The 910,405-nt window shown below is 69.4% G+C and carries 909 protein-coding genes, 7 tRNA genes, 6 pseudogenes and 4 riboswitches (1 of these 926 cut by a window edge); of the genes and pseudogenes, 441 read left to right on the top strand and 481 right to left on the bottom strand.

Translation table 11 applies throughout. The features are described 5' to 3' along the window. From orn to NLX83_RS16160, 4 genes are all read left to right on the top strand, one after another. On the top strand, positions 1–12 hold the end of the coding sequence (orn, locus tag NLX83_RS16175; protein WP_254235664.1) for an oligoribonuclease. The gene continues 600 nt to the left of window position 1, outside the view; only the last 12 of its 612 coding nucleotides appear in the window; the start codon falls outside the window, past its left edge; its stop codon occupies positions 10–12. A gap of 65 nt (positions 13–77) precedes the next feature. Continuing rightward, positions 78–150, top strand: a tRNA-His gene (locus NLX83_RS16170). A gap of 296 nt (positions 151–446) precedes the next feature. Further along, positions 447–519 (top strand) — tRNA-Lys (locus NLX83_RS16165). Between the two features lie 227 nt (positions 520–746). After that, positions 747–1,979 (top strand): L,D-transpeptidase, encoded by a 1,233-nt coding sequence (locus NLX83_RS16160; RefSeq protein ID WP_254235663.1) that lies wholly within the window; start codon positions 747–749, stop codon positions 1,977–1,979. Position 1,980: 1 nt separating this feature from the next. Here NLX83_RS16160 and NLX83_RS16155 read toward each other — a convergent pair whose 3' ends face one another. Genes NLX83_RS16155 through NLX83_RS16145 form a run of 3 tightly spaced genes read right to left on the bottom strand, consistent with a single transcriptional unit; the run spans position 1,981 to position 4,802 of the window. Continuing rightward, complete coding sequence (locus NLX83_RS16155; RefSeq protein WP_254235662.1) at positions 1,981–2,529, bottom strand: SEC-C domain-containing protein; 549 nt, start codon at positions 2,527–2,529, stop codon at positions 1,981–1,983. Positions 2,530–2,580: 51 nt separating this feature from the next. Next, the gene (locus NLX83_RS16150; RefSeq protein ID WP_254235661.1) at positions 2,581–4,317 is read right to left on the bottom strand and encodes a poly(ethylene terephthalate) hydrolase family protein; all 1,737 of its coding nucleotides are present in this window, start codon (positions 4,315–4,317) and stop codon (positions 2,581–2,583) included. Then, positions 4,314–4,802, bottom strand: a complete 489-nt coding sequence (locus NLX83_RS16145; protein ID WP_254235660.1) for a hypothetical protein — start codon at positions 4,800–4,802, stop codon at positions 4,314–4,316. The genes NLX83_RS16150 and NLX83_RS16145 overlap by 4 nt, the downstream gene beginning before the upstream one ends. 459 nt (positions 4,803–5,261) lie before the next feature. On the opposite strand from NLX83_RS16145, the gene NLX83_RS16140 reads away from it, so the two are divergent. After that, the gene (locus tag NLX83_RS16140) at positions 5,262–6,479 is read left to right on the top strand and encodes a class I SAM-dependent methyltransferase (protein ID WP_254235659.1); all 1,218 of its coding nucleotides are present in this window, start codon (positions 5,262–5,264) and stop codon (positions 6,477–6,479) included. 196 nt (positions 6,480–6,675) lie between these two features. Here the strand turns inward: NLX83_RS16140 and NLX83_RS16135 are convergent, their stop codons facing one another. Both NLX83_RS16135 and NLX83_RS16130 read right to left on the bottom strand, forming a co-directional pair. Next, positions 6,676–7,563, bottom strand: coding sequence for a TIGR03621 family F420-dependent LLM class oxidoreductase (locus NLX83_RS16135; protein ID WP_254235658.1), 888 nt, complete (start codon positions 7,561–7,563; stop codon positions 6,676–6,678). Positions 7,564–7,653: 90 nt separating this feature from the next. Further along, positions 7,654–8,799: a serine hydrolase domain-containing protein gene (locus NLX83_RS16130; protein WP_254235657.1), complete on the bottom strand. Its 1,146-nt coding sequence runs from the start codon at positions 8,797–8,799 to the stop codon at positions 7,654–7,656. 99 nt (positions 8,800–8,898) lie between these two features. Between NLX83_RS16130 and NLX83_RS16125 the strand changes: the two genes are divergently transcribed. From NLX83_RS16125 to NLX83_RS16115, 3 genes are read left to right on the top strand one after another with little or no spacing between them, the layout of a single operon-like run. Further along, positions 8,899–10,017, top strand: coding sequence for a sensor histidine kinase (locus NLX83_RS16125; RefSeq protein WP_254235656.1), 1,119 nt, complete (start codon positions 8,899–8,901; stop codon positions 10,015–10,017). Continuing rightward, the gene (locus NLX83_RS16120) at positions 10,014–10,673 is read left to right on the top strand and encodes a response regulator (protein ID WP_254235655.1); all 660 of its coding nucleotides are present in this window, start codon (positions 10,014–10,016) and stop codon (positions 10,671–10,673) included. Before NLX83_RS16125 ends, NLX83_RS16120 begins: the two co-directional genes overlap by 4 nt. A gap of 7 nt (positions 10,674–10,680) precedes the next feature. After that, entirely contained in the window at positions 10,681–11,010 is a 330-nt protein-coding gene (locus tag NLX83_RS16115) for a hypothetical protein (protein WP_254235654.1), read from the top strand. Positions 11,011–11,328: 318 nt separating this feature from the next. Here the strand turns inward: NLX83_RS16115 and NLX83_RS16110 are convergent, their stop codons facing one another. Then, positions 11,329–12,228 (bottom strand): LysR family transcriptional regulator, encoded by a 900-nt coding sequence (locus NLX83_RS16110; protein ID WP_254235653.1) that lies wholly within the window; start codon positions 12,226–12,228, stop codon positions 11,329–11,331. Between the two features lie 123 nt (positions 12,229–12,351). On the opposite strand from NLX83_RS16110, the gene NLX83_RS16105 reads away from it, so the two are divergent. Both NLX83_RS16105 and NLX83_RS16100 read left to right on the top strand, forming a co-directional pair. Then, entirely contained in the window at positions 12,352–12,927 is a 576-nt protein-coding gene (locus tag NLX83_RS16105) for a hypothetical protein (protein WP_254235652.1), read from the top strand. Positions 12,928–12,994: 67 nt separating this feature from the next. Then, positions 12,995–13,330, top strand: a complete 336-nt coding sequence (locus NLX83_RS16100; RefSeq protein ID WP_254235651.1) for a hypothetical protein — start codon at positions 12,995–12,997, stop codon at positions 13,328–13,330. Position 13,331: 1 nt separating this feature from the next. Here NLX83_RS16100 and NLX83_RS16095 read toward each other — a convergent pair whose 3' ends face one another. From NLX83_RS16095 to NLX83_RS16075, 5 genes are read right to left on the bottom strand one after another with little or no spacing between them, the layout of a single operon-like run. Beyond that, positions 13,332–13,952, bottom strand: coding sequence for a hypothetical protein (locus NLX83_RS16095; protein WP_254235650.1), 621 nt, complete (start codon positions 13,950–13,952; stop codon positions 13,332–13,334). Positions 13,953–13,985: 33 nt separating this feature from the next. Further along, positions 13,986–14,429 carry an SRPBCC family protein gene (locus NLX83_RS16090; protein ID WP_254235649.1) on the bottom strand — a complete coding sequence of 148 codons (444 nt, stop codon included), beginning with the start codon at positions 14,427–14,429 and terminating at the stop codon, positions 13,986–13,988. Positions 14,430–14,444: 15 nt separating this feature from the next. Beyond that, a complete protein-coding gene (locus NLX83_RS16085; protein WP_254235648.1) occupies positions 14,445–14,888 on the bottom strand; it encodes a response regulator in 444 nt (147 codons plus the stop codon). Beyond that, a complete protein-coding gene (locus NLX83_RS16080; RefSeq protein ID WP_254235647.1) occupies positions 14,881–16,413 on the bottom strand; it encodes a sensor histidine kinase in 1,533 nt (510 codons plus the stop codon). The genes NLX83_RS16085 and NLX83_RS16080 overlap by 8 nt, the downstream gene beginning before the upstream one ends. Then, positions 16,410–17,618: a PP2C family protein-serine/threonine phosphatase gene (locus NLX83_RS16075; protein ID WP_254235646.1), complete on the bottom strand. Its 1,209-nt coding sequence runs from the start codon at positions 17,616–17,618 to the stop codon at positions 16,410–16,412. Before NLX83_RS16075 ends, NLX83_RS16080 begins: the two co-directional genes overlap by 4 nt. A 117-nt stretch (positions 17,619–17,735) precedes the next feature. On the opposite strand from NLX83_RS16075, the gene NLX83_RS16070 reads away from it, so the two are divergent. From NLX83_RS16070 to NLX83_RS16050, 5 genes are all read left to right on the top strand, one after another. Further along, a complete protein-coding gene (locus NLX83_RS16070; RefSeq protein ID WP_254235645.1) occupies positions 17,736–18,101 on the top strand; it encodes an S-adenosylmethionine decarboxylase family protein in 366 nt (121 codons plus the stop codon). Between the two features lie 91 nt (positions 18,102–18,192). Continuing rightward, entirely contained in the window at positions 18,193–19,371 is a 1,179-nt protein-coding gene (locus NLX83_RS16065) for a bis-aminopropyl spermidine synthase family protein (protein WP_254235644.1), read from the top strand. Next, complete coding sequence (locus NLX83_RS16060; protein ID WP_254235643.1) at positions 19,368–19,835, top strand: GNAT family N-acetyltransferase; 468 nt, start codon at positions 19,368–19,370, stop codon at positions 19,833–19,835. Before NLX83_RS16065 ends, NLX83_RS16060 begins: the two co-directional genes overlap by 4 nt. After that, positions 19,832–20,878 (top strand): hypothetical protein, encoded by a 1,047-nt coding sequence (locus tag NLX83_RS16055; RefSeq protein ID WP_254235642.1) that lies wholly within the window; start codon positions 19,832–19,834, stop codon positions 20,876–20,878. The genes NLX83_RS16060 and NLX83_RS16055 overlap by 4 nt, the downstream gene beginning before the upstream one ends. A gap of 34 nt (positions 20,879–20,912) precedes the next feature. Further along, positions 20,913–21,161 (top strand): acyl carrier protein, encoded by a 249-nt coding sequence (locus tag NLX83_RS16050; RefSeq protein ID WP_254235641.1) that lies wholly within the window; start codon positions 20,913–20,915, stop codon positions 21,159–21,161. 52 nt (positions 21,162–21,213) lie between these two features. Here the strand turns inward: NLX83_RS16050 and NLX83_RS16045 are convergent, their stop codons facing one another. Continuing rightward, positions 21,214–21,393 (bottom strand): DUF3073 domain-containing protein, encoded by a 180-nt coding sequence (locus NLX83_RS16045; protein ID WP_254235640.1) that lies wholly within the window; start codon positions 21,391–21,393, stop codon positions 21,214–21,216. 128 nt (positions 21,394–21,521) lie between these two features. Then, positions 21,522–22,472 (bottom strand): nucleoside hydrolase, encoded by a 951-nt coding sequence (locus NLX83_RS16040; RefSeq protein WP_254235639.1) that lies wholly within the window; start codon positions 22,470–22,472, stop codon positions 21,522–21,524. A 93-nt stretch (positions 22,473–22,565) separates the two neighbouring features. Between NLX83_RS16040 and NLX83_RS41870 the strand changes: the two genes are divergently transcribed. Both NLX83_RS41870 and NLX83_RS16030 read left to right on the top strand, forming a co-directional pair. After that, positions 22,566–23,489 (top strand): HNH endonuclease, encoded by a 924-nt coding sequence (locus NLX83_RS41870; RefSeq protein ID WP_254235638.1) that lies wholly within the window; start codon positions 22,566–22,568, stop codon positions 23,487–23,489. 45 nt (positions 23,490–23,534) lie between these two features. Further along, positions 23,535–23,906, top strand: coding sequence for a hypothetical protein (locus NLX83_RS16030; protein WP_254235637.1), 372 nt, complete (start codon positions 23,535–23,537; stop codon positions 23,904–23,906). A gap of 57 nt (positions 23,907–23,963) precedes the next feature. Here NLX83_RS16030 and metG read toward each other — a convergent pair whose 3' ends face one another. Continuing rightward, positions 23,964–25,523: a methionine--tRNA ligase gene (gene metG, locus NLX83_RS16025; protein WP_254235636.1), complete on the bottom strand. Its 1,560-nt coding sequence runs from the start codon at positions 25,521–25,523 to the stop codon at positions 23,964–23,966. A gap of 77 nt (positions 25,524–25,600) precedes the next feature. Beyond that, positions 25,601–26,173: a hypothetical protein gene (locus NLX83_RS16020; protein WP_254235635.1), complete on the bottom strand. Its 573-nt coding sequence runs from the start codon at positions 26,171–26,173 to the stop codon at positions 25,601–25,603. A gap of 56 nt (positions 26,174–26,229) precedes the next feature. Here NLX83_RS16020 and NLX83_RS16015 point away from each other — a divergent pair, with 56 nt between their 5' ends. Further along, positions 26,230–27,258: a WD40/YVTN/BNR-like repeat-containing protein gene (locus tag NLX83_RS16015; RefSeq protein WP_254235634.1), complete on the top strand. Its 1,029-nt coding sequence runs from the start codon at positions 26,230–26,232 to the stop codon at positions 27,256–27,258. On the opposite strand, the gene NLX83_RS16010 is transcribed toward NLX83_RS16015, so the two are convergent. Further along, positions 27,243–28,283: an ArsR/SmtB family transcription factor gene (locus NLX83_RS16010; RefSeq protein WP_254235633.1), complete on the bottom strand. Its 1,041-nt coding sequence runs from the start codon at positions 28,281–28,283 to the stop codon at positions 27,243–27,245. The genes NLX83_RS16015 and NLX83_RS16010 overlap by 16 nt on opposite strands. A 260-nt stretch (positions 28,284–28,543) precedes the next feature. Here NLX83_RS16010 and NLX83_RS16005 point away from each other — a divergent pair, with 260 nt between their 5' ends. Then, a complete protein-coding gene (locus NLX83_RS16005) occupies positions 28,544–29,203 on the top strand; it encodes a C39 family peptidase (RefSeq protein ID WP_254235632.1) in 660 nt (219 codons plus the stop codon). 83 nt (positions 29,204–29,286) lie between these two features. Further along, positions 29,287–29,928 (top strand): C39 family peptidase, encoded by a 642-nt coding sequence (locus NLX83_RS16000; RefSeq protein ID WP_254235631.1) that lies wholly within the window; start codon positions 29,287–29,289, stop codon positions 29,926–29,928. A gap of 54 nt (positions 29,929–29,982) precedes the next feature. Here the strand turns inward: NLX83_RS16000 and NLX83_RS15995 are convergent, their stop codons facing one another. Genes NLX83_RS15995 through NLX83_RS15980 form a run of 4 tightly spaced genes read right to left on the bottom strand, consistent with a single transcriptional unit; the run spans position 29,983 to position 33,531 of the window. Next, entirely contained in the window at positions 29,983–31,221 is a 1,239-nt protein-coding gene (locus tag NLX83_RS15995; protein ID WP_254235630.1) for an ABC transporter permease, read from the bottom strand. Beyond that, on the bottom strand, positions 31,218–31,919 hold the full coding sequence (locus NLX83_RS15990; protein WP_254235629.1) for an ABC transporter ATP-binding protein: 702 nt from the start codon (positions 31,917–31,919) through the stop codon (positions 31,218–31,220). Before NLX83_RS15990 ends, NLX83_RS15995 begins: the two co-directional genes overlap by 4 nt. After that, a complete protein-coding gene (locus tag NLX83_RS15985; protein WP_254235628.1) occupies positions 31,916–32,995 on the bottom strand; it encodes a peptidoglycan-binding protein in 1,080 nt (359 codons plus the stop codon). The genes NLX83_RS15990 and NLX83_RS15985 overlap by 4 nt, the downstream gene beginning before the upstream one ends. Further along, positions 32,992–33,531 (bottom strand): hypothetical protein, encoded by a 540-nt coding sequence (locus tag NLX83_RS15980; protein WP_254235627.1) that lies wholly within the window; start codon positions 33,529–33,531, stop codon positions 32,992–32,994. The genes NLX83_RS15985 and NLX83_RS15980 overlap by 4 nt, the downstream gene beginning before the upstream one ends. Positions 33,532–33,691: 160 nt before the next feature. Between NLX83_RS15980 and NLX83_RS15975 the strand changes: the two genes are divergently transcribed. Both NLX83_RS15975 and NLX83_RS15970 read left to right on the top strand, forming a co-directional pair. Next, positions 33,692–34,345 (top strand): response regulator transcription factor, encoded by a 654-nt coding sequence (locus NLX83_RS15975; protein ID WP_254235626.1) that lies wholly within the window; start codon positions 33,692–33,694, stop codon positions 34,343–34,345. Positions 34,346–34,353: 8 nt separating this feature from the next. Further along, the gene (locus NLX83_RS15970) at positions 34,354–35,544 is read left to right on the top strand and encodes a sensor histidine kinase (RefSeq protein ID WP_254235625.1); all 1,191 of its coding nucleotides are present in this window, start codon (positions 34,354–34,356) and stop codon (positions 35,542–35,544) included. Here the strand turns inward: NLX83_RS15970 and NLX83_RS15965 are convergent. The 3 genes from NLX83_RS15965 to ggt form a co-directional block, all read right to left on the bottom strand. Next, positions 35,519–36,241 carry an SDR family NAD(P)-dependent oxidoreductase gene (locus NLX83_RS15965; protein ID WP_254235624.1) on the bottom strand — a complete coding sequence of 241 codons (723 nt, stop codon included), beginning with the start codon at positions 36,239–36,241 and terminating at the stop codon, positions 35,519–35,521. The genes NLX83_RS15970 and NLX83_RS15965 overlap by 26 nt on opposite strands. Positions 36,242–36,536: 295 nt before the next feature. After that, positions 36,537–37,106 carry a hypothetical protein gene (locus NLX83_RS15960; RefSeq protein WP_254235623.1) on the bottom strand — a complete coding sequence of 190 codons (570 nt, stop codon included), beginning with the start codon at positions 37,104–37,106 and terminating at the stop codon, positions 36,537–36,539. A gap of 131 nt (positions 37,107–37,237) precedes the next feature. After that, positions 37,238–39,112 carry a gamma-glutamyltransferase gene (gene ggt / locus NLX83_RS15955; RefSeq protein ID WP_254235622.1) on the bottom strand — a complete coding sequence of 625 codons (1,875 nt, stop codon included), beginning with the start codon at positions 39,110–39,112 and terminating at the stop codon, positions 37,238–37,240. A 70-nt stretch (positions 39,113–39,182) separates the two neighbouring features. On the opposite strand from ggt, the gene NLX83_RS15950 reads away from it, so the two are divergent. The 3 genes from NLX83_RS15950 to NLX83_RS15940 all read left to right on the top strand — a co-directional run bounded on the left by NLX83_RS15950 (position 39,183) and on the right by NLX83_RS15940 (position 41,953). Then, positions 39,183–39,566, top strand: coding sequence for a hypothetical protein (locus NLX83_RS15950; RefSeq protein WP_254235621.1), 384 nt, complete (start codon positions 39,183–39,185; stop codon positions 39,564–39,566). Positions 39,567–39,671: 105 nt separating this feature from the next. Beyond that, positions 39,672–40,724, top strand: coding sequence for a PLP-dependent cysteine synthase family protein (locus NLX83_RS15945; RefSeq protein WP_254235620.1), 1,053 nt, complete (start codon positions 39,672–39,674; stop codon positions 40,722–40,724). Continuing rightward, complete coding sequence (locus tag NLX83_RS15940; protein WP_254235619.1) at positions 40,724–41,953, top strand: MDR family MFS transporter; 1,230 nt, start codon at positions 40,724–40,726, stop codon at positions 41,951–41,953. The genes NLX83_RS15945 and NLX83_RS15940 overlap by 1 nt, the downstream gene beginning before the upstream one ends. Positions 41,954–41,955: 2 nt before the next feature. Here the strand turns inward: NLX83_RS15940 and NLX83_RS15935 are convergent, their stop codons facing one another. Beyond that, positions 41,956–42,312 carry a hypothetical protein gene (locus tag NLX83_RS15935; protein WP_254235618.1) on the bottom strand — a complete coding sequence of 119 codons (357 nt, stop codon included), beginning with the start codon at positions 42,310–42,312 and terminating at the stop codon, positions 41,956–41,958. Positions 42,313–42,457: 145 nt separating this feature from the next. On the opposite strand from NLX83_RS15935, the gene NLX83_RS15930 reads away from it, so the two are divergent. Beyond that, entirely contained in the window at positions 42,458–42,775 is a 318-nt protein-coding gene (locus NLX83_RS15930; RefSeq protein WP_254235617.1) for a hypothetical protein, read from the top strand. A 61-nt stretch (positions 42,776–42,836) separates the two neighbouring features. Then, positions 42,837–43,442, top strand: a complete 606-nt coding sequence (locus NLX83_RS15925) for a TetR/AcrR family transcriptional regulator (RefSeq protein WP_254235616.1) — start codon at positions 42,837–42,839, stop codon at positions 43,440–43,442. Between the two features lie 5 nt (positions 43,443–43,447). Here NLX83_RS15925 and NLX83_RS15920 read toward each other — a convergent pair whose 3' ends face one another. Next, on the bottom strand, positions 43,448–43,669 hold the full coding sequence (locus NLX83_RS15920; protein WP_254235615.1) for a DUF3618 domain-containing protein: 222 nt from the start codon (positions 43,667–43,669) through the stop codon (positions 43,448–43,450). Positions 43,670–43,816: 147 nt separating this feature from the next. Here NLX83_RS15920 and NLX83_RS15915 point away from each other — a divergent pair. Continuing rightward, positions 43,817–43,890: transfer RNA gene (locus tag NLX83_RS15915), tRNA-Leu, on the top strand. 214 nt (positions 43,891–44,104) lie between these two features. On the opposite strand, the gene NLX83_RS15910 is transcribed toward NLX83_RS15915, so the two are convergent. Next, positions 44,105–45,427 carry a DUF2786 domain-containing protein gene (locus tag NLX83_RS15910; RefSeq protein ID WP_254235614.1) on the bottom strand — a complete coding sequence of 441 codons (1,323 nt, stop codon included), beginning with the start codon at positions 45,425–45,427 and terminating at the stop codon, positions 44,105–44,107. 247 nt (positions 45,428–45,674) lie between these two features. Between NLX83_RS15910 and NLX83_RS15905 the strand changes: the two genes are divergently transcribed. After that, the gene (locus tag NLX83_RS15905) at positions 45,675–46,319 is read left to right on the top strand and encodes a DedA family protein (protein ID WP_254236238.1); all 645 of its coding nucleotides are present in this window, start codon (positions 45,675–45,677) and stop codon (positions 46,317–46,319) included. On the opposite strand, the gene NLX83_RS15900 is transcribed toward NLX83_RS15905, so the two are convergent. The 5 genes from NLX83_RS15900 to NLX83_RS15880 all read right to left on the bottom strand — a co-directional run bounded on the left by NLX83_RS15900 (position 46,304) and on the right by NLX83_RS15880 (position 51,730). Next, the gene (locus NLX83_RS15900) at positions 46,304–46,948 is read right to left on the bottom strand and encodes a response regulator (protein ID WP_254235613.1); all 645 of its coding nucleotides are present in this window, start codon (positions 46,946–46,948) and stop codon (positions 46,304–46,306) included. The genes NLX83_RS15905 and NLX83_RS15900 overlap by 16 nt on opposite strands. Beyond that, entirely contained in the window at positions 46,939–48,096 is a 1,158-nt protein-coding gene (locus NLX83_RS15895; protein ID WP_254235612.1) for a sensor histidine kinase, read from the bottom strand. Before NLX83_RS15895 ends, NLX83_RS15900 begins: the two co-directional genes overlap by 10 nt. Before the next feature lie 240 nt (positions 48,097–48,336). Continuing rightward, positions 48,337–49,104, bottom strand: a complete 768-nt coding sequence (locus tag NLX83_RS15890) for an SDR family oxidoreductase (protein WP_254235611.1) — start codon at positions 49,102–49,104, stop codon at positions 48,337–48,339. After that, positions 49,101–49,775: a response regulator transcription factor gene (locus tag NLX83_RS15885; protein WP_254235610.1), complete on the bottom strand. Its 675-nt coding sequence runs from the start codon at positions 49,773–49,775 to the stop codon at positions 49,101–49,103. The genes NLX83_RS15890 and NLX83_RS15885 overlap by 4 nt, the downstream gene beginning before the upstream one ends. Then, complete coding sequence (locus tag NLX83_RS15880) at positions 49,727–51,730, bottom strand: sensor histidine kinase (RefSeq protein WP_254235609.1); 2,004 nt, start codon at positions 51,728–51,730, stop codon at positions 49,727–49,729. Before NLX83_RS15880 ends, NLX83_RS15885 begins: the two co-directional genes overlap by 49 nt. Positions 51,731–51,927: 197 nt before the next feature. Here NLX83_RS15880 and NLX83_RS15875 point away from each other — a divergent pair, with 197 nt between their 5' ends. The 3 genes from NLX83_RS15875 to NLX83_RS15865 are packed head-to-tail and all read left to right on the top strand — an operon-like array spanning position 51,928 to position 53,956. Continuing rightward, positions 51,928–52,836, top strand: a complete 909-nt coding sequence (locus NLX83_RS15875; RefSeq protein ID WP_254235608.1) for an ABC transporter ATP-binding protein — start codon at positions 51,928–51,930, stop codon at positions 52,834–52,836. Between the two features lie 12 nt (positions 52,837–52,848). Then, entirely contained in the window at positions 52,849–53,595 is a 747-nt protein-coding gene (locus NLX83_RS15870; RefSeq protein ID WP_254235607.1) for an ABC transporter permease, read from the top strand. 46 nt (positions 53,596–53,641) lie between these two features. Beyond that, the gene (locus NLX83_RS15865; RefSeq protein WP_254235606.1) at positions 53,642–53,956 is read left to right on the top strand and encodes a nucleotide pyrophosphohydrolase; all 315 of its coding nucleotides are present in this window, start codon (positions 53,642–53,644) and stop codon (positions 53,954–53,956) included. Here the strand turns inward: NLX83_RS15865 and NLX83_RS15860 are convergent, their stop codons facing one another. Further along, the gene (locus tag NLX83_RS15860) at positions 53,957–55,123 is read right to left on the bottom strand and encodes an ROK family transcriptional regulator (RefSeq protein ID WP_254236237.1); all 1,167 of its coding nucleotides are present in this window, start codon (positions 55,121–55,123) and stop codon (positions 53,957–53,959) included. A gap of 148 nt (positions 55,124–55,271) precedes the next feature. Between NLX83_RS15860 and NLX83_RS15855 the strand changes: the two genes are divergently transcribed. The 5 genes from NLX83_RS15855 to NLX83_RS15835 all read left to right on the top strand — a co-directional run bounded on the left by NLX83_RS15855 (position 55,272) and on the right by NLX83_RS15835 (position 60,843). Next, positions 55,272–56,714 (top strand): APC family permease, encoded by a 1,443-nt coding sequence (locus tag NLX83_RS15855; RefSeq protein ID WP_308209313.1) that lies wholly within the window; start codon positions 55,272–55,274, stop codon positions 56,712–56,714. Between the two features lie 68 nt (positions 56,715–56,782). Beyond that, positions 56,783–59,071 (top strand): sensor histidine kinase, encoded by a 2,289-nt coding sequence (locus NLX83_RS41865; RefSeq protein ID WP_254235605.1) that lies wholly within the window; start codon positions 56,783–56,785, stop codon positions 59,069–59,071. Between the two features lie 2 nt (positions 59,072–59,073). After that, a complete protein-coding gene (locus NLX83_RS15845) occupies positions 59,074–59,712 on the top strand; it encodes a response regulator (RefSeq protein WP_254235604.1) in 639 nt (212 codons plus the stop codon). 113 nt (positions 59,713–59,825) lie between these two features. Further along, positions 59,826–60,455, top strand: a complete 630-nt coding sequence (locus NLX83_RS15840; RefSeq protein WP_374118764.1) for a response regulator transcription factor — start codon at positions 59,826–59,828, stop codon at positions 60,453–60,455. 31 nt (positions 60,456–60,486) lie between these two features. Then, positions 60,487–60,843, top strand: a complete 357-nt coding sequence (locus NLX83_RS15835) for a Pvc16 family protein (RefSeq protein ID WP_254235603.1) — start codon at positions 60,487–60,489, stop codon at positions 60,841–60,843. Here the strand turns inward: NLX83_RS15835 and NLX83_RS15830 are convergent. After that, positions 60,832–61,755 (bottom strand): cation diffusion facilitator family transporter, encoded by a 924-nt coding sequence (locus tag NLX83_RS15830; protein ID WP_254235602.1) that lies wholly within the window; start codon positions 61,753–61,755, stop codon positions 60,832–60,834. The two genes, NLX83_RS15835 and NLX83_RS15830, sit on opposite strands and share 12 nt — an antisense overlap. A 130-nt stretch (positions 61,756–61,885) precedes the next feature. Here NLX83_RS15830 and NLX83_RS15825 point away from each other — a divergent pair. The 3 genes from NLX83_RS15825 to NLX83_RS15815 all read left to right on the top strand — a co-directional run bounded on the left by NLX83_RS15825 (position 61,886) and on the right by NLX83_RS15815 (position 62,775). Further along, positions 61,886–61,960: transfer RNA gene (locus NLX83_RS15825), tRNA-Arg, on the top strand. 182 nt (positions 61,961–62,142) lie between these two features. After that, a complete protein-coding gene (locus NLX83_RS15820; RefSeq protein WP_254235601.1) occupies positions 62,143–62,295 on the top strand; it encodes a hypothetical protein in 153 nt (50 codons plus the stop codon). Between the two features lie 57 nt (positions 62,296–62,352). Continuing rightward, positions 62,353–62,775, top strand: coding sequence for a hypothetical protein (locus tag NLX83_RS15815; protein WP_254235600.1), 423 nt, complete (start codon positions 62,353–62,355; stop codon positions 62,773–62,775). Between the two features lie 51 nt (positions 62,776–62,826). Here the strand turns inward: NLX83_RS15815 and NLX83_RS42260 are convergent. From NLX83_RS42260 to NLX83_RS15775, 8 genes and pseudogenes are all read right to left on the bottom strand, one after another. Then, positions 62,827–63,837, bottom strand: a pseudogene (locus NLX83_RS42260) (recombinase family protein); the annotation flags it as partial. 268 nt (positions 63,838–64,105) lie between these two features. Then, positions 64,106–64,924, bottom strand: a complete 819-nt coding sequence (locus NLX83_RS15805; RefSeq protein WP_254235598.1) for a deazapurine DNA modification protein DpdA family protein — start codon at positions 64,922–64,924, stop codon at positions 64,106–64,108. Further along, the gene (locus NLX83_RS15800) at positions 64,921–65,820 is read right to left on the bottom strand and encodes a hypothetical protein (RefSeq protein ID WP_254235597.1); all 900 of its coding nucleotides are present in this window, start codon (positions 65,818–65,820) and stop codon (positions 64,921–64,923) included. The genes NLX83_RS15805 and NLX83_RS15800 overlap by 4 nt, the downstream gene beginning before the upstream one ends. Continuing rightward, complete coding sequence (locus NLX83_RS15795) at positions 65,817–65,999, bottom strand: hypothetical protein (RefSeq protein ID WP_254236260.1); 183 nt, start codon at positions 65,997–65,999, stop codon at positions 65,817–65,819. Before NLX83_RS15795 ends, NLX83_RS15800 begins: the two co-directional genes overlap by 4 nt. Before the next feature lie 23 nt (positions 66,000–66,022). Next, positions 66,023–66,832, bottom strand: a complete 810-nt coding sequence (locus tag NLX83_RS15790) for a hypothetical protein (protein WP_254236259.1) — start codon at positions 66,830–66,832, stop codon at positions 66,023–66,025. Beyond that, positions 66,828–67,292, bottom strand: a pseudogene (locus NLX83_RS15785) (DNA cytosine methyltransferase); the annotation flags it as partial. The gene NLX83_RS15790 and the pseudogene NLX83_RS15785, both read right to left, overlap by 5 nt. After that, positions 67,289–68,128, bottom strand: a complete 840-nt coding sequence (locus tag NLX83_RS15780) for a DNA methyltransferase (RefSeq protein WP_254235596.1) — start codon at positions 68,126–68,128, stop codon at positions 67,289–67,291. The pseudogene NLX83_RS15785 and the gene NLX83_RS15780, both read right to left, overlap by 4 nt. Then, positions 68,121–68,828 (bottom strand): hypothetical protein, encoded by a 708-nt coding sequence (locus NLX83_RS15775; RefSeq protein WP_254235595.1) that lies wholly within the window; start codon positions 68,826–68,828, stop codon positions 68,121–68,123. The genes NLX83_RS15780 and NLX83_RS15775 overlap by 8 nt, the downstream gene beginning before the upstream one ends. 712 nt (positions 68,829–69,540) lie before the next feature. Here NLX83_RS15775 and NLX83_RS15770 point away from each other — a divergent pair. The 11 genes from NLX83_RS15770 to NLX83_RS15720 all read left to right on the top strand — a co-directional run bounded on the left by NLX83_RS15770 (position 69,541) and on the right by NLX83_RS15720 (position 83,278). Further along, positions 69,541–70,377, top strand: coding sequence for a hypothetical protein (locus NLX83_RS15770; RefSeq protein ID WP_254235594.1), 837 nt, complete (start codon positions 69,541–69,543; stop codon positions 70,375–70,377). Further along, on the top strand, positions 70,368–70,805 hold the full coding sequence (locus tag NLX83_RS15765) for a pilin (protein WP_254235593.1): 438 nt from the start codon (positions 70,368–70,370) through the stop codon (positions 70,803–70,805). Before NLX83_RS15770 ends, NLX83_RS15765 begins: the two co-directional genes overlap by 10 nt. A gap of 1 nt (position 70,806) precedes the next feature. Further along, positions 70,807–72,669 carry a hypothetical protein gene (locus NLX83_RS15760; protein ID WP_254235592.1) on the top strand — a complete coding sequence of 621 codons (1,863 nt, stop codon included), beginning with the start codon at positions 70,807–70,809 and terminating at the stop codon, positions 72,667–72,669. Beyond that, on the top strand, positions 72,666–73,676 hold the full coding sequence (locus NLX83_RS15755) for a PrgI family protein (RefSeq protein WP_254235591.1): 1,011 nt from the start codon (positions 72,666–72,668) through the stop codon (positions 73,674–73,676). Before NLX83_RS15760 ends, NLX83_RS15755 begins: the two co-directional genes overlap by 4 nt. After that, the gene (locus NLX83_RS15750) at positions 73,673–75,550 is read left to right on the top strand and encodes a VirB4 family type IV secretion system protein (RefSeq protein WP_254235590.1); all 1,878 of its coding nucleotides are present in this window, start codon (positions 73,673–73,675) and stop codon (positions 75,548–75,550) included. Before NLX83_RS15755 ends, NLX83_RS15750 begins: the two co-directional genes overlap by 4 nt. Positions 75,551–75,578: 28 nt before the next feature. Beyond that, complete coding sequence (locus tag NLX83_RS15745; RefSeq protein ID WP_254235589.1) at positions 75,579–76,325, top strand: GP88 family protein; 747 nt, start codon at positions 75,579–75,581, stop codon at positions 76,323–76,325. Next, a complete protein-coding gene (locus NLX83_RS15740) occupies positions 76,322–78,715 on the top strand; it encodes a type IV secretory system conjugative DNA transfer family protein (protein ID WP_254235588.1) in 2,394 nt (797 codons plus the stop codon). The genes NLX83_RS15745 and NLX83_RS15740 overlap by 4 nt, the downstream gene beginning before the upstream one ends. A 25-nt stretch (positions 78,716–78,740) precedes the next feature. Next, a complete protein-coding gene (locus tag NLX83_RS15735; RefSeq protein WP_254235587.1) occupies positions 78,741–79,766 on the top strand; it encodes a replication-relaxation family protein in 1,026 nt (341 codons plus the stop codon). Next, positions 79,763–80,686 carry a C40 family peptidase gene (locus NLX83_RS15730; RefSeq protein ID WP_254235586.1) on the top strand — a complete coding sequence of 308 codons (924 nt, stop codon included), beginning with the start codon at positions 79,763–79,765 and terminating at the stop codon, positions 80,684–80,686. Before NLX83_RS15735 ends, NLX83_RS15730 begins: the two co-directional genes overlap by 4 nt. Before the next feature lie 284 nt (positions 80,687–80,970). Further along, a complete protein-coding gene (locus NLX83_RS15725; protein ID WP_254235585.1) occupies positions 80,971–81,774 on the top strand; it encodes a hypothetical protein in 804 nt (267 codons plus the stop codon). A 169-nt stretch (positions 81,775–81,943) separates the two neighbouring features. Then, entirely contained in the window at positions 81,944–83,278 is a 1,335-nt protein-coding gene (locus NLX83_RS15720) for a hypothetical protein (RefSeq protein ID WP_254235584.1), read from the top strand. Between the two features lie 105 nt (positions 83,279–83,383). Here NLX83_RS15720 and NLX83_RS15715 read toward each other — a convergent pair whose 3' ends face one another. The 23 genes from NLX83_RS15715 to NLX83_RS15605 form a co-directional block, all read right to left on the bottom strand. After that, positions 83,384–85,147, bottom strand: a complete 1,764-nt coding sequence (locus NLX83_RS15715; RefSeq protein ID WP_308209312.1) for an ATP-dependent helicase — start codon at positions 85,145–85,147, stop codon at positions 83,384–83,386. Then, positions 85,144–86,871, bottom strand: a complete 1,728-nt coding sequence (locus NLX83_RS15710) for an ATP-dependent nuclease (RefSeq protein ID WP_254235582.1) — start codon at positions 86,869–86,871, stop codon at positions 85,144–85,146. The genes NLX83_RS15715 and NLX83_RS15710 overlap by 4 nt, the downstream gene beginning before the upstream one ends. A 202-nt stretch (positions 86,872–87,073) precedes the next feature. Next, positions 87,074–87,934, bottom strand: a complete 861-nt coding sequence (locus tag NLX83_RS15705; protein WP_254235581.1) for an N-6 DNA methylase — start codon at positions 87,932–87,934, stop codon at positions 87,074–87,076. 327 nt (positions 87,935–88,261) lie between these two features. Then, positions 88,262–89,053, bottom strand: coding sequence for a hypothetical protein (locus NLX83_RS15700; RefSeq protein WP_254235580.1), 792 nt, complete (start codon positions 89,051–89,053; stop codon positions 88,262–88,264). Next, positions 89,046–90,068: a DUF4192 domain-containing protein gene (locus NLX83_RS15695; RefSeq protein WP_254235579.1), complete on the bottom strand. Its 1,023-nt coding sequence runs from the start codon at positions 90,066–90,068 to the stop codon at positions 89,046–89,048. The genes NLX83_RS15700 and NLX83_RS15695 overlap by 8 nt, the downstream gene beginning before the upstream one ends. Positions 90,069–90,411: 343 nt before the next feature. Further along, the gene (locus tag NLX83_RS15690) at positions 90,412–91,191 is read right to left on the bottom strand and encodes a hypothetical protein (RefSeq protein ID WP_254235578.1); all 780 of its coding nucleotides are present in this window, start codon (positions 91,189–91,191) and stop codon (positions 90,412–90,414) included. Between the two features lie 156 nt (positions 91,192–91,347). Then, a complete protein-coding gene (locus NLX83_RS15685) occupies positions 91,348–92,178 on the bottom strand; it encodes a hypothetical protein (RefSeq protein WP_254235577.1) in 831 nt (276 codons plus the stop codon). A 57-nt stretch (positions 92,179–92,235) separates the two neighbouring features. Then, positions 92,236–92,700 (bottom strand): hypothetical protein, encoded by a 465-nt coding sequence (locus tag NLX83_RS15680; protein ID WP_254235576.1) that lies wholly within the window; start codon positions 92,698–92,700, stop codon positions 92,236–92,238. Beyond that, positions 92,697–93,392, bottom strand: coding sequence for a hypothetical protein (locus NLX83_RS15675; RefSeq protein ID WP_254235575.1), 696 nt, complete (start codon positions 93,390–93,392; stop codon positions 92,697–92,699). Before NLX83_RS15675 ends, NLX83_RS15680 begins: the two co-directional genes overlap by 4 nt. Positions 93,393–93,473: 81 nt before the next feature. Then, a complete protein-coding gene (locus NLX83_RS15670; protein ID WP_254235574.1) occupies positions 93,474–94,085 on the bottom strand; it encodes a hypothetical protein in 612 nt (203 codons plus the stop codon). 692 nt (positions 94,086–94,777) lie between these two features. Beyond that, complete coding sequence (locus tag NLX83_RS15665) at positions 94,778–97,477, bottom strand: BTAD domain-containing putative transcriptional regulator (RefSeq protein WP_254235573.1); 2,700 nt, start codon at positions 97,475–97,477, stop codon at positions 94,778–94,780. A 30-nt stretch (positions 97,478–97,507) separates the two neighbouring features. After that, a complete protein-coding gene (locus tag NLX83_RS15660; protein WP_254235572.1) occupies positions 97,508–97,909 on the bottom strand; it encodes a hypothetical protein in 402 nt (133 codons plus the stop codon). Positions 97,910–97,953: 44 nt separating this feature from the next. After that, a complete protein-coding gene (locus NLX83_RS15655; RefSeq protein WP_254235571.1) occupies positions 97,954–98,340 on the bottom strand; it encodes a pilus assembly protein TadG-related protein in 387 nt (128 codons plus the stop codon). Positions 98,341–98,432: 92 nt separating this feature from the next. Next, positions 98,433–98,933 (bottom strand): TadE/TadG family type IV pilus assembly protein, encoded by a 501-nt coding sequence (locus NLX83_RS15650; protein WP_254235570.1) that lies wholly within the window; start codon positions 98,931–98,933, stop codon positions 98,433–98,435. A gap of 11 nt (positions 98,934–98,944) precedes the next feature. Further along, positions 98,945–99,394: a TadE family protein gene (locus NLX83_RS15645; protein WP_254235569.1), complete on the bottom strand. Its 450-nt coding sequence runs from the start codon at positions 99,392–99,394 to the stop codon at positions 98,945–98,947. Between the two features lie 2 nt (positions 99,395–99,396). Further along, a complete protein-coding gene (locus NLX83_RS15640) occupies positions 99,397–99,612 on the bottom strand; it encodes a hypothetical protein (RefSeq protein ID WP_254235568.1) in 216 nt (71 codons plus the stop codon). Between the two features lie 34 nt (positions 99,613–99,646). Further along, positions 99,647–100,525 carry a type II secretion system F family protein gene (locus NLX83_RS15635; protein WP_254235567.1) on the bottom strand — a complete coding sequence of 293 codons (879 nt, stop codon included), beginning with the start codon at positions 100,523–100,525 and terminating at the stop codon, positions 99,647–99,649. Between the two features lie 5 nt (positions 100,526–100,530). Continuing rightward, a complete protein-coding gene (locus NLX83_RS15630) occupies positions 100,531–101,412 on the bottom strand; it encodes a type II secretion system F family protein (RefSeq protein WP_254235566.1) in 882 nt (293 codons plus the stop codon). Beyond that, positions 101,400–102,839 (bottom strand): CpaF family protein, encoded by a 1,440-nt coding sequence (locus tag NLX83_RS15625; RefSeq protein ID WP_254235565.1) that lies wholly within the window; start codon positions 102,837–102,839, stop codon positions 101,400–101,402. Before NLX83_RS15625 ends, NLX83_RS15630 begins: the two co-directional genes overlap by 13 nt. Beyond that, positions 102,836–103,714 (bottom strand): chromosome partitioning protein, encoded by an 879-nt coding sequence (locus NLX83_RS15620; protein WP_254235564.1) that lies wholly within the window; start codon positions 103,712–103,714, stop codon positions 102,836–102,838. Before NLX83_RS15620 ends, NLX83_RS15625 begins: the two co-directional genes overlap by 4 nt. Then, positions 103,714–104,388, bottom strand: coding sequence for an SAF domain-containing protein (locus NLX83_RS15615; RefSeq protein WP_254235563.1), 675 nt, complete (start codon positions 104,386–104,388; stop codon positions 103,714–103,716). Before NLX83_RS15615 ends, NLX83_RS15620 begins: the two co-directional genes overlap by 1 nt. A 103-nt stretch (positions 104,389–104,491) precedes the next feature. Further along, on the bottom strand, positions 104,492–105,505 hold the full coding sequence (locus NLX83_RS15610; protein WP_254235562.1) for a hypothetical protein: 1,014 nt from the start codon (positions 105,503–105,505) through the stop codon (positions 104,492–104,494). Beyond that, positions 105,499–106,092 (bottom strand): hypothetical protein, encoded by a 594-nt coding sequence (locus tag NLX83_RS15605; RefSeq protein ID WP_254235561.1) that lies wholly within the window; start codon positions 106,090–106,092, stop codon positions 105,499–105,501. The genes NLX83_RS15610 and NLX83_RS15605 overlap by 7 nt, the downstream gene beginning before the upstream one ends. A 239-nt stretch (positions 106,093–106,331) precedes the next feature. Here NLX83_RS15605 and NLX83_RS15600 point away from each other — a divergent pair, with 239 nt between their 5' ends. From NLX83_RS15600 to NLX83_RS15590, 3 genes are all read left to right on the top strand, one after another. Next, complete coding sequence (locus NLX83_RS15600) at positions 106,332–106,973, top strand: prepilin peptidase (protein WP_254235560.1); 642 nt, start codon at positions 106,332–106,334, stop codon at positions 106,971–106,973. 528 nt (positions 106,974–107,501) lie between these two features. Further along, complete coding sequence (locus NLX83_RS15595; RefSeq protein ID WP_254235559.1) at positions 107,502–107,807, top strand: hypothetical protein; 306 nt, start codon at positions 107,502–107,504, stop codon at positions 107,805–107,807. A 606-nt stretch (positions 107,808–108,413) separates the two neighbouring features. Beyond that, a complete protein-coding gene (locus NLX83_RS15590) occupies positions 108,414–109,007 on the top strand; it encodes a hypothetical protein (protein WP_254235558.1) in 594 nt (197 codons plus the stop codon). Here NLX83_RS15590 and NLX83_RS42255 read toward each other — a convergent pair. Next, entirely contained in the window at positions 109,004–109,288 is a 285-nt protein-coding gene (locus tag NLX83_RS42255; RefSeq protein WP_374118741.1) for a winged helix-turn-helix transcriptional regulator, read from the bottom strand. The genes NLX83_RS15590 and NLX83_RS42255 overlap by 4 nt on opposite strands. 398 nt (positions 109,289–109,686) lie before the next feature. On the opposite strand from NLX83_RS42255, the gene NLX83_RS15585 reads away from it, so the two are divergent. The 5 genes from NLX83_RS15585 (at position 109,687) to NLX83_RS15565 (ending at position 115,105) form a co-directional block, all read left to right on the top strand. Continuing rightward, on the top strand, positions 109,687–110,430 hold the full coding sequence (locus NLX83_RS15585) for a helix-turn-helix domain-containing protein (protein ID WP_254235557.1): 744 nt from the start codon (positions 109,687–109,689) through the stop codon (positions 110,428–110,430). A gap of 18 nt (positions 110,431–110,448) precedes the next feature. After that, the gene (locus tag NLX83_RS15580) at positions 110,449–110,994 is read left to right on the top strand and encodes a hypothetical protein (RefSeq protein ID WP_254235556.1); all 546 of its coding nucleotides are present in this window, start codon (positions 110,449–110,451) and stop codon (positions 110,992–110,994) included. Between the two features lie 3 nt (positions 110,995–110,997). Then, the gene (locus NLX83_RS15575) at positions 110,998–112,248 is read left to right on the top strand and encodes an MAB_1171c family putative transporter (protein ID WP_254235555.1); all 1,251 of its coding nucleotides are present in this window, start codon (positions 110,998–111,000) and stop codon (positions 112,246–112,248) included. 20 nt (positions 112,249–112,268) lie between these two features. Beyond that, complete coding sequence (locus tag NLX83_RS15570) at positions 112,269–113,645, top strand: FAD-dependent oxidoreductase (protein ID WP_254235554.1); 1,377 nt, start codon at positions 112,269–112,271, stop codon at positions 113,643–113,645. 209 nt (positions 113,646–113,854) lie between these two features. After that, positions 113,855–115,105, top strand: a complete 1,251-nt coding sequence (locus NLX83_RS15565) for a pentapeptide repeat-containing protein (protein WP_254235553.1) — start codon at positions 113,855–113,857, stop codon at positions 115,103–115,105. 116 nt (positions 115,106–115,221) lie between these two features. Here NLX83_RS15565 and NLX83_RS15560 read toward each other — a convergent pair whose 3' ends face one another. Continuing rightward, complete coding sequence (locus NLX83_RS15560) at positions 115,222–115,953, bottom strand: hypothetical protein (protein ID WP_254235552.1); 732 nt, start codon at positions 115,951–115,953, stop codon at positions 115,222–115,224. A 368-nt stretch (positions 115,954–116,321) separates the two neighbouring features. Between NLX83_RS15560 and NLX83_RS15555 the strand changes: the two genes are divergently transcribed. Next, entirely contained in the window at positions 116,322–116,657 is a 336-nt protein-coding gene (locus NLX83_RS15555; RefSeq protein ID WP_254235551.1) for a hypothetical protein, read from the top strand. A gap of 445 nt (positions 116,658–117,102) precedes the next feature. Here the strand turns inward: NLX83_RS15555 and NLX83_RS15550 are convergent, their stop codons facing one another. From NLX83_RS15550 to NLX83_RS15540, 3 genes are all read right to left on the bottom strand, one after another. Beyond that, positions 117,103–119,406 carry a CHAT domain-containing protein gene (locus NLX83_RS15550; RefSeq protein WP_254235550.1) on the bottom strand — a complete coding sequence of 768 codons (2,304 nt, stop codon included), beginning with the start codon at positions 119,404–119,406 and terminating at the stop codon, positions 117,103–117,105. A 13-nt stretch (positions 119,407–119,419) separates the two neighbouring features. After that, positions 119,420–120,079: a DUF6338 family protein gene (locus NLX83_RS15545; RefSeq protein WP_254235549.1), complete on the bottom strand. Its 660-nt coding sequence runs from the start codon at positions 120,077–120,079 to the stop codon at positions 119,420–119,422. Between the two features lie 751 nt (positions 120,080–120,830). Further along, entirely contained in the window at positions 120,831–121,589 is a 759-nt protein-coding gene (locus NLX83_RS15540) for a hypothetical protein (RefSeq protein ID WP_254235548.1), read from the bottom strand. A 257-nt stretch (positions 121,590–121,846) separates the two neighbouring features. Between NLX83_RS15540 and NLX83_RS41860 the strand changes: the two genes are divergently transcribed. After that, the gene (locus NLX83_RS41860; RefSeq protein ID WP_254235547.1) at positions 121,847–123,367 is read left to right on the top strand and encodes a pentapeptide repeat-containing protein; all 1,521 of its coding nucleotides are present in this window, start codon (positions 121,847–121,849) and stop codon (positions 123,365–123,367) included. A 269-nt stretch (positions 123,368–123,636) separates the two neighbouring features. Here the strand turns inward: NLX83_RS41860 and NLX83_RS15530 are convergent, their stop codons facing one another. Together NLX83_RS15530 and NLX83_RS15525 are read right to left on the bottom strand one after the other, a co-directional pair. Continuing rightward, a complete protein-coding gene (locus NLX83_RS15530; RefSeq protein WP_254235546.1) occupies positions 123,637–124,923 on the bottom strand; it encodes a glycosyltransferase in 1,287 nt (428 codons plus the stop codon). Next, complete coding sequence (locus NLX83_RS15525) at positions 124,920–125,543, bottom strand: TetR/AcrR family transcriptional regulator (protein ID WP_254235545.1); 624 nt, start codon at positions 125,541–125,543, stop codon at positions 124,920–124,922. Before NLX83_RS15525 ends, NLX83_RS15530 begins: the two co-directional genes overlap by 4 nt. Positions 125,544–125,737: 194 nt before the next feature. Here NLX83_RS15525 and NLX83_RS15520 point away from each other — a divergent pair, with 194 nt between their 5' ends. The 7 genes from NLX83_RS15520 (at position 125,738) to NLX83_RS15490 (ending at position 130,549) form a co-directional block, all read left to right on the top strand. After that, positions 125,738–126,658 (top strand): ABC transporter ATP-binding protein, encoded by a 921-nt coding sequence (locus NLX83_RS15520; RefSeq protein ID WP_254235544.1) that lies wholly within the window; start codon positions 125,738–125,740, stop codon positions 126,656–126,658. After that, positions 126,655–127,446: a hypothetical protein gene (locus tag NLX83_RS15515; protein ID WP_254235543.1), complete on the top strand. Its 792-nt coding sequence runs from the start codon at positions 126,655–126,657 to the stop codon at positions 127,444–127,446. The genes NLX83_RS15520 and NLX83_RS15515 overlap by 4 nt, the downstream gene beginning before the upstream one ends. 18 nt (positions 127,447–127,464) lie before the next feature. Then, the gene (locus NLX83_RS15510; protein WP_254235542.1) at positions 127,465–127,896 is read left to right on the top strand and encodes a hypothetical protein; all 432 of its coding nucleotides are present in this window, start codon (positions 127,465–127,467) and stop codon (positions 127,894–127,896) included. Positions 127,897–128,470: 574 nt separating this feature from the next. After that, positions 128,471–129,298 (top strand): serine protease, encoded by an 828-nt coding sequence (locus NLX83_RS15505; protein WP_254235541.1) that lies wholly within the window; start codon positions 128,471–128,473, stop codon positions 129,296–129,298. A gap of 208 nt (positions 129,299–129,506) precedes the next feature. Next, a complete protein-coding gene (locus NLX83_RS15500; protein ID WP_254235540.1) occupies positions 129,507–129,704 on the top strand; it encodes a hypothetical protein in 198 nt (65 codons plus the stop codon). 67 nt (positions 129,705–129,771) lie between these two features. After that, positions 129,772–130,251 carry an ATP-binding protein gene (locus NLX83_RS15495; RefSeq protein ID WP_254235539.1) on the top strand — a complete coding sequence of 160 codons (480 nt, stop codon included), beginning with the start codon at positions 129,772–129,774 and terminating at the stop codon, positions 130,249–130,251. Positions 130,252–130,429: 178 nt separating this feature from the next. Then, positions 130,430–130,549 (top strand): SOS response-associated peptidase family protein, encoded by a 120-nt coding sequence (locus NLX83_RS15490; RefSeq protein WP_254235538.1) that lies wholly within the window; start codon positions 130,430–130,432, stop codon positions 130,547–130,549. Between the two features lie 65 nt (positions 130,550–130,614). Here NLX83_RS15490 and NLX83_RS15485 read toward each other — a convergent pair whose 3' ends face one another. The 5 genes from NLX83_RS15485 to NLX83_RS42250 all read right to left on the bottom strand — a co-directional run bounded on the left by NLX83_RS15485 (position 130,615) and on the right by NLX83_RS42250 (position 133,405). Beyond that, positions 130,615–131,043 (bottom strand): Imm1 family immunity protein, encoded by a 429-nt coding sequence (locus NLX83_RS15485; RefSeq protein WP_254235537.1) that lies wholly within the window; start codon positions 131,041–131,043, stop codon positions 130,615–130,617. After that, a complete protein-coding gene (locus tag NLX83_RS41855; RefSeq protein WP_254235536.1) occupies positions 131,040–131,882 on the bottom strand; it encodes a DddA-like double-stranded DNA deaminase toxin in 843 nt (280 codons plus the stop codon). Before NLX83_RS41855 ends, NLX83_RS15485 begins: the two co-directional genes overlap by 4 nt. A gap of 4 nt (positions 131,883–131,886) precedes the next feature. Further along, on the bottom strand, positions 131,887–132,150 hold the full coding sequence (locus NLX83_RS15475; protein ID WP_254235535.1) for a hypothetical protein: 264 nt from the start codon (positions 132,148–132,150) through the stop codon (positions 131,887–131,889). 159 nt (positions 132,151–132,309) lie between these two features. Next, positions 132,310–132,798 (bottom strand): hypothetical protein, encoded by a 489-nt coding sequence (locus tag NLX83_RS15470; protein WP_254235534.1) that lies wholly within the window; start codon positions 132,796–132,798, stop codon positions 132,310–132,312. 475 nt (positions 132,799–133,273) lie between these two features. Then, positions 133,274–133,405 carry a hypothetical protein gene (locus NLX83_RS42250; protein ID WP_374118763.1) on the bottom strand — a complete coding sequence of 44 codons (132 nt, stop codon included), beginning with the start codon at positions 133,403–133,405 and terminating at the stop codon, positions 133,274–133,276. Here NLX83_RS42250 and NLX83_RS15465 point away from each other — a divergent pair. Further along, the gene (locus NLX83_RS15465) at positions 133,349–133,660 is read left to right on the top strand and encodes a hypothetical protein (protein WP_254235533.1); all 312 of its coding nucleotides are present in this window, start codon (positions 133,349–133,351) and stop codon (positions 133,658–133,660) included. The genes NLX83_RS42250 and NLX83_RS15465 overlap by 57 nt on opposite strands. Positions 133,661–133,686: 26 nt before the next feature. Here NLX83_RS15465 and NLX83_RS15460 read toward each other — a convergent pair whose 3' ends face one another. The 10 genes from NLX83_RS15460 to NLX83_RS15415 all read right to left on the bottom strand — a co-directional run bounded on the left by NLX83_RS15460 (position 133,687) and on the right by NLX83_RS15415 (position 141,476). Then, complete coding sequence (locus NLX83_RS15460) at positions 133,687–134,037, bottom strand: RNA polymerase-binding protein RbpA (RefSeq protein WP_308209311.1); 351 nt, start codon at positions 134,035–134,037, stop codon at positions 133,687–133,689. Next, on the bottom strand, positions 134,034–134,942 hold the full coding sequence (locus tag NLX83_RS15455) for a hypothetical protein (RefSeq protein ID WP_254235531.1): 909 nt from the start codon (positions 134,940–134,942) through the stop codon (positions 134,034–134,036). Before NLX83_RS15455 ends, NLX83_RS15460 begins: the two co-directional genes overlap by 4 nt. A 60-nt stretch (positions 134,943–135,002) precedes the next feature. After that, on the bottom strand, positions 135,003–135,410 hold the full coding sequence (locus NLX83_RS15450; protein WP_254235530.1) for a hypothetical protein: 408 nt from the start codon (positions 135,408–135,410) through the stop codon (positions 135,003–135,005). A 1,249-nt stretch (positions 135,411–136,659) separates the two neighbouring features. Beyond that, positions 136,660–137,850 carry a helix-turn-helix domain-containing protein gene (locus NLX83_RS15445; RefSeq protein WP_254235529.1) on the bottom strand — a complete coding sequence of 397 codons (1,191 nt, stop codon included), beginning with the start codon at positions 137,848–137,850 and terminating at the stop codon, positions 136,660–136,662. A 299-nt stretch (positions 137,851–138,149) separates the two neighbouring features. Then, positions 138,150–138,854: a hypothetical protein gene (locus tag NLX83_RS15440; RefSeq protein WP_254235528.1), complete on the bottom strand. Its 705-nt coding sequence runs from the start codon at positions 138,852–138,854 to the stop codon at positions 138,150–138,152. A 250-nt stretch (positions 138,855–139,104) separates the two neighbouring features. Further along, positions 139,105–139,293: a hypothetical protein gene (locus NLX83_RS15435; RefSeq protein WP_254235527.1), complete on the bottom strand. Its 189-nt coding sequence runs from the start codon at positions 139,291–139,293 to the stop codon at positions 139,105–139,107. Between the two features lie 93 nt (positions 139,294–139,386). Beyond that, the gene (locus NLX83_RS15430; protein ID WP_254235526.1) at positions 139,387–139,542 is read right to left on the bottom strand and encodes a hypothetical protein; all 156 of its coding nucleotides are present in this window, start codon (positions 139,540–139,542) and stop codon (positions 139,387–139,389) included. Next, complete coding sequence (locus NLX83_RS15425) at positions 139,532–140,347, bottom strand: dTDP-glucose 4,6-dehydratase (protein ID WP_254235525.1); 816 nt, start codon at positions 140,345–140,347, stop codon at positions 139,532–139,534. Before NLX83_RS15425 ends, NLX83_RS15430 begins: the two co-directional genes overlap by 11 nt. Position 140,348: 1 nt before the next feature. Then, positions 140,349–141,086 (bottom strand): GntR family transcriptional regulator, encoded by a 738-nt coding sequence (locus NLX83_RS15420; protein WP_256563893.1) that lies wholly within the window; start codon positions 141,084–141,086, stop codon positions 140,349–140,351. Positions 141,087–141,131: 45 nt separating this feature from the next. Next, the gene (locus NLX83_RS15415; RefSeq protein WP_254235523.1) at positions 141,132–141,476 is read right to left on the bottom strand and encodes a hypothetical protein; all 345 of its coding nucleotides are present in this window, start codon (positions 141,474–141,476) and stop codon (positions 141,132–141,134) included. Between the two features lie 177 nt (positions 141,477–141,653). Here NLX83_RS15415 and vanY-N point away from each other — a divergent pair, with 177 nt between their 5' ends. The 5 genes from vanY-N to NLX83_RS15390 all read left to right on the top strand — a co-directional run bounded on the left by vanY-N (position 141,654) and on the right by NLX83_RS15390 (position 148,707). Continuing rightward, on the top strand, positions 141,654–142,223 hold the full coding sequence (gene vanY-N, locus NLX83_RS15410) for a D,D-peptidase/D,D-carboxypeptidase VanY-N (RefSeq protein WP_256563090.1): 570 nt from the start codon (positions 141,654–141,656) through the stop codon (positions 142,221–142,223). A 19-nt stretch (positions 142,224–142,242) separates the two neighbouring features. Then, positions 142,243–142,932 (top strand): response regulator transcription factor, encoded by a 690-nt coding sequence (locus tag NLX83_RS15405; protein WP_254235521.1) that lies wholly within the window; start codon positions 142,243–142,245, stop codon positions 142,930–142,932. Next, positions 142,929–144,362, top strand: a complete 1,434-nt coding sequence (locus NLX83_RS15400) for a sensor histidine kinase (RefSeq protein WP_254235520.1) — start codon at positions 142,929–142,931, stop codon at positions 144,360–144,362. The genes NLX83_RS15405 and NLX83_RS15400 overlap by 4 nt, the downstream gene beginning before the upstream one ends. A 99-nt stretch (positions 144,363–144,461) precedes the next feature. After that, positions 144,462–145,241, top strand: coding sequence for a PE-PPE domain-containing protein (locus tag NLX83_RS15395; RefSeq protein ID WP_254235519.1), 780 nt, complete (start codon positions 144,462–144,464; stop codon positions 145,239–145,241). A 136-nt stretch (positions 145,242–145,377) separates the two neighbouring features. Continuing rightward, a complete protein-coding gene (locus NLX83_RS15390; protein ID WP_254235518.1) occupies positions 145,378–148,707 on the top strand; it encodes an AfsR/SARP family transcriptional regulator in 3,330 nt (1,109 codons plus the stop codon). On the opposite strand, the gene NLX83_RS15385 is transcribed toward NLX83_RS15390, so the two are convergent. The 4 genes from NLX83_RS15385 to NLX83_RS15370 are packed head-to-tail and all read right to left on the bottom strand — an operon-like array spanning position 148,661 to position 153,922. Next, positions 148,661–149,824, bottom strand: a complete 1,164-nt coding sequence (locus NLX83_RS15385; protein ID WP_254235517.1) for an aminotransferase class I/II-fold pyridoxal phosphate-dependent enzyme — start codon at positions 149,822–149,824, stop codon at positions 148,661–148,663. The genes NLX83_RS15390 and NLX83_RS15385 overlap by 47 nt on opposite strands. A gap of 9 nt (positions 149,825–149,833) precedes the next feature. Beyond that, a complete protein-coding gene (gene iaaH, locus NLX83_RS15380) occupies positions 149,834–151,195 on the bottom strand; it encodes an indoleacetamide hydrolase (protein ID WP_254235516.1) in 1,362 nt (453 codons plus the stop codon). A gap of 1 nt (position 151,196) precedes the next feature. Continuing rightward, a complete protein-coding gene (locus NLX83_RS15375) occupies positions 151,197–152,588 on the bottom strand; it encodes an aspartate aminotransferase family protein (RefSeq protein ID WP_254235515.1) in 1,392 nt (463 codons plus the stop codon). Positions 152,589–152,599: 11 nt separating this feature from the next. After that, on the bottom strand, positions 152,600–153,922 hold the full coding sequence (locus NLX83_RS15370) for a GNAT family N-acetyltransferase (protein ID WP_254235514.1): 1,323 nt from the start codon (positions 153,920–153,922) through the stop codon (positions 152,600–152,602). Positions 153,923–154,087: 165 nt separating this feature from the next. Here NLX83_RS15370 and NLX83_RS15365 point away from each other — a divergent pair, with 165 nt between their 5' ends. Beyond that, the gene (locus NLX83_RS15365) at positions 154,088–155,230 is read left to right on the top strand and encodes an FAD-dependent monooxygenase (RefSeq protein WP_254235513.1); all 1,143 of its coding nucleotides are present in this window, start codon (positions 154,088–154,090) and stop codon (positions 155,228–155,230) included. Here the strand turns inward: NLX83_RS15365 and NLX83_RS15360 are convergent. From NLX83_RS15360 to NLX83_RS15350, 3 genes are all read right to left on the bottom strand, one after another. Continuing rightward, on the bottom strand, positions 155,227–156,636 hold the full coding sequence (locus NLX83_RS15360) for an alpha/beta fold hydrolase (RefSeq protein WP_254235512.1): 1,410 nt from the start codon (positions 156,634–156,636) through the stop codon (positions 155,227–155,229). The genes NLX83_RS15365 and NLX83_RS15360 overlap by 4 nt on opposite strands. Positions 156,637–156,693: 57 nt before the next feature. Beyond that, positions 156,694–157,854 carry a lipase family protein gene (locus NLX83_RS15355; RefSeq protein ID WP_254235511.1) on the bottom strand — a complete coding sequence of 387 codons (1,161 nt, stop codon included), beginning with the start codon at positions 157,852–157,854 and terminating at the stop codon, positions 156,694–156,696. Positions 157,855–157,924: 70 nt separating this feature from the next. Next, positions 157,925–158,809: a nitroreductase/quinone reductase family protein gene (locus NLX83_RS15350; RefSeq protein WP_254235510.1), complete on the bottom strand. Its 885-nt coding sequence runs from the start codon at positions 158,807–158,809 to the stop codon at positions 157,925–157,927. 545 nt (positions 158,810–159,354) lie between these two features. On the opposite strand from NLX83_RS15350, the gene NLX83_RS15345 reads away from it, so the two are divergent. Next, positions 159,355–160,422, top strand: a complete 1,068-nt coding sequence (locus tag NLX83_RS15345) for a polyprenyl synthetase family protein (RefSeq protein WP_254235509.1) — start codon at positions 159,355–159,357, stop codon at positions 160,420–160,422. A 94-nt stretch (positions 160,423–160,516) separates the two neighbouring features. Here NLX83_RS15345 and NLX83_RS15340 read toward each other — a convergent pair whose 3' ends face one another. The 3 genes from NLX83_RS15340 to NLX83_RS15330 all read right to left on the bottom strand — a co-directional run bounded on the left by NLX83_RS15340 (position 160,517) and on the right by NLX83_RS15330 (position 163,471). Continuing rightward, positions 160,517–161,314 carry a discoidin domain-containing protein gene (locus NLX83_RS15340; protein ID WP_254235508.1) on the bottom strand — a complete coding sequence of 266 codons (798 nt, stop codon included), beginning with the start codon at positions 161,312–161,314 and terminating at the stop codon, positions 160,517–160,519. Positions 161,315–161,320: 6 nt separating this feature from the next. Then, positions 161,321–162,901, bottom strand: coding sequence for an alkaline phosphatase D family protein (locus NLX83_RS15335; protein WP_254235507.1), 1,581 nt, complete (start codon positions 162,899–162,901; stop codon positions 161,321–161,323). An 81-nt stretch (positions 162,902–162,982) separates the two neighbouring features. After that, a complete protein-coding gene (locus NLX83_RS15330; protein WP_254235506.1) occupies positions 162,983–163,471 on the bottom strand; it encodes a MarR family winged helix-turn-helix transcriptional regulator in 489 nt (162 codons plus the stop codon). Positions 163,472–163,525: 54 nt separating this feature from the next. On the opposite strand from NLX83_RS15330, the gene NLX83_RS15325 reads away from it, so the two are divergent. Beyond that, positions 163,526–164,482 carry an EamA family transporter gene (locus NLX83_RS15325; protein ID WP_254235505.1) on the top strand — a complete coding sequence of 319 codons (957 nt, stop codon included), beginning with the start codon at positions 163,526–163,528 and terminating at the stop codon, positions 164,480–164,482. Continuing rightward, positions 164,385–165,002 (top strand): NAD(P)-dependent oxidoreductase, encoded by a 618-nt coding sequence (locus NLX83_RS15320; RefSeq protein WP_254235504.1) that lies wholly within the window; start codon positions 164,385–164,387, stop codon positions 165,000–165,002. Before NLX83_RS15325 ends, NLX83_RS15320 begins: the two co-directional genes overlap by 98 nt. Positions 165,003–165,239: 237 nt before the next feature. Here the strand turns inward: NLX83_RS15320 and NLX83_RS15315 are convergent, their stop codons facing one another. Both NLX83_RS15315 and NLX83_RS15310 read right to left on the bottom strand, forming a co-directional pair. Next, on the bottom strand, positions 165,240–165,608 hold the full coding sequence (locus NLX83_RS15315; protein WP_254235503.1) for a hypothetical protein: 369 nt from the start codon (positions 165,606–165,608) through the stop codon (positions 165,240–165,242). Positions 165,609–165,682: 74 nt separating this feature from the next. Continuing rightward, positions 165,683–166,120, bottom strand: a complete 438-nt coding sequence (locus NLX83_RS15310) for a GNAT family N-acetyltransferase (RefSeq protein WP_254235502.1) — start codon at positions 166,118–166,120, stop codon at positions 165,683–165,685. A gap of 45 nt (positions 166,121–166,165) precedes the next feature. Here NLX83_RS15310 and NLX83_RS15305 point away from each other — a divergent pair, with 45 nt between their 5' ends. Together NLX83_RS15305 and NLX83_RS15300 are read left to right on the top strand one after the other, a co-directional pair. Next, positions 166,166–166,855: a TetR/AcrR family transcriptional regulator gene (locus tag NLX83_RS15305; RefSeq protein WP_254235501.1), complete on the top strand. Its 690-nt coding sequence runs from the start codon at positions 166,166–166,168 to the stop codon at positions 166,853–166,855. Further along, positions 166,852–167,583 (top strand): SDR family oxidoreductase, encoded by a 732-nt coding sequence (locus NLX83_RS15300; protein WP_254235500.1) that lies wholly within the window; start codon positions 166,852–166,854, stop codon positions 167,581–167,583. Before NLX83_RS15305 ends, NLX83_RS15300 begins: the two co-directional genes overlap by 4 nt. On the opposite strand, the gene NLX83_RS15295 is transcribed toward NLX83_RS15300, so the two are convergent. The 4 genes from NLX83_RS15295 to NLX83_RS15280 form a co-directional block, all read right to left on the bottom strand. Then, positions 167,567–167,935 carry a PPOX class F420-dependent oxidoreductase gene (locus tag NLX83_RS15295; RefSeq protein ID WP_254235499.1) on the bottom strand — a complete coding sequence of 123 codons (369 nt, stop codon included), beginning with the start codon at positions 167,933–167,935 and terminating at the stop codon, positions 167,567–167,569. The genes NLX83_RS15300 and NLX83_RS15295 overlap by 17 nt on opposite strands. 163 nt (positions 167,936–168,098) lie before the next feature. After that, the gene (locus NLX83_RS15290; protein ID WP_254235498.1) at positions 168,099–168,356 is read right to left on the bottom strand and encodes a hypothetical protein; all 258 of its coding nucleotides are present in this window, start codon (positions 168,354–168,356) and stop codon (positions 168,099–168,101) included. Between the two features lie 42 nt (positions 168,357–168,398). Beyond that, positions 168,399–168,977, bottom strand: coding sequence for a hypothetical protein (locus tag NLX83_RS15285; protein ID WP_254235497.1), 579 nt, complete (start codon positions 168,975–168,977; stop codon positions 168,399–168,401). Next, entirely contained in the window at positions 168,974–169,525 is a 552-nt protein-coding gene (locus NLX83_RS15280; RefSeq protein WP_254235496.1) for an RNA polymerase sigma factor, read from the bottom strand. The genes NLX83_RS15285 and NLX83_RS15280 overlap by 4 nt, the downstream gene beginning before the upstream one ends. Before the next feature lie 114 nt (positions 169,526–169,639). On the opposite strand from NLX83_RS15280, the gene NLX83_RS15275 reads away from it, so the two are divergent. The 4 genes from NLX83_RS15275 to NLX83_RS15260 are packed head-to-tail and all read left to right on the top strand — an operon-like array spanning position 169,640 to position 172,666. After that, a complete protein-coding gene (locus tag NLX83_RS15275) occupies positions 169,640–170,512 on the top strand; it encodes an ABC transporter substrate-binding protein (protein WP_254235495.1) in 873 nt (290 codons plus the stop codon). Continuing rightward, positions 170,425–170,652: a hypothetical protein gene (locus NLX83_RS15270; RefSeq protein ID WP_254235494.1), complete on the top strand. Its 228-nt coding sequence runs from the start codon at positions 170,425–170,427 to the stop codon at positions 170,650–170,652. The genes NLX83_RS15275 and NLX83_RS15270 overlap by 88 nt, the downstream gene beginning before the upstream one ends. After that, positions 170,649–171,647 (top strand): FecCD family ABC transporter permease, encoded by a 999-nt coding sequence (locus NLX83_RS15265; RefSeq protein ID WP_254235493.1) that lies wholly within the window; start codon positions 170,649–170,651, stop codon positions 171,645–171,647. Before NLX83_RS15270 ends, NLX83_RS15265 begins: the two co-directional genes overlap by 4 nt. Then, positions 171,647–172,666, top strand: coding sequence for a FecCD family ABC transporter permease (locus NLX83_RS15260; RefSeq protein WP_254235492.1), 1,020 nt, complete (start codon positions 171,647–171,649; stop codon positions 172,664–172,666). Before NLX83_RS15265 ends, NLX83_RS15260 begins: the two co-directional genes overlap by 1 nt. A 262-nt stretch (positions 172,667–172,928) precedes the next feature. On the opposite strand, the gene NLX83_RS15255 is transcribed toward NLX83_RS15260, so the two are convergent. Continuing rightward, a complete protein-coding gene (locus NLX83_RS15255) occupies positions 172,929–173,597 on the bottom strand; it encodes a GTP pyrophosphokinase (RefSeq protein WP_254235491.1) in 669 nt (222 codons plus the stop codon). 90 nt (positions 173,598–173,687) lie between these two features. Further along, positions 173,688–175,796 (bottom strand): putative bifunctional diguanylate cyclase/phosphodiesterase, encoded by a 2,109-nt coding sequence (locus tag NLX83_RS15250; protein ID WP_254235490.1) that lies wholly within the window; start codon positions 175,794–175,796, stop codon positions 173,688–173,690. Positions 175,797–176,199: 403 nt separating this feature from the next. Between NLX83_RS15250 and NLX83_RS15245 the strand changes: the two genes are divergently transcribed. The 3 genes from NLX83_RS15245 (at position 176,200) to NLX83_RS15235 (ending at position 182,466) form a co-directional block, all read left to right on the top strand. Continuing rightward, the gene (locus NLX83_RS15245) at positions 176,200–177,297 is read left to right on the top strand and encodes a helix-turn-helix domain-containing protein (protein WP_254235489.1); all 1,098 of its coding nucleotides are present in this window, start codon (positions 176,200–176,202) and stop codon (positions 177,295–177,297) included. 115 nt (positions 177,298–177,412) lie between these two features. Further along, positions 177,413–181,198: a Pls/PosA family non-ribosomal peptide synthetase gene (locus NLX83_RS15240; RefSeq protein WP_254235488.1), complete on the top strand. Its 3,786-nt coding sequence runs from the start codon at positions 177,413–177,415 to the stop codon at positions 181,196–181,198. Next, complete coding sequence (locus NLX83_RS15235; protein ID WP_254235487.1) at positions 181,195–182,466, top strand: M1 family metallopeptidase; 1,272 nt, start codon at positions 181,195–181,197, stop codon at positions 182,464–182,466. The genes NLX83_RS15240 and NLX83_RS15235 overlap by 4 nt, the downstream gene beginning before the upstream one ends. A gap of 130 nt (positions 182,467–182,596) precedes the next feature. Here NLX83_RS15235 and NLX83_RS15230 read toward each other — a convergent pair whose 3' ends face one another. Beyond that, positions 182,597–183,421, bottom strand: coding sequence for an NmrA family NAD(P)-binding protein (locus tag NLX83_RS15230; RefSeq protein ID WP_254235486.1), 825 nt, complete (start codon positions 183,419–183,421; stop codon positions 182,597–182,599). A 76-nt stretch (positions 183,422–183,497) separates the two neighbouring features. Here NLX83_RS15230 and NLX83_RS15225 point away from each other — a divergent pair, with 76 nt between their 5' ends. The 3 genes from NLX83_RS15225 (at position 183,498) to NLX83_RS15215 (ending at position 186,855) form a co-directional block, all read left to right on the top strand. Continuing rightward, positions 183,498–184,244, top strand: a complete 747-nt coding sequence (locus tag NLX83_RS15225; RefSeq protein ID WP_254235485.1) for a TetR/AcrR family transcriptional regulator — start codon at positions 183,498–183,500, stop codon at positions 184,242–184,244. A gap of 72 nt (positions 184,245–184,316) precedes the next feature. Next, the gene (locus NLX83_RS15220) at positions 184,317–185,801 is read left to right on the top strand and encodes an alpha/beta hydrolase (protein WP_254235484.1); all 1,485 of its coding nucleotides are present in this window, start codon (positions 184,317–184,319) and stop codon (positions 185,799–185,801) included. Positions 185,802–185,871: 70 nt separating this feature from the next. After that, positions 185,872–186,855, top strand: a complete 984-nt coding sequence (locus tag NLX83_RS15215; RefSeq protein ID WP_254235483.1) for a zinc-binding dehydrogenase — start codon at positions 185,872–185,874, stop codon at positions 186,853–186,855. Between the two features lie 362 nt (positions 186,856–187,217). Here the strand turns inward: NLX83_RS15215 and NLX83_RS15210 are convergent, their stop codons facing one another. Continuing rightward, the gene (locus NLX83_RS15210; RefSeq protein ID WP_254235482.1) at positions 187,218–187,811 is read right to left on the bottom strand and encodes a TetR/AcrR family transcriptional regulator; all 594 of its coding nucleotides are present in this window, start codon (positions 187,809–187,811) and stop codon (positions 187,218–187,220) included. 94 nt (positions 187,812–187,905) lie between these two features. On the opposite strand from NLX83_RS15210, the gene NLX83_RS15205 reads away from it, so the two are divergent. From NLX83_RS15205 to NLX83_RS15160, 10 genes are all read left to right on the top strand, one after another. Beyond that, positions 187,906–189,432, top strand: coding sequence for a DUF3239 domain-containing protein (locus NLX83_RS15205; RefSeq protein WP_254235481.1), 1,527 nt, complete (start codon positions 187,906–187,908; stop codon positions 189,430–189,432). A 70-nt stretch (positions 189,433–189,502) separates the two neighbouring features. Next, complete coding sequence (locus NLX83_RS15200; protein ID WP_254235480.1) at positions 189,503–190,783, top strand: sensor histidine kinase; 1,281 nt, start codon at positions 189,503–189,505, stop codon at positions 190,781–190,783. Positions 190,784–190,832: 49 nt separating this feature from the next. After that, positions 190,833–191,489 carry a response regulator transcription factor gene (locus NLX83_RS15195; protein WP_254235479.1) on the top strand — a complete coding sequence of 219 codons (657 nt, stop codon included), beginning with the start codon at positions 190,833–190,835 and terminating at the stop codon, positions 191,487–191,489. 222 nt (positions 191,490–191,711) lie between these two features. Further along, complete coding sequence (gene icmF / locus NLX83_RS15190; RefSeq protein WP_308209310.1) at positions 191,712–194,933, top strand: fused isobutyryl-CoA mutase/GTPase IcmF; 3,222 nt, start codon at positions 191,712–191,714, stop codon at positions 194,931–194,933. A gap of 22 nt (positions 194,934–194,955) precedes the next feature. Continuing rightward, the gene (locus NLX83_RS15185) at positions 194,956–195,816 is read left to right on the top strand and encodes a 3-hydroxybutyryl-CoA dehydrogenase (protein ID WP_308209309.1); all 861 of its coding nucleotides are present in this window, start codon (positions 194,956–194,958) and stop codon (positions 195,814–195,816) included. Then, a complete protein-coding gene (locus NLX83_RS15180) occupies positions 195,816–196,418 on the top strand; it encodes a (2Fe-2S)-binding protein (protein ID WP_254235478.1) in 603 nt (200 codons plus the stop codon). Before NLX83_RS15185 ends, NLX83_RS15180 begins: the two co-directional genes overlap by 1 nt. Positions 196,419–196,524: 106 nt before the next feature. Then, positions 196,525–197,151: a hypothetical protein gene (locus tag NLX83_RS15175; protein ID WP_254235477.1), complete on the top strand. Its 627-nt coding sequence runs from the start codon at positions 196,525–196,527 to the stop codon at positions 197,149–197,151. Continuing rightward, on the top strand, positions 197,148–197,447 hold the full coding sequence (locus NLX83_RS15170; RefSeq protein ID WP_254235476.1) for a transcriptional regulator: 300 nt from the start codon (positions 197,148–197,150) through the stop codon (positions 197,445–197,447). The genes NLX83_RS15175 and NLX83_RS15170 overlap by 4 nt, the downstream gene beginning before the upstream one ends. Continuing rightward, the gene (locus tag NLX83_RS15165; protein WP_254235475.1) at positions 197,444–198,331 is read left to right on the top strand and encodes an ABC transporter ATP-binding protein; all 888 of its coding nucleotides are present in this window, start codon (positions 197,444–197,446) and stop codon (positions 198,329–198,331) included. Before NLX83_RS15170 ends, NLX83_RS15165 begins: the two co-directional genes overlap by 4 nt. Then, the gene (locus NLX83_RS15160; protein ID WP_254235474.1) at positions 198,328–199,170 is read left to right on the top strand and encodes an ABC transporter permease; all 843 of its coding nucleotides are present in this window, start codon (positions 198,328–198,330) and stop codon (positions 199,168–199,170) included. Before NLX83_RS15165 ends, NLX83_RS15160 begins: the two co-directional genes overlap by 4 nt. Before the next feature lie 147 nt (positions 199,171–199,317). Here the strand turns inward: NLX83_RS15160 and NLX83_RS15155 are convergent, their stop codons facing one another. Genes NLX83_RS15155 through sigK form a run of 4 tightly spaced genes read right to left on the bottom strand, consistent with a single transcriptional unit; the run spans position 199,318 to position 201,277 of the window. Continuing rightward, entirely contained in the window at positions 199,318–199,734 is a 417-nt protein-coding gene (locus NLX83_RS15155) for a hypothetical protein (RefSeq protein ID WP_254235473.1), read from the bottom strand. Positions 199,735–199,744: 10 nt separating this feature from the next. Next, the gene (locus NLX83_RS15150; RefSeq protein ID WP_254235472.1) at positions 199,745–199,939 is read right to left on the bottom strand and encodes a DUF6191 domain-containing protein; all 195 of its coding nucleotides are present in this window, start codon (positions 199,937–199,939) and stop codon (positions 199,745–199,747) included. A 37-nt stretch (positions 199,940–199,976) separates the two neighbouring features. After that, the gene (locus tag NLX83_RS15145; protein ID WP_254235471.1) at positions 199,977–200,681 is read right to left on the bottom strand and encodes an anti-sigma factor; all 705 of its coding nucleotides are present in this window, start codon (positions 200,679–200,681) and stop codon (positions 199,977–199,979) included. Further along, the gene (gene sigK, locus NLX83_RS15140) at positions 200,681–201,277 is read right to left on the bottom strand and encodes an ECF RNA polymerase sigma factor SigK (protein WP_374118739.1); all 597 of its coding nucleotides are present in this window, start codon (positions 201,275–201,277) and stop codon (positions 200,681–200,683) included. Before sigK ends, NLX83_RS15145 begins: the two co-directional genes overlap by 1 nt. 304 nt (positions 201,278–201,581) lie before the next feature. On the opposite strand from sigK, the gene NLX83_RS15135 reads away from it, so the two are divergent. After that, positions 201,582–203,003 carry a molybdopterin-dependent oxidoreductase gene (locus NLX83_RS15135; RefSeq protein ID WP_308209308.1) on the top strand — a complete coding sequence of 474 codons (1,422 nt, stop codon included), beginning with the start codon at positions 201,582–201,584 and terminating at the stop codon, positions 203,001–203,003. A gap of 18 nt (positions 203,004–203,021) precedes the next feature. Beyond that, on the top strand, positions 203,022–203,630 hold the full coding sequence (locus NLX83_RS15130; RefSeq protein ID WP_254235468.1) for a fasciclin domain-containing protein: 609 nt from the start codon (positions 203,022–203,024) through the stop codon (positions 203,628–203,630). Here NLX83_RS15130 and NLX83_RS15125 read toward each other — a convergent pair. Beyond that, positions 203,627–203,842, bottom strand: a complete 216-nt coding sequence (locus NLX83_RS15125; RefSeq protein ID WP_254235467.1) for a hypothetical protein — start codon at positions 203,840–203,842, stop codon at positions 203,627–203,629. The two genes, NLX83_RS15130 and NLX83_RS15125, sit on opposite strands and share 4 nt — an antisense overlap. Positions 203,843–203,980: 138 nt before the next feature. Then, entirely contained in the window at positions 203,981–205,252 is a 1,272-nt protein-coding gene (locus tag NLX83_RS15120) for a hydroxyacid-oxoacid transhydrogenase (protein ID WP_254235466.1), read from the bottom strand. Positions 205,253–205,289: 37 nt separating this feature from the next. On the opposite strand from NLX83_RS15120, the pseudogene NLX83_RS42245 reads away from it, so the two are divergent. From NLX83_RS42245 to NLX83_RS15105, 4 genes and pseudogenes are all read left to right on the top strand, one after another. Next, positions 205,290–205,589: pseudogene (locus tag NLX83_RS42245) on the top strand (penicillin acylase family protein); the annotation flags it as partial. Between the two features lie 49 nt (positions 205,590–205,638). Next, a complete protein-coding gene (locus tag NLX83_RS15115; RefSeq protein ID WP_254235465.1) occupies positions 205,639–206,349 on the top strand; it encodes a penicillin acylase family protein in 711 nt (236 codons plus the stop codon). A gap of 84 nt (positions 206,350–206,433) precedes the next feature. Beyond that, a complete protein-coding gene (locus tag NLX83_RS15110; RefSeq protein ID WP_254235464.1) occupies positions 206,434–207,321 on the top strand; it encodes an SGNH/GDSL hydrolase family protein in 888 nt (295 codons plus the stop codon). 133 nt (positions 207,322–207,454) lie between these two features. Then, positions 207,455–207,871, top strand: a complete 417-nt coding sequence (locus tag NLX83_RS15105; protein ID WP_254235463.1) for an SSI family serine proteinase inhibitor — start codon at positions 207,455–207,457, stop codon at positions 207,869–207,871. A gap of 238 nt (positions 207,872–208,109) precedes the next feature. Here the strand turns inward: NLX83_RS15105 and NLX83_RS15100 are convergent, their stop codons facing one another. Next, a complete protein-coding gene (locus NLX83_RS15100; RefSeq protein ID WP_254235462.1) occupies positions 208,110–209,225 on the bottom strand; it encodes a hypothetical protein in 1,116 nt (371 codons plus the stop codon). A 334-nt stretch (positions 209,226–209,559) separates the two neighbouring features. Between NLX83_RS15100 and NLX83_RS15095 the strand changes: the two genes are divergently transcribed. Continuing rightward, on the top strand, positions 209,560–210,441 hold the full coding sequence (locus NLX83_RS15095) for a hypothetical protein (RefSeq protein WP_254235461.1): 882 nt from the start codon (positions 209,560–209,562) through the stop codon (positions 210,439–210,441). Between the two features lie 192 nt (positions 210,442–210,633). Here NLX83_RS15095 and NLX83_RS15090 read toward each other — a convergent pair whose 3' ends face one another. Then, positions 210,634–211,077, bottom strand: coding sequence for a hypothetical protein (locus tag NLX83_RS15090; protein WP_254235460.1), 444 nt, complete (start codon positions 211,075–211,077; stop codon positions 210,634–210,636). A gap of 285 nt (positions 211,078–211,362) precedes the next feature. Here NLX83_RS15090 and NLX83_RS15085 point away from each other — a divergent pair, with 285 nt between their 5' ends. The 3 genes from NLX83_RS15085 to NLX83_RS15075 are packed head-to-tail and all read left to right on the top strand — an operon-like array spanning position 211,363 to position 214,429. Further along, positions 211,363–212,358: an efflux RND transporter periplasmic adaptor subunit gene (locus NLX83_RS15085; protein ID WP_254235459.1), complete on the top strand. Its 996-nt coding sequence runs from the start codon at positions 211,363–211,365 to the stop codon at positions 212,356–212,358. After that, complete coding sequence (locus tag NLX83_RS15080; protein WP_254235458.1) at positions 212,355–213,053, top strand: ABC transporter ATP-binding protein; 699 nt, start codon at positions 212,355–212,357, stop codon at positions 213,051–213,053. Before NLX83_RS15085 ends, NLX83_RS15080 begins: the two co-directional genes overlap by 4 nt. Positions 213,054–213,058: 5 nt before the next feature. Further along, the gene (locus NLX83_RS15075) at positions 213,059–214,429 is read left to right on the top strand and encodes an ABC transporter permease (RefSeq protein WP_254236232.1); all 1,371 of its coding nucleotides are present in this window, start codon (positions 213,059–213,061) and stop codon (positions 214,427–214,429) included. Positions 214,430–214,506: 77 nt separating this feature from the next. Here the strand turns inward: NLX83_RS15075 and NLX83_RS15070 are convergent, their stop codons facing one another. After that, entirely contained in the window at positions 214,507–215,646 is a 1,140-nt protein-coding gene (locus NLX83_RS15070; RefSeq protein WP_254235457.1) for a nucleotide disphospho-sugar-binding domain-containing protein, read from the bottom strand. Positions 215,647–216,123: 477 nt separating this feature from the next. Between NLX83_RS15070 and NLX83_RS15065 the strand changes: the two genes are divergently transcribed. The 7 genes from NLX83_RS15065 to NLX83_RS15035 all read left to right on the top strand — a co-directional run bounded on the left by NLX83_RS15065 (position 216,124) and on the right by NLX83_RS15035 (position 226,846). Then, positions 216,124–216,330: a hypothetical protein gene (locus NLX83_RS15065; protein ID WP_254235456.1), complete on the top strand. Its 207-nt coding sequence runs from the start codon at positions 216,124–216,126 to the stop codon at positions 216,328–216,330. A gap of 5 nt (positions 216,331–216,335) precedes the next feature. Beyond that, positions 216,336–217,040, top strand: coding sequence for a hypothetical protein (locus tag NLX83_RS15060; protein WP_254235455.1), 705 nt, complete (start codon positions 216,336–216,338; stop codon positions 217,038–217,040). 170 nt (positions 217,041–217,210) lie between these two features. Then, positions 217,211–218,149 carry an ABC transporter ATP-binding protein gene (locus NLX83_RS15055; RefSeq protein ID WP_254235454.1) on the top strand — a complete coding sequence of 313 codons (939 nt, stop codon included), beginning with the start codon at positions 217,211–217,213 and terminating at the stop codon, positions 218,147–218,149. Continuing rightward, positions 218,146–218,982, top strand: a complete 837-nt coding sequence (locus tag NLX83_RS15050) for an ABC transporter permease subunit (protein WP_254235453.1) — start codon at positions 218,146–218,148, stop codon at positions 218,980–218,982. The genes NLX83_RS15055 and NLX83_RS15050 overlap by 4 nt, the downstream gene beginning before the upstream one ends. A gap of 21 nt (positions 218,983–219,003) precedes the next feature. Beyond that, positions 219,004–222,735, top strand: coding sequence for an ABC transporter ATP-binding protein (locus tag NLX83_RS15045; protein WP_254236231.1), 3,732 nt, complete (start codon positions 219,004–219,006; stop codon positions 222,733–222,735). A gap of 166 nt (positions 222,736–222,901) precedes the next feature. Then, positions 222,902–226,573, top strand: a complete 3,672-nt coding sequence (locus NLX83_RS15040) for a multifunctional oxoglutarate decarboxylase/oxoglutarate dehydrogenase thiamine pyrophosphate-binding subunit/dihydrolipoyllysine-residue succinyltransferase subunit (RefSeq protein ID WP_254235452.1) — start codon at positions 222,902–222,904, stop codon at positions 226,571–226,573. A 90-nt stretch (positions 226,574–226,663) separates the two neighbouring features. Next, on the top strand, positions 226,664–226,846 hold the full coding sequence (locus tag NLX83_RS15035) for a DUF6104 family protein (RefSeq protein WP_030426748.1): 183 nt from the start codon (positions 226,664–226,666) through the stop codon (positions 226,844–226,846). A 273-nt stretch (positions 226,847–227,119) separates the two neighbouring features. Here NLX83_RS15035 and hutI read toward each other — a convergent pair whose 3' ends face one another. Genes hutI through hutH form a run of 5 tightly spaced genes read right to left on the bottom strand, consistent with a single transcriptional unit; the run spans position 227,120 to position 233,983 of the window. After that, positions 227,120–228,274, bottom strand: a complete 1,155-nt coding sequence (gene hutI / locus NLX83_RS15030; RefSeq protein WP_254235451.1) for an imidazolonepropionase — start codon at positions 228,272–228,274, stop codon at positions 227,120–227,122. Then, positions 228,271–229,578 (bottom strand): formimidoylglutamate deiminase, encoded by a 1,308-nt coding sequence (locus NLX83_RS15025; RefSeq protein WP_254235450.1) that lies wholly within the window; start codon positions 229,576–229,578, stop codon positions 228,271–228,273. The genes hutI and NLX83_RS15025 overlap by 4 nt, the downstream gene beginning before the upstream one ends. Before the next feature lie 9 nt (positions 229,579–229,587). Then, positions 229,588–230,790, bottom strand: a complete 1,203-nt coding sequence (locus NLX83_RS15020; RefSeq protein ID WP_254235449.1) for an allantoate amidohydrolase — start codon at positions 230,788–230,790, stop codon at positions 229,588–229,590. Further along, positions 230,787–232,445, bottom strand: coding sequence for a urocanate hydratase (hutU, locus tag NLX83_RS15015; protein ID WP_254235448.1), 1,659 nt, complete (start codon positions 232,443–232,445; stop codon positions 230,787–230,789). Before hutU ends, NLX83_RS15020 begins: the two co-directional genes overlap by 4 nt. Next, positions 232,442–233,983, bottom strand: a complete 1,542-nt coding sequence (hutH, locus tag NLX83_RS15010; protein WP_254235447.1) for a histidine ammonia-lyase — start codon at positions 233,981–233,983, stop codon at positions 232,442–232,444. The genes hutU and hutH overlap by 4 nt, the downstream gene beginning before the upstream one ends. A gap of 197 nt (positions 233,984–234,180) precedes the next feature. Between hutH and NLX83_RS15005 the strand changes: the two genes are divergently transcribed. After that, a complete protein-coding gene (locus tag NLX83_RS15005; protein ID WP_254235446.1) occupies positions 234,181–234,963 on the top strand; it encodes an IclR family transcriptional regulator in 783 nt (260 codons plus the stop codon). 24 nt (positions 234,964–234,987) lie between these two features. Here NLX83_RS15005 and NLX83_RS15000 read toward each other — a convergent pair whose 3' ends face one another. Genes NLX83_RS15000 through NLX83_RS14985 form a run of 4 tightly spaced genes read right to left on the bottom strand, consistent with a single transcriptional unit; the run spans position 234,988 to position 238,353 of the window. Further along, positions 234,988–235,869 carry an ABC transporter substrate-binding protein gene (locus NLX83_RS15000; protein WP_254235445.1) on the bottom strand — a complete coding sequence of 294 codons (882 nt, stop codon included), beginning with the start codon at positions 235,867–235,869 and terminating at the stop codon, positions 234,988–234,990. After that, a complete protein-coding gene (locus NLX83_RS14995) occupies positions 235,866–236,582 on the bottom strand; it encodes an ABC transporter permease (RefSeq protein WP_256563087.1) in 717 nt (238 codons plus the stop codon). Before NLX83_RS14995 ends, NLX83_RS15000 begins: the two co-directional genes overlap by 4 nt. Next, positions 236,579–237,244, bottom strand: a complete 666-nt coding sequence (locus NLX83_RS14990; RefSeq protein WP_254235444.1) for an ABC transporter permease — start codon at positions 237,242–237,244, stop codon at positions 236,579–236,581. The genes NLX83_RS14995 and NLX83_RS14990 overlap by 4 nt, the downstream gene beginning before the upstream one ends. Beyond that, positions 237,244–238,353 (bottom strand): ABC transporter ATP-binding protein, encoded by a 1,110-nt coding sequence (locus NLX83_RS14985; RefSeq protein WP_254235443.1) that lies wholly within the window; start codon positions 238,351–238,353, stop codon positions 237,244–237,246. Before NLX83_RS14985 ends, NLX83_RS14990 begins: the two co-directional genes overlap by 1 nt. Positions 238,354–238,517: 164 nt before the next feature. Here NLX83_RS14985 and NLX83_RS14980 point away from each other — a divergent pair, with 164 nt between their 5' ends. Next, the gene (locus NLX83_RS14980; protein WP_254235442.1) at positions 238,518–240,140 is read left to right on the top strand and encodes a bis-aminopropyl spermidine synthase family protein; all 1,623 of its coding nucleotides are present in this window, start codon (positions 238,518–238,520) and stop codon (positions 240,138–240,140) included. Positions 240,141–240,255: 115 nt separating this feature from the next. On the opposite strand, the gene NLX83_RS14975 is transcribed toward NLX83_RS14980, so the two are convergent. Together NLX83_RS14975 and NLX83_RS14970 are read right to left on the bottom strand one after the other, a co-directional pair. Beyond that, positions 240,256–243,444: a bifunctional diguanylate cyclase/phosphodiesterase gene (locus NLX83_RS14975; protein ID WP_254235441.1), complete on the bottom strand. Its 3,189-nt coding sequence runs from the start codon at positions 243,442–243,444 to the stop codon at positions 240,256–240,258. Positions 243,445–243,726: 282 nt separating this feature from the next. Beyond that, complete coding sequence (locus tag NLX83_RS14970) at positions 243,727–244,920, bottom strand: NAD(P)-dependent malic enzyme (protein ID WP_254236229.1); 1,194 nt, start codon at positions 244,918–244,920, stop codon at positions 243,727–243,729. Between the two features lie 335 nt (positions 244,921–245,255). On the opposite strand from NLX83_RS14970, the gene NLX83_RS14965 reads away from it, so the two are divergent. Then, complete coding sequence (locus tag NLX83_RS14965; RefSeq protein ID WP_254235440.1) at positions 245,256–245,873, top strand: dTDP-4-dehydrorhamnose 3,5-epimerase family protein; 618 nt, start codon at positions 245,256–245,258, stop codon at positions 245,871–245,873. Here NLX83_RS14965 and NLX83_RS14960 read toward each other — a convergent pair. Further along, positions 245,870–246,169 carry a S24 family peptidase gene (locus NLX83_RS14960; RefSeq protein ID WP_374118737.1) on the bottom strand — a complete coding sequence of 100 codons (300 nt, stop codon included), beginning with the start codon at positions 246,167–246,169 and terminating at the stop codon, positions 245,870–245,872. The genes NLX83_RS14965 and NLX83_RS14960 overlap by 4 nt on opposite strands. Positions 246,170–246,242: 73 nt before the next feature. On the opposite strand from NLX83_RS14960, the gene sodN reads away from it, so the two are divergent. The 3 genes from sodN to NLX83_RS14945 all read left to right on the top strand — a co-directional run bounded on the left by sodN (position 246,243) and on the right by NLX83_RS14945 (position 247,963). Then, on the top strand, positions 246,243–246,653 hold the full coding sequence (sodN, locus tag NLX83_RS14955; RefSeq protein WP_254235439.1) for a superoxide dismutase, Ni: 411 nt from the start codon (positions 246,243–246,245) through the stop codon (positions 246,651–246,653). 276 nt (positions 246,654–246,929) lie between these two features. Beyond that, positions 246,930–247,343, top strand: coding sequence for a PadR family transcriptional regulator (locus tag NLX83_RS14950; RefSeq protein ID WP_254235438.1), 414 nt, complete (start codon positions 246,930–246,932; stop codon positions 247,341–247,343). Then, the gene (locus NLX83_RS14945; protein ID WP_254235437.1) at positions 247,340–247,963 is read left to right on the top strand and encodes a hypothetical protein; all 624 of its coding nucleotides are present in this window, start codon (positions 247,340–247,342) and stop codon (positions 247,961–247,963) included. The genes NLX83_RS14950 and NLX83_RS14945 overlap by 4 nt, the downstream gene beginning before the upstream one ends. A gap of 382 nt (positions 247,964–248,345) precedes the next feature. Here the strand turns inward: NLX83_RS14945 and NLX83_RS14940 are convergent, their stop codons facing one another. Next, positions 248,346–249,647: a pentapeptide repeat-containing protein gene (locus NLX83_RS14940; RefSeq protein ID WP_254235436.1), complete on the bottom strand. Its 1,302-nt coding sequence runs from the start codon at positions 249,645–249,647 to the stop codon at positions 248,346–248,348. A gap of 70 nt (positions 249,648–249,717) precedes the next feature. On the opposite strand from NLX83_RS14940, the gene NLX83_RS14935 reads away from it, so the two are divergent. From NLX83_RS14935 to NLX83_RS14910, 6 genes are read left to right on the top strand one after another with little or no spacing between them, the layout of a single operon-like run. After that, a complete protein-coding gene (locus NLX83_RS14935) occupies positions 249,718–250,167 on the top strand; it encodes a GNAT family N-acetyltransferase (RefSeq protein WP_254235435.1) in 450 nt (149 codons plus the stop codon). Positions 250,168–250,219: 52 nt separating this feature from the next. Continuing rightward, positions 250,220–250,975 carry a hypothetical protein gene (locus NLX83_RS14930; protein ID WP_254235434.1) on the top strand — a complete coding sequence of 252 codons (756 nt, stop codon included), beginning with the start codon at positions 250,220–250,222 and terminating at the stop codon, positions 250,973–250,975. A gap of 16 nt (positions 250,976–250,991) precedes the next feature. Further along, complete coding sequence (locus NLX83_RS14925) at positions 250,992–251,990, top strand: iron-siderophore ABC transporter substrate-binding protein (RefSeq protein ID WP_254235433.1); 999 nt, start codon at positions 250,992–250,994, stop codon at positions 251,988–251,990. A 12-nt stretch (positions 251,991–252,002) separates the two neighbouring features. Then, a complete protein-coding gene (locus NLX83_RS14920; protein WP_254235432.1) occupies positions 252,003–252,596 on the top strand; it encodes an acid phosphatase in 594 nt (197 codons plus the stop codon). 12 nt (positions 252,597–252,608) lie between these two features. Next, positions 252,609–253,085: a GNAT family N-acetyltransferase gene (locus NLX83_RS14915; RefSeq protein WP_254235431.1), complete on the top strand. Its 477-nt coding sequence runs from the start codon at positions 252,609–252,611 to the stop codon at positions 253,083–253,085. A 3-nt stretch (positions 253,086–253,088) separates the two neighbouring features. Further along, positions 253,089–254,039 carry a nucleoside hydrolase gene (locus NLX83_RS14910; RefSeq protein WP_254235430.1) on the top strand — a complete coding sequence of 317 codons (951 nt, stop codon included), beginning with the start codon at positions 253,089–253,091 and terminating at the stop codon, positions 254,037–254,039. 42 nt (positions 254,040–254,081) lie between these two features. On the opposite strand, the gene NLX83_RS14905 is transcribed toward NLX83_RS14910, so the two are convergent. The 3 genes from NLX83_RS14905 to NLX83_RS14895 all read right to left on the bottom strand — a co-directional run bounded on the left by NLX83_RS14905 (position 254,082) and on the right by NLX83_RS14895 (position 255,550). Then, a complete protein-coding gene (locus NLX83_RS14905) occupies positions 254,082–254,816 on the bottom strand; it encodes a DUF2382 domain-containing protein (RefSeq protein ID WP_254236227.1) in 735 nt (244 codons plus the stop codon). Positions 254,817–254,957: 141 nt separating this feature from the next. After that, positions 254,958–255,329: a LysR substrate-binding domain-containing protein gene (locus NLX83_RS40975; protein ID WP_305884174.1), complete on the bottom strand. Its 372-nt coding sequence runs from the start codon at positions 255,327–255,329 to the stop codon at positions 254,958–254,960. Continuing rightward, positions 255,326–255,550 (bottom strand): helix-turn-helix domain-containing protein, encoded by a 225-nt coding sequence (locus tag NLX83_RS14895; protein WP_254235429.1) that lies wholly within the window; start codon positions 255,548–255,550, stop codon positions 255,326–255,328. The genes NLX83_RS40975 and NLX83_RS14895 overlap by 4 nt, the downstream gene beginning before the upstream one ends. Positions 255,551–255,567: 17 nt before the next feature. Here NLX83_RS14895 and NLX83_RS14890 point away from each other — a divergent pair, with 17 nt between their 5' ends. Then, a complete protein-coding gene (locus NLX83_RS14890) occupies positions 255,568–256,032 on the top strand; it encodes an EamA family transporter (protein WP_254235428.1) in 465 nt (154 codons plus the stop codon). Between the two features lie 89 nt (positions 256,033–256,121). On the opposite strand, the gene NLX83_RS14885 is transcribed toward NLX83_RS14890, so the two are convergent. Continuing rightward, positions 256,122–256,535 carry a hypothetical protein gene (locus NLX83_RS14885; protein ID WP_254235427.1) on the bottom strand — a complete coding sequence of 138 codons (414 nt, stop codon included), beginning with the start codon at positions 256,533–256,535 and terminating at the stop codon, positions 256,122–256,124. 329 nt (positions 256,536–256,864) lie between these two features. On the opposite strand from NLX83_RS14885, the gene NLX83_RS14880 reads away from it, so the two are divergent. Next, positions 256,865–257,785, top strand: a complete 921-nt coding sequence (locus NLX83_RS14880; RefSeq protein WP_254235426.1) for a diacylglycerol/lipid kinase family protein — start codon at positions 256,865–256,867, stop codon at positions 257,783–257,785. 236 nt (positions 257,786–258,021) lie between these two features. Continuing rightward, the gene (locus NLX83_RS14875) at positions 258,022–258,276 is read left to right on the top strand and encodes a WhiB family transcriptional regulator (RefSeq protein ID WP_030426778.1); all 255 of its coding nucleotides are present in this window, start codon (positions 258,022–258,024) and stop codon (positions 258,274–258,276) included. Between the two features lie 126 nt (positions 258,277–258,402). Here the strand turns inward: NLX83_RS14875 and NLX83_RS14870 are convergent, their stop codons facing one another. Next, entirely contained in the window at positions 258,403–259,902 is a 1,500-nt protein-coding gene (locus NLX83_RS14870; RefSeq protein ID WP_254235425.1) for a sensor histidine kinase, read from the bottom strand. 231 nt (positions 259,903–260,133) lie between these two features. Then, positions 260,134–260,346, bottom strand: coding sequence for a biotin/lipoyl-binding carrier protein (locus tag NLX83_RS14865; protein WP_254235424.1), 213 nt, complete (start codon positions 260,344–260,346; stop codon positions 260,134–260,136). 145 nt (positions 260,347–260,491) lie between these two features. Here NLX83_RS14865 and NLX83_RS42240 point away from each other — a divergent pair, with 145 nt between their 5' ends. Then, complete coding sequence (locus NLX83_RS42240; protein WP_143261917.1) at positions 260,492–260,566, top strand: 50S ribosomal protein bL37; 75 nt, start codon at positions 260,492–260,494, stop codon at positions 260,564–260,566. A 56-nt stretch (positions 260,567–260,622) separates the two neighbouring features. Here the strand turns inward: NLX83_RS42240 and rsrA are convergent, their stop codons facing one another. Continuing rightward, positions 260,623–260,979, bottom strand: coding sequence for a mycothiol system anti-sigma-R factor (gene rsrA, locus NLX83_RS14860; RefSeq protein WP_254235423.1), 357 nt, complete (start codon positions 260,977–260,979; stop codon positions 260,623–260,625). Continuing rightward, positions 260,976–261,644, bottom strand: coding sequence for a sigma-70 family RNA polymerase sigma factor (locus NLX83_RS14855; RefSeq protein ID WP_254235422.1), 669 nt, complete (start codon positions 261,642–261,644; stop codon positions 260,976–260,978). Before NLX83_RS14855 ends, rsrA begins: the two co-directional genes overlap by 4 nt. A gap of 170 nt (positions 261,645–261,814) precedes the next feature. On the opposite strand from NLX83_RS14855, the gene ybaK reads away from it, so the two are divergent. Beyond that, complete coding sequence (ybaK, locus tag NLX83_RS14850; RefSeq protein WP_254235421.1) at positions 261,815–262,297, top strand: Cys-tRNA(Pro) deacylase; 483 nt, start codon at positions 261,815–261,817, stop codon at positions 262,295–262,297. Between the two features lie 128 nt (positions 262,298–262,425). Here ybaK and NLX83_RS14845 read toward each other — a convergent pair whose 3' ends face one another. Together NLX83_RS14845 and NLX83_RS14840 are read right to left on the bottom strand one after the other, a co-directional pair. Continuing rightward, on the bottom strand, positions 262,426–263,037 hold the full coding sequence (locus NLX83_RS14845; RefSeq protein WP_254235420.1) for an alpha/beta hydrolase family protein: 612 nt from the start codon (positions 263,035–263,037) through the stop codon (positions 262,426–262,428). Beyond that, entirely contained in the window at positions 263,034–263,795 is a 762-nt protein-coding gene (locus tag NLX83_RS14840; protein ID WP_254235419.1) for an SOS response-associated peptidase, read from the bottom strand. Before NLX83_RS14840 ends, NLX83_RS14845 begins: the two co-directional genes overlap by 4 nt. Before the next feature lie 69 nt (positions 263,796–263,864). Here NLX83_RS14840 and aroA point away from each other — a divergent pair, with 69 nt between their 5' ends. The 3 genes from aroA to NLX83_RS14825 are packed head-to-tail and all read left to right on the top strand — an operon-like array spanning position 263,865 to position 267,111. Continuing rightward, the gene (gene aroA / locus NLX83_RS14835) at positions 263,865–265,145 is read left to right on the top strand and encodes a 3-phosphoshikimate 1-carboxyvinyltransferase (protein WP_254235418.1); all 1,281 of its coding nucleotides are present in this window, start codon (positions 263,865–263,867) and stop codon (positions 265,143–265,145) included. Further along, positions 265,142–266,194, top strand: coding sequence for a ribosome small subunit-dependent GTPase A (gene rsgA / locus NLX83_RS14830; protein ID WP_254235417.1), 1,053 nt, complete (start codon positions 265,142–265,144; stop codon positions 266,192–266,194). Before aroA ends, rsgA begins: the two co-directional genes overlap by 4 nt. Before the next feature lie 35 nt (positions 266,195–266,229). Next, complete coding sequence (locus NLX83_RS14825) at positions 266,230–267,111, top strand: hypothetical protein (protein WP_254235416.1); 882 nt, start codon at positions 266,230–266,232, stop codon at positions 267,109–267,111. 171 nt (positions 267,112–267,282) lie between these two features. Here NLX83_RS14825 and pruA read toward each other — a convergent pair whose 3' ends face one another. The 3 genes from pruA to NLX83_RS14810 all read right to left on the bottom strand — a co-directional run bounded on the left by pruA (position 267,283) and on the right by NLX83_RS14810 (position 270,873). Then, a complete protein-coding gene (gene pruA / locus NLX83_RS14820; protein ID WP_254235415.1) occupies positions 267,283–268,911 on the bottom strand; it encodes an L-glutamate gamma-semialdehyde dehydrogenase in 1,629 nt (542 codons plus the stop codon). A 61-nt stretch (positions 268,912–268,972) separates the two neighbouring features. Continuing rightward, positions 268,973–269,476, bottom strand: coding sequence for a DUF6912 family protein (locus NLX83_RS14815; RefSeq protein ID WP_254235414.1), 504 nt, complete (start codon positions 269,474–269,476; stop codon positions 268,973–268,975). After that, positions 269,473–270,873 (bottom strand): WS/DGAT/MGAT family O-acyltransferase, encoded by a 1,401-nt coding sequence (locus NLX83_RS14810; protein WP_254235413.1) that lies wholly within the window; start codon positions 270,871–270,873, stop codon positions 269,473–269,475. Before NLX83_RS14810 ends, NLX83_RS14815 begins: the two co-directional genes overlap by 4 nt. Positions 270,874–270,955: 82 nt before the next feature. Between NLX83_RS14810 and NLX83_RS14805 the strand changes: the two genes are divergently transcribed. Further along, the gene (locus tag NLX83_RS14805) at positions 270,956–271,708 is read left to right on the top strand and encodes a TrmH family RNA methyltransferase (RefSeq protein WP_254235412.1); all 753 of its coding nucleotides are present in this window, start codon (positions 270,956–270,958) and stop codon (positions 271,706–271,708) included. A 26-nt stretch (positions 271,709–271,734) separates the two neighbouring features. Further along, a complete protein-coding gene (locus NLX83_RS14800; protein ID WP_254235411.1) occupies positions 271,735–272,358 on the top strand; it encodes a hypothetical protein in 624 nt (207 codons plus the stop codon). Here the strand turns inward: NLX83_RS14800 and NLX83_RS14795 are convergent. Further along, positions 272,355–272,768 (bottom strand): HAD-IA family hydrolase, encoded by a 414-nt coding sequence (locus NLX83_RS14795; RefSeq protein ID WP_254235410.1) that lies wholly within the window; start codon positions 272,766–272,768, stop codon positions 272,355–272,357. The two genes, NLX83_RS14800 and NLX83_RS14795, sit on opposite strands and share 4 nt — an antisense overlap. A 101-nt stretch (positions 272,769–272,869) precedes the next feature. Here NLX83_RS14795 and NLX83_RS14790 point away from each other — a divergent pair, with 101 nt between their 5' ends. Next, positions 272,870–273,331 (top strand): Rv3235 family protein, encoded by a 462-nt coding sequence (locus tag NLX83_RS14790; RefSeq protein WP_254235409.1) that lies wholly within the window; start codon positions 272,870–272,872, stop codon positions 273,329–273,331. Between the two features lie 436 nt (positions 273,332–273,767). On the opposite strand, the pseudogene secA reads toward NLX83_RS14790, so the two are convergent. The 7 genes and pseudogenes from secA to NLX83_RS14755 form a co-directional block, all read right to left on the bottom strand. Then, positions 273,768–276,335: pseudogene (gene secA / locus NLX83_RS14785) on the bottom strand (preprotein translocase subunit SecA); the annotation flags it as partial. 186 nt (positions 276,336–276,521) lie between these two features. Beyond that, positions 276,522–277,202 carry a ribosome hibernation-promoting factor, HPF/YfiA family gene (hpf, locus tag NLX83_RS14780; protein ID WP_254235407.1) on the bottom strand — a complete coding sequence of 227 codons (681 nt, stop codon included), beginning with the start codon at positions 277,200–277,202 and terminating at the stop codon, positions 276,522–276,524. Between the two features lie 436 nt (positions 277,203–277,638). Continuing rightward, complete coding sequence (locus tag NLX83_RS14775) at positions 277,639–278,328, bottom strand: ComF family protein (protein ID WP_254235406.1); 690 nt, start codon at positions 278,326–278,328, stop codon at positions 277,639–277,641. A gap of 190 nt (positions 278,329–278,518) precedes the next feature. Beyond that, positions 278,519–280,258, bottom strand: coding sequence for an LpqB family beta-propeller domain-containing protein (locus tag NLX83_RS14770; RefSeq protein ID WP_254235405.1), 1,740 nt, complete (start codon positions 280,256–280,258; stop codon positions 278,519–278,521). Next, complete coding sequence (gene mtrB, locus NLX83_RS14765) at positions 280,255–281,988, bottom strand: MtrAB system histidine kinase MtrB (protein WP_254235404.1); 1,734 nt, start codon at positions 281,986–281,988, stop codon at positions 280,255–280,257. The genes NLX83_RS14770 and mtrB overlap by 4 nt, the downstream gene beginning before the upstream one ends. A 37-nt stretch (positions 281,989–282,025) precedes the next feature. Next, complete coding sequence (gene mtrA / locus NLX83_RS14760) at positions 282,026–282,703, bottom strand: MtrAB system response regulator MtrA (RefSeq protein WP_030426801.1); 678 nt, start codon at positions 282,701–282,703, stop codon at positions 282,026–282,028. Positions 282,704–283,171: 468 nt separating this feature from the next. Further along, a complete protein-coding gene (locus NLX83_RS14755) occupies positions 283,172–283,813 on the bottom strand; it encodes a dTMP kinase (protein ID WP_254235403.1) in 642 nt (213 codons plus the stop codon). Between the two features lie 222 nt (positions 283,814–284,035). On the opposite strand from NLX83_RS14755, the gene NLX83_RS14750 reads away from it, so the two are divergent. Continuing rightward, entirely contained in the window at positions 284,036–284,851 is an 816-nt protein-coding gene (locus NLX83_RS14750) for a hypothetical protein (protein ID WP_254235402.1), read from the top strand. Between the two features lie 202 nt (positions 284,852–285,053). Here the strand turns inward: NLX83_RS14750 and ahcY are convergent, their stop codons facing one another. Then, positions 285,054–286,517 carry an adenosylhomocysteinase gene (gene ahcY, locus NLX83_RS14745; RefSeq protein ID WP_254235401.1) on the bottom strand — a complete coding sequence of 488 codons (1,464 nt, stop codon included), beginning with the start codon at positions 286,515–286,517 and terminating at the stop codon, positions 285,054–285,056. Positions 286,518–286,700: 183 nt separating this feature from the next. Between ahcY and NLX83_RS14740 the strand changes: the two genes are divergently transcribed. Continuing rightward, on the top strand, positions 286,701–289,013 hold the full coding sequence (locus NLX83_RS14740; protein WP_254235400.1) for a lipase family protein: 2,313 nt from the start codon (positions 286,701–286,703) through the stop codon (positions 289,011–289,013). A gap of 159 nt (positions 289,014–289,172) precedes the next feature. Here NLX83_RS14740 and NLX83_RS14735 read toward each other — a convergent pair whose 3' ends face one another. After that, positions 289,173–290,489, bottom strand: a complete 1,317-nt coding sequence (locus NLX83_RS14735; RefSeq protein ID WP_254235399.1) for a glutamate mutase L — start codon at positions 290,487–290,489, stop codon at positions 289,173–289,175. Positions 290,490–290,544: 55 nt separating this feature from the next. Between NLX83_RS14735 and NLX83_RS14730 the strand changes: the two genes are divergently transcribed. Both NLX83_RS14730 and NLX83_RS14725 read left to right on the top strand, forming a co-directional pair. Next, complete coding sequence (locus NLX83_RS14730; RefSeq protein WP_254235398.1) at positions 290,545–291,378, top strand: aldo/keto reductase; 834 nt, start codon at positions 290,545–290,547, stop codon at positions 291,376–291,378. Between the two features lie 2 nt (positions 291,379–291,380). Beyond that, the gene (locus tag NLX83_RS14725; protein ID WP_254235397.1) at positions 291,381–292,238 is read left to right on the top strand and encodes an aldo/keto reductase; all 858 of its coding nucleotides are present in this window, start codon (positions 291,381–291,383) and stop codon (positions 292,236–292,238) included. Positions 292,239–292,379: 141 nt separating this feature from the next. On the opposite strand, the gene NLX83_RS14720 is transcribed toward NLX83_RS14725, so the two are convergent. The 8 genes from NLX83_RS14720 to NLX83_RS14685 form a co-directional block, all read right to left on the bottom strand. Further along, positions 292,380–293,732, bottom strand: coding sequence for an acetyl-CoA carboxylase biotin carboxylase subunit (locus NLX83_RS14720; protein WP_254235396.1), 1,353 nt, complete (start codon positions 293,730–293,732; stop codon positions 292,380–292,382). Between the two features lie 84 nt (positions 293,733–293,816). Further along, positions 293,817–295,361, bottom strand: a complete 1,545-nt coding sequence (locus tag NLX83_RS14715; RefSeq protein ID WP_254235395.1) for an amino acid permease — start codon at positions 295,359–295,361, stop codon at positions 293,817–293,819. A 133-nt stretch (positions 295,362–295,494) separates the two neighbouring features. Beyond that, a complete protein-coding gene (locus NLX83_RS14710) occupies positions 295,495–296,424 on the bottom strand; it encodes a cation diffusion facilitator family transporter (RefSeq protein ID WP_254235394.1) in 930 nt (309 codons plus the stop codon). Between the two features lie 63 nt (positions 296,425–296,487). Continuing rightward, complete coding sequence (gene manA, locus NLX83_RS14705) at positions 296,488–297,717, bottom strand: mannose-6-phosphate isomerase, class I (RefSeq protein WP_254235393.1); 1,230 nt, start codon at positions 297,715–297,717, stop codon at positions 296,488–296,490. Positions 297,718–297,732: 15 nt separating this feature from the next. Then, positions 297,733–298,815 (bottom strand): SIS domain-containing protein, encoded by a 1,083-nt coding sequence (locus tag NLX83_RS14700; RefSeq protein WP_254236226.1) that lies wholly within the window; start codon positions 298,813–298,815, stop codon positions 297,733–297,735. 5 nt (positions 298,816–298,820) lie between these two features. After that, positions 298,821–299,030 carry a Trm112 family protein gene (locus NLX83_RS14695; protein WP_254235392.1) on the bottom strand — a complete coding sequence of 70 codons (210 nt, stop codon included), beginning with the start codon at positions 299,028–299,030 and terminating at the stop codon, positions 298,821–298,823. A 22-nt stretch (positions 299,031–299,052) separates the two neighbouring features. Then, entirely contained in the window at positions 299,053–300,399 is a 1,347-nt protein-coding gene (locus tag NLX83_RS14690; protein ID WP_254235391.1) for a phosphomannomutase/phosphoglucomutase, read from the bottom strand. Positions 300,400–300,510: 111 nt separating this feature from the next. Further along, positions 300,511–300,864, bottom strand: a complete 354-nt coding sequence (locus NLX83_RS14685; protein WP_254236225.1) for a DUF3499 domain-containing protein — start codon at positions 300,862–300,864, stop codon at positions 300,511–300,513. Between the two features lie 99 nt (positions 300,865–300,963). Here NLX83_RS14685 and NLX83_RS14680 point away from each other — a divergent pair, with 99 nt between their 5' ends. Beyond that, positions 300,964–301,437, top strand: a complete 474-nt coding sequence (locus tag NLX83_RS14680; protein ID WP_030426817.1) for a metallopeptidase family protein — start codon at positions 300,964–300,966, stop codon at positions 301,435–301,437. Positions 301,438–301,513: 76 nt separating this feature from the next. On the opposite strand, the gene NLX83_RS14675 is transcribed toward NLX83_RS14680, so the two are convergent. Further along, the gene (locus tag NLX83_RS14675; protein WP_254235390.1) at positions 301,514–304,735 is read right to left on the bottom strand and encodes a glycosyltransferase family 2 protein; all 3,222 of its coding nucleotides are present in this window, start codon (positions 304,733–304,735) and stop codon (positions 301,514–301,516) included. 119 nt (positions 304,736–304,854) lie between these two features. Then, positions 304,855–305,169 (bottom strand): WhiB family transcriptional regulator, encoded by a 315-nt coding sequence (locus NLX83_RS14670; protein WP_374118762.1) that lies wholly within the window; start codon positions 305,167–305,169, stop codon positions 304,855–304,857. A gap of 231 nt (positions 305,170–305,400) precedes the next feature. On the opposite strand from NLX83_RS14670, the gene NLX83_RS14665 reads away from it, so the two are divergent. Genes NLX83_RS14665 through NLX83_RS14650 form a run of 4 tightly spaced genes read left to right on the top strand, consistent with a single transcriptional unit; the run spans position 305,401 to position 309,081 of the window. Then, positions 305,401–306,150: a site-2 protease family protein gene (locus NLX83_RS14665; RefSeq protein ID WP_254235388.1), complete on the top strand. Its 750-nt coding sequence runs from the start codon at positions 305,401–305,403 to the stop codon at positions 306,148–306,150. A 38-nt stretch (positions 306,151–306,188) separates the two neighbouring features. Next, positions 306,189–307,178: a 2-phospho-L-lactate transferase gene (gene cofD / locus NLX83_RS14660; protein WP_254235387.1), complete on the top strand. Its 990-nt coding sequence runs from the start codon at positions 306,189–306,191 to the stop codon at positions 307,176–307,178. Then, the gene (locus tag NLX83_RS14655; protein WP_254235386.1) at positions 307,175–308,536 is read left to right on the top strand and encodes a coenzyme F420-0:L-glutamate ligase; all 1,362 of its coding nucleotides are present in this window, start codon (positions 307,175–307,177) and stop codon (positions 308,534–308,536) included. Before cofD ends, NLX83_RS14655 begins: the two co-directional genes overlap by 4 nt. Then, on the top strand, positions 308,533–309,081 hold the full coding sequence (locus NLX83_RS14650) for an NUDIX hydrolase (RefSeq protein ID WP_254235385.1): 549 nt from the start codon (positions 308,533–308,535) through the stop codon (positions 309,079–309,081). Before NLX83_RS14655 ends, NLX83_RS14650 begins: the two co-directional genes overlap by 4 nt. Here the strand turns inward: NLX83_RS14650 and NLX83_RS14645 are convergent. Next, entirely contained in the window at positions 309,066–309,983 is a 918-nt protein-coding gene (locus tag NLX83_RS14645) for a DNA-3-methyladenine glycosylase family protein (protein ID WP_254235384.1), read from the bottom strand. The two genes, NLX83_RS14650 and NLX83_RS14645, sit on opposite strands and share 16 nt — an antisense overlap. 70 nt (positions 309,984–310,053) lie before the next feature. On the opposite strand from NLX83_RS14645, the gene NLX83_RS14640 reads away from it, so the two are divergent. Further along, a complete protein-coding gene (locus NLX83_RS14640; protein WP_254235383.1) occupies positions 310,054–311,133 on the top strand; it encodes a phospholipase D-like domain-containing protein in 1,080 nt (359 codons plus the stop codon). 104 nt (positions 311,134–311,237) lie between these two features. On the opposite strand, the gene NLX83_RS14635 is transcribed toward NLX83_RS14640, so the two are convergent. Further along, on the bottom strand, positions 311,238–312,305 hold the full coding sequence (locus tag NLX83_RS14635) for a sugar phosphate nucleotidyltransferase (protein ID WP_254235382.1): 1,068 nt from the start codon (positions 312,303–312,305) through the stop codon (positions 311,238–311,240). Between the two features lie 112 nt (positions 312,306–312,417). Here NLX83_RS14635 and NLX83_RS14630 point away from each other — a divergent pair, with 112 nt between their 5' ends. Next, a complete protein-coding gene (locus NLX83_RS14630) occupies positions 312,418–312,837 on the top strand; it encodes a hypothetical protein (RefSeq protein WP_254235381.1) in 420 nt (139 codons plus the stop codon). On the opposite strand, the gene NLX83_RS14625 is transcribed toward NLX83_RS14630, so the two are convergent. The 3 genes from NLX83_RS14625 to NLX83_RS14615 form a co-directional block, all read right to left on the bottom strand. Then, a complete protein-coding gene (locus tag NLX83_RS14625; protein WP_254235380.1) occupies positions 312,834–313,706 on the bottom strand; it encodes a glycosyltransferase family 2 protein in 873 nt (290 codons plus the stop codon). The two genes, NLX83_RS14630 and NLX83_RS14625, sit on opposite strands and share 4 nt — an antisense overlap. A gap of 360 nt (positions 313,707–314,066) precedes the next feature. Beyond that, the gene (locus NLX83_RS14620) at positions 314,067–315,197 is read right to left on the bottom strand and encodes a glycosyltransferase family 4 protein (RefSeq protein ID WP_254236224.1); all 1,131 of its coding nucleotides are present in this window, start codon (positions 315,195–315,197) and stop codon (positions 314,067–314,069) included. Positions 315,198–315,309: 112 nt separating this feature from the next. After that, positions 315,310–316,437 (bottom strand): glycosyltransferase family 4 protein, encoded by a 1,128-nt coding sequence (locus NLX83_RS14615; RefSeq protein ID WP_254235379.1) that lies wholly within the window; start codon positions 316,435–316,437, stop codon positions 315,310–315,312. Between the two features lie 17 nt (positions 316,438–316,454). Here NLX83_RS14615 and NLX83_RS14610 point away from each other — a divergent pair, with 17 nt between their 5' ends. Next, on the top strand, positions 316,455–317,354 hold the full coding sequence (locus NLX83_RS14610) for a glycosyltransferase family 2 protein (protein ID WP_254235378.1): 900 nt from the start codon (positions 316,455–316,457) through the stop codon (positions 317,352–317,354). On the opposite strand, the gene NLX83_RS14605 is transcribed toward NLX83_RS14610, so the two are convergent. After that, positions 317,342–317,932 (bottom strand): GNAT family N-acetyltransferase, encoded by a 591-nt coding sequence (locus tag NLX83_RS14605; RefSeq protein WP_254235377.1) that lies wholly within the window; start codon positions 317,930–317,932, stop codon positions 317,342–317,344. The two genes, NLX83_RS14610 and NLX83_RS14605, sit on opposite strands and share 13 nt — an antisense overlap. 143 nt (positions 317,933–318,075) lie before the next feature. Between NLX83_RS14605 and NLX83_RS14600 the strand changes: the two genes are divergently transcribed. After that, on the top strand, positions 318,076–320,559 hold the full coding sequence (locus NLX83_RS14600; RefSeq protein ID WP_254235376.1) for a glycosyltransferase: 2,484 nt from the start codon (positions 318,076–318,078) through the stop codon (positions 320,557–320,559). Beyond that, a complete protein-coding gene (locus NLX83_RS14595; protein ID WP_254235375.1) occupies positions 320,559–321,647 on the top strand; it encodes a glycosyltransferase family 4 protein in 1,089 nt (362 codons plus the stop codon). The genes NLX83_RS14600 and NLX83_RS14595 overlap by 1 nt, the downstream gene beginning before the upstream one ends. Before the next feature lie 401 nt (positions 321,648–322,048). Here the strand turns inward: NLX83_RS14595 and NLX83_RS14590 are convergent, their stop codons facing one another. Continuing rightward, on the bottom strand, positions 322,049–324,067 hold the full coding sequence (locus tag NLX83_RS14590; protein WP_254235374.1) for a hydantoinase/oxoprolinase family protein: 2,019 nt from the start codon (positions 324,065–324,067) through the stop codon (positions 322,049–322,051). Between the two features lie 7 nt (positions 324,068–324,074). Then, positions 324,075–324,725 (bottom strand): GntR family transcriptional regulator, encoded by a 651-nt coding sequence (locus NLX83_RS14585; protein WP_254235373.1) that lies wholly within the window; start codon positions 324,723–324,725, stop codon positions 324,075–324,077. A gap of 131 nt (positions 324,726–324,856) precedes the next feature. On the opposite strand from NLX83_RS14585, the gene NLX83_RS14580 reads away from it, so the two are divergent. Beyond that, positions 324,857–325,756 carry a hydroxymethylglutaryl-CoA lyase gene (locus NLX83_RS14580; protein WP_254235372.1) on the top strand — a complete coding sequence of 300 codons (900 nt, stop codon included), beginning with the start codon at positions 324,857–324,859 and terminating at the stop codon, positions 325,754–325,756. A 98-nt stretch (positions 325,757–325,854) separates the two neighbouring features. On the opposite strand, the gene NLX83_RS14575 is transcribed toward NLX83_RS14580, so the two are convergent. Genes NLX83_RS14575 through rfbB form a run of 3 tightly spaced genes read right to left on the bottom strand, consistent with a single transcriptional unit; the run spans position 325,855 to position 328,339 of the window. Beyond that, complete coding sequence (locus tag NLX83_RS14575) at positions 325,855–326,406, bottom strand: DUF6346 domain-containing protein (protein WP_254235371.1); 552 nt, start codon at positions 326,404–326,406, stop codon at positions 325,855–325,857. 34 nt (positions 326,407–326,440) lie between these two features. Then, complete coding sequence (gene rfbD, locus NLX83_RS14570) at positions 326,441–327,346, bottom strand: dTDP-4-dehydrorhamnose reductase (RefSeq protein ID WP_254235370.1); 906 nt, start codon at positions 327,344–327,346, stop codon at positions 326,441–326,443. A 9-nt stretch (positions 327,347–327,355) separates the two neighbouring features. Next, positions 327,356–328,339: a dTDP-glucose 4,6-dehydratase gene (gene rfbB / locus NLX83_RS14565; RefSeq protein WP_254235369.1), complete on the bottom strand. Its 984-nt coding sequence runs from the start codon at positions 328,337–328,339 to the stop codon at positions 327,356–327,358. A 340-nt stretch (positions 328,340–328,679) separates the two neighbouring features. Between rfbB and NLX83_RS14560 the strand changes: the two genes are divergently transcribed. The 3 genes from NLX83_RS14560 to NLX83_RS14550 all read left to right on the top strand — a co-directional run bounded on the left by NLX83_RS14560 (position 328,680) and on the right by NLX83_RS14550 (position 332,456). Next, positions 328,680–330,296 carry an LCP family protein gene (locus tag NLX83_RS14560; protein ID WP_254235368.1) on the top strand — a complete coding sequence of 539 codons (1,617 nt, stop codon included), beginning with the start codon at positions 328,680–328,682 and terminating at the stop codon, positions 330,294–330,296. A 136-nt stretch (positions 330,297–330,432) separates the two neighbouring features. Then, on the top strand, positions 330,433–331,707 hold the full coding sequence (locus NLX83_RS14555) for an LCP family protein (protein WP_254235367.1): 1,275 nt from the start codon (positions 330,433–330,435) through the stop codon (positions 331,705–331,707). A gap of 38 nt (positions 331,708–331,745) precedes the next feature. Beyond that, on the top strand, positions 331,746–332,456 hold the full coding sequence (locus NLX83_RS14550; protein ID WP_254235366.1) for a TIGR03089 family protein: 711 nt from the start codon (positions 331,746–331,748) through the stop codon (positions 332,454–332,456). A 69-nt stretch (positions 332,457–332,525) separates the two neighbouring features. Here the strand turns inward: NLX83_RS14550 and NLX83_RS14545 are convergent, their stop codons facing one another. From NLX83_RS14545 to NLX83_RS14535, 3 genes are all read right to left on the bottom strand, one after another. Further along, positions 332,526–332,954 carry a DoxX family protein gene (locus tag NLX83_RS14545; RefSeq protein WP_254235365.1) on the bottom strand — a complete coding sequence of 143 codons (429 nt, stop codon included), beginning with the start codon at positions 332,952–332,954 and terminating at the stop codon, positions 332,526–332,528. A gap of 278 nt (positions 332,955–333,232) precedes the next feature. Then, the gene (locus NLX83_RS14540; protein ID WP_254236223.1) at positions 333,233–333,823 is read right to left on the bottom strand and encodes a YdcF family protein; all 591 of its coding nucleotides are present in this window, start codon (positions 333,821–333,823) and stop codon (positions 333,233–333,235) included. Positions 333,824–333,914: 91 nt separating this feature from the next. Then, complete coding sequence (locus NLX83_RS14535; protein ID WP_254235364.1) at positions 333,915–334,682, bottom strand: GntR family transcriptional regulator; 768 nt, start codon at positions 334,680–334,682, stop codon at positions 333,915–333,917. Between the two features lie 173 nt (positions 334,683–334,855). Between NLX83_RS14535 and NLX83_RS14530 the strand changes: the two genes are divergently transcribed. From NLX83_RS14530 to NLX83_RS14520, 3 genes are read left to right on the top strand one after another with little or no spacing between them, the layout of a single operon-like run. Then, complete coding sequence (locus tag NLX83_RS14530) at positions 334,856–335,281, top strand: hypothetical protein (RefSeq protein ID WP_254235363.1); 426 nt, start codon at positions 334,856–334,858, stop codon at positions 335,279–335,281. 38 nt (positions 335,282–335,319) lie between these two features. Beyond that, entirely contained in the window at positions 335,320–335,505 is a 186-nt protein-coding gene (locus NLX83_RS14525) for a hypothetical protein (RefSeq protein ID WP_254235362.1), read from the top strand. After that, positions 335,505–335,795, top strand: coding sequence for a hypothetical protein (locus NLX83_RS14520; protein WP_254235361.1), 291 nt, complete (start codon positions 335,505–335,507; stop codon positions 335,793–335,795). The genes NLX83_RS14525 and NLX83_RS14520 overlap by 1 nt, the downstream gene beginning before the upstream one ends. A 252-nt stretch (positions 335,796–336,047) precedes the next feature. On the opposite strand, the gene NLX83_RS14515 is transcribed toward NLX83_RS14520, so the two are convergent. Then, positions 336,048–337,211 carry an acyl-CoA dehydrogenase gene (locus NLX83_RS14515; protein WP_254235360.1) on the bottom strand — a complete coding sequence of 388 codons (1,164 nt, stop codon included), beginning with the start codon at positions 337,209–337,211 and terminating at the stop codon, positions 336,048–336,050. A gap of 144 nt (positions 337,212–337,355) precedes the next feature. Between NLX83_RS14515 and NLX83_RS14510 the strand changes: the two genes are divergently transcribed. Genes NLX83_RS14510 through vapC form a run of 4 tightly spaced genes read left to right on the top strand, consistent with a single transcriptional unit; the run spans position 337,356 to position 340,158 of the window. Next, on the top strand, positions 337,356–338,639 hold the full coding sequence (locus NLX83_RS14510; protein ID WP_254235359.1) for a pyridoxal phosphate-dependent aminotransferase: 1,284 nt from the start codon (positions 337,356–337,358) through the stop codon (positions 338,637–338,639). A 25-nt stretch (positions 338,640–338,664) separates the two neighbouring features. Then, entirely contained in the window at positions 338,665–339,528 is an 864-nt protein-coding gene (locus NLX83_RS14505) for a MurR/RpiR family transcriptional regulator (RefSeq protein WP_254235358.1), read from the top strand. 16 nt (positions 339,529–339,544) lie between these two features. Then, on the top strand, positions 339,545–339,766 hold the full coding sequence (locus NLX83_RS14500; RefSeq protein ID WP_254235357.1) for a type II toxin-antitoxin system VapB family antitoxin: 222 nt from the start codon (positions 339,545–339,547) through the stop codon (positions 339,764–339,766). Then, entirely contained in the window at positions 339,751–340,158 is a 408-nt protein-coding gene (gene vapC / locus NLX83_RS14495; protein WP_254235356.1) for a type II toxin-antitoxin system VapC family toxin, read from the top strand. The genes NLX83_RS14500 and vapC overlap by 16 nt, the downstream gene beginning before the upstream one ends. A gap of 222 nt (positions 340,159–340,380) precedes the next feature. Here the strand turns inward: vapC and NLX83_RS14490 are convergent, their stop codons facing one another. Next, a complete protein-coding gene (locus NLX83_RS14490; protein ID WP_254235355.1) occupies positions 340,381–341,319 on the bottom strand; it encodes a helix-turn-helix transcriptional regulator in 939 nt (312 codons plus the stop codon). 181 nt (positions 341,320–341,500) lie between these two features. Here NLX83_RS14490 and NLX83_RS14485 point away from each other — a divergent pair, with 181 nt between their 5' ends. Next, positions 341,501–342,712 (top strand): cytochrome P450 family protein, encoded by a 1,212-nt coding sequence (locus tag NLX83_RS14485; RefSeq protein ID WP_254235354.1) that lies wholly within the window; start codon positions 341,501–341,503, stop codon positions 342,710–342,712. On the opposite strand, the gene NLX83_RS14480 is transcribed toward NLX83_RS14485, so the two are convergent. From NLX83_RS14480 to NLX83_RS14465, 4 genes are all read right to left on the bottom strand, one after another. Continuing rightward, positions 342,709–343,881 carry a phospholipase D-like domain-containing protein gene (locus NLX83_RS14480; RefSeq protein ID WP_254235353.1) on the bottom strand — a complete coding sequence of 391 codons (1,173 nt, stop codon included), beginning with the start codon at positions 343,879–343,881 and terminating at the stop codon, positions 342,709–342,711. The two genes, NLX83_RS14485 and NLX83_RS14480, sit on opposite strands and share 4 nt — an antisense overlap. Positions 343,882–343,948: 67 nt before the next feature. Next, on the bottom strand, positions 343,949–344,464 hold the full coding sequence (gene purE / locus NLX83_RS14475) for a 5-(carboxyamino)imidazole ribonucleotide mutase (protein ID WP_254235352.1): 516 nt from the start codon (positions 344,462–344,464) through the stop codon (positions 343,949–343,951). Next, positions 344,465–345,673 carry a 5-(carboxyamino)imidazole ribonucleotide synthase gene (locus NLX83_RS14470; RefSeq protein WP_254235351.1) on the bottom strand — a complete coding sequence of 403 codons (1,209 nt, stop codon included), beginning with the start codon at positions 345,671–345,673 and terminating at the stop codon, positions 344,465–344,467. 206 nt (positions 345,674–345,879) lie between these two features. Beyond that, the gene (locus NLX83_RS14465) at positions 345,880–346,710 is read right to left on the bottom strand and encodes a GGDEF domain-containing protein (RefSeq protein ID WP_254235350.1); all 831 of its coding nucleotides are present in this window, start codon (positions 346,708–346,710) and stop codon (positions 345,880–345,882) included. Between the two features lie 165 nt (positions 346,711–346,875). Here NLX83_RS14465 and NLX83_RS14460 point away from each other — a divergent pair, with 165 nt between their 5' ends. Beyond that, on the top strand, positions 346,876–348,939 hold the full coding sequence (locus NLX83_RS14460) for a sigma-70 family RNA polymerase sigma factor (protein WP_254235349.1): 2,064 nt from the start codon (positions 346,876–346,878) through the stop codon (positions 348,937–348,939). Positions 348,940–349,146: 207 nt separating this feature from the next. Here NLX83_RS14460 and NLX83_RS14455 read toward each other — a convergent pair whose 3' ends face one another. Then, positions 349,147–350,286 (bottom strand): acyl-CoA dehydrogenase family protein, encoded by a 1,140-nt coding sequence (locus NLX83_RS14455; protein WP_254235348.1) that lies wholly within the window; start codon positions 350,284–350,286, stop codon positions 349,147–349,149. 118 nt (positions 350,287–350,404) lie between these two features. On the opposite strand from NLX83_RS14455, the gene NLX83_RS14450 reads away from it, so the two are divergent. Together NLX83_RS14450 and NLX83_RS14445 are read left to right on the top strand one after the other, a co-directional pair. Continuing rightward, positions 350,405–350,956: a GtrA family protein gene (locus NLX83_RS14450; protein ID WP_254235347.1), complete on the top strand. Its 552-nt coding sequence runs from the start codon at positions 350,405–350,407 to the stop codon at positions 350,954–350,956. 25 nt (positions 350,957–350,981) lie between these two features. After that, on the top strand, positions 350,982–351,539 hold the full coding sequence (locus tag NLX83_RS14445; protein WP_254235346.1) for a GtrA family protein: 558 nt from the start codon (positions 350,982–350,984) through the stop codon (positions 351,537–351,539). 42 nt (positions 351,540–351,581) lie between these two features. Here the strand turns inward: NLX83_RS14445 and NLX83_RS14440 are convergent, their stop codons facing one another. From NLX83_RS14440 to NLX83_RS14430, 3 genes are read right to left on the bottom strand one after another with little or no spacing between them, the layout of a single operon-like run. Further along, positions 351,582–352,856 (bottom strand): ATP-binding protein, encoded by a 1,275-nt coding sequence (locus NLX83_RS14440; protein WP_254235345.1) that lies wholly within the window; start codon positions 352,854–352,856, stop codon positions 351,582–351,584. A gap of 8 nt (positions 352,857–352,864) precedes the next feature. Continuing rightward, positions 352,865–353,251: a nuclear transport factor 2 family protein gene (locus NLX83_RS14435; RefSeq protein WP_254235344.1), complete on the bottom strand. Its 387-nt coding sequence runs from the start codon at positions 353,249–353,251 to the stop codon at positions 352,865–352,867. Positions 353,252–353,308: 57 nt separating this feature from the next. Beyond that, positions 353,309–353,983 carry a response regulator transcription factor gene (locus tag NLX83_RS14430; protein ID WP_254235343.1) on the bottom strand — a complete coding sequence of 225 codons (675 nt, stop codon included), beginning with the start codon at positions 353,981–353,983 and terminating at the stop codon, positions 353,309–353,311. A gap of 23 nt (positions 353,984–354,006) precedes the next feature. Between NLX83_RS14430 and hisN the strand changes: the two genes are divergently transcribed. Further along, positions 354,007–354,789 (top strand): histidinol-phosphatase, encoded by a 783-nt coding sequence (gene hisN / locus NLX83_RS14425; RefSeq protein WP_254235342.1) that lies wholly within the window; start codon positions 354,007–354,009, stop codon positions 354,787–354,789. Here hisN and NLX83_RS14420 read toward each other — a convergent pair. Further along, positions 354,776–356,332 carry an acyl-CoA carboxylase subunit beta gene (locus tag NLX83_RS14420; protein WP_254235341.1) on the bottom strand — a complete coding sequence of 519 codons (1,557 nt, stop codon included), beginning with the start codon at positions 356,330–356,332 and terminating at the stop codon, positions 354,776–354,778. The genes hisN and NLX83_RS14420 overlap by 14 nt on opposite strands. 81 nt (positions 356,333–356,413) lie before the next feature. On the opposite strand from NLX83_RS14420, the gene NLX83_RS14415 reads away from it, so the two are divergent. Both NLX83_RS14415 and NLX83_RS14410 read left to right on the top strand, forming a co-directional pair. Beyond that, the gene (locus NLX83_RS14415; RefSeq protein WP_254235340.1) at positions 356,414–356,857 is read left to right on the top strand and encodes a MaoC family dehydratase; all 444 of its coding nucleotides are present in this window, start codon (positions 356,414–356,416) and stop codon (positions 356,855–356,857) included. Between the two features lie 74 nt (positions 356,858–356,931). Next, complete coding sequence (locus tag NLX83_RS14410; RefSeq protein WP_254235339.1) at positions 356,932–357,342, top strand: hypothetical protein; 411 nt, start codon at positions 356,932–356,934, stop codon at positions 357,340–357,342. 164 nt (positions 357,343–357,506) lie between these two features. Here the strand turns inward: NLX83_RS14410 and NLX83_RS14405 are convergent, their stop codons facing one another. The 5 genes from NLX83_RS14405 to NLX83_RS14385 are packed head-to-tail and all read right to left on the bottom strand — an operon-like array spanning position 357,507 to position 361,123. Continuing rightward, complete coding sequence (locus tag NLX83_RS14405) at positions 357,507–358,202, bottom strand: adenosylcobinamide amidohydrolase (RefSeq protein WP_254235338.1); 696 nt, start codon at positions 358,200–358,202, stop codon at positions 357,507–357,509. Next, entirely contained in the window at positions 358,202–358,768 is a 567-nt protein-coding gene (locus tag NLX83_RS14400) for a GNAT family N-acetyltransferase (protein WP_254235337.1), read from the bottom strand. The genes NLX83_RS14405 and NLX83_RS14400 overlap by 1 nt, the downstream gene beginning before the upstream one ends. Further along, on the bottom strand, positions 358,765–359,700 hold the full coding sequence (locus NLX83_RS14395) for a hydroxymethylglutaryl-CoA lyase (RefSeq protein ID WP_254235336.1): 936 nt from the start codon (positions 359,698–359,700) through the stop codon (positions 358,765–358,767). Before NLX83_RS14395 ends, NLX83_RS14400 begins: the two co-directional genes overlap by 4 nt. After that, a complete protein-coding gene (locus NLX83_RS14390; RefSeq protein ID WP_254235335.1) occupies positions 359,700–360,215 on the bottom strand; it encodes a PH domain-containing protein in 516 nt (171 codons plus the stop codon). The genes NLX83_RS14395 and NLX83_RS14390 overlap by 1 nt, the downstream gene beginning before the upstream one ends. A gap of 50 nt (positions 360,216–360,265) precedes the next feature. After that, positions 360,266–361,123 (bottom strand): biotin--[acetyl-CoA-carboxylase] ligase, encoded by an 858-nt coding sequence (locus NLX83_RS14385; RefSeq protein WP_308209307.1) that lies wholly within the window; start codon positions 361,121–361,123, stop codon positions 360,266–360,268. A 148-nt stretch (positions 361,124–361,271) separates the two neighbouring features. Here NLX83_RS14385 and NLX83_RS14380 point away from each other — a divergent pair, with 148 nt between their 5' ends. The 9 genes from NLX83_RS14380 (at position 361,272) to NLX83_RS14345 (ending at position 369,051) form a co-directional block, all read left to right on the top strand. Further along, positions 361,272–362,318 (top strand): methyltransferase, encoded by a 1,047-nt coding sequence (locus NLX83_RS14380; RefSeq protein ID WP_254235334.1) that lies wholly within the window; start codon positions 361,272–361,274, stop codon positions 362,316–362,318. 45 nt (positions 362,319–362,363) lie between these two features. Beyond that, positions 362,364–362,687 (top strand): nucleotidyltransferase family protein, encoded by a 324-nt coding sequence (locus NLX83_RS14375; RefSeq protein ID WP_254235333.1) that lies wholly within the window; start codon positions 362,364–362,366, stop codon positions 362,685–362,687. 256 nt (positions 362,688–362,943) lie between these two features. Further along, entirely contained in the window at positions 362,944–364,584 is a 1,641-nt protein-coding gene (locus NLX83_RS14370) for an acyl-CoA carboxylase subunit beta (RefSeq protein ID WP_254235332.1), read from the top strand. Continuing rightward, the gene (locus NLX83_RS14365; protein WP_254235331.1) at positions 364,581–364,829 is read left to right on the top strand and encodes an acyl-CoA carboxylase subunit epsilon; all 249 of its coding nucleotides are present in this window, start codon (positions 364,581–364,583) and stop codon (positions 364,827–364,829) included. Before NLX83_RS14370 ends, NLX83_RS14365 begins: the two co-directional genes overlap by 4 nt. A 421-nt stretch (positions 364,830–365,250) precedes the next feature. Beyond that, positions 365,251–366,321: a CocE/NonD family hydrolase gene (locus NLX83_RS14360; RefSeq protein WP_254235330.1), complete on the top strand. Its 1,071-nt coding sequence runs from the start codon at positions 365,251–365,253 to the stop codon at positions 366,319–366,321. Further along, positions 366,318–366,818, top strand: a complete 501-nt coding sequence (locus tag NLX83_RS14355; protein WP_254236221.1) for a CocE/NonD family hydrolase C-terminal non-catalytic domain-containing protein — start codon at positions 366,318–366,320, stop codon at positions 366,816–366,818. Before NLX83_RS14360 ends, NLX83_RS14355 begins: the two co-directional genes overlap by 4 nt. Before the next feature lie 141 nt (positions 366,819–366,959). Then, a complete protein-coding gene (locus NLX83_RS14350) occupies positions 366,960–367,619 on the top strand; it encodes a Maf family protein (protein ID WP_254235329.1) in 660 nt (219 codons plus the stop codon). Between the two features lie 11 nt (positions 367,620–367,630). After that, a complete protein-coding gene (locus NLX83_RS42235) occupies positions 367,631–367,711 on the top strand; it encodes a putative leader peptide (RefSeq protein WP_371504170.1) in 81 nt (26 codons plus the stop codon). 47 nt (positions 367,712–367,758) lie between these two features. Next, positions 367,759–369,051: a dicarboxylate/amino acid:cation symporter gene (locus tag NLX83_RS14345; protein ID WP_254235328.1), complete on the top strand. Its 1,293-nt coding sequence runs from the start codon at positions 367,759–367,761 to the stop codon at positions 369,049–369,051. Between the two features lie 10 nt (positions 369,052–369,061). Here NLX83_RS14345 and NLX83_RS14340 read toward each other — a convergent pair whose 3' ends face one another. Beyond that, positions 369,062–369,757 (bottom strand): hypothetical protein, encoded by a 696-nt coding sequence (locus NLX83_RS14340; protein WP_254235327.1) that lies wholly within the window; start codon positions 369,755–369,757, stop codon positions 369,062–369,064. 161 nt (positions 369,758–369,918) lie between these two features. Between NLX83_RS14340 and NLX83_RS14335 the strand changes: the two genes are divergently transcribed. The 10 genes from NLX83_RS14335 (at position 369,919) to NLX83_RS14290 (ending at position 377,157) form a co-directional block, all read left to right on the top strand. Then, positions 369,919–371,742 carry an ATP-binding protein gene (locus NLX83_RS14335; RefSeq protein ID WP_254235326.1) on the top strand — a complete coding sequence of 608 codons (1,824 nt, stop codon included), beginning with the start codon at positions 369,919–369,921 and terminating at the stop codon, positions 371,740–371,742. Positions 371,743–371,753: 11 nt separating this feature from the next. Beyond that, entirely contained in the window at positions 371,754–372,011 is a 258-nt protein-coding gene (locus NLX83_RS14330; protein WP_254235325.1) for a hypothetical protein, read from the top strand. A 70-nt stretch (positions 372,012–372,081) separates the two neighbouring features. Further along, positions 372,082–372,558 (top strand): DUF1707 SHOCT-like domain-containing protein, encoded by a 477-nt coding sequence (locus NLX83_RS14325; protein ID WP_254235324.1) that lies wholly within the window; start codon positions 372,082–372,084, stop codon positions 372,556–372,558. Then, complete coding sequence (locus NLX83_RS14320; protein WP_254235323.1) at positions 372,551–372,991, top strand: DUF1707 SHOCT-like domain-containing protein; 441 nt, start codon at positions 372,551–372,553, stop codon at positions 372,989–372,991. Before NLX83_RS14325 ends, NLX83_RS14320 begins: the two co-directional genes overlap by 8 nt. Positions 372,992–373,027: 36 nt before the next feature. Further along, on the top strand, positions 373,028–373,597 hold the full coding sequence (locus NLX83_RS14315; protein ID WP_254235322.1) for a DUF1707 SHOCT-like domain-containing protein: 570 nt from the start codon (positions 373,028–373,030) through the stop codon (positions 373,595–373,597). Between the two features lie 4 nt (positions 373,598–373,601). After that, entirely contained in the window at positions 373,602–374,141 is a 540-nt protein-coding gene (locus NLX83_RS14310; protein ID WP_254235321.1) for a GNAT family N-acetyltransferase, read from the top strand. Positions 374,142–374,163: 22 nt separating this feature from the next. Further along, positions 374,164–374,745: a DUF3558 domain-containing protein gene (locus NLX83_RS14305; RefSeq protein ID WP_254235320.1), complete on the top strand. Its 582-nt coding sequence runs from the start codon at positions 374,164–374,166 to the stop codon at positions 374,743–374,745. A gap of 59 nt (positions 374,746–374,804) precedes the next feature. Beyond that, a complete protein-coding gene (locus tag NLX83_RS14300; RefSeq protein WP_254235319.1) occupies positions 374,805–375,275 on the top strand; it encodes a transcriptional regulator in 471 nt (156 codons plus the stop codon). 32 nt (positions 375,276–375,307) lie between these two features. Next, complete coding sequence (locus NLX83_RS14295; protein ID WP_254235318.1) at positions 375,308–376,360, top strand: PPE domain-containing protein; 1,053 nt, start codon at positions 375,308–375,310, stop codon at positions 376,358–376,360. Beyond that, a complete protein-coding gene (locus tag NLX83_RS14290) occupies positions 376,357–377,157 on the top strand; it encodes an ESX secretion-associated protein EspG (RefSeq protein WP_254235317.1) in 801 nt (266 codons plus the stop codon). The genes NLX83_RS14295 and NLX83_RS14290 overlap by 4 nt, the downstream gene beginning before the upstream one ends. 27 nt (positions 377,158–377,184) lie before the next feature. Here NLX83_RS14290 and glpD read toward each other — a convergent pair whose 3' ends face one another. Beyond that, the gene (glpD, locus tag NLX83_RS14285; protein WP_254235316.1) at positions 377,185–378,948 is read right to left on the bottom strand and encodes a glycerol-3-phosphate dehydrogenase; all 1,764 of its coding nucleotides are present in this window, start codon (positions 378,946–378,948) and stop codon (positions 377,185–377,187) included. Positions 378,949–379,185: 237 nt separating this feature from the next. On the opposite strand from glpD, the gene NLX83_RS14280 reads away from it, so the two are divergent. After that, complete coding sequence (locus NLX83_RS14280) at positions 379,186–379,920, top strand: MIP/aquaporin family protein (RefSeq protein WP_254235315.1); 735 nt, start codon at positions 379,186–379,188, stop codon at positions 379,918–379,920. Positions 379,921–379,961: 41 nt separating this feature from the next. Next, the gene (gene glpK, locus NLX83_RS14275) at positions 379,962–381,476 is read left to right on the top strand and encodes a glycerol kinase GlpK (RefSeq protein ID WP_254235314.1); all 1,515 of its coding nucleotides are present in this window, start codon (positions 379,962–379,964) and stop codon (positions 381,474–381,476) included. Positions 381,477–381,554: 78 nt separating this feature from the next. On the opposite strand, the gene NLX83_RS14270 is transcribed toward glpK, so the two are convergent. Both NLX83_RS14270 and NLX83_RS14265 read right to left on the bottom strand, forming a co-directional pair. Next, positions 381,555–381,737, bottom strand: a complete 183-nt coding sequence (locus tag NLX83_RS14270) for a hypothetical protein (protein ID WP_254235313.1) — start codon at positions 381,735–381,737, stop codon at positions 381,555–381,557. A gap of 268 nt (positions 381,738–382,005) precedes the next feature. After that, complete coding sequence (locus tag NLX83_RS14265; protein ID WP_254235312.1) at positions 382,006–383,409, bottom strand: NAD(P)H-quinone dehydrogenase; 1,404 nt, start codon at positions 383,407–383,409, stop codon at positions 382,006–382,008. Between the two features lie 132 nt (positions 383,410–383,541). Here NLX83_RS14265 and NLX83_RS14260 point away from each other — a divergent pair, with 132 nt between their 5' ends. Further along, the gene (locus tag NLX83_RS14260; protein ID WP_254235311.1) at positions 383,542–383,997 is read left to right on the top strand and encodes a gamma-glutamylcyclotransferase family protein; all 456 of its coding nucleotides are present in this window, start codon (positions 383,542–383,544) and stop codon (positions 383,995–383,997) included. On the opposite strand, the gene NLX83_RS14255 is transcribed toward NLX83_RS14260, so the two are convergent. The 7 genes from NLX83_RS14255 to xylB form a co-directional block, all read right to left on the bottom strand. Further along, complete coding sequence (locus NLX83_RS14255) at positions 383,946–384,866, bottom strand: hypothetical protein (RefSeq protein ID WP_254235310.1); 921 nt, start codon at positions 384,864–384,866, stop codon at positions 383,946–383,948. The two genes, NLX83_RS14260 and NLX83_RS14255, sit on opposite strands and share 52 nt — an antisense overlap. A gap of 145 nt (positions 384,867–385,011) precedes the next feature. Continuing rightward, entirely contained in the window at positions 385,012–386,274 is a 1,263-nt protein-coding gene (locus NLX83_RS14250) for a M20 family metallopeptidase (protein ID WP_254235309.1), read from the bottom strand. After that, the gene (locus tag NLX83_RS14245; protein ID WP_254235308.1) at positions 386,271–387,491 is read right to left on the bottom strand and encodes a M20 family metallopeptidase; all 1,221 of its coding nucleotides are present in this window, start codon (positions 387,489–387,491) and stop codon (positions 386,271–386,273) included. The genes NLX83_RS14250 and NLX83_RS14245 overlap by 4 nt, the downstream gene beginning before the upstream one ends. A 332-nt stretch (positions 387,492–387,823) precedes the next feature. After that, entirely contained in the window at positions 387,824–388,075 is a 252-nt protein-coding gene (locus NLX83_RS14240) for a hypothetical protein (RefSeq protein WP_254235307.1), read from the bottom strand. Between the two features lie 108 nt (positions 388,076–388,183). After that, on the bottom strand, positions 388,184–389,341 hold the full coding sequence (xylA, locus tag NLX83_RS14235; protein WP_254235306.1) for a xylose isomerase: 1,158 nt from the start codon (positions 389,339–389,341) through the stop codon (positions 388,184–388,186). Then, positions 389,338–390,582: an ROK family transcriptional regulator gene (locus NLX83_RS14230; protein ID WP_254235305.1), complete on the bottom strand. Its 1,245-nt coding sequence runs from the start codon at positions 390,580–390,582 to the stop codon at positions 389,338–389,340. Before NLX83_RS14230 ends, xylA begins: the two co-directional genes overlap by 4 nt. Before the next feature lie 141 nt (positions 390,583–390,723). Next, positions 390,724–392,127: a xylulokinase gene (xylB, locus tag NLX83_RS14225; protein ID WP_254235304.1), complete on the bottom strand. Its 1,404-nt coding sequence runs from the start codon at positions 392,125–392,127 to the stop codon at positions 390,724–390,726. Positions 392,128–392,510: 383 nt separating this feature from the next. On the opposite strand from xylB, the gene NLX83_RS14220 reads away from it, so the two are divergent. From NLX83_RS14220 to NLX83_RS14210, 3 genes are all read left to right on the top strand, one after another. Further along, a complete protein-coding gene (locus NLX83_RS14220) occupies positions 392,511–394,259 on the top strand; it encodes a serine/threonine-protein kinase (protein WP_308209306.1) in 1,749 nt (582 codons plus the stop codon). 133 nt (positions 394,260–394,392) lie between these two features. Then, positions 394,393–395,145: a purine-nucleoside phosphorylase gene (locus NLX83_RS14215; protein ID WP_254236219.1), complete on the top strand. Its 753-nt coding sequence runs from the start codon at positions 394,393–394,395 to the stop codon at positions 395,143–395,145. Then, a complete protein-coding gene (locus NLX83_RS14210; protein ID WP_254235303.1) occupies positions 395,142–396,800 on the top strand; it encodes a phospho-sugar mutase in 1,659 nt (552 codons plus the stop codon). The genes NLX83_RS14215 and NLX83_RS14210 overlap by 4 nt, the downstream gene beginning before the upstream one ends. Positions 396,801–396,845: 45 nt before the next feature. On the opposite strand, the gene NLX83_RS14205 is transcribed toward NLX83_RS14210, so the two are convergent. The 4 genes from NLX83_RS14205 to NLX83_RS14190 all read right to left on the bottom strand — a co-directional run bounded on the left by NLX83_RS14205 (position 396,846) and on the right by NLX83_RS14190 (position 399,112). Next, on the bottom strand, positions 396,846–397,838 hold the full coding sequence (locus tag NLX83_RS14205; RefSeq protein ID WP_254235302.1) for an aldo/keto reductase: 993 nt from the start codon (positions 397,836–397,838) through the stop codon (positions 396,846–396,848). Then, positions 397,835–398,236: a MerR family transcriptional regulator gene (locus NLX83_RS14200; protein ID WP_254235301.1), complete on the bottom strand. Its 402-nt coding sequence runs from the start codon at positions 398,234–398,236 to the stop codon at positions 397,835–397,837. The genes NLX83_RS14205 and NLX83_RS14200 overlap by 4 nt, the downstream gene beginning before the upstream one ends. 54 nt (positions 398,237–398,290) lie before the next feature. Further along, positions 398,291–398,680, bottom strand: a complete 390-nt coding sequence (locus NLX83_RS14195) for a type II toxin-antitoxin system death-on-curing family toxin (RefSeq protein ID WP_254235300.1) — start codon at positions 398,678–398,680, stop codon at positions 398,291–398,293. A gap of 225 nt (positions 398,681–398,905) precedes the next feature. Beyond that, on the bottom strand, positions 398,906–399,112 hold the full coding sequence (locus NLX83_RS14190) for a ribbon-helix-helix protein, CopG family (protein ID WP_254235299.1): 207 nt from the start codon (positions 399,110–399,112) through the stop codon (positions 398,906–398,908). Between the two features lie 89 nt (positions 399,113–399,201). On the opposite strand from NLX83_RS14190, the gene NLX83_RS14185 reads away from it, so the two are divergent. Continuing rightward, positions 399,202–399,801 (top strand): TetR/AcrR family transcriptional regulator, encoded by a 600-nt coding sequence (locus NLX83_RS14185; protein ID WP_254235298.1) that lies wholly within the window; start codon positions 399,202–399,204, stop codon positions 399,799–399,801. A gap of 86 nt (positions 399,802–399,887) precedes the next feature. On the opposite strand, the gene NLX83_RS14180 is transcribed toward NLX83_RS14185, so the two are convergent. Together NLX83_RS14180 and upp are read right to left on the bottom strand one after the other, a co-directional pair. Then, on the bottom strand, positions 399,888–401,858 hold the full coding sequence (locus NLX83_RS14180) for a glycosyl hydrolase family 18 protein (protein ID WP_254235297.1): 1,971 nt from the start codon (positions 401,856–401,858) through the stop codon (positions 399,888–399,890). Between the two features lie 209 nt (positions 401,859–402,067). Beyond that, positions 402,068–402,691, bottom strand: a complete 624-nt coding sequence (upp, locus tag NLX83_RS14175) for a uracil phosphoribosyltransferase (RefSeq protein ID WP_254235296.1) — start codon at positions 402,689–402,691, stop codon at positions 402,068–402,070. A 32-nt stretch (positions 402,692–402,723) separates the two neighbouring features. Here upp and NLX83_RS14170 point away from each other — a divergent pair, with 32 nt between their 5' ends. The 5 genes from NLX83_RS14170 (at position 402,724) to NLX83_RS14150 (ending at position 407,986) form a co-directional block, all read left to right on the top strand. After that, positions 402,724–403,386: a maleylpyruvate isomerase family mycothiol-dependent enzyme gene (locus NLX83_RS14170; RefSeq protein WP_254235295.1), complete on the top strand. Its 663-nt coding sequence runs from the start codon at positions 402,724–402,726 to the stop codon at positions 403,384–403,386. Positions 403,387–403,899: 513 nt separating this feature from the next. After that, the gene (deoC, locus tag NLX83_RS14165; RefSeq protein WP_254235294.1) at positions 403,900–404,916 is read left to right on the top strand and encodes a deoxyribose-phosphate aldolase; all 1,017 of its coding nucleotides are present in this window, start codon (positions 403,900–403,902) and stop codon (positions 404,914–404,916) included. A 1-nt stretch (position 404,917) separates the two neighbouring features. After that, positions 404,918–406,354: an aldehyde dehydrogenase family protein gene (locus NLX83_RS14160; protein ID WP_254235293.1), complete on the top strand. Its 1,437-nt coding sequence runs from the start codon at positions 404,918–404,920 to the stop codon at positions 406,352–406,354. Further along, entirely contained in the window at positions 406,347–407,216 is an 870-nt protein-coding gene (locus NLX83_RS14155; protein ID WP_254235292.1) for an aldehyde dehydrogenase family protein, read from the top strand. The genes NLX83_RS14160 and NLX83_RS14155 overlap by 8 nt, the downstream gene beginning before the upstream one ends. Positions 407,217–407,290: 74 nt before the next feature. Further along, a complete protein-coding gene (locus tag NLX83_RS14150; RefSeq protein WP_254235291.1) occupies positions 407,291–407,986 on the top strand; it encodes a hypothetical protein in 696 nt (231 codons plus the stop codon). Between the two features lie 61 nt (positions 407,987–408,047). Here the strand turns inward: NLX83_RS14150 and NLX83_RS14145 are convergent, their stop codons facing one another. Together NLX83_RS14145 and NLX83_RS14140 are read right to left on the bottom strand one after the other, a co-directional pair. Beyond that, positions 408,048–408,539, bottom strand: a complete 492-nt coding sequence (locus NLX83_RS14145) for a Panacea domain-containing protein (RefSeq protein ID WP_254235290.1) — start codon at positions 408,537–408,539, stop codon at positions 408,048–408,050. A 12-nt stretch (positions 408,540–408,551) separates the two neighbouring features. Next, entirely contained in the window at positions 408,552–409,064 is a 513-nt protein-coding gene (locus NLX83_RS14140) for an SMI1/KNR4 family protein (protein WP_254235289.1), read from the bottom strand. A 186-nt stretch (positions 409,065–409,250) separates the two neighbouring features. Between NLX83_RS14140 and NLX83_RS14135 the strand changes: the two genes are divergently transcribed. The 5 genes from NLX83_RS14135 (at position 409,251) to NLX83_RS14115 (ending at position 412,919) form a co-directional block, all read left to right on the top strand. Beyond that, positions 409,251–409,580 carry a type VII secretion target gene (locus NLX83_RS14135; RefSeq protein ID WP_254235288.1) on the top strand — a complete coding sequence of 110 codons (330 nt, stop codon included), beginning with the start codon at positions 409,251–409,253 and terminating at the stop codon, positions 409,578–409,580. Positions 409,581–409,584: 4 nt separating this feature from the next. After that, a complete protein-coding gene (locus NLX83_RS14130; protein ID WP_254235287.1) occupies positions 409,585–410,751 on the top strand; it encodes a bifunctional WXG100 family type VII secretion target/C40 family peptidase in 1,167 nt (388 codons plus the stop codon). 13 nt (positions 410,752–410,764) lie between these two features. Then, positions 410,765–411,142 carry a YbaB/EbfC family DNA-binding protein gene (locus tag NLX83_RS14125; RefSeq protein WP_254235286.1) on the top strand — a complete coding sequence of 126 codons (378 nt, stop codon included), beginning with the start codon at positions 410,765–410,767 and terminating at the stop codon, positions 411,140–411,142. Continuing rightward, positions 411,139–411,591 (top strand): YbaB/EbfC family nucleoid-associated protein, encoded by a 453-nt coding sequence (locus NLX83_RS14120; RefSeq protein WP_254235285.1) that lies wholly within the window; start codon positions 411,139–411,141, stop codon positions 411,589–411,591. Before NLX83_RS14125 ends, NLX83_RS14120 begins: the two co-directional genes overlap by 4 nt. 65 nt (positions 411,592–411,656) lie before the next feature. Then, positions 411,657–412,919: a primosomal protein gene (locus NLX83_RS14115; protein WP_254235284.1), complete on the top strand. Its 1,263-nt coding sequence runs from the start codon at positions 411,657–411,659 to the stop codon at positions 412,917–412,919. A gap of 55 nt (positions 412,920–412,974) precedes the next feature. Here NLX83_RS14115 and NLX83_RS14110 read toward each other — a convergent pair whose 3' ends face one another. Continuing rightward, on the bottom strand, positions 412,975–414,063 hold the full coding sequence (locus NLX83_RS14110; protein WP_254235283.1) for an adenosine deaminase: 1,089 nt from the start codon (positions 414,061–414,063) through the stop codon (positions 412,975–412,977). A gap of 416 nt (positions 414,064–414,479) precedes the next feature. Here NLX83_RS14110 and NLX83_RS14105 point away from each other — a divergent pair, with 416 nt between their 5' ends. Continuing rightward, entirely contained in the window at positions 414,480–415,661 is a 1,182-nt protein-coding gene (locus tag NLX83_RS14105) for a hypothetical protein (protein ID WP_374118761.1), read from the top strand. 76 nt (positions 415,662–415,737) lie between these two features. Here NLX83_RS14105 and NLX83_RS14100 read toward each other — a convergent pair whose 3' ends face one another. The 6 genes from NLX83_RS14100 to NLX83_RS14075 all read right to left on the bottom strand — a co-directional run bounded on the left by NLX83_RS14100 (position 415,738) and on the right by NLX83_RS14075 (position 422,851). After that, a complete protein-coding gene (locus tag NLX83_RS14100) occupies positions 415,738–417,018 on the bottom strand; it encodes a thymidine phosphorylase (RefSeq protein WP_254235281.1) in 1,281 nt (426 codons plus the stop codon). After that, entirely contained in the window at positions 417,011–417,415 is a 405-nt protein-coding gene (locus tag NLX83_RS14095) for a cytidine deaminase (protein ID WP_254235280.1), read from the bottom strand. The genes NLX83_RS14100 and NLX83_RS14095 overlap by 8 nt, the downstream gene beginning before the upstream one ends. Before the next feature lie 211 nt (positions 417,416–417,626). Then, positions 417,627–418,898, bottom strand: a complete 1,272-nt coding sequence (locus NLX83_RS14090; protein WP_254235279.1) for an ABC transporter permease — start codon at positions 418,896–418,898, stop codon at positions 417,627–417,629. Next, positions 418,895–420,016, bottom strand: a complete 1,122-nt coding sequence (locus NLX83_RS14085) for an ABC transporter permease (RefSeq protein WP_254235278.1) — start codon at positions 420,014–420,016, stop codon at positions 418,895–418,897. Before NLX83_RS14085 ends, NLX83_RS14090 begins: the two co-directional genes overlap by 4 nt. After that, positions 420,013–421,581, bottom strand: a complete 1,569-nt coding sequence (locus NLX83_RS14080; RefSeq protein ID WP_254235277.1) for an ABC transporter ATP-binding protein — start codon at positions 421,579–421,581, stop codon at positions 420,013–420,015. Before NLX83_RS14080 ends, NLX83_RS14085 begins: the two co-directional genes overlap by 4 nt. A 133-nt stretch (positions 421,582–421,714) precedes the next feature. Continuing rightward, complete coding sequence (locus NLX83_RS14075; RefSeq protein ID WP_254235276.1) at positions 421,715–422,851, bottom strand: BMP family lipoprotein; 1,137 nt, start codon at positions 422,849–422,851, stop codon at positions 421,715–421,717. 515 nt (positions 422,852–423,366) lie between these two features. On the opposite strand from NLX83_RS14075, the gene sdhC reads away from it, so the two are divergent. The 5 genes from sdhC to NLX83_RS14050 all read left to right on the top strand — a co-directional run bounded on the left by sdhC (position 423,367) and on the right by NLX83_RS14050 (position 427,549). Next, positions 423,367–423,801 (top strand): succinate dehydrogenase, cytochrome b556 subunit, encoded by a 435-nt coding sequence (gene sdhC / locus NLX83_RS14070; RefSeq protein WP_254235275.1) that lies wholly within the window; start codon positions 423,367–423,369, stop codon positions 423,799–423,801. Further along, positions 423,801–424,220, top strand: a complete 420-nt coding sequence (gene sdhD, locus NLX83_RS14065; RefSeq protein ID WP_254235274.1) for a succinate dehydrogenase, hydrophobic membrane anchor protein — start codon at positions 423,801–423,803, stop codon at positions 424,218–424,220. The genes sdhC and sdhD overlap by 1 nt, the downstream gene beginning before the upstream one ends. A gap of 22 nt (positions 424,221–424,242) precedes the next feature. Next, on the top strand, positions 424,243–425,994 hold the full coding sequence (gene sdhA / locus NLX83_RS14060; RefSeq protein WP_254235273.1) for a succinate dehydrogenase flavoprotein subunit: 1,752 nt from the start codon (positions 424,243–424,245) through the stop codon (positions 425,992–425,994). Then, positions 425,994–426,809 carry a succinate dehydrogenase iron-sulfur subunit gene (locus tag NLX83_RS14055; protein WP_254235272.1) on the top strand — a complete coding sequence of 272 codons (816 nt, stop codon included), beginning with the start codon at positions 425,994–425,996 and terminating at the stop codon, positions 426,807–426,809. Before sdhA ends, NLX83_RS14055 begins: the two co-directional genes overlap by 1 nt. 122 nt (positions 426,810–426,931) lie before the next feature. Then, a complete protein-coding gene (locus NLX83_RS14050) occupies positions 426,932–427,549 on the top strand; it encodes a GNAT family N-acetyltransferase (RefSeq protein WP_254235271.1) in 618 nt (205 codons plus the stop codon). Between the two features lie 2 nt (positions 427,550–427,551). Here NLX83_RS14050 and NLX83_RS14045 read toward each other — a convergent pair whose 3' ends face one another. Together NLX83_RS14045 and NLX83_RS14040 are read right to left on the bottom strand one after the other, a co-directional pair. Beyond that, entirely contained in the window at positions 427,552–427,899 is a 348-nt protein-coding gene (locus tag NLX83_RS14045; protein ID WP_254235270.1) for a hypothetical protein, read from the bottom strand. A 26-nt stretch (positions 427,900–427,925) separates the two neighbouring features. Next, complete coding sequence (locus tag NLX83_RS14040; protein WP_254235269.1) at positions 427,926–428,171, bottom strand: SCO4848 family membrane protein; 246 nt, start codon at positions 428,169–428,171, stop codon at positions 427,926–427,928. Positions 428,172–428,231: 60 nt separating this feature from the next. Between NLX83_RS14040 and NLX83_RS14035 the strand changes: the two genes are divergently transcribed. The 6 genes from NLX83_RS14035 (at position 428,232) to NLX83_RS14010 (ending at position 433,778) form a co-directional block, all read left to right on the top strand. Next, entirely contained in the window at positions 428,232–429,491 is a 1,260-nt protein-coding gene (locus tag NLX83_RS14035) for a D-alanyl-D-alanine carboxypeptidase family protein (RefSeq protein ID WP_254235268.1), read from the top strand. Between the two features lie 75 nt (positions 429,492–429,566). Continuing rightward, positions 429,567–430,817, top strand: coding sequence for a D-alanyl-D-alanine carboxypeptidase family protein (locus tag NLX83_RS14030; protein WP_254235267.1), 1,251 nt, complete (start codon positions 429,567–429,569; stop codon positions 430,815–430,817). Positions 430,818–430,965: 148 nt separating this feature from the next. Further along, the gene (locus NLX83_RS14025; protein WP_254235266.1) at positions 430,966–431,352 is read left to right on the top strand and encodes a hypothetical protein; all 387 of its coding nucleotides are present in this window, start codon (positions 430,966–430,968) and stop codon (positions 431,350–431,352) included. Positions 431,353–431,372: 20 nt separating this feature from the next. Further along, a complete protein-coding gene (locus NLX83_RS14020; protein ID WP_254235265.1) occupies positions 431,373–431,951 on the top strand; it encodes a DUF3558 domain-containing protein in 579 nt (192 codons plus the stop codon). Positions 431,952–431,967: 16 nt separating this feature from the next. After that, complete coding sequence (locus tag NLX83_RS14015; RefSeq protein WP_254235264.1) at positions 431,968–433,053, top strand: hypothetical protein; 1,086 nt, start codon at positions 431,968–431,970, stop codon at positions 433,051–433,053. 2 nt (positions 433,054–433,055) lie between these two features. Continuing rightward, the gene (locus NLX83_RS14010; RefSeq protein WP_254235263.1) at positions 433,056–433,778 is read left to right on the top strand and encodes an ESX secretion-associated protein EspG; all 723 of its coding nucleotides are present in this window, start codon (positions 433,056–433,058) and stop codon (positions 433,776–433,778) included. On the opposite strand, the gene NLX83_RS14005 is transcribed toward NLX83_RS14010, so the two are convergent. The 4 genes from NLX83_RS14005 to NLX83_RS13990 form a co-directional block, all read right to left on the bottom strand. Then, a complete protein-coding gene (locus NLX83_RS14005; protein WP_254235262.1) occupies positions 433,753–434,775 on the bottom strand; it encodes a YhjD/YihY/BrkB family envelope integrity protein in 1,023 nt (340 codons plus the stop codon). The genes NLX83_RS14010 and NLX83_RS14005 overlap by 26 nt on opposite strands. Positions 434,776–434,811: 36 nt before the next feature. Next, a complete protein-coding gene (trpS, locus tag NLX83_RS14000) occupies positions 434,812–435,846 on the bottom strand; it encodes a tryptophan--tRNA ligase (protein ID WP_254235261.1) in 1,035 nt (344 codons plus the stop codon). 22 nt (positions 435,847–435,868) lie between these two features. After that, entirely contained in the window at positions 435,869–436,147 is a 279-nt protein-coding gene (locus NLX83_RS13995) for a hypothetical protein (protein WP_254235260.1), read from the bottom strand. 168 nt (positions 436,148–436,315) lie between these two features. Then, positions 436,316–438,817, bottom strand: coding sequence for a bifunctional FO biosynthesis protein CofGH (locus tag NLX83_RS13990; RefSeq protein ID WP_254235259.1), 2,502 nt, complete (start codon positions 438,815–438,817; stop codon positions 436,316–436,318). Between the two features lie 113 nt (positions 438,818–438,930). On the opposite strand from NLX83_RS13990, the gene NLX83_RS13985 reads away from it, so the two are divergent. Then, a complete protein-coding gene (locus NLX83_RS13985) occupies positions 438,931–439,527 on the top strand; it encodes a hypothetical protein (protein WP_254235258.1) in 597 nt (198 codons plus the stop codon). Between the two features lie 154 nt (positions 439,528–439,681). Here the strand turns inward: NLX83_RS13985 and NLX83_RS13980 are convergent, their stop codons facing one another. The 7 genes from NLX83_RS13980 to NLX83_RS13950 form a co-directional block, all read right to left on the bottom strand. Beyond that, positions 439,682–440,485: an exodeoxyribonuclease III gene (locus NLX83_RS13980; RefSeq protein WP_254235257.1), complete on the bottom strand. Its 804-nt coding sequence runs from the start codon at positions 440,483–440,485 to the stop codon at positions 439,682–439,684. 34 nt (positions 440,486–440,519) lie between these two features. Beyond that, positions 440,520–441,047, bottom strand: a complete 528-nt coding sequence (locus tag NLX83_RS13975; RefSeq protein WP_254235256.1) for a hypothetical protein — start codon at positions 441,045–441,047, stop codon at positions 440,520–440,522. After that, positions 441,044–442,132, bottom strand: coding sequence for a helix-turn-helix domain-containing protein (locus NLX83_RS13970; protein WP_254235255.1), 1,089 nt, complete (start codon positions 442,130–442,132; stop codon positions 441,044–441,046). The genes NLX83_RS13975 and NLX83_RS13970 overlap by 4 nt, the downstream gene beginning before the upstream one ends. Before the next feature lie 61 nt (positions 442,133–442,193). Then, positions 442,194–442,826, bottom strand: coding sequence for a LysE family translocator (locus tag NLX83_RS13965; protein WP_254235254.1), 633 nt, complete (start codon positions 442,824–442,826; stop codon positions 442,194–442,196). Between the two features lie 27 nt (positions 442,827–442,853). Further along, on the bottom strand, positions 442,854–443,168 hold the full coding sequence (locus NLX83_RS13960) for an SH3 domain-containing protein (RefSeq protein WP_254235253.1): 315 nt from the start codon (positions 443,166–443,168) through the stop codon (positions 442,854–442,856). A gap of 174 nt (positions 443,169–443,342) precedes the next feature. Beyond that, positions 443,343–444,560 (bottom strand): NADP-dependent isocitrate dehydrogenase, encoded by a 1,218-nt coding sequence (locus NLX83_RS13955; protein ID WP_254235252.1) that lies wholly within the window; start codon positions 444,558–444,560, stop codon positions 443,343–443,345. A gap of 113 nt (positions 444,561–444,673) precedes the next feature. Continuing rightward, positions 444,674–445,153 (bottom strand): MarR family winged helix-turn-helix transcriptional regulator, encoded by a 480-nt coding sequence (locus tag NLX83_RS13950; protein ID WP_254235251.1) that lies wholly within the window; start codon positions 445,151–445,153, stop codon positions 444,674–444,676. A 111-nt stretch (positions 445,154–445,264) separates the two neighbouring features. Between NLX83_RS13950 and NLX83_RS13945 the strand changes: the two genes are divergently transcribed. The 5 genes from NLX83_RS13945 (at position 445,265) to NLX83_RS13925 (ending at position 450,413) form a co-directional block, all read left to right on the top strand. Continuing rightward, entirely contained in the window at positions 445,265–446,764 is a 1,500-nt protein-coding gene (locus NLX83_RS13945) for an FAD-dependent monooxygenase (RefSeq protein ID WP_254235250.1), read from the top strand. A 98-nt stretch (positions 446,765–446,862) separates the two neighbouring features. Then, the gene (locus NLX83_RS13940) at positions 446,863–447,765 is read left to right on the top strand and encodes an ABC transporter ATP-binding protein (protein ID WP_254235249.1); all 903 of its coding nucleotides are present in this window, start codon (positions 446,863–446,865) and stop codon (positions 447,763–447,765) included. Then, a complete protein-coding gene (locus NLX83_RS13935) occupies positions 447,762–448,502 on the top strand; it encodes an ABC transporter permease (RefSeq protein ID WP_254235248.1) in 741 nt (246 codons plus the stop codon). Before NLX83_RS13940 ends, NLX83_RS13935 begins: the two co-directional genes overlap by 4 nt. A 25-nt stretch (positions 448,503–448,527) precedes the next feature. Continuing rightward, the gene (locus NLX83_RS13930; RefSeq protein WP_254235247.1) at positions 448,528–449,784 is read left to right on the top strand and encodes a sensor histidine kinase; all 1,257 of its coding nucleotides are present in this window, start codon (positions 448,528–448,530) and stop codon (positions 449,782–449,784) included. Then, positions 449,781–450,413, top strand: coding sequence for a response regulator (locus NLX83_RS13925; RefSeq protein ID WP_254235246.1), 633 nt, complete (start codon positions 449,781–449,783; stop codon positions 450,411–450,413). Before NLX83_RS13930 ends, NLX83_RS13925 begins: the two co-directional genes overlap by 4 nt. 105 nt (positions 450,414–450,518) lie before the next feature. On the opposite strand, the gene NLX83_RS13920 is transcribed toward NLX83_RS13925, so the two are convergent. The 7 genes from NLX83_RS13920 to NLX83_RS40970 all read right to left on the bottom strand — a co-directional run bounded on the left by NLX83_RS13920 (position 450,519) and on the right by NLX83_RS40970 (position 455,203). Next, on the bottom strand, positions 450,519–451,394 hold the full coding sequence (locus tag NLX83_RS13920) for a phosphotransferase (RefSeq protein WP_254235245.1): 876 nt from the start codon (positions 451,392–451,394) through the stop codon (positions 450,519–450,521). Beyond that, positions 451,391–452,134, bottom strand: coding sequence for an ATP-binding cassette domain-containing protein (locus NLX83_RS13915; RefSeq protein ID WP_254235244.1), 744 nt, complete (start codon positions 452,132–452,134; stop codon positions 451,391–451,393). The genes NLX83_RS13920 and NLX83_RS13915 overlap by 4 nt, the downstream gene beginning before the upstream one ends. A 7-nt stretch (positions 452,135–452,141) precedes the next feature. Continuing rightward, positions 452,142–453,032, bottom strand: a complete 891-nt coding sequence (locus NLX83_RS13910) for a radical SAM protein (RefSeq protein ID WP_254235243.1) — start codon at positions 453,030–453,032, stop codon at positions 452,142–452,144. A 248-nt stretch (positions 453,033–453,280) separates the two neighbouring features. Then, positions 453,281–453,523 carry a hypothetical protein gene (locus NLX83_RS13905; protein ID WP_254235242.1) on the bottom strand — a complete coding sequence of 81 codons (243 nt, stop codon included), beginning with the start codon at positions 453,521–453,523 and terminating at the stop codon, positions 453,281–453,283. 81 nt (positions 453,524–453,604) lie between these two features. Continuing rightward, entirely contained in the window at positions 453,605–454,471 is an 867-nt protein-coding gene (locus NLX83_RS13900) for a S1 family peptidase (RefSeq protein WP_254235241.1), read from the bottom strand. A gap of 88 nt (positions 454,472–454,559) precedes the next feature. Beyond that, positions 454,560–454,913: an RNA polymerase-binding protein RbpA gene (locus tag NLX83_RS13895; RefSeq protein ID WP_254235240.1), complete on the bottom strand. Its 354-nt coding sequence runs from the start codon at positions 454,911–454,913 to the stop codon at positions 454,560–454,562. Between the two features lie 155 nt (positions 454,914–455,068). Further along, a complete protein-coding gene (locus tag NLX83_RS40970; RefSeq protein ID WP_256563080.1) occupies positions 455,069–455,203 on the bottom strand; it encodes a hypothetical protein in 135 nt (44 codons plus the stop codon). Positions 455,204–455,544: 341 nt separating this feature from the next. Between NLX83_RS40970 and NLX83_RS13890 the strand changes: the two genes are divergently transcribed. Continuing rightward, the gene (locus NLX83_RS13890) at positions 455,545–455,769 is read left to right on the top strand and encodes a hypothetical protein (protein WP_254235239.1); all 225 of its coding nucleotides are present in this window, start codon (positions 455,545–455,547) and stop codon (positions 455,767–455,769) included. A gap of 388 nt (positions 455,770–456,157) precedes the next feature. Further along, complete coding sequence (locus NLX83_RS13885) at positions 456,158–457,363, top strand: helix-turn-helix domain-containing protein (RefSeq protein ID WP_254235238.1); 1,206 nt, start codon at positions 456,158–456,160, stop codon at positions 457,361–457,363. Positions 457,364–457,421: 58 nt separating this feature from the next. Here the strand turns inward: NLX83_RS13885 and NLX83_RS13880 are convergent, their stop codons facing one another. The 5 genes from NLX83_RS13880 to NLX83_RS13860 all read right to left on the bottom strand — a co-directional run bounded on the left by NLX83_RS13880 (position 457,422) and on the right by NLX83_RS13860 (position 460,767). Then, the gene (locus NLX83_RS13880) at positions 457,422–457,739 is read right to left on the bottom strand and encodes a hypothetical protein (protein WP_254235237.1); all 318 of its coding nucleotides are present in this window, start codon (positions 457,737–457,739) and stop codon (positions 457,422–457,424) included. A gap of 183 nt (positions 457,740–457,922) precedes the next feature. Then, on the bottom strand, positions 457,923–458,570 hold the full coding sequence (locus NLX83_RS13875) for a hypothetical protein (protein ID WP_254235236.1): 648 nt from the start codon (positions 458,568–458,570) through the stop codon (positions 457,923–457,925). Next, positions 458,548–459,699, bottom strand: a complete 1,152-nt coding sequence (locus NLX83_RS13870) for an MAB_1171c family putative transporter (RefSeq protein WP_254235235.1) — start codon at positions 459,697–459,699, stop codon at positions 458,548–458,550. The genes NLX83_RS13875 and NLX83_RS13870 overlap by 23 nt, the downstream gene beginning before the upstream one ends. Before the next feature lie 20 nt (positions 459,700–459,719). After that, the gene (locus NLX83_RS13865) at positions 459,720–460,295 is read right to left on the bottom strand and encodes an ImmA/IrrE family metallo-endopeptidase (RefSeq protein ID WP_254235234.1); all 576 of its coding nucleotides are present in this window, start codon (positions 460,293–460,295) and stop codon (positions 459,720–459,722) included. Beyond that, positions 460,279–460,767, bottom strand: coding sequence for a hypothetical protein (locus tag NLX83_RS13860; RefSeq protein ID WP_254235233.1), 489 nt, complete (start codon positions 460,765–460,767; stop codon positions 460,279–460,281). Before NLX83_RS13860 ends, NLX83_RS13865 begins: the two co-directional genes overlap by 17 nt. A gap of 153 nt (positions 460,768–460,920) precedes the next feature. Here NLX83_RS13860 and NLX83_RS13855 point away from each other — a divergent pair, with 153 nt between their 5' ends. From NLX83_RS13855 to NLX83_RS13820, 8 genes are all read left to right on the top strand, one after another. Further along, positions 460,921–461,211 carry a helix-turn-helix domain-containing protein gene (locus NLX83_RS13855; RefSeq protein WP_254235232.1) on the top strand — a complete coding sequence of 97 codons (291 nt, stop codon included), beginning with the start codon at positions 460,921–460,923 and terminating at the stop codon, positions 461,209–461,211. Positions 461,212–461,371: 160 nt separating this feature from the next. Next, complete coding sequence (locus NLX83_RS13850; RefSeq protein ID WP_254235231.1) at positions 461,372–461,767, top strand: hypothetical protein; 396 nt, start codon at positions 461,372–461,374, stop codon at positions 461,765–461,767. Between the two features lie 130 nt (positions 461,768–461,897). Next, a complete protein-coding gene (locus NLX83_RS13845) occupies positions 461,898–462,725 on the top strand; it encodes a hypothetical protein (protein ID WP_254235230.1) in 828 nt (275 codons plus the stop codon). After that, a complete protein-coding gene (locus tag NLX83_RS13840; RefSeq protein WP_254235229.1) occupies positions 462,722–463,210 on the top strand; it encodes a RusA family crossover junction endodeoxyribonuclease in 489 nt (162 codons plus the stop codon). The genes NLX83_RS13845 and NLX83_RS13840 overlap by 4 nt, the downstream gene beginning before the upstream one ends. Further along, positions 463,207–463,914 carry a DUF7341 domain-containing protein gene (locus NLX83_RS13835; RefSeq protein WP_254235228.1) on the top strand — a complete coding sequence of 236 codons (708 nt, stop codon included), beginning with the start codon at positions 463,207–463,209 and terminating at the stop codon, positions 463,912–463,914. The genes NLX83_RS13840 and NLX83_RS13835 overlap by 4 nt, the downstream gene beginning before the upstream one ends. Positions 463,915–464,356: 442 nt before the next feature. Next, on the top strand, positions 464,357–464,701 hold the full coding sequence (locus tag NLX83_RS13830; protein ID WP_254235227.1) for a hypothetical protein: 345 nt from the start codon (positions 464,357–464,359) through the stop codon (positions 464,699–464,701). 101 nt (positions 464,702–464,802) lie between these two features. Further along, positions 464,803–465,153, top strand: coding sequence for a hypothetical protein (locus NLX83_RS13825; protein WP_254235226.1), 351 nt, complete (start codon positions 464,803–464,805; stop codon positions 465,151–465,153). A 389-nt stretch (positions 465,154–465,542) separates the two neighbouring features. Next, entirely contained in the window at positions 465,543–466,727 is a 1,185-nt protein-coding gene (locus NLX83_RS13820) for a DUF932 domain-containing protein (RefSeq protein WP_254235225.1), read from the top strand. 638 nt (positions 466,728–467,365) lie between these two features. Here NLX83_RS13820 and NLX83_RS13815 read toward each other — a convergent pair. Then, complete coding sequence (locus tag NLX83_RS13815) at positions 467,366–467,596, bottom strand: hypothetical protein (RefSeq protein WP_254235224.1); 231 nt, start codon at positions 467,594–467,596, stop codon at positions 467,366–467,368. A gap of 67 nt (positions 467,597–467,663) precedes the next feature. Here NLX83_RS13815 and NLX83_RS13810 point away from each other — a divergent pair, with 67 nt between their 5' ends. The 4 genes from NLX83_RS13810 (at position 467,664) to NLX83_RS13795 (ending at position 471,383) form a co-directional block, all read left to right on the top strand. After that, positions 467,664–468,386: a hypothetical protein gene (locus NLX83_RS13810; protein WP_254235223.1), complete on the top strand. Its 723-nt coding sequence runs from the start codon at positions 467,664–467,666 to the stop codon at positions 468,384–468,386. Beyond that, positions 468,364–469,152: a hypothetical protein gene (locus tag NLX83_RS13805; RefSeq protein WP_254235222.1), complete on the top strand. Its 789-nt coding sequence runs from the start codon at positions 468,364–468,366 to the stop codon at positions 469,150–469,152. Before NLX83_RS13810 ends, NLX83_RS13805 begins: the two co-directional genes overlap by 23 nt. A 124-nt stretch (positions 469,153–469,276) precedes the next feature. Continuing rightward, positions 469,277–469,732, top strand: a complete 456-nt coding sequence (locus NLX83_RS13800; RefSeq protein WP_254235221.1) for a phage terminase small subunit P27 family — start codon at positions 469,277–469,279, stop codon at positions 469,730–469,732. A 37-nt stretch (positions 469,733–469,769) separates the two neighbouring features. Continuing rightward, positions 469,770–471,383: a terminase large subunit gene (locus NLX83_RS13795; protein WP_254235220.1), complete on the top strand. Its 1,614-nt coding sequence runs from the start codon at positions 469,770–469,772 to the stop codon at positions 471,381–471,383. On the opposite strand, the gene NLX83_RS13790 is transcribed toward NLX83_RS13795, so the two are convergent. Next, positions 471,373–471,999: a hypothetical protein gene (locus NLX83_RS13790; protein WP_254235219.1), complete on the bottom strand. Its 627-nt coding sequence runs from the start codon at positions 471,997–471,999 to the stop codon at positions 471,373–471,375. The genes NLX83_RS13795 and NLX83_RS13790 overlap by 11 nt on opposite strands. A 53-nt stretch (positions 472,000–472,052) precedes the next feature. Between NLX83_RS13790 and NLX83_RS13785 the strand changes: the two genes are divergently transcribed. The 7 genes from NLX83_RS13785 to NLX83_RS13755 all read left to right on the top strand — a co-directional run bounded on the left by NLX83_RS13785 (position 472,053) and on the right by NLX83_RS13755 (position 477,528). Beyond that, positions 472,053–473,477, top strand: a complete 1,425-nt coding sequence (locus NLX83_RS13785) for a phage portal protein (protein ID WP_308209326.1) — start codon at positions 472,053–472,055, stop codon at positions 473,475–473,477. Positions 473,478–473,479: 2 nt separating this feature from the next. Beyond that, on the top strand, positions 473,480–474,451 hold the full coding sequence (locus NLX83_RS13780; RefSeq protein WP_254235218.1) for a VG15 protein: 972 nt from the start codon (positions 473,480–473,482) through the stop codon (positions 474,449–474,451). A gap of 95 nt (positions 474,452–474,546) precedes the next feature. After that, the gene (locus NLX83_RS41850) at positions 474,547–475,245 is read left to right on the top strand and encodes a PP2C family protein-serine/threonine phosphatase (protein WP_254235217.1); all 699 of its coding nucleotides are present in this window, start codon (positions 474,547–474,549) and stop codon (positions 475,243–475,245) included. 27 nt (positions 475,246–475,272) lie between these two features. Then, positions 475,273–475,917 carry a hypothetical protein gene (locus NLX83_RS13770; RefSeq protein ID WP_254235216.1) on the top strand — a complete coding sequence of 215 codons (645 nt, stop codon included), beginning with the start codon at positions 475,273–475,275 and terminating at the stop codon, positions 475,915–475,917. A gap of 30 nt (positions 475,918–475,947) precedes the next feature. Then, the gene (locus tag NLX83_RS13765) at positions 475,948–476,943 is read left to right on the top strand and encodes an SU10 major capsid protein (RefSeq protein WP_254235215.1); all 996 of its coding nucleotides are present in this window, start codon (positions 475,948–475,950) and stop codon (positions 476,941–476,943) included. Between the two features lie 14 nt (positions 476,944–476,957). Then, positions 476,958–477,140, top strand: a complete 183-nt coding sequence (locus NLX83_RS13760) for a hypothetical protein (protein WP_254235214.1) — start codon at positions 476,958–476,960, stop codon at positions 477,138–477,140. Between the two features lie 22 nt (positions 477,141–477,162). Further along, on the top strand, positions 477,163–477,528 hold the full coding sequence (locus NLX83_RS13755; RefSeq protein ID WP_254235213.1) for a hypothetical protein: 366 nt from the start codon (positions 477,163–477,165) through the stop codon (positions 477,526–477,528). Positions 477,529–477,584: 56 nt separating this feature from the next. Here the strand turns inward: NLX83_RS13755 and NLX83_RS13750 are convergent, their stop codons facing one another. Further along, positions 477,585–478,559 (bottom strand): hypothetical protein, encoded by a 975-nt coding sequence (locus NLX83_RS13750; RefSeq protein WP_254235212.1) that lies wholly within the window; start codon positions 478,557–478,559, stop codon positions 477,585–477,587. Positions 478,560–478,658: 99 nt separating this feature from the next. Between NLX83_RS13750 and NLX83_RS13745 the strand changes: the two genes are divergently transcribed. The 16 genes from NLX83_RS13745 to NLX83_RS13670 all read left to right on the top strand — a co-directional run bounded on the left by NLX83_RS13745 (position 478,659) and on the right by NLX83_RS13670 (position 489,605). After that, the gene (locus NLX83_RS13745; RefSeq protein ID WP_254235211.1) at positions 478,659–478,985 is read left to right on the top strand and encodes a phage head completion protein; all 327 of its coding nucleotides are present in this window, start codon (positions 478,659–478,661) and stop codon (positions 478,983–478,985) included. Further along, positions 478,985–479,281, top strand: coding sequence for a hypothetical protein (locus tag NLX83_RS13740; RefSeq protein ID WP_254235210.1), 297 nt, complete (start codon positions 478,985–478,987; stop codon positions 479,279–479,281). Before NLX83_RS13745 ends, NLX83_RS13740 begins: the two co-directional genes overlap by 1 nt. Next, positions 479,278–479,709: a hypothetical protein gene (locus NLX83_RS13735; protein WP_254235209.1), complete on the top strand. Its 432-nt coding sequence runs from the start codon at positions 479,278–479,280 to the stop codon at positions 479,707–479,709. Before NLX83_RS13740 ends, NLX83_RS13735 begins: the two co-directional genes overlap by 4 nt. A 48-nt stretch (positions 479,710–479,757) precedes the next feature. After that, complete coding sequence (locus NLX83_RS13730) at positions 479,758–480,357, top strand: phage tail tube protein (RefSeq protein ID WP_254235208.1); 600 nt, start codon at positions 479,758–479,760, stop codon at positions 480,355–480,357. A gap of 28 nt (positions 480,358–480,385) precedes the next feature. Continuing rightward, the gene (locus tag NLX83_RS13725; RefSeq protein WP_254235207.1) at positions 480,386–480,658 is read left to right on the top strand and encodes a hypothetical protein; all 273 of its coding nucleotides are present in this window, start codon (positions 480,386–480,388) and stop codon (positions 480,656–480,658) included. Beyond that, positions 480,574–481,050 carry a hypothetical protein gene (locus tag NLX83_RS13720; protein ID WP_254235206.1) on the top strand — a complete coding sequence of 159 codons (477 nt, stop codon included), beginning with the start codon at positions 480,574–480,576 and terminating at the stop codon, positions 481,048–481,050. The genes NLX83_RS13725 and NLX83_RS13720 overlap by 85 nt, the downstream gene beginning before the upstream one ends. A 27-nt stretch (positions 481,051–481,077) precedes the next feature. Then, positions 481,078–483,216: a phage tail protein gene (locus NLX83_RS13715; RefSeq protein WP_254235205.1), complete on the top strand. Its 2,139-nt coding sequence runs from the start codon at positions 481,078–481,080 to the stop codon at positions 483,214–483,216. Continuing rightward, entirely contained in the window at positions 483,216–484,055 is an 840-nt protein-coding gene (locus tag NLX83_RS13710; protein WP_254235204.1) for a phage tail domain-containing protein, read from the top strand. The genes NLX83_RS13715 and NLX83_RS13710 overlap by 1 nt, the downstream gene beginning before the upstream one ends. Positions 484,056–484,070: 15 nt before the next feature. Further along, the gene (locus tag NLX83_RS13705) at positions 484,071–485,114 is read left to right on the top strand and encodes a hypothetical protein (protein WP_254235203.1); all 1,044 of its coding nucleotides are present in this window, start codon (positions 484,071–484,073) and stop codon (positions 485,112–485,114) included. A 14-nt stretch (positions 485,115–485,128) separates the two neighbouring features. Next, entirely contained in the window at positions 485,129–486,244 is a 1,116-nt protein-coding gene (locus NLX83_RS13700; RefSeq protein ID WP_254235202.1) for a hypothetical protein, read from the top strand. 22 nt (positions 486,245–486,266) lie between these two features. Continuing rightward, the gene (locus NLX83_RS13695) at positions 486,267–487,013 is read left to right on the top strand and encodes a hypothetical protein (RefSeq protein ID WP_254235201.1); all 747 of its coding nucleotides are present in this window, start codon (positions 486,267–486,269) and stop codon (positions 487,011–487,013) included. Positions 487,014–487,118: 105 nt separating this feature from the next. Next, positions 487,119–487,430 carry a hypothetical protein gene (locus tag NLX83_RS13690; RefSeq protein ID WP_254235200.1) on the top strand — a complete coding sequence of 104 codons (312 nt, stop codon included), beginning with the start codon at positions 487,119–487,121 and terminating at the stop codon, positions 487,428–487,430. Next, positions 487,427–488,332 (top strand): N-acetylmuramoyl-L-alanine amidase, encoded by a 906-nt coding sequence (locus NLX83_RS13685; RefSeq protein ID WP_254235199.1) that lies wholly within the window; start codon positions 487,427–487,429, stop codon positions 488,330–488,332. Before NLX83_RS13690 ends, NLX83_RS13685 begins: the two co-directional genes overlap by 4 nt. Positions 488,333–488,344: 12 nt before the next feature. Further along, positions 488,345–488,614 (top strand): hypothetical protein, encoded by a 270-nt coding sequence (locus tag NLX83_RS13680; RefSeq protein WP_254235198.1) that lies wholly within the window; start codon positions 488,345–488,347, stop codon positions 488,612–488,614. 60 nt (positions 488,615–488,674) lie between these two features. Next, complete coding sequence (locus NLX83_RS13675) at positions 488,675–489,418, top strand: GP88 family protein (RefSeq protein ID WP_254235197.1); 744 nt, start codon at positions 488,675–488,677, stop codon at positions 489,416–489,418. A gap of 4 nt (positions 489,419–489,422) precedes the next feature. Continuing rightward, positions 489,423–489,605: a hypothetical protein gene (locus NLX83_RS13670; RefSeq protein ID WP_254235196.1), complete on the top strand. Its 183-nt coding sequence runs from the start codon at positions 489,423–489,425 to the stop codon at positions 489,603–489,605. Positions 489,606–489,663: 58 nt separating this feature from the next. Here NLX83_RS13670 and NLX83_RS13665 read toward each other — a convergent pair whose 3' ends face one another. Further along, positions 489,664–491,352: a recombinase family protein gene (locus NLX83_RS13665; protein ID WP_254235195.1), complete on the bottom strand. Its 1,689-nt coding sequence runs from the start codon at positions 491,350–491,352 to the stop codon at positions 489,664–489,666. A 223-nt stretch (positions 491,353–491,575) separates the two neighbouring features. Here NLX83_RS13665 and NLX83_RS13660 point away from each other — a divergent pair, with 223 nt between their 5' ends. Beyond that, positions 491,576–492,412, top strand: coding sequence for a metal-dependent hydrolase (locus tag NLX83_RS13660; protein WP_254235194.1), 837 nt, complete (start codon positions 491,576–491,578; stop codon positions 492,410–492,412). On the opposite strand, the gene NLX83_RS13655 is transcribed toward NLX83_RS13660, so the two are convergent. Further along, a complete protein-coding gene (locus NLX83_RS13655) occupies positions 492,413–492,763 on the bottom strand; it encodes a YybH family protein (protein WP_254235193.1) in 351 nt (116 codons plus the stop codon). Between NLX83_RS13655 and NLX83_RS41845 the strand changes: the two genes are divergently transcribed. Continuing rightward, on the top strand, positions 492,749–493,171 hold the full coding sequence (locus tag NLX83_RS41845; protein WP_254235192.1) for a winged helix-turn-helix transcriptional regulator: 423 nt from the start codon (positions 492,749–492,751) through the stop codon (positions 493,169–493,171). The two genes, NLX83_RS13655 and NLX83_RS41845, sit on opposite strands and share 15 nt — an antisense overlap. Here the strand turns inward: NLX83_RS41845 and NLX83_RS13645 are convergent. After that, a complete protein-coding gene (locus NLX83_RS13645; protein ID WP_254235191.1) occupies positions 493,145–493,801 on the bottom strand; it encodes a TetR/AcrR family transcriptional regulator in 657 nt (218 codons plus the stop codon). The two genes, NLX83_RS41845 and NLX83_RS13645, sit on opposite strands and share 27 nt — an antisense overlap. 93 nt (positions 493,802–493,894) lie before the next feature. On the opposite strand from NLX83_RS13645, the gene NLX83_RS13640 reads away from it, so the two are divergent. The 5 genes from NLX83_RS13640 (at position 493,895) to NLX83_RS13620 (ending at position 498,030) form a co-directional block, all read left to right on the top strand. Continuing rightward, positions 493,895–494,869 (top strand): medium chain dehydrogenase/reductase family protein, encoded by a 975-nt coding sequence (locus NLX83_RS13640; RefSeq protein ID WP_254235190.1) that lies wholly within the window; start codon positions 493,895–493,897, stop codon positions 494,867–494,869. Between the two features lie 186 nt (positions 494,870–495,055). Next, on the top strand, positions 495,056–495,850 hold the full coding sequence (locus NLX83_RS13635; protein ID WP_254235189.1) for an ABC transporter permease: 795 nt from the start codon (positions 495,056–495,058) through the stop codon (positions 495,848–495,850). After that, positions 495,843–496,640, top strand: a complete 798-nt coding sequence (locus tag NLX83_RS13630; protein ID WP_254235188.1) for an ABC transporter permease — start codon at positions 495,843–495,845, stop codon at positions 496,638–496,640. The genes NLX83_RS13635 and NLX83_RS13630 overlap by 8 nt, the downstream gene beginning before the upstream one ends. Then, the gene (locus NLX83_RS13625; RefSeq protein ID WP_254235187.1) at positions 496,637–497,626 is read left to right on the top strand and encodes an ABC transporter ATP-binding protein; all 990 of its coding nucleotides are present in this window, start codon (positions 496,637–496,639) and stop codon (positions 497,624–497,626) included. Before NLX83_RS13630 ends, NLX83_RS13625 begins: the two co-directional genes overlap by 4 nt. A 41-nt stretch (positions 497,627–497,667) precedes the next feature. Next, a complete protein-coding gene (locus NLX83_RS13620; RefSeq protein WP_254235186.1) occupies positions 497,668–498,030 on the top strand; it encodes a hypothetical protein in 363 nt (120 codons plus the stop codon). Here the strand turns inward: NLX83_RS13620 and rsmI are convergent. Continuing rightward, a complete protein-coding gene (gene rsmI, locus NLX83_RS13615; protein WP_254235185.1) occupies positions 498,015–498,872 on the bottom strand; it encodes a 16S rRNA (cytidine(1402)-2'-O)-methyltransferase in 858 nt (285 codons plus the stop codon). The two genes, NLX83_RS13620 and rsmI, sit on opposite strands and share 16 nt — an antisense overlap. Before the next feature lie 91 nt (positions 498,873–498,963). On the opposite strand from rsmI, the gene NLX83_RS13610 reads away from it, so the two are divergent. Next, positions 498,964–500,514 carry a dolichyl-phosphate-mannose--protein mannosyltransferase gene (locus NLX83_RS13610; RefSeq protein ID WP_254235184.1) on the top strand — a complete coding sequence of 517 codons (1,551 nt, stop codon included), beginning with the start codon at positions 498,964–498,966 and terminating at the stop codon, positions 500,512–500,514. Positions 500,515–500,533: 19 nt separating this feature from the next. Here NLX83_RS13610 and NLX83_RS13605 read toward each other — a convergent pair whose 3' ends face one another. After that, the gene (locus tag NLX83_RS13605) at positions 500,534–501,535 is read right to left on the bottom strand and encodes a hypothetical protein (protein ID WP_254235183.1); all 1,002 of its coding nucleotides are present in this window, start codon (positions 501,533–501,535) and stop codon (positions 500,534–500,536) included. Positions 501,536–501,648: 113 nt separating this feature from the next. Continuing rightward, positions 501,649–502,485, bottom strand: a complete 837-nt coding sequence (locus NLX83_RS13600; protein ID WP_254235182.1) for an NAD(P)H-binding protein — start codon at positions 502,483–502,485, stop codon at positions 501,649–501,651. A gap of 84 nt (positions 502,486–502,569) precedes the next feature. Here NLX83_RS13600 and NLX83_RS13595 point away from each other — a divergent pair, with 84 nt between their 5' ends. After that, a complete protein-coding gene (locus NLX83_RS13595) occupies positions 502,570–503,169 on the top strand; it encodes a TetR/AcrR family transcriptional regulator (RefSeq protein ID WP_254235181.1) in 600 nt (199 codons plus the stop codon). Here NLX83_RS13595 and NLX83_RS13590 read toward each other — a convergent pair. Beyond that, a complete protein-coding gene (locus NLX83_RS13590) occupies positions 503,144–503,401 on the bottom strand; it encodes a TetR/AcrR family transcriptional regulator C-terminal domain-containing protein (protein ID WP_254236217.1) in 258 nt (85 codons plus the stop codon). The two genes, NLX83_RS13595 and NLX83_RS13590, sit on opposite strands and share 26 nt — an antisense overlap. After that, positions 503,376–503,783 (bottom strand): TetR family transcriptional regulator, encoded by a 408-nt coding sequence (locus NLX83_RS13585; protein WP_254235180.1) that lies wholly within the window; start codon positions 503,781–503,783, stop codon positions 503,376–503,378. Before NLX83_RS13585 ends, NLX83_RS13590 begins: the two co-directional genes overlap by 26 nt. Between NLX83_RS13585 and NLX83_RS13580 the strand changes: the two genes are divergently transcribed. Next, the gene (locus tag NLX83_RS13580) at positions 503,776–504,186 is read left to right on the top strand and encodes a hypothetical protein (RefSeq protein WP_254235179.1); all 411 of its coding nucleotides are present in this window, start codon (positions 503,776–503,778) and stop codon (positions 504,184–504,186) included. The genes NLX83_RS13585 and NLX83_RS13580 overlap by 8 nt on opposite strands. On the opposite strand, the gene NLX83_RS13575 is transcribed toward NLX83_RS13580, so the two are convergent. Together NLX83_RS13575 and NLX83_RS13570 are read right to left on the bottom strand one after the other, a co-directional pair. Beyond that, on the bottom strand, positions 504,179–504,757 hold the full coding sequence (locus NLX83_RS13575) for a hypothetical protein (RefSeq protein ID WP_254235178.1): 579 nt from the start codon (positions 504,755–504,757) through the stop codon (positions 504,179–504,181). The two genes, NLX83_RS13580 and NLX83_RS13575, sit on opposite strands and share 8 nt — an antisense overlap. A 171-nt stretch (positions 504,758–504,928) precedes the next feature. Further along, positions 504,929–505,552, bottom strand: coding sequence for a TetR/AcrR family transcriptional regulator (locus NLX83_RS13570; protein WP_254235177.1), 624 nt, complete (start codon positions 505,550–505,552; stop codon positions 504,929–504,931). Positions 505,553–505,662: 110 nt separating this feature from the next. Here NLX83_RS13570 and NLX83_RS13565 point away from each other — a divergent pair, with 110 nt between their 5' ends. After that, on the top strand, positions 505,663–512,556 hold the full coding sequence (locus tag NLX83_RS13565; protein WP_254235176.1) for a type I polyketide synthase: 6,894 nt from the start codon (positions 505,663–505,665) through the stop codon (positions 512,554–512,556). A gap of 52 nt (positions 512,557–512,608) precedes the next feature. On the opposite strand, the gene NLX83_RS13560 is transcribed toward NLX83_RS13565, so the two are convergent. Then, positions 512,609–512,977 carry a hypothetical protein gene (locus NLX83_RS13560; protein WP_254235175.1) on the bottom strand — a complete coding sequence of 123 codons (369 nt, stop codon included), beginning with the start codon at positions 512,975–512,977 and terminating at the stop codon, positions 512,609–512,611. A gap of 245 nt (positions 512,978–513,222) precedes the next feature. On the opposite strand from NLX83_RS13560, the gene NLX83_RS13555 reads away from it, so the two are divergent. Beyond that, a complete protein-coding gene (locus tag NLX83_RS13555; protein WP_254235174.1) occupies positions 513,223–513,447 on the top strand; it encodes a hypothetical protein in 225 nt (74 codons plus the stop codon). A gap of 13 nt (positions 513,448–513,460) precedes the next feature. Here the strand turns inward: NLX83_RS13555 and NLX83_RS13550 are convergent, their stop codons facing one another. The 6 genes from NLX83_RS13550 to NLX83_RS13525 form a co-directional block, all read right to left on the bottom strand. Beyond that, complete coding sequence (locus NLX83_RS13550) at positions 513,461–514,084, bottom strand: hypothetical protein (protein WP_254235173.1); 624 nt, start codon at positions 514,082–514,084, stop codon at positions 513,461–513,463. 245 nt (positions 514,085–514,329) lie between these two features. Then, positions 514,330–514,402, bottom strand: a tRNA-Ala gene (locus NLX83_RS13545). Between the two features lie 60 nt (positions 514,403–514,462). Then, positions 514,463–515,260 carry a divisome protein SepX/GlpR gene (sepX, locus tag NLX83_RS13540; RefSeq protein WP_254235172.1) on the bottom strand — a complete coding sequence of 266 codons (798 nt, stop codon included), beginning with the start codon at positions 515,258–515,260 and terminating at the stop codon, positions 514,463–514,465. A gap of 150 nt (positions 515,261–515,410) precedes the next feature. After that, positions 515,411–516,070: a GNAT family N-acetyltransferase gene (locus NLX83_RS13535; RefSeq protein WP_254235171.1), complete on the bottom strand. Its 660-nt coding sequence runs from the start codon at positions 516,068–516,070 to the stop codon at positions 515,411–515,413. Next, positions 516,063–517,286, bottom strand: coding sequence for a molybdotransferase-like divisome protein Glp (glp, locus tag NLX83_RS13530; RefSeq protein WP_254235170.1), 1,224 nt, complete (start codon positions 517,284–517,286; stop codon positions 516,063–516,065). The genes NLX83_RS13535 and glp overlap by 8 nt, the downstream gene beginning before the upstream one ends. 6 nt (positions 517,287–517,292) lie before the next feature. Next, positions 517,293–518,183 (bottom strand): UTP--glucose-1-phosphate uridylyltransferase, encoded by an 891-nt coding sequence (locus NLX83_RS13525; RefSeq protein ID WP_254235169.1) that lies wholly within the window; start codon positions 518,181–518,183, stop codon positions 517,293–517,295. A 37-nt stretch (positions 518,184–518,220) separates the two neighbouring features. Here NLX83_RS13525 and NLX83_RS13520 point away from each other — a divergent pair, with 37 nt between their 5' ends. The 5 genes from NLX83_RS13520 to NLX83_RS13500 all read left to right on the top strand — a co-directional run bounded on the left by NLX83_RS13520 (position 518,221) and on the right by NLX83_RS13500 (position 520,770). Further along, the gene (locus NLX83_RS13520) at positions 518,221–518,805 is read left to right on the top strand and encodes a 5-formyltetrahydrofolate cyclo-ligase (protein ID WP_254235168.1); all 585 of its coding nucleotides are present in this window, start codon (positions 518,221–518,223) and stop codon (positions 518,803–518,805) included. Positions 518,806–518,902: 97 nt separating this feature from the next. Continuing rightward, the gene (locus tag NLX83_RS13515; protein ID WP_254235167.1) at positions 518,903–519,232 is read left to right on the top strand and encodes an FmdB family zinc ribbon protein; all 330 of its coding nucleotides are present in this window, start codon (positions 518,903–518,905) and stop codon (positions 519,230–519,232) included. A gap of 128 nt (positions 519,233–519,360) precedes the next feature. After that, a complete protein-coding gene (locus NLX83_RS13510) occupies positions 519,361–519,990 on the top strand; it encodes an SAF domain-containing protein (RefSeq protein ID WP_254235166.1) in 630 nt (209 codons plus the stop codon). A 52-nt stretch (positions 519,991–520,042) separates the two neighbouring features. Beyond that, entirely contained in the window at positions 520,043–520,444 is a 402-nt protein-coding gene (gene mscL, locus NLX83_RS13505; protein ID WP_254235165.1) for a large-conductance mechanosensitive channel protein MscL, read from the top strand. An 80-nt stretch (positions 520,445–520,524) separates the two neighbouring features. Beyond that, positions 520,525–520,770: an Rv0909 family putative TA system antitoxin gene (locus NLX83_RS13500; RefSeq protein WP_254235164.1), complete on the top strand. Its 246-nt coding sequence runs from the start codon at positions 520,525–520,527 to the stop codon at positions 520,768–520,770. Positions 520,771–520,834: 64 nt separating this feature from the next. Here NLX83_RS13500 and NLX83_RS13495 read toward each other — a convergent pair whose 3' ends face one another. The 5 genes from NLX83_RS13495 to NLX83_RS13475 all read right to left on the bottom strand — a co-directional run bounded on the left by NLX83_RS13495 (position 520,835) and on the right by NLX83_RS13475 (position 524,948). Then, a complete protein-coding gene (locus NLX83_RS13495; protein WP_254235163.1) occupies positions 520,835–521,011 on the bottom strand; it encodes a hypothetical protein in 177 nt (58 codons plus the stop codon). Position 521,012: 1 nt separating this feature from the next. Next, a complete protein-coding gene (locus NLX83_RS13490; protein ID WP_254236216.1) occupies positions 521,013–521,510 on the bottom strand; it encodes a MogA/MoaB family molybdenum cofactor biosynthesis protein in 498 nt (165 codons plus the stop codon). Positions 521,511–521,661: 151 nt separating this feature from the next. Further along, positions 521,662–522,987 (bottom strand): S1C family serine protease, encoded by a 1,326-nt coding sequence (locus NLX83_RS13485; RefSeq protein ID WP_254235162.1) that lies wholly within the window; start codon positions 522,985–522,987, stop codon positions 521,662–521,664. Between the two features lie 75 nt (positions 522,988–523,062). Then, complete coding sequence (galT, locus tag NLX83_RS13480; RefSeq protein WP_254235161.1) at positions 523,063–524,145, bottom strand: galactose-1-phosphate uridylyltransferase; 1,083 nt, start codon at positions 524,143–524,145, stop codon at positions 523,063–523,065. Next, a complete protein-coding gene (locus NLX83_RS13475; protein ID WP_254235160.1) occupies positions 524,142–524,948 on the bottom strand; it encodes a DeoR/GlpR family DNA-binding transcription regulator in 807 nt (268 codons plus the stop codon). The genes galT and NLX83_RS13475 overlap by 4 nt, the downstream gene beginning before the upstream one ends. Positions 524,949–525,195: 247 nt before the next feature. Here NLX83_RS13475 and NLX83_RS13470 point away from each other — a divergent pair, with 247 nt between their 5' ends. Next, the gene (locus NLX83_RS13470) at positions 525,196–526,509 is read left to right on the top strand and encodes a glycoside hydrolase family 36 protein (RefSeq protein WP_254235159.1); all 1,314 of its coding nucleotides are present in this window, start codon (positions 525,196–525,198) and stop codon (positions 526,507–526,509) included. Positions 526,510–526,660: 151 nt separating this feature from the next. Here the strand turns inward: NLX83_RS13470 and NLX83_RS13465 are convergent, their stop codons facing one another. The 3 genes from NLX83_RS13465 to NLX83_RS13455 form a co-directional block, all read right to left on the bottom strand. Further along, a complete protein-coding gene (locus NLX83_RS13465; protein WP_254236215.1) occupies positions 526,661–528,037 on the bottom strand; it encodes a sensor histidine kinase in 1,377 nt (458 codons plus the stop codon). A 14-nt stretch (positions 528,038–528,051) separates the two neighbouring features. Then, a complete protein-coding gene (locus NLX83_RS13460) occupies positions 528,052–528,747 on the bottom strand; it encodes a response regulator transcription factor (RefSeq protein WP_254235158.1) in 696 nt (231 codons plus the stop codon). A 64-nt stretch (positions 528,748–528,811) separates the two neighbouring features. After that, on the bottom strand, positions 528,812–529,414 hold the full coding sequence (locus NLX83_RS13455) for a trimeric intracellular cation channel family protein (RefSeq protein ID WP_254235157.1): 603 nt from the start codon (positions 529,412–529,414) through the stop codon (positions 528,812–528,814). Positions 529,415–529,476: 62 nt separating this feature from the next. Here NLX83_RS13455 and NLX83_RS13450 point away from each other — a divergent pair, with 62 nt between their 5' ends. Continuing rightward, entirely contained in the window at positions 529,477–529,935 is a 459-nt protein-coding gene (locus NLX83_RS13450; protein ID WP_254235156.1) for a GNAT family N-acetyltransferase, read from the top strand. Between the two features lie 23 nt (positions 529,936–529,958). Next, positions 529,959–530,621, top strand: a complete 663-nt coding sequence (locus NLX83_RS13445) for a histidine phosphatase family protein (protein ID WP_254235155.1) — start codon at positions 529,959–529,961, stop codon at positions 530,619–530,621. 86 nt (positions 530,622–530,707) lie between these two features. Here the strand turns inward: NLX83_RS13445 and rpmF are convergent, their stop codons facing one another. Genes rpmF through mrf form a run of 3 tightly spaced genes read right to left on the bottom strand, consistent with a single transcriptional unit; the run spans position 530,708 to position 532,340 of the window. After that, the gene (rpmF, locus tag NLX83_RS13440; RefSeq protein WP_254235154.1) at positions 530,708–530,869 is read right to left on the bottom strand and encodes a 50S ribosomal protein L32; all 162 of its coding nucleotides are present in this window, start codon (positions 530,867–530,869) and stop codon (positions 530,708–530,710) included. Further along, a complete protein-coding gene (locus tag NLX83_RS13435) occupies positions 530,869–531,117 on the bottom strand; it encodes a type B 50S ribosomal protein L31 (protein WP_254235153.1) in 249 nt (82 codons plus the stop codon). The genes rpmF and NLX83_RS13435 overlap by 1 nt, the downstream gene beginning before the upstream one ends. Further along, positions 531,114–532,340 carry a ribosome hibernation factor-recruiting GTPase MRF gene (gene mrf / locus NLX83_RS13430; RefSeq protein ID WP_254235152.1) on the bottom strand — a complete coding sequence of 409 codons (1,227 nt, stop codon included), beginning with the start codon at positions 532,338–532,340 and terminating at the stop codon, positions 531,114–531,116. Before mrf ends, NLX83_RS13435 begins: the two co-directional genes overlap by 4 nt. A 105-nt stretch (positions 532,341–532,445) precedes the next feature. On the opposite strand from mrf, the gene rpmB reads away from it, so the two are divergent. The 6 genes from rpmB to NLX83_RS13400 all read left to right on the top strand — a co-directional run bounded on the left by rpmB (position 532,446) and on the right by NLX83_RS13400 (position 535,637). Beyond that, entirely contained in the window at positions 532,446–532,682 is a 237-nt protein-coding gene (gene rpmB, locus NLX83_RS13425) for a 50S ribosomal protein L28 (RefSeq protein WP_030427000.1), read from the top strand. Then, complete coding sequence (gene rpmG, locus NLX83_RS13420; protein WP_254235151.1) at positions 532,682–532,846, top strand: 50S ribosomal protein L33; 165 nt, start codon at positions 532,682–532,684, stop codon at positions 532,844–532,846. The genes rpmB and rpmG overlap by 1 nt, the downstream gene beginning before the upstream one ends. A gap of 1 nt (position 532,847) precedes the next feature. Beyond that, positions 532,848–533,153 carry a 30S ribosomal protein S14 gene (gene rpsN, locus NLX83_RS13415; protein WP_254235150.1) on the top strand — a complete coding sequence of 102 codons (306 nt, stop codon included), beginning with the start codon at positions 532,848–532,850 and terminating at the stop codon, positions 533,151–533,153. Between the two features lie 4 nt (positions 533,154–533,157). Next, on the top strand, positions 533,158–533,379 hold the full coding sequence (gene rpsR / locus NLX83_RS13410; RefSeq protein WP_254235149.1) for a 30S ribosomal protein S18: 222 nt from the start codon (positions 533,158–533,160) through the stop codon (positions 533,377–533,379). 13 nt (positions 533,380–533,392) lie between these two features. Continuing rightward, on the top strand, positions 533,393–534,046 hold the full coding sequence (gene bluB / locus NLX83_RS13405; RefSeq protein WP_254235148.1) for a 5,6-dimethylbenzimidazole synthase: 654 nt from the start codon (positions 533,393–533,395) through the stop codon (positions 534,044–534,046). A gap of 73 nt (positions 534,047–534,119) precedes the next feature. After that, a complete protein-coding gene (locus NLX83_RS13400) occupies positions 534,120–535,637 on the top strand; it encodes a GGDEF domain-containing protein (RefSeq protein ID WP_254235147.1) in 1,518 nt (505 codons plus the stop codon). A 21-nt stretch (positions 535,638–535,658) separates the two neighbouring features. Here the strand turns inward: NLX83_RS13400 and NLX83_RS13395 are convergent, their stop codons facing one another. Both NLX83_RS13395 and NLX83_RS13390 read right to left on the bottom strand, forming a co-directional pair. Continuing rightward, positions 535,659–536,306, bottom strand: a complete 648-nt coding sequence (locus NLX83_RS13395) for a response regulator (protein WP_030427006.1) — start codon at positions 536,304–536,306, stop codon at positions 535,659–535,661. 166 nt (positions 536,307–536,472) lie between these two features. Further along, complete coding sequence (locus NLX83_RS13390) at positions 536,473–537,123, bottom strand: peptidoglycan recognition protein family protein (RefSeq protein ID WP_254235146.1); 651 nt, start codon at positions 537,121–537,123, stop codon at positions 536,473–536,475. A 143-nt stretch (positions 537,124–537,266) separates the two neighbouring features. Between NLX83_RS13390 and NLX83_RS13385 the strand changes: the two genes are divergently transcribed. Next, a tRNA-Arg gene (locus tag NLX83_RS13385) sits at positions 537,267–537,339 on the top strand. A gap of 279 nt (positions 537,340–537,618) precedes the next feature. On the opposite strand, the gene NLX83_RS13380 is transcribed toward NLX83_RS13385, so the two are convergent. Then, positions 537,619–537,852, bottom strand: coding sequence for a hypothetical protein (locus NLX83_RS13380; RefSeq protein WP_254235145.1), 234 nt, complete (start codon positions 537,850–537,852; stop codon positions 537,619–537,621). Positions 537,853–537,970: 118 nt separating this feature from the next. Here NLX83_RS13380 and NLX83_RS13375 point away from each other — a divergent pair, with 118 nt between their 5' ends. Both NLX83_RS13375 and NLX83_RS13370 read left to right on the top strand, forming a co-directional pair. Further along, on the top strand, positions 537,971–538,411 hold the full coding sequence (locus NLX83_RS13375; protein WP_254235144.1) for a DUF5919 domain-containing protein: 441 nt from the start codon (positions 537,971–537,973) through the stop codon (positions 538,409–538,411). Positions 538,412–538,420: 9 nt separating this feature from the next. Continuing rightward, on the top strand, positions 538,421–538,894 hold the full coding sequence (locus NLX83_RS13370; protein ID WP_254235143.1) for an NUDIX hydrolase: 474 nt from the start codon (positions 538,421–538,423) through the stop codon (positions 538,892–538,894). A 42-nt stretch (positions 538,895–538,936) separates the two neighbouring features. On the opposite strand, the gene NLX83_RS13365 is transcribed toward NLX83_RS13370, so the two are convergent. The 3 genes from NLX83_RS13365 to NLX83_RS13355 are packed head-to-tail and all read right to left on the bottom strand — an operon-like array spanning position 538,937 to position 539,944. Beyond that, a complete protein-coding gene (locus NLX83_RS13365; RefSeq protein ID WP_254235142.1) occupies positions 538,937–539,263 on the bottom strand; it encodes a DUF1048 domain-containing protein in 327 nt (108 codons plus the stop codon). Between the two features lies 1 nt (position 539,264). After that, on the bottom strand, positions 539,265–539,621 hold the full coding sequence (locus tag NLX83_RS13360) for a DUF1048 domain-containing protein (RefSeq protein WP_254235141.1): 357 nt from the start codon (positions 539,619–539,621) through the stop codon (positions 539,265–539,267). Continuing rightward, positions 539,618–539,944 carry a PadR family transcriptional regulator gene (locus NLX83_RS13355; RefSeq protein ID WP_254235140.1) on the bottom strand — a complete coding sequence of 109 codons (327 nt, stop codon included), beginning with the start codon at positions 539,942–539,944 and terminating at the stop codon, positions 539,618–539,620. The genes NLX83_RS13360 and NLX83_RS13355 overlap by 4 nt, the downstream gene beginning before the upstream one ends. A 253-nt stretch (positions 539,945–540,197) precedes the next feature. On the opposite strand from NLX83_RS13355, the gene NLX83_RS13350 reads away from it, so the two are divergent. From NLX83_RS13350 to NLX83_RS13325, 6 genes are all read left to right on the top strand, one after another. Further along, positions 540,198–540,527, top strand: coding sequence for a hypothetical protein (locus tag NLX83_RS13350; protein ID WP_254235139.1), 330 nt, complete (start codon positions 540,198–540,200; stop codon positions 540,525–540,527). Positions 540,528–540,747: 220 nt separating this feature from the next. Then, positions 540,748–542,574: a Xaa-Pro dipeptidyl-peptidase gene (locus tag NLX83_RS13345; RefSeq protein ID WP_254235138.1), complete on the top strand. Its 1,827-nt coding sequence runs from the start codon at positions 540,748–540,750 to the stop codon at positions 542,572–542,574. A gap of 30 nt (positions 542,575–542,604) precedes the next feature. After that, positions 542,605–543,048, top strand: coding sequence for a helix-turn-helix transcriptional regulator (locus tag NLX83_RS13340; RefSeq protein WP_254235137.1), 444 nt, complete (start codon positions 542,605–542,607; stop codon positions 543,046–543,048). A gap of 10 nt (positions 543,049–543,058) precedes the next feature. Beyond that, positions 543,059–543,469, top strand: coding sequence for a VOC family protein (locus NLX83_RS13335; protein ID WP_254235136.1), 411 nt, complete (start codon positions 543,059–543,061; stop codon positions 543,467–543,469). Between the two features lie 62 nt (positions 543,470–543,531). Further along, entirely contained in the window at positions 543,532–545,916 is a 2,385-nt protein-coding gene (locus NLX83_RS13330; RefSeq protein WP_254235135.1) for an ATP-binding cassette domain-containing protein, read from the top strand. A 151-nt stretch (positions 545,917–546,067) separates the two neighbouring features. Beyond that, complete coding sequence (locus NLX83_RS13325; protein WP_254235134.1) at positions 546,068–546,361, top strand: DUF6355 family natural product biosynthesis protein; 294 nt, start codon at positions 546,068–546,070, stop codon at positions 546,359–546,361. A gap of 58 nt (positions 546,362–546,419) precedes the next feature. Here the strand turns inward: NLX83_RS13325 and NLX83_RS13320 are convergent, their stop codons facing one another. The 3 genes from NLX83_RS13320 to NLX83_RS13310 all read right to left on the bottom strand — a co-directional run bounded on the left by NLX83_RS13320 (position 546,420) and on the right by NLX83_RS13310 (position 550,206). Next, complete coding sequence (locus NLX83_RS13320; protein WP_254236214.1) at positions 546,420–548,372, bottom strand: ABC transporter ATP-binding protein; 1,953 nt, start codon at positions 548,370–548,372, stop codon at positions 546,420–546,422. After that, positions 548,372–548,926, bottom strand: coding sequence for a TetR/AcrR family transcriptional regulator (locus NLX83_RS13315; protein ID WP_254236213.1), 555 nt, complete (start codon positions 548,924–548,926; stop codon positions 548,372–548,374). Before NLX83_RS13315 ends, NLX83_RS13320 begins: the two co-directional genes overlap by 1 nt. A gap of 71 nt (positions 548,927–548,997) precedes the next feature. Continuing rightward, positions 548,998–550,206, bottom strand: coding sequence for an alcohol dehydrogenase catalytic domain-containing protein (locus tag NLX83_RS13310; RefSeq protein ID WP_254235133.1), 1,209 nt, complete (start codon positions 550,204–550,206; stop codon positions 548,998–549,000). 169 nt (positions 550,207–550,375) lie between these two features. Here NLX83_RS13310 and NLX83_RS13305 point away from each other — a divergent pair, with 169 nt between their 5' ends. Next, positions 550,376–551,203, top strand: a complete 828-nt coding sequence (locus tag NLX83_RS13305; protein ID WP_254235132.1) for an erythromycin esterase family protein — start codon at positions 550,376–550,378, stop codon at positions 551,201–551,203. A 144-nt stretch (positions 551,204–551,347) separates the two neighbouring features. Here the strand turns inward: NLX83_RS13305 and NLX83_RS13300 are convergent, their stop codons facing one another. Then, complete coding sequence (locus NLX83_RS13300; RefSeq protein WP_254235131.1) at positions 551,348–552,673, bottom strand: aminotransferase-like domain-containing protein; 1,326 nt, start codon at positions 552,671–552,673, stop codon at positions 551,348–551,350. A 62-nt stretch (positions 552,674–552,735) separates the two neighbouring features. Here NLX83_RS13300 and NLX83_RS13295 point away from each other — a divergent pair, with 62 nt between their 5' ends. Both NLX83_RS13295 and NLX83_RS13290 read left to right on the top strand, forming a co-directional pair. Continuing rightward, positions 552,736–553,536, top strand: coding sequence for an alpha/beta fold hydrolase (locus NLX83_RS13295; protein WP_254235130.1), 801 nt, complete (start codon positions 552,736–552,738; stop codon positions 553,534–553,536). Next, positions 553,536–554,303, top strand: coding sequence for an SDR family oxidoreductase (locus NLX83_RS13290; RefSeq protein ID WP_254236212.1), 768 nt, complete (start codon positions 553,536–553,538; stop codon positions 554,301–554,303). Before NLX83_RS13295 ends, NLX83_RS13290 begins: the two co-directional genes overlap by 1 nt. Here NLX83_RS13290 and NLX83_RS13285 read toward each other — a convergent pair. Then, entirely contained in the window at positions 554,251–554,985 is a 735-nt protein-coding gene (locus NLX83_RS13285; RefSeq protein WP_254235129.1) for a class I SAM-dependent methyltransferase, read from the bottom strand. The genes NLX83_RS13290 and NLX83_RS13285 overlap by 53 nt on opposite strands. 92 nt (positions 554,986–555,077) lie before the next feature. Between NLX83_RS13285 and NLX83_RS13280 the strand changes: the two genes are divergently transcribed. The 7 genes and pseudogenes from NLX83_RS13280 to NLX83_RS13250 all read left to right on the top strand — a co-directional run bounded on the left by NLX83_RS13280 (position 555,078) and on the right by NLX83_RS13250 (position 560,087). Continuing rightward, positions 555,078–556,478 carry an alpha/beta hydrolase gene (locus tag NLX83_RS13280; protein ID WP_254235128.1) on the top strand — a complete coding sequence of 467 codons (1,401 nt, stop codon included), beginning with the start codon at positions 555,078–555,080 and terminating at the stop codon, positions 556,476–556,478. Positions 556,479–556,496: 18 nt separating this feature from the next. Next, positions 556,497–557,570, top strand: a complete 1,074-nt coding sequence (locus NLX83_RS13275; RefSeq protein WP_254235127.1) for a sensor histidine kinase — start codon at positions 556,497–556,499, stop codon at positions 557,568–557,570. Next, the gene (locus tag NLX83_RS13270) at positions 557,567–558,217 is read left to right on the top strand and encodes a response regulator (RefSeq protein ID WP_254235126.1); all 651 of its coding nucleotides are present in this window, start codon (positions 557,567–557,569) and stop codon (positions 558,215–558,217) included. The genes NLX83_RS13275 and NLX83_RS13270 overlap by 4 nt, the downstream gene beginning before the upstream one ends. A 158-nt stretch (positions 558,218–558,375) precedes the next feature. After that, positions 558,376–559,044 (top strand): TetR/AcrR family transcriptional regulator, encoded by a 669-nt coding sequence (locus tag NLX83_RS13265; protein WP_254235125.1) that lies wholly within the window; start codon positions 558,376–558,378, stop codon positions 559,042–559,044. A 48-nt stretch (positions 559,045–559,092) separates the two neighbouring features. Continuing rightward, positions 559,093–559,332, top strand: a complete 240-nt coding sequence (locus NLX83_RS13260; RefSeq protein WP_254235124.1) for a hypothetical protein — start codon at positions 559,093–559,095, stop codon at positions 559,330–559,332. A gap of 11 nt (positions 559,333–559,343) precedes the next feature. Then, positions 559,344–559,547 (top strand): annotated as a pseudogene (locus NLX83_RS13255) (flavodoxin family protein); the annotation flags it as partial. Between the two features lie 87 nt (positions 559,548–559,634). After that, positions 559,635–560,087 (top strand): flavodoxin family protein, encoded by a 453-nt coding sequence (locus NLX83_RS13250; RefSeq protein ID WP_254235123.1) that lies wholly within the window; start codon positions 559,635–559,637, stop codon positions 560,085–560,087. A gap of 82 nt (positions 560,088–560,169) precedes the next feature. Here NLX83_RS13250 and NLX83_RS13245 read toward each other — a convergent pair whose 3' ends face one another. Together NLX83_RS13245 and NLX83_RS13240 are read right to left on the bottom strand one after the other, a co-directional pair. Further along, a complete protein-coding gene (locus tag NLX83_RS13245) occupies positions 560,170–560,379 on the bottom strand; it encodes a DUF397 domain-containing protein (RefSeq protein WP_254235122.1) in 210 nt (69 codons plus the stop codon). Between the two features lie 20 nt (positions 560,380–560,399). Further along, on the bottom strand, positions 560,400–561,242 hold the full coding sequence (locus NLX83_RS13240; RefSeq protein WP_254235121.1) for a helix-turn-helix domain-containing protein: 843 nt from the start codon (positions 561,240–561,242) through the stop codon (positions 560,400–560,402). Between the two features lie 261 nt (positions 561,243–561,503). Between NLX83_RS13240 and NLX83_RS13235 the strand changes: the two genes are divergently transcribed. The 4 genes from NLX83_RS13235 (at position 561,504) to NLX83_RS13220 (ending at position 563,857) form a co-directional block, all read left to right on the top strand. Continuing rightward, positions 561,504–561,935, top strand: a complete 432-nt coding sequence (locus tag NLX83_RS13235) for a hypothetical protein (RefSeq protein ID WP_254235120.1) — start codon at positions 561,504–561,506, stop codon at positions 561,933–561,935. A gap of 692 nt (positions 561,936–562,627) precedes the next feature. Next, entirely contained in the window at positions 562,628–562,963 is a 336-nt protein-coding gene (locus NLX83_RS13230) for a hypothetical protein (protein WP_254235119.1), read from the top strand. 76 nt (positions 562,964–563,039) lie between these two features. Beyond that, a complete protein-coding gene (locus NLX83_RS13225) occupies positions 563,040–563,267 on the top strand; it encodes a hypothetical protein (protein ID WP_254235118.1) in 228 nt (75 codons plus the stop codon). After that, positions 563,264–563,857, top strand: coding sequence for a helix-turn-helix domain-containing protein (locus NLX83_RS13220; protein WP_254235117.1), 594 nt, complete (start codon positions 563,264–563,266; stop codon positions 563,855–563,857). The genes NLX83_RS13225 and NLX83_RS13220 overlap by 4 nt, the downstream gene beginning before the upstream one ends. Positions 563,858–563,934: 77 nt before the next feature. Here NLX83_RS13220 and NLX83_RS13215 read toward each other — a convergent pair whose 3' ends face one another. The 31 genes from NLX83_RS13215 to NLX83_RS13065 form a co-directional block, all read right to left on the bottom strand. Continuing rightward, complete coding sequence (locus NLX83_RS13215; protein WP_254235116.1) at positions 563,935–564,270, bottom strand: hypothetical protein; 336 nt, start codon at positions 564,268–564,270, stop codon at positions 563,935–563,937. Further along, a complete protein-coding gene (locus tag NLX83_RS13210; protein ID WP_254235115.1) occupies positions 564,267–564,950 on the bottom strand; it encodes a hypothetical protein in 684 nt (227 codons plus the stop codon). Before NLX83_RS13210 ends, NLX83_RS13215 begins: the two co-directional genes overlap by 4 nt. Before the next feature lie 8 nt (positions 564,951–564,958). After that, positions 564,959–565,252: a hypothetical protein gene (locus NLX83_RS13205; protein WP_254235114.1), complete on the bottom strand. Its 294-nt coding sequence runs from the start codon at positions 565,250–565,252 to the stop codon at positions 564,959–564,961. A gap of 387 nt (positions 565,253–565,639) precedes the next feature. After that, positions 565,640–566,164 (bottom strand): hypothetical protein, encoded by a 525-nt coding sequence (locus NLX83_RS13200; RefSeq protein ID WP_254235113.1) that lies wholly within the window; start codon positions 566,162–566,164, stop codon positions 565,640–565,642. 13 nt (positions 566,165–566,177) lie between these two features. Continuing rightward, positions 566,178–567,071, bottom strand: a complete 894-nt coding sequence (locus NLX83_RS13195; RefSeq protein WP_254235112.1) for an RNA polymerase sigma factor — start codon at positions 567,069–567,071, stop codon at positions 566,178–566,180. Between the two features lie 647 nt (positions 567,072–567,718). Then, positions 567,719–568,219 carry an endonuclease domain-containing protein gene (locus NLX83_RS13190; protein WP_254235111.1) on the bottom strand — a complete coding sequence of 167 codons (501 nt, stop codon included), beginning with the start codon at positions 568,217–568,219 and terminating at the stop codon, positions 567,719–567,721. Further along, entirely contained in the window at positions 568,198–568,818 is a 621-nt protein-coding gene (locus NLX83_RS13185) for an HNH endonuclease (RefSeq protein WP_254235110.1), read from the bottom strand. The genes NLX83_RS13190 and NLX83_RS13185 overlap by 22 nt, the downstream gene beginning before the upstream one ends. A gap of 58 nt (positions 568,819–568,876) precedes the next feature. Further along, positions 568,877–570,724, bottom strand: coding sequence for a DNA polymerase (locus NLX83_RS13180; RefSeq protein WP_254235109.1), 1,848 nt, complete (start codon positions 570,722–570,724; stop codon positions 568,877–568,879). A 107-nt stretch (positions 570,725–570,831) separates the two neighbouring features. Then, positions 570,832–573,231 carry a phage/plasmid primase, P4 family gene (locus NLX83_RS13175; protein ID WP_254235108.1) on the bottom strand — a complete coding sequence of 800 codons (2,400 nt, stop codon included), beginning with the start codon at positions 573,229–573,231 and terminating at the stop codon, positions 570,832–570,834. Between the two features lie 72 nt (positions 573,232–573,303). Further along, positions 573,304–573,975 carry a recombination directionality factor gene (locus NLX83_RS13170; RefSeq protein WP_254235107.1) on the bottom strand — a complete coding sequence of 224 codons (672 nt, stop codon included), beginning with the start codon at positions 573,973–573,975 and terminating at the stop codon, positions 573,304–573,306. 37 nt (positions 573,976–574,012) lie between these two features. Further along, entirely contained in the window at positions 574,013–574,801 is a 789-nt protein-coding gene (locus NLX83_RS13165; protein WP_254235106.1) for a hypothetical protein, read from the bottom strand. A 181-nt stretch (positions 574,802–574,982) separates the two neighbouring features. Then, positions 574,983–575,723 carry a hypothetical protein gene (locus tag NLX83_RS13160; RefSeq protein WP_254235105.1) on the bottom strand — a complete coding sequence of 247 codons (741 nt, stop codon included), beginning with the start codon at positions 575,721–575,723 and terminating at the stop codon, positions 574,983–574,985. Between the two features lie 68 nt (positions 575,724–575,791). Then, entirely contained in the window at positions 575,792–576,511 is a 720-nt protein-coding gene (locus NLX83_RS13155) for a hypothetical protein (protein ID WP_254235104.1), read from the bottom strand. A gap of 105 nt (positions 576,512–576,616) precedes the next feature. Then, on the bottom strand, positions 576,617–576,853 hold the full coding sequence (locus NLX83_RS13150; RefSeq protein WP_254235103.1) for a holin: 237 nt from the start codon (positions 576,851–576,853) through the stop codon (positions 576,617–576,619). A gap of 80 nt (positions 576,854–576,933) precedes the next feature. Continuing rightward, positions 576,934–577,827, bottom strand: coding sequence for a peptidoglycan recognition protein family protein (locus tag NLX83_RS13145; RefSeq protein ID WP_254235102.1), 894 nt, complete (start codon positions 577,825–577,827; stop codon positions 576,934–576,936). A gap of 49 nt (positions 577,828–577,876) precedes the next feature. Then, positions 577,877–578,155 (bottom strand): hypothetical protein, encoded by a 279-nt coding sequence (locus tag NLX83_RS13140; protein WP_254235101.1) that lies wholly within the window; start codon positions 578,153–578,155, stop codon positions 577,877–577,879. 36 nt (positions 578,156–578,191) lie between these two features. Next, positions 578,192–579,001 (bottom strand): hypothetical protein, encoded by an 810-nt coding sequence (locus NLX83_RS13135; RefSeq protein ID WP_254235100.1) that lies wholly within the window; start codon positions 578,999–579,001, stop codon positions 578,192–578,194. Further along, complete coding sequence (locus tag NLX83_RS13130) at positions 578,994–580,055, bottom strand: hypothetical protein (protein ID WP_254235099.1); 1,062 nt, start codon at positions 580,053–580,055, stop codon at positions 578,994–578,996. The genes NLX83_RS13135 and NLX83_RS13130 overlap by 8 nt, the downstream gene beginning before the upstream one ends. Before the next feature lie 25 nt (positions 580,056–580,080). Further along, positions 580,081–581,142, bottom strand: coding sequence for a hypothetical protein (locus tag NLX83_RS13125; protein ID WP_254235098.1), 1,062 nt, complete (start codon positions 581,140–581,142; stop codon positions 580,081–580,083). Between the two features lie 34 nt (positions 581,143–581,176). After that, on the bottom strand, positions 581,177–581,968 hold the full coding sequence (locus NLX83_RS13120) for a phage distal tail protein (RefSeq protein WP_254235097.1): 792 nt from the start codon (positions 581,966–581,968) through the stop codon (positions 581,177–581,179). Between the two features lie 115 nt (positions 581,969–582,083). Further along, positions 582,084–584,318: a phage tail tape measure protein gene (locus NLX83_RS13115; protein WP_254235096.1), complete on the bottom strand. Its 2,235-nt coding sequence runs from the start codon at positions 584,316–584,318 to the stop codon at positions 582,084–582,086. A gap of 288 nt (positions 584,319–584,606) precedes the next feature. After that, positions 584,607–584,903 carry a hypothetical protein gene (locus tag NLX83_RS13110; RefSeq protein ID WP_254235095.1) on the bottom strand — a complete coding sequence of 99 codons (297 nt, stop codon included), beginning with the start codon at positions 584,901–584,903 and terminating at the stop codon, positions 584,607–584,609. A gap of 7 nt (positions 584,904–584,910) precedes the next feature. After that, positions 584,911–585,303 (bottom strand): hypothetical protein, encoded by a 393-nt coding sequence (locus NLX83_RS13105; RefSeq protein WP_254235094.1) that lies wholly within the window; start codon positions 585,301–585,303, stop codon positions 584,911–584,913. A gap of 46 nt (positions 585,304–585,349) precedes the next feature. Further along, a complete protein-coding gene (locus NLX83_RS13100) occupies positions 585,350–586,390 on the bottom strand; it encodes a phage tail tube protein (RefSeq protein ID WP_254235093.1) in 1,041 nt (346 codons plus the stop codon). A gap of 18 nt (positions 586,391–586,408) precedes the next feature. Continuing rightward, positions 586,409–586,849 carry a hypothetical protein gene (locus NLX83_RS13095; RefSeq protein ID WP_254235092.1) on the bottom strand — a complete coding sequence of 147 codons (441 nt, stop codon included), beginning with the start codon at positions 586,847–586,849 and terminating at the stop codon, positions 586,409–586,411. Positions 586,850–586,860: 11 nt separating this feature from the next. Continuing rightward, positions 586,861–587,229 (bottom strand): hypothetical protein, encoded by a 369-nt coding sequence (locus tag NLX83_RS13090; protein ID WP_254235091.1) that lies wholly within the window; start codon positions 587,227–587,229, stop codon positions 586,861–586,863. Between the two features lie 60 nt (positions 587,230–587,289). Beyond that, the gene (locus NLX83_RS13085; protein ID WP_254235090.1) at positions 587,290–589,017 is read right to left on the bottom strand and encodes a phage major capsid protein; all 1,728 of its coding nucleotides are present in this window, start codon (positions 589,015–589,017) and stop codon (positions 587,290–587,292) included. After that, on the bottom strand, positions 589,014–590,366 hold the full coding sequence (locus NLX83_RS13080; RefSeq protein ID WP_254235089.1) for a phage portal protein: 1,353 nt from the start codon (positions 590,364–590,366) through the stop codon (positions 589,014–589,016). The genes NLX83_RS13085 and NLX83_RS13080 overlap by 4 nt, the downstream gene beginning before the upstream one ends. Beyond that, entirely contained in the window at positions 590,336–590,581 is a 246-nt protein-coding gene (locus tag NLX83_RS13075; protein WP_254235088.1) for a hypothetical protein, read from the bottom strand. The genes NLX83_RS13080 and NLX83_RS13075 overlap by 31 nt, the downstream gene beginning before the upstream one ends. Before the next feature lie 13 nt (positions 590,582–590,594). Next, a complete protein-coding gene (locus NLX83_RS13070; protein WP_254235087.1) occupies positions 590,595–591,977 on the bottom strand; it encodes a terminase large subunit domain-containing protein in 1,383 nt (460 codons plus the stop codon). A gap of 102 nt (positions 591,978–592,079) precedes the next feature. Further along, positions 592,080–592,526 carry a phage terminase small subunit P27 family gene (locus tag NLX83_RS13065; protein ID WP_256563072.1) on the bottom strand — a complete coding sequence of 149 codons (447 nt, stop codon included), beginning with the start codon at positions 592,524–592,526 and terminating at the stop codon, positions 592,080–592,082. Between the two features lie 290 nt (positions 592,527–592,816). On the opposite strand from NLX83_RS13065, the gene NLX83_RS13060 reads away from it, so the two are divergent. The 3 genes from NLX83_RS13060 to NLX83_RS13050 all read left to right on the top strand — a co-directional run bounded on the left by NLX83_RS13060 (position 592,817) and on the right by NLX83_RS13050 (position 594,154). Then, positions 592,817–593,080: a hypothetical protein gene (locus NLX83_RS13060; protein WP_254235085.1), complete on the top strand. Its 264-nt coding sequence runs from the start codon at positions 592,817–592,819 to the stop codon at positions 593,078–593,080. 9 nt (positions 593,081–593,089) lie between these two features. Further along, positions 593,090–593,278, top strand: coding sequence for a hypothetical protein (locus NLX83_RS13055; RefSeq protein ID WP_254235084.1), 189 nt, complete (start codon positions 593,090–593,092; stop codon positions 593,276–593,278). A gap of 486 nt (positions 593,279–593,764) precedes the next feature. Then, entirely contained in the window at positions 593,765–594,154 is a 390-nt protein-coding gene (locus tag NLX83_RS13050; RefSeq protein ID WP_254235083.1) for a hypothetical protein, read from the top strand. A gap of 516 nt (positions 594,155–594,670) precedes the next feature. Here NLX83_RS13050 and NLX83_RS40955 read toward each other — a convergent pair. Next, entirely contained in the window at positions 594,671–594,997 is a 327-nt protein-coding gene (locus tag NLX83_RS40955) for an HNH endonuclease (protein ID WP_256563786.1), read from the bottom strand. Between the two features lie 271 nt (positions 594,998–595,268). Continuing rightward, positions 595,269–596,861: a recombinase family protein gene (locus NLX83_RS13040; protein ID WP_254235081.1), complete on the bottom strand. Its 1,593-nt coding sequence runs from the start codon at positions 596,859–596,861 to the stop codon at positions 595,269–595,271. 22 nt (positions 596,862–596,883) lie between these two features. Between NLX83_RS13040 and NLX83_RS13035 the strand changes: the two are divergent. From NLX83_RS13035 to NLX83_RS13015, 5 genes and pseudogenes are all read left to right on the top strand, one after another. Then, positions 596,884–597,141, top strand: a pseudogene (locus NLX83_RS13035) (flavodoxin family protein); the annotation flags it as partial. 548 nt (positions 597,142–597,689) lie between these two features. After that, positions 597,690–598,295, top strand: a complete 606-nt coding sequence (locus NLX83_RS13030; RefSeq protein ID WP_254235080.1) for a hypothetical protein — start codon at positions 597,690–597,692, stop codon at positions 598,293–598,295. After that, positions 598,295–598,834 carry a PEP/pyruvate-binding domain-containing protein gene (locus NLX83_RS13025; RefSeq protein WP_254235079.1) on the top strand — a complete coding sequence of 180 codons (540 nt, stop codon included), beginning with the start codon at positions 598,295–598,297 and terminating at the stop codon, positions 598,832–598,834. The genes NLX83_RS13030 and NLX83_RS13025 overlap by 1 nt, the downstream gene beginning before the upstream one ends. 16 nt (positions 598,835–598,850) lie before the next feature. Then, positions 598,851–599,507, top strand: coding sequence for a ceramidase domain-containing protein (locus NLX83_RS13020; RefSeq protein WP_254235078.1), 657 nt, complete (start codon positions 598,851–598,853; stop codon positions 599,505–599,507). Positions 599,508–599,861: 354 nt separating this feature from the next. Continuing rightward, complete coding sequence (locus NLX83_RS13015; protein ID WP_254235077.1) at positions 599,862–600,983, top strand: LacI family DNA-binding transcriptional regulator; 1,122 nt, start codon at positions 599,862–599,864, stop codon at positions 600,981–600,983. 118 nt (positions 600,984–601,101) lie between these two features. Here the strand turns inward: NLX83_RS13015 and NLX83_RS13010 are convergent, their stop codons facing one another. After that, positions 601,102–602,280 (bottom strand): cytochrome P450, encoded by a 1,179-nt coding sequence (locus NLX83_RS13010; RefSeq protein ID WP_254235076.1) that lies wholly within the window; start codon positions 602,278–602,280, stop codon positions 601,102–601,104. Between the two features lie 72 nt (positions 602,281–602,352). On the opposite strand from NLX83_RS13010, the gene NLX83_RS13005 reads away from it, so the two are divergent. Beyond that, the gene (locus NLX83_RS13005) at positions 602,353–603,558 is read left to right on the top strand and encodes a cytochrome P450 (protein WP_254235075.1); all 1,206 of its coding nucleotides are present in this window, start codon (positions 602,353–602,355) and stop codon (positions 603,556–603,558) included. 132 nt (positions 603,559–603,690) lie between these two features. Here NLX83_RS13005 and mtnA read toward each other — a convergent pair whose 3' ends face one another. After that, the gene (gene mtnA / locus NLX83_RS13000; RefSeq protein WP_254235074.1) at positions 603,691–604,698 is read right to left on the bottom strand and encodes an S-methyl-5-thioribose-1-phosphate isomerase; all 1,008 of its coding nucleotides are present in this window, start codon (positions 604,696–604,698) and stop codon (positions 603,691–603,693) included. A gap of 22 nt (positions 604,699–604,720) precedes the next feature. On the opposite strand from mtnA, the gene NLX83_RS12995 reads away from it, so the two are divergent. The 3 genes from NLX83_RS12995 to NLX83_RS12985 all read left to right on the top strand — a co-directional run bounded on the left by NLX83_RS12995 (position 604,721) and on the right by NLX83_RS12985 (position 607,238). Then, positions 604,721–605,764 (top strand): gamma-glutamylcyclotransferase family protein, encoded by a 1,044-nt coding sequence (locus NLX83_RS12995; RefSeq protein ID WP_254235073.1) that lies wholly within the window; start codon positions 604,721–604,723, stop codon positions 605,762–605,764. Positions 605,765–605,833: 69 nt separating this feature from the next. Beyond that, positions 605,834–606,439: a DUF4232 domain-containing protein gene (locus tag NLX83_RS12990; protein ID WP_254235072.1), complete on the top strand. Its 606-nt coding sequence runs from the start codon at positions 605,834–605,836 to the stop codon at positions 606,437–606,439. A gap of 7 nt (positions 606,440–606,446) precedes the next feature. Then, a complete protein-coding gene (locus NLX83_RS12985) occupies positions 606,447–607,238 on the top strand; it encodes a transporter substrate-binding domain-containing protein (RefSeq protein ID WP_254235071.1) in 792 nt (263 codons plus the stop codon). 54 nt (positions 607,239–607,292) lie between these two features. Here NLX83_RS12985 and NLX83_RS12980 read toward each other — a convergent pair whose 3' ends face one another. Then, complete coding sequence (locus tag NLX83_RS12980) at positions 607,293–608,375, bottom strand: CU044_5270 family protein (RefSeq protein WP_254235070.1); 1,083 nt, start codon at positions 608,373–608,375, stop codon at positions 607,293–607,295. Further along, on the bottom strand, positions 608,368–608,952 hold the full coding sequence (locus NLX83_RS12975) for an RNA polymerase sigma factor (protein WP_254235069.1): 585 nt from the start codon (positions 608,950–608,952) through the stop codon (positions 608,368–608,370). Before NLX83_RS12975 ends, NLX83_RS12980 begins: the two co-directional genes overlap by 8 nt. Before the next feature lie 179 nt (positions 608,953–609,131). On the opposite strand from NLX83_RS12975, the gene NLX83_RS12970 reads away from it, so the two are divergent. From NLX83_RS12970 to NLX83_RS12955, 4 genes are read left to right on the top strand one after another with little or no spacing between them, the layout of a single operon-like run. Next, entirely contained in the window at positions 609,132–609,599 is a 468-nt protein-coding gene (locus NLX83_RS12970; protein WP_254235068.1) for a hypothetical protein, read from the top strand. Next, positions 609,596–610,048, top strand: coding sequence for a hypothetical protein (locus NLX83_RS12965; protein ID WP_254235067.1), 453 nt, complete (start codon positions 609,596–609,598; stop codon positions 610,046–610,048). Before NLX83_RS12970 ends, NLX83_RS12965 begins: the two co-directional genes overlap by 4 nt. Then, positions 610,048–610,548 carry a carboxymuconolactone decarboxylase family protein gene (locus NLX83_RS12960; RefSeq protein WP_254235066.1) on the top strand — a complete coding sequence of 167 codons (501 nt, stop codon included), beginning with the start codon at positions 610,048–610,050 and terminating at the stop codon, positions 610,546–610,548. The genes NLX83_RS12965 and NLX83_RS12960 overlap by 1 nt, the downstream gene beginning before the upstream one ends. Before the next feature lie 45 nt (positions 610,549–610,593). Further along, positions 610,594–611,433 (top strand): hypothetical protein, encoded by an 840-nt coding sequence (locus NLX83_RS12955; RefSeq protein WP_254235065.1) that lies wholly within the window; start codon positions 610,594–610,596, stop codon positions 611,431–611,433. A gap of 86 nt (positions 611,434–611,519) precedes the next feature. Here NLX83_RS12955 and NLX83_RS12950 read toward each other — a convergent pair whose 3' ends face one another. Then, on the bottom strand, positions 611,520–613,253 hold the full coding sequence (locus NLX83_RS12950; protein ID WP_254235064.1) for a M14 family zinc carboxypeptidase: 1,734 nt from the start codon (positions 613,251–613,253) through the stop codon (positions 611,520–611,522). 371 nt (positions 613,254–613,624) lie between these two features. Between NLX83_RS12950 and NLX83_RS12945 the strand changes: the two genes are divergently transcribed. The 4 genes from NLX83_RS12945 to NLX83_RS12930 all read left to right on the top strand — a co-directional run bounded on the left by NLX83_RS12945 (position 613,625) and on the right by NLX83_RS12930 (position 617,350). Further along, positions 613,625–613,885: a hypothetical protein gene (locus tag NLX83_RS12945; protein WP_254235063.1), complete on the top strand. Its 261-nt coding sequence runs from the start codon at positions 613,625–613,627 to the stop codon at positions 613,883–613,885. Positions 613,886–613,888: 3 nt separating this feature from the next. Next, positions 613,889–614,137, top strand: coding sequence for a hypothetical protein (locus NLX83_RS12940; RefSeq protein WP_254235062.1), 249 nt, complete (start codon positions 613,889–613,891; stop codon positions 614,135–614,137). Between the two features lie 64 nt (positions 614,138–614,201). Then, positions 614,202–616,976, top strand: a complete 2,775-nt coding sequence (locus NLX83_RS12935) for an FtsK/SpoIIIE domain-containing protein (protein ID WP_254235061.1) — start codon at positions 614,202–614,204, stop codon at positions 616,974–616,976. Then, complete coding sequence (locus tag NLX83_RS12930; RefSeq protein WP_254235060.1) at positions 616,973–617,350, top strand: hypothetical protein; 378 nt, start codon at positions 616,973–616,975, stop codon at positions 617,348–617,350. The genes NLX83_RS12935 and NLX83_RS12930 overlap by 4 nt, the downstream gene beginning before the upstream one ends. Before the next feature lie 140 nt (positions 617,351–617,490). On the opposite strand, the gene NLX83_RS12925 is transcribed toward NLX83_RS12930, so the two are convergent. The 3 genes from NLX83_RS12925 to NLX83_RS12915 form a co-directional block, all read right to left on the bottom strand. Further along, a complete protein-coding gene (locus tag NLX83_RS12925; RefSeq protein ID WP_254235059.1) occupies positions 617,491–618,387 on the bottom strand; it encodes a GNAT family N-acetyltransferase in 897 nt (298 codons plus the stop codon). Between the two features lie 41 nt (positions 618,388–618,428). Continuing rightward, a complete protein-coding gene (locus NLX83_RS12920; protein WP_254235058.1) occupies positions 618,429–619,631 on the bottom strand; it encodes an amidohydrolase in 1,203 nt (400 codons plus the stop codon). A gap of 173 nt (positions 619,632–619,804) precedes the next feature. Further along, positions 619,805–621,460, bottom strand: coding sequence for an FAD-binding oxidoreductase (locus NLX83_RS12915; protein ID WP_254235057.1), 1,656 nt, complete (start codon positions 621,458–621,460; stop codon positions 619,805–619,807). 16 nt (positions 621,461–621,476) lie between these two features. Here NLX83_RS12915 and NLX83_RS12910 point away from each other — a divergent pair, with 16 nt between their 5' ends. Together NLX83_RS12910 and NLX83_RS12905 are read left to right on the top strand one after the other, a co-directional pair. Further along, positions 621,477–622,133, top strand: coding sequence for a TetR/AcrR family transcriptional regulator (locus NLX83_RS12910; RefSeq protein WP_254235056.1), 657 nt, complete (start codon positions 621,477–621,479; stop codon positions 622,131–622,133). A gap of 26 nt (positions 622,134–622,159) precedes the next feature. Then, positions 622,160–623,710: a glycerol-3-phosphate dehydrogenase/oxidase gene (locus NLX83_RS12905; protein WP_254236211.1), complete on the top strand. Its 1,551-nt coding sequence runs from the start codon at positions 622,160–622,162 to the stop codon at positions 623,708–623,710. Here NLX83_RS12905 and NLX83_RS12900 read toward each other — a convergent pair. Continuing rightward, positions 623,707–624,027 (bottom strand): YciI family protein, encoded by a 321-nt coding sequence (locus NLX83_RS12900; RefSeq protein ID WP_254235055.1) that lies wholly within the window; start codon positions 624,025–624,027, stop codon positions 623,707–623,709. The two genes, NLX83_RS12905 and NLX83_RS12900, sit on opposite strands and share 4 nt — an antisense overlap. 290 nt (positions 624,028–624,317) lie before the next feature. On the opposite strand from NLX83_RS12900, the gene NLX83_RS12895 reads away from it, so the two are divergent. Continuing rightward, positions 624,318–625,250 (top strand): phosphotransferase family protein, encoded by a 933-nt coding sequence (locus NLX83_RS12895; RefSeq protein ID WP_254235054.1) that lies wholly within the window; start codon positions 624,318–624,320, stop codon positions 625,248–625,250. Here NLX83_RS12895 and NLX83_RS12890 read toward each other — a convergent pair. After that, positions 625,247–625,744 carry an FBP domain-containing protein gene (locus tag NLX83_RS12890; RefSeq protein WP_254235053.1) on the bottom strand — a complete coding sequence of 166 codons (498 nt, stop codon included), beginning with the start codon at positions 625,742–625,744 and terminating at the stop codon, positions 625,247–625,249. The two genes, NLX83_RS12895 and NLX83_RS12890, sit on opposite strands and share 4 nt — an antisense overlap. 133 nt (positions 625,745–625,877) lie before the next feature. On the opposite strand from NLX83_RS12890, the gene NLX83_RS12885 reads away from it, so the two are divergent. Together NLX83_RS12885 and NLX83_RS12880 are read left to right on the top strand one after the other, a co-directional pair. Beyond that, positions 625,878–626,789 (top strand): ABC transporter ATP-binding protein, encoded by a 912-nt coding sequence (locus NLX83_RS12885; RefSeq protein ID WP_254235052.1) that lies wholly within the window; start codon positions 625,878–625,880, stop codon positions 626,787–626,789. After that, a complete protein-coding gene (locus NLX83_RS12880) occupies positions 626,786–627,988 on the top strand; it encodes an ABC transporter permease (RefSeq protein ID WP_254235051.1) in 1,203 nt (400 codons plus the stop codon). Before NLX83_RS12885 ends, NLX83_RS12880 begins: the two co-directional genes overlap by 4 nt. A 158-nt stretch (positions 627,989–628,146) precedes the next feature. Here NLX83_RS12880 and NLX83_RS12875 read toward each other — a convergent pair whose 3' ends face one another. From NLX83_RS12875 to NLX83_RS12840, 8 genes are all read right to left on the bottom strand, one after another. Beyond that, on the bottom strand, positions 628,147–629,472 hold the full coding sequence (locus tag NLX83_RS12875; RefSeq protein ID WP_254235050.1) for a cryptochrome/photolyase family protein: 1,326 nt from the start codon (positions 629,470–629,472) through the stop codon (positions 628,147–628,149). Between the two features lie 219 nt (positions 629,473–629,691). After that, positions 629,692–631,023: a citrate synthase gene (locus tag NLX83_RS12870; protein ID WP_254235049.1), complete on the bottom strand. Its 1,332-nt coding sequence runs from the start codon at positions 631,021–631,023 to the stop codon at positions 629,692–629,694. A gap of 459 nt (positions 631,024–631,482) precedes the next feature. After that, complete coding sequence (locus tag NLX83_RS12865; RefSeq protein ID WP_254235048.1) at positions 631,483–632,421, bottom strand: carbohydrate kinase family protein; 939 nt, start codon at positions 632,419–632,421, stop codon at positions 631,483–631,485. Then, complete coding sequence (locus NLX83_RS12860; RefSeq protein ID WP_254235047.1) at positions 632,418–633,635, bottom strand: amidohydrolase; 1,218 nt, start codon at positions 633,633–633,635, stop codon at positions 632,418–632,420. Before NLX83_RS12860 ends, NLX83_RS12865 begins: the two co-directional genes overlap by 4 nt. Positions 633,636–633,707: 72 nt before the next feature. Then, entirely contained in the window at positions 633,708–634,625 is a 918-nt protein-coding gene (locus NLX83_RS12855) for an aldose 1-epimerase family protein (RefSeq protein WP_254235046.1), read from the bottom strand. A gap of 31 nt (positions 634,626–634,656) precedes the next feature. Further along, positions 634,657–636,048 carry an APC family permease gene (locus NLX83_RS12850; protein ID WP_254235045.1) on the bottom strand — a complete coding sequence of 464 codons (1,392 nt, stop codon included), beginning with the start codon at positions 636,046–636,048 and terminating at the stop codon, positions 634,657–634,659. Between the two features lie 63 nt (positions 636,049–636,111). Then, on the bottom strand, positions 636,112–636,369 hold the full coding sequence (locus NLX83_RS12845; protein WP_256563774.1) for a helix-turn-helix domain-containing protein: 258 nt from the start codon (positions 636,367–636,369) through the stop codon (positions 636,112–636,114). Between the two features lie 3 nt (positions 636,370–636,372). Beyond that, positions 636,373–636,999 carry a DUF2975 domain-containing protein gene (locus NLX83_RS12840; protein ID WP_254235044.1) on the bottom strand — a complete coding sequence of 209 codons (627 nt, stop codon included), beginning with the start codon at positions 636,997–636,999 and terminating at the stop codon, positions 636,373–636,375. An 88-nt stretch (positions 637,000–637,087) separates the two neighbouring features. Between NLX83_RS12840 and NLX83_RS12835 the strand changes: the two genes are divergently transcribed. After that, entirely contained in the window at positions 637,088–637,984 is an 897-nt protein-coding gene (locus tag NLX83_RS12835; RefSeq protein ID WP_254235043.1) for an arginase family protein, read from the top strand. Here the strand turns inward: NLX83_RS12835 and NLX83_RS12830 are convergent. Both NLX83_RS12830 and pdxH read right to left on the bottom strand, forming a co-directional pair. Further along, on the bottom strand, positions 637,956–639,215 hold the full coding sequence (locus NLX83_RS12830; RefSeq protein ID WP_254236209.1) for an MFS transporter: 1,260 nt from the start codon (positions 639,213–639,215) through the stop codon (positions 637,956–637,958). The two genes, NLX83_RS12835 and NLX83_RS12830, sit on opposite strands and share 29 nt — an antisense overlap. 175 nt (positions 639,216–639,390) lie before the next feature. Continuing rightward, entirely contained in the window at positions 639,391–640,050 is a 660-nt protein-coding gene (gene pdxH / locus NLX83_RS12825) for a pyridoxamine 5'-phosphate oxidase (RefSeq protein ID WP_254235042.1), read from the bottom strand. Positions 640,051–640,291: 241 nt separating this feature from the next. Here pdxH and NLX83_RS12820 point away from each other — a divergent pair, with 241 nt between their 5' ends. The 6 genes from NLX83_RS12820 (at position 640,292) to sepH (ending at position 647,470) form a co-directional block, all read left to right on the top strand. Continuing rightward, positions 640,292–641,425: a citrate synthase 2 gene (locus NLX83_RS12820; protein ID WP_254235041.1), complete on the top strand. Its 1,134-nt coding sequence runs from the start codon at positions 640,292–640,294 to the stop codon at positions 641,423–641,425. 925 nt (positions 641,426–642,350) lie between these two features. Then, positions 642,351–643,598 carry a sensor histidine kinase gene (locus tag NLX83_RS41840; RefSeq protein WP_254235040.1) on the top strand — a complete coding sequence of 416 codons (1,248 nt, stop codon included), beginning with the start codon at positions 642,351–642,353 and terminating at the stop codon, positions 643,596–643,598. An 8-nt stretch (positions 643,599–643,606) separates the two neighbouring features. Beyond that, positions 643,607–644,227, top strand: coding sequence for a response regulator (locus NLX83_RS12810; protein WP_254236208.1), 621 nt, complete (start codon positions 643,607–643,609; stop codon positions 644,225–644,227). Positions 644,228–644,272: 45 nt separating this feature from the next. Next, positions 644,273–645,052 carry an alpha/beta fold hydrolase gene (locus tag NLX83_RS12805; RefSeq protein ID WP_254235039.1) on the top strand — a complete coding sequence of 260 codons (780 nt, stop codon included), beginning with the start codon at positions 644,273–644,275 and terminating at the stop codon, positions 645,050–645,052. Positions 645,053–645,166: 114 nt separating this feature from the next. After that, positions 645,167–646,303 (top strand): phosphoserine transaminase, encoded by a 1,137-nt coding sequence (gene serC / locus NLX83_RS12800; RefSeq protein WP_254235038.1) that lies wholly within the window; start codon positions 645,167–645,169, stop codon positions 646,301–646,303. 219 nt (positions 646,304–646,522) lie between these two features. After that, positions 646,523–647,470, top strand: a complete 948-nt coding sequence (sepH, locus tag NLX83_RS12795) for a septation protein SepH (RefSeq protein ID WP_254235037.1) — start codon at positions 646,523–646,525, stop codon at positions 647,468–647,470. Positions 647,471–647,553: 83 nt separating this feature from the next. On the opposite strand, the gene NLX83_RS12790 is transcribed toward sepH, so the two are convergent. Then, entirely contained in the window at positions 647,554–648,006 is a 453-nt protein-coding gene (locus NLX83_RS12790; protein ID WP_231950492.1) for a MarR family winged helix-turn-helix transcriptional regulator, read from the bottom strand. A 590-nt stretch (positions 648,007–648,596) separates the two neighbouring features. Between NLX83_RS12790 and NLX83_RS12785 the strand changes: the two genes are divergently transcribed. Then, on the top strand, positions 648,597–650,312 hold the full coding sequence (locus NLX83_RS12785; protein ID WP_254235036.1) for an ABC transporter ATP-binding protein: 1,716 nt from the start codon (positions 648,597–648,599) through the stop codon (positions 650,310–650,312). Next, positions 650,309–652,081 carry an ABC transporter ATP-binding protein gene (locus tag NLX83_RS12780; protein WP_254235035.1) on the top strand — a complete coding sequence of 591 codons (1,773 nt, stop codon included), beginning with the start codon at positions 650,309–650,311 and terminating at the stop codon, positions 652,079–652,081. The genes NLX83_RS12785 and NLX83_RS12780 overlap by 4 nt, the downstream gene beginning before the upstream one ends. A gap of 298 nt (positions 652,082–652,379) precedes the next feature. On the opposite strand, the gene NLX83_RS12775 is transcribed toward NLX83_RS12780, so the two are convergent. Together NLX83_RS12775 and NLX83_RS12770 are read right to left on the bottom strand one after the other, a co-directional pair. Then, positions 652,380–652,973 (bottom strand): DUF2537 domain-containing protein, encoded by a 594-nt coding sequence (locus NLX83_RS12775; protein WP_254235034.1) that lies wholly within the window; start codon positions 652,971–652,973, stop codon positions 652,380–652,382. A 58-nt stretch (positions 652,974–653,031) separates the two neighbouring features. Next, positions 653,032–653,874, bottom strand: a complete 843-nt coding sequence (locus NLX83_RS12770) for a TrmH family RNA methyltransferase (protein ID WP_256563070.1) — start codon at positions 653,872–653,874, stop codon at positions 653,032–653,034. 210 nt (positions 653,875–654,084) lie between these two features. Here NLX83_RS12770 and NLX83_RS12765 point away from each other — a divergent pair, with 210 nt between their 5' ends. Beyond that, positions 654,085–655,584 carry a glutamate-cysteine ligase family protein gene (locus tag NLX83_RS12765; RefSeq protein WP_254235032.1) on the top strand — a complete coding sequence of 500 codons (1,500 nt, stop codon included), beginning with the start codon at positions 654,085–654,087 and terminating at the stop codon, positions 655,582–655,584. On the opposite strand, the gene NLX83_RS12760 is transcribed toward NLX83_RS12765, so the two are convergent. The 7 genes from NLX83_RS12760 to NLX83_RS12730 form a co-directional block, all read right to left on the bottom strand. Continuing rightward, positions 655,581–657,215, bottom strand: a complete 1,635-nt coding sequence (locus tag NLX83_RS12760) for an ABC-F family ATP-binding cassette domain-containing protein (RefSeq protein ID WP_254235031.1) — start codon at positions 657,213–657,215, stop codon at positions 655,581–655,583. The genes NLX83_RS12765 and NLX83_RS12760 overlap by 4 nt on opposite strands. 41 nt (positions 657,216–657,256) lie before the next feature. Then, on the bottom strand, positions 657,257–657,529 hold the full coding sequence (locus tag NLX83_RS12755) for a hypothetical protein (protein WP_254235030.1): 273 nt from the start codon (positions 657,527–657,529) through the stop codon (positions 657,257–657,259). A 44-nt stretch (positions 657,530–657,573) separates the two neighbouring features. Further along, complete coding sequence (locus tag NLX83_RS12750) at positions 657,574–658,059, bottom strand: hypothetical protein (RefSeq protein WP_254235029.1); 486 nt, start codon at positions 658,057–658,059, stop codon at positions 657,574–657,576. 50 nt (positions 658,060–658,109) lie between these two features. Continuing rightward, complete coding sequence (locus NLX83_RS12745; protein ID WP_254235028.1) at positions 658,110–658,799, bottom strand: hypothetical protein; 690 nt, start codon at positions 658,797–658,799, stop codon at positions 658,110–658,112. Further along, positions 658,796–659,554: an ABC transporter ATP-binding protein gene (locus tag NLX83_RS12740; protein WP_254235027.1), complete on the bottom strand. Its 759-nt coding sequence runs from the start codon at positions 659,552–659,554 to the stop codon at positions 658,796–658,798. Before NLX83_RS12740 ends, NLX83_RS12745 begins: the two co-directional genes overlap by 4 nt. Next, entirely contained in the window at positions 659,551–660,513 is a 963-nt protein-coding gene (locus NLX83_RS12735) for a FecCD family ABC transporter permease (protein WP_254236207.1), read from the bottom strand. The genes NLX83_RS12740 and NLX83_RS12735 overlap by 4 nt, the downstream gene beginning before the upstream one ends. 83 nt (positions 660,514–660,596) lie before the next feature. Further along, on the bottom strand, positions 660,597–661,559 hold the full coding sequence (locus NLX83_RS12730) for an ABC transporter substrate-binding protein (RefSeq protein ID WP_254235026.1): 963 nt from the start codon (positions 661,557–661,559) through the stop codon (positions 660,597–660,599). A gap of 29 nt (positions 661,560–661,588) precedes the next feature. Next, a riboswitch (cobalamin riboswitch) is annotated at positions 661,589–661,705 on the bottom strand. 167 nt (positions 661,706–661,872) lie between these two features. Here NLX83_RS12730 and NLX83_RS12725 point away from each other — a divergent pair. Continuing rightward, entirely contained in the window at positions 661,873–662,499 is a 627-nt protein-coding gene (locus NLX83_RS12725; protein ID WP_254235025.1) for a superoxide dismutase, read from the top strand. A gap of 296 nt (positions 662,500–662,795) precedes the next feature. On the opposite strand, the gene NLX83_RS12720 is transcribed toward NLX83_RS12725, so the two are convergent. From NLX83_RS12720 to NLX83_RS12705, 4 genes are all read right to left on the bottom strand, one after another. Further along, on the bottom strand, positions 662,796–664,076 hold the full coding sequence (locus NLX83_RS12720; protein ID WP_374118734.1) for an MFS transporter: 1,281 nt from the start codon (positions 664,074–664,076) through the stop codon (positions 662,796–662,798). A 101-nt stretch (positions 664,077–664,177) separates the two neighbouring features. Beyond that, positions 664,178–664,612 (bottom strand): MarR family winged helix-turn-helix transcriptional regulator, encoded by a 435-nt coding sequence (locus NLX83_RS12715; protein WP_254235024.1) that lies wholly within the window; start codon positions 664,610–664,612, stop codon positions 664,178–664,180. A gap of 17 nt (positions 664,613–664,629) precedes the next feature. Further along, positions 664,630–665,625, bottom strand: a complete 996-nt coding sequence (locus NLX83_RS12710) for an esterase/lipase family protein (protein ID WP_254235023.1) — start codon at positions 665,623–665,625, stop codon at positions 664,630–664,632. A 133-nt stretch (positions 665,626–665,758) separates the two neighbouring features. Beyond that, positions 665,759–667,207 (bottom strand): NCS2 family permease, encoded by a 1,449-nt coding sequence (locus NLX83_RS12705; RefSeq protein ID WP_254235022.1) that lies wholly within the window; start codon positions 667,205–667,207, stop codon positions 665,759–665,761. Positions 667,208–667,250: 43 nt separating this feature from the next. On the opposite strand from NLX83_RS12705, the gene NLX83_RS12700 reads away from it, so the two are divergent. Continuing rightward, positions 667,251–667,547, top strand: coding sequence for a DUF2530 domain-containing protein (locus NLX83_RS12700; protein ID WP_254235021.1), 297 nt, complete (start codon positions 667,251–667,253; stop codon positions 667,545–667,547). A gap of 41 nt (positions 667,548–667,588) precedes the next feature. Here the strand turns inward: NLX83_RS12700 and NLX83_RS12695 are convergent, their stop codons facing one another. Both NLX83_RS12695 and NLX83_RS12690 read right to left on the bottom strand, forming a co-directional pair. Beyond that, positions 667,589–670,516, bottom strand: a complete 2,928-nt coding sequence (locus NLX83_RS12695; protein WP_254235020.1) for a sacsin N-terminal ATP-binding-like domain-containing protein — start codon at positions 670,514–670,516, stop codon at positions 667,589–667,591. Continuing rightward, the gene (locus NLX83_RS12690) at positions 670,513–671,442 is read right to left on the bottom strand and encodes a DUF3027 domain-containing protein (protein ID WP_308209303.1); all 930 of its coding nucleotides are present in this window, start codon (positions 671,440–671,442) and stop codon (positions 670,513–670,515) included. Before NLX83_RS12690 ends, NLX83_RS12695 begins: the two co-directional genes overlap by 4 nt. A gap of 58 nt (positions 671,443–671,500) precedes the next feature. Between NLX83_RS12690 and NLX83_RS12685 the strand changes: the two genes are divergently transcribed. The 3 genes from NLX83_RS12685 (at position 671,501) to NLX83_RS12675 (ending at position 674,676) form a co-directional block, all read left to right on the top strand. Then, positions 671,501–672,295: a glutaminyl-peptide cyclotransferase gene (locus NLX83_RS12685; RefSeq protein WP_254235019.1), complete on the top strand. Its 795-nt coding sequence runs from the start codon at positions 671,501–671,503 to the stop codon at positions 672,293–672,295. A 68-nt stretch (positions 672,296–672,363) separates the two neighbouring features. Next, a complete protein-coding gene (locus NLX83_RS12680; RefSeq protein ID WP_254235018.1) occupies positions 672,364–674,190 on the top strand; it encodes an MFS transporter in 1,827 nt (608 codons plus the stop codon). Positions 674,191–674,199: 9 nt separating this feature from the next. After that, positions 674,200–674,676 carry a DUF2771 family protein gene (locus NLX83_RS12675; protein WP_254235017.1) on the top strand — a complete coding sequence of 159 codons (477 nt, stop codon included), beginning with the start codon at positions 674,200–674,202 and terminating at the stop codon, positions 674,674–674,676. A gap of 78 nt (positions 674,677–674,754) precedes the next feature. On the opposite strand, the gene NLX83_RS41635 is transcribed toward NLX83_RS12675, so the two are convergent. Next, a complete protein-coding gene (locus NLX83_RS41635; RefSeq protein WP_254236204.1) occupies positions 674,755–675,144 on the bottom strand; it encodes a cold-shock protein in 390 nt (129 codons plus the stop codon). A 149-nt stretch (positions 675,145–675,293) separates the two neighbouring features. Continuing rightward, the gene (locus NLX83_RS12665; RefSeq protein WP_308209302.1) at positions 675,294–675,965 is read right to left on the bottom strand and encodes an HAD family hydrolase; all 672 of its coding nucleotides are present in this window, start codon (positions 675,963–675,965) and stop codon (positions 675,294–675,296) included. Between the two features lie 81 nt (positions 675,966–676,046). Here NLX83_RS12665 and NLX83_RS12660 point away from each other — a divergent pair, with 81 nt between their 5' ends. Next, positions 676,047–676,658 carry a TetR/AcrR family transcriptional regulator gene (locus NLX83_RS12660; RefSeq protein WP_308209301.1) on the top strand — a complete coding sequence of 204 codons (612 nt, stop codon included), beginning with the start codon at positions 676,047–676,049 and terminating at the stop codon, positions 676,656–676,658. After that, positions 676,655–677,593, top strand: a complete 939-nt coding sequence (locus tag NLX83_RS12655) for a R2-like ligand-binding oxidase (RefSeq protein ID WP_254235016.1) — start codon at positions 676,655–676,657, stop codon at positions 677,591–677,593. Before NLX83_RS12660 ends, NLX83_RS12655 begins: the two co-directional genes overlap by 4 nt. A 136-nt stretch (positions 677,594–677,729) precedes the next feature. Here the strand turns inward: NLX83_RS12655 and NLX83_RS12650 are convergent, their stop codons facing one another. Continuing rightward, a complete protein-coding gene (locus NLX83_RS12650) occupies positions 677,730–679,370 on the bottom strand; it encodes an AMP-binding protein (protein WP_254235015.1) in 1,641 nt (546 codons plus the stop codon). Positions 679,371–679,464: 94 nt separating this feature from the next. Here NLX83_RS12650 and NLX83_RS12645 point away from each other — a divergent pair, with 94 nt between their 5' ends. After that, a complete protein-coding gene (locus NLX83_RS12645) occupies positions 679,465–679,860 on the top strand; it encodes a YccF domain-containing protein (RefSeq protein ID WP_254236201.1) in 396 nt (131 codons plus the stop codon). A gap of 120 nt (positions 679,861–679,980) precedes the next feature. After that, complete coding sequence (locus tag NLX83_RS12640; RefSeq protein WP_254235014.1) at positions 679,981–680,295, top strand: hypothetical protein; 315 nt, start codon at positions 679,981–679,983, stop codon at positions 680,293–680,295. Here the strand turns inward: NLX83_RS12640 and NLX83_RS12635 are convergent, their stop codons facing one another. The 7 genes from NLX83_RS12635 to NLX83_RS12600 are packed head-to-tail and all read right to left on the bottom strand — an operon-like array spanning position 680,296 to position 685,246. After that, a complete protein-coding gene (locus NLX83_RS12635) occupies positions 680,296–681,033 on the bottom strand; it encodes a maleylpyruvate isomerase family mycothiol-dependent enzyme (protein ID WP_254235013.1) in 738 nt (245 codons plus the stop codon). 31 nt (positions 681,034–681,064) lie between these two features. Then, a complete protein-coding gene (locus NLX83_RS12630) occupies positions 681,065–681,823 on the bottom strand; it encodes an HAD-IIA family hydrolase (protein WP_254236200.1) in 759 nt (252 codons plus the stop codon). 22 nt (positions 681,824–681,845) lie between these two features. Then, on the bottom strand, positions 681,846–682,892 hold the full coding sequence (locus NLX83_RS42230) for a sulfate/molybdate ABC transporter ATP-binding protein (RefSeq protein WP_374118733.1): 1,047 nt from the start codon (positions 682,890–682,892) through the stop codon (positions 681,846–681,848). Further along, the gene (locus NLX83_RS12615) at positions 682,889–683,650 is read right to left on the bottom strand and encodes an ABC transporter permease (RefSeq protein WP_254236198.1); all 762 of its coding nucleotides are present in this window, start codon (positions 683,648–683,650) and stop codon (positions 682,889–682,891) included. The genes NLX83_RS42230 and NLX83_RS12615 overlap by 4 nt, the downstream gene beginning before the upstream one ends. A gap of 2 nt (positions 683,651–683,652) precedes the next feature. Continuing rightward, positions 683,653–684,390 (bottom strand): molybdate ABC transporter substrate-binding protein, encoded by a 738-nt coding sequence (gene modA, locus NLX83_RS12610; RefSeq protein ID WP_254235012.1) that lies wholly within the window; start codon positions 684,388–684,390, stop codon positions 683,653–683,655. Next, positions 684,387–684,779 carry a TOBE domain-containing protein gene (locus NLX83_RS12605; protein WP_254235011.1) on the bottom strand — a complete coding sequence of 131 codons (393 nt, stop codon included), beginning with the start codon at positions 684,777–684,779 and terminating at the stop codon, positions 684,387–684,389. Before NLX83_RS12605 ends, modA begins: the two co-directional genes overlap by 4 nt. A gap of 32 nt (positions 684,780–684,811) precedes the next feature. Continuing rightward, on the bottom strand, positions 684,812–685,246 hold the full coding sequence (locus tag NLX83_RS12600) for a MarR family winged helix-turn-helix transcriptional regulator (protein ID WP_254236197.1): 435 nt from the start codon (positions 685,244–685,246) through the stop codon (positions 684,812–684,814). A 241-nt stretch (positions 685,247–685,487) separates the two neighbouring features. On the opposite strand from NLX83_RS12600, the gene moaA reads away from it, so the two are divergent. Next, entirely contained in the window at positions 685,488–686,525 is a 1,038-nt protein-coding gene (gene moaA, locus NLX83_RS12595) for a GTP 3',8-cyclase MoaA (RefSeq protein ID WP_254236196.1), read from the top strand. Then, on the top strand, positions 686,522–686,782 hold the full coding sequence (locus NLX83_RS12590) for a MoaD/ThiS family protein (RefSeq protein WP_254235010.1): 261 nt from the start codon (positions 686,522–686,524) through the stop codon (positions 686,780–686,782). The genes moaA and NLX83_RS12590 overlap by 4 nt, the downstream gene beginning before the upstream one ends. Here NLX83_RS12590 and NLX83_RS12585 read toward each other — a convergent pair whose 3' ends face one another. The 4 genes from NLX83_RS12585 to NLX83_RS12570 are packed head-to-tail and all read right to left on the bottom strand — an operon-like array spanning position 686,783 to position 699,502. After that, on the bottom strand, positions 686,783–689,959 hold the full coding sequence (locus NLX83_RS12585; protein ID WP_254235009.1) for an AfsR/SARP family transcriptional regulator: 3,177 nt from the start codon (positions 689,957–689,959) through the stop codon (positions 686,783–686,785). Positions 689,960–690,006: 47 nt separating this feature from the next. Then, on the bottom strand, positions 690,007–693,213 hold the full coding sequence (locus NLX83_RS12580) for an AfsR/SARP family transcriptional regulator (RefSeq protein ID WP_254235008.1): 3,207 nt from the start codon (positions 693,211–693,213) through the stop codon (positions 690,007–690,009). Then, positions 693,210–696,281 (bottom strand): AfsR/SARP family transcriptional regulator, encoded by a 3,072-nt coding sequence (locus NLX83_RS12575; RefSeq protein ID WP_254235007.1) that lies wholly within the window; start codon positions 696,279–696,281, stop codon positions 693,210–693,212. Before NLX83_RS12575 ends, NLX83_RS12580 begins: the two co-directional genes overlap by 4 nt. Then, entirely contained in the window at positions 696,278–699,502 is a 3,225-nt protein-coding gene (locus NLX83_RS12570) for an AfsR/SARP family transcriptional regulator (RefSeq protein ID WP_254235006.1), read from the bottom strand. The genes NLX83_RS12575 and NLX83_RS12570 overlap by 4 nt, the downstream gene beginning before the upstream one ends. A gap of 389 nt (positions 699,503–699,891) precedes the next feature. On the opposite strand from NLX83_RS12570, the gene NLX83_RS12565 reads away from it, so the two are divergent. Together NLX83_RS12565 and NLX83_RS12560 are read left to right on the top strand one after the other, a co-directional pair. After that, positions 699,892–700,740: a phosphatidylinositol-specific phospholipase C/glycerophosphodiester phosphodiesterase family protein gene (locus NLX83_RS12565; protein WP_254235005.1), complete on the top strand. Its 849-nt coding sequence runs from the start codon at positions 699,892–699,894 to the stop codon at positions 700,738–700,740. Positions 700,741–700,984: 244 nt separating this feature from the next. After that, positions 700,985–701,178, top strand: a riboswitch (cyclic di-AMP (ydaO/yuaA leader). 2 nt (positions 701,179–701,180) lie between these two features. Next, positions 701,181–701,825 carry a transglycosylase family protein gene (locus tag NLX83_RS12560; RefSeq protein WP_254235004.1) on the top strand — a complete coding sequence of 215 codons (645 nt, stop codon included), beginning with the start codon at positions 701,181–701,183 and terminating at the stop codon, positions 701,823–701,825. A 213-nt stretch (positions 701,826–702,038) separates the two neighbouring features. Here the strand turns inward: NLX83_RS12560 and NLX83_RS12555 are convergent, their stop codons facing one another. The 4 genes from NLX83_RS12555 to NLX83_RS12540 all read right to left on the bottom strand — a co-directional run bounded on the left by NLX83_RS12555 (position 702,039) and on the right by NLX83_RS12540 (position 705,100). Further along, positions 702,039–702,956 (bottom strand): molybdenum cofactor biosynthesis protein MoaE, encoded by a 918-nt coding sequence (locus NLX83_RS12555; protein ID WP_254235003.1) that lies wholly within the window; start codon positions 702,954–702,956, stop codon positions 702,039–702,041. Beyond that, positions 702,953–703,435: a cyclic pyranopterin monophosphate synthase MoaC gene (gene moaC / locus NLX83_RS12550; RefSeq protein WP_308209300.1), complete on the bottom strand. Its 483-nt coding sequence runs from the start codon at positions 703,433–703,435 to the stop codon at positions 702,953–702,955. The genes NLX83_RS12555 and moaC overlap by 4 nt, the downstream gene beginning before the upstream one ends. A 6-nt stretch (positions 703,436–703,441) precedes the next feature. Continuing rightward, positions 703,442–704,836: an NAD-dependent malic enzyme gene (locus NLX83_RS12545; protein WP_254235002.1), complete on the bottom strand. Its 1,395-nt coding sequence runs from the start codon at positions 704,834–704,836 to the stop codon at positions 703,442–703,444. A 78-nt stretch (positions 704,837–704,914) separates the two neighbouring features. Next, positions 704,915–705,100, bottom strand: a complete 186-nt coding sequence (locus tag NLX83_RS12540) for a hypothetical protein (RefSeq protein ID WP_030433349.1) — start codon at positions 705,098–705,100, stop codon at positions 704,915–704,917. A 104-nt stretch (positions 705,101–705,204) separates the two neighbouring features. Between NLX83_RS12540 and NLX83_RS12535 the strand changes: the two genes are divergently transcribed. Beyond that, positions 705,205–707,463, top strand: coding sequence for a helicase-associated domain-containing protein (locus NLX83_RS12535; protein WP_254235001.1), 2,259 nt, complete (start codon positions 705,205–705,207; stop codon positions 707,461–707,463). A gap of 368 nt (positions 707,464–707,831) precedes the next feature. After that, on the top strand, positions 707,832–708,533 hold the full coding sequence (locus NLX83_RS12530) for a hypothetical protein (protein ID WP_254235000.1): 702 nt from the start codon (positions 707,832–707,834) through the stop codon (positions 708,531–708,533). Between the two features lie 70 nt (positions 708,534–708,603). On the opposite strand, the gene NLX83_RS12525 is transcribed toward NLX83_RS12530, so the two are convergent. The 4 genes from NLX83_RS12525 to NLX83_RS12510 are packed head-to-tail and all read right to left on the bottom strand — an operon-like array spanning position 708,604 to position 713,362. Beyond that, entirely contained in the window at positions 708,604–709,203 is a 600-nt protein-coding gene (locus NLX83_RS12525; RefSeq protein ID WP_254234999.1) for a GTP-binding protein, read from the bottom strand. Then, the gene (locus NLX83_RS12520; RefSeq protein WP_254234998.1) at positions 709,184–709,795 is read right to left on the bottom strand and encodes a DUF742 domain-containing protein; all 612 of its coding nucleotides are present in this window, start codon (positions 709,793–709,795) and stop codon (positions 709,184–709,186) included. Before NLX83_RS12520 ends, NLX83_RS12525 begins: the two co-directional genes overlap by 20 nt. Before the next feature lie 28 nt (positions 709,796–709,823). Then, positions 709,824–710,246, bottom strand: a complete 423-nt coding sequence (locus tag NLX83_RS12515; RefSeq protein ID WP_254234997.1) for a roadblock/LC7 domain-containing protein — start codon at positions 710,244–710,246, stop codon at positions 709,824–709,826. Next, on the bottom strand, positions 710,246–713,362 hold the full coding sequence (locus tag NLX83_RS12510) for a sensor histidine kinase (protein ID WP_254234996.1): 3,117 nt from the start codon (positions 713,360–713,362) through the stop codon (positions 710,246–710,248). Before NLX83_RS12510 ends, NLX83_RS12515 begins: the two co-directional genes overlap by 1 nt. 455 nt (positions 713,363–713,817) lie before the next feature. Here NLX83_RS12510 and NLX83_RS12505 point away from each other — a divergent pair, with 455 nt between their 5' ends. Further along, entirely contained in the window at positions 713,818–714,801 is a 984-nt protein-coding gene (locus NLX83_RS12505; RefSeq protein ID WP_254234995.1) for an ABC transporter substrate-binding protein, read from the top strand. A gap of 86 nt (positions 714,802–714,887) precedes the next feature. On the opposite strand, the gene NLX83_RS12500 is transcribed toward NLX83_RS12505, so the two are convergent. The 7 genes from NLX83_RS12500 to NLX83_RS12470 all read right to left on the bottom strand — a co-directional run bounded on the left by NLX83_RS12500 (position 714,888) and on the right by NLX83_RS12470 (position 721,711). Continuing rightward, positions 714,888–716,399: a tripartite tricarboxylate transporter permease gene (locus NLX83_RS12500; protein WP_374118732.1), complete on the bottom strand. Its 1,512-nt coding sequence runs from the start codon at positions 716,397–716,399 to the stop codon at positions 714,888–714,890. Positions 716,400–716,402: 3 nt separating this feature from the next. Next, positions 716,403–716,888, bottom strand: coding sequence for a tripartite tricarboxylate transporter TctB family protein (locus NLX83_RS12495; protein ID WP_254234994.1), 486 nt, complete (start codon positions 716,886–716,888; stop codon positions 716,403–716,405). A gap of 4 nt (positions 716,889–716,892) precedes the next feature. After that, positions 716,893–717,873: a Bug family tripartite tricarboxylate transporter substrate binding protein gene (locus NLX83_RS12490; RefSeq protein WP_254234993.1), complete on the bottom strand. Its 981-nt coding sequence runs from the start codon at positions 717,871–717,873 to the stop codon at positions 716,893–716,895. Between the two features lie 157 nt (positions 717,874–718,030). Further along, a complete protein-coding gene (locus NLX83_RS12485) occupies positions 718,031–719,521 on the bottom strand; it encodes a tripartite tricarboxylate transporter permease (RefSeq protein ID WP_254234992.1) in 1,491 nt (496 codons plus the stop codon). Next, positions 719,508–720,011: a tripartite tricarboxylate transporter TctB family protein gene (locus NLX83_RS12480; RefSeq protein WP_254234991.1), complete on the bottom strand. Its 504-nt coding sequence runs from the start codon at positions 720,009–720,011 to the stop codon at positions 719,508–719,510. Before NLX83_RS12480 ends, NLX83_RS12485 begins: the two co-directional genes overlap by 14 nt. Next, entirely contained in the window at positions 720,008–720,877 is an 870-nt protein-coding gene (locus NLX83_RS12475) for a Bug family tripartite tricarboxylate transporter substrate binding protein (protein WP_254234990.1), read from the bottom strand. The genes NLX83_RS12480 and NLX83_RS12475 overlap by 4 nt, the downstream gene beginning before the upstream one ends. Before the next feature lie 198 nt (positions 720,878–721,075). Next, complete coding sequence (locus NLX83_RS12470; RefSeq protein ID WP_254234989.1) at positions 721,076–721,711, bottom strand: LppU/SCO3897 family protein; 636 nt, start codon at positions 721,709–721,711, stop codon at positions 721,076–721,078. A gap of 161 nt (positions 721,712–721,872) precedes the next feature. Here NLX83_RS12470 and NLX83_RS12465 point away from each other — a divergent pair, with 161 nt between their 5' ends. Both NLX83_RS12465 and NLX83_RS12460 read left to right on the top strand, forming a co-directional pair. After that, entirely contained in the window at positions 721,873–723,534 is a 1,662-nt protein-coding gene (locus NLX83_RS12465) for a DNA repair helicase XPB (RefSeq protein WP_254234988.1), read from the top strand. A 3-nt stretch (positions 723,535–723,537) separates the two neighbouring features. Next, positions 723,538–724,491, top strand: a complete 954-nt coding sequence (locus NLX83_RS12460; RefSeq protein WP_254234987.1) for an o-succinylbenzoate synthase — start codon at positions 723,538–723,540, stop codon at positions 724,489–724,491. Between the two features lie 321 nt (positions 724,492–724,812). Here the strand turns inward: NLX83_RS12460 and NLX83_RS12455 are convergent, their stop codons facing one another. Continuing rightward, positions 724,813–725,961 (bottom strand): CapA family protein, encoded by a 1,149-nt coding sequence (locus tag NLX83_RS12455; protein WP_254234986.1) that lies wholly within the window; start codon positions 725,959–725,961, stop codon positions 724,813–724,815. A gap of 93 nt (positions 725,962–726,054) precedes the next feature. On the opposite strand from NLX83_RS12455, the gene NLX83_RS12450 reads away from it, so the two are divergent. Next, on the top strand, positions 726,055–726,279 hold the full coding sequence (locus NLX83_RS12450) for a PspC domain-containing protein (protein ID WP_254234985.1): 225 nt from the start codon (positions 726,055–726,057) through the stop codon (positions 726,277–726,279). A gap of 115 nt (positions 726,280–726,394) precedes the next feature. Here the strand turns inward: NLX83_RS12450 and NLX83_RS12445 are convergent, their stop codons facing one another. The 9 genes from NLX83_RS12445 to NLX83_RS12405 form a co-directional block, all read right to left on the bottom strand. Next, a complete protein-coding gene (locus NLX83_RS12445; protein ID WP_256563751.1) occupies positions 726,395–727,960 on the bottom strand; it encodes a beta-N-acetylhexosaminidase in 1,566 nt (521 codons plus the stop codon). 5 nt (positions 727,961–727,965) lie between these two features. Then, positions 727,966–728,808, bottom strand: a complete 843-nt coding sequence (locus NLX83_RS12440) for a carbohydrate ABC transporter permease (RefSeq protein ID WP_254234983.1) — start codon at positions 728,806–728,808, stop codon at positions 727,966–727,968. After that, a complete protein-coding gene (locus tag NLX83_RS12435) occupies positions 728,805–729,746 on the bottom strand; it encodes a carbohydrate ABC transporter permease (RefSeq protein ID WP_254236193.1) in 942 nt (313 codons plus the stop codon). The genes NLX83_RS12440 and NLX83_RS12435 overlap by 4 nt, the downstream gene beginning before the upstream one ends. Before the next feature lie 24 nt (positions 729,747–729,770). Beyond that, positions 729,771–731,060 (bottom strand): extracellular solute-binding protein, encoded by a 1,290-nt coding sequence (locus tag NLX83_RS12430; RefSeq protein WP_254234982.1) that lies wholly within the window; start codon positions 731,058–731,060, stop codon positions 729,771–729,773. A 145-nt stretch (positions 731,061–731,205) separates the two neighbouring features. Then, a complete protein-coding gene (locus NLX83_RS12425; RefSeq protein WP_254234981.1) occupies positions 731,206–731,883 on the bottom strand; it encodes a copper homeostasis protein CutC in 678 nt (225 codons plus the stop codon). Between the two features lie 589 nt (positions 731,884–732,472). After that, complete coding sequence (groL, locus tag NLX83_RS12420; protein ID WP_254234980.1) at positions 732,473–734,095, bottom strand: chaperonin GroEL; 1,623 nt, start codon at positions 734,093–734,095, stop codon at positions 732,473–732,475. 160 nt (positions 734,096–734,255) lie between these two features. Next, positions 734,256–735,539: a serine/threonine-protein kinase gene (locus NLX83_RS12415; protein ID WP_254234979.1), complete on the bottom strand. Its 1,284-nt coding sequence runs from the start codon at positions 735,537–735,539 to the stop codon at positions 734,256–734,258. Between the two features lie 57 nt (positions 735,540–735,596). Next, positions 735,597–735,800, bottom strand: coding sequence for a cold-shock protein (locus NLX83_RS12410; RefSeq protein WP_254234978.1), 204 nt, complete (start codon positions 735,798–735,800; stop codon positions 735,597–735,599). Positions 735,801–735,901: 101 nt separating this feature from the next. After that, on the bottom strand, positions 735,902–736,588 hold the full coding sequence (locus NLX83_RS12405) for a TIGR00266 family protein (RefSeq protein ID WP_254234977.1): 687 nt from the start codon (positions 736,586–736,588) through the stop codon (positions 735,902–735,904). Between the two features lie 74 nt (positions 736,589–736,662). Here NLX83_RS12405 and moeA point away from each other — a divergent pair, with 74 nt between their 5' ends. From moeA to NLX83_RS12370, 7 genes are all read left to right on the top strand, one after another. After that, positions 736,663–737,868 carry a molybdopterin molybdotransferase MoeA gene (gene moeA / locus NLX83_RS12400; RefSeq protein WP_254234976.1) on the top strand — a complete coding sequence of 402 codons (1,206 nt, stop codon included), beginning with the start codon at positions 736,663–736,665 and terminating at the stop codon, positions 737,866–737,868. Between the two features lie 129 nt (positions 737,869–737,997). Further along, a complete protein-coding gene (locus NLX83_RS12395; RefSeq protein WP_254234975.1) occupies positions 737,998–739,944 on the top strand; it encodes a M48 family metallopeptidase in 1,947 nt (648 codons plus the stop codon). A gap of 4 nt (positions 739,945–739,948) precedes the next feature. Continuing rightward, entirely contained in the window at positions 739,949–740,212 is a 264-nt protein-coding gene (locus tag NLX83_RS12390) for a GlsB/YeaQ/YmgE family stress response membrane protein (protein ID WP_254234974.1), read from the top strand. A gap of 75 nt (positions 740,213–740,287) precedes the next feature. Next, on the top strand, positions 740,288–740,998 hold the full coding sequence (locus tag NLX83_RS12385) for a phosphatidylserine decarboxylase (protein WP_254234973.1): 711 nt from the start codon (positions 740,288–740,290) through the stop codon (positions 740,996–740,998). After that, positions 740,999–741,937, top strand: coding sequence for a CDP-diacylglycerol--serine O-phosphatidyltransferase (pssA, locus tag NLX83_RS12380; protein WP_254234972.1), 939 nt, complete (start codon positions 740,999–741,001; stop codon positions 741,935–741,937). A gap of 238 nt (positions 741,938–742,175) precedes the next feature. Beyond that, positions 742,176–742,466 (top strand): DUF6355 family natural product biosynthesis protein, encoded by a 291-nt coding sequence (locus NLX83_RS12375; RefSeq protein ID WP_254234971.1) that lies wholly within the window; start codon positions 742,176–742,178, stop codon positions 742,464–742,466. Between the two features lie 117 nt (positions 742,467–742,583). Continuing rightward, positions 742,584–744,776: an AAA family ATPase gene (locus NLX83_RS12370; protein WP_254234970.1), complete on the top strand. Its 2,193-nt coding sequence runs from the start codon at positions 742,584–742,586 to the stop codon at positions 744,774–744,776. Between the two features lie 134 nt (positions 744,777–744,910). Here NLX83_RS12370 and NLX83_RS12365 read toward each other — a convergent pair whose 3' ends face one another. After that, on the bottom strand, positions 744,911–745,516 hold the full coding sequence (locus NLX83_RS12365) for a LytR C-terminal domain-containing protein (RefSeq protein WP_254234969.1): 606 nt from the start codon (positions 745,514–745,516) through the stop codon (positions 744,911–744,913). 37 nt (positions 745,517–745,553) lie between these two features. Then, positions 745,554–745,868, bottom strand: a complete 315-nt coding sequence (locus tag NLX83_RS12360) for a DUF3263 domain-containing protein (RefSeq protein WP_254234968.1) — start codon at positions 745,866–745,868, stop codon at positions 745,554–745,556. Between the two features lie 121 nt (positions 745,869–745,989). Here NLX83_RS12360 and NLX83_RS12355 point away from each other — a divergent pair, with 121 nt between their 5' ends. The 6 genes from NLX83_RS12355 (at position 745,990) to NLX83_RS12330 (ending at position 753,991) form a co-directional block, all read left to right on the top strand. Then, entirely contained in the window at positions 745,990–746,562 is a 573-nt protein-coding gene (locus NLX83_RS12355) for a peptide deformylase (protein WP_254234967.1), read from the top strand. A 67-nt stretch (positions 746,563–746,629) separates the two neighbouring features. Further along, positions 746,630–746,756, top strand: a riboswitch (TPP riboswitch). Further along, on the top strand, positions 746,747–748,387 hold the full coding sequence (gene thiC, locus NLX83_RS12350) for a phosphomethylpyrimidine synthase ThiC (RefSeq protein ID WP_254234966.1): 1,641 nt from the start codon (positions 746,747–746,749) through the stop codon (positions 748,385–748,387). It overlaps the preceding riboswitch by 10 nt. Beyond that, entirely contained in the window at positions 748,384–749,250 is an 867-nt protein-coding gene (gene thiD, locus NLX83_RS12345) for a bifunctional hydroxymethylpyrimidine kinase/phosphomethylpyrimidine kinase (RefSeq protein ID WP_254234965.1), read from the top strand. The genes thiC and thiD overlap by 4 nt, the downstream gene beginning before the upstream one ends. An 85-nt stretch (positions 749,251–749,335) precedes the next feature. After that, positions 749,336–752,083: a transcriptional regulator gene (locus NLX83_RS12340; RefSeq protein ID WP_254234964.1), complete on the top strand. Its 2,748-nt coding sequence runs from the start codon at positions 749,336–749,338 to the stop codon at positions 752,081–752,083. Next, a complete protein-coding gene (locus NLX83_RS12335) occupies positions 752,080–753,054 on the top strand; it encodes a GNAT family N-acetyltransferase (protein ID WP_254234963.1) in 975 nt (324 codons plus the stop codon). Before NLX83_RS12340 ends, NLX83_RS12335 begins: the two co-directional genes overlap by 4 nt. A 73-nt stretch (positions 753,055–753,127) precedes the next feature. Continuing rightward, complete coding sequence (locus NLX83_RS12330; protein ID WP_254234962.1) at positions 753,128–753,991, top strand: ion transporter; 864 nt, start codon at positions 753,128–753,130, stop codon at positions 753,989–753,991. A 92-nt stretch (positions 753,992–754,083) separates the two neighbouring features. Here NLX83_RS12330 and NLX83_RS12325 read toward each other — a convergent pair whose 3' ends face one another. The 3 genes from NLX83_RS12325 to thiO form a co-directional block, all read right to left on the bottom strand. Then, the gene (locus NLX83_RS12325; RefSeq protein ID WP_254234961.1) at positions 754,084–754,848 is read right to left on the bottom strand and encodes a thiazole synthase; all 765 of its coding nucleotides are present in this window, start codon (positions 754,846–754,848) and stop codon (positions 754,084–754,086) included. A 5-nt stretch (positions 754,849–754,853) separates the two neighbouring features. Next, positions 754,854–755,051, bottom strand: a complete 198-nt coding sequence (gene thiS / locus NLX83_RS12320; RefSeq protein ID WP_254234960.1) for a sulfur carrier protein ThiS — start codon at positions 755,049–755,051, stop codon at positions 754,854–754,856. After that, on the bottom strand, positions 755,048–756,103 hold the full coding sequence (thiO, locus tag NLX83_RS12315; RefSeq protein WP_254234959.1) for a glycine oxidase ThiO: 1,056 nt from the start codon (positions 756,101–756,103) through the stop codon (positions 755,048–755,050). Before thiO ends, thiS begins: the two co-directional genes overlap by 4 nt. After that, positions 756,097–756,206, bottom strand: a riboswitch (TPP riboswitch). (Overlaps the previous gene by 7 nt.) Before the next feature lie 98 nt (positions 756,207–756,304). On the opposite strand from thiO, the gene thiE reads away from it, so the two are divergent. Further along, complete coding sequence (thiE, locus tag NLX83_RS12310) at positions 756,305–756,961, top strand: thiamine phosphate synthase (RefSeq protein WP_254234958.1); 657 nt, start codon at positions 756,305–756,307, stop codon at positions 756,959–756,961. Between the two features lie 54 nt (positions 756,962–757,015). Here thiE and NLX83_RS12305 read toward each other — a convergent pair whose 3' ends face one another. From NLX83_RS12305 to NLX83_RS12290, 4 genes are all read right to left on the bottom strand, one after another. After that, a complete protein-coding gene (locus tag NLX83_RS12305) occupies positions 757,016–758,221 on the bottom strand; it encodes a S1 family peptidase (RefSeq protein WP_254234957.1) in 1,206 nt (401 codons plus the stop codon). Positions 758,222–758,453: 232 nt separating this feature from the next. Continuing rightward, entirely contained in the window at positions 758,454–759,578 is a 1,125-nt protein-coding gene (locus NLX83_RS12300; RefSeq protein ID WP_254234956.1) for a S1 family peptidase, read from the bottom strand. Between the two features lie 326 nt (positions 759,579–759,904). Beyond that, entirely contained in the window at positions 759,905–761,014 is a 1,110-nt protein-coding gene (locus NLX83_RS12295; RefSeq protein ID WP_254234955.1) for a S1 family peptidase, read from the bottom strand. Between the two features lie 173 nt (positions 761,015–761,187). Then, a complete protein-coding gene (locus tag NLX83_RS12290) occupies positions 761,188–761,823 on the bottom strand; it encodes a hypothetical protein (RefSeq protein ID WP_254234954.1) in 636 nt (211 codons plus the stop codon). Between the two features lie 97 nt (positions 761,824–761,920). Between NLX83_RS12290 and NLX83_RS12285 the strand changes: the two genes are divergently transcribed. Further along, positions 761,921–762,871, top strand: a complete 951-nt coding sequence (locus NLX83_RS12285; RefSeq protein ID WP_254234953.1) for a threonine ammonia-lyase — start codon at positions 761,921–761,923, stop codon at positions 762,869–762,871. A gap of 15 nt (positions 762,872–762,886) precedes the next feature. Here NLX83_RS12285 and NLX83_RS12280 read toward each other — a convergent pair whose 3' ends face one another. Next, a complete protein-coding gene (locus tag NLX83_RS12280; protein ID WP_254234952.1) occupies positions 762,887–764,377 on the bottom strand; it encodes an MFS transporter in 1,491 nt (496 codons plus the stop codon). Continuing rightward, positions 764,374–765,129, bottom strand: coding sequence for a GntR family transcriptional regulator (locus NLX83_RS12275; protein ID WP_254234951.1), 756 nt, complete (start codon positions 765,127–765,129; stop codon positions 764,374–764,376). The genes NLX83_RS12280 and NLX83_RS12275 overlap by 4 nt, the downstream gene beginning before the upstream one ends. Positions 765,130–765,426: 297 nt before the next feature. Here NLX83_RS12275 and NLX83_RS12270 point away from each other — a divergent pair, with 297 nt between their 5' ends. From NLX83_RS12270 to NLX83_RS12250, 5 genes are read left to right on the top strand one after another with little or no spacing between them, the layout of a single operon-like run. After that, positions 765,427–766,686 carry an extracellular solute-binding protein gene (locus NLX83_RS12270; RefSeq protein ID WP_254234950.1) on the top strand — a complete coding sequence of 420 codons (1,260 nt, stop codon included), beginning with the start codon at positions 765,427–765,429 and terminating at the stop codon, positions 766,684–766,686. Between the two features lie 7 nt (positions 766,687–766,693). Next, complete coding sequence (locus tag NLX83_RS12265) at positions 766,694–767,659, top strand: carbohydrate ABC transporter permease (RefSeq protein WP_374118731.1); 966 nt, start codon at positions 766,694–766,696, stop codon at positions 767,657–767,659. Continuing rightward, on the top strand, positions 767,656–768,471 hold the full coding sequence (locus NLX83_RS12260) for a carbohydrate ABC transporter permease (RefSeq protein ID WP_254234949.1): 816 nt from the start codon (positions 767,656–767,658) through the stop codon (positions 768,469–768,471). Before NLX83_RS12265 ends, NLX83_RS12260 begins: the two co-directional genes overlap by 4 nt. A 6-nt stretch (positions 768,472–768,477) precedes the next feature. Then, positions 768,478–769,905 (top strand): glycoside hydrolase family 3 protein, encoded by a 1,428-nt coding sequence (locus NLX83_RS12255; RefSeq protein ID WP_254234948.1) that lies wholly within the window; start codon positions 768,478–768,480, stop codon positions 769,903–769,905. Continuing rightward, a complete protein-coding gene (locus NLX83_RS12250) occupies positions 769,902–770,942 on the top strand; it encodes an SIS domain-containing protein (RefSeq protein ID WP_254234947.1) in 1,041 nt (346 codons plus the stop codon). Before NLX83_RS12255 ends, NLX83_RS12250 begins: the two co-directional genes overlap by 4 nt. A gap of 293 nt (positions 770,943–771,235) precedes the next feature. Here the strand turns inward: NLX83_RS12250 and nagA are convergent, their stop codons facing one another. Beyond that, on the bottom strand, positions 771,236–772,462 hold the full coding sequence (gene nagA / locus NLX83_RS12245) for an N-acetylglucosamine-6-phosphate deacetylase (protein ID WP_254234946.1): 1,227 nt from the start codon (positions 772,460–772,462) through the stop codon (positions 771,236–771,238). A gap of 254 nt (positions 772,463–772,716) precedes the next feature. Here nagA and NLX83_RS12240 point away from each other — a divergent pair, with 254 nt between their 5' ends. Further along, positions 772,717–773,394, top strand: a complete 678-nt coding sequence (locus NLX83_RS12240; RefSeq protein ID WP_254234945.1) for a FadR/GntR family transcriptional regulator — start codon at positions 772,717–772,719, stop codon at positions 773,392–773,394. A 224-nt stretch (positions 773,395–773,618) separates the two neighbouring features. Continuing rightward, positions 773,619–776,468: a BREX system ATP-binding domain-containing protein gene (locus tag NLX83_RS12235; protein ID WP_254234944.1), complete on the top strand. Its 2,850-nt coding sequence runs from the start codon at positions 773,619–773,621 to the stop codon at positions 776,466–776,468. A 58-nt stretch (positions 776,469–776,526) separates the two neighbouring features. Here the strand turns inward: NLX83_RS12235 and NLX83_RS12230 are convergent, their stop codons facing one another. The 10 genes from NLX83_RS12230 to NLX83_RS12185 form a co-directional block, all read right to left on the bottom strand. Then, positions 776,527–776,835 (bottom strand): hypothetical protein, encoded by a 309-nt coding sequence (locus NLX83_RS12230; RefSeq protein ID WP_254234943.1) that lies wholly within the window; start codon positions 776,833–776,835, stop codon positions 776,527–776,529. A 339-nt stretch (positions 776,836–777,174) separates the two neighbouring features. Continuing rightward, the gene (locus NLX83_RS12225) at positions 777,175–777,711 is read right to left on the bottom strand and encodes a M23 family metallopeptidase (RefSeq protein ID WP_254234942.1); all 537 of its coding nucleotides are present in this window, start codon (positions 777,709–777,711) and stop codon (positions 777,175–777,177) included. A 113-nt stretch (positions 777,712–777,824) separates the two neighbouring features. Then, positions 777,825–778,655: an amidohydrolase family protein gene (locus NLX83_RS12220; RefSeq protein ID WP_254234941.1), complete on the bottom strand. Its 831-nt coding sequence runs from the start codon at positions 778,653–778,655 to the stop codon at positions 777,825–777,827. Beyond that, positions 778,652–779,638 carry an aldo/keto reductase gene (locus NLX83_RS12215; protein WP_308209299.1) on the bottom strand — a complete coding sequence of 329 codons (987 nt, stop codon included), beginning with the start codon at positions 779,636–779,638 and terminating at the stop codon, positions 778,652–778,654. The genes NLX83_RS12220 and NLX83_RS12215 overlap by 4 nt, the downstream gene beginning before the upstream one ends. Before the next feature lie 142 nt (positions 779,639–779,780). Then, positions 779,781–780,752, bottom strand: coding sequence for an ABC transporter permease (locus tag NLX83_RS12210; RefSeq protein ID WP_254234940.1), 972 nt, complete (start codon positions 780,750–780,752; stop codon positions 779,781–779,783). Beyond that, on the bottom strand, positions 780,749–782,254 hold the full coding sequence (locus tag NLX83_RS12205) for a sugar ABC transporter ATP-binding protein (protein ID WP_254234939.1): 1,506 nt from the start codon (positions 782,252–782,254) through the stop codon (positions 780,749–780,751). The genes NLX83_RS12210 and NLX83_RS12205 overlap by 4 nt, the downstream gene beginning before the upstream one ends. Beyond that, positions 782,255–783,277 (bottom strand): sugar ABC transporter substrate-binding protein, encoded by a 1,023-nt coding sequence (locus tag NLX83_RS12200; RefSeq protein ID WP_254234938.1) that lies wholly within the window; start codon positions 783,275–783,277, stop codon positions 782,255–782,257. Positions 783,278–783,309: 32 nt separating this feature from the next. After that, the gene (locus tag NLX83_RS12195; RefSeq protein ID WP_254234937.1) at positions 783,310–784,047 is read right to left on the bottom strand and encodes an SDR family NAD(P)-dependent oxidoreductase; all 738 of its coding nucleotides are present in this window, start codon (positions 784,045–784,047) and stop codon (positions 783,310–783,312) included. After that, positions 784,044–785,339, bottom strand: coding sequence for an enolase C-terminal domain-like protein (locus NLX83_RS12190; RefSeq protein WP_254234936.1), 1,296 nt, complete (start codon positions 785,337–785,339; stop codon positions 784,044–784,046). The genes NLX83_RS12195 and NLX83_RS12190 overlap by 4 nt, the downstream gene beginning before the upstream one ends. Continuing rightward, positions 785,339–786,193 carry a fumarylacetoacetate hydrolase family protein gene (locus NLX83_RS12185; RefSeq protein ID WP_254234935.1) on the bottom strand — a complete coding sequence of 285 codons (855 nt, stop codon included), beginning with the start codon at positions 786,191–786,193 and terminating at the stop codon, positions 785,339–785,341. Before NLX83_RS12185 ends, NLX83_RS12190 begins: the two co-directional genes overlap by 1 nt. 258 nt (positions 786,194–786,451) lie before the next feature. On the opposite strand from NLX83_RS12185, the gene NLX83_RS12180 reads away from it, so the two are divergent. Together NLX83_RS12180 and NLX83_RS12175 are read left to right on the top strand one after the other, a co-directional pair. Further along, on the top strand, positions 786,452–789,724 hold the full coding sequence (locus NLX83_RS12180; RefSeq protein ID WP_254234934.1) for a S8 family serine peptidase: 3,273 nt from the start codon (positions 786,452–786,454) through the stop codon (positions 789,722–789,724). A gap of 75 nt (positions 789,725–789,799) precedes the next feature. Further along, complete coding sequence (locus NLX83_RS12175; protein ID WP_254234933.1) at positions 789,800–790,750, top strand: N-acetylglucosamine kinase; 951 nt, start codon at positions 789,800–789,802, stop codon at positions 790,748–790,750. 154 nt (positions 790,751–790,904) lie between these two features. Here NLX83_RS12175 and NLX83_RS12170 read toward each other — a convergent pair whose 3' ends face one another. Continuing rightward, a complete protein-coding gene (locus tag NLX83_RS12170; RefSeq protein WP_254234932.1) occupies positions 790,905–791,759 on the bottom strand; it encodes a helix-turn-helix domain-containing protein in 855 nt (284 codons plus the stop codon). Positions 791,760–791,768: 9 nt separating this feature from the next. Continuing rightward, entirely contained in the window at positions 791,769–792,431 is a 663-nt protein-coding gene (locus NLX83_RS12165) for a DUF3159 domain-containing protein (RefSeq protein ID WP_254234931.1), read from the bottom strand. A gap of 160 nt (positions 792,432–792,591) precedes the next feature. Here NLX83_RS12165 and NLX83_RS12160 point away from each other — a divergent pair, with 160 nt between their 5' ends. The 8 genes from NLX83_RS12160 to NLX83_RS12125 all read left to right on the top strand — a co-directional run bounded on the left by NLX83_RS12160 (position 792,592) and on the right by NLX83_RS12125 (position 801,526). Next, positions 792,592–793,797 carry an ROK family transcriptional regulator gene (locus NLX83_RS12160; protein WP_254234930.1) on the top strand — a complete coding sequence of 402 codons (1,206 nt, stop codon included), beginning with the start codon at positions 792,592–792,594 and terminating at the stop codon, positions 793,795–793,797. 18 nt (positions 793,798–793,815) lie between these two features. Then, complete coding sequence (locus NLX83_RS12155) at positions 793,816–795,138, top strand: extracellular solute-binding protein (protein WP_254234929.1); 1,323 nt, start codon at positions 793,816–793,818, stop codon at positions 795,136–795,138. Beyond that, on the top strand, positions 795,135–796,115 hold the full coding sequence (locus NLX83_RS12150) for a carbohydrate ABC transporter permease (protein ID WP_254234928.1): 981 nt from the start codon (positions 795,135–795,137) through the stop codon (positions 796,113–796,115). Before NLX83_RS12155 ends, NLX83_RS12150 begins: the two co-directional genes overlap by 4 nt. Next, the gene (locus NLX83_RS12145; RefSeq protein WP_254234927.1) at positions 796,112–796,972 is read left to right on the top strand and encodes a carbohydrate ABC transporter permease; all 861 of its coding nucleotides are present in this window, start codon (positions 796,112–796,114) and stop codon (positions 796,970–796,972) included. The genes NLX83_RS12150 and NLX83_RS12145 overlap by 4 nt, the downstream gene beginning before the upstream one ends. Continuing rightward, the gene (locus NLX83_RS12140) at positions 796,969–798,234 is read left to right on the top strand and encodes a 6-phospho-beta-glucosidase (RefSeq protein ID WP_254234926.1); all 1,266 of its coding nucleotides are present in this window, start codon (positions 796,969–796,971) and stop codon (positions 798,232–798,234) included. Before NLX83_RS12145 ends, NLX83_RS12140 begins: the two co-directional genes overlap by 4 nt. A 169-nt stretch (positions 798,235–798,403) precedes the next feature. Then, positions 798,404–799,408, top strand: coding sequence for an N-acetylglucosamine kinase (locus NLX83_RS12135; protein ID WP_308209298.1), 1,005 nt, complete (start codon positions 798,404–798,406; stop codon positions 799,406–799,408). Positions 799,409–799,510: 102 nt separating this feature from the next. Beyond that, positions 799,511–800,281, top strand: a complete 771-nt coding sequence (locus NLX83_RS12130) for an SGNH/GDSL hydrolase family protein (protein ID WP_254234925.1) — start codon at positions 799,511–799,513, stop codon at positions 800,279–800,281. 156 nt (positions 800,282–800,437) lie between these two features. Further along, entirely contained in the window at positions 800,438–801,526 is a 1,089-nt protein-coding gene (locus NLX83_RS12125) for a VanZ family protein (protein WP_254234924.1), read from the top strand. Here NLX83_RS12125 and NLX83_RS12120 read toward each other — a convergent pair. The 6 genes from NLX83_RS12120 to NLX83_RS12095 all read right to left on the bottom strand — a co-directional run bounded on the left by NLX83_RS12120 (position 801,499) and on the right by NLX83_RS12095 (position 810,567). Beyond that, positions 801,499–802,419: a hypothetical protein gene (locus NLX83_RS12120; RefSeq protein ID WP_254234923.1), complete on the bottom strand. Its 921-nt coding sequence runs from the start codon at positions 802,417–802,419 to the stop codon at positions 801,499–801,501. The genes NLX83_RS12125 and NLX83_RS12120 overlap by 28 nt on opposite strands. An 18-nt stretch (positions 802,420–802,437) precedes the next feature. Further along, positions 802,438–803,142, bottom strand: a complete 705-nt coding sequence (locus NLX83_RS12115) for a hypothetical protein (protein WP_254234922.1) — start codon at positions 803,140–803,142, stop codon at positions 802,438–802,440. Beyond that, on the bottom strand, positions 803,139–804,005 hold the full coding sequence (locus NLX83_RS12110) for an ABC transporter ATP-binding protein (RefSeq protein WP_254234921.1): 867 nt from the start codon (positions 804,003–804,005) through the stop codon (positions 803,139–803,141). Before NLX83_RS12110 ends, NLX83_RS12115 begins: the two co-directional genes overlap by 4 nt. 220 nt (positions 804,006–804,225) lie before the next feature. After that, entirely contained in the window at positions 804,226–804,780 is a 555-nt protein-coding gene (locus tag NLX83_RS12105) for a hemerythrin domain-containing protein (RefSeq protein WP_308209297.1), read from the bottom strand. A gap of 151 nt (positions 804,781–804,931) precedes the next feature. After that, positions 804,932–807,745: an AfsR/SARP family transcriptional regulator gene (locus NLX83_RS12100; protein WP_254234920.1), complete on the bottom strand. Its 2,814-nt coding sequence runs from the start codon at positions 807,743–807,745 to the stop codon at positions 804,932–804,934. Next, positions 807,742–810,567, bottom strand: a complete 2,826-nt coding sequence (locus NLX83_RS12095; RefSeq protein WP_254234919.1) for an AfsR/SARP family transcriptional regulator — start codon at positions 810,565–810,567, stop codon at positions 807,742–807,744. Before NLX83_RS12095 ends, NLX83_RS12100 begins: the two co-directional genes overlap by 4 nt. A gap of 344 nt (positions 810,568–810,911) precedes the next feature. On the opposite strand from NLX83_RS12095, the gene NLX83_RS12090 reads away from it, so the two are divergent. Together NLX83_RS12090 and NLX83_RS12085 are read left to right on the top strand one after the other, a co-directional pair. Then, positions 810,912–812,018 (top strand): ADP-ribosylglycohydrolase family protein, encoded by a 1,107-nt coding sequence (locus NLX83_RS12090; RefSeq protein WP_254234918.1) that lies wholly within the window; start codon positions 810,912–810,914, stop codon positions 812,016–812,018. 62 nt (positions 812,019–812,080) lie between these two features. Beyond that, on the top strand, positions 812,081–812,512 hold the full coding sequence (locus NLX83_RS12085; protein WP_254234917.1) for a hypothetical protein: 432 nt from the start codon (positions 812,081–812,083) through the stop codon (positions 812,510–812,512). Between the two features lie 124 nt (positions 812,513–812,636). Here NLX83_RS12085 and thpD read toward each other — a convergent pair whose 3' ends face one another. The 6 genes from thpD to NLX83_RS12055 all read right to left on the bottom strand — a co-directional run bounded on the left by thpD (position 812,637) and on the right by NLX83_RS12055 (position 817,480). Continuing rightward, positions 812,637–813,566, bottom strand: a complete 930-nt coding sequence (gene thpD, locus NLX83_RS12080) for an ectoine hydroxylase (RefSeq protein WP_374118730.1) — start codon at positions 813,564–813,566, stop codon at positions 812,637–812,639. Between the two features lie 20 nt (positions 813,567–813,586). After that, positions 813,587–813,979, bottom strand: coding sequence for an ectoine synthase (locus NLX83_RS12075; RefSeq protein WP_254234916.1), 393 nt, complete (start codon positions 813,977–813,979; stop codon positions 813,587–813,589). Next, positions 813,976–815,217, bottom strand: a complete 1,242-nt coding sequence (gene ectB / locus NLX83_RS12070; protein ID WP_254234915.1) for a diaminobutyrate--2-oxoglutarate transaminase — start codon at positions 815,215–815,217, stop codon at positions 813,976–813,978. Before ectB ends, NLX83_RS12075 begins: the two co-directional genes overlap by 4 nt. A 55-nt stretch (positions 815,218–815,272) precedes the next feature. Next, entirely contained in the window at positions 815,273–815,770 is a 498-nt protein-coding gene (gene ectA / locus NLX83_RS12065; RefSeq protein WP_254236187.1) for a diaminobutyrate acetyltransferase, read from the bottom strand. Positions 815,771–815,910: 140 nt separating this feature from the next. Then, positions 815,911–816,939 (bottom strand): L-glyceraldehyde 3-phosphate reductase, encoded by a 1,029-nt coding sequence (gene mgrA, locus NLX83_RS12060; protein ID WP_254234914.1) that lies wholly within the window; start codon positions 816,937–816,939, stop codon positions 815,911–815,913. A 468-nt stretch (positions 816,940–817,407) separates the two neighbouring features. Next, positions 817,408–817,480, bottom strand: a tRNA-Thr gene (locus NLX83_RS12055). Positions 817,481–817,766: 286 nt separating this feature from the next. Between NLX83_RS12055 and NLX83_RS12050 the strand changes: the two genes are divergently transcribed. The 5 genes from NLX83_RS12050 (at position 817,767) to NLX83_RS12030 (ending at position 827,319) form a co-directional block, all read left to right on the top strand. Continuing rightward, entirely contained in the window at positions 817,767–819,209 is a 1,443-nt protein-coding gene (locus tag NLX83_RS12050; RefSeq protein WP_254234913.1) for an alpha,alpha-trehalose-phosphate synthase (UDP-forming), read from the top strand. A gap of 85 nt (positions 819,210–819,294) precedes the next feature. Beyond that, positions 819,295–821,829 carry a trehalose-phosphatase gene (otsB, locus tag NLX83_RS12045; protein ID WP_254234912.1) on the top strand — a complete coding sequence of 845 codons (2,535 nt, stop codon included), beginning with the start codon at positions 819,295–819,297 and terminating at the stop codon, positions 821,827–821,829. A 215-nt stretch (positions 821,830–822,044) separates the two neighbouring features. Next, on the top strand, positions 822,045–824,021 hold the full coding sequence (locus tag NLX83_RS12040; RefSeq protein WP_254234911.1) for a tachylectin-related carbohydrate-binding protein: 1,977 nt from the start codon (positions 822,045–822,047) through the stop codon (positions 824,019–824,021). Beyond that, complete coding sequence (locus NLX83_RS12035; protein ID WP_254234910.1) at positions 824,018–825,979, top strand: tachylectin-related carbohydrate-binding protein; 1,962 nt, start codon at positions 824,018–824,020, stop codon at positions 825,977–825,979. The genes NLX83_RS12040 and NLX83_RS12035 overlap by 4 nt, the downstream gene beginning before the upstream one ends. Positions 825,980–826,086: 107 nt before the next feature. Beyond that, positions 826,087–827,319 (top strand): hypothetical protein, encoded by a 1,233-nt coding sequence (locus NLX83_RS12030; protein WP_374118729.1) that lies wholly within the window; start codon positions 826,087–826,089, stop codon positions 827,317–827,319. Positions 827,320–827,557: 238 nt separating this feature from the next. Here NLX83_RS12030 and NLX83_RS12025 read toward each other — a convergent pair whose 3' ends face one another. Continuing rightward, positions 827,558–828,655, bottom strand: a complete 1,098-nt coding sequence (locus NLX83_RS12025) for a LacI family DNA-binding transcriptional regulator (RefSeq protein WP_254234909.1) — start codon at positions 828,653–828,655, stop codon at positions 827,558–827,560. Between the two features lie 191 nt (positions 828,656–828,846). Further along, complete coding sequence (locus tag NLX83_RS12020; RefSeq protein WP_254234908.1) at positions 828,847–829,533, bottom strand: UDP-N-acetylglucosamine acyltransferase; 687 nt, start codon at positions 829,531–829,533, stop codon at positions 828,847–828,849. Between the two features lie 132 nt (positions 829,534–829,665). Here NLX83_RS12020 and NLX83_RS41835 point away from each other — a divergent pair, with 132 nt between their 5' ends. Genes NLX83_RS41835 through NLX83_RS12005 form a run of 3 tightly spaced genes read left to right on the top strand, consistent with a single transcriptional unit; the run spans position 829,666 to position 832,200 of the window. After that, positions 829,666–831,519, top strand: a complete 1,854-nt coding sequence (locus NLX83_RS41835; protein ID WP_254234907.1) for an HAD-IIIC family phosphatase — start codon at positions 829,666–829,668, stop codon at positions 831,517–831,519. A 7-nt stretch (positions 831,520–831,526) separates the two neighbouring features. Further along, positions 831,527–831,772, top strand: coding sequence for an acyl carrier protein (locus tag NLX83_RS12010; RefSeq protein WP_254234906.1), 246 nt, complete (start codon positions 831,527–831,529; stop codon positions 831,770–831,772). Further along, positions 831,772–832,200, top strand: a complete 429-nt coding sequence (locus NLX83_RS12005; RefSeq protein WP_254234905.1) for a VOC family protein — start codon at positions 831,772–831,774, stop codon at positions 832,198–832,200. The genes NLX83_RS12010 and NLX83_RS12005 overlap by 1 nt, the downstream gene beginning before the upstream one ends. A 150-nt stretch (positions 832,201–832,350) precedes the next feature. Here NLX83_RS12005 and NLX83_RS12000 read toward each other — a convergent pair whose 3' ends face one another. After that, positions 832,351–833,376 carry a LacI family DNA-binding transcriptional regulator gene (locus NLX83_RS12000; protein ID WP_254234904.1) on the bottom strand — a complete coding sequence of 342 codons (1,026 nt, stop codon included), beginning with the start codon at positions 833,374–833,376 and terminating at the stop codon, positions 832,351–832,353. Between the two features lie 251 nt (positions 833,377–833,627). On the opposite strand from NLX83_RS12000, the gene NLX83_RS11995 reads away from it, so the two are divergent. The 7 genes from NLX83_RS11995 (at position 833,628) to NLX83_RS11965 (ending at position 840,731) form a co-directional block, all read left to right on the top strand. Then, positions 833,628–834,890, top strand: a complete 1,263-nt coding sequence (locus tag NLX83_RS11995; RefSeq protein WP_254234903.1) for an extracellular solute-binding protein — start codon at positions 833,628–833,630, stop codon at positions 834,888–834,890. A 64-nt stretch (positions 834,891–834,954) separates the two neighbouring features. Next, positions 834,955–835,872 (top strand): carbohydrate ABC transporter permease, encoded by a 918-nt coding sequence (locus NLX83_RS11990; protein WP_254234902.1) that lies wholly within the window; start codon positions 834,955–834,957, stop codon positions 835,870–835,872. Next, positions 835,873–836,775 carry a sugar ABC transporter permease gene (locus tag NLX83_RS11985; RefSeq protein ID WP_254234901.1) on the top strand — a complete coding sequence of 301 codons (903 nt, stop codon included), beginning with the start codon at positions 835,873–835,875 and terminating at the stop codon, positions 836,773–836,775. Positions 836,776–836,892: 117 nt separating this feature from the next. Next, on the top strand, positions 836,893–837,993 hold the full coding sequence (locus tag NLX83_RS11980) for an ABC transporter ATP-binding protein (protein ID WP_254234900.1): 1,101 nt from the start codon (positions 836,893–836,895) through the stop codon (positions 837,991–837,993). Between the two features lie 132 nt (positions 837,994–838,125). Next, the gene (locus tag NLX83_RS11975) at positions 838,126–839,058 is read left to right on the top strand and encodes a metal ABC transporter solute-binding protein, Zn/Mn family (protein WP_254234899.1); all 933 of its coding nucleotides are present in this window, start codon (positions 838,126–838,128) and stop codon (positions 839,056–839,058) included. A 9-nt stretch (positions 839,059–839,067) separates the two neighbouring features. Continuing rightward, positions 839,068–839,865, top strand: a complete 798-nt coding sequence (locus NLX83_RS11970; protein ID WP_254234898.1) for a metal ABC transporter ATP-binding protein — start codon at positions 839,068–839,070, stop codon at positions 839,863–839,865. Between the two features lie 5 nt (positions 839,866–839,870). Beyond that, positions 839,871–840,731 (top strand): metal ABC transporter permease, encoded by an 861-nt coding sequence (locus tag NLX83_RS11965; protein WP_254234897.1) that lies wholly within the window; start codon positions 839,871–839,873, stop codon positions 840,729–840,731. 79 nt (positions 840,732–840,810) lie between these two features. Here the strand turns inward: NLX83_RS11965 and NLX83_RS11960 are convergent, their stop codons facing one another. The 9 genes from NLX83_RS11960 to NLX83_RS11920 all read right to left on the bottom strand — a co-directional run bounded on the left by NLX83_RS11960 (position 840,811) and on the right by NLX83_RS11920 (position 849,223). Continuing rightward, a complete protein-coding gene (locus NLX83_RS11960) occupies positions 840,811–842,142 on the bottom strand; it encodes an alginate O-acetyltransferase AlgX-related protein (RefSeq protein WP_254234896.1) in 1,332 nt (443 codons plus the stop codon). A gap of 29 nt (positions 842,143–842,171) precedes the next feature. Continuing rightward, on the bottom strand, positions 842,172–842,603 hold the full coding sequence (locus tag NLX83_RS11955; protein WP_254234895.1) for a GNAT family N-acetyltransferase: 432 nt from the start codon (positions 842,601–842,603) through the stop codon (positions 842,172–842,174). Further along, complete coding sequence (locus tag NLX83_RS11950; RefSeq protein WP_254234894.1) at positions 842,603–843,025, bottom strand: BrnA antitoxin family protein; 423 nt, start codon at positions 843,023–843,025, stop codon at positions 842,603–842,605. The genes NLX83_RS11955 and NLX83_RS11950 overlap by 1 nt, the downstream gene beginning before the upstream one ends. Positions 843,026–843,030: 5 nt before the next feature. Continuing rightward, complete coding sequence (locus NLX83_RS11945; protein WP_254234893.1) at positions 843,031–843,297, bottom strand: hypothetical protein; 267 nt, start codon at positions 843,295–843,297, stop codon at positions 843,031–843,033. A gap of 32 nt (positions 843,298–843,329) precedes the next feature. Then, positions 843,330–844,763 (bottom strand): MBOAT family O-acyltransferase, encoded by a 1,434-nt coding sequence (locus NLX83_RS11940; RefSeq protein WP_254234892.1) that lies wholly within the window; start codon positions 844,761–844,763, stop codon positions 843,330–843,332. Positions 844,764–844,853: 90 nt separating this feature from the next. Further along, positions 844,854–845,810, bottom strand: a complete 957-nt coding sequence (gene rlmB, locus NLX83_RS11935; RefSeq protein WP_254234891.1) for a 23S rRNA (guanosine(2251)-2'-O)-methyltransferase RlmB — start codon at positions 845,808–845,810, stop codon at positions 844,854–844,856. Beyond that, on the bottom strand, positions 845,810–847,201 hold the full coding sequence (gene cysS / locus NLX83_RS11930) for a cysteine--tRNA ligase (RefSeq protein WP_254234890.1): 1,392 nt from the start codon (positions 847,199–847,201) through the stop codon (positions 845,810–845,812). The genes rlmB and cysS overlap by 1 nt, the downstream gene beginning before the upstream one ends. A gap of 33 nt (positions 847,202–847,234) precedes the next feature. Beyond that, complete coding sequence (locus NLX83_RS11925; RefSeq protein ID WP_254234889.1) at positions 847,235–847,891, bottom strand: HAD family hydrolase; 657 nt, start codon at positions 847,889–847,891, stop codon at positions 847,235–847,237. 9 nt (positions 847,892–847,900) lie between these two features. After that, positions 847,901–849,223, bottom strand: a complete 1,323-nt coding sequence (locus tag NLX83_RS11920) for an MFS transporter (RefSeq protein ID WP_254234888.1) — start codon at positions 849,221–849,223, stop codon at positions 847,901–847,903. Positions 849,224–849,438: 215 nt separating this feature from the next. Between NLX83_RS11920 and NLX83_RS11915 the strand changes: the two genes are divergently transcribed. Continuing rightward, positions 849,439–849,690: a hypothetical protein gene (locus NLX83_RS11915; RefSeq protein ID WP_254234887.1), complete on the top strand. Its 252-nt coding sequence runs from the start codon at positions 849,439–849,441 to the stop codon at positions 849,688–849,690. Between the two features lie 211 nt (positions 849,691–849,901). On the opposite strand, the gene ispF is transcribed toward NLX83_RS11915, so the two are convergent. Genes ispF through NLX83_RS11900 form a run of 3 tightly spaced genes read right to left on the bottom strand, consistent with a single transcriptional unit; the run spans position 849,902 to position 851,595 of the window. Then, entirely contained in the window at positions 849,902–850,387 is a 486-nt protein-coding gene (gene ispF / locus NLX83_RS11910) for a 2-C-methyl-D-erythritol 2,4-cyclodiphosphate synthase (protein ID WP_256563061.1), read from the bottom strand. Then, entirely contained in the window at positions 850,384–851,082 is a 699-nt protein-coding gene (gene ispD, locus NLX83_RS11905) for a 2-C-methyl-D-erythritol 4-phosphate cytidylyltransferase (protein ID WP_254234886.1), read from the bottom strand. Before ispD ends, ispF begins: the two co-directional genes overlap by 4 nt. Positions 851,083–851,106: 24 nt before the next feature. Continuing rightward, the gene (locus NLX83_RS11900) at positions 851,107–851,595 is read right to left on the bottom strand and encodes a CarD family transcriptional regulator (protein WP_030428277.1); all 489 of its coding nucleotides are present in this window, start codon (positions 851,593–851,595) and stop codon (positions 851,107–851,109) included. A gap of 309 nt (positions 851,596–851,904) precedes the next feature. On the opposite strand from NLX83_RS11900, the gene NLX83_RS11895 reads away from it, so the two are divergent. Both NLX83_RS11895 and radA read left to right on the top strand, forming a co-directional pair. Then, positions 851,905–852,702 (top strand): hypothetical protein, encoded by a 798-nt coding sequence (locus tag NLX83_RS11895; protein ID WP_254234885.1) that lies wholly within the window; start codon positions 851,905–851,907, stop codon positions 852,700–852,702. 110 nt (positions 852,703–852,812) lie between these two features. Beyond that, entirely contained in the window at positions 852,813–854,201 is a 1,389-nt protein-coding gene (radA, locus tag NLX83_RS11890) for a DNA repair protein RadA (RefSeq protein WP_254234884.1), read from the top strand. Between the two features lie 212 nt (positions 854,202–854,413). On the opposite strand, the gene NLX83_RS11885 is transcribed toward radA, so the two are convergent. From NLX83_RS11885 to NLX83_RS11875, 3 genes are read right to left on the bottom strand one after another with little or no spacing between them, the layout of a single operon-like run. Beyond that, positions 854,414–855,439 carry a S1 family peptidase gene (locus NLX83_RS11885; protein ID WP_254234883.1) on the bottom strand — a complete coding sequence of 342 codons (1,026 nt, stop codon included), beginning with the start codon at positions 855,437–855,439 and terminating at the stop codon, positions 854,414–854,416. Between the two features lie 52 nt (positions 855,440–855,491). Further along, positions 855,492–856,535, bottom strand: coding sequence for a hypothetical protein (locus NLX83_RS11880; protein WP_254234882.1), 1,044 nt, complete (start codon positions 856,533–856,535; stop codon positions 855,492–855,494). Beyond that, positions 856,532–857,098: an RNA polymerase sigma factor gene (locus NLX83_RS11875; protein ID WP_254234881.1), complete on the bottom strand. Its 567-nt coding sequence runs from the start codon at positions 857,096–857,098 to the stop codon at positions 856,532–856,534. Before NLX83_RS11875 ends, NLX83_RS11880 begins: the two co-directional genes overlap by 4 nt. 89 nt (positions 857,099–857,187) lie before the next feature. Here NLX83_RS11875 and NLX83_RS11870 point away from each other — a divergent pair, with 89 nt between their 5' ends. Further along, the gene (locus NLX83_RS11870) at positions 857,188–857,610 is read left to right on the top strand and encodes a diadenylate cyclase (protein WP_308209296.1); all 423 of its coding nucleotides are present in this window, start codon (positions 857,188–857,190) and stop codon (positions 857,608–857,610) included. A gap of 32 nt (positions 857,611–857,642) precedes the next feature. Here the strand turns inward: NLX83_RS11870 and NLX83_RS11865 are convergent, their stop codons facing one another. After that, a complete protein-coding gene (locus NLX83_RS11865; protein ID WP_254234880.1) occupies positions 857,643–858,359 on the bottom strand; it encodes a hypothetical protein in 717 nt (238 codons plus the stop codon). Positions 858,360–858,527: 168 nt separating this feature from the next. Here NLX83_RS11865 and NLX83_RS11860 point away from each other — a divergent pair, with 168 nt between their 5' ends. Next, entirely contained in the window at positions 858,528–859,019 is a 492-nt protein-coding gene (locus NLX83_RS11860) for a beta-class carbonic anhydrase (protein WP_254234879.1), read from the top strand. Here the strand turns inward: NLX83_RS11860 and NLX83_RS11855 are convergent. Then, positions 859,016–860,413, bottom strand: coding sequence for a short-chain fatty acid transporter (locus tag NLX83_RS11855; protein WP_254234878.1), 1,398 nt, complete (start codon positions 860,411–860,413; stop codon positions 859,016–859,018). The genes NLX83_RS11860 and NLX83_RS11855 overlap by 4 nt on opposite strands. 53 nt (positions 860,414–860,466) lie before the next feature. Here NLX83_RS11855 and NLX83_RS11850 point away from each other — a divergent pair, with 53 nt between their 5' ends. Both NLX83_RS11850 and NLX83_RS11845 read left to right on the top strand, forming a co-directional pair. Next, positions 860,467–861,360 (top strand): A/G-specific adenine glycosylase, encoded by an 894-nt coding sequence (locus NLX83_RS11850; RefSeq protein WP_254234877.1) that lies wholly within the window; start codon positions 860,467–860,469, stop codon positions 861,358–861,360. After that, positions 861,353–861,859: a 2'-5' RNA ligase family protein gene (locus NLX83_RS11845; RefSeq protein WP_254234876.1), complete on the top strand. Its 507-nt coding sequence runs from the start codon at positions 861,353–861,355 to the stop codon at positions 861,857–861,859. Before NLX83_RS11850 ends, NLX83_RS11845 begins: the two co-directional genes overlap by 8 nt. Here the strand turns inward: NLX83_RS11845 and NLX83_RS11840 are convergent. Next, the gene (locus NLX83_RS11840) at positions 861,856–862,551 is read right to left on the bottom strand and encodes an alpha/beta fold hydrolase (protein ID WP_254236183.1); all 696 of its coding nucleotides are present in this window, start codon (positions 862,549–862,551) and stop codon (positions 861,856–861,858) included. The two genes, NLX83_RS11845 and NLX83_RS11840, sit on opposite strands and share 4 nt — an antisense overlap. A gap of 105 nt (positions 862,552–862,656) precedes the next feature. On the opposite strand from NLX83_RS11840, the gene NLX83_RS11835 reads away from it, so the two are divergent. The 4 genes from NLX83_RS11835 (at position 862,657) to NLX83_RS11820 (ending at position 865,334) form a co-directional block, all read left to right on the top strand. Further along, positions 862,657–862,968: an antibiotic biosynthesis monooxygenase family protein gene (locus NLX83_RS11835; RefSeq protein WP_254234875.1), complete on the top strand. Its 312-nt coding sequence runs from the start codon at positions 862,657–862,659 to the stop codon at positions 862,966–862,968. Next, on the top strand, positions 862,961–863,785 hold the full coding sequence (locus NLX83_RS11830) for an SIR2 family NAD-dependent protein deacylase (protein ID WP_254234874.1): 825 nt from the start codon (positions 862,961–862,963) through the stop codon (positions 863,783–863,785). The genes NLX83_RS11835 and NLX83_RS11830 overlap by 8 nt, the downstream gene beginning before the upstream one ends. Positions 863,786–864,021: 236 nt before the next feature. Continuing rightward, the gene (locus NLX83_RS11825; protein WP_254234873.1) at positions 864,022–864,549 is read left to right on the top strand and encodes a hypothetical protein; all 528 of its coding nucleotides are present in this window, start codon (positions 864,022–864,024) and stop codon (positions 864,547–864,549) included. 416 nt (positions 864,550–864,965) lie between these two features. After that, entirely contained in the window at positions 864,966–865,334 is a 369-nt protein-coding gene (locus NLX83_RS11820) for a hypothetical protein (protein WP_254234872.1), read from the top strand. Position 865,335: 1 nt separating this feature from the next. On the opposite strand, the gene NLX83_RS11815 is transcribed toward NLX83_RS11820, so the two are convergent. Together NLX83_RS11815 and NLX83_RS11810 are read right to left on the bottom strand one after the other, a co-directional pair. Continuing rightward, the gene (locus NLX83_RS11815) at positions 865,336–866,361 is read right to left on the bottom strand and encodes an endonuclease/exonuclease/phosphatase family protein (RefSeq protein ID WP_254234871.1); all 1,026 of its coding nucleotides are present in this window, start codon (positions 866,359–866,361) and stop codon (positions 865,336–865,338) included. 86 nt (positions 866,362–866,447) lie between these two features. Beyond that, the gene (locus NLX83_RS11810; RefSeq protein WP_254234870.1) at positions 866,448–868,988 is read right to left on the bottom strand and encodes an ATP-dependent Clp protease ATP-binding subunit; all 2,541 of its coding nucleotides are present in this window, start codon (positions 868,986–868,988) and stop codon (positions 866,448–866,450) included. Positions 868,989–869,332: 344 nt separating this feature from the next. On the opposite strand from NLX83_RS11810, the gene NLX83_RS11805 reads away from it, so the two are divergent. After that, on the top strand, positions 869,333–870,199 hold the full coding sequence (locus NLX83_RS11805) for a (2Fe-2S)-binding protein (RefSeq protein ID WP_254234869.1): 867 nt from the start codon (positions 869,333–869,335) through the stop codon (positions 870,197–870,199). 106 nt (positions 870,200–870,305) lie between these two features. Here the strand turns inward: NLX83_RS11805 and NLX83_RS11800 are convergent, their stop codons facing one another. From NLX83_RS11800 to NLX83_RS11790, 3 genes are read right to left on the bottom strand one after another with little or no spacing between them, the layout of a single operon-like run. Further along, complete coding sequence (locus NLX83_RS11800; protein ID WP_254234868.1) at positions 870,306–871,148, bottom strand: ABC transporter ATP-binding protein; 843 nt, start codon at positions 871,146–871,148, stop codon at positions 870,306–870,308. Next, positions 871,145–872,233 (bottom strand): FecCD family ABC transporter permease, encoded by a 1,089-nt coding sequence (locus NLX83_RS11795; protein WP_308209295.1) that lies wholly within the window; start codon positions 872,231–872,233, stop codon positions 871,145–871,147. The genes NLX83_RS11800 and NLX83_RS11795 overlap by 4 nt, the downstream gene beginning before the upstream one ends. Next, a complete protein-coding gene (locus NLX83_RS11790; protein WP_374118728.1) occupies positions 872,230–873,318 on the bottom strand; it encodes a FecCD family ABC transporter permease in 1,089 nt (362 codons plus the stop codon). The genes NLX83_RS11795 and NLX83_RS11790 overlap by 4 nt, the downstream gene beginning before the upstream one ends. A gap of 92 nt (positions 873,319–873,410) precedes the next feature. On the opposite strand from NLX83_RS11790, the gene NLX83_RS11785 reads away from it, so the two are divergent. Next, positions 873,411–874,394 (top strand): ABC transporter substrate-binding protein, encoded by a 984-nt coding sequence (locus NLX83_RS11785; RefSeq protein ID WP_254234867.1) that lies wholly within the window; start codon positions 873,411–873,413, stop codon positions 874,392–874,394. A gap of 190 nt (positions 874,395–874,584) precedes the next feature. Further along, positions 874,585–875,592: an ABC transporter substrate-binding protein gene (locus tag NLX83_RS11780; protein WP_254234866.1), complete on the top strand. Its 1,008-nt coding sequence runs from the start codon at positions 874,585–874,587 to the stop codon at positions 875,590–875,592. A 98-nt stretch (positions 875,593–875,690) separates the two neighbouring features. Here the strand turns inward: NLX83_RS11780 and NLX83_RS11775 are convergent, their stop codons facing one another. Beyond that, positions 875,691–876,038, bottom strand: a complete 348-nt coding sequence (locus NLX83_RS11775) for a histone-like nucleoid-structuring protein Lsr2 (RefSeq protein ID WP_254234865.1) — start codon at positions 876,036–876,038, stop codon at positions 875,691–875,693. A 141-nt stretch (positions 876,039–876,179) separates the two neighbouring features. Then, complete coding sequence (gene lysS, locus NLX83_RS11770) at positions 876,180–877,634, bottom strand: lysine--tRNA ligase (RefSeq protein ID WP_254236180.1); 1,455 nt, start codon at positions 877,632–877,634, stop codon at positions 876,180–876,182. A gap of 113 nt (positions 877,635–877,747) precedes the next feature. Here lysS and NLX83_RS11765 point away from each other — a divergent pair, with 113 nt between their 5' ends. Beyond that, the gene (locus NLX83_RS11765) at positions 877,748–878,512 is read left to right on the top strand and encodes a class I SAM-dependent methyltransferase (protein ID WP_254234864.1); all 765 of its coding nucleotides are present in this window, start codon (positions 877,748–877,750) and stop codon (positions 878,510–878,512) included. Between the two features lie 3 nt (positions 878,513–878,515). Here NLX83_RS11765 and NLX83_RS11760 read toward each other — a convergent pair whose 3' ends face one another. The 5 genes from NLX83_RS11760 to NLX83_RS11740 form a co-directional block, all read right to left on the bottom strand. Then, entirely contained in the window at positions 878,516–879,301 is a 786-nt protein-coding gene (locus NLX83_RS11760; RefSeq protein WP_254234863.1) for a type III pantothenate kinase, read from the bottom strand. A 13-nt stretch (positions 879,302–879,314) separates the two neighbouring features. After that, positions 879,315–879,788, bottom strand: coding sequence for an aspartate 1-decarboxylase (panD, locus tag NLX83_RS11755; RefSeq protein WP_254234862.1), 474 nt, complete (start codon positions 879,786–879,788; stop codon positions 879,315–879,317). A 15-nt stretch (positions 879,789–879,803) separates the two neighbouring features. Beyond that, the gene (panC, locus tag NLX83_RS11750) at positions 879,804–880,697 is read right to left on the bottom strand and encodes a pantoate--beta-alanine ligase (protein WP_254234861.1); all 894 of its coding nucleotides are present in this window, start codon (positions 880,695–880,697) and stop codon (positions 879,804–879,806) included. Next, the gene (locus tag NLX83_RS11745) at positions 880,694–881,599 is read right to left on the bottom strand and encodes a Rossmann-like and DUF2520 domain-containing protein (RefSeq protein WP_254234860.1); all 906 of its coding nucleotides are present in this window, start codon (positions 881,597–881,599) and stop codon (positions 880,694–880,696) included. Before NLX83_RS11745 ends, panC begins: the two co-directional genes overlap by 4 nt. 106 nt (positions 881,600–881,705) lie before the next feature. Next, positions 881,706–882,914 carry a PrsW family intramembrane metalloprotease gene (locus tag NLX83_RS11740; RefSeq protein ID WP_254234859.1) on the bottom strand — a complete coding sequence of 403 codons (1,209 nt, stop codon included), beginning with the start codon at positions 882,912–882,914 and terminating at the stop codon, positions 881,706–881,708. 85 nt (positions 882,915–882,999) lie between these two features. On the opposite strand from NLX83_RS11740, the gene NLX83_RS11735 reads away from it, so the two are divergent. Then, positions 883,000–883,938 (top strand): SAM-dependent methyltransferase, encoded by a 939-nt coding sequence (locus tag NLX83_RS11735; protein WP_254234858.1) that lies wholly within the window; start codon positions 883,000–883,002, stop codon positions 883,936–883,938. Continuing rightward, positions 883,935–885,071 (top strand): NADH-quinone oxidoreductase subunit D, encoded by a 1,137-nt coding sequence (locus tag NLX83_RS41830; RefSeq protein WP_254234857.1) that lies wholly within the window; start codon positions 883,935–883,937, stop codon positions 885,069–885,071. Before NLX83_RS11735 ends, NLX83_RS41830 begins: the two co-directional genes overlap by 4 nt. Positions 885,072–885,077: 6 nt before the next feature. Here the strand turns inward: NLX83_RS41830 and NLX83_RS11725 are convergent, their stop codons facing one another. After that, positions 885,078–886,730: a DUF6779 domain-containing protein gene (locus NLX83_RS11725; RefSeq protein ID WP_254234856.1), complete on the bottom strand. Its 1,653-nt coding sequence runs from the start codon at positions 886,728–886,730 to the stop codon at positions 885,078–885,080. A gap of 99 nt (positions 886,731–886,829) precedes the next feature. Beyond that, on the bottom strand, positions 886,830–887,303 hold the full coding sequence (locus tag NLX83_RS11720) for a DUF3180 domain-containing protein (protein ID WP_254234855.1): 474 nt from the start codon (positions 887,301–887,303) through the stop codon (positions 886,830–886,832). Positions 887,304–887,363: 60 nt separating this feature from the next. Here NLX83_RS11720 and NLX83_RS11715 point away from each other — a divergent pair, with 60 nt between their 5' ends. From NLX83_RS11715 to NLX83_RS11705, 3 genes are read left to right on the top strand one after another with little or no spacing between them, the layout of a single operon-like run. Next, on the top strand, positions 887,364–887,663 hold the full coding sequence (locus NLX83_RS11715; RefSeq protein ID WP_254234854.1) for an ArsR/SmtB family transcription factor: 300 nt from the start codon (positions 887,364–887,366) through the stop codon (positions 887,661–887,663). Continuing rightward, the gene (locus tag NLX83_RS11710) at positions 887,663–888,148 is read left to right on the top strand and encodes a YbaK/EbsC family protein (protein WP_254234853.1); all 486 of its coding nucleotides are present in this window, start codon (positions 887,663–887,665) and stop codon (positions 888,146–888,148) included. Before NLX83_RS11715 ends, NLX83_RS11710 begins: the two co-directional genes overlap by 1 nt. After that, positions 888,145–888,510, top strand: a complete 366-nt coding sequence (locus tag NLX83_RS11705; RefSeq protein WP_254234852.1) for a cupin domain-containing protein — start codon at positions 888,145–888,147, stop codon at positions 888,508–888,510. Before NLX83_RS11710 ends, NLX83_RS11705 begins: the two co-directional genes overlap by 4 nt. Before the next feature lie 241 nt (positions 888,511–888,751). Here the strand turns inward: NLX83_RS11705 and folK are convergent, their stop codons facing one another. Genes folK through ftsH form a run of 5 tightly spaced genes read right to left on the bottom strand, consistent with a single transcriptional unit; the run spans position 888,752 to position 893,376 of the window. Continuing rightward, the gene (gene folK / locus NLX83_RS11700) at positions 888,752–889,240 is read right to left on the bottom strand and encodes a 2-amino-4-hydroxy-6-hydroxymethyldihydropteridine diphosphokinase (RefSeq protein ID WP_254234851.1); all 489 of its coding nucleotides are present in this window, start codon (positions 889,238–889,240) and stop codon (positions 888,752–888,754) included. Next, a complete protein-coding gene (folB, locus tag NLX83_RS11695) occupies positions 889,237–889,617 on the bottom strand; it encodes a dihydroneopterin aldolase (RefSeq protein ID WP_254234850.1) in 381 nt (126 codons plus the stop codon). The genes folK and folB overlap by 4 nt, the downstream gene beginning before the upstream one ends. Beyond that, on the bottom strand, positions 889,614–890,453 hold the full coding sequence (folP, locus tag NLX83_RS11690) for a dihydropteroate synthase (RefSeq protein WP_254234849.1): 840 nt from the start codon (positions 890,451–890,453) through the stop codon (positions 889,614–889,616). Before folP ends, folB begins: the two co-directional genes overlap by 4 nt. Next, entirely contained in the window at positions 890,453–891,067 is a 615-nt protein-coding gene (folE, locus tag NLX83_RS11685) for a GTP cyclohydrolase I FolE (RefSeq protein WP_254236179.1), read from the bottom strand. Before folE ends, folP begins: the two co-directional genes overlap by 1 nt. Further along, positions 891,064–893,376, bottom strand: coding sequence for an ATP-dependent zinc metalloprotease FtsH (ftsH, locus tag NLX83_RS11680; RefSeq protein WP_254234848.1), 2,313 nt, complete (start codon positions 893,374–893,376; stop codon positions 891,064–891,066). The genes folE and ftsH overlap by 4 nt, the downstream gene beginning before the upstream one ends. 461 nt (positions 893,377–893,837) lie before the next feature. On the opposite strand from ftsH, the gene NLX83_RS11675 reads away from it, so the two are divergent. Beyond that, complete coding sequence (locus NLX83_RS11675; protein WP_254234847.1) at positions 893,838–895,496, top strand: substrate-binding domain-containing protein; 1,659 nt, start codon at positions 893,838–893,840, stop codon at positions 895,494–895,496. A 159-nt stretch (positions 895,497–895,655) separates the two neighbouring features. Here NLX83_RS11675 and hpt read toward each other — a convergent pair whose 3' ends face one another. The 4 genes from hpt to dacB all read right to left on the bottom strand — a co-directional run bounded on the left by hpt (position 895,656) and on the right by dacB (position 900,190). Then, on the bottom strand, positions 895,656–896,207 hold the full coding sequence (gene hpt / locus NLX83_RS11670; RefSeq protein WP_254234846.1) for a hypoxanthine phosphoribosyltransferase: 552 nt from the start codon (positions 896,205–896,207) through the stop codon (positions 895,656–895,658). Positions 896,208–896,226: 19 nt separating this feature from the next. Next, the gene (gene tilS / locus NLX83_RS11665) at positions 896,227–897,213 is read right to left on the bottom strand and encodes a tRNA lysidine(34) synthetase TilS (protein WP_254234845.1); all 987 of its coding nucleotides are present in this window, start codon (positions 897,211–897,213) and stop codon (positions 896,227–896,229) included. 3 nt (positions 897,214–897,216) lie between these two features. Continuing rightward, positions 897,217–898,251, bottom strand: coding sequence for a zinc-dependent metalloprotease (locus tag NLX83_RS11660; RefSeq protein WP_254236178.1), 1,035 nt, complete (start codon positions 898,249–898,251; stop codon positions 897,217–897,219). Between the two features lie 256 nt (positions 898,252–898,507). Next, positions 898,508–900,190, bottom strand: coding sequence for a D-alanyl-D-alanine carboxypeptidase/D-alanyl-D-alanine endopeptidase (dacB, locus tag NLX83_RS11655; protein ID WP_254234844.1), 1,683 nt, complete (start codon positions 900,188–900,190; stop codon positions 898,508–898,510). A gap of 183 nt (positions 900,191–900,373) precedes the next feature. Here dacB and NLX83_RS11650 point away from each other — a divergent pair, with 183 nt between their 5' ends. Next, complete coding sequence (locus tag NLX83_RS11650; protein ID WP_254234843.1) at positions 900,374–900,880, top strand: inorganic diphosphatase; 507 nt, start codon at positions 900,374–900,376, stop codon at positions 900,878–900,880. A 67-nt stretch (positions 900,881–900,947) separates the two neighbouring features. Here the strand turns inward: NLX83_RS11650 and NLX83_RS11645 are convergent, their stop codons facing one another. The 3 genes from NLX83_RS11645 to NLX83_RS11635 all read right to left on the bottom strand — a co-directional run bounded on the left by NLX83_RS11645 (position 900,948) and on the right by NLX83_RS11635 (position 903,652). Next, positions 900,948–902,636, bottom strand: a complete 1,689-nt coding sequence (locus NLX83_RS11645) for an MDR family MFS transporter (RefSeq protein WP_254234842.1) — start codon at positions 902,634–902,636, stop codon at positions 900,948–900,950. After that, a complete protein-coding gene (locus NLX83_RS11640) occupies positions 902,636–903,163 on the bottom strand; it encodes a MarR family winged helix-turn-helix transcriptional regulator (protein ID WP_254234841.1) in 528 nt (175 codons plus the stop codon). Before NLX83_RS11640 ends, NLX83_RS11645 begins: the two co-directional genes overlap by 1 nt. A 99-nt stretch (positions 903,164–903,262) precedes the next feature. After that, positions 903,263–903,652, bottom strand: coding sequence for a MerR family transcriptional regulator (locus tag NLX83_RS11635; protein ID WP_308209294.1), 390 nt, complete (start codon positions 903,650–903,652; stop codon positions 903,263–903,265). A gap of 69 nt (positions 903,653–903,721) precedes the next feature. On the opposite strand from NLX83_RS11635, the gene NLX83_RS11630 reads away from it, so the two are divergent. Together NLX83_RS11630 and NLX83_RS11625 are read left to right on the top strand one after the other, a co-directional pair. Next, complete coding sequence (locus tag NLX83_RS11630) at positions 903,722–904,180, top strand: DUF4442 domain-containing protein (RefSeq protein WP_254234840.1); 459 nt, start codon at positions 903,722–903,724, stop codon at positions 904,178–904,180. Between the two features lie 121 nt (positions 904,181–904,301). After that, positions 904,302–905,270 (top strand): peptidoglycan recognition protein family protein, encoded by a 969-nt coding sequence (locus NLX83_RS11625; RefSeq protein ID WP_254234839.1) that lies wholly within the window; start codon positions 904,302–904,304, stop codon positions 905,268–905,270. On the opposite strand, the gene NLX83_RS11620 is transcribed toward NLX83_RS11625, so the two are convergent. Continuing rightward, positions 905,247–905,549, bottom strand: coding sequence for a hypothetical protein (locus NLX83_RS11620; protein WP_254234838.1), 303 nt, complete (start codon positions 905,547–905,549; stop codon positions 905,247–905,249). The two genes, NLX83_RS11625 and NLX83_RS11620, sit on opposite strands and share 24 nt — an antisense overlap. A gap of 147 nt (positions 905,550–905,696) precedes the next feature. Then, complete coding sequence (locus tag NLX83_RS11615; protein ID WP_254234837.1) at positions 905,697–906,830, bottom strand: winged helix DNA-binding domain-containing protein; 1,134 nt, start codon at positions 906,828–906,830, stop codon at positions 905,697–905,699. A 46-nt stretch (positions 906,831–906,876) separates the two neighbouring features. Here NLX83_RS11615 and NLX83_RS11610 point away from each other — a divergent pair, with 46 nt between their 5' ends. Both NLX83_RS11610 and NLX83_RS11605 read left to right on the top strand, forming a co-directional pair. Then, positions 906,877–907,413, top strand: a complete 537-nt coding sequence (locus tag NLX83_RS11610) for an MOSC domain-containing protein (RefSeq protein WP_254234836.1) — start codon at positions 906,877–906,879, stop codon at positions 907,411–907,413. Then, the gene (locus NLX83_RS11605) at positions 907,413–908,420 is read left to right on the top strand and encodes a serine hydrolase domain-containing protein (RefSeq protein ID WP_254234835.1); all 1,008 of its coding nucleotides are present in this window, start codon (positions 907,413–907,415) and stop codon (positions 908,418–908,420) included. Before NLX83_RS11610 ends, NLX83_RS11605 begins: the two co-directional genes overlap by 1 nt. On the opposite strand, the gene NLX83_RS11600 is transcribed toward NLX83_RS11605, so the two are convergent. Together NLX83_RS11600 and NLX83_RS11595 are read right to left on the bottom strand one after the other, a co-directional pair. After that, positions 908,371–908,667 carry a chorismate mutase gene (locus tag NLX83_RS11600; protein WP_254234834.1) on the bottom strand — a complete coding sequence of 99 codons (297 nt, stop codon included), beginning with the start codon at positions 908,665–908,667 and terminating at the stop codon, positions 908,371–908,373. The genes NLX83_RS11605 and NLX83_RS11600 overlap by 50 nt on opposite strands. Before the next feature lie 37 nt (positions 908,668–908,704). Further along, positions 908,705–910,300 carry an eCIS core domain-containing protein gene (locus NLX83_RS11595; protein WP_254234833.1) on the bottom strand — a complete coding sequence of 532 codons (1,596 nt, stop codon included), beginning with the start codon at positions 910,298–910,300 and terminating at the stop codon, positions 908,705–908,707. Positions 910,301–910,405: the final 105 nt, after the last annotated feature.

The following is a 910,405-nucleotide window of genomic DNA, read 5'->3' as shown; positions in this document are numbered from 1 at the left end:
GCCAAGGGATAACCCGATTTCGCTCCCGGCACGCGGCACGCTACGCTGATGCGGCTGCCTCGGCGGCGCGAAATATGGTGGGTGTAGCTCAGCTGGTAGAGCACCTGGTTGTGGTCCAGGAAGTCGCGGGTTCAAGTCCCGTCACTCACCCTCGATGGTGTTCAGGGACCCGACGCGTTGCGTCGGGTCCCTTTCCCGTTGTCCTTCATCATGTTGGGGGAGCGACTCCCCCAAACCCCCTGCGGTGCGGTTGGTTCCGAATCTGCGTGGTTGCGTTGTGTGTGCGTGGGTGGGAGTTACCTTGATCACTTGTGTGGGTTGCGTGGGGGGGGGGGGGTCGTGGGGTGGGAGATCAACTGGGAAACCGGGGCTGACCAGGCGATTGGGAAGCGTGGAGGGGGCTGTGCTAAGTTTTCTCCCGTCCGAAACGGACAACAACTGAACAGGCGCCGCTAGCTCAAGTGGTAGAGCAGCTGACTCTTAATCAGCGGGTTCGGGGTTCGAGTCCCTGGCGGCGCACAGTGAAAGCCCCCTTCTTGTGGAAGGGGGCTTTTTTGTTGTGCGGCAACCAGATCACGGCGTGACGGGACTGGGAAGCAACCTGCGGACTGATTTTTGCGTCTCACCAAAGTGGGGTGACGCGGACTACGTCCGGTTGTCCCCACCGGGGCGTTCGCCTCGACCGGGTGGTGTAGCACACTGGATCGTGCACAGCCGGTGGTAACTAGCGAAACGGACGGTCGCCGATGTTGGTGCCAGGAAGCCCGAAGAACCGAGTCGTACTGGGGCGGCGCCGCGCGCTCGCGGTCGGGACTCTTGGGCTGGTCGCCGCATTCGTCTCCGGCTGCACCGGAAGCGGCGGCGGCCAAGGAGCTCCTGGGGGCGCACAGCCCGGTGGAGGCGGGTCGGCGCCGACCACCCCCACCGGACCCGCGACGCTCGCACTGGTGCCCGCCGAGGGCTCGCAGGGGGTGGCACCGGGCGAGCCGGTGACCGTCACCGCGACCGGCGGCAAACTCGGCCAGGTGAGCCTGCTCAACGCCGAAGGCAAGCCGGTCGCCGGACAGGTCTCGCCGGACGGTCTCAAGTGGACCTCGACGGAATCGTTGGGCTACAACAAGTCCTACACCCTCAACGCCACCGCGACCGGTACCGACGGCAAGCCCGTCACCGCGAAGTCGGCGTTCAGCACGGTGAAGCCGCGCAGGCAGGCGTTCGTGTCCATGATCCCGCTCGACGGCGACACCGTCGGCGTCGGCCAGCCGCTGGCGTTCATCTTCGACGTGGCGCCACCGAACAAGGAGGCCGCGCAGAAGGCCATCCAGGTCACCGCGGAGCCCAAGGTCGAAGGCGCCTTCCACTGGGTCTCCGACAAGGAGGTGCGCTGGCGTCCGCGCGAGTACTGGAAGCCGGGGACCAAGGTCAGCATCGACGTCAAGGTCTACGGCAAGGACCTCGGCGGCGGGATCTACGGCGAGAAGGACCGCAAGTCCACCATCACGATCGGCGACGCGGTCATCGCCGAGGCCGACGGCGGCTCGCACCAGATGGTGGTCAAGATCAACGGCCAGGTGGTCAAGGAGATGCCGATCTCCCTCGGCAGCGCGAAGTTCCCGTCGAACAACGGCATCCACGTGGTGACCGAGAAGCACCCCACCAAGATCATGGACTCCACGACCTACGGCCTGCCGCTGGACCGGGGCGGCTACCGCACCAAGGTCAACTGGGCGGTCCGGATCTCCGGGGGCGGCGAGTTCACCCACGCCGCCCCGTGGTCCGTGCGCGACCAGGGCCGCCGCAACGTCAGCCATGGCTGCGTCAACATGTCGACCGAGAACGCCAAGTGGTACTTCGACACGGTGAAGAAGGGCGACATCGTGGTGATCACCAACTCCGGCGGCCCGAACCTGCCGTCCTGGGACGGCTTCGGGGACTGGCAGATCCCGTGGGAGGAATGGCTCAAGGGCGGCAAGAAGTAGCTCAGGAACGGCCTCTGGGCAGGCAGCACTTCTTGTCCTTGAGGCCGGAACCGCACCAGCACGGCTGGTTGCGCGGGGGCGGCCACGGCACGTCCGAGGCCCGCTCCTGCTCCGCCAGGCTCCGCGTGTAGTCGTCGAAGGCGTCGGTCCGACCGCCGATGTCGCCGAACTCCGGCCAGAACGACAGAAGACCGTCGAACTCCGCCCGCGGCCAGAGCAGCAGCGCCAGGCCGTCCAGCTCGTCGGCGATGCGGTCGCGCTCGTCGTACGGGAGATCGAGGACGCGACGGAGCCGGTATCGCTGTTGCAGCAGGACGAGCGGCACGTCGCCGTCCGGAATCCGCGCCGCTGACGACGATGACGGCTTCAGCAGGGGACGCAGCGCGGTCATCACGGCCGCCGCCTCGTCCTGGCGACCGAGCTTGGCCAGCAGTTGGGCGCGCAGCGCTCTCGGATAGGCGCCGTCGGGATCTCCGTGCTCGCGGTTCGCCTCGACCGCCCGCTCTGCCAGCGCCTCCGCCCCGGCGGTGAGCAGACCCCCTGACGGCATGGGGAACCTAGCGCCGGCGGTGCGTCGAGGCACACCGCCGACGCCGGGGATTCAGTCCGTGAACACCAGGTCGGAGACGGCGAGCGCCCCGGTCGGGTTCACGTCGAGGGCGAACGTCACCGACGTGATCTTCGTGAGGTCGACCCCCGCGAACGCATTCAGCGGAACGCGCACCTGGTTGAGGTGCAGCTTCGGCAGCACGTCGTTCTTACCGCCCTGGAGCGGGTAGTCCAGCGCCTTGCCGTGCTCCGACGCCTTCACCGACGCGGTCTTGCCCGCGGTGTCGGTGAGCACGATCCGCAGGTCCTGCGGCTTGCCCGCGGTGTTGGCCGGATCGTTGAAGTCGACGCCCGCGCGGAACTGGAGAGCGGCGTACTTGCGCACGTCGCCGTGCTGGGCGGGCACCTCGTTGGTGATCGAGCCGCCCGTCTCCGCCCACGTGGTCCGGCCCGCGAACACCCCGGCGACGCCCCACCCGCGATGCGGCTCGGTCAGCCGTGAGCCCGGCTTGCTCAGGCACGATCCGTAGAGCGGGTCCGGGTTCGCGCCGCCGCACCTTGCCTGTTTGGCGCCGGTGACGGTGACCTTGCCGCCGAGGGTGTTGGTCGCGCCGTGACCGTCCTGCCGATTGACGTCCAAGCGCTGCCCGGAGGCCGCGGGCGGGTGGTAGGAGACGTTGACCGTGGCCGGGGCGATCGACGGCGGGGTTCCGGTCGAGCCGCGCCACAGCGGCGCCAGGGCCTTCTCCCCGCCCAGGTAGTGCCGGAAGAAGCCGCCGATGTAACCGATCCCCACGTTGCGCTGCTGCTGCTCGGTGAGCCGCGTCGGCTTGGCGGGGTGGCAGGCCGACTCCGGGTCACCCTGTCCGCCGCGCCAGTCGTCGCCCGAACCGGGCAGGCCACTGCTCGGCGACCAGTTGGTGTTGAAGAAGTTGTGGTTCGCCCCGAGGACGGTGATGTTGTTGCGCGTCGCGCGATCGGTGCTCACGTAGTAGCGGCCGTCGTCGTAGTAGTGCACGCCCTGGAGGTCGGAGACGTCGCCGTCGCAGTCCGGCTGGAGCGTGGCCATCGTGATGCCGACCGGGATGCGGCGCTCGAAGTCCGTCGCGGCGAGCGGGAGCAGGGCGCGCAGGCGATAAGGCTTCTCCCGCAACGCGTTCTGCTCGACGGCGTTGACGACGCCCTCACCGCCGCGGGAGTGGCCCATCAGCCCGATGCGGTCGAAGTCGAAGGACCGGGTCACCGCCACCGAGACCGGGCCGCCGGGCTTGGTGCGCCACTCGTTCCACAGGTCGAGGTGCTTGAGCACCAGCTCGCCCCGCGCGCGTTGACCCCACTGGGGGTCGAGCGAGTCGTTGCCGTTGATCCCGTTGGCACTGATGGAGATCACCGCGTACCCGTGGCTGGCGAGCTGCCTGCCGAGGTAGTCGTAGCCGCGGTGGCTCGGGATCGGCTGGTAGCCGCTGGGGCACGGCCAGGCCAGCTTCGGCCGGGGCTCCGTGGTGGACATGCACGTGACGTGCCTGCCGTGCAGGAACATCACGACCGGGTAAGCGGAACCGGACGGCTTCTCCGGGTGGTACACGTGACCGGTCAGCTCCACCGGCCACGGGAAGCCGTTCGCGCGGAACGCGTCGTCGCCCAGGTGGTAGGAGGCTTCCGCGACCTTGTGCGGTCCGGGGGTGAGCGGGTCCACCTCCGGCGCCGCGGTGGCGGCACCGGCCGTGGTCAGCGAGGCCGCGATGACGGCGGTCGCGACCGCCGCGGCAAAGATTCCGATGCGCTTCACTTGCCCTCCACCTTCAGCGGTCCGACGGTGGTCGCCTGGCCGTCGCCGTAGCGGTAGGACACGACGGCCCCGGTGCGCGGCTGCGGAAGCGCGACGCGGATCGCGTTCAGGTCCTCGGTGGGGATGCCCCGGCCGACCGCCTGCCCGTCGACGAGGACGGTGTAGTCCAGCGAGCGCACCGGGAAGTCACCGGAGATGGTCAGCCGGATGAGCGGGGCCCGGTCGGTGTGCGAGGCGATCTCGTCGGCGACCATCGCCGGGCCGCGCGCGATGACGCGGCCCTGCGGGGCGCTGCGGACCTGTTCGGCCGCACCGGCGTCGGGAACGGGCACGGCCTGGCGCGCGGCGGGCTGCTGGGCGACGGGCGCGCGCGGGACCTCGAAGCCCGGCTCGGCGTCGGCCTGGCCGCGGGCGCCGACCCAGGACACGCTGACGATCGCGGCCACCAGGAGCGCGGCGGCCACCACCACTCTCACATTCCACACACGTGAACCCCGTAATGTGCGCACAGTTCTCCTTTGAAGAAGCGAGACATCCACTTCGCTTGACGCCACACCCCGCAGCCAGGTTCTCCGGGTCGGCAACGGAGTCCCTTATGCGCCAACAGAAAGTCTCGTGGCCGTCGCGCCGGCCTTGCCGTACCCTGTCGACCTCCCGACCAGCCACGACAGTCTCGGCAGCGCCCTCCGGCACTCAAGAAATGCACCGCGTCCCGATACGTCGACCCCGCCGGAATTCCCTGCCGAAAAAGGAATTCGCGGCAGCGATTAAACAATGGTCCGGCACCTGCCGGAGACCGACGTCCCGACCTCGCCGACAATGATCGTTTTCAGTGGATCACCGCAGCTCAGCGGGCAGGTCGCCGCGATAGGGGTGCGAGCGGCTAGGGGTGCGGCCTAGGTTAGGGGTTGGCCTGTCCCTTGCCCCCACTTAGGTTGTGCGATATGGCTGATTGTCGTATCTGCGGCGGCGTTCTCACCGAATTCTACGATTTCGGACGCCAGCCCCTCTCCGATGCTTTCCTGGAGCCGGACAAGCTCGAAGGCGAGTTCTTCTTCCGTCTCGCCGTGGGCCTGTGCTCGGACTGCACCATGGTGCAGCTCATGGAGGAGGTCCCCAGGGACAAGATGTTCCACGAGGACTACCCGTACTTCTCCTCGGGTTCCTCGGTGATGCGCAAGCACTTCGAGCTGACCGCGCGGAAGTTCCTGGAGACCGAGCTCACCGGCCCGGACCCGTTCATCGTCGAGATCGGCTGCAACGACGGCATCATGCTGAAGACCGCGGCCGAGGCGGGCGTGAAGCACCTGGGCGTCGACCCCTCCGGTGGTGTCGGGGAAGTGGCGCGCGGCAAGGGAATCCGGGTGCGCACCGCCTTCTTCGAGGAGTCCACCGCGGTCGAGGTGGCCAAGGAGGAGGGGCACGCGGACGTCATCTTCGCCGCGAACACCATCTGCCACATCCCGTACATGGACTCGATCTTCCGCGGCGTCGACGCGCTGCTGAAGCCGAACGGCGTGTTCGTCTTCGAGGACCCGTACCTGGGCGACATCAACCAGCGGACCTCCTTCGACCAGATCTACGACGAGCACTACTACCTGTTCACCGCGCGCTCGGTGCAGGCGATGGCGCGGCAGTTCGGTTTCGACCTCGTCGACGTGGAGCGCTACCCGGTGCACGGCGGCGAGGTGCGCTACACCATCGCGCGCGCCGGTGCCCGTGAGCCCAGCCCCGCCGTGGCCGAGCTGATCGCCGAGGAGAACGCGGCCGGCCTGGCCACGCTGCCCACGCTGGAGGCGTTCGGCGCCAAGGTCACCAAGATCAAGGAGGACCTTGTCGCGCTGCTCACCAAGCTGCGTGAGGAGGGCAAGACCGTCGTCGCCTACGGCGCCACCGCCAAGAGCGCGACCGTGGCGAACCTGTGCGGGCTGAGTTCCGAGCTGGTGTCCTTCGTCTGCGACACCACGCCGCAGAAGCAGAACCGCCTCACCCCGGGCACGCACATCCCGGTGCGCAGCCCCGAGGCGTTCAGCAACCCCTACCCGGCCTACGCGCTGCTGTTCGCCTGGAACCACGCCGAGGAGATCATGGCGAAGGAGAAGGCGTTCCGCGAGGCCGGCGGCAAGTGGATCCTGTACGTCCCCGAGGTGCACGTCCTGTAGACCCCACCTCCCTGAGAACACCGCTCGCACGACGATCAGCGAAGCTGGGGCCGGCCGTCCGAACCGGATGGCCGGTCCCGGCCGGAAAGGCGAGCGAACGCCACCGGCGCCGCGTCCTCGACGTGGCGCTTGTTTCTTTTCTCGGACCGAACGAAAACGGCCCGACCATTTTCGGCCGGGCCACTCGCACGACCGCCTAGCGCATGACTTCGATCACCCTGCCGAATGCTTCCATGGCGGGTTCCATCACCGTGACGTAGTTGATCCCGTACACCTCGCGGTTCTCCCGGAGCTGTTCCGCGATCTGTTCGGGGGTGCCGATCGACAATGTCGGAGCTGCGAGGATCTGTTCGTCGTCCAGGTGCGGGGCGAAACGACGGACCTGATCGAGCGCCGCCCTCCGATCCTTGGTGATCACGGTCGCCTTGGAAAGGATGTTGTATTCGATCTCATCGGCCCGAGCCCCGGCTGCGGCACGAGCGAACTCGGACCGCTCCACCATTTCCTGAGCCGTCGCGATGACCATCCGCCCGTACTCGGCGCGGTACTGCGCACCGACGAAGCTGACGATCTCCGCGTTCCGCGCCGCCAGCCGCAGTACGCGGTTCCCATGCCCTCCGACCAGCATCGGAGGGTACGGGCGCTGCACCGTCTTCGGGTGCTCCGGGTCGGCGAGGAGGCGTTGCAGCTCGCCGATCGTCGTCTCTAGCCGGTCCACCCGGCTGCCCGGGGTGCCGAAGGGAATGCCCGCCTTCTGGAATTCCCATTCGACGTACCCGGTTCCCAGCCCGAGTTCGAGGCGGCCTTCCACGAACTGGTCCACCGTGACCACGTCCCGGGCGAGCAGGGTGGGATTGTGGAAACTGGTGTTCAGCACATAGATACCGATCCTCGGCCGCTCCGTCGCTTCCGCCGCGAGGATCACCGACGGAAACGGTGATGGAAGGTTCACGTGCTCACAGGCGGAGACGACGTCGTAACCGAGTTCTTCCGCGCGGCGGCACTTGGCCATCCACTCCGCCCGCGAACACGCCTCGGACACCAGAACAACGCCGAACCGAAACGGCGCACGCGGCGCACCCATGTCGCTCTCCTGCCTGCCGGTCACGACTATCGCCGGAAAAGCTCATCGTAACCGCCGGGAGCAGATCATCCGAAGCGCAGGCAAGAATTTTCAGTTGTTTTTTCGCAATCCGCACATGACGCGGTCCAGATGGGCTCGCACCGCGGGTCCGTGCGCCATCATCTCCTCCATCGTTCGGCCCGTGGCTCCGCTGAAGCCCATCGCCACACCGTGCGAGCCGTCCGGAGCGAACGCCTCACGGCTGATGTAGCCCGCGCCGTTCCCTCCGTGGGACCAGTACTCCCCACCGCACGACAGCGCCACCCGCGCGATGCCGAGGCCGTAGTCCCCGAACTCCGCGGCCCCGGAAGGCACGGTCCGCTTCATCTCCGCGAGCAGATCGGGCCGGAGCACGTCGCCCCGCAGCAACGCCCGGACGAACGTGCTCAGGTCCTTGCTGGTGCTGATGATCTCCCCCGCCGAGTTGCTCGTGCTCGGGCTGTGGTCGGTCGCGTCGGTCAGCGGGCCGCCGGGCACCCACTGCACGTACCCCTTGGCGTGCGGCCTCGGCAGTCGCGGGTAGCGGTCGGGAATGCTGGTTTCCTTGAGCCGCAAGGGGTTGATGATGCGCTCACGGACGTGGTCACGCCATGATCGGCCGGTCACCTTGTCGATGACCATCCCGATGAGGGTGTACCCGGTGTTGGAGTAGGACCACCTCGTTCCTGGTGGGAAGTTCGGACCGAGACCGACCGCGAGCCGCACCAGTTCCTCAGGCGGGTAATGGCGGTACCGGTCGCGCTCGAAGACATCCGGCCCCGAGGGCAGACCGCGGTGGTAGTTGGCGATGCCGCTGGTGTGCTGGAGCAGCTGGCGCAGCGTGATCGCCGACGCACCTGGCACCACTCCGGGCAGGTGCCGTTCCAGGCTGTCGTCGAGGCCGAGCCACCCGTCACCGACGAGCTGGAGGACGGCCGCGGCCACGAATGTCTTGGTGTTGCTGGCAATTCGGTAATGGCCGCGCGGGTCCACCGGGCGCCGCGTGCTCAGGTCGGCGAACCCGCTCGACGCCAGGATGTCGGGCCCCGATCCGGTGATGATGCGCCCGTGCACGCCGATGACGCCCGCGCGGTGGCGGATGTCCAGGTCGCGTTGGAACTGTTCACGGTCATATCCCTTGTCCGGCAAGGCGTTCGCCTGGCTGGGCAGGACGACGGCGATCGCCAGGGCGATCACCAGCAGGAGTGCTCTTCTCATGGCTCCACCTTGGCGAGCGGGGCGCGGCGGCGGATCGGACCCGGGTAGGTCATACCGTGGCATGACCTCAGCCCGGCCGGTCCGGGTTAGCTTCGCCTGGTGCGCATCCCGTTGAGCAGACGCCTCGGCCCCTGCCAGCTGCTGGCCCTGGACGTGGTCGCGGCGGTGGCGATCGGAGCGGGCGCCCTCGCCAACCTGCTCGCCGGGGTGTGGGGGGCGGGGATCACGCCGTGGCTGACGGTTCCGGTCGCCGTCCTCTCCGGACTCCCGCTCGCCCTCCGGCGGCCGGTCCCGGCGGCCGCGGTGGCCACCGGACTGATCTTGTCGGTGCCCGCGGCTAGCCTCGGTGTCGGTTGGCTCCCCGCCCTGGTTCTCGGTCCCGTGCTGTACACGGTCGCGAACACGGTGACTCGGCGGAAGTCCTTGGCCGCCTTGGGTTTGGTGCTCGCCGTCCCGCTCGTGTGCAACCTCGTGCTCCTCGGCGCGAGGGCACACGAACCGGTGACCGTCGCGTGGGCGGTGGCCGGAGCGGGCTGGGCACTCGGCCGGATCGCCAGGGAACGGCGGGAGCACGACGCGCGCTCGGCGGAGCAGTCGGTGGTGCAGGCGATCACGGAGGAGCGCCTGCGCATCGCCCGCGAGCTGCACGACGTGGTCGCGCACAGCATGAGCCTGATCGCGATCAAGGCGGGAGTGGCCAACCACGTCACCGACACGAGACCGGAGGAGGCACGGAAGGCCATGCGGGTGATCGAGGAGACGAGCAGGGACGCGCTGGCGGAGATGCGCAGGGTGCTGGGGGTGCTGCGCGAGGGCGGCGCGGCGGACCTCGCCCCGGCGCCAGGCATCTCGGGCCTTCCCGGGCTGGTCGGCCGGTCCGGGACGCGGGCCGTACTCGACGTCCGCGGGCCGGGCGGCCCACCGGCCGGGGTGGGCCTGGCGGTGTACCGGATCGTGCAGGAGGCGCTGACCAACGTGGCCAAGCACGCCGGGGACCGGGCGTGCCGGGTGGTGGTGGAACTGTGCGACGACCACGCGCGGGTGGAGGTGGTGAACGAGGGTGACCGGGTGGCGGGCGACCCACCACCGGGCAACGGGCTGACCGGCATGCGCGAGCGGGTGGCGGCCCACGGCGGGACGTTCGCTGCCGGGCCCCGTCCGGAAGGCGGCTTCGCGGTGCGCGCGCTGCTGCCCTACCGACGCGGGGAGACGACGTGAGCGAACCGACCCGGGTGCTGATCGCCGACGACCAGGCGTTGGTGCGCGGCAGTTTCCGGGTGCTGGTGGAGAGCGATCCCGGGCTGGTCGTGGTCGGCGAGGCGGCCACCGGGGCCGAGGCGGTGGAACTCGTCGGGCGGGAGCGGCCCGACGTGGTGCTGATGGACGTGCGGATGCCGGAACTGGACGGCATCGAGGCCACCAGGCGCGTGTCCGGCAGCACGAGGGTCCTCATCCTCACCACGTTCGACCTGGACGAGTACGTCTACGCGGCGCTGCGGGCGGGAGCGAGCGGGTTCCTGCTCAAGGACACCCCACCGGCCGACCTGCTCGCCGCGGTCAAGGTGGTCGCCGCGGGCGACGCGCTGATCACGCCGAGCGTGATGCGCAGGCTGGTCGCGGAGTTCGCCGGGCGCCCGGACCAGCCGCCGACGCACTCGCTCTCCGGGGTGACCGACCGCGAACTGGACGTGCTGACCCTGATCGCGCGGGGACTGTCCAACGCCGAGATCACCCAGCGGCTGTACCTGAGCATGGCCACCGTGAAGACGCACATCGGCCGACTGCTGGCCAAGCTGCACGCGCGCGACCGGGCGCAACTGGTGATCATTGCCTATGAGTCCGGCCTGGTGCGGGCCGCCCAGCGCGAAGGATGATGCCGCTATGTCGACGCGTCTACTGTGGATGATCAATATCGGATTGGTGGCGGTGGTCCTGGCACTGCTCGTGCTGGACTACCCGCTGGCCGCGACGTTCGCCGCGCTCGCCTCGGTGGTCTTCTCCGCTTATGTGTCCACTGTGGACAGAAAGCGGCGGCGGGCCGAGTTCGTCGCGGAGCACACGTCGGTCGACCACATCCTGGAGACTTCAGACCTGTCCCGCTTCCGCGAGATCCGCGACGGAGCGGGGCAGATTCGCGCCGTTCGCGAGGTACGACGCGCCTACCCCGGCATGGACCTGGCGGAGGCGGTGAAACTGGTCGAAAACCTCTGACGCCCCATCCCATCCCAACCTGAGACCGAGTTGGCCGGTCTTCAAGTACCACCAACCCACCCCGCAGAGGTCTCAAACCGCCCCCAACCCCGGCGGGCGCACGAGGTTGGGGGCGGTTGAAGACGGTGGGAGGTGGGGTTGGTGGTACTTGAAGACACCCCGACCTCGGCACGGTTGATCGGTGCCGACACGTTGTGCGCAACGGTTGAGAAGTGTTGCGGCGCAAGGGGGCGTTGCGACGTCAGGGGACGTTGCGGTGCAAGGGGTGTTGCGATGTCAGGGGCGTTGCAGTGTCAGGGACGTTGCGGCGTAGGGATGTCAGCGGGCGCCTACGGTGCGGGCTACGCGGCGGAGGGCGGCCACGGTGGTCCGCACGGTCGGCACGCGCATCAGGTCCGGCCAGGTGTACAGGAACACCTCGCGGCACATCGCGGGGTGCACCGGGCGCGCGACGATGTCCGGGCGCCACGCGGCGGTCAACATCAGCTCCGGGACGACGGCGACGCCGAGATCGGCGGCCACCAACGCCTGCACCGCGAGGTTGTCGTCGGTGGCGAAGGTGATCTCCGGCTCGAAGCCCGCCGCCTGGCAGATGCGCACCAGGTGACCGCGGCAGACGGCGCACCCGGCGATCCACTGCTCCTCGGCGAGGTCGGTCAGCGACACCGACTCGGCCTCGGCGAGGCGGTGCCCGGAGGGCAGCAGCGCCACCAGCGGATCGGTGAACAGCCGGACGCGCAGCAGGCCCGCGGCGTCGGGCTCGTCGAGGAAGGCGAAGGTCAGCGCGAGATCGCATTCGCCGGAACGGACGAGCTCGATCGACTCGGGCGGCTCCGCCTCGGCCAGGGACATCCGGATGCCCGGGTGGTCCCGGCGGACCTGGGCGGCGGCGGGCGGCACCAGGGTCGCGCTGCCGCTGGGGAACACCACCAGGCGCACCCGGCCCGAGCGGCGCCCGGCGATGGCGTCGACCCGCTGCTCGGCCGCGGCGACCCCGGCGAGGATGACCTGGGCGGAGCGCACCAGCTCCGCGCCCGCCTCGGTGAAGCGCATCCGTCTGCCCAGCCGGACCAGCAGCGGGGTGCCGTAGACCCGTTCCAGGGCCTTGACCTGCTGGCTGATCGCGGGCTGCGTGTAGCCGAGGTTCACCGCGGCGGCCGAGTACGAACCGGTGCGTGCGATCTCCCGCAGCATCCGGAGGTGGCGTAGCTCGAGCATTTCCCAGCAGTACCACGCCTGACGCGGTCGTGGCGGGCTCGCATAAGCGGAGCTTGGGCAAGCCCTGCGCAACGGTGATTGGACCACCCGTCCGGACGCCAGCACGATCGGACGCGGAGGGTGATGACGATGCTGACCGAGCGCATGCGCGAGTTCGTCCTTGACCTGGAACTGTTGGTAGCGGCCGAATCCCGCCCAGGAGCACGGGCGGCGGAGGTCGCCGACGCACTGCGGGACCTGCTCGGATCTGGAGGCGTGCTCGGGCCGGAGCACATGGAGCCCGCCCCGGACGGCTACCGCCAGCACGTCGTGCACGTCGACCCGCTGTCCCGGTTCTCCGTCGTGTCGCTGGTGTGGCTGCCGGGCCAGCAGACGCCCGTGCACGACCACGTGTGCTGGTGCGTGGTCGGCGTCCTGCGCGGCAGGGAAGAGGAGATCTGCTACGAGCTGGACGAGGCCGGGGTACCGCACCAGCGCTCGACGAGCCACAACGCGCCTGGCGAGGTGTGCTGGCTGGTACCGCCCGACCGCGACGTGCACCGGGTGCGCAACGACGGCGACAGCCTCGCGGTGTCGATCCACGTGTACGGGGCCGACATCGGCAAGCTCGGCACGAGCATCAACCGGGTCTACGCCGAACCCGCTGCCGAACCCGCTGGTGAACGCGCCCACAGCGGTTTTCCACTCGCGGGCGATTAATCGTCACCCGACTGGGTAGGTACCGGAGGGCTTCGCTGTGTCGAGGAAGCCGGAACCGGAGGCCCAGATGATCACCACTGACGCCGAGACTGCGCGGTTGCACCGCAAGACCGAGACCCATTGGGTGATGCGGGTGGGCGAGCAGCTGGAGTTCCGGATCGAGCACGACCCCGACGTCGCGCCGCCGATGTGGGCGCTCCGCGACACGTTGCTGTGCCACGGTTTCCACCCGTATCCGAGCGATCTCCGCGCCTGGGAACTGGCGCCGGAGACCACCCGGATCCGCGTGGTGCGGGACCTCGACTCGCTGCCCCGAAGTGAACGACCGGTCGCGCACCGGTCCGGACAGCCGTCGCTGTCGCGGAACAGGTCGACGCGGACGGCGCGGTCCCGCCGCTGGTGACCTAGCGGGTCGTGGTCACGAAGGGCCACCTGCTCGTCGTGGTGACGGGCGGCCTGGAGGTGGTGGTCGGCCGGGACGTGGTGGTCGTCGGCCGGGGCCGCGTCGTCGGCAGGGCGCGGGTGATGCCGGGCTCCGGCGGGCACGCGGAGCGCGGGTTGTCGGTGGCCGCGACCAGCCAGAACCGGCTCACCTGGGTCAGCAGCACCAGGGTGATGGTGTTCCCGGAGACGCCGAGGTGGAACCGCCCGGTCAGGCAGGCGGCGAGGTTGCCCTCGACGCGCAGCGTGTAGAGGTCGCGGACGTCCCGGTTAGCCACCCGTTGCTGGATCACCAGCAGATGCCCCTCGGCCTCGTCCACCACGGGCAGGTCCGCGCCGAAGGTGAGCCGACCGAGCGGTGTCACGAAGGACTTGTCGTAGGAGACGGTCACATCGCCCTTGCTGTTGATGCCGAAGGCGATCGGCAGGAACGGCGGTGCCAGCTTCACCGTTCCGTCCGCACCGCACGCGGTCGTCATCAAGAGCACGAGCAGGGCGACGACGCCCCGTATTCGCCAGTTCATGGCCACCCCTGTCAACGCGGAGTGACCCATGATCCGCGCGGCCGGGATCATGGAGAGCACGGCGGCATCACAGAACAGATCAGCCGGAACCGATCAGCCCGCGCGCTGCTCGATGAGCGTCTTCAGCCGCGCCAGGGTCTGCTCGATCGACTTCGCGTTGCGCTTGGGGTACCCCAGCAGCTCCAGCGCTTTCGGTGAGCGCGCGGTGCCCCAGTCGAAGCTCTCGGTGACCAGCGTGCCGCCCTCGGCGGGCTCCAGCCGGTAGCGCCAGCGGTGGCGCCCGGTGTGCTGCCAGGCGATCAGCCGGTCCGGCTCGAACTCCACGACCTCGTTCTCGATCCGGTAGGGCAGCAGGACGCGCATCCGCATGCCGAACTTCGTGCCAAGCGCAAGCCGTCCTGGTCCGTGCACCTGCCCGCGCACGCTGCCGGACCCGTCGAAGTTGGCGTGCTCGTACGGGTTGGCCAGCACCTCGAAGACGCGCTCCGGCGGGGCGTTGATGACGACGCTTCGGGAGACGACCTGGTCCGCTGCCATGGCGCCAATCTAGGTTCAGCGCGGGAGCTTGACCACGGTGACGAAGAAGTCGTCGATGCGCTGGACGATCTCCACGAACCGGTGGAAGTCGACCGGTTTGGTGACGTAGGCGTTGGCGTGCAGGTCGTAGCTGCGCAGGATGTCCTCCTCCGCCTCGGACGTGGTCAGCACCACCACCGGGATCGTGCGCAGCGACTCGTCGGCCTTGATCTCGGCGAGGACCTCGCGGCCGTCCTTCTTCGGCAGGTTCAGGTCGAGCAGGACCAGCCCGGGGCGCGGGGCGTTCGCGTAGGCGCCCTCCCGGCGCAGGAAGGCCAGTGCCTGGACGCCGTCGGAGACCACGTGCAGGTTGTTGCGGATCTTGTGCAGCTCGAAGGCTTCCTGGGTCATCAGCACGTCGCCCGGATCGTCCTCGACCAGCAGCACGTCAAACGGGGGGAGCGAGGTCTGGTCAGTCATGGCCACCTTCGGTTGTCGCGTCGGGGGCGGCGGGCAGGGTGAAGACGAAGCGCGACCCGCCCTGGTGCTCGGTGTCCAGCCGGATGGTGCCACCGTGGTGCTCGATGATCTTGCGGCACAGGGCGAGGCCGATGCCAGTACCCGCGTACGCCTCCTTCGGGTGCAACCGCTGGAAGATCACGAAGATCCGCTCGGCGTACTGCGGCTCGATGCCGATCCCGTTGTCGGAGCAGGAGAACTCCCACATCCCGTCGACCGGCCGCACGTCGATGCGCAGCCGCGGCGGCTGCTCGCCGCGGAACTTGATCGCGTTGCTGATCAGGTTCTGGAACACCGTGGTCAGCAGCGACGCCTCGCCGCACACCGTCGGCAGGTCCTCGGCGACGACCTCCGCGCCGCTGTCCTCGATGGCGGCGGCCAGGTTCCGCTGGGCCTGCGCGACCAGCTCCGCGCTGTCCACCGCGCGCGCCTCGCCACTGGTCCGGCCGACCCGGGAGAACGCCAGCAGGTCGTTGATCAGCACCTGCATCCGCTTGGCGCCGTCCACCGCGAAGTCGACGTACTGGTCCGCCCGCTCGTCGAGCTGACCGCGGTACCTGGTCGACAGCAGCTGGCAGAACCCGGCGACCTTGCGCAGCGGCTCCTGGAGGTCGTGCGAGGCGACGTAGGCGAACTGCTCCAGTTCCGCGTTGGAGCGCTGGAGCTCGCGGGCCTGCGCGTCGAGCGCGCGGTGGGCGCTCTGCAGCGCGTCCAGCTCGCGGAGGATGTGGCCGCGCATCTCGTCGACGTCGTGCCCGAGGTCGAGGATCTCGCGGGGGCCGTGCACGGCGAGCTGGTGGTCGAAGTCGCCACCGGCCACCCGCCGGGCCTCGGCGCGCAGGTCGGCCAGCGGCTTCAGCACCACCCGCCGGGTGCCGAGGAACAACGCGATGATCGCCAGCACCAGCAGCACGGCGACCGTCACGCAAAGCGTGATCAGCGTCGCCCCCGCGTTGTCGACCCGCCGCTGCGAGTCCCCGCGCAGGATGTCGTAGTGCTCGGTCTGCCGGTCGAGCGCGGCCCGGACCGCGTCGAACAGGATCTTGCCGCGGGCGGAGTTGCCGGTGTTCCCGGAGGCTCCGCGGGTGCGGACGATCTCCAGGGTCGGCTCGATGTAGCCGCTCACCCACGCCTGGTTCGCCACATCGATCGCGTCGAGGTTGGACCGTTCGAGCTGGCCGCCGTTCTTGGTCAGCTCGGTGAGCCGCGCGCGCACCTCGGTGGCGTCGCGCACGCCGGTCCGGTAGGGCTCCAGGAAGTCCGCGCGGCCGGTCAGCACGTAACCCCGCACGCCCGTTTCCTGGTCGAGGAACGCGGTGGTCATCCTCTGCGCCAGCCGGGCCGCGGGGTCGACGTAGGTGGTGCCCGTGCGCCGGGCATCGGTCAGCTCGGTGATCGCGTAGGCGCCCAGCAGGATCGCGGTCACCGCGAACGCCAACAGGAACGCTCCTGCGGCCAGCAGCCAGCGGCCGAGGGAGCGGGTCACCGCGGCCGCCGGTAGTTCGAGGTCAGCAGCAGCACGGCCACGTCGTCGGTGAGCCGCTGGCCGTGCATGGCCTCGGTCCGCTCGATGAGGTGGTCGAGCAGCGTGTGCGGGGACGAGCGCCAGCGCGCGTCCTGCCCGATCCGCGACTCGATCAGCTCGTGCAGTCCTTCCACGCCAAGGCGTTCGGGCCCGTCGCCGACGCGGCCCTCGATCAGCCCGTCGGTGTAGAGCACCAGCGCCCAGTCCGGCGGCAGGTCGAGGGTCATCGGCAGCCAGCTCGCCTGCGGGTCGATGCCCAGCGGCATCCCCGCCTCGTCCCTCGGCACCGCGACGGCCCGGCCCTCGCTGATCAGCAGCGGTTCCGGGTGCCCGGCCAGGTGCATCGTCGCGGTCTGCTGGTCGGGGCTGACCGAGATCGTCGCGATGGTCGCGAAGACCCCGCGCCGCAACCGCTCGGCGAGCAGAACCTGTTGCAGCGTACGGAGAATCACCTCGGTCGGCTGACCCGAGAGCACCAGAGCGCGCCAGGCGATCCGCAGGCACACGCCGACCGCGGCCTCGTCCGGACCGTGCCCGCAGACGTCGCCGATGACGACGTGCACCGTGCCGTCCTCGGTCTGCACCGCGTCGTAGAAGTCACCGCCGACGAGCATCGTGGCCCCGCCCGCGCGGTACCGGGCGACGAAGGTCGTGTGCGGGTCGCGCAGCAGCGGCGACGGCAGCAGACCGCGCTCCAGCCGCGCGTTCTCCTCACCGCGCAACCGTTCCTCGTCGAGCTGGCGCTGCGTCTCCTCCGCGCGCAACCGCTCGATGGCGTAGCGGATGGCCCTGGCGAGCAGCCTGCCGTCCACATCGCCCTTGATCAGGTAGTCCTGCGCTCCCGTCGCGACGGCGGCCACGCCCTGCTGCTGGTCGTCGTGCCCGGTCAGCACGATGAACGCGACGCCGCCCGCGTTCCTGACCGACCGCAGCCTGCGCAGGCCGTCGAGCCCGGTGGCGTCCGGCAGTTGCAGGTCGAGCAGCACGCAGTCGACCCGTCTGCCGACGATCTTGGCCTCGGCCTCGGCGAGGGTGCGCACCCTGGTGAGGCGGATGTGGCTGCCGTGCAATGACAGGTGCTCTTCGACCAGGAAGGCGTCGCCGTCATCGTCCTCGACCAGCAGGACCCGGATGTCCCGCTCGCCCAGCCGAACTGGTTTCGACACCCGGCCTCCCTCGGACTCGTCGCCCGCCCGAGGACGAGCGACAGATCGCGTCGATCGTACGGGGGTGCCCGACGGCTCCGGGAAGTCCTCCGGTCGGTTACCAACTACTCTCGCGCCATGGCAGGTGACGGCGAGGTCGAGGTGGACGAGCTGTGTTCCTACGCGGTGGACGCGTGGGTCGCGGACCCGGCGATCCTGACGGACGAACCCGCGCTGCTGCGGCTGCTCACCGACGCGGCGCTGGCGGGCAACGCGAAGGTCCTCGGTGAGTCCCGGCACGTGTTCCCCAACGGCGCGGTGACCGCGGTGCTGGTGCTCTCGCAGTCGCACCTGAGCATCCACACCTGGCCGGAGTTCAACCTGGCCAACATCGATCTGCTCGCCTACGGCCGGATCAACGCCGAGCGCATGATCGCCACCATCGAGGACGGGCTGTCCCCGGTGCGCACCAACGTCTCCCGCCTGCTCCGGGCCACCAAGTGAGGACGGGCATACCCGCTGGTGAGCTACCCGGTTGCTAAGCTCGCCGGACCATGCTGAACACCATCGTGCCGATCTGCCCGCGGTTCGCCTCATGAGCGCCGAGTCCCCGAACCCCGACCTCGCCCTGCTCGCCGAGGTCGCCGACGCCGTGCGGCTCCAGGAAGGCGAGATGGGCGTCCGCGCCATCCTGCAGGCCTTCCGCCAGCTCGCGCCCGCACCGACCAGGGCCATCAGCCGCCGCACCGGCCTGCCGCTGCCGATCGTCGCCGCCGTCGGCAACGAGCTGCGCAGCCGCGGCCTGCTCGGCGAGGAGCGGCCGTCCCGGCTCACCCCGCGCGGGCACGCGCTGACCACCGAGCTGGGCGTCGAGCTCAACCTCAACCCGGACTGCTACCGCTGCGGCGGCCTGGAGATCGCCATCCCGGCGGTGCTCAACGAGGCCGTCGAGCGGATGAAGCGGATCATGGCGGCCGCGCCCGGCGTGAACGTCGCGCTGGACCAGTCGCTGTGCACCGCCGAGACCAAGATCCGCCGGGTGCTCGCGCTGATCAGGGCGGGGGTGCTGCCGGGCGGCTCGGTGCTGCTCGTCGGCGACGACGACCTGGTCTCGATCGCCATCGGCGTGGTCAGCGACGTCCTGGACGTGCCGCTGGCCAGCAACGTCACCGTGGTCGACCTGTCAGCGGACATCCTGGAGTACATCGCCGACACCGCCGACACCCTCGGCATCGACGTCGACCTGGTCCAGCACGACCTGCGCGACCCGCTGCCGGAGGACCTGCGCGGCCGGTTCGACGCGGGCATGACCGACCCGCCCTACACCGCCGAGGGCGCGAAGCTGTTCCTCTCCCGCGTCGTCGAGGGCCTCAAGCCCGGAGCCGCGCGCAACGTGCTGTTCTCCTTCGGCGCCAAGGGAACCGAGGAGATGCTGGACGTCCAGCGCGAGGTGCTCGACCTCGGTCTGGTCACCCACGGCATGATCCGCAACTTCAACGAGTACGAGGGTTCCGGCATCCTCGGCGGGACCGGCTTCCTCCAGCACCTGCTGACCACGGCGACGACCGCGTCGCTGGTCGAGGGCAGTTACGAGGGCCCGCTCTACACCAGGGAGAAGCGTTCCCGGCAGCGCGAGTACGAGTGCGTCTCCTGCTCCGAGCGGTTCCCCGTCGGCGTCGGCGCGCAGTGGAACTCCGTCGCCGACCTTCGCGCGGCTGGCTGTCCCAAGTGCGGTGGTGGTCCGTTCCGCCCGCTCCAGCTGGTCGCGGAATGAGTGCCTCCGGCTACACCGTGCGCCGGGCCGAGGAGCGGGACCTGGACGCGATCGCGGACTTCGAGGTGGAGATCGCGAAGATCTCCTTCGGCGCCGACGCGGTGGACGATCCGGCGACGCACCGCAAGAAGCTGGCCAACGCGCTGAAGAAGCAGCCGGAGGGCATGTTCGTCGCCGCCCGCGGGGACGAGGCGCCGGTCGGCTGGCTGTGGATGGCGCTGAACACCAACTTCCTCACCGGTGACCGCTACGCCAACTTCCGCTCGCTCGCGGTCGCGGAGCTGCCGGAGCGGACCGAGGTCGCTGAGCTGCTGCTGGACGAGGGGCTGGCCTTCGCCAGGCGCAACGACCTGACCGAGGTCACGGGCAAGGTGCACGTCGGCAACACCGGTATGCGCACGCTGTACCGGAAGTTCGGCTTCGAGTCGACGCACCTGTCGATGCGCCTGGACATGAGGAAATGACTTCAGGGGACCGGACGGTCAAGTGCGTCGTCTGGGACCTCGACGGCACGGTGTGGGACGAGGTCGCGATCGAGGGCGCCGAACGGAGCCTGCCGAGGCCGCGGCCGGAGGTGCTGCGGGCGATCGACGTGCTTGCTGGGCGGGGCATCCTGAGCAGCGTCGCCAGTCGAACGGACCCGTCGCTGCTGCCGCTGCTCACGTCCTCGCCCGAGCTGGCGGAGCGGTTCGTCGCGCCGCAGCTGGGCTGGGGTGACAAGAGCGAGGCGCTGCGCCGGATCGCCGACGAACTGGGCATCGGCCTGAACACCCTCGCGTTCGTGGACGACACCGCCTTCGAACGCGCGGAGGTGGCGGCGCGCGCTCCCGAAGTGCTGGTCCTGTCCCCCGAGGACCTGGCAGCGCGGCTGAACGAGCCGCCGCTGCTGCCCGCGGTGCTGACCGCCGACAGCAAAGCGCGAGTCCGGCGCTACCGCGAGGACGAAGATCGCAAGGCCGCGGCGGCGACGTTCACCGGCTCCCGCGAGGACTTCCTGCGCGACTGCGACATGCGGCTGGCGGTGCGCGAGGCCCGCGCCGAGGACCTGGACCGCTTGCTGGAGCTGGCCGCGCGGACCCATCGGCTCAACTCGACCGGCGAAGTTCCGTCCGCGGAGGAACTGCGGTCGATGCTGGCTTCGCCGCGGTGGTTCGTGCCGATCGCGCGGTTAACCGACCGGTTCGGCGACTACGGCATGATCGGCGCCGCGTTGGTGGAACGGCGGGACACGATGTGGCGCGTGCGGCTCCTGGCGCTGTCGTGCCGGGTGGCCGGGCGCGGTGTGGCGCTGGCTTTCCTGCGCTGGCTGATGGCGCGCTCCGGCACGGGCGTCGAGGTGCTCATGCGGCCGACCAGCGCGAACCTCGAACTCCGGGTGCTGTTCCGCCAGTGCGGGATGCGCGTGGTGGAGCAGCCCGAGCCCGACCTTGCCGTGCTCGGTGCCCCGGCGGGCGCACCGCTCCCGGACGCGCCGACCTGGTTGACGATCATTGAAGGGGATTCATGAGCACCGCCGACGTACTTTTCTCCGCGGAGGCGGCATGAGCACCGACGCTGTCGTCCGGCGGCTCATCGCCGATGCGGTCGGCCAGGACGAGTCGGTGGTCGCCGCGCTGCCCGGGGACACGCGGCTGTTCGGTCCGGAGGTCGGGCTCAGCTCGCTCGCGGGCGCACGACTGCTCGACTCCGTGCGTGAGCGGTTCGGCGTCGACGTCGCCGCCGAGGACCTGAACCTGGATGCGCTGGAATCCATCGCGAGCCTGTCCGGCTTCGTCGAGCGCCGGGCGTGACTGAGCCGCCCAGGTCACGGGTGCACGTGGCCGGGCGGCTCAGTTCAGCTGTTCACCCGCGGTAGTTGTCGTACCGGTCGTCGAGTTCAAGTCGGTCGTCCGGCCTGCGATCGGCCACTGACCCCCCACTCGACAACTCGTTCTGCAGCGCTTGCAGGTCAGTTGGGTGAGAGCTGTACTTGAGCTCCCGTGCCACCTTCGCCTGCTTTGCCTTGGCCCGGCCGCGCCCCATAGCTCGACCTCCCTATACAAGGACAAGCGGGCCTCACCCGTGGGCGGCTCCGCTTGTCTGGGCAGCTGTTCCTGCAATTATCGTAGCGTGCCCGGCCGACAGTGGAAGCAGACAGCCGCCGTTGCCGATCAAGGTGCGCCGGCGGTCTCCGCTCGCAGGGCTCGCAGCATCCGATCGAGGAACTCGGCCTCGTCCAGCTCCGCCGCGATCTTCACCGCGGGCCGCTCGGCCACCGTGTCCTGGTAACCGCGCAGGTCGGCGATGGTGGTTCCCCTGGTGTGGGTGCCCCGCAGCTCCACGTGCACCGGCAGCTCGCGGTAGCCGGCCAGCTCCGGATCGAGCAGGATCGCCGCGGCCAGCGGGTCGTAGAGCGTGCACTGCCGGACCCCGACGAGCGGCTGGTAGAAGCCCACGTAGTGGCCGAGAACACCGCTGGCGAACCGGGCGCGCGGGCTGTCGTGCCCGGCCAGTTCATCCAACCAGGTGGCGTTGGCGATGGCGTGCGCCGTCGCTTCCAGGCCCACCAGCGTGAGGTCGAACCCCGCCCCCAGAACAAGATCAGCGGCTTCCGGGTCGTTGTAGATGTTGGCCTCGGCGTGCGCCGTCGCGTTGCCCGGCGCCCACACCGCGCCGCCCATCACGACCACCTTGCGCAGCAGCTTCGGCAGCTCCGGCTCGACGAGCAGCGCGACCGCGACGTTGGTCAGCGGCCCCAGCGCGAGCAGGACCAGCTCCCCCGGGTACTGCCGCGCGAGCCGGACGAGCTGTTCGACCGCCGACTCCGCGGTCGGTTTTCCCTGCGGCTTCGGCCCCGCGACGTTGCCCAGGCCGTCGTCGCCGTGCACGTACTCGTAGGTCCGCAGCGGCTGCGCCATCGGCATCCTTGCGCCGATGGCAACCGGGACGTCGCCCCAACCCACGAGTTCGAGCACGCGCAGGGCGTTCTCCGCAGCCGTGTCGGCCGGGACGTTGCCGTGCACCGTGCCCACGCCGACGAGTTCCACATCCGGCTGTGCGGCCAGGTAGAGGATCGCGAGCGCGTCGTCGATCCCGGGGTCGGTGTCCAAGACGATCCGCATGGGTGGGAGTCAACCAAGCCCACCCACGTGAGCGCTCGTCTCTGCTAGATGTCTCTCGATCCGTTTGCGGGACTGGCAAACCGAGGGGGACGCGTGGCACGCACGGTGCTGATCGATCCAGACGAAGACCGCAAGATGCGTGATGTCGCGATGGCCTGGCTGACTGACCTTCCCAAGACCGAAGACGGATGGGTCAAGCAAAGGCAACTAGAAGACTTCGAGTTCAATGGCGAACGGCTACCGCTGATGGATCGCCAGGCTGGCATCCGCAAGCCAGCGGGTTATGACACTGCTCTTTCTATGCGCACCGTCTACACCCCAGCCGGGAAGAAGCCGCCATACGAAGATTCCCTGGGCGATGATGGGCTCCAACGATACAATTACCGCGGCGAGGACCCCACTCACCCAGATAACGTTGGCCTTCGCAACGCCTATGCACGCGATCTTCCGCTCATCTGGTTCCTAGGCGCCGCCGACGCGTTCTACCTGCCGAAGTACCCTATCTGGATCATTGGCGACGAGCCCGAAAAACTTCAATTCGTGATCGCCGTAAGCGAAGAGCAGAAACCGGAGAACACAGGACCGATCACCACCACGACTCAGAAGAGAATACAGAAGCGACTCACCAATCTTCGCCTTCACCAACCTCTGTTCAGTACACGAGTTCGCCACGCCTACAAGCACCGCTGCGCGATGTGCGGACTGGGATACAAGGGGCTCATCGAGGCAGCCCACATCATCCCGGACAGCGAGCCGGACGGGCATCCAGAAGTGTGGAACGGCCTGGCACTCTGCAAACTCCACCACGGCGCGTATGACAGTGGAATCATTCGAATTCACCCAGACAACTTCGTGATGGAGGTCAGGGAAGATGTCCTAGCCGACCGGTCCACGGAACCGATGCTTGTGCACGGCCTGCAAGGACTCCACGGCAAGCGGCTCCGTCTCCCCCACCCGTCCCACCATCCGAGCAAGAACGCCTTGCTCTGGCGGTACAACAAGGTTCGGGGCATCTGAGCACGGCGCTGCTACGGTGAGTCAGCGACTGCCCACGATCTGCGCATGGGGGACGACGTGCCGGAACCGATGATCATGACGATGGCGGCTGTGCTGGCGACGCGGGCCACGACGGCCGCGTTCGGCGGGCTCTGCCGGTGGGTGAAGGAGCAGTTCAGCCCCGAAGCCCAGGCGGTGTTGGAGGCCGCGATCGAAGCGCCGGAGGACGGGGCGCGCGTCGAGGAGCTGGGCCGGGAGCTGGAGCGGGCCGAGCAGGCGGACCCGGAGTTCGGCCAGAAGCTGCGGGAGCGGTACGAGCGGGCCAACGTGGAGATCCACGCGGACAACGGGAGCGTGGCCAACAGCGTCAGCGGGAACGTCGGCGGCAGCGGCAAGGTGGTCCAGATCGGCACCGTCGGCGGCAACGTCAGCCTCTGACCACAACCGCCCCTGTGAACGTTCGACCGGAACGTTCGCAGGGGCGGTTTTCGCTGGTCACTCCGCTTCGGGCAGCTCCAGGCGGGGGAACAGCGCCGGGGGCTTGCTGATCGCGCGGCCCGCCAGGTCGGACAGCCACGCGTCGGCGGCGGGGACGCTCTCCGCCTTCTCGCCGAGGGCCTCCAGGATCGCCGCGCTGGGCACCGGGAGGTACGGCTGGATCAAGCCGCCGAGCTGCCGGACCGCGCCGACCAGGTGGTGCAGCGTGGTGTTCAGCAGGGCCTCCGACTCCGGGGTGCCCTCCTTCGCCAGGTGCCACGGGGCGCGCTCGTCCACGTAGGCGTTGGTGCGCCGGACGAGGTCCCACACCTTGGTCAGGGCCTCGCGGTGGTCGTAGCGGACCATCGCCTCCAGCGACTCCCGCGCACTCACCTCGACCTGGGCGGCCAGGGACTCCTCGGGAGCGGACACAGGGCCGGACGCGGGGACGATGCCCTCGCGGTAGCGCTGGGTCATGCTGGTCACGCGGCTGACGAGGTTGCCGAGGCCGTTGGCCAAGTCGTTGTTGTACCGCGCGATCAGCGGCTTCACGCTGAAGTCGCCATCGCCGAAGGGCGAGAAGTCGGCCAACAGGTAGTAGCGGATCGCACTGACACCGAAGCGCTCGATCAGGGCCACCGGGTCGACGGCGTTGCCGAGGGACTTGCCGATCTTCTCGCCGTCCACGGTGATGTAGCCGTGAACCACGATCTCGGTGGGCAGCGGCAGCCCCGCGGACATCAGCATCGCGGGCCAGTACACCGCGTGGAACCGGGAGACGCCCTTGCCGAGCACGTGCACGCGGTCATCGGCCTCGACCCAGTACTTGCGGTAGTTCTCGTCGTCGCGGAACCAGCCCAGAGCGTTGGTGTAGTTGGTCAGCGCGTCGATCCAGACGTACATGACCTGGCTGTCGTCGCCGGGCACCGGGATGCCCCAGCCGCGCGCGCGGGCCATCGAGCGGGAGATGCTGATGTCTTCGAGGCCGGCGCGGACGAAGCTGGTCACCTCGTTGCGGCGGGTCTCCGGGACGACCTTGATCTCGCCGGACTCCAGGGCTTGGAGCAGCCGGTCGCCATAGCGGGAGAGCTTGAAGAAGTAGTTGGTCTCGCTGACCAGCTCGGGCACCGTGCGGTGCTCCGGGCACTTGCCGTCGACCAGTTCGCCCTCACCGTAGAACTGCTCGCAGCCCACGCAGTACAGGCCCGAGTAGTCCTTGGTGTAGATGTCGCCGCTGGCGGCCATCCGGCGCCAGATCTCCACGGCGCCGTCGATGTGGTCCTGGTCGACGCTGGTCCGGATGAACCGGGTGAGGCCGACCTCCAGACGCCTCATCAGCTCCTCGAAGAAGACCACGTTGCTCGCGACCAGGTCCTTGGTCGAGACACCGGCCTTCTCCGCGGCGAGCACGTTCTTCAGCGCGTTCTCGTCGGAGCCGCTGAGCACGTAGACGTCCTGGCCGCGCATGGCCATGTGCCGGGCGAACGCGTCCGTCTGGACCCACTCCAGCGCGTGGCCGAGGTGCGGGCTCGCGTTGACGTAGGGAATCGTCGTGGAGATGAAGGACGCGCCGGACATGGTCTCCCCAGCATTTGGTTGAGCAAGAGCGGGTCGTCACCCAGTTTAGTGGCAGGCGGTACCGCGTTTTCCGCAGGTCAGCCCAGAGCTGCCAGCACGGCCTCACCCCGGGGCGACAACCGGTAACCCACGGCGAGGCTTTCGGTCAGCCCCAGCTCTTTCAGCTTGCGAACGTCCACTTTGAACAGTCGGGTCTCCCGCCCACGCCGTTCGGCGAGGCGGGCGGCGGGTTCCCCCGGGCACTCCGCGATCAGTCGCAGCACGGCGAGCGCCCACGCGCCGTGCGTGCTCGCCGAGTCGAAACGGGCGAGGCGGTCACGGATGTCGCCCAGTTCCGCCGGAGTCGGTTTCTGGTCGCGCAACGCCAAACGCGGGTCGGCGCCCACGAGCCGGACCTGGATCCGGTACACCTCGCCGGAGCGCCGCTCCAGCTCGGCGAGCAGGGCCGCGCGCGAGGCGTACCCGGCTCGACGCGCGGCCTCGAAGTCGATCGAGGAAGGCGCGATGACCTCGACCGAGACGAACTCGACGACGCCAACAGCTGTGCGCTGACGACCTCCGGCCCGCGCCGACGGCTTGGTCCACCTGCGGAAGGCGAGGTCTGCTCGCCCATCGGCGAGCGCGTCGAGGAACCGTTGGGGGAACAACACGCGCTGCTCCTTCCAGCTCTATGAACCACGGCTGACGGCCACTACCTTGCGACCGCATGAGGTGGTTGCCCCTGAGTGTCGCCCTGCTCGTGCTGGCCCCGCTCCCCGCGGTCGCGGCGGAATCACCGTGGCAGCTGACGCCGACGAACACCGAAGCGCGTTTCCGCGGCCTGTCCGCGGTGAGCGACCAGGTCGCGTGGGCGGGCGGCAGTGGTGGCGTCGTGCTGCGCACCGTCGACGGAGGACGAGCGTGGCAGCGGGTCGACCCGCCCGGCGCCACGACGCTCCAGTTCCGCGACATCCACGCGTTCGACGACCAGCGCGCGGTGGTGCTCTCGATCGGCGAGGGCGCGGACTCGCGGGTGTACCGGACCTCGGACGGCGGGCGGAGCTGGCAGCTGGCCTTCCAGAACGCCGAACCCAAGGCGTTCTACGACTGCCTCACGTTCTTCGACTCGCGCAACGGCATCGCGCTGAGCGACCCGGTGGGCGGGAAGTTCCGAATTCTGTCCACTTCGGACAGTGGCAGGAGCTGGACGGTGTTGCCGGACAAGGGGATGCCGCCCGCGCTCGCCAAGGAAGCCGCGTTCGCGGCGAGCGGTCAGTGCCTGGTCTCCTCCGGCCGCCGGGACGCGTGGTTCGCCACCGGCGGCGGGGAGAGGTCGCGGGTCTTCCACACCGCCGACCGCGGACGCACCTGGCAGGTCAGCGAATCCCCCGTCGCGGCGAGCGAGAGCGCGGGGATCTTCGGGATGGCCTTCACCGGGAAGCGGCACGGCATCGCGGTCGGCGGCGACTTCGCCAACGCCACCGGAGCGAGCACCGTCGCGCTGACCTCCGACGGCGGCCGGACCTGGCAGACCGGCCCGAACCAGCTCGGCGGGTACCGGTCCGGGATCGCCGTCCGGACGTCGTCGGTGCTCGCGGTCGGGCCGACCGGCAGCGACGTCAGCCGGGACGGCGGGCGGACCTGGACCCGGCTCGACGAGGGCAGCTTCGACACCGTCGACTGCACGCCGGACGGCGCGTGCTGGGCTTCCGGTGAACGCGGGCGGATCGCGAAGCTGCGCTACCGGGTGCCGTAAGCGCGCGCGGGCTCCGAAGCCGTTGTGCGCTCAGGAGGATTGCGCAGCAGCGAAGCACCGAGCGGCGTGAGCGTGTGCAACACCGCGCTGCCGTAGCGGCGGCTCGTCACCAGACCGGCGTTGCGCAGCACGGTCGCGTGTTGGCTGGCCGAAGCGGGCGAGATGTTCATCCGCCGCGCGAGCTCGCTCGTGGTGTGCCCGGCGGCGACCGCGTCGAGCACCCCGGCGCGCGTGCTGCCGAGCAGGGCCGCCAGTGCGCGTTCGGTGTCGCTGCGCGCCTTCCGGGATGTGTCGCCGATCCACTTGACATCGCGCTCCACCGGGTAGACCAGCACCGGCGTCAGCGTCGGGTCCATCAGCGAAACCGGGTACTGGTAGCAGAAGAACGACGGCAGCAGGAGGAGTCCCCGGCCGTCCAGGTGCAGCTCCTGGTCCACCGGGTACTCGACTTCGAGCACGGGGTACGACCAGCGCATCAACGGCCTCAGCCCGGACAGCAGCCCCTCGGCGCCCGCGTCCAGCACGGTGCGGGCGCGCACCGCGCGGTCGGAGTCGACGCACGCCTGCAACCTCGACTGGTACGGCGCGAGCGCGACCTCGTGGTAGGTGACGATCGCCGAGGTGAGCCTGCGCAGCACCTCCCGGTCACCCTCCGCGAGCGCCCCGACCCAGGACGGCAGCTGATAACGGTTGTCCAGCAGGTCGAGCTCGGCGCGCAGGCGCTGCTTGGGCGTGCTGAGGATCGCCTCGATGCCCGCGCGCAGCCCCTGCGCGCCGTTGGTGGGCGTGAGGAAGTCCGGGAAGTAGCCGCGCGGCGGCAGCAGTGGGAGCAACAACCGCAGCTGGTCGAGCAGGCTCGGCTGGGTGAAGGCGGAGCGGACCTGGTGCCGCCAGCCGTCGAACACCACGTCGCCGTCCCGTGCGAGCAGGCGCTGCACGCTGAGCACCGTCTCCCACAGCGGGTCCGGCGCGGCGGCGACGCGCGTCCGGCCCAAGTCCTCCGCGGTGAAGTAGATGCGCAGCATGGTGACTCCCGTTCTCCCCGGCGAACTGGAATCTGAAGAGAGTCACACGCCGTTCGACTGAGTCAACAGAAGCGAACAAGACCTCGATGCGCGACCGGGCGCTTGCGCCGAACGGAGCAAATCAGACCTGAATTACCCGCGCGTACTTCGATCAGCCTTGAAGGGGGGCGCGGGACCGGGCGGCAGGGGCGAACCTGATTCACGTGTGAGGCCACTCACACTCCGTGTTCGGATCACCCAACTGCCCCACGGAGAGCAACATGATCACACGATTGGCCACCCTGTTGGTCGTCGCATCGGCGACCATGGCCCTCGTCTCCGGCGGCACCGTTTCCGCCGCCCCCGCGATCCCCGCCAGCAAGGCCGAGGCCTCCATCGGCTCGGTCAACGCCCTGTCCAGCAAGGTCCTGAACTTCAGCTGGTACGGCCAGCAGACCGGCTACTGGTGCGGCCCCGGCTCCGCCCAGATCGCCATCAGCTCCCGGCGCACACCGCCGACCCAGGGGCAGCTGGCGAGCTTCATGGGCACCCACACCGGCGGCACCGACCACGTCGGACTGGTGCGCAACGCGCTGAACTACTACATCGGGACCAGCTGGTTCGAGGTCAAGAACATGTACGACCCGCCGACGCAGGCCCAGCGCAACCTGCTCTCGCGCGACCTCGTTCTCAACATCAACAACAACTTCCCGATCGTCGCGAACGTGATCAGCGGCTGGCGCCCGCCCGGCTACCCCGGCGGCACCATCTACCACTACGTCGCGGTCATGGGCTACCGCGGCGGCGGGGCCGAGGCCCTGATCGCCGACCCCGCTGCGGCGGGCCACGGTGGCGGCGGCTGGGGCAACGTGCCGCGCACCTACTGGATCAGCACGCACAACCTGGGCACCTGGATCGGCGGTAAGGGCTACACCGCCTAGGTTCCCGTCCCTCCACAGTGGTTTGTCCACTGTGGAGGGATTTGTGCGTCCCCTCGTTCTCCTAACCCTGCATTGGAGAAACCATGATCAAGAGACTGGCCACCCTGCTGCTCGTCGGCGCGTCGACCATGACCCTCGTCACGGGCGGCTCCGCCTCCGCCGCCCCGGACGCCGCATCCGTCGGCGTCGTCGCCAAGGCCGACAACAAGGTCCTCAACTACACCTGGGAGCGCCAGCAGACCGGGTACTGGTGCGGCCCCGGCGCCGCCCGGATCGCGTTGAGCACCCGGATCTCCCCGCCCAGCCAGCAAACGTTGGCGAACTTCATGGGCACGCACACCGGCGGCACCGACCACATCGGACTGGTGCGCAACGCGCTCAACCACTTCCTCGGCACCACCTGGTTCGAGGCGAAGAACATGGCCGACCCGCCGTCGCAGGCGCAGCGGGACCTGCTCCGCCGGGACCTGGTCCTCAACATCGACAACAACTACCCGATGGTCGCCAACGTGGTCAGCGGCTGGCGCCCGCCGGGCTACCCGGGCGGCACCATCTACCACTACGTCGCCGTGGTCGGCTACCGCGCGGGCGGGGCCGAGGCGCTGATCGCCGACCCGGCCGGTGAGGGTGCCGGTGGCGGCGGCTGGGCGAACGTGCCGAGGGCGTACTGGATCAGCACGCACAACCTGGGCACCTGGATCGGCGGAAAGGGTTACGCGGCATAGGAAAGCGGAGGCCGGGGAGCCCTGATCCCCCCGGCCTCCGCCCGCGCCCGTGCCTCAGGCGGTCGCCAACGCCTCGGTCGGCGAGAGCTTCGCCGCCTTGCCCGCCGGGAACCAGCCCGCCAGCGAACCGATCAGCACCGAGGCCCCCACCCCGGCCCCGATCGCCATGACGGGCACCGTGATCGGCCAACCGCTGTTGACCGACCACGCGATGCTGATGCCCAGCCCGAGCAGGACCCCGAAGAGCCCGCCCAGCCCGGACAGCAGCACCGCCTCGGTGAGGAACTGCGCCCTGATCTGGCGGCGGCCGGCCCCGAGCGCGCGCCGCAACCCGATCTCCGAACGCCGTTCCAGCACCGAGACGACCATGGTGTTCGCCACCCCGACCCCGCCGACCAGCAGCGCGACCGCGCCCAGGCCGAGGAACATCGTGGCGAAGGTGTTCTGCGCGGTGATCTGCGCCTGCAACGCGTCCGAGGGCCTGCTGACGCTGACCTCGTTGGGGCTCTTGGGGTTCACCGTCCCTGGCAGCACCTCGCGGACCTGCTCGACGCTGTCGTCGTCAGAGCGCTCGTAGACGGTGCTGGGGTGCCCGTCGAAGCGCAGCTTCCGCTCCGCGACCTCCCAGCCGACCAGCGCGGCGCGGTCCAGCTCCGGGGCCAGCTGCACCGGGTCGAGGATGCCGACGACGGTGAACCACTGCGCGCCCAGCCACACCTGCGCGCCCGGCTTGTCGATGCCCAGGTGCTCGGCCGCCTTGTGCCCCAACACAACCCCGGGGTACTTGGCGATGGCTTCGTTGAGCCACGTTCCACTTCGGACAGACGCGCCGACGGTCTCCGGCAGGTTCAGCTTCGCCGCGAGGACGGAGATGCCGCCGGTCTCCCGCGCGTCGCTGAGGTCGGTGCGGAAGACGTTGACGTTGGGCACCGTTCCGGTTCCGCTCGCCAGGCGCACGCTGCCGATCCGGGCCACCATCTCCACCACCTCCCTGGGCAGCCGGGTGTCCTCGCCGAAGAACGTCTTGCCCGCCGTCACCTGGAGCAGGTTCGTGCCGAGCTTGTCCAGCTGCGCCTTCAGCTCCGCCTGGCTGGCCGCGCTGATCCCGAGCACCGCCACCATCGCGGCAACGCCGATCGCGATGCCCAGCGCGGAGAGCACGGCCCGCGTCGGCCTGCCCACCACGCCCGCGAGCCCCGCGCGGACCAGGTCCGCCAGGCCCACCCGCGCGGACTTCGGCAGCGGTCGGGGTTCGGGAGCGGCGCTCGCGGGCCGGTCGATGAGCGTGGTCATGCCGCCTCCCGTCGAGCGGTGTCGTGCTTGATCATCCCGTCGAGCAGTTCCACCCTGCGCGGCAACGAGCGGGCGATCTCGTGGTCGTGGGTGATCACCGCGATCGTCGTGCCGTCCGCGTTGAGCTCGTGCAACAGGGCCAGCACCCCCGCGCCGGAGCGCGAGTCCAGCGCGCCGGTCGGCTCATCGGCGAGCAGGATGACCGGCCGCGCCACGAGCGCCCTGGCGACGGCCACCCGCTGCTTCTCGCCACCGGAGAGCTCGGCGGGCCGGTGCCCGACGCGGTGCCCGAGCCCGACGCGCTCCAGCGCCTCCAGCGACCTGCGCCGCCGCTCCGCCCGGCCGATCCCGTGGTAGAGCAGGCCGGTCTCCACGTTCTGCGCGGCGGTCAGGTGCGGGGTGAGGAAGAACTGCTGGAACACGAAGCCGATCCAGTTCGCCCGCACCGCGGAGAGCTGCCGGTCCGACAGGCTCGCGACGTCGTGGCCGAGCAGCCGCACCACGCCCTCGGACGGCCGGTCCAGCGTGCCCATCAGCTGCAGCATCGTGGACTTGCCGGAGCCGGACGGGCCGACCACCGCGAGCAGTTCGCCCTCCACGATCCGCAGCGACGCCTCGCGCAGCGCGCGCACGTCCCCGGCGTAGTTCCGCGAGACCCGCTCCATCTCGATCACGGTGGCGAGGGTGGGGTTGGTCATGCCGCGACCTTCACCTTGGCGCCCTCGCGGATCTCCGCGCCGGTCACCTCGACCTTGCCGTTGCCGAACAGGCCCAGCTCCACGCCGACCAGCTTCGTGCTGCCGTCCGGCTGCACCAGCTCGACGCCGTACCCGCCCTCGGACAGCCGCAGCAGCGCGTTCAACGGCACCGCGAGCACGTTCTCCTTGCTCTCGCTGGTGAAGTAGACCGAGACCGGCGCGCCGTCGAGGGTGCCGACCGACGACGGGTCGTCGAGCACGACCTCGACCTTGACCGTGGGCGGCGAACCGCCGAAACCCTTGTCGTCCTCGGCCTTGGTGGCCACCGTGCCGACCGAGGTGATCCGGCCGGGGGCGCGCTTGCCGCCCGGCAGGGCGACCTCGACCTTGGCGCCGGTCTTCGCCACCGACTGCTTGGTCACCGGCATGTCCACCGTGACGACGCGGTCGGTGCTGCTGGCCGTGCCGAGCTTGCCCTGCGCGGGACCGCCGAGCGCGCCGTCCACCTTGGTCACCCGGATATCGCTCGGCATGATCACCACGTCGCCGACCTCGATCGCGCCGGTCTGCTCGGCGCCGAGCGCCTTCTGCCACTTCTTGATCGCGGCGGCGGTGGCGTCGTTGAACTTCTCGTCGGGGGTCTGCTTGAAGAACCCGAGATCGCGCAGGTTCTGCTCGACGAGCTTGATGTCGGAGCCCTTGTCCATCCCGGAAGCGATCTTGCGCCACAACGGGACGTCGCCCCGCCACAGCGGCACCGTGCGGTCGTTGACCGAGTAGAGCTGCTGACCCTGCTTGACGACCTGTCCCTCCTTGGGCAGCGACGTGTAGATGCCGCCGCCGGAGCCACCCGCCGACACGTCGTAGGTGCCGCCGAAGCCGAGCTTGCCGTCTACCTTCTCCTGCTGCACCAAGGTGGTCTTCTCGATCTCCGAGGTGGCACCGGGCTTGTTCTTGTTGTCGTTGGCCGCCGCCGGGCCCCCGCCGCTGAACAGGGCCGCCGCGGTGATCCCGCCCGCGGCGAGAACCGCCGCCGCGCCGACTACGACCGCGGCCCGCATGCTCTTCCCGGTCACTTGTCACCACCGGGGCGAAGCGAGACGACGCCGCCCTTGCCGTCGGGGCTGCACTTCTTGAACGCCTCGTCCATCTTCTTCGGGTCCTTGTCCATGGGGATCGCCCTGGTCGAGCCGTCAGCCCCGGGGTCGGGCATGTCGATCCCCTGCTCCCGCATGCACTTCGCCCACTTCAGCTGCTCTTCCTTGACCTTCGGGTCGTTGGGGTTGAAGTCCTTGGCGCCCGAGTACTTCTCGCACGCCTTGTTGGCCTTCTTGAACTTCTCCATGTCCGCGTCGCCGCCGAGGGTGATCGCGGCCCCTCCCCCTTCGAAGGTCGGATCCGGCATGTCGATCCCGTTGTCCCGCATGCACTTCGCGAACTTCAGCGCCAGTTCCTTCGGGTCCTTGGGCACGTCGGCGTCGTTCTGCGCCGCGGCCTTGTCCTTGTCCCCGCCGAGGGAGGCGACCTTGTTGTCGGGCTGACCGGAGCAGCCGGCCAGCAGCAGTGCCGACATCAGGACCGCGCTGACACCCGCGAGTCGAAGCGTTCTCATCGTGTTCCGCTCCTCGATTAGCTGACTTCGCCGAATTCGGCGGTATGGGGAGCAGGTCTACGTGGTGGGGTGTTTCGGAAGGTTTTCGTCGGCCGGAAATGTTCCGGAAACACCGGTACCGGCAGGGTGGGCGGGTATAACCGAGCTGGTGGAGGGCCGGATGAGGGTGTTGGTGGCCGAGGACGAGAAGGTCCTCGCCGACCTGGTCGCGGCCGGACTGCGGTCCGAGGCGATGGCCGTGGACGTCGCCTACGACGGGCTCACCGCGCACGAACGGCTCGCCGTGCACGACTACGACGTCGTGGTGCTCGACCGCGATCTGCCCGGGATGCACGGAGACGACATCTGCAGCGACCTCGCGCGCTCGGCGAGCCGGACCAAGGTGCTGATGCTGACCGCGGCGGGCTCGCTGGACGACCGCGTCGACGGACTGGAACTGGGCGCCGACGACTACCTCACCAAGCCGTTCGAGTACCCGGAGCTGGTCGCGCGGGTGCGCGCGCTGGCCCGCCGCGCGGCGCCCGCGTTGCCGCCGGTGCTCAGCGCGAAGGGCGTCGAGCTGGACGCCGCGCGGCGCCGCGTCACCAGGGATGGCAGGCGGATCGACCTGACGCCGAAGGAGTTCGCCGTGCTGGAGGTCCTGTTGCGCGCGCAGGGCACGGTGGTCAGCTCGGAGCAGCTGCTCAGGCAGGCGTGGGACGAGCACGCCGACCCCTTCACCAACGCGGTCCGGGTGGCGATGTCGAAGCTGCGCGCCAAACTGGGCGAGCCGCCGGTGATCGAGACCGTTCCCGGCGCCGGCTACCGGATCTGAGGCACCTCGTGGACTTCCTGCGGCCGACCGTGCGCACCAAGCTCACCGCGCTCTACAGCGGGCTGTTCCTCGCCTCCGGCACGGTCCTGGTCACCGTCGTCTACCTGCTGATGTCGCAGACGATCTCGGGCCGGGTGTCGCTCGCGATCTCGAAGTCCGACGTGCCCGAGCTGCTGTCGTCGGGCGCGATACCGGCCACTCCCCTGCCGACGAGTCCGGGAATCGCCGTCGCGCAGCGGATGGACGCGCTGACCAGGGACTTCACCGCAGTCACCGTCGACACCACCCTGTCGTCGCTGCTGATCTACTCCGCGCTGGCGTTGATCCTCATCGCGGCGCTGTCCGTCGTGGCGGGCTGGTGGATCTCCGGGCGGGTGCTGCGGCCACTGCACCAGATCACCGCGACCGCGCAGCGGCTGTCCTCGGCGAACCTGCACGAGCGGATCGCGCTGGCCGGGCCGCGCGACGAGCTGACCGAGCTGGCAGGCACCTTCGACACCATGCTCGACCGGTTGCAGCACGCCTTCGACAGCCAGCGGCGGTTCATCGCCAACGCCTCGCACGAGCTGCGCACGCCGCTGGCCATCCAGCGCGCGGCGATCCAGATCGGGCTCAAGAACCCCAGCGAAGCGCAGCTCGCCGAGGTGAGCGAACAGATGCTGGAGGCCAACCGCCGCAGTGAACGGCTCATCGACGGGCTGCTGCTGCTCGCGCGCAGCGACCGCGGCATCGAGAACCGCGTTCCGGTGGAGCTGCACCGCGTCGTCGCCGACGTCGTCGAACAGCACTCCGCCGCCGCGGCCGCCCGCTCCATCGAGGTCGAGGTGAACGCGGAACCCTTGCTGGTACTGGGAGATCTCGTCCTGCTGACGCAACTGGTGACCAACCTCGTCGGCAACGCGGTGCGGCACAACGTCGACGGCGGCCAGATCTGGGTGCGCACCAACTCCCGCAGCGGACTCCAAGTGGTCAACACCGGCCAGGTGATCGCCCCCGGCACCGTCCCGCTGCTGTTCGAACCGTTCCGCCGCGGCACCGAACGCACCGGCTCCGCGGACGGCGGCGCGGGCCTCGGCCTGTCGATCGTCTCCTCGATCGCGCAGGCGCACGGCGGGACGGTGCTGGCCGAGGCCAGGGCGAAGGGCGGCTTGCACGTGCGGGTGACGCTGCCGCTCAGGTCATCACCCAGCCACCGTTGACCTCGATCGTCTGCCCGGTCACGAACGACGCGTCCGGCCCGACGAGGAAGGACACCACCGCGGCCAGCTCCTCGGGTGTGCCGCGCCGCTGAAGTGCTTGGTGCTGAAGGACGAAGTCGTTGTACTCGGCGGGATTCGGGTGGATCGCCTCCGCGTCGGTCGGGAAAGCGCCCGGGGACACGCAGTTGACGCGGATCTCGCGCGGCCCGAGTTCTCTGGCGAGCGCCTTGGTGAGCGCGGCGGCGGCTCCCTTGGTGGCGACGTAGGCGGTCAGCTCGGCCCAGCCGCCGTGCATCGTCATGGAAGCGATGTTGACGATGCTGCCGCCTCGTGCGGGCATCCTTTGGACGGCGAGTTGCGCGGCGAGCCAGTAAGAACGCTGGTTGATCGCGTGGACCTCGTCGTACTCCGCGAGCGGGACCTCGACGAACGGGCGCGTTGGGTAGACGGCGGCGTTGTTCACCAGCACATCGAGTTCGCCGACCGCGTCGAAGGCGTCCTCGACGGCCGTGGCGTCCCGCAGGTCCACCGGGTACGGCGTCGCGGTGCCACCGGCTCGCTCGATCAGTTCGACGGTGTCCTCGGCGTGCGCGATGTCCAGGACCGCGATCGCGAACCCGTCTTCGGCCAGCCGCAACGCGATCGCGCGGCCCAGCCCTCCGCCTGCCCCGGTGACCAATGCGACGCGTGCGCTCATGCCTTTCACGTTCTCACGCCTCGGCCCGCCACGTTCGCCGGTCTTCAAGTACCCCCAACCCCCGCCCCACCAACCACTAACCGCCCCCACCCCCCCCCCGCCCTCCCCACCCCCCTTACGTGCTGAATGAGTCATTGAGGGCGCTCAAGTACCTCAATGACTCATTCAGTGCGCCCAACGCACCAATCGCGACATTCACGTTCGATGCCCTGGGGGTTTGCTGTGGTTAGAGACGTCTGGCGCGGGGGTTCGTAGGACTTGAAGACGCCCCGACCACCGTGCGGCGGAGGTTGAGCTAGTCAATGCGCAGAGCGGCGGCGATCTCGGCACCGTCGAGGGTGATCCCCGTGGGTTCGACCCCGGCGGAGAACCACTCGACCAGGAACTCGAAGGGCTGCTCCGGCGGCAACGGCCACAACCACAGCATCGCGTACGCGCGGACCGAATCGTCGCTGGCTGTCGCATCGGCCCAGGTGACGCTGAACGACGGCTCCAACCGCCACGCGCCGTCGCTGTGCCGGTAGGTGGGCCAACCGCCACCGTGCTCGACGGCGAGCGTGTCGTCGGCGAACCGGACGGCGAAGCGCGGAGGCTTGGCCGAGCCGGTGAGGCCCGCTCGGATCCGGTCCCACTCCGCGCCCGCGAGGCCGTCAGCCCTGGCGGTGACGCTCACCTCCAGGTGGCAGCCCTGCGGGGAGGCCCACACCGCGGTGACACCGACCGCGACGTTGCCGGTGCTGGCCACGGTCCGGCAGACCGGCAGCACGGTGCCACCCGAACCCCCGCCCGCCCACGGCTGGGCTCCCGGCGCGAGCGCGAACCGCGGCCTGCGGTGCACCTCGTCGAAGGAGCAGAACGATTCCATGCTCCGAAGGTAACCCCGGAAAACCCCGCGTGGACCAGCGGGAAAGCGATCTGGGGGTGTTTTCAGGGTTCCCCCTTGCGGAGCACGACGGCCCCCCGGAATCGGTCGTCCGGGGGGCCGTCGGGGTCGTACTAGCGAACGGGGATCAACGCGAGCGCGCTTCCCCCGCCGCGGCGGTTCGGCTCGGCGGCGAACTGGATGCGGCCGTTGCCGAGGAACTCCAGCGCGGCGACGGTGCCGATCTCCGGGTTCGGCGCGAACGTGCTGGGTGCCAAGGTGAACTCGTGCCCCTTGCGTTCCAGGACCGAGCGCAGCGGGCCGTCCATGAAGCCGCGCTCAGCCTCGGTCTTGGCCGCGTTGCGCTGCGAGATCCGCGGCGCGAGAACGGCCTCCGGCAACGACTTCCCGAGATCGAGCCGGTTCACCAGCGTCTGCAGCACCGTGGTGATGATCGTGGACCCGCCGGGCGAGCCGACCGCGAGCAGCGGCTTGCCGTTGGAGAGCACGATCGTCGGCGACATGCTGCTGCGCGGCCGCTTGCCCGCGGCGGGCGCGTTCGCCGGGAGCGGTGCGCCCGCGGCGGGCGGGGCGATGTCGAAGTCGGTCAGCTCGTTGTTGAGCAGGAAACCGCGCTTCGGCACGGTGATCCCGCTACCGCCGGTCTGCTCGATGGTCAGCGTGTACGACACGACGTTGCCCCACCGGTCGGCGGTCACCAGGTGCGTCGTCGACGGCCCCTCGTAGGTCATCGGGGCCGCGGGCATCGGCGTGGCGCACGGCTGACCCGGGACGATCTTGGTCGGGTCACCGGCGATCGCGGGGTGGCCCATCGTCCTGTCCGGCTTGATGGTGCACGCCCGCTGCTTGGCGAACTCGTCGGAGAGCAGCCCGGCCACCGGAACGTCCACAAAGGACGGATCGCCGACCCACTTGTTGCGGTCGGCGTAGGCCAGCCGCGAGGCTTCGAGGTAGAGGTGCAGCGCCTCGGTCTCGTCCTTGGGCGTCTTGCCGGAGAGCCGGTAGTTCTCCAGGATGTTCAGCGCCTCGCCCATGGTGGTGCCACCGGAGGACGGCGGGGCCATGCCGTAGACGTCCAGCCCGCGGTAGCCGATCTTGGTCGGCTTGCGCTCGGCCACCCGGTAGGCGGCGAGGTCTGCGGGCTTCATCAGCCCGGCGGGCACGGTCCGCCCGGCGGCCGGGTCCACCGGCGGCTTCTCCGCGGTCCGGGCCACGTCGCGCCCGAGCTCGCCCTTGTAGAGCCAGTCGACGCCCTTGCGTCCCAGCTGCTCGTAGGTGTCGGCCAGGTCCGGGTTGCGCAGCACCGCGCCGACCTCGGGCAGCTTCCCGCCCGGCAGGTACAGCTCGGCGGTGGCGGGGAAGTCCCGGAAGCGCTTCTCGTTCAGCGCGGTCTGGCCGCGGAACTCCTCGTCGACGACGAAGCCCTTGCGAGCGATCTCGACGGCGGGGCGCAGGTTCCGCCGGAGGTCGAACCGCCCCCACTTGCGCAGCGCGCTCTCCCAGGTCGCCGGGGTACCCGGCACGCCGACGGACAGGCCGGAGGTGACGGCCTGGTCGAAGGGCAGCACCTTGCCGGTCTTGGGGTCGACGAAGGAGTCCGGGCGCATCGCGGCGGGCGCGGTCTCGCGACCGTCGATCGTGTGCACCTGCTTGGACTTCGCGTCGTAGTAGACGAAGAAACCTCCGCCGCCGATGCCCGCCGAGTACGCCTCGGTGACACCGAGGGCGGCTGCCGCGGCGACGGCGGCGTCCACCGCCGTGCCGCCCCGGGCGAGGACCTCGATCCCCGCCTTGGTCGCATCGTGGTCGACGGTGGCGACGCCACCGCCGTAGCCGGTCGAGGTGGCGCGTTTGGCGGCGCCCGGCCATCCCACTCGCTCGTCCGGCGCCGCGATCGCGGACACCGGCGAGACCACGCCTGCCAGCACCGGGACCAGGGCGAGGACAGCCAGGCCGCGCCGGCTCCGCGCAGTTCTCGGAGTTGTCATCGCACCTTCCTACACGCAGGTCCCGGCAGATGGCATCCCCACGAGATCACGAAGTGGGTACCCTGATCCCGTGCGAGACGAGACGGCCACACTGCGTGACCGAAGCCGCGTCGTGGCCTTCGTGCTCCTCGCCGTCTACGTGACCCTGCACCTGTCCGTCTGCTGCTCCGGTCAATCGGACGCCTCGGTGGCGGTCACGCACGTCTCGCACGGGCACTCGCACAACCTGCCGCCGTGCGAGCCGCACGCCCACTCCGCGGACGACGTGCTGTGCACCGCCGTGCCGCGCACGAAGGGTGAACCCGCGCCACTGGCGGACGTCGCCGTGATCCTGCCCACGCTCGGGCTCGTGCTGCCGCCGTTGCCGCTGCGGAGAAGGCGAAGCAGCGCCTCCGGCTGGAGTGTCCACAGTGGACGCTCATTGCTGCTGACCATCTGCGTGGCGCGGAACTGACAGTGCCACCGCCCCGCCTCGCGCGGGGACGGCCCACTGCCACGTTCGCACTCAGCCGTGCCGAGCGGTTCTCGCGCGGCCGAAATCCCTTGAGGGACAACGCACATGGACACCGTCACGCAATCCCGCCCCGACCTGACCACCGTCGTGGGCAACACCCCCGTGCTGTGGATCGACGAACCGTCCACCGGCCGCGGTTTCTGGGCGAAGCTGGAGGGCAGCAACCCCGGCGGCATGAAGGACCGCCCAGCGCTGCACATGATCACCAAAGCCAGGGAGCGCGGCGACCTCGCGCCCGGCTGCATGATCGTCGAGTCCACCAGCGGCACCCTCGGCCTCGGTCTCGCGCTGGCCGGGATCGCCTTCGACCACCCGGTCACCCTGGTCACCGACCCCGGGCTGGAGCCGATCATGCACCGCCTGCTCGCCGCCTACGGCGCACGGGTGGAACTGGTCCGGCAGCCGCACCCCACCGGCGGCTGGCAGGAGGCGCGCAGGCAGCGCGTAGGCGAACTGCTCGCCCGATACCCCGGTTCGTACTGCCCCGACCAGTACAACAACCCCGACAACGTCGACGCCTACGCATCGCTGGCGCACGAGCTGATCGCGCAACTCGGCCGGGTGGACGCACTGGTGTGCTCGGTCGGCACCGGCGGTCACTCCGCGGGCGTGTCCCGCGAACTGCGCAAGCACTTCCCGCGCCTGCGCCTCGTCGGCGTGGACACGATCGGCTCGACGATCTTCGGCCAGCCCGCGCGGCCGCGGCTGATGCGCGGGCTCGGCTCCAGCATCTACCCGCGCAACGTGGCCTACGAGCACTTCGACGAGGTGCACTGGGTCGCGCCCGCCGAGGCCGTCGGGAAGTGCCGCGAACTCGCCGCCACCAGCTTCGCCAGCGGCGGGTGGAGCGTCGGCGCGGTGGCCCTGGTCGCAGGCTGGCTCGCTCACACCTCCGGACCCGACACCCGCATCGCCGCAGTGTTTCCCGATGGGCCGCAACGGTATTACGACACCGTGTTCAACGACGAGTACTGCGCGAAGCACGACCTGCTCGGCGCATCCGTGGCAGCGAATCCCGACGAGGTCGCCAGCCCCACCGAGCGCGAGATCCACCGTTGGACCCGCTGCGCCGACGTGACCGCCCCGGCGGGTGCGTGATGCGGGAAACCCTTGCGCAGTACCGATCCTTCAACCGCCCGGCACGGATGCTGGTGGTCAACCAGTTCACCATCAACGTCGCGTTCTACATGCTGATGCCGTACCTGGCCGCGCACCTGTCCGGCACGCTCGGGCTCGCGGGCTGGCTGGTCGGGCTCGTCCTCGGCGTCCGCAACCTCTCGCAGCAGGGCATGTTCCTGCTCGGCGGGGCGCTGGCCGACCGGTTCGGCTACAAGCCGCTGATCGTCGCCGGGTGCACGCTGCGGACCGGGGGCTTCGCGCTGCTCGGGCTGGTGGACTCGCTCCCCGCGCTGATCATCGCCTCGTTCGCGACCGGTTTCGCCGGGGCGCTGTTCAACCCGGCGGTCCGCGCCTACCTCGCCGCCGACGCGGGTGAACGCCGGATCGAGGCGTTCGCGCTGTTCAACGTCTTCTACCAGGCGGGCATCCTGGTCGGGCCGCTGGTCGGACTGGCGCTGACCGGCCTCGACTTCCGGCTCACCTGCCTGGTCGCGGCCGCGGTGTTCCTGGGACTGACGATCGCGCAGGTCCGGGCGCTGCCCACGCACGAGGCGGCGAGCGCGGACCGCGTCTCGTCCTGGCGGACGGTGCTCAAGAACCGGCCGTTCCTGGTGTTCTCGGCGGCGATGATCGGCTCGTACGTGCTGTCGTTCCAGGTGTACCTGCTGCTGCCGCTGCACGTGCGGAAGGTGACCGGGACCGAGCTCGGCGGCACCGTCGGCGTTGGCGCGCTCTTCGCGATCTCCGCGGTCGTGGCGATCGTCGGGCAGGTCCGGATCACCGCGTGGTGCAAGCGAAACCTGCCGCCCGGCCGGTGCCTCGTGCTCGGCATCGGGCTGATGACCTCGGCCTTCGCCGTCCTGCTCGGCGCGTCACTGCTCGGCCTCGACGGCTCCCCCGTCGCGCTCGTTCCCGCACTGCTGGCCGCGGCGGTCCTGACGGCGGGCACGATGGTCGGCTACCCGTTCGAGATGGACACCATCGTCTCGCTGGCGGACAACCGGCAGGTCGCGACGCACTACGGCCTGTACAACACGATCTCCGGCATCGGCATCACCGTGGGCAACCTGCTCACCGGTGCGGCGCTGGACATCGCCGAGCAGGTCGGAGCGCCCTACCTGCCCTGGCTGGCGCTGGTGCTGGCCGGGGCGGCGTGCACGCTCGCGGTCCACCTGCTCGACCGGTCACACCGGCTGCAACCCGCCTGACCTCAGTCCCGGACGATCCGCACCGCCACCGCGCCGACCCCGGCGAGAGCCAGCAGGGCGAGGCCGATGGCGAGTGCGGGCGCCGGCTCACCACGGGTGGAACTCACCGGCGGCGCGGCCAGCGAGGCGCCGCCGGACACCTCGTCCTCACCCGCGAGGTAGGGCTCCAGGGCCGCGGACGTGGGCTCCGCCGTCTTCGCCGTGGGGATCGAGGGCGACGCGGCCTGGCAGTCGGCCGGGCTCAGGCCGAGCACGACCACAAGACCGCAGTCCGGGCCGGGCTCGGCCGCTGCCACGGCGCTGCCCGGAACCGCCAGGACAAGCGCGCACGCGACCAGCACACCGCCGAGAAATCGCACGCTGCCCCTCCTCATCAGCCCTCAGTCATCTGGAATGTCCCTTTACCAACCGAATTCGTTACCTGCGGCCATCCGAGTGACCCTTCGTCATGCGGACCGGCCGACCGTCTCTCACCATGGGAGCGAGCCCATGGGGAGGCGTCACATGGACAGCACACCGATCACGATCAACTACGTTCCCGATGGTGACGACTGGACCATCACGGTCGACGCGGGCGAAGAGAGCACGACCGCGCACGCCCCCGGCCTGATCGCGGCGCGGGACAGCGCGGACCAGATCGTCGAGAAAATCGTCACCGGCAAGAAGCAGCGCACGGTCGTGCACCTGCTCGACGGCGACGCCTTCGCCTTCACCACCGCGTACCTGCACGCGCGCCACGGGATGACCACCAGCTACGCCGTCCCCGAGCAGGACGAGGCACCGGAGACCGAACCGGAGGAGTCCACGAGCGCCGCGGGCTGACACCGGCGACTTAGGATTGGCGAGCGGGCACACGGGCCGCACCGGTCGCAGGGGAGGCATGGTGGCCACAGCGCCCCAGGCGGAACAGCCCAGAACGGTCCAGCGGGGCAGGCCCCGTGACGCCAGCCGGGACAACGCGCTGCGCAAGGCGACGCTCGAGGTCATGGCCGAGGTCGGCTACCGGGCGCTCACCATGGACGCCGTCGCCGCACGGGCCCGGGCGGGCAAGGCCACCATCTACCGCCGCTGGGAGTCCAAACTCGAACTGGTCATCGACACCTGCCATGAGCTGGTCAGCCGCAGCATTCCCCAGCCGGACACCGGAACGGTCGCCGACGACCTCCGCGAGTTCCTGTCCACCTACGCGACCCTGCTGACCGGACCGATCGGCAAGGCGGCCCAGGCCCTGGTCGGCGAGCTGCCGCACGAGCCCGAGCTGGCCGAGGCGTTCCGCGCGGGTTTCCTCAGCTCACAGCGGAGAATCCTGCGCAGGATCCTGGAGGCGGGCACCGCGCGCGGTGAGATCCGCGCCGACGCCCCGCACGGCATCGTCGTCGAACTGGCCGGTGCGGCGCTCACCCACCGGCTGATGCTGATCGGTGAGCCCGCTGATCCGACCTACATCGACCGGCTCGTCGACGAGGCCCTGATGCCCCTGCTGCGCTGAACCGCCTAGCGGAACAGCTTGCGCACGAGGGTCAGCACCACAAGCACACCCAGCCCGATCAGCGGAAGCTTGATCTTGGGGTTGTCCAGCTTGTGACGCACGGCGTCCGAACCGCTCTCCACGAAACGCTTCGGGTGCGCACGCACACTCAGCTGGTCCAACGTGGTGGCGAGCGCGTCTCGCGCCTGCTCGATCTCGCGCTCAATGGTGTCCGGGTCGCGGGCCACGGCTCCTCCTCGCTCACGACACACTCCGGCCCAACACGGTAGTCAGCGCCGCGCCAGGCCCGGACACCGGCACGCCGAAAGTGGGGAAACGACGTTCCGACGCTGCCCGAGAGCGCCCGCGGCAGGGCCGATACGCTGTGTCCCGCAGGGGCCGTAGCCCAATTGGCAGAGGCACACGGTTTAGGTCCGTGCCAGTGTGGGTTCGAGTCCCACCGGCCCCACGGCCTCTGGCCGACCCTGCTCGGTGCTCCGCACCTCGCCGGGTCGGCCGTCGCCATGTTGGGGGACCGAGTCCCCCACACCCCCTGCGGTGCGAGCTCCTACCGACCCGGCGTGGCTCGGTGGGTTGTTGACCAGCACACGTTCGTGTCGCCAGCCCGGCAGGCCGCGTGCTGGGAACTATCTGTGTCAGCCGAGCGGCTGGGGTTCCTGTGTTCAACGGAGTAGTGCCTCGCGTTCCAGGGTAAGGCGGGCACGGTCTGCGGCGGCGTGTCCGGCTACCCAGCCGGACTGGTCGCGCGCGGTGAAGGAACGCGCTCGCATCTGCGGGAACAGGGCGTCCATCGTGTCGGCGACGGCCCGCTCGCGGTCGGCGAACACGGGGACGAGTGCTTGGGAAACCGACTCGTCCAGGTCGGTGACCGCGTGCAGTCGTTCGCCGATGCGCACCGCGTAGGAGATCAGGAAGGACTGCCGGAACGCGCGAGTATTGGCCTGTCCCGTCCCCTTTCGCTCGGCCAGCATCGCCCTGCTGGCCTGCACCAACAGCGAGGTCGCCAACAGTTCGGCCGAGTCCAGGTCCAGCTCGTCGCCGACCAGCGTGAGGAATCCCGGCTTCTCGGCGAGCACCGACCGGCACCGGTTGGCGCCGGCCACCGCCGAGACCAGGTGCGCCTTCTCCGCCAGGTACGGACTCTCCAACCAGATCCGCCGTGCGTTCACCACAGGAGACGCGCGTTCCGTGGCCTCAGCCGAAGCCCGGTCCAACGCGTGCCGGTTCATCAACTCCTGTGCCTTGGCGGACAGTGCCTCGGCCTCATCGGGATAGTCGGTGGACTCGGCCTTGGCGAGCAGCCCACGCACCCGCGCGAGCACCTTCTCGTCGACGCCCGCGCGCCTGTCGGGGCTGTCCTGCGCGTTGCCCGGCGACGGCAGGATCGGCGTGGTCGTCCCGGCGAAGGCGAGGTCGCCGATGACGGCGACGACAGCCACGAGCGTTGCCGTCTGTTCGTGGCCGTGTCGCCGTGCCCACTGGCTCAGCAGCGGTTCCGCCCGGTCCCACCACACCGTGGCGCCGATCTCCGTCAGCTGATCCCGCCACCGCGGATGCACGGTGGCGGGGGCGTAGCACGCGCATTCCGCGGCGATGACGTCCACCGCCAGCGAAGCGGCTTCCCGACCCACCCGTCGCCGGACGAGCTGGAACACGTCGACCGGCAGCCAACCTCGTTTCCACATCTCGCGAACTTCGGTCAGCAACATCTGATCCAGGTGGAGAAACGCCTTGCGGACACCCATTTCCTGAACCGCGGCGCTCAGCGTCTCCATCCGGTCCGCCGTCACATCCGGCCCCATCTGAACGTGTGCGTGGGCCGCAGCACGCACAGCCGCGAGCAACGAGTGCCGTTGCGCCTCCGCGTACAACTCCTCGTCGAACACATCGCCGCGCACGTCGTGCCGCGACCGGGTCGGGCCGCCGTGCGCCTGCGCCCGCTGCTTTGCCTTGGCGGCCCGTTTTTCCCGGTTCCGCTTGCCCATTGATCAACCCCCTCCCAGCTTCGGCCGACATCAGTGTCCTGGTTTCTCGCCCGGTACCCAGAACCGGCTGTGTGATCCGTGCACAGCTCGTCTGTCGTGGCCTCGCCAGTCTGGGGCGGGGCGCGGACTGGGCGCACTGAGGTTTTCTTCAATGTTCTGCTGTGGTTTTCAGCCCAGGTTTGGCTGGTCTTCCTCAGCGACTTGCCGACGCCGGATTCCTAGCGTCGTGGACGTGATCGACGAAGTCATGAATCTGGCAACCGGCACCGAACCCGGCGGCATCACCGGCTGGGCCATCGGGCTCATGGAGGCGTTGGGAGGGCCCGGCGCGGGGCTCGCCATCGCCCTGGAGAACCTGTTCCCGCCCCTGCCCAGCGAGGTGATCCTCCCGCTCGCGGGCTTCACGGCGAGCAAGGGAAGCCTCAGCCTGGTGGGCGCGATCCTGTGGACCACGCTCGGATCGGTGGTCGGCGCGATGATCCTCTACGCGGTCGGGGCCCTGCTCGGCCGGGAGCGCACCCGGGCGATCGCCGCGAAGCTACCGCTCGTGAAGGTCGCGGACATCGACCGGACCGAGGCGTGGTTCGCCCGGCACGGGGTGAAGGCGGTGTTCTTCGGCCGGATGATCCCGATCTTCCGCAGCTTCATCTCGGTACCCGCGGGTGTCGAACGGATGCGGATCCCGACGTTCCTGTTCTTCACCACCCTCGGCAGCCTGGTGTGGAACACCGCGTTCGTGCTGGCCGGGTACACCCTCGGCGAGAACTGGGGGTTGGTCGAGCAGTACGCGGGTGTGCTGTCGAAGGGGGTGGCCGCGGCCGTCGTCCTGGCGGTGATCTGGTTCGTGGTGACCAGGGTGGCGAAACGCCGACGGGTTCAGGAGCCGAGGTAGCGCAGGACAGCGAGCACTCGGCGGCTGTAGCCGGTCGTGTGCGACAGGTCGAGCTTCTCGAAGATCGCGTTGACGTGCTTCTCCACGGCACTCCGGGACACGTGCAGTTGTTCGGCGATGGTGCTGTTGGTGTGTCCCTGGGCCATCCTGCCGAGCACATCGCGTTCCCGACTCGTCAACCGCGCCAACGGATCGACGTGGGTGGTCCGGGACAGCAACTGCCGGACCACCTCCGGATCGAAGGCGGCCCCGCCTTCCGCGACCCGCTGCAGTGCGTCGAGGAACTCGCCCACCTGGACCACCCGGTCCTTGAGCAGGTACCCGACCCCCTCGGAGTCGGTGCTGAGCAGCTCGGTGGCGTACCGCTTCTCCACGTACTGCGACAACACCAGAACACCCACTTCGGGCCAGGTGCGCCGGATCTCCAGTGCGGCGCGCAGTCCCTCGTCCGTGTGCGTCGGTGGCATCCGGACGTCCACCACGACGACATCCGGCTGTTGCCGCCGCACGTAGGCCAGAAGCTCGGCAGCGTCACCGACCGCGGCCAGCACCTCGTGGCCCTCCTCGGCCAGCAGCCGGACCAGTCCTTCCCGCAACAACGCCGAGTCCTCGGCGAGGATCACCCGCACGGCAGCATCACCCGGATCTCCGTCGGTCCCCCGGCGGGACTGCTCAGCACGAACTCTCCGTCCAGCGCGGCGACCCGGCCGGCGAGGCCGCTCAGCCCGTGCCCGGCCGGATCGGCACCACCCCGTCCGTCGTCGCCGACGATGACCACGATCTCGTCCCCGATCCGTCCAATGTGGACCTCAACGCAGGAGGCACCCGAATGCTTCACCGCATTGGTCACCGCCTCGAACACGACGAAGTACACGACCGCCTCGACCGGCGAAGCGAGGCGTTCCTCCAACCGGTAGTGCAACCGCACGGGGACCTCGGAGCGTTCGACCAGTGCCGCGAGCACCTCGGCGAGTCCCAGATCGTCGAGGGCGCTCGGGTACACCCGCCACGCCACCTCGCGCAGGTCGGTCAACGCCTGCTGCGACTCCTCGTGCGCCTGGCGGAGCAACTCCTGCGCCATGTCCGGGTCCGTCCCCCTGCGGGCCCTGCCCAGCAGCATGCCCAGCGCGACGAGTCGCTGCTGGATGCCGTCGTGCAGGTCCCGCTCGATCCGGCGGCGCTCGTCGTTGATCGCTGTCACCATCTCGGCCCGGCTCACCGAGAGCTGGGTGACCCTGCGCTCCAGCACCTCGACCGCGCTCGGACCGAGCAGGCTGCGCAGCAACCAGCGTTCGACGGCGGCCTGAGCGAAGGTGAACAGCGCCGTGACGTACAGGCCGATCAGGCCCAGCACCGTCAACGCGACCATGTAGAACTCATTGTGGGAATCGGTCGGGTCGGCCTGGATGGCCCACCCCCGTGTGCCTTCCAGCAGGGACCCCGGCGGAACGTAGAGGTACACGGCAAGAAAACTGACGCCGTACCAGAATCCGACAAAGACGACGAGGCCTCCGAGCAGGCCGATCGGGGCACGCGCGGCGAGGTACCGCAGGGCGCGACGCCCATCGTTGTCCCTGCCGGGTTCGGCGCCGCACCACCGCACGAGGCGTCGGCGTTCCATCCGCACCAGCGCACATGCCTGGACAAGAACCATCGGGCGGGACGAGCGTCGAAGGACCGGCCACACGAGTCCCGGCGAGGACACGAGGCCGGCCCACAGCAGGAATCCGAGGTCTACCAAGGCCATCGGCAGTCCGAACAGGACACCGAGGGTCACTGCTCCCCAGGCGCGAACCCCCTCGGGCTTCGCCCTCCGCCACGCCGAATCAGCCCCCACAGGGCGAGGCTAACCGAGCCCGGGTTCCACTGCTTCCCCAACAGTGAGGCCATGTTCGGCACCACCGTGCCCGGCACCTCGACCGCGAGCCTTCGAGGCGGTCGAGCACCACCTACGCCACCGCGACGATGATCCCCGCTCGCAGCAGGGAGAACTCCATGGTCCGTGGAGGTTCGAACGCTAGACCGCTGAGGGCGCGAGCACTTCGAACCCGGCGTCCACGCGGATGATCTGGCCGGTCACCGCGGCGAAGCCGTCATCGAGGACGAGCCCGACGACGCGGGCGATGTCGTCCGGCTCCATCACGCGACCGAGCACCGACCTGCTCGCGAGGTGTTCGCGGTAGGCCGGGGACAGCACGGCGGTGGTGGCCTCGGTGTCGACGGCCGCGGGCGCGACCGCGTTCACCGTGATGCCCGCTCGTCCCGCGTCTGCAGCGACGTTACGCATCAACGCCTCCAGCGCGGTCTTGGCGGTTCCGTGCGCGAGTAGGGCGGGCGCGGCTTTTCCGGTGACACTGCTGGAGATGTACACGATCCGACCGCGTCCGCGGTCTCGCATGGCGGGGAGCACCTGCTGGGTGATGTGGAAGGCACAGGCCAGTTCGCCGCCCACCTTGTCCAGGAACACCTGCCACGGCAACGATTGGAGGTCTGCGAATGGCGGTTGGACATTGGCGTTGCACACCAGCGCGTCGATCCGGCCGGTGGCGCTGAGCACGGTCTCCACCAGCACCTTGACCTGATCGGCGTCCCGGACGTCGGCCGCGATCGCCTGGGCGGTGCCACCGGCGTCGACGATGGCGCGCACGGTGGCTTCGGCCGCCTCCGCGTTGCTCCGGTAGTTGACCACCACGTGGTGCCCGCGGGAGCCGAGGTCGCGGGCGATGGCCGCGCCGATGCCCCGGCTCGCTCCGGTGACCAGGGCGACCGGTCGCGGGTTGATCATGCGTCTCCTCCGGTGCGGTGCGCCGCGGTGCCGTTCAGGTAGGCGAGGACCGCCAGGACGCGTCGGTTGTCGTCATCGGACGGTGCCAGGCCGAGCTTGGTGAAGATGCTCGCGGTGTGCTTGCCGATGGCGCCCTCACTGATGAACAACCGCTGCGCGATGGCGGCGTTGGACCGGCCCTCGGCCATCAGCTCCAGCACCTCCCGCTCGCGCTCGGTCAGCTTGCCGAGAGGTTCGTCGCGGGCGTTGCTGGCCAGCAACTTCGAGATGACCTCGGGGTCCATCACCGTGCCACCACCGGCGACGCGGCGGACGGCGTCGACGAACTGCTCGGCGTTGAAAACCCTGTCCTTCAACAGGTATCCGATGGCGCCCGTGCCGTCGGCGAGCAACTCCCTGGCGTAGAGCTGCTCCACGTGCTGGGACAACACGAGCACCGGCAGGCCGGGCACCGCGCGGCGGGCGGACAGCGCCGCCTGGAGGCCCTCGTCGGTGAACGTCGGTGGCAGCCGGACGTCGACGACGGCCACGTCCGGCCGGTGTTCGGTGAGCGCGTGCTGGAGCTCCGGGCCGCTCTCCACCGCCGCCACGATCTCGAAACCGTGCGCCTGCAACAGGTGCGTCAGGCCGTCTCGAAGGAGGTAGAGGTCTTCGGCGAGGACAACACGCACGGCAACTCCATGATCACCTTGGTCGGCCCGCCCACCGGGCTGTCGACGGTGAACGTACCGTCGAAGGTCGCGAACCGGCGCTCGATGCCGCGCAGGCCGCTGCCCTGGCCCGGGTCCGCGCCGCCGCGCCCGTCGTCGGTGGCGACGATTCGCAGCCGTTCGCCGTCGTGGTCCAGCTCGATCGACACGCGGGCGGCTTCGGCGTGCTTGGCGGCGTTGGCCAGCACCTCGGACACGCCGAAGTACGCGGCGGACTCCACCGGTGCCTCGGGTCGCCCGCGCAGGACACCCGCGACCTCCACGTCGAGCGCGCTGTCCAGCGCCAGGGCACGGACCGCGTCGACGAGGCCGCGTTCGGCCAGCACCGGTGGGTGAATGCCGCGCACGAGGTCGCGGAGTTCGCGCAGGGCCACCGAGGACGCCTCGCGGACCTGGGCGACCAAAGCCTTGGCCGCGGCGGGGTCTCGTTCGATCAACGCCTCGGCCGCACCGAGCTTCAGGCCCATCGCGACCAGGCGGGCCTGGGCTCCGTCGTGCAGGTCGCGCTCAATGCGGCGCAGCTCGGCGGCCTGGGCGTCGGAGGCTTCGGCCCGGGACTCGGTCAGTGCCTCGACCCGCTTGGCGAGCAGGGCCGCCTGGGTGGGCGCGAGCAGTAGCCGGTTCCACTTCGCGTAGGCCTGGAGCAGCCGCGGGGTGACGACGAACGCGAGCACGGTCAGCAGCACGCCGAACACCGGCTCGAAGACGCCGGGCAGCGGGCCGAGCACGGTGGCCTTCGGCAGCAGCAGATCGGCGAGGGCGTAGCCGGACTTCACCGGCTCGCCGAGGAAGGAGGCGATCAGCGGCTCCCAGAACCACGGGAACACCCAGCCGAACGTGCCGATGCACGCCAGCACCGCGGGGAGGAACGGCAGCAGACTCACCACCGTGTTCAGCGCCATCCAGGCGAGGTCCCGCCAGGTGGCCCGGTCGGACATCACCCATTTCCACCGCTCGTACCGGATCACCGGGCCCGCGGTGCGGTACAGGGAGCGCCCGGCCTGGTACTTGCCGTCCGGGCGGGGGCGAGGCAGGACGGGCTCGGGCAGATAGGGGTCCGGGATCTCCTCGCCGAGCAGGTCCTTCACCCGGGCGCGGGCGAGGTTGGGCAGCGAGCGGCCCGCCTCGACCAGGGGTGGCCACACCAGAGTCTGCAGCCCGGTGAACAGAGAGACGACGAAGACGAGGAGGTGAGCGAGGAACAGCACCAGCCCCAGCGCACCGAACGCCGCGACGGCTGCCCCGTAGCCGATGGTGCGCAGCCGGTTCCCCAGCCAGACACGCGGCCTGGACTTCGGGCCGCGCGGACGGCGCTGCGCGAGCAGCAGGCGGTTCCACCGGCCCTGTGCGACCAGCAGGTGCGGCGCGGAGAGCACTCCGAACGTCATGACCAGTAGGCCGATCACGGGCGCCAAGCTCAGGGAAACGCCTGCGTACCAAGTGATTCCGATCGGCTGCCAGGGCGCGAGGAACCCGAGCAGGCCGTAGCCGAACGCCGCAGCGGGCAGCAGGCCGAGCACGGTGCCGACGATCCCGTTGACCAGCATCCACAGGTGGTCCCGCCAGGTCGCGGGGTCATCGGAGATCCAGGTGAACCGGCGCTGGTAGTTCAGCCACCAACCGCGCTTGTACAACATGTCGCCGTCGCGGTACCACCCGTCCTCCTCGGGTTGCACCGGTTCCGGTGCCGGGCGGTACGGATCTGGTATGTCCACTGTGGACCATCGTCCGCAGAGGCGGCGCACGAGCCTCGGCAGGGGCCTCGTCCACTCGACGACGTGCATGTGCGTGAAGACCAGGCCGACGAAGACCGGAACGAGGGCGAGCAGCACCAGCGCCCACGTGAGCAGCCCCACCACCGCGAGCCCCGCGAAGACGACGCCCCGCGCCATCGCGAGGGTGTACCTGCGCACCATGCCCTGCTCCTGACGACCGAGGTGAACGACAACGCGGACAGTCTGCGGCCCCGGCCCGCGCGAACGCATTCCGCCGAGCTCCCCGATGGCGGTGGTGCTAGGCCCACCCCCGTTCGGGAGCCAGACGGATTCTGGCCGGAGCCCGCCGTCCATAGCGTTTTCCCCGTCACCGCACCACAGTCGGAAAGGCGGGCGAGATGCCGGTCATCGAGGTCACCAACCTGCACAAGCGCTATCCCGGCAAGGTCGCCGTCCACGACGTGTCGTTCAGCGTCGAGCGAGGCGAGATCTTCGGCATCCTCGGCCCGAACGGGGCGGGCAAGACCACCACGGTGGAGTCCGTGATCGGGCTGCGCAAGCCCGACGGCGGCACGATCTCCGTGCTGGGCCTGGACCCGATCCGGGACCGCGACCGCCTCCGCACCAGGGTCGGTGTGCAGCTGCAGCAGAGCGAACTGCCGGAACGGATGCGGGTGCGCGAGGCCCTGGAGCTCTACAGCTCCTTCTACCCCGATCCCGTCGACTGGCGGGAGCTGGTGGACCAGCTCGGCATCGCGGACAAGGTCGGCACCGCGTTCCGCAAGCTCTCCGGCGGGCAGAAGCAGCGGTTGTCCATCGCGCTCGCGCTGATCGGCAACCCGGAGGTCGCCGTGCTCGACGAGCTGACCACCGGGCTCGACCCGCAGGCCCGCCGGGACACCTGGGAGGTGATCCAGCGGATTCGGGACCGTGGCGTCACCGTCCTGCTGGTCACGCACTTCATGGAAGAGGCCGAGTACCTCTGCGACCGGCTCTCGCTGATCGACGCCGGACGCGTGGTCGCCACCGACAGCCCGACCGGGCTGATCGCGCGAGTGGACAGCGGGGCTCGGCTGCGCTTCCGGGTCGCCGGACCGTTCGACCCCGCGGTGCTGACCGCGCTCCCCTGCGTGACCGGCGTGCGCAGGACCGGACCTCAGGTGCAGGTCACCGGAACGGGGGACCTGCTCGCCCAGGTCTCCGCGGCGCTCGGGGCGGCCGGGATCACCGCGGCCGACCTGCGCACCGAGCACACCACCCTCGACGACGCCTTCCTGGCGCTGACCGGCCACCAGCTGGCCGGCTGAGAAACGGGAGAGATGACGATGAACCGCCTGGCCCGCATCACCTCGGTCGAGCTCCGCCTCTTCCTGCGGGAGCCGATGACGATCTTCTTCGGCATCGCGTTGCCGCCACTGCTGCTGGTGATCTTCGGATCGATCCCGTCCTTCGCAGCGCCCAGCCCGGATTTCGGCGGGGAGCGCTTCATCGACGTGTACGCGCCCGCGCTGATCGCGACGTCACTGGCGATGCTGGCGCTGAGCTCGCTGCCGACGATCCTCGCCTCCTACCGGGAGAAGGGGGTGCTGCGTCGGCTGGCCACCACGCCGGTCCGGCCGGGGTTCCTGCTGACCGCGCAGGTGGTGTCGCACCTGCTGATGGCGCTGGTCTCGGTCGCCCTGCTGCTGGTGGTCGGCGCGACCGCGTTCGACCTGCCGTTGCCCGCGAACGCGCTCGGTTTCGCGATCGCCGTGGTGCTGGCGACGACCTCGGTGTTCGCGATCGGCCTGCTGATCGCCGCGCTGGCCAGGACCGGACGCCTCGCCTCCGGGATCGGTTCGCTGCTGTTCTTCCCGGTGGCCTTCCTCGCCGGACTGTGGACGCCGGGCCCGGTGATGCCGGAGTTCCTGCGCGGGATCGCCTCGTTCAGTCCGCTCGGTGCGGGCAGCCAGGCGATCAAGGACGCCTGGTCGGGCGCGTGGCCGCAGCCGCTGCACCTGCTGGTGATGCTCGGTTTCACCGCGCTGGCCGGGCTGGCGGCGGCCCGCTGGTTCCGCTGGGAGTAGGAACCGGGCGGGGCGGCGGGTTCGGCGGCTGTCTACCGTGACTGCCATGTCCGAGCTCGCCGCCCTTTCCGCGCGCCTGCGCGCCTTCGCCGCCGCCAGGAAGTGGGAGCCGTTCCACACGCCGAAGAACCTCGCGATGGCGCTGGCCGGTGAGGCGGGCGAGGTCCTCGCCGAACTCCAGTGGCTCAGCGACGCCGAGATCAGCGAAGGTCTCGCGGACGGCGAGCTGAAGCGGCGGCTGGCCGACGAGGCCGCCGACGTCTTCCTCTACCTGATGCAACTGGCGGACGCGAGCGGGATCGACCTGCTCGCCGCGGCGCACGCCAAGATGGACCGCAACGAGCTGCGCTTCCCCGCCTGATCAGCTCCCGCCGAGGTGGCGGTCGAACACCAACCGCTGCGCTTCCGCCAGCCCGACCGCGATGGCCCCGGAGAGCACCGCGTCCTCGCCCAGCTCCCCCTCGACGATGCGCGGCGCGAGCGGGGTGAACCCGCGCAGCGCGCGGTTGAGCGGTTCGAGCAGCAGATCGCCGTTGCGGCCAATCCCGCCGCCGAGCACCACCAGCTCCGGGTCGATCACCGCGGCCACCGACGCAACGCCGTAGGCCAGCCGCACGGCGATCAGTTCCACCGCGCGCAGGGCCTGACCATCGCCAGCGCGGGCCGCGTCGAAGACCTCGCGGGCGCTGTCGGGTTCCTCGACGCCGAAGGCCGCGGCGAGTTCGACGACCGAGCGCGCGGCGGAGACGCGTTCGAGCATTCCGCCCGGCGGTGGGGAAAGCTCGCCGGAGAGCAGCATCGCCTCGTCGAAGCGCCCGTACGGGAGGTAGCCGATCTCCCCGGCCGCACCGTGCGCGCCGCGGAAGAGCTTGCCGTCCACCACGATGCCCATGCCGAGACCGGTGCCGACGGTGATCAGCACGAAGGAGTTCGCGCCGCGCGCCGCGCCCTGTTCCCGTTCGCCCAGCGCCGCGAGGTTGGCGTCGTTCTCCACCATCAGGCCCGCGCCGAGCTCCGCCTCCAGCTCGTCGAGCAGTCCCCTGCGGCCCCAGCCCGGCAGGTTCGGCGCGTGCTGGAGGGCCCGGTTGCCGCGGTCGGCCACCCCCGGGCTGCCGACGACCTTGGCGACCACGTCGTCCAGCGTGCGACCCGCGCTCTCCAGCAGCTCTTCCGCGAGCTTGCGCACGGTGCGCACCAGGGAACTGGCGGAGCGGCAGCGGTTGCGTTCGTCCCGGTGGGCGATCAGCGCCCCGCTGAGGTCCACCACGCTCAACCGGATCCGTTCCCGGCCGATGTCGACCGCGAGCACGTGACCGGCGGTGGGATCGGCTTCGTAGACCACGGCGGAGCGGCCAGGTCCCGCCGAGGTCCGCCCGGCGGCGCGGACCAGTCCCGCCTCTTCGAGCCCGAGCAGGGCCTGGCCGACGGTGGGCTTGGACAGCCCGGTGTCCTTAGCGATCCGGGGCCGGGTTGCCGGTCCGGTGTGCCGCAGCCGCTCCAGCACGGCGCGCTGGTTGAGCGTGCGCATGCTCGACGGGGTGCCGAGGGGTGGGGTCAAGGCGACCTGCCTTCGTCCGAGAACCACAAAGTCTATTCAGCGCGCTGCACGAGCGGAGGATTCCCTTCCCTCCCAGCATATGTTAAGAAGTCTTCCAAATCGGCCCAGGAGGTTCGTCGTGGCAGGTGTCTCCCCACCGTCGTCCGGATCTCCGGAAGCCGGGTTCGAGCGCAGGATCGGCCTCCTCCAGGCCACCGGGATCAACATGACCCAGATGTGCGGGATCGGCCCGTTCATCACGATCCCCGGCATGATCGCGGCGATGCACGGGCCGCAGGCCATGTTCGGCTGGCTGATCGGCGCGATCATCGTGCTGGCCGACGGCCTGGTCTGGGCGGAGCTCGGCGCGGCCATGCCCGGCGCCGGGGGCACCTACCTCTACCTGCGCGAGGCGTTCCAGTACCGGACCGGGCGGCTGATGCCGTTCCTGTTCACCTGGACCGCGATGCTGTTCATCCCGTTGATCATGTCCACCGGCGTGATCGGCCTCGTCACGTATTTGGGCTACCTGGTCCCGGGCCTGGTGGACGCCGACGGGGTGACCACGTTCGCCGGGCACGCGGTCGGCATCGGGGTGGTGGCCCTGGTCGTGCTGCTGCTCTACCGCAGGATCGGCGAGATCACCCGGCTGACCACGGTGCTGTTCGGCGTGATGCTGGTGTCGGTGGTCGCGGTGATCGTCTCGGCCTACTCGAACTGGCACCCGGAGCTGGCCTTCGCCTTCACCCCGGGCGCGTTCTCCCTGGACGGCGGGCCGTTCTGGCTCGGCCTGGGAGCGGGCCTGATGATCGCCATCTACGACTACCTCGGCTACAACACCAGTGCCTACCTCGGCGCGGAGATCCGCGATCCGGGCCGGACGATCCCGCGCTCCATCGTGCTGTCGATCGTCGGGATGATGTCGCTGTACTTCGTGCTCCAGGTCGGCATCCTCGGCGTGCTGCCGTGGGAGGAGGCCGCCAAGCCCGGCCCGATCGCCTCCACCATCGTCGAGCACAACTGGGGTGTGACGGCCGCGCAGATCCTCACCGCGCTCGTGGTGGTCACCGCGTTCGCGTCGGTCTTCGCCGGTCTGCTCGGCGGTTCCCGGGTGCCGTACAACGCGGCCAAGGACGGGGTCTTCCTGCCGTGGTTCGGCAAGCTGCACCCGCGCCTGCACTTCCCGCACGTCGGCCTGCTGGCGATGGGCGTGGTGACCGCGGTCGGCTCGCTGCTGGACCTGGCCACCGTGATCGCCATGCTGACCGCGGTGTTCGTGCTCGTGCAGTCCATCGCCCAGATCGCCGCGCTGATCGTGCTCCGCAGGCGGCAGCCGGACCTGGCGCGGCCGTACCGCCAGTGGCTCTACCCGGTCCCGTGCGTCGTCGCGCTGCTCGGCTGGGGCTTCGTCTACTTCCACTCCGGGCAGCAGGAGATCCCCGGCACCGGGATCAACCAGTTCATGTTGTCCCTCGGTTGGGTGGGTCTCGGCGTGCTCGCGTTCCTGGTCTGGGCCCGGCGCGAGGGCTCGTGGCCGTTCGGCCCCAAGGAGATCCGCGAGGAGTTCCTGGGCAGGCCGTGACTTTGTCCCGCCCCGATCGGGACACCTGCTCCCGTGACCGGGCGGGGCATCACCGGCACACTGAGCGGGTGGTCGACCAAGACGCTCGGGTGGACCAGGAGAAACCCCAGCACAGCACGTTCTGGTCGAAATTCCCGCACAGGACCGTGCCGCTCGTTGCGGCTTCCCTGGTCCTGCTCGTGCTCAGCGTGCTCTGCTTCTCCTCCCGTGCCGTCGCGCCGTCGGACGGCACCGTCATCAACGTCGGCGACCTGGCCTTCGCTGACGGCAAGGTCGTGGTCCAGCAGACCCGCCCCGGCGCGCGGCTGCACCAGGGCGACGAGATCCTCAGGATCGGCGGGCGGGTGCTCGCCGATCAGGTCCGGCCCGGCGCGCTCGACGCCGAGGTGGGTGAGCAGCTGACCTACGTCGTGCTGCGCGGCGGCGTGGAGACAGAGGTCCTGGTCACGCTGGAGCCTTACCCGGTGGTGTCCGCGCTCGCCGGCCAGTGGCCGATGGTGCTGCTCATCTCGATCATCGTCAGCGTCGCGCTGTTCATCTACGCCAACCGGCCGAGGGACCCGGCGGCCCGCGCGTCGCTGATGATCGCGATGACCTCCCTGTTCTGCACCTCGGGCAGCGGCTACTTCAAGCTGGAGGCGCTGGACCTGGTCTCCGGCGTGCAGTTCTGGCGCTGGTATCTCGCGCAGATCGGGTTCGCGCTGCTCTGGAGCTCGATCCTGTACTTCGCGCTGTCCTTCCCGACCGCGCTGGCTTCGCGGCGGCGCAAGCTCTGGGTGGCGCTGGCCTACCTCGGCCCGCTGCTGCTCTACCTGGGCGATGTCGCGCTACGGCTGCCGTGGGCCACGTCCGCGCTCGCGCGCTGGGGGCTTGTCGGTGCACCGGTGCGCCTGATGGTCTTCGTCTACCCGGCGCTGGTTTTCGTGATGCTGGTCTACCGGTACCAGACCTGCGAGGACTCGCTCGCGAAGCAACGGTTGCGCTGGCTCGCGGCGACGCTGGGCGGAGCTTCGCTGCTCTACGTGCTGTTCTGGATAGCGCCGGAAATGGTGTGGGGCACGCTGCCGCTGCCGCGCGAGCTGTATCCCGTCGTCTTCATGCCCGCTCCGTTGGCGCTCGCCGCGGCGGTGCTGCGCTACCACGCGTTGAACATCGAGGTCGTCGTCAGCCGCTCGCTGGCCTATGCCTTCTTGTCCGCGTGCGTAGCCGTCGGTTACGCGGCAATCGTCAGCATGCTGTCCACGACGCTGCCGAGGCTGAACGGCTTGTGGAATCAGGCAATCGCCGCAGGTGTGGCAGCCGCGCTAACTCTGCCCCTGCGCGACCGCGTGCACGCCATGATCAACCAGCGGCTTTTCGGAGCGCGACAGGACCCGTACCGCGTCGTCTCCGTGCTCTCTGACCGTCTTCAAAGCACCAAGACGCCACAAGAGACCGTACAAGCCGTAGTGGAAACCGTTGGGCAAGCGCTGCGTCTTCCATACGCAGCAATCGAACTACGACGCGGAGAAGGTTCTGAGCAAGTCGCGGTCTTTGGTACACCGGCGGGCCTGTTGACCCGTCTTCCCTTGAGCTACCAAGGAGAAGTGCTCGGTGACCTGGTGGTGGCGCGAGGCCCGCGCGAGCGGTTCAACCGCAAGGACCGGGCTGTGCTGACCGACATCGCGCGACATGCCGGAGCGATCGTGCACACCGCGCGGCTGACCACCGACCTCGCGCGCAGCCGTGCGGAGATCGTGCAGGCGCGCGAGGAGGAACGACGACGGTTGCTGCACGACCTGCACGACGGCGTCGGCCCCACGCTCGCCGCGGCGACGCTGGGGCTCCAGGCGTCGCGGCGCCTGCTGACGACGAACCCGCCCGCAGCCAAGGACATGCTGCACCGGCTCGAAGACGACCTGCAGAACGCCATCGGCGAGATCCGCCGCGTCGCCAACGAGCTGCGCCCGCCGGTGCTCGACCAGTTGGGCCTGGTGACCGCAGTGCGGGAGCACGCGAACACCCTGGCCGGGCGGCTCGGGCCGTTGAGCGTGGAGATGGACCTGCCCGACGAGCTGCCCGCGCTGCCCGCCGCCGTGGAGGTCGCGGCCTACCGCATCGTGTGCGAGGCGCTGACCAACGTCGCGCGGCACTCGAAGGCGCAGCGCTGCGCGGTCCGGCTCGGGCTGGACGACGGGCTCAGCCTGGAGATCTCCGACGACGGGGTGGGGCTGCCCGCCCGGTACCGCGACGGCGTGGGACTGCACTCGATGCGGGAGCGCGCCGTGGAGCTCGGGGGAAGTTGCACCGTGGAGTCCGAGGCCGGCCGTGGCACCCGCGTGCTGGCCCGCCTGCCGTTGCCAGAAGGGGGAGCCTGAGGATGGAGCAGATGCGCGTCCTGGTTGTCGATGACCATCCACTGTTCCGGTACGGGTTGTGCGCGATGCTGTCGACCGTTCCGGAGATCGAGGTGGTCGGCGAGGCCGCGACGGGCACGGCCGCGGTGTCGCTGGCCGCGTCGCTGCAACCGGACGTGGTGGTGATGGACCTGAACATGCCCGACTTCAACGGGGTCGAGGCGACCAGGCGGATCACCCACACCAGCCCGCACATCGGCGTGCTGGTGCTGACCATGTTCGACGACGACCAGTCGGTGTTCGCGGCGATGCGCTCCGGCGCCCGCGGCTACCTGCTCAAAGGCGCGGGCGAGGACGAGATCGTCCGGGCGATCCGCGCGGTCGGCCAGGGCGAGGCGATCTTCGGCCCGGTGGTGGCCGCTCGGCTGCTCGGGTTCTTCGGCAGCACACCGGCCCAGCCGGTCGAGGCGTTCCCGGAGCTGACCTCGCGGGAGCGGGAGGTGCTGTCGCTGATCGCGCAGGGCGAGAGCAACCCGGCGATCGCCCGGCAGCTGGTGCTCAGCCCGAAGACGGTCCGCAACCACGTCTCCAACATCTTCAGCAAGCTGCACGTGGCCGACCGGGCCCAGGCGATCATGCGCGCTCGGGAAGCCGGGTTGTAGCCCGTTCAGGCAAAAACGGGACTCCCGGTCCCATGCGCCCGGGACATCCCCCCGGCCAATGTAGGCGCTGCGAACCAAGGCAGGGTCGATCTAGGGGGATCGAAGTGAGCACCTTGATGATGACCGAACGGCTCTCGCTGCTGCTGCACGCGACGGACGGCATCTCCCGCGCGGGTGTGGCCGCCGCGCTGGGTCCACGACAGGAAGTCCGGTTCGTCAGCGTCGACGAGGCGCGACCGGACGCGGTGGCCATGGTCGTCACCGACCGCACTGACGCCCGCAGCTCGCAGGTGCTGCGGGAACTGAGGTACCGGGGGTTCACCAAGCTGGTGCTGGTGGCCTCGGAGTTCGACGACGCCGAGTTGCTGACCGCCATCGAGATCGGGGTTTGCGGGGTACTCCGACGGGCGGAGGCGACACCGGAGGCGCTGCTGCGCCTGGTGACGGCGGCGGCGAGCGGGGAGAGCAACCTCCCGCCGGAGCTGCTCGGCAGGCTGATCCAACGCGTGTCCCGGCTGCACCGGCCGGGGTCCCGGCGGGGCGGGGCGATCACGGGGATGACGCCGAGGGAGACCGAGGTCCTTCGGATGGTGGCCGACGGGCTGGACACCCGGGAGATCTCCGAGCGGCTGAACTACTCGCAGCGGACGGTGAAGAGCATCCTGCACGACATCATCAGCCGTTTTCAGTTGCGCAACCGCCCGCACGCGGTGGCGTTCGCCTTGCGGGAGGGACTGATTTGATCACCGGCCGGCCCGGGGTCGGAGTCCCCGGGTGATCGTGGAAGTGGACGAGGCGCTCCGCGCGGCACTGCGGGAAAAGCTGCCGCGCGGGACTCTCGTGCGTTTCGACCCGCCGACCCCGAGCTGGCTGGCCGAACCCCGCCCGAGACCGACCGTGCACCTGTTCCTGTTCGAGATCCGCGCCGACGCCGAGCTCAGGTACCTGGTGACCGCGCGGTCTGAGGACATCGAGCGGGAGCACGAGTTGCTCGACCGGTCGCTGCACGTGCTGAAATCGCTGAAGGAACCGCTTGTGCGCCTTGCAGATCCGGGAGGCGGTCAGCTGTGGAGCGCGCTCGGCATGCCCGCGCGGGCCGCCTTCGTGATCGCGGTCAGCTCACCAGGCTAGTTCGCGGCACGGGGTGGCGCAGTCGACCGGCTCGACCTGCAACGTGGCGTGCTCGATGTGGTAGTTCTCGGTCAGCAACCGTTGTGCGGCAAGGAGAACCTCGGTGTGCTCCCGTCCGGGCTCGGTGATCAGGTGTGCCGACGCGACCTCCATCCCGGAGGTCAGCGTCCACACGTGCAGGTCGTGCACCTCGACCACACCGGTGAGGGTGAGCAGGTCCGCCTGCACCGAGGCCACGTCCACCCGCTCCGGCGCGTGCTGGAACAGGATGCGCAACGCGTTGCGGCCGAGCACGTACGCCCTCGGCAGGACGAACAGGCCGATCGCGACACCGATCAGCGGGTCCGCGTAGCGCCAGCCGAAGAACATCGTGACCAGGCCGCTGATCAGCACCCCGACCGAGCCGATCATGTCGGCCAGCACTTCGAGGTAGGCGCCGCGGACGTTGATGCTCTCCTTCGCCCCGGACCGGAGCAGGAAGAACGCGATCACGTTCGCGGCCAGGCCGATCAGCGCGACGATCGTGACCGGCAGCCCCGGCACCTCCGGCGGCGCGCCCAGGCGGTCGACCGCTTCGACCAGCACCCCGATCGCCACGCCGAAGAGCAGCAGGGTGTTCGCCAGCGCGGCCAGGACCTCCGCGCGGTACATGCCGAACGTCCGCCCTTTGTTGCTGCGCGCCTTGCGGGCCACCAGGATCGCGACCACGGCGAGGCTGATCCCCAGGACGTCGGTGAACACGTGCGCGGAGTCCGACAACAGGGCGAGCGATGACGTGCTCAGCCCCACCACAACCTGCATGACCAGCGTGAACGCTCCAAGAGCCACCGCCGCGTAGAGCCGGTTGAGGTGTTTGGCCGACGCGCTCTCAGGGTTGTTCGCCGCGATGCCGTGCCCATGTCCGTGTCCCATGGGACCTCCTCTCACCTCGAACATATAGCGAGATGCGCATATGAGCAATCGTGCCCTGGGCCACACCGAGGGTGCCCGCGCGAACCCGGTCGACGCATGCGCTAAGCTTCAGCAGTCGCTAACGCGATGGGCCCCCGTAGCTCAGGGGATAGAGCACCGCCCTCCGGAGGCGGGAGCGCAGGTTCGAATCCTGCCGGGGGCACCACACAGACCATCCCTTACCCGGGGATGGTTTTTTGTGTTCATGGCGCCTTCTTCCTTGTCGTTGCTGCTGACGGTGTCGGGGAGTGGGATCACGACTGCTTCGGCAGCAGTGCGGGCGACTGTTTCGATGGTCGTGCCTGTGAGGGTGACGCGGCATACCGCTGTGCGCGTCGTGTGGTCGTAGTGGATCTCCAGGCGCAGTGCCTCGAAGAGACGGCGGGACAGCTCGTCGGGGAGGTTCGCGAGGTCAACGGCGCTGACCGGCAGGTGGTCGAGCAAGGCTGGGTTGGGCGCGTGGTGGATCTGGTCTTCGAGTTGGTCAAGCTGACGTTGTAGGTCGTCGCGCTGGCTGCCGAGTTCGATTCGGCGTTCGTTGATGTCGCGGATCAGGGTTTGGTCGACGTCCTCGCTCTGTTCGAGCGCCTGGATCAGGCGCTTGCGTTTGGTCTCGATGTCGGTGATCGCTCGGCGGAGCGCTGCGGCCCGCTGAGCGCGCTCGTGGTGTGCGTGGTCGTTGAGGGTTCGGAGGTTGGCGGCGAGGAGGCTGCGGCGGTAGGGACCGAAGACGTGGTCGGCGAGGAATCCTGTGAGGTTGTCGAGGATGTGGTCCTCGCGGACGCGCAGGATCGTGGGGTGGCCTTGCGGCAGCCAGGATTTCTTCGGAGCGCACGCGTAGTAGCAGTGGCGTTTGGTGTTGCCGAACATGCGGCGTCCACACGAGGTGCAGAAGATGAAGCTGCGCAATCTGTAGACGTGTTTTGTGGCGGGCGCCTGGTTCTTGCCTGCTGCGGCGCGGGAGCGCTCGCGTCGGTCTGAAACCTGTTGAGCCAGAACGAATGTTTCCAGGTCGATCAAGGGCTCGTGGACGGGTTCGACGGACCACACCCACTCGCTGACCGGGTTGGCCCGGTTCTTGCCCTTTCCCTTGCGGGCCTTGCGGTTCCAGACCATGTGGCCGGTGTGTTTGGGGTTGGTCAGCATGTCCCGGACGCTGGAGGCGGTCCAGAATCCCACGGCCCGTTCAGGATCTACGGGGACGGGCGGCGGGTTGGTCACCAAGTCTTGGTTGAGGCGGTCGGCGATGGGCTGGTACCCGAGTCTTTCGACGACGCGCCAGCCGAACGCTTTCGTCACGACCGGACCCTCGATCGGATGGGCTTTGAGGCGGGTCTTCTTGAGCCCCTTGGCCCGTTTGGCGGGGACTGGGTGCGGGATCTGGAGGGCTACGTGCCCGTATGGGGGCTTACCGATGTTGTAGCCCTGCTCGGCGTGGACCTCGAAGCCGTCCCAGCTCTTTTCGAGCATTTCGATGACGTACCACTCGGCCACGCCCTGTTTGAGCCTTCTGGTCAAGACCTGGGTGGAGGTCTTAACTCGCCGTCCAGTCTCGGCAAGCTGAAACGGCTCGTCTGAAGCGATCAGCCGAACGCCGAGTTGATCGAGGCGATGTTCGATCTCGGAGGAGATGTAGCTGCGTCGTCCGATGCGCGAGATGTCCTCGCAGATCACGACGTCGAAGCGACGGTTGGGCGAGGCGGCTTCCTCCAGCAGTTCTTGGATGCCACCGTCACGCGGAACTGGGATTTGGAGCATCTCATGGGCGTTGCCGTCACCGCGGTCGAGCAAGTCCTTACGTCCGGACTCGATGTCGTAGAAGTGCGCGGTGATCACAGCGTTCTCCGGCAACACCGCAGAGCAGACCCGCACCTGTCTCGGAATTGAAAGCGTGGGGTCTTGCTGATCATGGGTCGACGTCCGTCCGGCGAAGGCGACCCGGATCACCGAGGACTCCGTAACGACGGTGGGACCGGCGAGCGGGTGCCCGCGGTCTACTCGACGAGGTCCTGCCCAGTCCTGGATTGCTTGCGGGCTACCCATTCTGCTACCTCCAGCAGCACCCGCAGCTGCTCCAGCTGTAGCTGCTCGGCTTCTGCGCTTGGCGCCGTTGTGATGTCGATACGTACTTCGATGTCGTCCTCGTCGCAGGAGCTACGTCCCGTCAATGGCGCCGGATGACGCTGCCAGGCTCCGCTGACCGTCGCTTCTGTGCGTGCACCTGAAGCGGGGTCTGATCGACTGCTTCCGGAACGTAGCGTCGATCGCCGCTCACTGGAGCTCCCCAACTTGGGGACGTCGACGCACTCGCTCATGCGGCACTTCGAATCTCGTTGGGCACCGATTGGGCGGGGCCGAGCTGCTGGAGAACGCGGGAACGCCAGCGCAGCGCATAGGTGAGGCAGTTCGCGCAGCTGCTGTGCCGGGTGGAACCGCATGTGGTGCGGCCCTCGCGGCGTGCGCTGTAGGACCAGGCCATCGAGTCAGCGGAGTGGAGAAGGTGGCCGTAGCGGCGCAGGCCGTTCGTCTTGACGCCGTAGCCATGTAGACGGGTGAGGCCCTTCTGGTGGAGTGCTTCGATGATGGTGTGCACGTCGGTGGTTGCTTGGCGGCGGCACACGCTGCCGACGCCGACGAGCCGTTCGGTGGCCAGGTCGATCCCAGCGCGCTCGTACATCTCGACGCACGCCAGGTAGTCGCGTTTGGTGTGGCCCTGGATCACGGGAATGAACGGCAGATCCGGCGCGCGGTCGCGGAGTTCGACGAAGTTGCGCACGGTGCGTCGTTGGTGCTCGGCGACGGTGAGGCCGGTCCCGGCGAACCGTTGGGTGCCAAGGCGTCCGCCGGTTCGGATGATCGGTTCGGCCATCCAGTCTTGCGGGGCTGCCCAGTCCAGCTGGCCGATCTCGTCGCGGTACCGGCGTACGCGGGCGATGTAGTCGCCCGCGGGGATGGTCCATCGGCCGTGTTGCTGGAGTTGGGTGAACCCGCCGCTGTCGAGTGCCCAGGGGGCGATCGCGCGGGGCAGGTTGCGGTAGTCGCGGAGGCGGGTGTCGGAGATGAACAGCGGTACTCCGGCGGTGCGCAGCCAGCCGGGTTGGTGGCAGCCCAGCAGGAATCGCGTTCTCATGCTGCCTCCGGCTGGGCGACGGGGCCGGAACGACAGGACCACGGTGAGCAGCCGTCTGGGTCCGCGTCCTCGGCGAGCGTGCTCGCCGAGGAGGGGGGCGCGGTCGGCGGATCGAGGTCGACCGCGTCGAGTGGTCGGCAGGAGCGGTGTAGGAAGTACTGCCCGCGCAAGGGTTGTCCGTGTTGGGTGGCGTGCGGGTAGCCGTGGCGGATGGCCTTGTCGAAGTCGACGGCCTCGGCCCAGCCGTCAGGGTCGTGGTCGCGTATCCAGCGCCATCCGGCGTTGCCGTGGAAGGGGCAGCCGACGCACGCGCTTTTCACGGTGTCGGCGAAGCCGTGCTCGGCCAGGTAGTCCTGGCAGCGGGCGCGGTCGAAGCCGAGGTCGAGCAACGGGAAGACGTTGCGGAGGTAGCGGACGTCGGCGTCTTTGGCGCGGCCGATCTCGTCGGTGCTGATCCCGATGGCCTGCTCGGCGAAAACCCCGGCCGGAACCCGGCGTGGGTGTGGATAGCCGAGCAGAAGCCGAGCCGCTTTCTTCAGTGGCGCGATCTTGTACTCGTTGGTGCACTGGCGTCGGGCCAGGCCGCGAGTGCCGTCGGGGTTGAGCACGTGCAGCGGCATGGAGACGAAGCGGTGCGCGGGGTCGAGGGCGTCGGTGCGGATGTTGCCGGAGCGCACGACGCGGATGGGGATCCCGGCGTCCTGCGCGTATGTGGCCAGCCGGGTGAGGTGGGTGTAGACGGCGCGAGGCTCCCAGCCGGTGTCGGCGAACAGCGCGTAGTCGAAGAGCGCGATCTCGCGGTGGCACGCGAGCAGCAGCACGGTGGTGCTCTGCACCCCGGCGCCCAGTGACAGCAGCCGCAGCGCCGGTTGCGACCGAGGCGGTGGGACGGTCATGCCGCCCTCCGCTCGTCGGCGCACTGGCTGGAGGCGCTGAGGCGGGCGAGGTCGGCGAGCATCGCTTGGATGGCGGCGGTCGCCTGCTGCGGGACGACTCCGTTGCCGAGCGCGCGCAACTGCGCCGCGCGGGACAGCGCGAGCGCGGGGTCGGTGACCCATCCCGCTGGGAGGCCCATGAGCCATTCGACGAAGGCGGGGTTCAGGCGTTGTCGGCCGCGGGTGTTCGGCGCGAGCGGGTACGGCGCGGGGCGGTCGAGTCGCGTTTCCCATCGTCGGATGGCGGGGGTGTAGGCGCCCCAGTCCGTGCCGCTGTCCATGTCCGGGGCGCGGTCGCCCAGTTCTCCACTTCCTGTGGCGTGGTCCCGAGGACGATCTCCACCGCTTGTTCCAGTCCCGGGCCGGAGCGTTGGGTGAGGATCGCGGTGCGGCTGTTGCGGTTCGGGCCCGCGCACGGGGTGGGCAGGAGCCGGATCACCGCCGAGGACAGCATGAGGTCGCCGGAGCTGCCGTGCTGACGCGGCGAGCCCTTCGTGCCCTCGGTCGCCCGTGGCGTCGGAAACAGCGGCGGCGTCGAACCCGAAGGCTCCGTGGTCGGGATGGCGGGCAGCAGCCGGACCGCGATCCCCAGGGGCACGCCCGCCCCGTTGCCGTTGATTCCGCGCTGCTTGTGGTGAGCCTGGCGCCGCAGCCAGTGGGCCACGTCCTCGCCGTCGTTGGGGTTGCTGGAGGTCGGAGTCGGCAGCAGCACGTCCGGCAGGTTCAGCTGATGTCCTCCAGCGCGGAGCTTCGACGGGTCGGTCGGCGAGCGGTAGTCCCGTGCCTGGGGTGTCGGCAGCAATCGGATCACCGCGTCGGGTAGCCGCCCGACGATCCAGCGCGTCGCGGGCCAATCGAGGGAGCTCGGGTTGGACCAGTCCCGTGCCCTCGGTGTCGGCGACAGGCCGCAGGGTGGTTCCGGCGGGGTAGGCGAGAAGGAAGACGCGTTCGCGGCGGTGTGGTGCGCCGACATCGGACGCTCGAAGGCTGTGCCAGTGCGTGTCATACCCGATGGCGGCCAGGTCCGCGAGTACGACGTCCAGACCACCTGACCGCCAGCGCAGCGCCGCGACGTTCTCCACAACGACGAGCGCGGGTCGAAGGACGCGAACGCCGTCGACGACGTTTCTCCAGATGCCACTGCGCTGTCCTTTCCGGATGCCCGCGCCACGGCCGGCGGAGCTGATGTCCTGACAGGGGAAACCGGCGGTGAGCACCGTGACCGGCTCGACCGTGCTCCAGTCGATCGCGGTGATGTCGCCGTGGTTCGGGACACCGGGCAGGCGGGCGTTGAGAACACGGCGCACATGCGGGTCGTTCTCCGCACACCAGGCGATGCGTCCGCCGCCGAGCGCGGCGAGCACTCCGAGGTCGAGTCCGCCGTAGCCCGTGCACAGCGATCCGACCACCACCTCCCGGGCGCGGGCGTTCATGCCGCCCTCCCCGTGCGCGGACCGGTCAGCGGTGCTCGCGCGCCGAGGAAGGACGGCGGCGGCGCGGCGAGGACGTGGGCGAGGTCCTCGGGGGCACGGAAGACGAGCAGTTCCCAGTGCTGGGCGGCACGGTCGGCGAGGGTGCCCACGGTGGGGCTGGGGTGGTCGAGCAGTCGGGCGCCGCGGGTGCGTCCGGTGAGGGCGATGTAGTGGCGCACCAGCGCGAGTCCGGCGCGCGTCGCCGTGCCCAGGACGCGGGCGCGTACTTCTCGCGGACCGTTGTCGGCGTGGCGTCGCGGGCGCAGCGCGACCGCGACGTGAGCGCCGGCTCCAAGCAGCGGCCGGCTCGCGTGGATCGCGTCGCCGAGGTCGGCGATGGCCTGTTTCGTGTCGGCGGGCTCGGTGTGGCGCAGGGCGGTGAGGACGAGGTCGACGCGGCCGAGCAGACCGGCCGCGTGCGGTGTGGCCAGCAAGCTGGGGTGACCGTCGAGTACGCAGGCGTCGGGCCACGCGCCGCCGCGCCGTGCGGCGGTGACGTTGGCGCGCGCCAACGTCCACCACCGAGGGTTCGGGGTGAGGCCGACGGTGTGCCGTCCGGCGCGCACGGCTTCCACGAGCACGGTGCCCGCGCCGCAGGCCGGATCGAGCACGAGGTCCCCGGTCGCGGTCAGCGTGGTGATGGCGCGCGCGGCCAGCGCGGGCGGAACGCGGTCGAGGTCGGCGGCGGTGCCGGGGTGGTAGCCGCGGCGGCGGAGCTGGGTCAGGGGCGCGTACTCGCCGGTGGCCCAGACGCTGCGGCTGTACCAGGACGCGACGGTGCGACGGGCCTCAGGCATCGGAGGTCTCCCGCCGCGACCGCGCCGAGCCTCCGGCGGGCAGACGGAAGGTGAGCAGGTCGGAGAAACCCGCCGTTGTGCCGTCCGGAGCAGGCGGGAGCGGCTGGTGTGGCAGGACGATGTGGTCCAGCCACACCAACCCGCAGTGGCGCGCGGCACGCACCACCGGGCCGGTCGCGTCCCGCAGCACACCATCGCGGTGGTCACCGTGGGTGATGACGGCGAGCGTGCTGTGTGGGGAGAGCAGCGCCCGCCAACCACCGATGTCCAGTCGTGGCAGAACCGTGGGGTCGACGACAGCGATGATCAGCTCGGCGCGGTCGCGACCCGGCCGTCGCGGTGACCGCGAACTGACGCGGTCATTGGAGACCTGGTCCGGCTCGGACTCGTCGCGACCGGGGGCCTGGACCGACCGCAGACCCGGACCACGCAGGTCCAGGACGAACTCGGCGAACGGCGCGGCGTCCGATCTGGCGAAGTCGGACTCGGTCGCGTCCGGACTCGTCGTGAGGACTCGGACTCGGCGGCCGAGCCGCAGGACGGTCCAGGCGTGGTCGAGCAGTCCGAGTCCGTCCACCCGGTCGCCTCGGTTCGCGCGCGGCGCGGGTCCGGACTGTTCGCGGGACGCAAGCTGGAGGAGACGGACGTGGTCGCCGGGGCGGGTGTAGGTAGTGACGGTGCGGGCGATCGCGGTCGCCATCCACACCTCGTCCGTTCCGGTCGATGCGGTGGTCAGCCACACGGTCTCGACGGGTCGCGGTGTGTTCGCGGGGCGGCGGGGACGGAGTCGGCGGCGGCCGTGGGGCCGACCGGGAACGCGGAGTGCGCGGCGGTCATACGGCTCGGAACGGCCAGGGGCGGCGGGAGGCGGTGCGTTCATCTCGAATCGCTCCTGCGGCAACGGGGGACGAACGGTCACCCCTGAACTCCGCGCCAACGCCGCTTATTGGACATCGCGGCCCCAGTAACATCTCGCTCAGCCTCATCAAGAACTGGAAGCCCGAGTTCCGGGAGCGCGTGCAACGACGGAAGCCGTGGGCTCGGGCCATGCCTCGCGCCGAGTGCGCTGAACTTCGGCAAGATTTTTTCTGCGATCTCGGCAAAAGACGCTCGCCCGACTGCGGAGCTACTAGAGACCTACAGTTTCAGCACGTCGATCGGGCTTTGTCAGAGTTCGAGCGCCGGGGTCTCCGCCGCTACTAAGACGCGCCGTCGGGTGCCTCGTAGTCGATCCCTAGTACGTTTCTAGATGGCGCGTGTGTGTTTCGTAGTAGCGAGTTCTGCTCACTGGTGTCACTGGTTTTCGCGACTCCTGTGAGGAGCTTTCGGTGTCTACTCGTTTTTTGTCTCGGTCCCGGTCGTCGGGCTCGGGTAATGCGCTGGATATCGCGCGGTCGGCATTCGCAGTGCTGGTGTCGGGGCCGGAGCCGTTGTCGTTGTTCGGCGGTGATGTGCCGGGGTTGCCGGTGCGGGAGCTGCCGCTGGATGAGGTCCGCGACTTGCTGTTGGCGCGGCGCTGTCCGCAGGCGGTGCGAGACGCGGTGTGGGCCGAGCTGGTTCACCGGTCGCGTTCGCGGGGTGCGGCGTGGACGGTCGGAGCGGTCGGTGTCGCGTTGCCCGCGTTGCTGGCGGTCGCCGCTCGTCTGACGGTCCGCTTCGCCGGTGACCCGAGCGATATCTACGCCGAAGTCCTGGGCGGTTTCCTGGCCGCGCTCGGCGCGGTGGACGTGACCGTGCCGCGGATCATGACCCGGTTGCGGTGGGCGGCGTTCCGGGCCGGGCATGACGCGCTCACCGACGCCCTGTCCGGTCCGACTCCGATCGCCCCACTCGGCTTCGGATCCGTGGCCCCGCGGACTCCGTGGGGGCATCCGGACGTCGTGCTCGCCCGCGCGGTCCGGGACGGGGTCGTGACCGAGGACGAGGCGGCGTTGATCGGCGCGACCCGATTGGAGGCGGTCTCAGTCGCCGACTGGGCGCGCGCCCACGAGGTCGGCGAGTGGTCGGTCTACAAGGCGCGACGGCGCGCCGAGCACCGCCTGGTCACCTACCTGCGCGAGCAGACCGCCAGCGCCGAGACCGATGACCCGGTCGCCGCCGAAGCCGTCCGCAACCTCCCCGGACCATCACGTGCGGTAACCGACGCGCGATCACGGAGGCGGGTGTCCAAAACCGGGGCCGCAGAGGGAGTTCAGAAGCGCGGGAGCACCCCGCCCACCGCGTCCTCGGAGGTACCGCGATGTGCCTGAACACCCACCCCACCCCGATGCCCACCGCGTCGTCGAGCGCCTGCTCGTCGACGCCCGCTGCCCCACGGCGCGCGGTGATTGCTCGGAGGTCTCGACTGCTCGGCCGAGTGTGCTGGATCGGCTCGTTCACGGTGCTGGCCACTGTGGTTGGCGGGGCGGTCGCCAGCGCGGAGGCGGTCGCGGTGCTGGCGCAGCCGGGCTCGCTGGACCAGGTGCTGACCAACATCCGCAACTATCTGATGGGCATCCTCACCGTGCTGGCGACGCTGTGTGTCACGATCGCCGCGATCCGCTACGGCACCGCCAACGGCAACGTCGCCGAGATCGACAAGGCCAAGCTCGCGCTGAGGTCCGCAGGCTTCGGCTACGGGCTGGCGGTGCTGGCGCCGTTGCTGGTGTCGATCCTCAAGCAGATTTTCGGAGCCTGAGGTGGACACCGACACCACCACGACTCCGGCCGCCGCGTCCGGGGCGGGGCGGTGGTGGCGGGTGGTGCCGGTGCTGGTGCTGTCCGGGCTGCTGGTGTGCCTGGCGGTCGTCGCGCTCGCCCAACCCCGTCCGCCGGCGGGTGACTGCTCCGGACCGGGTCCGCACCCGGTTCCGTGCGCGCCGACCCCGCCGCCGGGGCCGCAGGTCATCTGCCCGACCGGACCGGTCTCCGGTGGTCGGCTGGTGTGCCGCACGGTGCCGAACTCGACGGGCACGCCCGCCACGCCACCCGCATCAACCCCGTCCTCCGCTCCGTCTCCTTCGGCTGCGCCGTCGGTGAGTTCTTCGCCGAGACCGTCCTCGCCGCCGCCGGTCATGCCGACCACCACGACACCGTCCACGGGCGGCGGCCTCGGCTGGTTGGCCAGCGCGGTCACCGACGCCATCACGGGAGCGATCAGCGGACTGCTCAGCGGGATCATCACCGCCACGCTCGCCCCGCTGCTGAAGCTGCTCGCCGCCACGTTGCTGACGACGCCGCCGTTGGCCGACCTACCCCGGATGGTCGAGCTGTGGCTGGGCAGCCGCGCCATCGCCGTCGGCGTTTACGCGCTGCTGGTGCTCGCGGGCGGGCTGATCGTGCTGTCCCGAGAGAGCTTGCACACCCGTTACGGCTTCGCTGACATCGCGCCGCGCCTGGTGTGGGGCTTCGCCGCGGCGATGCTGTCGCGGCTGGTGATCGGCAAGGTCATCGAGCTGGCCAACGCCTTGAGCTGGGCCGCGCTCGGCGTGTCCTCGGTGGATGCGTCCACGGCGTTGTCCCAGTTGGTCACCGGGGCGTTGAGCAACCCCGGGAGCTTGTTGTTCCTGCCGGTGATCGCGGTGGTCATCGTCGTGATGCTCGTGATCGTCCTGCTCACCTTCATCGTCCGCGTCGCGCTCACCGTGATCCTGGTGGCCGCCGCGCCGGTGATGCTGGCCTGCCACGCCCTGCCGCAGAGCGAGGGCATCGCCAAGTGGTGGTGGAGGGCGTTCACTGGGCTGCTCGCCGTGCAGGTCGCCCAGTCGCTGGCGCTGGCGTGCACGATGCGGATCTTCATCACCCCCGGCGGGCTGTCGCTGTTCGGGGTCGTCGACGGCCTGGTGAACCTGCTCGTCGTCGTCGCGCTGCTCTACATCTTGATCAAGATCCCGTTCTGGGTGCTCGCGTCGCTGCGCGGACAGCAGCGTTCGTTTGTCGGCGGGCTGGCGCGCGCCTACGTCGCCGGGCGCGCCTTCGGCGTGCTCGGCGGGCGCACCCGACCACGCCGGGCTCGCCCGCCGAAGCCGCCCGGCGGCGGAGGCGTAGGCGTGCCGTGGCCCGCGCCGTTGTCGCAGTGGGGCGGGCTCGGCGGCATCTACTCCCCGCAGGCCACCGCGCACCGCCTGCGCAACCAAGTACCCCACGTTTCCGGAGCGGCGCACGGGTTGAACGCGGCGCTGTTCCAGCAGCCCGGGAAGCCAACCCACTTCCGCCCCACTGGCCCGTTCGGGAGTACCGCGATGCCCCCCTTCAGCTCGACCCGCGCCCCAGGCGCGTGGACACCGCAGCTTCGTGCCTGGGCCTCCCCGCCGCGCTTCCAGGAAGCGCAAGCCGCTTCCTCTGGTCCGACGATGCGGACCGCCACGGTGCCGCCGCATCTGCGATTCCAAGCCGCCACCCCCGAACACGAGACCCCGCCGCCGACACGCGCGACCGGTAGCGCCGCGCCACCGGTATTCGACACCGGTACCCCGGTGCGGCCGACCACGCGCGCCCGGGTGGAGCGACCGTCGCCACCGGCGTTTCACACCGGTCGCCCGGAAGGGGGAGGTGGACGGTGACTGGGCCGGTGCGAATTCCCTCCGATATCGACCGCGAGGACCAGCTGCTCGGGCCGCTGACCGCACGCCAGCTGACGATCCTCGGCGTCACCGCCCTGCTGCTCTACGGCGTGTGGACGTTCGTCGAGCACGTCGTGCCGGTGTGGGTGTTCCTGGCGGTGGCCGCGCCGATCGTCGTCGCGGTCGCGACGCTGGTGTTGGTGCGCCGCGACGGCGTCCCACTGGAGCGGCTGGCGCTGGCCGCGCTCACCCACGCCCGGCAGCCCCGGGAGCAGGTCGCCGCCGACCAGGTCCTGGCCCCACCGGAGTGGGCCACGCGCGCCGCGACCGACACGCACGGGCGTCCGTGGTCGCACAGCGCGGTGCCCGCGCCGCTCGGCCTGCCCGCCACCGGCGTCGGTGAGACCGGGCTCATCGACCTCGGAGCCGATGGGGTCGCGGTGGTCGCGGTCTGCTCGACGGTGAACTTCGCGCTGCGCACACCGGGCGAGCAGGCCGCTCTGGTCGGGGTGTTCGCCCGACTGCTTCACTCGCTGACCGCACCGGTGCAGCTGCTGATCCGCGCCGCCCGGATCGAACTCGGCGGACAGATCGCCGAACTCCGCGCCGCCGCACCCGGCCTGCCGCCCGCCCTGGAGGCGGCGTGCGTCGAGCACGCGGACTACCTCGACCAGCTCTCCCGCTCGACCGTGCTGCTGCGCCGCCAGGTGCTGCTCGTCCTGCGCGAACCCCTGCACCCGCACGGCATCAGTCCGCGCTCGGCACCGCAGGGCGACGGGGACGCCGTGGTGCGGGCGGCGGAAACGCGGGTCGCGCGGCGACTGGCCGAGGCCGCCGACGTCCTCGCCCCCGCCGGAATCACCGTCACACCCTTGGCCAGCGGGCAGGCGCGCGCGGTGCTGACCGCAGCGTGCAACCCGGAATCCGCCCTCCCCACCGACACCGCCGCCCTGCTGGCGCGGCCGGAGGAGGTCATCACCACCACCGACCCCGAGGACACAGCATGACTCCGCGCGCCCTCGCTCGTCTCCTCCGCCGACACCACGCCACCGAGCACACCGGGCAGCCGGGCGGGTTCGTCCCCGACTCGATCCGCATCGGCTCCCGGCACCTGGAGGTCGGCGGCGACCACAGCGCCTCCTTCGCGGTCATCGGCTACCCGCGCGAGGTCACCGCGGGCTGGCTGCAACCGCTGCTCGCCCACCCCGGGCGGGTGGACGTCTCGCTGCACATCAGCCCGGTCGATCCGTCCATCGCCGCCGGACGATTGCGCAAACAGCTGGCGCGCCTGGAGTCCGGGCGCCGCTCCACCTACGAGTCCGGCAAGCTCGCCGACCCTCAGGCCGAAGCCGCCGCCGAGGACGCGGCCGATCTCGCGCACCGGCTCGCCCGCTGCACCGACAAGCTGTTCACCGTCGGCCTCTACATCACCGTGCACGCCACCAGCGAGACCGCGCTCGCCGACGAAGTCAGCGCGCTGCGCTCCCTCGCCGCGAGCGTGCTGCTGGACGCCCGCCCGTGCAGTTTCCGGGCGTTGCAGGGCTGGATCACCACCCTGCCGCTCGGCCTGGACCAGATCGCGATGACGCGGACCTTCGACACCAGCGCGCTCGCCGCGGCGTTCCCGTTCACCTCACCCGATCTGCCCGCACCCGACCCCGCCTCCGCCGGAGTCCCGAACGGGTCGCTGGTCGGGTTCAACCTCGGCTCCCAGGGCCTGGTCCACCACGACGTATTCGCCTGCGACAACTACAACACCGTCATCCTCGGCCGCTCCGGCGCGGGTAAGTCCTACTGGGTCAAGACCGCGGTGCTGCGGGCCCAGTACCGAGGCATCCACGCGGTCATCGTCGACCCCGAGGACGAGTACGGGCGCATGGCGCGCGCGGTCGGCGGCACCGTCCTGGACATCGGCGCACCCGGCATCCGGTTCAACCCCTTCGACCTCCCGGTGCACGTCGGACTCGACGGACGCCGCAGCGCCCCGCGCGACGCCCTCACCCGTCAAACCCTGTTCCTCCAGACCGCGATCGCGGTCATGTGCGACGGCACGTTGACCGCGCACGAGAACGCCGTTCTCGACACCGCGATCACCACCACCTACGCCCACGCCGGGATCACCAGCGACCCGCGCACCTGGACCCGGCCCGCACCGCTGCTGCGCGACCTCGCCGAGGTACTCCGCACCGACGGCGGCGCGGTCGCCGCCGATCTCGTCGCGCGGCTGCATCCCTACACCCATGGCTCGGCCAGCGAACTGTTCGCCGGGCCCACCACCGCCCGCACGGACGGGCACCTCGTGGTGTTCTCACTCCGACAGCTCCCGGATGAGTTGAAGAGCGTCGGCACGTTGTTGGTGCTCAACGACATCTGGCGCACCATCGCCAACCCGGCGCTGCGGCGCCGCCGTCTGGTCGTGGTCGACGAGGCGTGGTTGCTCATGCGCCTGCCGGAGGGCGCGCGGTTCCTGTTCCGCATGGCCAAGACGTTTCGCAAGTACTGGGCGGGCCTGACGTTGGCCAGTCAGGACACCGCCGACGTCCTCGGCTCCGAACTCGGCCGCGCGGTCATCGCCAACTCCGCCACCCAGATCCTGCTCCGCCAAGCAACCCAAGCCATCGCCGAGGTCACCGACACCTTCTCCCTATCGGAAGGGGAGAAGCAGTTCCTGCTCACCGCCGACCGCGGCCAAGGGTTGATGTCGGTGGGCGCGCACCGGGTCGCCGTGCAGGTCATCGCCTCGCCCACCGAGCACGAGCTGATCACCACCGACCCCGCCGAACTCGCCCACCTCACCACCGGCGCGCCCGGACAGCTCGACCTCGACGACGAGCCCGCGCCGCAGGACGAGGACGCCGTGGTCGACCTCGACCCCGCCTGACACCCCGCATTCGCGTGAAGGGACTGCCATGTCCGCGATCGAACCCGTTATCCCACGGCCGAAGCGGTTGTTGACGCAGAACGCGCGGCTGCGCCGGATCGGCGTGTGGAACTGGACCTTGCCCGCCCTGGCCCTGCGCCTGCCGGACGGGCGCACGGTGCGCACGTGTCCGTCGGCGGGAGTGTGCGCGCAGGCGTGCTACGCCCGCGCGGGCACCTACACCTGGCCCGTCGTCGCGGCCAAGCACGCCGCGAACCTCGCCTTCGTGCTCGACGACCCGCACGGGTGGGAGAAGGCGATGCTCGCCGAGCTCGCCGCGCCCCGCTTCACCGGCGCGTGGGTGCGCATCCACGACTCCGGTGACTTCTTCTCCGACACATACCTCACGGCGTGGCTGCGGATCATCCGCGCCCGCCCCGCAACCTACTTCTACTGCTACACCAAGGAAGTCGACCGCGTGCGGCGTCTGGTCGTTCCTGATCCGCCGGGCAACTTCCGGTGGGTGTTCAGCTTCGGTGGCACGCAGGACGCCGAACTCCGCGAGGATGACCGGGTCGCGGATGTGTTCCCCGACAGTGACGCGATCACCGAGGCGGGCTGGGCCTCGCAGGAAGCCTCCGACCTGCTGGCCGTGCTCGGCCCGCGCCGGGTCGGCATCCCGGCGAACCGGCTGCCCAGCGCGCGGAAGCGGTTGCGGGGCAGGACCTTCCGTACCTGGCAAGCCGAAACCACCCGAAACCGTGCACGCGAGTCCGGGGAACGGGACGCGGCATGAGACACCAGTTGTGGCCGCCGGTCGTGGAGTTCCTGCACGACCCCTCCGGCACGCTCACCCAGCTCCTGGACGCCCTCACCGGGATCGCCACGCGGTGGTGGCCGATCGTCCTGCCCACGACGGGGATCGTCGGCGCTGTGGTGCTCGCTGTGTCGCTGTGGTGGCGCCAGGAGTGGAGACGGCGGCTGGGCGCGCGGGCGCGCGTCATCTCGATCCTGCCGCCCCCGACCGCGACCGTGGAGGGGGCGATCACGTTGTGGTCCAACATGCTCGGGCTGCTGCGGCCCAAGCGGCTGCGGTGGTTCCAACCGCATGTCGCCTTCGAGTACGTGTTCACCCACTCCGGGATCGACATCCAACTGTGGGTGCCCGGAGTGATCCCGGCAGGGATGGTCGAGCGCGCGATCGAAGCCGCCTGGCCCGGCGCCCACACCCGCACCCGCCCCGCCACCACGCTCCTGCCGAACGGGGAGAACGTGGTCGCGGCGGGCGGACGTCTTCGGCTCGCGATGGCCGAGGCGCTGCCGCTGCGCACCGACCACCCGGCCGATCCGCTGCGCGCGCTGCTCGCCGCTCCCGGCGTGCTCGGCGACCACGAGGCCGTGTGCGTGCAGATCCTCGCCCGCCCCGCCGCAGCGTTGCGCGTCGCCGCCGCCCGGCGCGCGGCCCGCCGCCTGCGTGCCACCGCGACACCCGGCCGGGTGCTGGACGCGGTCACGCCGGGCCGCCACCCGGCACGGCTCGTGGATCGGCAGACGACGATGGCAGCCACTGTGCAGGACCGGGCGGTGGTGACGAAGCTGCGCGGGACCGCGTTCACCGCGCACCTGCGCTACGCGCTCACCACCGTGCCCGATCCCGCGGAGACCTCGGTCGCCCGCAGCGCGGTGCGCGGACGAGCGCACGCGGTCGCCGCGGCCTTCGCGGCGTTCTCCGACCACAACCACCTCCGCCGCGCCCGACTCCCCCAGCCCCAGCCGTGGGTGAACACGCGACGGTGGGCACGCGGGAACCTGTACTCGGTGCCGGAACTGGCCGCAGTCGCGCACCTGCCTACCGATGACACGGTGCTCGGGCTGCGGCGGGCCGGAGCCCGCCCGATCCCACCGCCGCCCGGCATCGCCACCACCGGGCCCGGGATCAAACCGCTCGGGATCAGCGACGCCGGAGCGGCCCGCCCGATCGGCCTGCGCCTGGCCGACGCACGCCACCACGTGCACATCCTCGGCCCGACCGGCTCCGGCAAGAGCGAACTCCTCGCCCGCCTCGCCCTCGACGACGCCACCCACGGGCGCGGCGCGGTGGTGATCGACCCCAAGGGCGATCTCGTCACCGACATCCTCGCCCGCCTACCCGAACACCTCGGCCCACGCGTCGTGCTCTTCGACGCCCGCTCCACCACCCGGCCACCGGTCCTCAACCCCCTCGACGCACCCGATCGCCTGCGGGCGGCCGACAACCTCGTCTCGATCATCTCCCGCATCTACGCCTCCAGCTGGGGACCCCGCACCGAGGACGTCCTGCGCTGCGGTCTGCTCACCCTCGCCGCCGCCCCCGGCACCCCGAAACTCAGCGACCTCCCGACCCTGCTGACCAACCAGGCGTTCCGGCACCGCGCGCTCGCCCACGTCGGCGACCCGATGCTGCGCACCTTCTGGGCCGACTACAACGACCTCTCCGACGCCGCCCGCCTGCACATCACCGGACCGCTGATGAACAAACTCCGCGGACTCCTGCTCCGACCGTTCGTCCGCAACGCCATCACCGCCGGACCCTCCACAGTGGACATGAACCGGGTGCTCGACGACGGCGGCCTCTGCCTCGTACGCCTGGCCAAAGACCACCTCGGCGCCGACACCGCCCGTCTGGTCGGCTCGATCATCGTCGCCGCGACCTGGCACGCCACCACCGCCCGCGCCGCAATACCCCGACACCAACGGCGCGACGCCGGGCTCTACGTGGATGAGGCGCACAACTTCCTGAACCTGCCCATCCCTCTGGACGACATGCTCGCCGAAGCCCGCGCCTACGCCCTGTCTGTGCTCCTGGCACACCAGAACCTCGACCAGCTCTCCCGCGAACTCGCCGAAAGCATCTCCGCCAACGCCCGAACCAAGATCATCCTCTCCGCCAGCCCCGAGGACGCCCGCCGCCTCGCCCGCCACACCCACCCCCAGCTCACCGAGCACGACCTCGCTCACCTCGACGCCTTCCAAGCCGCCGTCCGCCTCGTCTCCCACGGCGCCACCACCCCGGCGTTCACCCTGCGCACCGAGAAACTCCCGCCCGCCATCCCCGGGCGCATCAAAGCCATTCGCCGCGCCGCCGCCGTCAACACCGGTCCACACGGTGCGTTCGCGCCCGCGCCGAACGCCCGCGGCGCCGCCTAAACCGGACCGGCTCAGGAGGTTCACCGTGATCACCAACACCACGCGGCAACGACAACTGCGCGGGCACATGCCTCGTCGCGTCCCCATCCGCCACGCAGGAAGCGCCCAACACCAGGCTCACCTGGCCGCTCGGCTCACCGCCCGCGATCGGTGGCTGGCCCGGATGCTGTTGGAACACAAGGTGTTGACCACCCACCAGATCACCGCGCTCGCGTGGCCCAGCCGCCGCGCAGCGAACCTCCGCCTCCGCGCCCTCTACGAGGCGCGGGTCGTGGATCGGTTCCAGCCCTTCGTCACCATCGGCACCGCCCCGGCGCACTACGTCCTCGACACCGCCGGGGCCGTGCTGCTCGCTCACGAAGCCGGCCTCCCGCTCAAGGCACTCGGCTACGAGCACCGAGCGGCGATCGGAATCGCCCACTCCCTGCGCCTGGCCCACACTGTCGGCACCAACGACTTCTTCGCCGCACTCGTCCACCGCGGTCGACTGCGTTCCGACCACGGGCGGCTCAGCGTGTGGTGGTCGGAGAAGCGCTGCCGCCTCCATATCGGCGACCTCGCGCGTCCCGACGGTTACGGCCGCTGGCACCACGGTGATCGCGAAGTCGACTTCTTCCTGGAGTACGACACCGGTACCGAAACCCTCGCCGTGCTCGCGGCGAAGTTGCGCGACTACGCCGACCTCGCCGCTGCCACCGGCATCACCATTCCCGTGCTGTTCTGGCTGCACAGCACCGCCCGCGAAGCCACCGCTCGACGCGTCCTCCTCACCGCGCACGCGGCGCTCGATGACCCGGCGCTCGTCCCAGTCGCCACCACCGCGACCGACCTGTTCGGCGCCCAACAGGACCCCGCGGCAGCCCGCTGGCTTCCCCTCCACGCCGCAGGCGCAACCAGTTCGGCGTCGAGACGATGCCGCCTCGACGAACTCCCCGCACGGCCCGCCAGCTCGCACGCGGAGAACGCCGCGACGCTCAGCGGGACCGGCGTGGCGGTGCCCGATCCGATGCCGCCGGAGGAGCCGCTCGCCTGGCACGGACGACCGTCGTGAAGATCGTCCTCGCCGTCGCCGCCGTCCTGCTCGCCCTGGCCACCACCGTGCTCGCCACCGCCCACGCCGCCGTTTCCCTGCTGCTCGGCGGAGGCAGCACGCCGAGCACGAGCGCGCTCGACGACATCCCCGGCGACTACCTCGCCCTCTACCGCACCGCCGCCGGACGCTGCCCCGGACTCGACTGGGCCGTGCTCGCCGCCATCGGCAAAGTCGAAACCAATCACGGCCGCAGCACCCTGCCCGGCGTCCACTCCGGCGCGAACTCGGCCAAGGCCAAGGGACCGATGCAGTTCCTACAACCCACCTTCGACGCCGTCGTGCGCCGCCACCCACTCCCCGCGGGCGGAACGAACCCGCCCTCCCCGTACAACCCGCACGACGCCATCCACGCCGCCGCCCACTACCTCTGCGACAACGGTGCAGGCAGCGGCGACCTCCGGCGCGCGATCTTCGCCTACAACCACGCCGACTGGCACGTCACCAAAGTCCTCACCCAGGCCAACGCCTACCGCGCCCCCGCGCCCGGAAGCTCCCCGAATCCCGCTGCGGCACAGGCGATCGCCTACGCGCACGGCCAACTCGGCCAGCCCTACGTCTGGGGCGGCGACGGACCCGACGCCGGAGAGCACGGCTTCGACTGCTCCGGGCTCACCAAAGCCGCCTACCACTCCGCAGGAGTCTTTCTCCCCCGCACCGCCGACGCCCAATACCGCGCCCTCCATCGCGTTCCGCACGACCAGCTCCAACCAGGAGACCTCGTCTTCTACGACAATCCCCGCGTCAGAATCACGCATGTCGGCATCTTCATTGGCCAAGAGAAAATGATCCACGCTCCAACCTTCAATAAGCCCGTACAGATCAGCGACTATCGCTGGAACGGTGATCAGTTCGTCACCGGCGCCAGACCTGCGCACTGAGGATTACCCAAGCGACGACTGCCTTCCCATAGATGTCGCCCGATGTCGACAAGTCTTAGCATGGCACAACGTCCATCCCGATTGACTTGGACGAGAGTCCCCAGAAAACTAATTTCTCCCCGCCGCTATATTGTTCAACCAGCAGATCACGTCACATACAGGAAGGATCCGGGCCCGGGATGGGGAACAGCGTTCGCAACAGGGACATGGTTCGACTCTACGTCGAGTCCCAGACGCGGGAGAAGGTCGTCCATGTCGAGTTCGCCACCGAGGAGCGAGTCGGCATGACTCTCTACGACATCTGGGATGTGCACTGCACGGACAGCCGGTGGTGGGTGATCAATCATCCAATGAATCTCTACACCCAGAACGACTTCAAGAGCCGCGACGTAGCGCTGACATTTCATATCGGCCTGACTACCCGAGTGAGGTCTCAACACGACCAGGCCATATATAGGGAAGATGAGATGGCGCCCGGCACGTGGGGACGTTGGGCTCAAGCCGTGGAAGCAATGCTGCACGGAAGTGAAGCCGAAGATTTTCAGGCAGTCGGTGTCCGACTTCGTGAATGCCTTGTGACCTTTGCGATGGAAGTAGCGGATGATCGCTTGATACCGGAGGGAGAACAGGCTCCTCGCGCAGCTGACGTCAAAGCATGGGCAGCCCTACTCGCGAACTATCTTGCCCCAGGAAGTAGCGCCAAGGAGCTTCGAGCGTACCTGAAAAGGGTATCGGAGCAAACGTGGACATACGTCAACTGGCTTACGCATTCAAAGAATGCACGGTATATCGATGCTGACATCGGATCAGAAATGGTGCGCCACATCATTGGAATGTACGCCGGAGCACACATTCGCATGAACGAAATTCTGAACCCCAACTTTCACCCCTGCGACGACTGCGGGTCGTACGAGATCTCAGAAGGAATCTGTCAATCTTGCGACTGGGTGGACCCCAACTATCAACCCATGCTCCCCCTGTCAGAGTGGCCGGAAGCCAAGAAGACACATTCCGGTGATTGCGTACCCAGCTCGGACATCTCGACCTTTATCAGCCCAAAGAATCCCCCTCTAGGGAATACGCGGTAGTCACACGAAGATGGGAGCCATAAAGAATTGGCTACGGAGTGCAGGCGGGATCCAACGACACGCGACAGCTCCAGCGCCAGCGCCACTTGGTACGACATGGACTCGACTGTCGGTGGGAGGAGGTAGATTGCTCTCGCCACGTTCTACCGCATCGGACTGGACGGTCACCATGGACTTCTCGACGCTGCCCCGTGGGCAGATCGCATGGTCTTCGCTGATCAACGAAATCAGCAAGACTGACGACCGGGTCGAGCGACACTACCTCGAACTGAAGTCCGATATCGATCTTGACGAAGCCGCCGGGCGAGCTAAGGTAGTGAAGTTCATCCTCGGCGCGGCCAACCGAGATCCTGACATCGCGGCGCGATACCTTGAAGGGCACGCGTTGATGATCCTAGGAGTCGCACCCGGTGCGATCCACGGTATCCGCGCTTTCGAGGCCAAGGATCTCCAGCGCTTCGTCGACCGCTGCACCGGAACTCCAGGGCCAGGCTGGGATTTTGAGCGCATACCCGCAGCCAACGGAAGAGACGTCATCATCATTGTCGTCATGCCGCCCACAGGTGAGGTCTGGACATGCAGGAACGACGGTGCGGACAAACTGACGGACGGCGCCATCTTTCTCCGCGCTGACGGTGAGACCAGGCTGGCTAAGGGCGCAGAGGTTCGAGCAATGATCGACCGAGTCCAACGGAAGCCCGTCGCGGTCGAACTCGACGTCAAGTTTCTCGGTAGTGCCGTGCGACACCCACACGAGTCCGAGGAAGCACTTAACGAGTACCTAGAACACGTTGCCGGAAACCTCAGGCGTCTACCAAAACGTTCCGAGCTTTCCTTGAGTCCTGAGGTTATTACAGCCTTCAGCGTCATTTCATCAATGCCGCCAGTCGATCGTCGCAGCCGGGCAGCGTTCTTGGATGAAGTCGAGCGCTGGAAGGAGAAGGTGCGTGAAGCTTGGCCGGAGCTGCTTGACCACTTGGCTGGCGCCGCCGGCCACGGATCTCATTTGAGCGTTCACAACAATAGCGACGCCTTCCTGGAGAACGCGCAGCTTCAGGTCAATATTGGACCCGCTCGGACTATTGACCCAGTGGAGCGTGACGATTTCAGCCTGACATCAACACTGCCAAATCCCCCCACCCCCTGGGGGACCGATACTCTCCTACAGGGCGCGATTCTGGACCCGTTGCTTTTCGCAGATATAAGTTCTCGAACTCCTGCCAATGTTCGTGGTGTTTCTTACCGGAACTATGGCAGCTTCACGACTCTGACCGTGGACTTGGGTGCGCTGCGCCCGCGTAGCGTCCATGTGACCGATATAGATGAGTTCGTTCTGACCACAAGAGCATCCGACACTACCGAGCTGCATGGCACCTGGAGCATCACCGCCCGCGGACATCATCGCGTATTCGAAGGCGAACTGATCATTCCTGTCAGAACGCTTCAAGACACCAACAAAGTTATCAGCTCCATACTCATCCCCAATAGTGGGGGCCACGATTAAGCAAACGAGATTCGACCCGGCCAATGGAAATGCACATAAGCAGGTTGAACATTTTTAACAATTACCCCACAGAAGATGGATTCCTGCCCCTCAGCCCCGAAGGACCTACGGATACAGGCCGATTTCTGCCAAAAATCGACTGGGGCCATCGCATGATCGATTTCCGTTCGACCATTGAACGTAGCCCGAGCAGAAGATCTGCACCTCGTCGCGAGCCCGGGTGACCGAAACATAGAATTTCCTGCGATCTTCGGCCATTTTTGTGGGACTGTCGAACGAATTGAAGTGCGGCATTTGCCTTTCGTCCATTCCGAGGATTAGAACGAGGTCGAATTCGAGCCCTTTGCTCAACGTCATGGTCGTCACTTCAACTCTATCGAGTTTACGCGCTCGTTGCGAGAGATCGTGGACGGTCAGTCCGGCAATCGGTCCACTTGTGAGCGCGGCCGACATGTCGGCGATGGCTGCGGCGTCCTCGGAGCGGGTGACGGATTCGAATCCTTCCCGTAGGCCGAGGTCGAGGAGTTCATTGAGGAAGTCCTGGGCGAGCCGGGTCGCGTTGCGTCGAGAGTTCATGAGCAGCGTGGTGAGGCGTACGTCGTCCTCGCGTTGCCAACGCGATCCCAGGAGTTGGCGCCAGCGCTTGAGCAGGGTTCCGAGGGAGTGGCTGCTGTTCTCTCGGCCCAGGACTGACCACGCTGCACACGCTTCAACGAAGGTGGTGGCGAGAGTCTGCCCGTATTCGGTGCTGCGGACGGTGGCGGGGATGCCCCGATCACGGAGTGCTTGGGCGACCTGGCGGCATTGGGCGTTGGTGGCGCAGAGGGCGACAATGTCGTGTAGGAGGACTCCGCGCTTGTGTGCGTCCTGCGCTGCTTGGGCGGCTGCGTCGCACTGGGCGCGGAAGCCAGCGATGTACCGGGTCGCGATTACCGCGCCTCCGGCTCGGTCACCGACCATGTGGTGCGCGCCTTGGCGGAGCAGGTTCGCGACGCGGATGATCTCGTTCCTGGACCGGTAGTTGTGGTCCAGCCGGACCGTCATCACGCCTGGGGTGGCGGCGAGCTCGTCGAGCAGTTCGGGGCGGGTTCCAGTCCAGCCGTACACCGCTTGGTCGGGGTCGCCGACGGCGAAGAGCTCCGCGTGGATCGAGTAGTCGAAGCACAAGGCGCGCACGAGGCGGTGGAGTCCTGGTGCGAGGTCCTGGTACTCGTCGACGTAGAGGCGGGGATGCCGGGCGGCGAGGACTGTGCGGACCAGTTCGTGTTGCTCGACGAGGTCCACCGCAGTGGCGATTGCCCTGGAGAAGTCGATCAGCCCTTGGTCGAGAAGGTGCTGCTCGTAGAGCACCGCAGCATCTCGGATGCCGACGCCGCTGGCCGCCCATTCGGCGTCGTCGGACAGCTTCGTGCGATGGTAGTCGATGGCCACTCGTCTTGCGCGCGTGTCACCGTCCGGGCCGAAGACGATCGTGTTGGCACGCTTGAAGGCGTCGTTGACCTGCTGCGTGGTCGCGATCGAGGCCGTAGCGAACTCAGGCCGGCCGACGAGGCCGGCGAAAGGCGCGATGATCCGACGCAGCGCGAAGCTGTGCACGGTCCCGACAAAGAGGGTCGAGCGCTCAGGGGTTCCGAGAAGGTGCAGGCGGTGCCGGAGTTCGTCGGCAGCTGGTCTGGTGAGGGTGATGCAGGCGGCGCCGTGCGGTGGCGGAATCGTGTTGAACAGATCGTAGGCGAGGCGCGTGGTCAGGAGTTTCGTTTTCCCACTGCCGGGCGGGGCGAGCACGACGCAGTGTCCTTGGCTACAGAAGGCGTCCCACTGCCGTGAGTTGGTTTGCAGTGCGCCAATGGACGCCGACAGCGAGTTCACTGGCGTCCCAGGTAGTCCAGGGCACGTGCGATATAGCCCGGGGCGCGCAGGTCTCGAAGGGCGAGCCGTTGCGCGAAACGTCCTTTGCCGCCCACGGCGTCGATCCTGTCCATGAACGCCGTGAGATCGGGGGCCGTCGATCCCCACGCCTGCACGAGGTCGTGGTGGTGCATTGTCTGCTTCAGCTCGGTCAAGGTGGCGAAGCAGTGGTTGACGTTGTCACCGCCCGCGGTCAGCAGGTCGTACTCGAATGTGGTGGTCCCTACGAAGATCCCGTGCTGCTCGCGGGGGCCGGTCTTGCGGATGACGGCGAGCAGCTTCTCCGCACGCCGGACGCCTTCGCTGACGCCGTGGTCGGTGAGGTCAGCGTCGGTCACCACCGCCCACGGGATCTTGAGCGCTTCGCAGAAGCGAGCGTAGGTCGTGAAGTGGGTTCCGTGGATGGCGCAGACGGTGACCCCGGCCTTGTCGAGATCCAGGCCGCGGGTGCGGGCGAGGGCGGGGAGAAGAACCTGCTCGGCATATCCCTCGACCAGCAGGACACGGCGGGCGAAGACGAGTTCAGCGCGGGTGGCGTCAAGGTAGCGGGCGATGTCGTCCCACTCGGCGTCAGTCAGCTCGGCTTCGTGGGCGGAGGCCGCCGTGGTCTGGCCGTCGACCTCGCGCAGGACGACGAGACTGCGCGGCGCGGCGACACTGGCGATGTGCGGGGATTGTGTCGTCACCAGCGTGGTGCGGTCGGTGTCGTCGGGGTTGAGCAGGCGCCGGAACACCGAGCGCTGCATGTGCGGGTGCAGGTGAGCTTCGGGTTCTTCGATCGCCATGACGACGTGGGCGATGTCGGCGGTACGGAGCTTGTGCTCGAGGCCGAGTTCCAGCAGCGCCAGGTAGAGCACGTTGAGCGTTCCGAGGCTGGTGGTGCCGAGTCGACGGTGGGCTGGGCCGTCGACGAACAGCTTCATGTTACGGATCAGACGCAGTGGATCGTCGGCGGCGACGGCGAGTTCAGTCTCCAGCGCTTGGTTGGCGCCCACGATGTCGGCGATGCGCTTGCTGATGTTGACCGCGACCTGCTTGATCTCGCCGAGGTCGTTGACCTTCTCGTTGGCGTCCTTCATCGCTTGCCGAACGGCGTCGAGCTCGCTCGTCGGCACGGCGCTGGCTGCGGCCTCCAGCAACGTGCGCAGCGGCGAACGGCGGTAGTTGTTCAGGTCGGTCTCCACGTCGCGCAGCGCTGGCAGGAAGACCAGGCACAGGTAACCGCGCAGATCCGGGTGGAGCGGCTTGTCCGCGTTCTCGCCGCCGAAGAGCTGCGCCTGGTAGGACACCGTGGCGCCGGGGTCCAACGATCCCGTGTCACGTGGGGCGAACAAGTAGGTCAGGCGAGCGCGCATCGGATCGCCTGGCACGAGCGCGTCCCCCAGCACGGCGACAAGGGCATGCTGGTCCTCGAACTCCACCAACTCGACCGAGATCATGATGACCTCTTCGGCGGCCATCGGGTCCCAGTTGACGGTGCTGTCGCTCAAGCCGTCCCAGAAGTCATCGCGGCTGAGGTTCCGCTCCTGGGATGACAGCGACGGATCGAGCACGAGCCGGATCGCATGCAACAGGTTGCTCTTGCCCACACCATTCTCGCCGACCACAACAGAGCCCGGTTCAAGGCGAAGGTCAACATCCGCCAGGTTGCGGAAGTTCTTCACGACGAGTCGGTCGATACGCACTACGCTCTCCACGCTCCGGGACCAGATCCGGGTGGCCGTAACGTCGTGCAGTGGACCCGGTCCAGGCTCGTGCAATGCGCGAGCCGTAGCCTCGCAGCCTAGACAGAGACGTGCTCCACCCTCCTCTCCAGACAGGATCGACGGGCACCGCTAGGGCTGCGGTCGCGGCATCGGGTTCCGTTGAGCAACAGCACTTTCGCGTTCAAGGGTAAGTGAGTGCTGCCAAGGCTATCTGTGCTTGGATGATGTCCTGGGCGATCGTGGTGCACTCGTTGCGTTGTCGAACGGCGCGGGTGACCCAGTCCTCGGTGAGGGTGTTGCCGACGCCGAAGATCGTGTTGGGACCGAGGTTCCAGAGCAAGCTGTTGACGGCGAGGCAGGCGACGGCGAGTTCGTCGATGTCGCCCGCCACCCAGGTGACGGTTCGAGGGTCTTTTCCGTTGTGACGCATGGCTTCGGCGGCAGCGCGGAGCATCTCTCCGGTGCCTGCGGCAGGCTCGCAGAAGGAGCTGTTCTCCTCAGGCGTGACCAGAGCGGCCATGAACTCGGCGACGCAGGCCGGCGTGTAGATCTGGCCACGTCCGGTCCGGGCGGAGTCGCTGCGGAGCAGCGCGAGCAGCGGCCCGAGGAGGTCGACCTGGTGGTTTCGGTCGCCGTGGCTGAGGGTGAGCAGTCCGGTGTTCACCGCGGTGTCGGCAACGGCTTTGACGGCGTCGACCACGGTGTTTTCTGGGTTGTTCCAGAGCCATGCGAGCATGGGATACAGGTTGGGGATGAGGTCGGGTTGTGCGGTGATCACCGCGCGCCACGTGGCGCGGCAAGTGTGCGCGAACTCGGCGCTGCTGACGCTGTTGAACAGCTCGCGGGTGCTCAGGCTGTCAGGTTCGGGTGGTTGGAGCAGGCAGAGAACGGCGACCGTGGACACCGGAATGTGGGCGTGATCGCTGGCGTAGGCGTGGCTCCACGTTCGTTCGACGGCTTCGGCGATGCGAAGTGCGTGTTGGCGCGCGTCACGTGGCCACGCCGCGTGGTGCTTGGCACTGGGGATGTCTTCGTTCTTCATGGTCGTCTCCATGGGGTTGCGCTTCAGGGTGTTGTGGAGAGCTGGGCTCTGAATCGAGCGTTCGCTTCGTTGCGGAGCGAGCGCGACGACAAGCCCGTTCGGCCCCGCGGCTTCAGGTCGCACTGCCCGTGCGGAGCACGGTCATGAAGATCAGGCGGCGCGCCGTTGTGACGCTCGGGCCGTGAAGGCATCCGCGCTTGCGAAGGCGACGGCCAGGCGAGGAGCGGCTGCTGTATCGCGATAGCAAGCTCGGCTCAACGTATTGTCCATTGTGGACCATAGGGCGCTAGACTTGTTACTGTCGAACGGTTTCAAGCGTTGGCGTTGTCATACTGGCCCCGTGTCGAACGGTTCGAATTCGATCCTGAGAAAGATCCGACGTTCGTAGGTGTCGATGTCGTTGTGCCAGTTGTGGGCGTGCACCATGTCCGAGATCACCTCTCGGGCGAGGTCGGCACGCAGGCCCACGGGGTCGAGTCCGCGCACGGTGACGTAGAGCCACGCGATGCCCGGTGTCGTTTCGACGGTGATGTTGCAGCGTGCCAAGGGGGAGCTGGGGATTCTTGTCTGGACGGCGAGGTTGTCGGCTAGCAGTCGCGCGAGGTCGCTGAGGGCGAGGTGCGCGGTGGTGTGTGCAAGCGGGCCGTAGTGGCGTGCTTCGGGGATCAGCCACACGGTCCCGGTCTGGTGCGTCTCGGTGGTGTCGAGGGTGTGCCATTGCCCCGCGCGGTGCTGCGGATCGGTGTCGATGAGCCACAGGTGCACTTCGCCGTGGTCGAAGGCGTAGACGTGCGTAATGCCGGACGGTGGAAGCTGTTCGGTCCAGACTCGCGCGGCTGACCCGCGCGGCGGACACACCAGCTTCGGGGGCGCGGTGCCGGGGTCGCTCCAGCAGCAGCAGGCCGATACGGTGGCCCGGAAGACGTGCGCGCTGGTGGCGGTGATCAGCGCACGGCCGTGCGGGTCGGAGTCGTGGAACAGGCCCGTGGGTGTGGCATCCGTCTTGCGGTAGCCGAGCAGGCGTGCTCCGGGGCCTGTCCCGAGGTATGCGGCGGCGGCTTCGCCGTAGTCGGTGTTTCCGGGTGTGGATCGGTAGCGGTCCCATTCGTAGTTACGCATGGCTGGGCTCCGTGGTCGCGGCGAGGGCTTTGGCAATGGTGGTGGGGTGGATGCCGTTGTCGAGGGCGTGGCGGAGCAGGACGGCGAGTGTGGTGTTCGGGTTGGTGTTCAGCGCGATGTCCAGTGCAACGCGTGCGAGCGGGCCGTCGCCTTTGAGGTAGGCCGACAAGGCGAGCAGGGCAGCCGGATGGGCGCGCAGTGGTCCGGGGATCGTGCGGGTGAGGTGTTCCCACAGCACGCGTGCACCGTGCGCGGTGTCACCGAGGGCGAGCTGAGCCGCTGTGTCGCGCACGATGCCGATGTCGAGTGCCGCCACGATGGTGATCAGCGAGTCTGCTTCGGGAGGATTCCCGTTCTCGGCGGCGGTGATCGCCTCGGTCAAGGTGCTGTTGATCTCGCGCACGAGCGTGGATGAGCTGAGGTGTTGGCGCAGCTCGTCGGTCGCGGCACTGAGACGTTTCTCCCTCTCTGCCAACACTTCCGGCGGCTCGACGGGGTTCAGGCTGCGGGCGGCGGCTTTGGCGCTGGCGTGAACCACTCTGCCCCGCAGCGTGCTCTCGGCGGCGAGAACGCTGGAGTCGGAGTCGGCGACGGCGAAGCACTCGGCGGGATTGCCGTAGCGGCGGCAGGGCGCGCGGTGGAGCGTGCTGCGGGCCCAGAGGCTGGCGATGATAAGGATTCCCGCCGTGGTGAACACCTCGGACAGCACGTCCATTTCGGATTCGCGTGGCAACGAGGTGTCCGTGGCGGTGCCGTCGCAGATCATGATCACCAGCGCGCGATCGGTGGGGCCGATCGTCTCGGTGAGCCGTTCGGCGAGCGGGCGCATGTCGTCGACGAGTTCCGGGAGATCAGCGCGGAGCGCCCGGGTAAGGCGGTCGCTGTCGGCGTCAACGACGAGGATGACGACGGAGTCGGTGGGGTGGAACCCGAGCAGCGGCGGGATGCTGGCGACGAGGTCCCCGACGGCCGACAACCGGACGGGGGCGTCACCGGTAGAAGTGTTGGTGGACATGGCTCTTCCTCATTCCTGATTCCTGCTGGCATGGCGTTCACGAACTGAGGGGTGAACGGCGTTGGCGCGCTGCCCGAGCGGTGCACGCTGCCGCGGAGAAAGGTGAGGGTGCTTCGGTGCTGGGTGTGGGTCGGCGGAGCCCCGGACCGCGGGGACGAGCCCGCGCGGCGCGGGTTCGTGCGCTCCGCCGACCACCACACATCCCACCCCGACATGCGGGGTGGGCCCGCTCCCGCGAACGGGAGGAGCTTCCTACCTTACCCGCAACCTCAGTGCGCCGAAGCACGATGAACCCGTCGTGTGCTGGCGAACTCGGGTAGGCGCGCGTGGTGGACGTGCTCGTTCACGCGTGCTGCGGTCGCGTGCTGGTGAAGGTGAGTGAGACGTCGAAGCGTCGATCGTCCGGCGCGGACAGGCTGGAGTAGTTGTAGCAGTCGGTAATCCGGTGGATGGCGGTCGCCAGCTCTCCGTACTCCTCCTCGTCCACGGCGTACAGCGTGGCGTCCCGGAGCGTGATACCGAGGTGCCGCCGCTCGTCGTCGCCGTCGACCTCGAAGCGCATCTTCCATATCGCTGACGGCTGGAAGTCGGTGTGGCTAAGGGTGATCAGGTCGGTCAACACCGCCGACGCGGTCTGCCGCAGTGTCCAGCGGCACGTCCGCGCGAACTCCGGGCCGTACTCGCGGTCCACGGGGATGGGCCCGTTCGTGTCGTTGTCGAGCATGCGCGGCAGGGACGTGAACGGTTCGGCGTGGCACGTCGGGTCGTAGACGGCGCACAGGTAGTCCGAAGGTATTCGCCGCCATGCGTCGCTGGTGTGCGCCAGCACCCAGACCGCGCCGTGGTCGAACGCGTAGGTCCACTGTGTGGGGCGGCTGGACGAATACGGCCATGGCCAACCCCGGTTCGGGCGCTGGTCGCTCGGGGTGGACGGGCAGCCCGAGTCATCCATGACCTGTCGAGCCCAGGCGTCGAAGTCGCTCGCGGTCTGGCACCCGAGTACGTCGGAGCCGTATTCGGTCTCGGCGAGAGCGCGGGGACTGGCGACCCCTTCCAGGGAGCCAATCCACCGTGCGTCGTGGCCACGTCCGATGTAGAAATCGGCGAACTCGTAGTCATTCATTGATTCTGCTCCTTGGTCTGGGGTGCTACGACTGGCCATGTTCCTTGCTGTGAAAGAACATCCTCACGAGGCGGCAAGGGCGTGGGCAGTGCACGCTTCCGAAATGCTTGGCAGTAAAGGGCTTTCGCGGTACGTGGTCGGTGTTCCAGCCTCCTGTCAGGACGCTGAGAGCACGTGGACGGTCGGCGAATGTGTCGGGCTAGCTTGGGTGATCGAGATCGTGGCGAGGAAGCGCCGATCGTTGGTGACGCTTTCGCTGCTGTAGTTGTAGTTCGCGACGATCTTCGACAGTTCCAGGCGAAGGGCGTCCTGCTCGTCGTCCGTCGCCGAGTCGGGCAGCCCCGAGGCTGTGATATCCAGGGTGCGCGCCGCTGTGTCCGTGGCGACGTCGTAGCGCAGCTGCGCGGCGAACGGTGGCGTCTCCGGTGAGTCGCTGGCAGCGATCAGGTCCGTGAACACGGCTGAGGCGGTCTGTGTGAGCCCCCATCGGGATGTGCGGGCGAACTCGGTCCCGTACTCGCGATCGGGTGGTATCGGGCCGTCCGCGTTCTCGGTGAGCATGATCGGAAACGGAAAATCCCCGTACCAGTGGGTCGTTGGGATCTCTCCCAACCCGTCGTGCCCGTAGGCGGCGAGCGGGTTGCCCGGAGGGACGAGATTCCAGGCGTTGTCCTTGTGCGACAAGGCGAAGATGTGGCCGCCGTCGAACGCGTAGGTCCAGTGGCTGGGTCGGCTGGTGTGGTAGACCCACGGCCACCCCTGATACTGGAAGTGGGCTGCCCCAGGAACCCAACGGTCGGCGTCCTCCAATACCTCAACGACGGCGAAATGAAAGTCTTCCGCGCTGTCCTGCTGGGTGAACATCCACGGGCCGGAGTCCGTGCCCAGGCCCAGGTTTTCGGGGCTGCCCAGTCCTTCCAGAGATCCAATCCACTGCGCGTCCTTGCCTCTGCCAGGGTAGAAGTCAGTGAAATCGTGGGGAAACATGGCGTTCGTTCCTCTCGGCTGATGGCGCTCGTTTCCTTGCTAGCTAGGGCTTGTGGCTCAGGAGATCAGGTAGGTACCGGGATGAAGCTCGCTCAATGGGCGATGCGGCAAGCTCTCCCCGGGATAGGGGGTGTGCAGGATCAGCGCGCCACCGTGCGAGGGGGCGTCATCAGGGACACGGCGGACGGTGAACGCGAACGCGCCGCGCGGATCGCCCACGCTGATCAGCACCGTGATCGAGTCCTCCGCCTCGTTGGTCACGATCGTGGCGGAATTGGCCCACGCCAACGCGATGGCTTGTGGTTCGTGGGGCCCGTCGTCCGGGTCGCCGTCCTCGTTCTCGTAGTCCGGACATAGGGTGTCGCCGTCGGCTCCGCTGAACCCGTCTCCGGTGTCGTCGAGGTCGGCGCCGCATCGCGCGCACCGGTACCCGGGAAGGTCGCCGCCGAACTCCAGTGCGACACGGGATTCGTCTTCTGTGGTCGCGACATAGTCGGAGTCGAGGTAGAGCGAGGCGGTCATGACGCGTTCCCCTCGAACAGGGTGCGCGCGAGGTGCGCGACCGCTTCGGCGTGCCGCAGGTTGACGACGGTGGTCGCCGTATCGCACACCCACTCGTTGGCCTCGAACCCGTAGTAGGTCGTCCGGATCAGCCCGTCATCAACCGGACACCCATCGCACCCGTTGGGACACAACGCTTCCAAGCCGCTGATCACGTCGTGACGCAACCACTCGTCCCATGCGTCCTCGGCAAGCCCGTCGACGTAGGTCGACCACGCTTGCTCATCGATCACGGGGTGGTCGCGCAAGCGCTCGATCACGTCAACGAGAACGGGGAGGATGTCGCAGTCGTCGTCATCGGGAAGCGCACGCCCGTAGGGCAAAGCAAGCCCCGTCGAGCCGTGGCCGCCGGAGAGGTGCACGAACGTGTCGTCGCCGTAGCCCGCAAGCAAGGCACGCACATTGGCGGCGTCGATGTCACTGCCGCCGTAGTCGGAGTACGACACGGGCAGCTCGATCAACTCCGCGTCCTCGGCACGCTCGGCGTGGTGCACGTGGGAGTAGGCAAGGTGTTCGCCGTGGTCGACTGGCTCGTGATGCAGGTAGCCGTTGACCGTCAACAGCTGGCAGCCAGCCGCGCGCAGTCGCTCGAACAGGTCGTTAATTCGGTTGATGTCTGTCGCTGTCGTGGGTGTGTCCGTGGTGGTGCGCATGGGATTCCCCTTGGCGTAGAACGGGTGTGTGTGGTTGTGCACGGAGTTCGCGGGGCACGACTCCCACTCCGTGGCTCGGTTCTACTGCTCGCCCTTCTCCATTCGCTCCAAGTCGCGACGCAGTTCCTCGGCCTCGCTGCGCAAGATCTCGGCCTCGTACGGGGTGTCGGTCAGGAAGTGCTGACCGCCCATCTCGACCAGGCGATCAGGCAGACGGCGAAGGCATTTGGGGCACACGGCCACATCCCTGTGCGGGCAGATCACGTTGCCCTGTCTCGGATCGACGTCGAATCCCAGCACTGCTTGGGGCGACCACTGATCGACAACACGGGCGGAGTCAGGCTCCGACGACGAGGTGCCGTCGTCGTCGCCGTCGCTGGCCTCGGTCCATTCCCACCAGCACCAGCCGTCGGCAATCGCGTACCAGCCGTTGCTGTCGGGGCGGATGATCTCGATTCCCTTGTCCGGGTCGTCGTAGACGAGGGCAACGAGGGCATCGACCCAGAACGCGCGCAGCCCGTCCCCTGGCTCGTAGGTGTCGTTCACGTCGTTGACGACCAGCTCCGCCTGCGCGCGTTCGAAGCGCGGGCAGAGCGCCCCGTTCCACCGTTCGCGTCGGTCGACGTATGCCGGGATGGGGGTCTTCATGTGGTCCAGCGCGACGTTGACGATCTCGAACCTGCTGCGATCCATAGCGATCACTCCCGTTCTTCAAGAGCGGTGTAGGTGTGGGCGCGCGGAATACACGGGCACGACTCCCATTCCGCGACGATCTACGAGTTCAGCCCCTCGCTGACGTTCGCTTCCGAGGAGGCTTTCTTCGCTGTACCACCATGCTACGTCGTCGCGGAGATCGACGGCGGGAAATTCAAAGGGAATTTCCAAGATTTTTTGCCCAATGCACATGAAAGTCGACACCGAAAGGGATCGAAAGATCGGAGGCGTGCATGTGGAAATACAAAGCCGGCGCGCACGATAGAAGTAAATGAAATAATCTGTCAGAATTGCGGAGATCTCGCGTGGCAACCTAAGGGGCATGCGCTGGCTGCCCGACCACCAGCCTCCTGGTCCAGGTGACCCGCCGCTCACGACTGTTCACCTCATCGGTGACCACCGAGTCTGCCCAGCCTCGGGATGCCCCTCTCGCGCCCCTGAAGTGCGATGACCGGGCAGTTCTCCCCTTCTCGTCTAGAGGGAAGCCCTGTGGGTAGGCCAGTGGGTAGTGCTGTGGGAAAGCCAGCGGGCGCCGACTACGCCACTGCGGGCGGCTCGCGAAGCATCTCCTCTGCGAGCCAGAGGGATCAACGGCGCGAGAATGCTCACCCAGTGCGAACGACCTGGTGCACGGTATATCCAGCCCCGCTGCCCAGTATCTCACTTCTCTGTCATCGGCTCCACTCCTTCACCGGCGTTCGCGTAATTGATCTGGCGTACTCCAGGAATCCGGCGCTGAGTTCGAGGTCGATCTCACGGAACGTGCGTGCGGCGAGGGCGAGTGTTCGTCCGATAGCGTCGACGCGGCCGAGCTGCACTTGAATTGTCATGATGTCGCGGTAGACGCTCTCGTTGTAGCGGTCGAGTGACCGGGCATGTTCCAGCAGTTGGAGCATGGTTTCCGGGTTGTTCTCCTGGGCTCGGATCAGGACACCGAGTGCGTCGAGGGCGTCTCGGCGAAGGGCTTCACGGAAGGGCTCTATCCACAGCGCGTCAACGTCCTCGGCGAGATCACCGCGGTAGAGCTGGAGGGCGTGCCCCAGCTGGGCGAAGGTGGCGGCTTCGGCCGCGCGCGTTGTTCGCAGAGCATGCTGGAGATGCCAGAGATCGACCGTGACGAGCTTGTCGTTGAGCCGGTACCGCCCGTCGTAGTTGACGATGACGTCGTTGACCGCGCCGTTGGCGGCATCGTTGAGCGCGCGGCGAAGCGTGGACATGGTGGTGTGCAACGAGTTGTAGGGGCGCGGCGGACGGCTGTCGGGCCACACCGCGTCGTTGAGGACGTCGCGGCGGACGCCTTGCGGATGCAGTGCGAGGTGAACGAGTACTTCGCGCTGCCGCGGCGTCAGGATGCCGACGAGCTCACGTTCGTCCGCGCCCTCACGAACGGCCAGCTGCACGTGGCCGAGGACCCGGACGGCGAGTGGGCAGGCCTCGGACGGGTCTCCAGCGCGTGGTTCCAGCAGGGGCGGGGCCGCTTCGATCCGCGTCGTCTCGACGTGCGGACACCGCCCAGGGACCGGCGGGATGTCAGCGGCGCCCTCGTCGGCGGGGTTCTCCGCGGTGTCGGCTGGCTGCGTTCGAGCAGCGACAGGTGTCGGTTCGGATGCGGAATCGTCGGCGTCGCGGAGTACGGCGAGCAGCGCGGAGGTGTCCTCGGCGGGGAGCGCGAACAACCGTGCACCGTCAAGTGTCACGCCTGCGGACCGCGCGGTGTTGACCGTTCCGTCGGGCAGCACGTGCAGAGTGACGCCGGTGCGCCATCGGCTCAGGAAGATCCCGGTGAGCCCGCACACCGTTCCGTGGTCGAGGATCTGTTGGAGACGAGGTTCGAGGTCGGGGGTTGGACGGGCGAGCAGCACGAGCGACGGCGAGCGGGAGCTGCTGGGCTCGCCAGCGGTGCGTGCGCGCACGGTCGTGTCCATCGCGGCGAGTGCGTCGTTGAGCGAGCCGACGACATGGACGGTGTACGGCAGATCCGGCAACGACACGGGGCCGACGAGGTGCTCCAGGTCGTTCGCGGGGATGAGGATGCGCGCGGGGCTTGTCCGCTGCTCGGTCAGCAGGTGCAGCAGCAGTGCGCGCGCGGCGTCGGGGGCGCCGGGCCCGGTGAGGCCGAGCCCGCGGCAGGCGGCGAGGTCCAGCGCGATCTCGCGGCCCCCGCGCACGCCGAGCTTTGTCACGAGCCGCGCTGTTCCGTGACGGCCCGGCGAGCTGTCAGCGGCGTCGTCGGAGGGCGCCGAGCCCGGCGTCGCGCCGATGACCGTCGTGTCGACAGGGAACTGGTGATCGGCATAGTTGGCGTGGTGGGCGCGCAAGGAGCGGATGACGGGCGCGCTCTGACGTTGGAGGTCGGCGCGTTCCCCGCTGCCGATGCGGTAGCGTCGTCGTCGCCACATCGCCGTTGAGGCCACCGCCGTTGCGATGACTCCGGCGAGGCCGAGGCTGACGAAGGCACCCGTTGCCACGTTCAGCCCCGGCGAGCTCGGACCGTCGCCGTGGTCGTCGACAGCGCTCGCAGTCGGTGGTGCCGCGCCGGAAAGCGTCGTGGAGGGGATCGACGGTGGGTGGGGTGGCGCGGTGCTCGCTGGTGGAGCGTGAGGCGAGGGCTCATCGCGTGGCTGCGGGGGTGGCGGAACCGGGACGTGCGCGGTGATCATCCATCCTGGGCGGACCAAGTGGGGATTGGTCAACGCGCGCCCGTCTGCCTGCTCGACGTCGCGGTTGAGCCGATACAGCTCAGGCCAGCGACTACCGGAGCCTGGGCCGTAAACGCGCTCGGCGATGCGCCACAGGCTGTCATGGATCTCGCCCTGAGGCGGGCGGACGTCCTCGGTCACACGGACCATGCCAGGCGGGGCCGCTTGCCGCTCGGGTGAGCCGGGCGTCAACGGTGCGGTAACGACGGTCGTGGCGGGCGCGGTCGACAGGGTTTTCATGCTGGGAGCCGCGTCCACGGCACGGTTGCCGACCAAGGCCAACACGATGGTGCCGATCAGGGCGGCGGCGAGCCTGCGCAGAGGCTCCCGGGAGCAGACACGTGCTTGGGTGATCCCGCGCGCCGCCTCGACGCTGCACCGCAGGACATCGAGGGTGAAGACGGACCAGACGATCCAGCACAGCAGGGCCAGGACGTCGAGCAGGAACCGCGGGCTCATCGGGCTGAGCAGAACCGTCTCGATCTCCAACCACGTCGGAAGGCGATCCGGAAGCGGAGAGCCAACGAACCGTACGAGGGCGTACGGGATGCCCACGACGAGTGCGAGCAGCACCGCGATCGCCAACAGCCCACGCGCCAGCCGGAACAGCACGGCGAACACCGCCCGCGCGGTGTGCTCGGGATGCGGCCGGTTCGGAGGCTGACGTGTCATGGAGGGCTCGATCCTTTGCAATACAAGGATTTACGGTGTCGATCGTGCTGGTGCCCGGGGACCGCTTGGGCGTGGATCGACGACATCGGTTGGGGCGTCTACCGATGCCTGGGGCTGTTCGCCACCGCTGGTGGTGGAGGAACCCGCGCCACGCCGCTTTCGCTTGGCACGGGAGGATTTCTGCGATTCCAGCCAGCGCGTCAGGTCGGCTGCGGGGATGTCGGTGAACGTCGCCAGTTCGGTGACGTCGATGACATCGAGCGCGGCGACCAGGGTCTCGCCGAGCTGCCGTTCGAGGACCTCAACCTGGTTCGTGGCGTTGGCATGGCGATGAGCGAGTTCGGAAATCTGCTTCGCGGCTGCCGCTCGGCGCACGCTCCGCGACGCGTCGCTTTCGGCTACGCGTCGCTCGATCTCATCCGGTGTTGCCATGGGGAGGTCCTTCCGTTGGTGACGCCCACGAGGGGCGGGTTCGGTCATGGAGTGCCAGTCACGTCGTCGTGGGGTTGAGCGCGTCCTATTCCGTGGACGGTGAGCCGGGTGATGCCGACCAGGCCGAGTACGAGCGTGGTGTGCGTGGCGGTGACGATCACGGTGACCGTGTTGTCGGTGACGGTGACTGAGCCGGTGGCGCTGACGGTCGCGAGGTAGCGATGCGCGTCGGCGACGACTTGGGCAGGGGCGAGATGCCGTCTGCCGTGAGCGCGGAAGGCGTTGAGGTCGATCGCTTGTGCTCCGGCGCGCGCGGCCGATTCGGCGTGGGCGACGGCTCTGACTTTGGCGGCCAGGGCAAGGCCGCCGTCGAGGGCGAGTCCGGCGAGGGCGAGCAGTCCGCTGGTGAGCACTAGGACGAACGCGGTCACGCGGCCGTCGTCGGCCCGCCACCAGAGGCGTCGCCATCCTCGTCCACCGTGGACGAGATGCGAGGGAGAAGTAGGCGGCCTTGCGCGGTCGGTCATGGCCGGCCCCCGGCGGCGATAGGAGTGGAGCGCCAGGTGTCGATGGGCTCCGATGCGGTGGCGGACAGGCGTTTCGTGCCAGGGACGCCGAGAAGGAGCGCGTCACCGAGATCGACGGTGCACGTGATCGTCACGGTCACCGTGCCGCCCGGCCGCATCCCGCCGGTGGCGATGTCCACGGTCAGCGACGTGCACGCCAGTCCGGCCGAGGACAGCGCGTTCGCGGAGGTGGACCGCGCGGCGGTAGTCGCTGCGGCGGTGTGGCGCTCGATGCTGGCGGCGCGCGCGGCTTGGTGCGCGGCGCCCTCCAGTCGCACGCGGGCCGCGACGCCGCGGTGGATGAGGACGCTGACGAACACGAGCAGGGTGATCAGCAGCGGCGTGATCACGGTGATCTCCGCCGCCGCGGAACCGGAGTCCGCGCGCCACCATGCCGCCCATCGGTTCCTGCCGCGCCCGCGGCAGCGTGGCGCGGTGACGCTGGTCGGTGCCGGCATGCTGGTCTCCTTCACCCTCGGCCGGCCAGCGGGGCGAGGCGTTCGACAGGGCCTGCGGCTTCGGCGTGGACCGGCAGCGTCAGGAACGGCACCGCCGAGGTCGCGGTCCCGGTGATCCGGACCGTCGCGGTCGTGGCGGTGCGCTCGACGGCGACCCGGGCAGCGATCAGCGGTCCGTGGGCGAGCTGGTCGAGCAGGTGCCGCGCGCGGGCGGCGCCAGCGGCGCTGCTGCCGTGGTGTGCTCGCGCGGCGGCGAGCCCCTGGGAGGCCGCGGCTTGGGCGATGTGCGTGGCGTGGGACCACAGCGCGAACTGCACGATCACCAGCAGCATCACCAGGATCAGCGGGGTGATGATCACCAGCTCGGCGCTGACCGCGCCCCGTTCGCCGCGCAGCACGGTGCGGGCGCGCTCGCGCCAGCCCGATGCTGCCGACTGGTGTCGTTCTCGACGCCGGTCCATGGCTAGAGGGTGATGCCGCGGGCCTTGGCGATGACTTTGGCAGTGATGATGGCGATGACCGCGATCGCGGCCACGACCAGCAGCGCGGTCACCAGGACGGTCTCGGTGGAGTACCCGGCGTCGGGTTCGCGGCGCAGCACCTCCCACCGAGCGGTCACCGCCGCCCAGAGGGTTGTCCACTGTGTTCGCATCACGGCCATCACACGGTTGCGGTTCATGGGTTTCTCCTTCGCTTATGCTCCAAGGGTTTTCTCAGAGTCCGTTGAGGACGTGCGTGAGTGCGGGGTAGGCGATGAAGCCGAGGTAGCCCAGAAACAGCGCGACCACGGGCAGGGACATGCGTTCGGTGGCGCTCTGGGCGTCGGCTTCGGCATCGGTGATCTGGTGGGCGCGAAGCGCTGCGGCTTTGGTGGCCAAGGAGGCGCGGACTTTCGCGCCCTCGCTTCCGGCGAGGCTGACCGAAGCGGCGAGCTCGACCAGTTCGGTGACGGCGAGGTCCCCGCCGAGCTGGCGCAGCGCCGTCCACGGCGGGATGCGGGTCAACCGCGCGGTCTCCAGCGCGTGACGGATCTGTTCGAAGGCCCACCCACGGCCGATGGTGGCGGCGTCGGTGAGCGCGGAGTCGACTCCGGCGCCTCCGGCGAGGGTGATCCACACCAGATCCAGGTAGGCCGACAACGCGTGCCGGAACGCGGCGCGTGCTCGTCTCGCCGCCGAGCGCACCTGGAGGTCCGGGAGCAGAAACCCCGCGACCGCCAACGCCAAAGCGGTCAAGGCCGAGAGCTCGATGGTCACCGGAAGCTCGGTCACGACGAGGACGACGTGCAGCGCGAGCGGGGCGAGCAGCCCGGCGACGGCGTAGGCGACCTTCGTCGCCAGGTGCGCGGCGACCGGTCGCTGGAGGACGGTCAGGTCGCGGGTCAGGCGCTCACCGGGCAGCCCGGCGGCGTGCAGCGCGACGACCACCGGGCGGGCAAAGGCGTGCGCGTCGACGGCCGGGCTCGGTGGCGGTTGCGGTGCGCTCGCGCGGGCCAGCAGAGCGCCGAGCGTGGGACGCGGCGGAACCAGCCAGACGGCCAGAGTCCACAGGCCGAGCCCCAGCCCTGCGCCCAACGCGAGTGCGGTCAACATGGCCATCACCCCTGCCCACTGGCGGCCGGATCGGAGGCGAGGAACCGGGTGGGTTCGCCAGGGTGAGCGATGCGCGCCAGCCAGGTGAATCCGGCGGCGAACAGGGCGCCGATGCTGAGCAGGACGAGCTGCCCGGTCGCGGTGTCGTAGGCGGTCAGGTAGTCGCGGTTGAGCAGCACGACGGTGACCGCGAAGCCCAGGGTGGTGCCGACGATCACCCGGACCGAGGTGCGGGTGCGGGCTCGTCCTGCGCCCACGCGCATTCGCATCGCGGCGTGCTCGCGGGCGGCGTGTGCGAGCGAGCCGAGGACGTCGCTGAGCTGGCGGGCCGGCCTGTCTGCGGCCAGGACGAGCGCGGCGATGACGAGGTCCCCGGTCGGGTCGGCCAGCTCGTCGGCGAGCTGGCGCAGCGCGGCGGCCAGGCGTGCTCCGGCGGCGATCCGCGCGGACAGGGCGGCGAGTTCGCCGCGGATGACCGAGGGTGCCAGGTGCGTGGTGGCGAGGACGGCCTGCTCTAGTCCGGCGGCGGCCGAGAGGGTGTCGCGCAGCATCTCCGTCCAGGTCGCGATGGCCTCCACCCGGGAGATCCGCCGGGCATGCTGCCGGTCGGGGCCGAGCACGCCCGGCAGCGACCAGCACGCCAGCCCAGCCAGGACCGCGCCGACAACCCAGCCGGTGATCGCGCCGGTCACCACACTGACCGCGACCGCGATAACGACGCGTCGTGCTCGGTGTGGCGGTGTCGTTGTGGAGCGGCGAGATCGTGGTCGCGGTGTCGAGCCGCGTCTGCCGTGCCAGCCGACGCAGACCAGCAGCAGCCCGACGCCGACTCCCGCCCCGAGCAGCGCGGCGATGGTGCTGCTGATCGGGGCGATCATCGCGGCCACCACCCCTCGGGGCGCTCCAGCACCGCAGGATCGAACCCGGCGTCGATGAGGTCGGCGAGCGTGTCGGCGCGCAGCGCCCCGGCGACGGGACGAGCTCGGTGGTCCGTGCCTGGCCGGTAGATCTCGTTGGAGATCACCTGTGGTCCGTCCGCGCCGACGACCTCGCGGATCGAGGACACCACGCGGCCCGCCTCCCGGGTGCGGGCGAGGTGCACGACGAAGTGCACCGCGCTGGCCACGAGCAGGTTGGTCGCCTCCAGTGGCAGCCGTTCGACGCTTTGGGCGGCGTAGGCGGCCAGCCGCGTGAACGCGATCGCGGAGGAGCTGGCGTGGAGGGTGGCCATCGAGCCGTCGTTGCCCTGCGACATCGCGTTGCACATCGGAATGACTTCCGGGCCGCGGATCTCGCCGACGATCACCCGGTCCGGGCTCAACCGCAGCCCCAGGCGGACCAACTCGGCCGAGGAGATCTCGCCCGCGCCCTCGATGTTGGGATCGCGGGACTGCAGGGCGGTGACGTCGGCGTGGATGTCGGGATCGCGTTCCAGCCCGAGCTCAAAGGCGTCCTCGATCGTCACCAAGCGCTCGAACGGGTCCATCTCCGCGGCCAGCGCCCGCAGCAGGGTGGTCTTGCCCGCGCCGGTGCCGCCGGTGATCAACAGGTTCTTCCGCGCGTGCACGAGCGCGCGCAGGAACTCCGCCAGACCCGCGTCGACGGTGCCGCGCTCGCGCAGCTGCGGCAGGGTGGCGGTGAGGTAGCCGTGACGGCGGATCGACAGCGCGGTCACCCCGCCCGCGGTCACCCCCATCACCGCGCACAGCCGCTCCCCACCGGGCAACTGCACGTGCACGATGGGCGAGCCGTAGTCGAAACGCCGCTCCTGCGACGAGGCGCGCGCGGCGAGCATCCGCACCAGCTCGGTCAACTCGTCATTGGACGCCGCGATCGGCGCGACCTGAGCGCGACGACCGTCGCGATACTGAACGAACACCTCATCGAAGCGGTTGGCGTTGACCGTTTCGACCGCCGGGTCATCCAGCAGCGGCTGCAATCCGGCCAGACCGAGAAGTTCGTCGATGACCTCGCCAATCACCCGTTGCTCGTCGCCGCGATCCGCCAAGGGGTGGTTGGCCATCAGCTCGGCCTCGCTGTGCGCAGTGAGCGCCTCCGCGAGGATCTTCCGCGCGATCTCCCGCCGCGCTGTCGCGGTGACGGGGATGCCCGTGCGGCGTTGGTGTTCCTCCACGCACGCGGGCAACGCCGACCGCAGGCTCTCGCGCAGACGGCCACGCAGCCGCGTCACGGTCTCGCTGCCCGCTGAGGTACCGGAATGGCCTTCCCTCGCAACCGATTCGTTGGTTGTCGGGAGGAACCGGTGGATGTTCGTGATGTCGTGCGAAGGGTCGCCGTCCTGCGGTCCGGTCATGACGCTCGCCCTCCCCGGGACGGGATCTCCTCGTGAAACGGCTGGGGCGCGGGCTTCAGCCCGTTCGCCGAGATCGCGGCGGTCGGCACGCCCGGAACGACATGCAGACCCGGAGCCAACCGCTGCTCGACCACCCGCGGGATCGGGATCGCCCGCCGGGCAAGCAGCGTCGTCGCGACCTTGCGCGCCACGCCGCCCACCGCCGAGCGCTCCAGTACCCGCGAACCCGGGCGCACGATGGTGCGTCCGCACAGCAGTGCCGCGCCCCGCGGATCATCTGGAATGCGCCCTAGCGGGGCGACGCGAAGTTCGCGGGCGACCTCGGCGGGCGAATACCCGTTTCCAACCAGCAGGAGAACCGGCTGCGGCGTCCAGCCGCCGATGGCCGGGAGGCGGTGAGCGAGGTGCGCGAGATCGGCAGCGTGCGCGCGGGAGAGCAGGATCAGCGCGTCCGCGCATCGCGCGAGCGGCAACCCTGGAGAGCCCGCCTCGATCCGACCGCAATCGACGATCACCACCGCCTCCGAGGCGATCGCGCGCACGAGCCGGGTTCCGGTGCCGGGTTCAGACGTCAGGGCAGACAGCGCGGTCCGGGCACGGTCACCGTCGGCCGGTGCGGCCACCACCGGGAGTCCGAGCGGCAGAACCTGGGCATGCTGCCACACCACCAACAGGTCCTCGGCGTGCCGCGCTGCGGCGGCCAGGCTCACCAGGCCCGGCGTCGTCGCCATCCCCATCCGGACACCGACGTCCCCGCCGGACGGGTCGGCCTCGATCAGCAGCGTCCGGGCGGGCGCTGGCCAGCACGCGGCCAAGGCGAGCGAGAACACGCTCACGCCGGGCGAGCCCTTCACCGACGCCACCGCGACCAGCATCACCGCTCACCTCCCGCGAGCAGCACGATCGCCACCTGCCCGGCGGGCACCGCGGCGACCTGCCGAGCGGCGGCCTTGCTCAGCTGCACCGAGACCACCGTGTCCTGCTCCTGCGGCGAGGAGGTCACGCTGACCACGACCGCCGGCCACACCGCGCTGACCTCCGTTGCTGGGCCGCTCTCCGCGGTGTCGGCCCGGCCGGGCACGCGGACAACCGAGACCTGCGCGCCCGCGGCCACTTCCACTGGTACCTGGCCCGCCTTCACCGCCACCGCCACGATCGCCTGCCCAGCCGGGACAACAGCGGGTCGCACCGCCTCGGCGGTGAGCAGCGCACCGGCGGGCAGGTTCACCGACATCCTCTTGCCCACCACGGAGGCGGCGTCCCGAACGTCCACAAAGGACACGCCGGTGTCGACGGCGAGGGAGACCTCGCGCAGATCCTGCGCGGTCACCACCTGCCCGACCGCGACCGGCCGAGCCAACGCCAGCACGAGCTGACGGGCATCGGCGGTCAGCGACACCACGAGGAATCCCGTGGCGCAGCCCAGGACGAGCAGCACCCCGACCACCAAGTGCGGGACACTGCGCCGCCGCGACCTCGCGGCGGGCTTGGCTCCTCCCGAAACCCACGTGCTCTCGCCATTGGCGTGGGTCGTGATGTTCGTGCTCACGCTGCCTCCAGGCATGGGGGTACTACGCCGCGTCGCCACGGTCCTTTGGCGAGCGGACGAGAAAAGTGCGGATTGTCATGTGCCAGAACGGAAAAGGAGGCGGCTAGCCGCTGTCGGTGTTCAGGGCCTGAGACTCCGCGACACGGAAGCTCGTGCTCGCCGTGGTCGTCAAATCAGGGAAGGTCCCGGCCTGCCCGGCACCGGACCAGGTGACCGTCCACCGCACCGTCGCCGACACCGTGAACACCTTGTTCGGCTGGGCCGCAGAGGAGGTGCGGTAGGTGTGGCCGCAGTCCGGCGAGGCCGACCTCGGATCGCTCCCCGGCCGGAACGGGGTGCCGCCGCCGGTGCAGGTAATCGTGGTGCCGTCGCCCATCGACCACGACACCGACCTCGGCCTGGCCACCGCAGTCACCGATACCCCGGGCACCTCCGCAGTCGCCGACACCGACGCCCATCCACTCGACAGCCACAGCCAGCTCGGCAAATGCACCAGGTGCTCCCCGGCCGGGCTCGCTCCGAGCGTCGGCGTCGGCAACCGCAACTGCTCCCGGGCCTGGGCCGCGACCTCCGCAGGCGACGGACGACGCACCGCATCCGGCTGCGCGCCTTCAGGAATCCAGACCGGTGGCCGGTAGAACGCATCAGCGAACCCGTCACCGGAGCAGCGCCACACGTACCACGCACCGCGCGGCCCTGACCCGAACTGCGGTACCGCCACATCGTGCCGCGTCAGCACGGCCCGGCGTACCACGGCGACGGAGTCCTGAGCCGCCGAAGAGGTGAAGCTGATCGTCGTCGCACCGCCGCCGCTCGGCGGCTGGTAGGAGCTTCTCACGTACGAGCACCGTGACAGAGCCAGGTTCCCGCTGACCGAGTCGCCCTTTCCGCTCGCCTCGCGGCGCGGCTGGACGGGCTTCGGCTGCTGCGGCCCGCCTCGGCGCGGACCGGTTCCACCGCCGCGTCCCGTTGTGCCCGCGCCCAGCTGGCAGTCCGGCGTCGGACTTTGGGTGCACTCCACGCTGCCGTAGATGTCGGCGAACGCCGGAAGGAGGCCCGCGACCATCGCCGCGACGGTGACACCGCCGACGATGCTTACGCGCGCGGCGGTCAGCATGTTCCCACCGCCTGGACGCCGAAATCGGTGACCCGCCACGTCCCGTCGGTCTGCCGCTGCACCGTGGCGTTGATCCGCCGACGCCCACCCGGCCCGTCATTGGCGGGCTGACCGGTGTCGGCGCGGTACTTCAGCGCTGCGGTCGAGTCGCTGCAATCACCGACGATCACCTTGCTCGGAGCCGACTCCGAGTCCACAGAGGACACCTCGGTGTTGTGCGTCGGCGAGCCCTTGCTGACGAGCCCGTTGTAGTGATCCGCGTAGAGCCCGCGGGACAACGTGGACAACGCCGTCCCCGTCGCGTGACGGCCGAGCGTGGGCGATTGCCAGTCCGAGGTCGTCGCAGCGTGCACGAAGTCGTTCCACATCCCCAGATACGCCGCGATGGCCTCCCGCTTCGCGGTCTCCACCGGCGTGGCGGCCGAGGTGGACGCAGCAGTCGAACCAGGTGTACCGGGCGTCGTCGTGGATACAGGGCGGCTCGCCGACCCGGAGTCGCACGCGGCGACGGTCAGCAGAAGGCCGATCGCTGCAGCGGTGGCTGCGGCTCGTCCGCGCGCGGGAACCGTGAGCGTTCTGGCGTTCACGCGCCACCTCCGGCGATGTTCGAGAAGCGCACTCCGATAAAGGACAGGAACCACGTCTACACCACGGTCCCGTACTGACTGCAAAGTCTGTATGCACTAACTCTGTGGTCAGAATGGGTTCATTCGTCGAATGTTCGCTCTTTTGGCTTATTGGCATCTGCATGTCCAGGCGGCGTCCGGCAATACTCGACATCCTGCTGACGAGCCCGCCGAATTCATCGAGAGCGAGGTGGTGCCCGATGTCGGCCGTGTTCATCGCTGCCTGGGCGAGCACCGGAGCCGCCGTGGGCGCGGCGTTGTCACCGCTCTACCTCCGACTGCTGCCCAGCCTCCCCAGCGACACGGGAACTCCGCGGCTGGCGACGCTGGGCACCGGCATCACCTTCGCGGCCGTGGCCTGGCGCTTCGAGGACCAGTTCGAGCTGCTGCCGTACAGTGCCCTGGCCGCGCTGGGTGTCGTCCTCGCCGTCATCGACCTCATCGAGCAGCGACTGCCCACTCCACTCACCTACGTCTGCGGCGTCCTCGTCGGGGCCCTGCTCGCGTCCTCGGCGGCGCTGCACTCCCGCGTGCCAGACCTCCTTCGCGCTGTGACGGGGATGGCCCTGCTCACGGTGTTCTACGTCGTTCTCGCGCTCGCCTCAGCAGGCAATCTCGGGGCAGGCGATGTGAAGTTCGGCGCCGTGATCGGACTCGCCACGGCCTGGCACGGCTGGACCGCTCTGCTCGTCAGCACGTGGCTCGGCCTGGCCTTGGCCGCCCTCACGCTGCTCGTTCCTCCGCTACGCCGCCGGTGGCGGCGACAGGACACCGTGGCCGTTCCCTTCGGCCCTTTTCAACTCGCCGGAGCGCTCGTAGCTGTTCTTGCGCCCAGCAGTTGATCAGTTCTCGGCGGGCTCCCACGCTTGCGCTCACTGGATCACGCACTTGTCCTGGAATGGTGGACGGCCCCGGCCTTCCCAGGGGGAGAGGTAAGGCTGGGGCCGTCCCGCGCGTGCCAGGGGGGAGAGCACGCGATGCAACGAACGTACACATCGCGCCACAGAAACATCCATCGAACCTCCCCAAAGCCATCCATTCGGGGAAACGTTTCCTTTCTGACTCATTGGTCAGTACTTCCTGACGTTGACGTCAGCTGGGTGACGCAGGATAGAAAGTAGTGGCGTCGACAACGAAGCCGCCGCTCTTTCTTTTGCGGCACATCGCGAGATGTTCTGCAACGTTGTCGGCGGACTTCATCCCATTTATTCGATCGCGCCACGGAGGATACTGTGAAACCGCATGCCAGGGCACGTCGCACCACGGCCCCTCAGTCCGACTCGCAACAGGAAAAGGGCTCCCCACGCCGGACCGCGGCGCGGCGAGCAGCGGCTTTCCTCGTTGTCGCGACCGGTGCGCTCTGTGTGCCCGTGACGACGACGGCCACCGCCGCGCCCGTTCCCGGATACCGACTCGTGCATGAACACCGCCAAGGTGGCGCGCTGCTCAAGGTGTGGCGCGGCGACTCAGGAACTACCCATGCCGACCTCGTCGCCGCCAAAGACAACACCGGGATCTACTTGCACGACTGCAACACCGGGCGCGAACTCGCCCGCGAGGTCCAGTGGTACGGCATCGGCCGCAAAGACATTCGCGTCGGGCCGGTACACCAAGCCGCGAAGGTACGCATTTCCGGACCGGAGGGCAACTACGAGCCGCGAATTTGCTTCCTGTAGCCACGTCCTTCGCTTGTTCACCGCTTAACAGTCTCGGCGACCTCGAATGGGCCTTCGACGACCAAGTGACCCCAAGGGAAGAATCAAGGAATTCTGACATGATCGGATTGACGACTAGGCGACCGAGAGCACGGAGAGGGCTACTTAGCGGTGCCACAGCTGCCATCATCGTCGCCACATTGCTTACCAGTTCTGGTGTCGCGGCGTCTTCGCCCGGCGAGGCAAGGGCGGGTCGACCATGTGGATACTCGGAAGACAATTATATGGGCTACTACCGGAACTGCTCGGATCATCCGGTGAGACTCAAGCTGGAATATTACGGGCAGGAGTACACCTATAAGTGCGTCGACGGCTGGCACACACGCAAACTTGGCTATGTCGGCCCGGACTGGGGCCTGCTCTGTGGGCTGTGGGTTCTCGGCCGATGCTGGGGTTGAAAGCCGCATCTGCGATGCGTCGATCACATCCGGGGGTGGTCTTCCCACGAGGTAGACCACCCCGCCCGGAAATCGCCTGTGCGGCGGACGGGGGAGTCGACGCCAGTTCACTTCGCGGAGCGGGGATGTCGGATCGAATCTTCGCCCGAGGTCTACTAAAGGAACGTCCGTGAATACTCAACGACATCGAACTTCGCTGGCGATCGCCACGCTCCTCCTGGCGCTCGCCGCGTGCACATCCACGAGCCAGGAGACGGCTCCCTCGCCGGCCAGCACTCCGGAGTCGACGATCGCGCGGGAGCCGTCGCCCCCACGTCCGGCTCCGGCACTGCCGACATCGCTGTCGGCGTCCACCGAAGACGCCGTGCACCACGCGATCACGAGCTACACGTTGCTCTGGCAGGACTACGCGATGGCCGCGGCCACTTCCGACTACAGCACCTCGACCCTGTCCCGTCACGCCAGCGACCAGGCCCTCCGTGAACTCCAGGGCTGGCTCTACCGGGACCGGATCGCCGGACTGATCACCCTCGGCCGCCCCGCGCCCACCCCGCGCGTCCTCGCGGTCCGCGTACCCGAGATGCCGATCGAGGTGCTGGTCGCCGACTGCCTCGACGCCGCCCTGTGGCCGAAGTACCTGGCGGCGGGTGGACGCTCCGACAAGCCCCCGGCAGGCCGCCAGCACATCGACGCGACGGTCAGGCTCGACCGCGGCCGATGGACCGTGATCGGCCTGACCCTCGCATCCCCGGGCACGTGTTAGGACGCCCAGTTCCCCAGCGGCCCCAACGCCTTGATGAGATCCTTCGCCTTCTCCGTGAGCCGGTAGGTCACCACCCGCGGAAAGCAGCCTGGACGCTCCGTTCTCACGACCAGTCCATCGCCTTCCATACGCTCCAACGTCTGTGCCAGCACTCGGTCCTGCACAGGCGTCGAGGTCTGCGCCTGATTCGCACGTATGGCCTTGGCGAGCTCGCCGAAGCGTCGCGGCCGACCGTCCGACAGGCCAGCCAGGACTGCTGGAACCCATTTCCCTGTCAGCATGCTCGCTGCCTTGCTTACTCCAGGCCAAATACTCTCCGCTGCCATGGCTCGTCCTCCCCGTTGAGCTCGCAGTCCCGCCCAGATCCCGCATCCGGGCCGCGAACTTGGCACGCATCGCCAGCCACAGACGTAACGCGCACGCTCTGCGCCAGCGCTCGATCCCCCGATGCCAGCTGCCCCCATGCGGGCAGCTACCGCCGCGGTCGGCGTCCCGACCAGTGGCATCCCATGTTCACTCAGTTGATGAGTGAGGAGCTATGGCATCAGCTCAGTTGACAGATCGAGCGTAAGCCCAGGTAGTCGACTTGGTTCGCCTGTTCACTGGCTTCAACCCGATCAGGGCATGGCGGTCAGCTGAGTGAACACCGACGATCGGGTACCAGGGTGTACAGGGGGTGGTGGCAATTTCTGACCTGCAGTTGTTCAGCAGGCGCCTTGACGCTCTCTGCGAGGAGCGCCGCTCCTCCGACGAGGCTTACTCGAACCTGGCCTTGGCGAAGGCGATCGGGTGCACACGGAGCTATATCACCGAGCTACGCAACGGGAACAGGCTGCCCACCTACAAGACGGTGCTCGCGCTCGGGGAGCAACTGAATGCCCACCCTGCCTACTTCGTGGGTGGGCGCCGGGACAGGGAGCCGGGGAGCCTGCCGACGAGGACGGTGGCGGACAAGGTCGACACCTTGTTCAGGCTCGTGCACCCTGCGCACAAGCCCGAGATGCCAACCGAAACCATCGTTGCCCGGGTGCGCGACCACGGGCGGGAACTCGCCGATCCACTGTGGACGATCTCGACGAACACCGTGAACGACATACGCAGCGGCCGAAGCGCCAACCCGACGCTGCGGCACCTGATCGCGCTGGGCGTGGCGTTCGGTTCTCAGCCGATCTACTTCTTCGACGACGAGTTCGCCCGGCGTTTGGAGGCCCAGCTCGGACGGCACCACGCGTTGGCCTTGCTGAACGTCGACGGGTTCCGGTTCCGCGCGGCCGATCTACCAAGCTCGGTGCACGACGAGATTCTGCTGTCCCTGGCGAGCGCCTTGAACCCTAGCGCCGAGGTCGAAGCAGCCATCCGAGCGGCCTTAAGGGATGGGAGGGACCTTAGCGAACTCGACCACGGCGACAGCAGCCGGACATAGGCCAGACCAGGGAACGAGATGAAGAGCAAGAAGTTGCGCGAGCTGCGCACGAACCTGGTGGCGGAGTTGGCCCTCGATCGGTCGGCGTCCATCCAGACCGTGTGCCAGCGCCTGTGCGAAGTGCTCGCTCACCGGCTACGGCGCGAGATCCGTTTGCGGTTCCACGACCTCGGTCCGTACGGCCTGAGCGGGGCGTGGGCTGTGACCGAGCACGGCGTCTACGAGATCATCGTGACGACAACGGCAAGCTGGCTCCAACGCCTGCACATCCTGCTGCACGAGGTGGCTCACGTCCTGTGCGGTCACCCGCCGATCGAACCCGATTCGGAAGAGGCCCGGCAGCTGTTCTTCCCCGACATCTCGCCCACCATGTTGACCCTGCTCCGGGGCAGATCTGCTTACACAGACGAGGAAGAACGCGAAGCGGAGCACGTGGCTGGCGTGCTGCTGAAGACACTGCTCGCCTGGTCCCGACCAGAGTTTGAGGAACAGAAACCGCCCTCGGACGCCGCCGCGCGGGTCTGGCTCTCGATGGGCGGCATTCCCTCCCGGCGAACGGAATAGACCGTGCCGATCTGGATGCTCTTTGCGGGCGCGACTCTGGCACTGGTCATCTACAAGTTTCGGGTGTGGCGTCACGCACCGGCCGACGTCCGCTCGTCGATCGTTCCAGTCTGCACTGGAGGGCTGGCGGTCGCCGCTGGTGCAGTCCTCGTCCCACCCTCGGTCGGCACTGCGCTCAACAACTTCGTCGGGATCCCGAGCCTGTCGGTGCTGCTGCTGAACAGCTTCACCTTGATGTGGGCGTGCTCAGCGCACGCGATGCTGTTGTACTGGCGCCATCAGCCGCAACAGGCGTGGCGCACGACTCGCTGGATCATGGTGGCCTACGGGGCTGTGATCGCCACGGAAACCATGCTGTTCTTCCTGGGAGCCCCCGAGGAGCACCACAAGGACTTCACCCTCGTCTACGCCGACGCCCCGTGGCTGGGCGCGATGCTCGCCGTCCACTACAGCGCGTACTCCGTTGCCATGGGCGGCGTGGTGTACATGTGCTGGCGTTGGTCCCTGAACGAGGGAACCGCCAATCGCGCTTGGCTCCGCCGAGGGCTACGCATCACCGCGGTTGGCCTCTTCCTCTCCTGCGCGGGCACCACGCTCATCCTCATCGCTGTTCTCGGCCGCTGGCATGACGCCGCGTGGAGCGACGCGAGCATCACCTCCGGGCAGCAGTTCTCCGTCGCAGCCCTGCCACTCGTCATCGTCGGCATGACGATCTCCGCCTGGGGACCACACGTCGAGGATCTGCGCGACTACCAACGCCTACGGCCGTTGTGGCGCACCCTGCGAAGAGCGGCCCTGCCCCGAATCCGTCGGCACCGCGGCCTCGCTGACTGGACTCCTGAGTCTCTTCTGATGTGGCGGATGCTGGAGATCAATGACTGGCTCCACCGGCTCCATCACTACTGCGGCCCGCTGGCTTCCGCGCCGACGATCGCCGACCGCACCACCACCTCCTCGGCCAGCGACCGTGACCGCGCAATGAGCGAAGCAGCGCGAATCCGTCTCGCGCTCGACGCACGACGGCGCGGTGCAACGACGTCGGCACGTGATGTCGCGGAACCGAGTAGCAGCAACGAGCAGACCGCAAACGTCGTTGCCGCCGCTGAGCGCTCCTGGTTGGTGGGCGTCTCGCAAGCGCTGCACAGCCGACGCGTCGACGCCCTCGTGCGACGACACCGAGACCAGTTGTCTCCCAAAACGAATCCGTACGCCGAAGCCACAACCACCGAAGTTCATGGAGGACCTGCCTCATGAGGATGCCCCGTCACGCCCTGGTGCTCGGTGGCGGCTTCGCCGGAACGCTCGCGGCGATCGTGCTCGCTCAACGCTCCCATTCCGTGACGATTGTTGACCGAGACCGCCTCAGCGACAACGACGCTCCGCGCAAGGGAATCCCGCACGGGCGGCATACACACGTCCTCGTCTCGGGTGGCGCACGCGCACTCGAAGAACTCCTCCCTGGCATCACGGACAGGCTCTACTCCCTTGGTGCGCAACGAATCGGGATACCCGGCCGCTACATGGCCACCGCCGCGGGCGGAGGGTGGTTTCCACGCCAAGACGGCAAGCAGTTCATCATCGGCTGCAGTCGATCACTGCTGGAGGCCACGATCCGCGAGCGACTGCTCGCGTGCCAGAACATCACGTACGTGAACTCTGCTGATGTTGTTGGCCTGACAGGTGATTCCGTACGGATCACCGGAGCACGCATTCGCGAGCGAGCAACACGAGAAGAACGGATCATCGAGGCGGACTTCGTTGTCGACAGCACCGGACGAAGCTCCAGCGCCTCGCAGTGGCTTGTCGACCTCGGACTGCCTGCGCCCCAACAGGAAGTGGTCGATCCCCAGATCTTCTACGTCACGCGGCGCTACCGAGCTCCCGACGGCGCGCACAGCATGCCCGCGATCAACATCATGGCCGATCCCGCCCGCACAGACCGCGTACGCGGGTCCGGTCTCCTGCTCCCCATCGAAGACGGCATCTGGACCGTCACCCTCTCCGGCACCGTCGGCGGGCACCCGCCGGCCGACGACGCCGGCTTTCTCGACTTCGCTGCCGAGCTTCCCTATCCCACGATCGCCGAACTCCTCAAGCTCGCGGAGCCCCTTGGTTCCCCGTTCGGCTTCAAAGCTGACGCCAACCGACGCCTCCACTTCGACAAGCTCCCCCTCCCACCGGGCTTCGTCGTCATGGGAGATGCGGCGTGCACGTTCAACCCCGTCTACGGGCACGGCCTCGCGGTAGCAGCTCGCAGCGCGGTCGCGTTGCGCGCGGGGCTCGCCCGCGGTGGAGTGGACGCTTCGCAGGACATCCAGCGCGCGATCGCGCAGGCATCCCAAGACGCGTGGATGATGGCCACGAGCCAGGACCTCCGGTTCCCGCAGACGCTCGGACCGAGACCTGAGCAACGCGACGGGCTCCGGTTCCGGCAGAGGTTCCAGGAGCGGCTCGCACGAGCCGCGATGAGCCGTCACCCCATCGCCGAAGCGCAGATGGCGGTGTTCACGCTGTCCGCGTCCCCAGTGACAGCATTCCTACGCCCGAGCGTCCTCATCAGCGCCCTTCGAGGCCCAGATCCCAACGTCCAGCCGCTGCCTGACCCACCGTTCACCCAACAAGAACGAGAAGTCCTCACGCGCCGTAGTTGAGTTTCATCCTCGGCAGTCGCAGGTCGACCACCCAACTTTTCAGGCAACGCTGGGCGCTGTCGCACGATGTGGCGGGGACTACGACTGGTTCGACGGCAATCATGATGTTCATGAGCGATCCCAGGGGGCCTTTGCCCTTCGCCGCCACCGACTCGTCGACGCCTTCGCCTGGGCGAGCAGCGACTCGCACACCGTTGCCACGGTGGACGGTGCCCCTGGTCGCCGTTCTGGTGCTTGCGGCCACGGCGCTGGTGTTGATGTTGCTGTGGCGGTGGATTGACGGCCTGGCCATGGCAGATGAGGCAAAGAAGGCAACCGCGCAACTGGATGCCATCAAGGTGGCCGCCTCGACCGCAGTCGGTGGTGGCGGATTGTTCGCCCTGTACCTGGCGGCCCGCCGCCAGCGCACCCAGGAACTGGAACTGGATGCCCGGCACGCCGAGCTTCGCCACCGTGAAGCCGAGTTGGCCCAACGCGACCGAGTGCAGTCGCACGCTGAGCAGGTCGCCGAGATCAACCGAGTTCATGCCGAACGGGTCGCTCTGGCCACTGAGCGCGACTCCGCCGATCGGCGCGTCACCGATCTCTACGCCAAATCAGTCGAGCAACTCGGATCAGAGAAAGCCCCAGTGCGCCTGGGCGGTCTCTACGCCTTGGAACGCCTTGCCCAAGACAACCCGCACCAGCGGCCCACTGTGGTTGCCGTCCTATGCGCCTACCTACGCATGCCTTACACCCCACCCGCAGAGCCGCCGAGCGACAACGCCGACGAATCGATGCGTACCCAACACTCAGACCGTGTGCAGGAACGCCAGGTCCGACTCGCCGCCCAACGTATCCTCGCCACCCATCTGCGCCCTATCAATGATCTGGCTCAGCTGATCGACACCTTTTGGCCCAACACCGACCTCGATCTCGCCGGCGCCGTACTCCTCGGCTTCGACTTTACCGGTTGCCTAGTCCGCACCGCAGATTTCCAAGGAGCGACGTTCATCGAGGACGCGCGGTTCCGAATGACCAAGTTCACCGGGGCCGCCAGATTTGATAACGCGAAATTCACTGCGGACTCCTTCTTCAACCAAGCAAATTTCAACGAGGATGCCCGGTTCCAGGAAGCGACCTTCACAGGAAGCGCTTGGTTCGAGCGCGCAACGTTCACCACGGCGGCAGTTTTCAGGGGCGCAACGTTCCTTGATGACGCCTTGTTCGACAGCGCAACCTTTCTGGCCTCCGCTCGATTTTTCGCAGTGACGTTCGCTTCGGTGACCTCATTTGACAGCGCCACATTCAAATTGCCGTTGAATTTCCACGATACGATCGTCCGCCACGAGTTCGTCGAACCTTCTGCCTGGCCGACCGGATGGCTGCCATCCGAAAAAGGCTTCGCCGTTGCAGGCCGGAAAGGGACCTGGCATTTCCTCGCGCGGGCGCGAGAAGCCGAGAGGGAGTCGCCGAGCTAACACCGAAGGCCCATTCACCGTGGACGCCGTCACGAGGTGACCGATCGGTTACCGCTGGTCAAAACAGTCCACTTCGGCCTGCTCCGACTTGACTTGCCACCCCGGCAAGGGTTGACTCACGACACAAGTCGAACACATGTTCGAGCGTCCGCCGACCTTCCCCGTGGCGGGTGTGCTCGTGAACCCCACGCGCCCACGCACACGGTGAGGAGGTCGACGTCGGTGTCCCTGGCCAGGGTCAGCACCGCGTCCGGCGAGGAGTTCGTCGGACGCACGCTCCCGGTACGGCCCGAGCTGCGGGAAGTCCTGCCGTGGCCGGGACTGCGACGCGGGGCGACCATCGCGCTGCGCGGGTCGACCTCGTTGCTGTTCGCGATACTGGCCTCCGCCACCGCCGAAGGCTCCTGGGCCGCCGTCGTCGGACTCCCGGGGTTGAGCGTGCTCGCCGCCGCCGAAGCCGGAGTCGCGGTCGAGCGCATGGCGTTGGTGCCGCGCCCGGGAACCAGCTCGGCGAGGTCGTCGCCGAGCTCACCGACGGCCTGGACCTGGTCGCCTTCGCGGGCACCACCATGATCAACGCCGCCCAGACCCGCAAGCTCGCCGCGCGGGTGCGCCAACGCGGGACAGTGCTGCTTCCCTTGGGCCCCTGGCCTTCCGCGGATGTCGAGCTGCGCTGCGCCAACGGCCGCTGGTACGGCGTCGGCGCCGGAGACGGCTATCTGCGCTACCGCGAGGTCGAAGTCCACGCCACCGGCCGGGGCGCCGCCGCCCGCCCCCGCTCGATCCGCATCCTCATGCCCGGACCCGGCCGCCCCACAGCACCCGCAGCCAACCTTGATCGTGCTCACCGTTCCACAGCTGCCACGTCGACTATCCACTCTGCAGGATGAAGGTGTTCTCTCCCAATGGCTTTCCGCGACACAGGGCGCTCCTCGACCACATGTCCGGCCCAGTACCGGATCGACGGATTCGGTGCTCGGGTCGTGCTTCTGCCCGCGCGCTGCGTTCTCGGGAAGCACGTTCTTGCGGCGACGGGCTACACCGCGACCCTTACCGCCGACCAGGTCCTTCAGATCACGTGTTCGGCGTGCACAGGGTCCGGTGTGGACAGTCGATGGCTCCTGGCCGCTTCGGACGAAGCCGCACGTGCGGAGTTCAGCGCCACCGCCTACCCAAGCCCCGCCGCGGCTTCACCGCAGTAAAGGTGTTGGCGTACATGGACAAGCTCATCACGCCGTACACGCGGATGACCGGTAACCACAACCACGGCTGGCGTCCCGAGTTGACGCCGGTCTGGGTGCAACTGGACGCACTCGTACGGCTTCCCCCAAGATTTCGGCGGCGCACGGTCGGTCACGGCCTGAACATGGCCGGCCGGGTCGAAGGCACGCTGACCGGGTGGTTCCAGACAGTGGACGGTCTCTGGCTCGGCGTGTGTCACTTTCGCATCCCCTACGCGGACGGCCGCGCCGACACGGTCGCGGTTCGGAAACAGCTCGTCCCCGAATACGCCCTGAATCCGCGTGCCAACAACGCCTCCGCAGCCCCGTGACGGTCGGGGGGGGCGCGGCCCTGTTGATCGACGACCGCGCCACCGGCCTGCCCACCAATCCCGCTACTGGCCGGGCGAACACCGCCTTGTCCTCACCGGCGCCACCGTGATCGATTCGACATGATTGGCTGCCATGTCGGCACCACCTCGTTCAATGGAGCGATCTTCACCGGGTGATGCTGGATTCGCCGGTGCTCGCTTCACCGACGCCGCATACTTCATCGACGCTGTCGTCGGTCGAGATGTGGTGTTTCTCGAGTGACGTTCACCGGCGACGTGGTGTTCAGCGGGGCAGCGTTCACCCTCAAAGGCGTGCTTCAACCACGTCGGACTCGGCTCTGGCGTCACCTTCGCTCGCGCTGCGTACGACAGGGCAGTGCGCGTGGGCGGCGGGGAGATGGGACCTCTTCGAATGGCGGAGGACTCCTCCAGCCAGCGCGAGGGTTCAGAAGTTTCCGCTGGAGATAGCGATGAGCCCGGCCCAGGTCGCGGGGCGCTTGTCGTGTTCGGCACGCCAGCGTAGTTGGGCGCGGCGCAGGGCCCAGGGAGCGCCCGTTCCCGTTGCAAGACCTGCATAGAGGTAGCCGAGAATGGTCGCGGTGGAGTGATCGTTTGCGGGACCGTCAGGCAATGGGAACGCTCCGCCGATCACTGTCGTCGCGCCCCGGCACAGCATCACGGCGGGAATCCCCGTCGGATCGGTTCCCACCCGCTTGTCCAGATTGCCGGAGAAGCACGCTCCCACGACGACGGTACGTGCGAAGTGGAGGCGCATCATGCGCCCGGCGGAGAGCCGGGTTCCGCGCGCCGGATCCAGCAATAGCGAATGGGCCAAGCCGGTCCGGTTGTCCCCGTGTACCGACATCGCCAGCACTGAGTAGTCCGCAGCGCCAGCCAGGGTGCGCACCAGGTCGTCAGCGTCGGAGGCTTCGTGGACCTGGCCGGGCCAGGCCGAGTACAAGGCGTCGCGCTCGATGCTCAAGCCAGTCCGGTCTACGCCGTGAAGGTAGCTCAGCACGCCGGTCGTCGCGGGCAGGCCGGCTCGCTCGTGTGCGAGCAGCGAGCACGAGGGCACTAGGGCGAATGCGGCGCGGTCGCCCAGCAGCGCGCCGGAGTCGTCAAGTACGAGCGCGGACCACGGCACTGTCCACAAGAGACTGTCCGCCGAGATGAGCACCAACGGCACATCCTCATCCGCAGCGTCCGGCGAGACCTCGTTGAGGAGGGAAATCAGTCCAGGTGGCAGGAGCCGAAACGTTAAGGAACGCCATTCTCCCCCGCCCGAGAGAGCACAAAGCTGCGAACTCTTTGACCAGTCCGTGGTCGAGGAACGCAGGTCGGTCAGCCCGGTTACCTCCCGGAGTGCGCGTGCCTCGTCGGCCGGAAGCTCGAAGCGGTAAGGCACTGGGTCCTTCCCTGGCGCTTCCCAGCTGCCGTAGAGCGTGGTGGTGTCGTCTTGCTCGATCATCCGCACCTGTATTAGGTGGTGTGTAGTGGTGAAAGCGAAGTCGGTCGTGGCAGGTGGCTGCACCAGTTGTCGGAATCGCGCTGAGGCCGCGACCTCCAATTTCTCGTACAGGGCGGCGGCAGCGGCAGGGGAGGCTGGTCTCGGTGAATCCGGATCTTCCAGCTCGGAAATCCGCGCGAGCAGATCTGCGATGACGGCTGGCAGGCCGATGTCCCCGTTTGCATCGGCCTCAAGAGTGCCTGAGCGCAGAAGGTGCGCGATGTAGCTCTCGCGCAGGAGTCGCAGGGCGGCGACGTAGACCGCAGTTGCCTGGCGGTCACCCGCCAACGCCAGGGTGGCTCCCAGTTCTAGAGCCCGATGCTCGACCGCTGCCAGCTGGCCCATGATTGTTGCCTGGTCCTGCCGCCACCCGCGGCCGACCTTCACGTCACAGATCGCTCGCATGAGCTTGAAGACTGCGGCCAGTTCGTCACGAGGGCGTTCCTGTACCTGTTCGAGCGCCCACCTGGTTTCGAGGAGGAGAAGGCGCTGACCGGCAGTGGCGTCCGCGGGCATCCTCAACTCGGCGGCTTCGAGCAGACGGCGACACTCGTCAAGTTCACCCGCGCTCCCGACCGCCCGGGCTTCGCACACGAGCGCCTCAACCGCTAGGAGCGTCAGCTTCCACTTCTCTGCCAGCTTTCGGGCTTCCCGAGCGTGCTCCGCACCCCGGGTGCACTCGTCGGCGGTGGTGCAGAGCTTCGCGAGTTCGAGTTCGGTACGAATGGCCGTCTGCCGGTAGGCGCCTTTCTTGTTGATCTTCCGCACCTCTTCGAACGTCTCGATCGCAGCGGCGAAATCTTCCCGGCTGAGGTGGATCTGCGCGAGCTGATGCAATGCCTCGCCCAGCGAGGCCGCGTTGGCGACGGTGCGCTGCTGGGCGTAGACCTCGCGCAAGAACCCGACGCACGTCCGCGCACTCGGCAGCCCGTCATCGTGCCGGTTGAGCATCTGCAGCAAGCGGGCCCGGTGGAAGTGGACTTGGGCACCCATTGCGGGCACCTTGGCGGTCTCCGGGCGTTGGATGAGTTCGTCGAGTACGAGCATCGCCTGACCGATCTCCCCCTTCTGGACAAGCTGATCGGCGTACACCACCACCTTCATGAACTCCTCGAGCTGGGTCAGCATCGCCAGATTCGGTCGTACGCCGAGCCGCACCCCCACCCAGCGAACAAAGATCTTCTCGCCCCAATAGACAAACAGAAGTAACAGGAGCCCCCACTGCCACAAGGAATCGAACATCGACGTCCCGCTCTCAACTATCCTGATTGGCCCGCTTCGGTGGTACGTGCTTGCCGTGAACTAGCTTCACAATGGACCGTGGGATCAGCACGAAGTCCTCGTCAAATTCCTTGCGCGGCACCTCGCCGGGGCCCGACACTAGAATCGGCCGACGCAGCGCCAGCACGTCCCGAGCAGGATCTTCGGCGACTGAGACGGTCCGGAAGTACCCCTCGACCAACCGGCCATCATCGAGTTCGACCGCGAGAAACGCGGGCCTACCCTCGTGGCGCGCCGCGAGCACCCCGGCCCAGGCCGACCCTTCCCTGATCCTGCCCGGACCGGTGTCAGCACGACGGATCCACAGCCACCCGCCCAGTGCCGCCAGCGCCAGACTCAGCACCAATGCGAGAGCCGCAGAGATCAGCACACTCCATGGATGGGCGCGAAGGATAACCGGGTCGCCGACCAGCTCCGCCAGCGAAACCAGCCCCGGCACTACCTGGCCAGCGCCTATGACCATGACAGTGGCGACCGCCGACGCCACAGCACCAGCAGTCGCCATCTCGACGAGCTCGACGATCGTGCTTCTGGAGTCTCGCTGCGAGAATCGCGCGAGCATCCGATGGTAAACGAGTCCGGGTGACAGCGCGGCGATTAGGAAGACAAGCCCAGCAACCGTGCTCGGGGGCATCGCAGCGCTCCGCCGGCGCTACTTGTCCGCACGGGGATCCGGCGGTGTGACCGCAAACGGATCAGGAATTCCGAGCTCCTCTACGTCCTCGTCAGCAACATAGGATCTCCACTCCGGTTCCCCGTCATTCTGCTCATGCGAAGAAGTCATGCCGCACACGTTCCGGTATCAGGATTCCGAGAAAGCAGCGGCACCATAACGATCAGGAGCGCGTGATCAGACTGAGCTTTCACCTAGTCGGGAAGGTTATAATCAAGCCATATCTAGGTAAATGTGGCAGTCAACCGCGCGGGCTTCGTCGGATTCCGTTACTCTTCCTCCATAAATCACACCTTCGCAGGGCCTCTGAATCGCTCTCTCGAGCACGACGACGAACACCGCAGACATCACGTGGGCGCACCGTGAGCGCGCTTTGCATGGCTACTCTGGGGGACCACCTGGGAGCTGCGCGCGGTCGTCCCCGCTTTACCAGCCAACAGATACAGACGCGCCCACCACTTCCCCGCCTTCCGCGAGAAAGTGAAGGCAGCCACTCTAGAATTTCGCGCCTCTGTGCATACTTCCACCTGTCGCTAGTCGCAGACGGGCAGAGATCGCGAGAGCGCCCCAGTTCGAGTTATGGCGCTAATGCTGCTTACCTCTCGGCGAGAATCGAAGTCATCGGGCAGAAGCCAGCCAACGCCGAGCCAAGCAGTCCAGCCCCTCAAATCAATGAAGCCGATCACTCTGTCCAGGGGGCTGATCTCGACGGCTAGGCGGGGGCAGTCCACAGGCGGCGCACGAGGGCTGCACCGCCGATCGCGGCAAGCGCGCCACCGCAGTAGATGACCGAGACCAGATCCACGGTTAGCGATGGCGCAGACAGCACGTAGTCACGCAGGAACGGCCAGGCGTATTTGCCGTCCGTCAGTAAGTGCAGCGCGAAGAAGAGGAGGTCGAAGCCGAGGGACAACACCGTCATCACGACGCTGCCCCACAACAAGAACCAGAACGGTGTGGCGGTGACGAACCACAAGAGTCGTGTGGGTGCCTTCTCGCGATACGCGAGCACCATCAGGACGATCGTCACCAACACGTAGGAGACGGAGAACAGGTCCACGGCAAGGAACCGCTCCAGGAACACCGGGTCAATGAACAGCAGAGGCGAGGAACCGAACGCAGCGTCCAGTGCCTTCCACCGCACTGGGTCGAACAGGCTCGCCACGATGCTCCCACCGACGTAGCTGAGGCGGAGCATGATCATCTGCGCGATCAGCACAGTGATCGTCGTAGCGACCGTGACGACGATCCGCACGGGCCGTTGCCTGACGAGCCAGGCAGTGCCGCGCGCGGTGGCGCCGCCCACCACAACCGCAGCACGCGCCATGCGCTTTCCATTGGAAAGCCACGACTCCAGGGCGAACGCCAGCAGGACCGCAGCGATCAGGAACGGACTCACGCCGATGAACCGCAGGACCCCCGCCACCGCTGCGTCGAAGTCGGGGACAGGCGAACTCGGATCGGCGTCCATGCCCCGTCGATCGCCGGGAACCTCAGCGGCGTTTCACGACGTTGGCGTTTGCCTATCCTGTTCTGTGCTCAGCAGCAGATATCAGGCGGCACTCCGACCTCGAGGGTAAAGCGGCGCCGCAGTTGCCTGGTGGTTCCACGTCGGTGATGTGGCCCGAGCGCGCGCCGCTGAAATTGCCTGGCGACGATTAAGTAACTCGCCGGGCACAGCCGGGACTCGGGCGTGACGTCGATGTCGCAATCCGCGACAGTTCCAGTGTGAGTGATCAAGGTGCTAGCCGGCGGCCGGTAGCCGCGATAGTGGCCATGCTGGCGGGGCTACTGCTGGGCGGGGTAGTCCTGCCCTCAGTGGCCGGGTGGTTCGACTGGCCCGCAGTCGGGCGCTGGATGCACTCGCATGCACTGCTGCTGACGTTAGCGGGTGCGAGCGTTGTGCTGCTGGCGGTTGGCGCGTGGTCGTGGTGGGGACAAGACCGCGGAAACCCCCCTCGTCGGACACAGACGGCGCCATTGTCGTGGAAGGTAGTCGCCGGTGCCGCAATTGTGATCGCAGTCGCAACTTGGGGCGCGACCGTCTGGCTTTTGGCTGAGGCCAATACCGCAACCGATCGCGCTTCGGCCCGAGTGCAAGCCATCAAAACAGGGCTAGGAACCGGCGCTGGCACCGTCGGAATATTCGCGTTGCTGCTTGCGGTTCGCCGGCAGCAGCACCAGGAAATCACAGCAAACGATACGACCCATGACGCTACTCAACGACGGGTAACCGAACTTTACACCAAGGCGATCGAACAACTCGGCAACTCCCAGGCACCCGTGCGACTAGGTGGACTGTACGCATTGGAGCGTCTCGCACAGCACAACAGTGACCAACGTCAGACAATCGTCAACGTGCTGTGCGCCTACTTGCGCATGCCCTACCAGCCACCCGCAACTCTGACGGAACTACCCAAGGACGCCGACCAAGCCAGCGTCGAGAAGCACGACAAGCAGACGACCGAGAATCTCGAGCGCACCCAAGAACGCGAAGTCCGCCTAGCCGCCCAGCGTATTCTCCATAGCCATCTCCAACCAGGCCCGGAAGGAATAGGCGCGCCCGACGAAGCCTACTGGCAAGACATCGACCTCGACCTCAGCGGCGCACACCTAATCAACTTTGCCCTCACTCGCAGTCACGTCCGTTCAGCAAATTTCCGATCAACTACCTTTGCCGAAAGCACCAGTTTCCGACTTGCCACGTTTGCGGGAAACCTTACCTTTCATTCAGCCAGATTCATGAACACCGCTACCTTCAACCAGGCAACTTTCAACATGGGGGCCAGCTTCGAAGCGGCCACATTCGATAGCGGCGCAAACTTTCGCTCAAGCACATTCAACAGCCATGTCAACTTCAAGCGCCTAGAAGCCAGGGGAAGAGTTGGTTTCATACTTACCCGCTTTGTCGGCAGTGTGCAATTCACATACTCCGAGTTTCTCGGAGTTGTCGACTTTGAGCAAGCCAACTTCGCCGTGGCTAGCATCTTTCAAGCGGTCACATTCAAGAAGGACGCAAACTTCTCAATGGTCGAGTTTGCCGACGATGCAAACTTCGATCGATCAACGTTCGATGATACCGCAACGTTCCACGCGGCCAGATTCGACGACGACGCCAGTTTCGCCTCAACTACGTTCACTGGGAAGAAGTTCAACCCGCTGGAGCAAGATCTCCCACATACCGATTTCCGTAAAGCGGTCTTCAAGCAGGGCATCCCAGAGGAGATCAAACCATTCCTGTCTCCTTGAATGATGAACAGCCGTCGCCATCCGATCGATTCGCGACGCTCGAGGACTGGTGCGTTGAGAGCTGCACTTCTGCGTCTGTTCGGGACCGTCTGGGGACCATTCGCAATCCCTCGTACGGATCATGGTCAGCGTGTTCTGCAACGAAGCGTTGTCTCAAGGGTGCGAGGTTCAGGCAGTCCCTGCTCCAGGGGTTGACGCCGTTCCGGGGGTCGTCGCTCGTCCGGAAGAGTCCGGCGATGGTGTCGGTGATGCCCAGGGCGGGTCTGCTGTCAGCTCTGTGCGTGGTCGAGGTGTTCTTCCAGCGCCCGCACGGCGGTGTGGGCGCCGTTCTGGGCGCGGATCACCTTGGCGAGGCGGGTGGCGTTGTCGGCCGTCTCTTTGGTGGACAACGCTTTGGTGATCGCGGCGGCCAGCCGTTCGTTGGTGAGTTGTTGCTGGCGCACCGGTTCCGGGGCGACTCCGACGGCGTGCATGCGCTGTGCCCAGTGCGGCTGGTCGGCGACGAATGGGCACACCACCTGCGGGCGTCCTGAGGCCAGCGCGGCGGCGGTGGTGCCTGCGCCGCCGTGGTGCACGATCGCGGACGTGCGTGGGAACAACCAGTCGTGGGGTGCTTGGTCGATCACCAAGATCTCGTCGGAGGATTCGGTCTCGCCGAGCCCGCCCCATCCGGTCGCCAGTACGGCACGCACCCCGGCGCGGCGCACGGCGTCGGCGACGATCGTCCCGGTGCGGCTCGCCTGTGGTCCGGCCATGCTGCCGAAGCCGATGTAGACCGGCGGCGGCCCGGCGTCGAGGAACCGGCGCAGCTGTTCCGAGGGTGACCACGAGTCGGCTGCGGGCAGGAACCAGAATCCGGTGGTGCGCACGTTCTGCGGCCAGGCCGGGTCGACCTGCGCCACGTGCGGGCTGAATGCCTGCAGCACCAGGCGATGCGCGCCGTCGGCGTCGTGCAGGAGGTCGTGCCCGCGGCGCCGGGCGGGCAGACCGAGTTCGGTGGTGCGCCAGGTGTTCGCCACTCCGGCTTGGGAGCGCAGCGTCGCTGAGACCGCGAGGTAGGTTGCGCGGTTGAAGGCTTTGGGCACTCGTGGCAGCGGCAGCATCGGGCACGGGAACTGCGAGCTGGGCACCCACCCGGGTTGCAGGGTCGCGAGGACCGCAGGCACGCCGAGCATCTCCGCGATGTGCTGGGCGGGCAGTGTCGGCGAGTGCACCACCATGTCCACCGTCCCACCTTCGCGGGCCCGCTCGCTCAGGTCGCGCAGCACGTCGGCTATGAGCGGTGTGATCCGCTTGGCCGTGCGCACAGCGCTGATCTTGCCGCGTACACCTCGGTACCCGTTACCGATGGCCTCGCGAACCACGGGGTCGGCCATCAACCGATTCGGGCCCTCGTCCAGCGCCGCGAACTCCACGCCGTGCTCGTGTGCTTGCGCGGCAAAGGATTCCGGCGCCGCCAGGCGCGCGTCATGCCCTGCGGCGCGCAGGGCGAGGGCGAGCGCGAGGAACGGCTGCACATCGCCTCGGGTCCCGTGGGTGACCAGAAGCGCCTTCATCGGGTTTGCCCTTCCTTGGCGATGGTGGTGAACGCCGATAGCCAGCGGTCGTCGGTGAACAGGCCGCCGGTCAGCATCTCCAGCCCGGCCCGGGCTGCCCGCAGCGAGGTCTCGGTCTCGACGACATCGCCGCCGAGCAACCGGCTGACCTGGTCGCTGAGCACCAGCGGGGCCAGCAGCCAGGACACGTAGGTCACCGCGCGCGCCCGCGCGTCGGCGGTGGAGGTGACCCATCCCTGCTCCTCGCCATCGGCGAGCCACCGCTGGGTGGAGTCGACGATCTCGGTGAACAGCGCGCTTGCCGCCTCGGAACCGTCCAGCAGCGCCCGGCCGAGGTAGCGCCGCGCGGGGGTCGCCGCGCGCAGCATCTCCGCGAGCGCGCCCTGCTCGATCACTCCGTCCCCGCCGGAGCCGGAACGGATCGCGGCCAGCACGTGCTCGTCGCACGCCTGCCGCAGGCCCGCCTTGGAGCCGAAGTGGTGCAGCACCAACGCGGGCGAGACACCCGCGGCGGCCGCGATCGCGCGCACGCTGGTCCCGGCCACCCCGTCCGCGCCGAAGCGCTCCAACGCCGCGTCCCGGATGCGTGCCCGGGCGGTAAGGTCCTCGACTGAACGCATGAACAGAATGCTAAACGATCGTTCAGCCGCGTTGGTGATCGCCGTTACCGATTCGCAAGACAGCGAACGGGTGATCACCGATTGCCCCGCGGGTCCGCGTGCTGCATCGTTGGCCGTGGTGTGCCGGGAAGCCTGGTCGGCACGGTCGGCTCCTGCCGGAGCGGGCCGTAGGTTCGGATGAAGGCGGGCATGCCATGACCACCCTCTTGGTGCACACGCACGCGCTGACCAAGCGCTTCGGCACGCTGACCGCCGTTGACGAGCTCGACCTCGGTGTCGGGCCGGGCGAGGTGCTGGGGTTCCTCGGCCCCAACGGCGCGGGCAAGACCACGACCATCCGCATGCTGCTCGGCCTCGCCCGCCCCACCTCGGGCGCGGCGACCGTGCTCGGATGCGATGCGTGGTCGCAGGCACCGCAGGCCCACCGCGACGTGGGTTTCCTCCCAGCCGAGTTCGCCCTGCACCCCAAGCTCACCGGCTGGGCCAACCTGGAGCACCTGTGGCGACTGCGGGAGACCGCGCCCTATCGTGCGCGGGCGCGCGAGCTGGCACAGCGGCTGGAGGCCGACCTGAACCGTCCACTGCGGACACTGTCCTCGGGCAACAAGCGCAAGATCGGCATCATCGCCGCGCTGGCCCATTCCCCGCGCCTGGCGGTGTTGGACGAGCCGATCAGCGGACTGGACCCCTTGGTGCAGAAAGAGTTCCACGGCATCGTCGACGAGCTGCGCGCTTCCGGCTCCGGAGTCCTGCTGTCCTCCCACACCCTGCCGGAGGTCGAGCGGATCGCTGACCGCGTCGCGATCATGCGCGCCGGACGGCTGGTCGCGTGCGAGCGCACCGATGTGCTGCTGGGCAAGGCGGTGCACCGCTTCGAGGTCACCTTCGCCGACGACGTCGAGGCTGCCTCCTTCACCGAGAGGTGCCGCGGGCTCACCACCGTCTCGCTCGTGGAGCAGGACGGCGCCCTCGTCCGCTTGGCCGTCGAAGGCGCGGTCACCGACGTGGTCGCAATCCTTGGTACACATCGGGTTCTGGCACTGCGAACACCGGAGACAGAACTGGAAGAGGTGTTCCTGCGCTACTACGGCAGCGTGACGGAGGTGGCCCGATGAGCACCACCGCGGAACTCCTCCGGCGTGCCATCGGTGAACGGCGCCATTCGCTGACCGGCCTCACCGTGGGAGCAATCGGGATGTGCGCGCTGGTGATGGCCATGTACCCGTCACTGCGCGACCAACTCGGCGCGCTCACCGCCGTACTCCCACCGGAGATCACCGCGTTCTTCGGCGCCGACATGGTCACTCCGGCCGGCTACGTCTCCTCCCAGGTCTTCACCAAGATCGCACCGCTGCTCGTCATGATCACCGCCATCGGCGCCGGAGCCCTCTCGTGCTCCTTCGAACGATCTGGCGTGCTCGCGGTGACCCTGGCCACCCCGGTCCGGCGCGTTCACGTCGTCACCGCCCACGCGCTCGCCGTCACTGCGGAGGTCGTCATGCTCGCCGCAGCGGTCGGTGTCGTCTTGGTGGTGTTGCGCGGGCCGACGGACCTGGACATCCCCGTCACGCGGTTGCTCGCGGGCACCGCGGCACTGGCACTGCTCGGTGTGTTCCACGGACTGGTGACCCTCGCGGTCGGCGCGGCAAGCGGCTCCCGCGGTCTGGCCGTCGGGGTCGGCACCGGTCTCGCCCTGGGCGGGTTTCTGCTCAGCGGCCTCGCCCCCTTGGTCGACTCCGATGTGCTCGGCCTCTTCAGCCCGTTCCACTGGGCCTTCGGGGCGCAGCCGCTGGAGGTCGGCTGGAACGCGGCGGTGCTGCTCGGCCTGCTCGCGCTGGCCACCGGATGCGCCCTGCTGCTCGCGGCGGCCACGGTGCTGTTCCGCCGTCGCGACATCGGCTGATCGGAGCCCGCGCTGACGGTGATCCTGACCGTGTTGCTGATCCTGTTGTGCGTGCAGGGCTTGGTGAAGTTCACCGTCGGTTTTCTCGTCCTGTACTCGACGCGAATCCGTCAGGTCGCCTCCTACTACGAGCGAGGCGGACGGGTCATCACCTTGTACGACAACATCATCCTGGCCGTGATGGTGGTGCTAGTCGGGCTGCTGCTGGTCACCGGCGTCCACCCGCACAGCTTCGTCACCGGCCTGGTCGTCGGCATGCTCGTGATCCAGGTGTTCTTTCACCGCTTCAGCCAGCCACTGCCAGAGGACCGAGCACCCGAGGCCCCGGTGCAGCCGAGAAAGTTGATGTCCTACGCCATCCAGGCCGATCCGGGTTTGGCATGGCGGGAGATCGCGTTCATGGCGCTGTTGTTCATCGGCTCTCTCCTCGCGCTGGTGTCCACCTGGTGACGGTGCCTCGCGCCATCAGCGGCCCAGCAGGTCCTGGATCGCTTGGAGGACGGCGTCCGGGCCGGTGTCGCTGCACGTTGGTGCGTAAGCGGTGTAGCCCGGTGGCGCGCAGCTGAACAGTCACTTCGCAGCAAACCGCGACGGTGCCCGGAGAAGGTTTGTCATTGCACGCCCACCGTCGCAGTTGCGTGAGAGGTCGTCAGCGCGCAAACGCGCGGGATGTCTGCACTGACGGGACCACCAGGAGACGAATGGCGCTCAGCAAGCGGGGCTCCGTGCGACGGATCGGATGCTCTGGCGCGTAAGGGTTTCCTTCCTGCGTCCCTACGCCGGCGTGGTGTGGATCAAGGTGACCGGGTGCGGTTCGGGTGAAGCCCGAGTTGTGATAGCCAGCCCGGTTCCCGCGGTGGTTCGCCGGTCCATCTCGGGGCGGGCCGAGGGCGACCACTTCCCGTGGAGACACGCTCGGGTGATCTTGATATGCCTGCCCTCCTGTCGTGCGGTCTCATGGCTGGGTGGCGCTGACGGGGCGGATGGCCTCGCGGCGTTGGTCGGCGAGAAGGAGGCAGTGACAGTGAGTTGGATCAAGCCCGGGCTTCGTACGGTCGCCCTGGCGCTAGCGGCAGTTCTGGCGTGGGGGATGTCTCCAGCGGCCACCCCGCGAGCGGAGGCGATCGTGGGTGGCCGCGACGCGGAGGTCGGGCAGTTTCCCTCCTTCGCCTCGTTGCTCAGAATCACTGACGACGGGTTGAGTGACCCATTCTGCGGGGGCACGCTGATCTCACCCACATACATCCTGACCGCCGCGCACTGCGTGTACAACAAGACACCGAAGACCATGACCGTCGCGCTGGACTTCTACGCGATCGACGATTTCAAGGATGAACTCCTTCACGACGTGGCCAGCATCCGTGTCCACCCGGAGTACGACAACCACCCCAAGTCACCCAAGCGGGATATCGCCCTGGTCAAGCTCAAGGCTCCGGTACAGCCATCAGCACGCGTGCGTCCAGCACCCCTGCCCACCCAGGAACCAGCCGCGCAGGAACCGCTGACCGTGGTCGGCTGGGGCCGCCTCTCCCGCTTCGGCGACCACCCAGAGCAGTTGCAGACCGTGGAGATCCCCCATAACACCGACAACTGCGCCCTGATCTACGGTGCGGAGTTCCTCAAGGATCACATCTGCGTCCGTGACACCGCAGGCGACAACCGGAACTGGACGGACATCTGCAACGGTGATGACGGTGGCCCGCTGTTCCATCGCGTGAATGGGCGCTCTGAAGTCGTCGGTATCGCCAGCTTCAGTAACTGCCTAGGTGCGCCCGCGGCGGTGTTCGCCAGGACCAGCTACTACCGGCAGTGGATCATGGACAACACCACCGACAGCCCACCGGCGAGCTGACCCGCACAGGACGCGCGTCGCCGAGTTCGAGCACGACCGGACACACACGCTCGTGCTCGAACTCAGCATCGCTCCCACCTGGCCTCCACGCGGTGTACTCGTCCCACGCGCCGCTCCTTGGTGAGGCGTTCGAGCTCGGCAACGACCTCAATCACCTGCATGATCATCGATTTCGACCCGCTTCCTTGAGCGTCTGCTTCGGAACGCCGTGCTCACCGGCAACGACACCGCGCCAACCACCACGGTGGGGCTCGGCCTGACCGGCTTGGACTACCAGCAGTTCCGGAGCTGCCTGGTGCTCGGCTGGACGAAGCCCCGGCCTGACCACAACCGCGCGCACTCACCGGGGGGTTGGCCCTTGGCGCCGTGGTACCCGTTCGGGCCGAGGTGGGTGGGCGCAGCGTGAATGCGGATCACCCGGGTACCCCGGGCGAGCGAGAAATGAGTCGGCAGGGATGAACTCGGGAGGCGCTGTGGATGAGGTCACCGAGGGGAAGTTCGTCTTCGATGTCGACCTCGACGCGCTCGCCCAACCTCCGCTGCACCGCCTTCGGCAGCAGATCGCCCAGGCGCCGCGGGGAGTGTCCGAGGAGTGCGTGCACGGCGCGCAGCTGCTGGCCACCGAACTCGCGACCAACGCCTTCGAACACGGACGACCGCCGCGGCGCCTGTCCTTCCGGCGTGACGACCGCGCGCGGCTGGTGCACCTGGAAGTCCGCGACAGCGACCCGGTCGGCACACCGACACCCGGGCGCTCCCGGCTAGGCGCGCACCGCGGGCGCGGGCTGACCCTCATCGCCGAGTTCGCGCGAGACTGGGGAATCCGCCGCCAGCCCAACGGCAAGGCCGTGTGGGCCTGCCTGGATTGCCCCGAGCCCTCCCCGCCGCAGTGGCACGAGCAGAACGACACTCCCCACGCTCCGGTGCCTCGGTGTCCTCACCACCACTCCTGACCGGCAGCTGTCCGCGCACCGGCCGACAAGGCGGCGATCCCCAGGTGGGGATGGAGCTTGGGGGTAACCGAGGTGTCCAAACCACGTCCATGTTGGTAGCCCTGGGCGCACACGGCTCGGGCAGCAGGACCGGTGTCTGCACAGTGTGCGCGAGTATTGACCGGCTCTTGGGTGGTGGTTGTGCACGTGCACGATCCTGACCACCACGGCCACTGACGCGCTCGGGCACATCCACGACCGCAGCCCCGTCGTGCTGCCGTCCAGCGAGATGCGCAAGGCGTTGCTGGACCCGGAGTGATGCTCGTCAGCACGGCACCCCGCAGCAGATGCCGACAATTGGCAGCGCGCACGCTGGTGTGCCTTTCAGCTCCAATAGGACGGTTGCCAGGACAGTGCCGAGGGAAGTTCGCTGGTTCGGCAGTACTCCAGCGCTGCTGTCTTGGCGGCTGCTCGGGGAATGATCGCGTTGGGAGGGAAGAAGATCCCACCCTCGGAGTCAAAGATGATCTCCGGTGCGTCGGCGAGCGGCGTCGGGTTCAGGGACTGCAACAGCAGGCCGTTCTTGTCGGTGGTGACGAAGTGGACGGCGGCGTGCGCTCCGGTCTTCTCGGTCCCCAGACCGAGTTGGTGACCGGGATAGGTTCCGTCCGAGCAGGGGCGGTCCGAGGCGTAGAGCTTGGTCAGGGAGTTCCAGAACCGTCCGCTGAGGGCGTCATCGATGAGGACTTCGGCTTCGTCGAGGGATTCGGCGAAGTAGAACTTGTTCTGGATGATGGCGGTGACGACGATCAAGGCCGTGCCTTTCCTTGGATGACAACGGGCTCGTCGGCGCCGCGTTCCCAGATCACGAGCGTATACCCGATGGGCAGGATCGCGGCGACGGCTACGCGGCAACTGCGTTCGCCTTCGCAGACGGAGCGGTTGTTGATGACGGCCGCGGCGTAGGTGAGGCCTCGTTGTCGCATGAGCGTTGCTGTCTTGGTTTCGACGTGGGTTTGGACGGCGAAGCTCCCGGAGGTGGATGTCTCAGGGAAGTGCTCGGAGTTGGTGAGGATCAGTCCGGCCGCGTTGATGAGTTCGCGATCGGCGCGGTCGGCGTCGGGCTCGTCCTCTCCAGGGCGAGGCATCGGGGGCGCTCCGCTGGTGATCACGCCCTCGGAGAGGTCGGTGAAGAACACCAGGCCGGTCGTCGGCCCGGAGTCGTCGGGCCGGTCGAGCAGCTTCGCCTGTTGAGCGCGAGCCCACTCCGGATCGAGGGAGTCGGCCATCAAGGTGGGAGGCAACGTAGACGGGTGGGGAATCGAGCCGCCCCTCCGTGCCGGCCCCCGGTTCTCTGGTTCGCTGACGCGCTCTGACGTTCCCGCCACGGTGTAGGTGTCGGCGAGGTAGGAGTGGACGCGTTCGGCGGCGCAGTCGAGGTTGTCTGCGGCCTGCTCGAACCCGTCTGCCGCCTTGCCGAAAATGCCCAGGGCATCGTCGAGTTCGAAGTTCTGGCTGCCCTGGACGACCTGTGCCAGGGCTGGGCGTAGCTCGTCGCGGATTCTGCGGGCAAGCTCCCGAAGCTGCGCTGGCGAGAGACTGTTCCGGGCCGCGATCAGGCGCGAGGCGACCTCGGAGAAGTAGGAGGGCACGCGGTCACATCCGGTGCGCGGCGGAAGTCACGATCTCGGCGGCACGGTGCAGACAGGCGAGGCCGTCCTGGATCTCGGAGAGGGCTGTCGCGGCGTACGCCTTCCCGGTGTAGGCGTCGTCGTGCCGGGAGCCTTCCCAGGCCGCGTGCAGTTCGTTCAACGCCTCCTGCGTCCGCGCTCTCAGGTCCTCCGCCTCGCCTGCCTTCTCCCGTGCGCTCGCGGCGAGGAAGAGGAGAACATCGCGGACCTCACCTGCTGAGAACTCCATCCCTTACCCCCATCAGTCGCCGCCCTGGACAAGACAGTGCGACCCTGCAATGGGAGCAATAAGGCCGCACCGTTCGTCTCCGTGATCAGACATAGCCGGTGCAACTTCCTGAACCCGATCTGCGGTCCTCTCGGAAGCACCTTCTTCTTGTTGGGGGCGTTACTCCGGTCCCTCGCTCACCCCGGTGGCCGTGGTCTCCGCGTCGGCTTCTGCGCACCGAACAAGCGAGCGCGCCAAGTCCGCCGCGTCCAGAAACACGCCGTGCCCGTCCTGGGCGCTTGCTAGCTCGGAGAGCAGGCGACGGACAGACGGCCCCAACTTGCGCAGCCCGACCACACCCGCGAGTTCATCATGCACCGATTCATACGGCTGCAAGCCCCACTGCGCCGCAGCTTCCTCCGGTGACCCGTGCAGCTCGCACCACGCCTTCCCCGCCGCCTGCATCGCTTCCAGTGCTGCGAAGAACGCAAATGGCTGGTACGTAAGGGAAAACTCGTCACGCGTCTCGCCAGGCGGGTAGTAGTCGACGCTGATCGTCTCGGCGCAGTCCACGTCCCGGATGCGAGGCTCCATGCCGTTCTGCACCCAGATGCGGCGGCCGATGAACTCCCCCGGGTCCACCAACGCCGCGTACCTCGTAACGGCCACCAGGTCCTCCAATGCTCTCTGTCGTCAAGCTGCCTGTCACAGCAGAAGTACATGTGCTTCCTGTTGCCCTGTAACGGGATCACGGACGAGGAATCGGCTCGGCTCGGCCGGCTCAGCCGTGCTGTCATCCACGCTCTCGCCCTTGGTCGGGTACATCGATCTCAGGCTCTTCCATCTTCGACTTGGAAGGTTCGCTTACTTCATTCTGAAATTCGGGATCGACATACGTCGCATGGTCGTCAGCAGCACGCTGATACTTCTTAAAGTCTGGTTTCTCGCCTCTGGTCATCGACTCAGGAGAACTCTTTGCCAGCCGGTCGCCTCGGTGGTGCGACCCCCGGCGGGGTAGACGGTCGTGCCGATGTCTCCGGGGAACGGCGCGATCCATGTAGACCGAGCCCGGAGACGCCCGTCGAGCGTGAGGACCGCGAGGTCATTGACACCAGGTGGCCTCTGACTGAAGTTCGCAGTGCGGCTAGCGACGACCTTGGCGTACACACCCTTGTGCTTGTTCGGATGCCCAGCTCGAACGTGCACCTGCGGGGCGTGGGTGGCCGGGCAGCAGGAAGCAGTGCGCCGCGGTGAGAACGTGCTGACCGCCGGACAGCAGCGCTCCGCCGCAAAGTCGAAGTTCGGATTTCCCTTGTGCGACATCTGCAACGACATCGCGATCGGGGACTCGGCGGGAGAGCCGCCGATGATCCTGCTCTCCTCAGACGTGCTGTCTGTGAGTGTTGGCGTCACTGGTTGTGCGGCGGCAGCGGTCGCTACGGCGAGCAGCGCGGCCGACAGCGCAACGAGCCGTCCTGATGTTGTTCTCAACGTGTCCTTCTTCTGTCGCAACATGTTCCGGTCGGCCTGACCGGAATTCGGTGCAGAGCAAGCAAGTCACGCGACGCGACCATGGCGCAGCATCTCCAGGCGCTCGTTGAGCAACACCTCCAACTCAGCAATCGTGCGCCTTTCGAGGAGCATGTCCCAGTGGGTCCGCGCCCGGGCTCGGGGCTGCGGAGCGTCCGGCGCGGACGTGATCACGGCGGTGGTCCCGTGCTGAGGGCAGTCCCACTCGTCGGGCAGTTTGGTGGCGTTGGCGGCGAACAGGATCACGACCTCGTGCTTGTGCGGGCAGCGAAATCGCCTGGGCTGTTTCGCCACAGGCGAGTCGATGGGCCTCTCGTGAGAGGCGTGGTACCCCCGGGCGCCGCGGACGTTGCGGTTGCCGTTGCGTATTCGGGTCACCGGACCTGCTCCAAGGTGGTCAACACATCGGTGGAAGCGCCGCAGAGCCGCGTGATCATGTCGAAGGCGTTCATCTCGTAGCGCTCGCACAGCACGCTGACCGACAACCCCTCGCAGAGGTGCGCACGGGTGACGCGCTCCGTCAGCATCAAGTCGGCCAGGTGCAGCACACCCGGGAGCGGTCGGCGCTCCCATGGCGGGGGAATTCCGGCCTCACGCAAGAAGTCCTCGATGACGTCCCGGGAAACCCGGGTGCGTACCGAGATCGACTGCGCGGGCTCACCAGCGGTGAAGGCGGCTACGACCGCGTCCGCGAACGCCATCGCCTCGGCATCACTGGTCGAGCGCCACGAGGAGCCCACATCCGGCATGGCGAAGGGATCACGCGACGGGATATCCAGCGTGGCGGTTGAAATATCGGTGTGGTCCGGCCACCACAGGAGCGGAAGGCCGAGGCACGCCTTGCTCTCTACGCGGCGGTGGCCGTGATGCCGCTGCGCATTCGTGTAGTGCAAGCCCATCTGCAAGGGCGTCAGGCCCATGTCCTCGCACACCTCGTGCACGGGTCTCGCACGAGTCTCGACGTTGAGCCACACCAAATCGGCCAAGTGCGCTGAGACGAGCGCGACCAGGTCCCGCCGTAGCGCCGGGTCGGCCGGATCGATGCCCGCCCGGGCCAACGCGGTGGTCACCGCGTTCTCCGGCCACTTGGTCATCACCACCAACTCCTCGACCGGTACACCGGCTCGCACCGCGTCGGCGAGCTGCAGATCCAAGTGACGCTGCTGCTGCGGTGAGACGAGCCGAAGCGGCGGAAACGACAACACCCTGAACGGATCACGCTCCGGGATCACGACGCCCTTGAGGTTGCTGTGGAACTCCGGCACAGGCGGGTAGGTAGGCATAACCAATCCTGAAATGCTGTGATGAAACGGAAACTGGTGAATCGATGTCGCTGCGTTGGCCTACCACGGTGAAGCGCGCTTTCCGTGCTCGACGAAGCGGGGGCGCCGCACGAGCTTCGCGAATCGCAGGAACTGTGTTGCGGTCTCCGAGGTCATCTCCATATCATCAGCGATTTGCTCCAGCGACCTGCCTTCGCAGAACCGCAGCCAAACCAGATCGGAGATGTGCACGGCAACCAGCGACATCAAGCCACGTCGACGGTCCAACTCGGTGAGGGCCGCATCCGCCAAGATTGTCTTTACAACCCACGTGCTCCACCCAGTGCGGACAGAAATCTGGTTGCGGCTCAAGCCAGCCCGATACGCCGTGACGATCCGACGCTCGCACCGGAGACGCTCCAGCCCGGTCGTCGCCTTGTACTTCGGGAACGTCTCCAACGCGAACGGGTCGCTGTCGGGGATGGACACGGCGCGGTTGACTGCGTCGAGTTCCGGGATACTCGGCTGAGTCCTTCGACGGATAGTCATGGTCTACCTGTTTCGTTGCTGTGCGAGGAAGATGGGAGGGCTGCGGGCGAGGTGGGCCGCTCGGCGGGACTCGCCCACAGCCCCCATGTCCGGTCACGGGGAGGTACGCCGTTGAGCGCCGTGACCGGTGGCCTAATCTTGCGCTGGGAAGATGGGTTCGGTGACTTCTCCGTCACGCTCGTCACCGAACTCCCTTACTTCACGGGGAATCGTGGGCCAAAGACCAAAGATGGCGCCCGCACTGATTCCCAAGGCGACCGCGAGCGTGACGAGGTCCCAGCCGCAAATGCACATTGACGATCACTCCGGGAGCCCGAAACAGGACGGTCAGTGCGGAAGTGGGCGGGTGGCGGGGAACGCGGGGCCTGCGTTCTCCCGCCATCCGCACGGCTGACATCGCCGCGTCAACGCAGGGCACGACGCCAACCGAGTTTGCGCGTCAGCTCACACGCAGTAGATGACGCGGCGCGCGGTCGCCGGGTCTGAGTAAGGGCACGGGAGCGGGTTCACGCGGCTCGATCAGAGCAGCGATTGGGGCGATTGCCTCCTCCTCGATGCGCTGAGCCTTTCGCTCCAGGGCTGTGAACGTCTCCGTATGAGCATCAATCGCCTCGATGCTGGGACACGGCCATGCCACAGGGCGTTGAAGGAATCGCGTCGCGCAAGACGAGCACACGCGCTGCGCGTGCCGCCCCCGACGTCTCCAACGCGGCGTAAGTGGAACCGGCCAGTGTTCGTCACGCATCGCCAGGAACCAACGCGTCGCAGACCGTAGATGAGAAGACCGGAGACCTCGGCCCCGCGGCGTCGACCCCGCCGCTTCCACCTCGCCGAGCACCTCCAAGGCGTACTCCACCAACGCATCGAGGTAAGGCACGCGGATCTGGCGGATCATGACGCCCTCGCCTGTCGGATGCGCCAGACCCCCGTGGCCGTCGCCATGGCCGACAAGATCCTCAGCTGCGTGTCGTACGGAAATTGCCGCAGCAGGGCACAGAAGACCGTTTCGGGGTGCCGGGCCTCCATGACACTGCGCTGGTCCGGAGCGGAGCCAGGCGTGTCGTCTTCAGGTCGGCTCGTGGCTTGTGAGTCGATCACGGTGCATCACCTCCGGTAGTGGAAGTGACGCTAGAAGTGATTTACGACACCGAGGTAGGCAGCTTTGGCCTACAGCCGGACGGGTGACGTGCTAGTCGACTACGCCTTGGCGGACAGCGAGCTCACGTAGCCGCCCCTGCTCACGAAGATCTAGAAGCTCACGCAGGATCAGGTTCGGCAAGCGTTGGGCGCGCATGAGGTTCGGCGCCGCACTCTCCATGGTCAGCAACGTGTCAGTAGCACGCTCGACTTGACCTTCGCGCGTCTGTGCCAGAGATACGTCAGAAAGGTGCCGAAACCTGCCAAGGAGATTAAGGGAACTGTTCCGAGGCATCCTCCGGGCAGCTCGAAGCGCGCCGCTGTAATTCTCGGAAATGACGCACGTATCGGTCTGCTGCACGGTCACCTGCGAAGGGCCAAAGCTGAGCATGTAGTCCGTAGAATCACTTCCGACGCGGGCGGCGGCATCTCGACTCTCTGCAATCAGCGATTCCGCGCCCGAAATATCGTTCGCGCGCCCAGCCGCCCCTGCTGCCCGCAATAGGAGGCCACCATATACGACAAGATGCTGCCGCGAAGTACCCAAGCCCTGGATGCTCTCGGCGGTCTTTTGCGCTAGAGTGCTTGCCTTTGGGAAAAGGCCCTGCCTGATGAGCACATGTGCCATTGTTTGCTTAATGGCAGCAACCCGAAGTGGATCGTTACTCTTCTTGGCATCCTTAACTGCGTCACGAGCTGCGCCGAGCGCCAGGTCTGCAGCATCCAATCTCAAAAGGACGGCCGCAGCAATCTGCCTGACTTGAGCTGATAGATCAGCGTAGGGAGCAACCGAATCAACAGGCGCACTGTGTACTGCCGTGTGAGTATCCACAAGTAACCGCGGAAGAATTTCCCCCAGTAGGGCATACTGCCCTGCCCAATAGGTGCCAGTAGCATAAATCGTTGCACGCTCAAGCTCCCTCAGATTGGGAACTTCTTCATCGCAATAGTCGTCAGCGAGGTCTGCGACATTAATGAGGGCGTCACGAAGCGATGCAACAATAGGGGGCTGTGATAGCTCTTCTCTTACCGGGCGGACCGCGCCGAAGAGATCGGCTATACCGACGTCAAGCGCTCTGGCGATCCGGTAGAGGTTTTCGAGCTTAGGAGTTCTCCGCCCTTGCTCCAGTCGTTGAACTACGTCAACGGACACGTCCGCTGCCACCGCTAGGTCGTTCTGCGACATCCCCTGGCGTGTCCGGAGACGGCGAACGCTAGAGCTGAGCTGGGTCGAGTCTTCCACGCTGCACTCCCTGTTCTCGCAGGCTCGTCAGCCGGGACGGGTGTTCGACGACATCGCTAACGGTACGCGCGTCCTCACCTTCACGACACAGCCCGAGCAACCGGCCCAGTCTGTGGACGCCCGCACCGGCGAGGCCGACCGCGGGACAGCCTGTCCGCACTGTGCGGCCGGGCAGAACTGGCTCCAGCGCAACCTCTCCACAGCCGAGGTCGTGGAGCCGTTCCACCTCGGCGCCCGCCGCGATCCCCGACAGTGCGCTGCCTGCCGGAAGGCTGCCTGCACGAGAGACTCGATGCTCTTCAGTCCGTTGCCAGTGGCTGGCGCAGCAGGTGGACAAGTCGTCGTGCGCGCTCGGCCCCGATCTCCAACCGCTTTCGTAGCGTGTCGGCTGCGATGGGCCGGCCGTGCAGTTCGCGATGACGCGCATCCTCTTGGCGTGCCAGCTCAAGAAGCTCGGCCCCTGTCCACTTCGACCTGCGAACCGCTCGCGCAGCCGTCGGCACAGAACCTCGCCTCGGTGGGCGTTCAGCTTCCTCGGTCGGGCTGGCTTGCTCCTGCCGTTCGAGGGAGTCCAAAGCCTCCAGCAGGTCCGGCCCGACCTCCGCCCACCCGATCAACAACAACGGACCTACCGCGTCGAACGCCGCCTTCGCGTACTGCCCCAAGATCAACGGCTCCGCGATGTTGAGCAGCAGCGTCGCCATACTGGCCAGCACGAGTAGCCGACGAGCCGCCCGGATTCGCTCCGGCGCAACACCGGCAACAGCTAGTCGACGGATCGCCACCAGCAGGCCGACCACCGTCAGATCAACTGCGGGCGCGACCAGCGGCGCCACCCACACGGTCACCCCGAGGCGCAACGCCAGCGCCAGCACGTTGCCGAACCCGAACACGAAGCTCAGCCCAACGACAACGGCCATGACTCCCGTGACCAGCTCCGAAGTCGACCTCGCCCGCCACCTGGACAGCTCCGACCCGCCCACGGCCAACCCGGTGATCGTCATCGCGAACCACCGAAAACATCCAGCTCAAACCGTCCTTCAATGACGAGCATGCCTTCGAGCAGACGACGTGCAGGCGGAGATGGTCTGCGTGTAGCCCTGCCGGGGGCACCAGCCCAAGAACGCACGAAACCGGCCCCTGGCCAGCAGAGATGCTGTCAGGGGCCGGTTTTGTTGTGTCCGGTCGTATCCGGCTGAATCCGGCCGTTTACGGGTGTCTGTGCCGAATGTGTGCCGACGCTTCTTCTGCGGCTCAGTGGCCGAGAGCCGCCTGGATTCGTTGCTGCGCCGCGGCTTGACCGCCGTCGAGGCACTTGGCGTAGATCTTGAGCAGCACCTCGACCGAGTGCCCCGCCCACGCGGCGACCTGTGTCGGCGGGACACCTCCGTTGAGCCACGTCGACACCACCGCGTGCCGAAGGTCGTACGGGACCTTGGCCAACGGTCCAGCATGGACCGTTGGCACGAACACGTGCTGCCGCGCTCGTTGCCAGCACCGCACCACAGTCAGCTTGGGCAGCGCGTCCGGTTGCGATCACCGACGAGCACCTTGCCACCGGGCCGCGACGAAGGGCATGACGCCAGGGTCGTGGATGCCGTCGGAGGCCAGGTCTTCGGGAGAAGGCAGCCGCAGTTCGAGCCTTGGCGTGGTCAGCCGGAGCCCGACCAGCGGGAAGTGATCAACCAGCATGCCATGCGCCTTCGGTGACTGGTGAGCGGTCGCGCAGCGGCTCCCACCAGGTGCGGTTGTTGGCGTACCAGCGGACGGTCTCGCGCACTCCGGCGTCGAACTCCACGAGAGGTTCCCAGCCGAGCTCGCGGCGGATCTTGGTGGAGTCCAGCAGGTAGCGGCGGTCATGACCGGGACGGTCGGGCACTTCCTGCTTCAGCGATGCGGGCAGGCCCAGTTCGTCGAGCGCGTTGGTGGTGAACAGCGGCAGCACCTTCTCGGGGAACTGGTGAGAGCCGTAGTTGTTGGCGCAGTTGGTGATTGTGATCGGCAGACCGAAAGTCTCGTAGTAGGCGCGCACCGCGTGGTCGCTGCCCGCCTTGCTGGCGTTGTACGGCGTGCGTGGCCGGTACGGCGAGTCCTCGGTGAAGGCTTGTTCAGCGTCCAGCGCGAGGTCGCCGTAGACCTCGCACCTGGAGATGTGGTGGAAGCGTTCGACTCCGACCTGGCGAGCGGCTTCCAGGAGTGCTTGTGTGCCAAGGACATTGGTGCGGAAGAAGCGTCCGGGATCGAGGATCGCGAGGCTGTTGTGCGACTCGGCGGCGAAGTTGACGATCACGTCGACTCGGTGGTCGCGCAGCACCTGCTCGGCGTCGGCGATGTCGGCGTGCACGAAGGTGATCCGGTCGCGCACGTCGGCGAGGTTGGTCTCGGTGCCCGCGTAGGTCAGCGCGTCGAGCGCGATGACGTTGTCGCCTGCGCGCACCCGATGACGGACGAAGTGGGAACCGATGAACCCGGCCGCGCCGGTGACGAGGAGACGCATGTCAGCCTTCCTGTTCGGCGCTGGTGATCGGTGCGACTCCGGGTGGCTCGGCGGCGGGCCAGCCGCGGAATTCCACCTCCAGCCGGAATCGGTGCCCGAGATAGCGATGTTCGGACAGGGCAATGGGTTTGTCGTCCGGCCCCACGGCGAGGCGGCGGACGAGCAGCACGGGGGTGGCCACGGGTACCTCAAGCAGGTCCGCAACGCGTTGGGAGGCGGCCGTGGCGGCGATGCTCTGGCGCACCACGGCAATCTGATGTCCTTGGCGGCGCAGGGTCTCCCACGTTCCCGGATCTTCGGCGTCCACGCGGCTGACGGGGGCCGCCTGTGCCAACGGAACCCACTCGGTCACCACGTCCAGTGGCGTGGAACCGGTGCGCCGCAACGCTTGGACGCGGAGCGTCTCGGTGCCGCCGGGAATCGCCAGCAGATGGGCCACGCTGTCGGGCGCGGCGCCGTAGCCGTATTCGACCACCGTGCGCGCGAGTGGGACACCGGCCTCGGCGACCGCCGAGCCCGCGTGCTGGAAACTGCCCAGCGCCAGGGACTGCCCGAACGAAGCGCCGGAAACGACGTACCAGCCCGCTCCCTTGCGGGAAACCAGAAGCCCTTCCGCGCAGAGTTGTTCCAGGGCCCGCCGCACGGTCACCCGGCTCACCTCGTACCGGCGCCCGAGTTCGGCCTCGCTGTCCAACGCCCCGGACGGTCCGTAGTCGCCGAGCGCGACCCGTTCTCGCAGCTCACCGGCCGGGTGATCCGAGGATCACCCGGCCCGCGCGAAGCCTTACCTGGGCTCGACGACGAAGCGCTGCGTGACGGTGTCCTGCTCGCCGTCGCAGCCCATGACGGCGATGTACGTACCGGGCTTCACGTTGGTGAAGTGGGTCGTCCACGAGCCGTTGGCGTAGGTCATCTCCTTGATTTCCTCGGGCTCGACGCCGTCGACGAAGCCGTACCAACCGTGCGCCTTGGGAGCTTCGTTGGGGCACGCGCCGACGAGGTCGACGAGGCCTTCGGTCACCGAGACGCTGAGCTTGGGAGGAATGGCGTTGCCGGTGCCCACCGTCACGACGGCGAGCGAAGTCGCAGCCAGAACGGCCAGGCCGAGCGTGCGCCGGATCTTCCTCATGTGAAGCAACTCCCTCAATGGTCTTTCGCGCTGACATGAGGTGTGATGCCGCCACCGGCACGAGAGTTGGAGTGACCTGGATCACGCCGGGGTGATCGTGCGGAACTGTGACAATCGGTCGAGATTTCGTGACAGAACAGGGAACAGGCCGGAAAGGTTCGCGCGGACCTTGGCGTTATGACCGAATCGCGTGCCATTCCTGATCGTCCCCGTGACCGTCTGATGAGGGTGAGCACGCGGGTGCTCGCCGTGCTGTTGCTGCCCGTGGCGTTCCTCCGCGCGCCGGGGCGAGCGCGCCACCTGGCCTGCCAATGGGCGCTCGGGCTGAGGTATCCCGCGGAGAACCTGGACGGGCTGGACCCGCGCGCCCGAAGGGCGTTCGAAGAAGCGCGCACCGACGCGTTCTGGCAGGACGGCCAGCTCATCGGGTTGACCTCGGGTCATCGCGACGCGGCGGAGCAGCACCGCATGTTCGCCGAACAGGTGCGCAGAACCGGCTCCTGGGCGGCGGCGCGGCGATGGGTTCTGCCACCGGAGGAGTCGAGCCACGTGCGCGGGATCGCGATGGACGTGCGGCCGACGCAGGGCGCATATTGGCTGGAGCTACATGGCGGTCGCTACGACCTGTACCGGACCTACGACAACGAATGGTGGCATTTCGAGTATCGCCCGGAAACGGACGGAAGACCGCCGTTGCGGATGCCGCATCCGGGTGCCGAGCCCTACCATTCGGCCAGCAGGTGGTGATCGTCGGCGAGGAGTCTCGGTGGCCCGGTTGTTGCTCGTCGAAGACGACGCCGTACTCGCCGAAGCGCTGTCCCGGGCCCTGCGCGGACTCGGCCACGAAGTCGAGGTCTCCCCCACCGGCGAAGACGCACTCGGCATGCTGTTCGAGCAGCACGTGCCCATGGATGCGGTGCTGCTGGACGTCATGCTGCCGGGGATGGACGGTTTCGAGGTGTGCAGGCGCATCCGCGCGCGGGACACGATTCCGGTGCTGCTGCTGACCGCCCGCAGCGATCCGGTGGACATGGTGGTCGGCCTTGAAGGCGGTGCCGACGACTACGTGGTCAAGCCGGTCGAGCCGCGAGTGCTGGACGCTCGGGTGAAGACGATCCTGCGCCGTGTCGCGCCCGCGCAGCCGCAGCGCGAGAGCGTGCACGCGCTGGGCGGACTGGAGATCGACCGCGACGCGATGACCGTCACGAAGGACGGGACGGAAGTGCGGCTCACCGCGACCGAGATGCGGCTGCTGATGGAGTTCGCCGACCACCCCGGCCAGGTGCTGAGCAGGCAGGTGCTCCTCCGCCGGGTGTGGGACTACGGCTACGCCGGGGACGCGCGCCTGGTCGACGCGGCGGTGGCCCGGCTGCGCGGGAAGATCGAGCCGGACCCGGGCAAGCCGACGCTGCTGCGCACGGTGCGCGGGTTCGGCTACCGCCTGGACCCGCCGTGAGGTGGCAGCCCGGCCTGCGCGCCAGCATCGCGCTCACCGTCGTCCTGGTCACGTTCGTCGCGACCGGCATGGTGGCCCTGGTGACCTATCGGCTCCAGGTGGGCGCGACGCTGGACAGGTTCAGCGCGTCCGCCCGCGCGAGTTTCGAGTCCGATGCCCAGCAGGCGCACCAGTTCATCGTCAAGACGACGCCCGCGGGGTCCAAAGTGGACCAGATCGCGGAGTACATGGAGGGCAGGCTCGGACTGTCGGGCTGGGCCGTGGTCAACCTGAAGGCGACCTCGGGCCCGGTCTCCCCGGTGGTGGCCGGCGAGTACGCCTCGGTCGCCGGGTCGTCCGGTCTTGAAGAGCACAGGTGGCCCGCGGAGCAGGTCGAAGGGGCTCGGCGGCAGCTGAAGCCCGCCACCGCGTGGGCGGAGATCCACGGTGACACGCGGCTCGTGCTCGTCGGGCAGGTCAACCCGGACCTGCTGCTGGTGGAGACCTACACGACCAAGAAGCTGGACAACGAACTCGCCCAGCTCGCCCGCCAGCTCCTGCTGGTCACGCTGGTCGTGGGACTGCTCGGGGCGGCGACGGGCGTCTTCGCGGCACGGCGGATCCAGAGCCGGGTCCGGGTGGCGGCCGCCGCGGCGCGGCAGCTCGGCGCGGGAGCGCTGGGCACGCGGCTGCCGGTGCGCGGCCGCGATGAGCTGGCCGACCTGGCCACCTCCTTCAACACGATGGCGCACCGGCTGAGCGAGTCCATCGACCAGCTCCGCCGCAAAGACCAGCAGCAGCGCCGGTTCGTGGCCGATGTGGCGCACGACCTGCGCACTCCGCTGGCGTCGATGCTCGCCGCGACCGAGAGCCTGCGCAGCGGTGGTCCGCACGATCGCGAGCGCTCCGCCGAACTGCTCGGCACGCAGGTGCGGCGGCTGAGCACCCTCGTCGAGGACCTGCTGGAGATGTCGCGCTTCGACGCCGGAGCCGCGGACTTCCGGCCTGAGCGGGTTGATCTCCCCGCGCTCGTGGCGGACGTGATCGCCATGACGGAGGCGGAAATCAGCGTCCAGACGATCGGCGACACGGCGGTGGCGGGCGATCCCCGGCGCCTGCACACGATCGTCCGCAACCTGGTGACCAACGCGCTGCGCCACGGCGGGCAGCCGATCACCGTGACGATCGACGGAAGCGGGACCGGCTGGGTCCGGGTCGTCGTCGCCGATTCCGGCCCCGGACTGCCCGACGACCTCGCGCCGTACGTCTTCGATCGCTTCGTTCGCGGTGACCGGGCCCGTCAGCACACCGAAGGCAGCGGGCTGGGATTGGCGATCGCCTACGAGAACGCGGTGCTGCACGGCGGCCGGATCGACGTGTCCAATGTGGACGGCGCAGTGTTCACCCTGGTCGTTCCCCGTGGCCGGTCCGGCGGCGAACCGGCCGAGTAGGCGCGCCACAAGATCGTCCTGTGGTTTCACCCGGATTTCAGGGCCCGCCGCTAGCGTCTCGCCGCGCATTCCCATTCATGGGAAAAGAAAGGGAACAACGTGAAGAAAACCAGACGCGCCGCTTTTGTCGGCGCGGCTGTAGCGGCCCTCGTCGCCGGTTTGTTCGGGGCGACCACGTCGACTGCACAGGCCCGAGGGGCCAACTACTACATTCTCATCGGCGGCACCTGCGACGGTGCCGGGAACGTGTACGACAACGCGTGGCTGCGCGGCGGCATCCGCAAGGTCGTGCACTACCCGGCGGGCGCCGCCGGGCTGCCGGGCTGTGACCAGACGCCGATGGACCGCAGCGTCGCGGTCGGCCACGACGTGGCGAAGCGCGTGGTCACGGACTCCTTCCGGGAGAATCCGCGCGCCACGTTCACCATCGTCGGGTACTCCCAGGGCGCCCTGGTGGCGAACAAGGTGCTCGACGACATCGCCGACGGCCGCCTCGGCGTCGACCGGTCGCGGTTCCGGGCGAAGATCTTCGCCGACCCGATGCAGCCGGTCGGTCCGCCCGGAAGGGGGATCAGCGCCATCATTCCCGCCGGAATGGGTGTTCCATCGCCATTCGGTGGATACATTTCCTTCGGCCCCGGCCGAACCGATTTCGGCGGAATTCCCTACATCCGGTACTGCATCGAGAGCGATGGCGTCTGCCATTTCGACACCCTGGAGGCGCCGGGCGGGTACTTCGCCCAGCACCAGTGCTACCAGTGGGTCCGGCCCGCCGACCACCGCTCGATCATGGGCGACACCATCGCCGACGGCGTGTTCACCAACGGCACGGTGCGCCTGCCCCGGCAGAACTGCCGCCCGCCGTGGCCGACCGGCTGACGCACGTGGCTGGGGCGCGCGGCGGAAAAACCCTGAAAAGACCTGCTCGGTCTGGCTGAAACCCCTGGGCTGGACAACCGGTCGGCGGCACACTTGTCGTCGACCGGTTGAGCCATGGTGAGGGGGCCGAGTAGCGGTGCAGTTTCGCCTGTTCGGTGGTGTCGCGGCCTGGGTGGACGACCAGCTCGTCGACGTCGGCCACGCGCGGCGGCAGTGCGTGCTGGTCGCGCTGCTGGTCGAGGCGAACCGGCCGGTGTCCGCCGAGCAGCTGATCGAGCGCGTCTGGGGCGACTGCCCGCCGAACAGCGCGCGCAACGCGCTGCACGGGTACCTCGCCCGCCTGCGCACGGCCGGGCTGGAGATCAACCGGAACCCGGGCGGCTACGTGCTGGTGGCCGACGAGCGGTCGGTGGACCTGCACCGGTTCCGGCAGCTGCTCGCCCAGGCCCGATCCGCCGACGACGAGCGCGCGCTGGTCCTCTACGGCCAGGCCCTGGAGCTGTGGTGCGGCGAGCCGTTCGCCGGGCTGGACACCGCGTGGCTCACCACGGTCCGCACGGCGCTGGACGCGGAGCGGGCCGAGGCCGAACTGGACTACACCGATGTCCGCCTGCGCTGCGGCCAGCACGCCGACCTGGTGCTTCCCCTGGCCGCGCGGGCAGATCAGCGACCGCTGGACGAGCGGCTGGCCGGGCAGCTGATGCTCGCGCTGTACCGCAGCGGTCGCCAGGCCGAGGCGCTGACGCGCTACGAGCTCACCCGAGGCTGCCTCGCCGAGGAACTGGGCACCGACCCCGGTCCCGCGCTGCGCAAGCTGCACCAGCAGATCCTCCGCGAGGACCCGGCGCTGGCGCTCTCCGCACCGCGCAGCGACCTCCCCGGCGACGTCGCCGACTTCACCGGCCGTGCCGACGAGATCCGGCAGCTGCTCGACGTCAGCTCCGGCACGACGGTGGTGATCTCCGCGATCGACGGGATGGCGGGCATCGGCAAGACCACCTTGGCGCTGCGCGCCGCGCACCAGCTGGCCGACCGCTACCCCGACGGGCAGCTCTTCCTGGACCTGCACGGCTACACCGAGGGACGGCAGCCGGTGGCGCCCGCGGCGGCGCTGAGCAGCCTGCTGTGCGCGGTCGGAGTGCCGGTCGAGCAGATCCCCGACTCCGTCGAGGAACGCGCGTCGCGCTGGCGGGCCGAACTGGCCCAGCGCCAGGTGCTCGTGGTGCTCGACAACGCGGCGACCGCGGCGCAGGTGCGACCGCTGCTGCCCGGCACGGCGGGCTCGCTGACGCTCGTCACCAGCCGGCGCCGCCTCTCCGATCTCGACACCGCCCGCTCCATCTCCCTGGAGTTGCTGCCGCGGGCCGATGCGATCGCGCTGTTCACCAGGATCATCGGGTGGCAACGAGCCGATGCCGAACCGGACGCGATCGACGAAGTGGCTCAGCTGTGCGGATATCTGCCGTTGGCGCTGCGCATCGCGGCCGCCAGGCTCCGCTCCCGCACCGCGTGGTCGGTCGCCCACCTCGCCGAGCGGTTGCGGGACGAGCGGCGCAGGCTGACCGAGCTCGCGGTCGGCGATCGCAGCGTCGCGGCCGCGTTCTCCTTGTCCTACCACGATCTCCCGCCGGAGCGGCAGCGCCTGCTCGGCCTGGTCCCCGGCCCGCACTGGGACGCCTACCTCGCGGGCGCGCTCACCGGCACGCACTTCACCGAGGCCGAGGAGGGCCTTGAGCAGCTGCTGGACGTCCACCTGCTCACCCAGCCCGCGCCGGGCCGCTACCAGCTGCACGACCTGCTCCGCGAGCACGCGCGCACGGTCGCCCTCGCGGAGGAGCCGGAAACCGAGCGCGATGCCGCCGTCGACCGGGTGCTCGGCTACTACTGCACGGCCGGTACCAGCGCGGCGCAGATGGGTGTCCCCATCGAAGGCGTGACCGACCGTCCCTTTAGGACAGACGAGATCACGACCGGTCTGCCGGAGTTCACCTCCTACGAACGCGGGACCAGCTGGCTCAAGACCGAGCGCCCCAACCTCTACGCCGCGCAGAAGCTGGTTCCGGACGGTCCGGGCGCGGAGCCCGTGCGGTTGCAGATGCTGATGCTGCTGGCGTTCGCGCAGTGCCTCGACGGCCAGGGCGCGGAAGGCGTCGAGTCCAGCAGGCGGCTGCTGGCGCTGATCCCCGGCGAGGACGGTGTGCGCCGGATGATCGCGGCGATGCTGTGCGCGACCGTGGAACGCATGTTCGGCTCGCCGGGCCGAGCCAAGTCCCTGTTGCTCGGAGAGCTGAACAGGTTGCCGGACAACGGTTCCGCCGAGTCCGCGGCATTGCACCTGCGGCTGGCGGTCGAGCACCTGACCACCGGGGACGCCGCGGGTTCCGGGCTGCTGCTGGACCAGCTGGAAGCGATGGAGCTGGACCCGGCGATGCGGTTCGCGCTCGCCGTCCTGCGGGCGATGTCGGCCTACCTCTGCGGCGACATCCCCGCGGCGCGGGAATGGCTGGACATCGCGGACGCGCGGTTGCCGGAGCTGGCCCCGCACGAGCACGCGCTGTGGATCGAGGCCCTGTCGTGGCTGTGCTGGACCGAGGTCCTGGCGGGTCGCGTCGAACGCGGGCTGGCGCGGTTGGACTACACCGCCGAGCTGGCCAGGACCAACATGCAGAACTACGTGATAGAGCACCACGTGATCGCCACCGTCTACTCGGAGAAGGCGTTCACGTTGGGGCGGCTGGGACGCCTGGCCGAGGCGGCGGCGCTGGCGGCGGAGGCCGTCGACCGCGCGCGGTTGGTCGGCCTGCCGGAGACGATGTCGATGGCGCTGTCCGCTCACTCGCTGGTGCTGAGCTGGCTCGGTGACCACGACAGCGCACTGCGCCTGGGCGCCGAGGCGGCCCGTTGCTCCGAGGGCAGACGCGACTGGCGGGCGATCATGGCGCGCTGCGGTCCCGGCCTGGTGCTCGTCTACTCCGGCGATGTCGACGCCGGCCGGGAGAGCGTCCGGAACGCTTGTGACGACTACGAGTCCTTCGCCAGGGACGAAACGGAGATGCTCGTTCTGCTGGAGGCGCTCGCCTACGCCGAGGCCGCCCGTGGACGCCCCGAGGACGCGACCGAGTGGGTTGAGCGCGCTGAGCGCGTCCGGCACCCCGCACACGAGACCAACGTCGCGGTGGCGGAGCTCATCCGCGCCCACGCGCTGACCGCGAGCGAGCCGGACCGCTCGGCCGAACTCGCGCTGAAGGCGGCGGAAACCTTCCGCACCAACGGTTTCCGGCTGGAGGAAGGCCGGGCACGGCTCCGGGCCGGAGTGAGCCTGAGCAACGCCGGGCACCACGACCGAGCGCTCACCGAGCTGACCGCGAGCGCCAAGCTGTTCACCGCGTGCGGCGCTCGGGCCTTGCGCGACCACGCCATCACTGCGCGCGGAGAACTCCCGCAACGCGTTCGAAGGCTTCGGTGAGCACGGGCAGCGGTGGCCCCAGGTAGAGCCTCAGCCACGAGGACGGCGTGCTGTCGCTGAACAAGACTCCGGTCTCGCGGAAGCACCTGAGCCGGAAGTCGGCGTCCGGGGCTTTGAAGCGCATGAACGCCGTGCACTCACCGAGGTGGTGGTCCTCATCCTTGAGGGTCGTCTTGAGCGCAGCCCGTTTCGCCGCGTACTCCTCGTTCATGTGCCCGAGGAACGTCGCCGATTCGGGGTTCTCCAGCCACTCCGCCATGGCGTACTGGAGTGGGATCGCGGCGGCGAAGCCGTGGTGGAACAGCTCCTCGTTCAGCAATATGTCCAAAGTGGAGGGTGTTGAGGTGACCGCGCCGATTCCCCAACCACTGCAGTGGAACTGCTTGCCAAGCGAACGGACCGCGAGCCAGTGCTGTCGGGGTTGCTCCTCCAGGAGAATGCGCAGCGCCGACGTCGGAGTGATCCCGGGATCGTGCACGCCGTAGTAGGCGTCGTCCAGCAGCAGGGCGGCATCGGTGCGGCGGATCAGTTCGCGTACGGCGGTGGCGTCCCAATTGACCCCGGTCGGATTGTGCTGAGCATTGATCACCACCAGGTCCGCACCGTCGACCACGCCGAAGTCCTCTGTGGACAGTTGATAGCCGGTTTCCGCGCGCAGCGGGAGGTAGCGCGTTTCGTAGCCGAGCGCGGAGAACACGCCCTCGTAGTCCCACCCCGGCATGGGCACGACCGCGACCGGGGTTCGGTCTCTTACGGACTGGCGCACCAGCCGTGCGAAGTCGAACATCGCATTCCGCGTGCCGCCCGCCGTCGCCGCGACCTCGAAGTCGGCTCCAGCGGGCAGACCGTGCGTTTCGGCGATGTAGCCCCGCAGCACCTTTTGCAGGCGTGGCAGGCCGAACTGGGAGATCACGTAGCCGTGGCTGTGCGGGGGCATCGGCGTCGCCAGGATCTTCGCGAGCCCCGGAGCGATCTCCGTCCAGGTCTCGCCGAACCCGAGGTAGATCGGTTCTCCCGCAGGGCTTCCGGCGTCGAGGTAGCGCGTCACCAGCTCCGCGTCGGTGAACCTGGTCGGGAGTTCGGGGCCGGTCATGACCTCCCGGAAGGGGATCGACATGGCGCCGCCTCAGCCGAATGCGCGTTCGAGGGCCTGCCCTATCCGCAGGAGCACCCGATCGCTTCCGGGCGGCCCGTCAAGGGCGACACCGACCGGCAGGCCGGATTCATCGAGTCCGCCGGGCACCGTGAGGCCCGGCCAGCCGATCGCGCTGCCCGGCCCCGTCGTGCGTGTGTAGGCCGCGAAGGCGGAGACGGTTTCCCCGCCAAGTTCTACTTCCTCCGCGCCCAGCGGTGCCGCGGTCACGGGCGTGGTCGGGGCGATGAACGCGGTCAGGCGATGTGTTCGCACCCGCTCCCGGAACACCGACTCCAGCGCCGGCCGGTGCACAGTCATCGCCGCCTCGTAGTCGCTGAGCGGAATTCGTCCCTCGCCGAGGATCATCTGCAGGATCTGTTTGACATCCGGACTGGCGCACTGTTCGACCACATCGGCCAGTTCTTGTTCTGCCCCAAGGTAGTTCTGCAACGTGAGCGGGGTTTCGTGGAAGGCGATCGGGAAGCCCGCGCCGACCATCAGCTCGGCGAAGCCGTCCGGCAGCTGCACCTCGACCAGTTCCACACCAAGCGATTCCAGTTGCGCCAGGTGGTTTTCCATGACCGCGGCGACACCCGGTGCAGCGTCGACGTAGAACGGATCGCGCACGACACCCATGCGGAGGCCACGGAGGTCCATCTCGCTCAGCGGCTCCGCGCCGGTGATAGCGGCATCGAGGACCGCGACATCCGCAACCGTTCGCGCTAACGGTCCTGCGGTGTCACGGGTCGTGGACACCAGCATGATCCCGTCCTGCGGATATCTGCCAGATGTCGGCCGTAGTCCGACGATTCCGCACAGCGCGGCGGGAATTCGGACTGATCCTCCTGTGTCGGTCCCCAGCGCTCCTGGTGCGAGCCCCGCGTAGACGGCCGCTGCCGAGCCCGAGCTGCTGCCGCCCGCGATGCGGCTCGGGTCGTGAGGATTGCGCGCCGCACCGAACGCGCCGTTCGCTCCGGTCACGCCATAAGCCAGCTCGTGCAGGTTGGTCTTGCCGAGGACCAGTGCTCCCGCGCTGCGAAGAGCTTCGACGACTGCGGCGTCCTTTCGTGGCCGATGGTGGCGAAGTGCTGGTGTACCACCGGTTGTCGGCAGGTCGGCGGTGTCGATGTTGTCCTTGATGGCAATGGGAACGCCGTGCAACGGACCGACCGGCGACGTCTCGTCGGCCTGCTTCGCCGCGGCGAGAACCGCTTCCGGCGACACGGTGATGAACGCGCGGAGCTGATCGTTCTCGATGTGCTCCAGCAGATGGGTGGCGTAGACGAACGCGGAGAGCTCGCGGCGGCGGATGTGCCCGGCGACCTCGGCCAGGCTGAGCGATAAGAGATCCATCTCAGCCCTCACTCCGGATCAGGTGGGGCAGCTCGCGGGCGATGTAGGGCTTGAGCGTCTCCAGCGTCCCGTGCACTGCCGCGACGAAGGAGTCCAGATCGTCCTGAGCCATCGGCAACGAAAGGCAGTACAGGCCGCGCCGCGAGATGAACATGCCGCGGTTGGTGAGCTCGAGGTGGAACAGCTCGGGCAGGGTTCCGAGCCCGGTCCTGCGATCCAGCGCGTCCTGCGCGTCGGAGATTTCACCTTCCCCCCAATGCATGTGGCACAGCGAGCCGATACCGGTCACTTCGAGCTTCACCCCGACATCCTTGGCAGCAGCGGAAATGTCGAGTTTGAGTCGCTCGCCGGTGGCGTTGAGCCGCTCGATCTCCGCCGGGCCGAAGGTGCGGAGCGCCGCGAGGCCGACCGCCAGGCTGAGGTTGTTCCCGCCGAACGCGCCCGCGTGGTAGAGCGGATCAGGCCGCGTCGGATCGTACTGGGCCATGACGTCGTTCCTGCCGCCGAACGCGCCCATCGGCAGGCCACCGCCGATGATCTTGCTGAGGGTCATCAGGTCCGGGGTGATCCCGTAGCGGCCCTGCAACGGACCCAGCCGGAACGTGGCGCACTCGTCCAGGACGAGCAACGCGCCGTGCTCCTCGGTGATCCGGCGCAGGCCGTGGAGGTAGTCCGCGGTGGCCGGGATTCCGCCCGCGGCACTCAACATCGGCTCCACGATGATGCACGCGATCCGACTCCCGTGCCGGGAGAACAGCTCCTCCGCGGCTTCGATGTTGTTGAAAGGCAAGAGGAATACGTTGTCCACGGTGTTGAACGGGACACCGCGCGGGATCTGCGCCGCGGGGAACCAGTCGGGCAGGTCGTCCTGCTCCTTGGTCGGCTCGCTCATCCCGGTGAACATGTTGATCTGAACGTCGTTGTGCAGGCCGTGGTAGCCCCCGGCGATCTTGACGATCAGCTCCCGCCCGGTGAACGCGCGCGCGGTGCGGATGGCGAGCATCGTCGCCTCGGTGCCGGAGTTGCAGTAGCGGATCTTCTCCAGCGCGGGGATCGCCGAGCACAGCACCTCCGCGTGCTCCGCCTGGAGTTTGGTCGGCGCACCAAGGGCCGTGCCGAGGGCGATCTGCTCCGTGGCCGCCGCGACGAGGGCGGGATGCGCGTGGCCGTGCACGATCGCGCTCATGTTGTTGTTCAGGTCGAGGTAGTCGTTGCCGTCGACGTCGGTCACCGTGCAGCCGCGGCCGTGCGCCATGAACACCGGGTACGGCGTGTAGTGGTTGATCGTGCGGGTGTCGCCACCGGGGAGCCAGTTCTTCGCCGCCTCGTGGATTTTCAGCGATCCGGGAGTGCGGTCGCGGAAGCGTTCGACGATCACGGTTGCCTCGGACATGGGGTTCCTCACTAGATGAGCGGCCACACGGCGGACGGTTTCCTGGGGAACAGCACGGGGATCAGCAACCCGGCGGTGCGGTTCTGCAACCGGCAGTCGGGGAAGGCGGGTGCGATTTCCGGCCAGCTCGCATGACCGAGCAGCAGTTGCAGGAACATCTGTTCGGGCAAGGAGGCGTCCGATCCCCGGCGGCTGTGCTCTGCCCAGGAGGAGACGTCGACGAGCTTCCCCCGCTCGAACACCAAGCGGGTGCCGTAGGTGTAGAAGTGCAGCAGCAGTTCTCCGGTGTACGCCTCGGCGGCGGTGCCGACGAGCCGGTTCTCCAGAACGGGCGCGATGTGCCGGAGGAACGCGTCCACATCGGGCATGCGCAGGAACCAACCGATGTTCTGCGGTTTGCGCGTCAACGATTCGCCCAGCACTTCGTAGGCCGGGTGCTCCGTGCCGAGCCAGAGCACGTATCCGTCCACATCGGACGGACAGAGGCGTTGGAGGACTCCGGGAACGACGTCGTGCCACGGCATCCCGGCAGCCAGCTCGAACGCGCTGACCGAGATCACCGGCTCCGGAACGGGAATGCCCGGCCACCACGGCGGAATCGGATAGCTGGGGATGCCGCCGTAACCGAGGACGACGTAGCCGGCCGGAATCCCGTGGTACTCGACGAGGAAGATCTCGTCGTGCACCATGCTCCCGGGTGTGCGGCCGGTCAGCTCATGCCGCCACTGGGCCTTGTTCCGCACACAGGACAACAGCATCCGCCCGCGCGCGTGCCGATCGACCTCCAGCAGGAACGGGATGTCGTCCCCGGTGGCCGGTCGCAGCGATGCCGTGCCGGACGGAAGATCGCGGGCGAGCCCACCGCGACCGGCTCGTTGGGTCAGCGCCGTCCAGTACCGCGCCTTCCCCGGGGAGAACATCAGGTCGGTCAGCGCCTGGAGCACGTCGCCGCGGTGCGCACTGCGCTCGTGCAGCACTTCGAGTTGCCGGGCCAGCAACCCACGGCCCCGGTAGGCCGGGTGGCTGGCGACCAGTTCGACGCGGCCGACCCCGAACGGAATCCCGTCGTAGGACCAGGTTTGCGGCACCATCATCAGGCTGGAGGCGAGCACACCGGTGCCGATGTCCTCGACGACGACCATCTCGTCGAGGCTCGCGGTCGGGTGCCCTCGGTCGAACAGGTCCCGTATCCATTGCCCGACCGCGGTGTTCGGCGCCCCGTCCGGCCCCGCGTGCACCGAGGAGTGCAGTTCGACCAGCGCGTCTCGATCCCCGGGGGCCGCTCCCCGGAGCAGGAGACCGCCGGGCAGTGGTGTCGGGACGATCGGGCCCATGTGCCTAGGTATAACCGTCACCACCTTCGGGACCAGCGGTTTTTCACCCGCCCGGCAGCAAGGTTTCGCTCCTCGGCGAAATCGCGCAACCAATGGCCGAACACCCGGCCTTGCGACGGCGGCCCGAGCCGATCAAGGTAGGGGTTTGTCACGACGGGGGGAACCATGAAGGCCGTGATCATCGGCGGTGGCATCGCGGGCACGGTCGCCGCGATCGCCCTGCACAAGGCGGGGATCGACGCGGTGGTCCACGAGGCGTACCCCACCGGGGCCGACGACGCCGGGGCTTTCTTCACGATCATGCACAACGGGATGAACGCGCTCGCCGCGGTCGGTCTCGACCAGGTCGTGGCCGAGCACTCCTATCCCGCGCGAGGTGTTCGACTGCTCACCGGAGCCGGGCGCGAGGTCAGCGCCCAGACCTACAGCCAGGGGCCGAGAACGCTGCGCCGGGCCGCGCTCTACCAGGTACTGCACGCCGAGGCTGCCAAGCGCGGGATTCGCGTCGAGCACAACAAGCGCCTGGTCGCCGCCACCGAGCAGGACGGCGTGGTCGCGACGTTCGCGGACGGCAGCACGGCAGAAGGCGATGTGCTCATCGCGGCCGACGGCACGCACTCCACGGCTCGCGCGATCATCAACCCCGGCGCCCCGCGCGCGAGGTACACCGGGCTGAACGTCGTCTACGGCTACGCCCCGGCGCGTGAAGGCGAGGAGCCCAACACCTACACCTTCGTCCACGGCGCTCGCGCCGCGTTCGGCTACATCGGGGTCCCGCACGGGCAGACGTGGTGGTTCAGCCGCCTTCCCGGCCCGGAGCTGGACCTCACCGGAATGACGCCCCAGCAATGGAAAGACCACGCCAGCGCGTACTTCGCCGATGACGACTTCCCCGCCGTGGAGATCATCCAGTCCACGGACGGCGAGGTCATCGGCAGCAACGTCTACGACATCCCGACCACGCCGAACTGGCACACCGAGCGCATGGTGCTGGCCGGGGACGCCGCGCACGCCGCGTCACCGGCGGCGGGCCAGGGCGCTTCGATGGCGCTCGAAGACGCGGTGACCCTGGCGAAGTGCCTCCGGGATCTCCCACCGGACAAGGGTTTCCCCGTCTACGAACGCCTCCGCCGGGATCGCGTCGAACGCCTCGTAGCCAACAGCGCGGCACGGGACGCCACCAGAACGGGTGGCGCCCCGCAGCCGCCGATGAGCGAAGCGGAACTGGCCGAGGTGACGCGGCGGCGGCAGGCTTACCAAGCCTGGTTGTACGAGCACCACATCGACTGGGCCGAGACCGTCTCCTAGGGGATGCTCGGCGTGCAGACGGTTCCCTTGGGCGGCAGCACCTTCTCCGCGAAGTAGCGGTCCGCATGCCCGATCACGCACCTGTTGTTGTAGTTGAGGTAGTGACCGTGCGCGGCCTTCCCCGATACTTCGAACGCCAGCGAACCCGGAATCGTGTCGGTCACACTGCGCACGTGCGACACCTCGCGCCAGTCCCCAGCACCGAGGAGCGGCGGGAGCCCCTTGGGATTGATCGGCCCGTTCGGGTTGCTGGCCTCATTGGGGAATCCCACGCAGAACATACGGCGACCGGTGCGGTTGCCCGGGAAATGTGGCGACAGCTTGCGCTCCTGCTCCAGTAGCGCCTGGAATTCCTCATACGTCCTAAGCCCCGGGAAGTCCGCGCACTCCACCGCCAGGGCCGCGGCGGCGCCGAACAGCCTGGCGCCACCGAACAACGCCGGAGTGAAGCCGATCGCGTCGCCGTTGCGGGCCTTGTCCAGCGCATCGGAGAAGTCCTGCCACATCTCCGTGTTGGTCAGGAACATCGGCCCGACCAGGATGAGATCGCGGCCGGTGAAGCTGACCGATGGGTTGCTGCCCTTCGCCGGGATCGGCTCCTTCTCAGCCCTGGCAAGCAGGTCGAGCCAGATCCTGGACACGTCCTGACCGTTTTGCTTGCAACTGTTCTCCTTCGCGCACCACTCGATGAAGTGCTTGAAGGTGCTCTCATTGCCCTTGATCAGTTCCGTCTCCTCGACCTCCTGGTCATCGACGTGGCCGACGATGCTGTCCAGAAAGATCGTTCGCACCCGTTGCGGGAACAACCGCGCGTAGGAAGCCGCGATGACTCCGCCGTAGGAGTTGGCCAGGAAGTTCAGCTGCCGGTCCCCCACCGCCGCACGGATCGCGTCCACATCACGCGCCACGTTCGCCGAGCTCATATTGTCGAACAACGCGGGGTTCGTTTCCCGGCACTGGGCGAACTTCTCCCTGTTCTCCGCAGCGGCCGCGTCGAACTCCGCCTGCGTCCGCGGGATCGAGATGAACGGTCCGACCTTCAGGCAGTGTTCTTCGGGCAGGTGGTCGCTCCCGGGGAAGCCGCGCGGGTCGAAGGTCACGATGTCGAAGCGCCGCCTCAACTCGACGAAGTTCGGCAACGTCCGCTTCAGGGTGCCGATCCCGCTCACGCTCGGCCCACCGGGGTTCATGATCACGGAGCCGATCCGCTTGTCCGGCCCGGTCGCGCGGGCACGGGCCAGCTTCAGCGTGATCGTCTTGCCCCGCGGCTTCGCGTAGTCCACCGGCACGGTGATCGTTGCGCATTCCATGCCGTCGCACGGTTTCCAGTCAAGGCCGGGGGCTGCCATCGCCGGGGCAGCGGTCGTGCAGGCCAGCACCGCGGCGAGGATCAATGCTCTCTTCACACCGCGAACCTAGGACCGGGTTTTCGCCGTGGCATCTGCTGAAAGGCATACGTCGCCTCAGGGGAAGTCCCGGAGGACCAGCGGCAGTGCCCTGCGCACGCTGCCATTGTGATCCGCGTCGCCGACATCGGTTAATGTGCCGTTGGTCTTCAGCTGGCTCTGGCAGTGCTCGGCGTGGTGGAACGCCACATCGCGATCACCCTTGGCGTGGTATACGCGCACCGGAACCTTCGGGCTCCAGTCACATGAAGTGTCGTTGGGGCGCAACAGATCGCGCAGCTTCCCCGTGGGGTTCTGCATCTCACGGAGAAATTCGGCGGTGAACAGGTCCTGCGAGCGCGGCGGCAGAGCCTTCGCGATCTCGTGGGTCTTGTGGTTGCCGTCGAAGAGAACTTCCACCTGCGCTGCGTATGGCTCGCGGAAGACCTGTTGCGGCGAATCGTAGATGTCGTACACGCGGTCCCACGCGGTGGCGAAATAGGCCAGGTAGAGCGACGCCATCGTGACCTTGTCGGCCGCTGCGTCGGCTTCGAAGCGGCTCACGTTGAAGGGCCCGCCGATCGGTGCGAGCCCGGCCGGGGTGAAGTACGGGTCAGCGCCCTCCTGGAGAGCCCTGCCCAGCATCATCGTCGCCGGGCCGCCCTGGGAGAAGCCACTGATCAACACGCGCTCGTCCAGCGTCTTTCCCTGCTGCCGAGCCAGTTCACGGGTCGCCCGCAATGCGTCCAATGTGGATGAAACCGTAGCTTCGGGGTGCCCGTAGGGATGGTGCCCCGGACCTTCACCCAGGCCGAGGTAGTCCGGCGCGGACACCGCTCGTCCCGTCGACGCGATCAGGAAGGCGGCAGCGCGGTCGCTGGACTCCGCCTTCACGGAGGCCACGTCCCCTCGGTACACAGTGGTGCCGTGCAGCCAGGACACCGGACGCAGGTCGCTGTCGTCGTTCTTCGGGAACACCACGAGCTGGGTGGCCGTGGTGGGCTCGCCCTTCGTGCCGATCGTGCGGTAGAGCACCCGGTACGCCTTCACTCCATATTGGACAGTCGCCGGGTCGAACTTGGCCGCTTGCAACGCCGTCGTGACCTCAGCGGCTTGCAGGTCGGCCACCGGTGTCGTGGAGACGATCGATCCGCGCACTTCCGGGACCGGCCGCGGGGCCGGGGCGCAGGCGGCGACCGCCACGATCAGGGTCGCGGCCGTGACATGCTTGATGGACATGGGAACCAGCCTGTCCGACCGGGGGCGGCACCGACATGATGTCCGCCCCCGGCCTCCCCTGGGGCCAGCCCTACCCTTGCGGCGCCGGGCTCAGCGCGTTCAGCGCTGTGACAACGGTCTTCTCCTCGTAGGCGAAGTGGGCTTCGAGTTCAGCCGTGAGGCGGACCAGCTCCTCGCGCAGCCGCACGGGATCGCTCTCGCCCGGCGCGTAGCCGTCGACCAGCGCGCTGATCTCCTCCTGGAGCCGCGCGACGACCTTGTGGTCGTCGCCGAGCTTCTCCAGTGCGGGCGCGAGTGCCGGAAACCGTTGTGCCAGCATCGGAAACGCGCCGTAGTCCTCGCCGGTGTGGTGCTTCGACAGCGCCCCGCAGAACTCCAGGCAGTGCGCGCGCAGCTGCACCACGAGGTCCCCCGACGCGCGTCCGGCCACGATCTCGTCGACCTCGTCGAGGAGCTTGGCCAGCTCGGCGCGCAGCCAGTCGTGCACCTCGACCAGGAAGTCGCCCAGCCCACCGGCCTGGGGATCGACCCGGTGCAGCGTCACCACGGGGATCACCCGCGTGGTCTTCTCCTGGTAGTCGCCGTAGCCCGGCGCCTGCTCGACGGCCTTGGTGAAGAGCTGGTCGCGCTCGGCGCCGACCGGGATGCCCGCGACCGCCTCATAGGTCTCGGTGCCGATCTCCACGGTCACGGCGGGGTTCTCGCGGATGTTGTGGTACCAGGCGGGGTGGCTCGGCGCGCCCATCGCGGAGGCGATCACCACCGGCTGCCCGTCGATCTCCAGGTAGCCCAGGGGGCTCGTCCGAGGCAGTCCGCTGCGCGCTCCGGTCGTGGTGAGCAGCGCGAGCGTGGCGCCTTCGAACATCCCGCCGACCCGGCCGCCGTTGGCGCGGAATTCCTCGATGATCTTCCGTTGGAAGTCGGCGAAGTCGAACTCGTCGTAGCTGTCAGTCATGTGGTCCTTTCCCAGTTGATCACATGGATCGACCGGCCCGGAACCACGACGGAACGCATGAGAAAACCCCGCGGGCGGACTACGCATTCGGACAAGGCGCGAGCGCCCCGAAAGGTTCGGGGATGCCAAGTGCGAGGGAACGGGCTCATGCCGTCCTGAAGTGGCTCAGAAAGCCGCTACCTCCATGCGTAGGCCCATACGGGGCACGGCACGACAGTAACACGATGGGATGTGCGGAGCGCAAGGTTCAGTTCGACCGCAGTGCACGGACAAACGATCAAGATCACCCGCTCGGCGGTTGAGCGAATATGCGCCCGGGGGCGGCACGATCAGTAGCCGGAGCGGATTCACATTCTCTTCGGAATGCCAACCAGGATCTGCGGATTTTGCCCAGATCGATGCCGAGTCGCCGATCGACGCACCCCCGCGCGCGTGGTAGACACAGCAGCAGGAAGAGATTCCCCGGAATGATCCGACCAGCCCTGGAATGACTCGATTTGGCAACGGGAGCGGAACCCGTCGCACATCGGCCGGAAGGAATCACGATGACCACTGAAAGCATTCCGACGCTGCCGCTCGTCACCCGCATAGACGCCGCGCTCGCCCGTTCGATGGAACGTTTCTGCCGTGTCGGCGGGCACAGCGCGGCCGAGATGCTTGACCTGGTCAGCGCCCTCACCAGGGTGACAGCGGCCGGTGGCAAGCGCATCCGGCCGCAGCTGTTCTACTGGGGCTACCGCGCGGGCGGTGAACCCGACCGGCCTGAGGTAATCGAGCTGGCCACGGCCATCGAACTCTTCCACGTCTTCGCCCTCGTGCACGACGACCTGATGGATCGCGCGGACACCCGGCGGGGCGTTCCGACCGCGCACAAACAACTCGCCGCCCTGCACCGGGAACGGGGCTGGAATGGCGACGCGGAGCATTTCGGTTTCTCCGCCGGAATCCTCGCTGGTGATGCGCTCTGCATCTGGGCCGATATGACGATATCGAGCATTCCACTTCCTGGAGGACGGACCGAACCGTTTCGCAGAGCCTATGACGAAATGCGCCTGGAACTGATTTCCGGCCAGTACCTGGACATCGCGTCCGGCAGCTCCGGTGACACCTCCATGGCCGCCGCGCTGCGCTTGGCGAGACTGAAGTCGGGCAACTACTCGGTCAGCATGCCGCTGCGTCTCGGCGCGCTCGCGGGTGGCGCGGACGAGGACACCATTCGCGGGTTCGGCTCGTTCGGCACCACCCTCGGCGAGGCGTTCCAGATCCACGACGACGTCCTCGGCGTCTTCGGCAGTCCGGCCGCGGTCGGCAAGCCGGTCGGCGAGGACATCCGGCAGGGCAAGCGGACGACCTTGATCGCGGCGGCACTGGCGGGCGCCCACCCCGTCGTGGCCGACCGGCTGCTGGAGCTGCTCGCCGACCCGGGCCTGAGCCAGGCCGGGGTGGACGAGGCGAAGGAGATCATCCGCTCGACCGGCGCGCTCGACGAGGTGCGCGGGATGCTGCGCGAACGCGTCCACTCCGCCGAGCGCACCCTCGCGGGCCTGCGCCTCGACGACGAGGTGCGCCAGGCGCTGCACGACCTCATCAAGATCGTCGCCCACACCGACTGACCCCAGACCCAGCGCGGCGTTTTTCCGTTCTCTAGACCGCCTCAGGCCACGGGGAGTGCGCCGGGCGGTTGGGCGTCATGGGGTGGAGTCTAGGTCAGCGGGCGTAAGCCTCCAACTCCACGATGCGCGAGTACGCGTGATCGTTGGAGTCCAGCGCCACGATCCGCACCGCGTCCGCCTGCACAGCGGGGAAAACGGACTTCACGCGGCCGACCGCGTTGCCTCGCACCTGGTCCACCGTGACCCACGAACCCGCAACGCGCACCTGCACGTCCCAGTCGCGCAAGCCGTTCTGCGCGGCGGGATAGCGCGCCGAGTCAAGCGTTTGCAGCTCCACGCGACCGATGGCGGAAGGCGCGATCAACGACACCGAGTACTCGTCCGGGAAAACCGCGCGCGTGGCGTCGTTCCACCCGGTTCTCGTCGACCAGTTCGCCGAGTCCGCATCTCCGTCGACCGCACCGCACGTCCGGAAGCTACCGTGCGTCGAAGACGCCGAAGCCTGCTCGCCGAGCACGAGATTGTCCTTGGGCGGCAAGGGAAGCACCTCGACGGGGACGGTGCGGCGCGTCCGGTCGACGCTGAGGGTCAGCGAGTAGGTGCCTGGCTTCGCGGTGCGCGGAACCGTCACCCCGACCGGAGTGGTCACTGTGTGGTCCGGGTCCCACGCGGGCAACCATGTTGAGATGATCTTCCGATCCGCAACCACCGGTGACGGCGCGGACAGCTCCAGATCGGCGTAGCGGTCGGTGGTCCCGGTGTTGGTCATGCCGACCTTCAATGAGCCCGGCATGCACGGAAGTCCAACCACCTGAACCTTCTCGGGGTTCACCGAGATCGTGACGGGCGCGGTCGCGGCCAGCATCGTCGCCGTCAATGCGAGAACCCACATGACTGATCACCTCACCTGGATCGCGGGGACGCCGTCCTCGACGATGAGCTTGGACCGCGAACTCACCGTTCCGTCGGCCACCGTCACACGGTCCGCGACGCGGTAGTCAGCCACCCACTGCGCCGCGTTCACCTCGCACCGGACGTAGCCGCGCTGGAAGTTGTGGAACTTCACGTGCGGGTTCTCCGCCAGGATGGTGCGGCCGATCTGGTCGTGGTCCATGCCGTCGCGGCCGGACGTGACCGACGTGCCGACGAACTCCGTTCCCACGACGGGAGTGGAAGCGGCGTAGTCCTCGCGCAGCTCGGAAGCGACGCTGCGGTGCAGGTCGCCCGCGATGCTGACGAGGTTCCGAACGCCTCTTTCCCTTGCGCCACCGAGGATTCGCTTCCGAGAGGCCACGTAGCCGTCCCAGGTGTCCATCGGCACCACCATGTCCGGACCGGCCTTGACGTCGAGCTGCGCGATGGCGGTCTGGTGCGCGAGCACCTCCCACCGCGCGGACCTCTCCGCCATGCCGTCCAGCAGCCACTTCTCTTGCGCCGCACCGGTGATCGACCGCTTCGGGTCGAGCGAGCCGGGGTTCGGCGGCTTCTCGCCGTCGCCGCCCGCCTGGTCATCGCGGTACTGGCGGGTGTCCAGCAGGTTGAAGCGCACCAGGTCGCCGTACTGGAAACGGCGGTACAGCTGGATTCCCGGCCCGTTGGGCGCCTGCGCGAGCCGGACCGGGGTGTGCTCGTACCAGGCGCGGAACGCGTTCGCCATGCGGACGAGGAACTCCTCGCGCGGCGCGTTGTTCTCCGAAATCGGGCCTGCCCAGTTGTTCTCCACCTCGTGGTCGTCGACGGTGACGACCCACGGCGCGGCGGCGTGCGCCGCTTGGAGGTCCGGATCGGTTTTGTAGAGCGCATATCGCCCGCGGTACTCGTCGAGCGTCATGGTCTCGCGGGTGAGCTCCACGGGCACGGGTTGCCGACGAACACCGGAGTCCGCGCCCACGCCGTACTCGTAGATGTAGTCGCCGAGGTGGAGGACGACGTCGTGGTCCTTCGCCGCCATGTCGCGGTAGGCGGTGTAGAAGCCCTCCCACCACGCCTGGCACGACGCGAAGGCGAAAGTCATGCCGGACAACGCTTGTCGCGGTGCGGGAGCGGTCCGGGTGCGGCCGACCGGGCTGATGTGCCCGCCGACGATGAAGCGGTAGTAGTAGTGCCGCCACGGCCGCAGGCCCCGCACGTCCACGTGGACGCTGTGCGAGGACTCCCGCCTGGCGATCTCGACACCGGTGCGGACGACGCGGCGGAACCGCTCGTCCTCGGCGACCTGCCAGACCACGGCGACCGGGCGGTCGTTCACGCCGCCGAACGGGTCGAGCGGGTGCGGCGCGAGCCTGGTCCAGAGCACCACCGAGTCGGGCAACGGGTCACCGGAGGCGATGCCGAGCCGGAAGGGGTAGTCGCGGAGCCGGTCCACCTCGACGGTGGAGGCGTTGGAGGTTCCGATGCCCGGGAGCGCACCGGAGATCGCGAGTCCCGCAGCCACACCGCTGGCCGTCAGGAACTTCCGCCGGGTCTGGTTGCGGGTCACCTCGCGGACGTTAAGAGGCGCGCACCCCGTCAACAACAAAGATGTCCTGATGCGGCCGGGGTTTCGCCTGGCCCGGAACCGTCACATCTCGAAGGTCTCCAGCAGCTTGCGGAGGAGCTCGGCCAGCTGGTCCTGCTCGGCACCGGTCAGCCCGCTGAGGATTCGCCGCTCGTTCTCCACGTGGTCGGGCAGGACGCGGTCGATCAGGTCGCGGCCCTCGTCGGTGAGCCGGACCAGCACCACGCGCCCGTCGGTGTCGCTCGGCGTGCGGCTGACCAGGCCGCGCGCCTGGAGGCGGTCCAGGCGCTGGGTGATCGCGCCCGAGGTGACCATCGCCGACCGGGTCAGCTCGGCCGGGGTCATGCAGCGCTCCGGGCCGTTGCGGCGCAGCGTGGCGAGCACGTCGAAGGACGCCCGGTCGAGGTCGTGCTCGGCGAACACGCGCTTGAGCTCGGCGCCGACGCCGAGGGCCGCGCGGCTCAGCCTGCCGATCACCGCCATCGGGGATACATCCAGGTCAGGGCGCTGTTCAGCCCACTGCGCCAGCACGTGGTCGACGTGGTCCGCCATGGCATGAGCGTAGCGCCCTTGCCAGATCTCTTAGCGCTAAGCTACTTTATCTTAGTGCTAAACAATCGGGTCGGCCTGATCGCGGTGACCGCCCTGGCCCCGGCCATCTGGGGTACGACGTACCTGGTCACCACGGAGTTCTTACCGCCGGACCGGCCGCTGCTGGCGGCGACGCTGCGCGCCCTGCCCGCCGGGCTGCTGCTCCTGGCGATCACCCGGCGGCTGCCGTCCGGCTCCTGGTGGTGGCGCGCGGCGGTGCTCGGCACGCTCAACATCGGGGCGTTCCTCGCGCTGCTGTTCATCGCCGCGTACCGGCTGCCCGGCGGCATCGCGGCCACCGTCGGCGCGCTGCAACCGTTGCTGGTGGCCGGTTTCTCCGCAGCTCTGCTCGGCCAGCGCATGTCGGCGCGGACCGTCGTGGCGGCGGTCGCCGCGATCGTCGGGGTCGGCCTGCTCGTGCTGCGGGCCGAGGCGCGGCTGGACGGGATCGGGATCGCGGCGGCGGTGGCCAGCGCGGTCGTCATGGCCGCCGGGGTCGTGCTCAGCAAGCGCTGGACCTCGCCCGCCCCGGTACTGGCGACCACGGGCTGGCAGCTCATCGCGGGCGGGATCGTGCTGATCCCCGTCACACTGCTGGTCGAGGGACCGCCGCCCGCGGAGCTGAGCGCGACGAACCTGCTCGGCTACGGCTACCTCTCCATCATCGGCGCGGCGTTCGCGTACGCCTTGTGGTTCCGGGGAATTCGCGAGCTCGCCCCCACCCAGGTCACCTTCCTCGGCCAGCTCAGCCCAGTGGTCGCGACCGCACTCGGCTGGCTCGCGCTCGGCCAGGAACTCACCGTCCTCCAAGCGATCGGCGCGCTCATCGTGCTCGGCGCGCTCGTCTTCGCCCAGACCAGAAAGGCATCACCTGATGAAGATCACCGTGTTCGGAGCGGCGGGCGGCGTGGGCAGCCGGGTGCTGACCGAGGCGCTCTCGCGCGGCCACGCCGTCACCGGAGTCACGCGTGAGAACTCTCGTTTTCCCGAGCTCCGCCAAGGCGATGCGGCGAACATCGACGACGTGGTCCGGCTGAGCGCGGGACAGGACGTCGTGATCAGCGCGACCCGCCCGGCGCCCGGACGCGAGGCCGACCTCGTCGTCACGGCGAAGGCGGTGCTGGCCGGGCTCGCCGAGACGGGCGTGCGCCTGCTGGTAGTCGGCGGCGCGTCGAGCCTCACCGTGCCGGGCACCGGCGGGACCGTGCTCGACGATCCGAACTTACCCCCGGAGATCCGCGCGATCGCCGAGGCGTGCACCGCGCAGCTGGCGGTCTGCCAGGCGGAAACCGTTGTGGATTGGGCATATCTGAGCCCGCCCGCGCTCTTGGAGCCCGGTGTGCGGACCGGGAGCTACCGGTTGGGCCGGGACGAGCTGATCGTGGACGCCGACGGGAACTCGGCGATCTCCATGGAGGACCTGGCGGTGGCGCTGCTCGACGAGGCCGAGCGCCCGCGCCACCACCGCGCCAGGTTCACCGTCGGCTACTAGCCCCTGTCCTGCAAGTCCCCCAGCACTCCGCACACCAAGTAAACTCTGTCCCATGCCCCACACCCGCCCGCTCACCCCATCCACGGCGGGCGCCGTCTAGAGAACCCCGTTTCGTACTCATAACGGGAAAAAGAGCGCTCCAAAAACCCGTTTAGAGTACGAAACGGGATTTTGGGCTGCGCTGGGGATGGTTCGGGGGGCGTCACGATCGTTGGGGGACCGCTTGCAGGGCGGGGTCTAGCAACGCTTGGTCGAGCCGCCGTCGTCCAGTTGGCTTGAAAGCACCCAGCCCTGTTTGTCCGTGCTGTTCGGCACGTCGGGGCGGACGTGCGTCCACTTCTGGCCAGCGCTGTTGACCGTGTAGCAGTGGTAGAAGAGCTTGTCGTCGATCATCGGCCAGAACCGCGTGGCGCATCCGGTGCTCGCGCCGACCCGGATCGGGCCGCCGGTGCTGTCCTTCGTGGTGCCCCAGCCGGAGTCCTTGTCCGACGCGGCGGGATTGGGACAGGCGGCGGGCGCGGCGGCGGCGGACGGGGCCACCAGCACCACCGCGGCGGTGACGACGACCGGAAGCACCGCTGTGAGCCGCATGCGCTTGATCTTCATGTTTTCCTTTCGCAGCAACGGGAATCGCTGCGAAGTATGCGGGATCACGCGGACGTTGATCTCACATTTCGGCCTCACCCCAAGCGTCGTACGTAAACGATCATCCCACCGAAGGTGGCGACCTTGTCGTAGAGCGCGCGGGCCGTGGCGTTGTCCTGATGCGTCTGCCAGTACAGGCGAGGACATTCGCGGTCCCGCGCCGCCTCCTCCACCCGCTCGATGAGTGCACGCGCCACACCGTGACCGCGCGCCGCCTCATCGACGAAAAGGTCCTGGAGGTAACAGGAATCGTCCATCCACACCGTCGAGTGGAAGAGGAAGTGCGCGATCCCGACCAGCCGACCGTCGACGTGCGCGGCGATCCCGTGCACGTCCCGGCCGTCCAGCAGGCGCTGCCAGGTCCGGTCGTAGCCCTCGTCGGATTCGACCGTCTTGTAGAAGTCCTTGTAGCGGCGGGCCAGGACTTCCCATCTCTCGCGGTCGGCAGGGACCAACGGGGCGATCTCCATCATGAACGCAGCTTGACACTGTCAACTTAACGACGTCAACATAGGGGCGTGGAAGCCAGGAGGGCCCGGGCCAGGCCGGGCGACGGCGCACGGCTGCGCGAGGAGATCCTGCGCAACGCCGAGCAACTGCTCGTGGAGACCGGCGACGAGGGCGCGATCACGCTGCGCTCGGTGGCCCAGCGGACCAGGGTCACGACGCCCTCGGTGTACCTGCACTTCAGCGGCAAGGAAGCGCTGATCGAGGCGGTCTGCCTGCGGGTGTGGGACGAGCTGGGCAACCGCATCCGCGAGGCGGTCGGCCGCGTCACCGACCCGCTCATCGCGCTCGGCGAGTGCGGGCGGGCGTACGTGCACTTCGCGCTCGATCATCCGGTGCAGTACCGCTTGCTGATGATGCGGCCCTCCGCGTCCACCGAGGCGTCCAAAGCGTGCTTCGGGCACATGGTGAACGCGGTCACCGCATGCGTGGAAAGCGGTGTACTGCAAGGGAATCCGGACACCCTGGCGCTGACGATGTGGACGGCCGTGCACGGCTGCGCCGCGCTGTTGATCACTCAGCCCGCCCTGCCGTGGCCGGACGACGTGAACGAGATCATCGACGCGACCGTGCGCATGGTGGGCTTCGGGGCCGCGCTCAACACCCACCTCCCCCGTCGTCGCGTGCCGCGCAGCGCGGAGCTGCTGGACGGGGTCACTGCGGCGGCGGAGCGCCTGAAGGCCTTGGGGAGAAAGAAATGATGACGGGCCGAGTGGTGCTCGTGACGGGTGCGTCGCGCGGCGTCGGCGCCGAGACCGCGCGCCTGCTCGCCGCTTCCGGAGCGCACGTCTTCGTGAACTACCGGGACAAGGCGAAGCGCGCCGACCGCGTGGTGGCCGACATCGTAGAAGCACGTGGCAGCGCCGAGGCAGTCAAGGCCGACCTCACCGATCCTGACGCGGTCGCCGCGATGTTCGAACGTTGTGGACGGCTGGATGCATTGGTGCTCAACGCTTCCGGAGGCATGGAACGCAATAGGGACCCGGACTACGCGATGCGCCTCAACCGGGACGCACAGGTGCGCGCGGTGGAGATGGCGCTGCCGTTGATGCCCGCGCTCTCCCGCGTGGTGTTCGTGACGAGCCACCAGGCGCACTTCCACGGTCAGCGCCCGAGCTACGCGTCCTACGAAGCCGTCGCCGCGAGCAAGCGGTCCGGCGAGGACGAACTCCGCGCGCGCATCCCGCTGCTGAGCGAACGCGGTGTCGGGCTCGTCGTCGTGTCGGGCGACATGATCGAGGGGACGATCACAGTCACGCTGCTCGACCGCGCGGAGCCGGGCATCGTCGACGCGCGCCGCGCCGAGGTGCGGAGCCTGCCCACCGTGGCCGAGTTCGCCGAGGCGGTGGCCAGGGCGGCGGTGGAGCCTGTGGCGACCGGGCACACCGTCTACGTCGGCGGGGCGGACTACCTCACTCCGGCAGGCTGATCTCGATCCCCACGGCCGCGCCGCCGTTGCGCCGCCCCCTGCCGAGCATCAGCACGATGGTGAACCACCGGAACTTGTTGCCGTACTTGGCGGTCATCGCGCGCTTGGCGGTGCGCAGCTCGCCCGGCGGCAACACCCGCGCCCGCCCGCTCCGCCATTCGCCGTGCGGGTTCCCGTGGAAGTCCGACGGCGCGATCTCGACCCGCGGATCGCGTCGCAACCGCTTGACCTTCCACGACTGCCCAGGCGTGTAGCCGTACATCCGATCCCCCGCTGGCGCGAGCCAGATCGGCCCCACCACCGCGGTCCCGTCCTTCTTGTACGTCCGCAGCGCGAAGTACTCCTCGTCCATCGGCCTCAACCTCCCCCACGCCGAAGTACCCCCGTCTTCAAGTACAACGCACCCCGCCCCACAACGTCTCTAACCGCCACCAACCCCACCGCACCGCCGAGGTGGGTAGCGGTTAGCGACCGCTGGAGCGGGGGTTCGGGGTACTTGAAGACCGACGAACCAGCTATGGGTGCAGCGACGTGGCGAACACCAGCAGCGCGAGCACCGCCTGACCGAGCGCGAGGGTGATGCCCGCGACGGCGGTCCAGTCGATGCTGTGCCACTTCCTGGTGACGATCGAAACGGTGCCGCACACGCACGCGGCGGCGACGAGCGCCAGGTTCACATAGGGGAACACCCAGCTGGCGACCGCCAGCCCCAGGGAGATGGGCCCTAGCCAAGCCTGGCTGCCGGAGCGCTCCTTCATGGGCAACTGCTTCATCGCTCCGTCCGCTCAGGGCTCGGGGCTGGGACCCCGCCGAGCCTACCGCGACCCGCCGCTGCCAGTGCCGTTCCCGTTCTGGCCGGGCGGGCTCGGAACCGGCACGCACACCCCGACCGGGCCTTCGGCGAAGCTGACCTGGAGCGCGGAGACGTCCCCGCCTCCGGACGTTTCGATCACCACCGAGCGGTCGCCGGTGAACTCCGCCGGGTTGAAGGTGAACACCGCCGCCGTCCCCGCCGCCTCGGAGCTGCTGAGCCCGCTGGACAGCATTCCGGCCGACGTGCCCCGCGTCGGGGTGAACCGCGGCGCCCGGCAGGTCTTGCCCGCGGGCAGGTAGTCGACCTTCGCCTTGATGCCCAGCTCCCCGAGCCTGCGCTCCAGCCCCGCCGCGTCGCTGAGTTCCTTGATCTCCACGCGCACGGTGCCGTCCTGCTGCTTCTCCAGCGCGTACGCCGCCCCGCCACCCGTGAGCAGCGTCGGCACGGCGACTCCTGCGGCGACCACGAGCCCGGCCGCGACGACGACGGGTCGCCACCTGGTTGCCGGGCGAACGGGTTCCCGCTCCGCGACGACCTGCTTCAGCTCGGTCAGCAACCTGTCTTCGAAACGCTCGTTCATGGCAGGACCTCCGCGGTGGAAGGGGCGAGGTGATCACGCATCAGCCGCCGCGCGCGGTGCAGCCGCACCCTCGCGGTCCCGGCCCGGATGCCCAGCGCCTTCGCGGCGTCCTGGACGGTCAGCCCGTCGAGCGCGACCAGTTCGAGCACAGCCCGCTCCCCATCGGAGAGCCGGTCCATCGCCAGGTACAGCGTCCGCGCCTGGCTCGCCGCGTCGATCCGCGCCTCAAGCACGGCGATGTCGTCCTCGTCGAGCAGGGCCCGCCCGGCGATCCGGCTCGTCGCCCGCAGTCCCCGCGCCCGCCGCCGCAGTTCGCCCGCCACCACGTTGCGCGCGACCCCGTAGAGCCAGCGCGCGGGCTCGCCCCGATCGGCGCGGAAGGTGTGCGCCGTGTCGATCACCGCGAGGAACACGTCCGCGGTGAGGTCGGCGGCGAGGTGCGGATCGTCGACGCGGCGCGCGACGAACCGCTGCACCGCCTGGACGTGCTCGCGGTAGAACTCCTCGAACGCGGCGGGATCTCGGCCTATTCGCGCGAAGTCGGTCATCTCTCACCCGTCTCGAGATGTACGTGACGACCGTTCTTGGACGCCGCCCGCCTCCGCGTTACGCAGCTTAGGTTAGCCTTCCCTCAAACGGGTTACACGCCGAAGGGAAGCCCCATGCCCAGAGTGCCCTTACGCCTGATCAGCGCGCTAGCGTTGACCGCAGTCCTGACCGCGTGCAGTGGCGCGGCAACCCCTCAGGCGGGTGACACCGGAGGCACGGCGCCCGCGGTCGACGGCGTGTTCCCGGTGCGCGTGGAGCACAAGTACGGCGTCACCGAGGTGAAGGCCCCGCCGCAGCGCGTGGTGACCCTCGGCCTGTCCGACCAGGACGTGGCGCTCGCCGTCGGCGTCAAGCCGGTCGGCGTCGTCGACTGGTTCAAGGAGCGCCCGTTCGGCAAGTGGCCGTGGACCCAGCCGCTGTGGGGCGGCACCGCGCCGGAGATCGTCGGCGAGCGCGACGAGTACAACCTGGAGAAGATCGCCCGGCTGCGCCCCGACCTGATCATCGCCCAGTACTCGGGGATGAAGAGGGAGCAGTACGACACGCTCAGCCAGCTCGGCGTCCCGGTGGTCGCGCAGTCCGCGAAGTTCGCCGACTACGCCGCGCCCTGGCAGGAGATGACCCGCAACCTCACCAGGGCGCTCGGCAAGGGCGCGACCGGGGAGAAGCTGATCACCGACATCAGCGACCGCTTTGCCAAGGTGCGCAAGGAGAATCCCGCGTTCGCGGGCAGGACCGCGATCGTCTCCGACACCTTCGAGCCCGGTAACTACGCCGCCTTCGCCGCGCACGACCCGAAGGCCGCGTTCCTGGTCGAGTCGGGCTTCAAGATGCCGCAGAAGCTGCTGGACGTGCCGAAGAGCGAGAACATCATCAGTCTCGGTTCCGAGGCCTGGACATGCTCGACGTGGACCTGCTCGTCTGGCTGTCCGAGGACGAGGTCGCCTCGCAGCGGGTCCGCGACGAACCGCTGTACCGCAAGCTGAAGGTGGCCCAGGACAAGCGCGACCTGTTCGTGCCGTACAACGAGCCGCCGATCGGTGCGGCCATCTCGTTCAACACCGTGCTGTCGATCCCCTACGCCATCGACAAGCTCGTCCCGCTGCTCGCGAGCAAGGTGAAGTGAGGCCCGCTCTCCGGGGTCTCGGCCTCGTCGTCGCGGTGGTCGCGCTCGGCGTGGTCATCGTGCTCAGCGTCTGGCTGGGGTTGCGGAACATCCCGCTTTCCCAGCTGTGGCGGGTGTTGTGGCACCACGACGGCTCCGTCGAAGCCGTCACCGTGCACGACGTGCGGCTGCCCAGGACGCTGCTCGGCGTCCTGGTCGGCGCGGCGCTCGGGTTGTCGGGCGCGCTGATGCAGGCGCTCACCCGCAACCCGCTCGCCGACCCCGGCCTGCTCGGCGTGACCTTGGGCGCGTCGACCGCCGTGGTCGCGGGCATCGCCTTCCTCGGCGTGAGCACCGTGTCGGGGCACGTCTGGATCGCGTTCGTGGGCGCGGCGGCGGCCTCCGTGGTGGTCTACCTGCTCGGCGCGAGCGGGCGCGGTCGGGCCACCCCGGAACGCCTCGTGCTGGCCGGGGCGGCGATCACCGCGACCCTGTACGCGTTCAACTCCGCGATGCTGCTGCTCAGCCCGCAGTCCTTCGGGCAGTTCCGGTTCTGGGAGGTCGGCGCGCTCGCCGGGCGCGGCTCCGACGTGCTCGCCCAGGTCGCGCCGTTCCTGTTGGCGGGCATCCCGATCGCGTTGCTGCTGGCTCGCCCGCTCAACGCGCTCGCGCTCGGCGACCAGGTCGGCAAGGCGCTCGGCGCGCACGTCGGCCGAACCCGCGTGCTCGGCGTTGTCGCCGTGACCGTCCTTTGTGGAGCGGCCACCGCCGCGGCGGGCCCGATCGGCTTCGTCGGCCTCGCCGTGCCGCACGCCGCGCGCCTCATCGTCGGCTCCGACCAGCGATGGGTACTCCCCTATTCGGCAGTGCTGGCGCCGATCCTGCTGGTGGGCGCGGACATCATCGGCCGTCTGGTCATCGCGCCCGCCGAGCTCCAGGTCGGCATCGTCACCGCGTTCATCGGGGCCCCGGTGTTCATCGCACTGTGCCGCCGCAGTTCCCCTGGCAGGTTCTGATGATCATTCGTTTCCGCGCCGTTTCCCTGCGCGTGCACCCGCGCTCGGTGACCGTCGTGATCACGTTGCTGCTGCTGACCTTCGTGCTCGCGGCGATCAGCATGACCACCGGTGACTTCCCGCTGTCGGTGTCGGAGGTCGTGCGCACCGTCCTCGGTTTCGGCGATCCGGCGACCGAGTTCATCGTCAACCGCCTGCGGCTGCCCCGTGTGCTGATCGCGATCCTGGTCGGCGCCGCGCTCGCGCTGAGCGGGGCCGTGTTGCAGAGCTTGACCCGCAATCCCTTGGGCAGCCCCGACTTCATCGGCTTCGCCCACGGTTCGGCGACCGGGGCGCTCATCGTCATCCTGCTGTTCCAGGGCAGCATGGCGGAGATCTCGCTCGGCGCGCTGGCAGGCGGCATGCTGACCGCTGCCCTCGCCTACCTGCTGGCGTTCCGGCGCGGCGTGCAGGGCTTCCGGCTCGTGCTCATCGGCATCGGCCTGAGCGCGATGCTGTTGGCCGCCAACAACTACCTCGTCACCCGCGCGTCACTGACCGGCGCCATCGCCGCGCAGACGTGGATCACCGGCACCCTCAACGGCCGCACCTGGAACCAGGTCGTCCCGCTGCTGATCGCCCTCGCCCTGCTCCTGCCGCCGACCGTCTACTTCGGACAGAAGCTGGCGCTCTTGGAGCTTGGCGACGACAAGGCTCGCGCGCTCGGCGTCCCCGTGGAGATCACCCGGCTCGCCCTCCTCGCCATCAGCGTCACCCTCGCCGCCGTCGCCACCGCCGCCGCGGGCCCGATCGCCTTCGTCGCGCTGACCGCCCCGCAACTGGCCCGCAAGCTCACCGCCGCCCCCGGCTCCGGCCTGACCGCCGCCGCGGCCACCGGCGCGCTGCTGTTGGTGGCTGGCGATCTGGCCGTACAGCGCCTCTTCGCGAGTCCCCTGCCCGTCGGCATCCTCACCAGCGCCATCGGCGGCACCTACCTCGCGTGGCTCCTCGTCCGCGAATGGCGCCGCGGCCGCCTCTGACCGCCTCAGCCAACGGCCACGTCCCACAAGCCGTCACCAACGATCTTCACGCCCGCCCGCCAGAACATCCGCGCAGCCCAAAATCCCGTTTCGTACTCAAAACGGGGAGTTGGAGCGCTCTCTTTCCCGTAATGAGTACGAAACGGAAGTTCTCCAGACGACGCCCGCCCTGGCTGGGGTGGAGGGGCGCGTGGAGTGCATGGGCAGAGTTTACTCACGCACCCGCGGATCGCCGCGCCGATCACTGAGCACAGCGATCGTCTCAGCGGTGCAGGCGGCGGTGCAGTGACTCCATCCGGGCGTCGAGCTGCGCGGCGACGGCGGCTGTGCTGGCCAACTCGTCGGCGAAGTCGGCGGGCACCTGGTCGTCGTACTTGTAGAACAGCTTGTGCTCCAGGGTCGCCCAGAAGTCCATCGCGATGGTGCGCATCTGCACCTCGACCTTGACGTGCTCGACGCGGTCGGACAGGAACACCGGGATCTGCACGATCAGGTGCAGGCTGCGGTAGCCGTTGGGCTTGGGCGAGGCAATGTAGTCCTTGGTGCGCAGGATCTTCACGTCGTGCTGGCGGCCGAGCATCTCCTGGACGCCGTAGACGTCGGAGACGAACGGGCACACCACGCGCACCCCGGCGACGTCGTCGAGGTGCTCGGCGATGGTGTCGAGGTCCGGGCGCAGTCCCTTGCGGCGCAGCTTCTCCACGATCGCCTCGGGGCGCTTGACGCGGTGGGTGATGTGCTCGATCGGGTCGTGCCGGTGGACGAAGTCGAACTCCTCGCTGAGGATGCGCAGCTTCGTCATCAGCTCCTCGACGGCGAACTTGTACACCAGCAGGAACTGGGACAGTCTGCGGTAGTCCTCGAACACCGGCGGCCCGACCAGCTCCGAGCGCGAACGGCGCACCAGTGGGTTCTCCCCGGTCGTCTCCATCACAACTGTCTTTCCGTCCCCCACCGGCGGCACTGCCACCACTCCCAACGAACGTGGCGGCCGCCGAGTTCCCGAGTCCGAAGAGGACGGTCAGGCCAGCGCGGGGAACATCCGGCCGAGGCCGAAGTCGGCACCGGCGCAGCGCCACCAGTCCAGCTGCGCGGCGGTGTCGATGCCGTCGACCACGACGGCGACGCCGGCCGCGTGGGCGTGGGCGACCAGCTCGGTCAGCGCCTGGTCGAGCGCGGAGCGGCCCGCGCGCTCGGCCTGGAGCCGGACGAGGGACGCGGCGAGGCGGACACCGCGGATCGGCAGGTCCTCCATGAAGGCGAGGTCGGTCGCGGAGGTGCCGAACCCGTCCAGCACGATGCCGATCCCGGCGTCGGCGAGCACCGCGAGGTTGTCCGCGGCCTCCCCGCAGTCGGAGAGCAGCGCCCGCACGGGAACACCGAGCTGCAACCGGGTCGGGTCGAGGCCGGTGTCCTCCAGCACCTGGAGGACCTCGCCGACGAGGTCGGGGTCGGCGGCCTGGTACGGGGTGAGCCCGACGCCGAGCGGGAGCGGGCGGTCGGCCATGCCCTCGCACGCCGAGCGCAGCAGCCAGGTGCCCAGCGGCATGACCAGCCCGATCTGCTCGGCCAGCTCGACGCACTGGGCGTGCGGCAGCTGCCCCAGCTCCGGGTGCTCCCAGCGCAGCATCGCCTCCACCGCGACGGTCCGGCCGCCGTCGAGCTTGGTGAGCGGCCGCGAGAACACGGCGACCTCTCCGCTCTCCCACGCGCCGGGCATGGTCGCGGCGAGGCCGAACCGGGCGCGGTCCAGCTCGCTCTGCACGGGGTCGTACACGCCCCACTGCCTGCTGCCGTTGCGCTTCGCGCGGCGCAGCGTCATATCGGCCAGGCGCAGCAGCTCCCCGGGTTCGACGTCCGGGTGCGGGCGGTGCACGACGCCGATGCACGCCGAGGAGGCGATGCCGTGGCCGTCCACGTACAGCGGCTCGGCCAGCACCTCGTTGATCTGCTCGACGGTCCGCAGCACGTCCGGCGTGCCCGCCTCGTTCTGCACCAGCACGCCGAACTCGTCGCCGCCGAGCCTGGCCACCATCGCGCTCTCGCCCGCGAAGATCGACCGCAGCCGTTCGGCGACGCTCTTCAGCAGCGCCTCCGCCGCGGACCCGCCGAGGCCGTTGGCGATCACCGAGAAGGCGTCCAGGTCCAGGTGGTACATGGTCACGCCGAAGGTCTCGTCGGCGTGCCGCAGCACCCGCTCCAGCCGGGTGGTGAAGAACTGCCGGTTCGGCAGCCCGGTCAGCACGTCGTGCAGCGACTGGTGGCTGAGCTGGCCCTGCAACAGGGTCAGCTCGGTGTCGTCGCCGACGATGACCACGTAGTGGTTCGGGTTGCCGTCGCCGTCGCGCAGCAGCGAGATCGCCAGGTGCGCCTGCACGGTCTCGCCGTCCTTGCCGAGCATGGTGCGGCGCTGGCGCAGCCGCTCCGACTTGCCGTCGGCGAGGTCGCGCAACGCGTTGCGGACGAAGGGCACGTCCTCCGGCGCGATCACCTCGAACAGCGTGAGCCCGTCGAACTCGGCGACGCCGTAGTCGAGGATCTCGCCGAGGGCGGCGTTGGCGCGGACGAACGCGCCGTCCAGGTCGGTGATGGCGATACCGCTGTTGGAGGAGGTGAAGACCTCGTCGAAGCGCGCCTCGCTGGCCTTGCTGTCGCGCTGCGCGTCCTGGGCCGCCTTGATCAGCGCGCGGTTGAGGTTCTCCTGCTGGGTGAAGATGGACAGCCGCACGGCCTCGACGTAGCCGGAGGTGAGCGCGCCGAGCAGGCCGACGACGCGCTCCGGCAGCCGGTCGACGCGGAGCAGGTCGGCCATGCCGAGCAGGGATTTGCCCAGGATCTCGACGGTGCGGCGCAGGCTGGCCCGGCCCGCGAAGTTCAGCTCGACCAGCCGGGCGCCCACGTCGGTCGCGCGCTCGGCGGAGAACGGCTCGGTGCGCATCGCGGTGATCAGCACGTCGACCAGCTCGACCAGCCTGCGCTCGATCTCCGGCTGCGCCATCGGGATGTAGGTCGTCTTGCTGACCAGGTAGGCCCATTTCCGGGCCAGCCTGCCCCGGGCGCGCTCCAGCGACTCGGGGGAGAGCTCGAGCTCCGCCGAGTGCAGCGGCCGGTCCGGCAGCGGAGTGGTCATCGGGTCCATCCGCCGCACGGCGCGGCCGGCGAAAGAACGGGGAACGGCACGGCTACCTCGCTAGGTTCCTTTGCGCACAGGGCAAGCAGCCTAGCGAGTCTAGGGAACAAGCGGCCACGGATGGTGATCGCGCATGCCACCCCTCGGATGGGTGCATTAGGCCGCCCGAGTGCACCGAGAACGAGGGACGCGCAGGTCAGCGCCTCGTGATCAACTGGGCGACCCGATTGCCGGTCAACCGCCGTTCAGGGATTTTCACCCCTTCAGACATTGGGCATTTGCCAGGTGCGCAAACGTTTCCGGAAAGGCGACGGTTATTCACGGGGAATCGGCCCCGGTAGGCCACCACGATTGGGCGATGGGCGATGATGCTCGAACCGGTCGCTGAGCCCGAGGAGACGTCGTGGCTGTGTTCTCTTCGGATGCCCACGCCACCGCGCGGGCCTTCGATCCGTCGCGGCTGTCGATGGCCCGCGAGCTCGCCGGGCTGCGCGGGCGGGAGCTCGCCGACGCGGTCGGCCTGGCCCCGGCGGCGGTCTCGCGGTACGAGCTGGGCCAGCTCCACCCGGACCCGTGCACCCTCGCGCGCTGCGCCGACCACCTCGGCGTCCGCGTCGGCTTCTTCGCCCAGGGCCGCCCGCACCTGCGCCTGGACACCGCGCACGCGCACTTCCGCTCCCTGCACGCGACCACGGCCGCCCAGCGGGCTCAGGCGCTCGCGCACGTGGAGCTGCTGTGGGAGCTCACCACCGCGCTCGACGAGGTGGCCGGGCTGCCCGCCGCCGATCTCAGCTGCCAGCACGACGGACCCGAGCGCGCCGCGCACGCGGTCCGCAGGGCGTGGGGCGTCGAGACCGGTCCCGTCCCGCACCTGGTCCGCGCCGTCGAAGCACGCGGCGTCGTCGTGAGCCGATTACCAGCCGCAGTGGGTGCAAACGTCGGTGTGTTCTCCTGCGCGCTCCCCGACCGGCCGGTGATCGTGCTGACGGAACGGGAAGACCCCCTGCGCCAACGCTTTTCCGTCGCACACGAGCTCGGGCACCTGCTGCTGCACCCGGACGCCGCACCGGGCAGCCGGGAGCACGAGTCGGCGGCGGACGCCTTCGCGGCCGAGTTCCTGACGCCCGCCGAGGAGATCGCCGGGACCTTCCCCCTGCGCGCCGACCTGGACGCGGTGAAGGAACTCGCCGACGCGTACGGGATCTCGGTCACCGCGCTCGCGGCGCGCGCCCGCGGCCTCGGGCTGATGACCGACGCGGCGCACCGGCGGCTGCTGACGGAACTGGCCAAGCGCGGCTGGCGCGCCGCTGAGCCGGTCCGCGGCGAGTACCCCGGCGAGCAGCCGAACCTGTTGTGCCGCGCCATGGTCCTCGCTGAGGAGCACGGGGTCGACGTGCCCGCTCTCGCTGTTCGCCTGCGCGTCGACATCGCGACGCTGCGCGGTCTCACGGGGTTCACCGAGCGGCACGAAAGCACACCGCGCACCCTCCGCTTGGTGTGACGTTAGCCCGCGAGAGCAGCGGTTTCACGGGGCACGCGGTAAGCTCTGCGGTCGCGCCGATCGGATTTTCCTTTCGCAGGAACGAAAAGCGCATCCCAGAGTTCGGAGGACGCGCATGACCGCGGTGCAGACGCTCGCACCGGCCCTGTTCGCGGCTTCGTCCGCGCCGCCGGAGCGCACGCTGCTCGACATCATCACCGAGACCGCCCGCCTGCACCCCGCGGCGCACGCGCTGCGGGCGGGCTCCACCGTGCTGAGCTACCGGGCGTTGCTCGCCGAGGTCGACGAGCTGCGCGCTTCCCTTGCGGCAGCGGGGATCGGCGTCGGTGACCGGGTCGGCGTGCGCGTGCCCTCCGGGACCACGGACCTCTACGTCAGCATCCTCGCGGTGCTCGCGGCGGGCGCGGCCTACGTCCCCGTCGACGCCGAGGACCCGGACGAGCGCGCGGAACTCGTCTTCGGCGAAGCGGGCGTGTGCGCGGTTCTGGGCGAGGGTCGCGAGCTGACCGTGCTCGGCACACCGATGCGCGTGGCTGGCGACCCGGGCCCGGACGACGACGCGTGGATCATCTTCACCTCGGGCTCCACGGGCAAGCCGAAGGGCGTCGCGGTCAGCCACCGGTGCGCCGCGGCGTTCGTCGACGCTGAGGCTCGACTGTTCCTTGTGGACGAACCGATCGGCCCGGGAGACCGGGTGCTCGCGGGGCTGTCCGTCGCCTTCGACGCCTCCTGCGAGGAGATGTGGCTCGCGTGGCGGCACGGCGCGTGCCTCGTCACCGCGCCGAGGGCGTTGGTGCGCACAGGAATGGACCTCGGCCCGTGGCTGGTCGAGCACGAGATCACCGTGGTGTCCACCGTGCCGACGCTGGCCGCGCTGTGGCCCGCGGAGGCGCTGGACGAGGTGCGGCTGCTGATCTTCGGCGGCGAGGCGTGCCCGCCCGAACTCGCCGAGCGCGTCGCGGTGGAGGGCCGCGAGGTCTGGAACACCTACGGCCCCACCGAGGCAACGGTGGTGGCGTGCGGCGCGCAACTCACCGGCGAGGGACCGGTGCGCATCGGCCTGCCGTTGGACGGCTGGGAGCTGGCGGTCGTGGACGCTTCCGGCGAGCTGGTGCCGATGGGCGGGTCCGGGGAGCTGGTCATCGGCGGCGTCGGCCTGGCGCGTTACCTGGACCCGGCCAAGGACGCGGAGAAGTACGCGCCGCTGCCATCGCTGGGCTGGGACCGCGCCTACCGCAGCGGTGACCTGGTCCGCGCGGAGCCGGAGGGCCTGGTTTTCCTTGGTAGAGCGGACGAACAGGTCAAACTGGGCGGACGTCGGATCGAGCTCGGCGAGGTCGACGCCGCGCTGCAGGCGTTGCCCGATGTGGCCGGTGCCGCGGCGGCCGTGCGCGGGACCAAGGGCGGCAACCAGATCCTCGTCGGCTACCTGGTGTCCACAGTGGACGAATTCGACCAGGCCGCCGCGCTCGAACGACTGCGCGCCGCACTCCCGGCCGCGTTGGTGCCGCTGTTGGCGATCGTCGACACGCTGCCGACGCGCACGTCCGGCAAGGTGGACCGCAACGCGCTGCCGTGGCCTCTGCCCAGCACGACCGAGCAACCAGCGGATCTGACCCCCACTCAAGCATGGCTGGCCGAGCAGTGGGCCGAGGTGCTCGGCAGGCCACCGGCCGACAAGGACACCGAGTTCTTCTCCAGCGGCGGTGGCAGCCTGGCCGCGGCGCAGCTGGTCTCGCTCCTCCGGCAACGCTATCCGAGCTGCTCGGTCAACGACGTCTACCAACGCTCCACGGTCGGCGAACTGGCCGCGCGGCTGGACGAGTTCAAGGCGACCGAGTCGGCGGAACGCTTTGTGCGGCCGACCCGACTGCGCGCCGGACTCGCCCAGATCGCGTTGCTTCCGTTGCTGCTGACCGTGGTCGCGATGCGGTGGGTCACGGTGCTCGCGGCGGCGGGCAATGTTCTGGGGTGGACGCCCACCGTGTCGTGGTGGTGGGTGCTGGCGGGCTGGGTGGTTTTCATCAGCCCGCTCGGCCGCCTCGGGATCGCGGTCGGCGGAGCACGGTTGCTGCTGCGCGGCCTGCGCCCCGGCTCCTACCCGCGCGGCGGGAGTGTCCACTTGAGACTGTGGACCGCGGAGAAGCTGGCGGAGCTGAGCGGTGCGGCCAAGCTCTCCGGAGCGTGGACGACGTACTACGCCAAGGCCCTCGGCGCGCGGATCGGGCAGGGCGTCGACCTCCACTCGGTTCCCCCGGTGACCGGAATGCTCAAGCTGGGCAAGGGAAGCGCGATCGAGCCCGAGGTCGACCTGTCCGGGCACTGGCTCGACGGCGATGTACTGCACGTCGGCCGAATCCGCGTCGGCGCCGGGGCGACCATCGGTGCTCGCAGCACGCTGATGCCAGGAGCGCGAATCGGCAAGCGCGCGCAGATCGCGCCCGGCTCGTGCGTGCTGGGTTCCGTCCCCGCCGGGCAGCGCTGGGCCGGTGTCCCCGCGGCGCGCTCCGGCAAGGCGGCGCAGCGGTGGCCCGACGAGCGCCCTGAGCACAAGCGCCGCTGGGCGCTCACGTACAACGTGACGTCGTTCTTCTTGGACCTGCTGCCCGTCGTCGCGGCGATCCCGAGCATCCTCGTCCTGGTGGCGTTCAACGGATCGCTGCTGTCGGTTCCGTTGGTGACAGTGCTGTTCATGCTCGCGTACGCGCTGCTGGTCTTGGTCAGCGTGCGCCTGTTGAGCATCGGCCTGCGCGAGGGCTACCACCCCGTGCACGGGCGGATCGCGTGGCAGGCGTGGGCCACCGAGCGGCTGATGAACTCCGCGAGAGTGGCGCTGTTCCCTTTGTACGCCAGCTTGTTCACACCCGTGTGGTTGCGGGCGCTCGGCATGAAGGTCGGTCGTCGGGTCGAAGCGTCGACGGTGCTCGCGCTGCCGTCGATGACCACTGTCGGCGACGGTGCTTTCCTTGCCGACGACACGATGGTCGGCACGTACGAACTCGGCGGCGGGTGGCTGCGGATCGCCGCCGCGAAGGTCGGGAAGCGCGCTTTTCTCGGCAACTCCGGCATGACCGCGCCGGGTCGCTCGGTGCCCAACCGCGGCCTCGTCGGCGTGCTCTCCTCGACGCCGAAGCGGGCCAAGGCGGGCAGCTCCTGGCTGGGCATGCCGCCGATGAAGCTGCCGCGCGTCGCGGAGAGCGGCGACCAGAGCAGGACGTTCGACCCGCCGCGCGGGCTCGTGATCGCGCGGGCACTGGTCGAGCTGTGCCGGGTGATCCCGGTGATGTGCACGGTCGCGCTCGCGGTCGCGGTTCTCCAGGTGCTCCGGTCGACTCCGTTGTGGCTGGGCGGTTTCGTGCTGCTCGGCGCGGGCGTGGTCGCCTGTGTGGTCGCGTGCCTGGCGAAGTGGTCGCTGGTCGGTCGGTTCGGTCGGATCGAGCGTCCACTGTGGAGTTCGTTCGTGTGGCGCAACGAGCTGGCCGACACCTTCGTCGAGGTCCTGGCCGTGCCGTGGCTGGTGGGCTCGGTCGGTGGCACCCCGCTGATGAACCTGTGGCTGCGCGGGCTCGGCGCGCGGATCGGCCGCGGCGCGTGGTGCGAGTCGTACTGGCTGCCCGAGGCGGACCTCGTGCGGATCGGCCGCGGCGCAACGGTGAACCGGGGGTGCGTCGTCCAGACCCACCTGTTCCATGATCGGATCATGCGGATGGACACGGTCACCCTCGGCGAGGGCTCGACGCTCGGCCCGCACGGCATCGCGTTGCCCGGCACCACGATCGGCGCGCGGACCACGGTCGGCCCGGCGTCGCTGATGATGAGCGGCGAGAGCGTTCCGCCGGACACGCGCTGGCTGGGCAACCCGATCGCGGCGTGGCGGACCGGGAAGGCCCGCAAGGGATGAGGCAGGTCCCCTACCTCGACGCGCACGGCGACACCGACTACTCGGTCCTCCAGTACGACCTGCACCTCGACTACCGCCCGGGGGCCAATCGGCTCGCCGGGCGCGCGGTGATCACGGCGGTCGCGCGCACCGCGCTCAACAGCGTGAGCCTCGATTTCGGCCCGCTGCGGGTGGATCGGATTCTCTTCGACGGCAAGCCTGTTCGCTACGCACACCGGCTCGGCAAGCTGCGCGTCCGTCCGGGCCGCCTGATCGAGGCGGGCGCCGAGTTCACCGTGGAGGTCCGCTACGCGGGAGTGCCCCGGCCGAATCGCGGTCACTGGGGCGAGATCGGCTGGACCCAGCTCTCCGATGGGGCTTTGGTGGCCAGCCAGCCGACCGGCGCTTCGTCGTGGTTCCCGTGCAACGACCGCCCCGCGGACAAGGCGGCCTATCGGATCTCAGTGACGACCGCCCCCACGTACACCGTGATCGCCAGCGGCACGCTGGTTTCCCACTCCGGCAACACGTGGGTCTACGAGCAGCCTTCGCCGACGTCCACGTACCTCGTGTCTGTCCAAATTGGACGGTACACCTCGGTGGAGCTGACCGGGGCGCCCGTTCGGCAGCCCGCCGCCGTGCCCGCGCGGCTGATGCGCGCTTTCCGCAACGACTTCGCCAACCAGCCGCGGATGCTCCGGGAGTTCTCGCGCCTGTTCGGCCCGTACCCGTTCACGGAGTACGGCATCGTGGTGGTGGACGAGGAGCTGGACGTTCCCGTTGAAGCCCAGGCGATGTCGATCTTCGGCGCGAACCACGTCGACGGCATGCGCGGCTCGGAACGCTTGGTGGCGCACGAGTTGGCGCACCAGTGGTTCGGCAACAGCGTGACCGCTGCCGACTGGCGGCACATCTGGCTGCACGAGGGCTTCGCGACCTACGCGGAGTGGCTGTGGGCTGAGGCCGATGGTCGCTCCGCCCACGACCTGGCGCTGCGCTCCCACGCGAAGCTCGCGCGGCTCCCCCAGGACATCGCGATCGGAGCACCCGGAGCTCGGCGCATCTTCGACGACCGCGTGTACGAACGCGGCGCGTTAACCCTGCACGCGTTGCGCCGCACCATGGGCGATGCCCCCTTCTTCCGCCTGCTCCGCGAGTGGGCCACCACCCACCGTCACTCCACCGCCACCACCGCCGACTTCACGTCCATGGCCGAAGGCATCTCCCCCACCCCCATCCGTCCCGTGCTCCAATCCTGGCTCCACGAAACCCCCCTCCCCCCGCTGTAGTTCCCCCGTCTTCAAGTACCCCCAACCCCTCCCCCAGCGGTCGTCAACCGCCACTAACCCGGGGGTTAGTGGCGGTTGACGATGCCCTGAACGGGGGTACGGGGTACTTGAAGACGGGCCTACCCGCGCGCTAACGGAAGGCGGGGGCGTGGCGTTGAGCCCAGGCGGAGAAGGGGCTTCCGGGGCGGCCGACGACGTTCTCGACGGTCTTGAGGGGGTCGGTGGCGGTCTCCTCCAACGACGCGAACCAGTCGATCATCTCCTGAGGGACGCCGAAGCTCCGCCAGTACTCGGCGGTTTCCTCCTCGGAGAGCGCCACGAAGCCGATGTCGCGGCCGATCACCTCGCCGATGACGCGGACCTGCTCGGCGGGGGTGATCAGCTCCGGGCCGGTCACCTCGTAGGTCGCGCCCGAGTGCCCGTCCTCCAGCAACGCGGCCACCGCGACGGCCGCCGTGTCGATCTCGTCGACCGGCATTCCTGGCACGTCGCCCGAAGGAGCACGGACGACCTCACCGGCGCGGATCGCGTCCGCCCAGCCGAGGGCGTTCGCCATGAACTCGCCGGGCCGCACGACGGTCCACTCCAGCCCGGAAGCCTGGACAGCGCGCTCCGCGGCCAACTCCTCCGCGTGGTGGTAGCCCGCCGGACCTGTGTCATCCGTGGCGTCGTCCAGGGCCATCGAGGACAGCACCACGATGCGCCGCACACCCACGCGGACCGCGGTCGCCACCGCCTCACTTCCGTTGGCGGGGAACAGGAACATGCGTTCCACCCCCGCGAACGCCTCCGCCGGGAGATCGGCGAGATCGCCGCGGACCACCTCCACTCCGGCGGGAAGGTTCGCGGTCGCGGGATTGCGCGTCACCGCCCGCACGGCCTGGCCCGCGTCGAGCAGCTGCGCCACAACGCCCCGGCCCACGTTGCCGGTCGCGCCCGTCACCAAGATCGTCACTTCGGCCCCCTCAGCTCGTAACTTCGTACACGGTACGGAGTTTTAGGATGGGTCGTCAACCGAGTGAGGAGCCAGCGTGAGTCCTGCCGAGTACAGCGGCCTTGGCGATCCGGAGCGCAGCATCGCGCTGCTGTGGGGCAAGGCCGGTGCGCCGACCCGGGGGCCGAAGCAGCGGCTCACCGTCGAACGGGTCGTCGCCACCGCGATCGAGATCGCCGACGCGGACGGCCTGGACGGCCTGTCCATGCGGAAGGTCGCGGAGCGGCTCGGCGTCGGCACCATGTCGCTCTACACCTACGTGCCCGCGAAGGCGGAGCTGGTCGACCTCATGCTCGACCGCGCGACCGGCGAGGTGCGCCGCCCCGAGGCGGGCATGGGCTGGCGGGAGCGGCTGGAGCTGTTCGCCCGCGAGCACTGGCAGCTCTACCACCGGCACCCGTGGATGCTCCAGGTGACCGGCCACCGGCCAGTGCTGGGGCCGAACGAGCTGCGGGCCTACGACGACGCGCTGGGCGCACTGGCGCTCGCGGGGCTGGACGAGCGCGACATGGTCGGGTTCGTCGACCTCGTCGAGGGCTACGTGCGCGGCAAAGCCCGCAACTCCATCGATTCCGCACAGGCCGAGCGGCGCACCGGCGTCAGCGACGACCAGTGGTGGACCGCGCGCCAGTTCTTCTGGGACAAGCACTTCGAGCGCGCCGACCACCCGAATTTGACCAGAGTTCTGGACGCGGGCGCGTTCAGCGAACAGGGCGGTGCGTTCGAGTTCGGCCTGGCCAGGACCCTCGACGGGATCGAGCGCTTCCTCGCCGACCGGGACTGACTCCACCTTTTTGCTGATTCGCGATGCACCGGGTCAATGGGATTCTTCGGGCCCACCCGAGGAGGACTCCCTGTGCTTCGGTTACCGACGATCGCCCTGCTCGTCGCGACGCTGATCGGGTCCGCGGTGCCCGCCGTCGCGTCCCCCGCCAAGCCCGCCGACCCCGTCGCCTGGGGCCCGTGCCCCGAGGACGCCCTGACCTACGTGCCACCGGAGCACCGCTTCCGGTACAGCTGCGGAACGCTGGCCGTCCCGCTCGACCACGCCAAGCCGAGCGGCGCCAAGATCGATCTGATGTTGTTGCGCCGCGCGGCTTCCAAGCCCGCCGAGCGCATCGGCTCCGTGCTGATCAACCCCGGCGGCCCCGGCGCCGACGGGTTGCTGCTCGCGACCATCCCGAACGCGCTGTTCCCGTCGTCGGTGCCCGAGCGCTTCGACCTCGTCGGGTTCGACCCGCGCGGTGTCGGCCGGAGCAACCCGCTGAAGTGCTTCACCACCCAGGAGAGCGCGGACGCGCTGCGGGCGCGGATGACGCCGGTCCCGGTGACCACCGCGCAGATCAAGTCCACTATGGACGCTTACGCGGAGTACGGCCGCGGCTGCGGCAAGGTGGGAGGGCCGATCATCGAGCACATGTCCACTGAGGACACTGCTCGCGACATGGACCTGATCCGGGCCGCGGTCGGCGACCAGAAGCTGACCTACGTCGGCCTGTCCTACGGAACGCTGCTCGGCGCGACCTACGCGAACCTGTTCCCCGGCAAGGTGCGCGCGATGATCCTCGACGGCGCGGTCGATCCCTCGTTGCGCACCAACGACGGGCTGCGCTACGACCGCGAACGGGCGCTGGCCTTCGAGCACGCGCTGTCGGCTTTCCTCAAGCGCTGCAAGGAAGAAGGTCCGAAGTGCGCGTTCAGCGAGGGTGATCCGCGGGCGAAGTTCGACGCGATCCGCGAACGGCTGCGCAACGGTGGCGGCCCGATCACCTTGAGCCAGTTCGTCGCGAAGGTCGGCGACGCGCTGGAGAAGATCCCGCTGTCCGGCCCCGTGGACCTGGCGAAGCTGGCGACCGAGCTCCAGCAGCTGTCGACGGCGTCCGATCGGACCACGGACGCTCCCTACAAGGGACACGACGCTTTCTACGGCGTCAACTGTTCCGACAAGCCGCTCCCGAGGACGCCTTCCCTGGTCCCGACGACCGCGACGGCCTGGGAGCGCGACGCGCCGACTTTCGGGCGCAGGCAGGCCTTCCACGACTTCGTGGGCTGCGCGCACTGGCCGGTCAGCGCGAAGAAGGTCTACCGCGGCCCGTGGAACGCCAAGACCGCCGCGACCGTGCTGGTCATCGGCATCTACCACGACCCCGCTACGTCGTACACGTTCTCCAAGCGGATGGCGGCCCAGCTCGGCAACGCGCGGCTGCTCGACGTGGACGCGTTCGGGCACACCAGCCTCGGCTCCAGCGCGTGCGTGGACAGCGCCGCGGAGAAGTACCTGACCAAGGGGGAGCTCCCCGCAGCCGGACTGGTCTGCAAGCCGAACCGGCAACCGTTCTGATCTGCTTGACCTCAACCTAGGTTGGGTTCCTAGCGTCGGCTCCGAGACGAACCACGATCGAGGAGACGACATGCGCGCGATCCGCCAGTACGAGTTCGGTCCGGCCGAGAACCTGCTCTACCAAGAGGTTCCCGACCCGGTACCGGGCGAGGGCCAGGTCCGGATCCGGGTGGCCGCGTCGGGTGTGCACCTGATCGACACGACCATCCGGTCCGGGACCGGCGGCGGCCCGATGCCGCTGCCCGAGCTGCCGATGACCCCCGGGCGCGAGGTCGCCGGGGTGGTCGACGCGCTCGGCCCGGACACCGACCCGGTCTGGCTCGGCCGCCGCGTCGTCGCGCACCTCGGTATGGCCAGCGGCGGTTACGCGGAGCTGGCCGTGGCGAACGCGGAGTCGCTCTACGAGATCCCTTCGGGCGTCGAGGACGGTGCCGCCGTCGCGATGATCGGCACCGGCCGGACCACCATGGCCGTCCTCGACGCCGCCGCGATCACCGCCTCCGACGTCGTGCTCGTGACCGCCGCCGCGGGCGGCATCGGCAACCTCCTCGTCCAGCACGCGCGCAACATCGGCGCGACCGTCGTCGGCCTCGCCGGCGGTTCGGCGAAGGTGGACCTGGTGCGCGGGCTCGGCGCGGAGATCGCCGTGGACTACACCCAGGAGGACTGGGCGGCACAGGTGCGCTCGGAACTCGGCGACCGCGCGATCACCCTCGTTCTCGACAGCGTCGGCGGCCCGGTCGGCCAGGCTTCGCTCGACCTGCTCGGCGCGGGCGGCCGGATCTACTTCTTCGGCTGGTCCGCGGGGGAAACCACCAAGATCTCCCAGGACGACCTGTGGGCGAAGAGCATCACCGCGGGCGTGGCGATCGGCCCCGCGATCGTTGCGCGAGCGGGCGGCCTCCGCGTCCTGGAGCGGCGCGCCATGGACGCACTGGCCAAGGGCGAGCTCGTGCCGCTGGTGAACCCGCCGATCCCGCTCAGCGACGCCGCCGCCGCGCACACTGCGTTGGTCAGCCGCGCCACCATCGGCAAGGTCATCCTCATCCCCTGACCCCCGCCGTTGCGAACGCCGCATTCGGGGCGTTGGTTTCCCTGAACGGGTCGTTCAGGGCACTGAGCGCCCCAAACGATCCGTTCACGGTTCCCCCAACGCCCCAAACGCGTCATTGGCGCGGTCGAACGCGACCGCCCGAACGAGTCATTGAGGTACTCCAACGCCCTGAACGAGTCATTGAGGTACTTGAGGGCCCTGAATGAGTCATTGGGGGACTCCAACGCCCCGAATGACTCATTCAGGGCCCTCAACGCACTGAACGGGTCATTGGGGTGCTTCAACGCGCTGAACAGGTCGTTCGGGGGATTGAGTGCACCAAATGAGTCATTGGGGTGGTTGGGCGCAACTGCCCCAATGACTCATTCAGGGTGAACGTCGGGGGTGGGGGCGGCGCGTTCGATGAGGGTGCGCAGTGCGAGGGCGATGTCCTCGCCGGTCGGCGCGCGCTCCGGGTCGAGCAGGCGCTGCACCATCACGCCCTGCATCAGCGCGACGTAGAAGGCGCCCACCGCGCGGTCGGCGCGCTCGTCCGCCTGCTCCGGGCCGGGGCCGAACAGCTGGGCGAAGGACACCCGCGCCAGCTCGACGTCGCTGGAGAGCCGCTGCTTCAGCTCGGGCAGCCGTTCCGCCTGGTTGAGCGCCTCGAAGGTGGACACCCAGAGGTTGCGGTGTTCGGCGAGGGAGGCGACGACGGCCTTCCACAGCGACTCGAACCGCTCCATGAACGGGGCGTCCGGATCGGGGTCCCACATCTTGTTGACGGCCTCGGCCCACTCCTCGGTCGCCTCGATGAGCGCCGCGGTGAGCAGCGCCTCTTTGGAACCGAAGTGATACCCGATGGAGGCGAGGTTGGCACCGGAGACCGCGATGATGTCCCTGGCCGTCGTGCGCGCGTAGCCCCGCTCGTACAGACACTGCTTCGCCCCGGCGAGCAGTTCTTCACGATGTCCCACGGAGTGAGCCTATCCATTCATACGTACGTACGCGCCTGTGCGTCCCGCGCTCGGTTCACCGGCTCAAGTAAGTTCCTGGTGAACCACTCCGATCATGGGAGCGCAGGAGTTGAACCAGCCGCGACACGGCCTTCCGGCCACCCACCCGCAGCGGTACCAGCAGTGGGAGGTCGACGACGCGCACCTGCGGACAACCAGTGGCCACTACACACAGTGGCGGGCCGGTCTGAGCAGGGCTTTGTGGGCCGCGTTCCCGGTGCTGGCGCTGAGCGTCTGGGCGATGACCGGCCCGTGGTGGGCGATCGTGCTCGGCGTGGTCGGGGCCCTGGTCTCGATCGGCGGGCTGGTGCTGGTCCTTGCCGGGCGAAAGCAGCCGTGGCGCCCCTACCAGGGCGGGCAGGTGGTTCCCGGGGTCGTGCTGGAGGTCGGCAAGGACGGCCGGGCCGCCGTGCTGGTGATGGCCGAGATGTCGCGCTCCCCCACGACCGTGCCGCGTTTCGCGCTGCGGCTGGTGCAGCTGCCGGGCGGTGCGATGTGGTCGCCCGGCGAGCGCATCCCGTGCGTCGCGTTCGACCACAGCGGCAGGAACTCGGCGTACTGGTCGAACTTCGACGCCGCCCCGGTCTCCTGGGCCACCGCGGACGCGCAGGTGCTGCGCGAGGTCGGCACGTCCATCGACGCGGCGGAGTGGGTGCTGCTCGGCGAGCTCGCCCACGGCGCGGGCCAGCTCAAGGGCAAGGACCGGCCGATGGTGCTGCCCGCGGACAAGCTGCCGACCGAGCTGCGCTACCCGCGGCAGCGCTTCGGCGTCGAGCTGGCCTGGGACGAGCGCGGCCAGCCGCACGTGTCCCCGGAGGCGGTTCCGGTTTTTCCCCTGATCAGGGGAACCGCGTGGTCGCCGCAGAACGGCCAGCGGCGCCTGGACTTCCAGCCCGAACGCGGTCACGCGCGCCGGTACAACGAGATCTACCGGCGCGGGGACCGACCGTGGCTGCTCACCGTCGGGATCACCAGCGCGGTGCTCACGGCCGCGGGCGCCTCGTTCGTCCTCAGTGGACAGATCTGGGGCTACGTGGTCGGCGGCGGCCTGCTCGGCCTCGCGCTGCTCGGCGGGCTGTTCCTGGCGCGGGCGCGGCGCACCAACGGCAGCCCGCACCAGTACTTCCGCCGCGGCGTGCTCAACCCCGGGATGATCTCCCACGTGGACAGCACGGGCGCGGCGACCGTGCTGGTGCTGGCCGACGTGACCACGACGCGCGACGTTCCCAGGCGGTTCGCGCTGCACACGCTGCGCGCGGAGCACCTGCCGGGGCACCGGCTCGCGGTCGGCGAGCGGGTCCCGGTGACCTGCCGGTTCGCCAGCAGCCCGAACCACCCGTGGGCGCGCATGGGCTACTGGGACTTCGTGGTCGCGGTGCCGGTGGCGTGGGGCACCTCGGACCCGGCGACGATCGCCCGCGCCGTCGAGGAGATCGACGAGATCGAGTGGGCCTACCTGGAACACGTCCTGGAGCGGGCGCACATCGTGTCCGGGACGACCGACCACACGATCCTGCTGACCCACGAGGAGCTGCCGCACCGCATGCGGGACACCACGGCGCCGAAGCCCGCCGAGGGGTAGGGCTAGCCCCACCAGCGGTGTGCGGGGCACCGGATGGAACGGACCCCGCCGAACAAGCCAGTCTTGGGCCATGACCTCGAACGCGACCGGCATCGACCGGTACCAGCCGGTCCCGGTGACCTGGGCCCAGGCCCGCAGGGATTTCGGCTACCTGATCCCCGGCCTGTTCATCGGGCTGGCCACGTTCATCCCGCTGATGGTCACCTTCTGGCTGGGCGTCGGCCTGACGGTGATCTGGATCGGCATCGCGATCCTCGCGGGCTGCCTCGCCGCGGCGCGCGGCTTCGCCTCGGGTGAGCGAGCGCGGGTCCGCTGGCTCTACCGCCGCGAGCTCCCGCCGACGTACTACCGGCGCAACGAGGGGCGCGGCTTCGGCAGGCTCTGGCGCTCGCTCCACGACCCGCAGTCCTGGCGGGAGCTCCTGTTCGGCATCATCCAGCTGCCCGTGCGCGTCGTGGGCTGGGTGTTCACGGTGACGTGGTCGGCCGTCGCGCTCGGGGGCGTCAGTTACCCGTTGTGGGAGTGGTCCCTGCCCGAGGGCAACGTGCACCTCTTCGCGTTGCTCGGCTACGACTCGGAGTTCATCCACCTCACCGGGTACGTGGCGATCGGGCTGCTCTTCGCGGTGACGCTGCCGTACGTGCTGCGCGGGCTGGCCGCCTTCGACTCCGGCATGGTCCGGCTGATGCTGACCAACGAGGCCGCCGCGCTGCGGGCTCGCACCGAGCAGCTGACCACGAGCCGCACCGCCGCCGTGCAGGCGGAGGCGCAGACGCTGCGCCGCGTCGAGCGGGACATCCACGACGGCCCGCAGCAGCGGCTGGTCCGGCTCAACATGGACCTCGAAGCGGTGCGCAGGCGGCTCGACGACGACCCGGAGGCGGCGCGTCCGCTGATCGAGGAAGCCCTTGTGCAGAGCCAGGAAGCGCTGTCGGAACTGCGTGCGGTCTCCCGCGGCATCGCCCCGCCGATCCTCACCGACCGCGGTCTGCGCGCGGCCCTGACGGCGACCGCAGCGCGCTGCCCCGTCGAGGTCGCGCTGGACATCGACCCGGAGACCGGGGAGCGGCTGCCAGAGGCGGTGGAGAACGCGGCCTACTTCGTGGTCAGCGAGGCTTTGACCAACGTGGCCAAGCATTCCGGAGCTTCCCTGTGCACCGTCACGGTGAAGCGCGACGCGCAGGTGCTGCTGCTCCAGGTCCGCGACAACGGCACCGGCGGCGCGCACCTCGGCAAGGGCCACGGCCTCGCCGGGCTGGTGGACCGCCTCGCCGCGGTGGACGGCCGCCTGGACATCGCCAGCCCCGCCGGGGGCCCGACCGTCCTCACCGCCGACATTCCCCTGACCTGAGCGATGCGCACCGGTAGCGTTACCCCTCGGATTCGAGGGGGGTGGCGCGGTGCGCGTCGTGTTGGCCGAGGACTCCGTCCTGTTGCGCGAGGGCCTGGTCCGGTTGCTCGGCGAGGCCGGAGCGACCGTCGTGGCCGCTGTCGGCGACGGCGACTCGCTGGTCCAGGCCGTGGTCGAGCACCGGCCGGACATCGCGGTCGTGGACGTCCGGATGCCGCCGTCGTTCACCGACGAGGGCCTGCGGGCCGCGATGCGCGCCCGGTCCGTCGTCCCCGGTCTCGGTGTCCTGGTGCTCTCTCAGTACGTGGAGGAGTCCTACGCCTCCGACCTGCTCGCCGAGGCGGGGCAGCCCGGCTCCGGCGGCGTCGGCTACCTGCTGAAGGACCGCATCTCCAAGCTCGACGAGCTGTCCGACGCCCTGCACCGCGTCGCCGATGGCGGCACCGTGCTCGACCCGGAGGTGGTCGCCGGGCTGTTCGCGCTGCGCCGCCGCAACGACCCGCTGACCGAGCTGACGCCGCGCGAGCGCGAGGTGCTGGCGCTGATGGCGGAGGGCCGCACCAACACCGCGATCGCCCGCACCCTGTCGGTCAGCGGCGGCGCGGTGGAGAAGCACATCTCGTCGATCTTCACCAAGCTCACGCTGCCCCCGTCCAACGACGACCACCGCCGCGTCCTCGCCGTCCTGGCCTGGCTGAAGGCGTAGGGGTGTCTTCAAGACCACCCAGCCCCCTCCCGATCATCGTTAACCGCCCCCAACCTCTCAGGTGAGAGCGGTTAAAGACCGTGGGGACGGGGTTCGGGGGTCTTGAAGACCAGCGAACCGAACGCCCGCATGAGCGGGCTCACAGGGTCGGCGGGTTCCCCGTCACTTGGAAGTCCTACTATTTTATTTCCAAGCTTCTATCGTCGGCCCGAGGAGTCTCCCGTGTCCGATCTGCACGTACCCGTGAACCCGGTGCGCTTCGTCACCGCGGCGAGCCTGTTCGACGGGCACGACGCCTCGATCAACATCATGCGGCGGATCCTGCAGGCCCAGGGCGCGGAGGTGATCCACCTCGGGCACAACCGCTCGGTCGACGAGATCGTCACCGCCGCGGTCCAGGAGGACGTCCAGGGTATCGCGATCAGCTCCTACCAGGGCGGGCACGTCGAGTTCTTCGGCTACCTGGTGGACCTGCTGCGCGAGCGCGGGGCCGGTCACATCAAGGTCTACGGCGGCGGGGGCGGGGTGATCGTCGCCGAGGAGATCGCGGAGCTGCACGAGCGCGGCGTCGCGCGGATCTTCTCGCCGGAGGACGGCCAGACCATGGGCCTGGCGAAGATGGTCAACACCATGGTCGGCAGCTGCGACGTGGAGCTGGAGCCGCTGCCGCTGACCGGCGTCTTCCACGGCGAGCAGGCCGCGCTGGCCAGGGCGATCACCCGGATCGAGCGGGGCGGGCTGTCCGAGGACGAGCGCGCCGAGCTGCACAAGGCCGCCGATCGGGACGTCCCGGTGCTGGGCATCACCGGCACCGGCGGCTCGGGCAAGTCCTCGCTGACCGACGAGCTGGTCCGCCGGTTCCGCATCGACCAGCAGGACAAGCTGCGGATCGCGGTGATCGCGGTCGACCCGAGCCGCCGCAAGGGCGGTGGCGCGCTGCTCGGTGACCGCATCCGGATGAACTGCCTGGACGGTGACCGGATCTTCTTCCGCTCCCTGGCCACCAGGGGCGCGGGCACCGAGCTGCCGACCGGCCTCGCCGACGTGATCGCCGCGTGCAAGGCCGCCGGGCACGACCTGGTGATCGTGGAGACCCCGGGCATCGGCCAGGGCGACGCCGCGATCGTGCCGTTCGTCGACGCCTCGCTGTACGTGATGACGCCGGAGTTCGGCGCCGCGTCGCAGCTGGAGAAGATCGACATGTTGGACTTCGCCGACGCGGTGGCGATCAACAAGTACGAGCGCAGGGGCGCCGAGGACGCGCGCCGCGACGTGGCCCGCCAGCTGGTGCGCAACCGCGAGGCGTTCGGAACGCCGCCGGACGAGATGCCCGTGTACGGCACGAGCGCCGCGACCTTCAACGACGACGGCGTGACCGCGCTCTACCAGTTCCTCCGCGAGATGCTGACCTCGCACGGCCTCAAGGCCGCCGAGGGGGTGCTCCCGGTGGTCACCGGCAAGGCGTCCACGCGGATCGCGCAGATCATCCCGTCCGCGCGGGTGCGCTACCTGGCGGAGATCGCCGAGTCGGTGCGCGGCTACCACGTCGAGACCGCCAGGCAGGTGGAGATCGCCCGCCGCCGCCAGCAGCTCGCCGCCAGCAAAGCCTTGGTGGAAGGGCGAAGCGGCGCGACCGACGTGCTGGAGCAGCTGCTCACCGAGGCCGAGCGGGAGCTGGCCGCGGACAGCCACGCACTGCTGGAGGACTGGCCGAGGACGGTCGAGGCGTACTCGGCCGACGAGCTGGTGGTGAAGGTCAGGGACAAGGAGCTGCGGACGCAGCTGTGGCGGGAAAGTCTTTCCGGCTCAAGGATTCCGCGTGTCGCGCTACCCCGCTACGGCGACCACGGGGAGCTGCTGCGGTTCCTCCGCGCGGAGAACCTGCCGGGCCGGTTCCCTTTCACCGCAGGGGTTTTCCCGTTCAAGCGGGATGGTGAGGACCCGGCGCGGATGTTCGCGGGTGAGGGCGATCCCTTCCGCACCAACCGCCGCTTCCACTTCCTGTCGTCGGATTCCAAGGCCACCAGGCTCTCCACCGCCTTCGACTCGGTCACGCTCTACGGCCGCGACCCCGACGAGCGCCCCGACATCTACGGCAAGGTCGGCACCTCCGGCGTCTCGATCGCCACGCTGGACGACATGAAGGTGCTCTACGACGGCTTCGACCTGTGCTCGCCCAGCACCTCGGTGTCGATGACGATCAACGGTCCGGCACCGACGATCCTGGCCTTCTTCCTCAACACCGCCTTCGACCAGCAGGTCGCGAAGTTCACCGAGGACAACGGCCGCGAGCCCACCGAGGCCGAGTCGGCGGAGATCGCCAAGAAGGTGTACAGCACGGTGCGCGGCACGGTGCAGGCCGACATCCTCAAGGAGGACCAGGGCCAGAACACCTGCATCTTCTCCACCGAGTTCTCGTTGCGGATGATGGGCGACATCCAGGAGTGGTTCATCGCCAACGGGGTCCGCAACTTCTACTCGGTGTCGATCTCCGGCTACCACATCGCCGAGGCCGGGGCGAACCCGATCAGCCAGCTGGCCTTCACCCTGGCCAACGGTTTCACCTACGTGGAGTCCTACCTGGCGCGCGGGATGGACATCGACGACTTCGCGCCGAACCTGTCGTTCTTCTTCTCCAACGGCATGGACCCGGAGTACTCGGTGCTCGGCCGGGTGGCGCGGCGGATCTGGGCCGTGGCCATGAAGAACCGCTACGGCGGCAACGAGCGCTCGCAGAAGCTGAAGTACCACGTGCAGACCTCGGGCCGGTCGCTGCACGCGCAGGAGATGGACTTCAACGACATCCGGACCACGTTGCAGGCGCTGATCGCGATCTACGACAACTGCAACAGCTTGCACACCAACGCTTTCGACGAGGCGGTGACCACGCCGACCGAGGATTCCGTCCGCCGCGCGCTGGCCATCCAGATGATCATCAACAGTGAGTGGGGCCTGGCCCGCAACGAGAACCCGTTGCAGGGCGCGTTCATCATCGACGAGCTCACCGACCTGGTCGAGGAGGCCGTGCTGGTGGAGTTCGATCGGATCAGCGAGCGCGGCGGCGTGCTGGGCGCGATGGAGACCGGCTACCAGCGCGGGCGCATCCAGGACGAGTCCATGCTCTACGAGCACCGCAAGCACGACGGCTCGCTGCCGATCATCGGCGTGAACACCTTCCGCAACCCGCGCGGTGCCGAGGCGTCCGGGCCGATCGAACTCGCCAGGGGCACCGAGGCGGAGAAGCAGTCCCAGCTCACCAGGTTGCGGGACTTCCACCGCGGCAACGCCGACACGGCCGAGGCCGCGTTGAAGCGGCTGCGCGAGGTGGCGATGGGCGAGGGCAACGTGTTCGCCGAGCTGATGCGGGCCGCGCGGGTGTGCTCGCTTGGCCAGGTCACCGAGGCGTTCTTCGAAGTCGGCGGCCAGTATCGTCGGAACGTCTGAGTTTCTTGCGAAGGGTGATGACGTGAGCGTCAGCAAGGTCGGTGTGGTCGGATCGGGCCTGATGGGCGCGGGCATCGCCGAGGTGTGCCTGCGCGCCGGGCTGGACGTCGTGGTCAGCGAGGTCAACTCGACGGCGGCCGACGCCGGGCGCGGCCGGATCACCAAGTCGATCGACCGCGCGGTCAGCAAGGGCAAGATGGCTGCCGAGGAGCGCGACGACGCGCTGGGCCGGTTGCGGCTGACCACCGACCTCGGCGACTTCGCCGACCGCGACCTGGTGATCGAGGCGGTCGCCGAGCACGAGCAGACCAAGGTCGACGTCTTCGCCACCCTGGACAAGGTCGTCACCCGGCCGGACGCGATCTTCGCCTCCAACACCTCGTCCATCCCGATCATGAAGCTCGGCATGGCGACGCAGCGGCCCGAGCAGGTCATCGGCATCCACTTCTTCAACCCGGTGCCGGTGCTGAAGCTGGTGGAGCTGGTCACCTCGCTGCTCACCGGCGAGGAGACCTCGCGCCGCGCCGAGGAGTTCGCCGCGAACGTCCTGGGCAAGCAGGTGATCCGCTCGCAGGACCGCGCGGGCTTCATCGTCAACGCGCTGCTGATCCCCTACCTGCTGTCGGCGATCCGGATGCTGGAGTCGGGTTTCGCCTCCGCCGACGACATCGACAACGGCATGGTGCTCGGCTGCGCCCACCCGATGGGCCCGCTGCGCCTGGCCGACCTGATCGGCCTGGACACCACGAAGGCGATCGCGGAGTCGCTGTACGCGGAGTTCAAGGAAGCCCTCTACTCGCCGCCGCCGCTGTTGCTGCGCATGGTGGACGCGGGCCTGCTCGGCAAGAAGTCCGGGCGCGGCTTCTACGACTACTCGGCGTAGTGCGGCGGTTCGGGGACTACTTCGTCGTCGGAGTCGGCTCGGACGGCCCCACGTTGCGCCAGGTCTACGACGGCCTGGGTCTCGCGGAGCGCATCGATGACGTGTGCGCTCGGTTGGGAACCACGGAGCGTCGGGTTGGGGCCTCGATCCTGTTCCAGGGCTACACAGCGCGGGTGTGGTCGCCGTTGTGGGGTGCCGTGGCGCTCGGCGAACCTGTGCCCGCGTTGCCAGCCGACAAGGTCCACTGGGCGGCGAGCGGCTTCACCACCGCTGCCCCATTGCCAAGCGCCACAAGGACAATCGCCGAGATCGCCCTCGACGACCACTTCGAACCGATGGTGTCGGCGCTCCGCGGCGAGGTGGCGGAGGGCCTGTTGTGGGGCAACGCCGCGTCCTCACTCGTGGGCACGCTGAAGGTGATCGCGAACGCCGGCGAGCTGGACCAGCGGACGTGGGACGCCGCGATGGACGTGCTCGCCGATCCCCGGCTGAGCGGGGCCGGTGACTTCACCGCCAACGGCTACAAGCGGCGGAGCTGCTGCCTCTTCTACCGAGTGCCCAACGGCGGCCTCTGCGGCGACTGTTCGCTCAACCGCGCGTAGCCGCGACGCGATCAGGGCGCTGTACGAGAGCGGCCTGATCCTTGCCCGACCTCGAACTTTGCGATACAAAGTAGTTGGACTTTGTATCGCAAAGTAGGAGGAAGACATGGCAGAGGACGACGGACCGCTGTCCCCCGCCGAGTCACTGGCGCTGATCAGCAGCCAGCGGGCCCGGGTCGACCGGAGCCTGTCGCCGAGCCAGGCGCTGCTCTTCGGCATGTGGGGCACGACCTGGCTGGTCGGCTGGACGCTGATGTTCCTGGCCACGCCCGGCGGTCCGGAACTGCTGCCGCTGTGGCTGGCGGGAGTGGTCTTCGCCGCCGCGATCATCGGGTCGGTCGTCCTGTCGACCGTGGTCAGCGCGCGGGCGGGGCGCGGGATCGCCGGGCCGTCCAGGCTCAGCGGCGCGCTCTACGGGTGGACCTGGACGCTCGGGTTCTGGGCGCTGGGCGCGATCAACGTCGGCTTCACGGTGAAACTCGGCGTGAGCATCGAGGTCACGTCCCTGCTGTGGACCTCGGGTCCGCTGCTGGTCATGGGCCTGCTGACCATGCTCGGCGCCGCGCAGCGCCGCAGCATCCCGGAGTATGTCGCCGGGGTCTGGCTGCTGCTCGCGGCGAGCGCGAGCGTGTACGTCGGCACCCCCGCGAACCTCCTGGTGCTCGCTTTCGCCGGTGGCGGCGCGATGCTCGGGCTCGCCACCCACTACGCGCGGCAGGCGAAGACAGCATGACGGCGGGTCTTCCGGAACTGGACCCGGTGATCCACGCTCAGGCCCGGTTGCGCGTCACGGTCGCACTCGCCGCGCTGCCGAGCGGAGACCGGATCACCTTCCCCAGGCTCCAGGAACTGCTCGACATGACCGCGGGCAACCTGTCGACGCACCTGCGCAAGCTGGAGGACGCGGGGTACGTCGAGATCACCAAGACCCACCAGCGCCGCACACCGGTCACGTACGTGGAGCTGACCACCAAGGGGCGCAGGGCCTTCGAGGACTACAGCGCGGCGCTCAAGGAGATGCTGACATGATCGAGTTGTCCGGCTTGGGCAAGTCCTACGGTGACGTGCACGCCGTTCGAGAGCTCAATCTCAGCGTGCACGCGGGCGAGGTCTACGGCTTCCTCGGGCGCAACGGCGCGGGCAAGACCACCACGATGCGGATGCTGCTCGGCCTCATCCGGCCGACGTCCGGATCGGGCTCGGTGTTCGGGAAACCCTTGGGAGATCCCGCTTCCGTGGCGCGGATCGGTTCGCTCGTGGAGTCGCCCGCGTTCTACCCGCACCTCAGCGGCCGCGACAACCTCAGGCTGCTCGCCCGCTACTCCGGCCTTGGCGACTCCACAGTGGACAGTGCACTGGAGCTGTCCGGGCTCATCGATCGGGCAGGCGACCGCTTCACCGGCTACTCGCTCGGGATGAAGCAGCGGCTCGGCGTCGCGGCGGCACTGATGGGCGATCCGGAGCTGCTGATCCTGGACGAGCCGACCAACGGCCTCGATCCGTCGGGTATGCGCGAAATGCGCGACCTGGTAAGGAATTTCGCCGACAACGGCGGTACGGTCCTGCTGTCCAGCCATTTGCTCGGCGAGGTCGAGCACGTGGCCGACCGGATCGGCGTCATCCACAGTGGACGGTTGGTCGCGGAGGGCGCGCTCGCCGAGATCCGGGCGCGCGTCGGCGGCCCCCGCCTGGTGGTGCGCGCGGAACCGGGACCGGCGGTGGAAACCGCGCTGCGCGCACGTCCCGGGGTGCTGGGGGTGCGCCGGACCGGCGAGCTGGTCGAGGTCGAGCTGGGCACCGCGACCGCCGCGGCGGTGAACCGCGACCTCGTCGTGGAAGGCTTCGAGGTCAGCGAACTGCGCATCGAGGAACGCACGTTGGAGGACGTCTTCACGGGGGTGACCGCGGCATGATCACGAACAACCTGCGCGCGGAGCTGTTCGCGCTGCGCCGCCGCCCCGGAGTCCTGGCGATGGCCGGGATGTGGTCCACCCAGGTCGTGGTCTTCGCCTACCTGGTGCCCTACATCGTCTACCTCACCCAGGGTTCGTCGATGGCGCCCGCGGTGGCCGCCGACATGATCTCCGGGCTGCTCCCGGAGGGCGCGCACTACTACGTCGCGGGCGCGCTGCCGACCTTCGGCGGACCGGTGATGCTGGTGATCGGCGCGCTGCTGGCCACCGGCGACTACCGCTGGGGCACCCTGCGCACCGTCCTCGGCCGCCAGTCCGACCGCGGCGCGTTCCTGGGCGGGCGGTTCCTCGGCCTGCTGGTGGCGTTGCTGCCGGTGGCCACGGTGACCCTGGTCCTCGGCCTGCTCAGCAGCGGCGTGATCGCGATGGTCAACGCCAGTCCCGCCCGGTACGGCGACGTGGGCGTGATCGCGCTGGAGCTGGGCTCGCTGTGGCTGGTGATGGCCGCGTGGGGCGCGGTTGGCTTCGCCATCGGGATGCTCACCCGCAGTCCCGTTGCCGCCATCGTCGTCGGTCTACTGTGGACGGTCTTGGCGGAGAACGCCTTGGCGCTGCTGGCGAATGTCGTTCCCGGCCTGGGCTTTCTCAGCACGCTGCTGCTCGGCAACAGCTCCAACCGCCTCGCCGCAGCGCTGGGCTCGGAGCCCATCACGATCACCGGTGCCTTCGGCGCGCAGCCCCAGGGCACCCCCCTGCTGGCCGTCGCGGTGCTCATCACCTACATCGCCGCAGCCTTCCTGGTGAGCCACACCGCACTCCGCCGCCGCGACGTGACCTGACCGCGGTTGGAGCGTCTTCAAGTACCACTGACCCCCTCCCCAGAAGTCTCAAACCGCCCCCAACCCTCGGCCGGATGCCGGAGGGTTGGGGGCGGTTTGAGACGTTTCTAGGTGGGGTTCGTAGGACTTGAAGACGCCCCTACTCGCCTAGCGCAGGATGAGGCTGCACGAGCCGGACGCCTTGGTCTGGACGCCCTTCTCGGTGACGGTGAGGTCCAGCGTGTAGGTGCGCTTGTAGGGGCGGGGTTCGTCGGGCGCGCCGGTGCCCTTGACCAGCCGGTCCCGCTCGGTCCACGTTCCGCTGCCGTTCGCACGTTCGCGGCGCGGTTCGCCCATGGCGGCGGCGCCGAGCCCGTGATCGGCCCATTCCTCCACAATGGACTGGTCGACGCGCACCTCGACGGCGGCCCGCTTGCCGTGCCCGGAGCTGGTCGCGGTGTAGCTCACGCTCCAGGTCGCGGCGTCGCAGACCGGCTTGATCGAGGCGGTGGGCGCGGCGTGCGCGGTACCGGCGAGCACGGGCAACAGGAGGACGGCGCCGAGCGGCGCGAGAAGCCTTGACACGCCGCCGAAACTAGCGCTCGCGCCCCCGCGCCGTCGCTCCACGATCGGGTGGTTCCCTTCGGAGCGTCGCCACACCGCTGTCCAGATCCACCGTGCTGTGCGGCGGGGCGCCGTCGTCGGCGTCGTCGCGCATCATCGAGTGGCTGTTCCGCTCGTCGATCTTGTGCCGTTGCCCGGCGTCGAACGCGGCGCCGAACACCTCCATGCCGGGGCAACGGCCGAGAACGGGCAGGAGTTCCTGGTCAGGCCACCGGAACGAGCAGCACCGGCGTGGTGGTCGGCTGTGCGGAGCCGCCCGAGGGCTCCACGGTCACCCCGATCTTGCTCACCCCCGTCGTCGGGAACACCATCGGCGCGTGCCTGCCGGAGTGCGTCCGCGCCATCAGGCCGAGCGAGACGACGCCGGAGTCGGAGATCGCCCACGCCTGGAGGTCCTTGCCGGACCGAGGCGCCGGAACCTGATCACTGGCCAGCAGCACGGCCTTGCCCAGCAGCCTGGACGACACCACCTTGCCGTTCCCGGCGACCTCCGTGCGCGCGTCGGCCGCGCCGACGATCGCGGTGACCTGTTCCGCCAGCGCGCGTTCGCGGTCGAGCTCCTGGTTGGCGGTGAGCACGCCGATCCCGAACACGACGGCGACGAGCACGCTGGCCGCCGCCACCAACGAGACAACGGGCACCGCCCACCGGCGCTGACGCGGAAGCGCGGGCGCGATCGGGGACTGTTGCCGCGTCCGGGAAACCTCTGCGAGCACCTTGGCGCGCAAGCCGGGCGGCGGCACGGTCGCGGCGGCCATCCCGAGGTGGGCGGCCGTGCGCTCCAGTTCCCTGGTCTCGCGTTCGCAGTCCGGGCACACGGCCATGTGCCGTTCGAACTCGCGGCGCTCGTCCGCGTCGAGGGCGTTCATGGCGTAGGCGCCGGTCAGGGTGTGCACGTCCGGGTTCATCACGCCACCCCCAGGCAGTCGCGCAGCCGGATCAGCCCGTCCCGCAACCGAGTCTTGACGGTCCCCAACGGAGAGCCGAGCAGTTCGGCGACCTCGCGGTAGGTGTAGCCGCGGTAGTACGCGAGCAGCACTGCCTCGCGTTGCAGGTCGGTCAGCGCTTTCAGGCAGATGCGCACCTGCTCGCGCTCCAACCGAGCGGTGACCTGCTCGGAGACCTCGTCGAACGGGCGCCCGGCATCCAGTCGCCCCGCCCTGTCCTCGCGGTCAGCACTGGACTGCGCGGAGCGCACGCGGTCCACGGCGCGTCGGTGCGCCACCGTCAACGCCCAGGTCAGCACCGAGCCCTTGTCCGGCGCGTAGCGCGTCGCGGTGCGCCACAGCTCCACCAGCACCTCCTGGGCGACCTCCTCGGACTGCGCCTGGTCCCGCAGGACGCGCAGCACGACGCCGTAGATCGGTCCCGCCAGCACCTCGTAGAGCTGGCCGAACGCGGCCTCGTCTCCCCGAGCCACCTGCTGCACCAGCTCCTCCGGTGTCAGTGTCGCGACGCCGGCCGGACCGTGCAGCTGACTCACAGCTCGCGCTCGGTCGCGCATGACCACCCCTTTCGACCAGGCCGTCCACTTCTGTTCTTCGGAGCCGGTCCCGAGCCGGATTGGTCCAGCTTGACGCTACGCCAGATTTCACGGATCGGTAAGGGATTCCCCGCGCGCGTGCGCGTAGGTTCCTTTTATGACCGAAAAATCGCATCGGCTCGACCATTCGAGTGAGCCGGAAAACCGGACCCATCCGTTCCCGGAACAGTCGCGAATGCCCCATGTGAACAGCGAGAGAGGGTCAGCCCTCATCGGCGTCCTTTCCGCCGGTGCGGCACTAGGAACAGCAGAACTCGTCACCGCGGTGACGGGACCGAACTCATCGCCGATCACTTCGGTGGGCGGCGCGGCGATCGATCTCGCGCCGGTGTGGCTGAAGGACTTCGCGATCAGCACTTTCGGCAACTACGACAAGCCGGTCCTGCTGGGCGGAATCCTGGTCGTGCTGGTGGTCTTCGCCGCGGTGGCGGGGATCGTGGCCGCGCGCCGGTTCGCCGTCGGAGCGGTGATGATCGGCCTGATCGGCGCGGTCGGCGCGATCGCGGCGATCGCCCGCCCAGGTGGGTCGCCGTTGGACGCGCTGCCCTCGCTCGCCGCGATCGTGGCCGGGGTCGCCGCGCTGCACCTGCTGCTCACCAGGCGACCGGCGGCGGACGGGTCGAGCCGCCGGAAGTTCCTGATCACCGGCCTGGGCACGGCGGCGTACGCGGTGCTCGGCGGTTCGGTGGGCAGAATTCTCCAGCAGCGTTCCGCCGATATCGCACAATCCCGTTCCGCCATTCGGCTGCCCGCACCCGTGAGCCCCGCGGCGGCCCGGCCGCCCGGTCATGATTTCGCGCTTCCCGGGCTCACCCCGTTCGAAACACCGAATCGCGATTTCTACCGCGTCGACACCGCACTGGTGATTCCCGAGCTGACCGCCGAGGAATGGCGGCTGCGCATTCACGGGATGGTGGACCGGCCGGTCGAGCTGAGTTTCGCCGACCTCATGGCGAAGCCGCTGATCGAACGCGACATCACCCTGTGCTGCGTCTCCAACGAGGTCGGCGGGCCGTACGCGAGCACCGCGCGGTGGCTCGGCTTCCCGCTGGCGCAGCTGCTCCGTGAGGCCGGGGTCCGTGCCGGGGCGAACCAGCTCGTCGGCACCGACCGCGACGGCATGACCATCGGCACACCGCTCGACGTGGTGATGGACGGCCGCGAGGCACTGCTCGCGATCGGGATGAACGGCGAACCTTTGTTGCCCACCAACGGGTTTCCGGTCCGGCAGCTCGTTCCGGGGCTCTACGGCTACACCTCGGCGACGAAGTGGCTGGTCGACCTCGAACTCACCACGTTCGACAAGTACGACGCGTACTGGACCGAACGTGGCTGGGACCCGATCGGCCCGGTGCTCACCGCATCGCGGATCGACGTGCCCAAGCCGTTCGCACAGGTCCCCGCGGGCCCGGTGACCGTCGCCGGGGTCGCGTGGGCGCAGCACCGCGGGATCAGCGCCGTGCAGTTCCGCGTCGACGGCGGGGAATGGCGCCCCGCGCAGATCAGCACCGAGGTCAGCCCGGACACCTGGCGCCAGTGGCGCGCCACCGTCCAGCTCGACAAGGGCTTGCACCGCTTCGAAGTCCGCGCGGCCGATGGCCGTGGGGACTGGCAACCGGAAGAACGATCCAGGCCGTTTCCCCGTGGTGCCACCGGATGGCACTCCGTCGCGGTCACGGTCACCTGATGAAGGAGAGAACCGATCATGCAGTTCAAGCGCACCGCCGTCCTCGCCGCGGCCGCCGTCTCGGCGCTGGGCCTGACCGCCTGCTCCGACGGGACCGACACTCCCGCGGCACAGCCCCCGGCACCGGCGCCGATGACCACCACCGCGACCATGACCTCCGGCGAGTTCGGCTCGGCCTGCTCGTCGGTGCCCACGGACGGCCCCGGCAGCTTCGCGGGCATGGCCAAGGACCCGGTGGCCACCGCGGCGAGCAACAACCCCGCACTGTCCACTTTGGTCACCGCGGTGAAGAAGGCGGGCCTGGTGGACACGCTGAACACCGCGAAGGACATCACCGTGTTCGCGCCCGCCGACCCGGCCTTCGCCAAGATTCCCAAGGCGGACCTGGACAAGGTGCTCGCGGACAACGCCACGCTCACCAAGGTCCTGACCTACCACGTGGTCCCGAAGCGGCTCACCACCGCGGACCTGGCGTCCGGGAACTTCGAGACGCTCCAGAAGGGCATGGTGAAGACCTCCGGCGCGGGGACCTCCTTCAAGGTCAACGACGCCAGCGTGATCTGCGGCAACGTGCAGACGGCCAACGCGACCGTCTACATCATCGACACCGTCCTGATGCCGAGCTAACTGATGGTTACAGTGACCGACGCGCCCTCGCCGCTGGTGGGAATCTTCGTCTTGCCCGGCGAGGACGCGCGGTACTGCCACTCCTTCTCGGTCTGCAGGTGCAGCCGGACGTACGGGTCCTTCACCAGGGGCGCCCCTTCGCCCGGCGGCACCGAAATCACGTCACCGATCTTCACCGCGATCTCGCCCGTCTGTCCCTTTTCGACAGTCACCGCAGGCGGTTTTTCCTGTGAGGACGAAGGAGACGGCTCGCTTGGCTGGGCGTTCGCCCCGCACCCGCTGAGGACGAGGACCATCGCGCCGATGAGGAACTGTGTTGTTCTCATGTGGAGTAGACGGGCGCGACCGGGTCACCAGTTGCTCAGCGACTCACCGAAGATTTCACAGATGTCGTCCCCGGTCACCTGTCGCGGAGCCACGTTGAGCAGCCGCTGCTGCTTGAGGGTGCCGTCGACCAGCGCCGGGATGTCCGCCTCGGAGTAGCCCACCGCGCCGATCCCGTTGGGGATTCCGATGTCGCGCATGAGCGCCGTGAGCACGGCGGGCAGCTTCTCACGAGGGTTCGGTTCCGCGTCGGCGGTCGCCGCGTCCAGCAGCCGCGCCGCGTGCACGTGCCGCTCGGGATCGGTGGGGAAGGTGAACCGGAAGGCGGCGGGCGCGGTCAGCGACACCGACTGCCCGTGCGGCACCATCGGCTCGTCCTGCGGATACCCGGTGGGCCGGTAGTCACGCACCCGCCCGGCGATCGGATAGGCGCACGCGTGCGGGATGTGCACTCCCGCATTGCCGAAACCCATCCCGGCCATGGTCGCGGCGAGCATCATTTCGGTGCGTGCCTTGAGGTCGTTGCCGTTGAGCACCGCGCGCCGAAAAGCCTTGCTCAGCAAGGAAAGTGTCTTCTCGGTCCAGGTGTCGGAGATCGGGTTCGAGCCGCAGTAGGGCACCCGCTCCTCCGGCTTCTTCCTGGCGAACGTGTCGTACGGCCGCGCGGTGTAGGACTCCAGCGCGTGGCACAGCACGTCCATCCCCGAGGCCGCGGTGACCTCGGGCGGCATGCTCAGCGTGGCCAGGGGGTCGACGACGGCGAGCGTGGGGCGCAGTCGCGGATGACTGATCCCGGCCTTCACGTGCAGGCTCAACAGGTCGAGGACGCACACGGGCGTGCTCTCCGCCCCGGTCCCGGCCGTGGTCGGCACCGCGATCAGCGGCTTGAGCGGCCCAGGTGGCGCCATTCCCCTGCCGATCGGCTTGTTCACATAGTCGAGCACGTCGCCGGGGTGGCTGGTCATCAGGTTCATCGCCTTGGCGGTGTCGATCGCCGAACCCCCGCCGACCGCGACGAACGCCTGCCAGTCCTCTTGCGCGGCAAAGGAAACCGCCTCGGCGAAGCTCACGTCCGTCGGCTCGACCCGCACCCCGTCGTACACCGCGACGGTCACCCCGGCGGTCTCGATCGCCGAAGCCACGCGCGCGGGGAAGCCGGTGGCCGCGACCCCGGCGTCGGTGACCACGAGCGCCGACCGCACGCCCAGCTGCGCCAGCTCGAACCCGATCTCCTCGGCGGCCCCGGCCCCGAACTTCAGCGGCGGAGCACCCCACGTGAACACGCTCTCCGTAACCACACGACCACCCTACTCACGCCGTTCCACCGGTCGGTTGATGTCGCGGCGCGCAAACGAACCGAGGATCGACGCATGCACACGCTTCATCGGCAACCCGCACGTGATTTGGCGCGGCATCGCCTCCTTCTGGCAGACGCGGCTGACCATCCCGGACAAGCTCGACGTGGACGGCGCCCAACTCCTGGGCATGCCCGAGACCGTCGCCGGGTACACGCGGAACACCGCTTGGGCCGCAACGATTGCGACGTCCCTGAGCTATTCGCTGGCGGAGGTGAAGCTCGTCCCCGGCGATCCGACTTCGTACACAGTGGACGGTCGTGCTGAGCGACTGCGCACCGGGAACCGACAGGGATTCCCTTGTGCCAGGTACATTCGGCGCACACCGCATGCCGAACCTGATCAGCACGGACCAGCTGTCGAACTCCAACGACTCGCACTGGTTGACCAGCGCGACGCAGCCGCTCACCGGCTTCCCCCGGGTGTTCGGCACCGAGGGCACGGCACGGTCGCCGCGCACCCGGTTCGGCCTCCAGGAGCGCGTGACGAGCCTGCGTGACGCACAAGAAATGGTGCTGTCAAACCGTTCCTTCATGGGCGAGCTGGCGGGTGACGATGTGCTCCGCATGTGCAACGACCTCGACAGCCGTGGCGCGCTCCTGTTCGACCAGTTCTGGCAGGAGATCGGCGAAATCCCTTGGCTGGTCCCGTTCAACTCCGCCGACCCCGTGCGGACCCCACGCTCGCTGGACATCGACAACCCCCGTGTGCGCGCCGCGTTCACCAAGGCCGTCGCCGAAGCACCGGACGGGCCTATCCGCGATCACCAGTTCGCCTTGGACGGCAAGGGAAAGCGGATCCCGATGCACGGCGGCGCCAACGCACTGGGCGTCTACAACCTCATCGAGACCAGCAAGGGCCAGGCGGTCGGCGGCACCAGCTTCCTGTTCGCCGTGCGGTTCAACGGAAAAGCCTGCCCCGAGGCGAGACCGATCCTGGCGAACTCGCAGTCGAGCAATCCCGCCTCACCGCACTACTCCGACCAGACGGAGTTGTTCGCGGCGAAGCGGTGGCTTCCCGGCCGCCTGTGCCAGGGCTGACCACTCGATCACGCGATTGACCCCGAGTACACAACCGGTCACGATCCGAAGTAACCCCTGTTCAACCAGGTTACGAGGACCCCCATGGCCGTGTCTGCCCTGCTCCGCCGCGCGTTTGTCCTCTTCACAGCCACCGCGACAGCAGCCTTCGCGGCCCCGGCGACCGCCGGAGCCGTTCCGGCGTTCCAGAAGTACGTCGCGCTCGGAGACTCCTTCACGGCCGGACCGTTCATCCCGGGGCAGCGCATGGACCCGATCGGGTGCCTGCGCTCCGACCGCAACTACCCGTCCCTGCTGGCGAAGCAGCTCGCGCCCGCGAAGTTCGCCGACGTCAGCTGCAGCAGCGCGGTCATCGACGACATGACCAACCCGCAGAAGGTGCTGCTCGGCGAGAACCCGCCCCAGCTGGGCTCGGTCACCCCGGACACCGACCTGGTGACGGTCAGCATCAGCGGCAACGACGTCGGCTTCATGCCGGTGCTCGCGACCTGCGCGCTGGCCAGCGTCCGCGACCCGTTCGGCCACCCCTGCAAGGACGACCACACCGTCGGCGGCACCGACAAGCTGGCGCAGCGGATCGAGCAGACCGCACCGAGGGTCGGCGCGCTGCTGGCCGCGATCAAGCAGAAGGCGCCCAAGGCGAAGGTGCTGGTGGTCGGTTACCTGCGGCTGCTGCCGCCGTCGAACGGGTGCTGGCCGCTGGTGCCCATCGCCCGCGGCGACGTGGCGTACCTGGACGGGCTCCAGCAGCGGCTGAACGGAATGTTGGCGGCTCAGGCAACCTCGGCGGGGGTCGGTTACGTCGACACCTATGCCCCGAGCATCGGCCGCGACGTCTGCCAGCTGCCCGGGACGAAGTGGGTGGAGGGACTCGTCCCGACCGCGCCTGCCGCGCCGGTGCACCCCAACGCCGCGGGAATGACCGCCGTGGCCGCTCTGGTGGGCAAAGCCCTGACCAGTGCTTCGAGCTGACCCCAAAACGATCTATCTTCTCTCAACCTGGGCCGTGTGCGCTCCGCAATCGCCCTAGTCGGGTGACGCTCGATCCGGTGTATACCCGGGAGTATCCGCCTTATGGGCGGCAATTGCGGGTAAATCAATCACCATGCGAGCACTTCGTCTGTTTACCTGCGCTGCCCTTTCCGGCGCCGCGCTCCTCGCTTCGGTCACGACCGCGTCGGCCACCGCCGCCCCGGCCGAACTCGTCGCACCCTCGGCGCTGACGCTGACCGTCACCCACGACGGCATCACCTCCGAGGCGCCGAAGGTCGCGCTGCTGAGCTGCAACCCCTCGGGTGGCACCCACCCGAAGGCCGTCGACGCCTGCCGCGATCTGCAGCTGGCCCAGGGCGACTTCTCCAGGCTCAACCCCAGCGGTCGCCGCGCGGCCTGCACCATGGAGTACGACCCGTTCGAGGTCACCGCGACCGGCACCTGGCGCGGCAAGCCCGTGACGCACAAGGCGACCTACGCCAACCCGTGCGTGCTGGCCGCCTCGACCGGCACCGTCTACCGCTTCTGATCCCCACCGTCCCTACGTCCCCGCTGTAACCGCCAAAGGGAGCGAGATCCCGCTCCGGCGCCGCGTGCCGCACCCACCACGCGCCGAGGAACCGGGAGTTCGCTCCCTTTCGCGCGTCCGGGGGCCGGAACTGGTCGAGGCGCCCGGTAGTCCCGGGCGCCTCGCTCCTTCAGAAGAACATTCACAGCTGAGCTACTCATCCGTATTTCCTGTGAAGCGGCTGAGAGAACCGCCGCGATCAGCCGCCGTGCTGGGCGGCCAGCCCCTGCTGCGGCTCCCCGGCGTCATCGCCGAAAGCCCAGACCTTCGACGTCCCCGGCACCGTCGCCACGCCCATCAGGATCGCGTGCTCGGGCAGCCCGGCCTTCTCCTCGACCCACGCGGACCCGTTCCACCGCAACGCGATCGGCCGCGCGCTGGAGGTGTAGCCCGAGGCGTAGGCCCCACCCTTGCCGTCCGAGGCGGCGCCGTAGAGCAGGCCCTGCTTCGCCGGGACGGGCACGACCGACCACTTCGCGCCGTCCCACCGCTGCACGTGCGGGGCGAGGGCGAGCGGGTTGCCGCCCTCCGGGTCGACGAAGCCGACGGCCCACACGTCCTTGCCGCTGATCACGACCTGGGTGAACTTGGCCTCCGGCGCGCCGGTCGCGGCGGCGGCGACCTCGGTCCACTTCGCGCCGTCCCACCGCAGCGCGAGGGGGCGCACTCCCGCGCCGGTGCCCGCGTACCCGACTGCCCACGCCTCGTTGGCGCCGCGGGCGGCGACACCGCGCAGGCAGGCGAAGTTGGCGTTGGCGGGCTTGGGCACGGCGACCGCGCTCCACGCCTTGCCGTTCCAGCGGTTGAGCAACGGCACCCCGGCGCTGAAGTCGTCGGTCTGCGCACAGCCCGCGGCCCAGGCGTCGTTCTCCGAGACCACGGCGATCGAGCTCAGCTCCGGGTCCGCGCCCGCAGGCAGCCCGCCCGGCGTCGGCGAGGGCAGCTCGACCCACTTCGCGCCGTCCCAGCGAGCGGCCAGGCTCGCCTTCTCCGACTTCAGCCCGACCGCGAGCGCGTTCCTCTCCCCCGTGGCGGCGACGGCGCTCAGCGTGAGGCCCTTCGGCGTCGGGGTGTGCTTCCAGCCCTTGCCGTCCCAGCGCAGCGCGACGGTGCCCGCCCACATGTTGGTGAGGTGGTAGCCGACCGCCCAGCCGGAGTTCGCGTTGACCATCGAGCCGCCGTTCAGCACGTAACCCGGCGTGAGCTTGGGTGTCGGGGTCACGGTCCACCCCGGAGCCGCCGCCGAGGCGCTGCCGAAACCGGTGAAAACAACAGCGGTGGCCAGCACGGCGGCCCCGCGCAATCTGTTCCTCATGTCGCAGAACCATCCTCGTGCGCGACATACGCTGGATACAAAGCGGCCACAAGCCCGCGCGTTCCACCGACGCCCAAGCTCGTGACCAGCCATTTCCAGGCTCCGAAGCCGTAAGTAGGTGCGCTGCCCGACGTCCGTACTGAGCCGAACGGGTGTCTCGGGTGGACCACGCGGGCCTTTCCCGCTCCTATTCAGTTTAAAACATAAAACATCTGGACGTGCTATATCAGTGAATTGCTTGTGCAATTACCTTCGAACGGCCGTGGTAAACGCGGACACCGGCTTCCTATCGTGGGTTTCCTCATGCCCCTGCACATGAGCAAAAGGTGAGATCATGAAGCTGAATCGGTTGTTCGCTGTCCTCGGTGCCTCTGCCGCCGTGTTCGCGCTCGCCCCGGCCGGCCAGGCCGCGCCGAGCCCCGACGTCGTGGAGCGGTCCCAGGCACCGAGCTCCGAGGTCGACGCGTACTGGACGCCGGAGCGCATCGCCGACGCGCTGGCCAACCCCATGCCGATGCCCACCCCGGACGGCACCCCCGCCGCGCCGGAGGCCGGTGAGCGGGCGCTGATCCAGAAGGTGCCCGGCCCCTACACCACGGACAAGCTGCGCAGCATGGGCCGGCTGCTGTTCACCACGGGCGGCCGCAACTCCAGCTGTTCGGCCACCTCGGTCGAGGCCGCCAACAAGAACCTCGTGTGGACCGCGGCGCACTGCGTGCACTACGGCGGCGTCGCCGCGCAGAACGTGACGTTCCTGCCCGCCTTCCTCAACAACCAGAAGCCCTACGGCACCTGGGCCGCGAAGAAGACCTTCATCCCGCAGGGCTGGATCTCCGGCGGTGGCCGCGACTTCTCGCTGGACTACGCGGCGTTCAGCGTGGACTCGCAGGGCGGCAAGACCCTCACCGACACCGTCGGCGCCAAGGGCGTGGTGTTCGAGGACAAGAAGAACCAGAACACCGACATGTACGGCTACCCGGCCGAATCGCCCTACACCGGCCAGGAGATGTACACCTGCGGTGGGATCGCCGCGACGGTGCAGACCTTCGACGCGAAGATCGCCTGCAACGGCATCGGCGGCCAGAGCGGCGGCGCGTGGCTGAACGCGCAGGACAAGGTGTGGGCGGTCAACAGCCGCTCCGACCGGCGCACGGTCACCTACGGCACCCTCTTCGACGCCAAGGCCAAGCAGCTCTACCAGCAGGCGGGCGCCTGACGCTCGCGAGGTAGGGGCGTCTTCAAGTACCACCGACCCCCTCCCCAGAAGTCTCTAACCGCCCCCAACCCTCCCGCCCGCTCGCGCGCGGTTGTGAACCGCGCGGGAATGAATTGGGTGGGAACGTACGGGAAAGGCCCGGCCGGTGTTCCGGCCGGGCCTTTCCGCGGCAGTACTTCAGTACTTCAGTACTCAGGCGTCGGCGAGCAACCGGTTCACCACGCGGGCCATGCCTTCGCGGACCTCGTCCGCGTCGGGGACCTCGATGTCGGTGATCTCCAGCTCCTCGTCACCGTCCTCTTCGGACTCGTCGCCTTCGGCGTCCTCTTCGGACTCCTCAGACTCGGCGTCGTCGTCTTCCTCTTCGTCGTCCTCGTCCTCGTGGACCTCACGCAGCTCGGCGATGTCGGCGAGGATGTCCGCGGGCTCCAGCGCGGGCAGCAGCGGCTCCACCGCGGCCAGCACGTCGTCCTCCTCGACCGCGACGGCCTCGGCCAGCGCGATGGCGTGGTCGCGCTCGTACGGCCCACAGGTGAAGGAATCCCACGCGTCGTCAAGGGACTGGAACACGACGACCCAGGGCAGGTCCTCGATTGGGGAGCCCTCTTCCGGCTCGCTGATGATCACGCCACCCATGCTGGGTTCCTCCTCGGTCCGAACCGTTCAGGGCAATGTCTACCGCCCCTGCTCCGGGCCCCGACGGCGACCCCTCGTAGTTCACCGGATGCTCGTGTGGGCGTTGCCCGGCGGAGGCGGTCCGGAAACGTCCGGCCACGGCCTTCCGGACGCCGTGGTTCAGGATCTTCGACTTGGCCCGAACCAACGCAACCCGGCCGTGCGCCGCGGCGTCATGACAGATACCGGTGGAAACCGGTCACGATCGAGTTGGGGACTTTGGTGCGGAAAAGAATAATTCTCCGAATGGGCGGATTGGCCGTGGTCGCGGCCATGGCGACGGCATGTGGTGGCTCGGAGACACCGGAGTCCAATCCCGAACTCGCGCCGCGCGGGACCACCGTGACAACGGCGAAGGTGAGCCGGCAGAGCCTCACGAACAAGGTGAGCCTCACCGGCAAGGTCACGATGAACCCGGTATTCGGATTGACCACACCCGTGAACGGTGAGATCCGGTACCTGGAATTCGAACCGCCCAAGGGCACCCCGACCAAGGCGACCAAGGTCGCGGAGATCTACTCGGGCAAGCGGGTCGCGAGCACGATCAGCGTGCCCGCCAAGGCGACCTTCGCCGGCCGCCTCGTCGAGGACCGCGCGTCGGTCACCGGGGGCATGCCGGTGGTCTCGGCGCGCTACGCCGGTTACGGCATCGTCGCCGAGATCGACGGCGACCAGGCGTACAAGATGTCCGGCTCGCTGAGCTCGGTCGAGGCCCAGATCACCAACGGCCCCGGCCCGTTCCCGTGCTCGGTGCTGGGCACCATCGCGGCCATGCCCGCGGGCAGCATCCCGGCCCCGGAGCCGGACCCGTCCGAACAGGACAAGAACAAGCCCCAGCCGACCGGGAGCAAGCCCGTCCCCGGCCAGAACGGCAAGCCCGGCGGCGGCGCGACCCCGTCCGAGCCGACCGGCCTGCGCCTGGTCTGCACCGCGCCGACCGACGTCAAGATGATCAACGGCAGCGCGGCCACCGTCGAGGTCGTCACCGACCGCTCCACCAACGCGCTGGTGCTGCCGGTCGAGGCCGTCGCGGGCACCTCCGGCCGCGGCAAGGTGGACGTGCTGGGCGCCGGTGGCGCCCGCAAGACCGTCGACGTGGAGCTGGGGCTCACCGACGGCAAGGTCGTGGAGATCAAGTCGGGCCTCTCCGGTGACGAGACGGTCGCCGTGCCCGGTCCGAACCTGCCCGCCGGTCCCGGCGGCAAGGCGGGCGGCGGCGGCTCCCTCCCGGGGTCCCGATGAACCCGCTCATCCAGCTGACCGGGGTCACCAAGACGCTCAAGGGCCAGGAGGAACCGCGGCAGATCCTCGCCGGGGTGGACCTGACCGTGAACCCCGGCGACAGCGTCGCGATCCTCGGCCGCTCCGGTTCGGGCAAGTCGACCCTGCTGAGCCTGCTCGGCCTGTTCGACCGGGCCGACGGCGGGCAGTACCTGCTCAACGGCAACGACATCACCTCGCTGCCGGAGCGCAAGGCCGCGGTGCTGCGCAGCGCCGAGTTCGGCTTCGTCTTCCAGCGCTTCTTCCTGCTCAAGCACCTCACCGCCGCGCAGAACGTGGCCATGGCCCTGGTCAACGGCCAGGGCTGGCTGCCGGCCCGCAAGCGCAAGGCGAAGGTCATGGCGGCGCTGGAGAAGGTCGGCATCGCCCACCTGGCCAAGAACAAGCCGACCCGGCTCTCCGGCGGTGAGCAGCAGCGGGTGGCCATCGCGCGGGCGCTGGTCCGCGAGCCCAAGGTGCTGCTGGCCGATGAGCCGACCGGCGCGCTGGACACCGAGACCGCCGAGCTGGTCATCGACGTGCTGCTGGCGGCGACCTACTCCGGCTGCGGGCTGATCCTGGTCACCCACGACCGGCAGCACGCGGACCGGATGGCGCGGGTGCTGCGGCTGACCGACGGCCGGCTCTCGCGGGCCAACGAGAGGGTGTTGACGTGATCCGGATGTCCGGCAAGTTCCGGTCCTCCCTGATCATCGGCGGCCAGGGCATCCGTGCCCGCAAACTGCGCACGCTGCTGTCCATGGTGAGCCTGTTCCTCGGCGTGCTCGCGGTGATCGCGGTGCAGGCGGGCGGTCAGGTGGCCGAGAAGGCGATGCTCGCCGACATCGAGCTCCAGCGGGGCATCGACGGCACCGAGTCGCTCTACCTGCCCCAGCACGAGAAGACCTCCCAGATCGTCCAGGAGACCTTGCAGGGCAAGAAGGGCGTATCGGCCTTCGGCAGCACCCAGATCACCATCGGTGAGCCGAACACCACCCCGCTCAACCCCGGCGGCAGTTCCTTCGACCCGAGGTACAGCAGCTTCGGCGGGAGTGGCCGCTACACGACGGTCTGCGACGCCAGCGGCATGTGCTACGGCAAGCCGGTCGACGAGAAGCAGCCGCCGAAGGGCGCCGCGATCGAGCTGCGGACCACCACGATGATCGGCGACATCCGGCAGTTCCGGCCGTTCCGCCTGGTTTCCGGGCAGTGGCTGGACTTCGACTCCGCCCCGTCGATGTCCCCGCAGATCGTGCTCAACACCGCGGCGGCCGAGGGCTTCAAGAACAACAAGATCCCGGCCGAGCTGCACGTGCAGGGCGGGACGAAGAACGCGACCCCGAGGATCGTCGGCGTCGTCGACGACGGCCAGGGCGCGTACTCGGCCACCGCCTACGTGCGCGCGGACGAACTGCAGAACTGGGCGCCCGCCGAGGCCAAGCCGCCGGCCGCCGCCGGTGCGGGCAAGGGCGCCCCGGCCAACTTCGGCCGCAGCAGCGGCAGCGGCGGTCTCTCGTCGGTCTTCCTGGCGCCGGGTTCGGAGGGGATCAAGCAGACCCTCAAGGCCCGGCTGGCCGCGGCGGGCGCCGAGGTGGACGGGATGAGCAGTCAGCGGACGAATCCGAAGAAGCAGATGGAATCGATGCTGAACCTCATGAAGATCATCTTCCTGGCCATGGCCAGCCTGGTGCTGCTGATCGGCGTCGCGGGCATCCTCAACGTCGGCCTCGCCACGGTCGGCGAACGGGTGGAGGAGTTCGCGTTGCGGCGCGCGGTCGGCACCTCGCGGATGCTGCTCACCTTCATCGTGCTGTCCGAGACACTGCTGACCGGTCTGCTCACCGCGTTGGCGGCGATCGGCGCCGGGGTGATCGGCTTCGAGGTGGCGGCGATGATGCTCAGCGGCAAACTGCCCGCGCTCGCCGACATGTCCTTCCCGTGGGAGGCGGGCATGGCCGGGGTGATCGCGGGCCTGGTGGCGGGCCTGCTCGGCGGCCTCATCCCGGCGATCCGGGCCGCGCGCATCCCCATCTCCACCGTCATGCGCGCCTGACTTTTGTCCCGCGGTTGTGAACCCAATGTGGCATTGGTTACGTCTCACGTAACCAATGCCACATTGGGTTCACGGTTTCAGCCCACGAGGTTGACGAGCTTCGGCACGATGTCGACCGGCAGCGGACGCGCCGCGTTCTCCGCGCGGAGCCGCTCGCACGCCGCCCGGATCTCCTTGTCTTCCAACAGCTTCGTGAGGTGCGAAGCGTCAACGGCGGACTCCTCGATCCACAGGCCGATGCCCGCCGCGCGCACCATCGCGGCGTTGTCGAACTGGTCGGCGCCGTGCGGGAGCACGAGCTGCGGCACCCCGAGCGCCAGCGAGGTGAACGTGCTGCCGGAGCCGCCGTGGTGCACGACCGCGTCGCAGTTCTCCAGCAGCGAGTTCAGCGGGATCCACCCGGAGACGCGCACGTTCTCCGGGAGCTCACCGAGGTCGGAGAGGTCGCTGTCGCCGAGCGCGAAGACGAACTCCGCGTCCATTTCCCTTGCCGCGTCGACGATCTGCTTCAGCGCGCCGACGCCGGAGAGCCTGCCGACGACCGTGCCGAGGGTGACGCACACGCGCGGCCGCTCGCGCTCGGCGAGCAGCCACTCCGGCAGCTGTCCGCCCGCGTTGTAGGCGACGTACCGCATGGGCCAGCCGATCTGCGGGCCGCCGAGCCCCTCGGTGGCGACGTCGATGACCGCCGCGGCTTCGGTGGGCCTGGTGACGCCGTGCCGGTCGTAGGCGGCGGTGTGCTTGGCGTACATCGCCACCTCACCGACGCCCCGTGCGACGCCGAAGTTGTGCTGCACGGCGGGAATCCCGAGCTTCGCGGCGACGAACGGGCCCGCGGAGTCCATCTGCTCGAAGACCACCAGGTCCGGCCGCCAGCCCTGGGCCGCGGTGAGCATGTCCTCGCTGAGCCGGTCGCCGAGCGCGGCGAACCGCTCCGCGACGAGGTCCATGGCCTTGGCGGGATCTTCCTGGAACAGCTTGCGCAGGTGCCCCCAGTCGGTGAACTTCGAGCCCTTCCCGGACTCCTGGAAGAACTGGAACACGTCCAGCCCCGGCGCCGCGTCCACCACCGGCAGTCCTGCCTGCGCCGACCGCTGCACCCCGTCCCCCGTGGTGGCGACCAGCGCGTCGTGCCCCGCCGCCCGCACCGCCCAGGCCAGCGGAATCATCGGAAACAGGTGCCCCAACCCCGGCGATGACGTGAACAAAACCCGCACGCTTTCCTCCCTCAGCTAGACCCCACCATCCAACCCCTCGAAAAGATTCTCAGCAACAAAGATATTCAAACTCTGCACCAACATGAACCACGCTGGATCAGAGGGGGACGCAACGTGGGGGGCTTGGGGGGTTCGACCCCCCAACGAGATGAGGACGACCCGGCGAAGCCGCAACGCGGCGAGCAGGGTACGGCGGAGGCCGGGGCGGCCTGCTCGACCAGCCTGGGGGTTACCGGGAGCAGGCCGCCACGGGGGAGTTTACGGGGTGGTCACCTGGGCGGTCGCAACACCTCGGACACTTTTGATCAGCGCTACCCGTGCGGTCGCGTTCCGGTGGGACCAATTGGGGCAACAGGGTGATTTTGTCGGTGTCGGCCTGTACGCGGTGCCGCCTGCCGCCGATGACTTGCCAGTGACCGAGCCGGGGTGTCCGAACGTGGTGGTTCGGCAGGCGCCGCGCGATGATCCGGGTCCGCCATGAACGACCAGCGCTGGTGGGTCGAGTGCGGAGATCCGTTCGGCCGGGATCGCTCGGTCACCGTGCTCGTCGAGGAGGACCAGGTACTGGTGGTCGCTCCGCCCGGCGGGACCGCCGTGCTCTCCGCGCAGCAGACCCACCGATTGCACCGGACGCTCGGCACCGCGAGCGATGCCGCGGCCGAGACCGGGGACCCGAGAGGATGAGGCCGATGGAAGACCCGATGCGCCAGGCGGTGCTGATGCGGCTGGCCATGCTGGACCAGGCCGCCGAGAGCGGGGACGCCTCCGCACTGCTGCCGCTTGCGCGCGCCGAACTCCAGCGGCTGGCGGAGGGCTGGCGGCTGCTGCTCACCGTGCACCAGCGGGATCAGGACGGCCGCTGCCGCGCGTGCCCCGCGGGGCTGCGCAGGCGCCGCTGGCCCTGCCAGGTGTGGTTGATGGCGCACCGCCACCTGATCGGCGACGGCACCACGCACCGGGAGCGGCGGGCGTCGGTCCGCAACCCGTTCACCCGGCGGCTGCGCGCCGTGGGCGGGATCAGCGATGTCGATGTGATCAGTGAGCAGGACCCGAGGGAGACCAGCGGCGTGGGTGAGGTCGAGTTGATCGGTGTGGTGAGGGACATGCGTCCGGCGGATTCGGTGCGCGCGGAGGAGGACTTCCGGGCGGTGGAGACCGTGGCCTCGGTCGAGATCACCGGCCCGATCCCGATCCCGATCCCGATCCCGGCGGAGACGCCAGCCGAGACCACCACGGAGATCCCCGTCATCCCAGCCTCTCCCCCCGCGGACCTCTCCCCTGCTCTCTCCACGGAACTCACCCCCGATCTCTCCGCAGGTCTCTCCCCGGATCTCTCCGCACTCCTGCCCCCGAACGCCGCACCCCCCAAACCCCGCCACGCCCTCAACGACTGACCGAAGCCCGTTTCGTACTCATAGCGGGGTTTGGGAGCGCTCCCTTTCCGGCTATGAGTACGAAACGGGTCGTGGCGTGCCCGGAGTGCGGCCGGTGGGTGCCGGGATGGGGCAGGATGGCCAGGGTCCGGTGAGCTGGCCGGGCGCGAAGAGCTCACGTGGAGGGACGCGTGCACGACGGCACTGGCCGGATCGTGGTGCAGGACCTGACCAAACGGTTCGGGCCCGTCACCGCGGTGCAAGACCTCAGCTTCACCGTCGAGCCGGGCTCGGTGACCGGGTTCCTCGGGCCGAACGGGGCGGGCAAGACCACCACGCTGCGGATGCTGCTCGGGTTGGTGCGGCCGACCTCGGGCGGCACCACCATCAACGGCCTGCCGTTCGAGCGGCTGGACAACCCGGCGACCGTGGTCGGCGCGGTGCTGGAGGCGCAGAGCTTCCACCCGACCCGGTCGGCCCGCGCCCACCTGCGCTGTTTCGCCGCGGCGGCCGGACTGCCGGACGAGCGGGTGGAGCAGGTGCTGGCCCTGGTCGGCCTGGCGACGGCGGCCAACCGGCGGGCCGGTGAGTTCTCCCTCGGCATGCGGCAGCGGCTGGCCCTGGCCACCGCGCTGCTCGGGGACCCGCAGGTGCTGGTGCTGGACGAGCCCGCCAACGGGCTGGACCCGGAGGGCATCGCCTGGCTGCGCACCTTCATGCAGTCCTTCGCCCGCAGCGGCCGCACCGTGCTGGTCTCCAGCCACCTGCTGGCCGAGGTGGAGCAGACCGTGGACCAGGTCGTGATCATCAGCGCCGGGCAGACCCGCTACCAGGGCCCGCTGGAGAACCTGCGGAAGTCCCAGCGCAGCCGGGTGCTCGTGCAGCCCGCCGACGCGCACGCGCTGGTCGACGCCCTGCGCGAGGCCGGGCTGACCGATGTGGAGACGCTGCGGGACGGCAGGCTCGCGGTCACCGGCTCGCACACCAAGCAGGTCGCCGACGTCGCGCTGGCGGCCGGGGTGGCGATCTACGGCATGCAGGAGGAGCAGGCCGACCTGGAGCGGATGTTCCTCCAGCTGACCAGCGGGGAGCAGGGCCAGATCGGCGGACTCGGGGGTGGGGCGGCGTGAACGGCCTGGTGAAGGCGGAGTTCCGCAAGATCTTCTCCACCAACCTGTGGTGGGGGATGCTCATCCCGGGCGCGTTGATCACGCTGGCCTTCGCCGCGGGCGGCGCGTGGATCGGCTCGCTCGGCGTGGACATCCAGGACATCGACCAGCAGGTGCCGCTGGCGCTGCCGATGTTCGCGAGCGGGATGACCTTCGGCACCCTGTTCGCCGCGCTGGTCGGCGTGATCGGGGTGACCGGGGAGTACCGGCACCGCACCATCACCACCACTTACCTCACCTCGGGTTCGCGCGATTCCGTGCTGGTCGCGAAGCTGATCGCCTACGCGGCCCTCGGCGGGGTCTACGGGGTCACCTCCGCGGTGTTCGGCTCGATCGGCGCGGTGCTCGGCTCCGGCGGTGAGGGCTTCCCCAGCGTGGTGTCGTGGCTGGCGATCTGCGCCGTCGGGGTGGTCTCGTCGGTGCTGTGGGCGCTGTTCGGGGTCGGTCTCGGCGCGGCGGTCGGCAACCAGCTCGGCGCGGTGCTCGGCCTGCTGCTCTACACGCAGCTGGTCGAGGGCGCGCTGTCGGCGATCCTGCGGGCGCAGGGCGCCGAGGAGGTCCCGCCGTTCCTGCCGTACACGGCGGGCAACGACATGACCATGGACCTCGCGCTGAACCTGTTCTTCGGCGACCTGCCCGAGCGGCTGGCCGACTCCCCGCTGGTGGCCCCGCTGCGGCAGGCGCTGACCGAGGGCGCGCCGATCTGGTGGGCAAGCGCGTTGATCTTCCTGGGTTACACGCTCCTCGTGGTGCTGGCCGGTTCGACGGTGGGCAAGCAGCGCGACATCACGTGAGTGTCAGTGCCGGGTTCTAGCCTGGCTCCCGTGTCCAGAACTCCCGGTTGGATCCGTCGCCTGAGCGCGGCGAGCTGGCGCCATCGGCGCGTCGTGCTCGCCGCGTTCGGGGCGTCCGTGCTCGGCGTCGGCCTGCAGGCGGCAGTCCCGTTGCTGACCAGGACGGCCGTGGACGACGCGGTCGCCGGGCACACGGACAACCTGGGCTGGCTGGTCGGCCTGCTCGTCGGGCTGGCCGTGCTCGCGTTCGCCAGCGCCTTCGTCCGCCGCTACCAGGGCGGCCAGCTGTCCCTCAACGTCCAGCACGACCTGCGGCGCGAGGTTTTCGCGTCGGTGCAGCGGTTCGACGGCGGCAGCCAGGACGCGATGCGCACCGGGCAGATCGTGTCGCGGTCGATCAGCGACCTCCAGCTCGTGCAGTCCCTGCTGGCGATGCTGCCGCTGATGACGGGGCAGCTCGTGTTCGCCGTGGTGGCGCTCGGCGCGATGTTCTGGCTCTCGCCGTTGCTGACCGCGGTCGCGCTCGTCGTGCTGCCCGCGGTCGTGCTGATCGGGGTGCGCAGCCGCACCGTCCTGTTCCCCGCGACGTGGTCGGCCCAGCAACGCGCGGCCGACATCGCCCAGCACGTCGAGGAGACCGTCACCGGCGTGCGCGTGGTCAAGGGCTTCGGGCAGGAGTCACGTGAGGTCGCGGACCTGGAGGTGGCGGCGCAGCGGCTCTTCGCCGAGCGGATGCGCGCGGCCCGGCTGACCGCGCCACCGACCGCGCTGATGGCGGCGATGCCGGTGATCGGCCAGGTCGCCGTGCTCGGCCTCGGCGGTGTGCTCGCGATGAACGACCAGATCAGCCTCGGCACGTTCCTGGCGTTCGCCACCTACATCGCCGGGCTCGTCGGGCCCGCCCGGATGCTGTCCAGCCTGCTGGTGACGGGCCAGCTCGCGCGGGCGGGCGTGGAGCGGGTCTACGAGCTCGTCGACTCGCAGCCGGAGGTGCGCGAGGACCCGGACGCCGTCGACGTGCCGGACGGTGCGCTGGCGGTGGAGCTGGACGGGGTCCGGTTCGGCTACACCCGCAGCGAACCGGTGCTGGACGGGGTGTCGCTGCGGGTGGAACCGGGCGAGACGCTGGCGCTCGTCGGCCCGGCGGGCTCCGGGAAGTCGACTGTTTCCCTTTTGCTGCCAAGGTTTTACGACGTCCAGGAGGGTTCGATCCGACTGGGCGGCGCCGATGTGCGGCGGCTGCGGACGGCCTCGTTGCGCGGCGCCATCGGCGTGGTGTTCGAGGAGGCGTTCCTCTTCTCCGACTCGGTCCGCGCGAACATCGCCTACGGCAGGCCGGACGCCACCGACGACGAGGTGCGGGCCGCCGCCAAGGCCGCGGAGGCCCACGCCTTCATCGACGCGCTGCCCAACGGCTACGACACCGTGGTCGGCGAACGCGGGCTCACACTTTCCGGTGGACAACGACAGCGCGTCGCCCTGGCGCGGGCGTTGCTGTCCGATCCGAGGGTGCTCCTGCTCGACGACGCGACCTCGGCGGTGGACCCGGCGACCGAGGCGGCGATCCACGCGACGCTGCGCGCGGTCACGGAGTCCAGGACCACGCTGCTGATCGCCCACCGCCGCTCGACGCTCGCCCTCGCCGACCGGATCGCCGTGCTCGACCGGGGGCGGTTGGTCGACGTCGGGACCCACGCGGAGCTGGAGCAGCGGTGCGCGCTGTTCCGCTCCCTGCTCGCCGGTCCCGGTGATGCGATCGAGGACGTCACCGCGCCGAATGTCGGCGACGGCGCGTTGTGGCCGGTCACGACACCAGAAAACACATCGACCAGAACGTTCACAGAGAGCGTGAGCGGGCCGAGGGGCGGTGGCGTGGCCAGCGCGCTCGGGGCGATGCCGCCGACGCCGGAGCTGCTCGCGCAGGTCGAGGCGCTGCCACCGGCGAAGGACTCGCCCAGGCTCGGTGACGTGGACGCCCGCGCCCCCGATCCGGGTTTCCGGCTGCGCCGCCTGCTGCGCGTGGTGCGGTGGCCGCTGGTGCTGGCGACCATCGGGGTGGCCGTCGACGCGCTCTCGTCGATCGCGCTGCCCACGCTGTTCCGCTACGGCATCGACGACGGCGTCAGCGCCGGTGCGGCCGGACCGCTGTGGACCGCGACCGTGGTCGGGGTCGCCGTCGTCGTACTGGCCACGGTGGTGCTCGCCGTCCAGACGGTGATCACCGCGCGAACCGGCGAGACCGTGCTCTACGCGCTGCGCGTGCGCAGCTTCGCCCACCTGCAACGGCTGGGGCTCGACTACTACGAGCGCGAGCTGGCCGGGCGGATCATGACCAGGATGACCACGGACGTCGACGCGCTGTCGACGTTCCTCCAGACCGGGCTCGCCACCGCCGTGGTCAGCGTGCTCACCGTCGTGGGCATCTCGGCCGCGCTGATCCTCACCGATCCCGGGCTGGCGCTGGTGGCGCTCGCCGCGCTCCCGGTGCTGCTGGTGGCCACGCTCATCTTCCGCAGGCTCTCCTCGGTCGCCTACGCCGAGGCCAGGGAGCGGGTCAGCGCGGTCAACGCCGACCTCCAGGAGAACGTCTCCGGTCTCCGGGTGGCCCAGGCGTACACCCGCGAGGAGCGCTCGGCCGAGGAGTTCGCGGAGCGCAGCGACGCCTACCGGCGCTCCCGTCTGCGGGCGCAGCGCTACATCGCCACGTACTTCCCGTTCGTCACGATGCTGTCCGACCTGGTGCAGGCGGCGGTCCTCGCGGTCGGCGCCCACCGGGTCGCCACCGACGGGCTGACTCCGGGCGTGCTGCTGGCTTTCCTGCTGTACCTGGCGTTGTTCTTCTCGCCGATCCAGCAGCTGTCCGGTGTCTTCGACGGCTACCAGCAGGCCAAGATCGGTCTGCACCGGATCGGCGAACTGCTGCGCACGCCGACTTCCGTGCCACCCGCTCCGCGTCCGCGCGAAGTGCCGCCGCGGCTGCGCGGCGAGGTCGAACTGCGCGATGTCGGCTTCAGCTACGCGGGCACCGACGCGCCCGCGCTGTCCGGGATCAACCTCCGCGTCCGGCCCGGGGAGACGGTCGCCCTGGTCGGTGCGACCGGGGCGGGCAAGTCGACCCTGGTCAAGCTGATCGCGCGGTTCTACGACGCCACCGAGGGAACGGTTCTGGTGGACGGCGTGGACGTGCGCGACTACGACCTGCCCGGCTACCGCAGGCGGCTCGGAGTGGTGCCGCAGGAGGCGCACCTCTTCTCCGGCACCGTGGCGGAGAACGTCGGCTACGGCCGCCCGGACGCGACTCCGGCCGAGATCGAGGCGGCGGTGCGACGGGTGGGCGCGTTGCCGGTGGTCGCGCGGCTCCCGCACGGTTTCCACCAGGAGGTAGGCGAGCGTGGCCAAGGGCTGTCCGCGGGGCAGCGGCAGCTCGTCGCGCTCGCGCGGGCGGAGCTGGTCGACCCCGACGTGGTGCTGCTGGACGAGGCGACCGCGGCGCTGGACCCGGCGACCGAGGCCGCCGTTTTGGCTGCAGCCGAAGACCTGCTTGCAGGGTCGAGAATGGACACAGAAGACTTGTCGATGTCGCCTCGGACGACCTTCGTCGTCGCGCACCGGCTGGCGACGGCCGCGCGGGCGGACCGCATCGTGGTGCTCGCGGACGGGCGGGTGGTGGAGGAGGGCACCCACGCGGAGCTGCTGCGCCAGGATGGGGCGTATGCCGGGCTGTGGCGGGCTGGAACGGCCGAGGTGGCTTGAGGAAGCCTTGAGGCTTCTACACTTCAGAATCGATCAGGTAAACGATTCTGTGAGCCAGCCCTCACCAGAGGAGTACGTCCGTGTACCACCCGCGCGATGCGGAGGGCTAGCCTTGGCAACACCTGTGTCTGTACCCCGAGCAGATGGATAGAGGCGAGCAGCGGCCGTGTCCAGCAGCAGTACTGCGTCCCAATTCGGCCCGAACGAGTGGCTGGTCGAGGAAATGTACGAACAGTTCCTCAACGACCCCTCCTCCGTGGATCCGGCGTGGCATGACTTCTTTGCCGACTACAAGCCGACCGCCCAGAAGATGGCGACCGGCAACGGCAGCACCACGACGAAACCGGCTCCGGCGAGCCAGTCCGCGCAGGCCGAGGCGGTGAACGGAACGGCGGCCCCCGCCAAGCCCGCCCCCGCGGCCAAGGCGCCCGCGTCCGCCAAGCCCACGCCGACCAAGGCCGCGAGCGCCGCGCCGGTGAAGCCCGCCGGCGCGGGCGAGGAGCACAAGCAGCTGCGCGGAGCCGCCGCCGCGATCGCGAAGAACATGGAGCAGTCGCTCAGTGTTCCCACCGCGACCAGCGTGCGCGCCGTACCGGCGAAGCTGCTCGCCGACAACCGGATCGTGATCAACAACCACCTCAAGCGGACCAGGGGCGGGAAGGTCTCCTTCACCCACCTCATCGGCTTCGCGGTGGTGAAGGCCGTCGAGTCCTTCCCCAACATGAACCGGTTCTTCTCCTCGATCGAGGGCAAGCCGAACCTGGTGACGCCCGAGCACGTGAACCTCGGGCTCGCGATCGACCTGCCCGGCAAGGACGGCCAGCGCACGCTGGTGGTGGCGTCCATCAAGGGCTGCGAGACGATGAACTTCGCGCAGTTCCTGCAGGCCTACGAGGACCTGATCCGCAAGGCCAGGGGCGGCAAGCTCGGCAACGACGACTTCACCGGCACCACGATCTCGCTGACCAACCCCGGCACCATCGGCACCAACCACTCGGTGCCGAGGCTGACCGCGGGCCAGGGCGCGATCATCGGCGTCGGCGCGATGGAGTACCCGGCGGAGTTCCAGGGCGCCAGCGAGAAGGTGCTCGGCAAGATGGGCATCAGCAAGATCATCACGCTGACGTCCACCTACGACCACCGGATCATCCAGGGCGCGGAGTCCGGCGAGTTCCTGCGCCGCGTGCACCAGCTGCTGCTGGGTGAGGACGGCTTCTACGACGAGATCTTCGCCTCGCTGCGCATCCCGTACGAGCCGATCCGCTGGGTCACCGACATCCCCGAGGGCGCGGTCGACAAGACCGCCCGCGTCCTGGAGCTGATCGACGCCTTCCGCAGCCGCGGCCACCTGATGGCCGACACCGACCCGCTGAACTACCGGCAGCGCAAGCACCCCGACCTGGACGTGCTCTCGCACGGCCTGACCCTGTGGGACCTGGACCGCGAGTTCGCGGTCGGCGGTTTCTCCGGCAGGGAGCGGATGAAGCTGCGCGAGGTGCTCGGCGTGCTGCGCGACTCGTACTGCCGCACCGTCGGCATCGAGTACATGCACATCCTCAAGCCGGACGAGCGCCAGTGGCTGCAGGAGCGCATCGAGGTCCCGCACACCAAGCCGGACCGCGCCGAGCAGACCTACATCCTGAGCAAGCTCAACGCGGCCGAGGCGTTCGAGACCTTCCTGCAGACCAAGTACGTCGGCCAGAAGCGGTTCTCCCTGGAGGGCGGCGAGACCGTCATCCCGCTGCTGGACGCCGTGCTGGACAAGGCCGCCGAGCAGGACCTGGACGAGGTCGTCATCGGCATGCCGCACCGCGGCAGGCTGAACGTGCTCGCCAACATCGTCGGCAAGCCGATCTCCCAGATCTTCCGGGAGTTCGAGGGCAACCTCGACCCGGGCCAGGCGCACGGCTCCGGTGACGTGAAGTACCACCTGGGCGCGGAGGGCAAGTACTTCCGCATGTTCGGCGACGGGGAGACCAAGGTCTCGCTGACCTGCAACCCCTCGCACCTGGAGGCGGTCGACCCGGTCCTGGAGGGCATCGTCCGGGCCAAGCAGGACATCCTGGACAAGGGCGGCGAGGGCTTCACCGTGCTGCCCGTGCTGATGCACGGCGACGCCGCGTTCGCCGGTCAGGGCGTGGTCGCCGAGACCCTGAACCTGGCCCTGCTGCGCGGTTACCGCACCGGCGGCACGCTGCACGTGGTCGTCAACAACCAGGTCGGCTTCACCACCGCGCCGGAGTCCTCGCGCTCCAGCCAGTACTGCACCGACGTGGCGAAGATGATCGACGCCCCGGTCTTCCACGTGAACGGCGACGACCCCGAGGCGTGCGTCTGGGTGGCCAAGCTGGCGGTGGAGTACCGCAAGGCGTTCGGCAAGGACGTCGTCATCGACATGGTCTGCTACCGCCGCCGCGGGCACAACGAGGGCGACGACCCCTCGATGACCCAGCCGGCGATGTACGACGTGATCGACACCAAGCGCAGCGTCCGCAAGGGCTACACCGAGGCGCTGATCGGCCGCGGCGACATCTCCGTCGAGGAGGCCGAGAGCGCGCTCAAGGACTACGCCACCCAGCTGGAGCACGTCTTCAACGAGGTGCGCGAGCTGGAGAAGCACCAGGCCGCGCCCAGTGGTTCGGTGGAGGCCAGCCAGGTCATCCCGACCAAGGTGCCCACCGCGATCAGCCGCCAGACGCTGGAGCTCATCGCCGACGCGCACGTGAACCTGCCGGAGGGCTTCAGCCCGCACCCGCGGGTGAAGCCGGTGCTGGAGCGGCGGGCGAAGATGGCCCGCGAGGGCGGCATCGACTGGGCGTTCGGCGAGCTGCTGGCGTTCGGTTCGCTGGTCGCCGAGGGCCGCCCGGTGCGGCTGTCCGGTCAGGACTCGCGGCGCGGCACCTTCGTGCAGCGGCACTCGGTGCTGATCGACCGCAAGACCGGCCAGGAGTACACCCCGCTGCAGAACCTCACCGAGGACCAGGCCAAGTTCCTGGTCTACGACTCCGCGCTGTCGGAGTTCGCGGCCGTGGGCTTCGAGTACGGCTACTCCGTGGCCAACCCGAACGCCCTGGTGCTGTGGGAGGCGCAGTTCGGTGACTTCGTCAACGGCGCGCAGCCGATCATCGACGAGTTCATCTCCTCCGGCGAGGCCAAGTGGGGCCAGCGCTCGGACGTGGTGATGCTGCTGCCGCACGGCCACGAGGGCCAGGGTCCCGACCACACCTCGGGCCGGATCGAGCGCTGGCTGCAGCTGTGCGCGGAGGGTTCGATGACGGTGGCGGTCCCGTCCACCCCGTCGAACTACTTCCACCTGCTGCGCAGGCACGCGCTGGACGGCATCAACCGCCCGCTGGTGGTGTTCACGCCGAAGTCCATGCTGCGCCTGAAGGCCGCGACCAGCCCGGTCGAGGAGTTCATCGAGGGCAGCAAGTTCCACTCGGTGCTGGACGACCCGCTGGTGAGCGACCCGTCCGCGGTCCGCAAGGTCCTGCTGTGCAGCGGCAAGATCTCCTACGAGCTCAACGCGGAGCGGCAGAAGCGCGGCGCCACCGACACCGCCATCGTGCGGGTCGAGCAGCTCTACCCGGTGCCGTACAAGAAGCTCACCCAGGCGCTGGAGCGCTACCCCAACGCCAAGGACATCCGCTGGGTCCAGGAGGAGCCGGCGAACCAGGGTGCGTGGCCGTACTTCGGCCTGGCCCTGCCCGAGCTGGTGCCCGACCGCCTGTCCGGCATCCGCCGGGTGTCCCGCCGTGCCATGGCGGCCCCGTCGGCCGGTTCCGGCAAGGTGCACGACGTCGAGCAGGCCGAGCTGATGAACAAGGCCTTCGAGTAGGTTCTCCTCGTGGTTCACGCCGAGCCGCCGGGTCCTCAGGGCCCGGCGGCTCGGCCGTCTCCTGTCCCGTTCTCTTCGCAGGGAGTTGCGTTGTACTTCACCGACCGCGGCATCGAGGAGCTGGAGCAGCGGCGCGGCGAGGAGGAGGTCACCCTCGCCTGGCTGGCCGACCGCCTGCGGGCGTTCGTCGACCTCAACCCGGACTTCGAGACCCCGATCGAGCGCCTGGCCACCTTCCTCGCCCGCGACGACGAGGACGACCTCGACGACTGACCCACCGGGGTTGGTGCGTCTTCAAGACCACCAGACCCACGCCTCAACGCATCGCCAACCGCCTACACACCTCGTTCGCAGATGACGGGGAGACCATTGAGCGCCCCGCCGCACCAACCGAGTGAACGACGCGGTTCGCCGGTCTTCAAGTACGCCGCACCTAGCTCCCAGAAGTCGCTAACCGCAGCAAACCCTCGGTGGCGGGCTGGGTTTGCTGCGGTTAGCGATCGGTGGGGGTGGGGTTCGTGGTACTTGAAGACTGCCCAACCTCGGTCAGAGGCGGGTGCCCTTGCGGTAGACGGAGTGGGTGAGGGGGACTCCGGGGCGGTAGGCGAGGTGTGTGGTGGAGGGCGCGTCGAGCACGTGCAGGTCGGCTCGCGCGCCGACGCGGATCACGCCGACGGCGCCGTCTCCGGTCTCGCGGCGGAGTGCGCGGGCGCCGCCCCAGGTCGCGGCGCGGACGGCCTCATCGACGCTCATGTGCATCTGAAGTACAGCGGTGGCAACGCAAAACGCCATGGACGACGTGTAGGACGAGCCCGGGTTGCAGTTGGAAGCCAAAGCGACGGTGGCTCCGGCGTCGAGCAAGGCGCGAGCGTCGGGAAGCGGCTGGCGGGTGGAGAGATCGCACGCGGGCAGCAGCGTCGCGACCGTGTCGGAGTTCGCCAGAGAGTCCACATCGGACGGTGTGAGGTGCGTGCAATGGTCCACGCTCGCGGCGCCGAGTTCCACTGCTAGGCGCACACCCGGGCCAGGACCGAGCTGGTTGCCGTGCACGCGCAGCCCCAGACCTGCCTCCTGAGCAGCCTTCAGGACAGCGCGGGACTGGGCCTCGTCGAACGCGCCGGTTTCGCAGAAGACGTCGGCCCAGCGCACGAAAGGCGTTACCGCACTGAGCATTTCGCCGCGAACCAGTTCCACATAGGACTCAGCATCGGAGCCTGGTGGCACCAGGTGGGCGCCGAGGAAGGTGACCTCATCGGCTACTGACGCGGCGATGCGGGCGGCGCGGACCTCATCGGCGACGGTCAGGCCGTAGCCGGTCTTGGTCTCGATGGTGGTCGTGCCCTGACGTCGAGCTTCACCGACGTGGAGCACGAGGTTCTTCAGCAGTTCGTCATCGGAGGCCGCCCGGGTCGCCTCGACGGTGACAGCGATTCCGCCTGCCTGGTAAGGCTTTCCAGCCATCCGCGCGGAAAATTCGGCGGTGCGGTCGCCCGCGAAGAGCAGGTGGGTGTGGCTGTCCACCCATCCCGGCAGCACGGCGCGACCGCCGACGTCGACGCGCTCGTCCGCGTCCGGAGCCTCGGATGCGAGGCCCACCCAGGCAATGCGCTCGCCGTCGAGAACGATTGCCGCGTCGGCAAGTGAGCCCAGTTCGTCGTCGTTGGTGGTCAGCTCGCCGATGCCAGTGATGAGGATGCTCACGCCCACAACCCTTCGATCGCGTCCTTCAACAGCTTGCCAACATCGCCCAACCGCTCGTGCCTACCACCTCGCGCCACTACAGCGCCAGAGTTGATCACGGTGTCCACATCGGACGACGAAGCACTGAGCAATGTCTGTTCGGGCAACGATCCCGCGGTGCGCGGGCTGTCCAACCGAACCTGAACGAGATCGCACGGAGCACCAACCGCGATCTTCCCCGCTGACGGCCACCCCAGCGCTGCGTGCCCCGCACTGGTCGATGCGGTCATCAACTCCGCCAAGGTGAAGCGTCCGCGCGAGCCGGTGCGCAGCCGCTCGCCGTGCTCCAACGCGCGGGCCTCAAGAATCGGATCGACCACCGCGTGCTGGTCGCTGCCGAGGCTGAGCGGACTTCCCGCGTCGACCAGCTCGCGCGCGGGACCGATCCCGTCAGCGAGATCCGCTTCCGTTGTGGGACAGAAGCACGCGCCAGTTCCCGTGCCCCCCAACAGCTTGATGTCGTGGGCCGTCAGGTGCGTTGCGTGCACGGCAACAGTTCGCGGCGACAGTACACCGGCATCGTGCAGCAATTCCGTTGGTGTCAAACCGTATGCGGCTTGGCATGCGACGTTCTCCGCTGGCTGTTCGGAGAGGTGGACGTGCAGCGGACGATCGGCGGCCACACCCGCAGCGACCTCTGCCAAGGACGAACGAGGAACGGCGCGCACGGAATGGATCGCGCCGCCCACACGGGTATTCGCATCCTCTTTGAACACAGCCACGCGCGAAGCCCACTGCGAAGCGGAAGTATCGCCGAAGCGCAGTTGGGTCTCGTTCAGCGGCTCGCCGATACCGCCTGCGAGGTAACAGGTGTCGAGCAGCGTGAGCCGGACGCCCGCCTCAGCCGCCGCCTGCCGAAGCGCCTCGCCCATCGCGTTCGGATCCGCGTACGCACGACCGCCCGTCGCGTGATGGAGGTAGTGGAACTCGCCAACGCACGTAACACCGGCAATGGCCATCTCGGCGTACGCGGCGCGGGCGAGCGCCAAGTAGCTGTCTGGTTCGAGTCGCTGGGCCAATGCGTACATCCCGGTCCGCCAGGTCCAGAAAGTCCCGCCGTCCCCATGCGTCCGGCCGCGAAGTGCACGGTGGAACGCGTGCGAATGCGCGTTGGCGAAGCCCGGGAGCACAAGTCCCCCAAGCCTTTCGGCGCCATCGCGAGGCGCGCCGACCGTCACCGCGGCGATAACCCCGTCAGCCGCCTCCACCAGGACGTCACGGGCAACCGCGTCGTCTACCCACGCGGACTCGCACCAGAACCGCATACCACTCTCCTAAGTGGACAGATGGTGTTCGAGCACCGTTGCCAGTGCGGCAACACCCGCCTCGCAGTCGTCCGGCTCAGCGTGCTCGGCGGGCGCGTGGCTGACACCAGTGGGGTTGCGGACGAACAGCATCGCGGTGGGCACGTGCGCGGCGAGAATGCCCGCGTCGTGACCCGCTCCCGTTTGCAACGCGGGAACTCCGCCGAGCTGCTCCGCCAAGCGGTCCCGGAGCGCGGGGTCGAAGATCACGGTGTCGCCGTAGGACTCTTCGGTGACCGTGAGCGAGCAGCCTTCGTCCTCGGCGGCGGACAGCCCGGCCGCCTTGATCTCCGCGACCACGTTGCGGGTCACCTCGTCGGTCGCCGCTCGCGCGTCCAACCACACGTCCACAGTTGACGCAATCACGTTGGTGCCGCCCGGGATTGGCTGGATGCGGCCGATCGTGGCTCGCGCACCGTCCACACCGGACGCAGCCGCGCGAGCGGCGAGCACCAACTGCGATGCGGGCAGCATCGGATCGCGGCGATCATCGATGGGCGTGGCACCGGCGTGGTTTCCCTCGCCAGTGAAGCTGAACCGCCAACGTCCGTGCGCCAAGATCGAACTGGCCACACCGACCGGCACTCCGAGATCGATCAGCCCGCGCCCCTGCTCCACGTGCAGCTCGATGAAGCACCCGATGTTCGCCAGCGCCTCGGCATCCCGCCCCATGCGCGCGGGATCGAGCCCAGCGGCGGAAACGGCTTCAGCGAAGGAAACCCCGTCAGGATCGCGCAGATTCAGAGCGACAGAGGGGTCGATCGCGCCGGACATCAGCCGCGAGCCCAGGCAGGCAACGCCGAATCGGCCGCCCTCCTCCTCCGCGAACACGACGATCGCGAACGGTTTCGACGGCTTGAAACCCTTGGCGCGCATGGCATCCACGGCAGCGAGGGCGGACACCACACCCAGCGGGCCGTCAAAGGCACCGCCACCGGGCACGGAGTCCAAGTGGCTGCCCGTGATGATCGCGTCAGGGCCGGGAGGCCCCCACCACGCCCACAGATTCCCGTTGCGGTCGCACGTGACGTCGAGCCCGCGATCGACCGCCTCGGCGACGAACCACTCGCGCAGGCTCAGCTCGGCGGAGTCGAAGCCGTGCCGCGAATAGCCGCCACGGCTCCGATCCCGCCCCACATCAGCGATATCGCCCAACAAGGAGCTAGCGGTCATGACTTGGCGACCGGGATCGTCACGCCACGCTCGGCAGCGACCTCGTCCGCACGGTCGTAACCCGCGTCGACGTGGCGCAGAACGCCCATCGCCGGGTCGTTTGTCAGCACGCGCTCCAGCTTCTGCGCGGCCAGCTCGGTTCCGTCGGCGACGGTTACCTGACCGGCGTGGATGGAGCGGCCGATGCCCACTCCGCCGCCGTGGTGGATGGACACCCAGCTCGCGCCGGACGCGGTGTTGATCAGCGCGTTCAGCAGCGGCCAGTCGGCGATCGCGTCCGAGCCGTCCGCCATCGCCTCGGTCTCGCGGTACGGGGAGGCCACCGAACCGCAGTCGAGGTGGTCGCGGCCGATCACGATCGGCGCGGACAGCTCGCCGGAGGCCACCATCTCGTTGAACTTCAGGCCCGCGAGGTGCCGCTCACCGTAGCCGAGCCAGCAGATCCGCGACGGAAGCCCTTGGAAGGCAACGCGTTCGCCCGCCATCTTGATCCAGCGTGCGAGCTGCTCGTTCTCCGGGAACAGCTCCAGGATCGCGCGGTCGGTCTTGGCGATGTCCTCCGGGTCACCGGAGAGCGCGGCCCAGCGGAACGGGCCCTTGCCCTCGCAGAACAGCGGGCGGATGTAGGCGGGCACGAAGCCGGGGAAGTCGAAGGCCCGCTCGTAGCCGCCGAGCTGCGCCTCACCGCGGATGGAGTTGCCGTAGTCGAAGACCTCGGCGCCCGCGTCCTGGAACCCGACCATCGCGGCCACGTGCTCGACCATCGACTCGCGGGCGCGCATGGTGAACTCCTCGGGCTTGGCGGCGGCGTAGTCGGCCCACTCCTCCACCGAGACGCCCTTCGGCAGGTACGCCAACGGATCGTGCGCGGAGGTCTGGTCGGTCACCACGTCCACCGCGACGCCTCGGCGCAGCAGCTCCGGCAACACTTCGGCGGCATTGCCGATCACGCCGACCGAGAGCGCCCGTCGAGAAGATTTCGCTGACAGGACACGGGAAATCGCGTCGTCCAAGTCGTCGGCGACCTCGTCGAGGTAGCGGGTCTCGACGCGGCGCCGAGCGCGCTCCCGGTCGACCTCGATGACCAGCGCGACGCCCTCGTTCATCGTGACCGCGAGCGGCTGGGCGCCGCCCATGCCACCGAGACCGGCGGTGACGGTCAGGGTCCCGGCGAGCGTGCCACCGAAGCGCTTCTGCGCCACAGCAGCGAAGGTCTCGTAGGTCCCCTGGAGAATCCCTTGCGTGCCAATGTAAATCCACGAGCCCGCGGTCATCTGGCCGTACATGGTCAGGCCCTGCGCTTCGAGCTTGCGGAACTCCGGCCAGGTGGCCCAGTCCCCCACCAGGTTGGAGTTCGCGATCAGCACGCGCGGCGCCCATTCGTGGGTGCGCAGCACGCCGACCGGCTTGCCGGACTGGACGAGCAGGGTCTCGTCCTCGGCCAGGTTCCGCAGCTCGCGGGTGATCGCGTCGAAGCAGTTCCAGTCGCGGACGGCCTTTCCGGTGCCGCCGTAGACGACCAGGTCGTCCGGGCGCTCGGCGACCTCCGGGTCCAGGTTGTTCTGCAGCATGCGCAGCGGCGCCTCCGTGGCCCAGCTGCGCGCGGTCAGTTCGGTCCCCCGGGCGGCACGTACGGGGCGAGGTCCTGCGTTCACCGGTTTCTCCCGTCCACAATGGACTCAAGGTGGGCAAGTACGGCACCGGAGCGGATCAGCTCCTCGGCCGCGGCGATCTCGGGTGCGAGGTGGCGGTCCGGGCCGGGACCGCCCGCGGATTCACGAAGCAGGGCAAGGACTCCCGCGCCTGCCGGGCCGGGCTGCAACGGGGCGCGCATGTCGATGGCCCGCGCCGCGGTCAGCAGCTCGATGGCCAGCACGGTGCGCAGCCCGTCGATCGCCTTGCGCAGCTTGCGCGCGGCGGACCAGCCCATGGACACGTGGTCTTCCTGCATGGCGCTGCTGGGAATGGAGTCGACCGAGGCGGGCACCGCGAGGCGCTTGAGCTCGGACACGACCGCGGCCTGCGTGTACTGGGCGATCATGTGGCCGGAGTCGACGCCGGGGTCATCGGCGAGGAACGGCGGCAGCCCGTGCGAGCGCGCCTTGTCGAGCATCCGGTCGGTGCGGCGCTCTGCCATGCTCGCGACGTCGGCGAGCGGGATCGCCAGGAAGTCGAGCACGTAAGCCACTGGGGCGCCGTGGAAGTTGCCGTTGGACTCGACGCGGCCGTCCGCCAGCACAACGGGGTTGTCGATCGCCGACGCGAGTTCGCGCTCCGCAACGGTTTCCGCGTGCGTGAGGCTGTCGCGGGCCGCGCCGTGCACCTGCGGGGCGCAGCGCAGGGAGTACGCGTCCTGGACGCGGTTGCAGTCCGGGCCCCGGTGGCTCGCGACGATGCCCGAGTCCTTGAGGAACGCGGCCATCCGCGAAGCCGACAACGCCTGCCCGGGGTGCGGGCGGAGGGCGTGCAGCTCCGGCGCGAAGACGCGGTCGGTGCCCAGCAGGGCTTCGACGCTCATCGCGGCGGTGAGGTCGGCGACGTCGAGCAGCTCCGCGAGGTCGGCGCAGGCCATGACCAGCATGCCGAGCATGCCGTCGGTGCCGTTGATCAGCGCCAGCCCCTCCTTCTCGGCGAGCTGGAGCGGTTCGAGCCCGGCCTCGTACAGCGCCTCCGCAGCGTCGCGCAGGTCTCCTCCGCCGTCACGGACCTGGCCCTCGCCCATGAGCGCGAGCGCGATCGACGACAGCGGGGCGAGGTCGCCGGAGCAGCCGAGCGAGCCGTACTCGTGCACCACCGGCGTGATGCCCGCGTTGAGCATCCCCGCCAATGCGTCCACAGTGGACAATCGAACGCCGGTGTGCCCCGATGCGAGCGTGCGCAACCGCAGCAGCATCAGCCCCCGGACGACCTCGGCCTCCACCTCCGGCCCAGCACCCGCGGCGTGCGAGCGGATCAGCGACCGCTGCAACGCGGCCCTGCGGTCGAGCGGGATGTGCTTGGTGGCCAGCGCGCCGAAACCGGTGGACACCCCGTACGTGGGGGTCTCGGCGGCGGCCAGCGCCTCGATGTGGGCGCGGGCCGCGGCGACCGCCTCGCGGGCCTCCGCGGTGATCTCCACCGGCGCTCCGCCGCGGACGACGGCGAGCACCTGCGCCCTGGACAGCGGCTTCAAGCCGACAGGAACGTGCGACATGCCCCCATCACACCCGCTCGCGCCACCGCCCCCAACCCCGCACCGTGTGACACTGTCTGAAACCCCAGACACTCCGCCCCGCGTTTACGCCCTGAACGAGTCGTTCAGGGAACTGAGCGCCCCGAACGACTCATTCAGGGAACACGGAGTACCGATTGGGGGATGGGGTGGATCGGGGTGGGAAGGAGGAGGTGGGCGTGGGGGCCAGCAGTGATGTGCCGGCGTTGCGGAGGGGGTTGGCGGTGTTGAAGTCGCTGGCGAGCCGTCCGGGGCCGGTGTCGGCGGCGGCACTGGCGCGCGAGCTGAAGTTGCCGAGGTCGACGACGTATCACCTGCTCGCGGAACTGCACGAGGCCGGGTTCGTCACGCACCTGCCGGAGGAGCGCCGCTACGGGCTCGGCGTGGCGGCGTTCGAACTGGGCTCGGCCTACCTCCGGCACGACCCGCTGGAACGCCTCGCGCGCCCGCTGCTGCGCCGCCTGGTGGACGAAACGGGCTTCACCGCGCAGCTCGGCGTACTGCACGGCGGCGAAGCCCTGTACCTGCTCAAGGAGCAACCGAGGCGTCCGCAGACGCTGGTCACCGACGTCGGGGTCCGGCTCCCCGCGCACCTGCCCGCCTCCGGCAGGGCGATGCTGGCCGCGCTGCCCGCCGCCCAGGTCCGCGCGCTCTTCCCGGATCAGCACAGCTTCCTCGACCGCACCGGGCGAGGCCCGAAGGACCTGCCGAGCCTGCGCAGGCTGCTCGGGGCGGAGCGCCGCCGCGGCTGGGCGGTCGAGGACGGCCACGTCACCGCGGGCTTCGCGTCCGTGGCCGCGGCGGTCTTCGACCACGGGCAACGCCCGGTCGCCGCGATCGGGTTGACGCTGCGCCACATCTGCGAGGACGAGTGCGGGCAGACCTGGCCGGAGCTGGCAGCGCCCGTGCGCCGCGTCGCCTCCGACCTCACGACGCGCATCGGCGGGCACCCCCAGCAGTGAGGGATGCCCGCCGAAACAGAAAGATCAGAGCTTGTTCTGCGTCACGAACTCCTTGGCGACGTCGGCAACGGTCTCCTTGTCGATCTCGATGCGCTTGTTGAGCGCCACCAGCTTGTCGGTGGTCAGCGCGGCCGAGACCTTGTTCAACGCCGCCTTGCCCTTGGCGTCCAAGGCTTCCGAGCGGATCAGCGGCAGGATGTTCTGCGCCGGGTAGAGCCGCTTCGGGTCCTCCAGCGCCACGAAACCGTTGGCGCTGATGGCCGATGCGGTGGTGAACAGGTTGGCCACCTGCACCTGGCCGCTCTTCAGCGCCTCCACCGTCACCGGGCCCGCCGCGTCGGTGGTCTTGATCTCCTTGAAGGTGCAGCCGTAGAGCTGGGCGATCTTGGCGGGCCAGCGGTCCTTCCACTCCCCCGCCGCGCCGAGCACGTACTGCGAGCACTTCGGCCCGAGGTCGGCGATCGACCTGATCCCCTGGTTGGCGAGGTCCTTGGACACCACGAGCGCGTCGGAGTCCTCGGCCGCGGCCTTCTCCAGCACCTCAAGACCACCGGGCACCTTCTGCTTCAGCGCCGCCACGACCTCGTCCGGCTGCGCCGCGGGGTTCTGCTTGTCGAAGTACTGCAACAGGTTCCCGCTGTACTCCGGCACCACGGCGAGCGACTTGTCCTGCAACGCCTTCACCAGGACCTCGCGCGAGCCGACGCGCGGCTTGGTGGTGACCTGCACGCCGGCGTTGGTCAGCGCGCCCGCGTAGATGTGCATCAGCAGTTCGCTCTCGGAGAAGTCCGCCGAGCCGATGACGATCTGGCCACCAGCCGCGCCGCCTCCGCCCTTGAGCGGATCGCCACCGCACCCGGTGAGCACGAGGGCGGCGGCCGCCACGACCGCCATGGTGCGCTTCATGACTCAGTCCTTCCTGAGGATCTTGCTTTGGGCCGCCCCGCGACCGCGGCCGCGGCCACCCGGAGCCCGCGCGGCACGATGATCCGCTGCAACCCGGCGAGCACCAGGTCCAGCAGCACCGCGAGCAGCGCGATGAACAGCGCTCCGGCCAGCACCTTCGAGTAGTCGATCACCCGGAGCCCGTCGAGCAGCAGCCTGCCGAGGCCGCCGAGCCCCACGTACGCGGCGACCGAGGCGGTCGCCACCACCTGCAGGGCCGCGTTGCGCAGCCCGCCCATCAGCAGCGGCAGCGCGTTGGGCACCTCCACCTGCCACAGCCGCTGCCAGCCGGTCATCCCCATGCCGCGGGCGGCGTCCACCACGCCGCGGTCGGTGTCCTGCACGCCGGAGTACGTGCCCGCCAGGATCGGCGGCACCGCGAGCACGATGAGGCCGACGATGGTGCCCGCCTCGCTGCCGCCCGCGATCAGGAACAGGAAGGTCACCAGGCCCAGCGTCGGCAGCGCCCGCATCGCGTTGCTCAGCCCGACCAGCACGACGCCGCCCCGGCCGCTGTGGCCCACGTACAGGCCGAGCGGGATCGCGATGGCGGCGGCGCCGAACACCGAGAGCAGCGTGTAGCCGAGGTGCTCCAGCATCCGGTTCGGCACCCCGTCCGGGCCCTGCCAGTGCGCGGGATCGCCGAACCAGCCGAACAGCTCCTGGAGGATCATGTGGTGCCTCCCGCGCGCAGCCAGGGGGTCAGCGCCCGGCGCAGCCCGACCAGGATCAGGTCCACCACCAGCGCCAGCACCAGGGTGAGCACGATGCCGACGATGATCGGCGCGGTGTAGCTGATCTGGAAGCCGCTGGTGAACAGCACGCCGAGCCCGCCGGTGCCGATCAGCGCGCCGACGCTGACCAGGCTGATGTTGCTCACCGACGCCACCCGGACCCCGGCGGAGAGCACCGGGACCGACAGCGGCAGCTCGACGGTGACGAAGCGCCGCACCGGCCGGTAGCCCATCGCGGTCGCGGCGGCGACCACGTGGAAGGGCACCGCGTCCAGCGCGTCGCAGACCGGCCGGACGAGCAGCGCCGTGGTGTAGATGGTCAGCGCCACCACGACGTTGAGGCTGTCCAGGATCTGCGTGCCGAGCACCACCGGGATCACCACGAACAGCGCGAGCGACGGAACCGTGTAGACGGCGTTGGAGACACCGAACACCACGCCGCTCGCCGCGCGGTAGCGGTGCGCCAGCCAGCCCAGCGGGATGGCCAGCGCGAGCCCGATCACCAGTGGCAGCAGGGAGAGGTAGATGTGTTGCAGGAGTTGGGTGAGCACCAGTTCCTGGTTGCTCGTGCTGCTCAGGTACCGCGAGAGGTCGTCGAACATCAGGCGGCGTCCTTCCGCCGCTCCTCGATCAGGTCGATCACCTGCTGCGCTGTGACGACCCCGGTGTAGCGACCGGCGTCGTCCACCACGACCCCGAGGCCGGACGGCGACGACAGCGCGGCGTCCAGTGCCCCGCGCAGCGCGGTTCCCTCCGTGTACAGCGAACCACCGGGGCGCAGGTCCTCCTCGGCGGGCTCGCCCTGGATGACCACGCCCGGCGGGAGCCAGCCACGGGGGCGGCCGTCGTCGTCGAGCACCAGCGTCCAGTCCGGACCGCCCACAGTGGACGGTCGTTCCCCGGACAGGTGTTCACCGTGGAGGCCCATCGTGCTGACCCCACCGAGCTGGATGCCGTCGGCCTGGAGGAAGGACAGCCCCCGGTAGCCGCGGTCCTTGCCGACGAAGGAGGACACGAAGTCGTCCGCCGGGTTGGACAGCAGCTCCGCGGGCGCCGCGTACTGCGCCAGCACGCCGCCCTTGCGGAACACCGCGACCTTCTCGCCGATCCGGACCGCCTCGTCGATGTCGTGGGTGACGAAGACGATGGTCTTGTCCAGGTCCGCCTGCAACCGCAGCAGCTCGTCCTGGAGTCCTTCCCGCACAACGGGATCGACCGCGCTGAAGGGTTCGTCCATCAGCAGCACCGGCGGGTCCGCGGCGAGCGCGCGGGCCACGCCCACCCGCTGCTGCTGGCCACCGGAGAGCTGCGACGGGTAGCGCTTGCCCATGGCGGCGTCCAGCCCGACTGTCTCCAGCAGTTCCGCCGCGCGCGCCCGCGCCTTGCGCCGCGTCCAGCCGGACAGCAGCGGCACGGTCGCGACGTTGTCCAGCACCGTGCGGTGCGGGAACAGCCCGGCCTGCTGGATGACGTATCCGATTCGCCTTCGCAGCAGCGCCGGATTCGATTTTCGAATGTCCTCGCCGTCCACCAGCACGGTGCCGGAGGTCGGCTCGATCATGCGGTTCACCATCCGCAGTGAAGTCGTCTTGCCACACCCCGACGGCCCGACAAAAACGGTGATTGTCCCGGCTTCGACGACCATGTCGAGGTTGTCGACGGCTGTGGTGCCGTCGTCGAAGCGCTTGGTCACGGCCTGGAACTCGATCATCCGAGCCCCCTTGTGGTCGTGACGGCCCCTTGCCGGCCGCCCGTATGTCGGCGACGACTGATGTGCCGTTGTGAGCATCAGCCGTCGCCGACGTTCGACCTTAGTCCGATCGACTGACAGGGGCGAGGCGGACGCGCGACCGATACGTCTAAGGTCAACAGTTTGTGACCACCGATGACCCCGTGCAGCGGGTATCAGCGCTCCTCGCCGAGCACGGAGTGCACGGCCGCAGGCTGCGGATCGTCGTGGCGCTGCTCACATCCGGCTGGCAGTCGCTGGCCGAGCTCGTGCGCCAGCCCGCCGTCCCGCGCCGCACCGTCGAGGAACTGCTCGCCGCCATGGAGCCGGACGTCGAGCGCGAGGGCGACCGCTACCGCATCCGCCCGTGGCGCACCACGGTGTACCGGGAGCACCTCGATCTGGGGCTGGAGTTGGGCAATGCCCTGAACTACACCGATCCGCTCGAAGTCGCCGCGCGGACGCACGAGGAGATGGTCACGCGGATCAAGCAGGACATCCACGCCGTGCCCGCGCCGATGCCCGCGCTGGACCACGTCGCCGCGACCGCGCAAACGATGCTGCGACGCGCGATGTGGCTCGACGAGCAGTACACCCTGTCCGGGGCCCGGCTGCTCTGCCTCGGCGACCACGACCTCACCTCGCTCGCGGTGTGCGCGGTGCGCCCCGATCTCGAGGTGCTCGTCGTCGACCTGGACGAGCGCGTGCTGGAGTTCATCGACAACCGCGCGGCCGAGCGCGGCTTCAACATCCGCTGCGTGCACGCGGACTTCCGCTTCGGCCTGCCCCCGGCCGCGCAGGGCTGGGCCGATCTCGTGTTCACCGATCCTCCTTACACGCCAGAGGGAATCGGCCTCTTCGTGGCGCGCGCCGCGTCGTGCCTGCGCGATGTGGACATGGGGCGCATCCTGCTGGCCTACGGCTTCAGCGAGCGCAATCCCACGCTCGGGCTGAAGGTGCAGCAGGAGATCATGCAGCTCGGCGTGCTGTTCGAGGCGATCCTGCCGCGCTTCAACCGCTACCACGGCGCGCAGGCGGTCGGCAGCGCGAGCGAGCTGTACGTGCTGCGCACGACGTCCAAGACGCGCAAGCTCCTCGACCGACCGGCGAACACCGCGATCTACACGCACGGCCCGCAATCGGTTGAGGCGCAAGAGAAAACCGCTTCAACGCAGCTGGAAGCCTTGTGCGCCATAGCTTCCGCCGACGGTCGGCTCAAGGTCGACGAGGTCCGGGGTCCGGCGTGGGACCGCCCGCTCAACGCCGCCGAGGACACCGCGGTCGCGATCAACGCGACTGGTGACCCGGGCCCGTGGCTGCTGCGGGTGCTGCTCGCCGCATCCGCGCCGCGCGTGGCGGTGCTCGTGGCCAACAACCACTTGGACCTGTCGAACCAGGCGGGCCAACGCGCGCTCACCGCAGCGTTGCGGCACAAGTACCGCTTGCGGTTCCTCCGCAGCAATCCCGACGACCGCTCGGCCGTGGTGGTGGCCGAGCAGATCCCGGCGACCCGCCTCGACGCGGGCGAGCGGCTGGCCCGGCACGTCCTCGACCGCGCGCACGGCAAGGTCGGCAACCTGTGGCGCGAAGGCTTGATCGCCACCGCGAAGGCGAGCGGGATCACTCTGACCCGCAACGCCGCCCGCGACCTGATCACCGAGGCGGCCCCCGTCCCGACGGACCTGGACATCCGCCTGATCGACATCCCCAGGCACCGCATCGCACCACTGCTCGACGCGATCACCGCCTCCGCCGCCGACCTCTCCTAACCCTCGCCTCATTGGTCCAGACCTTTTCCGTTTCGTACTCTTAGCGGGAAATAGAGCGCTCCCATACGCGGCTATGAGTACGAAACGGGCGACGGCGACCGCGGCGGAGTGCGGGTCAGCCGGCGCGGGGGACGTGCAGCGGGCCGAGCGAGAGCACCGCGCGGAACTCCCGGGGCGGCACGGCGCGCGAGAACAGCCAGCCTTGGTAGGCGTCCACACCGACGCCTTGGAGGATGTGGAACTGCATCGCGGTCTCCACGCCCTCCGCAACGCAACTGCGCCCCATCGCGCGCGCCATGTCCACCACGGCCTGCGCCACGGCGAAGTCCGACGGGTCCTTGCCGACCCCGGAGACGAAGCGCCGGTCCACCTTGATGATCTGCGCGGGCAGGTCCTTGAGCCGGGCCAGGGACGAGTAGCCGGTGCCGAAGTCGTCGACGGCGAAGCGCACGCCCCGCTCCACCAGCTCCGCCATCGCCTGCCGGGTCCGCGAGGGCAGGTCCACCAGGCTGGTCTCCACCAGCTCCAGGACCACGCGGTCCCAGGCGATCCCGCTCTCCGCCACCGCCGTCGCGACGATGTCGACGAAGTCCGGATCGCCCGGCAGCAGGCCGCCGAGGTTCACCGCCACCGCGACCGGGCGCCCGTCCGGCTCCGGCCAGGCCGAGGCCTCCTTCAGCGCCGTCCGCAGCACCCAGCGGTCGAGTTCCTTCATCAGGTCGCCCTGCTCCGCCACGGGCAGGAACACGTCCGGCGAGAGCAGCCCGCGGTCCGGATGTGGCCACCGCACAAGGGCTTCCGCCGTCACCACGCGACCATCCGGCCCCACGACGGGCTGGTAGTGCAGCACGAGTCCATCGCGGTTGAGCGCCTCGCGCAGCTGGCCCTCCAGGTGCACCTGCCAGTCCGCCGAAGCCATCAACGCCGCGCTGGCAAGGGAAACCCGCCCGGCACCGCGGCGCTTCGCCTCGAACATCGCCGCGTCGGCGAAGCGCAGCAGGTCGTCCCCTGTCGCGCGGGCGCCGTTCGGGATCGCCGCGCCGATCGACGCCGAGACCCGCACCAGCTGGCCGTGCACAGGGACCACCGTCCGCAGCAGGCTGGAGACCTTGGTGGCCAAGGCATCCACGCCGCCGACCGCCTCGATGTCGGCGCAGATGATCACGTACTCGTCGCCGGAGAGCCGGGCCGCGGTGCAGCCCTTGGGCAGGCCGCCTTCCAGCCGCCGCGCGAGCACCACCAACAGCTCGTCGCCCGCGTCGTGGCCCAGGGAATCGTTTACCCGCTTGAAGTTGTCGATATCGCAGAACAGCACGGCGACGCGGGTCGGCTCGTCCTGCTGGAGCAACTCCGCGAGCAGTTCCTTCACCGCCGTGCGGTTCGGCAGACCGGTGAGGTCGTCGTGGGTCGCCTGGTGCTTCAGGGCTTCCGCGGTGCGCCGCCGCTCGGTGATGTCCTGGAACACCACGAGCCAGAACCGCCGCCCGTCGTCCTGCACCGACAACGCCACGTGCAGCTCGCAGTAGACCGGCTCACCGTCGGAGCGCTGCAACAACCGCTGCGGGATCTTGTAGCTGTTCTGCTCGTCGTCGACGGCCTTGTCCGCCATGCGCAGGTGCTGCGCGGGTTCCTCCGGGTGCGCCAGCTGCTCGGCGGTCATACCGCGCATCTGGTCCAGCTCGTAGCCCAGCAGCTCGCACAGCGCGTCGTTGGCGTCGACCAGCCGCTCGCCGTCGTCGAAGATCCCGATGCCGACCGGGGTGACCGAGACGAGGTCGGCGAAGCGCTGGCTGGAGCGCTCCATCCGGGTCTCCGTCACCCGCTGCTCGGTGACGTCCTGCGCGGTGCCCACCAGCAGCAGCGGTTCACCGGGACCGCTGACCGGGGCGCCGTAGCAGCGGAACACCCGCTGCACGCCGTCGCGGCGGACCAGCCGGTGCTCGCATTCGAAGGGCTGCGCCTCGACGCGGATCTGCTGCCACAGCTCCTCCACCCACGGCCGGTCCTCCGGGTGGATGAGGTCGAAGAAGTCCTCGAAGGTGATGTGCTCGCCGACCGGCACGCCGACCAGTTCCTTGAGCATGTCCGACCACGCCATCTGGTCGGTGGTGGAGTCCCACTCCCAGGTGCCGAGCCGGGCCACCCGCTGCGCGTCGTCCAGCCGCCTGCGCTCGTGCCGCAGCTGCCGTTCCAGCGCCCGGAGCGAGGTCACGTCCTGGACGGTGGCCTGCAACCGCCGCACCTTGCCGTTGTCGCCGTGCTCGGCGCGCACCCGGCAGTTGTAGATCTTGTCGGCCAGCTCGCCGCGGAACTCGACCTCGGCGGTCTCCCCGTGCTCGGCGTGCAGCAGCCGCATCTGCAGCGCGGCCATCTTCTCCCGGTCGTCGGGGTGCACACCGGAGAGCAGGTCCCCCGGCTCGTTGCCGACTTCCCGGAAGAGCTCGACCATCACCTCGCTGCGGCGGACGTCGGCCGACTCCACCTCGTAGGTCCAACTGCCCATCCTGGCGATCCGCTGGGCTTCCAGCAATCGCGCCTTCTCCTCGGCCAGTTCGTTCTCCACGCGCCATTGGTCGGTGATGTCCCGGATGTAGCCGGTGATCCGGACGGTGCCGCCGCGCTCGTCGCGCACGGTCTCGGCCTCGCCGCGGATCCGCCGGACCTCGCCGTCCGGCCGGACGATCCGGTACTCGATGTCGATTTCCTCGCCCGAGAGCCGGTGGTCGCGCCAGTACGTCGCGACCAGCTCCTGGTCCTCGGGGTGCACGCGGTCGAGCACGGCCTGCGCGCCGGGCACCACGTCGCCCGGCTTCAGCCCGAACAGCTCGAAGTGGTTGGGCGACCAGTAGGTCTCGCCCGTCGCCGGGTCCAGCTCCCAGGACGCGATGCCCGCGACCCGCTGGACCTCGTTCAGCCTGCGCTCCTCGACCCGCAGCGCGTCCGCGGCGCCGGAGAGGTCGGAGACGTCGACCAGCAGCACCAGTTCGGTGCCGGTGCCCGGCTGCGGCAGGCGCACGACGCGCACCGGCAGCTCGGTGCCGTCGGCGCGGTGCAGGCCCGCGCACTCGCCCGCTTCGGAGATCAGCTCCGACAGCGGTCCGCCGACCAGTTCGGCGGGCCGGGTGGTGCCCGCCAACCGGGCGACGGCCGGATTGGCCTGGAGCACTAAGCCGTTCGGGTCGCAGAGGAGGGCGGGCGCGTCGGGCAGGACCACCCCGTTCGCCGAGGGCGGCACGGTGGCGGCACCCACGGCAGGGTCGAGCACCCCGGGAGCACGCCCCGTGCGCTGGACCTGGTCGGCCACGACGTCCACCCTTCGGCATCGACGAGCCGTCGGTGCCGGAAGGCGGCCCCGGCCGACGGTCGTCTCAGCAGTGCACCCGAGTGACTCCGACGGCCCGGGCCACATCCCTCAAGTGCTCACCCGACCGAGTGAAGGTAGCGGTTCTGCGGCGTAAGGCCCAGCCCCAGGAAGACGCATTCCGCCGGTGGAGGGCACCACTGCCCACCACCGGTGGAAGGGCTTCCACCACCCCCGGCAGGGATCTTGCTGTGTACCGGAGGGGCTGCTGGTCCCCCGGTCGTCTCAGGCTACCCCGTCCTGCCTAGCGGCTTCGGCGACAGCGGCGGCGACCTCGATGGCCACGCGGGGGTCCAGAGCGCTCGGCACGATGCGGTCCGCGGCCAGATCGTCCGAGGCCACGGCATGGATGGCGTCGGCCGCGGCGATCTTCATCCGCTCGGTGATCCGGCGCGCGCCCGCGTCGAGGGCGCCCTTGAACACCCCGGGAAACGCCAACACGTTGTTGATCTGGTTCGGGAAGTCGCTGCGCCCGGTGGCCACGATCGCGGCGTGCCTGGCGGCGACCTCGGGGTGGATCTCCGGGTCGGGGTTGGACAGCGCGAAGACGATCGACTCCGGCGCCATGGTGGCGACCAGCTCCTCGGGCACCTTCGAGGAGGAGACGCCGAGGAAGACGTCGGCCCCCTTCAGCGCCTCGGCCAGCCCGCCGGTGATCCCGCGCGGGTTGGTCACGGCGGCCAGCTCGGCCTTGACCGCGTTCAGCCCCTCGCGACCGGCGACGATGATGCCGCGCGAGTCGAGCACCACGACCTCGCCGACGCCCGCGGCGATCAGGATCTTCGCGCAGGCCACACCCGCCGCGCCGGCCCCGGAGATGACCACCTTGAGGTCGCTGAGCGAGCGGCCCTGGACCACGACGGCGCCCTTGAGCGCGGCCAGCGCCACGATCGCGGTGCCGTGCTGGTCGTCGTGCATGACCGGGCAGTCAAGGGCCTCGATCAGCCGCGCCTCCAGCTCGAAGCAGCGCGGGGCGGAGACGTCCTCCAGGTTGACCGCGCCGAAGGACGGGCGGAGCCGGACCAGGGTCTCCACGATCTCGTCGACGTCGGTGGTGTCGAGCACCAGCGGGATCGAGTCCAGCCCGCCGAAGGTCTTGAAGAGCGCGGCCTTGCCCTCCATCACCGGCAGCGAGGCGCGCGGGCCGATGTCGCCGAGCCCGAGCACGGCGGTGCCGTCGCTGACCACCGCGACCAGGCGGCCGGTCCAGGTGTAGCGGGCGGCCAGGGAGGCGTCCTCGGCGATCGCGCGGCTGACGCGGGCGACACCGGGGGTGTAGGCGATGGAGAGGGCGCGCGGGTCGGCGAGCGAGGCGGTCGCGCCGACGGCGAGCTTGCCGCCCTCGTGGGCGTCGAAGATCTCGGCGTCCGTGAGCTCGATCGCGGAAACGGCCGGATCGTTCGCCACCGGCTCCTTCATGACAGTCACAGCGTCCCTCCAGGCAGGGGCAGGCCGGAATCGCGCATCGGCCCGAAAGCAAGGCGGAACCCGTCGTCGGCCGCGATCGCGGCCGGGCTCGACAGGCATGGCGACGACGGCACCACTCGTGCTCAGGGGTGGTGAACACGACGGCGCCGGGCGTCGGAGTTGGGCCAGTGTGGCAGGCGATCCCTCCGATGTCTGCGGCGGGGATCACAGAACCGAGAAAGTGACGCCGCAGGTCAGAGGCGCTTTTTACAAGACGACCGTCCGACTTGTTTTGATCTTCGCTGGCCACGGTGGGGGTACTGGGAGATGTAATAGACTTTTTTGTCGTGCAGGTCCGCAAACTCGCCGTCCCAGACGCCTTCGAGTTCACTCCCCGTTCTTTTCCCGATTCCCGTGGACTGTTCGTCGCCCCGTTCCAGGAGGCGGCGCTGATCGAGGCGACCGGTCACCCGATGCGGCTGGCGCAGACCAACCACAGCGTGTCCCGGCGCGGGGCGATCCGCGGCCTGCACTTCGCCGACACCCCGCCCGGCCAGGCCAAGTACGTCTACTGCCCGCGCGGCGCGCTGATGGACGTCGTCGTCGACCTGCGGGTGGGCTCGCCGACATTCGGCACCTGGGACGCCGCCCGGCTGGACTCCACCGATTTCCGCGCGGTCTACATCGCCGAGGGCATCGGGCACGCCTTCGTGGCGCTGGAGGAGGACACGGTGATGGCCTACCTGTGCTCCACCCCGTACAACCCGGCGGGCGAGCACGCGGTCAACCCGATGGACCCGATGATCGGCATCCCGTGGGAGTCCTACCTGGACGGGACCGAGCCGGTCCTGTCCGACAAGGACCGCGGCGCCCCGTCCCTCGCCGAGGCCGTCGCGTCGAACCTGCTGCCGAAGTACGACGCCTGCCAGGCCCACTACGCCTCGCTGCGCTCGGTCCTCGTCTAGCGAATCCGGCCGGGGCGCGGGCTGATCCGCCAGCGGAGCACGCCCAGCACCTCGGCCGGCCCGAGCTGCCGCGAGTCGGTCGAGCCGAAGCTGTTGTCCCCCAACACCCACCAGCCGTCGTCCTGCCTGCGCACGGCCCGTTTCACTGACAGCTGCCCCGGACGGGCCGCCCAGCGCACCAGCACGACCTCGCCCGGTCGCGGGTCCACGCCCATCCGCACCAGGGCGGTGTCGCCGTCGTAGAGCGCGGGCACCATCGACGGCCCGCGCACTCTCAGCCAACGCAAGCTGATCACCTCCCCGACTGCCGGTTCTACAGGCGCGGAGTAGGGTCGCGCACGTCGGAGCATCCACTGTCAGGGAGGAAAGATGCGACTTCTGTCGCGCGTCCTCGGCCCTCGTCTGGAGGTCACCGCCCACTGCGATCTGCCGTGTGGCGTGTACGACCCGGCCCAGGCCAGGATCGAGGCCGAGTCGGTCAAGGCGATCCAGGACAAGTACCAGTCCAACGAGGACCCCGAGTTCCGCCAGCGCGCCATCGAGATCAAGGAGCAGCGCTGCGAGTTGGTCAAGCACCACCTGTGGGTGCTCTGGACCGACTACTTCAAGCCGCCGCACTTCGAGAAGTACCCGGAGCTGCACGAGCTGTTCAACAAGGCCACCAAGGCCGCGGGCGCCGGCGGGGCCAAGGGCTCCACGGACCCCAAAACCGGTCAGGACCTGCTCGACCTGATCGCGCAGATCGACAAGATTTTCTGGGAGACCAAGGCCGCGGCCTGATCTTCCCCTGAAGACGACGCTGACCAGCGAGAACCCTTCTCGTCAGTCAGCGTCGTTTTTCGTCGTTGGGCATTGCCTGACGGCCCCCAGACGGCCCATGTCTGTCCTCATTGGACTAGAGCCGATACCCGTTTCGGTGGCCCTGGTGAGCGCCTTGGCCCACACTCGAGGTGAGTCGCGAGTGACCGCAACCGCCCTCCTTTGACCAGCGCCAACAGCACGTGGACAGCACACTTGCGCTTCCCACCCGGACATGGCCCGCGGCGACGAGGCGCGATGGAGAAGCGATGCGGACAAGACGTGCAACTCCAGCTCTTTATATGTAGAGTTGGAGTCGTGGAGAAGATTGGACGCATAACACCAGCCACTCTGGATGTACTCACGGCGCTGGTCTGGACTACCGAGGACCTTCATGGTTTCGCCCTGGCCAAAGAGGCTGCCCGGCCAACCGGGACCGTCTACGTGATCTTGTCTCGCATGGAGCAGGCCGGATGGGTTGAAAGCTACTGGGAAACGCAGAACGAGCAGAACGAGGGAAGGCCTCGTAGGCGCTTCTATCGACTCACTCCAGATGGCCTCGCGAGTGCCCGTCAGACGCTCGCGGAACGACGTGGGGCGAACGCCGCGCCCGGATTGAAACTGGGGTTGCCACGGCCTGGGATCGGGCAGCGCCCGGAGGTCCAAGGATGAACATCTGGCTGGCCATCATCTCGATGTTCGTTATCCCTGCCGCTGTCGCCGAGGTCGGTGAAGTTTCGCCGTGGATTGCTGGCAAGTTGGTCAGGTGGGGGGCGCGCCGGATTGGCGATCCAGACCTCAGTGCTCGCTTTGCCGAAGAGTGGACAGCGGGCCTGCAGTCAACTCCCGGCAAACTCACAAAGCTGCTACGAGCAGCCAGTATCGTCGCTACAGCGGTTCCGCGCATGCACTGGTCGGTACAAAAGGGCTCGTACCTGTGGCCATTCGTCCGAACGGCGGACGTCCTGTTGACAATCGTGTGCCCACCGCTGGCCCGCAAGCTTCGCGCTCGACGGTTCTCGCGGTTCACGGTTCATATCCGCAGAGGAACACGCTTTAGCACCACTGTTGGCAGCTTGTCGATTTGCCTCAAGCGCCTCGATTTTCCCCAGTCTCGTTGGCCGCGCAGGAGCTACACGATCGTCGAGGGGCCGCTAGCGGTCACAGTCGATCATGCACAAAGGCGAATCATCCTAGGGAGCTCCGCAGACGGCACGGACGACGTGTTGACACCGGTAGTGGGTGTGTCGCTAGTTGATGTACCCCGTCCCATAACGCGACCGCTGCCCTGAAGCGCAGGGACCCGGCCCGCAGGCCCGCCAGGGCCGAGGACCGGAAGCCCTGAGCAGTCGCGGACCCCCGACCACGCCGCGAACTTGGCCACCCACAGGTCCGCGTAGGGACTGCGCCACCTGAAGACGGGCAAGCATGACCTTGGCACCTTCTCTATCTGGCTCCTGTGGGGTCGCGCGGCCGCTTCCCCGCAGCGGGCCGACGCCGTGATGCCTCGCTGTCCACGCCCGGCGGCGGCAGCCGCCTTGGGCGTGGACAGACACACAGCACGGCGTCGGCTCCGCGTCGCGGGATCAGCACGCGGCCGAGCGGCCCCGCAGGGGCCGCCTTGAAGAAGCAAAGAAACTTTGAACACGCCGGTCTGTAACAGACGTTCTGGGGCTATAGCTGTTCTGGATTCTGCGGACTGCCCTTGGTGTAGCTGGGAGTCAGGGGATGCCACGTGCCCTCGTGTGTGCTCGGCGCGTCTTGAGGCATGGCGGCTGCGTCCCCCAATACCCATCCTGGAGGCCACACCGAGCTGGCTAGGCCAAACACAACCCTCGCGTGTGCCCTGCCGAAGCGGATTTCCTCGGCGAAGGTCGCCCCCTCGAACGAGACAGTGCTGGCGAAAGTCGTGCTGTTGAACCGGGCAGCACTGGTGAAGGCTGCCCCCTCGAACCAGGCGGCGCTGATGAAGGTCGCCTTGTTGAACCAGCCATCTCTGTTGAAGGCCGTGCTACCAAACCAGGCGTCCCCGGTGAAAGTCGTGCTGTTGAAGTGGGCTTCCTCGGTAAAAGTCACCTCGCCGAACCAGGCGTCCTTAGTGAAGGTCGTCCCGTCAAACCAGGCATCACCCGTGAAGGTCACCCCGCCGAACCGGACGTCCGCGGTGAAAGCCGTCCGGTCAAACCAGGCGTCCTTAGTAAAAGCCGCCCCGTCAAACCAGGCGTGTCCGATGAAGCGGGCACTGGTAAAGGTGCCGGTTCGGAGACGACAGTGCTTGAGGTCGAACTCCAACAGGGTGGCGCCGGTTAGGTCAAGGTCAATGTTGGGCCAAAACTTGGGGTTGGTGGGCTTCCCTCCGCGTTTCCTGGGATCGGGTTCGAGATGGGCGGCGAGGATTCGCTGAGCAGTCAGCCGTACTTGGTGTTCCTGTCGACGGTCATCGTTGGTGGTGGCATCGGCGCTGATGGGTTGAGGGCGCATCCATGCGGGGCGACGGGGACGCAGGCTCGCGGTGCTACGTAAGGCTGCCGGGCGCTCTGGTGGCGGGGTGTAGGGCATGCGGAGGTAGGCGCACATCACGTCGACGATGGTTTGCCGATGGCTGGGGTTGTCCTGGGCCAGGCGTTCCAACGCATAGAGCCCCGCGAGGCGGACCGCTGCTTTGTCGGAGCCAAGTTGATCGGCGGCCTTGGTCTGCAAGTCGGTGATCCGTCGCTCGGTGCCGTCCAACTCGACGAAGCGCTGTCGACGAGCCGCCAACAGCAGTGCCGTGGCACCGCCAGTGCCGACCACGACGGTCACGGCGGCCTTGATGATCTCCAACCGGAAACTGCTCTTCGGGTCACTGCCGAAGGTGGCCAGCAACAGCCACACCGAGCCAGCCGCCACCACGGTGAGCACGATCGCACCCACCCAGATCGCCGTACTCGACAACACCCGGTAGGACGGGCGGCCCGGCTTGTCTCGCTGCCTCATCTGCCACATCCTGCCGACACAGATCGGCGATCTGTGAAGCGATAGCGACCGGGGCAGCGAGGATGACTTGGTGCACAACGAAGACGTGCGGGAAGCGGCGGCGATCTGGGCTCGTGCGACGGCGCGCCGCGACGAGGAGCCGGAACCCGCCACGGTCGAACAGGCCATGCCGGGAGTGCTGCGCCGCCTCAGCCTCGATGGCGCGAAGCTCATCCTGGCGAGGCGCGAGAACCGCGCGGTGGGCTTCGCGCTGGTGGCGCCCCGGCCGGAGACGTTGGAGGTCTTCTACCTCGCGGTCGACCCGGACGCGTGGGGCGGCGGCGTGGGCAGTCAGCTGCTCCGCGAAGTCGACGAGCACGCGCGCGCCATCGGCCGCGACACGCTCGAACTGTGGGTGATCAACGACAACGAGCGCGCGATCGGGGTGTACGAGCGGGCGGGCTGGGTGGCCACCGACGAGGTGAGCCAGGACACACCCGAGGCGCGCCCGCACCGCCGCTTCCTGCGCCATCTTGGTTAGGGTCTGCTAACCCGGGTTCCGAGGCGCCCCACCGAGCTGTCACAGTGGCTGCGTGATCGATGAGCTGCGCGAACGCTGCGCCGGGTTGGCGTTCGCCCCGCTGCCGGAGCTGACCGGTCCCGAAGGCGTGCCCACCGACGACGCCTGGTTCACCGCGGCCGAGATGCGCGAGCGCGTCGCGGAACTCCTTGCGGCGCAAGACAAGGACGTTCCGCCGGGCCCACGTGCGATGGAAGCGCTGCGCATCCTGCTGCGCGAGCTGATCTTCTGCACGGCTGCCTCGGTCTACTTCTTCGAAGTCGCGCCGCGCATCGATGCCGATAGTTACTGGTTCCACTACGACGGCGAGGTCGACCGCAGGCGCCTGGTGGCCACGGAGATCGCAGCCGATGACGGCGACCTGGCGCAGGGCTTCGTCGCCACGGTGACGCCGCTGGTCACGGAGGTGTGTGCGCGGTCGAAGGTCGGCACGCGCACGCTGTGGAGCTACGTGATCGACATGATCCACTTCGGCATGCTCAACGTGGCGAGGCAGCTGGGGCGCAACCGCCGGGCGGCGTGGGACCGGGCGGCGGAGCTGGCCGAGCAGCTGTACGCGGCGGGCGTCCCGCGCCGGTCCCGTCCGGTGCTCGTGAACTACGGCGACTCCGACGACGAGTCCTGGGGCGTGCGCGGCGCGTGCTGCCTGGACTTCACCGACGGCGTGCAGGGCATGTGCCTCACGTGCCCGCTGCTCGACGACGGGGCGCGCGGCGAGCTGTGGGCGGTGTCGAAGCTCCGCCGCCCGCTGGACATTAGGCAAACCTAAGAAATACCGTCACGCCGTGTTTCGCGACCTGGATCGACAACTCCCGGTGCTCGGCGGCGGCGTGAGCCGACGCGGCCTGCTCACCGCGGCGGGCCTGCTCACCGTTTCCGGCTGCTCGCTCGGCCGCCGCACCACGGGCGACAAGCCGATGCGCGCGGTCACGCACCCGCTCGGCACCAGCACCGTCCCGGTCACCCCGGAGCGCGTGGTGTCGCTGGACAGCAACGGCGGCCTGCAGGTCAGCCTCGAACTCGGCGTCCCGCTCGTCGCGTCGGAGACGTTGCAGGGCGGTCAGCCGCTGCCGCCGTACGTGCCCGCACCGGCCGCCGGGTTCACCGCGCTGGGCTTCAACCAGCTCAACCTGGAGCAGCTCGCCGGGCTCTGGCCGGACATGATCATCGGGAACACCCCGCGGCTCAGGGACAACTACGCGAAGCTCTCCGGCATCGCGCCGACCGTGGCCTACGAGAACGCGGGCAGCGGCGTGGGCTGGCAGCAGTCCGTCCGCACCATCGGCGACGTCCTCGGCGCCCGCGCGGAGATCGACCGCAGGCTCGTGGCGTACACCGAGCGCGTGGCGGCCCTCTCCGCGAAGTACCGCGACCTGCTGGCCAAACGCTCCGTCGCACTGTTGCGGTTCACCAGCAACGAACTCCGCATCGTGCGCGGACCGATCTTCGGCTCGTCGATCCTCGCCGATCTCGGCGTGCGCCGACCGGCCTCCACCGACCGCTCCTCCCCCAGCTCGACGTACGTGACGTTGAGCGAGGAGAACGTGGGCGCGCTCGCGGACTCCGACATCCTGCTGTACTTCGTCGGCGGAGGTGGCTTGGTGGACAAGGCATCCACCACCTTCGACAAGTACACCAAGGGCGGGCTCTGGCAGCAGCTGCCCGCTGTGCGCGCAGGCCGCGTCATCGAGCTGGACCCGATCGCGTGGTGGGACGGCTACTCGGTTTCCGCAGCGCAGACCTGCCTCAACCAACTCGACTCGGCACTCGGCCCGCTCTCTTGAAAGACTCGGCGCATGCCGAACGGACACGTGTACGTGCTGCGGCACGGGGAGACGGAGTGGTCGGCGACCGGCCAGCACACCGGGCGCACCGACATTCCGCTTACCAGCGACGGAAAACAGCAGGCCGTCGCGGCGGGCCGGGTGCTGGCCCGGCTGCGTGGAACGGAAAAGCCCGCGCTGCTGCTGTCGAGCCCGCGCGAGCGCGCGACGCGGACAGCCGAACTGGCTGGCCTGGGCACTCCCGACGACGTCACCGAGGACCTGGCGGAGTGGGACTACGGCGACTACGAGGGCCTCACCACGCCGCAGATCCGCGAAAGCGTTCCGGACTGGACGGTGTGGACGCATCCCTGCCCGAACGGTGAGACCGCCGAAGCCGTGACCGCTCGCGCCGACAAGGTGCTGACGAAGATCCAACCGGCGCTGGCGACCGGGGACGTGGTGCTCATCGGTCACGGCCACTTCAGCCGCGTGCTGGTGGCCAGGTGGGTGGGACTGCGCGCCGAGGCCGGAGTCGGTTTCGCGATGGGCACCGCCGGGGTCGCCGCGCTCGGCTTCGAACGCGGCGTGCCCCAGGTCGTCCACCTCAACCTGCCACCCGTCTGACGAGAGGAACCCATGCCAGTCCGTCGCATTCAACCGTCCGATGTGGACGATGTGGTCCGCCTGGTGCACGCGCTCGCCGAGTACGAGCAGGCGCCGCAGGAGTGCCACCTGACCTCCGAGCAGCTGCACGCGTCGCTGTTCGGCGAGGCACCCGCGCTCTTCGGCCACGTCGCCGAGGTGGACGGCGAGGTCGTCGGCTACTGCCTGTGGTTCCTGAGCTACTCGACCTGGCGCGGGACGCACGGCATCTACATGGAGGACCTCTACGTCGACCCGGCGCAGCGCGGTTCCGGACTCGGCAAGGCGCTGATGGTGGAGCTGGCGAAGGAGTGTGCCGACAAGGGCTACCACCGCCTGGAGTGGTCGGTGCTGAAGTGGAACACCCCGGCGATCGACTTCTACAAGTCCATCGGCGCCGCGCCGCTGGACGAGTGGGAGACGCACCGCCTCAGCGACGACGCGCTCACCGGCTTCGCCGCCAGGGGCTGAGGCATGCCGACGCCGATCATCCTGGACTGCGATCCCGGCCACGACGACGCGCTGGCGATCATGCTGGCCGCGGCCAACCCCGCGATCGAGCTGCTGGCGATCACCACGGTGGCCGGGAACCAGACGCTGGCCAGGACCACGCTGAACGCCCGGCGGATCTGCTCGGCCGCCGGGATCACCGATGTCCCGATCGCGGTGGGACGCGGAGAACCGTTGAACGGCAACGCGTCCGCGGTCGGCGCCGAGATCGGTGGCGTGGAGGTCCACGGCGAGTCCGGCCTCGACGGTCCCCGGTTCGGGCCGCCGACCGTCGAACTGTCCACAGTGGACGCGATAGCGCTGATGCGGGACATCCTGTTGTCCCACGAGGAACCGGTCACGCTCGTCCCCACGGGACCGCTCACCAACATCGCGGTCCTGCTGCGCGATCACCCGGAAGTCCGGCCGCACATCGCGGAGATCGTCCTGATGGGCGGGGCGGCGGGACTGGGCAACGCCACCCCCGCCGCGGAGTTCAACATCTACTGCGATCCGGAGGCGGCCGACCTGGTCTTCACCTCCGGCCTCCCGATCACCATGTGCGGCCTGGACATCACCCACCAGGCCCTGGCCACGCGGGAGGTGTGCGACCGCATCGCGAGCATCGGCACCCCGCTGGCGACGCTCTGCGTGGAACTGCTGACGTTCTTCGGCTCGACCTACAAGGCGATCTGGGGTTTCCCGGCTCCGCCCCTGCACGACCCGGTCGCCATCGCGAGGCTGATCGACCCCGCCGTGGTCACCACCGTCCCGGCCGCCGTCGCGATCGAGCTCACCGGGGAGCACACCCGCGGCGCGACGGTGATCGACTTCCACGGGGTCACCGGCCGCCCGGTCAACGCCGAGGTCGCCACCACCCTCGACGTCCCCGGTTTCTGGGACCTCATCACCTCGGCCGTCGCCGACCTGTCCTGACGGTCGTCGGCGGGCCCGGTACGAGCCCGCCGACGACCGTTCTCAAGGCGTGTTCCTGCGGCGCTTCGAGGCGTCGTCCACATCGATCTCTTCCTTGCGCACCTCCCCGGCGACCCTCTGCTGTTCGGTGACCGTCTCCTTGCTCATCCGGACCCGCTCCACCGGCACGGTTTCCTTGCTCACCACCGGCTTCTCCGCGTGCAGGGTCACCTCCTGCTCCGCTTCGCCGATCCGCTCGGTGCCCCGCGCGGCACCTTCGGCGATCGGCTCCCGTTCGAGCCGGACCTCTTCGTGCCGCACCGGAACCGACACCTGCTGCTGTTCCGTCACGACGTGCTTGCGCAGCCGGACCTTGCCCGTCTCCACCTGCTCGGTGCCGACCCTCAACCGCTCCTCGGAGCGCGTCATCTCGGTCGCGTCGTCACGCGCGGGCCGCTGTCCGCCGCGCTCGCTCTGGCGTTGACCGGGAAGGGCGGCGTACTCGATGCCGTAGTAGCTGTAGAGCTGCCGCTCTTCCGCCCTGGACATGTGCCCGCCGTCGACGTCCATCCTCGGCGCGTCCTTGACCTGGTCCTTGCTGACGTGGACGTGCACCGCGTCGCCGTCGACGTGCGCCTGGTTGAGCGGGACGAAGCTCTCCTTCATGCCGAACAGGCCGGTGCGCACCGTGACCCACACGGGCTGGCCCGTCTGGTCGTCCAGGTAGACCTGCCCGACCTTGCCGATCTTGTCGCCGTGCCGGTCGTAGACCTCGTCGCCGAACAACTGCTGGACCATTTCCTGAGTGATCACCGCGTCCACCTCTCTGCTCGTCGGGCTGACTGAGCAGGGCTGGCCGCGACCCCTGATCGACATGCCGATCGCGCCCGCGAACCACCGGTGCGAGCTACCGCGACGCCACGGACGTGCGACGCGGGACTACTCCCCGTCAGCGCTGTCGCGGCCGTCCCAGTGCGCCCGCAGCGCCACGTGGGCGACGTCCGGCTCGACCTGCGCGTCCCGCAGTGTGCGGACCAGCCAGTCGTGGCAGATCGCCCCGGCCTCCTGGCAGATCCACCGCTGGTTGGCGAGGTCCCCCGGCACCAGCACATCCCGCTCGGCAAGCGGATGTCCTTGTGGCAGAAGGACATCCGCCGCGTCCTCGCCGATCCGAGCCCTCGACAGCCCGTCCGGCACCGCCAGCGGCGTGTTCTGCCAGTCGTGCACCACCGCGAGGTCGATCTCCCCGCGCGACGGTCGCGAAGGCGGCGACGGAGAACCGGCCGACGGGCGTTCCCCGTTGCGCTTCAAGGGTTATCTCGGCCTGCTCGACCAGGTCGAGCACCTGCCCGGCGGTCTCGGCGAGCAGCAGCGCCGCGTCGCTCCAGCAGCGCAGTCCTCGTCTCCCGTTCCAGCTTCGCGAGCTGCTGGGAGATCGCGGACGGCGTGTAGCCGAGCGCCGAGGCCGCCGCCCCGATCGAACCGTGGCGCGCGACGGCGTGCCGCGCGCGGAGCCGACCCAGATCAATCATGGGGCGTCAACTTCGTCGTGATCGAGATCGGCCTCGGCGAGTTCCCGCCGCTGCTGTTCTCCGCGCTGCGCTTCCTCGCCGCCGCGGTCCCGGCGATCCTGTTCATCGGTGCGCCGCGCGTCGCCTGGCGCTGGGTGCTCGGCGTCGGCCTGGTGCTCGGCGTCGCCAAGTTCGCGCTGCTCTTCGTCGGTATGAAGGCGGGGATGCCCGCGGGTCTGTCCTCTCTGGTGGTGCAGAGCCAAGCGCTGTTCACCGCGCTCTTCGCGGCCCTGCTGCTGCGCGAACGCCCCGGCCGGACCCGGCTCGTCGGCATGGCGGTGGCCTTCGCCGGGATAGCGCTGGTCGCGGTCGAGTACGGCGCGTCCAGCCCGCTGTCGGCATTCCTGCTGGTGATCGGCTCGGCCGCGTGCTGGGGCCTGTCGAACGTCATCACCCGCAGGGCGCGGCCGCCGGACGTGCTCCGCTTCATCGTCTGGGGCTAGCTGCTGCGCGAGTACGACGCCACGGCGGTCGCGCCGTTCTCGCTGCTCGTGATCGCCGGAGTCGGCATCACGTCGCTGCCGAAACGGCGTCAGTCGTCGGCGCCCGCGTCGGAGTACTCGCCGACGCCCATCGCCCAGTCCTTCGCTGGAGCGGTGAAGAGCAGGACCAACGGGGACGCGCAGTAGATCGCCACGAGCGCGCCGTAGACGTACTGGTGGGAGGGGCCGAAGGCGTACCAGGCGACGCCGAGCAGCAGCAGTTCGATCACTACGGCCGGCGTGCGCGCCCACCGCTTGGCGCGCAGCAGCCCAACGGCGGTGGCGGCAACCCCCGCGGTCAGCACCGCGAAGTAGACGGCCTCACCGAAGACCTTGCCGGGCTCGGGCGCCCCGGTGAGGGCGCGCACCACGAGCGCGACCACGAACACGACACCGGCGAGGCCCTGGAGTGCGACGAGCGCACCCGCGGCGCGGACGGCGGTCGGGGCGTTGCGACTGGTCACGAGCAGCGATACTAGTCCAGCCCCGCACGCCCCCGACCGCCTCACATCACCCACGGAGTTCCACCGTCTTCAAGACCACCCAACCCCGCCGTTGATCACCGCAAACCGCCACGAACCCGGAGCCGCCGTGGAGGTAGGGGGCGGTTTGCGATGTTCCTGGCGGGGGTTGTGCGTACTTGAAGACACCCCAGCTACGGCAGGGCACGCGTTCGGCGGAGATGACCGGGCCCCGCCCCGGTAGGGCGTGCGTCACCCGTTCGAGAGTGAGGTCCGTCTAACCCGAGCGCTCGCGCCGCGCAGCTGGTCACGCGCTGTCATACGCTGCTGGGGTGCGTGCCCTTCTCGTGGTGAACCCCCAGGCCACCTCCACCACCCCGGCGGGCCGCGACGTGATCGCCCACGCCCTGGCCAGCGACACCAAGCTGGACCTGGTGGAGACCCAGTACCGGGGCCACGCGGCCGACGCCGCCCGGCAGGCCGTCGCCGACGGCTTCGACCTGGTGGTCGCGCACGGTGGGGACGGCACGGTCAACGAGGTGGTCAACGGCCTGCTCGCCGACGGCGTGCGCCCGGACGCCCCGATGCTGGGCGTGGTGCCCGGCGGCTCCGCCAACGTCTTCGCGGGTGCGCTCGGCATCCCGCTGGACCCGCTGGAGGCCACGCACAAGCTGCTCAACGCCATCGAGTCGGGCAGCAGCAGGCGGGTCGGGCTGGGCCGCGCCGACGACCGCTGGTTCACCTTCAACGCGGGCCTCGGCTACGACGGCGACGTGGTGGCCGGGGTCGAGCAGCGCCGGGTCAAGCGCAAGGAGGCGACCCCGCTCCTCTACGCGAAGGTCGCCGTCTCCCGGTACCTGCGGCTGCGCCGCGAGGAGCCGCAGCTGACCGTGCACCTGCCCGGCCGGGACCCGATCCCCGGGCAGTACATCGCCCTGGTGTCCAACACCGACCCCTGGACCTACTACGGGACCCGCCCACTTCGGCTCAATCCGGAGTGTTCACTCGACTCCGGGCTCGGCGTGTTCGCTCTGAGTAACGTTCGTACACTCACGGTGGTAAAACACCTCGCCCAGGCAACCCGGAGCGCTCCCGACCCTCGCGGTGTACACCTCCTCCGAGAAGACGACATTGAATGGGCGCGCGTCACGTGCGAGAATCCGGTAAAGTTGCAGGTTGATGGTGACCTGCTCGGCGAACGGACCGAGGTGCGCTTCACTTCGGTGCCCGGCGCACTGCAGGTGGCGGTGTAACCCTTCGGCGGTGGCACAGCGATCGGCACACCATCGCGAGGCAAGATTTTCGAAGGTCCGGTTACGGCCTGAAACCGCAGGTCAGTCCGGTCCCCCCATGTGGTGAGTTCCCTCACCGATTTGGTTCGGACCTCTTGACATCGCCGGAGTTCGTGAAAGCATTCACAAGCACCCACGAACGACACCCCAACCCCACAACTGGCGTGATTATCGCGCCTGGCGAGGAGCTAGGAACAATGGACTGGCGCCACCGCGCGGCCTGCCGCGACGAAGACCCGGAGACGTTCTTCCCGGTCGGGAACAGTGGGCCTGCGCTGCTGCAGATCGCCGAGGCGAAGGCCGTGTGCCGTCGCTGCCCCGTGATCTCCGACTGCCTGACCTGGGCACTCGAAAGCGGCCAGGACGCCGGCGTCTGGGGCGGAATGAGCGAAGACGAGCGTCGTGCGCTGAAGCGCCGCAACGCTCGCACCCGGGCCCGGAGCGGTGCCTGATTGCAGGCTGCACACCCCCACATATATTTCTGAGGGCCGACACCCGTCCACAATGGTGTCGGCCCTCAGTTATGTCCGGAGCAATCTCCGGTTCACCAATTATTACGTGTGCATTCACGTATACGACTAACGTCGCCGTTTCAGCGGTACCCGAAGCACGGCTTCGGTGCCCGGTGCCGAGGTGCGCCTGCGCAGGCTGAGCGAACCGCGCAGTTCCGACTCCACCAGCGTCCGCACGATCTGCAGGCCCAGCGATTTGGTCCGCTCCAGCGAGAACCCCGGCGGCAGGCCCCGTCCATCGTCGTAGACGACCACGTCCAGCCACTTCGACGAGCGCTCCGCGGTGACCAGCACGTCCCCGCGCTGACCAGGCTCGAAAGCGTGCTCGAAGGCGTTCTGCACCAGCTCGGTCAGCACCATCACCAGCGGCGTGGCCAGTTCCGCCGGGACGACCCCGAACTTGCCCTCGCGGCGCACGGCGACCCGGGTCTCGGTGGTCGCGACATCGCTCATCATCGGGATCACCTGGTCGACGACGTCGTCCAGGCTGACCCGCTCGTCGGCCGACATGGACAGCGTCTCGTGCACCAGCGCGATCGAGGTCACCCGGCGCACGGACTCCTCAAGGACCTGGCGGGCCTCGTCATTTCCGGTCCGGCGCGCCTGCAGGCGCAGCAACGCCGCGACGGTCTGCAGGTTGTTCTTCACGCGGTGATGGATTTCGCGGATGGTCGCGTCCTTGGACATCAGCGCGCGGTCCCGGCGCCGCACCTCGGTGATGTCGCGAACCAGCACGAGCGCGCCCGCGGACTGGCCGCGCGGGCGCAGCGGCAGCGCGCGGAAGAGCACCATGGCTCCGCGCGCCTCGGCCTCCACCCGCATGCTCGGCTTGCCGTCGAGCGCTGAGCGGACGCGCTGCACGACCTCGGTCGCGTCGAACGGATCGGAGATCAGCGAGCGCGTCAGCGGGGCCAGGTGCACCCCGACGAGATCCGAGGCGTGGCCCATGCGGTGGTAGGCGGACAGCGCGTTCGGGCTGGCGAAGACGACCGCGCCCGCCGGGTCGAGGCGGATGAACCCGTCGCCGACGCGCGGGCTGGTGTGCGCTCCCGGTGTCGGCTCCGGCGCGGGGAAGGTGCCGTCGGCGATCATCTGGCACAGGTCGGCGGCGCTGCCGAGGTAGGCGATCTCCAGCGGACTCGGCACGCGGGGAACGGCCAGGTTGATGTCCCGGCTCAGCACCGCCACGCAGGACCGGTCGATGAGCACCGGGATGGTCTCGCGGCGCACCGGCACTCCGAGGTGCCAGCGCGGGTCCTCCTCGCGACAGATCCGGCCCTCGGCCATGGCACGTCGCAGCTGCGGGTGCTCCGCCGCGGTGACCACCGAGCCCACCATGTCCTCGGGGTGCGCGGTCGGCGCGGTGGTGGGCCGGGCCTGCGCCACGCACAGAAATCGCTCGTCCCCGCCGCCTTCCTCGCTCTCCTCGACAGGAACCCACATGAGGAAGTCCGCGAACGAAAGATCGGAGAGCAGCTGCCACTCCGCCACGACGAGCTGGAGGTGGTCGACAGCGGTACCGGGCAGGCGAGTGTGCTCGGCGAGCAGTTCACTGAGGGTGGACACACCTCATTGTGACCCGCGTTGTCACCCGCCACCCCCACAACGCGGTGGCTGTTCCCATCCTGAGCCCCAGTGGTGTGGGGGTCTTCAAGTACCCCCAACCCCCGCCACAACCGTCGTCAACCGCCACCAACCCCCGGCACTGCACGAGGTTCGCCGCGGTTGACGACCGCTGGAACGGGGGTTCGGTGGTCTTGAAGACGCTCCAACCCGTGGGCGGACGTGGGGGCGGTTCTAGTCGACGACCGCGACCAGGTCGCCTTCCTGGACCACGTCACCCTCGGCGACCTTGATGGTCACCACGCCGTCGGACTCGGCGACGACCGGGATCTCCATCTTCATGGACTCCAGGATCACCAAGGTGTCGCCGTCCTCCACGGTGTCGCCGTCCTTGACGACGACCTTCCAGACGTTGGCAACCATCTCGGCCTTGATCTCCTCGGCCATCCCATGTCCTCCTTGACGCTGATGAACCGCCGCAATCCAATCACGAGCGAGGCCACGCGGGAGCCCCTGTTTCACACGTGTCAGACTTGACGGCGGCAAGCCACGGCTGGAGTCACAGCCGTTCATCAGCAAAAGAGGTGACGCAATGTCGAAGCGGGGACGCAAGAAGCGCGACCGTAAGAAGGGTGGCGCGAACCACGGGAAGCGCCCCAACGCCTGACATCGGGCATGCGAAGGCCCCGCCGACCAGACGGTCGCGGGGCCTTTTCGCGTCTTCTAGTCCTCGGTGCGGGACTCGACGGTTCTGGATTCGGCAGTCCGGGACTCGACCTTCTTGTGCCGGATCTCCACCGTGGTGCCCTCCGCACCGTGCTGGACGATCACGTCGGCCTGCTCCCGGATGCAGGCGCGCAGCCGGTCCTTGAGCGTGTCCGGCGCGTGCTCGCCACCGCACTTGCGGGCGAGCAGCGCCTTGATGTGCTCCTCGATGCCGTAGCTCTCCAGGCACGGGTTGCACTCGTTGAGGTGCCGGTGCAGCAGCTCGCGCCGCGTCTTGTCGCACTCCTGGTCCAGGTAGAGCCACACCTCGGCCAGCACCTCGGAGCAGTCGGTCTCGTGGTCCCCGCAGTTCATGACCCCGTCACCTCGCGCTGACGGCCGCGCAGCAGACCACGCTCCTCGGCCACACCGGTCAGCATCTCGCGCAGTTGGCGACGGCCGCGGTGCAACCGGGACATGACGGTCCCGATCGGCGTACCCATGATGTCCGCGATCTCCTTGTAAGCGAATCCCTCGACGTCGGCGAGGTATACCGCGATCCGGAACTCCTCCGGAAGTCGCTGAAGGGCGTCCTTGACGTCGCTGTCCGGCAGCCGGTCCAGCGCCTCGACCTCGGCGGAGCGCAGACCCGATGAGGTGTGGCTCTCCGCCTGGGCGAGCTGCCAGTCCTGGATCTCCTCGGTCGGCTGCTGCACCGGCTGGCGCTGCTTCTTGCGGTAACCGTTGATGTAGGTGTTGGTCAGGATGCGGTACAGCCACGCCTTGAGGTTGGTGCCGTCCTTGAACGACGCGAAGGCGCCGTATGCCTTGAGGAAGGTCTCCTGCACCAGGTCCTCGGCGTCGGCGGGGTTGCGCGTCATCCGCAGCGCGGCCGAGTACAGCTGGTCCAGCATCGGCATCGCGTCCCGTTCGAAACGCGCTCCGCGCTGATCCGCGGTCTCCTCGGCGACCTCTTCGACCTCGGGCGAGGTGTCGGGCACCTGGCTCCCTTCCAACCACTCCGGCGGGACCTGTCCCATCGCCGGTGACGTCGGCCCCGAGGATACGCGGCGCGCGGCCCCACGGCCGGTCCGCGAGTCTCTCGGCGGCCGCGACGGGCAGCGCTTGCCTGGATCGCTCATCAGCTCGGTTCCCACACGTGGGGAAACGCGGTGGGCGCTCCCCGCATTCCTGGTTCTAGGGTTCGATCATGGCGGGACGCGGGACTCCGGCGACGGCGTTGCTGGACAAGCAGAAGGTGCGGCACGAGCTGCACTCCTACGAGCACGATCCGAGGCACGCCTCCTACGGCCTCGAAGCCGCGGAGGCGCTGGGCCTGGAGCCGGAACGGGTCTTCAAGACCCTGGTGGCCGAGGTCGACGGCAAGCTCGCGGTCGGCGTCGTCCCGGTCACGGCTCAGCTCGACCTGAAGGCGCTGGCCGCCGCGGTGGGTGGCAAGAAGGCGAAGATGGCGCCGGTCCCGGACGCGGAGCGGGCGACGGGCTACGTGGCGGGCGGGATCTCGCCGCTGGGCCAGAAGAAGCGCCTGCCGGTCGTCGTGGACGCCTCAGCCGAGACCTTCGCCACAGTCTTCTGCAGCGCGGGCCGCCGCGGCCTCGAAGTCGAACTCTCCCCCGCCGACCTGGCCCGCCTCACGTCCGCCGTCTTCGCCCCCATCGCCGCCGACACGTAAACTGACCCCATGCACTTCGCCCCCGCCACCCCCTCCTTTGGCTGAGGTGGTCCAAACCAATCCCGTTTCGTACTCATAACGGGAATTGGGAGCGCTCTCTTTCCCGGCAAGAGTACGAAACGGGAGAACTAGTCGAGGGGGCGGAGGACTCGGGCGAGCCATTCGCCTGCCGTGCGGCCGACGAGGGCCACGTCGGCCTTGAGGGAGTGGTCGCCGGGGACCACCACGACCTCGCGGTGGTGCGCGGCGGGCGGCATGCCGAACGGGTCGCGCTCGCCCTGGACGACGAGCACGGGGGCTTCGACCTCGGACAGCTCCGCCATCCGCGACTTCTCCGGCTTGCCGGGCGGGTGCACGGGGAACGCCAGGCACAGCACGGCGACCGCTTGGCCCTCCGCTGCCGTGCGGCAGGCGACGCGCGCTCCGGAGGACCGGCCTCCGAAGACCAGCGGGAGGTCCTCGCACCACGACGAGCCCAGGTGCTCAGCCACCGCCAACCACGCGGCGTCCAACTGCTTGGCGGGAGCGGGCGCGCGGCGGCCCGCGACGCGGTAGGGCTGCTCGACCAGCGCGACGTCCAAACCCGCCGCGGTGGCCGCGCGGGTCACCGCGACCAGGTCGGGGGCGCTGATGCCACCACCGGCGCCGTGCCCGAGCAGCAACGCGGCGCGGGCCTCGGGTGCGCAGTGCAGCTCGGCCCGTGCCGGGCCGTACGGGGTGTCGATCTCCAGTGTCGTCATGGCAGCTCGAAGAGTGCTTGTTCGGCCGGTTCCTCCGGGACGAACCGGGTGAGCAGTTCCGGACCGTTGTTGCGGACGCTGTTGACCTTCGTCGTCACCGGGCGCAGTTCCAGTCCCGCGTGCAGCTTCGGGTCGGGCTCCGCGACCAGCGCCGTGGGATCGGGCGAATCCGGGTTCAGCCAGTCCGCCCACGCGTGCCGCGGCAGCATGATCGGCATCCGGTGGTGCACGTCGGCGAGCTGCCCGAAGGAGTCCGTGGTCAGCACCGCGAAGGTCACCATCGGGAACTCGTCGGCCGCCGACTTCGGGGAGCGCCACGTCTCCCAGATGCCCGCGAGCGCCAGCCCGGAACCGTCCTCCGGGGTCACGTAGAAGGGCTGCTTGCGGTCGCCGTCGCCCTGCCACTCGTACCAACCGTCGGCCGGGATCAGGCAGCGGCGGCGGGCGAAGGCCGTGCGGAACGCGGGTTTCTCCGCGGCCGACTCCACCCGTGCGTTGATCATGCGTGAGCCGACCGAGGGGTCCTTGGACCACATCGGCACCAGGCCCCAGCGCATCATCCTGATGCTGCGGACCAGGGAGTCCGGATCGGGCTCGCCCTCGGCGTCGCGCGGATGCCGCGCCACGACGGCCGGGACGTGCTTGGTCGGGGCCACGTTGTAGTCCGCGCCGCCCACCAGACCTTCGGTGCCATCCACCGCGTCGAACTCGGCGGCAAGCGAGTCCGGGTCCCGGGTGGTGGCGAATCTGCCGCACACGTGATCCATCGTGGCATGTCAGCCCGGTCCGGGCGAGGGCCGCGCGGCAGGTTGGGGGATCATCGACACATGACCTCGCACTGGCTGGCCCCCCGCACCGACTCCCCCGTGCACGCGGAAGTCCCGCTGCCCGGCTCAAAGTCGATCACCAACCGCGCGCTGGTGCTGGCGGCGCTAGCGGACGGTCCGTCGGTGCTCCGCGCGCCCCTGCGCAGCCGGGACAGCGAGCTGATGGTCGGCACGCTGCGCGCGCTCGGCGTCGGCATCGAGGACGGGCCGGATGGGTCGTGGCTGGTCACACCGGCGCCGCTGACCGGTCCCGCCGAGCTCGACTGCGGGCTCGCGGGCACGGTCATGCGCTTCGTCCCGCCCGCCGCCGCGCTGGCCAAGGGCGCCGTGCGGTTCGACGGAGATCCACGCGCGCGGGAACGCCCGATGGGCACGATCCTCGAAGCGCTGCGGGCGCTCGGCGCGGACGTCGACGGTGACGCGTTGCCGTTCACGCTGCACGGCACCGGGCACCTCACCGGCGGCCAGGTGGTGATCGACGCTTCGCATTCGTCGCAGTTCGTCTCCGGTCTCCTGCTCTCCGGCGCGCGCTACGACAACGGCCTGACCGTCGTGCACGACGGCGAGCCCGTTCCGTCCTTGCCGCACATCGAGATGACCATCGAGATGCTGCGCGCGCACGGCGTCGAGGTCGATGACGACGAGCCGAACACCTGGCGGGTGCGGCCCGGCGTGATCACCGCGCGGGACTGGGACATCGAGCCGGATCTGTCCAACGCGACGCCGTTCCTCGCGGCGGCCGCAGTCACCGGCGGCCAGGTCACCGTGCCCGGCTGGCCCGCGCGCACCACGCAGCCCGGCGACGCGATCCGGGAGATCCTCACGCTCATGGGCTGCGAGGTCGTGCTCGACGAGCGCGGGCTGACCGTCCGCGGCGCCGACGTGCTCACCGGGATCGACATGGACCTGCGGCACGCTTCCGAGCTGAGCCCCACCATCGCCGCCATCGCCGCGCTCGCCGAGGGGCCGACGCGGCTGCGGGGCATCGCGCACATCCGCGGCCACGAGACCGACCGGCTCGCCGCGCTGACCGCGGAGATCAACCGGCTCGGCGGGGACGCGGAGGAGACCGAGGACGGGCTCGTCATCCGCCCGCGTCCGCTGCACGGCGGCGTCTGGGGCGCCTACGCCGACCACCGCATGGCCACCGCGGGCGCGATCATCGGGCTGCGCGTCGAGGGCGTCGAGGTCGACGACATCGGCACCACCGCCAAGACCATGCCGGACTTCCCCGCCATGTGGCGGACAATGCTGGACGGGGCAGCCGTGGAGGCGTCGTGAGTCGGCGGGGCTGGAAGAACCTGGACGAGTCCGACGTCCGGGTCCGGCCGGGCAAGGGCACCCGCCCGCGCAGCAAGCTGCGGCCCGGCCACGAGGACGCCGAGGCGGCCATGGTGCTCACCGTGGACCGGGGCCGCTGGACCTGTGCGCTCGGCGGGGACCCCGAGCGCGAGGTGACCGCGATGCGCGCCCGCGAGATGGGCCGCACCCCCGTGGTGGTCGGCGACTGGGTGGACCTCGTCGGCGACACCTCCGGCAAGACCGACACCCTGGCCAGGATCGTGCGGGTGACCGAGCGCAAGAGCGTGCTGCGCCGCACCGCCGACGACACCGACCCGTTCGAGCGGCTCGTGGTGGCCAACGCAGACCAGCTGGTGATCGTCACCGCGCTCGCCGATCCCGAACCGCGCACCGGTTTCATCGACCGCTGCCTCGTCGCGGCCTACGCGGGTCACCTGGAACCGTTGCTGTGCCTGACAAAGGCCGACCTCGCCGATCCCAAGGAACTGCTGGCCGCCTACGCGGACCTCGACCTGCCGGTCGTGGTGACGCGGCACGACGAGGAGCCCGTCGAGCTGCGCGAGCGGATCACCGGCCGCGTCTCGGCGTTCATCGGGCACTCCGGCGTCGGCAAGTCGACCTTGGTCAACAAGCTGGTGCCGGACGCCAACCGGCGCACCGGCGCGGTGTCCGGCGTCGGCAAGGGACGGCACGTGTCCACCACCGCGCTGGCGCTGCCGTTGCCCGGCGGCGACGGCTGGGTGGTCGACACCCCGGGCGTGCGCTCGTTCGGCCTGGCCCACATCACCCCGGACGACCTGGTGCTCGCCTTCCCCGAGTTCGCCGCCGCGGCCGAGGAGTGCCAGGTCAACTGCGGCCACAGGGGCGATCCGGAGGACCCGGACTGCGCTTTGGACCAGGTCGTCGCCGACGGTGTGGCACCATCCGGTCGGCTGGAGTCCCTTCGCCGGTTGCTCGGGTCCCGGGCGGGCGTCGAGGACCTCGCGTCCGACCAGGACGGAACCGGACACCACCAGGGGCCGTCGTAACGGCACCCCACCACTCGCTCCAAGGGAGTAGCACCGTGCGTCGCACCACCATCACCGTGATCAGCGGCCTCGCGCTCGTCGGTGCGCTGACCGCGTGCACCACCACACAGCCCGGCGAGCCCATGCCGGAGCCCACTCAGGGCACCACCCGCGGCCCGGAGAACGAGGGCGGCAACGCCGCGAAGGGCGCGCTGGCGCCCCTGATGGAGAAGGCCGCGGTGGCCATGAAGGCCAAGAAGTCCGCGAAGGTCACCGTCACCGGCAGCGGCCCCAAGGCGTCCAACGTCGGCGGCAACGGCGCGATCCGCTTCGACGGCAACGACGTGGCGCTGTCGATGACCTCCAAGGTCCCCGGTGAGGACGGCAAGCCGCCGCAGGACAGCAAGATGCTGCTGGTGGGCGGGGCCATGTACATCGAGGCGCCCAAGGACGGCTCCGTGCCGCCCGGCAAGAACTGGCTGAAGATCGACCCCAAGGGCACCGACGTCATGTCGAAGCTGATGGGCAGCCTGGTCCAGCAGATGCGCGACTCCGCAGACCCGCAGATCGCCATCAGGAAGTTCGGCGACGCAGGCACGCTCGCCGCCTCAACGCCCGGCACCCTGGACGGCGCGCCCGCGACCAAGCACAAGATCGACGTCGACCTGAAGAAGCTGGCCGAGCGGGCCGCCGACCCGCTGCAGAAGCTCGGCTTCGACATGCTGATCAAAGCGGGCATCACCACGATGAGCTACGACTTCTGGATCGACGCCCAGGACCTGCCGAAGCAGATCGACTTCAGCCAGCGGATGCCGGGCGACGACAGCGCGAACGCCATCTCCGTGAAGTACACCAACTGGGGCGAGCCGGTCGACATCAAGGCGCCCGCCGAGAGCGAGATCGCCCCGCCCATCGAGATCCCGCAGCCGCCGCGCTAGCCCCCTATCCGCAAGCCTGCCCCGCACAGTGGTTGGGGCGTCTTCAAGTACCCCCAACCCCCGTTCAAAGCGTCTCAAACTGCCACAAACCCCCGTCACCGACGGGGGTTTGTGGCAGTTACGGATCGCTGGGAAGGGGGTTCGGGGTACTTGAAGACCGGCGAACCTGGCTCAGCCCATGTGCGGATAGGTGTGGTCCAACGGCGGGACCAGCGTCTCCTTCACCGAGCGCGGACTGGTCCAGCGCAACAGGTTGAACACCGAGCCCGCCTTGTCGTTGGTGCCCGACGCGCGGCTGCCACCGAAGGGCTGCTGGCCCACAACAGCACCGGTCGGCTTGTCGTTGACGTAGAAGTTGCCCGCAGAGAAGCGCAGCGCCTTCTGCGCCTGTTCCACAGCCACGCGATCAGTCGCGAAAACCGCGCCAGTCAACGCATAAGGCGTTGTGGTGTCGACGATCTCCAAGACCTTCTCGTAGTCCGCGTCTTCGTAGACGTGCACGGCGAGAATCGGCCCGAAGAACTCCGTCGTGAACACCTCGTGCGTCGGGTCGCTGCCGACCAACACGGTGGGCTGCACGAAGTAGCCGACGGAGTCGTCCGCGGTGCCACCGGCGAGCACCTCGATCGACGAGGACGTGCTCGCCATGAGCTGGGCGCCCTTGTTCTTCGCGAACGCCCGCGAGTCGATCACCGCGCCGCCGAAGAACGAGAAGTCGGTGACGTCGCCGTAGGTCACGGAGCCGGTCAGATCGGCCAACTGCTCGCGAAGACCGTTGTCCCACAAGGAACGCGGCAAGTACGCACGCGAAGCGGCCGAGCACTTCTGGCCCTGGTACTCGAACGCGCCGCGCACGAGGCCCACCGCGACCGCCGCCGGATCGGCGGAGGGATGCGCGACCACGAAGTCCTTGCCGCCGGTCTCGCCGACGATGCGCGGGTAGGACCGGTAGACGTCCAGGTTGTCGGCCATGGTGCGCCAGAGCTTCTTGAAGGTCGCGGTGGAGCCGGTGAAGTGCAGGCCCGCGAAGCCGGGATCGGTGAGCGCGACCTCGCTCACCGCGGCGCCGTCGCCGGTCACCATGTTGATCACGCCCGGTGGCAGGCCCGACGCCTCCAGCAGCCGCATGGTCAGGTGCGCGGCGAGCTGCTGGGTCGGCGAGGGCTTCCACACCACCGTGTTGCCCATGAGCGCGGGCGCCAGCGGCAGGTTGCCCGCGATGGCGGTGAAGTTGAACGGCGTGATCGCCACGACGAAGCCGTCAAGCGGCCGGTGGTCGAAGCGGTTCCACACGCCGGGGCTGGAGATCGGCTGCTCGGCCAGGAGCTGGCGGGCGAAGGACACGTTGAAGCGGAGGAAGTCGATCAGCTCGCAGGCGGAGTCGATCTCGGCCTGCTGCGCCGATTTGGACTGCCCCAGCATCGTCGCCGCGTTGATCGTGTCCCGCCACGGCCCGGCGAGCAGGTCGGCCGCGCGCAACAGGACCGCGGCGCGCTGGTCGAAGGGCAGCTCGCGCCAGCCGGGAGCGGCCTGCTTCGCCGCGGTGACCGCGTCCGCGACGTCGGCGGTGGTGGCCTGCGCGGTCACCCCCAGCACGTGCGCGTGGTCGTGCGGCTGCACCACGTTCACCCGGTCACCGCCGGCCATGCGCTGCTTGCCGCCGATGGTCATGGTCAGCTCGTGCTGTTCGCCTTCGAGCTCGGAGATCCTGCGCTGCAACGACTCGCGCTCGGCGGTTCCGGGCGCGTAGGAACGGATCGGCTCGTTCACCGGGCGCGGAACGGACGTGACGGCGTCCATGGGTCGGGTTCGCCTCCCTCTCGGATCGACTTACCCGGCCCATCCTGTCACTGGACGCTGGTTACATCAGCTCCAAGAGAAACGGGAGCTCCTGCACGGCGTACCAAGCCAGCTCGTGGTCCTCCGCGTCGCCGAGGGTGAACTCCGCGTCCGCGTCGCCGAGGTCCGCCGCGTCGATCACCGCGGCCGCGGCGCGCACGGCGTCCTCCGCGTCGGGCAGGTCCACGTGCACCGCGGCGACTGCGCTCATCGGCACCGGCCCGGACAGCTTCACCACCGCGTCGTCCAGGTCCGGACGCAGCTTCACGTCGTCGACGTCGGCCGAGACGACCGCGCGGCGCACCGGGGCGCCCGGGTCGTCGGCCTGCTCGGCGGCGATGAGCCGCAACGAGGCGCGCGCGGCCTCCGTCATGGCCGCGTACTCAAGCTCTTCGGTGTCGCCCGTGGCGTAGGACTCCCGCAGCATCGGGGTCAGCGCGAACGCCGTACCACCGAGCGGCTGGAACTCGCTGTCCTTAACGAAACGCTGCAACATCGGCACCGTGACCGGGATGTAGACCCTCACACCGACACCGCTCCCACCAGTTCTTCCAAGGACTCTTCGACCATTCCGGCGAGCACGTCTGCGTCTGACATCGCATCGCGATCGGCGTTGAGCCCGAAATATACGCCGCCGTCGTAAGAGGTGACACCGATCGACAACGCCTGGTTCATGGCCAACGGGACCACCGGGAACATTTCCATCATTTTGGCCCCTGCCGCGTACAACGGCACCTGCGGCCCCGGAACGTTGGTCACGACGAGGTTGAAGATGCGCTTGGAGAACGAGCTGGCAGCCCGTGCGCCGAGTGCGTGCAGTGTGGGCGGCGCGAAACCGGAGAGCCGGACGAGCGCCTCAGCAGCCACGGACTGACCGGATTCCGAGTGCGCGCGCATGGCGTGACTGACGTGGTGCAGGCGCACTACGGGGTTCGGCTCTCCCACGGGCAGGTCGACCAGGTACGAGGACACGCTGTTGCCGACCGGCCGTTCCCCGTTGCCGTTCGTGCCGAGCACCGACACCGGCACCATCGCGCGGATGGTGGTGGAAGACGTGACCGCCTCGCCTCTGGAGAGCAGCCAGTTGCGCAGTGCCCCGGAAATGACGGTGAGCACGCCGTCGTTGACCGTGCCGCCGTGCTTGCGGCGAACCGCGCGGTACTCCTCAAGCCGCGTGCGCGCGACCGCATAACGGCGCTGCGTGGAGATCCGCACGTTCAGCGGACCTGAGGGCGCGGGGCGCGCCGCGGTGGTCACCGCGGACGCGAGACCGCCTACGGCATCGGTGACCTTGCGAACCGTCGCGGCCGCGTCTAAGGCGGCGGCGTGCACGTTCTCCAGGAGTTCGCCTGGGCGCTGCACGACCTCCGCCACGGCCTCCAACACCAGCTGAGCCCCACTGGGCTGCGGATGGGGCATCCAGAGCTCTTCTTTGGCCCTTCTAGGTGTCGCGGTGACGTCCAGGATGACCTGGGTGATGTCCGGTGCCGCGATGCCGTCGACCATCGCGTTGTGCGTCTTGGTGACCACGGCGACCCGGCCCCGCGCGAGCCCCTCTACGAGGTATGCCTCCCACAACGGGCGCGTGTGGTCCAGCTGCCGCGACATCAGCCGCGCCACGAGCTCGTTGAGCTGTTCCTCGCTGCCTGGCTTGGGCAGTGCGGAGCGGCGCACGTGGTAGGTCAGGTCGAAGTCCGGGTCGTCCACCCACACGGGGCGGGCGAGTTTCGCCGGGACCTGCATCACCTTCTGCCGGTACCGGGGCACCAGCGGCAGCCGCTCCTCGATCAGCCCGAGCAGGCGGTCGTAGTCGAACCCGCTCCGCGGCTTCCGGAAGATCGACACGCCCCCCATGTGCATCGGCGTCATCGGGTCCTCCAGGTAGAGGAACGAGGCATCGAGTGCGGAGAGGCGATCGGGCATGCGTTCGATCCTGACACAGCGCGAGCCCGCTACGAGCCGTCGCGGGGAACGAGTCACTTATGCGGCATGGGATGCTGACCACGTGGAGCAGGTGTCGCCGAAGGACCGATTCGTCACCGTCTACGGCCGCAAGCCGGTGCTGGAGGCGCTCGCCGACGATCAGCTCGCCGTGGACAAGGTGATCCTCGCCGAGAACGCGCGGGGAGCTGCGGCGCACGAGATCCTGGACGCGGCCCGGCGCCGTGGGGTGCAGGTGCAGCGCGCGACCCCGCACCGGGTCAAGGTGCTCGCCGGGAACGGCCGACACGACCAGGGCGTGCTCGCCGACGTGGTGGCGCCGAAGATGCGCACGCTCGACGCCGCGTTGTCCGGGCGCAAGCTGCCGAACTCGGTGCTCGTGTTGGACGGGATCACCACGCCCGCCAACGTCGGGATGATCCTGCGCACCGCGACAGCGGCCGGGATCGGCGGGATCGTCGTGCCGCGGCGCGGGGTCGCGAGCATCGACCCGCTCGTGGTGAAGGCGTCCGCGGGCGTGGCCTTCCACGCGCCGATGCTGCGCTGCGCCACCGCGGGCGAGGCAGCGCACGACCTGCGCTCCGCGGGCTACACCGTGATCGGGATGGACGGGACGAGCCGCACGACGCTGTTCGACGCGAAGATCCCGGGCCGCGCGGCGTTCGTGCTCGGCGGTGAGACCGACGGCGTCTCCCCCGAGGTCCGCGAGCACGTCACGAGCTGGGTGTCCATTCCCATGGCGGGCGGCGTGGAATCCCTCAACGTGGCCAGCGCCGCCGCGGTCCTGTGCTTCGAGTTGGTGCGCAGAGGCCGCTGAGCCGCCCGTGCACTAACTTGGGTTCCGTGCGAGCAGACCGCCGTGGCCGGATCACCGCCGCTCTCGCGGTGGCCGCACTCCTGCTGACCGGGTGCACGAAGAACGCAGACGGCGCCCCGCCGCCGCAGCCCGAGTCCACGGTGCCGCCTGTGCCCTTAACAAGGCCGACTACCAGCGGTGTGGAGCTCGATCCGACTCCGACCACCACCTCCGGCGCGCCGTTGATCACCGGTGTCGTCGAGGACGAGTGCCTGCTCACCGCGGCGGAGTTCACCGCGCTCGTCGGCCAGCCGGTCTCCCCGGGGCGCAACACCCAGCTGGACATGGGCCCCGAGGGCCAGAAGCGCAGCTGCTTCTACCCGACCGAGGCTTCCGGGCTGCCGAAGAACTGGATCAACGTCTACGGCACCACCGGCCAGCACCCCAGCGAACTCGTGCAGCGGGCCAACAAGAACACCCCGGGCAGCAAGCTGCTGACCGACATCGGCCTCGGCGCGGTCACCGTCCCCGCCGCGCTCGGAGCACCCGGTGGCGACATGTACGTGGCCACCGAGAAGTACCTGCTGGAGATCCACGTCGGCGACGGCACGCCCGACGAGCCGCGCTGGATCGTCGCGGGCACCGCGATCGTCGCGAAGGCCCCTGCCTAAGCGAGCTTCGTCTCGAACAGCGCTTCGAGCTCGGTGATCGTCGCCGAGACCGAGGTGTGGTGCACGCCGACCATTCCCGCCGCGACGGCCCCGCGCACGTTGCCCGCGAGGTCGTCGACGAACACGCAGTCCGCGGTCGCCAGGCCGAGTTTGTCCGCGACCAGCTGGTAGATCCGCTCGTCCGGCTTGGCCACGCCGACCTCGCCCGAGAGCACCATCACGTCGAACAGCATCCCGAACGCGCTGTCCGGCGCGGGCCCTGGTCCGTCCGCATTGGACAGCAGCGCGGTGCGCAGGCCGTGTTTTCGGGCCTGGCGAAGGACATCGAGCAGCGGCGGTTCGTCTCCGGGCTCCGGGCCCCAGTCGGTGAGCACACCGCCGTAATCCACGACAAGACCAGCCAGCTGCATTCCCGGACCCTAGGTCACCGTCACCCGATACGGCGAGAACTGACCGGATTCGCCGGCTCGGCCCTCTGTTCCTGTGGGGACACAGAACTTGGGGGGAAGACATGGTTGTCGTTCTGCGATTGCCCGCGTACCTGTCCGAACCGGAGCCGGAGGAGCCGCCCGACCCGCCGACGTGGCCGATCGACCAGCTGACGCTGGAGCTCGACCTGGCGCAGGACCGCCGTTCGGACCCCGGGCCTTTTCGCGCGCGGCAGCTGCGGCTGCACGCGGCGGCGGGGCACCTCATCGCGACGGTCCTGGAGGCGCTGAACGGCCAACGCCCGCTCCGGCAGCTGTTGCACACCAAGCTGACCGAGGCGGTGCACCGCCGCCTGGCCGCCCAGCTCCGCCGCGCCCGGCCGGGTCACCCGCACCGGCTGCGCACCGTCCACGTCTGCGAACCGGCGGCCGGAGTGATCGAGGCCAGCGGCACCATCACCCTCGGCCCCCGCGTCCGCGCCGTCACCGCACGCATCGAAACCACACCCCGCGGCTGGCTCTGCACCTCTTTCGCCATCCTCTGACCCAGCGGTGTTTAGCCCGTTTCGTACTCATAACGGGATTTGGGAGCGCTCTCTTTCCTGCTATGAGTACGAAACGGGAACAACGACGCCCGCCCTCCGGAGTGGGAGGGCGGGCGTTGGGGAGTTGTGCGCGGACGGAGGAGTCAGCGCGGGAGGAGGAGGGTCAGCGGCGGGGGCGCTTCTTCTCCTTCTTCGCGGCGCGCTCGGCGGCGCGGCGCTCGCGGCGGGTGGCACCGTCGCCGTCAGCGTCGTTCGCGTTGCCGCGGCTGGCGACGCCACCGTCCTCCGAGGGACCGGAGAACATCAGGTTCTGCGGCGAGTGACCGTCGAGGCCCTTGCCGCGCAGCGCGGGCGGGATGTCCTCCTCGATGCGCGGGATGATCGTGGTGGCCTCCATGTCCGGGGTCGGAGCGGGCTGCTCCGGCTGGTCCGGCACCTCCACCTGGAGGTTGAACAGGAAGCCGACCGACTCCTCCTTGAGCGCGTCGAGCATGGCGTTGAACATGTCGAAGCCCTCGCGCTGGTACTCGATCAGCGGATCGCGCTGGGCCATCGCGCGCAGGCCGATGCCCTCCTTGAGGTAGTCCATCTCGTAGAGGTGCTCGCGCCACTTGCGGTCCAGCACCGACAGCACGACCCGGCGCTCCAGCTCGCGCATGGCGCCCTCACCGGCGAGGCCGTCGATCTCCGCCTCGCGCTTGCCGTAGGCGGCCTGGCCGTCGTCGAGCAGCAGCTCCAGCAGGCGCTCCGGGGTGAGGTCGTCGGTCTCCTCGACCACGGTCCGCCAGTTCAGCCCGACCGGGTAGAGCGTCTTGAGCGCGGTCCAGAGCTGCTCGAGGTCCCAGTCCTCGGCGTAGCCGTCCGAGGTCGCGCCCTGCACGTAGGCGGTGACCACGTCGCGGATCATGTGCTCGACCTGCTCGCGCAGGTCCTCGCCCTCCAGCACCCGGCGGCGCTCGGCGTAGATCACCTTGCGCTGGAGGTTCATCACCTCGTCGTACTTGAGGACGTTCTTGCGGATCTCGAAGTTCTGCTGCTCGACCTGGGTCTGGGCGCTGCGGATCGCGCGGGTGACCATCTTGTGCTCGATCGGCACGTCGTCCGGCACCCGCAGGCGGGTCATCACGGCCTCGACCATGGCGGCGTTGAACCGGCGCATCAGCTCGTCACCGAGGGAGAGGTAGAACCGCGACTCGCCCGGGTCGCCCTGACGGCCGGACCGGCCGCGCAGCTGGTTGTCGATGCGGCGGGACTCGTGCCGCTCGGTGCCCAGCACGTACAGGCCACCGGCATCGCGGACCTCGTCGGCCTCGGCCTTGATCGCGGCCTTGACCTCGGTGAGCACCTCTTCGTAGAACTCGGCGTGCAGCCGCGTGCGCGCGGTCTCCCACTCGGCGGAGGCGTCGGTGACGCCGCGCGGCTGCCCCTGGCTGAAGCTCTTGCGCAGCTGCGCCTCGCGCCTGCCCAGCTCGGACTCGCGCTTGCGCATCTCCTCCTCGGCCAGGAAGTCCGGGTTGCCGCCGAGCTTGATGTCGGTACCGCGGCCCGCCATGTTGGTGGCCACGGTGACCCCGCCCTTGCGGCCGGCCATCGCGATGATGTGCGCCTCGCGCTCGTGGTGCTTCGCGTTGAGCACCTCGTGCGGGATGCCGCGCTTGACCAGCAGCTTCGACAGGTACTCGGAGCGCTCGACGCTGGTGGTGCCGATCAGCACCGGCTGGCCGTTCTGGTGCCGCTCCGCGATGTCGTCGGCGACGGCCTCGAACTTGGCCTCCTCCGACTTGTAGATCAGGTCGGCGTGGTCCTTGCGGATCATCGGCCGGTTGGTCGGGATCGGCACCACGCCCAGCTTGTAGATCTGGTGCAGCTCGGCGGCCTCGGTCTCGGCGGTACCGGTCATCCCGGACAGGCGCTTGTAGAGCCGGAAGTAGTTCTGCAGCGTGATCGTGGCGAGCGTCTGGTTCTCCGCCTTGATCTCGACGCCTTCCTTGGCCTCGATCGCCTGGTGCATGCCCTCGTTGTAGCGGCGCCCGGCGAGCACGCGGCCGGTGAACTCGTCGACGATCATGACCTCGCCCTGGCGGACGATGTAGTCCTTGTCCTTCTTGAACAACTCCTTGGCCTTGATGGCGTTGTTCAGGTAGCCGACGAGCGGGGTGTTGGCGGCCTCGTAGAGGTTCTCGATGCCGAGCTGGTCCTCGACCAGCGCGACGCCCTCCTCGGTGACGCCGACGGTGCGCTTGCGCTCGTCGACCTCGTAGTGGACGTCCTTCTTCAGCATCGGCGACAGCCGCGCGAACTCCTGGTACCACCGGGAGGACTGGTCCGCGGGCCCGGAGATGATCAGCGGGGTGCGGGCCTCGTCGATGAGGATCGAGTCCACCTCGTCGACCACGGCGAAGTTGTGGCCGCGCTGCACGCACTCGTCAAGGCTCCACGCCATGTTGTCGCGCAGGTAGTCGAAGCCCATCTCGTTGTTCGTGCCGTAGGTGATGTCGGCGTTGTAGGCGACGCGCCGCTCCTCCGGGCTCATCGCCGAGAGGATCACGCCCACCTCCAGGCCGAGGAAGCGGTGGATCTGGCCCATCTCGTCGGCGTCGCGCTTGACCAGGTAGTCGTTGACGGTGACCACGTGCACGCCGTCGCCGGGGAGCGCGTTGAGGTAGCACGGCAGCACACAGGTCAGGGTCTTGCCCTCACCGGTCTTCATCTCCGCGATCTGGCCGAGGTGCAGCGCGGCGCCACCCATGATCTGGACGTCGTAGTGGCGCTGGCCGAGCACGCGCTTGGCGGCCTCGCGAACCACCGCGAACGCCTCCGGCAGCAGGTCGTCGAGGTCTTCACCGTCCGCGTAGCGCTTGCGGAACTCCTCTGTCTTGGCGCGCAGTTCGCCGTCCGAGAGATCGACGTAGTCGTCCTCGAGGGAGTTGACGTGCGTCGCGATGGCGCGCAGACGCTTGACGATCTTGTTCTCGCCGGTGCGGAGCAGTCGCGACAGGACCATGCGGGGTCGACCTCACTACCTGATCGGTTGCGCCCGACACGGACGCCTTCAGCCACCCATCGTAGAGGCGCGCGCCCCGGCACCGCGAAGAGATGACCCCAGCTCGTGGAAAACGGGCGAAATACGGCCGGCGGCCCCCGTGCGCTTGGGTCGCACGGGGGCCGCCGGCCATTCACCCAGTCCGAACTAGGCGAGCCTGATGACTCCGTAGTCGAAGCCCTTGCGCCGGTACACGACCGTCGGTCGTCCGGAGTCGGCGCAGTGGAACAGGTAGAAGTCGTGTCCGACGAGCTCCATTTCGTAGAGTGCCTGGTCGACCGTCATGGGCTTGGCGGGGTGTTCCTTCTCCCGCACGACCCGGCCCGGGAGCTTCTCCTCGAGTCCGTCGTCCCACCGCTGTTCGGGAACCTCGGCGACGTGGGGTTCTGCTGCGTAGGCGGTGGTCTCCAGTACGGCGGTGCGGCCGCGCTGGGCCTGCATGGACGAGGTGTCGTAGTCGTTGAGCAGCTGAGCGGCGCTGGCTGCGGTGGCCTGGGCGACGGACGTCGGTGCGTGCCTCCCGCGGTGCACCCGACGGCGGTCGTGCACCCTGCGGAGCCTGGCTTCCAGCTTGTTGACCGCGACGTCGAGCGCCGCGTAGAAGTCACCGGCGCACGCTTCCGCGCGGATGACGGGGCCCCGCCCCTTGCCGGTGATCTCGACCCGCTGACAGTTCTTCATCTGCCTGCGGTTAGGCTCGTGAAAAAGCTCGACATCGAAGCGGACGACCTTGCGGTCGTAGCGCTCCAACCGGGCCAGCTTCTCGGCGACGTGCACTCGATAGTGATCGGGCACCTCGACGTTGCGGCCCTTAACGACGATGTCCATACACGGACCTCCCATCGCGTCATGCGCGGTGTATCAGCAAAGGTATCGCTGTGGCGCTCCAGCGGAGGGGGTCTCAGCCTGCCTCCGGCGCCTTCAGTCGTGGGAATTCGCCTCCAAACAAAGCCCGGAGTTGCTGATAGCCGAGCACGCTATCCCGGCTTGTTCGGTCACAACACCCCCCAGGACGGGGGATGTCAATGCGCCGAGTGCAGTTACTTTCCGCAACCAAACAGAGGTCGAGCCCCTGGCGACCCCCGCGCCCAAGATCGCAGGTAGCTCGGGCCATCGGGGTGCGTCTTCACCCTTTCGCAGCAGCCGAACACACGCTGTGGTCAACGCGGTCGGTAGCCCGTTCGGGATCACCCGATACCTCATACCCAGCCAACGAGGCTCGCACTCCGCAAGGTTCCTCGGAGCCCGAAATCCCAGGGAAATCTCAGGTTGGGCCATGGCGTCCGGCCTCGGTCAGCACCAGCGCGAGCGCGGGCCGGGCACCCGCCCCGGCGAGCGCGGCGGAGCACGCGGACAGGGTCGCCCCGGTGGTCACGACGTCGTCGAGCAACACGACCGGAGCAGCGGGCGGTGGCAGCGCGTCGCGCCGGGTCAGCACGCGGCCGTCGAGGTTCGCCGCGCGCTCGGCCGCGGTCAGGCCGACGGCGTCCCCCGCGCCCCTGGCCAGCCGGAGCGCGGGCGAGAGCACGGCGGGGCGACCGCCCGCGCGGAGCGCGAGCGCGCAGTGCCGGGCGATGTGGCGCATGTGCTGCCCACCTCGGCGGCGGGCGGTGGCGGCGAGCGAGGGCACGGGGACCAACCAGAGCGCTGGGGTGGCGGAGGGGGGCTGCGGCCGGAGCACCGGTGCGAGCAACCGGGGCAGCGCGGCGGCGAGACAGGACCCGAGTGGCCGGGCGAGGTCGCGCCGGCCGCCCAGTTTGGCGGCCAGCACGGCCTCTCGGGTGACCCCGGCGTGACCGCCGAGGGCGTGGACCGGTGGCCCCGCCGCGAGGGCGGAGCGGTACACCCGGCGCGGCCGGGAGAACTCGGCGCGGCACGGGCGGCACAGTGCCCCGCCCGGTGCGCCGCAGACGCAGTGGGCGGGCATGAGCAGGTCGAGCAGTGCGAGGACCACGTCCCCACCGTGCCGCCGGGACTCCGGGGCGTCGAGGGAGACCGATACCGTGGGTGGAGTTCGTTTCACGCGTCCGGTGCGAGGCGCTACCCGCGCGGGGGAAACGAGGGGGGGTGGGGTTCCTCCTCCGTATCGGCACCGATCCGCCGGACCTGACTAGGCCACCCGGGTGGTGTTCTGAGGGCCGGGCTCAGCCCGGGTAGAACGGCACCGCGTTGGGGCCGGGGTTGAACGGCAGCGGCTGCCAGACCTCGGTGGACTCGGTGACCTTCCACAGCCCGCCGCCGTCGGAGACCACCACCGGGCGGCTCGGGGCGGCGGCGATCGCGTGCACCGGTGGCGTCAGGTTGGTGCTGAGGTAAGACTCCACCACCAGCCCGTCCACGCCGATCTTGGCGACCGGCGTGGCGGCGTTGGTGGTCGCGACGATCACCGCGTCCGGCAGCGGCCACTCCACCGCCACCGGGTTGGCCAGCCGGTTGAAGCCCAGCACCTGCGCGGCGCGGACGCTGCGTTCACCGCCCTGTTCGGCCACCGTGCCGACGACGACGCGGCCACCGGCGATCGCGGCCACCCGCAGCCCGTCCCTGGACAGCCGAAGCTCCGTGATCGGCCCGAAGCGGGTCAGCTCGTCGGCGTTGACCCTGGTGGAGCTCCACGTGCCGCGGCCGGTGGTGTCGACGACGCGGACCACGGTGCTCTGGTCCAGCACCGTCCACATCTCCGGCGCGTCTGGCATCCAGGTCGGCCGGGTGAGCCGCCCCGACTGCCGCAGCGGCACCTCGCGCAGAGGGCCGTTGGTCGGGCCGACCCGCAGCTGGACGCCGCTGCCCTGGCGGGCGACGACGGCGAGCAGATCGCCCTGCTTGGACTGCCCGGCGGAGACCACGTTGAGGTCGGAGGCGGCCCCGACGAGCGACTCGTCCTTGAGTGAGCGCAGCTTCCCGCCGGAGACGAACATGCCCGCCAGCTCCGGGCTGGGGCCGAGGTGCGCCTCAAAGGTCGCGACGTCGGCGGGCCGCCATTCGAGCTTGTCCGGCACCAGCGGCTGACCGTCGGCGTAGAGCTTGATCCGGCTGTTGGTGACGCCGCGCAGGGACAGCACCACCTGGGCGGCGATCACCCGCCGGTCCGGCGTGGTCTTGTCGCCGAGCTTGCCGAGGTTCACCTGGAGCGCGCCGTCCGCGCTCTCGCTGACGTTGCTGGCGAGGGCGGTGTTCTGCGGGATCACGCTGGTGACCGAGCCGCGCAGGGCGGCGGACGGTCCGAGCAGCAGCGCGTCGAGGACCTTGTCCGGCACCGCGCGCGCCGGGCGCATCGGCACGTACCGCAGGTCGGGGACGACCGTGCGGTGGTTCGGATCGGAGAAGTAGACCCGGACCTGCTTGTAGTTCTCCTTGAAGGTGCTGAACGTGACCACCACGCCCTGCGGCGGGTCGGCGATCCGCCAGTCGCCGTCGGCCTGCTTCTCGACCCGCAGCTCCGTCTCGATGGCCTTGGTCTCGGGCACGAACGAGGCGTCGAAGTCCACCCGGCCGAACTGGGTGCCGCGCAGCACGACGATCTGCTCGTTCGGCTTCGGCTCGCCGTTCGGACCGAGCACCGGGCGCGGGATGGTGTCGAAGTCGTCGGCGATCACCCGGTGCAGGCTGCGGTCGTCCCAGGACCGGCTCGCCTGCTGGGTGAGGTAGAGCCGGGCGTCGGCGTGCAGCTGTTCGGAGTTCGCCGACGCCTTGACGAAGTTGCGGACCAGGCCGAGCGGGGTGAGCCCGCGATCGGGCTGGACCGCCTCGGTCCCCTGCCCGAAGCCCCCGCCGGGGCGCAGCTTCTTGGGCGCGCCGGACTCGGGGATGGAGGCGCAGCCGGTGACCAGCAGCAGGCAGGCCAGGGCCAGGCGGAGTGCGGCCACACGAGCCCGGGACCCGCTCACAGCTCCTCCTCCTGGCGCTGCGCTCCCGCTCCGACGGTCTGCCGCTCCTGCTCCTGCGCGAGCGGTGGCAAGGCCTTCGCCTGCGGCGGTAACGGGGCGTTGCCGGTGGGGTTCAACGGCAGCGGGCTGCCGGTCAGCTCGATACCGGGTCGCTTCGGCAGCGTCAGCCGGAAGCACGCGCCGAGGCCGACCTCGCCCCACGCGTCCAGCCAGCCGCCGTGCAGCCGCGCGTCCTCCAGGCTGATCGCCAGCCCGAGCCCGGTGCCGCCGGTCTGCCGGTTGCGGGAGGGGTCGGCGCGCCAGAACCGGGTGAAGACCAGGTCCTCCTGGCCGGGCCGCAGGCCGACGCCGTGGTCCCGCACGGACACCGCGACGGCCTCGGAGTCCTCGGCCACCCGAACCTCGATCGGACGCCCCTCGCTGTGGTCCACCGCGTTGGCCAGCAGGTTGCGCAGAATCCGCTCCACGCGGCGGAAGTCGATGTCCGCGACCACCTCGGTGTCGGGCCTGTGCAGCTGGACCTCGACCCCGGCGTTGAGCGCGATCACCCGGACGGCGGACATCGATCGGTCGACGAGGGAGCGCACGTCCACGCTCTCCACGGACAGGTCGGCGACGCCCGCGTCCAGCCTGCTGATCTCCAGCAGGTCGGCGAGCAGCACCTCGAACCGGTCGAGCTCGTTGACCAGCAGCTCGGTGGAACGGGCCAGCCCGGCGGGGAACTGCTCGCGGGAGGCGTGCAGCACGTCCGCGGCCATCCGCACGGTGGTCAGCGGGGTGCGCAGCTCGTGCGAGACGTCGGAGGTGAACCGGCGCTGGAGGGTGCCGAACTCCTCCAGCTGCTGGATCTGGTTCTGGATGCTGCCCGCCATCTCGTTGAACGACTCGGCCAGCCTGGCCACGTCGTCCTCGCCCACCGCGGACATGCGTTCTTCCAGGCTGCCGTCGGCGAAGCGCTCGGCGATCTCGGCGGCCTGCCGCACCGGGTGCACCACCTGCCTGGTCACCAGGTTGGCGATCCCGGCGAGCAGCAACAGCAGCACCAGCCCGCCGACGAACAGCGTGCTCTGCACGACGTCGACGGTGCGCTGCTCCGCGGTCAGCGGGAAGACCAGGTAGAGCTGCACGGCGCGGCCCGCGGTGCGCACCGGGGCGCCGATGACGTAGATCGGGGTCCGGCCCGCTTCCCGGGTCACCGTGGTGTTCTGGCTCGCCCAGTCACCGCTCTCGACCATCCTGCGCAGCTCGGCGGGCACCTCGTGGAAGGGGCCGACGCTGGAGGAGGTGGTCGCGACCGGATCGGCGGCCCTGCCGTCGATGAGCACGGGCGTGAACACACCGGCCTCGGTGTGGTTGTTCGCGGTCTCGGTCTCGTTCGCCCCGGGCGCGGCGGTCAGCATGGCGAGTGCGCTGGCGAACTTGCTCTGCAGGTTCTCCGAGACCGGATCGACCCCGAGCAGTTCGCGCTCGACCTTCTTCACGCTGATCTCGGTCTGGATGTAGGCCGCGCGGTCCTTCTCCGAGATCAGCTTCGTGGTGATCTGCGTCTGCAGCACCATGCCCAGCACGAACACCACCGACGAGGACAGCGCCAGGGTGCTGACCACGATGCGCAGCTGCAGCGACCGTCGCCACAGGGCACCGAGGCTCGCCCAGCGGCGCTGCAGGTCGGCACCGAGGCGTCTGCCCCGGTGCGCGAGCGTGCGAGCGTGCTGGGCGCCCGGCTTCATCCCCACCGTCCGCCAGGGACGGCCCGACGCGCATCGATCACGGAGGACCGGCCTTGTACCCGACGCCGCGCACCGTCAGCACCACCTCGGGGTGCTCCGGGTCGCGCTCGACCTTGGACCGCAGCCGCTGCACGTGGACGTTGACCAGCCGGGTGTCCGCCGCGTGGCGGTAACCCCACACCTGCTCCAGCAGCACCTCGCGGGTGAACACCTGCCGGGGCTTGCGGGCGAGCGCGACCAGCAGGTCGAACTCGAGCGGGGTCAGCTGGATCGCCACGCCGTCCCTGGTCACCTCGTGACCGGGGACGTCGATGGTCAGGTCGCCGATGCCGAGCATCTCGGCGGGCTCGGACTCGGTGCGCCGCAGGCGGGCGCGGATGCGGGCGACCAGCTCCTTCGGCTTGAACGGCTTGACGACGTAGTCGTCGGCGCCGGACTCCAGGCCCAGCACCACGTCGACGGTGTCGCTCTTGGCCGTGAGCATGACGATGGGCACCCCGGACTCGGACCGGATCGCCTTGCAGACGTCGATGCCGTTCATCCCGGGGAGCATGAGGTCGAGCAGGACGAGGTCCGGCTTGAGCTCCCGCAGCGCGGGGAGTGCCCGGGTGCCGTCGCCCACCACCGCGGTGTCGAAGCCCTCGCCGCGGAGCACGATCGTGAGCATCTCCGCCAGCGCCGGGTCGTCGTCCACCACCAGTACGCGTGCCTTCATGGGCCACATGTTCGCACTGCCCGCCGGACGCCCTCGAACCGCCCGGTGACCATTCTGGTTCGCGGGCATCGCCGGTGTGCCGACTCCCATGTGCTGCTGCCTGTCGATCTGGACCATTGCCAGCCTCCTCGCCCCCACGGCGCCGCTGCCGTTCGCCCCGTACAGCGGTGTGATCCCTCTAGACGTTACTGATTCGCGACCAACTCCAGTCAACTTTGTCAAACCGAGACCGGGGCGCGGGTCGGTTGCGCCTGGTCCACCCGCCTCCGAGAGGGCCCGGCGGGGACTCGTCAGACGTTAGCGATCTTGCCCGGAATTCGGGGTCCCACCAGCGAATCCGGCATCGCGAAGTGATCGACTCGAGACCCTTCGTGAGGTCCCTCTGCCGGTGAAACGTCACGATCCGGGTTTGTTCGGCCCTGGAATCGATCCGTGACCTGGGGTGCGGGTCGAACGACCCACGGGATTTCAGCCGAGGACGACGTCCGCGAGGGCCGCGGCGTCGACGGCGCTGGAGCCGTCCACGACGTGCCACGGGCTGACCCAGTTCTGCTCGGCAAGCTGCTCGTAGACCTTGGCGCAACGGGCTTGGAGACCGCCGTCGGTCTCGTAGGAGTCGCGCTCGCGCCCGGCCTCGGTGTCCGCGCGGTGAGCGGTGCGGGCGGCGGCGATCTCGACCGGGACGCGCAGCAGCAGGTGCGCGTCCGGGACGGGCAGGTCGAAGCGGCCCAGCTCCACGTCGCGCACCCAGCGCACCATGGCGCCGTGGGCGTCCTCGTGCAGCCGCGCCGCGCAGTACGCCGCGTTGGAGGCGAGGTAGCGGTCGACCAGCACGATGTCGAACTTCTCCAGATCGGCGCGGATGCCCGCGGCCGCGCCCTGGCGGTCCAGCGCGTAGAGCACGGCCATGCCGTAGACGGTGTCCACGAGCGGGCCGAGGCGGTTGTGCATGGCGTCGGTGATCAGGTCGGCGTGCACGCTCTCGCCGTAGCGCGGGAACGCCCAGCGCGTGGTGGTCAGCCCGCGGTCGGCCAGTTCCTTGGTCAGCGCGTCGGTGAGCGTGCGCTTGCCCGAGCCGTCCAGGCCCTCGATGACGATCAACCGACCCATATCGCACACGCTAGCGCCTCCTCGGCTCCGACCAGCGGCAACGGGGTGCGTTCGGCCGAACGGCCGTCGTCCTGTCGGGGGTGCGCCGAGGGAGTCGCCTTGCCCCCGTGCTCAGGTAAACGCCTGGTCGGAGGTACTGTCGATGGCCGAGTTCCAGGACAGTGGGGTGCGCCGGGGCCTCCACCGCCGACCCACATCGCCGACCTACGGAGCAGCACGACGATGCGACTGTCCGAACGCTGGGCCTTGTTCCGCGCCCGCCGCCGGTACGGCTCGGACTTCCTCATCCAGGCCAGGACCGTGGCGCTGGCGAGCGCGGCCGCGACCGCCCCGAAACCCGTGACCGCCGACAAGCCCGCCGCGCCCGCGCCGACCTCCACGGCACCCGCGAAGCCGGTCCCCGCGGCCAAGCCGAACCCGTTCCCGCAGCAGTCGATGCGCCCGCCCGCGCAGCCGAACGTGACCACCCTGGCGACCAGGCTGCCCAGCTTCGTCCCCGGAACGTGGTTCGACGCGAGCTTCACGCTGCGCTGGGAGTCCCTTCCCGGCCAGCACCTGCGCCACTCCCGCCCCGAGGAGGTGGTGCGCGCGGGCTCGGCCGAACTGGTCGCGGTGGTGGCGCGGTGCGCGCTGGTCACCCAGGTCGAGGCGGTGCAGGCGGAGGCCAACCGGCGGCTCGGCCTGCGGCACGAGTTCGACGAGCTGGTCGCGGTGGTCGGCGAGGTCACCCTCAGCGCGAGCCAGGCGCACGTCGAGGCCACCGAGGAGTACGAGCGGCTGCGCCGGGCGGAGGCGATCGGCGAACTCCGCCGCAAGATCGACAAGGAGGAGATGGAGCACCTGCGCTCCACCGCCTTCACCGATGTGCGCACGGCGCGGGTGTGGTGGGCCTACCGCCACCCGGAGCGCATCCACGAGATCGCGTCGATGGACGAGGTCTTCGCCCGCCTGTGCGGCGCCGACGCGCGGCTCGACGGCACGTTCGAGGAGTTCTCCCCGGGCGAGCTGTCACCGTCGAACGGGCACGAACCGAGCTGATCCGGGCCCGCGCGCTACACCGGTCGGTTGACACCGCCATCAAGGACTTCGCAGCTCACAGCTTTGCGAGGTCCGCAAGAGCACTGAGGCTACGACGTGGGTTTTCAGCGTTTTCCCTTTGCCACCAACACAAATCCAGTCCCCGGAAACGGCGGCGGCCCGCCTCCGCGTGGGAGACGGGCCGCCGTTCGACCGCGGTCGATCAGTAGCGGTAGTGGTCCGGCTTGTACGGGCCCTCGACGTCGACGTCGATGTACTCCGCCTGCTCCTTGGTGAGCTTGGTGAGCACGCCGCCCAGCGCCTCCACGTGGATGCGCGCGACCTTCTCGTCCAGCTTCTTCGGGAGGCGGAAGACCTCCTTGTCGTACTCCTCGGCCTTGGTGAACAGCTCGATCTGCGCGATCACCTGGTTGGAGAAGGAGTTCGACATGACGAAGCTCGGGTGCCCGGTGGCGTTGCCCAGGTTGAGCAGGCGGCCCTCGGACAGCACGATGATCGTCCGGCCCGAGGGGAAGACCCACTCGTCGACCTGCGGCTTGATGTTGTTGCGGCGCACGCCCGGGTAGCGGGCGAGACCGGCCATGTCGATCTCGTTGTCGAAGTGGCCGATGTTGCCGACGATCGCCTGGTGCTTCATCCGCGCCATGTGGTCGACGGAGAGCACGTCCTTGTTGCCGGTGGAGGTGACGATGATGTCGGCCTGGTCGACCAGCTCGTCGATGGTGCCGACCTGGTAGCCGTCCATCAGCGCCTGGAGCGCGCAGATCGGGTCGATCTCGGCGATGATCACGCGAGCGCCCTGGCCGCGCAGCGACTCCGCGCAGCCCTTGCCCACGTCGCCGTAGCCCGCGACCAGCGCGACCTTGCCGCCGATGAGGACGTCGGTGGCGCGGTTGATGCCGTCGATCAGCGAGTGGCGGCAGCCGTAGCGGTTGTCGAACTTGGACTTGGTGACCGAGTCGTTGACGTTGATCGCCGGGAACAGCAGCTCACCCGCGGCGGCCAGCTGGTAGAGCCGCAGCACGCCGGTGGTGGTCTCCTCGGTGACGCCGCGGATCTCCTTGCCGATCTTGGTCCACTTGTCCGAGGACTTGTTCAGCGACTCCTTGAGCACGCCGAGGATGACCTGCCACTCCTCGGGGTCGCCGTCCTCGGCGGACGGGACGACGCCAGCCTTCTCGTACTCGGTGCCCTTGTGCACCAGCAGCGTCGCGTCACCGCCGTCGTCGAGCAGCATGTTGGGCAGCTTGCCGTCCGGCCAGGTCAGCATCTGCTCGGTGCACCACCAGTACTCCTCCAGCGTCTCGCCCTTCCAGGCGAACACCGGGACGCCCTTGGGCTCGTCCTCGGAGCCGTGCGGGCCGACCGCGACGGCGGCCGCGGCGTGGTCCTGGGTGGAGAAGATGTTGCAGGAGGCCCAGCGGACCTCGGCGCCGAGCGAGACCAGGGTCTCGATGAGCACGGCGGTCTGCACGGTCATGTGCAGCGAACCGGAGATCCGGGCCCCGCGCAGCGGGTACACCTCGGAGTACTCCCGGCGGAGCGCCATCAGACCGGGCATCTCGTGCTCGGCGAGGCGGATCTCCTTGCGGCCGAACTCGGCCTGCGAAAGGTCGGCGACGGCGAAGTCGATGCCGTTGCGGGTCTGCAGCCTTTCGGCGGTCATGATCGCTCCGTCCAGGTGGGATGTTCAGTCGAGACCCTACCGTTAGCCACGCCGTGCGCCCCAGGTAACGGGATTCACGTTCCCGATGTCGCAGGATGCACGAAGGGGATACGACCCGGGCAAGGGCTAACCGAAGCGAGCGCCGTCCGGTCACCATGGTCGGCGAGGGGAAGGAGACGACACGTGCTGCTCCCAGGACCGGACACACGCGTCGTCGAGCTTCGGGTGCCGGGGATCGCGGGTGCCACACCGGAATCGGTGACCGGCGCGGTCGCGACGGCGACCGTGGCAGGCGACAAGCTCGGGCGGATCGTCCGGCCCGCCGACCGGATGCGCAGGCCCGCGCCCGCGCCGTCGCTGCACGCTGGCGGGCGGCCGGTGCCGAGGGTGATCGAGGGCTACGTCTGGTCCGCGATGACCTCGGGCGGCCTCGCCAAGGCCAGCTGGGCCCTGCTGTTCCCGTTCTCCCTGGCCAACGTGGCGCACTGGATGCTGCCGCCGATCCCCGAGGGCAAGCGCGTCGCGCACGCGCTGGGCACGTTCCTGCGCGCGCTGCTGCGGCTGGCCGCGCTGCTGCTGACCATGCTTCTTGTGGGGCAACTCACTGTCGTCTCGGCCGATCTGATCGCCGCGCAGTGCCTCGCGCCGGACGCGGCGTGCCTGACCTCGACCGTGCCCAGGTGGGTGCGGGAGATCCCGGGGGTGCGCGGGCTGATCGGCCTGCTCCCCGTGCTGCTCATCGTCTTCGCGATGCACCGGCTGTCCACCGTGGACTGGACGGTGTCGATCAAGCACGAGCTGGGTGACGCGCCCGGCCGCCGGATGCCGACGCTGCCCGGCGGCGGGGTCGAGGCGGACCCGGACACCCCCGCGCTGCGGGCGCTGCACGTGACAGCCGCACTGGCGGTGGCGTCGTTGCTGGTCCTCGGCGGTCCGATGGGGCCGGTGACGGCGGGCGTGAGCGCGCTGTGGACCGCAGCGCTGGTGTTGCTGGCCATCTCGATGGTCGGCGTGTTCTTCCTCGACGACCCGACCGGAACGCAGCCGGAGGGGCCGGGCCGCTGGCTGCGCGGGGCGCTGGGCACGGGACCGCGCCGGTTGCTGATGATCGCCGCCGGAGCCCTGCTGATCGCGACCGCGGTGCTGGTCGAACCGCCCGCGGGCAAGCTCGTCGGCGCCGATCCGACCGCTGAGCTGCTGGGCGCGCTGCTGGCGCTGGTCGCGGTGGTCGTCGCGATCGTGCTGGCCCCGGCCGCGCTGATGGCCAGGTCGGAGTGGGCGAAGCAGGCCCGTGAGCTGCGTCCGTGGGCGGGCGGCTGGATGGCGGCGCCGATGCTGGCGCTCGCCGGGCTGCTCGGCGGCGGGTTCGGCGCCGGGATGGCGATCACGGTGCGCAGCTCGCTGGGCTACGACAAGCTCGCGCTGCCGCTGGGCTACCAGTGGATCACCCTGCTGTGGGGGACCTTCGCCGCGATCGCGCTGGTCGTGCTGGCCGTCGCGGTCCCGCTGTGGCTGCTGTCGCGCTCGGTCGCGGAGAAGCGCGGGAACTACACCCCGCCCGAGGTCGCGTTGCTGCACAAGGACCGCCCGGAGGACGCCAAGCGCGCCGCGCGCAAGTGGCGGAAGGCCACCTGGCAGCGGCGGAACTACCACCGGCTGCTGATCGCCACCGCCGGTTTACTCACCGCGGGCGCGGTCTTCGGCGGGTTCTTCCGCGCACTGAACATCCCGGTCCCGGACTGGGCATTGGGGTTGTCCGGGCTGGGCGTGGCCACGTTGGCCGGACTCGCCGGTGGCTTCCTCTTCGTTGTGTACCAAGCCTCTCAGCACCCCGACCGGGCGCGGAAGCTCGGCATCCTCGCCGACCTCGCCTCGTTCTGGCCGCGCGAGGCGCACCCGACGGTGCCGCCCTGCTACAAGCTGAAGGTCGTCCCGGAGATCGTGGCGCGCGCCTGCGAGCACCTGAAGGAGCCGAACACCAGGGTCGTGCTGGTCGGGCACAGCCAGGGCAGCCTGATGGCCGCGGTCGCCGCGGCGTGGCTGGTCGACTCGCTGCCGGAGTACGACCGCGAGCGGATCGGCCTGGTCACGGTGGGCTCGCAGCTGCAATGGGCCTACCCGAGGGGGTTTCCCGCCGTGGTGCCGCATTCCTCGCTGGCCACGCTCGCCGGGATGCTGGGGCCGCGCTGGCGGGCGCTGTGCCGCGGTACTGACGCGCTCGGCGGGCCGGTGACCACGTGGTCGCAGCAGGTCTACAACGGCAGGATGCTCGGCGTCGGCTTCCGGCACGACGGTTCGGAGGGGCCGCTCTCCCCCGCCGCCACCGGCCCGACAGGGGCTCTCGTGCTGGGCAACGACCACTGGCTGCCCGATCCGCTGCGCGGGCCTTTCCCGGGTCTGCGTTGGGCGCCAGGAGTGTTGGGGCACAACGAATATCAGCCCGACCCGGAGTGGGACCGCGCCGTCGCCATCGCGGCGGGCCTCGAAACGCCCTGACCGCTGGGCGGGTTGGGGCGTCTTCAAGTCCCCCCAACCCCCGCTGAGGGTGTCTCAAACGACGAGCAACCTCGCGGCGCCCCGGGCCAGGGTTCGCTGTGGTTTGCGATGGTTTTCGGTGGGGTGCGTGGGACTTGAAGACTGTCCAACCACGGCGCGCTAGGGGATGAGGCGGGTGCGGAGGAGGTGGTCGGCGGCGTCGGTTAGGGCGGCGTCGGCGAGGAGGCCAGCGGGGGCCAGCACGTAGTCGGTGTCCACCGTGACGCGCGCTTGGCGGAGGATCGGGCGCAGCACGGAGTCCCCTGCCAGCACTTCGCGAACAATGTCCAATGTGGACGATGACGCGTGCCGGAACACGCCGCCGGAGAGCACCAGCAGCCCGGCGCCCTTCGGTCCCATGCGACCTTCGACGAGCCGAAGGTGCCTGCGCAGCGCCACGACCGCGGCCAGCGAAGCAAGGCGGGCGTCGATCGCGATGTCTTGCGCCGCTTCGGGAATCCAGCCGACGTCGGCAGCACGGAACGCGGCGGCCTCGGCGAGCGGGCCTTCCTCACCGTCCGCGAGCAGCCGCTCCGCGACAGCCTCGGCGACCACGCCAGGAGCCGACCACCGCATGCCGAGGTCGCCCTCCACGGTGCGCCGATCGGCGGGCAGCCCAACGGTCCGCCGGGGCGTGTCATCGTCCACAGTGGACACTGCGGAGTACACATCGCTGGTGGCTCCGCCGACGTCCACCACGAGCACCGCGCCCGGACTGTCCTCATCGGTGGCCGACGTCGCGGCGAGCCGGGAAACCCCGCGAAGAACCGCGTCCGGGGTCACCGCGCGCACCATGCGGCGGAAACGGGGCCCGCGCGAGAGCCCCTTGCCGCCGATCACGTGCTGGAGGAAGACCTCGCGGATCGCCCGCCGCGCGGGGCCAGGGGCAAGCTCGCCGACGTCGGGCAGCACGTTGTCCGTGGGAACGACGGTGCGCTTCGTGGCGTGCAGCGTGGCCAAAGCCTCCTGCCCCGCATGCACATTCCCCGCGAGCACAACGGGACAGCGCAGGCGGTTCGCGGCAATGCGGTGCGCGTTGTGCAACAGCACACGAGTCTCGCCGCCGTCCGTCCCACCGACGAGCAGCAGCACATCAGGACGGCTCTCCCGCAGCGCGCGGACTCCGGCTCCGTCCAGCTCGCCCGCCGCGACGTGCACCACCTTCGCACCGGCGGACAAAGCGACGCGGTAGCCCGCCTCCGCGCTGACCATGCGCTCCTGGCCGACCACGGCGAGCCGCAACCCTCCGCCCGCCGATGAGCAGACCAGGGCCGTCGCGGGATCACCACCGACCGCCGCCGCGACCGCCGCGATGCCGTTCATCACCTCGGGTGGCGTGGTGCGGTGCTGGGCCGTGCCGAGAAGGCTCCCGTCCTGGCCGATCAGCGCGCCCTTCGTCCACGTAGAGCCCACGTCGAGGCAGAGAACGGGTTCCATGACCGCAAACGTACTTGGTTGGCACTCCAACTCTTACTGGTTCAGGCTGTCCCGTATGAACAGGTCCATCGGCGGAATCCCGGTGAGTGCGATCGGCCTCGGCGAGTGGCCGCTGTCCGACGTAGGCCGCCCCGCGAAGCAGGCAGCGCTCGCGACGATCCGGGCCGCCCTGGAAGCCGGGGTGACGCTGATCGACACCGCCGACGCCTACTGCATCGACCACACCGAGTTCGGCCACGGCGAGGAACTGGTCGCGGAGGCCGTCGTCGGCCGCGAGGACGTGCTGATCGCGACGAAGGCCGGGTGCACGCGGGAGCACGGCGCCTGGGGGCTGAACGGTTCGCCGGAGTACCTGCGCCGGGCCTGTAACGCGTCGCTGCGGCGGCTCGGCGTGGACGCGATCGGGCTCTACCAGCTGCACGCGCCCGATCCGGACGTGCCGCTGAGCGAGTCGGCGGGCGCGATCGGCGAGCTGATCGACGCCGGGAAGGTCCTCATGGCCGGAATGTCCAATGTGGACACCGAACAGATCCGGGTTGCCAACGAGGCGCTCGGCGGACGACTGGTCAGCGTGCAGAACGAGTTCTCGCCGCGCGTGCGCTCGTCCCGGCCGGAGCTGGAGCTGTGCGACGAGCTGGGCATCGCCTTCCTGCCGTACAGCCCGCTCGGCGGCGTCGGCACGGCGAGCCGGATCGGCGGCGCCTTCGCCGAGGTCGCCGAGAAACACGGCGTCAGCGCGCAGCAGGTCTGCCTGGCCTGGGAGCTGGCGCAGTCCCCGGTGGTGATCCCGATCCCCGGCTCCCGCCGCCCCTCGACCATTCGCGACTCGGCCGCCGCGGCGCACCTGCGGCTGTCCGAGGAAGAGTTGAATACGCTCGACAAGGAGTGACATTGCAGCAGCGCAGGATCGGCACGGTCTCCGTCTCCGCGATCGGGCTCGGCGGCATGCCGCTGTCCATGCCGCCGTCCGGCAAGGCCATGCCCAGCCGTGAGCAGGCGATCACCACCGTGCACGCCGCACTGGACGCGGGCATCACGTTCATCGACACCGCCGACGCGTACGCGATGACAACGGCCGAGTTCGGGCACAACGAGGTGCTGATCGCGGAGGCGCTGAAGGGCCGCGACGACGTCCTGGTGGCCACCAAGGGCGGTCACACCCGCACGCCCGGCGACGGCTTCGACCTGGACGGCAGCCCGGCGTACCTGAAGCGGGCGTGCGAGGGCTCGCTGCGCAGGCTCGGCGTCGACGCGATCGGCCTCTACCAGCTGCACCGCCCGGACCCGAAGGTGCCGATCGAGGAGTCGGTCGGCGCGCTGGCGGAGCTGCTGGACGAGGGCAAGATCCGGATGGCCGGGGTGTCGAACTTCAACCCGGCCGAGATCCGCTCGGCCAACGAGGTCCTCGGCGGGCGGCTGGCCGCGGTGCAGAACGAGTTCTCCCCGCGATTCCGGTCGTCCCTGCCGGAGCTGGAGCTGTGCGACGAGCTGGGAATCGCGTTCCTGCCGTGGAGCCCGCTCGGCGGTATGGGCGGCGCGGCCGACCTCGGCTCGCAGCACGCCGCTTTCGCCGAGATCGCCAAGGAGCGCGGCGTCAGCCCGCAGCAGATCTGCCTGGCCTGGGAGCTGGCGAAGTCCGAGCGGGTGATCCCGATCCCCGGCTCCTCGCGCCCCGAGACCATCCGCTCCTCGGTCGAGGCCGTCCACCTCACCCTCAGCGCGGACGAGCTGGCCCGCCTCGACGCCTGACCCAGCCGGGTTGGGCAGTCTTCAAGTACCACGAACCCCACCAAAAACGGTCTCAAACAGCCCCCAACCCCGGCCGGGGTTGGGGGCTGTTTGAGACTGCTGGGGAGGGGGTCCGGTGTACTTGAAGACGGGTGGACCCGGTTACTTCTTCGGCTTGGCGCGCATGCGGCCGATGATGCCGGTGTCGTAGTCGCCGCTGATGAACTCGGGGTTCTCCAGGAGCTCGGCGTGGAAGGCCAGGTTGGACTTCGGGCCCACGATCGTGAAACCCGCCACCGCCTTCCGCGCCTTCTCCAGGGCGTCCGCGCGGTCGGCGCCGATGAGCACCAGCTTGGCCATCAGCGAGTCGTAGTTCGGCGTCACCACGGTGTCCGGGCCGTAGCCGGAGTCCACGCGCACGCCCTCGCCCTCGGGCTCGATCCACTCGGTGATCGCGCCGGGGCCGGGGAAGAAGCGCTTCGAGTCCTCGGCGTTGATCCGCAGCTCGATGGCGTGACCGGTGGACGTCAACCCGTCCACGTCGAAGCCGGGCTCCAGGCCCGCGGCCACGCGCAGCTGCTCCTCCACCAGGTCCACGCCGAAGATCGCCTCGGTGATCGGGTGCTCCACCTGGAGGCGGGTGTTCATCTCCAGGAAGAAGAACTCCTTGGTCGCGGGGTCGAGTAGGAACTCCACGGTGCCCGCGTTGCGGTAGTCCACGGCCTCGGCGGCGCGCACGGCCGCGGCGCACATCGCGGCACGCAGCGTCGCGTCGACGGCGGGCGACGGGGTCTCCTCGGCCACCTTCTGGTTGCGGCGCTGGACGGAGCAGTCCCGCTCGCCGAGCGCGATGACGCGGCCGTCGTTCAGCCCGAGCACCTGGACCTCCACGTGCCGCACGCTCGGGAAGAAGCGCTCCACGAACACGCGGCCGTCGCCGAAGGTGCGCTCGGCGAAGGCGGTGACCTTCTCGAACTCCGCGCGCAGACCGTCCACATCGGACGCGGTGGCCATGCCCATGCCGCCCCCACCGGCGGAAGCCTTGATCATCACGGGGTAGCCGACCCGCTCCGCCTCGACCACCGCTTCGTCCACTGTGGACACAGCGTCAGCCGAGCCGGGAGCGACCGGCACCCCGGCCGCGGCCATCGCGGCGCGCGCGGCGACCTTGTCGCCCATCGCGGAGATCGCGGCGGCACCGGGACCGACCCAGGCGATGCCCGCCTCCTGCACGGCTCGGGCGAAGTCGGTGTTCTCCGACAGGAAGCCGTAGCCGGGGTGGACGGCCTTCGCGCCGGTCCTGCGCGCGGCCTCCAGCACCCGCTCCGCGTTGCGGTAGGACTCCCCGATCGCGGCGCCGCCGAGCAGCACCGCCTCGTCGGCCTCGCGCACGAACGGCAGACCGGCGTCGACGTCGGAGTGGACGGCGATGGTCCTGATACCCAGCCGGCGTGCGGTGCGCAGGACCCGGCGGGCGATCTCACCGCGGTTGGCGACGAGAACGGATTCGAACATCGGTGCTCCTCGTGGGATCGATGAACAAGACGGCCAGGGCCGCCCACGCAGATTACGTGGGCGGCCCTGGCCGAGTGCTCGGTCCTACGAGTCGGTCTTCGCCGAGGTTTCCTCGCCGAGCTGGACCGCGCGGGAGCGCAGCACCGAGTTGCGGGCGCCGTAGGCGAAGTACACGACCACGCCGAGCGCCATCCAGATCAGGAACCGGACCCAGGTCAGCGCGGTCAGGTTGATCATCAGCCACAGGCAGGACAGGATCGCCAGGATCGGCACCAGCGGAACCGCCGGGGCGCGGAAGCCGCGCGGCAGGTCCGGGTGGGTCTTGCGCAGCACCAGCACACCGCCGGAGACCAGCACGAAGGCGAACAGCGTTCCGACGTTGACCATCTCTTCGAGGGTGCCGGTCGGGAAGAAGCCCGCCGCGATCGCCACGACGATGCCGACCAGGACGGTGGCCCGGACCGGGGTGCCCCGGTCGCCGGTGACGGCGAGGCCGCGCGGGATCAGGCCGTCGCGGGACATGGCGAACAGCACCCGGCTCTGGCCGAGCAGCAGCACCATGACCACCGTGGTCAGACCGGCGAGGGCACCGACCGCGATGATCGTCGACCAGTTGATCCCGAGCCAGTTGATGCCCGCGTCGGAGAAGGCCGTCGCCAGGTTGGAGCGGACCACCTCGCCGTTCGGGCCGACCTTGTTCTTCAGCTCGGTGTACGGCCGGATACCGGTGATCACCAGCGAGACCGCCACGTAGAGCACGGTGACGATGGCCAGCGAGCCCAGGATGCCGCGCGGCACGTTGCGCTGCGGGTTCTTGGTCTCCTCCGCCGTGGTGGCCACGATGTCGAAGCCGATGAAGGCGAAGAACACCAGCGCCGCACCGGCGAGCATGCCGTAGACGCCGAACTGCGAGGTCTCCACGCCGGAGATCAGCGAGAACAGCGACTGCTCGAGGCCACCGCCGTGCCCGGAGGCCGACGCCTCGGCGGCGGGCGGGATGAACGGCGAGTAGTTGGCGGTGTTGATGTAGCCGATGCCGACCGCGATCACCAGCAGCACCACGAACACCTTGATGGCGGTGATGACCTGGCTGACCCGCGAGGACATCTTGGTGCCGAGGGCGAGCAGCACGCTGAGCGCGACCACGATCAGCACCGCGCCCCAGTCGAAGTCGATCCCACCGATCTGCACGGTGGTCGACGTCTCCATGCCGAAGTTGCCCATCACCGTCTGCAGGTAGCTGGACCAGCCCTTGCCGACGACCGCTGCCGCGAGCGCGAACTCCAGGATCAGGTCCCAGCCCAGGATCCACGCGATGAACTCGCCGAAGGTCGCGTACGAGTACGTGTACGCGCTACCGGCCACCGGCACGGTCGACGCGAACTCGGCGTAGCAGACCGCCGCGAGCCCGCACGCGATCGCGGCGAGCACGAAGGACAGCGTGACCGAAGGACCGGCCAGGTTGCCCGCGGTGCTCGCGGCGAGCGTGAAGATGCCCGCGCCGATGACCACCGCGACACCGAAGACCGTCAGGTCCCAGGCGCTGAGGTCCTTGCGTAGCCGCGTCTCCGGCTCATCGGTGTCCGCAATGGACTGTTCGATGGTTTTCTTGCGCCACAGACCAGACACGCCGGTCCTCCTTGACCCCTCGACGTGGGCGTCCCTCGACAGACACCCGCGATGTGCGGGCACACTGTACTGAGCGGTCAAGGGGTCATAGCTGATTCGGGTGAAGATTTAGGGAAGGCTTAGGAAAAGATCTTCACTTCTTGTCGGGGACCGCGGTGGAGCGGTCGATGTCCGGCTCCAGGTACATCAGCCTGGCCTCCGGGACCCTGGCCCGCACCCGGTGCTCGGCGTCGTCGATGGCCTGCGCCACGTCGTCGATGTCCCTGGTCCCGATCAGCGAGATCTTCGCGGCGACCAGCAGCTCGTCCGGGCCGATGTACTGGGTGCGGATGTGCAGCACGCGGTCGACCTTGCCGGCCTGCAGCTCCTCGACGATCACCTTGAGCACGTCGGGGTTGGCCCCCTCGCCGATCAGCAGGCTCTTGGTCTCACCGATCAGGATGATCGCGATGACGCCGAGCAGCACGCCGATGCAGATGGTGCCGACCGCGTCCCACACCGGGTTGCCGGTGACGTAGGTCAGGCCGACCCCGCCGAGCGCAAGGACCAGGCCGAACAGCGCGCCCGCGTCCTCGAGCAGCACCACCGGCAGCTCGGGGGTCTTGGCCCGGCGGATGAACTCCCACCAGGTCGCGTCGCCCTTGACCGCCCGCGATTCGACGATCGCGGTGCGGAAGCTGAAGGTCTCCAGGACGATCGCGACCACCAGGATGACCACCGCGACCATCGGCGAGGTCAGCTGCTCGGGCGCCTCCAGCTTGTGGATGCCTTCGTAGAGCGCGAAAACCGAGCCCAGCGTGAACAGCAGCAGCGCCACGACGAAGGAGTAGAAGTACCGGTCCCGGCCGTAGCCGAACGGGTGCTCCTCCGTCGGCCTGCGCCGAGCCGTCTTCTGGCCGACCAGCAGCAGGCCCTGGTTGGACGTGTCCGCGACCGAGTGCACCGCCTCGGCCAGCATCGACGACGAGCCCGTGATGAAGAACCCGACGAACTTCGACACCGCGATGCCGGCGTTGGCCAGCAGTGCGGCGACGATCGCCTTGGTTCCGCCCCCAGCAGCCACTTCTGCTCCCTGTCCTGGGTCCGAATTGTCGGGCTGACCTTAGGCCATGCGCCGTTGGTGCGATCAGTGTTCCCCTGAAGTGGCGCGGAAGACCCGCGCCGCGGCCGGACCAGCCGGACCGATGTGGGCCTTGCCGTCGCAGGCCGGCAGCCACGCGGACTCGCCCCGCTCCAGCAGCAGCTCGTCGCCGTCGTGGGTGTGCAGCCGCACCGCGCCCTCGACGCAGATCACGATCTGCGGGCCGTCGCCGCCGAGCGGCACGTCACCATCGGGGGCGTCGGCGGGCCAGTCCAGCCGGGACAGCTCGAACTCGGCCGCGGGCGTGCGGTAGACGGTCAGGTGCGGCTGGACCTGTTCGCCCCGCTGCACCGGCATGTCCCCGCAGGAGAAGTCCAGTACCCGCAACAGTTCCGGCACGTCCACGTGCTTCGGCGTGAGCCCGCCGCGGAGGATGTTGTCGGAGTTGGCCAGGATCTCCACGGCGCTGCCCTGGAGGTAGGCGTGCAGGTTGCCCGCGGGCAGGTAGATCGCCTCGCCGGGCTGGAGCGCGAGCCGGTTCATCAGCAGCGCGCACAGCACGCCCGCGTCCCCGGGGTGGCGCTCCCCCAGCTCCAGGATGGTCCGGCACTCCAGCGCGAACTCCCCGCGCTCCCGCACGTGCCGCACGCACGCGTCCAGCACCGGCGGCAGCAGCTCGTCCAGCGCGGTCTGCGGCAGCGTGATCCACGTGGTGAACAGGAACCGCAGCCCGTTCTCGGTCGGGTCGGCGGTCAGCAGCTGGGCGTGGCCGCGCAGCTCGGGCACGTCCAGCGCGCCCAGCAGCTCGACGGTCCGCGCCGCCTCCCGGAACCCGGCCAGTGCGTGGAACTCCGAGAGCGCGCACACCAGCTCGGGTTTGGCGGTGGGGTCCGGGTAGTTGCGGGTGGACGCGTCCCTGGGGACCCCCGCCCGCTCCTCGCGGTCGAAGCCCTCCGCGGCCTGTTCGGCGGAGGGGTGGGCCTGCAGGCTCAGCGGCTCCTCGGCCGCGAGCACCTTCATCAGGAACGGCAGCCTGCCCCGCCAGCGGTTCAGGCAGCCCTCGCCCAGCTGTCCGGCGGGGTCGGCGTTGACGGCCTCCAACAGGGAGACCTCGGAGCCGTCCGGACCCACCAGCCAGGACGGGTCGCCGGGGTGGGCGCCCATCCACAGCTCGGCCTCCGGGTGCGGAGCGGGCACCGGCCGACCGAGGAGGTCCGCGATCACGGTGCGCGAGCCCCACGCATAAGGGCGCACCGCGTTGCGCAGTAGATCCACTCTTGCTCTCGCTCCCTACCTCGCGGCCGGGGACACGAACCCGGGGCCGCCGAGGCGTCCGGCGGCGAGTCCAAGGTAGAGGGCCGCGAGGTCGAAGCGCACGGCGAGCAGTGCCGCCCGCAGCGCCTCGTCGCCCGCGACCTCCTCGGCCGGGGCGATCACGTCGGCCCCGCGCAGCGACTCCGACGCGGCCCGGCGGGCGGCGTCGGCGACCGGTCCCTTGCTGACGGCGAGCAGCAGCACCCTCGGCGGGACGCCCTCGTCGTCGTCCGGGTCGGCGAAGATGTCGGCCTGGCTGGTCGCGCTGATCGCGGCCCGGTGCAGCGCGGGCCTGATCACCGCCTGCGGGTACCCGGCGACGTCCGCGACGACGCCGGAGAACGAGGCCAGCGCGAGCGCGCCGTGCGCCGCGACCGCGGTCGCCGCGTGGTCCAGCCCCCACAGCAGCGGGGTCCGGTCGGCCAGCCGCAGCGCCAGCGACTTCGCCGGGTTGACGAAGGACTCGTGCATCGGGTGGTCCCGCTCGGCCTCGCGGTCGAGCTCGTCGGCCAGCGCGTCCAGGTCCGTGCGCAGCAGCCCGAGCGCGTTCAGCGTGACCAGTCCGGCCGCGAGCACCCTGGCGAAGCCGAGGCCGTGCGGAACCGGGACCCGCTGCGGCAGCAGCAACGCCCGCCCCGCGGCGGCCTGAGCAGCCGGACCGTCCTCCGGAGCGGCCATCACCATCCGCGCTCCGCGCCTGGTCGCCAGTCCGACCGACTCGGCGAGCACGCCGTCACCCGGGTCGTCGGTGTAGGCGAACACCACGTCCAGCGCGCCGACCCAGCCGGGGACCACATCGGCGATCACCACCGGCACCGGGCAGGCCGGGCCGAGCAGCGCCGCGAGCAGCTGCGCACCCGCCGGTCCGACGCCCGGCCTGGTCAGCAGCACCAGCGCGCGCGGGCGGTCGGAGCCGATCACGCGGTCGATGCCGCCCTCGGCCGCGGCCTCCGCGGTCGAGCGCACCTGGGCGCCCGCCAGCGCCGCGGCGCGCAGCAGCCCGCCGCCGTCGGCGTCCTGGAGACGGCGTGGATCGTCCAGCAGCGTGTCGTCGAGCAACACCGTCACGCCTTCGCCGGGTCCTCGGGGCCGCCATCGGCCTCTTCGAGGAGCAGTACCGGGATGCCGTCGCGCACCGGGTAGCGCCGGGCGCACGCGGTGCAGGTCAGGTAGTCGGCGTCCGCGTCCTCCGGGGTCCCGGTGACCAGGGCGCCGTGGTCGTCACCGGGGCACGCCAGGATCTCCAGCAGCTGGGCGTCGAGCTGTACGGCCATGTCTCGTCTCCTCCAGCCAGCTTCAGGCGCGGACGATCGCCAGCACGCGGTCGCGCAGCTCGGCGACGGCGTCATCGGATGGGGCCTCGATGTTCAGCCGCAGCAGCGGCTCGGTGTTGGACGCGCGCAGGTTGAACCAGGAGCCGTCGCCGAGGTCAACGGTCAGCCCGTCCAGCTCGTCGATCTCCACGCCCTCGCCCGCGAACGCCTCGCGCACGGCGGCCATCCGGCCGTCCTGGTCGGCGACGGTGGAGTTGATCTCCCCGGAGGCCGAGTAGCGGGAGTACTGGCTCATCAGCTCGGACAGCGGCTTGTCCGTCTCGCCCAGCGCGGCCAGCACGTGCAGCGCGGCCAGCATGCCGGAGTCGGCCCGCCAGAAGTCGCGGAAGTAGTAGTGCGCGGAGTGCTCGCCGCCGAAGATCGCACCGGTCTCGGCCATCGTCTGCTTGATGAACGAGTGGCCGACGCGGGTGCGCACGGCCTTGCCGCCGTGCTCGGTGACGATCTCCGGGACGCCCTTGGAGGTGATCAGGTTGTGGATGATCGTGCCGCCCGGGTCCTTGGCCAGCTCGCGCACGGCGACCAGTGCGGTGATCGCGCTCGGCGAGACCGGGGCGCCGTCGGCGTCGACCACGAAGCAGCGGTCGGCGTCGCCGTCGAAGGCCACGCCCGCGTCCGCGCCGACCTCGCGGACCTTCGCCTGCAGGTCGACGATGTTCTTCGGGTCCAGCGGGTTGGCCTCGTGGTTGGGGAAGTTCCCGTCCAGCTCGAAGTACATCGGCACGACCTCGAACGGCAGGCCGTCGAAGACCCGCGGCACCGTGTAGCCGCCCATGCCGTTGCCCGCGTCCACCACGATCTTCAGCGGACGGCTGCCGGAGAGGTCGACCAGCGTGCCGAGGAACTCCGCGTAACCGTCGAGCATGTCGCGCTTGGACACGCTGCCCTTGGCGCCCAGGAAACCGGGAACGCCGTGCTCGACCATCTGCCGGATCTCCGACAGCCCGCTGTCCTGGCCGACCGGGGAGGCACCCGCGCGGCAGAGCTTGATCCCGTTGTACTTCGCCGGGTTGTGGCTCGCGGTGAACATCGCGCCGGGCAGCTCCAGCCTGCCGGAGGCGAAGTAGAGCATGTCGGTGCTGGCCAGGCCGATGTCGACGACGTCGACGCCCTGGCCGGTGACGCCCTCGGCGAAGGCGGCCGACAGGGACGGCGAGGAGTCGCGCATGTCGTAGCCGATCACCACCGCGGGCCCGCCGACGAACCGGGCGAAGGCGGCGCCGAGGTCGCGGACGACGTCGGTGTCGATCTGCTCCCCCACCACCCCGCGGATGTCGTATGCCTTCACGATGCCGGACAGGTCGCGCACGCCATCTCCAACTGGTCGGCTTACAGGAAGATCCGTCAACGAACTGACGGCAGAAGCCTACCGGCGAGCGCTTGGCGCTCCCCCGGCCACTCGGTCCGTCGGGTCTGGAACCTACTGCTCGTCGTTCGGATCGGGCAGGACCCGGAGGTGGCCACGGCGTCCGGTGCCCACCGAGATCTCGGGGCGGTCGACCGGGCGATCGGCCCTGCCCGCCTCGCGCACGGCCTCGGCCAGCGCGGTGAGATCGTCGACGGAGGGCTGCGGGACGGTGAACTCGCCCTCGTGCCGCACGACCTCCCACCCGCGGGGGACGGTCAGGCGCATCGCGTGCACTTCACACAGGTCGTAGCTGTGCGGTTCGGCGTAGGTGGCGAGGGGCCCGACCACGGCGGTGGAGTCGGTGTAGGCATAGGTGAGCGTGGCAACAGCCGGGTTGACACACCCGGTCCGCGAGCATTGCCTCACGCTGCGCACGATGGGGACGATAGCGCTTCACGGGGCGTGGCGTCGTCAGGCTCGCTGATGACACACGGTGCTGCGGCCGACCGGCGTACTCTGCGGGCCGTGGTGACGGCTCACGGGGCACAGCGAAGGAACCGGCGCAGGCGAGATCGGCACGGCCGCGGACTGCGGGGGCAGCTCTACCCCGCGAACCTGCCCGCGGCGCGCAGTCGTTCGGAGCGCTTCGACGCGGTGGTGCTGGAGGCCCTTGAGCCGATCGAGGCCCGCTGGCGCAACGAGCTGACCGAGCTGGACGTGGCCGTCGACGACGTCCCCGAAGTGCTCGGATCCGCCCCGGACGAGCTCTCCTGGGGCGAGGACGTGGTGGAGGACGGCAGCGTCCCGCTGGCCCGGCTGGTGCCCGCGGGCGTGGACAGCCGGGGGGTGCCCACGCGGGCCCGGATCGTGCTCTACCGCCGTCCCCTTGAGGCCCGTGCGCGCGACGGGGCCGACCTCTCCGACCTCGTCCACGACCTGCTGATCGAGCAGGTGGCGAGCTATCTCGGGCTCGACCCCGACATCGTCGACGGCGAGTAGCCATCTAGGCATTCGCCCAACCCCAGAACGCGACCAAGATCACCCCACCCCAGGCGCCCGCCGAACCCTGAATGACTCATTCAGCTCGAAAGCGGGTGGGGGTGGGGATGGCGGTGAGGAGGGCGAAGAGGGCGGCGAAGGCCTGGACGAGCAGCAGGACGTCCCGTGAACCGGTGGCGACCTCGACGCGGACCTCGACCTCGCGGCCCGGCAGGGTGAGCGCGACCTGGCCGCCCCACGCCCGCGTCAGGTTCGCCGGTTCGCCGTCGACCGAAGCCCGCCAGCCCGGTTCGTCGGTGGCGGCCAGCACGAGCAGCCTCGCCTCGGCGCCCCGGGACACGCGCACCGCGACCGCGGGCGGTCCGCCGGGCACCGGAGCGACCCCGGCCAGCTCCTCCGGCGGCGGCGTGGTGGACCGCGCGATCACTCCGACGTCGGTGGGCAGCAGGACGGCGGGCGGCTGCACGCGGAGCAGCCGGAGCACCGGCCTTCCATCGGAGCGAGCGGGCACTGTCGCCACGAGGTCGGGTGCGAACACCTTGACCCGGTCCGCTGTCGCCGAATCGGGCAGGACCACGAACCGCACTCCGGCCGCGGCCGCGCGGGACACCGCGGTCCGCACCGCGGGCTGGTCGTAGCTGGTGAAGTCGGCGGCCAGCACGGGAGCGCGGTCGGTGCGCAGTTGGAGCGCGGAGTCACCGAAGCGCGGCGAGCGCCCCCGCACCAACCACGGCCGCTCTCCGACGATCAACTGCCATGACGAGGTCGACGCGAGCTCAGCGGCCTGGTTCTTGCCGAGCTGAGCCTCCTCGCCCACCCGCAGCGGCCCTTCGCGCCCCACGACGAGCGCCCCCACCGCGAGCCAGAGCAGGACCACGGGCGCGGCGAAAGCCAAGGGGCGCGGGCGATCAACGTAGGCCACCGCCGCGAGCACGATCCACAACATGCCGCAGCCGACGAGCAGCAGCGGCGCGCCCGCCCACCCCGGCAGCACGGCCACGACAGCCGCGCCGAGCACGACGAGACCGACTCCCGGCAGCACTTCGCGGCGCGGGCAGGCGACGAGCGCGAGCACCACCGCCGCGAGGACCGCGAAGCCCACCCACGGCGTGCCACCCGGTCCTCCGGGGTTCAGAGCGGCGAGCGAGAACGCCGAGGCGGCCGGACCGCCCGGGAGCAACACCTCGGGGTGCTGCACGATGACGGCGGGCCACGGCAGGAGCAATCCCAATGGCAGCAACACAATCGCGACCAGTGGCGTCACGCTGCGACCCACCAGCACGAACGCGATCACCGCGACGACCAGCACCAGCAGGTGGGTCAGCGGCGAAAACGCGCCGATCACCGCGAGGCCGAGCGCGGTACCGGAAGCGACAGACAGCCAGGAACCGGTCGCGGGTCCGACCGCGGCGGCGACTCCGGCCAGCACGAGTGGCAGAAACACATGCACCACAACGACTTCGAGCCTGCCCTGTGCGGTGGCGGCGGTCGCGGCGGGCAGCAACGCATACCCAGCGGCAGCGACGGCGCGAACCCACCGCGCCACGGGCAGGCGGCGCGTCGCGAGATACCCGGTGAGGCCGGACAGCGGCAGATCCGCGAGCAGCAACACCGCCACGGCGACGGGAGGACCGCCGAGCAGCGCGCCGAGCGAGCCCAGCACCGCGAGCGCCGGGGTCGCCGGAGCTGTGGTGCCGCCGCCGACGCCGTGCCAGCTCGCCAGGTACTCCGACCACGTCTGCGCGAGATCGCCGATCGGCAGCAGCTCGCCGCCGGAGAGAACCCCGCCCAGACGGGCAGCGTGGATCACCAGTGCGAGCAGGACCATGACCGCGACGAGCAGGACCGCCGGGGACAGCAGGAGTTCGCGGAGCACCCGGGCGCGATCGACTTCGACCACCACCAGCTCGGGCGCGGGCCGGGGGTCGGCGGCGCGGGGCCGGGGGCTCGGGCGGAACGCGGCGGGCTCGGGGACCTCGACGACCACGGCCCGGGCCGGGCGGCGCAGGCCCGCGGCCAGCCGGGCCGGGCGGTTCCGCCGCCCGAGGGCTCCCGCGGGCAGCGCGGGCGGGCCGACCTGGGCGGACGGCGTCCACGTCGGCAAGCGATCGGCCCTGGCGGGCAGCCTGCCGAGCGCGGCGTCGGCGCGCAGGCGACTGCGCAGGAACCCGGTCAGGCCACCGCGCGCGGCATTGCGCAGCCGGGTCAGCCGCGAGGTGAACAGTCCGCGAACATCGCGTGCGTCCGGATCGCGATAAAGGCGTCGATCACGGCGGGCCGCGAGAAGTCCGGCGCGCCCGCTCAGTAGCCGGGCCGTCGCGCTCAGTTCCGCCCGCGCCGCGGAAAACCGCCGCAGCAAGGCGAACCCGATTCCGCGCAGCAACCCGAGAATCGCCAACCGGGGCAGCCCGAGCACAAACGACAACAGCGAGCAGTTGACCAGAACCGTGCGCAGACCGTGTTCTCGGCGTGCCCGCAAAGCGAGGAAAGTTCGAGACAGTCCGGAATTCCGGTCGAGCGCGTCGAGCGATCGATTGCCCTTCGCCGCCGCCGTCGCGTGCCGGATTCGCGCCGCGGGCACGACGATCACCACGTAGCCCGCGATATTGGCCCGCCACCCGAAATCGATGTCATCACCGAACAGCGGCAGCGCCTCGTCGAAACCGTGCAGCTTCTGCCAGACCTCGCGGCGCACCAGCGCACCCGCCGAGGACACCGCGAGGGCTTCGGTGTTCTGCTCGATCCAGACGCCGACCGCGCCCGGCTCGCCGTAACGGCCCCAGTCCAGCTCACCGGGCCCGATCCCGGTCTGCCGGTGGCCGGAGGAGTCGGTGGAGACGCCCGCCTCCACCACCAGTCGCGGGTCCGTCCACTCCAGACAGAGGGGGCCCAGCACCGCGGCGGACGGGGACACCTCGGCGACCGTGAGCAGCGCGGCGAGGCAGTCCGGCTCCGGCGCGCAGTCGTCGTGCAGCAGCCAGATCCACTGCCCGGGATCACCCCAGCGCTGCAGCGCGGCGGTCACCGCGGCCGCGGTCGCCGAGCTGAAACCGGTTTCCCTCGGCAGGGTAAGGACTCCGTCGAGGGTCTTGTCGACCCCGGTGCACGCGGCGCGCAGCGTTTCCGCCGTGCCGTCGACGGAACCGGTGTCCACGGCCAGGATGTGCCGTGGCCGCAGCGTGAGCTCGCGCAGCGCCGCGAGGGCCTCGTCCAGCCACGGATCGGCGTCGTGGCAGACGAGAACGGCGAGCACCGGCGCGGTCCGCAGCAGCGGCGTCCCGGAAAACCCCGTGCTCACGGGCACCCGCGATCCGCGAGCGCCCACCGCGCCACCACTGCCACCGCGTGGCCTCCCGATCGCCGAACGTGACCCCGAGTGCTTCCGGGGTCACGGTACGACGTCAGTGCGGTCTCGCCTCAGGCGGTCAGCCCGTCCACCTGTTCGACGGCGAGGCTGCCGTCCAACAGGATCACGTCGTCCGGCCGCTTCTTGAGCTTGCGCCGTTCACGCTCGGACAAACCGCCCCAGATTCCGAAGCGTTCGTCGTGCGCTAGGGCGTATTCCAGGCATTCCGACCGGACGGCGCAGCCGCCGCAGATGCGCTTGGCCTCACGGGTGGAACCGCCCTTCTCGGGGAAGAACGCCTCCGGATCCGTTTGCGCGCACAGCGCTTCTTCCTGCCAGTCGAACTCGTCATCGTCGGTGTCGAACAGCTCGGCGATGACGCCCAGCCCCGTGGCCGCGGCATCCCCCCGCGGTCCCACGTGGTTCTCTTCGTCTTTCAACACGTCCGCCTCCTCGCCTTCCGCTCCCCGGTTGGCGGACCCATTCGCCCTCTCTCCCGGCGAATGACACCAATGTGATTACACCCGTGTGATGCAAGGGGGTCAAGCCAAGTACACACGACGGGGGACCCCCCATGCGGCTGGAAAGCGCCGCGCGGGCACGGGCAGACTGGCCCCGTGATCCGACAAGCGGTACGACCGAGCCCCCTGTTCCTGCTCATCCTGGCGATCACTGCTGTCGGCTGCTTCCTGTCTACTGTGGACAACGAGGTCGTCATGACCATCGGCATCGTGGTCACGGTTCTTGGGGGGTGGACGGCCTCTTTGTGCCTGCACGAGTTCGGGCACGCGCTCTTCGCCTACCGCGGCGGGGACCGCTCGGTGGTGTTCAAGGGCTACCTGACCCTCGACCCGCGCCGCTACACCGATCCAGTGCTCAGCCTCTTGCTCCCGTTGCTCTTCCTGGCCATCGGCGGGATCCCGCTGCCGGGCGGTGCCGTCTGGATCAACCGGCACGCGCTGCGCAACAAGGGCGCCGAGTCCGCTGTTTCCCTTGCCGGGCCACTGGCAAACCTCGGGATCGGGATCCTGCTCGCGTTGGCCGTCACGATCACCCAGCCGGCCCCGGGTCTGGCGGCGGGGCTGTCCTACCTGGCCTCGCTCCAGGTGATGGCGTTCGTGTTGAACATCCTGCCGATCCCCGGGCTGGACGGGTACGGCGCGATCGAGCCGTACCTGCCGTACCGCTACCAGGAGATGGGCGCCAAGGCCCGCCAGTGGGCTCCGCTGATCCTGTTCGCGGTGCTGATCGGAATTCCGCCGGTCAACGAGGCGTTCCACAGCCTGTCCGGGGGACTGTTCGGGCTCGTCGGCGGGGACCCCTTCGCCGCGCTCGTCGGGCAGTACCTGTTCATGTTCTGGCGGTGAGCCCACCGTCGGCGGCGCGCGTGCGAGGATGGCCATCCGTGAAGGTCGTTGTACTGGTCGGTGGTGTTGGCGGAGCCCGGTTCCTGCTGGGGGTGAAGGCCGCTCTCGGTATGCCCGCCATTGGCGAGATCGAGTCGCCGCACCAGGTCACCGCGCTGGTCAACACCGGTGACGACGTCTGGATGCACGGGCTGCGCATCTGTCCCGACCTGGACACCTGCATGTACACCCTCGGCGGGGGCATCGACTCCGAGCGCGGCTGGGGCCGGGCCGGGGAGAGCTGGTCGGTCAAGGAGGAGCTGGCCGCCTACGGCGCCGACCCGACCTGGTTCGGGCTGGGCGACCGGGACGTGGCGACCCATCTGATCCGATCCAGGATGCTGCGCGCGGGTTTCCCGCTCTCCGAGGTGACCGCGGCGCTGTGCGACCGCTGGCGGCCGGGCGTGACCCTGCTGCCCGCCAGCGACGACCGGGTCGAGACGCACGTGGCGATCGACGACCCGAACACCGGTGAGCGCCGCGCCGTGCACTTCCAGGAGTGGTGGGTGCGCTACCGCGCCTCGCTGCCCGCGCACGCGATCGTCGCGGTCGGCGCCGAGGAGGCCAAGCCCGCCCCCGGCGTGCTGGACGCGATCGCCGACGCCGACGTGGTGCTGCTCGCCCCGTCGAACCCGGTGGTCAGCGTCGGCACCGTGCTGGCGGTGCCGGGGATCAGGGCGGCGCTGCGCGAGAGCAAGGCGCCGGTGATCGGGATCTCCCCCATCATCGACGGCAAGCCGCTGCGGGGCATGGCCGACGCCTGCCTGACCGCGATCGGCGTTGAGACCACCGCGCAGGCGGTCGGCAGGCACTACGGCTCCCGCACGGCCTCCGGTGACGGCCTGCTGGACGGCTGGCTGGTGCACACCGGCGACCGCGCGGACGTCCCCGGGGTCCGGGTGGTGTCCGCGCCGATGCTCATGACCGATGTCGATGCCACCGCGGCCATGGTCGCCGAGGCGTTCTCTCTCGCGGGAGTCACAGCGTGACCGAAGCCACCCTGCCAGCCGACCACGCTTCGCCGAAGCTCGAAGTGCTTGTCGTCGAAGGGCTTCCGGAGTTCCGGCCGGGCGATGACCTGCTCGGCGCGATCACCTCGGCGGCCCCGTGGCTGCGCGAGGGCGACGTGCTCGTGGTGACCAGCAAGGTCGTGTCCAAAGTGGAGGGACGACTGGTCGCGGCACCCGGTGACCGGGACGCGCGGGAGGAGCTGCGGCGGGAGCTGGTGCGCGCCGAGTCCGACGCGGTGGTCGCGCGGTTCCGCAACACGCTGATCACCCGGAACCGGCTCGGCATCATCCAGGCCGCGTCCGGGGTGGACGCCTCCAACGTGGCGGGCGACGAGATCGCGCTGCTGCCGGAGGACCCGGACGCCTCGGCGGCGGCGTTGCGCGCGGGTGTCAAGCGGGAGCTCGGCGTGGACGTGGCCGTCGTGGTCACCGACACGATGGGCCGGACGTGGCGGGTGGGTCAGACCGACGTGGCCATCGGCTCCGCGGGCCTGCCGGTGCTGCACGGCTACCGGGGCAAGGTGGACGCGCAGGGCAACGAGCTGGCGGTGACCGAGATCGCCATCGCCGACGAGCTGGCCGCCGCCGGTGACCTGGTCAAGGGCAAGCTCGGCGGGAACCCGGTCGCCGTGGTCCGCGGACTGTCCTATGTGGACGATGGGACTACCGCGCGGGACCTGTTGCGGCCGCTGGAGGAGGACCTGTTCCGGCTGGGCACCGACCTGGCCATCGCGCAGGGCCGCCGGGAAGCGGTGCTGACGCGGCGCTCTGTGCGCCTCTACGACCACGACCGCCCCGTCGACGCGGACGCGGTGCGCAGGGCCGTCGCCGCCGCGCTCACCGCACCCGCCCCGCACCACACCCGCCCGGTTCGCTTCGTGTGGGTGCGCAACCGCCCGCTGCGGGCGAAGCTGCTCGACGCGATGCGCGAGGCGTGGCAGGTGGACCTGACCGGTGACGGGATGAGCGCCGAGCGCATCGAGCGCCGCGTGCAGCGCGGGCGAATCCTTTACGAGGCACCGGAAATCGTGCTCCCCTTCCTCGTTCGCGACGGCGCGCACTCCTATCCGGACGCGCGCAGGACCGAGGCGGAGCGGACGATGTTCACCGTCGCCGGGGGCGCCGCCGTGCAGGGCCTGCTCGTGGCGCTGGCCGCCGAGGAGCTCGGCTCCTGCTGGGTTTCCTCGACGATCTTCTGCCCCGACGTGGTGCGGGGCGTGCTCGACCTGCCCGGGAACTGGGAGCCGCTCGGCGGTGTCGCGGTCGGGCATCCACTGGACGGCGATCCGAGCCCGCGCGCGCCGCGCGAGCTCGCGGAAGGACTGGTCGAGCTGTGAGCACGCTGCACGCGGACGTTGTTCGCCGGTTGACCGACTGGGAGCCCGCGGACCACGGGCAGCAGTCGGTCAAGCACGCGATCCTCGCCTTCCTGGCCGCGCGGCCCGACGCGTGCGAACGTGCTTGCGCGCCAGGGCACATCACCGCTTCGGCAGTGGTGCTGGACGCGACCGGGGATCACGTGCTGCTGACGCTGCACCCGCGCGTCGGCCGCTGGGTCCAGCTCGGCGGCCACTGCGAGCCGGAGGACGCCACGCTCGTCGAGGCCGCGCTCCGCGAAGCCACCGAGGAGTCGGGAATCCGTGGCCTGACAATCGATCCGCGTCCGGTGCACATCGAGGTGCATCCGATCACGTGCTCTCTCGGTGTGCCAACGCGGCACCTGGACGTGCGCTTCGTGGTGCGCGCTCCCGTTGGCGCGAAACCGGTTCGCAGCGAGGAGTCGGTGGACCTCCAGTGGTGGCCCGTCGACGAGCTTCCGTCCGATGTGGACTCGATCCCGGATCTGGTGCGCCGCGCGCTGGAGCTTCAGAACGCCCGGTAGTCGCGCGGCGCGTACCGCGGTCCGAACCTGGGGCGCCGCACCCCGGCGCCCGCCAGGTAGCGGATCGCGCGTTGTCGTTGCGGCGCATAGGGTTTCAGCAACTCGTGCAGCTTCGCGTCGTCGATGTCGTGGCCCAGCAACGCCCAGCCGACGATCTTCGCGAGGTGGAAGTCGCCGAAGCTGACCGCGTCCGGGTCGCCCCAGGCCCGCTGGGCGACCTCGGCCGCGGTCCAGACCCCGATCCCCGGAATCCGGCGGAGCAGGTCTCTTCCTTGCACACCACGGAGTTCCGCCGCGCGTTCGAGCCGGTCGGCCACCGAGGCCGCGGCCAGCAGCGCGCGGCGGCGGCCCCCGTCGAGCCCGGCGCGGTGCCACTCCCAGTCGGGGATCGCGCGCACGCGCTCCGGCGTCGGCGGGGCGAACATCTTCTCCGGCACGGGTCCGGGGGCGGGCTCGCCGAAGCGGGCGCACAGCTCGCGCCAGATCCGCCACGCCTCCTTGCCGGTGACCTTCTGTTCCAGGATCGCCGGCAGCAGGGCGTCCCACACGCGGCGGGTCGAGCCCAATCGCAGGTCCGGCCGCAACGCGCGCGCCTCGGCGACGAGCTGGTGGTGCGCGACGAACCCGCTGTCGTCATCTGCGGCGCCGAGCAGCTCGGGCAGCCCGTCGATCACCCACTCCGCTCCTGGGCCCCACGCCCGCGCACGCACGTGCGCACCCGCGCGCCGGACGGCGAGGGTGGCTGTGCCCGCCGGAGTCGTGCAGGCCCGCCAGACCGTTCCGCGCGCGTCGATCTTCCAGGCCGGATCGCCGTTCCCCCGCCGATGCGGACGCAGCACCGCCACGGGATCCACCTCGAACCCCGGCAGCCACTCCGTCTCGACCGCACCCGCCGCGCGCATCCGCAGCACGCTACCCGCAGACTTTGTAAAGAAGATTGCCGAAGTCGGGGACGGCGGCGATAGTCGGGCGATGCGACGTTCAATCAGAGCACTGGTCACCGCGTTGCTCGTGGCCGGTTCGCTGTCCCTGCCCGCGACCGCCAACGCCGCCGTCACCGACGGGGCGGTCTTCAACAACCCGCACGTCGCGGGGCAGCAGCGGGCGATCGTCGACCACCTGCGGTCCTTGATCAAGGGCGCGGCCGTCGGCTCGACCGTCTCCATCGCGATCTACCACTTCAACGACGCCGGGGTGGTGAACGAACTCGTCGCCGCGCGGGACCGCGGGGTGAAGGTGCACATGGTGCTCGACAGCAAGCACTCCGCGAAACCCGCCGCCGTCGACCTCGTCAGGAAGCTCGGCACCGATCGTTCGAAGCCGTCCTGGGTTGCGTTGTGCACCAAGGGACGCGCGTGCATCGGCGACCTCGGCACACCGATCATGCACAACAAGTTCTTCCTGTTCTCCGACACTTCCGGCTCGAAGAACGTCGTCGTGCAGGGCTCGGCGAACCTGACGCCGACCAACACGACGAAGATGTGGAACAACGCGGTGACCCTCGCGGGGAACACCGGGCTCTACAACTCGTACCTGCGCTACTTCAGCGATCTGGTGGCGCAGAAGAAGAACAACAACTACTTCCGCTCCGACCTCAGCGGCAACGCGAAGACCTACTTCTTCCCGCGCGCCGGGTCCGACACCATCACCAACGTGCTCGGCAACGTGGGCTGCGCCGACAACACGATCATCCGCATCGCGATGTGGAACTTCAGCCGCGACGGCATCGCCGCCAAGCTCCGCGAGCTGGCCGGGAAGAAGTGCCGGGTCGAGGTCGTCTACACCAAACTCGACGCGGGCAGCCTCGGCCACCTGGACAACCACGCGCGGATCACGCTGAAGAAGATCCCCGGCGACTTCATCGTGCACTCGAAGTACATGCTGATCGAGGGCACCTACGCCAACCAGAAGAACAGCAAGTGGGTGTTCACCGGCAGCCACAACTACACCAACGCCGCGCTCCGCGAGAACGACGAGGCCCTGCTCCGCCTCCACTCGGCCGCCATCCACGACCAGTACCGCGCCAACTTCACCAAGATGAGGACATCCTGACCGCGGTCTTTTGCCCTGAACGGGTCGTTGGGGGCGTTAGATTCCCCGAACGACTCGTTCAGGGAATCTAACGCCCCAAACGCGGCATTGGCGTGGGGGAGGGATCAGGCGTCGGCGGAGAAGCGGACGCCTCCGTCGGGGAGTTGGACTCCGGGCCAGACGCGCACGCCGTCGCGGAGCTCGCAGTTGGCGCCGACGACAGCTCCATCGCCGATCACCGCGTCCCGGACCACGGCGCCGTCGCCGATGCGGGCGTGGGCACCGATCACCGAGCGCTCGACCACCGCGCCCGCGCCGATCACCGCGCCGTCGAAGACCACGGCGCCATCGACCCTGGCGTCCACGCCGAGCTGGCAACCCGCGCCGATCGTGGCTCCGCCGGTGACCGCGGCGCCTTCGCGCAGCACCGCGCCGTCGAGCACGATCGCCTCACCCGCGGGCTTGGGCAGTGCCGCCGACGGGGCGATGCCGCGGGCGAGGTCCGCCGAGCCCTGCACGAACGCGGCCGGAGTGCCCAGGTCGAGCCAGTAGGAGGCGTCCACGTGCCCCTGCACCCGCGCTCCGGAGGCGAGCAGGCCCGGGAAGGTTTCCCGCTCAACGGAAACCTCGCGGCCCGCCGGGATGGACTCCAGCACCGAGCGGCGGAAGACGTAGCAACCCGCGTTGATCTGATCGGTCGGCGGGTTGTCGGTCTTCTCCAGGAACGCGGTGACCCGGCCGTCCGCATCGGTGGGGACGCACCCGAACCGGCGCGGATCCTCGACCTTTACCAGGTGCAGCGTCACATCGGCGTCGGCCTCGCGGTGGGTGTTCAGCACCGCGCCGAGATCCACACCGGACAGGATGTCGCCGTTGAAGATCATCGCGGTGTCACCGCGCAGCCGGTCGGCCACGTTGCGGATGCCGCCGCCGGTGCCCAGCGGGACCTCCTCGACCACGTACTCCAGGTCCAGGCCCAGGTGGGAGCCGTCGCCGAAGTGCTCCTCGAAGACCTCGGCCTTGTAGGAGGTGCCCAGCACGACGTGGGTGATCCCGGCCGCGCGGATGCGGGAGAGCATGTGCGTGAGGAACGGCACACCGGCCGTCGGCAGCATCGGTTTGGGGGCGGAGAGCGTCAACGGCCGCAGCCGGGTGCCCTTTCCGCCGACGAGCAGGACGGCGTCGACGCTCATGCTTCTCGCTCCTTGGGTGGCTGACGGATGCCCGGCGAACGAATACTCTGGCAGACGCCGAGCACGATAGGTTGAGGCCCACCAGGACCCGGCGGTAGGAGAGGTCAGCGAAATGGACCCCCGCGAACGGGCCGAGGAGCTGCTGGCGCGCGCCAGGGCACGCGGCTCCTTCGTCGTCACACCCGACGACGCCACCTCCCCGATGGACGCGGCCAACACGGTGCAGATCCCGCGCATCGTGGTGCAGGCCAACGATCCGCGCGGCTCCGACCCGGAGTCGACGATGGTGCTGCCGCAGGGCGGTCGGCCGGTCCGGCCGCAACCCCCGCAGCAGCAGCGCACCGAGCAGTTCCAGCAGCCGCGCCCGCAGGGGCAGACGCAACGGATGCCGCAGAGCCAGCCGACCCAGCAGCTGCCGCAGCACCCTCAGCAGGTGCCGCCGCAGCAGCAGAACCCCAACCAGTACCCGACGCAGCAGCTGCCCCCGCAGCAGCAGCGCACCGACCCCCACCCGCAGCAGAACTGGTCCTAACGGGCGCCGCGGACTTCGAGCTTCAGGCGGAGCGCGAGCCCGGCCTTGATCGCCAGGCGGACCGGGGCCCAGAGCGGGCCGGGGTGCCGGTCGGCGAGGTACCGGTAGGCGCTGTCGTGGTGCGCGGCCAGCATCTTCGGCTTGACCTTCGCCGTGGACACCCCGCCGATGTGGACGACCTCCGCGGTGGGCACGTACACGTTCTGCCAGCCCTTGCGGGTCAACCGGTCACCGAGGTCCACGTCCTCGAAGAACATGAAGTAGCGCGGGTCGAACCCGGCGACCGAGTCGAACGCCTCGCGCCGCATCAGCAGGCACGAACCGGACAGCCACCCGGCGGTGCGCTCGCGGACGGTCTTGTCCTCCTGGCGGTACTGCCGCGTCCACGGGTTGCCCGCCCAGATCTTGCCGAACAGCGCGTGCCCGATGCCGCGGCCCAGTTCCGGCAGCAGCCGCGCCGACGGGTAGACCTCGCCGTTGGGCTCGCGGATCAGCGGCCCGAACGCGCCACCCCTCGGCCACCGCTCCGCCGCCTTGATCAGCTCGTCCAGCGAGCCGTCGCCCCACTCCAGGTCCGGGTTGGCCACCACGACCCACCCCACGGAGTCCGGCAGCGCCGCCACCCCTCGGTTCGCGCCACCGCCGTAGCCCAGGTTGCCGCCCGTGGGGAGGAACTCGACGTTGTCCCGCTCGGTAGCCGCCGCCTCGGGCGCGCCATCGGTGGAACCGTTGTCGGCGAGCACCACCCGCACGTCGCGGCTCGTGGCCTTGACCAGCGTGTCCAGGAACCGGCCGAGGGTCTCCCCCGGCGAGTAGGTCACCGTGATCACGCCGAGCTCGTCGCCGTAGGACTTGGGTTCGCTGGTCACGGGGTCACATTCTGCACCTCCACGCGAACCCGGCCCCAGCCGCACTCCAGCGGGCGAGGGTGGCTTTCGCCCGCTCCTGGGGACCCCCGATTCCAGCATCACCCGAGGCGCCCACACCCCACAAACCGTGGACACCCCTTGGGCGGAACCCCACTCACCCCACCCATCCGTCCACAGTGGACGCTTGTGTACCCAATGTGGCATTTGTTTCGCTAGACGTAACCAATGCCACATTGGGTAGATCAACGAGGGGCGGTGGGGGTGGGGGGCCTCCGCCAATGTCGCGATTGGGGCGTTGAGGTCCCTGAACGGGTCGTTGGGGGCGTTAGATTCCCTGAACGGGTCGTTCAGGGCACAACGTCAGCGGCCGCGGCGGTGGAGGACGGCGGCGCGGGCGTAGGCGTCGCGGTGCTTGGCCGCGCTCGCCGACCAGGTGAACTCCTTGGCGCGGAGCTGAGCGGCGGCGGACAACGAAGCGCGGCGCTCGGGGTCGTCGAAGAGGTCGGACAGGGCCGCGGCGATGTCACCGGCGCCGACGCCGCAGTAGGCGACGGCGTCCCCACCGACCTCGGGCAGGCTCAGGCGGCGCGTGGTCAGCACGGAAGCCCCGCAGGCCATGGCCTCCAGCATGGGCAGGCCGAAGCCCTCGCCGAGGCTGGGGTAGCAGACCAGCTGCGCGCCGCCGAGGAACCCGGCGAGGTCGTCGAAGGGCAGGTAGCCGGAGCGGATCACGCGCAGGCGGTGCGGCACGGAGTCCAGCGCGCGCTCGACCTGGCTGTCCCACCCGGGTTGACCGGCGAGCACCAGGGCGGGCGGGTTCGACCGACCACGACAGGCCCTGGCGAAGCCGCGGATCAGCGCGGGCACGTTCTTGCGCGGTTCGAGGGTGCCGAGGAAGGCCACGTACTCGGAGTCGCGCAGCGACAGGTCGTCGCGGACCCGGCGCACCTCCTCCGGCGTGGGCGGGTGGAACCGGTCGTGCTCGACGCCGTGCGGGGCCACGTGCAGGATGCGCGGGTCGGCGCCCGCGACACGGACCAGCTCGGAGGCGGTGGCGCGGCTGGGCACCACGCAGACGGCGGCCCGGCGCAGCGAGGTCCTGGTCCAGGCTCGGAAGAAGCGGGCCTTCACCGAGGAGTGCAGCGTCACGTCGGTGAAGAAGGTGGCGTCGTGCAGCGTCACCACGGACGCGACGGGGTTGGCCAGCGGCGCCGTGTAGTGCGGCGAGTGGACCACCTGCACGTTCAGCTTGCGGACGAGGCCGGGCAGCGTCGCCTGCTCCCAGGTCAGCCGCGAGGTCCTGGTCGCGACCGTCTCGGTGGCGACGACGACCCGCGCGTTCGGGGCGAGCTTGCCGTACAGCTCAGCGTCCCGGGGCTGGCAGACCACGGTGATCCGGGAGCCGTCCGAGTCCAGGGCGGCGACGAGCGCGTCGACGTAGCGGCCGACCCCGCCGCGGTCGGCGGGCACGGAGGTGGCGTCGATGAGCACGCGGGGATCGGGGAACACCACCCGGGCAGCCTAATCCCGTGCACGCGCGCGCATGTCGGCATTCCGGGATTCGGATGCCAAGGTGACGATGCGGAGACGATCAAAAACCTGATCAGGTGATCTTCGCGCGCGCCGCGGCGTAACAGCGCTCGTGCACCCGCCAGGCGAGCCGCGCCGCGTTTTCCCAGGTGTACTCCCGTGCGCGCAGCCTGCCCGCGCCCGCCATCGCCGCCGCGTGGTCGGAATCCGTCAGCACGGTGCGCAGGGCGCGGGCCAGCGCGCGGAAATCGTTCCTGGGCACGGAGATCCCGGCGCCGCCAGCCACCTCGACCAGCGCGGGCGCGTCGGAGTGGACCACCGGAGCCCCGGCGGCCATGGCTTCGAGCACGGGGAGCCCGAAGCCTTCGGCCTGGCTCGGAGCCACCAAGGCGGAAGCGGAGTGCAGCAGCACACTGAGATCGGCGTCGGACACCGCGCCCAAGTGCCGGACGCGCCCGGAGTCCAGGTCTGCCGCGCGGGCGAGCGCAGCCAGGTCGACCCCGCCCCACCCCTGCGCGCCGACGACGAGCAGCGGCACGTCCGGCACGATCGCGAGCGCCTTGATCAGCACGTCGAGCCCCTTGCGCGGCTCCACGGTGCCCACCGCCAACAGGTACCGCCGTGGCACGTCCAAGCGCCGCACGACGGCTTCGCGAACCGCATCGGAAGGCTCGCGCAAGCTCGCGGGGACGCCCTCGCCGATCACGTTGACCTGGGTTGAGCCCGGCGCGTAACGGCTGAGGTCGGCGGCAACGGCCGCGGTCGGCACCACGACGGCGTCGGCGCGCTCCACAGCTCGCGTGATCATGCGCTGGTGCCAGCTCACCCCGCGTCGGGTCAGCGTCTCGGGATGGGTCCACGGAACGGTGTCGTGCACAGTCACGACGAGACTCCGCCCGCTTTTCGCCCGCGCAGGCGCCAATGGGGTCGGTGCGTGCACGGAATCGCCGCCCGGCCATAACGGCAGTCCCCGCTCCCACGCGGCCGTCAGCGCGCGCCGAGGCAGGCTGAGCACCCGTGGCCCGTTCGCGCCGGGGATGATCGCGGCACTCGGGTCGGAGTGCCGGGCGACGACCGTGCCGACCTCCCACCCCGTGGGCGCGGTCGCGGCCAGCGCGCGCACCAGCTCCCTGGTGTACCGCGCTGTCCCGCCAGGCACGGGCGCCAGCAACTGCTCCGCCACCACAACCAACTCCGGCATGCGGGTACTTTCCCAGGGTGAGCGGTGCGCGGAGCACAGTGGTCGTGGTGACGTGGCGGGGGCGCGAGCACATCGAGGCGTGCTTGAACGCCCTTCACGTCCAAGATCGTCCACATAGGACACTCGTGGTCGACAACGCGTCCGACGACGGGACAGCGGACCTGCTCCGCGACGTGGAAGTGTTGCGCCTCAACAAGAATCTCGGTTACGCGGGCGGAATGGCCGCCGCTCTCCCCCGCGTCCGGACGGAGTTCGTGGCGTGGCTGAACGATGACGCCGCACCCGAGCCGGGCTGGTTGGGCGCACTTGAAGACGCACTCGACGACCGTCCCGACGCGGCGGCGGCCAGCTCGGTCCTGCTCACCTCGACCGGAGCGGTGCAGTCGAGAGGCGTGCGCCTGACCGACGACGGGCACGGGGCCGACATCAACCAGGAAACAGGAGAGGTATTCGGTTTCTGCGGTGGAGCGGCGCTGGTCAGGACCGATGTCCTGCGCGCGGCGGGCGGGGTTCCGGCGGACTTCTTCTGCTACTACGAGGACACCGACACCGCGTGGCGGCTCAGGCTCAACGGGCACGAGATCGTTCCCACCGCGAGCGCGCGCGTGCTCCACCTCCACGGCGCCAGCACCGAGCCCGGTTCGCGGAGCTTTCACCTGTGGAACGAGCGAAATCGCCTGCTCATGCTGCTGCGCTGCGCGCCGACCGGAATCGCGTTGCGGCAGCTCGCGAAGTTCGCGGCGCTGACCGCTGTGCTGCCGCTGCGCAGGTCACGGCCGGACGCGCTGAACTTCTCCGTCCGCCTGCGCCTGCGCGTGCTCGGCGAGGTGGTGATCAGGCTGCCGCGAATCCGGCGCGCCGCGGACTCCGCGCGGCGACGCGCGGTCTGGGCCAGGTGGGCGGGTCAGACCTCGTAGCGCTCGACGCCGTAGTGCTCCGACAGCAACGCCTTGACCAGGCCGTTCGGGTCCTTCACCGGGCTGTTCGGGTCGAGCGCCATGATCAGCATCGGCTCGGCTGGCAGCCCGAGGGTCGTCGGCATCACGTAGTCGTGCACCGGCAGCACCTCGCCGCCGATGGACTCGTAGAACGCCAGCGCGGTGCTGCGCGCGTCGTGCTGCGGCGAACCGGGAGCGGCGCGCTCGGGCAGCTGCGCCTCCCACAGCAGACGGCGTGGCGCGACGTTCATCGCCAGGTAGTCGACCACCTCGGTCCACAGCCGACGGCCGAGGCCCTCGCGCCTGCGATCGGGGGTGATCGCGAAGTACCGGAGGAAAGACCAACCCGATCGGGGGAGCACGCGGACGGCCGCGAACCCCACCGGGACATCGCCGAACAGCCCGGCGACGGCGATCCGATCCGAGCCCTTCCCGCCGTCGAGCTCGTCGATGGACAGCCGCAGCCAGTCGGGATATGCCTGCTCAAAGATGTCCTGGACGACATCGAACTGGTCATCCGACAGCTTGTGCAGCGGCCGGATCCGAAGCTGGCCCATCACTGCCTCCCTACCTGGGTGCGCAGGTCACCATACGGTGAGCGCCAGATCACGTGGCGTTGCACCCGACTCCCAGTAGTGATCAACGCGGGATAGGGCAGGCTTATGCCCCTCGAACGGCACTGCCGGAAGGAGCGAAGCGAGTGGCGGAAGCGCCTGTCGTCTCGGTGGTAGTCGTGAACTACCGCGGGGTCGAGGACACCCTCACCTGCCTGCGCGCCCTGCGCACCGACCTGGATTACCCGAGCGACCGACTGGAAATCATCTGCGTCGACAACGCCTCGGGCGACGGGTCGACAGAGCGGCTGCGCGCCGAGCCGGGTGTGCGGGTGGTCGAGTCCCCGGCCAACCTCGGTTTCGCCGGGGGCTGCAACCTCGGCGTCGAGCACGCCAAGGGCCAGGTGCTGGCCTTCCTGAACAACGACGCCCGCCCGCACCGGGACTGGGCGCGGGCCGCGGTCGCGGTGCTGGCGGCGGACCGCACGATCGGCGCGGTCGCGGGCAAGGTGCTCGACTGGGACGGCGAGAAGATCGACTTCGTCGACGGCGGGCTGGCCTGGTACGGCGCGGGCTACAAGCTGCACGGCGGGCAGCCGGACGACGGCAGCCACGACAGCCAGAAGGACGTGCTCTTCGGCACCGGCTCCTCGCTGTTCGTCCGCTCGGAGGTCTTCCGCGAGCTCGGCGGTTTCGACGAACGCTTCTTCATGTTCTACGAGGACGTCGACCTGGGCTGGCGGATGAACCTGCGCGGCTGGCGGGTCCGCTTCGAGCCGCGCTGCCTCGCCTACCACCGGCACCACGCCTCCATGTCCACTGTGGACAATTCGCGGGAGGCGTACCTGTTGGAGCGCAACGCACTCGCGGCGCTCTACAAGAACGTCGAGGACGAGACGCTGGCGAAGGCGCTGCCCGCCGCGCTCGCGTTGACCGTGCGCAGGGCGACCGCGCGCGGCGGTGTCGACCCGGAGCAGCTGGAGATCACCCGCAAGCCCGACGGCCCCGACCTCACCGCCGCGGTCGAGGTCCCCAGGATCACGCTCGCCGGGGTGCTGGCGATCGACCGGTTCGTGGAGATGCTGCCGTCGCTGAAGGCGTCCAGGGAGGCCGAGCAGGCCGCGCGCCGTCGCTCCGACCGGGACCTGCTCCCGTTGATGCGCAACGCGATGGAGCGCGCCTCGCCGGAGGTCCCGTACCTGCTGGCGCACGACGCGCTGGTGGAAACCCTTGGCGTGGACGAGGTCTACGGCCGCCCGCGCAAGATCATGGTGATCACCGCCGACTCCATCTCGAAGAAGATGGCGGGTCCGGCGATCCGCGCGTGGAACATGGCCGAGGTGCTGGGCCGCGAGCACGAGGTCCGCCTGGTCACGCTGAACAGGCACTGCCAGCCGCCGGAAGCGCCGTTCCCAGTGCGCTACATCCCCGCGGCGAAGATGCACGAGCAGACGCCGTGGGCGGACGTGATCGTGTTGCAGGGCCACGTGCTGGAGATGCTGCCGTGGCTGAAGACCTCCGACCAGGTCCTGGTCTGCGACGTCTACGATCCGATGCACCTCGAACAGCTGGAGCAGGGCAAGGACCTCGACGCGGGCCAGCGCGCGCACGTGGTCGACGTGGTGACCACCGTGCTGAGCAACCAGTTGGAGCGCGGCGACTTCTTCCTCTGCGCCTCCGAGCGGCAGCGGCACCTGTGGCTGGGTCACCTCGGCGCGATCGGCAGGCTCACGCCGCTGCTCTACGACGCCGACCCGACCGTGCGCTCGCTGCTGGCGGTCTCCCCGTTCGGCCTGTCCGCCAAGCCCGCCGAGCGCACCGGCCCCGGACTGCGGTCCACTGTGGACGGTATCGGCGAGACCGACAAGGTCGTGCTGTGGGCCGGGGGCGTCTACTCCTGGTTCGACCCGCTGACCCTGGTGCACGCGGTGGACCGGTTGCGGCACAAGCGCGACGACGTGAAGCTCTGCTTCCTCGGCATGCGCCACCCGAACCCGGACGTGCCCGAGATGGACATGGCCACCCAGACCCGGCGGCTCGCCGAGCAGCTGGACATCGTGGGGCGCCACGTCTTCTTCAACGAGGGCTGGGTGCCCTACGACGAGCGCCAGAACTGGTTGCTGGACGCGAACTGCGGCGTCACGACGCACTACGAGCACGTGGAGACGACGTTCGCCTTCCGCACCAGGACGCTGGACTACCTGTGGGCGGGGTTGCCGATCATCACCACGGACGGCGACGCGTTCGCGGACATGGTGCGCACGGAGGGCCTCGGCCTGGTCGTGCCCGCCGAGGACCCGCAGGCGCTGGCCGACGCGCTGGAGAAGGTGCTCTACGACGCGGAGTTCGCCAAGCGCTGCTCGGAGAACATCGCCGTGGTGCGCGAGCGGTTCACCTGGGAGCAGGTGCTGGCTCCGCTGGTGGAGTTCTGCCGCAACCCGCTGCCCGCCGCCGACCGCAGGACGGGCGCTCCGGCCCCCGCGCTGCTGCCGGTCGGGGTGGCGCAGCGCGTGCGCCGGGATGTCGGCCTGGTGAAGGAATACCTTGAAGCCGGTGGAGCCGCCGAGGTCGCCAAGCGCGCCTCCGGCCGCCTCCGCCGACTGGTTCGTGAGAGATTGCGGGGCCGTTGATGGCTGACCACACCAAGCCGTTGCGGGTCCTGTTGGACGGCAACCCGTTGCTGGGCGACCGGACCGGCGTCGGCCGCTACACCTCCGCGCTGGCCGAGGAACTCGCGTCGATGGCAGAGATCCAGGTTCGCGCGGTGGCGTTCACCACCCGCGGCTGGCGGCAGCTGCGCACCGTGGTGCCGCACGGTGTGAAGGCCCGCGGCCTACCGGTGCCCGCGCGGGCGTTGCGGGCTTGTTGGTTGAAGTCCTCGCTTCCGCCGATCGAGCTGTTCGCCGGACCGACGGATGTCGTGCACGGCACCAACTTCGTGCTGCCGCCGTCGTTGCGGGCGGGCGGGGTGCTGACCATCCACGACCTGGCGTTCCTCGACGCCGCGGACGAACTGTCCCAAGTGGAGAGTGACCTGCCGGAGCTCGTGCGCGTGTCGGCCAAGCGCGCCGCGGTGATCCTCACGCCGACGCGGGCCGTCGCGGACGTGGTGCGCGAGCGGCTGCGGGTGCCCTCGGACAAGATCGTCGTGACTCCGCTCGGCGTGGACCCGGCGTGGTTCGTGGCTCAGGCGCCGAGCCTGCCGCTGCGCAGGCGGCTGAAGCTGCCGGAGAGCTACGTGCTCTACGTCGGCGCGGAGAACCCCCGCAAGGGACTGCCGAACCTGTTGAAGGCGCACGGGGCCAGCGCCGCGCTGCCGCCTCTGGTGCTGGCGGGCCCGGGTACCGCGCGGGTGGACGGTGACGTGATCCGCACCGGCTACCTCTCCGAGCTGGACCTGCGCCGAGTGGTCGCGGGCGCGTCCGCGCTGGTCCTGCCGTCGCGCGACGAAGGCTTCGGCCTGCCCGTGCTGGAGGCGCTGGCCTGCGGGGTTCCCGTGGTCTGCTCCGACGTGCCGTCACTGCGCGAGGTGTCGGGCGGCCAGGCGCTGCACGTGCCCGTGGGTGACGTCGAGGCGCTGACCGACGCGTTGGAGACGGTGGTGAAGTCCTCCGCCGACGCCGCCACCCTCGCCGCGCGCAGAACGCGGGCCGCCGAGTTCACCTGGCGGCGCTGCGCCGAGCTGACCGTCGAGGCGTATCACCGCGCCGCCTCCTGACACCACCTCTCACGTACCCAATGTGGCATTTGTTTCGCTAGACGTAACCAATGCCACATTGGGTACGCAATCGTCCACAGTGGACGTTCTGGTGGGTTGAGAGGGATTCCGCCCAAGCGTCGATGCGGTTCGCCTGATCGCGCGACGTCAAGCAACGCTTGAAGTGGGGGGTCCCCCGGAGTGGGCGAAAGCCACCCTCGCCCGCCGTCGTGCCGCCAGGCCGTGCCCCGTGCTGATCACCGGGTTCGCCGGTCTTCAAGTCCGCCCCACCCCCTTCCTCGCGGTCTTCAACGACGACAAACCCTCGGCCGCCCCGAGGTTGGGGGCGGTTAACGATGATCAACAAGGGGGGTCGGGTGGTCTTGAAGACCGCCCTACTCCGGCACGAGCGTTCCGTGGCCTCAGCTTAACCGTGAGCGGTGCGGGCGGAGCAGGAGACAGCCGGTGGGGTGCACGGTGGCGGCGTGGTCGGGCAGCACCAAGGTCGTGGAGTCCATCTCCATGATGATCGCCGGACCGACGATCACGTTGCCCGCCAACAACTTCGCGCGGTCGTAGATGCGCGCGTCCACCGGGCGCCCGCCGTGCCAGATCTCCGTGTGCGCCACGAGCGCGGTCACCGGGACGGCCTCGCCGGGCGGCAGCGCGGTCGCGGTGAAGTTCAGGCGCGGCCCCTGGGCGACAAGGTCGATGCGCACGAGCTCCGCTGACGGCGGGTGGCCGATCGCGGCGAGCGGATCGGGCGCGGCCAGGATCGCGTCGGCGAGCTCCACGTGGACCTCGCGGCCGCCGTCCCGGAGCACCGCCGAGCGGCACAGGGTCTGCTCCGCGCAGGCGACGCCGAGGGCTTCGAGCCGGTGGCACACCGACTTCTCCAGATCGTCCACCAACGCCCTGAGCTCACTGTTATCGATTTCATCGAGGGTCCGGCGAATGATCACGGTGTCCTCGTCGCGCAGGCCCGCGGTCGCGTCGCCGTGCGCGCACAGCACACCGGGGGCGGGCGGGACGATCACCGGCCAGCTGCCGGTCAGCACGCCGATCGCGTTGGCGTGCAACGGTCCCGCGCCCCCGTAGGCCAGCAGCGCGAAATCCTTGGGCTCCGCGCCCTGGCGCACGCTGACCAGGCGCAGCGCCGCGGCCATGTTGTCGTTGACCAGCTCGACGACCTGCTCGGCGGCCTCGAAGGAGCGCGGGATGCCCAGCTCGTGCGCGAGCCCCTTCAACGCCCGGCGGGCCGCCGCCCGGTCGAGCATGATCTCGCCGCCCGCGAGCTTGCCCGGGAGGTGGCCGAGCAGCACGTTCGCGTCGGTGACCGTGGGCTCGTCGCCGCCGAGGCCGTAGGCCACCGGGCCGGGGCGCGCGCCCGCCGACTCCGGCCCGACGACCAGCTCGCCGTTCTCGTCCACCAGCGCGATCGACCCGCCGCCCGCGCCGACGCTGCGGACGTCCACGCTGCTGGTGCGGACCTCCAGCCTGCCGACGATCGCCTGCTTCGCCAGCCGGGGCCTGCCGTCGCGGACCAGGGTGATGTCGGTGGAGGTGCCGCCCATGTCGAAGGTCAGGAAGTCGCGCAGGCCGAGCTGCTCGGCGAACCAGCTCGCCCCGGCCACCCCGCCGACCGGCCCGGACAGCAGCAGGCCCAGCGGGTGGTCGGCGGCGCGGTCCGGCATGGTCTGCACGCCGTCGCCGCGCAGGATCGACAGCGGCGCGGTGATCCCCGCGCTCGCCAGCACCTCACCGAGGTCGTCGAGGTACCGGGCGACCCGGGGCCGCACGTAGCTGTCGGCGACCGCGGCGAGCGCGCGCTCGTACTCCCGCGGCTCGGCGATCACCGTGGCGGACAAGGAGATCGGCACGCCGGGCAGTTCCTCGGCGGCGATCTCGGCGAGCATCCGCTCGTGCACGTCGTTGGCGTAGGAGTTGAGCAGCGAGATCGTCAGCGCCTCGATGCCCGACCCGCGCAGGCCGCGCAGCGCCTCCCGCGCGCCCGGCACGTCCAGCGGCTGCACGATCCGGCCCTCGGCGTCGACGCGCTCGGCCACCTCGATGGTGTTCTCCATGCGCGCCAAGGGTTCCGGCTTCGGCCACTGCACCCAGCCCGCCAGCGGGCCGGGCAGGTAGGAGCGGGCGATCTGCAGCATCCGGCGGAAGCCGTGCGTGGTCACCAGGCCCACCCGGGCGCCCTTGCCCTGCAGGATCAGGTTGGTGGCCAGGGTCGTGCCGTGCACCACCTGGCTGATCTCGTCCGGGCCGATCCCGGCCTGCTCGCAGACCAGGGCGATGCCCCTGCGCACGCCCAGCCCGGCGTTGTCGGGGGTGGAGGGAGTCTTGACGCGGAACGTGCGGCCGGTGACCTGGTCGACCAGCAGCACGTCGGTGAAGGTGCCACCGACGTCGACGCCGAGGCGGTACCCCATGGCGTGTCTACTCCTCATCCCTCGACCGGCCGGCGAGCACCCGCCGCGCGGCCAGCACATGAGAACGCATCACGGACTCCGCCCATGCCGGATCCCTCGCTCGGAACGCGTGCACCAGTTCGCCGTGGTGGGCCACACTGCGCTGGAGGTCCTCATGGGTGTATCGGTGAAACGTCTGCAGCACAAGGGGCAGCTGGATCACCGCGTTGAGCATGGTGACCAGCCGGGTGCTGGAGGCGGCCCGCCGGATGATGCCGTGGAACTCGGCGTTGCAGGCGGCGATCCGCTCGACGTCGCCGGAGTGCACCGCGCGGTCCATCTCCTCGCGCAGCTCGTCCATCCGGCCCAGTTCGCCGTCGGAGATCCGGGAGGCGGCCCTGGCCGCGGCGAAGGACTCCAGCAGGATGCGCAGCTCGTAGATCTCGTCGAGGTCCTCGCGGGACCAGCTGGCCACCCGGGCGCCGCGGTGCGGCAGCACCTCGACCAGGCCCTCCACCTCGAGCCTGCGCAGGGCCTCCCGGATCGGGGTACGGCTGATCCCCAGCGCCTCGGCCAGCTCGACCTCGCCGAGCCGTTCGCCGGGCGGGTAGCTGCCGTCCAGGATCGCCGTGCGGACGACCTCGTAGGCCTTCTCGGCCGCCAGAGCCACTTCAGTCACCACCGTCGTCGCGGTCGGTCCCCAGCCTACCGATCTTTTGTATGCAAATTAGAGTCCAATTCGGCTTGACACAACTGTCTGCGGAAATCAATCCTTCAAACAGCCAAGAAGTTGTATACAAGGGCGGGTCGATGCGCAGCGTGGAGTTGATCGAGGTCGGGCCCAGGGACGGCCTGCAGAACGAGTCGCGCCTGCTCTCCACGGTCGACAAGATCGAACTCATCGAGTGCTGCGTGGCCGCCGGGCTCCGGCGGATCGAGGCGGTCAGCTTCGCCCGTCCCGAGAAGGTCCCCCAACTGGCCGACGCCGAGGACGTGATGGCCTCGGTGCCAAGGGTGCCAGGGGTTTCCTACGCCGGACTGGTGCTCAACCGCAAGGGGCTCTACCGCGCGTTGGCCGCGGGCGTCGACGAGGTCAACGTCGTCGTGGCGACCACCGAGGAGTTCAGCAGGCGCAACCTGGGCGTCGGCGTCGAGGACGCGCTGCGCAGCTGGACGGAGATCGCGGCCGAGGCGGCGAGCACCGGCGTGCGGACCACGGTGACGCTCGCGGCCGCCTTCGGCTGCCCGTTCAGCGGCGACGTGGCGGTCGAGGAGGTCATCGGGATCGCCCGGCGGATCGCCGAGGCCCGCCCCGACGAGATCTCGCTCGCCGACACGATCGGCGTCGGCACCCCCGACCAGGTGCGCAGGCTCGCCAACGGGGTGCGCGCCGTCGCTCCCGGAGTGCCGTTGCGCGGGCACTTCCACAACACCCGCAACACCGGCTACGCCAACGCGCTGGCCGCACTGGACTGCGGTGTGGCGACCCTGGACGTCACGGTTGGTGGCATCGGTGGCTGCCCGTACACGCCGTCGCCGCAGGGCAACGTGGCCACCGAGGACGTGCTCTACGCGCTGGACCGGATGGGCGTGCGCACGGGAGTCGACGTCAACGCCGTCCTGGACATCTCCGCGTGGCTCTCCGAACGCCTCGGCCGCGAGGTCCCCGCACTCCTGGGCCGGGCCGGAACGTTCCCGCCCACCACCTGACCCCACCGCTTTTCCCTGAACGGGTCGTTGGGGGCGTTAGATTCCCTGAACGACCCGTTCAGGGAATCTAACGCCCCAAATGCGGCTTTCGTGTGGGGTCAGGAGGAGCGGGCGAAGACGCCTCGGATGAGGGAGAGCAGTCCGCCGAGGACTACGGCGGCACTGAAGAGGATCACGGCGCCGACGATCGCGTAGATCATCGTGGCGGTCCACTCGCCCCCGCGGTCACCGCCATCGCGCTGATAGGACTCCGGCGCGGGCAGCCACTGATACGGCGACGTGGTCACGCGGACCACGCGCACGGGCTGCCCCACGTCCTTCGCGGTCAGCTCGGAGCCGTCGAACTCGCGGGTCTCACGCGTGCCGTTCTCCCACGACACCTCGGCAGTGCAGCGCGCGTACGTGCCGAAGCCGTTCGAGCTGACCGGCCCCACGTCCGCGCAGGACTGCGTGACGGCAGTACCGCGTAGATCGCTCGCGCTCGGGTTGGGGAGGCGGTTGGCGGTGAGGGCCGTGTTGGCCAGCAGGTACCCCAACGCGCCCACCACCACGACCAGCAGCAGCGTGCCGGTCAGCCTGGTCCAGCCCGCCTTGCGTCGCTTCGGCTTCGGCTTCGGCTTCGCCTCGGACTGCTTGCCCCACTTCGCCATCCGCGCGCTCCCCGCAATCGCCGTAGGTAGGTGCTCAGGATCGCAGCGCTTCCCCGCACTCCGCGAACGCAGCGGCCAGTGCTTCACGCCACGGGCGTAGTGGGCTCAGCCCCGCCTCCTGCCACGCGCGTGCGGACAGCACCGAGTACGCGGGGCGCGGCGCAGGGCGGGGGAAATCGGCCGTAGTGCACGGAGAAACCCTCGTCGGGTCCGCGCCGAGCTCTTCAAAGACAGCGCGGGCGAAGCCGTACCAACTGGTCTCTCCACCGCCCGCGGCGTGCAGGACGCGCTGTCGCGGCCCTTCAGGACGCGCGGCCAGCTCCAACAGCCCACGGGCGAGATCGGCCGACCACGTCGGGCAACCCACCTGGTCACCGACCACGGAGAGCTGGTCGCGCTGACTCTCCAACTTCACCATCGTCTTCACGAAGTTGGTGCCGACCGCGCCGTAGACCCACGCGGTGCGCACAACCCACGCCTCGGCTCCGGAGTCGAGCACCGCGCGCTCCCCCGCGAGCTTCGTGCGCCCGTAGGCAGTGCGCGGGTCCGTGGCGTCGTCCGGCTCGTAGGGGCTCGTGGCGTCCCCCGGGAACACGTAGTCCGTGGAGACGTGGAGCAGCCGCACACGATGCTTCGCGCACGCGGTCGCCAGGTTGCGCGGGCCGTCCGCGTTCACTTCGAGCGCACGGGCCTCATCGGTCTCCGCCGCGTCGACCGCCGTGTACGCCGCCGCGTTGATCACTACCGGGCGCAGGCCCGCGTCGCGCGCCGTGGCCGCGAGCGAGCTGACCGCGTCAGCGACCGCCTCGGCGTCGGTGATGTCCAGTTCGGCCGAGCCGGGCGCGTGCACGAACCCGGCCCCAGCGGCTTCGGCCAGCGCCGCGATGTCCACGCCGAGCTGGCCGCGTCCGCCGGGAACGAGAAGAGCGAAGTCGGTCACAGCGCAACCCTAGATGGCAGCGCGCGCCTTCAAGGGCTCCCACCAGGAGCGGTTGTCCCGGTACCAGGCGACCACGTCGGCGAGGCCCTGTTCGAACGGCACCTGCGGCGCGTAGCCCAGCTCGTTGGCGATCTTGGTGATGTCCACCGAGTAGCGGCGGTCGTGGCCGAGGCGGTCCGCGACGGGCGTCACCATCGACCAGTCCCGGCCGGTCGCGGCGATCAGCTTCTCGGTCAGCTCGCGGTTGGTCAGTTCGGTGCCGCCGCCGATGTTGTAGATCTCACCGGCCCTGCCGCCCTCGGCGACGAGCTGGATGCCCCGGCAGTGGTCGTCGACGTGCAGCCAGTCGCGGACGTTGAGGCCGTCGCCGTAGAGCGGCACCTTGTGCCCGTCGAGCAGGTTGGTGACGAACAGCGGGATGACCTTCTCCGGGAAGTGGTACGGCCCGTAGTTGTTCGAGCAGCGCGTGACGCACACCTGGAGCCCGTGGGTGCGGAAGTACGAGCGGGCCAGCAGGTCGGAGGACGCCTTCGACGCGGAGTACGGCGAGTTCGGCTCCAGGATGTGCTCCTCGGTCCACGAACCGGACTCGATGGAGCCGTAGACCTCGTCGGTGGACACGTGCACGAACTTCGACACGCCCGCGTCGAGCGCGGCCTGGAGCAGGGTCTGCGTCCCGAGCACGTTGGTCAGCACGAAGTCCGACGCGCCCATGATGGAGCGGTCCACGTGCGACTCCGCGGCGAAGTGCACCACGGTCGACACGCCGGACATGACTTCGCTCACGAGTGCCGCGTCGCAGATGTCGCCCTTGACGAACCGGTAGCGGGGGTCGCCTGCCACGGGGTCGAGGTTGGCCTCGTTCCCGGCGTAGGTGAGCTTGTCCAGCACCACCACCTCGGCCTCGGCGAAGGCCGGGTAAGCGCCGGTCAGCACCTTGCGCACGTAGTTCGACCCGATGAATCCGGCGCCACCGGTGACCAGTACGCGCATCGTCCCCACTCTCCAGTCCCCCTCGGATGTACCCGCTCCTGGCAGTCTGCCACGGGCCTGAGCAGCGCCGGGACACGCCGAAGCAACCCGGAAGAAGGGCGGTACGTCCTCCAATGACCGGGGAGTCGCCCGGCCAGGAGACGGCACGCCGTTAGCCTGGGAGGTCGTACCGGTGTGACCAAGTGGTGGGGGAGGAGTGAACGTGGACGACCGTCCGATGCGGCCAGGGGGCAACCCCCGGCGCGGGGTCCCGAGGAACCAGCCGGGGCAGCAGGGACGGTCCCAGCCGCCCGGCTCGGGTGGCGGACGCGGACGAGCCGTTCCCCCTCCAGGTGGCAGGGTGCCGCCCGAACAGCCGCGTCGCCAGGACCAGGCGGGCGGGCGCGCGCGTGATGCCCGCGTCGTGCCGCAGGGACCTCCTCCGGCCCGGAGCAAGACCGCGCGCGTGCGCAGCGAGTCCGCGCGGACCACCAAGCGCCCGGTCCCCGCCGCACCCCCGAACCGCCGGATCCACCCGGGCAAGACGGTCGCGGCACTCGTCTCGGTGATCGTGCTGTGCGTCACCGGCTACGCCTGGGGCACGCTCAACGACTTCACCACCGACGACGTGACCGAGGCCCAGGGCCCGAAGCCGCTGGACGGCGCGCTCGACATCCTGATGGTCGGCCTGGACAGCCGCACCGACGCGCAGGGCAACGACCTGCCCCCGGAGGTGCTGCGCGAGCTGCACGCGGGCGGCAGCAACAGCGGTGGCGACACCACGGACTCGATGATCCTGGTGCACATCCCGGTGGACGGGAAGCCGGTGGGCATCTCGCTGCCCCGCGACTCCTACGTGGACATCGCGGGCGGCTTCGGCAAGCACAAGATCAACGCGGCGTACTCGTTCAACAAGAACGCCGCGACGAAGAAGCTGCTCAAGGCGGGCAAGAGCAAGGCTGTCGTCGCGCAGGAGGCCAACACCGCGGGCCGCAAGGGCATGGTCGACACGGTCGCCGAGCTGACCGGGGTCAAGATCGAGCACTACGCCGAGGTGAACCTGGCGAGCTTCTACGAGATCACCAAGGCGATAGGCGGCGTCGAGGTCTGCCTTAAGGCGGCGACCAAGGACAACATGTCCGGGGCGAACTTCCCCAAGGGCGTGCAGACCATCCAGGGCGCGCAGGCGCTCGCCTTCGTCCGGCAGCGGCACGGCCTGCCCAGCGACCTGGACCGGATCGTGCGCCAGCAGACCTTCCTCAAGGCGATGGCCAAGAAGATCACCTCCGCGGGCACCCTCACCGATCCCGGCAAGCTGACCGGGCTGGTCAACGCGGTCAAGAAGTCCGTGGTGGTGGACAAGAACATGGACCTGCTGCAGTTCGCCCAGCAGATGCAGCCGGTGATGAGCGGCGGGGTGGAGTTCAAGACCATCCCGATCGAGGGCGACATCAAGACCGACGACGGTCTCGCGCTCAAGGTGGACCCGAAGCAGGTCAAGGCGTTCGTCACCAACCAGACCAAGGAACAGCCACCCGCGTCCTCGACCCAGCCCCCCTCGGGCGGCGGTGGGGCGGACACCAAGTCAATCACCATTGAGGTGCGCAACGCCACCGGTGCCTCCGGGCTGGCCAACGACGTGCTGGACGCCTTGGTGTCCAAGGGTTTCGCCAAGGGCAACGTGGACAACGCCGTCGCGCGGGCGAAGACCGTGGTGCGCTACTCCAAGGGGCAGCAGGACTTCGGCAAGAAGGTCGCCGAGGCCATCGGCGGCACCGCCGTCCTGGAGGAGGACAAGGACCGGATGATCCCCCCGGGCACGGTGCGGCTGTTCATCGGCAAGGACTACTCGGGTCCGGGCAAGAAGAACAACGTGGCGGGGCACCAGCTCCTGGAGCTCGGCGGCCTCCGTCCGGCGGCGCCGAACCAGGGCGGGAGCCCGGAGATGACGCCCGACGGCATCCCCTGCATCAGCTAAAGCGCACGAACGAGTGGACTAAGAAGTGCCGTGACCTGCGTGGAGCTGGCTAACCTTGAGGTAGCGGCTCCCGCGGGCGTTCGGTCCCGGCGGAGCGGCCGCGATCCCAAGCCGAGACTTCCGCTAGGAGGAGCACGTGCCGGACCGGCCGCGCCCGAAGGACCACGACGAGGGGTCCGAGCAGGCCGAGAAGTTCGTGCCGCTCGACCCCGCCGAACTGCCGGAGGAACCGGCGCAACCCCGACGCGGCAAGGGGAAGCGGATCGCGGTGAACTCGGTCCGCGTCCTCGCCGCGCTGCTGTCCGCGGTGGCGCTCGCGGTGAGCGGGGTGAGCTGGGCGACCCTGGAACGCTTGCAGGACAACGTCAGCACCACCGACATCGTGAACCAGCTCGGCAGCCAGCCCGGGGCGCCGCCCGCGCGCGACGGGGCAACGGACATCCTGCTGGTCGGCAGCGACAGCCGCACCGACGCGCAGGGCAACGAGCTGCCCGCGGCCGTGCTGCGGAAGCTGCGCACGGAGGCCAACGCCAGCCTGAACACCGACACGGTCATCGTGCTGCGCATCCCCGACAACGGCGGCAAGGCCACGGCGATCTCCATCCCCAGGGACACCTACGTGAAGGTGCCCGGCTTCGAGGACGCCAAGATCAACGCTGCCTACGTGCTCGGCAAGAACCGGCGGCTCGGCGAGCTGGACGCGCAGCGCGTCACCGACCGCCTCCGCCGGGAGCGCGAGTCCGACCAGGCGGGCAGGCTCGCACTCGGCCGCGCGGTGCAGGAACTGACCGGCCTGCGGGTGGACCACTACGCGGAGATCAACCTCTACGGCTTCTACCTGCTGACCGAGGCGCTCGGCGGCGTGGAGGTCTGCCTGCGCCAGTCCACCAGCGACCAGGACTCCGGCGCGAACTTCCGCAGGGGCAGGCAGTCCATCTCCGGCGGCGACGCGCTGGCGTTCGTGCGGCAGCGCTCCGGCCTGCCCCGCGGCGACATCGACCGCGTCGTCCGGCAGCAGGTGTTCATGGCGGCCGTGGTGAAAAAGATGCTCTCCAGCGGCACGCTGACCGACACCGCCAAGCTGTCCGCGCTCTTCGACGCCGCGCGCAAGTCGCTGGTCTTCGACGAGGGCTGGGAGCCGCTGACGCTGGTCAGGCAGTTCCAGGGCCTGGCGGCGGGAAATTTCGAGTTCCGCACCATCCCGGTGGTGAACATCAACGCCCGCAACGACCGCAACCAGAGCATCGTCGCCGTGGACGTCACCGCGGTCCGGGCCTGGGTCAGCGGCCTCGTCGGCGGCACCCCGCCGAAGATGGCCGGGCGCGGGCCGCTCAGACTGGACGGGGCCGCACGGCAACCGAACACCAGCGAGGAGCCGATCACCGCGGACGGCATTCCCTGCGTGTACTGACGCCGTTACCCCGCACCGAGAGTGGAGACGACCAGCTGATGAACGTCACCGAAGCCCTGTTCGCCCCGCTGATGGCCGATTCGGCCCGGCCCCTGGTCAGTCACTACGACGACGCGGACGGCACGCGCATCGAGCTGTCCAGGGCGACGGTGGCGAACTGGGCGGCGAAGACGGCGAACTGGCTGCGCGACGAGGTCGACATGCAGCCGGGGGCGCGGGTGCTGGTCGCCCTGCCCGCGCACTGGCAGACGGTCGGGGTGCTGCTCGGCGCGTGGTGGGCGGGCGCGTCGGTGACGACCGATCCCGGCGCCGGTGACTTCGAGATCGCCTTTGTGCCGCAAGGGTTCGAGGTGGAGGCGGAGACCGTCGCGGCAGTGGCGCTCGACCCGCTCGGCCGGGGCATCCGCAACCCCGAGCCCGGAACGGTGGACTACATCGGCGAGATCCGGGTGCACGGCGACTTCTTCCGTTCCTACGCCGTGGTTCCCGGCGACCAGCCCGCGCTGAACGACCTGAGCGTGGACGGGCTGGTCGAGCTGGCCCGCTCGCGCGCGGCGGAGCAGGGCATCGGCGAGGGCGACCGCGTGCTGTCCGACCTGGACTGGCGCTCACCTGAGTCCATTGTGGACGGACTGGTCGCGGTGGTCGCGGCGGGCGCGGCCCTGGTGCAGTGCACCAACCCCGATCCGGCCAAGCTCGCCGACCGACGCCGCACCGAGCGCATCACCGTCGACCTGACCTCGCACTAGACCCCAGGCGAAGGGGCGCTGCTCGTCGGCTCGGTGCCGGGCGAGAGTCCCCGCCCGGCACCGGACGCCTCAGACCGAGGCCGGTTGTTCCTTGCGCGCGGCGAGCGCGGCGTCGACCGAGTACTTGCCACCGCCGCCGAAGCCCAGCGCCAGCGCGGCGAGGGCGAGCGTCATCACGAACTCGTAGCCGCCGGTCTGGGCGAAGAAGCCGTTCTTGAAGTGGACGAAGACACCCGCGCCGACCATCACCACGGCGAGCAGCACACCGGCGACCGGCATCAGCACACCGGCGATCAACGCGGCCCCGCCCAGGGTCTCCACCGTGGCGGCGAAGTAGGCGGACAGCGTCGGCATCGGGACGCCCATCTTGCCGAAGCCCGCGGCCGTGCCGTCGATGCCGCTGAACTTGGAGACTCCGTGCGCGATGAACACGATGCCGATGCCGATCCTGGCGATCAGCAGCACCACGTCACGAAGGGCGTGCACGAGCTTGTCCACAGTGGTTCCTCCCGTTGTTCCTCTCGGTGAACGGTACAAATTTGAACTAAAGAGGAAGTAAAGATGATCAAGCGCTCAATCAAACCCGCGAATACCGTGAGGCAGACGCCGCTCACGGACAAGCGGAACCCCGCTCACTCGAACGGCCCGGAGGCTCTACCCCCGGGCCGTTCCGCCGTTCCCCGCGCGGACTACCGCAGCAGCGCGCGGGACATAGAGCCAAATTCAGCAGAGCAAGCGAGACGTGCGAGACGCCGATGACTGATGCGGGCCGATTGTCAGATGAGTCGGCTGGTAAATCCGGCGTCAACGAGCCGTTGATAGGCGGCCTCGACATGAGCGGGCACGTCCTGGTGGATGGCGAAGCCACGTCTCGCGTACTCGGTCACCCGCTGGGTGTCACCGACCAGCATGTTGATCACACGGTCGGCGTCTCCGATGTTGGCCACATACTCGTCGAGTGGGAGCGGACGGGAAGCGCACCGGACCTCAACCTCGGGCCACAGCTTCCGGCATGTCGCGTACGCGCGGCGTTGCTGGTACGGCCGTGAGATCAAGATGACGGACTGGACGTTGATTCCCTTGTCCGCCAACAGTTTTCGGGTCAGCTCGATATTGGCCCCGGTGTTGGTCGCCTCGGGCTCCACCAGGATCGCCTCACTCGGAACGCCCAGTTCAAGGGCGTGCTCGCAGTAGTGGACGGCCTCGCCGCGTGGGAACCGGTCGATGGTGGTGGGTGCGTTGGCGCCGGTGAAGACGATGAGCGGGAATGTTCCGCGCTCGTACAGCTCGGCGGTGAAGGTGGCCACACCCAGGTCGTGGCTGCCGAGACCGATACCGACGTCGGTCGGCTGGATCTCGTGGTGCATGTCGTGGAAGTCCCACAGAACCTGAACATCGTGACGGAGAGAGGCGGGCAACGTGGACTTCCGGCCTGCGCTCAACGCTCTCTCCTGGGGGTCACTCGGGAATCTTGAAGGTGTACGACCAGGAAAAACGGCTGGCGGCGTGGACGCCACGAGCAAACTCGACCACCCGTCCATCCTCGGTGAAGGTCTGGCGCTGCAAGACCATAACCGGCTCGCCCGCCGGTAGCTCCAACTGCTCGACTTCGGCCGGTGTCGGCATCCGCGAGTAGAACGTCTCGGTGATCCGGTCGGGCTCAAGCCCCTGGAGGGTCAACACCAGGAAGCCGCCACCACGCCCGGCGGGACCCGCTACCTCATCCACAAGGGGAGTGCCCTCGACATCGGCGGGCCGGTAGTAACTCGTGAGCATGTGAGTGGGCTTGCCGGAGTCCTTCACCAGACGAGCACGCTCATAGACCGGGGACCCGACCATGACGCCCAGGGCCTGGGCGACCTCGGCGTCAGCCTCGACCTTGGTGATGACGTTGGTCTGGTCTCCGGCCGTCCACTCCCGGCCGGATGCCTCCCGGTCGGCTGCGAAGGCCACTACACCGCCGTACTTCCACTTGCTCTTCGCGTAGCGGTCAGTGCCCAACCGCTTCATCGGTGGACGGGCGCGAACCACGGTGCCTCGTCGGCGGATCGGCGTGACCAGCCCCTCGGCTTCGAGTACCCCGATGGCCTTGCGGACGGTGCCGACGTTGACGCCGTGCTGTGCGGCCAGCTCGTCTTGCTTGGGCAAGGTGGTGTCTGGGGCGTAGTCACCACGGCGGATCGCTTCCCTGAGGATCCCCGCCAGCTCTCGGTACCCGGTGCCCACTTGGCCCTCCTTTCGTTTCATTAACGCTAGCGCTACTGCCCCACCACGCCTAGATCTGGAATATAGACGTAGTTCTATTGACCCCAGAGCTATCTTGATGTCGTATAGAGCTAGCTCTATTGCGGAGCTGCCCAAAGGTTCAGGCGTGGGCCCAAGAGAGCAGAGGTGCAGAGATGGCGATCCCGAAGGGGCACCGGTTGGAGGTGCCGTTTGATGTGGCGTTCCCCCAGGGCTTGGTGTTGGTGGGGGAGTTGGCGCCGGATGACGAGTATCAGGAGAACCGGAGCAAGCCCGCGCGCCAGAAGGTGGACGCGGTGACCGACCAGGACGAGACGAAGGCCGAGCGGGCGTCGTTCCAGGTCACGTTTCTGGCGGACGTGCAGCCGGGTCCGGTGAGGGGTGAGGTGTTGCCGGGGATGCGGCCGGTCGAGCTGGGCGGCTTGGCCGTTGAGCCGCGTGTCTCGGGTAGTGGCGAGTTGAAGTACCAGGGCTGGTTGTTCTGGGCGACCGGGTTCAAGGCTGCCGGTAGTGGGGCGGGCAAGGCGTCGGCGGGCAGGGGCGCTGAGTCGAAGTCGCCGGAGCAGGGCAAGGCGGCGTAGCCGTGCGGGCGGGGCGAGATGAGGCGGGTCTTGATCTGATGCTGTCGGCCTTTGGGGACATCACGGTCCGGCTGGACCCGTCAGACGACGACACGGTGGTCGTGGTGTTCGGCGGTGCGGTGCAGCGGGTGCGGTTGGTGATGAACCGGGCCGACTTCGATCGGCTGTACCGGGTGATGGGCGTGGTGTGGTGCCGCATGGCCCGGTTGGACGGTGTCGGCTGATGGCGGTGCATGTCTCGCTGGTCGCTGACGAGTTCAGCAAGGCCACGCTGATGCTGCTCTCGGAAGGGCGTCCGCTGCTGTCGGTCACCGATGCCCGGACGGCGGTGACATTCGGGGTGGGGGATGCACCCCAGTCGCCAGTGGAATTGGTGATGTTCGCGCGGGAGCTGCGGCAGGCGGCTGCACAGTTCGCCGATCAGGCAGAGCGCTACGCCCAAGCCAAGGCCCACCACGGGTTGACGGTGCCACCACAGGGATTGATCGTGCCCGAGAAGAGAGGACCGGGCTAAACCACGGCGTCGGATGGGTGGCGGTGAAGCACCCCGGCGCCCACCCCACTCCGATGACGTCCACTTAGGACAGTACGCAAAGGACTGACGCCGTCCTTCGGGCGTCTGCCCGCTTGGGGCGGGCTGTCACTGTGCGGCTGCTCGCGACCGGTGAGGCCGGACGGCTCTACACAGGGGCTTCTCGGCAAGACGGCCTGGAGGCGCCTGATCATGGAAATCAGGAGCCTCCAGGCCGGTCATGAGATCGTTGATCTAGCCCCTGAGCAGCGCGCGGGACATCACGACGCGCTGGATCTGGTTGGTGCCCTCGTAGATCTGGGTGATCTTGGCGTCGCGCATCATCCGCTCCACCGGGAAGTCGCGCGTGTAGCCCGCGCCGCCGAAGAGCTGGACGGCGTCGGTGGTGACCTCCATGGCCACGTCGGAGGCGTAGCACTTGGCGGCGGCGGTGATGAAGCCCAGGTTGGGCTCGCCGCGCTCCGCCTTGGCCGCGGCGACGTAGACCATGTGCCGGGCGGCCTCGATCTTCATCGCCATGTCGGCGAGCATGAACTGCACGCCCTGGAACGTCGAGATGGTCTTGCCGAACTGCTTGCGGTCCTTGACGTAGGCGATCGCCGCGTCGAGGGCGCCCTGCGCGATGCCGACGGCCTGCGCGCCGATCGTCGGGCGGGTGTGGTCCAGCGTGCGCAGCGCGGTCTTCAGGCCGGTGCCGGGCTCGCCGATGATGCGGTCCGCCGGGATCGCGCAGTCGGAGAAGTAGATCTCCCGGGTCGGTGAACCCTTGATGCCGAGCTTCTTCTCCTTCGGGCCGACCTCGAAGCCCGGGTCGTCCTTGTGCACCACGAACGCGGAGATGCCGTTGGACTTCTTCTCGGCGTCCGGGTCGGTGACCGCCATGACGGTGTACCAGTCGGAGATGCCCGCGTTGGTGATCCAGCACTTGGTGCCGTTGAGCACCCAGTTGTCGCCGTCGAGCCGCGCGCGGGTGCGCATCGACGCGGTGTCCGAGCCCGCCTCGCGCTCGGACAGCGCGTAGGAGGCCATCGACTCGCCGCTGGCGATGGACGGCATCACCTTCTGCTTCAGCTCCTCGGAGCCGGAGAGCAGGATCGGCATGGTGCCGAGCTTGTTGACCGCCGGGATCAGCGAGGAGGAGCCGCAGACGCGGGCGACCTCCTCGATGACGATGCAGGTCGCGATCGAGTCCGCGCCCTCACCGCCGTAGGCGTCCGGCACGTGCACGGCGGCGAAACCGGCCTTGACCAGCGCGTCGCGCGCCTCGCTGGGGAACCGCTCCTGCTCGTCGACCTCGGCGGCGTGCGGGGCGATCTCCTTCTCTGCCAACGCGCGCACCGCATCGCGGAGGGCGTCGTGCTCCTCGGCCAGTTGGTAGGTGCCGAAGCTCGGGTCCACGCTTGTTACCTCCGAGTAGCCGTTCCTGCCCAGGATGCTAGCCGCCCCCGCCAGTCCCCCCGTAGGGGCAAGCTGTACAACCATCGGTGCAAACAGATTTGCAAAGCCCTTGTTTCCTGCACCGCGACTTGTAGCCTCATCCCCATGCTCAGCTACCAGAGCGCGCCGGCCCGCACCGGCCTGCCGCAGTCGGCGACACTCGCCGCGAACGAACGCATCCGCGCCATCCAGGCCACCGGCGAGTCGGTGGTGCACCTCGCGTTCGGCGAGGCGGGACTGCCGGTGCTGCCCGAGGTCGCCGCCGCGCTCTCCGCCGCCGCCACCGAGAACTCCTACGGCCCCACCGCGGGCACCGAGGCCGTGCGCGCTGCGGCCGCGGGTTACCTCAGCCGCCGCGGTGTGCCGACGGAGCCGGACCAGATCGTCGCCGGGCCCGGCAGCAAGCCGCTGCTGTACGCGCTGCTCACCGTGCTGCCGGGGGACATCGTGCTGCCGCGGCCGAGCTGGGTCAGCTACGCCGCGCAGGCCGCGCTGGCGGGCAAGGACGTCATCTGGGTCGACGTGCCGGAGCACACCGGCGGCGTGCCCGATCCGGAGGCGCTGGAGAACGCGCTGCTGGAGGCGCGGTGGAAGGGGCAGCGGCCCGGCGTCCTCGTGGTCACCTCGCCGGACAACCCGACCGGAACCACCCCGAACGCCGAGCTGGTGCGCCAGGTGTGCGCGGTCGCCGAGCGCTACGGGCTGGTGGTGATCTCCGACGAGATCTACCGCGACCTGGCGCACGACCCGGACGCGCTGCTGAGCCCGGCCACGGTGTTCCCGGAGCGCACGATCGTCACCACCGGGCTGAGCAAGGCCACCGCGCTCGGCGGCTGGCGGCTGGGCTTCTGCCGGATTCCGGCCACCAGGGAGGGCGCGCAGCTGCGGGAGCGGCTGGTCGGCGTGGCCAGCGAGGTGTGGTCGAACCCGGCGATGCCGGTGCAGACGGCCGCCGGGTACCTGCTGGACGAGCCGACGGAGGTGCGCGAGTACGTCCGGATGGGCCGTGAGCTGCACCGCAAGGTCGTCACCGAGGCGTACCGGCTGATCGTCGCCGCGGGGGCCGCGTGCCGGGCGCCGGGCGGCGGCTTCTACCTCTACCCGGATCTGGAGCCCGCGAGGGAGCGGTTCCAGCTGCGGTCCGGGATGGACCTGGCCGAGGTGCTGCTGACGAAGTACCGGGTCGGTGTGCTCTGCGGTGAGGCGTTCGGCGATGATCCGAGGGTACTGCGCTTCCGGATGGCGACGAGCCTGCTCTACGGGACCAACGACGTGCAGCGGTGGGAAGCCCTGCACAGCGCGGATCCGGTGGCGCTGCCCTGGATCGCCGACGCGCTGAACCGCCTCGCCGAAGCCGTCGACGACCTCACCGGAGGGAGCACTGGGTGATCTTCTGCTTGAGGCGGCGAGCCCGGTGAGCGACGCGCCGACGTCGTTCGCCGAGCTGAGCGAACTGCTGCGGAGCGAGTCAGAGGGGTTCACCCCCTCGCAGCGGACGCTGGCCGAACGCGTGCTGACCGATCCCGAGGGCATCGCCTTCAAGACGGTCAGCGAACTGGCCCGCGACGTCGGGGTGAACGAGGCGACCGTGGTCCGCTTCGCCCAGCGGTGCGGCCTGTCCGGCTACCCCGCGCTGGTGAAGCTCTGCCGTGAGCACCTCTCCGGTCAGGCGCAGCTGGTCCGCAGGCTCGGATCGCTGGCGGACGCGCCGGACGAACTGCTCAGCAAGGCCGTCGAGCTGGACAAGCAGAACCTCACCCGCACCCTGGCCAGGGTCGACCCGGACGCGTGGCGCCGGGCCGTCGGGGCCCTGGCCGGAGCGCGCCGGGTGCACGTGATGGGGCTGCGCAAGTCGCACTCCGTGGCCTACCTGCTGGCCTACCTGCTTGACCTGGTCCTCGACGACGTCTCCCTGGTGATCCCCGGCCCCGGCACGCTCACCGATCGGTTGCGGCGCTTGGAATCCACCGACGTCCTCGTCGCCGTGTCGCTGCACCGCTACGCCGCCGACACCGTGCGCGCCGTGCGCCAGGCCAAGTCCGCCGGTGCCACCACGATCGCCCTCACCGACACCGCGGCGTCCCCCTTGGCCGACCTGGCCGACTCCGTCTTCTTCGCCGACACCGCGGGCGCGGGCCTGCTCCGCTCGGTGACCGCCCTCGTGGGCCTCGCCCAGGCGATGGCCGCGGGCGTCGCGGGCCGGCGCGCCGACCAGGCCCCCGAAGCCCTGCGCCGCCAGGAGGAGCTGCTCGTGGCCTTCAACACCTACCACCCGTGAGGTGTATCGTTGGTGTATGGCGCGCACAAACATCGACATCGATGACGAGCTCGTAGCGGAGGCGATGCGGCGCTACGGGTTGACCACCAAGCGGGAAGCGGTGGACCTCGCGCTGCGCCGCCTCGTCGGCACGAAGGTCACCACGGAGGACCTGCTCTCGCTCCGCGGCATCGGCTGGGACGGCGACCTCGACGAGATCCGCGACGACAACCCGGAACACAAGTGGCACTCTGCCTGATCGACAGCTCCGTCTGGATCGACTGGTTTCGCGGCCGTGAATCACCGGCCACCGCCACCGTCGAACGGCTGGTGCGGCAACCCGAGGTCCTAGCGACGACCCAGCCGGTCTTGATGGAGCTCCGGTTCGGCGCCGCTCCCGCCGCGCTCTCCAGGATCGAGCAGGTGATGAATTCCTTGGTGCAGCTCGATGTCGACCCGGCCATCGACTTCCACCAGGCGGCCGACCTGTTCCGCGCGGTTCGCCGGAGCGGGCACACGGTGCGCTCCGCCATCGACTGCCTCATCGCATCCGTCGCGCTTCGCCACGACGTGGTTCTGATGTACAAGGACGTCGACTACGAACGCATCGCCGCGGTCGCCCCGAACCTGCGCACGCAGATGCTCGACTGACCGGGGCACCCGCACACCACGTAAACTGTGCCCATGCCTCACATCCGCCCCCGCACCCAACGCGAGGCGGACGCAACCTAGAGATCTCCCGTTTCGTACTCATAACGGGAAAAAGAGCGCTCCCAAATCCCGACAAGAGTACGAAACGGGTGATTTCGGCTGCGCTGGTGATGGTTCGAGGGGCGCCACGATCGCTGGGGGGCGCTTGCGGGATGCGGCTGCTTAGTCGTCGTGGGGTGAGCCGCCGAGGCGGCGGTGGCGGAAGTCCCGCGGGGCCTCGCCGTAGCGCGCCTTGAAGGCGGTGGAGAACCACGTCGGGGTGAGGCCGGTGCGCAGCGCGATGTCGCTGATCGCCATCGCCCTGGCGGCGGGGTCGGCGAGCATGTCCCGGGCGGCGCGGAACGCCTCCTCCTGGCGCAGCTCGCGGAACGTGGTCCCGGACTGCTGGAGGATGGACCGCACCTGGCGCGGGGACCAGCCGAGGGCCTGCGCCACGGCGGGCAGCCGCACGTCACCGTCGCCGACGTTCTCCCGGACGTAGCGGCGGACGGCCTCGGCGGTCTCGGCGAGGTGGCTGGGCTGGGCGGGCGTGTCGCCGTTGGCCATCATGCACAGCAGCTCGCAGATCCGGTCGCAGACGGCGTTGAACTCCTGCTCGGTGACGCGCCCCCGCTCCGAGTGCAGGCCGCGGATGATGTCCTGGGTGATCCGGCCGAGGCCGGTGCGCACGTCGAGCAGCAACCGCACGCGCCCCGGCGGCTTGATCCGGAGGTGGATCTCGCTCTTGGGCACCCGGAGCGCATATGCCTGCGATACCGGCACGTGCATGTGGAGCGGCTCGTCGAGCCCGTGGACGTAGGCGAGGCCGGGCAGCACGCGCGTCAGATTGTCGTCGTGCCACATGGAATACACGCCCTGCTGCGGGACGACGACCCAGTAGTGGTCCTCGTCGGGGACGCGGCGGACGTGGGCGGGCGTGCGGTAGGCCATCCGTTCGTTGCCCTGGTCCCAGTGCAACAGGTTGTAGACGTCGGATTCCTGCGCGGTGAGGCCCGCGTACCAGTCGCCGTGCGCACGGAAGCGGTGGTCCATCGGAGCGATGCTGTTGCTCAGCTCCGCCCAGTCCTCGGTGTGGTCGACGATCCAGTCGTGGAACCGCATGCGCCCAGTCTGCACCCAGCCGGGTGCGGAGTTGCGGTTTTGTTCCCCCGTAGTTACGGGTTGCGGCGGGGATTCAGGCAAAGCCTGGGCAGCGGAACGCACCTGGCAGGAGGCTCCTCACCTGTCGGCTCCACGGCTTCGGAGCCCGGAACCCGATCGCTGCAACCGGAGGCCACCCGTGATGCCCCACCCGGTCCCCTTCCCCACCGCCGACGAGACCGTGCCGGACGCCTTGGCGCGGCTGCGCGGGATCGCCCCCGTGGTGCCGGTGGAGCTGCCGGGCAACGTGGTGGTCTGGGCCGTGCTGACCCACGACGCGGTCAAGGAGGTCCTTGGCAACGAGAACAAGATCTTCGGCAAGGACAAGAAGCACTGGCCCGCGCTGCACGACGGGACGATCGCCGAGGACTGGCCGATGCGGGCGCTCATCCACGGCAGCCACATCAACAACGTCGACGGCGCCGACCACCGCAGGCTGCGGGACTACTTCGGCAACGCGTTCTCCCCGCGCATGATCGCCGCGCTGGAGCCGCGGGTCCGGGGCATCGTCAACGAGCTGCTGGACTCCATCGCCGAGGGCGGTGACGAGGTCGACCTGGTGCCCGCGCTCACCGAGCAGGTGCCGATGCGGGTGATCTGCGAGCTCTACGGCGTCCCCGAGGACGATCGCCCGCTCCTGCGCCGCCGCGCCGCGACGATGCTCGCGTACACCAGCACTCCGGCGCAGGTGCGCAGCGCCCACCTCGGTCTGCTCGCGTCGATCGACAAGCTGGTCGACCGCAAGCGGAAGGAGCCGGGCGACGACCTCGCCAGCGCCCTCGTCCACGCCCGGATGGGCGAGGACCGGCTGTCCCAGACCGAACTCGTCGACATGCTCTGGCTGACGCTGCTGGCCGGGCACGAGACGACCGCGCATGCGCTCGCCAACTCGGTCATCAGCCTCTGCGCCCACCGGGACCAGCTGGACCTGGCGGTGCGGGACGGGCTGTGGCCGAGGGTGGTCGAGGAGAGCCTGCGGGTGAGCTCCCCGGTGCAGGCGAACCCGTTCCGCTACTCGCTCAAGGACACCAAGGTCTGCGGCGTCGAGATCCCGGCGGGCGAGGCACTGCTGATGTGCTTCGGCGGCGCGGGAACCGACCCGAACCAGTACGGCCCCACGGCGGGCCGGTTCGACATCACCAGGCAGCCCCGCCCGCACCTCTCCTTCGGCTACGGCCCGCATTTCTGCGCCGGTGCGCCACTGGCGCGGCTCGAAGGGCGGATCGCGTTGTCGGAGTTGTTCCGCCGGTTCCCGAACCTGGATCTGGCAGTCGCACCAGAAGACGTTCCGTACCAACCGAACTTCGTCACCTACGGCCCCGCCGCGGTGCCGGTCAACCTGAACCGGCGTTAGGCGGTGCCCTTGGCCCAGATCGCGGAGAAGTTGTCGGAGTAACCCTTCGACACCTCTGGGCGCTCCACGCGGATGAGGGTCTCGTCGTGCGTGCGCAACGCCGGACCGGTCAGGTTGTGCGAGCCCGTGAACACCAGCTGCCGCTTAGCCGTGGTGTTGTAGTGCGACTTCACCACGATGTATTTCGAGTGCAGGTTCGTCAGCTGGCGGACGGTGATGTTCGTCTGGCCCTTGAGCGCGTCGCGCACGTACTGGCTCAGGTTCTCCCCGATCAGCACGCGCACCTTGCAGCCGAGTTTTCCGATGCGGATCAGTTCGTCGATCACCGGCTTGCGCGGTCCGGTGAACTGCGCGTGCGCGACGTCGACGGTGCAGCCGGACTCGAACTTCACGTATTTCAGCACCTGGGCGACCGTGTCGGTGGCGTGCTCCGCGGAGGTCCCGCCCGATGAATCCGCTCGTGGTGACAGGTAGGCCCGGACCTGGGCGGTCTCGGAGTTGAAGTACTTGTTGTAGTCCGATGTGCGCTTCTGGTTCAGCATCGAGTCGAGGTGCTGGTCGAAGAAGTCGTAGAGCGGTTTGTCGCCGTGCACCACGACCGCGTTGTTGAACTGGGTGTTCTGGGTGCTCGTCAGGTTCTGCGAGGCCACCCACACCGCGTTGGTCATGCCCTTCGTCGCGGAGAACATGAACACCTTGTTGTGGTTGATCGCACCCGCCCGGTTGCTGATGCACGAGGAGTAGGTGGCGTTCCCGCAGAACACCAGCCGGGTCAGCCCGGCGGCCTTGAGGATCTTGACGGCCTCGTTGTCCGGCTTCAGGTTGGCGCCGCCGGAGCCCTCGCGGTCGATCGCCAGGTACACCTTCACCCCGCGCGCCTGCGCGTTCTTCAGCGCAGTTGCGACCGGGGTCCTGGTCCAGGTGAACATCTCGCCGTGGATCTCCGAGCCCGCCGGTGCGCCGTCGACGAGGCTGACGAGGTCGTTCTCGATGCGGTAGTCGGGTGTGCTCGCGGTCGGGTTGTTGAACACCGTGTACGCGCCAGGAGCAGCCACCCCATGGGACACGGCTGCCTGTGCCGGAACCGCCCCCAGGCTCAGGGTTCCGGCGAAGAGCAGGGCGGCGGCGCGGCGCCACCCTGCTTTACCTGCGGAGATTTTTGCACCCATGAAGCGAAAGTAAGTTCACGAGAGATGTGAATCACTCTCACTTCAGCTTCTCGGATGCGAATTGCTCTCAGTGGCCGATCCGCTCGCGCAACGCCTTGTCCTTGTCCAGGACGAGCCGCTCCAGGTCCGCCTGGAACTGGGCCATCCGGCCGCGCAGCCCGGCCGCGAGCTCGTCCGTTCCGGCCGCGAGGGTGCGCACCGCGAGCAGACCCGCGTTGCGCGCGCCGCCGACCGAGACCGTGGCGACCGGGACGCCCGCGGGCATCTGCACGATCGACAGCAGCGAGTCCATGCCGTCCAGGTACTTCAGCGGCACGGGGACGCCGATCACCGGCAGCACCGTCGCGGAGGCGACCATGCCCGGCAGGTGCGCCGCCCCGCCCGCGCCCGCGATGATCACTCGAATGCCCCGGTCGGCCGCGGTCGCCGCGTAGTCGAGCATCCGCTGCGGCGTGCGGTGGGCGGAGACCACGCTCACCTCGTGCGGCACGTCGAACTCGGTCAGCGCGTCGGCCGCGGCCTGCATCACCGGCCAGTCCGAGTCGCTGCCCATGATCACGCCGACGAGCGGGGTGCCTGCCATCTATCTGCCTCCGTGGATGTCTGCACCGTGGATGTCGTAACCGTCCGGCCATTCGGCGTGGGAGAGCCAGTGCGCGGCGAGCCCGGCCCGGCGCCGGACCTCCGCGAGATCGGTGCCGAGCACAGTCACGTGCCCGACCTTGCGCCCCGGGCGCTCGGCCTTGCCGTAGAGGTGCACGTGCGCGTCGGGGAAGCGGGCGTACAGGTGGTGCAGCCGCTCGTCCACGGTCATGCCCGGAAGTTCAGGCGCCCCAAGGACGTTCGCCATCACCACGGCGGGCGCGACGGTGTCGGTCACGCCGAGCGGGTAGTCCAGCACGGCGCGCACGTGCTGCTCGAACTGCGAGGTCCGCGCGCCCTCGATGGTCCAGTGGCCGGAGTTGTGCGGGCGCATCGCCAGCTCGTTGACCACGACGCCGTCCGCGGTCTCGAACAGCTCGACCGCGAGCACGCCGACGACCCCGAGCTCGTTCGCGACGCGCAGCGCCAGCTCCTGCGCCGCGTGCGCCAACTCCTCGGACAGATCGGGTGCGGGCGCCAACACCTCGACGCAGATGCCTTCGCGCTGCACGGTCTCCACCACCGGCCACGCCCCGCCCTGGCCGAACGGCGAGCGGGCGACGAGCGCGGCCAGTTCGCGGCGCATCGGGACGCACTGTTCGACCATGAGAGAAGTCCCGGCGGCGAGCAGCTCGGGAATCACTCGTTCGGCGCTGCTCGGCGTGTTCAGCATCCACACGCCCTTGCCGTCGTAGCCGCCGCGGACGGCCTTCAGCACGCAGGGCCAGCCGTGCTCGCCGCCGAACCGCAGCGCGTCGGCGACCTCGGTGACGGGGGCGAACGGCGGCACCGGGAGGCCCAGCTCGGCGAGCCTGGTCCGCATCACCAGCTTGTCCTGCGCGTGCAGCAGCGCGTCCGGCCCGGGGTGCACCTTGACGCCCTCGTCGACGAGCACCCGCAGGTGCTCACCCGGCACGTGCTCGTGGTCGAAGGTGAGCACGTCGCAGGACTTCGCGAAGGCGCGCAGGGCGTCCAGATCGGTGTGCTCGCCGAGCGTGACCGAGGGCGCGACCAGCGCGGCGGGGTCCTCCGGTGAGACGGCGAGCACGTGCAGTGACTGGCCGAGGGCGATGGCGGCCTGGTGGGTCATTCTGGCCAGTTGGCCGCCGCCAACCATGCCGACGACGGGGGTGCCGGTGCGGGAGTCCACGGTGCGATGACATTACTGGATAGCCGCAGGTCCTCAGCGCGTGCAGCACCACCGTGGTTGGGGCGTCTTCAAGTACCCCCAACCCCGCCTACCACCACCGCTAACCGCAGCTAACCCCCTTGAGTTTCACGGGGGTTAGCTGCGGTTAGCGACTACTGGGGAGGGGGTGCGCGGTACTTGAAGACCGGCCAACAACGCCAGTGTTGTTAGGTGCGGGCGAGGTGGGTGATGAGGTCGCCCGCGGCTTCGGGGGTGGCGGGGAGGCGTTCCTGCCACACCCGCACGGGCCCGGCGTCGTCCAGGTCCGGATCCACCGAGAGGCGCCGCTTGACCAGCCACGCGGTCGCGGCGATGCGCTTGCGTAACCGGTCGTCGCGGCGGACCAGCACGGCCGCGACCGAGGGGCCGACCGCGGCGAGGGTCTCCCCGGAGTCGAAGACCAGGCGGATCACCTCGGCGATGAGCACCATCACCACCAGCCGCGACCAGCCCGTGGCCTTCGAGAGGTCGGGCGCGACGAGGACCAGGCAGAACTCGTCCCCGCAACGCTGCTCCCGCGACCGCGTCTCCCGGTAGACCTCGCGCAGCCGCGTCCGCAGGTAGGCGGTGGTGGCGAGGCCGGTCAGCCCGTCCTCGGCCTCCCGCTCGCCGACCTGGTGGGAGAGCACGTCCGCCCACGCCAGCGCGTATTCGCGGAGCAGCTCCACGGGCACGGCGTCCGGGTCGACAGCGGTGGGGACGCCGTCCTGGCCCGGCGGCGTGGTGAGCACGGCGTGCAGCGCGGCGAGGTCCTGCAAGCTCTCGGCGAGGCCGGCCCCGGTCTGCGCGCGGGCCCTGGCGAGCCGGTTCAGCGCGGGCGCGGTGTCGCCGTGCACCACGAACGCCCGGCAGACCTCGTCGACCTCGGCCAGGGCCCAGTCGCTCGGGAACGGCCAGCCGCAGGCCCGGCTCGCCTCGCGCCACCGTGTACGGAGAGTGCGTATCGCGCCGTCATCACGCTCACGGTCCACCCGTGGCGTGAATTCGCGCGTACCCACCGTTGCATCCCTTCCCGACCTCGATCGCTGTCGACTTCTACGACGCAGCTCTGGAGAACTCGTGACGCCGTTCGGCGTGACGTTTCCGGTGTCACTCCGTCACACTGAGCAAGCACAACGGACGACCGGAGCCATCAGACCGGTCGCCCCAACGAGAGGGCAAGTGTGGCGAGCGTGCAGGGGGACACACCGGGCCGCGGTGACGCCGAGCTGATCATCGATGTCCGCAGCGGGTCGACCGAGGCGTACGGGCAGCTCTACGAACGGCATGTGGCGGCTGCTTACAACCTCGCGCGCCAGCTCGCGCGCTCAAACGCGGAAGCGGATGACCTGGTCTCCGAGGCTTTCGCCAAGGTCCTCGACACGCTTCGGGCGGGCCGCGGGCCCGACGCGGCGTTTCGCGCTTACTTGCTCACCGCCCTCCGGCACACCGCCTACGACAAGACCCGCCGGGACCGGAAGGTCGAGTTCTCCGACGACATCTCCGGGGTCGCCGACGCGGCCGCCGCGGTGGTGCCGTTCACCGACACCGCGGTCGCCGGGCTGGACCGCTCGCTGGCGGCTAAGGCATTCGCCAGGCTGCCGGAGCGGTGGCAGGCGGTGCTCTGGCATACCGAGATCGAGGGACAGTCCCCCGCCGAGGTCGCCCCCATCCTGGGACTGACCCCGAACGGCGTCTCGGCGCTCGCCTACCGCGCCCGCGAGGGCCTGCGCCAGGCGTACCTCCAGGTGCACGTCGGCGCCGGGACCGAGGAGCACTGCCGGGCCACGATCGACCGGCTCGGCGCCTGGACCCGCGACGGCCTGTCCCGCAGGGAGACCGCGCAGGTCGAGACGCACCTCGACAGCTGCGACCGCTGCCGCGTCCTCGCCGCCGAGCTCGGCGAGGTCAACGGCGCGTTGCGCCTGGTCATCGCCCCGCTCGTGCTCGGAGGCGCGGTCACCGCGTACCTCGCGGCCGCTGGCGCGGGCTCGGCCAAGGCCGCCGCGGCCGGGCTGGCCATGGCGGGCGCCGCCGCGGGCGCCGGGAGCGGCGCCGGTGGCGGTGTGGGCGGAGCGGCGAGCGCGTTGCCCAGGCAGGTCGTGGGCAGCGCGGTCTCCGCGGTCGCGCTCGGCGCGGCCATCGCGGTCGGGATGACCGCGGACCAGGGCCAGGAACCGCCGAAAATCGTCGCGCAGCAACCCGTGAAGCCGGTGGCGCCGCCTCCTCCCAAGCCGGAGCCGCCGCCCCCGGCACCCCCGCCGGTGCAGCCGCCTCCGCCCGCACCACCTCCGCCGCCGCCCCCGGCACCGACGCCTCCGCCCGCGCCGCCTCCGCCTCCGCCTCCGGAGCCGCAGCCCGCGCGGCTGGTGCCCTCGGTGTCCGCGCCGCAGGGGCCGCTGGTGCCCGGCGGTCCGCCGCAGGAGATGGGCATCACCGTGGCCAACAACGGGGAGAAGACCTCCGACCCGGTCACGGTGAAGCTGAACCTGCCGCCCGGCGTGACCGTCGGCAAGCCCGCACCGCGCTTCGCGCCGATGAGCTCGCGCTCGATCATCGAGTGCGCCAGCGCCACGTGCACCAGCTCCGGCGGCATCGCGCCCGGTGACACCGCGACGTTCCGGTTCAAGCTCTACGCGGCGCCGGACGCGAAGCCGGGCCAGATCACCGGGACCATCAACGCGGGCGCGCTGCCGAACGTCAACATCCCGACCGTGCCGGTCGAGGTGAAGCCCGTGGACGCGATCGACCTCTCGGCCCGGGTGCGCTACATCGGCCGGTGGCCCGCGCGGCTGGACATCGTCGCCACGAACCGCGGCTCGCAGCGCGGGGAGATGCACGTCGAGATCGGCATCCCGAAGGGCTTCGTCGGCATCGGCTGGCCCGCCCCGTGCACCGGCCAGGGCACCACGCTGCACTGCGAGAAGGTGGTCAACCCGGGGAGCCAGTACACGGTGCAGCTGTGGCTGCTCTCGCTCGGCGCGGACAAGGGCACGGTGCAGCTGCGCGCCAGCCTCGGCTCGGCGTCCAAGTCGCTCGCGGTGCCGGTGGACCTGCCCGAGCACAAGGTCGGCATCCCCGGGCTGAGCCCGAACATCAACAGCGTGCCCCCGGTCCCCGGCGGCCTCCGCGTCCCCGGCGACCCGACTCCCGAGCCGCCGAGACCCACCACTCCCCCACCCTCCTCAACCACCCCGCCGCGCCCCACGACCACCACTCCGAAACCCACCACCACCTCAGGCGGCTAGAGGTCGGGGCGTCTTCAAGTACCCCCGACCCCGCCCACAACCACCGCTAACCGCAGCTAACCCCCTTGGAGTTCAAGGGGGTTAGCTGTCGTTTGCGACCGCTGGGGAGGGGGTCGGGGGTACTTGAAGACGGCGGAACCCCGGCTGGGACGGGAAGATCGAGGTCTGACGACGTAGGGGGAGTCGCCGGACGACTCCCCCCGCGCGTCAGCGGACGCCCAGTTCGCGGGCGATGACCATGCGCTGCACCTCGCTGGTGCCCTCGCCGATCTCCAGGATCTTGGCGTCGCGCCAGTGCCGGGCGACCGGGTACTCGTCCATGAACCCGTAGCCGCCGAAGATCTGCGTGGCGTCGCGGGCGTTGTCCACGGCGATGGTCGAGGCGTAGAGCTTGGCGATGGCCGCCTGCTTCTTGAACGGCTGCCCCGCGACGAGCCGCGCTGCCGCGTCGTACCAGGCCAGGCGGGCGACGTGGGTGCGCATCTCCATGTCGGCGATCTTGAACTGGATCGCCTGGTAGTGGCCGATGTTGTGGCCGAAGGCGGTGCGCTCGGCGGCGTAGCGGACGCACTCGTCGAGGCAGCCCTGGGCCAGGCCGACGCTGAGCGCGGCGATCGCCACCCGCCCTTCGTCCAAAGTGGACAGGAACTGGGCGAAGCCCCTGCCGCGCTGCCCGAGCAGGTTCTCCTCGGGCACGCGCAGGTCGTCGAAGGACAGCTCGCGGGTGTCCGACGCGCGCCAGCCGACCTTCTGGTACTTCGGCGCCACGGTCAGCCCCGGCGTGCCCGCGGGCACGATGATCGAGGAGATCTCGTCCTCCCCGGTGCGCGCGGCCACGGTGATCATCGAGGTGATGTCGGTGCCGGAGTTGGTGATGAAGCACTTCGAGCCGTTGATCACCCACTCCCCGCCGTCCAGCCGCGCGGTGCTGCGCAGCGCGGCCGCGTCCGAACCGCTGCCGGGCTCGGTCAGCCCGAACGCGGCGAGCTTGGTCCCGGCGACCAGGTCGGGCAGCCACTGCCGCTTCTGCTCGTCGGAGCCGAAGCGGTAGACCGGCATCGCGCCCAGCGACACCCCGGCCTCCAGCGTGATCGCCACCGAGGAGTCGGCGCGGGCCAGCTCCTCCAGCGCCAGGCAGAGCGCGAAGTAGTCGCCGCCCATGCCCCCGTACTCCTCCGGGAAGGGCAGGCCGAACAGGCCCATCTCGCCCATCTGGCGCACGACGTCGTAGGGGAAGGTCCCAGCGGCGTCGCTGGCGTGCGCTTGTGGCGCCACCACGGTGCTGGCGAAATCCGCGACGGTCTTGCGGAAGTCCTCCTGCTCGGCATCGAGCCGGTAGTCAGGCATGTGACACCCCTTGCTGAATAGTTGGCTCAAGTGTCACATCCAAGCCCGCGCCGCGCCAGGACCCGTGCGATGAGGGGTTGCGTCCGGACGGGTGAACGCCCCTCCGTAGACTGCGCCGGTGGCCGCACTGGATGCCGTACTCGTCCGCCTGCCCCAGCCGTACCGCGATCTGGTGGTGAAGCACCAGGAACTGCTGAAGTTCGCGGTCGTCGGCTCGATCACCTTCATCGTGAACACGGTCGTGTTCTACGGGCTGAAGTGGACGATCCTGGAGCCCAAGCCGGTCAGCGCCCTCGCGGTCGCGGTGATCGTGGCCACGATCGTCGGCTACGTGCTCAACCGCGAGTGGTCCTTCCGCACCCGCGGTGGCCGCGAGCGGCACCACGAGGCCGCGCTCTACTTCCTGATCAGCGGCGTCGGCGTGCTGATCAACTCGGCCCCGCTCTACGCCTCCCGCTACTGGCTGATGCTGGAGGAACCGCACGTCAGCGCCCTGACGCAGGAGCTGGCCGACTTCGCAAGCGGCATGCTGCTGGGCACCGTGCTCGCCATGGTCTTCCGCTGGTGGGCGTTCCGGAAGTACGTCTTCCCGGACGAGGGCGCCCGGGTCGTCCAGGACGCGGAGAAGCTGCTCAAGGACACCGCGCGGGCCCATTCGGCATCCGAGTGAATTCCGCGTACGTAGACTCGCGCGGGTGTCCCTGATCCACACGGTCGTCGGCAAGTTCCCCAAGCCCGTGCGCGAGCTGATGCTCAAGCACCGCGAGCTGCTCAAGTTCGGCTTCGTCGGCGGAACCACGTTCGTCATCGACACGGCCATCTTCTACGGCCTGAAGCTGACGATCCTGCACGACCGCCCGGTCACCTCGAAGGTGATCGCCGTGCTGGTCGCGACGATCGTGTCCTACGTGCTCAACCGCGAGTGGTCCTTCCGCCAGCGCGGCGGCCGGGAGAAGCGGCACGAGGCCGCGCTGTACTTCCTGGTCAGCGGCATCGGCGTGGGCATCTACGCGTTCCCGCTGTTCTTCTCCCGGTACGTGCTGGACCTGCGCTTCCCCGACGTCACCGTGACCTACCAGGAGCTGGGCGACTTCTTCATCGGCCAGATCGGCGGCGTGCTGGTCGGCATGGTGTTCCGCTGGTGGGCGTTCCGGAAGTTCGTCTTCCCGGAGGAGAACGCGCGCCCCCGCACCCAGCCCGGCTCGATCGGCCGCAACGGCGACGCTGAGGACGAGGAGTTCGGTCACTCCTGAGCCCGCCGTCCACTTGGCCATGGCGAGGCGGACCGCGCGCGACTAGCGCGGCGTCTCCGCGGGCCAGGGCTGGCCGAGGACGTCATCGGCGCGCGGCACCGGCAGGAAGATCACGAAGGTCGCGCGGCGGGTCGAGGACAGCTCAAGCCGCCCGCCGTCCGCCTCCACCAGAGCACGCGCCAGAGCCAGGCCGACACCGGTCGAGCCCGAGCCGGAGACCCCGCGCTCGAAGACGTGCGCGACCAGTTCGTCCGGCACCCCGGCCCCGCCATCGGTGATCTCCACGGTCACCATGCCGTCCCCGTGCCGCGCCGACATCGTCACCGTGCCGTCGCCGTGCCTGCTCGCGTTGTCCAGCAACACACCGACCGCCTCGCGCAGCCGGGACGGAGTGGCCCTGGCCAGCAGCCCCGAAGTGACCCGGATGCGCAGCGCCCTGCCGTCCTTGCGCAGCGGTTCGCGCCACTCGGCGGCGATCGCGGGCAGTTCGACGGCCAGGTCGACCGGCTCCGCGCCGACCGACCGGGCCTTGTGCGCCGCCGCGAGCAGCTCCTCCAGCACGGTAACCAGGTGGTCGACCTGCTCCAGCGCCGCCGCGGCCTCGCTGGAGGTGGCCTCCTCGGGGTGCATGGCCAGGCTCTCCAGCCGCAGCCGCATCGCGGTGAGGCGGCTGCGCAGCTGGTGCGAGACGTCGCCGATCAGTTCCCGTTCCCGCTGCATCAGCTCGGCGAGCGCGGAGGCTGAGGTGTCCAGCGCCTCGGCGAGCCGGTCCAGCTCGGGCACCTCGTAGCGGCGGCGGTCGGGCCGGAAGTCGCCCGCGCCCAGCCGGGCCGCGCGGTTGGCCACGTGCCGCAGCGGGTCGGCGAGGCGGCGCGCGGTCACCGTGGCCACCGCGGTCCCGATGCCCATGGACAGCACGACCAGCAGCATCACCAGTCCGGCCATCTCCAGCTGTTCGCGGCGCAGGTTCGCGTCGGGGATGGTGAGCAGGACCTCGCCCTGGCGCACGATCGGCTGGCGCTCGGTGAGCGTGTCCGCCTCGGCCAGGTCCGGGCCGAGCCTCCGGTCCGGTTCCCCCGGCATCGTCACCAGCAGCTCGCCGCCCGGCGGCACCAGCTGGACCTCGGCGAGGTCGATCTTGGCGCCCCTGGCCAGCTGGTCGTCGAGCACCGTGGCGATCTGCCGCGCCCTGGTGGTCAGCTCCTTGCGCGTGAGGTCCTCGACGACCTGGAGCGCGCTGTAGCCCAGGGGGATGCCCAGCGCGAACCCCGTCACCAGGACGGCGAGCAGGATGGCGCGGAGGATGCGGCGGCGCATGCGCCTGTCTAGCAGGCCCGGCCCAGCGCCCGCGTGAAGGCCGACTCGTCGTACCGGATGAGGTTCTCCACCACCAGGCCGTCGCGCACGGTCAGCCGGTCCATGCCCTCGCTCTCGAACGGGCCGTCGACCCCGGTGCCGCGGGCGAGGTAGTGCAGGAAGACCGCGTCACCGCTGGTCGCGTGCGACAGCAGTTCCAGGCGGAGCGTTGGCATCTCGGTGAGCAGCCGCTGGATGCGCGCGTAGTAGTCGCGCAGCCCGCGCACCGGCTCCGGCTCGCCCGGCCAGTGCCCGACGATGTCGTCGGCGAGCACGGTCTCGCCGCCCGTCGCCGCGAGCGGGTCCTTCCAGAAGTCGGCCCAGAATTCGACGGTGAAGTTCTTCTTCGCAGCCATGCCACGAGCGTTCTGCACGCCGCGGACCACCGCAATTACCCCGCGGGTAAGGGGAAATCAGTCGGCGTTGAACCGGAAGCCGACGCCGCGCACGGTCGCGATGCGGCGCTCGGCGGTGCCCGTGTGGGCGTCGCCGATCTTCCTGCGCAGCCAGGAGATGTGCATGTCCAGCGTCTTGCTGCCGCGCAGCTCCGGGTCGTTCCACACCTCTTCGAGGATGTCGTCGCGGCTGACCACCTGGCCCGCGCGCTCCATCAGCACCCGCAGCAGCTCGAACTCCTTGTTGGCCAACTGCACCTCGCGCCCGTCGACCTGCACGCGGCGGGCCGCGAAGTCGATGCGCACGCCGTTGGCCTCCAGGCTGCTGTGCGCGCGGCGGCGCAGCAGCGCCCGGATGCGGGCCATCAGCTCGGCGAGCCGGAACGGCTTGGCCACGTAGTCGTCGGCGCCCGCGTCGAGGCCGACGACGAAGTCCACCTCGTCGACCCGCGCGGTGAGCATCAGCACCGGGATGCCGCGCCCGGCCGCGCGCAGGCGGCGGCAGACCTCCAGGCCGTCCAGCCCCGGCAGGCCGAGGTCGAGCACCAGCAGGTCGACCCCGCCGTTGACCGCGGCGGCCAGGGCGGCCGGGCCCTCGGAGACGACCTGGACCGAGTAGCCCTCCCGGCCGAGGGCGCGGGAAAGGGGTTCAGCGATGGCCGGATCGTCCTCGGCCAGCAGCACGACGCTCACGGTGCCAGCCTAGGCTCATCCGCGTGGACCTCACGGCTGATCTCGATCTTGCACACCGCCTCGCCGACGCGGCCGACGCGATCACCACGCACCGCTTCCTCGCGCGGGACCTGCGGGTGGACCGCAAGCCCGACCGCACCCCGGTCACCGACGCCGACCTGGCCGTCGAGGACGCGGTCCGCGAACTGCTCGCCGAAGCGCGGCCCACCGACACCGTCGCGGGCGAGGAGCGCGGCGGCACCGCCGGAGCCGGGCGCGCGTGGGTGCTCGACCCGATCGACGGCACGAAGAACTTCCTCCGCGGTGTACCCGCTTGGGCGACGCTGATCGCTCTGGTCGTCGACGGCACCCCGGAGCTGGGCCTGATCAGCGCGCCCGCCCTGGGCCGCCGGTGGTGGGCGGCCCGGGGCACGGGTGCGTGGACGACCGATCCCGACGGGTCCGAACGCCGGATCTCGGTGTCCGGGGTCGACACTATGGCCGACGCCTACCTGTCGACCACTCACCTCGGCGCCTGGGTGGAGTTCCACTCACGGGAGGCGTACCTGCGGCTGGCCGACGCGTGCTGGGAGACCCGCGCGTTCGGCGACTTCTGGCAGCACTGCCTGGTCGCCGAGGGCGCGCTCGACCTCGCCGCCGAGGCGATCGTCAACCCGTGGGACGTCGCCTCGGTCCAGGTCCTGGTCGAGGAGGCGGGCGGCCGGTTCACCGCACTGGACGGCTCCGCCGACTACACCGCGGGCAGCGTCCTGACCTCGAACGCGCGCCTCCACGACCGGGCCCTGGCGCTGCTCACACGGGAGTGACGCCGTGGCGGCGGCGGGAGAAGTGCCGTTCCTTGCCCGCTGCCGCCCGGTACCGCCGGATCAGCTCGGCGCGCAGGTCTTCCGGCTGGGTGATGGTGTCGATCACCAGCTCGCTCGCCAGCCGGAGGATGTCGATGTCCTGCTCGTACTCGGCGCGCTTGGCCTGGACGAACGCCGCCCGCTCCGCCTCGTCGGCGATGGCCGCGATCTTGTTGGCGTAGACCGCGTTCACCGCCGCCTCCGCGCCCATCACCGCGATCTTGGCGGTGGGCAGCGCGATCGTGGCGTCCGGCTCGAAGCCCGGTCCGGCCATCGCGTACAGGCCCGCGCCGTAGGCCTTGCGCACCACGACGCACATCTTCGGCACGGTGGCCTCGGAGACCGCAGTGATCATCTTCGCGCCGTGCCGGATGATTCCCTGCTTCTCCACGGCCGTGCCGACCATGAAGCCCGGCACGTCGGAGAGGAACAGCAGCGGCACGTTGAACGCGTCGCAGAGCTGGATGAACCGGCTCGCCTTGTCCGCGGAGTCGACGAAGAGCACGCCGCCCTTGAACATCGAGTTGTTCGCGACGACACCGACGACCCGGCCGTCCAGCCTGCCGAAGCCGACCGTCAGCTCCTTCGCCCACAGCGCGTGGATCTCGAAGAACGAGCCGTCGTCGAGCAGCGCCTTGACGTAGCGGCGCATGTCGAACGCCTGCCGCTCGCTCTCCGGCACGAGCTTGCGCAGGTTGCCCTTGCCCGGCTCGGCGGGCTCGGCGACCGGCGGCTCCCCCTGCCAGTTCGACGGCAGGTAGGACAGGTAGCTCCGGACGGTGCCCAGCGCCTCGTCCTCGGTCTTGGCCAGGAAGTGGCCGACGCCGGAGGTGGTGCAGTGCACGGCGGCGCCGCCCATCTCCTCCAGGGTGGTCTTCTCGCCGGTGACCATCTCGACCATCCGGTCCGAGCCCAGGTACATCGACGCGTTGCCCTCGACCATGATCACCACGTCGCAGAACGCGGGGATGTAGGCGCCACCGGCCGCGCTCGGCCCGAACAGCGCGCAGACCTGCGGGATCGAACCGGACGCGCGGACCTGGTTGTGGAAGATCTTGCCGGCGCCGCGGCGGCCGGGGAACAGGTCGACCTGGTCGGTGATCCGGGCGCCCGCGGAGTCGACGAGGTAGACCATGGGCACGCTGGTGGCGTAGGCGACCTCGATGATCCGGATGATCTTCTCGACGGTGCGCGCGCCCCAGGAGCCCGCCTTCACCGTGGAGTCGTTGGCCATCAGGCAGACCGGGCGCCCGTCGATGGTCGCCGTCCCGGTGATCACGCCGTCCGCGGGCAGGCCCTCGGCCAGCGCGTTCGCGTACAGCCCGTCCTCGACGAAGCTGCCCGCGTCGACCAGGCGCTCGACCCGCTCGCGGGCGAACAGCTTGCCCTTGGCCGCGTTGGCCTTGTGGTACTTCTCCGCTCCGCCCGCGGTGACGCGGTCGTTCACCTCGCCGAGGTGATCAACCGGGAGATCGGTACCAGCGTCATTGATGGTCTGACTCACACCAGCAGGCTACGGGCTGCCCCCATCGACCGCGTATGACACCCCTCACCATTCCGTGCGAAATGGTGTAACACTCGAGCCATGGCATCGATTGCGTACGAGGACCTGACTCCCGGAAGGGTCATCGACCTTGGCGAGATCGTCGTGGACAAGACGGAGATGCTCGCCTTCAACGAACGCTTCGACCCGCAGCCGTTCCACCTCGACGAGGAGGCCGGGCGCGACTCCGTGCTCGGCGGGCTCTGCGCGTCCGGCTGGTTCACCGCGTCGCTGTGGATGCGCCAGTACGTCGACCACGTGCTCGCCGGTTCCACCTCCCAGGGCTCGCCCGGCGGCAAGGACCTGTCGTGGCGCGCCCCCGTCTTCCCCGGCGATGTGTTGCGGTGTCAGATCGAAGTGCTCTCCGCGCGCCTGTCGAAATCCCGGCCGAACCTGGGCCTCGTGGAGATCAACGGAACCGCCGACCGGGGTAACGACTGCGTCATGAGCTTCACCTTCACCGGCATGTTCGGCACCCGCGACTGAGCTACGCACGGGTACGACCGAAAGGGCGGTGCGGACGATTGTCCTTGCGCCGCAAGGAGTCCAGCATTCTGATCATGGCCAACAGGTTCAGCTCAACCCTCGTCGCGCTCTGCTTGGCGACGGGCAGCGCCCTCGCTCTCACCACTCCGGCGGAGGCCGCCCCGAAGTGGGACTGCTCGTGGCGAACCCCGTACGGCGATCCGGTCAACGACGGCAACAAGGCGTGCATCCGCATCCACAAAGGCAACTTCGAGGCGTACGCCGACATCAAGAACGTGCCCAAGGGCTGCACGAACAGCATTTTCTCCCTGAACGAGTACAGCCAGGGCTCGCGCGACGAGGAAACCCTCCACTGCAAGAAGGGCAAGACCAAGACCCTCAAAGCAGCTGCCAAGGGTCACAAGAACTACCACAGCGGATGGATGACCTTCTACTTCGAGAACTACCCCGGGAGGCAGTACGGCAGCCCCTCGAAGAAGGCGTAGTCAGGACCGGACCAGGGCTACACTCCACCCCATGACGCTCAACCGCCCCTCCCACTCCCCGTGGGCCCAGGCGGCCTAGAGAACTCCCGTTTCGTACTCATAACGGGGTTTGGGAGCGCTCTTTTTGCTGCTATGAGTACGAAACGGGGAAAAGCCACGCTGGGTCAGGGGGCGGTCCAGGGCTCGTAGCGCGGGGACTTCACGCGGAGGCCCTCCTCGATCGAGGCGTGTACGGCGCGCGCCATCGCCGAGCCGATCCGCGAACGTGGCCCGCCGTAGGACTCGGCGGGCCCGTTTGTGGGGCACAGCAACACAATCGCGTCGGTGACGGTCCCGGTGCCGGGGATCTCAGCCTCGCGCAACGCCTGCGCCTTGGCCTCCGCGACCGTGGCGACCGCGTTCACCAATGCCGCCTCCGACATCCGCACGGGGAGCCAGCAGACCACGTTGATGGTCCCTGGCGTTGTGTCCACCGAAGACTCGCTTGCGGGGTCGAGCATCGATGCTGTGGACGATTTCGCGGCGGCCCATGTGGGGTGCAGGCCGACGCCGGTCGTCGCCGACGCCACCACGCCGTTGTCCGCGTTGGTCACCGCGAGGCGGACGTCCACGGCGGTCAGCAACCCCGTGCCCGCACCGGAAAGCCCTGACGCGGCAGCGAGTTCGGCCACGTGCACGTCCGGGTCGTCGCGCTCGTAGTTCGTCCCGACCGACGCGTTGACCACCCACGACCGCTCTCCGATGCCGCCGCCATGCACACCGGAGGAGATCGCCAGCCACGGTCGCTCGGCCTGCCAGGTCAGCACCGGATACGACTCCACCCAGTGCAGCACCGGCGCCGGCGCGGTCCACTCGCTCATCAGAACACTCTACGAACCAGCGCGCGCCGCGTGCCACGCCTCTGTACAACTTCAAAACCGTTGGCCAGGAACAGGTTCAACGTCCCGTGGTAGAGCGAGCTGGATTCCCGCTTGGCCCCCTCGGTGTCCACAGGATAACCCTCGACGACCCGCGCGTCGCCCTCCCGAGCGTGCTCGACAGCGGCTTCCAACAGCGCCGCGGTCACGCCCTGGCGACGCGCGGAACGGTGGACGAAGAAGCACGTCACCGACCACACATCGGTCAGATCTTCTTCGCGCTCAACGGGTTTGGCGACCTGCGAGCGTTCGAGTCGCGAATAGTCCGACCGAGGCGCGACCGCCACCCAACCGACCGCGTGATCTTCTTGTATGGCAAGCAATCCGAGCGGCGTACCGGCGTGCACGAGGCCCTTCAAGGCTTTCCGGTTACCTTCACCCGCGTTCTCGCGCTGCCCGGCATTGCTCTGCCGGAACCACATGCACCAGCAGCCCTCGACCGCACCCCGTGGCCCGAACAGCTCCTCCAGCAGTGGCCACGTGCTCCGGTCGAGCGGCTGGACGTTCATCCCGTGAGCGCCTGGACCACCCGCGACGGGCTCGGCCTGCCGAGCTGCTGCGCCATCCACGCGCTGGTCCTGGCGAGCGCGTCCAGGTCGACGCCGTGCTCGATGCCCATGCCCTCCAACGCCCACACCAGATCCTCGGTGGCGAGGTTGCCGGTGGCCGACTCCGCGTAGGGGCAGCCGCCGAGCCCGCCAGCCGAAGAGTCCACAGTGGACACGCCGCAGCGCAGCGCGGTCAGCGTGTTGGCCAGCGCCTGGCCGTAGGTGTCGTGGAAGTGCACGGCGAGCCGGTCGATCTCGTCGAAGCCCGCGATGACGTCCTCGACCAGTCCGGGCGTGGCCACGCCGATCGTGTCGCCGAGGGAGATCTGCCAGCAGCCCATGTCCAGCAGCCGTTCGCCGACCCGGTGCACCTGCTCCGGTTCGACGTCGCCCTCCCACTGGTCGCCGAAGCACATCGAGATGTAGCCGCGCACCCGCAGCCCCTCGGCCAGCGCCCTGACGACCACCGGCTCGAACATCTCGAACTGCTCGTCCAGAGTGCGGTTGAGGTTGCGCTTGGCGAAGCTCTCGGTGGCGCTGGCGAAGATCGCGATGTGGCCGACGCCCGACGCGAGCGCACGCTCCAGCCCGCGCTCGTTCGGCACCAGCACCGGGTAGTCGACGCCGGGGCGGCGGTCCAGCCCGGCCAGCAGCTCCTCGGCGTCGGCCAGCTGCGGCACCCACTTCGGGTGCACGAAGCTGGTCGCCTCCAACGTGGTCAGCCCCGCGTCGGCGAGGCGCCCGAGGAACTCCAGCTTGGTGGCGACCGGGACGGTCGTCTTCTCGTTCTGCAGCCCGTCGCGGGCGCCGACCTCCCAGATCGTCACCCGCTGCGGGTAGAAGGACTCCAGCGGGACCGACCTGGTCGGCAGGCCGACCTCGCGAGCCCCCATCAGCGAGCCTGCTTCGGGGCGAAGTCGTCGTTCGGGTCGTCGTTGGTCTCGCGGTAGAGCACCGTGCGGACGTACTCGACCTTGGGGATGTCGTCGAACTCCAGCGGTTCGTCGGAGGCTGACTCGACGACGAGCGTGCCGCAGCCGAACAGCCGGTCGGAGAGCGACTGGTTCGAGCGGACACTGTTGATCTTGGACATCGGCAGGTCGATGCCGGTCCGCTTGAGCACGCCCTCGCGCACCATCAGCCGGTGGGTGGTCACCACGAAATGCGTGGTGCGCCAGCGCACGAACGGCGCGAAGACGAACCAGACGAGCAGGATGCCGCCCACGACGGCGATCCCGATCTGGCCGATCATCCGCCAGTCCGTCGCCTCCACCAGCGTGGCGAGGTAGATGCCGCCGCCGACAACGACGAGCAGCACGATCACGGGGAAGAACAGCATCTTCCAGTGCGGGTGCTTGTGCACCACGACCTGCTCGTCGTCGGAAAGCAGGTCGTCCGGGTATGCCACGGCAATCCTCCTGGGGTGTGCGACGGCCACACGGTACCGGCCCCGCCGGATCACCCGGGATGGGTGGCCGGGCGCAAATGGATGACGTCACCGGCGGAGATCGGTTGCGCCGAACCGTCCGCGGTCCGCACGACGAGCCTGCCGTCGTCGTCGACGTCCTCGGCGACGCCGAGCAGGAAGCGGGTGGCGCCCCCGCTCGCGGGCAACTCCACCCGGACTCGCTGGCCCAACGTGCCGCAGACCTGCCGGTACTGCTCGACCAGCCCGCTGCGCACCGGGTCGCCGGAGTGCTCGCGCCACTGCCGCTCGGCGAAATCCAGCTCCCGCAACAACTCCACCAGAATGCGGTCGCGCTCCAGGCAGTCCGCGCCCTGGAGGGCCAGCGAGGTCGGCGGGAGCCCGCCGGGGCCGACTGGAAGTTCATCCGCTCGTTGGTGCACGTTCACCCCGATGCCGAGCACGACCGCCGGACTCGACCCGCCGACCGCTTCGGCGAGCACTCCGCAGCACTTCGCCCGATCGGGGCCGACCAGCAGGTCGTTCGGCCACTTGAGCACCGCGTCGACCGCGCAGAGCCCGCTGAGCACGCGCTGCACCACGACGCCGCCGAGCATCATCAACCACCCGAACCGGGCAACCGGCACCCCGGCCGGGCGCAGCAGCACCGACACGTGGATGCCCGCCCGCGCGGGAGAAACCCACGACCGGGTGTTCCGGCCGCGCCCCGCCGTCTGCTCCTCGGCGATGAGCACCGTCCGGTCCGGCGCGCCCTCCCGGGCCGCGGCGGCGAGGTCGGTGTTGGTCGAGCCGGTGCGGTCCAGCACGTCGAGCGCGGTGTACGGCCCGTTCGGGGCCAACAGCTCGGCGCGCAGCGCGTCCGCGGGCAGGGCGGCGAGATCGGCGATCACGCCTGGTCAGGGTAGTCGCCGGGGAACAGTCGGCGCTCCGGGGGCGAATAGTCCACTGTGGACACTCTTTCGGGTAACCCCTCGGCGAGCGGGTTTGGCCGCGCTGGGGGACATTCTCCGCCGAGGCCCTCGCCGAGAGAGGAATTCGATGAGCACTGACCAGCTCGCGGGCGCGGATGTGCACGCCGACCGCGCGTACGTCGTGGGAATGCTGTTCGCCTTCTGCCCCGCACAGGTCGTGCACACCGTCACGAGGCTCGGCGTCGCCGACGCGCTCGCGGACGGCGCTCGCACCACCTCGCAGCTCGCCACCGACCTGACCGTGCACGAGCCGTCGCTGAAACGGCTGATGCGCGGAGCGACGCAGGTCGGACTGGTGAAGGAGACCGAGAAGGACGTCTACGTGCTCACCGGCGCGGGCGAGATGCTGCGCGAAGGCGTGCCGGGCTCCGTGCGCAACCTCGCGCTCACCTTCGGCGGCGAGCCGACGTGGAACTCCTGGGGCCGCATGGCGGAAAGCGTGCGGACCGGTCGCTCCGGGATCGAGCTGGAGTACGGCCGCGAACCGTTCGAGTGGCTGGCCGAGCACCCCGAGGCCGAGGCGCACTTCAACGGCGCCATGGCGGAGACGACCGAGACGCAGAACCCGGCCGTCGTCGCCGCGTGCGACCTGTCGGCCACCACGACGCTCGTCGACGTCGGTGGCGGCAACGGCACGCTCATCGCGGGTCTGCTGGCGGCGAACCCGCACGTGACGGGCATCCTCTACGACCTGCCGATGGGGCTCGCCGAGTCGGCTCCCGTGCTCGCGTCGGTCACGGACCGCTGCCGCGCGCTGCCGGGGGACTTCTTCGAGTCCGTGCCCGCGGGCCACGACACGTACGTGCTCAAGAGCGTCCTGCACGACTGGGACGACTCCAGCGCTGTCCGCATCCTGCGCAGCTGTGCGCGGGCGATGCGCCCCGACAGCGAGCTCCTGATCGTCGAGCAGCTCATGCCGTCGGGCATCACCGACTTCGCCGATGAGCCGTTCGTGGTGATGAGCGACCTCAACATGATGGTGTGCACCACCGGCAAGGAGCGCACCCAGGAGGAGTTCGCCGCGCTGCTCGCGGAGGCCGGTCTCGGCATCGCGTCGGTCAGCCGCTGCGCGTTCCCCGTCGCGATGAGCGTCCTCCGCGCCACCCCGGTCTGACGGCGTGTCTGGGATGATCGGCGGTGCACGGCGGAAGGAGGAGCCATGGACCCCAATGTCGAAGTCAACGACGCCCCGCACCGCCGAGTCACCCTCGACGAAGTCCGCGCACACCGCGACGAGATCTATGAAATCGCGTCCCGCTACGGCGTCAGCAACATCCGCGTCTTCGGCTCGGTCGCCAGGGGCGAGGCGGACGACGACAGCGATCTGGACCTGCTCGTCGAAATTGACGGCGGCTACTTCGCGCTGACCGGCTTCGCGCTCAGGGTCGAAGAGTTGCTCGGCGTGTTCACGCAGGTCGCCACGCCGAACGGGATCAAGGAACGCATGCGCGAGCGCATCCTCAACGAAGCGGTCGCGGTGTGAAGCGCGACTCCGACGAGCGCCTGCGGGACATTCTGGAAGCGGCCGACGCGATCACGTGTCGCCGGATGTTCACGCCGCCTCCCCAGCTGTGCCGTGACGAAGCGTCGTCGGCATGCGCGACCGGACAGCGCACGCCGCACATCCGCGCGCGAACTCGGCCCTGAATCGCTCTAGAAGCCGGTGGTCAACGCTGAACGAGTGATGTGGGATACGCATCAGTAACCACTCCTGGCCGGGGTGGATACGCTCACCGGTCATGAGCAGCGCCACCGAACCGATCGGCGTGGCACCGAGCGCGGAGCCGGACACGCACACCACCGCCGGCAAGCTCGCCGACCTGTACCGCCGCAACGACGAGGCCGTGCACGCCGGTTCCGCCCGCGCGGTGGAGAAGCAGCACGCCAAGGGCAAGATGACTGCCCGCGAGCGGATCGAGAAGCTGCTCGATCCCGGGTCGTTCGTCGAGCTGGACGAGCTGGCGCGGCACCGCTCGATCAACTTCGGCCAGGAGCGCAACCGGCCCTACGGCGACGGCGTCGTCACCGGCTACGGCACCGTGGACGGGCGGCCGGTGTGCGTGTTCAGCCAGGACGTGACGATCTTCGGCGGCTCGCTCGGCGAGGTGTACGGCGAGAAGATCGTCAAGGTGATGGAGCTGGCGCTCAAGACCGGCAGGCCGATCGTGGGCATCAACGAGGGCGGCGGGGCGCGCATCCAGGAGGGCGTGGTCTCGCTCGGCCTCTACGGGGAGATCTTCCGCCGCAACACCCAGGCCTCCGGCGTGATCCCGCAGATCTCGCTGATCATGGGGCCGTGCGCGGGCGGGCACGTGTACTCCCCCGCGCTGACCGACTTCACGGTGATGGTCGACCAGACCTCGCACATGTTCATCACCGGCCCCGACGTGATCAAGACGGTCACCGGTGAGGACGTCGGCTTCGAGGACCTCGGCGGCGCGCGGACGCACAACACCAAGTCCGGCAACGCGCACTACATGGGCGCCGACGAGGACGACGCGATCGGCTACGTCAAGGCGCTGCTGAGCTACCTGCCGTCGAACAACCTGTCCGAGCCGCCGGTCCACGACTCCCCGGCGCTCACCGAGACCTCGATCGCCGAGGCGCTGACCGACGAGGACCGGGAGCTGGACGCGCTCATCCCGGACTCGGCGAACCAGCCCTACGACATGCACGAGGTCATCACCCGCGTGCTCGACGACGGCGAATTCCTTGAGGTGCAGCCGTTGTTCGCGCCGAACATCCTGATCGGCCTCGGCCGGGTGGACGGGCAGAGCGTCGGCGTGGTGGCCAACCAGCCCACCCAGTTCGCCGGCTGCCTGGACATCGACGCCAGCGAGAAGGCCGCGCGCTTCGTCCGCACCTGCGACGCCTTCAACATCCCCGTGCTGACGTTCGTGGACGTCCCGGGCTTCCTCCCCGGCACCGACCAGGAGTGGAACGGCATCATCCGCCGCGGCGCGAAGCTGATCTACGCCTACGCCGAGGCCACCGTCCCGCTGGTCACGGTGATCACCCGCAAGGCGTACGGCGGCGCCTACGACGTCATGGGCTCCAAGCACCTCGGCGCGGACGTGAACCTGGCGTGGCCGACCGCCCAGATCGCGGTCATGGGCGCCTCCGGGGCCGCGAACATCGTGCACCGCAAGACTTTGGCGCAGGCGGCGGAGCGTGGCGAGGACGTGGATGCCTTGCGCGCCAAGCTCCAGCAGGAGTACGAGGACACCCTGTGCAACCCGTACGTGGCGGCCGAGCGCGGCTACGTGGACTCGGTGATCCCGCCGTCCTACACCCGCGGTTACGTGGCCCGCGCGCTGAACCTGTTGAAGGAGAAGCGGGAGACGCTTCCGCCCAAGAAGCACGGGAACATCCCGCTGTGAGCGCCGAAGACCCGCTCGCGGGGTCGAGCAAGAGCACCGGCGAACCGCTGCTGCGCGTCGTCCGGGGCGAGCCGACCGACGAAGAACTCGCTGCCCTCGCGGCGGTGATCACGGCCATGGCGAGCCAGCAGGCGCCCGAACCCCCGCCGCAGCCGCGCTCCCTCTGGGCCGACCGATCCTCGCTGCAACGACGCCCGCACCACCCCGGCCCAGGAGCCTGGCGAGCCTCCGCCCACCGCTTCTGACCGAAACATTGCGCACGGTGGTTAGGGCGTCTTCAAGTACACCGCACCCCCGCCCACAAAGTCGCTAACCGCCCTCAACCCCAGCCGCAGAGCGGGGTTGGGGGCCGTTAGCGGTTGCTGGGGCCGGGGTTCGCGGTACTTGAAGACCGGCCAACCCGGCGAGCACAAGGTTCAGGGGAAGAGCGCGGGGTCGGCGAGCATCAGCAGACCGGCGAGACCGCCAACCACGGCTGCTCCGAGCATCGACAGCAGCCACGCGTGGCGGCGCACCTTGGTGATCAAATACATCCGGCCATGGTTGACCCGCGCGGACACCGCCCGCATCCGCACGACTACTCACGACGGCCGACAACGATCGGCTCTGTCCGGTGCCTGGGCAGGGTGAATAGCGTTGTTCCAGGTCATCAGGCGGAGGTGCGCTTTGCTCACACGGATCAGCGTCCTGGTCGGGCTACTGGCCCTCATCACATCGACGGTGGTGCCGCCCGCGTCGGCGCGGCCCCTTTCGGGAGGGCTCAGCCAGCCCGTGCACGCGCTCGCCGACGCGGTGCGCGAGACGGTGTGGGTGGACATCGGCCTGGACGGCGACCGGGACGGTGTGCGCGACCGGGTGGCCGCGGACATCGTGCGGCCGCAGACCACCGCCAGGGTCCCGGTGATCATGGACGCCAGCCCGTACTACTCGTGCTGCGGGCGCGGCAACGAATCCGAGCTCAAGACCTACGACGCGAACGGGCGACCGGTCGGCTTCCCGCTCTTCTACGACAACTACTTCGTGCCGCGCGGCTACTCCGTCGTGCTCGTCGACCTCGCGGGCGGCAAGCCGGTGCAGGCCACGTGGTCGACCGGCGCGGTCGGCATGATCGGCAAGTCCTACGACGGCACCGTCGCCAACGGTGTCGCGGCCACGGGTGTCGAGGGACTGCGCACCATCGTGCCGATCGGCGCGATCAGCTCCTGGTACGACTACTACCGCGGTGACGGCGTCCCGTTCCGCCGCAGCGGCCCCTCCGGTCTCGCGAGCCGGGTCGAGGGCGGCGGGCGGGCCGACTGCGGTCACGCCAAGACCGCGCTCGACCAGGGCACCAAGGCCAACGGCGACTTCACCCCGATGTGGGCGGAGCGCAACCACGTCCCGGACGCGAGCAAGGTGAAGGCCAGCGTCTTCGTCGTGCACGGGCTCGGCGACGTGAACGTCATCGACACCGAGCCGATGGCCGACGTGGAGCGCGCCCCGGACACGTGGGCCACCGACGAGGTCTGGCCGCCCGCGACGAAGCTGACCTCCGTGCGCCCGCAGCCAGGCACCACCGCGGGCCTCGGCAAGCTCGCCGCAACCCCTGCCGCGGCTGGGAAAACCGAGCAGCTGACCGACAACGGCCGGGCCAACGAGTTCTCGCGGGCGTTGCAGCCCAACACTTCCTTACCGTCCCGGGTGCTGTTCACCACGGGTTCGCTGAGCAGGGAACTCCGTCTCTCCGGCACCGGCTGACCGCCGCGCTGGTTCACTACGGCCCCAACACGATCCGCGACTACCGGGGTAGCGGGGAAGGCATCAGGACGCTGTCGACGGAGTCGTGCTGGGGCGAGAACCGCGACGGCGACAACGCTTGTTACAAGGACACCGCGACCACGACGAAACAGGTCGACCACGAGGTGCTGGCGCGGGGTTGGGCCGACCTGAGCAACCACACGTCGCTGAACAGCAGCACACCGTTGCGCTCGGGGCAGAACTACACGATGACGTTCCGGCTCTCCGCGCTCGACCACGTGATCCCGGCGGGCCACCAGCTCGCGGTGATCATCGGCGGCACGGACAACTCGTTCATCACCGCTCCGGCGCAGCTGCCCCAGATCACCGTCGACCTGAGCCGCACCGCGTTCAGCCTCCCCCTGGTCGGCGAACTGCCCACCACGGGCGGCGAATCGGCTCCGGAAGCACGTTCCGGGATGCCCGCGCCCACCGCACTGCTCAACGGCGAGCGCTGAGCGACTCATCCCGAGAGTGCGCGGGGGTTGGGGGCGGTTTGAGACCGCTGGGGAGGGGGTTCGCTGTACTTGAAGACCGCCGAACCGCCGCGCTGGGACGGAGCGAGACGCGGAGCGGCGGACTGGCTACCCTCGCGGCTCGTGCGATTCGTGCTTGCCTCAGCCTCCCCCGCCCGCCGCGCCGTGCTCGGTGCCGCCGGGATCGACCCGATCGTCCGCGTCTCCGGTGTGGACGAGGACGCCGTCACCGCGGCGCTCGGCGACGCCTCCCCGACCGACCTGGTCGTGGCGCTCGCCGAGGCCAAAGCGGCGGCCGTCTGCCAGGACGTGGCCGCGGAGTTCCCGGACTGCGTGGTCGTCGCCTGCGACTCGATGCTGCTGATGGACTTCGGCGACGGGCCGAAGGTGGTCGGCAAACCGGGCGCGGTCGAGGTGGCCCGCGAGCGGTGGAAGCACATGGCGGGCGGCACCGGCGACCTGCTCACCGGGCACGCGGTGGCGCTGTTCCGCGACGGCGAGGTCGTCGCGCGCGCCAAGGGCTCGGCGTCGACCACGGTCCGCTTCGCCGACGTCACCGGCGAGGAACTGGAGGCCTACCTGGCGACCGAGGAGCCGCTGGCGGTCGCGGGCGGCTTCACCCTGGACGGGCTCGGCGGCTGGTTCGTCGAGGGCGTTGACGGCGACCCGTCCAGCGTCATCGGCATCAGCCTTCCCCTCACCCGGAAGCTCCTTGCGCAGGTGGGGGTGGGTGTCGTCACACTTTGGCGGGACCAGGAAGGCCGCGCGGGCGCCGATGGTTAGTTGAGGGCGCGATGAAGATTCCTCGGCTTCTGCTCACCAGGCGCCTGCACGTCGATCTGCGACGGCAGGCGAGTTCGCTCTGTCCTGGCTGACCCGCCCCGACACCGAACCCCGTTCCCTTACACGCCAAGGAATCCCCGTGCTCAAGAAGATCCCCTTCTGGGTCCAGATCGTGGCGGGCCTCGTGCTCGGCATCGCGCTGGGCGTGATCGCCAGGGTCGGCGACCTGACCTGGCTCGGCACCGCGCTGAGCACGATCGGCGGCACCTTCGTGCAGCTGCTCATGCTCGCCGTGGTGCCGCTGGTGTTCACCGCGATCGTGGTGAGCATCGCCAACCTCCGGCACATCAACGGCGGGCCCGGCACGGTCGCCAGGCTGACCGGCAAGACCCTGCTGTGGTTCGGGATCACCTCGCTGATCGCGGTGCTCGTCGGCATCGCGACCGGGCTGGTCAGCAACCCCGGCCAGGGCGTCGCGCTCACCCCGGACACCGGTTACACGCCGAAGACGCAGGGCAGCTGGCTCGACTTCCTCAAGGGGATCATCCCGAGCAACCCGGTCGACGCGTTCACCTCCAACGGCAAGGTGCTGCAGATCGTCTTCCTCGCCGTGGTGATCGGCATCGCCGCGTACAAGGTGGGCGAGAAGGCCGAGCCGTTCGTCGCGTTCAACCGCTCGCTGCTGGAGGTCGTGCAGAAGGCGCTGTGGTGGGTCATCCGGCTCGCCCCGCTCGGCACCCTCGGCCTGATCGGCAAGGCCGCCTCCCAGTACGGCTTCGACCTGCTCCGTCCACTCGCGACGTTCGTGATCGGCGTCTACGTCGCGTGCGCCGTGGTGCTGTTCGTGGTCTACCCGGTCCTGCTGCGCGTGGTCGGCAAGGTCAGCCCGGCGAAGTTCTTCGCCAACGCCTGGCCCGCGATCCAGCTGGCGTTCGTGTCCCGGTCCTCGATCGGCACGCTCCCGCTGACGCAGCGCACCACCATCGACAACCTCGGCGTGCCGAGGGAGTACGCGAGCTTCGCGGTGCCGTTCGGCGCGAGCACCAAGATGGACGGCTGCGCGGCGGTCTACCCCGCCATCGCCGCGATCTTCGTGTCGCAGGTCTTCAACGTGCCGCTGTCGCTGTGGGACTACGTGCTGATCGCGTTCGTGTCCGTGGTCGGTTCCGCGGCCACCGCCGGGCTCACCGGCGCCACGGTGATGCTCACGCTGACCCTGTCGACGGTGGGCCTGCCGCTGGCCGGTGTCGGCCTGCTGCTGGCGATCGACCCGATCCTGGACATGATGCGCACCGCGACGAACGTGGCGGGCCAGATGGTCGTCCCGGTCCTCGTCGCGCGCAGCGAGGGCACCCTGGACGACGAGGTCTACAACGCGCCGCGGACCGACGTCCTGGACTCCGACTCCGACTCGGAACCGGTCCCGGCCTGACCCCAGCTCGTCAGCACTTGCGCAGCGCGGACTTCGCGGGCGCGAGTGCTGAGGGGTATCCGGGCAGCCGGTCCAGCCTGTTCACCGTGGCCGTGCAGCCCATCTGCTCCGTCTCGGTCGACCACACCTCGATGAAGTAGGCCTCGCAGAGCGTGGCCCCGCTGCCGCAGCGGCTCTGCGCGGTCACCAGCTCGGCGACGCCGTTGCCGTCCACGTCGTGCAGGTTCATCAGGCCCGCGGTGGCCACGTAGGCCGACTGCGCGCGCTCCCACGCCTCCGGACCGCGCACGAACAGCTCCCCGGTCACGGTGTCCCCGGCCTCACCGGAGACCAGGCAGACCGCGGTGCGGCCGGGGGCGCAGCTCAGCGACTGCGGGGTCAGCCGCGCCGAGTACTGGCCGATGGTGACCTCGAAGATGCTGTGCGCGTTGTCCCGCCCCACCCGGATGCGCCCGTTGCCGCCGTTCTTGTCGGTCAGCAGCTCGATCTGGTCGCCCTCGATGCGCTGGGTGGCCAGCACCTTGCACGGCCCGGTGTTGCAGTAGAGCTGTCCCTGGGCCGCGGACGTCGTGGTGGGCGAGGGTCCGGTGCCGGGCGGCGAACCGTCGTGGGTCCAGCGCAGCGCGGCGACGGCGAGCAGGGCCGCGACGGTCACCACCGCGCTGGCCCACATGGTCACGACGACCGACTTCGGCGCGGACGACACCTCGCACACCCCCTTCGCCTGAATGGTTACCGGCTGGAAACAGCAACTGCAACGACGCCTGCGCGACACGTGAGGTTGCTCTCCAGTAGCACCCCTCACCTGGACCCTAGACTCGCCGACGCGCCAGTCTGTTGACCGACGCGTCGTCACGAGGAGGTGCGGTGTCAGTGCGCAGCGACACGCAGGGGCGAGCCATCACCAAGGTGCTCGTAGCCAACCGCGGCGAGATCGCCGTGCGGGTGATCAGGGCCTGCCGGGACGCGGGACTGGCCAGTGTGGCCGTCTACGCCGACCCCGACCGCGACGCGCCCTTCGCCAGGCTCGCCGATGAGGCGTTCGCGCTCGGCGGCAGCACCGCCGCGGAGTCCTACCTCAGCGTCGACAAGCTGCTCGACGTCGCCAAGCGCGCGGGCGCCGACGCGGTGCACCCCGGCTACGGCTTCCTCTCCGAGAACGCCGACTTCGCCCAGGCCGTCATCGACGCGGACCTGATCTGGATCGGGCCGACGCCCCAGGCGATCCGCGACCTCGGCGACAAGGTCACCGCGCGGCACATCGCGATGCGCGCGGGCGCCCCGCTGGTGCCCGGGACCAAGGAGCCGGTCAGCGGTCCCGACGAGATCATCGCCTTCGCCTCCGAGCACGGGCTGCCGATCGCGATCAAGGCCGCGTTCGGCGGCGGCGGCCGCGGCCTCAAGGTCGCCCGCACCATGGAGGAGATCCCGGAGCTCTTCGACAGCGCGGTGCGCGAGGCGGTCGCCGCCTTCGGCCGCGGCGAGTGCTTCGTGGAGCGCTACCTGGACAAGCCCCGCCACGTCGAGGCCCAGGTGCTCGCCGACCAGCACGGCACCGTGGTCGTGGTCGGCACCCGCGACTGCTCGTTGCAGCGCAGGCACCAGAAGCTGGTCGAGGAGGCCCCGGCGCCGTTCCTCAGCGAGGAGCAGCACCGCGGCATCCACGAGGCCGCCCGCGCGATCTGCGCCGAGGCGGGCTACCACGGCGCGGGCACGGTGGAGTTCCTCGTCGGCCTCGACGGCACGATCTCCTTCCTGGAGGTCAACACCCGGCTCCAGGTCGAGCACCCGGTCAGCGAGGAGACCACCGGCATCGACCTGGTGCGCGAGCAGTTCCGCATCGCCGCCGGGGAGAAGCTGCGGTTCACCGAGGACCCCGCCCCGCGCGGGCACTCGATCGAGTTCCGGATCAACGGCGAGGACGCGGGCCGCAACTTCCTGCCCGCGCCCGGCACGGTGACCACGTTCGTCGCGCCCTCCGGCCCCGGGGTCCGGGTGGACGCGGGCGTGGAGTCCGGCAGCGTGATCGGCGGTCAGTTCGATTCGTTGCTGGCCAAGCTGATCGTCACCGGTGAGACCCGGGAGCAGGCCATCGAGCGGGCCCGGCGCGCACTGGACGAAATGGTCGTCGAAGGCATGGCGACCGTGCTCCCGTTCCACCGCGCTATCTTGCGCGACCCGGCGTTCACCGCCGAAGATCCGCTTGCGGGATCGAGCATCGGCACAGCTGAACGCTTCGCTGTTCATACTCGGTGGATCGAGACGGAGTTCGACAACACCATCGAGCCCTTCGGCGGCGCCGCGGGCACCGAGGACGTCGAGATCCCCCGGCAGAGCGTGGTCGTCGAGGTCGGCGGGCGCCGCCTTGAGGTCACGCTGCCCGGAGACCTGGCGCTCGGCGGCAACGGCGGTGGCGCGGCCGTGAAGGCCAAGCCCCGCAAGCGTTCCGGCGGCAAGGCGGCCGCTGCCGCCTCGGGTGACGCGGTCGCCGCGCCGATGCAGGGCACCATCGTCAAGGTCGCCGTCGAGGACGGCCAGCACGTCGAGGCGGGCGACCTGCTCGTGGTGCTGGAGGCGATGAAGATGGAGAACCCGGTCACCGCGCACAAGGCGGGCACCGTCGCCGGGCTCACCGCCGCCCCGGGCGACCCGATCGGCCAGGGCGTCGTGCTGTGCGAGCTGAAGGACTGAAAGAGTCCACAGTGGACGTTTCGCATCAGCTGCTGGTCGTGTTGCACGACAAGGACGAGGCGCAGGACCTCGCCGAGGAGATGCTCGCCGCGGGCTGGGTGCCGTGCACGGTCCACCGCGAGCTGCTCGCCGGGGAGGACGACGCCGAGGACGCGGACTGGCTGATCCTGGTGGAGACGACGCCGGACGGCCTGCCCGCGATCCACGAGCAGGACGAGCTGGAGTTCCTGGCCGACCGCTACGGCGGCTTCGTCACCGACGCCGGGTGACCACCCGGATGAGGTAGTACTGGCCGATCGGCCGAGGGGCGGCGCGGTCCGGCTGGCTAGCGTCGTGCGCATGACGCAGCCGCTGGACCCGCAGACCCGCATCGGCGACACCGAGAGGGCCGAAGCACAACGGATGCTCGCCGAACACCTGGAAGCGGGCCGACTCACCACGGAGGAGTACGGGGAGCGCGCCGCGCTCGCCGGTACCGCGAGGTGCACCGCCGACCTGCTGCCGCTGTTCGCCGACCTGCCCGGCCACCACCGCCCCGCGGTGCCCGTGTCCTTCGCCCCGCGACCGCAGCAGCAGCACGGGGTGCGCTCCGAGGTCAGCGGGCCGATCCAGGCCCTCGCGATCTCCGCGGCCGTGTTCATGATGGGCTGCGTCGGCGCGTTCGGGCTGACGGTGCTCACCGGGATGTCGTTGCGCGGGATGTTCGAGCTCGTCGCGGTGGCCGGGGTGCTGTCCTCGATGCTCTTCGTCGCGCTCGGCCTGGTGCGCATGCTGCGGCCGACTCCCTCCCGCCCCTACGATCAGCAGGGTGGGTGACTCTTCCTTCCCGGACGTCCGGATCGGCGATGTCGAGCGCGCCGACGCGCAGCGCCTGCTGAACGAGCACCTGACCGCGGGCAGGCTGACCCCGGAGGAGTACGGCGACCGCGCGACGCAGGCCGCGGGCGCGCGCACCCAGGGCGATCTGCTCCGGCTGTTCACCGACCTGCCCGCGCCGCACCCGGCCTTCGGGATGCCGCGTTCGGCGGACGCCTACACCCCGCCGCCCCCGCCGGTGGCCTACGAGCCGCGGATCGAGCACCCGCCCGCCAAACGCGGCCCCAGCACGTGGATGATCGCCGCGATCACCGTGCCGATCATCGTGCTCGGCGTCGTGGTCACCATCCTCGGCACGTTCGGCTCCACCTCGTTCCTCATCGGGCTCGTCGTGGTCGGTGTGGTGTTGCTCCTGCTGTTCGGCGGAGGCTGACCGCCGCGGGTCGCCGCGCGCCTACCATTCGTTCTTGTGAGCGAACCCGATCCCTCCCTGCTCCGCGTCGGCGACACGGAACGGGAAGCCGCCGTCCAGGCCCTCGGCAAGCACTTCACCGCCGGGCGGCTGGACGTCGACGAGTACGGCGAACGGACGGCGAAGGTCACCACCGCGCGCACCCAGGGCGAGCTGTTGGCCGTCTTCACCGACCTGCCGGAGCCGCACCCCGACCTCAGCGGGCTGGTCCCCCGCGCTGCCGCGACCACAGTGCCCGCGGTGGCCGGGGACGCCGAACTCGACGTGCCGGGCATGACGAAGGCGCAGCGGGTCACCGCGGGCGTCATGGCCGTGTCCTGGGTCGCGATGGTGCCGCTGTTCTTCATCCTCGGCACCTGGATGGTCTTCCTCGCCCCGCTCGCGCTGTCGATCTTCCTCGGCGCGGTCTGGGGGCCGAACTGGAACGACCCCCACGAACGCGCGAAGCAGGCGCGCAAGCGGGCGAAGAAGCAGCTCAAGCACCGGGAGATGCGCGAGCACCACCGGGAGATCCACGACCGGCACCGCGAGATGCGGGACCGGCGGCGCTCCGACGACGAGGACTGACCGCGTGGAGCCGATCGAGATCAACGCGGGCGACCACTACCTGCGGGCCCTGCGCGCGGACGACCGCATGGACGACCGGCCCGCGCTGGTGACCGCGTTCGCCGACGAGGCGATGCGCCGCTGGATCTACCACTACAGCGTGCCCGACCTGGAGGCCGCCGGGCGCTACGTCGCACTGCGCACCCGGGAGTGGGCCGACGACGAACGCTGCTCGTGGGCGGTCGCGGAACCGACCACGGGCGAACTGCTCGGCGAGGTCGGGTTGAAGAACCTCGACCTGAACGCGGGCACCGCCGAGGTCGCGTGCTGGACGCACCCGCTGGCCAGGGGCCGGGGTGTCGTGACGACGGCGCTCGGTGCCGCACTGCGCTTCGGCTTCGGGGCCCTGGAGCTCAAAGAGATCCGCTACGCCCACGCAGAGGGCAACACGGCCTCCGCCAGGGTCGCCCACAAGTGCGGGTTCACCCTGCTCGGCCAGCTCCCCGGCGAGACCGAGGTCGACGGCGAGCCCGCCGCGCTGGTGGTCTGGCGGCTCCGGCCGTAGGGGCGTCGCTACGGTACGTCGCATGCGCGCGCTCGGAGCCCTCATCGCCATCCTGCTCCTCGCGGGGTGCACGGCGGCTCCGACCGACGGCACGCGGCAGAAGCGGACGCGGGTGGACGAGCCGCTGCCGACGACGACGCCGATCACGCTGCCGCCCCGGCCGCGCGAGGTGAAGCTGGACCGGGCCGACCCGTGCAAGCTGCTGACCTCGGGGCAGCGCAGGGAACTCGGCATGGACCGGCCGCCGCAGCCGGGCCGCAACCCGAACATGGGCGAGGCCAAGGTCTGCGACTTCCGGGACAGCACGCGGGCGCTCTCGGTGCGGATCGGCCTGGTGCTGATCCAGGGCGTCGAGGTGTGGCTGGACGAGACCGCGCAGGCCGACGTGACGCAGACCCAGATCGCGGGCTTCCCAGCCGTCGTGGTGCGCACCGCCGCCCAGACCGCGTTCTGCAACGTCGACGTCGACGTCGCGGCGGGGCAGTTCCTCGACGTCCAGTTCGGCAACTCCGGCAGCGCTCACCCGCCGTCGCTCGAGCAAATGTGCTCTCGCGCTCAGGAGGTTGCCCAAGCCGCCATGCGCACCCTGATCAGCGCAAAGTGAATGACCCTGAGCGGTGAGTGACTAGCCCGGTCCGGGGTTCGTCACGGGAACCGTTCCAAGTGATCACGCACAGTCGCTACAGTGACCCCGGCAAGACGTCCGCGCGCAGGGATCGGGAGTGCACTGTGCCGTTCTCCAACGCCCCGAATGGCGACCTGTCCCGCCGGCTCGCCGATTCGGAGGCGATCTCCGGTGGTTCCGGGCAGCAGCGGATGAAGGTCGAGAAGACCGCGATCCCGACGATGCGCAAGGCGTTCCAGCGCGCGCTGGACCGGCTCACCCCCGAGGTCGGCCAGGCCCGGTCCGACCTGCGCATCCGGCCGTGGGCCGGGGACCCGGTCAGCGCCGAGGCCGCCGCCAAGTTCAACGACCGCTCCATGGACAGCGGTGAGGCCGCGCTGGGCGCCCTCGAGGGCTACCAGCAGCAGCTGAACAACGCCGTGCTCGCCCTCGACCAGATCGAACGCGGCTACCGGCGCATCGAGAGCGGTAACCGGGACCTGATGAACGACAAGCAGTCCGGCTGCTGAACCCCGACTTCCCGGTTGCAGGAGGCGAAGAGATGAACGCCGACCACCGCTGGCAGGGCTACTCGCACGAGGAGCTGTACCGGCAGTTGCACAGCGGGCCCGGCCCGGCCGCGTCGGCGGCCTCGATCCGGCGCTGGTCGGAGATGTCCAAGGCGCTCGAAGAGATCGACAAGGACATCAAGGAGGCGCTCGCCAGGGGCGGTTCGGCCTGGGAGGGCAAGGCGGCCGACGCGGCCCAGGGCAAGCTCAGCCCGCTGGTGCAGTGGGCGCGCGACGCCAAGACCGGCGCCGAGGTGATGCGCCTGTCCGCCGAGCAGCAGGCCGAGCACGTCGGCAAGGCCCGCGCCGACATGCCGCGCCCGGTCAAGGTCAGCGCCGAGCAGCCCAACGCGCTGGTGTCCGGGTTGGTGCACCTCTTCGGCGGGCAGACCGACTACGAGGTCCAGGAGGCTTCCCGGTCCGCGGCCGAGCGCCAGGCCGTCGAGGTCATGTCGGCCTACCAGTCCAAGACGACCAGCAACACCAGCACGCTCGGGCAGTTCACCCAGCCGCCGCAGCTCTCCGTCGAGCCGATGAACCCGCGCGTGGACGGCGCCCCCGTTCCCGGGCACGGTCGTCCGGTCACCCGGCCGAGGGGCGGCTCGCTGCCCACGCAGCGCACGCCGGTCAACCGCGGCACGACGAGCCAGCCCACCCGGCCGACCACCGGCGCACCGGCCGCGAAGCAGATCACGCCCGGCCCGCGCGCGGTGACGCCGACCGCCGCGCACGTCAGCCCGCCGCCCGGGGTGCGCCCCGCCGCCGCGCTGCCCGGCGTGCCGTCGCTGTCCCCGGCTCCGCCCTCCGCGCCGTTGGGCGTGGTCACCCAGGCTTCCGCGGTCTCCCTCCCCACCCCGCAGGCCCCGCCGCCGAGCAGTTACAGCGTGATCGGCGTCGAGCAGGCCCAGTCCGGCACCGCGCTGTCGGGGGTCTCGGCCCGGCGCGAGGAGGACCGCGAGCACCGCAGCGCCGACTACCTGGTCGAGACCGAGGACATCTTCGGGGACTCCTTCCTCGTCGCCCCGCCGGTGATCGGGGAGTCGTGACCCTGTTCGGCGAGGCCCCGGCCAGGGAGGTCGTGCTCTCCTCGGTGGAGTTCGACGTCCTCTGGAACCACCTGGGCCTGCCGGAGATGCCGCTGGTGATCAAGGTCCCGTCGCCGGGCAAGACCCACCAGGAGCGCGCGGAGCTGGAGCACGCCGTGTGGGACGGCATCGGCGAACGCGGCCTCGGCAGGCCGATCCGGCTCGACGCCGAACTGGAGCGGATGCTCGAAGTGCTCGCGGTCCCGGACCGCGAGGTCGACGGCCGGGTGTGGCTCGGGCACAGCGTCCGGGTGCTCTGCGCGGCCCGCGGCGGCGACGGAGTGCTTGCGGTGCTTGAAGGTTCACAGCTCAAGCTCCGGCAGACCGCCGACTTCGGGCTCCCCCGCCTCGCGCTGTCGGTGCTGCCCACGCTGCCCGCCGGTCCCGGCCGGTCGATCACGCTGCCCAGCTCCGAACTGGACGCCGCGGCCGCGCAGGCCGGGAACTCGGTCGAGGCGCTCGAAGCCGCGCTGCGCCAGTACGGGGTGCGCGCCGAGGACGCCCACGCACTGTCCACTGTGGTCGGTGAGGTCGGCGATCGCGGCCAGTTCGGCGTGGCGGCCCGGGACGAGCGCGGCAAACGGCAGCGCGCGGACCGCGTGATCGCCTTCTTCGACACCCCGGCGGGGCGCTACCTCCAGACCCGCAGTCCCTCGCCCAGCGGCGTTCCGTGGAGCACGATCTCGCCCGCCGACATCCGCAGGCTCACCCAGCACCTGGACGAACTGCTCACCGAACTGACCGATCCCGATCTGTAGGTCACCCCGCAGATCGGGATCGACTCGTCAGTTCGCGGCGGGCTCCAGCATCTGCTGCCGCGCCTCCGGGGCAGCGGTCCGCTTCGCGTCGGCGGCCTGGTCGTCGGGCTGCGTCTGGGAATCCCGCTCCGCCTCGACCCGCGCGGTGTAGACCTCCACCTCGCGCTTGATCGTCTTGTCGTTCCAGCCGAGCACGCCCGCCATCAGCTCGGCCACCTTCTCCGCGCACTCCACACCGCGGTGCGGGTACTCGATGGAGATCCTGGTGCGCCTGGTGAGCACGTCCTCCAGGTGCAGCGCGCCCTCGTGGCTGGCCGCGTAGACCACCTCGATCTGGAGGTAGTCCGGCGCGCCGGGCACGGGCCGCAGCAGCTCCGGCTTGCCGTCCGCCTCGGCCAGCACCTCGTGCACCAGCGAGCCGTAGCGGTCGAGCAGGTGCCGGACCCGGTACGGGTGCAGGCCGTGCTTCGACGCCAGCTGGTCGGCCTGGTTCACCAGCGCGTGGTAGCCGTCCGCGCCCAGCAGCGGCACCTTGTCGGTGATCGACGGCGCGATCCGGCCGGGCAGGTCCACCGCGGCGGCGTTGATCGCGTCGGCGGCCATGACCCGGTAGGTCGTGTACTTCCCGCCCGCGATGGCCACCAGGCCCGGCGAGACCCGGGCGACCGCGTGCTCGCGGGAGAGCTTGGAGGTGTCGTCGCTCTCGCCGGAGAGCAGCGGTCGCAGACCCGCGTAGACACCCTCGATGTCGTCCTTGGTCAACGGCGTCGCGAGCACGGTGTTGACCTGGTCGAGGATGTAGTCGATGTCCTGCTTGGTCGCGGACGGGTGCGCCAGGTCCAGGTTCCAGTCGGTGTCGGTGGTGCCGACGATCCAGTGGTTGCGCCACGGGATCACGAACAGCACGGACTTCGTGGTGCGCAGGATCATCCCGCTCTCGGAGACGATCCGGTCGCGCGGGACCACGATGTGCACGCCCTTGCTCGCCCGCACCCGGAACCGGCCGCGGCTGCCGGAGAGCTTCTGGATCGCGTCCGTCCAGACACCCGTGCAGTTGATCACCGCGTGCGCCTGGACCTCGGTCTCCGCACCGGTCTCCACATCGCGCACGCGCACACCGCAGACCCGGTCGGACTCGCGCAGCATCCCGATCACCTGGGTGGAGGTCCGCACGACCGCGCCGTAGTGCGCCGCGGTGCGGGCCACCGTCATGGTGTGCCGGGCGTCATCGGCCTGCGCGTCGAAGTAGCGGATGCCGCCGATCAGCGCGTCCCGCTTCAGCGCGGGCACCATGCGCAGCGCGCCCGCCCTGGTGAGGTGCTTCTGGCCGGGCACCGACCGCGCCCCGCCCATCGTGTCGTAGAGCATCAGGCCGGCAGCGGTGTACGGCCGCTCCCAGATCCGGTGCGTCAGCGGGTAGAGGAAGCTCACCGGCTTCACCAGGTGCGGCGCCAGCCGGGTGAGCATCAGCTCGCGCTCACGCAGGGCTTCTCGGACCAGACCGAACTCCAGTTGCTCCAGATAGCGCAATCCGCCATGGAAAAGCTTGCTGGAGCGGCTCGACGTCCCGGACGCGAGGTCGCGCGCCTCGACCAGGGCGACCCGCAGGCCACGGGTGGCCGCGTCCAGCGCGGCGCCCGCACCGGTGACACCACCGCCGATCACCACGACGTCGAACTGCTCCGAACCGAGCTGCTGCCAGCTCCGCTCCCGGTCGGCCGGGCCGAGCTCGGCCGCGCCGACCGAGGACGCCGTCCTGCCGGTCGAACCTCGTGATTCCCGCTTCGCCACGCGGCATCGCCTCCCTGAGCCCGGCGCGTATTGGACCAGCAATCACGCTACTCGGCAGTCCGATCGGACGAACACCCATGTCATCGGGGTAACGGAATCACTCGGTTCAGAAACAAGTCGTGGACATCCACTCGCTCGCGGAAGTACGGTCCGCCGAGTTCGAGGATGCGCCGCCGCAGCCCTGACGTGGGTCGCGCTGCCGCATGCGGGTCCGGGTAGCGACACAGAGGGGCTGCGATGACTGGCGGAGAAATCTTCGTCTGGGAACTGATCGGGACGGCGATCCTGATCCTGCTGGGTGCCGGAGTGGTGGCCAACGTCACCCTGAAGGACTCGCTCGGCCACAACGGCGGCTGGCTGCTGATCAACTTCGGCTGGGGCTTCGCGGTCTTCGCGGGCGCCAGCATCGCGGCCCCCAGCGGTGCGCACCTCAACCCCGCGGTCACGCTCGGCCTCGCGGTGGCCGAGAAGGTCGAGTGGGGCACCGTGCCGATCTTCATCGCCGGGCAGATGGTCGGCGCGTTCCTCGGCGCAACCCTGTGCTGGCTGACCTACAAGCTCCAGTTCGACAACCACGACGCCCCGGAGAACACCCTCGGCATCTTCTCCACCGGTCCGACCGTGGACAACAAGCCGTGGAACGTCGTCACCGAGGTCATCGGCACGTTCGTGCTGGTGCTCTGGATCCTGCTGAGCCCCGGCGCCAAGACCGTCGACGGCGTGCTGTCGCTTGGCAACTCCGCGCTCGGGTACGCGGCCGTGGCGTTCCTGGTGATCGGCATCGGCAACTCCCTCGGCGGGCCCACCGGCTACGCGATCAACCCGGCCCGCGACCTCGGTCCGCGCATCGCCTACGCGGTGCTGCCGATCAAGGGCAAGGGCGCGGCGAACTGGGGCTACTCCTGGGTTCCCGTTGTCGGCCCGCTCATCGGCGGCGCGCTGGCCGGCCTGCTCGCGCTGGCCCTGGTCTGACCCGCCCACTCCCCAGCCAACGCAGAAAGGCGAGAGCGCAGATGACGCAGTACGTGGCAGCGATCGACCAGGGGACAACCTCCACCCGCTGCATGATCTTCAACCACTCCGGCCGGGTCGTCTCCTCCGACCAGGTGGAGCACGAGCAGATCTTCCCGAAGGCGGGCTGGGTCGAGCACAACGCCGAGGAGATCTGGGAGAACACCCGCCGGGTCGCCGCGGGCGCGCTGGCCAAGGCCGACCTGACCACGGCCGACGTCGTCGCGGTCGGCATCACCAACCAGCGCGAGACCGCGGTGGTCTGGGACCGCACCACCGGCAAGCCGGTCTACAACGCGATCGTCTGGCAGGACACCAGGACCGACAAGATCTGCGACCGGCTCGGCGCGCTCGGCGGCGGGCAGGAGCGCTACCGCACCAAGACCGGCCTGCCGCTGGCCACCTACTTCTCCGGCCCCAAGATCGCCTGGATCCTGGAGAACGTCGAGGGCGCGCGGGCCAAGGCCGAGGCGGGCGACCTGCTCTTCGGCAACATGGACACCTGGGTGCTGTGGAACATGACCGGCGGGGTCGACGGTGGCGTGCACGCCACCGACCCGACCAACGCCTCGCGCACCCTGCTGATGGACCTGGACACGCTGTCCTGGGACGCCGGGATCGCCGAGGACATGGGCATTCCGCTGTCCATGCTCCCGGAGATCCGCTCCTCCTCCGAGGAGTACGGCAAGGTCCGCGAGCGCGGCGCGCTGGCCGGGGTGCCGATCGCCGGCATCCTCGGCGACCAGCAGGCCGCCACCTTCGGCCAGGCGTGCCTGTCCCCCGGCGAGGCCAAGAACACCTACGGCACCGGCAACTTCGTGCTGCTCAACACCGGCACGGAGAAGGTGCTCAGCGAGAACGGCCTGCTCACCACCGTCTGCTACAAGATCGGTGACAACGCCCCGGTGTACGCGCTGGAGGGCTCCATCGCCGTCACCGGCTCGCTGGTGCAGTGGCTGCGCGACAACCTCGGCCTGATCAGCACCGCCGCCGAGGTGGAGGAGTTCGCCAAGACCGTCGAGGACAACGGCGGCGCCTACATCGTCCCCGCGTTCTCCGGGCTGTTCGCGCCGTACTGGCGCTCCGACGCCCGCGGCGCCCTCGTCGGCCTCACCCGCTACGTGAACAAGGGCCACATCGCCCGCGCGGTGCTGGAGGCGACGGCGTTCCAGTCGCGCGAGGTGATCGAGGCGATGAACGCCGACTCCGGTGTCCCGCTGACCTCGCTGAAGGTCGACGGCGGCATGGTGGTCAACGAGACGCTGATGCAGTTCCAGGCGGACATCCTCGGTGTCCCGGTGATCCGCCCGGTGGTCAACGAGACCACGGCGCTCGGCGCGGCCTACGCGGCCGGGCTGGCGACCGGGTTCTGGGCCTCCGAGGACGACATCCGGGAGAACTGGGCCCAGGACAAGCAGTGGGACCCGGCCATGGACGACAAGCTCCGCGACCGGGAGTTCCGCAACTGGAAGAAGGCCGTCACCAAGACCTTCGACTGGACCTCCGACGAAGACTGAGCCGACTGAGCCGACTGACTCACAGCAAAGGAAAAAGGGGCGCCCCGCCACCGGGACGCCCCTTTTCCTTGCGGTGCTTCAGTTGTCGCCCTGCGAACGACTGCGGTAGGTGGCCACGACGACACCGCCGCAGAGGCCCAGTGCGAGTACGCCGAACAGCACGGCGGTGATCAGCTCACCCGCGACCGAGGCCGAGGGGACGAGAAGGAAAACGGCGATCGCGGCCACGACAAGGCTCGCGAGCGCGGTACGAGCGCGCACGAAGTACTCCCGGAATTGATCATGAAACGAATCCGGCCCCCTGCCGAACCCGTGCACTGACGAAGACGCGAGTACCTCGCCGGTCGTTGCCGACTGTGACCCATCACCAAGCACGGCAACCGAATCGGCCGCCGCGACGTGTTCATGCCTTGGGCCGCACCGTGAAACTGCTTCAAGGGCTCATCGGCGGACGCCACGGCCACCGACGAGAGGCGGGCGATCGGCGGTCAGGTTCGGCCGAAGCTGATCTTTTCGGGCGGGGCCGATCTCAGTCCAGGTCGTCGTGCCGCATCAGGCGGCGACCCGCCTCGGTGATCGTCCCGGACAGCGACGGGTACACCGAGAACGTGAACGCCAGGTGCTCGACCGTCAGCTGGTTCTGCACCGCGAGCGCGATCGGCAGGATCAGCTCGCTGGCCGTTGGCCCCACCACGACGCCGCCGATCACCACACCGGTCTGCGGTCGGCAGAAGAGCTTCACGAAACCGCGGCGCAGGCCCTCCATCTTCGCCCTGGCGTTGGTGGCCAGCGGGAGCATGATCGTGCGCGCGGGCACCTTGCCGGAGTCGATCGCCTCCTGGCTGATGCCCACGGTGGCGATCTCGGGGTGCGTGAACACGTTGGCGGCGACCGTCTTGAGCTTGATCGGCTGCACGCCCTCGCCCAGCGCGTGCCACATCGCGATGCGGCCCTGCATCGCCGCGACCGAGGCGAGCATCATCAGCCCGGTGCAGTCACCGGCCGCGTAGACGCCGGAGACGTTGGTCCGCGAGACGCGGTCGACCGGGATGAACCCGCCCTTGCCCAGCTCAACGCCGACGCTCTCCAGGCCGATGTCGCCGGTGTTGGGCACCGAGCCGACCGTCATGAGCGCGTGGCTGCCCTCGACCATCCGCCCGTCCGCCAGGTAGACCTGCACGCCGTCCTTGGTCCGCTCGACCCGGTCGGCGCGCGCGTACTTGATCATCGCGGTGCCGCGCTCGGTGAACACGTCCTCCAGCACGGCCGCGGCGTCGGCGTCCTCGTGCGGCAGCACCCGGTCCCGGCTGGAGACCACGGTGACCTTGACACCCATCTCGGTGTAGGCCGAAGCGAACTCCGCACCGGTGACACCGGACCCGATCACGATCAGGTGTTCGGGCAGCTCCGGCAGGTCGTAGATCTGGCGCCAGGTGAGGACCCGCTCTCCGTCCGGCTGCGCGCCGGGCAGGATGCGCGGGCTGGCCCCGGTGGCGATCAGCACCACGTCGGCGAGCAGCACCTCGGAGTTGCCGTTGAGCATCTCCACCGCGATCCGGTGCTGCGCGAGCCCCGGCGCGTCGTCGCAGAAGCGGGCCCGGCCGGACAGGATGCGCACGCCCTCGCGCTGCAACCGCGCCCGGACGTCGGCGGACTGCGCCAGCGCCAGGCCGCGCACCCGGCCGTTGACGACCGGCAACTCCACACCGACCTCGGCGTCATCGTTGCGAATGCCCAGCTCGTCGGCGGCTCGGAAGGCCGCGCGCGCCCCGGAGGAGGCGATGAAGGTCTTGGAGGGCACGCAGTCGTAGAGCACGCACGAGCCGCCGACACCCTCGTCCTCGACGACGGTGACATCGGCACCGTGTGGCGCTGCGACCAGTGCCGCCTCGTACCCGGCAGGTCCGCCGCCCATGATCACAATGCGGGTCACGGATGAATCCTCCTAGAGCACTGGCTGTCAACGCCGAGCGCGTCAACCGTACGCGGTACCCGAACGGTGCGAGCCGGGTGTCCGCGTGCCCGATGGGTCCCATCCGTTGATCGAGGTCGCTACTCTGTCCTCGTGCCGCTCTACGCCGCCTACGGCTCCAACATGGAACCGGACCAGATGAAGCAGCGAGCCCCGTACTCGCCGATGTCGGGGACCGGCTGGCTCGTCGGCTGGCGACTGACCTTCGGCGGTGAGGACCTGGGCTGGGAGGGCGCGCTCTCCACCGTCGTCGAGGACCCCGACTCGCAGGTCTTCGTCGTGCTCTACGACGTCAGCCCGGAGGACGAGACCCGTCTCGACCGCTGGGAGGGCAAGGAGCTGGGTCTCTACAAGAAGATCCGGCTCCGCGTGCAGACCCTGGAGGGGTCGACGCTGGCCTGGTTGTACGTGCTCGACGCGTACGAGGGCGGCCTGCCGTCGGCCAGGTACCTCGGCGTGGTCGCGGACGCGGCCGAGGCCGCGGGCGCCCCCGCCGACTACGTCAGCGACCTGCGCACCCGCCCCTGCTCGGGCCTCGGCCCCACCTGATCCCAGCCGCGCCGCCGGAACGCGGCCCGCAACCGGGCCACCAGGGCGGTAGGCGCCCGCAGATCGGCGGGCCCGGCCCAGATGCCGATCCAGCCCGGTTCGGCGAGCACCCGATCCTGTTCGGCGTCCGGCGGATGCCGCCCCGGTTCGCGGTAGCCGAGCGCGATCCGCAACTCCGGCCACGCCAGCTGCACGCTCCAGTCTCGCTCCGGGATCTCGTACTGCACCTCGGGCACCGGAAAGCCGTGGTCGACGACGAGCCACCGCAGCGCGCTCTCCTCCGCCGTCCGCGCCCGTTCGGTGATCAGGCCGACCATCGACAGCGCACGGGCGACGCCGCGCCGATCGCCGCGCTTGCCCAGCCGCTCCCGGAGCTGCTCCCGGAAGGCCGGTCGCAGGTCCTCCGGCAGTGATCGCATCAGCTGGTCGGCGCAGGCGAGCGCGGTGTGCTTCGGGCCGGTGCACAACAACTCGGCGAAGACGAGGTCCGGGGCCAGCACCGGCAGCTCGTCCAGCTCCACCACGTCCTCCCGCCCGAAGGCAGCGTGCCGGACCAGCAACCCCGGCCTGCTCCGCGCCAAGCGCCCGTGCGGGACGGTGACGCACACCCGCCGCGTGTCCGCCGCGGTGCAGCCGTACATCGCCGCCGCGGTGAACCCGGAGAGCACGGCTTCCGGTCCGATGACCATCAGAGCCGCGCTGGCCATCGTCTTCGGGTCGCCCATCCGTTCTCGCGAAACGATGACGCCACGCCAGGGCTGGACGAGCCTGCCGTGCCGCAGCGCGTAGCGCAGTCTGTTCTCGCCAAGGGCGTTCAGGACGGAGCGGTGGCTGTACGCCCAGTGCCAGGGGTCCGGTCGATTCGGCATGCATCGACCATGCGCCCTCGCCGGACCTCGTGATGCCGAGATCGGCCGGTCTGTGGACAACTGCCGTCGTTGTGGACAACTAGGCGCACGTGCCCAGGGAAAAGGGGCGGCCGGTTCGCACCGACCGCCCCTTTTCCCTGCTTGATCAGGCCAATGAGGTGAGCGCCGTGTGCACCATGACCCGGACCCCGGCGAGCAGCGCGCGCTCGTCCAGGTCGAAGGTCGGCTGGTGCAGGTCGCGCTGCGGGCCGTGCCCCGGCCACACGCCGAGGCGCGCGAAGGACCCCTCCACGTGCTCCAGGTACCAGCCGAAGTCCTCACCACCGGAGGACTGCTCGGTCCCGGCCAGCGCGTCCTCGCCGAGCGCGGCGAGCACGCCGGAGCGCAGCAGCCTGGTGCTCTCCCGCTCGTTGACCACCGGCGGCACGCCGCGGCGGTGCTGCAGGTCGAAGCCGACGCCCATCGGGGCGAGCAGCGCGGTGATCAGCTCGCGGACCAGCGGCTCCAGCTCGGCCCAGGTGTCCCGGTTGCCGGTGCGCAGGGTGCCGCGCAGCACGCCCTCCTGCGGGATGGCGTTGGCCGCCTCGCCCGCCTGGACCGCGCCCCACACCAGGACGGTGCCCGAGCGCGGGTCCACCCGGCGGGAGAGCAGCGTGGGCAGGCCGGTGATCACCGTGCCCAGCGCGTGCACCAGGTCCGCGGTCAGGTGCGGGCGCGAGGTGTGCCCGCCCGGCGAGGTCAGCCGCAGCTCGATCAGGTCGCTGGCCGAGGTGATCGCGCCGACCCTGGTGCCGACCCTGCCGACCTCCAGGCGCGGATCGCAGTGCAGGCCGAAGATCCGCTCCACCCCGTCCAGCCCGCCCGCGGCCAGCACGTCCAGCGCGCCGCCGGGCATGACCTCCTCGGCGGGCTGGAAGATCAGCCGGATCCGGCCGGGCAGCCCTGGCGCGTGCGCCAACGCCAGCGCGGTGCCCAGCAGGACCGTGGTGTGCGCGTCGTGCCCGCACGCGTGCATGACTCCGTCCACAGTGGACGAGAACGGGTTCCCGGTGCGCTCGGTCAGCGGCAGCGCGTCGATGTCGGCGCGCAGCGCCACGCAGCGCGGCCCGGACCCGATGTCGCAGATCAGCCCGGTGCCGATGGGCAGGACGCGGGGCTTGAGCCCGACGGACTCCAGCTTGTCGGCGAGGAACTCCGTGGTGGCGTACTCCCGCCGGGAGAGCTCCGGGTGGGCGTGGATGTGCCTGCGCCAGCTGACCACGTCCTGGGCGTGGAGCTGCATCCAGGCGTCCAACCAGGACGGCCCACGTCCAGCGCCGAGATCCTCCACAGCGGACATCGTCGCGCCGGAGCCGGTGATCAGCACGTCGGACTGGGGGTAGTCGGGACGGGAGTCGAGGACGGTCACGCGAAACCTCCTGCTGCCGCCGCACCTGCGGCGACCCGACCGTGGAGACGGTCCGCGACCCCGGAGAGCAGGCGGGCGCGCTGCTCCTCGTCGGTCGCGGCGGCGACGGCGGTCCACGCGAGCGCGAGGGCACCGTCGAGCACCGCGCGATCGGCTGATGCCGACACGCAGGCCGCGGCGAACTCGGGCTGGTGGTTGACCGCGTCTCCACAGTCGATGGCGATGGTGGGGTGAATGCCGGGCAACGCACGGGTGATGTTGCCCATGTCAGTGCTCCAGAGCTGCCGCTTCCGTTCGGTTTCCGGGTCCATGGGTACCCGGCCCAGTTCGGAAATCGACCTTCGATATGCCGAGGCCAACCACCGGTCGGGGTTCAGCTCGGCGTAGATGGCTGAGATGTGGGTGACCTCATGAGTGCAGCCCGTGGCGACGGAACCCGCCTGGAAACAGTCCCTGATCCGCTTTTCCAGCCTGCTCAGCGAGTCGAGATCCGTCGCACGGAGATAGAAGACCGCGGCGGTGTCCGCCGGGACGATGTTGGGCGCCGCGCCGCCGTGGGTGACGATGCCGTGCACCATCTGGCCGGGCTCCAGGTGCTGGCGCAGCAGCCCGATGGCGACCTGCGCGACGGTGATCGCGTCGGCGGCGTTCAGCCCGAGGTGCGGGGCCGCGGCGGCGTGCGAGGTCCGGCCCGCGTAGCGCACCTCGATGTCGGCGATGGCCAGCGACGTGCAGGCGACGGACTCCTCCGGCGAGGGGTGCACCATCATCGCCAGTGCGACGTCGTCGAAGACCCCGGCGTCCAGCAGCGCGACCTTGCCGCCCCCGACCTCCTCGGCGGGCGTGCCGACGAGCTTGACGGTGATGCCGAGCCGGTCGGCGACCTCGGCGAGGGCGAGCGCGGCTCCGGTGGACGAGGCGGCGATGACGTTGTGGCCGCAGGCGTGGCCGACCTCGGGCAGCGCGTCGTACTCCGCGCACAGGCCGACGACCAGCTCACCCGAGCCGTAGGTGGCGGTGAACGCCGTCTCCAGTCCGCCGACGCCGTGCTCGACGGCGAAGCCCTCGCGCTGCAGGACGTCAGCGACCCTGGCGGCCGCCCGGCGCTCCTGATAAGCGAGTTCGGGGTCGGCGTGGATGGCGTGGGAGAGCTCGACAAGCGCGTCCGCATGCCGCTCCACGGCGGAGCGGCACTGGGCCTTGGTGTCGGTGCTCATGTGCATCCATCCTGCACCATGCACTCTTCATAGGTGATCAAGAAGTGGCCTGGCGCGGTTGCCGGTCGCCACGCTGCGCCGAGTGGAGCAGCCGACTTCGGTCTGGCTGTATCCGGATAACCGGTCACGGCATAACGCTTCCACGAAGTGGAGCGCTATGACCCGCCTATCGTCAACGAAGTCGGAACGATTTCAAAGCCGGTTTACATCGTGGGAAAAACAGTACTCCCGTACTGAGAAGAACGGTTACCGGCCGGTCACCCGAGGTAACCGCGCAATAATGCGCAATTGCCGTGCCCACGGTTGCACGATTGTGTGACACCCGACCCGGATCAGGTCTTCTGCGCCCGCTTGCGAATGCGGCGGCCGATCACCACGGTGCCCAGCAGGACAACCGCGATGATGCCGATGGTCACGCGGTTGCGGTCCTCCTGCGCCGCGGGCGGCTGTCCCGCGGGCGGCGCCGACGTGGTGGGCTGCTGCGCCAGCTCCTGCCCCGGCAGCGCCGAGGAGACCGGCGCGACGGCGAGCAACGCCAGCACCCCGAGCAGGGTGATCACGATCGCTCGACTCGCTGCACGCATGACTGCCTCCTCCGGCACCCGAATGACGTTTCGAGTCTGCCCTCCTCCCCCGCCCGAGGTCATCCGAGTCAGCGATCTTTATGGCCTTTGTTACTTCTGGTCACCGCATCAACGAACGCCGAACAGGTGCTCCAGCGCGAGCTGGTCCAGCCGTTCGTATCCCATGCCACGGGTACCCGCCGCCACCGCGTCGAACTCCTCCGCGCGCAGGTCGTCGAGGGTCTCTCCGGGGAGCAGCGTCGGCACGGCCAGCTGGGCGACCCGCGAGGCCGACAACGCCTCGGCCACCTCGGGATCGGCCCGGAACGCCCGCGCCCGCTCTGCGAAGATCAGGTAGTTGCGCATGCATGCAGCGGCCGAGGCCCACACGCCGTCCTCGTCCTCCGTGCGCGCGGGCTTGAAGTCGAAGTGCCGCGGCCCGTCGTAGCCGGAGTGCTCCAGCAGGTCGACCAGGAAGAAGGCCGTCTTCACGTCACCGTTGCCGAAGCGCAGGTCCTGGTCGAAGCGCGGCCCGTTCTGGCCGTTGAGGTCGATGTGGAACAGCTTGCCCTGCCACAGCGCCTGGGCCACCCCGTGCACCATCGACAGCCCGGCCATCTGCTCGTGCCCGACCTCGGGGTTCACGCCGACCATCTCGGGGTGCGCCAACTGGTTGATGAAGCCGAGCGCGTGGCCGATGGTGGGCAGCAGGATGTCGCCGCGCGGCTCGTTCGGCTTGGGCTCCAAGGCGAACCGGATGGTGTAGCCCTTCTCGTTGACATACGCGCAGAGCAGGTCCAGTGCCTCGGCGTAGCGCTGCAACGCGTCGCGCACGTCCTTGGCCGCGGGCGACTCGGCGCCTTCCCTGCCGCCCCACAGCACGTAGGTGGTGGCACCGAGTTCGGCCGCCAGGTCGATGTTGCGCAGCACCTTGCGCAGCGCGAACCTCCGGACGTCGCGGTCGTTCGCGGTGAACGCGCCGTCCTTGAAGACGGGGTGCGTGAACAGGTTCGTGGTGACCATCGGCGCCACGAGACCGGTGGCGTCCAATGCCTTCCGGAAGGCCTGGATGCGTTGGTCCCGCTCGCGATCGTCCGCTCCGAACGGCACCAAGTCGTCGTCGTGGAAGGTAACGCCCCACGCGCCCAGCTCCGCGAGCTTCTCCACCGCGTGCACCGGATCCATCACCGGGCGCGTGGCGACGCCGAACGGGTCGTTTCCGGGCCAGCCGACCGTCCACAGGCCGAAGCTGAACTTGTGCTCGGGGCGCGGGGTGTAGTCGGTCACGCGATGCCTCCAAGGTGTGGGACTTCGGTCGGAGCGATCGAGGGGTCGGCGACGACCCGGTCCAGGGCGGCGTGCGCCCCACCGCGCACGGCGGCGGTGAACCCGAGGTCGGACAGCACCAGGCGGCACGAGCCGGAAGTCATGACCCGCTCGGTGAGTTCCCGTCGCGCGGGTTCGGCAAGCCACTCCCCGAGGAGCGCGAAGTAGCCACCGAGCACGAGGGCGGTGGGGTTGAGGACGTTGACCAGGATCGAGGCGCCGACGCCGAGGGCGGAACCGATCTCCGCCAACGCGGTCCGCGTCCTCGGGTCACCGTCAGCGGCTCGTGCGGCGATCACGCGCAGCCGCTGTTCGAGATCGCGAGCGGAGTCGTGGACCTCATCGTCCGGATCGGCGACCGCCCGCAGCAGCGCGGCCAGGCCGACCTGGGTCTCCCAGCACCCCGTGCGGCCGCAGCCGCATTCGGCGGAGCAGGGGTTGAGCGGCATGTGCCCCACCTCGCCGGTGAAACCGGTGGCGCCCCGGACCAGACGGCCGTCAGCGATCACTCCGCCGCCGACGCCGACTTCGCCGGTGAGGTAGAGCAGGTCGCTCACCCCCGCCGCCACGCCGATCGCGTGCTCGGCGAGAGCGGAGAGGTTGGCGTCGTTGTCGACGGAGATCGACTCGCGGGCCAGGTCGATTCGGGCGGCGAGCCGATCCGCCACCGAGGCTTCCCGCCAGCGCAGGTTGGGCGCGTGGCGCACGACGCCGTTCCCGGCGTCGACGAGCCCCGGCACCGCCGCGGTGACACCCGCGACCCAGTTGCCTTCGTCCCGCATCGCGCCGATGGTCTCGTCCGCCAGGTCCGCCAGGAGGTCGATCGCCGCGACCTGCCCGAGCGCCACGACGTCCAGGGGCACCCGTTTCGAGAACAAGACCTGGTCGGTCAGATCGAGCACGGCGACCGCGGCGTAGTTGACGTTGATCTCCAACCCGATCCCGCACACCGCCCGCCCGCGGATCTCGACGAGTTGGCTCGGCCTGCCCACCGCGCCCGCCACGACCGCCCCGAGCTGGACCAGCCGACGCTGTTCGAGCTCGGCGACGAGACTCGACGTGGTGGCCTTGTTCAGCCCCGTCCGGCGCGCCAGCAGGGCTCGCGACTGCGGCCCGTCGGAGCGCAGGGTCCGAAGCACCCGGGAGAGGTTGAGCCGACGCAGACCGGTCTGGTCCACGGGTCGATCGGCCTGGCCTCGCATGGCGCTCCCATTTCGTTTGTTGGATCGACAAACTAAGTCCCCCCGCCCACCCGGGTCAAGACCTGGTCCGGGGGTGAAACCGCGGGTTGTGAACCGCCGCCCCGTTCGTTCACTGCCGTAGGGGCGGCGGTTCGGTGCAGGTCACTGGCCGTAGACCTGCTCGCGGGCCGCGCCGTAAGCCGCGCGCAGCTCGGCGCCGATGTCGGAGGCTCCCGGCTCACAGGCCGTGGATCGGACGGCCCACGTCGGTGGCTCCGCGCTCCCGGCCAACGCCCATGCAGCCTGGCGGGCCGCGCCCAGTGCCACGTACTCCGCCGGCTCCGGCACCTCGACCGGCAGGCCGAACAGCAGCGGCGCCACCGCTCGCACCGCGGCCGACCGCGCCGCGCCGCCCACCAAGAGCACCCGGCGGGCATCGACGCCCTGCTGGCGGAGCGCGTCCAGGCCGTCCACCAACCCGCTGAGCATGCCCTCGACCGCCGCCCTCGCCAGGTTCTCCGGCGTCATGTTCGACCGCCGCAGTCCAATGAGGGTGCCGCTGGCGTCGGGCAGCTGCGGAGTGCGCTCCCCGTCCAGGTAGGGCAGCAGCACCAAGCCGCCCGCGCCCGGCTCGGCCCGGAGCGCCAGCTCGTCCAGGCCGGCCAGGTCGACACCCAGCATCGCGGCGGTCGCGGTGAGCACCCGCGCGGCGTTGAGCGTGCACACCAGCGGCAGGAATCGGCCCGTGGCGTCGCAGAACCCGGCGACGGCCCCGGTGGGCTCGGCGGTCGGGTTCTCCGCCACCGCGAACACGGTGCCGGAGGTGCCCAGGGACACGACGACGTCTCCGGGTCCGGCCCCCAGCCCCAGGGCCGCGCCCATGTTGTCGCCCGTCCCCGCGCCGAGCAGCGCCCCGTCCGGGGTCCGCCCCGCCGCCTCCGCCGGTCCGAGCACCCGGGGCAGCTCGGGCCTTCGGCCGTCGAGGGCAGCGGTGAGCAGGTCGGGCAACCACTCGCCGGTCGCGGGCGAGAAGTACCCGGTGCCCGAGGCGTCACCGCGATCGGTCGCCGTCTCCGATCCCGGTGCGGCCAGCCGCCACGTGATCCAGTCGTGCGGCAGCAGGACCCTGCTCGTGCGGTCCGCGTTGGCGGGCTCGTGCTCGGCCAGCCAGGCCAGCTTGCTCACCGTGAAGCTGGCGACCGGGACCGAGCCGGTGCGCTCCGCCCAGCGCTTCGGCCCGCCGAACTCGTCCGTCAGCCGACGGGCCTGCGGCGCTGAGCGGTTGTCGTTCCACAGCAGCGCGGGACGGACGACCTCACCCGACGCGTCCAGGGTGACCATCCCGTGCTGCTGACCGGCGACCGCGATCGCCGCGACCGGTTCGGACAGACCGGCCGCGGCCTCGGCGATCGCCTGCGTGGTGGCCCGCCACCACGCGTCAGGATGGACTTCGGTGCCGTCGGGGTGCGCGGCGCGGCCTTCGGCGAGCACCTGGCCGGAGGCGGCGTCGACGGCGATGGCCTTCGACGACTGGGTCGAGGAGTCGATCCCGATAACCACGGTCATGACGCCGGATCATGCGTCACCGCGGTGGGCTGGTGGAAGGGGCGGGCCCCTGGCGAACGCGGGCTCCTATAGGCGTCACCTCCTCTTTCGCTGCCCTGGTCGTGTTGCCCGGTTGGTGCTCCTCGCCCAGATTGCGTCGGGGTGGACGGGGATGCCAGTGGGGAATCGCGATCTGTGGACAGGCAGTGCCGTTGTGGACAACTCAGGCGGTGAAAGGGGTTTCCACGGCCGGAATGTCAGTGCCGTCTGGGATAATTCGCAGCGGGGGGGTCCCCGCGCATTCGGCCATGAGTACCTATCCGCGACGATCACGATGTGTAATCAGTCGGGCCGGAGTTGTCGCACAAGGCGGTGACGGGGGCCGAGTTGTGGAGAATGGGAACGTGCCACCGGCCGACGAGGACAGGAACGCCGACGCCCAGGAGCCGAGCGAGCGGTTGATCGCCGAGCGCTATCGGCTCAAGCGGGTGCTCGGACGTGGCGCGATGGGCACGGTGTGGGCCGCCTACGACGAGATGCTGCGCAGGCAGGTCGCCGTCAAGGAGGTCCGCCTGCCACCGGGGATGCCGCCCGAGGAGGCCGACGCCATGCGCGAGCGGACCCTCCGGGAGGCGCGGGCCATCGCCGTGCTCTCTCACCCGAACGTGGTGACCCTGTTCGACGTCGTCCGGCATGACGGCGAGCCGTTCGTCGTGATGGAGCTGCTGCCCTCGCGGAGCCTGGCCCAGCTGGTCCGCAAGCACGGCCCGTTGGACGTGACGCAGACGGCCGAGGTCGGCAACGCGCTCGCTGCGGCGCTGGCGGCCGCGCACCAGGCCGGTGTCACCCACCGCGACGTCAAGCCGGGGAACGTGCTGGTCGGAGCGGACGGCAGGGTGAAGCTGACCGACTTCGGCATCGCGCGCAGCGTGTCCGACTCGACCCTCACCAGCGCGGGCCTGCTCATGGGCACCCCCGCCTACATCGCGCCCGAGGTGGCCTCCGGCGACCCGGCCGCGCCGAGCGCGGACCTGTGGGGACTGGGCGCCACCCTGTTCGCCGCCATGGAGGGCACGCCGCCCTACGACGTGGAGGACGACCCGCTGGAAACCGTCACGCAGGTCGTGCACGGTGAGATCCCGTCGCCGAGCGACGAAGGCGTGCTCGGCGAGGTGATCCGCGGGTTGATGGTCAAGAACCCCGCCGAGCGGATGCCGCTGGCCGAGGTGCGCAAGCGGCTGCACCCCCTGCTGCCCGAGCCGGGGACCCGTCTGTTCCCGCACGACGAGGCCGAACCGTCCTTCGCCCCGAACCCCCTGGTCGAGCAGGCGAAGCAGCGCGGATCTGAGCGGCAGCGCGCGGTCGAGGAGTCGATGGTCAAGGCGCTCGCCTCCGACCCGGGCCCCCTGCCGTTCATGCTGTCCAGCCGACCGCCACCGCCGCCGCGGCGACGGAGCACCCGGCTGCTGACGATCGCGAGCGCGGTCGTGCTCTTCGTGCTGTCCGCGGGCGGCGGGTTCGCGCTGGCCAGGACGGTCGCGGGGCAGCAGGTCATTCCGGACTTCAGCACCCGGCAGACCCCGAAGACCACGTCCGTCCAGTCGGCTCCGCTGGCCGCGCTGGAGCAGCGCAACGAGGTGGCTCAGCTCGCCAAGGGCGACCCGGGCGGGACCTTCAGCATCCACGTGCCCAAGAACTGGACGGACTTCCAGGAGCAGCGGCCGAACTCACCGATGTCGAGCACGCTGATCAGGTTCATCTCGCCGGACGGGCACAACGAGGTGGCCGTGGAGCGCTTCGCCGGCTTCTACCCGCACAACAAGATGCCCCGCTACATCGACCAGCTCGCCACGATCGCGAAGAGCGACGGGGGCAGCTTCAACCTCCTCACCCAGGTCGACGCGCCCGCCCAGAACTCCTACGAGCAGTCCCAGGAGCTCATCTACCGGACGATCTCGCCGAAGAGCGGCAGGTCCAACAGCCGGGGCCGGGCGACCGGGGCCGAGGTGGCGCGCACGACCTACGCGCTGCTGCTGCCCAACGCCAAGGACCTGTGGGTGCTCCGGGTGACCGTGCCCACCGACTCCGAGGAGTGGGGCAAGACCGACCTCTACGACCGGATCACGCCGACCTTCGCCATCGCCGCCAGCTGACTCGGCCCGCACCGGGTCGTTAAGCTCCCCGAACGTGAGCATCGAGACCCACGCGACCGCCGCCACCAGCGACGCGGACGCCCTCAACCCGGCCGTCGACCCGGAAGCCGCCGCCACCGCGGCCGCGGCGGCGCTGGCCCAGCGCACCGGGGTCGACCGGCACGACATCGCCGTCATCCTCGGTTCGGGCTGGCGACCGGCCGCCGACATGATCGGCGACCTCGTCTCCGAGATCCCCATGGGCGAGCTGCCCGGTTTCGCGGCGCCCAGCGTCGCGGGGCACGGCGGCACCGTCCGGTCCGTGCGGATCGGTGAGAAGCGCGTGCTGCTGATGCTCGGCCGCACCCACTACTACGAGGGCAAGGGCATCCCGCAGACCGTGCACGGGGTCCGCACCGCGACCGCCGCTGGTTGCACCACCGTGGTGCTGACCAACGCCGCGGGCGGCCTGCGCCAGGGCATGCAGGTCGGGCAGCCCGTGCTGATCAGCGACCACCTGAACCTGACCGCGGCGTCCCCGCTGGTCGGCGCCAGGTTCGTGGACCTGACCGACCTCTACTCCAGCCGCCTGCGCGGGGTGGCCAGGGAGATCGACGCGACCCTGGAGGAAGGCGTCTACGCGGGCCTGCCGGGTCCGCACTTCGAGACCCCCGCCGAGATCCGGATGCTGCGCACGCTGGGCGCCGACCTGGTCGGCATGTCCACCGTGCTGGAGGCCATCGCCGCGCGTGCCGCGGGCGCCGAGGTCTTCGGGCTGTCCCTGGTCACGAACCTGGCGGCGGGCATCACCGGTGAGCCGCTGAACCACGAGGAGGTGCTGGAGGCCGGGCGGGACGCCGCGGGCCGGATGGGCACGCTGCTGCGCGAGCTGGTGAGCCGGGCGTGAGCCTGTCCCCCGAGCTGCGCGACCGCGCGTTCCGCTGGATCGCCGACGACCTCGCCCCTGCTGACCGCGAGGAGATGCAGCGGTTGCTCGGCAAGGCCATGGTCGGCGAGCAGGACGCGATCGACGAGCTGGCCGACCGGATGCGCGCGCCGCTGAGCTTCGGCACGGCGGGGCTGCGCGGGCCGGTGCGCCCGGGGCCGAACGGCATGAACCGCGCTGTCGTGGTGCGCACGACGGCGGGCCTCGGCGAATGGCTCGCTGCCTCGGGGAAGTCCGGTGGCGTGGTCGTCGTCGGCCGCGACGCGCGCCACGGTTCGGAGCAGTTCCACCGCGATGTCGCGGGCGTGCTCACCGCGGCCGGGTTCGACGTGCGCGTCCTGCCCCGCCCGCTGCCCACGCCGGTGCTGGCCTTCGCCGTGCGGAAGCTGAACGCGGTGGCCGGGGTCCAGGTCACCGCGTCGCACAACCCCCCTGCCGACAACGGGTACAAGGTCTACCTGGACGCGGGGTCGCAGATCGTGCCGCCCGCCGACCGCGAGATCGAGGCGGCCATCGCCAAGGTCGGCGCGGCGGTCGTCGTTCCCACCGCGCAAGGCTGGACGACGCTCGGCGAGGACCTTGTTCAGTCCTATGTGGACAGAGCGGCGAGCCTGACGAGGAGCCCCGAGCGGGCGCTGCGGATCGCGGCGACCACGCTGCACGGTGTCGGCGCCGAAACATTGCGGGAAGTGTTGGCGCACGCGGGTTTCACCGATGTGCACCTGGTCGCGGAGCAGGAGCGGCCGGACCCCGACTTCCCCACCGTGAGCTTCCCGAACCCGGAAGAGCCCGGGGCGTCGGACCTGCTGTTGAGCCTAGCGTCCACTGTGGACGCTGACGTGGCCGTGGCACTGGACCCGGACGCGGACCGCTGCGCCCTGGGCGCGCGGGAACGCGACGGTTGCTGGCGGATGCTGCGCGGCGACGAGACCGGAGCCCTGCTCGGCGAGCGAGTTCTGTCCACTTTGGACCGAACAGCGCACCCAGACCCGTTGGTGGCGGCGACGATCGTGTCATCGGAGCTGCTGCGCTCGGTGGCCGCGAAGCACAACGCCCGCTACGACGAGACGCTGACCGGCTTCAAGTGGCTGGTGCGCGCCGGAGACGGGAACGGCACCGGGCTGGTCTACGCCTACGAAGAGGCGATCGGCCACTGCGTCGACCCGGATGTGGTGCGGGACAAGGACGGCATCAGCGCGGCCGTGCTCGCGTGCGACCTGGCCGCGTCGCTGAAGGCGTCCGGGCGCTCGCTGCTCGACGCGCTGGACGACCTCGCCGTCGCGCACGGCCTGCACCTGACCGACCAGGTTTCCCTGCGCGTGCAGGACCTGAGCGTGATCGGCAGGACCATGGCGCGTCTGCGCGCCGAACCACCGGTGGAGCTGGCCGGGATCGCCATCTCGGTCTCGGATCTGCGACCGAAGGCGGACGTCCTGACGATGCGGGGCCCCGGGCTGCGCGTCCTGGTCCGGCCTTCCGGGACCGAGCCGAAGGTCAAGGCGTACTTGGAGATCGTCGAGCCGGTCGCGGACGCGGGCGAACTGGACGACGCGCGCAAGCGCGGCCGGGAACGGCTTTCGGCGCTGCGCGAAGAGATCTCCGCGCTGCTCGGCTGACCCGAGGGTCGCGCAGGCCGTTCAAGCCTGCGCGACCCCGGTCGTTCAGCCGTTGAGCAGGCCCATCATCTGCTCGGCGTAGCGCGTGCCCGCGACCTGGTCGGCAGGCACGGCGGAGGCGATCTGGGCGAGCTCGTCCGCGCTCAGCTCGATCGCGACGGCCGCGGCGTTCTCCTCCAGGTACTTGCGGCGCTTGGTGCCCGGGATCGGCACCACGTCCTCGCCCTGGTTCTGCACCCACGCCAGCGCGAGCTGGCCGGGGGTGACACCGCGTGCGTCCGCGAGCTCCCGCACCGCCTCGACGATGGCGAGGTTCTTCTCCAGGTTCTCCTCGCTGAACCGCGGCTGGCCGACGACGCGGAAGTCGCTGCTGTCGAAGTCGCTCGGCTTGGTGAACCGGCCGGTGAGGAAGCCGCGCCCGAGCGGCGAGTACGGCACGATGCCGATCCCCAGCTCGCGGCAGGCCGGAACGACCTCGTCCTCGATCTCGCGCGTCCACAACGACCACTCGGTCTGCACGGCGGCGATCGGGTGCACGGCGTGCGCGCGGCGGATGGTGGCCGCGCTCGCCTCGGAGAGGCCGAGGTAGCGGACCTTGCCTTCGGCGACCAGTTCGGCCATGGCGCCGACGGTCTCCTCGATGGGCGTGTTCGGGTCGACCCGGTGCTGGTAGTACAGGTCGATGTGGTCGAGGCCGAGCCGCTTCAGCGACGCCTCCGCCGCCTGCCGCACGTAGGCGGCGTCACCGCGGACACCGCGCGCGTGCGGGTCGGCGGTGCGCACGATGCCGAACTTCGTGGCCAGCACGACCTGGTCACGGCGGTCGGCGATGGCGCGGCCGACCAGCTCCTCGTTGCGGTGCGGGCCGTAGATGTCGGCGGTGTCGAGGAACCGCACGCCGAGCTCGACGGCCCGGTGGATGGTGGCGATCGACTCCTGCTCGTCGGTCTCGCCGTAGAACTCGCTCATTCCCATGCAGCCAAGGCCCTGGGCGGAGACCTCGAGCGCACCGAGCCTTCGGGTGGGCAGCTTGCTCATGCTGTCGCCTCCTGGGCGAGCGGGGTCAGCTCAGCGACCCGGCGCTCGACCGTCTCATAGTTGTCGATCTTGTAGTCCAGCGTGCTCAGGCACATTTGCAGCTCCGCGATGCGCTCCCGCACCGCGGCACGCTGTTCCAGCAGGATCTGCTTGCGCGAGCCCGCACTGGCCGCGCCGAAGTGCCGCAGCCTGGCGTACTCGCACATCAGGCGGATCGGCATCCCGGTCATCCGCAGGCAGGACAGGAAGCCCAGCCAGCCGAGGTCGTCCTCGGAGTAGCTGCGCCTGCCGCCCGAGTCGCGGGCCGGTGGGTCGATCAGCCCGATGCGTTCGTAGTAGCGGAGGGTGTCCATGGACAGCCCCGTGCGTTCGGCGGCTTCGGCGATCGAGTAGCTCACGGGGACGACGGTAGAAGTTGGAGCGCGCTCCAGGTCAAGCTCGCCCCTGGGAAATCAGCCGGGCTGGCGCTTGGCGACCGCCCACTTCTCGAACCGGACCGCGACGTCGGCCACGTCGAGATCGCCCCGGCCGACCTCGCGGACGACCTCGAGCGCGTCGTCCTCGTCGGCGTCGATCCACCAGCCGTTGATGTCGCAGAGGGTGACCGCGGCCACCCAGGCCAGCCGCCAGTTGCCCTCGACGAGTGGGCGGGTGCAGACGATGGAGTCCAGCATCGCGGCGGCCTTGAGCCAGAGCGTTCCGTACGCCTCGACCCCGAGCACGGCGGCCCGGGGGCGGTGCGCGGCCGCGTCGAGCAGCCCGACGTCGCGCACGACTAGGTCACCGCCGGTGACGGCGGTTGCCAGCACCAGCAGGTCGCTGGCGTCCAGGTAGGAGATCACTCGCCCTTTTTCCCGTGGTCGACGTAGCTCGCGGCACCGGTGGGCGCCGGGGTACGGGCCGCGGTCACCGCGCTGTCTGACGATATCGGGGATCACTGACAGTGGACGCCCGATCGGCCATTGGGGGCGATCTTCATAGAGGACTTGAATCTAGAGAGAAACCGGGAGATTTCTCAGGCGCGGCAACGTAAATTGGCCTGTTGGCCAGTGCCGCTGATCCTGGGTTCAGGTGGGGCCGAGACGGTCGAGCAGGGCGCCGTAGCGGGGCATCACGCGGGCCAGCACCTCGCTCAGCTGACGCTCCTTGTGCAGCCGCGACCACCGGTCGGCCAGCGCGAGGCGCACTATGTCCTGTTTGGACCGGCCCTCGGCAGCGGCGAGCTCGTCGAGTTGCCGATTCTCGTCCTCGGACAACCGCAGCGTCATAGCCATGCGCGGGATGGTACCGCCGTGGTATCACAGATCACCAGGGTCAGCCGGTGTGCCGCAGTTTTAAAACAGTGTTCCGTTATTCTGGCGGGGTGCCACGACCCAAGGTTCACGACGAGGCGCTGCGCGCCCGCCTGCTCGACCGCGCCGCGGAGACGCTGTCCACGGACGGGCCGGACGGGCTGAGCCTGCGCAAGCTCGCCGCCGACGCGGGCACCTCCACCACCGCGGTGTACTCGCTCTTCGGCGGCAAGCCCGCCCTGCTGCGCGAGCTCTACCTCGAGGCGTTCCGCAGGTTCGGCGAGCGACTGTCCACTGTGGAGCGGTCGGGGGACCCGATCGAGGACCTGGTCCGGCTCGGCCTCGCCTACCGGGAGAGCGCACGGGCCGACCCGCACCTGTACGGGATCATGTTCTCCACCATGGCACCGGGATTCGAGCCGGACGCCGACGCCTCCCGGCAGGCGCTCGCCACCCTGCAACCGCTGCTGGACATGGTCCAGGCCGGGATCGACTCCGGCCGCTTCACCGGGTACCGGGCCGAGGAGATCGCGCTGGCCTCGTGGGGCCTGGTGCACGGCCTGGTCTCCCTGGAGTCCGGCGGCCGCCTGCCCCCGGGGATCGACGTGGCGGCCAACTTCGAGACAGTGCTCCGCGCCCAGGCGCACGGCTGGTGCACGGCGCCGCAGTAGCGGAGGGGCCCGGGATACCCCGCCGCCAACGGTTCCCCGGGCCCCACCAGGACTGTCCGATCAGGACAGCCCGTCCTTGCGCACCCTCACCGGAGTCCGTTGTCGAGTGCGGTCATCAGCGTTCCGTCGTCGCCGTCGAGTGACCAGATCATGGCGCCGCCAAGCCCTTTCGCCTTGACGTACTCCATCTTCTTGCCGATCACCCACGCGTCGTCGAACGACCACCACTGACCGTTGGCGAACGCGTACGCCGCGACGGCCTGCTCGTCGTGGTGGACGGTCGGGAACTGCGCCTTGAGGTTCTTGTAGGCCCGCGTCCCCGCCTCGGCGGCGAAGTCACCGGGAGCGGCGCCGTTGGCGGCCTGCCACTCCCCCTTCTTCCCGCCGTCGGTCACCTGCTGCCAGCCACGGCCGTAGAACGGCACACCCAGCACGAGTTTCCTCGGGTCGACACCGGCGTCGGTGTAGATCTTCAACGCCACGTCGACGCTGAACTTCGTGGTGTACGGGTCGTCGACGTCGGTGTGCAGGTTCGCGTGGTGCCCGGTGCGGTTGGGCTCCCACGAGTTGTCGCTGCCCGCTCCGTGGAAGTCGTAGCCCTGGAAGTTCAACAGGTCCAGGCTGTTGGCCACCCTGGCCATCTCCCAGCCCGCCGACGCCAGCGCGGGCGCGGCCGGGGTGAACGCGGTCAGCAGGTACTTCTTGCCGACCGTGCCCCCGAGCGCGTCGAGCTGACGGCGGAACTCCTCGATCAGCAACGAGTTGTTGACCTTGTCCTCGGGGCCGAAGTGGTTGCCGGGGTGTCCTTCCGCGCCCGGCCACTCCCAGTCGAGGTCGAAGCCGTCGAAGACGTTCGCGCCGGTGCCGGGCCCGCCCATGTCGTAGTGCCTCGGCAGATTTCCCTTGATGTACATGTCGACGCAGGACGAGACGAGCTTCTTGCGCGAGGCGTCGGTCCTGGCCGCGTCGGAGAAGAACTTCGAGTACGTCCAGCCGCCGAGCGAGAGCAGCACCTTCAGGTTGGGGTGCTTGGCCTTGAGCTTGCGCAGCTGGTTGAAGTTGCCCTTCAGCGGCCCCGCTCCGGCCCAGCCGCCGTCCCCGACGCCGTCCACGCTCTGCGCGGCGTCGAAGGGCCACACGTAGTCGGCCGTGGAGTCGCCCGCCCCGGTTCCCTGGTCCGGGTCGGCCGGGTTCGAGCTGGTCGGCTTGGTGACCGCGAAGCACGTCAGCTCCGTCGGGTGGATGTTGGCGAAGGAGTAGTTCAGGTGCGTCAGCTTCGCCGCGGCGCCCGAGGTGTCGAGGTTCTTGATGAAGAACTTCCGCTCGTAGATGCCCCATTGCGGGAAGTACCCGACGCGGACGCGCCCTTCGGTCCCTGGCTTGCCCGTGCGCGCGGAGACGGAAGTGCTTTGCGCGGAAGCGTTTCCTGCTCCGTCCTTGGCGCGGACGGTGAACGCGTAGTCGGTCTCGGGGGTCAGCCCGCTGGCGGTGAAGGTCGTGTCGGGCGTGCTTCCGACGGAGGTCCCGCCGCGGAAGACCTCGTAGCCCGTCACTCCCACGTTGTCCGTGGATGCGTTCCACCGCAACGAGATCGTGTTGGCGCTCGTGCCGGAGACGGTGAGGCCGGACGGCACGCTCGGCGCCTCGGTGTCCGGCGCTCCGCCCTCGCAGGGCTGGCCGTCGAGGCGGCAGTTCGCCGGGGCACCGTTGCCGATTCCGTTGAAGCCAAAGGAAACCGAGGCTCCGACGCCAACGGCGCCGTTGTAGTCGCGGTTGGTGAAGGAGTAGCGGTCGCCGGTGCGGGTGAGGAGGGAGTCCCAGTAGGCGCCGACGCTCGTTCCCGCCGGCAGGTCGAACTCGACCTTCCACCCGTTCAGCGCGGTCGCGCCGCCGTTGGTGATCGTGACCAGGCCGGTGAAACCACCGTCCCAGCTCGAACTCTTGGTGAACGTCGCCGTGGGGGTGGTCGCGGCCTGAACAGGGGTGGTCGCGAGCCCGAGCACGACGGTGACGCCCGCGCAGAGCGCGAGCAGGGGCTGCCATCGCTTGCGGTACATGATCGATCGCTCCAGGGGTGCAGGGCGGCGGAGCGGAATCGTTCGCGGATGTGTACAGCAGACGATGTGGTCCAGACCACAACTCGTCAAGGTCTAGACCACTGGACTCACTCGAACGGCGCAGCCTTGACCCGCCGCGGCGGACGGGCCAAGATCGGCGCCACTATATGTTTTTCAAGTAGCAGCGGGAGGGGGCGATGGTGCCGCGATCAGACCGCGCCGTACTGGCGGTCCCCGGCGTCGCCGAGCCCGGGCACGATGAACCCGGAGTCGTTCAGCCGCTCGTCCACGCTCGCCGTGACCACGCGCACCGGCAGGTTGGCCGCTTCCAGGGTGCGCAGCCCTTCCGGCGCGGCCAGCGTGCACACCGCGGTGACGTCGGTGGCGCCGCGGTCGGTGAGCAGCGTGATCGTGTGCACCATCGAGCCGCCGGTGGCGAGCATCGGGTCGAGCACGAACACCGGACGGCCCGCCAGGTCCTCCGGCAGCGAGACCATGTACGGCGTCGGCTGCAGGGTCTCCTCGTCGCGGGCCAGGCCGACGAAGCCCATCTGCGCGTCCGGGATCAGCTTGTGCGCCTGGTCGGCCATGCCGAGTCCGGCGCGCAGCACCGGGACCAGCAGCGGCGGGTTGGCGAGCCGGAATCCGGTCGTCCTGGCCACCGGTGTGTGGATGCGCTCCTCCGCGAGGGGCGCCCCCCGCGTGGCCTCGTAGATCAGCATGACGGTCAGCTCGTGCAGGGCGGCGCGGAAGGCCGCGCTGTCGGTGCGGGCGTCACGCATGGTGGTGAGCCGGGCCTTGGCCAGCGGGTGTTCGACGACGAGCACGTCCATGACCGCAGACGTTAGCCGGAGAAGGGGTACCGATGTACGACGTGATCTACCGCGAGGCGCGGCAACGGATCACCGCGATCGCGCGGACGCTGACGGAGGAGCAGCTGGCGACCCCGGTTGCCGCCTGCCCGGAATGGACCGTCCGGGCACTGCTGGCCCACCTGTGCGGAGTCGCCCACGACGCCGCGACCGGAAGGCTCGACGGGGCACCGGGCCGCGCGTGGACCGAACGGCACGTCGGCGAGCGGGTGAACAGGCCGGTCGCGGACAACCTCGCCGAGTGGGAGGGCTTCAGCGAGCGGCTGGAACGGCGCCTGTGCTCGGAGAAAGCCCAGCTCAACATGGTGCACGACGTCACACAGCACGAGGCGGACCTGCGCACCGCGCTCGGCTTGGAGCGGCTGCCGGACGCCGCGTGGCGGCCGATGCTGGAGCACATCGGGAGCGTCGTCGGCGGTTACCACGAACAGCCCTGGGCGCTGGTGGTCCGCGCGGACGGCTCGGAGTGGCGGATCGGCGACGGGGAGCTCGCCGCGACCGTGGAGGCGGAGCCGTTCGAACTGTGGCGCGGGTTCTTCGGTCGCCGCAGCCCCGACCAGATGCGCGCGTGGACGTGGGACCGCGCTCCGGAACCGGAGCACCTGCACGCGATCCCGGTCTTCCCGGCGCGCTCGGAAGCCTTGGTGGAGAACTAAATCGAGGGTCCACCGGTGGCGCGTCCGGTGGACCCTCGGGCCTTGCCCGGTCTGCCTCCGCATACCGGCTACTCCACAGTAACCTGCGCCGACGTGAGCCTTCAACGACTTGATGAACACTTAAGAAAAGGAATCACCGAATGGCCTATCGGAGAGCGCGCGACCTGCAGTGGTCGCGCTCTCATGCCGGTCAGTGCCGGTCAGCCGAGGTGTGACCAGTGCCATCACCACCCACCCCCACTGACCGGCCGAACCCCGGCGCACAGCGGCTGAGCAGCGCGAACGAGTTGTCCACAGGTCCGGCGCAACAGGCTGGACGCCCGGTGACCTGGCCGTAGGGCGTGTTTCACAGGTCCATATCCGCGATAGCCGGGCCGAGCCCGCCCCTGGCGGCGCCGAGTGAAAGCCCCCGTACAACACCGGTACGAGGACTTCCCCTCGTCTTGCCAGGAACGACCTCGATCCCGGCTCTCATCGAAAGAGACCTGCGAAACACGCCCTAGACTCCTGGCCATGGCCGCACCGTCACCGCCGACGGCTGCCGAGTCCGCGGACACCCCCGCGACCCGCCAGTCGCCGCACATCCCGGGACTTCCCCCAGAGCTGGCAGACGCCACCAGGGACGACGCCGCGCTGCGTCGGTTCCTGCACGGACTGCCCGGCGTCGACCAGGTCGGACTGGAGCAACGCGCCGCGACGCTCGCCACGCGCAGCATCAAGAAGGCGTCCAAGCTCTGGGCGATCGACACCGCCATCAGGATGGTCGACCTGACCACCCTGGAAGGCGCCGACACCGCGGGCAAGGTCAGCTCGCTGTGCGCCAAGGCGCGCCGCCCCGACCCCGAGCGCCCCGACGTGCCGCAGGTCGCCGCGATCTGCGTCTACCCGGACATGGTGGAGACGGCGGTGCGCGAGCTGAAGGGCGCCGACATCGGCGTCGCCAGTGTCGCGACCGCGTTCCCCTCCGGCCGCTCCTCCCTGGCGATCAAGCTGGAGGACACCAGGATCGCGGTGGACGCGGGCGCGACCGAGATCGACATGGTGATCGACCGGGGCGCGTTCCTCTCCGGCCGCTACGGCCAGGTCTACGACGAGATCGTCGCGATCAAGGCCGCGTGCGGGGACGCGCATCTCAAGGTCATCCTGGAGACCGGAGAGCTGTCGACCTACGACAACGTGCGCCGCGCGTCCTGGCTGGCGCTGCTCGCGGGCGGCGACTTCATCAAGACCTCGACCGGCAAGGTCTCCCCCGCCGCCACGCTCCCAGTGACCCACCTGATGCTGCAGGCCGTTCGCGACTGGAAGACCCAGACCGGGCAGCTGCGCGGGGTCAAGCCCGCGGGCGGCATCCGGGTCACCAAGGACGCGATGCGCTACCTCGTCGCCGTGCACGAGGTGGCGGGCGAGGAGTGGCTCGACCCGAAGCTGTTCCGCTTCGGCGCGTCCAGCCTGCTCAACGATCTGCTGATGCAGCGGCGGACCCAGCTTGAGGGCCACTACAGCGGCCCGGACTATGTGACGGTGGACTGAGATGACACAGCTCTGGGAGTACTCCCCGGCACCGGAGTCGCGGGATATCGCCAACCTCAAGCCGAACTACCGGATGTTCGTCGACGGCCAGTTCGTCGAGGGCGAGGGCGAGCCGCTGAAGACGGTCAACCCGTCGACCGAGGAGGTGCTGGCCGAGGTCAGCACGGCCTCGGCCGCGGACGTGGACCGCGCGGTCAAGGCCGCCCGCCGCGCCTACGACAAGGTGTGGGGCCGGATGCCCGGCAGCGAGCGGGCCAAGTACCTGTTCCGCATCGCCCGGCTGATCCAGGAGCGCGGCCGCGAGCTCGCGGTGCTGGAGAGCCTGGACAACGGCAAGCCGATCAAGGAATCGCGCGACGTCGACGTGCCGACGGCGGCGGCGCACTTCTTCTACCACGCGGGCTGGGCCGACAAGCTCGACTTCGCGGGCTACGGACCGGACCCGAAGCCGCTCGGCGTCGCCGGTCAGGTCATCCCGTGGAACTTCCCGCTGCTGATGCTGGCGTGGAAGATCGCGCCCGCGCTGGCCTGCGGCAACACCGTGGTGCTCAAGCCCGCCGAGACCACGCCGCTGACCGCGCTGGTCTTCGCCGAGATCTGCCAGCAGGCCGGGCTGCCCGCGGGCGTGGTGAACATCCTGCCCGGCGCCGGTGACATCGGCTCGGAGATCGTGAACCACGCGGGCGTCAACAAGATCGCCTTCACCGGTTCCACCGAGGTGGGCAAGCTGATCCAGCGCTCGCTGGCCGGGACGGGCAAGAAGCTCACCCTGGAGCTGGGCGGCAAGGCCGCCAACATCGTCTTCGACGACGCCCCGGTGGACCAGGCCGTCGAGGGCATCGTCAACGGCATCTTCTTCAACCAGGGCCACGTCTGCTGCGCGGGTTCGCGGCTACTGGTCCAGGAGTCCATTGTGGACGAAGTGATGGAGAAGCTGCGCTACCGCGTCTCCACGCTGCGCGTCGGCGACGCGCTGGACAAGAACACCGACGTCGGCGCGATCAACTCCAAGGAGCAGCTCGCCAGGATCCGCGAGCTGACCGAGTCCGGCGAGGCCGAGGGCGCCGACCGCTGGTCGAGTTCGTGCCCGTTGCCGGACAAGGGTTTCTTCTTCGCCCCCACCGTGTTCTCCAACGTGCACCAGGCGATGCGGATCGCCCGGGAGGAGATCTTCGGGCCGGTGCTGTCCGTGCTGACCTTCCGCACCCCGGACGAGGCGGTCGCCAAGGCGAACAACACCCCGTACGGCCTGTCCGCGGGGATCTGGACCGAGAAGGGTTCCAGAATCCTGTGGATGTCCCAGAAACTGCGGGCCGGTGTGGTGTGGGCGAACACCTTCAACCGGTTCGACCCCACCGCCCCGTTCGGCGGCTACCAGGAGTCCGGTTTCGGTCGCGAGGGCGGCCGCGCGGGACTGGAGGCGTATCTCGATGTCTGACGGGCGTATCGGCGTGACCAAGACCTACAAGCTCTACCTTGGCGGGAAGTTCCCGCGCTCGGAGTCCGGGCGGGTCTACCCGGTCAACGACGCCAAGGGCAACTTCCTGGCCAACGCGGCGCACGCCTCGCGCAAGGACGCGCGGGACGCGGTCGCCGCGGCCCGCAAAGCGTTCCCGGGCTGGTCCGGAGCGACCGCGTACAACCGCGGCCAGGTGCTCTACCGCGTCGCGGAAATGCTTGAGGGCAGGCGGGAACAGTTCATCGCGGAGGTCTGCGCCGCGGAGAACGTGAACGCGAAGAAGGCTGAGTCCATTGTGGACGCAGCGGTGGACCGGTGGGTCTGGTACGCGGGATGGACCGACAAGGTCGCCTCGGTGCTCGGCGCGTCCAACCCGGTCGCGGGGCCGTACTTCTCGTTCTCGGTCCCCGAGCCCACCGGCGTCGTCGCGGTGCTCGCGCCGCAGACGTCCTCGTTGCTCGGGCTGGTGAGCGTGGTGGCGCCGGTGATCGCGACCGGCAACACCTGCGTCGTGGTGTCCAGCCACCACCGCCCGCTGCCCGCCGTCACGCTGTCCGAGGTGATGGCGACCTCGGACCTGCCGGGCGGCGTGGTGAACCTGCTGACCGGCAACGCCGCGGAGCTCGGCCCCTGGCTGGCCTCGCACGCGGACGTCAACGCGCTCGACCTGTGCGGTGCCCCCGAGGTGATCCGCGCCGAACTGGAGCGCACCGCCGCGGGCACGGTCAAGCGCGTGCTCCGCTCGTCGGCCAAGGAGACGGACTGGACGCGGCGGCCCGATATCACCAGGCTGCGCGCGTACCTGGAGCACAAGACGGTCTGGCACCCGATGGGAGTCTGATCGGTCGGTTCGGCCACGATGTGCCCTGCGGTCCGCGGATCGCGGGGCACATCGTTTCGAAGGGGTTGTCCAAGGTGGAAGAACTCGACGCCGGCGGCATCGCCGAAGTGATCGCGGCCATGCTCCGTGAGTCGCACGACCTGCGCACCGAACGCACCGGCACCGTCGTGGCGCTGGTCGACCTCGACCTGGAGATCGCCGTCGAGGAGCCGGAACACGATTCGGACGGCGCGTACGTCCGGCTGCCCTTAGGCGTGCGCTGCACCGCCTGGGAGGAGGGCTACGCCTGGGACCAGGCCGTCGGCGTGCGCTCCGCCGAGGCCCACCCGCTCGCCGACGCGCTGATGTCCTGGGTGGACAACGTGCTGCCGGTGTTCATCGCCATCCAGCAGCCCGACCACCCGCTCGCCGACGCCGTGTTCCACCAGCTCGGCTCGGACGGCGACGGCCGCCCCACCGAGCTGTTCGCGGGCCCGGTCGGCTGGCGGGACTTCGGCGGGATCGACGACGGGTTCGTCGACGTCGCCCGCCAGCGCCCGCCCACCCTCGTGGTGGCCGAACGCCTGATGCGCGAGGGCCAGCTGCCCAACCGGCCGGTGTGGTTCTACAGCCTGTGCGGCCGCACGTCGGGCGAGCCCGACGACACCGTCGAGGTCATCCTCAACAACAACGACGTCAGCGGGCATTTCGTGGACGTGGGCGAACACCTGCCGTGGGGCACCGGCCACGGCACCGTGAAGTCCTGGGCGCTGCTCGTCCCAGCCGCCTGAACCTCACTCCGCCCGGGTCAACGCCGCGATTCGCCGAGCGGTCGCCTGGTCCGCCGTGAGTTCACCGGTTGGCCACGGCGCGCAGGGTCATGAGCCCCTCCGGTGAGATGTCCCGCCCGTCCAGCCGCGCGTTGGCCACGGCCTCGGTGACGGCGGTTTCGGGGTCGGCGATCTGTCGCCGGAAGTAGCTCGCCATCACGTCCGGCGAGAGCGGAGCACCGCGTATCGCTTGGCGTATCGGCTCTTCCTGGCGCGTCATGGTGGCCAGTTCGTGCTCGGTGAAGTCCCGGTACCTGTCGACCACGGACGCGACGATCGCGCGTTCTTCCGCGGTCAGCAGCTCCGGGTCGCCACGGTCGACCTCGCCCTGCCGCCACACCGAAGAGACCACTGGTCCGTTCCGCCGAGCCTCAATGCGATCGACGAACAGCGGTCTGTCGTGCAACGCCAGATGCCAGGCCTGCGAGTAGTACAACAGCGCGTGGAGCTGGAGCCGGGACACAGGGCCCGTACCGGCCAGCACCGCGGCCGCGACGTCATGGACTTCGGCCAACGCACACCACCTTCACAGCTTCCAGATCAGCATGCCTCCTTTCGTGGTCGTGGGGTGGTAGCGGCCGACCCGTCCGCCCGTCTCCAACGCGTCGGCGACGCCACCGAGCAGCGCGGCGAGGCCCTGCCACTCGGGCGGGTGGGCAACGCCCCATGTGTGGCTGAAGGCGAACAGGCAGCCGTGCATCGGCCCCGGGCGCAGGTCGACGGCGAGGTCGTGGTCGCCGCCGTCCGTGGCGATCGGGACGAACCACGGGTGCCAGCCCGCGCCGGGGCTGCCCGCGGGCGCGTCGGTCCGCGGGCCGGAGCCGTGCCGCCGGTGCCACTCCCGCCACGCGCTCACCGACCCGATCGGCCGGTACGGGATGTAGCCGTGCGGCAGGACGGGGTGCAGCCCGCCGCCGCAGCTCGCCCACCACGCGTGCAGTTCCTTCGGCAGGGGTCGTCCCAACGCCCGTTCCGCGGCGCGCACGTCCGCGTCGGTCGCGGGTGGCAACAGCTCCTTCGCGGTGGCTGGAGCCCGCACGGTGAGGATGCGGGTGATCCGGTTCCAGTTCCGTGAAACAGCAGTGCTTGATGAAACGGCGGCGCTCGACCCCATGAATCGGATGTTGGCATGCACCCCTGACACTCCCGGCCCATCGCTCCCTCACTAGCGTGAATCCTGCGTATTCCAGGACAAGGCCGTGGGTGGTGCGGCAGCCTGGAGCGCATGGTTGAGCAGGGCTTCAAGGTCGATCAGGCCGCGTTGTCGAGCTATGCGAAGTCGACACCCGGGCTCGCCGAGGACCTCGGCAAGGTGGGCAGCGCGACGCTGAGCTCGATCACCGCCCTGCCCTCGGACGCGTTCGGCAAGATCGGCGGCGAGGTCGGCATCAGCCAGGCTTTCCAGCAGGCGGCCAGGACGACCGTGGACGGGGTCGCCGCCGTGTCGGCCGGGCTGAGCGGGCTCGCCACTTCGGTCGCGGGAGCGCTGACGGCGTACCAGAAGCAGGACGCCGACCACGCCGCGATAATGCGCCGAACCCAGGCTCAGGGGTGATGGCGTGGCGGACGCCGCGGGTCTGATCGAACCGCTCATCCGGCCGCTGCGGGAGCACCTGGCGAAGCTGGACGGTGACACGGGAAGCGCGAGCAGGGCGGCCGAATCCCTCGGCAAGGCCAAGACCACGATCACCGAACTGAAGTCCAGGCACGGCGCGCAGGTCCGCTCGGCGCTCGGTGGTTGGTACGGCGACAAGGCCAACGCGTTCCAGGGCCGGGTCGCGACGCTGGACGGTGGGCTGGACCGGCTGTCCGGCAACTGCGGGAGCGCACAGGGCACCGTGACGGGAGCGGTCGGCGCCGTCACCACGGGCCGCAAGGCGATCCAGGGGCTGATCGACGAGTTCGTCCGCTGGGCGAAACCGGCCTTCGAAGCCGCGCTGACCGCACAGAAAGCGGGCGACACCAACGCCGTGCGCGAGGCGACCGCACGGGCCTTCGGCCGGTCGGCGTCCTACGCCGAGAAGTCCGCGGCGGAGCTGAAGAAGGTCTCCGATCACCTGACCGAGGCGGCAGCACGGTTGCGGGCATTGCAACCGGCAGACCCTGGTGCCCTCAAAGGACTTGGGTCCCCGCTCGGTGGCAACGGCGTTGTGGAGGTGCAAGGCGGAGGCATCTCGCCGGTCGCACCTCCGGCACCGCCTGAGGGACAGGGCAGGGGTGACGGCGGCGGCGGAAGTGGCGGCTCCGGCGGTGGCGGTGGTGGAGGAGGCGGCGGCGGTTACGGCGGAGGGCGCCCGAACCTCCCCGTCGCGATCCCGCCGCAGCCAGGATCGGGCGTCGACATCAACCTGCCCGGCGGGCACACAGTGCAGGCGCCGAACCCGGTGGCGGCGGCAGCGGTCCGCAACGCGCTGTCCGTCCTCGGTACTCCTTATGTCTGGGCGGCTTCGGATCCGCCGCGGGCGACGGACTGCAGCGGGCTGACGAAGTGGGCCTACGGCAACGCCGGGCTCGACCTGCCACGGCACTCCGCGGCGCAGGCGATCGGCGCGTCCGTGCCGCCGGGCCAGCTGCTGCCGGGTGATCTCGTGGTCTGGCGCGGCCACGTGGCGATGTTCATCGGCAACGGGCAGATGGTCGAAGCCGGGGACCCCGTGCAGATCCGGCCGCTGCGCACGACCAACTCCGGTATGCCGTTCGTCGGTTTCTACCGGCCGACGGGTTGAGAGCGAGCTGATCATGGACGACGTCACCCGCGCGGCCGCGGGAATCAGGGCGACCGAGGACCGCGTGGCCGACCGCCTCGCCCGCACCGGACCGATCCTCGGCCGGGCCACGTCCGGCGACGGCGAGGTCGTCGTGGAGGTGGTGCCCGGTGGCGGACTGCACGACGTGCGGCTGGGACCGGCCGCGCTGCGGATGAACACCGATGCGCTGGCAAGGGAAATCCTCGCGCTGGCCGGGCGTGCGGAACGCGCGGCGGGTGGGCGGCTGCACCACGCGGTCGGCGCCGTGTTGGACGCGTCGGCCCGGAACGAGTTGGTCTCGCTGGGCATCGAGCGCGCGGACGACGAGGACGACGACGAAGCCGGTCCGCTGCTGAGGAGGCCGTTGTGAGCACGCCCGAGCTGATCGCCTCCGCGGAACAACAGCGAGCCCAGGCGGCCGAGCTGGAGCGCGCCCTCGCAACGGTCACGGGAACGGCGACGAGCGCGGACGGTCTTGTCGAAGCGACGGTGACCGCCCGGGGACGCCTTGTCGGACTGCGGTTGCACCCGAACTCGGTGCGGCTCGGACCAACGCTCGGCGAGGAGATCGTGCGCGCCGCCCAGGCCGCGGCCGAACAGGCCAATCAGCGGGCGTACAACGTGATGGCGCCGGTACTCGGCGATGAGCTGACAGCGGCGATCGAAGCCGTCGCCGGGCCTGCCCCGGAACGGGAACGAGCCGCCGAAGTGGTGCCGGTGAGCACGGCTTTCCCTGACGCGGCAACGCACTCCGCCGAGGCGGACGACGAGGACGACGTGTTCACCTTCGACGCCTCCACCCTGCGGTCGGACCGGTGAACAGCATGATCTTGAGCACCCCGTAGGCTGCGCCCCGGAAGAAGTCCGCTTACCCGGAGGCATGGATGGCGCAGGACATCGTCCCGATCGAACTCGTCCTGCCCAAGGGCGACCTGCTCACCCTGTGGGCACCGCGCTGGCGCGAGGACGGCGAGGAGTGGGAGGCGTTCCTCGGGCACGAGGACGACCTCTACGCCTTCCCGGACGCGGCCCAGCTCGCGGCGTACACGCGCACCGCGACCGAGCACGACCTGATCGACCACCCGGCCTGGCACGTGGTGCCCGCGCTGACCGTCGGCGAGCTGGTGCCCGAGGAGGACCACCGCTACGACCTGGTCGGCGTGCCCGAGCTGGTCGCGGAGGAGCCGGACACCTGGACGATCGGCGACCTGGCCGACGTCGTCGCGATCCTGCGCTCGCTCGCGGACGTGTGCGACCTGGAGGTCGTGCACGAGGTGCTGAACGAGGCCGCGGGCTTCACCGTGCTGCAGCAGGGCACCTTCCCGTTCACCGGCCGCGAGGGCGAGGCCCGGTGGAACGAGATCGCCAAGGTCGTCTCCGAGCGCTGGGACGAGGTGCTCGACGCGATCGACGGCCTGCTGACCACGCCGGAGGTCGAGGCGACCGCGCTCGCCACCGCCCAGGAGGAGCTGGCCGCCTTCGAAGAAAGCACTGCGGAGGCAGAGACGGAGCCCGAGGAGATCGACGACGAGTCCGCAGCGTCTTCTGAAGAGGACTCCGACGAGCCGATCGGCTTCTGGGGCGAGGTCGGCATCGACCCGATCAAGATCATCACGAGCCAGGCCGAGTACTACACGCTGCGCTGCTACCTGCCGGTCGACGACCAGGAGGAGCGCCCGGTCTTCCTCGGCTCCGACGGGCAGATCGACGTGTTCACCTCGGCCCGCGCCCTGGCCCGCCACCTGGCCGACAGCTCGGCGGCCGACCCGACGCGCAACCAGCTCGCCGAGGTCTCGACCTGGGAGGACGTCCTCGCCAAGGCCACCGGCGGCGAACTGGACGTCGAGGTCCACCAGGACAACGTCTACGTGCTCAACGGCATCGCCGACGATCTGGCCGAGGGGCCGGAGGCGATGGACCCGACGCAGCTGGAGCTCGCGGTCGAGCTGCTGACCGACGCCGCCGAGTGGGCCGACGACGACCGGGTGGCCAACGCGCTGACCACGTCCGAGCCGCTGGGCTGGATGGTCTCCTTCGTGCTGCGGCCCGACCCCACGCGGCTCGCGCCGAGCGCGCCGTTCACCGCGGAGGTCGGCGTCTGGCAGGAGCTGGTCGGAAACCTCGAGGACCGGCTGCGCAAGCACTGACCTGACAACGAAAAGGGCCCCCGCCACATCGGCGGGGGCCTTTTGCCGTGCGGGATCAGCCGATCAGCTTGGCGTATCCCGGCTTGATCACGTCGTTGATGAGGGCGAGCCGCTCGTCGAACCCGAGGAACGACGACTTCATCGCGTTGACCGTGAACCACTGCATGTCGGCCCAGTCGTATCCGAAGGCCTCGTGCAATGCGGCGAACTCGCCGGAAACGGTGCAGTTGCTCATCAGCCGGTTGTCGGTGTTCACCGTGACCCGGAAACGCAGCTTCGCCAGCAGGCCGATCGGGTGTTCGGCGATCGAGGTGGCCGCGCCGGTCTGCACGTTGGAACTGGGGCACATCTCCAGCGGGATGCGCCGGTCCCTGACGTATCCGGCGAGCCTGCCGAGGTGGACGGTGCCGTCCTCGTCGACCTTGATGTCGTCCATGATCCGCACGCCGTGGCCCAGCCGCTCGGCGCCGCAGTGCTGGATGGCCTCCCAGATCGACGGCAGCCCGAACGCCTCGCCGGCGTGGATGGTGAAGTGGTGGTTCTGCTGGCGCAGGTACTCGAAGGCGTCCAGGTTGCGGGTGGGCGGGAAGCCCGCCTCCGGGCCCGCGATGTCGAAGCCGACGACACCGGCGTCGCGGTAGCGCACGGTCAGCTCGGCGATCTCCAGCGACCGCGCGTTCTGCCGCATGGCGCACAGCAGCGTGCCGATGCGGATCTTCTTGCCCGCCTCCGCGCAGCGGCGCTCACCGAGGCGGTAGCCCTCCTCGACGGCCTGCACGATCTGGTCCAGGGTCAGGCCGCCCTCGGTGAACAGCTCGGGGGCGTAGCGGACCTCGGCGTAGACGATGCCGTCCGCGGCCAGGTCCTCGACGGCCTCGGCGGCGACGCGCACGAGGGCCTCGCGGGTCTGCATCACGCCGACGGTGTGCGCGAAGGTCTCGAGGTAGCGCACCAGCGAGCCGGAGTCGGCGGCGTCCCGGAACCAGACGCCGAGTTCCTCGGCGTCGTGGGTGGGTAGTGCGTCGTAGCCGTTCTCGCGGGCCAGGTCGATCACCGTCTGCGGGCGCAGGCCGCCGTCGAGATGGTCGTGCAGGAGCACCTTGGGTGCGGTGCGAATGCTCTCCAGGGTCACCGGGGTTGACATGGCGACACGGTACTCCTCACCTGCGCCAACCTCGGCTCGCACACCAATTTCGCTCACGCTATGATCATGTTGGCCCGTTTGCGGCGTGCGAAACTCCACACTGTCGGCTGGCTCTTGGCGCCCCGTCGCGGACATCTGCGCGACGGAAAGCAATCAAAGTCGGGGTTTTTGTAACTCGAACGGGGTGCGTGCACTCGAACGAAGCCGTCGCCCCTCGCTTCACTTCGCCTTCACCTCCACCCTGGTGTCACCTGATCGGGCTAACTCATCGTGGGATTCCGTTCCCTCGGCGGGGTCTCATGGACCACTGATCGGGGGACTGGCTACGCTCGCCATCGTCCTCTCCCCTCCCCATCGGACGAAGGTCACCTGCTGTGAGCGAGAACAACCACACGTCGACGATGTCTTTCGATCGGATGCGGAACATGCTCACCCGCGCCGCGGAGATCCGTGAGAGCGAGCAGCAGCAGATCTTCGACGCGCTGGACGAGATCCACGCCCGGATGTCGCCGCTGGAGTCCCTCGGCGCCGTCCGCAAGCGCATCTCCGAACTGCCGGACCGGACCGAGGTCAGCGTGCTGGCCGAGCGCCTGGACGAGGCCCTCGCGAAGCTCGAGGCCCAGGACGGCGCCATCGCCGGACTCGGCAGGGCGGTCGACGGGCTCGTCGACAAGCTCGCCGTTCCCTTCAGCCAGCTCGACGGGCGCCTCGACGGTGTGTCCGGTCGCATGGAGGGCGTGCACGTCCGGATGGACGGGCTCGAGGACAAGCTCTCGCACATCCACAAGCGGCTCGACGACCTCGACCTGCACCTGGACAAGCAGGACGGCAAGACCGAGGCCGTGCCGAACCTGGTGACGGGTCCGATGCGCGAGCGCCTCGAAGCGCTGGAGACGGTTCTGCGCGGCCGCATCGACGAGGTCGACGAGGGCGTGCACGAGCACCTCGACGGCACCCGCGAGGCCCTGCAGCGCTCGCTCACCGAGAGCACCGACGGCCTGCGCACCGAGGTCGGCCAGGCCCGCACCTCGCTGGAGCAGGCGGTCACCGCGGCCCGCACGTCGCTGGAGGGCTCGGTCGCCGACGCGCGGACCTCGCTGGAGAACTCCGTCGGCGAGACGCACGACGCGCTCCAGGGCCGCTTCGAGGAGGTGCTGGCCCGCCCGGCGGTGGACCACACCGACCAGCTCGACGCGCTTGCCGAGCGCCTGGACGGCGTCAACACCCGCATCGAGGGCGTGGACAACCGGATCGACGGCGTCGAGGGCGACCTGACCTCGAAGCTGGACGACCTGGGCAAGGCCACCGGGCAGTACCTGGACAAGCTGACGGGCGTCGTCGGTGACCGGCCGACCAACGAGACCGTGCTCTCGCTGGTCCGCAAGGCCAACGAGGAGACCGAGCGCCGCAACGCCGCGCAGCTGGACGAGGCCATGGCCACCTTCGCCGAGCTGATCCTCGGTGGCGGCGCGCCGACCCCGCCCCCGCCGCCCGCGCAGCTGCCCCGGCCGCAGCGCCGCGCCCGGCAGCAGAAGGTGAACGGCAAGCCGCGCGGTGACGACAAGGACGCCGAGCTCCCCGAGGAGATCGACGCCTGATCTAGGACCAACCGTCGAAAAGGGGCGCATCCGGACCTTCTGCCGGATGCGCCCCTTTGCTATCCCCTGATGACTGCTATCCCCTGATGACGTCGAGCACCAGGGAGTCGCGGACCGGCGCGGAGCCGGCGACGGTGTAGCTGCCTTCGAGGTCCCGCAGCGCGGCCGGGATCGCGTCCGGGGTGTCGGTGTGCAGCTCCAGCAGCGGTTCGCCCTTGCGGACCTCGTCGCCGGGCTTGGCGAGGCAGAGCACGCCCGCGCCCGCCTGCACCGGGTCCTCCTTGCGCGCCCGGCCCGCGCCCAGCCGCCAGCCCGCCACGCCCACGGAGTAGGCGTCCAGCGTCGCGAGGACACCGTCTTCGGGCGCTTCGACGACGTGCACGTGCTGCGCCCGCGGCAGCTCCGCGTCCGGGTCGCCGCCCTGAGCGGAGATCATCTGCGCCCACGTGTCGTACGCGCCGCCGGAGGCGAGGACCTCGGCGGGATCGGTGGAGATCCCGGCCAGCGACAGCATCTCCCTGGCCAGCGCCACGGTCAGCTCGACGACGTCGGCCGGGCCGCCGCCGCGCAGCACGTCGACGGACTCGGCGACCTCCAGCGCGTTGCCGACCGCGCGGCCGAGGGGGACGGACATGTCGGTGAGCAGCGCGCTGACCTTGAGCCCGTGGTCCACGCCGATGCCGACCAGCGCCTCGGCCAGGCGGCGGGCGTCATCGGCGGACTTCATGAACGCGCCGGAGCCGAACTTCACGTCCAGCACCAGGGCGTCGGCGCCCTCGGCGATCTTCTTGCTCATGATCGAGCTGGCGATCAGCGGGATCGCCTCGACCGTGCCGGTGACATCGCGCAGCGCGTAGAGCTTGCGGTCGGCGGGCGCCAGCCCCTCGGTGGCCGCGCAGACCACCGCGCCGACCTTGGTCAGCTGCTCGGCGATCTCCTCGGTGGTCAGCTGCGCGCGCCAGCCGGGGATCGACTCCAGCTTGTCCAGCGTGCCGCCGGTGTGGCCGAGGCCGCGGCCGGACAGCTGCGGGACCGCGGCCCCGCAGGCGGCGACGAGCGGGGCCAGCGGCAGCGTGATCTTGTCGCCGACGCCGCCGGTGGAGTGCTTGTCCACGGTCGGCCTGTCCACCGAGAGCGACAGGCGCTCGCCGGAGGCGACCATGGCGCGGGTCCAGCGGGCGGTCTCGGCGGACTCCATGCCGTTGAGGAAGATCGCCATGGCGAGCGCGCTCATCTGCTCGTCGGCGACGACGCCCCTGGTGTAGGCGTCGATCACCCAGTCGATCTGCGGATCGGTGAGCCGCTTGCCGTCGCGCTTGGCTCTGATGACGTCCACGGCGGCGAAGTGCTCAGCCATTGGTTCTCCCGGGCAGGTGGTCGGGCCCGAACGCGTCGGGCAGCACGTCCCGCATCGGCAGCACGCCGCGCGGGGTCTCCAGCAGGCAGTCCGGCCCGCCCATCTCGAACAGCAGCTGGCGGCAGCGGCCGCACGGCATCAGCAGGTTCCCGCCCCCGTCGCGCACGGCGACGGCGACGAAGTTCCCGCCACCGGTGAGCCGGAGCTGGCCGACCATGGCGCACTCGGCGCACAGCCCGACCCCGTAGGAGGCGTTCTCGACATTGCAGCCCTGGACCAGCCGCCCGTCGTCACAGATCGCGGCGGAGCCCACCTGCAGCCCGGAGTACGGGCAGTAGGCGGACTTCGCCGCGGTGACGGCGGCGGCGCGCAGGTGTTCCCAATCGACGGCGACCACTACGGCATCCTCGCAAACGAAAGCCGGAAAGTGGTACGCACGCCCCACTTTCGGGCTCAGCTCACGTCGGTCTTCAAGTACGCCCGACCCGCCGCTCCGCGATCGCAAACCGCCCCCAACCCGGGGCGAGCCTCGGGGTTGGGGGCGGTTTGAGACCGTTTTCGGCGGGGTGCGTTGGACTTGAAGACTGTCCAACCTCCGCTGGGACGGGCTAGTGGCCTCGGCCTCTGCGGTACTCGTCACCGTTGGCGGCGGGTGGGCGGAGGCGTTGGGCGGCGACCGCGAGCACGATCAGGGTGACCATGTGCGGCAGGTAGGTGGAGAGCTGGCTGGGCATCTCGTCCACCGAGATGTAGAACAGGTACAGCGCCGCGGTCCCGACGAGCGTGACGCCCGCCGCGACCACCTTCCGGCGCGCGACCAGCCACACCGCGATGGCGATCAGCACCAGCACCGCCGCGTAGAACAGCGCCATCACCGTGGCGCCGCCGCTGCGCAGCTGGAGGCCGTCGACGTAGCCGAACAGCGCCGAACCGCCGAGCAGGCCGGTCGGCCGCCAGTTGCCGAAGATCATCGCGGCGAGGCCGATGTAGCCGCGGCCGCCGGTCTGGCCTTCGAGGTAGCCGGGCTGACCGGGGTTGAGCACCAGCGCGGCGCCGCCGAGGCCCGCGAGGGCACCGGAGATGACCACCGCGGCGTACTTGTGCAGGTAGACGTTGACGCCGAGCGACTCGGCGGCCACCGGGTTCTCCCCGCAGGAGCGCAGGCGCAGGCCGAACCGGCTGCGCCAGAGCACCAGGTAGCTGACCGGGACCAGCAGCAGCGCCAGCATGGTCAGCGGTGAGACACCGGTGACCAGGCCGCGCAGCACGCCCGCGACGTCGGACACGCCGACCCGCTGCATGTTCTCCAGGTCCGCGAGCCAGTCGGAGAGCGGCTGCGCGGAGTACGTGTCGAACTTGGGCACCGCGGGCGATTCCCTCGGGTTGTTCGACACCGGCTGGAACAGCAGCGTGGACAGGTACTTCGTCAGGCCCGCGCCGAGCAGGTTGATCGCCACACCGGAGACGATGTGGTTGACGCCGAAGGTGATCGTGGCGATCGCGTGCACCAGGCCGCCGAGCGCGCCGAAGACCGCGGCCGCGATCAGCGCGGCCCACGGGCCCCACTGGTAGCCGGCCCAGGCCGCGCCCCAGGTGCCCATGATCATCATGCCTTCGAGGCCGATGTTGATCACACCGGCGCGCTCCGCCCACAGGCCGCCGAGCGCGGCGAGCAGGATCGGGATCGCCAGCACCAGCGCGGTCTGCAGGGTGCCGGAGGCGGTCAGCTGCGCCACCCCGGTCAGGTACGAGGCGGCCGACAGCGCGGCGATCACCGCGGCCAGCCAGATCGCGCCCTTCGACCAGCCCGGGACCTTCCGCTTCCGGGACGCGGGCACCGCGCCGCCGTCGACGGGGTCCTTGGAGATCAGCGTGGTCACTCCGCACCTCCACCGGCACTCGTCGCGGCCGGTTGTCTGTCCGCCCCGTTTCCGTTCGTCGTCCCGAGCTGCTGGCCGACCCGCCGTTGCTCGGCGGCCAGCTGCATCCTGCGGACGATCTCGTAGGCCACGACCACGGAGAGCACGATCGCGCCCTGCATGATCGTGACGATCTCCTTGGGCACGCCGATGTTGTCCAGGGCGAGCGCGGAGCGGTCCAGGAACGCCCACAGCAGCGCGCCGAAGGCGATGCCGCCCGCGTGGTTGCGGCCGAGCAGCGCGATCGCGATGCCGCTGAAGCCGTAGCCCTGCGGGAAGTTCTGGGTGAACGTGTGGTCGCGGCCGAGCAGCTCGGGCAGCGCGGTCAGCCCGGCGATCGCGCCGGAGATCAGCATCGCCGCGATGATCATGCGCTTGGCGTTGACGCCGCCCGCGGTTGCCGCGGTGGCGGACTCACCGGAGGCGCGCAGCTCGAAGCCGAACCGGGTGCGGTTCATCAGCACCCAGTAGCCGACGCCCGCGACCACCGACAGCAGGCCGAGGCCGAAGATCGTGCCGGCCGCGCCCAGCGGGATGCCGGGCACGTGGGCCGACTCGGGCAGCTCGCCCGTGGTGAGGCTGTTGGCGCGCAGCTCGCCGAACACGTCCGGCTTCAACAGGAACGCCACCACGCCCAGCGCGATCGCGTTGAGCATGATCGTGGAGATGACCTCGCTGACCCCGCGGTAGGCCTTGAGCAGCGCGGGGATCGCGGCGTAGAGCGCACCGGCGACGATGGCCACCAGCATGATCACCAGGGCGTGCAGGCCGGGCGGCAGCGTGATCGCGCCGCCGACGATCATCGCGGTCACCGCGGCGATCCGGTACTGGCCCTCGACGCCGATGTTGAACAGCTTCATCTGGAAGCCGATCGCCACGGCGAGCGCGATCAGGTAGTAGGTCGCACCACCGTTGATGATGTCGACCGCCGCCGTGCCCTCGCCGACCTCGGCCACCATGGCGCCGAAGGCGGTGAACGGGTTCGCGCCGGAGAGCAGCAGCGCCAGGCCGCACAGCAGCGCGGCGAAGGCGACGGCCAGCACCGGCGGCAGCACGACGGAACGCAGGTTGAGCTTCACTCCTCGTCCCCTTCCCCGGCGGCGCCGGTCATCGCGGAGCCCAGCTGCTCCGGCGTGACGGTGGCCGGGTCGGCGTCGGCCACCAGGCGGCCGCGCAACATCACCTTGATCGTGTCGGACAGGCCGATCAGCTCGTCCAGGTCGGCGGAGATCAGCAGCACCGCCAGGCCCGCCGCGCGCGCGGCGCGGATCTGGTCCCAGATCACCGCCTGGGCGCCGACGTCGACACCGCGGGTCGGGTGCGAGGCGATCAGCAGCTTCGGGTTCCCGGACAGCTCGCGGCCTACCACCAGCTTCTGCTGGTTGCCGCCGGAGAGCGCCGCCGCGGCGACCTCGATGCCCGGGGTGCGGACGTCGAACTCCTCGACGATGCGGCGGGTGTCGGCCTTGGCGCCCTCGATGTCCAGCCAGGCGCCCTTGGCCGTGGGCCTGCGGGTCTGGTAGCCGAGGATGCGGTTGGCCCACAGCGACTGGGTGAGCAGCAGCCCGTGCCGGTGCCGGTCCTCGGGCACGTAGCCGATCCCGGCCTCGCGGCGGGCCAGCGTGCCGAGGCCGGTGAGGTCGGCGCCGCCGAGCCGGATGTGCCCGGCGTCGGCCCTGCGGATGCCCATGATCGTCTCGACCAGCTCGGTCTGGCCGTTGCCCTCGACCCCGGCGATGCCCAGCACCTCACCGGCGCGGACGGTCAGCGAGATGTCGTCGAGCACCGGGCGGTCGGCGCCGAGGCTGCACAGCCGCACGTCCTCGACCACCAGCACGTCCCGGTCGGTGACCGTGGAGTCGCGGGTCTCCGGGCTGGGCAGCTCGCTGCCGACCATCATCTCGGCCAGCTGCCGGGAGCTGATCTTCTTCGGGTCCGCGCTGCCGACGGTGGTGCCGCGGCGGATCACGGTCACGCTGTCGGCGATGTCGCGGACCTCGTCGAGCTTGTGCGAGATGAACAGGAACGTGTAGCCCTGCTCCTTCATCCCGCGCAGGGTCTCGAACAGCTCGTCGACCTCCTGGGGCACCAGCACGGCGGTGGGCTCGTCCAGGATGATGATCTTCGCGCCGCGGTAGAGGACCTTGAGGATCTCCACTCGCTGGCGGTCGGCGACGCCGAGGTCCTCCACCGGCTGGTCCGGGCTGACGTTGAGACCGGTGCGCCCCGCCAGCTCGGCGATCCGCGCGCGGGCCTTGCCGCCGATGCCGTGCAGCGACTCCGCGCCGAGCACGACGTTCTCCAGCACCGTCAGGTTGTCGGCGAGCATGAAGTGCTGGTGCACCATGCCGATCCCGGCGCGGATGGCGTCGGAGGGCGAGCGGAAGTGCACCTGTTCGCCGTTGACCTCGATGGTGCCCTCGTCCGGGTTCTGCATCCCGTAGAGGATCTTCATCAGGGTCGACTTGCCCGCGCCGTTCTCCCCGCACAGGGCGTGCACCTCGCCGGGCGCGACGCTCAGGTGGACATCGGAGTTGGCGACGACGCCGGGGAAGCGTTTGGTGATCCCGGAGAGGCGGACGGCGCAGGCCCCGCCGGTGGGCTGGCCGACACCACCCTCGGCGGCGGCGGTCGGAGTTGTCATCGTGTCAGCTCCGTAGCAGTGGTGAAGGCCCGACGTCGTTGTCGGCTGCCGGTTGTTCGGCGGGTGGCGAGCATAGGGCCCGGAGGGCAGTAACCCCTCCGGGCCCGTAGCTCATATCAGAATCTCGCCGGAATCAGCTGGTCGGCTTGTCCGAAACCTTGATCTGGCCGGAGACGATCTGGGCCTTGTAGCCCTCGAGCACGGCCTGCAGGTCGGCGTCGATCTTGCCGCCCGAGGTCGAGTAGCCGACGCCGCCGACGCTGAAGTCGAAGACCTTCGGCAGCTTGGTCAGGTCGTTCTTGGCCACGGCCAGCAGGTAGTCGAAGACCGCGACGTCGACCCGCTTGAGCATGGAGGAGATGATCACGTCCCTCTCCTGCTCGACGGTCTTCTGGTTGTACTGGTCGGAGTCGACGCCGATGGCCGACACGCCCGCCGTCTTGGCCGCGGTGAACACGCCCTTACCGGAGGCGCCCGCCGCGTGGTAGAGCACGTCGGAGCCGCCGGAGACCAGGCCCTGCGCCGCGGCGTTGCCCTTGGCCGGGTCCTGGAAACCGGTGAAGTCGCCCGCCGGGGTCAGGTACTTCTTGGCGATCTTGATGTCCGGCGCCGCGGCCTTGGCGCCCTGGTAGTAGCCCGCCTCGAACTTCTGGATCAGCGGGGTCTCCACGCCGCCGACGAAGCCGACGTTGCACTTCTTCGACTTGTACGCGGCGATCACGCCGGTGAGGAACGAGCCCTGCTCCTCGGCGAAGACCAGCGGGGTCACGTTGGTCGCGCCCTCGACGGTGGCGTCGACGATCGCGAACTTGGTGTTCGGGAAGCTCGGCGCGACGGCCTTGAGCGCGTCGGCGTAGGCGAAACCGACCGCGATGATCGGGTTCACGCCGTCGGAGGCGAGCTGGCGGATCCGGGTCTGCTTGGCGCTCTCGGCCTCGTTCGGGCCCGCGGAGAGCTCCTTGACGTTCTCCTTCTTCACCCCGAGCTCGGCGACCGCCTTGTCGACCCCAGCGGCGGCGGAGTCGTTGAAGGACGCGTCGCCTCGGCCGCCGATGTCGAAGGCCAGGCCCACCTTCAGGGCGCTGCCGTCGGCCTTCTCGGGGGTCTTCGCGGCGGTGGTGCTGGCCACGGCGGCTGGCGGCTTGGGCGCGAGCTTGCACTCGCTGCCGGAAGCGTTGCCACCGCCGGACGGGGCACCAGAGTCCTTCGCACAACCGGCAAGCGTCAGGGCGGTGGTAACCGCCACGGCCGCCAGAACGGTGCCACGCATACGACGCACGGCGTGTGTCTCCCTCCCTGCTCAGAAGAGCAGCGCAACCCCGGGCGGCGAGCCTGGCCGAACACTTCGGGCCACGGCGGCGTTGCCGGGGAATATCGGACGCGCAACCGTACCCGCCGGTACTGAGAATGCCGCCCCCCGAAGTGGCCGACGTGACCGAATCGTTTGACGCCGGGCCCGGTGAACACGCGCGGTCAACGCCCGGACACGTTTGCGGGCAATTGCCGAACGCGTTTCACGTGGCGCCAAGATCTTCGAATTCGAAACCGCTCGTCCGGCCCAGCACTGATCAACTAAGGCGACGCTAAGTTCCCGGCGACCTCGGCGGACCAGCCTGTCTGCTCGATCACACAGCCCTGTGCCAAGTGGGTCCCGGCGCGCGCTCGGGGCTAGCATTCCCCGAATCGAAGGCTCCGTGACGAACGCCGGAGCCGGGGTCCGTGATTCGGGTATCCCCCTCGGACTGCGGGCCTTCATCCACCAGCGATGTTGGAGGCCAGTCCACCATGGCCAGCACCACCGCCGCGGCGGGGGCGCCCAGCTCCGGGACCAGGTCCCGGGGCGGCGGCAAGCTCTATCGCGGAGACCTGGGAATGTGGTCGTGGGTCGCGCACCGGATCACCGGCGTCCTCACGTTCTTCTTCCTCTTCGTCCACGTGATCGACACCGCGCTGGTGCGCGTCTCCCCCGACGCCTACGACGAGGTCATCTCCCTCTACAAGGAGCCGTTCTTCGTCCTGTTCGAGCTCGGCCTGGTCGCGGCGATCCTGTTCCACGCGCTCAACGGCGTGCGGATCATGCTGGTCGACTTCTGGTCCAAGGGCCCCCGGCTGCAGCGCCCGATGCTCTGGACGATCATCGTCCTGTGGCTGGTCGTGATGATCCCGGGCACCTACTACCTGGTCAGCAAGGCGCTCTCGATGCTGCTCGGAGGTAGCTGATGTCCGCTCCCAACCTCGCGGCGCCGCGCTCCCCGCACCACCAGCAGCGCAAGCCCGCCCGGCGCAGCAACTTCGAGCTGCAGAGCTGGCTGTTCATGCGGATCTCCGGCATGGTGCTGGTCTTCCTGGTGCTGGGCCACCTCTTCATCATGCTGTTCCTCGACGGTGGCGTTCACAAGATCAACTTCGCCTTCGTCGCCGGCCGCTGGGCCTCCCCGTTCTGGCAGGTCTGGGACCTGACGATGCTCTGGCTGGCGGCCATCCACGGCGGCAACGGCCTGCGCACGATCATCAACGACTACGCCCGCCGGGACGGCACCCGCTTCTGGCTGAAGGTCCTGCTGACCGTCTCGATGGTGCTCACCGTCGTGCTCGGGACCTACACGCTGTTCACCTTCAACCCGAACATCGGGCACTGAGCGGGCACGGGGAGAAGAGACGATGCAGTTCCACAAGTACGACGTCGTGATCGTCGGCGCGGGCGGCGCGGGCATGCGCGCGGCGATCGAGTCCGGCCAGCGGGCCCGCACCGCGGTGCTGACCAAGCTCTACCCCACCAGGTCCCACACGGGCGCGGCGCAGGGCGGCATGTGCGCCGCGCTGGCCAACGTGGAGGAGGACAACTGGGAGTGGCACACCTTCGACACGGTCAAGGGCGGTGACTACCTGGTCGACCAGGACGCCGCGGAGATCATGGCGAAGGAGGCCATCGACGCGGTCCTGGACCTGGAGAAGATGGGCCTGCCGTTCAACCGCACCCCCGAGGGCCGGATCGACCAGCGGCGCTTCGGCGGGCACACCCGCAACCACGGCGAGGCCGCCGTGCGCCGGGCCTGCTACGCGGCGGACCGCACCGGGCACATGATCCTCCAGACGCTGTACCAGAACTGCGTCAAGCACGGCATCGAGTTCTTCAACGAGTACTACGTGCTCGACATCTGCATGACCGAGACCGAGAACGGCCCGGTCTGCACCGGCGCGGTCGCGCTGGAACTGGCCACCGGCGAGATCCACGTCTTCCAGGCGAAGGCCGTCGTGTTCGCCACCGGCGGCTTCGGCAAGGTCTTCAAGACCACCTCGAACGCGCACACCCTGACCGGCGACGGCATGGGCATCATCTTCCGCAAGGGCCTGCCGCTGGAGGACATGGAGTTCTACCAGTTCCACCCGACCGGCCTGGCGGGCCTGGGCATCCTGCTCACCGAAGGCGCGCGCGGCGAGGGCGGCATCCTGCGCAACGCCGACGGCGAGCGCTTCATGGAGCGCTACGCCCCGACGATCAAGGACCTGGCGCCGCGCGACATGGTCGCCCGCGCCATGGCCACCGAGGTGCGCGAGGGCCGGGGCGCCGGTCCGCACAAGGACTACGTCTACCTCGACCTGACCCACCTGGGCGCCGAGGTGCTGGACGCGAAGCTGCCGGACATCACCGAGTTCTCCCGCACCTACCTCGGCATCGACCCGGTGACCGAGCAGGTGCCGGTGTACCCGACCGCGCACTACGCCATGGGCGGCATTCCCACCAAGATCAGCGGGGAGGTGTTGCGGGACAACGACAACATCGTCCCGGGCCTCTACGCCGCCGGTGAGTGCGCGTGCGTCTCGGTGCACGGCGCCAACCGCCTCGGCACCAACTCGCTGCTCGACATCAACGTCTTCGGCCGCCGCGCGGGCATCGCCGCCGCGGAGTACGCGCTCGGCCGCGAGCACGTCGACCTGCCGGAGACCCCGGCGGCGCTGGTGGAGTCCATGGTGGAGTCGATGCGTTCGGCGCACGGCGGCGAGCGCGTCGCGGACATCCGCGGCGAGCTGCAGACCACGATGGACCTCAACGCCTCGGTCTACCGCACGGAGGAGACGCTCAAGCAGGCGCTCACCGACGTGCAGGCGCTCAAGGAGCGCTACGCCGGGATCTCCATCCAGGACAAGGGCAAGCGGTTCAACACCGACCTGCTGGAGGCCGTGGAGCTCGGCTTCCTGCTGGAGCTCGCCGAGATCCTGGTGCAGGGCGCGTTGGCCCGCAAGGAATCCCGCGGTGGCCACGCGCGCGAGGACTACCAGGCCCGTGACGACGTGAACTTCCTGCGTCACACCATGGCCTACAAGCACGGTGAGGGTCTGACGGCGGACATCCGCCTCGACTACAAGCCGGTGACCATCACCCGGTACCAGCCCATGGAGCGTAAGTACTGATGACTGCGACTACCGAAGACCCGCTTGCGGGGTCGAGCATCGGCACAGCGGAGGCGTCCTCAGGCGCTAGGGGCGCTCGGCCCCCGGCACCTGAGGGCTCGACGGTCGTCACGGTGAAGCTCTACCGGCTCAACCCGGAGCAGAACAACGGCGAGGCGTACTGGGAGACCTTCGACGTCCCCGCGCTGCCGACCGACCGCGTGCTGAACCTGCTGCACTACGTGAAGTGGTACCTGGACGGCACGCTGACGTTCCGCCGCTCCTGCGCCCACGGCATCTGCGGCTCCGACGCCATGCGCATCAACGGCGTCAACCGGCTCGCCTGCAAGGTCCTGGTCAAGGACCTGATGAAGAAGGGCAAGCAGACCACGATCACCATCGAGCCCATCAAGGGCTTGCCGGTCCACAAGGACCTGCTGGTGGACATGGAGCCGTTCTTCGAGGCTTTCCGCGCCGTGAAGCCGTTCCTCATCAACTACGGCAACGAGCCGTCGAAGGAGCGCATCCAGTCCGCCGCGGACCGCGAGCGCTTCGACGACACCACCAAGTGCATCCTGTGCGCCTGCTGCACGACCTCGTGCCCGGTGTTCTGGAGCGAGGGCTCGTACTTCGGCCCGGCGGCGATCGTCAACGCGCACCGGTTCATCTTCGACAGCCGCGACGAGGCCGCCGAGGAGCGACTGGACATCCTCAACGACGTGGACGGCGTGTGGCGCTGCCGCACGACCTTCAACTGCACGGACGCCTGCCCTCGCGGTATCGAGGTCACCAAGGCGATCCAGGAGGTCAAGCGCGCGCTGTTGTTCCGCCGCTGACCCGCGAAACGGAAACGGGCCGTGACCGCAGTTCCGCGGTGACGGCCCGTTTTTCTATATGTGGATACCGAATTCCTCGCGCCGTAGTTGACCAAGGATTGACTCGGCACTATCGGTGGAGCATGGCCAGCACAGGGGGACTCGTCGTTCGCGCCGCCACCAGAGCGGACCTGCCGAGGATCACGGCTGTCCTCGGCAGGGCATTCCAGGACGACCCGGTCATGGCGTGGATGTTTCCCGGCGACGGGCGCAGGCGCAGGCAGCTGCCGAGGTTCTTCGCGCTGAACGCGCGCGACGAGCACTTCCGGCTCGGCGGCATCGAGGTGGCCGAGCGCGACAGCGTGCTCCAGGGCGCGGGCCTGCACCCGGGCGAGGGCACGTCGCTGGGCGCCGCGCTGCCCGGCGACCTCCTCCTCCGCCTCCGGCTGGCCGTGATCGCCGGTGGGCGCACTTCGGCGGTGCTGAAGGGGTTCGAACTGCTGGAGGCGGCCCGGCCGCGCGACGCGCACTGGTACGGCCGGTTCATCGGCGCCGACCCCGATCGCACGGGGAAGGGGGTCGGCGCCCGGTTGCTCCGTTCGGTGGTCAACCGTTGCGATGCAAAGGGACTACCGCTGTATTTCGAAACCTCGAACCACGATTCGATTCGTTATTTCGAGCGGCTCGGCTGCGAGGTGCACGGCAAGGTCGCCCTGCCCAACGGTCCCGAGCTGATCACGTTCTGGCGGGAGCCGCGCTAGGTCTAGACCCAGAACACGGCGACGCCGGTGTTGAGCACCACAAGCGCGGCGAGCGTCGGCACCAGCCAGCCAGCGAACTTCTCCTTGCGCACGTTCACCGCGACCAGGCCGAGGATCACCAGCAGCACCACCAGCTTCACGCCGACCTTGGCGTGGTTGACCGGCGGCTCGCCCATCTCGGCGATGCCGACCAGGGCCAGGCCGGTGACCAGCTGGAGCAGGCTGCCGTGCAACCAGCCCTTGTTCAGCGGGCCGTCCGGGGCCGTCCTGCGCTGGAGCAGCAGCATGGCGACGAGCACGGCCATGCCGAGCAGGTGCAGGAACACGAGGACGAGGCGGAGGAACTCCACGGTTGATCTCCTGTGGTGGTGGGGAGTCAGTCGGTCTTGCGCGCCGCCCGGTCAGCGCGGAAGCCCCGCCAGCCGATGACGCCGATCACAGTTCCCAGCGCCAGAGACGTGAGAACGAGCACCAAATGCACGGTGAAGAACGTGGTGGGAGCGCCACTGTCGGTGAAGGCCCTGTCGTCCTTGGCGATGTTCACCATGAAGTTCGGCCAGATCAGCCAGGTCCACACCCCGAATGCGAGCAGGAACACCGAGGCGCGGCGGGTGAGCTTCACCAATGAAGTATCCGATGCTTCGCCTACCGCGGGCGGCGCGGGGTGGCTAGCCTGCCTTCCGTGCGTCTCACCGCCCACCGCCTCGCTGCGGCGCTGGTGGTCTCCGTCTGCATGGCCTCGACAGCGGCCGTGCTGAGTCCGGCATGGGCGTCGCCCGCCCACGTCCAGCGGCAGCAGCCCTCGTGCGGCAACCAGAACGTGCCCCCGCCCCCGGTCGACTCCGCGGAGCAGCCTCCGGCTGGCAAGCCCGCTCCGGCCCCGCTCCCGGTCCCGGAGCGGCCCGTCGGCGGCCCACGGCTCGGCGAGTGCGACAACGTGCTGCCGGAGAAGGCCGCCTCGGTCCCCAGCCAGGTCAACGCGGCCTCGTGGATCGTCGCCGACCTGGACACCGGCGCCGTGCTCGCGGCCAACGACCCGCACGCACGGCACCGCCCTGCCTCCGCCATCACCGTGCTCACCGCCATGGCCGCCGTCCAGGAACTGGACATGGACGCCTCGGTCACTGTGACCAAAGAGGACACCGAGCAGGAGGGCGACAAGATCGGCCTCGGCGCGGGCGGCAAGTACACGGTGAAGCAACTGCTGCGCGGCATGCTGCTGGTCGACTCCGCGGTGGACGCGGTGAGCGCGCTGTCCCGCCAGCTCGGCGGCACCGAGGCGACGCTGTCCAAGATGAACGCGCTCGCCGCGCAGATCGGCGCGCTGGACACCCGCGTGGCCACGGCTTCCGGCCGGGACGGCCCCGGGATGAGCAGCTCGGTCTACGACATCGCGCTGATGGTCCGCACGGCCATGCGCAACGAGAACTTCAGCGAGATCACCAGGGCGCGCTCGGCGAACTTCCCGATGACCGGGTCGAAGTCGGCGTTCACCATCACCAACGACAACAAGCTGCTCACCAGCTACAGCGGGGCGATCGGCGGCAAGACCGGCTTCACCGCCAACGCGGGCAACGCGGTCGTCGGCATGGCGTCGAAGTCCGGCCGCCGCCTGGTGACCGTGCTGCTGCGCGCGGAGGCCCGGCCGGTCGCCACCTGGCAGCAGGCCGGGAAGCTGCTCGACTACGGCTTCGCGATGAAGTCCGACGTGAAGCCGGTCGGCCAGCTCGTCGAGCGCGCGCCGGGCACCAGCTCCACCCCGGAGACCCCGGTCCAGGCGGTGCGCGACCCCAACGGTGAAGCGGTGATGGACCCGAGCAGCGCGGCCCCGACCGCCTTCGGCAACGTCGGCGGTCCGCTCACGATCTCGGCGGGGGTGCTGCTCGTCGCCGCTCTGCTGATCTACCTGCAGAAGAAGCGGTCCAGGCGCTCCAGGGCCTGATACGCACCGCGACCGGGTGACTGCGTAGAGCCAACCCGATTATCGGCGCTTGGACGGGGTGGCTAGCCTGCCTGCGTGCGTCTCACCGCTGATCGCCCCGTTGCCGCGCTGGTGATTTCGGTCTGCGCGCTGCTGACCGCAGCCCCCGCGGCGCTCGCGCAGTCGAACCCGGCCAACGCGTGCTCCTACCGCAGCGTGCCCGCGCCGCCGGTGGACACCTCAGAGCGCCCCCCGCCGGGCAAGACCGCCCCCGCCCCGCTGCCCGTGCCGGAGCGCCCGGTCGGCGGCCCCCGCCTGGCCGAGTGCGGTGACGTGCTCCCCGACAAGGCTCCCGCGCTGCCCAAGCAGCTCGTGGCGGCCTCGTGGATCGTCTCCGACCTGGACACCGGGGCCGTGCTCGCGGCGCACGACCCGCACGGCAGGCACCGCCCGGCCTCGACGATCAAGGTGCTCACCGCGCTGACCGCGCTCCAGGAGCTCAGCCCGGAGACCGCGATCACCGCCACCAAGGACGACACCAGCCGCGAGTGCACCTGCGTGCCCCTGGTGACCGGCGGCAAGTACACCGTCCGCCAGCTGGTCCGCGCGATGCTGATGAAGTCCGGCAACGACGCGGCCTACGCCCTGGCCCGCACCATCGGTGGCCCCGGTGGTGTCGAGGAGGGGCTGAAGAAGATGAACGGCGTCGCCCGCGGCCTCGGCGCGCTGGACACCAGGGCGGCGACGCCCAACGGCCTCGACGGGCCCGGGATGAGCACCTCCGCCTACGACATGGCCCTGATCTTCCGCGCCGCCATGCGCAACACCGAGTTCGCCGAGGCCGTGAAGACCCGGCAGATGATCGTCCCCGGCCAGCACGGCAAGCCCGACGTCGACGTCTTCAACGACAACAAGCTGCTGGCCAACTACCCCGGCGCGCTCGGCGGCAAGACCGGCTTCACCGACGACGCCAAGCACACCTACGTCGGCGCCGCCAGCAAGAACGGCCGCCGCCTGGTGACCGTCGTGCTGTTCACCCCGAAGCAGCCGGTGGAGGCGTGGCAGCAGGGCGCCCGGTTGCTCGACTACGGCTTCGCGATGAAGCCCGACGTGAAGCCGGTCGGCCAGCTCGTCGAGCGCGCCCCCGGCGACAACAACGTCGTCACCAACCGCCAGGCCAAGCCGGACGGCACCGCCGACGGCATCGACCCCAGCGCCGCGCCGACCGCCTTCGGCAACGTCGGCGGCCCGCTCACCGCCGTCGCGGGCGTGCTCGGCCTGATGGGACTGTTGCTGTACCTGCGCAAGAAGAAAGCACGGCGCGCACGCGCACGAGCCGCGAGCTAATTCCCCCATTTTGTGCTTTGCGCCCTATCGGCCTAATTCCCGATAGGGCGCTTTGGCGTTCGCCCTAGCTTTCCCGAATTTTGCCACTGTGGCAAAACGTCCCCCGCTAGAGTTTTTTCACTGAAGTCGGCACACGGGGGAGCCGAAGATGGTCGCAGTGCACGACGGCGGAGGTTCCGGCCGCCGCCCACCGCCACCCGCACCACCAGCCCAGACGATCGACGTCGAGCCGCACATGATCCCCGAGCTGGCCGCCACCTTCGCCCACCAGGCCGAGATCCTCAGCAAGGAGATCGAGCGCGCCCGACGTGACCTGAAAATCCAGCAGCCCTGGCTCGGCGACCCGGTCAGCGCGGAAGCCACTCGCCTGTTCAACAAGCACTTCATCGACGATGCCCTGTCGCTGGTCAACGTTCTCACTCAGCTGGTCGGGGAATACAAAGCGCACCGCGCGGCCCTTATAGCCGCCGCGAAGCACTACAACATGACCGAACAAACCAATGCCGCCTTGCTGGAACGAGGTCTCGAACCGTGATTGGGCGACCAGCACTGTTGATGACCTGCCTCGCCCTGCTCGTTTCGGCGACAGCCTGTGGCGGCACTCCACAGGGCGCACCGTCGACCACCGCGACCTCAGTTCCCACCACCACGGGAACGCATCGGCCACTTCCACCCCGCCCGCGCGAGATCTCTCTCAAGGGTGTCGATCCCTGCCAGGTGCTCACAGACCAGCAACTGGCGCAGCTCAGGTACAGCAAGACCCGGTTGCCTGACACGGGCAACCGCCTCGGCGAGGCGCAGTGCAGTGTTGGCAACACATTCGGGTCATCGCCCAACTACGGCTCCCTGATCTCCCTCGTCGTCAACGAGGACATCACCGAGTGGTTCACCCCGGACCGGCAGGCCGGGCTCAGCTCCACCAACAAGATCACCGTCGCCGGTTTCCCAGCTCTTGAGATAACCGGGAAACAGCTCAGGGACGACTGCCAGGTGCTCGTCGACGTCACCAACGGGGAATACCTCGACGTTCTCTCGAACCCCCGCGGCGAACGAGGCACCAGCCCTGAGCCGTACTGCGTCGAAGCGAAACGAGTTGCCGAGCTGGCAATGCAGACACTGCTTGCCCGGAAATAGCCGCTGCGGGGGAACGATGAACTTCGACGTTCGCTGGAAAGGCATTGCGCACCAACAGATCTGGGACTGGGTGCACGCCGGGGGCGGCGCGAAGAGCAGCGTCGCGGCTGAACGAACGCTGGAGTCGATGAACAGCGCCCTCATCAAGTCGGTCGACGCGGTCGCCGGAGCGCTCGGCAGAACCGAAGGCGTGTGGAAGGGCGAGGCGGCGACGAAAGCGACGGCGGGAATGCAGTCGTTGCGGCAGTACACCGATGGTCTTCGGCTGACCAGCTTCACTTCGCGGAACAGCACGATGGGACAGGCGGGGACTTCGGACTGGGCGCGGAAGAACGTGCCGCCCGTGCCGAACGCGGGGCCGAAACCCGTGCAGCCGACGGGAAATCCGGTCGGTGATGTGCTCAAGCAGATCCAGGACTGGCAGCAGCGGGAAGCCGAAGCGCGGAATGCGGAGCGGCGGGCGCAAGAGATCATGGAGCAGCACACGAGCTACACGCGGCAGCGGGTCGCGAGTATGCCCGCGTTGCACCCGGTGCCGAAGATCGTGCTCAACACCGAGATCGCCCCACCTCCGGCACCCCAGGTACCCCCTGGGGCGCCGCGCACGGCGCCGCGAGTGCGTGGTGGCGGATCGGGAGGCTCAGGTGGAGGCCAGCCCACGCCGAATCCGCCTCCCGATGGCGGTGTTCAGCCGGGGCCGCGACCGACACCGACGCACACACCGACTCCCGGGCCGAACCCGATCATCCCGCCGGATCGCAACGAGATCGTCTGGAGCAAGCCAGGAGACGGCTTGCCCAACGGAAGCGGCGGAGGAGGAATCGTCGGTACCGGAGGCGGACTGGTTGGCGAGGGCCCGGGAGGTGGCGGCGGGCATCCGAGTCCGCACATCACGCCGGGCAGAGGGACAACCGGAGCAACAGCAGCGCACGGCGCGACGCCGCGCTCGGCGGGAACGCCTGGGCAGCAAGGGTTTCTGCAACCGGCGAGCGGCGCTCAGCGGGTGGAGGACTCCGAACACCAGCGGAAGTACTGGGTGCCCGGCGGTGATCTCTTCGATGACGAACGGCTCGTCCCGCCGCCGGTCATCGGTGAGGACTGACCGTGGACGTCCGGCTCACCGGGGTGGAGCTCGACGTGCTGTGGGAGTCGGCGTGCCTCGGCGAGCTGCCGCTGGTCCTCGACGTCCCCTCCCCCGGGACGACGCACGCCGAGCGCGCGGAGATCGTGCGGCGGACCTGGGCGGAGCTGACCGAGCGAGGTGTTCCCACGGCGGCGGTGCAGGGGTGGCTGCGAACGCTCGCGATCGGACGCCGTGCACTGGAACTGCGGGCGTGGCTGGACGGGGAAGTCCGCGCGCTGTTCAGTTCCGAAGGGGACAACGCCGTCCTCGCGGTCCTGTCGCACGGCGGCTGTGCTCTGCGGTCGCTTCCACCCGCCGATCCGGCCGGGCGAATGGTGGCGGTGCTCCCGGAAGCACCGGCGGGGCGCGGTGTCTCCGTGAGCGTGCCGATCGCGAGCTTTGAAGCGGCGGGGCGCAGCTACCGCGGGACGGACATCGCGGAGGCGTTGATCCGCGACGGGCTGCCGAGCACCGATGCGCGCGTGCTCGTGTCGATGTGCGAAGGCGTCACCCGAAGGGGGCAGTTCTGCGCGACGTGGCGGACTTCACACGGCAGCCGTGAGCGAGCGGCGCGCGTCGTGGGCTTCCACGACAACGACTCCGGCCGTTATCTCACCCTGAAACGCGGCGACTACCTCACCGTGGCTCCCGCTGACTCCGTGGTGCTGGCGCGCGAGCTCAACGACCTGTTCGCCGGAACCTGAGCAGCCTGCCCAGCAACAGACCGACGCCGAGCAGGCCGACAGCCGCCCTCGGGCTCGGGCGGCCGTGGACCTCAACGATCGGCTGGATGACCGCGGGCGCCGGGGTCGCCTTCTCCACCGGCGCGGGCGCGTTGTCCCGGGCGGTCGCCGTCCAAGCGGCCGAGAACACCAGCAGGCGAGCCACCAGGTTCACGAAGATGAACAGACCGAGGATGGAGCCGAACACCGCGCCGGTCGTGGACTTGGTGACCTGGCTGAGGTACAGCGCACCGGCCTGTTTGAGGAGTTCGAAGCCGATGGCGCCGAAGATCGCGCCACGCATCGCGCTGCGCCAGGTCACTGGTTTACGGGGCAGCTTCGCCAGCACCCACAGGAACACCAGCCAGTTCGCGCCCAGGGACAGCACGATGCTCAGCGCCCGGATCGACGCCTGCGCCCAGCCCTGGTCCGCGAGGCCCACCCAACCGAGCACCGTCTCCGCCATGCCGCTGCCCGCGACGGTGATACCGATGGAGATGAGCAGCGCGACGCCGAGGCTGACCAGCGCCAGCAGGTCCTTCAGGATCGTGCGCAGGAACGGCAGCTCCGGCCGCGCTAGCCCCCACTGCGCGGTCAGCGCGTCGCGAAGGCTGACCATCCAGCTGTAGCCCGAGTACAGGGCGACGACGAAACCGAAGTAGCCCACTGTCCGGCGCTCGGCCAGCACGGTGTTGAGGATGCCGTCCACGGAACTGTCCGCCCCGCGGGGCAGAGCCGCGACGATCTCCGCCTTGAACTGCGCCAGCAGCACCGCGTCGCCTTCGAGGATCACGCCCGCGACGGAAAAGGCGACCATGAGCAGCGGCACGATCGCGAGGATCGAGAAGTACGTGATCGCCGCCGCGTAGTGGTCGCCGTAGTTGTCCATGTAGCGACCGCCGGAGCGGATGAGGTGGTCGAACCAGCGGTGCTGTTTCCGCTTGCGCTCGAACCAGGAAGGCTTCGCCTGTTCAGCCACTACCGGAAGTTACCGCGACGGTGTGCCGCCCGCAGATCAGCTCGCGGGAGGGAGGAAACCGATCCGCTTGTAGACGGCCTCCAATGTCCTGGAAGCCACCTCACGCGCACGCTCGGCGCCGCCCAGCAGGATCTTGTCCAACTCGGCCGGATCGTCCAGGTAACCGCGGACCTTCTCGCGCACCGGAGTGACGAAGTCCGTGACCACCTCGGCCAAGTCCTTCTTCAGATCGCCGTAACCCCTGCCTTCGTACGCCTGCTCCAGCTCGGAGACCGCGCGCCCGGTCAGCGCCGAGTAGATCACCAGGAGGTTGCTGATCCCCGGCTTCTTCTCGGTGTCGTAGCGGATCTCGCGCTCCAGGTCGGTCACGGCCGACCGGATCTTCTTCGCGCTGGCCTTGGGCTCGTCCAGCAGCTCGACCACACCCGCGGGCACCGACTTGCTCATCTTCGAGGTCGGGTCCTGGAGGTCGTAGATCTTGGCGGTGTCCTTGACGATGTAGGCCTCGGGCAGCACGAACGTCTTGCCGTAGCGGGAGTTGAACCGCTGCGCCAGGTCCCTGGTCAGCTCGAGGTGCTGCCGCTGGTCCTCGCCGACCGGCACCTCGTTCGCCCGGTACACCAGGATGTCCGCGGCCTGGAGGATCGGGTAGGTGAACAGGCCGACGCTGACCCGGTCCGCGGCCTGACGGGCGGACTTGTCCTTGAACTGGGTCATCCTGCTGGCCTCGCCGAACCCGGCCAGGCACTGCATCACCCAACCCAGCTGCGCGTGCTCGGGCACGTGGCTCTGCACGAACAACGTGGAGCGGGCCGGATCGATGCCCAGGGCCAGCAGCTGGGCCGCGGAGACCCTGGTGCGCTGGCGGAGCTGCTTCGGGTCCTGCTCGACGGTGATCGCGTGCAGGTCGACCACGCAGTAGAACGCCTCGTGGGTGTCCTGCATGGCGACCCACTGCCGCAACGCGCCCAGGTAGTTGCCGAGGTGGAACGAGTCGGCGGTCGGCTGGATGCCGGAGAGCACCCTCGGCCGACGGGCGGCCTGGTCCTGGGTCTGCGTCGGGCTTGCCACGGAAGGATTCTCGCAGAACCGCTCAGCGGGGAACGGCGGATCCCACCATCTCGGGCTCGCGGAGCTCGTTGGCCGGGTCGATGACCGCCACGTTCTTCTTGCGGCGGACGATGCCCAGCAGCAGGCCACCGATGCCGAGGCCGACAGCGGTGATCGGCACCAGGCTCGCGGAGAGACCGGGTGCGGCCAGGCTCATCTGCGCCCCCTGGGCGGACGCGTTGCCCGCGGTGAGGACGCCGACCAGCGCGGCGGCGGGCACGGTGGACAAACGCGCTGCACGTCGAGCGATCCGGCTGCGCAACTCAAGTGCCTCCTTGACGGAGGTTCCCCGCCCTTGTGGGGGAAACCACGGACACGGCCGAGAAACTACCCAACGCGCCGCCCCGGGTGGAGAGGTGTCAGGCAACGCGTTGGTAACGGCGGCTGAGCGTAGCGGTCACGGTTTGAGGGCGTGTCACCCCCATTTGGATCATGAATGCAGATACGTGGTGGTACGCTCCCGCGCCCTCCGGCCGACCGAGGCCGCGATCCGCTCCAGCTGCTCGACCGTGCGCGCCGACCCGTGCTCCGAGCCGGCCATCCGGCTGATCGTCTCCTCCATCAGCGTCCCGCCGAGGTCGTTCGCGCCGCCGTTGAGCATGTGCGCGGTGCCCTCGTCGCCGAGCTTGACCCACGAGCACTGGATGTTGGGGATGCGGCCGTGCAGGGCGAGCCGCGCCATGGCGTGCACGGCCCGGTTGTCCCGCAGCGTCGGCCCGGGGCGAGCCAGGCCCGCGAGGTAGATCGGCGCGCTGCGGTGCACGAACGGCAGCGGCACGAACTCGGTGAACCCGCCGGTCTCATCTTGAATCCTGGCCAGCGTGCGCAGGTGTCCCAGCCAGTGCCCGGGATGGTCGACGTGGCCGTACATCATCGTGGAGCTGGACCGGATGCCCAGCCGGTGCGCCGTGCTGACGACCTCGATCCAGGTCTTCGCGGGCAGCTTGCCCTTGGTCAGCACCCAGCGGACCTCGTCGTCAAGGATCTCCGCCGCCGTGCCCGGAATCGTGTCCAGCCCCGCGTCGCGCAGCTCGGTCAGCCACTCCTCGACGCTGACCCCGGCCTTCGACGCGCCGCTGACGATCTCCATGGGGCTGAAGGCGTGCACGTGCATCCCCGGAACCCTGGCCTTGATGGCGCGCACCAGGTCCGCGTAGCCCGTCACCGGCAACCTGGGGTCGATGCCGCCTTGGATGCAGACCTCGGTGGCTCCGGCCTCGTGCGCCTCCTGCGCGCGGTCGGCGACCTCCTCCGCGGAGAGCCGGTAGGCGTCGGCGTCGCGCTCGCGCTGGGCGAACGCGCAGAACCGGCAGCCGACGTAGCAGACGTTGGAGAAGTTGATGTTCCGGTTCACCACGTAGGTGACGTCGTCCCCGACAACGCTCGCGCGGAGCTGATCGGCGAGCTTCGTCAGCTCCTCCAGCGCAGGCCCCTCGGCGGTGAACAACGCAAGCGCCGCAACGGAATTCGCTTCGTCGAGCAATGCCGCGGGATCGGACTCCGCGATCTTGAGCCCGGCGCGCACGTCCCCGTCGAGCCGCTCGGGCGCGGCGATGACGGGCAGCTCGTTCCAGTCCCCGTAGACACTGTCGAAGTCCGCGCGACGATCCTGCGTGCGGCCCTCGGTGTCGATGCTGGCGTGCAGATCAGTGCGACCGGTGGACTCCAATCCGCCGTCCGGCTCCTGCCAGTCGCTGCCGACCGGGATCGCTCCAGCGCGCACGAGCCCGTCCGATTCCGCAAGCGCGCCAACGTGTCCGGCGACGCGCAGGTCGATCCACGGCGCGCCCGCCCTGACATAACGCGGGTAGACCGTGAGCCGCTCTTTCAGCTCGAACCCGGCAGCGGCGGTACGCGAGGCGAGCGAGTCGATGTGCGGCCACGGCCGCTCGGGGTTGACGTGGTCCGGAGTGATCGGCGAAACTCCGCCCCAGTCGTCGATCCCCGCGCGCAGCAACAGTTCGTGCTCATCACCGATGAGGTTCGGCGGCGCCTGCACGCTGACCCCGGGGCTGAGCAGCAGGCGTGCGACGGCCACGGTCGCGGCCAGCTCGTGCAGGTCGGCGTCTGGCATCCCGCGCATCGCCGTGTCCGGCTTGGCGCGGAAGTTCTGCACGATGACTTCCTGGATGTGGCCGTACTGGCGCGCGCTCTGCCGGATCGCCAGCAGCGACTCCGCGCGCTCGGTCAGGTTCTCCCCGATGCCGATGAGAATGCCCGTGGTGAACGGAACTCCGACGCGCCCGGCGTCGGTGAGCACCTGGAGCCGCACCGCGGGTTCCTTGTCCGGGCTGCCGAAGTGCGGCCCGCCCGGCTCGCTCCACAACCGGGTCGCGGTGGTCTCCAGCATCATGCCCATGCTCGGCGAGACCGGCTTGAGTCGCTGGAACTCCTCCCAGCTCAGCACTCCCGGGTTGAGGTGGGGCAGCAGCCCGGTCTCTTCGAGCACGGCGATCGCCACCGAGCGCAGATAGTCCACAGTGGACGAATAGCCGCGCGCGTCGAGCCACTCGCGCGCCTGCGGCCACCGCTCCTCCGGGCGGTCCCCGAGCGTGAACAGCGCCTCCTTGCAGCCCGCCGCGGCACCCTCGCGGGCGATCGCGAGCACCTCGTCGCGCTCCAGGAAGGCGGCGGGCACGCGGTGCGGGACGGTGGCGAAGGTGCAGTAGTGGCAGCGGTCCCGGCAGAGCCGGGTGAGCGGGATGAAGACCTTGCGGCTGTAGGTGACCACACCCGCGCGCCCCTCGGCCGCGAGGTGCGCGTCGCGGACGGTACCCGCCGCGGCCAGCAGCTCGTCCAGGTGCTCGCCGCGCGCCGAGAGCAGCACCGTGGCTTCGGTGACATCGAGGGTGGCGCCGTCCCGGGCCCTGCGCAGGGCTCGGCGCACGGCCGCGTCAGAGGGCACCGGCTCGGGCCGCTGAGTTTCGCTCACTTTGACACCCTAGGTGGGCGTTACGCCGATTTACCCTGCGATGATCACCACTTCAGCTCATTCCGGTGCGTCGTCCTCGCCCGGCGGGCATCCCTGGGGCAGAGTCGCGAGATGTGACGGAGACCGCACTTTTCCGCAGACTGGCCAGGGAGACTCCCCGCGGCTGGTCGCGGCTGCGCTTCGAGCTGGACGTGTTCCGGGACGACGTCCGGGACCGCCGCCAGCGGATCGAGCTGACCCGCGAGGGCTGGGTGCGGGTGGCGGACTGGACCGACGGCGACTGGGTGGAGCGGGAGGCGGGCGAGGACCTGCTCGAACCGCGGCTCGGCGTGCCGATGTGGGACAGCTACCACGGGCCGTCGCTGCTGGCACCGCGCGAGCTCGCGGACGGCTTCGGCTGGTCGTGGCCCGGCGAGGACCCGGAGACCCTGCCTGGGCCGTTACGTTTCAAGCACCTCGCGATGATCAGCTCCGGCGGGCGGAAGATGCTCGACGCGGTGGTCCAGCCGACCGACGACTACGACCCGCTCTGCCCGTGCTGCCCGCTGCTGGACGGCGCGCGCGGCCACGTGCAGCAGCCGCCGCACAAACCGGCCAAGCGCTTCACCGTGCGGTTGGACGTGGCGACCGGCGTGTGCGTGATCGCCCGCCCGCTGGACCGGCACGTCGGCTACGGCCACGTCCTGCGCCGCTTCGAGGTCGACCCGTAGGCCGGTCTTCAAGTACAGCGAACCCCACCCGCGGCAACCGAAAACCGCCTCCAACCCCCTCCGGGTGACGAGGTTCGTGGCGGTTGACGACGGTCTTGGCGGGGGTCGGGCGTACGTGAAGACCGTCGAACCCTAGAAGTCGTAGGTAGCCCGTTTAGAAGTCGTAGGTGACTGTGACCGGGGAGTGGTCGGACCAGCGCGCCTCGTAGGTGTCGGCGCGCTCGATGCGAGCTTCCTTGACGCGGTCGGCCAGGCCGGGCGTGGCGATCTGGTAGTCGATGCGCCAGCCGGAGTCGTTGTCGAAGGCCTTGCCGCGGTAGGACCACCACGAGTACGGCCCCGGGCCCTCCGGGTGCACCTTCCGGAAGACGTCGACGTAGCCCGCCTCGTCGAACACGCGGTCCATCCACGCGCGCTCCTCCGGCAGGAAGCCGGACTCCTTCTGGTTGCCCTTCCAGTTCTTCAGGTCGATCTCGCGGTGGGCGATGTTCCAGTCGCCGCACACCACGACCTCGCGCCCCTGCCGCTTCGCCGCGCGCTTGCGCTTCACCAGGTAGGGCAGGAAGGCGTCCATGAAGCGCTCCTTCTCATCCTGGCGCGGCGTGCCCACGTCGCCGCTCGGCAGGTAGAGGCTGGCCGCCGTCAGACCCGGCAGGTCCACCTCGACGTAGCGGCCGCTGTGCTCGAACTCCTTGGCGCCGAAGCCGATCCGCACCGCCTCCGGCTGCTGCCTGGTGAGGATCGAGACGCCGCTGCGCCCCTTCTGGTCGCTGTGGGCGTGCACCACGTGCCAGCCCTCCGGCTCGCGCACCTCGGCGGGCATCTGCCCCGGCTCGGCCCTGACCTCCTGGAGGCAGACCACCTCGGCCGACGTGGCCGCCAGCCACTCGACGAGGCCGTTCTCCTTCTTCGCGGCGGCGCGGATCCCGTTGACGTTCACGGTCGACACAGTCAGCACCCGGCGAGCGTAACCCCGCCCCCCGACACCACTGTCAGGCGAGCAGCCCGGCCTTCGCAGCCCACTCCTCGAAGCCGTTCTCGCGGAACGGGAACCTCGCCCCGCTGCCGATCAACCGGTTGACGAGCGCGTTGGCGCTGCACGAGGTCGAACGCCCGGCCTTGATGCCTTCGGCGATCACCCACAGCCTTCCGTGGACGGTCAGACCGAACGCCTTCGCGGTCTGCCTCGCGTGCTTGTCGTCGATCACGGTCGCTCCGCCGTGGACGTCCGCCCACGCGCACACGGTGGTCTCTCCAAGATCCCGATCACCAGCACCGAGCCGCCGCGCCCAGGTCAGCACCGAGCGCAACTCGTCCGGTTCGTCAACGTGGACGACCTCCAGCCAGTCCTGCCGCACAACAAGGTTGTTGCGTCGCATCTCCGCCACGACAGCGGCGGTCGTGAGATTGCGCCACGGGCCCTCTGAAGGTCCTCGTGCGAGGTCACCGAGAACGTCGAGCCGGTCGGCGTCCGCCGCGTGGTGCAGGGCGGAGGCGTCCCAGACCAGTGTCCTGCTCATGGAGTCTCGTCCACCTCGCGCAGCGGCAGGTCGTTCTTGCTGCTGACCGCTCCGTGCAGAAGTTCGAGCGCTCGGTTCCCGGTGATCAGCGAACGCTCGTAGGCCCGGAGCACCGCCCGTTTCCACGCGGGCCCGGTGGCACCCAGTTTCAGGTCCTCATCGGGCGCCACACCCAACTCTGCGAAGAAGTCACCGCGCACCGGACAGCGCGGGCGGAGCACTCGCGCGACTTCGGGGCTGATCAGACCGAGTTCGCGGGCGCGTTGGACGGCGACGCTCCACGACACCCGGTAGCGGCCAGCAAGGCGGAGCAGAGCGCGCCACTGTTCGTCCTCGTCACCGCCCACCGTGCGCCACTCCGACCGGAGATCGGATTCGGGAAGCAGGAAAGCACGGGCGAAAGCGTCGATGAGGGCTTCGCGGTCGTCGTGGCTCCCGCCGACGTCCGAGTTGTACGCATCACCCAGGAGATGGTGTCCCAGCTCGTGAGCCGCGGTGAAACGCCGACGACCCGGATCGGCCTGACCGCCGATGACGGCCACGCCAACGCTGACGGGCTCGTCGAGCAACATCGAAGCGCCGTCGACGTCGCGGTCGACCACCAGCAGGTACAGCCCGAAACGCTCGGTGACCTCGGCAAGCGGAGGCAGCGGACCGTGCGGAATCCCGAGGTGCTCCCGCGCGGCAGTGGCGAGCTTGTCCGCGTCAACGCATCCGAAAGAGACAGCCAGCTGGTCGATCAGGCCCAGCTCGGCGAGGAAGCCGAGGTCGTCAGCGTGCGACTCGAGGTCGACGTCGAGTCGCCACACGGTGCGCGCGGCGGCGTCGGGGTCGTCGGCCAGTCGCTGTCTGCGCGAGACCACCGGGGCTGGCGACTCGCGGAGGAAGTACGTCAGCGGGACGTCGAACAGCTCGGACAGCGCAGCCAGCTCCAGGGCCGAGATCTTGCGCTGCCCGGCTTCCAGTCGCACCACCGAGGAGCGGTCGATGTCGAGCTTCTTCGCCACCTCGTCTTGCGTGTGCTGGGAACCGACCCGCGCGGAGCGGATCCGTTCACCGATGCGAGCCCATGCCTCAGCAGCCATAGTGCGATTTTTGCACATGCGTTCATGGATGCAACACCCAAGCACGCATGTCAGCCTCAGGTCAGGACTGCTCGGTGAGGGCCAGGCGGACGCCGAGGGCGAGGAAGACGGTCGCGGTCACCCGCTGCCGCCACTGGTGGAAGCGGCGGTTCCGGGTGAGCCGGGTGGTCAGCGCGCCCGCGGCGACCGCGAGCACGCAGTCGGTCAGCACCCCGACGACGGCCAGGACCAGGCCGAGCACCAGGAACTGGAGCACCACCCACCCGCGCTCCGGGTGCACGAACTGCGGGAGGAACGCGAGGAAGAACAGCGCGGTCTTCGGGTTGAGCACCCCGGTCAGCACGGCGCTGGTGAACACCTTGCGGCCAGGAATGCCCGACGGGGCAACCGAAACCGGCTCGGAGCCGTCCCGCCACGCGCGATAGGCGAGGTAGACCAGGTACGCGGCGCCGAGGTACTTGAGGATCGAGAACGCCACGGCCGAGCCCGCGAGCAGCGCGGAGAGCCCGATGGCGGCAGCGGCGGTGTGCACGAGGGTGCCGATGCTCAGGCCCAGCGTGGTCAGCACACCGGCGCGTCGCCCGCCGTTCGCGGTGCGCACGAGCACCAGGGCCTGCGCGGGGCCCGGCACGAGGACGAGCGCGAAGCACGCGGCCACGTAGGTGGCCAGCGTCGTGCCGTCGAAGAGGGACATGGCCTCACCATGTCATGGAACCCCTGGTCAGCGGCAGGTGTTGAGCTTGTCCGGGCTGAGGTACTGGTCGGCGACCCAGCGCTCGTTGCCGAGCTTGCGGAAGCCGTTGTCCAGCTCGACGGTGCCCGGGGTGAGCGCGTCGCGGCGGAGCTTGGCCGTGACCGGGTACTGGGTGCTCGGGCCGGACCGCACGTTGAGCAGGTCCGCGGTGACCTTGAAGTCGCAGCGCGGGGCGCCGCCGGTGAGTTCGGGTGGTTGGGGTGCCGCGCCCATGTTCGACAGGAAGATGAAGCCCGCGACGGCCGCGCCGATGAGCAGAAGTGGACGTAGGAACAGGAACACGGTTCCTCCAAGATCGGTCCCGTTCCTGGTATAGCTCCTACCTGCCTGAGCTGCGAAGATCAGCGCGCGAAGTGCACCCGGGCAACCGGTCAGCTCCACCCGTTGGGGGCAGCCGGGGCACAACGCGTGAGGGCCGCCCCCTGGTGGGGACGGCCCTCGGCGAGGAGAAGGTGGTCAGGCCATCTTCTTCTGCAGGTTCTCGTCCAGCGAGGCCAGGAACTCCTCGGTGGTCTGCCACGGCTGGTCCTTGCCGATCAGCAGGGCCAGGTCCTTGGTCATCTTGCCGCTCTCGACGGTCTCGATGACGACCCGCTCCAGCGCGTTGGCGAAGCCGATCACCTCGGGGGTGTTGTCCAGCTTGCCGCGGTGCGCGAGGCCCCGGGTCCAGGCGTAGATGGACGCGATCGGGTTGGTGGAGGTCGGCTTGCCCGCCTGGTGCTGGCGGAAGTGCCGGGTCACCGTGCCGTGCGCGGCCTCGGCCTCGACGGTCTTGCCGTCCGGGGTCATCAGCACCGACGTCATCAGGCCGAGCGAGCCGAAGCCCTGGGCCACGGTGTCGGACTGCACGTCACCGTCGTAGTTCTTGCACGCCCAGACGTAGCCGCCCTCCCACTTCATGGCCGCGGCGACCATGTCGTCGATGAGGCGGTGCTCGTAGGTCAGGCCCTTGGCGTCGAAGTCCGACTTGAACTCGGCGTCGAAGATCTCCTGGAACACGTCCTTGAACATGCCGTCGTAGGCCTTGAGGATCGTGTTCTTGGTCGACATGTAGACCGGGTAGTTGCGCTGCAGGCCGTAGCTGAACGACGCGCGCGCGAAGTCCTCGATGGACTTGCGGTAGTTGTACATCGACAGGGCGACACCGCCGCCCTCCGGGTACTGGGCGACCTCGAACTCCATCGGCTCGGAGCCGTCGGCGGGCTGGAAGGTCACGGTCAGCGTGCCCGGGCCCGGGACCTTGAAGTCGGTCGCCTTGTACTGGTCGCCGTGGGCGTGGCGGCCGATGATGATCGGCTGCGTCCAGCCGGGGACCAGCCGGGGGATGTTGGAGATGATGATCGGCTCGCGGAAGACGACGCCGCCCAGGATGTTGCGGATGGTGCCGTTCGGGCTGCGCCACATCTTCTTCAGGCCGAACTCCTCGACCCGCGCCTCGTCCGGCGTGATGGTGGCGCACTTGACGCCGACGCCGTGGCGCTTGATCGCGTTTGCCGAGTCGATGGTGACCTGGTCGTCGGTGGCGTCCCGGTGCTCCATGCCCAGGTCGTAGTACTCGAGGTTCACGTCGAGGTACGGGTGGACCAGCTTGTCCTTGATGAACTGCCAGATGATCCGGGTCATCTCGTCGCCGTCGAGCTCGACGACAGTGCCTTGGACCTTGATCTTGCTCATACGGCGGAGCGCTCCTCTCGCGACGGTGCAAGCGGGACAAGCGTACTGCTATGCGCGCCCACCGCCTGACCCGGCCAGTGTGATGCTGGCCGCTCCCGGCCTGCCAGCCGACTTCAACGGCCCGATTCAGCCCGGTACCGCCGGACGATCTCGGTCACGCCGTCGGTGATGCCGCGGAGGAAGTCGCGGATCAGCCGCAGCTCGTCCTCGCCGTAGCCCTCCAGCCCGCGCAGCATCAGCTCCCTCAGCGGCGCGAACGCCCGCGCGGTCTCGGCCTCGCGCCTGCCGGTGGACACGACGAACACCCGCCTGCGGTCGCTCGGGTCGCGGCGGCGCTCGATGAAGTCGGCCTTCTCCAGCCGGTCGAGCAGCGCGGTCACCGCGGAGGTGCTCAGCCCGGTGATCTCGGCGAGCTTGCCCGCGGTCAGGTTCTCCTCCTCGCGGGCCAGGTCGAGGCACTTGATGTCGGTCGGGCCGAGCCCGAAGCGGTCGGCTATCGCCTGGTGCATGAGCAACCCCCTGGAGGCGTTGTCCCGCATGACCCCCTCCATCTCGGCGAGCAGCTCCGCGCGCGAGGACGCACCGCTTGACATCGACCCCTCCCGACCCAATACTTCGATCCATCGAGATATCCTGCCCATAGAGATTTACTGCGGGTCGAGATATCCGACTGACAGGACCATATTACGACAGGGGAGTTGCCGATGTCGCAGGAACACGCGCCCGTGTTGATCATCGGGGCGGGGCTCGCCGGGTTGTCCGCGGCGATGTTCCTCGGGCTGCACGGGGTGCGGCCGCTGGTGGTGGACAAGCACGCGGGCACGGCCCAGCACCCGAAGGCGCGCGGCCAGTTCCCGCACACGATGCAGGCGCTGCGGATCGCGGGCGTCGACGACGCGTTCCGCGCGGCGCAGCCAGCGGACCCCGGACTGACGATCAAGATCGCGGCCACCACGGCGGGACCGGTGTTCCACACGATCCTCGCGGGCGAGTCACCGGACTTCAGCGCGTTCAGCCGCAACGCCTGGGCCAACGTCAGCCAGGAGAAGGCCGAGGTCATCCTGCTGGAGCGGGCCCGGGAACTGGGCGCGGACGTGCGGTTCTCGACGAAGGTCGAATCGCTGGCCCAGGACGACCACGGGGTCACCGTCGTCCTCCGCGACCTGACCACCGGGACGATCCGCGAGGTGCGCGCCGACCACGTCGTCGGCGCGGACGGCCACCGCAGCCCGGTCCGCGAGTGGCTGGGCATCGGCAGGCACGGGCGCGGCGTGCTCGGCGAGGGCATCAGCGCGGTCTTCGAGGCCGACCTCGGTGACGCCTTCGACGGCCGGAACGTGTTGTTCTACCTGCAAAATCCCGCTTTGCCGGGCGGTGGCGGGGTGTTCACCAGCACCGACGACCGCAACCGCTTCACCTTCGGCGTAGGCGAGGTCGAGGACATCGACGAGCGGCGGTGGACCGAGCTGATCCGCATCGCCACCGGCCACCCGGACCTGGAGCCGAAACTGCTGGCCTGGAACAGCCGCACCACGACCTCCGTGCTGGTCGCGGACCGGTTCGGCGCCGGGCGCGTCCAGCTGATCGGCGACGCCGTCCGGACCATGCCACCGCACGGCGCGATGGGCGGCAACAGCGCGATCATGGACGGCTTCTCCCTGGCGTGGAAGCTGGCGATGGTGGTGAAAGGCCAAGCGGGACAAGGGTTGCTGGACAGTCACGACGCGGAACGGCGGCCCTACGCGGACGTGCTGGTCGAACAGCAGTACGCGAACATGGTCCAGCGCAACAGCCCGCACCTCGCGGACGGCAGCGAGGCCGAGCCGATCGCGCCCGAGCAGATGATGCTCGGCTACCGCTACCCCACCGGCGCCATCGTGCGCGAGGCCGACGACGACGGCGCGCTGTTCGAGGACCCGGCGGAGCCGACCGGCCGCCCCGGCTCGCACGTCCCCTACAGCGAGTCCACTGTGGACATTTTCGGCCGGAGTTTTGTCTTGCTGGCCAACAAGTCCACTTGGGACGGTAGAGCCGCCGAAGCCGCGGAGGCACTGGGCGTCGAGCTGGCCGTGCACCAGGTCGACGATCCTGACCGGTACGGGGTGAGCACTAGCGGAGCCGTCTTGGTGCGGCCGGACGGGTTCGTCGCCTGGCGCGGCGAGGGTGACCTCGAAGCCGCGCTGCGCACGGTCCTGGCCCGCTGAGCATCAACCGAACGGTGGATCCGCCCTCCACCACGGCCCCGCCGATCCGGGGCCGCGCGGTCGATTCGCCCAGGTCGGCCACGCCGCAAGCTGATCACATGTCCATCATCGAAGTGAGCGGCCTCGGGAAGCGCTACGGCGACCACGTGGCTCTGCGCGATGTCTCCTTCTCCGTCGAGGAAGGAGAGATCTTCGGCATCCTCGGCCCCAACGGGGCGGGCAAGACCACCGCGGTCGAGTGCGTCGAAGGCTTGCGGCGCGCCGATTCCGGCACGATCAGGGTGCTCGGGCTGGACCCGGCCGAGGACGATCGCGAGCTGCGCGAGGTCGTCGGAGTCCAGCTCCAGCAGGCACAGCTGCCCGAGCTGATCAAGGTGTGGGAGGCGCTGGACCTCTACGCCTCCTTCTACCGGAACCCGCGCGACTGGCGGGAACTGCTGGAGCAGTGGGGCTTGGCGGACAAGCGCGACGCCAAGTTCTCCACCCTCTCCGGCGGTCAGAAGCAGCGGCTGTTCATCGCGCTGGCGCTGGTCGGCAACCCGAAGATCGCGTTCCTGGACGAGCTCACCACCGGGCTCGACCCGCAGGCGCGGCGGGCCACCTGGAACCTGATCTCCGAGATGCGCGCGACGGGGGTGACGGTCGTGCTGGTCAGCCACTTCATGGACGAGGTGGAGTGGCTGTGCGACCGCGTCGCGATCTTCGACAGGGGGCGGGTCGTGGCGCTGGACACGCCCGCGGGCCTGGTCGAGAGCACGTTCGCCGAGCGGCGCCTGCGGTTCCGCCCGGTCGCCGCGTTCGACGAGAACGCCCTCGCGCCGCTCCCGGGGGTGCGCGAGGTCGTCCGTGCCGGTTCGCAGGTCGTGGTGACCGGGACCGGGCGGTTCGCCGACGAGGTGACCGCGCTGCTCGCCAGGGAGCACGTGCTCGTGGCGGACCTGCGGCTGGACCAGCCGACGCTCGACGAGGCCTACGTGACGCTGACCGGAGGAAACCAGTGACCGGCTTGGGCAAGCTCACCCTGACCGAGGCGAAGTTGTTCCTGCGGGACAAGGTCTCGCTGCTGTTCGCGCTCGTCGTCCCGGTGTTCCTGTTGCTGGCGATCGGGCTCCAGTTCCGCGGCGGCGGGGGGCCACCCGACCTGGCGGGGTTGCAGGCGGCGTACTTCGTCGCCTCGATCTCCCTGGCGCTCGCTCTGGCCACGCTGTCCTTCAACTCCCTGCCGACCTACCTGTCGACGTACCGGGAGAAGGGCATCCTGCGCAGGCTCCAGGCGACTCCGGCGCATCCGGCGATGGTGCTGATCGCGCAGATCCTGGTGGGGGCGGGCACCGCGCTGCTGTCCACGTCGGTGATCGTCGGGGTCGGTCACCTCGCGCTCGATATTCCTTTGCCCGCAAGCGTTCTGGAGTTCGCGGCGGCGCTCGTGCTGAGCATCGCCGCACTGTTCTCGGTGGGCCTGGCGGTCGCCGCGATCGCACCGACCGCTCGGGCGGCGACGGCCGGGGGGATGATGCTGTTCTTCCCCAGCATGTTCCTGGCCGGGGTGTGGACGCCGAAGGAGACCATGCCGTCCTGGCTCGTCTCGATCAGCGACTTCACGCCGTTGGGAGCGGCCTTGCAGACGCTGCGCGACACTTGGTCGGGCGTCGGCCTCCAGCCGCACTACGCGCTGGTGCTGGCCGTGACCGCGGTGGTGCTGGGATCAGTCGCGGCCGCGCTGTTCCGGTGGGAGTAGGGGTCCGGTGGGAGTAGGGGGCACGGTGGGCAAGCTGGAGTTCTGGTCCAGGTACGGCCAGTACGTCATGGTCGCCATCGGGTTCACCGTGCTCGCCCTGTCCACCGTGTTCTGGGCGCTGATCGAGAACGACCCGGGCCGGGCGCCGTTGGTGCTCGGCCTGGTCGGCCTGACGGTGCTGTGGTTGCTCGTCGGGACGCTGCTCCGCACGCGGGCGGACATGTCGGCGCGGCGCAACAACACCGGCTGGCTGGCCGGGAGGCCCGTGCTCAGCGTGGTGTTCTACTGCGGCCTGTTCGTGCTGATTTTCGCGTTGCTGCGGACTTCCCCGGCCTTCTCGGTGTTCGCCGCGCTCTGCTACCCCTACGCGTACGCGCTGTTCCCGGCGCGCTGGGTGGTTTTCGCGGTCGGGGTGACCTCCGTCGGCGGGCTCGTCGCGCAGACCGGGCTGAGCAAGCTGCCGACCACCTCGCCGTTCATCGTGCTGGTGAACGTCGCGGTCCCGCTGGCGTTCACCGGCTGGGTCGCGGGCATCGAGAGCCAGAAGCGCAACGAGGTGATCCGCGAGCTGACCGAGGTCAACGAACGCCTCGAAACCGCGATGCGGGTCAACGCCGGACTTCAGGCGCAGTTGCTGGAGCAGGCGCGCGAGACCGGGATCACCGAGGAGCGGCAGCGGATGGCCCGGGAGATCCACGACACCATCGCCCAGGGCCTGACCGGCATCATCACCCAGCTCCAGGCCGCGGACGGTGATCCCGAGCAGCGGCAACGGCACCTGGACAACGCCGCGACGCTGGCGCGGGAGAGCCTGAGCGAGGCGCGGCGCTCCGTGCACGCCGTGCGGCCGGAGGCGCTGGAGTCCGCCCGGTTCCCCGACGCGCTCGCGGACGTCGTGCGGCGGTGGTCGAAGATCAACGGGGTGGCCGCCGAGTTCACCTCGACCGGCTCCGCGCGGCCGTTGCACGCCGACGTCGAGGTGGCGTTGCTGCGCACGGCCCAGGAGGCGCTGGCCAACGTGGCGAAGCACGCTCGGGCGGAGCGGGTCGGTTTGACGTTGTCGTACATGGAGGACGTGGTGACGTTGGACGTGCGGGACGACGGCGTCGGCTTTTCGTCCACAGTGGACAGTTCTGGGTTCGGGCTGACGTCGATGCGGCAGCGGGTCGACGGGTTGTCCGGCACCCTGGCAGTGGAGTCCGAGCCCGGTTCGGGAACGGCGATCTCCGCGACCGTCCCGGCGATTCCCGTTGTCGGCAAAGTCCTTGGGGGGCAAGGTTGATCACGGTGCTGATCGTCGACGACCACCCGGTGGTGCGCGACGGGTTGCGCGGCATGTTCACCGGCGACCCCCGCTTCGACGTGGTGGGCGAGGCCGCGGACGGCGCGGAGGCGGTGACCTTGGCCGCTGCCCTTGAGCCGGACGTCGCGCTGATGGACCTGCGGATGCCCGGGACCGACGGGGTGACCGCGATCCGTGCCATCGCGGAGAAGCGGCTGCGGACGCGGGTTCTGGTGCTGACGACCTACGACACCGACGGCGACGTGCTGCCCGCGATCGAGGCCGGTGCGACCGGCTACCTGCTCAAAGACGCGCCGAAGAGCGAGCTTTTCCGTGCCGTCGAAGCTGCCGCGCGCGGCGAGGCCGTGCTGGCGCCCGCGATCGCGACGAAGCTGCTGAGCCAGGTCCGCTCCCCCGCGAAGGAGCCGTTGAGCCAGCGCGAGCTGGAGGTGCTCGGCCTGATCGCCCGCGGCATGACCAACCGCGACGCCGCGGCGAAGCTGTTCATCAGCGAGGCCACCGTGAAGACGCACCTGCTGCACGTCTACGCCAAGCTCGGCGTGAACGACCGCGCCGCCGCCGTCGCCACCGCCTACGAACTGGGCCTCATCACCCCCCGCCGCCGCTAGTGCCCTGAATGAGTCATTGAGGTACTTGAGTGCCCTGAATGAGTCATTAGTCAAGTGCGCTCTTGTGCCCCAGCGCGCCATGCAGGGTTTCCCCTGGTCATACGGTCAAGGGCTCGTTGAGGAGCCAGATATCCGGAGCAGCGTGGCGGCACGGTGACGAAGTGGGTTGATGAGGTCTGGGTGGTCACCTTGTTCGGCGCGGCGGAGTAGCCGGGCGATGACGCTGAGCTGTGCGGCGTGTCCGGTTGGGCTGTCGAGGATGTCAGCGAAGACCTCGTGCACGGTGCGTGCGGTTTCGGGGGCGAGGAGGCTGTAGCAGTAGAGAGTGGCGGCGTCGGTTCCGGCGGGGCCAGTTCCCCAGAGTTCCCAGTCGAGCACTCCGAGCCGTGGGTGCATGAGGTTGGCCCAGTGCAGGTCGCCGTGGATGGTCTCCCACTGCTGGATGTCCAGGGTGACGCCGGGACCGAAGGCTGAGTGGATGCGGCGGTTGACCTTCTCCTGGTCGGCGTTGACCCGGGTAGTGGGTGTCGCGGCAAGAGTGCCGAGGCAGGTGCGCAGCTCGGTCCACCACTCCTGTGGCAGATCGAGTTCGTCGCGCAGGACGTCAGTAGACGAGCACGGATGGCCTGGGAGCAGGGTCATGACCTCGGCTCGTTGGCGCCGCCATTCACCTTCGGCCCATTCGGTACTGGCCAGCACCACGGGTTTGGGGATGCCGACGAGGGCGGCGGCGTCGGTGTTACCGCTCCAGCCGTCGCCTTGCGCCCACTGCGGTTCCTCGGTGACGACGCGCAGCCAGCGCGGACCGTCCGGGCTGTGTGCTGGGGCGCTGATGGAGCGCAGTCGCCACCCGAACACCGGTGTGCCGGTGATGGTCAGGTCGTACTCGGTGGCGGCGCGGGCGAGGTTGAGCCGCATCCAGTTGCGGAATCTGGCGTCGGCGTCGGTGGCTGGTTCGGGGGCCAGCAAGGGGTTGGTCATGAGTCCGCGAGGTGGCGCAGGTAGGCGTCGGGGTTGTCGAGGTAGCGGCGCCAGTGGTCGACCAGTTCCAGCTCGGCCCACTTGACTCGGCGGAAGCCGTGCTCGCCGACCTCGATAACGTCCGCCCCGGGCACGGTGGTCAGGATCGGTGAGTGCGTGGCGCACACGACCTGGGCGCCGCTCTTGCCGAGTTGGTGCAGCAGGGCGACCAGTTGCAGGTTGGAGGTGAACGACAGGGCGGCTTCGGGTTCGTCGAGCACGTAGAAGCCCGGGTCGCGGAACATCGCCGCGAACACCGCGAGGAACCCTTCGCCGTGGCTCATCTCGGCGGTGTTGTCCTCCCAGTATCCGGGGACGCCTCCGAGGTTCTCGGTCATGGAGAACGCGGTCTCCGCGCGCAGGAAGAAGCCCTTCTTCTTCAACCGGGGACCGGACAGCATCGCCGCGCCTCGCGCGGTCGTCTCCAGCCGCAGCACCTCTCCCAGCGGAGTCTTGACGGGGTTGGGTCTGCCGGATCGGGCCGAGGCTCGTCCGCCGTGCGAGTCCAGTTTGAAGCCCTCGGCGATGGCTTCGACCAGGGTGGACTTCCCAGAGCCGTTGTCTCCGACCAGGAACGTCACCGGATGCGTGATCGTCAGCCCCTCGTCAGCGAGCTGGGCCACGCACGGCACGGTGAACGGCCACTTCCGGTGGTCCGGGGGCTGCAAGCCCTCGGGGATGTAGGCACGGCGGACGAACACCGGTCTCCTATGCGTCGTAGTTGGGCTGACAGCCGCGTTTTGGGCCGCACGGTCCGGTCCCGGTCGGCCAGCAGGACGGCAAGCACGCTGGACTGCAGTTCGGGCCGCACTGCGGATCGCAGGGGCGCGGTGACATCACCGGCCCGAAATGCTCCTCCAGTTGTGCGGTGGTGGAGACCATCGCGGGCCCGGCCAGGATCTCAGCCAGCGGGGCGGTGCGCACGTTACCGACCGGCATCCAGCGGGAGAACACGCACGGCCAGACCGCACCGTCCGCAGCGACGGCGATCTGACCGCGTGCGCAGTTGCCGCAAAGCTGGTCCAGGCTCGGCTTCTGGTCGCGCACGCCTCGACCCACCTGCCGCAGCCGGTCCAGTCCGATCTCGGTCACCCCGAGCGCGTCCAGTTCGGCGCGGGCCTGATCAACGCGCTGCCCGTCCTGGACATCGATGAGCCCCACGCGCAGCGGAATCGAGCGACGCAGCGCCTCAGCGATGTTGGCCTTGGTGCGGGCGTGACTGCCCCGACCCTTGGTGATCGAGGCGTGCTCGGCGGCGTCGTCGGAGTAGTAGCTGGTCGCCAGCCGCACACCCGGCTGAGCGAAGACCTCCCACAGCGGCGACGGCACGTGCACGAGATTACTGAACACCTCCACTTCCACCCCCGCGGCGAGCGCGTGGTTCACCAGCTCGGGCAAGCTGCGGTGCAGCGTCGGCTCCCCGCCGATGAACTGCACCATCCGCCCGCCCAGGCGAGCGGTCTCCTCAATCACGCGTCGCCAGTCGGTCGGCTGCATCGCGCCGTCGGTGCCCTTCGGCCCGGAATCGGCGTAACAGTGCTCGCAGGCGAGCTGGCACTTGCCGGTGATCTCCAACCAGACGAACCGCAACTCTTGCATGGCGAACTCCCTCAACAACGGTATGGACAGGTGCCGTGTGGTGGACAACGAAGACGGCTCGACGACCATCCACATTGGACAGATCGCGTATCGCGAAACGGGCGCAGCGCGAGTAGTTCCGAGAGTGCATTGCCGTCATCGCTGTACCGGCAACGTCGCACCGCAAGGGCATAGGCGTTTCGTCCTGGCGCTGTTCCACGTGAAGGTGTGCCCATTCGGGTTTCTTGAACAGGTTGCCGCCGAGGCGTTCATGTGCGGAGCCCCTTTCCGTGTGGCGGGTGTTCTTGGTTGGGGACGTAGTCGGTAGGAATCCACAAGCTGTTTGAGGTCCGCCATGGCAGGGGCTGGCTCGGGTCGTAGCCCTCGCGGTCGGGTTCGTAGACGCTCTGCTGATCGACCCAGCTGCGGAAGTAGGCCCTCGTGTGCTCGATCGACGGGTAGTGCTGGCGCCTGATCCGCAGCAGTTCCGGGCTCTCGCTCACCTCGGCCATACCCACCCGCCCCTGGTCTGGATCACGGTTACGTCGGGTGGGAGACCGCCGAGGCGCAGACTCGGCGGTCCCCCGGCTTCATCAGCCCGCGGCGGCGCGGGCTTCGTCAGCGGCGCTCACCGGCGCCGAGTCCTCCAGGCCGAGGACGGCGCGGATGATCGACCAGCGGTGCTTGCCCGTCACGTCGGTGTAGATGTTCGGAAACCCGCCGTCGCAACGGCGCAGGTTGTCCGGGCGCGTGCCCCGGCTGGCAACACCGGCGACCATCCACCGGCCCGCCACCCGGCGCAGCGTCGGACTTCCGGAGTCGCCGAAGCAGTTGCCCTTGCTCTGCCCGCCGCGCGGCGGGGCGAGGCACAACTCGTTGGCATCGATCGGCCCTGCCGCGCACGCGCTCGGCTCGGCAAGCCGCATGTCGACCTGTTGGAGCACAGCCGCGTCCGGTCCGACACCGGCCGCGTCTGTGCGGCCCCATCCGGTTTCGCGCAGCGTGCCGCCGATCCGCCCGGCGGTGGGCGCCAGCCACATCGGGGTGACGTTGATCGCTCGATCCAGCGTGATGACCGCGACGTCGTTGACACCGGGCGGCTTCTCGCCGAAGTCCCCGGTCCACACCTTGGCGACGCGGGCGTACTCGCCCTTGTTCTTGTCGTGGTCGCCCGCGCGGATGTGGATCTGCTCCGGTTTGGGGTGCCCCGGCAGCAGGAAGCAGTGCGCCGCCCCCAACAGGTGCTTCTTGGTGATGGGGACCGCGCCGCAGTAGTGGAAGTTCGGGTCACCCTTGTATGCGAACTGCAAGCTCGCGCCGATGATGTCCCGATCGGCTGGAGTACCGCCGATGATGCGGGCCTCGGCATCCCGCGACGGCGTCGGCTGCACCGGTTGCGCACTCGCCCCGGCCGGGGCGACCAAGCCCGCGGTCAGCACCGCGACAGCGGCTCTGCGCATCCGACGCGTTCTCTTCTGTTTCACAGTTTCCTCTTGTCTCGCAACGAAACCCGGGCATATCCCCGGACGTCTCAGGGGGGCGGTGCCGCTACTGCTCGCCCGTGGCGCGCAGTTCGTTTAGTCGGCTGTCGAGAAGCTGCTCCAGCTCCGCGAGGCTCCGGCGTTCACACAGTCGGTCCCAGTGGTTCTTGAGCGGCTTGGGCGCGCGAGGCGATGGACCGTCTGCCGTCCGCCGCAGGACCGCGTCCTGGCCGTGGCGTCGGCACCGCCACAGCGGGGGCGTAGTGGGCCGGTCGGCGTTCAGCCTCACCGCGAACTCGTGACCGCGCGGGCAGACGTAGTCGACAGCCTCGCTCTGCACGGGCTCGGCCGAGTCGACGTAGTACTCCGGCGAGCGATCCGGGGTCAGCGACACCAACGTCATGACGCGCAACCAATGCATGACACTCCGATCAACATGGACAAACAGGGGAGGGCGCAGGCAGCGCGGCACTGTGCGGGAGTGCGGCGCTGCCCGCGACCTATGACCGGTGTCAACCCCGGGGGACGGCGAGCATGAGGGCTGAGACCGGAAGAAAGCATTGCGGCACAACGAGTTCACATCCGGCGTGAACGATCCCGCTTGGGGCGAGGTCGATAAGGCCACAGCCACAGCACGAACCCGACCCCGAAAGCGGCGAGCACCACCAGCAACAGGAACGCCTCGCCCGGAAGACAAGCCGTCCCCAGCATGGAAACCTCCTGTGCCACAACGAAAGTGGAAGGATGGTGGGCGCGCCTCCTGCACGCGCCCACCACCCCGCAGAGCGCGCCGCCGCCACGGGAAAGCGGCGGCACGCCCGCGTCTACGCAGCCGAACGACGCGGCTGGTACAAACTGGCGGCAACAACAGAGCTGGACGTCGGGACTGCGACGTCACGCCTGACGAGTTCGTCCTGCGCAAGCACTGCCGTCATGGCGGATAAGTGCAGAGTGCTCGACTCCCAGGTTCGACAGGGAAATCGAACTGGGCGACGAAAGACCACCGTTCGGCAGCTGGCGCACACGACCCCGGACGGCGAGTCCAAAGGATCATGCTGTTGCAGCAGGTTCCGCCACCATCGCAGCCCTTGCCGGATGACTTGGCGGTCATTAGCGGAAAGCGGCTGTTCGACGTCGCCAAGGGTGCGCAACCTCGCGTGAACAGCTGCAACCACTGCACCGAGGTACGGATCAGGAAGGTGGCCGATCATGATTTCGTCACCGCTGACGTCTGGGCCTCGTCGGCGCCCCCAGGAAATCCCATCGGCAAGGACTGAAGTGCCTTGGACAGGATGTCGATGCGCCGTGTTGCGGGGAACAAGCCGAGTAGATCAGTGAAGAACTGCGGCGCCCACTCATCCGGGACGTAGAAGCTGCTCTCGGCGGGCGGGACCACGTGCGCCGCCTCGCCCGCGTGATAGGTCCGTAGTCGGACTAGCCGCCCCGAATGGTCGTACACGTCAATCCAGTGCGGATCGCCACCCTGTGGACGCGTCTGACCAGCCGCTCTGGAAGAGATGCCCGTCACCCCGGTCCCCTCTCAGTGTCGTAGCCACGGTGCTACCTGCTGTGACGACGAAGGCTAGGAGGGGTTCGGCGCGGAAAGTTTTCTAACAGTAAACCTGGCTCTGGTGCACCCGATCGGATGCCCGTACCGTCGTTGCCATGACGAGCGAGGACCCGTCCACCATCGGCGCGCACATCCGACGTATGCGTCGTACACGCGACCTCACGTTGCAGCAGCTAGCCGACCTGTCAGGGCTCACCAAGGGCTACCTCAGCAGGGTCGAGAACGGCAAGGCCATCATCGAACGGCGATCAACTCTCACCAAGATCGCCAACGCGCTTCGCTGCTCGGTCGCGGACTTCACCGGGGCGTTCGTCCCTACGGATGCGCACGACTCCGAGGCCCACGCAACCCTTCCCGATATTCAGCGCGCCCTTGTCGCTACCAGCTTCGAGGGGGCACAGCGGCCCTCCAGTCGAGGCATTGACGAGTTGGAGACGGCAACTGTTGAGGTTGCCAAGCAACGCCAGGAATGCCGCTATCCCGAGGTCGGGAAGGCTCTTCCTGAGCTACTCCTTGATCTACATGCGGTCGCGGCGAGTGGGACGAGCGACGAAACAAAGCGGGCACTGTGCTGCATCGTGCAGACCTGCCAGGTGGCAACGCTATTCGTGAAGAACCTCGGGCAGCAGTTGCTTGCGTGGACTGCCGCCCAGCGCGGTTGTGACGCGGCTGCAAAGCTCGGAGATCCCACGTGGATTGCCGTCGCAGAGTTCGCGAATACTCAGGCGCTAATCGGCCTTGGCCTCCATGATCAAGCTGAATCGAAGGCGCGCAACGCGCTTGCTCTTCCGATTCGCGATACCGAACAAGGGCTTCAGGTCTACGCGACGAACGTGTTGACTTCAGCATTCTGTTCAACCGTAACGCAAACGGCCGACGCGTCTGCGGCGATCGAGGAAGCCGCACAGGTCGGAGGCCGAGTCGAGACTGGAAATGCGTTCTTCCTGGGCTTCAGCGCTGTCAACGTCGACCTATGGCGCGTGTCCATTGCCCTTGAGGACGATGACGCCGACTTGGCGGCAGAGATCGCTCGGAAGATCATCCCGAAGTCCATCCCGCTGAAGTCGCGGAGAGCAGCGTTCCTTATCGAGTACGCGCGGGCCATTCGGGCGATTCATGGCGACCGTGAAGCAATGCTCGAACTGCTTCTAAAGGCCGAGAAGCTTGCTCCCGTGCGCACGCGCGCAAACCTCTTCGCCCGCGACATGATAAGCGAAGCAATCAACAGGGCGCGCACTGACGCCGGAGGGCGACAGCTTCTCGGGCTAGCGGACCGCATGGGGCTAGTGCGCCCGAGTTAGGTCTCCAGAAGAGGGCGCCCGCGAGGCGCCCTCTTCTTTTGGAATCAAATCGTGTCGGTCAAGGGTTTCCGTTGAAGTGCTGCGTGCAAATTGGCCTGTAAAGCAGCCATGGGATCGGCTGGTTCGAGTCCTCCGGGCGGATGGCTGCCCGCGGAACGAGCTGTTCGGCCAGCGTCATCTGGAGTTCGCCAGACCGGTTACGCAGATGCAAACCCCGGACGAGCCCGTACTCCGCACTGGTGTCCATCAAGACGATTTCATAGAGCAGGCCGGTTACGACGACGGTGTGTTGCAGTCCAGCGATTGAGACCCATCCCTGGATGTGCGCCCTGTCCTGTTCGGTGGAGGGCAGAGCCTTCCCGAGGTCGACGCGCACGCGCCTGGGCGGTGCGAGCCAGCGGTGAAGCTGCTGCTTGGGACGCCGCCCCCACCCTCCAGTCGAACGCATGTTCGAGAACAGTAGTAGAGTTAGCCACGCGGTTCAGTCACAAGTCCCGCATGGCCCCGTCCCTGGGGGAAGCAGGGACGGGGCCATTTCTCGTCACGGTGATGTTGGCGATCAAGTCAGCAGCATGAGGAGTCCCCAGTAGCCGCCACCGCCGACGATCGCGCCGACAGCCGTCCCGAGAACTGCTTCTCGAATGGTGTGCCCCTTGCCCGGGACGTTGTTGTTGATCTCGATGCGGGACCAGGCGACCAGTGCGGCGACGGGGGCGACGAGGAGAGCCCAGGGGCCGTAGGTGCCCACGAGCGTGATGACGACTCCTGCCGGTACCGCGGCGTGGAAGGACACCTTGATCTTCGCGCCCTGGGTGATCGCGAGGCAGACGACCAGCGAGACGATCATCGAGACGGTCAGCGCGGTCATCTCGCGCGGTCCGTCGCCCAGGACGATCACGACCAGGCCGAGGGCAACCGAGCCGATGCACGCGAGGATCGGGATGAGGCGGCCTTCGCGGTTGGTGACGTGGTGGCCGTCCCACCGCCCGCGCTTCGCGCCGAAGATGATGACGGCCATGGGGATGACCGCGCCGGTGAACCCGACGAGAAGTCCCCACCACAGCGCCGGGCCGAGTTGGTAACCGGTGGCGGGCCATGCGATGGCCAGGGGCATGGTGAGCACCCAGACCCACGGCGCCAGCACTTCGGTTGCCAGCTTCGCGATCTTCAACCGCGCGCCGGTCTCAGCGGGCATGGTCGTGCTCATCGAACGAGTTCTCCTTGGTAATGGTGGAAACGATGGGGGACGTGGTGTAGGCGTCCGCGATCTTGGCGAGACGCAGGACGTGATCGGGGCCGTCTGCGGAGATGACCACGCGGTTGGTGAGATCCGCCGGAGGCTCGTTGCGCTGGTAGGCGCGGAGAGCCGCGGCGATGACTGCGGCATGTGCTGCCGCATCGGCGTCCTCGCGGGAGATGCCAGCCAGCTCGCCTAGCTCGCGCGCTCGATCGGCGATGTCACGGCGGAGAAAGGGGCGCAACGGTCCCGATACGGCGTCGCGGATGGTCGTCACTCGGATCAGCAGCCGATCCGGCGACGCGCCCACAGGTGGAGTGAACAGCACATCCGGCACGGCCCCGATCACCGCCGCCCAGAGCGGTTCGAGCTGCCGATCCGCCTGCCGTCGTTCCCAACGTGATCCGAGTGTCGGCAGGGTGATGCCCATCATCATCAGGAGGGCACTGGTCATGGCCAGGATCGTTCCTACGCCAACGCCGTTGCTGTACTCCGGCCACGGCAGCGGAGCTCCAAGTGCCTTGCCGACCATCTGCGCGGCCTTGTGCGCGACGAAGAGGAATCCCGCTGCCGCGCCGAACGACACCAATCGCAACCCGAGCCGGAGGAACCGGCGCGTCATACGCCCGGCGTGGCGCAGGGTCCAGATCACGTCGAGCATGGCCCAGGCTGCGTACAGCTCGAAGACCAGCAGGTAGGGAACAACGAGTGGTGCGCCCGTGTCGTTGGCGGTGATCGCGCGCAGACCAGAAGCAAGCGGCCCGAACATGTACAGGACGACCAGGGCCGCAATCGCCACGGCGACCGCAACACGGCGCGGTTGGGTTCGCTCGACAACGGTCTCGCCGGACTGCCCGAGGTGCAGACACAGGACCTGGGTGTTGTACAAACCGGCCACGGTGGTTACGTGGATGAGCAGCTGCGGCAGCGCAGGCACAGGGAGGACGCTCGCGGCCGACTCGTAGAAGAAGCCGATGATCAGCCCGACGTCGAGCGCGATCACCGACCGCAGCAGCGCCGCCGAGAACGGTTTGCGGGTGCGCCACCAGCTTCGTGCCCAGTAGACGACGGCGAGAGTGACGACGCCGATCGTCGCCACGGTTAAGCCAGACACGGTGGTCAGTCCTCCAGTTGGGCGTAGCGACCGAGCACGTCGCGGTACTCGGGGGCTACCGGCTCCGCATCCAAGCCTCCGCGGGCGTGCGCCCGTTCAGCCACGAGGTAGGCGAACGACTCCGCCGCGCGCTCCTGGTCGTCGTGGAAGGTGGCGCGCCGCAGGACCCCTTCGCTGGGCTCTTCTCCTGCTGGCTGGTGACGACACACCACGTGCCCCAGTTCATGGAGGATCACGTGCTCGCGGTGCTCCGAAGACAGCCTCGGGTCGTAGAAGATCCCGTCAACGTGGACTCCTGGGGAGAACAAGCCGTAGGGCAAGGCGACGTCCGCGAGGTCAGCTTTGGCCACCACCTCGCCCGGATACGGCATGACCTCGATCGCCTTGCCGCGCCGCTTGCCGACAGCGCTGCACAATTCGTTCACGTCGAACGGCACTGGAAGTTCCAGGTCTGCGACCAGCTCCGCAACGTCGCGGTACTGCACGATCGGCGCGTGGCGGTCGACGCACACGTCAGGCGCATCGCCGCGCCTCCGCCGAGACCACGGCAACAGGCTGCGGGCTTCACGGGCGGGGCGCATCGCCGTCCGTCCCTCCTTCGCCGCGCTGGACGTCGAGTTGGTGGAAGTGGCTGACGACCTGTTGCAGGAGGTCGCGGCTGTCCTTGGAGAGGCCACCGAAACCGCGTAGCAGGACGCCGCCGTCGTGCTGCTCCCGCGCGGTGTTCGACGGCGGCTCGGCGGGCTGGAGGTCCGCAGTCGTTCCGTCCGTGAAACCTCGCTTGATCCGATCCGCGATCTCCGGGTCGACGAAGAACCCAGCGGACACGCCGAAGGCGTGCGCCACGGCGCGGATGGTGTCCCGCCCTGGATTCGGCGTTTCGCCCTTGCGCAGCTTCGCGATCGCCGCCTTGGACAGCGGGACGCCGAACTCCGCAGTCGCTGCTGCGATGGCGCCGTCCGGGTACTGCTGTCCGTCGGCTCCCCGGATGCGCTCGTGCAGCCAGCGGAACTGCTCCGCGAAGGACGGAAGGTCGTTGACGTGCTTCTCCACGCGTTCCCCCCAACAAGACGTGCGCCAACAATAGTTTCCGGCATGCGCCTTGTTGCCTACTTTAGTTGACATACCGAGCAGTACGTCAACTAAAGTGCAACATGCAAACGATCGGGGCGGCAACGTGACGCTTGCCGGGAAGGAAGGACGTGAGTGAGCACTCAGGCAGACGCACAAGGTTGGGCGCTGCTGCACTCCCTGCGCGATGAGAAGGGGTTGACCTTCCGTGCGCTGGCCGAGGCGTCGGGTCTGTCGGTCAGCCAGCTGTGGAAGCTGGCGGCAGGGCGGCAACGCCCGACCGACCGCACGGCCGCGAAGCTTGCAGCGGGGCTCGGCGTCGAGACCTCGGCGCTGGTTCGGCAATGCCAGTGCGGGCGGTTGGACCGCCGTGAATCACGAGAGACCGTCCCACCCCGGGACGTGACGCCGCTGCCGAAGCGGTAGCGGAAGACGCATCAGCGCGCTCGCCGGGGGGCGAGGAGTCGGCGCGCATCATGGCAATGCGGGAGAAAGGACGTGCGGTGACGCACGCAATAAGGGGGGTCCGGCGCACTCGCGCGGGATCACAGAATCACCTTCGTCAGCAGCGTGGGCAGGTGGGATCGTGACGTTTCCGATTCCGATCCAGGACCCGTTGCCCTTCGAGCACGGCGAATCGCCGGATGCCTCAGCGAAGCCGTTGACCGTCGGCGAGCAGATCCAGGCCGTGATGGAGCTGCTGACCACCACAGCGCAGAACGCTAGTCAGGTTGCTCGCATCGTGGCGGCGATCGTGCATGCCTCACGCGCGAATCGCGGCACGGTCACGGCGAACAGCCTGCGGCCCTGGCTTGACGGAGTTCATCCTCCGCTGGTCGGCAGCGTCATCCGCCGCTTGGCCTTGGCCCGCGTTCTCAGCGTGACCGGCCACTACGTGCAGTGCACGGCCAAGCGCAGCGGGAACGGCGGCAAGCTGCAACGGGTTTACCGCTACCACGCGCCCAGCCGGGCCACCGACTGATTCCGCAGACGCTGCCTCGCCGCTGGCCGTGAACCAGTGCGCGAGGCCGCTTCCGCGCGCCCACGCAAAGACCATCCGCTCATGCCTTCGTCGGCAGAGCGGTGAATTCGCCTGCCTACCAAGGGAAACTGTGTCCCGCATTCGCTCGATCAAGCCAAGCTTCTTCAAGTCCGACGCGGTCGCCGTGCTGCCGCTGCGCGCCCGAATGACGTGGATCGGCCTGTGGACCTACGCCGACGACCACGGACGCGCCCGCGAACACGCCCGGCTCATCCATGCCGAGCTGTACCCGCTCGATGACGATGTCACAGTCGAGAACGTCGCCGAGGACCTCGACATGCTTGCCACCGCTGGACGCATCCAGCGGTACGAGGTCGACGGCAAGCGGTACTTCGTCGTCACCAACTGGACCGAGCACCAGCACCCGAACCGGCCGAACAAGCCGCGCTGCCCCGCCCCACCATCCCCAGAGCACATCCACACGCCTGTGGACAACACCCCAGTTGTCCACAGCGAACAGGCCCAGTGCGGACGCACTGCGTCCGCACTGCCGGAGGGGGAGGGGGAAGTAGGAGAAGGAACTAGGGGGTGGGAGACGCGCGAGCGCGCCCAAGAGCGGCCAGGACGCCGGGCCGAGCCGCGCAGCGGGCACCGGACCGGTCCGCCGTCCGCCCGACCACGCACACCGCACCCGGCTCCGCCGAGCTCCCCGCGGGCACGCTGCCCCCGGCACGCGGCACTGCCAGCCGACGATCCCGGCCCGGCGTGTGTCGGCTGCCGGGATGCCCGAGTAGCCGCTGAAGCTCGCTGTCGCGAGGAACGAGCAGCCGCCGAACAGCGCAGTCAACGCTGCTCGGACTGCCGAGGTGAGGGCTGGGTGCTCGACGGCTTCGGCGTGCCGCTCGAACCGGCACGGCACTGTAAGCACCAGGGCGTGACCGTAGGAGCCGCCCAGTGACGGCGATCGTGCTTCCCTTCCGTACCAAAGAAATCAGCTTTGTCGTCGAGGGATTGCCCGCGCCGCAGGGCAGCAAGAGCGCCTTCCGCTCCGGCTCTCGGATCGTCGTGGTCGAGTCGGCTGCTGCCGCTGTGAAAGCATGGCGCGCCGCTGTGAAGGCTGCCGCTTGCGGAGCTCGGGGGTTCGCCTCCGCGCGGCTGGCGGTCGAAGTGCGGATCGTGTTCACCATGCCCGCGCCCGACCGGCTGCCCGGCGATCGCTGGGCGCCCTCGGTGCGGCCGGACATCGACAAGCTCGCGCGGTCCACATTGGACGGTCTGACCGACGCTCAGGTGATCGCCGATGACGGACAGGTGGTGAGCCTCAACGTGCGCGAGACCTACCCGCTGGGCTCGCCGTACAGCCTGCCCGACGCGCTCGCCCATCCCGGAGCGCTGATCGAAATCGCCCTGCTTTCCCCGCTCCGCAAGGAGATTACGCAGTGACTCTCGCACCCGTCCGTGACTCGCTGGTCGACCTGCTCGCCCTGGGGGTCGCCGTCGACCAGCTCACCCAGCCCGTCACCGCGCGCTTGGTCCGCGACAACGGCACCATTACCGCGGCCGTCGGTCCGTGCCTGCTCGACCAGCTCGCCGAAGCGGTCATCCCCGGGATGGAGAACACCGGCGGCCACGCGACCGGCTCGGCCCCGCCCGCGAGCCTCAACGCGCTGTCGCTGCTCGCCGAGATCGAGACGGAGCTGAAGTTGGCCTTGGCCGCGCTCGCCGAGCAGGCCGCGCCGACGTTGCTGCGCCAGGTGCGGCAGTGGGCGGGCTGGGCCGAGGAGTGGCGGCTTCAGGATGCCGACTACCTCGCCTACGCCGCCGACCGCGCGATGAAGTGGGTGGAGCAGGCGCGTGCGGTGCTCGACCCGCCGCGCCGGTACCCGCTGCGGCTGGCCTGCCCGAACTGCCAGACGCGCTTCGTGCAGGCGTGGTCGGACGAGGAAGCCGACTTCGTCCGCCGCGACGCGGTCGCGATCGACCCGGACAAGTCGCTCGTCACGTGCGCCGGATGCGCAAGCAGCTGGTCTCTGGACACCGCGGCGCTGATGTTCAACACCCTGGATCAGCAAGGACTCGAAACCCTCGGCCTTGTTTCCCCAAAAAGGAACATCGCAGGCCAGGGCGATAATTACGGAATCGCTTGACACGCTCCTCATAAGCGCCTGATACTGGTCTCGCTTACCAGAGGTGTATCCACAGTCAGCCCCCGCGCCCAGCCCCCCGGAGCGCGGGGGTTCCTCTTTTAGGAACAGGCCGCGTCGGCGCAACTCCGGGCCAATCCGGGTCGTCCACGAGTGCAAGTCTCGACTTTGCCCAGTCTCCATTGCTCAATTTGAGGGATATTGACCAGGTAGCCATTGTCTTTCTTGTGGGAATGTTTCCACTGAGGCAATATGAGGGTGTCCAATTTCAGGGCAGTGCCACTAACACTGTCCCGAAAGAGATCCCGAAAGGTCTGCGTTGATGTTTCTGAATGGCTTGAGAAGCACTCAGATCACTTTTGACGACCCGCGTACCTATAGAGAATTCGGCTCGCGCTGTTCGTCCACCCAGCATGTGGACACCCTCGGAGAGCTGGCTCGGTGCATGCTCCACGATCTGAAGAGCGCGTTCGGCGACCTGTCCTACTCGTTGAGCTTGTTCCCCGGTAATCACGTGCAGCTGACCGTAGGCGGCCTGCTGCGCGCCGAGGAGGCCGACCCGGGATATCTGACATCCGCGCGGAGCTTGTTCGCTGACGCTCTCGCGAAGTTCAACTGGTCCACCCCGCGCGGCTCAGCGAGCGACGTTCGCCCCACGGACGTCCGGTTCCTCGTGTGCGGCATCCACATCCTGACGCCGAGTCAGACGGCGATGTTGCCCCGGCACGCCGCGCCGGTGACCGCGCTCCCGGAGCACCCCGGATGTCCGATGGTGCCGATTCCCCGCTAGCCAGGGCGGATACAGGTGCCCCGGCGACTGCCACTAACAGTGCGCCGGGGCGTGTCCGCCCTTCCGGAGCAGGTCTGCACGAGCCTCCGAAAGGACAAGACGTGATCCACCCTAGCGCTCAGCGACGCAAGGTCGAGCGCGCGTTCGAGGCGTACCGCATCGCGCGCGCGTTCCGTGAAAGCCACCGGCAACAGTTGTTCGAGGAGCTGCGCCGGGACGCCGATCTGATGCAGGCGTTGTACCTGATGCTGCTCGACCTGATCGACATCACCAACCGCGCCAACCTCTCCGTTGCCCTGTGGGAGCTACGCGCCCGGGGCTGGATGATCAGCGCCCCGTACCGGCTGACCGAGGACGGCATCGCGGCGTTCTGGGACTGGAAGTCCAAGATCGCTCCGTACCTGCATGAGCGGGACTTCCATGCCTTGTGGTGCAGAGTGACCTCAATCTGACCTCGCCCTTGAGCCCTGCGGCTTCCGCTTCCCCGGTTGCCGCAGGGCTTTTCCCTGCGCGCCGGGCACGTTGCCGGTCGGCGACAGGCAGAGCCTGGTCGACAGCTGCGCCGGGCCTGCGGCACACTGGCGTAGTCCTCTTGGTTTCTGTTGGCACATGAATCAAGTAAGGACAGAAAGGGCCTCGACATCAGTCGAGGCCCTTTCTCTTTCCCTGCGCCCCCTTAACTAAAGAGCAACAGGGACACGCGTTCACTCACACGGAGTATTTCACGTCTTCTTTTGCAATGCGCTTGCCATCGCGATGGGTATTAGTAATGTGGGTTCTGCCAACAGAAACCGCCGCAGAGGCCACCAGGTCTTTGCATGCCCTGAGGATGGGAACCCGCATGGCTGAGAAGCCGACCACAACCGCAACTCCGAAGCCTCAGAAGGCCAAGGAAGCTCCGAAAGCCGCTTCCGCAGAGAAGACCCCCGCTGAGGCTTCCAAGGGCAAGAAGGCCGTCACCATCCCGAAAGTGACCGATGCTCTGAGCACTCTGGCCACCCGGGTCAATGGCAGCAAGACCGGAAAGGACCTGATCACCAAGGCTGGGTTGACCGGCTGGGACATGCAGCAGGTGCCCATGGTGGCCATGCCGACCACTGGGCACTGTTCCGAGTGTCAGAAACCCGTGGGTGAAAGGCACGCGGCGGACTGTCAGATCGCCTTGATTGACCCGGACGAGAGCGGCATCCGGACTGTGGTCGAGGACGACACGAGTATTCCCGTGGCCGTGCCGGGGGTCTGGCAGCTGCTCTACCGCCATGACAGCACCGGTGCCGAGTGGATTCCGCTCGGAACTCCGATCACCCGGCAGAACCGCAAGTTCGTCACGATCGAGCAGCGGATCACCGTGTTGTCGGACATGGTGAAGGCCACCGGCAAACCCGGTCGCTGGCACGCCGCTGGGCTGCTGGACGGGCCTGGCGAGCAGTTCGCCAGCTTCCGGATGCCGGATGCGATCAAGGTCGGCGGGGTCGATGAGGTCGAGCTGCGGATCGTCCTGGTGAACAGCCTCGTCGCCGGTCAGCCGAGCCGGGTGCTGTTCATGCCGGTCCGCACGGCGGTCCCGACCACGCAGCGGGCCATCCTGCATGCGCCGAACGGCTTCACGCTCCGGGCCGATGGTGCCGATGGACCGACCGAAGCAAGTGAGGCACTGACAGCCGCCACCGCGTACTTCGCGGAGTTCGAGCACATGACTACCGCCATGCTCCAGGCTGAGTTCACCACTGGTGAGTTCGAGACGCTGTTCGACCACCTTTGGAAGCAGCCGAGCAATGACAAGCTCAAGACCGACTGGTACCGCAAGCGGGGCTTGCTGACTGGGCTGTTCGAGGGCAACCACAAGGCTTTTGCTCCGATCAAGAACACCAGATGGGCCGCCTGGCAGGCGGTGCAGGTGTGGACCGAGCACCTGACCGCCGTGGGCAGTGTGCTGGAAAACCCCGTAGAGCAGGCTGCCCTGTCCGCCTTGTTCGGGGAGGGCAAGAACGTGTCCGAGAAGGCATGGAAGACCTTGACGGCATAACCGCTTTCCCTCCGCAGGGGGACCGGCCACCTGGCCGGTCCCCCTGACCCGTTGCCCAAGGAAGTGGCCGATGCCGACGCGTGCCCCTCGACCGTGCACCGCCGTGGGATGTCCGGAGGTGACCGCGTCCGGCGGTCGCTGCCCGAGCTGCCGCAGCCGGGCCGACCGCTCGCGCGGCTCGGTGGGCGAAAGGGGTTATGCCGGTGCCCACCGCTACCGCTTCCGTGTCCGGGTACTGGCGCGTGATCCGATGTGCCGCTGTGACCTCACCGAGTGTCCGCACCACACCGGCCGTGCCTGCCCCCGTCCGTCCACCGTGGCCGATCACTGGCCGTCGACCCGCAGAGAGCTTGTAGCCCAAGGGAAAGACCCGCACAACCCCCGCCGTGGCCGTGGCTTGTGCGCCTCCTGCCATAGCCGTGCCACCGCCCGGGACACCAGGACCAGGGGAGGGTGGAACAGCCCGTGAGAGCCGTTCTCAGAGCCCTTTCCGGGCCGCTCCGCCGTTCTTCCGGTACCGGCCGGAGCCGTGCCCGCTTCACCGGTCTGGCACCCCAGGGGGGTGCCCCCGAGGCCGCACGGCAGGGAACCCGCCACTGAGGCCCACCCGGGTGCGGACAAGTTTCCGGAACCGCCGATCACACGTCGGCTGAGCCGGGCTTGCGCCGCTCCCGCTTGATCAGCTTGCCGACGCCGCGCCCCGACATCCCCGCCGCTGCCGCCATCTCCCGATCCGAGAGCCGCACGGCTTTTCCCTTGAGCATCAGCGCATTCTTGCGCTGACCCCACGCCTGTTCCTGCTCGGCTGCCTGCGTGATCTCGGCGAGAAGGTCGGCGCGCTCCCTCTCGGCCCGGGTGATGTCGTCCACCCACCGATGCTAACCCGGGTTCGCGGGCGCGAACTCAGTTCGCACCAACGGTTTTCGAGGAGGCCGGATGTATCACCCCACGGACCTGGTGACGATCGACGGCCAGCCGTCGTCACTGGAACTGGTTGCCCAACTCGCCGACGAGAACGCGCCGGTCATGCTCGGGTTCAGCCGAGGCAAGGACAGCCTCGCGAGTTGGCTTTTCCTGCGGGACCACGGGATCGAGGTCAAGCCGTACTTCCTCTACCACGTCCCCGGCCTGCGGTTCGTGGAGGAATCCCTCGCCGCGTTCGAGGAGTTCTTCGACACCGAGATTCACCGCTACCCGCACCCGGCGATGCTGAGGTGGTTGGCGCACTTCACGTTCCAGTCGCCGGAGCACCTGGCCGTGATCGAGGCCGCCGGGATGCCCGAGCCCACTTACGAAGAGGTCGCCGAGCTGATCCGTGCGCACCTCGGCATCCCGGGCGCGTGGAACTGCGATGGCGTCCGCGCGGCCGACAGCCCGAACCGTCGCATGGCCATGACCACCGCCGGACCGCGGCGCGATGAGGTTCGGAAGATCTCGATCGTGTGGGACTGGCGCGTGCGGCATGTTCGTGAAGCCCTTGCCCACCACGGGTGTCCGCTGCCGATCGACTACGAGCTGTTCGGGCGCAGCTTCGACGGATTGGACCGGCGGTTCCTCGAACCGCTCAAGCAGCACTGCCCGGACGACTACGAGCTGATCTTGTCGTGGTTCCCGATGGCCGAAGTGGAGATGATCCGTGACCACCTCGCCGCCGCCTGACGATCTGCTCGCCCGCCTGCAAGGCATGACCCCGGCCGGTGCTGCGCCGTCCGAGCCGGTTGACCTGCTCGCCGCGCTGACCGCCGACCGGCCGTCCCCGCGGCGTCGTCGCGACGAAGACGAAGAGGAGCTGGACGAGACGGCGAAGGGCTTCCGGGAACGCGCTCGCCGCGAAGCCGAGCGCTACCTTGCCGCCACGGATTCGGAGTACTGGTTCGCGGTGTGCTTCTGGACCGAGGCCGCCCGGGATGCGGTGCTGTCCGCGCTGAACGTCGATGCGATCGATGGCCGGTGGGTGGACGGCTACCGCCTGGCGGCCGAGCTGGGGATCACCATCACCGCGGACGAGGCCGAGCCGGTCGCCGAGCTGGACCCGCTCGCGCAGCTGCAAGCCCTCGCCGCTCCGGGCGGCGGGTTGTCGGCTGAGGATGTGCTGGCCGCGCTCAACGCCGAGCCGGTGCCCGATCCACTCGCCAGCGTGTCCTACACCGGTGACCTCGCTGTCGACGCCCGCGCCGAGCTGGACACGCTTGCCGACGCGTTCCGCGCGGCCAAAGCACGCCGCGACCGTCCGCGCCAGATCACCGACAGCTGGCTCTGGTTTGGCGTGGTGTTCCGGTTGCGCGCCGACAAGGACTGCTTCCTCCAGCGCGCCGGGCTAACCCACCTCGGGGACAAGTACCTCGACGGCCACGGCCTCGCCACCACGCTAGACATCCCGCTTCCTGGCACCGAGCACGGGAAGGAGGTGAACAGCGATGCGTAACGCGGTCGCACGCGGCCTTGCCCGCATCCGCAGGACCTTCAGCCGCCAGGCCGCCAGCTCCAGCGGCGGCAACTCCGGCGGCAGCCAGGTCAAGCGCTAACCGACTCGGTCGGAGGTGATCACCTTGGGCAAGCGGGGACCCGCCTCGAAACCCACAGCCCTACGCGTCCTCCACGGTGATCGCCCCGACCGAATCAACACCGACGAGCCGGTCCCACCACCCGCGACCATTCAACCGCCGGACTGGTTGTCCGCGGACGCCCGCGCTGTGTGGGACCGGCTCGCCCCCGGGCTGATCGCCAAGGGCGTGCTCACCGTCTGGGACTGCGACGCGTTCACCGTGCTCGTGGAAGCCCTGGCCCGCTACAAGAACGCCACCGCGTTGGTCAACGGCTCGCACCTGCTCGTGCAGGGCGCGGGTGGGTTGGTGAAGAACCCGGCGTTGCAGATCCAGGCCGAGGCCGAGCGGACCTTCCTCGCCTACGCGGCGAGGTTCGGGCTGACGCCCAGCGACCGGCAGGCGGTCAAGGCCGAGGTGGTCGCCGATGACACCAAGGGCGCTGGACGACTCCTCTCCTGATCGGCCACCGGTCTGCGGCCGCACGCTCGATGACCTCGTGTGTGACGAGCGCGGGGACCACTTCTGCCTGCCCCGGGCCGAGCATGCGCGGCTGTTCGCCGAAGAACTCTGCTGCCACACCAAGGACCGGTGGGCGCGCACGCCGTTCGTGCTCTCTACCTGGCAGCGTGAGGACATCGTCTATCCGCTGTTCGGTCGCGTTGTGTGGTCGACGGAGTGGCAGGGCTACATCCGGCGGTACCGCATCGCGTGGATCGAGGTTGCCCGGAAGAACGGCAAGTCCGAACTTCTCGCCTTCGCCGCGCTGTACCTGCTCGTCGGCGACGGCGTCGAAGGCGCGGAAATCTACGGCGCAGCCAAGGATAAGGAACAAGCCGCGAAGGTCTTCGACGTAGCGCGGAGGATGGTCCAGCTCTCGCCGATCCTCTCGAAGCGGCTGATCATCAAGGACCACATCAAGCGCATCATCGACCCGAAGACCGGCTCGTACTACGAAGTCATCGCAGCCGACGCCTCCGGCAACCTCGGCCACAACCCCTCCGGCGTCATCTTCGATGAGGTCCTGACCCAGCCGGACGGACGGCTCTGGGACGCGCTGCGCACCGGCATGGGCACCCGCGCCGAACCGCTGATGATTGCCGCGACCACTGCCGGAGACAGCGCCTCGGCCTTCGCGCGCACCGAACACGACGAGTTCGTGCGCATCGCCGAGGACCCCGACCGCGCACCGCACCGCTTCGCCTACGTCCGCGCCCTACCCCAGGACGCGGACCCGTTCGACGAGGAACTGTGGCACCTCGCCAACCCCGCCCTCGGCGACTTCCTGTCCATCCAATCGCTTCGCGAAGAAGCACTGGAGGCCAAGAACGACCCGTCGAAGGAGAACTCGTGGCGGCAGTACCGCTGCAACCAGTGGGTGCAGCAAGCGCACCGGTGGATGCCCATGCACCTCTACCAGCGTTGCACCGGCACCACCGGCCACACGCCCGGCCAGCTCCGAGAACTTCACCGCGGGCGCACCGCCTGGGCCGGACTCGACCTCGCGTCCAAGCTCGACCTCACCGCGTGGTGCACCGTCATCCCAGACGGCATCGACGGCGTGCCCTCCCTGCTGTGGCGCTTCTGGCTCCCCGAAGCCGGACTGGCCTTTCTCGATGAACGCACCGAAGGCAAGTTCTCTCGATGGGCCGAGCAAGGATGGCTGCACGTCACCGAAGGCGACGTGATCGACTACGAACGCGTCTACTCCGACCTCGCTGAGGACGCCGCACTCCTCCGCATCGTCGACGTCTCCTACGACGAATGGTCCGGCGAACCCGTCCGCGCCCAAGTCCAGAAGACCATCGGCGCACCGCTCTACCCCGTCGCGCAGACCTACCGAGGAATGACACCCGGCATGACCGAAATCATGGCCCGCACCAAAGCGGCGTCATGGTCACATCACAGAAACCCTGTTGCCGCGTACTGTTTCGACTCAGTCGAAGTGATCCACCCGGCCGGAGATCCAGACCTGCTTAGACCAGCGAAACCTGAACGGAACAAGACCGCTGTCCGCATCGACGCAGTCCCCACGGCTGCCATGGCACTATTGGGATGGTCACTACGCGGAACAAAGCCCAAGAAGTCCAGGGGAATGCTTGTTATGGGGTAGCGACGGTATAAGTGATTCCCAAGTCCTTTCGCAAAGCCTCGCGCAGCTTGATCATCGCCGACTCGACTTTATCTACCTTGACAGAATACTTCAGAATGTTCTCGGTGTAGACAGCGTGGTCATCGGGCATAAAGGAACGCAACACCAGCATGTCCAAGCAGGCGTCAAGGGAAATTCTAGCCTCCAGAACAAGCGGCTGAATCTCTTCCGACCCAAGCAGTCCGACACGTTGCGCAAGCTCCCCGGATCGCTTACTGCACTCTTCCATTACCGGCTCGGCATCCTCAAACTTCTTAATATACACCTCCGCCCTAGAGCCGACTTTAAAGGTATACGCCAGACCCTCCCATGTATCTAAGACTGCAAGCAGATCCCCATATGCATCCAGCCGTTTCTCGCTCCAATGCTTCCGCAAGTCATACTCGCGTTCCCGGCTAGCCTTCTCAGCCTCTCTACTCCACCTCAGATCCTCCCTTTCTTGCTCTCGCTTCCATCGGCGACTTTCGCGCCAGGAATTCACGAGCTGCCCCGCGACAACACCTAGGATTCCTAGGATTGCAACGACAAGCGTGAGCCAGGTTGGCGTTGTAGAGGAAGCCCCTTGCGCTACTGACATGAACAAATTCTAGCGCGCTTCGTCGTACCCCCTCACCGCAAGGAGGTAGAAGGATCGCCAATCTGTCGCAGCGTGAATGGGTTACCCGCCTGACTCAGCGCCATGACGCCGAGATTGCCCATCTGGAACACTTCGACCAGCACTTCGAGGGCGCACAGCAGCTGTCGTACATGCACCCAGCGCTGAAAGACAAGCTCGCAGATCGAGTGCGTCAGGTCATCGTGAACTGGCCGGAGCTGGTGATCGACAGCCTTGTTGCTCGGCTACGGGTGCTGGGCTTTCGTATCGGTGGCCAGGACAAGCGTGACGATCAGCTGTGGCGCGTGTGGCAGGCCAACGACCTGGACCTGTTGTCACAACAGGCAACCGTAGACGCACTCGTGATGGGGCGCGCGTATGTGATCGTCGGCTCGAACGAGGCCGATCCGTCACTGCCGCTGGTGACGGTCGAAAGCCCATTGCAGGTCTTCCACGAGGTTGACCCGCGCACGCGGAAGCTTCGCGCGGCGGTGAAGCGGTGGACGGACGACGCTGATTCCGTTGGTACGGAACAGGTCCAGTGGGCGACCCTGTACCTCCCTGACCGCACAGTGACCTTGCGGGCGGCGGACGGCGCGACGTGGGAAGTGGTCCAGGAGGACGTCCACGAGCTTGGCGTGGTGCCGGTGGTGCCGTTGTTGAACCGGCCGCGGACGTTCCGCAAGGGCAAGCCGCTGGGTGTCTCGGAGATCCGTTCGGTGATCCCGTTGGCGGATGCGGTGTGCAAGCTGGCTACGGACATGATGGTGAGCGCGGAGTTTCACGCTTCGCCGCGTAGGTACGCGTTGGGGTTCACCAAGGAGGACTTCACCGACGCGGACGGCAGGCCGCTCACGCCGTGGGAAGCGGTGGCCGGTGTCCTGTGGGCGAGTGAGAAGAGCCCGAAGGAAGACGGCGTTGCGGTCGGACAGTTCCCTGAAGCCAGCTTGACGAACTTCATCGATGCCATCGGGTTGTTCGCCCGCCTGGTCGCCGGAATCGCCGCGCTGCCACCGGAGTTTCTGGGTGAGCTGACGGCAAACCCTGCTTCGGCGGATGCGATCCGGTCGAGCCGTGAGCGGTTGATCATGCGGTGTCAGGACAAGCAGCTGGCGTTGGAAAACGCGTGGGAGCAGGTGATGCGCCTAGTGCTGCTCGTGCGCGACGGCGTAGTTCCGCCGCAGGCGTACCAGATGGAAACGATGTGGGCCGACCCGGCAACGCCGACGTTCGCGGCGAAGGCCGACGCGGTGGTCAAGCTGCACGCGGCGGACCGGTTGTTGCCTCGCCGGGCCGCGCGGCGGGAGCTGGGCTACTCGCCCGGTCAGATTGCGGACATGGAGGCCGAGGACGCCGAAGCGTACACGCGCGCGGCTGATCCGGCGTCCGCGTTCGGGCCGAAGTTCCTTGAGCCGGAGGCGCCCGCCGGTGATGAGGACGAGTTCGCCGAGGGCGCGTAGGCGTGGCTCGTCAGCTGATCACGCCCGCGCAGCGCCGCTTGTACGAGGCGCAGCAGCGGATCGTCCGGGAGGTTGTCGAACAGCTTCAGCGGCTGTGGAACGAGATTCCGGCACATGAGTTGGCGCGGCTGTGGCCGATGTTGGGGCCGCTGCTGGTGGAGATCGTCGCGGCCGGGCAGCGAGCGGCGGCCAGCTACGCCGCCCGTGCGGTGAAGGTGGTTGCCGCTGACGGTGCGCCGGTCGCCCAGAAGCCGGCCGAGCTCGTTCCGGCCGCGTTCGCCGGGCTGGCCGTGGACGGCCGCTCGCTGCTGTCGCTGCTGTGGCTGGCGGTGGATACCGTCGTGCGGGGCCTGGTGGCAGGGGTTGCGCCGAGCGAGGCGCACGCGGCGGGGTTGCACCGGCTGCTGAGGTTCGCCTCCGGCGAGGTTGCTGACACGGCGCGCGTCGCGATGCACGCGGCCATGGCGGCGGATGACCGGATCGTCGGCTATGAGCGGGTGGTGGTGCTGCCCGCGTGCGGGCGGTGCGTGATCCTCGCCGGGCGGGTGTACCGGTGGAGCGAGGGATTCGACCGGCATCCGCAGTGCGACTGCGGCATGCAGCCGCTGACCGCCGAACAGTGGCGCGACCGACCGCGCCGCGACGCCCCGCGCGAGTTGTTCGAGGCGATGACGCCCGCCCAGCGGAAGAAGGCATTCACCAAGGGCGGCTTGAAGGCCATCGAGGCCGGGGCGGACATCGCGCAGGTGGTCAACGCTCGCCGCAGCATGTACAAGATCGGGAAGTTCACCGCGACCCGCGACGGCACGACCGTGCGCGGCAACGCGGGCCGCCTGCTCGGTGAGCACCGCAAGCAGGGCGGCCGATACCGCCGCTCCACGCGCCCCAGGTTGATGCCCGCTGAGGCCGTGAACCGTGCGAGCAGCCGCGAAGAACTCGTCACCTGGTTGCGCAACGCCGGGTACATGCGCTGAACCCGCTGTCCCGCAACACATTTCGTTGACATCCGGTACGGGAGTTGCCCCGGTTGCCGGGGTAGCACCGTGCCCTCAACAACCAGGGGGAACTTGTGATCACCATTCCGGGCGGTTGCCGCGTCGGCTTCGCCAGCCACGCCGGGGTTCACGAGCGCAACGCCGACGCGGTCGCGGTGCACCACTACCGGCCCGCCGTTGCAACCGCGGTCGCGCTCGTCGACGCCATCGGCACCGACGCCAACGCGGTCACCCTCGCCGGAGTCGCGGCCGAGGTCGCCACGCGCGTGGGCACCCGCAAGGGCGCACTCGCCGGACTGCTCGCAGCCTCGGAGCTGTGCGTCGATCCGACGCGCGAGTACCCGAGGGAGGATGCCGCCGCGGTCGTGGCGGTGGCCCGTCCCAGTGGAACCGTGGTCATCGCCTGGTGCGGAAACTGCCGCGCCTACGCCCTGGACGACTCCGGGCGGCTTCGGCCGGTGACCATCGATCACACGCAGGCCGAGCGGCTTCGCGCTGCCGACCTGGCCGATCACATCACCCCCCGGCACACAGCCACGCTCACGTGCTCCCTGGGCCTGGCCACGGTCGGCACGGTCGGAGTGACCGAAGCCGACGCGCCGGTGATCCTGCTCGCCTCCGATGGGCTGTTCACCGCGCTGCCGGAGCAGGAGTTGCACTCGATCGTCTCCGTGCACCGTGCCGACCCGCAGGGCTGCGTCGACGAGCTGATCACGGCCGCGCTCGCCCGGCACGCGTTCGACAACCTCAGCGCCGCAATCCTGATCCCCTAAGCCCGATTGTCCTTGGGAGGAAAGAACATGACGACCCCAGCCGCCCCCATCGAAGGAGAGGACCAGCCGCTTCCACCGGACGGTGAGGCGACTCCCGAGCCAAGTACGGACGGCGAGGCCGGTCACGTCGAGCAGCACCAAGAGCAGCCGGACTACAAGGCGCTCTACGAGCAGACACAAGCCCAGCTGGCGAAGGCACGCACCCGGGCACGCAAGGCACGGACGGAACAGGCTGCCGAAAACGAGCAGCAGACGGCAGAGGATGACGACGCCGACAAGGTGCGGCGTCGCGCCGCCCGCGCGGAGGAGCGCGCGGCGACACTCGTTCAGCAGCTCGTGCGCGCCGAGGTCCGCGCCGCTGCCTCCGACTGGGCCGCGCCGGACGACGCCTACCGCTACCTCGACGACCTCAGCGCCTACGCCAACGCGGACGGCGAGATCGACACCGACGCGATCACCGCCGATGTGCACGCTGAACTCCTGGCCCGCCCGCACCTGCGGCGCTCCACCGGGCCGCGCCCACCTGCGCCGGACCTGTCACAAGGGGCGCGCGCCTCCGGTGCGGTCGGCGCTGCCGCGCAGATCCGGGAGGCCGAAGCGCGCGGCGATTGGGCTACCGCCATCTCACTGAAGAACCAGCGTCTGGCCGAACTCGCCCGTGAACGCCGTTGACCTTCGAGCACTGTCCAGAAAGGACGGTCTGTGCCTGGAATCGCAGCAATAGCAAACACGTTCAACACCCCGAACTTCGTCGGGGAGCTGTTCGCCTTAACTCCGGCGGACACGCCGTTTCTGTCCGCGATCGGCGGACTGACCGGCGGCAAGCGCGCCACCGCGACCCTGCACCAGTGGCAGGCATACGACCTGCGCGCACCGGAAGCCAACCGGCAGCGTGTCGAGGGCGCGCCCGCTCCGCCGCCGGAGTCCCGGGTTCGCTACAACATGCACAACGTGGTGGAGATCCACCAGGAGAGCGTGGGCATCACCTACACCCGGCAGGCCGCCACCGGCCAGTTCGCCGGGACCGGCTCCGCGCACCCGCATCAGGCGGCCGTGGGCGGCACCAACCCGGTCGCCGCTGAACTGGACTGGCAGACCCGGCAGGCGCTTACCCAGATCGCCCGTGATGTCGAGGTCTCCTTCATCACCGGCACGTTCCAGAACCCGGCCGACAACACCAAGCCGCGGCGTACCCGGGGCATCCTGGAAGCCACCACCAGCAACGTCATCACCAACTCGACCCCGAAACCGCTCACCGAGACGATAGTCCTCGACCTGCTCCAAACGGTCTGGACCTCCGGCGGCATCCAGAACTCCGAGACCGCCACCCTGATGTGCAACGCGTGGCAGAAGCGGATGCTGACGACCATCTTCATCACGCAGAAGAACTACCGCGAGCAGTCCCGCAACGTCGGCGGCGTCGCGCTGACGACGATCGAAACGGACTTCGGACGCCTGAACATCGCGCTCAACCGCCACTTTCCGGCCGATGTCGTATCCGTGCTCTCGCTGGACCAGTGCGCGCCGGTGATCCTGGAGATCCCCGGCAAGGGCTTCCTGTTCTCCGAACCCCTCGGCCGTTCCGGCGCCTCCGACGTCGCCCAGATCTACGGCGAAATCGGCTTGGAGTACGGCAACGAGAAGGCCCACGGCAAGATCACCGGCCTGACCACCGGCCCTGTACCACCGACTGCCTGATTGGAGGGTGCCGTGTGAAGTTCATCAGCACGAAGTACCCGAACCTCGTCGTGCATGACCTCGGCGTGACGTTCGATAACGGTGAAGCCGAGGTCGCCGACAAGACGACTGTGGAAGCCCTGCGGAAGCTTCCGGCCGAGCTGGAGGTCCGCGCGGTCGGTGGGCGCCCGCCGCAGAAGGATTCTCCGCGTACATGACGGGTGCCGGGGGTGAGCGACCATGACCTCACCCCCGGCCCCCTTGGCCTCGGTCGCGGACGTGCTCGCGCGCACCGATCAAGAATTCAACGACGCTGAACGCGCTCGAATCGCCGTGCTGTGTGCGGACGCGACCGCGATTGCTCGCAGCCGTGTTCCGACTATGCCGAGCCCTCCGCCCCCAACTGCGGTCGGCGTGGTGGCTGCGGCGGTGCTTCGAGCGATGGACACGCCACCGGAGAACGTCCGGGCAGAGGCCGTGGGCGGGCACTCGCGCACCCTGGCGCACGAGGGTGGCGGGCTGTACTTCACTGACGCCGAGCTGGACTTGCTCAAGCCCGTTTCAGCCACGAGCAACAGGGGTGCGTGGTCAATCTGGACGGTGTGAGATGCGGCTTTCACACTAGCTGGCTTCTCAAGGCAACTACATATCCGACGCATGTCCTACTCGTATGCTCGACCACTTCCGCGATAGCATCCACGTGAACGCTCAATCCAACGCTTGCCTCCCACCTTATCTGTAGGTGGCGGTGGTATAACGCGTTCAACATCCACTTCGGCCTCGTTAAGACGATGGACTCGGCGCCCAAGGCAGTCGTAAGCATAGAACCGCCCTCCTGCTTCATTGAGCAACAGTAGAAGAGTCGAATTTTCCGAGTTTTGTCCCCCCTGCGATGGGTCGCCGAAAATTGAATGAGGGCGCCTAGCGGATTCTCGCCATCGAACTTCAACAAGGGCATCACTAACCCCAATGAGTATTAGTCGATGACTTTTTATGCCATGGTCACGCAGATTTGCCGCACCCTCCTCAATCCACCCCTTGAGCATCGTCGCAGAAAACAAGATAACAGCGGGGATAAAGAGAAGGATGGCCATCTTTTCAAGTTCGAGCCGTCTAGCAGCCAGCCAGAGTATTGCAATCACCAAAGACAGGAGCGTGCCCACCAATAGTGCGCCAACAAAGCTACTGGAACCCGTGAGGCTCACTGGAGTGATCCCCAGGCCGTCAATCGCATATGCGACCCCCAAGTAGAGCAAAGGCCCGCCAGGCAGTAATAGCAGTGGCGAGACTCGCCTCTTGAACTTGGCCTCGATTGCTCGGGACACCGCAATGGCATATGTGACACTAAGGCAGCAAACCATAAGCGCAACGAAGCCGACAACAAAAGCAACCGGGGTTACCCGAAGTAGGGCGCTAATCCTGTCAATACCAACCTGCTCCGGCGTCACCCTAAACTGTGCATAAAATCCATCTTGCACGTAGTAGGCCAGGGCGTAGCACAATGCGGAAATGAAAACCGCAACGCTGCCAATCTCAGTGAGTGACATGTTCAGTTTTCTTACTTCCTGAATCTCGACCTCACGCTTCTTGTGAACCCTAGCAATAGATCTCAGTTGCCGTGACAACGCCCGCGCCATTTATCCAGCCTCCATAAAAATGGAAATTTGCAGTGAGTAGCTTAGGCAGGGTGAGGCGGCTTCCATGCAAAAATGTAGTCTTCCACTCGAACGAGCGATATGCGCCTTCCGCATGAGCTGGCGGTAATCACGCCTATCGAGGTACCTGACGAATACGGCAACCCGGTGCCGCGCCTGGTGTTCACCCCCGACTCGCCCCGGCGTGTGGTTCGCGGTTACGTGCAGCCGGACGGCTCGGCGGAGCACACGCAGCCTGGGCGGAGTCCGGTCACAGCGCGCCGGAAAGTCTTCACCCGTGCCGTGATCGACGCGCGGGAACGCGTCGCATGGGACGGGCGACTGTTCCAGGTTCACGGGGACCCCGAGGGGTGGAAACGACGCGGTGGTGCGCACTACTGGGTCACGCTGACGGAAGTGGAGGGGTGATGGCCGAGCTTCGTCTTGACTATCAAGGGATCGGCGAGATTCTGCGATCGGATGCGTTGCAGGATGACGTGCGCGACGCGGCCGAGCGAATTGCCGCGCTCGCCCGCGCGGAAGGCCACCGGGTCGCGTCGGGGTCGCCGGTCCCCATCGATGTGTTCGACGATCCGGGATCGGATCGGGCAGGCGCGACGGTGGCGATTCAGCATCCGTCCGGCGTGGGGCTGCAGGCGCATCACGGGATTCTGACCAAGGCGGCCGAAGCGATCGGCTTGGAGCCGGAGGGCTTGGAGACGTGAGCCGAGCACCGGTTCCGGTCGCACCGGATGCCGCTGCCGTGGTGGTGATGCTGCTGCGAAGTCTGCTCGCCGGACGGGCTGACCGAGTGGCCGAGAAGGTGCAGGTGTCCACCGAAATGGGCCGCAACCCCGAGGGCGGTCCGCCGTCGCTGCCGTGGGTGCTGGTGCGCGATGACGGCGGCCGGTGGGAGTGGCCCGCTGTGGCGTCGGCGCTGGTGCGCTTGTCGGTGTGGCACCACAACGAGCGGTCAGCAAAAGCCTTGTGCACCTTGGCGTTGACCTTGCTGGCTTGTCACGAAGGCGGCGGCGGGCTGATCGTGGTGGACGCGCTCGCGCTTCCAGCTGCGGGGACCGATCCGTACACCGGCGCTCCGTTGGCCACCGCGTCGTGCACAGCATTCCTGCGCGCCGGATTTGTTGACAGGTAAGCCATTTACTGATTCTTGCGCTGCTGCGCGAAGTGTTCTGGAGGTTGTATGTCGGTTAACCCTGGTCTGGTCCGGGTCCCCGGGACGGGCGGGGTATCGCTGGCTCCGTCCGGCACAGCGGAACCGGCTGACGCTGCGGTGCCGTTGGCGGCGCCGTGGTTGGGGCTCGGGCTGACGACGAAGGACGGCGTCACGTTAAAGCGCTCGGTGGAAAAGGAGGGCACCGAGCATTGGCAGCAGGTCACGCCAGCGCGGTTCATCTACACCGGCCACCAGTTCACGGTGGCGGCGGTGTTCCAGGAGTCCAAGCACATCGTCCTGAGCGCTTACTTCGGCGGGCTGCGGTTCGCCGAGACGGCGGCCGGGTCGAAGAAGTACCGGGGAGTCATCTCGGCGACCCCACGCAGCGACATCCGGTCCCTGGTCCTGAATTGGGTCGATCAGGTCAGCGACACCGAGGTCTACCGGCACCGGCTGTGGTTACCGCGGTGCGAGGTCACCGAGACCGAGGAAACGAAGATCACGCGCGCGCAGGAATCCCAGTGGGGTATGACCTTCGCCGCGCTCGCCCCGCCGGACGGGGACACGCTGGCAGTGTGGCTGACCGACGATCCGGCCGTGTTGATGCCCGCTCCGGCCGACAAATGAAGTCCTATGTGGACAGTGAGGGTATGGGATGAGCAAGAAGCAGCGGGCGGAAGCAACGGACGCGCCGTCGCCCCCGGCGGGGAAGTCGGTGGCCTGGCGCGGTGAGGTCTTCGACCTGCCGACGCCGGAGGAATTCCCGTTGGATGCGTTGGAGGCTGAGGAGGACGGCAAGCCGTTGACGGCGCTGCGGTTGATCCTCGGCGAGCAGTACCCCCGGTGGCGTTCCCTTGCGCGCACGGGAGCGGATGTGCAGCAGTTCAGCGAGGCGGTTACGGCGGCGCTGGGCCTGGGAAACCGCTGACGGTCGCCCGCCTGCTGGCGCGCGAGGACACCGCCTCCGCGCTGGAGGCGGACTTCCTGCGTTGGTTCGGCGTCGATTTGCTCGACCTCTACCGGGGCCGGTTGTCGCTGCGCCGGGTGTGCCTGCTCGTGCAGCACCTGCCGATCGAAGCGGCGGTATGGCGCACCGAAGATGCCCCCGGACCGTGGTCGCGGACTGAGGCGTTGCTGTTCGCGGTCGAACGGCGGGTGACCGCGTTGTGGGCGACCGTTTCGGCCGCGTTCGGCGCTGAACTCGGCAGCGAGCAGCTTGAACCTCCGATTGCCGTCCCGGGCTCCGAGCCCGCCGCAGTCGTCGACCAGGCGGAGGTGATGCCGCTGCGCGAGATCGCCAGGTGGATGCGCGGAACCTGAACGCACGGCCACGAGGGGTGATGCCCCGTGGCCACAGTCGGGCACGCCTACCTGAAGGTCCTGCCCTCGTTGCGTGGGCTGGCACGGTCGCTGCGCGAGGAGATCAACGGCGCCGAACGGGCCGCGCCGCCGGTCACGGTGCACGTCCGGGTGCGCAAGCACAGCTTCGCCAGCGTCACGAAGGACCTGGGCGCGCTGGTGACGCGGATGGCCGCGTTGAGCTTGGCCACCGCCGGAGCACAGGCAGCCACCGGCGCGTTGCTCGGCCTGGCCTCGTCGATCTCCAGTGCCGCTGGCGCAGCGGCCGTCCTGCCGGGTGCGCTGTTGGCCGGACAGGTCGCGGCGGGCACGCTCAAGCTCGGCCTGGACGGTGTCTCCGACGCGCTGTCGGCGATCGCCGAGGGCGATGCGGAGAAGTTCGCGGCATCGCTGGCGAAGTTGGCTCCGGCCGCACGGGAGACCGTGTTGGCGGTGGCGGGGTTCAAACCCGCTTTCGATGAGGTCAAGCAGTCGGTTCAGCAGAGCCTGTTCACCGGGCTCGGCGCGGAGGTTCAGGCGCTGGGCTCGGTCTATCTGCCGATGCTGCGCGCCGAGCTTCCCCTTGTCGCACAGGGGTTCAACGCCGGTGCGCGCGGTGTGGCGGAGTTCGCGCGCCAGGGACAAACCGTCGCCGATGTTCGGACGCTGATCGACAACACCGCTCGGTCGTTATCAGCGCTGGCTCCGGCGGGTGCGTCGGTGGCGCAGATCCTGCGGGATATCGGCGTGGTCGGCTCGGAGTTTCTGCCGGAGCTGGCGGGCGGGTTCGCTGGGGCGGCGCAGAGCGCAGCGGCCTTCGTCGCACGGGCGCGGGAGTCCGGGCAGCTGGCGCAGTGGATGGCCACCGGCTTGGACGTAGTGCGCCAACTGGGTGTGTTGCTGGGCAACCTCGGTTCGATCGTCGCCTCGGTGTTCCGGGCAGCGTCGGCCTCCGGCGGCGGGTTGCTCGCGATCCTGATCGAGCTGACCGGGCAGCTGGCGGCGTTCCTGCGCTCGGCCGAGGGGCAGCAGGCGCTCAACACCTTCTTCGCCTCAGCTGCCGAGCTGGCGCGGATGCTGATGCCGCTGCTGTTGGAAATCGGGAAAATCCTGGCCACCACCGTGGTTCCCGCGGTCGTGGCCTTCGCCCGAGGCCTACTCAGTAGCGGCGGTCTGCACGCGCTGCTAACCGCTGTCGGAGACGCGTTTCGGCTGCTGTCACCGGCTGTCGAGCCTGTGGCCCGTGCGCTGGGGGCGGTACTTGCGGCGGTCGCGCCGCTGTTGCCCCCGTTGGCGATGCTGGCCTCGCAAGTGCTGACCGCGATCGCGAACGCGTTGATGCGCATCGATTTCACACCGCTGATCGACGCGCTGATCCGGTGTATCCAGGCGGCAAGCGAGCTCGCCGAACCGTTCGGGCGGCTGCTCGGGTTGGCCGCCGCGTTGTTCTCCGCGAGCCTGCCCTTCCTCGCTGACAGCCTCGTCCTGGTCGCCGATGCCGTGAGCTTCTGTGCCGGGTTCCTTCAAGGGTTGATCGAGGTGTTCGACGGGTTGCTGGCTGCGGGACGCTGGCTTGCCGATGGGCTGGGCAACGTGGCCAACTGGATCTCCGAGCGCTTCTCCGAACTCAAAGCGTGGGTGGGGCGCAAGCTCGATGAGATCGGGCAGTTCTTCCGCGAGCTGCCCGGAAATATCCTGCGCTGGCTCGGCAACGCTGGTGAGTGGCTGGTTGGCGCTGGACGCGATCTCATCCACGGACTCATCCGGGGTATCAAGGACGCCGCGAGCTGGTTGTGGGGTGAGCTGAAGCGGCTCGCCGGAGGCGTGGTGGACACCGTCAAGGGCTGGCTCGGCATCAAGAGCCCGTCACGGGTGTTCATGGGCCTGGGCCGACAAGTGGGCGCGGGGTTCGCCCTTGGCATCGGCCAGTCCGCGCCCTTGGCGTTGGAGGCTGCTGCCGACATGGCCGCCGATGTCGCGCGCCGTGCCCGTGTGTCCGTTCCGACCACGCCGGCCACTCGCACCCCGGCCACGGCTGGAGGCGACGCGGAGCGGGTGACCATTCATGTGCACCCGCGTGCCGAGCACTCCGAACTCGACGTCGCCACGGCGGTCAGCCGACAACTCGCCTTCACCGGGAGGTCGTGATGCGGGTCCGGTGGCAGCTCAACGGCATCGAGTTCAACGGCGGCATGGTCAACGGGGCCGAGTACGTGATCACCCGGGAAACCGGGTGGTCCGGCTCCGCCCCACCCCCGGCCGACGACGGCCAATCCGAGCCCCGGGTGATCGAGCTGGTCGGCCAGGTCTACGCGCAGGACTGGGAGGCACGCCGTCGCGCTGAACACCGGCTCGCCGCGCTCGCCCCCGGAACCGAGCTGGTGGAACTGCGGTGTACCGAGGAAACCGGCGACCTGCTCACCCTCGTGCGGCGCGCGGACGCCACGCTGGTGGCAATTCGGCGCGGCGGGTACGAGCTGGACTTCAGCCTCCACCTCTCCGCCCCGGACGCCCGCAAGTACGCCACCACGTGGCGCCGCAGTGAGACACCCCTCGCCGACGACGGCGGCGGCTTGGACTTCGACACCGACGGGGGTGCGGACTTCGAGACCGGCGGCGGACTGGACTTCGGCGAAGCAGCCTCCACCGGCCGCGCCTCGATCACCAACAGCGGCACCGCGCCGACGCCACCCGTGCTCGAACTTCACGGACCGCTCGTCCCGCCGGTGACGATTTCCCGCCCGGACAACGGAAGCAGGCTCACCTACCTCGCCCCGATACCGGTCGGCGAGACGGTCGTCATCGACGTGGGCGCTGCCTCGGTCCTGCTCGACGGCCACACCAACCGCCGCTCTGCCGCGGTCGTGCACGACTGGGACGCACTCCAGATCCCCGCACTGTCCACTGTGGATTTCGCGCTGGCGCACACCGCCGCACCAAACCCGACCGCGCGCCTGGTCGCACGCGCACGCGATGCCTACCACTGACCGAGAGGAGGGCGCATGCCGACTCCTCAACCGGGCCTCGATCCGTGGGCAGTGCAGAAGAAGATCGGCACCCGCGATGCCCGTTACGCGCTCGGCGCGCTGCTCGGCCCCGCCCCTGGCGGACCGCTGGCGTGGACACTGGGCGTGCTGCCGTCGATGTCGGTCGGCGGTCAGCTGGTCGACCTCAAGGTCTACCCCGACACCCCCACCCCTTCGTTGTCGCTGCGGGTGCAGGCCGGTCAGGCCGTGCTCGTCCGCCCTGGGCAGGGGCCGTATGTGTGCACGCTCGACCAGCTCGGTCGCGTCACCCTCGATCCGGCCGACTCCTCGCACGCCCGGATTGATCTGATCGTCGCGGTGATCACCGACGAGCGCATCGGCGATCCCACAACGGGATTCGCGGTGTTGCCGATCACCGGCCGCCCCTCGGCGACGCCGCAGCTCCCGCAGGTTCCAGACGGCGCGCTCGTGCTCGCCGAAGTCACGGTCGGAGCGAACGTCACGCAGCTCACCAGCGGCGCGATCCAGGACCGCCGCAAGGGCGCGGCGATGCGCACCGGCATTCACGTGCCCTTCCCCGGAGACCAGGCAGCCGCGGGCGGCGCGTTCGGCGGCCAGGTGCGCTTCCGCAACGGCGGCTTGGAGTACTGGGACGCCACCGCCAACCTGTGGAAGGGCACGCACCGGCTGGAGACCTTCGAGCAAACCGTCATCGCCGAGACCAGCGGGCAGACCGGCGTGACCCCGATCGCGACCATGGTCATCCCCGACCCCGGCTATCCCTACCGGCTCGTTGTGCACGGCTCCGCCGAACTGACCAGCCGGGACTGCCGCGCCGACTTGCAGACGAGGCTGTTCACCCCGACCGGGCAGATCGTCGGCGTCGGAGTCGGCGCATTCAACGCAGGCGCCTGGGTCAGCACACAGGTACGCGCTACCGGTGTGATCACCGGCTCCCACTCGCTCTACCTGTGCGGTTCCCGGATCTACCCGGAGTCCGGCACCTGGGGCAGCGCCCCGCACAACGGATCGCTATTCGCCCTGCGCATTCCCGCCTGAACCCGGGAGGTGGCATGGCTGCCCCCTATCGGACCGTCGTCGGACACCTGCGCTCCGGGCACATCCTCGCCGACCTCCCGCGCAGCACCACCACCGAGTACACCGACACCCTCAACGACACCGGCAGTGCCCGCGCCACGATCACAATCGCCGATGTTCCCCCCGAGCTGGACGTGTTGGCCCTGCTCGCGCCGTGGCGGCACTACCTCGCCATCCTGCGCGGAACAGCGGTGCTGTGGGCCGGTCCGATCATCCCGCGGCGTCGCGCTGCCCGCTCGGCCGTGGTGGAGATCAACGCCTCCGGGCTGTACGCGGTGCTAGACCGCCGCCTGGTGGCGCGGCACGGGCCGTGGGAGCTGACCGACCCGCGCGCCGATGTGCACCTGACCTACCGGTCGCTTCCCGGGATCGCCTTGGAGCTGCTGAAGATCGCCACCGAGCGACCGGACGGGGACCTACCGCTCGTGCTCTCGCCGGTGAACACCTTCGGACAGCACGAGCGGCGCTTCTATGGCTACGAACTCGGCACCGTCGGTCAACGCCTCCGCCAACTCTCCACCGTGGATGGCGGGCCGGACGTGCACTTCGCACCGCGCCTGCACCGCGACGGCGACCGCATCGAATGGGCCGCGCGCATTGGCGAACCGCACCTGAACCAGCGCGGACAACGCTGGCACTTCGACGCCGGAGCCGGGCTGCTGGCGTGGGGCTGGGACGACGACCCGTCCGTAATGGCCTCCCGCATCCTCGTCTCTGGCGACGGCATGGAACGCGGCCGACAGATCGGCGCGGCCACCGATGACACGCTGACCCGGGCGGGCTGGCCGGTGCTGGACCGCGTGATCTCCGATCACGGCAGCGTCCGCGAACGCTCCACCCTCGACGGCCACGCCCGCGCCTACCTCGACGCCTACAGCACCGGCATCACCGCCGAGACCTTGACCGTGCGCGCCGACCGCGAACCGCTCCCGGGCAGCTACCTCGTCGGTGACGTCATCGCCGTCACCCCACGCCCCGACCGCATCACCCCAGCGGGCACCCGCACCCGGCGCGTCCTGTCGATCACCCGCCGATCCGCCGGTCCCGACGTCCTTGACCTGACCGTCGCCCCGGTCCCGTCATCGCTGTAATCGTTGCTGCGCAAGGAGACCCGTGGGTATCACCAGCCAACCCGACACCGATCTTGTGGAACGCATCCGCCGTCTGGAAACCCGCGTCGAAGAACTCTCACGCGGCACCTTGGCCAACGCCGTGGTGTCGGACGGCGGGATCACCATCCGCGACCTCGGTGGGCTCCAACAGCTTGACCGCGACGGGGAGACGACGTTCTTCGTCGGCGGACGCGACGGCTCTTGGGCGCGGCCGGACGGCTCCCCTCAACCGGTCGCCTTCATCGCCGATGATCGGGGAGCCTGGCGCATCGGGGTTCTCGACCCCGACCCACAGGAGAACGGCTACCGACAGTTCGTCGCGCTGTGGGACTACTCCGGAAACATCATCGTCAGCGACGAAGTCAACAGCGGGCAGGGCCTAGCACGGCCGCTGATCCCCTCCTCCGGATTCCGGCCCATTCGCGCGATGGACATGCCGAAAACCCAGTCGACAACGTGGGAAACGCTTCAGTGGTCCTGGCACCACAAGCAGCACACGAACATCGGCGTGGTGATCGGCGTCGGCGGCTACGGCGACAGCGTCGGGGAAGCCCGGATCGTCGTCGGCGGCGTCCAGTACGGCGAGACCGTGACCAGCCCTCCCGGTGCGTTCCGCTACGCCCACGTGAACTTCCGCATCCCGGGCGATCACGTGTCCGCGCACTGGATGGAGCTGCAAGCCCGACGCGCCAGCGGCGCCCACGACATCGTGGCCACCGCGCACGGCCCCGTCGGCGGCCACATCTAGCCCGAACCCCGATCAGTCGCCGCAGTTTCCGCAGCGACTGTTTTCGTTGTTCCACAACACTTTTGGAGGCATCACCTGGACCTGTCACTACTGCCCTCGCTGGGCGTGACCGGTGCGCTCGTACTGGTCATCGTCTACCTGCTGACCTCCGCACACCGCGACCGCGAGCACTACGTCCGCGCCCTGTCGGTGCGCGATGCCGAGCACTCTGCCGAACTCGCTGCCGGACGCGCCAACCACGCAGCCGACATCGCGCGCATGGACGGCCGACTCGCCGCCCTGGAAGCGCGGCTACGGGAGGTCGAGTCCGAACTCGACTCCGAACGCGCCCGCCGCCGCGCAGCCGAAGACGCCGCCGCCGAAGCACGCCGTGCCTCCGAGACGAGCGGAACCCGTTACCCAGAAAGGAACTCATGACCTACTCGCTGACCTGGATGCCCGGCGCGCTGCGGGATGCCGGGCTCCGGGTCGAGGAAGTCGGAGGCTGGCAGAACCGAGGCCACGGCGGCATGCGGGACGTGCGCGGGGTCCTGCTCCACCACACCGCCGGACCCGCTTCCGGAAATCTCCCGAGCCTCCACACGCTGATCCACGGGCGCCCCAAGCTGCCAGGACCGGTGTGCAACCTGGGCCTGGCCCGGGATGGCACCTGGTACGCGGTCGCCGCTGGTCGCGCCTGGCACGCCGGAAACGGGGTATGGCCCGGCATCGGCCGCGACAACGGCAATGACCACTTGATCGGGGTTGAGGCGGAGTCCACGGGCAGGGGCGATTGGACCCCGGCTCAGCTGGAGAGCTACCCCCGCGGCGTCGCCGCTCTGCTGCGCCACCTCGGACGCGGCCCCGGCTGGGCCATCGCCCACAAGGAATGGGCGCCCCACCGCAAACCCGACCCGGCCGGATGGCCCGGCGACATGGACAGCTTCCGCGATCGCGTCGCGGACTACCTCGAAGGAGACGACTTGCCCTCTGCGGCTGATGTGTGGAACCACCCGATCGCTCACCCGCGCAAGCCCGAGATGGTCCTGCCCGCCTGGCAGTGGCTCGCCTACGGCAACGAAGCCTCCTGGCTCGCCGCTGACGGCGCCTGGTGGGAGCGCCCCGAACCCTCCCACGCCAACCCCGATATTCCCGTGCGGCGCTTCGACTTCCTGCGGTTCGTCGACTCCCGCACCGTCCACATGGAACAGCAGCTCGCCGAGATGGCCCAGCGTCAGCAGGAGATGGCCGCCACGCTCGCCGCACTCGCCCGCCGCACCGCCGCTCTGCCGGACATCCCGACCGGCACCGTGTCCCTCTCGATCGACACCAGCAACTAGAAGGAGAACCCTTTGACTGACAACACCTCTCGCCCCCGCCCGCTGCGCCTCACCGCGTCGATCGTCGGCGGTCTGCTCGCCCTGGTCTCCGGCCTCGTCGGCTCCGGCCTGATCACCGACGTGCAGGGCTCGGCGACCACCGGCGCGATCAACGCCGCTGTCGCGCTGCTCGCCGCGTTCGGCGTCGCCGTCGTCGGCGAGCGCCGCGTCACCCCCGTCGCCGACCCGCGCGACAGCGCAGGGCAGTCCCTGCTTCCCCTCTCCCGCAACGACATCCACTGACCGCCAGCCGCCGAAGAAGGGAGGCTCCGCCTGCCCGACAGCTCACCGCGACGCGAGCGGATGATCACCCAGAACCGCCGCGCCCGACAGTCCGACACCTACACCTTCAGTCTCCCCGCCTGGGCGGGAAGACTGCCGGACGGCCGCACGTACAACACCTGCAAGCAGGCGGGAATCTGCGCGCGATTCTGTTACGCCAGAACAGGGACCTACCGGTTCCCGCAAGTGCTGGCCAAGCACGAACGCACCCTGACGCGCATCCTCGACGACCTGCCGCAGTGGCAAGCCGACATGACCACCGAACTGGCCGCGCCCCGCTACCGGGGCGCGGCCCTGCGCGTGCACGACTCCGGCGACTACTTCAGCGACGCCTACCTCTCGGCGTGGCTGGACATCGCCCGCGCTCACCCGGACGTGCTGATCTACAGCTATACCAAGGAAGTCAGCCGGTTCCGGCGAGTCGTCGAACCGGACCCACCTCCGAACTTCAAGTGGGTCTACTCCTACGGCGGCCGTGAGGACCACCTCCTCGACCCCGAGCGGGACCGCGTGGCCGACGTCTTCCCGACCGAAGCCGCCATCACCGAAGCAGGCTGGCACTCCAACGCCGCCACCGACCGGGCAGCCGTGGAAGGCCCATCTCCGGTCGGGATGGCACAGAACAAGATCCCGCACCTACAGCGGGCCATCGGTGGCGCAACGTTCCGCGAGTGGCAGCTGAACAAGCAGCGAGGTGGCAATCCAACCGCCATGACGACGAGCACGGCCGCCCGCTCGTGCTCGTCCGAACGGAGGGAGACCTGACCACGTGAACAAGGCGATGGTCGACCCGAGATTGGTCCTCGGCCCCGACGAACTGGCGGCAGCACGCGCCAACGTCGCCGCCGCCCCGCCACTGTCGGCCGCGCAGGTCGATCTCATCTCGGACCTGTTCCGGCCCATCGTCCGACAGTTGCTCGTCCAGTACGACCGGACAGTCCGCCACCCCTGAATAACGATGGTCCCCGGCTCCCTCAACGGGGGCCGGGGACCATTTCGGCGTATCCGGGTCAGGCGACCGCCACATCCAGGCCACCGTCCTCGGAGGCGATGAGGAAGCCGGGGTCGATCGTGTCGGTGTCCAAGCGGTTCACCAGCCGACGCGGGGTCTTGTAGATGCGCGGGCGCATGATCGTTCGCAGGATTTCCCGCTGCGCGGCGATGTCCAGTCCGAGGAATGCCTGACGCGCGCCCGGCCCAATGATGTCGGTCAGCAGCGGCGGCAGCGTCGCGCGCTGGGCGCGTTCCTCGGCCTGCTCGATCCGACGCGTCAAACCCGCCTCGATCTCGATGAACGATGCGCGGGTGACCCGGCCCGCGATGGCGTCCTGGCGCCAGCCGTCCAGCTCCGCGCGCAGCTGCTTGGCCTCTTGCAGCGCGCTCTGCGACTCGCTCAGGTCCGCGTCGAGCCGGAACAGCTTGGCGGCGTCGGTGCGCTCCAGCATCAGCAGCGCCTGCTCGGTCAGCCACGCGTCCAGCAGGTCCTGATCTCGGGAGACACAACGCCCGGCCCGGCAGAGGTAGCGTCCGCCCTGCCGTGCCGAGCGGGTCATCGGTGACTCGCACTCTCCGCACAGCGCGATGCCCGACCACCACCACTTGACCCGCGTGCCGTCCTTGTTCCTGTAGCGATTCGGGTCGTTGTAGCGGGCCGACAAGATCGCGTGATCGTCCGGGCTGATGATCTCCTTCCATTGCACCTTGCTCGGCACCATGACCTCGGCGCCGGACTCATCAACGACCTTGGTCATCAGCACGTCGCCGTGGTGCTGTCGCAACCCGGCGGCGGGCCTGCTCAACATGATGTTCTTGACCTTGGTCTCATCCCACTTGCTCGGGAACAGGTACGGCACCTTCTCGCGATTGAGGTCCCGGGCGATCGCACGCGGCGTGTCCCCGGCCTGTCCCCTCGCCGCCACGGTCCGGGCCACGTCCTGCTCGGCAGGATCGAGCTTGGCCAGCAGCCCATTCCACTCGCGCTCGTGCCGGTACTCGTTCAGCACCTTGCGCACCAGGCGCGCGTCCCACTTGCGATCACGCGCACACGGCACGCCATCAGCGTTGAGGTCGAGGGCGATCCGCGCCAACGGCTTACCCTCCAGCCCAGCGTCACGGATGCGCCGCACGACCCTCGCCTCGTTCTCCTCGATCACCCATCCCAGCGACTCGCCGGTGTCCGGGTCGTACACCGACCGGTACCCGAACGCCCGACTACCCGCGTGCTTGCCCGACCGTGCCCGCTTCCGGACACCACGCCGCACATGGTCCGAGATCGCATCCGACACCCCCTCGGCATCCACCGCGTCACGAAGCGTGTCTCTGCGATCTCGCGCGTTGGTCATGTCGTAGATCCGACCGCCATACGCCCAGAACGCGCCCATCTCTTTCAGAATGCGGCGCAGCTTCGCGTAGATCTCGATGTCGCGTTGAGCGCGACCGGACTCGAACGTCCACAACAGGTTCGCCTTGCCCTGGCGAAGCATGTCCAGCGCACGTTCGTAGTCCGGCCGCCCCTCCGTCGCGTACACGCTGGCCGACAGGTGGTTGTCAGTGAACGTCCCCGCGTCTTCGATGCCGTGGTCCTCGAAGAACTCGTTCCCCTCGTCCTCCTGACTCTCCACCGAGATGCTGTTCCCGAAGCGGTCCTTCGAGGCACGCAGGTACTTCACACCCACATAGCGGACGTCGGCACCACGCATCGCACCACCCCGTTTTGCGACGTTCCTCCCGTTTGTCATGCTTAGGAGCCTAAGAGCGAACGCAACATTGGGGGAGTTGAGAGCCCTCAATGACTCATTCAGGGCCTTCCAGTGCACCAATCGCGGCATTGGCGTTGTGAGGGGGATGGGGCGGGTGGGTCTGCCCGGGGTGGTGAAGATCCCCTAACCTCTCGCGCAGCGGACGATCTTCAGGGGGCGCGAGATGTCGATGGGGCCGACGCATGCCATCAGTGGGCTGGCGGCGTGGAGCGGGGTCGCGGTGCTGGGCGCCGCGTACGACTTCGGCAGTTTCACCGCACCGGCCATCGTGGTCGGCGGGGCGCTGGCGACCGGGGCGGCGCTGCTGCCGGACCTGGACCACCCCAGCTCCACCGTGGCGCGCACCTTCGGGCCGATCAGCAAGAGCATGTCCGCCGGGATCAACTGGCTCAGCCACAAGATCTACCGGGGCACCAGGACGAAGAAGGACTCCAACCGGCACGGCGGGCACCGCGGGTTCACCCACACCATCGTCTTCGCGATCCTCGCCGGGTTGGCGACCACCGCGTTGATCCAGCTCAGCCACACCTACGCGCTGCCGTTCGTGATGTTCTTCTTCTGCGGCCTCGCGGTGCGCGGCCTGCTGCACGAGTGGCACCCGAAGCGCGACGCGCTGACGATCACGCTGACCTCGGCCGGGTTGTCGTTGCTGTGCTGGCAGTGGGTGAACGGCGCGCCGGAGCTGGCCGGGGCCTGCGGGCTGGCGGTGGCCATCGGCTGCGTCGCGCACTTCATCGGCGACGCGATCACCGAGATGGGCTGCCCGATGATGTGGCCGGTGCCGATCGCGGGCAAGACCTGGTACCCGATCGCGCCGCCGAAGATCCTGCGGATGAAGACCGGCGGCACGGTCGAGAACATGATCGTCCTGCCCGTTTTCAGCCTGCTGGCGCTGTGGTTCTCGGTCGCGGCGTTGCAGAGCACGGGCGTGATGCCCTGGCTCGGCGTCGACCTGCTGCCGTGGGACACCACGCCGGTGGAGGGCATCGCCAAGCAGTAGTCAGGCGGTGCCGAACGGGTTGTCGATCACGTATCGCCACTGCCCGTCCTCGCCTCGGCGGGCGACGTCGGTGGCCGTGCCGCGCACGTCGCCGATGCTCCAGTCGACGATCAGCAGCGCGATGTCGCCCGCCACGTAGGTGTGCCGGGGCCGGACTTCGATGGGCTCCCCGAGCGCGAGCATCTTCTCGTTGGCGCGCTTGCGGTCCGGGCCGGTCACGGGGTTGCCGGGGCCGTCGACGAACACTCCGTCCGGCTCGTACACGGCGTCGACGGCGGCACTGGAACCGGTGTTGAAAGCCTCCCGGAACCGTTCGGGCAGGCGCACACTGGGCATGTGGTCGGTACTCATGGCACCAGCGAAGCGAAGCGTCTCGTCGGTCACCAAACGGAAACCGACGCCGAGCTCGTCCCGGACGCGCGCGGCCGCACGAACAGGCCGGAGCCGGGTTGCCCGGTCGAGGTCGCGCTCGCGGCGATCTCCGGCCGGTGGGCGACCCTCGTGCTGCGCGAGCTGATGCACGGTCCGCACTCGTTCGGCGAGCTGCGGGCGAGCCTGCCGAGCCTGACCGCGAAGGTGCTGACCGATCGGCTCGGCGAGCTGCTCGCTCAAGGGCTCATCGCCAAGGACCGGCTGCCGGGCTTCCCGGTGCGCACGAGCTACCGCCTGACCGAGGCGGGCATGGAGTTGCGGCCGCTGCTGATCGCCTTGTACGACGCGGGTTCGCGAGTGCTAGCCGCGCTCGCCCCACGCGACTAGCGCCTCAACCTCGGCTTTGAAGACCAGTTCGGGATCGACGCCGGTCATCTCGAACTGATTGGTGATCTCCAGGCTGATCACGCCGTGCAGGCGGGTCCACACCGTGACTCCCCAATGCAGCTGCTTGGGCGTCAGATCGCCTGTCTGCATCTTCTCGCCCCATGCGCTGAGTTGGCGGTAGAGCGTGGAGCGCCGGTTCGCGGGTTCCGTGTCCTCCCCGACTGTCGCGAGCACCGCGGTCATCGAGCGGTGCGCGGCGGCGAGCGTCTCCATCGGCGCCTGGTAGCCAGGCACGGGTGTCCCGAAGAGCAGCAGATAGCGGTGCGGCTGCGCGACCGCCCACTCACGCATGGCCGTGGCGAGCGCACGCATCTGCGTCGCGTGCCCCGCGCGCTGCGTGACCGCGCCCTGCATCGTGTCGGCGAGGTCGTTGTACGCGTCCTCGATCAGGTCGGTGAGCAGCGCGTCCCGGTTGGCGAAGTACCGGTAGAGGGCGGGGCCGGTGACGCCCATCCGCTTGGCGATCGCGTTGACGGAGATCCCGCTCGGCCCGGCTTCGGCCAGTTGCTCCAACGCGATGCGCTTCGCCTCGTCCCGCGTCTGCTCGCGGTAGCGCTGCCTGCGGTCCACTTCGACCACCTCCCTTGACAACGCGACCCTAACAGGCTCAAGCTCTTGTTAGAAGCTCTAACGTAAGTAACAAGCAATCACAGGAGGCGGACCATGGAGATCGTGCTCACCGGCAAGGGCGGACCGGAGATGCTGCGCGTCGCGGAGGGCTCGAAGCCCCGTCCCGGCAAGGGACAGCTCCTGGTCCGCACGGAGGCCACCGGCGTGAGCTTCGCCGAGGTGCAGATGCTGCGCGGCCGCTACCCGCTGCAGCCGAAGTTCCCGTTCGTGCCCGGCTACGACCTGGTGGGCCGCGTCGTCGGTACCGGTGAGCGAGTCGTGGCCCTGACCAGAACCGGTGCTTGGCGGGACGAGGTGGTGATCCCGGCCAAGATCGCGGTCCCGATCTCGGAGGACGTCGATCCCGGTGTGGCGGCCGCGGTGGCGATGAACGGCGTGACCGCGTGGGAGATGCTGCACGTGACCGCCAAGGTCCGCGCGGGACAGACGGTTCTGGTGCACGGAGCCTCCGGTGGCGTCGGCAGTCTCCTCGTCCAGCTCGCCCGCCTCGCCGGTGCCCGCGTCATCGGCACCGCTTCGGCGGGCAAGCACGACCTGCTGCGCTCGCTCGGCGCGGAGCCCGTCGACTACCGCAAGGGCGATGTCACGGCTCAGGTGCGCGCCCTCGCTCCGGACGGCGTGGACGCTGTCTTCGACCACGTCGGCGGCAAGAGCCTCGACGAGTCGTGGAGCCTGCTCGCCCCGGGCGGCGTGCTGGCCAACTACGGCTCCGCGGGCACTTTGCGCGACTCCGGACACCCGCTGCGGCCTTATGTGGGGACTGCGCGGCGCATGGCGTGGTGGCAGCTGCGCAGGCTCGTCGGCATGACCGGCCGGCGTCGCGCGTCGATGTACTACGTGAAGCCGGGCGCGGGCTTCGCGAAGGCGCTGACCGAGGTGCTGCGCCTGGTGGCCGCGGGCTCGTTGACCCCGCACATCGACCGCCGCATGCCTCTCACCGAGGCCGCCGAGGCGCTGACCCTGCTCAGCACGGGCCAGGCCACCGGCAAGATCATCCTCGAAGCGTGAGTGCCCTGAACGACCCGTTCAGGGAATCTAACGCCCCGAACGCGTCGTTGAGGGCTTCCCCGTTTCGTACTCATAGCGGGGAAACAGGGCCCCAAAACCCGTTATGAGTACGAAACGGGAGAAGACGGCGTCGGGTGAGGTTGTGTGTCCAAAAAGGAGTTGCGGCGGGGGCTAGCGTGGAGCTTCGTGCGTGCGTTGATCGGGTGTTATCCACACCTCGCCGTCGCCGGATTCCACCGCTACTCCACCTACCGATCGGCCGCGGTCGCGGCCCTGACCACCAACACCGCCTTCGGCCTCATGCGAATCGCGGTCCTGTTCAGCGTGCTCGGATCCCGCCAGCAGGTCGCGGGCTACGACGCGGCGAGCATCGCGAGCTACGTGTGGCTCGGGCAGGGGCTGCTCGGCGTCGTCATCCTCTGGGGCGGGCACGAGCTGGCCGACCGCGTCCGCAGCGGGGATGTCGCGGTCGATCTCGCCCGGCCGTGGAACCTCCAGTTCGCCCTGCTGGCCGAGGACTACGGGCGGGCGGGTTTCGCCATGCTGATCAGGTTCGTCCCGCCGATGCTGATCGGCGGGATGCTCTTCGATCTCCGCTGGCCCCAACAGGAACACACCTGGGCGTTGTTCGCGCTGAGCATCGTCCTGGCGGTCGCGATGAGCTTCGCGATCCGCTTCCTGCTCAGCCTCAGCGCGTTCTGGCTGCTCGACGCGCGCGGCGTGACCGCGATGTACGGGCTGCTCGGCGGCATCTTCTCGGGGCTGACCGTACCGCTGGCGTTCTTCCCGGACTGGGCGTACGACGCGCTGTGGTGGACGCCCTTCCCCTCCTTGTTGCAGAACACGATCGACGTGTTCGTCGAACGGGGTAGCCCGCTGCCGTTGCTGGCCCACCAGGCACTGTGGACGGTCGGGCTGCTCGTCATCGGCCAGCTCGCGCTGCGCGCCGCCGAGCGGAAGCTGGTGGTCCAGGGTGGCTGACCGGGTCTACCTCGACATCCTGGGTTCGCGCTTCCGCGCCCAGCTCTCCTACCGCACGTCGTTCCTGCTGGACTTCGCCGCGCAGATGGTCGGCCAGGCGAGCGAGCTCGTCGTGATCCTCGTGTTGTTCGGGCGCGCCAAGGAAATGGGCGGCTTCGCCATGCACGAGGTGCTGATCATGTACGGCATCGCGGGCGTCGGTTTCGGGCTCGCGGACCTCTTCGTCGGCCAGCTCGACGAGCTGCCCCGGCTGATCAGGACCGGGCAGCTGGACGTGCTGCTGCTGCGACCGCTGAGCACGCTCGCGCAGGTCGCGACCGGCGACATCCAGCTGCGCAGGCTCGGCCGGATCATCGCGGCACTGGCCGTCCTCGTCACGGTTCTGTCCACTTCGGACATTCACTGGACCGGGCCCAAGCTGCTGCTCGCGGCCACCGCGCCGCTGGTCGGCGCGGTGATCTTCGGGGCGATCTGGGTGGTGGCGTGCTCGGTCTGCTTCTGGATCGTGGACGGGCGCGAGCTGGCCAACACGGTCACCTACGGCAGCAACATGTTCACCTCCTACCCGATCACCGTCTACCCGCCGTGGCTGCGGCGGTTCCTCGCGTTCGTCATCCCGGGCGCGTTCGTCGCCTACTACCCCGCCCTCGCGCTGCTGGACCGGCCCGATCCCCTTGGCGCACCGGCATTCCTCAGCTGGTGCTCGCCGCTGGTCGCGGTCGCGGCGGTCGCGGTGGCCGGGCTGGTCTGGCGCTTCGCCGTCCGCCACTACCAAGGAACAGGATCATGAGCGCGCTCATCGTGGCGGACCGGCTCCGCCGCAGCTTCCACATCTCCCACCGAGCCGGGTTCCTGCGCAGGCGCCGCACCGAGGTGGTCGCGGTCGACGCGGTGAGCTTCACCGTGCAGCGGGGCGAGGCGGTCGGCTACGTCGGCCCCAACGGCGCGGGCAAGTCCACGACGATCAAGATGCTGACCGGAATCCTGACGCCGTCCTCGGGCGGCGCCACGGTCTGCGGCCTCGACCCGGCGAAGGACCGGCGCGCACTGGCCGCGCGCATCGGCGTGGTCTTCGGGCAGCGCAGCCAGCTGTGGTGGGACCTGCCGCTCTCGGAGAGCTTCGAGCTGCTGCGCTCGATCTTCCGCGTGCCGAAGGACAGCTACCAGGAGCGGCTGGACGAGTGCGTGGAGCTGCTGGAGCTGACGCCGTTCCTGGCGACGCCGGTGCGCCAGCTCTCGCTCGGCCAACGCATGCGCGGCGAGGTCACCGCGGCGTTGCTGCACGATCCGGAGCTGCTGGTGCTGGACGAGCCGACGATCGGGCTGGACCTGGAGTCCAAGGAGCGCCTGCGCGCGTTCCTCGCCGACCTCAACCAGCGCGGGACCACGCTGCTGCTGACCACGCACGACCTCGACGACATCGAGCGGCTGTGCGGGCGGCTGATGGTGATCGACCACGGCCGGGTGCTCGCGGACGGGCCGCTGGCCGAGCTGCGCGCCGAGGTCGTCACCGAGCGGACCCTGGTCGTGGACCTGACCGAGCCGCACCCGCCGCTGACCGGGCTCCCCGGCGTCCGCGAGGTGCGCACGGAGCTCGACGGGCTCCGCCAGCACCTGGTCTTCGGGCGTTCGGACACCACCGCGGCGGCGCTGATCTCGGCACTTGTCGATCGGGTGGCCGTGCACGACGTGTCCGTGGCCGAGCCGGAGATCGAGGAGTTGATCAGGCGTCTGTACAAACGTACGACAGTCCCTGACGCGATGACCGATTTGTGAATAACCTCGGGGTGGAGAACCCCCGCTTCGAGGAGGAGTCCATGTCCACGACGCGTCGCTTGGCGATCGCCGTGCTGCCCCTGCTGATCACGCTGGGCGGGTGCTCGCAGATCCAGGAGGCGGGCTCCAAGGCGAAGGTGTGCACGGAGGCACTGGCGCTCGCCACGTTCACACCGGACCCCAAGGACGGCGAGAAGGCCCAGAAGGAGACCCAGGAGACCGGCAACAAGCTGCACGAGCTGGCCAAGAACGTCGGAGACGGCGACGTCAGCGGCGCCATCACCACCCTGGGCAACTCCTACGTGGACATGGCGAAGCAGCGGGTGGAGGACGCGGCCAACCTGCCGAAGTGGATCGAGACCAAGGTCAAGCAGCTTGACGCGCTCCGTCAAGCCTGCCTCTGAGCCAGGACGGCGTCGTAAAGCGCCTTCCGGCTGATCCCGGAGGAGGCGGCCACAGCAGCGGTCGCCTCCTTCAGCCGCTCTCCCCCGGCAACCCGCTCTTCGACGGCGGGTACGAGCGCGTGCACGTCGGTCACCGCCGACTCGTCCGCCGCGGCCCCGGCGAGCACGACGGTGATCTCCCCGCGCACGCCCGCCTCGGCCCATTCCGCCAGCTCGCCGAGCCCGCCCCGGCGAACCTCCTCGTACTGCTTGGTCAGCTCGCGGCACACCGCCGCTTTCCGTTCCGCACCAAGCACTTCCGCCGCGTCGGCGAGACTGGCGGCGAGCCGGTGCGGCGCCTCGAAGAACACCACCGCCCGCTGCTCGGTGCGCAGCGCGGTCAGCCAGCGCTTCCGGTCACCGGTCTTGCGCGGCGGGAAGCCCTCGAAGCAGAAGCGCTCGCACGGCACCCCGGACACGGCCAGCGCGGTGGTCACGGCGGAGGGGCCGGGCAGGCAGGTCACCGTGATGCCCTCGGCGGCGCAGGCGGCGACGAGCCGGTAGCCCGGATCGGACACGCTCGGCATGCCCGCGTCGGTCACCAACAGCACCGTCGAACCGGCGCGGAGGGCGTCGAGCAGCATCGGCAGCCGGGAGTTCTCCACGGCGTCGTAGAAGCTGACGACCTTGCCCGCGGGCCGCACGTCCAGGGCCGCGGCCAGCGACCTGGTGCGCCTGGTGTCCTCGGCCGCGATCACCTCGGACTCGGCGAGCGCGGCGACCAGTTTCGGCGACGCGTCCCTGGAGTCCCCCAGCGGCGTCGCGGCCAGCACCAAGCGCCCTGATCCCGATTCGACCTGCATGGACGTAGACCCTTTCACGGCGTTCGAGCGCCGCCACCCGGCCCCTGTCTACGATCGTCCGGGTGAACCAGCGGAGAGAGGTGCGCTCCTGATGAGTATCGCGACGGCGCCGGCGGAAGCCGCGCCCCCCGTCGAGGTGCAGCAGGACAAGCCGTGGCAGCCGTTCGGCCCGCCACCGGCGGCCGACCGCCTGCGCGGCTGGACGGTCGCGCTGACCCTGGCGCTGATCGGCGGGATCGTCCGGTTCTGGAACCTGGGCCACCCCTCGGACAAGGGCACGCCGGTCTTCGACGAGAAGCACTACGTGCCGCAGGCGTGGCAGGTGCTGCGCAACGGCGGCTACGAGGACAACCCCGGCTACGAGCTGGTGGTGCACCCCCCGCTGGGCAAGCAGCTGATCGCGCTCGGCGAGTGGATCTTCGGGTACAACGGCTGGGGCTGGCGGTTCACCTCGGCCCTGTTCGGCACGATCTGCGTGCTGCTGGTCGTGCGCATCGCCCGCAGGCTGACCCGTTCCACGCTGCTGGGCGGGGTCGCCGGGGTGCTGCTGATCGCCGACGGCGTGAGCCACGTGTCCTCGCGCGTGGGGATGCTCGACATCTTCCTGGCCGTGTTCGTGGTCGGCGCCTTCGCCTGCCTGCTGGTCGACCGCGACCAGGTCCGCGCCCGGCTGACGGTGGCGATGACCGAGGGGTGGGTCGGCAACAGCCCGTTCGGCCCGCGGCTCGGCTTCCGCTGGTGGCGCTTCGGGGCGGGAGTGCTGCTCGGCCTCGGCTGCGGGGTGAAGTGGTCCGGCGTGTGGTTCATCGTCGCGTTCGGCCTGCTCAACGTGTTCTGGGATGTCACAGCGCGCCGGGCGGCCGGGGTGCGCAGGCCGTGGCTCGGCACCATCGCCAGGGACCTCGCGCCCGCGCTGTGGGCGCTGGCTGTCATCCCGCCGTTGGTCTACTTCGGCACCTGGTGGGCGTGGTTCGCCAGCGAGACCGGCACCGACCGCTGGGCGGCCTCGATCAAGCTCACCGTGGACGGCTTCCTGCCGTTCCTGCCCGACTACCTGCGCGGGCTGCTCTACTTCCACAGCAACGTGCTCGGGTTCCACACGAACCTGCACACCCCGGCCACCCCGCACCCGTGGGAGTCCAAGCCGTGGACCTGGCCGATGGGCCTGCGGCCGATGCTCTACTACTACGAGTCCGGCGCGACCGCGTCCGGCTGCGGCCGCCAGGACTGCGTCGGCGCGGTCATGCTCATCGGCACGCCCGCGATGTGGTGGCTGGCGTTCCCGATGCTCGGCTGGGCGATCTGGCGCGCGCTGAGCAGGCTGGACTGGCGCTACTCCGCCGTGCTCGTCGGCTACGGGGCCGCCTGGGTGCCGTGGTTCTTCGACATCGACCGGCAGATGTACTTCTTCTACGCCACCGCGATGGCGCCGTTCCTGGTGCTCGGCCTGACCATGGCGCTCGGCGAGATCCTGGGCAAGGCCCGCGCGGGCTTCGAGCGACGGCGGACCGGACTGCTCGTCCTCGCCCTCTACGTCGGGCTGGTGGTGGCGAACTTCGCCTGGCTGTGGCCGGTGCTCGTGGGCGACTCGATCACCCCGTGGCGGTGGAACGCGGAGCTGTGGCTGCCCTCCTGGCGGTGAACCAGGAGGGCAGCGGGCCTCAGCCGCAGCGGTAGACCAGCGGGGTGTCCTTGTTGTTCGTGCGCGTGTAGACGGGCACACCGCCGTCGTCGCCGACCTTCCCGGCGAACAGCTGCGGGCTGCTCGGCAGCTTCGCTTCGAGCTTGCCGTTGCGCCAGATCACCGTGCTGGCACCGGCCCCGACGGCGAGCCCGTCCCGGTTCACGCTCTGCGCTGAGCGGCCGTCCGGCAGGAGGCTGGCCTTGCCCGCCGCGTCCCACTGCACCGCGCGGAGGCCGGACCCGTCCGCCGGGCTGATCCAGCCGACCACCCGGCCCGCCGAGATCGCCTCTCCGGAGACGTCCTTCGACGCGACCGGCGGGACCAGCTTCGTCGCGACGCCGTCGCGCCAGCGGTAGCCGGTCGGCGAGCCGTTGCTCGTGACGACGTCGACCAGGACCGTCCCGTCCTCGTCGATGTCGTTGGCCACCATGGTGTCCGTGCCCGGCAGCCCGGTCAGCTCGACCATCTGCCCGGGGCGGTCGACGGGCCACATCACCGCGCGGCCCCGCTCCCCCAGCTTCCGCACGTACTGGCCAACGATGTCGCCGCGGTCGTTGACCGCCTTGGCCGTGGCGGAGTACGTGCCCTCGGGCACCGGCAGCGCCTCGATGCGCGTCCCCACAGATCGAAACGGGCCGTAGGTGTACATCGTGCGCAGGCCGTGGCCGACCACCGTGCCGGAGCGGTTCACGTCAGCGACGGTGACCAGGTACGGCGCGAACGGGACCTGGCCGTAGTCGACGACCCCGTCCGGCTTCCAGAGCACGACACGCTCCGGCCCGCTGCCCATCATGATCCCGGCGTGGCCGCCCTGGTTGTCCGCGGCGATCGCGCGTCCCTGCGTCATCCCGGCGGGCAGCGGCAGGGCGGTGGCCTTCCACGTGCACGCCGCTTCGGCCGCCGCTGCCGTCCCGGGCCCGACGACGACGGCCGCCACCGCGGCCAGGACCGCGGGCAGTGCCAGTCGTGCTGCTCTCACGATTACCCCCTCAGGCAACCCTTCGCGCTCACCCCGAAACAGGATGAGACGCCCCAGGAAACCCAAGCTAGTGAGCGCTCCGACCGGCGCGAACCCCTATCTTTTCCCTTCCCTCATGCGAAATCGCGGGCGTGCGCGGCGGCCCAGTCGGCAAATGTGCTGGCTGGCCTTCCGGTGATCTTCTCGGTGACGTCGAAAATCTCGGCGGACCGGCCGACCGCTTCACCGAGATAGCCCAGCAGCGAGTCGATGACCCCTACCAGCGCCCACTTCGACATCAGTTCGCGGGCCTGCTCGGGCGTCTGCTCCTCGAAGCGCACGGGCCGCCCGATGGCCTTGCCGATGAGCTCGACCTGCTGCCGCTGCGTGATCGACTCGGGGCCCGTCAGCTCGTAGGCCTTGCCCGCGTGCCCCTCGTCCAGCAGAGCGCGGACCGCCACGGCCGCGATGTCCTTCTCGTGCACAGGCGCAACCTGAGCGTCGCCGTACGGAGCCCGCACGACACTTTCGGCGCGGATGCTGTGCGCCCACTGCAAGGTGTTCGCCGCGAACGAGCCCGGTCGCACGAAAGTCCAGTCCATAGTGGACGCTTCGATCGCGCGCTCGACGAGGACGTGCCGCCTGCCGATCTCATCGTTCTCAGCGCCGGTTTCCTTGGCGGACAACGAAGACAGCACGACAACGCGCCGCACTCCGGCGGCCTCGGCGAGCTTGGCGAACTCACCGGCCGTGTCCGGCGAGGGGAACAGGTACACACTGTCCACTCCGGACAGTGCGTCCGCGAAGGTCTCCGGCCGGGCCAGGTCCGCCGCGTGCACGTCCACGCCCGGCGGCAGTCCCGCCTCCTCGGGGTCGCGGCTCGTCGCACGCACGGACGCGCCCTCGGCCAGCAGCTGTTCCACCACGTTGCGACCGACGTTGCCGGTGGCTCCGGTAACCAGAATCGTCATGATCCCAGCTTCAACCGACTGGATGACGAAGTCAACCAAATAGATGACTGATAACCTTCGCACCTCGAAAACCCAGGAGGAGCAGTGTCCACACCCAGGCGAGCGCCGACCCCGGACGAACGGCGCCAGGACGCGGACCGCTCGCGGCGGCTGCTGCTCTCCGCCGCCTTCGACGAGTTCGCGGCCAAGGGTTTCGCCGGTGCGCGGGTGCACGAGATCGCCGCGAGGGCGGGCGTCAACAAGCAGCTGATCAACTACTACTTCGGCGGCAAGGAGGGGCTCTACCGCGAGCTCCAGCAGGCGTGGCTGGACCGCGAGGCCACGTTCAACACGCCGCAGCAGCCGCTGGCCGACCTCGCCGTCCGCTACCTCCGGGAGAGCCTGGCCGACCCGCGTGGCATCAGGCTGATGGTCTGGCGCGGCCTGGACAGCTCGGACACCCCGCCCGACGAGTCACCCATCGACTCCGACCTCGCCTACCTCCGCGACCGCCAGCACGACGAGGAGCTCGCCGCCGACCTCGACCCGGCCGCCGTCCTGCTGCTGATGATGGCCGCGATCAGCGCCCCGATCGTCATGCCCGACGTGACCAAGCGGCTCTTCGGCATCGACCCCACCGCCCCGGAGTTCGAGCAGCGCTACGGCGCCCAGATCCGCCTCATCCTGGAGAAGCTGTCCGGCTGAGCCTTTTGCCGAGGCCGTCCAGGATGATCTCGACGCCGAGCTCGAAAACGTCCTGTTCGGACAGTCGGGCGTAGGCGGGCGCGACGCGGTGGAGATGCGGGAAATCGCCCAGGGCTTCCGCTGACAACCCCGCCGCCGTGCGCGCGTCGGGCTGCGCCGAGGCGAGGACGTGCGCGGCGAGTAGCCGGGCGATCCCCGCGACCTCGTCATCGGAGAACCCGGCGCTGAGCAGGATGCGGACCGTGGTGTCGATTCTGCCCCAGCCGACGCGGCTCTTGGGGCGGGCGCTCGCGCAGCAGCTCCGCGGCGTCCCGATGGCGCAGCAACAGCTCGCGGAACTGACGCAGTCCGTCGGCGAGTTGGTCGCGCCAGGACTGCGTCTCGTCGATGTCGAACGCGTCCGCGCAGATGGCTTCGGCCACCAGGTCGAGCAGCTCCGCCTTGTTGCGCACGTGCCAGTAGAGCGTGGGCGACCGGACACCGAGCTTGGCCGCCAGCCGACGCGTGGTCAGCTCGGCCAGCCCCACCTCGTTCAGCAGTTCCACCGCCGCCTCGGTGACTGCGTGGACCCGGCGGCTACGGGTGCTGGTGGTGGCGTGCTCGGTCGTGTTCACGATCGGCACCGCGCCGCAGAACTTCGTCATCGTCAACGCGGAGATGCTCGAACACACGATGCGCCTGGCCGGTCAGACCCCGGAACAGGCCGCCGCCAACGCGCCCGGTTTCCTGATGGGATTCCGCATCATCGGCTGCGTCTACGTCGTCGGCAACGCCCTCGGACTGCTCGCGCTCACCGGCCGGAAATGGGTGTTCTGGGTCGCGCTCGCGGTGAACCTGACCCAGGCGGCGGGGGTTTTCGCGATCCCGCCCGAGGTCTTCCGCGCGTCCGTCGACTTCTACGGCTTCGCCGGGGTGCTGCCCTCGATCATCACCGACGGCGGCGCACTGCTGCTCGCACTCCTGCTCATCGCGTTCCTGATCCGATTCCGCGCGCCGTGGACCAGGCGGGTCAGCTGATCGACCACTCCCACCTGCCCTCGCCATTGACGATTTTGACAGCGTCGTTCGGCAGGTGAATCTCTACTGCGCCCACGTACTTCCGGTTCGGCATCCAGCTGTCGTCGCCGAATCCCATTCGATCCTTCTCCGGAGCGCACTTCCACGAACTGGACGGGTTCAGCTCACCGCCCGTGGTCACTCCCTGGGCGCTGATCGCCTGGAATCGGGTGATGCTGCTGGACGGGGCTCGACTCGGGTCGTACGCGCTGCCCGTCGAGACCTCGATCCACACCAGCTGTCGGCGCGTTCCCGCAGGCGGTGCGCCGCCCGCATAACCACCCCCTGTGCAGCCGGTGAGCTTGGTGATCGTGTACTGCACCGCGCAGCTGTCAATCGTCGATCCGGGGCAGTCCATGCCCGCCTTGTCCCCGAGCTTCTTGGCGATCGGCCCTTGTGGGGCGGTCGTCGTCGTGACGGCCGCCTGCGCGGGGGCACTGGAAACGGAAGACGCAGGGCTTCCGGTTTGCGATTGCTGAGAGCAGCCCACGAGCACAGACGCGAAAACACCTACAAGCAGAAGAAGACGCATGTGATGACCTCCGATTCAGTCGTACATTCGGAGGTCGCCTTCATCGGGTTACACCTTTATTTCCGCCGTGACCCGCTCGTCGTCGAAGCGACACAAAGATATCTAAGCAAGTTCACGCACTTCCGCTCAGCGATCAACTGCCCACGGGACGATGACGAACTGCCTCCGCCATCATGCCTGAGCGCCCTCCACGGGGGTGGTGACGGCGTTGAAGAGCAGGGGCCAGAAGGCGCGTTCGAGGTGTCCGGGCGGCAGCTCGTCGGGCTCGACGAAGCTCTGCCTGAGGCTGCCTTCGCGGATGGCGATGAGGAGCCGGACGAGGTCGCCGAGGTCGACCGACGCCGCGCGCCCGGTGCGGGCGAACGCCGTCTCCATGACCGTGACGAGCTCGGCACGCAGGTTCGCCTTGTGCTCGGCGAAGCGGCGGGCCACGTCGGGGTGGCGGATCGCGTGCAGGGTGAACTCGGTGCTGATCAGAAACCACTGCTGGTCTTCGGGCTGGACCATGGCGAACAGCTCGGCGATCCGGTCGAGGGTCAGGTCGCTGGCGTTGAGCGTCTCGATCCGCTGCTGCAGCTGTTCGCGCACGCGCTCGGCGTTCGCGTCGACGAGGGCGAGGAACAGCTCGTCCTTGTTGGCGTAGTTGGAGTAGAACGCGCCGTTGGTGTAGCCCGCGCGCTCGCTGATGTCGCTGATGGTCGCGCCGTGGAAGCCGACTTCGGCGAAGACCTGGCGAGCGGCCTCCTGTAGGCGCGCCTGGGTCTCCGGGCGACGTTTCGTCGGTCCTTTCGGCATATGCGTGCTCCAGCGGTCTTGACGGCTTCCTCAGGGCTCTGAACGATACAGCGGTCAATCCGATTCATGGATAAATCCGATTGAAGCGTGCATCCGTTTGGAGGATCTCCTTGCAACCAATCGCCATCGTGGGCATCGGCTGCCGTTTTCCCGGTGGGGTCGCCGATCCGCGTGGTTTCTGGGACCTGCTCACCTCGGGCACCGACGCGATCGGGGACATACCTCCGGACCGCTGGCGTCCTGACCTGTACTTCGACCCCGATCCGGCGACCCCGGGGCGGATGTTCGTGCGCCAGGGCGGCTTCCTCGACGCCCCCGTCGACCGCTTCGACGCGGGCTTCTTCGGCATGACGCCACGCGAAGCGGCCCCGCTGGACCCGCAGCAGCGCCTGTTACTGGAGGTGGCGTGGGAAGCGCTTGAAGACGCGGGCATCCCACCCACCGCACTCGAAGGCAAGAACGTCGGCACATACCTCGGCGGATTCGTGGTCGACGCCATGCACCTCCAGTTCGCCGAGTCCAATCGCGAGCTGATCAGCTCGCACACGGCGACGGGGGCCAGCCTGACCATGCTGTCCGCCCGGCTGGCCTACACCTTCGACTGGCGTGGTCCGTGCATTACGCTCGACACGGCCTGTTCGTCGTCGCTGGTCGCCTTGCACTACGCCTGCACCGCGATCGCGAACGGCGAGTGCGATATCGCCGTGACCGGCGGAGTGAACGTGATGCTCCACCCCACGACGACGGTGGTGATGTCCAAGGGGCAGTTCCTGTCTCCGGACGGGCGCAGCAAGGCTTTCGACCACCGTGCCAACGGTTACGCGCGCGGCGAGGGTGCCGGGCTCGTGGTGCTCAAGCCGCTGTCCAGCGCCCAGCGCGACGGGGACCGCATCTACGCGGTCGTCCGTGGCACCGCTGTCAACCAGGACGGCCGCACACCTGGAATCACCGTGCCGAGCGCGGAATCGCAGCGCGCCGTGGTCCGCGAAGCGTGTCGGCGCGCGGGCGTCGAACCCGGTTCGATCGGCTACTTCGAGGCGCACGGCACCGGCACCGCGGTCGGCGATCCCATTGAGGCCAACGCGATCGGCGAAGTGCTCGGCGATTCGCCCGAGAAGCACTGGATCAGCTCGGTGAAGCCGAACATCGGGCACCTGGAGGCCGCGGCCGGTGTCGCGGGGCTGATCAAAGCCGCGCTCTGCCTGGACAACGGCCTCATCCCGCCGCACCTGCACTTCGAACGCCCCAACCCGAACATCTCGTTCGAGACGCTTCCCCTGCGCGTTCCCACCGAGCTCGTGGCATTCGAATCGGAGGGTGGCCCGCGCCGCGCGGGCGTGAACTCCTTCGGGTTCGGTGGCACCAACGCGCACGCTGTGCTGGAGCAGGCGCCACCGCAGGAACCGTTGTCACCAACGGACTTCCGCGACGAGCCGCTGCTCTTGCCGATCTCGGCGCGCAGCCCTGGCGCGTTGCGCGCGCTCGCTGACGAATACGCCGAACTGCTCGAAAAGCCAGAGGCTCCAACGCTTCGTCAGGTGTGTCGCGCGGCAGGCCGAGACCGCGAGCACCACTCGTTGCGCGCCTTCGTTGTCGCCGACAAGGCAGCGCACGCGGCGGAAAAGCTGCGCACGCTTGAGATCCCGGACGAGCCGGTGCGGCCCACGGAGATCGCTTTCGTCTACACCGGTATGGGTCCGCAGTGGTGGGGCATGGGACGCGAGTTGCTTCGCGAGGAACCCGTATTCGCCGCGGTCGTAACCGAATGTGATCGCATCCTCGCGAAGTTCGGAGTGTCGATCGCCGAGGAGTTCAAGCGCGACAAGGCAAACTCGCGCCTGACCGAGACGCTGTTCGCGCAGATCGGCAACTTCGTCGTGCAGGCGGGACTCACCGAGCTCTGGAAGTCGTGGGGTTGCGAGCCGTTGGCCATCGTCGGCCACAGCGTCGGAGAAGTGGCTGCCGCCTACGCCGCGGGCGTGTACTCGCTGGAAGACGCGTTGGCAGTCAGCTTCCATCGGGCCAACCAACAGGCGCGGTTGGCGGGCCGCGGCGCAATGCTCGCGGTGGGCCTGTCCGCCGAGGAGCTGGAGCCGTATCTCGTCGACCGGGTCTGCGTCGCGGCGATGAACAGCCCGACCGCGACGACGCTCGCGGGTGATCGTGACGCGCTGGAGGTCGTCGAGGCCCGCCTGTGCGAGGCCGAGGTGTTCGCCAAGATGCTGCGGGTGGAAGTGGCCTACCACAGCCACCACATGGACGAGATCCGCGAACCCCTGCTGATGGCTCTGCGCGACATCCGGCCGCGCCCGGCCGTGGTGCCGCTGTTCTCCACGGTGACCGGCAAGCGCATGGAGGGCACCGAGTTCGACGCCGAGTACTGGTGGCGGAACGTGCGCGAGCCGGTGCGGTTCGCCGAGGCTGTGGATCACCTCCTGGACCTGGAACCGGGCATCGTGCTTGAGGTCGGACCGCATCCTGTGCTGGCACCGGCGATCGGCGAAGCGTTGGTGGGCAAGCGAAATCCCGCAACGGTGCTCGCCTCACTGCGCCGCGACCGCCCCGAAGGCCAGATGGTGCGGGAAACACTCGGAGCCGTGTACGCGGCGGGCGGCCAAGTGGCCTGGGAGCGCGTGCATCCAGGTCCGCGCGAGCACATCGGCCTGCCGACGTATCCCTGGCAGCGCGAGCGCCACTGGGTCGAGTCCGAGAGCTCCCGGTCGACACGGTTGGGCACGGACGGTTGGCGGATGGCCGCTCGCACGATCCCGGCGCCCGTTCCCACCCGGGAAACCGAGCTGACCACGTCCGCCTTCCCCTACCTGGCCGATCACCGCATCGCCGACACCATTGTCTTTCCTGGCGCGGGATACATCGAGGCGGCACTCGCCCTGTTCGACGACGACGAGCCGTGCGTGTTGGAGAACGTCGCGTTCCACCGCACTCTCGTCCTTGAGCCCGGGTCGGTCACGACGCTGCGTTCCAGTCACGACCCGGAGCTGCGCGAGATCACGTTGCACAGCCGACGTGCCAAGGACGACACGGCGTTCACCCTGCACGCCAGTCTCAGCCACTCGCCGCTGGCCGATGCCACGCCTCCGACCCCGCGCGGCGAGCCGGTGACCGAATCACTCGTCGAGGTCGGGCACGACGAGATCTACGCCCGCCTGACGCGGATGGGTCTCGACTACGGCCCGGCTTTCCGCGCGCTCGACCGGTTGTGGTGCCGGGACGACACCGGCGAGATCATCGCCGAACTCGACGTCGACACGGTCGACACCACTGGGCACCGCCTGCACCCGGCCCTGCTCGACGCCGCCTTCCAGGCGATGCTCGCGGGACTCGCGCCGTCGTCGACGTTCGTGCCGGTTCGCGTCGCCGAGGTGCGCTTCTACCGATCACCCGGCAAGACCCTCTGGGTCCACGGCCGGAATCGGCGCAGCACAACGGAAGACCGCGTGGAAGGCGATCTCACACTGATCACCGACGACGGCGAGGTCGTTGCGGAGCTGATCGGCGTGCGGGCGCAGGTCTTGACAGATGTGACGGCTCCCGACGAGACGCATGATCTCTACTACGAGCACGCATGGCTGCGTGATGAACTCACCGAAACTGGCCACGCAGAAGGCAACTGGATTGTCATCGGTTCATCAGAGCTGAGTGCGGGCATCGAGCGCGGTCTGGCCGAACGAGGTGGCCAGGTGCTGCGCGTGATGCCCGAGGGCGACTGGCCCGAATGCCGTGGAGTGGTCTTCGTCCACGAGACGGATGCCGCGAACGAGACGGCGTGTTCGCCTTGTGTACCACTGCTGTCGCTGGTTCAGGCACTTCCGACCGTCGCGCTTTTCGTTGTGACCAACGGCGCGCAGGAAGCGGACCCCTTCGCGGCATCGTTGTGGGGATTTGGTCGCGTTGTGTGTGCCGAGCGGCCGGAATTGCATTGCAGGCTCATCGACACCACGGAGATGAGCCACGCGGTCGTCGACGAACTCACCCACCAGGGAACCGAAGACGTGGTGCTGCGCGGCAGCGAGCGCTTCGTCCGGCGCTTGGAACGCGCGGGCGCGCTCTCTCCCTTGCACCACATGACAGTGGAGAGCGGTTCGACACCGATTCGGCTGCACACAAGCGGAATTGGCCTCGGCAACCTGGGCTTCATCGGGAGCGCGCGGCGAGCGCCCGAGCCGCACGAGATCGAGATCGCCATCGAGCACACGGGCCTGAACTTCAAGGACCTGTCGAAAGCGATGGGTCTGTTGCCCCGCGTGGCGATGGAGAACACCCACTCGGAGACCGCGCTCGGAATCGAGTGCTCCGGCACCGTGGTGCGGATCGGCAGCGAGGTGGAGGAATTCCGCGCTGGGGACCAGGTTTTCGCGCTCAGCCGGGATCTGTTCGCCTCGCACGCGACGCTCGATCAGGTGCACGTGGCCAAGAAACCCGCCGCGCTCTCGTTCGCGGAGGCCGCGTCGCTGTTCCCCGCGTTGACCGCTTACACCGCGCTGATGCACGTCGCGAACGTGCGGCCAGGTGAACGGGTGCTCGTGCATTCCGGTGCGGGCGGTGTCGGGCTGGCCGCGATCCGCGTCGCACAGTGGTTGGGCGCCAAGGTTTTCGCGACCGCGGGTAGCGCCGAACGACGCGATTTCCTTCTCGGCGAAGGAGTTGCCGGAGTCTCCGACTCGCGCTCGACCGCCTTCGTCGACGACGTGCTCTCCTGGACCGACGGCGAAGGCGTGGACGTCGTGCTCAACTCCATTCCCGGCGAGATCCTGGAGAAGAGCCTGGGCCTGCTGCGCCCGTTCGGGCGTTTCGTCGAGTTGGGCAAGGCGGATCTGGCCGCCGACCGCAAGCTGCGCCTCGGTGCGTTCAACCGCTCGATCTCGTTCCACTCCTTCGACTACGACCAGATGGTGCACCTGCGCCCGGAGCTCACGCAGCACTACATGCGCGAGCTCGCGCGGCGCTACGACGAGCGCGCTTTCGCACCGCTCCCGGTAGTTGAAGTGCGAGCCGACGAGCTGGACTCGGCATTCCGCACGATGGCGCGCCGCGAGCACATCGGCAAGATCGTCGTGAAGATGGCGGGCGAAGCGGTCCGGGTACCCGCGCGCTCGATGCCGACACTGCCGCTCACCGCTGACGGCACGTACGTGGTCACCGGCGGGCTCAGCGGCTTCGGGCTCGCGGTGGCCCAGTGGCTGGCGGATCGGGGCGCGCGCCACCTGCTCCTTATCGGCAGGCGAGGCATCGCCTCGACGGAGGCCGAGGACGTGGTCCGCGACTTGCGCGAGCGCGGCGTCGAGGTCCGCGTCGGGAAGGCCGATGTCTCCCGGCGCGAAGCGCTCGCCGACGCGCTGGCCAGAGCACGACGTGAAATGCCGCCGCTGCGCGGTGTTGTGCACTCCGCCGCGGTCTTCGATGACGCGCTCATGTCCGTCACCACAGCCGAGCGGTTCCTGACCGCGACCGCGCCCAAGGCGGACGGCGCCTGGAACCTGCACCTGGAGACCGAGGGTGACCAACTCGATTTCTTCGTGCTGTTCTCGTCGATGGCATCGCAGCTCGGGGCTTCGGCGGTCGGTCCATACGCCGCCGCCAACGAGTTCTTGAACGGATTGGCGCGCTTCCGGCGAGCGCGGGGCTTGCCCGCGATCAGCGTGAACTGGGGCGCCGTCGCCGAGGTCGGCATCGCGGCTCGCTACGACATGGTGGGCAACAACCTGCGACGCCACGGCAACGTGGACCTACCGCCCGCGCGCCTGCTGGCCGAGCTGGAGACGCTGCTGCGCACCAACCCGGTCGAAGCATCGGTCGGCGGCATGCGCTGGGACCGCTGGGCCGAGGCCAACCCGCACCTGGCCGCGCTACCGCGCTTCTCGTCGCTCGTGCAGGCACGAGTCGGCGCCGGTGACGCTTCGGTGCCAGAACGGCTCCGGGCCGCCACCCGTGAGGAGCGGATGGCACTGCTACCGGAGCTCATGGAGCGACTTCTGGCACGCGTCACCGGCTTGTCCGGCGAGCAACTCGCGGGCGCGCAGGCCATCACGATCGACTCGCTGATGGGGGTCGAGCTGAAGACGCTCATCCAGAACGAACTCGACGTGTCGCTCCCGATCGTCAAGCTGCAACAGAACGTCACGGTCTCCGGAGTCGTGGAGCTGGTCGCCGACGCGCTCGACCAGGCTCCGGCGGCGAAGCCCGCGACGCGCGACTGGCTCGTGCAGCACGAGCTGGTGTCGTTCGACGGCACGACCTTCTACGGTCACCTGAGCCTGCCGCCTAGTTCTGGGCCGCACCCGGCGGTCGTCGTGTGCACCGCCGACACCGGGGGCGCCCTCGACTCCGAGGGACGCCGCGTGCGCGTGCACGAGCATGCACCTCTTGTGGCGGCCGGATTCGCCGTGTTCACCGTCGACCAACGCGGCGCACCCGGGCATGGGGAGGAGTTCTCCGCACGCGCGAGCCTGGGCGATCGCGATGTCGACGACGTCGTTGCCGCGGCTCGCTATTTGGCTCAACTACCCGAGATCGACGCATCACGCGTGAACATCCTGGGCACGAGCCGCGGCGCGTACTCGGCGCTGTTGGCGCTGTCGCGATCCCCGATGCAATGGCAGCGAGCCGCGCTGCTCATGGGTTTCTACGACCCGGTTCGCTATGCGGCTACAGAACGTGCGGTGCGTCCCGACAATTCGCCGCTGAGATTAGGCGCCAAAACCGGCTGGGACGAGATCGACATCCATTTCGCCGCAAAGGAACGGCAGCCCCTCGCCTCCCTCGACATCGTCACAACGCCACTGCACATCGTGCACGGCGCGGCCGACGAGCTGGTGTCACCGGATCACGCACGCGAACTCGCCGAGCGGGCACACGCGCTCGGCCTTCCCGCCGAACTTGTCATGGTGCCCGGGTTCGGCCACGACATCGACCACAGCCACGACGCGTGGCCCGCGCTGTGGGCGGGCATCGTCGCGTTCCTGAAGGGAGAACTCCCCACCTGAGCCTGCTTTCCGGGCGGTGGGATGTTCCGATCCCACCGCCCGGCAGGCGCGGTCAGACCTTGAACGTGGGAGTCCTGACGACGCCCTTCCCGTCACCGCGGTAGAAGTCCACCTGGTAGCTGCCCTTCGGCACGCTCACCGAAAGGCTCTTCCCCGCGTGAGTGCCGTACTTCTTGCCGGTCGACAGGTTCACGGCCTGAATCCACACGATCGCGCCGTTCGCCGTGTTCCTGACCTGCCCGGTGCCGCTGATCTTGGTGCCGGACGCGGAAGCGCACACCTTCAGATCCGCGGGCCAGAACCCGCCCGGCCCCCAAGCGCTGCAGTGCCGCGCCGCCGCCGAAGCCGCAGGCGCGACCGCCAGCAGCGCGGCCCCCACCACCACACCGGCCACACCACGCCCAATAACCCGAGAAAACATTCTTCATCCTTCGCCGCAACGGACTCGTCGCCCCTGAGTACGAGCCCCGACCCGCTTCCGGTTGCCGCCACCGCACAAATTTCGCCCCCACCCGAAACCTCAAGGTTCAACATAAGAAACTGTGCTTCCACTGAAGGCACTTCGCCCTGTTAAAGTTCCGCAGACCTTCAGACTCTCTGGCATTCCAGAAAGGAAATCCCCCGTTGGCGTTCTCCCGAAACTCTGCTCTGGCCGCCCTGAAATGCATGAAGGTCGACGCCAGCGTTGGAATCGTCACCCAGACGGTCATTGTCACCAACAACTGCAAGTCGACCGCATCGAGTATCGTCATCGAGCACTTCAGCACCAACTGCGTCGAATGGCTGGACGTCAAGCCGGATGGGTGGGTGAAGTGCAAGTGGCCTCGCGAGTACAAGTTCTACGGGGTCGCGATCACCATGAACGGCAAGAAGTACTACAACCCGCGTTGAATCCAACCACAAGTCATTCCAAGGATTGGTGCCCCTGGGAGGGCTCGACCTCCAGTCGCGCCGCGCCACCGGTGATCTGGTGGCGCTGTGCGATGGCGTGGTCGAGCTGCTTGGCCAAACTCGGGATGGACGTCGAGGCCACGTAGTTCTCGGCGCCCGCGTCGAGCATGCGGCGGACCGGGCCGTGATAGCTGACCCCGAGGACCTCGTCCTCAATTTCGGCGACGACGACGCGAGCCTTCGGGAACAGCATCCGGAGGCTTCCAATCAACTGCGGGCTGGCCGGCGGCACCAACAGCACGTCGGCCGTCTTCGGCGCCGCGTGCATGTCCAGCACGATGTACTCCGCACCGAGCTCGGCGGACAACGACCTACGAGCCGCGGCCGACAGCTTCATCGCCGTAGCGACAACCGTCACGTTGCCGTAGTCCATCAGCAGTGGCTCGGCACCCTCCTCCGGCAAACCGGCCTCGTCCACTAAGCCACGAGCGCTGGAAATCGCCGCGACCGGGACGCCATCCCGCATGACGATCAAATCCTCACCGGGCCCGAGACCGTCGATCAGCTCCACGACGTCCCCCGGCAGATTCCCCGCGTCGATCCACCGCACCCCCGACGCAGCGCCCCCCTCAGCCACAGACTCTCTCCCCCCGCTGGCCGACCCACCGCCATCAGGACGCCCGCCCCCACCCTCCGGTTGCCCAACACAGCAGCCGCCCAGCAACCACAACCCACCCGCGCCAGGTCCCCAACCAACGCAACCACGCCGATTCAGCAAGCCGCCGCACCGTAGGGGGTCCGGGGGAGTCGCTCCCCCGACAGATACAAGGACAACGGGAGCGGCCCCCCGGCAAAGCCGAGGGGCCGCGAACACCGCAACTGTGGAGCTGAGGGGAATCGAACCCCTGACCTTCTCGATGCGAACGAGACGCGCTACCAACTGCGCTACAGCCCCGTGTTCTGTTGTGGGGGAAGCATAACAGTAGTTGGGGGGTGCTTCGCGCACCCCCCACACTCACTCGCCCGAGGCCCGCCGGTACGTCATTTGCGCAGGTGGGTCCAGGTGTTCGAAGGTCGGGTCCTCGTCGTCGAGGTCGATCATCTCGGCGCTGGGACGGGAGGAGCAGCGGGTGCCCGCGGGCTTGGTGACCGCCTTGGGGGCGGGCACCTCGTAGGTCTCCACGTCGTCGTCCTCGTCGACCTGGTCCTGCTCGCTGACGATCTCGTCGTCCTCGTCGGCGCCGCGCATGCGGGCCAGCCTGCGGCTGCGGATCTCCTCTTCGATGCGCACCTGACGCCGGAGGTAGGTCAGGTAGGCGACGAGGATCAGATCGGTCGCGCCGTGCGCCCACCACAGCATCGGCATCGCGAAGCCCGCGAGGAGGCCGGTGGCGAGGGCGAGCAGCAGCATGCCGAGGACGACGCGCTGCCGGAACTGGTACTTGGCGCGCGCGACCATGGCGGCGAGCTCGGGGTCGAAGCCGCCTCGGCCCGGCCGGTAGCGGCGGCGGGCGCGGCGGTTGATCGACTCGTCGCCGTAGTCCTCGGCGTAGTGGTCGGAGTAGCTGTCGTGGTCCTCGGAGTCCTCGGCGGGCTCCGGTGCCCGTCGTCCGGGCATGGCGAACACCTCCTGCGCGTTCTCCTCCGGAAGCTGTGCCCCGCGCGCGGTGCGTTCACCGCCGCGCCGGACGACTCTGCCCGTGAGCGCAGAGTCGGCTGTTCTGGCGACCGGCTTTCGGCGCCGCGCCACCATGGGTACGAGAACGACGAGCCAGGCTGCCGCGAGAGCGGCGAAGATCAACGAACTGGGCACGCCTGTCCACCTCCCCCACACCACACCCGACATTCATACGTGAACGCCACGTTAGTCACACCAGTCACACCTGTGTCGGAGCCACGCCGCCGGTCAATACTCCCGGGGTATGTCGATCATTACCCGAACGGGGGGAGAATTCCGGCGGAATCAGGGAATGCGAGCCAGCCCACGCCGCACCAGCCGGGCCACCGCGCCCGCCCCGACCTCTTCCTCCGTGAACGCGAGGCTGAGGTGGTCGCGCCAGACCCCGCCGACGTCGAGGTAGCGCTCGTAGAGCCCTTCACGGCGGAACCCGAGCTTGTCCAGCACGCGGAGGCTGGGCTCGTTCTCCGGCCGCACGGTCGCCTCCAGCCGGTGCAGCCCGGCGGGCCCCAGGCTGTGGTCGACCAGCAGCGCGACGGCGGCGGTGGCCACTCCGCCCCTGGTCAGCTCGCTCGCCACCCAGTAGCCGATCCAGCCGGAGCGCAGCGCGCCGCGCTGGATGTTGCCGACGGTGACCTGCCCGGCGAGCCGCCCGTCGACGATGATCATGAAGGGCAGGGCGAGGCCGCGTCTGGCCAGCGACCGCAGCGCCGCCCACTGCGGCGGCCAGGCCAGCAGCGAGTTGCGCTCGTCCCAGCCCTGCCCGTACGAGCTGGGCTCCCAGCGCTCCAGGTGGCCGCGGTCGCGCAGGCGGGTGGAGCTCCACGCGCTCGCGTCGCGCAGGCGCGGCGGGCGCAGTTCGAGGGTGCCCCCGGCGACGACCAGCGGGCCCAGCCGGGCCGGCCAGCCGGGGTGGCGTCCCTCGGGCGGCCGGAGGTCAGCCACGCTGCGCCAGGAAGCTCACCGCCACCTCTTCCCCGACCAGGACGTCGGTGGTGTCCTCGTCCAGCAGGATCAGGCAGTTCGCCTCCGCCAGCGAGGCGAGCAGGTGCGAGCCGGAGGTGCCCAGCGGCTGCACCAGGTACTCGTTGGTCTCGGTGTCGCGCATCAGCTGCCCGCGCAGGAATCCCTTGCGCCCCTTGGTGGAGGTCACCGGGGAGACCAGGCGCGCGCTGACCCGGCGGCGCTGCGGGTTGCGCTTGCCGAGCGCGGTGCGGATCAGCGGCCGGATCAGCACCTCGAAGATCACCAGGGCGCTGATCGGGTTGCTCGGCAGCAGGAAGGTGGGCACCTCGTCCGGGCCGAGCCTGCCGAAGCCCTGCACCGAGCCGGGGTGCATCGCCACCCGGGTCTCGTCCAGCTCGCCCAGGTCGGTCAGCGCGCCGGTGACCTCCTCGCCGCCGTTGCCGCCGATCGCGCCCGCGATCACCACGATCTCGGAGATCAGCAGCCGCCCCTCGACGATCTCGGCGAACCGGGACGGTTCGGTCGTGACCACGCCGACCCGGCTGACCTCGGCGCCCGCGTCCCTGGCCGCGGCGGCCAGGGCGTAGGAGTTGACGTCGTAGACCTGCCCCGGCCCCGGGGTGCGGTCGATGTCCACCAGCTCCTCGCCGATGGAGATGATCGACACCCGCGGCCGGGGGTGCACCAGGACCTTGTTGCGGCCGACCGCGGCGAGCAGGCCGACCTGGGCGGCACCGATCGCCGAGCCCATCCGCACGGCCACGTCGCCGGTCTGCACGTCCTCGCCGGTGCGGCGGACGAACGCGGCCGAGGGCACCGGGCGCTGCACGGAGACCCTGGCCGGGTGCTCGTCGGTGTAGGCGAGCGGCACGACCGCGTCGGCCAGCGTCGGCAGCGGGGCGCCGGTCGCCACCCGCACCGCCTGACCGGGCTGCAGGCGGCTGGGCTGGCGGGAACCGGCCTGGATCTCGCCGACAACGGGCAGCACGACGGGCTCGGTGCCCGCCTGCTGCACGTCGACGCTGCGCACCGCGTAGCCGTCAACGGCCGCCTGGTCGAAGCCGGGCAGCGCCCGCTCCGCCACGACCTCCTCGGCGCACAGCAGGCCCTGCGCCTCGGAGATGGCCACCCGCACTGGGGACGGCTGCACCGCGGCGCGGAGGACGCGGGCCAGCTGCTCGTCTACGGACCTCATAACTTCCTAGGATGCGGCAACGCGCCCACGGAGCCACTGCAACAGGCCGGGCCCATACGCGGGATCTTTCAGGGCGAAGTCGACCGCGGCCTTGAGGAAGCCCCCGGGGTTGCCCAGGTCGTGCCGGTCGCCGCGGTGCACGACGACGTGCACGGGGTGCCCCTCGGCGATCAGCAGCGCGATGGCGTCGGTGAGCTGCAGCTCGCCACCGGCACCCGGCGTGATCCGCTTCAGCGCGTCGAAGATCGCGCGGTCCAGCAGGTAGCGGCCGGGCGCGATCAGGTTGGACGGGGCGTCCTCAACCGCGGGCTTCTCCACCATGCCCTTGAGCCGCTTCACGTCCGGCTCGTCGGTGTCGTCCACGTCGAACACGCCGTACGCCGAGACCGCCTCGCGCGGGACCTCGATGGCCAGCAGCACGCTGCCGCCGAAGCGCTCGCGCACCGCGGACATCGCGTTCAGCGCGCCGTTGGGCAGGATCAGGTCGTCCGGCAGCAGCACCGCGACGGCCTCGTCCTCGCCGGTCAGGTTCGGCTCGGCGCAGGCGACCGCGTGCCCGAGCCCGAGCGCCTGCTCCTGGATCGCGACCTCGACGTCGAGCAGGCCCGGCGCGCGGCGGACCTTCTCCAGCAGCTCGGTCTTGCCGCGCTTCTCCAGCGTCGCCTCCAGCTCCGGCGCGGGCCGGAAATGCTCGACGACCGACGCCTTGTCCGGCGAGGTGACGATCACCAGTTTGCTCGCGCCCGCCTCGGCCGCCTCCTCGGCGACCAGTTCGATGGCGGGCCGGTCGACAACGGGCAGCAGTTCCTTGGGCACGGACTTCGTGGTCGGCAGGAACCGGGTGCCGAGACCGGCTGCGGGCACGATTGCGGTGCGGAAGGCGCTCGACGAGCTCATGGTCCGAGCCTATCCGGCGTGCCTAAGCTCACTTTTCGTGGCTTCCGAAGATCTCGTCCGGCAGACGAAGAAGGCGTGGCGCACGCGGCTGTTGCACGGCCGGGGCGCGCTGCCCGAGCGGGTGCTCGCGGAACGCGCGGAGGCGCTGGCCGAGACCCTCGGTGAGTGGGCGGCCGACTACTCCGGCGGAACCGTCTGCGCCTACGTCCCGATCGGCGCGGAGCCGGGTTCACCTGCGTTGTTGTCCTCCCTTCTCGATGCTGGCTGTCGTGTGCTGCTGCCCGTGGTGACCGGCAGGAGCCCCCTCGCGTGGTCCGAGCACACGGGGAAGCTGCTGCCCGCCAGGTACGGGCTGCTCGAACCGCCTGGCCCTCGCCTGGACCCGTCGGCGGTGGGCGAAGCGGACGCGGTGCTGATCCCCGCACTGGCCGTGGACCGGCGCGGCGTCCGGCTCGGGCGCGGGGCCGGGCACTACGACCGCTCCCTACCACTCGTCCGGCCCGGTGTGCCGCTGGTCGCGGTCGTGCACCCGGAGGAGTTCGTGGACGAGCTGCCGGGTGAGGAACACGACATCCGGATGACCGCGGTGCTGGTCCCCCACGCTTCCGTGAGGACTCTCTGACCCGGGGTGTTTGCGCTCCAGGCCAGGCGTGGCGCATCATCGTCATTAGCACTCGTCACCGCTGAGTGCCAATGACGACAGTTCGCGGAGGGACGTCGTGCCGACCTACCAGTACGCCTGCACCGAGTGTGAGCACCGTTTCGAGGCGTTCCAGTCGTTCAGCGACAACGCGCTCACCGAGTGCCCGGAGTGCTCGGGCAAGCTCCGCAAGCTGTTCGGCTCCGTGGGCATCGTCTTCAAGGGGAGCGGCTTCTACCGCACCGACAGCCGGTCCGGCAGCAGCTCCGCGGTGGGCGCCTCCTCTGATTCGTCCTCTTCGTCCTCTTCGGACAGCAAGCCGAAGACCTCGTCGACTTCGGATGCGTCGAAGTCGACGTCCTCATCTTCGACCACGAGTACGACGGCCAAGGCCGCGGCGGCGTCCTGACCCCACCTGATACCGGTAGTTATCCACAACGGCACCGGTTGTCCACAACTTCGCCCACAGGCCCCGGCCGGACGCCCGTCACCTCCTAACGTCGAAGTCGCTGATCCACAACGACTTCGGGAGGCTCGATGGGCGGGACACTGGCGCCGCTGCCCCGCGACCGGATAGGACGGCTGCTGCGCGGCCGAGCCGTGGTCCTGCGGAGACTGCTGACGGCGATTCTCGTTGCCCTGGCGGCATTCCTGGCCTGTGCGCCACCGGCGGAGAGCGTGCACGTCCTCGTCGCGGCCCGGGACCTCGCCCCCGGCGCGGTCCTGAACTCCGCGGACGTGCGCACACACGCCTTCGCCACGGACTCGGTGCCGGACGGCGCGCTCCCCGCAGCCGCGGCGGTCTCCGGACGATTACTCGTGGGCGCGGCGCGACGCGGTGAGCCGCTGACCGATCTGCGGCTGGCCGGACCGGAGCTGAACGGCTTGCTCACCGGCGACGTGCACGCCGCGGCGGTGGCCGTGCGGCCGGCGGACCCCGGCGTCGCCGACCTGCTCCGCGCGGGCAGCCGGGTGGACGTGATCACCCAGGAGTCCACCGTGCTCGCCGAGGACGCGGCGGTGCTCGCGGTGCGTGGCGAGAACGAGGGACGAGGCGTCGCCAACCGCGCGGATCGGCTCGTCGTCCTCGCGCTGACCAGGGAGGACGCCACCAGGGTCGCAGCGGCCGCGCTCACCCGCCCGGTGGCCATCACGCTCCGGAGGTGACTGTTTACTCTGTGCGGGCCAAGCGGCACATGGACCAAAGAGGGGCGCAGCAGTGCTTAAGGGCTTCAAAGACTTCATCATGCGCGGCAACGTGGTCGAGCTCGCGGTCGCCGTCGTCATCGGCAGCGCTTTCACGGCGATCGTCACGGCGTTCACCGCGGGCATCATCAAGCCGTTGATCAACTCCATCGGCGGCTCGGACCCGGCGCAGGGGCTCGGCTTCCAGGTCGTCGGCGACAAGCCGTCGACGTTCATCGACCTGGGCTCCGTGATCAACGCGGCGATCAACTTCGTCATCGTGGCCGCGGTGGTCTACTTCGTCCTGGTGCTGCCCATCAAGAAGCTCCAGGAGCGGCGCGAGCGGGGCCAGGAGGCGGGCCCGTCGAAGCCGACCGACGTGGAGCTGCTGACCGAGATCCGCGACCTGCTGCAGGCGCAGAACTCGCAGCGCTGACCACGATCCCTGCGGCGGTGTGCCCGCCTGGGTAGCGTCGGAACCCGGACGGCACACCGCAGCGGTGGAGGGACGAGGCAATGGGTTTCCTGGACAAGGCCAAGGAACTCGCCAACCAGGCGAAGGACAAGGTCGGCCCCCTCGCGGAGCAGGCCAAGGAGAAGGCGGGCCCGCTCGCGGAGAAGGCGGGCGGAGCCGCGGCGCGCGGCGTGGACCTGGCCGCCTCGAAGCTGGACAGGGCCACGCGCGGGAAGTACCACGACAAGATCGAGAACGTCAGCACCCGCCTCGAAAACGTCCTCGACCCCGATCGTCGGCAGAAGTAACCCCGTTTCGTACTCATAGCGGGAAAAAGAGCGCTCTCAAATCCGGCTATGAGTACGAAACGGGTCAGGTGTCGTGGTGGGGTGGGCGGTTTTCGTAGTACCACGCGTCCGCGGTGCGGTCGGCGCGGTCGCCGGGGTCGCGCTCGTCGGAGGTGGTCTCCGGGAGCACGTCGCCGAAGAGTTCGTCGAGCTTCTTGCGTCGCTCGGCGTCCTTCTTCGGGTCACCGCCCGCCCCGGTCACGTCACGCCTCTTCGAGGCCGGAGAGCTGCTCGATCACGTGCTGTACCAATGGGGTCAGAGTGGCCATGCCGTCGCGCACCGAGGAGCGCGACCCGGCCAGGTTGACCACGAGGGTGCTGCCGGAGACACCGACGACACCGCGGGAGATGCCCGCGTCCACCGCGCCTGCGGCCAGGCCGGAGGCGCGGAGGGCCTCGGCCACGCCCGGCAGCGGGCGGTCGAGCACGCCGACCGTGGCGTCCGGCGTGACGTCGCGCGGGGACACACCGGTCCCGCCGACGGTGATCACTAGGTCGACGCCGCCGATCACCGCGGTGTTGAGCGCGTTGCGGATCTCCACGATCTCGCCCGCGACCGCGACGGTGCCGTCCACGATGAAGCCTGCTTCTTCGAGCAGCTCGGTGACCAGCGGCCCGGTGTTGTCCTCGTGCTCCCCGTGGGCCAGGCGGTCGTCGACGAGCACGACGAGGGCACGGCCGAGCTTCGCGGTGCGTTCCATGCGGATCACGTTAGTCGGCTCGGGGACGGCGTGCGTGAACGGTTCGGCGATCAGATTCGGCTGCATGTGCGCTCTCCCGGGGGGCCAGACGGATCGGAGCGCGGGTTCCCGGCCCGAGGGCAGGCCGGGAACCCGCGTCCCTTCGAGGAGGTCAGCCTCCGCTGAGCACCCTGCTGCCCAGCGTCAGCTCGACCTCGCGTTCGGTGCCACCGCTGCTGACGGTGACCTTGACCTTGGAGTTCGGGTCGTGCGAGCGGACCGCCGCGATGAGCGAGTCCGCGTCGTTGATCCGCCGGTCGTTCAGCTTGGTGATCACGTCACCCTGCTTGATGCCGGCCGCCTCGGCCGCGGAGCTCGCCTCCACGGTGCCGACGGTCGCGCCGTTGGTCACCGCCGAGCGCGATCCGCCCTGCTGCTGCGAGAGCGTCACCCCGAGCACCGCGTGGGTGGCCTTGCCGTTGGCGCGCAGCTCGTTGGCGATGCGCATGGCCTGGTCGATCGGGATGGCGAAGCCGAGGCCGATGGAGCCGCCGGACTGCTGCTGGCCACCGCTGGCCGTCTTGATCGCGGTGTTGATGCCGATGACCTTGCCGCTCATGTCCACCAGCGGACCGCCGGAGTTGCCCGGGTTGATCGCGGCGTCGGTCTGCACCGCGTCCATCACCGTGCTGTCCCCGGCCTCGTTGCCGGTGCGCACGGGGCGCTGCAACGCGCTGACGATGCCGCTGGTGACGGTGTTGCTCAGGCCGAACGGGGCGCCGATGGCCACGACCTGCTGGCCGACCCGGAGGTTGCCGGAGCGGCCGAGCTCAACCGGGGTCAGCCCGGAGACGCCCTCGGCCTGCACCACGGCCAGGTCGGAGGTGGGGTCGACGCCGATGATCTTGGCGGGCGCGGTCCTGCCGTCCTTGAACTGGATCCGGATCTGTCCGCCCCCGGCGGCCTCCTCGACCACGTGGTTGTTGGTGAGGATCATGCCGTCGGAGCTCAGCACCACACCGGAGCCCGAGCCGGTCTGGGTCTGCAGCTGCACGACGCTCGGCAGCACCTTCTGCGCAACGGCTTCCACGGTGCCCGCGGGAGCGGGGCTGTTCACGTTGGTGGCGTCGGGCCGGGCAGCGTCGAGCGCGTTCACCGAGCTGCCGCTCAGCGCGAGGTTGTAGCCGAGCACGCCACCGCCGACCCCGCCCGCGACACCGCCGAGCAGGGCGAAGACGAGCGCGCCCGCGACGAGCTTGCCGCGGCCGGACCTGGGCTTCGGTTGGGTGAGCACCTGCTGCGGGTGGTGTCCCTGCACCGGGACGCCGAGCGGGTTGGTCAGGGGACCGTTGCCCTGCTGCGGGTAGGGCTGGCCGCCATAGCCCGGGAAGGGAATGTTGGCCTCCGGCACGCCCCGCTGCTGCGGGGTGTTGCCCTCGGTCGGCTGCTGCGGGCGCTCAGGCTGTCCGCCCGAGGCGCCGGAGGTGTTGTCCGTCATGGGAACCACTCTGGAGTGCCGACCTGAGAAGAGGCTTAGACACGCCTGGGGTTCCCTTATGGATACCCCGTCAATTCACTCCGAGCCCCGCAGCCGCTCGGCGATCTGTTCCGGGGTGACGTCGTTGACCCACACGGCCATCCCGGATTCCGAGCCCGCCAGGTACTTGAGCTTGTCGGTGGTGCGCAGCACGGAGAACACCTGGAGGTGCAGCCACGAGTGCTCACGCCCGACGCGGACCGGCGCCTGGTGCCAGGCCGCGATGTACGGCAGCGGCTTGTCGTAGAGCCCGTCGAGCCTGCCGAGCACGTCCAGGTAGAGCCCGCCGAAGTCGTCGCGCTCGGCGTCGCTGAGCGCGGGGATGTCCGGAACCTGGCGGTGCGGCACCAGGTGCACCTCGACCGGCCACCGCGCGGCGGCGGGCACGAAGGCGGTCCAGTGCTCGGTGGAGCCGATGACGCGGATCTCCGCGGCGCGCTCGGCGGCGAGCACGTCGCCGAGGACGTGCCTGCCGTGTTCGGCGTGGTACTCGCGGGCCGTCGCCAGCATGAGCTCGGTGCGCGGGGTGACGAAGGGGTAGCCGTAGATCTGGCCGTGCGGGTGGTGCAGGGTCACGCCGATCTCTTCGCCGCGGTTCTCGAAGCAGAACACCTGCTCCACCCCGGGCAGCGCGCTGAGCGTGCGCGTGCGGTCGGCCCACGCGTCCACGACGGTGCGCACCCGCTCTGGGCTGAGTTGCCCGAAGGAGGACTCGTGGTCGGAGGTGAAGCAGACGACCTCGCACCGGCCGAGCCCGCCCGCCTGCTCCACCATGGCCATACCATCCACAGTGGACGGAAGCGCGGGAACTCCTTGGGCGAAGGACGGGAAGCGGTTCTCGAAGACCACCACGTCGTAGCTCGACTCGGGGATCTCGGTCGGCCGCCCCGGCGAGGTCGGGCACAGCGGGCACAGGTCGGCCGGCGGCTTGTAGATGCGGCTCTGGCGGTGCGCGGCCATGCCGACCCACTCACCGGTCAGCGGGTCGCGGCGGATCTCCGAGCGCGGCGCCTGCGCGGGCAGGTCGCGGGAGTCCACCGCGGTGCGCGGGGCGGTCTCGGTGTCGTCGAAGTAGATGATCTCGCGGCCGTCCGCGAGGTGGTTGCTGCTGCGCTTCACGCGCCGACCTCCGGCTGAGTCCTGCGTGCGGGAACAGGGGCGAGCACCAGCTCGTCGACGTGCTCGGCGAGGATCTCCCGCGCGGCCTGGTCCAGGCCCTCGTCGCTGACCAGCACGTGCGCCTCGTCCAGCTGGGCGATGGTGGAGATGCCGACCGTGGCCCACTTGGTGTGGTCGGCGAGCACCACCAGGTTGCTCGCGGCGTCGACCAGCGCGCGGTCGGTCTCGCTCTCGTTGAGGTTCGGCGTGGTGAACCCCGCGTTCGGCGCCATCCCGTGCACGCCGAGGAACACCAGGTCCAGGTGCAGCGAGCGCAGCGCCTGCACCGCGACGGGCCCGACGAGCGCGTCCGACGGCGTCCGCACCCCGCCGGTGAGCACCACGGTCCGGTCCGTGCGCCCGCGCTGCTGGAGCACGTCGGCCACCCGGATCGAGTTGGTGACCACCGTCAGGTCGGCCACGTCGTCGAGGAAGCGCGCCAGCGTCCAGGTCGTGGTCCCCGCGGAGAGCCCGATCGCCGTGCCCGGCCGGACCAGTTCCGCGGCCATCGCGGCGATGGCCTCCTTCTCCGGCAGCTGGCGGACGGACTTGGCCTCGAAGCCGGGTTCGTCGGTGCTGCGGCCGGTGGCCGAGGTCGCGCCGCCGTAGACCTTCTCCACCTGGCCGCGCCGGGCGAGGGCGTCGAGGTCCCTGCGCACGGTCATGTCGGAGACGCCGAGCCTGGTCACCAGGTCGCTGACCCGCACGGCGCCGGTCCGACGCACCTCTTCCAGGATCACCGCCTGTCGTTGCCGCGCCAGCACCGCGCACCTCTTCCTCTCGACGGCCGTACCAGACCAGCGTGGCCCAGTTCGATGGACAACGTCAACACAGTCCAACATTGAGATCTGCCCAGGTTGAACACTGGGGCGACCTCAGATGATCGCCGACGAGCCGAAAAGGGCAGCAAAATCCGATAGCCAGTGCTTAGCATAGAAAACGGGCAGCGTGTTCGAGTTCGTTCGGTGACGAGCGAACTGGTGAACAAGCGAACAGGGAGGACCGGAACCGATGGAGACCATCGCGGAGATCCAGACCAGCGACGACACCGTGGTGCACGAGCAGGGCTGGCAGTCGTGGTCCCCGTCGACGAGCTACCGGCTCGGCGCGGCTCCGCACCGTCCGGTGGACGAGGACAAGCGGCTGATCGCCTACCGGCACGCGACCGACCCCGCGCCCGGCACCTACTGCGGCGAGGGCTTGTTCGCCGTCGCCGAAGGGGACTCGGTGACGCTGTTCGCCGCGGCGGACCCGACCGCCGAGGTGCCCACCATCCTCGCGGTGCGCGACGGCGACCGCCTAGTGATCAGCGCCAACGGTTCGGTGGAGATCCGGCAGCACACCGGCGACATCCCGTCGGCGCTGACCGCGTGGGCCGACGAGGTCTGCGCCCGCCTCGCGGTGCCGCCGCCGCGCCCGGCCCCGACCGGCTGGTGCTCCTGGTACGAGTACTTCACCGATGTCACGGCCGACGACATCGTGGACAACCTGGAGGCGATGGAGGACCTGGAGCTGCCGATCGACGTGGTGCAGGTCGACGACGGCTACCAGCGCGAGGTCGGCGACTGGCTGGTCCCGTCCGGCCGCTTCCCCGACGTGCCCGGCCTGTTCGCCCACATCCGCGACCACGGCCGCCGGGCGGGGATCTGGACCGCGCCGTTCCTGGTGTCCGCACGGTCGGAGCTGCTGGCCGAGCACCCGGATTGGTTGGTGGGCAAGGAAAATCCGGTGCTGGTCGGACACAACTGGGGCCAGGCCCTGTACGCGCTGGACACCACGCACCCCGCGGCGCGGGACTACCTCCGCACGGTTTTCACGACCTTCGCCGAGTGGGGCATCGACTATCACAAGATCGACTTTGTATACGCGGGCGCGGTTCCTGGCCGCAGGCACGCGGACGTGTCCGGGATCGAGGCGTACCGCGACGGCCTTGAGCTGATCCGCGAGGTGATCGGCCCGGACGCCTACCTGCTCGGCTGCGGCGCGCCGCAGCTGCCGTCGATCGGCGTGGTGGACGCGATGCGGGTGAGCCCGGACATCGCGCTGGAGTACGCGCCGGACTCGGGCGACCTGTCGCAGCCCGCGCAGCTCGGCGCGGTGCTCAACGGCGAGTCCCGGCGGTTCCAGCACGGGCGGTTCTGGGTGAACGACCCCGACTGCATCGTGGCCCGCCCCGCGGTCGAGCACCGGACCGAGTGGGCCGAGCACATCAGCGTCAACGGCGGCCTGCGCGCATCGTCGGATCGCTTGCGGGGCTTGGACTCCTGGGGTCTGGACACCACGCGCCGCCTGCTCTCCGAGCCGATCCCGGCACGCTTCACCTGAGCGGGTTGGGCGGTCTTCAAGTACCCCCGACCCCGCCCAGAACCATCGCAAACCGCACCCAACCCCCGGAGGCGCGGAGGGTTTGTGGCGGTTGGCGATCGCTGGGGCGGGGGTTCGGTGTACTTGAAGACGGGCCAACCCTGCTGGGACGTCAGCCGGGGCGGCCGGGGAGCCAGATGGACATGAGCGCGCCGCCTTCGGGGGCGTGCCCGGCGGTCGCGGTGCCGCCGTGCCGCTCGGCCACCTGCTTGACGATCGCCAGGCCCAGACCCGAGCCGGGCAGCGTGCGCGCCTCGGACGAGCGGTAGAACCGTTCGAACACGTGCGGCAGGTCCGCGTCGGCGATGCCGTCTCCCGCGTCGGCCACTTCGAGCAACCCGACGCCCTGCCCCGCCTGGCGCAGCTCGACCCGGACGCGACCGCCCGGCGGACTCCACTTCGCCGCGTTGTCCAGCAGGTTCAGCGCGGCGCGCTCCAACGCGTTCGCGTCGCCGTCGAGCACCCAGGGGCGCAGGCTCGCGACGAACTCCAGGTTCGGCGCGCGGCGGCGGGCGCGCTCCAGGGCGCGCTCCACCACGTCCACCATCTCCACCGGCTCGTGCACAACGCCCGGAGCGTCGTCGCGGGCCAGCTCCACCAGGTCACCGACCAAAGTGGACAGTTCGTTGACCTGGGCGCGGACGTCCTCGTAGATCTCCGATCGGTCCTCTTCGGACAGATTCGGGGTGTCGGCTCGCTGCGAGGCCAACAGCAGTTCCAGGTTGGTGCGCAAGGAAGTCAGCGGTGTGCGGAGTTCGTGGCCCGCGTCGGCGACGAGCCTGCGCTGTCGTTCCTGCGACTCCGAGAGCGCGGCGAGCATCGAGTTGAACGCCTGCGTGAGCCGCGCCAGCTCGTCGTCACCGGAGATCGGGATCGGCCGCAGTTCCGCGGTGCGCGCGACGTGTTCGGCCGCCTCGGTCAGCCGTTTCACCGGCCGGAGACTGCCGCGGGCGACCGCGGTTCCCGCTGCGGCAGCGAGAAGAATGCCCGCGCCACCGACTACGACCAGCACCACGCCGAGCCGGTTCAGCGTCTCCTTCATCGACGCCAGCGACTGGCCGAGGATCAGCGCGAGCCCGGGACGGATGTTCACGGCCGCGATCTGCGTGTCGGTCTTGGTGTCGACCCGGCTGTGCGACTCGATCGTGCCGAGCGCCACCTCGACCTCGGCCCGCTCCACGGATGGCGCGGTCGCCTTGCCTCCGCTGCCGACCTGGAGGACGACCTGCCCGGCGCGGTCCACCTGGAGCAGCGCGACCTTCAGGCCGAAGACCTGGAACACGTCGCTGGGGAAGCCCTCGAACCGGTCCTGCGCGATGGCGGTGCTGACCGCTTCCCTCGCCTGGTCCTCCAGCTTGGCCTCCAGCTGGCTGTACAGGCTGGAGCGCACGGTGACGTAGGCGGCGAGGGAGACCAGGGCCACGGCGAAGCCCACCCCGAAGGCGGCCAGCGCGGTGATCCGGGACTGGAGCGAGAAGCGCTGGCGCATCCCCGTCGGGAGGGTCACGGAGCGGTCTCCCGGAGCACGTAGCCCACGCCGCGCACGGTGTGCAGCAGCCGGGGCTCGCCCGACGCCTCGGTCTTGCGGCGCAGGTAGCCCACGTACACCTCAAGGGCGTTGCCGGAGGTGGGGAAGTCGTAGCCCCACACCTCCTCCAGGATGCGGCCTCGGGTGAGGACCTGGCGCGGGTGCGCGAGGAACAGCTCCAGCAACGAGAACTCGGTGCGGGTCAGGCTGATCGGCCGCTCCCCGCGGCGCACGTCCCGGGTACCGGGGTCCAGTTCGAGGTCGGCGAAGCGCAGGCTGGCGGCGATCGCGCCCGCGTCGTCCTGGCCGGGGCCGGTGCGCCGGAGCAGGGCGCGCAGCCGCGCGAGCAGTTCCTCCAGCGCGAAGGGCTTGGGCAGGTAGTCGTCGGCGCCCGCGTCCAGCCCGGCGACGCGGTCGGACACCGCGTCCCGGGCGGTGAGCACCAGGATCGGCAGGTCGTCCCCGGTGCTGCGGAGCCTGCGGCAGACCTCAAGACCGTCCAGCCTCGGCATCATCACGTCGAGCACCATCGCGTCCGGCCTGCTGGCGCCGAGCTGTTCCAGTGCCTGCACACCGTCGCTGGCCATCTCGACCTGGTAGCCGTTGAACTGCAACGACCGCCGCAGCGAGTCGCGTACGGCCCGATCGTCGTCGACTACGAGGATGCGCATGGACGTAGTCTTACCCGCTGCCCTGAGAAGTGCCTGAGAAGGTGCTGAATACGGGCAAATAGAGTCACAGTTCGCGCGGCAGCGGCGCGTTCCACTTCCGCCACAGCCCGAGCACGCGGATCGTCACGATCAGCGCGGCCCCGGCGAGCACGGTCGGGCCCTGCGGCAGGCCGATGTGCCGCCCCAGCACGACGACGATCGCGCCCAGCAGCGCCGCCACCGCGTAGATCTCCCGTTGCAGCACCACGGGAATCTCCCTGATCAGCAAGTCGCGCAAGGCACCGCCGCCGATGCCGGTCGTCATCCCGATCAGACAGGCCGTGTACGCGGGCGCGCCCAGCTCGAGCGCCGTGATGGTGCCCGCCGTGGTGAACAGCCCGAGCCCGACCGCGTCCGCGAGCAGCATCGCGCGGCGCAGCTTCGCCATGTGCGGGTGGACCCAGAAGACGACGAGGCCGGTCACCGCGGTCACCAGCAGGTAGCGCCAGTCCCGCAGGCTGGCGGGCGGGCTGACGTCGAGCAGCACGTCGCGGATGATCCCGCCGCCGAGCGCGGTGGTCATCGCGAGGATCACCACGCCGAAGACGTCCAGGCGGGCACGCACCCCGGCGAGCGCGCCGGACGCGGCGAAAACGGCGATGCCGACGAGCTCCAACACGAGCAACACCCGGTGATCCTCCCTCAGGAAATCGCGTGCGGCGACGTGATGCTGACCGCGAGGATCGAGCGGTGACCTCACTCCGACCCGCGCGGCCCGCGGAGGCCGACGAACTCAGCGCGCTCGCCCAGCGGTCGAAGGCGCACTGGGGCTACGACGCGGACTTCATGGCGGCGGTCCGCGCCGAGCTGACCTACACCGCGGAGCACATCGCCCTCGGCGGGTTCACCGTGGCCGAGCGGAACGGGGAAGTGCTCGGGTTCTACGGCCTCGCAGGCTCCGCGCCGCGCGGTGAGCTGAGCGACCTGTGGGTCGATCCCCCGCACATCGGCACCGGTATCGGCAGGCTCTTGTGGACGAACGCCGTGCGGACGGCCCGGAATATGGGATGGACGGAGCTCGTCCTGGACGCGGAGCCCTACGCCGAAGGCTTCTATTTCGCGATGGGGGCTCAGGAAATTGGGGTGGTTACATCAGGTTCTTTACCCGGTCGGACGCTGCGACAACTGATGTTCCCGCTGATGGAGTAGAGGAAAAAAGGCACGATAGACATGTGCGGATCATCCTGCTGCGACACGCGGAAAGCCTCGGCAACGTCGATGAGCTTGCCTACTGCCGCATACCGGACCACGCCCTGCCGCTGACCCCGCGGGGCGTGCAACAGGCGCGCGGCATGGCGCCACGCATGCGGCGCCTGCTCGAACCCGGTCCCGTCGCCGCGTACGTGAGCCCCTACCTGCGCACGCGGCAGACCTTCGAGCTGATGGAGCTCAGCAACCTGATCGAACGGATAGTCCCCGAGCCCCGCCTGCGGGAACAGGACTGGGGCAACCTCCAGGACCCGGTCGACCAGGAACGGCAGAAGCAGGAGCGGCACGCCTTCGGCCACTTCTTCTTCCGGCTGGCGCACGGCGAGTCCGGGGCGGACGTGGACGACCGCGTCGCGGGTTTCCTCACCGAGCTGGAGCGGCGGGTGGACAACGACCCGGCGCACCCGAAGAACGTGCTCGTGGTCTCGCACGGGCTGACGATGCGTTTGCTGTGCCGTCGGCTCTTCAACTGGAGCATCGAATTGTTCGAATCGCTGTCGAACCCGCCGACCTGTGATTTCCGAGTCCTGGAACGGGACTCCACCGGCCGCTGGTACATGGACCGCCCCTTCACCCAGTGGCGCGAGTCCCCCGATGGTGAAACCCAGATCACCCAGGTGGCCTAGCCTCTTTCGCCCTGAATGAGTCATTGGGGGAGTTGAGTTCCCTCAATGACTCATTCAGGGCGCAACGCCCGGGGCGGCGGCATCACTCAGGAGAGGTAGCCGCGGCGGTACGCCTGGACCAGGTGGGGCGGGACGAGCACGCTCCGACCGTCCACGGTGATCGGGACGAGAGGCACGGGCGCGGCCTTCCACTGCGCCCGGCGGCTGCGGGTGTTGCTGCGCGACATGCGCCGCTTCGGGACGGCCATCAGTGCCTCCTGCCGTAGCGGCGGTGGAACTTCTCGACCCGCCCAGCGGTGTCGACCAGCCGCTGGTTGCCCGTCCAGAACGGGTGCGAGTCGCTGGTGACGTCGACGACGATCAACGGGTAGGTGTTGCCGTCCTCCCACTCCACGGTCTTCTCGGAGGTCGCCGTCGAGCGGGTCAGGAACGCCTTGCCCGTCGAGGAGTCCTTGAAGACCACCGGGTGGTACTCGGGGTGGATTCCGGTCTTCATCCTTCTTCCCTTCCTGTCCGCAATGCCGAGTCCCGGTCGCCCGAGTCCTCGCATGGATCGATGTGCCACTCCCCGAAGGGGTCCTCGTAGGTCCGCCAAACCTCAGCGCCCTCAGCGAGTTCGGCATCGGTCAGCAGCGCGTCCCGCAACGCCGAGGTGATCTCGTCCGGCGAAGCCAGATGCGTGATCACCACCAACTGTTGTTCGCGGTCGCCGTAGTAGGGGTCCCAACGCAGCGACGCCATGGCCACGCGCTCTGAGTCCACTTCGGACCAGTCCTCTTTGGTCGCCAGCCACGGCCCGGCGTGCGCGACGCGGAGGCCGCCGCCCGCCGACTCCACCCAGAGCGCGGCGTCGGGTTGGCTCGCCACCCAGATCCGCCCGCGCGTCCGCACAACGCCTTCCAGCAACACATCCAGCGCGTCGTGCAGTCGCGAAGGGTGGAACGGCCTGCGCTCGTCGAAGAGCACGACGGAGATCCCGCAGTCCGACTCCAACGGCGGCTGACCGCGCAGCAGCGGCTCGTGCGCGTCGCCGACCTCGCCCTTGCGCGCCCGCGACGGGACCGCCGCGACCAGGGCGCCGAGGTCGAGGCCGGGCAGGTCCGCGCGCGGCAGCTCCGGTGCGAGCCGGTCCAGCACGGCGTCGGTCCGCGCCGCGGTCCACGCGTCCGGAGCGCTCCCGGCCACCACCACCGCGTCGGCGAATTCCACTTGCGCCACAACGACTTGCGCGATGGTGCGCTCATCGTCGGCGCTCGCGGACATGCCCCGCTCGAACAGCGACTCCTCGCCGATCGCATCCGCGAACCACGTCGCCGCGTCGACCGTGTTGACCACCGCCTCGACGCGCAGGCGCTCGGTGGCGACGCGGCCGTCGACCACCACGTGGTGCAGCGCCCAGCACACCGCCTCCGGCTCCAGCGCCGGGTCGAGGTGCAGCACGATCCGGCGCACATCGGGCGCTTCGGCCAGCCGCAAGGCGACGGGCAGGAGGTCCTGGCGGAGCGTGCACGAGACGCAGCCGTGCGCCAGCTCCAGCACCTCGGTCGCGGCGTACTCGCCGTGGGTCAGCGTTCGCCGCACCACGCCCTGGACCACTTCGCGGAGGTCGTGGTGGAGCACCGCGGTCGCCGGGTCCGCGGCGGCGTGGCGGGCGACCTCGGCGACCGCGTCGGCGGCGAGGCCGGACAGCAACACCACCGGCACGCGCTGATCAGTCACGTCGGCTCCCTTGTTGACAACGATTTCCACTTTCAACGGCGGCCACGCTACCCTGGCCCCCGTCTTAACGAAAATCGGTATCGTTTTCATTCCCGAGGAGGCCCCGTGTCCGCGAGGTGTCAGGTGACCGGCCGCGAACCCGGCTTCGGCAAGCAGGTCTCGCACTCCCACGTGCGCACCTCGCGCCGCTGGAACCCCAACATCCAGCGCAGGCGCTACTGGCTGGCCAGCGAGAACCGGTGGATCTCGCTGCGCGTGTCCACCAAGGGCATCAAGACGATCGACAAGCGCGGCGTCGAGGCGGTCGTCGCCGAGATCCGCGCGCGTGGGGAGAAGGTCTGATGGCGCGCAACGAGATCCGGCCGATCATCAAGCTCAGGTCCACCGCGGGCACCGGCTACACGTACGTGACCCGCAAGAACCGCCGCAACGACCCGGACCGCATGCGGCTCACCAAGTACGACCCGATCGTGCGCAGGCACGTCGAGTTCAAGGAGGAGCGCTGAGATGGCCAAGAAGTCCAAGATCGCCAAGAACGAGCAGCGCAAGCTCGTCGTCGCCCGCTACGCCGAGCGCCGTGCCGAACTGAAGGAGGTCCTGCGCTCGCCGCGTTCGTCCGAGGCCGAACGCGCGGCCGCTGAGCAGGAGCTGCGCCGCCAGCCGCGCGACGCCAGCGCGACCCGGGTCCGCAACCGCGACTCCGTCGACGGCAGGCCGCGGGCGTACTTCCGGGCTTTCGGCCTGTCCCGGGTCCGGCTCCGTGAGATGGCCCACGCGGGCGAGCTGCCCGGCGTCAGCAAGTCGAGCTGGTGAGGTCATGACGCGATTCACCGGCAAGAAGAAGCCCAACCTGCTCAAGCGCGAGGGCGTCGAGGAGGTCGACTGGAAGGACGCCGCGCTGCTGCGGAAGTTCGTCTCCGACCGGGGCAAGATCCGCTCCCGCCGGGTCACCGGCCTCACGCCCCAGCAACAGCGCACCACCGCCAAGGCGATCAAGAACGCCCGCGAGATGGCGCTGCTGCCCTACGGCGGGCGGTAGTAGCGTCGACGCGGTGTCCGCACCGACCGAAGTCGCCGAGTTCTACGACGTGCTGTTCCGGCGCCGCGACGTCCGCGGCGAGTTCACCGGAGCGCCGATCGAGGCGGACGTCCTCGACCGCGTGCTGGGGGCGGCCCACGCCGCCCCCAGCGTCGGGCTCTCCCAACCGTGGGACTTCGTGCTCGTCCGCGACCGCGACACCCGCAGGTCCTTCCGCGACCACGTCCAGGCGGAGCGCAGCGTCTTCGCCGCCTCCCTGGACGGCGAGCGCGCGGAGACCTTCTCCCGGATCAAGGTCGAGGGCGTGCTGGAGTCCTCCCTCGGCGTCGTGGTGACCTACGACGCCGACCGCGGCTCCCCCGCCGTGCTCGGCAGGCACGCGATCGCCGACGCCGGGCTGTTCTCGGTGTGCCTGGCGATCCAGAACCTGTGGCTGGCCGCGACCGCGGAGGGCCTCGGCGTCGGCTGGGTGAGCTTCTACCGCGAGGACTTCCTGCGCAGACTTCTGGGCATCCCGCAGCGCGTCCGTCCGGTGGCGTGGCTCTGCCTGGGGCCGGTCGAGCGGCTGGCCGACACCCCTGATCTGGAGCGACACGGATGGCGTAGCCGGCTACCACTTCATGACGTTGTGCACCACGAGCGGTACGGGCAGCGACGGGAAAGGTAGCCTGTCGGCAGATCGCGCCTGGTGAGGGCAAGGACGGCGCGGTCAGCCGGGGTCAGGGGATGCCGAGGGCGTAGTGGATCACGACGAGCCGCTGGCGGCGGGACAGATCCCGCGGCAGGACCGCGAGGTGCGGTCGCTGCTGGACTCCGGGCGCGTCGTCGAGGCCAACACGCTCTTCGACGACGTCGTCTCGCGCACCCCCGCCGCAGGCGGTGACCGCTGGCGCAGGGCGACCGTGCTGGTCTACCGCGCGGTGGTGGCGTGGCGGCTCGGCCGCATCCCGCTCGCGCTCGAACTCGCCGCCGAGGGCTGGACGGAACTGGACGCGGAGCGCCCCGAGGGCTCGGCCGCAGCGCAGACCATCGGCATGCTCGGCTACCTGCTCGAAGGCATCGGGCACCGCCGCGCCGCGCTGGACATGATGCGGTTGTCCGTCCAGGTGGCCAGGGACTCCGGCCACGACCAAACGCTCGCCCACTGCCTGCAACGGCTGGGCGGCACGCTCAACTTCCGCGCGGTCGACGCGCCCGCGGAGACCGCGCCGCAGATCTTCGGCGAGGCGGCGGTGCTGCTGGAGCAGGGCCTCGAACTGACCAGCGAGGGCTACGTGCACCGCGCGCTGCTCGGCGCCTACTCGCGGTCGCTCGCGGGCATCGGCGAGCTGGACCAGGCCGAGAAAACCGCGAAGCAAGCCGGTGAACTGGCGAAACGGGCCGAGGACTGGTGGGGGCAGGCGGTCGGCCACTGGGTGCTCGCCATGGTCCAGCGCGAACGCGGGGACCTGGCGGAGGCGCGCACGCTGGCCGCGCGGGCGGTGTCGGAGGCGGAGAAGATCAACGACACCTCGCTGCTGTTCCGGTTCTCCCTGGACCTGGCCGACATCTGCAACTCCCTCGGCGACTCGGTCGGCGAGGCGGAGGCGCTGCGCAGGAGCCTCAAGTCCAGCCGCAAGGCCACCGAGACGTTGCAGGAGGGGCTGGGCCAGGCCCTGGAGCAGCGCAGGCTCGCCGTCCAGGCGCAACGCCTGGCGATGGCGGCGCAGGAAGCGGCGGCCAGAGACCCGCTGACCGGCCTGGCGAACCGGCTCGGCCTGGAGCGCGCGGCCCCTCACCTGCTGGAACGGACCGCGGCGCGCGGGCGGCTGCCCTGGCTGGTGCTGGTCGACGTGGACTGGTTCAAGGGCGTCAACGACGACGCGGGGCACGCGGCGGGCGACGCGGCGCTGCGCGAGATCGCCCAGCTGCTGCGCCGCGAGTGCCGCACGGACGACCTCGTGGCGCGCTGGGCGGGCGACGAGTTCGTGGTGCTGCTCGTGGACGCCAACGAGGACCGGCACAACGTGGGTCCGGTCGTGGCCGAGCGCATCCGTGCCGCGGTGGACGACCACGACTGGTCGATGGTGCTGGGCAACATCAAGCGGCCGACCGTGAGCATCGGCGTCGCGGCTGGACCGGCCAAGCTGGACCAGCTGTTCGCGGCCGCCGACATCGCGCTCTACCGGGCGAAACGCCAGGGCAGGAACCGCGTGGAGGTCCACCCGGGGCTGGACGGGGTGCTGCTGGCTCCCGAGCAACCCGTCGGCCTGGAGTAGCCAGACCGACGGGTCACCCGATCAAGCGATCAGCCCACCGCGGTACGCGACCAGCGCGGCCTGTACCCGGTTCACCGCCCCGATCTTGCCGAGCACCGAGGACACGTAGCCCTTCACGGTGGCCTCGGACAGGTGCAGGGCACCACCGATCTCGGCGTTGGACATGCCCTGCCCGATGAGCGCGAGCACCTCCCGCTCGCGCTCGGACAGGGATCCGAGCAACGTCCGAGCCGGCTCGGCGGCCCGCTCCCCGTTGGCCACCGCGGCGAGCACGCGCGCGGCAACCCCCGGATCGAGCACCGCGCCACCGCGCGCGACGTCTCGCACCGCCCGGACGAGCTGGGCGGGTTCGGTGTCCTTCAGCAGGAAACCGCTGGCACCGAGGCGCAGGGCCTCGCTGACGTACTCATCGATGTCGAAGGTGGTGAGCATCGCGACCCGCGGTGGGTCCGGTAGCGCACGCAGCCGTCGCAGGGCGGACAGGCCGTCCGTGGTGCGCATCCGGATGTCCAGCAGAACCACGTGCGGGCGCAGTTGCCGCACCCGGTCCACCACCAGGCAACCGTCGTCACACTCCCCGACAACCTCGATGTCACCGGCGCTTGACAAGATCATTCGCAGGCCGGATCGAACCAGGTCTTCGTCATCAACCAACAGAACTTTGATCACGGACGCCTCCCCGACTGACGCGTCGTGTTCATGGGCTATTACCGATGGGCAGTATCACCCACCGGCGTTACGGTCCGGTTATCTCACCACGTCAGGGACTCCTGCGCGACACCCAGTCGGGGAAGAGCGGCAAACGGAGGGTTACCGGCGGCGAACTCCCGGCCCGTCATCCCAGCAGCTTGGACACGTCCTGCCGCAGTTTTGGCAACATGCTGTAAAGCTTGTTGCCTGGACAGTCAGTCGCGTTGTAGTCACGGTGGCCCTTGATGTTCGCCACCTTGATTCCGTACTGCTGGCAGATGTAGGCGCACATCGCCACCAGCGACGCCCACAGTTGGTCCGGCGGCGTGACCGTGTGATAGGTCCCCTCGTTCTCGATCCCGATGTGCGTCGTGTTGTGCCCGCCGACGTGCGCGCCGAGCAGGTGCTGCTTGCCGCCCTTGAGCGCGGACAGGCTGCGGTGCCGCCCCTCCAGGACGTGCCCGCCCCGGCTGATCGTGAACTGCTGCCCGCTGTCGATCCAGCCGTTGTTGTTCATGTGGTGGTTCTGGATGGACCGCGCCAACGAGAAGGCGTGCGCCTTGCTGAGGTCGGTGGAGTTCGGGGTCTCGGTCTGGTGCACGACCAGCACGGTCGGCTTGTGGTCGAGCAGTTGCGGCGTTGACTTCGCGGGCCGCGCGTTCCAGCCCGCGCAGCCGGTGATGGCCGGGGCGGGGACGGCGAGGGCGGGCGTCGCGGTGTACAACCCGGCCCCCACGGCCAGGCTCGCCCCCGCGACACCGCGGAGCAGGGTACGGCGGGACAGTTCGATCTCCATCGGCACCTCCGCAGTTCGGAAACAACCCTTCCAAACTGTGGCCCGCGTCACGCGTCCGGGTCAACGCCACCCCATCAAGACCGTCGAAGCGGCCCACCCTCGAACCCGCTCGACGGCGGTCGTATGATCTAGCCGGACTGCCCGCCCTCGTAGCTCAGGGGATAGAGCATCGGTTTCCTAAACCGTGTGTCGCAGGTTCGATTCCTGCCGGGGGCACCCTCTCTGAAGATGCGAAAAGGCCCTTCACCAGGCGAAACCTGGCGAGGGGCCTTCGTCGTGTTGTGCGGCCCTGAGCGGCGAACTGCGGGCGCGCTGCCGAATACGTGCTGAAATTCGGCAACAAAGCCACGCGGCGCCTTGACAGCAGTGACGTCGATCGTTGCCACGGTCACCGAGGCGTCCACCGCGCCTAGCGGGAGATCGGCGTACTGGGTGATGAACTGGTGGACACAGGAGAGGTCTTGGTGTGTCAGGGATTCGAGCACTCGAGCACGATCACTCAGTGCCGCCCATACTCCGTCGCACCAGTTCGGCCGACCGCTCGGCCAGATCCGGTTCCGCGTCGAGCGTTCCGATGAACGACAAGCTGCGCCGAGGCCGGGACGGCTCAGTGATCGCGACGGACAGTTCCGGATCGTTCGCAACGATCAGCCGCAGCCGCCGCACCTGAGCAGGCGACAACCGGTCCACCAGGTGGTGGAGCTCCTCGTAATCGTGCGCCGCCGTCATACCCACCAGACTAGGCAAGCCCCAGCTCAGAAGCACATGCTCAGAGTTTCTTTACTTCTTCAAGGCAGCCCCTCCGGGGCCGCTGGTCAGCCATCGGGGCTGGAGCTTGGCCCGCATCTTGCCGACTCGGCTAGCGGGCTACGCGGGCATGTTCCTGCTGGACAACCCCGGCCTGCTGAAGACGTTGCGCCGCAAGGCCGACGAGGGCGTGAAGATCCGCATCGCGCTCGGCGACCCGGCAAGCCGCGAGGTCGCTCGACGCGGCGAAGAAGAAGGCATCGGCAAGGGCACGCTCCCTGCCAAGGTCCGCAACGCGTTGGCGTTCTTCAAGCCATTGGCCGATGGCTCAGTCGCGGAGATCAGATGCCACAAGACCACGCTGTACAACTCGATCTACCGCTTCGACGACGAGATGCTGGTCAACACCCATGTCCACGGCTTCGTGGCGGCGCACGCCCCTGTGCTGCACCTCCGCCGACTGTCGGGCGGCGACCTGTTCGAGACCTACGCCGAGAGTTTCCAAGGCATCTGGGACGCCGCCAAGCCGCCCAAGTGGTAGGCAAAACGTATGGCGCGCACCGATCACTACAAGGACCCTGACGCTCCGCAGGCGAACAGCATCGTCGTGGCCGTCACCGCATTTATCCAGGACGAGCACGGCCGCGTGCTCATGATCCGGCGCACCGACAACGACATGTACGCAATGCCTGGTGGCGGGCAGGACGTAGGGGAACCGATCGGGCGCACAGTTATCCGTGAGATCAAGGAAGAGACCGGCGTCGATGTCGAGCCCACCGACATCATCGGCATTTACTCCGATCCCGCCCACGTCATCGCCTACTCAGATGGCGAAGTACGCCAGGAGTTCTCGATCTGCTTCCGCGCGCGCCTGATCGGTGGCGAGCTGCGCACGAGCGACGAGTCCAGCGAAGTCCACTGGGTGTCCCGCGACGACCTGGCGAACCTCAACATCCACCCCTCGACCCGCCTACGGATTGAACACGGCTTCGACAACCACGGAACGCCCTACTTCGAGACGTAAATCAGGCCCCCACCAGGCAAAACCTGGGGAGGGCCTTCGTGCTCACTTCTCGGTGGTGCCGAGTTTGCCGCTGATGGACTCCTGGTAGATGTCCGCGTAGGTGCGGGAGTTCTTGATCAGGTCGTCGCAGAAGGCGGCCACGTCGGTGCCGATGAGTTGCAGGACTCCCTTGCCCGCGGCGACGCCCTCCTCGAAGAAATCCACGATGCCGGAGAGCAGGGTTCCGTCGGTCAGGTCGACCGGTCCGACCTTGAAGAAGTACCTCTGCATCTCCTTGTAGACGATCTGGTAGTCCGCCGGGAGCGCCTTGACCCGCGCCACGTGCGCCCGCCACTGCTTCTTGCCCTCGATGATGTCCCGGATACCCACGTCAGCCTCCCAGCTTCGCCAATTTCCTTGCGACATTCCTGTTCAGCTGCTCGCGCCACCGGTCGCGATAACTCCGGCCCCCCGCCCCACCGGCCAGTCCCGCGCAGAAGCCCGCGATGTCCTCGCCCAGCACCTCGTGAATGCTCTGCCCATCGGCCGCCGTCTCTTCGAGCAGACCCAGTGCGCCGTCGAGAATCGGCATCAGGTTTCGGCCGGTGAAATTCCCGTAGGGGAAGAGATGAGCCTTGATCTCGGCCCACGCCGCCCGGTACTCGGTGGGCAACGCCTCGGCCCGGACTTCGAACGCCTTGCATTCCCTGGTGAGATCGCTGCCGGTGATGGTCTCCCAGAAGTTCATCTCCCGCCCTCCCTGAGCTTGTCGATCCGCGATGTGACGTACTCCCATTTCGCCCAGAACGTCGCGAGTTCCGCGCGACCCGCGTCGTTGAGTGCGAAGAACTTGCGCGGCGGGCCCTGTCCGGACGGTCGTTTCGTCACCTGGACGAGCCCGTTCTTCTCCAGTCGCAGCAGGATGGTGTACACCGTCCCCTCGACGACGTCGGCGAAGCCGAGCTCGTTCAGCCGGCGCGTGATGGCGTACCCGTAGGTCTCCTCGCTGCCGATGATTTCCAGCACACATCCTTCGAGCGTGCCCTTCAGCATCTCCGTCAAGTCGTCCATCGAGCCTCCCGGTGGTACTCCGTGCCACTGAGTACCACTACAAAGTAGCACCGAGTAGTGACCGTGTCCAGCAGTCACTGCTTTGCGCGACGCCGACCGTCGGAATCCACGACCGCCCATAATCCGCTGAATTGGACCACTGACCTGCGGATATCCATTCACGAGCAGCGCGGATCATGATTTCCGAAGCGGTGGTCGAGCCTTCTAGCCTCGCCGACCTGACCACCACCTCTTCTTTAAGCGAGGCCCCTGCATGCTTTACCGAAAATTCACCGCGTCCGTGCTCGTCGCCACGGCCGTGGCCGCCACTTCCCTGCTGGTCTCGGTCGGCGAGGCCGACGCCGCGACGTGCAGCAACTACACGCGGTCGGTGAGTGGCGGCGTGGAGTACATGTACAACAACTGCGCGCCCAAGCCATTCCGGCTCAACGTCATGATCGGCAACACGTCCGCAGGCTGGCGCCACGACCGCTACGTCTGCGTTGCCGACCACGGCACCGCCAAGCTCGGTTTCGTCGCCAACGGCTCGACCGGTCCCGGTGGCGCCTACGGGTTCTCCGCCCGTACTGACGGCAACTGCTGAGCACAGATCAACCCCTCACCGGACAAACCGGTGAGGGGTTGACCCTTTTCAGGACGCACGAAGAAGCCGAGGGTTGCCCACTGAAGCAGACTTCGGTCAGCCGCGAAAAGAACGGCTTCACCCCATCAGTGTCTTCCCGCCCCGGAATGGATTCGGAAGGGCACGCGGAATACTATTCTCAGCGCGTTGCTCCGCGAAGTGACATTCCAGGGAGAAGCCGATGAGGCGTGCACGAACCGTCCTGCTGGCCGCGGTGGTGGTGCTGCCGCTGACCGGTGCGCACGCGCTGGCCGCCGCGCCGCCGCAGCAGCCGGTCTTCGCCGACGGTGAGGCCCAGCCGGTTTACGACCCGGCGGATGCCGTGCGGGAGAAGGTGTTCGTCCGTGTCCCGATCGACAGCGATCGGGACGGCAAGGATGACGAGATGCGTGCGGAGGTGCTGCGGCTACGCGCGACCGACCAGGGACTGAAGTCGCCGGTGCTCTTCCGGATCAGCCCGTACTTCGGCGGTGGGCAGCGGCCGCCGAAGCACAATGTGGACGTCGAGCTGTACGTTCCGGGTGGCCCACGCAGAGTGGACCGTCGCGACGTGCCAGACGCCGGACCGGAGAAAGACCCGCGAGTGGCGGCCGCACTTGGCAGTCCGAGCCCTCGTGATATCCCGGAGCACATTGACGAGAAGTACTACCTCGCGCGCGGCTACGCGCTGGTGTACGCCGATTCTCTGGGCACTGGCGAGTCCACGGGCTGCCCGAACTCCGGTGGCCGCAACGAGACCATCGGCGCGCGTTCGGTGGTGGATTGGCTGAACGGCCGCACTACGGCACGCGATATCAACAACAAGCCTTCGATCGCTTCGTGGACCACGGGCAAGACGGCCATGACCGGTTTGTCCTATAACGGCACCCTGCCGAACGCGGTGGCCTCCACCGGCGTGAAGGGCCTTGAGGCAATCGTGCCGATGGCGGCGATCACCAGTTGGTACGACTACTACCGCGCTGGCGGTGCTGTCGTCGCGCCAGGCACTTATCAGGGCGAGGACGCCGATTGGCTCGCCACGCGCGTCAACAGCCGTGCCGATCGCGAGATCTGCAAGCCCTTCCTGAATGAACTCACCCAGCAGCAAGACCGACTGACGGGCGATTACAACCCGTTCTGGGACGAGCGCAACTACCTCAACGACGCGAACAAGGTGCGGGCGGCGACGCTGATCGCCCATGGGCTGAACGACTGGAACGTCAAGCCCAAGCAGGCCGCGCAGTGGTACAGCGCCTTGAAGGCCAACAGGGTCCCGGTCAAGATCTGGTGGCACCGGCACGAGCACGGCGACCCGATCAACGTGCGCAAGGAAGCGTGGCAGAAGGAACTCAACCGGTGGTTCACCCGCTACCTGTTCGGCCACCAGAACAACGTCGAGGCGGAGCCCCGCGTCACCATCCAGCGCGAGGACAACACCTGGGTCAACGAAGCCGACTGGCCCACCCCCGGCAGCAGTGACGTCTCGCTCCACCCTCAGCCGGGCGGCGGTCTCGCCCTCAGGCCCGCCCGTGGCGTGGAGAAGCTGACCGACGACGCGAGCAAGAAGGCCGAGCAGCTGATCGCGCTGCCCAGCTCGGAGAACCGGCTGGCCTACGCCACGCCAGCGGCCAAGCAGGCACTTCGCATCAGCGGTTCGATCAAGGCGGAGCTGAAGCTCTCCTTCGACCGCCCCGCCGCGAACGTGACCGCGCTGCTCGTCGACCGCGCACCGGACGGCACCGCGAAGGTGATCACACGCGGCTGGGCCGACCCGCAGAACCGCCTGCGGCTGGACCGCACCGAGCCGGTGAAGCCGGGAGAGCAGTACTCCCTCACCGTCGAGCTCCAGCCGATGGACCACCTCCTGCCCGTGGGCGACAAGCTCGAACTGGTCCTGCTCTCCAGCGACCGCGACTACACGCTCCGCCCCAAGCCGGGCACAGGCGTCGCGGTCACGCTCGACCACTCCCGGCTTGTCCTGCCCGTTCTCGGCGGTAAAGCCGGATTCGTGGCGGCCTTCGGGGCCTGACCTGCTCGAACCTGTGGCACGATCGCGCGTGTGACCAGCAAGCCCACCACGGAGCAGCACCTGCGCGACCTCGCGCTGCTGCGTCGCGTCCGCGACCGGATGGACCGGGAGTACGCGCAGCCGCTGGACGTCGAGGCCCTGGCGCGCGGGGTGAACATGTCGGCGGGCCACCTCAGCCGCCAGTTCCGGCTCGCCTACGGGGAATCGCCGTACGGGTACCTGATGACCCGGCGCATCGAGCGGGCCATGGCGCTGCTGCGCCGCGGCGATCTCAGCGTCACCGAGGTGTGCTTCACGGTCGGCTGTTCCTCGCTGGGCACCTTCAGCACCCGATTCACCGAACTGGTTGGCATGCCGCCCAGCGCCTACCGGCAGCAGCAGGCGGACGCGACGGCCGGGATCCCGTCGTGCGTGGCCAAACAGGTGACCAGACCGATCAGGAATCGAGAAGCGCGGTCCTCCGGCCGCACATAGCCTGACCGGCATGGATTTGAACATTCACGCCAGCTTCCTCCCGCAGGACGACCCGGAAGCGGCCCTGTCCTTCTACCGCGACACGCTCGGTTTCGAGGTCCGCAACGACGTCGGCTACAACGGCCTGCGCTGGATCACCGTCGGCCCCGCGGACCAGCCGCGCACGTCCATCGTGCTGCACCCGCCTGCCGTCGACCCCGGTATCACCGAGGACGAGCGCCGCACCGTCACCGAGATGATGGCCAAGGGCACCTACGGCGGCATCGTCCTGGCCACGGCCGACGTCGACAGTGCCTTCGCACGGCTCGTGGAGCACAAGGCCGAGGTCATCCAGGAGCCCGCCGACCAGCCGTACGGCGTTCGCGACTGCGCCGTGCGCGACCCCGCGGGCAACACGATCCGCATCCAGCAGATCAGCTGACCCCCAACCCCTTGCCGCGACAGAGCAGGCGGCCACCGCGCAACAGCATGGAGAAAACGAGCATGGCCACGAAGAAGAAGGCGCAGCCGCCTGCGTCGCACCTCGCTGACAGCCACGACCTGATCCGCGTGCACGGCGCGCGCGTGAACAACCTCAAGGACGTCAGCGTCGAGATCCCGAAGCGCCGGCTGACGGTGTTCACCGGCGTCTCGGGGTCCGGCAAGAGCTCGCTGGTGTTCAGCACGATCGCCGCCGAGTCGCAGCGGCTGATCAACGAGACCTACAGCGCCTTCGTCCAGGGCTTCATGCCCTCGCTGGCGCGGCCCGAGGTCGACGTCCTCGAAGGTCTGACGACCGCGATCATCGTGGACCAGCAGCGGATGGGCGCCGACCCGCGCTCCACGGTCGGCACCGCCACCGACGCCAACGCGATGCTGCGCATCCTGTTCAGCAGGATCGGCAAGCCGCACATCGGTTCCCCGCAGGCGTACTCCTTCAACGTCGCCTCGATCAGCGGTGCGGGCGCGGTGACGTTCGAGAAGGGCGGGCAGAAGGTCAAGGAGCGCCGCGACTTCAACATCGTCGGCGGCATGTGCCCGCGCTGCGAGGGCCGGGGGTCGGTGAACGACATCGACCTGAGCCAGCTCTACGACGAGAACAAGTCGCTCAACGAGGGCGCGATCACCATCCCCGGCTACAGCATGGAGGGCTGGTACGGGCGCATCTACCGCGGCTGCGGCTACTTCGACCCGGACAAGCCGATCCGCAGGTTCACCAAGAAGCAGCTGCACGACCTGGTCTACAAGGAAGCCACCAAGATCAAGCTCGACGGCGTCAACCTGACCTACCTGGGGCTGGTCCCGCAGATCCAGAAGTCCTTCCTGGCCAAGGACAAGGAGGCGATGCAGCCGCACATCCGGGCCTTCGTCGAGCGCGCGGTCACCTTCACCACCTGCCCGGAGTGCGCGGGTACCCGGCTCAGCGAGCTGACCCGCTCGTCGAAGATCAAGAAGATCAACATCGCCGACGCCTGCGCGATGCAGATCAGCGACCTCGCCGACTGGGTCCGCGGCCTCAAGGAGCCGTCGGTGGCTCCGCTGCTGGAGAAGCTGCTGCACACCCTCGACTCGTTCGTGGAGATCGGCCTCGGCTACCTCTCGCTCGAACGGCCCGCGGGCACGCTGTCCGGCGGTGAGGCGCAGCGCGTCAAGATGATCCGCCACCTCGGCTCGGCGCTCACCGACGTCACCTACGTCTTCGACGAGCCGACGATCGGGCTGCACCCGCACGACATCCAGCGGATGAACGAACTGCTGGTGCAGTTGCGGGACAAGGGGAACACGGTGCTCGTCGTCGAGCACAAGCCGGAGGCCATCGCGATCGCCGACCACGTCGTCGACCTCGGCCCCGGAGCCGGAACGGCGGGCGGCACCGTCTGCTTCGAGGGCACCGTCGAGGACCTGCGGACCAGCGACACCATCACCGGCCGCCACCTCGACGACCGGGCCTCGCTCAAGAAGTCCGTGCGCGAGGCCACCGGCGCACTGGAAATCCGCGGCGCCACCAAGCACAACCTGCAGAAGGTCAACGTCGACATCCCGCTCGGGGTGCTCTGCGTGATCACCGGTGTCGCGGGTTCCGGCAAGAGCTCGCTCGTGCACGGGTCGGTCCCGGCCGGTGCCGGTGTGGTGTCGATCGACCAGAGCCCGATCCGCGGTTCGCGCCGCAGCAACCCGGCCACCTACACCGGCCTGCTCGAACCGATCCGCAAGGCCTTCGCCAAGGCCAACGGCGTGAAGCCGGCGCTGTTCAGCGCGAACTCCGAAGGTGCTTGCCCCAACTGCAACGGCGCCGGTGTCGTCTACATGGACCTGGGCGTGATGGCCACCGTCGCCAACCCGTGCGAGGAGTGCGAGGGCAAGCGATTCCAGGCGGCGGTGCTGGAATACCGCTTGGGAGGGCGCAACATCAGCGAGGTGCTCGCGATGTCGGTGACCGAGGCGGAGGAGTTCTTCGGCTCGGGCGAGGCGCGCATCCCGGCCGCGCACGCCATCCTCGAACGGCTCGCCGACGTCGGGCTCGGTTACCTCAGCCTCGGCCAGCCGCTCACCACGCTCTCCGGCGGCGAGCGGCAGCGGCTCAAGCTGGCCACCCACATGTCCGAGAAGGGCGGCACCTACGTCCTCGACGAGCCCACGACGGGCCTGCACCTCGCCGATGTCGAGCAGTTGCTCGGCCTGTTGGACCGGCTCGTCGACTCGGGCAAGTCGGTGATCGTCGTCGAGCACCACCAGGCGGTCATGGCGCACGCCGACTGGCTCATCGACCTCGGCCCCGGCGCCGGTCACGACGGCGGCCAGATCGTCTTCGAGGGCACGCCCGCCGACCTCGTCGCCTCCCCCAGCACGCTCACCGGCAAGCACCTGGCGGCCTATGTCGGCGGCTGATCTCCAGGTTGCCTACCTCATTGGGGGATTCAGGGCTTCTTGAAGCAATTTTCCCCCTTTCGGCCTCACGCTACTGTGTCCGCGCAATGGCAGATGATCATCGTGCTGCTGCCGTTCACAGTTGATAAGCGTTGCCTCAGGAAGGCCACCAATGAAGATCGCACACACCCTGGTCGCATTCACCATCGCGCTCGGTTCGATGGTGGGAGCCGCCGCGCTCACCGCACCCGCCGCGAATGCCGCCCCGTGCGGGTTCTACGTGGGCGAGGGCAACACGGCCATGTACAACCACTGCGGCTCGGGCTGGATCACCATCAAGGTGCGCTGGGTGGGCATGTTCACCGCCGAACGGTGCACCGGCCCCGGTATCCGCAGGCTGGACAACCCCAACGACCCGGGTGACAAGTTCATCTCCAACGCCTGGTACGTGCGCGACGGCTGCTGATCCGGCGTTTGCGGGAAGGCCCTTCGCGACGGGGATCAGCGAAGGGCCTTTCCCCTGTCTAGCGGTCGGCCAGGTACGCCTGAGCTTGCAGTTCGAACAGCTCGGCATATCCGGCACCGGCCGCCATCAGTTCCTCGTGCGTGCCGTACTCCGCGACCTTCCCCTTTTCCAGCAGCAGAATGCGCTCCGCCTGCCGAACGGTGGAGAAGCGGTGGGAGATGTAGAGCGTCGTCCTGCCGGAGGCCAGCTCGCGCAATCGCGAGAAGAGTTCGTGCTCTGCCTGCGCGTCAAGAGCCGACGTGGGCTCGTCAAGGATGAGCAACGGAGCCTCACGGTGGAAAGCACGCGCCAGGGCGATTTTCTGCCATTCACCGCCGGACAGGCTCACGCCCTTGTCGAACCACCGTCCGAGCGGGCTGTCATAGCCGCGGGACAACCGGGAGATGCGTTCCGCGGTGCCCGCGCGCCGGGCCGATTCCTTGATGTGCTCCCGGTCCTCCAAGCGGTTCAGATCAGCCAGTCCGATGTTCTCCGCCGCCGTGCCCTGGTAGGTCACGTAGTCCTGGAACATCGCGCTGATTCGTTTCCGCAGCTCGACCGGGTCGTATTCGCGGACGTCAACGCCGTCGAGCAGGATCTCGCCGTCGGACGGGTCGTAGAGCCGGCACAGCAACTTGAACAGCGTCGACTTCCCGGCGCCGTTGCGCCCGACCACCGCGACGGTCTCCCCCGGCCGGATCTCGAAGCTCACGCCGTCCAGGGCCGCCTCGTCCGCACCGGGGTAGGTGAAGGTGACGGAGCGGAACTCGATGTGTCCGTCCACTGTGGATGGAAAGGGCCGAGGTGCGGGCGGAGGACCGATTTCCGGCTTGGTGTCCAGGAACTTGTAGAGCGTGTCGAGGTAGAGGTTGTTCTCGTACATGCCGGAGAACGCCGTGAACAGACCGGAAACGGACGTCTGCACCGCGGTCGCGGCGGCGGTGTACAGGGCGAGATCGCCCAGGGTGAGCCTGCCCGCGACCGCCTCCAGGGCGATGTAGAGCGCCATCACCGAGCCCGCCAAAGTGCTCAGCAAGCCCCAGGACGTCGAACTGATGCTGCCCTTGACGGCCAGTTTCCGTTGGCGCTCATAGGAAACCTCGCCGAGCTTGCGGAACCGGTCGACGAAGTAGCCGCCGAGCCCGAAGAGCTTGGTCTCCTTGGCGTAGGTGTCCGTCGTGACCAACGAGGACAGGTAGTCCATCCGCCGCTTGATCGGTGACATCAGGAAGGTCTGCCAGAACGTGCGCGCGCCGTACTTGGACTGCGAGATGAACGCCGGGATGGGCGCGAGCAGCGCGACCAGTGCGAGCACCGGACTGACCACGACCAGCAGCACGATCATGCTGCTGAACGTGATCGCCGAGCGGAGCAGGAGCAACGCCGAGGTCATCATCGACAGCGGGCGGCGCGGCGCCTCCTGGGCGGCCTGCCGGAGCGTGTCGTAGGACTCCGAGCCCTCGAAGTAGGCCAGGTGCAACTCGCTCGCGTGGCCCATCACCTGGTGCCGCACCGTGAGCGTCATCCGCTCCTGCAACAGCGTCTGCGCGACCATCGTCACGGCCCCGCTGATCGAGGTCAGCGCGAGGACCCCGAACTGCAGCACGGCCACCCACACGATGTCGGTGGTGCTCCCCTGGTGCTGGATCGCCGCGACGACCGAGTCCAGCAACAGCTTCGCGACGTAGGCGGTGGCCGTGGGGAGCAGCCCGGACAGCAAGGTGATCAATGTGATCACGATGGTCAGCACCGGGCTCGCCTGCCAGGTCAGCCTGGCCACCTTCGGCAGGCCGCTGACGGTGCCCGCGACCGAGGTGCGCATGCGGGCGAACCGCGAACGCAGGCCCTTCGGCCGCTCCGGCGGTGCCGCCTCGGGGATGTCGACCGAGCCGGTCAGCCCGCTGTCGGGCACCGTGGCGGCGGCCCGCCGACCACCCCGCCGCGCGAACAGGGCTTCGAACCCTCCTGGGATCACGTGTCCCCCAGTGCGCCGTGCAGCAGGACGTCGATGATCTCGTGCGCCCCCAGACCGTCGTCCAGGCTGAGCCGCCGCCCGCTGAAGAGCAGCGCGAGGAACAGTGACGCGAGCTGGTCCGCGGGCAGGCGGAGGTGAGCCTGGTCCGGCGTGAACAGCTCGGTGACGGCTTCGCGCATCGCGGTCAGCGACTCGCGGCGCCCGAGCTTCATCGGCGAGCGACGGCCCTTGCCCGTCGGGTGCAGCGCCGCCATCAACGCGCTCATCCGCTCCAGGTGCGCGCCGAGCGCCTCCGCTGCCTCGGTGAGGCGCTGCTCAAGCGGCTGGTCGAGCGGGATCTCGGCGATCGCGTCCAGCACGTGGTCCGGGCGCAGCGCCTCGACCGTGCACGCGTCGAACAGCTCTTCCTTGTCCTTGAAGGCGCGGAAGATGGTGCCCTCGCCGATGCCCGCCGCGCGGGCGATCTGGCTGGTGGTGACCGCCGGACCGTGCTCGACCAGCAGGGGCAGCACGGCGTGGACGATCATCGAGCGCCGCTCCTCGACGCCCATCCCCGGGGCCCTCCGCCGGGTTTTCTCCGTTGGTGTCATACCCCCAGTGTGCGGAGTGAGCGCTCACTCCGTCAACTGAGGCGCACCACCCCGCGCAGGTTCTTCCCGGCGGTCAGGTCGGCGTAGCCCTGGTTGACCTCGTCCAGCCGATAGGTGCGGCTGACCAGCTCGCGCAGCTTCAGCGACCCCCGCTGGTAGAGCCGCAGCATCTCCGGGACGCCGGTGCGCTGGCTCGCCGAGCCGTACAGCGAGCCGATGAGGGTCTTGTGCCCGCGGAGCAGCTCGCTCGGCGAGATCGGCGTCGTGGCAACGCTTTCCGGGGTCAGGCCGGTCATCACCACGGTGCCGCCGATCGCGGTCGACCGGCTCGCGTCGAGCAGGGTCGCCGCCGGGTCGATGCAGGCGAAGGCGTGGTCGGCCCCGATGCCCTCGGTCAGCTCGCGCACCCGCGCGGGCAGGTCGACCCCCGGGCCGGCCTGGATGCCGTGCGTCGCGCCGAAAGTCCTCGCGGCGTCGAGCTTCCACGCCTGGAGGTCCACCGCGATGATCACCTTCGCTCCGGCCAGCCGGGCGCCCTGCACCACGTTCATGCCGTCGCCGCCGACGCCGATCACGACGACGCTGTCGCCCTTCTGCACCCGCGCCGCGTTGGTCACCGCTCCGACACCCCCGGGAACACTGCACGCGGCGAGCGCGACAACCTCGAACGGCAGGCTCCGATCGACCACGACGACGCTCGTCTGGTCCACCACGGTGCGCTCCGCGAAGGCCCCCACCAGGCACATGGAGCCGACGTCCCGCCCGGACGAGTCCCGTCGCCGGTAGGTGCCGTCGAACTGGGGTCCGCGCAGGATGCGGCCGCTCTCGGCACAGCGGTGGTGCAGGCCGCCGCGACACCACCGGCACACACCGCACGCGGGCAGCCAGGTGAGCGCCACGTGGTCTCCGGGGACGATGCCCCGCACCTGGGGGCCGACGACCTCCACGACGCCGGAGCCCTCGTGCCCCAGCACCATCGGCTGCATCCCCACCTGGCGCTCGCCGCGGAGCACGTGCAGGTCCGTGTGGCAGAGCCCGACCGCCTCCATGCGCACCTGGACCTCCGTCGGTCCCGGCGGGTCGAGCTGGATCGTCTCCACCGACAGCGGTTGGCCGACACCGCGGAACAGTGCGGCACGGGTGGCGATGGAGCCTTGGGCTTGGGCTTCGGCCTTGGCAGTCGATCCGCTCACAGCCATCGCTCCCGTCAGCGCCAGCAGGCTTCTCCTGGTCAGTTCCATGCTTTCCAAGCTGTTCCACCGCGTGTGAACAACGTGTGAGTCGCGGAACAAGACTCCTCAGCAGTGCGTCTTCCGGCATCCGGAAGGAGTTGACCCGCTTCGCGCCCTCCTCTGTTAGCGGCAGCCGGGGCCTTGACCTGAAGCACCATTGAGGTTGAACCCTGGTGCCATGACCATCACCGAGCACGCCCTTCCGGTCGCCCTGGACCCGGCCGCCGCACCGGACGACCTGCTGCCCTTCGCCGCGGCGGCGGGTGATGCGAAGATCGTCGCACTCGGCGCGTCATGCCGCACAGCGCGCGAGCTTTCCCTTTTCTCCCACCGGATTCTCCGGTTTCTCGTCGAGAACAGGGGATTCCGTTCGCTCGCGTTGGAGGGCGACGACGTCGCCAGCGTCTACCTCGACGACTACGTCCGCTCCGGGATCGGCGATCCTCGCGAAGTGCTTGCCGGAGCGCGTTCCTTCTGGCGCACCGAGGAAATCCTGGAGACGGTGCGCTGGCTGCGCGACTACAACGAGCAGCACCCGCACGACCCGGTCCGGATCGCTCACCAGCCTCTGCCGCATTCGGAATCCGGTGACCTGGAACGGCTGTTGGCCGACAACACGATCGCTTGGCAGGAGCGGACCGGGCACAAGGTCGTTTATTGGGGCGGCCTCGCCCACACCTCGGTCAGCAGTCCCGCGACCACCATGGGCGGCCACCTCCGCGAGCGGTTCGGTTCGGACTTCGTGTCGGTCGGGCTGACTTTCCACCACGGTGACGTGCTCTTCCCCGTGCCCGCGCCGCCCACGGACTTCGCCGAGGCAGCCTTCGACCAGGTGGACCTCGACGCCTTCTACATGGTCCCGCCGCCCAGTTCCCCATCGCGCAAGACCCGCCTCATCGGCCCGCTCCCCGAGCCCGACGATCACCTCTTCGGCCGCTCACTCCACGAGTGGTTCGACGCCGTCTTCCACGTCCGCGAGGCCACCCCGATCCGCCTACTCAGCTAGAATCTCCCCCATGCCCCACCTCCGCGTGCCCCCATCCTGGGCTGAGGTGGTCCAAACCAATCCCGTTTCGTACTCATAACGGGATTTGGGAGCGCTCTCTTTCCGGCTATGAGTACGAAACGGGAAAAGAGGCCGGGTGGGTGGTTAGTGGATCTCGGAGGATTCGGGGGCGGAGCGGGCGATCGCGGCGAGGGTGCGGAGTGCGGCCGTGAGGACGTCGGGGGTGGGGGCGGAGGTGGCGAGGCGCACGGCATTGGGGGCGCGGCCCGCGCCTACCGCGAACGCCGCGGCCGGGCTGACCGCGATTCCCCTGCGGGCGGCCGCCGCGACGAACGTCTCCGCCCGCCACGCCTCCGGCAGCTCCCACCAGCAGTGGTACGCCTGAGGGTCGCCGGTGATCGCGAAGTCGGACAACTCCTTGCGCACCAAGGCTTGGCGGGCCGCCGCGTCCTCCCGCTTCGCCGAGGCGATCGTCGCGGCGGTGCCGTCGGAGATCCAGCACGACGCCGCCGCCAACGCGAAGCCGGGCGCGGCCCAGGTCCCGGACCGCACGGCCGCGGCGATCGGTTCCACCAGTTCCGTTGGAGCGACGAGGAAACCGGCCGTGAGGCCGGGCGAGATGCGCTTGGACAGGCTGTCCACCAACACCGTGTGCGAAGGGGCGAGCGCGGCGAGCGGCGGGAGTTCGTCGCGGAGGAACGTGTAGATCGTGTCCTCGATCGCGTAAATCCCCAAGCGCTGCAACACTTCCGCGATCTCCGCACGGCGACTGCGCGGCATCGAGGTGCCCAGCGGGTTGTGCAGGGTCGGTTGCACGTACACGGCGCGGACGTTGGCGGCGCGGAGCGCGTCGGGGTCGATGCCCCGCGAGTCCATCGGGATCGGCACGAGCGTGATGCCCAGCCGGGCCGCGATCGCCTTCACCACCGGATAGGTCAGCGCTTCGACGCCGAGGCGTTCGCCGACCGGCACGAGCGCGGCGATGGCGGCGGCGATCGCTTGACGGCCGTTGCCCGCGAAGACCACGTTGTCCGGCGACGGCGCCCAGCCGGTCCGCCCGAGCAGCGTGGCGGCGATCTCCCGCGTGACCGGATCACCTTGCACCACAACGGGTTGCAGGGCCGCGCCGAAGACGTCCGGGCGCATCAGGCGCTCCATGCTGTGCGCCAGCAGACCCGGTTGCTCCGGTAGCACGGAGAAGTTCAGTTCGAGGTCGACGCGCGCTCCGCGGGGCTCGGCCAGGGCGGTCTCCAACGGAGGCTTGCCCGCGCGGACGAACGTACCCCTGCCGACCTCGCCGACCGCGAGCCCCCGCCGCACCAGCTCGCCGTACACCCGCGCCGCGGTCGAGCCCGCGATGCGGTGCCTGCGCGCGAACTGCCGCTGCGGGATCAGCCGCTCGCCCGGCCGGAGGCGACCGGCGGCGATGTCGGCCGCGATGGCGTCGGCGATCACCCGGTAGTCGTCCACTCATTGCTCCGAGAACATTGTGGTCATTGCACTCGATTATCGGCGTGCTTAGCGTCGTTGTCATGACCACGGTAACCCTCGGCGGCATCACCTTCGGCTACGACGACCTCGGCTCCGGCGAGCAGGCGCTCGTCCTCGTGCACGGCCACCCGTTCGACCGCACGATGTGGCGCCCCCAGGTGGAGCACTTCGCCGAGCGCGGGTTCCGGGTGATCGCCGCCGACCTCCGCGGCTACGGAGAATCCACCGTGGTGCCCGGAAAAACGCTGCTGAGCACGTTCGCGAAGGATATCGCGACGCTGCTCGACCACCGAGGCGTCGACCGCTTCGCCCTGGCCGGGCTGTCGATGGGCGGGCAGATCGTCATGGAGTGCTACCGGCAGTTCCCGGAGCGCATCACCGGCTTGGTGCTGGCCGACACGACGGCCGAGGCGGAGACCGAGAACGGTAGGCGCAACCGCGCCGAGATGGCCGCGAGATTGCTCCGAGAAGGCATGCGCCCGTACGCCGAGGAAGTGCTCTGGAAGATGGTCGCCGCGGACAAGGACGCGGCCGAGCACGTGCTGCGGATGATGCTCAGCGCGCCACCGGAGGGTGCCGCGGCGGCACTGCTCGGGCGGGCGGAGCGGCCGGACTACCTGGACATGCTCGGCCGGGTCGCCGTGCCCGCGCTCGTGGTGGTCGGCACCGAGGACGAGTACACGCCGATCAGCGACGCACGGCTCATGCACGACCGGCTCCCGGACTCCACACTGGTGGTCGTGGAAGGTGCCGCGCACATGCCGAACCTCGAAAGCACCGAGGAGTTCAACGACGCGTTGCACACTTTCCTCGACAGCATCGCAGCCCGAACAGAACGGTGATCGTTGTGACCAGCCAGAAGACCGTGTTCGTCACCGGTGCCAGCGCCGGATTCGGAGCCGCCATCGCGCGCCGGTTCGTCGCGGAGGGCGCGCGCGTCGTCGCGACCGCCCGCCGCGCCGACAAGCTCGCCGAGCTGGCGGGCGAGCTCGGCCCGAACGTGCTCCCGATCGAGCTGGACGTGCAGGACCGCGACGCCGTCGAGGCCGCGATCGCCACCCTGCCCGCCGAGTTCGCCGAGGTCGACGTCCTGGTCAACAACGCGGGCCTGGCCAAGGGCCTCGAACCCGCGCACAAGGCCGACCTGGACGACTGGGACCAGATGATCGACACCAACTGCAAGGGGTTGGTGTACTGCACGCGCGCGCTGCTGCCGGGCATGGTGGCGCGCGGCCGCGGCCACGTGATCAACCTCGGCTCGATCGCGGGCACCTACCCCTACCCCGGCGGCAACATTTACGGCGCCACCAAGGCATTCGTGCACCAGTTCAGCCTCAACCTGCGCAGCGACCTGCACGGCACCGGTGTCCGCGTCACCTGTGTGGAGCCCGGGATGTGCGGTGGCACCGAGTTCTCGGTGGTGCGCTTCGACGGCGACTCGGGCAAGGCGAACGACGTCTACGCCGGGATGAAGCCGTTGAGCGCCGAGGACATCGCGGAGTCGGTGCACTGGGTCTCCGCGCAGCCACCGCACTTCAACGTCAACACCATCGAGCTCATGCCGGTGGCGCAGAGCTTCGCCGCGTTCCAGGTGCACCGGGAGCGCTGACCGCCAGCACCGCAGCCTGATCGCGCCGCCGCCACAGGGTTCCCACCTCGGTGAACCCGGCGGCGCGCAGCGCGTCCACGTGCCACGAGACGGGCGGGTGGAAGTCGGCCGACTCGCCGTGTTGTTGTCCCACAAGGGTTCCCAGCACCGGGTGCGCCTCGATGGCGGCCCACCACCGCACCCACTCGTCCGCCGACTCGACCGGCTCGGCGAAGCCGGGCAGACCGTCGTCGATCATCCGGTCCGCGTTGGCGAAAATCCCGCCGGGCACCAGGATTCCGCGCACCTCGCGGTAGAGCCGCCGCAACGGCTCGGCCGCGAAGCAGTGCATCGCGGTCATGGTCAGCACGAAGTCGTACTGCTTGTGCGGCAACGCATCCACCCAGTCCGGCGAGCTCAGGTCGGCCTGCACCAGCTCGACCCCGGGCAGCGACGCCTCGGCGATGGCGCGCAGCACCGGGTTGAAGTCGAGCAGGGTCACCTCCGCCTCCGGCAGCCGGGCGAGCAGCCGCCGCGCGAGCGTGCCGGTCCCGCCCGCGAGGTCGAGCACGCGCACCGGCAACCCCTTGGCCCGCACCAGGTCCACGAGCGCGCCCGCGGCTTCTTCGCGATAGGGCAGGTAGACCTCTTGCTGGCGGTCCCAGTCCGACTGGATGGCGACCGCCTCGTCCTTCGTCAGCATCGCCCGAGCTTATCGAAAATGATTATCAAATCAAGAGAGATCTATCCAAGGATGGACGAGGTCGAACCCTCCGCCGGGCCAGGCTCGTCGGTATGAGAACAGCAATCACGATCACCGCCGTGGTCGGCCTGCTGTCCGGGCTCACCACGACGGCCGGCGCCGCGGAACCCTTGCGCTGGCGAGCCTGCGGCGAAGGCGTGCAGTGCGCCGACGTCCGGGTCCCGCTGGACTGGGCGAAGCCGCACGGGCCGCGGACCAGCATCGGCCTCGCCAAGATCCCCGCGCAGGACCAGGCGAACAAGCTCGGCCCGCTCGTGGCCAACCTCGGTGGGCCGGGTGGAACGGTCGAGTACGTGCCGCAGTTCAAGGACAGCTTCGCCGAGCTGACCAAGTGGTTCGACGTGATCATTTTCGATCCACGCGGTTTCGGCGCGAGCCAGGGCGTCACCTGCCCGACATCCGCCCCGATCCCTGGCGTCGACTGGTTCCCGGACCGGTCGACGTACGAGTCCTACGCGGAGGCCAACCGGCGCTTCGCCGAGGACTGCACTCCGACGCTGGGACCGTTGCGGGACAAGCTGAACTCGTGGCAGAGCACGCACGACCTGGACGCGATCCGGGTGGCGCTGGGGCAGCGCGAGCTGAACTACTACGGCAACTCCTACGGAACCGTCTACGGCCAGAACTACGCGCAGCTGTTCGGCGACAAGATCAACCGCATGTACCTGGACAGCGTGTTCGACCACAGCAACCCGGACCTGAGGTCCCGGGCACTGCCTGGGGTCGAGGTGACCGAGGCGAACCTGCACCACTTCGCGAAGTGGGCCGGGCAAGACCCGGCGTCCGCGTTGCGCGGCAAGGACGTTCTCGCCACCTGGGACCGCGTCATCGCTGCGGCACAACGGAAACCGATCCCGGCTCCGGGCGCCGGGCCTGGCCGCACCGTGTCCGTCACGGAGATCACCTGGGCCCTGCCCTCCGGAAGCGATCGGAGCTGGCCCGCCTTCGCCAAGGCGCTCGCCCAGGCCGACACCGGTGACGCCACGCTGATCGCCAGCCAGCCACGCGGCGGCAAGGACCCCGACCTGTCCAGGATCGCGCTCTGCTCGGACTTCCCCTACGACGTGAGCTACGACAGCCTGAAGCGGCTGGAGAACGAGGCCCGTGCGCGGGCGCCGCGAGCGGGTTGGCGCGAGGTCTGGCCCATGGGCTACCACTGCGCGGGGCTGCCGAAAATTGGGACCTACCCGCCGAAGCCGATCAAGGCGAAGAAGGTCCCGCCGGCCCTGGCCGCCAACGGCAGATTCGACCAAGCCACGCCGCCGGAGTTCGGCAAGCGCGTCGCCGCGCAACTCCCCGGCGCGCGCTACCTCAGCGCCGAGGGTGGCCACGCCCTGTACTGGGGCGGCCGCAACAAGTGCGTGCGCGATCGGGTGCACCGCTACCTCGTCAACGGCGAACTGCCCGCGCCCGGCACGCACTGCGCGGCGTAGCTGGTGTACCAACGTGGCATGTCCACCACCAGGGACGCCCTCGGCTGCGCGGCGATCGCGGCTGCTGTCTTCGGCGCCGCGCTGCTTGAGGGCTCCCCTGCGCGACCGCTAGCTCTCGGGGTGCTCAGCGTCGGCGTGGCGGCACCTCTGATGCTGCGCAAGCGGATGCCGCTCACCACCGCGGCGCTGTCGTCATTGGTGGCGCTGCTCGGTTTCGCGGTGCCCGGCTGGTCGGGGAAGGTGGTGGCGATGGCCGCGTGCGGGTCGGCGGCCTACTACCGCCCGAACCGGCTGGCCGCGGTACTGGCCGTCTCGATCCTCGGCTTCCTCGCGATCCCCGCGGTGGTCGCGTCCCGCCCGGTCGGCACCACGGCGGTGCTCACCGAAATGATCATCACCTCGATCGCCCCCGGAGTGCTGGGCTACGCGGTGCGGCTGCGGGCGGAGCGAGCCGAGCAGCTGGCGCGACTGCACCGAGCGGAGGCCGCGCGGACGGTCGCGGAGGAGCGGGCGGGCATCGCCCGTGAGGTGCACGACGCGGTCGGCCACCACCTGACCGCCATCCGGATGCAGGCGACCGCGGCGCGGCACGTGCTCACCGACGCCTCCCCGGTGGCGACCACGACCCTGAACACGATCAACGATCTCGCCGCGCGGGCGTTGAGCGAGGTGCGTGACATGCTGGAAACGTTGCGGGACAAGCCGTCCGGCTCACGGATCGACGAGATCGCCGACCTGGTCGGGCGACTGTCCACATCGGACATAAAGATCACGTTGACCACGGTCGGCGACACCGGCGACCTGCCCCCGCTCGTCGATCACGGCGGCTATCGCCTCGCCCAGGAGGCGCTGACGAACGCGATCCGGCACTCCGGCGCCGACACGATCGCGGTGAGCGTCGCGCGCGAACCGGACTCCGTCGTGATCACGGTGGAGGACAACGGTTCCAGCACGTCCGTCGCCGCGGAGGGCTCCGGCATCCGGGGCATGCGCGAGCGCGCGCGGCTGCTCGGTGGGAGCGTGACGATCGGGGTGGCGCAACCGCACGGCTGGCGGGTCAGCGCCGTGCTCCCGGCGCGGGTGGGCCGATGATCCGGGTGGTCATCGCCGACGACCAGGCCGAGGTCCGTTCGGCGCTGCGGCTCGTGCTGGACGCGGAACCCGACATCGAGGTGGTCGCCGAGGCCGCGGACGGCGCGGAGGCGGTGCGCCGGACCGAGGAGCGGCGGCCGGACGTGCTGGTGATCGACATCCGGATGCCCCGGCTGGACGGGATCGGCGCGATCACCAGACTGGCGGCGTCCAGCGGCACCACCAAGATCATCGCGTTGACCACCTTCGGCATCGACGAGTACCTCTTCGGCGCGCTCCGGGCCGGAGCGACCGGGTTCCTGCTCAAGGACTCCGAGCCGCGGCTGCTGCTCGACGCGATCCGCGCGGCGGACCGCGGGCACGGGCTGATCGACCCGCAGGTGACGCACCGGCTGATCGACCGCTTCGCCAGCCTCAGCCCCCGCCCGGCCACCGCGGAACTGGACCGGCTGACGCCGAGGGAGCGCGAGGTCCTGCTGGAGATCGCACGCGGGCTGAGCAATGCCGAGATCGCCAGGCAGCTGTGGATCGAGGAGGGAACCGTCAAGACGCACGTGGTGCGCATCCTGGCCAAGCTCGGGTTGCGGACCAGGGTGCACGCGGTGATCTACGCGCACGAGCACGGGCTCCTGCATCGGGAGCGGTAGGACCGGCGCGGGCAACACGCACTGTCCCCGACAGTGTCACCCGCGCCGACCGGCACGTTCTGCACACCCCCAGGTGGAGCAGAACAGCGATCTTCGTCGAGATTATTACAAGCTGTAACAGTCGGCCAAGGGCATTGCGGGCCAGCTAGGTTGGCCTGGTGAGCAGTGAGCCGCCGCGGCGCCGCCCGGGGCCGCCGCCGCGGCTGAGCCGCGAGTTGATCGCCGACGCCGCCATCGCGGTCGGCTTCACCGAGCTGACCCTGGCCTCGGTCGCCGAACGGCTCGACGCCAGCCACGCGGCGCTGTACCGGCACGTGACCGACCGGGACGACCTGGTGGTCGCGGCCGCGGAACGGCTGGTCGGCGGGCTGCCGCGGTCGCCGGACACCGGGGACTGGCGCGAGGTGCTGGAGGCCGGGGCCTGGGCGCTGTGGCGGATGTACGCCGACAACCCCGGCGTTGACCAGGTGCTCTGCGCGGTCCCGGCGGCGCGCGAGGTCGTCGTCGGCCACACCGTCGCGCTGATCCGCCGCCTGTGCGAGATCGGCTTCGACCCGGCGTACGCGGTGCTCGCCGCCGACCTCGTGGTGGACTTCGCGCGGGCGTCCGGCGGCACCGCGGGCCTGCTGCACGCCGCCTCCGCCGCCGAGGTGCGGGCCGCGCTGGTCAGGCTGAGCGCCGACCCGGCGGAGAACGAGCTGCTGCGAGAGGTCAGCGGGGCGCTCGACCGGGACCACCGGCCGTGGGCGGCGCGCAAGCTCGCCGTGGTGCTCGACGGCATCGCCGCGAACGCGCCCCCGACCCAGGCGAAGACCTCCGTGAAGTGATCAACATGGGGTCGCTCGATAGGGTGGGTAATCGATACCTTCTTTGGGGTGACGAACCATCAGGTCACCATTCAGCTCAGCCCTGACGAGGCGCTCGTGCTCTTCGACTGGCTCTCCCGAACCGACGACCAGGGCGGCCTCGACCCGCTGACCGAGGACCACGCCGAGCGCGTCGCCCTCTCCAGTCTGGCCGCCACACTCGAAGACCAGGTCATCGACACCTTCGACCCGGCGTACACGCAGCGGGTCCGGACCGCGCGCCTGCGGCTGACCCGCGACCTGTCCTAGGGTTCGTGGCCGTGCCACGACTGCTGCTCGTCCATCACACACCGTCGCCGAACCTCCAGGCCATGTTCGAGGCCGTCGTCTCCGGTGCCACCGACCCGGAGATCGAGGGCGTCGAGCTGGTCCGGCGCGCCGCGCTGGCCGCCACCGCCTCCGACGTGCTCGCCGCCGACGGCTTCCTGCTGGGCACCCCGGCCAACCTGGGCTACATGTCCGGCGACAAGGTGATGAAATAGGCTTTGATCTGACCTGCGAGAACAGGGTTCACGTTGCCCTGACGCGGCCCGATCGGCAGGCTCTGAGAGATGCCGCGCCTGCTGATCATCCACCACACGCCCTCCCCGAACCTGCAAGCGATGTTCGAGGCGGTGGTGTCCGGAGCTACCGATCCTGAGATCGAAGACGTGGAGGTCGTGCGCCAACCTGCGCTAGCCGCGACCGCCGCTGACGCGTTGGCCGCAGACGGCTACATCCTGGGGACTCCAGCGAACTTCGGGATGATGAGCGGCGCGCTCAAGTGCTTCTTCGATCTCGCGTACTACCCATGCCTGGACGCCACACGCGGTCGGCCGTACGGGCTCTACGTCCACGGCAACGACGACACGGCAGGCGCCATCAAGGGAGTTGAGAAGATCACGACCGGGCTCGCATGGGAACGCGTCGTTGCCCCGATCTCGGTCACGGCGGGACCGAGCAAGGACGACCTGAAAGCGTGCTGGGAACTCGGGGCAACCGTTGCGGCGAACCTCATGTCTTGACTATCAGGCGCGTTCGACCGGCCGCTTCTGCGGAGGCGCCGTGACAGCAGAAGGCGGGGCCGCCGTAGCGGTCCCGCCCCCTTCACTCGGACTGCTCAGCGTCGAGCTTGTCCGCCTTCACAACTTCGATGAACCGTACGAACGCGGCTGGCTTGAACCGTAGTCGCGGTCCGCTTGGGTTCTTGCTGTCTCGGATCAGCGCCGCACTAGGCAGGAAGCCCACCTCGACGCAGTCATTGGAAGGGCTGTGGCTGCTCTTCCGCCACACAATCCCTTCCGGGTCACTCGTCATCCCCGCACCTCCTGGTGTCGTCAAAGTTCAGAGACAACGTTAGTCAGCCAGTCGCGGGTAGCGGGAGGCGCGAGAGCCCGCATCCCAACGTCTTCGAGCACCTCTGCGTAGACCTTCACAAGGTGGGCTTCCTCAACCCACGTGACTTCGGCCAGGGACTCCAGGAAGACAAAGTTGTCTGCTGGATCACGCTGCTCCAGTAGGACGAAGCCGAACCCCGATGCTGCGTGGATACCGGCTGAGAAGGGCATGACCTGAATTGTGATTTGGTCATGTTCGCTGAGTTCGATCATGTGACGGAGTTGCGGCCCCATTAGGTCAGACTCGCCCGCAAGGCACCTGATCACCGCTTCACTCAGGATGAAGTGCAGTTCCTTGCCAGCGGCGAGCAAGCGATGGAGTCGGGCCACTCTCGTGTCCCTCAACGCCTCACGGTCTTCTGGCCGGATGAGAGGGTTCAGCCTGATGACTCGCAGCGCGAGTTCTGGCAGCTGCAACATGCCGGGAACAAGTTCCGTGCTGTAGCTCCGAAACGCCCGCGCCGTCTGCTCTCGGCGGAGCAAGCGACTGAACTTCTCAGGCTGTGCGCCAGGAGCAACCTTCGGCCGCCGACGCGCCGCAGCTCTGCTCAACTCTTCTATCTCGCGTCGCACGTCGCCCGCAACGCCGAAGAAGTCCAAGAGCTTCAGCACTTCGTCGGCGGTAATGCCACGCGAACCGGACAGAACGCGACTGACCTTCGCTGGCTCGCATCCCAGCACGCGCGCAAGATCTGCCTGGGTCGTGCCGGTTGCCTGACGCGCCGCAGCAAGTTGTCCTCGAAGGCGTCGCGCGAGTTCGTCCTTGGCCTGTGCGGGGTCCATCCACGCTCCTTCCTGCGCTCACAGTCTGCACGCAAGTAGCGAACGAGTATTTCGCCCGATTGGGCGCGCACACAACTGGAATGTTCCGGTTATGGTGGGCACCCGTAACTGGAAAGTTGCCAGTTACGGGCAAGTGCCCGCCCCGTCGCTGGTCGTCAAAGTTCAACCCGCACAGCGACGGGGCGGGCCGAAGCTTCAGCGGCTCGCCCGTGCCCTGTCCGGGCGGGCCGCTGTTCCACCGGCGCTCAGCAAGGGGGACTCGTGGACGTAGCCCGCACGCTGCGACTCGCGGAGGAGATGGCGACTCTGCTCCTGAAGCTGGTCACGAGCGACTACCCGTGGAAGCTGCACTTCTTCGGCCCCGGCGGCAAAGACGAACCGGACGTGCTCGCCGCGTCCCTTCCGCACTCCCACGCCCAGGACGTCATCGTGTTCCACACGGCGGAGTCCGCCGTGGCCTACCGCGTACCGAACCACCCGACCAACCGAGACCGGTTCGAACCGGCCACCGTCTCCTGGTGGTACTCCGCCCCGCCCGCACAAGTCCTTCAAGTACTGCGCGCCCTGCCGTCCCCCGGGACTCCCGGAGAACCGTTCGACTCGACCACCCTGCCCACACACCTCCGAGTCCCACGATGGTTTCGAGACAACGAAACCGTGATCCCCACTCCGTCCAAATCGGACAGACGATGAACACGGCCACCCTGTGGGGGATGTGGTTAGAGGTCTTCTTCGGTCTCGCGGGTGCCGCGATCGGGCTCACGGTCGCTGCGTACCGCGTCGGCGTGGGGCCAACGGGAATCATCGTGTGGCTTCGGCGAATCCTGCGTGGACGTACTGATCACGTGGAAGCTCCGCGAAGCGACGACGTTCCTCCCTCTGCTCCCGAAGTCCCGCATCCTCGCCACGCACCTGACGCGAACGACGCCCCCACCCTGCCCACGCTCGTGCGGGTGGTCTCCGGCGGCCGACCGCATGTGCTTGTGGATCTCACCGGGCGCGCTCACGACAGCAGAGACGGGGATGAACGGTGAGCCCGGCGTGGGTGGTCTCGGCCCTACTGCTCGCGTGGCTGAGCGGCGGCGGGTACCTCGCAGCGGTCGTGCTCGCGGAGTCCTCCGGCCGCACAACGCGGGCGTGGGTCACCGGGTGGACGACGCGGCGCACCACACGAGCGGTCCGCGTGCGGCGGGCGCGGGCGAACACCCGAGCGGCATCGGGTGTCGGGGGACACGCCTTCCCTTGCCGCACACGGGAAGCAGCACAGGTGATGCCCCTGGTGGCAACGGACAGTCCCCGTGCTGCACGCGGGGGCCGGAGCGGAGCACACGTCCGTTCCGGCTCCCGTCCCGCCGCGTGAGAACGAACTAGGCAGGAAGCGAACTGTGGTCGACAAGGAAGACGTGGAGCCGCGTCATGCGGCGCTGCTGTTCGATGACGCGTTTCACGCGATCGACGTAGCTGTGATCGCGCTGGCCTACGTCACCGAACGCGCGGAGCACTACCCGGCGGAACTTCCCATCGGGAGCCACGAGGCGCTCAAGGCCATCGGGGCGTACCTGGACTGGTGTGTCACCGGCCTGGCCTTGTCAGCCAATCCCATCTGGGACCACTACGCGCTCAATCCGCCGAAGAGACCGGAGCCGGACGCCCAGCCTCCGGCGAAGATCCTCCGCTTCCCTGCGCGGACACCGCCGCCCCCGCCCGTATCACGGCGGTGAGCTGACCACGTGGGGACGGCCCTGACCCCGACATAGGCCGTCTCCACTTTCCCGTTGCCAGCTAAGGAGAATCCCGATGACCGACGACCACACAACCAACCAGAGCAGCGAGGATGACTCCGAGCCAACGGGATTCTTCGCCACACTCCTCACGATGCAAACCAACTGGGCCAGCCTCGATCCCATCACGCAGAGGTGCGCGATGGATCTCGCGGAGCACTTCGACTACACCGGCGACCGGACCGGCGGCGCGAAGCTCACCCGCCTGGTCGGCCACCTGACGAAGAACACCTGCCCGCTATGAACGCCGGTCGGCCCGAGCACCCCATCCGCAACCCCGATTCCCCGGCGGGCATGTTGGCTCTCCAGTTGAGAAAACTCCGTTCCCGCAAGGGAAATCCGACCTACCGAGACATGGCTGACCGCGTCTCCTTCTCGGCGGGCACCTTGTCGGCAGCGGCGCGAGGCGACCGCTTCCCCACCCGTGACGTGGTCATGGCCTTCGCCGAAGCCTGCGGCGAAGATCCAGCGGAGTGGAGCCGGAAGTGGAAACAGGCCAACCGCTGCCGTTGCCCCAACACAACATCAACACCAATCGATCAGTTTGGAGCTGGCATGGGACTGCACTTCGTGGATACGAAGGACTGGCACTTGTTGGAAAGCTGTATGACGGTGGACGCCCACACTCGGATCGAGCCTGGGATTCTCACCGAAAACATCATCGGCTTCAGGATGACGGACGAACGGGAACCCGACTTCAAGCGTCCGGACGGAGTTGTCAGCATCAGTGGTTCACCGGAGGAGATCGCGCGCTTGATCGCGGCTCTGGAGACGGTCTACGCCACGTGGCGAGCGAAGTACGTCCAGCTCCCCACGACGCACACGCGCCCCTAGAGGCTTACTGACCGCTAGTCAACGCAGAACGGGCGCACGCTGAGTTGATCAGCGTGCGCCCGTTGGCATTGGTGGCACTAGCGGGGGAAGTCCTCGGGCGCGGTGAACCACGCGATCTCACCGATGTTCAGTTCGTAGGTGCGCGCCGCGAGTTCGGCCGTCTCGGCTTCGATCCGGGCGGCCGACTCCTCCGGGCTGGTCGGCCAGGGCTTGAACCCGTCGTCGACGTCGCCGGGAATCATCGCGCCGTCGCGGACGAGCTGCGCGGCGGCGGCAGCGCCCTGCAAGAGCAGGTCGGTCGGGTCCGCGTCCTCGTCGGCGTTCTCATGGAAGTACGCGACGATGTCGAGCAGCGTCATCCAGTCGTACTCGAAGGACGCGGCGACGTACGCCTTCAACTCCTCGTAGTTCACGGGGTCCCGTCCTGTTCCTCGTGGCTCACATGCACCTTCAGAGTGGTCTTCTTCTTGCCAGGGACCGCAAGATCCATCGTCGGATCATTATCACCGCCGCTACGGCTACTCGTGCGGTACGCGATCCTCGTGCCGTCCGGAAACTTCCACATCTGGCCCTTGTAACTGGGGATGTGCTCCCGCTCCGCGCCCACATGCAGCGCCGCGAATATCTCGTTCAGCTCCGCCACAGAGTCCACGAGTCGGATCGGCATCGACTTACTCCCGCGCGGTTTCCGGCCGATGACCTCCCCACCGTTGAGCACATGCTCCTTCGCGGTCTTTCCCTTCCACTTCCCCGGCGCCGGAGCTGTCGCCGCAACCGACCGCGCAGGCTCCGAGACCGCCGCAGGAGTGGCAGGCACTGTCCCGGCTCCACGAGTGCCCAAGCGATCAGCGAAGCCGTTCAGGGCCGCGCTGAGCGCCTCCGCGTACTCAGCTGCGTCGCCGATCGCGGACACGGTGTCGGACAGTGCGCCGACCACGCCCGCGTGGTGCTCCGGCCTGCTCCCGTCCATCGCGACCGCCAGACCGTCCCGCGCGTCGGCAGCCAGCTCGTGTGCCGCGAGCACCTGCGCGCGTGCCGCCTGCACCGTGTCGGCCGTCGCGCGGACGCGATCCCCGACTTCCCCTTGAGACATGCGTCAGCTCAGCTCTTGCACGCGGTGTCGCCGCGCATCGTGTTCGCCCACGCAATGGAGTTGTCCGTTGCGGTGCGCACCGTGACCGATACCAGGTCCGGCACGGTCGACTTCGCCGTCACGAACGCGGCGTCGCAGACCTTCACCGCCGTGGCCTTGTCGGTCTTCGTCAAACTGGTGACCACGAGAACCGCGCGGCCGTCCAGGCGCGCGGAGGTCACGCTCGTCTTCCATAACGCGGACGTCGAGTCGGCGGTGAACCGGTCGGTGAACGCCTTCGCGGTGTCGGCGGTGGTTGTCACGGCGGTGACGGTCGGGGTGGGCGCAGGTTGGACTGCGCCACATGCGGACAGGATGAGCACGGCCGCGAGCGCGGCGAGCATTCGGTACATGCGGTTCCCCCGTGGTGAAGTCGTTTCGCGTGGTTCATCGTCGCGCCTTGCGCTCTGGTTACTTGTGGTGCACACACCAAAGTTCAGGCAAACGCAAACAGGTAACGACCGAAGGCGGGACTTAGCGTGCACACGACAAACGCTTGGTGTGAAACAAAAAAGCCCCGCCACCCTGAGATGGGTGACGGGGCTTGGATGGTTCAACTGGGTCACGGTCCAGAGGTACCGGCGTGGTGTCACACGGCGCTTCCGGGGACTACCGGCTTCGTTCAGGTACTGCGACGTGAAGAACTCTGCTCAGGCGGTCCCCTCTCCCATGACCCACGTCGCGGCGTCCAGGATGTCCGTCATCGGCTCGCCCAACGCTTTGAAGGCGAGTGCGAGGGCGACCGCGCGCGGGGTCATGCGGGCGATGGCGGATTGGGCAGAGGGCTGTTCGGCTCCGGTTTCCTGTCGGTTGGTGTAGACGGCCGCGTGGCGTGCACAGGTGCGGAGAGCGTCGGCCGCGTCGGTGGCGTGCTCGTGGGTGAGCAGCACCGAGCGGGCGGTGTCGTTGTCGATGTCGACCGCGATCAGAAGCGTCCCCTCTTCCTCTCCGTGGTAGATGTGCAGGCGCCCGGCGATGGTGGTCCCGTTTCCCTTGTGCTGCCCGGAAATCAGCTGACGAATCACCTCCGCCGCCGTGCGCGCGTCGGTGCGGGTGAGGCTCAGCTCCGCCACGTCGTCGTGCGCGGCTTCGCGGACCACCACGAGGATGTTCGCGCCGTGCTGTGCGATCCCGATGTGATCCTCCGGCTGGACGGAGCAGGTGTAGACGTGCACGTACCACCCCTTCCTAGGCCGCGTCGGAGATGGCGCGCAGCGTCGCGAAGGCTTTGCGCTTGATCTTGTTCACCGCTTGTTGGGTCATGCCCAGTACCCGCGCGGTGTCCTTTTCGGACAGAACGGGACCGCCGAAGCCACACAGCAAGTCGATCACCTCGCGCTCGCGTGCCGACAGGTGTCCGGCCGACCGCAGCACGCGGGCCGTCTCGATCGCTTCCACGCGGGCGAGCGCGTCTTCTGCCGAACGGTCGGGCATGGACTCGGCGACGGTGTAGCCGGACTGCGTCGGGATGCGGTGCTCCACGGGCGCGGATCGCATCCGGTCGTGGATCTCCCAGAACGTCGCCAGGGTCCAGCCGAAGTGTTCCCGAGCGAAGATGGCGGCGGCGGTGATGTCGTACTCGCCGTGCTCGTCGGCGGTCTTGGTCAGCGCCTGGCGCAGCTTCTGCGCGAACCGTCCCGGATCGCTGGGCTTGCCAGGGCTTTGCGTGCTCGCGACATTGCGCAAGTGCCCCAGTACCGCGCGTCCGAGATAGGGACCGATCTCACCGCCGAATGCGTCGCGGATTTTCCCGTTCCGCGCATCGGTGATCAGCCTTTCGGCGCCCTCTTGGTGAAGGTCCTCTCTGTCCATTGCGGACCCACCAGCGGCCTTCGTCGCGACCGAGTCCAACTTCCCCGCCATCCGGACGTAAAGCGCCGTCTCCGCCGCCCGGTCGCCGTCCACGACCGCGTCCAGCAGCTCCCTGTTCGTCCGCGCGTCGGCGTAGCGCTCTGCGGCGGCCGTGGAGCGCGCCAGCCGCGCGAGCAGGCGTGGCAGCGCGGTCCCGCTGTCCGACAATCCATGACGAATGTCATGCAGGAATGCCGTCGTCCTATCTGCGCCGTGCGCAGTCCCCACCATCGATGTTGTCCTTCTGCTTATGGGAGCCCCCCGGCTCCTCTCCCGCGAATCGCGACGCTACATAGAGACCCCGACACTCTCAATCGATCCGTGGTCGTTCGGGGTCAGCACGGAGGATGATCACCAATGGCACGTGTAACGGTAACTCTCCGTACCCATAAGTCCGCTATCGGCACGTCAGAGCATTGCTCCCTAAAAAGGGAACAGGCTCCGAAGCTACGCCGATCGGGTAATGCGCGAGTCTTTGCGCCGAACAAGCAGCGCTCGCCGGAGCGTCGCTGCTCGTGCTGTATGTCACATACCGACTGGTATGTGAAGATGTGGTCACCCTGCGCATTCCCGTACTGGCACGGTGGCGTACCGGTGCTGGGCTGCGGTAACGGCAGCAAGGGCGCGTTCGACGTGCAGGACTGCCTGTGCCACGGAGGTTCGTGCTGCGCACAGCTCCGGAGCCACGCCGGAGGCAAGTCGGGCGAGCACGAGCGCTTCCACGGGACGGCTGACTCCGTCGACGATGACGGGAGGAACAACGTCGGGCCGCTCGGTCGCTACGGCGTCAGCAACCGGAGCAGCGCGCAGGAACGCGGCGGTTCCGCGAGCCAGCCGCGAAGCAATGTCGTGAAAGGAATCAGTTCGCAAGGACAAGGTTATTTCTCCTCTACAGCGTTCTCTGCGTGGGCGATAGCCGCAAGCTCTTCTGTCATGGCGAGATAGTGAACAGCCGCACTCAATGAATCCGGACAGTCGTTGAATAGCCCTAGCGCGGAATTGCACGACTGGCACAGCAGCGCGCGGACGGTGCCGGTGATGTGGTCGTGGTCGACGCACAGGCCACGCGGGAGCGCGTCCTCGTGGCGTCCGCAGATGGCGCACCGGTAGTGCTGGGCCGCCCGCAGGTCGTCCACCACGGCGATGTTGATGCCGTACCGGGTGCGGTAGCGGCGGTCTCGGTCGGCGTCGCGCTCGCGCTGCGTGCGAGCAGCCATCCGCGCGAGTGCCGCCGCGCGGTTGGCCTGGTGGTATCCCGCCCGGCACGGCGAGCAGTACGGGTGTCGGCCGTCCGGGCGAGTCCGGTCGCGCGGGAAGGCGGTCACCGGCCGCGTGGTGCCGCACTTGCGGCAGTTCTTCAGCTCGTCCAGGTCCGCCACTGCGCGATCACCTCCGGGTCGTTGTCCTCCAACGGCTTCAGCTCCGCCGCGAGCCAGTCCGCGAGCGGCTTGCCGCCCTTGCGGAGGTTGCAGTCCGCGCACGCGGGGACGAGATTCCACGGCGCGTCATCGCCTCCGGCCACCAGCGGCCACAGGTGGTCGATGTGCTCCGACGCGGTGCCGCAGTAGACGCACCGATCCCGGTAGACACGGCGCAGCCACGGAAGGTCGACCGGGACGGAGTGCGCTTCCCGTTGTGCGGCACGGGTTTCGTTCCCTCTGGTGCGTTGTCGGTCGCGGTAGTTCGGGAAGACCCGCCACGCCTGGTCGGCGAACTCGCGGAGGTAGTGCTCCGAGCGGGCCGCGAGCGCGGAAAGCAGGAGCTCCGCCGTGGCGTGTTGTGGTGTGCACGCCAACGGTGTCAGGCATTCCGCCCGCAACGTCACGAAGTGCGCCCGTGCCTGTTCGATCCGGCGCGTGATGTCGCCGTAGGCGTAGAGCGTCGCTCCGGTCTCCTCCCGGCGTTTCGTCTTGTAGTGGGCGGTGGTGTGGTCGCGGCACAGCAAGAGCTGACGCGGCCATGCCGGGACGGCCTTCACTTTCTTCGTTGTGCCGCAACGGGAACAGCGCAAACAGACCCCCTTGTGGTGGTTGGTGTCAGAGCGGGGCTCCGTAGAGCGAGCCCCAGGAGTAGCCGCCGATCTCCAGGTCCGTGAACAGCGGTACCCCGAAGAAGTCCGGGACCGTCATGGCGTCGGCGATCTCCCGCCCGACGTCGGCCGCGATATCGGCGGGCGCGGTCCACACGACTTCGTCATGCACGGGCAACCGCAGGTACGGAGTGAGACCGCGCTCGTCCAGGCGGAGAAGCGCCTCCGCGAGCACGTCCCGCGCGGTCGACTGGACCATGTAGTTCACGGCCGCGTACAGGCGTCGTCGGTCCAGCGGGAGCACGCGGCCCGCCGGGGTGATGACTTCCCGGCATCCGTACTCGGCGCGTTGCACGAGCCGCCGCGAGTACCGCTTGATCCCCCGGTAGACGCGGTCGTACTCACGCAGCGTCGCCCGCACCTGCTCCAGTGGCGCACCGGTCTGCCGCGCGAGGGTGTCCGGCCCACCGCCGTAGACCTTCCCGAAGCCGACTCCTTTCGCGATCTTCCTATGCCCCTTGGTGAAAGCGGGGCCGAAGATGAGTTCGGCGGTGTAATCGTGGAGGTCGTGGCCGTCGTGGATCGCTTGGCACATCACGGGATCACCGGAGAGTGCCGCGAGGATGCGCATCTCCACGGCCGCGTAGTCCACGCCTCCGACGACCCATCCGGGGAAGTCGGCGACCAGGGCGCGGCGGATGACCCAGTCCCCGGAGGGAAGCTGTTGCAGCGGTGGCCGTGAGATCGACATTCGCGCTGTGCGTGCCTTCAACGCCGTGATGCTCGGGTGAATCCGGTCGTCGGCATCCCGGCGGGACAGCATCGCGTCGGCGTAGGACACGCGCCACTTCGCGGCACGCTTCGCCCGGAGCACCGCCTCCGCCAAGAGGTTCGGCTCTCGCGCTCCGACACGCTCCCAGTCCCGATCCAGGTCCGCGAGCGGCTTCAACACCTCCTTGTCGACTTTGAGTGCGCCCGTGTCGGTGGTCTCGGTCAGCGTCTCGCCCATGCCGACCAGCGCGGCCGACACCTGTGCGGGTGCGTTGACGGAGGTAACTCCGAACTCGGCCGCGACTCCGCCCCACTGCGTGGCTTCGCCCGCCAGGCGGATACTCAGCTCCGAGAGGTACCCGGGGTCGACGCGGAACCCGCGTGCCTCGATCTTGGCGCACACCAAGGCAACCGCGTGTTCGAACTCGGCGAGACGACCGAATCCGCGCACGGCGGCTTCGGCCGAGAGCGAGTGGTACAGCCGCGCGCCCAAGATGACGTCGAGGCCCGCGTACAGGGTGTAGAGCGGGTGGTGAAGGTCGATTGCGGCCCACCCGGTGTCCTTGGTGTGTCCGATCTCCCGGAACGCCGCATACAAGCCCGTGGCGGTGTCCGGCGCGTCGGAGTCAACGCGTTGTGCGGCAAGGGCTTTGAGGCTCATCCCGGTGCCGCCGTCTTCGGGGCCGCGCGGGTCGCACAGGTGCGCGAGAATGGTCGTGTCGGTGACGCGGGACCACAGCGAGTCCAGATCCACGCCCAGGTGCCGGGCGGCAATCAGCGCGTCGAAGGTGGCGTTGTGGACGGTCAACCGAGGGTGGTCGTTGAGCATGTCGACCACGGCGCGCGCGGCCAGCGAACGCCGGGGCTCCGGGACTTGGTGGGCATCGACGGGGATCACCCACGCGTCGGTCTCGGTGCCGAACTGGGCGAGCCGAAGCCGGAAGCCCGGGGCGTAGATGTCGGTGGATGTCGTCTCGGTATCGAAGGCCACTACACGGGACCGGACCGTCTCCGTCCACGCGGTGAACGCCTCCACGTCTTCCCGCGTCTCGACTACCCGGATCGTGGTTGCTTCACCGGCCACGCGGTGTGTCCGTACCCGCACATGCCTCCCGAATGCTGTTGGTGGACAACGCAAACAGGGGCCGCACCCGACGCGATGTCCGGTGCGGCCCACTGAATCCGTTGGTGCTAGGTGAGTTCGTTCGGTCGCGCCTTGCGCACGCCACGCAGCACGACACCTCGCGCCCGCCGCGTCACGCCGACCTTGCGTGACTCCAGGTTCCGGCGGAACGTGATCTTTCCCCACGGCCGTGTCTGCCCGCCCTGTTCGACGTCGATCCAGTCCAGGTAGGCCGTGAACGCCTGATCAAGCGGGATCTCCGCGTCTGGGTCACGGACGAGCACCCCGGGGAGGAAGCCGTCCAGGGAGTCCGATGCGCGGCGGTACTCCGCCACGGCGGCCCGGACACTGGCCGGTTCGGCGAGTCCGTCCGTGTACCACTCCACGGCACCCCGCACCGCCCACGCCAGGATGCCGGGCGCTTCAGCGAGCAGCCTTCCCGCGAGACCGGAATCCCGTTGTGCCGCAGTGAACTCCCGACTGAACGGAATCAGACGGGTCCGCCGCCAGAATCCGTCATCTTGCCCGCGCACGTCCGGCTTGTAGTTCGTCGCGAGTACGAGAAGTGCTTGCGGGGTAAAGACGAACTGCCCCCGGTACAGCTCCCGGGCAACGACCGGGTCACCGGCGGTGATCTGTTTCAGCAATGCTTCGTTCAGGCGCAGCCCATCACTGAGTTCGGAGAGCACCGCCAGGCGCACACCGCGTAGCGCCGCGAGCGCCGGATTCGGTGCTCCGGGATCGAAGCTGCGCGTGTAGGCGATGGCGGCTTGCGACAGGTGCCCGGTGATCCCGGCGAAGACCTCCGCCACCGTGTTGACGAACACGCTCTTGCCGTTGGAGCCGTGCCCGTAGAGCAACGCAAAGGCGTGTTCTCGGGTCTCGCCGGTGATGCCGTAGCCGATCAGCCGCCGCATGAAGGCGGGCATCTCCGGCTCGTCCGGGAACACCTCCTCAAGGAATGCCGTCCACCGTGGACAGTGCGCGTCCGGGTCGAAGTCGAGTTCGACCAGGCGCGTGAGCCGGTCTTCCCGGCGGTGCTCGCGCAGCTCCCCCGCGCGCAAGTCGATCGTGCCGTTGGCGACGGTCAGCAAGTGCCGGGTCGCGTCGAACTCGGCGACGTCGGCGGCGGTGATGGTGCGCAGGTGTTCCAGGGCCGCGCGTATCCCGGCGTCCATGTGCATTCGCCGTGTCCGCTTGACCGCGTCGGCGTACTCGCGCGCCTGCTCCTGCTCGTCACGAGAGCCTTTGCGGTCGCCTCTGGGCATCGCGGCCAGCTCCGTGCGCATGGTGTCGGCGACCCGGTGCCCGATCGCGCGTTCGCGGGTGGTGCTCATGACCCGCCACACGCGGCCGTCCCAGGTCAGGAAGCCGACGCCGTCCACGTGCGCGGTGTCCTCCCCGACGATGCGTAGCGCCAGGCGTGCGTTCGCGATGTCGGTTCCCTGCATGGATTTCCCCTCCCCACGTGTCGTTGTCGGCGTGCTCTTGGTGGTCGTTGGCGTCCACGGCGCGGCGTCGGCCACGGCCTCGTGCAGTGCGCGGGGGAAGCCTTGCGGAGCCGTCTCGCGCCACGCGGTCAGGTCTTCGTGCTCCGGCGGAACCGCGAGCACCCGCGCCGTGATCCCCAGGCTGGCGAGATTCGCCGCGAGCGCGTCCACGAACGCGGTTCCCGCCTGGTCGTTGTCGCCCACGAGCACGACTTCCCCGGCGTCCGCGCGTGCCGCGATCTCCTGTGCTGTCCGCTGTGCGCGTGCGACACCGGAGCCCCGGACCGCCACGGCGGTGTATCCGGCGGCAACGGCCGTGAGCGCGTCGCCTGGTCCCTCGGTGACGAGCACCGTGGGGAAGCTGTCCGCGACCCGGAAAACCCCGACGCCGCTCCAGCGCATTCCCTTGGGAGAAGCGAGGTTGAGCCATCGGGCAGGGCACGCCCCGGACAGGTCCCGTCCCTGAAGTCCCCGTGTTACGCCGTCCCAGTCCGCGAACGGGACCACGAGCCGGGGGTGAGCGGCGTAGCCGGTCGTGCGGTAGTCACGGGCGCGTCCCACTGACACGGTGCCGTCGTCGAAACCAAGCCGGAGTTGCCGCGCTATGTCGGCTGTGACGCCAAATCGTCGCTGTACGTAGGTCTGTGCGTCGGAGTTCGCGTAGGTGTTCGTCGCGGCGGTGACGTATACCGCGAGCGCGGCCACGGCCGCCGGGTCGACGTCGGTCGGCTCCGTGCCGGTGACGGTCGCGACGCCGTCCACGTCGAAGAGCGCGCTCGCGTCCAGGTCGACCGCGCGGAGCACGTCGGCGGTGGCGCAGCCCGCGCGGCAGTACAGCAGCGCGCGGCGGTCCGGGGTGAGCGAGACGTACAGCGACGGGCGCCCGTCCTCGTGTGCGGGGCAGTGCACGAGCACCCCGCCGGGCTCGTCGGCCACGGTGCCGCGTCCTAGCCGACCGAGTAGCCGGTCAATGTGCACTCGGCTCCTTCCTGTTGGCAGCAAAGGGAAAACGCCCCGGAGCATCCGCGTGGGGCGCTCCGGGGCGTTCGGTCAGGCCGGGCCGGTGATCGCGATCTCCGGGCGGTGGTACTCCACGTCGCGGCCCTTCTTCGTCGTGTACTGCACGTGGACGAGGCGCAGCTCCGCGCGAACCGGGCCGTCCGCGTCGGCAAGCCTGCTCTCCAGGTCGGGGAGGTCGTTGACCAGCGACCACGATCCGGACCCGAAGAGAAACAGTCCAAGGTCGGGGTCGTCGGCAAGCCGGAACTTGAGGCTGATGTCCGGTTTCGGTCCCTTGCCGGACTTGGCCAGGTCCTTGCGATCCTGAAGGGATCGCGGGCATCCGCAGGGCTCGCCCCGGTCGTCATCGGCGAGCGAGTACATGCCGTCACAGACGTGGATCGGCCCTTGGAGGCCGAACAGGGTCATCCTGGCGCGGAGGCAGTCGGCCGACTCGATCACGATCGGGACGACGGCCGTGGTCGTCAGGACCTGGTGGACGTCCGCGCGGTCGGTGTCCCACTCCTCCGGCTCTCCGCCGAATAGCGCGGCCACGCGGTCGGCGACGTCGGGGTCATCGGTGGTGACGCGCCACTCCGAGAGTGCGACCGGCCGCCGCCCTGCCAGCATGCCGCCCCGGAACCGGCCGACGATGTCGTCAGCGAAGGTGTTGCGGCTCTTGCGTTTGGCGTCGGGGTCGGTCTCGAAAATGCGCAGGCTCAAACGAGCACCTTTCTGTTGGTATGTAAGGAAGAGCGAGTCAGTGTGAGGCGCGGCGCTGTGAGCCGGTCGTGGACTGGGAGTCGAACAACGGCGTCCCGACCACGGACTTGGACTCGGTGTGCACCCACTCGAAGATCCGGCGGAGATCCAGGAACCGCGCGAACACGTCGTCGTCCGCGCGGACTGGGACGAGCTTCCAGCCCTCTGGCCGGACGTGGAACACCGCGTTCGCGGTGATGTCTGGGATCGGGACGGTGTCGCCGGTCTGCGTGACGATGTGGTCGGCCCGCCCATACGCGGCCAGTTGCAGCGCAACGGAATCGTGGACCCCAGAGCGCGTGGACTTCGCGTCCAACATCACCGTTTCGCCTTCGATCTCGGCGATAGCGTCGAAGCTCCCGGCGTAGTGGTGGGTGTCCGACCACACCGTGTCCTCGATGTGCAGGAAGCGCGGCTGAAAGCGGTCAAGGAACTCGTCGATGCACCGGAGGTAGGGCTCCATGTCCGGGTGCTGACGGCCGATGCGGTCGCCTCGCGCGCGCTTCTCGAACAGGTTGTGGAACTCCGTGCCGATGTCGGCCGCGTCGGAGGTGAACCGTTGCGGCGCCCGCTTCAGGTAGTCGATCGCACCGCCGCGATCACCGTTCACGAGCAGTTGGACCACGGCGCCGATGTTGTCGGCCGCCGTCTCGGCCGTCACCTTCGAGGCCCAGAACGTCAGGAAGGGCTTCGGAAGCATGTCGATCACCGACGTGACGCCGGGGACCTTCTCGCGGGTCTCCGGATGCACGTAGAACCGTGATCCAGAGCGCTTGATCGTGCTCAATCCAGCCAGACATTCCCCCAAGGTTCCTTGTATGACTTCGTCACTGAACACACCGCCCGCAGACGGGTGATTCACAACCAAGAGTGACCCGAGTCACACAAGGAACCTTGGTGTTCCCAGAACAGGAAACAGCCCCGAAGCCGGGGGTCCGGACGCTCGGGGCTGGATCACGCCACGCGATCTAGCTGCGCTTGCGCGCCTTCCTCTTGCTCACCGCAGGGGTCTTCTGTTCGCCTGCCGTGGTCTCGCCGTCAGGCCCGTACACCTTGCACTCGATGAGGTAGAGCGAATCGGACATGATGCCGATGAAGTCCACCGTCGCGTTGAGGTCCGCGCGGATCTCTCCGGCCACCTCGGGCGTCAGGTCTCGGTAGGCGATGACGTCTTCGACGCGACGGTGCAGTTCGACCCAGGACCGGAAGTGTGCGATCTTGGCGCGGAGCGCGTGCGCGTCGTCCACGACCGGGGAACTGAACTGCCGACCGAACTCGGCCACGCTGCGCAAGGCTTCGCGTTCCCCGGTGCGCTGTTCCTTGCGGCGGTCGTCTTGGCTGCCCTGCTTGATCCCGTAGGTGATGCAGAGGTTCTTGTAGGCGCCCAAGTCGCCGTCGACGGAGTCGAGCAGGCGCCTCCGTACTTCCTTTTGCGTGTGGTAGCCCAGCGCGCGCAGCAGCGCGGCCCGGTCTTCCGTTCCCCACGCAAGGTCGTTGATCGCGCCGACGGTCTTCTTGTAGAGGTGACTGCGGCCGGTGTAGTCGGTGCGCCCGTCGAACTCGAACAGCTCGCGGAGGTCAATCGCGCGTTCCGCGTACTGCTTGTTCGCGGCGGTCGTTGGGTCGCGCCGGACCTTCTTCGCGGCCTTCAGCAGCTCGTCCGCGCGGGAGCGTTGCTGCCCGGTCAGGCCGAGTTCATCGAGCGACACGAGGTGCTCCCTGGCTAGGCGAAGGTGCCGGGTGGCGACGCTACCACCCGGCACCTTGGCATTCTCGCTCACGCGGCGGCGTCCTCGCTGTCCTCGTGCCGGAACGGCTCACGGCATTCTCCGCACAGGATCGGCCGCCGCGCGAGCCTTCCCGGCGAGATCGGGAACGGGTCCGGCTCCGAGCATCCGCACACGGCGTTGGGGCGCTTGCCGCCCTTGGTGCCGCCCCGGCTTCCGCGTCCACCCGTGGGCGTCGTGCCGGTCGTTCCCGTTCCACCCGCCCCGCCCACGGAGACGAGCAGCGCCTCCAAGTGCGCAAGCCGTGCGGTTTCCAGACACGCGATCGTGTCGGCGTAGCGCTGCGCGGCGTCGTCGGTGATCTCCACTGCGGAGAAGCCGATTGTCGGATGCGGCGCCTTGCCCTCGGGCCAGGCGTCGCCCAGCTCCTCCGCCGCACGGAGGAAGGTCTTGTTGTGACGCCCGTTGATGTTGGTGCCCTTCTCGCCGCGCGCGTAGTTCAGGCCGTGCGCGGCCTCATGCAGGAGCGTCTGCATGATCCGGCGGCCCGGCATCCCCAGAAGCTCACCAGCGACGAACAGCTCTGGCTTGCGCGCGGTCTCGTCTCCGTCCTTCCAGCGCTCAGCCCAGAAGTGCCCCCACTTGGCTTTCTTCGCCGCGAACCCAGCTCCGGTCACGACCACCACTTCGGGAACCTCCGGGTGGTGGACGCGGATCTCCTCCCACGCCGCCTCGATGGCGGTCACGATCCGGGACCCCGCGTTACTCATGCCTACCCCCTCCGTCACAGCCAAGGCGCCTTGGCACACTCAAGGTATACCAAGGCGCCTTGTATGACTACGTCCGTTGTGGTGCACACCACAACGGACAGGAAGTCAACGCGGGTCGGCCGATGCCTTCACCGCACTCGGGGTTCCGGTGTCGCCGGTCTTGATCGAGGCGACGGAGGTCAGCACGGAGAGCACGGCGGCCATGCCCGCGACCGACAGGGCGGCGGTCCACGGGGCGTCCAGGATGCCCACGGTCGACGCGCCCAGGGTCGCGGCGGCGGTCTGGGCGAAGGTCTTCACGGCGCGCTCGAACGCGGCGAGCCAGAACAGTGCAGTCCACATAGGAAGAACTCCTTCGAGTTGTGATTTCACGGGGATGGAAACAGCCGACTAGAGGTCGGCATTCTGGAAAGCGTTGTGTATCAAGGGGTTTCGGTGGACGGTTCCTTGCCGGTGACGATGACGCGGACGAGTGAGTCCTGCATTGCCTGTCGCACAGCGGCTTTCAGCTCTTCCGGGTCGATCCCGGAGCTGGTGCCGACCGCTTCGGCGAGCTTGTCCACGGCGGTGCGGAGTCCGGCGACTTCCTGCTTGAGCACGTAGCCGTGGGCTTCGGCGAAGCGGGCGAAGTCCATGCGTCGCACGGGGGTGGTGCCGTCCACGGCGGAGGGCTCCATTCCCTCGGGGTACTGGGCGGCCTGCCAGGCGGCGGTGTTGGTCAGGCAGTGCCAGACCCACGCGGGGTGAGCAATGGACGGGTCGTGCGGGTGGATGAGCACGCGAGCCCAGACGGCTTCGGCGACTTCTTCGACAGAGGGCATATCGTCTCCTTCAAGGATTTCCTGTGTGCGGGAACGGAATCCGTTCATTCCCCCGGGCCAGTTGCCCGGGTCCCACTTCCCAATCGAGCTGTATTCGCCGTGCCCGATGAACCGGGAGGCGTTCAAGCCGAGATGTCGCAGAATCGCGGCGACCATGCGCGGGTAGGCGTCGTGCTGGGCCGACGTCCAGTCGCCGTAGCCGGTCGACTCCGCCTCGATGCCGACCAGATGGAAGTTCCCGTTGTCACGGGGTATGCCCGGGTAGACGCCTTTGCCCGCGTGCCAGGCGACACCGGCCGCGATCACGAAGACCTTCCCGGACCGGCCTAGTCCGAGCTGCGCGAGCGGACCGGCAAGGTTCTTCCGCCCATGGACCACGGTCCCGAGAGAGGGGTAGTCGCCGCTCGCGGGTCCGGCGGTGTGGTGGCCCATCACGCCCCACACGTTCTTGAAGCGGCCGTGTCCACGAGTGCGCCACCCGTCGATCTCAACCACGTCCAAGCCCGCGTCTCGAAGGACATCGGGAAGCCATGTCAGGTATCCGTCAGCTATCGGAACTCCTTTCGCTATCTCGCCTTTCGGCAAGTCGTGGAGGTGGCGACCAAGTCCAACGGTCGTCGTGCACCGCGACGCGTTCCCGGATGTGCGCTATATCGCGGCTGATCTCGTCCAAGCGCGCGGTCATCGGCGCCAGGGCGGTGTCGATCGCGCCCGACACCGCGCCGGGGATCGCATCGCTCTGTGCGGCAACGGCTTTGCGTGACTTGCGCAGGGACAGGTAGAGCGGGCCGGAGGTCACCACGGTTCCCGCGAGCGCGATCAACGCAATCCAGAGTGCGTCACTCAGATATGGATCTCCTTACTGGTAGCCGAAATCCCGCGTCGGCGTAGGCCATTCACCCGGACTGTCCGTCCACACGGGAGGATGCGCGGTGTCAGAACTGCGGGCGCTGGGCGCCTCGGTCGCCGGGTATCCGCCGACATCAGAGCCGGGAATCAACGTGCCCTCTATCGACGCGGTCGGGAAAGCGTTGCGGGGAGCCAGGAACACGTACTCCGGCTCTTTGAAGTAGACCGGGTACCGGTTGTCGGTCGTGCGCAGCCAGGCGACCATGAACTCTGTTTGCTGCCCGGTGAAACCCTTGCGTTGAGCATCGGCGGAGAAGTCGTCATCACGAGCGTTGATGATCTTCTCGGCTGTCACGGTCGTGTTGAACAGGATCTGTCCGCGCCGGATCACCTGCTGTGCGGAGGTGTCGGACCACTGGTCGACCGGCATTCCGTGTAGCCACGCGATTTCGAATACGTGGTGTCGGTAGTCCCCGGGGCCGCCGGTCAGGTTCCAGCGGCGGGTTTCCCGGGATGCTCCGGCCATGTCGGAGCGAAGGTGGACCATCGCCCCCGCTCCGTTGAACAGCGTCACCACGAACCGCGCGACCAACACCGGGTACCGAGGGTTCACCAATGATGCGGCGTAACCGACGTGTGTGGTCGGGCGGGAGGTCCCGCCATCGCGGTCCATGTAGAAGGTGCGGGTTTCCTCACTGTCGTTGGTGGACAGTGCTTGCCGGTAGGACAAGGAACGGTCTCCGCGTTCCAGGGCGGAGATCCGCTCGTCGAGTTCCCGGAAGTTCGCTCCCAGCGACGGCGGTAGCGAGGGGTTAGACATCGGCGAAGACCTCCATCGGAGCGACGGTGAGCGTGGCGTCATCGGCTCCGGCGTCGTCTACGGACACCGCGATCTCGGTCACCCGCCACGTCCCGGCGATGAGGACGAGCCCGTACCCGCCGGTTACCGCGACCTGGTCCCCGACCGCGATCGAGTCCAGGCCGGGAAGGGCGTCGGGGTACAGCTCGATCTTGGGCAGCACCACAGGATGGGAGCCTTGCCGAACGATCCGGTCGGCTTTGCCTTGCAGCGTCGGAAGTTCCTTCACATCGGAGTACGAAGCGACTTCCTCCAAGCGCGGGTGCACAAGCGACGGCCGGTCACTGGTCGTCCAGAGCTGTTCGTCTCCGTCTCCCGCACCGGAGGCGAGTGCGAACGTGGAAAGACTCTTTCCACCTACCGTCGCGGAGAGGATCGAGCAGTTCTGTCCGTCCACAAGCGACATATCGCGGTCGCGTCCGGTGCGCGGGTAGTCGATGACGAAGCGCACTGCGAGTTCGTCCGCGTCTGGCCCGGACCACTCGGCGCGGAAGGCGAAGTCGAAGCCGTCGATGACGTCAGCGAGCTGCTCCACGGCTTCGCCGATGGACTTCCGCTCGGACTCCTTGTAGGTGCGGTCGCGGGCGACGCCGGTCATCTCGCGCCCGTACTCGATCATGCCCAGCCGCGAGCTCGGTCCGTAGGTTCCCGCGTGCTGCAACAGGTCTCGGGCGATGTCGGCTTGATCCCAGTGGATGTATTGGCGGCTGGTGTGGATGTGTCGTCGCCGGAAGTAGCTCAGCCAGCCTTCGCACTCCAGGGTGAGCGTGCTCGTGGTGTAGTCCGGTGCGGCGTCCCAGAGCAGCCCGGACCACACGATCCGGCCGTGGCGTTCGATGTAGAGCGCGGTCGCCGCTCCGGGAACGAGGCTCTGTGCGGTGACGTGCGAGACGCCGGGGTCCAAGTCGGTGGTGAGCTTCGCGGAACCCGGGGCGTTCAACACGGTGGTGTAGCTCAGGTCGGAGAACGGGAGTTCGCCGTGGACGTAGCCCGAAAGCACGTCCTGAAACAGCACGCGGTACGCCGGATTCCCCTTCCTGCTAGGCGATTTTCCACACGAGGAAGCGGGTCAGGAAGTTGGTCGCGATCTTCACGCCCTCGGGCGTCGCGGTATCGGTGATGATCCCGAGTGACTGACCGCGCGTCGCCTCGATCGCGCCGGACACGCCCCAGAACTGCCATTGCCCCGCCGGGTTCGCGGCCCACCCCGCACCTTCCTGTCCTGCGATCGCTTCCCGGCTCCCACCCACTTCCGCGCTGTACTTGCACAGCAGCGCGGCCGTCCGGAACATCTGCGCTTGGCCGGTACCGATGCGCTCCGCCGCGAACGACGCGGAGTACCCGTAGATCCCGGTCTCCGGAACGCGCACCCGTGTGGGGTTGGTGGTGCCGCCCCACATCCCGTCCGGGTCGCGCAGCGCCTGTGTCCAGGTGGCTTCTTGTTGGTGGGTAACGGTGTATCCGCCGGGCCGCGCCAACGCGACGGCGTAGGTTCGGCGTTCGGTCAGCCGTTCCCACGCGTTCCCGGAGTGCGCGTAGGTGACGCCGTTCCCGGCGTCGGTCCACACCCGCCCCGGGACCGGGGTCGGCAGGCTGCGCCCATAGAGCACGGCGCCGGAGATGAGCTGTTGTCCCTCGCTCAACCGAAGATCGGTCGACTGGACCGGCCGTGCGGCGGACTCGGCGAACACCCGGAACTCGCGCAACAGCAACGCGCCGGAGACGACGGGGCGTTTCGGTTCGGGCTCCGGGGTCCCGGTCTTGATCTCCAGGAACCAGCGCCCGGTGTCGGTGGCCGTCGCGGGCGGGACCGCGTAGGCCACGAGCAGGTCAATGCGGTCTCGGGTGGCGTGCGGTGGGGTGATCGGCAGCGTGGTCGACGTGGTCGCCTCCGTCAGGTACACGCCCGTGTGCTGCGCGGCCGGAGGGGGAAGCGCGGCCCGTCCCCCGCTGACCGTCGCGGCGTAGTCCGAGCCGACCGTGACGGCAAAGTCGCCGATCCCGAGCACGCCGGGGGTGTCGGCAAGCAGCCCGGACAGGACGCGGCGGAGCGGGTCGGCGTGGTACTCGGTGCCGTCCACGAGCATGGGCGGGAGCGGCATCTCCACAGGTGCCAGAGGTCTACCTCCATCTCGATCAGATCCAGGTGGACGACCACCAGGCGGTGAGGTCCGGCTCCCCGGGTTCACCGGGGATGCGGTAGCCGGACAAGCCGAACTCGGCTGTGCCGGGCGCGAGGTGAAGCCAGGTGTTCCGGGTCCCCGGGGTCAGCCAACGCGGAGCGCTTCCGTTCAACAGGACTTCGCGAGTGTCAGTGTCGACGTCCAACCACTGTCCGGCGAGCAGCGTGTACCGCAGCTCCAGGAACTCCCCCGTCCGCAGGTTGGTAACGCGCGGGTCGGTGATCGGCCCTCGGAAGCGGAGTCGCATCGGTGCGGGCGTCGTGCCGTGGTTGGTGGCGCGGATGACTTCCGCCGCCGGGGCCGCGCCGGTTCGCACCGGGAACCGGGTGGGGAAGCGGATTCCGCCTCCGCCGGGCCGCCCCGCCGTGGGCAGTCGAGCTTGCCCGGTCTGCGTGAGCACGTCGTGAATCCACGGTGATGGGCAGTAGATCTCCGCTGTCACCACGGCGTGGTGGTGGACCAGGCTCCACGTGATCGGAGCCGCACGTTTCCGGGTTTTCCCGACCACGTAACGGGTTCCGCTTCCGGCTACGCCGGGGAACCTGAACACCAACGGCGCTGTGTCCGTTCCGGGCGCGAATGCCCGAGCGACCGTGTCCATCGTCGCGGAGAACTCGCGGTCATCGCGGGCGCTGACTTCCACGGACACGGTGATGGTGCGCGGTCCGAGGTAGTCCGTGCCGCTGGTGTCGCCGTGGCGTCCGTAGCGGCGGCGGTCGGCCGTGCGGACATCCGGGGCGTCCAACAGCCCAGCAACTTCGGTGAACGCGGTCGGCCCGTCCGGGGAACCGATGTCCAGTCCCCGGAAGCGAGCCGTCCACTCGTGCGCGAGTGGTTGCAGCGCAACGGTTTCCAGCTACTCACCTCCCGTGGTTGCGCAACGCCCACGCCACTTCGCGGCCGATTTCGTGCGGGTCGGCGGGCGTCGTCACGTTCACCGTCACATCCTGCTTGACGGGAAACCCGTTGTCTTGCAACGGGTTTCGAACTTCCGGGAAACGGCCGGCACGGACCGGCAGGTACGGCGGGACGCGTGGCGGTTGGCTCGCGAAAGCGAGCGCGGGCGTCAGCGTGTCCGTACCGCGTACCGCTCCCACGACATCCGCCGCGAGCGAGCGCGCCGCCCCGACCGCGACACCGGCCGTACGTTCGATGCCGACCGCCAGACCCGGCGGGAGCCACCGCCCAATGTCAGCCATCACCCGCGATGGCGAGCGGATACCGAGAGCGCTCTTCACCCAATCCGGCACGAGGGAGGAGAAGAAGCCGACAATCTTGTTCTTCAGCCACGTGCCCATGTCCACGAGCCCATCCCAGAGACCACGAAGGATGTCGCGGCCAACGTTGAGCAACCACCGGCCCGCATCACCAAGTGCCCCGAGCAGGCGGCCCGGGAGCCCAGCGAGCCATGACAGGAGATCACCGAGCAGCCCCAGGGCCGTGCGGACACCGGTCCGAACTGAGTCAACGATGCCGTCCCACGCTCCGGAGAGGAAGCTCACGACGGAGTTCCAGATATCGGACGTCCACTGCGACACCGTTTCCCAGTTGGACACGATCAGCGCGACCAGGCCGACGACGGCCGCCGTGACCCAGCCAACCGGCCCGAGCGCGATCACCCAGGCGGTAGCCATGCGCGCGGCGTGCAACAGGGATTGCGCCGCTATCGTGACCCATCCGGCCACAGTGGACGCCACGGTTGCCGCCATGCTCGCGGCCATCGAGGCACCGGAGGTCAGCGCTTGGCCCTGGACCATCAACCAGGCGCCCGCCACACGAGCCCCGTGCAGTACGGCGGCGACGCCCAGGGACACCCAGCCGGTGACGGTCTGCGCGAGCGCGTAGGACTGCGCCAGGGCCGCCTTGATGGCTTCCAAACGCATCGCGAGGAAGGTCCCGACGACCTGAGCGCGAGCGGTCAGCGACGCGATTCCCATGGATACCAGCGATGGGAGGAATACCGTCAGGATCACACCGGCCACAATGGACAGCCACGAGCTGTTTTCCGAGATCCACCCGGCGAATGCGGACAGCGCCGAAATCACCACCGTGGTCAGGATCGAGCCGACCACGGACAGAGCCGGGCCGAACGTGGTCGACAACCACGCGGCCACGCGCTCCGCGACCGGCAGCACGTAGCCGCCAACTACAGTGACGAACCCGTCTTGCAGAGCACGGCCGAACTGTGTCAGGCGCGCGGAAGCGTTGTCGTGCAACGACGTTCCAAGCCGGTCCGCCGCTCCCGCTACCTCGGTCAAGCCGTTGACCGCCGGTCGCAGCGCCGCGAGCGCGTCCAAGTTCCCGAGGTCTTCGAACTGGGTTCCGAACAACGCGACAGCGGTATTGCTTTGTGCGACAGGGTCTTTCATCGCGAGCACGCCGTTGACCACCGTTTGGAACGCGTCCCGCGCGGTCGTCCCGCCCGCATGGACCTTGCGTGCCATGTCCTCAGCGTTGAGGCCCAACGCTTGGTACGCCTCCACTGGCCCCTTGGTCATGTCCGTGGAGCGAATGTGGAACTCCTTGACCGCATCCGCTGCCTTGTCCAGCTGGATCTTGCCGCCGGACGCAGCCTGCTTGAGCACGCCGAAGGCTTCCGCTCCGCTGAAACCGATCTCGTGGAAGAACACGGAGTACTCATCCACGGCCTCTAGCAAGTCGTCGCGGACGGCCGCCGGGACGCCCTGGAGTCCGCGCGTCAACAGGTCGAACGCCTCTGTGGCGTCCCTGGCGAGCCCGTACTTGAGCAGCACTCCCGATGACGCCACGGCCCGGTTCACGTCCACGTCGAACACGGACGCGAGATCCAAAGCCTTGCGGGACACCGCTTCCAGCTCAGCTTGTGACCCGAGCTTGCCCAGCGTGGACGTCACGGCCGCGATCGCGGAAGATACCTGCGCGAAGGACTCGCCGTAGCCATCGGCGTAGAGGCGCCCGGCGGCTTCGCCATAGCGGCGTGCCTCATCGGCCGTAGCGCCAAGCTGAGCCCCGAGCTTCGCCGAGATCTGCGCACGGTCCAAGGACTCCGTCAGCAGACCGCCAATACCTCCGGCCGCGACTCCCACGGCGGCGAACTGCGCGGCGCTGGACGCCACGTCCCGGGCGGACTGACCCACCCGGGACGCGAACCCCGCGACGCCCTTCTCTCCCGCGCCAAGCTTCTCGGTCAGATCCTTGACATCACCCAGGATCGTGACCTTGATCGGCTTCGCCAGGCGTCCCCCTCTCCTAGGTCATGACCGGCTCACGCCGCACACCGCCCGCCGACGACCCGCCCCGCTGACGGGCGCGGTTGTCGGCGTTCATGGCTTTGATCAGCGCCCGGTACTCGTCCAGCCGCAGCGCCTGAACGTCAGCCCAGGTGAGCCCGGGGAAGTGCGCGATTAGGCGGGCTTTGGCGACCGCGCGCGACGCGCGGCCCGATTGGGCGCGGCCACGGCGTCGGCCGCCACGGGAGGGTTTTCCTTGTCCCCCAACGAGATGCGCAGCGCGTAGGAGTCCTCGTAGCGGAACTCCGGGTTGTCGCGCAGCGCGATCACGTAGGCCACGGCGCGCAGGAACTTCCCCTTGCGGGCTCCCGGAGCGCCGATGGAGTCGATCGAGGCATCGATCAGGTCTTCGATGCGCTCGATCTCGCCCACGGACAAGTCGTCCATGGAGATGGTCACAGCCTCGCTCAAGCGTCTCCTAGTTGCTGTTGATGTTCTTGTGGACCAAGGCGTTCATGCGTTCACGGAAGACCGCTGAGTACGCGTCCTTGGTTTCTCCGGCCGCATCGAAGAGGAAGAAGCGCGGCTCGATGCCCCGCGCGGGCCAGCCGAAGTGAATCGGCCCGGCATACCGAACCCGGGCGGAGCCCGCGCGCACGATCGCGCCCTTCACGCTTGAAGACGGCTTCACCGACGCCGACAGCGCGCCAGAGCGACGCGGAGCATCCCGGCGGGCCGGAGGCACCACCACGGCGGCCGTGGCCTTGTGCGCCTCCCTCAGCCCCTTCGCGATGTCCTTGCTCTGCGTCTTGCGGATCGCGGTCCGAAGATCCTTGTGTCCGTCGATGCGGACTTGGAACCTCAACCCCATGCGGCGTCCCGGGTTGTGGTGTGCACACCAACGTCAGCCGACACGGCTACTTCTTCGCCTTGACGGCGTCGCCGGGTGGTGTCGGGGGCTTCGTCGGGTCCACTCCGGACGGCTCCACGTAGGTCAGCGACACCGTGCCCGGTCGGCCCGGATCGAGCGCGCGGAACGGCAGCGTCATCGACGTGAGGTCATCGAGCGAGGCTTCCGGCGACTCGCCGGTGAACTGGATCGCGGGAACGACGATGTCCAGCTTCGCCGTAGTCCCGTTGCCGGACTTCGTCACCCCCGTGTAGGAGATGCGCAGTCCCACGATCGCACCGCCTACGAAGTCCTCGTACAGCGGGAGCGTGGCGGACTCGAACTCCGCTTCGATCTCCCCTTCATACTCCGGCAACTCTGCCCGTTTCGGCTGACGCTTCAACGGGTTCGCGCGCACAGCACGGCGATCGGTCTTCAAACCACGGGCGCCCTTCAATGACCACTTGCCCACGGGCACAAGGGTTTCAGCGCCACTCCGAGTGAGGTAGACCGCTCCCCTAGTCCAGTCATAGGCAATGGACTCCGCCGGGTACGTGATCGGCAGGAACTCCGCCTCCACGCCCGTGTGGTTCACGGTCTGAAAGTCAAAGGAAGCCTTGAGCGTCAAGGCTTTCTCGACTTCCTGTTCAAACTCCCATTCGGTGACCACCGCGCCGACGTGACGGTAAGCGACACGGCCGCCATCGGAGAGAGGCCGGATCATCTGCACCGTGTACGACGGTGACCCGGCGGTCGTCGCCGTGCGATAGGACAACGTGGAGGGCGCACCGGCCGCCCCCGTCGCGACCGTGAGCGAATCGAACACGGCACGCAGAAGCGACCCAGCTCCGGAGTCGAGTACGGAGCACTCGATCTCACCTTCCCCACCCATGTCGACGATGCGGCGGCGGTCCGCACGCACGGTCTCCATGCCCGCACGGAAACCGAGGGATTCCACGAACTCGCGGCTGGCCTTCCAACTGTCGCCCTGGCCTTCGTAGCCCTCGGTGCTCCCGGTCGCGGCGACCCCGTAGGCGGTCTCCGAGTTGATCGAGATAGCGGCGTCCAACGCCAAACGATCCCCTTCCTAGGTCAGTAGGCGTGCGCGGACCCGCACCGTGTAGTCACACTGCGCCGTGGTCCCAAGGAAGGACTCCCCGCCTGTGACCACGGCGCGCACGGGGCGCACGTCGATGAGCCCGGGGACGGTGCCCGGGTCGAACTCCTCCATCACTGCCGCGTCGACCTGGTCGCGCAGCTCCCACACGCCGCGTTCGGCGTGGACCGGGTCACCGGGGGCCACGCAGATGGCGCGGATGGTGACATCCGCCGTGAGAACGGAGGGTTTGCGGCGACCGGGCACCATGCCTGTCGGCTCCACGTCCGGCTCCACGGTCTCGGTGAACCACACCGACCGCCGCCGCGCCTTGTCCGCCGGGTCAGCCCACGCGACCAACACACCGGAACCGGACAGCCTCGCGCGAAGCGCGGCGTGAATGGCTTGCTTGGTCAGGAAAACGATGTGCACTCCGCCTCCTGTCAGCCGAATGGTGCGCGTTCGCGGTAGGCGTTCAAGACCGCGTTGACCTCCGGGAGACTGGTCGGCCGCCACACGCCGCCCGCTTGGGCCAAGTTGGTCTGTCCGAACTCGCTCACCAGGGAGGTAGCACGGTCCGGGAGCCGCGCGTGGAGATCGGTCAGGTACTGCCGGGCTAGCGTGCGCACCGCCCACCTGATCGAGACAGGCGGCGGATTCGTCGCACCCCAACGCATCCCCGTGTAGTCCTGCACCTTCTCCACGGCGAAGGCGCGGCCGTCGATCAGGTCGGAGTCGGGGAACAACGTGGCGTCGCCGAGTCCGTCCAGGCGGCGCAGCTCCGGCAGCGTCGCGTACAAGTCCAGGTGCATCCCCTTTCACTGCAAGGGGCACGGCCACCCCAACCGGTCGTCAGGGTGGCCGTGCGCGGATCACGGGGCCGGAGGAGACGGCAGCGTCAGCAGCGCCGATCCCGTGGTGTCGATCAGCGCGCCGCCCGCCCGCTGAACGAACTTGAACGACACCAAGTCCTCGATGAACTTCACTTCGGTGGACCGCGCGACGCGGAGCGGTCCCGCGTACCTGACCGTGAAGCCGCTCAGGTCGGAGAGCGCAAGGTGGTGCTCGTTCGCACCGGAGAACGCCGGGTCAAGCTCCAGCGGCTGACCCATCAGCACGAGCACACCGCCGTCCGAAATGGACTTCAACAGGTACGTGCCGTCGTTGTCCTTGAGCTTGCGCAACCGCGCGATCGACTTCCGGCCGGTGATCCACGTCGCCCGCCGGGCCGCGAACGTCGGCAACGAGTAATACGTGTCAATGACGGCGTCGGTGATCTGGGCGTCCTTGATGTTGGTGCCCGTGATCGTGGTCCGCAGCTCCGGCAGGATGCCCGTGGTCGGGTTCAGCAGCGCGGCGGTGAAGTCGTGGCCCATCTGGTCCGCGAGGTTCGGCGCGGCGTCGGCCGCGAGGAAGTCCACCAGGTCCACGGCGTCGTCCTGGACCAGTTCCACCGAGACGTGGGAGACGTAGCCGTACTTCTCCACACCCAGCGGGACCGTGTCGGTTGCCGGGTAGTTCTCCGGCAGCGGCGCACCCTCGTTCGTCTTCACGGTCGGCCGAACCGGACGCACCCGGGGGAAGTCGATAGCCTCCCCGCTGGTCGTCTGAAGCACCCGGGCACCGGCCGCAATCACATACGAGCGCTCCCCGATGAGCTGAAGCAACGTGGAGTACAGCGACCGCAGCGGCGTAGCCTTGCCTGCCTGCTTGTTCGCCGCGTCCACGGTGACGCCCATCATCGCGCGGAACTCCGTCGCCCCACCTTCACGCAGCGATCGAAGAGCGCGGTTGTCATCGGAGCCGGGGCGCTGCATCGGAATCACGTTGTGCTCGTCCAACAGCGCGAGCACCGCATCCCGAGTCTCCCTGGCGCGCTCCTCCGCCTCCTGACCCGCGATGCGGGCGTCCAGCTCGTCCAGGCGCGCAAGGATGCGCGTCTCCATCTCCGCGCGCTGGTCGTCCGCCACCGCCTGGAGAGCATGCTCCGCGTGGGCGCGCTCCTCCGTCGCCGTGGTGGGTGCCGTGGTGACCGTCAGTGTGTCTCCTTCTCCGTCAGCACGGCCTGACGCCGTGGAATTCTGTTGCAGTGCAACGGGAATTGACCGCAGGGCCGCCGTGGTGTCCGGATAGGCCGGTGTGGTCACCGGTCCCAGCTCAGTAACGCGGAAGTCCCGCAGGGTGCGGATGAGTTCGCCGGTCGCGTCGTCGCGGGTCCATTCCTGGTCCGCGTCCGAGTCGCCCAGGCGGAACCTGAAGGACGAGCCGGAGATGATGCGGCGCTCGATCAGGTCCGCGACGTCACGGCCCGCCGTAGTATCCGGGAGGTCGATCTCATACCAGCCGCCGACGTCATCTAGGCCGGTCCGCAGCCCGTACCCGGTGCGCCCGAGCGGTTTGCCGAAGTCGTGGTTGAACGTCGCCACCAGGTCGCCGTGCTCCATGTCCGCGCGGCCCGCTCCGGGGTCGATCCGTTCCCGGAACCCGCCGAGATCTTGTGAGAGCCGGTTGAACACGTAGGCATAGCCCCGGATGATGGTTTTTCCTTCTAGGGCGCGGAGTTCGACCGCGCCGTGGAGATCGCGCCGTTCGGCGCTCAAACAGCCTCCGTCTCGTCCCCGCCGTCCGGGGTGGTGTCGTCGGTATCCCCAGACGGGTCGCTGGACGCGGTGAGCGCCATCGGTCCATCGGGTGTGAGGATCGCGAGGTTCGTCGGCACCATCAGGAACCCGCCCAGCCCGGAAGGGTCCGGCGGAAGATCCTCCAGCGCGCGCACTTCGTCGCGGGCGTAGATCCCGTTTTGGATGCCGGTCCGGTAGGACTCCAAGCGCTCCGCAAGCGCCCCACGCGCAAGCGCGTCCAGGTTGAACCGGACGAACTCGCCCGCGCTCACGGCGTCATCGCCGAGAAGCGCGGTGAGCCCTTCCTCCAAACGCTCCGCCCATGCGCGAACGGCGAACTGGACGAACGCCGTGTTTTGCTCGGACAAGCCGGAACCCCACGACGTGGAGCCGGAGGCGTCCGCGATCAGGTGCGGCGGCACCCCGTACAGGCGCGCGATGTCCGGAATCTGAAACGCCCTGGTCTCCAGGAACTGCGCCTCATCCGGGGAGATCGTGACCTTCTGAAACTTCGCATCTTCGGTGAGGATCGCGAGCCCATGCCGGTTCCCGGCTCCGCCGTGGATCGCGCGCCACGTCTGCCGTGCCGCCCGCAGACCGGCCGGGGTCATCGTGCCGGGAACGGAGATCACAGCTCCCGGTGTCGCGCCGTTCTCGAAGAACTCTGCTCCGAACTCCTGTGCGGCAAGGGAAAGGCCGATGGTGCGCCGTGCGGCATCCAGCGGGCTCACGCCCGTCAGGCTCCCCGTGAGTGGCATTCCCTTGATGTGCAACACATCTTCACGGGAGAGAGCGCCGACGACTTCCTGTGCCCCGTCCTCACCGGTCAGCGACAGCTCATAGATCAGCTCACGTCGGCCTTTGCCGCGTTTGAGGTACTTCGGCGTCACGGCTGAGACGGGGATGACGTCCAGGGCCAGGATCTCCGCGCCCGCGCGGGTCACCAGAATGTAGGCGTTGCCCTCCAACAAAAGGCTGGTCATCACGGTGGCCACGAACTCAATCCACCGTGTGTCCGGATTCGGCTTCGTCAGCCACGATGGGCGATCCAACGGCTCCCGTGTCCCCGTTGTCGTGCGCTTGAACAACCCCACGGGCGTGGTAGCGATCGTGTCCGACAGCAGCCGCACGCACGCGTAGACCGCCGACACCGCAAGGGCATCGCGCGGTGTGAGCGCCTTCGCCGCAAGTGCGGGCTCAGCTCCGCCAAGCTCGGCGTTGGTCGTTGCCTCCGCCGGATCAATCGCGGTTGCCGACCGGGTTTCGACCGGGGCAGCGAGGAAGTCCAGGAACCCCATCAGCCCACCGCCCGTGATCGTGCGATGCACACCGCGAGCACGATCAGCAGCACCCCGCGCACGAGCGGGCCGCCCGCCGGATGCACGGTCGCGGCCCCCTCCGAGACCTGCCAGCCGCCCGCGAGCGCGATCAGCTCCGTGCGGCTCGCTGTGATCGAGGCCCAGACCGCGAGTGCCGCCGTGGCGGCCGTCTTCGTTGCCCTGTCAGCGAAAGCCCGAAGTTTCCCGGGCGTGCGCTCCTCCAACCACACCCCCTGTTCACCACGTGTCGTCGTTTTCGATGTCGTTCCACGGGTCGCCATTGAGCAGGAACCCGTCTACGGGTCGCTCTTCGCGGTGTAGGTACGCGCGATAGAGCGCCATTACGAACGCGACCGCCAAGTCAATGTGTCGGCGGCTGGTCGCGGATTCCTTGGTGATCCGCTCACCACGCGAGTCGGTTTTCAGCACCGCGTTGCCGATGTGGCGCGCTAGCTCCGGCTGGCCGGAGTGCGTCACCAGACCATCCACAATGGACGTGTAAGCAGCGTGCGTCGCGGGCACCATGCGCACCACCGAGTTCGGGAACTCCACGATCGGCAAGCCCTCATCGCTGAGCATCTGCGCTTGCACGGAGAACCACGCCGGGTCCGCCGCGACTTCCCGAACGGAGTACGTCCGGCACACGTCACGGACGCGCTCCATCACGTCATGAATCGGCGTCCGCCAATGCGGATCACCGCGCGGAGCCTCCCAGTGCCCCAACACCTGCACGTGTAGATCCCTCAAGCGGACGCCGACGATGGCCGTGGAATCGTTGCGCCACGCGGCATCCACGCCGACCACGATCACGTCACCCGGGGCGAACAGTTCTCCGGGGCGCGCGAGCTTGCTCCACGCGCCGTGTGGCAGCCACGCGGAGCCGCCCCGGATGAACTCATTGAGCCTGTACATCCTGAAATTTGGCTCTGGCGTGCGCTTTACGGAGGACTCGAAGTCCTTCCTGTTCATGATCGACCACGACGGATTGCAGCGCTCCCACACCGCCGGGTCAGTGTGATCCACCGTCATACCCGGACGAACCCCATACCATCGCGACCAGAACGAAGTGTCATCTACTTCGCCTGTGGCACACAGGTTCCCGTGGTCGATCAGCTCCGCGAACGGACCATCCGGGTAGGGACCGGCGGTGCTGATCACAAGGAACAGCGGTGATCTGCGCTGCGCGGAACCTAGCGTCAGCGCGTCGAACAGGTCGGAGTTCTTCGCTTGGGCGTACTCGTCCATCACGACGAACGACGGGTTAAGACCTTGCTGTAGACCCGCGTCCGCCGAGACGGTCACGAAGACGCCACCCGTGGCGTGACAGGTGATCCGGTCCCGATGGACCGTGCAGATTTTCGCCAGCAGCGGCGACATCCGCACCATGCGCGCGGCTTCCCGGAACAAGATCCGCGCCTGTTCGCGCGTGTTCGCGGCACACACGACTTCGGGCGCGGAGTCGCGCGGATCGGCGCACAGGTGATACAGCGCAAGCGCCGCAGCCAACTGAGTTTTTCCGTTCTTCCGCGCGATCCCCAGGACCGCCGTACGGTGCCGACGCTCCCCATCAGACGTCAGCGCGTAAATCGCGTCAATGACTTCCCGTTGCCACGCAAGCAAAAGGAACCGCTGACCGAGATAGCTGCCACCTAGGGTGAGGTGCTGGACGAACTTCCGGACACGGCGGCCCTCGGTGCGCAGTTCACACCACCCCCGCTTTCGTCAGTCGTCGTCCAGGTCTCCCAACAGATCCGCGAGCGAGCGCTCCGTGATGCCGGACGCGGCAAGCCCCAGACGGAGCCGCGACTCCAAGTTCAGACCGAGGGTCGTCTCAATGGCGCGGAGTTCCTTCTCCGTCGACTCCACGAAGCGCAACGCCGGGTGCATCACCGGCTGACCCATGGAGCCCACCGTCGTCAGCCCGTCCGCGTCGATCTCCGCCAGCAACTCCGCCCGGCGGTCGTGCAACTCCGCGTACCGCGTGATCACGAACCTGTCCGATGCCGGGTTGTACACACCGGCACCAGCCGCCCACACCGCCCGCCACACATCACGGCCCACAGAGCCAAGCGACGCAGGGACACGGGGAGCGCGACCACCATGCACGGGCGGCGCGGTCACATCCGCAGAACGCGGGTTGCCAGAAGGGTTGGCCTTCGAGCGGGACATGGCGATCCTCCCTTCAAGCTGTGGATCTACGCATTGCCGAACGAGCACAGGGGAGCACGGCCCTAGGGTCCAGGGACCGCATTCGTTGTGGTGTGCACGCCACCCGCACCGCCACATGTACGGTGAGCACACACGGACAACCAACACCACTGCTGAGCGAGAGCACTCCCTTTTGGGCTTGGCAGGGGTGTTTTCCGGATTCGTCCAGCAGGCATCTGAACTCATCCTCACGACCGACGGTGCACCGACACGCGCAGCTCCTATCCGGGGAGCTGTAGACGGGTGTGCTCGTGGGCTGGTCCGATCTCGCTTCGCTGTTGTCTGCTAGCCCCTGGATCACGGGCGGCGCTCTCGTGCTGCTCGTGCTTCACGGCCGCTCCATGAACGCCGTTGTTGCCTCAATCCTCGCCAAGATGGACCCTGGCGACCGGCCCGTGACGGTCACCGTCCAGTGGCTCCCGGTCCCTAAGGTCCACGTCGAAGTGGGAGCACGCCGGGTACGCGGCGAGCCGCTGTCGGACACGACGAAGGACGAGCCGCCGCAGAGTCGCTAGCCTCCAAGCGTGGCCGCAAACGATCAGATCAAGCGCACCGTCGACGCGCATAAGAGCGTGATGCACGACGCGATCTTGGACATGGGCAATGCCGTCCGGGCCGGTGACGCACCCGCGATCCGAGACGCGGGCGACACCATCCAGAACGTTGCGCACTCCTTCGCCGAGTGGATCGAGGCGAACAGCTCCGAGCAGTGACCACTACGCGGACCGGCTTCACGTCCGTCCCGGGGCCACCACTCGGAGAGGTCCAACCGGTCTGGCCGGGGAGCACGTCGCCGCGCAACTCGAAGACGAGCGCAAGCGGCGACGCCTACCCAGCCCGGACCAGGTAAGGCCCAGTAGCGCGCCGTTAGGGGGCGGCTACGGGGCTTCAGGGGCTTTCACCCGCGCGCCAGCAGGCTGTTCTACGGTCCGCTTCCGGGCCATCCGCGACGTCCGCGCAGGGAGTACGACCGACGCGGGATCAGGAAAGACGGCTTCGCACTCAGGGCGTGCGAGAAGAGGGCCTGGAATTGATCGCGGCCTCCTGAATCACCTTCATACCGAATCGGCAAGTTCGGCGGTACCCGAAACGTTTCCCGGCCCCGACAACAACGGAAGCTGAACGAGGGAAATGCTGCTACACTCCGCCAACTGCCTATCAGGATAGGTGGATGGCGCCCGGCAATCTCTGGAGAATCAATGAAACGCACGTTGACTGTGTTGACGGTAGTTATGGGAACTTTCGCTCTGATGACTCCCGCCGCCTCCGCCGCCTCGTCGGCGACATCGGAAGCCAGTGACTCGAGGGGCCTGCTAGCCAAGGTCACCTGCACGCGAAACGGGTCGGTGAACAAAGAGCACAGCTACAACTGCGAAATCAAGAACTACGACAGCGTCAATCACGCCTTCATGAAGAAGTCGACACCCAAGTACGAAATTATTGAGAACCCCTTCGGCAAGGGCAAGTCATATACTGTGTACGTCGGGAACGTGCAGGCGGGAAAGAAGCTGCACTTCAACTCCTTCTCGGGTTACATTGAGGGCCACGTCACTAGCATCTACGCCGAAGGACCACAACGGACCCTCTGACTCGTTGCACCGTGAGTGGCCGAGGCATCAGTCCCTCGGCCACTCTGCTGACGGCGCGGCGCGGGCGACGGGGGCCAGGCGGTCTTGCTCCGCGCTCGGCCCGCCGATTCTTCACCGGCGCAGCAGGAAGATCGCGGCGAGCAGATCCGCAAGCACGCCGAAGCACGGGCCAAGGACAAGACCGAGCGACCGCTCCACGGACCGGCATCATCGTCCGTCCCGGTGTCACTACTCGAAGGGCTCCAACGACCCGGTCGGGGAGCACGTCACCGCGCAGCTCGAAGACGAGCGCAAGCGGCGGAACTCGTACCCGACCGGGCCAGGAAAGCACCGTCAAGCGCCGTTAAGGGCGGTTACGGGGTAGTTCAGGGGCGTTTACCCCCACTTCAGCAGGTCGTTCTACGGCTCGTTTTGGCCCAGTTTGCAGCATCTGCGCAGGTAAAGAATCCGTTGCGCTGTCAGGAAAACGCCGTCGCACTCAGGGCGTGTGAGAAGAGGGCCGGGCTGTTCCTGCGGTCAGGGCCGCCCGAACTTTCGCCCCGCCCCCGCCTGCCGGAGCGCTCGCTCCCCGTTCTCCGCGTTCGTCTTGTCCAGGTGGCACGCGACGCACAGCGCCTGCACGTTCGCGGGCTCGTCACGGCCACCGTCGACCAGGGCCACGACGTGGTCAACACGGATGCGGTCGGCCCCATATATAAGGCCACAGCTCGCGCACCGGGCGCGGCCAACGCGGTTCACCGCACGACGGGCCGCACGGCGAGTGCTCTCCGTTCCGGGTGTCCGGCGTTGACCGCCGCAGCGCTCGCACAGGGACGCACCGGGGGCCGCAGCGCCGGGGCACATGCGGCAAGCAGTAGCCACCACGGGCACACCCCCTTCACCTAGTACACCCCCCGCGCTACAACCAGCGACCAGGCGTTTTGCGGCGACTCCGGATCTCGTTACTTAGCTGTGACCAGCGAACGGGCGGGTAGTGCAGAGATGACGAGTTCACCCCTCTCCCGGGTTCTTCTTAAGGAAGAAGAGGAGGAGGGATATAGAGAGATACGGAAACGGCCCCCAAGTCTGCATCTCTGCACACCTGGGGGCCGCGTCCGCCGGGCCGCGAGCACCATTAAGCGAGCCAGTCGATTTCGATACGCGCAGGGTCCCACCCTTGATTCCTTTTCTCTACTGGCTTCAAGCGCACCTTCTTCACCGCCAGACGCAGAAGCGCCCTTTTCTCCGGAACCGAAGCTGCCTCCCATGCTGGTCTCGATAGGTTCGGGTCCAGCAAAGGCGAGATATCAACAGTGGGTACCGGAGTTTTCTTGAAGATCTCAATGGCAGCCGACAGACGTTCTTCAAGGCGAGATTTTTGCCGCGCAAAGCCACTCTTATCGATCAGCCCATCAGCGAAGGCGTCTTCGGCTCGTTCGATCGACTTTCGGACTTCTCCGATTGTCTTCTCAGCGGCTGCCCGCTGCGCAAGCTCCGCAGGCTTCTCATGAGCAGTCCAGCGCTCCGCGATGACATCTAGAAGCGGGTCCCCAGGTTCACACGCTGCTAGGTGGTTGATGAACCGCTCACCGACTTCGGCGTCTGCGATTGCCCGCTTCATGTACATTCCCGCACAGGAATTGCCACCCACACCAGCAGTTCGCGCGCGCCTCTCACACGTGTACGAAGCAGAGCCACCGTCTTGCTTGTCTTTACCGGTGCCCATTACGTTTGATCCGCACACTTCCCCCTGATCTGCGAGAGAGTCACAGCAACCAAGGCCATTTCCGAGCAGCAGCTTCGAGACCCTGCGTCCCGATCTCGCAAAACGAGCATCCATGCGCTTCATTCCGCGCTCTTGACTTCTAGCTTCAACCAACGCGACAATGCGACGATGCTCTTCTAGAGTAACTACACCGTCCCCTACGAACGTAGGAGACTTAAAATCGTTCTCGTCGTCCATCTCCTCACCGAGGATCATCGGGCGATAGAAGTACTTCCCACCCTTTAGCCTTTTGCGAACGATTGCGACCCCCGCCCACGCGGGATTGGTCACGATCCTGAGAACGCTGGCCGTGGTCCACAACCCGCCCCTTGCGCTCGCGATTCCTTCGCCGTTAAAGAGCTTCATCACGTCGTATCCGCTGTGTTCGCTCAGCATCAAGTCAGCCATGCGCCGCGCGTACGGGTAGGTCTCGGGGTCGTGGCGGAGATGTTGATCAACCACTCGAAGCCCATAGACCGCCCGATGCCACAGCCACTTGCCCTCTGCGCGACGTCTCGCGATGCCTCGACGCGATCTTGTGGAGGTGTTCTTGCTCTCCCCTCGGGCCATGATCGCGCGGAGCCCAATGTTCAACTCGGCGTCGTCCCGGCGAGAGTCGATCCCGTCGGCCACCGTGACGAGACACGCGTCCGCATCGTCAAGCACCCGCAGCACGGCTCCGGCTTGCTCCATTCCGCGCCGCGTCACCCGATCGACGGCGTAGGAGATGACCATCTCTCCGGGGAGGACGTCCGACAGAAGTTGATCAAACTCGGGTCGCTTCACCCACTCCTGGTAGGCACTCGTTCCCGGCTCTTCCCGATAGACCTTCCGGACCGCACGGCCGTGGGCTGCCGCTAGCGTCCGGCACTCAGCTTCTTGATCTTGAGGCGACATCTGGTGCAGCTCGAACTTCGACACGCGCGTGTAGATCCGCGCGCCCCCCTCACCATCGCTCATCATGGTCAAAGCCTATTTCATACAAGTATCGGGCGCGCTGAAAACGTTCTTCGATTCCGTTTTCTACCCGTGCCTCGACGCCACGAAGGGCCGTCCGTACGGCCTCTACGTGCACGGCAACAACGACACCACCGGCGCAGTGCGCTCGGTCGAGGGCATCACCAAGGGCATGGGCTGGGAGAAGGCCGCCGACCACGTCCTCGTCGCGGGCGAACCGGGCAAGGACGACCTGCGAGCGTGCTGGGAACTCGGCGCGACGGTCGCGGCCAACCTGATGCCCTGATCGCTCAGGCCGATTTCGAAGGACGCCGCCACGTATTCCTTCCGGCATTCACCGACCGCCGAAGCCACAGCCTGGCCGATGCCTGAAGAGCCCGGTCGGCCACTAGGGCGTTCGGTCGCACGGCTTGCTCCCAACCACTTCAAAGGTCTGGCGGGCCGGAGTTGCACGCGCTCGACGAGATCGGACCGGCAGGCGGGCTAAAAGGATGTCGACGCAAGAATTCAACGGGTGGGAAGTTTCCGGCTTCGCCCGACCCAGCCTGGGAAAATAACGATTCGACACCCCCTAAACCGGACATCGCCTTCGTGGCAACGGGCGCCGGGCACGGACATCGGGACCGCCCGAAAGGCCGCCTTTGCCAGCCCGTTTCAGCAATTCGTCAACTTCGTCCAGCTATAGATGGACAGAATCAGCATAAAGACCGTCAAACGAGCCAGGTGAGCGCGCTGTTGACTCGTTCATCCCAGGTCATACCCTACAAATTCGTTCATGACCTGGGGGCAGGGATGACGTCTGTACTGGAAAGGTTTCGTGAAGAACCGGAACACGTGACAACACTGGGCGTACTACCAGAACTGGACGGAGCCGACTGGGTCGCGGCGCTGCCGGACGGCGGGCTCGCCTCCATCGGCCGCGGCCTGCTGGACCTGGTGCGCGGCGTGTGCGGCGCCGACTTCGACGGGTTGAGCCCGCGGCGCCTGGTGATCGACCTGCGGATGCGGCGGCCGTTGTGCACCGGCTCCCCCGTGGAGCTGCGCGCCCGCCAGGTCGACGGGCCGGTGTGGGAGGTGCGTGCGGTACGGGACGGCGAGGTGGTCTGCACCGGCCTTGTCGAGGTCGAGATCTCTTGCGCCCCAAGGGAAAACCGGGTCCTCGGCATCGACGAAGTACTGGACGCGGCACTGCGCTTCGCGGTGACCCTGGGCGATCTCCAGTGCCCGCCGGAGGGTCCGCCGCTGCTCGGGATGCGCGCCGAGCTGCACCGCGGACTGCCGGGGAGGCGCCCGCTCACCCTGACCTGCGTGCCGGAGTCCGGCCGGGTCGGGCGTGAGGTCGGCATCGCCGACCAGTTCGGCGCCGACGTCGGCCGCGTGCGCTTCGACTGGTTCGCGGCGAGCAGGTGCCACCGGCGGAACGCCACCCGGGTCGCCTGATGCCCCGTCTGGTCACCGCGGACCTGCCCGCGCTGCTCGATCCCTCCGTGGTGGGCCACCGGTTCGCCCGGCAAGCGGCGCTGCGCAGGCAGGGATTCGGTGTCCCGGCCTTCTTCTGCGTCCCGGCGAGCGCGCTGGAGCACGTGCTCACCTCGGTGCTCGACCGGCTTGGAGTGCCGCCGCCGCACGGTTATCCGGACCTGCTGACGTGGTCGGAGTCGGCGGGCAAGGAGCTCCGGGCGACCGGGGTGGACGACGAGCTGGCGTTCGACCTGCGCACCGAGTTCGACCGGCTCGTCGGCGTCGGCGGGGTGGCCGCGGTGCGCGCCTGCGTGTTCGCCGGGCACGGCGATTCCTTCGAGGGCATCAGCAACGGCTACCTCTACGTGCCGCGGCACGAGCTGGCCGACCGCGTCGCCGACTGCTACGCGTCGGTCTTCTCCCCGCAAGCCCTGCTGCACGCCACGCACCGCGGTATGGATCTACGCTCCATCCGCGTCGCGGTCGGCGTCCAGCGGACCGCGGTTGGGCAGGGCTGACACACCTGGGGGTTCGATGGCCTGGACCGACTACATCGACGACTACTGCGAGCGCACGGAGCCGGGCCTGCTGGCCGAACCGCTCAACGCGCTCAGCAACGTCGCGTTCCTCGTCGCCGCGGTCGCGCTGTGGCTGGCGGTGCGCAAGACGGCGCCCGCCCGGCCGGGCAGCCTGTACGTGCTCGCCGTGCTGCTGGCGCTGATCGGCCTCGGCAGCGGCGCGTTCCACACGATCGCGACCGGCTGGGCGCAGTTCCTCGACGTCTTCTTCATCGCGGTGTTCATCCACGTCTACGTCGTGTGCTTCCTGCACTGGTTCTACGGCGTGCGTTGGTCCCTGGCCTGGATCGGCGCCCCGGTCTTCGCGGCGTTCAACGCGGTGATGGGGATGGTCACCGGCGGCGAGGGCTCGGCTTCCTACCTCCCGGCGCTCATCGGCCTGGCCGCCTTCACCGTCGCGCTCTCGGCGAGCCGAGACCGGGAACTGGCGCGCTACCGGATCTGGTTCGGCACGGCCACCGCGACCTTCGCCCTGTCCCTGCTGCTGCGTTCGGTCGACCTGAGCGTGTGCCCCACCTTCACGCCGGGAACGCACTTCCTCTGGCACACGCTGAACGCGTGTGTGTTGTACCTGGTGGGAAGGGCCGCCGTGGTGCGCGCCCGGCAGGTTTAGGGGTTTCTCCCGATGTTGGGCGGAAGCGGCTTCGGCAGGATTTTCCTCAGCGGGGCGGAGGTACGCCGAGGGGTCGCACCTCCGTCCTGACTAGGGCCGGGGGACGCAGTACAAGGGGGAGACGCGGCACGGCACGGACATGAGTCGGATTCGGGGGAAATCCGAAAGTCCGTGACCGTTGCCGCGTCTGTTCGTGCACGCGTTTGACCAGGTTGTGACCATCTTGTGCAGGTCATCGGAATCGACCAACCGATTGTCTGGCAGCCATCCGAGTGATCGCGTTTTCGATTCGGTGAGCGACTTGAACTACCCCCTAGAGTGGCACCGGTTCGGCGCCGTCTAGGGGGTTGAGAAGTGGGCACGAAGTCAGCGGCCGACCGACCGGATGGCGATCGTGTCGCGACTCCGGCGGTGCGGCGGGGACGGCCGACGCTGCGCGAGGTCGCGGCGGCCGCGGGAGTCGACGTCTCGACGGCGTCCCGGCTGTTACGCGGCCAGGACATGCCGTACCGGGCGGAGACCCGGCAACGCGTGCTCGACGCCGCGGAGAAGCTGGGCTACCGCCCCAACCAGCAGGCCCGTGCGCTCCGGCTGCAACGCCAGCAGGCGATCGGGTTGCTCGTGCCCGACCTGGACAACTTCGGCTTCACCCAGATCCTGCGCGGCGTGCAGGAGGTGGCCGCCGAGCAGGAGTACACGCTGATGCTGGTCGAGGCGGGCGCGGGCGCGGGTGAAGGCGGCGGCATCAGCTACGAGCGCCTCGGCCTCGAAGGCCGGGTCGACGGCATCCTGGTCGCCTTCGCCAGCATGGACGACCCGCACGTGCAGGAGTGGGCCGAGCGCGAGCGCCTGCCGATGGTGCTGGTGCAGCGCGGCACGCCGAGCTACCCGGCCTCCGTCGTGATGGACGAGCAGCGCAACGTCGCGGTGATGGTGCAGCACCTCGTCGAGCTGGGTCACCGCCGGATCGGTCACGTCAGCGGGCCGCTGCGCACCGACACCGGGCTGCGCCGCCAGGAGGGCTTCGCCGCGGCCATGCGCGAGCACGGCCTCACGGTGCGCCCCGAGTGGATCGCCGACGGCGGCTTCCACTGGACCGGTGGCCAGGCCGCGGCCCGCGAGATCCTGGACGTGCCCGCGGCGGACCGCCCGACCGCGCTCGTGGTGGCCAACCTGATCAGCGCGCTCGGCACGCTCAGCGCCGTCCACGAACTGGGCCTCACCGTGCCCGGCGACCTCTCGGTGATCGCGATAGACGAGCACATCGTCGCCGCGCACACCAACCCGCCGCTGACCACGGTGCAGACGCCGCAACGCGAACTCGGCCGCCGCGCCGCGCAGATGCTGCTCAACTCGCTGTCGGGCGAGAAGCCCAGCCGCGTCATGATCACCGACCCGCCGCCGAGCCTGGTCGTGCGCGCCTCCACCGCCCCACCCCCGCCTCCCCCTGACCCTCCTCCCCAACTCCCCGAATGACTCATTCAGGGCCGTGGAGTGCCCTGAATGAGTCATTGGGGGAGTTGGAGTACCTCAATGACTCATTCAGGGCCTTCTAACGCACCAAACGCGGCATTGGCATGGTGCGGGCGTGGGGCTAGGTGGTGACGGGGAGGGTGGAGATGCCGTAGACGGCCATGTCGGGGCGGAACTCCACGTCGGCCACGTCGATCGCGAGGCGGAGATCGGGTACCGCGCGGGTCAGCGCGGTCAGGGCGGCGACGAGTTCGGCGCGCGCGAGCATCTGGCCGAGGCACTGGTGCACGCCGAAGCCGAACGCGATGTGGCGGCCCGCAGGGCGGTGCAGGTCGAGGGTGTCGGGGTCGGGGAACACGTTCTCGTCGCGGTCGGCCGACGCCAGTGCCACGAGCACTCCGTCACCGGGCCGCATTGCTTGTCCCCCAACGGAAACATCGGCGACGACGGCGCGGGCGACGCCCTGCTGCACGATGCTGGAGAACCGGAGCAGCTCCTCGACCGCGCCGGGCACCAGAGCGGGATCGGCGCACAGCTCCCGCCAATGCGAACGCTGTGTCAGCAAGGTCAGCACGCTGAGGGCGATCATGTTCGCCGTGGTCTCGTGCCCCGCCACCAGGAGCAGGCGGGCGATGCCGACCAGCTCCTCGTGCGCCAGCTCCCCCGTGCGAACCCGTTGCACCACAAGGCGGCTGAGCAGGTCGTCGCCGGGTCGGGCGGTCTTCAAGCGCACCAAACCGTCCAGGTAGGCGCGCAGGTCCTCCACCGCCTGTGCGACAGCCGAAGCAGGCGCGGCGCGGTCGAGCTGGACCTGGCTCCGCTCGTTGAAAAACAAGCGGTCGGAGTGCGGAACGCCGAGCAGCTCGCAGATCACCAGCGACGGCGCCGGGCGGGCGAAGACCTCGACCAGGTCAACCGGGCCATCGACCGCGGTCAGCTCGGCGAGGCAGTCCGCGATCACCTTGTCGATCACCGGGCTCAGCGCCGCCATCCGCTTGACGGTGAACTCGCCGGTCAGCATGCGACGCAAGCGCGTGTGCTCCGGCGCGTCCATCGCCAGGAAGACCCCGGGCGGCGGCGGTCCCTCCGGCAGCGGCCGGATCGCCGGGTAGCCGGGCGCGCTGGGCACCGAGCTGAACGCGGGATCGCCGAGCACCACCTTGGCGTCCGCCTGCCGCGTCACGAACCACACCTGCTGTCCGTTGCGCAGTCGAACCCGGGAGACCGGCAGCTCGGCGCGCAAACGGGTGTAGTCCGGCGGAGGGTGGAAAGGATCATCGCGGCGCATCGGGTAGTCCACCTGGCCATCATGCGAGATTTCCCATGGCCGCGTTGTCGGTACCGGGTGTGAGGATCACGGCAAGGAGGCGACGTGACGAGCGAGAACACCGAGATCCCGCGATTCCCGATGACGCGCTGCCCGGGTTTCGACCCGCCCGCCGAGTACGAACGGTTGCGCGCGGAGCTGCCGGTGGCCCCGGTGCGGTTGCGGCACGGGCAGACCGCGTGGCTGGTCACCCGCTACGCGGACGTGCGCCGCGTGCTCAGCGACCCCGCGCGCTTCAGCTCCGATCCCGCGAAGCCGGGTTACCCGCAGCTGCGCCCGGTGGTGGACAAGGCGGCCAAGCCGGGCAGCTTCCTGGTCACCGATCCGCCGCTGCACACGAAGTACCGCAGGATTCTGGCCGCCGAGTTCAGCGCGGCCCGCATGGAGGCGCTGCGGCCCGCGGTCTCCGCGATCGTGGACGACTGCGTCGACGCGCTGTTCGCCGATGGCGCGCCCTCGGACGTGGTGCGGCACGTCTCGGTCCCGGTGCCCGCCAAGGTGATCAGCCTGCTGCTCGGCGTGCCAGAGTCCGACCAGGCGTTCTTCATCGACCGCAGCCGCCGCCACCTCGACCGCTCGCTACCGGCGGACCAGGTCGGCACCGCGCTCGCGGAGCTGGAGGACTACCTGGACCGGCTGATCGCCAAGCGCACCGCCGAGCCGGGAACGGATCTGCTCAGCCGCCTGGCTGTGCGGCACCTGCGCACCGGTGAGTTGACGCGCGAGGAGTTCGTCGGCATGTCGGTGCTGCTGCTCGTCGGAGGCTTCGAGACGACGGCCAACGCGATCGCGCTGTCGGTGCTGGCGCTGCACGAGCAACCCGGTCAGTGGGCGGACCTGGTGGCCGATCCGGACCGCGCGGCGGGTGCCGCCGACGAGCTGCTGCGCTACCTGGGACTGGCCCAGCACGGCGTGGTGCGGGCCGCGGTCGCGGACGTCGAGGTCGGCGGGCGGCTGATCAAGGCCGGGGAGGGCGTGATCGTCGCGCTGTCCTCGGCGAACCGCGACGCCGGGCACTACGCGGACGCGGACCGGCTCGACGTCTGCCGCCCGGCGGGCGACCACATGACCTTCGGCTGGGGGATGCACAAGTGCATCGGCCAGCACCTGGCGCGGTTGGAGCTGGAAGTGGTGCTGCGGACGCTGCTGCGCCGGGCTCCGGGGCTGCGGGTGGACACCGCGCTGGAGGAGCTGGAGTTCCTCATGGACGCGCCGTTCTACGGGGTCCGGGAACTGCCTGTGACCTGGTGAGATGGAATCGAGGGGATTGGCCTCCGCCGCCTTGGGGCCAATCCCCTCGAATCCGTGTCGCGCCCTTGTGTGAGCGCTCTCATAGAGTGACCCGGCGATCCGCCGGAGTCAAGCGTCACAAGCGGACAAATTTCAGAAAGCCCGCTCACCCAGGGCCGGGCGGATCACCCGGCGCTCGGTGACGATGGCGGTCACCAGGTCCGCGGGCGTCACGTCGAAGGCCGGGTTGACCGCGCCGGTGCCCGCCGGGGCCATCCGGCGGCCACCCACGACCAGCACCTCGTCGGGGTCGCGCTCCTCGATCTCGATCGCGGCGCCCTCGGGGGTCGCCGCGTCCAGCGTGGACTCCGGGGCGGCGACGACGAACGGGACGCCGGCCCGCGCGGCGGCCAGCGCCAGCGGGTAGGTGCCGACCTTGTTGGCCACGTCGCCGTTGGCCGCGATCCGGTCCGCGCCGACGATCACCGCGTCCACCATGCCCCGCGCGATCAGCCCGGCCGCGGCCCCGTCTGCCACCACGCGGTGCGGCAGCCCCAGTTCGGCCAGCTCGGTCGCGGTGATCCGCGAGCCCTGGAACAGCGGCCGGGTCTCGTCCGCGAAGACCATCCGGACCAGGCCGTCCTCCTGGAGCGAACGCACGACGCCGAGCGCGGTGCCCCAGCCGACGCACGCGAGCGCCCCGGCGTTGCAGTGGGTGTGCAGCGCCAGCGGCCGGTCGCCGAGCTGCTCACGCAGGAAGTCCGCGCCGCGCCTGCCCAGCTGCTTGTTCGCGGTGACATCGGCCGCGGCCAGGTCGAGCGCAGCGACGAGCACCGCGTCCGCGCCCTTGTCGACGAACGGGAGCACCTGCTCGACGCCCCAGCGCAGGTTGACCGCGGTCGGCCGGGCCGAGGCGATGAGTTCGGCGTCGCGCCGCACGCGATCCGGGTCGTAACCCTCCCGGGCGGAGACCGCCGCGGCCAGCGCGACGCCCAGGGCTCCGGCCGCGCCGAGCAACGGGGCTCCCCGGATGACCAGGCGTTTGATCGCGTCCACAAATTCGTCCACTGTGGACAATCGAAGCAGCCGGAGTTCCGGCAGCACGGTCTGGTCGATCGTCTCGACGTGTCCGTCGACCCAAGTGATGGTGGTCCGCTCCACGGGTTCCGTACGGTACGCGGTGATGCCGTCCTCGTTCAGCTCATTCAGCGACTCTGATTTCCCGGCCGAGCCCTACCCGGGCGCGCGGCCTGACGGTTCCTACGCGCACCACGACGGCCGGGGTGTCCTGCTGCGCCCGCGCGGCGGATCGTGGCTGGCCGGGGACACCGACCTGGACGACTGGCTGGCCGAGCGGGGAGCCGCGCCGCTGGCAGAACGGGTCCCGCTCCTGGTCTACGGCTCGAACCAGTGTCCGTCCAAGATCACTTGGTTGCGCGGGACGCTGCGCCTGCCGGGGCCCGCCGTCGTGCTGCGAGCCCGGTGCGCCGACCTGGCCGCGGTCTGGGCGAGCGGACTGCGCATGCGTGACGGCGCACGTCCGGCGACGCTGGCGTCCGCCCCGGGCGTCACGGAGACGCACGCGGTGTGGCTGGCCACGCGGGAGCAGGTCCGCGTGCTGGATGTCTGCGAGGGACGCGGAACGCGCTACGGGTTGGCGAAAGTCGGCAGTGGGACGATCACGCTGGATGATGGCTCCATTGTGGACGGTGCGCTCAGCTACGTCGGCTTGACCGAGATCCGCATGCCGCTGCTGCAGAACGGCGAGATGGTCCGCTGCGCGGACGTCGACCAGGCCGCGGCCCTCGCCCTGCAAGGAACCATCGGCCACCACGGCCTCTCAGTGTCCTTTTTGGACGGTGAGCCCGATCCGGACGAGTGGCCGGACCGGCTGTTCGTCTACGGCACGTTGCAGCCGGGAGCCTCGGCGTGGCGGCTGCTCGCACCGCTGGCGGTTGGACCGGGAACGACGCACCGCCTGCCGGGACGCCTCTTCGACACCGGCCTCGGTTATCCCGCGCTGCGACTCGGCGACGGGCCCGGAGTCCCCGGCAGCGTGATCGGCCTGCGCGATCCCGCCGCCGCGCTCCGGGTGCTCGACGAGTACGAGGGCGATGACTACCGCCGCGTCCGGGTCACCCTCGCGGACGGCCTGGTGGCGTGGACCTACGTCTGGACCGCGGCGGTCTCGGGAATGACGGAGCTGGCCTCCGGCTGGATGGTCTAGACATGCCGACTGGGCCGTTCCGGTGTACAACAACAGGGCCCGGGTACTCCTGGCAGGGAGGTCCTAGACATGCGTCGAATCGGACAGGCAGTCACTGGCAGCGCGGTCGCCCTGATGGCGATCACCGCGTGTGGCACACCCCCGCCCGCCCAGCCGGCGAACCCGCTCGTGGCCCCACCGCCCCCGGCGGCACCGGAGGTGAACGAGGCGGCCAAACCGCCGGCCGAGCCGCACCCGGCCGGGGCCAAGCCCGCTGACACCCGGTGCACCGCCGCCGATCTCAGCGGCGAGCTGCAGGACTCCGACGCGGGAGCGGGCCAGCGCTACGCGACGCTCGTCGTGACGAACAAGAGCGGCAAGTCGTGCACGCTCTTCGGCTACGGCGGAATGGAGCTGCGGCGCAAGGACGGCGAGCGCGTGCCGACGAAGGCCGAGCGCCAGGCCGATCCCGGGCCGAAGACGGTCATGCTCCCGCCGGGCCAGAAGGCGGGCAAGAAGCTGCACTGGAGCCCCGTCCCGGCCGGTGAGGAACCGACCGACGGGCCCTGCGCGCCGACCGCCGACGTGCTCGCCGTGACGCCGCCGGACGACACCAAGCAGTTCACGGTTCCGTGGACGAGCGGCTACGTCTGCAACGGCGGGAAGATTGACGGGACGGCGTACTTCCGCATTTAGTGCACGCATGCGTGCCAAGGCGGTTCTCATCACGGTGGTGTCCCTGCTCGCCATCGGCTCGATCTCCAGTGCGAGCCCGGAGGAGCGCGGCGGCGGCAGTCGGCTCGATCAGGTGAGCAGGCGCGGCGAACTCCGGGTGTGCAGCACGGGCGACTACCGCCCGTTCACCTACCTCGACCCCAAGACCGGGGTGTGGAGCGGGATCGACCTGGACATGGCGGGCGATCTCGCGAAGCGGCTCGGCGTGAAGATGACGATCGTGCCGACCACGTGGAAGACGCTGGTCGACGACTTCCGCAGACGCTGCGACGTCGCGGTGGGCGGGGTCTCGATCACGTTGGAGCGCGCGCGGCACGCGTTCTACAGCAAGGCGTACGTGGTGGACGGTAAGACGCCGATCACCCGCTGCGAGAACGCGGCGCGCTTCCAGACGCTGGAGCAGATCGACAAGCCGGGTGTGCGCGCGATCGTCAACCCGGGCGGCACCAACGAGCAGTTCGCCCGCGCCAACCTCAAGCAGGCCACCATCGTCGCGCACCCGGACAACAACACGATCTTCGAGGAGATCGTCGCGGGCCGGGTGGACCTGATGATCACCGACGCGGTCGAGACGCGCTGGCAGGCGAAGCTGCGGCCGGAACTCTGCGCGGTGCACCCGGAGAAGCCGTTCACCTTCTCGGAGAAGGCATATCTCGTCCCGCTCGGCGACGTGGTCTTCAAGCACTGGGTCGACCAGTGGCTCAACCTCGCGCTGCACGACGGCACCTACGAGCGGATCAGCAAGCCCTGGCTCGGCTGAACGAGAACGGACCGGAGCGCCCCCGAGCGCCCCGGTCCGTCCTGCTTCCGCCGATCAGCTGGTGGGAACGGCCCCGATCCCGTTCACCACGGCGGTCTTCACGGCGCTGTAGCTGCGCACCGTGCCGGGCTTGAGGCCGTACTCGGTCTCGGCCATCACCGAGCGCTCGCCGATGTACTGGCCGTTGGCCGGGTCAATGATGATCTCGCGGAACTCGGCGCCCTGGCGGACACCGAGCGCGGTCCCCTTGCGGTTGTCGAGGTTGGCGACGTCGGCGGTGACCGCCAGGCTCGGCACGAGCGCCAGCGCACGGTAGATGGTCGCCCTGATGTCCGCGGGAACCCGGCCGGAGTTCAGCAGCGAACCGACCGAGGTCACCACGGCCGCGTCACCCCCGGGGAACGAGGCGACGAACTTCTCGTACAGCTGCTTCGGGTCCTTCGGCAGCGCGGCGAGGAACTCCGGGGTGGGGTTGTACCAGTCCCCCTTGTCACAGGACTTGCGGCTTCCCACGGCGAAGTAGTCGAAGTCGCCGCACGGCGCCCGCCACTCACCGAGCAGCTGGCGCGGGGTGCTGGAGGCGGGCTCGCCCTTGCCCTCCAGGCCGGGGACCCACTTCTCCTTGCCGAGGTTCGCGCGGCGGTCCATCCACACCTGCCGCTCGTCGGCCGGGATCCACGTCTCCTGGAGGACTCCGCCGGTCGACGCGCCTCCGCTCTGGTAGGTCGTGATGCCCTCGGTGCGCGTGGCCCGGTAGCGGAACTGGCCGGGCGCGATCTTCGGGTCGGTGTTGGCCGTGGCCAGCTCGGCGGCCTTGTTCAAGGTCTCGACCGCTCGTGCGTGCGCCTCGCCGCTGCTGCCGTCGAAGGTCACCGTCTGGGAGACCAGGGCGCCGACCGTGAGGACGCCGACCGCGGCGGCGGCGACCAGCCACCGTCCGGGGCGGTGCTGCGACTGCGGCCGCGGAGCGCTCGGCGCGGGGGCTTCCTGGGTGATCGTCAACTCGTCCTCCGTTGCTTGCATGGCCGCGAACAGCCGGTCACGGCCCGACTGGAACGCGGTTTCGGTCATCTCGGGCACATCGGCGAGGTCGTCCAGACCCGCGTCCAGCGCTCGGTTCAGCTCTGCGTCACGCATGCCCGTTTCCCCGCTCTCTCTGGTTGACCCGCACCGCATGACGAAGGCTCTTCGCGTCCATCCGGGTGGCCAGCTGCTTGCGCAACCGCCCCCGGACGCGGTGCAGGCACGTGCGAACCGTGACCGGGTGCATGTCCAGCGACTCCGCGATCTCCGTCGGCGACAGATCCGTCCACGCCGACATCAGCAGCACGTCGCGGTCGCGCTCCGGCAGCTCGGCGAGCATCGGCGCGAGGTGTCCGGAGACCGCGCCCGCGTCGACGAGGTCCACGGCCCGGTCTCCGACGTCCGCGACCTCCTCGCGCCGCGCGCCGTCCCGGGTCCACGCCCGCAACCGCCGCTCCTCCGACCGGGCGTGCCGCCGCACCAGGTTCGTCGCGATCCCGTACATCCAGGCCCGCGCCGAGTCGCCGCCGAACTCGACGGAGTCCCGCTGCTGCCACAGCACCAGGAAGGTCTCCGCGACCAGGTCGTCGGCGACCTCGGTGCCGACCCGCCGGGCCAGGTAGCGGTGCAGCTGCCTGGCCGCGCTGTCGTAGAGCTCGGCCAACGCCGATTTCGGGTCCGGACGGCTCACCGCGGATCCCCTCGTCTGCGCCGGTGGCGCCACTGTTCGCACATCAGGTTCCTGCCCGGAGCCCACCGGGGCGTTCTACGAGTGTGACCACGGCCACAGCAGACCGGCCGTTCGCAGCTCTTGCGCGTGCTGTCACCCTCTTGGGGTACAAACGCGTAGCTCGGTTGGGAGCGTGGAGCATGGTCGGAGGGACGGTCCGCCAGTGGTGGTGGACGGCACCGGGCTGGCAGCGGCTCGGCGCGGCGGTCGCGGGCACAGCGCTCGGGCTCGGCGCGCTCGGGGGCACGGGCGCGCTGTTGCGCCCCAGCCCGACAGCGGTCCCGGCGGCGCTCACCGTCGTCCAGTCGACCCAGCCGACGACCAGCTCGGCCGAGACCACCACCCCGGTGACGACCACGGCGGAGACCACCACCGAGGCCCCACCGCCGCCGCCGACCACCAGTCAGGTGCCTCCGCCGAAGAAGTCGACCCAGCCGCCGCGCACGCAGGCCCCGCCGCCGAAGCCGACCGCGTCGACGAACCCGGCGTTCCCGAAGGCGGGCTCCCCCTGCCCCAAGGAAGGCGACTTCGCGATCAGCGACCAGGGGAAGGGTCTGCTGTGCTTGAAGGGCCCCGGGGACCAGCGACTGCGGTGGAGGCAGCTGTGAGCACCAAGACACGGCTGGGGTCCACTCCCCCGCGCGGCCTCCTGCTGGACGGCACCGTGCGCACCACCGGCTGGTTGATGATCGCGGGCAGGCCGGTCAGCTCGGGCGTGCTGGCGGCGATCGCGTTCGCCTTCATCCCCTTCGCGACGATGGCCTGGGGCGATGTCGGCTTCCTCCCGCTGTTCACCGCCGCGGCGGGCTACGGGATGTGGAAGCTGTACACGACGCTGGTCTGCCCCGCCTCGCGGGCGCGCAACCTCGGCCCCTGCCCGGCCTACCGCCTCGCGCCGGGGCAGGACGTGCGGTTGCACGGGGACATCGGCCCGGTGACCCGCCTCGTCGACGTGTCCCTGCACCCGGGCGGCCAGGTCCGTGTCGTGGTCAGCGGGGGCCGCGAGCTGCACTGGGCCGCCGACCGCCCCGTCCAACTGGTCCGCCTGGTCAACTGATGTCGCTGGAGGCGCTCAGGGCGGCGCTGCCGGGCTACGCGGAGGACATCGAGCAGAACCTGGGCTTGATGATCGACGGTTCGGCGCTGTCCGAACGGCAGCTGTGGGGCACCGTGGTCGCGGTGGCAGCCGCCGCCCGCAACGCCGTGGTGCTGCGCGAGCTCGTCGAGGAAGCCGCGGCGCACGTGCCCGCCGAGGTCGTCACCGCGGCGAAGGCGGCCGCGTCGATCATGGCGATGAACAACGTCTACTTCCGCGCCAAGCACGTGATCGGCGCGGACCTCCCCGCGCGGCTGCGCATGCGGGTGGTGGCGCGGCTGGGCGTTGACAAGATCGACTTTGAGCTGTGGTGCCTGGCGGTGTCGGCGATCAACGGCTGCGAGGTCTGCGTGCGGGCGCACCACGCGGCGCTGGACGTTTCCGCGGAGGCGGCGAACGACGCGCTGCGGATCGCCGCGATCGTGCACGCCGCGGCGGTCGCGCTGGACGCCGAGGTTTGAGCCGTCGCGCGGTCCCCGACCGGACTGCGCCACAATGGCTCCACGATGGTGGACGACGAGCTGGAGCTGCTGATCACCGTGGTGGTCGGCGCCGAACACGAACGACAGGCCCGCGCGGCCTGCCGTGAGCTGGTCAACCGCGTCGGGGGACGGATCGTGGAGGCCGGCGACTGCTCCGACGAGGAACCGGGCTGCTGGTCGGTGACGATCAGCAAGCCGAGCTCGGAGCGCGTCTCCGAGCACGTGACGGCCACCCTGGCCAGGGCGGTCCGCAGGTTCGTCCGCGAACTGGGGCCGGAGTTCGGCACCCCGCAGGTGGCCTGCGAGCTGCCGACCGCGTGGACCGTGCTCGACGACCCCAACACCATCGGCCGACTGGTGCCCAACTGCGAGCGCGTGCTGGTGGAGGCGTGGGTGGGTGGAAATCCACTCACCCACGAGTTCGCCGCCACCGCCGAGGACCCGGACGAGGTCCAGCCCGCCGCCGAGCGCGAGGCCCCGTGGGACTTCGAGGCCCCCGACGTCACGCACGTGCTGTGGCTGTCGGTGGACGTGGCCACGGACAGCCCCGCCAACGCGCAGTGGCAGGCCCGCGCCGTGGCCAGCCGCCTCGCCCGCTCCGCCCAGGTCGTGGAGTGCGCGGAGAGCGAGCCCGGGTTGCGCCGGGTGGACATCAACCTGGGCCCGGTGGTCTGCGAGAAGCCCGAGGTGCTCCAGGACGTCGTGCGCCCGCTCGGCCGCGAGGGCTGGGACATGCTCTGGGAAGGTGAGGCGGGCGCGATCACCTGGATCGCCGAATCCGCTCCCGCCAACGGCATCGCCGCGCTTCAACTCGCCGTCGAACCACTCCGCCGAGCCCCCGCCACGCCACCCCAAGTGGTCTAAACCAATCCCGTTTCGTACTCTTACCGGGCGAGAGAGCGCTCCCAAATCCCGGCAAGAGTACGAAACGGGAAAACAGCCGCGCTGGGTCAGTGGGCGGGGAGCCAGGTGGCGGTGAAGGGGCCCCAGTTGCCCGCGGCGTCCTTCGCGCGGACGTACGCGAGGCGCTTGGCGGTGTCCGCCGTGGGGACGACGCCGCCGATCTCCACGGTGGGACCCGTTCCGCGGACGTCGAGGGGTTGCGGGGTGCCACCGGCCCACGGGGCCTTGTCGAGGTAGATCTCCGCCGCCGCGATGTTCTGCGCAGCCGGACGACCGATGCCCGCCCTGCCGTAGGCGTCGTCATCGGCCTTCGCGGTGAAGGAAGCGAACTGGCCACGGGCGCGCGCGACGGTGATGCCGGAGACCGTGGGGCCCTGGGCCGCGACGTACGGCTGCGCAGCCACCTTTGCCGCGTACAGCAAGGCGTTCTCGTTCTCCCGCCAGAAGCGGTCCTGGCACGTGTAGGCCGGGTGGAAGCCGGAGCACTCGCCAGACGGCGGACCGACCTCGTAGGTGAAGGACGCGATGCCGAGCTTGTCGTAGGCCCAGTCGTCCGTGGTGCCCGACGCGTCGTAGAGGACCTCGCCCGGCTGACCGGCGTCGTAGCCGTTGTAGTGGTTCATCCGGAACGCCATCGAGCGGAGGCCGGAGTCGTTGGGCGCCTTGACGTTCCCGTCGTAACCCCACGGGAACAGCACCAGGTTCGAGTACGTGTGCAGCGTGATCATCGCGCCGCGGGTGGTGGCGGGCGCCGGGTCGGTCGGGGCCGGGCCGCGCTGGTCCGCGAAGAGCTTCGAGAACAGCGTCGAGAGCTGCGAGACCTCGGGCTCCGAAGCCGCCTTCGGTCCTTTGTAGACCTGGTTGCAGGTGCCGGTGGACGTACCCGCCTTGCCCCAGTTGGAGTCCCAGTTGCGGTTGAGGTCGATGCCGAACTGCGAGCCGGAGTTGCCGCGGCAGGGCTCGGCACCGTTGGTGTTGTTGATGTTCTTGCGCTGCCAGGAGTTGCTGGCGGGCCCCGTCTCGCCCTTCAAGCCGGACTCGACCCACTTGATGCCATCGGGATTCACTTGCGGCACAACCCAGATCTCCGTGCCGTCGAGCACCGCGGTCACGTCCGCGTCATCGGAGTAGCCGTCCACCAGCTTCGTGATGTAGCGCCACGCCAGCTCGCTCGTGGTCAGCTCGCGCGCGTGGATCTGCGCCATCAGCAGGAACCGGGGCTTCGTCGAGTTCGGGTCGGTCTTGCACCCGCTCGCCGCGTTCGCGGTGATGCACAACGCTTCCAAGGTGTTGCCCGCGCCCGGGTCCTGCGTCTTCTTCCACGAGTTCCCGTACTCGACGCGCCGCACCAGTGACGGGTAGGCAGCGGCGACGTCTCGGGTGAAGGCGTGAAAGCCTTCCACGGTGCGGTATCCGCCGTAATGGGTCGGATAGTCCTTGTCCGCCAAGAGCTTCGGCTTCGGGTAAGCCGCCGCGGCCACCACCGGCGCGGGGCCCGGTGTGCTGCGCACGACCGAGGCGCCTTCGGCGGCCAGCTCACCCCGGGTCCGCTTCGTGCCGAGGACCTGGACCTCGCCGCCCTTCCGGGAGACCACGTCGAAGCCCTTCTCGGCGAGCCGCCGGGCCAGCGCGGCCACGTCCTGGCCGGGCGCGGTGACGTCGAAGACCTGGGGCTGCTCGGCACCGGGGGCCGCGGTGGCGGCCGGCGCGAGGGCGGCCACCGCCAGCGCGACCGCGGTGGCGGCGAGAGCGCTGCGGAGACGACCTGAGCGTCTTGGCATGGAGGAGTTCCCTTCGTCATGGGTGACGGGAGAAATCCTGTTGTTCGGCGCCGACCGCCGACAATCCGCCAGACGGCCCACCGTCTCCACACGGAAATGCCGCCTGGGCGGCGGCACCAGTGGGTGAGTTAGGAATTTTCCTCGGTTTGCCTAGACACGTCATTCGGTTACCGGCTTGCGCTCATCGGAGCGCACCCGATCGGAAGACACACAGGTGGGGGCGTGGGCGATGGTGCCAGACGCCCTATCGGCCGATCTTGTTCCCTCGTGCTTGCGCGGTTGGACCGGACCGGTATTACTTTCGAAGTGCGGCCGGTGGGGCCCACAGGAGTCGGCCGCAGTGCACGAGGTGTTGAAAGGGCTGAAGCGACATGGCAAGCGTCGAGCAGGTTCGAGCGGGAATCAGCCTGGCCACCGAAAAGGCGAACGAGAGCATCGCCGCCCTCCAGCAGGCCGCCTCGGCCATCGAAGAAGCGCAGAACGCGTTCGTGCAGGCGTCCGAGGGCAGCGCCCAGGACGACGCCGAGAAGATCCAGGGCATGTTCACCCAGATGCTTGAGGACCTCAACAACGTGCAGAACGGCGTCACCCAGGCGATCTCGACCGCCGAGGACTACGCGAACCGGCTGTAGGCCGTGTCGGTCGCCGAACTGCGGGCCGCGTTCGAGGTGGTACGTCAGCACCTCGGCGCGGCCGGGCACCACGCGCGCGTCGCGGCGGAGAAGCTGGCGGAGGCCACCGAGGAGTTCACCGACGTGTCCTCCGGTCACCAGCGCTCGCTGCTGCCGCCGGAGCTGGCCAGGGCGGAGGAGCTGCTGGAGCGGCTGCTCGGCGCGCTGGCCGAGGGCGCGGAGGCGGTCGACGGTTTCGCGTCGGCACTGTGAGTTGCCGTGCCGTACCGTTGATAACTTGATCATGGGGACACCGACAACGCCGTTGGGGTGAGCGTTGAACAAGCGGACCGAACGCCGCAGGAAGATCGAGCACGCGTTCGAGGAGTTCCGCGAGACCGTGGGCCTTGCCCTCGGCGCGGCCGCCCGGGACCACTCGCGGGCGGCGGTGGCCCATGCCCGCAGCATGTTCGAGCTGTGGATCCGGCAGACCGGGGTCACCACGGCGGTCGACGACCCCACCTTCCGCCGCTGCCTGGACAACCCGCTGCTCAAGCCGGTGATCCAGCAGGCGCTCGACGAGTACCAGGGCATCTTCACCGGCTGGACCGGCCAGGGGCCGCTGGAGCTGCACCGACTGGTCACCGAGGCCGCGCCGGGACCGGCCGGGGAACCGTGGCAGACCTGGCTCGGGCACGCGGGCCAGCGCGACGGCAGCGCCGACCTGCCCGGTCTGTGGCGGGTCGGGTCGGCGGTGATCGACCGCGCGCCGGAGCGCGAGGAGTTCCCCGCCGCCGTCCCGTTGCTGGACGAGTCGCACCTGTCGTTCAGCTCCACCCCGGAGACGCGCGGGCACATCGAGGGCACCGTCGAGGCCTTGCTGCTGCGGCTGATCAGCTACTTCCAGCCGGGAACGGTGCAGCTGCACGTCTGGGACGTCGCCCAGCTCACCGGTGCGCTGCCCGGGCTCTACCCGCTGGCCAGGGCCGGGCTGCTGACCGTGCACGACCCGGCGCGGCTGCACGAGCTGCTGGACGAGTTCGCCGAGCACATCCGGCGCATCCACACCAGCGTGCTCGTCGACGGCAGGCCGTCGCTGCGCGCGGTGGCCGACGCGACCGGCAAGCGCGGTGAGCCGTGGCGGGTGGCCGTGCTCTTCGGCAACCGCACGGCGCTGGAGGAACAGCTCCAGCAGAAGCTGCAACGCATCGCCCGCAACGGCCTCGCCTGCGGCATCCAACTGATCCTGGTCGACCTGCCGATCACCGTGAACTCGCCGCTGGAGACGATCCGGGTGGGCAAGGACGGCATCGTCCGCTGCTCGATGACCGGCCCGCACGCGTCGGTCGCGCTCGACCCGCAGCTGCCCCGCGAGCAGGTCACCAGGGCCTGCGGGGCGATCTCCGAGGCGCTGCTGGAGCGCAGGAGCCGGGTCTGCACCTTCGACGACCTGCTGCCCGAGTCGCGGTGGCACTCCGCTTCGGCCTCCGGGCTGGAGGCGCCGATCGGCTACCACGACGGCGAACCGGTCTCGATGGTCATCGGCGACGCCTCACCGCACGTGCTCGTCGGCGGGCCGAGCGGTTCCGGCAAGACGAACTTCCTGTACGCGATGCTCGGCGCGCTGGTCTCCCGCTACTCCCCCGACGAGCTGGAGCTGTACCTGCTCGACTTCAAGGAGGGCGTGTCCTTCGCGCAGTTCACCCCCGGCCGCAAGGACCCGAGCTGGCTGCCGCACGCGCGGCTGGTCGGCGTGAACGTCAACGCGGACCGGGAGTTCGGCCTGGCGCTGCTGAGGTTCCTCGCCGAGGAGATGCGGCGGCGGGCGGACGCGGCCAAGCACCACGAGGTCACCAAGCTGGAGGAGCTGCGCGCCGAGGACCCGTCCGGCCGCTGGCCCAGGATCGTGGCGGTGATCGACGAGTTCCAGTACCTCTTCGCCGAGCGGGACGCGGTGACCAGCCGCGCGGTCGGGCTGCTGGAGGACGTGGCGCGGCGCGGCCGGTCGCAGGGCATCCACCTGGTGCTCTCCAGCCAGGACGTCTCCGGCATCGAGGCGTTCTGGGGCAAGCCGGCGATCTTCGAGCAGTTCGTGCTGCGGGTGGCGCTGCCCAAGGCGCGGCGGGTGCTCGCCGAGACCAACATGGCCGCCATGGAGGTCCCGCGCAGGCACGCGGTGATCAACCACGACTCCGGTGTGCGGCACGGCAACGAGGTCGCGCGCGTGCCGGACGCGACGAGCAAGGGCACCTTCGACGCGCTCCAGCTCGAACTGTGGCAGCGGCGCACGGAGAACCTGGCAGAGCCGTTGCTCTTCGACGGCGAGAAGGTGCCCCGACTGTCCACTGTGGACGACTTCGTGGCGCTCAGCCCGGGAGCCGTCGTGCCGACCGCGTTGCTCGGCCAGGTCATCGACGTCAGCGGCAGTGCGGCGAAGGTCCGCCTGGTCCGCTCCCCCGGGCGCAACATCGCGGCGATCGGCTCGGTGGCGCGGGACGCCACCGGAGTGCTCGGCGCGGCGGCGCTTTCGCTTTCCCGGCAACATGATCCGGGCGACGCGGAGTTCACCGTCGCCTACCTGACAGAGGACGCGACGGAGAGCGCCAAGGCGCTGGCCGACGAGCTGAAGACCGCGGGGCACGGTGTCGACGTGATCGACCTCGACGGCATCCGGGCCAAGCTGGACGGGCTCGCCGAGGGGCTGACCGCGCGGTTGTCCGGCACCGGAACCGAGACCCCGCGCCCGCACTACGTGCTGCTCTACGCGATCGACGCGGCATATCCGTTGCTGGAGCAGAAAAATCCGACCACGCGTCAGTCCGGTTTGGACACGATGAAGTTCGTGCTCAAGCACGGCCCGGAGTTCGGCACGCACGTCATCGGCTGGTGGCGCAGCGCCCAGCGGCTCAAGAGCTCGCTGATCGGCGGCGCGCTGGACGACATCGGCAGCTGGGTGGCGCTGGACGTGCACGGGCAGGAGCTGTCGAGCCTGGCCGCCGGGCAGATCATCAGCTGGGCGCCGCGACCGCGCCGCGGCCTGTTCTTCGACCGGTTCGAGCACGCCAGACCCGAGGTCGTGATCCCCTTCGACATCACCGGAGGTCAGCTGTGAGCGAGGGCGTCTCCGCGAGCCAGCGGTACCGCGAGATCACCGGCCGGGTGGACGAGGCCGTGCAGCGCACGCGCGCCCGGGACAAGGAACGCGCGCGTCAGCTGGAGCTTGAGGTGGAGCGCAACGGCGAGCGGTTGGCGCGCGCCGCCGACCGCGAACGGCTGGTGCGGATGAGCGTGGAAACCCAGTGGGAGACCGCGGTAGAGGCCCTGTGGGACGAGCGGTGGCTCACCATCAAGCCGCTCCCCAAGCCCGCCGAGTCCGTCCCCGCCGCCGACCAGAACCACTTCGACGGCGAGGTCGAGCGCACCCGCCAGGCCCTCGAAGAGGTACTCGCCAAACGAACGCTCCTCCGCCCGCGCAAACGCGACTGACCGTGGTCGGGGCGTCTTCAAGTACCCCCAACCCCACCAAAAAACGTCTCAAACCACAGCAAACCCCCGGTTCCCCGGAGCGGGGGGTTAGGTGCCGTTTGAGACGTCTGGGAGGGGGGTCGGGGGTACTTGAAGACGCCCTAACCTGGCTGGCGGAGGATGGGGCGGCGTTGCCACACGGTCCACAGTGGACGGTAGCCCTGGCGGTACCAGAAGGGCGTGGAGAACTCGTTGGTCAAGATGTGCTCCATGAGCGTGACGGGTGCGCCGACCGCGTCCAGCCGGGAGTGCATCTCCGAGACCAGGGCGCCCGCCACACCGCCGGAGCGCGCCGAGGGGCGGACGAAGAGCTTGCTGAGGTAGGCGGTCGGCTCCGCGAGGACCATCGCCTGCGCCCAGCTCGCGCGCTCCCCGGCCTCCGCCTCGACGAACCCGAGAACCTCATCGTCGCGTGCGGCAACGAGAACGATGCCCTCCGCCACTGACTCCCGCATCTCCTTGGCGAGCACCTCGCGCGCGTTCTGCCGCTCGGTGACCAGGCCGTAGCGCGCGTCATGACTGTGCAGCGCAACGGAAAGCTCAGTGAGCGCCGGGATGTCCGCCTCCACAGCCGCACGGATCTCGTGCGGGCTGACAGGCGACGGGATCGGGCGCCCGATCGGCCGGATGGCCACGACCGACGCGGGCGAGAAGCCGTGGAACACCAACTCGCGCACGGCGAGGCTGTCGCGGCTCGGCCAGTTGATGATCGCGGCCTCGTCGCGGTCGCCCGGCGTGCACGCCTCGGCGAGGTGCTTGTCCCACTCGTCGAGCAGCGGGCCGAGCTCGTCGGGAGTGCCGTTGCTCAGGCGAACCCGGAGGACGTGCCGGCGAGCCGCCGCCCACAGCGCGACATCGGGACTGCTGTGCTCGACCGTGAAGAACCCGACCGCGCCCGGCACGTCGATGCGCTGGGTGTGATCCGGCGGCGTGATCACGGGAAAGAGCGGGTCGAGCGCCGCGAGTCGGGCGCAGTGCTTCCGGACGACGTCGCTCATGGGGACTTCATACCGCCGTCCGGCTCACGTGTCTCCCGATTTCAGGCGTAGAGCTCCCCGTTCGCGGCGACCAGGTTGCCCGCGCGGACCACGAGCGTGCGCACTTCGCGGTCCATCACCGCCGCGGCCACGGAGTCACCGGGGACCACGACGAGATCGGCGGAGTCGCCTTCGATCATGCGGTGCCGGTCGACGCCGAGCGCGTGCGCTCCACCCCTGGTGGCGATGTCCACGCACATCTCGATCTCGTCGTCGGCCCGGAAACCGCTGCGGTAGGCCAGCTGCCACGCGCGGTCGAGCATGTCGCCGTTGCCGTACGGGGACCAGTAGTCGCGGATGCCGTCCTGGCCGAGGCCGATGCGCACCCCGGCCCGGCGCAGGCGGCGCAGCGGCAACGGCTCCCTCCGTCCACTTACGACAGTCGTGATGGCGATGTCGTTGGCGGCGATCAGGTCGATCAGCGAGACCTGTCGATCGGAGTCCACAGTGGACAGTGCGAACGCGTGGCTGATCGTGACCTGGCCCGCCATCCCGAGCGCGGCGGTGCGCTCGCAGATCAGCTCGATCTCGAAGGCGCCCAGCTCGCCGGGGTCGTGCAGGTGGATGTCCACCCCGCGCTGGTGCCGTTCGGCGAGGCCGAAGACGATGTCGAGGTGGCGCACGGGATCGCGGTCGTAGCCCGCCGGGTCGATGCCGCCGACGAGGTCCGCACCCGCGCGCAGCGCCTGGTCGAGCAGGTCCTCCGTGCCCGGGTCGCGCAGGATTCCGCACTGCGGGAAGGCGACCACCTGCACCGTCGCCCGCGCGGCGTGGGCCTCCTTCGCCGCGAGCACGCCTTCGAGACGTTCGAGCCCGGAGTCGGTGTCGACCTGCGCGTGGCTGCGGACCAGGGTCGCACCGGCCGCGATCGTGCGGCCGAGGGTGTGGGTGGCCCGCTCGGCGACGCCCTTCTCCGCCGAGCGCCAGTTCGCGCGGTCGTTGTCGATCAGCCCGGCCAGGCCAGGACTCGCGGTGTGCTCGCGGAACGGCAGGCCGAGGCGGGTCGAGTCGAGGTGCGCGTGCGCGTCGGCGAACGCGGGCAGCAGCACCCCGCCGCGCCCGTCCACCACGGCGATGCCGTCCGGGGCCGGGATGTCGGAGTTGATCGCGGCAATGCTGCCGCCCTTGCAGAGGACATCCGTCTCGGGCCCACCGGCGGTGTGGGGCCAGGGTCGCACCGAACGGATCAGGAGATCACCGGTCACCCAGGCCACACTATCCCGCTACACCCGACGAAGCAGCATCGACTTCCGTGTACGTCTTCAGATCCACGTACCGCTCACGTGGTGGACCGTGCGCAGCCTCCTGGTCTGCGGCACGGTTGTCGCTGCTCAGCTCCACACTGGCGCTGACGTTCGGACCCGGCCTGCCACCGTGATCACTGGAGCGGTTTTGCGTCGCCGACGAGTTTTCCCGGGTTGAGCACGCCCGTCGGGTCGAGTCGCTGCTTCACCGCGCGCAGCACTTCGAGCCCCAGGTCACCGATCTCCGCCCCGAGCCACGGCGCGTGGTCCACACCCACCGCGTGGTGGTGGCTGATCGTGCCGCTGTGCCGGACGATCGCCTCGCACGCGGCGACCTTGGCGCGCTGCCACTGCCCCAGGGGATCGTCGGCGGAACGCGGGGTCAACGTCGTGAAGTACAGCGACGCGCCGGTCTCGTACGCGTGCGAGATGTGGCACATCACGACCGGGCTGCTGCCGTGCGTGCCAAGGGAATCGATCAGAGCTCCTCGTACGGCCGTGCGCAGCGCGGTCAGGTTCGACCAGGTCGCGGCGGTCTCCAGCGTCTCGACGCACACGCCCGCGTCGAGCAGCACGTCCCGTTGCCGGGGCCCGTTGAACCGCCCCTTGCGCCACGTCTCACCGAGCGCGCGGCCGACCGCGACCGGCCGGAAGCGCTTGAGCTTGTGCAGCGCCGCCGCGCGACGCGTTGCCAGCTCTCTCGGCGACCCGGTTTCCCAGCCCAGGATCAGCACGCACGGCTCCACGACGCCACGCGCACGCAGATATGCCTTGAGCGCCTTGACCTTCCAGCCTCCGGACAGCTCGAAAGACACCTCGGTTTCGTCCACATCGGACAGACGCGTGACGTCCGCGAGCGCTCTGCCCTGGGCCAGTTCGCGAACCGCGTCCGCCCCACGGTCCCACCCGTCGAGGATGAAGCCTTCATAGTGCTTGACGCTCGGGGTCTGCCGAACGCGCAGCGTCAGCTCGGTGACCACGCCGAACAGGCCCTCGCTGCCGATGACCAAGCGCTTCAGGTCCGGCCCCGCCGCCGACGCCGGCACTCCGCCGAGCCGCATTTCCCCTTGTGGCGTGGCCATTCGCACTCCGATGACCATCTCTTCGAAGCGCCCGTACCCGGCCGATGCCTGGCCGGACGAGCGAGTCACCGCGAACCCGCCGAGCGTCGCGCGCTCGAAGGACTGCGGGAAGTGCCCCAGGGTGAAGCCGTGCGCGGCCAGCAACCGCTCCGCGTCGGGCGCGCGAACTCCGGCGCGGAACACCGCCGTGCGCGAGACCGGGTCGACCGACACCAGCTGGTCGAGGTGGACGAGGTCGAGTGAGATCACCGCGTTCTTGTTGCCCCGCAAGGCGTTCACGCCGCCGACCACGGACGTGCCGCCGCCGAAGGGAACCACGGCGATGTCGTGCTCGACGCAGACTTCGAGCACTCGCTGCACCTGCTCGGGGTCGGCGGGCAGCACGACGGCGTCCGGCGTGTCGGGTTCGCCCGCGCCGCGGCGCCGCATCAAGTCCACATAGGACAGTCCACCCGCGCGGCCGAGCCGGGCATCGCGATCCACCAGCACGTGCGCTTCGCCGACCACCTCCGCGAGCGCCGTCCGCGCTGCCGACCCGAGCCGCGAGTCGGCGACGGCGAGGATCGAACCGGGTGCCGCCGGGGTGATCGTGGTGCCGAGGCCGGTGCGGGAGCGCAACCAGCGCAGCGCGTGCGGCGGCAGGTGCGCTTCGGCGGCGGGGGCCGAGGTCCAGCTCCCGCGAAGGGTGTGGTCGATGCGCTGGTTCACGGCTAGAGTGTGACACATGACCGCCGAATGTCACACCCCCGCGGAACAGCGGCCAGCGGAACAGCAGCCAGCGGAACAGCGGCCCCCGGCGAACCGGGTGCACGACGACACCGTGCTGGACGCGGCGCGCGACTGCGTGCTGGCGCTGGGCGTGCGGCGCACGACGCTGAGCGAGGTGGCCCGGCGGGCGGGGGTGAGCCGGATGACGCTCTACCGCCGCTTCCCCGACGTGAACTCGCTGCTCGCGGCCCTCATGACCAGGGAGTTCGGCGCCCTCCTCGGCCAGGTCGCCCACGGCGTCAACGGTTCCGGCCACACGCGGCGGCGGCTGGTCGAGTGCGTGGTGGAGGGGGTGCGGCTGCTCAGCGCGAGTCCGCTCCTGCGCAGCGTGCTCGAAGTCGACCCGCAGCTGCTCATCCCGTACGTGTTCGAACGGCTGGGCAGCACGCAGCGCATCGCCGAGCAGTTCCTCCACGACCAGGTGCTCGCCGGGCACGCCGACGGTTCGATCCGCCGCGGCGAGACGAGCGCTCAGGTGCGGGTGCTGCTGCTGACCGCGCAGACCGTGGTGCTCTCGCTCCGCCCGGCGACCTCGGACATCGACGAGCACGCCCTGTTCGCCGAACTGGCGCACCTGCTCGACGCCGCACTGACACCGGAGGTGACATCGTGACCGCGACCCCGCTTCCCGCCGGTTCACTGCGGGCGACCTCCCTCAACGCGGGCCGCCGCGCCACCGAGCTCGAAGCGCTGGCAGGCGGCGAGGTCGTCGACGTGCTCGTCATCGGCGGCGGCGTCACCGGGGCCGGTGCCGCGTTGGACGCCGCGTCGCGCGGGCTCTCCGTGGCTCTGGTCGAGGCGCATGACCTCGCGTTCGGCACATCGCGGTGGTCGAGCAAGCTCGTGCACGGCGGACTGCGGTATCTGGCACGCGGGGATGTGGCGCTGGCGCACGAGAGCGCCGTCGAGCGCGGACTGCTGATGACGCGCACAGCCCCGCATCTCGTCCGCGCACTCCCCCAGCTCATCCCGCTGCACGCGAAAACCCGTGTGGGCGGCGGGATTTCTCGCAGTTCCGAGGCGATGCTGTTCGCCGGTCTGCACGCCGGTGACGCACTCCGCAGAGCCGCTCGCACGCCGAACTCCGTGTTGCCCGGCCCGCGTCGGGTTCCGGTCGCCGAAACGCTCGCGCTCGCGCCCGGACTGCGGCGGGCCGGACTGCGCGGCGGGTTGTTGTCCTTTGACGGCCAGCTCATCGACGACGCGCGCCTGGTCGTCACGTTGGCCAGGACGGCGGCCGGGTTCGGTGCGCGCATCCTGACGCGCGTCCGCGCGCTCAAGGTCGGCGGCGATGGTGCCGAGGTCCGCGACGAGCTGACCGGGGCTTCCTTCGGCATCCGCGCCAAGTCGGTGATCAACGCGGCCGGGGTGTGGGCGGGCCAGGTCGTCGACGGTGTGCGGCTGCGGCCGTCGCGGGGCTCGCACCTCGTGCTTTCCGGTGCGGACCTGGGCATCACGCAGACCGCGCTGACGGTTCCGGTGCCCGGCGAGCGCAACCGTTACGTGCTGGTGCTGCCGCAGGCCGGTGGGCGGGTCTACCTCGGGCTCACCGACGAGCCGGTCGAGCTGCCCGTTCCCGACGTGCCGGAGGTTCCGGAGTCCGATGTGGACTTCCTGCTCGACGTCGCATCCTCGGTACTGGAGCGGCGAATCGGTCGGAAACACGTGATCGGCTCGTACGCCGGGCTGCGGCCGCTGATCGACTCCGCGGACGGCAAGACCGCCGATCTTTCCCGCAAGCACGCGGTGCTGCGTTCGCGCGACGGCGTGATCACGGTCGTCGGCGGCAAGCTCACCACCTATCGGCGAATGGCCGCCGATGCCGTCGATGCCATTGTGCGGCAACGAGATCTCCGTTGCGGAGAGTCGAGGACCGACCGCGTTCCGCTCGTCGGGTCCGCCCCACCGAGCTATCTGTCCATTGTGGACGCTCCGGCTCCGCTCGTCGCCCGCTACGGCGCGGAGGCGCCACGGATCAGCGCGCTCAGCGAGTTCGACGGCGAGCTCGCCGAGGAGGTAGCCGCGGGCATCACGGCGGCCGAGGTGGTGTGGGCGGTGCGGCACGAAGGCGCGCTCAACGCCGACGACGTGCTGGACCGGCGCACGCGCATCGGCCTGGTTCCCGCCGACCGCGAAAAGGCGGCCGCACGAGTGGAATCCTTGGTACAGCGCGCTTTGGAGGGCGTCTAAGCGATCATTGGCTGCCAACGGCGCAGGGCCACGACCGTCACCCCGGGCGTCGTGTAGTACGGATCGTCGGCCATGATCGCGTCCACTCCGGCCCGGTCGGCGCGGAACACCAGGAGAGCCCCGGAATCGTCCGGCCACGGTCCGGAGCGGCTTGAACGGCTCGCCGCCAGCTCCGTCGTGCGCACCGTCGACGCCGATGAAGTGATCGTCGTCCGAGGCCAGCCCGGCGACCCATCTGATCGTCGCGGAGACGGGAGCGAGATCTGTTCGCGGCCATCGACGACGTCCCCGCCGCGCGCCGCCACGTCCTGGCCCACCTCGCCGGGAACTCCGGGAGCAACAGGACGATCTGGTCCGCGCCAGCTTCGCCGATACCACCACGCGCGTCGCGTCCTGGTTGGTGCGCGCGGCCGGTCGCAACGGCACGAGGGTCATCCTGCCCGGCGCGCAGCAGGGCCTGGCCGAGGCGGTCGGCGCGACTCGGGTGTCGGTCAACCGCGCTCCAAACCCTTGTCGCGGAAGGGCTTCTGCGCATCGAGACGGGCGCCGTGATCATCCTGGCCCCCGAGCTTCTCGCTCGCCGTGCCGCGGAATTCGATCGCGACACGTGACCGCGATCCCTACGCTGCGGAAGATGCTCGACATGGCGATCGCCGAGGCGATCATGCGACGCGCGCGACCGGCGGCGACGGTCACCGAAGTCCTCCCGCGTTCGGGTGGTCAGTTGCACAAGGTCTACGAGGTGCGCTGCGCCGAACCCGCGGACTCGGTGATCGCCAAGGTCTATGCCGAGGGGTTGCAACCGAGGCAGGACAAGGAAGTGCACGTCCTCCGGCTCCTCGCCGAACACGGGATCGCCGCTCCGTCGGTCCTGCACACTGAGCGCGGCATCACTGTGCTCACGCTGCTCCCCGGTGAGCCGTTGTCGTCAGTAAGCGCTTCGCTCGACGAAGCGCAGGCGCGGCGGGTATATCGGCAGATCGGCGAGCTGACCGCCGCCATGCACGAGATCAGGACGGACGCTTACGGCTACCTCACCACGCACATCGCGGAGCCGTACGCCACCAACTCCGAGTACATGCTCAGCCGGTTCACCGACAAGCTCGAAGAGTTCCTCGACTTCGGCGGAGACCCCGCGACGCACGACGCGGTCCGGGCGCACGTCGCCGAGCACGCCGAAAGGTTCGGCCGCTGCCAGGCCCCGGTGCTCTGCCACAACGACCTGCACGACGGCAATGTGTTGGTGAGCAAAGGAATCGACGGCTGGCGCGTCACAGGGCTCATCGACGTGGAGAACGTGATCTCCGCCGATCCGCTGCTCGACCTGGCCAAGGCGCACTACTACGCGGGGGAGAACAGGGACACCACACTGGGCTGGCTACTCGAAGGCTACGGCCCGCTGCCGGAGGACTGGCAGGACCGCCTCGCGACCTACGCGCTCTTCCACGCGCTCGAACTGTGGAACTGGTTCACCGACATCGAGCACACGGACCCGCTTCCCGGCATCGCCGAGGACATTCGTCACCTCGCCCGCACCTAGACCGTGGCGAGCACGTCCGCGACGAAACGGCGCACATTGGACTCAAGGCGGCTGATCCGGTCCTCGACGGTCAGCGTCTCGTTCGGCTGCGGCACCTCCGACCGGAGCTTGCGCCGCACGTAGAGGCAGCACGCGAGGTCACCGCACAGGTACGTGCCGAGCGTGTTGCCCGCCTTGCCCGCGGCACCCGCACGGCGAGCGGAGAACATCGCGATGTCCGCCGCACCGTGCACGGTCATGCAGAAACCGCACATGGACGAGCGCAGCCTGCCCTTGGGCGGCGTGGTCGCGCGCAGCGACAGGCCGACCGGCGTACCGTCGTGCCAGAGCACGAGATAGGCCCTGCCGGGGGCCTTGGGGTCGCGCCAGCCGAGGAAGTCCAGGTCCGCCCACTGGATCGTCTCGACCCTGGCAGGCAGCGTCACGCCCTTGGCCTCGCCCTTGGAGCAGTTCACGAACGACGACCGGATGTCGTCCTGGCTGAGCGGGTCCATGCGGTGAAGGTAAGCCGGTGCGACGGCGACGGCCACCGGTTATCTGTGAACTCGACCGTGTTCTTTTGTGCTCCTGGTCGATGAGTTGACAGACTTCGCACTACCGACCACCGCCCACCGGAGGGAGAACACCGTGTCCGACGCGGTGCTGGAGATCGATCGGGTCTCCAAGAGCTACGGCTCCGTCGTGGCGTTGCAGGACATGAGCTTCTCCGTGCGAGCAGGCGAGATGTTCGGCTTCGTCGGCAGCAACGGCGCGGGCAAGACCACCACGATGCGGATCGCGCTAGGCGTGCTCTCGGCCGACTCCGGCGAGATCCGCTGGAACGGCGAGCCGATCACCTTCGAGACCCGGCGGCACATCGGCTACATGCCGGAGGAGCGCGGGCTCTACCCGAAGATGAAGGTCACCGAACAGCTGGTCTACCTCTCCGAGCTGCACGGGATGACCACCGCGGCGGCTCGCAGGGCGGCCGACGAGTGGACCGAACGGCTCGGCCTGACCGCGCGGCGCAACGAGGAGGTGCAGAAGCTCTCCCTCGGCAACCAGCAGCGGGTGCAGCTGGCCGCGGCGCTGGCGCACGACCCCGAGGTGCTGGTGCTGGACGAGCCCTTCTCCGGCCTCGACCCGGTCGCGGTGGACGTGATGAGCCAGGTGCTGCGGGACAAGTGCGATTCGGGCGTTCCCGTGGTGTTCTCCAGCCACCAGCTGGACCTGGTGGAGCGGTTGTGCGACCGGGTCGGAATTGTCCGAAGTGGACAGATGGTCGCCAATGGCACGGTCGAGGAGCTGCGCGCCAGCGGCGCCAACCGGATCGAGGTCCACGCGCCGCTGGCCACCTACGGCTGGGCGGACCAGTTGCCCGGGGTGACGATGCTCAGCCACGTGGACGGCCGCACCGTCGTGGAGCTGGCCGACGGCGCCGACGACCAGGTGCTCCTCCGCGCCGCGCTGGACACCGGCCCGGTGCACGAGTTCACCCGGCTCCGGCCCACCCTCACCGAACTGTTCCGCAACGTGGTCACCGAGGAGCGCGCGGCATGAGCAAGACCTCCGTTTCCGTGTCCCGCGGCGTTTGGCTGGTGGCCAAGCGAGAGCTGAACACCCGCGTGCGGTCCAAGGCGTTCGTGATCGGCACGGCCGCGATCATCGTGGTGATCGCCGCCTACATCGGCGTGATGTTCTTCGTCGGCAAGAGCATGTCGCAGACCACGGTCGGAATGACCGGCCAGGCCAGCGTGCTCGCCGAACCGCTGAAGGCGTCGGCGAAAGCGCTCGGCGAGGACGTCACGACCACCACCGTGCCCGACGTCGCCACCGGCGAGCGCCAGGTCACCGAGGGCGAGCTCGACGTCCTGGTCAGCGGCGCCACCGACAAGCTCCAGGTGCTGGTGAAGAAGGACCTCGGCAACCAGGTCCGCGCGGCGCTGGACGGACTGGTGCGGCAGCAGGCGCTGGACGCCGAGCTGGCCGAGGCCGGGCTGGACCCGCACGCGGTGCGGACCACCGTGGCGGGCGCGAAGTTCGAGGTGCGCACCATCGAGCCCGACGACCCCGAGCGCGGGGAACGGCTCGGCGTGGCGATGGGCGTGACCTTCCTGCTCTACGGCTCGCTGCTGATGTTCGGTATGGCGGTCGCGCAGGGCGTGGTCGAGGAGAAGTCCAGCCGCGTCATCGAGCTGCTGCTGTCCTCGGTGCGGCCGTGGCAGCTGCTCGCGGGCAAGGTGCTCGGCATCGGGCTGGTCGGCCTGCTGCAGATGGGCATCGTGGCCGGGGTCGGGCTCACCGCGGCGATCCAGCTCGGGGTGCTCACGCTGCCGCAGGGCGCGGTGCTGGTGACCGTGCTGTCCGCGGTGGTCTGGTACTTCCTCGGCTTCTTCCTCTACGCGGTGATGTTCGCGATGGCGGGTTCCCTGGTGTCGCGCCAGGAGGACATCAACTCCGTTGTCCAGCCGCTGATGTTCTCCGCGATCATCCCGTTCGTGCTGACGTTCATCACGATCCCGCGCGATCCGGAGAGCAAGCTGCTGGAGGTGCTGTCGTTCATCCCGCCGTTCTCGCCGATCGTGATGCCCGCCCGCGCCGCGCTCGGCGTCGCCCCGGCGTGGCAGGTGATCGTCTCGGCCGTTCTCGCCGCGGCCGCCCTGGTCGGGCTGATCTGGCTGGCGGGGCGCGTGTTCGGCAACGCCGTGCTCCGCACCGGCAGCCGCGTCAAGCTCCGCGACGCCCTCCGCGCCTCCTGACCCAGCCCGGTTGGTGCGTCTTCAAGTACCACGGACCCCCGCCCCAGCAACCGCAAACCGCCCCCAACCCCGGCCGAGTCCGAGGGTTGGGGGCGGTTTGCGATGGCGCGGGGCTGGGTTGGGTGGACTTGAAGACGCACCAACCGCTGGGCGGATGATCAGGTTGCTTTGACGATGTCGTAGCGCCGCAACGCTTCGAGGCGCTCCTCGGCGTGGTCCACGATCGGGGGCGGGTAGCCCGGGGGCACACCGCCGTCGAGTCTCCACGGCTGGTGCACGTGCTTCCCGGGCACCCCGCGCAGCTCCGGCACGTACTTGCGGACGTAGTCGCCGTTGGGGTCGAACTTCTCCCCCTGCGTGATCGGGTTGAACACGCGGAAGTACGGCGACGCGTCCGTGCCGGTGCCCGCGGCCCACTGCCACCCGTGCTGGTTGGACGCGAGATCGCCGTCCACCAGGTGCCGCATGAAGTGCGCCGCCCCGCGCCGCCACCACAGGTGCAGGTCCTTCGCCAGGAAACTCGCGACGATCATGCGCACGCGGTTGTGCATCCACCCCTCGGCGAGCAACTGCCGCATTCCCGCGTCCACAATGGGAAATCCGGTCTTCCCGGCACACCAAGCCTCGAAGAGCTCGTCCCCGGTGTCGTAGGGCATCGCGTCGAACTTGCGGTCGTAGTTCTCCCGCGCGGTTTCCGGGCGGTGCCAAAGAACATCGGCGTAGAAGTCCCGGAACGCCAGCTCGCGCCGATACGCCTCATCCTCCTCGCCGAGGTCGGCGAGCAATGTGCGCGGGTGCACGCAACCCCAGCGCAGATACGGAGACATCCGGCTCGTACCAGGGAGATCCGGGCGATCGCGGTGCTCGGCGTAGTCCTCCCGCACCTCCCGGAACTTCCGCCAAGCCCGGCGCGCTTCGGCTTCACCGGCCGCGGGCAACGTCATCCCGCCGAGGTCCTCGTCCTCCGGAATACAGTCCTTTGTGGACGGATCGACCCAGTCCACAGTGGACATCTTCGCGGGGCCGCGCCACCCGTGCTCCTTCCAGGCTCGGTAGAACGGCGTGAACACCTTGAACGGAGTGCCGTCGCCCTTCACCACGCGCCCCGGAGTGATCGCGTACGGCGACCCCGTGCGCACGAACTCCGCGTCGATCGCCTTCTCCACCAAGGCATCCCGCTCCCGCCCGTACGGTCCGGCGTCCGCGGAGACGTGCACGCTCGTCGCCTCGAACTCCCGCACCACGCGGGGCAGCACGTCCGTGGGGTCACCGTGCACCACGTGCAGCCGCCCGCCCAACCGCTCGTCCAGCTCACGCAGGCACCGGTAGAGGAAGGTCCGCCGCGGCGCTCCCGAGGCCCCCAACAGCCGCGGGTCCAACACGTAGAGCGCCAACACCCGCCCGGCGCCACGCCCCGCCTCCGCCAACGCGGGATGATCTCCGAGCCGCAGGTCCCGCCGGAACCACAAGATCGACGCACTCACCACAGAACCGTACCCAGCTACACTCCACCCATGCGCTCAGCTCGCACATCGCCCACCCCACCTCGGCCGATGTAGCTAGAGATCTCCCGTTTCGTACTCATAACGGGAAAAAGAGCGCTCCCAAATCCCGACAAGAGTACGAAACGGGGAAACCCCGGCCCGCGTGGAGAGTGCGGGGCCGGGGTTTCGGGGAGTGCGGAGTGCGGGGGTGGGGAAGGGTCAGCGGTCGGCGAGGTCGACGAAGTCGCGCTCGGTGGGGCCGACGTAGATCTGGCGCGGGCGGCCGATCTTGGTGGCCGGGTCCTTCATCATCTCGCGCCAGTGCGCGATCCAGCCGGGCAGGCGGCCCAGCGCGAACAGCACGGTGAACATCCGCGTCGGGAAGCCCATCGCGCGGTAGATCAGGCCGGTGTAGAAGTCCACGTTGGGGTAGAGCTTGCGGGAGATGAAGTAGTCGTCGGCGAGCGCGCGCTCTTCGAGCTTCTTGGCGATCTCCAGGAGCTGGTCGTCACCGCCGAGCTTCTTGAGCACCTCGTCCGCGGTCTTCTTGATGATCGCCGCGCGCGGGTCGTAGTTCTTGTAGACGCGGTGGCCGAAGCCCATGAGGCGGACGCCCGCCTCCTTGTTCTTCACCCGCTCCACGAACTTGTCGACGTCGCCGCCGTCGGCCCTGATGCTCTCCAGCATCTCCAGCACGGCCTGGTTGGCGCCGCCGTGCAGCGGGCCGAACAGCGCGTTGATGCCCGCGGAGATGCTGGCGAAGAGGTTGGCCTCCGAGGAGCCGACCATGCGCACGGTCGAGGTGGAGCAGTTCTGCTCGTGGTCGGCGTGCAGGATGAACAGCAGGTCGAGCGCCTTGGTCAGCGTCGGGTCGACGTCGTAGGGCTCGGCCGGGAAACCGAAGGTCATCCGGAGGAAGTTCTCCACCAGGCCGAGCGAGTTGTCCGGGTAGAGGAACGGCTGGCCCGCCGACTTCTTGTACGCGTAGGCGGCGATCGTGGGCAGCTTCGCGAGCAGGCGGATGGTCGACATCTCGACCTGCTGGTCGTCGAACGGGTTCAGGCTGTCCTGGTAGAAGGTGGACAGCGCGGAGACCGCGGAGGACAGCACCGGCATCGGGTGCGCGTCGCGCGGGAAGCCGTCGAAGAAGCGCTTCAGGTCCTCGTGCAGCAGGGTGTGCCTGCTGATCTTGGTGGTGAAGTCGTCGAGCTGGGCCTTGTTCGGCAGCTCGCCGTGGATGAGCAGGTAGCTCACCTCGACGAAGGTCGACTTCTCCGCGAGCTGCTCGATCGGATAGCCGCGGTAGCGCAGGATTCCGGCGTCACCGTCGATGTAGGTGATCTCCGAGGAACAGGACGCGGTGTTGACGAAACCGGTGTCCAGCGTGACCAGACCGGTTTTCGCGAGCAGTTTGCCGAGATCGATTCCTGGCGCGCCCTCGCTGGCTGTCACCAGGCCCATCTCGTGCTCGCCGCCCGGGTGGCGCAGTGCGACGGTGGTGGCTTCGGCCGATTCGGCCGCCTGGTCAGGCGCGGTCGTCGCGTCGGGCATGCGAGTCCCTCTCACGCTTGGACGAGGACGGGTGGAAAACGGTCGGGATGTCCGTCCGCAGCACCGCCTCGTTGGGGTCCTGGAGACTCCAAGCTAGTAGGCGATCCGCCCTCTTGGCAGCCTTCGACTTACCCGCTCGGGGCAGTTGGGACAGGTATCACATAACGCGCGTACGGTCCGGTTCGCCGCATTTGGTGGCTCAGACCACGCACTTTACGGTTACTGGACGGTATCTGTACCGGTCAGGGCCCCGTGACGAGCGCGGACGCGCTGGACCAATGCCCGACGAGCGCCCGGACGGGCCGGAGTGACAACGGTGTCGTGACGATTGCGCCATCCGGGCGACCATCCCGCCCAGGCGGCAAGCGTCGCACTCGCGGCGCGCACCCGGATGGTCGCTGAACGTGGCGGAGCCGGGAACTCCGCGTGACGTTCCCGGCTCCGCAATACGTTCATTCGTTATTTCAGCTCGTCCGCCCAGGGGGGTTCCGCACCGGCCCTGGAACAGGTGATCGCGGCCGCCCGCGCGGCGAATTCCAGTGCTTCCCGCCACGATTCGTCCGGCAATTCCCGCGCCGATTCCGCGGAAAGCGCGCCCGCGGTGTCCAGCCAGTGCAGGATCGCCGCGTGCACGGTGTCCCCGGCGCCGATGGTGTCCACCACCTCGACCCGCTGGCCGGGCACCCGGACCAGACCACCGCCCGACGTGAGGATCGCCAGTCCGTCCCCGCCGAGCGTGACCACGACGCCCGCGGGCCCCTTTCCGGCCCACTCCCGCAACGCGGGCCACGGGTCCTCCGCGTCGGCCAGCCACGCGGCGTCCTCCACGGAGAGCTTGAGCAGCCCGACGTGCGGCAGCCAGCCCAGGAAGCGCTCCCGGTAGCCGGCCGGATCGGTGATCAACGCGGCGCGGATGTTCGGGTCGAGCACGGTGAACCGCCCGCGCCCGGACTCCCGCCGCAGCACCGCCTCGTAGGCGGATGCGCCGGGCTCCAGCACCATGCCGAGCGTGCCGAAGGAAACCGCCCGCACCTCCTCCGGCAGCGGGCCGGGATCGGCGACGAGTCGGTCCGCGGTGCCCTCGACGTGGAAGGAGTAGCGCGCGGAACCGTCCTCGGCCAGCCCGACGACGGCGAGCGTGGTCGGCTCGGCCCCGCGTTGCAGCAGCCCGGTGTCCACAGTGGACTGTTCGAGCCGCCCGACCAGCGCGTCGCCGAAGAAATCCGTGGACACCCTGGACAGGAACGACACCCGGCTGCCGAGGCGGCCGAGCGCGACCGCCACGTTGTACGGGCCGCCGCCCAGCCGCGGCAGCAGCGCGGGCAGACCCTCCACAGCGGACTCACCGGAGGGCGAGGGCACGAGGTCGACGAGGGCCTCGCCGCCGACCACGATCACGGGGCGCTCCCGCGGAACGGATCGGTGACGACGCCCTCGCCGAGGTCGGCGTCGTAGTGGTAGACCTCGCGGCCCTGGATGAAGACCTGGAGCGCGCGGCTCATCACGTCCAGCGGGTCGCCGGACCAGATCACCACGTCGCCGTCCAGGCCCGGCGTGAGCGAGCCGACGCGGTCGTCCAGCCCCATGAACTCCGCCGGGTTGGTGGTGATGGAGCGCAGCGCCACGTCCGGGTCCAGGCCCTCCTTCACCGACAGGGTGGCCTGGTGGACCAGGAAGTGGATCGGCACGACCGGGTGATCGGTGGTGATCGCGATCCGCACGCCCGCCTTGGCCAGCAGGCCGGGGTTGCGCAGCGAGCGGTTGCGCAGCTCCACCTTCGACCGCGCGGTCAGCAGCGGACCGATGATCACCGGGATGTCCCGCTCCGCCAGCACGTCGGCGATCAGGTGCCCCTCGGTGCCGTGGTTGATCACCAGCCGGTAGCCGAACTCGTCGGCCAGCCGCAGCGCGGTGGCGATGTCGTCGAGCCGGTGGGTGTGCTGGCACCACGGCAGCTCGCCGTCGAGCACCCGGACCAGCACCTCCATCGTGGTGTCCCGCTCGAAGGGCTTGTTCTCCTCGGCCGCGTGCGCCTTGCGCGCCCGGTAGTCCTGGGCCTTGGTCAGCGCGTCCCTGATCACCGCGGCGACGCCCTGCCGGGTCGACGGCAGCGTCTTCTTGTCGCCGTAGACCCGCTTCGGGTTCTCGCCGAGCGCGCTCTTCACGCTGACCGGCTCGGCCATCAGCATCTCGTCGACCGTGCGGCCCCAGCACTTCAGCGCCACCGTCTGGCCGCCGATCGGGTTGCCGGAGCCCGGCTTGACCACCGCGGTGGTGACGCCGCCGGAGAGCGCGTCGGCGAAGCCCATGTCGGCCGGGTTGATCGCGTCCAGCGCGCGCATCCTGGCGCCAACCGGATCGGTCATCTCGTTCGTGTCCTGGCCGGCCCAGCCCTCGGCCTCCTCGTGCACGCCCATGTGCGCGTGCGCCTCGACGAAGCCGGGCAGCACCCACGAGCCGGAGGCGTCGACGACGGGGACGCCGTCGGGCACCTCCACGTCGGCGTCCGCGCCTACCGCGGTGATCTTCCCGTTCTGGACCAGCACCGTTGCGCCGTCAATGGGTTCCCCGGCGACGGGCACGACATATCCACCAGTGATCGCGACATCCACGGCAGGACGGTAACCGCTTCCAGCGAACGGAGAAACCCGATCTGACCTGTTCGCGACATCGGGCTGGCCCGGCTAGGACATCGGGCGCAGTCCCCAGCTGCCGGACCAGCCCTGTCCCGGCTCCAGCTCGCGCAGGTCGATGCCGGAGTTGAGCGCACCGGTCGGACAGGTCATCGGCTCCACCGCGATCGCCGAGGACGTGCCGGGGAAGCCCGTCGTGGAGAACACCTGGACCCAGCCGAAGTCCGGCTCCGCCCAGATCTCCACGCCGGTGTCCGGGCCGACGAGGTGGTGCCGGATGATCCCGTCCGCATCGGGGACGCAGCCGCCGTAGGTGTGGTCGAGCACCATCCCGTCGAGCTTGCGCGGCTCCCGGAAGTCGAACTCGCCGCCGTCGAGCGGGGCCACCGGACCGTTGGGCAGCAACCGATCCGGGTCGACCGGCAGGTTGGTGCGCGCGGCGAGCCGGAGGGTGCACTCGTACGCGGCGGCGTGGCCCGCGCGAGGATAGGGGTGCACGCCGACGCCGAACGGGGTCTTCCGGTCGCCGACGTTGAGCATGGTGTGCGTGACGGTCAAGCCGCCCTCGGCGTCCAGGGCGTAGCGCACGGTGGTACGCATCGGCACCGGCCAGCCGGGGTGCCCGTCGATGAGAACTTCCAGGGTGATCGCCTCGGTGGAGCGCTCCACCACCTGCCAGGGAATCGTCCTGGTCAGCCCGTGGATGGCGACGTTGCGCGCGGGCTCGCTCAGTTCCAGCTGCTGCGGCTCGCCGTAGAAGCTCCACCGGCCGTCGCGCACCCGGTTCGGCCACGGCGCGAGCACCAGTCCCGCCGAGAGCGGCGGTGCTTCGGTCTCAGCGAAACTGGTCACGTACGGGACGCCGGCCACTTCGAAAACCCGAAGGCACGCGCCGACCTCGGTGAGGACGGCGCGTGCGGCGCCGTTGGTGATCTCGAACTGCTCGCCCGTAGGCTGCCCCGCTCCCATGGGGGCAGCCTACGCAAACGATTCAGCTCGCTTACTTGGTCAGTGCCGAAGCGTCGAACTCGGCCTTCAGGTGCTGCTTGCGGCGGAAGAAGAACCAGTTGACCAGCCACAGCAGCAGGCCGATGCCGAGCAGGATGCCCGCGAGGGCGTACTGCTGCGGCGCCCGGCCGGTGAACGGCAGCGCCAGGTAGGCGCAGGTGACCGCGCCGATGACGGGCACGATCGTCGGCGCCCTGAAGTGCTTGTGCGCGGCCTTCTCCTTGCGCAGCACCAGGCAGGCGATGTTCACCACGGTGAAGACGATCAGCAGCAGCAGCGCGGTGGTGCCGCCGAGGTCCTTGAGCGGGACGAAGGCGACCAGGAACACCGCGATGATGCTGGTGAAGCCGATGGCGATCCACGGGGTGCGCCGCGTCTGGTGCACCCGCGCGAACGGCATCGGGATGATCTTCTCGTTGGCCATGCCGTAGACGAGGCGGCTGGCCATCAGCATGTTGATCAGCGCCGAGTTGGCGACCGCGAACAGGCCGATGAAGGAGAACAGCGCCAGCGGGAAGCCGGGCGCCCCGACCTTGACGACCTCCAGCAGCGCGCCGCTGCCCGCCGCCTTCAGCCCGGCGGCCGGGACCAGCAGCGAGGAGGTGACGGCCACCATCACGTAGATCGAGCCCGCGATGGCCATGCCGAGCAGCATCGACCGCGGGAAGATCTTGACCGGGTCCTGGCACTCCTCGGCCATGTTCACCGAGTCCTCGAACCCGACCATGGCGAAGAAGGCCAGCGAGGTGGCCGAGGTGATCGCGATCATCGTGCTCTGGTTGGCGGTGTTGAACTCCACCAGCCGCCCGGGGTCGCCCTGGCCGTTGGCGACGGCCATGATGCCGATGCCGACGATGATCACCAGGCCGGAGAGCTCGATGATGGTGAGCACCACGTTGGCCTTCACCGACTCCCCGACACCGCGGAAGTTGATGAACGCCAGCAGCGCGATGAAGCCGATCGCCACCCACGGGGCGGGTGTCTGCACGAACTCCTTGAGGTAGGTGCCGCCGAAGGCCACGGCCGCCGAGGAGGCCGAGGTGATCCCGGAGCACATCACCGCGAAGGCGATCATGAAGGTGAAGAACGGTTTGCGGAAGGCGCGGTTGGTGTAGAGCGCGGCGCCCGCCGCCTTCGGATACTTCCCGACCAGTTCGAGGTAGCTGAACGCGGTGAGGAAAGCGACGACGAAGGCGATCAGGAACGGCACCCAGAGCGCCCCACCCACCTGGCCTGCGACATCGCCCATCAGCGCGTACACACCGGTGCCAAGGATGTCACCGATCACGAAGAACAACAGCAGTTTCGGGCCGATGGCCCGCTTCAGCTCCGGTTGGCCGTCTGCGGCGGCAGCAGCCGTGCTGGGCGACGTCGTCTCGGACATGACCAGAGAGTGTGCCTGGTCACCATGCGTTCACGAAGCCGCCCACGCCATATGTTCTTCGAGCTAATTCAAAAGGTTATTTCCCGACAGACTTTCATCTCCGCCGTCGTGGCTGAGCAGGTCGCCCGGCTGGCAGTCCAGAACCTCGCACAGCCGGGTGAGCGTGCTGAACCGGATCGCCCGCGCCCGGCCGTTCTTCAGCACGGACAGGTTCACCACGGTCACCCCGACCCGTTCGGCCAGTTCGGTCAGCGTCATCCCGCGCTCGGCGAGCAACCGGTCCAGATGCACCCGGACGCCGTGTGCCTCGGAGTCCGACAACACCTACACCGTCCCTTCGAGGTCCTTCTCCAGTTCGCTGCCGATGCGGATGATCCTCGCCAGCGACAGCAGCACACAACCGAGAACGACGGCCCACAGCGGGAAGTGCCACTGCTCGAACCAGGGCGAGCCGGAGGGGAACAGGGTCGCCAGGAAACCGCTGCGGGCAAAGGCCTCGGCCAGGCTCACCACCACGCACCCGGCCAGCAGCAGCCAGCCGAGCACCCGCAGCCGCCGCACCGTCAACGAGGTGTGCAGGCCGCCGTCCCGGATGGCGTTCACCACGCGCAGGCCGAGCAACAGCACGACGAGCTGCATGAGCAGGCTGGGCACGTTCGCGAGTCCCCACAAGAAGTGTTGCTCGCCCGTGCCGGGGCTGACGCAGAATCGGATCTCGTTGCTGACCGCGCTCGCCTCCGGCCGCAGACCCGTCACCGGCACGTCCACACTGGTAACGCCGCCGGTCTCGACACAGAGGTGGTCCGCTCCGAAGAAGAGGAACGAGCCGGAGCCGGTCAGGACGAGGATGACACCCACGACGCCACCGATGCCCCAGAACACCAGCAGCAGCTGGATGATCGACGTCGCTGGCTCCGCCGGGTTCTTCAGCGGGTTCTTGCGGTCACTCATGCGTTCCTCCCTGACCATATCGAAAAACGATGGTATCGCTTGTCGATATGCTTCGCCAGTAACCGCCGTAGTTGCTACGGTGGTTCGCATGAGGACCGTCGCCGTGCTGGACGCCCCGTCGAACCTCGGCCTCCGCCCGCCGAAACCGGGAACCGTGCCCGGCACCGCCAAGGCGCCCGGAGCCCTGCGCGAGGCCGGGCTGCTGGACCGCCTCGACGCGGAGGACGCGGGGCACCTGGTCGCGCCGCGGTACGACCGAGCGGACTGGCAGCCGGGCGACGGGGTCTTCCACGCGGCGCAGATCGCCGCCTACGCCGACCGGCTGGCCGCACGGGTCGGCGAACTGCTCGACTCAGGCCGCTTTCCGGTGGTCCTCGGTGGCGACTGCGGCATCCTGCTCGGCACCGGAGCCGCCGCGCGCCGTCACGTGCGCGGCGCGGGCCTGGTCTACCTGGACGGGCACTCCGACTTCCGCCATCCCGGCAACTCCGAGCACGTGGGCGCTGCCGCGGGCGAAGCGCTCGCGCTCGCGACCGGACGCGGACAGGCCGATTTGTCCAATGTGGACGGAGCGGGCGCGCTCTTCGCCGACGACTCCGTGGTGCTGATGGGAATCCGCGACAACGACGAGGACCTGGAGGAGCTGGCGAGCACCGACATCCTGGTCCGCACGGCCTCGGAGATCCGGTCGGCGGGCGCGGCGCGGAGCGCGGAGTGGGCGCGTGAACGGCTCGACCGGCTGGACGGCTTCTGGGTGCACCTCGACGTCGACATCCTGGACGCCGCGGTGATGCCCGCCGTTGACAGCCCGGACCCGGGCGGCCTGGAGCACTCCGAACTCGCGGAACTGTTGTCGGGCCTTGTCAAAGCCCCGAACTGCCTGGGTGTCGAGGTCACCGTGTTCGACCCGGATCTGGACCCGGACGGCACCCTGGCGGCGGAGCTGGCCGCCACGCTCAGCGCTGGGCTGGCTCTCCGTCCTTAGGCGCGATGTAGCGCCAGAACGCCGGGAGGAACAGGACCGCGACGACGGTCAGCACCACCACGAGCGCGCCACCTCCCGCGGCCGCGACGCCCGCACCGACCGAAGCGCCCACCGCTCCGTGCAGCATGTCCGCGACGCGCGGGCCGCCCACCACCACGACGGTGAACATGCCCTGCATCCGTCCGCGCATCTCGTCGGTCACCGCGGCTTGGAGCATCGCGCCGCGGAAGGCCATGGACACCATGTCCGCCGCGCCGCCGAAGGCCAGGAAGGCCACCGCCCACCACACCGAGCCGGAGAGCCCGAAGCCGATCATCGCGATTCCCCACGCGACAACGGACACCGCGATGGCGACGCCGTGCCGCTGAACCCGCATGAACCAGCCGGAGAACAGGCCGCAGACCGCCGCGCCCAGCGGAATGGCCGCGTAGAGCAGGCCGAGCGCGGGACCTCCGCCCGCCGGGTCGCCGAAGGTGCGCTCGGCCATCTCCGGGAACAGGGCGCGGGGCATCCCGGCCACCATCGCGATGATGTCGAGCAGGAACGAGGCCAGCAGGATGCTGCGGGTCGCCACGTAACGGAAGCCGTCGACGACCTCGCGCAGCCCGGCCCGGCGCGACGGCGCGTCGTCGCCGAGCGGCGGCATCGGCGGCAGCCGGAAGACCGCCCAGAGCGTGGCGGTCAGCGCGACGGCGTCGATCAGGTACAGCGTGGAGACACCCAGCAGCGGCAGCAGCGCGCCTGCCAGCAGCGGCCCGAAGACGGCCGAGACGGAGAACGTGGTCGAGCTCAGCGCTTGCGCCGAGGGCATCATGCGCAGCGGGATCAGCCGGGCGAGCACCGCGCTGCGGGTCGGCATGTTCACCGCGAAGAACGCCTGCTGCACGCCGAGCAGCACCAGCACCGCCCACGGCGAGTTCATCCCGCTGGCGGCCTGCGCCCAGAGCAGCACCGAGGTCAGCGCGACGCCAACGTTTGTCACCAGCAGCAGCTTGCGGCGGTCGACCGCGTCGGCGATCGCTCCGCCCCAGAGACCGAAGACGACGAGGGGGACGACGGCGAACGCCCCGGCGAGACCGACCCACGCCGAGGAGCCGGTGAGGTCGAACAGCTGCTTGGGGACCGCGACCGTGGCCAGCTGGCTGCCGACGGCGGTGACGATGCCGGAGAGCCACAGCCGCCGGAAGTCGGCGACGCGCAGCGGCTCGGTGTCGATCACGATGCGGCGCAGCCACCCCTTGCGCGCAGGCGGATCTACCGTCTCGGGGTCCTGGCTCCGGGTACCCGCCGCATCGTCCACCTGCTTAGCCTAGGTAAGGACCGAACGGCGAGAAAGCGTATTCCGGGTCACGTGGCACGACGCCGCCGTCCTTCCAGGGAGCGGAAGAACGGCGGTGTGCCGAGGCTCAGGGGGCGAGCCGCTCGACCTTCCAGCCGTCGCGGTTGTCCCTGAAGCGCAGCCGGTCGTGCATGCGGTCCTCGCGGCCCTGCCAGAACTCCACGAGTTCCGGCCGGATCCGCCAGCCGCCCCAGTGCGGGGGTACCGGAATCCGCTCGGCGTCGGCGAAACGCCTGCGCACCGAGTTCAGCGCGGAGTTCAGCGTGTTCCTGCCGGTGATCACGCGCGACTGCGGGGAGGCCCACGCGCCGAGCTGGGAACCGCGCGGGCGGCTGTTCCAGTACTCCGCGGTCTCCGCCGCGTTCACCTTTTCCACACCGCCGCGGATGCTCACCTGGCGCTGCATCGAGAACCACGGGAAAGTGGCGGAGGCATAGCGGGTCGCCAACAGATCGTGACTCTTGTTCGAGGTGTAGTTGGTGAAGAACACCACTCCCCGGTCATCGAGTCCCTTGAGCAGCACGGTGCGTGATGAAGGGCGGCCCTCGCGGTCGGCGGTCGCCAGGACCATCGCGTTCGGCTCGGGGATCTTGAACTCGATCGCCTCGTCCAGCCAGAGTTTCAGCTGTTCGTGCCACGTCTCGGCCAGCGAGGACTCGTCAAGCACGCCCGCTTCGTAGGACACCCTCATGGCTGGCAGTGCGATGTTCACGTCCGCGTCCGGCATGACGTTCCTCCCCGGAAATGCTGGCCGACCGACACAACCCGTGAGAGCGGACCGTACGGCCTCGGCACGCTTTTCGAAACCGCCTGGCCGGTGATGCATGCCACCGCAGGAGGTGATTGCTGCCACCGAGTGTCGGGGAGGAGGGTTACTGCACCGAAACAGATAGAAGGCCGCCTTGTAAATCGGTCCGGGTGGCCACTAATGAGGCTTGCCGACCCACGGCGGCCGAGGAGGCGATCGGATGCACAACGCGGTGCAGGATGCGAGCCACGACAATGGGTTCCGGCCCGGCCTCGAAGGTGTTGTCGCCTTCCGGACCGAGATCGCGGAGCCGGACCGCGACGGCGGCGCGCTGCGTTACCGGGGCGTGGACATCGAGGAGCTGGCCGGCCGGGTCACCTTCGGCGACGTGTGGGCGCTGCTCGTTGACGGGCGCTTCGGCGCGGGACTCCCGCCTGCGGAGCCGTTCCCGATCCCGGTGCACACCGGTGACGTCCGGGTCGACGTGCAGGCCGCGCTGGCGATGGTCGCGCCGATCTGGGGCTACCGCCCGCTGCTGGACATCACCGAGGAGACCGCGCGCGAGGAGCTGGCCCGCGCCTCGGTGATGGCGCTGTCCTACGTGGCCCAGTCGGCCCGCGGCATCGGCGTCCCCGCCGTCCCGCAGGACCGGATCGACGAGTGCCGCACGATCACCGAGCGGTTCATGACCCGCTGGCGCGGCGAGCCCGATCCCGCGCACGTGAAGGCGATCGACACCTACTGGGTCTCCGCGGCCGAGCACGGGCTCAACGCCTCCACGTTCACCGCCAGGGTGATCGCCTCGACCGGGGCGGACGTGGCCGCGGCGATGTCCGGCGCGATCGGCGCGATGTCCGGCCCGCTGCACGGCGGCGCGCCCGCCAGGGTGCTGCCGATGATCGAGGCGGTCGAGCGGACCGGCGACGCGCGCCGCGTGGTCGCCGACATCCTCGACCGCAAGGAACGGCTGATGGGCTTCGGCCACCGCGTCTACCGCGCCGAGGACCCCCGGGCCCGGGTGCTCCGCCGCACCTGCCAGGAACTGGGCGCCGAGCGCTTCGAGGCCGCCGCGGCGCTGGAGCGGGCCGCGCTGGCCGAGCTGCGCGAGCGCAGGCCGGACCGGGCGATCGAGACCAACGTGGAGTTCTGGGCCGCGGTCGTGCTGGACTTCGCCGAGGTGCCGCCGCACATGATGCACGCGATGTTCACCTGCGCCAGGACCGCGGGCTGGTGCGCGCACATCCTGGAGCAGAAGCGCACGGGCAGGCTGGTCCGGCCGTCCGCGGAATACATCGGCCCCGCCCCGCGCTCCCCCGAGACCATCGAGGGCTGGGCGGGCATCACCCCGGTCTGATCCCTGAATGGCCGAAGCCCGGCTCCAAGGGAGCCGGGCTTCGGTAGAGCCACAACCATGGGGACATGCGCCGAAGCACAGAGGCCGATCCAGGTCTTCATGAGCAACTTTACGTGAACAACGGCTGTCCTCCGACAGGCTTGCCCCGTACGAATGGAACATCAAGCTCTCCGGCGCTCTGCACGAAGCGCTGGCCATCGTTGAGATTGTGGTCCGCAAGGTCATTACCGATCGGCTGACCGGATGGCACGCAAGCCAGCGTCTACCAGGTACTTGGCTGGACGATCCTCGGAACTTGCTGGGAGAACGCTCCAGAAGCGACCGGGCGAAGGCAAAGGAAGAGCACAGCAGTGGCACACTCTCTGGACTCCCTCGATCCGCTTCGGCTTCCCAGGCGCAGAAGATCATCGAGAACGGGTGCAGAAGCCTTTGCGAAGGCTGTATCAGGCCCGCAACCGCATCGCGCACCTAGAACCGATCCACACTCGGAATCTCGGTGCGGACGAACGCGACATGCACTCGCTGCTGCACATGGTGTGCCCGGCCACAGCGACTTGGGCGCAATCGCTGCGACGGGTACGAGCCGTCGCGGGCGAAAAGCCATAAGCGCCGCATCAACCGGGTGGTGGACACCGCGTTCCACTGCTTGTTCGTCGCGACCGGGCGCACGGCCACGGAACCATCGGGCCATGAGCGGGACGGAGCACCTCGGCACGGCCCATGCCGCGGTCGCTCACCCGCTCACGGCCGTCACCGCCAGCGGTGACGGAGGGGTATCCGGGGGCCGGGCCGCTCGCACGTGTGGAGATCAGGGGGGACTGCTTCTCCACGCGGGCGCACCGGCGCGTCTGTCCCGCTCGAAGCGCCACGGCGGTCTGCCCGGCCCCAGCCGGGCGAACCGGGCACCTGGCCCCCGGATTCGCCGGTGACGCGCAAACCCTGGTCGGTGACCTGGATCGGCTGGCGCCTGAAGGAGAGCGACGGGAACTTCGGGGAGCACTGGCAGGTCACCGTCTGGCAGCGGGTCTTCCCGATCTGGGACGTCTTCTTCTCGGTCGTGCTGGCGCTGACCGTCGTGAACATCTCGCTGGCGCCGACGAATCTCCCGTCCGACAAGACGACCGCGCTGATCCTGGTCGGCGCGCTCGGCCTCTGGTACGTGCTGCTCGGCCGCTCCGCGATCGGCACGACCGGGCCGAGGTGGCGCGGCGCCGTCTACGTCGTCGGCATCATGGTGCTCTACGTGCCCGCCGTGACCGCGGTGCTGGACGCCAGCTCGATCCTGTTCGTGCTCGGGCCGCAGCTGTTCCTGTCGGTGCGGCTCGGGTGGGCCGTGGTGATGATCCTGTTGCTGGACCTCACCGCCGTCACCGGGCTGATCCTCGACGGCGAGCAGTGGGAGCACGTCGTCATGTACACGATCTTCGCGTTGATCTTCGCCTTCTACGCGCTGGCCTTCGGCGTCTGGCTGGACCGGGCCGCGGTGGAGAGCGCGGAGCGGGAGCGGCTGATCGAGCAGCTGGAGAGCTCGCGGGCGGAGGTCGCCCGGCTCTCGCACGAGGCGGGGGTGGCCGCCGAGCGGGAGCGGCTGGCCGGGGAGATCCACGACACCCTGGCCCAGGGCTTCACCAGCATCGTCACCCTGGTCCAGGCCGCGGAGTCCGAAATGGACAGTCGAACGGACGGGGACCTGGCGCGGCGGCACCTCACGCTCGCGGTGCGCACCGCGCGGGAGAACCTGGACGAGGCGCGGGCCCTGGTCGGCGCGCTCACCCCGGCCCCGCTGGCGAACTCCTCGCTGGTCGAGGCGATCCGCAGGCTGGTCGACCGGGTCGGCCACGACCTGGGGATCGCGGCGGAGTGCGTGGTCGCCGGGGAACCGAGGCGGCTGGCCACCGACATCGAGGTAGTGCTGCTGCGCGCAACTCAGGAGGCGCTGAACAACGTGCGCAAGCACGCCGGGGCCGGTGCGGTCGCGGTGTCGGTGGAGTTCACCGAGGAGGCGGTGCTGCTGCGGATCGCCGACGACGGCGCGGGGTTCGACCCGGAGAGCAGGCCGATGGGCTTCGGCCTTCCCGGGCTGCGCAGCCGCACCGAGCAGGTGGGGGGCGCGTTCGCGGTGAACAGCGCCCCCGGAGAGGGAACGGTGGTGAAGGTGGCGGTGCCGATATGAGCGAGACCCTGATCAAGATCCTCCTGGTCGACGACCATCCCGTTGTGCGCGAAGGACTTCGCGGGATGCTCAACGCCGAACCGGACCTGGAGGTGGTCGCCGAGGCCGCGTCGGGACCGGAGGCGCTGGCCATGACGCTGGCGCACAGACCGCAGGTGGTGCTGATGGACCTGCGGATGCCCGGCGGGGACGGCGTCGCCGCGACCGCGCGCATCCGCACGGAGTGCCCGGACAGCCGGATCGTCGTCCTCACGACGTACGAGACCGACAGCGACATCCTCCGCGCGGTGGAGGCGGGCGCGTCCGGCTACCTGCTGAAGGACACCTCGCGCGGTGACCTGCTGCACGCGATCCGGGCGGCGGGCCGCGGCGAGACCGTGCTCACGCCGTCGGTCGCGGCGAAGTTGTTCAGCCGGGTCCGCGGCGGCCAGGTGCCGAGCCTGTCGGCGCGCGAGATCGAGGTGCTGCGCCAGGTGAAGCGCGGGCTCAGCAACGGCGAGATCGGCAAGGAGCTGTTCATCAGCGAGGCGACCGTGAAAACACATCTGCTGCGCGTTTTCACCAAGCTCGACGTCTCCGACCGGACCGCCGCCGTGACCACCGCGATGGAAAACGGTCTGCTGGACTGAGCGGAACGGGTTTTCTCCGAGCGGGAATCGGGGAACGCACATTCCGTGACAGTCGAGGCCAGTGGACCCGAGGACGCGCTGCCGATCGTGTTCCTGCACGGCGCGGGCGTGAACCGGAAAATGTGGATGTCCCAGGCGGCCGCGCTGGAGCGGGAGTTCCGCGTGATCACCCTGGACCTGCCGGGCCACGGTCCCCTCGCCGATCGCCGGTTCCGGATGGACGACGCGGTCGCCGAGGTGGCCGGGGTGCGGCTGGAGCGGCCCGCGGTGGTGGTCGGGCTGTCCCTCGGCGCGCACGTCGCGATGAGCTTCGCCGGGCGCTACCCGGAGCGCGTCGCCGGTCTCGTGGTCTCCGGCGGTTCCGGGGACCACACCGGATGGGTCGGCCTGCGCATGCGGGCCAACGCTGCCCTGCTCAGCTTGGTCTTCCGGATCGTCGGGGACCGCAACGTGCGGCGGGCCGCGGCGCGCAGCTTCACCCGGCAGGCGGGCCGGGAGGTCGCGGCCGCCGTGCTGGCCGTCGGTGTGCGCCCGCAGGCCGGGCCGGAGATCCTGCGCGAGCTGGCCGGGGTCGACTACACGCCCGCGCTGCGCGCCTACGGCGGTCCCACGTTGATCCTCAACGGCGCCGGGGACCGCGCGAACCGGCGGGCCGAGCGCCGGTTGCTGGCCGCCGCCCCGCACGCCGCCGTCCGGGTGCTCGCCGGGGCCGGGCACACCGCGAACTGGGACCGCGCCCCCGACTTCACCGAAGTCCTGCGCGACTTCGCCCTCTCGGTGAAGATGACCGGGCAGATGACCGAGCAGCCCCCGCCGACACCGTGACGTGGGGATGGCCACCCGGTGGTCACGCCCAGGTCATCGGGCTGCGACACTGAGGGCTCCGGCAACGGCGCCGGGTCATCGAAGACCACGAGACCGCCTTCCGGAGGCGCCGTAATGACCCAGACGGCTGATCCCACGACCCTGAAGCTGCCCGCCGAGCTCAAGCCCTCGGACGGCCGGTTCGGCTGTGGCCCGTCCAAGATCCGTCCCGAGCAGCTGGCCCGCCTCGCCGCCGAGGGTGGCGCGCTGATGGGCACCTCGCACCGGCAGAAGCCGGTCAAGGCGCTGGTCGGCCGCGTCCGCTCCGGGTTGCGCGAGCTGTTCTCGCTCCCCGAGGGCTACGAGGTCGTCCTCGGCAACGGTGGCACCACCGCGTTCTGGGACGCCGCCGCGTTCGGCCTGGTGCGTGAGCGCGCGCAGCACTTCACCTACGGCGAGTTCTCCTCGAAGTTCGCCACCGTGACCAAGGGCGCGCCGTTCCTGGCCGACCCGGTCGTTGTGAAGGCCGAGCCCGGTAGTGCCCCGGAGATCACTGCGCACGAGGGCGTCGACCTGATCGGCTGGGCGCACAACGAGACCTCCACCGGCGTGATGGTGCCGGTGACCCGCCCCGCGGGCAGCGACGGCGCGCTCGTGGCGATCGACGCCACCTCCGGCGCGGGCGGCCTGCCGGTCAAGGCCGAGGACTTCGACGTCTACTACTTCGCTCCGCAGAAGTCCTTCGCCTCCGACGGCGGCCTGTGGCTGTCGCTGATGAGCCCGGCCGCGCTGGAGCGCGTCGCCGAGATCGCCGCGTCGGACCGCTGGGTCCCGGAGTTCCTGTCGCTGAGCACGGCGCTGGACAACTCCGTGAAGGAGCAGACGTACAACACCCCGTCCGTCGCGACGCTGTTCCTGCTCGCCGACCAGATCGAGTGGATGCTCGGCAACGGCGGGTTGGACTGGGTCACCGCGCGTACCGCCGACTCCGCGTCGCGCCTGTACGGCTGGGCCGAGAACTCGGAGTTCGCCAGCCCGTTCGTCGCGGAGCCCGCGCACCGCTCGCACGTGGTCGGGACGATCGACTTCGCGGACTCCGTCGACGCCGCCGCCGTGGCGAAGGTGTTGCGCGCCAACGACATCGTCGACGTCGAGCCGTACCGCAAGCTCGGCCGCAACCAGCTGCGGGTGGCCATGTTCCCGGCCATCGAGCCGGACGACGTGACCTCGCTCACCCGCTGCGTGGACTGGGTGGTCGAGCAGATCGGCTGAGCCACATCCGGTTGCCCACGGCCACATTGTGATCACGCAGTGTTCACGATGTGGCCGTTTCGGCTTCGTATCGTCACGAGATCAAAGATGCGGAACCCCTCGCGCTTCGGGCAAGATCGCATGGGGAAGAGAACTGAGTGTCGGCGCGCCTACCGCGTCAAGTAGGCACGCCGACATACCGTGACCTCTAGCGAGGTGAAGTAAATCGGGGAGGCAGTGATGCGAGCGCTGCGAGTCGTCGGGCTCGGCGAGGACGGTCAGACCGTCGTGCTGGAGGACGCGGAACGTGGTGAGCGCTTCACGCTGCCCGCTGACGACCGGCTGCGCGCCGCCGCGCGGGGCGATCTGCCCAAGCTCGGCCAGGCCCAGATCGAGCTGGAGAGCCAGCTGCGGCCGCGGGAGATCCAGGCCCGCATCCGCGGTGGTGAGTCCATCGAACAGCTGGCCGCGTCGGCGGGCGTGGACCCCAAGCGCATCGAGCGCTACGCCTACCCCGTGCTGCTGGAGCGCTCGCGCACGGCCGACCTGGCCCAGCGCGCGCACCCCGTCCGCGAGGACGGGCCGGACGTGCAGACCCTCGGCGAGGTCGTCGCGCACGCCTTCAGCCTGCGCGGGCAGGACTACGACTCGGGCAACTGGGACTCCTGGCGGGGCGAGGACGGCAAGTGGGTCGTCCAGCTGCTCTGGCGGGCGGGGCGCTCGGACATCCGCGCGCACTGGATCTTCCACCCGGGTGCGCACGGCGGCACGGTCACGCCGCTGGACGAGCACGCGGCCGACCTGATCGACCCGACGCCGAACCGCTCGCTGCGCACGGTGCGGCCGGTGACCCAGCTGGCCCGGCAGGCGCTGGAGCTGGACGAGTCGCACGGCCCGCTGGAGCAGTCGCTGCTGCCGCCCGCCCCCACCGCCGAGGCTGACCCGGTGGCCCAGGAGGCGAACGCGCACGGCCGGTACCAGCCGGAACCGCTCCCCGCGGAACTGGACCCGGGACCGGCCGCCGAGACGGGCGAGCCGGAGACCGCGGTCGCCGGCGAGGCCGACGAGCAGCAGCCCGATGTCGACCGGAGGGCTGAGCCCGCCGCCCGCAAGGGGGGCAGGAAGAACCACCCGATCGTCCCCTCGTGGGAGGACGTCCTGCTCGGCGTCCGCTCGCAGCGCGGCTGACGCAACCGCTTCAAGTACCAGGGCCCCTGCCGGAGTTCGTGCGGCGGGGGCCCTGCGTTGTCCGCTTGTCCGGAAAGGGTCTCTCAGGCGCGGATGCGGTCGACCATGGAGGCGAAGCGTGGTTCGGCCGCGGCCCGGTCCAGTTCCGCGGTCAACACGACCTCGTAGGTGAGCACGGCCCGTTCGCAGACCGACCGGCCGCGCTCGGTGACCTCGGTGCACACGCCCCTGCGGTCGGTCTCGCAGAGCCTGCGGCTGGTCAGTCCGGCCCGTTCCAGCCGGGCCACCAGGCGGCTGATCGAGCTCTGGTTCAGCCCGACTGCGTCGGCGAGGTCCTGCATGCGCAGGTAGCCCTGGTCGCTCTCGGAGAGGGCGCACACGGCGCGGTACTCCGACAGGCTCAGGCCGTACCCGCGCTGCAGCGCCCGTTCCAGCGCCGCCTCGATCTGCCCGAACAAGGCTGTGAGGGTGGACCACAGCTCTCGGTCCGCCGGGATCGGCGGCAACAACACCGGCATGGTTCGTTGTGCGAACACCGACTCACTCACCTTCTGGCGTCGTTATGGAAACGTCACCACTAGTTCACCGCACGGTGGGCGTTCGCGCCTCCGACTGGAGGTCTACTTCTCCAGGCCCCGCGTACGTATTGCGTAGATGTACCTGCTTCTAGTAGTCGGCTTCCGCCAACGCTATCGAGTGCCTCGATCGGATGACCGAGTTGTCGGCAGAGCGCTTCCGCCTCCGCTCGTCCGAGCGGGCGGGCGGAATGCGGCCGCGGGATGGCGAGCGGATCCCATCCGTCCGAAGCGAGCAGGTAGATCTGCCCGCTGACCACGGCGAGCAGCCGTCCGGCGGGAAAAGCCATCGTCGGCGTGGTGCGCGGAAAACGGCTCGAATATGCGCGCGTCACGCCCTGATCATGCTCCGTTCGAGCGATGCAGACACGTCTTGACTGCGCAAATCATTTGTGCGGACACCGGGAAAACCAGATGACCGCACGCCCCCGGGGGTCGTAGCGTCGCGAGTTCGTTGCGGACGTGAGGGGGACGTTCCGGTGCTCAACCGGGGATCGACATTGAGAGAACTACGACGATTGGTTCCTTACTACCGAGCATCCCGGCTCCCCTTGATCACGGCGGGGATCTGCGCGCTCGGCGCCATGATGGCGGGCCTGGTCGTCCCGCTGGTGACGCAGAAGATCATCGACGGCCCGGTGCGCACCGGCGATGTCACCACGCTCGTCTGGCTCGTGCTCGCGGTGCTCGGGCTCGGCATCGTCGAGGCGGCGTTGCTGTTCGCGCGGCGACAGCTCTCCGCACCGCCGAACAACAAGGCGGAGGCGGGCATGCGCGCGGCGCTCTACGCGCACCTGCAACGCCTGCCACTGGGCTTCCACGACAGTTGGCAGTCCGGGCAACTGCTCTCCCGCGGGGTCGACGACGTGGCGACCATCCGCCGCTTCATGACCTTCACGCTGATCTACCTCGTGATCAACACGACCACGATCTTCGTGGGCCTCGGCATCATGTTCACGCTCGCGCCCGTGCTCGGCCTCGTGGTGACGGTGTGCATGCTGCCCGTGCTGGTGAGCACCTACTTCTACGAGACCCGCTACCGCGTGGTGGCCAGGCGCGCCCAGGACCAGGCCGGGGACCTCGCCACCACGGTGGAGGAGTCGGTGCTGGGCATCCGCGTGCTGAAGGCGTTCGGCCGAGGAAAGCACCTGCGCGGGCACTACCTCAGGCAGGCGGCGGACCTGCGGGAAACCGGGCTGCGCAAGATCTCCGTGCTCGCGGTCCTGTGGGCGACGATCATCGTGCTGCCCGGCCTCGCCATCGCCGCGCAGCTCGCCGCGGGCGCGCACGGCATCGCCAACGGCACCATCACGCTGGGCACGCTGGTCGCGGCGATCACCCTCACCACCTTCCTCACCTGGCCGGTGGAGTCGCTGGGGTGGTTCCTCGCCGAGCTGAACTCGGCCGCGGCCGCCTGCGAGCGCTTCGGCGAGGTCGCCGACACCGAACCGATCGTGACCGATCCCGCCGAGCCCAAGCCGCTGCCGGACCCGCTGCGCGGTGAGCTCCGCTTCGAGGGTGTGCGGATGCGCTACCCCGCTGCGGAAACCGATGTTCTGTCCACAGTGGACCTCACGCTGCACCCGGGGGAGACCGTCGCGCTCGTCGGCGCCACCGGCTGTGGGAAGACCACGCTGACCGCGTTGGTGCCGCGCTTCTACGACGTCTCCGCCGGGCGGATCACGTTGGACGGCACGGACATCCGCGAGCTCTCGCTGCACGACCTGCGCGGCCGGATCGCGGTGGCCTTCGAGGAGGCGGTGCTGTTCTCCGCCACCGTGCGGGAGAACGTGGCCATGGGCACCCACCGCCCCACGACCGAGGACGAGGTCCGCGAGGCGCTGCGGGTGGCCAACGCGGAGGACTTCGTCGACGCGCTGCCGCAGGGCCTGGACACGCCCATCGGTGAGCAGGGGTTGTCCCTGTCCGGCGGTCAGCGGCAGCGGCTCGCGCTGGCGCGCGCGGTGATCAGCCGCCCGGCGGTGCTGGTGCTCGACGATCCGCTGTCGGCGCTGGACGTGCACACCGAGGCGGAGGTCGAGCAGGCGCTGCGCAGCGTGCTGCGCGGGGTCACCGCGCTCGTGGTGGCGCACCGCCCGAGCACGGTGCAGCTCGCCGACCGGGTCGCCGTGCTGCACGAGGGACGCATCGTGGCGACGGGAACGCACCGCGAACTGCTCGCGTCCTCGACGGTCTACCGCACTCTTCTGTCCACAATGGACGATCAACCCTCCGAACTGGAGGACCTGGAGGTGACGGCGCGATGACGCGCCCCCTGGAGATCGAGGCCGAACCGGGTCGCGCGCGAAGGCTGCTCGGTTCGCTGCTCCGACCGCACCGAATGCCCGCCGTCCTCGCGATGGTGTTGGTACTGGCCGAAAACGCCGCGCACCTCGCGGGGCCGCTGCTGATCGCGGGCGCGCTCGACATCGGCGTTCCCGCCGCGGTCAAGGGCGATCCGGTGCCGATCGCGTGGTTCGTCGCGGGCTACGCGGCGAGCGCGCTGCTCACCGCCGGGCTGCGGTGGGGCTTCCTGCTGGCGTCCGGCCGGATCGGCCAGAACGTGCTGATCGACCTGCGCGGCAGGCTGTTCACCCACTCGCAGCGGTTGTCGCTGTCGTTCCACCAGTCCTACACCTCCGGCAAGATGATCGCCCGCGCCACCAGCGACATCGACACGCTCAGCGACCTGATCGACGAGGGCCTCGACGGGCTGATCTCCTCGGTGCTGACGGTGATCGGCGTGACGGTGCTGATGCTCTCGCTCGACCACCGGCTGGCGCTGATCGTGCTGACCGGCTTCGTCCCGCTGTTCATCGCCACCATGGTCTTCCGCAAGGAGTCCGCCCGCTGCTACCGCCGCACCAGGACCGAGATCGCCAAGGTGATCACGCACTTCACCGAGACGATGACGGGCATCCGCGCGGTGCAGGCGTACCGGCGCGAGGAGGCGAACTCGAAGGTCCTCGACGGGCACAACGACGGCTACCGCCTCGCGCAGAACCGGGCCACCTGGGTGCTGGGCTGGTACCTGGTGGTGCTGCGCCTGGTCGGCTCGCTGTCCTTCGTGGTCGTGCTGGCGGTCGGCGCGTGGTTGGTGTCGGCCGACGAGATCGCGGTCGGCGTGCTCGCGGCGTTCCTGATCTACGTGCGCCTGTTCTACGACCCGCTCGAACAGCTCGGCAACTTCCTCAACACCTACGCGTCGGCCAACGCGGCGCTGGAGAAGATCTCCGGTGTGCTGGCCCAGGAACCCAGCGTTCCCGAGCCCGCCCGGCCGACGCCGCTGCCCTCCGCGCGCGGTGAGCTGCGGATGTCGTCGGTGTCCTTCCGGTACTCCGAGGAGACGCCGGTGGTGCTGTCCGGGATGGACCTGCACGTGCCGGCGGGCCAGACGCTCGCGGTGGTCGGCGCGACGGGGGCGGGAAAGTCCTCGATGGTCAAGCTGTTCGCCAGGTTCTACGACCCGGCCGAGGGCGTGGTCTCGCTCGACGGCGTCGACCTCCGCGATCTCAGCGAGGACGACCTGCGCCGCGCGGTGGTGATGGTGACCCAGGAGTCGTTCCTGTTCACCGGTTCCGTCGCGGAGAACATCGCGCTCGGCAAACCCTCCGCGGACCGCTCGGAGATCGAGGAGGCCGCGCGGGCGGTGGGGGCGCACGGGTTCATCTCGGCGCTGCCCAACGGCTACGACACCGACGTGAACAAGCACGGGAGCCGCCTGTCCGCCGGGCAGCGCCAGCTCGTCGCGTTCGCCAGGGCGTTCCTGGCGGACCCGGCGGTGCTCATCCTCGACGAAGCAACGTCCAGTTTGGACATTCCGACCGAACGGGCCGTGCAGCGGGCACTGGAGACCGTGCTCCGCGACCGCACCGCGGTGATCATCGCCCACCGGTTGTCCACGGTGCTGATCGCCGACCGCGTGCTGGTGATGGAACGCGGTGAGATCACCGAGGACGGCTCGCCGGAGGAACTGCTCGGCAGCGGCGGCGAGTTCGCCTCACTCCACTCCGCGTGGACGGCCTCTCTGGCCTAGCCCACATCCTCCAAGTCCCGCCCGCACTCCGCACACCGAGTAAACTCAGCCCATGCACTCCACCCGCCCTTCCACCCCAACCATGGCGGGCGCCGTCTAGAGAACCCCGTTTCGTACTCATAACGGGAAAAGAGCGCTCCAAAAACCCGTTTTGAGTACGAAACGGGATTTTGGGCTGCGCGGGTGATGTGGCGGGGGGTGAGTGCGGGGGGGTATCGCGGTGGTTGGGGGCCGCGGGCAGGACGTGGCCTAGGCGCGTTGTGGACACATATCGGGAAAAACGTGGGTGCGTGGGCGGTCAGCCTAGGAACAGGGCGAGGATGAGGGACAGCCAGGCGGCGAGCAGGCCCGCGGTGGCACCGAGCGCGACCCAGCGCCAGACCGGGACCGACCTCGACAGCCAGAGCGAGGGGGCCAGGCCCGCGGCGATCAGCGCGTTCGCGCCGAGGGCGAACCACGGGCTCGCGTCGGCGAGGCCGCTGGACAGGGCGATGATCACGCACAGCACCAGCACGGCGACGAACAGGCTCACGGTCAGGCCCGTCGCCCACGGGGTCGGTTCACCGATCGGCACCGGGGGCGGCGGGATCGCGAGCCGCGTCCTGGGCACCTCGACGAGCTCGGTGCGGCCGCTGATCGGGTCGCGGTAGCGGACCGGGATGCCCAGCAGCGCCGCCACCCGCCCGGCGAGCAGGCGGCCCCGGTGGGTGATCAACTCCAGTGCTGGGCCGTGGTTTCCGTGCGGCGGCAGGGAAACCTGGCGCGCGACGCCCGCCCACTCGTGCAGCGCGGCGACGAGGGCGGCGGGCAGCGCGAGGTCGGCAGGATCGAGTGCGCGCCCCTCGCCGGACCGGACGAGGACCGCCCGTCCCTCGCGCGCGCGCAGCTCCACGGCAAAGGATCTTAGGGCCTTTCGGGTGATCACCTAGGTTCCGGGACCTTTTCACCGTTCAGGCTGACGGGTCAGTTTCCCCTGACGTGTCTTGGATTCCCACCGCGTAGAAGGCGATCGCGGCCGCCGTGGCGACGTTGAGCGAGTCGACCCCGCCGAACATCGGAATGCGGACGGCGAGGTCGGCGGCGGCGATGGCCTCCTCGGTCAGCCCCGGCCCCTCCGAACCCAGCAGCAGCGCGGTCTTCCCGGTGTGCAGCCCCGCGGCGGCGAGCGGGACCGCATCGGACCGAGGGGTGAGCGCGGCGACCTTGAAACCGTTTTCCCGCAACAGGTCCAGCCCTGCGGGCAGATCCTCGACGGTGGCGAACGGGACGCGGAGGACGTGCCCCATGGACACGCGGACACTGCGCCGGTAGAGCGGATCGGAGCACCCCGGGCCGAGCAGCAGCCCGTCCAGGCCGAGCGCGGCGGCGTTGCGGAACAGCGATCCCAGGTTCTCGTGGTCGCCGACGCCCTCCAGCACGGCGAGCCTGCGGGAGCGGGCGAGGAGGTCGGCGACGGGCGGCTGGACCGCGCGGTCTGCGCTGGCCAGCACGCCGCGGTTGAGGTGGAAGCCGACCACCTCCGCCATGACCTCGGCGGTGGCCACGTAGGCGGGCACGTCCAGCGGCTCCAGCCGATCGGCCAGCGCCTCGATCCGGCGGGCGACGCCGAGCAGCGCCCGGACCGGGAAGGGGGAGCCGAGCAGCCGCTCCACCACCACGACGCCCTCGGCGAGCACCAGCCCGCGGCCGCCGGGGCGGTCGGGCCTGCGGTCGGCCGTGGACAGGTCGCGGAAGTCCGCCAGCCTGGGGTCGGCCGGGTCCTCGATGGTGATCACGTTCGCCACCTGCGACATTCTGCCGTTCCCAGATCCTGGACTACACCGTCCAGTAACAATCTGCGCTTTGCACTTCCTTGACCAGCGCTTTGTCACAAAGCGTCATGTCGATGTGACAGAGAGCACCGGTTTGGCCGCTGGTGGCGGGGGAACCGCTATGCGACGGTGGTCGTTCGCTTTGCCGCTGGTGTGCCCCTCGGAAACCAGCCGACCGCACGGGAGGGCGGCATGGGTAGGGACGTGTCGGAACGGACGTTCAGCAGGGAGGACCGGCAGCGTTACCGGGAGAAGGTCCAGCGTTGCCTGGACGCCCTCGCCCGGATGCTCGCCGAGAACCACTTCTCCTTCCCCCGCCAGCAGATGGGCCTGGAGATCGAGCTGAACCTGGTGGACCAGGCGCTCAATCCGGCCATGCTGAACGCGGTGGTGCTGGAAAAGATCTCCGATCCGCTCTTCACGACCGAACTCGGCCAGTACAACCTCGAGATCAACGTCCCGCCGCGCCCCCTCGCCGGGGACGAGGCGCTGGAACTGGAGAACGAGCTGCGCGCCGTCCTGGACAGCGCGGACAGCAAGGCCCATGACGCGGGCGCCAGGATGGTGATGGTCGGCATGCTGCCGACCCTGCGCGCCGAGCACTTCGACCGGCGGTTCCTCTCCAGCAACCCCCGCTACGGCGTGCTGAACAAGCAGATCCTCAACGAGCGCGGCGAGGACATGCTGCTGGACATGGAGGGCGTGCCGATGCCCGGCCGCCCGGGTGAGCGCCTGCGCAGCTACGCCGACTCGATCCTGCCGGAGTCCTCCTGCACCTCGGTGCAGCTGCACCTGCAGGTGGACCCGGACGACTTCGCCGCGCACTGGAACGCGGCCCAGTGCCTGGCGGGCGTGCAGGTCGCGCTCGCCGCGAACTCCCCGTTCCTGCTCGGCAAGGCGCTGTGGCAGGAAACCCGCATCCCCATGTTCGAGCAGGCCACCGACACCCGGCCGCAGGAGCTGAAGAACCAGGGCGTCCGGCCGAGGGTGTGGTTCGGCGAGCGGTGGATCACCTCGATATTCGACCTGTTCGAGGAGAACGCGCGCTACTTCCCAGCCCTGCTCCCGGAAACCGAGGACGAGGACCCGCTCGCGGCGATCGAGGCGGGCCGCGCCCCGCAGCTCGGCGAGCTGCGCCTGCACAACGGCACCATCTGGCGGTGGAACCGCCCCGTCTACGACATCGTCGACGGCGTTCCGCACCTGCGCGTGGAGAACCGCGTGCTGCCCGCCGGGCCCACCGTGGTCGACGTGCTGGCGAACGCCGCGTTCTTCTACGGCGCGCAGCGGGCGCTGTGCGAGCAGGAAAGGCCGATCTGGAGCCAGATGTCCTTCCAAGCGGCCGAGGAGAACTTCTACACCGGTGCCCGGCACGCGATGCAGGCGCAGCTGTACTGGCCCGGCATCGGCTGGATCCCGCCGGACGAGCTGGTGCTGCGGCGGTTACTCCCGATGGCGCACGAGGGCCTGCGTGCCTGCGGAGTCTCCGACGAGGCCCGCGAGCGCTACCTCGGCATCATCGAACAGCGCTGCGTGACCCGCCGGACCGGGGCTTCCTGGCAGCGGGAAACCGTTGCGCAGCTTGAGGAACGCGGCCTGGACCGGGACGCGGCGATCACCGGCATGCTCCAGCGCTACATCGAGCTGATGCACGCGGGCGAACCCGTGCACACCTGGGCACCGGGCGGCTAGCCGGCCCGCAGGTCGGTGACGTCGAGGGTGTGGTCGGTGCTGATCCTGGTGGCCAGCCTGCGGTCGTGGGTCACCAGGACCAGCGCTCCCGGGTAGTCCGCGAGCGCCTGTTCCAGTTGCTCGATCGCGGGCAGGTCCAGGTGGTTGGTGGGCTCGTCGAGCACCAGGCACGTGGTCCCCCGCGCTTGAAGGACCGCAAGGCCCGCACGGGTACGTTCTCCCGGCGACAGTGTGCGGGCCGGACGGAGTACGGCATCCGCCCCAACCCGGAACTTCGCCAGCAGCGTCCGCGCGTCCACTGTGGACAGACCGGCCGCCGATGCGACCACGGCCAACGTGGGCTCATCCGTCGCGAAGGCCGCGCGGAGCTGGTCCACCTCACCGACCACCACGTTCGCCCCGGCGCTGCGCGCACCCGAGACCAGCGGGAGGCGGCCGAGCAGCGCCGCGATCAGCGTGGACTTGCCGGAGCCGTTGGGGCCGACGACGCGCCAGCGCTCCCCGGCCCCGATGGTCAGGTCAACCGGTCCGAGGGTGATGTCACCGCGCCGCATAACCGCTTGCCTCAGCGTGAACACGACGTCGCTCCCCCGCCCGGCGGACGGCAGGGTCAACCGCAGCTCCCACGCCTCGCGCGGCTCGTCCACCTCGTCCAACCGGTCCAGCTGGCGCTCCGCCAGGGTCGCCTTGGCTGCGACGTTCTGCGCGCCCTGCTTCTTGCCCGCCCTGACGTTGCGGTCCGGCTCGTCGTTCATCGCCTTCGCGCTCGTCGCGCGTTTGATGCCAGTCCTGGACCACTCCTTCGCCCGGCGGGAGCGCTGGACCAGGTTGTCGCGCTTGGCCGAGTACTGCTCGAACGCCTCCCGCGCGTGCCGCTCCGAGTTCAGTCGTTCGTCCACATAGGACTCCCACCCGCCACCGAAGACCGTCAGGCGGTGGGTGAACTCGTCCAGCTCGGCGATCGCGGTCACCGTGCGGGCGAGGAACTCGCGGTCGTGGCTGACCAGGACGATCGCCGCCCGGCTGCCGACCACGTGTTGTTCGAGCAGCTCCAACCCGTTGGTGTCCAAGTCATTGGTGGGCTCGTCCAGCAGCACCGCGTCCGCGCGCACCAGCAGCACCGACGCCAGCCGCAGGCGCGCGGCCTGCCCACCGGAGAGCTCGTCCGCGCCACGCCCGTCCAGCAGATCAGCGGACAGCCCGAGGCGCTGGCACACCGCATCGGCCCGCTCGTCGAAGTCGGCAGCACCCACAGCCGTCCAGTGGTCGAACGCGTCCGCGTACTCGGTCCCCGAAGGGTCCTCCGCCAACAGCTCCGCAGTGCGCTGCAACTCGCGCTCGGCATGACCGACGCCGGTACGGCGCGCGAGGTGGTCGCGCAACGATTCCCCTTGGCGCAGATCGGTTTCCTGCGTCAAGTACGCGACAGTCGCACTGGGCGGATGCACGCGGACGGTGCCTTCGTCATGCGGGAGTTCCCCGGCCAGCACACGCAGCAGCGTGGACTTGCCGACTCCGTTCGGGGCGATGAGCCCTACTCGATCACCAGCAGCGACATCGAGGTCTACCTCCGCGAGAACCGTTCTTGGGCCGAATGACAGCGAAATTCCGCGCGCTACCAGAACGGACACCCCGACCACGTTGCACCAACCACCCACGGTCGGCAACAGGGTTACGACGACGCGGCCCCTTCGAGCACGACCTCCATACCGTCAGCGGAGACCCGCAGCAGCGTCGGCAACAGGTCCGGGTTGTGGGAGTCCGTCTCCAGCACCTCGCGGCGCATCTCCTCCACGTACGCCGATCCCACAGCCGCGATGACCAGCTGTTCCGGGCAGATGAGGCTGACGTAGAACTCCTGCCAGCCGCGGATCGACGAGATCCAGCCGCGGAAGTGGCCCGAGCACAGCGCGGAACCGGGCGGGAGCCCGTCCTCGCGGCTCACGACGATCAGCTCGTGGCCGTCGTCGTTGATCCCGACTTCCGCCTTCAGCCCCTCGAAGATCGATTCGAACGCCTCGTCGATCTGCGCCTCGTAGTCGTCCTGATTCGTGATGCTCGCTGCCGGGGAAGCGACGTACTGCGCAGGACCAGCAGCAGAACGCCCTCTCCCGCGGTCGACAGCATGCCGTCGACAGCCTGGTCCATCTCCTCTTCGTCCAGCTTCTCGATCGCGCTGTCCAACACCTCCCGCGCCTGCTCGAACGCCGCGTCCCAGCCGTCCGGGGCGGGCCTGCTGAACGCCGCGGAACACTCGACCCCGGGGAAGGTCAGCTCGATGTACTTCCGGTCGAGCACGCTCGGCTCCCACATGGCGTGAATCCCCGTCACCTGGGCCGGAGTGACGCCGTGCTCGCGCGCCACCTGCCGCCACGCCCGGACGACACCGTCGACCACCTTGGCGGGCACCTCCGCCTGATCCGGCTCCTCGCGCCCCACGTCGAACAGAACGATGTTCTCGACCGGCTCACTCATCGAAAGATCTCCCTGTTCGGACGGCGAATTCGAACCATACTCAAGCTGGTTCAGCCGAGCCGTTCCGCGTCACTCCGGCGGGGGCAGCTGCGGCACTCGTCCTCCACCGGGATCGTCCACCACAGGCAGCACTTCGACCTCAGGAAGACCAATCTGTCCCCTGTGGACGATTCGACCAGCCGCCCTGTGCCCGCGAGCCACGGCACGTGTTCTACGAGCAACCGATGCGCTTCGAGCAGTTCCTCCTTCGGCGCGTGAGCACGGGCCATCGCGGTCCCGAGACCGAACCCGATCTGCCCGGCCACCGGGCTCCACGCGCACCCCGGCTCGACGGACAGACTCGTCGCCAACGCGCGCATGTGTCCTTCGAGCACCCTGCCCGCCGCGATCACCAGGCCGCTCGCGAGCTCCGGCACAGGCTGAATCGCTTCGGGCTCAACGTAAACGACACCGAAGCCGTGTCCGTCGCCGCGCAGGAGAACGCCATCCGGATGCACGAGGACATCGCCGATGACCGTGGGCATGATGGTCACCTGGCACAGCCGGATCGCATAGCAGGAAAGGAAAGTGCGCGCTGCCGACGCTCTCAGGATGTGACCGCTCGACCGTTCCTCAACATCGACGAGCGACCGCAGCACTTCCGGTCGGCGGATCAGGTCGGCGCACCGGATCGCGTCGGGCGGAGGCGGGCCGATGACGACCTCGGCCTCCGGGCAACACGCCGCGTACAACTCCCTCACACCGGCCCCAGAATGTCCAAAGTGGACCCGCGCAGGTGGCCGCGAACCCCGAAGACCTCGGCGAGCAGCCCTTCGTCCAGCACCTCCGCGGGTGTACCGACAGCAGTCAGATTTCCCTTGTCCAGCACGGCGATCCGATCGCAGTAGGACACCGCGAGACGCAGATCGTGCAAGGTCAGCAGGACCGCCAGGCCCTCGGCCGCCAGCTCGCGCAGTAGCCCGAGCACGCCGAGCTGGTGCCGCAGGTCGAGGTGGTTCGTCGGCTCGTCCAGCACAAGAATCTCCGGCCGCACAGCGAGAGCGCGCGCGATCGAGACGCGCTGGCGTTCTCCACCGGAGAGCGTGCGGACATCCCGATCGCGCAGTTCGACCAGCCCCGCCGCCCGGATCGCCGCCTCCACCGCGTCGCCGTCCTCGGCACGCATCGGCTCCAGCCAGCCGCGGTGACACACCCGCCCCTGCTCGACGACCTCGGTCACCGTCAGCGATGCCGCGTGCTCGGGCTCCTGCGTACTCGCGGCCAGCCTCCGCGCAAGCTCTCTCCTCGGAAGCTCATCGACGGCCAACTGTCCTAAGTAGACCTTTCCGCTCGCCGGAGCGATCGCGCGGTACAGCGTCCGCAGCAACGTCGTCTTGCCGCTGCCGTTCGGCCCCACCAGCCCGAGCACTTCGCCGCGCGCGACCGCGAGGTCGACACCGTCGACCACGAACCGCCCGCCCAGCCGGACCCGAAGCCCTTCGACTCGAAGGCTCATCCCATCCTCCGCCTGGTCCGCAGCAGCATCAGGATGAACAGCGGCCCGCCGATCGCCGACGTGATCACGCCCGCGGGCAGCTCCGACGGCGCCGCGAGCAACCGGCCGAGCAGGTCCGCGCCGACCAGGAAACCCGCGCCCAGCAAGGCGGAGACCGGCAGCAGCCGCCGCGCGTCGGAGCCGACCAGGAACGTCGCGGCGTGCGGCACGATCAGTCCGACGAAGCCGATGCCGCCCGCCACGGCCACGGATGTGCCCGCGAGCAGGGAAACCCCGACCAGCATCACCAGCCGGAACCGCCGCGGGTTCACTCCGAGCGCGGTCGCGGCGTCGTCCTCGGCGTGCAGCAGGTTGATCCGCCAACCCGCCACGATTCCGCCCAGCACGGACAGGACGAGCACCACCGCGGGCACGGCCAGCGCGTCCCACCGCGCGTCACCCAGGCCACCGGCGAGCCAGAACAACACCTGCTTGGCCTGATCACCCTTGGCGTGCAAGAAAAGCACGAGGGACAGCCCCGCACCGCACACCTGCCCGACCGCCAGTCCCGCGAGCACGAGCACGTTGACCGAGCCGGATCGCCCGGACACCGCGAGCACGACGAGCAGCGCCGCGAGCGCTCCCACGAAGGCGACGGCGGGGAGTGCCACGAACCCCAGCACTCCGACCCCGAGCACCATCGTCAGGGACACCGTGAGACCCGCACCCTGTGACACACCAAGGAGATACGGGTCGGCGAGCGGATTGCGCGTGACGATCTGCGCGATGGCCCCGGCCAGCGCGAGCGCGGCGCCGACGACCACGGCCATCGCCACCCTGGGCAACCGCGAATCCCACACGATCGACGCGCGCACCGGACTCCACGTCACATCAACCAGTCCCGGCACAAGCGGCTCGGCGAGGATGCCCCACACGTGACCTAGAGGTAGCCACACCGACCCCAACGACACTGCCAGCACACATACGGCCACTACTGCTGCCGTGAGTGCGAGCAACGTGAACACCAGTGGCGGCCGTCTCCTGACCACCCCGACGAGGACGGTCACCAGGCCACACCCGGGTGCAGACCGCGCGCGAGCTTCTCCACGGCGTCGGCCAGCCGGATGCCCTCGATGAGGTCGGGCAGGGTCAGCGTGACGTACTTGCCCTGCGCGACGCCCGCGGTCTTGCCGACCAGCGGATGTCCTTGCAGGAACGCGCGTTTGCCGTCCACCCCACCGGCACCGAGGTAGTCGACCAGCACGACGGCCTTCGGGGCGCGCTCGGCGACCTGCTCCCAACTGGCGTCGCCGAAGACCTTCGGCAGGTCGGCGAAGATGTTGCGGCCACCTGCCTTCTTGGCGATGTCATCGCCGAGGCCGTGCCCGCCCACGGTGAACGCGGCCTTCTCGCCGCTGTCGTAGAAGAACACCGGGACCGGCTCGACGCCCTTGAGCTTGGCCGACACCGCGTCGATCCGCCGCGTGGTCTCCTCGGCCAGCTCCTTCGCGCGGCCGGCCACCCCGAACGCCTTGCCGAACAGCGCCAGGTCCTCGGTGTAGGTGCCGATCCCGATCGGCCCGGTCGAGCACGACTCGGCGAGCAGGATCGTCCGGATTCCCTTGCGCTCCAACGCTTCGCGGCCACGGCCGTCCTTCTCCGCGAACGCGCTGGCGTAGCCGCCGACCACCACGTCCGGCTCCGCCGCGAGCACCTGCTCCAGCGACGGGTACTTCTCCGCGATCAGCTTGATCTTCTTGTAGTCCGCCGCGATCGACGCGGGCACGTCGGGGGTGTCCGGGTACGCGGTCCCCACGATGCGGTCGGTCAGGCCGAGCGCGACCAGGATCTCCGTCGCGTGCTGGTTGAGACTGACGATCCGCTGGGGTGGCGTCGGGAACGCCTGCGCACGACCACAACTGGTGACGCTGGCGGCAGACGGTGCGGGCGCGGGCGGGGTCGCACAGGCGGCGAGTGCGACGGTGAGCGCGGCTGCGCCGAGCGCGCGCCGAAAAGACCTGGTCATTGGCACCTTCCGTAGACCTCGACGGAGTTCGAGCCGAACGCACTCAGGCAGGTGTTCGGGCTTGCCACTGCGATGCAGCGGCCCACCGTTGCGGGTCAGCGCCGGACTTCGACCGGTCTTCCCCTGCCGGAGACGTGTATTCGGTTGTCCCACGGATGCTCCCCGAGCCGGGCCGAGCCGGTCAAACCCGCGGTTCGATCCGTGACCGTATTCCCGCCCCGCGCGTGTTTAGCCCCACCGCGCGGTGTCGATCCAGATGCAAGTAAGTTGCAACTAAGAGAGACTTGCATCAACGAGGCACCGGAGGCTCACCGTGGCGCAGTACGTCCTGCCGGATCTTGACTACGACTACTCCGCTCTGGAGCCCGCCATCATCGGCGAGATCAACGAACTGCACCACTCCAAGCACCACCAGGCCTACGTCACCGGCGCCAACCAAACCCTGGAAAAGATCGACGAAGCCCGCGACAAGGAAGACTTCAGCTCCATCGTGGGGTTGGAGACCACCCTGGCCTTCCACCTCGCCGGACACGCCCTGCACCAGGTGTGGTGGAAAAACCTCTCCCCCAACGGCGGCGACAAGCCGACCGGCGAGTTGGCCGCGGCCGTGGATGAGTTCTTCGGGTCCTTCGACGGGCTGCGCGCCCAACTCAACGCCGCCGCCTCCACCATCCAAGGTTCCGGCTGGGGCATCCTCGCCTGGGAGCCGGTCGGTCAGCGGCTGGTGACCCAGCAGCTGAAGGACCACCACTCGAACCTGTCGATCGCCACCACCCCACTGCTCGCCTTCGACGCCTGGGAGCACGCCTACTACCTGCAGTACCGCAACGTGAAGGCCGAGTACTTCAACGCGCTCTGGAACGTCATCAACTGGAACGACGTCAACGAGCGCTTCGTGGCCGCACGGGCTGGCAAGAACGGCCTGCTGCTTCAGCCCTGAGACCTGGCAGTGGATGCTCCGACAAGCGACACTGCCAAGGAAGGACCCCGGTCACCGAGGGGTGACCGGGGTCCTTTGCCGTTCAGACGAAGCCCACAGGGGTAACTCACGTCGGACGTAACTTACGTGCCGCGTAACTCACGTCCGACGTGAGTTCACTGACCTGCGCAAACGAAAAGCCCCTGACTCCCGGTCGGAAGTCAGGGACTCTTCATGTTCCCGAACTGACTGCCGCTCCCACCACGAAGCGGACAAGAATTAGGTTAGCCTAACTTCACCGGCCCCGCAACCCCCGCTCACCTCCGGGGGAGGACCCGGAGCCGCACCAGGCGCCGCACGGGCAGCTCGACCCCACCGCGGCGGATCAGCACGGCCCCGCAGACCAGCGCGAACACCAGCGAGATGGTTCCGCCGAGCCACACCGGCGAACGCGGACCCCAGTGCTCGGCGACCCACCCCATCAGCGGACTGCCGAGCGGATTCCCACCCAGGAACACGAGCATGTACAGGCCCATCACCCGGCCGCGCATCTCCGGGGCGACCGAGAGCTGCACGATCGCGTTGGACACCGTGGTGAAGGTCAGCGCCGCCGCGCCGGTGAGCACCAGCAGCGCCCCCATCGACCACGGATCGGGCATGAAGCCGGTGATGATCTCCAGGACTCCGAAGGCCAGCGCGCCGCCGATCAGCAGCCGCTGCCGGGGGCGCCCCTTGCCGCTGCGCCGCGCCGCCATGACCGCTCCGGAGAGCGTGCCGACCGCGAGGACCATGGACAGCGTGCCGTAGAGGGAGGCGTCGCCGTGGAACTCGTTGCGCGAGATCACGGCGAGGGTGGAGTGGAAGTTCAGGCCGAAGGTGCTCACCCCGAACGCCAGCACCATGACCACCACCAGGTCGGCGCGCTGCCGCACGTAGCGCAGTCCCTCGCGGAGCTGGCCTCGGCCGCGCGGGACCGGCTTGGAGCGGAACAGCTCCGCCGGGTTCATCAGCGCCAGGCCGGTGATCACGCCCGCGAAGCTGGCGCCGTTGGCCAGGAACACCCAGCCGGTGCCGATCCAGTTGATCATCACACCGGCGATCGCCGGGCCGAGGATGCGGGCGATGTTGAAGGTCATCGAGTTGAGCGCGACGGCGTTGGTGACCTGCGTCTTGCCCACCATCTCCACCGTGAAGGACTGCCGGACCGGCGTCTCCACCGCGGCGAACACGCCGAAGACCAGGCAGAGCAGGTAGACGTGCCAGAGCCGCACGACACCGGTCACGTCCAGCAGGCCGAGGGTCAGCCCGCACAGGCCGAGCGCCGCCTGGAGCGCGATGAGGAACCTGCGCTTGTCCACCCGGTCGGCGAGCACGCCCGCCCACAGCGACAGCAGCAGTGTCGGCGCGAACTGGAGCGCGACCGCGATGCCCAGCGCGACCGGGCTGCCGTTGGAGAGCTGGAGCACCAGCCAGTCCTGGGCGACGCGCTGCATCCACACGCCGATCAGCGAGACGACCTGGCCGGAGGCGTAGAGCCGGTAGTTGCGCGTCCGCAGCGAGGAGAACATCCCGCCGCGCGGCTTCTCCTCGGGGGGCAATCGTTTGTCCACTGAGGACGGAGGCGGTGCGCCTGGCGGGGAATGGGTGTTGTCGAGCGACTGGTGAGCTCTGGTGTTCCCCGCGTAGGTCGGCACTTCGTTTACTGCCCCGCCATCCTGTCGATGATCTCGGCCGCGCGGGAGAGAACCTCCCGTTCGGACTCGTCCAGTTCCGCGAGCCGCTTGTCCAGCCAGCGCTCGCGCGCGCAGACCTCGGCCTTGATGAAGGTCCGGCCCGACTCGGTCAGGTCGACGATCGCCTGCCTGCCGTCGGTGGGGTGCGGCGACCGCGTCGCGTACCCGTGTTCCTCCAGCGCGGCGATCACCCTGGTCATGGACGGGGGCTGGACGCCTTCCCGCGCCGCCAGCTCGCCCGGGGTCAACGGCCCGCCCTTGTGCAGGCTGGACAACGCGGAGAGCTGGGTCAGCGAGACCGAGGAGTCGCTGCGCTGGGCGCGGAGCCTGCGGTTGAGCCGGACGACGGACAGCCTCAGGCGGCTGGCCAGGTTGGGCTCACCCGGTTCGGACTCCGACATGTCCTTAGCATACCTCACTATCTCGCGGACGGAGCGCAGGTCCCTCCGACGTAGCAACGCAGCGGCGGCTCGGTTTCCCTCGCCTGGCCACCCACGACGTCGAACAGCTCGCCCGGCCGCAGCAGCGGCAGGCTGGTCGCCATCGCCACCAGATCGGCCCCGGGCAGCGCCCGTTCACCGCAGAGGAAGGGCGAGATCCGGCGCGGATCGGCGGCCCCCGCGTGCTCCAGCGCGTCGACCGCCAGCGCGTAGCCGACGGCGTCGGCCAGCAGCGTCAGGTGGCCGGTGTGCCGCAACGGGCAGAACACCTGCGTCGCGATGTTGGTGGCCTCCGGCAGCAGGCTCGCGGTCGGCTGCGGCGTCACCAGCTCGTCGAACAGGGTGTGGATCGAGGTGTAGGACGGCCCCGGCGGCAGCTGGCCGAGGTTGACGTTGCGGATCAGCTGCGACTCCGGGTGCAGCTGGCGCACCGCGGGCTGGCACAGCGGGTTGCGGACGCAGTGCTCCGCCGCCGCGCGCGATCCCCGGTACGGCACGCCGAGTCCGACGTAATCGTCCACAGTGGACCGAATGTCCGGCCAGAACCGCAGCGCCCACAACGCGAGCACTCCACCCTGGTCGTAGCCCACCACCGACACCTTGTTGCCGCTGCGCGCGGCGACCGTGCGGATCGCGTGCACGACGTACTCGGCGGCGTCCTGCATGTCGTCCATGGCCTTGCCGGGCAGGTCGAGCACGCACACCGGGCGGTTCAGCGAGCCCAGCGCGCGGCGGTAGCCCCAGTCCCACGTCTCCGCCGCGCTCAGCCCGGTGCCGTGCACGAGCAGCACCGGCTTCGCGGTCCCGGAGTCGTCGACGTCACCGCCGCAGGACAGCGCGGTGTTCAGCGCCGACGCCGGGGTGTGCAGCACGGGACCGGGTGGCGGGGGCTGCGGGACCGCTTCGGCCGGGAGCGAGAACGTCGCGATCACCGCAGCACAGGGCAGGAGCCGCCAGAGCTTGTTGATCCCCACGACTTCCGAGGCTAGGCGCCGCACCCACGCCCAGCCACGCGAGTCACCCGGCAGTGGGCGGGCCGCTCACCCGTCTTCAAGTACCACGAACCCCGCCGATGATCACCGCTAACAGCAGCACACCCCGGCCGGGTCAGATGCCGAGCGCCGCGCGAAGCGGGCCCACCCCGAAGTACGCGATGAACGCGACCGAGACGACCCACATCAGCGGGTGCACCTTCCGCGCCTTGCCGGTGACCACCTGGAGCAGCACGTAGCTGATGAACCCCGCGCCGATGCCGTTGGCGATGGAGTAGGTGAACGGCATGACCACGATCGTCAGGAACGCGGGCAGCGCGACGGTGAAGTCGGAGAAGTCGATCTCCCGCACCTGGCTGACCATCAGCGCGCCGACGATCACCAGCGCGGGCGCGGCCGCCTCGACCGGGATCACCTGGTAGAGCGGGGTGAAGAACATCGCGGCCAGGAAGAGCAGGCCGGTGACCACGTTCGCCAGGCCCGTGCGCGCGCCCTCCGCGATGCCCGCCGCGGACTCGATGTAGACCGTGTTCGACGAGGAGGAGGCCAGGCCGCCCGCGACCGCGCTCGCGCCGTCGACGAACAGCGCCTTGCCGGTGCCGGGCAGCTGACCGTCCTTGTCGAGCAGGTCCGCCTCCTTCGCCAGGCCGGTCATCGTGCCGATGGTGTCGAAGAAGTCGGTCAGCACCAGGGTGAACACCAGCAGCGCCACGGTGATCGCGGGCAGCCGCCACCACGCGCCGAAGGAGACGTCACCGACCAGGGACAGGTCCGGCAGGCCGAAGAACTGCTCGGGCAGGCCCGGGTAACCCAGGCTCCAGCCCCTGGGATCGGTGCCCTTGGACGGCCCCGCCTTGAAGATCGCCTCGACGACCATCGCCATCGCGGTGCTGCCGAGCACGCCGATCAGGATCGCGCCGCGGACCTTGCGCGCCACCAGGACCCCGGTGAGCAGCAGCCCGAACACGAAGACGAAGGTCGGCCAGGACGCGATGGAGCCGTTGATGCCCAGCCCCACCGGCACGGTCGTCTTGGCGTCGTCGGGCAGGCGGCGGACGAACCCGGCGTCGACGAAGCCGATCAGGCAGATGAACAGGCCGATGCCGACGGCGATCGCCGCCTTGAGCTCCGGCGGGACGGAGTTGAAGACCGCGGTGCGGAAACCCGTCAGCACGAGCACCAGCACCACGATGCCGTTGACCAGGACCAGGCCCATCGCCTCCGGCCAGGTCATCTGCGGCGCCAGGGTGACCGCGACCAGGCTGTTGATGCCGAGCCCGGTGGCGATGGCGAACGGGTAGTTCGCGATCAGTCCGAAGAGGATGGTCATCACGCCCGCGACCAGCGCGGTCACCGCGGCGACCTGCGGGACAGGGAGGATGTTGCCGAGCACGTCCCGCTTGGCGCCCGCGTCGGCGGCGGCGAAGCTGCCCATGATCAGCGGGTTGAGCACCACGATGTAGGCCATCGTGACGAACGTGACCAGTCCACCGCGGACCTCGCGGCCCACCGTGGACCCGCGCTCGCTGATCTTGAAGTAACGGTCCAGCCTGCCTGCGCCCATGTGCACTCCCTGCCGCCGTGTTTCGGCCGGTAGCCTGCCGGATGTGGCGGAGAAGAGCGAACGCGGTCAGGTTACGAGTGCGGAAAGTCCCGCACCCCCGCCGCTGCCCCGTGCCCTCGCCGACCCGGTCCCGCTGATCGCGACGGGCACCGCGTTGTGGTTCGCGGCGTTCGCGGTGCTGCTGGTGCTGCGGACGGCCTTCGCGACCGGCGACTGGGTCTGGGTGTGGACCACGCTCTGCGGCGGCCTGCTCGGCCTCATCGGCTGGTCGATCATCGTGTGGCAGCGCCGCGCGGCCCGCCGCGGTTCCCGCACCGCCCAACACGGCGACGGCCTCTAACCCCCGCTTTCGGGCTGAATGAGTCATTGAGGGGCTTCGGGCTACGCCAGGTGGGTCGTGGCGGTGGGGGACGCTAGGAGCGCGGTGAGCTGGTGGCGTTGCGGCCAGCGCGCCAGGACGTGCGCCAGGGCGCGGCCGAGGCCGGTCGGAGAGTCGGTGGTGTGCAAGAGGCCGGAGTCGTCGCGCCACCACTGCGCCTCGTGCTCCTCGTCGCGGACACGCACCACGAGGCGGTCGTGCAGCACGACGGAGCCGTCCGGGAACGGGACGCCGATGAGGTCGCACGCCTCGACGACGCCGTCCAGGTCGGCCCAGGGCTGCTCGACGCCGGTGCTGACCACCGACGCCTGCGCGTAGTCCGACGCCAGCGGGAGGTCGAGCAGGTCGGCCAGCACCTCGGGCGTGCCACCGCCGACGAGGGTGTCCGCGTCCAGCACGGGCAGCAGCCACGGGCCGTCGAGCACCACGGCGTACTCGGTGGAGACGACCTCGCCGGTGAGCGCGCGGACGAACTCGGGAACGTCCACATCGGACGGTTCGACCATGCCGTCCGCAACGGCGGCGGCGAGCACCGAGTGCGCGCGGAGCATCGTGCCGTCGCGCACCAACCGCTCCGAATCCCCAAGGCGCGCAAGGAGATCTTCGGCGTCGAAGGCATCGTCCACCGACAGGCCGGAGCGGACGCCGAGCAGCACCAACAGTTCCTCGGACAGCTCTTCAGCGGGCACCACCTCGTAGAGCCCGGCCAGGTCGTCGGCCTCCGGCAGCCGCCAGTGCGTCGGCGGAAGTCCGTCGAGCAGCGCGTAGCGGGTCAGCCACCAGCCGGTGTAGCCGTTGGGCTGGGTCAGCGCCCGCCAGGTGTCCGGGTCCTCCGCGAGCAACCGCAGCGCCGCGGGCCACGCGTCGTCGGCGACCAGGTCGAGGTCGCGGACCGCGCGCAGCTCGGCGGGTGGGTTCGCGTCGCCGTCGATCTCCTCCCACCAGGCCGCTTCGTCGGCGAGCCGGTGGTCGGGCCCGGTCGGCGCCGGGTCGACGAGCACGGTGAACCCGTCGAGCACGCCCACCGCGCGCAGCGTCTCAGCAGGCCACTTCCCGGCCAGGTCCGCGGCGAGCACACCGAGGGGCGCGTCCTCCTCAAAGATGTCGAGCAGCGGGGAACTGGGCAGCAGCAGCTCGTCGGCGCGGTGGATCTCGCCGTCGCCGTCGCGAAGCGCGAGCGCGCCCAGCCAGTCGCGGGAACCGGCCCGCTCGACGAGCCGCAGCACGGCATCGGCCAGCGCGTCCACGTCGAGGTCGAGCCCGGCCTCCGCGTCGGCGACGCTGCGCTCGACGGACGCGCGGAGTTCCGGTGCGTCAAGGAGTTCGTCCACCCCGGCCCGTCCGGCACCGAGGCGCTCCAGCAACGGGTGCACCGCTTCCGGGTGCACCAACCGAAGTCCCAGAGCGTCCACAGTGGACAGATCGGTGTCCAGGACGAGGGTGCCACGCGGACCGATCGCGGTGCGGCCATCCGTCAGCGGAACGGGCAGCGCGGCAAGTTCCTCGCTGGCCCTCGGATCGGCCTCCAGCAACGCGAAAACCGCTTCGTAGAGCCGTTTCCACCACTCAGGCGCGCGATCGAGCCCGGTGACCGCCTCGACCAGCTCGGCCAGCAGCACGCGCGGCACACCGAGGGCCTGTAACGCCTTCGCGTGCGAGACCTGCGCGAACTCCGCCGGGAGCAGGTTCGGCAGCACGTCGGTGAGCAGTTCGGCCAGCTCGGCGGACGGCCGGTCCAGCACGCGCGCCCGCGACGGCGCGACCTCCTCGTCGGCGACCGAGGTCAGCCACGGGACCGAGCGCAACGCGGCGAGCACCGCGTCACGCAGTGTTCCGTCCACATCGGACAGTGGGAAGCCGGGCAGCGGCACCAGGGCGGTGCGGTGCTCCACCGGCAGGGTCAGCAGCAGTTCCGGGTAGCACTCCGCTGCCGCGGCGAGCACGCGATCGGCGGCGGGACCCGCCATCAGCCTCCGCCGCGACGGCTCGACCGGCAGCGTCGCCAGCAACCGCGCGGGCAACGACATCCGCTCATCGGTCGGCGTCGGCGTGTGCAGGACGTCCTGGGCCAGCGGCTTCGGCACCCCGGCCGCGTCGAGCTGCACCGCCCAGCAGACCGTCCACTCAGGACGGAGCCGGGCCTCCGCGCCGAGCCCGTGCAGGTCGTCCTCGCCGAGCCTGCCGTCCCTGCGGTGCACGTGCCAGGTCGTCGTGCCGGTGTCGCCGTGCACGCGGAGGTTGCCGTCCGGCAGGTCCTCGCGGCGCCACCTCCGGCCGTCGACCTCCACCTCGGCCAGGCCCGGCAGCGCGAGCAGCAGGTCCTCCGCCTCGGCGGCGAAGCCCTTGATCACCTCGTCGGCATCGATGTCCGCGCGCAGCGGCAGCCGGACCTCGGTGGTGAAGCCCTCCGGCACACCGGGCTCGTCCGCCTCGACCGGCCAGACGAGTCGCAGCACCGGCACCGCGCCCCCGCGCTCGGCCAGCGCCTCGGCGACGGTGGGCAGCTCCGCGCTCACCGAGCGGGTGTGGTCGGCGGAGAACGCGATGCCGCCGGTGGCCGAGACGACCCTGGGCTCGTCGGTCACCGCGAGCACCGCGGAGAAGCCGACGCCGAACCGGCCGACCCGGTTGACGTCGCGCTTGGGCGAGGCGCGCAGCGAGGCCAGCGCCGCGACGCCCTGGGCGGTCAGCGGTTCGCCGGTGTTCGCCGCACGCAGCTCACCGTCCACAATGGACAACCGCAGCCTGCCGCCACCGCCAGCCGCGTCCGCGGCGTTCTGCGCCAGCTCGACGAGCAGCCGGTCGCGGTAGCCGCCGTAGCGCAGGTCCTCCTCGGCGTTGGCGTCCTCGCGGAAGCGGGTCGGCGAGGCGCGCCAGGCGTCCAGCACCGCCTGCCGCAGCGCGGCGGTGCCGAAGGGGTCGGTGCTCATGACTCGGTGGCTGGCGGAGCCGGGGCTTCGGCCTCGGGTTCAGGCGTGTCCTCGGCCTGAGGCTCGGGCTCCGCTTCAGTCGAGGCTTCCGGCTCGGTCTCGGGCTCGGTCTCGGTCGAGGGCAGCTCCCCGCCGCGCGGCGTGTGGTCGATATCCAGCACGGAGTCGTCGTAGACGACCTCGGAGATCGGCACGATGGAGCTGGTGTCGACCTCGGCCTCGGAGTGCGCGCCGCAGCCGTACTGGGTGTGCACGACGCGCCCGTCCGCCGGGGCCAGCTCGTTGGCGCAGACCCCGAACGCGGCCTTCAGCGAGCCCTGGAGCTGGAGGAAGAACCCGCAGTTGCCGCAGTTGCCGGGCGCGGCCTTGGCCATATCGCTGGCCGGGCCGAACTCGCCGCGGTGCCAGCGGTCGGCGGCGTCGAGGCGGCCCTCTCGGGAGAGCACGCGCGGGCGGCCGAGGCCGATCTCGTAGGCGACCTCCTGCTCACCGGGATCGTCGTTGAGCAGGTAGCCGGGGGCCAGGCGCGGGTCGTCGGGAGCGGTCGGCAGCAGGTCGCCGGGGCCGAGGTCACCCGCGCGGACGCGCTGGTTCCACGGCACCCAGTCGGGCGCGACGAGGGACGACGGGCCGGGCAGCAGCACGACCTCGCTGACGGTGACCGGCTCGCCGGAGCCGACGACCGCGACGGTCACCGCCCAGCGCCAGCCGCCGTAGCCGGGGTGCGCCGCCTCGAACAGGTGAGTGGCGGTGACGTCGTCCTCCGCCTCGACGCCGACGTGCGCGCCGACCTCGCCGCCGGCCTCCTCGACGGCCGCGTTCCTGGCCAGCTCGCGCGCTTCGACCAGGACGTCGGCCGGTCGCGTGGCCGCCGCGTCGTCGGTATCCGCCGAATGATGGCTGGCAGGAGAGGAGGTGGGCGTCACGGTTGACGATTGTGCCGCATGTCCGCGCGGCTCTCGTCAGGCATGCCAGGCTGGCGGCATGCGAGGCGGAACGTGGCGGTACGGCGCGGTCGCCGCGGCGGTGGCCGTCGTGGCCGGCACGGTGTGGCTGACCGAGGGCGATGCACCCGGCCGAGCTGCCCCGGAGCGGCTTCGCGTGCAGGTCCTCGGCACGCTCCCGCACGACGCCACGGCCTGGACGCAGGGCCTTGAGCTGCGCGACGGCGTGCTCTACGAGGGGACCGGTCTCGCCGGGCAGTCCAGCGTGCGCGAGCTCGACCCGGCGACCGGGGCCCTCCGCCGCCAGGTGCCGCTGCCCGACCTGTTCGGCGAGGGGGTGACGGTCACCGGGGACCGGCTCTGGCAGCTCACCTGGCAGGAGGGCGTCGCGATCGAGCGGAACCGCTCCGACCTGCGCGAACTGCGCCGGGTGAGCTATCCCGGGGAGGGCTGGGGGCTGTGCCTGGACGGCTTCCGGCTGGTGATGAGCGACGGCGGCTCCGCGCTGACCCTGCGCGATCCCGCGACCTTCGCCGAGCTGGGCCGGGTCGAGGTGACCAGGGACGGACTGCCGGTCCGGGAGATCAACGAGCTGGAGTGCGCTGGCGGCGCGGTCTGGGCGAACCTCTGGAAACGGGACGAGATCGTACGGATCGACCCGGCGAACGGCGCGGTGACCGCTACCGTGGACGCGTCCGGGCTGCTCAGCCGGGAGGACAGGGCGGCGAGCGACGTTCTCAACGGCATCGCGGCCGTACCGGGCACCGACGAGTTCCTGATCACCGGGAAGCTCTGGCCGAAGATCTTCCGGGTCCGCTTCGTGCCGGTGCGGTGACGCGTGGTCGCGGGCTGGGACACTGGGAACACGACGTTGGGAAACACGACGTACGGCGGGATGAGGACGTGACTGGTACCGGTCGGGGCCGCCCTGGATGGGGCGGAGGGAACCGCAAGCGGCACAAGGAGGCCCAGGAGCTGCACAGCTCCCCGGAGCCGACGCGCAAGCAGCCGCCGCACGGCCGGGAACGCACCCGCCCGGAGTCCTACCCGTGGGACGAGGACCCGGACTACCAGCCGCGGCGCCAGCGCAGCGAGCCGGAGACCCGGTACGAGCCCAAGTACTACCCGCCGGACAGCTACCCGGAGCAGCCGCCGCGCTTCCGCGAGCGCTACAACTCCGACGGCTACCCGGAGCCGGTGTACGACTCCGACCGCCACCCCGAGCAGCACTCCCGGCTGGCCCCGCCGCCGGAGTACGGGCCGAACGGCCCGAAGCTGCCGAAGAAGATCACGGTCAGCCGCGTCGCGATCTACCGCACCCGCCAGCTCGGCCAGCAGGCCGTGCGGGCGTTCCGGCGCGGGGTGCACGCGGACGGGGCCGACAAGTCCGGGCTGGCCGCGCTCACCTACGCGGTGATGATGAACTTCGCGCTGGACGCGGCGATCGCGGTGGCGCTGGCCAACACCCTGTTCTTCTCCGCGGCCAAGGGCGAGAGCCAGGGCAAGGTCGCGCTCTACCTGTTGATCACCGTCGCCCCGTTCGCGCTGGTCGCACCGGTGGTCGGCCCGCTGCTGGACAAGCTCCAGCGGGGCAGGCGGCTGGCGCTGGCGGCCTCCTTCGCCGGACGCGCCGTGCTCGTCATGGTGATGGCGACGAACTTCGACTCGTGGGGGCTGTACCCGGCCGCGCTCGGCGCGATGGTGCTGTCCCAGTCCTTCGGCGTGCTCAAGGCCGCGGTCACCCCGCGCGTGCTGCCACCGGACATCTCGCTGGTGAAGTCCAACTCGCGGATGGCCGTGTTCGGCCTGGGCGCGAGCGTGGTCTTCGGCGGTGTCGCGGGCGGGCTCGGCCAGCTCATCCACGAGTCCGCCGCGCTGTGGTTCGCCGCGGTGATCTGCGTGATCGGCGTGTGGCGCTGCCTGCGCATCCCCGCCTGGGTGGAGGTCACCGAGGGTGAGGTCCCCGCTGCGCTGAGCGCGAACGCGAACAAGCGCGAGGGCAGGCCGAAGCGCCAGACCATGGGCCGGAACCTGCTCGTCGGCCTGTGGGGCGCGGGCTCGATCCGCGTGCTGACCGGCTTCCTCACCCTGTTCGCGGCGTTCGTGATCAAGGCGCAGACCGAGGGCGAGCCCATGCTCCAGCTGATGCTGCTGGGCGTGATCGGCGCGGCCGCGGGTGTCGGCACGTTCCTGGGCAATGCCATCGGCGCGCGGTTGCAGCTGGACAAGCCGGACATGGTGGTCATCGGCTGCCTGAGCACCGCGCTCGCCTCGGTCGTCCTCGCCGCGCTGATGGAGGGCCTGGTCACCGCGGCCATCGTCGGCCTGATGGGCGCGACGGCCTCCGCGCTGGCCAAGGCGTGCCTGGACGGGGCGATCCAGACCGACATGCCGGACGAGTCGCGGGCTTCGGCCTTCGGCCGCTCGGAGACGATCCTCCAGCTCGCGTGGGTCTTCGGCGGGGTGCTCGGCCTGCTGCTGCCGCCGGTCTACTGGATCGGCTTCGCCGTGGTCGCGGGCGTGCTCGCGCTCGGCCTGGTGCAGACCGTGCTGACCCACCGCGGCACCTCGCTGATCCCCGGCTTCGGCGGCGACCGGCCGCTGCGGCCGGGCAGCGAGGAGCGGACCAAGCCGACCGCACCGCCGGTGAGCAGGCAGGACGGCTGGTCCCCCGGCTGGCCGGGCTCCCAGGGCCAGGCGGGCGGCGCTCCCCCGCCGCACTCCCCGTAGGTTTGACGCGTGCGTCGACTCGCCCCATTGCTCGCGGCCGCCGGTGTCACGCTCGCCGGGTGCGCCGCGCCGACCCCGCCGACCGTGACGTTCTACGCGGCGGGCAAGGCCGCGGTGACCGGTCCCGCCCAGCACTGCGACGTGCAGGTGGAGAACTGCTCCGCCGATCCGGACGCGCACGCGGTCCTGCGGGTGCCACCGGGCAGCCCGTTGCAGATCTCGGTGGACGCCCACGTCGGGGAAACCCCGTGGCAGGTCGTCTTCCGCTACCGCGATGCGGCGGGAACGCCCATCGAGGGCCGCAGCGCCGTGTTCTACGGCGAATCCCAGCGGCTCGCGTACACCCTGCGGCTGCCCGCGACCACCTCGCAGCTGGAGACGGTGGAGATCCAGCAGTTCGGCGGGGTGCTCGCGGCGCGGCAGGACGGCGGCGTCGACTTCGTCACCCGGGGGACCTGGGTGCTCTCCATCGACGACCGCCGCTGAGCCTTGTAACCAATGTGGCATTGGTTACGTCTGACGAACCCAATGCCACATTGGGTTCACTCACACCGGCCGAACGCGTCAGTTCGGGTCCAGCTCGCGCGCGACGGCGCGGACGACGTCGGCCACCACCTTGGTGGTCTTGCGGTCCGGGTAGCGGTTGCGCTGCAGGTCCGGCTGGATCTTCATCTCCAGCAGCTTGATCATGTCCTCGACCAGGCCGTGCAGCTCCTCGGCCGGGCGGCGCTGCGCCTCGGCCACCGAGGGCGAGGGGTCGACGAGGCGGACGGACAGCGCCTGCGGGCCGCGGCGGCCGTCGGCGACGCCGAACTCCACCCGCTGGCCCGACTTGAGCGCGTCGACGCCCGCGGGCAGTGCGGAGGCACGGACATAGACGTCCTCACCACCGTCCTGGGTGACGAAGCCGAAGCCCTTCTCCGCGTCGTACCACTTGACCCTGCCGGTCGGCACTATGCTCACCGTTCCCTTAGCTTCCGGTTGCGCCCCGCGCGACTGCCCCGGTGTTGACCCTGCGGCGTCCTCACACGACGAACGCGTCCTAGGCGGGCCTAGGACGCGCGAATCGTCAGCGTACCGAGGATCACCGGTGCAGCGACAGGTTATGGCGCATTCTGCTGATCGAGGCTGCGCCGTTCGTGGCGAAGACCAGGCCCTTCCCCGGCGCTTGCCCAGGCGCGGAGCCAGGCCGGGAATTCCGTGAGGTCGTCGAGCACGACGTCCGCCCCCGCCTCGGACAGTTGGACGGCGTCGCAGGCTCCGCTGGGCACCGCGACGGCGACCGCGTCCGCGGCGCGCGCCCCGACCACGTCGCCGATGTGGTCGCCGACGTAGACCTGGGCGCCGAACTCGCGCAGCGCGTCCGCCTTGGCCACCGACCACAGCTCGCCGACGAGGTGGTCGACCTCGATGCCGAGCGCCTCCAGGTGCAGCGAGGCGTTGGGCGCGTACTTGCCGGTGACCACGACGACCCGCCCGCCCAGCTCGCGCACAGCCGCGACGGACTCGGCCGCACCGGGCATCGCGACGGTCTGCGGGATGACGATCTCCGGGTAGAGCGCGCGGAACTCGGTGACCAGGGAGATCACCAGGTCCTCGTCGGTGACGTAGCGGCGGAACTCGTCCTGGAGGGGCGGGCCGAGGTTGTTCGCGAAGCGCTCGCCGTCGAGGGGGAGGCCGGTCTGGCGGCCCAGCACCTCGAACGCCCGCCGCATACCGGGCCGGGGGTCGATCAACGTCATGTCCAGGTCGAATCCCACGGTCAGCACGGCCACGAGGCGACCCTACGTGGTTGACACAAGCCGATTTCGCGTCCACCTCTTTTACATTTCCCACTCGCATGTAAAGCTGTTTCGGTGGGCCAGATCACACCGTTCACGGCCAAGGTCAAGGCGTCGCTGCGGGAGGACCTGCTCGACGCCGCGACCCGTCTGCTCTCCGAACGCGGCTTCCAGGGGCTGCGGATGGCCGACGTGGCCGCCGCGACCGGGGTCAGCAGGCAGACCGTCTACAACGAGTTCGGCAACAAGGAGGCCCTGGCCCAGGCAGTCGCGCTGCGGGTGACCGCGGACTTCCTCGACGACACCGCCGCCGCCCTCGACGACGCGCCGGACTTCCTCGACGGGGCGCACCGCGCGGTGCGGCACATCCTCGACCGCTCGCTGCGCGACCCGCTGGTCAGCTCGATCCTCACCGGGACCGGCGCGGAGGACATGCTGCCGTTCCTGACGATCAAGGGCGAGCCCGTGCTGCGCTCGGCGACCGAGCTGGTCAGCCAGCACCTGCGCCGACGCCTGCCGGAGGTGCCCGAGGACGCCGCCGACCTCTACGCCGAGACCACGGTCCGGCTGACCCTGAGCCACCTGCTGCTGCCGACCGGAACCATCGCGGAGGCGGCCGACGCCGTGACCGCGGTCGCGCGGGTGCTGCTCACCCCGTACCTGTCCACCGCGAAGGAGCGGTCATGACAAGTCGACAGAGCTTCCACTCGCTGCGCCGCGGCGGCCTCAACTGGGACTCCTTCCCGTTGCGCCTGTTCACGAAGGGCAACGGGAAGCACTGGAATCCCGCCGACATCGACTTCACCCGCGACGCCGAGGACTGGGCCGCGCTGACCGACGAGCAGCGGCGCAGCTCCGCCTACCTGTGCGCGATGTTCATCGCGGGCGAGGAAGCGGTCACCGAGGACATCCAGCCGTTCCTGCGGGCGATGTCCACCGAGGGCCGTTTCGGCGACGAGATGTACCTGACCCAGTTCGCCTACGAGGAGGCCAAGCACACGGAGGTGTTCCGGCGCTGGCTGGACGCGGTCGGACTGACGGAGGACCTGCACCCCTACGTCGCCGAGAACCCCGGCTACCGCGCGATCTTCTACGACGAGCTGCCCTCGTCGCTGAGGCTGCTGGAGACCGACCCCAGCCCGGAGAACCAGATCCGCGCGAGCGTCACCTACAACCACATCGTGGAGGGCACGCTCGCGCTGACCGGCTACTTCGCCTGGAACAAGGTGTGCGTGACCAACGGAATCCTGCCGGGGATGCAGGAGCTGGTGAAGCGGATCGGCGACGACGAGCGCAGGCACATGGCCTGGGGCACGTTCACCTGTCGGCGGCACGTGGCGGCCGACGACCGCAACTGGCAGGTCGTGCAGGACCGGATGGGCGAGCTGCTGCCGCACGCGCTCAGCGCGATCCAGTGGGTCTACGACCAGTTCGAGGAGCAGCCCTTCGAGCTCGACGTGCAGCAGTTCGTCGAGTACGCGGCCAACCGCGCGCAGCGGCGGCTCGGTGCGATCGAGTCCGCCCGCGGCGTGCCGGTCGAGAAGATCGACCTGGACTACTCCCCGGAGCTGCTGGAGGAGCGCTTCGGCGAGGAGGACGCCGAGGCGCTCGCCACGACCTGACGCGGTTCGCCGGTCTTCAAGTCCTACGAACCCCCGATTCGATCACCGCAAACCGCCCCCCACTACGCCGGGGTTGGGGGCGGTTTGCGACGTTCTGGGGCGGGGTTCGGCGTACTTGAAGACTGCGGAACCCCGGCTAGGTGGAGAGGTTGAGGATGCCGACCGCGCGCTCGCGCATCTCGACCTTGCGGATCTTGCCGGTGACCGTCATCGGGAACTCGTCGACCACGTGCACGTAGCGCGGGACCTTGTAGTGCGCCAGCTTGCCCGTGCAGAACTCGCGCACCCGCTCGGCAGTCAGCGGCTCGGCGCCGGGGCGCATCCGCACCCACGCCATCAGCTCCTCGCCGTACTTCGCGTCCGGCACGCCGATCACCTGCGCGTCCAGGATGTCCGGGTGCCCGTAGAGGAACTCCTCGATCTCGCGCGGGTAGATGTTCTCGCCGCCGCGGATCACCATGTCCTTGATCCGTCCGGTGATCCCGACGTAGCCCTGCTCGTCCATGACCGCGAGGTCGCCGGTGTGCATCCAGCGCGCCGCGTCGATGGCTTCGGCCGTCGTGTCGGGCTGTTCCCAGTACCCGAGCATCACCGAGTACCCGCGCGTGCACAGCTCGCCCTGCGCGCCGCGCGGCACCGTCAGCCCGGTGGCCGGGTCGACGATCTTCACCTCGATGTGCGGGTGGGCCCTGCCCACCGTGGACACCCGCAGGTCGAGCGAGTCGTCCGCCCTGGTCTGCGTGGACACCGGCGAGGTCTCGGTCATGCCGTAGCAGATGGTCACCTCGTGCATGCCCATCCGCTCGATGACCTGCTTCATCACTTCGACGGGGCACGGTGAACCGGCCATGATCCCGGTGCGCAGGGTGGACAGGTCGTAGGAGTCGAAATCGTCCTCGGCCAGCTCCGCGATGAACATCGTCGGCACGCCGTAGAGCGACGTGCAGCCCTCCGCCTGGACCGCGGCGAGGGTGGCCCTCGGCTCGAACGCGGGCGCCGGGATGACCATGCAGGCGCCGTGGCTGGTGGCCGCGAGGTTGCCCATCACCATGCCGAAGCAGTGGTAGAAGGGCACCGGGATGCAGATCCGGTCGGCCTCGGTGTAGCCGCAGAGCTCGCCGACGAAGAACCCGTTGTTGAGGATGTTGTGGTGCGACAGCGTCGCGCCCTTGGGGAAACCGGTCGTGCCCGAGGTGTACTGGATGTTGATCGGGTCGTCCGCGGAGAGCCCGGACTGAGCGGCGGCGAGCCGGTCCGGCGCGACGCCGTTCCCGGACTCCAGCAGATCCGTCCACTGTGGAGTGTCGAGCAGTACGACCCGGTCCAGCGCGCCGCAGTTCGGCCGGACCTCCTCGATCATCCCCGCGTAGTCGGAGGTCTTGAAAGCCTTGGCCGCCACCAGCAACCGCACCCCGGCCTGGTTGAGCACGTACTCCAGCTCGTGCACCCGGTAGGCGGGGTTGATGTTGACCAGGATGGCGCCGATCTTGGCGGTGGCGTACTGGGTGAACGTCCACTCGGCCCGGTTCGGCGACCAGATGCCGACCCGGTCCCCCTTGCCGATCCCGGCCGCCAGCAGCCCGCGCGCGAGCAGGTCCACCTCGGCCGCCAGCTCGCGGTAGGTCCACCTGCGCCCGGTGACCCGCTCCACCAGCGCGTCCCGGTCACCGAACGCGGCGACCGCGCGGTCCAGGTTGTCGCCGATCGTGTCGCCGAGCAGCGGGACGTCCGAGGTCCCGGACGCGTAGCTCGGCAGGGCGGTGGCGGACTCGCTCACGGTGAACAACCTCCTGCGCGTTGTGACAGCCGCCACTCATCCTGGACGCCCAGTCAAGCCCCGCGCCCCGATCTCGGGCACCATGGGTGGGGTGCTGCGCCTCCTCTTGAACGTGATCTGGTTGGTGTTCGGCGGCTTTTGGCTGGCAGTGGCCTACGTGATCGCCGGGATCATCTGCTGCGTGCTGATCGTGACCATCCCGTTCGGCATCGCCGCCTTCCGCAACGCCAACTTCTGCTTCTGGCCGTTCGGGCGAACCCTGGTCAAGCGCGGGGACTCGGGCGTGGGCTCCGCGCTGGGCAACCTGCTGTGGCTGGTGCTCGCGGGCTGGTGGCTGGCGCTGGTGCACCTGATCACCGGCGTCGTCCAGTGCGTGACGATCATCGGCATCCCGCTCGGCCTCGCCAACATCAAGCTGATCCCTGTCGCTCTGTGGCCATTGGGGCAAGAGATCGCCTGGATTGACGACAGGCTCGGCTTCACCAGGTGAACCCCCCGCGTGTCCCTCGGACGTGCAGGTATGCGGTGAGCTAGAACACAGTCGCGTGTGATCCTCCTCCTCTGCCGGATCTCTGTCGTGACATGTTCGGACTCCGATCGGGGGTGCCCGATGACCGTGGACCGCGAACTGGGGCAGATCGCCGACGCGATCGACCGCGCCATGCACCGGATCTCCACCGCACAGACCGACCCGAGCTGGGAGCACGTGGAATGGCTCCGGCTCAAAGCCGACCTGCTCGACCGCCTCGCCGCGGCCCAGCGCGGCGCGGGCCAGATCGCCCGGCGCGCCGAGCTGATCCGCGACCGCGCCGAACGCATGGCCGACGAGCTGAGCAGGATCATCCCGGCGACCCCGCCCGGCCAGCACCGGGCCGAGGTCGTCCAGCTGTGGGCGGAGGGCTCCAGGGGCGCGGCGGAACGCTGATCAGTCGAGGGTGGTCCAGCGCACGAGCGCGTCGACCAGGTCCACCTCCCCCTCAACGGTCAATGCGGTCAGCGGAGCACGGCGCCACAGCAGGAGGTCCAGCTGCTCCGCCGAGCCGATGACCACAGCGGAGGCGGGCACCTCGGAGTACACGGGCACTCGCCGCGGCTGGGCGGTCCGCAAAGCCACGTCCCACTCGTCGCCGGTGTCGGTGGCGCGCAGCCGCACCAGGCCCTCCGGCCCGCTCCACGGCTTGCCCCACAGAAACCGCTGGAGGAACTCCCGCACGCCGTCCGCGGCGAGAACAGGGTCGAACGGGGCGGTCGCGCCCAGGGCGTTCTCGGCGTCCCAGCGGTGGATCAGCACCTCGTGCGCCTGGCGTTCGGCCACTTCGGCAGCGGTGGTCAGCTTGTTGTCCGACCACCAGCACCACGAGGGCGAGTCGGGTGGAGTCTCGCGCAACAGGGTCAGGAAGGCGTCCGAGCGCTCGCGCCACCACGCCAGCAGATCCGGGCCGGGCTCGGCCTGCTCCGCGACGGCGGCCTCATCGGGCACCGGACCAGCCGAGCGCAGCCCGTGGCCCCACCACGTCTGCACCTCGCCGAGGTGCGCGACCAGATCGGCCACCGTCCACTCCGGACAGGACGGGACTCGCCGGTTCAGCGCGCCGGGCGTGCTGACCGCCGCCGTGAACGCCGCGGTCTGCTCCACCGTGGTCGCGATGTAGTCGATGCCCATGCGCAGAAGTTAGCCCGGGACACCGACAATCTCAGAAGGGCTGGTCAGCAGTACCGAGGAGCTCTGCGACGGACGTGATCGTGCGGGTGGGCCGGTACGGGAAGCGGTCGGCCGTCTCCGCGGTGGAGATGCCGGAGAGGACCAGGATGGTCGCCAGCCCCGCCTCCAAACCGGAGCGGACGTCGGTGTCCATCCGGTCGCCGATCATCAGCGTGCTCTCCGAGTGGGCACCGAGCGCGCGCAGGGCCGAGCGCATCATCAGCGGGTTGGGCTTGCCGACGAAGTACGGCGCGCGGCCGGTGGCGCGTTCGATCAGCGCGGCGACCGAGCCCGTCGCGGGCAGCACCCCTTCGCGGCTGGGGCCGGTCTCGTCGGGGTTGGTGGCGATGAACCGCGCGCCCGCCTCGACCAGGCGGATCGCCTTGGTGATCGCCTCGAAGCTGTAGGTCCTGGTCTCGCCGAGCACCACGTAGTCGGGGTCGCGGTCGGTGAGCACGTAGCCGATGGAGTGCAGCGCCGTGGTCAGCCCCGCCTCACCGATGACGTACGCGGAACCGTTGGGGCGCTGCGAGTCGAGGAACTTCGCGGTCGCCAACGCGGAGGTCCAGATCGCCTCCTCCGGCACGTCGAGCCCGGTTCGGTGCAGCCTCGCGCGCAGGTCACGTGGGGTGTAGATGGAGTTGTTGGTGAGCACCATGAACGGGACGTCCTTGTCCCGCAGCTCTTTCAGCAGCTCGTCGGCGCCAGGGACCAGGTGGTCCTCGTGCACCAGCACCCCGTCCATGTCCATCAGGTAGTTCCAGGTCACCGGCTCAGTCACGCCCCCATACTCCCCCGCGCGCGGCGTGCACGCCCACCTCTGTCGCCTTCACCACGAACCAGACGTCCTGGCCGGGCTCCAACTCCAGCTCGGCGGCTGCGGCGGGCGTGATGTCGGCGGCGAGGCCGTCCTCGGCGCGGAGCCGGATCAGGTCGCCGTGCGGTTCCATGCCCGCGAGCCGGACCCGCAGCGCGTTGCGCGGGCTGCCGTGCGGGTTGTCCCGGTGCACCGCCACGGCCGCGGGAGAGAACACCGCAACCCCGTCCTCCCCCGCGCCCGCGCTACCGCGCCCTGCGATGAACACTCCTGCTGAGCTGCGGATACCGCCGTCGACGGTTGTTCCCGGCACGAGGTTCAGCCCGGCGATCCGGGCCGCGAAGGGACTGCGCGGACGAGTCAGCACAGTTCGGGTCGGGCCCTGCTCCACGATCCGCCCGGCGTCGAGCACGATCACGCGGTCAGCGAGCACCAGCGCGTCCAACGCGTCGTGGGTGACCATGATCGCCGGGCGGTTCCGCGTTCGGAGCACGCGGCGCAGCAGCCCTCGCATGGCCGGGGCGGCGTCGACGTCGAGCGCGGTCAGCGGCTCGTCCAGCAGCAGGAGTTCGGGGTCTGCGGCGAGCGCCCTGGCGAGTGCGACGCGTTGCGCCTGACCACCGGACAGCTGGCGTGGTTTGCGATCCGCGAAGGCACGAGCGTCGACCTCGTCGAGCCACCGCAGCGCGGTTTCCCGGTAGTCGGCGCGGTACTGCGCGCGCGGCCCGAACTCCACGTTGGCGAGGACGCTGAGGTGCGGGAACAGCAACGGCTCCTGGGCGAGCAGGCCGATGCCTCGCCGATGTGGTGGTGCGCCAAGGAGATCACGGCCGTCCAGCGACAGATGACCTGTATCCGGACGCAGGAGCCCAGCGATCAGGTTCAGCAGCGTGGACTTGCCAGAACCGTTGGGTCCCAATACCGCCACGACTTCGCCCGGTTCGACGGCGAGCTCCACATCGAGGGTGAACTTGCCCCGCGCCAGCCGGAACTGAGCTCTCATCGCAGTCCCTCCACCGCACGAGGCCGTGCGACTACGATCACCACGATCGCGATCACCACCAGCAGCAGGGAAAGCGCGACCGCAGCGTCCACATCGGACTCGCGTTGCAGGTAGATCTCCAATGGCAGCGTCCGAGTCGTGCCTTGAAGACTGCCCGCGAACGCGATCGTGGCTCCGAACTCGCCGAGAGCGCGCGCGAACGCCAACACCACGCCCGAACCGATTCCCGGCAACAGCAAGGGAATCGTCACGCGGCGAAGCACAGTCCACCGCCCAGCACCGAGCGTGGCCGCGACCGCCTCATACCGTTCACCCGCTGTGCGCAACGCCCCTTCGAGGCTCACCACCAGGAACGGCATCGCGACGAAAGTCTGCGCCAGCACCACCGCCGCAGTCGTGTACGGAAGCTGCACACCCAGCAACTGGCCCAGAAATCCGTTGCGCCCCAACAAGTACAGCAATGCCAAGCCACCGACCACGGGCGGAAGCACCAATGGCAGCAATACCAATGACCTCAGCACGCGCAGCCCGCGGAAGTCAGATCGCGCCAGAACAAACGCGAGCGGACCGCCGAGCAGGAGGCACACCAGGGTCGACATCGCCGCGGTCTGCATCGACAGCCCGAGCGCGGAGAGCGCGGCGTCGCTGGTGACCAGCGCGGGCAAACGAGCCCATTCGACCCGGTCGAGCAGGCCGATCACGGGAAGCACGATGACCGCGAACCCGAGGAGCGCCGGCACCCACAGCAGCCTGGGCAGGGTCACGGCGGTCCAAAGCCCGCGCGGGTGAGCACGTCGCGACCGGCCTGGCCGCGCACCAGCTCGGCGAACTCACGCGCGAGCTGCGCCTGCCCGGTTTTCTTCAGCAGCGCCAACGGATACTCGTTCACCGCGTCCGCGGACTCAGGGAAGTCGACGCCTTCGACCTTGCCGGGCGCGGAGAGCACATCGGTGACGTAGACCAGGCCCGCGTCGGCCTCCTTCGCGGCGACCTTGCCGAGCACCGAGCGCACGTCCGGCTCCTCGCTGACCGGCTTGAACGTCAGCTTCGCCGCCATCGCCACCTGCTTGGCCGCGGCACCACAAGGGACCTGGGGCGCGCACAGCACGAGCGCGGTCCCCGGCTTGGTCAGGTCGGCCAGTGTCCTGATCCCCTTGGGATTGCCCTGCGGCACGGCGATCCGCAGCGTGTTCACGGCGAAAACCTCTGCCCTGCCGTCGATCAGGTCCGCCTTGGCCACAGTGTCCATAGTGGACGGACTCGCCGATGCGAAGACATCGGCGGGAGCCCCGTTGACGATCTGCTGCGCCAGGTCGGACGATCCGCCGAAGCTGATCCGCACGTCGACGCCGGGGTGCGAAGCCTCGTAGGACTTCTCCAGCTCGGTGAACGCGTCCTTCAACGACGCGGCGGCGAACACCGTGACCTCGCGCTTCTCCGGGCCACTGGTGCAGGCCGCGATCAGCAACAACGACAGCAGGACGCTCATGCGCTTCATGGGGTCTCCACCACGACTTGGGTCGACTTGATCACCGCGACGGCGAGCACCCCTGGGCGCAGCCCGAGTTCCTCCGCGGCCTCGGAGCTCATCAGCGAGACCACCCGGTGCGGCCCGCACTGGATCTCCACCTTGGCCATCACGCGGTCCGCGACCACGTCCGTGACTAGGCCGACGAAGCGGTTGCGCGCGGAGCTGCCGATGCCCGTGGGGTCGGCGGCGGTGCGCGCGCTCCCCCGGGCGTGGGCGGCCAGCTCCGCCCCGTCCACGGCCAGCCGCCCGGCGGAGTCGCGGTGGCCGGTCAGGGCACCGGAATCGACGAGGCGGCGGACGGTGTCATCGCTGACGCCGAGCAGCCTCGCGGCCTCACTGATTCGAAATTGCGGCACGGACAAGACGATAGTTCCGCATTTGCGGAATGTCAGCCTTCTTCGTACTCCCGTACCCGCTTCGTTTCGCTGTGCAGCGTCTCGGTCATCCTGGTCAGGTACGAGATGATCAGCTCGATCTCGTCCTCGCCGTGCTCCCGGACCGCCCGCTCGCACGCGTCCCGCAGCCCCTGGAAGATCCACGAGTACTTGTCGGTGTCCTTGGGGAGCACCTCCACCAGGACCTTGCGCCGGTCGTGCGGGTCGCGCACCCGGCGCACGAACTTCGCCCGCTCCAGCCGGTCGATCACGCCGGTGACCGCCCCGGTCGACAGCCCGGACAGCTCGGCGATGCGCCCGGCCGTCACCGGCCCCTCAGCGCGTCTTGCCAGGTCAAGGCACTTGTGGTCGGTGACCGAGAGGCCCATCCGGTCGGCGACCGCGGTGTGGAACATCACCGTCGCCGCGCTCAGCGCCCGCCCGCACATCGCCAGCCGGATCCCGCCCTCGGACATGTCCAGCCCGAACCCGGGGTCGACCTGCTTCTCTCCGCTGGCCATACGTCCCCTGCCTCCGCCGACGAAACATCTTCGGTACAAGAAGCTTGGCAGCTCAGCTACTTGACCGTGAGGCATGTTACCCGGCGAAGGCCGATTCCTCACGGCTGCTCACAAGGAATTGTCGGGGTGCGCCGCTACGCTCGGAAAGGTGAATGCCGTCCCCCTGGGTATGCCTTCGGTTCCGCGCGCAGCCGAGGAAAGCACGCGGCCGGATGAGCGCGCCCTGATTGACCGCTTCGGCCGGATCGCCACCGATCTCCGGGTTTCCGTCACCGACCGCTGCAACCTGCGCTGCTCCTACTGCATGCCCGCCGAGGGCCTGGACTGGCTGCCCGGCGCGGACCTGCTCAGCGGCGCGGAGCTGTCCCGGCTGATCGCGATCGCCGTGCGCGAGCTCGGCGTCACCGAGATCCGGTTCACCGGCGGAGAACCGCTGCTGCGCAAGGACATCATCGACGTCATCGGCGCGGCGGCCCAGCTGGACCCGCGGCCGAGGATGTCGCTGACCACCAACGGCCTGCGGCTGCCGGAGCTGGCGGGCGCCCTCGAGGCGGCCGGGCTGGACCGGGTCAACGTCTCGCTGGACACCCTGCGCGCGGACCGCTTCTTCACCATCACCAGGCGGAACCGGCTGGACAAGGTGCTCGACGGGATGGCCGCCGCCGCTGCCGCGGGGCTGACCCCGGTGAAGGTCAACGCCGTGCTGATGCGCGGCGTCAACGAGGACGAGGCCGTCCCGCTGCTGGAGTACTGCCTCGACCAGGGCTACGAGCTGCGGTTCATCGAGCAGATGCCGCTCGACCCGCAGCACGCCTGGGACCGCGACCGCATGGTCACCGCGGCGGAGATCCTGGACATGCTGGGCGCGGCCTTCGAGCTGACCCCGCACCCGGCCCCGCGCGGCGGCGCGCCCGCCGAGCGCTGGGTGGTCGACGGCGGCCGGGGCTCGGTCGGCGTGATCGCGTCCGTCACGCAGCCGTTCTGCGCGGCGTGCGACCGGACCAGGCTCACCGCGGACGGGCAGATCAGGTCCTGCCTGTTCGCCCGGACGGAGACGGACCTGCGCGGTCCGCTGCGCGAAGGTGCCGACGACGCGGCGATCTCCGCGCTGTGGCGGAATGCGATGTGGGGCAAGGCCGCGGGCCACGGCATCGACGATGCCGGGTTCGCCCAGCCGGACCGCCCGATGAGCGCGATCGGAGGATGAGCGTGCAGTCGATGACCGTGCGGTACTTCGCGGGGGCCAGGGCCGCCGCCGGGGTCAAGGCGGAATCGGTCGAACTGGCCAATGTGTCCACAGTGGACGAAGTGCTGGCGCTGCTGCGCGAGCGGCACGGCGCCCGGCTGACCACGGTCCTGCCCGCGTGCAGCTTCCTGCTGGACGGGGTCGCCGTCCGGGACAGGGCCGTCACGGTGCGGCCCGGCGCGGAGCTGGACGTGCTCCCGCCGTTCGCCGGCGGCTGATCACCCCTCGGGCACACCGAGGTCGGCGCGGATGCGCGCGGCCTCCTCCGCCGCGGCCACCTCGCCGAGCGCTCCCAGCAGCGCGAGCGACCGGGCCGCGCCGAGCCGGTGCCCGGTCTCGGTGTGCACGTCGACCGCCCTGCGGGCCTGGGCGATCGCGTCGTCGAACTCGCCGAGGTCGTGGTGGATCCGGGCGCGGGCGCTGATCGCCTTGCCCTCGCAGAGCCGGAACGCGACCCCGCGGGCGTGCGACTCGGCCAGGCGCGCGCACTCGACGGCCTCGATCATCCGCCCCACCAGCCTGTTCGTGTCGGCGAGCCCGATCAGCGCGGTGATCTCGCCGTAGGTGAAGTTGGACTCGCGCGACAGCGACAACCCCTCGCGGAACCGGTCGAGCGCCCGCTCCGGGCGACCGCGGCCCAGCTCGATCCCGCCCGCCACGTTCACCGCGTCCGCGACGGTCTTGCGCCGCTGCGTCGCCTTGGCCGTCTCGATCGACTCCAGGCACAGCTCGTGCGCGTGGTCGTACTCGGCGAGATCGCGGTAGACCTCGGCGAGGCTGGCGAGGACGCTCGCCTCGGCCGACCGCAGGCCGAGCTCACGGCAGCGGTGCAGCGCGTGGTCCAACGACTCCATGGCTTTGGCGTACTGGCCGAGCTCACGGCGACCGATGCCGAGGTTGTTGGCGGTCAGCACCTCTAGGGTGATGAACCCGTGTTCGGCGCACATCCGCACCGCCGCGGACTGCACGCGCACGGCATCGGCGAGCAGCCCGCGGTAGATGTAGATCGCGCCGAGGTTCAGCATTCCCAACGCTTCCACGTGCGGCGGGCCACTGACCTGACTGCGGGCCAGGCTCCGCTCGAAGTACTCCTGCGCCTGCGCCGTGTCCCCCAGCTCGGCGTAGGCGGTGCCGAGGTTGTTCAGGAAGCTCACCTCGACGCTCGACGGCAATCCCTTCTCGCACAACGCCAATCCCAACCGACACTGCTCCACAGTGGACTCGTACTCCGCGAGATCGCTGTAGAGCCGTGCCATGCTGTTGTGCACAGCGGCTTCGCCGCGGACGTCACCGAGTTTTCTCGCCGTGGCGAGGCCGACCTCCGCGACACTGCGCCACTCCGCGATGTGCCCGCCGCTGCTGAAGTACACCCGAGCGGTGTCGGCGAGGTGCACGGCGAACGGATGAGTGCGAGCCCTCGCCGCGGCCACCAGGTTCACGCGCTCGGCATCGAGCCACTCGACCGCTGCCTCGCGATCGTCGAAGGACGGCAGCCACGGACGCGGTTCCTGCTCTGGCAAGGCGATCCGGGTGATGTCCGGATGCGTCGCCCGTGCGGCCCGATCGGTGGCGCGGAGGTAGTGGTCCAGCAGACGCTCCACAGTGGACTCACGATCGGCACTGCTCTCCTCGACCTCGCACAGCTGTTCGGCGTAGAGCCGCAGGAGGTCGTGCAGGTAGTAGCGGTTGGGGCCGCACACCGCGAGCACGTTCACCGCCACGAGCTGCTCCAGCAACACCGACGCTCGGGCAGGCTCCGCGTCGAGCAGCGCGGCCGCGGTGTGACCGTCGAAGTCCGGGCCGGGCACAAGACCGAGGCGCCGGAAGAGGCGACGCGCCTCCGCCTTGAGCGCGCTGTAGGACAACCCGAAAACCGCGTGCACCCCGGCCGAGGACTCATCGGGAATCGCAAGCGCGGCAAGGCGATTGCCCTGCTTGAGTTCGGTGACGTACTCGGCCAGGTCCGGCTTGGCGCGGCCCGCCAGGTTGACTCCGGCGATGCGCAGTGCCAACGGCAGGTGCCCGCACAGCTCCGCCAACTCGACCGCGGCCGGATCGTCACTGCTCGCTGATCCGAGCAGAGCAGCAAGCAGCGCAACGGATTCCGCAACGCCGAACGGCTCAAGGCGCAGCGTCCGCGCGCCGTGCCCGACCACCAGTCCGCGCAGCTCGTTCCGCCCGGTGACCAACACCGAACAACCCGGATCTCCTGGCAGCAACGCACGAACCTGGTCCGCGGCGCTGGCGTTGTCGAGCACCACGAGCACGCGCTTGCCGGAGAGGACCGAACGGTAGAGCGCCGACTGCTCGTCGATGTCCACCGGGATCTGCTCCGGCCGAACCCCGAGCGCACGAAGGAATCTGGACAGCACGTCAGCGGTGGTGACCGGCTCGCCCGAGGCGTAGCCGCGCAGATCGACGTAGAGCTGACCATCCGGGAAGCCGCGCTTGAGCCGGTGTGCGACGCGCACGGCGAGCGCGGTCTTGCCGACTCCGGGCGAGCCGGAGATCACCGTGACCGGAACCGAACGCTGTCCCTCCGCGGGCAGCAGGGTCCGCTCGACCAGGTCGATCCGGTCCGCCCGGCCGACGAAGTCCGCGAGGTCCGGCGGCAGCTGGGCGGGCACCACCCGCGGTGCCGTCCGCGGCGGTGACTCGGCGAGGTCGTGGCTGCCGACCAGGATCGCCTGGTGCAGCTCGCGCAGGCTCGTCCCCGCGCCGACGCCGAGTTCGGCCCGCAGCAGCGCGGTGATCCTCCGATACGCGGCGAGCGCCTCGGCCTGCTGTCCGGAGCGGTAGAGGGCGAGCATCAGCTGCGCCCAGAACCGTTCGCGCAGCGGGTGTTCGGTGGTGAGCGTCGTCAGCTCGCCGATCAGTTCCTGGTGCCGCCCCGCCGCCAGATCGAGATCGACCCGTCGTTCGAGCGCTCCAAGCAGCATCTCCAACACAGAGGTGATCTCGTTGCGCCGCAAGGACTCCGACTCGACCTCGACGAGAAGGGGGCCGCGCCACAGGCGAAGCGCCTCGGCGAGCAACGCGCGTTCGGACTCCTCCGAGCCGTCCTCGCGGCACCGCGCCGCCCGATCGACCAGATCACGCGCGCGGAGCAGGTCGAGCTGTTCGGCCGCGAGGGTCATCGCGTAACCACCGCGGACTGTGCGCAGCAGGTCACCGCCGATCACCCGGCGCAGGCGCATCACGTGCACCTGAAGGGCGTTGCGGGCTTCGGCGGGCGGATTGTCCCCCCACAGCGCCTCGATGAGGTCGTCGATCGAGACCGCGCGGCCGGACCGCAGCAACAACATCGCCAGCACGACGCGTTGTTTGGACGCCTGCACGGGAATCGGGGCGCCGTCGACCACGAGTTCGAGCGGCCCCAGCACCGTGAACCTCACGGCTGGGACCCTCACGTCTGACGGCATCGCGGTCCCCCCTAACACCACTACACCGAGAGCGAGTTGGCCTCCGGCATCCCCATCTCGACGAACATCTCATGCGCGGCGCGCAGATGTACCACAGCATCGACGTTGTTTCCCAGGGCGCGACAAGCCAACCCCAGTACCTGTACCGTCCACGCCTCCCAGACCCGTTGGCGCGTCTCGCGATGCACGGGCAGGGCGCGGTTGGCGTGTTCAACCGCCTCCTCGGCCTCGCCAACGTGAAGATGGCTCTGCGCAAGGGAAGTCAGCGCCCTCGGCTCGCACAGCCGCAGGCCGTTGTCGACCGCGCAGGCGAGCGCCTTCCGGCCGGACTCCACCGCCGCCGCGCCGTCGTCGAGCGCGCGCCGCACCGCCGCGAGGCCGATCAGCGCGTCCACGGTGCCGTGCTCGTAGCCGATCTCGCCGACGAGGCGCACCGCCTCCTCCTGCACCGGCAGGGCGCGCTCCGGCTGGCCGAGCCGCACGTAGGCGGAGGCGATGGTGTTCAGCGCCTCGACCTCCTTGAGCCGGTTCCCGGTCCCGGCCGACAACCGCAGCGCCGCGTTGGCGTTGGTGAGCGCGCTGGCGTAGCGGCCGAGCAGCACCTCGGTGACCGCGATCTCGTCGAGCACCGCCGCTTCGTCGTGGCTGGAGGAGACCTGCCGCCAGACCGCGAGCGTGCGCTCGAACCCGTCGAGCGCCTTGGTGAACCGGCCCGCCTCCCGGTCGAGGATCGCGAGGTTGTGCCCGGCGACGCCTTCGACGTGCCGCACCCGCAGTTCCGCGGCGAGCTCGCGGGACTTGGTGAAGGTGGCGACCGCGAGGTCCACCTGGCCGATGTAGGCGTAGACCGTGCCGAGGTTGAGCATGCAGTTGGCCAGTCCGCGCGACGCGCCGAGCTCGTCCTCGATCGCCAACGCCTGCGACAGCAGCGATACGGCCGCCGTCTGGTTTCCGGACATGGCGTTGGAGACACCCATGTTGCTCAGCACCTGTGCCTGGCCGCGCCGGTCGCCGATCTCCTGGTAGAGGGAATGCGACTGCGTGGAGTACTCCAGCGACTTCTCGTTGTCCCCCATGCACCAGTACAGCATGGAGAGGCTGCGCATCTGGGCTGCTTGACCGCGGGTGTCGTTCTCTTCCACGGCGGCGCGCAGCCCGAACTCGGCGACCAGCCGCCAGTCGGCGTCATCGCGGGTGTGCCGGAAGAAGCTCGTCAGGTAGGCAGCCACGTGCCACGCGGCCCATCGCGGCCCGTGGTCCGCGGCGAACACGACCGCGGCCATCAGGTTCGCGCGCTCGGCTTCCATCCACGCGTGCGCGTCGAGCAGTTCGGTGAACTCCAGGCTGATCGTCCCCGCTGCAACCTGGAACTCCGGTAGGTAGTACAGCTCAGGGGTGATCTTGCCCGCCGCTGCCGCACTGCTGGCCACGTAGAAGACGAACAGCCGCTCCCGCGCCGCGGCACGATCCGCGGCAGCATCCTCCACTGTGGACTGTTGCTGGGCGAACAACCGAACGAGGTCGTGGAACTGGTACCGGCCGGGCACGTGCTCGTGCACCAGGCTCGCCGAAACCAACCGGTGCAACAGATCGGCCGCGTGCTCGACGGCTACACCGGCCAGCGACGCGGCGGTGCGCACGGTCAGATCCGGCCCCGGTTGCAACGCCAGCGCGCGGAAGAACCGGCGGAGCTCGGCGTCCAACGACGTGTAGGACAACGCGAAAGTCGCACGGACAGCGGCCTGTTCGTCCTCGTCCACCGCGAGCACGGCGAGCCGGTCACCATCGCGCAGCTGCCGCACGTACTCGCTCAGCGCTGTGCGGCTCTGCCCGGCCAGGTTCGCGCCCGCGATCCGCAGCGCCAGCGGAAGGTTGCCGCACAAGCTCGCGAGCTCCTCCCCCGAGCTGCGGTCATCGGCAAACCTTTGCGTACCAAGGAGATCACTGAGCAGGCTCTGCGCCTCATCCGCGGCGAGCACGTCGAGCGACTCCAGGACGGCACCGTCCGCGGCCAGCTCCCGCAGGGTGTCCCGGCTGCTGACGAGCACCGTGCAGTCGCTGCCCTCCGGCAGGAACGTGCGGACCTGGTCCGCGTTCGCGACGTTGTCCAGAACCATCAGCACTTTTCGACCGGCGAGCTGGTTGCGCAGCATCTCGCTCTGTTCGGGAACCTCCAGCGGCACCTTCTCGGGCGCGACGCCGAGCGCGCGGAGGAAACGCGCGAGCACCTGACCGGTCGACGGCGCCGTCCCCGAGGAGTAGCCGTGCATGTTGGCAAAGAGTTGCCCATCCGGAAAGTGTTGCTTCAGCTGGTGCGCCACCCGCACGGACAGGGCGGTCTTCCCGACTCCCGGTGGTCCGGACAACACCGCCAGCCGCGGGCGTTCGTGCACCAGCAGCTCGATCAGCTCGCGCCTGCCGACGAAACCAGAGATGTCGGCCGGAAGCTGTTGGGGAACGACCTTCGCCGGAGCCTCCACCACGACGGCGGGTGCGGCGACAGCAGCGCTTCCGGTCAGGATTGCCTGGTGCAGCTCGCGAAGCTCGCGGCTGGGCGAGACGTCCAGTTCCTTGCGCAGGACCGCGGAGGCGAATCGGAACGCCTCCAGTGCCTCGGCCTGCCGCTCGCAACGGTAGAGCGCCACCATCAGCTGGCCCCAGAACCGTTCCCGCAGCGGGTGTTCCGCGGTCAGGGCGCGCAGCTCCGCGATCACCTCGCGGTGCCGTCCCAGGCGCAGATCGGCGTCCACCCGGTGTTCCAGCGCCGCGAGCAGCTCGTCGTTGATCGACGCGATCTCGTTGCGGTCCAATGATTCCGAGACGACGTCAGAGAGCACCTGGCCGCGCCACAACGCGAGGGCCTCGCGCAGCAACCGGATCTCCTCTTCCGGTTCACCAGCCCGCCCGGCGGCCTCGGCAAGGCGGCGGAAGCGGTCGAGGTCCACCTCGTCCGGCCGGATCACGTAGCCACCGGCGACGGTGGTGATCACGCCGTCGTCCCCGAGCAGCCGCCGCAACCGTCCCATGTGGATGTGCAGGGCGTTGCGCGCGGTGGCGGGCGGCTCCGCGCCCCACATGATGTCGATCAGTTCGGCCGGGCTGACCGGCTCCGGCGCGCGCAGCAGCAACGCCGCGAGCAGGGTGCGCAACTTGGCCGCCTGCACCGGCCGGATCTCGCCGTCCACGACGACCTCCAGCGCACCGAGAACGCGGAACTCGATGGTCATCGCGTGCCGTCCAGCAGGGCTCGCACGTCCGCCGCGGTGTGCACGCCCATCTCGATGAACATCGCCTCGGCGAGCAGCCAGTGCTCCCGGGCCTCGTCCACCTCGCCCGCGTCGTGGAGGAGGAGTCCGAGCACGTGCAACGCCTCCGCCTCGCGAATCCGGATGCCGTGCTCCCGCGCCTGCTCGAAGGCGGCCCGCGCGTACGCGACGGCCTGAACGGTTGACTTGGCGCGCAGTCCCGTTCTCGCCAGGCCGATCGCCGCGTCGACCTCGTGCCGCACGAAACCCGCTTCCCGCGCCACGTTCATCGCTTCGCGGTAGTTCGCCCGCGCCTGTGTCAACTCCTCCAACGCGAGGTGCGCGGAGCCGACGACGATGGAGACGGCGACGTTGCCCCACTTGTCGGTCTCGCTGACCAACTCCCGGGCGCGTTGTGCCTCACGCATCGCGCCCGGCCCGTCGCCCTCGGTCGCGAGCAGTTCGGCGAAAGCCACATGGGCCAGGGCTCCGGCTTGGTGCAACCCGAGTTCCGCGCACCTGTCGATCGCCTCCCGCACCGCATTGTGCGCTCCCTCGAAGTCGCCGAGCAGGTAGCGCGCATTCGTGAGGTTCGCCAAGTGGTTGGCGTAGCTGTCCCACGCCCCCTGTTGCGCTGCGAGCTGAATGGCTGCTTCGTAGTGCTCGGACGCCTCCCGGAACCGCCCGAGTTCCTGGTACGCGAGGCCGAGGTTGCCGCGGGTGTTCGCTTCCTGGTGGCGGGCCTGGACATCCTGGTAGATCCGGGTCGCGCGCCAGAGGTACTCGATGGCCTGGACGTTGTCGCCGAGTTCCCAGTGCACGCCGGCGCAGTTGTTCAGGATGTTGCCCAGTTCGAGCGACGCGTCGTCATCCGCGGCGGCCAGCGCCTTGTCGTACGCCACGAGCGCGCCACGCGGATCGCCGCTGATCCAGGTCAGGTGGGCCAGGTGGGAGTGCATGGTCGCGACGGCACCGCTGTCGTCCACCGCGACGGCGGTGGCCAGTCCGCGTTCGGCGATCTCCCGGCAATCCACGTTGTGCCCCTTGGCCAGCAGGTAGGTCCACAGCACGTCGACGAACTGCCAGAGGTGTTCGTTCCGTCCTCTTCGCGAGGCCAGTGCCACGACGGCGCGCAGATTGGCGCGCTCGTCCTCCATCCACGCCTCGGCGCCTGCCCGGTCGCTGAACGGAACGCCGATCCGCACACGCTCCGGGAGCTTGTTCGTGTAGGCGCGCAGCGGCAGCAACGTCCGCGCCGTCCCCGCGGCGAAGAGGTGCCAGTCCAGCAGGTGGTCCACGGCCGTGTCGATCTCTTCCGCGAGTTCCTCCGCCGTGGCCTGCTCGGCCGCGTACGCACGGAGGAGGTCGTGGAACTGGAAGCGGTCGTTCTGGTGCCGCTGCACGAGGTTCGCGGTCGCGAGTTCGTCGAGCAGCGCGGTCGCAGTGTCCAAAGTGGAATCGACAAGCGAGGCGGCCACCCAGGCGGTGAAGTCCGGGCCGGGCACGAGCCCCAGGAACCGGAACAACCGCTGCGCTTCGGAGGACAGCGTGCCGTAGGACATCGCGAACGCCGCCCGCACCGCCGACTGCTCATCGCCGTCAACCGTCAGTGCCGACAGCAGGTCGCCACCGCGCACATCGTCCACGTATGCGCGCACGGAGCATTCCTGCTGTGCGATGTTCGCTCCGGCTATGCGCAACGCCAGAGGCAGGTTCCCGCACAGCCGCGCCAGTTCCGCGCCCGCGTCGGGCTCACTCCGCACGCCCTCTCCGACGAACTCCGCGAGCAACGCCAACGAATCCGCTTCGGTCAGCACGGACAGCGCGACCGCTTCGGCCCGCTCGTGGTTGATCAGCTCGTGCAGCACACCCCTGCTGGTGACCAGAACCGCACACCCACCGGCATCCGGAACGAGGGGCCGCACCTGCTCGGCATCGATGGCGTTGTCCAGCACCAGGAGCACTCGCCGGTCGGAGAGCTCCGACCGCAACATCGCCGCCTGCTCGTCAATGGCGGCGGGAACCCGGTCCGTGGGAACGCCGAGCGCACGGAGGAACCGCGCCAGCACCTGCCCCGGAGTCGGCCGGGCATTGGCCGAGTACCCGTGCAGGTTCACGTGCAGCTGCCCGTCGGGAAACCGCTGCTTCAACCGATGCGCGACCCGCACCGCGAGCGCGGTCTTCCCCACTCCGGGCGGACCCGACACCACTACGAGCTTCGTCCCCGTATCCAGCAGTTCCCTGATCCGGTCGACCAGTTCCTCTCGCCCGACGAAGTCACTGATGTCGCCAGGCAACTGCTGTGGCACAACGACATTGCTTCTCGGCGCCGCGACCTCTCCCACCAGGATCGCGTGGTGCAGCGCGCGCAGCTCCGCGCTCGGCGCGACCCCCAGCTCCTCCTTCAAAGCATTCGCGAAGTCCCGGAAAACGATGAGCGCCTCCGCCTGTCGCTCCGAGCGGTACAGGGCGAGCATCAGCTGCCCCCAGAAGCGCTCCCGGAAGGGGTGGTCCGCCACCAGCGCGCGCAGTTCGCCCACCAGCTCCCGGTGCTTCCCCAACTCCAGGTCGACGTCGATCCGCTGCTCCACCACATCGAGCAGCTCGGCGTTGAGCTGCGCGATCTCGTTGGTGTGCAGGGAAACCGAGGAAACATCGGCCAGCACCGCGCCCCGCCACAACGCCAGCGCCTCGCCCAGCAGCCGCGCCCTCGTCCCCCTCGACGTGGACTTCGCCCTGCGCACGAGCTCGCGGAACCGCACCAGGTCGATCCGCTCGGTGGCGAGCACGTACCCCGCGCCGACCGTGCGGATCACGCCTTCCCCGAGCAGCCGCCGCAGCCGCACCATGTGCGTTTGCAAGGCGTTGCGCGCCGTTGGCGGCGGCTCGTCCCCCCACAACGCGTCCAGGAGCTCCACGACTCCCACCGCCCGCCCCGCGTGCAACAGCAACGCCGCGAGCACCACCCGCTGCTTCCCGGCCCTCACCGGCACCAACCGCCCGTCGACCAGCACCTCCAGCGAGCCGAGCAGCCTGAACTCAACGCTCATCGCGCCTGGCCAAGCAACTCCCGCACTCCGTCGGCCTCCGGCATGCCCATCTCCGCGAACATCTCCACCGCCCGCTCCCAGTGCTCCAGCGCCCCGGCCCGCTCACCGGCCATCCACAAAGCTTGCCCGATAACCCGAAGTGTCCGCGCCTCCCCAGGCCGATGCCCCGTCTCCCGATGCACCTCCAACGCCCTCCTGCCAAACGCCGCCGCACTCCCAGCCCGCCCTGCAACGAAGCAACACACAGCGGCTGCCGTCAGCGCTGAGCCCTGCGTAGCCCGGAAACCACCCTCGGTGCTGACACGCATCGCCTGTCGCGCCAGCCTCAAACCGGACGACGGACGCCCAAGCTCCGCGTGAACAGTCGCCATGTCCAAGAGCGCCCGAGACTCGGTCGCCCTGGATTCGAGCGTCCGCGCCAGATCCAGCGCATCGGTGTACCAGACGAGCGCCTCGTCCAACTTTCCCATTCTCTGCCACAAGTGACCAAATGCCCACAAGTACTCGTGCTCGATCTTTCGATCACCAGCCTTTCGGCATTCAATAATGCCTGCCCGCAGGGATTCCTCAGCCTCCTCAAAAAAACCCAAGTCGATATCAATCTCAGCGAGAACACAAAGAGGTTGTTGGACGCCAAGATCAACCTTTGCACATGCCACCGCCGCCATTTTTGCAAGCTCGCGGGCGCGCACCATGTCTCCGACTTCCCAGCAGGCGTTACCGAGGTTTGCAAGCACATTCGCCTCACCCCAGGAAATATTGAACCGCCTACAGATATCGAGGGCTTCGCCATAAATCTCGACAGCCTCCCGAAGGCGGCCCGAAGAGGCATAAATCATCGCTAGGTTAACAAGAACTGGAGCCCTCCCCGGGATGGGATCACCTTCCCCAAAAAGGGTAGCCGCTTGTTCCATGAGGACTACCGAGCGCGAAATGCTCCCGACTCCCCAGAGAACGATAGCCAGGTTCATCAAGGATGATTTCAGACCATCCTCATCACCGATTTCTCTCCGAGTTTCCACTGCGGCGTCGAGGTGTTCGATGGCTTCATCGATCCTGTTGTCCGCCCAGAACGCCGTGCCCATGCCATGCAGCATCGCGCCTTCAGCATCCCGGTCGCGGTTGTGTCGAGCAGCACGAAGCCCGGCGGAAGCCAGCTGCAGCCATTCAACCGTCCGATGCTTCTCGTATAGATAGCCCCGCAGCACATTTGGAATCAGCCAGCAAACTTCGGAATATCCGGCAGGCTCAGCAGATTCTACAATCGCAACAATGTTCTCCAGCTCCTTAGTCACCCACCCGGACGCCTCCTCGACTGAGGAAAATGTTACTTCGGGAAGCAGAGAAAATGCCCGAGGAAGGGTGTCGAGCTCCTTCTCGGGGCTTACCATTTTCGTCGCGCCGTTCACTCCGAGAAAATAGAAGCCATATATGCGACGCTCGGCCTCAAGACGTTCATGAATCAAGGAATCCGACCGCAGGCAGCGCTCCGCGAAGAGTTTCAGGAGATCGTGGAACTGATATCGTCCCGGATAGGGAGCTTCCAGCAAATTGGCTGAGACGAGACGATCGAGCAGCGGAACGACCACCCGCGTCCGCGAGTCAAGGCAGGTTGACGCAGCATCTGCGCAGAAGTCTCGCCCAGGCACGATCGAGAGAAGCCTGAGGGCGGACTGCAACTCAGCTTCGAGCGAAGAATACGAAAGCATGAAGGTGGCCGCCAACCTAGCTTGCTCATCGCCATCAATCGCAAGCATCGAAAGACGGTCACCGTCTCGCAGTCGTCTTACATATTCCGCGACACCGACTCCCTCTGCGGCAATGTTCGCGCCTGCGATACACAGAGCGAGCGGCAACCGGCCACAGAGCTCAACCAACTCAAGAACGTCCTCTGAGTCACAGCAGGCAGACTTCTCCCGAAGTATGCTTCGAAGGAGTTCGATAGCCTCGAACTCTTCGAGGACGCCGATAGAAAGACATGTCTCCGGAGTACCTTGCGTGATCCCGGTCAACTTTACACGGCTAGTCACAAGCACGCCGCATCCCTTTGCCAAGGGAAGCACAGAACGCACCTTTTCAGCCGTCGCAGCGTTGTCCAGCAGGAACAGAACGCGCCTTCCCGAGAGCCTCACCAAGAGTTCCTTGTGCTGCTCCTCGAGGCGTGCCGGGATCTCTTCTGAGGAAGCTCCGAGAGCCCGCAGGAAACGCGAGAGAACTTGCTCAGAAGTGGGTGGCTCTGAGCTGGAGTACCCGTGGAGGTTGATGTGCAACTGCCCGTCAGAGAAGATAGAGCAGAGTCGCTGTGCCACATGTACTGCCAGTGTGGTCTTCCCTGCTCCTGGCGACCCGGACACGACGACCACGGGACAACCGTCCGCGTCGGACCCAAGTGTGGACAGCAGGCCGTCCACGGCTTCCCGGCGGCCGGTGAAGTTCCCGATGCCAGCAGGTAGCTGCCGGGGGATTGGAACCGTCGTCTCGCGGACTTCTCCTTGCCTTTCGGCTTCTCCAGAGAGGATTTCCTGATGCAGCTGCCGAAGCTCGCGCCCTGGCGTAACGCCAAGTTCCGCGTTCAACACCTTGGTCACGTTGCGAAATGCATCCAGGGCCTCCGCTTGCTGACCGGACCGAAACAGCGCGAGCATGAGTTTGTTCCAGAAGCTTTCACGCAGTGGATATGACGTTGTCAAAGCGCGCAACTCGGCCACTACCTCGGCATGGTGTCTGGCGCGAAGCTCCAAATCGACTTTGTTCTCAGTTGCGTTGAGCAACTCGCTCTCGATCTTGTTTAGCTCCTCCTCCTGCTCAGACCGGATCCGGAGGTCTGGCAGCAGCGGACCACGCCACAGGGCTGTCGCCTGCCGCAGAAGGGGTAGTGCGTCCTCATCACTGGCAGTTCGCGCACGTGCGACGAGATCACGGAATCGCTGGAGGTCCACGCGATCGGTGCGGATGAGGTAGCCGCCCTCGACTGTGCGGATCAAGTCCGAAGGACCCAGTGCTCGCCGCAGCCGGGTTACGTGGGTCTGCACCGCGTTGTAGGCGTTCTTTGGGGCAGCCGCGCCCCACAAGTGCTTGATCAGTCGTGGCGTCCGCACCGGCTGGTCGGCATGGAGCAACAGCACCGCCAGAACCGCCCGCTGTTTCGGAGCATTGATCGACACGATCTCGCCGTCGACCACAACTTCGAGCGAGCCGAGCACCTTGAACTCGACCGTCATCGCGCTCCCCCTCGTCCCTGCGACACGCCGACCACGAGGTCTCTCCCCAGAACCCATGGCGGCCTCTCCACGCACACCTCTATTACATAGGTGGCGTGCCGAGCATCGCGCCTGGTGAAGCACCACGACGTGCAGTAGGCGTTCTTTGCGGCATTGACCGGAACGTGGTGCCGCTCGCCACCCCTCTCGGGACACAAAAGCGACCCCCCGTTATCGGGCCGTCACCACGTGCCACTAACGTGTTCCGCACCACAGGGGCAACCTGCCCGTAGTGACGAACGTCCCCTCTGCGGCCGTCCCGCGCTCGGCGGCCGGACTTCCGGCGTTCATCACCGGTCCATCCCGAGCGCCTAGCGTCCGAGCTGTCGACGCCGTTTGAGGAGGTGGCCGTGCAGGCATTCCATCGCATCGCGGTTCTCGTGCTGACGATCCTCGGAGTGCTCGCAAGCGCCACCGCGCCCGTCCTGGCCTCACCGCGCATCAAGCCGCTTTCGCAGGCTCACGCGCACAACGACTACGAGCACAAGCGCCCGCTGTTCGACGCCCTCGACAACGGCTTCACGAGCGTCGAGGCCGACATCTACCTGGTGAACGGCGCCCTGCTCGTCGGGCACGACCCGGGCGACCTGCGGCCGGACCGCACCCTCCAGTCCCTGTACCTGGAGCCGCTGCGCCAGCGCGTCATCGACAACCGCGGGAAGGTCCACGCCGGTAGGTCCGGCCTGTTCCAGCTGCTCATCGACCTCAAGAACAACGGCGCCACCACGTACACCGAGCTGGACCGGGTGCTCCGCTCGCCGCGCTACGCCTTCATGTTCAGCCAGTACATCTCCGGCAAGATCGTCCGCAATGCCGTTGACGTGGTTGTTTCCGGAGATCGGCCTCGCGAGCTGATGAGCGGGCAGAAGCAGCGGTTCGCGTTCTACGACGGCCGGATGACCAGCCCCGGAGACCTCGGTCCCGGCTCGGACGCCAAGCTCGCGGCCCTGGTCTCCGACAACTGGACGAAGCTGTTCACCTGGAACGGCGCCGGGCAGATGCCTGCCGCGGAAAAAGCCAAGCTCCAGGGCATCGTGACGAAGGCGCACAAGGCCGGGCAGCGCGTCCGGTTCTGGGCGACACCCGACACGCCGAGCCCCGAACGTGAAGCGATTTGGCGTCAGCTGGTCACCGTTGGGGTGGATCACCTCAACACGGACGACCTGAGCGGACTGCGAGCGTTCCTCACAAGGGGCTGAAGGGTTGTACGCCTACTCCACATGGGCCTTCACCCACGTGACCCAGTTCTCACCGTCGGTAATTGATCCAGGGTTGGAAACGGCCCGGTAACGGTGCCCCGAACTGGTTAAACCCGACAGATCGCTAAACACCCCCTCGGCGTTACAGTGATGACGGTCACACCCGGAGACGTTTGGGTTGGCCGCCGCGGTTACGTACGGTCGCTTCTCGGTTGGCCCCGAAACCCAACCGACGCAGTGCCGGAGACCTGACGCGCCAAATCCTGTCCAGCAGGTCCCCGGATACGACCCCGAGCGGAAAGACAACTTCTGGACAGGAGCGTGAGAGCACTCCGGGCGTCCCGAACGCCCTAGGGGTGAAGCCGGTTCCGACCGGCCGGGCATCCCCGACAGAGCCCGAACCCGACAGCTCACTCGCAGGCACGGTTGTAGAGAGAGCAATGACTTCTTACCGAGGCAAGCACCGCAAGCAGTCCACCACCGGTCGCAACGTGGCTCGCCTGGCTGTCGCCGGCGCAGTGGCCGCAGCGCCATTCGTCGTGACCGCAGGCACCGCCTCGGCCGCCCCCAACTGGGGAGCCCTCGCCAAGTGCGAGAGCGGCGGCAACGCCAGCATCAACACCGGCAACGGCTACTACGGTGCCTACCAGTTCGACTCCGGAACCTGGCGCGCGAACGGTGGCACGCAGTACGCCCCGAACGCTCACCAGGCCACTCTGGCTCAGCAGACCGAGATCGCTCAGCGGCTTTACAACGCGCGTGGTTCTAGCCCGTGGCCGCACTGCTCCAGGAAGACCGGCTGGGCGAACGGCGGCGGCGGTGGCGGCGGTGCCGTCAAGTCGAAGCCCGTCTCCAAGGTGACCAAGAAGGCTGCTCCGAAGCCGGCCGCGACCCCCGCGCCCGCCGCTGCTCCGGTGCAGACCAAGAACGGTGCTGACTACACCGTTGTCGCCGGTGACACCCTGTCCAAGATCGCCTCGGCGCAGAACGTCGAGGGCGGCTGGCAGACCGTGTTCGAGCGGAACAAGGACGTCATCAAGGACGCGAACCTCATCTTCGTCGGGCAGCAGCTCGACCTGAAGTGACGTTTGTCCTGGTGGAAGGCCCCGATCAGCGATGGTCGGGGCCTTCCGCGCGCACCCGCCAGCGTGGTCCGGAAAACCCCGTTTCGTACTCATAGCGGGAAAAAGAGCGCTCTCAAATACGGCTAAGAGTACGAAACGGGAGTTCTGCGGGTAGGCGAGCGCGGGATGAGGGGGAGCTTGGGTGGGGTGCGCCTTGGGCCTTGCGGGCGAGGGTTAGGGGCAGTTGACCCACTCTTCGGTTCCGTCCGCGAAAAGCTGGCGCTTCCAGATGGGCAGCCGTAGCTTGACCTCATCGACAAGATCAGCGCACGCGACGAACGCCTCGCGGCGGTGGGCGGCCGAGACCGCGCACGCCAGGGCCGAGTCACCGATCCCGAGATCACCGATGCGGTGGCTGACCGCGAGCGCGTAGACCTTCGGATGCCGGGCGGCCACATCGGCGGCGACCTCGGCGATCACCTTCTCAGCGCTCGGATGACCCGAGTACTCCAGTTCGCGCACTCCGCGCCCGCCGTCGTGATCACGGACAACGCCGGAGAACGTGACAACGGCGCCCGCGGTGTGGCTGGCCACGAGGTCGGCGTGCTCGGCGACGTCCAGCGGCGACTCGGTCACCGCAGCGCGCAACACCTGGGCCGAGGATGCGGCAGAAGCGACGTGGTCACCACCGCGAAGCTGGTCGACGGCGTGGTCGAGCACACCTTCGAGCACAGCGAGGCCGTCGCGCACACCGCCGGTTGAGCCGGGCAGGTTCACCACGAACGTCCGGCCCGCGACCCCGGCGACCCCGCGCGACAGCACCGCGGTCGGCACCTTCGGCAAGCCCTGCGCGCGGATCGCGTCCGCGAGGCCGGGGATCTCGTAGTCCAACACCGAGCGAGTCGCTTCAGGAGTGCCGTCGGTCGGCGAAATCCCGGTGCCACCCGTGGTGATCACGACGTCCACCCCGTCCGCGACCGCGGCTCGGAGGGCGGTGGCGACCGGATCGCCGTCCGGAACGACGACGGGGGCAGGCACGGAATAGCCCTTCGCGCTCAGCCAGGACTCGATCACCGGACCGGTCTTGTCCTCGTAGACGCCCGCCGCGGCACGGTTCGACGCCACGATCACCCGAGCCGTGCGCGTGTTCATCGGCCCTCCGGACGCGTCCACAAGCCGGTCTTGCCGCCTTCTTTGCGCTCGACGCGCACGCCGTCGAGGGTGGCGGCGGGATCGACGGCCTTCACCATGTCGTGCAGCGTGAGGCCGGCGACGGTGACCGCGGTCAGCGCTTCCATCTCGACGCCGGTGCGGTCGGTCGTGCGCACGGTGGCGGTGATCCGGACCTCGGACCCCTCCGCGTGCAGGTCGACGACCACCCCGGACAGCGCGATCGGATGGCACAGCGGCACGAGGTCCGGCGTGCGCTTGGCGCCCATGATCCCGGCGATCCTGGCGGTGGCCAGTGCGTCGCCCTTGGGCAGGCCGTCCCTGCGCAGCAGGGAGACGACCTCGTCGGTGGTGCGCAGGACGCCGGTGGCGACCGCGAGCCGCGCGCCCGGCTGCTTGCCGGACACGTCGACCATCCGCGCCGCCCCGGCCGAGTCGACGTGGGTCAGCTCCTCCGCCACGTCGGTCTAGCCCTTCGCCCGCACCGCTGCGGCGCGGACGGCCTCGGCGACCGCGGGAGCGACGGCGTTGTCGAACACGCTCGGAACGATGAACGAGGCGTTGATCTGGCCCGCGTCCACCACGTCCGCGATGGCGTTCGCGGCGGCGACGAGCATGTCGTCGGTGATGGTGTGCGCGTGCGCGTCGAGCAGTCCGCGGAAGACCCCGGGGAAGGCCAGCACGTTGTTGATCTGGTTCGGGTAGTCGCTGCGGCCCGTGGCCACGACGGCCGCGTGCTTCTGCGCCTCCAGCGGGTCGATCTCCGGGTCCGGGTTGGCCAGCGCGAACACGATGGCGTTCTCCGCCATGGTCGCGACCTGCTCCGCGCCGAAGAGGTTGGGGGCCGAGACGCCGATGAAGACGTCCGCGCCGACCAGCGCCTCGTGCAGGGTGCCGCTCATCTTGTCCGCGTTGGTGTTCTCCGCGATCCAGCGCAGGTTCTCGTCGACCAGGCCCTCGCGCTCGGTGTGCACGATGCCGTCGATGTCCACCGCGACGATGTCGCCGGGTCGCTGCTTGAGCAGCAGCCGGATGATCGCCGAACCCGCCGCGCCGACGCCGCAGACGGCGATCCGGCAGTCCTCGATGTTCTTGTCGACCACGCGCAGGGCGTTGCGCAGCGCGGCCAGCACCACGATGGCGGTGCCGTGCTGGTCGTCGTGGAAGACCGGGATGTCCAGCTTCTCGCGCAGCCTGGCCTCGATCTCGAAGCAGCGCGGGGCCGCGATGTCCTCGAGGTTGATGCCGCCGTAGACCGGGGCGATCAGCTCGACGGTGCGGATGATCTCCTCGGTGTCCTGGGTGTCCAGGCAGATCGGCCAGGCGTCGACGCCCGCGAACTTCTTGAACAGCACCGCCTTGCCCTCCATCACCGGCAGGGCGGCGGCGGGCCCGAGGTTGCCGAGGCCGAGCACGGCGGAGCCGTCGGTGACCACGGCGACGGTGTTGCGCTTGATCGTCAGCCTGCGCGCGTCCTCCGGGTTGGCCGCGATGGCCTGGCAGACCCTGGCGACGCCCGGGGTGTAGGCCCGGGAGAGGTCGTCACGGTTACGCAGGGCGACCTTGGAGGAGATCTCCAGCTTGCCGCCGAGGTGCATCAGGAAGGTGCGGTCGGAGATCTTGCGCACCTTCACACCGGGCAGCACCGAGAGCGCGTCGGTGATCACCGTGGCGTGGTCGCCGGAGAGGGTGTTGCAGGTGATGTCCACGACGACGCGGTCGGAGTGCGACTCGACGACGTCGAAGGCCGTGATCACACCGCCGACCTTGCCGATGGAGCTCGTGAGGTCGCCCGCGGCGCTCGCCGACGGCGGCGCCTCGACACGCACGGTGATCGAATATCCCGGCCCCGGAACCGGCATGTGCACCCTCCCCGGTCAGTGCTGCTCAGCGGTGCGCACAGCCTAGACCTCGAAGGATTTCGAGCAGAAACACGCCTCTTACTTGTTGATGACCGTGACGGGGTGCTCGTAGTGCACGTCCTCGGCCGGGAAGGTGATCTCGCCGAACGGGGACTGGGCGCCCTGGGTGTGGCTGGCGAGCTCGCTGACCGGGTGGTGCCCGTCGGCGGTCTCGCCGGGCCAGGTCGGGTCGATGCGCTCGGGGCGGCGGGCGGCCTTGGCCACGGCTCCTCCTCAACTAGGGAAATTCCCGCTCAGTGTGCCTGATGGCGCGAGGGCCCGGCGCGCGGCCATAGGCAGCGAAAACTTCGGCATATAACGTGGTGCGGATGTCCGGTCACTCTCTCGTCGACTGGCTGCGCGCGCAGGACGAGCTGGCTCTCGTCGAACTGCTGCGGGCGCGCCCGGACCTGGCGACCCCTCCCCCTCCCGACACCGGCGTGCTGGCGACCAGAGCGGGCATGCGCGCGTCGGTCGTGCGCGCGTGCGAGGACCTGGACGCCTTCACCCGCAGCGTGCTGGACGCGTTGGTGATCGCCGGGGCCGAACTCGACCCGCAGCCGTTGGCCAGGATCAACCGGTTGATGGGCAGGGGCGTGCCCGCGGCGCGGACGAAGGAGGCCGTGCGCGCGCTGCGCGAGCTGGCCGTGGCGTGGGGGCCCGACACCGCGATCAGCGTGGTGCCCGCCGCGACGGAGATCACCTCGCAGTTCCCCGGCAACCTCGGCAGGCCCGCGCCGCAGCTGGACGAGCTGGACCTGCCCGGGCTGCTCGACGAGCTGGACCCGGCCGAGCGCAGGCTGCTGGAGACGCTGGCCGCCGGCCCGCCGATCGGTCGCACGAAGGACGCCGGGCGGGTCGTGCCGCTGGAGCGCGCAGAGAGCCCGGTGCAGAGCCTCATGGCCCGCGGCCTGCTGCTGCGCCGGGACAACGAGACGGTGGAGCTGCCCCGCCAACTCGGCCTGCTGCTGCGCGGGGACCGGCCGATGGGCCAGGTTCAGGTGACGCAACCGGAGCTGACCGTCTCCGCGCGCGGTGTGTCCACTGTGGACTCCACGGCCGCTGGTGCCGCGCTCGAACTGCTCCGGCACATGGAGGGCCTGATCGCGCTCTGGTCCGTGGAGCCGCCCGGCGTGCTGCGCTCCGGCGGGCTCGGCGTGCGGGACCTGCGCAGGCTGGCGAAGGAGCTGGAGGTCGAGGAGTCGCGGGCGATCCTGCTCGCGGAGCTCGCGCTCGACGCCGCGATCATCGACAACAGCGGCGGCGGCGAGCCGGAGTGGGTCCCGACCACGCACGCCGACTCGTACCTCGCCGCCGCTCCGGACCAGCAGTGGGCGACGCTGGCGGTGAGCTGGCTGGAGCTTTCGCGGCTGCCCGCGCTGGCCGGCCGCCGGGACGAACGGGACAAGCTGCTCAACCCGCTGTCCAACGAGCTGCGCCGCCCGAGCGCGGTGCGCGAACGGCACCGGGTGCTAGGCGTCCTCGCGGAGCTGCCGCAGGGCTCGTGCGTCGGCGATGTCGAACAGCTCGTCGCCGCCCTGGCGTGGCGGGCGCCCGCGCGGGGCGGACGGATGCGCGACGACCTCGTGCGCTGGATCGTCGAGGAGGCGACCGCGCTGGGCGTCGTCGCGCTCGGTGGCCTGTCGACGGCCGGGGCCGCGCTGCTCAACGAGGGGCCCGGCGAGGCGGCCAAGCGGATGCTGGACTCGCTGCCCGAGCCGATCGACCACGTGCTCGTGCAGGCGGACCTGACCGTGGTGGCGCCGGGCAGGCTCGAACCCGAGCTGGCCGCGGACATCGCCTTGGCCGCGGACGTGGAGTCGGCGGGCGGCGCGACCGTCTACCGGATCACCGACAGGACGGTGCGGCGCGCGCTCGACGCCGGGCGCTCCGCGGCGGAGCTGCACGAGCTGTTCGCGAAGCGCTCGCGGACGCCGATCCCGCAGTCGCTGAGCTACCTGATCGACGACATCGCCAGGAAGCACGGGCAGCTGCGCGGCGGGCCCGCCGGCTCCTTCCTGCGGTGCGACGATCCCGCGCTGATCGCCGAGGTCCTGGCCAACGCGGACATCGCGCGGCTGGAGCTGCGCCGGATCGCGCCGACCGTGCTGATCAGTCCGCTCGCGTTGATCGACGTGCTCGACGGCCTGCGGGAGAGCGGCTACGCGCCCGCCGCCGAGGGCCCGGACGGCGCCGTCGTGGACCTGCGCCCGGCGGGGCACCGCATCCCCGGTCGTCCGCAGGGCAGCAAGCGGCTGTTCTCGCCCGCTCGCCCGAGCGTCGAGCAGCTGGCGTCGGTGGTGCGGCAGATCCGGGCGGGCGACCGGGCGGCGGACGTGCCGCGCGGCGCGGCGGTCTCCACCTCGGTACTGGGGACCGCGGCCACCATGGCCTTGCTCCAGGAGGCCGCGGACTCCGGCCGGAGCGTCTGGATCGGCGTCGTGGACTCGCACGGCACCGCGAGCCAGCAGATCGTCACGCCGGTGAGCGTGGCGGGCGGCGTGCTCGAAGCCTTCGACGCCGTGGTCGGAATGGTGTGCCGGTTCCCCCTGCACCGCATCACCTCGACGGCCGTCGTCGAGGACTGAGTCGAGGGCCGAGTCGAGGGCCGATGGGCATCTCAGTGATCATCGTCCACTTTGGAGTGACCACGCGCGGGCCGAAACTTCTCTAGTTATCAACGCTCCGACAGTGTCCACAGTGGACTTAATACGTGTCATTCATGCGATTAGCTGGCACAACCGGGTACTTGCCCCACGTCCCTCCATTGTGGTCGGTCTGTACCCGTTGTGATGTGCCGTTCAGCCCTAACGTGGTGAGTGGCTGCGTCCACTCGCCCCACACGGGTGCCGCACGCCGGAATCGGACAGTGCCTGGCCGGCCCGTCGTGGCCCGGCCACATCTAGGAGGAACCCCGAAAATGCCCATCAGCAGGTTGGCGCGGAGATTCGCAACGGTGACCGCGGCGGTAGCCATGTCGGTCTTCTTCATGTCCGCGGGTTACGCCGGCGCCGCCACGGTGGACGCCGACGTTGACGCGAAGGTCGGCGCGAACGTCGGCGTCGGGGTCAAGCTCCCGGTCAAGGTCGGCATCGGCGCCAACATCGGTGGCGCGGTGAAGGTCGGCGTCGGGGTCAAGGCCCCGGTGAACGTCGGCATCGGCGTCAAGGTCGGCGGCCCGATCAAGGTCGGCATCGGCGCTGGCGTCGGTGCGGGCGTCAAGGTCGGCGCCGGTGTCAAGGTCGGCGCGGGCGTCGGCATCGGCGTCAAGGTCAAGCTGCCGATCAAGGTCGGCATCGGCATCGGCATCGGCGCCAAGGTCGACGCCGACGCGGGCGTCGGTGTCGGCGTCGGTGCGGGCCGCTCCGCCGCCCCGAAGGCCGTCGCCGTCGCGGCGGGCGCGAAGGTGGACGCCGCTGCCGGTGTCCGCGTCTCCGCGGCGGACCTGAAGGTCAAGCTGGCCGCGAAGGTCGCCGCCAAGGTCGACCTGAAGGCGAGCGTCAAGCTCGACAAGCTCGGCGCGTGCGTCAGCGCCCCGAGCATCGGTGCCTCCGCCTCCGCGAACCCGGCCGTCAAGGTCGGCGGCGGTGGCGTGCTCGGCGTCCTGATGATCAAGCCGTCCATCAAGGGCCTGAGCGCCTGCGCGGGCATCGGCTGATCACGCAGCACCCTGAACGAAGCGGGAGCCCCGGTCATCGACCGGGGCTCCCGCTTTGCGCGTAGGGGCCTCAGGCGCCCACGGTCATCCACTGCCGCATGGCGTGCTCGACCAGGGTGATCAGCGCGTGCTTGGTGGACTCCTTGGTGCGGGCGTCGCAGGTGACGATCGGAATGGAGTCGTCGATCGTGAGCGCGTCGCGGACGTCCTCGATGCGGTGGTGCAGCATGCCGTCGAAGCAGTTGAGCGCCACGATGTAGGGCAGCTGCCGGTCGTCGAAGAAGTCGATGGAGGCGAAGGCGTCGGCCAGCCTGCGGGTGTCGACCAGCACCACCGCGCCGATGGCGCCGCGGACCAGGTCGTCCCACATGAACCAGAACCGGTGCTGGCCGGGCGTGCCGAACAGGTACAGGATCAGGTCCTGGTCCAGCGAGACACGGCCGAAGTCCATCGCCACCGTGGTGGTGACCTTGTTCGGCGTCGCCGAGAGGTCGTCGACCCCGACGCTGGCCTCGGTCATCACGGCTTCGGTTGTCAGCGGAACGATCTCCGAGACCGAGCCGACGAACGTCGTCTTCCCCACACCGAAGCCACCCGCGACGACGATCTTCGCCGAGGTCGTGGCCTGCCGGGTGTCCGGGACGTGCGGGTTAGAGCCTGCGGAGGCCACTGAGCACCCTTTCGAGGAACGCAAGGGACGGCCGGTCCCCCATGACCAAGCCGCTCTGGTGGATCATGACGAGGCCGAGGCCCGCCATGTCACCGATCAATACGCGTACCACGCCCAGTGGCAAACGCAAGTGCGCGGCGACTTCTGCAACCGATCGGGTCTCCAGGCAGAGCCCGCAGATCGACCGGTGCTCCGGCAGCACGGCCGCGTCCCGTTCCCGGCCGCGCTCGCTGGTGGAGATCAGCGCCTCGATGGCCAGGTCGTAGTCGGGCCGCGTGCGCCCTCCGGTCCTGGTGTAGGGCCGGACCAGCGAACCGGACTCGGTGAACGGGTCGGGCTCGTTCACCACCTGCTGCGCGGGGACGGCCGGGATCGGGGACTCATCCACCCTGCCCCCGCCGAACAGGTCGGCGCCCGGCCCGCCGAACAGGCCGGTACCGCCGAAGCCGTCGCGCGGCGACATCAACGGGGGCTCCTGCGGCACCGCACCGGCGGTCTCGCGCTCGTCCTCGGGTTCGTCGTAGCGGAATCCACCCAGCGCCCACTCCCGGTAGTCGAAGCGGTCACTGGAGAATCCGGGTCCCGTCGTCATCGCGAGCTCACCCCGCCCGGCTCTTCACTTACCTGCGCACGACGCCCTGCAGCTGCGCCCGCAGCTCCGGCGTCAGCTGTTGGCCGACCCGGTCCACGAGCAGGGTCATCTCGTAGGCGATCAGGCCGATGTCGCAGTTCGGGGCCGCCAGCACGGACAGGCAGGCGCCGTTGCTGATCGACATGAGGAACAGGTAACCCCGCTCCATCTCCACCACTGTCTGGGCGACGTTGCCTGCCTCGAAACACCGTGCCGCTCCCTGGGTGAGGCTGACCAAACCGGACGACACCGCGGCGAGCTGTTCCCCGCGATCGCGCGGCAGCCCCTGGGACGCGGCGAGCAGCAGGCCGTCGGCCGAGACCACCACCGCGTGCGCGACACCGGGGACCCTGCGCACGAAGTCGGTGATCAACCAACCGAACGTGCCAGGCTGCTGGACCGACTCGTTCACTACTGCTCCTCGTCCTGACGGCCGTGACCTGGGCCGGACTGTTCCGACTGGCCGCGATCGGCGGCCAAGGTGTCAATCCTGGCATGCCTGCCGCGACGCAGACCCTGCTGGAAACTCGACATCCTGCCACGGACGTTGTCCGGCGTGCGAGAAGTCTGCGGGGCCCGGGCCGCCGGAGCGCTCGCCTGGGCCTGCGGGCGGGGCGCGGCGGAACCCGGGACCAGCTGGGCCTTCGGCACCCGCTTCGGCAGGCCCGCCGAGGTGGTGCCCTGGCTGACCGGGTTGTTCAGCAGCGAGTTGGCCGCCTCCCAGCCCTCGTCACCCGGCGACTGCCAGACCGACTGCGGCAGCCGGGTCGAGGTCGTCTCCTGGGCGGTGGGAGCGGCGGGCTTGTCCGCCGGGGCGGACCGGACGGCCCGCTGCCGCTTGGGCAGCGCGCCCTGCTTCGGCTGCTGCTGCGGCTGCGGGGGTTCCGGCTTGGCCGGGGCCTGCGGCACCAGCGGCTCGTCGACGGTGGCGCTGAGCGCGGGCTCGCCGAGCGGCATCTCCCTGGCGGGCGCGGCCTGCTCGGGCTCGGCCGCCTGGAACCACTGGGAGAGGATCTCCTCGTATATCGGCAACCGCTCGGTCGGCGCGTCGTCGCGGGGGATCTCCCTCGGCCTGGTGCCGTTGAAGGCGGGCTTGGCGGGACCGTCGACCGGCGCGGCGTCGCAGGAGCCGGAGAACTGGCCGTTCTGGTCGGGCCGCTCGTCCTCGTAGCGCACGGCGGGCTGCTCGTCGACCGGCAGCGCGGGCGGCTTGGCCGGGTCCAGCTCGCCCCCGGCCGCGACCACCTGCACGTCCAGTCCCAGCGGCTGGGCCGGTTCCCGGTCGTCCTGTTCGCCTGTCTCTTCTACGCGGTCGGCCTCGGCGAGCGCCCGGGTGACGTCGCCGACCGTCAGCGGCGGGGCGCCGGTGCCGGTGCCGGTGGCGCTCGGGTAGCTCGACGCCGACGCCTGGCTGGTCTCGGCCGGGGTGTGCACGAACAGCGAGTTCGTCTGGAACTCCGGCGCGGGCCTGCTGGGCTGGCTCACCTGGCTGGGCGAGCTGGGCATGCTCGGCTGGCCGACCGGGGCGACGGTGCCGGTCACGGTGCCGGTGACCGGACCGCCGAGGGTGGTGGTGCGCGGCGGGACCGGCTGCACCAGGTCGGCGGGGATCACCACGAGCGCGGTGGTGCCGCCCTCGATGTCCTCGTTGGAGCGCAGCTTGACCTGGACCTGGTGCCGCTTGGCCAGCCTGCCGACCACGAACAGGCCCATCCGGCGGGACACGGCGACGTCGACGTCCGGCGGCTCGGCCAGCCGCTGGTTGGCCTCGCGGATCTCGACGTCGGGCATGCCGACCCCGCGGTCGGAGATCTCCACCGCGAGCTCGCCCTTGCGGGTCCGCGCGGTCCGCACGACGACCTTGGTCTGCGGGTCGGAGAACGCGGTCGCGTTGTCCAGCAGCTCGGCGACCAGGTGCACCAGGTCGTTCACCGCGCGGCCCTGGATCGCCAGGTCCGGGGCCTGGCCGACCTGGACCCTGGCGTACTGCTCGACCTCGGAGACCGCGGCGCCGATGACATCGGAGATCGGCACCGGCTTGGTGAGCCTGCGGGTGAGGTCGTTGCCGGAGAGCACCAGCAGGTTCTCGCTGTTGCGGCGCATCCGGGTGGCCAGGTGGTCCAGCTCGAAGAGGTTGGACAGCTGGTCGGGGTCCTGCTCGTCCTGCTCCAGCCGGTCGATCAGGTTCAGCTGCCGCTCCACCAGCGCCTGGCTGCGGCGGGAGAGGTTGACGAACATCGCGTTGACGTTGTCGCGCAGGATCGCCTGCTCGGCGGCCAGCCGGACGGCCTCGCCGTGCACCGCGTCGAAGGACCGGGCCACCTGGCCGATCTCCTCGGTGGTGTGCACCGGCACCGGCGCGACGGCGATCTTGGACGCCTCGGTCGGGTTCGGCGCGGCGAGGATCTTCTCCACCGCGTCCGGCAGCTGGTGGTCGGCGACGGCGAGCGCGGTCTTGCGCAGCACGCGGAGCGGGCGCAGCAGGGACCGGGCGACGAACAGCGCCAGGATCACCGCGAGGGCCAGGGCGCCGAGCACGAGCGCGGAGTCGCGGACGGCGTTGGTGCTGGCCGTGGTGGCCAGGCTGGAGCTGTCGTCGCGCAGCTGCTCGAGCAGCTTGGACTCGACGTCGTAGATCAGGTTCACGGTCAGGGTCGCCGCGACGTCCCACTGCTCGGGGGTGGCGGCGAGCGCCTGTCCGGACTCGGCGTTCTGCAGCGCCGATTCCTCGATGTTGTTGGCGACGTCGACGATGAAGCCGGTCACCATGTCGTCGAAGAGCCTGCGCTGCTCGGAGGTGGCCGCCTTGCGGAAGTCGTTGCGCGCGGCCTGCAGCTCGGCGTCGACGGCGAGCAGCTGGCGCAGCTGGCCCGGCGCGAACTTCTTCTGCTGCAGCGCGTCGAGCAGGATCGCCCGCTTGCGCGAGGTCTGCTCCTTCACCCTGGCCGCCGACAGCACGGTGGCCTGCAGGTTCATCAGCGCCGGGTTGTCGGTCTGGGCGAGGCCGAGCTCGGTCAGCGAGAGCAGCTCGTCGATGGACTCGCTGTAGGAGCGCAGCAGCGCTTCCTCGGGGTAGCGGGAGTCCTGGCCGTTGACCGCGAGGCGGAGCTTGGTGAGCCGGTCGAGCTGCTGGGCGGCCTTGTCGTAGGTGGCCGCGTTGCCGGGGGCCAGTTCCGGCCCCAGTTCCTTGACCTGCTTGCGGAACTCGTCGACCGAGTCGACGACGCGCTTGCGCTGCCGCTCCATCACGACCTGGTCGCCGCTGCGCCCGCTGGAGACGTAGCGCACGGTCAGGTCGCGTTCGCGCTGGAGGTTGTGCACCAGGACCGAGATCGTGCCGCTGAGCCGGACCTGGTTGGCCAGCTGCTCCAGCTTGGTCGCGGCGGCGAGGTCGGTGGTCACCCGCAGCCCGCCGAGCGCGAGGGCCGCGGCGGTGGGGATGAGCAGGACCGCGAGCAGCTTCGTGCGCAGCCGCCAGTTCCGCAGCCGCCACCGCGAGGCGGGCGGGTCCTGTTCGGTGTCGGTCACCGGCGTCACGGCCGACGCGGCGGCGCTGGTACCCGCCTCGTCTCCGTCACGCTTCGCAGCCGTCCCGTCACCCGTTTCGGGGTTTTCGGCAAGAAGGGCTTCCCCTTCACCGGTCCGGCTGGGACCTCTCTCTCGACGCGCCACCCTGGGCTTCCTCTTCCGGCAGCAGTAACTCGATCCCTCCCCGGACCGAGGTCGGACTTGCGAATGCGGGCCGCATTGCAGCACAGTCCCGGCCGCCAACGCCAGCCTCACCAGCGCTGAGCAGCGGACTTCCCCTGCTCCGGGCCACGGGTCGCTAGGCAGGGGAGCGTAGTGGTACGGACCAGCGAACGGGAAGATGAGACAGCGGACAGTGTCCGAAGTTGTGACTCTATTCCCTCATGTGGGTGGATAGCATCGCCACGCCTTCGATGGCATGTCACCGTGAGTTGATCAACGAACGAGGAGTCGGCATGACGATCCGAGCCTTCCGGCGCGCGTCCGCGCTGCTGGCCAGCGCGGTCGTGCTGGCCAGCGTCAGCGGCTGCGGGCTGTTCACCAGCACGGAGGAGGCCGCGGCGCCGAAGCCGGAGCGCGGCACGCTGCGCATCGGCGTGCTGCCCAGCGTCGACGTCGCCCCGCTCTACCTGGCCCGCAACGAAAAACTGTTCTCCGCGGCGGGCCTGCAGGTCGAGCTGATCGTGGTCAACGACGACAACTCCGCGGTGCAGCAGCTGGAGAGCCAGACCCTCGACATCGCCTTCGCCAGCCACGTCACCCTGTTGCGCGCCGTGCACTCCGGCAAGGAACTCCAGCTCCAGGGCGAGGCCTACCAGGCGGCGCGCAACACCATGGCGCTGGTCACGCTGGCCGATTCCGACTACGACAACCCCGGCGAGATTCAAAAGCCGAAAATCGCGGTGAACCGAAAGGACGACCTCGGCACGCTGACCACCGAGAGCGTTTTGCAGACCGCAAATGTCAAAAAAGACAACATCAAGTGGTCGCCGATCGCGTTCGCCGACATGGCCGACGCGCTGAGGAACAAGTCGGTGGACGCGGCCTGGATGGTCGAGCCCTGGATCACGAAAGCCCAGCGCTCGATGGGCGCACGGGTGCTGACCGACACCGCCCGCGGCTACACCCTCGACTTCCCGATGTCCGGCTACGCGGCGAGCAAGAAGTTCGCCGACTCCTACCCGAAGACCCTCGCTGCATTCCGCAACGTGCTGGAGAAGGCGCAGGAGCTCGGGACCAACAAGCTCGCCGTGCAGGAGGTGCTGACCGAGTACGCCGAGGTCGACGCGCAGGCCGCGGGCCTCGTCTCGGTGGGCACCTACCCGATGTCGATCAACCCGGTCCGGCTGCAGCGGGTCGCCGACATGATGGAGACCTCGCAGCTGCTGACCAGCCGCCTGGACGTGCAGCAGCTGCTGCCTCCGGCGAGGGTTTCCTAGACCTTTATATAGAAGGAACGTCTTCAGGAGTTCTGGTTGTCCCCTGAGAGGGGCGCCCCAGGGGCATGGGGCGCCCCTCGTGCGCGTCAACCGGCCGCGCGCTGTCCGGGAAGGCGTCGCCGCGCCCGGGTCTTCATGATCAGCGGAACGGTGATCGCGAGCAGCGCCAGCGCGAGCATCGCTTGCGCGAACGGCGTACCGACGAGCGCGGCCGGATCGCCCTGGCTGACCAGCAGCGTCTTGCGCAGGTTGTCCTCGGCGATCGGCCCCAGGATCAGGCCGACGACCGCGGGCACCACCGGCCAGCCGTAGCGGCGCATGGCGTAGCTGAGCATGCCGATGCCGAGCAGGACGAGCAGCCCCTGCCAGGACTGGCTGGACGCGTAGGCGCCGAGCGAGGCGCACACGAGGATGCCCGCGTAGAGATAAGGACGCGGGATCTGCAGGACCTTCACCCAGATCCCGGCCAGCGGCAGGTTCAGCACCAGCAGCATCACGTTGCCGATGCACAGCGAGGCGATCAGCGTCCAGACCAGCTCGGGCTGCATCTCGAAGAGCAGCGGTCCCGGCTGGATGCCGTAGCTGCCGAAGGCCGACAGCATGATCGCCGCGGTCGCCGAGGTGGGCAGGCCGAGCGTGAGCAGCGGCACCAGCACGCCCGCGACCGCGGCGTTGTTGGCCGCCTCCGGACCGGCGACGCCCTCGATGGCGCCCTTGCCGAACTCCTCCGGGTGCTTCGACAGCTTCTTCTCCACCGCGTAGGAGAGGAAGGTCGTCACCACCGGGCCGCCCGCGGGCATCACGCCGAGCGGGAAGCCGATGAACGTGCCGCGCAGCCACGGCTTCCAGGACCGCTTCAGGTCCTCCTTCGGCAGCCACCACGTCCGGTTCACCGGCACCAGCTTCGGTGGCGCGTGCCGCATCCGGGACGCCACGTACAGCGTCTCCCCGACCGCGAACATGCCGACCGCGGCGATCACCACGTCGACCCCGTTGGCCAGCTCGAACAGGCCGAAGGTGAACCGCGGCTGGCCGGAGACCGAGTCCAGCCCGATCAGCCCGAGCGCCAGCCCGACCGTCAGCGACGCCACCCCGCGCAGCGGTGAGGCGCCGAGCATCGCGGAGACGGTGCAGAAGGCCAGCACCACCAGCGCGAAGTAGTCGGCCGAGGTCAGCGTCACCGCCCAGTCCGCCATCACCGGCGCGAGCAGGGCCAGCAGCACGGTGCCGATGGTGCCCGCGACGAACGAGCCGATCGCCGCGGTGGCCAGCGCCTGCGCCCCTCGGCCGAGCTTGGCCATCTTGTTGCCTTCGAGCGCGGTGATGATCGACGCCGACTCACCGGGGGTGTTCAGCAGGATCGACGTGGTCGACCCGCCGTACATGCCGCCGTAGAAGACCCCGGCGAACAGGATGAACGCCGAGGTCGCGGGCACCGAGAAGGTGATCGGCAGCAGCAGCGCGACGGTCATCGCGGGGCCGATCCCCGGCAGGACGCCGACCAGGGTGCCCAGCAGCACGCCGAGCAGCGCGAACATCAGGCTCTGCGGCGTCAGGGCCGAGGCGAAGCCCTGCATGAGGTAGTCGAAGGAGTTCACGCCTCACGTCCACATCTGGAAGGGACCGCCGGGCAGGTAGGCGCCGAGGCCGAAGACGAACACCGCCCACAGGCCGATGGCCAGCGCGAACGAGCTGACCAGGATGACCGGCCAGCGACGGGCGCCGAGCGCGGCCGCGGTGCCCGCGAAGAGCACCGTCGCCGCGAGCGGCCAGCCGATCGGCTCGATCAGCAGCGCGTGCGCCGCGAAGAGCACGATCACCACGAGCATCGCCCGCCAGTCGGTCCGGCGGCTCGGGTCGACGTCCTCACCCTCCTCGGGCGGGGCCGCCCTGCCGCGCAGGACCTGCACGGCGAGCAGGACCGCGATCAGCACCAGCAGGCCGCCGACCAGGTACGGGAACAGCCGCGGCCCGGCCACCGCGGCGCTGGGCGGCACCACGATGGCCGGGGTCCGCACGAGGACGTAGCCGCCCGCGGCCGCGAGCAGAACAGCGAGCAGCAGCTCGCCGCTGAAGTGCTTTGGCACCAAGCTAGTTCACCAGACCGATCTCTCGGAGCACCTTCCTCGCGGCAGCATCCTCGGTCTCGATGTAGCTGGTGAACTCGGGGCCGACCAGGAACGCGTCGTCCCAGTCCTTGGCCTTGAGCGTCTGCTTCCACGCGGGCGAGGAGTGCATCTTGGTCACCGCGTTGACCAGCCGCTGCTTGGCCTGCTCGCTGAGTCCGGGGCGCGCGACCACTCCGCGCCAGTTCAGGTAGGTCAGCCCCATGCCCTGTTCCGTCAGCGTCTTGACCTCGGGGAGCAGCTTGGAGCGATGGGCACCGGACACGGCGATCGCCCGCAGCTTGCCCGCCTTGATGTGCTCGGAGTACTCGGTGATGCCGGAGATGCCCGCCTTGGCCTCGCCGGAGAGCAACCGGGCGACCGACTCGCCACCGCCCGCGTTGGGCAGGTAGGTCAGCTGCGCGGGGTCGATGCCGACGCGGTCGGCGATCAGCCCGGCCAGGATGTGGTCGACGTCGGCGACGTAGCCGCCGGTGATCACGGTGCCCTTGGGGTCACCGCGCCAGTGCGTGAGGAACTGCTCGAGATTGCGGAAGGGGGTGTCGGCGGGCACCACCAGCGCCAGGCTCTCACCGGTGAGGCGGGCGATCGGGGTGGTGTCCTTGAGCGTCTTCTCGGACTTGTTGTTGATGATGCCCGCGACCATCACCTTGCCCATCTGCATGAGCAGTTCGTCGTCCTTTTCGCCGACGAGCTTGTTCAGCCCGGCGACGCCGCCGGGACCCTCCAGATTGAAAACCTGGACGCCGGTCGCGAGTTTTTCTCGCTGCAGCACGTCCTGCAGGGCCTGCGCGGTCTGGTGCCAGCCGCCCCCGGGCTTGGCCGGGACCATGATCCGCAGGCCGTCGATGGAATCGTCCCCCGAGGCGGAGGAGCTGGTGCAGCCCGCGATGAGGCTGGCGGCGAGGAGTAGTGGGGCGACAAGGAACGGGCGGCGTCGTGTCACGGGGCGGCTTCCTTAGCTGGTACGTGATCTTGTGCAGGCGTGAACTTTTCACGGTGAATTGAGAAAGTTCGGCACCGGCTCGCCGCATCCCAGCACAGAGCACCCGATGAGCGCACATCGGGAGTGAATATTCGGCGTATTCAGAAATTAATATTTGTTAATCGCTTCGCGTTCTCCTGCGCAGAATCAGCGGCAGAAAGATCGCCAACAGCGCCAATGTGAACATGATCTTCGAAAACGTGCTCGACAGCAAGGCGCCCGCATCGCCCTGGCTGATCTGCAACGCCTTGCGCAGGTTCTCCTCGGCGACCGGGCCGAGGATCAGCCCCAGCACCGCGGGCGCGATCGGCCAGCCGTAGCGGCGCATGGCGAACCCCAGCGCGCCGATCACCACGAGGACGAGCAGGCCCGCGACGGACTGGCTGGAGGCGAACGCGCCGAGCGAGGCGCACAGCAGGATGCCGCCGTAGAGGTAGGGGCGCGGGATGCGCAGCAGCTTCACCCACACCCCGGCCAGCGGCAGGTTCAGCACCAGCAGCAGCACGTTGCCCAGGTAGAGCGAGGCGATCAGCGCCCAGACCAGCTCCGGCTTGGTGTCGAAGAGCAGCGGCCCCGGCTGGATGCCGTAGCTGGTGAACGCGGCGAGCATGACCGCGGCCGTGGCGGAGGTGGGCAAGCCGAGCGTGAGCAGCGGAACGAGCACCCCGGCCGCCGCGGCGTTGTTGGCGGCTTCGGGCCCGGCGACGCCCTCGATGGCGCCCTTGCCGAACTCGTTGCCCCGCTTGCCCGCCAGCTTCTTCTCCGTCGCGTACGACAGGAAGGTCGTCACGTCGGCACCGCCCGCCGGGACGGCGCCGATCGGGAAGCCGATGAACGTGCCGCGCAGCCACGGCTTCCACGAGCGCTTCAGGTCCGCCTTGGGCAGCCCCCAGGTCCGGCTCACCGGGATGACGTTCACCGGGCCGTGCCGCAGCCGCGAGGCCACGTAGATCGACTCCCCCACCGCGAAGAGGCCGACCGCGGCGATCACCACCGGGATGCCCCGGTTGAGCTCGTCGATGCCCATCGCGAAGCGGGACTGCCCGGTGATCTTGTCGATGCCGATCAGGCCGAGGTAGAGGCCGACCGCGAGCGAGGCCACCCCGCGCAGCGGCGAGTTGCCCAGCATCGCCGCGACGGTGCAGAACGCCAGCGCGGTCAGCGCGAAGTAGTCGGCCGAGGTCAGCGAGGTCGCCCAGGTCGCGACGGGGACCGCGACCAGCGACAGCAGCAGCGTGCCGATGGTGCCCGCCACGAACGAACCGAGCGCGGCGGTCGCGAGCGCCTGTGCGCCGCGGCCCGCCTTGGCCATCTTGTTGCCCTCGAGCGCGGTGACGACCGACGCCGACTCACCCGGCGTGTTCAGCAGGATCGACGTGGTCGACCCGCCGTACATGCCGCCGTAGTAGATCCCGGCGAACATGATCAGCGCGGCGGCGGGCGGCACGGTGAACGTGATCGGCAGCAGCAGGGCGACCGTCATCGCCGGGCCGATCCCCGGCAGCACTCCGACCAGGGTGCCCAGCAGCACGCCGATGAAGGCGAAGAGCAGGTTCTGGGCGCTCAGCGCGCTCGCGAAACCGTCGAGGAGGAGATCAAGCGAGCCCATGCACCAGCCCCTGCAACGGTCCGCCGGGGAGGTAGGCGCCCAGACCGAACACGAAGACGGCCCACAGTCCGACCGCCAGCACGAGCGCGCTCACCGCGATCAACCACCAGGTCCGCGCCCCGAGCACGATCGCGACCCCGGAGAACAGCAGCGCGGCGGCGAGCGGCCAGCCGATCGGCTCGATGAGCACGGCGTGCGCGGCGAACAGCACGATCAGCAGCAGCACGGCCCGCCAGTCGGTGCGGCCGTCCGGGTCGACGTCCTCGCCCTCCTCGGGCGGGGCGGACCGGCCGCGCAGGACCTGCGCGCCCAGCAGCACGGCGACCCCGACGAGCAGCCCGCCGATCAGGTACGGGAACAGCCGCGGCCCGGCGTTCTCCGCCATCGGCGGCACCATGATCGACGGGGTGGTGGCGAGCGTGTAGGCGCCCAGTCCGGCGAGGAGGAGGACCAGCAGCAGCTCTCCGCTCGGCCGGGACCCGGCCCTCACTTCACGGCGCCGATCTCCTTGAGCGCCTTGCGCACCGTGCCGTCCTCCTGCTCGATGAACTTGGCGAACTCGTCACCGGTGAGGAACGAGTCCTCCCAGTCGTTGGTCTTGAGGACCTGCTGCCAGGTCGGGCTGTCCCGCATCTTCTTGATCATGTCGATGTACTGCTGCTTCACGCTGTCCGACAGCCCCGGCCGCGCGACGACACCGCGCCAGTTCAGGTAGCTCAGCGCGATGCCCTGCTCGGTCAGCGTCTTGATCTCCGGGATCAGGTTGGAGCGCTTCTGCCCGGAGACCGCGATGGCGCGCAGCTTGCCGGACTTGATCAGGTCCTTGTACTCGCCGACGCCGGAGATACCGGCCTGGACCTCGCCGGAGAGCAGCTTGGTGATCGACTCACCGCCGCCGCTGTTGGGCACGTAGTTCATCTGCGCGGGGTCGATGCCGACGCGGTCGGCGATCAGCCCGGCCAGGATCTGGTCGGCCCCACCCGCGGAACCACCGGTGATCACCATCTTCTTCGGGTCGCGGCGCCACTCGGAGAGGAACTGCTCCAGGTTGCGGTAATCCGTGGTGGCCGGGACCACGAGCACCAGGCTCTCGCCGAGCAGCCGCGCGATCGGGGTGCTGTCCTTCAGCGTCCGCTGCGCGTTCGCGTTGATGATGCCGCCGACCATGACCTGGCCCATCACCATGAGGACCTTGTCGTCCTTCTCCCCAGCCAACTGGTTGAGGCCGTTGACACCGCCGGCGCCCTCGACGTTGTAGACCTGCACCGGAGACGTGGCGAGCCGGTCGCGCTGCAGCACGTCCTGGAGGCTCTGCGCGGTCTGGTGCCAACCGCCACCCGGTTTCGCGGGGGCCATGATGCGCAGTCCCGTGATGGGAGCGCTGGAGGAGCTGCCGCTTGCACCAGCGGTGCATCCAGCGACCAGTACTGCGGCTGTGGCGAGGGCACCGACGAGCAGGGCACGACGTGACATGGCTTCGGATCTCAGCACACTGTGATGGCCACCACCAGGGCTCACCGACGATTGGGGTAGTTCGGAGCAGAGCCCGGAGGGCTACGCGGCGGCGTCCGGCTTGCCGAGGCAGTACGTGACGGCGGGTTCGCTGTAGGTCCACGCCGCGTCCGGGTTGCCGCACAGCTTCCCGTCGGACAGGCCGTCGTGGGCCTTCACGATGCGGATCGCGCCCTCCTGTGAGCACGGCGCTCTGACCAGGTCCGTGTCCTGCCCGGAGCCGGTGACCACGAAGCAGTCGCCTTCCCGCGCGTTCGCCATCAGGCAGAGCTTGAGACCACCGGCTCGGCGGGTGCGCTCCCAGTACTCGATGTAGTCGCCGTGCGGGCAGGCCCCGTCGCTGTCGTCGAGCTTCTTGGCCACCTTGTACGTGGCGCGCACGTCTTCGCAGGTCACGATGGACACGGTCGGATCGGCGCCGCCCCCGGCCAGCGCGACGCACTCGCCAGCCTCGACCTTCTGCGCGTCCCCCCGGAACAGGAAGTAGCCTGCGAGGACGAGCGCGACCACCACGAGCGGGACGGTGAACCGCGCCTGGTTCTTCTTCCGCTTGTGCTGCTGCGGGATGAAGTGCGACTTCCCCTCGTCCTCCGGGCGCGGCGGGGCGAACGCGGGCCGCCCGTGCTGGGCATAGCCCAGGCGCCCCTGGTGATCGGGCTGGTGCGGTGGGGTTGTCACCGTCAGTCCTCTTTCGTCCCCGTGGCGTCTGTGACAGCGGGTGAACAATGTAGCCCTGTCGGGTGACCAGGGGCAGGGAGGAATACGGCGCGCGTGTCGCGGCTTGCTTCTACGGTGCAACACTTGGGGTACGGAGTGCGAACGCGAGGAGTGCACGAACTGTGACCGACGGACCACTCATCGTCCAGTCCGACAAGACCCTGTTGCTCGAGGTCGACCACCCGGCCGCGGGGGACGCGCGCATCGCCATCGCGCCGTTCGCGGAGCTGGAGCGCGCGCCGGAGCACGTGCACACCTACCGCGTCACACCGCTGGCGCTGTGGAACGCGCGCGCCGCGGGGCACGACGCCGAGCAGGTCGTCGACGCGCTGGTCCGCTACTCCAGGTACTCCGTCCCGCAACCGCTGCTGGTCGACATCGTCGACACGATGGGGCGGTTCGGGCGGCTGCAGCTGACGAACCACCCCGCGCACGGGCTGACGATGCACTCGCTGGACCGCGCGGTGCTCGAAGAGGTGCTGCGCCACAAGAAGATCGCACCCATGCTCGGCGCGCGGATCGACGACGACACGGTGGTCGTGCACCCGAGCGAACGCGGGCGGCTCAAGCAGATGCTGCTCAAGATCGGCTGGCCCGCCGAGGACCTCGCGGGCTACGTGGACGGCGAGGCGCACCCGATCTCCTTGGAGGAGAAGGGATGGGCGCTGCGCGACTACCAGCGGATGGCGGCGCAGGCGTTCTGGGCGGGCGGCTCCGGGGTGATCGTGCTGCCCTGCGGCGCGGGCAAGACGATGGTCGGCGCGGCCGCGATGGCCGAGGCGCAGGCGACCACGCTGATCCTGGTCACCAACACCGTCGCGGGCAGGCAGTGGAAGCGCGAGCTGATCGCGCGGACCTCGCTGACCGAGGAGGAGATCGGCGAGTACTCCGGTGAGCGCAAGGAGATCCGCCCGGTCACCATCGCGACCTACCAGGTGATCACCCGCAAGACCAAGGGCGAGTACCGGCACCTCGAGCTCTTCGACTCCCGCGACTGGGGCCTGGTGGTCTACGACGAGGTGCACCTGCTGCCCGCCCCGGTCTTCCGGATGACCGCCGACCTCCAGTCGAGGCGGCGGCTCGGGCTGACCGCGACCCTGGTCCGCGAGGACGGCCGCGAGGGCGACGTGTTCTCGCTGATCGGCCCGAAGCGCTACGACGCGCCGTGGAAGGACATCGAGGCGCAGGGGTGGATCGCGCCCGCCGACTGCGTCGAGGTGCGGGTCACCCTGACGGAGAACGAGCGGCTGGAGTACGCGACCGCCGAGGCCGAGGACCGGTACAAGCTCTGCTCCACCGCGCGGACGAAACTGCCTGTGGTGCAAGCGATCCTCGATCGTCACCCGGGCGAACCGACGCTGGTGATCGGCGCGTACCTCGACCAGCTGGAGACGCTCGGGGAGGCGTTGAACGCGCCGATCATCCAGGGCTCCACGAAGAACAAGGAGCGCGAGCAGCTCTTCGACGCTTTCCGGCGCGGGGAGATCAGCACGCTGGTCGTGTCCAAGGTCGCGAACTTCTCCATCGACCTGCCGGAGGCGTCGATCGCCGTGCAGGTCTCCGGCACGTTCGGCTCCCGCCAGGAGGAAGCGCAGCGGCTCGGAAGGTTGTTGCGCCCCAAGGGAGACGGCCGCCAGGCGCACTTCTACTCGGTGGTCTCGCGGGACACGCTGGACACCGAGTACGCGGCGCACCGGCAGCGGTTCCTCGCCGAGCAGGGCTACGCCTACCGGATCGTGGACGCCGACGACCTGCTCGGCCCCGCGCTGCCCGAAATCGGCTGAGGCATGTCGTTCTCGGTGGTCGGCGTTTACGCGCTGCCGCTGCGGAACCGCTTCCGCGGCATCACTGTTCGGCACGGAGTGTTGTTGGAGGGCGCGTCGGGTTTCGGGGAGTTCTGCGCGTTCGAGGACTACTCCGATTCGGAATCCGTTCCCTGGCTCGCAGCGGCTCTTGAGGCGTGCTCGGGCTCGTGGCCTGACCCCGTACGATCGCGGATTCCGGTCAACTGCACCGTTCCCGCGGTGTCCGCCGCGCGTGCTTTCGAGATCGCGGCGGCTTCCGGTTGCTCGACCGCCAAGGTGAAGGTCGCCGAGCCCGGTCAGTCCATTGTGGACGATTGTGAGCGGGTTTCCGCTGTGCGATCCGCTCTCGGCCCGTCGGGTGCGATCCGCGTCGACGCCAACGCGGTGTGGTCGGTCGACGACGCGGTGACCGCGATCCGCGCGTTGGACCGCGCCGCGGGCGGGCTGGAGTACGTGGAGCAGCCGTGTCCGTCCCTGCCGGAGTTGGCCGCGGTGCGGAAGCGCGTGGACGTCCGGATCGCAGCAGACGAGTCGATCAGGCGCGCTTCGGACCCCATGAAGGTCGCGGTCGCGGGTGCCGCCGATGTCGCGGTGCTGAAGGCGACTCCGCTCGGCGGTGCTCGCCGCGCGCTTGAGGTCGCCGAGGCGTGCGGGTTGCCCTGCGTGGTGTCCTCCGCGTTGGAGTCCAGCGTCGGCCTGGCCGTTCAGCTCGCTTTGGCCGCCGCGCTCCCTTCGCTGGATTTCGCTTGCGGGCTAGGGACGATCTCCCTGTTCACCGCAGACGTCACCGAGGATTCCCTTCGCCCGGCGGCTGGTTTTCTGCCGGTCCCGCCGCGCCCCGCCGAACCAACGCTGCTGGACGGGGTGCGCGCCGATCCGGAGACCGAGCGCCGCTGGCTCGCACGTTTGGACCGCGTCGCCGCATTGCTGGGCTGATCTGGCTCCCGTCGTTCACCGGCAACCACGAGAAACCGAGCGACAGCTGGGCCGCAGGGAGTCCTGGACGGGGCGGATACCTATGGGTGGGTATGCCCCCTCCCCTACTTTCCATTGTCCCATACGGATCTGACAGTGATGCGGACGAAGCGACCAGGTGCGGCTGAGTTGTCCACATCGGCTGAGTTGTCCACAGATCGCCGGGAGCGGCTTGTCCGGACGCTGCCTCCCGGTCAGGCTGGAAGCACCAACGAGACCGGGAGGTGGTCGGCATTGCCTTGCCCCACAACCGAATAGCGAGATCGCGAGAGCGGATCTTGGTCAGCTTCCTGGGCGGGTCAGGGTCTCCTTGTTCGCGCCAAGGCTCCGGACGACGCGTTCGGTGCGGGTGACGGCTTCCTTGTTCCGCGTCGACGCGGGCGCCGTGGTGAGGTCCAGCAAACGGATCGGCGGACCGAGCTCGACCAGCGTAGGCAGGAACTCGGCGGTCCCGACCTTCCACTTCGTTCCCTCGCGGACGAAGGTGAACCGGGCGATGGCACCCTCTTCGCTCACGCCACGCGGTTCCGCGTGCTTGGCGATGTGGTTGCCGAGGCCGTAGGCCACCCACTTGTCACCGATCTTCTCGAACGGCTGCACGACGTGCGCGTGGTGCCCGATGATCAGATCCACGGCCGGATCACCGAGGATCTTGCGGGCGAGCTGCTTCTGCTCCGACGTCGGCTCGTGCTTGAACTCCGTGCCCCAGTGCAGGCTGGCGAGAACGACCTCGGCACCCGCGGCCTTCGCGGCGCGGGCGGCGGTGAGCACCGCGGTGGCGTCGAGCTTGTTGGACAGCCACGGCTTGTCCGCGGGCACCGGGATGCCGTTGAACCCGAAGGTGAACGACACGTGGCCGACCTTCACGCCGTGCACGTCGAGCACCCTGGGTTTGGCCGCCTCCGCAGCGGAGCGGGCCGAGCCGGTGTGCGCGATACCGGCCGAGTCCAACGCGTCGAGGGTGCGGGCCACGCCTGCCGCGCCCTGGTCGATGGTGTGGTTGGAGGCCGTCGAGCAGGCGTCGTAGCCGGTGTCGGCGAGGCCCTTGGTGACCTCGGGTGGCGCGCTGAAGTTGGGATAGCCCTTGAACGGACCGCCCGCCGAGGCTATCGGCACTTCCAGGTGGCAGATCGCCAGGTCCGCGTCGGAGATCGCCCGCTTCACGCCCGCCAGCAGGGGGCCGTAGTCACGGCGTCCCTTGCCGTCCTCGGTCGCCTGGGTGGTCAGCTCGGGATGGATGAGCACGTCCCCCGTCGCGGCCACGATGAACGAGGCGTCCGGGCGCGATGACGACGGCGTTCCGGCCCCGGAACTGGCCGGGGCGGACGAAGGTGCTGGCGGCGGGGTCGTCTCCGGCGAACACGCCGCGAGCACGACCACGCACAGCGCGGCCGCGGCGATGCGGGGCGTCCGGCTCCCCCTGGATGTCATGGGCATTGTCTACAGGACGCTCAGGGGTCGCTCCGGGTTGGTTTCCGGGGGCACCCCGATGTCCGCGGCCCGTGTTCCGGCGACAGTGGAGTCATGTTCGACACCGACACCACCAACCAGTCCGGGAGCTCGGTCCGCCGGTTCCGCCGCAGCCGTACCGACCGGATGGTCGCGGGTGTGTGCGGCGGCGTCGCCAGGGTCCTCAACGTGGATGCCGCGCTCCTGCGCATCCTGCTCGTCGCGGCGACCCTGCTCGGCTTCGGCACGGGCGCGGTGCTCTACCTCGTCTGCTGGATCCTCATGCCCGAGGACGCCTGAACACGTCACGAACTCGACGCCGGGACCGCGGACGCCTGTTAGCGCCTGCGCTCCGCGGTCTCGGCGTTGAGCCGGGGGTGGCAGCCCCCGGCACCCTCGCCGGAGGGTCCCGCACCTACCTCGGCAGTCCCGGCACGCCCGGGCGGGTCTGCCACGGGTGCGGGCCCGCCAGCGGCCGGTACTCCACGCCCAGCGCGTCCAGCCTGGGCAGGTGGTGTTCGGTGAGCCTGCGCAGGAACGCCTCGGGGTCGCGTTCCGCCGGGCTCCAGACCACCTCCGCGAACGCCGACAGGCGCGGGAAGGCGGCGTAGTCCAACCGCCTCGGCGTGTCCAGGTGCTCGGTCCACAGCTGTGCCTGTGCACCGAGGACCCGGGTCGCCGCGTCCGCGCCCAGGCCCGCGGGGACCGGCTCATAGGCGTAGACGTCGGCGAGGGTCCGCAGATAGCCGACCGGGATCGGCTCATCGGGATGATCGGCCTGCCGGTGATCCAGGTAGACGTGCTGCTCGGGGCACATGACGACCTGGTGACCCGCGCGGGCCGCGTCCACCCCGGCCTGTTCGCCGCGCCAGGACGCCACGATCGCGCCCGGAGGCAGGTCGCCGACCTCGGCGATCTCGTCCCAGCCGATGATCCGCCTGCCGCGGTCGGCCAGGTGCACGGCCATCTGCCTGATGAACCAGCCGTGCAGCTGCGCCTCGGTCGTCAGGCCCTGCTCGGCCATGCGCGCCTGCGCCTGCGGGCTCTCCCGCCACTGGCTGAGGGGCACCTCGTCGCCGCCGACGCAGATGATCTCCGAGGGGAAGACCTCGACCACCTCGTCGAACACGGCGCGGAAGAACTTCACGGATTCGTCGGACACGTTGACCACGTTGGGGTTGATGCCCCAGCCGGTCCACACGCCCAGCTGCGCGTCGGTGTTGCCGAGCTCCGGGTACGCGGCGATGGCCGCCTGCGTGTGCCCCGGAACGTCGATCTCCGGCACGACGGTGATCCCTCGCGCACCCGCGTAGGCGACGATCTCGCGCAGGTCGTCCTTCGTGTAGTAACCGCCGTGCGGACGGTCGTCGAGCGCGCCGACGCTGCCGTGGCCGACCGTGGACCGCTCGCGCCAGGCGCCGACGGAGGTGAGCTTGGGGTAGCGCTCGATCTCCATGCGCCAGCCCTGGTCGTCGGTCAGGTGCAGGTGCAGCACGTTGAGCTTGTGCGCCGCCATCAGGTCGAGGAACCGGAACAAGTCCGAGCGCGGCAGGAAGTGCCTGGCCACGTCGAGAAGGCAGCCACGCCAGCCGAAGCGCGGGCGGTCGAGCACGGTGCCACAGGGCAGCTGCCACAGTCCACTGTGGACAGGAGAGCGGCGGAAGGCGGCTGGGCCGAGGAGTTGGCGCAGGCTCTGCGCCGCGTAGAGCGCCCCGGTCTCGTCACCGGCGAAGGCCCGGACCGCTGTCGGCGTGATCTCCAGGCGGTAGCCCTCGGCAGGAAGCGACGCGTCCAGGGCGAACGCGATCAGCGCGGAGCCGGATTCGGTCAGCGGAAAGCCCGTGGCCGCGCGGAGTTCGGTGCGAAGCCACTCCACCGCGGGCAGCGAGCCGACCAGGGCCGTCGCCCGGCCGAGCGGGAAAACCCCGTCGGTGGCGGCGACCTCGGCCGGACGCGGCAGCAGGACGTCGAACGGCGACAACACGCTCACCCCTTCACGGCCCCGGCGAGGCCGGAGACCAGTCGTCGTTGCACGAACACGAAGAAGATCAGCACCGGGATCGTCATCAGGGTGGAACCCGCCATGATCGCGCCCCAATCGTTCTGGTCGGGTTTGAAGAACGCCAGGATGCCCAGTGGCAGGGTCTGCTGCTCCGAAGCCGAGATGATGAAGGTCTTGGCGAAGAGGAAGTCGTTCCACGCGTGGATGAACGACAGCACGCTCGTCGCGACCAGACCCGGCGCCACCAAGGGGAACAGCACCTGCCAGGTGAACCGGAACCGGCTGGCACCGTCGAGGGTGGCCGCCTCCTCCAGTTCCACCGGCACCGCCGCGACGAACCCCCGCAGCATCCAGATCGCGAACGGCAGGCCGAACGCCAGGTGCACCAGCACCAGCGAGCCGAGGTGGTTCAGCCCGAACACCGGCGCGACGTCCCCAACCGACCGCATGACGAAGAACAGCGGGATGGTCAACGCCTCGACTGGGGCCATCTGCGCGACCAGCAGCATCACCAGCAACACCGTGCGGCCCCGGAAGCGGAACCTGGTCAACGCGATCGCGGCCAGGAAGGCGCACAGCAGCGCGAAGAACACCACGATCAGCGCTACCACGACGCTGTTGAGGAAGTACCGCCCGAAGTTCTGCACGTCGAGCACCCGGCGGAAGCTGTCCAGGGTCGGGGCGAGCGTCCACGGTCGGGGAGAGGTGGAGAGCACCTCGCCCTCCGGCTTGAGCGCCGTCAGCACCATCCAGTACAGCGGGAAGGCGACCACGGCGGCGATCAGCACTGTGACGATCTCGGCGACCGTCCTGTGTGGACGTTTCACAGCGGCTCCCCCGACCTGCGCAGCGCCCGCAGGTACACCGCGGTCACCGCGAGCAGCAGCAACGTCATCACGACTCCGATCGCTGAGCCCATGCCGTACTCGGACGCGGCGAACGCCTTCTGGTACGCGTAGACGTTGAGCACCAGGTTGTTGCCCGCGACGCCGCCCCCGCCGGTCATCACGTAGATCTGGGTGAAGATCTTGAAGTCCCAGATGATCGACTGGATCGTCACGATCACCAACAGCGGGCGCAGCAGCGGCAGGATCACCGTCCGCAGCGTGCGCACGGTCGAAGCTCCGTCCAGCGCGGCAGCTTCCAGGATCTCCTTCGGGATCGCGATGATGCCCGCGTACAGCGTGACCATCACGAACGGGAACGAGCACCAGATCACCTGTGCCGCAACGAGTCCGAACGCGACGAACTTGTCGTAGGTCCACGAGTAGTCGGCCATGCCGTCGAAGCCGAGGCCGACCAATACCTCGTTGACCAGACCGAAATCGGTGTCGAAGAGGAACATCCAGACCGTCGATCCCGCGACCGCCGGGGTCGCCCACGCACCGAGCGCGGCGAGGAACAGGATCATCCTCGGCACCGCGCGCACCCGCGACGCGAGCATCGCCAGCGCTCCCCCGACGAACAGCGTGCCGATCACGCAGACCGCCGCGAACCCCACGGTCTGCGTGAGCACGGTCCAGAACTGGGGGTCACCGAAGAGCTTCTGGTAGTTGCCGAGGCCGAGGAACTCCAACGGCGCCCCGCCGCTGGCCTGCTCCTGGCCGTAGTCGTAGAGCGAGATCAGCACCAGCTGGTAGAGCGGGTAGCCGAGCAGGCCGACCAGGATCAGCAGGGTGGGCGCGAGGTACCTGGCCGCCGCCCAGCCGTCGCCGCGTCGCTTTCCTTGCCGGGCAGGCACTTCGCGCACCGGCTCGGCCACCATGACCTGTTGTGTCACCGGAGCCGCCTAGGAGGTGAACGCCGAGTTCATCAGCTGCGCCGCAGCCGAGCTGGCCTGGTCGACCGACTGCGCGCCGGTGATCACCTGCTGGATCATGTTGGGCAGCACCGCCTGCGCGTCGATCTTCGCCCAGGCCGGGGTCGCGGGAACGAACCTGGTTCCGGCCTCCGAGGTGGTGATGAACGGCTTCACGAACGGGTCGTTGGCGCCGAGCGTGCGCTGGAGGTCGGAGAAGGTCGGCAGGTTGCCCATGGCCCGGTACAGCTTCTCCTGGTACTGCTTGCCGCCCAGCAGCTGCATGAACTCCTTGGCCAGGGTGCGCCGCGGCGTGGACTTGAGCACGCCGAGCAGGTTGCCACCGGCGAACGCGGGAGCGACGGAGCCCTCGGCGTTGCCGGGCAACGGGATCACCGCGTACTTGCCCTTCGCGGCACCGGCTTCCACGGCCTGGCGGTTGAAGTTCCCGCCGATGGTCATCGCGGCCTTGCCGGAGACGAACTGCTGCACGCTGGCGTCACCGCCGTTCTGCGCGCACTGCGCGGGCGGGCAGATGTCGTCCTTGAGCAGCTCGGTGTAGCGGGTGATCCCGGCCCTGCTCTGCGGACTGTCCACAGTGGAGGACCACTTTCCGTTGTCCTGTTTGGCGATGTCCCCGCCGGCAGCCCAGACGAACGGTAGCATCGCGTAGGTGTACTTGCCGCCGACCGAAATGCCGTACAGGTCCGGCTTCGCCTGCCTGATCCTGCGTGCGAGCGGAGCGATCTCCTCGATGGTCTTCGGCGGCTGCACGCCCAGCTCGGCGAACACGTCGGTGCGGTAGTACAGGGCGCGCAGGCCGACGAACCACGGCACGCCGTAGACCTTGCCGTTCACCTTGCCGGTCTCCAGCACCGAGGAGTTGAGGTCCTTGCCCTCCGGCCAGGCGGCGACATCGGCGGTCAGATCGGTGAAGCCACCCGAGGCCACGTACCCCGCGAGATCGGTGTTGCCGAACTCCGCGACGTCCGGCGCGCTCTTCGCGTCGCTGAACGCGGCCTTGAAGCGCTCGGCCCGCGAGGCGATCTGGATGTACTGGACGTCGACCTTGACCCCGGAATTGCGCGTCTCGAACTCCTTGACCGCTTCGGCGACCACGGCCTCCTTGGGCGCGCGGTTGACCTCGTCGAACAGCCAGACGCGCAGCGTGCCGGACTTCTCGTCGGTGCCGCTGGACTGCGAGGTCGACTGCACCGGAGCACAGCCCGAGAGCGCGAGGGCGCCGACCGCGCCGATCACCAGTAGCCGCCTCAGCCTCATCTTCCGACCTCCGTTGCATATGGTGCAACCACTGTTTCAAAATGGGCAACGAGTCGGATGCTAAGTGGTCTGAACCACGGCGACAAGAGACGGCGAGGGGCACCTTCCCCGCGGGAAGGCGCCCCTCGTCAAGCGAAAGCGCTGGTCAGGCCGTCGTACGCGCCCCATCGTGACACAACTGCGCCCATTCGCGAACTAGGTTCACATCCACCGCGCCGGCCCAGCCATCCGGCCGGACAGCGCTGCCGACGTGGAACGCGCGCACCCCGGCGGCACCGAGCGGGACGACGTGCTCCCGCTTCAGCCCGCCGCCGACGAGCAACCGCAGCGGCTCCTGGCGGAGCGCGAGCTCGCGCAGCAGCGGCATTCCCCGGTCGACCCCCTCCGGGGAGCCCGACGCGAGCACGGTGTCCGCGCCCAGGTTCTCCACCTCCGCCCACGAGAGCAGCGGATCGGCGGAGTTGTCCAACGCGCGGTGGAAGGTCCAGCGACAGCCGTCCAACTCGACGAGCAGATCGCGGCAGGCGTCGAGGTCGATGTTGCGGTCCTGGCGGAGGAAGCCGAGCACGAACTCGGTGGCCCCGGCCGCACGCAGCTCGGCGGCGCTCTTGCGCAGCGCCGCGAGATCGGCCGGGCGGTAGCCGCCCTGGTCGCGGAGCATGACGCGGACCGGCAGCGAGGTCGCGGCGAGCACCGCCCTGGTCACCTCGACGGAGGGGGTGAGCCCGCCCGCCGCCATCTCGGAGACGAGTTCGAGCCGGTCTGCGCCACCGGCCTGGGCGGCCTCGGCGTCCGTCGGGTCCAGCGCGATGACTTCCAGCATGCGGTCACCCTAGTGGTCTAGACCTTTGTCGCGGCAGGGCCACTCGACGCATTCCACTGGACGGGGTCGGGCACCGGCTGATGGGACAACTGGGCACTCGCCGGTGAGGCGGAGCACGGCGGGCGGCGGGCGGCGGGCGGCGGCAGACCGATTGGCACGCCTGGAGTTCAACACGGTTGGCGACAGTCCCGGCGGGGGTTGGCAGGACTTGAAGACCGGCGCACTCCGACCGCGACGGCGTGACGGGCAGACCACACGAAGCACACCACCGGGGCCGACACCACGGCGAGCGATGAGGCGTCCGGATGGGCCGGTGGGTTTGGTGCGGTTGGCGATGGCTTCAGCGGAGGTTGGGGGGACTTGAAGACCGGCGAACCCCGCGCTGGGTCGGGCAGTTGGAGCGGGGCGGTTGGAGCGGGCAGTTGGACAGGGCGGATGGGGCGCCGGGGTGGGTTGGGTGCGGTTAACGACGGTCTCAGCGGGGGTCGGAGGGACTTGAAGACCGGCGAACTACGGCTGGGATGGCGGAAGGGGCCCGGTCCTGGTGGACCGGGCCCCTTCTCGGGTACCGCGTGGTGCTGGGGGTGGATCAGAAGTCCATGCCACCGGCGTCCGGAGCGGCCGGGGCAGCGCCCGCCTTCTCCGGCTTCTCGGCGACGACGGCCTCGGTGGTCAGGAACAGACCAGCGATGGACGCGGCGTTCTGCAGCGCGGAGCGGGTGACCTTGGCCGGGTCGATGATGCCCGCCTTGACCAGGTCCTTGTACTCGTTGGTCGAGGCGTCCAGGCCTTCGCCGGACTTGAGGCCCTTGACCTTCTCCACGACAACGCCGCCCTCGAGGCCGGCGTTGACCGCGATCTGCTTCAGCGGGGCCTCGACCGCGACCTTGACGATGTTGGCACCGGTGGCCTCGTCGCCGGTCAGGTTCAGGCTGCCGAACGCCTCGGTCGCGGCCTGGAGCAGACCGACGCCACCACCGGCGACGATGCCCTCCTCGACGGCGGCCTTGGCGTTGCGCACCGCGTCCTCGATGCGGTGCTTGCGCTCCTTGAGCTCGACCTCGGTGGCCGCGCCCGCCTTGATCACGGCGACGCCACCGGCCAGCTTGGCCAGGCGCTCCTGCAGCTTCTCGCGGTCGTAGTCGGAGTCCGACTTCTCGATCTCCGCGCGAATCTGGTTGACCCGGCCCTGAATGGCCTCGGCGTCGCCGGAGCCCTCCACGATCGTGGTCTCGTCCTTGGTGATGACGACCTTGCGGGCGGAACCGAGCAGGGAGATGTCGGCGCTGTCCAGTTTGAGGCCGACGTCCTCGGAGATGACCTGACCACCGGTCAGGATCGCCATGTCCTGCAGCATCGCCTTGCGGCGGTCGCCGAAGCCCGGGGCCTTGACGGCGACGGACTTGAAGGTGCCGCGGATCTTGTTGACCACCAGGGTCGCCAGGGCCTCGCCCTCGACGTCCTCGGAGATGATCACCAGCGGCTTGCCGGTCTGCATGACCTTCTCCAGCAGCGGGAGCAGGTCCTTGACCGAAGAGATCTTGGAGCCGTACAGCAGGATGTACGGGTCCTCGAGAACGGCCTCCATGCGCTCGGAGTCGGTCACGAAGTAGCCCGAGGTGTAGCCCTTGTCGAAGCGCATGCCCTCGGTGAGCTCCAGCTCAAGACCCAGGGTGTTGCTCTCCTCGACCGTGATGACACCTTCCTTGCCGACCTTGTCCATCGCCTCAGCGATCAACTCACCGATCGTGGAGTCAGCAGCGGAAATCGAGGCCGTGGCAGCGATCTGCTCCTTGGTCTCGACCTCCTTGGCGTTCTTCAGCAACTGCTCGGCAACCGCCTCAGTCGCCTTCTCAATACCCCGCTTCAACGCGATCGGGTTCGCACCCGCCGCGACGTTACGCAGACCCTCACGCACCAGCGCCTGCGCCAGCACCGTCGCGGTCGTGGTGCCATCACCCGCGACATCGTCGGTCTTCTTGGCAACTTCCTTGACGAGCTCAGCCCCGATCTTCTCCCACGGGTCCTCAAGCTCGATTTCCTTGGCGATGGAGACGCCATCGTTCGTGATCGTGGGAGCGCCCCACTTCTTCTCAAGAACGACGTTGCGACCCTTGGGCCCGAGCGTCACCTTGACGGCGTCGGCGAGGGTGTTCATGCCCCGCTCGAGACCGCGACGGGCTTCCTCGTCAAACGCGATCATCTTGGCCATTGCGGCGTAGTCCTCCGGTGCATGGATGACACGATGCTCGGCCAGGCTCGGTGCCCGCGACGGACGCCCGGTTCTTCCCGGACTCACCGTCCCGACCTCTTAGCACTCACCGGTAGTGAGTGCTAATGCAGGTTTAGCACTCACCGGGGTCGAGTGCAAGCTAGCGCGTGACTGTCGGCACGTTGGTCGGCAGACCCTTGGAGACGCTCGGGCTGGTCGGCGGGATCGGGTTCTCCGGGGTTTTCCCAGCACCGTTGACCACCAGCACCACCACGAGCACGACGACCGCGACGGCCACGACGGCGAGCACCGGGATCACCCAGCGGGCGAGGCCGGAGTTGCTGCCCTTGGCGAAGGCGGTCGTCCCGGCGGGCATCGGCGGGCGCAGCCGCATCGGTTCCCCGCTGTTCGGCGGCGGCTGCTGGTAGCCCGGCTGCGGCGCCGGGCGAGGAGGCTGCTGGTGCGACTGCTGCGGGTAGGTCTGGTGCGGCGGCATCGGCGGCCTGCTGACCAACCCCTGCGGCGCGGGCTGGGGCTGCTGTTGCTGCTGCGGGGCGGGCGCGGGGGCCTTCTGCGGCGGCGGGCGGTACGCGGGCGGGGCGCTCGGCTGCGGCACGCTCGCCAGCGCCTTGGTGGCCGCGGCGACCAGTTCGCGGCAGTTCGCGTAGCGCTTGGCCGGTTCCTTGGCCATGCCCCTGCGGATCACCTCGTCGATGGTGGGCGGCAGCTGCACCAGCGAGCTGATCGCGGGCGCCTCCTTGCCGAGGTGGCCCTGGATGACCTCGGGCACCTTGCCCTGGAACGGCGGGCGCCCGGTGAGGCAGGCGAAGAGCACGCACGCCAGCGAGTACGCGTCCGTGCGCGGGTCGACCGGCTCGCCGCGCAGGTGTTCGGGCGCGGCGTAGGTCGGGGAGCCGAGGAAGTCGCCGCCCCGGGTGCGGTGGCCGGTGGCGCCGCGCCGGGTGAGCCCGAAGTCGGCGAGGTACACGTGCTCGCTCGCCGACTCCTGGTTGGTCACGAGCATGTTGGCGGGCTTGATGTCCAGGTGGACGAGGCCCCTGCCGTGCAACATGTCCAGCGCGTCGGCCACCTGGCCGATCAGCCGCAGGGTGCGTTCCGGGGAGATCGGGCCGTCCTTGATCAGGCTGGCCAGGTCCGACCCGTCGACGAACCGCATCGCGATGTAGAGCAGCCCGTCGACCTCACCGAAGTCGTAGAGCGGCACCACGTGCGAGTGGTCGATCGCCGAGGTGTTGCGCGCCTCGTCGACGAACCGTTCGCGGAACTCGGCGTCGACCGTCAGGTGATCGGCGATCACCTTGAGCGCGACCTTCCTGCCCAGCCGGACGTCGGTGGCGCGGTACATGACACTCATACCGCCTTGGCCGATCACGCCGTCGATGCGGTAATGACCAAGACGGCGTCCGGTGAGGTCCTCCGACACAAACGAGCAGCTTAGGGCTTGTCGTGCCGGGGGGCGGGGGTAACCCCCGAAAAGTGCCTACGCCTTGCGGACCGAGGCCGCCTGCTTGCGGCCGTCGCGACCGTCCTGCACCTCGAACTCCACCCGCTCCCCCTCGGCGAGGGTGCGGAACCCGTCCATCTCGATGGCGGAGTAGTGCACGAAGACGTCGGGCCCGCCGTCGGTGGCGATGAAGCCGTAGCCCTTTTCCGAGTTGAACCACTTGACCGTGCCGAGAGCCACGGATCCTCCTTGGCGCATCCGATGAAGCGCGATCAACGCTACCCGAGCACGAGGCGGAAGTCCCCTACTAATTCAGCACTGGCGATGAGCGGATTCCTTTGCTACAAGCGACTTCCGCCACCCGCCGAGTGCAGCGACGACGCGAGTGTCCTGGGATTTCTGGTCTGTGCCAGCACTTCTCCCGGACCGGCGAAGTCGAACACCAGTCCCTCACCCGTCTTGATCGACTGCGGACCGCCTTGCGCCAAAGCGCGCAACCGGGCCTGCACCCCCTCGGAGTAACCGACGAGGTGTCCAGAGTCGACGGTCACCAACTCACCGGCCTGCAACGAGATCACGTCGAGTGCGCCGAAGCAGGACAGCACCAGGGAGCCCTGTCCGGTCGCGTGCACGAGGAAACCGCTGTCCGCCCCGAACAGCGCGCGGAAGCCCGGCCAGACGTTGTCCAGCGTCACCGTCGCCGCGGAGGCGAGCCAACGCGAGCGGGCCAGGCACCAGCCCCCGTTCACGGCGCCGGTCAGCTCCACCACGTGCAGGTCGCCGGGCAGGTGCGGCGCGACGTCGACCCAGCCGCCCTGCGGCGGGGCGGTGTAGGTGGCCGAGGGCACCGGGTCCGCGCCCCAGCCCGCCTTGGTCAACGCCTTCAGCGCGCCGGAGGCCCGCTGTTCCACGACGACGCCGTAGCTCGTCGCCACCATCGCGTCCGGTTCGGAGCGCACGGGCTCACCGGGCGCGAGGATCAGCCTGGCCACTCCGAAGTTCGGCGTATGCCTGGTCCGGACCTGCATGAAGACCTCCGTACGACGACCCCCGCGTCAGCGCGTCCAGCAGTTTGACACGGCAGGATGGCAGGGTGCCGAAGATGCCACCCTTGCGCCCGGTCGCCGAGCACCGCGCCGCCGTCGCCGCGCTGATCCCCCGGACCCCGGTCGAACACCGGCCGCTCGCAGGCTGCCTGGGCCTCGTGCTCGCCGAGGACGTGCACGCGCGGATCAGCTTGCCGCCGTTCGACAACTCGGCGATGGACGGTTACGCGGTCGTCGCCGCCGACATCGCGACCGCGAGCCCGGAGGCCCCGGTCGTACTGCCGGTGGCCGAGGACGTTCCCGCAGGGCGCACCGACTCTCCCGCGCTGCTCTCCGGCACGGCGCACCGAATCATGACCGGCGCTCCCCTGCCACCAGGGGCGGACGCGATCGTGCAGGTGGAGCTGACCGACGGCGGTGTCGAACGGGTCGCTGTGCACCAGCCGAAGGACGCCGGCGCGCACATCCGGCGCGCGGGCGAGGACGTGCGCGCGGGCGCCAGGGTGCTCGGTGCGGGAACGCGGCTCGGTGCCGCGGAACTCGGACTGGCTGCCGCGATCGGCGCGGGTGAGCTGCCGGTGCACCGGCCGCCTCGGGTGCTGGTCCTGTCCACCGGCTCCGAGCTGGTCGAACCCGGGAAACCGTTGCTGCACGGGCAGATCTACGAGTCCAACGGGGTGATGCTGGCGGCCGCGGTCGAACAGGCCGGATGCTCGGCCGAGCTGCTCCGGTTCGTCCCGGACGACGCCGAGCAGTTCCACGCCGCGCTCGCCCCCCATCTGTCCACTGTGGACTTGGTGCTGACCTCCGGCGGGGTGAGCGCGGGCGCCTACGAGGTGGTCAAGGACGCTTTCTCCGGCCAGGGCGTGGAGTTCGTCAAGGTCGCGATGCAGCCGGGGATGCCGCAGGGCGCCGGGGTGTACCGGGGTGTTCCGGTGATCACGTTGCCCGGCAACCCGGTCAGCTCGCTGGTGTCCTTCGAGGTGTTCGTTCGACCGGCGCTGCGGGCCGCGGCCGGGGACTCGGCCCCGGACCGGCCGACGCGGCGCGCCCGGCTGACCGAGGCGCTGCGCTCCGCGCCGGGGAAGCGGCAGTACCGGCGCGGTTTCCACGACGCCGACGCGGGCACGGTGTCGGTGGTCGGCGGCCCCGGCTCCCACCTGCTCTCCGCTCTGTCCACTTCGAATTGTCTGATGGAGATAGCCGAAAGTGACACCGAGCTCGTCGAAGGCAGCGAGGTCACGGTGCTGCTGACGCGCTGATCTTCAGGCCACCTGAACTGGTGATTTGGCCAGAGAGGTGGCGACTTGCGCTTCTCGCCGCGGCATCGCAGACTCTCGCGCTGCTCACAACCTGGGTGTGGGCGGAACCACCATTGCGGAGGAAACACCGTGCGAGGATCTTTCCGGGCCTTCGTCGCCGTCGTGCTGTTGATCGCGTTCCCGTTCCTGGTGATCGCGATCGGCGTCGGCGGCATCCTGCTGGCCACCACGGCGAGCGGGCGGGCGGCCGCCTACCTGTTCGTGATCAGCATCGGCGTGCTGATCACCTTTGGAATCGCGCTGGTCAGCGCGCTGCGGACGCGGATGGACCCGCCAGCCGGGCCGCGGCTGAGCAGGCAGGAACAGCCCGCTCTGTGGGCGTGCGTCGACGAGCTGTCCGCGCAGGTCCAGACCCGTGCTCCGGACGAGATCATCCTGATCCCCGACGTCAACGCGGCGGTCTGCGAGGACTCGCGGATGCTCGGCCTGAGGGCGGGCAAGCGGTACATGATGATTGGCCTCCCGCTGCTGGCCGGGATGAGCGTGGACGAGCTGCGCGCGGTGCTCGCGCATGAGCTCGGTCACTACAGCGGCGGCCACACCCGGCTGCTGGCGATCACCTACCGCGGCACCGAGACGCTGCAGCGGACCGTGGCGCGGCTGGACGGCGGACCGGCCCGGTTCCTGCTCAACAACTACGCGAAGCTCTACATGCTCGTCGCCAGCTCGGCCAACCGGCAGCAGGAGCTGGAGGCCGACCAGGCCATGGTGCGCACCTCCGGCCAGGCCGTCGCGATCGCGGCGCTGCGCAAGCTGCCGACGCTGAGCCACACCTGGGACGCCTACTCCAGCCGCTACCTCCCGCTCGCCGGAATGGCCGAGCGGACGCCGGACCTGCTGCTGGGCTACCGCGCGTTCCTGTTGCACCCCAACCAGAAGGAGTGGGTCGAGCAGGCGGAGGAGCAGCTGCTGGACACCGAGTCCAGCTCGCTGTTCGACAGCCACCCGCCGATCCGCCAGCGCATCGCGGTGATCGCGAGCCAGGCCGACCGCCCGGCGCCCGGGGACATCAGGCCCGCGTGGTCGCTGCTGCACGACCCGCAGCGCAGCGTTCCCGCCGTGGAGGGCTCACTGCTCAAGGAGGGCCTCGGCCCGCGCGCGCAATGGGCGGAGATCGTCCGGCTGGCTGGGGTGCGGTCGGCGGAGCGGGGCGCGAGCATGCTGGCCAAGGCCGCCGCGGACAGCCAGGTCGCGCCGCGCGGCATGCTCGGCGACATCCTCCAGGCCCTGGGCCGCGGGCAGGTCGAGCAGCTGGTCAAGCCGGTGCTGAAGCCGACCATCCCGTTCGAGGAGCTGCCGAGGGCGTCCCGGTCCGTCGCCACCGAGCTGCTGGCCGACGTCGTGGTGGCCGCGCTGGCCGCCGAGGGCCGGATCCGGCACGAGCTGAACTGGGGCGGCGGCTGGGTCGTGCGCCTGCTCGACGACGGTTCCGAGCTCGACGCCGAACAGCTGGTCGCCCCGGCCGCGCACGACCCGGCCAAGGTCCGCGAGCTGTGGGACGCGCTGGTCCAGCTCCGCGTGCCGCTGGGCTACGTGCGTTGGCCCAGCCAGGAGGACCCGCAGATCACCGGCGAGCCGCAGCTGACCGCCGTCTTCGGGACGCAGGTGACCGTAGGCCGCAACACCTGGCACGACCTGCTGGTCTACGACACGGGCCTGCTGCTGTTCCGGCTGCCGTTCGGCACCGTGTTCAAGGAGCAGTCCGGCGACCGGATCGGGATGGGCGCGGGCATCCGCCGCAAGCGGCTGACGCCGCTCGTCGAGGCGTCCGCGACGGAGAACCGGAAGCTGCCCAACGCCAGGTGGATCGGTGCCGAGCAGATCGCGGGCGGCAGCAACAAGAGCTTCCTCAGCGGCGGTGGCCGGGTGGTGCTGAACCTCTCGGACGGCAGCAAGCTCGAACTGCGGGGCACCACCGACGAGGCCTACGAGGGCCTGGTCGGCTTCGTCCTCCAGGTTCTCCAGGCACGCGGCGGAGCGGTTCCGGCGGAGCAGGGCGCCGCGCCCGTAGGCTGATCACGTGAGCTTCTTCTCGTGGGTCATCTTCGGCGCGCTCGCGGGCTGGGCCGCCAACATGGTCGTCGGCGGGCGTGACCGGCGCCCGCTCGGCTGCCTGTTCAGCATCATCGTCGGGATCGTCGGCGCGGCGCTGGGCGGCCTGGTCTACAAGCTGCTGACCGGGGAGCGGTGGGACTTCGAGTTCAGCTTCGGCAGCTTCGGCGTTGCCGCGCTCGGCGCGGTGCTGCTGCTCGTGCTCGTCCGCCTGGTGCGGTCCCGCAGGTAGCCCCGCGGGGTCCCTGGCGTACGGTGAAGAGTCCATTTTGCTCTCTTCACGGCCGAGGATCCGGATCACCACACGATGACCGCGGAAGAACGTTCGGGCCCGCTCGCACACCTTGTCGACCTCGCCCGCAGCACGGTTCCCCCCATGCACCCCGCCGGACGGCCCTTCGTGCTCGGCGCGGCCGTCGCCACCTTCCTGATCAGGCGGTTCTCCCGCCGGGCCGGGGTGCTCGGCATGGTGGTGACCGCCTGGTGCGCCTGGTTCTTCCGGGAGCCCAAGCGGGTCACCCCGACCCGGCCCGGCCTGGTGGTCTCGGCCGCCGACGGCACCGTGTCCACGGTGGGTCCGGCCGTGCCGCCCGCCGAGCTGGGCCTCGGCGAGGAGCCGGTGCCCAGGGTCAGCGTGTTCCTGTCGATCTTCGACGTGCACGTGCAGCGGATGCCCGCCACCGGTGAGGTCAGCCGGATCTCCTACCGGCCAGGCAAGTTCCTCTCCGCCGACCTGGACAAGGCCAGCGAGGACAACGAGCGCAACAGCCTGCTGCTGCGCACCGCCGAGGGCCACGACATCGCGGTGGTGCAGATCGCCGGGCTGATCGCCCGCCGGATCGTCTGCTTCGTCGACGAGGGCCAGCGGGTCGACGCCGGGCACACCTACGGCCTGATCCGCTTCGGCTCGCGCGTGGACGTCTACCTGCCGAAGGGCAGCAGGGTGCTGGTGGAGCCGGGTCAGAAGACCATCGGCGGCGAGACCGTGCTCGGCCTGCTGCCCGGGGCGGAGTTCTAGGTGGACGCCCGCACCGCCCCCGGGGTGCGGCTGCTGCCGAACGCGATCACCATCCTCGCGCTGTGCTCCGGCCTCTCGGCGATCCAGTTCGCCATGAACAAGGAGTACGACGCGGCGATCCTGGCGATCGGCGTCGCCGCGGTGCTCGACGGACTGGACGGGCGGCTGGCCCGCCTGCTCGACGCCACCAGCAAGATCGGCGCCGAGCTGGACTCCCTGTGCGACGGCATCTCCTTCGGTGTCGTGCCCGCCATCGTGCTGTTCATCTGGGGTTGGGACGGCGAGCGCACCGGCTGGCTGGTCGCGCTGGTGTTCGCGGTGTGCATGGTGTTGCGGCTGGCCCGCTTCAACACGCTGCTCGACGACACCGAACAGCCGTCGTTCACCAAGGAGTTCTTCGTCGGCGTGCCCGCGCCCGCCGGGGCGATCCTGGCGCTGCTGCCCATGGTGGTGACGCTGGGCGCCGGTGAGGGCTGGTGGTCGTCGAAGACCACGCTGCTGGTGTGGACCCTGCTGGTGGCGATGCTGCTGATCAGCCGGATTCCCACGCTGTCGGTGAAGAAGCTGCACCTCCCGGCCAAGGCGGTCGCACCGGTGCTGGTGATCATCGGTATCGCGGGGGCGGCGCTGCTGACCTACCCGTTCCTGATGCTGGCCGTCGTGGTGCTGCTCTACCTCGCGCACATCCCGTACGCGGTGTACCGCTACTCCTGGCTGTCCAAGCACCCGGAGGCGTGGGACGTGGAGCCCGCCGAGCGCAGGGCGATCCGGCGCCGGAGCACCCGTCGTCTCGGCATCCGCCCGCCGCTGCGGCGCCGGGTGGCGGGGGCGGCGATCCGCCTGCGCCGCATCCCCCGCCGCAACGGCACCAACGGTCCCGGCCCGGTCGCCCGCACCAGCTGGCGCCGCCTCGGCCTGCGCCGCAACCGCCGCGACTGACGTTCTCCCCGAACGACCCGTTCGGTGCGTCGGGCGCGCCGAACGGGTCGTTCAGTGCGTTAAGAGACACCAACGGGCCGTTCAGGGTTGCCACATCATTCCGACAACAAGCGGACATATCCGTCCCCGGTTCTGGCCACTATCGCGACCCCATTCCCCTGGTTAATTTGTGGACGCCACCGGCCTGGTGGTTCAGTGAATTGTTCGATCATCTCTGGGGAATACTTTGCGCAAGACAGTGGCAATTCTGGGCGCCGCACTGGCGATCACCGCCGGAGTGGGCGCCGCCCCCGCTTCCGCCGCGAACACCGACTCCACCGCCAGCCCGAAGGCGGACTGCGGCTGGCGCACGGACTGGCTGGGCAACGCGTACTGGAACAACTGCACGGGCAAGAAGGAACTGGTCTGGGTGGACCGGCTGAACGTCGGCGGAATCCAGGACCACGAGAAGTGCCTTCCCGCGGGCGACAACTACATGGGGAACTGGCCGGACATCCAGGGTGTCCAGTCGAAGCACAAGAGCTGCTAGTGACATCGGGAGCGCGGTGGGTTCGCCCACCGCGCTCCCACGTCTTTTTCGGAACGAATTTCGGGAATCACGTCGAACGGGTCGTTCGGCACCTCGGTCACGGCTAGGGTTCTGGGCGTGATCACGCTGACCATCCGGTTGTCCCCGTCCGCTTTGGACACGCGTCGCGGCGTCGTCCGGTTGCACCCCGAAGTGCTCGACGCGCTGGGGTTGCGGGCGTGGGACGCGGTGCGGCTGACGGGCACGCGGGAGACCGCGGCGCTGGCCGCGGCGTCGGACGGGTCGCACTCCCCCGGCTTCATCTACGTCGACGACATCACGATGTCCAACCTCGGCCTGACCGAGGACTCCGAGGTCGTGGTGGCCCCGGTGGAGGTCTCGACGGCGCGGTCGGTGACGGTGGCCGGGTCACGGCTCGCCTCGGCCTCGCTCACCCCGGAGACGTTGCGGCTGGCGTTGATGGGCAAGGTGCTCACGGTCGGCGACGCGGTTTCGCTGCTGCCCCAAGACCTCGCGCCACCACCGGGCTCGGACGTGAGTACCGCGCGCCGCAAGCTGTCCCTGGCGATCGGCATGACGTGGACCAACGAACTGCTCACCGTCACCGGCGTCGAACCACCTGGTGTGGTGGCCGTGCAGCCCGCGACGGTGGTCGGCTGGCGCGGTGGTGAGCGGACCGCCGCGCTCCCGCCCGCGGCACCTCCGGCTCCAGCGCCACAGGCCGAGCCCGCGTTGGCGCTGCCGGACCTGGCCGGTGCCAAGGACGCGGTGCGGCGGCTGAGCGAGTGGTTCGACCTGGCGTTCCGGCGGCCGGAGTTGCTGGCCCAGCTCGGCGCGAAGTCCCGGCTCGGCGTCCTGGTCTCCGGGCCGTCCGGGGTCGGCAAGGCCACCCTGGTGCGCTCCGTCGCCGCCGCGGTGGAGGCGGAGGTCGTCGAGCTGGTCGCGCCCAGCGCCGCCGCGCTCGAACCGGCGACGGCCTCGCAGCGCGCGCACGACGCGATCAACTCCGCGGTCTCCACCGCCCGACGCGGGACCGCCTGCGTGCTGCTGGTCTCCGACGTGGAAGCGTTGCTACCGGCCAACAATCCGCCTCCACTGTCCACTGTGGTCCTTGACGCGCTGCTCGCCGCGATCGACACCCCGAAGCTGGCCGTCGTCGCGACCACCTCGGCGGCGGAGTCGGTGCACCCCAAGCTCCGCAGCCCCGAACTGATCGACCGCGAGCTGAGCCTGCCGCTGCCGGACGGGTCCGTGCGCGCGGAGCTGCTGCGGGTGCTGCTGCGCGACGCCCCGCTGGAGGACGGCATCGACCTCACCGCGGTCGCGGACCGCACTCCCGGCTTCGTCGCCGCCGACCTGGTCGCGCTGCGGCGGGAGGCCGCGGTGCGGGCGGCCTTGCGGCAGCGGGATTCCGACGAGCCGCGTATCGGACAGGAGGACCTGATCGGAGCGCTGGAGACGGTGCGGCCGATCTCGATGTCCACTTCGGACAATCTGGCCACCGGTGGTCTCTCGCTGGACGACGTCGGCGACATGGCCGAGGTGAAGCAGTCGCTGACCGAGGCCGTGCTGTGGCCCTTGCAGTACCCGGATTCCTTTGCGCGCCTTGGGGTCAAGCCGCCGCGTGGGGTGCTGCTCTACGGACCGCCCGGCTGCGGGAAGACGTTCCTGGTGCGCGCGCTCGCGGGGACCGGGCGGCTGAACGTGCTGTCGGTGAAGGGCGCCGAGCTGCTGGACAAGTGGGTCGGCGAGTCCGAGCGCGCGGTGCGGGAGCTGTTCCGCCGCGCGGCCGAAGCGGCTCCGGCGATGCTGTTCCTGGACGAGGTTGACGCGCTCGCGCCGCGCCGCGGCCAGTCGTCGGACTCCGGTGTCGGTGACCGCGTGGTGGCAGCGCTGCTGACCGAACTGGACGGTGTGGAGCCGCTGAACGAGGTCGTGGTGGTGGGCGCGACCAACCGGCCCGAGCTGATCGACCCGGCGCTGCTGCGGCCCGGCAGGCTGGAGCGGCTGGTCTACGTGCCGCCGCCGGACGCCGACGCGCGCACGGAGATCCTGAAGTCGGCCGCCAAGCACACTCCGCTGTCCGACGACGTGGACCTCGCGGCCGTGGCCGAAGAGCTGGAGGGCTACTCGGCGGCCGACTGCGCCGCGCTGATCAGGGAAGCCGCGTTGACCGCGATGCGCGAGTCGCTGTCGGCCGCGGAGGTGGGCCTCAAGCACCTCAACCACGCCCGCGAGACCGTCCGCCCCTCCCTGGACCCCGCCCAGCTGGCGTCCCTGGAGGCGTACGCCTCGTCCCAACGCCCCTGACCCAGCCGGGGTTCCCCCGTCTTCAAGCACAACCAACCCGCCCCCAGGACGCGGCTAACCGCCTCATTCCCTACGGGTATGAGGCGGTTAGCGATCGCTGGAGCGGGGGTGCGTGGTACTTGAAGACTGCGGGACTACTTGGCGTTCGCGGCGTTCCGGTAGTCCTTCGTCACGATCACTATCACGCCGGGCTTCGCGTCCTTGATGCCTTCGAAGCGCTCCTCCACGCGCATGCCGAACTCACTGGCCAGCGTGCGGGCGGTGGTTTCCTCGTCGGTGCCCGGCGTGTAGTAGACGGTCGTCGTGTAGATCACGCCGTGCGGGTAGTTGTCCACCTGCTCGACGGTCCAGCCCGCCTCGCGGATGTCCTGCGCGGCGCGGTCGGCGAGCTTGGGGATGGTGCTGTTGTTGTAGACCCGGATACCCGTCTTCGGCTTCGAGGGCGGGTTCCCACCGTTGTCGTTCGTGGTGCTCGGCGGGGCCGTGGTGGTGGTCGGCGGGGGCGGGGGCGGCGTCGTGGTCACCGGCGGCACCTCCGACGAGCTCACCGCGGGGGGCGGCGGGCTGACCGGGGCCGGTTCGGTTGTCGTGGTCGGCTGCTGCCCGAGCTGATCCGTCGGCGTGCTCCCGTTGAACAGGGAGAAGACGCCGAACGCCAGCGCGACGGCGGCGACTCCGAGCGCCACGACCCCGGCCACCCACAGGGGGCGGGGTGCGCTTGGCGGCTCGACCGAACTCATCTCAGCTGCCTCCACATCATCGCGGTCATCGCGCGGCTCAGCGCGGATCGAGGCCGAGGCGGCGGGCGGAGCGGACCCGCTGGCGACCGGTGCGCAGTCGGCGCAGCCTGCGGACCAGCATCGGGTCGGCCGCCAGGGCCTCCTGCTTCTCGATCAGGGCGTTGAGCAGTTGGTAGTACCGGGTCGCCGACATGTCGAAAAGCTCCCGGATGGCCTGTTCCTTCGCACCGGCGTACTTCCACCACTGCCGTTCGAAGGCCAGGATCTCCTGCTCCGTGCCGGTGAGGCCGCCGGTGCCGGGCGCGGTCGGGGCCTGGTCGTTGCCGTTGGCCCTCACCTCGGCGGCGTCCATTGCTGCTCCTCGAATCACAGGAGTGTGATTTCCGACTAGTTCTATTACATCACGAGGCACCGACAGGGGCTCGGGCACAACCCGGCGCGTCCGGAGGACAGCCGCCATTAGGGTTTCGAGCATGGCCATTCACGCGATCCGGATCGCGGGCGACCCGGTGCTGCACAACCCGACACGCCCCGTCGAGAGCTTCGACGACGAGCTCCGCACCCTCATCGAGGACATGTACGAGACGATGGACGCGGCCAACGGCGTCGGCCTCGCCGCCAACCAGATCGGCGTGGACCTGCGGTTGTTCGTCTACGACTGCCCTGACGACGAGGGCGTCCGGCACCGCGGTGTCGTGGTGAACCCGGTGCTGGAGACCTCGGAGCTGCCGGAGACCATGCCGGACCCCGAGGACGACTGGGAGGGCTGCCTTTCCGCGCCCGGCGAGTCCTTCCCCACCGGCCGCGCCACCTGGGCCAAGGTCACCGGGTTCGACGGCGACGGCAAGCCGATCGAGGTCGAGGCGGAGGGCTACCTCGCCCGCTGCCTGCAGCACGAGACCGACCACCTCGACGGCTTCCTCTACCTGCACCGGCTCGTCGGCAGGCACGCCAAGGAGTCCAAGCGGATGCTCAAGCGCAACGGCTGGGGCGTTCCCGGGCTGTCCTGGACGCCGGGCGAGGTGGCGGACCCGTTCGGCCATTGAGCCGGTCGGGCCCTTCGACTTGGCAGCGCGCCGGGCCTGTGGTTAGCCTCGGGCCCGGAAACAACTTCACATCGAACGCGGGAGCTCGCAGCGAAGCGGGCTGAGAGGGCGGCTGGGCAACGATCCCGGCGCCGCCGACCGCCTGAACCTGTACCGGGTAATGCCGGCGTAGGGAGGATTCGCCATGACGGCTTTCGCCGACAGCCCTGTCTCAGTGACGACGGGGCCGATCACCGGCTCGCGCAAGGTCTACACCGAAACCCCTGGGGGACTGCGGATTCCGCAGCGCCGGGTGGAGCTGAGCAACGGCGAGCACCTGGACCTCTACGACACCTCCGGCCCGTACACCGACGCCGAGGCCACCATCGATGTCCACAGTGGACTCCCGAAGCTGCGCACGGACTGGGCGATCGAACCGGTGAACGGGGCGGTTTCCCAGCTGGCGTACGCGAAAGCCGGGATCGTCACCCGCGAGATGGAGTTCATCGCGGCGCGCGAGGGCGTTGACGTGGAGCTGGTGCGGCACGAGGTGGCCATCGGCCGGGCGGTGATCCCGGCCAACCGGTGCCACCCGGAGACCGAGCCGATGATCATCGGCAAGAAGTTCCTCGTGAAGATCAACGGAAATCTGGGCAACTCCGCGGTGACCTCGTCGGTCGCCGAGGAGGTCGAGAAGATGGTGTGGGCGACCAGGTGGGGCGCGGACACCATCATGGACCTGTCCACCGGCAAGCGGATCCACGAGACGCGCGAGTGGATCCTGCGCAACTCCCCTGTTCCCGTCGGCACCGTGCCGATCTACCAGGCGCTGGAGAAGGTCGACGGCGATCCGGCGAAGCTGTCCTGGGAGGTCTACCGGGACACCGTGGTCGAGCAGTGCGAGCAGGGCGTTGACTACATGACCGTGCACGCCGGGGTGCTGCTGCGGTACGTGCCGCTGACCGCGCGCCGGGTCACCGGGATCGTCTCGCGCGGCGGCTCGATCATGGCCGCGTGGTGCCTGGCGCACCACAGGGAGAGCTTCCTCTACACGCACTTCGAGGAGCTGTGCCAGATCCTGCGCACCTACGACGTGACGTTCTCCCTCGGTGACGGGCTGCGTCCGGGCTCGATCGCCGACGCCAACGACGAGGCCCAGTTCGCGGAGCTGCGCACGCTCGGCGAGCTGACCCACATCGCCCGCGCGCACGACGTGCAGGTGATGATCGAGGGGCCGGGCCACGTGCCGATGCACAAGATCGCCGAGAACGTCCGGCTCGAAGAGGAGCTGTGCGGCGAGGCGCCGTTCTACACCCTCGGCCCACTCGCCACCGACATCGCGCCCGCCTACGACCACATCACCTCGGCCATCGGCGCGGCGCAGATCGCCTGGCACGGCACGGCGATGCTCTGCTACGTCACGCCGAAGGAGCACCTCGGCCTGCCCAACCGGGACGACGTCAAGGCGGGTGTGATCGCCTACAAGATCGCCGCGCACTCCGCCGACCTGGCCAAGGGGCACCCGAGGGCGCAGCAGCGCGACGACGCGTTGTCCAGGGCGCGCTTCGAGTTCCGCTGGGAGGACCAGTTCAACCTCTCGCTCGACCCGGACACCGCGCGCTCCTTCCACGACGAGACGCTGCCCGCGGCCCCCGCCAAGACGGCGCACTTCTGCTCGATGTGCGGGCCGAAGTTCTGCTCGATGAAGATCACCCAGGACGTCCGGAAGTACGCCGAGGAGCGCGGACTGTCCACTGTGGAGGCCATCGAGGCCGGGATGCGGGAGAAGTCCGGCGAGTTCGACGAGCAGGGCGGGAAGGTGTACCTGCCGGTGGTGAACCCGTGAACGCGCTCCCGGGCCGCGCGCTGAGCTCGGACGACGCCTGGGAGACCCCGCCGCGCGCGCTGACGATCGCGGGCTCGGACTCGGCGGGCGGTGCGGGCATGCACGCCGACATCCGCGCCTTCCTGACCTGCGGGGTGCACGGGATGACCGCCGTCACCGCGGTCACCGTGCAGAACTCCTTGGGGGTCAAGGACTTCGTCGAGATCCCGGCCGAGACGGTCGCCGCGCAGATCGAGGCCGTGGTCACAGATATCGGCGTGGACGCGGCGAAAACGGGCATGCTGGCGTCGGCGGCCATCATCGACGCGGTCGCGAAGACGTGCCACAAGGTGGGCATCGGCCGGGAAGGCGCGGCGCCCTTCGTCGTCGACCCGGTCGCGGCGTCGATGCACGGTGACCCGTTGCTGCACGTCGACGCGCTGAACGCGTTGCGGGACTTGCTCTTCCCGATGGCCACGCTGGTGACGCCGAACCTGGACGAGGTGCGGCTGCTGACCGGGGTCGAGGTGAGCACGCGCGCGCAGCTCGCCGACGCGGCGCGGGCCGTGCACGCCTTGGGTCCACAGTGGACACTCATCAAGAGCGGTCACCTCACCGAGGACCCGGAGTGCGTCGACCTGCTCTACGACGGCACGGAGTTCTACGAGCTGCCGGGCGCGCGCTACGACACCCCGCACACCCACGGTGGCGGCGACACCATGGCCTCGGCGATCACCGCCGCGCTGGCCAGGGGCGCGCCGATGCTGGAGGCGGTGCGGTTCGGCAAGCGGTTCGTGCAGCGGGCGGTCGCGCACTCCTACCCGCTGGGCGCGGGCGTCGGGCCGGTCTCGGCGTTCTGGCGGATTTCCACAACGCCGGTATAACGCAACAGCCACAACCTGAACGGAGCAGCACGGCGGGGCCGACGACGGGGTAGAACGCAAGATCGTTCCCCGTCGGAGGTGCCCGTTGTCCGAGTCGTCCGTCGCCGAGTCATCCGTCGCCGGATCGCAAGTGGAGTCCGCGGGCAGCCTCGTGCCCAGGCTGACCGAGGCGATCCGCCCGCTGGTACGCAGGACCCTCGACGAGCCGGACATCCGGAAGGCGCTCGTCAAAGGCCGGGTGCCGCCCGAGGACATCGAGCACAAGACGGCGCGGCGGACCGACGAGCTGCTGCGGGCCACCAACCCGGAGATCGCCGAGCTCCGCGAGGCCGAGCGCAACCTCACCGACCACCAGCGCCCTCGTGCGCTCGCGTCCCGGGTCGCCGCGAAGGAGCGGCGCCAGTACCAGCGCGCTCAGCGCTCGATGGGCTTCGCCGTGTGGCTGGCCGTGGCCTACCCGTTCGCCGTGTGGCAACTGTGGCCGCTCGTGCATCCGGTCATCGGTGGCTTCTTCGCCGTCGTTGTCGCGATCGGATGCGCGATCGCAGTGATCCTGAAGTGCGATTTCAGCTTCGAACGGCACGGCGGCAAACCGGCTGACGGCTTGTTCGTCGCGGTCGGGTTCGGCGTGGCGGTGGGCCACGCCCTCATGCTCGTCCTGCTGGTCGGGCCGACGAGGGCCACGCTGGGCGACAGCGCGGCGTGGATGATCTGGCTTCCGGCGAGCCTGTTCGCCTTGGTGATCGTGTTCTTCAGCCTGGAGGGGTTGCGCCAGGGGCTCAGAGAGCACCAGCAAGCGCGCGGCATCTTCGTCAGCCTGGCGACGGCGGCGGTCCTCGGCGTCGGTACCTGGTTCGGGCTCAACCGTTGGGAAGCGGTGACCCTGCCGTGGATTCCGGTCGCATCCGGGCTCGCGGTGGGCTTGCTGGTCATGGTGGTGTTCCGGCCGCTGGTCGCCCGGCGCGGGACCGCCTGGCTGCCGAAGTGGTTGTCCACCGATCCCCGTCGCCTCGGCAGCCCGTCGTGGCGGCGCAGGCTGGCCGTGTTGCAGGACGACGAGCAGACGGCTTACAAGCGCTGGGAACGCGCGATGGTGGACAAAGCGATCCGGCCGCTGATCCTGCGCCAGGTCAACGACATCGTGAGCCCGCCCTTCTCCACGAAGCTCGAAGTGCACGACACCAAGGGCCTCCAGCACCTGCGCTCGACCGAGTTCGTCGTCGCCACCGGGACCTTCGCCGAGTTCCGGCGGGTGGCGAGCAGCATCGGCGGTGGTGCGGTCGGCATCGCCGGTTCCCGTGGCGCGGGCAAGTCGACGCTGCTGGAGGCCTACCGCGACGGGATCTTCCTCGGCCCCGGCGAAGAGCACGTCGCCCTGGTGGAGAGCGTGCCCGTGCGCTACGACGCCCGCGACTTCACGCTGCACCTCTACGCGGGGCTCTGCCGCGAGGTGCTTCGCTTCGGCCGCAAGCACATCAGCTCGACGACGAGCTGGTGGCGCAGGCTCGGCAGGTGGATGCGCGACATCGCGGTCGTGCCCATCGTGCTCGCGGGCTGGCTGGCCGTCGGCTACCTGGGCACCACGACGCTGCGCGCGCCCGAGCTCGCCGTGTTCCGCGAGGGGTTCTGGTGGCCGTTGATGGCGGTCTTGGCCTTGGCGTCGGTGATTTTCCTTGCGGTGAAACGACGTCCGCCCGCCACCCGGATCGCGATGAACACCGCGGACGTGAAGAGCCTGCGCGATCTGTGCGCGTGCGCGGAGGACAAGCTCGACGCGATCCGCTACCTCCAGAAGCACACCTCCGGCTGGTCCGGCAAGGTCGGGCTGCTCTTCGGCGCCGAGGGCAGCCGGTCCGGTGCCGTGGAGTTCGCGCGGCAGGCCATGACCTATCCCGAGGTGGTCAGCGACTTCCGCGATTTCCTGACCACAGCGGCGGAAGTGCTCGGCACGGTCCCCAAGATCGCGCGCATCCGGATCGCGATCGTCCTCGACGAACTCGACAAGATCCTCTCCCCGGAAAGCGCCCAGGAGTTCGTCAACGAGGTCAAGGCGTTGTTCTCCATCGACGTTCCCGGATGCCTGTTCCTGGTGTCGGTCTCCGAGGACGCGCTCGCCGCGTTCGAACGGCGCGGACTGCCTGTACGCGACGCCTTCGACAGCGCGTTCGACACGATCTTCCGCGTGGACTACCTCGGCCTCGACGACGCGAGGGCGTTGCTGCGCAGCCGCGTGCTCGGCATGTCGGAGCCGTTCGTTTGCTTGTGCCACAGCGTTTCCGGTGGTCTGCCGCGTGAGCTGATCAGGACCGCCCGCGCCGTGGTGGCGTCGCCGAAGCGATCCCTCGCCGCCGTGTGCCAGGGCCTGGTCGCCGAGGACCTCGCGGGCAAGACGGCCGCGCTGCGCACGGTCATCGCCCGCGGACTCGCCGACGAGCCGCACGCGAGCGAGCTGATGCGGCACATCCAGCTGCACGCGAAGCCGGACGCGGCGCGGCTGCTCGAAGGCGCGAGCGCTCCTCCTATCCCCGATGGCGACCTGTGGCACCTCCAGCTCGAAGCGCTCTGCTACCTCTACTACGCGGCGACGCTGCTGGAGGTCTTCGACGACGGGCTCACCGAGAGCCAGCTGGAGCGGGGCCGCAACAGCGAGACGCTGGGCGGCTTCAACACGCTCGCCTCGGTGCGGCAGCTGTTCGGCGTCAACGTCCGACTGGCGTGGCTGACGGTGAGCGACTTCCGGGCGGACTGGGGCCTGGCCACCGTCGAGCCGCCTCGCACGAAAGGGAAATTCGGTCGCGACGGGGAGGGGGCGACCGTAGCTTCCGGTTCATGAACCTGCTGTGGCGTCCGATGGTGGACAGCGATATCCCCGGCTGGGCCGTGCTGCTCGCCGCCGCCGAGCGGGTGGACCAGCAGGGCGAGCACTACAGCGAGGCCGATCTCCGCGAGGAGTGGGCGGACCCGGACATCGATCCCGAGCGGGACTCGATCGCCGTGCTCGACGGCTCGACGCTGGTGGCGTACGCGATCCTGGACAAGCGGGTCACCCCGGAGGGCAAGTACCGCCTGCCGTCGCAGAGCGTCGTGCACCCGGACTGGCGTGGCCGCGGCATCGGCGCGCAACTCGTCCAGTGGATCACCGAGCGCGCGGGCGAACTGCATCGCGAGAACCGGCCCGATCTGCCCGGCGAGGTCAGCATTTCCTGCGGCGAGCGCAACTCCGCGCTGCGGGAGCTGTTGGACTCCGCCGGTTTCGTGCCGCAGCGGTGGTTCTTCGAGCTGAAGCGCTCCACGGAGCCGGACCCGGATGTCGCGGACCAAGCGTTGCCGGAGGGGCTGCGGCTGATCCCGTACGACGCGCGCTACGACGAGGCGCTCCGGTTGGCGCACAACGAGGCTTTCCTCGACCACTGGGGCACGACGCAGGTCGACCCCGAGGGCTGGAAGCATTGGCACACCGGCGACAGCTGGTTCCGCCCAGCCGTGTCGTACCTCGTGCTGGACGGCGAGGAGGTCGCGGGTTACCTGCTGTCCAAGGAGTTCGAGGCTGACGCGGCGGCGACCGGCATCCGCGAGGTCTGGTACACGGCGATCGGCGTGCGCCGGGCGTGGCGCGGGAACCGACTGGCGTCGGCACTGTTGCTGCGCGCACTGGCCGACAGCCGTGACGCGGGGTTCACCCGGGCGGCGCTTTCCGTGGACGCGGACAACCCGACCGGCGCACTGGGGATCTACCAGCGGTGCGGATTCCGGCTCGACGCAAGGCAATCCGTTCACGCTCGGGTACTCTCCGTTACCGACTGAGCACTCAGCGGTGATAGCGCATTAGGCTCGATCCGGTCCTGATGATCGTTTTTCACCCCTGGGAGCCCTGCTCATGACGCGTGCGAGCCTGCGGCGGTTAGTCGACTCGGCCGGTTTCCAGCGGTGCATCATCGCGGTGATCATGATCAATGCGATCACCCTGGGACTGGAGACCTCCGAAACGCTCATGTCCCAGTACGGCGTCCTGTTGCAGACCGTCGACCGGCTCGCCCTGACGATTTTCGTCGTCGAGCTGGCGCTGCGGTTCTACGCCTGCGGACGGGACTTCTTCGCCGATCCGTGGAACTGCTTCGACGCCGTCATCATCGGCCTGGCGCTGCTGCCGACGTCGGGGTCGTTCGCGGTGCTGCGGGCCCTGCGCATCCTGCGGGCGCTGCGCCTGGTGTCGATGGTGAAGAGCATGCGCCGCGTGGTTTCCGCGTTGTTGACCGCGATCCCCGGGATGGCGTCGATCGCCGCGCTGCTGGCGTTGGTGATCTACGTCGGCGGCGTGATGGCGACCAAGCTCTACGGCGAGGTCTCCCCGGAGTACTTCGGTGATCTCGGCCGGTCGCTGTTCACCCTGTTCCAGGTGATGACCGGCGAGGCGTGGTCGGACGTGGCCCGGCCGATCATGGACAAGGAGCCGTGGGCCTGGCTGTTCTTCGTCGGCTTCATCCTGATCACTTCCTTCACGGTGCTGAACCTGTTCATCGCGGTGGGCGTGAGCGCGATGGAGCACCAGGTCGCCGCGGAGCGGGAGCAGCAGGAGGAGACGCTGATCTCCAACGACATGCTGCTCGCGGAGGTGCAGGCGCTGCGCGCGGAACTGCGCGAACTCCGCGAGCAGACCGAGCTCCGCTTGCCCGCGGCGCGGACCGCACCCGGAGTTACCCGGTCTTCAAGTACAACGCACCCCACCCCCAGCGATCGCTAACCGCAGCAAACCCCCAGAACACGCGGGAGGTTGGGGGTGGTTAGCGATCGCTGGGGCGGGGGTAGGGCGTACTTGAAGACGGGGGAACCTGGTCAGTGCTCGCGTGGCGGGCTGGACGCGTGGGCCCAGAAGCGTTGGGGGATGCGTCCGGCGCGGCGGGCCAGCCGACCGCCCTCGACGGCCGCGCGCATCGCCGCCGCCATCAGCTCCGGGTGCTGCGCCCTGGTGACCGCGGTCGCCAGCAATACCGCTTCACAGCCCAATTCCATGGCCAGGGCGGCATCCGAGGCGGTGCCGATGCCTGCGTCGAGGATGACCGGGACGGTCGCCCTGGACACGATCAGCTCGATGTTGTGCGGGTTGCGGATGCCGAGCCCGGTACCGATCGGCGATCCCAGCGGCATCACCGCGACGCAGCCCGCGTCCTGGAGCCTGCGCGCCAACACCGGATCGTCGTTGGTGTACGGGAGCACCGAGAACCCTTCCACCACAAGGGTTTCCGCCGCGTCGAGCAGTTCATGCGGATCGGGCAGCAGGGTGTCGTCGTCGGCGACGACCTCCAGCTTCACCCAGTCCGTCCCGAGCGCTTCGCGGGCCAGCCTGGCGGTGAGCACGGCCTCGGCGGCGGTGCGGCAGCCCGCGGTGTTCGGCAGCGGCTGGATCGCCAAACGTCGCAACAAATCCAGCACGCCGGTGCCGCCTTCGGCGTCCATCCTGCGCATCGCGACGGTGGTCAGCTCGGTGCCCGACGCGACCAAAGCCCGCTCCAGCACGGAAAGGTTGCCCGCGCCCCCGGTTCCCATGATCAACCGAGAACCGAACTCGCGGCCCGCGATCACCAGCTGGTCATCCGACATCGCACTCAACCTCCCTGTACCGCAGTGAGAACCTCTACCACCGCGTCCTCGCGCAACTCGGTCTGCCACTGCCCCCTGGGCACCACGTCGCCGTCCACCGCGACCGCGACCCCGGAGTCCGGTGCTCCGAGCAACGCGAGGGCATCGACGACCGTGCTCCCGGTCGCGAGCGCGGTTTCCTTGCCGTTGAGCCGAATTCTCATGTCTTCCCTTCCAGGTGGGCCAGCACGAGATCCGCGGTGATCGGGGCCAGCAGCATGCCGTTGCGGTGATGCCCCGTGGCCACGACCAACCCCGGCTCGAACTCGCGGATCACCGGCAGGTTGTCGATGCTGGCCGGGCGAAGTCCTGCCGCGCTCTCGACGAACTCGTACTCCGAGATGGACGGCAGCACCAGTTCGGCCCACCGCAACAGATCGCGAACCCCGCCCGCTGTGACCGTCGTGTCGAACCCGGCCTCGTACTGGGTCGCACCGACCACCAACCCACCGTCATCCCGTGGCACCAGGTAGACGTGGTTTCCCTGCACCGCGCACCGAACGGTTCTGCTCGGTGGCGGAAGCGTGGATCTGGTGGCGCGCAAGCGAAGGATCTCTCCCTTCACCGGCCGCACGACGTGCCGCAACGGCTCGTACAGCTGACCGCTCCACGCACCCGCGGCAAGCACGACGACGTCCGCGCGCCTAGCGGTCCCGTCCGACAGCCGCACCGTTCCCGGTCCGACCTCGGCGACACGAACCGACTCGACCTCGCAGACCGCGCGCAGCGCCGCGAGCACCATCCGGTTGTCCACCGCGAGGTCCCCCGGAACCGACAGTCCACTTCGGACAGACGAGCCGATGGAAGGTTCCAGAGAACGAATCTGCTTACCGGTCAACGACTCCGTGTGCCTGCCGAGCGAGGACAGGTGTTCGGCGAGCGCGAGGAGTTCGGCGCGATCGGCCGCGTCCACCGCGACGACGAGCGTGCCTTCCTCGCGCAGACCGGCATCCCGGCCGCTCGCAGCGGTCAGCTCGCTGGCGAACTCCGGCCATCGCCGCAGCGACGCGGAACCCAGCTCCAGCAAGGCTTCCTCGCCCGGCCACGCCTCGGTCACCGGTGCGAGCATGCCCCCGGCGACCGCGGAAGCACCCGATGCCGGGGCGGGATCGAGCACGGAGACGGCGAATCCCGCCGACGCGGCCCGCCACGCGACGGACAGACCGATGACGCCACCGCCGACGACGATGACCGAACCACGCGCACCACTGAACACGACCTCACGCTCCCTGCGCCGGCATTACCCGGATCAGGTTCGACGGTCGGGGTCGTCAGACCCCCTCTCAGCCCGGTCTCCCCAGGCTCCCGTGCGGACCGGTTCCCACCATACCCGCTCGCACCACGCGCTACCGCAGTGTCCGCGAACCCGGCGACCGCACTGACGGCACCGTGACCGCTCCGGCCTACTGTGACCGCCATGCCCCTACTCGACGGCAAGGAGATCCGCCGCAAGCTCGCGGCGGCGCGCCTCTACCTGTGCACCGACGCGCGAACGGAGCGGGGCGATCTCGCCGAACTGGCCGACGCCGCGCTCGCGGGCGGGGTCGACATCATCCAGCTCCGCGACAAGAACCTCGAAGCGGAGCAAGAGCTGGAGGCACTGGAGATCCTCGCCGAAGCCTGCGCCCGGCACGACGCGCTGCTCGCGGTGAACGACCGCGCCGACATCGCGCTCGCGGCCGGAGCGGACGTGCTGCACCTCGGCCAGGACGACCTCCCCGTGGCCTGGGCGAGGCGAATCCTCGGGGAGGACGTCGTGATCGGTCGCTCGACCCACTCCACCGACCAGGCCGAGCACGCGGCGCACGAGGCGGGTGTCGACTACTTCTGCACCGGCCCGTGCTGGCCGACCCCGACCAAGCCCGGTCGTCCCGCGGCGGGCCTCGACCTGGTCCGCCACACGGCGGGGCAGGACTACGAACGCCCGTGGTTCGCGATCGGCGGCATCGACGAGTCCCGCCTCGACGAAGTCGTCGAAGCGGGCGCCCGCCGGGTCGTGGTGGTCCGCGCGATCACCGAGGCCGAGGACCCGCGCGCCGCCGCCGCGGCGATCGCCGCCCGCCTGACCTCATGAAAAAAGGAGGTTGTCCCAGTGCGCGCTGGGACAACCTCCTGTCTTGGGGTGCGGTCAGCCGGTGACCAGGGTGAGGCTGTACTCCTTCAGCGCCTCGTTGATCGGCTGGAACCAGGAGACCGAGTTCATGCCCGAGTCGCCGCTGGAGAGGCAGCGGAGCTTGCCGTCGACGTCCTTCAGGCGCGCGCCGCTGGTGAGGCCCTGCGCCTGGTCGCCGGAGATGTTCGAGCCGCCGCTGTCACCCTGCTCGACGCACGCGGTGTACTGGGTGAGGCCGCGCACGACCACCGTGGAACCGTCGGCCTGGCCGTACTTCACCGTGACGTTGCGGGCGCGAACCGTGCCGCAGGTCCACTGCGTGGTGGAACCGGACTTGCAGATGGCGCCGCCGAGCGGGGCCTCCTCGGAGCCCTTCACCGTGACGTTGCTGCCGTTCCACTGGTTCACCATCGGCTGGAGGGTCCAGGTCAGCGGGTCCACCGCCACCGCGGCGAAGTCGTTGCCGTCCTTCCAGTTCGTGTTCACGAACTGGCCGATGCCCAGGTTGCCGAGCGCGACGACCGGGCCGGGCTTGGAGCAGTGGCCCGCGGTGACCAGTCGCGGTTCGCCCGAGGTGGTCTTGGCCGCGAAGCCCGCGGAGCAACGGCCCGCGGTGCCGCCACCCATGTAGATCGCGTTGCCGCCGACCAGGTCCCCGGCGGCGACGGCGGTGCCCTCGGTCTCCTCGACGCGGACCTGCGAGCCCGACTTGGCCGCTTCGGCGACGAAGGCGTCCGTGGCCGGGGTGCGCTTGCCCTTGTCGACGGTGACGACGACGGAGTTGCTGGGCTCGTCCACGTACCAGCTGCCGACCTCGGCGGGCGAGGAGTCGGTGCGGCGGTCGAGCGCGGCCTTGGCGCCGTCGAGCTGGGCGCGGCTGCTCTGGACGACCCTGGCCTCGGCGCCCGTGGCGCGGACGGCATCGGCGCGCGCGGCGTCGGCGACGGCGACGACCGGCTTGCCCGACTCCAGCCAGGAACCCGCGTAGGCGCTGTCCGCGGTGGTGCGGGCGTTCGAGGCGACGCGGGCCGCGGCGGCCTCCTGGCTCACGCGCTGCCGCGCCTGGTCGGCGGAGAGTCCGAAGTCCCGCTGCATCGCGGCGAGCACCGCGCCGGACGGGGAGCTGCCACCGGCCGCGAGGGCCGGGGCGGCGAGGGAGCCGGCGGTGGCGGTGACAAGCAGTGCGACGCCGAGGGCACGAGTCGCGGTGCGTCGAGACATCCGAACCGTCCTTCCGTCAGGTGGACCGGGGCGCTAGCCCGTCTGGACGGAAGTTATGCGACTCTCTGCAACAAATGAACCCCTTGTTTCACCCTTTCGGTCCAAAATTATTTAATCCAGCATCCGCCATACGCAGGTTCCAACACGGAGCGCACAAAGAAGAACACCCACGGGTGCAGGGTGCCCGTGGGTGTTCTCCCGGGGGCAGCGCATGGCTGGCCCCTCCCCGTGATCAGCTGGTGACGAGCCGCAGCCCGTAGGCCCGCAGGATCGGGTTCGCCGGGAAGAAGTAGGTCGTGCCGCCGGAGGAGCAGTTGCCGGAGCCACCGGAGGTGACGCCCTGCGCCTGGTTGCCCGACAGCCAGGAGCCGCCCGAGTCACCCGGCTCGGCGCACGCGTTGGTCCTGGTCATGCCGTTGACCGTGCCCTGGGGGTAGCGGACGGTCTGGTTCTTGGCCTGGACGGTGCCGCAGCGCCAGCCGGTGGTGGAGCCGGAGCGGCAGATCGACGCGCCGACCGCGGACTCGGTGGAGCCCTTCACCGCGACGGTACCGCCGTTGTAGCGGTTCACCACGCCGCGCGGGGTCCAGTTGGCGTTCGTGCCGACCCAGGCGTAGTCGTTGCCGGGGAAGCTGGAGCCGCGGAAGCTGCCGGAGGCGACGCGGTTGAAGCCCTGCGTCGCGGTGCCGACCCGGCCGCAGTGACCGGCGGTGATGTAGCCGCCCTGGACGGAGAAGCCGACCGAGCAGCGCCCGCCGCCCATGTAGTAGGCGTCGCCGCCGCGCACGTCGTAGAGCGTGGTCGGTTCCTCGTTGCTCTGCACGACGGTGACCGCGCTCGCGTCGGCGCCGCTGGCCTTGACGAACTTCTCGCCGTCGGCGACGACCTTGGCGGTGACCACGACGCGGTTGTTCACCGTGTCCACGTACCAGCCGCTGACGCCGTTGGCGTGCTGGTCAGCCTTGTCCAAAGTGGACTTGATCGCGTCGAGCTGGACGGAGCTGCGGGCGACCACCCGCACCTCGGCACCCGCGGCGCGAACCGCGTCGGCCTTGGCCGCGTCGGTCACCGACACGGTCAGTTTGGCGCTGCCCTGGGCGAAGTGGCTACCGGCGAAGCTGTCGCCGAGCACGCCGCGCAGGCCGGCTTCGGCCTCGGCCGCCTTCATCTCGTTCGTGGCTCGGGCCGTCGCTTCCGCGGCGGTCAGGCCGAGGTCGCGCTGCATGGCGGTGAGCATCTCGGGGGAAGCGAACGTGTCCCCTGGCGCGGCAGCCGCCGCGGGCAGGGTCAGGGCCGCCGCCGACCCCAGTGCCAGTAACGCAGATCCGACGTAGCGGACCGCGAACTTCGGCTTCATGACATCTCCCTCTTGCTGCAGGGTCGCTCGCGGGCCAGGTCAGGGGTGCCCGCGAGGGAGCTAGAGCTGAGCTGCATACGCACGGTGACTCACAGTGAGAGCCGAATCACTTTCGAGGGACGTTATGGAGCCGTGATTGCCCTTGGCATCCGCCATTCGGGGTAAGCGTTTCACTTCAAGGCGATGTCCCTACTTTCGTAGGGGGCGACCTGCACTAGCCGACGAGGCCGTTTTGTTCACATGCACGAAGAAGAGCACCCACGGGCGCAGGGTGCCCGTGGGTGCTCTCCCGGGGCCAGCGCGGCGGCTGGTCCCCTCCCCGCGAATTAGCCCAGAACCAACCCCAGCCCGTAGCGGGACAGGATCGGCTTGATCGGGTAGAACCACGTCTCGCCGCCGGACCGGCAGTCGCCCCAGCCGCCGGAGGTCACGCCCTGCGCCTGGTTGCCGGTCAGCCAGGAGCCGCCGGAGTCCCCGCCCTCGGAACAGGCGTTGGTCCTGGTCATGCCGTGGACCAAGCCCTGCTCGTACTGGACGGTCTGGTTCTTGGCGCTGATCACCCCGCAGTGCCAGCCGGTCGTCGAGCCGGAGCGGCAGACGGACGACCCGACCGCGGCCTCGGTGGCGCCCCGCACCACGACCGTGCCGCCGTTGTAGCGGTTCACCACGCCACGCGGAGCCCAGCTGGAGTTCGTGCCGACCCAGCCGTAGTCACCGCCGGGGAAGGTGGAGCCGCGAAAACTGCCTTGGGAAACCCGGTTGTAGCCCTGGGTGGCGTTGCCGACCCGACCGCAGTGGCCTGCCGTGACGTAGCCGCCGAGCACGGAAAAGCCGATGGAGCAACGGTAAACGCTCGTGTAGTACGCGTCACCGCCGCGCACGTCGTAGCGCGGGGTCGGCTGCTCGTCGCTCTGCCGCACCTCGATCGCGCTCGCGTCCGCGCCGCTCAGGTCGACGAATTTCTCGCCGTCAGCAACGACTTTCGCGGTCACGACGACGCGGTTGTGCACCGTGTCGACATACCAACCGCTGACTCCACGAGCCCGCTCGCCTGCTTTGTCCAAAGTGGACACAATCGCGTCGAGCCTGCTCGCACTCCGCCCGACAACGCGAGGCTCGGCGCCCGCGGCACGAACGACATCGACCTTGGCCGCATCGGTCACAGACACCGTCAGTTTCGCGCTGCCGTGGGCGAAGTGGGCACCGGCGAAGCTGTCGCCGAGCGCGCTTCGGAGGTCTGCCTCGGTCTCGGCCGCCCGCATCTCGTTCGCTGCGCGGGCCGTCGCCTCCTCAGCGGTCAGACCGAGGTCGCGCTGCATAGCGGTCAGCATCTCCGACGAGCCGAAGACCTCGTGCGCGGAGGCAGGCACGGCAAGCGCCGCCGCCGATCCCAGGGCCAGCAACGCAGTTCCGACAAGGCGCACCACGGACTTCATGAACGTCTCCCTCTGGCCGCGCGCTCACGGTGACTCACAGCGAGAGCCGATCACTTCCGGGGGACGTTATAAGGAGCAGCGTCGATGCGTCGGTATCCGCCATTCAGGGCGTCGCCTGACCCTTCGCGCGCTGCCGCGACGCATCGCACCAACTCCCGACTTTCGTAGGGGGCTCAGCTGTTCGTCTGCGGCGGTTGGCTCGTCGGCGGCGATTTCGGCGTCGTGGTGACCGGAGGCGGAGTCGTCGTGACCGGCGGCGCGGTCGTCGGCGGGCTCGTGGTGGTCGGCGGAGTCGTGGTGGTCGGCGCGGGCCGTTCGGAGGTGGTGGTCGGCGGCGGCTCCACCGGTTCCTGCTCGCGGTGCTGACCGGAACCATCCTGGAAGATCTTGCTGATCGTGGACCCGCCGCCGTTGCCGGACAGCGGCTGCCCTCCGATCAGCTCGATGCCGGTGACCAGGACCATCGCCAGTGCGAAGGCCAGACCGCTGGTCGCACCGACCACCCACCACCGCCGCCGCGTCCACCACGGCTTCTTCTCCTGGCCGGGCCTGGCGATCACCTCGGTCGGGGCGTCGAGCTTCTCCGTTCGCGTGGTGCCGATCTTCTCCCGCACAGCGGACCGGCTGCGGTCGAGGGAGTGTTCGTAGAGCGCGCCGCCGATCGTGCTGATCACGCTGGCCAGCGCCGCGCCGATCACGGTGCCCGCGACCCCGAGCTGAGCGCCGAGGACCGCGGCCGTCACCGCGGCCAGCGCACCCGCGACCACCTTCGTCGTCGTGATGTCGAGCTTGCGTTCTTCCTTGCTCATCGCTGTTTCGTCAACCTCCCGTCTAGGTGGACGGGGACGGGGAGGGAACGGTTGTCGGCACGTGAGCGCTGACACCATGGGCGGGCAGAATGTCGGTATGCCCGAGCTGATCACGATCGACGATGTCCGCTCCGCGGCGGAGCTCCTGCGCGGTACCGCGGTGCGCACGCCGCTGCTGCCCTGCCTGGCGGGCGATTCCGACCGTCCACTGTGGATCAAGCCGGAGAGCTTGCAGCCGACCGGCGCGTTCAAGATCCGCGGAGCGACGAACGCCTTGCTGCGTTTGACGAAGGAGGAGCGGGAGCGCGGGGTGGTGACGCACTCCAGCGGTAACCACGCGCAAGCGCTCGCCTACGCGGCGAAGGTGACCGGCGTGCCGGCGGTGGTCGTCGTCCCTTACGGCACACCGCAAACGAAGATCGACGCGGCCCGGCGGCACGGCGCGGAGATCGTGCAGTGCGAGCTGGCGGTGCGCCAGGAGACCGCCGAGGCGATCTCGCGCGAGCGCGGCCTGCCGATGATCCCGCCGTACGACCACCCGCACGTGATCGCGGGCCAGGGCACCGCGGGCCTGGAGATCGCCGAGGACCTGCCCGAGGTCGAGCTGGTCCTCGTCCCGGTCAGCGGTGGCGGCCTGCTCTCCGGGGTGGCGACCGCGATCAAGGCGCTCTGCCCGGCCGCGAAGGTGGTCGGCGTCGAGCCCGAACTGGCCGCCGACGCGCAGGCCAGCTACCGCTCCGGCGTCCTGGACCGGTGGAGCGCCGAACAGCGCGGGCGCACGATCGCGGACGGCCTGCGCAGCTACCTCTCCGAGCTGACGTTGGCCCACCTGCGCGCCCGCGTCGACGACATCGTGACGGTGACCGAGGACGAGATCACCTCGGCGGTCGGCTGGCTCGCGCACAACGCCCGGCTCGTCGCCGAACCCAGCGGCGCGGTCCCCATGGCGGCCTACCTCAACCACGCCGACGAGCTGCCGCGCGGCCGGACCGTCGTCGTGGTCAGCGGCGGCAACATGGACGCCGAGCTCTTCGCGAAGCTGGTCTGACCGGCCCAGTGACCGTCAATCCACTCTGTTCACAGCGGCGCGGATGTGCGTGGGCGGAGCGGAGACCGGGCAGGACATGCACTCCGGGGGCCGGGTCGCGCCGACCGGCTCCTCCTCCTTGAGCACGGAGTTGTCGATGCCCAGCGCGATCACTCCGCCGAGCGCCGTGAGCACCGCGCACACCAGGAGCGCGACCCGCCACGCGGCCGTCATCGCGGCCGGATCGGTGTAGGCGTCGCCGGTCAGCCCCACCGCCGCGGGCAGCACGGCGACGGCGAGCAGCGTGCCGGTCCGCGCCACGGCGTTGTTCACCCCGGACGCGACGCCCGCGAACCGGTCCGGAGCCGCGGCGAGCACGGTCGCGGTGACCGGCGCGACCATCGCGGCGAGGCCGAGCCCGAACACCACCAGGCCGGGCAGCACTCCGGTCAGGTAGTTCGCGCCCGGCACCACGAGGGTCAACATCAGGATGCCCGTCGTGATCAACAGCGGTCCGGCCACGAGCTGGAGCCGGGGGCCGACGCGTTGGGCGAGCTTCCCGGACCGGGCCGACAGGACGAGCATCAGCACGGTGATCGGCAGGCTGGCCAGCCCGGCCGCGGTCGGCGAGTAGCCGAGCGAGACCTGGAGCTGCAACACCAGCAGCACCATGATCGAACCGAGCGCCGCGTAGACCACCAGGGTCAGCGCGTTGGACAGCACGAAAGTCCTGCTGGCGAACAGCGAGGGCGGCACGAGCGGCACGCGTCGGCGGGTCTGCAACACACCGAAAGCGATCATCGCCGCCAGCCCGCCGATGCCGCCGACGAGCACGAGGGGATGCGTCACGCCCAGCCCCGGAGCCTCGACCAGCGCGGCCGTCACCCCGGCCAGCCCGAGCGCTCCGACCACGGCGGAGAGCACGTCGGGACGGCGGGCGGCATCGGGATCACTGGACTCCGGGACGTGCCGCAGCGCCATCCACACGCACGCCGCGGCCACCGGCAGGTTGATCAGGAACGCCAGCCGCCACGAGCCCGCCTGGATCAGCAGCCCGCCGACCAGCGGGCCGATGGCCGTCGCCACGCCGGAGAGCCCGGACCAGGCACCGATCGCCCGCGCGCGCTGATCGCGCTGGAACGCCGACTGGAGGATCGCCAGCGCGCCAGGCGCCAGCAGCGCTCCGCCGACGCCCTGCAACACCCGCGCGACGACGAGCAGGGTCATGGTCTGCGCGACCCCGCAGAGCAGCGAGGCGAGGCCGAACCACACCGTGCCGATGACGAACATCCGCCTGCGGCCGAAGATGTCGCCGAGCGAACCCGCGACCAGGATCAGCGCGGCCAGCGACAGCAGGTAGCCGTCGAGGATCCACTGCAACCCGGCGACCGACGCGCCCAGTTCGTCACCGATCGCGGGCAGCGCCACGTTGATGATCGTGCCGTCCAGCATCGCCATGCCGGAGCCGAGGATGGTCGTCGCCAGCACGGCCCTGGCCTGGGGTGTCCCCCAGACGACCGTGCTCATCCCTGGGGCGGGTTCAGCCGGGCGACGAACTTGTAGCGGTCGCCGCGGTAGATCGAGCGCACCCACTCCACCGGGTTGCCCTCGGTGTCGAAGGAGTGCCGGGACAGCAGCAGCATCGGCAGGCCGATGTCCGAGCCGAGCAGCTCGGCCTCCTCCGGGGTGGCGAGCGCGGTCTCGATGGTCTCGTCGGCGTGCGCCATCTCCACGCCGAAGCGCTCGCGCAGCACCTGGTAGAGCGAGCCGCCGACGCCGATGTAGCGCCTCAGCCCGCGGAAGCGGCCCAGCGCGAGATGGGTCGTCTCGATCGCCATCGGCTCGCCGTCGGCCAGCCGCAGGCGCCGCAGCCGCAACACCTTCGCGCCCGGCCGGACCCCGAGGTAGCGGGCCAGCTCGGCCTCGGCGGGCTGCTCGCTGGACTCCAGCAGCCGCGAGGTGGGCTGGCGGCCCTGGGCGCGCATGTCCTCGGTGTAGGAGGACAGCTGCAACCGTTGCGCCACCTTGGGCGCGGCGGCGAAGGTGCCCTTGCCCTGCACGCGCAGCAGCCTGCCCTCGACGGTCAGCTCGGCCAGCGCCTGCCGGACCGTGGTGCGGGAGACGTCGAAGTCGGAGGCGAGGGAGCGCTCGGTGGGGATCGGCGAGCCGGGCGGCATGGAGCGCAACAGGTCGAGCAGGTGGCGCTTGAGCCCCCAGTACTTCGGCTCGCGCTGGGTCCGGGGGTTGACCCCGGCCTCCGACGGCGTCGCGTCGAGCATGGCGTCTGCACTCCTTCCCCGCGGACTGTCCGGTCTTGTCAAGCATGCCCTAAGCAGCGCCGGAGCCGTCGTAGGTGGCCCCGAACGCGGCTTTACAACGTCTTGGCAACTGCCTTGACAGTGCGGAGTGGTCCGGACCACTCTGCACGCATTGGTCTACACCACTTATGTTCGCCTGGCCACTGATCAGGCGCAACGGGGCGGCCGTCGGGGCAGCGGGACTGTGGCGAGACAGTCCCAGGCCGGTTTCGTCGCGCGTGCACTCAGGCGCCGGGCCGTTGTGAAGGGCGGCAATCAGTGAAGGCTTGGGCAAGGGCGGCGACAGGCGCCGCGGCGGTGGCGTTACTGGCCACCGGCTGCGGCGGCGGGACGGCGGCGGGCTCCGGCGAGCTCACCGTGTGGCTGATGAACGGGTCGGCGCCGACGTCGCTGACCGACGAGCTGCACAAGGAGTTCGAGGACAAGCACCCCGGGGTCAAGGTCAAGTACGAGATCCAGCAGTGGACCGGAATCCAGGACAAGCTGACCACCGCGCTGGCGGGCAACCAGCCGCCGGACGTGGTCGAGCTGGGCAACACGCAGAACCCGAAGTTCGCCAAGGAGCGCGTGCTCACCGACCTGACGGCGGACGCGAGCGAGCTTGCGGGCAGCCAGTGGCTGGAGGGCCTGAAGCAGTCCGGCGCGTGGCAGGGCAAGCAGTACGGCGTGCCGTTCTACGCGGCCAACCGCTCGGTGATCTACCGCAAGGACCTCTTCGACAAGGCGGGCATCAAGGAGCCGACCTCGCGCGCGGAGTGGCTGGAGGCGATCCGCAAGCTCAAGGCGGCCAACGCTTCCGACCCCGAGTTCCAGCCGCTGTACCTGGCGGGCCAGAACTGGTACTCGCTGCTGTCGTTCATCTGGGACGAGGGCGGTGACATCGCCAAGCAGGAGGGCGAGAAGTTCACCGCCACCCTGGAGACCGCGCAGGTGAAGTCGGCCCTGGAGTTCTACAAGCAGCTGGTCGAGGTCTCCGGCACGAAGGCGCCCAAGGACGCCGACGAGCAGAAGCCGGAGCAGGCGGGCGTCTACGGCCAGGGCAAGGTCGGCATGATCATCGGCCTGCCGTGGGAGGTCGACACCGCGGCCAAGACCGATCCGTCGATCAAGGCCAAGTCGGCCGCTTTCCCGATCCCGTCGAAGAACGCGGGCACAAACGCCCCGGTCTTCCAGGGCGGCTCGAACCTGGCCATCCCCGCCGGCAGCAAGAACGCGGCGCTGGCCAAGGACTACCTGAAGCTGATGACCAGCGCGAAGTACCAGTCGCAGCTGGCCAAGTCCGGCATGGTGCCCGGCACCTCCAAGGACACCGGCGAACTGGAGGCCAGCCCGTTCGGCGCGGCCATGGCCAAGGGCTCGCGCAACGGCAGGGCGGTCCCGGCCAGCCCCAAGTGGGGCACGGTCGAAGAGGGCCAGAACCCGTTGAAGGACATGCTGACCGCGTACCTCACCGGCGCCAAGGACGCGACGAAGGCGACGGCGGACGCGGCGGCCAAGCTCAACGGCCTGCTCGGCTGAACCAACCGTGACCGCGACGGTTGACGCGGTGGCGCCGGTGGGACCCGTTCCCCCGGCGCCTTCCGCCGTGCGCAGGCGCCCCTTCGGGGAGCGCGCCCTGCCGTACCTGCTGCTGGCCCCAGCGGTGCTCGCGCTGCTGGTGATGCTGGGCTGGCCGGCGTTGCAGGTGGTCCTGATCAGCTTCCGCAAGCTCGACCTCGGCGAGCTCGTGCGCGGCGAGGTGGTCTGGACGGGCTTCGACAACTACGCCGAAGTCCTCGCCGATCCCGAGTTCTGGAGCATCACGCTGCGGACGGTGCTGTTCACCGCGGGCTGTGTCGCGGGGACAGTGCTGGCCGGACTGGGCATCGCCGTGCTGATGCGGCACATCGGCCCGAAGGTGCGGATCGTCCTGCAGATCGCGCTCGTGCTGGCGTGGGCCGTGCCGATCCTGGCGGCGACCACCGTGTTCCAGTGGATCTTCGACCAGCAGTACGGGATTCTGAACAAGACGTTGGTGCTGCTGGGTTTCGAGTCCTTCGCCGGGCACTCGTGGTTCTCCACCGGGGCCTCGACGCTGGTGGTGATCGGGCTGCTGATCGTCTGGCAGGCGGTGCCGTTCATCGCGTTCACCCTCTACGCCGGGCTCTTGGCCGTGCCACGTGACCTGTACGAGGCGGCGGGCATGGACGGCGCGAGCGGGACGCAGACCTTCCGCGCGGTGACCTGGCCGTCGATCGCGCCGCTGGTGACGATGTCGACGTTCCTGTCGGTGTTGTGGGACTTCAAGGTCTTCGCGCAGGTGTGGGCGATCCGCGAGGGCGGCCCGGACGGCGGGAGCACCACGCTGCCGGTGTTGCAGTACCTGAAAGGCATTGCGAGCAGCCACTTCGGCGTCGCGGCTGCGGTCGCCGTGGTGATGACACTGGTGCTCGTAGTGTTCACCGCGCAGTACCTGCGCATGCTGCTCCGCTCCGGCAGGGAGGAACTGTGAAGCGATTCTCCTTGTCGGCGTTGGCTTTGCTCATCGCCGCGGTGTTCGCGTTCCCGACGTACTGGATGCTCTCGACGGCGTTCAAGCCGAGCGGTCAGGTGCTCAGCACGCGCTACGACCTGGTCCCGTTCGAGTTCACCTTCGACAACTTCGTCACGGCTGTCACGAAGCCGGGCTTCTCCGCGTTCCTGACCAACAGCCTGGTGGTGACGATCGGCGCGGTGCTGCTGGCGTTGGTCGCCGGACTGCTCGCGGCGATCCCGCTGTCCCGGCTGAAGTTCCGCGGCCGCAAGGGTTTCCTGCTCCTCGTGCTCATCGCGCAGATGGCGCCCCTGGAGGCCCTGCTCATCCCGATGTACCTGATGATGCGAGACCTGGACCTGCTGAACACCTTGCCGTCGTTGCTGTTGGTGTACTTCGCGACCACGCTCCCGTTCACCATCTGGACGTTGCGCGGCTTCGTGAACGGCATTCCGGCCGAGCTCGAAGAAGCGGCGATGGTGGACGGGTGCAGCCGGTGGCAGGCGTTCCGGCGGGTCACCCTGCCGTTGCTGGGCCCGGCGCTGGTGTCGACCTCGGTGTTCTCGTTCGTCACCGCGTGGAACGAGTTCCTCTACGCGCTGGTGTTCATGCGGGACAAGACGAACCAGACGTTGCCGGTGTGGTTGTCGTCCTTCAAGACGGCGTTCGGCACCGACTGGGGTGGCGCGATGGCGGCCTCGGTGGTCTTCGCCATCCCGGTGCTGACGTTCTTCCTCATCGTGCAGCGCAACCTGGTGGCCGGCACGACCGCCGGCGCCGTGAAGGGATAGTCCACTATGGAGCTACGGCGGCTCGTGGATTCCGTGCTGCTGCCCGGTTTCCTCGGCACGACTCCCCCGGACTGGGTGCTTCGGCGGGTGTCCGAGGGACTGGGCGGCGTGGTGTTGTTCGCGCGCAACGTTGTCGACGATTCGCAGGTCGCCGCGCTGACCGCGGCACTGCGCGCGGAACGACCGGATGTGGTGGTGGGTATAGATGAGGAGGGCGGCGACGTCACCCGCCTCGACGCGGCAACGGGATCACTGGTGCCGGGCAGCCTGGCGCTCGGGGTCGCCGACGACGTCGCGATGACCTCGGCGGTCGCGGCCTCGTTGGGGGCTCGTCTGGCGGAGTACGGCGTGACCGTGGACCTCGCCCCGTCCGCCGACCTGACGCTCACGCCGGACGATCCGATCATCGGAGTGCGCGCGTTCGGCTCCGACCCGCGGCGGGCGGCGGCACACGTCGCCGCCTACGTGTCCGGGATGCAGAGCGCGGGAATCGCGGCCTGCGCCAAGCACTTCCCCGGTCACGGAGCGTCCACTGTGGACTCTCATCACACACTGCCGGTGCTGCCGCGCACGGAACGGCAGCTCTGGGACACCGAGCTGGTCCCCTTCCGCGCCGCGGTCGACGCGGGCGTGCGCTCGGTGATGAGCGGTCACCTCGTCGTGCCGGACTGGGGTCCCACCCCCGCGACGATGAACCGGCACGCGCTCACCGAGGTGCTGCGCGGCCAGCTCGGCTTCACGGGTGCGGTGATCACCGATGCGCTGGAGATGGGTGCGGTCGCGAACATCGCCGACGGCGCGATCCAGGCGCTGCTGGCTGGCGCCGATCTGCTGTGCGTCGGCGGCGAGCTGGCCGACTCCGACGTCGTGGACCACCTCGCGGAGGCACTGGTGGAGGCGGTTCGGTCGGGCGTCCTGCCGGAGGAACGGCTGGTGTCGGCGGCTTCGCGGGCGCGGTCGCTCGGCGGCCCCGTGTCGCCGTCCGGTTCGTGGGACCCGGCGCTCGGCATGCGCGCCGCACGGCGGGCGCTGCGGGTGACCGGCTCACCGGCGCTGACCGCTCCGCCGCTGGTCATCGACGTGGAGGTGGCTCCGACGATCGCGGCCGGGCCCGTGCCGTGGGGTCTCGGCCCGCACCTCGCCGAACTGCTCCCGGGCACCGAGGTCGTCCGTTCCTCCGGTGAGCTTCCCCCGGTGTCGTCCGACCGGCCCGTTGTTGTTGTGACCAGGGACGCCCACAGGCATCCTGAGGCTCGCGATCTCGTGCTCGGATTGGTTAAGATTGGTCTAGACCTGGTGCACGTGGAAACGGGCGTTCCCGGTCCCGACCTGGGCAGCGCTGCCCGCATCGACACCCACGGCGGTTCGTACGTCAGCCTGCGCGCCGCCGCCGAACTGCTCGCCGCGCGCGCGGCGTGGGAGGACAGCCGATGACCAGCCAGCCTGGCCGCCACATGACGGCGGAGATCGCCGAGCAACCGGTCCTGTTCGACAACCTGGTGCGCCGGGCCGCGGAGATCGCCGCGGTCGCCGAGCAGATCAAGCGCCGCGCCCCGCGGTTCGTCCTGCTCGCCGCGCGTGGCTCCAGCGATCACGCCGCGCTGTACGCGAAGTACCTGATCGAGGTGCTGCTGCAACTGCCCGCGGGCCTGGTATCGGCGTCGACCACCACGCTCTACGGCGCGCAGCCGGACCTCACCGACGTCCTGTTGATCACGGTCAGCCAGAGCGGCGGTTCGCCCGACCTGGTCGAGGTGACCGAGTCGGCCCGCCGCCGCGGCGCGCTCACCGTCGCGGTGACCAACACCGACGACTCGCCGCTGAACCAGGTCGCCGAGCTGTCGGTGGACGTGGGCGCGGGCAAGGAGTTCGCGGTCGCGGCGACGAAGACCTACAGCACCACGTTGCTGGCGCTGTACCTCCTGGTCGACGCGATCCGCGGTGGCAAGGCGGAGTCTGCGCTCGACATCGGCGCGCTCGCGAAGTCCGCTTTGGACGGTTCGGAGGGTGCGGTCGCCGAAGCTGTGCAGCGCTACCGCTTCGTCGAGCGCATCCTCGCGACGGGGCGCGGCTACTCCTACGCCAGTGCGGCCGAGGCAGCGCTGAAGCTCGCGGAGACCAGCTACCTCGCCGCACGCGCCTACAGCGGCGCCGACCTGTTGCACGGCCCTGTCGCCGCGGTGGACGGTGAGACGGCCGTGCTCGCGGTGACCAGTGCGGGCAAGGGCGGCGACGCGATGCGCGAGGTCCTTGAGGTCGTGCGGTCGCGCGGTGCCGACGTGTGCGCCGTGGGCTCCGCGTCCGCGGATGTCGCGGCGGCGCTGCGGATCGGCGTGCCGATGTGCCCGGAGGAGCTGTCCCCCGTGCTGGAGATCCTGCCGTTGCAGCGGCTCGCGCTCGGGCTGGCGCTCGCGCGCGGCGGCGACCCCGACAGCCCGCGCGGCCTGTTGAAGGTCACCAAGACCCGGTAGTCACGCGCCGTGCTCCGACCGCGCGGCAGTTCGGCGGTCTTCAAGTACACCCAACCCCCGCTGTTGACCATCGTTAACCGTGCCGAACCCCTGTCGGGGAGGGCTAGCACGGCTCCCCGACAACCCGGCTCCGCCGAACAGCAGGTGCGGCCGAGTTGTCCACATCGAGGGTGGTTGTCCACAGATCGCGCTTCGACGTCGGCCCTCCTCCGCCGGTGCCCGCATCATCGATGCGAGGGCACCACACGGAGGAGGGCCGATGGCGAAGTGGATGGAGCAGCGAGGACCGCCGGTCAGCGTCCGGCGGCGGGGAGGCGCGACTCCCCGGCCCGCGTAGTCCCGTGGCGGGTGACGCGACCGTCACGGGCGTCGTAGGCGACCTCGCCGTCCACCCACACCTGGCGTGGCCGCAGCTTGGGATCCCACCACACCAGGTCGGCGACGGCCCCGGGCTCGATGCGGCCGAGCCCGTGCTCACCGAGGGCGTCCGCGGGCACCGTGCTCGCCGAGGCGAAGACCACCGCGGGGTCGACGCCGAGGGAGACGATGTTCCGGACGGCCCGGTCCATGGTGAGCGCGCTCCCCGCGATGGTGCCCTCAGGGGAGCGCGGCACCCCTTCCTCGGTGAGCAGCACGTCGGATCCGCCGAGCTGGTACCGGCCCGGCGGCATCCCGGCGGCGGCGACCGCGTCGGTGGTCAGCGCGACCCGCTCGGCGGCCGCGTTGAACACCAGGCGGCACACGTCCGCGTCGACGTGGGCGAGGTCGGCGATCAGGCCGAGGGTGAAGCGCTCGTCGACCAGCGCGGTGCCGGGGACGCCCGGCTCGCGGTGGCCGAGCCCGCGCTGGGCGTTGAACAGGTGCGTGACCATGGCCGCCCCCGCGTCGGCCGCGGCCTTGGTCTGCGCCCCGGTGGCGTCGGTGTGGCCGACCGACACCAGCACTCCGGCCTCGCTCAGCCTGCGGACCGCGTCCAGCCCGCCCGGCCGCTCCGGCGCCAGCGTGACCACGCGCAGCGCGGCGCGCAGTCGCTCGTCGTCCAGGAGCAGGTCGATGGCGGCGGGTTCCGGGTCGGCCATCAGGTTCGGATCGTGCACGCCGTGCCGCAACGGCGACAGGAACGGGCCTTCGAGGTGCAGGCCCAGCGGCCGGGCGGCCGGGCGGCCCGGGAGGGCGGCGATCGCGTCCAGCACCGCGTGGGACTGCTTGACGATCAGCGCGACCGGCGCGGTGATCAGCGTGGGCACGAACCGGGTGACGCCGGTCCGGGGCAGGGCCGAGGCGACGGCGGCCATGCTCTCGGCGTCCACCTCGGCGAAGTCCACGCCGACCGCGCCGTTGATCTGCACGTCGACCAGGCCCGGGGTGAGGATGCCGTCCTCAAGGACGTGGGTCACATCGGCACCGGGCGGCCGGCCCGCGCTGACGTCGGCGATCCGGCCGTCCTGGATGCGGACCGTCACCGGGCCGACCAGCTCCCGACCGAGCAGTGCGCGCTGAGCTGCGACAACGGCGTCCAAACTGCCCTCCCAATGGTTTAGACCATTATGGAGGTCGGAATCGTGTCAGTCCAGTGAATCCTTCACCAACCTGGGAGGAGAACAGAAAAAGCCCGCCTCGTCGAGGGGGCGGGACGAGGCGGGCATCGCCGAGATTACGCCAAATGGAGCAACGCGCGCCACGGGGACCGGTCCTGGGCGGCGGGCGGGCGAGCCTACGATGGGCGAGACATCGGAGGTCTGCCGTCGACCTCCCCGAACAGCCGGGAGCACCCGTGGCCGTCACCGACGATGCGATCCTGCGGGTCCGCTCCATGATCGCCTCCGGCGAGCTGCGCCCGGGCGACCGGCTGCCCCGCGAGGCCGACCTCGCGGAGCGGCTCGGCCTGTCGCGCAACTCGCTGCGCGAGGCGGTGAAGGCGCTGTCGCTGGTGCGCGTCCTCGACGTGCGGCAGGGCGACGGCACCTACGTGTCCAGCCTGCGCGCGGACGAGCTGCTCGGCGCGCTGTCCTTCGTGCTCGACCTGCACCGCGGCGACGACTCGGTGCTGGAGGTGCTCGAAGTGCGCCGGGTGCTCGAACCCGCCGCGGCCGCGATGGCGGCGACCAAGGCGAGCGCCGAGGACATCGCCGCGCTCGAAGCGCTCTGCGACGAGAGCGAGCGGGCCGACTCGGTGGAACGGCTGGTCGAACACGACCTGGAGTTCCACCGGCGCATCGCCCAGGTCTCCGGCAACGCCTACCTGGCGCGGCTGCTGGACACGCTCGCCGGGCCCACCGTGCGGGCGCGGATCTGGCGCGGCATCAGCCAGGGTGGCGCGACGGACCGGACCATCGCGGAGCACCGGTCCATCGTCGCCGCGCTGGCCGCGGGCGAGCCGGACCTCGCGCGCTCGTGGTCCACGGTGCACGTCGCCGGTGTCGAGCAGTGGCTGCGCGAGATCAGCGAATGACTCAGCGAATGACACCACCCTGACGATCACCGGGTTCGCCGGTCTTCAAGTACACCGAACCCCCGCCCACGCGGTCTCAAACGACGACGAACCCCGCCAGGGCTGGGGCGAGGGCAACGCGGGACAGCGCAGCCTACGTCACGCGCTGACCAGGCGGAAAGGGCTTGCCTTGAGTTCCCGATGCACCCTGTTGGCCGAAAGGTTCGCGAACTAGGTTCCCGGCCATGGATGACGCGCCATCGGCGGTCGTCGGTCGCGAGCGGGAGCTGGGGCTGGTGGCGGCCTGCCTCGACCAGGCGGCGCGGGGTGACTCGATGGTGCTGGTGATCGACGGGGCGAGCGGTGCGGGCAAGACCACGCTGCTGCGCACCGCCGCGGAGCGGGCACGGGCGGGCGGATTCCTGGTGCTGAGCGCGCAGGCGTCGACGGTGGAGCGGGATTTCGCCTTCGGCGTGGTGCGGCAGCTCCTGGAGCCCGGGGTGCTCGTCGTTCCGGAGCCCGAACGGCGAGAGCTGCTGTCCGGGATGGCGGAGCCCGCCGATCGGGTCCTCGGGATCTCCGGCGGCGCGGTCCACGACGCGCCGGGGCCGGACATGTACGCGACGCTGCACGGCCTCTACCACCTCGCGATCAACCTCGCGTCGCGCCAGCCGTTGCTGCTGACCGTCGACGACGTGGAGCAGACCGACGTGTGCTCCCTGCGGTGGCTGGCCTACCTCGCGCGTCGGTTGGGATCGCTGCCGGTGGCGGTCGCGATGACCGTGGGTGCCGGGAGCGGCTGGACTGACCCGACGCTGCTCGCGGGGCTGACGGTGGACGCCACGCGGCTCACGGTGGAGGGGTTGGACCACGGCGGCTGCGAAGCGTTGATCGAGCACGAGTTCGGCGAGCCTCCCGCGTTGGAGTTCACGGCGGCGTGCCGGTCCGCGACGGGCGGAAACCCTTTCCTGGTAAAGGAATTGGCGAAGGCACTGGCGGGCGGCGGGGCGCGTCCGACATCGGCAGCGGCACAGGAGCTGCACGATCTGGGGCCTGCCCAGCTCACTCGGACAGTGCTCACGCGATTGCGGGCGCGAGACCCCGCACTCGCCGCGGTGGCGCGCGCGGTGGCGGCGCTCGGCGAGCCGGACCTGGCCGTGGCCGCGGCGGCTGCCGAGCTTGACCTCGCGGACGCGGGCGAGGCCGTGCAGACGCTGTTGGCTCGCGGGGTGTTCCGGGCCGGGCGGGTCCTGGCGTTCGAGCACTCGATCGTCCGGGCGGCGGTCGCGGCCGATCTGTCCACTGTGGACTTCGAGCTGGCCAATGCGCGGGCGGCGCGGCATCTCCACGACACGGGCGCCAGCGCCGGTCAGATCGCGCCGTACCTGCTGCGCACCGGGGTCGCGCGCGGCTCCTGGGTGGTCGGTGTGCTGGAGCGGGCGTGCCGTGAAGCGATGCTGGGCGGCGCTCCGGACGTCGCGGCGAGCTGTCTGCGCCGGGTGCTGCGGGAGCCGTTGACCGAGGCTGCTCGGTCCGCCTCGCTGTTCCAGTTGGGCATCGCGGAGCTGAGCCTCGATCCGCAGTCGGCCCTGGACAACCTCACCGAAGCGCACGTCCGAGCGCCCGATCCGCTGGTGCGGGCGGACATCGCGGTGATGCTCGCGCAGGAGCTGGCGGAGCGGGAGCGCTACACCGAGGCGACGGAGCTGCTCGACGCCACGGCGAGCGAGGTCCGGTCGGTGAACCAGGACGTGGCGGTACGGCTGGAGCTGTGCTCGGTCTGCGTCTCGCTCGACGCGCACCACGTGGTGTCGCAGCTGACGGACCGGCTCGCCCGAATCCAGCGGTACGACGACCTGCCACCGGAGACGGTGCGCTTCCGGGACGCGCTGCTGACGTTCCTGGCCGCGGTCGACGGACCCTCCTGGGTCGCGGCTTCGGACGCGGTGACCGCGGCGTGGGCGCAGCGCGTGCCCCCGCGCTCCTGGCAGGGCACGCCTTGGGATGTCACCAGCGGGTGGCAGTACGTCTACCTCACCATCTCGTTGATCGTCACCGAGAAGCTGGAGCTGGCCGACCAGTACTGCTCGGAGATGCTCACCGAGACCACCGCGCTCGGGCTGTCCTTGGGCAGCGCGGCTTCGGAAGCCCTACGCGCCCAGGCGCGGTTCCGCGCGGGAGCCTTGGCGGACGCCGAGGACGACGCGAGGTCTGCGCTCGCGGTGCTGGACGAGATCCGGACCGGGACCAGGACCGCGACGATCTTCGCGCTGTCCACTCTTGTCGAGACGTTGATCGATCGGGGGCAGCCCGACGCCGCCGTGGTGGAGTTGGAGCGGCGAGCACTCACCGGAGACCTGCCTCCGTCGTGGCGCTACAACTACCTCCTGGTGTCCCGGGGCCGACTTTGGTTGGCGCTCGGCGATCCGCGGCGTGCCCTCGCGGACGTGCTGGAGTGCGGGCGCCGCTATGCGCAGCGTGGAATGACGGGGCGTTCGCCGCTTGCTTGGCGGATGCTGGCGGCGGTCGCGCACCACGCGCTCGGCGAAGCGGACGCGGCGCGCGAGATGGCCGCGGTGGAGCTCGCGCACGCGCGGGAATGGGCCGGGCCGGTGCGGCTCGGAGTTGCTCTGCGGATCGCAGGCGTGGTCGCCGAGGAGCCAGAAAAGCTTGCGCTGCTTATGGAATCCGTCTGCACGCTCTCGTCGTCCACGTTTCGCCTTGAGCGGGGGTGGTCGCTGGCGGAGCTCGGCGCGGAACTGGTGCGCGTGGGGCGGCTCGATGAGGCCGAGACGCATCTGCGGGCGGCCATGGAGATCGCGACGGCGTGTGGCTCCGATGCGCTGGTGACCGCTGTGCGCGACGCGCGCGGTGGAGTTCGGGCACGCCACTGCGGTGGTGGCGGACTCACGCCGCACGAGCGACGGATCGCGGACCTGGCGGTGCGGGGAATGACCAACCGCGAGATCGCCGAGGCGTTCCTGGTGACGCAGCGCGCGGTGGAGCAGCACCTCACGCGGGTCTACCGCAAGCTCGGCATCAACCGGCGTTCCCAGCTCGGGATCGCGCTCCAGGAAACGGATCGCGGCCAGTAGGCGCACGAAAGGCAGGCGCCCCTCGGGGAAAGGGCGCCTGCCGGTTGTTCTCGTGGGACTACAGGACGATGACCGTGTTGGCCACGAGCGACCCGTCCACCTTGACGCACAGCACCTTGACCTTGACCCCGGCGACGAGCTTGCCGGTGATCTTGGTGGCGGAACTGAGCTTCACCGACGCGGACGCGCCGGAGCTGAGCTTGAGGCTCAGCTTGCCCGCGCTCACCGACACCACGGTCGCGCTGTCGAAGACGATCCCGGTGGACGCGGTGGTCCCGCTGACCGGGGCCGCGAACGCCGGGGAGGCGCCGAGCAGTACCGCGCCGGAAACGGCGATGGCGGCGAGAAGCTTCGCGGAAATCGACATGTCCCCACTCCTTGCTGTTCGAGGGATTGCTGCCAAGCGCCGTAATCGTGAATCGGGAAAACCCTTGCGAACAACGGAGAAATCCGAAGCACCGGGCGTTGTCGGCCGAGGCTTCGGTGTCGGTGTCCTGCTTCGGTATCCCGCACGGGCCAGGGCGCGCGACAGCGCGGCGGCACGGGAAAACGCCCCCACTCCGGTTATCGGCCGAGGTGGGGGCGTTGAGCAGGGGCGGGGGCGAGGTTGTGGACAGGTGGGGTCGTTGTGGACAACTCCGCGCACCGCGGGGGACCGGTGCGCGGAGTTGTCCTCCCCCGGTGGAAAGCTTGAAACGGGGGGTCCTCAGCAGTTGTTGCTGCGGAGGTTGAACGGGCGGTTCGGGACCATCGTGTATTCGACGCCGTTGAAGATGGGTTTGACCCATTCCCCGTTCTCGCCGTTGTTGTTGCCGTTGGCGTCGCGCAGGAGCTCGTAGTGCAGGTGCGCGACACTGGTGTTGACCTTGCCGACGGTGCCGATGCGCTGGCCGCGCAGCACGCGGTCGCCGACGTTGACGGTCCGGATGCTCATGTGCAGGTACAGGGTGAACCAGCCGTCACCGTGGTTGATCTCCACGCCGCCGGATCTGGGGTGGATCTCGTTGACCACTCCGGGGGCCGCCGCGACCACGTGCGCGCCCTCGGTGGGACCGTTGACGTTGAACATGTCGATCTTCTTGTCGTCCGGCGCGTGGCCGACGTAGGTGGTCATCGCCCAGGTCTGCCCGCAGGGGAACGGCAGCTGGAAGTTCGGGCGCGGAGCAGCGGACGCCGTGCCGCTCAACAGGGTCAGGGACAACGCACCGGCGGCGGCCAGCGCGATCACGGGGTGCTTGTTCATTTGTGGGCTCCTCGGCAGGGGTGGGGGGCCTGCCAACCAGGTTGTGACCTGCGCCGCAACCGGTCAAGGAACCCGGGATCCCGTTTACACAGAGCCGAAACTCTTGCGTGGCACTACGCGATCCGGTACGTCCGCGCGGCGCTGGCGGTGAAGATCGCGTGCTGCTCGGCCGCTGACAACGAGGCGGTGAGCGCCCGCGCCGCGGCGACCACCTCGGGATAGTCGGCCGCCAGCAGGCACACCGGCCAGTCGGAGCCGAACATCAGCCGCTCCGGGCCGAACGCCTCCAGCACGACGTCGAAGTACGGGCGCAGCTCCTCGGCCGTCCACTGTGTCCAGTCAGCTTCGGTGACGAGCCCGGAGAGCTTGCAGGAGACGTTCTCGTTGAGCGCGAGGATACGGATGTCCTCCGCCCACGGGAAAAGCTGACCAGAGGCGATCGGCGGCTTCGAGCAGTGGTCGAGCACGAAGCGCGTCGACGGCAACGCCGAAACGGTCTCCACGGCGGCGGGGATCTGGTGCGGCAGCGTCAAAAGCTCGTAGACGAGCCCGTTGTCGGACACGGCCGACAGGCCCCGGCGAACGTCGGAACGGCAGAGCCAGCGAGGGTCGGGCTCCCCCTGGACCTGGTGCCTGATCCCCCGCAACCACGAACCACCATGTCCGTCCAAATAGGACTTAATGCGGTCGCCCACATCGGGAGTGGTCAGGTCCACCCAACCCACCACCGCGCCGACCAGATCGGAATCCTCCGCCAGGGCAAGGAATTCCGGGGTCTCATCGGGGACGGTGACGGTTTGCACGAGCACGGTCGCCGTGACGTCCGGAGCCACCGCGCGCAGGTCCTCGACGCCGAAGTTCCGGCGCAACGGAAGCATGGCCTCGGTGATCCACTCCTGGTCCCGTACGCCCAGGTCCCAGAAGTGCTGGTGCGCGTCGATCATGTCGGCACCGGCGCGTCCGGGCGCAGCAGCCCTTCGGACTTCAGCGTGGCCCAGCACTCCGCGGGCACCGGCGAGGCGAACAACCGCGCGTTCTCTGACATCTGCGCGGCCGTGTGCGCACCGATCACCACCGATGCCACCGCCGGATGCCCCCGTGGGAACTGCAAAGCAGCCTGCGGCAGCGTCACACCGAAGCGACCGCACACCTCCGCCATCCGCCGCGCGCGGTCGATCAGATCGGGCGGCGCCGACGAGTAGTTGTAGGTCGCATCGGGCGCGACGACCGGCCGCGCCAGGATGCCGGAGTTGAACACGGCGGCCGCGATCACCGAAACCTGCCGCTCGGAACACAACGGCAGCAACTCGTCCAGCGCCGACTGTTCGAGCAAGGTGTAGCGGCCCGCCAGCATCACCACGTCGACGGAGGTCTCCGCGACCAGGCGCGCCAGCATCTGCCACTGGTTCATGCCCGCCCCGATCGCGCCGACCGAACCGCGGGCGCGCAGCTCGGCCAACGCGGGCAGGGCCTCACCCACGGCCTGGTCCCAGTGGTCATCAGGATCGTGCAGCAACAGGATGTCGGCCCGGGGAAGGCCCAATCTGTCCAAAGAGGACTCAACCGAGGCGAGCACTCCGGCCGCGCTGAAGTCCCACACTCGGCGATGCGTTGCGGGGACGGCGAACCCGTTGGCCATGTCGTCCCCGGAAACCGGGATCGGCTCCAACCGGCGGCCGACCTTCGTGGAGATCACGAAGTCCGATGCGGAGGCCAGGGCCTTGCCGAGCCGCCGCTCCGACAGGCCGAGCCCGTAGTGCGGCGCGGTGTCGAAGTACGACACCCCCGCGTCCAGCGCCGCCGCGACCGAGCCGGACGCGACCTCCTCGGAGACCTCGCGGTAGAGCCCGGCCATCGGCGCCGCACCGAAGCCGAGCGCGCTGACCCGAACGTCCGTCCGTCCCAGCCGGACCCTACGCACGGCCACCCCCAGCGAGTACACCGGTCTTCAAGTACCGCGAACCCCCACCCACGGCGTCGCAAACCGCGGCAAACCCGGTGCGCCACGCGGGGTTTGCTGCGGTTAAAGACCTCCGGAGCGGGGGTTCGCTGTACTTGAAGACCATCGCTCAGTCCTGCGCCTTGCCCGACGTGAACCGCGCCAACAGCAGCGCGATGAGGATGATCGCGCCGTAGATGGCCTGGATCCAGTGCGGCGAAACCCCGCCGAGGGTCAGGATGTTCTCGATCAGCCCGAGCGCCAGCACACCGGTGAGCGCGCCGAAGAGCGTGCCCTTGCCGTGGTCCAGGCTGACCCCGCCGATGACCGCGGCGGCGAACACCGTGAAGATCATCCCCTGGCCCTGCGCGGGCCCGACCGAGCCGAGCCGCCCGGTCATCAGCAGCCCGGCCAGCGCGGCCAACAAGCTCGCGATGATCAGCACCGTCCACAGCACCCGCTCGGTGCGGATGCCCGCCGCGCGCGCCGCCTCGGCGTTGCCGCCGATCGCGTAGATCGACCGGCCCTGCCGGAAGTACGCCAGCGCCACGATGCCGATCGCGAACGCCACCAGGCAGATCAGCACCGACGCGGGCAGGCCGAACCACCGCGCGCTGCCGAGGTAGGTGAACGACAGCGGAACCTCGAACAGGTTCTGCCCCTCGGTGAAGCCGATCTGCAAGCCCCGCAACACCGTCAGCATGCCCAGCGTCACGATGAACGCCGACAGCTGGAGCTTGAGGATCAGGAACCCGTTGAACGCGCCGATCACCACACCGATCAGCAGGCACAGCGGGATCGCCGTCCACTCCGGCAGCTCGACGCCGAGGCCGTGCGCGGACGCCGGGATGATCAGCCCGAGCGCCAGCGCCGGGGCCAGGCCGATGGTCGACTCCAGCGACAGGTCGATCTTGCCGCTGATCAGCACCAGGGCCTGGCCGAGCACCAGCAGGCTCAGCTCGGTCCGCTGCTGGAGCACGTTGGTCAGGTTGTCCGCGCTGAGGAACACCGGGTCCACCAGCGCTCCCACGATCATCAGCACGACGATCGCCGGGAGCAGCGCCAGATCCCGGAAGCGGGCGAACTGCAGCGTCTTGGTCATTCGTCCGCTCCCTGCTCCGCAGAAACACCCTCGATCGCCGCGACCAGTTCCCCGTCTGTCCACCCGCGCGGGAAGCTCGCCGTCACCTCGCCGTGGAACATCACCAGCACCCGGTCGCACGGGCGCAGGTCGTCCAGCTCGTCGGAGATCACCAGCACCGCCGTGCCCTCCGCCGCGACCTGGTCGACCACGTCCAGCAACGATTCCTTCGAGCGCACGTCGACGCCCGCGGTCGGATCGGTCAGCACCAGCACGGAAGGATCGCTGGACAGCGCACGCGCCATCACGACCTTCTGCTGGTTGCCACCGGAGAGCCCGGACACCGGCTGATCCGGCCCCGAGGTCTTGATGCTCAGGTCGTTGATCATCCGTTCCGCGACGGCACGCCGGCGGGTGGGCGAGATCGCACCGAAGCGGCCGAGCCGATCCATGATCGGCAACGTGGCGTTCTCACCCACCCCCAGCGTCGGGACCAGCCCCTCCTTGTGCCGATCCTCAGGCACGAAGCCGATCCCCGCCTTCAGCGCGTCGGGCACGCTGCCCGACCGCACCGCCGTCTGTCCAACGTGGACAGTCCCGGACGTGGCCTTGCGCAACCCCACCACGGCCTCGCCCAGCTCGACCTTGCCACTGCTGGCCGAACCCGCGACACCGACGACCTCTCCCGCGCGGATCGAAAGATCAACACCGAAGAAAGCCTCCGAACGAAGCCCGGAGACCGAGAGCACCACCGGCGCGTCGGCGGGCAACGAAGGCCGCGTGTGCCCGACCCGCAAACCCGCCGCGTCCCCGGTCATCGCCGCCACCAGCTCATCAGTGGACAGCGACGACACCGGGCTGGTGAGCACGTGCCTCGCGTCGCGGAACACCGTCACCGTCTGGCAGATCTCGAAGATCTCCTGAAGGTGGTGGGAGATGAAGAGAAACGTCACCCCCGACGACTGGAGACCCCGCATCCGCTCGAAGAGCCGTTCGATCGCCGGACCGTCCAGCTGGGCGGTCGGTTCGTCGAGGATGATGAACCGCGCCCCGAAGGACAGCGCCCGCGCGATCTCCACCAGCTGCCGCTGTTCCACGGTCAGGTCAGCGGCGGGGCGGGCCGGGTCGACATCGACGCCGAAGCTGGCCAGCACCTCGGAAGCCTTGGCGTGCAAGGACTTCCAACTGATCAGCGAACGCCGTTCGAGCGACTGCCGGTTGATGAACAGGTTCTCCGCGACGGTGAGCGCCGGGATGATCGTGGACTTCTGGTAGACGCAGGCGACCCTGCGCCGCCACGCGTCCCGGTCGGCCAACGCTGGCGCCGGTTCGTCGTCGAAGGTGACCGAACCGGCATCCGCGCGGTTGAGCCCGGTCAGGATGGACACCAGGGTGGACTTGCCCGCCCCGTTGCGCCCGACGAGCGCGTGCGACTCCCCGTACTCGACGGTGATGCCGACGTCGTCGAGCGCGACGGTGGAGCCGTACCGCTTGGTGACTCCTGTTGCTTGAACAGCGGTCATCTACTTGCCGATCTGGTTGCCCCACAGCTTGGGGTCGTCGACGTTGTCCTTGGTTACCAGCGGAGCGGGCAGCTGGTCCTCCAGCAACCCGTTGCCCACCTCGATGATCGTGCTGTCGTGGTCGGTGGGACCGGGCTTGAAGGTCCTGCCCTCGATCGCCGCCTTCGCGTAGTACAGCGCCCATTTCGCGTACGCGTCGGCGGGCTGCGAGACGGTCGCGTCGATCTCGCCCTTGCGGATCGACTCGAACTCCTGCGGGATGCCGTCGTTGGACACGATGGTGATGTGCCTGGGATCGCCCGCCGGGAACAGCTTGCCCGCGGAGCGCAGCACCTGGAGCGTCGCGGCCAGGTACACGCCGCCCGCCTGCATGTAGATCCCGTTGATGTCCGGGTGCTGGGTGAGCCGGGTCTGCAAAGCCGCCGCGGCCTTGGTGTCCAGCCAGTCCGTGGGCTCCTCGAAGATCGTGATGCCCGGGTAGTTCTGCTTCATGCACGACGCGAACGCCTCGGAGCGGTCCCGGCCGTTGATCGAGGACAGCGCGCCCTGGAACTCCACGACCTTGCCCTTGTTGCCCAGCTTCTCGCCGAGGTAGCGGCACGCCTTCTCGCCGTAGGCCTTGTTGTCGGCGCGCACCACCATGTACGCCTTGCCCTTGTCCGGGCGGGTGTCCACGGTGACCACCGGAACCTTCTTCTGCTCCAGCTGCGCGAGCGTGGTCGCGATCGCGCCGGTGTCCTGCGGCGCCATCACGATCGCCTTGGCGCCCTGGCTGGTCATCGCCTGGACGTTGGCGACGAGCTTGGCCACGTCGTTCTGCGAGTTGGTCGGCGACATCAGCCGCACGTCCAGCTCCTTGGCGAACTGCGGCGTGTACTTGATGTAGGAGTTCCAGAAGTCGGAGTCCGCGCGCGGGTAGTCAACGCCGATCTGCGCGCCGCCGGTCGCACCGCCACCGCAGGCCGCGACGGTGCCGAGCAGGGCGATACCGGAGATCAGGCTGAGGATTCTGCGTCGTTGCATGGAGTTCCTCTGGTGTCGTGTGTGGACCCGGTTCAGCTGAGCGGCCGCGGCCGCAGCCCGTGCATGCCGCCGTCGACGGCCAGCACGGTGCCCACACTGGCCCCGGAGAGCGGACTGGCCAAGTAGGTGATCGCTTTTGCCACCTCTTCGGCGGAGACCAACCGGCCGGTGGGCTGGCGGGCCTCCAGCGCCGCGCGCTCGGCGGCCGGGTCCTGCGCCGCGTCCAGCAGCCTGCCGACCCACGGGGTGTCGACGGTGCCGGGCGCGACGCAGTTGACCCTGATCCCCTCGCGCACGTGGTCGGCGGCCATGGCCAGGGTGAGCGCATACACCGCGCCCTTGGACGCCGAGTACAGCGCGCGCTGGGGCAGGCCAGCCCACGCCGCGATGGAACACGTGTTGACGATGGCCGCGGACGGGGATCGGCGCAGATGCGGCAGTGCGGCGCGGCTCACCCGCGCGATGCCCACGACGTTGACGTCGAGCACGCGGAACCACTCGGAGTCCTTGTTGGCGGACACGTCGCCCTGCGCGCCGATCCCGGCGTTGTTGATCAGCACGTCGAGCCGTCCGAAGCGTTCGACCGTGCTCTCGACGGCCGCGCGCACGGACTCGTCGTCGGTGACGTCGCACGCGATGCCGTCCGAGCCGGGCTGCACGTCCAACCTGGCGACCCGCGCACCGCGCGACTCCAGCTCGGTCGCGGTCGCCGCGCCGATGCCCGAAGCCCCGCCCGTCACCGCCGCGACCAGGCCGTCGAAGTCGTTCATGACGCGCTCCACTCGGGTCCGGAGGGGTAGGCGAAGTGGTGCAGCGAGGCCGGGTGGATCTCCGAGGAGAAGCCGGGCGCGGTCGGGGTGGAGTACCGGCCGTTGTGGACGGTCGCCGGGGTGACGAAGTGTTCGTGCAGGTGGTCCACCCACTCGATCACGCGGTTCTCCCACGTGCCGGAGACCGCGACGAAGTCGAACATCGCCAGGTGCTGCACCAGTTCGCACAGGCCGACTCCGCCCGCGTGCGGGCACACCGGAACGCCGAACTTGGCCGCCAGCAACAGGATCGCGATGTTCTCGTTCACCCCGCCGACCCGCGCCGCGTCCAGCTGGAGCACGTCGATCGCACCGGAAGCCAGCAGTTGCTTGAACATCACGCGGTTGTGCACGTGCTCGCCGGTGGCCACGCGGATCGGGCGCACCGCCTGCGCGATGGCGAGGTGACCGAGCACGTCGTCCGGCGATGTCGGCTCCTCGATCCAGTACGGGTCGAACTCGGCCAGCTCCTTCATCCAGCGCACCGCGTCCGCGACGTCCCACCGCTGGTTGGCGTCCACCGCGATACGGATCTGGGAACCGACCGCCGCGCGGGCGAGCCGCATCCGGCGCACGTCGTCGTCGAGGTCCCCGCCGACCTTGAGCTTGATCATGTCGAAGCCGTCGGCGACCGCTTGGCGGGCCAGCCCGGTGAGCTTCTCGTCGGCGTAGCCCAACCAGCCCGGCGAGGTCGTGTAGGCCGGGTAACCCTTGTCCAGCAACACTTTCGTCCGCTCAGCGCGCCCCGGCTCGGCGGCCCGCAACAACGTCAGCGCCTCGTCGGGAGTAATCGCGTCGCTGAGGTACCGGAAGTCCACCAGGGAGACCAGCTCCTCCGACGACATCTCCGCCGTGAACCTCCACAGTGGACGGTCAGAGAGCTTGGCCGCCAGATCCCACGCGGCGTTGACCACCGCGCCGATCGCCATGTGCACGACGCCCTTCTCCGGGCCGAGCCACCGCAGCTGCGAGTCACCGACCAGCTCCCGGGACAGCGCACCGAGCGCAGCGGCGTCACGCGGCACCGAGCGGCCGATCACGTGCGGTGCGAGCGCCTGGATCGCGGCGGCCTGGACGTCGTTGCCCCGGCCGATCGTGAAGGCGAGCCCGTGGCCGTCGACACCGATGTCCGTTCGCAGCACGACATACGCGGCCGAGTAGTCGGGATCGGGGTTCATCGCGTCGGAGCCGTCCAGCTCGCGCGAGGTCGGGAAGCGGATGTCGAGGACGTCAACGCCGATGACGCGCGCCATCAGGCCTGTCCCAGTGTCTGGCGCTGGCGGCCGAGCCCGTCGATCTCCAGCTCCACCACGTCGCCCGCGCGCAGGTACGGCTTGGGTTCCGGCTGGCCGAGCGCCACGCCCGCCGGGGTGCCGGTGTTGATCAGGTCGCCCGGCCGCAGCACCATGAACTGGCTGACATAGCGGACGACCTCGGCCACGCCGAAGATCATGTCCGACGTGCTGCCGTGCTGCCGCTCGACGCCGTTGACCGACAGCCGCAGCCGCAGGTCCTGGGGGTTCGACACCTCGTCGACGGGCACCAGCCAGGGACCGAGCGGGTTGAAGGTCTCGCAGGACTTGCCCTTGTCCCAGGTTCCGCCGCGCTCCAGCTGGAACTCGCGCTCGGACACATCGTGCGAAACGGTGTAACCGGCCACATAGGACAATGCGTCGTCGTTCTCGGACAGGTAGCGCGCGGTCCGGCCGATCACGACGCCCAGCTCCACCTCCCAGTCGGTCCTGGTGGAGCCGCGCGGGACCAGCACCTCGTCGTACGCGCCGACGATCGTGTCCGGGGCCTTCATGAACACCACCGGCTCGGCCGGGAGCTCCGCGCCGGTCTCCGCCGCGTGGTCGCGGTAGTTCAGCCCGATGCAGACGATCTTGCCGGGGCGGGCGATCGGCGGACCGACGCGCAGGTCCCCCTCGGCCAGCCGGGGCAGCGCGCCCGCCTCCAGCGCCGCGCGCACCATCGCGATGCCCCCGTTGGCCAGGAAGGCGCCGCTGATGTCGGCGGTCAGGCCCCCCAGGTCGTACCGGGCGCCATCGGCGTCACGGACCACCGGCCGTTCCGCACCGGGCGGACCAAGTCGCATCAGCTGCACGAGCGGACCCTCCTTGCCTATAGCCACACAGACATCCGATGTATAGCTGGCCCGGACACCGAAAGTCCAGACCTCTCGCACACCATTCCGGAAGTGAGATCCGATGAATCTCCGCCTGCGGGCGCATGATCAACTTGCTCCCTCCACCGCACCGACCTCCCCCAACGGGTGGTTCCCCGGCCTGGCGCCACCGCCACGGCCCCCGGGCGGGTCTGATGGACCGGTCGGTGATCACTTACCCCTTCGGAGAGGACGCGCATGGCACTCCGCCGAGGAAGACAGGCACTGCGCGGCGGGGCTGTGGTGCTCGTCGCCGCCCTGGCCGCGACCGGGTTCGCCGGCCCCGCGACCGCGCAGACCACGCCGGCCGACGGGCTCGCCCCCGCCGCCCCGACCGGCCCCTGGCCGAAGCTGGCCGAGCGCCAACGGGTCGACCCCGCGCTGCTCGCCACCGACGGCACCGCGACCGCCTTCGTCGAACTGACCGAGCGCTCGCTGATCGACGTCTACGCCGAGCAGCGCCGCAACCGCGCGTCGGGCGAGCAGACCGCACAGGCCGTGCGCGCCAACCGCGACCGGATGACCAAGCAGGCCGACCGCGTGGTCGCCGCACTGGGCTCCGGCGGCCAGGAGCTGTACCGCACCGCCAACGCGCTCAACGGCGTGATGCTCAGCGGTGAGGCGCGCAAGCTGGCCGCGCTCGGCAAGCTGCCCGAGGTCCGCTCAGTGCGCAGGCACCTGCCGACCGAGCGGATGAACGCCAGCGCCGCGCAGCTCACCAAAGCCGTGAACGCGTGGAAGGCGACCGGGCGGCTCGGCGACGACATCCGCCTCGGCATCGTCGACGACGGCGTGGACTACACGCACTCGACCTTCGGCGGGCCGGGCACCAAGGAGGCGTACAAGGCCATCGACTCCACCAAGGTCGACGCCTCCTACTTCCCCACCGCCAAGGTCGTCGGCGGCGCCGACCTCGCGGGCAACGACTACGACTCCTCCGGCCGCTTCGGCTCGCGCACGCCGAAGCCGGACCCGAACCCGCTGTCCTGCGGGGCGCACGGCACGCACGTCGCCGGGACCGCGGCGGGCTACGGCGTCAACGGCGACGGCAGCACGTTCAAGGGCGACTACAACACCCTCGGCGGCGAGCAGCTCGCGGCGATGCGCGTCGGGCCCGGCACCGCGCCGAAGGCGAAGATCTACGCGTACAAGGTGTTCGGCTGCAAGGGCAGCACGAGCGTGACCGCCAAGGCGATGGACCTGGTGCTCGACCCCAACGGCGACGGCGACTTCAGCGACCGGCTGGACGTGGTGAACCTGTCGCTGGGCACCGACTTCGGCACGCCGGACACCCCCGACAACAAGATCATGAAGACGCTCGCCGAGCACGGCGTCCTGGTGGTCGCGGCCAACGGCAACGGCGGTGACATCAACGACGTCGGCGGCTCCCCCGCGAACGCACCGTCCACTTTGGCCGTCGCGAACACCAGGGACGCCTACGCGCTCCGGGACGGGCTCGACGTCACCGCACCGTCCACAGTGGTCGGTCGCAAGACGGGCCAGTACAGCTCGGAGTACGCGGGCTACGACAGCCTCGACCTGACCCGCTCGGTCGTGACGATGTCCGAAGACGCGAACAAGGACGGCTGCAAGGCGTTCTCCGACGCGGACAAGGCCAAGGTGGCCGACAAGATCGTCTGGCTGGACTGGGACGACAACGACGCCACCCGCAAGTGCGGTTCGGCGGCCCGCGCGAACAACGCCGAAGCCGCTGGCGCCAAGGCGATCCTGTTGCCCAGCAGCGTTTTCGAGTTCACCGCGGGTATCGCGGGCAACAAGAACGTGCCGATGTTCCAGCTCACCCGCCAGGCCAGCGAGCAGCTGCGCCCGGTGCTCGGCCAGCTCAGCGTCCGCCTGCGCGGCTCACTGCGCGGTTCCACCCCCAACGTCGAGCCGCGGATCGCCGACACGGTGACGCCCTCGTCCTCCCGTGGCGGGCGCGGTCCCGCTGTGAAGCCCGACGTCGCCGCGCCCGGTGACACGATCTCGTCGGCGAAATCGGGCAGCGGCAACGAGGTTCTCGTCTCCGGCGGCACCTCGATGGCCAGCCCGCACGTCGCCGGGATCGCCGCGCTGGTCCGCCAGGCGCACCCGGACTGGACGCCGGAGGAGGTCAAGGCGTCGGTGATGAACACCGCCACCGCGACCATCAACGCCGCGGCGGACAAGCAGATCGCCGAAGGCCCGCAGCGGGTCGGCTCCGGCCGCGTTGACGCGCTCGCCGCGCAGCAGAACCAGGTCCTGGTGATGGCCGACGACCCGTCGCAGGCCGTCAGCGTCTCCTTCGGCACCGTCGAGGTGATCGACCGGGTGCGCGCCACCAGGACCGTCAAGGTGGTCAACAAGAGCGACAAGCCCGTCAGCGTGGCGATCGACTACGTCGCGGCGACCAAGATGCCCGGCGTGCGCTACGAGGTCACGCCGAGCGAACTGGACCTCGGCCCGAAGCTGACCAGGACCTTCACCGTGACGCTGCGGATCGACGACGCGCGCACGCTGCGCAAGGTCATCGACCCCACGATGGACGAGAAGCAGGGCGGCAAGGCGCGGCAGTTCGTCGCCGACGCCTCGGGCTGGCTGACCGTGACGCCCGAGGGCGGATCGGCGCTGCGCGTGCCGGTCTACGCCGCGCCGAAGCCGGTCGCGCAGCTGGCGGCGCAGAAGCTGGAGGTCGGCACGCAGCGGCTGGTGCAGTTCACCGGCCGCGGTCTCGACCAGGGCAAGGGCAGCCAGGCGTACCGCTCGCTGGCCAGCGTCTTCGAACTGCACGGCAGCTCGCAGCAGATGCGCGACTGCGGTGGTGCCGTCGTGGACAACTGCACGATCAACCAGACCGCGCGCGGCGGTGACCTGCGGTGGTTCGGCGCGAACAGCAACCAGCAGGGGCTGGTCACCTTCGGCATCGCGACCTGGGGCGACTGGGCGAGCATCGGCGGCAACACGATCCCGTTCGTCGACATCGACACCACCGGCGACGGCAGGCCGGACCGCCGCGTCGAGGTCGGCAGGCAGCCGCTGACCGACCTGGTGCTGTCCCAGACCCGCGACCTCACCAGGCGGGACCCGGACGGCTCCTTCCCGATCGTTGAGGCGCAGCCGGTGAACACGCAGTACGGCGACGTCGACACCAACATCTACGACTCCAGCGTGATCGCGCTGCCGACCACGCTGAAGGCGCTGGGCGTCGCGGCCGGTGCGACCTCCGCGCCGCTGAAGTACGTGGTGAACGTGCGGGGCTACTACGTGGCGCCCAGCGACTCCGACGGCCTGATCGACACCAGCGGTACCCCGGTGGCCTTCGACCCGCTCAAGCCCGGCGTGGTCATCGGCTCGGCCCCCGCGGTCGCGCACGTGGCCCGCGACCGGTCGACGTTGCAGGTCAAGCCCGGCCCGGGGACCGCCCCGAAGGAATTGTTGATCTTGCATCACCACAACGGGCGGGGTCAACGGGCCGGGCTCATCGCAATGTGATCGTGGGAAAACATTGACGATAAGGAGGCCCTTATCAGTCTTTTTCCCACGAGAACGCGCGGTTAGGGTCGGCTCGTGATCCTCGGAGTGGACATCGGCGGCACGTCGAGCAGGGCCCTGCTGGCCGATCTGGACGGCGTCCGGCTGGGCACCGGCAAAACGGGCGGCGGGAACCCGAACTCGCACGCACCGGCCCAGGCCGCCGCCGAGGTGGCCGGGGCGCTCAAAGCCGCTTTGGACGGCCGCGATCCCGCCGGGGTCGCGGCCGCCGTCGTCGGCATGGCGGGCGCCAGCAAGATGGCCGACCCGGAGATCGTCAAGCTGTTCACCGACATGTGGCACGGGGTCGGCCTGCGCTGCCCGATGCGCGTGGTCACCGACTGCGAGGTGGGCTTCGCCGCGGGCACCCCGAAACCGACCGGCGCCGCGCTGGTCGCGGGCACCGGCTCGGTCGCGATGCGGATCGTCGACCACCGGATGACGGCGGTCTTCGGCGGCAACGGCTGGCTGCTCGGCGACGAGGGCTCCGGCTACTGGGTGGGCCGCGAGGCCGTGCGCGCCACGCTCAAGGCGATCGAGGGCCGGGCCCCGGCCAGCCCGCTCACCGAGGCCGTCCTCGCCGAGGTCGGCGGCACCGACTCGGCCGACCGCAGGCGCCTGGTGATCACCCGCTGCAACGCCGACGAGCCGGTCCGGCTGGCCCGGTTCGCCCCGCTGGTCAGCGCCGCCGCGGCCGGGGGCGACGAGATCGCGCAGGACATCGTGCGGCGCGGTGTGCTGCACCTGGTGGACATCACCCTCGCCGCCGCGCCCACCGTCGACGGCTCACCCGTCGTGCTGATCGGCAGCCTCACCGAGGCGGGCAACCCGTTCGGCGACGCACTGCGAATCGGCTTGGGCGCCAACGGTTTCTCCGACATCTCCGAGGCCCGCGACGGCGCGGCGGGCGCCGCCTGGCTCGCCGCCACCGAGCTCGTCCCCGACCCCGCACTCCGCCAGGCCCTCCACACCAGACTCCTCACCTGATCACCGAGTCCGCCGGTCTTCAAGTACCACGAACCCCTCCGCCAGCAGTCGCAAACGACGCCTAACCTGCGTGCGTCCGCTGGGGGTTAGGCGCACTTAGCGACTGCTGGGGAGGGGGTGTGTCGTACTTGAAGACGGGGGAACCGGCGCGGGGCTAGCGCACGGGGTCGAAGGCGAGCACGGTCGCGGAGAGCGGTGACTCGCAGGCGACCTGGCGGACGGTGACCCATTCGTCCCGCTCGCCGTCGGAGATCCCGACGCACAGGTTGCTGTGCAACGCGCGGAGCCGGAATCCGCTGGTACCAACGGATTCCAGGTTGAACAGCTCGGCGCCACCGGTATCGCACTCGTCGTCGACGACCGTGCCGCCGAACGACATGGACGCCTTGCGCACGCCGAGGCACCCGGGGCCGAACTGCGGGTGGTCGGCGCGGACGCGGTACGAGCCGTCTTCGAGCCGGTCCAGCGAGTAGCGGGGCAGCGTCTGCGCGCAGTTCTTCTGGTACACCACGCCGCTGTCCGTGCCCTCGCGCTCCGAGAAGCACAGACCGGAGTGCACCGCGCGAATCCGGTAGCTGCCCTCGGCGGGCGCGGCGGGGTTCGGGCGGGCGGTGATGGGGTGCGGCTCGTCATCGGAGCGCTGCGCGGAGAGCACGGCCACGGCGATCACGATGAGCACGGCCACGGCGACCCCGACCGGCCAAGCCCACCGACGCCGCGGCTTCTCCGCAGACGGGGCAGGAGCACTCGAGACGCGCACGTACGCGCGCAGCCAGGCGGCGTCGTCGGTTTCCCCGCACACCTTGAGCAAGGCGCTCACGAGTTCGACGCGCGGCAGGGTGTCACGGGCGAGCATCGACGCGACGGTGCTCCTCGGCAGGACCTCACCGAGGTCCTCGGCCCGGCGTTCGAGCTGCCGGTAGGTCAGTCCGGAGCTGTCTTTGAGCCGACGGAGCAGGGCGACGTACTCCGCGGGAGTGGTCGCGCCGCCCGGATCCAGCCCACTCATGCCAGCAGTCTATGGAACACGCGGGTGCCGGATGCCCGGGTGGTCGGCGGGCAGTGCCTTGCGGAAGATCCACCAGCTCACCGCGAGGTTCAGCGCCACCAGCGGATAGGTCAACGCGGCCCGCGTGGTGCCGAGCGCGACCGTCGCGTCGATCCACCACAGCGGGATGAACACGGCCAGCCTGATCACGTACTGCATCACCCACGACCAGCTCGCCAGGCTGTAGGCCCGCAGCAGCGCGGGGTCCTTGCGCCAGCGCGTGCGCTGCCCGAGCGCGGTGCCGACCACGACGCCGAGCAACGGCCAGCGGATCACGATGCTGACCGCCCACGCCAGTGCGCTGCCCGCGTTCGCGATCAACTGGAGGAGGAAGAAGTCCGATGCGCGGCCGGTGTAGAGCGGGACGAGGGCCGCGACGACGACGCCGAGCATGCCCAGCAGCACCGCACGGGGCTTGTCCCCGCGCCGCTGCCGGACGACGGCCAGCGCCGCGCCGACGACGACCGCCGACACCGCGCCGAGCAGCACGGAGTCGCCGAACGCCAGCCAACCGATGACGAAGGCCACCGGTGGCAGGGTCGCGTCGATGGCCGCGCGGCGCCCGCCGAGCAGCGATGCGAGCGACTCCTCGCCGGGGTTGGCCGACTGCTGGGCGGTAGACCGTTCCGTCACCCCTCCAGCCTGCCTGAACACCGCGCCCGCGAACACCGGTTAGGTCACCCTTTGTGACCCAGTTCGCTGCCGGTTTGGGGATTGACCTCCGTGAGGTGGGTTACTACGGTGGCGGAAATCGTCTGGGAAGTTAACAGACAAGTGAGGGACGGAGGGGCGGATGCGAGCCGGGAGCCCGCGGCTGCTGCGGGAGATCAACGACCGCGCGGCGATCGAGGCGCTGCTCCAGCGCGGCGCGATGACGCGGTCCGAGGTCGAGGCGATCATCGGACTGTCCAAGCCCGCCACCGCCCAGCTGCTGACCCGGCTGGAACAGGACGGGGCCGTCGTGCGGGACGGGTTGCGCGGGGGCAGCCGCGGGCCGCGCGCGCAGCTGTGGGCGGTCAACGGGGCGCTCGCGCACGTCGTCGCCGTCGACCTCACACCGAGCCACGCCGACATCGTGGTCGCCGACGTCACCGGCGCGATCCTGGCCGAGCGGCAGGCGGAACTGCCCGAGGGCGGCCCCGAGGTGGTCACCGCCTTCGCCGACGCGGTGCGGGCGACCGTGGAGCGGGCCGGGCTCGTCCCGGACCAGCTGTGCTCCGTGGTGGTCGGCTCGCCCGGAGCGGTGAACCCCGCGGACGGGCACCTCGGCTTCGCCCCGCACCTGCCCGGCTGGGAGGGCTTCGACATGCCGGGCAGGCTGCGCGAGCTGCTCCAGGCCCCGGTCACCGTCGAGAACGACGTCAACCTGGTCGCGCTGGAGGAGATGGTCGCGGGCCGCGCCACCGACACCGGCGACTTCGTCCTGATCTGGCTCAGCGAGGGCATCGGCGCCGCCGTGGTGATCAACCGCAGGCTGCTGCGCGGGGCCACCGGGGGCGCGGGCGAGATCGACTGGATGCGCGTGCCCGACCTGGCCGACGCCGACACCGGCATAGACAGCCGCGGCATCCGGCTCGGCGACCTGCTCGGTTCGCCGACCATCCTCAAGCTCGCCCGCGCGCACGGGCTGTCCGCGCGCAACGCGTGGTCGGCCGTGCGCAAGGCCCGTTCCGCCGGCGCGGACGGCCTGCCCTTCCTGACCGACCTGGCCAAGCGGATCGCCACCGGGGTCGCCGGGGTGGTCAGCGTGGTCGACCCGCAACTCGTCCTGCTGGCCGGGGAAACCGGTCAGGCGGGCGGGGAACAGCTGTGCGGGCTCGTCGCCACCGAACTGCACGAGCTGGTGGTGCCGCGCACCCCCGTCGCTCCAACCCTGGTCACCGGGAACCCGGTGCGCGCGGGCGCGCTGCACTCGGCGCTCGCGCTGGCCAGGCAGAAGGTTTTTGGACTCACCGCCGCCGCGGCCGAACCTTTCCGCGGGTCCCCGAGACCCGCCTGACCCTTTTCGGAGGGCTTGATGCGCAAGACACTGGCGGGACTCACCGCGGTGGCGGTGCTGACGATGACGGCGTGCGCGGGCGCGCGCGGCGGTTCGGGCGCGGTCGCCGAACCGCCCAAGAAGGACGACAAGCTCACGCTGACGGTGTTCTCCAAGTACTCCGACCGGGAGGAACGCGAGGTCACCAAGGCACTCAACACCTTCAGGTCGAAGTTCCCGAACATCGAGATCAAGCACGAGGGCAACCAGGACGACGACAAGATCACCGGTGCGGTGCGCGGCGGGAACCCGCCGGACGTGGCGATGACCTTCATGACCGACAACCTGGGCCAGTTCTGCTCCAGCGGGTCGTGGCAGAACCTCAAGGGCTACATCGAGCGCGACAAGATCGACCTGAACGTGATCCCGCAGGCGGTGCGCGACTACACCGACTTCAAGGGCACCCGCTGCGCGCTGCCGATGCTCGCCGACGTCTACGGGCTGTTCTACAACAAGGACCTCCTCGCCGCCGCGGGCGTCACCGAGATCCCGAAGACCACCGACCAGCTGCTGGAGGCCGCGAAGCGGTTGACGCAGAAGAACCCTGACGGCTCCATCAAGGTGGCGGGTTTCCTGCCGTCGATGCCCTTCTACAACAACCAGGCGCACATCTGGGCGCCGTCCTGGGGCGCGCGCTACCTCGACGCCAACGGCAGGTCCGCGCTCGCGGGCAGCGCCGAGTGGAAGGCGATGTTCGAGTTCCAGCGCAAGCTGGTGGACTTCTACGGCTACGACAACCTGGAGCGCTTCCGCGCCGGGCTCGGCCAGGAGTACTCCGCCGACCACGCCTTCCAGCAGGGCAAGCTCGCGATGATCGTGGACGGTGAGTACCGGACCGCGTTCATCGCCGACCAGTCGCCGGGCATCTCCTTCGGCACGGCCCCGTTCCCGCACTCCGCGGCTCGCCCGGACCGCGCGGACGGCGCGTTCGCCACCGGCACGGTCATCGGAATCCCCAAGGGCGCCAAGAACGCCGGCGCCGCGTGGGAGCTGATCAAGCACATGTCGCTGGAGACCGACACCCTGGTCAACCTGTCCAACGCGATCAAGAACGTGCCGAGCACCGACGCCGCGCTGAAGGACCCGCGGCTCCAGGTCACCCCGCAGTTCAAGACGTTCATCGACCTCTACGGCGGCGGCAAGCTGTGGTCGAACCCGCCGACCCCGATCGGCGACGCGCACCTCAAGGCGGTCAACGACTTCGCCGCGGAATGGCAGGCGGGCCGGGTCGCCAACCTGGACGAGGGCCTGAAGAAGGTCGACCAGCAGATCAACGACGCCCTCGCGCAGAGCGGTCGGTGACCGCGACGCTCGAGCGTGCGGCGGTGGCCCCGGCGCCCCGCCGCACGGCGCGCCCGCGCGCCCGCAACCGCTGGACGGTGCTGGCGTTCCTGTCACCGGCGATCGTCGGGTTCGTCGTGTTCTTCGCCTACCCGCTGATCGCCACCGCCTACTTCTCCTTCACCCGCTACGACCTGATCAACCCGCCGCAGTGGATCGGGTTCGAGAACTACGTGCGGATGTTCACCAGCGAGCCGCTGGTGAAGGTCGCGGCGTGGAACACGCTGTGGCTGGTCGTGGTGCTGACCGTGGCGCGGGTGATCTTCGCGCTCGGCGTCGCCTCGGTGATCGCGCGGCTGAGGAGCGGCGTCGGTGTCATCCGGACGCTGTGCTACCTGCCGTCGCTGGCCCCGCCGGTGGCCGCGACGCTGGTGTTCAGCTTCCTGCTGAACCCGGAGTTCGGTCCGGTCAACGCTTTCCTGAACTTCGTCGGCATCTCCTCGCCGTTGTGGTTCAGCGATCCGCTGTGGTCCAAGCCCGCGCTGACCCTGCTGGTGCTGTGGGGTTCCGGCGAGCTGATGATCATCATCCTGGCGGCGTTGCTGGACGTGCCGCAGGAGCAGTACGAGGCGGCGGAGCTGGACGGGGCGAACGCGCTCCGCCGGTTCTGGCACATCACGCTGCCGACGATCTCGCCGGTGCTGATGTTCGGCGTGGTCAACTCGATCATCTTCGCGCTGCAGTTCTTCACCCAGGCGGTGGTGGCGGGCTCGGTGGCCTCGGGCACGGCCGACGTCGCGGGCTCGACGAAGATCCTCGGCTTCCCGCAGAACTCCACCCTGACCTACCCGATGTGGTTGTACACACAGGGATTCCGCTACTTCAACATGGGTTACGCGGCGGCCATGGCCGTGCTGCTGTTCGCCGTGTCCTTCGTCTTCACCGCGATCCTGGTGCGCCAGATGCGCAGGGCCTCGCACGTCGAGGAGGGCGCATGAGCACGATCACGCAAGCCAAGCCCCGCAAGGGTTCCTGGGATCGCAAGCTGCACTGGGTGGCCACCCACAGCATCGGTATCGCGCTGGCGATCGGGTTCACCACGCCGATCGTCTTCGTGTTCCTCACCGCGGTGATGTCGGACAAGCAGGCGCTGTCGTCGAACCTGTGGCCGCAGGAGTGGCACTTCGAGAACTTCCTCCGGGTGTTCGAGAAGGCCCCGATGCTGGAGTACATGGCCAACTCGCTGATGTACTCGCTGCTGGCCACGCTCGGCGTGATGCTCTCGGCCATCCCGACGGCGTACGCGCTGGCGCGGATGAAGTGGCGCGGGCGCAACGCGGTCTTCCTGCTCGTGGTCGCCGCGATGATGCTGCCGCCCCAGGTGGTCGCGGTCCCGCTGTACGACATGTGGATCAACTTCGGGCTCACCGGAACGTTGTGGCCCTTGGTGATCCCGTACTTCCTCTTCGACGCGTTCAGCGTTTTCCTGCTGCGCCAGTTCTTCCTGACGATCCCGCAGGACTACATCGACGCGGCGAAGATCGACGGTTGTTCGGAGCTCACCGCGCTGGTGCGGGTGCTGGTGCCGATGGCCCGGCCGGGCATCGCCGCGACCGCGTTGTTCTGCTTCCTGTTCACCTGGAACGACTACTTCGGCCCGCTGCTCTACACCGGGGAGAACAAGGGGAACTGGACGCTCTCGCTCGCCCTCGCGTCCTTCCGCGGTTCGCACCAGGTCGAGTGGAACCTGACCATGGCGGCGACGGTGCTGATCATGGCCCCGGCCATCGTGCTGTTCCTGTTCGCGCAGAAGTCTTTCGTCAAGGGCATCACGTTCACGGGGGTCAAAGGATGAAGCTCACCGTTGTCGGCGGCGGATCGACGTACACACCCGAACTCATCGACGGGATCGCGGGCAGGCGAACCAGTCTCAAGGTCGACGAGATCGTGCTCGTCGATCCCGACCACGACCGGCTTTCCGTTGTGGGGCCGTTCTCCCAGCGCCTGCTCGACCACGCCGGGCACCCGGCCCGCGTCCGCACCACCTCGAACCTGGAGGAGGGCGCGGAGGGCGCCTCCGCCGTGCTGTTCCAGCTGCGCGTCGGCGGCCAGGCAGCGCGGCGCTCAGACGAAACCTTCCCGCTGGACTGCGGCTGTCTGGGCCAGGAAACCACCGGGGCGGGCGGCCTCGCCAAGGCGCTGCGCACGGTCCCGGTGGTGCTCGACATCGCCGAGCGGGTGCGCGCGGTGACCGGCCCGGACACATGGATCGTCAACTTCACCAACCCGGTCGGCATCGTGACGCGCGCGCTGCTGGAGGCCGGGCACCGCGCGGTCGGGCTGTGCAATGTGGCGATCACGTTGCAGCGCTTGGTTTCCGGCCTGCTCGGGCGCCCGCCGGAGGACGTGCGATTGGACCACGTCGGCCTCAACCACCTCACCTGGACCCGGCAGGTGCTGGTGGACGGGAAGGACGTGCTGCCGCAGCTGATCGCCGAGCACGCGGACGCCATCGCAGCCGACCTGGAACTGCCTGCGGACGTGTTGCGGCGCTTGGGTGTGCTGCCGTCCTACTACTTGAAGTACTTCTACTCGCACGACGAGATCGTTGCGAAGCAACGGAACGAGCGTCCGCGCGCGGACGTGGTGACCGACGTCGAGCACGAGCTGATGAAGATCTACTCGGACGAGAACGTCGTCACCAAGCCGAAGGAGCTGGCGGAGCGGGGTGGCGCGTACTACTCCGAGGCGGCCATCCAGCTGGTGCACGCGCTGACCGGCGGCGGCTCCGCGGAGGAGCACGTCGTCAACGTGCGCAACGGGTCGACGCTGCCCTTCCTGCCCTCCGACGCCGTGATCGAAGTTCCGTCCACTGTGGACACCGAGGGCGCTGTTCCGCTGCCCGTCGCCGAGGTGCCGCCGGAGTTCTCCGGACTGATCTCGCACGTGACCGCCTACGAGTACCTGGCGTTGAAGGCCGCGGTGCACGGCGGGCGGGACCGGGTCGCCGACGCGCTGCTGGCCCATCCGCTGGTCGGCCAGTTCGCGCAGGCCGAGAAGCTGGCCGACGACCTGGTGGCGGAGAACCGCGACCACCTGCCCTGGGCCAAGTCGTGAACCGGCAGGAAGGTCGGCCGATCAGGACCCTCCGCGAGCTCCTCGCCGCGGAGGCGCGTCCAAGGAGAGAGCGCTCCCACACGGACTTCCCGTGTTTCCGGACAGGGGAGCGCGCGGGGGACATCGTCGTTCGCGGGCTGGCCGCGCTGCGGCAGCAGGGGGAGACAGGGTGAAGGCCGAACAGATCGTGCTCGCCATCGACGGCGGCAACAGCAAGACCGACGTGATGCTGGTGAACACCGACGGCGTGGTGCTCTCGCGGGTGCGCGGTCCCGGTGCCTCACCGCAAAACGTTGGTGTGCAAGCGAGTCTGGACTGCTTCGGCGAGCTGGCCGCCCGCGCGGCCCGCGCCGCCGGGCTGTCCGGCAAGGCTCCGTTCGCCGCGCACACGGCCGCCTACCTGGCCGGAGCGGATCTCCCGCGCGAGGAGGAACTGCTCAGCGCGGCGGTCAGCGCGCTCGGCTGGTCCTCGACGACGGTGGTCGCCAACGACACCTTCGCCTTGCTGCGCGCGGGAACCAGCGACGGGGTCGGGGTCGCGGTGGTGTGCGGCGCCGGGATCAACGCGGTCGGAGTCGCGCCGGACGGGCGCACGCACCGCTTCCCCGCGCTCGGCCGCATCTCCGGCGACTGGGGCGGCGGCGCGCAGATGGGCAGCGAGGCGCTGTGGCTGGCCGTGCGCGCCGACGACGGGCGGGGTGAGCCGACCGAGCTGCTGCCCGCGGTGCTCGCGCACTTCGGGTCGTCGAGCATGGTCGAGGTCATCGAGGCGCTGCACTTCGGCGAGCTGGACCTGAACTCGGCCGTGCACGCGCTGTCGCCGGTGCTGTTCCAGGTCGCGGCGGCCGGGGACGCGGTGGCCACCGGGGTGGTGGACCGGCTCGCCGAGGAGATCGGCCTGCTCGCCGGTGTCAGCCTGCGGCGGCTCGGGCTGACCGGGGAGCGGGTGCCGGTCGTGCTCGGCGGCGGCGTGCTGACCGGCGCTTCTGACCAACTGATCACCGAGGTCGAACACCGGTGCAGGGCCGTGGCACCGCTCGCGGAGCTGCGTCTGGTCGATCTTCCACCGGTCGTCGGGGCGGCGTTGTGGGGGCTGGACGCCCTCGGAGCTGGGCCGACCGCGGAGGCGGCGCTGCGCGGGGCCGCGCTGCCCGCTCCGGTGGCGGCGGCGTGACGGTGCCCGCATCGGGGGGTCGCGCAGGTTATCTGACGGTGTGTCAAGTTACGGTGGGCGGGTGAAGACGGTGTAGGACAGCCGGGGGCAGGGAGGGACGTCGTGCAGTGGGGCTCGTTTGTCGCTATTGGTGACTCCTTCACCGAGGGTCTGGACGACCCAGGACCCAACGGACAGTTCCGGGGCTGGGCCGACCGCACGGCGGAGCGGATAGCCGCCATCAACCCTGGCCTGCGGTACGCGAACGTCGCCATCCGCGGCAAGCTGCTCGGCGAGATCGTGGCCGAGCAGGTCCCCCTGGTCGGCACGCTGCACCCCGATCTGGTGACCTTCTGCGGTGGCGGCAACGACCTGATCATGCCGTCCGCCGACCCGGACTCGCTGGCCGAGCTGTACGAGAGCGCGGTCAGCGAGCTGCGCGCGGGGGGCAGCGAGGTGGTGATCTTCACCGGCTTCGACACCCGGGACACGCCGGTGCTGCGCCGCGTGCGCGGCAAGGTCGCCACCTACAACGCGCACCTGCGTGCGATCGCCGACCGGTACGACTGCCGCGTGGTCGACCTGTGGTCGATGCGCGTCCTCCAGGACCGTCGCATGTGGAGCGAGGACCGGCTGCACCTGACGCCGGAGGGCCACCACCGGGTGGCGTTGCGGACCTGCGAGGTCCTCGGCGTCCCGGTGGAGGAGGACTGGGCCCTCCCGCTGCCGGAGGAGCCGCCCCTGACGTGGGTGACCCAGCGCCGTGGCGACCTGCACTGGGCGCGCGCGCACCTGGTGCCGTGGCTCGGCAGAACCATTCGCGGCGTCTCGACGGGCGACAACCTCCAGCCGAAAAGGCCGGAACTGATCGAGCTGGTCGATTCGGACCGGTGAACTCCGACGGAAAAGCCCGCGTCCTCGGTGCGGGACACGGGCTTTTCGTTTCCGCCACCGTGCTACCACCCCAATGCACGGCGCGTTGAGCAGATCTTTTCGCGCGACACCGAAGAAATTGCCGAGCATGATCACCGTCGCTAACGTCGCGCAATCGTGCTCCCCGAACATATGCAGAACATCGAGGCCGGGCTGTTCCACTTCCTGATCACGGGTATCGCTCTCGTGGTCCCGGTGGTCGTCTTCCACTATTTCCGGTACGGCCGGGTGGAGCCGCGCCGCTCGTTCGTCCTCTACGCGACGCTGCTGTACGGCCTCGTTCTGCTCGCCTTGGTGTTCATGCCGTTCCCGTCGCTGTCCAGCGTGTGCGACGGTCGGCAGACGACGCAATGGGTGCCGTTCCACTTCATCGCCGAACTCCCTGAGACGTTCCCGTTGCTGTCCTTCGCGTTCAACGTCGCGCTGTTCCTGCCGCTGGGTGTGTTGCTGCGCAAGGCCTACGGGCTCCAGCTGCGCTGGGTGCTCCTGGCCGGGTTCCTCGCCTCACTGGTCGTGGAGATCATCCAGGTCACCGGCAACCTCGGCATCTACCCCTGCCCCTACCGGCTCTTCGACGTCGACGACCTGATGGCCAACACGCTGGGCGCCACCCTCGGCGGACTGATCGCCCCGGCCGCGGTGATCGTGCCGAAGGTGTTGCCCGCCAAGGAGGTCCTGGCCCAGCTCGACGCGGTCGGGCTGCCGACGCAGGTCCTCGCGTACGGGCTCGACGTGGTTTTACTGGGAATCGTGGTGTCGTTCGTCGGGGTGACGGAGTGGGCGTTCCTCATCGTCTTCGCGTTGATCCGCGTCGTCACGCCCTTGCTGGCCGACGGGTACACCCCGGCGGGCAGGCTGCTGAAGTTCCGCGTGCGCCAGGTCGACGGCACACCCGCGACGTGCCTTCGCCTTGTGGTGCGCGAGGTCTTCGGTCCACTCGGCCTGCTAGCCCTGCTGGCGCTGGGTTTCTTCACGCTGATGCTCGTCGGCAGGACAGTGGGTTCCGACACCCTGACCGAGGTTTTCGGCCCCGTCCAGCAGATGCAGCCGATGCTGGTCGCAGTGCTCATCGCGGGAGCCGCGTTCACGCTCTTCCTGCTCGCCCCCGTGGCCCGCAGGGACCAACGGGGGTGGCACGACAGGATCGCCGGGGTCCGCTGTGTCCCGGACCGGGCGAACTACGCCAACCTGGTGCGCACCAAGTAAAAGGTGAGCGCGACGCAGACGGCGGCGAGGCCGGTGAAGATCCCGGCCTCGATGAGCTGGAAGGTCCAGAACCTGTCGGCGGGCTGGTAGCTGACGAACTCGCGGAAGCCCAGCGCCTTCAGCTGGCCGATCTCCTTCGAACCGAAGGACGTGCCCGAGCCGCTGAGCCCGGCCTTCTGCAGCGCGCTGAACAGCGTGTACGTGCCGGAACCGTCGGTGTAGAGGAAGTCCATCACCCACCCGCCGCGGGCCTCCGCGTACTGGCCGTCGACAGCGGGGAGGTACCGCGTCCGGAAGATGGTCTGCACGGGGACCAGGCACGCGAGGAAACCGGCTGTGGTCAACGTGATCGCGGTAAGAACCCGCTTGAACAGCGCGCCCATGAAGACGCCGAGCAGGAACGCGAACAGGCACACCGCGGGAAACACCGGGGCCGTCATCCCGAAGGCGTCGAACAGCCCCTCGGTCTTGGCAGCCGGGGCGTACCACCACATGTGCGCCGCCGAGACCGCGGTGCTGAGGAGCAGCACGGTGGCACCGAGCATGACCAGCTTGGTGTTCAACCAACGCAACCGGGAGACCCCCTGCGTCCACGCGTATCGGTGGGTGCGCTGTTCCATTTCCCTTGCCAGCAAAGGAGCACCGAGGAAGACCCCGGCGGCGATGGCGAGCACGGGCAGCAGCACTGACAGGTTCAGCGTCTCGTTCACGACCCGCGCCCAGCCGTCGCACTCCGGACCGCTGGCCACGGAGAAGCAGTTCGGCAGGACGTCGGCGGGAAGCGCGGCACGCATCCTGTTGCCCAGCAAGAAAAAGAAGGCGGCGGCACCGCTGAAGGCGACGGCGACCGAAAAGACGGCGAGCCGATGTTGCCGCCAGGCCATCCACAGCATGGAAGAACCTCTCGGGTATCAGGAGAACTTGTTTCGCACAGCCAGAAAGGAGACCGCGAGGCAGCACGCGGCGAGCCCGGCGTAGAGGCCCAGCTGGATGGCCTGGTAGGTCCAGAAATCGGGAGCTTCGCCCAGCAGGTGGTTCCGCCGCACGAAGGCGCGCTCCACCACGAGCACCGCGAGATGTCCGACGACGACCGTGGCCATCGCGGGAACGACTCGGCCGAGCAGCGCACCCGCTGCGGTGCCGAGCGCGAAGGTGAACAGGCAGGCGGCGGGCAACGCGAGCGAACCCTGACTGGCGATCATGAACCAGCCGCCCTGGGCCGCGTAGGGCTGGTACCACCGCGTGTGCACCGAGGCGTACGCGGCGCTGAACACCGTGACCACAGCGCCAATCATGAGCGTTTTGGTTACGAGCCAACGGTTTCGCGATACGCCCTGGGTCCAGGAGTAGCGGTGGGTGCCGTGCTCCAGCTCACCGGCGAGCAGTGGCGCCCCGGCGAGCATGCCGACCAGGATCGGCAGCGGAGCGAAGCCGTTGTTCAGCTCCTCGTAGGAGCGCAGGAAACCCGGGAACCCGCCGATCACGGTGCCGGACCAGGTCAGGACCGAACCGTTGCCGCTGGCCTCAGCGATCAGGAAGAGCGCGCTGAGCACCGCGAACATGGCCGCGATCCCCGCGAACACCCAGCGGTGCTGCCGCCAGGCCACCCACGTCATGACACGGTCTCCCGCACGGGCCGGTAGGCCATCGACAGGTACTGCATGACCAGCGTCTCCAGGTCGACCGGCTCAACCCTCCACTGTGGATCGTGGATCGGCCGAACTCCGCGCACCAGAAGGGAACCTTCATCGTGGTGCACCACGTCCTGCCCGGCGGCGACCGCAGCGGCGGTGGCGGCGGGGCCCACCAGCAGGCGGTGTTCGTTGAGCAACTCGTTGATGTCGCCGGACAACCGGAGCCGACCGTGGTCGAGCACGACCAGGTGGTCGCACAGCCGCTCCAGTTCGGAGACCACGTGCGAGGACAGCACGATCGTGCAGCCCGTCTCGGCCTTCGCCGACATCAGCGCGGCCATCATCTCCTTGCGCGCCAACGGGTCCAGGCTCGCCACGGGTTCGTCGAGGATCAGCAGGTCCGGCGTGGTCGCCAGCGCGACGGCCAGCGCGACCTGGGCTCGCTGGCCGCCGGAGAGCTCGCCGACCTTGCGGTCCAAGGGAATTCCCCGCGCCCGCAGGCGATCTTCGGCGATCCGTTGCGACCAGCGGGTGTTGAGCTTCCGCCCGGCCTTCAGCATCTCGCGCACCTTGAAGGTGCGGTAGAGCGAGTGCTCCTGGTCGATGTAGGCGACCCGGTCGAGCACGGTGTTCGGCCCGACGCGCTCACCGAGCAGCTCCAACTCGCCCTCGGTCGGCCGCAACAGGCCGACCATCATGTTCATGAGCGTTGACTTTCCCGCGCCGTTGGGCCCGACAAGGCCGACCACGCGCCCGGCCGGAATGCTCAGCGAACAGCCGCGCAAACCCCATTTGCGACCGTATCGCCTGCCCAGTTCCCTGGTGGCGATCGCTACCTCGGTCATCATTCTCCTCAAACACCGATCAGGCCGTCACAAGCCATCCTCGGTGTACGCGGAGCTCATCGATACCGTGCTACCACCCCGAACCTGCTACGGTGCTACCACTCGTCCGCCCCCGCACATCCTCGGCCGACGTGGCTGGAGAACCCCGTTTCGTACTCTTCACCGTTGTTTAGAGCGCTCCAAACCCCGTTAAGAGTACGAAACGGGAAAATGGCGGACCTCAGTCGACGCGGTGTTCGGTGGCCTTCACCAGTTCGCGCACGTGCTCGATCGAGCCGCAGTCGGCGTCCAGCCGCTCCTGGCGCACGCGGACGAACTCGGCGCCGAGCTCCGCCCTGCGCTGTGCGGGCACCGCGTCGCGGGCGTCGTTGAGGATGGTCCGCTCCTCCTCGTCGACGTGGTGGTTGAGCGCCTGGACCAGCTCCTCCAGCTTGTCCTCCCACTCCTCCGACGAGGCGTCGCCGACCTCCATCAGCGCGAGCAGCGCCTGGTGGCCCTCGGCGTGTTCCTCCGCGCCGTGGTCGACCTCCTCGTCGTCGACCTTCCGGAAGCGCTTGAGCGCCGGGTAGACCTCGCCCTCCTCGGCCTCGGCGTGCGCGACGAGCAGGGCGGCCAGCTCGCCGAGGAGCTTGTCGCGGTCGTTGTCGCGGTTGCGGAGATCGCGGAAGAGCTCCTCGAAGCGGCGGTGGTCGGCGAGGATGAGTTCTACGACGTCATTGGCCATGACCAGGAGATACCTCGGCAGGACGCCGGTGAAACTGCCATCGGCCGGCACCCGGGGACGCGGGTGCCGGCCGAGACAAAGCGGATGATCATGACCTTCACGAAGGTTTCCCCCAGGACCACCCGTGACGCCGATCCAGCGCGAACCAAACGACGTCGATACCTAGGTTGCCAGGCCGCTCGGGCGGGACGCTAAACGATCGCTAAACGGCTCGTTCAGCGGTCAGTTTGGCCAGTTCAGCGCGCACGTCCTCGGCCGAGCTGAGCCCGAGCCTGCCGAAGAGCTCCAGTGCCCGGGTCAGCACCGTCGCGGCCTCGTCCAGCTCGCCGCGCAACCGCAGCACCCGGCCGAGGCTCTGGCAGGACCACGCCTCCAGCAGCACCGAGTCGGCGGCGGCCGTGTCCCGCGCGGCGTCCTGGAGGTAGCGCTCCGCGGCGTCGAGCTCGCCCATGGCCTCGCTGACCTGGCCGAGGTTGAGCCAGGCCATGCCGATGCGGTCGAAGTTCTCCATCCGCTGGTGCAGCGCGAGGACCTCCTGGAAGTGCTCGAGCGCCTGCTGGTGCTCGCCCTTGCGCTTGCAGATCTCGCCGAGGTTGGTCAGCGCCAGCGGGAGCACGAACAGGTCGTCGGTCCGCCGGGACAGCTGGACGCTGAGGCGGCAGTAGCGCTCCGCCTCCTCGGTCTCCCCGCGCTCGAACAGGCCCGGCACCATGTTGGTCGCGATCAGCGCGACGTGGTGCGGGTCGCCGATCTCCTCCGCGAGCCGGTAGCCCCGCAGGTAGTAGGACATGGACAGCTCGTTCTGCTCGCTGTTGCGGTAGGCCAGGCCCGCCGTGTTCAGCATCCGCACCTCGGCGGAGCGGTCCCCCAGCCGCCGCGCCGCGTCGACGCCGAGCTCGGTGAACTCGAACCACTCCTCCCACGGGCAGCGGGCGAACAGGTACGCGCTGAGCATGTGGGTCGCCGTCCAGGTCGCCTCGAACCGGCCGGTGGTGTGGGTGAAACGCAGCAGTGCCACCAGGTTCGGCCACTCGTCGTCCAGCCAGCCCATCGCGGTCCTGCGGTCGACCACGTCGGCGGGGACCAGCTCCGGGCGCTCGGCGGCGTAGTGCGGCCCGGTGAAGGTCGGCCGCAGCGCGCGCCGCGTGTGGTCCAGGCCGGTGAGGTAGTGGTCGACGACCCGGTTCTCGGCATCGATGCGATCGGCGGGCGGCAGCTCGGCGCGCGCGAGCGACCGCGCGTAGAGCCGGGTCAGGTCGTGCATGCTGAAGCGGTCGGCGCGGTGCTCGGTGATCAGGTGCGCCGCGGCGAGCGCGCGCAGGCGGCGGCGGGCGGTCGCGATGTCCACCCCGGCGAGCACCGAGGCCAGGTGCGGGGTGACGTCCGGTCCCGGTGGCACCCCGAGCAGCCGGAAGAAGCGCGCGTGCGGCTCGTCGAGGCTGTGGAAGGTCATGTCGAAGGCGCCGCGCACGGAGATGTCGTCGTCCTCGGTGCCGAGCGCGCCGAGCCGTTGCTGTTCGTCGGTCAGCTCGGCGACCACGGTGGCGACCGAGCGGTTCGGGTTGACCGCGAGCCGCGCCGCCACGATCCGCAACGCCAGCGGCAGGCCCCCGCACAGCTCGGCCAGCCGCCGCAGGTCGTCGGGGTCCTCGATCCGGTCCTCGCCGAGCGCGCCTGCCAGGATGCGCACGGAATCGTTGGTGGGCAAGGCGTCCAGGGTGAGCACGCGCGCCGCGGCGGAGACCGCGAGCCCGCCGAGGCGCCGCCTGCTGGCGACCAGGGCGAGCGAGCCGGAGGCGACCGGCAGCAGGTCCCGCACCTGATCGGCGTCGCGCGCGTCGTCGAGCAGCACCAGCACCCGGCGGTCGGCGAGCAGCGAGCGGTACAGCGCGACCCGCTCGTCGAAGTCCACCGGCACACCGGCGGGCGCGATCCCCAGTGCCACCAGGAACTGGCGCAGCACCTCGGCGGGCTCGACCGGCGGGCGCTCGGGGTCGAAGCCGCGCAGCGACGCGTAGAGCTGGCCGTCCGGGAAGCGGTCCGCGACGCGGCGCGCCCAGCTCACGGTGAGCGCGCTCTTGCCCATGCCGCCGTTGCCGACGACGAGCGCGACCCGCGGCGCCGAGCCCGCCCGGTCGCCGAGCAGACTGTCCATCCAGGACAGTTCGCCCTCCCGCGCGGCGAATCCGGCTGGCTCGGGCGGCAGTTGGGCCGGGCGGAGCACGGTGGTGGTGTTGCGCGCGGGCGTCTGCGCGCCCTTCGCCTGGACCTCCTGGTCGTCGCGCAGCAGGCTCGCGTAGAGGTCGCGCAGCTTCGTCCCCGGGTCGACGCCCAGCTCGTCCGCGAGCAGCCTGCGGTAGCGCAGGTAGGTGCCGATGGCCTCGGCGCGCTGGCCGCAGCGGTGCATCGCGATCATCAGCTGGCCGATCATCCGCTCGCGGAACGGTTGCCGCGCGAGCAGTCCCGAGAGCTCGCCGAGCAGTTCCGCGTGCCGCCCCAGCTCCAGGTCGGCGTCGATGCGGTCTTCCAGCAGCCCCAACCGGAACTCTTCGAGATCGGCGGCCACCCCGGTGCGCAGGCGCTCGGACGGCAGGTCCGCCAGCGCCTGCCCGCGCCACAGCGACAGGGCCTCGCTGAGCACCCTGGCCCGCCGCTGCGCGTCCAGCTCACCGACGCCGGAGATCATCGACTGCACGCGGTGCACGTCGATCAGGTCCGGATCGGCGCGCAGCAGATAGCCGGGCGGCCGCGTGATGATCTCCACCTCGCCACCCGGGGCGATCTCGGCGAACAGCTTGCGCAGCCGGGAGACGTAGCTCTGCATGATCGTGCGCCCGGTCGACGGCGGGTGGTGCTCCCACAGCACGTCCTCGATGTGGGCGACCGAGACGACCTGGTTGACCTCCAGCAGCAGCACGGCCAGCAGCGTGCGCGCGCCGCGGCTGCCGACCTGGACGACCTCGCGCCCGGTGCTGATCTCCACCGGGCCCAGCACCCGGAACCCCAGCTCCGTCACGGCTTCCCCGAACCGGACAGCGCGGACAACCGGCCGCGAACGGTTTCCACTTCGGCAAGTCCGAGCCGTTCGAACAGTTCGAGCGCGCGGGACCACTCCGCGGTCGCGGTTCTCACCTCCCCGTTGGCCAGCGCGACGTCGCCGAGCCCGCGCCGCGCCCGCGCCTGCTCTATCGGCACCCCGATGTGCTCGGCGATCTCCAACGCTTCGCCGAAAAGCCGTTGCGCCGCTTCGCAGTCGCCCAGTTCGATCATGGCTTCGCCGAGCCAGACCAGCCCGAGCGCCAGTGTCTCCCGGTCCCCGGTCCTCCTGCTCAGCTCGATGCCCCTCCGCAGCCGCTCGACCGCGGAGTCGATGTCCCCCAACGCTTTCTTGATGAACCCGAGGTTGAGCGTGCAGCTCGCCTGGTTCAGCGTGTCCCCGCACTCCTCGGCCAGCCGCAGCGCTTCGTCCACATAGGACAGTGCATCGGGGTAGCGGGCCAGCTCCATCAGCACCATGCCCACGTTCGCCGTGGTGGTGCCGATGTCCCTCGCGCTGCCGAGGGCCTTGGCCGCGGTGCGCGCCGCCATCGCCTGCTCGAGGGCCTCGGCGTGCCGGTTCGCCCGCGCCAGCGCCACGGTCAGGCCGATCCGCGTGGTGACCTCGGCGTGCCGGTCGGCCAGCCGATCGGTCGCGGGCAGCGCGCGGCGGTGCATGGTGACCCACTCGTCGACCAGGCAGCGGGCGGAGAGGAAGTTCAGCATCAACCGGGGCAGCACCCACCCCTCGGTGTCGTGACCGTCCTCCAACAGGCCGCGTTGCAGCTCGATCAGGTTGCCCAGCTCGGCGTCGAACCACTCCAGCGCCTTGGCCGGGGTGTCCACCTCGGGCAGCCGGTGCCCCGGCTCGGCCGGGAAGCTCAGCTCGTCGCCCGCCGGGCGGATCGACCGCCGGGCCAGGTCCGCGGTGGCCAGGTAGAAGGACACGAGCTGTCGCCGGGCCGACGCCCGATCCCGCTCGGACATGTCAGTGCGCGCTTTTTCCCTGCCGTGCAAGCGAAGCAGGTCGTGCATGACGAACCGGTCCAGCCGCTGCTCGGCGATCAGGTGCGCGGCGGCGAGCGAACGCAACCCGCGCCGCGCCGCGCTCGGTTCGATGCCCGCCATCGCCGCCATGGACAGCGGGGTGACCTCGCGCCCCGGCACGAGCCCGGTCAGCCGGAACAGCATCGCGGCCTGCTCGGAGAGGTGCCGGTAGGAGACGTCGAAGACCCCGCGCACGGAGATCTCGTCGTCGTCGGTGTCCAATGCCGCCAACCGATCCCGCTCATCGGAGAGCTCGGCGACCAGGTCCGCCGCGGAGCGGTCCGGGTTGACCACGAGCCGGGCGGCGACGATCCGCAGCGCCAGCGGCAGACCACCGCAGAGCTGCGCCAGCACCCGCAGGCTGACCGCTTCGCGCGCGGCGCGCTCCCCCGCCGCGGCCTCGATGATCCGCACGGCCTCCGACTCCGGCAGCGTGTCCAGGGTCAGCACGCTCGCGCCGACCGACACCGCGAGCCCACCGAGCCGCCGCCTGCTGGTCACCAGCACCAGCGAGCCGCTGTCCCCCGGCAGCAGCGGACGGACCTGCTCGGAGTCGCGCGCGTCGTCCAGCAGCACCAGCATCCGCCGCCCAGCCAGCAGCGACCGGTACAGCGCGACCCGCTCGTCCTCCTCGATCGGCACCGCCTCGGGCGCGACACCGAGCGCGATGAGGAACTTCCGCAGCACCTGCGTCGGCTCCGCGGCCGGGTGCTCCGGGTCGAAGCCGTGCAGCCCCGCGAACAGCTGGCCGTCCGGGAACTCCGGCGAGACCAGCCGGGACCACGTCACCGCGAGCGCGCTCTTGCCGACACCGGCCGCCCCGACCAGGGTCGCGATCACCGGGCTCGGCCGCTCGTCCCGCCCGACCAGCAGCGCGTCCAGCGCGGCGATCTCGCGTTCCCGCCCGGTGAAGCCCGCGGGCGACGGCGGCAGCTGGGCAGGCCTGCGCGGCACCGCGCCCTGTTCACTCACCGCAGGCGCCCAGTGCAGCGTCGGGTCGTCACCGACCACGCGCTCGTGCAGCGCGCGCAGCTGCGGCCCGGGATCGATGCCCAGCTCATCGGCCAGCCGGGCGGTGAAGTCCTGGAAGGTGCTCAACGCGGTCGCCCGCCTGCCGCTGCGGTAGAGCGCGAGCACCAGCTGCGAGACCATCCGCTCCCGGAACGGGTGCCGCGCCAGCAGCCCGGACAGCTCGACGACCAGGTCCGCGTGCCGCCCCAGCTCCAGGTCCGCGGCGATCCGGTCCTCCAGCGCGACCAGCCGCAGCTCTTCGAGTTCGTAGACGACGTGCTCCAGCCGCCCGGCCTTGACGCCGCCGAGCACCGGCCCGCGCCACAGTCGCAGCGCCTCCGCCAGCAGCTCAGCGCGCCCCGCAGGTGGCAGGCCGCGTGCCCGGTCGATCAGCGCGGTGGCCCGCCGCAGGTCGACGAGGTCGTGGTCCACCCGCAACTGGTAGCCGGAGGAGCGGGTGATGATCTCCACCCGGTCCCCTGGCGCGTGCGCGCCCAGGAGCTTGCGCAGCTTGGAGACGTAACCCTGGATGATCGTCCGCGCGGTCGACGGCGGTTCGTCCTCCCAGAGGACGTCGGCGATCCGCCCGCGGCCCACGACCTGGTTGGCCTCCAGCACCAGCAGGGCCAGCAGCCTGCGCACCCCCGCCCCGCCCAGCGGAACCGGAACGCCGTTCGCGAGCACCTCGACCTGACCGAGCAGGCGGAACTCCAGGTCCCTCGCTTCGGTCGCTGGTGATCGCACCCGCAAACAATACGACGTTTCGGCTACCGCCCAAGGGCGGAACGGCCAGGCCGGACCGAGGTCCCACAGTCTTCAAGTCCCACAAACCCCACCCACACCAGTCGCAAACCACCCCCCACCCCCACCACAAGCCCAGCCCCACAGCCGTCACCCACCGCGTCGCCCAGCGTGGGTCGGGGCGTCTTCAAGTACCCCCCACCCCCACCCAGAACGTCTTCAACCGCACCACACCCAGCGGCCACCCGGGGTTTGCCATCGTTGGCGACGCTGGCACCGCGAGTTCGGGGTACTTGAAGACCGGCGAACAGCCAGGCGGAGGCCGCTCTCCTACTAGTGTCATCGGTGTGCCCCTGGACCCGACCGTCGTCGCAGACCGTGGCGCGGGGTGTCTGCTCGGCGGGGCACTCGGCGACGCTCTTGGCGCGCCCGTGGAGTTCATGCGGCTCGACGAGATCCGCAAGGAGTACGGCCCCGCGGGCATCACGCACCCGCCCCGGCTCGGCCTGATCACCGACGACACCCAGATGACGCTGTTCACCGCCGAGGGCTACCTGCGGGCGTGGGTGCGCGGGAAGCAGCAGGGCCAGTGGGGTCCGGCGGCGCTGGTGTGGCTGAGCTACCGGCGCTGGCTGGACACCCAGCAGCAGCGCGCCCCGGCCCCGGACGCGGTCGGCCTGCTCGCCGACAAGCGGCTCTACGCCAGCCGCGCGCCCGGCGTGACCTGCCTGCGGGTGCTCCAGGGCGCCACCGAGGCCTCCGAGGTCCCCGACCCGGAGCACCCGATCAACGACTCCCGCGGCTGCGGCGGGGTGATGCGCGCGGCTCCCGCCGGGTTCGCGCCGACCCCCGAGACCGCTTACGGCCTCGGCTGCGAGTTCGCCGCGCTGACCCACGGCAGCCCGGCGGGCTGGGCACCGGCGGGTGCGCTGGCGATGATCGTGCACCTGGTGGCCATCCGCCGCCGGTCCCTGGTCGAGGCCGTCGACCAGGCGACGGGCCGGGTCCTGCGCGACGACCGCGAGACGGCGCACGCCCTCGCCGCCGCGACCGCGCTCGCCGGGTACGACGGCTCCAGGGCGGAGCTCGCCCGCGAGGCCAAGGTGTTCGGCCGCCGCGTGGTCGCAGGCGGTCCGTCGGACCGCTCGATCGAGCGGCTCGGCGGGGGCTGGGTGGGCCCGGAGGCGCTGGCGATCGCGGTCTACTCCGCGCTGTCGCACCGCACGCCGGAGCGCTTCCCCGACGCGCTGCGGCTGGCCGCGAACCACTCCGGCGGCAGCGACTCGACCGCGTCGATCACCGGGAACCTGCTGGGGGCGCTGCACGGTGCGGCCGCGCTGCCCCGCGAATGGCTCGGCCGCCTCGAACTGTCGGACCTGATCGACCAGGTCGGCCGGGATCTCGCCGCCTCGTGCACCGGCAACGGGTTCGACGAGGACTACTACGGGTTCTGACCCCGGTTTTTCCGTCCCTCCGCCGGGGTATCCCAGCGGCCCCAGCCCCGAGGAGGCCGTCGGTGGAAGAAAGCCTGAACACCTACTTCGCGTTCCTCATCATCGGCGCGATCCTGGTCGTCGCCGACGGGCAGCTGATCATGCGCGCGAGCCGCGTCTACCTGCGTTCCGCCTACACCGACGAGGGCGCGGCCAACTCGATGGGCCGGATGATCGGCGTGCTGTTCCACATCATCACGCTGGGTGTGCTGATGCTGCTCTCCACCATCGACATCCCGGTCGAGGGCGCCGTCCAGCAGGTCATCACCAAGCTCGGCATCGTCCTGCTGCTGCTCGGCGCCGCGCACGCGGTGACGCTGTCGGTGCTCGGCAACATCCGCGAGCGGCAGAGCTCGCAGCGGATCACCCAGGAGACCAACGCCCAGCTCGAAGAGCGCAAGCACGAAGAACCGCGGCCGATCGTGAACCCGAGCATGAACGGCAACAACTTCTGACCACCCCACAGACCCTCGCTCGGGGAGCGCTGGAGGGCCGTCCTGATCCCCTGGACGGCCCTCCAGCGCTGTGTGCGGGCGGTGGCGGAGCGAGCCCCGAGCCGCGCTCCCCACCACCCTCTCCTCACCCGTTCCCGACAGGGGTGAAGTCCCTGCTCGCGATGAACGGCGGCCGCGGCCGAGGTGCCGCGAACGGCTCCACGAGCGTGTTCTCGACGCTGTTGAACACCACGAAGATGTTGGAGCGCGGGAACGGCGTGATGTTGCCGTTGGACCCGTGCATGCAGTTCGAGTCGAACATGACGGCCGATCCGGCGGGCCCGGTGAACTGCTCGATGCCGTAGCGCCCGGCGAGCACGGTCAGGCTGTCGTTGTCCGGAGTGCCGATCTCCTGTTCCCGCAACGATTCCTTGTAGTGGTCGGCCGGTGTCTCGCCGACGCAGCTGACGAAGGTCCGGTGCGAGCCCGGCATGATCATCAGGCCGCCGTTGAACGGGTGGTTGTCGGTCAGCGCGATCGAGATGCTCACCGCGCGCATGCCGGGCATCCCGTCCTCGGCGTGCCAGGTCTCGAAGTCGGAGTGCCAGTAGAACGAGCCGCCCGTGAAACCGGGCTTGTAGTTGATCCGGCTCTGGTGCACGTAGACGTCGGAGCCCAGCAGCTGCCGCGCGCGGTCGACGACCCGCGGATCGCGCACCAGCTCGGCGATCGCGGAGCTGATCCTGTGCACCTCGAAGATCGAGCGGACCTCGTTGGAGGACTTCTCCACCACCGTGCGCTCATCGGCCTTCACCGCGGGATCGGCGGCCAACCGGTCCAGCTCGTCCCGGTAGAGCGCCACCTCGTCCCCCGAGAGCAGCGAGTCGATGGTCAGGAAGCCCTTGGCGTCGTAGCCGGAGACCGTGTCCGCGTCCACCGGTCCGGCCGCGGTCGCCCCGTTCGCCGTCGGCCACACAACGGGATCGGGCCGCCGCAGCATCATCGGGTAGTTCTTGCAGCGGGTCGGGTACCTGTCCTCGACCATGTTGCCGGGCAGGGTGTCGATCGTGGTCATATCGCGCTCCTAGCGTCGGTTCACGCGGACTCGGTCAACAGCGGGTAGACGCCGTGTTCGTCGTGCACTTCCCTGCCGGTCACGGGCGGGTTGAACACGCAGACGGTGCGCACGTCGGTCTTGCACCGCAGCCGGTGCTTCTCGTGGCCGTCGAGCAGGTAGAGCGTTCCCGGGGAGATCGGGTGCACCTCGCCGGTCTCGTCGTTGATCAGCTCGCCTTCGCCCTCGATGCAGTAGACGGCCTCGACGTGGTTCGCGTACCACATGGCGGTCTCGGTCCCCGCGTAGAGAACGGTGTCGTGCAAGGAGAAACCGACGCCCTCCTTGGCCAGGATGATCCGCCTGCTGCGCCAGGTCTCCGCGCGCACGTCGTACTCGGTGTCCTCGATCTCGGACAGGCTCCGGACGATCACTGGCAGCTCCTCACGGCATCGGCGAACAGGGCGAGTCCCCGTTCCAGCTCGGCATCGGTGATGGTCAGCGCGGGCATCAGCTTGGCGACCTCGCCCTCCGGCCCCGAGGTCTCCACCAGCAGGCCCCGGTCGAAGGAGGCCCGGCACGCCTTGCCCGCGCGGTCGGCCTGCTCGAAGACCAGCCCCTGCGCGAGTCCCCGACCGCGCACGGACATCCCCTCGCCCGACGCGGCCAGCGCGGACAGCTCGGAGTTGATCCACTCGCCCTTGGCCAGCGTGGACCGCTCGAGGGCGTCGTCGGCCCAGAACGTCTCCAGCGCCGCGGTGGCGGTGACGAACGCCGGGTTGTTGCCGCGGAAGGTGCCGTTGTGCTCGCCCGGCTCCCAGATGTCGTGCTCCGGCTTGATCAGCGTCAGCGACAGCGGGAGTCCGTAGCCGCTGATCGACTTGGACAGGCAGACGATGTCGGGGGTGATCCCGGCTTCCTCGAAGCTGAAGAACGGGCCCGTGCGGCCGCAGCCCATCTGGATGTCGTCAACGATCAGCAGCATGCCGTGCCGCCCGCACAGCTCGGAGAGCCCGCGCAGCCACTCCGCGCGCGCCACGTTGATGCCGCCCTCGCCCTGCACCGTCTCCACGATCACCGCGGCGGGCTTGTCCAGGCCGCTGCCGCTGTCCAGCAGCATCCGCTCGAACCACAGGAAGTCCGGCATCTGACCGTCGAGGTAGTTGTCGAAGGGCATCGTCACCGCGTGCGCGAGCGGCACCCCGGCGCCGCCGCGCTTCATCGCGTTGCCGGTGACCGCGAGCGCGCCGAGGCTCATCCCGTGGAAGGCGTTGGTGAAGCTGACGACCGGCTCGCGGCCGGTGACCTTGCGGGCCAGCTTCAGCGCGGACTCCACCGAGTTCGCCCCGGTCGGCCCGGGGAACTGGAGCTTGTAGTCCAGGCCGCGCGGGGCCAGCACGACGCGCTGGAAGGTCTCCAGGAACCTCCGCTTGGCGCTGGTGCTCATGTCCAGCCCGTGGGTGACCCCGTCCCGGGCGAGATAGCCGAGCAGTTCCCGCTTCAACTCGGGCGGGTTGTGCCCGTAGTTCAGCGCGCCCGCGCCCGCGAAGAAGTCGAGGTAGCGGTTACCGTCCTCGTCGATCATATGACTGCCCGTAGCGGTGTCGAATACCGTCGGCCAGCCGCGGCAATACGACCTGACTTCCGACTCTAGTGCCTCGAAAATTTCCATGGAAAACCGTCCGATCATCCGTCAGCGGACTCGGGATACTTTGGGCGGAGAGCGACTAGACGAAAGGACCTATGCGATAGAGATCCTCTGCGATATGGGTGCCCGCGAACAGCTCGTCACCGAACAGGCCACCCACCGAGAGCCGGGCACCGCGGTGTCGCGCGAGCGCGGAGAACAGGGCGATGGAGGCCCGGTTGTCGGCGGTGATGGTGGTCTCCAGCCACCGCGCACCCCGGCCCACCGCCCGCTCCACCACGGCTTGGAGCAGCGAGGACGCCACACCCTGGCCCCGGTGGGCGGCGTCGACCCCGACCTGCCACACCATGAGGGTCTCGCGCTCATCCGGACGCATGTACCCGGTGACGAACCCCGCTAAACCTGTTTCCGTACGAGCGACCGCGGACGTTTCGGCAAAGTCCCTGCACCACAACAGATAGGCATAGGGAGAATTCAGGTCCAGGGTCCCGGAATCGCGCGCGACCCGCCACATCTCGGCCCCATCGGCAAGGCTCGGATGATCGATCTGCAGGAGTTGTTGGCGGCTTTCTGCCATGTCATGTGAACGTAACAGAGTAATTTTTTCACGCCAGTCACCCAAGATCGCACAGCCCATGTGCCTGCGCATTTGCAGAAACATGCGTGATGAAGGCTACGTAACGCTTGCCTTCTCGTGAACGACTTTGTTAGAGGCGCTCAGCCGGACTTGCGCGAGGTGGCCCACAGGTCGATGCCCGACTCCACCGCGTGCCTGTCGATCGCGTTCAGCTCGTCGGTGGAGAGGTCCAGCCGGTCCAGCGCGGTGAGGTTCTGCTCCAGCTGGCGCACCGAACTGGCACCGATGAGCACCGAGGTGACCCGATCATCGCGCAGCGCCCACGCCAGCGCGAGTTGGGCGAGGCTCTGCCCGCGCGCGGCGGCTACCTCGTTCAGCGCCCGCACCCGCGCCAGGTTCTCGTCGCTGAGGTGCTCCGGCCGCAGCGAGCCCTGCTGGCTGGCGCGCGAGCCCTCCGGAACGCCGTTGAGGTAGCGGTCGGTCAGCATGCCCTGCGCCAGCGGCGAGAACGCGATGCAACCGATGCCCAGTTCGCCGAGCGCGTCCAGCAGCTCCGTCTCGATCCAGCGGTTGAGCATGGAGTAGGACGGCTGGTGGATCAGCACCGGGACGCCGAGGTCGCGCAGGATCGCGTGCGCCTCGCGGGTCTTCGCCGCGGAGTACGAGGAGATCCCGACGTAGAGCGCCTTGCCCTGCCGCACCGCGGAGGCGAGCGCGCCCATCGTCTCTTCCAGCGGCGTGTCCGGGTCGAACCGGTGCGAGTAGAAGATGTCGACGTAGTCCAGCCCCAGGCGGCCCAGCGAGGCGTCCAGGGAGCTCATCAGGTACTTCCGCGAACCACCGTTGCCGTACGGCCCCGGCCACATGTCGTAGCCCGCCTTGGTGGAGATCACCAGCTCGTCGCGGTAGCCCCGCAGGTCCGTCGCGAGCATCCGCCCGAAGTTCTCCTCGGCGGAGCCGTACGGCGGCCCGTAGTTGTTCGCGAGGTCGAAATGCGTTACGCCCCAGTCGAACGCCCGCAACACGATGTCGCGCCCGTCGACGTAGCTCCGGTCCGCTCCGAAGTTCTGCCACAGCCCCAGGGAGACCGCGGGCAGGTCCAGTCCGCTGCGCCCACACCTGCGGTAGGTCATGCGGTCGTAGCGACTGGGCTCGGCCTGGTAGGGCATGCGTCTCCGATCACCGCTGTGCGTTGCGCCTGGCAGCTTAGTTCAGCCCGCCGCCCACCCCGACTGGCGTTTCAACCCAGTCGATCACGCCTCCAGCGGGAGACGGCTGAACTTCCAGCGAGACGCGGCTGGGCTTCCAGCGGGAGGGGCTGGTTGCGTTGGTGTCGGCTTGACCTGGGGCCCCTTGCGCGTGCCCTTGGGCCTCTCGGGGGCACGGGATGAAACCCCGGCCCTCGCGATGAGCGTATGGCACGCGCACCCCAGGTAAAGCCGACGCTGGCTGGCGGTTCCAGCGGGGTTGGGTGGTCTTCAAGTACCGCATACCCCTGCCAAATCCGTCTCTAACCACGACAAACCCCGCCATGGCTGGGGGTTTGGTGTCGTTAGAGACCGCCGGAGTGGGGGTTCGGTGTACTTGAAGACCACCCAACCCCGGCCAAGGCTGGAACCGACCACCGAACAGCCGAGAGCTGGTGGCGGGACTCGAACCCGCAACCTTCCGCTTACAAGGCGGGTGCTCTGCCAATTGAGCTACACCAGCGTGGGTCGGTGGGAGGGTGACCCGTGCACATCGTAAGCACACCGATGGCTCGTGCAGACCGGGACGGCGTTCAACCGCAAGCAACCTAGAGATGATCAGCAGCGAGACTCGGCGCAGGTCATAGGGGCCGTTCGGCGGCTCAAGGCGGGCGCTGGGGCGCCGATGAACTGACGGAATGTGACGGCGATAACGGCCAGGCGTGGGGTGTGCCGGATGTGGCTAATCTCCCCTTGGTCGCCTGTTCCGCACAGCTCATCCAGCCAGGCAGCCGAGGAGGCGTTTTCCGGTGGCGAGCTCGCCAGTGTCGAAGGCCGATTTCATCGTTGTAGCCAACCGCTTGCCGGTCGACCTGGAACGCCTGGATGACGGCACAGAACGCTGGAAGCGCAGTCCGGGTGGGCTGGTCTCGGCGCTGGAGCCGTTCCTGCGCAGCCGCAGCGGCGCGTGGGTGGGCTGGCCGGGTGTGCCGGACGTCGAGGTGGAGCCGTTCGAGGACACGGGGGTGCACCTGCACCCGGTTCCGTTGTCGGCCAAGGAGGTCGCCGACTACTACGAGGGTTTCTCCAACGGGACGCTGTGGCCGCTCTACCACGACGTGGTGGCGCCGCCGGTGTACCACCGGCACTGGTGGGAGGCCTATGTCCGGGTGAACCGGCGCTTCGCGGACGCGACGGCGGAGGCGGCGGCGCCGGGGGCGACGGTGTGGGTCCAGGACTACCAGCTGCAGCTGGTCCCGGCGATGCTGCGGGAGCGCAGGCCGGACGTGCGGATCGGTTTCTTCCTGCACATCCCGTTCCCGCCGGTGGAGCTGTTCCAGCAGCTGCCGTGGCGGACGGAGATCATCCGCGGCCTGCTGGGCGCGGACCTGGTCGGGTTCCACCGGCCCGGGGGCGCGCAGAACTTCCTCTGGCTGGCCCGCCGCCTGCTGGGACTGGAGCCGAGCCGGGGTGCCGTGGGCGTGCGGACCCGGCCGGGCGTGGTGCCCAACGGGGACCGGATGGTGCGGGTGGGGGCGTTCCCGATCTCCATCGACTCGGCGGGGCTGGACGCGCTGGCGCACGACCCGGACGTGCAGAAGCGGGCGCAGGAGATCCGCAACGAGCTGGGCAACCCGAAGAAAATCATGTTGGGTGTCGATCGTCTGGACTACACGAAGGGCATCGACGTCCGGTTGCACGCGCTCGGGGAGATGCTGGCGGAGGGCCGCATCGACCCGGAGGACGTGATCATGGTGCAGCTGGCGACGCCGAGCCGGGAGCGGGTCGAGCACTACCAGCAGATGCGCGACGACATCGAGGGTCTGGTCGGCCGGATCAACGGCCAGTTCGGCAAGATCGGCCATCCCGCGGTGCACTACCTGCACCAGTCCGTGGACCGGAAGGAGCTGGTCGCGTACTTCTGCGCCGCCGACGTGATGGTGGTGACGCCGGTCCGGGATGGTATGAACCTGGTCTGCAAGGAGTACGTGGCCACTCGACACGACCTGGGGGGTGCGCTCGTGCTCAGTGAGTTCGCGGGCGCCGCCGCGGAACTCACCAGCGCGTTCCTCGTCAACCCACACGATTTGGACGGCGTGAAGAACGCGCTGCAGGCCGCCCTCGACGTGGACCCGGCGGAGGGCCGCCGTAGGATGCGCGCTCTACGCCGCCAAGTACTCACGCACGACGTCGACCGTTGGGCACGCTCGTTCCTTGAGGCACTAGGCGCGCAGGAGATGCACAACGCGTAAGCGCACAAAGAAAGCCGGATTCATATTTCCGGCCGGCTTTCCACATACTTTCGTTGCCCCTTCGACGCCCCCGTAGGAGCAGGCGTTGACCGCCGAAGCCCTTCCCGCCGAGCTTCGTCGCGCGCTCGTACAGCTGGCCCGCACTCCGCGGCTGCTGATCGCGTGTGACTACGACGGAACGATGGCGCCCATCGTCGCCGACCCGGAGCAGGCCCGCCCGCTGCCGGAGTCGGTGAACGCGCTGCGGTCGCTGGCCACCCTGTCGTCCACGACCGTCGCTGTGATCTCCGGGCGCGCCCTGCGCGACCTCGCCACGCTGTCCCGGCTGCCTTCCGAGGTGCACCTGGTCGGCAGCCACGGCTCGGAGTTCGACGTCGGTTTCGTGCACGCGCTGGACGCCGCGGCACGCCAACTGCTCACCAAGATCAAGAACGAGCTGGAAACGATCATCGACGGTGCCGAAGGCGTGCACCTGGAGATGAAGCCGGCCAGCGTCGCGGTGCACGTGCGCCGCGCCGAGCCCGCCGTCGGCGAGCGCGTCTTCACGGCCCTCCGCGGCGGCCCCTGCACCTGGGACGGTGTCCAGGTCACCGAGGGCAAGGCCGTGATCGAGCTGGCCGTGGTGCAGACCGACAAGGGCCACGCGCTGGACGTGCTGCGCCACCAGGTCGGCGCGACCGCCGCGATCTTCGTCGGCGACGACGTCACCGACGAGAAGGCGTTCGCCCGGCTGACCGGCCCGGACCTGGGCATCAAGGTCGGCGACGGCGAGACGCAGGCGGCGTACAAGATCACCGACACCACCGACGTCGCCAGGGTGCTCGCCTTCCTCATGGAGGAGCGCCGCACCTGGCTCTACGGCGAGCAGGCGGTGCCGATCGAGCGCATCTCCATGCTGGCCAACGAGCGCTCGGTCGCGCTGCTGACACCGGACGCCAAGGTCACCTGGCTGTGCCACCCCGAGCCGGACTCCGGCGCGGTGTTCGCCGACCTGCTCGGCGGCCCGACCGCAGGCGTCTTCGGCATCAAGCCGGAGCGCAACGGCCTGCCGCTGGGCCAGCGCTACCTGCCGGGCACCATGACGGTGGAGACCCGCTGGTCGAAGCTGCTGGTCACCGACTACCTCGACCACTACGCGCCGCCGCACCGCACGGAGATCGTCCGGGTCATCTCGGGCAACACCCGCGCCGTGATCGACTTCGCGCCGCGTCCGGAGTTCGGCCAGGTCGCGGTGAAGCTCGCCGCCGAGCCGGACGGTCTGCGGGTGCTCGGCACCTCCGACCCGATCGTGCTGCGCGCGCCGGGCGTGGAGTGGACGATCACCTCCGACGGCCAGCACGAGTCCGCGCAGGCCGTGGTCGAGGTGAGCCCGAACCAGCCGCTCGTGCTGGAACTCCGGTGCGGCAGCGACTACCTCGGCCCCGCCGAGGTCAGCGAGGCCGACCGCCGGGCCCGCGCGGGCAGCTACTGGACCGACTGGCTGGCCACGCTGAAGCTGCCCGAGGTGCAGCGCGACCTGGTCGCCCGCTCGGCCCTGACGCTCAAGGGCCTCCAGCACGACGAGACCGGCGCGTTCCTCGCCGCGGCGACGACGTCGCTGCCGGAGGAGATCGGCGGGGTCCGCAACTGGGACTACCGCTACTGCTGGATCCGCGACGCGGCCCTGTCCGCGCAGGCGCTCGTCCGGCTGGGCTCCACCACCGAGGCGGAGAAGTACCTGACCTGGGTGCACGGCGTGCTCGCCACGCTGCCCGGCCCGGAGCGGCTGCACCCGCTGTACACGTTGCACGGCACGCACTTGGGGCCGGAAGCGGTCATCGACACGCTTCCCGGCTACGCGGGCTCCCGCCCGGTGCGCGTGGGCAACCTGGCCAACCAGCAGGTCCAGCTCGACGTGTTCGGCCCCATCGTGGATCTCGTCGCGATGGTCACCGAGGCGCGCGGCAAGCTCACCGACGAGGACTGGCGGATGGTCGAGGCGATGGCCGAGGCCGTCAGCCGCCGCTGGCACGAGCCGGACCACGGCATCTGGGAGGAGCGCGCCGCGCCGCGGCACCGCGTCTACTCCAAGGTGATGTGCTGGGTGACCTTGGACCGCGCGATCAAGCTCGCGGACACCTACGGCCGCAAGGCCGAGGCGAGCTGGGCCGAGCTGCGCGACACCATTCGCGCGGACGTGGTCGAGCACGGGTGGAACGAGGAGGTCCAGTCCTACGCGACGGCCTACGACGGGCCGGACCTGGACGCGGCGACCCTCCACATCGGACTGTCCGGGCTGATCGACCCCCAGGACGAGCGCTTCCAAGCCACCGTCACCGCCACCGAAGCCGAACTCCGCTCCGGCGTCACCGTCTACCGCTACCACCGCGACGACGGACTCCCCGGAACCGAAGGCGGCTGGCACATCTGCGCCGCCTGGATGATCGAGTCCTACCTGCTCACCGGACGCCGCACCGAAGCAGAAGAACTCTTCCAACAAATGGTCGACTGCGCCGGACCCACCGGCCTGCTCCCCGAGGAATACGACCCCATCGCCGAACGCTCCCTGGGCAACCACCCCCAGGCGTACTCCCACATCGGACTCATCCGCTGCGCACAGCTCCTCTCGAAGCAAGCCTGAAATTTCTTGTCACGGCCCGTCGCCCCGTAGTAGAGGGCGGCGGGCCGTTCTCATGGCGTTACGCTGTGACCTGTTACCTGGGACTTTGCGGCATTCATCGCATTGACCAGCCCCCGGTTCCGAGGAATGCTCACCCTTGCGGTGGGCCTCGGCCCACCGCGTCGGGGAGCCGGTGCCCGCTCCAGGGCCCGGAATCGGCATGGGGGAACACAAACATGACGCCCAGTAACACGGGCGCGCGGTTCCGCGCGCTCTCAGTAGCGGCCACCGTCGCTTCGACGCTGGTCCTCTCCGGAGCGGCGACCGCCGCACCCAAGGCTCCGCAGCAGGAGCTCACCTGCACCAGCTCGATCCGCACGCTCGGCGTGGACCCGAACGGCGGACTCTGGCTCAACAACCACCTCGACCCCGCCAACGGCGAGCCCAAGTGGGGTGAGAACAAGCTCGTCGGCACCGGGTGGACCGGCCGCACCATCGCGGGCCCGAACGGCTCGGTGTACGCCTTCATCAAGGAGGGCGAGATCCACCGCTGGCGGTGGAACGGCACCGGCTGGGACGCCCCGCCGCCCGGACAGGCCTTCGACGTCATCGCCCGCGGCGAGTGGATCAAGAAGTTCCTGACGCCCGAGTTCCGCAACCGCGTGGCCTTCGACGGCTTCAACCACATGTACACCGTGGAGGCCAACGGTGAGCTGTGGGTCAACCCGTACAACGCGCAGGCCCGCGTCTGGGGCCCGGCGCGCATGCTCGCCAAGGGCTGGGACCGCTACAACGCGATCTTCACGACCTTCGACGGCGTGATCTACGGGCGCGACAACGCGGGCAAGCTGTTCCGCCACCACTACAACGCCACCTCGCAGCGCTGGATCGACGAGACCGGTGTGGAGATCGGCAACGGTGGTTGGCAGCAGTTCACCCGCCTGTTCTCCCCCGGCGGCGAGGTCGTCTACGGGATGACCAAGGACGGCCAGCTCAAGTGGCACCGCGTGACCGACAGGAAGCTGGACCCGCGCTCCGGCAAGGTCCTCGTGTCGAACTGGACGGCGGAGGCGGACATCACCGCGTTCACCGACCAGTGCGGCCCGGCGCAGCCGCTGGTGCCCGAGCGCCCGCAGGTGTGGCGCAAGAACAACGCGCGCACCAACCTCTCCGTCTCCGCTGACGGGCGCATCCACCACAGCTTCGTGGGCACCGACCGCCGCGTGGTCGACGCGATCCAGCAGGCTCCGGGCAACCTGGAGCTGGAGGTGCACGCCGCGGGCGGGCACGACGGCGCCAACGGTGTTCCGGCGGTCGGGATGGCCCTCGACGGAACGCAGCACCTGGTGACGCAGAACGTCGACTCCGACATGCAGCGCAGCACCTTCGGCCGCACCTGGCAGCTCGGTGACGCGCTCAACGGCCGCATGGGCAGTGAGCCCGCGATCATCCGCAACGAGTTCAACGAGCTGTCGGTCTACGCCTTCGACGGTGGCGGTTGGCTGTGGCAGCGCACCCAGGTCGGCCAGAACGGCGCGTTCGGCCCGTGGCGCAAGGTGTCCGTCCACCCGGAGACCACCGCCTTCACCCCGGACGCCCCCGCCGTGCTGCGCGCGGGCCGGGACAACCGGATCTTCGCGCTCGACAAGTGGGGCGCGATCCAGTACGTCGACGTCGCGCCGGACCACGTGCCCAGCACCGGCACCTACTGGCAGAAGCTCACCGCCGACGTGACGTTCGTGAGCCGCCCGACGGTGATCGAGCAGCCCGGCGGCGGTCAGTCCGTCGTCGCGCGCGGCAGCGACGGCAAGATCCGCGTCATCACCGGCTCCAACAAGTGGGGCGGTTTCAAGGACGCCACGTGGAAGGTCGTCGGCGACCGCGCCTTCGCCGGTGAGCCGCAGGCGACCACCAGCCCGAACGGCCTGCCCGCGATCAGCGCGCGGGACGCCAACGGCGCCCTGTACTTCACCGAGCAGGGCAACGACGGGACCTTCCTCGCGTGGGAGCTGGTGAGCGACCCGGGCGTGTCCGCGACCGAGCTGAGCATGATCCGCTACGGCGCGAACACGGTGCTGCTGAGCTTCCGTGACACCGAGGACCAGCTCTACATCGGCACCTACGAGTGGGGCCAGAAGCAGGCTCCGGGCGCGGGCGCGAAGCGAGTGGCCAAGGTGAAGTTCACCAAGGCCAAGAAGGTGGGGACGAAGTGAGGATCACCGCGCTCGCGGCGGTGGCCGCGCTGGGCTCGACGCTGCTGTTCGGCGGAACCGCCTCGGCAGCGCCGAAAGCCGCCGAACTGCTGTGCAACCCGCCGGTGCAGACGCTGGGCGTCGACCCCAACGGCGGGCTCTGGCTGAACCGGCACGAGGACCCCGTGGGCGGTGCGGCCCGCTGGGGCCAGGCGCAGGTGCTCGGCGGCGGCTGGACCGGCCGCACCATCGCGGGCCCGGACGGCAGCGTCTTCGCGTTGATCAAGGAGGGCGAGATCCACCGCTGGCGGTGGAACGGCACCGGCTGGGACGCCCCGCCGCCCGGACAGCCCTTCGACGTCATCGCCCGCGGTGACTGGGTCAAGAAGTTCCTGACCCCGGAGTACCGCAACCGGATCTCCTTCGACAACACCGGCGCGATGGTCACCATCGAGCCGGGCGGCGAGCTCTGGCGCAACCCGTACAACCCGCAGACCCACGCGTGGGGTCCGGCGCGGCTGCTCGCGACCGGCTGGGACAAGTACAACGCCGTCGTCACCTCCTGGGACGGCGCGATCTTCGGCCGGGACGACCAGGGCAGGCTGTTCCGGCACCACCACAACGCCACCTCCGACCGGTGGATCGACGAGGTGGGCGTGGAGATCGGCTCGGGCGGCTGGCAGAACTTCACCCGCCTGTTCTCCCCCGGCGGCGGCCTGATCTACGGCATGACCACCTCGGGCCAGTTGAAGTGGCACCGGGTCACCGACGGCAGGCTGGACCCGGGCTCCGGCAAGGTGCTGATCTCGGGCTGGACGGCGGAGGCGGACATCACCGCGTTCACCGACCAGTGCTCCGAGAACACCCTCAGCACGCCGGACGCCCCGCAGATCGCGGCGAAGCCGAACTCGCGCACGAACGTCTTCTCCGGCCGGGGCAGCGGGCTCGACCACGTGTTCGTCGACCACCAGCGGTCGCTGTTCCACCTCTGGCAGGCGAGCCCGACGTCCGAGGGCCAATGGCGGGTCGTCGAGGGCTACGACAACTTCGTCGGCACCCCCTCGGTGGCGCAGAACAACAACGGTTCGCTCCAGCTGATCGCCCAGGGCGCGGACAGCGACCTGCGCGAGAGCAGGCGCGCCAACGACTGGTCCCCGGTGGCGACCGGTACGGGCCGGATGGCCAGCCCGGCCTCGCTGGTGACGCCCCAGGGCGAACGGCTCGCCGCGTTCGCGATCGACGCCGAGGGCAGGCTCTGGGCCAGGCAGCAGAACGCGCCGAACGGGACCTTCGCCTCGTGGACCCGGATTCGCGTTCCCGCGGAGGGCGCGCCGGTGCTCAGCGCCACCGCGCCGACCGTCCAGGCCGTGCACCACACCACGGGTCCGGACACCATCCGGATCTTCGCCGCCGACCGTGCGGGCAAGCTCTGGGCCACCGAGGTCTACACGGACCTGAAGCCGTTGCCGGACAACGGTTCTCGCTGGGTCCAGCTCGGCACCGAGAGCGGGTTCACCGGGCAGATCTCGGCGATCATGAAGGGCGACGAGCGGGCGGACCTCGTCGTGCGCGGCGGGGACGGCCAGGTCTACGCGATGAACGAGCTCGGAAGGGGCTTCGCCGGGCAGAAGTGGCAGGCGGTCCCGGGGTTGACCGTCGTCGGTGAGCCGCAGGCCGTGTACAGCCCGAACGGTTCGGTGGGCATCGCCGCCAGGGACGCGGCGGGCGCGCTGTACTTCACCGAGCGCAAGGAGGACGGCACCTTCCACCCGTGGGGGCGGTTCGAGGGCAACGCCCCCGCTTCGGCGACCGATCCCTCGGTGACGCGCTACCAGCACACCCAGGTCGTGCTGTCCTTCCGGGACGCCCAGGACGAGATCTGGGTGACCGCGCTGAACTGGGGCGCTCAGGCTCCGGGCGGCAAGAAGAAGGCGGAGATCGGCAAGGTGACCTTCACCAAGATCAAGAAGAAGCGCTGACCAACGCCGCGAAGGGCCGTTCACCCCGGTGGGTGGACGGCCCTTCGTTGTGGGACAACAAGGTGAACATGATCGGCGTTCGTCCGTCCACGCGCGACAATCGCGCAATGGAGAAGTGGGTGTGGTTCGGTTGCGGCGGTGCGAGCCTGTTGGCCGCGTTCGCGTTCTTCCTGGTGCACCGGCGCCGCAAGGAGACCAATCCGGCCAAGTACGCCCCGATGCTCACCACCACGATCTTCGGCGCGGCCGCCGCGATGTGCGTCGTGGTCGGCTGGCTGATCGCCACCGATCCCTACGTCAACCGCACCGAGGCGCTCAAGACCGGCGGCCTCGCGTCCGGTTCGATCGTGGCGCTGTACGCGTTGTGGCTCAACGACCGCAGGCGCCGCACCGACGAGTCCCGCCAGGTCGTCGAGGAGGACCGCCAGAAACTGGAGCACGAGCGCCAGGACCTGGAGCGGCTGCGCACCGAGCACGAGCGGGAGAAGACCGCCGACGAGCGCTTCGCCCGCGCCATCGAGCTACTGGGGCACGAGGCCGACCAGGTCCGGGTCGGCGCGCTGCACGCGCTGGCCGGTCTCGCCCGCAGTCATCCACATCGGACCCAGACCGTCGTGGACATCCTGTGCTCCTACCTGCGCAGGCCCTTCGACCACCCGCGCTACAAGGACCTGCGGGACCGGTACCGCTCCGAGACCGAGGTGCCCACCGACTACGAGCCGGACGACGACGACATCACCAGCGAGCCCGGCGTGGACCGCGAACGCCAGGTCCGGATGGCCGCGCAACGGTTGATCGGCGACGCGCTGCACAACGAGCCCGGCTGCGCGCTGGACCTCACCGGCGCGGTGCTGGACCACCTGGCGCTGCCCAACGTCGAGCTCGGCACCCTGGTGTTGCGCAACGCCCAGATCTACGGCGACACCACCTTCGACGGCTGCCAGTTCACCGGCGACGTCGACCTCGGCCGCAGCCACGTGTGGGGCGCGATCAGCTTCAGCGGCACCAAGTTCCACGGCGAACTGCGCGCCGTCGAGGCGGAGTTCTGGGACACTCCGGTGTTCTTCGGCATCTCGGCGGCGAAGTACGTCGACATGCAGCGGTCCAACTTCCACCACGGCGTGCTCTTCGACGAGTCCACCATCGCCACCCTCGTCCTCGCCGACGCGACCATCGGTGACGAGCTGATCGGCCTGCAGGACGTGGAGCTGACCAACCGGGACAACCGCGTGCAGCTGCCGTGGGGGTGGAACGCGGTCGTCGACCACAACGGCAAGGTCACCCGCGTCGACCCGCCCACCGACGAGAACCCCGACGACTCCCTCATCCCCTTCGGCTAGCCCCCACGTTTCCCCGTTTCGTACTCATAGCGGGAAAGGGAGCGCTCCCAAATCCCGCTATGAGTACGAAACGGGAGATCTCTAGCCACCCCGGCTCAGATGGGGGAGCACGGGTCGAAGAAGCACAGCTCAGAGCATAGCCACCCCACCACCACGCTTACGTGCTGAATGAGTCATTGAGGTGGTTGAACGCACCGAATGACTCGTTCAGCATGATCGTTTCGGCCGAGGTGGGGGGTCAGGGGCCGTACCACTGGTCCGAGGACTTGGGGGCGGCGGCGGTGGTGCCGATGACCAGCTCGGTGTCCAGGGTGACGGTGCGCGGACGGCCGTGGTCGGCGTTGTCCATCAGCAGCCGTCCGGCGGCGCGGCCCTTCTCCAGCACGGGCTGGCGCACCGTGGTGAGCCCGGCCCGCTCCGCCTCGGTGATGCCGTCGAAGCCGGTGACGGTCAGGTCCTGCGGCACCCGCAGCCCGCGGCGCCTGGCCTCGTTGAGCGCGCCGAGCCCGAGGATGTCGGAGGTGCAGATGATCGCGGTCAGGTCGGGGTCGCGGTCGAGCAGCTGCCCGGCGGCGGTGGCCCCGCAGGAGATGGAGTGGTCGAACCGCTCCACGACCGGGACGTCGGCCCACTGGACGCCGACCTCGCCGAAGGTGTCCGCCAGCGCGGCGAGCCGGGCCCGCTGCACGTGGAAGTGGGCCTCCCGCTGCCGCTGCACCGACACGAAGCCGTCGTTGCGGTCGCGGGCCAGCCGCATGCAGACCACGCCGATGCGGCGGTGGCCCAGTTCGATGAGGTGCCTGGCGACCGCGGCGATGGCCTCGCGGTCGTCGATGCCGACCCGGTCGACGGAGTCGACGTCGGGCTGGTCGCACACCACGGTCGGCACGGGCCGTTCCAGGACCGCGGCCAGGTGCGGGTCGTCGTCGGGCACCGAGTAGACGACGAAGCCGTCGACGCCCGCGCGGTGCACGGCCGCGACGTCCTCGCGCTCGGGGTTGGCCGGGACGAGCAGCAGGCCCTGCCCGGCCTCCTCGCACGCCAGCGAGAGTCCTTCGAGGAACCCGACCGCGGCCGGGTCTCGGAACGCGTAGGAGAGGTTCTCGGTCAGCAGCAGCCCGACCGCGCCCGCCTTGCGGGTGCGCAGGGAGCGTGCGACCGGGTCCGGACCCGGGTAGCCCAGGCGCCGCGCGGTCTCCAGCACTCGGCGGCGCAGCTCAGGCGAGAGCTGGTCGGGTCGGTTGTACGCGTTGGACACAGTCGTCCGAGAGACCCCGAGTTCCGCTGCCAGAGACGCCAAAGTCGCGGGGCGCCGCGTGTTCATCGACCGCGCCATGACGTGACCGTAACGGTTCAGAACCACCGAGAGAAGTCCGGGTGACCAACCTGTGTTCAACTCAACAAATGCGCAGGTCAATCATCTGAACTGAACTGACTTTGGTCCAGACCAATTTGCGCATCCGTTCACTTCCCGGGATAAGCCTGCCCGATTGGGTGAGGAGAGCGCTCTCAACTCCGCAAGAACGGCTACCGCGCCGACCACTCCTTGAGCAGACCGGCGAGCGCGTCCGGCACACCCGCGGGCAGCTCCGCCGCGCCGCCGAGCACGTAGTCGGACACCGCGGCCACGGTCTCCTCGTCGCAGCCGAGCCGGGACAGGCCGATCGTGTTCACGCCGACCGCCTTGGCCGGGTTACCGACGACGGTGGTGAACGGCTTGACGACCTTGCGGACGGCGGCGGACATGCCGATCATCGCGCCGGGGCCGATGTCGATCTGCTGGTGCACCGCGGCCGACATGCCGATGTTGGCGTAGGACCACACGTGGTTGTGCCCGGCCACCCGCGCGGACGGCGCGAGGGTGACGTTGTCGTCCACCCGCACGTCGTGCCCGATGTGGCTGTACACCAGGAAGAAGCAGTCGTCGCCGACCCGCGTGGCGCGGTGCGTGCCGCTGTGGATGGAGATGTGCTCGCGGAAGCGGTTGCGGTCGCCGATGACGACACCGTGCTCGCTCTGCTCGCCCTCCCAGCCGACCACGTGGTGGGTGCCGCGGTTCTCCGGCGGGGTCCCGATGACCGCCCCGGGGCCGATCCAGTTCCCGTTGCCGATCCGCGTCGGCCCGAGGAGGACCGCGTGCGGGCCGATGACGTTGTCCTCGCCGAGCTCGACGCCGTCGCCGATGATCGCCGTGGGGTGAATGCGGTTCGCCATGCCCGCATCCTGTCAGGCCCGTCACAGGACGCCGTGACCAGTCCGGATCGGGGCCCGAGGCGCCCTCACCCGTTTCGGTAGACTCGCCCGGACCTGCGACCCCGAGCACCCGAAGCGAGGCCGAAGACCGTGGTGGACGCGACCGACGGGTTCCTCACCAACCTCACGGCCGCGGCGAAGGCGGGGAGCCCCCTGGGCCGGGCCGACCTGACCGCGCTCGCCCAGTGCGACGACCCCGCGGCCTTCCGCAAGCTCGGCCGGACGCTGAAGTCCGCCAACGCCGAGGCCGCCGGGCTGGCCGCGCCGAAGGTCGGCGTGCTCGCCACCTACACGGTCGGCCCGCTGGAGCCGATCCTGCGCGCGAGCCTGGCCGCGGGCGGGATGCTGCCGACCTTCACCATCGGTGACTACGCGGCCTTCGACCTGACGCTGTCGCGGTCGGACGACCCGCTCTTCGACGCGGGCCAGGACGTGCTGTTCTGCACCACGGACGCCTCGTACTTCCTGCCGAAGGACTGGAGCGGCAGCGACGTCGACGCGCTGACCGCCTTCATCACCGAGCGCGTGCAGTCCTTCCGCGGCCTGCTGGCCGACGTGGTGACCCGCGGCAAGACCACCGTGCTGACGCACACCGTCCCGCTGCCCGCCGTGGTGCGCGACGGCCTGGTCAGCTGGAGCGGGCGGGCGAAGGTCAGCCGCTGCTGGGCCCAGCTCAACGCGGCCATCCTGGAGCTGGCCGAGGAGCACTCGGCCATCGCCGTCGCCGACTTCGTCAGCTCGCTCGCCGACGAGGCCGTTGCCGCGCAGGACGACCGGCTGCTGCGCTTCGCCGACCTGCCCTACACCGACGCCGCGCTGATGGTGCTGGCCCGGGAGGCGCGCCGGTTCCTCCAGGCGAAGACCGGGCTCTCCCGCAAGGTGCTCGCACTGGACCTGGACAACACCCAGTGGGGCGGGGTCCTCGGCGAGGTCGGCGCGGCCGGGGTCGAACTGGGCGGGCTGTACCCGGGCAACTCCTACACCGAGTTCCAGCGCAGCGTGCTGCGGCTCCGGGACCAGGGCGTGATCCTGGCGCTGGCCAGCAAGAACGACGCCGAGCACGTCGAGTCGGCGCTGACCGAGCACCCCGAGGTGCTGCTGCGGCCGGAGATGTTCTCCGCCAGCGCGGTCAACTGGTCGCCGAAGTCCGGCAACCTCAAGGCGATGGCGGCGCAGCTGAGCCTGTCGCCGAACGCCTTCGTGTTCATGGACGACTCGCGGTTCGAGCGCGGCGAGGTCACCGCAGCCCTGCCCGAGGTCACGGTGATCGCCGCTGACGGCGACCCCGCCTACCTGGTGCGGAACCTGTTGCGCGGCGGGTGGTTCGACACCCTGGAGCTGACCGACACCGACCGCAAGCGGCCCGGCCTGTACAAGGCGCGGGCGGAGCGCGGGAACTTCGCCGAGGGCTTCGGTTCGGCCGAGGACTACCTCAAGGCGCTCGACGTCGTGGTGACCATCGCCGAGGCCACCCCGTTCGACGTGGCCCGGATCGCGCAGCTCGCCGCGCGCACCAACCAGTTCAACCTCACCGGCCTGCGCTTCGACCAGGCCGAGACCACCACGATGTCCGACAGCGACGAGCACATCGTGCTGTCCTGCTCGGTGGCCGACCGCTTCGGTGACGAGGGCATGGTCGGCGCCGCGTGGGTGCGCAAGGACGCCGACGCGTGGGAGGTGCTCAACCTGGTGATGAGCTGCCGCGTGCTCGGTCGCGGGGTGGAGCAGGCCATGGTCGGCTGGCTCCTCCGGCGGGCGAAGGAGACCGGAGTGGCCACGCTGCGCGGCACCTTCACGCCGTCGGCGCGCAACACCGTCTCGTCGAAGCTGTGGTCGCAGCTCGGCTTCGAGCACATCGGGGACAGGGAAAGCACCCAGGTCCACGAGCTGGCCGTGGACGGCGCCGCCGACCTCGTGCCCGATTCGATCCAACTCAAGGAGAAGTGACGCAGTCATGGCGGACACGCAGTCGGTGACCGACGGGGTTCTGGACATCCTGGAGGACGTGCTGGAGATCCCGCGCGCCGACCTCGAGGCGCGCCCGACCCTGCGCGACCACGAGAACTGGGACAGCATGGGCGCGCTGGAGATCCTCTCCCAGGTGGAGAGCCGCTTCGGCGTGCAGCTGGACCTGCGCGAGTTCAACGCGGCCAAGACCGTCGACGAGCTGGCCGCCGCGGTGAGCGCGGGGATCAAGTAGTGATCCTCGGCATCGACCACGTCGGCGTCGCGGTCAAGGACCCCGAGGCCGCGGGCAAACTCCTCACCGCGCTCGGCATGTCCCAGGGCGAGACCGGCACCGCCGACGAGTACGGCGTCGCGTGCGAGTTCTGGGGCCTGTCAGGCAAGCCAGAAGAGGTCGCCGTAGAGCTGGTCTCCCCGACCCGCGAGGACTCCTCGATCCAGTCGCAGCTCGCGAAAAAGGGCCCTGGCGCCTACCACGTGGCTCTGGAAGTCGACGACATCGCAGCCGAGATGACCCGCCTGCGCTCCCAGGGCTTCGTCCAACTGGACGCCGAACCCTGCGCCGGAGCCCGCGAAGGCATGCAGGTCGCCTTCTTCTACCTGGGCCGCGCCGCAGGCTTCCTCATCGAATTGGTCCAATACGAAACCCCCCGCCGCCGCTAGGTGGTTGGCCGGTCTTCAAGTACAACGCACCCCACCCCCAGCAGTCGCAAACCGCCCCTAACCCCCATGGAAGCTCCGGGGGTTAGGGGCGGTTTTCGGTGCTGTGCAAGGGGGTTCGCTGTACTTGAAGACGGGGGAACCCGCGCTGGGTCAGGACGGCGGGGCGGTGGACTCGCGCACGACGAGGCGCGGGCGGAAGACCCGGCTGTAGCTGCCCCCGGAGCGACGCGCGCCCGGAGTGAGGCGTTGGACCAGCTCGTCAACGGCGGCGCGGGCCATCTCCGCGATCGGCTGGGCGAGCGTGGTCAGCGCCGGAGTGCAGTACGCCGCAAGGGGAATGTCGTCGAAGCCGACGATCGACATCTGCGCGGGCACCGAAAGACCGCGCCGGTGGGCCTCCCGCATCGCACCGAGCGCCATGTGGTCCGACGAGCAGATCACAGCCGTTGGGGCACAAGAGGAGTCGAGCAGCGTCGCCATCGCGGCGGCGCCGCCCTCAGCACCGTAGGGGGCGTGTGCGACGAGATCGGGATCGGCGTGCAGGCCCGCTTCTTCAAGCGCCGCAGCCCATCCCGCGCGCTTGAGCCGCGTCGGCAGTGACCGCGCGGGTCCGCAGACGAAGCCGATCCGCTTGTGCCCCAACTCCACCAGGTGGCGCGTCGCGAGGTACCCGGCGACCTGCTCGTCCACGGTCACGTCCGGCACGTCCAGGCCGGGGGCGCCGCCGTTGACGAAGACCATGTGCACGCCGTCGGCCAGCAGCCGGGCGTAGTAGGTCTCTCCGTTCGCTTCGACGTTCGTGATTTCCGGGGACACGAAAACCATGCCCTCAACGCCCCGCGCGAGCAGCATCCGGACGTACTCCTCCTCGCGCAGCGCCCAGCCCTCGGAGCGGGTGTTGCACAGCAGCGACGAGTACCCGGCCAGCGAGGCGCGCGTCTCCAGCGCCTCCGCGTAGGCCGGGAAGATCGGGTTCGACAGCTCCGGCACCAGCAGGCCGATCACCCCGGTGCGCTGCAGCGCGCCCAGGCCGCGCGGGCTGTAAGGCAGTTCCCCCAGCACTTCCAGCACTCGGCGCCGGGTCGCCTCGTTGACCCCCGCGCGCCGGTTCAGCACGCGGCTCACCGTCGAGATGCTCACGCCGGCGGACTTGGCGATCTCGGCAAGACCTGCCACGCGATCCTCCGTTTCCCCAACCGTCCCGCCTCTGTCGGGCCCTAGCCTGCCGAGGTCAGCAAGTTTTTGCAATGGCCTGAAGAATGTTGCAGCAACTTCGGCCTTGTTACTGCTTGGTTACTCGACAACTCTTGACCAGACATGCCCCGGGGGTATGAAATCCGCGTCATCCTCAACGCAAAAGCTTGCAGAAGCTGACCCGCCTGCCGCCGACGACGACGCGCAGGTACACGGAGGGAACGACAGCAACGATGCGACGCACACCCCTCGCGAAGAACCTCATCCGGGCCGCCGCGCTGACGGCGGCCGGAGCGCTCGCCCTCACCGGCTGCGGTGGCGGCTCCGGCGGCGGCAACGCCAACAAGATCGTCTTCTGGGACACCAGCGGTCCCAACGAGCACTCGTCCTTCAAGAAGCTCGCCGAGGGCTGCGCCACCAAGGGCGGTTACCAGGTGCAGGCCGAGCAGGTCGCCTTCGACCAGGCGCGCAGCAACTACAAGACCAACGCCCAGGGCGGGCAGGGCCCGGACGTGTTCCGCGCCGAGGTCGCCTGGGTCTCCGAGTTCGCCAAGAACGGCCTGATCCAGGACCTGTCCGCGACCGACCTCGCCAAGGACAGCGCCGACTACCTGGACGTGGCCGCGGGCTCCACCAAGTACGACGGCAAGACCTACGGCGTCCCGCAGGTCACCGACACCCTCGGCCTGCTCTACAACAAGAAGATGCTCGCCGACGCGGGCATCCAGCCGCCGAAGACGTGGGACGAGGTCAAGGCCGCGGGCGCGAAGCTCGGCGAGAAGGCCTTCTTCGTCAACAACGACGGCTACTACGCGCTGCCGTTCATCTTCGGCGACGGCGGTGACCTCGTGGACACCGCGGCCAAGAAGATCACCGTGAACGCTCCCGCCGCGGTCAAGGGCGTGGAGACCGCGAAGGCGTTGCTGGACGCGAAGGCCGCGCAGACCGCGCAGGACCCGAGCAACTCCTACAACAACATGAAGGCCGCGTTCTCCTCCGGCCAGGTCGCGATGATCATCGACGGTCCGTGGGCCGTGGTGGACCTCCTCAAGAGCGACGCCTTCAAGGACGCCGCGAACCTCGGCATCGCCCCGGTCCCTGGCGCGACCGCGGGCAAGGGCTCGGCGCCGGTCGGCGGGCACAACTACGTGATCCGCCAGGGCACCAAGGCCAAGGACAACGCGATCAAGTTCATCCAGTGCATGAACAGCGTCGAGTCCCAGGCCACCGTCGCCAAGGAGCTGGGCCTGCTGCCCACCCGCAAGGCCGTCTACGACAACGCCGAGGTCAAGTCGCGGGCCGTGGTCACCGGTTTCTCCGAGGCCATCAAGTCGGCGCACGCCCGCGCCTGGATCCCCGAGGGCGGCCAGCTCTTCGACCCGCTGAAGATCGGCTACGCCGACGTCCTCTCCGGCAAGAAGACCGCCAAGGTCGCGCTGGACGAGGTCGCCAAGACCTACAAGGACCAGGTCGTCAAGGAGTACTCGCAGGGCTGACCGACCAGGGCGCCCCTCACCACGAGGGGCGCCTTCTCGGTCTCGGACACGGGAGTCAGGGACAGTGCGAGGGTTCTTCAGTCGGCACTGGTACGCGTACGCGATGGTGCTACCGGCCGTGATCGTCACCGGCGTGCTGGTGGTCCTGCCGTTGTTGCAGGGCGCCTACTACAGCTTCACCAACATCAACGAGTCGAACATCGCCAACCCGGTGCTCGACCGCCCGGCGAGCTACGAGTTCACCGGCCTGGACAACTACGCCAACGTCCTCAGCGGCGACGCGTCCTACGGCAGTTTCTGGGACATCCTGCTGCGCACCCTGATCTGGACCTTCGCCTGCGTGGGTCTGCACTTCGTCATCGGGCTCGCGCTGGCGCTGCTGCTCAACCGCCCGATGCGGGGCCGCGGGGTCTACCGGGTGCTGCTGATCCTCCCGTGGGCGGTGCCCGCGTTCATCAGCGCGTTCGCCTGGAAGTACATGTTCAACGCGCAGTACGGGATCATCAACCAGGTCCTGCGCGCGCTCGGCCTTCCGGACCCGGTCTGGCTCGGCCAGTCCGACCTGGCGCTGATCGCGGTCATCCTGGTCAACGTCTGGCTCGGCGTGCCGTTCATGATGATGACCCTGCTCGGCGGCCTCCAGTCGATCTCGGGCTCGCTCTACGAGGCCGCGGAGATCGACGGCGCCACCCCGTGGCAGAAGTTCCGCAACGTGACCATGCCGGGGCTGCGCTCGGTGTCCAGCACGGTGATCCTGCTCGGCACCATCTGGACGTTCAACATGTTCGCGGTGGTCTACCTGATCACCGGTATCAACCCGAACACCCGACTGCTGATCACCTACGCGTTCGAGCGGTTCTTCAACGGCGCGTCCAGGGACTACGCCATCGCCTCGACCTACGGCGTGCTGATCCTGTCGGTGCTGCTGGTGTTCGCTTCCGTCTACCGCCGGGCGCTGCGCCGGCAGGGTGAGGTGTGGTAGTTGAGCCTCGACGCCGCTTCGATCAAGGCGACTGAGAACGCCGCGATCGCCAAGCCCACCGGCCACGTCAAGCGCTCCAGGCTGGCCAGCTTCGGCCTGCACGGCGCGCTCACCGTCGCGTCGCTGATCGCGGTCTTCCCGGTGTTCTGGGTCTTCATCACCTCGCTGAAGCCCGACGCCAAGGCCGCGGAGACCACGCCGACGCTGTTCAACGAGTCCAGCTTCGACAACTACGCGAACGTACTGGCGGGCGAGAAGGGCGCGTTCCTGTCCTGGTTCGCCAACTCCGCCGTGATCGCGATCCTGACGACGGTCATCTCGGTGTTCCTCTCGGCGACCGCGGCCTACGCGGTGAGCCGGTTCCGCTTCCCCGGCTACCGGGGAATGATGCTGTCGTTCCTGCTGATCCAGATGTTCCCGTTCGCGGTGCTGATCGTGCCGCTCTACAACATCCTGCTCATGCTGGGACTCCAGGGCACGAGCTTCGGACTGGTGCTCGTGTACTGCACGACCGCGGTGCCGTTCTGCGCCTACATGCTCAAGGGCTACTTCGACACCATTCCCCGGGATATCGACGAGGCGGGCCGCATCGACGGGCTCTCCCCGTTCTCGGTCTTCTGGCGGTTGGTGCTGCCGCTGTCCAAGCCGGGTGTCGCGGTGACCGCGTTCTACGCCTTCCTCACCGCGTGGGGCGAGGTCGCGTTCGCGTCGGCGTTCCTTTCGGCCTCGGATGAATCGAAGACGCTGGCCGTGGGCCTGCAGGTGTTCGTCCAGCAGAACCGGACCGAATGGGGTCACCTGGCAGCGGCCTCGATCCTGGTGGCGATTCCGGCGGTAATCGTCTTCTACCTGGTCCAGAAGTTTCTCGTTGCCGGGCTTGCCTCGGGAGCGGTGAAGGGGTAGGCACGCCTTTATTGGTCTGAACCTTTATCGTTCAGTGTCACCCGAGGGGCTGACGGAATCGTGCTGAACAGCTACCTTGACGTTTCTCGCCGCACAGTGAAGTGAAGGGACCCACACATGGCCGAGGTCGCCTACGTCAACGCGTCCCGGGTGTACCCGGGCAGCCCGCCCGTGCGGGCGGTCGACGAGCTGAAGCTGGACGTCGCTGACGGCGAGTTCCTGGTTCTGGTCGGGCCGTCCGGCTCTGGCAAGTCCACCGCGCTGCGCATGCTGGCCGGGCTGGAGGACGTTGACGAGGGTGCCATCGAGATCGGCGGGAAGGACGTCACCAACGTCCCGCCCAAGGGCCGCGATATCGCGATGGTGTTCCAGTCCTACGCGCTGTACCCCCACATGACTGTCGGCGAGAACATGGGCTTCGCGCTGAAGCTGCGCGGGGTGTCCAAGCCGGACATCAAGGCGAAGGTCGCCGAGGCGGCCAAGATGCTCGACCTGGAGAAGTACCTCGACCGCAAGCCGAAGGCCCTCTCCGGTGGCCAGCGGCAGCGCGTCGCGATGGGCCGCGCCATCGTGCGCGAGCCCAGCGTGTTCCTCATGGACGAGCCGCTGTCCAACCTCGACGCCAAGCTGCGCGTGGAGACCCGCGCCAACATCGCCGCGCTCCAGCGGCGGCTCGGCACCACCACGATCTACGTGACCCACGACCAGGTCGAGGCCATGACCATGGGCCACCGCGTCGCGGTGCTCAAGGACGGCCTGCTCCAGCAGTGCGACACCCCGCGCGCGCTGTACGAGACCCCGGCCAACGCGTTCGTGGCCGCGTTCATCGGTTCGCCCGGCATGAACCTCAAGACCGTGCCGCTGACCGCCGCGGGCGCGCAGCTGGACGGGCTGGAGGTCCCGCTGCCGAGGACCACGCTGGACAAGGTCGGCGCGGACGGCCTCAAGGAGGTCACCTTCGGTGTCCGCCCGGAGTCGCTCGGCCTGGTCGGCGCGGGCGAGGACGGCATGGAGCTGACCGTCGAGCTGGTCGAGGAGCTGGGCGCGGACGCCTACGTCTACGGCTCGGTGCGCATCGCCGACCAGCCGGAGCGGTTCATCGTCCGGGTCGACGGCCGCACCCCGCCCGCGCTGGGCCAGACCGTCCGGGTCGGCCTGCGCGACCACAGCGAGATCCACCTGTTCAACCCGGAGACCGGCGCTCGCATCGAGGGCTGACCTCCAGCGTCTATCGCATCACAATTCCGGCCCTCGTCCGCCTCAGCTGGACGGGGGCCGGTCCTGTGCTCGTAAGGTGAACTCGACAACGGTTTCCATTACCTGATCGAGTGTCGCCGAGGAGTGCCGCCCATGACCGTCCGTAGCCCCCGGTTGTTCGCCGGGCTGACCGCCGCCGCGCTCCTGCTCACCGGGTGCGGCGGAGCGACCCAGTCCCCGCAGCCGACCGCGTCCGGCAAGCTCAAGGTCGTCGCCTCCACCGACGTCTGGGGCGATGTGGCCGCGACCGTTGGCGGCGACGAGGTCGAGGTCAAGGCGCTCATCTCCGGCGGCGGCGTCGACCCGCACTCCTACCAGGTCACCCCGGCCGACAGCGCCGCGGTGAAGGACGCCGGGCTGGTGCTGTTCAACGGCGGCGGCTACGACGACGCCATCGGCAAGCTGGTCCAACCCGGCGCCGTGGTCATCGAGGCCGTCAAGCTGGGCGAGCCCGCCGCCGAGCCCAAGGACGACCACGGGCACTCGCACGGCCCCGGCGAGCACAACGAGCACGTCTGGTACGATTTCGACGCGGTGTCCAAGGTCGCCGACGAGCTGGCCAACCGCCTCGGTGGCCTGAAGCCCGCCGCGAAGGCGAAGTTCACCCAGAACGCCACGAAGTTCAAGGACGAGATCGGCGCGCTCGACAAGCGCGTGCACGCCTTCGGCGAGGCCAACAAGGACGCCAAGGTCATCGCGACCGAGCCGGTCGCGGCCAACCTGATCACCCACGCCGGGCTCAGGGACGTGACCCCGGAGCAGTTCAGCAAGGCCGTCGACGAGGGCAACGACCCGCCCGCCGCCGCCGTCGCGGAACTGGAGAAGCTGATCACCGGGAAGCAGGCGGTCGTGCTGATCTACAACCCGCAGACCGAGTCCGGGGTGACCAAGCAGGTCAGGGCGAAGGCCGTCGCGGCGGGCCTGCCGGTGGTGGAGTTGACTGAGACCCTGCCGGAGGGCAAGAACTACCAGCAGTGGATGAGCGCCCAGGTCGACGCGCTCGCCAAGGCCCTGCCGAAGAAGTAGGAGAGCGCGTTGGGTGTCGTGAGGTTGCGGGACGCGCGGCTGGCGTACGGGCCGCGCGTGTTGTGGGACGGGCTCGACCTCGACGTCGCGCCCGGGGAGTTCCTCGCCGTGCTCGGCCCCAACGGCTCCGGCAAGACCAGTCTGCTGCGGGTGCTGCTCGGCCTCCAGCCGCTGTCCTCGGGCACCGTGGAGATCCACGGCGAGCCCGCGCGGCGCGGCAGCACCCGCGTCGGCTACATCCCGCAGCAACGCTCCGTGGACGCCACGCTCAGCGTGCGCGGGCGCGATCTGGTGACCCTCGGCCTCGAAGGCCACCGGTGGGGCTTCGGCTCCCGCCGGGCGAGCCGGGCCAGGGTGGACGAGATCCTGGCCGAGGTCGGCGCGCAGGACTACGCGCACATGCCCATCGGCCTGCTCTCCGGCGGTGAGCAGCAACGGCTGCGGGTGGCCCAGGCCCTCGTCGCCGGGCCCGAGGTGCTGCTCTGCGACGAGCCGCTGCTCTCCCTCGACCTGGCCCAGCAGCGCGTGGTCAGCGGCCTGATCGCCGAGCAGGCCAAGCTGCGCGGGGCGGGCGTGCTGTTCGTGACGCACGAGATCAACCCGATCCTGCCGTTCGTGGACCGGGTGCTCTACCTGGTCGACGGGCGGTTCCGGATCGGCACCCCCGACGAGGTGATGACCTCGGAGACGCTCAGCGAGCTCTACCGCACGCCCATCGAGGTGCTGCGGGTGCGCGACCGCATCGTGGTGGTCGGCGCGGAGCAGGACGGCGCCACCGTCCACCACCACGTCGAGGCGAAGGGCTGATCGGCGTGGAGGACTTCTTCGGCAAGCTCTTCGACTTCAACGCCACCTTCGAGCTGCTGGGCTACGACTTCGTCCGCAACGCACTGCTCGCCGCCGCGGTGCTGGGCCTGGTCTCCGGTGCGCTCGCGCCCATGGTGGTGGCCAGGCGGATGTCCTTCGCGGTGCACGGCACGGCCGAGCTGGCGTTCACCGGCGCGGCCGCCGCCCTGCTCATCGGCACCAGTGTCGGCGGCGGGGCGCTCGCGGGTTCCGTGGTCGCCGCGCTGCTCCTGGGCCTGCTCGGCCAGCGCGACGGCGAACGCGACTCCGTCATCGGCGCTGTGCTGTCGTTCGGCCTCGGCCTCGGCGTGCTGCTGCTGGCGTTGTACCCCGGGCGCACGTCGAACAAGTTCAGCCTGCTGATCGGGCAGATCGTCGGCGTGGACTCGGCCGATCTCGCACTGCTGACCGTCGCCGCGCTCGCGGTCCTGGTGGTTTTCGCGGTGATCTACCGGCCGCTGCTGTTCGCGAGCGTGGACGCCGAGGTCGCCGTCGCCCGCGGTGTCCCGGTGCGCGTGCTGACCCCGCTCTTCGCGGTTCTGGTCGGCGTCGCGACCGCGCTCGGCGTGCAAACTGTCGGCGCGCTCCTGGTGCTGGCCCTGATGGTCACCCCCGGCGCCGCCGCGGCCCGCCTGACCGCGAACCCCACGACGGCGATCGCACTCTCCGTGCTCTTCGCCGAGGTCTCCGCGCTGGGCGGCATCATCCTCTCCCTGGCCCCCGGCGTCCCGGTGAGCGCGTTCATCACCACCATCTCGTTCCTGATCTACCTCGTCTGCCGCGCAGTCGGCACCGCCCGCCTCCGCACCCTCTCCACAAACCCCTGACCCAGCCCCGTTTTCCCGTTTCGTACTCATAGCGGCCTATGGGAGCGCTCTTTTTCCCGCTATGAGTACGAAACGGGCTTTAGCGGCGGGGTGGGAGGAGTTGCTCGAAGCGGTCGAGGAACGGGGGCGTGATCAGGGTGCCGCCGCCTGCGGCGAGGTTGCGCTCGACCATCTGCACGACCACGACGTCCTGCCCGGCGATCGTGGCCGCCGCTGCCTCCGGGCTCTTGGCGAAGTCCAGGTAGTTCTGCAGCGTCAGGTTGGCGAAGGTGGCGCTGAGGTAGGGCGCCGCGGACCGGCTGAACGAGTCCATCAGCAGCGCGACCCGGGGCGAGACCATCCCGGGTCCCTGCGCGGTCCGCAGCACCAGCGGTTCGGTGAACTGGGTGCCGACCGACCGGGTCCGATCGGCCATGCCGTCCGGCCGCAGCCGGTACTGCACACCGGACATCTCGCCCTTGCGGCCCATCAGCGCGGAGAGGTCACCGCCGGGTGCCTTCCACGCGCGGTCGGCCTCGGTGACCCAGGTGCGGGTAGTTCCAGGCTGCACGATCTCGGCCAGGCGGCGGGTCATCACCAGCGCGCCCTCGTCGGTCCAGTGCGTGTCCTGCCGGTGGTAGACCTCGTGCTTCACCTCGGCGGCGGCCGCGGCCAGCTGCGGGCGCAGGTCGACCGCCCCGGCCTCGGGCACGATCCGGTTCCAGAAGTCGATGTTCGGCTGCCGCGAGCAGTCCTTGCCCGGGTAGCTCCCCGGCAGCCGCTCCGGTACCGCGGTGGTCTTGTCGGGGGCGACCACGAGCACGAACCGCCGCCCTGACCGCTCCACGATCGCCCGCAGGCGGTTCACCTGGGCGATCGTCCGGTCCAGCGGCTGGGAGGGCTGGCACTTGCTCTGCGCGTCGCCGCCGAAGAACAGCCAGCCGTCGCGGCCCTGCACCACCTTGACGAATCCCGAGCTGTCCGGCGGCAGGACCTGTTCGGGACCGGTGGGCTCGGTGGGGGCGGGTGGCGCGATCGGGTTGGCGGGCACCGGTCCGCCGCCGTTGTTCCCGCCGTCCAGCGGAACCGGCTCACCGAAGAACGTCTCGCTGATCCAGTCCGTGGCGTGCACGGCGTCCTGCCGGAACACCAGGTGGTCGGTCGCCCACTGCGGCAGCTTCGTGAAGAACCCGAAGCCGTTGCCCAGCGAGGGGAACGCGACCAGTTCCCGGTTCTCGAAGGCGACCGGCCGCGCGCCGAACGTCCACGCGAGGATCGGGGTGGCGAAGAAGACGACGGCGGAGAGCAGCGCGACCAGCTGCCGCTTGCCGTGCCGGGGCCGGTGCAGCGAGTGCTCCCTGGGCAGCCAGGCCTCGTGCACCTGGGGCAGCGTGAAGCCCTCGGCCGCCTTGCCCCCGTCCCGCACCGTCACGCGCCTCACCGTACTTCCTGGAGTGCTGCTCACAGATAGAACCGGTAACCGCGGGCCGCATGACGAAAGCCACACGACTCGTAGAACGCGTGCGCCTCCTCCGAGTCGACGGAGAGCAGCTGGAGCTTGTAGCAGCCCCGCTGCCGCGCGAGTTCCACGGCCGCACTGATCAGCGCCCTGCCGACACCGTGCCGCCGGTGCGCTTCCCCCACGACCATGTTCTCCAGGTTGAGGATCGGCCGCCCGCCCCGGGTGAGGTTGGCGAACGGCGCGCAGTCCAGGGTGCCCGCGATGGCACCGTCCCGCTCCGCCACGAGCACGATCCGGCCCTGTGCGGCCATCTCCGCCCAGATCACCATGCTGTCCACAATGGACAGATCGGGGTCCTCCGGGTTGAACTCCTTGTACAGCACCAAAAGCGCCGACAGGTCCGCTGCGGTCGCGACGCGAACGGTGACCATCAGCCCGCGATCCGCCGGACGATGCGCACGGTTGCGCCGCGAGCCCTGCGCAGGGTCGCGCCGTCGACCCGCACCCGCAACCGCGGCCACACGATGTCCATCGGCGCCGAGATCGCGTTCTCGATGCGCGCCAACCGTTCCCGTATCTCCAAGAGCTCGTCGGCGCGCTCGTCCGACCCGCCCGCCGCGTTCTCCAGTACCTCGCGAAGGAACGCCGTGTACCGGACGCCGCGCCTGCCCGCGATGTCCTTCAACGCGTCGACGGTCTTGGCGGACAGCCGCAGCGAGGTCATCACCATCGGCCGCGGGTCGACCCACTCGCCCCCCGCCATCTCCTCGGTGGTGTCGTGCTCGTCGTAGTGCGCGGCCAGCCGCTCCAGGTGACCGGCCGATCGTGGCAGGGACTCGTTCTTCTTCGTCATCACGCTCACCTCGCCTTCCGCCGGAAGGTCTTCTTCTCGGACGCGGTCATCTCCCGCGCTGTCACGACGAACGCCTCGCCCCGGTCCCCGACGGCGACGACCAACAGGTACCGCCCGAGGCAGGTCCGGCCGTAGATCAAGGTCGAATCCTCCCTTCCCGAGGTCATCCAGTGGGGTCGTTCCAGGACGACCTCACGCACTTCGTCAAGGGTCACGCCGTGGCGAGCGATGTGGTCGATGGACCACTGGCTCTCCTTGACTGACCAGAACATACCGCAATTGTATGACAAACGAAATACGGAGGCTAAAACTGGTAGTAGAGGAACGGCGAGAAGGTGCCGGTGGCCACGAGGATGGCGGAGTAGGCGAGCCCCGCGGTCATCACGCCGATCCGCAGCGACGAGGCCAGCCGCCCGCGCACGGACTCCAGGTACGGCCCGGTCACCGGCCCGGCGGGCAGGAAGAACACCGACAGCGCCACGAGCAGGATCAGGGTCCGCTGGTTGGTCAGCGCGGACTCGACGAGGTCGGTGACCCCGGCGAAGTCGGGCACCAGCATGTGCCCGATCAGGGCGAAGGCCGACCCCAGGTCCGCGGACTTGAAGAACACCCAGCCGAACACCACGAGCAGCAGCGTCAGCGCGCGCCGCGCCACCCTGGGCCAGCCGGGGCGCGGGGCGGAGTCCCACCGCCGCGACCGCTCGATCACCAGCAGCAGCCCGTGGAACAGGCCCCACACCAGGAACGTCCAGTTGGGACCGTGCCAGAAACCGGTGAGCACGAACACGATGGTCAGGTTGCGGTAGGTCTTGGCGACGCCGTGCCGGTTGCCGCCGAGCGGGATGTAGACGTAGTCCCGGAACCAGCGCGAGAGCGACATGTGCCAGCGCCGCCAGAACTCCGTGACGGTCACCGAGGAGTACGGCCGCGCGAAGTTCTCCGGCAGCCGGAACCCGAGCATCCGCCCGAGCCCGATGGCCATGTCGGAGTAGCCGGAGAAGTCGAAGTACAGCTGGAGCGTGTAGCCGATCGCGCCGAGCCACGCGATGGCGAAGGTCATCTGCCCCGGCGGGGTCTTGAAGCACGCGTCGACCAGGGGCGCCAGCGAGTCGGCGACCACGACCTTCTTGGTCAGCCCCAGTGCGAACCGGGGGAAGCCCGACGCGATGTCGTCGATGCGGTGCGTGCGGACCTGGGGCAGCTGGTCGGCGATCTCCCGGTAGCGCACGATCGGCCCCGCGACGAGCTGCGGGAACATCGCGATGTAGGTGACGAAGGCGACCGGGTTGCGCAGCGCGGGCCGCTCGCCGCGGTAGATGTCCACCACGTAGGAGATGTGGTGGAAGGTGTAGAAGGAGATCCCGATCGGCAGCACGAGCTGCACCACCGGCAGGTCGAGCCCGATCAGCCCGGCGAGCGCGGCGGCCTGCTGCGTCGCGAAGCCCGCGTACTTCCACACGACCAGCACGGCGACGTCGAAGCTGATCACGCCCATCAGCAGGCCGCGCCGCCGCCGCGGGTTCAGGTCCCACTCATCGGGTTCGAGCAAGGGCCCCACGACGTAGTTGACGACGATGCACGCGAGCAGCAGCAGGGTGGTCCCGCCCGCCCCGCTCGCGTAGAACACCAGGCTCGCCACGGCGACGACGCCGTTGCGCCAGCGGCCGGGGAACAACAGGATCGCGCCGAGCACGATCGGCATGAAGTACCACAGGAACAACGGGCTCGCGAAAGACACTCAGCCCTCCCCCGTGGTTCGTACCCAATGCGGCATTCGTCGCGCTGAACGTAACGAATGCCACATTGGGTACGCGAAACGACCCGTTGGTCAGGCGCGACCGGCCGCGCGGCGACGGCGGGCGATCTCCGCGAGGACGACGCCCGTCGCCACCGAGGCGTTCAGCGACTCCACGCCCGCCGCCATCGGGATGCCGACGGTCTGGTCGCAGTACTCCTTGGCCAGCCGCGACATGCCGCGGCCCTCCGAACCGACCACGAGCACCATCGGCGAGGTCGCCACGTCGAGCTCGTCGACGCTGACGGTGGCGTCCGCGTCGAGGCCGACGATCATCAGCCCTTCCTTGGCCCAGTCCTTGAGCGTGCGGTTGAGGTTGACCGCCACCGCGACCGGCAGCTTCGCCGCGGTGCCCGCGCTGGTCCGCCAGGCCACGGCCGTCATGCCCGCGCTGCGGCGCTGCGGCACCACGACGCCGTGCGCGCCGAAGGCCGCGGCGGAACGGATGACCGCGCCGAGGTTGCGCGGGTCGGTCACCCCGTCCAGCGCGACGATCAGCGGCGGGTCACCCGAGTCCACCGCGAGCGACAGCAGGTCGTCGGGGTGGGTGTAGGAGAACGGCGGCACCTGGAGCGCGAGGCCCTGGTGCATGGCGTTGTTGGTCAGCCGGTCGATCTCGCTCTTGGAGACCTCCAGCACCGAGATGCCCCGGTCCGCGGCGATCCGGACGGCCTCGGCGACCCGCTCGTCGGTCTCGATGCCCAGCGCCACGTAGAGCGCCGTGGACGGCACCCCGGCGCGCAGGCACTCCACGACCGGGTTGCGGCCCGCGACGTGCTCGGGGCCGGACTCCCGCTTCTTGCGCGCGGCCTGGGTCTTCGCCGCCGTGGCGGCGCGCTTGGCCGCGGGGTGGTTGGGCCGGTTCGCCGCGGACGGCGTCGGTCCCCTGCCTTCGAGTCCCTTGCGCCGCTGGCCGCCGGAGCCGACGACCGCCCCCTTCTTGGAACCGGGTTTGCGCATGGCGCCCTTGCGCCGGGAGTTGCCTGCCATCAGCAGTCCTTCAATGTCCACTTCGGACCGTCGGGGGTGTCCTCGACGGCGACGCCGACGGCGATCAGGCGGTCCCGAATCGCGTCCGCTGCTGCGAAATCCTTGTTCTTGCGGGCGTTCTTGCGCTGTTCCAGCATTTCCTCGACCAGCGCGCCGAGCACCTTCTGGGCTCCGGTGTCCACAGTGGACTTACCGCTCCACGAGCAGTCGAGCGGGTCCAGCCCGAGCACGCCCATCATCGCGCGCACCGAACCCGCGGCGGCCAGCACCACGTCCCGGTCCCCCGAGTCCAGCGCCGCGTTGCCCTCGCGCACGGCGGTGTGCACGGCGGCGACCGCGGCCGGGGTCGCCAGGTCCTCGTTCATCGCGTTGACGAAGTCCTCGGCCAGCGCGTCGGGCTCCGGCGTGCCGACGCGTTCCACCACACGACGCAGGAACGACTCGACCCGCCGGTAGCCGAGGACGGCGTCGTTGAGCGCGTCCTCGGAGTACTCGATGTTCGAGCGGTAGTGCGGGGTCACCAGGTAGTAGCGCAGCTCGACCGCGCGCACGCGCTCCAGCATGGCTGGGATGGACACCGTGTTGCCGAGCGACTTGGACATCTTCTCGCCGCTCATGGTGACCCAGGCGTTGTGCATCCAGTACCTGGCGAAGCCGTCACCGGCCGCCCGGGACTGCGCCTGCTCGTTCTCGTGGTGCGGGAAGACCAGGTCCAGCCCGCCGCCGTGGATGTCGAACTCGGGCCCGAGGTAGGCACCCACCATCGCCGAGCACTCCAGGTGCCAGCCGGGACGGCCGGGCCCCCACGGCGTCGGCCACGAGGGCTCGCCGGGCTTGGCGCTCTTCCACAGCGTGAAGTCGCGCGGGTCCCGCTTGCCCCCCATCACCGTCTCGCCCTGCTGGACCTCGTCGGGCCGCTGGCCGGACAGGGCCCCGTACTCGGGGTAGGACGCCACGGAGAAGTAGACGTCACCGCCCGCCGCGTAGGCGTGGCCGGAGTCGATCAACCGCTGCATCAGCTCGACCATCTGCGTGACGTGGCCGGTCGCCCGTGGCTCGACGGAGGCGGGCAGGCAGCCGAGCGCGTCGTAGGCAGAGATGAACTCGCGCTCGTGCGTAGCGGCCCACTCCCACCACGGACGGCCCGCTTCGGCCGCTTTGGTGAGGATCTTGTCGTCGATGTCGGTGACGTTGCGCACGAGCGTGACGTCGTTGCCCTGGTGCGCCAGCCACCGTCGAAGTACGTCGAAGTTCAGACCGCTGCGCACGTGCCCGATGTGCGGAACCCCCTGGACGGTGGCCCCACACAGGTAGATCGACACGGCTCCGCTTCGCAGCGGGGAGAACTCCCGCACGCTCCTGGTTCCGGTGTCATATAGGCGCAGACTCACCCGTCGATGGTACGGCGCTGCCCGATCGGGCCTTTACCGCATCACTCCGCGCGCTTTCAAGGCCCCGAGGAGCGCGTCCGGGCGCTGGTCGGTCGGCAGCGGCTCGACGATCTCCACGGCACTGCCGAGCGCGGCCGCGCCCCCGTCCGCCTCTTCGCTGTCGCCCACCATGAGCACGTGCTCCGGCGGCACGCCGAGCCGTTCGCAGCCGATGCGGAACAGCTCGGGGTCGGGCTTGAGCAGGCCCTCCTTGTAGGACATCACCACGTCGTCGACGAGGTCGAGCAGGCCGTAGTGCTGGAACACGGTCCTGATGTCCCAGCCGATGTTGCTGAGCACCACTACGGGCACCTGGGCCGCGCGCAGCATGCGCAGCACCTCGCCGGTGTCCGGGAACGGCTTCCACGACGCGGGTTCCAGCAGCCGGTCGTAGACCGTGTCCGCCTTCGCGTGGTTGCCGACACCGGCGCGCACCAGCATCTCCACGTGCACGCGCCGGTGCGTCAACTCGTCGAGGTCCCGCCGTTCGAAGCCCTCTGGCACATCGGAGTCCGCGGTCACCGGGGCCGTCATCCTGCGCATCAGCTCGGACGCGGCCGCGTCGTCCATGATCCCGTCGAGCCAGCCGCTGGCGACCTCCAACCGGAACAGCGTGCCGGAGAAGTCGAACAGCACCCCGCGAATCGTCACGGCACCAAGCTAGTCGCGTTCGCGCTCGACCATCCGCAAGCTCGTGTTCTTGGTCTCCGGCAGGACGATCGCGCAGATGGCGCTCAGCACGGCGATGGCCGCCAGGTACCACCCGACCGCCGCGATGCCGTAGCTCGCGGCCAGCTCGGTCCCGATCAGCGGCGCGAACCCACCTCCGACGACGCCGCCGATGGTGTAGGCGAAGGAGGCCGCCGTGTACCGGTAGCGCACCTCGAACAGCTCCGGCAGGAACGACCCGATCGGTCCGTAGCACAGCCCCATGGCGCCGAGCATCAACGCCAGCGCGACGCCCATGAGGCCCGGTGAGCCCGTGGCGACGAACAGGGGCAGCGCCAGCCCGACCGCGGCGGCGAACACGCAGCCGAAGATCAACACGGCCCGGCGGCCGTACCTGTCCGAGGCCCACCCGGAGATCGCGGTGCCGATGATCATCGCCCAGATCGTCACGATCTGCTGCGTCAGCATGGTGTCGCGCGGGATCTCCATCGTGACGGTGCCGTAGGAGAGCATGAACGTGGTCGCGAGGTAGAAGAGCACGTAGCTGATCACCATCGTGCCCGCGCCGAGCAGCAGCCGCCCCGGGGCGGCGGTGAACATGTCCATGACCGGCATCGAGCTGCGCTCGCGCTTGCGCAGCACCTCGGCGAACGCGGGCGTCTCGACCAGCCTGATCCGGACCATCAGCCCGAGCATCACCAGCACCGCCGAGCCCAGGAACGGCACCCGCCAGCCCCAGCTGGTGAACGTCGCCTCGTCCATCGTCGCCGACAGCAGCAGGAACGACCCGGCCGCGCCGAAGTAGCCGACGCCGGGCCCGAACTGCGGGAAGACGCCGTACCACCCGCGCTTGCCGTCGGGGGCGTTCTCCGCGGCGAGCAGGACCGCTCCGCCCCACTCCCCGCCGAGGCCGATGCCCTGCACGAAGCGCAGCACCACCAGCAGGATCGGGGCGGTGACACCGATCGTCTCGTAGCCGGGCAGCAGGCCGATCCCGACGGTGGCGAAGCCCATGGTCAGCAGGGAGGCCACGAGCATCGACTTGCGCCCGACTCGGTCGCCGAAGTGGCCGAACAGCAGTGAGCCGACGGGCCGGGCGATGAAGGCGACCGCGAACGTCGAGAACGCCGCGAGCTGGCCCGCCAGCGGCGACAGGTTCGGGAAGAAGGCCCCGTTGAGCACCAGGGCGGCGGCCGTCCCGTAGATGTAGAAGTCGTAGAACTCGATGGACGTGCCCATGAAGCTCGCCATCGCGATCGTGCCGATGCGCGGCTGCGCCGGCGTCGCGCCACGGATCGACCTTGTGTCCGTCATCGCGCTCTCCTCGTCCCCGGACCACGCAAGGTGCCTGAAAGTACACCGCCTGTAGCGGGACCGGAACGGAAGTCCCAGCTTGCGACCGGTTGACGGAAATTTAAGGAAAAGATTCTTTATGCAGGGCTTTAGTCCCAGACGCACAAAGAGGACCTTCTACATCAACCACCGCGAGACGCACGACACATGCTCGAGGATCGCAAAGGAGGCCAGCGATGTTGCTTCTGGTTTCACTGCTCCTCGGCCTCGTGCCGCTTTCGCTGCTCACGTGGGAAGCGGTCCACTCGTCCGAAAAACTGCATTTTGCACGTGCTCGCCGGCAGGCCCGCCGGGCGACCCGTGAGATCCGTGCCCGCCGGACCCCCTCGGCGTTCGAGCACTGCGATCGAGTGGTCGCTCGCGGTTGTGAGCTGGCGATTCGGCCGATGACCGTACTGGCGCGCACCGCGCCCTCCGAATTTGGCTGACGCCGGGTGGTGGCTTGGGACCCGTCCGGCGTCAGCCCCTTCACTTTTCCACAGAATGCGGCCGATTAGGCATTCTGGAGTAGTCCGGCGGACAACGGAACTACTCCGGAAATGCACTTTGCAGATTCCGCGCATCTCGATTGGCAAACACCTGAGACACATTCACGCGGCGGGGCAACCGCTTTCGTCTTTTGCGCAGTCGAACGCGGGCCTAGGCGGGCACCAGGAGCGCGGTGGCCACGGCGGCGACGCCCTCACCCCTGCCGGTCAGCCCGAGACCGTCGGTCGTGGTCCCGGAGACCGCGACCTCACCGCCCGCGGCCGCGGACAGCGCCCGCTGCGCCTCGTCCCTGCGCCTGCCGATGCGCGGCGCGTTGCCGATCACCTGGACGACCGCGTTGCCCAGCCGCCAGCCGCGTTCCTCGACCCGCCTGCGCACCTCGGCGAGCAGGTCCGCTCCGTGCGCTCCGGACCAGCGCGGGTCACCGGTGCCGAACACCGCGCCCAGGTCACCGAGGCCGATCGCGGAGAGCATGGCGTCGCACAGCGCGTGCGCGGCGACGTCGCCGTCGGAGTGCCCGGCGCAACCGTCCGCGTCCGGCCACAGCAGCCCGGCCATCCAGCAATCCCTGCCGGGCTCGACGGGGTGCACGTCGGTGCCGACGCCGACACGCGGCCAGTTCTGCTGCTGAGTCAAGGACTTCCTCGGTGGGTGAGCAGGGCCGTGGCGACGGCGAGGTCGAACGGGGTGGTGATCTTCATAGCATCGGTGTGCCCGGCCACGGTCAGCACGGGTTCCCCCAACCGCTCGACCAGCCCGGCGTCGTCCGTGGCGCCCAGCGAGGCCGCGGCGGCGGCCCGGTGCGCGCGGACCAGGACGCCGCGCTCGAAGCCCTGCGGGGTCTGCACGGCGCGCAGCGACGCGCGGTCCACCGTGGCGAGCACCCGCCCCTCGGCGTCGACCTGCTTCACCGTGTCGGCCAGCGGGAGCACGGGGATGACGGCGGGAGCCCCCGCCCGGACCGCCTCGACGACCGAGCGGATCATGGCGGGCGGGGTGAAGGCGCGGGCGGCGTCGTGCACGAGGACCACCTCGGTGTCCGGCACCGCCGCCACGGCGGCCTGGAGGGCCAGCCACACCGACTCGGTGCGCTCGGCACCCCCCGGAACGACAGTGACCGCCGCACCGAGCGAACCCAGTGCGGCGGTCACGACATCAATTTGGGTAGGTGGCGCGGCGACGACCACGTGCTGCACACAGCCCGACGCCCACAGTCCACGCACCGCGTGCACCAGAAGCGGCTCGCCGTCGAGTTCGACGAGCGCCTTCGGCACCGCGGCACCGAGCCGTTCACCGCGCCCCGCTGCGGGCACGAGCGCGACCACGCTCACGGCGGACGGCTGTTCAGGCGTGGGTCAGGAGGCGGTGGCGAGGACTTCGTCGAGGAGAACCTCGGCCTTGTCCTCGTCTGTGCCTTCGGCCAACGCCAACTCGCTCACCAGTATCTGCCGAGCCTTGGCAAGCATGCGCTTCTCACCAGCGGACAGGCCGCGGTCCTTCTCCCGCCGCCAGAGATCGCGCACCACTTCGGCAACCTTGTTCACATCGCCGGAGGCGAGCTTCTCCAGGTTTGCCTTGTACCGCCGAGACCAGTTGGTCGGCTCCTCGGTGTGGGGAGCACGCAGCACCTCGAAGACCCGGTTCAGACCCTCCTGGCCGACGACGTCCCGAACACCGACGATCTCGGCGTTGTCCGCGGGAACGCGCACGGTCAAGTCGCCCTGAGCGACCTTCAGCACGAGGTACTTCTTTTCCTCGCCCTTGATCGTTCGGGTCTCGATCGCTTCGATGAGAGCGGCACCGTGGTGCGGGTAGACGACGGTCTCTCCGACCTTAAAAACCATGTGTCCTCTGCCCCTTTCGCTGACACCATCCTAACACGTCCGCCGTTGCCGCATCGGCCGCCGTGCGCTGGGTAACCGCAGGTCAGCGCCCACCGGAGGGGTTGACAAATCCGCGCGGGGCGTGCCATGGGCAACCGTTTGGGGGAAATCGGACGGGGTGCGTTCGGCGGTGTGCCGCGCCGATTGCCGCGCGGGGCAACGAAACCGTGCGGGTGCTCACAACCGGGTTGGCCGCGAGCCCCGCACACCATCGGGCTAGGCTTCGCGCTGCCAGATCGTCGGCAGCCGATCACCGGCATGATCATCGACATGGAGGATCGGAGCACCGTGAGCCGCGCAGAGCAGGCCGTCAGCATGGTCGCCCCGGCCGGGAGCCCGAGGACGTCGCGCCTCCGGATGGTCCCCGCCGCCGTCGGGCTCGGGGTCGCGTTGGTCGTCGCCGGGTGCAGCGCCGGGCAGTTCACCCAGACCGACCAGCAGGTGGCCGCCGTCAACGGCGCCTTCGGCCAGACCAAGGACGGCGCGATCGCGCTCCGCGAGGCCGAGCTCGCCTTCCCCTCCGAGAAGTACTACACGGCGGGCACCGACGCCCCGCTGAAGGTCACGATCGTCAACCAGGGCACCAAGGCGGACAAGCTGGTCAAGGTCTCCGCCGCGGGCGCCGGTGAGGTCAAGATCAGCGGCAGCACCGACCTGCCCGCCGGTTTCGCGCTCAACGGCAAGGTCCTGGAGCGCGCGGCGACCCCGAAGTCCTCGACCCCGGGCAGCACCACCGGTGCCCCGTCGTCGACCACCGGCGCGGGCGCCACGACCACCCCGAGCGCTTCCGGGCAGAGCAGCGCGCCGGTCCGCCCGACCACCTCGGCCGCGGCCTCGACGGGCACGCTCTCCGTCAGCACCGTGGAGCTGGTCGTCACCGCGCTGGGCAAGGACCTCCGTCCCGGGCAGACCATCCCGGTGACCTTCACCTTCCAGAACGCGGGCCAGGTCACGCTCCAGGTGCCGATCGCCAACGACGGCGACGCCCGCCCGCCCGTGACCGGTGGCGCCGGCCACGGTGGCGGCGAGCAGCACGGCGAGACCAAGCCCTCGGGCGACGGTCACTGACCTAACCGATCTCCTGCCTCAGGCGGCGTTCACCCGACGTGGTGAGCGCCGCCTGACGCGTTTCCCGGCCCGGCGCGGGACTGTCGGTGGGTGGCCCTAGCGTTGCGCCCGTGGCGAGAACCCGAGCGATCTACCGCTGCGCCGACTGCGGGCACGAAGTGGCCAAGTGGGTCGGCCGCTGCCCCGACTGCCAGGCGTGGGGAACCATTGCCGAGGCCGCGGCGGCCAGGCCGGCGCTGGCCAAGGTGGCCGCGGGCGCACCGGCCGCGCCCGCGATGCCCATCGCCAGGGTCGACGTGGAGTCGGCGCGCGCCCGTCCCTCCGGGGTCGGCGAACTGGACCGGGTGCTCGGCGGCGGGCTGGTCCCCGGCGCGGTGATCCTGCTCGCCGGGGAGCCCGGCGTCGGCAAGTCCACCCTGCTGCTGGAGGTCACCCACCGGTGGGCGGCGGGCTCCGGCAGCCCGGCGCTGTACGTGACGGGCGAGGAGTCGGCGGGCCAGGTGCGGCTGCGGGCCGAGCGCACCGGCGCCCTGCACGACGAGCTCTACCTGGCCGCGGAGAGCGACCTGGGCGGGGTGCTCGGGCACGTGGACGCGGTGAAGCCGGGCCTGTTGATCGTGGACTCCGTGCAGACGATGGCCACCGCGACCGCGGAGGGCTCGGCGGGCGGCGTGACCCAGGTCCGCGCGGTCGCCACGGCGCTGGTCGCGCTCGCCAAGGACCGCGGTCTGCCGGTGGTCCTGGTCGGGCACGTCACCAAGGACGGTTCGGTCGCCGGGCCGCGCGTGCTGGAGCACCTCGTCGACGTCGTGCTCCAGTTCGAGGGCGACCGGCACTCGACGCTGCGGCTGCTGCGCGGCGTGAAGAACCGCTTCGGCCCCTCGGACGAGGTCGGCTGCTTCGAGCTGGTCGAGGAGGGCATCCTCGGCGTGCCCGACCCGTCCGGCCTGTTCCTGAACAAGCGCGAGGTCGAGGTCGCGGGCACCGCGGTGACCGTTGTCGTCGAGGGCAAGCGGCCGTTGCTCGCCGAGGTGCAGTCCCTGGTGGCGCCCACGTCCATGCCGACGCCGAGGCGCGCGGTGAGCGGCCTCGACTCGGCGCGGGTGGCGATGGTGCTCGCGGTGCTGGAGCGCCGGGGCAAGGTGAAGCTCGGCAACGCCGACGTCTATGCGGCGACCGTCGGCGGGATGAAGGTCGTCGAGCCCGCTGCGGACCTCGCGCTCGCGCTGGCCATGGCCTCCGCGGCCAGGGACGTCGCGGTCCCGCCGGACATGGTGGCGATCGGCGAGGTCGGCCTCGCGGGCGAGGTGCGGCGCGTCTCGGGCACAGGCAGGCGGCTGACCGAGGCGATGCGGCTCGGCTTCACCAGGGCGCTGGTGCCGCCGGACTCCGGCCCGATGCCGTCCGGGATGCGGGTCAGCGTGGTCGAGGATGTCAAGGCGGCGCTGCGCATCCTCCGCAAGGAGGGCAAGCCGCTGCGCGACCAGAACGAGGACTAGCGCGTTTCCCACAGGCGGTTGAGCCGAGGCTTCCAGTGACGGTGCCGGCCCAGGGTTGGGGTGTCTTCAAGTACACCCAACCCCCTTCTCGATCATCGTTAACCGCCCCCAACCCCGAACACAGCCCGAGGGTTTGCCGTCGTTAAAGACCGCTGGGACTGGGGTTGGGGGTACTTGAAGCCCGGCACACCCGAGGACTTGCTGGACGCGGCCTAGCGCTCCGCGGGGTCGCGGAAGGCCGGGACGCCGTTGCCGTTGTCGTCGCGGACGGCGGTCGGATCGGCGGCCAGCTCGTCGACGTCCGGCTTGCCGTCGCGGTCCTGGTCGCCCGTGGTGGTGAGGACGAACAGCGTCCCGGGGAAGTCCGGCAGCACGTCGTGCACCAGGCTCTCCGCGACGGCCGAGTCCTCGCCACCGGAGTCGGCGCGGCACCGCCCGCCGGGCCCCTGGGTGCCGCCCTGGAGGACTCCGACGGCGAGCGTGCCGGACAGCACCGGGGCGCCGCTGTCGCCGACGCCGGAACACGCCGTGTGCGCGAACGCCTCGATCCGGCGGCCCGTAGCGCCCGAGACCGCGTGCACTCGTTGCTTGCGGACGCGCCCGCACGTCCACCCCGTGGTGCGGCCGGACTTGCACACCGGCATGCCCTCGACCGGTGCCGCGACGCCTTCCACCGGCACCCGCCCACCGCGCTGGTCGATCACTTCGGCGGCCGGGCGCAGCCACGGATTGGTCAGGCGCACGGTGGCGTAGTCGTCGCCGCTGCCCCCGGAACCGAGGTCGTCGAAGCGGACGGTGTCGAAGCGGCCGACGACACCGCCCCGCTCCAGCACCGCGTTCTCCGCGCTGGTCAGCGCCGCGCAGTGGCCAGCGGTCAACGGGGTGGAGCGGCCCCTGTCGTCCACGGCGAGGAAGCCCAGCGTGCACAGGCCGACCTGGCCGCGCGCGGCGCTGGTGAGCTGCACGCCCATGCCCGCCGCGATGCCCCGCGAGGGCAGCAGCGCGCGGATCGGGCGCTCCAGCGGTGACTCCGCGCGCCCGGATGCCCGCCACGCCTGCTCCAGGTAGGCCGGGGCGTCGATGCCCAGGTCGCGGCGCACCGCATCGATGAGATCAGCCGGGAGTTCCTTGGCCTGCAAGGAGAACAGAGTGTCCACTGTGGATGGTGCGGCCACCGCGGAGCCGAGCGGGCAGAGCGCGAGGGCACCGACAAGCGCCGCGAGGCGTCGACCGAACATGCGCGCTCCGAACCCGCTCGACCACAAGGGGTGACCACGATAGCCGGAGGGCTCAGCCGCCCGGCCGCTCGCCCACCCCGTCCACGATCCCGGTGTCGTACCGGGTCTCGTTCATGATCTCCCCCTTCGCGTAGGTGCGGATGCCCTCGGTGACCTTCGGCAACGCCTCCACGGCGACCGTGCGCAGACCGAGCAGCCTGCCGTCCTCGGGGCTGATGATCATCTCCTCGCGGATGGTGCCGTACCGGATCGCCAGTGAGACACCGCTCCCGCCGCCGCGCACGGTGACGCCGTCGGTGACCTCGATACCCGGCAGGTGGCCGAGCGCCTGGAACAGCGGGCCGCGGAGGTCGGCTGGGATCTTGTTCCCGGCGAGGAGCGACTTGGCGTAGTCGAAGGCGACCCGGTGCGGGGTACCGGCCTTCGAGGCGAGTTCGGCGAGCACCGCGTAGAGCTGCCGGGGATCGCGCGGCAGCTTGGCGACGACGGCTTCCGGCTCGACGGCCAGGTCCGAGGAAAGCGCCAGGTCCGAGGAAAGCGCGTTGGCGCCTCCGCGAAGGACTTCGCCGTTGTCCCTGCGGCCAGCCCACGCGGTGTTGCGGTCAGCGGGTACCCACAACTCGGTGAGCGTCTCGCGCTCCAGCCCCGCTTTGGCGACGCCGTCCTGCACCACCGTCTCGACGACGTACCTCCGCTCCGCGAAGTAGCGGTGCTGGTCGGGCTTGATCTCCTCGTCCGAGACCTTCGCCGCCAGCTCTCCGGCCCGGTTCAGCGGCTGGGGTGAAATCTCCCGCGGCACGGCCACATGCGGCGCCCGGGCGACCGGGACGGTGTCGGTGGCGGTGGAGTTTGTGTAGACGAGTCCGCCACCGACTCCGATCACCACGACGGCGGCCGCAGCGGCGATCAGGAACGGGGTCCTGCGGGACTTCTTCGGTTGCTCGTTGTCAGTCACTCGGTACACCCTCGGAAGCTCGTGGTTTTTCGTGGCGGCGAGGAGTCGCGCGCGTCCGCTCTGGAACGCCTCCTCGCTCATGTCCGCGACGTCGGCGCGGATCGGCCGCAGCACTTCGTGGAGCCGGTCGTTGTCGGTCATGGCTTTCCTCCGTTCCGGAGCAGGCGGCCGCGCGCCCTGTGCAGGCGTGTTCGCACCGTGGTCACACGGAGGTCGAGCACCTTCGCGATCTCGGTCGGGCTCAGGTCCGCCCAGGCGGTCAGCAGCAGCACGTCGCGCTCCTCCGGGCGCAGACCGGCCAGCGCCTCGGCGTAGCGGGTCACGTCGTTCTCGGCGTCGACCGCGGCCGCGGCGCGGGTGTCCGGGGCCTCGACGTCGAGACCGCGGCCGAGCTCCCTGGCCCAGGCCCGCAGCTTGCGCACCTCCGTGCGCTCGTGCATCCGGGCGAGGTTGGTGGCGATCCCGAACAGCCACGCCCGCGCGCTGGCCCGGTGCGGGTCGTAGTCGGCACGCCGTTCCCACATGACCAGGAACGCCTCGGCCACCAGATCGTCCGCCAGGTCCCGGCCGACGCGGCGGGCCAGGTAGCGGTGGAGCGATTGGGAGTGCGCGTCGTAGAGGGCCATGATGGCGGTGTCGCCATCGGGCGCGGACAGGTCCGGATGGTCATCCGGCCCCTGGTCCAGCACGATCTCAGTCTGCACACTCCCTTGTTTGCCGCAGCGGCGGAGGGCGTTCCCGCCGGTCCCCCGTGAAACCGGTTTCCGCAGGTGAAGACACGTAGTATCGGGTCGTGGTGAGCGAACGGGGGCAGTCCGAGCTGGTGCACGCGACGCTCGCGCGCCTGGCTCCGGGCACGCCGTTGCGGGACGGGCTGGAGCGCGTCCTGCGCGGGCGCACCGGCGGCCTGGTCGTGCTCGGCCACGACGAGGCGGTGGAATCGCTCTGCGACGGCGGGTTCGAGCTGGACGTGAAGTTCAGCTCCACCCGGCTCCGCGAACTGTCCAAAATGGACGGCGCACTGGGCCCGTGTGGTGCGCGAGGGCCTGTCCCCGGCTCGCCGAGACCTCCCTCATCGAGCGCTACGGCTGACCCGCGGTGGTTGTGGCGTCTTCAAGTACCACCGACCCCCACCCCAGCAGTCGCTAACCGCCCCCAACCTCGCCGGGGGTTGGGGGCGGTTAGCGGTCGCGGAAAGGGGGTTGGTGGTACTTGAAGACGCCCTGATTTCGCCAGCGCGCGTGGCGGTCAGGTCAGCCGCAGTGGTGTGGGTTGTCCTTGCAGCGCACCGAGTTTGGGCACGACCTGGTAGTCACCGGCCTGCACCGCGGTGCGCTTGCCCGCGCAGCCCGGAGCCGACGTCCGGCCCGCCCACGCGACCTTGAACATCTGGCTCTCCCCCGGTTGCAGCAACCGGGAGTTCGGCGAGTTCGAGGCATAGCAGTCGTTGCTGGACCAGAGCCGCGTGCCACCGTCCACACTGGTCACGACGATCTCGCGGAGCCCGGCGTCGAGGTCCCGGTAACAGGCGACCTGACCGGTGTTGGCGACGACCAGCCGCAGCTCGGGGCGCTGGCCGACGCGGTACTCGGGCTGCCCGACCTCGGCCGTTAGCTTCATCGCCTGGTCGGCGCACGGGCCGGGTGGCGGGGGCGGAGGAGGTGGTGGGGGCGGCGGCGGAGCGGGCTCGGTGGTTCCGCTCGGCGGGGGCCCGGAGGTGGGCGTCGCCGTGCCGGACCCGGAGGGACCCGGTGTCGGCTCGGTGGAGGAGGTGGGCGGCGGCGAGGGTTTGGCCGCCTCCGCGCCCTGGTTGGCCGCGGTGCGCACGGCGGGGTCCTGGCCCCCGCCGGCCAACGCGGTCACACCCCAGACGCCGGCGAGGAGGATGCCCACGCCGACCGCAATAGCCACCGCGCGTCGGCGCCAGTACACCGACTCGGGGAGGGGACCCACCGGCTGCAACACGGCCTGACGGTAACTCCGCCGTCGCGGACAGTGGTGGAGGTCACCGTAACCCGTACGGGTCGTGTCGCACCGGCGTGATATTCGACTAGGAACGGTTGTCAGTCTCGTTCCGCTCGGTTCTCATGGTCGTGACCCCGAACCGGGACCGAGCGATCAGGAGGCCGCGCCATGACCGCGATCAACGAGCTGCTGGCCAGGCACGCCAAGACCAGGGACCTCGGCCACCCGGAGATCCAGACCCCGGTGCCCAGCCTGGGGCTGACGATCGTCACCTGCATGGACGCCCGGATCAAGGTGTTCGACGTCTTCGGGCTCAAGCACGGCGAGGCGCACATCCTGCGCAACGCGGGCGGCATCGTGACCGAGGACGTGATCCGCTCGCTCACCATCAGCCAGCGCCTGCTCGGCACGCGCGAGGTGATCGTCGTGCAGCACACCAACTGCGGCCTCTCGCAGATCACCGACGACGACTTCAAGACATTGGTCGAGGAGGACACCGGCCTGCGCCCGACGTGGGCGGTCGAAGCCTTCCGCGAGGTGAAGGACAGCGTGCGGGTGTCGGTGGAACGCGTGCGGCGCAGCGCTTTCCTGCCGAGCACCGACAACGTGCGCGGCTTCGTCTACGACGTGGCGACCGGCCTGCTCGACGAGGTCGTCTAGGGCACGAAGAGCGTCACCAGGACGAGCACGGTGGGGAAGCACACCAGGAACATCGCGAACGTGTAGCCCATGATGTCGCGCGCCTTCAGGCCGAGGATGGCCAGCGTGGGCAGCATCCAGAAGGGCTGCAACAGGTTCGCGCTGGCCTCGCCGAGGTCGTAGACCACGACCATCCACCCCTGGTGCACGCCGAGCTGGTTGGCCGCGTCGATCACGTAGGGCGCCTCGATCACCCACTTGCTGCCGCCGCTGGGCACGAACACACCGAGCACGCAGGAGTAGACCGCGATCAGCGCCGGGTAGAAGAAGGCGTTGGACACCCCGACCAGCCAGCTCGCGATCGTCGAGGACAGCCCGGTGTAGGCGATCATGCCGAAGATCCCGCCGTACAACGGGAACTGGAGCAGCACCCCGGACGCGGCCGGGACGCCGTCGCGCACGGCCGCCACGAGCCTGCGCGGACGCCAGTGCAGGATCAGCGCCACCAGCAGCAGGATCAGGTTGACGGTGTTGAGGTCCAGCGCGTTGAGCGGGTTCCCCGGCGCGGCGGCGAAGTAGCGCACGAGATACCACAGGCCGAGCGCGAAGATCGCGATCGAGAACAGCGGGCTGTTCTCCAGCCAGTCCCCGGGGCGCTTGGCACCGGTGTCGTCGGGTTCGCCGACGATCGGCCGCAGCTCGACGCCCAGGTCCTCGGCGGTCTTCACGCGGTCGCCGGTGGGCGCGATGAACCAGGCGAACACCACCGCGACGACGGCGACGACCAGGGTGGAAACCACGCCCTGCCACAGGAAGATGGTCTCGGTGAGCGGGATCAGGCCCTCGCCGCGGCCCGCCCTGATCACCTCCTGCACGGCCTTCGGGCTGGACTCCGCACTGGCCACCTGGAGCGCCGCCGAACCGGAAAGCCCTTGCGCCCACACGGTTCCCAGACCCAGGAAGGCCATCGCCCCGATGGCCCGGTAGTCGACGCCGCGCAGCACCCTGGCGATCTCCCTGGCCAGGATCGCCGTGAAGATCAACGAGAACGCCCAGTTGAGATAGGAGGTGGCAATCGAGACGGCGGCGGTGAACGCCACGGCCGCGCGCGGGCTCCTCGGCACGGTGGCCAGCCGGGCGATCAGCTTCGCCACCGGCCGCGCGGTGGCCACCGCGTACCCGCCGATGATGATCATGGCCATCTGCAGCGTGAAGGTGACCAGGCTCCAGACGCCCTTGCCCCAGGAGTCGACCATGGCGGTGATCCGCTCGCCGGTGAGCAGCCCGGCGGCGAAGACCACGAAGGTGCCGATCAGCACGAAACCGAACGCGTCCGGCAACCAGCGCTCGGTGAACGCGGTGAACCGCGAGGCGATCCGTGCCAACGGGTTGTCCCGTTCCGTCGCGCGCGCCATTGGACCTCCCTGTCCGCCAGGTGCGGAACTGTAGCTGGCAGGATCGGGCTGCGATGAGCGTGAGACTGGAACCAGAGGTGCTGGTCGACTGGTTCGACCGGGTGGCCCGCGACCTGCCGTGGCGGCGCCCCGACTGCGACGCCTGGGGCGTGCTGGTCAGCGAGATCATGCTGCAGCAGACCCCGGTCAACCGGGTCCAGCCGATCTGGCTGGAGTGGATGGAGCGCTGGCCCAAGCCCTCCGCGCTGGCCGCGGCGAGCCAGGGCGACGTGGTCCGCGCCTGGGGCAAGCTCGGCTACCCCCGCCGGGCGCTGCGGCTGCACGCGGCGGCGACCGCGATCGCCGAGGGGCACGGCGACGTCGTTCCGTCCAATGTGGACACTCTGTTGGCGTTGCCGGGCATCGGCGAGTACACCGCGCGCGCCGTGGCCGCTTTCGCCTACGGGCAGCGCTGCCCGGTGGTGGACACCAACGTCCGCCGCGTCGTCGCCCGCGCGGTGCACGGAGCCGGTGACGCGGGCCCGCCGTCGACCAAGCGCGACCTCGCGGACGTGGATGCGTTGCTGCCCAAGGAAGATCGCTTCGCGGCGCGGTACTCGGCCGCGCTGATGGAACTCGGCGCGATCGTGTGCGTCGCGCGCACTCCGCGCTGTGCCGACTGCCCGGTGTACGACAGCTGCGCGTGGCAGGAGGCGGGCCGCCCGGCCTACGCGGGTCCGGCGAAGGTCGTGCAGAAGTTCGCGGGCACCGACCGACAGGTCCGCGGCCGCCTCCTGGACGTGCTCCGCGACGCGCCCGGTCCGGTCACCCGCGCTCAGCTCGACGCCGCCTGGTCCGAGGCGGGCCAACGGGACCGCTGCCTGGACTCCCTGCTGGTGGACGGCCTCGTCGAGCAGACCGCCACCGGGTTGTTCTCCCTGCCCGGCGACGGAGGCGAGCATGGCTGACGTGCTGCGGGTGTTCTTCGACGGCGAAGCCGAAGTCGCCGTTCGCGGACTGTGGCGCAAGCTGGCGAAGGCGGGTGTTCCGGCTCCGACGGACAAACGACCTCAGCTCACGCTCGCGGCGGCCACGGCGATCCCCCAGAAGACACGGGACGAACTGCGCGCGGAGCTGGAAATGCTTGCCATGCCGTCCTTGTGGCTGCGCACGCTCGGCACCTTCACCTCGACGGAGAGCGTGCTGATGCTCGGCGCGGTGGTGGACGGCGAGCTGCTCGCGGTGCACTCCGCGGTGCACGACGTGTTGGCGGGCAAGGTGAAGAACCCCTCGGCGTACTACCTGCCCGGCTCGTGGTTGCCGCATTGCGTTCTCGCACAAGGATGTTCGGACGCGGAGATCGTCACCGGCTTCACCGCGCTGCACCCCGTCGAGCCCATCCGCGCCGACGTCGCCGAGATCGGGATCGTGGACACCCGCACCGGCGCGGTGGACGTGCTGCTCTAGCTCGACAATCCTGACAGGAACGCCTCGACCGCGCCCCGGTACGCGTCGGGCCGGTCGCGGTGGACCACGTGCCCCGCGCCGTCGATCCGGACGTGGAGGCCGTGCGGCGCGCGCTCGGCCAGCTCGCGGATCTGTCCGGGCGGCATCGCTGTGTGCTCGGCCTCGATCGCCAGCAGCGGGCAGTCCACCTTCTCGACGGAGTCCCAGTACGCCCGCCGCCCCCACTCCGCCGCGATCACGTAGAGGTCTTCCAGGTCGGCCGTCAGGTGGTAGCCGTCCTCGCGCTCCGTCACGCACTCCGCGAAGTAGTCGCCGACGGGACCGCCGAAGAACGAGCGCACGTGGTCCAGGGACTCGAACGGCACCGGCCACGAGTCGAAGTAGCCGCGCCAGGTGTCGACCGTCTTGCCTCGCTGGTCGGGAGCCATGTCCTCCACCACGACCGCCCGCACCAGATCCGGGTGGCGCGCGGCCAGCTCCCACGCGTGCAGCCCGCCCATCGAGTGCCCGATCACCACCGCGGGCCCCAGTTCGGCCACCAACTCCGCCGCGTCCGCGACGAAGTCCTCGGTGGAGATGCTGGTGAATCCCCTGTGCGGGCTGTGCCCGTGGCCGCGCTGGTCGAGCCCGTAGACGCGGCCGTAGCGCCTGAGCCACCGCGCGACCGGCCACCACGTGCGGGCCCGGCCCATCAGGCCGTGCAGCAACAGGATCGGCTGCCCCGAGCCGCCGAAATCGACCACATCGCGACGTTCCACACGTCGAGGTCTACCACGCGGTGTGGCTACGCTGGGGTCATGGCCGTTGTGAAGATCAACGCGATCGAGGTCCCCGAGGGCGCGGGCCCCGAGCTGGAGAAGCGCTTCGCCGCGCGGCTCGGCGCGGTGGACAGCTCCCCCGGTTTCCTCGGTTTCGAGCTGCTGCGCCCGGTGTCCGGCGAGAACCGCTACTTCGTCGTCACGCACTGGGAGACCGACGAGGACTTCCGCAACTGGATGTCGGGCTCCGGTCAGGCCGCGCACTCCGGCGAACGGGCGAAGCCGGTCGCGTCCGGGTCCAGCCTGCTGGAGTTCGAGGTCGTTTTGGGCTCCAAGCCCAAGAATGACTGAAGCTCTGGAGCGCGCCGCCGCCCTGCTCGCCGACGCTGAGGCGCTGCTGGTCTGCGCCGGGGCGGGTATGGGTGTGGACAGCAGCCTGCCCGACTTCCGCGGTGACGAGGGTTTCTGGCGCGCCTATCCGCCCTACGCCCGGCTCGGCCTGCGCTTCGAGGAGCTGGCCGACCCGGTGCACTTCGCCGCCGATCCCGAGCTGGCGTGGGGTTTCTACGGGCACCGCCTGAAGCTCTACCGCGAGACCGTTCCGCACGCGGGATTCGAGATCCTGCGCGGGTGGGGTTCGGCGCTGCCCGGCGGCGTGCGGGTGTTCACGTCCAATGTGGACGGTCAGTTCCAGCGCGCGGGCTTCGCCGAGGACCAGGTCGCCGAGTGCCACGGTTCGATCCACCACCTCCAGTGCGTGTTCCCGTGCTCGCGGCGCATCAGCCCGGCCGACGGGATCGAGGTGCCGATCGAGCCGGAGACCATGCGCGCGGTGTCCCCGCTGCCGGAGTGCCCGGAGTGCGGCGAGCTGGAGCGCCCCAACATCCTCATGTTCGGCGACATGACCTGGGTGCCGGACCGCAGCCAGGCTCAGCTCGACGCGCTGAACGCGTGGCGCCGGGGACTGCACGGCAAGCGGCTCGTGGTCGTCGAACTGGGCGCGGGCCAGGCCGTGCCCACCGTGCGGCGCTACGCGGAGCTGGCGAGCGCCGCCACGCAGTCGCTGATCCGGATCAATCCGCGCGAACCCGAGATCCGGCACAGCCGTGGCGTCCCGATCCCAATGACGGCGCTGGACGCGCTCACCGAACTCGACGCGCTCCGATAGCCGCTTCACAATTGCTGAACGCGCCACATTCGCGCCGATCCGAAAACTGAGCGGTTTTCACTGTCCACCTCGCGGGAAAGCGCAGATCAAACGCGCGGAAGTGAGCGCAAGGCTTTCCCGGCAAGATGCAGACACGAGCAAGAGAATCTACGAGGGGCTGTCGCGTTCGCATTCACGTTGACTAGCGTTCCCGGCATCGGATGAGTCGTAGATCACTCCCCTGCTGGAGCCGCCTCGTGAAGATTCGCCGCACCGCCCTCACCCTGTCCATGACCGTCGCCGCCTTTGTCGTCCCGGCCGCGGCCGGTATCGGCGCCCAGGCGCTGGCGGCCTGCTCGACGACGCAGGAGTACTTCTACGTCAAGAACGGCCATCTGGTGGACAGAGGCACGAACATCCGCAGCGACTGGCTGACCGGGCCGGGCCGGATCACCTACACCAAGACGGCGACCGCGGAATCCAACACGACCTACAACAACGACATGAACATCACCGCCGAAGCGGTGATCGCGAACATCAGCACCACCTACGGCAAGAGCGTCGGCAAGTCCAAATCGACCTCCCAGTCCTGGTCGTACGGCGCGGACGTGCCCGCAGGCAAGACCCGGTACCTCCAGCAGTTCTACGAGCACTGGCGGGTCACCGTGGTGAAGTGGAAGTACACCAACAAGAACTGCAAGACCACCAAGGTCATCAAGGAGAAGGTGGCCACGTTCCCGCTGAAGAACGGCCACTACCTATGGGAACTGGTCGGCGGCAAGTAGGTCATCCCCGGATGCCTCGCACAGCCTGAAACCGCAGAGCGTCCAACCTGGTGCACATCGTGTGAACAAGCAGTCACGGGGGCGGTCCGAATCCGGATCGCCCCCGTGGCACGGGTCACTCGGCCACAGCGGGAACCGACGAAGTACCTGATGGCCGCGAATTCGTCCCGCGACGAAGTGAACCTCGAACCAGCTGTTCAGCAGCCCCTCCGAACAGGCACAGGGCACCGTCGGCCACTTCGAGGGCGTTGATCCCGACGGCACGCCTTCACATTCGCCCCCATCCGAAAAGTTGGACCGCGACAAGCACGGCCGAACTCTCAAACGTATTATACCGAGACCTTTCGGGTTTTCTGGATATCGTCGTTATCAGTTAGTGACCCACGGCGGGTCACGCACGACGTAGGAGAACTCTGATGCGCAAGCAGGCAACGGTTCTGGGCTTGGCGGCCGCCATCACCGGCGCGACCCTTCTGGCCCCGGCGACCGCCAACGCGGCGAGCTTCACGTGCGCCGACCACGACAGCGGCGAGGTCTGCGTGCGGGTGGTCAGCTCCTCCAAGCTCGAGGTGCGCTACAAGAAGACCAACGGTTCCGGCAAGGTCAGCTTCGGCTACCGCAACGGCTCGTCCTACGTTGGGCTCGGCGACCACAACGTGAAGAAGAACGAGTCGAAGACCGTCCCGGGCACCTACCGGAAGCAGAACAACGCCTGCATCCAGGGCGTCGTCTACACCCCGGGCAGCGAGATCGCCCGCGGCCTCAAGTCCCCGAGCGTCTGCTGACTCAGCCCCGGACGAGTTTGACCTCGGCGATGACGGCGCGGTGATCCGTTCCGGGCACCGCCGCCGTGCCGAAGGACTCGACCACGAAGTTCTTGTTGTCCACCAGGACGTGGTCGAGCGCGACGAAGGCGGGCACGAACCGTTTGTCGGCGGGCCAGGTCGGGGTGAGTCCAGCCCCGGCCTGCTCCGCGGCGTCGAGGTATCCCTGGTTGAGCAGGCCGCGGAAGACCGAGTGGTCCAGCGAGGCGTTGAAGTCCCCCGCCAGGATTCTGGGCACCCGCAGGCCGTCCGGGCTCGGCAGCCCGGCCATGTCCCGCAACCACGGCTCGGTCCCCCTCGGACCGACGGGGTACCACGGGTGCACCGAGACGAACTCCACGTCCGGCCCGGCGGGCAGGTCGATGACGGCCGCGGGGTGCTCGGCCGTGGTGGGCCGGGTGACCACCGTTTCCCGCAACGGGAACCGTGACGCCAGACCACCGCCGACCGCGCCCGGCCGCGGCTTGAAAACCCGGTGCGGCAACACTTCCGCGAGTCCCGCCGCGTCGAGCGCCCGCTCCGCGCCGGGGGTCAGCTCCTGAATGCTCAGCAGGTCCACCGCGCGATCCCGCACCAGGCGCACCACCGTCGCGGCGTCGCCGTGGTCCATCGAGATGTTCACGCTGAGCACCCGCAGCAGCGGGCCGGAGCCGTTGGGACGCGCCGCGGCCGCCGTGCGCGGAGCGACGACCGTGACGAGCAGAACCGTCAGCAGCAACGAGACCAGCCCGACGATCCACCTGCGGGTGAAGAGCAGGATCGCGGTGAGCACGGCGCCGAGCGGCAGCGCGTACGGCGTCAGCGACACCACCGCGACGAGGATCCAGTGGCTGCCGTCCAAGCCCAGCAGGCGGGCGAGGCACAGCACGAAGTACGGCACCGCCACCAGCCACAGCAGGAACCCGACCGCCGTGCCGCCCCGGGCGCGCCGCATCGGCTCCACCGGTCGCTCGACCTGGTAGGCGGGGTAGGTGGTCTGCGGGTGCACTCCCCCAGGGTGCCCGAAAACGCCGGTGGGGCGGGTGCGATCTCCGCACCCGCCCCACCGGTTGTCGATGTTGTTATCCAGCAGTGCTACTCGGCGTCGCCTTCGGCCGCGACGTCGACCACGTCGGCCGGCGGCACGTCCGGCACGGTCACGCCACCGCGGGTCTCACCGCGGAAGACGAACCTGGCCTGGTCGTCCGAGCCCTCGCCGTCCCAGCCCTCGACGTCGCCGAGGATGACCTGGCCGGGGGCCAGCTCGCCGAACAGGATCTTCTCCGACAGCTGGTCCTCGATCTCGCGCTGGATGGTCCGGCGCAGCGGCCGGGCCCCGAGCACGGGGTCGAACCCGCGCTTGGCCAGCAGCTTCTTGGCCAGCGGGGTGAGCTCCAGCGACATGTCCTTGTTGCGCAGCTGGGTCTCGACCCTGGCGACCATGAGGTCGACCATCTGGATGATCTCGTCCTGGGTCAGCTGGTGGAAGACGATGATGTCGTCGATCCGGTTCAGGAACTCCGGGCGGAAGTGCTTCTTCAGCTCGTCGTTGACCTTCTGCTTCATCCGCTCGTAGTTGGAGCCCTGAGCGTTGCTGTTGGCGAAGCCGAGGCCGACGGCCTTGGAGATGTCCTGCGTGCCCAGGTTCGAGGTGAAGATGATCACGGTGTTCTTGAAGTCCACCGTGCGGCCCTGACCATCGGTCAGGCGGCCGTCCTCCAGCACCTGGAGCAGCGTGTTGTACACCTCCTGGTGCGCCTTCTCGATCTCGTCGAAGAGCACGACGGAGAACGGCTTGCGGCGCACCTTCTCGGTGAGCTGGCCGCCCTCCTCGTACCCGACGTAGCCGGGAGGGGCACCGAAGAGCCGGGAAGCGGTGTAGCGGTCGTGGAACTCACCCATGTCGATCTGGATGAGCGCGTCGTCGTCGCCGAAGAGGAAGTTCGCCAGCGACTTGGACAGCTCAGTCTTACCGACGCCCGAGGGGCCGGCGAAGATGAACGAGCCCGACGGCCGCTTCGGGTCCTTCAGACCGGCGCGGGTGCGGCGGATCGCCTGCGAGACGGACTTGACCGCCTCGTGCTGGCCGATGATCCGCTTGTGCAGCTCGTCCTCCATGCGGAGCAGACGCGAGGTCTCCTCCTCGGTGAGCTTGAAGACGGGGATGCCGGTCCAGTTGGCCAGCACCTCGGCGATCTGCTCGTCGTCGACCTCCGCGACGACGTCCAGGTCACCGGCCTTCCACTGCTTCTCCCGCTCCGACTTCTGGCCGAGCAGCTGCTTCTCGGAGTCGCGGAGCTTGGCGGCCCGCTCGAAGTCCTGCGCGTCGATCGCGGACTCCTTCTCCCTGCGCACGTCGGCGATCTTCTCGTCGAACTCGCGCAGGTCCGGCGGGGCCGTCATCCGCCTGATCCGCATCCGGGCGCCGGCCTCGTCGATCAGGTCGATCGCCTTGTCCGGCAGGAAGCGGTCGTTGATGTACCGGTCGGCCAGGGTGGCGGCGGCCACCAGCGCCGAGTCGGTGATCGAGACGCGGTGGTGCGCCTCGTACCGGTCCCGCAGCCCCTTGAGGATCTCGATCGTGTGCTCCAGCGAGGGCTCGCCCACCTGGATCGGCTGGAAACGGCGCTCCAGCGCGGGGTCCTTCTCGACGTACTTGCGGTACTCGTCGAGGGTGGTCGCACCGATCGTCTGCAGCTCGCCGCGGGCCAGCATCGGCTTGAGGATGCTCGCCGCGTCGATCGCGCCCTCGGCGGCGCCAGCGCCGACCAGGGTGTGGATCTCGTCGATGAACAGGATGATGTCGCCGCGGGTCTTGATCTCCTTGAGCACCTTCTTCAGGCGCTCTTCGAAGTCACCGCGGTAGCGCGAGCCGGCCACGAGGGAGCCGAGGTCAAGCGTGTAGAGCTGCTTGTCCTTCAGCGTCTCGGGCACCTCGCCCTTGACGATGCGCTGGGCGAGGCCCTCGACGACGGCGGTCTTGCCGACGCCGGGCTCACCGATCAGCACGGGGTTGTTCTTGGTGCGGCGGGACAGCACCTGCATGACCCGCTCGATCTCCTTCTCGCGCCCGATGACCGGGTCGAGCTTGCCCTCGCGGGCGGAGGAGGTCAGGTTCCTGCCGAACTGGTCGAGGACCAGCGAGGAGGACGGCGTGCCCTCACCGCGGCCGCCGCCGGACTCGGCGGGCTCCTTGCCCTGGTAGCCCGACAGCAGCTGGAGCACCTGCTGGCGGACGCGATTCAGGTCAGCACCAAGCTTGACCAGCACCTGCGCCGCGACGCCCTCGCCCTCACGGATCAGCCCGAGCAGGATGTGCTCGGTGCCGATGTAGTTGTGGCCGAGCTGCAGCGCCTCGCGCAGCGACAGCTCGAGCACCTTCTTCGCCCGAGGCGTGAAGGGGATGTGCCCACTGGGGGCCTGTTGTCCCTGGCCGATGATCTCCTCGACCTGCTGGCGTACCCCTTCGAGCGCGATACCCAGCGACTCCAACGCCTTGGCGGCGACACCCTCACCCTCGTGGATCAAGCCCAAGAGGATGTGCTCGGTGCCGATGTAGTTGTGGTTCAGCATCCTGGCCTCTTCCTGGGCCAGGACGACCACCCGCCTTGCGCGGTCGGTGAATCTTTCGAACATTCGCACTCCCTGCCGCACTTTGGGACCGGCACCGTATGACCACTGTAGTCGGGTGGTCCGTCGCGCCTAGTTCGCGGCACGACTCCGGTTGTCCGATCTCCCCCTCCCGACATCACGCTCAACGTGCTCAGACGTAGTCGGATTCCGCCAACCCGGTGCTGTCCGCTCAGCGCGAACAACGATCCGTCGATCGGTGTGTTAGGCCGACCACCCTTGCGGAGCAACGTGGCGTGACTATATGTAAGGTTAGGCAAGCCTGACTGAGGTTGCCGAATCGATACGCGCCGAGGATGCCCGGGAGCCGCCGTGCCACGCACCACCAGCACCGCCCGCGGGGCGCGCCGGTGACCGTGACCGCGGGCCTGAGCCCGGTCGGCGCGGTCGGCGGAGGAGAACGAGGGGTCCTGGCCGCGACGCTCGACCGGGTCGGTCACCTGCCGACGACCGAGGTCCGCTACGGCCTTCCCGCCTCCGGCTCCGGCGAGTGGATCAGCTGCGCCGACGTGCTCGGCGACCCCGCGATGTTCGACCGCTGGCGCAAACGGCTCGCCGACTGGCTGAGCGAGCGCCACGACGGCCCGATCCCGGAGCGCACCACCTCCGGTTACATCATGTCGTGGTACCTCCAGGTCCCCGGTTTCCTCGGCGGCCTGCTGTTCCACTCCGCCCGCCGGGTCCCGTCGCTGCGGCCCGCCGACATCGCCTTCCGGCTCAACGGCGACCGCCCGCACCCGAACGGCATCGCCCTGCTCAGCGATGAGTTCTGCTGCCTTCCCGAAGACCCCGAGTCACACCGCGCCGAGGCCACCACGGTCTCCGACGAGCGCGCGCTGGCCGCGCTGTTCCGCGCCCGGTTCACCGCGCACGCCGCCAAGTTCGTCACCGCGTTCGGCCCCGGCACCCGCTTCGGCCGCCGCACGCTGTGGGCCGCGGCCACCGACGCGCTGGACACCGCGGGCTGGCTGGCCGGGCGCAGCCTGGGCGACGAGGGGTCCGGCGTCGCCGACTCCGCGCTGTTCCTCCCCACCGCCGAGGCCCCGCTGACCTCGGCGTCGACCCTGCACACGGTCACCGGCGACTGCGGCCGGTCGGTGTGGACCCGCCGCCGCGAGAGCTGCTGCTTCCACTTCGCACTGCCCGACCAGCCCGCGTGCACCACCTGCCCGCGGACCACCGAGGACGAACGCGCCACCCGCGCCCTCTCCCGCTGACCCTCTTACGCCCTGAATGACTCGTTCAGGTACTTCAACGCACTGAATGAGTCATTGAGGGCGCTCAAGTACCCCAATGACTCATTCAGTGCATAAACCGCGAGGGTCACATGGTGTCGTCGGCCGGGGCGGCGGAGTCGACGCGGACGCGGTGCCTGCTGCCGATGGGGACGACGAGCGGAGTGCCGGCGACGGGGTCGGGGACCACTCGTGCGTCCAGGTCGAAGACGTCGCTGAGCAGCTGCTCGGTCAGCACGTCCTGGGGGGCGCCCTGCGCGACGATCTTGCCGTCTCGCATCGCGATCAGCCGGTCGGAGTAGCGCGCGGCCAGGTTCAGGTCGTGCAGCACCATGATCACCGTGCGACCCGCCTGGTCGTGCAGCTGCTGCACCAGGTCGAGCACGTCCACCTGGTGCGCGAGGTCCAGGTAGGTGGTCGGCTCGTCCAGCAGCAGCAGGTCGGTGCCCTGCGCCAGCGCCATGGAGATCCACGCCCGCTGCCGCTGGCCGCCGGAGAGCTGGTCCAGGGTCCGCTCGGCGAACTCCAGCATCCCGGTCATCCGCAGCGCCTCGGACACCGCGCCCTCGTCGTCGGCCGACCACTGCCGGTACCAGGCCTGGTGCGGGTGCCTGCCGCGGGCGACCAGGTCGCCGACGGTGAGCCCGTCCGGGGCGACCGGGGTCTGCGGCAGCACTCCGACGATCTTGGCGACCTCCCTGGTCGGCGTCTTGTCGATGCGCTTGCCGTCCAGCAGGACGTGGCCCTCCTGCGGCGCCAGCAGCCTGCCGAGCGCGCGCAGCAGCGTCGACTTGCCGCAGCCGTTGGGGCCGATGACCGCGGTGATGGTGCCGTCGATGACATCCAGGTCCAGGCCCTCGACCACGCGGTTCTCGCCGTAGCCGAGGCTGAGCCCCTCGGCGCGGAGCCGCACCCGAGCAGCAGCTGTCATGTCCGGACCTCTCGATAACGACGAACCAGCAGGTACATGAGGTAGGGCGCGCCGATCACGGCGGTCACGATGCCCGCCGGCAGCTCGACGACGCCGAAGGCGGTGCGGGCGATCACGTCCGCGCTCACCGTGAGGGCGGCGCCGAGCACAGCGGAGCCGAGCAGCGGCGGCTGCGGCGTGCCGGCCATCCGCATGGCGATCTGCGGGGTGGCCAGCGCGACGAACTCGACCGGCCCGGCGGAGGCCGTCGCGGTGGCGGCCAGCGCGACCGCGATCAGGATCAGCGCCGCCCGCGAGCCGTTGACCCGGATGCCCAGGCCGCGCGCGGTGTCGTCGCCGAACTGGAGGCCGCCGAGCGGACGTGCCGCGAACAGCGCGAGCGGCACCAGCACCAGCAGTGCGAGCGCGACCGGGGTGACGTGCTCCCAGCCGCGGCCGTTGAGGCTGCCGGTGATCCACACCATCGCCCGGCCCGCGTCGGCCACCTCGGACAGGGTGAGCAGGTAGAACTTGATCGCCACCAGCACCGCGGTGATGCCGAGGCCGACCAGCACGAGCCGGTAGCCGTCAATGCCGCGCTGCCAGGAGATGGCGAAGACGAACAGCGCCGCGACGAGTCCGCCGCCGAGCGCCGCGGCGGGCAGGCCGAACTCGGCGATGCCGCCGCTGATCCCGCCCGCGCTGCCGCCGAGCATGATCACCGCGACCGCGCCGACCCCGGCACCCGCGGTGACCCCGAGGATGTCCGGGCTGGCCAGCGGGTTGCGGGCGATGGACTGGGTGATCGCCCCGGCGAGCGCGAGCGCGGCGCCGACCAGCGCCCCGGTCAGCGCCCTCGGCAGCCGCAGTTCGAGCACGATGTAGGCGTGCGTGTCATCGCCGCCGCCGAGCAGCACCGCGAGCACGTCGCCGACGCCGATCGGGAAGTCGCCCCGGCCCAGGTTGACCGCCATGGCCAGCACCAGCAGGCCGAACGCGATCACCGGAACGAGCACCGGGCGCAGCCGGACCACCCACGACGCGGGCCCGACGCGCAGCGCCGGACGGCCGGGGATCGAGGTCTCCCGCCCCATCAGGGCCTTCACAGCCGCACCAGCCTTCTCCGCCGGACCAGGACCAAGAAGAACGGCGCGCCGACCAGGGCCAGCATGATGCCGACCTGGAGTTCCCCCGGCCGGGCGACGACGCGGCCCACCACGTCGGCGACCAGCAGCATGATCGCGCCGAGCAGCCCGGAGTAGGGCAGCAGCCAGCGGTAGTCCGGTCCGGTGATGGCGCGCGCCATGTGCGGGACGACCAGGCCGACGAAGCCGATCGGGCCGCACGCGGACACCGCCGCTCCGGTCAGCAGCGTGACGGCGGCGATGCCGACGACCCGGGTCAGCATGACGCTCTGGCCCAGCGATCGGGCCACGTCCTCGCCGAGGGACAGCGCGTTCAGCCCCGGCGAGTTGACCAGCGCCAGCACCAGGCCCGCGACCAGGAACGGCAGCACCTGGAGCACGATCTCCGGATCGCGCCCGGCCAGCGAGCCGGAGCGCCAGAACCGGAACGCCTCGAGGCTCTGCGCGTCCAGCAGCACCAGTGCCGAGGTCAGCGCGTAGAGCAGCGCGCTGATCGCGGCCCCGGCCAGCGCCAGGGTGACCGGGGTCGGTCCGCCCCGGCCGACCGAGCCGAGCGCGAACACCGCGACGGTGGCGACCAGCGCCCCGGCGAAACCGAACCAGACCAGCGTGTAGATGTCGTCGGTGCGCAGCATGAAGATCGACAGCACGATGGCGAAGGCCGCGCCCTGGTTCACCCCGAGCAGGCCGGGATCGGCCAGCGGGTTGCGGGTGTGGCCCTGCATCAGCGCGCCCGCCACGCCCAGCGAGATGCCCACGACCAGGCCGAGCATGGTCCTGGGCACCCGCAGGGAGCCGATGACGATGTCGTCCTCGGTGCCGGTCGGCGTTGCCAGGGCGTGCCAGACGTCGGCGAGCGCGATCGGCTTGGAGCCGATGGCGATGCTGGCCAGCACGCTGGCGAGGAGCACGAGCACGAGGACGAGCAGGCCGATGAGCCTGCGACGGCGGCGGCGAACGGTGGCGTCGGCCTGCTGAGGAGCGACACCCGACCGAGGGGAGCGCCGTGACCCGGATGGCGTTGCCACGGTCACACTGCGTTCCAAAGAACATCTCCTTCCCTCTGGTCCGTTCGCCCGACAAGGTAAGGCCGACCTTGCTGGTAGTCAGGCAAGCCTAACCGAACCGTGGAGGAACCTTGACCAGAGCGTTGTTGGCGAGACGGAGCCTGGTGATCATCGCCGTGGCGGCGGCCGTCGCCGCGTGCGGGCCCGGCACCACCACCCAGCCGGGTGGCGCCTCGGCTCCTCCGGCCGCGGGTTTCCCCAGGACGGTCAAGCACGCCATGGGTGAGACCACCATCCCGGCGGCGCCGAAGAAGGTCGCCGCGCTGGACGCGAGCTTCGTCGACGCGGTGATCGCCCTGGAGACCGAGGTCGTGGCCTTCACCAGCTACCGCTCCATCGGTGACCGGGTGCCCGACTACCTCGGCGAGCCGGGCAGGCGGCTGAGCGCGGGCGCCAAGGCCGTCGGCACCCTGGCCGAGCCGAAGATCGAGCTGATCCTGAACCAGAAGCCCGACCTGATCGTCTCGGCGAAGGTCCGGCACGAGCAGATCTACGGCCAGCTCAGCGCGAAGGTGCCGACGGTGTTCAGCGACACCACCGGCCCGACGTGGAAGGAGAACATCCGGCTGCTCGGCAAGGCTCTCGGCAAGGAGGAGCTCGCCGAGAAGAAGATCAAGGGGTACGAGGACCGGGCCCGCCGCATCGGCGACGCGATCCGGGCCAAGGAGGGCAGGAACCCGACCATCTCGATCGTGCGGTTCGTCGACGGCCCGACCCGGCTCTACCAGCAGGCCAGCTTCTCCGGGATCGTGATGAAGGACGCGGGCCTGGCCCGGCCGGCCTCGCAGGCCGCCAACGCCTTCGCCGCCGAGATCAGCGAGGAGCGGATCACCGACGCGGACGCCGACAAGATCTTCGTGGCGACCTACCCGGACGAGAAGGGCTCCTCGGCCGCGACCAAGCAGCGCTTCGAGACCAACCCGCTCTGGCGCCCGCTCGCGCCGAAGGCGGTCGCCGTCAACGACCTCACCTGGGTGACCTCGGTGAGCCTGCAAGGCGCGCACATCATCCTCGACGACCTCGCCAAGGCTTTCGGCGTCGATCCCGCGAACTAGGCGTGCCCCAGGGGTTCGCCCGTCTTCAAGTACCCCCGACCCCCGCCAAAACGGTCGCGAACCGCCCCCAACCCCGGCAGGGTCACGCGGCGGTTCCGAGGTGGTTGCGGGGGCGCGTTTCGGATATCGCCGCGAAGTTAGGGCAACCTATCCTCAGTTGCGAATGGGACTTACGACTCTTGGAGGACAGTTGAGGACAAGGGCGCTGTTGGCCCGGCGGGCCTTCGCCGGAGTGGCCGCCTTCACCGTGGCGGCCGTGGTCGCGGGGTGCGGCGGGGCCGCGCCGAGCTCGCCGCCACCGGTCCCCGGCCAGGTCGGGGCGGGCTTCCCCAGGACCGTCAAGCACGCGATGGGCGAGACGACGATCGCCGCCGCGCCGAAGAAGGTCGCCGCGCTGGACAGCAGCTACGTGGACGCGGCCTTCGCACTGGAGACCGAGGTCGTCGCGTTCACGCTGTTCCCGCTGACCGGTGACAAGTTCCCGGACTACCTCAAGGCCGAGGCCGAGGTGTACGGCCGCAACGCCAAGCCGGTCGGCACGCTGGAGCAGCCCAAGATCGAGGAGACGCTGGCGCTGAACCCGGACCTGATCGTCTCGGCGAAGGTCCGGCACGAGCAGCTCTACGGCCAGCTCAGCGCGCGCAAGCCCGCGGTCTTCAGCCAGACGACGGGACTGACCTGGAAGGACAACATCCGCCTGCTGGGCACCGCGCTCGGCAAGGAGGAACTGGCCGACAAGAAGATCAAGGCGTACGAGGAGCGGGCCCGCAAGGTCGGCGACTCGATCCGCGCGAAGGCGGGCAAGAACCCGACCATCTCCGTGGTGCGCTTCGTCGCGGGCCCGACCCGGCTCTACACGCCGAACAGCTTCGTCGGCATCGTGCTCAAGGACGCGGGCCTGGCCCGGCCCGCCTCGCAGGACGATTCGAAGGCGAAGGACATCTCGGTGAACGTGGCCGAGGAACGCATCCTGGACGCCGATGCCGATCACGTCTTCGTATCGGTTTTCCCGGACCCCAAGGGCGACTCCGCGAAGGCCAAGGAGAAGTACCTGGCCAACCCGCTGTGGAAGCAACTGAAGGGCAAGGTCACCGATGTGCAGGACGGCACCTGGATCGCGTCGGTGAGCCTCCAGGGCGCACACGCGATCCTGGACGACCTCGCCAAGGCATTCGGGGTGGATCCGGCGCGGAGCTGATTCACGATCTCACCAAACACGAGGACCCCTTCAGCAGTTCGGGGCTGCTGAAGGGGTCCTTTTGTGTATCCGAACCGGTACACCCGGTTCCGGTCAGCTCAGTTTTCGTTGTGGTAGGACTCCAGCACGTCGGCCGGGATACGACCGCGGTCGGAGACCTTCATGCCGCGCTTACGGGCCCACTCCCGAATTGCCTGGTTCTGCTCGCGGTCCGCGGCGGCCGGACGGCCGGGCCGCGCGGCGGAACGCCCTCCTGCGGAACGACGCCTGCCGCCGACCTTGCGCGCGCTCCCGATGAAGTCGGCGAGCGAGTCGCGCAGCTTTCCGGCGTTACCTCCGGAAAGGTCGATCTCGTAGGAGACCCCGTCGATTGCGAACTCAACGGTCTCCTCGGCCTCGGAACCGTCGAGGTCGTCCACCAAGGTCCGGATGACCTTCTCAGCCATGCGTCTTCCTTCCCTGAAATCCGGCGACGTGTGCGTTCCGGATGCGTTCCCCAGTCGCCAGCTCGGCAACGAGACTGATCGCGACATTAGCGCAGCTCTGTTCAAAAGAGCAGACGCCGCTCGGTCTCAAAGTGGTGAACGTCATTCAGGTCGTACAAGTGGGAAGAGGATCGTCTCCCGGATACCGAGACCGGTCAGGGCCATCAACAGCCGGTCCATGCCCATTCCCATGCCGCCGCTCGGCGGCATTCCGTACTCAAGCGCGCGCAAGAAGTCCTCATCCAGCCGCATGGCCTCGACGTCCCCGGCGGCCGCCAGCCGCGCCTGGTCCTCGAAGCGTTGCCGCTGCACAACGGGGTCGACCAGCTCGGAGTACCCGGTGGCCAGCTCGAAGCCGCGGACGTAGAGATCCCACTTCTCGGTGACCCCGGCCACGCTGCGGTGCTGACGCGTCAGCGGAGCGGTCTCGGTTGGGAAGTCACGCACAAACGTAGGCGCGTGCAAGTGGTCTCCCACCAGGTGCTCCCAAAGCTCCTCGACCAGCTTTCCGTGGCCGAGCGCCGGGTCGGTGGAGATACCGCGCGTTTCCGCGTGCTTACGCAGGAGCTCCACCGAGGTGTTCGGCGTGATCTCCTCGCCAAGGGCCTCCGACAGCGACCCGTACATCGTAATTGTGGTCCACTCACCGGAGACGTCGTACTCCGTGCCGTCGGCCAGCGTCGCCACCTGCGAGCCGAATACGGCCTGCGCGGCTTCTTGGACCAACTCCCTGGTCAGCACACCGATGGTGTCGTAGGAACCGTAGGCCTCGTATGCCTCGAGCATCGCGAACTCCGGCGAGTGCGAGGAGTCCATGCCCTCGTTTCGGAAGTTGCGGTTGATCTCGAAGACCTTCTCGATACCGCCGACGACGCACCGCTTCAGGTACAGCTCCGGCGCGATTCGAAGGTACAGATCCGTGTCCATGGCATTGGAGTGCGTGACGAATGGCCTAGCGGACGCACCTCCGTGCAGCGTCTGCAACATCGGCGTTTCGACCTCAAGGAATCCGCGCTGGTGGAACGACTCGCGCAGTGATCGCATCACTCCGGAGCGCAAGCGAACGGTATCCCTGGCCTGTGGGCGCAAGATGAGGTCGACGTAACGCTGGCGCACCCGGGTCTCCTCGGAGAGCTCCTTGTGCGCGACCGGCAACGGACGCAAGGTCTTCGCCGTCATTTGCCATTCCGTGACCATCACCGACAATTCGCCGCGCCGCGAGGTCGCCACCTCACCGCGCACGAACACGTGGTCACCGAGGTCGACATCGCTCTTCCACGCGGCGAGCGCTTCCGCGCCGACCCGGTCGAGGCTGAGCATCGCCTGGAGTTCGACTCCGTCGCCTTCGCGCAGCGTCGCGAAACAGAGCTTGCCGGTGTTGCGGACGAACATGACGCGGCCGGTGACGCCGACGACCAGGCCGGTCGGGGTGTCCGGTTCGAGGTCCGGATAGGCGGCGCGGATCTCGGCGAGGGAATGGGTGCGCTCGACCACGACGGGATAGGGGTCGACGCCTGCCTCCAGCAGACGCTCCCGCTTTTCCCGGCGGACCCGCATCTGCTCCGGCAGGTCGTCTTCGCTGGTCGCAGGCTGCTGCTGGGGCTTTGAGTTCACGGGGCAAAAGGGTACGGAACCCCATGTCGCCGAGGCGAACGGGATACGGTCTGGCGATGGACGACTCCGGCCTGAAGACCCGCCGCGCCCTGTCCTTCGGAGCGCGCGCGGCCCAGTACGCCGAACACCGTCCCGGCTACCCGGCCGAAGCGGTGCGCTGGGCACTGGAGCCGGTGCGCGACCGCGAGCAGGTCCGCGTGCTCGACCTGGCCGCGGGCACGGGGCGGCTGTCCGAGGCCCTGCTGGAGGAGCCGGTCGCGGTGATCGCGGTCGAGCCGGACGACGCCATGCGGACGCAGCTGCTGAGCCGGCTCTCCGGGCTCGCGGCGCTCAAGGGCACCGCGGAGGACATCCCGCTGCCGGACGAGCGGGTGGACGCGGTCCTGGTCGGCCAGGCTTTCCACTGGTTCGACCCGGAGCTGGCCCTCCCGGAGATCGCCAGGGTGCTCAAGCCCGGCGGGGTGCTGGCCGCGCTGTGGAACCACGACGACGACCGGGTGCCGTGGGTGGCCGGGCTCGCCGACATCACCGGCACCGGTGTCCGCTACTCCGAGCGCAAGCACGACCGCGCGGACCTGCTGCCGGAGAACGACCTGTTCACCGCGTTCGGCCAGCGGACCTTCGACCACGTGCAACGCAGGACCGCGGCGACGCTGACCGAGACGATCGCCACCCATTCGGTGACGCTGGTCAAGGACGAGCCGGAGCGGGCGGAGACGCTGGCCCGGGTGCGCGCCTACCTCGACGAGACCCCGGAGACGGCCACCGGCGAGTTCGACCTGCCCCTCGTGACGATCGCCGCCCGCGTCCGCAAGCTCTAGCGGTCAACGCGTGTTGCGCTCGTAGACCAGTTTCAGGCCGAGCAGCGTGAGGTCGGAGACGTGGTGCTGGATGGTCGAGGACTCCGCGAGCACCAACGGGGCGAGGCCGCCGGTGGCAATCACCGTGACCGGCCCGGAGTCGGTCGCCTCCAGCTCCGCCACGATGCGCTGGACCAGGCCGTCCACCTGGCTGGCGAAGCCGTAGAGGATGCCGGACTGCAGGCACTCCACCGTGTTCTTGCCGATCACCGACCGCGGCCGGACCAGCTCCACCTTGCGCAGCTGGGCGGCGCGCGCGGCGAGGGCGTCCACCGAGATCTCGATGCCGGGGGCGAAGGCGCCGCCGAGGAACTCGCCCTTGGCGGAGATCACGTCGATGTTGGTGGAGGTGCCGAAGTCCACCACGACGCAGGCGGTGTCGAAGAGGTGGTGCGCGGCCAGCGTGTTGATCACGCGGTCGGCGCCGACCTCCTTGGGGTTGTCCACCAGCAGCGGGACGCCGGTGCGCACCCCGGGCTGGACGATCACCCTGGGCACGTCGCCCCAGTAGCGGCCGAGCATCACCCGCAGCTCGCGCAGCACGGACGGCACCGTGGACAGCGCCGAGACGCCGGTGACCTTGTCGGCGTGCTCACCCAGCAGGCCGCGCGTGGTCAGCGCCAGCTCGTCCGCGGTCATCCTGGCGTCCGTGCGCATCCGCCAGTCCCGCAGCAGGGTGGTGTCCGTGCCGTCGCCCGCGTACAGGCCGAGCACGATGTTGGTGTTGCCGACGTCTACGGCGAGCAGCACCGCGAACCGCCTCTCAGTCCTCTGCCTGGATGAGCTTGTCCAGCCGGGCCGCGTCCACCGTCTCGGCGGCGGGCTCCTCCGTCTCCGCGCCGCTGGTCAGGCCGGAGCCCTCCGGGGCGGCGGCCGGGTCGCTGCCCAGCTCGACGATGGCGTTCGCCGCGTCCACGAAGATCACCTTCGGCCGGTAGGACCGGGCCTGCGCGTCCTCCATCAGCCCGTAGGCGATCAGGATGACCAGGTCACCGGGGTGCACCAGGTGCGCGGCGGCGCCGTTGATGCCGAGCACCCCGCTGCCCCGTTCCCCGGGGATCACGTAGGTCTCCAGCCGGGCCCCGTTGGTCACGTCGACGATCGCCACCTGCTCGCCCGGCAGCAGGTCGGCGGCGTCCATCAGGTCCTCGTCCACCGTGACCGACCCGACGTAGTCCAGGTCGGCCTGGGTCACCGTGGCGCGGTGGATCTTCGACTTCAGCATGGTGCGGAACATGGCTGGGTCCCCCTCTCACCCTCGGTGTTCCGGGTTGCCCCCGAGCAGCACGGGGGTGTTGTCGATGAGTCTGGTCCTGCCGACGCGAGCGGCGACGAGCAGCCTCGCCTCGCCCTTGGCAGGCGCCGGACCGAGGTCCTTGCCGCGCAGCTCCAGGTAGTCCACGACCACCTCGGGGTTGGCGTCGAGCACCGCCCGCGCCGCCGCCACCCCCTGCTCGGCCCCCTCGATCGCGGCCTCGGTGCCCGCGGACAACGCCTCGGGCACCGTCCGCGCGCTGGCCCGCTCCGCCTCGGAGAGGAAGCGGTTGCGGGAGGACAGCGCCAGCTGGTCCTCGGGGTCCCGGACGATCGGCACCCCCACCACGGAGGTCTCGAAGTCCAGGTCCCGCACCATCCGCTTGATCAGCACCAGCTGCTGGTAGTCCTTCTCGCCGAAGAACGAGTAGTCCGGCCGGACGATGTTGAAGAGCTTGGCCACCACGGTGAGCACCCCGGCGAAGTGACCGGGCCGGACGGCGCCCTCCAGCTCGTCACCGAGCGGCCCCGGGTGCACGGTGACCTGCGCGTCGTCACCGTAGATCGCCTCCGGCGACGGTGCGAGCACCAGTTCGACTCCTGCCGCTCGGCACTTGGCCAGGTCGTCCTCAAGCGTGCGCGGGTACTTCGCCAGGTCCTCGCCGGGCCCGAACTGCAACGGGTTCACGAAGATCGACACGACGGTGACGGTGTTCGGGACCCGCCGCGACCGCCTGATCAGCTCCAGGTGGCCGTCGTGCAGCGCGCCCATGGTGGGCACCAGCGCGATCCGGCGGCCGACGCCGCGCAGCGCCCTGGTGACCTTGGCCAGCTCGGCGGGATCGGTGTGCACGGTGAGTTCGTCGCGGGTGAAGCTCGGCGTGCTGGTCATCGCGGGTCCTCGTGGAGTTCGGAGCGGACGGCGTCGGCGGCGTCGGGGCGCAGCAACCCGGCTTGCTGGGCGCGGTCGGCGGTGCGCCGGGCCAGCGCCAGGTAGGCGGGCAGCACATCCGGTGACGAGCGGCCGAGCACGCCGACGTGGGCGCGCACCGTCCCGGCGTCACCGCGGGCGACGGGACCGGTGAGCGAGCGGTCGCCCAGCCGGAGCGCGTTGTCCAGCGACGCGCCCAGCAGCGGCGCGAGCAACCGCTCGGCGGAGCCGATTCCCGCGTCGCGCAACAGGTCCACGCACTCGGCGACCAGGGTCATCAGGTGGTTGGCGCCGTGCGCGATGGCCGCGTGGTAGAGCGGACGGGCGGCCTCGGGCACGCGCACGGGCTCCGCGCCCATCTCCACGACCAGCGCCTCGGCCACGTTCCAGGCGACCTCGTCATCGTCGGTGGCGGTGACGCCGACGCAGCACGCGGCCATCCGCTGGAGGTCCTCCGGCCGCCCGGTGAAGGTCATGACCGGGTGCAGCGCCAGCGGTAGCACGCCGATCTCCGACGCGGGCCGCAGCACGTCGACCCCGTGGGCGCCCGCGGTGTGCACGACGATCTGCCCCGCGCGCAAGGAGTTCGTCGCCACCAGACCCCGGACCAGGCCGCCGAGCTCGTCATCGGGCACCGCGAGCAGCACCAGGTCTGCGGCGCGGGCGACCGCGTCGGGCCCGAGCACCGGAACCCCGGGGAGCAGCAGCTCCGCCCGGGCGAGGGAAGCGCTGGACACCGCGGAGACCCCGTTGACGATGTGCCCCGCCCGGGCCAGGGCGGCCCCGAGCACCGAACCGACCCGGCCGGCGGAGACCACTCCGACGGCGAGCCGAGCTGGGCGCTCTGAGGAGAACGCAGTCATCGTCCTGCTCCTCTTGGTGTTCCAGGCCCACGACCACCGCGGGTACCGGACAGCGGCGCGAGACTAACCGGCCGGAACCGGTCCACGCGGACGCTGGTGACCAGCTTCACCCGGTGTCTCCCGGGCGGCGGGGGCGGCGTCGGGAGCCCGCGAGGCCGAGCGCGCCGGGGGCGTTCACCGCGGCGGCCCTGGCGCGGTGCAGCGTGGCCAGCAGCTCCGCGTGCCTCCGGTCGGAGTCGCCGCCGCAGGTGCCGTTGGCCATGCGGTGCCTCAGGAACGCGAGTTCGGTGACCGCGGTCTGGTACCCGGCGACCGCGCGCGCGGCCTCCTCGCCCGCGCGCTGCCGGACCCGGCCGAGCCACCAGCGCCTGCCCGCCATGCTGGCCAGCAGCGCCACCTCGCTCGGCGCGATCCAGCCCGCGTCGGCCATGACGGGCAGCTGGCCGACGACGATCCGCTGCTCGCGACGGCGCTGCCAGACCACCAGCCAGATCATCCCGGCGAAGATCGGCACCATGATCAGGAAGTAGACGTCGAGGAAGTCCAGCCCGCCGCCGAGGGTGGCCGCGGCGTTCCACAGCACGTGCAGGCCGATCGCGAGCAGGAAACCCAGCAGTGGCGCGAAGAACCGCACCGCGCCGCGACTGCTGCCCGCGGCGAGGCCGAGCCCGATCCCGGTCATCGCGGTGAACAGCGGGTGGGCGAACGGTGAGAGCACGCCGCGCAGGATGAACACGGCGACCACACCGCTGGTGGCGTTGCCGAAACCGCCCTGGGCGAAGCCCTGGCCGAAGTAGAAGATGTTCTCGGTGAAGGCGAACCCGGCCGCCGTGACGCCCGCGTAGACGATGCCGTCCACCACGCCGTCGAACTCGTGCCTGCGCCGCAGCACCAGGGCGAGCGGGAACAGCGCCTTGGCCGTCTCCTCGACCAGCGGGGCCGAGACCACCGAACTGAGGAAGTCACCACCGGACGGGCCGAGCAGCAGGTCACCGACGGCGCGGGCGCTGTCGTTGATCAGCAGCGCGCTGATCGTCGCTCCGCAGGCGCCCCAGAGGAACGCGGCGAGCAGCAGCCGGGTCGGCTCGGGCTCCCAGCGGTCGATCCACAGGAACGCGCCCATGACGAAGCCGACCGGCACCAGCGCGGTGCCCGCGCCGATCAGCACGGCCAGCAGGCCGACGCGGGAGGTGGCCATCCCGAGCAGGATCAGGCCGCAGGTGCCGAGGAGGATCAGGCCGATCACCGAACCGATGACGGCGCGCTGCTGTCGGCGTTGCTGAGCCGGCTCGGCCGGGAGCTCATCCGTGGTCACGATGCGTGAGCCTACGGTTTCGCCCCATACCGCTCGGAACGGACTTCCCGGTCGCGATCAGCGGGGTCGGTAGGGTGCCCGTTCCGTGCGGGACTGGCGGCAGGCGTGGCAGGCGGCGCTGTACTCCCCCGGCGGTTTCTTCGCCCGGGGCGAGCGCCCGTCCGCGCACTTCAGGACCTCGCCGCTGGTCGGGCCGGAGCTGGCCGAGGCGCTGCTGGAGCTGCTCGCGCGGGTGGACTTCGCGCTCGGCGGCCCCGCCGCGCTGGACTTCGTGGACGTCGGCGCGGGCGGCGGTGAGCTGTCCGCCGCGGTGCACGACCTCGCCCCGCCCGCGCTGCGACGGCGCCTGTGCGTAACGGCCGTGGAGTTCTCGCCTCCGGCCGTTCCCGCCGCGGTGCGCGTCCGCTCCGACCTCCCGGACCGCGTGGTGGGGCTGCTCGTCGGGCACGAGTGGCTGGACTCGATCCCGTGCCGGATCGCCGAAGTCCACAGTGGACAGATTCGCGCGGTGCACGTGGACGACCACGGCACCGAGTCGACCGGTCCAGCCGTCACCGGCGCGGAATTGGAATGGCTGCGCCGCTGGTGGCCCGCGCCCGAGCGAGCCGAAATCGGCCTGCCTCGCGATGAAGCGTGGGCGGACGCGGTCGGCCGGGTGCGCGCGGGCGCGGCGCTGGCCGTCGACTACGGGCACGTCATGGCGTTGCGTCCGCGCGAGGGAACGCTGACCGGCTACCTGGCCGGGCGCCAGGTGCGGCCGATCCCGGACGGCAACCGCGACCTGACCGCGCACGTCGCGATGGACTCGTGCGCCGCGGCGGCCGGGGGCGGCGTGATCACTTCGCAGGCCACGGCGCTCGCCGCGCTCGGCCTGTCCGCCACAGCGCCCGCATCGGGACTCGCGGCGACCGATCCCCTGCGCTGGCTGACCGAAACCGCGCGATCAGGCCGGATCGCCGAGCTGACCGATCCGGCGGGCCTCGGCGGCTTCCACTGGCTCCTGCATGGAAGCATGCTTCCGTGAGCAGGCAGGAAACCATCGGAGTCGGTGCGGGCGCGGCATACCTCGGAGTCGACCGCGTGATCGACCTCGGACCGTTGCACCCGGCGGCGCACGGCGCGTACCGGCTGCGGTTACGGCTGGAGGGCACGGTCGTCGCCGAGGCGGAGCCCCTGGTCGGCCACCTGCACCGGGGCGCGGAGAAGCTCTTCGAGGTCCGCGACTACCGCCAGGCCCTCGCGCTGGCCAACCGCCACGACTGGCTCGCCGCGTTCTGCAACGAGGTCACGCTCGCCCTCGCCGTGGAGCGGATGACCGGCATGGACGTGCCACCAAGGGCTTTGTGGCTGCGCACCCTGCTGTGCGAGCTGAACCGGATGCTCGCGCACCTCGCGTTCCTGGCTCCGCTGACCCGCACGCCGGACGGCTCGTCGACGGCTGGCACCACCGCCGCGCAGCGCGGCATGCACGCCGTCCAGTCGGTCATGGAGGAGGCGACCGGCGGCCGAATCCATTTCATGGCAACGAGAATCGGCGGTTTGCGGGAGGACGTGCCCGCGGGCTGGACCGCCAACGTCGCCACCGCTCTGTCCACTGTGGACCTATCGGCGATTCGTCAGTCCACGGTGGACGATGATGGCTTCCGCTCCCGGTACGCGGGAATCGGTGTCCTCTCCGCCGACGACGTGCTCGAACTCGGCGTGACCGGCCCCGCCGCCCGGGCGAGCGGGGTCGACATCGACCTCCGCCGCGACGACCCCACCTGCGCCTACGGTGAGCTGACCGTCGATCCCGTGCTCGGCACGACCGGCGACGCCCTCGCCAGGGTCGGGTGTTTGGCTGGCGAGATCGCGCAGTCGATCCGCCTGGCCCGCGAATGCCTGGACCGGCTGCCGGGCGGCCCGGTCAACGTGCGCCTGCCCAAGGCGGTGAAGGCCCCGGAGGGTTCGGTCTACACGTGGCTGGAGGCCCCGCTCGGCGTCAGCGGCGTCTACCTGGCATCGCGCGGCGAGAAGACCCCGTGGCGGCTGAAACTGCGGACCCCGTCCTTCAACAACGTCCAGGCCCTCGCGTCGCTTCTCCCCGGAACCCAGGTCGCCGACCTCCCCGCCGTCCTCGGCTCCTTCGCCCTGGTCGTCGGCGACATCGACAAGTAGGACCGATCAGTCCTCGGCGCGGCGACGACGACGGCGCGGGTTGTCGTTCACACCGTTGGCCGCCAGCAGCTCGCTGACGGAGAGCCCACCGCCGGAGGAGTGGTGACCGGAGGACGCGGCGGACGCGGCCGGTTCGGCATCGGAGAGCTCCGGGTTCCACGCTCCGGTGGCGTCCCAGGACGGAGCCACTCCCTCCGGGCGACGGCGGCGTCCCGTCGAGGACGAGGTGTCGCGGCGCGGCGGCGGGTCGTCCTGGGTGGCCCATTCCGCGTTCACGTCGACCTTCGGCGGCGGAGGAGGGGGCGGGGGCGGCTTGGGGGCCTCGCGCTTGCTCGCGGCGAGCTTGTCCATCCAGCTCGGCTCGGAGTCGCCGCGGTGCCTGCGGCCGGTTGAGCGCACGGGCTCGACGAACGGGTCCGGCTCGGGTTCCGGCTCGGGCAGCGCGAACGAGTCCGACAGCGACGACAGCGCGGGAGCCTCCGGCTCGGCGTGGATCTCGGGCTCCGGCTTGCGGGGCGGCTCGGGACGGCGCACGGGATCGGTCTTGCGCACCTCGGGCTCGCGCACCTCGGGCTCCCGGACCTCGGGTTCGGGGCGGCGGACCTCGACGCGCGGCTCGGGCGCGCGGGCGGGCGGGCGGTTGACGACCTGCGGTTCGCGCACCGGCGGGCGGCTGACCACCTGCGGCTCCGGACGCGGCGAACGAGCGGGCGGGGTCGGCGCGGCCATCCGGCCGGAGTCCTGCCGCGGGCGCTGCGGCGGCTGCGCGGGCGTGCGCTCGTGGACCTCGGTGGACTCGACGGCGGTGACGGGTGGCACGACCGTCGTCGCGGCGGGCTGAACCGGACGGGAGACGGGCGTGGCGGGCCATGCCTCGACGACCTCGGGCATGACCGCGGCGGGCTGCATCTGCTGGTCCCGGCGCGGCGGCAGCGATCGGGTCGGCTCGGGGCGCTGCGCGGGCTGCGGGCGCTGGGGACGGCTCGGCTCGTTGCGCAGCGGCTGCGGGCGGCCGGACTCGACGCGGCGAGCGCTGTCCTTGGCCATCACCTGCGTGTGCGCGGCGTCCGCCCGCACCGGCTGCGGCCGCACCTGCGACTGCGCGGGCGCGAGCTTGCGCCGGTGCTCCTCGGTGGTCGTGATGATCCGGCTCTCGCGGCTGTCGGACAGGCCCACCAGGCGCGCCTGGTCCAGCGCGCGCATCCGCGTCGCCTCGGCGCGCAGGGCGACCCGCTCCACCAGGACCTCGCCGCCGAGCAGCGCCTCCAGGTTCTCGCGCAACGTGCGCAGCTCGCTGCGGAGGTCGTCCAGCTCGCTGCGGGACTCGTCCTCCAGCTGCCGCCGCGTCTCGGCCTCGACCTCCAGCTCGTACTCGCGGCGGGCCGCGCACTCGCGCTCCAGCTCGAGTTCGTAGACGCGCTGCAGCTCTTCCTCGCGCTCCTCGCGCTCCATCGCCTGGTTCCGGTAGCGGGCGGCTGCGAAGGCGGCGAGCAGGGCCGCCCAGAGCGCCGCGACCACGGCGAGGCGTAACCAGCGGGACGAGTCACTGAACACCAACACGGCCGCGGCGACCACGGCGAAGGACAACACTGCCACGACCAACGCCAAGCCCATGCCACGGCCAGTGCTGCGCTCGGACGAGTCGCTGCGGCCGGTCATACGCTCTACGGTACCTGGCGGTTATCCGAACGAGACCTCCTCGGCGGGCTCATTCCCGTCTCGGTGCAGGCACGTTGTGATCCACATCGAATTTTCTGCTCAGTCCCGAAACCTGTTGATCTTGTCCGAATCGTCCGGTTCATCAGGGGTTCTGCAGCAGTGCTCCAGCCAGAGCGCACCGCCGATCAGCGCGCCCGAACTGACCAGCCCGACGGTCGCCGCGAGCGTGTCCCCGGCCGCCGCCTCAAGATCGCCGAAGCGGGGCGCCACGTAGAGCAGCACCGCCCCCCACACACCCCCCATGATGGCTCCGGCCAGCGAAGACGCCTTCGCCAGCGCCACCGCGCGGGCAGCGACGAGCGCCTCGACCGGCACCGTCCCCGGCTTGCGCTGGATGCGCGCGCGAAGGGTGAACCCGAACCACGCCTCGACGCCGCCGAGCACCAGGAAGGTGAGCCCGATGAGGGCGGGCAGCCGGGGCAGCGAGTTGTACCCGGCGATCAGCAGCAGGTGGGTCACCAGCGCCGCCAGCAGCGCCGCGACGGCCAGATCTCGTGGCCTGGTGAATCTCACACCCCCCATCCTGCCCCCTTCCCCTTGACAAGCCAATTAGCTAATAAGCAAACTTCCTAAGTGACCACGATCGACGTGTTGAAGGCGCTGGCCAACGAGCGGCGGATGCAGATCCTGGACTGGCTCAAGGACCCGACCCGGCACTTCCCGCCGCAGGTGGACGGCGACCTGGAGAGCGACGGCGTGTGCGCGCTCTACATCGCCGAGAAGCTCGGCATGAGCCAGCCGAGCGCGGGCGAGCACCTCAGGGTGCTGGCCGCGGCCGACCTGATCGTCGGCACCCGGATCAAGCAGTGGGTCTTCTACCGGCGCAACGAGAAGCGCATCGAGGAAGTCCGCGCGGCCATGAAGGACCTGTGATGTACGACAAGCTCATCGACCTCCTCGACGCCGAGGGCGCCGGCTACCGCGTGCTCGACCACCCGCCGGAGGGGCGCACCGACCTCGTCAGCGAGCTGCGCGGGAACGCGCTCGCGCAGGCCGCGAAGTGCGTCGTGGTCATGGTGAAGATCGGCAAGAAGACCAGGCGCCACGTGCTGGCCGTGGTGCCCGGCGACCGCAGGGTCGACCTGGCCGCGCTCAAGGCGCTGCTCGGCGGCAGCTACGCCGCCTTCGCCTCGCAGAAGGTCGCCGAGGCCCTCGCGGGCAGCGCGAGCGGCACGATCCTGCCCTTCACCTGGCACCCCGACCTCGAACTGATCGTCGACCCCGCGCTGGCCGAGCAGGACGAGCTGTTCTTCAACGCCGCCCGGCTGGACCGCTCGATCGCCTTGTCCACCAACGACTACATCGCGATCACCCAACCCCGGATCGAACCCATCGCCGAAGTCAGGAGCACCTCGTGACCGAGTACTCGATCACCACCGAACCGCGCTTCGCGCACCTGGAGCGCATCGACGTCGGCCAGGTCGCCGCCGCCGTCACCGAGCAGTGGCACAACCAGACCCTGTGCACCGTGAACGACTCGGTCGTCCGGCTCGGCGTGCTCAACGGCGAGTTCCACTGGCACAAGCACGACAACGAGGACGAGTTCTTCTACGTCGTGGAGGGCAGGCTGATCATCGAGGTCGAGGGCCGCGAGGACGCCGACCTCGGACCGGGCCAGGCGTTCACCGTGCCCAAGGGCGTCATGCACCGCCCCATCGCCCCGGGCCGAGCAGTCATCCTGATGGTGGAGCCTGCGAGCGTCCGCCCCACCGGCGACTAGACCACCGCATCCCGTAAGCGGCCCCCAGCGATCGTGACGCTCCCCCGAAACATCCCCACCGCAGCCCAAAACCCCGTTTCGTACTCTTGCCGGGATTTTAGAGCGCTCTTTTTCCCGTTATGAGTACGAAACGGGGTTCTCTAGACCACGCCCGCGGAGGATGGGGTGAGCGGGCGGGTGTGGGGCATGGGACAGAGTTTACTTGGTGGGCGGAGTGCGGGCGGGGCTTGCAGGACGCGGACTAGTAGGTCAGCTTCAGGTCGTCCCGGCGGTGCACGCCCTCGGTGGCCAGCCGGGCGAGCAGGTCCCGGACCGGGCCGTGGCCCGGCAACACGGCGTCCGGGTCGATGTCGAGCCACGGCAGCAGCACCGTGGCCCGCTCCGGCGTCCCGGGGTGCGGCAGCAGCAGGTCGGGGTGGTCGGAGGCGATGTCGTCGACCGTCACCACGTCGACGTCGAGCACCCTCGGACCCCAGCGCACCAAGCGCTCCCGGCCTGCCCGTTGCTCCAGTTCCTGACCGCGGCGCAGCCAGTACCACTCGTCGGCGCCGTCGGCCTCCACCACGAGAACCGCGTTGAGGAAGTCGTCCTGGTCGACCCCGCCCCACGGAGCGGTCTCGTAGACCGGCGACACCGCGACCAGTTCGGGCCGGAAACCGTCCACAGCGGACTGGAGGAACGTGAGCCGGTCCCCCATGTTCGAGCCGAGCGAGAGGACAGCTCGGCTCATGCGGGCTGGCGTCCCTTCCGCCGGGACCGCCGCACGGTGACGGCGACGTCGGCGAACTCCAGCGGGATCGGCGCGTTGGGCTTGTGGATCGTCACCTCGGCGGAGTGCACGCGCTCGTCCATCATCACGTCGTCGGCGACCCGGCCCGCGACCGACTCGATCAGGTCGTACGCCTTGCCGCCGACGATCTCCGCGGCGCGCTCGGCCAGGACGCCGTAGTGCAGCGTGTGCCTGAGGTCGTCGGTCTCGGCGGCGCGGTCGAGGTCGATCCAGACGGTGATGTCGACGACGAAGTCCTGGCCGTCGCGCTTCTCGTGGTCGAAGACGCCGTGGTTGCCGCGCACCCGCAGCCCAGTCAACGTGATCCGGTCCGTCATCGGTCCTCCCAGCCTCGCGCCCATGCCGCCGCCACCGCCACCGCGTCCAGCGACCCCGCCACATCGTGCACCCGCACCCCCCACACCCCGGCGGAGGCTGCCAGGGTGGTGATCGCGGCGGTGGCGAACTCGCGGCCGTCGGGCGGGCGCGGCACCCCGTTGGCGTCGGCGAGCAGCGCGCCGAGGAACCGCTTGCGGGACGCGCCGACGAGCAGCGGGAAGCCGAGCTTGACCAGCTCGTCCAGCCTGCGCAGCAGCTCCCAGTCCTGCCTGCGGCTCTTCGCGAAGCCGAGCCCGGGGTCGAGTACGAGCGCGTCCTCGGCGACCCCGGCGGCGATGGCTGCCTCGACCCGCGCGGTCAGTTCGGCGCTCACGTCGGACACGACGTCGGTGTAGCTGGCGAGCAGGTCCATCTCCGTGCTGTGACCCCGCCAGTGCATCAGGATCCACGGACAGCCCGCGTCCGCGACCACGTGCGCCATCCGTTCGTCGGCAAGGCCGCCGGAGACGTCGTTGATCACCGTGGCGCCCGCCTCCAGGGCGGCGGTCGCGACCTCGCTGCGCATGGTGTCCACGCTCGTGCGCACGCCGTGCGCGGTGAGGTCGCGGATCACCGGGACGACGCGGGCGGCCTCCACGGTGGGCTCGACGCGTTGCGCGCCGGGCCTGGTGGACTCGCCACCGACATCGATCAGGTCGGCGCCCCTGCGGAACATCTCGATGCCGTGCGCCACCGCGTCGTCGTGGTCGAGGTAGCGCCCGCCGTCGGAGAACGAGTCGGGGGTGACGTTGAGGATGCCCATGACCGCGCAGCGGCCGGGGCTGGGCAGGCCCATCAACGGGCCTTGATCAGCTCGATGGCCTCGGCCCTGGACGAGGCGGAGTCCCGCATCAGCCCGCGCACGGCTGAGGTCGTCGTCAGCGATCCGGCCTTCTTGATCCCGCGCATGCCCATGCAGAGATGTTCCGCCTGCATCACCACGATCACCCCGCGGGGGTTGAGCTTGCGCACGAGGGCGTCGGCGACCTGCGAGGTCAGCCGCTCCTGCACCTGCGGGCGGCGGGCGTAGAGGTCGACCAGCCGCGCGAGCTTGGACAGCCCCGTCACCTGGCCCTCGGCGTTCGGGATGTAGCCGACGTGGGCCACCCCGTGGAAGGGCAGCAGGTGGTGCTCGCAGGTGGAGTACATCGGGATGTCGGTGACCAGGACGAGCTCCTCGTGGCTCTCGTCGAAGGTCTTGTCCAGCACGGAGTCCGGGTTCGTGTACAGCCCGGCGAACAGCTCCTCGTAGGCCCGTGCGACCCGGGCCGGGGTGTCCCTCAGCCCCTCGCGGGTGGGGTCCTCGCCCACCGCGGCGAGCAGTTCGCGAACGGCGGCCTCGGCGCGCTCCCGGTCGAAGACCTGGTGCCCGCCGAGGCCGACTGTGCCGTTCTCGTCGTTGCCGTTCAGCGCTTGCCGTCCTGGGGGTCGGCGTCGATCGAGCGCTGCACCTCTTTCTGCGCCTCCGGTTGCGGCTGCTCCGCTGGGCGGTCACCGCTCGACGGCTGCTGCGGGCCGGTCCACGTGCCGGAGGGGCCACCGGGCGCGGTCGCCGGGGTCCAGCCGGGGGGCGCCCCGTAGTACGGCGGACCCGGTGCGTGCGGCTGCGTCTGATCAGAGGACGGAGCCTGCTGCGCCTGCCATGCCGGCGGGTGCGGCTGCTGCGGGCCACTGCCGTTCGGGCCGGGCGTCTCACCGCTGCCGTGCGGCGGACCGCCCGGCAGGTCGCCGCCGCCGGGGGCGGTGCCGACCGGGGTCGGCTCGGGCTCCTCGACGACCGGCGGCCACGGCTCGCCGCGCTCGATGGCCAGCTCGCCCCTGGTCTTGATCGGCGGCTTGTCCGAGGGGGTGCGCCCGCCGAAGTCGTTGAACGCGGTGATCCTGGGCCGCTTCTCCACCGTGGCGAAGACGCGCTCCAGGTCCTTGCGCTGCAAGGTCTCCCGGTCGAGCAGCTCCACGACGAGCGCGTCGAGGACGTCGCGGTACTGGGACAGGATCTCCCAGGCCTCGGTGTGCGCGACCTCGATGAGCTTGCGCACCTCCTCGTCGATCTCGTGCGCGACCTCCAGCGAGTAGTCCGGCTGGTGGCCCATCTGCCTGCCGAGGAACGGCTCGCCCTGGTTGGTGCCGTACTTCACGGCGCCGAGCTTGGCGCTCATGCCGTACTCGGTGACCATGGCGCGGGCGATCTTGGTGGCCTGCTCGATATCGCTGGAGGCGCCGGTGGTGGGCTCGTGGAAGATCAGCTCCTCCGCCGAGCGCCCGCCCATCGCGAACACCAGCCTCGCGATCATCTCGGAGCGGGTCATCAGCTCCTTGTCGTCCTCGGGCACCACCAGCGCGTGCCCGCCGGTGCGGCCGCGCGGCATGATCGTGACCTTGTAGACCGGCTCCAGGTCGGGCATGGCCCACGCCGCGAGCGCGTGGCCCGCCTCGTGGTAGGCCGCGACCTTCTTCTCCTTCTCGGAGATCATCCGGCTCTTCCGGGCCGGACCGCCGACGACGCGGTCCACCGACTCCTCAAGGGCTTCGGCCGTGATGAGCTGGCCGTTGTGCCGCGCGGTGAGCAGCGCGGCCTCGTTGAGCACGTTGGCAAGGTCGGCACCGGAGAAGCCAACGGTGCGCTTGGCCAGCGAGTCCAGGTCGGCGCCCGGGTCGAGCGGCTTGCTCTTGGAGTGCACCTTCAGGATCGCCTTGCGACCGGCCAGGTCGGGCGCGGCGACGGGGATCTGCCGGTCGAAGCGGCCGGGGCGCAGCAGCGCCGGGTCCAGGATGTCCGGCCGGTTGGTCGCCGCGATCAGGATGATCCCGCCGCGCGAGTCGAAGCCGTCCATCTCGACCAGCAGCTGGTTGAGGGTCTGCTCGCGCTCGTCGTGGCCGCCGCCGAGACCGGCGCCGCGATGACGGCCGACCGCGTCGATCTCGTCGACGAAGATGATGCACGGCGCGTTCTGCTTGGCCTGCTCGAACAGGTCGCGCACGCGCGAGGCGCCGACACCGACGAACATCTCGACGAAGTCGGAACCGGAGATCGAGTAGAACGGCACGCCCGCCTCACCGGCGACGGCGCGCGCGAGCAGCGTCTTACCGGTTCCCGGCGGCCCGTAGAGCAGCACGCCCTTGGGGATCTTGGCGCCGAGCGCCTGGTAGCGGCCGGGGTTCTGGAGGAAGTCCTTGATCTCGTAGAGCTCCTCCACCGCCTCGTTGGCCCCGGCCACGTCGGCGAAGGTGGTCTTCGGCATGTCCTTGGACAACTGCTTGGCCTTGGACTTGCCGAAGTTCAAGACCCGGCTGCCACCGCCCTGCGAGTTGTTCATCATCCACATCAGCAGGACGAGAACCAGGCCGACCGGGATCAGGTACAGCAGCGCCGTGACGAACAGCGACTCCTGGGTGACCTCGGTCTTCCAGCCGCCGCTCATGTTCTTGGCGTTGGTGAGGGCCTGGACCAGCATGGAGTCCCCGCCGCGCGGGAACTGCGTGATCAGCCTGGTCTTGTTGCCGTCGACCGGGTTGTTCAGATCGAGTTTGAGCCGCTGTTCCTTGTCCTGGAGGATCGCGCTCTTGACGTTGCCGTTGTTGAGCTGTTCCAGGGCGCGGGAGGTGGGCACCTCCTCGTAGCCGCGGGTGTCGTCCAGCAGCACGCTGAAGGCGTAGAACAGCAGGAACGCCGCGAGAATCCAGATCAGCGGGTTCCGAAGCAGGCGCTTACGGTCCATCAACTTACGGCCGTCGGGCGGCCTCGCCCCTCCCTGACTTGCATGTCGGGTGACGGGCCGCCGAGGGGACACGCTGGTGGTCCGGCATTCGTCCGGCGGCCGTCGTCCGACCAGCGTACCGCCCGAGCGCGCACCCGCTCCGAACTACGGCGCGGGGCGACCCGGTCGCACCGGTCTCCCCAGGCAACGGGCGAGCCTCCCGATGGGTTCCCCCGTGGGGTTGGTGATGCTGGCCACGCCGCCACCCGGCGGGTTCGCGCTGGTCACGTGGCGCAATCGTTATTGGCCTTTCCGAGTGAGCAAAGGCGAGGATGCTTCACTCTGACGAGTGAGCGTGGCAGTCTCCGTGCGCGCACGGCGCCGGTTGCTCGTGCAAAGGACACACGACCGAAGCCCCTCCCTCGTTGGAAAGCCACAGGACCATGTCTGGCAGACACCACGTGCCCCGTCCCAGCAGCCGCATGAAGCGCGTCGCCCTGCCCGTCGGGGTCCTGCTCGGCGTTGTGGCGGCGGCCGCGACGACGGTGGTCGCCCTCCGGGGCTGGGGCGGCACCTGTTCGGGCGAGCTCCCGGTGAACCTCGCGGTCACGGCGAACCTGGAACGCCCGGTGCGCGCGGTGGTCGAGGAGTTCCAGGCGGACAAGCCCGCGGTCGACGGCCAGTGCGTGCGGGTCAGGGTCGCAGTCAAGGCGGCGTCGGCGGTGGCGACCGACCTGGTCAACGTGCTCCCCGGCGGCACCCGCACGCCCAGCATCTGGCTGCCGGACTCCGGGCTGTGGCCCGCGCGCGTGCTCCAGCAGGCGGGCAGCGCCAGCGGGCCCGTGCCCGAACTGGACATCCGGGGCTCGCTGGCCAGCTCCCCGCTGGTGATCGCGACCAGCATGCCGCTGGCGGAGAAGCTGGGCGATGTCACCGGCTGGCGGAAGCTGATCCAGGGCGGGGTGCCCTCGGTGATCGGCGACCCGACCAGCGCCACCGAGGGCCTGGCCACGCTCATGCTGATCCGCTCGCTGCTCGGCAACAACGACGGCACACCGCGGCCGGAACTGGTCGAGACGCTGATGAAGGTGGGCCACAACGCCGTACCGGCCATGCGCGACGCCTTCACCAAGGTCGAGCAGGACCCGCTGACCGCGCCCGCCTTCAGCACCACCGAGCAGTCGGTGATCGCCCACAACAGCGGGGCCGCGAACCGGGTCTCGGTGCGCTACGCCGAAGAAGGGACGCTGAGCATGGACCACCCCCTGGTCCGCGTGCGCTCCCGCGGTGAGCCCGCCGGGCTGGACCGGGCGTTGGACCTGGTGGAGGAGGCCCTGCGCGCCCCGGCGTCGGCGAAGCGGCTCGGCGAGGCCGGCTTCCGCGACCCGCACGGCGCGGCGGGCACGGGCTGGCCGGAGGGCAACGGCGTGCGCGGCGCGGCGGTGAGGCTGGTCCCCACCCCGACCCCGGACCAAGCCGCAGAGGTATTGCGCACCTTCAGCGCGGCGACCCTGGACGCGCGGATGCTGGCGGTGATCGACGTCTCCGGGTCGATGCAGGCCAAGGCGGGCAACGGGCAGACCCGGATGGAGCTGGCCAGGGACGCGGCGCTGACCGCGCTCGGCGTGCTCCCGGACTCCACCCAGCTGGGCCTGTGGATCTTCTCGACGAACCACTCCGGCAGCCAGGACTGGACGCAGCTGGTCGGGCTCGGCCCGCTGATGGAGCGGATGAGCGGCGGAACCCGCAGGGACGCGCTGAAGACCGCCGCAACCAGCCTCACCGGCCGGACCAGGGGCGCGACCGGCCTCTACGACACCGCGCTGGCCGCGTGGCGGACCGTGCGCGCCGACCACGACCCGACCAAGGTCAACTCGGTGGTGCTGATCACCGACGGCCGCAACGAGGACCAGCAGGGGCTGGACCTGTCCGGGCTGCTGCAGACGCTGCGCGCCGAGGCGAACCCGGCCCAGCCCGTGCCGATCATCCTCATCGGGCTCGGCCCCGAGGTGGACATGGAGGCGTTGCAGCAGATCGGGACGGCGACGGGCGGCAAGGCCTACGCGGCGCGCGAGGCCGGGGACGTCCGCGGTGTGCTGGTGGACGCAGTCATCCAACGCCGCTGCCGCCCCAACTGCTGAACTGCCTGGTCACCGTGGTTGGGGCGTCTTCAAGTACCACGTACCCCACCGATTTCGGTCGCTAACAGCCACCAACCCCGGCGGGGTAGGGGGCGGTTAGCGACAGTTCTCGCGGGGGTGCGCTGTACTTGAAGACACGCGAACTCCGGCTGCGGAGTGCTAGTTCGAGTAGACCTTGGGGTCGAGCGTGCCGATGTAGGGCAGGTCGCGGTAGCGCTCGGCGTAGTCGAGGCCGTAGCCCACGACGAACTCGTTGGGGATGTCGAAGCCGACGTACTTCACCGGCACGTCCACCTGCACCGCGTCCGGCTTGCGCAGCAGCGAGCAGACCTCCAGCGAGGCGGGCCCGCGCGACTGCAGGTTCTTCAGCAGCCAGGACAGCGTCAGGCCGGAGTCGATGATGTCCTCGACGATCACCACGTCGCGGCCGGTGATGTCGCGGTCGAGGTCCTTGAGGATGCGCACGACGCCGGAGGAGGACGTGGCCGAGCCGTAGGAGCTGACGGCCATGAACTCCAGCTGCACCGGCACGGGCAGCGCGCGGGCGAAGTCGGTCATGAACATCACCGCGCCCTTGAGCACGCCGATCAGCAGCAGGTCGGAGCCCTTGCCCTCCGGATGGTCGTCGGCCACCTGCTTCGCCAGCTCGGCGATCTTGTCCTTGATCTGCTGCTCGGTCACCAGAACGGACGCGATGTCGCCGTCGTACAAGGCCGGACTCCCCTGCTAGCTACGGGTTCAGCCGCTCCGAGCCGGAGCCGCCCAGGTCGAGGTGAAGCCTGCCATGCGAGCGCTCCGCCACCAACCCGCCGGGCAGCGCCACACCGCCCTGACCACGCCATTTCCCGACCAATGCGTCAACAGAACGGAGGTGCGCGTCGGTGACTTCGGTCACGCCCCCCGCCAGCAGCCAGGCCCGCAGGGCCCGCCGTCGCACCGCGGGGTGGGCCTGCGCCAGCTCGGAGACCTCCAGCTCGTGGCTGTCCTCGGCCCGCAGCAGCAGCGCGGCGGCCAGCTCGTCGAGCGCCTCACCGTCCTCGCGGACCTGCGCCGCCGTGCGGGCGAGCGCCTCGGCGACCCCGCCGTGCAGCACGTTCTCCAGCAGCGGCAACGCCTCTCGGCGGAGCCGGACCCTGGTGAAGGCCGGATCGAGGTTGTGCGGGTCCTCCCACGGCTCAAGGCCGAGCGCCGCGCACGCGGCCCGCGTCGTGCTCCTGCGCACGCCCAGCAGCGGCCGTCCCCACGGCGGGTCGAGCGGGCGCATCCCGGCGATCGACCGTGCTCCCGAACCCCGCCCGAGGCCGAGCAGAACGGTTTCGGCCTGGTCATCAAGGGTGTGTCCGAGCAGGACGACGCAATCGGCGCTGGGCCGGGCGTCCAGCAGCGCGGTGTACCGCGCCCTCCGCGCCGCCGCTTCCGGCCCGCCGGGCCCTTCCACCCGCACGCGAAGCACGCTGGCCGCGACGCCGAGCGCGGTGAGCTGCCCTGCCGCACGCGCCGCGATCCCGGCGGAACCCGCCTGGAGCCCATGGTCGACGACGAGGCCGTGCACCTCGACGCCTCGGCGCTCCGCGACGTGCGCTGTGGCCGCGGCAAGGGCGAGCGAGTCCGCGCCTCCGGAGCACGCGACCGCGATGTGCTCACGCGGCTGGACGAGGTCGAGCAGGCGACGGACGGCGGAGCGCACCGAGGCGACCGCCGGATCGGGCCCGCCCATCGGTCAGGCGATCCGGTCTAGCCAGAGCACCGGGTCGGCGATCTCCGCGCGGGTGGGCAGCGTCGTCGGAGAGGTCCACACGGCGTTGAAGCGCTCCATGCCCACGGCCCCGACGACGTGGTCGACGAACGCCGAGCCTTGCGCGTACTGCCGGACCTTCGCGTCCACGCCGAGCAGCGCGCGCAGCAGCCGGTCGACGTTGCCGCGCGGACCGCGACGCACGCTGAACCGCGCCCGGATCGTGCCCACGCTCGGGACCACAGACGGGCCGACCGCGTCCATCACGTGCTCCGCGTGCCCTTCGAGCAGCGTCGACAGCGCGATCAGCCGGTCGAGCACCACGCGCTGTTCCGGGCTCTGCAACAGCTCCAGCAGCCCAACGCTGTCCTTCTCGACGCGTGCCGTCTTCAGCGCTTCGGCGAGGCGCGTCAGCACCGTCGCCGTGGACTCGTCCATGATCGAGAGCAGCTCGCCGACCTGGGTCGCGAAGTAGTCGCGCAGCCACGGGACCGCGGTGAACTGGAGCCGGTGGGTGGACTCGTGCAGGCACACCCAGAGCGCGAAGTCGTCCGCGGGCACGCGCAGCGCGCGCTGCGTCGCCACCACGTTGGGCGCCACCACGAGCAGCCTGCCGTCCGGGCCGTCCCCGCCGAACGGGTCGTACTGGCCGAGCACCCGGCCGCCGAGGTAGGCGAGCACCATGCCCGCCTGCACTCCCGCGGTGCGCGCGAGCACGCTGCCGCGCAGGCCAGGGCTGTTCCGAGGCAGGGCGTGATCGGTGAGCGCGGCGAGCCCCGCGGTCGCGGCGCGGACCCAGCCAGCGCGGTCGACGACGTCCCCGGGCCGCACCGGCAGGCCGTGGCCCAACCCGGTCAGCTCGCGGACGTGCCGCTCCGCCTCGACCGTCTGTTCCCGCATCCGGCGGACGGCCTCTCCGGCCTCCTCCCGGGGGATGACCGGTCCCGCGCTCATGAAGCGCTGGGCGGTGGCAGCGGCGATCCCCCAGTCGATGGGCCCCTGGCCCTCGACCGGTGGCATGTCGGGTGCGGCCGATCCGGCGTTCACCCCATCGACGCTACCCGTAGCCACCCCACGCAAACATCAGCCAACCGGGCCGTACCCGACGTTTCCGCCGAACGATCGGATCACGAGTTGACCGTGGTTGGGGCGTCTTCAAGACCGCCCAACCCCCTCCCGGAATGTCTTCAACCGCCCCCAACCTCGCGACCGGCCGGGGGTCTGTCGTGGTTAAAGACCGCGGGGATGGGGGTTCGGTGTACTTGAAGACCGGCGGTCAGCGGCAGCCGCACGAGCGCAGGGCGGAGGCCAGCACGTCCAGCGCGGCGCGGGCATCGGCGTTGGCGCCGGTCCCGTTGCCCAGGAACGCGAAGACCAGCAGTTTCCCGTCGTTGTCGGTGACGATGCCCGCCAGGCTGTTGATCCCGTTCAGCGTGCCGGTCTTCGCCCGCACCCACCCCTTGCCGGAGGTCGCCGTGCCCGAGCCGTAGCGCTCGGAGAGCGTGCCGCTGCCGCCCGCGACGGGCAGCCCGGTCAGCAGCGCGCGCAGCTTCGCGGTCCGCTCGGCGTTCTGCCCGGAGGACGGGGCGGCCGCGGCGGCGAGCACGGAGCCGAGGAGCTTCGGCGAGATCTTGTTCTGCGTGGACAGGCCGCTGCCGTCGACCAGGGTGATCCCGGTCAGGTCGAAACCGTTGCGGCTGAGCACGTCGTGCACCGCCTTGGCCCCGCCCGCGAAGGACACCTCGGCGCCGGTGGCCTTGGCGACCTGCCGGGCCATGGCCTCGGCGAGCACGTTGTCCGAGGTCAACAGCAGTGTCTCGACCAGCTGGCGGATCGGCGGCGACTGCACTTCGGCCAGCACCCGCGCGTTCGGCGGCGCCGTGCCCGCGCTCGCGCCACCGGCGACGCCGAGGCGCTCGGCGAGCTTGCCCGCGGCGGACCTGGCCGGGGTGGTGGTCCGCGCGGAGTCGCCGTTGGTGACGACCAGCCGACCGCCGTCGAGCATCACCGGCTCCATCGGCGCCGCGTAGTCGTCGCCCTGGCCGTCCATGTCCAGCCCCATCCAGCCGGGCCCCTTGGTGTCGCCGGTGTAGGCGCTGGTGTCCACGAGGACCTTGCGCACCTGCTGGCCGCCCGTGGCCGCCTTGACCTTCGCGACGAGGTCGTCCAGCTTCGCCGCGCCCGGGTAGAACCCCTTGGCTCCCCCGGAGATCGTGGGATCGCCGCCGCCGACCAGCACGACCGTGCCGGGCTCCGGCCCCTCGACGACCTTCGTGGTCAGCGTTGCCTGCGGGTCCAGCGCCAGGAGCGCGGCCGCGGAGGTGATGATCTTGGCCGTGGACGCCGGGATCATGCCGGTCCCGGCGGCCTTGTCCCACAGCACGTCACCGCTCGCCGGGTCGACGACGGTTCCGCCGAGCGTGCCCAGCACCGCCGCCGCGGCCGGACCGGACAGCGCGGCGGAGACACCCTGCTTGGTGGGACCGGGCCCCTGCGAACCCAGCGGCCTGAGCGCGGCACGGACCTGCGCGGGCGGAGCGGGCGCGGTGGTGGGGTCCTCGACGACGCCCCCGAGGCCGACCGCGCGGAGCACCTGCGGCCCGTAGAACACACCGCCGACGGCCAATCCCGCCACCACGACGAGAGCGGTCAGCACGAGCGCGACCCGGCGCCCCTTCTTCTTCGCCGGTGGCGCGTCCTCGGCTGTGTCTTCGGTCACGGGCGGCTCGGCCGCGACGGCCGCCGGGGCCGCCTCCTCGGGCTTGCGCGCGGGCACCGTGGGGCCGACCGGGAACACCTGGGGCTGGGGATTGCCCGGCGGGACCGGGCCGACCCGCATCGGCTGAGGTCGTTGCATGCGAACCGTTGCCTGGTCGAGGCCCGGGCTCGGCGGCTGCTGCAGCTTCCGCGTCGGTTCCTCCGGCGCGTCCCCGCCCTTCGGCTGTCCAGCGTCGGACACCGGGCCCTCCCCGTGCGGCGTCGTGAGTGAACACGAGCAATGTCACCCAAAAAGAAAAGTCACACAGTGGACGTCCCACTCGGATGCGGGTTCGGTGCGACTCTTGGTTCACACTAGACGCGTCTTGACATGGCCGTGCGGCACCGCCCTCGGTCGAGCACACATCAACGAGCGAGGAAGAGCGTGGAGTTCGACGTCACGATCGAGATCCCCAAGGGCAACCGGAACAAGTACGAGGTGGACCACAAGACCGGTCGCATCCGTCTGGACCGCACCCTGTTCACGGCCACGCAGTACCCGGCTGACTACGGCTTCGTGGACAACACGCTCGGTGAGGACGGGGACCCGCTCGACGCGCTCGTGCTCGTCCAGGAGCCGACCTTCCCGGGCTGCCTGATCCGCGCCCGCGCGATCGGCATGTTCCGGATGACCGACGAGAAGGGTGGCGACGACAAGGTCCTCTGCGTCCCGGCGGACGACCCGCGGACCGAGCACCTGCGCGACATCCACCACCTGAGCGAGTTCTACCGCCTGGAGATCCAGCACTTCTTCGAGGTCTACAAGGACCTGGAGCCGGGCAAGAGCGTCGAGGGCGCGACCTGGGTCGGCCGCACCGAGGCCGAGGCCGAGATCAAGCGGTCCTACGACCGCGAACTCGCCCGCCTGGCCGAGCACGGCGACGAGCACTGAGGAACCAGCACGAAGGGCGCTCCCGGAGATCCGGGGGCGCCCTTCGCGTTGTGGTGGGAACTGCCTGTCAGTGCGCTGCGGCGGCGCGGGCCTCGGCGGCCCTCGCCTGCATGCCGGACTGGGTGGACAGCGGCTTCTCCTTGAGGAACCAGATCAGGATGAAGGCACCGACCATCACCATGGCGCCGGTGAAGAACACCGTGTCCATGGCGCTGGAGAACCCGTCGAGGAACGGACGGGCCAGCCTCGGGTCGAGGTGGTTGAGGAACGTCGTGTCGTCCAGGGACGGCACGGGACCGGCCCCGCCGCCCTGCATCATCTGCAGCACCGGCCGGTTGGCCGGATCGGCCAGCACCGCCGGGTCGGTGAGCGCGGCGCGGAAGTCCGCCGAGCCCGCCGCCACCCGGAAGGAGGCGGCGATCCGGTCACCGACCACCCCGAAGAGCACCGACAGGAAGGCCGCCGCGCCGATGGTGCCGCCCATCTGCCGGAAGAACGTCGCCGACGCGGTGGCCACGCCCATGTCCGAGGGCGGGACGTCGTTCTGCACCGCGAGGACCAGGGTCTGCATGCACAGGCCGAGGCCCGCGCCCATCAGCACCATCACCGCGGAGGTCAGCCACAGCGGGGTGTCGACGCCGATACCGCTCCAGATCAGCATCGCCACGATCATCGACGCGATGCCGATGATCGGGAACGCCTTGTAGCGCCCGGTCCGCGACGTCATGACGCCGCTGACGGCGGAGGCCACCATGATCCCGAAGGTCAACGGCAGCATCAGCAGACCGGCCTCGGTGGGCGAGGCGCCCTTGACGATCTGCATGTACAGCGGCAGCGAGAGCAGGCCGCCGAACATGCCGATGCCGACGATGAAGTTGAGCGCGTTGCCGACGCTGAACACCGAGCTGCGGAACAACCGCAGCGGCAGCAGCGCCTCGTCGCCCGCACGCCGCTCGGCGAGGATGAACGCCACGATGCCGATGACGGAGAGCGCGATCAGGCTCAGCGACGCGGCTGAGGTCCAGCCCCACACGCGGCCCTGCTCCGCGACGACGAGCAACGGGACCAGGCCGAGCGACAGGGTCGCGGCGCCAAGGTAGTCGACCCGGTGGTCGACGCGGGTGTGCGGGATGTTGAGCACCCGGCTGACCACGACGAGCGCGACGATGCCGACCGGGATGTTGATCAGGAAGACCCAGCGCCAGCCTTCGATGCCGAGGAAGTCGTTCAGCCCGGCGAAGAACCCGCCCGCGACCGGGCCGAGCACGCTGGACGTGCCGAAGACGGCCATGAAGTAGCCCTGGTACCGGCTGCGCTCCCGCGGCGGCACGATGTCCGCCAGGATCGCGAAGGCCAGCGACATCAGGCCACCTGCGCCGAGTCCCTGCACGGCGCGGGCCCCCGCCAGCTCGTACATGTTGGACGCGATACCGCACAGTGCCGAGCCGATCAGGAAGATCGAGATCGCCGCCAGGTACATCGGGCGGCGGCCGTAGATGTCGGAGAGCTTGCCGTAGATGGGCGTGGAGATGGTGGCGGTGATCAGGTACGCGGTGGTCGCCCACGCCTGGATGGTCTGACCGTGCAGCTGGTCGGCGATGGTGCGCATCGCGGCCGAGACGATCGTCTGGTCCAGCGCTGCGAGCAGCATGCCGAGCAGCAGCCCGGAGAGCACGACGAGGACCTGCCGGTGGCTGAGTCCTCCGTCGGAGTCCTCCGCGGGCGACGCCGCGGCGCGCGTTGCGGATTCGGACATCAGTGGTTCCCCTCTTCCGAGCTCCCCTGGCGGTTGAGCTCGGCGATTGCGATGGGCAGGTATTCCTCGTAGTCGGTTGCGAAGCGCCCCAGCAGCTCCGCGAACAGCTGACGGTCCCGGGCCGCCCAGTCCGCGACCATCCCCGCGATGGCCTCGTTCCGGCGGCTGCGGTGCACCCGCAGCAGTTCGAGCCCGGCGTCGGTCGCGGCGAGCAGCGTCGCCCGCCCGTCGACCGGGTCGGCCCGGCGTTCCACGAGGCCGTCCTTGACGAGTTGCGCGACCTGGCGGCTGATGGTGGACGGGTCGGAGTGCACGGCCTCGGCGAGCGCGCTCGACCGGGTCGGCCCCTGTCCGACGAGGGTGGCCAGCAGGATGAACGAGGACTTGTCCATCCCGCCGTTCCTGGAGGCGTGGCCCGCGATGCAGGCCTGGACCCGGTTGAGCCGGACCAGTGCCGTGCCGAGCGCGTCGGCGATCGCCAGGTCGGTCGCGGTCGGCGCCGCCGTGTCGGTCGCGGAAGTAGTCACGCTTGCCCTCGCTTGATTGCATCAGCCAACTAGTTGCTGGGTACAAGCATGCGATGCACCAGGTTCTCTTAGCAACTGAAATATGCTGTGGGAGAACTCTCACCCACGCGAAGTGACTCGCTCGTCACTCCGCGCAGCCGCGATGACCTCGCTCAGCAGGCCGCGCGAGTGGTTCAGCGCGGCGATCTCCCGGTCGATGCGCAGGCGCTGCGCGGACAGGTCCTCGACGAGTCCGGCGCACGGCACGACGCGCGGCCCGTCGATCCGCATGCACGGCAGCATCCGGGCGATCGTCTCGGTGTTCAGCCCGGCGGCGAGCAGCGAGCGGATCACGCACACCGTGCGCTCGGCTTCGCCGTCGTACTCGCGGTAGCCGTTCCCCTTGCGCACGGAGACCAGCAGCCCCTGGCGCTCGTAGTACCGCAGCGAGCGCGGGCTGACCCCCGTGCGCTCGGACAGCTCTCCAATCAGCACTTCGCCGTCAACCACGGACCGCAGGCCGGGCATTCCCGAACAGGCCCTGGTCAACGCTTGTTACTCACGAGTAATCTCCGTGGCATGAGCGTGGACACCAGCCAGGTTGGCGAGATGATGCGACAGATCGTTCCGTGGGTGCGCAGCGCGGGCATCCAGTTCGTCGAGGCGGGGCCGGAGAAGGTGGTCGTCGAGCTGCCGGACCTGGAGGACAACCGCAACCACGTCGGCGGGCCGCACGCGGCCATGATGTTCGGCGCCGCCGAGACCGCGTCGGGTGCCCTGGTCGCGGCCGCCTTCATCGAGCAGCTGGCCATCGCGACGCCGCTGCCGACCAAGGGCGAGATCACCTACGCGAAGCTCGCGCTGGGACGGCTCACCGCCACCGCCGTGCTCGGCAGGCCCGCCGCGGACGCCGTCGCGGAACTGGAGGCCGGCATCCGTCCTGACGTGCCCGTACACGTGACGATCAGCAACGCCGAAGGGCTGGAGACCGGGCGCCTGGACATCGTCTGGACCCTGAAACCGCACGCGAAGGACTGAGCGGGAACTCCAGGCAACTTCGGGAGAACGTCAGCCAACCGGAGGTATACCCCGTTTCTTCTCCACCACCAGACTGGATCACGAGCGGACCGCACCGGCCAGGTTTCTGGAGGTGATACCCGTGGCCTACTCGCTGACCTGGATGCCCGGCGTCCTGCGCGAAGCCGGCCTGAACGTGGTGGAGATCGGCGGCTGGCAGAACCGGGGGCACGGCAACTTCTCCGGGACCCGGGGTGTGCTCCTGCACCACACCGCGGGCCCGGCCAGCGGAAACTTCCCTTCGCAGAACGTCCTCGTGAACGGCCGTCCCGGCCTGGCGGGCCCCCTGTGCAACCTCGGCCTCGGACGGGACGGCACCTGGTTCGTCGTCGCGGCGGGCCTGGCCTACCACGCGGGAGCCGGCTACGTGTCGTGGTGCGGAAGGGACAACGGAAACAACCATCTGATCGGCGTCGAGGCGGAGTCCACCGGGCGGGGTGACTGGACCTCGGCGCAGCACGAGTCGTACCCGCGCGGCGTCGCCGCACTGCTCAGCCACGTCGGGCTGGGACCGGAACGCGCGCTGGCACACAAGGAATGGGCCCCCGGCCGCAAGATCGACCCAGCCGGCTGGCCCGGCGACATGGGTGGCTTCCGGGGCTCCGTCGGGGAATGGATGGAGGGTGGCATGCCAAGCCCAGAGGAGATCGCCACGGCGGTGTGGAGCCACATCCTGGCGCAGCCGGACCAACCGGAGAACAAGCAGGCGGCCTGGGTGTGGATGACCTACGCCAACGTCGCGGCCTGGCGGGCGGCGGACGCCCTGCCCCAGCTGCCCGCCGCGATGTGGAACCAGGTGCTGGACAACCCGGACGACCCGAACGTCAAGCACGCGGCCTGGGTCTGGCTGACCTACGCGAACCTCGCGGCGTGGAAGGCGGCCGGACAGCCCAACCAGCCATCGGAGATCAAGGATCCGGACATCAACAAACGATTGGCGAACGCGGCGGCCGACACCGTGCAGCAGCGGCGGGCGGACCTCACCGACGAACAGCTCGCGGCCGTGGTGCGGGCGGCACAGGAGGAGCTAGACCGCCGCAAGGCCGCCTGACACGATCGGCGTCCCGATCCGGACGGCGTCGGCGAACTCGCGCCCGGAGTGACCGGGCGCGCGGAAGCACAGGACGGTGCCCGCGGTGTTGATCGTGACGGTGAGGCCGAGCCAGCCGCCGGTCACGACGCTGGCGATCTGCGGGTAGAACACGGAGATCGCCCAGCCACCGCGGGCCACCGCGACCAGCCGCTTCGTCGTGGCCGCGAGCAGCACGTCGCCGATGCCCGGCGACAGGCCCGCGGTCACGGCGCGGATGCGCTCATCGCGCGTCAGCATGGTCTCCAGGGGATGGGCGAGGGGTCCGTGCCGCGACCGTCTCCGGCGCGACATGACGGAGAGTGGCTCCGCGAGGTCTGAACGCATGCCGGGGAGTGTTCGCCGTCACACTTTTGGCGGCTATCAGCCATTTGGATGCTTTACCGGTCATGTAACGAGGACGTGCCAGCTCTTGGCGCGAGGATGCAGCACGCGCACCAGCCGCTCCCCCTCCGCGTCCAGCTCCCGCTTCGCGGCCTTGGTGATCTTGCCGAACGCCTGGAGCGTCAGCGCGGCCTCGCCCCGTTTGACCTCGCTCCCCCAGAGCCCGGCGACGAGGCCGTCCACCAGGAACGTCGGCAGCACCCGCAGGTTCGCCTTCATGTAGACGGCCGCCTTGTACTCGTCAGGCAGGACGCGTTGCCGTCGTTTTGCTTCGTACGCAAGCAGAACACTGTCGAAGGGCGCCAGAAACCGCGCCGGTGCAACGGTTTCCGCGTCCGGCCTCGGCGACTCGGGGAGATCGTAGAGCGTTCGTCCGGCTTCGTCGGTGAACCGCAGAAGATCTCCTTGCGCTTCAAGGACTTTCCGCACCGGTGGCACCTTCCAGCCCATCCAGTAGGCCGTGTCCTCCGCGGTGATCGGGCCGAAAGCCCTTATGTGACAACGCACAACTGTCTCAAGTGCTTCGGTGCTCCCAGGCCCCTCCCCAGGCGGGCACGGCGCTTTGCGAAAGGCTTCCGGCGTCCGGCCACCCCACTCCCCCTTCGCGGGCCAGCGCATGAAGTCGCTCGTCGCTCGGAACGGCCTCCACTTGTGATCACGTTGGAACTGCGCCTCTTCGTCGGCGATGACGCCGGGGTTGGCGCTCAGCCAGTCCTCAATGAACACACAGGTCTCTTCAACCGTGCGCGTGACGCCATCAGTGAACCCGCGCAGCGCTTTTCGGAGTTCGTCTGCCCTCGGCGAGGATTCGGCCTTGGTGCGCTGCCACGTGTTGAGGCCGCCGTCTTGCACGACCATCGAGTACGCCGGTTGCTCGCGCGCGGTCACGGCATGCAGCGTGCCGCGCAGGAACTGCCCGGCAACCAGCTCCTGTCGCTCGAACGCGCCGTACAGGTCCTCGGACTCGAAGTCGTGCACCCGCGACCACAGCGCGACCGGCAACGCGCCCCACTGCTGCGCCTGAAGCGCTCCGATGGCCTCGACGACCTCGGTCAACGGCGCGCGCCGCCGCTCCAGCAGCCCTTGGCGGGCCAGCAGTGCGCGATTTTGTTCGACCAACGAGAGCCGTTCACCCATGCTGGGGAAGTTAGTCCCGCCCACCGACACTCGCCGGAGGAACTTGATGCACGTCGCCGCTGTCAGCCGCAACGCCACGTACTCGTTCAGCAAGCCGAACCGCGAGTCGATCACGCTCGTCGCGGGGCTCGGAGTCGACGGCGACGTGCACATGGGCGAGACGGTCAAGCACCGCTCGCGCGTTGCCCGCGACCCCAACCAGCCGAACCTCCGGCAGGTCCACCTCATGCACAGCGAACTGCACGCCGAGTTGGCCGACGCCGGGTACACGGTCGGCCCCGGGGATCTTGGCGAGAACATCACGACCAGCGGTATTGATCTGCTCGACCTGCCCACCGGCACGCTTCTGCACCTTGGGGCAAACGCGGTGGTGCGGGTGACCGGACTCCGCAACCCTTGCGTCCAGATCGACCGGTTCCAGAAGGGCGTCCTGCCCGCGGTGCTGGACCGAGACGAGAACGGCGATGTCGTGCGCAAAGCAGGAATCATGAGCGTTGTGGTGACGGGCGGCGAAGTTCGGCCCGGCGACGAGATCCGGGTGGAACTCCCCGCCCAGCCCCACGAGCGTTTGGAACCGGTCTGATGTCCTTTGACGTGATCGACGCTTTGGCCGCGGAGAAGGACTTCTCCGGCGTCGTCTCCGTGAGCCGCGGTGATTCGGTCGAGTTCGCCAAGGCGTACGGCCTCGCGCACCGCGGCTTCGGCATTCCCAACGAGCTCGACACGCGCTTCGCGATTGCCAGTGGCACCAAGGGTTTCACGGCCTTGGCCGTCGTCGGCCTCATCGCTGACGGCGTTCTCGACCTCACCACTACGGCGCGTTCAGTGCTCGGGGACGACCTCCCGCTCATCGACTCCGCGGTGACGGTCGAGCACCTCCTGGCGCACCGCTCCGGCATCGGTGACTACTTCGACGAGGACGCGGGCGGAGAGATCACCGATTACGTGTTGCCGGTGCCCATGCACGCGCTCGCGACCACCGAGGACTACCTCGCGGTGCTCGACGGCTTCCCCACGAAGTTCCCGCCCGGCACGCAGCTCGCCTACTGCAACGGCGGTTACGTCGTACTCGCGCTCATCGCGGAGCGCACGAGCGGTGTCCCCTTCCACGACCTGGTGCGATCACGCATCTGCAAACCAGCGAACATGTGCGACACCGAGTTTTTGCGGTCCGACGAACTCCCTGGGCGCACCGCTTTGGGCTATCTCCACACCGACGGGCTGCGCACGAACGTCCACCACCTGCCCGTGCGGGGCACCGGAGACGGCGGGATCTACTCGACCATCGCCGACTTCCGCGCGTTCTGGCCCGCTCTGTTCGAGGGTCGGATCGTGCCTGAGCCATGGGTTTCGCAGATGGTGCGCCCGCACAGTTCCGCATCGTCCCTGAGGTGCGGCCTCGGTTTCTGGATGTACTCGTCGGGGGACTTCGTCAGGTTGGAGGGCTATGACGCCGGTGTTTCGTTCCGCAGCGTCCACTCCCCCGGCTCGGGCCTCACGTACACCGTGATCTCCAACAGCTCGGAAGGCGCCTGGCCCATCACCCGCGCGCTCGACGAACTCCTGATTGATCCATTTCTAGGTCGATGAAGGCCGCGATCATCGCCCGCCACACCGCTTCGGCAACGGCGGGCTCCAGCCCTTCTCTTTCCGCGCGCTCACGTGCCAACGCGACCACCTGCTCCACCCGGGCAGGCGCGCGCACCGCTTGCTCGTCGACCTTGAACGCCGCAGCCGCCCGCACGAGGACCTGACGATCGGCCAACAGACGGATCAGTTCGGCGTCCAGTGCGTCGATGCGCTCACGAACCTCGGCAAGCGACTTCGGCTCAGTCACAACAAGATCCTCGCACGCGCCTCGCCTGAAACGCCTGTCAGCGCACGCGAGTAGCGAGCTTGAGCATCTGGGGCAGGGTCCGTCCTTCGACGAGGAACGCCGTGATCAGTTCTCCCGAGACGGGACTGAAGCAGACCGCGAAGTATCTGCCTTCAACGCGAGCGAGATGCACCAATGCTTCCTTGGGTCCTTTGAGCACCCAGGGAACAAGCACGGTGCTACGCATGCCTTGTTCGATCAGAGCCCGCCACTGGGTCATATGCGTCGTCTTGGAGACTTGCCGCCCGAACCAGTCGGCCGCGTGCTTGCTGAAGGAGTGGTCGAGTGCTTCGGGGGTGATCCGCCGAACCAGACCCGCGCTCTCCTGGAGCACCTTGCGGCTTGCCTTCTTCAGCAGCGCGCGGTGCATCCACCGCATTTTCAGCAACGCCCGGTAACTCAGGATTATCCCGGCGGCAGCGGGCTTCTTGGTGACCGCCTTGGCGCCGATCTTTCCGACGACACCGGCGCCTGCTTTGACCGCGCCACCCGGTGTCGGCAGCAGGTCGATCGGGTCGGCGACCGGCGCCTCCAGTCCCTTCTCGGCCATGTCGACGGCGTTCCCGGCGCGATCGAGAAAGCGGGAGACGCCGGTGGTGGCGTGTTGCCGGTAGCCGATCGGTTCGCGAGACTCCGGGTCGAGCACCACGCCGTTGATCAGACCCGGCTGCTCACGCAGCAGGTACTCGAACTCGCTGAGCGTGGCATCACCGGTTTCCTCATTGCCCTCCTTTTCTCCTTGGGAGCGACTGGAAGATCCAGGACGCCAACCGGGAGGCGGATCGACCACCGTGACAGGAACCGAGCGGGCGTTGTCGGCCGGAGACAACCGCGGTTCCTCATCGGTTTCTCGCGCCGATGCCGAGACGCGGTCGCTCTCGTTGAACTCCCGGAGATCGAGGTGGTACCAGGAACGTTCGCGGAGAAACCGGAGATCGGGCTCCAGTCGCGCTCCGCCGTCGTGCCGGAGTTCGATCCGGATGTGCTTGTCATCGCCTGCGAGGACATTCACGTCGTGGGCGGGATTCTTGCCGGTGAAGATCACCCGCGCGGCGGGCTCCCCGGCCACCCGGATCACCAACTGCTCCGGGCTCTGCTCGACCGTGATCTCCGGCGCGGCGGCAGTGTCCTGCCGAGCGGGCTTGCGCCGCACCATCGGGGCCGCGACAGAAAGCGCTCCGCCCGAGTCGGCTTGGCGTTCCGCAGCGCAATCAGGTGCCCCGACCATGGGCGTGCCTGTGCCCGAGGCTCCCCGGTGCTGCACGACATGAGCGAGTTCGTGGCTGAGCAGTTCACGTCCTCGCGTTGTCGCCGGACTGAACCGCGAGGCGCCGAAGACGATGTGCCGCCCGACTGTGAACGCTTCCGCGGACACCGATTCGCTGGAGCGGGCGGCGAGGTCGTCGGTGTGCACGCGAACCTGGCTGAAGTCGAATCCGAAGCGGGGTCCGAACTCGGCGCACAGGTCAGCGGGCAACGGACTGCCCGGGGTGGCGAGCACGTCTTGCACCACCATCGGAGCAGGTCCCGCACGGTCGGCCGGAATCACCGCCTTGCTGGGGGCGGTGCTCCTGCGCACGCGGTGGAAGGACATGGGCCCATGGTCGACCGTCACCGGGGCGAACGACGCTTTCCGGAACAGGTCCGCCCTCGACGATGCCCGTTGGTGAACTCGCCAGAAAACGAACCAGGGCGCTTC

The sequence above is a fragment of the Allokutzneria sp. A3M-2-11 16 genome (genome assembly GCF_024213555.1).
GTDB lineage: Bacteria > Actinomycetota > Actinomycetes > Mycobacteriales > Pseudonocardiaceae > Allokutzneria.
Note: the sequence above shows the minus strand (reverse complement) of the source record. Positions and strands in the feature narration are given on the sequence as shown.

Excerpts from the sequence above, each read along its gene's own strand:
- NLX83_RS13220 (WP_254235117.1), top strand. The coding sequence starts at position 563,264 with ATGAACGCCGGTCGGCCCGAGCACCCCATCCGCAACCCCGATTCCCCG.
- tilS (WP_254234845.1), bottom strand. The coding sequence starts at position 897,213 with ATGGGCGGGCCCGATCCGGCGGTCGCCTCGGTGCGCTCCGCCGTCCGT.
- NLX83_RS16090 (WP_254235649.1), bottom strand. The coding sequence starts at position 14,429 with ATGGCAGCGGACCAGGTCGTCTCCCGAAGCGTCGTCATCAACGCCCCG.
- NLX83_RS15365 (WP_254235513.1), top strand. The coding sequence starts at position 154,088 with ATGAAGGCCGTGATCATCGGCGGTGGCATCGCGGGCACGGTCGCCGCG.
- NLX83_RS15990 (WP_254235629.1), bottom strand. The coding sequence starts at position 31,919 with ATGACCAACCCCACCCTCGCCACCGTGATCGAGATGGAGCGGGTCTCG.
- NLX83_RS13640 (WP_254235190.1), top strand. The coding sequence starts at position 493,895 with ATGGAGATCGTGCTCACCGGCAAGGGCGGACCGGAGATGCTGCGCGTC.
- sepH (WP_254235037.1), top strand. The coding sequence starts at position 646,523 with ATGCGAGCGCTGCGAGTCGTCGGGCTCGGCGAGGACGGTCAGACCGTC.
- NLX83_RS11620 (WP_254234838.1), bottom strand. The coding sequence starts at position 905,549 with ATGCTGACGCGCGATGAGCGCATCCGCGCCGTGACCGCGGGCCTGTCG.
- NLX83_RS12405 (WP_254234977.1), bottom strand. The coding sequence starts at position 736,588 with ATGCAGGTCCGGACCAGGCATACGCCGAACTTCGGAGTGGCCAGGCTG.
- NLX83_RS12385 (WP_254234973.1), top strand. The coding sequence starts at position 740,288 with ATGACCGCGGAAGAACGTTCGGGCCCGCTCGCACACCTTGTCGACCTC.
- NLX83_RS15725 (WP_254235585.1), top strand. The coding sequence starts at position 80,971 with ATGACTCTCTACGACATCTGGGATGTGCACTGCACGGACAGCCGGTGG.
- NLX83_RS11915 (WP_254234887.1), top strand. The coding sequence starts at position 849,439 with ATGTTGCTTCTGGTTTCACTGCTCCTCGGCCTCGTGCCGCTTTCGCTG.
- NLX83_RS12460 (WP_254234987.1), top strand. The coding sequence starts at position 723,538 with ATGTCGTTCTCGGTGGTCGGCGTTTACGCGCTGCCGCTGCGGAACCGC.
- NLX83_RS15345 (WP_254235509.1), top strand. The coding sequence starts at position 159,355 with ATGACCACTGAAAGCATTCCGACGCTGCCGCTCGTCACCCGCATAGAC.
- NLX83_RS12145 (WP_254234927.1), top strand. The coding sequence starts at position 796,112 with ATGAGCACGATCACGCAAGCCAAGCCCCGCAAGGGTTCCTGGGATCGC.
- NLX83_RS11725 (WP_254234856.1), bottom strand. The coding sequence starts at position 886,730 with ATGACCGGCCGCAGCGACTCGTCCGAGCGCAGCACTGGCCGTGGCATG.
- NLX83_RS14375 (WP_254235333.1), top strand. The coding sequence starts at position 362,364 with ATGGACCCCAATGTCGAAGTCAACGACGCCCCGCACCGCCGAGTCACC.
- NLX83_RS15205 (WP_254235481.1), top strand. The coding sequence starts at position 187,906 with ATGGGAGCGCAGGAGTTGAACCAGCCGCGACACGGCCTTCCGGCCACC.
- NLX83_RS13325 (WP_254235134.1), top strand. The coding sequence starts at position 546,068 with ATGAAGATCGCACACACCCTGGTCGCATTCACCATCGCGCTCGGTTCG.
- NLX83_RS12200 (WP_254234938.1), bottom strand. The coding sequence starts at position 783,277 with ATGCAACGACGCAGAATCCTCAGCCTGATCTCCGGTATCGCCCTGCTC.
- NLX83_RS12115 (WP_254234922.1), bottom strand. The coding sequence starts at position 803,142 with ATGACGTGGGTGGCCTGGCGGCAGCACCGCTGGGTGTTCGCGGGGATC.
- NLX83_RS13955 (WP_254235252.1), bottom strand. The coding sequence starts at position 444,560 with ATGAGCAAGATCAAGGTCCAAGGCACTGTCGTCGAGCTCGACGGCGAC.
- NLX83_RS14635 (WP_254235382.1), bottom strand. The coding sequence starts at position 312,305 with ATGAGCGTCGACGCCGTCCTGCTCGTCGGCGGAAAGGGCACCCGGCTG.
- NLX83_RS12990 (WP_254235072.1), top strand. The coding sequence starts at position 605,834 with ATGCGTCGAATCGGACAGGCAGTCACTGGCAGCGCGGTCGCCCTGATG.
- NLX83_RS12235 (WP_254234944.1), top strand. The coding sequence starts at position 773,619 with ATGGATGACGCGCCATCGGCGGTCGTCGGTCGCGAGCGGGAGCTGGGG.
- NLX83_RS13865 (WP_254235234.1), bottom strand. The coding sequence starts at position 460,295 with ATGCGCCCCGCCCGTGAAGCCCGCAGCCTGTTGCCGTGGTCTCGGCGG.
- NLX83_RS13660 (WP_254235194.1), top strand. The coding sequence starts at position 491,576 with ATGTCGATGGGGCCGACGCATGCCATCAGTGGGCTGGCGGCGTGGAGC.
- NLX83_RS15330 (WP_254235506.1), bottom strand. The coding sequence starts at position 163,471 with ATGGCGGACCACGTCGACCACGTGCTGGCGCAGTGGGCTGAACAGCGC.
- NLX83_RS12335 (WP_254234963.1), top strand. The coding sequence starts at position 752,080 with ATGAACCTGCTGTGGCGTCCGATGGTGGACAGCGATATCCCCGGCTGG.
- NLX83_RS15750 (WP_254235590.1), top strand. The coding sequence starts at position 73,673 with ATGACTCCGCGCGCCCTCGCTCGTCTCCTCCGCCGACACCACGCCACC.
- sodN (WP_254235439.1), top strand. The coding sequence starts at position 246,243 with ATGCGACTTCTGTCGCGCGTCCTCGGCCCTCGTCTGGAGGTCACCGCC.
- NLX83_RS15085 (WP_254235459.1), top strand. The coding sequence starts at position 211,363 with ATGGGCGGATTGGCCGTGGTCGCGGCCATGGCGACGGCATGTGGTGGC.
- NLX83_RS42230 (WP_374118733.1), bottom strand. The coding sequence starts at position 682,892 with ATGAGAGCTCAGTTCCGGCTGGCGCGGGGCAAGTTCACCCTCGATGTG.
- NLX83_RS15525 (WP_254235545.1), bottom strand. The coding sequence starts at position 125,543 with ATGCGTTCAGTCGAGGACCTTACCGCCCGGGCACGCATCCGGGACGCG.
- NLX83_RS16140 (WP_254235659.1), top strand. The coding sequence starts at position 5,262 with ATGGCTGATTGTCGTATCTGCGGCGGCGTTCTCACCGAATTCTACGAT.
- NLX83_RS11855 (WP_254234878.1), bottom strand. The coding sequence starts at position 860,413 with ATGGCGCGCGCGACGGAACGGGACAACCCGTTGGCACGGATCGCCTCG.
- NLX83_RS12820 (WP_254235041.1), top strand. The coding sequence starts at position 640,292 with ATGCACAACGCGGTGCAGGATGCGAGCCACGACAATGGGTTCCGGCCC.
- NLX83_RS12205 (WP_254234939.1), bottom strand. The coding sequence starts at position 782,254 with ATGACCGCTGTTCAAGCAACAGGAGTCACCAAGCGGTACGGCTCCACC.
- NLX83_RS12360 (WP_254234968.1), bottom strand. The coding sequence starts at position 745,868 with ATGGACGCCGCCGAGGTGAGGGCCAACGGCAACGACCAGGCCCCGACC.
- NLX83_RS16115 (WP_254235654.1), top strand. The coding sequence starts at position 10,681 with ATGTCGACGCGTCTACTGTGGATGATCAATATCGGATTGGTGGCGGTG.
- NLX83_RS13310 (WP_254235133.1), bottom strand. The coding sequence starts at position 550,206 with ATGGAACTGACCAGGAGAAGCCTGCTGGCGCTGACGGGAGCGATGGCT.
- NLX83_RS14440 (WP_254235345.1), bottom strand. The coding sequence starts at position 352,856 with ATGCGCCGCCGCATCCTCCGCGCCATCCTGCTCGCCGTCCTGGTGACG.
- NLX83_RS14945 (WP_254235437.1), top strand. The coding sequence starts at position 247,340 with ATGAACATCTGGCTGGCCATCATCTCGATGTTCGTTATCCCTGCCGCT.
- NLX83_RS15355 (WP_254235511.1), bottom strand. The coding sequence starts at position 157,854 with ATGTCCATCAAGCATGTCACGGCCGCGACCCTGATCGTGGCGGTCGCC.
- NLX83_RS14910 (WP_254235430.1), top strand. The coding sequence starts at position 253,089 with ATGCCGACGCCGATCATCCTGGACTGCGATCCCGGCCACGACGACGCG.
- NLX83_RS12505 (WP_254234995.1), top strand. The coding sequence starts at position 713,818 with ATGACGATCCGAGCCTTCCGGCGCGCGTCCGCGCTGCTGGCCAGCGCG.
- NLX83_RS13875 (WP_254235236.1), bottom strand. The coding sequence starts at position 458,570 with ATGAGCACGACCATGCCCGCTGAGACCGGCGCGCGGTTGAAGATCGCG.
- NLX83_RS15000 (WP_254235445.1), bottom strand. The coding sequence starts at position 235,869 with ATGAAGCGCACCATGGCGGTCGTGGCGGCCGCCGCCCTCGTGCTCACC.
- NLX83_RS16155 (WP_254235662.1), bottom strand. The coding sequence starts at position 2,529 with ATGCCGTCAGGGGGTCTGCTCACCGCCGGGGCGGAGGCGCTGGCAGAG.
- NLX83_RS12230 (WP_254234943.1), bottom strand. The coding sequence starts at position 776,835 with ATGTCGATTTCCGCGAAGCTTCTCGCCGCCATCGCCGTTTCCGGCGCG.
- NLX83_RS15235 (WP_254235487.1), top strand. The coding sequence starts at position 181,195 with ATGAGGCAGGTCCCCTACCTCGACGCGCACGGCGACACCGACTACTCG.
- NLX83_RS15995 (WP_254235630.1), bottom strand. The coding sequence starts at position 31,221 with ATGACCACGCTCATCGACCGGCCCGCGAGCGCCGCTCCCGAACCCCGA.
- rlmB (WP_254234891.1), bottom strand. The coding sequence starts at position 845,810 with ATGGCAGGCAACTCCCGGCGCAAGGGCGCCATGCGCAAACCCGGTTCC.
- NLX83_RS14735 (WP_254235399.1), bottom strand. The coding sequence starts at position 290,489 with ATGGAACCCGTTCTCTGCCTCGACGTGGGCTCTACGTGGACGAAGGGC.
- NLX83_RS14415 (WP_254235340.1), top strand. The coding sequence starts at position 356,414 with ATGGCATCGATTGCGTACGAGGACCTGACTCCCGGAAGGGTCATCGAC.
- NLX83_RS12120 (WP_254234923.1), bottom strand. The coding sequence starts at position 802,419 with ATGCTGTGGATGGCCTGGCGGCAACATCGGCTCGCCGTCTTTTCGGTC.
- NLX83_RS15980 (WP_254235627.1), bottom strand. The coding sequence starts at position 33,531 with ATGAGAACGCTTCGACTCGCGGGTGTCAGCGCGGTCCTGATGTCGGCA.
- NLX83_RS13295 (WP_254235130.1), top strand. The coding sequence starts at position 552,736 with ATGACCACGGTAACCCTCGGCGGCATCACCTTCGGCTACGACGACCTC.
- NLX83_RS14190 (WP_254235299.1), bottom strand. The coding sequence starts at position 399,112 with ATGGCTATGACGCTGCGGTTGTCCGAGGACGAGAATCGGCAACTCGAC.
- thiE (WP_254234958.1), top strand. The coding sequence starts at position 756,305 with ATGCCCCTACTCGACGGCAAGGAGATCCGCCGCAAGCTCGCGGCGGCG.
- NLX83_RS15775 (WP_254235595.1), bottom strand. The coding sequence starts at position 68,828 with ATGGCGACCGCGATCGCCCGCACCGTCACTACCTACACCCGCCCCGGC.
- NLX83_RS13370 (WP_254235143.1), top strand. The coding sequence starts at position 538,421 with ATGGCGCGCACCGATCACTACAAGGACCCTGACGCTCCGCAGGCGAAC.
- NLX83_RS14155 (WP_254235292.1), top strand. The coding sequence starts at position 406,347 with ATGTCTGACGGGCGTATCGGCGTGACCAAGACCTACAAGCTCTACCTT.
- NLX83_RS12890 (WP_254235053.1), bottom strand. The coding sequence starts at position 625,744 with ATGGACCCGCTCAGCCAGGACGACATCCGGTCGTCGTTCGTGAACTGC.
- NLX83_RS15545 (WP_254235549.1), bottom strand. The coding sequence starts at position 120,079 with ATGCCCCCGAGCACGGTTGCTGGGCTTGTCTTCCTAATCGCCGCGCTG.
- deoC (WP_254235294.1), top strand. The coding sequence starts at position 403,900 with ATGGCCGCACCGTCACCGCCGACGGCTGCCGAGTCCGCGGACACCCCC.
- NLX83_RS15475 (WP_254235535.1), bottom strand. The coding sequence starts at position 132,150 with ATGGAGTTCTCAGCAGGTGAGGTCCGCGATGTTCTCCTCTTCCTCGCC.
- NLX83_RS15060 (WP_254235455.1), top strand. The coding sequence starts at position 216,336 with ATGGAAGACCCGATGCGCCAGGCGGTGCTGATGCGGCTGGCCATGCTG.
- NLX83_RS13510 (WP_254235166.1), top strand. The coding sequence starts at position 519,361 with ATGGGCGGGACACTGGCGCCGCTGCCCCGCGACCGGATAGGACGGCTG.
- NLX83_RS13210 (WP_254235115.1), bottom strand. The coding sequence starts at position 564,950 with ATGTCTCAAGGGGAAGTCGGGGATCGCGTCCGCGCGACGGCCGACACG.
- NLX83_RS12560 (WP_254235004.1), top strand. The coding sequence starts at position 701,181 with ATGACTTCTTACCGAGGCAAGCACCGCAAGCAGTCCACCACCGGTCGC.
- thpD (WP_374118730.1), bottom strand. The coding sequence starts at position 813,566 with ATGACCACGATCGACACCCTGCCCGGCAACATGGTCGAGGACAGGTAC.
- NLX83_RS15635 (WP_254235567.1), bottom strand. The coding sequence starts at position 100,525 with ATGTTGACCGCACTCGCGTTGGGCGCAGGGCTGGGGCTCGGCCTGTGG.
- NLX83_RS13970 (WP_254235255.1), bottom strand. The coding sequence starts at position 442,132 with ATGGCTGCTGAGGCATGGGCTCGCATCGGTGAACGGATCCGCTCCGCG.
- NLX83_RS12635 (WP_254235013.1), bottom strand. The coding sequence starts at position 681,033 with ATGGGCATCGACTACATCGCGACCACGGTGGAGCAGACCGCGGCGTTC.
- NLX83_RS13975 (WP_254235256.1), bottom strand. The coding sequence starts at position 441,047 with ATGAGCAGGACACTGGTCTGGGACGCCTCCGCCCTGCACCACGCGGCG.
- NLX83_RS13315 (WP_254236213.1), bottom strand. The coding sequence starts at position 548,926 with ATGGGCGTCGAGGAGCGGCGCTCGATGATCGTCCACGCCGTGCTGCCC.
- ggt (WP_254235622.1), bottom strand. The coding sequence starts at position 39,112 with ATGACAACTCCGAGAACTGCGCGGAGCCGGCGCGGCCTGGCTGTCCTC.
- NLX83_RS12305 (WP_254234957.1), bottom strand. The coding sequence starts at position 758,221 with ATGTCTCGACGCACCGCGACTCGTGCCCTCGGCGTCGCACTGCTTGTC.
- NLX83_RS12275 (WP_254234951.1), bottom strand. The coding sequence starts at position 765,129 with ATGCTCGACGCGACGCCGTCGGAGGCCGGGGTCAACCCCCGGACCCAG.
- NLX83_RS12225 (WP_254234942.1), bottom strand. The coding sequence starts at position 777,711 with ATGAACAAGCACCCCGTGATCGCGCTGGCCGCCGCCGGTGCGTTGTCC.
- NLX83_RS13560 (WP_254235175.1), bottom strand. The coding sequence starts at position 512,977 with ATGTTTTCTCGGGTTATTGGGCGTGGTGTGGCCGGTGTGGTGGTGGGG.
- NLX83_RS15685 (WP_254235577.1), bottom strand. The coding sequence starts at position 92,178 with ATGTTTCCCCACGATTTCACTGACTTCTACCCTGGCAGAGGCAAGGAC.
- NLX83_RS15090 (WP_254235460.1), bottom strand. The coding sequence starts at position 211,077 with ATGGGTGGCGTGATCATCAGCGAGCCGGAAGAGGGCTCCCCAATCGAG.
- NLX83_RS15830 (WP_254235602.1), bottom strand. The coding sequence starts at position 61,755 with ATGGGACACGGACATGGGCACGGCATCGCGGCGAACAACCCTGAGAGC.
- hpf (WP_254235407.1), bottom strand. The coding sequence starts at position 277,202 with ATGGACATCGTCGTTAAGGGCCGCAACGTCGAGGTGCCCGATCACTAT.
- NLX83_RS15110 (WP_254235464.1), top strand. The coding sequence starts at position 206,434 with ATGGCCGTGTCTGCCCTGCTCCGCCGCGCGTTTGTCCTCTTCACAGCC.
- NLX83_RS12520 (WP_254234998.1), bottom strand. The coding sequence starts at position 709,795 with ATGACGACGGGACCCGGATTCTCCAGTGACCGCTTCGACTACCGGGAG.
- NLX83_RS15290 (WP_254235498.1), bottom strand. The coding sequence starts at position 168,356 with ATGAAGCAGTTGCCCATGAAGGAGCGCTCCGGCAGCCAGGCTTGGCTA.
- NLX83_RS14720 (WP_254235396.1), bottom strand. The coding sequence starts at position 293,732 with ATGTTCGAATCCGTTCTCGTCGCCAACCGCGGTGAGATCGCCCGCCGG.
- NLX83_RS16060 (WP_254235643.1), top strand. The coding sequence starts at position 19,368 with ATGAGTGCCTCCGGCTACACCGTGCGCCGGGCCGAGGAGCGGGACCTG.
- NLX83_RS15580 (WP_254235556.1), top strand. The coding sequence starts at position 110,449 with ATGAAGAGCAAGAAGTTGCGCGAGCTGCGCACGAACCTGGTGGCGGAG.
- NLX83_RS13890 (WP_254235239.1), top strand. The coding sequence starts at position 455,545 with ATGCTGTTGCAGCAGGTTCCGCCACCATCGCAGCCCTTGCCGGATGAC.
- NLX83_RS11980 (WP_254234900.1), top strand. The coding sequence starts at position 836,893 with ATGGCCGAGGTCGCCTACGTCAACGCGTCCCGGGTGTACCCGGGCAGC.
- NLX83_RS12685 (WP_254235019.1), top strand. The coding sequence starts at position 671,501 with ATGCGAGGCGGAACGTGGCGGTACGGCGCGGTCGCCGCGGCGGTGGCC.
- NLX83_RS14400 (WP_254235337.1), bottom strand. The coding sequence starts at position 358,768 with ATGAACGTCCAGCCGCTCGACCGGAGCACGTGGCCACTGCTGGAGGAG.
- NLX83_RS12910 (WP_254235056.1), top strand. The coding sequence starts at position 621,477 with ATGACCGCCGAATGTCACACCCCCGCGGAACAGCGGCCAGCGGAACAG.
- NLX83_RS14915 (WP_254235431.1), top strand. The coding sequence starts at position 252,609 with ATGCCAGTCCGTCGCATTCAACCGTCCGATGTGGACGATGTGGTCCGC.
- NLX83_RS11710 (WP_254234853.1), top strand. The coding sequence starts at position 887,663 with ATGTACGACAAGCTCATCGACCTCCTCGACGCCGAGGGCGCCGGCTAC.
- NLX83_RS16105 (WP_254235652.1), top strand. The coding sequence starts at position 12,352 with ATGACGATGCTGACCGAGCGCATGCGCGAGTTCGTCCTTGACCTGGAA.
- NLX83_RS15350 (WP_254235510.1), bottom strand. The coding sequence starts at position 158,809 with ATGACTGACAGCTACGACGAGTTCGACTTCGCCGACTTCCAACGGAAG.
- NLX83_RS14540 (WP_254236223.1), bottom strand. The coding sequence starts at position 333,823 with ATGCACCACGAGATCCAGCCGACCGACGTCGGTATCGGTCTCGGCAGC.
- rsrA (WP_254235423.1), bottom strand. The coding sequence starts at position 260,979 with ATGAACTGCGGGGACCACGAGACCGACTGCTCCGAGGTGCTGGCCGAG.
- NLX83_RS13240 (WP_254235121.1), bottom strand. The coding sequence starts at position 561,242 with ATGGACCCCGCACAGGCCAAGGACGAACTCGCGCGACGCCTTCGAGGA.
- NLX83_RS15385 (WP_254235517.1), bottom strand. The coding sequence starts at position 149,824 with ATGTCGATCCCCTTCCGGGAGGTCATGACCGGCCCCGAACTCCCGACC.
- NLX83_RS11950 (WP_254234894.1), bottom strand. The coding sequence starts at position 843,025 with ATGACGAAGAAGAACGAGTCCCTGCCACGATCGGCCGGTCACCTGGAG.
- NLX83_RS12980 (WP_254235070.1), bottom strand. The coding sequence starts at position 608,375 with ATGCGTGACGCAGAGCTGAACCGAGCGCTGGACGCGGGTCTGGACGAC.
- modA (WP_254235012.1), bottom strand. The coding sequence starts at position 684,390 with ATGAAGCGCATGAGCGTCCTGCTGTCGTTGTTGCTGATCGCGGCCTGC.
- metG (WP_254235636.1), bottom strand. The coding sequence starts at position 25,523 with ATGTCCGGCGCGTCCTTCATCTCCACGACGATTCCCTACGTCAACGCG.
- NLX83_RS15430 (WP_254235526.1), bottom strand. The coding sequence starts at position 139,542 with ATGCTGGTTGATCACTTCCCGCTGGTCGGGCTCCGGCTGACCACGCCA.
- NLX83_RS13570 (WP_254235177.1), bottom strand. The coding sequence starts at position 505,552 with ATGCCGAAAGGACCGACGAAACGTCGCCCGGAGACCCAGGCGCGCCTA.
- NLX83_RS14895 (WP_254235429.1), bottom strand. The coding sequence starts at position 255,550 with ATGATTGATCTGGGTCGGCTCCGCGCGCGGCACGCCGTCGCGCGCCAC.
- NLX83_RS12040 (WP_254234911.1), top strand. The coding sequence starts at position 822,045 with ATGACGCCCAGTAACACGGGCGCGCGGTTCCGCGCGCTCTCAGTAGCG.
- NLX83_RS14230 (WP_254235305.1), bottom strand. The coding sequence starts at position 390,582 with ATGCGAGGCCAGGCCGATCGACCCGTGGACCAGACCGGTCTGCGTCGG.
- NLX83_RS13820 (WP_254235225.1), top strand. The coding sequence starts at position 465,543 with ATGGCTGAGAAGCCGACCACAACCGCAACTCCGAAGCCTCAGAAGGCC.
- NLX83_RS13675 (WP_254235197.1), top strand. The coding sequence starts at position 488,675 with ATGATCACCCAGAACCGCCGCGCCCGACAGTCCGACACCTACACCTTC.
- NLX83_RS15270 (WP_254235494.1), top strand. The coding sequence starts at position 170,425 with ATGCTCGACGTGGACCTGCTCGTCTGGCTGTCCGAGGACGAGGTCGCC.
- NLX83_RS11810 (WP_254234870.1), bottom strand. The coding sequence starts at position 868,988 with ATGTTCGAAAGATTCACCGACCGCGCAAGGCGGGTGGTCGTCCTGGCC.
- NLX83_RS13725 (WP_254235207.1), top strand. The coding sequence starts at position 480,386 with ATGAGCAAGAAGCAGCGGGCGGAAGCAACGGACGCGCCGTCGCCCCCG.
- NLX83_RS14730 (WP_254235398.1), top strand. The coding sequence starts at position 290,545 with ATGAACAGGTCCATCGGCGGAATCCCGGTGAGTGCGATCGGCCTCGGC.
- NLX83_RS13895 (WP_254235240.1), bottom strand. The coding sequence starts at position 454,913 with ATGCATTGGTTGCGCGTCATGACGTTGGTGTCGCTGACCCCGGATCGC.
- ahcY (WP_254235401.1), bottom strand. The coding sequence starts at position 286,517 with ATGACCGCCGAAAGGCTGCAGACCCGCAACGGCATCGACTTCGCCGTC.
- NLX83_RS15745 (WP_254235589.1), top strand. The coding sequence starts at position 75,579 with ATGTCCGCGATCGAACCCGTTATCCCACGGCCGAAGCGGTTGTTGACG.
- NLX83_RS11610 (WP_254234836.1), top strand. The coding sequence starts at position 906,877 with ATGCACGTCGCCGCTGTCAGCCGCAACGCCACGTACTCGTTCAGCAAG.
- NLX83_RS12750 (WP_254235029.1), bottom strand. The coding sequence starts at position 658,059 with ATGAGTGAGCCGGTCGAGAACATCGTTCTGTTCGACGTGGGGCGCGAG.
- NLX83_RS13500 (WP_254235164.1), top strand. The coding sequence starts at position 520,525 with ATGGGTTTCCTGGACAAGGCCAAGGAACTCGCCAACCAGGCGAAGGAC.
- NLX83_RS11880 (WP_254234882.1), bottom strand. The coding sequence starts at position 856,535 with ATGACCGACAACGACCGGCTCCACGAAGTGCTGCGGCCGATCCGCGCC.
- xylB (WP_254235304.1), bottom strand. The coding sequence starts at position 392,127 with ATGACCGTGGTTATCGGGATCGACTCCTCGACCCAGTCGTCGAAGGCC.
- NLX83_RS13355 (WP_254235140.1), bottom strand. The coding sequence starts at position 539,944 with ATGGACGACTTGACGGAGATGCTGAAGGGCACGCTCGAAGGATGTGTG.
- NLX83_RS14920 (WP_254235432.1), top strand. The coding sequence starts at position 252,003 with ATGCCGAACGGACACGTGTACGTGCTGCGGCACGGGGAGACGGAGTGG.
- NLX83_RS11645 (WP_254234842.1), bottom strand. The coding sequence starts at position 902,636 with ATGTCCGAATCCGCAACGCGCGCCGCGGCGTCGCCCGCGGAGGACTCC.
- NLX83_RS13345 (WP_254235138.1), top strand. The coding sequence starts at position 540,748 with ATGAGGCGTGCACGAACCGTCCTGCTGGCCGCGGTGGTGGTGCTGCCG.
- NLX83_RS15650 (WP_254235570.1), bottom strand. The coding sequence starts at position 98,933 with ATGCCGGCACCGACCAGCGTCACCGCGCCACGCTGCCGCGGGCGCGGC.
- NLX83_RS14080 (WP_254235277.1), bottom strand. The coding sequence starts at position 421,581 with ATGACAACTCCGACCGCCGCCGCCGAGGGTGGTGTCGGCCAGCCCACC.
- NLX83_RS42235 (WP_371504170.1), top strand. The coding sequence starts at position 367,631 with ATGAAGATTCCTCGGCTTCTGCTCACCAGGCGCCTGCACGTCGATCTG.
- NLX83_RS15975 (WP_254235626.1), top strand. The coding sequence starts at position 33,692 with ATGAGGGTGTTGGTGGCCGAGGACGAGAAGGTCCTCGCCGACCTGGTC.
- sdhA (WP_254235273.1), top strand. The coding sequence starts at position 424,243 with ATGCAGTTCCACAAGTACGACGTCGTGATCGTCGGCGCGGGCGGCGCG.
- NLX83_RS12160 (WP_254234930.1), top strand. The coding sequence starts at position 792,592 with ATGCGAGCCGGGAGCCCGCGGCTGCTGCGGGAGATCAACGACCGCGCG.
- NLX83_RS12485 (WP_254234992.1), bottom strand. The coding sequence starts at position 719,521 with ATGGGCTCGCTTGATCTCCTCCTCGACGGTTTCGCGAGCGCGCTGAGC.
- NLX83_RS12455 (WP_254234986.1), bottom strand. The coding sequence starts at position 725,961 with ATGACATCCAGGGGGAGCCGGACGCCCCGCATCGCCGCGGCCGCGCTG.
- NLX83_RS13040 (WP_254235081.1), bottom strand. The coding sequence starts at position 596,861 with ATGATGAGCGATGGTGAGGGGGGCGCGCGGATCTACACGCGCGTGTCG.
- NLX83_RS13360 (WP_254235141.1), bottom strand. The coding sequence starts at position 539,621 with ATGAACTTCTGGGAGACCATCACCGGCAGCGATCTCACCAGGGAATGC.
- NLX83_RS13625 (WP_254235187.1), top strand. The coding sequence starts at position 496,637 with ATGAGCGCGCTCATCGTGGCGGACCGGCTCCGCCGCAGCTTCCACATC.
- NLX83_RS12640 (WP_254235014.1), top strand. The coding sequence starts at position 679,981 with ATGACCGTGGACCGCGAACTGGGGCAGATCGCCGACGCGATCGACCGC.
- NLX83_RS15795 (WP_254236260.1), bottom strand. The coding sequence starts at position 65,999 with ATGGGCCTCCCAGCGGGATGGGTCACCGACCCCGCGCTCGCGCTGTCC.
- NLX83_RS11605 (WP_254234835.1), top strand. The coding sequence starts at position 907,413 with ATGTCCTTTGACGTGATCGACGCTTTGGCCGCGGAGAAGGACTTCTCC.
- NLX83_RS13225 (WP_254235118.1), top strand. The coding sequence starts at position 563,040 with ATGACCGACGACCACACAACCAACCAGAGCAGCGAGGATGACTCCGAG.
- NLX83_RS13280 (WP_254235128.1), top strand. The coding sequence starts at position 555,078 with ATGAGAACAGCAATCACGATCACCGCCGTGGTCGGCCTGCTGTCCGGG.
- NLX83_RS15530 (WP_254235546.1), bottom strand. The coding sequence starts at position 124,923 with ATGAAGGCGCTTCTGGTCACCCACGGGACCCGAGGCGATGTGCAGCCG.
- NLX83_RS16040 (WP_254235639.1), bottom strand. The coding sequence starts at position 22,472 with ATGCGGATCGTCTTGGACACCGACCCCGGGATCGACGACGCGCTCGCG.
- NLX83_RS12840 (WP_254235044.1), bottom strand. The coding sequence starts at position 636,999 with ATGAGTGACCGCAAGAACCCGCTGAAGAACCCGGCGGAGCCAGCGACG.
- NLX83_RS11675 (WP_254234847.1), top strand. The coding sequence starts at position 893,838 with ATGAAGCGCGTCGCCCTGCCCGTCGGGGTCCTGCTCGGCGTTGTGGCG.
- aroA (WP_254235418.1), top strand. The coding sequence starts at position 263,865 with ATGACCTCGCACTGGCTGGCCCCCCGCACCGACTCCCCCGTGCACGCG.
- NLX83_RS13065 (WP_256563072.1), bottom strand. The coding sequence starts at position 592,526 with ATGTCCCGCTCGAAGGCCAACCCTTCTGGCAACCCGCGTTCTGCGGAT.
- NLX83_RS13380 (WP_254235145.1), bottom strand. The coding sequence starts at position 537,852 with ATGACGGCGGCGCACGATTACGAGGAGCTCCACCACCTGGTGGACCGG.
- NLX83_RS15375 (WP_254235515.1), bottom strand. The coding sequence starts at position 152,588 with ATGTCCGAGGCAACCGTGATCGTCGAACGCTTCCGCGACCGCACTCCC.
- NLX83_RS12435 (WP_254236193.1), bottom strand. The coding sequence starts at position 729,746 with ATGGTGGCCGAGCCGGTGCGCGAAGTGCCTGCCCGGCAAGGAAAGCGA.
- NLX83_RS13330 (WP_254235135.1), top strand. The coding sequence starts at position 543,532 with ATGGCCACGAAGAAGAAGGCGCAGCCGCCTGCGTCGCACCTCGCTGAC.
- NLX83_RS12220 (WP_254234941.1), bottom strand. The coding sequence starts at position 778,655 with ATGATCGACGCGCACCAGCACTTCTGGGACCTGGGCGTACGGGACCAG.
- NLX83_RS15675 (WP_254235575.1), bottom strand. The coding sequence starts at position 93,392 with ATGCGCACCACCACGGACACACCCACGACAGCGACAGACATCAACCGA.
- NLX83_RS15610 (WP_254235562.1), bottom strand. The coding sequence starts at position 105,505 with ATGCTGACCGCCGCGCGCGTAAGCATCGTCGGCGGTGTCACCGTCGCG.
- NLX83_RS12300 (WP_254234956.1), bottom strand. The coding sequence starts at position 759,578 with ATGAAGCCGAAGTTCGCGGTCCGCTACGTCGGATCTGCGTTACTGGCA.
- NLX83_RS14995 (WP_256563087.1), bottom strand. The coding sequence starts at position 236,582 with ATGATCCTCCAGGAGCTGTTCGGCTGGTTCGGCGATCCCGCGCACTGG.
- NLX83_RS15115 (WP_254235465.1), top strand. The coding sequence starts at position 205,639 with ATGCCGAACCTGATCAGCACGGACCAGCTGTCGAACTCCAACGACTCG.
- upp (WP_254235296.1), bottom strand. The coding sequence starts at position 402,691 with ATGGACGTGCTCGTCGTCGAACACCCGCTGGCCAAGGCCCGGCTCACC.
- NLX83_RS15105 (WP_254235463.1), top strand. The coding sequence starts at position 207,455 with ATGCGAGCACTTCGTCTGTTTACCTGCGCTGCCCTTTCCGGCGCCGCG.
- NLX83_RS14855 (WP_254235422.1), bottom strand. The coding sequence starts at position 261,644 with ATGGGACAGGTCCCGCCGGAGTGGTTGGAAGGGAGCCAGGTGCCCGAC.
- mtrB (WP_254235404.1), bottom strand. The coding sequence starts at position 281,988 with ATGAAGCCGGGCGCCCAGCACGCTCGCACGCTCGCGCACCGGGGCAGA.
- sdhC (WP_254235275.1), top strand. The coding sequence starts at position 423,367 with ATGGCCAGCACCACCGCCGCGGCGGGGGCGCCCAGCTCCGGGACCAGG.
- NLX83_RS13910 (WP_254235243.1), bottom strand. The coding sequence starts at position 453,032 with ATGCAAGAGTTGCGGTTCGTCTGGTTGGAGATCACCGGCAAGTGCCAG.
- NLX83_RS14810 (WP_254235413.1), bottom strand. The coding sequence starts at position 270,873 with ATGCCCGATCGCCTCTCCGCACTCGATGCCTCGTTCCTCTACCTGGAG.
- NLX83_RS12995 (WP_254235073.1), top strand. The coding sequence starts at position 604,721 with ATGCCGTCCTCGTTCAGCTCATTCAGCGACTCTGATTTCCCGGCCGAG.
- NLX83_RS14550 (WP_254235366.1), top strand. The coding sequence starts at position 331,746 with ATGAACGTCACCGAAGCCCTGTTCGCCCCGCTGATGGCCGATTCGGCC.
- NLX83_RS15455 (WP_254235531.1), bottom strand. The coding sequence starts at position 134,942 with ATGCCTACCTACCCGCCTGTGCCGGAGTTCCACAGCAACCTCAAGGGC.
- NLX83_RS15280 (WP_254235496.1), bottom strand. The coding sequence starts at position 169,525 with ATGACCGACTTCGCGCGAATAGGCCGAGATCCCGCCGCGTTCGAGGAG.
- NLX83_RS13945 (WP_254235250.1), top strand. The coding sequence starts at position 445,265 with ATGTCGCAGGAACACGCGCCCGTGTTGATCATCGGGGCGGGGCTCGCC.
- NLX83_RS13025 (WP_254235079.1), top strand. The coding sequence starts at position 598,295 with ATGCCCCGTCTGGTCACCGCGGACCTGCCCGCGCTGCTCGATCCCTCC.
- vanY-N (WP_256563090.1), top strand. The coding sequence starts at position 141,654 with ATGACCGAATCGCGTGCCATTCCTGATCGTCCCCGTGACCGTCTGATG.
- NLX83_RS15945 (WP_254235620.1), top strand. The coding sequence starts at position 39,672 with ATGGACACCGTCACGCAATCCCGCCCCGACCTGACCACCGTCGTGGGC.
- NLX83_RS16130 (WP_254235657.1), bottom strand. The coding sequence starts at position 8,799 with ATGAGAAGAGCACTCCTGCTGGTGATCGCCCTGGCGATCGCCGTCGTC.
- NLX83_RS12195 (WP_254234937.1), bottom strand. The coding sequence starts at position 784,047 with ATGAACGACTTCGACGGCCTGGTCGCGGCGGTGACGGGCGGGGCTTCG.
- NLX83_RS15665 (WP_254235573.1), bottom strand. The coding sequence starts at position 97,477 with ATGACACGTCAGCCTCCGAACCGGCCGCATCCCGAGCACACCGCGCGG.
- NLX83_RS13610 (WP_254235184.1), top strand. The coding sequence starts at position 498,964 with ATGAGTATCGCGACGGCGCCGGCGGAAGCCGCGCCCCCCGTCGAGGTG.
- NLX83_RS12715 (WP_254235024.1), bottom strand. The coding sequence starts at position 664,612 with ATGTCGGAGTCCGAACCGGGTGAGCCCAACCTGGCCAGCCGCCTGAGG.
- NLX83_RS15625 (WP_254235565.1), bottom strand. The coding sequence starts at position 102,839 with ATGACCGGACCGCAGGACGGCGACCCTTCGCACGACATCACGAACATC.
- NLX83_RS15690 (WP_254235578.1), bottom strand. The coding sequence starts at position 91,191 with ATGAATGACTACGAGTTCGCCGATTTCTACATCGGACGTGGCCACGAC.
- pdxH (WP_254235042.1), bottom strand. The coding sequence starts at position 640,050 with ATGCCGGACGCGGACGTGAACATCGCACTGCCAGCCATGAGGGTGTCC.
- purE (WP_254235352.1), bottom strand. The coding sequence starts at position 344,464 with ATGGCAGGCACCCCGCTCGTCGGCGTGATCATGGGCAGCGACTCGGAC.
- NLX83_RS12140 (WP_254234926.1), top strand. The coding sequence starts at position 796,969 with ATGAAGCTCACCGTTGTCGGCGGCGGATCGACGTACACACCCGAACTC.
- NLX83_RS15320 (WP_254235504.1), top strand. The coding sequence starts at position 164,385 with ATGAAGATCACCGTGTTCGGAGCGGCGGGCGGCGTGGGCAGCCGGGTG.
- NLX83_RS11860 (WP_254234879.1), top strand. The coding sequence starts at position 858,528 with ATGACCGCGATCAACGAGCTGCTGGCCAGGCACGCCAAGACCAGGGAC.
- NLX83_RS15695 (WP_254235579.1), bottom strand. The coding sequence starts at position 90,068 with ATGTCCACCAACACTTCTACCGGTGACGCCCCCGTCCGGTTGTCGGCC.
- NLX83_RS14020 (WP_254235265.1), top strand. The coding sequence starts at position 431,373 with ATGACCTGCCTCGCCCTGCTCGTTTCGGCGACAGCCTGTGGCGGCACT.
- NLX83_RS14410 (WP_254235339.1), top strand. The coding sequence starts at position 356,932 with ATGGCCAACAGGTTCAGCTCAACCCTCGTCGCGCTCTGCTTGGCGACG.
- NLX83_RS16045 (WP_254235640.1), bottom strand. The coding sequence starts at position 21,393 with ATGGGGCGCGGCCGGGCCAAGGCAAAGCAGGCGAAGGTGGCACGGGAG.
- NLX83_RS13755 (WP_254235213.1), top strand. The coding sequence starts at position 477,163 with ATGACCTCACCCCCGGCCCCCTTGGCCTCGGTCGCGGACGTGCTCGCG.
- NLX83_RS15175 (WP_254235477.1), top strand. The coding sequence starts at position 196,525 with ATGGCAGAGGACGACGGACCGCTGTCCCCCGCCGAGTCACTGGCGCTG.
- NLX83_RS15880 (WP_254235609.1), bottom strand. The coding sequence starts at position 51,730 with ATGGTGCGCAGGTACACCCTCGCGATGGCGCGGGGCGTCGTCTTCGCG.
- NLX83_RS11800 (WP_254234868.1), bottom strand. The coding sequence starts at position 871,148 with ATGACAGCTGCTGCTCGGGTGCGGCTCCGCGCCGAGGGGCTCAGCCTC.
- NLX83_RS12630 (WP_254236200.1), bottom strand. The coding sequence starts at position 681,823 with ATGGACATGGACGGGGTGCTGGTGCACGAGGACCACCTGGTCCCTGGC.
- NLX83_RS12695 (WP_254235020.1), bottom strand. The coding sequence starts at position 670,516 with ATGAGCACCGACCCCTTCGGCACCGCCGCGCTGCGGCAGGCGGTGCTG.
- NLX83_RS15700 (WP_254235580.1), bottom strand. The coding sequence starts at position 89,053 with ATGCGTAACTACGAATGGGACCGCTACCGATCCACACCCGGAAACACC.
- NLX83_RS14405 (WP_254235338.1), bottom strand. The coding sequence starts at position 358,202 with ATGAGCGAGTGGACCGCGCCGGCGCCGGTGCTGCACTGGGTGGAGTCG.
- NLX83_RS14520 (WP_254235361.1), top strand. The coding sequence starts at position 335,505 with ATGGCGGTGCATGTCTCGCTGGTCGCTGACGAGTTCAGCAAGGCCACG.
- ectA (WP_254236187.1), bottom strand. The coding sequence starts at position 815,770 with ATGGCAGAAAGCCGCCAACAACTCCTGCAGATCGATCATCCGAGCCTT.
- NLX83_RS15080 (WP_254235458.1), top strand. The coding sequence starts at position 212,355 with ATGAACCCGCTCATCCAGCTGACCGGGGTCACCAAGACGCTCAAGGGC.
- NLX83_RS15095 (WP_254235461.1), top strand. The coding sequence starts at position 209,560 with ATGAAGCTGAATCGGTTGTTCGCTGTCCTCGGTGCCTCTGCCGCCGTG.
- NLX83_RS12740 (WP_254235027.1), bottom strand. The coding sequence starts at position 659,554 with ATGAGCCTTCGAGTCGAAGGGCTTCGGGTCCGGCTGGGCGGGCGGTTC.
- NLX83_RS14075 (WP_254235276.1), bottom strand. The coding sequence starts at position 422,851 with ATGCGTGGCACCGTTCTGGCGGCCGTGGCGGTTACCACCGCCCTGACG.
- NLX83_RS12985 (WP_254235071.1), top strand. The coding sequence starts at position 606,447 with ATGCGTGCCAAGGCGGTTCTCATCACGGTGGTGTCCCTGCTCGCCATC.
- NLX83_RS13275 (WP_254235127.1), top strand. The coding sequence starts at position 556,497 with ATGTCCACCACCAGGGACGCCCTCGGCTGCGCGGCGATCGCGGCTGCT.
- NLX83_RS15780 (WP_254235596.1), bottom strand. The coding sequence starts at position 68,128 with ATGCCTGAGGCCCGTCGCACCGTCGCGTCCTGGTACAGCCGCAGCGTC.
- NLX83_RS16050 (WP_254235641.1), top strand. The coding sequence starts at position 20,913 with ATGAGCACCGACGCTGTCGTCCGGCGGCTCATCGCCGATGCGGTCGGC.
- NLX83_RS15860 (WP_254236237.1), bottom strand. The coding sequence starts at position 55,123 with ATGCGCACGCTCAACCAGCGCGCCGTGCTGGAGCGGCTGCGGCACACC.
- ybaK (WP_254235421.1), top strand. The coding sequence starts at position 261,815 with ATGGCGGGACGCGGGACTCCGGCGACGGCGTTGCTGGACAAGCAGAAG.
- NLX83_RS14295 (WP_254235318.1), top strand. The coding sequence starts at position 375,308 with ATGAACGCCGACCACCGCTGGCAGGGCTACTCGCACGAGGAGCTGTAC.
- NLX83_RS15800 (WP_254235597.1), bottom strand. The coding sequence starts at position 65,820 with ATGACCGTCCCACCGCCTCGGTCGCAACCGGCGCTGCGGCTGCTGTCA.
- NLX83_RS12295 (WP_254234955.1), bottom strand. The coding sequence starts at position 761,014 with ATGAAGTCCGTGGTGCGCCTTGTCGGAACTGCGTTGCTGGCCCTGGGA.
- NLX83_RS15145 (WP_254235471.1), bottom strand. The coding sequence starts at position 200,681 with ATGAACCCGGACGTGCACACCCTGACCGGCGCCTACGCCATGAACGCC.
- NLX83_RS15285 (WP_254235497.1), bottom strand. The coding sequence starts at position 168,977 with ATGAACGAGCGTTTCGAAGACAGGTTGCTGACCGAGCTGAAGCAGGTC.
- NLX83_RS11885 (WP_254234883.1), bottom strand. The coding sequence starts at position 855,439 with ATGTTCGGTCGACGCCTCGCGGCGCTTGTCGGTGCCCTCGCGCTCTGC.
- NLX83_RS16005 (WP_254235632.1), top strand. The coding sequence starts at position 28,544 with ATGATCACACGATTGGCCACCCTGTTGGTCGTCGCATCGGCGACCATG.
- NLX83_RS11595 (WP_254234833.1), bottom strand. The coding sequence starts at position 910,300 with ATGTCCTTCCACCGCGTGCGCAGGAGCACCGCCCCCAGCAAGGCGGTG.
- NLX83_RS15025 (WP_254235450.1), bottom strand. The coding sequence starts at position 229,578 with ATGCGGTTCTGGTGCGAGTCCGCGTGGGTAGACGACGCGGTTGCCCGT.
- NLX83_RS14940 (WP_254235436.1), bottom strand. The coding sequence starts at position 249,647 with ATGAGGCAGCGAGACAAGCCGGGCCGCCCGTCCTACCGGGTGTTGTCG.
- thiS (WP_254234960.1), bottom strand. The coding sequence starts at position 755,051 with ATGAGAATTCGGCTCAACGGCAAGGAAACCGCGCTCGCGACCGGGAGC.
- folK (WP_254234851.1), bottom strand. The coding sequence starts at position 889,240 with ATGAGCCGAGCTGTCCTCTCGCTCGGCTCGAACATGGGGGACCGGCTC.
- NLX83_RS14645 (WP_254235384.1), bottom strand. The coding sequence starts at position 309,983 with ATGCGCGCGGCGGGTGCGGTCGAGACGGAGTGGCTGCCGGGGTTCGAG.
- NLX83_RS15425 (WP_254235525.1), bottom strand. The coding sequence starts at position 140,347 with ATGCGTCTCCTCGTCACCGGCGCGGCCGGGTTCATCGGTTCCCACTTC.
- NLX83_RS12365 (WP_254234969.1), bottom strand. The coding sequence starts at position 745,516 with ATGAGTTCGGTCGAGCCGCCAAGCGCACCCCGCCCCCTGTGGGTGGCC.
- NLX83_RS13245 (WP_254235122.1), bottom strand. The coding sequence starts at position 560,379 with ATGACGAGTGACCCGGAAGGGATTGTGTGGCGGAAGAGCAGCCACAGC.
- NLX83_RS11895 (WP_254234885.1), top strand. The coding sequence starts at position 851,905 with ATGGAGGATCGGAGCACCGTGAGCCGCGCAGAGCAGGCCGTCAGCATG.
- NLX83_RS14280 (WP_254235315.1), top strand. The coding sequence starts at position 379,186 with ATGACTGGCGGAGAAATCTTCGTCTGGGAACTGATCGGGACGGCGATC.
- NLX83_RS13285 (WP_254235129.1), bottom strand. The coding sequence starts at position 554,985 with ATGCTGACGAAGGACGAGGCGGTCGCCATCCAGTCGGACTGGGACCGC.
- NLX83_RS13950 (WP_254235251.1), bottom strand. The coding sequence starts at position 445,153 with ATGTCAAGCGGTGCGTCCTCGCGCGCGGAGCTGCTCGCCGAGATGGAG.
- NLX83_RS11830 (WP_254234874.1), top strand. The coding sequence starts at position 862,961 with ATGACTGAAGCTCTGGAGCGCGCCGCCGCCCTGCTCGCCGACGCTGAG.
- NLX83_RS15515 (WP_254235543.1), top strand. The coding sequence starts at position 126,655 with ATGAGCACCACCGCGGAACTCCTCCGGCGTGCCATCGGTGAACGGCGC.
- NLX83_RS12180 (WP_254234934.1), top strand. The coding sequence starts at position 786,452 with ATGGCACTCCGCCGAGGAAGACAGGCACTGCGCGGCGGGGCTGTGGTG.
- NLX83_RS15890 (WP_254235611.1), bottom strand. The coding sequence starts at position 49,104 with ATGATCAACCCGCGACCGGTCGCCCTGGTCACCGGAGCGAGCCGGGGC.
- rpsN (WP_254235150.1), top strand. The coding sequence starts at position 532,848 with ATGGCCAAGAAGTCCAAGATCGCCAAGAACGAGCAGCGCAAGCTCGTC.
- NLX83_RS11975 (WP_254234899.1), top strand. The coding sequence starts at position 838,126 with ATGACCGTCCGTAGCCCCCGGTTGTTCGCCGGGCTGACCGCCGCCGCG.
- NLX83_RS14985 (WP_254235443.1), bottom strand. The coding sequence starts at position 238,353 with ATGATCGAGTTCCAGGCCGTGACCAAGCGCTTCGACGACGGCACCACA.
- NLX83_RS15020 (WP_254235449.1), bottom strand. The coding sequence starts at position 230,790 with ATGACCGCTAGCTCCTTGTTGGGCGATATCGCTGATGTGGGGCGGGAT.
- NLX83_RS12960 (WP_254235066.1), top strand. The coding sequence starts at position 610,048 with ATGTCGCTGGAGGCGCTCAGGGCGGCGCTGCCGGGCTACGCGGAGGAC.
- NLX83_RS14630 (WP_254235381.1), top strand. The coding sequence starts at position 312,418 with ATGGACCCCCGCGAACGGGCCGAGGAGCTGCTGGCGCGCGCCAGGGCA.
- NLX83_RS14970 (WP_254236229.1), bottom strand. The coding sequence starts at position 244,920 with ATGAAGGAGCCGGTGGCGAACGATCCGGCCGTTTCCGCGATCGAGCTC.
- NLX83_RS16100 (WP_254235651.1), top strand. The coding sequence starts at position 12,995 with ATGATCACCACTGACGCCGAGACTGCGCGGTTGCACCGCAAGACCGAG.
- glpK (WP_254235314.1), top strand. The coding sequence starts at position 379,962 with ATGACGCAGTACGTGGCAGCGATCGACCAGGGGACAACCTCCACCCGC.
- NLX83_RS15640 (WP_254235568.1), bottom strand. The coding sequence starts at position 99,612 with ATGAACCGCAACCGTGTGATGGCCGTGATGCGAACACAGTGGACAACC.
- NLX83_RS13555 (WP_254235174.1), top strand. The coding sequence starts at position 513,223 with ATGAAGGTCGACGCCAGCGTTGGAATCGTCACCCAGACGGTCATTGTC.
- NLX83_RS12855 (WP_254235046.1), bottom strand. The coding sequence starts at position 634,625 with ATGGGAGCGGGGCAGCCTACGGGCGAGCAGTTCGAGATCACCAACGGC.
- NLX83_RS15100 (WP_254235462.1), bottom strand. The coding sequence starts at position 209,225 with ATGAGGAACAGATTGCGCGGGGCCGCCGTGCTGGCCACCGCTGTTGTT.
- NLX83_RS14695 (WP_254235392.1), bottom strand. The coding sequence starts at position 299,030 with ATGGCCGTACAGCTCGACGCCCAGCTGCTGGAGATCCTGGCGTGCCCC.
- NLX83_RS15905 (WP_254236238.1), top strand. The coding sequence starts at position 45,675 with ATGAATCTGGCAACCGGCACCGAACCCGGCGGCATCACCGGCTGGGCC.
- NLX83_RS15415 (WP_254235523.1), bottom strand. The coding sequence starts at position 141,476 with ATGAGGAAGATCCGGCGCACGCTCGGCCTGGCCGTTCTGGCTGCGACT.
- NLX83_RS14640 (WP_254235383.1), top strand. The coding sequence starts at position 310,054 with ATGCGACGTTCAATCAGAGCACTGGTCACCGCGTTGCTCGTGGCCGGT.
- NLX83_RS15165 (WP_254235475.1), top strand. The coding sequence starts at position 197,444 with ATGATCGAGTTGTCCGGCTTGGGCAAGTCCTACGGTGACGTGCACGCC.
- NLX83_RS12575 (WP_254235007.1), bottom strand. The coding sequence starts at position 696,281 with ATGAGCGTTGAGTTCAGGCTGCTCGGCTCGCTGGAGGTGCTGGTCGAC.
- NLX83_RS14845 (WP_254235420.1), bottom strand. The coding sequence starts at position 263,037 with ATGACGACACTGGAGATCGACACCCCGTACGGCCCGGCACGGGCCGAG.
- NLX83_RS15065 (WP_254235456.1), top strand. The coding sequence starts at position 216,124 with ATGAACGACCAGCGCTGGTGGGTCGAGTGCGGAGATCCGTTCGGCCGG.
- NLX83_RS14370 (WP_254235332.1), top strand. The coding sequence starts at position 362,944 with ATGAGCAGCGCCACCGAACCGATCGGCGTGGCACCGAGCGCGGAGCCG.
- sigK (WP_374118739.1), bottom strand. The coding sequence starts at position 201,277 with ATGCGCGACCGAGCGCGAGCTGTGAGTCAGCTGCACGGTCCGGCCGGC.
- NLX83_RS14170 (WP_254235295.1), top strand. The coding sequence starts at position 402,724 with ATGTACGACGTGATCTACCGCGAGGCGCGGCAACGGATCACCGCGATC.
- NLX83_RS12250 (WP_254234947.1), top strand. The coding sequence starts at position 769,902 with ATGACCAGCCAGCCTGGCCGCCACATGACGGCGGAGATCGCCGAGCAA.
- NLX83_RS14575 (WP_254235371.1), bottom strand. The coding sequence starts at position 326,406 with ATGGCGAAGTGGGGCAAGCAGTCCGAGGCGAAGCCGAAGCCGAAGCCG.
- panD (WP_254234862.1), bottom strand. The coding sequence starts at position 879,788 with ATGTTCCGCACCATGCTGAAGTCGAAGATCCACCGCGCCACGGTGACC.
- NLX83_RS13390 (WP_254235146.1), bottom strand. The coding sequence starts at position 537,123 with ATGGAGATCGAACTGTCCCGCCGTACCCTGCTCCGCGGTGTCGCGGGG.
- NLX83_RS14100 (WP_254235281.1), bottom strand. The coding sequence starts at position 417,018 with ATGGCTGAGCACTTCGCCGCCGTGGACGTCATCAGAGCCAAGCGCGAC.
- NLX83_RS15340 (WP_254235508.1), bottom strand. The coding sequence starts at position 161,314 with ATGTGGGTTCTCGCATTGACGGCGACGATGCTGGCCGCGACCGCGCCC.
- NLX83_RS14950 (WP_254235438.1), top strand. The coding sequence starts at position 246,930 with ATGGAGAAGCGATGCGGACAAGACGTGCAACTCCAGCTCTTTATATGT.
- NLX83_RS15865 (WP_254235606.1), top strand. The coding sequence starts at position 53,642 with ATGTCCGAGCTCGCCGCCCTTTCCGCGCGCCTGCGCGCCTTCGCCGCC.
- NLX83_RS13710 (WP_254235204.1), top strand. The coding sequence starts at position 483,216 with ATGCGGGTCCGGTGGCAGCTCAACGGCATCGAGTTCAACGGCGGCATG.
- NLX83_RS14015 (WP_254235264.1), top strand. The coding sequence starts at position 431,968 with ATGAACTTCGACGTTCGCTGGAAAGGCATTGCGCACCAACAGATCTGG.
- NLX83_RS12425 (WP_254234981.1), bottom strand. The coding sequence starts at position 731,883 with ATGCTGGAAGTCATCGCGCTGGACCCGACGGACGCCGAGGCCGCCCAG.
- NLX83_RS12555 (WP_254235003.1), bottom strand. The coding sequence starts at position 702,956 with ATGAACACGCGCACGGCTCGGGTGATCGTGGCGTCGAACCGTGCCGCG.
- NLX83_RS14500 (WP_254235357.1), top strand. The coding sequence starts at position 339,545 with ATGGCGCGCACAAACATCGACATCGATGACGAGCTCGTAGCGGAGGCG.
- pruA (WP_254235415.1), bottom strand. The coding sequence starts at position 268,911 with ATGGACGCCGTCACGTCCGTTCCGCGCCCGGTGAACGAGCCGATCCGT.
- NLX83_RS13135 (WP_254235100.1), bottom strand. The coding sequence starts at position 579,001 with ATGTCTAACCCCTCGCTACCGCCGTCGCTGGGAGCGAACTTCCGGGAA.
- iaaH (WP_254235516.1), bottom strand. The coding sequence starts at position 151,195 with ATGGATCTCTTATCGCTCAGCCTGGCCGAGGTCGCCGGGCACATCCGC.
- panC (WP_254234861.1), bottom strand. The coding sequence starts at position 880,697 with ATGACCAGCACGCCGAGCTTCACCCGCGACGAACTCACCGTGCACACC.
- NLX83_RS12730 (WP_254235026.1), bottom strand. The coding sequence starts at position 661,559 with ATGACCAGGTCTTTTCGGCGCGCGCTCGGCGCAGCCGCGCTCACCGTC.
- NLX83_RS13830 (WP_254235227.1), top strand. The coding sequence starts at position 464,357 with ATGCTCCACGATCTGAAGAGCGCGTTCGGCGACCTGTCCTACTCGTTG.
- NLX83_RS14905 (WP_254236227.1), bottom strand. The coding sequence starts at position 254,816 with ATGGTCCAGCAGTTGTTCGGCGACGAGGTCTACGACCGGCACGGCGAC.
- NLX83_RS12110 (WP_254234921.1), bottom strand. The coding sequence starts at position 804,005 with ATGACCGAGGTAGCGATCGCCACCAGGGAACTGGGCAGGCGATACGGT.
- NLX83_RS12765 (WP_254235032.1), top strand. The coding sequence starts at position 654,085 with ATGGGTAGGGACGTGTCGGAACGGACGTTCAGCAGGGAGGACCGGCAG.
- NLX83_RS12880 (WP_254235051.1), top strand. The coding sequence starts at position 626,786 with ATGAGCAAGACCTCCGTTTCCGTGTCCCGCGGCGTTTGGCTGGTGGCC.
- NLX83_RS13790 (WP_254235219.1), bottom strand. The coding sequence starts at position 471,999 with ATGTCAGTAGCGCAAGGGGCTTCCTCTACAACGCCAACCTGGCTCACG.
- ftsH (WP_254234848.1), bottom strand. The coding sequence starts at position 893,376 with ATGGACCGTAAGCGCCTGCTTCGGAACCCGCTGATCTGGATTCTCGCG.
- NLX83_RS14240 (WP_254235307.1), bottom strand. The coding sequence starts at position 388,075 with ATGCGTGCAGCGAGTCGAGCGATCGTGATCACCCTGCTCGGGGTGCTG.
- NLX83_RS15440 (WP_254235528.1), bottom strand. The coding sequence starts at position 138,854 with ATGACGATCACCGGGTTGGCCGTGGGCGGGTCGGAGCTGTCCAGGTGG.
- NLX83_RS15300 (WP_254235500.1), top strand. The coding sequence starts at position 166,852 with ATGATGACGGGCCGAGTGGTGCTCGTGACGGGTGCGTCGCGCGGCGTC.
- NLX83_RS11845 (WP_254234876.1), top strand. The coding sequence starts at position 861,353 with ATGGCTGACGTGCTGCGGGTGTTCTTCGACGGCGAAGCCGAAGTCGCC.
- thiC (WP_254234966.1), top strand. The coding sequence starts at position 746,747 with ATGACGGCTTTCGCCGACAGCCCTGTCTCAGTGACGACGGGGCCGATC.
- NLX83_RS13745 (WP_254235211.1), top strand. The coding sequence starts at position 478,659 with ATGCGCCTTCCGCATGAGCTGGCGGTAATCACGCCTATCGAGGTACCT.
- NLX83_RS15845 (WP_254235604.1), top strand. The coding sequence starts at position 59,074 with ATGGAGCAGATGCGCGTCCTGGTTGTCGATGACCATCCACTGTTCCGG.
- NLX83_RS12210 (WP_254234940.1), bottom strand. The coding sequence starts at position 780,752 with ATGACCAAGACGCTGCAGTTCGCCCGCTTCCGGGATCTGGCGCTGCTC.
- NLX83_RS12705 (WP_254235022.1), bottom strand. The coding sequence starts at position 667,207 with ATGGGCGCAGGCAGGCTGGACCGTTACTTCAAGATCAGCGAGCGCGGG.
- NLX83_RS13350 (WP_254235139.1), top strand. The coding sequence starts at position 540,198 with ATGCTTTACCGAAAATTCACCGCGTCCGTGCTCGTCGCCACGGCCGTG.
- NLX83_RS15660 (WP_254235572.1), bottom strand. The coding sequence starts at position 97,909 with ATGGCAACACCGGATGAGATCGAGCGACGCGTAGCCGAAAGCGACGCG.
- NLX83_RS15765 (WP_254235593.1), top strand. The coding sequence starts at position 70,368 with ATGTGCCTGAACACCCACCCCACCCCGATGCCCACCGCGTCGTCGAGC.
- NLX83_RS15600 (WP_254235560.1), top strand. The coding sequence starts at position 106,332 with ATGTCGGCCGTGTTCATCGCTGCCTGGGCGAGCACCGGAGCCGCCGTG.
- NLX83_RS12850 (WP_254235045.1), bottom strand. The coding sequence starts at position 636,048 with ATGTCCGAGACGACGTCGCCCAGCACGGCTGCTGCCGCCGCAGACGGC.
- NLX83_RS13470 (WP_254235159.1), top strand. The coding sequence starts at position 525,196 with ATGGAGACCATCGCGGAGATCCAGACCAGCGACGACACCGTGGTGCAC.
- NLX83_RS11765 (WP_254234864.1), top strand. The coding sequence starts at position 877,748 with ATGGACGACTCCGGCCTGAAGACCCGCCGCGCCCTGTCCTTCGGAGCG.
- NLX83_RS12170 (WP_254234932.1), bottom strand. The coding sequence starts at position 791,759 with ATGAGTGGGCTGGATCCGGGCGGCGCGACCACTCCCGCGGAGTACGTC.
- NLX83_RS14105 (WP_374118761.1), top strand. The coding sequence starts at position 414,480 with ATGCGGAACATGCTCACCCGCGCCGCGGAGATCCGTGAGAGCGAGCAG.
- NLX83_RS14875 (WP_030426778.1), top strand. The coding sequence starts at position 258,022 with ATGGACTGGCGCCACCGCGCGGCCTGCCGCGACGAAGACCCGGAGACG.
- NLX83_RS15680 (WP_254235576.1), bottom strand. The coding sequence starts at position 92,700 with ATGACCGCCTCGCTCTACCTCGACTCCGACTATGTCGCGACCACAGAA.
- NLX83_RS13305 (WP_254235132.1), top strand. The coding sequence starts at position 550,376 with ATGACCATCACCGAGCACGCCCTTCCGGTCGCCCTGGACCCGGCCGCC.
- NLX83_RS14125 (WP_254235286.1), top strand. The coding sequence starts at position 410,765 with ATGGACGACGTCACCCGCGCGGCCGCGGGAATCAGGGCGACCGAGGAC.
- NLX83_RS13600 (WP_254235182.1), bottom strand. The coding sequence starts at position 502,485 with ATGACGATTCTGGTTACCGGAGCCACCGGCAACGTCGGTCGCAACGTG.
- NLX83_RS14305 (WP_254235320.1), top strand. The coding sequence starts at position 374,164 with ATGCGCGCGCTCGGAGCCCTCATCGCCATCCTGCTCCTCGCGGGGTGC.
- NLX83_RS15275 (WP_254235495.1), top strand. The coding sequence starts at position 169,640 with ATGCCCAGAGTGCCCTTACGCCTGATCAGCGCGCTAGCGTTGACCGCA.
- NLX83_RS12010 (WP_254234906.1), top strand. The coding sequence starts at position 831,527 with ATGGCGGACACGCAGTCGGTGACCGACGGGGTTCTGGACATCCTGGAG.
- NLX83_RS13250 (WP_254235123.1), top strand. The coding sequence starts at position 559,635 with ATGCCGCGCCTGCTGATCATCCACCACACGCCCTCCCCGAACCTGCAA.
- NLX83_RS14455 (WP_254235348.1), bottom strand. The coding sequence starts at position 350,286 with ATGCCTGACTACCGGCTCGATGCCGAGCAGGAGGACTTCCGCAAGACC.
- NLX83_RS12770 (WP_256563070.1), bottom strand. The coding sequence starts at position 653,874 with ATGTCGCAGGTGGCGAACGTGATCACCATCGAGGACCCGGCCGACCCC.
- NLX83_RS13655 (WP_254235193.1), bottom strand. The coding sequence starts at position 492,763 with ATGAGTACCGACCACATGCCCAGTGTGCGCCTGCCCGAACGGTTCCGG.
- NLX83_RS14580 (WP_254235372.1), top strand. The coding sequence starts at position 324,857 with ATGCGCAGCGTGGAGTTGATCGAGGTCGGGCCCAGGGACGGCCTGCAG.
- NLX83_RS11995 (WP_254234903.1), top strand. The coding sequence starts at position 833,628 with ATGCGACGCACACCCCTCGCGAAGAACCTCATCCGGGCCGCCGCGCTG.
- NLX83_RS15620 (WP_254235564.1), bottom strand. The coding sequence starts at position 103,714 with ATGCTGGTCGCGGTGGCGTCGGTGAAGGGCTCGCCCGGCGTGAGCGTG.
- folP (WP_254234849.1), bottom strand. The coding sequence starts at position 890,453 with ATGGGCCTGCCCAGCCCCGGCCGCTGCGCGGTCATGGGCATCCTCAAC.
- NLX83_RS14115 (WP_254235284.1), top strand. The coding sequence starts at position 411,657 with ATGGCGCAGGACATCGTCCCGATCGAACTCGTCCTGCCCAAGGGCGAC.
- NLX83_RS11945 (WP_254234893.1), bottom strand. The coding sequence starts at position 843,297 with ATGTTCTGGTCAGTCAAGGAGAGCCAGTGGTCCATCGACCACATCGCT.
- NLX83_RS14790 (WP_254235409.1), top strand. The coding sequence starts at position 272,870 with ATGGTTGTCGTTCTGCGATTGCCCGCGTACCTGTCCGAACCGGAGCCG.
- NLX83_RS15805 (WP_254235598.1), bottom strand. The coding sequence starts at position 64,924 with ATGAGAACGCGATTCCTGCTGGGCTGCCACCAACCCGGCTGGCTGCGC.
- NLX83_RS14205 (WP_254235302.1), bottom strand. The coding sequence starts at position 397,838 with ATGAGCAAGCTGCCCACCCGAAGGCTCGGTGCGCTCGAGGTCTCCGCC.
- NLX83_RS15150 (WP_254235472.1), bottom strand. The coding sequence starts at position 199,939 with ATGGAGGTGTTCGGCGCCGCGTTCGACGCCGGGCAACGGCACAAGATC.
- sdhD (WP_254235274.1), top strand. The coding sequence starts at position 423,801 with ATGTCCGCTCCCAACCTCGCGGCGCCGCGCTCCCCGCACCACCAGCAG.
- hutH (WP_254235447.1), bottom strand. The coding sequence starts at position 233,983 with ATGTCGCACGTTCCTGTCGGCTTGAAGCCGCTGTCCAGGGCGCAGGTG.
- NLX83_RS14485 (WP_254235354.1), top strand. The coding sequence starts at position 341,501 with ATGCCCCACCCGGTCCCCTTCCCCACCGCCGACGAGACCGTGCCGGAC.
- NLX83_RS12330 (WP_254234962.1), top strand. The coding sequence starts at position 753,128 with ATGACGCGTGCGAGCCTGCGGCGGTTAGTCGACTCGGCCGGTTTCCAG.
- NLX83_RS12450 (WP_254234985.1), top strand. The coding sequence starts at position 726,055 with ATGTTCGACACCGACACCACCAACCAGTCCGGGAGCTCGGTCCGCCGG.
- NLX83_RS12155 (WP_254234929.1), top strand. The coding sequence starts at position 793,816 with ATGCGCAAGACACTGGCGGGACTCACCGCGGTGGCGGTGCTGACGATG.
- NLX83_RS15315 (WP_254235503.1), bottom strand. The coding sequence starts at position 165,608 with ATGAAGATCAAGCGCATGCGGCTCACAGCGGTGCTTCCGGTCGTCGTC.
- NLX83_RS14160 (WP_254235293.1), top strand. The coding sequence starts at position 404,918 with ATGACACAGCTCTGGGAGTACTCCCCGGCACCGGAGTCGCGGGATATC.
- NLX83_RS12280 (WP_254234952.1), bottom strand. The coding sequence starts at position 764,377 with ATGAGCACGGTCGTCTGGGGGACACCCCAGGCCAGGGCCGTGCTGGCG.
- NLX83_RS12570 (WP_254235006.1), bottom strand. The coding sequence starts at position 699,502 with ATGACGGTCGAGTTCAAGGTGCTCGGCTCGCTCGAAGTTGTGGTCGAC.
- NLX83_RS11820 (WP_254234872.1), top strand. The coding sequence starts at position 864,966 with ATGCGCAAGCAGGCAACGGTTCTGGGCTTGGCGGCCGCCATCACCGGC.
- glp (WP_254235170.1), bottom strand. The coding sequence starts at position 517,286 with ATGAGGTCCGTAGACGAGCAGCTGGCCCGCGTCCTCCGCGCCGCGGTG.
- NLX83_RS15130 (WP_254235468.1), top strand. The coding sequence starts at position 203,022 with ATGCAGTTCAAGCGCACCGCCGTCCTCGCCGCGGCCGCCGTCTCGGCG.
- NLX83_RS13750 (WP_254235212.1), bottom strand. The coding sequence starts at position 478,559 with ATGGCGCGGGCGTTGTCACGGCAACTGAGATCTATTGCTAGGGTTCAC.
- NLX83_RS12190 (WP_254234936.1), bottom strand. The coding sequence starts at position 785,339 with ATGGCGCGCGTCATCGGCGTTGACGTCCTCGACATCCGCTTCCCGACC.
- NLX83_RS14395 (WP_254235336.1), bottom strand. The coding sequence starts at position 359,700 with ATGGGGGCTCGCGAGGTCGGCCTGCCGACCAGGTCGGTCCCGCTGGAG.
- NLX83_RS14025 (WP_254235266.1), top strand. The coding sequence starts at position 430,966 with ATGGTCGCAGTGCACGACGGCGGAGGTTCCGGCCGCCGCCCACCGCCA.
- NLX83_RS14490 (WP_254235355.1), bottom strand. The coding sequence starts at position 341,319 with ATGCGGTTCCACGACTGGATCGTCGACCACACCGAGGACTGGGCGGAG.
- NLX83_RS14795 (WP_254235410.1), bottom strand. The coding sequence starts at position 272,768 with ATGCAGCTGGCTGGTCTTGTCGTGGATTACGGCGGTGTGCTCACCGAC.
- NLX83_RS15370 (WP_254235514.1), bottom strand. The coding sequence starts at position 153,922 with ATGGGCCCGATCGTCCCGACACCACTGCCCGGCGGTCTCCTGCTCCGG.
- NLX83_RS16010 (WP_254235633.1), bottom strand. The coding sequence starts at position 28,283 with ATGCTGCGCATCTACTTCACCGCGGAGGACTTGGGCCGGACGCGCGTC.
- NLX83_RS12590 (WP_254235010.1), top strand. The coding sequence starts at position 686,522 with ATGAGCGTGCAGTCGATGACCGTGCGGTACTTCGCGGGGGCCAGGGCC.
- NLX83_RS11615 (WP_254234837.1), bottom strand. The coding sequence starts at position 906,830 with ATGGGTGAACGGCTCTCGTTGGTCGAACAAAATCGCGCACTGCTGGCC.
- NLX83_RS15160 (WP_254235474.1), top strand. The coding sequence starts at position 198,328 with ATGATCACGAACAACCTGCGCGCGGAGCTGTTCGCGCTGCGCCGCCGC.
- NLX83_RS15670 (WP_254235574.1), bottom strand. The coding sequence starts at position 94,085 with ATGGATCGCAGCAGGTTCGAGATCGTCAACGTCGCGCTGGACCACATG.
- NLX83_RS16030 (WP_254235637.1), top strand. The coding sequence starts at position 23,535 with ATGGGGGACGACGTGCCGGAACCGATGATCATGACGATGGCGGCTGTG.
- NLX83_RS14180 (WP_254235297.1), bottom strand. The coding sequence starts at position 401,858 with ATGTACCGCAAGCGATGGCAGCCCCTGCTCGCGCTCTGCGCGGGCGTC.
- rfbB (WP_254235369.1), bottom strand. The coding sequence starts at position 328,339 with ATGCGCGTACTGGTCACCGGTGGCGCCGGATTCATCGGGTCGAACTAC.
- NLX83_RS14380 (WP_254235334.1), top strand. The coding sequence starts at position 361,272 with ATGAGCACTGACCAGCTCGCGGGCGCGGATGTGCACGCCGACCGCGCG.
- NLX83_RS15295 (WP_254235499.1), bottom strand. The coding sequence starts at position 167,935 with ATGGACGAGGAGTACTTCGCGCTGCGGACGTACAAGAAGGACGGGACC.
- NLX83_RS13700 (WP_254235202.1), top strand. The coding sequence starts at position 485,129 with ATGGCTGCCCCCTATCGGACCGTCGTCGGACACCTGCGCTCCGGGCAC.
- NLX83_RS13485 (WP_254235162.1), bottom strand. The coding sequence starts at position 522,987 with ATGACGGACAACACCTCCGGCGCCTCGGGCGGACAGCCTGAGCGCCCG.
- NLX83_RS14510 (WP_254235359.1), top strand. The coding sequence starts at position 337,356 with ATGCTCAGCTACCAGAGCGCGCCGGCCCGCACCGGCCTGCCGCAGTCG.
- NLX83_RS13665 (WP_254235195.1), bottom strand. The coding sequence starts at position 491,352 with ATGCGTGGTGCCGACGTCCGCTATGTGGGTGTGAAGTACCTGCGTGCC.
- NLX83_RS13885 (WP_254235238.1), top strand. The coding sequence starts at position 456,158 with ATGACGAGCGAGGACCCGTCCACCATCGGCGCGCACATCCGACGTATG.
- NLX83_RS14325 (WP_254235324.1), top strand. The coding sequence starts at position 372,082 with ATGACGCAGCCGCTGGACCCGCAGACCCGCATCGGCGACACCGAGAGG.
- NLX83_RS14990 (WP_254235444.1), bottom strand. The coding sequence starts at position 237,244 with ATGTTCGACGACCTCTCGCGGTACCTGAGCAGCACGAGCAACCAGGAA.
- NLX83_RS12955 (WP_254235065.1), top strand. The coding sequence starts at position 610,594 with ATGGTGGACGACGAGCTGGAGCTGCTGATCACCGTGGTGGTCGGCGCC.
- NLX83_RS13020 (WP_254235078.1), top strand. The coding sequence starts at position 598,851 with ATGGCCTGGACCGACTACATCGACGACTACTGCGAGCGCACGGAGCCG.
- moaA (WP_254236196.1), top strand. The coding sequence starts at position 685,488 with ATGCCTTCGGTTCCGCGCGCAGCCGAGGAAAGCACGCGGCCGGATGAG.
- NLX83_RS12430 (WP_254234982.1), bottom strand. The coding sequence starts at position 731,060 with ATGAGGCTGAGGCGGCTACTGGTGATCGGCGCGGTCGGCGCCCTCGCG.
- NLX83_RS15740 (WP_254235588.1), top strand. The coding sequence starts at position 76,322 with ATGAGACACCAGTTGTGGCCGCCGGTCGTGGAGTTCCTGCACGACCCC.
- moeA (WP_254234976.1), top strand. The coding sequence starts at position 736,663 with ATGCCACCCTTGCGCCCGGTCGCCGAGCACCGCGCCGCCGTCGCCGCG.
- NLX83_RS14750 (WP_254235402.1), top strand. The coding sequence starts at position 284,036 with ATGCGACTGTCCGAACGCTGGGCCTTGTTCCGCGCCCGCCGCCGGTAC.
- NLX83_RS13730 (WP_254235208.1), top strand. The coding sequence starts at position 479,758 with ATGTCGGTTAACCCTGGTCTGGTCCGGGTCCCCGGGACGGGCGGGGTA.
- NLX83_RS15910 (WP_254235614.1), bottom strand. The coding sequence starts at position 45,427 with ATGGGCAAGCGGAACCGGGAAAAACGGGCCGCCAAGGCAAAGCAGCGG.
- NLX83_RS13270 (WP_254235126.1), top strand. The coding sequence starts at position 557,567 with ATGATCCGGGTGGTCATCGCCGACGACCAGGCCGAGGTCCGTTCGGCG.
- NLX83_RS15520 (WP_254235544.1), top strand. The coding sequence starts at position 125,738 with ATGACCACCCTCTTGGTGCACACGCACGCGCTGACCAAGCGCTTCGGC.
- NLX83_RS13155 (WP_254235104.1), bottom strand. The coding sequence starts at position 576,511 with ATGAGTAACGCGGGGTCCCGGATCGTGACCGCCATCGAGGCGGCGTGG.
- NLX83_RS12030 (WP_374118729.1), top strand. The coding sequence starts at position 826,087 with ATGGAGAAGTGGGTGTGGTTCGGTTGCGGCGGTGCGAGCCTGTTGGCC.
- NLX83_RS12325 (WP_254234961.1), bottom strand. The coding sequence starts at position 754,848 with ATGTCGGATGACCAGCTGGTGATCGCGGGCCGCGAGTTCGGTTCTCGG.
- NLX83_RS14530 (WP_254235363.1), top strand. The coding sequence starts at position 334,856 with ATGGCGATCCCGAAGGGGCACCGGTTGGAGGTGCCGTTTGATGTGGCG.
- NLX83_RS15170 (WP_254235476.1), top strand. The coding sequence starts at position 197,148 with ATGACGGCGGGTCTTCCGGAACTGGACCCGGTGATCCACGCTCAGGCC.
- NLX83_RS13050 (WP_254235083.1), top strand. The coding sequence starts at position 593,765 with ATGAAACGCACGTTGACTGTGTTGACGGTAGTTATGGGAACTTTCGCT.
- NLX83_RS15790 (WP_254236259.1), bottom strand. The coding sequence starts at position 66,832 with ATGTCGGCGCACCACACCGCCGCGAACGCGTCTTCCTTCTCGCCTACC.
- NLX83_RS12545 (WP_254235002.1), bottom strand. The coding sequence starts at position 704,836 with ATGCCGGTTCCGGGGCCGGGATATTCGATCACCGTGCGTGTCGAGGCG.
- NLX83_RS11900 (WP_030428277.1), bottom strand. The coding sequence starts at position 851,595 with ATGGTTTTTAAGGTCGGAGAGACCGTCGTCTACCCGCACCACGGTGCC.
- NLX83_RS13940 (WP_254235249.1), top strand. The coding sequence starts at position 446,863 with ATGTCCATCATCGAAGTGAGCGGCCTCGGGAAGCGCTACGGCGACCAC.
- NLX83_RS13490 (WP_254236216.1), bottom strand. The coding sequence starts at position 521,510 with ATGGAACGCACCGCGAAGCTCGGCCGTGCCCTCGTCGTGCTCGTCGAC.
- NLX83_RS16110 (WP_254235653.1), bottom strand. The coding sequence starts at position 12,228 with ATGCTCGAGCTACGCCACCTCCGGATGCTGCGGGAGATCGCACGCACC.
- NLX83_RS14135 (WP_254235288.1), top strand. The coding sequence starts at position 409,251 with ATGGTTGAGCAGGGCTTCAAGGTCGATCAGGCCGCGTTGTCGAGCTAT.
- NLX83_RS12945 (WP_254235063.1), top strand. The coding sequence starts at position 613,625 with ATGGCAAGCGTCGAGCAGGTTCGAGCGGGAATCAGCCTGGCCACCGAA.
- NLX83_RS16070 (WP_254235645.1), top strand. The coding sequence starts at position 17,736 with ATGGCAGGTGACGGCGAGGTCGAGGTGGACGAGCTGTGTTCCTACGCG.
- NLX83_RS13460 (WP_254235158.1), bottom strand. The coding sequence starts at position 528,747 with ATGCGCATCCTCGTAGTCGACGACGATCGGGCCGTACGCGACTCGCTG.
- NLX83_RS12020 (WP_254234908.1), bottom strand. The coding sequence starts at position 829,533 with ATGGCGAACCGCATTCACCCCACGGCGATCATCGGCGACGGCGTCGAG.
- rpmG (WP_254235151.1), top strand. The coding sequence starts at position 532,682 with ATGGCGCGCAACGAGATCCGGCCGATCATCAAGCTCAGGTCCACCGCG.
- NLX83_RS11630 (WP_254234840.1), top strand. The coding sequence starts at position 903,722 with ATGAGCGTGGACACCAGCCAGGTTGGCGAGATGATGCGACAGATCGTT.
- NLX83_RS14480 (WP_254235353.1), bottom strand. The coding sequence starts at position 343,881 with ATGGGTGCAAAAATCTCCGCAGGTAAAGCAGGGTGGCGCCGCGCCGCC.
- NLX83_RS13705 (WP_254235203.1), top strand. The coding sequence starts at position 484,071 with ATGCCGACTCCTCAACCGGGCCTCGATCCGTGGGCAGTGCAGAAGAAG.
- NLX83_RS14110 (WP_254235283.1), bottom strand. The coding sequence starts at position 414,063 with ATGTCAACCCCGGTGACCCTGGAGAGCATTCGCACCGCACCCAAGGTG.
- NLX83_RS12025 (WP_254234909.1), bottom strand. The coding sequence starts at position 828,655 with ATGGCGCGGTCGATGAACACGCGGCGCCCCGCGACTTTGGCGTCTCTG.
- NLX83_RS15645 (WP_254235569.1), bottom strand. The coding sequence starts at position 99,394 with ATGGACCGGCGTCGAGAACGACACCAGTCGGCAGCATCGGGCTGGCGC.
- NLX83_RS13125 (WP_254235098.1), bottom strand. The coding sequence starts at position 581,142 with ATGCCGCTCCCGCCCATGCTCGTGGACGGCACCGAGTACCACGCCGAC.
- NLX83_RS12285 (WP_254234953.1), top strand. The coding sequence starts at position 761,921 with ATGCCCGAGCTGATCACGATCGACGATGTCCGCTCCGCGGCGGAGCTC.
- NLX83_RS12255 (WP_254234948.1), top strand. The coding sequence starts at position 768,478 with ATGGAGCTACGGCGGCTCGTGGATTCCGTGCTGCTGCCCGGTTTCCTC.
- NLX83_RS12580 (WP_254235008.1), bottom strand. The coding sequence starts at position 693,213 with ATGACCATCGAGTTCCGCGTTCTCGGTGCGCTGGAGGTCGTCGTGGAC.
- NLX83_RS16055 (WP_254235642.1), top strand. The coding sequence starts at position 19,832 with ATGACTTCAGGGGACCGGACGGTCAAGTGCGTCGTCTGGGACCTCGAC.
- NLX83_RS15075 (WP_254236232.1), top strand. The coding sequence starts at position 213,059 with ATGTCCGGCAAGTTCCGGTCCTCCCTGATCATCGGCGGCCAGGGCATC.
- NLX83_RS13465 (WP_254236215.1), bottom strand. The coding sequence starts at position 528,037 with ATGCGCCAGCGCTTCTCGCTCCAGTCCCGGATCACCGCGCTGGCCGCC.
- NLX83_RS15930 (WP_254235617.1), top strand. The coding sequence starts at position 42,458 with ATGGACAGCACACCGATCACGATCAACTACGTTCCCGATGGTGACGAC.
- NLX83_RS13620 (WP_254235186.1), top strand. The coding sequence starts at position 497,668 with ATGTCCACGACGCGTCGCTTGGCGATCGCCGTGCTGCCCCTGCTGATC.
- NLX83_RS40970 (WP_256563080.1), bottom strand. The coding sequence starts at position 455,203 with ATGCTGGGGACGGCTTGTCTTCCGGGCGAGGCGTTCCTGTTGCTGGTG.
- ectB (WP_254234915.1), bottom strand. The coding sequence starts at position 815,217 with ATGGAAATTTTCGAGGCACTAGAGTCGGAAGTCAGGTCGTATTGCCGC.
- NLX83_RS13105 (WP_254235094.1), bottom strand. The coding sequence starts at position 585,303 with ATGGGGTTGAGGTTCCAAGTCCGCATCGACGGACACAAGGATCTTCGG.
- NLX83_RS14050 (WP_254235271.1), top strand. The coding sequence starts at position 426,932 with ATGGCCAGCACAGGGGGACTCGTCGTTCGCGCCGCCACCAGAGCGGAC.
- NLX83_RS13195 (WP_254235112.1), bottom strand. The coding sequence starts at position 567,071 with ATGGTGGGGACTGCGCACGGCGCAGATAGGACGACGGCATTCCTGCAT.
- NLX83_RS11850 (WP_254234877.1), top strand. The coding sequence starts at position 860,467 with ATGAGCGTGAGACTGGAACCAGAGGTGCTGGTCGACTGGTTCGACCGG.
- lysS (WP_254236180.1), bottom strand. The coding sequence starts at position 877,634 with ATGCGGGTCCGCCGGGAAAAGCGGGAGCGTCTGCTGGAGGCAGGCGTC.
- NLX83_RS11955 (WP_254234895.1), bottom strand. The coding sequence starts at position 842,603 with ATGGTCACCGTTCGCGTCGCGACCGCAGCGGACCTGTCGGCGCTTTTG.
- rpsR (WP_254235149.1), top strand. The coding sequence starts at position 533,158 with ATGACGCGATTCACCGGCAAGAAGAAGCCCAACCTGCTCAAGCGCGAG.
- NLX83_RS15550 (WP_254235550.1), bottom strand. The coding sequence starts at position 119,406 with ATGTTCGATTCCTTGTGGCAGTGGGGGCTCCTGTTACTTCTGTTTGTC.
- NLX83_RS13525 (WP_254235169.1), bottom strand. The coding sequence starts at position 518,183 with ATGAGCTCGTCGAGCGCCTTCCGCACCGCAATCGTGCCCGCAGCCGGT.
- NLX83_RS40955 (WP_256563786.1), bottom strand. The coding sequence starts at position 594,997 with ATGTGCCCCGGCGCTGCGGCCCCCGGTGCGTCCCTGTGCGAGCGCTGC.
- NLX83_RS13810 (WP_254235223.1), top strand. The coding sequence starts at position 467,664 with ATGTATCACCCCACGGACCTGGTGACGATCGACGGCCAGCCGTCGTCA.
- NLX83_RS15200 (WP_254235480.1), top strand. The coding sequence starts at position 189,503 with ATGACCTCGAACGCGACCGGCATCGACCGGTACCAGCCGGTCCCGGTG.
- NLX83_RS15255 (WP_254235491.1), bottom strand. The coding sequence starts at position 173,597 with ATGGAGACGACCGGGGAGAACCCACTGGTGCGCCGTTCGCGCTCGGAG.
- NLX83_RS12535 (WP_254235001.1), top strand. The coding sequence starts at position 705,205 with ATGTCCGGTCACTCTCTCGTCGACTGGCTGCGCGCGCAGGACGAGCTG.
- NLX83_RS12780 (WP_254235035.1), top strand. The coding sequence starts at position 650,309 with ATGACGCGCCCCCTGGAGATCGAGGCCGAACCGGGTCGCGCGCGAAGG.
- NLX83_RS15875 (WP_254235608.1), top strand. The coding sequence starts at position 51,928 with ATGCCGGTCATCGAGGTCACCAACCTGCACAAGCGCTATCCCGGCAAG.
- NLX83_RS15260 (WP_254235492.1), top strand. The coding sequence starts at position 171,647 with ATGATCATTCGTTTCCGCGCCGTTTCCCTGCGCGTGCACCCGCGCTCG.
- NLX83_RS12950 (WP_254235064.1), bottom strand. The coding sequence starts at position 613,253 with ATGCCAAGACGCTCAGGTCGTCTCCGCAGCGCTCTCGCCGCCACCGCG.
- NLX83_RS16085 (WP_254235648.1), bottom strand. The coding sequence starts at position 14,888 with ATGACTGACCAGACCTCGCTCCCCCCGTTTGACGTGCTGCTGGTCGAG.
- NLX83_RS16015 (WP_254235634.1), top strand. The coding sequence starts at position 26,230 with ATGAGGTGGTTGCCCCTGAGTGTCGCCCTGCTCGTGCTGGCCCCGCTC.
- NLX83_RS12600 (WP_254236197.1), bottom strand. The coding sequence starts at position 685,246 with ATGTGCGGGCGGGCGCTGAGCGCGGCGACGGTGATGTTCCACACCGCG.
- folB (WP_254234850.1), bottom strand. The coding sequence starts at position 889,617 with ATGACGGACCGGATCACGTTGACTGGGCTGCGGGTGCGCGGCAACCAC.
- NLX83_RS15965 (WP_254235624.1), bottom strand. The coding sequence starts at position 36,241 with ATGAGCGCACGCGTCGCATTGGTCACCGGGGCAGGCGGAGGGCTGGGC.
- NLX83_RS13335 (WP_254235136.1), top strand. The coding sequence starts at position 543,059 with ATGGATTTGAACATTCACGCCAGCTTCCTCCCGCAGGACGACCCGGAA.
- NLX83_RS15705 (WP_254235581.1), bottom strand. The coding sequence starts at position 87,934 with ATGAAGAACGAAGACATCCCCAGTGCCAAGCACCACGCGGCGTGGCCA.
- NLX83_RS13920 (WP_254235245.1), bottom strand. The coding sequence starts at position 451,394 with ATGACCAACCCCTTGCTGGCCCCCGAACCAGCCACCGACGCCGACGCC.
- NLX83_RS15250 (WP_254235490.1), bottom strand. The coding sequence starts at position 175,796 with ATGACCACTCCGCTGCCGGACCGGCCGCTGCACTCGGCGGAGCTCGAG.
- NLX83_RS13575 (WP_254235178.1), bottom strand. The coding sequence starts at position 504,757 with ATGCGTCTTCTTCTGCTTGTAGGTGTTTTCGCGTCTGTGCTCGTGGGC.
- NLX83_RS11835 (WP_254234875.1), top strand. The coding sequence starts at position 862,657 with ATGGCCGTTGTGAAGATCAACGCGATCGAGGTCCCCGAGGGCGCGGGC.
- NLX83_RS14605 (WP_254235377.1), bottom strand. The coding sequence starts at position 317,932 with ATGGGCCAGCTTCGGATCCGGCCGCTGCACAAGCTGTCGGATGACCAG.
- NLX83_RS14615 (WP_254235379.1), bottom strand. The coding sequence starts at position 316,437 with ATGCCGGAGTTGGTTGTGGTGGCGGAGCAGTTGCTGGCGCCCGTGCCT.
- NLX83_RS11840 (WP_254236183.1), bottom strand. The coding sequence starts at position 862,551 with ATGGGCCGGGCCCGCACGTGGTGGCCGGTCGCGCGGTGGCTCAGGCGC.
- NLX83_RS13770 (WP_254235216.1), top strand. The coding sequence starts at position 475,273 with ATGACGACCCCAGCCGCCCCCATCGAAGGAGAGGACCAGCCGCTTCCA.
- NLX83_RS13905 (WP_254235242.1), bottom strand. The coding sequence starts at position 453,523 with ATGGCCGAGGTGAGCGAGAGCCCGGAACTGCTGCGGATCAGGCGCCAG.
- NLX83_RS12925 (WP_254235059.1), bottom strand. The coding sequence starts at position 618,387 with ATGAGCGACGTCGTCCGGAAGCACTGCGCCCGACTCGCGGCGCTCGAC.
- NLX83_RS13965 (WP_254235254.1), bottom strand. The coding sequence starts at position 442,826 with ATGTCCCTCTTCGACGGCACGACGCTGGCCACCTACGTGGCCGCGTGC.
- NLX83_RS12355 (WP_254234967.1), top strand. The coding sequence starts at position 745,990 with ATGGCCATTCACGCGATCCGGATCGCGGGCGACCCGGTGCTGCACAAC.
- NLX83_RS16065 (WP_254235644.1), top strand. The coding sequence starts at position 18,193 with ATGAGCGCCGAGTCCCCGAACCCCGACCTCGCCCTGCTCGCCGAGGTC.
- NLX83_RS15240 (WP_254235488.1), top strand. The coding sequence starts at position 177,413 with ATGACCGCGGTGCAGACGCTCGCACCGGCCCTGTTCGCGGCTTCGTCC.
- NLX83_RS12870 (WP_254235049.1), bottom strand. The coding sequence starts at position 631,023 with ATGCCCGACGCGACGACCGCGCCTGACCAGGCGGCCGAATCGGCCGAA.
- NLX83_RS11775 (WP_254234865.1), bottom strand. The coding sequence starts at position 876,038 with ATGGCTGAGAAGGTCATCCGGACCTTGGTGGACGACCTCGACGGTTCC.
- NLX83_RS15215 (WP_254235483.1), top strand. The coding sequence starts at position 185,872 with ATGCGCGCGATCCGCCAGTACGAGTTCGGTCCGGCCGAGAACCTGCTC.
- NLX83_RS14055 (WP_254235272.1), top strand. The coding sequence starts at position 425,994 with ATGACTGCGACTACCGAAGACCCGCTTGCGGGGTCGAGCATCGGCACA.
- NLX83_RS14525 (WP_254235362.1), top strand. The coding sequence starts at position 335,320 with ATGCTGTCGGCCTTTGGGGACATCACGGTCCGGCTGGACCCGTCAGAC.
- NLX83_RS15940 (WP_254235619.1), top strand. The coding sequence starts at position 40,724 with ATGCGGGAAACCCTTGCGCAGTACCGATCCTTCAACCGCCCGGCACGG.
- NLX83_RS15555 (WP_254235551.1), top strand. The coding sequence starts at position 116,322 with ATGGACAAGCTCATCACGCCGTACACGCGGATGACCGGTAACCACAAC.
- NLX83_RS14245 (WP_254235308.1), bottom strand. The coding sequence starts at position 387,491 with ATGAGCACCGACACCAAGGCCCAGTGCCGCTCCGCCGTGGAGCGGCAT.
- NLX83_RS42255 (WP_374118741.1), bottom strand. The coding sequence starts at position 109,288 with ATGCTGACAGGGAAATGGGTTCCAGCAGTCCTGGCTGGCCTGTCGGAC.
- NLX83_RS13685 (WP_254235199.1), top strand. The coding sequence starts at position 487,427 with ATGACCTACTCGCTGACCTGGATGCCCGGCGCGCTGCGGGATGCCGGG.
- NLX83_RS14255 (WP_254235310.1), bottom strand. The coding sequence starts at position 384,866 with ATGCCGAATCGACCGGACCCCTGGCACTGGGCGTACAGCCACCGCTCC.
- mtrA (WP_030426801.1), bottom strand. The coding sequence starts at position 282,703 with ATGAAGGCACGCGTACTGGTGGTGGACGACGACCCGGCGCTGGCGGAG.
- NLX83_RS15720 (WP_254235584.1), top strand. The coding sequence starts at position 81,944 with ATGGACTTCTCGACGCTGCCCCGTGGGCAGATCGCATGGTCTTCGCTG.
- NLX83_RS12290 (WP_254234954.1), bottom strand. The coding sequence starts at position 761,823 with ATGAGCAAGGAAGAACGCAAGCTCGACATCACGACGACGAAGGTGGTC.
- NLX83_RS14865 (WP_254235424.1), bottom strand. The coding sequence starts at position 260,346 with ATGGCCGAGGAGATCAAGGCCGAGATGGTTGCCAACGTCTGGAAGGTC.
- NLX83_RS16160 (WP_254235663.1), top strand. The coding sequence starts at position 747 with ATGTTGGTGCCAGGAAGCCCGAAGAACCGAGTCGTACTGGGGCGGCGC.
- rsmI (WP_254235185.1), bottom strand. The coding sequence starts at position 498,872 with ATGCAGGTCGAATCGGGATCAGGGCGCTTGGTGCTGGCCGCGACGCCG.
- NLX83_RS14435 (WP_254235344.1), bottom strand. The coding sequence starts at position 353,251 with ATGGCTGCGAAGAAGAACTTCACCGTCGAATTCTGGGCCGACTTCTGG.
- NLX83_RS11920 (WP_254234888.1), bottom strand. The coding sequence starts at position 849,223 with ATGACGGACACAAGGTCGATCCGTGGCGCGACGCCGGCGCAGCCGCGC.
- NLX83_RS15540 (WP_254235548.1), bottom strand. The coding sequence starts at position 121,589 with ATGGACGCCGATCCGAGTTCGCCTGTCCCCGACTTCGACGCAGCGGTG.
- NLX83_RS12970 (WP_254235068.1), top strand. The coding sequence starts at position 609,132 with ATGGTCGGAGGGACGGTCCGCCAGTGGTGGTGGACGGCACCGGGCTGG.
- NLX83_RS15960 (WP_254235623.1), bottom strand. The coding sequence starts at position 37,106 with ATGGAATCGTTCTGCTCCTTCGACGAGGTGCACCGCAGGCCGCGGTTC.
- NLX83_RS13150 (WP_254235103.1), bottom strand. The coding sequence starts at position 576,853 with ATGTGGACTGCACTGTTCTGGCTCGCCGCGTTCGAGCGCGCCGTGAAG.
- rpmF (WP_254235154.1), bottom strand. The coding sequence starts at position 530,869 with ATGGCCGTCCCGAAGCGGCGCATGTCGCGCAGCAACACCCGCAGCCGC.
- NLX83_RS12475 (WP_254234990.1), bottom strand. The coding sequence starts at position 720,877 with ATGGCCCCCGCGAAACCGGGTGGCGGTTGGCACCAGACCGCGCAGAGC.
- mgrA (WP_254234914.1), bottom strand. The coding sequence starts at position 816,939 with ATGCCCTACCAGGCCGAGCCCAGTCGCTACGACCGCATGACCTACCGC.
- NLX83_RS11660 (WP_254236178.1), bottom strand. The coding sequence starts at position 898,251 with ATGCCACCGGTCGAGGGCCAGGGGCCCATCGACTGGGGGATCGCCGCT.
- NLX83_RS13435 (WP_254235153.1), bottom strand. The coding sequence starts at position 531,117 with ATGAAGACCGGAATCCACCCCGAGTACCACCCGGTGGTCTTCAAGGAC.
- serC (WP_254235038.1), top strand. The coding sequence starts at position 645,167 with ATGACCCAGACGGCTGATCCCACGACCCTGAAGCTGCCCGCCGAGCTC.
- NLX83_RS12655 (WP_254235016.1), top strand. The coding sequence starts at position 676,655 with ATGACAAGTCGACAGAGCTTCCACTCGCTGCGCCGCGGCGGCCTCAAC.
- NLX83_RS16000 (WP_254235631.1), top strand. The coding sequence starts at position 29,287 with ATGATCAAGAGACTGGCCACCCTGCTGCTCGTCGGCGCGTCGACCATG.
- NLX83_RS12835 (WP_254235043.1), top strand. The coding sequence starts at position 637,088 with ATGAGGACCGTCGCCGTGCTGGACGCCCCGTCGAACCTCGGCCTCCGC.
- NLX83_RS15310 (WP_254235502.1), bottom strand. The coding sequence starts at position 166,120 with ATGATGGAGATCGCCCCGTTGGTCCCTGCCGACCGCGAGAGATGGGAA.
- NLX83_RS14590 (WP_254235374.1), bottom strand. The coding sequence starts at position 324,067 with ATGGGGTACCGCCTCGGCGTCGACGTCGGTGGCACCTTCACCGACGTG.
- NLX83_RS15870 (WP_254235607.1), top strand. The coding sequence starts at position 52,849 with ATGACGATGAACCGCCTGGCCCGCATCACCTCGGTCGAGCTCCGCCTC.
- groL (WP_254234980.1), bottom strand. The coding sequence starts at position 734,095 with ATGGCCAAGATGATCGCGTTTGACGAGGAAGCCCGTCGCGGTCTCGAG.
- NLX83_RS13740 (WP_254235210.1), top strand. The coding sequence starts at position 478,985 with ATGGCCGAGCTTCGTCTTGACTATCAAGGGATCGGCGAGATTCTGCGA.
- NLX83_RS11745 (WP_254234860.1), bottom strand. The coding sequence starts at position 881,599 with ATGACTGCGTTCTCCTCAGAGCGCCCAGCTCGGCTCGCCGTCGGAGTG.
- NLX83_RS14595 (WP_254235375.1), top strand. The coding sequence starts at position 320,559 with ATGGCTGACCACACCAAGCCGTTGCGGGTCCTGTTGGACGGCAACCCG.
- NLX83_RS16135 (WP_254235658.1), bottom strand. The coding sequence starts at position 7,563 with ATGGGTGCGCCGCGTGCGCCGTTTCGGTTCGGCGTTGTTCTGGTGTCC.
- NLX83_RS14755 (WP_254235403.1), bottom strand. The coding sequence starts at position 283,813 with ATGGGTCGGTTGATCGTCATCGAGGGCCTGGACGGCTCGGGCAAGCGC.
- NLX83_RS13090 (WP_254235091.1), bottom strand. The coding sequence starts at position 587,229 with ATGCACCTGGACTTGTACGCGACGCTGCCGGAGCTGCGCCGCCTGGAC.
- NLX83_RS13900 (WP_254235241.1), bottom strand. The coding sequence starts at position 454,471 with ATGCGCAGAGCCGCTGTCGCGGTGCTGACCGCGGGCTTGGTCGCCCCG.